This window comes from Streptomyces sp. NPDC003248, from assembly GCF_055563235.1.
Genome location: NZ_JBVHDT010000001.1, coordinates 57672 through 980417 on the forward strand (window position 1 = coordinate 57672; position 922746 = coordinate 980417).

Genomic DNA, 922746 nt, shown 5'->3' on the forward strand with positions numbered 1-922746 from the left:
AGCCGCCCGGACGGGCCCTCGGATGCGTCCCGTCGGTACAAAAGGGCACAACCGCCGCGCAACCGCAACCGGTGCCTGCGCGCGCGTACCCGGTTCGCGTATGGTCACGCTCATCTACCCCCGGCGACCCGTGGTGCATCCGTGATCCGATTCGACAACGTCTCCAAGGTCTACCCCAAGCAGAGCCACCCCGCACTCAGGGATGTCTCCCTCGAAGTGGAGAAGGGTGAGTTCGTGTTCCTCGTGGGGTCCTCGGGCTCCGGAAAGTCCACCTTCCTGCGGTTGATCCTCCGCGAGGAGCGGTGCAGCCACGGTCAGGTGCACGTCCTGGGCAAGGACCTCGCGCGGCTGTCCAACTGGAAGGTGCCGCAGATGCGCCGCCAGCTGGGGACGGTCTTCCAGGACTTCCGGCTCCTGCCGAACAAGACGGTGGCGGAGAACGTCGCCTTCGCGCAGGAGGTCATCGGCAAGTCGCGCGGCGAGATCCGCAAGTCCGTGCCGCAGGTGCTCGACCTCGTCGGGCTCGGCGGCAAGGAGGACCGGAGGCCCGGCGAGCTCTCCGGCGGTGAGCAGCAGCGCGTGGCCATCGCGCGGGCCTTCGTGAACCGGCCCAAGCTGCTGATCGCCGACGAGCCCACCGGCAACCTCGACCCGCAGACCTCCGTCGGCATCATGAAGCTGCTCGACCGGATCAACCGGACCGGTACGACCGTGGTGATGGCGACGCACGACCAGAACATCGTGGACCAGATGCGCAAGCGCGTCATCGAGCTGGAGAAGGGCCGCCTCGTCCGCGACCAGGCACGCGGCGTCTACGGCTACCAGCACTGACCGCGACCGTCCACGGAAAGGCCTGAACAACACGCCATGCGCGCCCAGTTCGTACTGTCGGAGATCGGTGTCGGTCTCCGTCGCAACCTGACGATGACCTTCGCCGTCATCGTCTCCGTCGCCCTGTCGCTCGCCCTGTTCGGCGGGTCGCTCCTGATGAGCGACCAGGTCAACACGATGAAGGGCTACTGGTACGACAAGGTCAACGTCTCGATCTTCCTCTGCAACAAGAGCGACGCCGAGTCCGACCCCAACTGCGCCAAGGGCGCGGTGACCGACGACCAGAAGAAGCAGATCACGTCCGACCTGAAGAAGATGTCGGTCGTCGACTCGGTCACCCACGAGTCGCAGGACGAGGCGTACAAGCACTACAAGGAGCAGTTCGGCGACTCCCCGCTGGCCGCCTCCCTCACGCCGGACCAGATGCAGGAGTCGTACCGCATCAAGCTGAAGGACCCGGAGAAGTACCAGGTCATCGCGACCGCCTTCGACGGGCGGGACGGCGTGCAGTCGGTGCAGGACCAGAAGGGCATCCTGGACAACCTGTTCGGGCTGCTGAACGGCATGAACTGGGCCGCGCGGGCGGTGATGGCGCTGATGCTGGTCGTGGCGCTGATGCTGATCGTCAACACCGTGCGCGTGTCCGCGTTCAGCCGACGGCGTGAGACCGGGATCATGCGCCTGGTCGGCGCCTCCGGGTTCTACATCCAGGCGCCGTTCATCGCGGAGGCGGCGGTCGCCGGGCTCATCGGCGGTACCGTCGCGTGCGGATTCCTCGTGATCGCGCGGTACTTCATCATCGACCACGGTCTCGCCCTGTCCGAGAAGCTGAACCTGATCAACTTCATCGGCTGGGACGCCGTGCTGACGAAGCTTCCGCTCATCCTCGCCACGAGCCTGCTGATGCCCGCGCTGGCCGCGTTCTTCGCGTTGCGCAAGTACCTGAAGGTGTGACGCATGCCAAGGGGGCCGTACGGGCAAGCCACCGTGCGGCCCCTCGGCGTTCCCCTAGACTCGCGGCCATGTCAGGCTGTGATCCCCTGAGTTCGCCCCGCCGCTTCGGCCGCGGGGCCGCCCTGACGGTGGTGTTCGCGAGCGTCCTCGTCGCGGGTGCGGCGACCGGCTCACTGCCCGTCGACGGCCGGGGCGCCCCGGCCGACCGGTCGCGCGCGGCCGCTCCGGGCCCGGAGGCCGAGGCGGTCACCAGGGCCGCCGAGGAGGCGATGGCCGACGGCAAGTCGCCCCTGGAGGCCGCCGAACGCGCCGTCAGCCGCAGCGGGGACCGCTGGGCGGCCGTCTACTCGGAGGGCGAGTACGAGGAGTTCGCGGAGTCCCTCGACGGCCGGTACACCGGAGTCGGCCTGGAGGCGCGCCGTGAGCGGGACGGGACGATCGAGGTGACCGGGGTGCGGTCCGGGTCGCCCGCGGCCGCCGCCGGGATCCGCGCGGGCGACCGGCTGCGCAGTGTCGACGGGGAGGCGGTCGACGGCCGGCCGGTCACCGAGGTCGTCGCCCTGCTGCGCGGCGACGCGACGGACGCGCCCGCCGGCACCACCGTCCGTCTCGGCCTGGAGCGCGGCACGCGCGCGTGGACGCAGACCCTGCGCCGGGCCCGTCTGTCCGCCGACCCCGTCACCGTGCGCGCGCTCGGCGAGCGGGCCACCGTCATCACCGTCGCCGCGTTCACCCGGGGGGTCGGGGACACCGTCCGCACCGCCGTCCGCGCGGCGCCGGCCGACGCCGGGATCGTGCTGGACCTGCGGGGCAACTCCGGCGGTCTGGTCACGGAGGCCGTCTCCACCGCCTCCGCCTTCCTCGACGGCGGCCTGGTCGCCACCTACGACGTCGACGGCGAGCAGCGGGCCCTGCACGCCGAGCCCGGCGGCGACACCGACCGGCCCCTGGTGGCGCTCGTCGACGGCGGCACCATGAGCGCGGCCGAGCTGCTCACCGGCGCCCTTCAGGACCGCGGCCGCGCGGTCGTCGTGGGCTCCCGCACCTTCGGCAAGGGCTCGGTGCAGATGCCGAGCGAGCTGCCCGACGGCTCCGTCGCCGAGCTGACCGTCGGCCACTACCGCACCCCGTCCGGCCGTACCGTCGACGGCACCGGCATCAGCCCGGACCTGGAGGCCGACGAGGGGGCGCTGGAGCGGGCGGAGACCGTGCTGAGCGGACTCGGCGACGCGTCCTGAGCCGGCCGGGCCCCCTCGCGGCGCACCTCGTGACCGCTCGCGGCGCACCTCGTAATCGGCTTTCCCTCGGACCCCCCTCGGGTGCGAAAATGGCCGCACTATGAGCAAGGGCATGTACGTACCGAAAGAGTCCCAGCCGAAGCAGGGCAAGCCGGCCGCGGGCAAGGACGGCGAGAAGGGCGGCAAGCGCCGGATCGTCGCGCAGAACAAGAAGGCCCGGCACGACTACGCGATCATCGACACCTTCGAGGCCGGTCTGGTGCTGACCGGCACCGAGGTGAAGTCGCTGCGCCAGGGGCGGGCCTCGCTGACCGACGGCTTCGTCCAGGTGGACCGGGGTGAGGCGTGGCTGCACAACGCCCACATCCCCGAGTACAGCCAGGGCAGCTGGACCAACCACTCCGCGCGCCGCAAGCGCAAGCTGCTGCTGCACCGCGAGGAGATCGACAAGCTGGCCGTGAAGTCGGAGGAGACCGGTCACACGATCGTGCCGCTCGCCCTGTACTTCAAGGACGGCCGGGCCAAGGCGGAGATCGCGCTGGCGCGCGGCAAGAAGGAGTACGACAAGCGGCAGACCCTGCGGGAGAAGCAGGACCGCCGGGACACCGACCGGGCGATCGCCGCGGCGAAGCGGCGGCAGCGGGGCGCGTAGCCGGGCGTTCACCGGCCGGCCGGCGGTGGGTCGCCGCCCGGCGGGAATAGGCTGGCATCGGCGTGCGTTGGTCACGTACGATGGCACCTGTGCCTCACAGCGGGCACGACGATTGAAAAATCAACATGGGGATGATCGGTTTCGACAGCGGATGTCGAAGCAGGGGAAGCGTGTCGAGGAAGCGGCCATGATCTCGTAAACCACAGGCCGAAAAAAATAATCGCCACTGTTAAGAGCGATTCTCCCAAGGCGACGCAGTTCGCCCTCGCCGCCTGATCTCAGGTAACGAGGCAACTGCCCCTTACTAGGGGAGTGTCAGCCCGGGCTCGTTCCCGACCCGGATCCTGGCATCAGCTAGGGAACTAAACCTTGATCCCGGTCACGGGGTGAAGAGGGAAACCAAACAGTGACTGGGCCCGTCGGCGACTTGTTCGCGTGATCGCCGGGGCCGAGAAAATCACAGCGAACTGCACACGGAGAAGCCCTGGTTCCGCACCGTTGGACGCGGGTTCGATTCCCGCCATCTCCACTCATCCCATGTATGAAGAAGCCCCGCCCCTGAGGGGGACGGGGCTTCTTCATGTCCTCAGGCCGGACGCGGTGCCGTACTGGCGCGCCGGGTCAGCCGGGGCGGCAGCAGGGTCGCGTCCGGCGCCTGCTCGCCGGAGAGCTGCGCCATCAGCAGTTCCACCGCCCGCGTGCCCACCTCGGTGGCGGGCAGCGCCACGGAGGTGACGGGCACGCGGAGGGACGCGGCGAGCTCGTCGGGGCAGATCGCCGTGACCGACAGATCCGTCGGCACCCGCAGCCCGAGCTCCCCGAAGGCGTCGATCAGGGGCTCCAGGACCGCCTCGTTGTGCACGACCACACCCGTCAGCGCGGGCTGCTCGCGCAGCAGCCGCTCCGCGACCCGGCGGGCGGCGGCGGGCGTCGCCTCGCACGGGTGGACGGCGCAGGAGAGCCCGGCCCGGTCGGCGGCCGCGGTGAACCCCTGCACCACACGCTGCGCGAACGCCGTCCCGCGCACATACACCTCCGGCGGCGAGCCGACCAGCGCCACCACCCGGTGGCCGAACTGCGCCAGATGCTCCACACAGGCCTCGCCCGCCGCCCGGAAGTCGAGGTCGATGCAGGTCAGCCCGTCCCTCTCGTGCGGGAACCCGATCACCACGGACGGCCGGTCGAGGGAGCGCAGCAGGGGCAGCCGGGGGTCGCGGAGCTGGACGTCCATCAGGATCAGGGCGTCCACCAGCGCGGTGTCCGCGACCCGGCGCAGCCCCTCCTCGCCCTCCTCCTGGGTGAGCAGCAGCACGTCGTGGTCGTGGCGCCGGGCGGCCACCGCCACCGACACCGCGAACCCCATGACGACCGGGACGTGGATGCCGGCCCGCAGCGGCATCACCAGCGCCAGCACGTTGGAGCGTCGGCCGGCCAGGGCCCGGGCACCCGCGTGCGGCCGGTAGCCCAGTTCCCGGATGGCGTCCTCGACGCGCCGCCGGGTCGCGGCGGAGATCGGGCGCTTGCCGCTGAGCGCGTACGACACGGTGCTGGGGGAGACCCCGGCGTGCCGGGCCACGTCCGTGATCTTCACCATCGGTCCAGCTCCAGGGTGAGGAAGCCGCTGCCGGCCCGCGCCCGGGCCGTCCGGTCCCCCGCGGCCAGCGCCCACGGCGCCGAGGGGTCACTGGCGGAGGCCCGCAGGGTGTCGCCCTCCCGGACGACGGTGAAGGTGACCGCGCCGACCCGCACGCTCACCTGGGCGCCGCGCGGCAGGCCGTACGCGCGCAGCGTGACCCCGTCGGCGTGGGCGTAGTCGGGCCGGTCGGCGTGCGCGCCCACCGGGAGGACCGCGCCGGGCCGCACCAGCAGCGGCAGGCTGAGGACGTCGTGCCGCTCGCGCACCCAGCGCGGCCCGGTGACCGTCCGCCCGGTGAGGTAGTGGGTCCAGGTGCCCTCGGGCACGTAGTAGGTGACGTCTCCCTCGTCGTCGAAGACGGGCGCGACCAGCAGGTCCGGGCCGAGCATGTACTGCCGTTCCAGATGGGCGCAGCCGGGGTCGTCGGGGAACTCCAGGACCATCGCCCGCATCACCGGCACGCCCTCCTCGTGGGCGACGCGCGCGGCCTCGTAGAGGTAGGGCAGGAGCCGCATCTTCAGCCGGGTGAAGTGCCGCAGCACGTCCACGGACTCCTCGTCGAACAGCCACGGCACCCGGTACGAGGCGGAGCCGTGCAGCCGGCTGTGCGAGGACAGCAGTCCGAAGGCGACCCACCGCTTGAACAGCGCGGGCGTCGGCGTCCCCTCGAAGCCGCCGATGTCATGGCTCCAGAAGCCGAACCCGGACAGTCCGAGGGAGAGCCCGCCGCGCAGCGACTCCGCCATCGACGCGTACGTCGCCTCGCAGTCGCCGCCCCAGTGCACCGGGAACCGCTGCCCGCCGGCCGTCGCCGACCGCGCGAACACCACCGCCTCCCCCTCCCCCCGGTGCTTGCGCAGCACCTCGAAGACGGTCCGGTTGTACAGGTACGTGTAGTAGTTGTGCATGCGTTCCGGGTCGGAGCCGTCGGACCAGACCACGTCGAGCGGGACGCGTTCGCCGAAGTCGGTCTTGAAGCAGTCGACGCCCTGGGCGAGCAGCGCCTCCAGCTTCGAGGCGTACCAGTCGCGGGCGGCCCGGGAGGTGAAGTCGACCAGGGCCATGCCGGGCTGCCACAGGTCCCACTGCCAGACACCGCCGTCGGGGCGCCTGAGCAGGTGCCCCAGCGCCTTGCCCTCCGCGAACAGCGGGGACCGCTGGGCGATGTACGGGTTGATCCACACGCACACGCGCAGGCCCCTGGCCTTGAGCCGGGCCAGCATGCCCTCCGGGTCCGGGAAGACCCGCGGGTCCCACCGGAAGTCGCACCAGTGGTGCTCCCGCATCCAGAAGCAGTCGAAGTGGAAGACGGAGAGCGGCAGTCCGCGCTGCCGCATGCCCTCGATGAACGAGGTCACGGTCTCCTCGTCGTACGACGTCGTGAAGGACGTCGACAGCCACAGGCCGAACGACCAGGCGGGCGGGAGCGCGGGGCGGCCGGTGAGGGCCGTGTACCGGCGCAGGACGTCCTTCGGGGTGGGGCCGTGGACGACGTAGTACGTCAGTTCCTGGGTCTCGGCGCTGAACTGCACCTTCGACACGGTCTCCGAGCCGACCTCGAAGGAGACCTTGCCGGGGTGGTCGACGAAGACGCCGTAGCCCGCGTCCGTCAGGTAGAACGGGACGTTCTTGTAGGCCTGTTCGGTGGCGGTGCCGCCGTCGGCGTTCCAGATGTCGACGGCCTGGCCGCCCCGGGTCAGCGGGCCGAAGCGTTCGCCGAGGCCGTAGACGTGCGTGCCGACGCCGAGGGCGAGCTGTTCGCGCAGGTGATGGGCGCCGGCCGCGTCCCGCATGATGCCCATGCCCTTGGGGCCGCTGGAGGTGAGGAGGCGCCCGTCGGCGAGGAACTCCACCTGCCAGGGGCCGGAGCGGGCCACCCGCACCGACAGCGCGCCGGAGGTGAGGGTCGTGTGGTCGTCGTCGTGGGAGATCCGGGGGGCGCTCTCACCGCCGGTGACGTCGAAGACCGGCCCGCGCGGCTGCCCGCCGGTGAGGTGGGTCAGGGTGACGCCGATGACGTCCGGCATCGGGGTGTGGACGGTGATCGTCATGACCGGTCCCGTCAGCAGGTCGCCCCGCGAGCGGACGGGCCGGGTCGGCGCGTGGATCTCCAGGGCGCCGTCGCCCTCCTCGACGTCGAGGACGCCGGCCGGGTGGGCGGCCGTGACTCCCTCGCGCAGCAGCCAGTAACCATCGGTGAACTTCATGTGGGGGTCCTTACTTCACGGCGCCGACGGCGATGCCGCGGGTGAGCGTCCGCTGGAAGAGGAGGAAGAAGACGAGGGCCGGGAGCACGCCGAGCAGGGCGGCCGCGTTGGTCATCGTGGCGTCCATCAGCCGCTGGCCCTGGAGGACGCCGAGGGCCACCGACACGGTCTGGTTGTCGTTGGAGACCAGCATGACCAGCGGGAGCAGGAACTCGTTCCAGGTCCAGACGAAGAAGAAGACCAGGAGCACGCCGAGGGTGGGCCGGCTGACCGGGACGACGACCCGCCACAGCACCTGCCAGGTGTTCGCGCCGTCGATGCGGGCCGCCTCGATGATCTCGCGGGGGAACTCGCGCAGCACCGACGACAGCAGGTACGTGCCGAAGGCCGCCTGGAGCACCGTGAAGACGATGATCACGCTCAGCCGGGTGTCGTACAGGCCCGCCTGCTTGCTCAGGTGGTAGACGGGGTAGACCAGCGCCTCCTGCGGCACCATGGTCGCCAGGACGAAGAAGGCCAGCACCCAGGTGCGGCCCCTGATCCTGCCGATGCCGATCGCGTACGCGTTCAGGACCGACAGGACCACCGCGAGCACCGCCACCGCGCCGCTGATCAGGACCGAGTTGAACAGCTTCCGGCTGTAGTCCACCCGCTCCCAGAAGTCCTTCAGGCCGTCGAGGTAGAGGCCGTCGGGCAGGCTCAGCGGGCCGTTCCGCGCGTACTCCGCGGGGGACTTGACCGCGTTCACCGCGACGATCAGGAACGGGACCACCATGAACAGCGCGGCGAGACAGAGGGCGATCAGGACCGGGTAACGGCGCAGGGCCGTCGTCACCCGGTCCGGGCGACGGCGCGGGGCCGTCGTCGTACGCGTGTCCGTCGTCATGCGGGTGTCCGTCGTCATACGTGTGCCCGTCGTCATGCGCGTGCCCCTTCCTCGGCGTCCTCGGCGCGCGTCTGCAAGGTCAGGCCGAGCAGGGACAGGGCCAGGACGATCAGGGTCAGCACCGTGGAGATCGCGGCGCCGTAGCCGACCTGGGTCTTCTCGAAGAAGGTGGTGAAGGAGAAGTAGGAGGGCACGTTCGTCGCGCCGCCGGGGCCGCCCTTCGTCAGGACGTACACCGCGCCGAACACCTTCAGCGCGGCGATCGTGCACCAGGTCAGGACGACGTGGATCTCCGGGCGGAGCTGCGGCAGGGTGATGTGCCGGAAGCGGCGCCACCAGCCGGCGCCGTCCAGTTCGGCCGCCTCGTGCAGCTGGGGGTCGACGCGTTGCAGACCGGCCAGGAAGACCACCAGCGGGAAGCCGAGCTGCACCCACACCATCACGCCCATCACGCTGTACAGCGCCAGGTCGGGATCGCCCAGCCAGTCCCGCTGCCGGCCGCCGAGCCCGATCGCCTCCAGGAACGCGTTCAGGGCGCCGTCGTCGGGGGCGAGGATCCAGCTCCAGACGATCCCCGCGACCGCGACCGGCAGCACCTGGGGGAGGTAGAAGCAGGCGCGCAGGACGGTGGTGATCCGGGAGCCGAAGTGCCGGCCGACGTGGTCGAACAGGGCGGCCGCGAGGAGCAGCCCGATCGCCGTGGGCACGGCCGCCATGGCGACGACCATGAAGAGGCTGTGCCGGAACGACTCCCAGAAGTCCGCGTCGTCGAACAGCTCCCGGTAGTTGTCGAGCCCCGACCACGACGGGCTGCCCACCCCCTGCCAGTCGGTGAAGCTCACCCCCGTGTTCATCAGGAACGGCACGACGACCACGGTGAGGAAGGCCAGGACGCCGGGGAGGAGGAACAGGGCGTAGGAGCCGCGGGCGCCACGCGCCCTCATCGCTGCGGTACGCCCTTGTCGTACGCCTCCTGCAACGCGTCCAGGTAGGCGTCCGGTTCCTCGCTGCCGGTGAGCAGCTTCTGCGTCTCGGAGACCAGCACGTCGTAGAACCCGGCCACCGGCCAGTCGGGGTAGAAGGCCAGGCCGTCCCGGTCGGACAGGGTGGTGAAGTCGGCGATGAGCTTCTCGGCCTTCGGGTCGGTGATGGCGGAGGGGTCCGCCGCGACCGGGACGCCGCCCTTGTTGCCGAGCAGGTTCTGGATCTTCTTCGACAGGGTGATGTCGATGAAGTCGTAGGCCAGCTCCTTGTTGGCGGCGCTCTTGGGCACGACCCAGAGGTTGCCGCCGGAGCCGAGGGTGAGGTCCGAGCCGGGCCACAGGGTGGTGCCCCAGTCGAACGTCGCCTCGTCCTGGAAGCGGCCGTACCACCAGCTGCCGGAGAACAGGATCGGCGCCTTGCCCTGGAGGAAGGAGACGCCGGCCTCCTCGGCCTTGACGCTGGTGGAGTTCTTGCCGATGTACCCCTTCTCCACCCAGTCGGCGAAGGTCTCGGCGGCGTACGTCCAGGCCGCGTCGTGGAAGTCGGTCTTCCCCCGGTACAGCTCGTACGCGTCCACCCAGGCGCGGTCGGCCCTGGACAGGGCGAGCTGGTACAGGTACTGGTGGGCGAGGTACTCGGCGCCGGAGTTGGCGAGCGGGGTGATGTCGTTCCCGACGAACGTGTCCATCGCCGCGACCAGGTCGTCGAACGTCTTCGGCTCGCCGAGGCCGTACCGCGCGAACAGGTCCTTGTTGAAGTAGACCATCGTGTACTCGGCGTAGTTCGGCACGCCGTACCACTTGCCGGAGCCCATCACGCCGTCGGCGTCGTACTGGCTGGTGGTGCGCACGCCGGGACCGATGAGCCGGTCCCAGCCGCGCTCGGACGCCTCGGCGGACAGGTCCGTGAGCAGGCCCTGCCGGGAGAGCAGGCCCGTCGTCGCGTTGCCCTTGTTGTACTCCATGAGGTCGGGCGCGTCGGAGGAGTTCAGGACCATCGGGGCGGTCTTCTGGATCTGTTCGAAGCTCTTCTCCTCGAACTCGACCTTCACGCCCGGGTGCTGGGCCTCGAACTCCTTCACGGCCTCCGCCCAGGCCACGCCCATCGCGCTGTTCGGAGCCTCGTAGTGCCACAGTCGCAGGGTGTGGGCGTCGGCGGAGCCGCCGTCGCCCGATCCTCCGCAGGAGGCCAGGAGCAGGGCCCCCGCAAGGGCCGCGGCCGCTGTCGCCTTCCCACGCCTTCGTGCCGTCCACATCCTGTGCCTCCAGGGGAGCCGGATGGTTCTCTCGGGCTTCGTTCGGGCTTCGTTCGGGCTACTTTCGGGCTTCGTTCGGGCAGGAACGGTCGTCACGCGGTGTGCGCCGGACCGGTACGTCGGCCGGTGCGGCGACCGGTTCGTCGGACCGGTGCGTCGACCGGTGCGTCGAATCGATTCGATGCGTGACGTCGAAGCGCTTCGACGGGCGAAGGTAGGCGGCTGTTGTGCTCGCGTCAATGGCGCGGACGGGAACGGTCCGCTCCGGCGCGCGGGGCGACCGGGGCGAGGGAGAGCAGCAGGGCGGTCGCGGCCGCCGTCACCGGCACGGCGAATCCGGCGGTGGGGGAGACGTGTTCGACGATCCACCCGCCGGCCGCGCTGCCGCAGGCGATGCCGCCCAGCAGACCGGTCACGGCCAGGGTGATGCCCTCGTTGAGGCGGCCTTCGGGGGTGCGCTCCTGGACCAGGGTCATGGTGGTGACCATCGTGGGCGCGGTGGCCATCCCCGCGACGAGCAGCGCGGCCGCCAGCAGCGGGAGCGAGCCGACGGCGGTCGCCGCGAGCAGCGGGAGGGTGAGCAGCGCGGTCATCGCGGCCACGGTCCACGGGTGACGCCGGGCGGCCGGCCCGGACGGCCGCACCGCCCCGTACACCAGCCCGGCCGCGCACGAACCGGCCGCCTGCAACGCCAGGACGGCGCCGGCCGCGGTGGCGTGTCCGCGCGCGTCCGCGAACGCGATCGTGACGACCTCCGTCGCCCCGAACACGGCGCCCAGCGCCAGGCAGACGGCGAGCAGCGCGGGGATGCCGGGGCTGCGCAGCGGCGATCCGGCCTGCGTACGGGGATGCGGGGGCGGCTCGGTGGAGCGCTGGGCGGCGAAGAGCAGCACGCCGGTCACCAGCAGCACCACGCCGACGAGCGTGCCGGCCTCGGGGAAGAACGTGCCGCACAGGAGGGCCGCGAGGACCGGGCCCAGCATGTAGCACAGCTCGTCGACGGCCTGTTCGAAGGAGTTGGCGGTGTGCAGGGCGGCGGCGCCCGACGGGACGTCCTCGAGCAGGTGGGCCCAGCGGGCGCGGGACATGCCGCCGGTGTTGGGCGTCGTCGCGGTGGCCGCGTAGGAGGCGAACAGTGTCCAGTCCGGGGCGCCGCGGCGGACGCACAGCACCAGCGCGAGGCTGCCGAGCGCCGCGAACAGCGTGGCGGGCACGGCGATCCGGGCCTGCCCGTACCGGTCGACGAGCCGGGCGGTCCACGGCCCGACCAGCGCGGTCGCGGCGAGCCCGGTCGCGGTGACGGCACCGGCGAGGGCGTACGAGCCGCGCGTGCCGGCGATCATCACGACCGCGCTCACGCTGAACATGCCCATGGGCAGCCGCGCGAGGAGGTTGCCCGCGGTGAAGGCGCGGGCGCCGGGGAGGGCGAGGAGGTGCCGGTAGGTGCCGGGCGTCCGGGCCGGGGCTGGGGCTCGGGCCGGGGCTGGGGCTCGGGCCGGGGCTGGGGCTCGGGCCGGGGCTGGGGCTCGGGCCGGGGCCGGGGTCCGGATCTTGGGCAGGGTCCGGGACCGGCCGTCGGCGGAGTGGCCGTCGGTGGGGTGAGGAGCCTGGTCCGGGGCGCTGGTGAGGGCCCGTTCGGGAGCCTGGTCGGGGGGCCGGTCGAGGGTGCCGGGGAGGGGCCGGTCGGGGTCGGGCTGCGGCAGGTGCGGCATGGTTCCACCGTCGTCCGCCGCCGGTCCGGGGGTCCAACACCTTCTCCGTGCCGATTCACGCACCCGCGTTGTAAGTTCGCCGGATGCCCGCTCACCTCGACCCCCGACTCCTGCGCTCCTTCCTCGCCGTCGCCGAGGAACTCCACTTCACGCGCGCCGCGGCCCGGCTGTACGTCGCCCAGCAGGCGCTCAGCCGTGATGTGCGGCGGCTGGAGCGCGAGCTGGGCGCCGAACTGTTCGTGCGGACCACCCGGCAGGTGACGCTCACCCCGGACGGCGAACGGCTGGTGCCGCACGCGCGCCGGGTGCTCCAGGCCCAGGACGATCTGCTCGCGGCCTTCCGCCAGGCCCGCCCGCTGCTGGTCGACCTGAACTCGCCGGGGCTGGAGACCGGGCGCCGGGTGCTGTACCGGGCCCGTGAACTCGCCCCCGAGCAGGAGCTGATGGCCCGCTACGAGAGCGGCCTGACCGGTGCCGCCGTCGAGATCGTCGCGGGGCGGCTGGACGCGTCGTTCGGCCGGTTCGCGGGCCTGGACGCGGCGCTGCGGGCCCAGTTGGAGCACCAGCTCGTGCGGTACGAGCCGATGGCGGTCCTGCTGCCCGAGGGGCACCGGCTGGCCGCGTCGGCGCAGGTGCCGTTGGGCGCGCTGGCGGGGGAGCGGGTGTACGCGGGCGCCGGCAACTGGCGGACGCCGGAGTGGACCGACCTGGCCCGGCTGCTGTTCGAGGGGTTCGGCATCGAGGTCGCCCCGGCCGCCCCGCTGGTCGTCGGGGTCGAGGAATTCCAGCGCATCATGGCGAAAGATGCCGTTCCGATCCTTGTGGTGGTGGGATTTCCGGCCATGCCTGGAACGGTGCTGCGGCCGCTCGTCGACCCGGTCCCGCTCTCTCCCGTGTCACTCGTGTGGCGAAAGGGGCTGGTCCATCCGGCCCTCGACGCACTGCGCCGCGCGGCGGTCGAACTCGGGTTCGCCGAGTCGTGGCTGGAGCGCCCTGTCAAGGGATGGATTCCAGCCATAGACATGAACATGACTTCATCGGATAAATAGGACATCGTGCGTACGGGTGAAGCGCCTGCGCTAGATTCGGCGGCCTGAGCAAGAAGGGGTGAACGGGGGCGCGCGGACCGGGTGGGGGCCCGGGGCCGCCGACATCTGCCACGTCGCCACAGGCGCATCCGTTCCTCACCCCTGGTGTCCCGTGGGGGGAAACACGCACGTGAAGAATTGGCGGGAAGATGCCCAACCGGAGTGGCCGGAGGCGGCATCGCCGACCGGAAACGTACCGGTCATGGAGGGGAACACCCAGGCGTTCACCGGGGTCGCGAAGCGGTCCCCGGCGGGTGTCCCGGGGGCGGACACCCCGGGTCCGTCGCCGCTGTCGCCGCAGCCGCCCTCGGTGTCGACCGCGGGGTCGTCCGGCGGCGGCCGGGGGGCATCAGCGGACGTAACGCCTCGAACCGGTCGCTCGGCGACCTCGAACGGCCTTTCCGAAAACGAACGGTTGAGCGGAGGTCTCAGGGATCCCTGGGCGGAGGGCTCCGCCGGCCTCCCGGACGGGCCGCCCGCCGCGGAAACCGGGGAGGGCGGGCAGGGCCACGACCCCGACGAGGTGACCGTCCAGCTCGACTCCCCGCACCGGGTCCCGGGTGCGCGCGGCGACGGCCCGGAGGCGTCCGACGTGCCCGTGTTCGTCGACGAGTCCGGCCGCCGCAGCCGTACCTTCCGCCGGATCGGCATCCTCGTCGGGCTGGCCTGCGCCACCTACGCCGTCGTCATCGTCGCCACCCTCCTGTCGGGCAACGCCGGCGCGCCCTGGCTGCCGGTGCCGGGCCAGAAGGACGACGAGCCGGCCGGCCGGGTCGACACCTCCCCGGCGCCCAGCGCGTCGGCGGCGGACCCGGCCTCGCCGGGCTTCGCCGCGCCCGGCCGCCCGGGCGTCACCGCCTCCGGGCCCGCCGCGGCGGCGCCGGGAGCGGCGAGCGCGGCGCCGAGGGCGTCGGGCGGTGCGGCGGCGCCGAGCGCGTCGGCGGCCGCCGTGCCGCCGCGGCCCGCGCCGAGCGCTTCCGCCCGGCCGAGCCCGGTGTCCGGCAGCGAGAGCCCGGCCGCCCCGGTGCCGAGCAGCCCGGCCGCGTCCCCGCCGCCGGACCCGTCGCCCTCGGCCAGTGCCGAGCCCTCACCCGCCTCCTCGCCGTCACCGGCCGGAGGGGCCGAGGGGCCCGCGGCCTGACGGCCGGCTCCGGGACTCGACTCCCGAGACGGTGAAGTCCCCGAGGTCGGGGGGCCGCCCGGTGCCTCCGGCCCCCGGTGACCCCCGCGATACCTGCGATCCCCGATGTCCCGGGGTCTCGCGATCCCGAGAATCCCGCGATCCCGTGATCCCGAAATCCCCGATTTCCCATATTTCCCATCCCTGATTTCCCATATTTCCCCGATTTCCCCGAAAGAACGTCCTCTCATGTCCCCACGCACCAGCCGGCGCACGCCCCGACGCCCCGCCGGTCAGTCCGCCCGTCCCTCACCCGGCGACAGCGCCGAGGCCGAGTGCGCCGAGCCGAGCCCGCACGGCCGCCGTTCCACCGGCCGATCCATAGGCCGTTCCATAGGCCGATCGGTAGGCCGATCCGGGGGGCGGTCCGCCGGGCGGCCGGGCGGGCCGCCCGGCCGCCGCCGGTCGCCGGGGCGCCGGACATCCGGCCGGGCCCCGGGCCGGGCTCCCGGCGAGGCCCGCGGGACCGTCCGCCGGCGGCTGCTGCGGCCGTTACGCCTGCGGCACCTGCTCCCCCTGCTCGTGCTCGTGGCGATGATGGCGATGCTGATGCTGCGCGGGTACGTCCACAGCGAGGTCCTCGCCGACCACCGGGTCCGCCCCGACGCCGCCGCCGACCGGGTGCCGCGCCAGATCCTGGACGGCGGCCCCGTCGTCGACACCCGCGGCGGACAGGCCACCAGCATGGACGTGCCGGACGGCCGGATCGTCCTCACCTTCGACGACGGCCCCGACCCGCGCTGGACCCCGAAGGTCCTGGACGTCCTGAAGAAGTACGACGCGCACGCCGTCTTCTTCGTCACCGGCACCATGGCCAGCCGCCACCCCGACCTCGTCCGGCGCATGGTGGACGAGGGCCATGAGATCGGCCTGCACACCTTCAACCACCCCGATCTCTCCTACCAGTCGAAGAAACGCATCGACTGGGAGCTGACCCAGAACCAGCTCGCCCTCGCGGGCGCCGCCGGCATCCGCACCTCCCTCTTCCGCCCGCCGTACTCCTCCGGCGCCTCCGCCCTGGACAACGCCTCCTGGCCGGTCACCCAGTACGTCGGCAGCCGCGGCTACCTCACGGTCCTCACCGGCCTCGACAGCGAGGACTGGCGCCGGCCGGGCGCCGCGCGGATCGCCCGCAACGCCACGCCCGAGGACGGCAGGGGCGCGATCGTCCTCATGCACGACTCCGGCGGCGACCGCGGCCAGACGGTCCGGGCGCTCGACACCTACCTGCCCGAACTCCAGCGCCGGGGCTACGCGTTCGAGAACCTCACCGAGGCCCTGAACGCCCCCAGCGCGCACACCGAGGTCACCGGCCTCGACCTGTGGAAGGGCCGCGCCTGGACCGCCCTGGTCGAGGCCGCCGACGACCTCACCGGCGTCCTCGTCGTGGGCCTGGCCGTCATCGGCTTCCTCGTCTTCGCCCGCTTCGGCCTGATGCTGCTGCTGTCCGGCCTGCACACCCGCCGCACCCGCCGGCGCGACTTCGTCTGGGGCCCCGACGCGCCGGTCACCGAACCGGTGTCGGTGCTGGTCCCGGCCTACAACGAGGCCAAGTGCATCGAGAACACGGTGCGTTCCCTGGTGCGGAGCGACCACCCCGTCGAGATCCTGGTCGTCGACGACGGCTCGTCGGACGGCACCGCCCGCATCGTCGAGGAACTGGACCTGCCCGGCGTCCGGGTCGTCCGCCAGCTCAACGCGGGCAAGCCCGCCGCCCTCAACCGGGGCATCGCCAACGCCCGGCACGACATCGTCGTCATGATGGACGGCGACACCGTCTTCGAACCGTCCACCGTCCGCGAACTCGTCCAGCCCTTCGCCGACCCCGAGGTCGGCGCGGTCGCCGGCAACGCCAAGGTCGGCAACAAGGACACCCTCATCGGCGCCTGGCAGCACATCGAGTACGTGATGGGCTTCAACCTCGACCGCCGCATGTACGACGTCCTGCGCTGCATGCCGACCATCCCCGGCGCGGTCGGGGCGTTCCGCCGCTCGGCGCTGGAGCGCGTCGGCGGCATGAGCGACGACACCCTCGCCGAGGACACCGACATCACCATGGCCCTGCACCGCGACGGCTGGAAGGTGGTGTACGCCGAGAAGGCCCGCGCCTGGACCGAGGCCCCCGAGTCGGTGCAGCAGCTGTGGTCCCAGCGCTACCGCTGGTGCTACGGCACCATGCAGGCGATCTGGAAGCACCGCCGCGCCCTGGTGGACCGCGGCCCGTCGGGCCGCTTCGGCCGCGTCGGCCTGCCCCTGGTCTCCCTGTTCATGGTGGTCGCCCCGCTGCTGGCCCCGCTCATCGACCTCTTCCTCGTCTACGGCCTGCTGTTCGGCCCGACGGGCGGGACGGTCGCGGCCTGGTTCGGCGTCCTCGCGGTCCAGGCGGCCTGCGCGGCGTACGCGTTCGTCCTCGACAGGGAACGCCTCACCCCGTTGATCTCCCTGCCGTTGCAGCAGCTGCTCTACCGCCAGCTGATGTACATCGTCCTGCTCCAGTCGTGGATCACGGCGCTCACCGGCGGCCGGCTGCGCTGGCAGAAACTGCGCAGGAAGGGGCAGGTCGCGGCGCCGCCGGGCGAGATGGCCGGGGAAGGGGGCGCGCTCCGATGAGCACCAGGCCGTCCGAACCCGCGGTGACCGAAACCGCGGCACTCCCGCGGACCGACCCGCCGCCACCCTCGCGGACCGACCCGCAGGCCGACCTGTCGGCCGGTCCCGGTGGTGACGGCGCCCGGCCGCCCTCCCGCGACCGCTATTTCGACCTCCTCCGAGCCGTCGCCCTCTTCCGCGTGGTCTTCTACCACCTGATGGGCTGGGCGTGGCTGCCGGTCGTCTTCCCGTCCATGGGCGTGATGTTCGCCCTGGCCGGCAGCCTGACGGCCCGTTCACTGGACAGGCGCCCGGCCGTGGACGTCGTCCGGGGCCGGCTGCGCCGCCTGCTGCCACCGCTGTGGCTGCTGGGCGCGGTCGGCGTGACGGGCATGCTCCTCGCCGGCTGGGGTCCCGACGCGGAGGGGCACCCCGGCTGGTGGTGGCTCCACCTCGCCTTCTGGATCCTCCCGCTGAGCGATCCGCCCTACGGCGAGGGCCTGCCCGGCGTCCCCGGCCTGGTCGCCGCCGACTGGGCGGTGGCCGTGGGCGTGCCCCTGTGGTACCTGCGCGCCTACCTCTGGTTCGTCCTGCTCTCCCCCCTGCTGCTGCGCGCCCTGCGCCGGCTGCCCTGGCCGACGGTCCTGGCACCCCTCGCGCTGTCGGCGGTGCTGGAGTCCGGCCTGGTGGACGTACCGGGCCGGCGCCCGGAGGCGGTCCTCAGCGACCTCGGGGCGTTCGGCGCCTGCTGGCTGCTGGGCATGGCCCACCGGGAGGGCGTCCTGAGCCGCCTGCCCCGCTACGTGGTGCCGTCCCTCGCCCCGGCCGTGGCCGCGGCGGGCCTCTGGTACGCCCTCGCCCACGACCTGCGGCCCGGCCACGACCTGGACGACATGCCGTTCGCCCAGTCCCTGTGGTCCTTCGCGGCCGTCCTGCTCCTGCTGCACCTCAGCCCGGCCTGGCACACCTGGCCGCCCCGGCTGCGCCGCTGGGACCGGCTGATCACCCTCCTCAACTCCCGTGCCGTCACGATCTACCTGTGGCACAACGTCTGCATCGTGGTGACGGAGGCGCTCTGGGACCACCTGTGGGACGTCGCCGCCCTGGAGGAGGGCGCGCCGTGGCTGCTGGAGAGCCCCTGGCCGCAGCTGCCGGCCGTGTGGCTGCTGACGGCCGGGTGCGTGCTCTGCTTCGGGTGGGCCGAGGACCTCGCGGCGGGCCGCAGGCCCCGCCTGTGGCCGGACGGCGGGCCCGCGCGCCGTCGGAGGTGATCGCGCGCCGCCCGGGTCCCCTCGCGCGCCTGCCGGAGTGTGCGCGCGGCCGGAGTGTGCGCGCGGCCGGGGTGAGCGCGCCCGTCCGAGCGGAGCGCACCCGTCCGCGGTGAGCGCGCCGTCCGGGACGAGCGGGCGCCGTCCGGGACGAGCGGGCGCCGACCGGGACGAGCGGGCGCCGTCCGGGACGAGCGGGCGCCGTCCGGGATGAGCGCGCTCCCACGGGGCCCGGTCCGCCCCCGGCCCCCGCACCGCGCCCCAAGACCTCTCACCCCGCCTCCGCCCGAGGTGAGAGCAACGTTCCCTTCCGGTCACCCATGGCCACAGGGCGGAAACGCGCCCTCCCTACCTTCGGGAAGCATCACCGCTCATCACCCCGGACCACCCGAGCCCCGGAGCACCGTGGAGGCGTCATGACAGCCCCGAGCACAGCCCCCGCACCCCCGACCTCACCGAGGCGGGGGAGCCGCTGGATCGAGCAGTGGGACCCGGAGGACGAGGCAGCCTGGCAGGCGGGCGGCGAGAAGATCGCCCGCCGCAACCTCCTCTTCTCCGTCGTCTCCGAGCACATCGGCTTCTCGATCTGGACCATGTGGTCCGTGCTGGTGCTCTTCATGGGCCCGGAGTACGGGCTGACGCCCGCGGACAAGTTCCTGCTGACGTCGGTGGTGACGCTGGTCGGGGCCGTCGTCCGGGTGCCGTACACCTTCGCCGTCGCGATCTTCGGCGGGCGCAACTGGACGATCATCTCGGCCGGCCTGCTGCTGGTGCCCACCATCGCCGCGTTCGCCGTGATGAAGCCGGGGACGTCGTTCGGCACCTTCCTCCTCGTCGGCCTGCTGGCGGGCATCGGCGGCGGCAACTTCGCCTCCTCCATGACCAACATCAACGCCTTCTTCCCGCTCCGCAAGAAGGGGTGGGCGCTCGGGCTCAACGCGGGCGGCGGCAACATCGGCGTGCCGGTGATCCAGCTGGTCACCCTCGCCATCATCGGGGCCGGCGGCGGGCCGCGCGTGCTGCTCGGGATCTACATCCCGCTCATCTTCGTCGCCGCCGCCCTCGCCGCGCTGTGCATGGACAACCTCGCGACCGTGAAGAACGACACCGGCGCCGCGAAGGACGCCGCGAAGGACGCCCACACCTGGATCATGTCCTTCCTCTACGTCGGCACGTTCGGGTCGTTCATCGGCTACAGCTTCGCCTTCGGGCAGGTGCTGACCACCCAGTTCGGCCGCACCCCGCTCCAGGCCGCCTACCTCACCTTCATCGGCCCGCTCCTCGGCTCGCTCATCCGCCCCCTCGGCGGCTGGCTCGCCGACCGCTACGGCGGCGCCCGCATCAGCCTCTACAACTACGTCGGCATGGCCGCCGCCACCGCCGTCCTGGTCTGGGCGAGCATGCAGAAGTCGCTGGCGCTCTTCGTCGCAGTCTTCGTCGTGCTGTTCGTGCTCAGCGGGCTCGGCAACGGGTCGACGTTCAAGATGATCCCCGGCATCTTCCAGGCGAAGGCCGTCGCCCTGGGCCTGGAGGGCGAGGCGGCCGCGAGCTACGGCCGTCGTCTCTCCGGCGCCTCCATGGGGCTCATCGGGGCCGTCGGCGCCCTCGGCGGCGTCGCCATCAACCTCGCCTTCCGGCAGTCGTTCCTCTCCTACGGCTCCGGCACCGGCGCGTTCGTCGCCTTCCTCGCCTTCTACGCCGCCTGCTTCGCGGTCACCTGGGCCGTATACCTTCGCCGCCCTGCCGGCCGGATCACCGCGTCCGGCGGTACCTCCGAGGCGAAGTCGCAGCTCAGCTACGCCAAGGTGTGACGTAACACTGGCGACATGAAGCGGAACCGAGCCTGTCACGCACCGTTGACAGGCTCGTTCGGCATGCGGGTGACACCACACCACGTGTAAGTGCTTCGACTCGAGTGCGGGACGAGAGTGATGCAAGAGCAACAGCAGCAACCGGACCACGGGCCCGGCGGCCGGGACGGCGAGCAGTACGGACCCCTCGCCGGTTTCACCGTGGGGGTCACCGCGGCGCGCCGGGCCGACGAACTCGGAGCGCTGCTCCAGCGGCGCGGGGCGGCGGTGCTGCACGCGCCCGCCCTGCGGATCGTGCCGCTCGCCGACGACGGCGAGCTCCTCGCCGCCACCAAGGACCTCCTCGACCAGGCGCCGGACGTCGTCGTGGCCACCACGGCCATCGGCTTCCGCGGCTGGGTCGAGGCCGCCGACGGCTGGGGGCTCGGCGAGCAGCTCCTGGCCCGGCTGCGGGACGTGGAGCTCCTGGCGCGCGGACCCAAGGTCAAGGGCGCCATCCGCGCCGCGGGCCTCACCGAGGACTGGTCGCCGTCGAGCGAGTCGATGGCGGAGGTCCTCGACCGGCTGCTGGAGGAAGGCGTCGACGGCCGCCGGGTCGCCGTCCAGCTGCACGGCGAGCCGCTGCCCGGCTTCGTGGAGGCGCTGCGGGCCGGGGGAGCGGAGGTCGTGGGCGTGCCGGTGTACCGGTGGATGCCGCCGGAGGACCTCTCACCGCTCGACCGGCTCCTCGACGCCGCCGTCTCCCGCGGAGTGGACGCGGTCACCTTCACCAGCGCGCCGGCCGCGGCCTCGCTGCTGTCGCGGGCGGAGGAACGCGGCCTGCTGTCCGAGCTGCTCTCGGCGTTCCACCACGACGTCGTGCCGGCCTGCGTCGGCCCGGTCACCGCGCTGCCGCTCCAGGCGCGCGGCGTGGACACCGTCCAGCCGGAGCGGTTCCGGCTCGGGCCGCTCGTGCAGCTGCTCTGCCAGGAGCTGCCGTCCAGGGCCCGTGCCCTGCCGGTCGCCGGGCACCGGATGGAGATCCGGGGGCACGCGGTCCTGGTCGACGGCGCGCTGAAACCCGTACCGCCGGCCGGGATGTCCCTGCTGCGGGCGCTCTCGCGGCGGCCCGGCTGGGTCGTGCCGCGGGCCGACCTGCTGCGGGCGCTGCCGGGGGCCGGGCGCGACGAGCACGCCGTCGAGACGGCGATGGCGCGGCTGCGCACGGCCCTGGGGGCGCCGAAGCTGATCCAGACGGTGGTCAAGCGGGGGTACCGGCTGGCCCTGGACCCGGCGGCCGACGCCAAGTACGCGGACGCGTGAGCGGCTGAGCGGCTGAGCGGCTGAGCGGCTGAGTGGCTGAGTGGCTGAGCGGCCGAGTGGCTGAACGGCCGAGCGGCCGAGTGCCGGTGAGGGCCCCGCCCCGGTACCGCCCTCACCCCCGACCACCGGCCCCGGACGGGCGGCCCGGCCCCCCCGCCCCCGCGCGCGTCCACGCACCCGCCGCCGGTACGGGGGGTTCCGGGGATGCGGTGCACCCGGCACTGTGAAGGGGACGCTTCCCGAGGAGCCTTCCCTAGGCGGTGACCGCACATGGCGCTGGGTACGCCTCCGTCCCCGTACGACCTGCGGTTCGATGCCGGACGGGTCTGCCTGGACCTCCTCGCCACCACCCACCCCCTCGAACGGCTCGACGCGGTCGGGCCGTTGTGCGCGTGGATCGCCGGCTCGGGACTGGTGCCGCCCGGCACCGGACTCACCCACGCCGACCCCGCATGGCCGGGCGCCTTCCGTGAACTGCGCGCCGACGTCGGCCGGTTGGTGGCCGCCGGGCTCTCCGGCGACCTCGGCCCGCACGGCGGCGCCCGGTCCCACGCCCTCGCCCTCGCCCTCGCCCGGGTCAACGACGCCGCCCGCGCCGCGCCCCCGGCCCCCCGTGCCGTGCCCGGCCGGGACGGCGCGCTCGTCCGGGCGCTGGACGGACCGCCGGAGTGCGCGGCGCTGCTCGCCGTGGTCGCCCGGGACGCGGTGGAGCTGCTCACCGATCCCGCCGCGCGGGCGCGGCTGCGGCAGTGCGAGGGCGACAACTGCCCGATCGTGTACGTCGACACGTCCCGGGGGCGCCGCAGGCGCTGGTGCTCCAGCGAGGTCTGCGGGAACCGGGAGCGGGTCGCCCGGCACCGCAGGAGGGCCGCGCTCGCGCGCGCGTGACGCGCGCCCGGCCCGTCTCCCCTCCGGGCGCGCCGCGTTCGGCCCGGCGTACGTCCAAGTGAGCTGCGCCACACGGCGGTTGTCGTCGCCGCCCACCGCGCGACGTCCGCCCGGTCGGCGGTGTGGCGGAAACGTGAAGGAAGAGGGGCGGGAATGTGGCCTCATGTCCCCCTCGTCGCGACACCCCGAAGAAATCTGTCAGTTCGGTTTGAACGCGCGACGAGCCGTTTCCGTACCGGTGGGGGAGCGACCGACTCGGGGGAACCCCCGGACACCGGAGGTGGGCGTGCGCAAGGATGCGGCCGTGGCCAATGAACGTGGATCGAGGGCCCGACATCGCATGTCCTCACAGCCCTCGGAGCCCGACGAGGAGCTGATGCGGGCTCTCTACCGGGAGCACGCCGGACCCTTGCTCGCCTACGTGCTGCGCCTGGTCGCCGGAGACCGGCAGCGCGCCGAGGACGTCGTGCAGGAGACGCTCATCCGTGCCTGGAAGAACGCCGGACAGCTCAATCGAGCGACCGGATCGGTACGCCCCTGGCTGGTGACGGTCGCACGCCGCATCGTCATCGACGGCCACCGCAGCCGGCAGGCCCGGCCGCAGGAGGTCGACCCGTCGCCGCTGGAGGTCATCCCCGCGGAGGACGAGATCGACAAGGCGCTGTGGCTGATGACGCTGTCCGACGCGCTCGACGACCTGACCCCGGCGCACCGGGAGGTGCTCGTCGAGACGTACTTCAAGGGGCGTACCGTCAATGAGGCGGCCGAGACGCTGGGGATACCCAGTGGCACCGTGCGCTCACGGGTTTTCTATGCCCTGCGGTCGATGAAGCTGGCTCTGGAGGAGCGGGGGGTGACGGCGTGATGAGCATGTACGGGGGGTTCGGAGCGGGTGGGTCGGGTATGTCTGGTCCCATGCAGGGATCTGTGGGATCTCCGGGCCCGAGCGAACACGAGACCGTCGGTGCCTACGCCCTGGGCATCCTCGACGACGCCGAGGCGACCGCCTTCGAGGCCCACCTCGCCGGATGCGAGTGGTGCGCGCAGCAGCTCGACGAACTCGCCGGGATGGAGCCCATGATGGCCGCCCTCGCGGACCTGCCGGGTGCCGGCACCCCCGCGATCGGCGAGTCCCTGTCCGCCCGGCCCGGTCCACGGCTCGTGGAGAAGCTCGTCGGCGAGATCGCCGACCGCCGCGCCCAGAAGCGCCGGCGCGGCTTCTACATGATCGCCGCGGCGGCCGCGCTGATCGTCGGCGGCCCGTTCGTGGCCATGGCGACGAGCGGCGGCGACGAGGGAGGCGGGACCCCGCAGGTGCTGGCGGACGCGGGCTCCGCCAAGACCGCCTTCGAAACCTTCACCGACAAGGTCACCGCCACCGACCCGGGCACCAAGGTCACGGCGACCGTCGCCACCCAGGAGAAGGCCTGGGGCACCGAGGCCGTCGTCGAGCTGAAGAACGTGGCGGGCCCGAACAAGTGCTCGCTCATCGCGGTGGGCCACAACGGCGAGCGCGAGACCATCGCGTCCTGGTCGGTCCCGGAATGGGGCTACGGCCTCCCCGACGCCAAGACCGAGCAGGCCAAGAACCCGCTCTACGTCCAGGGCGGCGCCGCCCTCAGCCCGGACGAGATCGACCACTACGAGGTCTCGACCTTCGACGGCGAGAAGCTCGTCGAGGTCGACGCCTAGGGAACGCCCGGTCGCCTCCCGAGGACCCCTGCCCGGCACGCCCTCCTAGGACCCGCCGGGCACGTCCTCCTAGGACCCGCCGGGCACGTCTCCCTAGGACCCGCCCGGCACGTCTCCCTAGGACCCGCCGGGCACGTCTCCCTAGGACCCGCCGGGTACGCCCCCGCCGCCCGGCGGCACGGGGCGGCCGGGCCCGCCCGTGGATCCGCAGGGCGGGCCCCTCGCCTCCGGGGGCTCCCTTCGCGTACGGTTGACGGCTGCCCAGCACGTCAGAAGGGGGCCCGGTGGCCGCTCAGGCACAGCAGGAAACCGCGGTCGGCCCGGTTCAGGACTCAGTTCGCGACCGGGAGATCAGCATCGAACAGGAACACCTGGACCGGGTGTACCGCCGCCTGGAGGAGAAGATCCACGAGGCGGAGTTCCTCATGCACGACGCGGCCCGCCGCGGCCAGGTCGGCACGCCCGGCGCCCTGGCCGAGCGGGACGCGCAGGTCTTCCGCGCGGGCGTCCACCTCAACCGGCTCAACAACGAGTTCGAGGACTTCCTCTTCGGCCGGATCGACCTGCTGCTCGGCAAGGACGGCAAGAAAGGCCCCGACGGCGCCTACACCGCCGTGGAGCCGGCCGAGGGCGCCATTCGTCCCGACCGCACCGCCGACATCGCCGAGACCCTGCACATCGGCCGCATCGGCGTCCTCGACGAGGACTACGCCCCGCTGGTGATCGACTGGCGGGCGCCCGCCGCGGCCCCCTTCTACCGCTCCACCCCGGTCGACCCGGGCCGGGTCGTGCGCCGCCGGGTCATCCGCTCCAAGGGCCGCCGGGTGCTCGGCGTCGAGGACGACCTGATGCGCCCCGAGCTGACGGCCTTCCTCGACGGACGTGAGCTGCCCGCCATCGGCGACGGCGCCCTCATGGCCGCCCTCGGCCAGGCCCGCAGCCACACGATGCGCGACATCGTCGCCTCCATCCAGGCCGAGCAGGACCTGGTCATCCGCGCCCCCGCCGCCTCCGTCACCCATGTCGAGGGCGGCCCCGGGACCGGGAAGACGGCCGTCGCCCTGCACCGGGCGGCCTACCTCCTCTACCAGGACCGGCGCCGGTACGCGGGCGGCATCCTGATCGTCTCGCCGACCCCGCTGCTCGTCGCCTACACCGAGGGCGTCCTGCCCTCCCTCGGCGAGGAGGGCCAGGTCGCCATCCGCGCCATCGGCTCGCTCGTCGACGGGGTCGAGGCCACCCTGTACGACTCCCCGGCGGTGGCCCGCGCGAAGGGCTCGTCCCGCATGCTGAAGGTGCTGCGGAAGGCGGCGCGGGGCGCCCTGGAACTGGGCCGTCCGGGCGCTCCCGCCCCCGGCCGGCCCGCCGCCGGTCAGCCCGCCGCCGGTCGGCCCGCCCCCGGACAGCTCGCCCTCGGCGAGGAGGAGGACGAGGACACCGCCCCGGCCCCCTCCGGACCGCCCGCCCGGCTGCGCGTGGTCGCCTTCGGCCGCCGGCTGGAGCTGGAGGCCCAGGACCTCGACCGCATCCGCCGCACCGCCCTCGGCGGCACCGCCCCCGTGAACCTGCTGCGGCCCCGCGCCCGCAGGCTCCTCCTGGACGCCCTGTGGGACCGCTCGGGCGCGGCCGGCCGGCACACCGACCCCGAGCTCGCCGCCGAGCTGCGCTCCTCCTTCGACGAGGACGTGACCGGCGAGGACGCCTTCACCGCGTTCCTCGACGCCTGGTGGCCCGAGCTCACCCCGAAGTCCGTCCTCGCGGCCATGGCCGACGAGCGGCGGCTCGGCCGCTGGGCCCGGCGGATCCTCAACCCCGGCGAGGTCCGCAAGGTCGCCCGCTCGCTGCGGCGCGAGGGCCACACCGTGCACGACATCGCGATGCTCGACGAGCTCCAGGCGATCCTCGGCGCCCCGGCCCGCCCCCGCAAGAGACGTGAGCTCGACCCGCTGGACCAGCTGACCGGCCTGGAGGAGCTGATGCCGGTCCGCGAGGAGTCGCAGCGCGAACGGGCCGAACGGCTCGCCCAGGAGCGCACCGAGTACGCCCACGTCATCGTCGACGAGGCGCAGGACCTCACCCCGCTCCAGTGGCGCATGGTCGGCCGCCGGGGCCGGCACGCCACCTGGACGGTCGTCGGCGACCCCGCCCAGTCCTCCTGGTCCGACCCCGACGAGGCCGCCGAGGCCCGCGACGAGGCGCTCGGCACCCGGCCGCGCCGCCGCTTCCGGCTCACCGTGAACTACCGCAACCCGGCCGAGATCGCCGAGCTGGCCGCGAAGGTCCTGGCCCTGGCCATGCCCGGCGCCGAGTCCCCGTCCGCGGTCCGCTCCACCGGCGTCGTGCCCCGCTTCACCGCCGTGACGGACTCCCTCGCCGCCACCGTGCGCGCCGAGGCGGAACGCCTGCTGGAGCGGGTCGACGGCACCGTCGGCGTCGTCGTCGCCATGAACCGGCGCGCCGAGGCCCGGCGCTGGCTCGCCGGCCTGGGCGACCGGGTCGTCGCCCTCGGCAGCCTGGAGGCCAAGGGCCTGGAGTACGACGCGACGGTCGTCGTGTCGCCGGCCGAGATCGCCGACGAGTCCCCGGCCGGCCTGCGGGTGCTGTACGTGGCCCTGACCCGGGCGACGCAGCAGCTGACGGTCGTGTCGGGGGAGCGGGACGAACCGGACGCCGACGGGGTGCCGGACCTCCTGAGGGACTGACCGGACGGAACCGTTCCTGTGAATCGCCGGACGGGAATGGTCCCGGCGCATCCGTTTGTTAGCCTTGGTGTGGCACCGGCCCGATCCAAGCCCCCGGGCCCAACCTTCGTCGCTACGAGCGACCACTTGCCGCGAGGCGAGCATGGCGGGTCGGTGTCATCAACGTAGGGAGAGGCCCACATCCGATGTGATGTGGGCCTCTTTCGTTGCCTCCGCGTTCTCTCGTATGGTGGAATTCAGTTTCCGAAAACGCGTCTCCGTCACTGCCTGGCTGTGAACAAAAGCACCGCAAGTCGGGGCGGCTACCACGTACTCCGGGGTAGGTGCGACGATCGGACGGCATACCCAGCGGCACAGGTGAAAGCAGAGGAAGTCGGCCATGGCAACGGCGCCCAGCGTCTCCTACTCGATGACGATCCGGCTGGAGGTGCCCGCGAGCGGAACGGCCGTCTCGCAGCTCACCACCGCCGTGGAGTCCTCCGGAGGCTCGGTGACCGGCCTCGACGTCACCGCGTCCGGACACGAGAAGCTCCGGATCGACGTCACCATCGCGGCCACCTCGACCGCGCACGCCGACGAGATCGTCGAGCAGCTCCGCGGCATCGAGGGCGTCACCCTCGGGAAGGTCTCCGACCGTACCTTCCTGATGCACCTCGGCGGCAAGATCGAGATGGCGTCGAAGCACCCCATCCGCAACCGTGACGACCTGTCCATGGTCTACACGCCGGGCGTGGCCCGCGTCTGCATGGCGATCGCCGAGAACCCCGAGGACGCGCGCCGCCTCACCATCAAGCGCAACTCCGTCGCGGTCGTGACGGACGGCTCGGCCGTGCTGGGTCTGGGCAACATCGGCCCCAAGGCCGCGCTGCCGGTCATGGAGGGCAAGGCGGCCCTCTTCAAGCGGTTCGCCGGCATCGACGCCTGGCCGATCTGCCTGGATACCCAGGACACCGACGCGATCATCGAGATCGTCAAGGCCATCGCCCCGGGCTTCGCCGGCATCAACCTCGAGGACATCTCCGCGCCCCGCTGCTTCGAGATCGAGGCGCGGCTGCGCGAGGCCCTGGACATCCCCGTCTTCCACGACGACCAGCACGGCACCGCGATCGTCGTCCTCGCCGCGCTCACCAACGCGCTGCGCGTGGCGGGCAAGACGATCGAGAGCATCCGCGTCGTCATGTCGGGCGCCGGCGCGGCCGGTACGGCCATCCTCAAGCTGCTGATCGCCGCGGGCGTGAAGAACGCCGTCGTCGCCGACATCCACGGTGTCGTCCACGCCGGCCGCGAGGACCTCGTCGACGCCGCCCCGGACTCCGCCCTGCGCTGGATCGCCGACAACACCAACCCCGAGGGCCTCACGGGCACGTTGAAGGAGGCCGTGCGCGGCGCCGACGTCTTCATCGGCGTCTCCGCCCCGAACGTCCTCGACGGCGACGACGTGGCCGCCATGGCCGACGACGCGATCGTGTTCGCGCTCGCGAACCCGGACCCCGAGGTGGACCCGGCAATCGCCCGCCAGACGGCCGCAGTTGTGGCCACCGGCCGCTCCGACTTCCCCAACCAGATCAACAACGTGCTGGTCTTCCCGGGTGTCTTCCGCGGTCTGCTGGACGCGCAGTCCCGCACGGTCAACACCGAGATGATGCTCGCGGCCGCGAAGGCCCTGGCGGACGTGGTGACCGAGGACGAGCTGAACGCGAACTACATCATCCCCAGCGTCTTCAACGACAAGGTCGCCGGCGCCGTGGCCGGCGCGGTGCGCGAGGCCGCGAAGGCCGCGGGCGCCACGGTGTCGTAGGGGACACGACGGGTGTCGCGGCGGCGTGGGGGAGACGGACGGCGCCACGGCACCGCGGGGACCGGGGCCGCACTGTGCGGGTGCTGTGAGGCTCGCCACGGCGGCCCCCGGGTCGGCGCGTCGCACGACGGTGTGCTTGCGCGCGCCCTCTAGGGTGGCGGCCGGGCGAAGGCGCTTTTCGTGTGACTCCCAAGGGTGTTCTGACGACTCCTGTGGGTGCCGGATTGGCTTTCCCGCCGCAGGTGGGGGCAGGATGCGTCTCTGGGCGCGAGCGCATCGGCATTCGCTGTGCCCGACATGCGGCTCCGCCGCGTGGCACGCCGCAACGGCAAGAAGAACACGGGAGTAAGAACATGAACCGCAGTGAGCTGGTGGCCGCGCTGGCCGACCGCGCCGAGGTGACCCGCAAGGACGCCGACGCCGTGCTGGCCGCGTTCGCCGAGGTCGTCGGCGACGTCGTCTCCAAGGGGGACGAGAAGGTCACCATCCCCGGCTTCCTGACCTTCGAGCGCACCCACCGTGCCGCTCGCACCGCGCGCAACCCGCAGACCGGCGACCCGATCCAGATCCCGGCCGGCTACAGCGTGAAGGTCTCCGCGGGCTCGAAGCTCAAGGAAGCGGCCAAGGGCAAGTAAGCCACCATTCTCGAAGGGGCGGCACCCGGAGTCCGGGTGCCGCCCCTTCGGGGTTCACGACGGCCGCCGCCGCCGTGGACGCGCGCTAGCCGAGGGCCTTGCCCGGCAGTTCGACCTTCGCGCCCAGCTCCACGAGCTTCTCCATGAAGTTCTCGTAGCCGCGGTTGATCAGGTCGATGCCGTGGACGCGGGAGGTGCCCTGGGCGGCGAGGGCGGCGATCAGGTACGAGAAACCGCCGCGCAGGTCGGGGATGACCAGGTCGGCGCCCTGGAGCCGGGTGGGGCCCGACACGACCGCCGAGTGCAGGAAGTTGCGCTGGCCGAAACGGCAGTCCGAACCGCCGAGGCACTCGCGGTAGAGCTGGATGTGGGCGCCCATCTGGTTCAGCGCGGACGTGAAGCCCAGACGGGACTCGTACACCGTCTCGTGGATGATCGACAGGCCCGTGGCCTGCGTCAGCGCCACCACCAGCGGCTGCTGCCAGTCCGTCTGGAAGCCGGGGTGGACGTCCGTCTCCAGCGCGATGGACTTCAACTGGCCGCCCGGGTGCCAGAAGCGGATGCCCTCGTCGTCGATGCGGAAGGCGCCGCCGACCTTCCGGTAGGTGTTCAGGAACGTCATCATCGAGCGCTGCTGGGCGCCGCGGACGTAGATGTTGCCCTCGGTGGCCAGCGCGGCGGACGCCCAGGAGGCGGCCTCCAGCCGGTCCGACAGGGCGCGGTGGTCGTAGCCGCCGAGCTTGTCCACACCGGTGATGCGGATCGTGCGGTCGGTGTCGATCGCGATGATGGCGCCCATCTTCTGCAGGACGCAGATCAGGTCCTCGATCTCCGGCTCCACGGCCGCGTTCGAGAGCTCCGTGACGCCCTCGGCGAGGACGGCCGTCAGCAGCACCTGCTCGGTCGCGCCGACGGACGGGTACGGCAGCCGGATCTTCGTGCCGCGCAGCCGCTGCGGGGCCTCCAGGTACTGGCCGTCCGCCCGCTTCTCGATCTTCGCGCCGAACTGGCGCAGCACGTCGAAGTGGAAGTCGATGGGCCGGCCGCCGATGTCGCAGCCGCCCAGACCCGGGATGAACGCGTGCCCGAGCCGATGCAGCAGCGGGCCGCAGAACAGGATCGGGATACGGCTCGAACCCGCGTGCGCGTCGATGTCGGCGACGTTCGCGCTCTCGACGTAGGTGGGGTCCATCACCAGCTCGCCGGGCTCCTCGCCCGGACGGACCGTCACCCCGTGCAGTTGCAGCAGACCGCGTACGACCCGCACGTCGCGGATGTCCGGAACGTTGCGCAGCCGGCTCGGCTCACCGCCCAGCAGGGCCGCGACCATGGCCTTGGGTACGAGGTTCTTCGCACCGCGCACCCGGATCTCGCCCTCCAGCGGGGTTCCGCCGTGGACAAGCAGTACGTCGTCAGAGCCGTTGACGGTCATGTATCTCGCGTTCCGTGGAGTGTGGTGGAGTGGGGCAGGGCCGGAGAGGACAGAGTAAACGCCGCGTGGCCCCCTTCAGTAAGCCCAAGCAACGCCCAGCTACGTCATAGCTGTGTCACAACACGAACTGTGCCTCATCGGGCACATGGGGTCACCACGGGCACGGCGCGGCGTCCGTGCGCCCGGACCGCATCCGTGCGCCCGTACCGCGTCCGTCCGCGCGACCGCCGCCCGCGGCGGCGTCGACGCGGCCCGGCGCGCTCCCCCCGTGACACCGCCGCCCTCACCCTCCTCGCCGCATTGCCTCCCCATGCGGCGGGAAGATGGGGGATCATGTCTGGCATGACCGAGGTGTCCTCGCTCACAGGGCGGCTGCTCGTGGCTACGCCCGCCCTGGCGGACCCGAACTTCGACCGTGCGGTGGTGCTCGTCCTCGACCACGACGAGGAGGGCTCGCTCGGTGTCGTCCTCAACCGTCCGACGCCGGTGGGCGTGGGCGACATCCTGGAGGGCTGGGCGGACCTCGCCGGGGAACCCGGGGTCGTCTTCCAGGGCGGCCCGGTCTCCCTCGACTCGGCGCTGGGCGTCGCGGTGATCCCCGGCGGCCCGGCCGTCGACGGCACCCCCCTGGGGTGGCGGCGGGTGCACGGCGCGATCGGCCTCGTCGACCTGGAGGCCCCGCCGGAGCTGCTCGCCTCCGCCCTCGGCTCCCTGAGGATCTTCGCCGGGTACGCCGGCTGGGGCCCCGGCCAGCTGGAGGACGAGCTGGTGGAGGGCGCCTGGTACGTCGTGGAGTCCGAGCCCGGCGACGTGTCCTCGCCGTCCCCGGAGACACTCTGGCGGGAGGTGCTGCGCCGCCAGCGCAACGAGCTGGCGATGGTGGCCACGTATCCGGACGACCCTTCGCTCAACTGATGCGCAGGAGCTTCAGTACCCTTGGCGTCATGAGCACTCTCGAGCCCGAGCGCGGCACCGGTACGGGGACCCTCGTAGAACCGACGCCGCAGGTGTCGCACGGAGACGGCGACCACGAGCGCTTCGCGCACTACGTCCAGAAGGACAAGATCATGGCGAGCGCCCTCGACGGGACGCCCGTCGTGGCGCTGTGCGGCAAGGTGTGGGTGCCCGGCCGTGACCCGAAGAAGTACCCCGTGTGCCCGATGTGCAAGGAGATCTACGACTCCATGGGCTCCGGGGGCGACGACCAGGGCAAGGGCGACAAGTAGCGCGGCGGCCGGGGCCTTGCCGGGCTCCGTCCGCACTGCGTCCGACGACAGGGCCTTCAGGGCGCGTACCGGCGCGCCCCGGAGGCCTTCGCGTCGTTCTGCCACCGCCTCCGCGGTGCCGGGCCCCCGCCGGTCGGCCGAGCGGGCGAGGCCTCCCGCGGCCGTGCGGACGGAGGCTTCGATCGCGCTGCCGTTGCGCTTGTGTCGTGCCGGTCTCGTGCCGGTGCTGTGCTGCCGTTGTGCGGCTGTCGTGCTTCTTCGTGCGGCTGTCGTGCTTCTTTGTGCAGCTGTCGTGCTTCTTCGTGCGGCTGTCGTGCTTCTTCGTGCTGGTCGAAGCCGGGACCGCGTCCGCCGCATCGCGGACTCGGGGGTGTGTGGGGACCGCCTCTCCGGTCTCCTTTCCCGGCCTGTCCGGGAAGGCCGCGGCCGGTGCGCGGCGACCGGGGGCGCCCGCGCCCTTCCAGGAATCCCCGCCTTCCGTGAAATCCCTCCGGCGCGTGTGCGAAGGCCGCGAATTCCGCCGCCACTTCCCCGACGGCCGCCTCCTGAGGGGCGCCGGACGACCGTTCCCGAGGTGATCGTGTTTCTCGCCGCGACCGCCGCCCCGTGCTTCCGCTTTCGCCTCCCGGCCGTCCCGTTGATCGTTTTCCCGGTGGTGCGGACGATGCGCCCGGAAGGGCCGGGCTTCCCGTTGTTCCGCCCCGGCCGGAACACCGCCCGGCCGGCCGCCCCGAGGGCGTTCGCACCGCTCCCTTCGCCCTCTCCCCGCCCTTCGCGATACTGAGGGCTATGCGGACTCCGAAAAGCTTCGGTAAAGGCGCGTCCGCGTCCGTACGACTTCCCGTCCGGCGAGCCGTCCGCCCCGGCGGCACTTCCCCGCCGACGCCTCCGACGACCCGGCCGGTGTTCCGCCGGCCGGTTATCCGTACAGCCCGGACCGGTTACGCGTACAGCGCGGACCGGTGACCCGTACAGCGCCGGCCGGTCTTCCGGCCGGCCCGGTGTGAAGGACCGGCATGACGTCCGACATGAGCTCCGACGGGACGGGCGGCCCCGCTCCCGGCACGACGTCCGCACACGACCTGATTCCGCGGCCGAGGGCCCTCGAGCGCCTGCCCGGCGGCGCCGTCCTGCTCGACCGGCACACCGAGCTGTACGCCGGGCCGGGCACGGACACCACCGAACGCTGGCTGCGGGCCGTCCTCGGCCCGGCCCTCGGCCTGCCCCTGCGCCCGGGCCCCCGGGACGCCCGCGACGCCGTACGGCTGCACGTCGACGGCGCCCTGGAACCCGAGGCCTACCGGCTCTCCGCCGTCGCCGGCGGCGGCGTGGACATCCGGGGCGGCGACGCGGCCGGCGTCTTCCGGGGCGCGCAGACCCTGCGCCAACTGCTCGGCCCCGACGCCTTCCGGCGCGCGCCCGTACGCCCCGGGGCGCCCCACGGCATCGCGCCCGGGACCGTCGAGGACTCCCCCCGCTTCCGCTGGCGCGGCCTCCTCCTCGACGTCGCCCGGCACTTCATGCCCAAGGACGGCGTTCTGCGCTACCTGGATCTGATGGCCGCGCACAAACTGAACGTCCTGCACTTCCATCTGACGGACGACCAGGGCTGGCGGATCGAGATCACGCGGTATCCACGGCTCACCGGCATCGGCTCCTGGCGGCCCCGCACGAAATTCGGCCACCGCGCCTCACCGCTGTGGGACGACCGGCCGCACGGTGGCTTCTACACGCAGGACGACATCCGGGAGATCGTCGCCTACGCCGCCGAACGGCATATCACAGTCGTCCCCGAAATCGACGTACCGGGCCACTCGCAGGCCGCCGTCGCCGCGTATCCGGAACTCGGCAACACCGACGTCATCGACACCACCGCCCTCTCCGTCTGGGACACCTGGGGCATCAATCCGAACGTACTCGCCCCCACTGACAACACCCTGCGGTTCTACGAGGGGGTGTTCGAGGAAGTGCTGGATCTGTTCCCCGCGGACGCCGCCGAGTTCTCGTCGTTCGTCCACATCGGGGGCGACGAATGCCCCAAGGACCAGTGGCGGCGCTCACCCGCCGCGCAGGCCCGGATCGAGGAACTCGGCCTCGCCGGCGAGGACGCGCTCCAGGCGTGGTTCGTCCGGCACTTCGACACCTGGCTGGCCGCGCGCGGGCGCCGGCTCATCGGCTGGGACGAGATCCTGGAGGGCGGCCTCGCCGACGGGGCGGCCGTGTCGTCCTGGCGGGGCTACGCGGGCGGGATCGCGGCCGCGCGCGCGGGACACGACGTGGTCATGTGCCCCGAGGAGCACGTGTACCTCGACCACCGGCAGGACGGCGGCCCGGACGAGCCCGTGCCGATCGGCTACGTGCGCACCCTGGAGGACGTCTACCGCTTCGAGCCCGTACCACCGGAGTTGACGCCCGAGGAGGCCGGCCGGGTGCTGGGCACGCAGGCCAACCTGTGGACCGAGGCGATGGAGGACTCCGCGCGCGTGGACTACCAGGCCTTCCCCCGCCTCGCCGCCTTCGCCGAGGTCGCCTGGAGCCGGCTGCCCGCCCCGGCGGAACGCGACTTCGCCGGCTTCGAGCGCCGGATGGGCGCCCACTACGCGCGACTTGACGCCCTCGGCGTCGCCTACCGGCCGCCGGACGGGCCCCGGCCGTGGCAGCGGCGGCCCGGGGTGCCGGGACGCCCGCTCGACGGACCGCCCCCCGGCCGGTAGCCGCACGACGGGGCGGCGCCGCGCCGCGCCGCACCGTCCCGGCGCGTCACGGAAAAACCCCGACAGGATCACCGAAGAGTGGCAATCCGAGCACATCGGTGAAGATGTGTGAAACCGGTCCATCTCCCTGGTGAGGTGGGCGAATGCCTCCTAGCGGACCCCCGCGTTCGGGCGTTGCGAAGATGTGCCAGAGTTGCCACGTCCGGCCTGTCAGCACGTACCGTACGGCAACACAGGTGGGACCAGGTGGGGCAGCGGGAAGGGGCAGCCGGTTTGACCACGCACGCACCGCAGGCGGCGCAGGCCGTCACGCTGCCCACGACGCTGGACGAGGCCGTGGCGGCCCTCGCGGCCATGCCCGCCGCCGTACCCGTCGCGGGCGGTACCGATCTGATGGCCGCGGTCAACTCCGGTCAGCTCAGGCCCGCCGCGCTGGTCGGCCTCGGCCGGATCAGCGAGATCCGCGGCTGGCAGTACCAGGACGGGCACGCCCTGCTCGGCGCCGGACTCACCCACGCGCGCATGGGCCGCCCCGACTTCGCCGCCCTCATCCCGGCGCTCGCGGCCGCCGCGCGCGCCGCGGGCCCGCCGCACATCCGCAACGCGGGCACCCTGGGCGGCAACATCGCCTCCGCGTCCCCCACGGGCGACGCGCTGCCCGTCCTGGCGGCCCTGGAGGCGACGGTGGTCGTCGCGGGTCCCGGCGGCGCCCGCCGGGAGATCCCGGTCTCGCACCTGCTGGCCGGCATGGAGATGCTGCGCGGCGGCGAACTCATCGGGTACGTGCGCGTGCCGCTGCTGCACGCCCCGCAGGTCTTCCTGAAGGCGACCGGCCGCACCGGCCCGGGCCGCGCCGTCGCCTCCGTCGCCCTGGTCCTCGACCCCGCCCGGCGCGGAGTCCGGTGCGCCGTCGGCGCCATAGCGCCGATGCCGCTGCGGCCCCTGGAGGCCGAGCAGTGGGTCGCCCGGCTCATCGACTGGGACAACAACCGCGCGATCGTCCCCGAGGCGCTGCACGCCTTCGGCGAGTACGTCGCCGCCGCCTGCATCCCCGACCCGGCCCCCGCCGAGGACGGCTCGGTGCAGCCGCTTCCGCCCGCCGTACTGCACCTGCGGCGCACCGTCGCCGCACTGGCCCGACGAGCACTGGGGAGGGCGCTGTCGTGACCGACGACCAGCACGGACAGGGCACGCCGCAGGGCGGCGGACGCTGGGACCCGCTGCCCCAGGGCGACTACGACGACGGCGCCACCGCCTTCGTGAAGCTTCCCGAGGGCGGGATCGACGCCCTGCTGGCCGGCCGCGGCGACAGCCCGCTCGCCGCCCCCGGCCACGGGTATGTGCCGCCGCGGATCACCGCGGCGCACGAGGGCGCCGACCCGTCGGCGACCGGCGCGGACGCGTGGACGAACCCGGCCGGCGGCACCGAGTGGCCCGCCGCCGCGACGGGCGGCACGGCCGGCGACGACCGGTTCACCTACCACCCCGGCGGCACCGGGCAGTGGACCTTCGACGAGACCACCGCGCCCGCCGCGGAACCCGCCCCCGGCCACGACGTGACCGGGCAGTGGTCGATCCCGGTCGCCGGGGGCGACCTCCCCGACGAGTCCGGCGAGTACACCACGTCGTCCCTCGTCGAGCAGTGGGGCGGCACACCCCCGGCGACCCTGCCGGGAGGCGCGCCCGCGCCCTGGGCGACCGGACCGGCACCGGACGCGGGGAACACCCCGGGACAGCCGTGGGACCGGCAGCCGGAAGGCCCCGCCGGGCAGCCGTCCGACGTCTCCGCTCCCCCCGGCGCACCGGAGCACGCCCAACCGGTGGCGGACGCCTCCGCGTTCGCGCCGGCACCCGAGCACACGGCACCGCCCGCCCCCGGGCCGTCGTACGGGACGCCTTCGTACGAGACGCCGTCGTACGGGTCGCCCGTCTACGCACCGCCCTCGTACGAGACCGCGCCGCACCAGACCGCGCCGTACGAGGCCCCGATGCCCGAGCGGGACGAGCCTCACGAGCGCAACGAGCGCAACGAGCCCGACGAGCGCGTTGAATGGGACGACCGGGACCCGCGGGGCGAGCGAGAGGCCGTGGAGGCCTCACAGGGCGCCTCCGGGCCCGGTGAGGTCCCCGTGGACCCCTACGGCGCTCCCGGGGCCGCACAGGGCCGGGAAGCGGCCCGCACGGCCCCCGGAGACGCACACCCGACGGCGGACCCGGCCGGCACCGAACCGGTCACCGCCGAGCCGCCGGTCACCGCCGAGCCGCCGTTCGACGCACCCGGCCCGGACGGGACCCCGGAGGCGCCGGCGGACGCCGACCCCGCCGGAGCCCCGCACGCCGGGCACGAGGACGCCGCCGGCTCCGAGGCCGCCCCCGGCGCCGAGGACGCCCCGCACGGGGACGGCGCCGCCGGACCGGACGACGCCGCCGGGGCCGCCCCCGACGCCCCGCCCCTCCACGACGACCACCCCCTCGCCTCCTACGCGCTGCGCGTCAACGGCTCCGACCGTCCGGTCACCGACGCCTGGATCGGCGAATCGCTGCTCTACGTGCTGCGCGAGCGGCTCGGCCTAGCGGGCGCCAAGGACGGCTGCTCGCAGGGCGAGTGCGGGGCCTGCAACGTCCAGGTCGACGGGCGGCTCGTCGCCTCCTGCCTGGTGCCCGCCGTGACCACCGCCGGCAGCGAGATCCGCACCGTCGAGGGCCTGGCCGTCGACGGGCAGCCCTCCGACGTGCAGCGGGCGCTCGCCCGGTGCGGGGCGGTGCAGTGCGGCTTCTGCGTACCCGGCATGGCGATGACCGTGCACGACCTGCTGGAGGGCAACCCCGCGCCCACCGAACTGGAGGCCCGCCAGGCCCTGTGCGGCAACCTGTGCCGCTGCTCCGGCTACCGGGGCGTCCTGCGGGCCGTCAAGGACGTCGTCGCCGAACGCGAGGCGCACGCCGCCGCCGAGGCCGACGCGGACGGCGACGAGGCCCGCATCCCGCACCAGGCGGGCCCGGGCGCCGGCGGCGTCAACCCGTCGGCGTTCGAGAACCCGGCACAACCGCACCCGAACGACCCGGTGTACGGACACGGACAGGGCCAGGACGGAGGCCAGGCGTGAGCAACGAAGCAGCCACCGCGACGGCGCCCGCGGAGGCCGCCCCCGCCCCCGAGCCGATCCCGCACGGCCTCGGCGCGTCCCTGCCGCCCGCCGACGCCCGCGCCAAGACGGAGGGCACCTTCCCCTACGCGGCCGACCTGTGGGCCGAGGGCCTGCTGTGGGCGGCCGTGCTGCGCTCCCCGCACGCGCACGCGCGCATCGTCTCCATCGACACCTCCCACGCGCGCGAGATGCCCGGCGTACGGGCCGTCGTCACCCACGAGGACGTGCCCGGCAGCGCGCTGCACGGACGCGGCCCGGCCGACCGCCCGGTGTTCGCCTCCGAGGTCGTGCGCCACCACGGCGAGCCCATCGCGGCCGTCGCCGCCGACCACCCCGACACCGCGCGGATGGCCGCCGCGGCCGTCATCGTCGAGTACGAGGTGCTCGACCCGGTCACCGACCCGGAGCAGGCCTTCGAGGCGGAGCCCCTCCACCCCGACGGCAACCTGATCCGGCACATCCCGCTGCACCACGGCGACCCCGCCGCGTCCGGCGAGGTGGTCGTCGAGGGCCAGTACCGCATCGGCCGCGCGGACCCCGCCCCCATCGGCGCCGAGGCCGGCCTCGCGGTGCCCCGCCCCGACGGCGGCGTGGAGCTCTACGTGGCCTCCACCGACCCGCACACCGACCGCGACGCCGCCGCCGCCTGCTACGGCCTCTCGCCCGATCGGGTGAAGATCGTCGTGACGGGGGTGCCGGGCGCCACCGCCGACCGCGAGGACCAGGGCTTCCAGCTCCCGCTCGGCCTGCTGGCCCTGCGGACCGGCTGCCCGGTGAAGCTGACGGCGACCCGCGAGGAGTCCTTCCTCGGCCACGTCCACCGCCACCCCACCCTCCTGCGGTACCGCCACCACGCGGACGCCGAGGGCAAGCTGGTCAAGGTCGAGGCGCAGATCCTGCTCGACTCGGGCGCCTACGCCGACACCTCCGCCGAGGCCCTGGCCGCCGCCGTCTCCTTCGCCTGCGGTCCCTACGTCGTCCCCAACGCCTTCATCGAGGGCTGGGCCGTACGCACCAACAACCCGCCCTCCGGGCACGTCCGCGGCGAGGGCGCGATGCAGGTCTGCGCCGCCTACGAGGCGCAGATGGACAAACTGGCCAAGAAACTCGGCCTCGACCCGGCCGAACTGCGGCTGCGCAACGTCATGGCGACCGGCGACGTGCTCCCGACCGGCCAGACCGTGACCTGCCCGGCGCCGGTCGCCGAACTCCTCCAGGCCGTCCAGGAGTTCCCGCTGCCGGCCCTGCCGAAGGACACCCCGGAGGAGGACTGGCTGCTGCCGGGCGGCCCCGAGGGCGCGGGCGAACCGGGCGCGGTGCGCCGGGGCGTCGGCTACGGCCTGGGCATGGTGCACATGCTCGGCGCGGAGGGCGCCGACGAGGTCTCCACGGCCACGGTCAAGGTCCAGGACGGCGTCGCGACGGTGCTCTGCGCGGCGGTGGAGACCGGCCAGGGCTTCACGACCCTGGCCCGACAGATCGTCCAGGAGACCCTCGGCATCGACGAGGTGCACGTCGCCCCCGTGGACACCGACCAGCCCCCGGCCGGCCCGGGCTGCCGCGGCCGCCACACCTGGGTCTCCGGCGGCGCGGTGGAACGCGCGGCGAAGATGGTCCGCACCCAGCTCCTCCAGCCCCTGGCCCACAAGTTCGGCATGTCCACCGAACTGCTCCAGATCACCGACGGCAAGATCACCTCCTACGACGGCGTCCTGTCGACCACCGTCACCGAGGAGCTCGTCGGCAAGGAACTGTGGGCCACGGCCCAGTGCCGCCCGCACCCGACCGAGCCGCTGGACGGCGCCGGCCAGGGCGACGCGTTCGTGGGCCTCGCCTTCTGCGCGATCCGCGCGGTCGTCGACGTCGACATCGAACTGGGCTCGGTACGGGTCGTGGAGCTGGCGGTCGCCCAGGACGTGGGCCGGGTGCTCAACCCGGCGCAGCTGGACGCGCGGATCGAGGCGGGCGTCACCCAGGGCGTCGGCATCGCCCTCACCGAGAACCTGCGCACCCCGCGCGGCCTGGTCCGCCACCCCGACCTCACCGGGTACGCGCTCCCGACGGCCCTGGACGCGCCCGACATCCGCATCGTCAAACTCGTCGAGGAGCGCGACGTGGTCGCGCCGTTCGGCGCCAAGGCGGTCAGCGCGGTCCCGGTCGTGACCTCACCGGCGGCCATCGCCTCCGCCGTACGCGCCGCGACGGGCCGCCCGGTCAACCGGCTGCCGATAAGGCCGCAGGCGGCGGTGGTCACGGGCCAGTGAGCGGGGCCCCGTCGTGAACGGGTGGTGCTCCACACCGGCTGACGGCGTCCGGCCAGCCGGCGGTCGCGCGGCCCCCGGCGCTCCGCCTCCCGCGGGCGGCGCACGCGCGCGGGGACGCCTTCCACCGGCCGGGCCGTCTCCGGTCGATTGCCGCCGTCTCCGGCCGTCTCAGGCCGTCCGTCTCCGGCCACGAGGGGTAGGTGGGGAAGACGGTCGAGGCGATCCGGGTGGGACGGGAACGTAGGAGGGTGATCCGGCGTCTTCTCGGGCGGGGCCCGTTGTCAGTGGTGCCGCGTAGTGTTCGGGGCAGTGGAACAGCGGCGGGCCGGGGGCCCGCCGTAGGGGACGGCACACACACTTCACGCACGGGGGACCGATGGGCACGACCGGGACCGCCGCCGGCGCGGCGGTGATCACCTTCACCGAGGACGAGCTGGATCCGTACGTCACCCACGCGCCGACGCGTCGCTGGCTGACCGGCCCCGGACTGCCGGGCGTCGGCGAGCTGCTGACGTTCGACGCGCTGCGCGCGGACGGCCTGCGCACGGTGGCCGACTCCACCGGCGACCCGGAGGGCCGCCTCGCGCCCGGCCTGCGCGACCAGCTCGTCATCGGCGGCCTGACCGGCCCCGGCGGCCCCGTGACGGAGTCGGTGCTGCTCGACGGCGCCACCGGCGAGGTCACGACGACGTACTTCTTCCACGACCGCCCCGACCTGATGGACCGCCGGCCGCTCGCGCCGTCCCTCCAGACGCTGGTGCGGTTCGCCACGGCCGCCGACGAACTGGCGGCCCTGCGCGGCCAGTTCGCGGCCTACGCGGGCCGGTGCGGACCCGAGGTGGTGGCGGAGGCGACCGGCCGGCTGCTCGCCCTGTACGAGGCCGGCTCGGACGGCGAGGTGCCCCCGTTCTGGCGGCTGGCCGCGGTGGTCCGCCCCCTGGCCCTCATCGCGGGCCCCGGCACCCGGTCCGACCTGGCCCTGGACCTGCCTCCCCGGCTCCTGGACGAGGAGTTCGGCGCCCGCGCCGTCGTCCGCTTCGAGGACGTCGACTTCCCGGCCGTGCTCACCCACGAGCCGACCCGCCGCTTCCTGCGGGAGGTGGGCCTGCCGGAGGAATGCGTCTGGTTCACCCTGGACACCGACGCCCCCCTCCCCACGCTCACCGAGCACCGGGCGGACGACCCGGGCGCCGCCCTCCCCGCCGGCGCGGCCCACCTGATCCGCCTCGGCCACCTCGCCGAGGACACCAGCCTCGTCGTCGACGGCACCACGGGCGCGGTCCTCTCCTGGAGCGAGCCGGACACCACCCTGCGCCCGCTGAACGCCGACGTCTCGACCCTCGCGTTCACCCTCTGGCTGATCCACCGCGAACGCGCCCTCGACGCCGACCACGCCCTCACCGAGGCCTACGACCAACTGGCCGCCACCATGACCCGCACCCTGGCCGCCCTCGACCCCCTGGCCTGCGACCCGACCCCGTCGACACCGGGCGACGACGGGTGGCGGTACTGGCCGGAGATGTTCGAGGACGAGGCGGGCGGAGGGCTGTACGCGTAGGCGGACGGGGCCGACGGCCGCCGGGGCGCGGGGGGCGGCAGCACGCGACCGTCCCCGTATCGGCCGATCCGGCCGGACGACCGGAAGGGTGGCACCCCTCCCGGGGTACCACCCTTCCGTCTTGCCTGGTCGCAACACCAGAGGCCGTGGCGGGAATTGAACCCACGTACCTCGCTTTGCAGGCGAGTCCCTAAGCCACTCGGGCACACGGCCGTTCATCGGTTCCACCGGGTGGTGTGCCCTGCCGAACCGCGTGACACGACCGTAGAGCGGGGGCGGTCGGGGGCTCAAGGGGGGCGTGGGGGCTGCAATGCGACTGCCACACGGCGTTCATGAAACGGGGTGGGGCGTAGGACCGACGGACCAGCTGGGGCCCGTCTCCGGACAGGGGTCAAAGTCGGTTGTGGGCCTTACTCTGACGGGCATGGCCGCCCTCGAATCCCGCGACACCGGTGTCGCAGCCGACTCCCCGACGACCGCAGGTCCCACCTCGACCCAGTCCCCGCCCCCGCCCCCGTCGACGTCGCCGTCTCCGTCCGCCGGCGACACCGTGCTCGGGCGCGCCTACCGGTCCCTGAGCATCGGGATCGTCTCCGTCGTCCTCCTGATCGCCTTCGAGGCGACCGCCGTGGGCACGGCGATGCCCGTGGCGGCACGGGAGCTGGACGGGGTGTCGGCGTACGCGTTCGCGTTCTCCGGGTACTTCACGACCAGTCTGTTCGCCATGGTGCTGGCGGGGCAGTGGTCCGACCGGCGGGGGCCGCTGGGACCGCTGACCGGCGGCATCGCCGCCTTCGCCGCCGGGCTCCTGCTGTCCGGGACCGCCGCGACGATGGGGCAGTTCGTCCTCGGGCGGGCCGTGCAGGGGCTCGGCGGGGGACTCGTCATCGTCGCCCTGTACGTCGTCGTCGGGCGGGCTTATCCGGAGCGGTTGCGGCCGGCGATCATGGCGGCGTTCGCGGCGTGCTGGGTGGTGCCGTCCGTCGTGGGGCCGCTCGCCGCCGGCGCGGTGACCGAGCACCTGGGGTGGCGGTGGGTGTTCGTGGGGATCCCGGTGCTGGTCGTACTGCCGCTCGCGCTCGCGCTGCCCCAGATACGGCGGCGGGCGGGCGGCCCGGTCGACGGGGCCGGGGGCGCCGCGCCCGACCGGCGCCGCATCCGGCTCGCGCTCGGCATCTCGCTCGGCGCCGGCCTGCTCCAGTACGCCGCCCAGGACCTGCGGCCGCTGTCCCTCCTCCCCGCCGTCGCGGGCGCCGCGCTCCTCGTGCCGGCCGTCCTCGGACTCCTCCCGCGCGGCACCTGCCGGGCGGCCCGCGGACTGCCCTCGGTGGTCCTGCTGCGCGGGCTCGCCGCGGGCTCCTTCGTCGCCGCCGAGTCCTTCGTACCGCTGATGCTGGTCACGCAGCGGGGCCTCAGCCCGACGCTCGCCGGGTTCTCGCTCGCGGCCGGCGGGGCGACCTGGGCGCTGGGGTCGTGGGTGCAGGCCCGGCCGCGGGCGGAGCCGTACCGGGAGCGGCTGATGACCGTCGGCATGGTGCTGGTGGCGACCGCCATCGCCGCCGCGCCCAGCGTGCTGATCGACGCCGTGCCCGCCTGGACGGTGGCCGTCGCCTGGGGCTTCGGCTGTTTCGGCATGGGCCTGGTGATCTCCTCCAGCAGCGTGCTCCTGCTCCAGCTGTCCGCCCCGGAGGAGGCCGGCAGCAACTCCGCCGCCCTCCAGATCTCGGACGCGCTGTCCAACGTCCTGCTGCTGGCGGCGGGCGGCGCCGCCTTCGCCGCGCTGGGCGGCGGCACGGTCACCCACGCGGCCGCCGACGCCTCCGGCTCCCACCCGGCGGCCTTCGCGGCCGTCTTCCTGCCGATGGCGGCGGTGGCACTGGCGGGGGCCTGGGTGACGACCCGGTTGCGGACCCGTGAGTGAGTGGTACCAGAGTGACCCCACGCATGGTACCGTTTTGGTATGGCTATGAATCTCCGTCTCCGTGACGACCAGCAGGAAGCGCTGAGGCTGCGGGCCGAGGAGGAAGGGCGCAGTATGCACGCCGTAGTGCTTCAGGCGATCGACCGGTATCTGGAGCAGGAGGCGGACCGGACCACGGTGCGACGCCTCGGGGCGAAGTACGCGGCAGCCCATGCGGACCTGCTGCGGAGGCTGGGGGAGTAGCGGGTGAAGTACCTGACGGTCCAGGAGGTCCTGGATCTGGCCGAGCTGGCGTGCGGAGGGCAGGAGATCGCCGTGCGCGATCTGGGCCTGCTCAGTGCGGCTGTGCACCGCCCTCGGTCTCAGATGTTCGGCGTCGAGGCGTACACGGACCTGTTCGAGAAGGCTGCCGCGCTGCTCCAGTCGCTTGCCGTCAACCACCCCTTGGTGGACGGCAACAAGCGCATGACGTGGATGTCCACCGTCGTCTTCCTCGATTTCAACGGCACGGACATGGTCGGCGTCGACCAGGACGAGGCGTACAAGCTCGTCATCGAGGTGGCGTCGCGCAGCCTCGAGGATGTGGGGATGATCGCCCGGCGGCTGGAGGCTCTGCACGAGGAGATGTGACCTGTCTCCCATCCGCGCACGCCCCGGCCTCGTCCACGCGATGACGGGGTCGGGCCGCCGGTAGGGTGGCCCGGTTGTCATACGTAGCCGAGACCGACCCCCGAACCGGAGACCGTGACTACCACCGCCGCCTCCTCCCCCTCCGCCGCCGTTTCCACCTCCCACCACCTGTCACCCGCTTTCCCCGGCCGCGCCCCCTGGGGCACCGCCAGCAAGCTGCGGGCCTGGCAGCAGGGGGCGATGGAGAAGTACATCCAGGAGCAGCCGCGCGACTTCCTCGCCGTCGCCACCCCCGGCGCCGGCAAGACGACCTTCGCGCTCACGCTGGCGTCCTGGCTGCTGCACCACCACGTCGTGCAGCAGGTGACCGTGGTCGCACCGACCGAGCACCTGAAGAAGCAGTGGGCGGAAGCGGCCGCGAGGATAGGCATCCGGCTGGACCCGGAGTACAGCGCGGGCCCGCTCAGCAAGGACTACCACGGGGTCGCGGTGACGTACGCGGGCGTCGGCGTACGGCCGATGCTGCACCGCAACCGCAGCGAGCAGCGCAAGACGCTCGTCATCCTCGACGAGATCCACCACGCCGGTGACTCCAAGTCGTGGGGCGAGGCCTGTCTGGAGGCGTTCGAGCCGGCCACGCGGCGGCTCGCCCTCACCGGTACGCCGTTCCGCTCCGACACCAACCCCATCCCCTTCGTGACGTACGAGGAGGGCAACGACGGGATCCGGCGGTCGGCCGCCGACTACACGTACGGCTACGGGTCCGCGCTGGCGGACAACGTCGTGCGGCCCGTGATCTTCCTTTCCTACAGCGGCAACATGCGCTGGCGGACCAAGGCCGGCGACGAGATCGCCGCGCGGCTCGGCGAGCCGATGACGAAGGACGCGATCAGCCAGGCCTGGCGTACGGCCCTCGACCCGCGCGGCGACTGGATGCCGAGCGTGCTGCGCGCCGCCGACCAGCGGCTGACGGAGGTCCGCAAGGCGATCCCGGACGCGGGGGCGCTGGTGATCGCCTCCGATCAGGACTCCGCGCGCGCCTACGCCAAGCTGATCCGCGAGATCACGGGGACCAAGGCGACCCTCGTCCTCTCCGACGACGCCGGCGCATCCGACCGCATCGACGAGTTCAGCGGCAACACCGACCGGTGGATGGTCGCGGTGCGGATGGTGTCCGAGGGCGTCGACGTGCCGCGGCTCGCGGTCGGGGTGTACGCCACCACCATCTCCACCCCTCTCTTCTTCGCACAGGCCGTCGGGCGTTTCGTACGGTCGCGGCGGCGCGGCGAGACCGCGTCCGTGTTCCTGCCGACCGTCCCCGACCTGCTCGGCTTCGCCAACGAGATGGAGCGCGAGCGCGACCACGTCCTCGACAAGCCCAAGAAGGAGGGGGGCGAGGAGGACCCGTACGCCGAGTCCGAGAAGGAGATGGACGAGGCGAACCGGGAGCAGGACGAGGACACCGGCGAGCAGGACATGCTGCCCTTCGAGGCGCTGGAGTCCGACGCCGTCTTCGACCGCGTCATGTACAACGGGGCCGAGTTCGGCATGCAGGCCCACCCGGGCAGCGAGGAGGAGCAGGACTACCTCGGCATCCCGGGGCTGCTGGAGCCCGAGCAGGTGCAGCTGCTGTTGCAGAAGCGGCAGGCCAAGCAGATCGCGCACAGCAAGAAGAAGCCGGACACCGAGGCCGACCTGCTGGAGCTGCCCGCCGAACGGCGGCCGGTCGTCTCCCACAAGGAGCTGATGGAGCTCCGCCGGCAGCTCAACACGATGGTCGGCGCCTACGTCCACCAGAGCGGCAAACCGCACGGGGTGATCCACACCGAGCTGCGGCGGGCGTGCGGGGGACCGCCGAGCGCCGAGGCGACGGCGGGCCAGCTGCGGCAGCGGATCGCCAAGGTCCAGGAGTGGGCGACCCGGATGGCGTGACGTCCCGGGGCGGCGGGGCTGGGGGGCGGCGGGGATGCCGCCTGTCCCCGGTCGGCCCACCGGCTCCCGGCGCTCGGGGTATGTGCTGTACGTATCGGGACAAACACAGGTAGTCCCATCCGGTCAATGACCGGATTCTGGACGGAGCCTTCCGCTCAGCGAACCGGCTTCGCTACTGTCCCGCTACGCACACGCCCCGTGGCAGCGCCGCCGCGGAGCGCAGCCGTGAAGCGACCAGGCCCGGACAAGCCGGGCCCACCTGCCGATCGGCGGCCTCTGAAGCGCGTCTCCGACGGGACTCGGTGACGCATCCGCCGCGAGAGGGCCGCCGACCTCACCACTAAGGAGTGGGCGTCGTGACCGCGGAGACCTCCCAGACGCTCGATCGAGGACTGAGGGTCCTCAAGCTGCTGGCCGATACCGACCACGGGCTGACCGTCACCGAGCTTTCCCAACGACTCGGCGTGAACCGGACCGTCGTGTACCGGTTGCTCGCCACGCTGGAACAGCACGCACTCGTACGGCGCGACCTGGGCGGACGGGCCCGGGTCGGGCTGGGGGTGCTGCGGCTGGGCCGGCAGGTGCATCCGCTGGTACGGGAGGCGGCGCTGCCGGCGCTGCGGTCGCTGGCCGACGACATCGGCGCGACCGCCCATCTGACCCTGGTCGACGGGACGGACGCGCTGGCCGTCGCCGTGGTGGAGCCGACGTGGACGGACTACCACGTGGCGTACCGGGCCGGGTTCCGGCACCCGCTGGACCGGGGGGCGGCGGGCAAGGCGATACTCGCCGCGCGGCACCGGGCGCTGGAGGATCCCGGGTACGCGCTGACCCAGGGCGAGCTGGAGGCGGGGGCGAGCGGTGCGGCCGCTCCGCTGCTGGGGGTGACGGGGGTCGAGGGCAGTGTGGGAGTGGTGATGCTGGCCGAGGCGGTGCCGGAGCGGGTGGGACGGCGGGTGGTGGACGCTGCTCGGGAGGTGGCGGAGGCGTTGCGCTGAGCGCCGGGCGCCGGGCGCTGGGCGCTGTGCCGGGGCGTGGGGTGCGGGGTGCCGGCGTGAGGTGAGGGCGGTGGGGCCGTCGGGCCTCCTGTGGGCAGCGGGCCGGTGGGGGCGGGCCTGAGGGGTGCGCAGCCCGGCGCCGCGGGGTGCCTCCCCCACTCTCGGCTTCGCTCGAGCGGGGGGACCCCCATCGCCCACCCGTGCCGCCCCAGCGGCACGACTGCCCGCGGCTGCGGTCAGTACGGGTGCGGCTGTGGTGCGCTTGCCCGGGGCTGCGGCTGCCCGGGGCTGCGGTGGGGTGGCTGCGGCTGTGGCGGGTGGGTCTGCCCGCGGGTGCGGTGGCTGTGGCTGTGCCGTTCGCGGTGTCGGGCCTGACCACCGGCCCGCTGCCGCGTCATCCTCTCGCGTTAGATTGACTCCGTGCTCTCACGCCTCACGCGTCTCCAGGCCCTGGCCGTCTGTGCCCTGCCCCTCGTCGCCCTGCTCGCGACGGCGGGGCTGGCGCCGTTGCCGTTCTCGGTGGCGCAGCCGGGGATGACGGCGGATGTGCTGGGGGAGAACAAGGGCACCCCGGTCATCACGATCTCCGGCGCGACCACCCGGGAGACCCGGGGGCAGCTGCGGATGACGACCATCGAGGCGACCGGTCCGGACGCGCGGGTCTCGCTGGAGGACGTGGTCGACGGCTGGTTCCGCACCGACCAGGCGATCATGCCGCGGGACTCGGTGTACCCCAGCGGTGACAGCACCGAGGAGATCGAGCGGTACAACACCGAGCAGATGGAGGAGTCCCAGGACGCCGCGACCGAGGCGGCGCTGCGCTACCTCGGCCGCACCGACGACGGTGTCGAGGTCACGTTGAAGCTCGCCGACGTCGGAGGTCCCAGCGCCGGTCTGCTGTTCTCCCTGGGCATCGTCGACAAGCTGGACGGCGACGGCAGCGGCGGTGACCTCACGGGCGGCCGTACCGTCGCCGGGACGGGCACCATCGACGCCGACGGCACCGTCGGCGCGGTCGGCGGGGTCGCGCTGAAGACGCAGGCCGCCCGCCGGGACGGCGCCACCGTCTTCCTCGTACCGAAGGACGAGTGCGCGGACGCCCGGGCCGAGCTGCCCGCGGGGCTGCGGCTGATCCCGGTGACCACCCTGAAGGGGGCGGTGGAGTCCCTGACCGCCCTGGCGCAGGGCAAGGGCTCCGTACCGAGCTGCTGAGCCCCGGGCCGACAGGACCCGGGCCCTGGCGGCCTACTTCACGAACCCCTGCTCCTTCATCCAGTCCAGCGCCACCTGGTGCGGGTCCTCGCCGTCCACGTCCACCTTCGCGTTCAGGTCCTGGGCCACCGTGTTGTCCAGCTTCGCGGTGACCGGGTCGATGACGTCCGCGATCGCCGGCCACTTCTCGAAGGTCCTGGTGTTGATCACCGGGGCGGCGTTGTAGTTCGGGAAGAACTTCTTGTCGTCCTCCATCACCACCAGGTTCATGGACTTGATGCGCCCGTCGGTGGTGAACACCTCCCCGTACGTGCAGCTCCCGTTCGCCGTCTCGGTGTAGATGATCCCGGTGTCCATCTGGGTGATCCGCGACGCCGGCACGTCCATGCCGTACGCCTTCTGCATGCCCGGCAGCCCGTCCGCCCGGTTGGCGAACTCGCCCTCCACGCACAGGGTGACGGCGGCCGGGTCGGACTCGGAGAGCGCGGCCACCTCCGACAGCGTCCTGGTGCGGTACTTCTTGAAGTTGGCCTGGTTCATCGCCAGCGCGTAGGTGTTGTTCAGCCGGGACGGCGGCAGCCACGTCACCCCGTTGCGCACGTCCGCGTCGCGCACGGCCTGCCACTGCCTGCGCGGGTCGGTGATGGGCTCGCTGTTGCCCTGGTACGTGATCCAGGCGGTGCCCGTGTACTCGTACATGGCGTCGGCGTCCCCGTTGCGGATGGCCTCGCGGCCGCCGATGGAGCCCTGGATGCCGGTGCGGTCCAGGACGTCGGCGCCGGCCGCCTGGAAGGCGATGCCCATCATGGCGCCGAGGATGAGGTTCTCGGTGAACGACTTCGACGTCACGGTGAGACGGGCGCCCTTGAGCGGCTCGCCCTGCCCGATCGACCCGGGCGAGACGTCGTCGACCATGGGGGAGCCGCTGGTCAGCCCGCAGCCGGAGGCCAGCACCAGCGCCCCGGCCAGGCACCCGGCCGTGCACCGGACCCGCCTCACCGGTCGCGTCGGCCTCCGCTCACCCGTCCGCCTCGCTGGGCTCATCCGCCCACCTCCAGCCCCCGCGGCCGCAGCAGCACCTCGGCCAGCGAGGCCAGCCAGTCCACCAGCAGGGCCAGGGCGATGGTGAGGACGGAGCCGAGCACCAGCACCGGCATCCGCTGGTTGGTGATGCCGGCGGTGATCAGGACGCCGAGCCCGCCGCCCCCGCCGAAGGTCGCCAGGGTCGCGGTACCGACGTTCAGGACGAGGGCGGTGCGGACGCCGGCCAGGATCAGCGGGACCGCCAGCGGCAGCTCCACCTTGGCGAGCACGCCCACCGGTGACATGCCGATGCCGCGCGCCGCCTCCAGCAGCGTCGGGTCGTTCGCCTTCAGACCGGCGATGGTGTTGGAGAGCACCGGCAGGATGGCGTAGACGATGATGCCGATCAGGGCCGCCTTCTCGCCCGTGCCCAGCCAGATCACCAGCAGCGCGAGCAGACCGATCGCGGGGGTGGCCTGGCCCATGTTGGCCATGGCCATCGCGAAGGGGGTGGCCCTGCGCAGGGGCATGCGGGTGAGCAGGATGCCCAGCGGGATCGCGATGACCAGCACGAAGAAGGTGGAGATCACGGTCAGTTCGATGTGCTGCCACAGCGCCTTCGACACCTGTCCGCCGGACAGCGCGTTCTCGGAGATCGTGTCCAGGTCCGCCTGCTGGAACCACAACCAGGTGGCGAGCAGCAGGGCGACCAGGAAGGCCGGCAGGATCGTCAGCTGCTGCCAGGTGAAACGGCGCCGCGGGGGACCGGGTGCCGGCGGCGGGCCCCCGGCGCCGTCCCGGCCGGGTTCCTCCTCGTCCCCCATCACCTCCTCGACCGGCTCCGGGTTCCTCATGCCTTCACCTCCCCGCCGTGGCCCTCCTGCTCCGCGTGCGTCTGCGGGGCCCGCGCCTCCTCCAGCTCGTGCTGGGCCTCCAGCGCCTCCAGCCGGTCGGCCTCCAGCAGCTCGTGCACGGAGTTCAGCAGCGTCTCCATGTCGACGACACCGATGTACTCGCCGCGCCGCCCGGTGACCGCGACCCTGCCGGTGTTGTCCGTCAGCACCGCCTCCAGCGCGTCCCGCAGCGTCGCGTCCCTGGTCACGGTGTCGCTCACCAGCGTGCCCGCGCGGGCCAGCGAGCCCTTGGCGCGCATCAGGTCGCCGCGCCGCAGCCACTTGTAGGGGCGGTCCCGCCGGTCCAGCAGCAGGATCTCGTTCGTGCCGCTGGTGCGCAGCCGGTTGAAGACCGTCTGCAACGGGTCCTCCACGCTCACCGTCGGATAGCCGGTGACCTCGACGTCCCGTACCCGGGTGAGGTTCAGCCGCTTCAGGGCCGCCCCCGCGCCCACGAACCCGGACACGAAGTCGTCCGCCGGGTTGGTGAGGATGGCCTCCGGGGTGTCGAACTGCGCGATGTGCGAGCGCTCGCGCAGCACCGCGATCCGGTCGCCCAGCTTGATCGCCTCGTCGAAGTCGTGGGTGACGAACACGATCGTCTTGTGCAGCTCGTGCTGGAGCCGGATCAGCTCGTCCTGGAGGTGGTCGCGGGTGATCGGGTCCACGGCGCCGAACGGCTCGTCCATCAGCAGCACCGGCGGATCCGCCGCCAGCGCCCGCGCCACGCCCACGCGCTGCTGCTGTCCGCCGGAGAGCTGGCGCGGATAGCGGCCGCGGAACTCCCCGGGGTCGAGACCGACCAGGTCGAGCATCTCGTCCACCCGGTCCCTGGTCCGGCCCTTCGGCCAGCCCAGCATCCGCGGCACGACCGCGACGTTCTGCGCGACGGTCATGTGCGGGAAGAGGCCGGACGACTGGATGGCGTAGCCGACCTTGCGGCGCAGCCGCACCGGGTCGATGTCGGTGACGTCCTCGCCGTCGATGCGGATGCGGCCGCCGCTCGGCTCGATCAGCCGGTTGATCATCTTCAGGGTGGTGGACTTCCCGCAGCCCGACGGCCCGACGAAGATGACGGTCTCGCCCGCCTTGATCTCCATGTTCACGTTGTCCACGGCCGGCTGCGCACTGCCGGGGTAGTGCTTGGTGAGGTTCTCCAGCTCGATCGTCGCGCCGTGGGAGACGGACGGGTCCGGGGAACCGGGCCGGGCCTCAGGCACGGATCCCCCTCGGGATCGTCAGCCGTCCGATCAGGACGTAGGCGGCGTCGAACAGCAGGGCCAGGACGATGATCCCCAGCGTGCCCGAGAGGACCTGGTTGAGCGCGTTCTTGCTGCCCAGGGAGGCGATGCCGCGGAAGATCTCGTTGCCGAGTCCGGGCCCCGAGGCGTACGCGGCGATGGCGGCGATGCCCATCAGCATCTGCGTGGAGACCCGGATGCCGGTCAGGACCGGCGGCCAGGCCAGCGGCAGCTCCACCCGCGCCAGCCGCCTCAGCCGGGACATCCCGATGCCCGTCGCCGCCTCCACCAGGGACGGGTCGACGCCCCGCAGGCCCACGATCGCGTTCCGTACGACCGGCAGCAGCCCGTACAGGGTCAGCGCGATCACCGTCGGCGGCACCCCCAGGCCCACCAGCGGGATCAGCAGACCGATCATGGCGAGGGACGGCACGGTCAGGACGGTGGAGGTGGCGGTGGTGGCGAGGTTGCCGGCCCAGCCGCTGCGATAGGTGACGACCGCGATCAGCACACCGAGCACCGTCGCCACGACCATGCACTGGAAGACGACGCTGGCGTGTTGAAAGGCGTCGGTGAGCAACTGCTGGTGGCGGTTGCCCAGGTACTCCCAGAAGTTCACGCGCCTCACCCCGAGTCGGTCGGTTCCTCTCCCGGTCCCAGGGCCGCCTGCTCCACCAACGGGATGATCCGCAGCGGAACGGCGTTCTCCATCACGATCGCGGTGGAGGCCCGGACGATCCCATCAAAGCCGACAACCCGGTCGATCACCCGCTGGAGGTCCGCGTTGGAGCGGGCCACCAGCCGGCACAGCATGTCCCCGCTGCCGGTGGTGGTGTGCAGCTCCAGCACCTCCGCGACGCCCGCCAAGTGCGCCCGTACGTCGGCCCCTTGCCCCTGCCGGATCTCCAGCGTGGCGAACGCCGTGACCGGGTAGCCGAGAGCCGCCGGGTCCACCTCGGGACCGAATCCGCGGATGACTCCGTTCGACTGAAGCCGGTCGAGCCGGGCCTGCACGGTGCCCCGCGCCACCCCCAGCCGCCGGGACATCTCCAGCACGCCGATGCGCGGCTCCCGGGCCAGCAGCACGATGATCCGGCCGTCCAGACGATCGATCGCCATACCCTGCCTCCGAGATGGTCAGCCTGTACAGAAAGCCCGCCGGGGCCGCCGTGGCGCTGGGCAGACTGCCCAGCGGACGAGCGAAGTGTTGCGCACCTTGCCGGGCGGCGCGAGGCTTCGGCCATGACGCAGACCACACAGCACACTCCCGACACCGCCCGGCAGGCCGACCCCTTCCCGGTCAAGGGAATGGACGCGGTCGTCTTCGCCGTGGGCAACGCAAAACAAGCGGCGCACTACTACTCCACCGCCTTCGGCATGCGGCTGGTCGCGTACTCCGGACCGGAGAACGGAAGCCGCGAGACCGCCTCCTACGTCCTGGAGAACGGCTCCGCGCGTTTCGTCGTCACCTCGGTGATCAGGCCCGACAGCGCCTGGGGCCACTTCCTCGCCCGGCACGTGGCCGAGCACGGCGACGGGGTGGTCGACCTCGCCCTGGAGGTCCCGGACGCGCGCGCCGCGTACGCCTACGCCGTGGAGCACGGCGCCCGCCCGGTCGCCGAGCCGTACGAACTGAAGGACGAGCACGGCACCGTCGTGCTGGCCGCGATCGCCACCTACGGCGAGACCCGCCACACGCTCGTCGAACGCACCGGCTACGACGGCCCCTACCTGCCCGGCTTCGTCGCCGCGAACCCGATCGCCGAGCCGCCGGCCCACCGCACCTTCCAGGCGATCGACCACTGCGTCGGCAACGTGGAACTCGGCCGGATGGACGAATGGGTCGGCTTCTACCACCGGGTCATGGGCTTCACGAACATGAAGGAGTTCGTGGGCGACGACATCGCCACCGAGTACAGCGCGCTGATGTCGAAGGTCGTCGCCGACGGCACGCTCAAGGTCAAGTTCCCGATCAACGAGCCCGCCGTCGCCAAGAAGAAGTCGCAGATCGACGAGTACCTGGAGTTCTACGGCGGCGCCGGCGTCCAGCACATCGCGCTCAACACCCACGACATCGTCGCGACGGTCCGCACCCTGCGCGCCGCCGGGGTGCAGTTCCTCGACACCCCCGACTCGTACTACGACACCCTCGGCGAGTGGGTCGGCGACACCCGCGTCCCCGTGGAGACCCTGCGCGAACTGAGGATCCTCGCCGACCGCGACGAGGACGGCTACCTGCTCCAGATCTTCACCAAGCCGGTCCAGGACCGCCCGACCGTGTTCTTCGAACTCATCGAACGGCACGGCTCGATGGGCTTCGGCAAGGGCAACTTCAAGGCCCTGTTCGAGGCGATCGAGCGGGAGCAGGCCCGGCGCGGCAACCTCTAGCAGCCCTGCTGCCTCCAGCAGGCCCTACCGGGACCGGCCGCCCGGCGAGGACGGCTCGGCGGAGGTGCCCGAGCGGGAACCGTCCCGCCCGGACTGCCCGGTCCCCGGGCGGGAATCGTCCCGCTCGGACTGCCCGGTCCCCGGGCGCGAGCCGTCCCGCTCGGACGGTTCGGTCTCCGAGCGCGAGCCCTCCCGCCCGGACTGCCCGGTCCCCGAGCGCGAGCCCTCCCGCCCGGACGGTTCGGTCCCCGAGCGGGAACCGCCCCGCCCGGACGGCTCCGCGGAGGCCCCGCCGGCATCGTCGTCCTCCCGCGACGACCGCCCGGCGGAGGCCGCACCGGGGGCACCCTCCTGCGACGACCGCCTGGCGGAGGCCGCACCGGGGGCGCCGTCCCGCGACGACCGCCCGGCGGAGGCCTTACCGGGAGCGTCGTCCTGCGGAGCGGGCCAGGTGGCGGTCACCTCCGGGGGCGCCGCCGGCGACGGCTCGCCCAGCTCCGCCAGGGCCGTCCGGGCCGCGCGCACGCCCGACAGGGAGAAGTACGGGTTGATCCGCAGCGCCTCGGTGAGGTACCGCCGGGCCGGCCCCCGCTTCCTCAGCCCGAGCTCGATCATCCCCCGGTGGTAGGCGTACGGCGCGCTGCGCACCGTACCGCCGTGCGCCCGGTCGGTGGCGATCATGGCGTACCGCAGCGCCTCCGCGTCCCGGCCGGCCCGGTGCAGCGCCCACCCCAGCGCGTCCGCGACCTCGACGCCCGGCTGCCGCCGCCACTCGGCGCGCAGCCGCCGCACCGCCTCGGCCGGATCCCCGTGGTCGGCCTCCAGCCGGCCGAGGACCAGGTCCCCGTCGACCCCGCCGGCCGCCTCCTGGCGCACCCGCGTCCGCACCAGGTCGTACTGCACCCGGGCCGCCCGCACCATGCCCAGCGACTCGTACAGCTCGCCCAGCTCCAGCGCGTAACCCGGCAGCGGCTGCCGGGCGAGCGCCGACCGGTACGCGCCCACGGCCTCCGTCGTCCGCCCCAGGGCCGCCAGCACCCGTCCCTGCCCGGCCTGCGCGGCCCGCTGGTCGGCGTCGAGGCGCACCGCCTCCCGGAAGTACCGCAGGGCGGCCTCCGTATCGCCGCGCTCGAAGGCGAGCTGCCCGGCCCGCTCCCGCCACGCCGCCTCCTCGGCGGCCGTGGCCGCTCCCGCCGCCGCGTCGGACAGCGCGGCCGCCGCGTCCTCGCGCCAGCCCTGGTTCCGGTAGGCGGCCGCCGCCCGCCCCCGCACCGCCGTACCGGACCGCAGCGCCGTCATCCGGTCCAGCGCGGAACGGGCCTTCTTGTGGTCGCCGAGCCCGGTGTAGGCGTCGATGAGCTGCGCGTACGTCGTCCACTGCTTGGGCGCCAGCTTGCGCGCGGCCTCGCCCCACGCCCGGGCCGTCCGGAAGTCGCGGCGGGCGTTGGCGAGGGCGGCCAGGCCGGTGAGCGCCTCGGCGTTGCGGTGCGGGCGCACCTTCAGCGACGTGCGCAGCGCCCGCTCGGCCTTCGGGTAGAAGACGGCGGCGTCGGCGGTGCGCCGGCCCCGTTCGAGGTAGGCCGCGCCGAGGACCGCCCAGGCCCCGCCGTCCCCGGGACGGTCGCGCACCCGCTCCTCGCGCTCGTCGATCAGCGCGGCCAGGTCGGGCAGCGCGGCCGCGACCCCGGCGCGCACCGCCGTGTCGGCCTGCGCCCCCGGCAGCGGTCCCGGCGGCCGCCCCCGCTCGCCGAGCACCGGCACGAGCACCCCGCCCAGCGCCAGGCACCCGGCCAGTGCGCCCAGGACCAGCCGGCGCCGCCGCCGGGAGCGGGCCGGCCGGGCCCCTCCACGGGGAGCGGGGGTCCGCGGCTGCCGGTCCGCGGCTTCGGTCTGCACGGCGCTGTCCATGGCGCTCACTGTGCGTCAGTACGACGACCGGATTACAGCTTCCGCCGGGTGCCGCGGACGGGGTTCACACCGATGGCCCCGGGTGCGACGCTGTGATCATGAGCCGTATCGAAGCTCCTCGCGACGAAGCGACCGGCGGCCTCCCGGAGCGTCTGCCGGCCCGTCTGCTGGACGGCCTGCCCCCCGAGGCCGTCCTCACCGACCCCGACGTCACCGCCTCGTACGCCCACGACATGGCGAGCTTCTGTCCGGCCGGCAGCCCGGCCGCGGTGGTGCTGCCGCGCACGGTCGAACAGGTCCAGCACGTCCTGCGCACCGCCACCGAGCTGCGCGTCCCGGTCGTCCCGCAGGGCGCCCGCACCGGACTGTCGGGCGCCGCCAACGCCACCGACGGCTGCGTCGTGCTCTCCCTGACGAAGATGGACCGGATCCTGGAGATCGACCCGGTCGACCGCATCGCCGTCGTCGAGCCGGGCGTCGTCAACGCGGCGCTCTCCCGGGCGGTGGGCGAGTACGGCCTGTCCTACCCGCCGGACCCCTCCAGCTGGGAGACGTGCACGATCGGCGGCAACATCGGCACCGCCTCCGGCGGCCTGTGCTGCGTGAAGTACGGGGTGACCGCCGAGTACGTCCTCGGCCTCGACGTCGTCCTCGCCGACGGCCGCCTGATGTCCACCGGCCGCCGCACCGCCAAGGGCGTCGCCGGGTACGACCTGACCCGCCTCTTCGTCGGCTCCGAGGGCTCGCTCGGCGTCGTCGTGCGCGCCGTCCTCGCGCTGAAGCCGAAGCCGCCCGCGCAGCTCGTGCTGGCCGCCGAGTTCGCGTCGGGCGCCGCCGCCTGCGACGCCGTGTGCCGGATCATGGAGGCGGGGCACGTGCCGTCCCTCCTCGAACTCATGGACCGGACGACGGTCCGGGCCGTCAACGAGCTCACGCGCATGGGCCTGCCCGAGGCCACCGAGGCCCTGCTGCTCGCCGCCTTCGACACCACCGACCCGGCGGCCGACCTCGCCGCCGTCGGCGCGCTGTGCGAGGCCGCCGGCGCCACCCGGGTCGTCCCCGCCGAGGACGCGGCCGAGTCCGAACTGCTGTTGCAGGCCCGGCGGTCCACGCTCGTCGCCCTGGAGGCCGTCAAGGGCACCACCATGGTCGACGACGTGTGCGTGCCCCGGTCGCGGCTCGGCGACATGATCGACGGCGTCGAGCGGATCGCCGAGAAGTACCGGCTGACCATCGGCGTCGTCGCCCACGCGGGCGACGGCAACACCCACCCGACGGTCTGCTTCGACGCCCGGGACCCCGACGAGGTGCGGCGCGCCCGCGAGTCCTTCGACGCGATCATGGCCCTCGGTCTGGAGCTCGGCGGCACGATCACCGGCGAGCACGGGGTGGGCGTGCTGAAGAAGGAGTGGCTGGCGCGCGAGATCGGCCCGGTGGGCCTGGAGATGCAGCGGGCCGTCAAGGACGTCTTCGACCCGCTCGGCATCCTCAACCCGGGCAAAGTGTTCTGAATCCGGTGCGAGCTGTTCCGGCCTCCCGCGACGGCTCACTCCGCGTCCGCGGACCCGTCCGACGGCCACGCGCACCGGGGGTCGCGGCGGCCGAGGCGGTCGCGGGCGTCTAGGCGGTCGCGGGGGGCACGGGGGTCGAGGCGGTCGCGGGGGTCGCGGGGATCGCGGGGGGCTCGGGGGTCGCGCCCCCACGGCTCGTCCGCGGGCGCGGGGGCCAGCAGGTCGGCCAGGGCGTCGTCGATCCCCAGCTGCCCGCCCTCGGTGCCGGGCGGCACCAGCCGCAGCGTCCGCTCCAGCCAGGACGCGACCTGGGCCGCCGGCGCCTCCAGCAGCGCGTCACCGTCGGGCGAGCACAGCGCCAGCAGCACGACACCGCGCCCGTCCGCCTTCGCCGGCCACACCCGTACGTCCCCGTGCCCGCACGGCCGGAACACGCCCTCCACCAGCAGTTCGCGGGCGAACGTCCACGCGACGGGCCGTTCGGAGTCGATGTGGAAGGTGACGTGCACGGCGAAGGGGTCGTCGCTGCGGTAGCCGAGCCGGGCCGGGACCGGGACGCTCCGCTCCGGTGACAGGACGAGCCTGACCTCCAGTTCGCGCTCCACCACGGTGGGATGCATGTCCGTTCTCCTCTCGGTGCCGTTCCGTACGGCGTCCACGTGACCCGTACGGGAGGGAGAGCGGGTCCGGGCCGCAGCATTACGCGGGTTCCGGGAAGTTCTTTCGCCGGCGGTCCGAACGTGTGAAGGGTGTGTACGCGGTTGCCCGGAACGGGGCGGGTACGGCGGGACTGGCGGTGGGGGTTGCGCTCGTCTGATAGATGTGGATCCCCCCATCCCACCCCCGAGCAGATACGGGACGACGGACATGAGCGCCCCAACCCCGGCCCCCGGCGACGACAGGCCCCGCGAAGGGTATTACCCGGACCCGTCCATCCCTGGATACGTCCGGTACTGGAACGGTGCCTCCTGGGTGCCCGGCACCAGCCGCCCGGCCCCGTCCGACGGCGAACCGCTCACGCCTCCGTCCGGCGCGCGGCCGGCGGCTCCCCCGGCGTCCGTGGAGGAGACCGGCCCGCACTTCTTCGACGAGGACCCGGCACCGGCCGGGCCGCACGGCGCTCCTGACGCACCGTCGTCCGCGTGGGGCGGCGACGGCTCCCACCGCTCCGGCTTCGGCGGGGACCAGGACCGCCAGGCGTCCTGGGGGAGTCCGCAGGGCCCGGACCCGCGGGTGGGCGCGGCCCCGCCGGACGGGCGGCCGGCCGGCGGCGAGGGCACGGCGACGGCCCCTCCGGCGCAGCCGGACGCGGGCGCGGACCGGGCCGGTTCCGGCAGTACGTTCGTCTTCCGCCGTCCGACGGCCGGATCCGCCCCCGCGGCCGCCCCGCCCGCCGCCTCCCACCCCGGTGGCCCCGGCTCCGACGACGGCACCATGACCTTCCGCGCGCCCGTCCCGCGCACGCCCCGCCCTGACGGGGCGCCCGGGGCGCAGCCCGGAAGCACGGGCGCACCGGCCGGACCGGCCCGGCCGGCTCAGGGGAACCCCGGGGCTCCGGGTGTTCCGGGGACTCCGGGAGCTCCAGGGACGGCCGGAACCCCGGGCTCCCCGGCGGCGGCGGGCTTCGGCCCGCCGGGCTCCGCGGGCGCGGGTGCGGTCTCCGGCGCGCCCGGCGTGCCCGGGACCGGCTCCGGCGCGCCCGGCTACGGCGGGCCGGGCGCGGTCGCACCGGGTGGCGGCTTCGGGGCCCAGGGGCCCGTGGGCGCGCCCGGCTCCGGTGAGGCCGCCGCGGGTCTCGGCGCCGCCCAGGGGCCGGTCGGCGTGCCCGGTGCCGGTTTCGGCCCCCCGGCCGCCGCCGCTGCCCCGGCCGCCCCTTCCGCTCCGGCCGGCCCGTCCGCCGCCCCCGCTCCGGGCGGCTCCGCGCCCGCCGCCAAACCCGGCTTCGCCGCGGGCAAGGCCGCCGCCGAACGCGCCGCGGCCGCGCAGGCCCAGGCCGCACAGGCCCAGGTCCCCGCACCGGCGGCACCGGCGGCACCGGCCGCGCAGGGCCCCACGGGCCTGCCGCCCGCCCGGACCGCGGCCCCGTCCGCCGCTCAGGGCTCCGGCCCCGCCTTCGCCGGTCCCGGACAGGCCACCCCGAGCATCCCCCCGCAGTCCAGCGGCCCGCAGGCGACCGGCCCACAGTCCGTCGGCCGGCAGTCGACCGGCCCGCAGTCCGCCGGCCCCCAGCCCTCCCCGGCCGCCCCCGCCGGCCCCCAGCCCTCCCCGGCCGCCCCAGCCGGCCCTCAGCCCGCGCCGATGAGCGCGGGTCCCGGCGGTGGGCAGCCCTCCTGGCAGCAGCAGGTGCACCGGCTGGCGGGGGCCGGTGACGACCAGCCGGTCGTGCCGTGGAAGCCGCCGGTGGAGGACCTCTTCCAGGCGGCCGCCCGGCGGCAGGCGGCGGCCCGTCCGGCGGGGCTCGGCAAGCGGCTGGCCGCCCGCCTCGTCGACTCGCTCGTCCTCGGCGCCGTCACCTCCGCGGCCGCCGTCCCGCTCGGCGCCCGGGCCGTCGACCACGTCAACGACAAGATCGAGGCGGCCGAGCTGACCGGGGAGACCGTCACCGTCTGGCTGCTGGACGGCACGACGTCGGTATACCTCGGCATCGTCCTCGCGGTGCTGCTGGTGGCCGGGATCCTGTACGAGGCGCTGCCGACCGCCAAGTGGGGGCGCACGCTGGGCAAGAGGCTGTTCGGGCTGGAGGTGCGGGACATCGAGGGCCACGAGCCGCCGTCCTTCGGCGCGGCCCTGCGCCGCTGGCTCGTCTACAGCGTGTCCGGCCTGCTCGCCGTCGGTGTCGTGGGTGTCCTGTGGTGCCTGTTCGACCGGCCGTGGCGCCAGTGCTGGCACGACAAGGCGGCGCACACGTTCGTGGCGGACTGACCGGCCACCGCCCGTACGGCGGGCGGCGCAGGGAAATTCGTACTCCGGACGGCCGCTCGCCGGATGCGCGGCCGTGGGGTTCGCGGTCGACTCGGGCCATGACGACCGAACCGCCCCCCGGTTCCGGCGGCGAGCCGCCGGAGGACGATCCGTTCAGGAAGCAGCCCCCGCAGCAGCCCCCGTACGGTCAGGGGCAGGGCCCGCAAGGGTCGCCGTACGACAGCCCGCACGGCGGTGCGGGCGGGGGCGGGCAGCCGCCGCCCCCCGGCGGGCAGCCCCCGCCCTACGGCGGCGGCCCCTACGGCGGTGGTCCGCACGGTGGCGGCGGCGGCCCCTACGGCGGCGACCCGTACGGGGGTTATCCGGCCGACCCGCTGGCCGGCATGCCCCCGCTGGCCGACAGCGGCAAGCGGACGCTGGCCAGGATCATCGACATGATCCTGGTGGCGATCGTCGTCTGGCTGCTGACGTGGGGGTTCGGGGTCAACGAGTACGACATGGAAGGCGACCGCGTCGAGGTCGGCAAGTCCCTAGCCCAGTCCCTGATCGCCGCCGTGCTCTACGTCGCCTACGACACCGTCCTGATCGCCCGGACGGGGCGGACGCTGGGCAAGAAGTGGCTCGGCATGCGCGTGGCCAACCTGGACGACGGCTCGACGCCCTCCGTGCAGACCTCGCTGATCCGGGCCCTGGTGCTGTGGGTGCCGTTCGCGTTCTGCTGCGCGTGCCTGTGGACGGTGATCTGCGGCGGCTGGAGCTTCTTCGACAAGCCCTACAAGCAGGGCCTGCACGACAAGGCCGCCAAGACGGTGGTGGTGGCCGTCGTCTGACGCGGCGACAGCACGGCGGCGGGCGCCCGCCCGGCATGACGGCGGGCCCCCGCCGTGCCGGGCGGGGGCCCGCCGTCATGGAGGTCAGGACGCCGACGGTTCCCGGACGGGCTCGGGTACCGAGGCCGCTGGGACGACCGAGCCGGCCGGGACGGCCGAGGCGGGTGCGGGCTCGTCCACGGTGGAGCGTGCCACGACGACGGGGCCCCGCCGGGGGGCCGGGACCGTCATGGCGACGAGTACGCCGAGGGCGACCGCGGTGATGGAGATGACCGCGATGAGGGAGCCCGAACTCGTCTGGGACAGCGCCAGCATGGCGAGTGCCGAGAAGATCACGGTGCAGGAACCGTACGTGAGCTGTGCGACAGTCGGACGAGGCATGGCAATCGTGTCCTCGGAAGCGGGGGCGGTCTCGACTCTATTCGCCTGCATGCCCGAGTGGAACGAGCAGTAAGCGTGACCTAACCCACGGTGCCGGTGCACAGGGGGCGCACGGAGTCATGCGGTGCGGTACCCGGACGGCCGTGCGCGCCCGTCACGTTACGGTCATGTGTCCGCAATACGAACGTCGGCTCCCAATAATGCACTTGATCTGTCCAAGTCAAGGTCTGTCTTTTCCGCTGAACCAGTAGTCAAATGACGGCACTTGACTACACGCGTATAACCGCGCGCGGACATCCCTTGACATGGATCTCCCATCCGTGCGGCAGGGATGCGTTAGGGGAGGCATCAAGTGACGAGTAGATCCTGGACGTTCAGGACGGCCGCCACGGTCGTCGCCCTCGCGGCGGCCTCGGCGACGTTCTCGACGTTCGCCGTGGCGCAGGCGGCCGACAGCGTGCCGGCGAAGGCCCCGGCGGCCGACCGGCAGGACCCGCAGCCGGCCGAGGCCCGCGAGCACGACTTCGACGGGCCGCTCAGCAAGACGCAGGAGGCCCAGCGCGAGGAGGCCCTCAAGCAGGTCATATCCGGCGAGGCCACGGTCAAGGAGCGCGACGGCTCCAAGGTCGTGCAGCTCCAGGGCGGGAAGGGCGGCAGCAAGTACGTCGAGCTCGGCCGCGAGCAGACCGACAAGATCTTCACGATCCTGGTCGAGTTCGGCGACCAGATCGACAGCCGCTACGGCGGCACCACCGGCCCGCTGCACAACGAGATAGCCGAGCCGGACCGCACCCAGGACAACAGCACGGCCTGGCAGGCGGATTACAACCAGGAGCACTTCCAGGACCTCTACTTCGGCACCGGCGCGGGCACCGAGTCGCTGAAGAAGTACTACGAGAAGCAGTCCTCGGGCCGCTACTCGGTCGAGGGCGAGGTGACCGACTGGGTCAAGGTCCCCTACAACGAGGCCCGTTACGGCTCCAACGACGCCCCCACCGGCGCCTGGTACGCCGTGCAGGACGGCGTCAACGCCTGGGTGGCCGAGCGCGAGGCCGCCGGTGACACCGCCGCCGAGATCAAGGCGGAGCTCGCCGAGTTCGACCAGTGGGACCGCTACGACTACGACGGCGACGGCGACTTCAACGAGCCCGACGGCTACATCGACCACTTCCAGATCGTGCACGCCGGCGAGGACGAGTCCGCGGGCGGCGGCGCCCAGGGCGAGGACGCCATCTGGGCGCACCGCTGGTACGCCTTCGCCACCGACGCCGGCTCCACCGGCCCGGACACCAACAAGCTCGGCGGCACCCAGATCGGCGACACCGGCATCTGGGTCGGCGACTACACCATCCAGCCGGAGAACGGCGGACTCGGCGTCTTCGCCCACGAGTACGGCCACGACCTCGGTCTGCCCGACGAGTACGACACCTCCGGCGGCGGCGAGAACTCCACCGGCTTCTGGACGCTGATGTCCTCCGGTTCCTGGCTCGGCACCGGCAAGGAGAGCATCGGCGACCTGCCCGGCGACATGAACGCCTGGGACAAGCTCCAGCTCGGCTGGCTCGACTACGACGTCGCCGAGGCGGGCGTGAAGTCCACCCACAAGCTGGGCGTGGCGGAGTACAACACCAAGGACCCGCAGGCCCTCGTCGTCGTCCTGCCGGAGAAGACGGTCACCACCGACGTCGTCACCCCGGCGCAGGGCGCCACCCAGTGGTGGAGCGGCAGCGGCGACGACCTGCGCAACACCCTGACCCGCTCGGTCGACCTGACCGGGAAGTCGTCCGCCTCCCTGTCCCTCGACGGCTGGTGGGACATCGAGACCGACTACGACTACCTCTACACCGAGGTGTCCACCGACGGCGCCAACTGGACGCCGATCGACGGCACGCTGGCCGACGGCTCCGCCATCCCGCGCGACGGCAGCGGCAAGCCCGCCCTCACCGGCACGGTCGACGCGTACCAGAAGCTGACGTTCCCGCTGGACGCCTACGCCGGCCAGAACATCGGCCTGCGCTTCCGCTACGCCACCGACGGCGGTGTGGCCCAGCTGGGCTTCGCGGCCGACGAGATCACCGTGACCGCAGACGGCGCGACCCTGTTCTCCGACGACGCGGAGACGGCGGACGCCGCCTGGACGGCCGACGGCTTCACCCGCGTCGGTGCGTCCATCACGGACGACTACGCCCAGTACTACATCGCCGAGAACCGCCAGTACGTGTCGTACGACAAGACCCTCCAGGTCGGCCCGTACAACTTCGGCTTCTCGACGACCCGTCCGGACTGGGTGGAGCACTACCCGTACCAGAACGGCCTGTTGATCTGGAAGTGGGACACCTCGCAGGCGGACGACAACACCAGCGCGCACCCGGGCGAGGGTCTGATCCTGCCGGTCGACGCCCACCCGACGGCGCTGAAGTGGTCCGACGGCACGCTGATGCGCAACCGCATCCAGTCCTTCGACTCGACCTTCAGCCAGTACCCGACCGACGCGATCACGCTGCACAAGGCCGACGCCGCCACGAAGATCAAGGCGCGTCCCGGCGTCCCGGTCTTCGACGACGGCGCGTCGAGCTACTACGACGCGTCGAACCCGCTGGCCGGCGTCAAGGTCACTGACACCGACACCTCGATCAAGATCGTCAGCGAGCCCCTGAGCGGCTCGACGATCACGGTCAAGGTCGGACCGTCGGCGAAGTAGTCGACGTCTTCGCAGGTCACAAGCGCTTCGGCGGCGACCCCCTGGCGGGTCGCCGCCGATCGTGTTTAGGTGCCTCCTGTGAATTCGTTATTGACACGCGCATCGGCACCGACACGCACGGGGGTGTGACCGCATGGCCGCAGGAGGCTTCTGCAAGCTGCCCGACGGCTCCGTGGTGGTGGCACTGAACCTGCCCAGCCCCACCGCCGACGGCACCACCGCGCACACCGGCTCCGACCGGGGCGTCGTGCGCGTCCTCGTCCTCGCCCGCAACCGCGCCCGGGCCCTGACCCGGCTCCGCAACCTGGGCCTGCGCGCCGTCTACCTGCGCGGCAACGCGGCGCCGCCGACGCCGGACGAGATCACGGCGGTCCTGCACCACCCCGACGGCCTGATATGGCGGACCGCCCCCGACGGCGCCGGCGCCACGGCCCCCGAGCCGTGGCGCCCGATCCGGTCCCTGCTGAGGAGCCCGGCACCCCAGCCGTGACCCCCGGCTCCGGCTCCGGTCCGGCCCCGGGCGGTGTCCGGGGCCCGCCTCCGCCGGCCGGGCGCCGACCGCACCACCTGCCGGGCGCCGACCGCACCACCTGCCGCGCGGCCTACTGCACCACCGGCTTCCCGGACAGCTCCACGCCCGCCTCCCGCAGCTCCTCCAGCGCCCGCTCGGTGGTCTGCGGGGCCACCCCGGCGGTCAGGTCGAGCAGGACGTGCGTACGGAAGCCCTCCCGGGCCGCGTCCAGCGCGGTCGCCCGCACGCAGTGGTCGGTGGCGATGCCGACGACGTCCACCTCGTCGATCTCCCGCGCCCGCAGCCAGTCGCCCAGCTTGACGCCGTTCTCGTCGGCGCCCTCGAATCCGCTGTACGCGGCCGCGTAGGCGCCCTTGTCGAAGACGGCGTCGACGGCGCCCGATGCGACCGCCGGGGCGAAGTTCGGGTGGAAGCCCACGCCCTCGGTGCCCGCGACGCAGTGCGCGGGCCAGGAGCGGACGTAGTCGGGGTTGTCGGCGAAGTGGCCGCCGGGCGCGATGTGGTGGTCGCGCGTGGCCACGACGTGCCGGTAACCGGCGGGGGCCTGCCCGATCAGCTCGGTGATCGCGGCGGCCACGTCGGCACCCCCGGACACCGCGAGGCTGCCTCCCTCGCAGAAATCGTTCTGCACGTCTACGACGATCAAGGCGCGGCGCATGGTGGGTGTCCTTCGACTATGGGTGACGGTACGAGCCTAGAGACTGCGGCGGCGGAGGGGGAGGGGCGCGACCCGAGCGCGTGGCGGCACAGCTTCACGTACCCGAGCGCGCCTGGACGTACTCCGTCGGCAGGACGGGTTCCCCGCGCGAGAGCTGGGTCGCGGACAGCGGCAGGCCGGCCTTGGCGGCGACGTGCCGGTCGCGGGCGACGTCCAGGGACTCCCGGGCGACGACCTCGCCGCCCCGGACCAGCTCGACCAGGAGCTGCCGGCCGGCCAGCCCGTCGGGGACCGGGCCCGTGCCGATGACCTCGGCCTCCGCCACCCCGTAGGCGTCCAGCCGCCGGGCGGCCCACTTGCGCCCGCCGACGGAGGTCTTGCCGCCGGTCGACCTCTTCGCCACCGCCACCAGCGGCGCCTTCGGGTCGGCCGACTCGGCGCGGGCGACCAGCTTGTAGACCATCGAGCTGGTCGGGTGCCCGGAGCCGGTCACCAGCTGGGTGCCGACGCCGTACGCGTCCACCGGGGCCGCCGCCAGCGAGGCGATGGCGTACTCGTCGAGGTCCGAGGTCACGACGATCCTGGTGCCGGTCGCGCCCAGCTCGTCGAGCTGCTGGCGCACCCGGTGGGCGACGAGCAGCAGGTCGCCGGAGTCGATGCGCACCGCGCCGAGCCCGGGGCCGGCGACCTCCACCGCCGTCCGGACGGCCTCGGCGACGTCGTACGTGTCGACGAGCAGGGTCGTGCCCGCGCCCAGCGAGTCCACCTGGGCCCGGAAGGCGTCGCGTTCGGCGTCGTGCAGGAGCGTGAAGGCGTGGGCGCTCGTGCCCACGGTGGGGATGCCGTAGCGGAAGCCGGCCGCGAGGTCGGAGGTGGTGGCGAAGCCGCCGACGTACGCGGCGCGCGAGGCGGCGACGGCGGCCAGCTCGTGGGTGCGGCGGGCACCCATCTCGATCAGCGGGCGCCCGCCGGCCGCCGAGGCCATGCGGGAGGCGGCCGCGGCGATCGCGGAGTCGTGGTTGAGGATGGACAGGATCACGGTCTCCAGCAGCACGCACTCGGCGAAGGAGCCCTCCACCCGCATGATCGGCGAGCCCGGGAAGTACACCTCGCCCTCCGGGTAGCCCCAGATGTCACCCGAGAAGCGGTACGAGGCCAGCCAGTCCAGCGTCTCGTCGTCGACGATCGCCCGCTCGCGCAGGAAGCCCAGCACCCCCGGGTCGAAACGGAAGTTCTCGACGGCGTCCAGCACGCGTCCGGTGCCCGCCACCACGCCGTAGCGCCGCCCGTCCGGCAGCCGGCGGGTGAAGACCTCGAACACGCTGCGCCGCCCGGCCGTCCCCGCTTTCAGGGCGGCCTGCAGCATCGTCAACTCGTACTGGTCCGTGAAGAGCGCCGTCGAGGGGACGTCCACCGGCAGCCCAAGGTCCGCTGTGTTCATGGCAAAGATGGTACTCCCTTTTCGTCGGTGTGACGATTTCCGGGGCGCGTGGCAGCATGGTTCGTGTGACGTCACCCGCTCCCCTTGAGATCGAACGCACCGAGTCGGCGGAGGAGGTGTTCGCCGTACCCGAGCCGGACGTCCCCTGGGTCACGATCGTCCACAACGACCCGGTCAACCTCATGAGCTACGTGACGTACGTCTTCCAGACGTACTTCGGCTACCCGAAGGACAAGGCCACCAAGCTCATGCTCGACGTCCACCACAAGGGCCGGGCGGTCGTCTCCAGCGGAACCCGCGAGGAGATGGAACGCGACGTGCAGGCGATGCACGGCTACGGTCTGTGGGCCACCCTCCAGCAGGACCGGAAGTAGTCACCCCACTGATGCCAGGACACTTCGAACCGCTCTCCGGCGGCGGCGCGGCCGTCGCGCTCGACGACGTCGAGATCTCCATCATCCGGTCGCTGGCCGTGCAGCTCCTGGAGCTGATCGGCCCCGGCCCCGCCGAGGACGCGTCCGGCGACCCGCTCGCCGAACTCTTCGCCGAGGGCCCGAGCGAACCGCCCGCCGACCCGGTCCTCCGGCGGCTCTTCCCCGACGCCTACACCGGCCCCGAGGCGGCCCCCGGGCCCCGGGAGGCGGAGGAACGGCGGTCGCGCTCCGCCGAGTTCCGCCGGTACACCGAGAACGACCTGCGGGCCGGCAAGCGCGAGAACGCCCTGGCCGTGGTGCGCTCCCTGGACGCGCTGTCGGTGGAGGCGGAGGGCGCGGCGGTGCTGAAGCTGTCGCCCGGCGAGTCCCGGCAGTGGCTCGGCGCCCTCAACGACCTGCGCCTGGCGATCGGGTCCCGGCTGGAGATCACCGACGACGAGGACACCGACCTCCTCTACCGGCTGCCGGACGACGACGCGCGCAAGCCGATGGTGATGGCGTACCTGTGGCTGGGCGGGCTCCAGGAGACGCTCGTGGCCACGCTGATGCCGTGATCGTGAGGGTTTCGTCCTGACGTGTGACGATTTCGTGTTCGCTCAGCGGACGCTCAAATCCGGATAACGATCGCGTCACTGCGGTGATGTGCTTTGCCCCTTTCGAGTGCCATTTGTCCGCTTCTTCCTGTGTTGTGCGCCATATTTCGTACGGGTGATCACTGTTGCGGTCGTGATAAATCTTCACGACCGCCCGGCGAACACCACCCGAATGTTCGGCCGGGTGCGCCACCGAGCCGGCGGATCGCCGGCCAGGCACGAGCGGGCCCGCGAGGCCCGCTCAACTCCATCAATCCGGGGGGATCGAGACCCGATCCGAGGCCGACGCAGGCCCGGTTCGGCATGGAGAAAGGCGCACCACCACATGACCTCCGCTCAGGTCGACACGGAGAAGATCTCCGAAGAGGGGTACGAGCGTGGCCTCGGCAGTCGCCAGGTCCAGATGATCGCCATCGGCGGCGCCATCGGCGTCGGCCTCTTCCTGGGGGCCGGGGCGAACATCGCCAAGGCGGGCCCCAGTCTGATCGTCATGTACGCCCTCGCCGGTGTGATCATCTTCTTCATCATGCGGGCGCTCGGCGAGCTCCTGCTCTACCGCCCGGTCTCGGGTTCGTTCGCGGAGTACTCCCGCGAGTTCCTCGGCCCGTTCTTCGGCTACTTCACCGGCTGGACGTACTGGCTGATGTGGGTCGTCACCGGCATGGCCGAGCTGACGGCCGCCGCGATCTACGTCAACTACTGGTTCCCGGCCATCCCCCAGTGGGTGACGGCCCTGGTCTTCCTGGTGATCCTCTTCGGGGTCAACCTGATCTCCGTGAAGCTCTTCGGCGAGCTGGAGTTCTGGTTCTCGATGGTCAAGGTCACCGCCCTCATCGGCATGATCGTCATCGGCCTCGGTGTCCTCACCTTCGGCTTCAGCTCCGCCGGTGACACCGCCGCCGTCTCCAACCTGTGGGCCTTCGACGGCTTCTTCCCCAAGGGCATCGGCTCGTCCCTGATGACCCTCCAGGGCGTCATGTTCGCCTACCTCGCCGTCGAGCTGGTCGGTGTCACGGCCGGCGAGTCCGAGAACCCGGAGAAGACCCTCCCCAAGGCGATCAACACGCTCCCGTGGCGCATCGCCCTCTTCTACGTCGGCGCCCTCACCGTCATCCTGTGCGTGGTCAAGTGGACCGAGTTCGCGCCGGGCGTCAGCCCCTTCGTCGCCGCCTTCGCCAAGATCGGCATCCCGGCCGGCGCCGGCATCGTCAACTTCGTCGTGCTGACCGCCGCCCTCTCCTCCTGCAACTCCGGCATGTACTCCACCGGCCGCATGCTGCGGAACCTGGCCGACAGCGGCGAGGCCCCGGCGGCGTTCCAGCGGCTGTCCGCCTCCAAGACCCCGGCCTTCGGCATCACGGTCTCGGTCCTCTTCATGGGCATCGGCGTCGTCCTCAACTACGTCGTCCCGGAGAAGGCGTTCGGCTACGTCACCTCCGTCGCCACCGCCGCCGGCATCTGGACCTGGCTGATGATCCTGGTCAGCCACGTCCTCTACCGCCGCGCGGTCGACGCGGGCCGGCTGCCCGCCTCCTCCTTCCCGGCGCCGGGCGGCGCGGTGTGCTCCTACGTCGCCATCGCGTTCCTGCTCTTCGTCACCGGCCTGATCGCCTACGACGCCGACTCCCGCGTCTGCCTCTACGTGATGGCCGGCTGGGCCGCCGCCCTCGCGGCCGGCTGGGCCGTGCTGAAGTCCCGCAGCCCCGAGGTCACCGGACGCCGCGAGGCGGCCCCGGAGAAGGTGGGCTGACCGCCACCACGGGACGTCCGGCCGGAGGGGACACACGCCGACCCGTGCGGTGCCCCCTCCGCCCGCCGCCCAGGACGTCCGCCATGTGGGCCGCCCCGTACCGCCCCTCGGTACGGGCCGGCCCCTCTGCTTATCCTGGCGACCATGCTGACCATCACCCAGGACCTCGTCGACCGGATCGTCGCGCACGCGCGCAAGGACCACCCCGACGAGGCGTGCGGCGTCGTCGCCGGCCCGGCGGGCTCGGACCGCCCCGAGCGCTTCATCCCGATGCTCAACGCGGCCATGTCGCCCACGTTCTACGAGTTCGACTCCGGTGACCTGCTGAAGCTCTACCGCGAGATGGACGACCGCGACGAGGAACCGGTGGTCGTCTACCACTCCCACACCGCGACCGAGGCCTACCCCTCCCGCACCGACATCTCCTACGCCAACGAGCCCGGCGCCCACTACGTCCTCGTCTCCACCGCCGACACCGACGGCGCCGGCGAGTTCCAGTTCCGCTCCTTCCGCATCGTCGAGGGCGAGGTCACCGAGGAGGAGATCCGCGTCGTCGAGGCCTACTGACGCCCGTCGCGCGGACGCCACGCGTACGCGGGGGCGCGTGCCGGCAGCGGGTGCGCGCGGTGCGCGCCGGACCCGCTCCCACAGGGCGGTCTCATTTTTCGGCCGGATTCCGTCCACCATGTGGAACTACCCTCGGGAAGCCCGAGGGGGAATCGATACGATGAGCCCATGGTTTCCCACGACGTGAGCAACAGGACGCCGGGCACGCTGCTCGTGGCGCGGCTGCACGTCGACCTGTGCAGGCTCGCCAGCGCCATCTGTTGACGCTTCGCCCTGCCGCCGCACGGCTCGTGAGCCGCGGCGCGACGCACGACCACTCCGTACTGCGCAGCCGCGCGCTTACCGACCTGACCACTCCCGACAGGAGCCCTGAGCCATGGCCATCGAGGTCCGCATCCCGACCATCCTCCGCCAGTACACCGACGGTCAGAAGGCGGTGGAGGGCAGCGGTGACACCCTCGCCGACCTGTTCACCGACCTCGAGACCCGGCACGCGGGCATCCAGGCCCGCATCGTGGACGACGGCCAGCTGCGCCGCTTCGTCAACGTCTACCTGAACGACGAGGACGTCCGTTTCGTCGACGGCATCAACACCAAGCTCACCGACGGCGACACCGTGACCATCCTGCCGGCCGTGGCCGGCGGCATGGCCTGACGGGCCGCTGACCACTCATGCGTTACGACTCCCCGTTGGCCGCGGTGGGCAACACCCCCCTGGTGCGCCTGCCGCGGCTGTCGCCGTCCGCCGACGTCAGCATCTGGGCCAAGCTGGAGGACCGCAATCCCACCGGCTCGGTCAAGGACCGTCCCGCCCTGCACATGATCGAGCAGGCGGAGAAGGACGGCCGGCTGACACCCGGCTGCACCATCCTCGAACCGACCAGCGGCAACACCGGCATCTCCCTCGCCATGGCGGCCAAGCTCAAGGGCTACCGCATGGTCTGCGTGATGCCCGAGAACACCTCGCAGGAGCGCCGCGACCTGCTCGGCATGTGGGGCGCGGAGATCATCTCCTCCCCGGCCGCCGGCGGCTCCAACACCGCCGTGCGGGTCGCCAAGGAGCTGTCCGCCGAGCACCCCGACTGGGTGATGCTCTACCAGTACGGCAACCCGGACAACGCGGGCGCCCACTACGCGACGACGGGCCCGGAGATCCTCGCCGACCTCCCCTCCGTCACGCACTTCGTGGCCGGCCTCGGCACCACCGGCACCCTCATGGGCGTCGGCCGCTACCTGCGCGAGCACAAGCCGGACGTCAGGATCGTGGCCGCCGAGCCGCGCTACGACGACCTGGTCTACGGCCTGCGCAACCTCGACGAGGGCTTCGTCCCCGAGCTGTACGACGCCTCCGTCCTCACCACCCGCTTCTCGGTCGGCTCCGCGGACGCGGTCACCCGCACCCGCGAGCTGCTCCAGCAGGAGGGCATCTTCGCGGGCGTCTCCACCGGCGCCGCGCTGCACGCCGCGATCGGCGTCGGCAGGAAGGCCGTGCAGGCCGGCGAGAGCGCCGACATCGTGTTCGTCGTGGCCGACGGCGGCTGGAAGTACCTCTCCACCGGCGTCTACACCGCGGCCACCACGGAAGAGGCCATCGAGACGCTCCAGGGCCAGCTCTGGGCGTGAGCCGCCGCGGGCCTCACGTCGTCAGGTGACGGACCTGGTCCCACAGGACCGGGTCCACCACACCCACCCGGCGGCGGAAGTCCCGCACCCGGACCTGGCGCAGCTCGTCCGTCTCCAGGAAGCTCGGACGCCCCCGCGCGTCCCCGACGGCACCCGGCGGCAGCGGGATCACCCCCGCCCGCTCGTCACGGTACCGGCTGGTGATCTTCGCGACCGTCACCCGGTCGCCGCGCACCACCAGCACCAGACAGGGCCGGTCCTTGGCCCGCCCGTCTCCCACCGCCGCTCTGCCCGACGCGCTCCGCGCGGCCCCTCTCGATTCTGGCCCGTCTTCATACGGCACGTTCGCCCACCAGATCTCCGCCGGCTGCGGCCGCCCCGCCGCACCCCGGCCGCGCCCCGCCGGGCCGCGGCCCCGCGCCGGCCGCCCCGGGGGCCGGGACCTCCGCCCCGCCGGCCGCCGGCGGTGTCCCCAGCCGTCGACGAGCGTGGCGACGAGCGCCAGCAGTACCACCGCCGCGAGCGCCAGCCACCAGGACGTGTCCATGGACACGACGTTACCGGCGTATGTACGACCGTGCGCGCCCTCTCGTGCGCCCCATACGCCCCGCGTCCAGCCGAACCGGTGACACCACAGGTGAGTTCGCCCACAACGGCCCCTGGCGGAGGAGCGACCGGACGTTCCGCGTCTTACGCTCGACGAACCGCACGACCCCCGTCGCCCCTGCCCCGACCGTTCGTTTCACGATCTTTCCCGGTGTTCCGTCTTCTTCGGTTCCCGCCAGCGGAGGTTCCTGCTCTATGAAGCTCACCGTCGTCGGCTGCTCGGGGTCGTTTCCGTCCGTGGAATCGGCCTGCTCGAGCTACCTCGTCGAGGCCGACGGCTTCAGGCTGCTTCTCGACATGGGCAACGGCGCCCTGGGCGAGTTGCAGCGCCACTGCGGTCTCTACGACCTCGACGCGATCTTCCTGAGTCATCTGCACGCCGACCACTGCATCGACATGTGCGCGTATTTCGTGGCGCGCTACTACCGCCACGACGGCGGACGCTGCGACCCCCTCCCGGTCTACGGACCCGAGGGCACCGAGCACCGCCTCACCACGGCCTACGCCGACACCCCCTCGGCCTCCTCCATGAGCGAGGTCTTCGACTTCCACACGGTCAAGCCCTCCACGTTCGACATCGGCCCCTTCACGGTCCACACCGAACGCGTGGCCCACCCCGTGGAGGCGTACGGCATCCGCCTCGAGCACGGCGGCCGGGCCCTGACCTACTCCGGTGACACCGGCGTCAGCCCGGCCCTCGACGAACTCGCCCGCGACAGCGACCTGTTCCTGTGCGAGGCCGCCTTCACGCACGGCAAGGAGAACATCCCCGACCTGCACCTCAACGGCCGTGAGGCCGGCGAGTCGGCGGCCCGCGCGGGTGCCCGCCGCCTGCTCCTCACCCACATCCCGCCGTGGACCGACCCGCAGATCAACCTCGCGGACGCGCGGGCGGTCTTCGACGGACCGGTGGAGCTGGCCGTGCCCCGGATGTCGTACCAGGTCTGAACACGACGAAGGCCCCCGGAGCCGTTCAGGGCTCCGGGGGCCTTCGCGCGCGTCAGGACACGCTCACGCCTTCGTGAGGTCCTCGACCTCCTCCTCGGGCTCCCGGCCCGGGGTGGTGAGGTCGAACCGGATGATCGCGAAGCGGAACACCACGTAGTAGATCACCGCGAAGACCAGGCCGATGGGGATGATCAGCCAGGGCTTGGTGGCGAGGTTCCAGTTCAGGGCGTAGTCGATCAGCCCCGCCGAGAAGTTGAAGCCGGCATGGACGCCGAGGGCCCAGGTGACGGCCATGGAGACCGCCGTCAGCAGGGCGTGGATCACGTACAGCAGCGGCGCGATGAACATGAAGGAGAACTCGATCGGCTCCGTCACGCCCGTGACGAACGAGGTCAGCGCCAGCGAGACCATCATGCCCGTGACGGCCTTGCGGCGCTCGGGCCGGGCGGTGTGCGCGATGGCGAGCGCGGCGGCCGGCAGACCGAACATCATGATCGGGAAGAAGCCGGACTGGAACATGCCGGCGGAGGGGTCGCCGTTCAGGTAGCGCGTGATGTCGCCGTGCACGACGTCGCCGGCCGCGTTGGTGAAGTCACCGATCTGGAACCAGGCGACGGTGTTCACGAACTGGTGCATGCCGATCGGGATCAGCGCCCGGTTGATCGCGCCGAAGATGCCCGCGCCCGCGGCGCCGAGCCCGGTCATCCACTCGCCGAAGTCGGTGATGACCCCGCCGATCGGCTCCCAGACCAGACCGAAGAAGACACCGACCACGAGACCGACGAAGGCCATGACGATCGGCACCAGCCGGCGGCCGTTGAAGAAGCCGAGCCAGTCGACGAGCCGGGTGCGGTAGAAGCGCTGCCAGAGCACCGCCGACAGCAGACCCATGACGATGCCGCCGAGCACACCCGGGTTGTTGTACGTGGCGGCTATGTCCTGGCCCGCCTGGATCTTCCCCTCGGTGACCGGGAACGCCTGGAGGACCCTGCTGTAGACGAGGAAGCCGACGAGCGCGGCGAGGGCGGTGGAGCCGTCCGACTTCTTGGCGAAGCCGATGGCGACGCCGATGCAGAAGAGCAGCGGGAGGTTGCCGAGGATGGCGTCGCCGGCCTCGGCGAACACCGTGGCGACCTTGCCCCAGCCGAGACCGTCCTTGCCGAACACGTCATCGGCGCCGAGCCGCACCATGATGCCCGCGGCGGGCAGTACCGCGACGGGCAGCTGCAGGCTGCGGCCGACCTTCTGAAGGCCCTGGAACAGGCCTGATCCCCACTTCTTCGTGGGGGCCGCCGTGGGCGCGGTGGCGGTGCTCATAGACTTCCTCCATCGGAACATGGTCTACACCACCCAGTGGTGTAGACCATGTGTAGCACGATGAAGGCGAGATGAGGAACCCGTCGAAAGCACAAGCGAAACGCCGCCCTCAGCGCCCTGACAGACCCCTCTCAGCGCCCCCTTCTCAGGCCTTGGTGACGTCCTCGTGCTCCTCCTCCGGCTCACGCCCCGGCGTCTTCAGATCGAACCGCGTGATCGCGAAACGGAAGATCACGTAATAGAGGAGCGCGAAGCACAGGCCGATCGGAACGATCGCCCACGGCCTGGTCGCCAGGTTCCAGTTGATGACGTAGTCGATGAGCCCGGCGGAGAAACTGAACCCGTCGTGCACCCCCAGCGCCCAGGTCACCGCCATCGACACCCCCGTCAGCACCGCGTGGATCACGTACAGCGCCGGCGCCACGAACAGGAACGAGTACTCCAGCGGCTCGGTGATGCCGGTGACGAACGACGTCAGCGCCACCGACAGCATCAGACCGCCCACCTCCTTGCGGCGCTCGGGACGGGCGCAGTGGGTGATGGCCAGGGCCGCCGCCGGCAGCGCGAACATCATGATCGGGAAGAAGCCCGAGGTGAACTGACCCGCGTCCGGATCACCCGCCAGGAATATGTTGATGTCACCGTGCACCACCGTCCCGTCCGGCTTGGTGTAGCTCCCGAACTGGAACCAGAGGGGCACGTTCAGGAACTGGTGCAGCCCGACCACCAGCAGCGCACGGTTCGCCAGACCGAAGACACCGGCGCCCCAGGAGCCCGCGTCGCCCAGCCAGTCGCTGAAGCTCTCCAGCCCGGCACCGATCGGCGGCCAGATCCACAGGCACAACGCGGCGAACACGATCGCCACGAACGCCATGATGATCGGCACCAGCCGGCGCCCGTTGAAGAAGCCGAGCCAGTCCACCAGCCGCGTCCGGTGGAAACGCTGCCAGAACCAGGCCGCCGCCAGACCCATCACGATGCCGCCGAACACACCCGGATTCTGGTACGTGAACGCCGTCACCGTCCCCTCGGCCGCCTCCTGGCAGCCGATGCCCGGCACCGCCCTCGCCCCGCCCGGACACTCCTGCGGGAACTGGCGCAGCACGTTGTAGTAGACGAGGAAGCCCGTCACCGCCGCGAGCGCGGTCGAGCCGTCGGACTTCTTCGCCATGCCGATGGCCACCCCCACACAGAACAGCAGGGGCAGCCCGAGCTGGCCGTCGAGCAGGGCGCCGCCCGCGCCCGCCATCACCTTCGAGACGTCCGTCCAGCCCAGGCCCTCGTCGCCGAACACGTCCGGCTGCCCCAGCCGGTTGAGGATGCCGGCGGCCGGCAGCACCGCGATCGGCAGCTGCAGACTCCGCCCCATCTTCTGCAACCCCTGGAACAGCGCGTGCCAGCGGGCGCGCGCGGGACGGGCCCCGGTGTCGGCGCTCTCGGCACTCATGGTTTGGCGACCGCCTGTCAGGTGGTGTAGACCAGCTCTGGACCGTTTCGCTGCTGTGCCGTCATCCTCAGGGACGTACCGCGCAATCGCTCGCGAAACTGGGCCGACTGTGGGTTACTGCGACAAAGCTGATCGCATCAGGGAATTCAGGGAGACCGCACATGGCCAGCAAGCTCACCGGCAAGGCCGAGAAGATCGTCGCCGGACTCGGTGGCATCGACAACATCGAGGAGATCGAAGGCTGCATCACCCGCCTGCGCACCGAGGTGTCCGACCCCTCGCTGGTCGACGAGGCCGCCCTGAAGGCCGCCGGCGCCCACGGCGTCGTCAAGATGGGCACCGCCGTCCAGGTCGTCATCGGCACCGACGCCGACCCCATCGCCGCGGAGATCGAAGACATGATGTGAGCCGCCCCCACCCGACCGACGGGGCCCACCCACCACGGCAAGGGCCCCTCCACCGGTACGGCTAGGCTCAGCGGCATGTCTCGCATCGACGGCCGCACCCCCGAACAGCTCCGCCCCGTCACCCTCGAACGCGGCTGGAGCAAGCACGCCGAGGGCTCCGTCCTCATCTCCTTCGGCGACACCAAGGTCTTCTGCACCGCCTCCGTCACCGAAGGCGTCCCCCGCTGGCGCAAGGGCAGCGGCGAAGGCTGGGTCACCGCCGAGTACTCCATGCTGCCCCGCTCCACCAACACCCGCGGCGACCGCGAAGCCGTCAAGGGCAGGATCGGCGGCCGCACCCACGAGATCTCCCGCCTCATCGGCCGCTCCCTGCGCGCCGTCGTCGACTACAAGGCACTCGGCGAGAACACGATCGTCCTCGACTGCGACGTCCTCCAGGCCGACGGCGGCACCCGCACCGCCGCCATCACCGGCGCCTACGTCGCCCTCGCCGACGCCGTCGCCTGGGCCCAGCGCAAGAAGCTGGTCAAGGCCGGCCGCCGGCCCCTCACCGGCACCGTCTCCGCGGTCTCGGTCGGCATCGTCGGCGGCGTCCCCCTCCTCGACCTCTGCTACGAGGAAGACGTCCGCGCCGAGACCGACATGAACGTCGTCTGCACCGGCGACGGCCGCTTCGTCGAGGTCCAGGGCACCGCCGAGGCCGAGCCGTTCGCCCGCGACGAACTCAACTCCCTTCTCGACCTGGCCGTTTCCGGCTGCGCGGAACTCACTGTCCTTCAGCGCACCGCCCTTGATACCGTCCTCGAAAAGTAAAGGACACACCAAGACGGGCGGCCGGGACGAGCAACCGGGCCGCCCGCCCTCGCGTCCCTACCGGTACGGGCGTACGGCTCACCGCCGTACGCCCGGCCAGTCAGCACACGGGGGCCCTTGGGGCTGAGCAAGGGGAGGACCACCACCATGGCCGAGAGCCGACGCCGCCGTCGCCGTACCGCCGTCGCCGCCGCGATAGCAGCCGCCGCGCTGACGGCCCTCACCGTCACCGGCTGCGACGCCGTCAACAAGGCACTCGACTGCGTCGAGACCGCCGACGCCGTCGCCGACGCCGTCACCGACCTCCAGCAGGCCGTCGACAGCGCCGCCGACGACCCCACCCAGACCCAAGAGGCCATCGACGCCATAGGCGACAGCCTCAACAAGATCGACAGCGAAACGGGCGACGCCGACCTCGACCAGGCCACCGAAGACCTCCGACGCGCCCTGACCGAGGTCACCACGGCCATCGAGAACGGCGACGAGACCCCCGACATCAGCGGCGTCACCGACGCGGCCGGCGAACTCACGAAGGTCTGCACCTCGTAGACCGCACCGCGGTCTCCCCGGCCGACCGGCCCTGGATACTGAACGGCATGACCCGCCTGATCCTCGCCACCCGCAACGCCGGAAAGATCACCGAACTCAGGTCGATCCTCGCCGACGCAGGCCTGCCCCACGACCTCGTCGGCGCGGACGCCTACCCCGACGTCCCCGACGTCAAGGAGACCGGCGTCACCTTCGCCGAGAACGCCCTGCTCAAGGCCCACGCCCTCGCCCAGGCCACCGGCCTGCCCGCCGTCGCCGACGACTCCGGCCTCTGCGTCGACGTCCTGAACGGCGCCCCCGGCATCTTCTCCGCCCGCTGGGCAGGCCGCCACGGCGACGACCAGGCCAACCTCGACCTCCTGCTCGCCCAGCTCTCCGACATCGCCGACGAACACCGCGGCGCCCACTTCGCCTGCGCGGCGGCGCTCGCCCTGCCCGACGGCACGGAGCGGGTGGTGGAGGGACAGCTGAGGGGCGTCCTGCGCCACACCCCCGCCGGCACCCACGGCTTCGGCTACGACCCGATCCTCCAGCCGGACGGCGAGACCCGCACCTGCGCGGAACTGACCCCCGCGGAGAAGAACGCGATCAGCCACCGGGGGAAGGCGTTCCGGGGGCTGGTGCCGGTGGTGCGGGAGCTGTTGGGTTGACGGCGAAGGCCCGCCCATCAGGGGCGGGCCTTCGAATCAAAGGCGTGCGGCCGGAGGGACTCGAACCCTCAAGGGATTTCTCCCACAGCATCCTAAGTGCTGCGCGTAGGCCAGTTCCGCCACGGCCGCATACGCCGACATGTTACCGGTCAGGCGAGGGCGGTTTGCGGGGAACGCCGACGTCCGCCTCGGCACCACGTACCCGTGATCGCATGACAGTTGGGGCACAGATAGCGGAGGTTCTCCCGGCGGTTGTCCCGCCAGTTCCCGTTGACATGGTCGATCTGCAAGTGGCTGGTGTCGAGGCCGAGCCGCCGCATCAGGTCGGCCCAGTTGCGTGCCTCGGCGACCTCCGGTGCCAGCCGTTCCCTGCTGTACGCGTCCGATCGTCGCGGTGTGCTCTGCACGTTCCCGCCCCCTCCGTTCTCGGCCACCCGTTCGTGGCTCGCACGGAGTAACGAACCGCTCACCCGACAGTCACGCCCGAAACGGGAAGCGGCCCGCCCCGGAGCATTCCGAGGCGGGCCGTTCGGCGAGGGAGAGGGGGGTCAGATGCCCAGGTCCTTGATGATCTTGGCGACGTGGCCCGTCGCGCGGACGTTGTACAGGGCGCGTTCGACCTTGCCGTCCTCGTCCACGACGATCGTCGAGCGGATGACGCCCAGGTACGTCTTGCCGTAGTTCTTCTTCTCGCCGAAGGCGCCGTAGGCGTCGAGGACCTTCTTGTCGGGGTCGGCCAGCAGGGTGACCTTCAAGGATTCCTGCTCGCGGAACTTGCCGAGCTTCTCGGGGCTGTCGGGGGAGATGCCGATGACGTCGTACCCGGCGCCGGTCAGCAGCTCCAGGTTGTCGGTGAAGTCGCAGGCCTGCTTGGTGCAGCCGGGGGTCAGGGCCGCCGGGTAGAAGTACACGATGACCTTGCGGCCCTTGTGGTCCGACAGGGACACCTCGTTGCCGTCGGCGTCGGGGAGGGTGAAGGCGGGGGCCACGTCCCCGGGCTGGAGTCGCTCGCTCATCGGACCAGCGTAACCGGGGGTCCTGGCGGTGCGGGCGCACGTGGAGCTGACAGACTGTCCAGAGCAGCAACAGGCATCGGCTGACTTCGGAGGCCCTACCGTGGCGGACACGTCGGACACCAGAACCCCGGCGCAGATCGAGGCGGACATCAGGCGCCGCCGTGAAGTGCTGGCCGAGACGCTCGACGAGATCGGGGTGCGGGTGCACCCGAAGACGATCGTCGGGGACGCCAAGGCCAAGGTCGTCGCCAACGTCGACCACACGCTCGGGAGGGCCTACGTCCAGGTCAACCGGGTGGTGAGCGATGTGAAGGCGCAGTTCGTGGACGAGGGGGGCGCGCCCCGGCTGGAGCGGGTGGTGCCGGTCGCCCTCGTGGTCGTCGGGCTCGTGGGGCTGCTGGCGCTGGGTCCCCGGCGTCGGAAGCGCTGACCCGGGCGAGTCCCGGTGCGGCCGAGGCAGGTAGGTTCAAAGGCGTGAGCGGTAACAGAGACGTGCACAGCAGTCACCACGACAAGCTTCCCATCCGGATGCTCCACGACCGCGTCCTCGTGCGGCAGGACGCCGGCGAGGGCGAGCGGCGCTCCGGTGGCGGGATCCTGATCCCCGCCACGGCGGCCGTCGGCCGCCGGCTGGCGTGGGCCGAGGTCGTCGCGGTGGGGCAGAACGTGCGGACGGTGGAGACGGGCGACCGGGTTCTGTTCGATCCGGAGGACCGGGCGGAGGTGGAGGTGCGGGGTGTCGCGTACGTGCTGATGCGCGAGCGCGATCTGCACGCCGTGGCCGCGGACCGGTTCGAGGGAGCCGAGGACTCGACGGGTCTGTACCTGTAGATCGAAGGCCGGAAGCGGGGAGGGGCTGGTGACCGTGGTCACCAGCCCCTCCCCGTTTCCGTTTGCTAGGTTGGGCGGGAGCCCGACGAGACGCGCCGTACCGGGATGGACGCAAAGACGACGCACCCCAGTGAAGAAGTGCTCGTCCGCGGAGGTGTCCCCATGGCCTGGGTCCTGCTCGTTCTCGCCGGTCTGCTCGAGGTCGGCTGGTCGGTCGGCATGAAGTACTCCGACGGTTTCACCCGGCTCGTGCCCAGTGTGCTCACCGGCGCCGGGATCGTCGCCAGCATGCTGCTGCTGTCGTACGCCGCCAGGTCGCTGCCCATCGGTACCGCCTACGGCGTGTGGGTCGGGATCGGTGCGGCCGGGGCGGCGGTGCTCGGCATGGCGGTGCTGGGGGAGCCGGTCACCGCCGCCCGTGTTTTCTTCGTGTGTCTGCTGCTGGTCGCCGTCGTCGGGCTGAAGGCGACCTCCGGTCACTGACCGAGCGGGCGGCGGGCGGCGAGCTGCGGTCCGGTGCCGCCGTCGGAGGTTCCGCCGGTGCCGCCGTCGGTGGTGGAGCCGTCGCTCGTCGTCCCGCCGTCCGTGGTGTCCCCCGTGGTGGAGCCGGTGGTGGTGGAGCCCGTGCTGGTCGAGCCGGTGGTGGTGGATCCGGTCGTGCCGCCCGTCGTGGTCGAGCCGCTGGTCGTGCCGCCGCCGGTGGTGGTGGAGCCGGTGGTGGAGCCGGTCGTGGTGGAGCCGTCGGTCTGGCTCTCCGTCCGGCCGGGGGTCTGGGTGTCCTGGCCGCCGGTGGTCGCCTGGTTCTGGTCCTGGCCGCCGGTGGAGTCGTCCTGCGGGGTCTCGGAGGACGGGAGGGCGGTGTCCGCGGAGCCCTCCTGGAGCTGGAGGTCGAAGTCCTTGGCCGGGGTGCCCTTCAGGGCCTCCTTGGTGAACTGGGCCCAGATCTGAGTGGGGGCGCCGCCGCCGTTGATACGGGCCAGGCCCATCGCGCCGTAGAGCGACTTGTGGGCGGCGGTCACCGGGTCCTGGCCCATGACGGAGATGACCGTGGCCAGGTCGGGGGTGTAGCCGGCGAACCAGGCGGCGGTGTCCTCCTCGGCGGTGCCGGTCTTGCCGGCGGCCGGGCGGCCCGCGGCCTGGGCGGCGGTCGCGGTGCCGTTCTGGACGACGCTGCGCAGGATCGAGGTGGTGGTGTCGGCGGCCTCGCGGCTGACGGCCTGCGTGGACTTCCGCGCGGGCAGCTCGATGACGTCCGAGCCGTCCTTGGTGACCTTCTCGATCAGGGTGTAGGTGCCGTGCTTGCCGTGGTTGGCGAGGGTCGCGTACGCCTCGGCCATGTCCAGGACGCTCGCGGTGGCCACGCCGAGCGCGATGGACGGGTACGGCTGGAGCTCGGGGGTGTCGGTGGGCAGGCCGAGGTCGATCGCGGTCTGCTTGACCTCGTCGGGGCCGACGTCGACGGCCATCTGCGCGTACACGGAGTTGACGGACTTGTCGGTGGCCTCGCGCACGGTGATGTCGCCGTAGGAGACGTCGTCCTCGTTGGCCGGGTCGTAGCTGCTGCTCCAGCCCTGGACGGCGCGCTTGTTGGTGCCGTCGTAGACGGTGTCGGGGGTGATGGTGCGGCCGTCCTGGGTGACGGAGCCGTTGTCGACGGCCGAGGTGAAGACGAACGGCTTGAAGGTGGAGCCGACCTGGAAGTCCTGGCGGGTGGCGTTGTTGGTGTACTGCTTGACGTAGTCGATGCCGCCGTACATGGCGAGGACCTTGCCGGTCTTCGGGTCGACGGCGGCGCCGCCGGCGCGGACGTAGGTGTCGACCGTGCGGTCCTTGTCGAGCTTGGACATCAGCTGGTCGTCGACGGCGTCGACGAGGGCGTCCTGCTTCTCCTTCTCCAGGGTGGTGGTGATGCGGTAGCCGCCGGCGTCGAGCTGGTCCTCGTCGACGACCTTGTTCTGGATCAGGTAGTCCTTGATGGCGCGGACGATGTAGCCGCGCTGGCCGGACATGCCGGTGTCGGTGCCGCTGGTCTCCTTGGGCGTGGGGAACTTCATCCCGGTGCGCTCGGAGGCGCTCAGCCAGCCCTTGGTGACCATGCCGTCGAGGACGTAGTTCCAGCGGGCCTCGGCGGCGCTCTTGTTCTCCGGGTGGGCGATGACGTCGTACTCGCTGGGCGCGTTGAGCAGGGCGGCGAGGTAGGCGCCCTGGCCGGCGGTGAGGTCGGCGGCGTCGATGCCGTAGTAGGCCTGGGCGGCGGCCTGCATGCCGTAGGCGTTGCGGCCGAAGTAGCTGGTGTTGAGGTAGCCCTCGAGGATGTCGGCCTTGGACTGGGTGCGGTCCAGCTTGATCGAGATGAAGAACTCCTTCACCTTGCGCGTGACGGTCTGTTCCTGCGCGAGGTAGTAGTTCTTGACGTACTGCTGGGTGATGGTGGAGCCGGACTGCTTGCCCTTGCCCAGGGCGGTGTTCCAGCCGGCGCGGATCATCGCCTTGGGGTCGACGGCCGACTCGGTGTAGAAGTCGCGGTCCTCGGCGGCCAGGACGGCGTGCTGGGCGGCCTTGGAGATCTGGGAGAGGCTGACGTTCTCCCGGTTGACCTCGCCGTCGCGGGCGATCTCGGTGCCGTCCGCGTAGAGGTAGAGGTTGCTCTGCTTGGTGGCGAGCGCGTTGGCCGGCGGGATCTTGACCGTGGAGTAGCCGTAGTAGAACAGGCCGCCGACGGCCAGGGCGGCGAGGACGAAGGCGCCGAGCACCATCTTCCAGGTCGGCAGCAGGCGGCGCCAGCCGGTGCGCTTGGGCCGCTTGGGCTTCTTGCCGGCCGCCGGTTCGGCCCCCTCGGGCTCTGTGGATGCCGCCCAGCCCTCGGTCGGCTGTTTCGGCTGCGGCTCGTCGCTCATGTGTTGCTCGGACTCCTGTGTCGCGCGGTACGTTCCCGTACACCTCGTACGCCTTCTGCGCCCCCTGTCGAAGACTCTCGCACCACGCGTTCCGTTCCCGGCAATCGGCGCGCGTCGCGTCACATGGCGGGCCCGTAAAACGCGTGGCGTGCCGCGGTGCGGTCGCCTAGGCTCCTGCGCTTCGGTGTCCATGAGTGTGGGAGGACGGTTGCCGTGGGTTCGGCGCGGTTGTACGCGGCCGTCGCAGCAGGGGGCTTCCGAAGGTACGCGACCTATCGGGCGGCCACGGCCGCGGGGGTGTTCACCAACACCGTTTTCGGCCTCGTCCTCGCCTGCACCTACCTGGCGTTGTGGGACGAGCGGCCCCGTCTCGGGGGCTACGACCAGGCGCAGGCGGTGACGTACGTGTGGGTCGGGCAGGCGCTGTTCGCGACGCTGGCGCTCCAGGGCGGCGGTTTCGAGGCCGAGCTGATGGAGCGGATCCGCACGGGCGCGGTGGCGATCGACCTGTACCGGCCGGCCGACCTGCAACTGTGGTGGTTCGCCACCGACGTGGGGCGTTCGCTGTTCCAGCTGCTCGGGCGGGGGGTGATCCCGTTCGCCGTCGGGACGCTGGTGTTCCCGACGGCCGTGCCCGGCGACCCGCTGGTGTGGCTGCGGTTCCTGGTGGCGGTGCTGCTGGGGATGGTGGTCAGCTTCGCGATCCGGTTCCTGGTGGCGCTGAGCGGGTTCTGGCTGCTGGACGGCACGGGCGCGTTGCAGATGCTGATGGTCGCCGGGATGTTCTGCACGGGCATGGCGCTGCCGCTGAACGCCTTCCCCGAGCCGCTGGGCGACATCGTGCGGGCGCTGCCGTGGTCGGCGATGCTCCAGCTGCCGGCGGACGTCCTGCTGGGGGAGGCCGGCGCGCCGGCCGCGTACCTCTTCCAGGCGGTGTGGGCGGTGGTGCTGCTGACGGCGGGGCGGCTGGTGCAGGGAGCGGCGACGCGGCGGGTGGTGGTGCAGGGTGGGTGAGGCCGGCCGGGTGGCGGAGGAGGGTGGCTGGGTGCCGGTGGAGGGCCCGTCGACGGGGAGCGACCGGGCGCCGGTGCCGGTGCCGGTACCGGACGGCCGGATGGCGGAGGGGCTGCGCGCCTACCGGCTGATCGCCGGGATGTGGATCCGTTCGACGCTGGCCTACCGGCTGTCGTTCGCGATGACCGTGCTGGCCGGGCTGCTGGTGACGGGCCTGGACTTCGTCGCGATCCTGCTCATGTTCTCCCAGGTCGACGTGCTCGGCGGCTACACGCTGCCCGAGGTGGCCTTCCTGTACGGCCTGTCCGCGACGTCGTTCGGGCTGGCGGACCTGGTGATGGGCTCGGCCGGCCGGCTGGGCTCGCGGGTGCGGGACGGCACGCTCGACACGCTGCTGCTGCGGCCCGCGCCGGTGCTCGCGCAGGTGGCGGCGGACCGGTTCGCGCTGCGCCGGGTCTCGCGGATCGCGCAGGGGGCGCTGGTGCTGGGCTGCGCGCTGGTCGCGGTGGACGTCGACTGGACCGCGTCCCGGGTGCTGCTGCTGCCGGTGACGGTGGTCAGCGGTGCGGCGATCTTCGGCGCGGTGCTGGTGGCGGGGGCCGCGTTCCAGTTCGTGACGCAGGACGCGGCGGAGGCGCAGAGCGCGTTCACGTACGGCGGTCAGACGATGTTGCAGTATCCGCCGACGGTGTTCGGCAAGGAGCTGGTGCGCGGGGTGACGTTCGTGTTCCCGCTGGCGTTCGTCAACTGGGTGCCGGCCGCGTACGTGCTGGGGCGGCCGTATCCGCTGGGGCTGCCGCAGGGGGCGGCGTTCGCTCCGCCGCTGGTGGCGGTGGGGTGCTGTGCGCTGTCCGGGCTGGCCTGGCGGGCGGGGCTGCGGTCGTATCGGAGTACGGGGAGTTGATGGTGGACGCGTTCATCGAGCTCGACGGGGTGGAGAAGGTCTTCGACGTGCGTGCGCGGACGGGTTTCCTGAGGCGGGAGACCCGGCGGGTGCGGGCGGTCGACGGGATCTCCTTCACCGTGGCGCGCGGCGAGATGGTCGGCTACATCGGGCCGAACGGTGCCGGGAAGTCGACGACGATCAAGATGCTGACGGGCATCCTCACGCCGAGCGGTGGCCGGCTGCGGGTCGCGGGCATCGACCCGTCCCGCGAGCGGACGCGGCTGGCGCACCGGATAGGGGTGGTGTTCGGGCAGCGTACGACGCTGTGGTGGGACCTTCCGCTGATCGACTCCTACCGGCTGATGCACCGCATGTACCGCATCCCCGACGCCCGTTACCGGGAGGGCCTGGACCGGCTGGTCGGCCTGCTCGACCTGTCGGCCCTGCTGGACGTGCCGGTGCGGCAGCTGTCGCTGGGACAGCGGATGCGGGGCGACATCGCGGCCGCGCTGCTGCACGACCCCGAGGTGCTGTACCTCGACGAGCCGACGATCGGCCTCGACGTCGTCTCCAAGGCGCGGGTGCGGGAGTTCCTGCGCGAGCTGAACGCCGAGCGCGGCACCACGGTCCTGCTCACCACGCACGACCTCCAGGACATCGAACAGCTCTGCTCCCGGGTGATGGTCATCGACCACGGGCGGATGATGTACGACGGTCCGCTCGCGGGTCTGCACGAGGCGGGCGAGAGCGAGCGGACGCTGGTGGTGGACCTGGAGCGGGAGCTGCCGCCGATCGAGGCGGGCCCGGCCGCGCGGGTGGTGCGGGTGGAGGGGCCGCGGCAGTGGCTGGCCTTTCCGGCGTCGGCGTCGGCGGCGCCGTTGGTGGCGCGGATCGCGGCGGAGTACCCGCTGGTGGACCTGTCGGTGCGGGAGCCGGACATCGAGGCGGTCATCGCCCGGATGTACGCCGGGCGGGAGAGCGTGGTCCCGGGGGCCGGGAACTCGTAGGCTGCCGTCCATGACCGATGACGCGGTTCCGGACCTCCGTGCCTCCGACGCCGATCGCGAGCGGGTCGCCGAGGTGCTGCGGGACGCCCTCGCCGAGGGCCGGCTGGACATGACGGAGTTCGAGGAGCGGCTGGACGCGACGTACCGGGCGCGGACGTACGGCGAGCTGGCGCCGCTCACCCGGGACCTGCCGGCCCCCGGGGTCACCCCGCCGTCGCCCGACGTGTCGCTGCGCAAGGGGGCTCGGGCGGACGGCGGCTGGGCCGGGCGGATCGTGGGCGGTCAGGGGTCGTCGACGGCGGCCGTGGCCGTGATGTCGGGCTTCCAGCGCAGGGGCCGCTGGACGGTGCCCCGGCGTTTCACCGGCTTCGCGTTCTGGGGCGGCGGGGTGATCGACCTGCGGGAGGCGGACTTCGCCGCCGGGGAGGTCGTGATCAACTGCGTCGCGATCATGGGCGGGATGAGCGTCGTCGTGCCGCCGGGCGTGGACGTCGTGGTGCGGGGCCACGGCTTCATGGGCGGCTTCGACCAAGGGGGGGACGGACGCTGCGGCCGACCCCGGGGCGCCGCGCGTGGTGGTGACCGGCTTCGCGTTCTGGGGCGGGGTCGGCGTCGAACGCAAGCGGACGCGTGAGGAGCGGCGGCGGGAGCGGCCGGAGCGCGGCGAGGCAGGGCGGGACCTGCCGGGCGGGGCGGAGGGCAAGGGCGAGGGCGGGGAGGGCCGGCGGCATTGGGGGCACTGAACATGGCCGCCGGTGCGGGCGGCCCGGCGGGCTGGTGGTCCCGTGGGCGGGCGGGTGCCGGTCACGGTCGTGTCGGTGCCGGTCGCAGCCGTGCCGGTGCCGGTCACAGCCGTGCCGGTGCCGACCCCTCCAACTGCTCCGGCTCGATGAGTTCCGCCATCCTCCGGTATCCCTTGTCGCTGGGGTGGAGGCTGTCGCCCGAGTCGTAGTCGGCGCGCAGGCGGCGCGGGTCGTACGGGTCGCGCAGGGCCTCGTCGACGTCGACGAGCTCGTCGAAGACCGTGCCCGAGCGGAGCGTGTCGTTGATCTCGCGCCGTACGTCCTCGCGGGCGTCGGTGTAGCCGCGGTGGCCGCGGAACGGCAGGAGGGTGGTGCCGACGACCTTGACGCCGCGGGCGTGGGCACGCTCGACGAGGGTGCGCAGGCCGTCGACGACGGCGTCGGGGTCGGCGAGGGAGCGGTTGCGCAGGATGTCGTTGACGCCGAGGTCGACGACGACGACCCGGACGTTCGGGCGGCCGAGGACGTCCCGTTCGAAGCGTTCGAGTCCGCTGGGGTTGTCCGCGGTGGGGAGGGACCCGTCCGGGCGGGGCCGGGAGCGGGGGACGCCCTGTCCGTCGGCGAGGACCTGGTTGCCGCTGATGCCCGCGTTGACGACGCCGTAGCGGGGCGCGTCCCGGCCGGCGGCGACGGCGGCCCGCAGCCGGTCGGAGAGCACGTCGGGCCAGCGGCGGTTGGCGCCCGGCGTGGAGGTGACGCCGTCGGTGATGGAGTCGCCGAAGGCGACGACGGTGCCGTCGGCCTCGTCGCTGAGCACGTCCAGGGCGGTGAGGTAGCGCCAGGAGGTGCTCCGCCCGGTGTACGGGCCGCCCGTCACGTCGGCGGTGTGCTCGCCGTCGGCGACGTAGCTGGTCTGCCGGGCGTGCCGGTGGTGGGTGACCGGTCCGGCGGAGGCGGGGGTGTAGGTGCTGACCAGGACGTCGGAGTCGGCGGGGACGGCGAGCGTGACGGCGTCGCTGACGGTCTGCCCGCCGGCCGGCACGACGACCGTGGGCGCGCCGCCGAAGGTGAGCCGGCGCAGGGTGCCGGCGGTCGCGGCCGGGCCGTCGTCGTCGGCCGCGACGGCGAGGGTGGCGGCGGTGACGGTCAGCGGCCGGGTCCCGTACAGGTTGGACAGGGTGATGCGGGCGCCGGTCCCGCCGACGCTGGTGTGGACGACGTTGCGCACCGTGAGACCCGCGGTGCCGTCCGTCCCGGTGAGTGCTTCGCCGCCGACGGGGGCGGCGGCCCAGGTGCCGACCCAGACGCCGGCCGAGGCGGGGGCGGCCCGGCCCGGGGCCGGGCGGGGCGCGGCGGCGGTGTCGTCGAGGGGGCCGTCCCCGGCGTCGACGCCGACGTATATGGCCGCCGAGAGGGCCGTGACCACGGCGGCCATCGCGGACAGCTCGGCGCGGTGTCTCGTGCGGGACATGGCCACGCCCCCGTCGTGATGCCTGGTCATGCGGGTGTGGTTCTCCTCGTGCGAGGGAGCGGCGGGGCTCCGGCCGTCGTGCAGGAGGTCACCGTCGAACTCCCCCGCCTGACAGACGACGGGAACTCCTGTTCCGTTCCGGGAGTCGGTCAGGCAGGACGATGGGTGCGGCGCAGGACAATGTTGGTGCCGGGGACGCGGAGGATCCGGAACGGGGGACGGTGGATGGACCGGCGAATGGACCGGCGGACGGACCGGACGGACCGGCGAATGGACCGGACGGACCGGGCGGTGGCACGGAACGGAAGGACGGAGGGGACGGGAGCGGAGAAAACGGGAAGGCGGGAGTGGGTGGCCGACAAGACGGTGGCCGACGAGACCGTGGCCGACGAGACGGTGGCGGACGAGACACCCGACGGGAAGGTGGTGGGGATGGCGGAGGGAAGGCCGGCGGCCGCGGTGCGCGCGATGACCGTCTTCAGCGCCGCCGACGAGGAGCGCCGGCGCGGCGTACGGCGGATGAAGCTCACCGCGACCGGGCTGCTGCTGGTGGTGGCCGTGGTGTACGTCCTCGCCGAGTGGGCCTCCCACCGGGGCGCGGGCCCCTGGGCGGGCTATGTGGCGGCGGCCGCCGAGGCCGGCATGGTCGGCGCGCTGGCCGACTGGTTCGCCGTGACCGCCCTCTTCCGCCACCCGCTGGGCCTGCCCATCCCGCACACCGCGATCATCCCCACGAAGAAGGACCAGCTGGGCGTCTCCCTGGGCGAGTTCGTCGGGGAGAACTTCCTCTCCGAGGACGTCGTACGGCAGCGGCTGCGCGCGGTCGGCATCGGCTCCCGGCTGGGCGCCTGGCTGGCGGAGCCGCAGCACGCCGACCGGGTCACCGCGGAGCTGGCGACGGCCCTGCGGGGCGCGCTGACGGTGCTGCGCGACTCGGACGTCCAGGCGGTCGTCGGCGAGGCGATCACCCGGCGGGCCGACGCCCAGGAGATCGCGCCCGGCATGGGCAAGATGCTGGAGAAGATCGTCGCGGACGGCGGTCACCGGCGCGCCGTCGACCTGGTGGTCTCCCGGGCGCACGACTGGCTGGTGCTGCACGCCGACTCCGTGATGGACGCGGTGCAGGGCGGCGCGCCCGGCTGGACGCCGAGGTTCGTCGACCGCAAGGTCGGTGAGCGCGTCTACAAGGAGCTGCTGCGGTTCTGCGCGGAGATGCGGGACATGCCGTCCCACCCGGCCCGGGGCGCCCTCGACCGCTTCCTCACCGACTTCGCCTCCGACCTCCAGTCCGACACCGAGACCCGGGCGCGGGTCGAGCGGCTCAAGGGGGAGGTGCTGGGCCGCGGCGAGGTCCAGGACCTCATCGCCTCCGTCTGGACCGCGGTACGGTCCATGATCGTCGCGGCGGCGGAGGACGAGCGCAGCGAACTGCGCCTGCGGGTGCGGGCCGCCCTGCTCTCCCTGGGCACCCGCATGGCGACGGAGCACAGGGTCCAGGAGAAGGTCGACAGCTGGGTGGAGGGCGCGGCGGTCCACGTCGTGACGACGTACCGCACGGAGATCACCTCGCTCATCACCGACACCGTGGCCGGCTGGGACGCCGAGCACACCACCCGCAAGATCGAGGCCCACATCGGCCGCGACCTCCAGTTCATCCGCATCAACGGCACGGTGGTGGGCTCGCTGGCGGGCCTGCTGATCTATACGGTGGCGCGGGGGTTGGGGGCGTAGCGGGGGCGCGGCCGGGGCGGTCGTCATGCTTCCAGCGCCGGTGAGGGCAACCCAGCCCGTCCGGCGCTTGAGGACGAGGCCCTTTCGGGGCCGAAGCGGGGGCCTGGGGGCGGCAGCCCCCGGCAAGGCCCGCACCGACGCAGGTGCACCGCACGCACGCATGTACGTAGGTACGTACGTACATACGAAGCCGCCCCTGACCTGGCCCACGGCGTAAACCCGCACCCCCCGGGGCACCCGATCCCCGTTCCGCTCACGGAGGAGGGAGCCCATGACCACCGCCCAGGCCAGAGGCAGTGAGCCCGCCGAGACCGGCGGCCGCACCATCACCACCGACATCCCCGCCCGCCTCGACCGTCTCCCCTGGTCGCGCTGGCACTGGACGATCGTGATCGGTCTCGGCACCGTGTGGATCCTCGACGGACTCGAGGTCACCGTCGTCGGCAACATCGCCGGCCGGCTGTCGGAGCCCGGCAGCGGCCTGCCGATCACCTCCGGTCAGGTGACCGGCATCGCGGCCGCCCTGTACGTGGCCGGCGCGTGCGTCGGCGCCCTCTTCTGGGGCCGGCTGACCGACCGCTGGGGCCGCAAGAAGCTCTTCATGATCACGCTCGCGGTGTACCTCGCGGCCACCGCCCTGACCGCGGTCTCCTTCGACACCTGGTGGTTCCTGCTCTTCCGGTTCCTCACCGGCTTCGGCATCGGCGGCGAGTACGCGGCGATCAACAGCGCCATCGACGAGCTGATCCCGGCGGACTACCGGGGCCGCGTCGACCTGATGATCAACGGCAGCTTCTGGCTGGGCGCGGTCGGCGGTTCGCTGCTGTCGATCGTGGCGCTGGACACGGACGTCTTCGCGGCGAACGTGGGCTGGCGGCTGACGTTCGCCCTCGGCGCCGTCCTCGCCCTGGTCATCCTCCTCGTACGGCGCCATGTGCCGGAGAGTCCGCGCTGGCTGCTGATCCACGGCCGCGACGACGAGGCGGAACGGATCGTCTCCTCCATCGAGCGGAAGATCGAGGCCGAGTCGGGCGGGCCGCTGCCGCGGGCCGACGGCGAGATCACCATCCACCAGCGCCGCAGCGTCTCCTTCGCCGAGATCGGCCGTACGGTCTTCTCCGACTACCGCCGCCGCGCCGTCCTCGGTTTCTCCCTCTTCATCGGGCAGGCGTTCCTCTACAACGCCATCACCTTCGGCTTCGGCGCGATCCTGACCACGTTCTTCGACGTGCCCTCCGGCCACACCGGCTACTACTTCGCCGTCATCGCCCTCGGCAACTTCTTCGGCCCGCTGCTGCTGGGCAAGCTGTTCGACACGCTGGGCCGCCGGGTGATGATCTCGTCGACGTACCTGCTGTCCGGTCTGCTGCTGTTCGGCACGGCCTGGCTGTTCGACCGCGGCTCGCTGAGCGCGTCCACGCTGACAGCCTGCTGGTGCGTGGTGCTGTTCTTCGCGTCGGCGGGCGCGTCCAGCGCCTACCTGACGGTCTCCGAGATCTTCCCGATGGAGACCCGTGCGATGTCCATCGCCTTCTTCTACGCCCTCGGCACCGCCGCCGGCGGCATCAGCGGCCCCCTGATCTTCGCCGACCTCACCGGCACGGGCGAGGTCGGCGACACGGTGCTCGCCTTCCAGATCGGCGCCGGGCTGATGTGCGCGGCCGGCCTGGTCGCCGCGTTCCTCGCGGTACGGGCCGAGCGGCGCTCCCTGGAGGACATCGCCAAGCCGCTGACGGCGGCGGCGACGCAGGCGCGTGAGCGGGTGGCCTCCGGCGGGGCCGGACGGCCGGGCGGGCCGAAGGGGCCGCAGCCCCCGCAGCCTCCTCAGGGGCCGACGACGGCGACGGCGTGACGGCGGTCCACCACCGCCGACGAAGGGGGCCCACCCGGTGTGGGCCCCCTTCGTCCGTCAGCCGGCGGTGGACGACCGGCGTGGCGTGGATCCCTTCCCGCGCCGTCCGGCGGCCTGCCCGCCTGCCCGTCTACGCTCCCGTCGTCGACCCCGGCCGCACGATCATCAGGACCGTCACCGTCGCCCACAGCAGGTTGAACACGCCGGTGACCATGGCGAGCCGGACGGTCGCCTCCCGGCTTCCGGCGCCCTCGACGAGGGGCTCCTGCCCGGGCAGCACGAGCACGACCAGGACGATCGCGGCCAGCAGGGTCAGCGCGATCGACGCGATCAGCCAGGGGTCGCCCATCACGCCCATCGCGCCCGCCGTGAACACCCCGAAGACGGGCACCGCGATGCCGACGCCGGCGTACACCCGGCAGATGCGGTGCAGCAGCCGTACGGTCTCGGTCGCCCGGCTGTCGTCGGGTGAGGCCAGGGCGCGGCGGGCGGCGGGCGGGAACATGCTGGCCGCGACGGTGACGGGCCCGATGGCGACGATCGCGGCGAGGACGTGGACGGTGAGGAGGAACTTGGTCACGGAGCGACGGTAGGCGGGCGCCGGACCGGCGGGTAGTGGCGGGAGTGCCACAGGCCGACGGATTATCGCCAGGCGCTCACGTCCGCCGGTCGGCCACCGCCCACGAGGCCAGCGCGACGGCGCCCGCGACGCCGAACACCGACGGCCAGGCGCCCACCTTCTTCGCCAGCGGATGCGACGCGGCGAACGCGGCGACGTACGCGGCGGTCAGCGCCCCCGCGGCCGTCCCGCCGGCCCGCTGCCGCCACTGCCGTGCGGCCGCGGCCCCGGCGGCGGCCAGGACGACTCCGCCGAGCGGCCGCTCGCCGGTCCACCGCGCCACGCCGTACCCGCCGACGAGCCCACCGGCGGCGATCACCGCACTGGGAACCTTCGTCATCACTGCCTCCTCCGGCCTCCTGCGAGTCGTCCACGAGGCTAGCCCCGGACACCGTACGACCAGCCACGACCCCCCGGCCGGAACGGACACGCACAGGAAGCGCACCGCACCGCGCGCCACTTACCTGAGTCGAGGCTTGTCAACTTTCCTCCCGAGCGCTATACAAGAAGACGTAGGGCATCGCACCGAGAACCCGATGAGAGGAGTGGACCGTGATGCTCATGCGTACCGACCCGTTCCGCGACTTCGACCGACTCGCGCAGCAGGTCTTCGGCACCGCGAACCGTCCCGCCGCCATGACGATGGACGCCTACCGGGCCGGGGACGACTTCCTCGTCCACTTCGACCTCCCCGGCATCGACCCTGAGACGATCGAGCTGGACGTGGAACGCAACGTCCTCAGCGTCCGCGCCGAGCGCCGTTCCCCCGCCCCCGAGGGCGCGGAGGTCCTGGTCGCCGAGCGCCCCACGGGCACCTTCACCCGTCAGCTCTTCCTCGGCGACACCCTGGACACGGACCGCATCGACGCCTCGTACGAGGCGGGTGTCCTGACCCTGCGCATCCCCGTGGCCGAACAGGCCAAGCCGCGCCGCATCCAGATCACGGGCGGCGACAGCGGACCCAGGCAGCTGAGCGGCTGACCGGCCGCCCCTTTCTCCAGCGCGTCCCGCGGCCCCCGGGCACCTCGTCCCCCGGGCCGCGGGACGCGGACCGCTCACCTGCCACCCCGAGGAGGACCCCCGCAGCATGACCGCGACGACGACCACCCCGCCCACGGCGAGGACGGTGATCCCCGGCCCGCGGACGCGGCGCGCGCCCGGCACCGAGGACCGTTGGAGCGACCTGATCGCGTCGGTACGGACGGCGGGCCGGTACCCGACCACCGCCGAGGCCGAGCACATCACCCGTACCGTCCTGTCCGCCCTCGCCGCCCACGTCACCGGCGACGAGCGCGCGGCCCTGGCCGGAGCCCTCCCCCGGGAGGCGTCCGAGGAGATCACCACGCGCGTTCCGGCGCCCCGCCCGAGCCCGGCGGCGGAGTTCGTCGACACGATCGCCGCCCGCATCGAGGGCGCCACGGCGGCCACGGCCCGCTGGCACGCCGGCTCGGTCCTGGGCGTCCTGCCCACCCTGCTCGGCGACGACCTCACCGACCGCCTCCTGACCCACCTCCCACCCGGCTACGCCCTCCTCTTCGGCAGAGCGGAACTGACCCCCCGCAGGCCCCCGTCCCCCGACACTCCCCCCGCCCCCCGGCGGTGAGGGGCAACGCCCCGGCACGGACTCCGGCCGACGGACGACGGCGCCAGGACAACGGAAAGGGCGGCGCCCCCCTCGCCCGAGGGGGGCGCCGCCCCTACGTCCGCTCAGGCCACGGGGACGCAGTCGGTCCGCGGCGAGTCCAAGGGTGGCCGTTCCGGGCCGAGCCGGTGACACGGCACCCGTGGCCGCCGACCGCCGGAAGGCTCCGCCGCCCGGCGGGACCTTCCTCAGCCCCCGCCCCCGCCGGGCACCGAGCCCAGGACGGACACCACCCGACGTGACGGCATCGACCGCACACCCCCGCCTCACCACCCCCGACGGCATCCACCTCGCCTACCGCGACGACACCCCGGCGCACCCGCACCCGACGGCACCCCCGGCCGTCCTCCTCCACGGCCTCGCGGGCCACCTGGGCGAATGGGACCACCTCACCCGCCGCCTCCTGGCCGACGGCCACCGCGTGGTGCGCTACGACGCCCGCGGCCAGCCGCTGCTTCATCTCCAACCCAGCACGCAGACCTTGTAGCTCAGCCTCGGCCTCCGGCCGGCCACAGGCCGCCGCCCACGCGGTCAAGTCGGCCGAGCTCGGCGTCTGCTTACCGCTCTGAAGCCGGGACACCTTCGAGGGCTGCCAGCCGAGCCCTGCGGCAAGTTGCTTGCCGTCCAGACCGGCCTCGGCGCGCAGCTCGCGCAGCCGCGCACCGAGGGCTTCCCTTGCGGTCTGGTAATCCGTGCTCACACAGTGGAACGTACCCGCCCGGCGAATTCCTCGGTGCGGACGGCATGGTGCCAGGCAGCCTCCCGGGCCTGGCAGGCCGCCAGGACTTCGGCCGGGTCCTCGGTGACGTAGACGCCCAGGGTGGTGTCTTCGTCGTCGAAGGCGAAGCGGACGAGGACCGTGGAGTCGAACAGCCAGAAGTCGTCGTCGGGCAGTCGCAGTTGCTGCGCCTGCGCGCGGGTCAGATTGCGGATGTCCTCGCCCGCGGCGACATTGCCGGGCGCGCTGGCGAGGAGGAACCTCTGTCCCTGCGTGGGCGGCTCGTCGACCACCCGGACGCGCTCGAACCGTTTGCCCAGGGCGGTCTGCGCGCGCACGTTCGCCCGCCAGGCGTTGTCCGGGTCGCCGCCGATGTCCTCACCCGCGAGAAACCGGGCCCACTTGGGACTGTTGCGATCGGAGGCATAACCGCGCCGCGTCTCCAGGCGCCAAGCACTGTGCCGGAAGTCGCGGAAGAGGTCCGAGACCGAGGCGAACGGCTGGAGTCTCGGTTCGGTCTCCCGTTCTTCCCGGACGAAGATTTCGTCCTTGCCTCCGGCGTCGTACAGGGCGGGGCAGTCGCCGTCGGTGCCGGTCGTGCCGATGAACCTGGGTGTCACGTCACCCTCCGTCTGTGTCGGCCGGAGATTCGCGATGCGCGTGTCGGTCTGGTCGGCTCCCGGAAACTGCAGTCGCCGACGTGGAGGCTTCCTCCCCTGTCAGCCCTCGATGTGCTGCCCAACGGCATCCACGAAGGTGAGCCAAGCGGCGTACCCGATGGATATCACCGGCCCCCCCGAGTCCTTCGAGTCACGGACCAAGGCGCCGTCGTCGGTCACCGCGCACTCCACGCACTCCCCACCCGCACCGTTGCTGTGCGACGACCTGACCCACTGGGGACGTGCATCACCGCTGGGCTTCGCCATGCTCATTCCGCGTATTCCTTCAGAACCGATTCGATCAGATGGGTCGAGCGCCGAGGACTCAGAGCCGCCGCCCGCAGACCGTCGAACGCCCGTGTGTACTCCCGTACATGATGCTCGCCCTCCAGGTAGACGGCATCGGTGATGCCGTCCCGGTAGACGAGGTCGGGATCCTCCGGGGCGGGAAAGCCCAACATGGTGAAGGAGCCCGTGACCGGGTACGTGCCCGAGTCGAAGGACAGGACCTGCAAGGTCACGGACGGCAACCGGGCGGTGTCCAGGATGCGTTCCAACTGCTCCCGCATCAACGTCCGGTCTCCGATGACGTTGCGCAGGGCGCCTTCGTGCACGATGAACCAGGACTCCGGGGCGTCGGGGCGGCTCAGCATGGCCTGGCGCTCCATACGGACGCGCACGGCCCTTTCCACGTCCGCCGCGGTCATGTGCCCGCACGTCGTGTGCAGCTCGGAGGCGTACCCGAGCGTCTGCATGAGGCCGGGCACCACCTCGCACTGGTACTGGCGGAAGGTGGACGCGTCCTGTTCCAGGCCGATGTAGATGTTGAACCACTCCGGCACGCCGGAGCCGTGGACCTGCCACCACCCCCGCACCTTGGCCTGCCGGGCCAGTGACTTGAGGAACTCCCGCATGTCGTCGCTGGTGCCGTAGAACCGGCACAGGGCGTCGATGTCGGACGGTTGGACCCGGCCGCTCCCCGTCTCCATTCGGTTGACCTTGGAGCCGCTCCAGTCCAGCGCCTGGCCGACCTGGGCGCAGGTGAGCGTGCTGCGCTCGCGAAGCTTCTTCAGCTCGATGGAGAGGCGGCGACGGCGTGCCGTGGGTGAGCCTGCCATATCAACCCCGATTCGGATAGCGGGCGTTCAGTCTCGCGCCAAGGGGTGTGCCTGCCAATCACTCGGAAGTGGGAATCCCGCCGTGCACATTGCACGAAGGGATCCGCAGCCAGCACTCTGAGGGCGACACAACTCATCGTGACGCTTCATGACTCTTCGCACTCAAGGGGGCGTCGCCGCGACGAGAGGGGTTTTCGGTGAGTCAGGACGTGTGCATGCCGCGCAAGCCGTGGAGCCGTGCTTTCACGGCGGAGCCGACGGAGGTGGCCGGCCTGCGCCGGGCCCTGCGGTCGCACCTCGCCATCTGGGGACTGCACGGCATCGCCGACGACGCCCAGCTCTGCCTCAGCGAGCTGGTGTCCAACGTCATCACGCACGTGGGCCCCGGCACTCCGGCCACGCTCACGGTCCTCATGCGCGGCGTACATCTGCGCATCGAGGTCCGCGACCCCGACACCCGCGCCCTGCCCACCCTGCTCGACTCGAACGTCGACTCGGAGGGCGGACGGGGCATGGCCCTCGTCGACGCGGTCGCCGAACGCTGGGGCGTCGAACTGCGCGTCGACCGGAAGGTCACGTGGTGCGAGCTGGCGACGAAGCCGACCACGTCCGTCTCGGCTCGGGACAGCTCACGCCTGAACAGAGCTGAAGGGCTGTTGGACCTCTATGGCAGAGAGTGCGGGTGGCAGGTGAAGCGAGTTCCCCCGCACGGGCTGAGCCTGGCCCGTGCGGAGGAAATGGCGATCGACATCATCGTCGACCTCCTCCAATGGCTGCACCACCACGGGCGAGACGCCGAACGGATCCTCGACCGAGCCCACATCCACTTCACGGGAGGAGCCAACGCCTCTGCCTAGGTGACTACACGGGTCCTCATCCGCTGGTGATCGATGCGTAAGACATGACATCGGCGGGAAGCTTGTGGTGCAGCTCCCACGTGATCGCCATGGGCTTGCTGCCGGTGTGTCCCGCATACGTCGCTGGCCCCAAAAGCATCCACGGCTCGGCCTTGAGGATGCTGTTGCGCTTGTAACGCCGCAAGAAGAGAAGGACGTGACTGCCCCGCTCGGCGTGCTGCCGATAGCGCAGGCCGGTCGCGGAGTTCTCCGGAGTCGTGCTCTGCGACTCCCAGTGGAAGCGGGTGGGGCTGAGGGCGTAGTCCTTGTAGCGGACTGTCGGCGAGAAGTCCCGCTCGTCCTTCTCGAGGGTGATGAGGAGAGCGTCGGTCTTGAGCTCCTCCACCCATCGCACCCCTTGCCCGAAATCTCTCGGCATCTGGCCTCCCAGTTGGGCCACGCCCAGGGCCGAGAGGATCTCGGAGCGGTTGTAGGAGCTGTGGATCTTCAGGGGGACCTGGGCGAGCGGTCCTTCCAAGGGAAGGGGAAAGTGGTCGGTACCTTCCAGGACGTACGTGAGAACTTGCCGGAGTTCGTCCCGGAGTCCGGTATGAGCGCGCAGTGTTTCCAGCCCCTGCCGGTAGCTGGTGAAACCGCCGGCATTGTCCCAGAGGTTGAAGAAGAGCATACGGGCGTACGCCTTCTCCCGAGCCGCAAGAGAGTCGTAGTCGGGTGCGTCGTCGCCGAGGAGGCGGAGGTATGCCTGGGTCCGTTCCGGGTCGTCCACGTGGAGGAAGGCGTGGACCCGCTTGAGGAGCTCTGCTTCACCTGATGGTGCCTCCTCCCGCATCAGTCCCGCCTTCCGGAGCACCTTGGTCCAGGAGTTGTCGCTCTTGTACAGCTCCTGGATGTCCCGGCGGCTCTCGCGCAGGTAGTCCGCCAGCCGCGGCGTGCTGTAGTCCCTGACTTCCTTGGCCAGCGTGGTGATGGTCGCCTTGAGCTGTGTGCGGATGTTGTTGAGCACCAAATCCTTGGACTTGCCCTCCAGGATGATCTGGCAGCCGGAGGGCAACTGCGGAAAGCCGTGCTCGATGCTGTCGACGAGCCGGTTGCGCGACAGGTTGGTCAGGGCCCGGAACTGCTCCTCGAAGCGGAATTCGGCCCGGTGCTGACCGATGAAGTCGAGCACCGTCAGGACAGGCTTGTTCGGCGTTCGTCGCAATCCGCGCCCCAACTGTTGCAGGAAGACGGTCGCGCTGTTCGTGGGCCGCAGGAGCAACAACGTGTCTACATCGGGAATGTCCAAGCCTTCGTTGAACAGGTCGACGGAGAAGATCACCTGTATGCGGCCGGCCTTGAGGTCGGCCAGGGTGCGCTCGCGCACCGCCGGGGGCGAGTCGCTGTCGAGGGCTTCGGCTGCGAACCCGGCCTCGCGGAAGCAGGCGGCCATGAAGCGTGCGTGAGCTTTGGTCACGCAGAAGCCGAGGGCGCGCATTGCGGCCGGGCGGGAGATCTTTTCCTGAACCTGCTTGATGACGATCCGAGCCCGGGCGTGATCGCCGGTGTAGAGATTGCCGAGTTGGTCGCGGTCGTAGGCGCCGGATCGCCAGTTGAGGTTGGTGAGGTCGGTGCCGTCCGGGAGCCCGAAGTAATGGAACGGGCAGAGCAGGTCGTTTTCGAGGGCTTCCCAGAGCCGTAGTTCGGCGGCGATGCGGCCATCGAAGAACTCGTCCTGCACATTGCGCCCGTCCATCCGTTCCGGGGTCGCCGTCAAGCCGAGTAGTTGGGGCGGCTGGAAGTGATCGAGGACCCGGCGGTAGGTGTCAGCCGTGGCGTGGTGGAACTCGTCGATGACGATGACGTGGAAGTGCTCGGGAGCAAGCTGCTCGAGCCGTTGGAGATTGAGGGACTGGACGCTGGCGAAGACATGCGTCCACTCCTTCGGCTCCTCGCCGCTGTGCAGCAGCTCACCGAAAGACGCGTTGTCCAGGACCTCTCGGTAGGTCCTCAGAGATTGCCGCAGGATCTCCTTGCGGTGGGCTACGAAGAGGAGTGGCGGGAGGGCTCCGCCCAGGGCGTCGCGCATGTTCCGGTAGTCCAGCGCAGCCATGACGGTCTTGCCGGTGCCGGTCGCGGCGACCAGGAGATTCCGCTGACGACCGCGAATCTCCCGTTCGACGCGGAGGCGCTCCAACATGTCTCTCTGATGGGGGAGCGGACGCACCTCCAGACCGGAGAGGCTGATCTTTGGATCGCCGGCCGGTCCGATGCCGCCTGCCTGGGCTAGCGCGTCGTCCAGCCGCTTCCCGTCCGCATCAGGGTCATACGCTTCGAACGCCGAGTCCGCCCAGTAGGCGTCGAACGTCGCCTCGAACTTGTCGAGCACCCTGGGGGTGGCCACCGACGACAGCCGCACGTTCCACTCAAGGCCGTCGAGTAGCGCGGCCTTCGACAGATTCGAGCTGCCCACATACGCCGTGTCGAAGCCGGTGTTGCGCCGGAAGAGCCAAGCCTTCGCATGGAGGCGGGTCGATCTGGTCTCGTAGTTGACCTTCACTTCGGCGCCGAACTCGCGGACCAGCCGGTCCAAGGCGAGTCGATCCGTGGCACCGATGTAGGTGGTCGTGATGACGCGGATCGGGACGCCCCGCTCTTTCGCTGAGCGCAGGGAGTCCTCGAGCACGCGTATGCCATACCACTTCACGAACGCGCACAACAGGTCGATGCGGTCCGCCGTGGCGAGCTCTGCCCGCAGTTCCGCGCCCAGGCTGGGGTCGTCCGGGGCGTTGGTGATCAGAGCCGTTTCGGAGAGGGGAGTCAGAGGCCGAATCGCGTAGACACCCGGGGCCTCTTGCTCCGCCAAGGCGAGCAGTTGGCGCGGCCCGTCAGCGATCGTGGCGGCCTCCTCGACGGGATCAGGAGCGCTCGCGGCCAGCGACTTCATGATCTGATTGGCGGCGGCCACCTGCTCGCGTTGCGGCAGCCGACTCAACCGGCGTGCCACGGCCTCGCCGATATGCCGGGCCAGCACGTGGGGCGTGGAACCTTCGCTGACCTCTGCGTCGATGGCTTTCCACCCAGCCGCTTCGAGGCCTTCGAGCTGGTGCTGGAGATCCTGGGTAATGAGCTCTTCATAGACGCCCGCGACCGGCCGTGTCCGTTCCCCCGAGTTCGCCACAACCGCCCCTTCACTCACCCATGTCGATGTGGGTCTGTTGTAGCAGCAGCGACTGACAACCGACGGGCCCAGGGGTGAGAGCGATCGTTTGGAGAGCCCGCCAGTCGTCAAAGCAGGCTCATCACTCCCAGCCCAAGACCGAACGAGCACAACAAAACGCCGCATACGAGGTACGTGTAAGGACTGAACGACGCCTGCGTCCGCACCACGACCACCCGTCGAGGGTCCGCGGGGTCGTACCGGACGACCACCTCGTAGCCGACCCGCAGCACATGCCGGTCCGCGTTCAGTGGCGCTCGTCGGTACGTCTGCTCCTGTGGGCCCGCCCGGTAGCGGACCTGGGCGGGGTGCACCACGGTTCCCTCGCGTCGCGGGCCACGTACGACCTCGCCCTCCGCGCGGACTCCCCGGACGCCCAGCCGCCGCAGGCCTTCGCGCCCCCGAAGAGCGCCCCGGGTGACGCGGAGGCCGTAAGCCGGCCAGCCCGCGGCGAAGATCAAGGCGAACGTCAGCCACGGCTGGGTCATCGTCGCCCGCCCCGGGCGGCGTGGTGAGCCTTACGCCTGCGTACTGCCGTGACACCCCTCATAGGCCCGCCCCGACCCACACCAGCACCCCGCCCCCCTCTGCGGCGGCCAAGCCACCGCTCGTCCCCGGGCCGCCAGGGTCGTCGCGTACTGCGGCAGCAGTTCGGAGTCCTCCGGCGAGGCGCCCTCGGAGGCGGCGAAGGCCTCGTACGACGGCACCGTCCCGGTCACGATGCCCAGGTTCGCGGTGCCGGAAGCGGAAAGTTCGCGCAGGGCGGCCTCTATCGTCGCGAGGTGCTCCTCGTGGGAGGGGTACTCCGTCGCGAGCGTCGGGTAGGCGGTCAGCAGCTCCGTCAGTTCGGCGGTCGGCCAGTGCAGCACGGCCACGGGGAAGGGGCGGGAGAGGGCCTCCCGGTATGTCCCCAGCTCCGCCCGGAGCCGCCAGATCTCCGCCTCCAGCTCCGCCGGGTTGTCGGAGCCGAGGGACCAGACCCGCTTGGGGTCGTGCAGTTCGTCCAGGGACACCGGGGAGGTGTGCAGCGCGTCCGCGAGGGCGTCCCACTCGTCGTGGCCGGCGCCCAGCAGGCGCCGTACCCGGTGGCGGCCGAAGAGGAGGGGGTGGGTGGAGTAGGGGGGCTCGGCCACGTCCGTCAGCAGCAGGCGCACGCCTTCGGTGAACGTCTCCTGCGCCGCCTCCAGCTCGTCGTGGGACTCCAGGGCCTCCGCGACGATCACCCAGGGCGCCGGGTCGCGGGGGGCCGTCGTGCGGAGGCCGTCGATGATCGCGCGGGCCTCCGCCTCGTGGCCGTACTCCCACAAGTTGGACGCCTTGAGGGCGCGGACCAGGTGCGGCTGCTCCAGGCCGTCCGCGGAGGACAGCAGACGGTCGTAGAGGGCGGTCGCGGCGGGGCGGTCGCCGGACAGCTCCAGGTGGGCCGCGGCTTGCAGCAGCAGGGCCTCGGCGTCCTCGGGGTACAGTCCGGCGGTCCGCTCCAGGCGTGCCGCTTCGGCGAGGTGGTCGACGTTCTCGGCGGGCGTGTCGGGGCGCATGCACGACACCGTACTGCCCGCCGGTGACAAAGGAGAGACAGGTGCCGGCCGACGGCCGCGGGGTCAGGAGTCCGCCGTGTCGTCGGGCGTCGACGCGAGCTCGATGCCGCGCACCCTGCGCAGCCAGGCGAAGAACAGCCGCAGCGCGATCCCGCACCCCGCGCACCAGCCCCAGCCCTCGGTGAGGAGCGCGTGCAGGCCGTCCTCGTGCCGGATGTAGACGATCTGGGCGCCGACGGCCGCGGCGATCAGCCCGTTCGTCCGGGAGTCCGTCGACAGCAGCCAGTCGACCGGCAGCCACAGGGGGCCGGTGATGTCGCGGAGGCGCAGGCGGAGGGCTGCCCAGAGGAAGCCGAGGGCGTACGCCGTCCTGCGGTGCGGCGACAGGACGACGCCGTTCTCCGGGTCGCCGGCGAGGATCGCGGCCCATTCCTCGCGCAGGTGCGCCCTGCGGTGCCCGGCGACGAAGGACGCGAGGCCGAGTGCGCGGTGCGCGGTCCTGTCGGGCGGGCGGGCCGGACGGTGGGGTGTCTCCGCCTCGCCCTCCGCTTCCGGGGCGGGAGAGCGCAGGGCCGTGATCAGGAGGCCCACGGCGGCTGCCAGGATCGAGGCCGCCGTCGCCGCGCCGAACACCCAGCCGGTGGCGAGCAGGTCCTCGATCAGGGCGTGGTCCGGGTCGAGCAGCTTCAGGACGTAGCCCACCAGCAGGAAGATCGCTGCCGCCGTGCCGGCCAGCACCGGTGCCAGGACGGCGGTGACGGCCAGTGCCCCGGCCCGGGGGATGCCGTCCGTTCGCAGTGCGTCGTCACGCTCGTCCCCGCTCACGCCCGACCCCCCTCCGCCCCGGCCGCCAGTCCGAAGAACCGGGGCTTGCGCTGCCGCGCCTGGTGCGCGGCCTGGCGGCCGGCGGCGGTGAGCTCGTAGTAGAACCGCTTCGGGCGGCCGGGGTGGTCGCCCGTCTCCTCGGACCGCGTGATCCAGCCGGCCTCGACCAGGCGCTCCAGGATGGGGTAGACGGTGCCGGAGCCGAGGTCCGCCTCCTCGCAGATCTTCAGGCCCCAGGCGGGGCTGTCGGGGGTGGACGCCAGCAGCACCTTGATCACTTCGAGTGTCGGGCGGGTGAGGCGGATCGATGCCATACGGCGAGTGAAGCAGCCCGGCGACCGTATGTCGAGAACGATAATCGGTGCGTGGTGCACGCACCCGGCGCCGGGACGTCACGCCGTCAGACCACCACCCCGTCCACCTGCAACGTCTGCACCGCCCCCGCCGCGAACGGCACGCTCACCGTCTTGCCGGAGAGGTACGTGTCCGAGTGGGCCGTGTAGAGGTCGCCGCCGCCCGCCGTCACCGTGTTCCAGCGGGGGACCAGGCCGCCCGAGCCGCCGGTGACCGTGGAGAAACGGGACAGGTCGAAGGTCAGGGTCTGGGCCGACGCCGACGTGTTGGCGGCCACGACGACCAGGCGCCGCGCCGTGCGGTCGAGGGCGGCCACGGCGTAGGAGACGCCGGTGTCCAGGATGGTCATGCCGGGGCGGATGTGGCGGCTGAACTGGGCCATGACGTAGTACTTCGTCGTGACCGCGCCGGGCTGGAGCGTGGCCGCGTCGTACGCGATCATCGCCCAGTTCGTCGACGGGTCCATGACCTGCCAGTAGACCCAGGCCGTGGGGTGCAGCCAGCGGAAGTCGTAGAGCAGGTTGCCCGCCATGGTGAGGCCGGTGCCGTCGTTGTCGCCGGTCTCCGAGTTCCACAGGACCTTCTTCGCCGTCGTCACGACGTCCGTGTACAGCAGGTCCCGGCGGCCGCCCGAGCCCTGGTAGCCGTGCACGTTGACCTGGTCCACCAGGGCCTTCGTGGACGACGGGAAGGAGTTCCAGGTCGTGCGCGCCAGGTCGTAGCTCGTCTCGTCCGACGCGGAGATCCGCACGTCCGTCAGGCCCCGCCCGTCCAGCTCGCTGCGCAGGTACGGCAGTACGGCGGCCTGGACGGCCGCGTCCATGTGGCAGCCCTCCTGGGTGCCGGTCGCCGTCCACCAGGACGACGACGGCTCGTTGAAGGGGTCGACCGTCGCGAAGTCCACGCCCCAGTCGTCCCTGGCGCGCAGGGCCACGGCGGCGAGGTGGGAGGCGTGCTGGCGGTAGTTCCAGGACTGGAGGTTGTTGCCGCCGTCCGCCGCGCCGGAGGGGTTGTGGTTCAGGCACATCCACCACATGGGGGAGTTGGCGAACAGCTCGGTGACCGCGCCCCTCTCCACCGCCTTCACCAGCATCGCGCGCTGGTTGGCGTCCGCCGTCCAGTCCCAGGCGGAGGAGGCGGGGTCCTCGTCGTTCCAGTCCTGCCAGTAGCCCTCGATCTGCTTGAAGCCGGGGATGTTGGCGGAGGCGACCATCGTCTCGCCGCCCACGCTGTTCCAGCCGCACGCGCCGAGGTTGTAGCGGGCGATGTTCAGGCCGAGCCCGGGCAGCGTCCTGCCGCCGTACGACACCGAGTTCGTCGTGAAGAAGAGGTCGGCGAAGTCGTTGCGGGCGCCGAAGACGTTGGCCCACCAGGCGAGGGAGGTGCCCCAGCCCTCCCAGGTGCCGTACGTGGTGGACGGGGTGACGGCGATCGTCGCGTCGGCGCGGGCCGTGCCGGTCGCCAGGGCGCTTCCGAGGACGGCTCCGCCCGTGGCGGCCAGCAGGGTTCTGCGTCGGATCATGGCTTCTCCGCTTCACTCGGCGAGCGGGGCGGCCGTCCCGGCCGCCCGCGACTCGTGCGGGGACGTGAGTGCATGAGGGGTGAGCGCGCGTCACGAAGCATCAGGGGTCACGCGTGGTGTTGTCGAGGGTTCCGACAGGCCTTTCCCGAACCGGTGGAGGAAGGGGCGGGAACCGTCTCGGTGGTTCCGGGCGTTCTCATGGGGCAGAGGGCAGGGACGGGCTGGAGAGGTGGAGGGGAGGGGTGCCTGTGATCCGCGTGTGGTCCTCCGCGCTGCGCCCCGCAGTCCTCCTCCTCCTTTTCTCCTTCTTCCTCCTCCTCGACGTCGCCCTCCTCGCCACCGGCGGTCTCACGGCCACCGTCGCGCTCGCCGCGACCGCCGCCGCCGGTGCCGCGCTCGCCCTCTGCTGTCTCGCCGCGGCGCGCTGCGCTCCCGCCGTACCTCCCACCCGGGTGCGGACGGCCATACGGGACCGGGACCGGCGTACGGCCTTCCTGCCCCAACGCGACCCCGACGCCTCCGGCCGGCCACGGCCCAGGGCACCCGGGTCCGCCCTCCCGGCGACCGCCGCGTAGGGCACTCCGGTCCCCCCGGTGCACCCCGGTGCATCGGTGCGTCCCGGTACACCCTTGTACCCCGCACTCTCCCGTGGGTGACCCCGCGCGGGTCGTCATGCCGTCAGCCCGTTCTCCTCCCGGCACGACGAGACCCCTGGAGGGCTCCTCCCCCATGTCCGCACTCCTGTCCGCCTTCGTCCACCTCGTCGAGCGGTTCGCCGTCCTGCTCGAACCCCTCTTCCACGCCTCCGCGGCGGCCGCCGCAATCGTGCTGTTCACCGCTCTCGTACGACTCCTCGTCCACCCCCTGTCCCGGGCCGCGGCGCGCGGTCAGCGGGCCCGGGCCGCGCTCCGGCCGCGCATCGCCGAACTGCGCAGGAAGCACGCGCGCGACCCGGAGCGGCTCCAGCGGGCGGTCCTGGAACTGCATGCCGGGGAAGGGGTCTCGCCGCTGTCGGGCTGCCTGCCGAGCCTGCTCCAGGCGCCCGCGTTCCTCCTCCTCTACTACGTCTTCTCGCACGCGTCGGTGGGCGGCGGGACCAACGGACTGCTCACCCACCGGCTCCTCGACGCGCCCCTCGGCGACCGCTGGACCGACGCCCTGGCCGCCGGCGGGGTGTTCGGCGGGGCGGGGCTGGTCTACCTGGGCCTGTTCGCCGTCGTCACGGCCGTCGCCGCCTTCGGCTACCGGCTCGCGCGGCGGACGGCGGCCACGGACCCGGCGATGGCCGTCACCGACGACACGCCCGGCGCGGGCGCGGTCACCGCCGTCACCCGCCTCATGCCGTTCCTGCCCTTCCTCACCCTCGTCACCGTCGCCGTCGTGCCGCTGGCCGCCGCGCTGTACGTGGTCACCAGCGCGGCGTGGAGCGCCGTCGAGCGGGCGGTGCTGTACCACCGCTGACCCCGCCGACCCTGATGGCCGACGACCAGGGCCTCGGATCCCGGAACCCGGAACCCGGGGCCCGGATCCTGGGGCCCTGGGGCCCTGGGGCCTGGAGCCTGGGGCCCGGAAATCTGGGACCCCGCGACCTCGGGGCCGACCGTGACGGTCCAGTACGTGAACCGGGTATTGCGGAGTGGACCCCCAGCTTGGAGGATCGACCAGTCATCCGATGGCTGCACCCGTCGGAGGGCGCCCCGCGAGCGAGGGAGATAGTGATCATGAAGCTGCTGCGCGTCGGTACGGAGGGGGCGGAGCGCCCCGCGCTGCTCGACGCCGAGGGAACCCTGCGGGATCTGACGGGTGTCGTGGACGACGTCGACGGCGCGCTGCTCGCCGACGACGCGGCGCTCGGCCGGGTCCGGGCCGCCGCCGAGTCGGGCGGGCTGCCCGTGCTGGACGCGGCCGGACTGCGGATCGGGTCGCCGGTCGGCCGGATCGGCAAGGTCGTGTGCATCGGCCTGAACTACCACGACCACGCCCGCGAGACCGGGTCACAGCCGCCCGCCGAGCCCGTCGTCTTCTTCAAGGCGGCGGACACCGTCGTCGGGCCGTACGACACCGTGCTCGTGCCCCGCGGGTCCACCCGGACCGACTGGGAGGTCGAACTGGCCGTCGTCGTCGGCCGTACCGCCCGCTACCTGGAGTCGGCCGAGGAGGGTCTCGCGCACGTCGGCGGCTACGCCGTCGCCCACGACGTCTCCGAGCGGGAGTTCCAGATGGACCGCGGCGGGACCTGGGACAAGGGCAAGAACTGCGAGACGTTCAACCCGCTGGGGCCGTGGCTGGTGACGGCGGACGAGGTGCCCGACCCGCAGGCGCTCTCCCTGCGGCTGTGGGTCAACGGCGAGTTGAAGCAGGACGGCACGACCGCCGAGCAGATCTTCCCGGTGGGCGAGGTCGTGCGGTACGTCAGCCAGTTCATGACCCTGTACCCCGGGGACGTCATCAACACCGGCACACCGGCGGGCGTGGCCTTCGGGCAGCCGGAGCCGAAGCCCTATCTGCGGGCCGGGGACGTGGTGGAGCTGGAGATCGCCGGACTGGGCCGGCAGCGCCAGGAGCTGAAGGACGCGTAGGCGCTCCGCGGGGGCGGGGAGGAGGGGGCGGCGGCGAACTGCGGAGGCGGGGAACTGCGGCGGCCGGGAACTGCGGTGGCCGCACCGGCCTCCGCCCCGCTTCCGTCCCGCCCCCCGCTTCCGCCCCGCCCCCGCTTCCGCCCCGCCCCCGCCTCCGCCCCGCCCCGGAGTGGGCTGCTCAGCCCTTGTTCAGGAACTCCTCCAACGCCTCCACCACGAACCGGTGGTCCTCCAGTTGCGGCAGCCCGGACACGGTCACCGCGCCGATCACGCCGACGCCCTCGACGTTGATCGGGAACGAGCCGCCGTGGGCCGCGTAGGTGTCCGGGTCGAGGCGGGAGGACTCCTCGAAGGTCGTGCCCTTGGCGCGGAAGCGGGAGCCGACCAGGTAGGAGGAGACGCCGTAGCGCTCCACGACGCGCCGCTTGCGGGCGATCCAGGCGTCGTTGTCGGGGGCCGAACCGGGCAGCGCCGCGTGGAAGAGCTGCTGGCCGGCGCGGTGGATGTCGATGGCGACCGGGGCCTGGCGCTCCCGGGCCAGCTCCACCAGGAGCGTGCCGAGCGCCCAGGCGTCGTCGTGGGTGAACCGCTTCAGGACCAGCCGCCGTTCCTGGGCCTGGAGCTCCTCCAGGGTCGGGGTGATCTCCGGGGTGAACCTCGGGGTGTTCTCGTGGGTCACAGCGTCACCGCCACTCCGTCTCGTGCCGAACGGCGGGCCGCCTCCAGTACGTCGAGGGCGGCGGCCGCCTCCAGGGCGGTCACCGGGTTGGGACCGCCGTCGGTCAGTGCCTCGGCCACCGCAGCGTAGTAGGCCGGGTAGTCGCCGGGCAGGGTCGGCACGGCACGTCCGCCACCGGTCCGCGGGGACTCGCCGGCGCCGAGACGGCCCCACCGGCCCTCGGGTTCCGTCCCCCAGCCGGGGCCGGGGCGCAGGCCCTCGCGGAGCGCGGCCTCCTGCGGGTCCAGGCCGTGCTTGACGTACCCGGCCTTGGAGCCCAGCACCCGGAAGCGCGGGCCGAGCAGGGCGGCCGTCGCGGAGACGTAGAGGTGGGACCTGACGCCGCCGGCGTGCGTGAGCGCGATGAAGGTGTCGTCGTCCGCCTCCGCGCCGGGGCGGCGGACGTCCGACTCGGCGAACACCCGCGTGACCGGGCCGAACAGGACCAGCGCCTGGTCGACGACATGGCTGCCGAGGTCGTACAGCAGACCTCCGATCTCTGCCGGGTCGCCGGACTCGCGCCAGCCGCCCTTCAGCTGCGGCCGCCAGCGCTCGAAGCGGGACTCGAAGCGGTACACGTCACCCAGCTCGCCGTCGGCGATCAGCCGGCGCAGGGTGAGGAAGTCGTTGTCCCAGCGGCGGTTCTGGAAGACGGAGAGCAGCAGCCCGCGCTTCTCGGCGAGGGCGGCCAGCTCCCGCGCCTCGGCGGCCGTGCCGGAGACCGGCTTGTCGACCACGACCGGGAGGCCGGCTTCCAGGGCGGCCGTGGCGAGCGGGACGTGCGTCCGGTTCGGGGACGCGATGACGACGAGGTCCAGCTCGCCGGCCCGGGCGAGCAGCTCGTCCGGGCCGGCGACGACGCGTACGTCCGGGAACTCGGCGCGGGCCTGTTCCTGCCGCTCCGGGTTCGAGGTGACCACCGTGTCGAGGGCGAGGCCCTCGGTGGCGGCGATCAGCGGGGCGTGGAAGACGGAGCCCGCGAGGCCGTAGCCGATCAGGCCGACGCGGAGGGGGGTACCAGTCATGCCCTCCACTTTCGCAACGCTGTTGCCAAAGTGCAAGCGGGAGGGAGAATGGAGGAGTGAACAGGACCAACGACGGCTCGGCGGGCGGGGCGGCGCGCGGCACGGCGGTGGGGGCGAACCAGCTCGCGGTGCGCAGCCACAACACCGCGCTCGTGCTCGACCTGCTGCGCACGGCCGGCCCCGACGGCATCAGCCGGCTCGAACTGGCCGAGCGCACCGGGCTCACCCCGCAGGCCGTCAGCAAGATCACCGCCCGGCTCCGGGACGAGGGGCTCGCGACGGAGGCGGGCCGGCGCGCCTCCACGGGCGGGAAGCCGCGCACGGTCCTGCGGCTCGTCCCCGGCGCCGGGCACGCGGTCGGCGTCCACCTCGACCGCGACGAACTGCGGCTCGTCCTCGCAGAGCTCGACGGACGGGTGGTGGGGGAGCGGTGCGTCCCCCTGGACCTGGGGGCGGGGGCGGAGGCCGTCGTGGGGACGGTGGTGCGGGAGACCGAGGCGGTGGTGGACCAGGTGCTGGGGGGTGCCGGTGCGCACACCGGCGCGAGGGGCACGGGCGCGGGGGCGGAGGCGGCTCCGGGGGCGGCCGGGGGTGCTCGTCCGGGGGCGGAGACGGCTCCGGGGGCGGCCGGGGGTGCTCGTCCGGGGGTGGAGGCGGCTCCGGGGGCGGCCGGGGGTGCTCGTCCGGGGGCCGCGGACGCGGGCGCGGACACGGGCGCCGCGGGTGGTGCCGGTGGGCGTTCCCGCGCGCTGCTCGGCGTGCTCGGCGTGGGGGTCGCCCTGCCGGGCCCCCTCGATCACGTCAACGGCGTCCTGCACCGCGTCACCGGCTACCCCGAGTGGGACGGCTTCCCCCTGCGGGACGCGCTCGCGTGGCGGCTCGGGGTACCGGTCGTCGTCGACAAGGACACCAACGCCGCCGCACTCGGCCTCGCCGTCGGCGGCGAGGGCGGCTCCTTCGCCTACCTCCACCTCGGGACGGGGCTCGGCGCCGGCCTGGTGATCGGCGGGAGCGTGCACCGGGGGGCCCGCACCGGTGCCGGTGAGTTCGGCCACCAGGTCCTCCAGCTCGACGGGCCGCCCTGCCCGTGCGGCAACCGCGGCTGCGTGGAGGCGCTGTGCCTCGCGGCCATAGCCCGGGGCGACACCGCCGAGGCGGCCCGCGTCCTCGGCACGGCCGCCGCCAATCTGGCCGGTCTGCTGGACATCGACCGGCTCCTGCTCGGCGGCCGTACGATCACGGCCTCCCCGGAACCCTTCCTCCGGGGCGTCACCAGCGTCCTCGCGGTCCGCGCCCACCGCGAGGGCGCCCCGAAGGACCGGGTCCCGGTACGCCTCGCCCCGGGCGGCGCCCGCGGGGTGGCGGAGGGCGCGGCCCAGTTGCTCCTCGGCCCGGTGTTCGGCCGGGCGGACGGCTGAGCCACCGCCTCCTCCATATGAATGGATTCGCACGGCCGTGCGGAGCGTCGTCCCTCCCGCCCCCGCCCCACCCGGCAGGCTCACGTGTTCATGCGACTGTGCACACCCGTCTCCCTCTGCCTCGCCGCGGCCGCCGCCCTCGGAGGTGCGCCGGCCCCCGCGCACGCGGAAGCCGGTCCCGGTTGTGCCGGCCCCGACACCGGCGACTTCCCGCTGACCACCCGCCTCCACGGCGGCCCCGCCTCCTACCGGGCCGGCGGCGGATTCGGCACCTGGTACCTCGACCTCACCAACACCACCGGCCGTACCTGCACCGGCGTCCACCCGGTCGTCGTCCTCGTCGACGCCGAGCGCTCCCTGAAGCCGTCCCAGCCGCACCTGGAGTTCTACGCCGACGGCCGCCCCCACCCCGTCCACTTCGAGACGACCGACGAGGACGAACTCGTCGGAGCCCTCACCGACCGGCCCACCGCCGCCACCGGGCCGACCGCCTCCACCACCATCACCAGGTCCTCCACCTCCACCTCCACCACCACCGCCATCACCAGGTCCACCGCGTCGACCGGATCCGCCGAGTGGTCCGGGGCGTCCGCGCGCGCCCCCTTCGCGGGCTTCACCGTCCCCCCGCACAAGACCCTCACGGTCAAGCTGCGCCTCGCCCTCACCTCGGACACCGTGCCCAACGAGGTCACCGTCAACGCGGCGGTCGTCCAGCGGCACGGAGACGACGGCGAGTGGATCGGGCAGTCGAACGACTACCGCTTCACCGTCGAGGCCGGTGGACGCTCCACCACCCGCGAGACCGCACACGGGACCGCGCCGGGTACCGCTCCGGGAACCGGTACCGAATCCGCGCCGGAGACCGAGTCCGGGACCGATAGCGAGGCCAGGACCGATACCGACACTGATACCGACACCGATACCGACACCGCGACCGATCCCTCGGCCTCCGCCTCCGCCTCCGCTTCCACCCCCGCCCCGGCCACCGGCCTGCCGTATCTCGCCGAGGAGGCGAGGGAGATGGCCCGCACCGGCCTCGCCTCCCCGGCCGTCGTCCTCGCCGCCACCGCCTGTCTCCTGGCCGTGGGAGTCGCCCTGCTGCTCGCGCGCAGACGCCGCTGACCGCCGAACCCGGCGCAAACAGGCCATTCCCTCAAGATCGGCCTGTGATTAGGCTGGGGCCGCACGCAGCACCGCGTGGCGTACGGCACAGGAGATCCCGCACATGGCAGACCGCAAGCCCATCGAGTCGTGGCTCACCGACATGGACGGTGTGCTCATCCACGAGGGCGTCCCGATCCCCGGCGCCGACTCCTTCCTGAAGAAGCTGCGTGAGTCGGGCAAGCCGTTCCTCGTCCTGACCAACAACTCGATCTACACCCCGCGCGACCTGCACGCCCGGCTGCGCCGGATGGGCCTGGACGTGCCGATCGAGAACATCTGGACGTCGGCGCTGGCCACCGCGAAGTTCCTCGACGACCAGCGGCCGAACGGCTCCGCGTACGTCCTCGGCGAGGCCGGTCTGACCACCGCGCTGCACGACATCGGCTACATCCTCACCGACCACGAGCCGGACTACGTCGTCCTGGGCGAGACCCGCACGTACTCCTTCGAGGCGATGACCAAGGCGGTCCGGCTGATCAACGGGGGCGCCCGTTTCATCTGCACCAACCCGGACGAGACCGGCCCCTCCACCGAGGGCCCGCTGCCCGCGACCGGCGCGGTGGCCGCCCTGATCACCAAGGCGACCGGCAAGAACCCCTACTTCGCGGGCAAGCCGAACCCCCTGATGATGCGCACCGGGCTGAACGCGATCGGCGCCCACTCCGAGAGCAGCGCGATGATCGGCGACCGCATGGACACCGACGTGCTGGCGGGCATCGAGGCCGGCATGCAGACGTTCCTGGTGCTCACCGGTCTGACCGGGCCCGAGCAGGTCGAGAACTTCCCGTACCGGCCGTCGCAGATCGTCGACTCGATCGCGGACCTGGTGGACCGGATCTGACCGAACCGTTCACCCGCGGAAACTGACCCGTTCGGAGTAGCGGCGCCCCGGTCTGAGATGCGGGGCGCCGAGCCGGGGAGGAATCTCCAGATAGCTGGAGGTTCACCATGCGCTCACTGAAAGCAACACTCTGTGCCGGTGCCGCGGCCGTCGCCGTGGCGCTCGTCCCGGCGGCCTACGCGGCGGACGGCGGGGGCGGGGGAGACGGCGGAGGCGGGGCGGGCGAGGTCTCGGTGACGCCGACGACGCCGTCCCCGGGCGCCGAGGTCTCACTGCGGGTCAGCGGCTGCCGCGGGACGACGGCCACGGCCGCGTCGGACGCGTTCGTCTCGGACGCCCGCCTCGTCGGCACGGACGGCACCCTGACCGGCGAGACCCGGGTCCGCTCCTCGCTCGCCCCGGGTTCCTACGCCGTGACGATCGTCTGCGCCGACTTCCGGATCACCGGCTCGATCCGGGTGGTGCCGGCGTCGGCGCGCCCGTCGGGGTACGCCTCGCCCGTCGCGCCGGTCCGCGCGGGCGGCGGTGGCGCGGCTCCGCTCGCCTCCGCCGAGGAGGCCCGGGTGGACGGTCCCGGCATCGCCCACACGGTCACCGGACTGGTCCTGGCGGGTGTCGCCGCCGTCGCCGTGGCGCTCCGGACGGTGCGCCGCCGCCCCGGGACGGACTGACTCCGTGACCGGACGCGAGCGCTCTTCGGGGCGCCTTCTGACCGGCGCGGCCTGGGCGCTGCTCCTGTTCGGGCTGTGGCTGTGGGGGCGCGAGGTGACCGACGTGCGCCCTGTGACGTCCGCGCCGACCACGGGTGACGTGGCGGCCGTCGGCCGGCCCGGCGACGCCCCGCTGCCGCCCGCCGCGAAACCGCTGGGAGCCGCGCTGCCGCGGCGCATCGACATCCCCGAACTGGGTGTGCAGGCGCCGGTGGTGGCCCGCGGGCTGGACGGGCGGGGCGGGATCGACCCGCCGCCCTACGACCAGGCGGGCGTCGTCGGCTGGTACGGGGCCGGGGTGAAACCCGGCGCGGCGGGCACCGCGCTGATGGTCGGACACGTCGACACCGAGACCCGGCCCGCCGTCTTCTACAAGCTGAGCACCCTGGAGGCCGGCGAGACGATCCGCGTGGCCCGCGCCGACGGCAAGGTCGCCGAGTTCACCGTCGACGACATCGAGGTCGTCCAGCGCGACCGCTTCGACGCCCGGCAGGCCTACGGCACCCGGGCCACGGGCCGCGCCGAACTGCGGCTGATCACCTGCGGCGGCACCTTCGACCGTGCGAGCGGCAGCTACTCGGCGAACGTGATCGTGTCGGCGTACCTGACCGGGACCGCGGTGTGATCCGCGCAGCAGAAAGCCCCTCGCTCACGCGAGGGGCTTTCCGGTCTGTGCGCCGCCAGGGACTCGAACCCCGGACCCGCTGATTAAGAGTCAGCTGCTCTAACCAACTGAGCTAGCGGCGCCTGCTGACAACGACAACTCTACAGGACGTCCCGGGGTGCTCCCGACCGCCGTCCGGCTGAGCCGGGTGGTCCGCGCCACCCCCGGGGAGGGCCCGTGCCACCCCCGGGGAGGGGTCCGCGTACATCATTCGGACCGTCAGCTTGCGCGTCCGTACAACCAGTGGGAAAGACTGACGAATGTGAGCAGTCGCGGACATTTCCATCTGGAATCTGAGGGGAATCGCATGGAGACGCCGGTGTTCGAGGAATTCGATCCCGCGAGCGACTGCGACTGCCCCGGGTGCGTTCAGCGGCGGCGGGCGAGCCCGGGTTCCCTGCCCGTGGGGTTCGGCGGTCGTCCGGCCGCCCACCGCACCGCCGTCGTGGCGGCCGCTGCCGCGGCCACCGCGGCGATCGGCGCCGGGCACGCCGTCCCGGCCGTGGCCGCCCCGCACGTGCCCGACCGGCCGGGCGTCCCCGCGGGCGACGAGCCCGGCAACCCCCAGGGCGGCAGGGAGCCGCTGTACGGCCAGGGCGGCCGACCGGCGCCGTCCGCGCAGGTCAGGGCGCCCGAGATCGCCCGGGCGGACATCATCAAGCGGGCCAAGGCCTGGGTCACGGCGAAGGTGCCGTACAGCATGAGCGCCTACTGGTCCGACGGGTACCGGCAGGACTGCTCGGGCTTCGTGTCCATGGCCTGGAAGCTGCCGGGAAACGAGTGGACGGGCAGCCTGCACGAGTTCGCCACGCGCATCACCAAGGAGGAACTCCAGCCGGGCGACATGCTGCTCTTCCACAATCTGTCCCATCCGCAGAACGGCTCGCACGTCGTCCTCTTCGGCGGCTGGACGGACTACACGCACACGTCCTACATCGCCTACGAACAGACCCGCCCGAACGCCCGCCGCCTCGCCACCCCCTACGCCTACTGGTCGAACTCCGGCCGCTACGTCCCCTACCGCTACAAGAGCGTCAAAGCGGCGGGGACGCCGACCGGCGGGGGCGCGACGGGCGCGACGGGCACGACGGGCGGCACGGGGACCACGGGCGGCACGGGGAGCAAGGGAAGCGCGGGGAGCACGGGGAGCGGGAACGCCGCGGCTCCCGCCCCGGCCCCCGGTGCCGGTGCCACGGCGGCCCCGTACCCCGGACGCGCGTACTTCGGGCCGGGCGCCGACAACCCGCACGTCACCCGGCTCGGCCGGCTCCTCGTCCAGCACGGCGCCGGGCGCTTCTACGCGTCGGGGCCCGGTCCGCGCTGGACGGAGGCGGACCGGCGGGCCACCCGGGCGTTCCAGGAGGCCCAGGGCTGGCGCGGCGCGGACGCCGACGGACTGCCCGGCCCGCGGACCTGGTCGCTGCTGATCACCGGCACGGGCCGGTCCGTCGCCCCGGCTCCCGGGACCGGGGACGGTGCACCCGCCGCCGCTCCGGGGGCGGGCGTCCCCGCCTACCCGGGCCGGGCCGTGTTCCGGCCCGGCGCCGACAACGCGTACGTCACCCAGTTGGGGAGGCAGCTGGTGAAGAAAGGGTTCGGCACGTACTACACGACGGGACCGGGGCCGCGCTGGGGCGAAGCGGACCGGCGGGGCGTCGAGGCCTTCCAGCGCACCCAGGGCTGGCGCGGCGGCGCGGCCGACGGCTACCCGGGGCCCGAGACCTGGCGGAGGCTGTTCTCGTAGCCCGGCCGCGGCCCCGGTGCCCGGCCCCGACCCCGCGGGCCCCGGTCTCCGGTCCTCGGCTCGCCGGCCCCGGTCTCCGGTCCCCACCCCGCGGGCCCCGGACCTCGGGGCCCCGCACCCCGGTCCCGGGTCCTCGGCTCGCGGGCGCCGGGCCCCGACCCCCGACCCGCCGTCCCGGTCTCGGTTCCGGGCCGGGGACCGGGCCCCGGCCCGGAACTGAGACCGGGCCGGTCCCCGGCCCGCAGTAACGGTTCTTTCACTGTCATGGCGTATCTGGCGCGGAGGCTGGAGGCACGCAATGAGCACGACCACTTCTCACACGCCCGAGCACGAGGGCCCGTCCCGGCCGCCCGCGCGGCTCATCCAGAACGAGGCGACCACCGAGATCCCCGTCCACCTGCTGTTCCGGGACGAGCCCGAGCCGCGGCCGGTGCCGCTCGGCCCCGCCGTGGTGGGGAGCCGGACGGGCACGGGGGAGCAGCCGCGTCTGCGGCGGCCCGCGGCCGTGAAGCCCCGCCCGATGGCGGAGGTCGACCCCGCGCTGGTGGAGCGGCCCGCCCGGGTGCTGCCCGGCGCGGCGGGCGTGGCCGCCGGGCTGTGCGGGGCGGCCGGCTGCGTGGCCACCTCGTGGTGGGCCGGGATCCTGCCGCCGCTGGTGACGGGGGCGCTGCGCCTGCCCGCGTACGCCGGTGCCGGTCTCGGTCCGGCGCAGTGGGCGGCGTACGCGGGGGCGGGCGCCCTCGGGGTGTTCGGCCTCGGCGGGCTCGCCCGGGGCCGGACCGGGCACGCCTGGGTGCTCGAACTGTTCGGCCGCTACCGGGGGACGGTCCGGCGCACCGGGCTGCTGTGGGTCAACCCGCTGCTGCTGCGCCGCCGGGCGGACGTACGGCTGCGGCACTGGCGCAGCGAGCCGATGCCGGCGGCCGACGGCAACGGGATGGCGCTGCGGGTGGTGGCGCTGGTGGTGTGGCGGGTGCGGGACACGGCCCGGGCCACGCTCGGGGTGGAGGACCACGAGACGTACCTGCGCGAGTGCGTCGAGGCGGCCTTCGCCCGGATCCCGGTGGAGACGCCCGGCTCGGTGCGGTTCTCGGTCGAGGCGACCGGGGAGGCGCTGACCCGGCGGGTGGCGCGGGACGCGGGCGCGATCGGCCTGGAGGTGTACTCGGTGCAGCCGGTGCGCGTCGAGTACGCCCCGGAGGTCGCCCCCGCGATGCACCGCCGCCGGATCGCCGCGCTCGACGCCCAGCACCGGGCGACCGTGCTCACCTCGGTCGTGGACTCGGTGGAGGACACGGTGACCCGGCTGACCATGCGCGGGCTGGTGGAACTGGACGACTACGAGCGCAAGGCGCTGGTCAAGGACCTGACCGTGGCGTTCTGCGCGGGACGCGGCGAGCAGTCGCCCTGACGGCCCGTCGGATCCGATCCCCCGGATCCCCGGATCGGCACCCCATTGGTATGGACATGTTCATGGAACGGCCATAACCTCAGACTTGGTCTAGACCTGCACGCACGGCGCGCCGAAACCTCACCGAACTCCCCACGTTCTCCAGGAGCGGCAGCATGCGCAAAAAGAGCAAGTGGTACGCCGCCGCGCTCGGGCTCACCACGGCGGGAGCCTTCGTGCTCTCCGCCGGGGGCGCGAGCGGCCACGGCTACACCGACCTCCCCGTCAGCAGGCAGAAGCTCTGCCAGAACGGCACCGTGACGGGCTGCGGCAGCATCCAGTGGGAGCCGCAGAGCGTCGAGGGCGCCAAGGGCTTCCCGGCCTCCGGGCCGGCCGACGGGCAGCTCTGTTCCGCCGGGAAAACCCAGTTCGCCTCGCTCGACTCGCCCACCCGGCCGGACGGCGCCGCCTGGCCCACGACCCAGGTGACGGGAGGCCAGGCCTACACGTTCCGGTGGCAGTTCACGGCGATACACGCCACCACCGACTTCCGGTACTACCTCACCAAGCAGGGCTGGAACCAGAACCACGCCCTCGCCCGCTCGGACCTCGAACTCACGCCGTTCTTCACGGTGCCGTACAACGGCCAGCGCCCGCCGTCCACGCTCTCGCACACCGGCCAGTTGCCGTCGGGTCTGAGCGGGCACCACGTCGTCCTCGCGGTGTGGACGATCGCGGACACGGGCAACGCGTTCTACGCCTGCTCGGACGTCACGTTCTGAGTACCGGGGAACGCCGAAGGGCTCCTCGTTCCTCACGAGGAGCCCTTCACCGGTGCGCCGCCAGGGACTCGAACCCCGGACCCGCTGATTAAGAGTCAGCTGCTCTAACCAACTGAGCTAGCGGCGCATGACTCTCGCCCTCCGCCTCTCGGCGGCCGGCGACGAAGAAAATACTACCTGGTCCGCGGGGGTGCTCCCGACCACCGGCCGGGGGCCGCCACTGGCGGGAGCCGCTACCGGCCGGATCCGCTACCGGCCGGGGAGCCACGGGCCGGGGGCCGCCCCGGCCGGGGTGCTAGATCGCCAGGGACAGCAGCACGGGCGTCGCGTTGCGGTTCAGGGTGTCGGCGGCGTGGCGGAGCCGGTGGGCGTGTTCGACGGGCAGGGAGAGCGCCAGGCAGCCGGCGGTGGTCCCGGCGGTGATCGGGACGGCCGCGCAGACCGTGCCCACGGCGTACTCCTGGAGGTCGAGGACCGGGACCGTGGGAGGCTGGGCCTCCAGACGGGAGAGGAGCAGCTTGTCGCTGGTGATGGTGTGCGAGGTGAGGCGGGCCATCTTGTGCCGGGAGAGGTGGTCGCGGCGGCCGTTGTGGTCGAGCTGGCCGAGCAGGCTCTTGCCGAGCGCGGTGGCGTGGGCGGAGGAGCGGAAGTCGACCCACTCGTTGACCGCGGGCGTGGCCGGGCTGTCGGCGTACTGGGTGATGGTGACCTCGCCGTCGACGTACCGGCTGATGTAGACGGCGGCGCCGACGGAGTCGCGCAGCCGGTCCAGGGTGTGCTGGAGCTTGTCGCGCAGGGCCTGCTCGCGCCGGTGCGCGGAGCCCAGGCGGGTCAGCGCGTCGCCCGTGACGTACGCGCCGTCGGCGGTCTGCTCGACGTATCCCTCGCGGCGCAGCAGCCGCAGGAGGGGGTGCAGCCGTGCCGTGCCGAAGCCGGTCCGGCGGGCGAGTTCGGTGTCGGTGACGCCGGCGGCGTGCCGGGCCACCGTCTCCAGGACACGCAGGGCGTCCTGGGCCGAGTGGAGCGGAGTGGTCGGCTCGAGCCTCATGACGGGCCCCCTCGCGTTGACGTCCTGGGGTCGTGCGGCTTGGGCCGGGGGTCCGGGGGGTGTCCCCCGGGATGACACAGCAGCGCCACGGTCTTCCCCCTGCGGTCGCTTCTCTGGCCGTGATCCGGACGGCGAACCACCCTCCACGATAACGGCCGGGGGTGCGGTGGCGCGGGGCTGTCGGCGAGATTGCGCCGCCCCGGTGACCCGCCGGTACGGCCGGCCGCGCCCAGTGCGCCGAGCGCCGCCACCCCCGCGAGCAGCGACCGACGGGTGGGCCTCGGTGTGCGTGCGTTCTGTCTGACGTGCCTGTTCGGTGGAGCCATGGCGGCGCGGCTACCCGAGACCAACCGGGTTATGCGCCCCGGATGTTCAGGGCCCGGGTACGTACCCGCGCTGCTTGTCGACCACGTTCCGCAGCGGCCGGCCCGCCGCCCACAGCTCGTAGAACTCCACGAACTGCGCGCCGAGTTCGTCCCGCCGGCCGACCGTGTCCCCGCTCATGTGGGGGGACAGCAGCAGCCCCGGGACCTGCCACAACGGGCTGTCCGCGGGCAGGGGTTCGGTCGTGAGGACGTCCAGGGCGGCACCCGCGATCCACCGTCGCTCCAGCGCGTGGACGAGCGCGTCCTCGACGACGAGCTGTCCCCGGCCGACGTTCACGAACCGGGCGGAGGGCTGCATCACGCCGAACCGGCGCAGGTCGAACATGCCGTGCGTCCGCTCGGTGAGCGGGGCCGCCGCGATCACCCAGTCGGCGCGGGCCAGCAGGCGGTCCAGGTCGTCGGGGCCGTGGACGCCGGTGCGCGGGACCCGGCCGACGACCGCCGTCGCCACCCCCAGCGCCTTCAGCCGGCGGGCGACCGCCCGGCCGACCGGCCCCGAGCCGACCACCACGGCACGCGTGCCCGCGACCCCGAGGCCCTCCCGGTGCCGCCACTCGCGCCGCCGCTGGAGCTCCCAGGTGCCCGGCAGGTCCTTCGCCATCGCCAGGACCAGCGCGGCCACGTACTCGGCGACCGGCTCGTCGAAGACGCCCCGCGCGTTCGTCACCACCGTGTCCGACGCGGCCAGCTCCGGACACATCAGATGGTCCACGCCCACGCTCGCCGTGTGCACCCAGCGCGGCCGCGGCCCCTCGCCCGGCCAGGCGGCCCGTACCGCGTGCGAGGCGCAGTCCCACACCAGCAGCACGTCCGCCTCCGGCAGCCGCGCCGCGAGCCCGGCCCCGTCGGTACGCACCACCGCCGCCCGCCCGGTGAGCCGGCCGAGCCGGGGCGGGGGATCGGCGTCGAGGACGAGGAGCGTGGGGACGGCGGACATCCGGGGAGCCCCTTCCTCCGGCAGGACGTGACACGGACGGCGGCGCCGAGCCTGCGGACGTGCGCGGCCACTGCCCGGCGTCCGGGACACAAGGGGCCGACGAGCGCGGACCGACCACGTTCGCACCCGGACCCACCGTCGTCAACACGACCTCCCCGACCGGAGGCGGAGCTGCGCATACCGGTCATCTCGGCCAACCAGGTGACGACGGGGGCGGCGCTGCGCCGAATGGGTACCCGAGCCGTGGGGCCGTACCGGGCTCTGCTGGAGGAGGGGGCGCGGCAGTGGCCCCCCGTACTGCCGGAAGACAGCAGGAAGGCTGGACATGACCGCACTCGGAGTCCTCTACCCGGGCCACTCCGCCGAGGACGACTACCCCCGGATCGAGCAGCTCCTCGGCAGCGACATCCGGGTGGAGGTGGTCCACACGGACATCGGCGAGGACGCCCCCGGCGCCGACGCGCCACGGCGGACGGGCACGCCCGAACGGCTCGCGGCGGGCGTGGAGCGGCTGCGGCTGTCGGGCGCCGAGGCCGTCGTGTGGGCGGATGCCGGCGGGGGCTTCGTGCACGGTTGGGAGGGCGCCCAGGAACAGGTGCGCGGCCTGGCCCGCGCCGCCGGACTGCCGGCCTCCTCGACCTCCTTCGCCTTCGTGCACGCCGCCCAGGAGATCGCGGCGGCCCGGGTCGCCGTCGGCGCGACCTACCCGGACGACATAGCCGGCCTGTTCGCCGCGTTCCTGCGCGCCGGCGGCCTGGAGGTGACGGGCGTCCACGGCTCCGGGACCGTCGCGGCCGCCGAGGTGGGCACCTGGGGCGAGGCCGAGGTGCTCGCGCTGGCCCGCGCGGCCGACGACCCCGGCGCGGACGCGGTCCTGCTGCCCGACACCGCCCTGCACACCGCCGCGTCCCTGCCCGCCCTGGAGAAGGAGCTGGGCAAGCCGGTCCTCACCGCACACCAGGTCACCGTCTGGGAGGCGCTGCGGCTGGCGGACCGGAGGGTGAACGCGCCCGCCCTCGGTGCACTGTTCACCCGGGAGCCGATCGTTCAGGTGTGAGCGATCGGCTCCCGTGCGACCCCACCGACGCCCCGGCCGGGAACAGCGGGAACGGCGGGAACGGTGGGAACAAACGGGAACGCCCCCCTGTTGGTGGTCCGAGGACAGCGCGCGGCCGAGGACAGGAGGACCCCGTGGCGGCGGACGAGAAGGCGGCGGACGAGAATACGGCGCACCGGAACGCGGCGCACGAGCCGACGGCCCACGAGCCGACGGCCCACAAGCCGACGGCCCACGAGCCGACGGCGGAGACCGCGGCGGCGCGCGGAACCACGGCACACGAGCCGCCGCACGGCGGCACCGCGCCGCACGGCGCGGCGACGGCCGTGCGCGGTGCGGGCGACCCGGTGGCGGCCGTGCACAGGGCAGCCGTGCGCGGTGCGGACGACCCGGCGGCGGACGAGCCCCGCCCGGACGCCCCCACGACGGCCGACCGCCCCTCGGACGGCATCCGCGGCACGGCGCACGGCACCGCCCCCGTCCCCCTCTCCGTCCTGGACCTGGTCACCGTCGGCTCCGGCAGCACCGCCACCGACGCCCTGCGCGCCGGCGTCGGCCTCGCCCGGCTCGCCGAGGCGCGCGGCTTCCACCGGTACTGGGTGGCCGAGCACCACTCCATGCCCGGCGTCGCCTCCTCCTCGCCCGCGGTGATCCTCGCCCACCTCGCCGCCCACACCGAGCGCATCCGGCTCGGCTCGGGCGGCGTCATGCTGCCCAACCACGCGCCGCTGGTGATAGCCGAGCAGTTCGGCACCCTGGAGGCGCTCGCCCCCGGCCGCGTCGACCTCGGCCTCGGCCGCGCCCCGGGCACCGACGGCGCCACCGCCGCCGCCCTGCGCCGCACCGACCGGCTGCACGAGGGCGCCGACGACTTCCCCGAGCAGCTCGCCGAGCTGACCCGCTTCCTGGACGACGACTTCCCCGACGGCCACCCCTACCGCCGGATCCACGCGGTCCCCGGCCCGGTCCAGGCCACGTCCCCCGGCGGCGTGCAGTCCCGGCACCGCCCGCCGGTCTGGCTGCTGGGCTCCTCCGGGTTCAGCGCCCGCCTCGCGGCCCTGCTCGGACTGCCCTTCGCCTTCGCGCACCACTTCTCCGCGCAGAACACCATCCCCGCGCTCGACCTCTACCGCGAGCACTTCCGCCCGTCGGCGGTCCTCGACGAGCCGTACGCCCTCATCGGCGTCTCCGCGCTCGCCGCCGACGACGAGCGCGAGGCCCGCCGCCAGGTCCTGGCCACCGGTGTGAACATGCTCCGCCTGCGCACCGGCCGGCCCGGCCTGTTCCCCTCGCCGGAGGAAGCGGAGGCGTACGCGTTCAGCCCGCTGGAGCGCGAGTTCGTCGACTCGTGGACCGCGAACATCGTGCACGGCACGGCCGACGAGGTCCGCTCCGGCCTCGACGACCTCCACAAGCGCACCGGCGCCGACGAGCTGATGCTCACCAGCCACGCCCACCGCGGCGCCCTGCGCCTGCGCTCCTACGAACTCGTCGCCGACGCCTACGGGTTGCCGACCGCGTAGGACGCGGAACCCAGCAGCAGCTCGGAGATGCGGTCCGGGGACACCGGGCGGGAGTACAGCCAGCCCTGCCCGGTGTCGCAGCCGATGCTGCGCAGCCGTCCGGCCTGCGCGGACGTCTCCACGCACTCGGCGGTGACGGTCAGCCCCAGCCGGTGCGCGAGGTCGATCATCGCCTCGACGACCACCTGGTCGGCCGGGTTGGGCGGCGCCCCGGCCCCCTCGTACTGGAAGCCGCGCACGAACGACCCGTCCAGCTTCAGCACCGACACCGGCAGCCGGCTCAGGTAGGCGAGGTTGGAGTAGCCGGTGCCGAAGTCGTCGATGGCGATGCCCACGCCCATGTCGCTGAGCGCCTGCAACGCCTGCAACGGCCGCCCGGCCGAGCCCATCACCGCGGACTCCGTCAGCTCCAGCTGGAGCAGGTGCGGGGCCAGTCCGGTCTCGTCGAGGATGTCCGCCACGTCCGCCACCAGGTCGGAGTCCCACACCTGACGGACCGCCACGTTGACGCTGACGAACAGCGGCGGCTCCTCGGGACGCTCCAGCTGCCAGCGGCGGGCCTGGCGGCAGGCGGTGGCCAGAACCCACCGGCCGAGCGGCACGATCGAGCCGTCCTCCTCGGCCAGCGCGACGAACCGATTCGGCGGCAGCAGCCCGAACCGGGGGTGGTCCCAGCGCACCAGCGCCTCCACCCCGCGCAGCCGCCCGTCCGCCATGCCGACCAGCGGCTGGTACTCCAGACGGAACTCGCCCCGCTCGATGGCGGGGCGCAGCGTGGACGCCAGGGCCTGGCGGGTCATCAGGTGGGCGTTGCGCTCCGGGTCGAACAGCGTCCAGCGGTCCTTGCCGTCCACCTTCGCCCAGTACAGCGTGGTGTCCGCGGCCTGCATCAGCCCGGTGGCGGTGGTGCCGGCCGCGTGCCGCTCGACGACCCCGATCGACGCGGAGACGTTCAGCCGGTGGCCCGCGAGGTCGAACGGCGCCTGGAGCGCCTTCAGCACCGACTCGGCGAGATCGGCGAGCTGTTCGGTGCCGGTGGAGTCCTCCACCAGCAGCGCGAACTCGTCACCGCCCAGCCGCGCCACCAGCGGTACGCTCGGCCGGTTCCGCCCGGCCTCCTGCGCGCACGCCGTCAGCCGCTCGGCGACGGAGGCGAGCAGCCGGTCGCCGACCCGGTGGCCGAGGGTGTCGTTGACCGCCTTGAACCCGTCGATGTCCAGGTAGCACAGCCCGATCCGGCCGGTCCCGCCGTCGTCGTACGACTCCGCCTCCAGCGCCGCCGACACCCGCTCGAAGAACAGGGTGCGGTTGGGCAGCCGGGTGACGGGGTCGTGCATCTGGAGGTGGCGCAGCCGGGCCTGGAGGTCGCGGTGGACGCTGATGTCGGCGACGGACAGCAGGACGCCGGCCGGGTCGCCGTCCAGCGGCGCGACGGTGATCTGCACCCACAGCGAGCGCCCGTCGGGCTGCTTCAGCCGCCGGGTGCAGCGCAGCCGGGCCTGGCGGCCGCGGAGCACCTCGCGGTAGGCGTGCCAGGTGCGGGCGTCGGCGGCCAGGTCCAGCAGATCGGCGGCCACCCGCCCGACCAGGTCCTCGGGGCCCCCGGCCAGCAGCGCGCCGAGCGCCCGGTTGGCGTCGGTGACCAGACCCTCGCGGTCGACGACGGCCATGGCGAGGGGGGCGGTGGCGAAGACGGAACGGTAGGCCGGGGGAGGGCCGTCGCGACGGTCCCCACCTGCTGTTCTCGTGCCGGCCGTACCGTCCGTGAGGTCCGCGCCTTCCCGGTGTTCCGGCGCTCCCGTACCAGGAGAAGCCTGACGATCACTCTCTGTGACGGCCGACCGGTCGAGGTCTGCCGCGGGCGTCGGCCCTTCGGACGTTCCGCTCACCGCTCGCTCCCGCAGTGCACTCGATCTCTGTCCGCCCAGGAAAGTGTGCCGATCATAGAGGCTGGCCCCGGACTTGCGCAGCCACTGCCCAGTGTCCCGGAACACCCCGCCTTTCTGACAGATCGTTTCTGCCCCCACACGGGACGGTTCTGCGAGCGGGCGACCGCTTGTGACGTTCCGTGAGTATTCCGGGGGTGTCGGGGTTCATGCCCGGTTTCCGGGGTCTCACTCTTCTGGTGCAGATAAACAGGGCGTAGTACGACAAATCTGCACAGGCTGGGTGCGGTGTCCCGTGAACCGTTCCCGGAGGTCTCCGTGCCGCGACAGCTCCCGCGTCCCCGACTGCGCAGCACCGCGGCCGTGTTCACGACCCTCTCGGCGCTCGCCGCGACCTCCCTGATCACCGGCCCGTCGGTCGCCGAACCCTTCTCCTCGCTGCCCTGCGCCCTCAAGCGCACGGACGCCCACCACTCGGAGGGACTGGACACCTGGAACACCGCCTATCCGCGGCCGGACCGCGCCCTTGACGCGGTGATGGTCTTCCTGTCCTTCCCGGACTGGGTCCCGATGAGCTCGCCCGCCGAACTCGCCGCCGACCACTTCCCGGTCACCAGCGACTACTTCCACCGGGCCTCCTACGGCAGGTTCACCCTGCGTGCGCATCCGCTGAAGCGGTGGGTCCGCATGCCGAAGCCGTCCACCGCCTACGCCATACAGCGTGACTGGAACGCCGAGGACCGCGCCACCTATCTGCGCGACGCGCTGGACGCGGCCGACGGCCAGGTGGACTTCTCCCGCTACGACGTCGTCTACTTCGTCGCCGATCCGGACGCCCCCGGTGTGGACTCCGACGCCACCAAGGTCGTCAACCTGGACGAGCCGCTGCACGCCGACGGCGTGGACATCCGGCGTGTCGTCACGGTGTTCGAGCAGCATCCGCCGGACCGGCTCGTCCTGGCGCATGAGACCGGCCATGTCTTCGACCTGCCGGACCTCTACCGGCGTCCGGCGGACGGCAAGGGGGACTGGGACACGCACGTCGGGGACTGGGACCTGATGGGCAGCCAGTTCGGACTGGCGCCGGATCTGTTCGCCTGGCACAAGTGGAAGCTGGGCTGGCTGGAGCCGAGCCAGGTGGTGTGCGTGGCCGAGGGGGCGCCGTCGGCCCGGCTCACGCTGGAGCCGCTGGCCGCCGGTGCGGGGACGCCGGTGGCCGGGATTCCCGGTGTGCCGGGCTTCGGGCTCGGGCACGGCACCAAGCTCGCGGTCGTCCGCACGGGCACCGACACCGCCCTCGCCTTCGAGGTGCGCGGTCCGATCGGCAACGACCACGGCGCCTGCCGTGCCGGGATCCTCGTCTACCGCGTCCGCAGCGGCGCGGAGTCGGGCCGGGGGCCGGTCGAGGTGGTCGACGCCCATCCGGGTACCGAGGCCTGCTGGGCGGACTCGGTCTACCCGCCCCTCGCGGACGCCCCGGTCACCGTCGGTGAGAGTTTCACGGTGCCGGGGGACGACGTGCGGGTGGACGTGGAGGAGCGGTCGGTGACGGGGGCGTGGACCATGAGCATCACGGCCTGATCCGGCGGTGGCCGCCCGGATGCGGCGGCGGGGAACGGACGGAAGGCCCCTCGCTGCTGCGAGGGGCCTTCCGGTGTCGTGCGCCGCCAGGGACTCGAACCCCGGACCCGCTGATTAAGAGTCAGCTGCTCTAACCAACTGAGCTAGCGGCGCCTGCTGACGTCGTAGACCTTAGCACCCTGGTCGGCGGGGTGAGAAATCGATATCCGCACGGCCGAACGGGCCGCCCGGACGGCCGCCCAGAGCAGGATCTCGGGCCCCGGCAGCCAGGGGTGCCGGGTGTCGGGGGCGACCATCCAGCGGGTGGCGGCGTCCCGCGGGGAGGTGAGCGGGGGCGGCACGGTCACCGCGTCGCCGGTGCCGTGGCACAGCAGCGGCGGGACGGTGCTCGTCCGGCCGTCCGGGCGGCCGTCGGCGCTCCACTCCTCCCACTCCAGCAGCGAGGGCAGCCGCCGGGCCGTGCCCGGCGTGGCGAACAGCAGAGTGCGCCCGCGGAACGCGGCCACCGGTCCGGAGCCGGGGCCCTCGCCCCACAGCCGGTCCAGCATCAGCCGCCCGAACAGCGCGGGTGCGCTCACGATGTCGAAGACGGACCCGCAGGGCAGGACCACGGGGGCGTGCGGCCGTTCCGCCCAGAGGGCGAGCGTGCCGTGCGGGGAGGTGCCGGCGGAGGCGAGCCACGCGGCACCGTCGGCGGTGACTCCGGTGACTCCGGCGGCGTCGGAGCGATCGGTCAGGCGGGGGTCCCAAGCGCTGCTCATGCCGTCAGGTCTACCGGGCGTGAGCAGCCGGTTCCCCGGGTTGGGGGAAATCGGGACAAGGAGCGGCGGGAGCGGGTATCTTACGCGCCTGGCATATGCCAGAAGATTACAGAGGGTGACGTCGGTGAGTGCGGTCCTGCGGGAGGGCCGTCCGCCCGACGGGTGGCCGTGCCCTACACGGGGTCGACGTGTTCCCGGCCTTCGACCTCGCCCTTCAGCAGGTCCCGCCCGAACTCGACCATCTTCTTCGCGTAGTCCTCGGTCCACTCGGCCCGCTCGGCGATGTCGGCCGGCGTCAGCCGGTCGAACCGCCGCGGATCGGCGAGCTGGGCCGCCGCCATGGCCTGGAACTCCACCGCCCGGTCGGCCGCCGCCTGGAAGGCGAGCGTCAGCTCCGTGGCACGCGCCAGCAGCGCCCCCGGGTCGTCGATCGACTCCAGGTCGAAGAAGTGCTCCGGATCGCCTGCCGCTTCCGCGGGCTCGAACAGCAGGGGCGCGGGGCGTAGCCGCGGTTGGTTCCGACGCGGCGTGGGCTCCGCCATGTCTTCTCCTCCTCGTACGGTCGGGGTGGCGCCACCGGTGAGCGGACCACCTTCCATTGTCCCCCGGGCACGCAAGGGGGCCGGGGCCCCGCACTCTCAAGGCTCCCGGGGCGCACGATGTTCCCGGGACACCCGAGGCCCCCGGGCGCGCCGGCACCGCGGGGTTGGCTGCCCAGTGGCCCGGACGGTATGCATCGCGGCCGCGGGGCGGGGCGCTGGGTCGCTGGGTCGTTGGGCTGCTGGGTCGCTGGGTCGCTGGGTCGTTGGGCTGCTGGGTCGTTGGGCTGCTGGGCCGTCGGGTCGCTGGGCCGTCGGGCTGCCGGGTCGCCGGGCTGCCGGACAGCCTGGCTGTCGGGGCCGCCGGGCTCCCGGTCCGTTGGCGCTCCCGGGCGGCTGGGGCTGCCGGAGCCTCCGGACCGCCGGGGCCGCCGGAGTCGCCGGAGCCTCCCGGCAGCCGGAGTCACCGGAGCTGCCCGGCCGCCGGTACCGCCGAGGCGCGTCCGGTGCCGGGGGGCCGGTGCCAGGGCGTCTGCGGGCGGGGGCGCCGGGCGGCTCACGGTCGCCATGTCACGCGGTGTTCCGCCAGGTGGGCCAGCACCGCGTGGTTGGCCTCCCAGCCGTCCGGGAACTTCACGAGCGTCCCCAGCTGCACCGGCTCCGTCGACGGATAGTCGTCCAGGAGGTCGCCCACCCCGGCCCGGCACACCACGACGCACGCGTGCCGGTGCCGGGAGGCGAGGACGCACAGGCGGCCCGTCTCCAGGTGGAAGGCGGTGGCGTCGGGGCGGCCGGAGAGGGGGTGGAGGACGACGGTGACGTCGAACTCCCGGCCCTGGAGCCGGTTCGCCGTGTCCACGATGACGTCCGCCACGCCCAGCTCGGCGAGGGCCGCCCGGACCGCCGCCGCCTGGTCGCGGTGGGCCGTGCCGACGGCGACCCGGTCGGCGGTCAGCCGCGTCGGGGCCGGGGAGCGCTCCGAGACGGCCGCGCCGTCCCGGTCCAGCAGGCGCCGTACCACCGTCGCGACCGCCCGGACCGCCTCCGGGTCCGTGCGCGGCGTGTGGCGGGCGGGCAGCTCCAGCAGGCCCCAGCCCGACTCCGCCGCCTCGTCGATCACCCGGTCGGGGGCGGAGCCGTCCGACGGGACGGCGAAGGACAGACGCCGGTCGCCGTGGCCGGTGCCGCTGCGGAACCGGGTGTACGGATAGAACGCGTCCGAGACCAGCGGGGCCGCCGACGCCGGCAGCCGCCACGACACCGGCAGCCGGTGCTGCGGCAGCCGCGGGTTGTGGGCGAGGAGCGTCGTCACCGCCGACGCCGACGGGTCGTAGGACAGGCCCGCCCACTGCTCGCTGCCCACGATCGCGAACGGGTCCAGCTGCCCCGGATCGCCCACGAACAGCGCCCGCTCGAACAGCCCCGCCACGGCCAGCAGACCGTCCGAGCGCATCTGGTACGCCTCGTCCACGATCGCGTGCCGCCACGGCTCGTCGACCTTCACGTGCGCCCACTTCGCCGCCGTGGAGATCACCACGGGCAGCCCGGCCAGATCGGCCGCCTTCGCCGACTTCCGTACGTTCGCCAGGCCGTCCAGCGCCTTGTCGTACGCGTCGGCGTCGCTGCTGTGCAGACGGCCCACCGGCAGCTCGGGGCTCTTCTCGGCGAGCCGCAGGACCAGGTCGTCGACCTGGGCGTTGGTCTGCGCCACCACCATCAGGGGGCGCCCGGCGTCCGCCAGTTCCAGCGCCGCGCGGACGACGAGCGTGGACTTGCCGGCGCCGGGCGGGGAGTCCACGACCACACCGCGCGCCGTGCCGTGCAGCGTGTCGTGGAGGATCGCGTCGGTCGCGCGGGCGGCGGCCGTACCGGGATCGAACGCGGCCTGGGTGGTCACAGCACGTCCTCCTGAGTGACGGAATCGGGCGCTTCCGGCGCCTGCTCCCCGGGCGGCCCGCCGTGCGTCCACGGCGTCTGCTCCGGGTCGGGCAGCTTCGCGCCGCCGCGCTGCTCGTGCTCGAAGAGGGTGAAGCACACCCGCTCCCCCTTCTCGGGCACCGACCCCTTCTCCGGCTCCTTGCCGCGCCCCATCTTGTCGACGATCCGCAGCACCAGCAGGCCCTCGTCGTCCTCGCCCTGCCGCTCGACGAACTCCGCCGCCTGCGGCTTGCCGCCCAGCGACCGGAACACCTTCACCCGCTCCCCGAGGTGCGGCCGGTCGTCCGTGCGCACGGTGACCAGCGGACGCGGACTCGGCCGCCTGCCCTCGCTGTAGGCCATGACGACGTCGACGACCTCGCCCGCGAACGCCTCCCCGGCCAGCCGCCGCCCCGCCATCACCAGCGGGTCGTCGAGTGCCTCCTGCGCCTCCAGCCGGGCCTGTTCCCGTTCGCGCGTGGCGAGCTTGTTGGCGGCGGTGACCGCGTCGTCGCGGCGCGGCTGCGGGGGCTCGCCGGCCAGGACGCGGTCGCGGTGGCCGGTGAACGACCAGCGGTCCCGCGTCCACCGCTCCTCGACGTGCGCCCCCTCGGGCAGCGTCCGCAGCAGGTCCAGCCCGCGCCACACCGCGTCCCAGGTGGGCCGCGTCCGGCTCTCGACCAGGGCGCGGATCTCCCGCTCGGCGGCGGTCAGCGCGCCGAGCCGGTCGTCGGCCTGGAGACCGTCCTCGGCGGCGGCCAGGGCGGCGCGCGCCCGGTCGTAGCGCTCGATGGCGGGGGCGAGCAGCTTGTTGTCGAACGCCGGGTCGGTGGCCGGGCCGGCCGGCGGGCACAGCAGCTGGCCCTCCGCGTCGCGCGCCAGTTCGGCCCGCAGCGCCGCCTCGGCGCCCGAGGCGCCCTCGGGCGGGTCGATCCAGGCGAGCAGCGCCCCCAGGTGCTGGTCCTCCAGGCTGGACTGCCCGGTCGCCCAGTGCCGGCCCAGCACCTCCGTCAGCGCCGTCAGCAGCGAGGACCCCGGCACCCGGGCCCGCTCCCCGAAGTGCGTCAGCCACCGCCCGAGCAGCGGCACGCGCGCAGGCGCCGGGTACGGCGTCTCGGGGTCCTGCTCCGCCGTACGCCGGAAGCGCATGGAGCGGCCCAGCAGGCGGACGAAGTCGACGCCGGCGCGGCTCGGGACGATCAGCTGGGGCGCGTCGGCGCACAGCTCGACCTCGACCTTGACGCGCTTGCCGGTCTCCGGGTCGGTCTCGTTGCGCTCGGCGGCCTCGACGGTGTCGGCGTAGGACTCGATGTACGGCAGCACGGTGTCGGCCAGCTCGGCGAGGAACGCGAACCTGAGGTCGCGGTCGCGCGGCTGCGGGACGACCAGCAGGCGCGGCGCGTCCCGGTCGGTGCCGACCAGCGCGCCCAGCGGGGCGCCGGCCTCACCGGCGGTGGTCAGCGGCACGAACACCATGGGACGGTCGGACAGGTGCCGGTGGCGGATGGTGGCGGCGGGCTGCGCCCGGCCGGTGGCGACGGCCTCGAGGCGGGCGAGCGTGGCGATCAGCGACACATCGCCCCCAGGGCCTCACTGCGCAACCGTGCCGCCCGGCGCAGGGCCGCCACCGCCGGGTCGTCCGGATCGCCGGTCTCCCCGCGCGCGGCCGCCAGCACCTCCTCGACCGTCGTCAGCCCGCCCAGCTCGGCGCGGACGGGGCGGCCCAGCGTGGTCACCGCACCGGCCGCGCGGGAGCGGTCGCGGCAGTGGAACGCCAGCTCGCACGCGGCCAGGCACTCGGGCGCGTACGTCGCCGGGACCGACGCGACCGCCGCCGTGAGCTGTTCGGCGGGCAGCTCGGGGGAGAAGCAGGTGCCCTCCGGGAGGGCGTCGGCGATGTCCTGGATGCGGGTGAGCCGGGACAGCTGGCGGCCGGTGACCGCACGCTGCTTGCGGACGTCCACGGCGGACGCGGTGGGCAGGTTGGAGAAGTCCTTCGGGCAGACCAGCAGGACACGGTGGCGCACCTGCGGCGCGGGGTCGAGGCGGGCGGCGACCTCCTCCAGCGCCAGCACGTACACCGCGGCCTGGCGGGCCGCCGCGCCGACCTTCGCCGGGTCCGCCGACCCGTCCAGCATCGGGAACGACTTGATCTCCACGACCGTCCAGCCGCCGTCCGGGTGCACCACCACCGCGTCCGGTTCGAGGAAGGCGGGGGAGCCGGCCACGTCGAGCGCGAGCATCGGGTGGTCGAGCAGGGTCCAGGTGCCGGCCGCCTCGGCGGCCTCGCGCAGCGCCAGCGCGGTCCGGGCGGTGCGGCCCTCGGGGCCGGCCGCCGACAGGTCGGGGACGCTCGCCCCGGTGGGCGCGGGGGCGCGCGGGTCCAGCTTCTCGTGCACCAGGCGCAGCAGCTCCGCGCCGCCGTCCGCCTTCACCTTCGCCTCGAACGCGTTGCCCCGGGTGAGGGCGAACTGCGACTGGCCGAAGGCCGACGGCGAGCCCAGCGCGCCCGCCAGCGCCGCCTTGTCCACCCCGGCGCCGTCGAGGAGCGCGCGCCGCCTGCACCCCGGGTTCGCGGCGAGCGCCGCGAGCGCCCGGGCGTCCAGAGCCTTGGCGGGTACGTCGGGACCGCGCAGGTCAGCGAGCCGCTGCCGGAGCGCCGTCCCCCGCGTCCGAGGGGGAGGCACCCGGCTCGGCCGGGGGCCCGAACCGTGACTCGCGCTGCCGTGGAATTCGCTCACCCGGGGAAGTCTGGCATCCGCCACTGACAATCGGGGCCTCCGCGCCCCCGGAGGACGCCGGGACGGACGGGACCCGTGCCGCGGGGCGCGGTACGCGGGACACGTACCAGGCCCGCATCCGCTCCGCGCGGCGCAGCACCAGCGGCGTCAGCAGCAGGCCCGCCCCCATCACGGCGGCGCCCGCGAGCGCGTCGAGGAAGTAGTGGTTCGCGGTGCCCATCACCACGATCGTCGTCACCAGCGGGTAGACGACACCCGCCACCCGCGCCGCCCGTGTGCCGCCGTGGCGCCACAGCATCACCCCGCACCACAGCGCCCATCCCACGTGCAGGCTCGGCATCGCCGCGTACTGGTTGGTCATGCCGCCCAGCCCCCGCGGCGCGCTCGCCTCGCCGCCCCACCAGCCCCAGGAGCTGTACTGGGCCATGGTGTCCACGAAGCCGTGCTCCGCGGCCAGCAGCCGGGGCGGGCAGGTGGGCAGCAGGGTGAAGCCGATCAGGCCGATGAACGTCGACGTCATCAGCCAGGTGCGGGCCGCCCGGTAGTGCACGGCGCGTGAGCGGAACAGCCAGACCAGCAGCACGGGTGTCACCAGGTAGTGCAGCGACGCGTACCAGAAGTCCGCCGGCACGCCGATCCACGGTTCGCTGCGGAAGAGGCGGTTCAGCGGGTGCTCGGCGTTGATGTGGAGGAACTTCTCGACGCGCAGGATCGCCAGACCGTGGTCGACGGCGGTGCCGACGTCCCCCCGGGCGAGCAGCCGGCCGGCCGAGTAGCAGGCGTACACCAGCAGGATCAGCGGCAGTTCGGTCCACCAGCGCAGCCGGCTCCGCGGGACCGCCTCGGTGCCCGGTGACTCGGTCTGCGGCATCCGATCGCCTCCCCCTTCTCGTCGCTGCGCCGGCAGTGGCACGGGAGGTGCCACTTTACGGCGTGAGCGCGCGCCCTCCCCGGACGCCCCCGGCCCTCAAAGACGCAGAGATCGCCCCCCGGGTTGCCCTGTTCCAGGGTGAGCGATGATGGAGGGGTTCCGCCGTCGACTCATCCCTTGGTTCTCTCAGGGTTACCCCCGGAAAGGTCCCCCATGGCACCGCGCATCCTGCTGGCCCGGCACGGACAGACCGAGTGGTCGCTGTCCGGCAAGCACACCGGCAGGACGGACATCCCCCTGCTGGAGGAGGGCCGCCGGGGCGCCAAGCTGCTCGGCGAGCGGCTGCACCGGGCGCCGTTCGACGGCCTCCCCGGCGTCGAGGTCCGCACCAGCCCGCTGGCCCGCGCGCGGGAGACGTGCGAGCTGGCCGGCTTCGGCGAGCGGGCCACCGCGTGGGACACGCTCATGGAGTTCCACTACGGCGCCTACGAGGGCATGACGCCCGCCGAGATCCAGGCCGTCCGCCCCGGCTGGCTCATCTGGCGCGACGGCGTGCCCGACGGGGAGAGCCTCGCCGAGGTCACCGCGCGCGCGGACGAGGTGGTCGCGTGGGCGCGGTCCGCCGACCGGGACGTGCTGGTCTTCGCCCACGGGCACATCCTGCGGTCGATCGGGGCGCGCTGGCTGGGGCTGCCGCTGGACTTCGCGGCACGGATACGGCTGTACCCGACGTCGCTGTCGGTCCTCGGCTGGGCCTACGGGGAACCGGCGATCGAGAGCTGGAACGACCGCGGGCACCTGACCGCGGACTGATCCGGCAACCGTGTCGTCGCCCGGCGGCGACGCGGTCACCCGGTCGTCCTCCGACGTGCGGGGGCGGCGTGCCGCGCGGGTCCGGCGACCGGTCCCCGTCACGCGGGGCCGACGACACGGTGCCTGCCGAGTGGGGCCGGCGACACGGTGCCTGCCGCGCGGGCCGACGGCCGGTCGCCGTCACCTGGGTCCGACGAGGCGCGGTTCCCGGACGACCGGACCGCGCGGGGCGTTACACCGGCGGGGCGTTATCCCGCGCGGGGCGCTGCACCCGCGGGGCGTTACCCCGCGCGGGGCGCTGCACCCGCGGCGCATTACCCCGCGTAGGGCGCTACACCGTGCGGGGCGCGGAGGCGTGCCGTTCCAGGAACTCCGACACCCCCGAGGCCCGCCGGTGCGGCAGCAGTACCCGTGCCGTGCCCGCCAGCATCGTCTGGATCCGCGACGACTGGACCTGCCCCAGCAGGTCCAGCACCCGCATCCCCGCCGCCGCGGCCTCGTCCGGCCGTCCTCCGCGCGCGAGATCGTCCGCCAGCTCCGCCGTGTAGAGGGCGATGTTCCGCGTGAAGTGGGGGTCCTGGAGCTGCGCCGCCCGCCGGGCGTGCCGGGCCGCGCGCGGCCAGTCGCCCAGGGTGGACCAGCACTGCGCCTCCAGCCCCTCCAGCTCGGCCTCGCCGTAGAAGCTCATCCACTCGGGGTCGGCGTCCGAGGAGCCCCGCCCGTAGAGGGCCTGCGCCCGCGCGAGGGCCTGTTCGCAGCCGGCGCGGTCGGCGAGCCCGGCCCAGCCGCCCGCCTCGCGCAGCGCGAGCAGCGACATCAGCCGGGCCGAGCCGAGGGGCCGCGCGACGCGCTGGGCGGCCTGCGCGGCGCGTACGGCCTCGCGCGGCCGGCCCGAGTCCCGCGCGAGGAAGGCCGTGTTGCAGAAGGCGTGCGCCTCCAGCGCCTCGTCCCCGGCCGTCCGGGCGGTGGCGAGGGCCTCCGCGTAGTGGGAGCGCGCGTCGTCGAAACGCCCCGAGTCGTGCGCCAGCCAGCCCACCGAGATGGCGAGCTCCCCGGCGCCCGAGTGGAGCCGGTCGGCGGTCGCCTGCCGGGTGGTGCCGGCGTCCAGTAGCGCGTACGCGGCGCGCAGCGGTGCCGCCGCGCGCCGGTAGAGGCCGTCGGCGCCGTGCCGGTCGTCCAGCAGCCGGATCCTGCGGACCGCTTCTTCGAGGGCGCTCGCCTCGCCCGCCCCGACACGGCGCGTGGGCCGTTCGGCCGCCGACGCGTCCAGGGCGAGCCCCAGGGGCCCCAGCGAGGCGGCGGCCACAGTGGCGCCTCCGCCGGTCATGAATGCGCGACGCAGCACGTCGCTCTCCTCGTGGTTGTGGTGCGTGTCGTACGTGTCCTGCGGGTCATACGGCTCGGACACCCCGTGCGTCTCATCCACGCACGGCGTGTCCTCGGTCGTCCGTGCCCCTCGCCCGCGTACGGACGAGCGGGGCGCGAACCCCAGATCGGTGAGCGTGCGGCCGGGGAACATGTGCAGGAACACCCGTTCGTACGCGTAGTTGGGGCAACGGATCTCCCCCGCCTCGACCCGGCCGATGTAACGCGCGTCACAGCTGACCCCCTCGCCGATCTCCCGCGCGGCCCGCCGTACCAGCGCGGCGAACTCGGCCGGCGAACGCTGTCCGCGCAGGTGCCGGAAAGCGAGATTGGGCCGTGGGGGCCGGTTGGGCCGGGGTGGGGGCACCGTTGACGACGCCATGGCCGGGTCCTCTCGTGCGAACCGTCGAACCATGCCGGATCCCCGGTGGACCGACCGCCTCTTCGCGGCGGCGCTCACCCCGGTCTCCAGCGGGCAAGAACGTACCTGCTGTTGCTGTGCCGCCACGCAGTGTTTGGCTACAAACCGGATATCCCATCCCCGATCTGCCATGAACTGCCATCCTTTGCGGCGGACTTCCGCCGTAGCCGTTGACGGTGTGACGCGTTGACCACTGCGGACTGCAAGAGGGCTGCGCGGTGGAGGCCGGCATGGTGACCAGCCAGAGCAACGATCCTTGTACGCCGTCGGTGACGGCCTGTGACCTGGTGACGGTGCCGACCCGGCACGGGCTGGAGGCGGTCGACATCCTGCGCCGGGCCGCGGGGGACGGGGTGGGGCCCGTGCTCCACGACGGGGGCGACACCCTCGCCTTCCTCGTGCCGCCGGGCACCGCGGCGGCCTGGGACGTCCCGGGAAGCACCTGTACGGAGACCGAGGGGCGGGGACTGAGACTCGACCCCGAGCCCCCGGTGGAGGGCTCGGACTGGCTGGTCCCACCCGGCGAGGCCGACGTCGCGACGCACCCCCCGGCGGTGCTGCGGCGCGCGCTGGGGGAAGCGGCCCGCACGATCGAGGCGGCGGACGCGTGCCGGTAGGCGGTCATGGGGGCGTCCGCGGTCGGCGCGGCCCTGACCCGGCTGCGAAAATGCCCGCATGGGAAAGTCCAGGAACCCCCGGCGCGGGCGGGACACCGAGGCCACCGTGGCCGAGGCCGTCGACGGCGGCCTCGCACAGCTCGTACCCGACCGGGACCGGACGAGGGCCTGGACCCTCCTCGTCGACGGCGCCCCGCAGTCGCACGTGGACCTCGACGACCCGCGGTTCCTCTCCTTCGAATACCAGCGACGGCTCGGCCACGTCATCGACCTCGCCGCACCGCCCGGCAGGCCTCTGCACGTCGTCCACCTCGGCGGTGGCGCCCTCACCCTCGCCCGGTACGTCGCCGCGACCCGCCCCCGCTCCACCCAGCAGGTCGTCGAGCGGGACGCCCGACTCGTCCAACTGGTCCGCCGGGAGCTGCCGTTGGACCCCGGCGCCCGGATCCGGGTCAGGTCCGTCGACGCCCGTGAGGGACTGCTCAAGGTGCCCGAGGGGTGGGCCGACCTCGTCATCGCCGACGTGTTCAGCGGCGCCCGCACCCCCGCCCACCTGACCTCCACCGAGTTCCTCGACGAGGTCCGCAGGGCGCTCCGGCCCGGCGGGCTCTACGCCGCCAACCTCGCCGACGGCCCCCCGCTCGCCCACCTGCGCGGCCAGATCGCCACCGCCGCCGCCCGCTTCCCGGAACTCGCCCTCGTCGCCGACCCGACCGTGCTGCGCGGCAAGCGGTTCGGCAACGCCGTCCTCGTCGCCTGCGACCTCCCCCTCCCGGTCGCCGAACTGACCCGCCGCGCCGCCTCCGACCCGCACCCCGGCCGGGTCGAGCACGGCAGGGCGCTCACCGACTTCACCGGCGGCGCCGCCCCGGTCGTCGACGCCTCGGCGGTGGCGTCACCGGCCCCACCGCCCGACGCGTTCCGGTAGGACCGGGCCCGGCCGGTCCGGCGGCGCGCCCCGGCGGCCGCGGGCAGCTCAGCAGGCACGACGCGCCCCGGCAGGCACGACGCGCCCCGGCAGGCACGACGCGCCCCGGCAGGCACGACGCGCCCCGGCAGGCACGACGCGCCTCCGCAGGCACGACGCGCCTCAGCAGGCGCGCAGGTCGTCTCAGCAGGCGCAGAGCGTCTCAGGAGCGGGGCGCACCTCAGTAGGTGCCGACCTCCACCCGCGGCGGCCCGTCGTGCCAGGTGCAGAACACCGACACATGGTCCGCGCCCGAGGTGAACTCCACTCGGATCCAGGTCTCCGTCTTCCACACCTGCATCGACCAGCCCGCGTCCGGCGTCGCCGAGACGAGCGTCGCGGAGGCCGCCTGGAGCTCGAACACCACCCGCCCGCCGTCGGTGTCGTAGCTGCGGACCCGCCCGGTGGGGGTCGGGGAGGCGGCCGCCGCCGAGGACGGTGCCGAGGGGGCGGGCGAGCGGGACGTGCGGCTCGGCTCCGGCGACGGGCTGGGCGAGGGGCTCGCGGAGGACGCCGGACGGCCCTCGGGCGACGCCGACACCGGCGCCGACGTCGGAGCTTGCGTCGGGGACTCCGACTCCCGCGCGGCCGTGTCCCCGGCCGCCAGGGGCACGGCGCGCGGCGGGTCGTACGCGGTGCCCGCCATGACCGTGTGGACACCCCACCACGACAGCGTGGTCGCCGCGCCCGTGGCGAGCGTCCAGGCCAGTACGTGTACGAGTGCTCTGCGCATCGCGGGCCATCTTGCCCCACGCGCCACGGGTGCCGCACGGACGGTCCACCGGTCGTCCACAGGAGCCGAGTTGTCCACAGGCCCGAATGCCCGTCGCCCGCATGGCGTACGGTGCGGCGCATGGCAAGTGTGCTCGTCGTCGAGGACGACCAGTTCGTACGCTCCGCGCTCATCCGGCACCTGACCGAGGCCTCGCACACCGTGCGCAGTGTCGGGACGGCACTGGAGGCGCTGCGCGAGGTCGCCCATTTCCGCTTCGACGTGGTCGTCCTGGACCTCGGCCTGCCCGACCTGGACGGCTCCGAGGCGCTGAAGATGCTGCGCGGCATCACGGACGTGCCCGTCATCATCGCGACCGCCCGCGACGACGAGACGGAGATCGTCCGGCTGCTGAACGCGGGGGCGGACGACTATCTGACCAAGCCCTTCTCGGTGGAGCACCTCTCGGCACGCATGGCGGCCGTCCTGCGCCGCTCCCGCGCCGGCGCCGGGGACGCTCCGCCCTCCTCCGTCCTGCGCGTCGGCGGCCTCACCGTCGACCCGCTGCGCCGCCAGGCCGAGCTGGACGGCGTCCGACTCGACCTCACCCGCCGCGAGTTCGACCTGCTCGCCTTCCTCGCCGGCCGCCCCGGCGTCGTCGTCCCGCGCCGGGAACTGCTCGCCGAGGTCTGGCAGCAGTCCTACGGCGACGACCAGACCATCGACGTCCATCTGTCCTGGCTGCGCCGCAAACTGGGCGAGACGGCGGCCCGCCCGCGCTATCTGCACACCCTGCGGGGCGTCGGCGTGAAGCTGGAACCGCCCGTCACGCACTCCGACGGGGAGCTGCCGCGATGAGATGGGCACTGGTCAAGGTCTGCCTGGCGGTCACCGCGATGGTCGTGGTCGCCTTCGCGGTCCCGCTCGGCCTGGTCATCAAGGAGATGGCCCGCGACCGCGCCTTCTCCAACGCCGAGCGGGAGGCCGCCGTCGTGGTCCCCGCGCTGTCCATCACCACCGACCGCGAGCAGCTGGAGCGGGTCGTCGCCTCCGCCGGCTCCGACGACGGGATGGCGGTGCACATCCCGGCGAGCGACGGCCGGGCCGCCGTCGAGCTCGGCCGGCAGCGCGCCACCGGCGCGGACATCGACGCCGTCCGCGAGCTGGGCCGCGCCTCCACCGCCGAGGTGCCCGGCGGTTCCGCCCTGCTCCAGCCCGTCGCGCTCAGCCTCGGGACCGTGGTCGTCGAGGTGTACGTCCCCGAGTCCGAGGTCAGCAACGGCGTCGCCACGGCCTGGGCGGTGCTCGCGGCGGTCGGTGTCGCGCTGGTCGTCGGCTCGGTCGCCGTCGCCGACCGGCTGGGCGTGCGGATGGTGCAGCCCGCCCAGCGGCTGGCCGAGGGCGCCCACGAACTGGGGGAGGGGAAGCTCGGCGTCCGCGTCCCCGAGGAGGGGCCGAACGAACTGCGGCTGGCGGCGGTCGCGTTCAACTCCATGGCCGACCAGGTCGTCCAGCTCCTGGCGAACGAACGGGAGCTGGCCGCCGACCTCTCCCACCGGCTGCGCACCCCGCTGACCGTCCTCCGGCTCAACGCCGCCTCCCTCGGCGACTCCCCGGCCGCCGAACAGACCCGGGCCGCGGTCGCCCAGCTCGAACGCGAGGTCGACACCATCATCCGCACGGCCCGCGAGGCCAAGCCGCAGACCGCGGCGGCGGGCCCGGGCGCCGGGTGCGACGCGGCCGAGGTCGTCCGCGAGCGGATGGCGTTCTGGTCGGCGCTCGCGGAGGACGAGGGCCGCACGGTGCGGCTGGCCGGCGTCGACCGTCCCGTGCGCATACCCGTGGCCCGCGCCGATCTCGCGGCCGCGCTGGACGCCCTGCTCGGCAACGTCTTCCGGCACACCCCCGAGGGCACGGCCTTCGCGGTGGACGTGCACAACGGCGAGGACGCGGTGATCGTCCTGGTGTCGGACGCGGGGCCCGGCATACCCGACCCCGAGGCGGCGATGGCACGCGGCCGGGGGTCCGGGAGCGCCGGGTCGACCGGGCTGGGCCTGGACATCGTGCGCCGGCTCGCGGAGTCGACCGGCGGCGACGTGCGGATCGGCTCGTCGGTGCTGGGCGGCACCGAGGTGCGGATCTGGCTCCAGGTCGACGGGCGGACCGGGCGGGAGCCGGGGCGCAGGGGACACCGGGGTGCGGTGCGCAGGCGCCGGCAGGGCAGAACGGCCGCCACCTTTAACCGTCCCCGATCCCTTCCTTAAGCGCACCCTAAGATCAGCAACCCCCGCCCCGATCAGGCGCTTTGCCCGATTCGGGATCGCTAGCGTGCTGCCGCGTCCCCCCTCCGGGACTCCCTGGAACCCCCGTGAACCACGAAGGCAGGCACGCCATGAGTACGCACCGGCGCAAGGTCAGCGGCAGGAACAAGGCGATCGGCGGCGTGGTCGCCGCGGCCGTGGTCGGCGGTGGCGCGGTCCTGCTCACCGGCACCGCCCAGGCGGCCGGGGTCGGCGCCGCGTACACGAAGACCAGCGACTGGTCGACGGGCTACACCGCGCAGTACGTCGTCACCAACAACAGCGGTGCGGTGAAGGCCGGCTGGACCCTCGAGTTCGACCTGCCGGCCGGTTCCAGACTCAGCTCCCTGTGGAACGCGGAGTCGGGCGTCAGCGGACAGCACGTCACCGTGACGCCCCCGAAGTGGGACACCGACGGCCTCGCGGCCGGCGAGTCGGTCACCGTCGGGTTCGTCGTCAACGGCAGCGGCGATCCGTCCGGCTGCCGCGTCGACGGCGCCCGCTGCTCGGCGGACGAGAGCGCGACCCCCGAGCCGAGCGGCCGCCCGACGCAGACCGCGAGCGCGACCCCGACGGCCACGGCGACCGCGTCGGCCACCGCGAGCCCGACGGCCACCGCCTCCACCCCCACGGCCACCGCCTCCCCCTCGGCGAGCACCGGCACCGGCACCGGCACCGGCTCGGGAACCGGCACCGCCGCCTCCGCCGGCTTCGCCCCCTACGTCGACACCTCCCTCTACCCCGCCTTCGACCTCCTCGCCCACGCGTCCGCGACCGGCGTGAAGGAGTACAACCTCGCCTTCGTCACCGACGGCGGCGGCTGTACGCCCAAGTGGGGTGGCGTCACCGACCTCGCCACCGACGCCGTGGCCGCCCAGATCGGCGCCCTGCGCGCCGAGGGCGGTGACGTCCGGGTCTCCTTCGGCGGCGCGGCCGGCTCCGAGTTGGGTACGACCTGCTCGTCGGCGGACGCGCTGGCGGCGGCGTACGGCAAGGTCGTGGACGCGTACGGCCTCACCAAGGTCGACTTCGACATCGAGGGCGGCGCACTGCCGAACACGGCCGCGAACACCCGCCGCGCCCAGGCGATCGCCACGCTCCAGCAGCAGAATCCCGACCTGGACGTCTCCTTCACCCTCCCCGTGATGCCGGAGGGCCTGACCCAGGACGGTGTGAACCTGCTGGCCAACGCGAAGACCAACGGTGTGGCGATCAGCAGCGTCAACATCATGGCGATGGACTACGGCGCGGCGTACAGCGGCGACATGGGCACCTACGCCGAGCAGGCGGCCACCGCCACCCAGGCCCAGATCAAGAGCGTCCTCGGTCTGAGCGACGCCGCCGCCTGGAAGGCCGTCGCCGTGACCCCGATGATCGGCGTCAACGACGTCACCTCCGAGATCTTCACCGTCGACGACGCCACCCAGCTCGTCGCCTTCGCGAAGTCCAAGGGACTCGGCTGGCTGTCGATGTGGTCCGCCACCCGCGACAAGCAGTGCTCCGGGGGCGCCAAGACCTACGCCGACCCCACGTGCAGCTCGATCGTCCAGGACGCCGGCGCGTTCTCGAAGGCCTTCGCCACCTACCAGTGACCCCACGGGGTCAACGCCCCGCGCCACCGCCCTTCACGGCGTCCAGCAGAGCCGCGAGAGCACGCGGCGCCACGAGAGCGACCTCCTCCGGGCGGTCGCTCTCGCGGAGGTGCAGACGGGCGGGGGCGGATGCCGCCAGCTCTACGCACTCGCCCTCGCCGCCGGTGCTGAACGACGACTTCTGCCAGACGAGGTGAGGCACGGCGGGGTCCTTTCAAAGGGTGTACATCACATGCTGGACGAGGCTCAGGGAGTCGCGTGACTCGTGCGACTCGGGTGCCGCCTCCGGGTCGATGGGCGCCAGCGCCAGCTCCGAGAGTCGCTCGAACATTCTGGCGTACTCATCCAGTTGAGCTCCATCCCAGAGAAAGAGCGAGTTCGTCGGATGCTCCAGGTAGACCGTGTCCAGTTCGGCGACTCCTGTGCCGAAGATGACGAACGACCGGCTGTGGGCGGCGTAGACGCCCGCCTCGAACGGGTACACCTGCACGGTCACGTTGGGGAGGCGCGAGACTTCCATCAGCCGCAGCAGTTGTTTGCGCATGACCGCCGGACTGCCCACCCGGGTGTGGAGTGCGGCTTCGTGGATGATCGCGTGGCAGGCCACAGGCGACCCACTCGTCAGCACGTCCTGCCGGCGGAGGCGGAACTCCGCGTACCGGTCGGCCCGTTGTGGCTCGGCTTCCGTGGCGGCGAGGACGGCACGGGCGTACTCCTTGGTCTGCAGCATGCCCGGGATCACCAGCGGGTTGTGGGTGCGCAGCGCCGTCGAGCGGGCTTCGAGCTCGGCGAGATCCCGGGCCGCCGGGCCGATCGTCTCGCTGAACTCGTCCCACCAGCCCTTCCCGTTCTCCTGTGCCATGGCCATGAGGGCGTCGAAGTACGGTCCCGGAGGACAGCGGTACTCCCGCAACACCTTGTAGAGGCGGTTGCGGGACACGTCGATGCGTCCCGTCTCGATGTTGCTGACGCGGGCTCGGTCCGCGTCCAGGAAGGCGGCGGCCTGCTCGCCGGTCAGCCCGGCTCGAACGCGCAGCTTGCGCAGCTCTGCTCCCAGCCGGCGCTGACGCTCGCTGGGGTTGGTTCTGGGTGCCATGTCGACCTCCTGCTCAGCAGTCTGCCGACCTCGACCGGAGAGAGTCACCGAGCTGTTGGCTGGTCACCCACTTAGGTGACAGTGCCGGGAGACGCTTGCTGTGAAGGAAAACATTTCCCTACCGTCGACGACAAGCCACCCGCGAGGAAGTACCCCCGCCCTCACGCCACTTGTCGAGGCACGGACCTGGTCACCGCGTGGATCCACAACCGACCGACGAAGGGACCCTCCCATGGACGACCCCCCAAGCGTCTCCCTCACCTTCCCGCCCCACCCCGCCTGGGTCCGCACGGCGCGTGACGCCGTCCGCACCCTCCTCCTCGTCTCCTCCCACCCCGGCCTCGTCGACACCGCCGTCCTCCTCACCTCCGAGGCCGTCACCAACGCCATCAACGCCTGTGCCGACAAGGGCTGCACCACCCCCGTCACCCTCCACGCCGGCTGGACCGACCCCCACCGCCGCCTCCGCGTCCTCATCCACGACGAGGCCCCGGGCCTCCCCACCCCCCGAACCCCCGCCCACGACGACGAGGACGGCCGCGGCCTCCACCTCATCGCCGGCGGCGCCGACGCCTGGGGCATCTGCACCCAGGGTCCGGGCCGGGGCAAAGCCACCTGGTTCGAGCTCGGACAGCCGACCCAGGCATAGGCCGCTGGCACATTCACCCAAAGGGCTGAACAAGCCGCGAAACGGTATTCACCGCACCTGACTCCCGCCTACGTTCCGTCACATGGTCAGTTCAGCGCATGAGGCGATGCACCAGATCTTCCGGGAGGGTCCGGGGCTCTTCGCCCGGGCCCTGCCCCGGGCGGGCATCGCCTTCCCCCAGCCCACGGCGATCCAGCACCTGGACACGGATCTCACCGAGATCAGGCCGCTGGCACGCCGGGTGGACACCCTCTTCCGGGTCGACACGGCGGACGACGGGAGCTTCCTGCTCGCCGTCGAGGCCCAGGGCAAGCCGGACCAGGACAAGCCGAGCAGTTGGACGTACTACCTGGCGCACCTCTACGCCAAGTACCAGCTGCCGCCGATCCTGCTGGTCGTCTGCCGGGACAAGGCCACCGCGTCCTGGGCGGCGGAACCCGTCCGGATCGGCCTGCCCGTGCACACCAGCATGGCGGTCTTCCCACTGGTCCTGGGCCCGGGCAACGTTCCCGCGGTCACCGACCCGGACGAGGCGAGCGAGGACCTCGCCCTCGCCGTCTTCTCCGCGCTCGCCCACGCCAAGGATCCGGACCTTCCTGCGATACTGGACGCGCTGGCGGAGGCAGTGGCCGAGACCGGCGGCGAGACCGCGAAACGCTGGGCGGAATTCACCGAAGTCGGCCTGGGCGACACCCAGGCCCGTGCACTGTGGAGGCACCTGATGGCCACCTACACACCCCGCTTCCCCGGCAGCGGCACCATCATCGAGGAAGCTTTCAACGAGGGCGAGGCCAAGGGCGAGGCCCGAGGCGAGGCCAGGGGTGAGGCCCGGGGCGAGGCCAAGGCCATCCTCCGCATTCTTGAGGTGCGCGGCATCGAGGTCCCCGAGGCCGTTCAGGAGCGGGTCACTTCCTGCACCGACCTGGACGTGCTGGGCACCTGGCTCGACCGGTCCCTCACTGCTTCGGCCGCCGAAGAGCTGTTCGACGAGGCGTAACCGGCGCTCGGAAGACAGCGGGGCGCGGCACGCTCCCACGACGTGCCGCGCCCCTTCCCCCCGTTCCCCGTGTCAGGCGGTCTCGAGGGGCGGCAGCGTGCCCGTCTTCGCCGCCTGGCCGTACCACAGCGCGCTCGACTTCGGCGTACGGGCGAGCGTCGCGTAGTCGACGTACACCGCGCCGAACCGCTTCTCGTAGCCGTACGCCCACTCGAAGTTGTCCAGCAGGGACCACAGGAAGTAGCCGCGGACATCGGCGCCCTCGGCGATGGCGCGGCGGACGGCCCGGAGGTGGCCGTGCAGGTAGGCGATGCGGTCCGGGTCGTGGACGCGGCCGTCGGAGTCGGGCTTGTCGTCGTAGGCCGCGCCGTTCTCCGTGATGTAGAGCGGCAGGCCGGGCGCCTCCTTCGCATAGCGCATGATCAGCTCGTGCAGGCCGGTCGGGTCGACCGTCCAGCCCATCTCGGTGCGCTCGCCCGGCGTCTGGTGGAAGGCGACGTCGTCCGCGCCCGGCCAGGGCGAGTGGTCGCTGGTGCCGTGACCGTCCGACCGCGGGCCCTTCGGGTCGGCGTCCGACGCCGAGACCAGGGTGGGCGTGTAGTAGTTCAGGCCCAGCGCGTCCAGCGGCTGGTGGATCGTCTCCAGGTCGCCGTCGAGGACGTACGACCAGTCGGTGAGGGAGGAGGTGGCGGCGAGCAGCGTCTCCGGGTACGCGCCGTGCAGGATCGGGCCGTGGAAGACCCCGCTGGCGAGGTCGTCGATCTTCTGGACGGCGGCCAGGTCCTCCGGCGACTGCGACAGCGGCCGCACCACCGACGAGTTGAGGCTGACCGCGACCGAGTTGCGGGCCGGCATCACCGACCGGAGCGCCGTGGTGCCCAGCCCGTGCGCCAGGTTCAGGTGGTGCGCCGCCCGCAGGGACGCCACCGGCTCCGTGCGGCCCGGCGCGTGCACACCGGACGCGTAGCCGAGGAACGCGCTGCACCAGGGCTCGTTGAGCGTGGCCCAGTGCTCCACCCGGTCGCCGAGCGCCTCCCCGACGATCTGCGCGTACTCGGCGAACCGGTACGCCGTGTCGCGCTCCGGCCAGCCGCCCGCGTCCTCCAGCTCCTGCGGGAGGTCCCAGTGGTAGAGGGTGATCGCCGGCTTGATGCCCTTCGACAGCAGCTCGTCGACCAGGCGGCGGTAGAAGTCCAGGCCCACCTGGACCGCCGGACCGCGGCCGGTCGGCTGGACCCGAGGCCAGGAGATGGAGAAGCGGTACGCCGACAGGCCGAGCTCCGCCATCAGCGCCACGTCGTCGCGGTAGCGGTGGTAGTGGTCGACAGCGATGTCACCGTGCTCGCCGCCGGCCGTCTTGCCCGGCGTATGGCTGAAGGTGTCCCAGATCGACGGGGTGCGGCCGTCCTCCCGCACCGCCCCCTCGATCTGGTACGCGGACGTCGCGGCGCCCCAGAGGAAGGCGGAAGGGAAGGACACCGGATTGACCGACTGTGCGGACTCGGACATGGAAGCGCTCCCATGGGTGGTCGTCGAGGTCGTCGAGACCGACGGAGGATGGGGGGAAGAGGTGCGGGTGCGGAGAGGGGGCCGAGGCGGCGCTGACCCGGCCCCCGAAAAGTCGCTGGTGTGCGGCGGCGGGCGTCAGCCCTTCACGGCACCCTGCATGATGCCGCCCACGATCTGCTTGCCGAAGATCGCGAAGACCAGCAGCAGCGGCAGCGTGCCCAGCAGCGCGCCCGCCATGATCAGGGACTGGTCGGGCGTGAACCCGCGGCCCAGGCCCGCGACCGCCACCTGCACGGTCGGGTTGCCCGTCTGGCTCAGCACCAGGAACGGCCACAGGAAGTCGTTCCACGTCTGCACGAACATCAGCATGCCGAGCACCGCCATCGCCGGGCGCGCCGCGGGGAACACCACGTGCCACACCACGCGCCAGCTGCTCGCGCCGTCCACCCGGGCCGCCTCGATGATCTCGTCCGGCAGCGCCTGGATCAGGTACTGCCGCATGAAGAACACACCGAAGGCGCTCACCAGCGACGGCAGGATCACCGACTGGAGCTGGTCGGTCCACTCCAGCTTGGCGACCATCATGTACAGCGGGATGATGCTCAGCTGCGGCGGCACCATCATCGTGCCGATGACGATCAGCATCAGCGCGCCGCGGCCCTTGAACCGCAGCTTGGCGAAGGCGAACCCGGCGATCGTGGAGAGGAAGACGATCGTCACGGCCGACGTCCCGGCCACGATCGTCGTGTTGAAGAACGCCGTCCCCAGATTGGCGTCGTTCCAGGCCAGGTCCAGGTTGTGGAGGAGGTTGGAGCCGAACCAGAACGGCGGCGGCGTCTGCGCCAGCCGGTTGCTGTCGCGGGAGGCGGCGATCGCCGTCCACACCAGCGGGAACAACGAGCCGATGGTGAACAGCGCCAGGATCAGATAGGCGACCGGCCCGGCGTGCAGCGTGCCGCCGGCGCGGGCCGACCTGGGCCGCCGCCCAACCGGGGGCTTCCGCGGGGTCGTCTCCGGCGGAGTCAGTGTCGTCGTCACGGCCGTACTCCTAACTACTGGCGCGCAGCCGGCGCGAGATGACGTAGTTGACGATGCCGATCACGATCAGGATCAGGAACATCGTCCAGGCGATCGCGGAGGCCCGGCCGAGGTGCTGGTTGACCCAGCCCTGCTCGTACAGGTACAGGCCCAGCGTCTGGAACTGGTGCTCCGCACCACCGGACGAGCCCTTGTTCGCGTCGAACAGCAGCGGCTCGCCGAACACCTGGCTGGCGCCGATCGTCGAGACGACGACCGTGAAGAGGATCGTCGGCCGCAGCGCCGGCAGCGTCACGTGGAAGAACTGCTTCCAGCGGCTCGCGCCGTCCAGCGCCGCCGACTCGTACAGATCCTGCGGGATCGCCTGCATCGCGGCCAGGTAGATCAGCGCGTTGTAGCCGGTCCACCGCCAGATGATGATCGCGGAGACCGCGAACTGCGACGGCCACTTGTCCTCCTGCCAGTCGACCGCGTCGATCCCGACCAGGTCGAGCAGCCAGTTGACCATGCCGTAGTCGCGCCCGAAGAGCAGCACGAAGACGAGCGAGGCGGCCGCGATCGACGTCGCGTACGGCGCGAGCATCACGACCCGGTAGAAGGTCGAGGCGCGCAGCTTGTAGTTGAGGATGTGGGCGAGCCCCATCGCCATCAGCAGCTGCGGCACCGTCGAGATGATGCCGATGGTCAGCGTGTTCTCCGCCGCGTTCCAGAAGAACTCGTCGTCGAAGATCCGCGTGTAGTTGTGCAGCCCCACCCAGGTCATGTCGGTGGGCGCGGTCATCTCCACCTGGTGCAGCGACGCCCAGCCCGTGTAGACCAGCGGGAACATGCCGAAGGCGAGGAACAGCAGGAAGAACGGGGAGACGAAGGCGTACGGGCTCCAGCGGATGTCGCGCTGCCAGCGGCGGGAGAGCCGGGCGCGCCGGCGCTGCTCCGCCTCCGTGGGCGCGGCGGCCCTTGTCGGGCGGGCCGGGGCCGCGCCCCCCTCCTTCACGGGGGGCGCGGCGCTGTCGTGGCGGGTGGCCATACGAGTCACTGGTCCAGGTTGTTGTCGATGGTCTTGGTGGCCGTCTTCCAGGCCTCCTCCGCCGACTTGCCCTTCGTCACGAGGATGACGCCGTTGTCGGTCAGACCCTGCTGGATGATCTGGTCCTTCGGGCCGATCACCTGGACCGGGGCGGCCTTCGCGGCAGCGGCGAAGATGGTGCCGATGGGGGCGTCACCGGTCATCTCGTTCTTGGCGCCGGTCACTTCGGGCATCGTGTACGCGCTCGGCGCGCTCGGGAAGGAGCCCTGCACCTTGAACAGCTTCGCCTGCTGCTCCGGCGCGGTCAGCCAGGCGACCAGCTTCTCGGCCTCCTTCACGTTCTTGCCGCTGGAGGGCACGGTGAGGAAGGAGCCGCCCCAGTTGCCGGACTTCGGGGCCACCGCGACGGCCCACTTGCCGACGGACTCCGGCTTCGACTTGCCCTTGAGGGTGCCGAGCATCCACGGCGGACACGCCACCGTGGCGAACTTGCTGTTCGCGATCGTCTGGTCCCACGCCGCCTGGAACTGCGTCGAGGACTGCACCAGGCCCTCCTCGGCGGCCTTCGCGGTCAGGTCGAAGGCGTCCTTGACGGCCGGGTTCGTCTTGTAGATGACCTCGCCGGAGGAGTCGTAGAACTTCTCCGTCTCACTGCTGAGGATCGCGTTGATCAGGCCACCGGGGGAGTCCATGAAGTACGTGCCCTTGGCGGCCTTCTCCTTGTACTGCTCGCCGACCGACACGAACTTCTTCCAGTCGCCCGCCCACAGCTTACCGACCTCCGCCGGGTCGGTGGGCAGACCGGCCTGCTCGAAGAGGTCGGTGCGGTAGCAGATGGCCATCGGGCCGATGTCGGTGCCGAGGCCGATGGTCTTGCCGTCCTTGGTCGTGGCCTGGGCCCACTTCCAGTCCAGCCAGTTGCTCGCCTTCACGCCCGAAACCTTGGACAGGTCCTGGAGCTTGGCGCTCTGGGTCGCGGTGATCTCGGCGATGTTCGCCACCTCGACGGCCTGTACGTCCTGCAGCCCGCTGTTGGTGGTGAGGTGGTTGACGAGCGGCGGGTAGTAGTTCTCGTTCCGCTCGATGACCGTCTCGGCGATCTTTATGTTCGGGTTGAGCTTCTCGTACTCCGCGTAGAGCCCGGCCTCCTTGAAGCCCATCGTGCCGAAGAGCCCCAGCGTGATCGTGGTCTTGCCCTTGCCGTCTCCGGACGACGAACCGTTCGAGTTCTCGTCGCCGCCGTCGTCGGCACAGCCGGCCAGCAGCCCGGCGCCCAGCGTCGCGACGGCCGCCAGGACCACCACCCGACGGGAGGTTCGGGTACGTGCTCGCATTGCGTCCTCCTGTTGCCCTGACGTGCCGACCCCCCGGCCAACTGCATTGTTGGGCCCGTTAGTTTCTCGCTGCGGCTCGGGCGGGGAACGTGCGGGATGTGTATGTGTCAGGTACTGTGGGAGCGCTCCCACAGGTGATGTGTTGAAGAGTCGCCGGTTCGGGCGGGGGTGTCAAGGGTGGGGGCGCGGAGAGTTGCGTTCAGTTATCCGGCTGTTAGCTAACTCCCGGACGGCGATGCTTTTCGGCCGGAGCGGCGGTCCGGCGCGGGCGGCCGCAGGCCGTGCGGCGGGCGCCGGTGCACGGCGTCCGGGGCGGTGGGCGTACGGCGTGCGGGGAGGTGGGCGTGCGATGTCCGGCGCGCGGCCGCGGGGGAGCGGCCTGCGGTGCCCGGCCGTGCGAACAGTCGGGACTGTTAGATTCCAGGCCAGCGTGATGACGAACGGCGGGAAGGCGGAGCCCATGGCAAGCCACGGAGCGCGGGGCCGGAGCGGTGGCCGGCCGACCCTCGAAGAGGTGGCCGCACGCGCCGGTGTGGGCCGGGGCACGGTCTCCCGGGTGATCAACGGCTCGCCCCGGGTCAGCGACGCGACCCGCGCCGCCGTGGAGGCGGCGGTCGCCGAGCTCGGCTACGTCCCCAACACCGCCGCCCGCGCGCTCGCCGCCAACCGGACGGACGCCATCGCCCTCGTCGTCCCCGAGCCGGAGACGCGCTTCTTCGCCGAGCCGTACTTCTCGGACATGCTGCGGGGTGTCGGCGCGGAGCTCTCCGACACGGAGATGCAGCTGCTGCTGATCTTCGCGGGCAGCGACCGGGAGCGGCAGCGGCTGGCCCAGTACCTGGCCGCGCACCGGGTGGACGGCGTCCTGCTGGTCTCGGTCCACGCGAACGACCCGCTGCCGGACCTGCTCGCCCAGCTGGAGATCCCGGCCGTGATCAGCGGCCCCCGTTCCGCCGCGGAGACGCTGCCCTCGGTGGACTCCGACAACTACGGCGGCGCCCGTTCCGCCGTGGAGCACCTGCTGGCCCGGGGCCGCCGCCGCATCGCCCACATCACCGGCCGGCCGGACGTGTACGGAGCCCAGCGCCGCGTCGACGGCTACCGCGACGCCCTGCGCGACGCCGGGTGCGAGGTGGACGAGGGTCTGATCGAGCCGGGCGACTTCACCGAGGAGGGCGGCCGCCGCGCGATGGCCGACCTGCTCGCCCGTACGCCGTCGCTGGACGCGGTCTTCGCCGGCTCGGACGTCATGGCGGCCGGCGCCCGCCAGGTCCTGCGCGAGGAGGGCCGCCGCATCCCGGAGGACGTGGCCCTCGTCGGCTACGACGACTCCGCCATCGCCCGTCACATGGACCCGCCGCTGACGAGTGTCCGCCAGCCCATCGAGGAGATGGGCCGCAGGATGCTGGACCTGCTGCTCACGGAGATAGCGGATCGCCGTCCGGCGGTGTCACGGGGCCTGGAGCGGCGGCAGGTGGTGCTGGCCACGGAGCTGGTGGACCGGGCGTCGTCGTAGCGGCGGGGTGCCGTGGCGGCGGATGCCGTGGCGGCGGAGCGGGGGTCGTGGCGGGTGCCGTGGCGGCGGCTCTCCCGCCGTACAGCCGTACAGCCGTACAGCGAATGCTGCCTCCAGCGCCGCTCGTTGACGCTGGTGCGGCCGGCGGGTCTTTCCGGTCGGCCGGACTTTCACCCGCCGTCGGCAGGCGTTCGCGACTCGATGGAGGATCGACACGACACGAAAGAGGCCGGTGACCTGATTACTACAGGTCACCGGCCTCTCCGGTGAGGGTGAGTGACGGGACTCGAACCCGCGGCATCCTGGACCACAACCAGGTGCTCTACCAGCTGAGCTACACCCACCATGACCGGCGGTTCACTGGGTGGTTCACCGACCGGCCGAGAAAAAGTGTACAGGGTCCGAAGGGGTGCTCGCGCACGCCTTTCGCCGGGGCGGTTCGCGGGCCGTCTACCGGGCGGGCAGGACGTGCTTCGCGGCGATGGCCTTGGCGGTCTCCGAGTCCGGGCCGGGCTGCGGGACGAAGACGGCCTCGCGGTAATAGCGCAGCTCGGCGATGGATTCGCGGATGTCGGCGAGGGCGCGGTGGTTGCCGTTCTTCTCGGGGCTGTTGAAGTACGCCCGCGGGTACCAGCGCCGGGCGAGCTCCTTGATGCTGGAGACGTCGACGATCCGGTAGTGGAGGTAGTTCTCCAGCGTCGGCATGTCGCGCAGCAGGAAGCCGCGGTCGGTGCCGACGGAGTTCCCGCACAGGGGGGCCTTGCCGGGCTCCTTCACGTGCTGCCGTACGTACGCCAGCACCTGCTCCTCGGCGTCGGCCAGGGTCGTGCCGGCGGCGAGTTCGTCGAGCAGGCCGGACGCGGTGTGCATCTGACGCACCACCTCCGGCATCGTCTCCAGCGCCGCGTCCGGCGGCCGGATGACAATGTCCACACCCTCGCCGAGCACGTTCAGCTCGGAGTCGGTGACGAGGGCGGCAACCTCGATGAGCGCGTCGTCGGACAGCGAGAGGCCGGTCATCTCGCAGTCGATCCACACCATGCGATCGTTCATGCGACCACCCTAAGGCTGACGTCCCCGGATGGGCTGCCCCCGGTTCCGCCCGGACCAGGGGACGGCCGCCCCCCGGCGCCTGCCGTCCGTCTCGCGGTGCGTCCCGCCGCCCCCCCGGCGCCTGCCGTCCGTCTCGCGGTGCGTCCCGCTGCCCCCCCCGGCGCCTGCCGTCCGTCCCGCGGTGCGTCCCGCTGCCCCCCGGCGCCTGCCGTCCGTCCCGCGGAGTCTCCCGGCCGTCCCCCCGCAGTTTGTCGGCCGTACCCCAGCGCATCCCGGCCGTCTCGCGGCGCCTGCGGGCCGTCCCCGCAGCGCCTCCCGGCGTCTCACGTCTGCCGCGCGGCGCCTCCCGGTCGCCCCACGGCTGCCGCGCCCCGCTTCCCGGCCGCCTCCCGGAGGGCGGCACGGAAACGGGGGCGGTGGGGGCGTCGTCCGCCCCACCGCCCCCGCTCGCCGGTCGTCTCACATTCCGCTGCGCGGCCCCGGCAGCCCCGCCCGCGATCCCGCGTAGTCCCGCGGGTGCTCCACCGGTCCGGCGGTCCCGGCGCCGGTGGACGCCGACGCGGTGGAGGCCGCCGCCGCGCCCGCCGCCGTCCTGCGCACCTGGGGCGGCACGCCGGGCTCCGGATGGAGGGCCGGTCCCGTCGCCGGCCCGCCGGCCGGGGGTGCCGCGACCGGCGCCGTCGGCTCGCTGTCGGCGGGCGGACGCTCGCTCTGCGGCCGGCGGGCCCGGTACGCCGCCCGGTAGGCGGCCGGCGAGGAGCCCAGCTGCCGGCGGAAGTGTCCCCGCAGGGCCACCGGCGAGCGGAAGCCGCACCGGCCGGCGACCTCGTCGACGGAGTAGTCCGACGTCTCCAGCAGCCGCTGCGCCTGGAGCACCCGCTGGGTGATCAGCCACTGGAGCGGGGCGCTGCCGGTGAGCGACCGGAAACGGCGGTCGAAGGTCCGCCGGCTCATGTAGGCGCGCGCGGCGAGCGTCTCCACGTCGAACTGCTCGTGGAGGTGCTCCAGCGCCCAGGCGACGACCTCGGCGAGCGGGTCGGCGCCGATCTCCTCGGGTAAAGACCGGTCGAGGTAGCGTTCCTGCCCGCCCGAGCGGCGCGGCGGGACCACCAGGCGCCGGGCGAGCGCGCCGGCCGCCTCGTTGCCGTGGTCCGTGCGCACGATGTGCAGGCACAGGTCGATCCCGGCGGCCGTGCCCGCCGACGTCAGCACGTCGCCGTCGTCGACGAACAGCTCCCTGGGGTCGACGTGCACCGACGGATAGCGCTTGGCCAGCGTCGGCGCGTACATCCAGTGCGTGGTGGCCGGACGGCCGTCCAGCAGGCCCGCCGCCGCCAGCACGAACGCGCCGGTGCACAGGCCCACGATGCGGGCGCCCTCCTCGTGCGCCCGGCGCAGCGCGTCGAGCGCCTCCGCCGGCGGCGGTGAGGTGATCGAGCGCCAGGCCGGCACGACGACCGTGCCCGCCCGCGAGATCGCCTCCAGGCCGTGTGGCGCGGTGAGTTCCAGGCCTCCCGTCGTCCGCAGCGGACCGTCCTCGCCGCCGCACACCAGCAGGCGGTAACGCGGCACGCCGGCGTCCTGGCGGTCGATGCCGAAGACCGACAGCGGGATGGAACTCTCGAAGATGGGGCCGCCGCTGAACAGCAGCACGGCGACGATCTCCTTGCGGCGTCGCCCGGACAGCTTCCGGGCCGCGGCTTCCGGCGCGGCAGTGGAGTCGTGGCTCATCCTGCTAAGCCCCCCTCGGTGGTCGCGGCTCCTCGGTTGTGTCGCTCCTGCACGTTTCCCCTCGGTCCTGCACGAGTCCCCCGCCGTAGACAGTCAAGATCGAATCTACTGTGTCGTGTGATGCCGGAGTGGCCAGTTCAGCACCCGGCACATTGTCGACATGGCAACTTGGCGTGAAGCATTCGATCACGAAGGGTTGCACTCGTGGGGGGCGCAGGGAAGTGCGCCTCGTGGCGGTGGCCAATCTGCGTAGGGTGCACAGGGGCTCCGAGGCCCTTTCCGTGCAGGTGGAACGGTGCGTGGGGGGTGGTCGCGGCAAGGGATGCGCGGTATCCGGAAGTTGGCTGAAAAGATACGGGCGCGTGCGTGAAAACCGGTCAGCCGACCGGTGAGCTTCCGCCGTTGTGACGACCGCCACGGTGTGACCCCGTGCCACCGCGCCGACGCCGTCCCCCAGGGGCCGCGTGCGGGCGCCGTGCGGCCGGCGGTGCAGGTGACACGCTTGATGTCCGCGATCCATGAGATGCCTGTGAGGCCCCCGATGCGGGGGAGGAGACGTCCGGCGATGGACCCCGCGGGTCCCGCCCGGCGCCCGGCGCCCCCGGTGCGCGGGGAGCGTGCGGCTCGCGCTCGCACCCGTATCCGTGCCCGCACCCGCACCCGCACCCGCACCCGTGCTCGTACCCGTACGTGTACCCGTGCTCGCACCCGTACGTGTACCCGTGCTCGCACCCGTCCGCCGGCGCCGGCGCCGCGTACCGCTCGGACCGCCGCAGCAGCACCCGGCACACGGCCGTGGCGGCGGCGAGCCCGAGGGCGGTGCCGGCGGCGCCGGCCGGGGAGGTGCCGTACCAGAGGAGGACCACCGGGACCAGGACGCAGCTGAAGGCCGCCCAGCGGATCAGGTCGGCGGTGCCGTCACCGCCGGGGCGGGCCTCGGGGGAGGGGCGGGACGAGGGCATGGGGCGGGCTCCTCCCTGGGCGATGGTCACCGGGTTCAACGCCTGTTCGGCCCGGTCGGTCACTCACACGGTGAACGGCGGACACGTGAATCCTGTGCAAACCGCCTGTACGGGGCAGCAACCATTGCGTTACGGGCGCCCCCTCGTGCATGCTCCCTGGAACCCCCACGGACCACGCGCGGGATCTGGGCCCACGAGGCGTACCGCCGTACCCTTGGGGGTATGGGGCCGGGAAGACGATTCCCGGACACACCTCCGCCGCCCCAGCGTCCCCCCGTCTAAGGATCGATACGCCGAGACAGCCATGGCCGGTCACGAATTCTTCGAACCCGCGGACCGCAAGCGGCCGGTCGCCGACCCCACGGCGGCCGATCCCCTGGCGGCGGAAGAGGCACGCCACCCCTGCGATCCCGCCTTCAAGCACGGCGTCGTCGTCGGCTTCGACGGCTCCACCTCCAGTGAGCGCGCCCTCGCGTACGCCATCGGCATGGCCCACCGCTCCCGCGCGGGCCTGATCATCGTGCACGTCGCCAACCGGCTGCCGACCACGGTGTGGGCCGGCTGCGAGCCGCCGGTCTTCGTCGACGTGCCGGACCACCGCACCGAGGTGCTCGGCCTGGAGCTGGCCTGCGCCGACTACCTCGCCGAAGTGCCGTGGATCCTGGTCGAGCGCGGCGGCGACATCTGCCACGAACTCGAAGAGGTGGGGCGGGAGTACGAGGCCGACGCGATCGTCGTCGGCTCCACGCACGGCATCGTCGGGCGGATCTTCGGCTCGGTCGCCGGGCGGCTCGCCAAGCGGGCCCAGCGGCCCGTCGTCGTCATCCCCTGACGCCCCTCCCGGCAACGCCCCGCCCTCCCAGGGGAGTTGAGCCGGAGGCACCCCCGGAATCCCCTTTGTGCGCACGTGAACCTACTTGTGCGTAGAGGTGTTCGTGCCCTTGTGAAGGGCATATAACGCTCACCGCACAACTGCACAAAGGATGAAGGGAGCCCGCCGTGGACAACGACGTCTCTGCGGGAAGCACCACCACGATCGTCGGCCGACTCGCCCTGGGCATCACCCTGTTGGCACTCGGACTCGGGTACACCGACCTGATCGACGGCGTGACGGCGGCGGACGCCGTGCCCCTCGCCCACTACGTCGGCGGCGTCGCGCTGTTCGTCGCCGGCCTCTTCGCCTTCCGGGACCGCGACACGGTCACCGGCACCTCCTACGCGGCCCTCGGCGCCCTCTGGTTCACCTGGGCGGTCTCCGCCGGGTCGCCGGTCTCCGACAACGCCGCAGGGCTCTTCCTGCTCCTGTTCGCCCTCGTGGCGCTCTCCCTGGCCGCCGCCGGGGGCGATCCCCTCGGCCGGGCCTCCTACGGGCTCCTCACCGTCGCCCTCGTCCTGCTCGCCGTCGCCCGCTTCACGGACAGCGGCGCTCCGGCGCGGGCCGGCGGCTGGGTCGCCGTCGCCGCGGGAGCGGTCGCCTGGTACGCGGCGACCGCGGCCCTGGCCCACTGGCCGACCGCACTGCCCCGACGCGCTGCCGGCCGGGGGGTGACGGCCACCGGCTGATCGCAGCGGCGGGCCGGGGTGATCGGACTCCCCCGGCCTCTTGAGGGAACGACCCCCGTGGAGGTGGCCCACGGGGGTCGTTCGCGTTCGGGCGGCCGGAAGTCCCCGGCGGACCGGTGGACCTACTCCACCGTCACCGACTTGGCGAGGTTGCGCGGCTTGTCGATGTCACGGCCCAGGGCCTTCGCCGTGTAGTAGGCGAGCAGCTGGAGCGGGATGCCCATGAGGATCGGGTCGAGCTCGTCCTCGTTCTTCGGGACGACGATCGTCTGGTCGGCCTTCTCCTGCTCCTGGTGGGCGACCGCGAGGATCCTGCCGCTGCGGGCCTTGATCTCCTCCAGGGCGGCGCGGTTCTTCTCCAGCAGGTCGTCGTCGGGGACGATCGCGACCGTCGGCAGAGCCGGCTCGATCAGGGCCAGCGGGCCGTGCTTGAGCTCGGAGGCCGGGTAGGCCTCCGCGTGGATGTAGGAGACCTCCTTGAGCTTCAGGGAGGCCTCACGGGCCACCGGGTAGCCCCGGACGCGGCCGATGAAGAGCATCGAGCGGGCCTCGGCGAACTGCTCGGCCAGCTTCTTGATGTCCTCCTCGCCCTTCAGGATCTCGGCGATCTGGGCGGGCAGCTTGCGCAGGCCCTCGATGATCCGCTTGCCGTCGCGCACGGACAGGTCGCGGGTGCGGCCCAGGTGCAGGGCGAGCAGCGCGAAGGCGACCGTGGTGTTGGTGAAGCACTTCGTGGAGACGACGCAGACCTCGGGGCCGGCGTGCACGTAGACGCCGCCGTCGGCCTCGCGGGCGATCGCCGAGCCGACCACGTTGACCACGCCGAGGACCCGGGCGCCCTTGCGCTTGAGCTCCTGCACGGCGGCCAGCACGTCGTAGGTCTCACCGGACTGCGAGACGGCGATGTACAGGGTGTCGGGGTCGACGACCGCGTTGCGGTAGCGGAACTCGGAGGCGGGCTCGGCGTCGGCGGGGATGCGGGCCAGCTCCTCGATCATCTGGGCGCCGATCATGCCCGCGTGGTACGAGGTGCCGCAGCCGAGGATCTTCACCCGGCGGATCTGGCGCGCCGCGCGGGCGTCCAGGTTGAGGCCGCCGAGGTGCACGGTGGAGAAGCGGTCGTCGATGCGGCCGCGCAGCACGCGGTCCACGGCGTCGGCCTGCTCGTGGATCTCCTTGTGCATGTAGGTGTCGTGGCCGCCCATGTCGTAGGAGGCGGCCTCCCACTCCACGAGGGTCGGCTCGGCCGTGGTGCGGGTGCCCTCGGTGGTGTAGGTGCGGAAGTCGTCGGCCTTGAGGGTGGCCATCTCGCCGTCGTCCAGCGTGACGATCTGACGGGTGTGGGCGACCAGGGCGGCTATGTCGGAGGCGACGAACATCTCCTTCTCGCCGATGCCGAGCACGACCGGGGAGCCGTTGCGGGCGACGACGATGCGGTCGGAGAAGTCGGCGTGCATCACGGCGATGCCGTAGGTGCCCTCGACGACGCGCAGTGCCTCGCGGACCTTGTCCTCCAGCTTCTCGGCCTCGGAGCGGGCGATCAGGTGGACGAGGACCTCGGTGTCGGTCTCGGAGAGGAACTCGACGCCGTCCGCCTCCAGCTTGCGGCGCAGGTCGGAGGCGTTGTCGATGATGCCGTTGTGGACGACGGCGACCTTGAGGTCGGCGGACATGTGCGGGTGGGCGTTGACGTCGGAGGGGGCGCCGTGGGTGGCCCAGCGGGTGTGGGCGATGCCGGTGGTGCCCTTGAAGCGGGCCGGGACCTTCGCCTCCAGGTCACGGACGCGGCCCTTGGCCTTGACCATCTTCAGGCGGTCGCTCGTGCGAGAGGTGACGACGATGCCCGCGGAGTCGTAGCCGCGGTACTCCAGGCGCTGGAGCCCCTCCAGGAGCAGGGGGGCGACGTCACGCTTCCCGATATATCCGACGATTCCGCACATGTATACGTATTCCTCAAGTCCCGTTGGATGGTGCCGGCCGTGGTGGGGGCCGTCAGCCGTAGACGATGCGCCGCAGCTGCCGGAGCGTGAGCTCGGGCGGGGCGACCGCTCGGTAGTGCAGGTCCGCCTCGATCCGTTCGAAGATCTCCGCGTTGACCAGGCCCTGGGTCTGGAGTTCGCGGTGGCGGCGACGGACGTAGTTCTCGGTCGTCTCGTCGAAGTAGGCGAGCACGTCCTGGATCACCCGCAGCGCCTCGCCCCTGTTCAGGGGGGAGGAGCGGGTCAGATGATCTACCAGTTCGTCGTGCACCCGGTAGATCCTGGGGTACCGCGGCGGCTTTCGCAAGATTCCTGCCCGAAATCGGGCAACCGCCTGTTAAGGATCTTTGGGCGAACGTTGAATCTCTCATGAGGGCCTGTTCGTGAGCCGTCCACCCCCGCGCCTGCGACTCGTTGCTCAAGGGGACCAGTTTCAGACGCCATGGACATTCCTCGCATGGGCGTACCCGAGCAGCTCGCCGGACGCATGAACATGGCCGAGCAGCACGAGTACCTGCGCTCCCGCTTCTCCCGGCGCACGATGATCCGGGGCGGCGCGGTCACCCTGGGCGCCGTCACCGGTGGCGCGTTCGTGACGGGCGCCACGGCACAGGCCGCCCCCCGGACGGCCACGGCCACCAGCACCGAGAAGGTCGACGGCGCCCTCGTCGCCCCCTTCGGCCGCCACCTCGCCTACGGCGCCGACGCGCGCACGGAGATGACGATCTCCTGGCAGGTGCCGGTCGCCGTGGACAAGCCGTTCGTCCGCATCGGCGCCCACCCCTGGGATCTCTCCCGCAAGATCGAGGCCGAGGTCCGCACGCTGTACACCCCGGCCGGAGTCGGCGCGAGCGGCGACCACACCCAGTACTACGTCCACGCCAAGCTGGCCCGCCTCCAGCCCGGCCGTACGTATTACTACGGCGTCGGCCACGCCGGCTTCGACCCGGCCGCCCCGCACCTGCTCGGCACGCTCGGCACCTTCACCACCGCCCCCGCCAAGGCCGAGCCCTTCACCTTCACCGCCTTCGGCGACCAGGGCGTCAGCTACCACGCCCTCGCCAACGACGGCCTGATCCTCGGCCAGAACCCGGCCTTCCACCTGCACGCCGGCGACATCTGCTACGCCGACCCCTCCGGCGCGGGCAAGACCACCGACACCGGCTACGACTCGCGCACCTGGGACCTCTTCCTGGCCCAGACCGAGACGGTCGCCAAGCAGGTCCCGTGGATGGTCGCGTACGGCAACCACGACATGGAGGCCTGGTACTCGCCCAACGGCTACGGCGGCGAGGAGGCCCGCTGGGTCCTCCCCGACAACGGCCCCGACCAGGCGAACCTCCCCGGCGTCTACTCCTTCGTCCACGGCAACACCGCGGTCATCTCCCTCGACGCCAACGACGTCTCCTTCGAGATCCCGGCCAACCTCGGCATCTCCGGCGGCACCCAGACCACCTGGCTGGAGGCGCAGCTCAAGAAGTACCGGGCGGCGAAGGACATCGACTTCGTCGTCGTCTTCTTCCACCACTGCGCCTACTGCACCTCCACCGCCCACGCCTCCGAGGGCGGCGTGCGCCAGGAGTGGGTGCCGCTGTTCGAGAAGTACAACGTCGACCTCGTGATCAACGGCCACAACCACGTCTACGAGCGCACCGACGTCCTCAAGGGCGGCGAGGTCGTCAAGAAGCTGCCGATCGGCGGCATCGCCTACCCCGAGACCGAGGGCGTGGTCTACGTCACCGCGGGCGCGGCCGGACGCAGCCTCTACGCCTTCAGCGCCGACCAGTCCTACGAGGGCCACGAGAAGGACATCGAGGCCGTCTCCTCCTACGTCGTCCAGAAGGGCGGCAAGCAGACCGAGACCGTCGCCTGGTCGCGGGTGCGCTACCTCGACTACTCGTTCCTGCGGGTCGACGTCACCCCCGCCGCCAAGGGCCGCTACGCCACCCTGAGCGTCAGCGGCATCGCCGAGACCGGCGACCGGGTGGACCACTTCACGGTGGCGCGCCGGGCCAAGTAGCGCGGTGCCCGCCGGGCCGGGCGGCGCGGTGCGCGCCGGCCCGCCGCACCACGCGGCCCGCCGGTGTCCGCACAGCACGACGGGCGCCCCCGAGGACCGTACTCGGGGGCGCCCGTCCGTCCCTGTCAGAACCCCGCGATCGGGTTCTTCAGCGTGCCGACCAGCTGGAGGGCGCCCGACGGGTCCGCCAGGTCCACCATCTGCTTGTTGTTGCGCAGCTGGAGCCGGTTGAGGCAGGACAGCGCGAACTCGGGGGCGAACATGTCGTACTGCCGGAACTTGTCGGCGAGTTCGGGCGTCGCCTCCTGGTACGCGCGGGTGACCTCGGCGACCGTGCGCCAGAAGTCGTCCTCCTCCAGGATCCCCTCGGCGGCCAGGTGCGCCGCGAGGAAGCGGAAGAAGCAGTCGAAGACGTCCGTGAAGATCGACAGGAGTTTCTTGTCCTCCGGGACCTCCACGCGGATGCGCCGCACCTCGGGCGGCAGCACCGCGTCCGGGTCCATGACCGCGATCTCCTCGGCGATGTCCTTGTAGACCGCCCGCTGCACGACCCCGTCCTTCAGCACCAGGATGGTGTTCTCGCCGTGCGGCATGAAGACCAGGTCGTAGGCGTAGAAGCTGTGCAGCAGGGGCGTGTAGTACGCCTGGAGGTAGGCGCGCAGCCACTGGGTCGGGGACTGGCCCGACCGCTCGATCAGCGCGCCGGCCACCGACCTGCCCTCGTGGTCCAGGTGGACCAGCGAGGCCATCGTCGCGAGCGTCTCGCCGTCGCGCAGCGAGGGCACCGGGCTCTCCCGCCACAGCGCGGCCAGCATCTTGCGGTACGGCGAGTAGCGGTCCGTCGCCGCCTCGTACTCCAGGTGCCGGTAGCCCACGGCCGCCCGCTCCCGGATGATCGACAGGCCCGCCGACTTCAGCACCGGGTCGTTGTCGATGAGCTGCGCCAGCCAGTCGTTGATCGCCGGGGTCGCCTCCATGTACGCCGCCGACAGGCCGCGCATGAAGCCCATGTTGAGGACGGACAGGGCCGTCTTCACGTAGTGCTTCTCGGGGTGCGAGGTGTTGAAGAAGGTCCGGATGGACTGCTGGGCCAGGTACTCGTCGTCGCCCTCGCCCAGGCACACCAGGTTCTTCCGCGCGACCTCGGCGGCGAAGGTGACGGACAGCTTGTTCCACCACTGCCAGGGGTGGACGGGCATCAGGAGGTAGTCGGCCGGGTCGAGGCCCTGCTCGCGCAGGACGCCGTCGAACCGGTCGACCGTCGCCTCGCCCAGCTCCTGCCGGACGAACGACTCGTAGGCGATGCCGACGCCCGCCGTGAACGCCGCCCGCGACCGGTGCGCGGCCAGCCACACCAGACGGACCGGGCTCGCGGTCTCCGGCGCGTACGACAGGTACTCGTGGATGCCGAAGCCGAGCCGCCCGTTGTTGGCGACGAAGCAGGGGTGGCCCTCGGTCATCCCCGTCTCGATCGCCTGGAAGTCCGAGCGGGCCAGCTCGGCCGAGGTCGGCTGCGGTTTGGTCAGCTTGTAGCAGGTGCCGGAGAGGGTGGAGGAGATCTCCTCCAGGTAGACCGGCAGGATCTCGTCGCTCAGCCCGAGCGCGGCGCGCAGCTCGATGAAGAAGTCCAGCGCCTCGACCGGCAGGTCGGCGCCGTCCCGGGTACGGGTGATCGAGCCGGCGTCGACCTGCCAGTGGTCGAGGGCGCGGCGCACGGCGGTGAAGCGGTACGACGTCAGGCCGTCGTCGCTGCGCACGACGTAGTGGTCGTCGCCCTGCGGCTCGGGGGTGATCAGCCGCTCGTGGGCGAACTCCGCGAGGGCTTTGCGGACCAGGAGGCGGTTGGCCTTCTCCCAGCGTTCGGGGGAGAGGTGGGCCACGGCGTCGGCGAGGCTCACGGCGTCACCCCCGTGGCGGCGGTGAACCGCTCCCGCGTGCAGAAGCTCAGCAGCGCTTTTTTCTCCGGCTTGTCGATCTCCCGCTCGGGGACGAAGCCGACGGCCTCGTTCAGGGCGTGGACGGCCTTGTTGGAGACGTCCGGCTCGACCACGACCCGCTCGACCGCCGGGTCGGCGAACAGGTGCGCCATCACGGCGGTGATCACCGCGCGGGTGAAGCCGTGCAGGGGCCGGTCGGTGGGGGCGACCAGGAAGTGCATGCCGACGTCGCCGGGCTGGGGCTCGTACAGGCCGACCAGCTCCCGGTGGGCCGGGTCGTAGTACTCCATCAGGAAGGCCGGCTCGCCGTCGTGCAGGCCGAGCAGGGCGTGGTGGTGCTCGTCCGCCGCGATCTCCATGTACGCGCGCTCGACGTCCTCCAGTTTCGCGTCCTGCATCATCCAGAAGGCCGCCTTGGGGTGGGTGACCCAGGCGTGCAGCAGTCCGGCGTCCTCGATCGGGTCGAGGGGGCGCAGGGTGAGGGGACCGATGGTCGTGGTGGTGGTCATACGGCGAACTCCTGGAAGGCGATCGTCTTCTCGACCGGGTAGTACTCGCCGCCGAGCAGCTCACGGATGATGCAGCTGTTGCGGTAGGCGCCCATGCCGAGGTCCGGGCTGGTGATGCTGTGCGTGTGCACGCCCGCGTTCTGGAGGAACACACCGCGGCCCGTGGTGTCGATGGCGTAGTTGCGGGCGACGTCGAAGTTGCCCTGCGAGTCGTAGCGCAGCCGGTCGCGGACCGGTGCGAGGAACTCGGGCTCGGCGTACTGGTAGCCGGTGGCCAGAACCAGGCCCTCGGAGACCAGCTCGTAGTCCTTCTCCTGCTCCTCCTGGCGGAAGGACAGGGTGTAGGCGCCGTCTTCGTACGTGGCGGCGTTCAGGGACGAGTTGGTGAGCAGACGGGTGGGCACCGGACCGCCGATGTTCTTCTGGTACAGCAGGTCGAAGATCTCGTTGATCAGGTCGCCGTCGATGCCCTTGAAGAGACCTTTCTGCTCCGCCGTGAGCCGGTAGCGGGTGGCCTCCGGCAGCGCGCGGAAGTAGTCGATGTACTCCGGCGAGGTCATCTCCAGCGTGAGCTTGGTGTACTCCAGCGGGAAGAAGCGCGGGGAGCGGGTGACCCAGTTCAGCCGGTAGCCGTGGACGTCGATCTCGGCGAGGAGGTCGTAGTAGATCTCGGCGGCGGACTGGCCGGAGCCGACGATCGTGATCGACCGCTTCTTCTGGAGCTCCGCCTTGTTCTGCACGTAGCGGGAGTTGTGGAAGAAGTCGCCGCCCAGGCCCTGGCAGGCCTGCGGGACGTGCGGCGAGGTGCCGGTGCCCAGGACCAGGTGCCGGGCGCGGTAGACGTCGCCGGCGGTGGTGCGCACGACGTAGAGCTCGTCCTCGTAGGTCACCTCGGCGACCGTCGTGGAGAAGCGGACGCTGCTGAGTTTGTTCGCGGCCCAGCGGCAGTAGTCGTCGTACTCGACGCGCAGCGGGTAGAAGTTCTCCCGGATGTAGAACGAGTACAGCCGGCCCTTCTCCTTCAGGTAGTTGAGGAAGGAGTACGGCGACGTGGGGTCGGCGAGGGTGACCAGGTCCGACATGAACGGGGTCTGGAGGTGGGCGCCTTCGAGGAACATGCCGGCGTGCCACTCGAAGTCCGGCTTGGACTCCAGGAAGACCGCGTCGAGCTCCTCGATCGGTTCGGTCAGGCAGGCCAGGCCGAGGTTGAACGGGCCGAGCCCGATGCCCAGGACGTCGTAGGTCCTTTTCGCGGTGTCGGTGGTCTCAGGAAGCGCGGTCAAGGGACTCTCCCAGGTACTGCTCGGCGTGGCCGGCGATCAGGTCGAGGACGGCGGCGATGTCGGCCGGCGTGGTCTCGGGGTTGAGCAGGGTGAACTTCAGGTACTGGCGGGCGCCGACCTTGGTGCCGGCGACGACCGCGTCGCCGGAGGCGAACAGGGCCTTGCGGGCGTAGAGGTTGGCGCGGTCGATCTCGGCCGGGTCGGTGACGGCCTGCGGGATGTAGCGGAAGACCAGGGTCGACAGCGTCGGCTGGACGACGACGTCGAAGCGCGGGTCGGCGGCCAGCAGGTTCCAGCCCTCGACCGCCAGGTCGCACACCTCGTCGAAGAGCTGCCCGATGCCGTCGGCGCCCATCACCCGCAGGGTCATCCACAGCTTCAGCGCGTCGAAGCGGCGGGTGGTCTGGAGGGACTTGTCCACCTGGTTGGGGATACGTTCCTGCACCATGCGGCGGGGGTTCAGGTACTCGGCGTGGTAGGTGGCGTGGCGCAGCGTGGAGGCGTCCCTGACCAGCACCGCGGAGGAGCTCACGGGCTGGAAGAAGGACTTGTGGTAGTCCACGGTGACGGAGTCGGCGCGCTCGATGCCGTCGATGCGGTCGCGGTACTTCACCGAGGCGAGCAGTCCGCAGCCGTAGGCGGCGTCGACGTGCATCCACACGCCGTACTGGGCGCACAGCTCGGCGATCTCGGGCAGCGGGTCGATGGAGCCGAAGTCGGTGGTGCCCGCCGTGGCGACGACGGCCATGGGGACCAGGCCGTTGCGTGCGCAGCGCTCCAGCTCGTGGGCGAGGGCGACGGTCTGCATGCGCTTGTCGTGGTCGACGGGGATGGTCACCACGGCGTCCTGGCCGAGTCCGAGGAGTTTCGCCGACTTCTTCACGCTGAAGTGGCTGACCTCGGAGGCGAAGATGCGCAGTTTCGCCAGGGAGTCGCTCTTGGTCTCGTCGCGGGCGAGCAGCAGCGCCTGGAGGTTGGACTGGCTGCCGCCGGAGGTGAACACCCCGTCGGCCAAGGCGCCGAGACCGATGCGGGCGGCCGTCCAGTCGATCAGTTTGCGCTCGATGAGCGTGCCGCCGGCCGACTGGTCCCAGGTGTCGAGGGAGGAGTTGACGGCGGAGAGGACCGCCTCGCCGAGCACGGCCGGGATGACGACCGGGCAGTTGAGGTGGGCGAGGTAGCGGGGGTGGTGGAAGTAGATGGCGTCGCGGAGGTAGACCTCCTCCAGCTCGTCCAGGACCGCCGCCGTGTCGTGCAGCGGCTTGTCGAGGTCGATCTCCTCGATGCGGGGGGCGAGGGCGTCGACCGTGACGCCGGTGAACGGACGGTCGGTGGCGGCGAGTTTGGCGGCCACCCGCTCGACTCCTTCGGTCACGGAGCGGCGGTATTGCTCCGCGGTGGTGTCGTTGAGCAGGTGCGAGCGCATGGTGGGGGTCCTCCGATGGGGACGGTCCGCTGCGGTACGGACTCAGGGGCGGAACCTCGGGTTCAACTTAGGTTAGCCTAACCTAAGTAATGAGATCGCAATCCAGTCGTGACGGTGACAGTGATCACGTTTGCACTCAGCGGTCGCGGGCCGGTGGGACCGCGGTGGTCGTCACCTCTGCTCGCGCAGCTGTTCCTCCGTCAGACCCTGCCGCCAGTACCCGACGAAGGTGACCCGGCGGCGGTCCATGCCGCGCTCGCCGACGAGGTGCCGGCGCAACTGCTGCACACAGGACGACTCGCCCGCGATCCACGCGTACGGGGCCTCGGCGGGCGGCAGTTCGGCGTCCCGGAGGACGCCCAGGGCGACGGGGGCGCCGGGGGTGCCGTCGGCGCCGGGGCCGTCGCGGCCGTCCGCGCGGACGAGCCAGGTGATCTCGGCGTCCGCGAGGGTCATCAGGTCCTGGACGTCCCCGGCGTCGCGCACCTCCAGCCAGGCCCGCACGCGCAGGCCGGCCGGCAGGGACTCCAGGATCGACGAGATCGCCGGCAGGGCCGTCTCGTCGCCCCACAGCAGCACCAGATCGGTGTCCGCCGGCGGGCGGAAGCGGATGGCGCGGTTGTCGGCGACGGCCGGCCCCAGCAGGACGACCCGGTCCCCGGCCACCGCCCGGGCGGCCCAGGCGGACGCCGGACCGGCCGGGGTGTGCAGCACGAAGTCGATGTCGATCCCGGTGGTCCGGCCGAGCGCGTCGCGGCGCAGCGAGCGCAGCGTGTACGAGCGCATCACCGCCCGTACGTCGTCCGGGAGTTCGCGCCAGACCTGCCACCAGCCCCGCCCGCTCCCGGCTTCACCCGACCGAGGCGGTTCCCAGCCGAGCTCGTGGGGGACCTGCGGCTCGCTCTGCCCCGGGTGCGGCAGGAACAGCGACAGCGACTGGTCCTGCCCGTCGGAGTGGAAGTGCCTCAGGTCCTCGCCGGCGAAGCTCACCCGGACCAGGGACGGACCGAGCCGCCTCGTCGTCACGACCTGGAGGGAGAAGAAACGGAACGGGACGGCTACGGCCGTGGTCATCGGGGCTCCTGAGGCGTGGGGGAGGGCGGCCGGCTCAGGGGTGCGGGGCGGTGCCGCCCCGCGGCCCGGCCGCGGCCGGGCCGGCGGCCCCTCGTCGCGCGCCCTCAGGGGGTCAGGCGACCTTCTTCGCGTTCTCGAGAGCCTCGGCGAGGGTCTCCAGCAGCGGCACGCACTTGTCGTACGACAGGATCGGCTCGGGCGAACGGGAGATGATCTGGTTCGCCTTCACGGCGGGGAGCTGCTTCCAGGTCGCCTTGGTGATCGCGGAGGCCTGGAGGGCCGAGGAGCGGTCGTCCAGCATGATGATGTCCGCCGCGTACTTGTCGACGTTCTCCCAGCTCAGCGACTCGTACCAGCCGCCGCCCTCGGACTTGGCGCTCTCCGGCGGCTCGACGAAGTTCACGCCGAGGGCCTTGAAGTACTCCAGGTCGATGGAGAGGTTGGTGCCCGAGACGTAGAAGATCTGGTCGCTCGCGGAACCCGCCAGCACCTTGATGTCGGGCTTGGCCTTGGCGGCCGCGCGCAGCCGGGTGGCGGCCGTCTCGAACCGGGTCTTGGCGTCGGTGACCTCGGACGCCGTCATGTCCGCGCCCAGCGACTCGGCCAGCTCCCACATGCGCTCCAGCGGAGCGGTGAGCTGGCGGTCGTAGACGGAGACGCCGACGCTCGGGGCGAGCTTGGCGATCTTGTCCTTGGAGGCCTCGGGCACATACCAGAGCGTGCCGGCGTCGTCGAACATGGTGGTGATCAGGACCTCGGGGGCGAGCGCCGCGTACTTCTCGACGTTGAACTCGTCCCAGACGTTGCCCAGGATCTCCACCTTGGTGATGTCCATGTCGCCGGCCTGGACGTCGGCCTTGCCGTCGGCGGTCTTGGTCGGGCCGAAGACGCCCTTGACCTGGATGCCGTAGTCGTACAGCGCGGCGGCGACACCCGTGAACGCGACGATGTTCGCGGGGATCTTGTCGAGCTTCACCGTGGTGCCGCGGTCGTCCTTGAACGTCCAGGCGCCGGACTTGGCGGAGGCGTTCGCCGACGCGTCCGAGCCACCGCTGCTCGCGTCGTCGTCGCCGCAGGCCGCGAGAACGGCACCGAGGCCGAGGGCGCCGCCGGCGGCGAGGATGCCACGGCGGGTGAGGTGGGTGGCTCTGGCGTTGGGCATGAGTGTGGCTGCTTTCGAACGTGCGGATACCGCCTGACAATTCGAAGGTAGGTTAGCCTAACCTCAGGTCTTGTCCAGAGGTGTGGTGGTGTGATCCACATCTTGTGGGAAGCGTGTTTCGAGTCCCCCTTCCGCCAAAGTGTCCGAGTTCTCGGGTAGTTGACCGTAAACAGCCTCTCGGTGAGCCGTCTCCGGGTGCTAAATGGTCCTCATGTGCGCGCCGGTGCGCATGCGACGGGGGGACTGGTGGAGACCCAGGGAACGCTCGGTTCGTCGCAGCCGGTTCCGCCGCCTCCGCGCGGCAGGACCGGCGTCGACCTGAAGGTCAGCAGACGGCTGCTGTGGGTCGGCGAGGCCGCCTACCCGCTGCACAACATCACCCGTGTGCACACCTTCGTGCTCAAGCCGAAGAGGATGGAGGCGCTCAGCGACTTCCTGAAGTGGACGGCCGTCGTCGTGGTGGCGCTCGCCGTCCTCCGGGCGGTCAACCGGAGCGCCTCCTCGTACAGCAGCCGGGACGACAGCGAACAGGGCCTCTGGGTCCTGGGCGTCGTGGTCGTCGCCTGGCTGCTCCTGCGGATGCTGAAGGTGTGGACGGCGCCCGCCGAACACGTGCTGGCCGTCGAGACGAGCAGCGCGTCCACGGCGCTGGTGACGCTGCCCAACCCGGAGCAACTGCGCCAACTGGTCCAGTACATCGTCCACTCCATCGAGAACCCGGGCTCCGAGTTCCAGGTGCGGGTCGAACGGTTGCTGGTCAACCCGAAGAACTACCACTTCGGGGACAACGTGAACATGTACGGCGGACTGTTCAACACGGGGGTCGTGAAGAAATGAGCACGTTCAACTTCCATCACGAGGGGCCCGGCGACCACGTCAACATGGTCAACACCTCGCACAGCCAGGGCATCGTCAAGCTGGGCGGGGCGAGAGCGGCCGACCAGGCGATCGAGGAACTGCGCAGACAGCTCCAGGAACTGCGCGCCCACCTCGCCCCCGGGGACGTGCGGACGGTCGACGACAACCTGCCCGTCGTCGCCGACCCCGCCCGCACCCCCGAGGAGCGGCGCGCGGCCCTCGTCGCCCTCTCCGGCGTCGTCGCGGCCCTGGGGGCGGCGGCGACGCCGGTGCGGGACCTGATCGAGGGCGTGTGGGGGCTGCTCGGGGGTTAGCGGGTCCTTCCCGTCAGCCCGCCAGCCCCAACTCCCGGGCGATCAGCATCCGCTGCACCTCGCTGGTGCCCTCGCCGATCTCCAGGATCTTGGAGTCGCGCCACATACGGGCGACCGGGTACTCGTTCATGAAGCCGTAGCCGCCGTGGATCTGGGTGGCGTCGCGGGCGTTGTCGACGGCGACGGTGGAGGAGTAGAGCTTCGCGAGGGCCGCCTCCTTCTTGAAGCGCTCGCCGGCCACCAGGCGGCTCGCCGCGTCCCGCCAGGCCAGGCGGGCCGTGTGGGCCTTCATCTCCATGTCCGCGAGCTTGAACTGGATGGCCTGGTTGGCGCCGATCGGCCGGCCGAAGGCGTGGCGTTCGCGCGCGTAGCGCACCGACTCGTCCACACAGCCCTGGGCGAGTCCGGTGGCGAGCGCCGCGATGGCGATGCGGCCCTCGTCCAGGATGCGCAGGAACTGGGCGTAGCCGCGGCCCTCCTCGCCGAGCAGGTTGGCCGCCGGGACACGGACGTCGGAGAACGACAGCTCGCGGGTGTCCGAGGCGCTCCAGCCGACCTTCGAGTAGGGGGCGGCGACGGTGAAGCCGGGGGTGCCGGACGGGACGACGATCGCCGAGATCAGCGGTCGGCCGTCCGGCCCCCGGCCGGTCACCGCCGTGACCGTGACCAGGGCCGTGATGTCGGTGCCCGAGTTGGTGATGAAGCACTTGGTGCCGTTGATCACCCATTCCCCCGTCGCCTCGTCCAGCCGGGCCGTCGTGCGCGTCGCGCCCGCGTCCGAGCCGCCGTCGGGTTCGGTGAGCCCGAACGCGCCCAGCGCCTCGCCGGAGCAGAGCCGGGGGAGCCAGGTCCGCTTCTGCTCCTCCGTGCCGAACAGGTGGATCGGCATCGCGCCCAGGGAGACGCCCGCCTCCAGGGTGATCGCCACGGACGAGTCGACGCGCGCCAGCTCCTCCAGCGCCAGCCCGAGGGCGAGGTAGTCGCCGCCCATGCCGCCGTACTCCTCGGGGAACGGCAGCCCGAACAGGCCCATCCGGCCCATCTCGCGGACGATCTCGTACGGGAACTCGTGCCGCTCGTAGAAGTCGCCGATCTTCGGCGCGACGACGTCGTGCGCGAACTCCTCGACGGTGCGCCGGAGGTCTTCCAGCTCGGGGGAGAGTCGGTGGTCCATGGCGGTCACTGCTCCTTGCGGGCCTCGCGGCCCTCTCGGCCCCGGAACTCCTCGTGGGACAGGGCGCGGACGGTGCGGGACGGGCTGGGCCGGCCCAGCCGCCCGGCCATCCACACGCTGGTGGCGACGAGGCGGCCGAGGTCGGCCCCGGTCTCGATGCCGAGGCCGTGCAGCATCCACACGAGGTCCTCGGTGGCGAGGTTGCCGGTGGCGGACTTCGCGAACGGGCAGCCGCCCAGGCCGCCCGCGGAGGCGTCCACGGTGGTGACGCCGTACTGGAGGGCGGCCAGGGTGTTGGCGAGGGCCTGGCCGTAGGTGTCGTGGAAGTGCACGCCGAGCACACCGGCCGGGACGCCCTGTTCGCCGAGGGCGGCCAGGAGCGCGAGGACATGGCCCGGGGTGGCGACGCCGATCGTGTCACCGAGGCTCAGCTCGTCGCAGCCCATGTCGAGCAGCGCCCGGCACACCCGCACCACCCGCGGGACCGGCACCGCCCCCTCCCACGGGTCGCCGAAGCACATGGACAGGTAGCCCCGCACGTGCACCCCGCCGGCCTTCGCCCGTTCCACCACCGGCTCGAACATGGCCAGCGCCTCGTCCACCGTGCGGTTGAGGTTGGCCCTGGCGAAGGACTCGGTGGCGCTCGCGAACACGGCGACCCGGCGCGCGCCGAGCGCCAGGGCCCGCTCCAGGCCGCGCTCGTTCGGCACCAGCACCGGCAGCTCCACCGGCAGCCCGGAGACGAGCGGGAACAGCTCCTCGGCGTCCGCGAGCTGCGGCACCCACGTCGGGTGGACGAAGCTGGTCGCCTCGATCGTCGTCAGCCCCGCCCCGGCGAGCCGGCGCACGAACTCCGCCTTCACTGCCGTCGGCACGGTCGCCTTCTCGTTCTGGAGCCCGTCGCGCGCGCCGACCTCGTGGATCCGCACCCGCGCGGGCAGCCGGCCGGCCGGTACCACCATCGGCAGTCCCCGCCCGGTCACCGGGCCGCCTCCCCGTGCGGGGCGACGACGGCCAGGACCTGGTCCATGGCGACCGTCGTGCCCGGGGTGACGCCGAGTTCCGCGACCGTCCCGGCGTGCGGGGCCGAGATGACGTGCTCCATCTTCATCGCCTCCACCACCAGCAGGCTCTGGCCCGCGGCCACCTCGTCGCCGACGGCGGCCTTCACCACCGTCACCGTGCCCGGCATGGGCGCGGTCAGCGAGTCGACGCCGGCGCGCGCGGCGCCGGTCAGGGACGCGGCGACCGGGTCGTGGTCGCGCACCTGCCAGGCGTCGCCGTCCCGGCCCAGCCAGTCGCCGGCCCGGTGGAAGGTGTGCCGGACGCCGTCGAGGGTGACGGCGACCCGGTCGTCGGTGACGGTGTGGGTCCCGCGCGCCCGGTGCGTGACGGGTTCGCGTCCCGTCGCCCGCAGGCCGAAGGCCACCGGCCGGTGCGCCCCGCCCAGCCGCCACCCGCTCGGCACGGAGAACGGGTCCGTCCACCCCCGGTCCCGGGGCCGGAGCCCGTCCAGGCGTACGGCCGCGGCGGCCTCGTAGACCTCCTCCGGCACGCCGTCCGGGACCAGCTCCGCCACCACCCGCTCGACGAGCCCGGTGTCCAGCTCGCCCGCCACGACCGCCGGGTGGGCCAGCAGCCGGCGCAGGAACCCGGCGTTGGTCTGCACGCCCAGCGTGACCGTCTCCGCCAGGGCGGCCCGCAGCCTCCTGAGCGCGGTCGCCCGGTCGGGGCCGTACGCGATCACCTTGGACAGCATCGGGTCGTACAGGCTGCCGACCTCGCCGCCCTCGCTCAGGCCCGAGTCGGTGCGCACGCCGTCGCCCCGCGGCTCGCGCAGCCTGAGCACCGTGCCCCCGGAGGGCAGGAAGCCGCGCGCGGGGTCCTCGGCGCAGACGCGCGCCTCCACGGCGTGCCCGGTGAGCGTGATGTCGTCCTGCCCGAAGGGCAGGGCCTCGCCGGCCGCCACCCGCAGCTGCCACTCCACCAGGTCCACGCCCGTGACCAGCTCGGTCACCGGGTGCTCCACCTGGAGGCGGGTGTTCATCTCCATGAAGTGGTACGACGTCGGATCCTGGCCGGGGACGATGAACTCCACCGTGCCCGCGCCCCGGTACCCGCACGAGCGGGCCGCCTGCACCGCCGCCCCGCCCATCGCGGCGCGGGTGGCGTCGTCGAGGAGCACGCTCGGCGCCTCCTCGACGATCTTCTGGTGCCGGCGCTGGAGGGAGCACTCGCGCTCGCCCAGGTGGACGACGTTGCCGTGGCCGTCGGCCAGCACCTGGATCTCGATGTGCCGGGGCCGGTCGATCCACCGTTCGACCAGGAGCGTGTCGTCGCCGAAGGAGGCGCGGGCCTCACGGCGGGCGGCGGCGATCTCCTCCTCCAGGGCGCTGAGGTCCCGGACCAGCCGCATGCCCTTGCCGCCGCCGCCGGCGCTGGGCTTGAGCAGCACGGGCGCGCCCAGCTCGCGGGCGGCCCGGGCCAGTTCCGGGTCGCGGCCGCCGGGCACGACCGGCACCCCGGCCGCCCGCACCGTCTCCTTGGCGCGGATCTTGTCCCCCATGAGGGAGATCGCCTCGGCGGGCGGCCCGATGAACACCAGCCCCGCCGCGGCGCACGCGCGCGCGAAGCCGGCGTTCTCCGCGAGGAAGCCGTAGCCCGGGTGGACGGCCTGGGCGCCGGTGCGGGCGGCGGCCTCCAGCAGCCGCTCGACGGACAGATAGCTCTCGGCGGCCGGCGCCGGACCGATCCGTACGGCCGTGTCGGCGTCGCGGACGTGCCGGGCGTCGGCGTCCGCGTCGGAGAAGACGGCCACCGAGCGCACCCCCAGCGACCGCAGGGTGCGGATGACGCGGACGGCGATCTCGCCCCGGTTGGCCACGAGCACGGTGTCGAACAAGGGTCCCCTCCTCACATCCGGAAGACGCCGAACCCGGGTTCTCCCAGGGGCGCGTGGGCACAGGCGGTCAGGGCCAGGCCGAGCACCTGGCGGGTCTCCAGCGGGTCGATGACACCGTCGTCCCAGAGCCGGGCGGTGGCGTAGTAGGCGCTGCCCTGACGCTCGTACCGCTCCCGGACCGGGTCCTTGAAGGCCTCTTCCTCCTCCGGCGGCCACTCCTGGCCGCGCGCCTGGAGCTGGTCCCGCTTGACGGTGGCGAGGACGGAGGCGGCCTGCTCGCCGCCCATGACGGAGATCTTGGCGTTCGGCCACATCCACAGGAAGCGGGGGGAGTAGGCCCGCCCGCACATGGAGTAGTTGCCGGCGCCGTACGACCCGCCGACGACGACGGTCAGCTTGGGCACGCGCGTGCAGGCCACGGCGGTCACCATCTTGGCGCCGTGCTTGGCGATGCCGCCGGCCTCGTAGTCCCGGCCGACCATGAAGCCGGAGATGTTCTGGAGGAACACCAGCGGGATCCCGCGCTGGTCGCACAGCTCGATGAAGTGGGCGCCCTTCTGGGCGGACTCGGAGAACAGGATGCCGTTGTTGCCGACGATCCCCACCGGGTGGCCGTGGATCCGGGCGAAGCCGGTGACCAGGGTCGGCCCGAACTCGGCCTTGAACTCGGCGAACCGGGAGCCGTCGACGACCCGCGCGACGATCTCCCGTACGTCGTAGGGGGTGCGGGAGTCGACCGGCACGGCGCCGTACAGCCCGTAGGGGTCGGCCTTCGGCTCGACGGCGGGCCGCACCTCCCAGGGGAGCGGCCCGCGGGCCGGGAGGGTGGAGACGATCGTCCGCACGATCCGCAGGGCGTGCGCGTCGTCCTCGGCGAGGTGGTCGGTGACGCCGGAGGTCCGGGAGTGCACCTCGCCCCCGCCCAGCTCCTCCGCGGTGACGACCTCACCGGTGGCGGCCTTCACCAGCGGGGGCCCGCCGAGGAAGATCGTCCCCTGGTTCCGCACGATGACCGCCTCGTCGCTCATCGCCGGGACGTACGCCCCGCCCGCCGTGCACGAGCCGAGGACGGCGGCGATCTGCGGGATGCCGGCGCGGGACATCCGGGCCTGGTTGTAGAAGATCCTTCCGAAGTGGTCGCGGTCGGGGAAGACCTCGTCCTGCATCGGCAGGAAGGCGCCGCCGGAGTCGACGAGGTACAGGCACGGCAGCCGGTTCTCCAGCGCCACCTCCTGCGCCCGCAGGTGCTTCTTCACCGTCATCGGGTAGTACGTGCCGCCCTTGACGGTGGCGTCGTTGGCGACGACGACGCACTCCCGCCCGGAGACCCGGCCGATCCCGGCGATCACCCCGGCCGCCGGGGCCTGCCCCTCGTACATCCCGTCGGCGGCGAGCGGCGTCAGCTCCAGGAAGGGCGACCCCGGGTCCAGGAGGGTGTCGACCCGGTCCCGCGGCAGCAGCTTGCCGCGCGCGGTGTGCCGTGCCCGCGCCGCCTCGCCGCCCCCGAGCCGGGCCGCGGCGAGCTTGCCGCGCAGCTCCTCCACCAGGGCGAGATGGGCCTCCTCGTTGGCCCGCCAGGCCTCCGACGCGGGGTCGTCCGCACTCGTCAGCTCCGGTGCCTGCTCCATCCTGCGGTCCCCTCACCTTGTTAATGAGCGTTAACGCATGTCCCCTCAGGTTAACGACCGCTAACCGCCCTGTCTACAATTGCCGCCATGGCCACCAGAACCGACGCCCCCACCCGACGCGAGCAGATCCTCAAGGAGGCCGCGCGCCTCTTCGCCGAGCGCGGGTTCCACGGCGTCGGCGTGGACGAGATAGGCGCCGCCGTCGGCATCAGCGGCCCCGGTCTCTACCGGCACTTCCCCGGCAAGGACGCGATGCTGGCGGAGCTCCTGGTCGGCATCAGCGGCCGGCTCCTCAGCGGCGCCCGGCGCCGCGTCCAGGAGGCCGACGGCGTCGGCCCCGAGGCGCTCCTCGACTCCCTCATCGAGGGCCACATCGACTTCGCGATCGACGACCGGCCCCTCATCACCCTGCACGACCGGGAGCTGGACCGCCTCCGCGACAGCGACCGCAAACTGGTGCGCCAGCTGCAACGGCAGTACGTGGAACTGTGGGTGGGCGTGGTCCGCGAGACGTACCCGGACCTGGCGGAGCCGGCCGCCCGGTCGGCGGTGCACTCCGTGTTCGGCCTGCTGAACTCCACCCCGCACCTCGGCCGCGCCGGCTCCCTGCCCGGCCGCGGGGCCACGGCGGAGCTGCTGCACCGGATGGCCCGGGGCGCCTTGGCGGCGGCGGTGCATCCGGGCGGGTGAGGCGGGGACCGTGGGGTGTGCCACCGCTGCCGTCCGCCGCCGTCCGGCGTGACGAGCGTTACGGCGGGAAGTGGGCCGGCGGTCTGGACGGCGATCCCTACCCATCGGTACCGTGTGCTCTGAGCAAGCGCTTAGACATGCCGAGGTACGTGGAGGTGGCGGCGTGCGCCGTACGGTGTTCAACGAGGATCACGAAGCGTTCCGGGAGACCCTTCGCGCCTTCATCGAGGCCGAGGTCGTGCCGGTCTACGACGAGTGGTTCGCGGCCGGCCAGGCGCCGCGCGAGTTCTACTACAAGCTCGGCGAGCTGGGCATCTTCGGCATCAACGTGCCGGAGGAGTACGGCGGCGCGGGCCTGGACAGCCACAAGTTCGAGGCCGTCCTCTACGAGGAGACCGCCCGCGCGGGCGTCCAGTTCGGCGGCTCCGGCGTGCACGTGCTGCTCGCCCTGCCCTACATCAAGATGCTCGCCACCGACGAGCAGAAGAAGCGTTTCCTCCCGAAGTTCGTCTCCGGCGAGGAGATGTGGGCCATCGCGATGACCGAGCCGGGCACCGGCTCCGACCTCGCGGGCATGAAGACCACCGCCAAGCTGTCCGAGGACGGCACGCACTACGTCCTCAACGGCGCCAAGACCTTCATCACCGGCGGTGTGCACGCCGACAAGGTGATCGTCTGCGCCCGGACCTCCGCGCCGACCGCCGAGGACCGCCGCTTCGGCATCTCCCTGTTCGCCGTGGACACCAAGTCCGAGGGCTACTCCATCGGCCGCAAGCTGGACAAGCTGGGCCTGCGCACCTCGGACACCGCCGAGCTGGCGTTCGTCGACGTCAAGGTGCCCGCCGAGGACCTCCTCGGCGAGGAGAACAAGGGCTTCTCCTACCTCGGCCACAACCTGGCCTCCGAGCGCTGGGGCATCGCCTTCGGCGCCTACGCGCAGGCCAAGGCCGCCGTCCGGTTCGCCAAGCAGTACGTGCAGGACCGCACCGTCTTCGGCAAGCCGGTCGCCCACTTCCAGAACACCAAGTTCGAGCTGGCCGCCTGCCAGGCCGAGGTGGACGCCGCCGAGGCGGTCGCCGACCGCGCCACCGAGGCCCTGGACGCCGGTGAGCTGACCCCGGCCGAGGCCGCCAGCGCCAAGCTGTTCTGCACCGAGGTCGCCCACCGCGTCATCGACCGCTGCCTCCAGCTCCACGGCGGCTACGGCTACATGAACGAGTACCCGATCGCCCGCCTCTACGCGGACAACCGGGTCAACCGCATCTACGGCGGCACCAGCGAGATCATGAAGACGATCATCGCCAAGGACATGGGCCTGTAACCCGGCCGCACCCGCCGCCCGGTACAAAGTCCCCATGAGCCAGGCACTGCACGATCTCCTCGATCTGCTCGACCTCGAGCAGATCGAGGAGAACATCTTCCGCGGCCGGTCCCGCTCCGCCGTCGTCCCGCGCGTCTTCGGCGGCCAGGTCGCGGCCCAGGCGCTGGTCGCCGCCGGGCGCACGGTCCCCCCGGACCGGCACGCCCACTCCCTGCACGCGTACTTCCTGCGCGCCGGCGACCCGGGCGCGCCCATCGTCTACAACGTCGAGCGCATCCGCGACGGCCGCTCGTTCACCACCCGCCGCGCGGTCGCCGTCCAGCACGGCCGCCCGATCTTCACCCTGTCGGCGTCCTTCCAGACGTACGAGGACGGCCTCGACCACCAGGCCGCGATACCGCCCGCGCCGGACCCGGCGACCCTGCCCACCTCCGAGGACCGCCTGCGCGGCTACGCCCATCTGGACCCGGCCGTCGTCGAGAAGTTCCTGGAGGCCCGTCAGGCGATCGACCTGCGCTACGTCGACGAGCCGCCGTTCGGCCGGTTCGGCGAGCCGCGCGAGCCGCGCTCACAGGTCTGGTTCCGCACCAACGGCAAGCTCGGCGGCGCCGTCGACGTACCGCTCCTGCACGTCGTCCTGGCCACGTACGTCTCCGACATGACGCTGCTGGACTCGATCCTCCTCGCGCACGGCCGCGGCGGCTGGGCGGTCGGCGACGTCGTCGGCGCCTCCCTCGACCACGCCATGTGGTTCCACCGCCCGTTCCGCGTCGACGACTGGCTGCTGTACGACCAGGAGTCGCCGTCGGCGTACGGCGGCCGCGGCCTGGGGCAGGGCCGCATCTACACGCGCGACGGACGGCTCGCCGTCTCGGTGATCCAGGAGGGCGTGGTCCGGGTCCCGCGGTGACCGGCCGGCGCGGCGGGCCACGGCTGATCGTCCGAGGGCCGTCCGAGATGCCGATCTGCCGGGGCGGCACTAGTCTCAATGAGTGAACGCCGCATGCACGGCACGCCCGGCCGGCCGGTTCCCGATCCGAGCGGACCAAGGCCACAGCGATCGCCCGCGAACAGCGACGGGCGGCCTGGAGGCGTCGGCGGCCGAGACCGTGCTCCCGGTGCGGTGATACCGGAAGACCCTGTCGCAACTTCGTTTGCGGCTGCGGCCATCCATTCCCGCCCTCCTCCGCCGGAGGAGCGCGGGAGACGATGGAGCGAAAGGTAATCCTCATGCGAGTACAACGCGCCAAGCGTCTTGCTGCGGCGTCCGCCGCAGGGCTGCTCATGGCCGGTGGTATCGCGGTGGGCACAGCGGGCACCGCTTCCGCGAACGACCACAACGGCCACAGCCACAGTTACTACTGCGACGACGACTCGTGGTGGGACGACTGCGACAACGGCTACGGCCACGGCGGCTACGGCGGCTACGACCACGACAACGGTCGTGGCGACCACGGCGACCACGACAACGGCCATGGCGGCTACGGCGGCCACGGCGGTGGCCACGGCGGCGGCGGTCATGGCGGTGGCCACGGCGGCGGCGGTCATGGCGGCGGCGGCCATGGTGGCGGCCGCTGATCCGACATCCGAGACGGCGCGATGCGCGGCTCCCGAAAGGGCCGCGCATTGCGCGCTCTCCCGGCGCCGGCCGGGGGTCCCTGCCGGACCGGCCGACTACGCCAGGCCCGCCTCCGCCAGCAGATACGCCGTCATCGGGTCGTAGTGGCGCGGGCTGACGACGTGGTCGTCGAGCGGGACCGTCACCTGCACGGTGCCCTCCGCCTCGGCGATGAACAGGGCCGGGTCGTTGCAGTCGGCGTACCCGACGGAGTCCACGCCGTGCTGTCCGGCGTAGCCCGCCCAGCCGTGGTCGGCGACGACCAGGTCGGGCAGCGGGCGGCCCTGGTGCTCCAGGGCGGTCAGGATCGCCCGCATCGGCTCGCCCGAATGGGTGTGCCAGAGGGTGGCGCCGTGCTCCAGCACCGCCACGTCCGCGAACTGCATGACGTACCCCTCGTCGGTCTGCAACCCGTCCGGGATCACGACGATCTCGCAGCCGGCCGCGCGCAGGGCGGCGGCGGTGGCGTGGTGGACGTCGAGCAGACCGCCCGGGTGGCCGGTGGCGAACAGCACCCGCTGCCGGTCCTCGGCCGCCTTGCGCAGCCGCCCCGCCAGCCGGTCCAGGGCGTCGACCGTCAGATCCGGATCGATGGTGTCCTGGCCGTAGCGGTACTCGGGGTCGTCGTTGACCCCGACCCGCTCCGCCATCACCGCGAGCACGTCCTGCTCGTCGGTCCAGCGGTCGCCGAGCTCCAGCCCGAGCCAGAAGTTGCGGACACCGTTCGCCAGCTGACGGTAGTGGGAGAGGTTGTTCTCGCGCGGGGTGGCGACGTCCCCCGCGATACGGGTCCTGACGAGGTGGTCGACGAGCTCGGCGCGGCTGGGGGTCCCGGGTATCGGCATGGAGTCCATTGTGGGGCAGCCGTCTGTGGGCGTACCCGCAGTTCCGGACGCTGGGACGCGGGTCACTCGCCCCGTCCGCCCCGGTCCGCCACCGTCGCCCCGCCCGCCCCGGCACGCGCGGCCCGCTCCCGGCCGGCGGGAGGAGGACCCCGGCGACGCGTCGGCGCGGCCGGTCAGCGGCGGGCCTCCGGGGCCGGGCCCGGCCCGGAGGCGGCCACGGCGTCCGGCCCGCCGCGGCCCGTGCCACGGCTCCCCGCCGAGCCGCGGCGCGACCGCTTCCGGCGCGGCCCCGGCGGCAGACGCACCAGGGCCGACGAGCGCCCGCTCCTGCGCCGCCGCGCCTGTGCCGTGCCTGTGCCGCGCCTGTGCCGCTCCGATGCTGCTCCGGTGCTCGCCGGTCAGGAGACCGGTGCTCGCCGGTCAGGAGAGAGGGCAGGACGGCGGCGACGGCGGCGACGGAGGCGATGCGCCGACGCCGTCGAGGTCGCCCCCGCGTACGATCACGCGGAGATCACGTCGGTGGGCCGCGCAGGTGGCCGCGTCCCGCACGGCGTACGAACAGACCACGATCACGTCCCGTCGGATTGCGGAGGCCCGCGCGCAGTGACCCACGACCACGACCTGGTGCTCCGTCCGACCGCCGCCCAGGCGCAGGCCGCCCTGAACCCGCCCCCGGGCCGCACCGGCGGGGACCTGGTCGTGGAGACCCTGGCCGGGCTCGGCGCGACGACCGTCTTCGGCCTGCCCGGCCGGCCCGCCCCCGGCCTGTCCGACGCCCTGCGCCGCTCCGACCTGCGGTACGTCGGCCTGCGGGCGGAGAACAACGCCGCCTTCGCGGCGGACGCCTACGGCCGGATCACCGGCGAGGCGGCCCCGCTGCTGCTGTCGGCGGGGCCGGGCGCGCTGACCTCGCTCGCCGCCCTCCAGGAGGCGGCGGCGGCCTCGGCTCCCGTGCTGGGGATCAGCAGCCAGATCCCGGCGGCGGGGCTCGGCGGCGGGCGCCACGGCTACCTCCACGAGCTCCCCGACCAGGCGGCCTCGTTCCGGGGTGTGGTCAAGTCGGTCCACACCGCGCGCACCCAGTCCCAGATCCCCTCCGCGATCGCGGAGGCCTGGAAGTCGGCGCTGACGGCACCGCACGGTCCGGTGTGGGTGGAGATCCCGCAGGACGTCCTGCGGGCGCCGACGCCGATCCCGGTGGTGACGGGTGTGGACGCGACCCCGGAGGAGCTGGTGCCGCGCCCCGAGCTCACGGCGGTCGCCGCCGACCTGCTGTCGAAGGCCGCCCGCCCGGCGATCGTCGCGGGCGGGGGCGTGGTCCGGGCGGACGCCTCGAAGAAGCTGCGCCGGCTCGCGGAGCTGCTGCGGGCGCCGGTCGTGACGACGTTCGGCGGCAAGGGCGCGTTCCCCTGGACGCATCCGCTGTCGCTGCGGTCCTGGCTGGAGGACCGCGGCACGACGGACTTCCTGGAGGACGCGGACGTCCTGCTGGTGGTCGGCTCCGGGCTGGGCGAGCTGTCGTCCAACCACCACACCTTCCGGCCCCGGGGCCGGATCGTCCAGATCGAGGCGGACCTCGGCAAGCTGGAGTCCAACCACCCGGCCCTGGGCATCCACGCGGACGCCCGCCTGGCCTTGCAGGCGCTGCTGGAGACGGTCACCGAGCGCGAGGACCCCGCGGCCCCCGAGCGCGTGCGCGCCCTGCTCGCCGGGGTCGCCGACCGCATCGCCGCCCAGGACCTCACCGTGGAGCAGAAGGTGCTGGCGTCGGTGCGCCGGGCGCTGCCCGCCGACTCCCCGTCCTTCTGGGACATGACCGTCCTGACCTCCTGGGCGTGGTCGGCCTTCGACGCCAAGGGCCCCAACCGGATGCACTCCGCCCAGGGCGCCGGCGGCCCCGGCTACGCCTTCCCGGCGGCCCTCGGCGCGGCGGTGGCGGACCCGACCCGCCCGGTGCTGGCGGTGTCGGGCGCGGGCGGCGCGCTGTACTCGGTCGCCGAACTGGCGACGGCCCGGCAGTACGGCCTGAACGTCACCTGGATCGTGGTGGACGACGGCGGCCACGGCATCCCCGGCATGTCCCTGACGGGCGCCCCCGGCCAGGCCGCGGCGACCGGGCCGACCCGCCCGGACCTCGTGGCGCTGGCCGAGTCGTTCGGGGTGCCGGCGGTGCAGACCGCCCCCGGCACCCTGGAGCAGGACCTGGCCGAGGCGCTCGCCTCGCCGGGCCCCTCGGTCGTCGTGCTCCCGGTGGTGCTGCGGCTGTTCGCTCCGACGCATGCGGGGTGAGGGGCGCTTCCCCGGGGCTACGGGAGCCGACGTCCGGCCCGTGACGCTTCGCCGATGCCGTGCGGACGGGGGCAGTGGTCCGGCCGCTGGGCGAGGGAGGAGAGTGAGGAAGCGCCCGCGGCCGCCTTCGTCCGGCCCGCTCGCCGCCCGGTTCGACGGCCGGGCCGACGGCCGGGCCGGCCGCTGCGCCGCCGGTCAGGAACCCAGTTTGGGCAGCAGCGCTCGCACGGTCTCCGCCATGGCGGGCCAGGCCGCCGTGACCTGTTGGGCCGTCAGGAGGGTCAGGCTCTGCACCTGGACCTCGCACCCGAGGTTGCTGTCCCGGGCCACCAGCCGGAGGTCGCCGGGGAACGCGGCCTCCTCGGTGCTCTCGTAGCGGAAGGCTTCGTCGCCGAGGTCCGGCACTTGCGCCACCGTGCCCGGGGCCTCCTTCGACGCCGAGGACAGCACGTACTCGTACTGCTTGATCGCGGTGGCCACGTCCTTCCACGCGGTGCAGTAGACGACGGAACGGCCGTTCGCGCCCGTCCCGGTCCCCCCGAAGCCCTGGAGGCAGGCGGCGCCGCTGCCCTCCGCCGGATCGGAGCCGGTCTGCTGCCCCTTCGGCGCACCGTCCGCCGGTGCGACGGCGGCGGTCAGCGGGCCGAAGTCGAGATGCGGGCAGAGGTCCGTCGGCGGACGGTAGTCGCCCGGCCCGTTCGCCGTTTCGGCAGCGGCCGTCGGTGTGCCTGCGGTGTCGGCGGACGCCTTCCCGTCCCCGCCGCCGCACCCGGCCAGTGAGCCGAGGACGAGCACCGCACCCGCACCCCATCTCGCCGCACGCACGACCTTGGCTGTTCGAGACAATTCCACGCTCTCTCCCCTGAGTGCCGGCCCGTCCGCCCCGACGGCGTCACCACCATGGCAAAGCGCGGCCCCGGATCCATCGGGGAAATTACCCAAGCTCTTACGTAGAGAGGGGGACGGGAACCGCCGGCTTCGGGGAAGAGCTGAACTCCTCGTCGTGCCACGGGGAGTTCAGCCGGCCGCATGCCGTCTACCAGATCGCCTCGACCCACTCCGGGTGGTCGATGAACGGGTTCCGGTTGTGCTGGTAGGTGTCGTAGATGACCTGGTTGCGCTTCTCCTCGAAGGCGCTCGGCGGGTCCTCGTCGTTCCACTGCTTGAGCACGGACAGCTTGCCGATGTACGGGTTGCTGCCGTTGCCGACCTTCTCGTTGGGCTCGAGGTCGGGCCAGCCGTCGTCGCCCTCGTACCGCACGGCCATGTAGAGGATCATGCGGGCCACGTCGCCCTTGTCGGCGTCGCGCGGCTCGAAGGAGTCGGAGTCGACGAGGCTGCCGCCGCCGTTGGTGACCGTGCTGCCGCCGTTGTCGAAGTCCAGGTTGCCGCGGATGCTGTTGACCTGGACGTCGGCGGGGCGCAGGTGGTGCAGGTCCGTGCCGGGCCCGGTCGCCTCACCGAAGTCGCCGTGGGACTTGGCCCACACGTGCTCGCGGTTCCAGTCGCCGACGTCGCCGCCGTTGAGGGACTTGGCCCGGGAGACACCGCTGTACAGCAGGATCACGTTGCTGCTGTTGTTCGGGTCCTGGTCGGTGGCCTTCAGGGCGTCCCAGACCGCCGAGTACGAGATCTTCGTCTGGCTGCTGATGATGGTGTGCAGCGAGGACTTCAGGCTGGTGCCGGTCTTTCCGATCGCGTTCTTGTAGTACGTCGAGTCGTAGGCCGTCGTGGTCGCCGCGGCCGGGGGCGCGGTCAGCAGGGGGGTGGAGAGACCGGCCAGTACCGCGGCGGTGGCGAGTGCCACCGGCTTCCATCGGGGTGTCCGTCGTGTCGCCAGCATGTGGGGGTTCCCATCTACGCGGGTTGATTGGAGGCGGCACTGGGGAGAGTGGCATGGACATGAGGCCTTGTAAATGAATCCGGCATGTCGATCGCGTGACGAGGTCCGGCAAGTCGGGCGTGTTCTACGCGAGTTGACACACGAAACGGCCCCCGACCGGTGTGTCGGGGGCCGTCAGGGCCGTCAGGGCCGTTCGGGTTCGGGTCCGTCAGCTGACGTCCGAGGGGTCCAGGCGGTAAATCGTCGACGTGTTCGACTGGGCGTCCTGCGCGGTGCCGGAGCCGGTGCCGGAGCCGGTGCTGGAACCGGACGAGCTCGACGAGTTCGACGTCGAACTCTTGCTGTACTCGCTCTCCTCGACCGCCGTCCCGTTCTTCTGCACCCACTCCGTCACCTCGGAGCTGAGGCTGGAGTCACCGCTGCGGCCGCCCATGCCCTGGCCGCCGATCTGGATGTAGTGCAGCTTGCCGCTCTTCACCAGCTCCTTGAGCCGGGCCGGCGTCATCGCCTTGTCGCTGCCGGTCCAGCCCCACATGGAGATGACCGGTTCCCCGCTGCTGAGGATGAGCTGCGCGGCGCTCTGCGAACCGGACACCGCCAGCAGCCACGTGGCGCCGTCCTGGTGCTTCTTCAGGTACGAGATGAGCTCGCTGCTCGTGTCGCCGCCCATGCCGCCGCCGCCCATGCCGCCGCCGCCCATGCCTCCGCCGCCGGGAGCGCCGCCCGTGCCGCCGCCGGGCTGCGTGCCGCCGGAGGTGCCGTCCTCGGAGGTGCCGTTCGGGGGCGTGCCGCCGCCCGGCATCTCACCGCCGCCACCCGGCATCTGACCGCCGCCCGGCATCTCGCCGCCGCCGGGGAAGCCGCCCTCGGCCTGACCGCCGGCCTGGCCGTTCTGTCCGCCCTGCTGCGTGCCGCCGGGGCCGCCGGTGCCGCCGCCCGGGAAACCACCCCGGCCGCCGGCGCCGCCGCCCCCGAAGCCGCCGCTGCCCGTCGTGGGACCGGCCGTCGGGTTCGTCCCGCCCATGCCGCCGCCGGAGCCGGACGGCACCGACCAGGCGTACGCCGCCGGACCCGCCACCGCCGCGACGACCGCCGCCGCCACGGAGGCGGCCAGCAGCCGCAGCCGCCCGCCGGAACGGAAGCGGAAGACCAGCAGCCCCGCGACGGCGAGTGCCATCACCACGCCGATCGCCGGCCACAGCCAGGTGTTCCAGCCGTCGGCCCGGCGCAGCAGCACGATCGCCCAGACCGCGGTGACGACGAGGGCGAGCGGCAGCACCCACGCCCACCGCTTGTCGGCGCGGAAGGCGCGCAGCAGCATCGCGCCGCCGCCCCCGCACAGGGCCGCGATACCGGGGGCGAGCGCGGTCGTGTAGTACGGGTGCATGGTGCCCTCGGCCATGCTGAAGGTCAGGTAGTGCAGGATCGTCCAGCCGCCCCACAGCAGCAGCGCGGCCCGGGTGAGGTCGGTGCGCGGCGCGCGGCGCCCGCACAGGACGAGGCCGGCCACCAGGGCGATGCCCGCGAAGGGCAGCAGCCAGGAGATCTGGCCGCCGAGCACGTCGTTGAACATGCGGCCGATGCCGGCGGTCCCGGAGAAGCCGCCGCCCCCGCCGCCTCCGCCCCCGCCGTTGCCCTCGCCGCCGAGGACCCGGCCGAGGCCGTTGTAGCCCATGATCAGGTCCCAGGCGCTGCCGTCGGTCGAACCGCCGATGTAGGGCCGCTCGGAGGCCGGCACCAGGGAGACCGCCGCCGCCCACCAGAAGCTGCTGACCGCGAGCACCACGCCCGCGAGCAGCAGGTTGACGATCCGCTTCACCAGGCGGGGCTTCGCCGCGTACAGGTACACCGCGAAGACGGCGGGCAGCGGGATCCAGCCCTGGAGCATCTTGGTGTTGAAGGCGAGGCCGAAGCAGGCCGCCGAGCCCAGCAGCGGCAGCACCTTGCCGCCGTGCGCCGCCCGCAGGGCGAGCGCCACGCCGGCCGCCATCAGGAACACCAGCAGCGTGTCGGGGTTGTTGTCCCGGTTGATGGCGACCGTGATCGGGGTGAGCGCGAGGACCAGCGCGGCGACCGTCGCCGCGCCGTGGCCCCAGACCCGCTTCACGGAGTCGTGCAGGATCCAGATCGTCCCGAGGGCCACCAGGATCATCGGCAGCATCATCTGCCAGGTCCCGAAGCCGAACACGCGACAGGACAGGCCCATCACCATCAGGGCGAACGGCGGCTTGTCGACGGTCAGGAAGTTCCCCGCGTCCAACGAGCCGAAGAACCACGCCTTCCAGCTCTGCGTGCCGCTCAGCACGGCGGCGCTGTAGAAGCTGTTGAGGCCGGAGCCGGAGAGGTTCCAGGAGTAGAGCACCGCCGCCAACGCCATGATCGCGATCAGCGCGGGGAGCGACCAGCGCGGGGCCCGCTCCGGCGGTGACGCCGCGGGAGCTGTCGACGACGACGGCGAGCCGGTGGCCGCAGCGGGTGCGTCGGGCGCGGGCGCGCCGGGCACGGATGCGTCCGGCGTGGGTGCGTCGGGCGCGGATGCGTCGGGCGCGGTCGGCCCGGCGGAGGACTCGGCGGATCCGGCGGCCCCGGCGGACCCGGCGGACCCGGTCGGGTGGGGGAGGGGATCGGTGGCAGATGTCACCCTCCGCATGCTGGCCGCCGGGTGTGAGTGGCCGCTGTGCCGAAGCTGGCCGTCACCTGTGAAGCAGCACAGGCCTCGGTAACGCCCTCCCCATGCTTTGGCAACCGGTCCGGCGCCGGTCCTGCCGGGGTCCTGCCTCGGTTCCGCCCCGGTCCCGTGCCGGCTCCGCCTGGGTTCCGCCCCGGTTCCGCCCGGGGCCCGCCCGGGGCCCGCCTCGGCCCCGTGCCGGCCCCGCCCCGGCCCCGCGTCGGCCCCGCCCCGGCCCCGCGCCCCCGTCCGGCGGTCGGGTTCCCCCGCCCCGTCCGGCGGTCCGGCTCCCCCGCCCGGTCCGGCGCTCCGGCTCCCCCGGTCCGGGGGCAAGAACGTGATCCCGGGAACACCAGGACAACTCTCGCTCGCCCGTGTGAGTCAACCTGGCATGACTCACCGGACCTCCGCAGGCAGGAGAGGGCTGGTCGCCACAGCGCTCGGCACCGGCATCCTCATATCCGCCATATCCGTCCTGGCCGCCGCTCCCGCCGCGGCCGCCACCCCCACCGTCAGCTGCACCTCGGCCGAGGCCGGGCTGGCCGCCCAGCTGAAGAAGGACATCACGGCCGCCCTCGCGGGCCGCAAGGGCACGGTCGCCGTCGGCCTCTACGACAGCAGCACCGGTACCACCTGCACCCTGCGCGCCTCGACCGCGTACGACTCGGCGAGCGTCGTCAAGGTCACCGTCCTCGCCGCACTGCTGTGGGACGCGCAGAAGCACGGCAGGGCGCTGACCAGCCGTGAGAAGACCCTCGCCACGGCCATGATCACCAAGTCGGACAACGCGTCCACCTCCACCCTGTGGAAGCAACTCGGCCTGACGAAGATCAAGGGCTTCCTCTCCGCCGCGAAGATGACCCAGACCACGCCGGGCGCCAACGGCTACTGGGGCCTGACCCGGATCACCGTCACCGACGAGCAGAAGCAGCTCAAGCTGCTCACCGCCAAGAACACGGTCCTCACCGACGCCTCGCGCGCCTACGTCAACAAGCTGATGGGCCAGGTCGTCTCCACGCAGCGCTGGGGCACCCCCTACGGGAGGCCCGCCGGGGTCACCTGGCACGTCAAGAACGGCTGGCTGTCGCGGGCCACGCACGGCTGGCGGGTGCACAGCGTCGGCACCTTCAAGGGCGGCGGCCACGACTACCACATCACCGTCCTCACCCACGGCAACAGCACGATGAACTACGGCATCACCACCATCCAGGGCGTCGCCAAGGTCATCCACAAGGACCTGGCGGCCTACTGAACCCGCCCCCCACACGGGAACCCGCCTCGCAGATCACGGGCCCCTGCCCCCCCAGATCACGGGAACCCGCCCCGCACACGCCGATCATTGACGAATTAACGGTGTGTCCCACCGGCCGTCATCCACCCGCCCTACGGTGACGGCCATGCGCCTGCGAACCGTACTCGCCACCCTCACTGCCGGCCTGGCGGCCGCCACCTGCCTCTCCGCCGCCGGGCCCGCGAACGCCCACTCGACGAGCACCGGAGGCGGCGCCGGGCCCACGGGCGCCGCCCACGCCTGTTCCCCCGCGGTCACCCTCGACGGCTTCTCCGACGCGCTCGACAAGACGACCTACCAGGGCACCTACGTCGGCAACCTCTCCGCGCTCGCGGTGGACCGGAACGGCACGCTGGCCGCCCTCTCCGACCGCTCCGCCCTCCTCGGCCTGGACGCGAGGACGCTCGCGCCGGAGTCGGCCGTCGCGCTCGCCGACGAGAGCGGCGCCGCGCTCGACTCCGAGGGCCTGGTCGTCGACCGGGACGGCACGCGCCTGATCACCTCGGAGACCGAGCCGTCCGTACGCCGCTACAGCGCCACGGGAGAGATCCTCGACCGCCTGCCCGTCCCCGACTCGCCCCGGCCGGCCGCGCCGTCTCCAACGGCACCTTCGAGGGGCTGACCCTGCTGCCCGGCGGCCGGACCCTGCTGGCGTCGATGGAGTACCCGCTGGCCGGCGACGGCGCGGACACCGTCCGCTTCCAGACCTGGACGCGCACCTCCACGGGCTTCCGGCTCGCCGCCCAGTACGCCTACCGCGCCGACGCCGGCCTCGGCGTCCCGGAGGTCCAGGCCATCCCCGACGGCCGCCTGCTCGTCCTGGAGCGCGGCTTCACCTCGGGCGTCGGCAACACCGTCCGCCTGTACCTGGCCGACCCGCGCCGGGCGACCGACACCAGCGGCATCGAGAACGTGACCGGCCAGGACGGCGTGCGCGCGGTCTCCAAGACCCTCCTCGCCGACCTCGTGACCTGCCCGACCCTGGGGGCGACGGCCAAGCAGCCGCAGCCCAACCCGCTCCTCGACAACATCGAGGGCATGGCCGTCACGGGCCGGAGCGGCGGCGCCCTGAAGGTCCTGCTGGTGAGCGACGACAACCAGAACGCGGCGCAGACGACCCGCTTCTACTCCCTGCGGGTACGGGTCTGACCCCGCCCCCCGAACCCCACCCCGGTTTCACCTCCCCCGGCCCCCGTCCCCGCCGAATTGTTGCGGAGGGATGAAATCCGCTTCGGTCCACGTTGGTGCCTTCTGGAAGATCAGGACGAACGGAAGGCACCGGCGTGGCGGCGCAACGGGGATGGGCACGAAGACTGGCGGGTTACGCGTGGCGCCATCCGGCCGACGTCGTCCTGGCCCTGGGCTCCTCCCTCGGCGGCATGGCCGTCATGGCCGTGGTGCCGCTGTTCACCAAGGTGATCATCGACGACGTGATCGGCGACCACAGCCGCCCCATGGCCCCCTGGGCCGGTGCCCTGATCGGCGCGGCCCTGGCCGTCTACGCCCTCACCTACGTCCGCCGCTTCTACGGCGGCCGGCTCGCCCTCGACGTCCAGCACGACCTGCGCACCGACATGTACGGGACGATCACCCGGCTCGACGGGCGCCGTTAGGACGAGCTGTCCACGGGCCAGGTCGTCGGCCGCGCCACCAGCGACCTCCAGCTCATCCAGGGCCTGCTCTTCATGCTCCCGATGACCATCGGGAACGTCCTGCTCTTCCTGATCTCCCTGGTGATCATGGCGTGGCTGTCCCCGCCGCTCACCCTGGTCGCGCTCGCCGTCGCCCCCGCCCTGTGGTGGATCGCCCGCCGCAGCCGGACCAGACTCCACCCCGCCACCTGGTACGCGCAGGCCCAGGCCGCCGCCGTCGCGGGCGTGGTCGACGGCGCCGTCACCGGCGTCCGGGTGGTGAAGGGGTTCGGGCAGGAGGAGCAGGAGACCGGGAAGCTGCGGGAGGTCGGCCGGCGGCTCTTCGCGGGCCGGCTGCGCACGATCCGGCTGAACGCCCGCTACACCCCGGCCCTCCAGGCCGTGCCCGCCCTCGGCCAGGTCGCGATGCTCGCGCTCGGCGGCTGGCTCGCCGTCCGCGGGCACGTCACGCTCGGCACGTTCGTCGCCTTCTCCACCTACCTCGCCCAGCTCGTCGGCCCGGTCCGCATGCTCGCCATGGTCCTCACCGTCGGCCAGCAGGCCCGCGCCGGCACCGAACGCGTCCTGGAGCTGATCGACACCGAGCCCTCGCTGGCGGACGGCACCCAGGAACTCCCGGCCGACGCCCCCGCGACCGTCGAGTTCGACGACGTCTCCTTCGCCTACGAGGGCGCCTCCGGCCCGGTCCTGGAGGGGCTCACCTTCGAGATCCGCGCCGGCGAGACCCTCGCCCTCGTCGGCTCCTCCGGCTCCGGGAAGTCCACGGTCTCCCTGCTCCTGCCGCGCTTCTACGACGTCGGCAAAGGCGCCGTCCTCGTCGGCGGCCACGACGTCCGCGAACTCACCCTCGACTCGCTGCGGGCGGCGATCGGCCTGGTGCCCGAGGACTCGTTCCTCTTCTCCGACACCGTCCGCGCCAACATCGCCTACGGCCGCCCCGACGCCACCGACGAGGAGATCGAGGCCGCGGCCCGCGCCGCCCAGGCCGACCGGTTCATCGCCGAGCTGCCCGAGGGCTACGCCACCGAGGTCGGCGAGCAGGGCCTGACCCTCTCCGGCGGCCAGCGCCAGCGCATCGCCCTCGCCCGGGCCCTCCTCACCGACCCGCGCCTGCTCGTCCTCGACGACGCGACCTCGGCGGTCGACGCCCGCGTCGAGCACGAGATCCACGAGGCCCTCGCCCGCGTCATGGAGGGCCGCACCACCCTCCTGATCGCCCACCGCCGCTCCACCCTCAACCTCGCCGACCGCATCGCCGTCCTGGACGGCGGCCGGCTCGCCGACCTCGGCACCCACGAGGAGCTCCAGGAGCGGTCGGCGCTCTACCGCCGCCTGCTCACCGACCCCGACGAACTGGGCGGCGTCTCGCCCGGACACGCCCGGCCCGCCGCGCCCCGCGAGGACACCTCCGTCCGGGACGAACTGGACGCCGAGTTCGACGCCGAGCGCGGCGTCACCCCCCGCCTGTGGACCGGCGACCGCGAGCCCAAGGACACGGCCCTGTCCGGCACGCCGGCCACCCCGGAACTGCTCGCCCGGGTCGACGCCCTGCCGCCCGCGACCGACACCCCCGACGTCGACGAGATCCGCGCGGTCACCCCCGAGGACTCCTACGGCCTGCGCCGCCTCCTGCGCGGCTTCGGCCCGCCCCTCCTGGTCAGCCTCGGCCTCGTCGCCGTCGACGCGGGCATGGGCCTGCTGCTGCCGGTGATGATCCGGCACGGCATCGACGACGGCGTCACCCGCGCGGCGACGGCCGCCGTCTGGACGGCCTCCCTGCTGGCGCTGCTCGCCGTCCTGGTGCAGTGGGCCGCGCAGACCGGCGAGATCCGGATGACCGGCCGCACCGGCGAACGGGTCCTGTACACCCTGCGTCTGAAGATCTTCGCCCAGCTCCAGCGGCTCGGCCTCGACTACTACGAGCGGGAGCTGACCGGCCGGATCATGACGCGGATGACGACGGACGTCGACGCGCTGTCGACGTTCCTCCAGACCGGCCTGGTCACCGCGTTCGTGTCGGTGGTCACCTTCTTCGGCATCATGGCCGCCCTGCTGGTGATCGACCTCCAGCTCGCCCTCGTCGTCTTCGCGACGCTTCCCCCGCTCGTCGTCGCCACGTACTTCTTCCGCCGGGCCAGCGTGAAGGCGTACGAACTGGCCCGGGAGCGGGTCTCGGCGGTCAACGCCGACCTCCAGGAGTCGGTGGCCGGGCTGCGGATCGTGCAGGCCTTCCGGCGCGAGCGGGACGGCGGGCGCCGGTTCGCCGAGCGCAGCGACAGCTACCGCAGGGCCCGGATCCGGGGCCAGCGGCTGATCTCGGTCTACTTCCCGTTCGTGCAGTTCCTGTCGTCGGCGGCCGCGGCGGCCGTCCTGGTCGCCGGCGCGGGCCGGGTCGACGAGGCGACCCTGACGACCGGCGCGCTGGTGGCGTACCTGCTGTACCTCGACCTGTTCTTCGCCCCCGTCCAGCAGCTCTCCCAGGTCTTCGACGGCTACCAGCAGGCCACGGTCTCGCTGGGCCGCATCCAGGAGCTGCTGCGGGTGCCGGCGTCCACCCGGACCGCCGACGACCCGCTGGAGGTCACCTCCCTGCGCGGCGAGATCGCCTTCGAGGACGTGCACTTCCGGTACGGCTCCGCCGACGAGCCCGAGGAGGCGCTGACCGGGATCGAGCTGCGGATCCCCGCCGGTCAGACCGTCGCGTTCGTGGGGGAGACCGGCGCGGGCAAGTCGACCCTGGTGAAGCTGGTGGCCCGCTTCTACGACCCCACCTCCGGGCGGGTGCTGGTCGACGGCCGTGACCTGCGCCGTCTCGACCTCACGTCGTACCGCCACCGCCTGGGCGTCGTCCCGCAGGAGGCGTACCTCTTCCCCGGCACCGTCCGCGACGCCATCGCCTACGGCCGCCCCGACGCCACCGACGCCGAGGTGGAGGCGGCCGCCCGCGCGGTCGGCGCGCACGACATGATCGCGACGCTGGAGGGCGGCTACCTCCACGAGGTCGCCGAGCGGGGCCGCAACCTCTCCGCCGGGCAGCGCCAGCTGATCGCGCTGGCCCGCGCCGAACTAGTCGACCCCGACGTCCTGCTGCTGGACGAGGCCACGGCCGCCCTGGACCTGGCGACCGAGGCCCAGGTCAACCAGGCCACCGACCGCCTCGCGGGCCGCCGCCGCGCCCACCCGTCGTCCGACCGCCACCCCTCGGGGAGCGCCGGCGCGCGCACCACCCTGATCGTCGCCCACCGTCTGACCACCGCGGCCCGCGCCGACCGGGTGGTGGTGATGGACCACGGCCGGGTCGCCGAGGACGGCACGCACGAGGAACTGCTGGCCCTCGGCGGCCGGTACGCGCTGCTGTGGCGGACCTTCGTGGGGGAGCCGGTCGGCACGGCGTCCTGACGGCGCCCGGCAACCCCGGCTCCGCAACCATCCGGCGTACGCCGTGCGTCCGTACACCCGTACGTGGGTACATCCGTGCGTCCGTACACCAGTACGGCGATGCGTGGCGTGCGGAAGGGGACGGACCGTGGACAGGGGTGCCACCCGCCGGCGGCCGACGGCCGCCCTGGCCGTGCTGATCACGTCCGCCCTGCTCGCGCTGACGACACCGGCCGGCGCCGAGGCCGCGGGATCGCCCTGCCCCGGCCGGAAGACGCGGACGCTGACGTTCTCGGCCGGCGCGGTGCACGTCTACCGCGGCAACGGCTCCGTCTGCGCCTTCACCCTCCGGGCGCGCCCCGGCACGCGCACCCGGATGTCGGTCGGCGTGCAGGCGCGCGGCCACCGCGCGGTACGGCGGGAGGGCAGCCGGACCCGTCGCATCGGCCCGGTCGACGTGTACGCCGGGCACCGCTGCGTGCGGGTCGAGGGCTCGGTCGGGCACGCCGAGGTCAGCTCGGGCTGGATCCTGTGCTGACGGCTGACGGCTGACGGCTGACGGCTGACGGCTGACGGCTGACGGCTGACACGCTGACCGGTTCTGGCCTCAACCCCCTCTGGTGTGACGGGTGTTGCTCCGATAGCTTCCGGCGCACATCTGTCTCACAGGGAGGGTGCACGCGCATGCGCATCGCGCTCAGATGGCTGCTGGCGCTCACCGTGCTCATGGGCACGCTGAGCGGCACGGCGGGGGCGGCCACCGCTGCCGCGCCGGACGCCACGGACATCAAGGACCGGCTGCTCTCCGTACCGGGCATGAGCCTGACCGAGGAGAAGCCGTACCCCGGCTACCGCTACTTCGTCCTGACCTACACCCAGCCGATCGACCACCGGCGCCCCTCCGCGGGCACCTTCCAGCAGCGGATCACCGTGCTGCACAAGGACGTCAGCCGCCCGACCGTCTTCTACACCGGCGGCTACCACGTCTCCACCACGCCCAGCCGCCGCGAGCCCACCCAGATCGTGGACGGCAACCAGGTCTCCATGGAGTACCGCTTCTTCACCCCCTCCCGCCCCGACCCCGCCGACTGGTCCAAGCTGGACATCTGGCAGGCCGCGAGCGACCAGCACCGCATCTTCCGGGCGCTGAAGGGCATCTACCCCGAGAACTGGATCTCCACGGGCGGCTCCAAGGGCGGCATGACCGCCACCTACTACGAGCGCTTCTACCCGAAGGACATGGACGGCGTCGTCGCGTACGTCGCCCCCAACGACGTCGTCGACACCGAGGACTCGGCCTACGACCGCTTCTTCGCCGGCGTCGGCACCGAGGAGTGCCGCGACCGCCTCGAGGCGGTTCAGCGCGAGGCGCTCGTGCGCCGCGAACCCCTGGAGCGCAGGTACGCCGCGTACGCCGCCGCCGAGGGCTACACCTTCGACACCATCGGCAGCCTCGACCGCGCCTACGAGGCGGTCGTCCTCGACTACGTCTGGGGCTTCTGGCAGTACAGCCTGCTGTCGGACTGCGACACGATCCCGGCGGACGCCGGGCACGCGACCGACGACGAGATCTGGACCTCGGTCGACACGATCTCCGGGTTCTCCTTCTACACCGACCAGGGCCTGTCGCCGTACACGCCGTACTACTACCAGGCGGGCACCCAACTCGGCGCCCCCACCATCCACTTCCCGCACATCGAGAAGGAGTACATCCGCTACGGCTACCAGCCCCCGCGCAACTTCGTCCCCCGCGCCATCCCGATGCGCTTCCAGCCGCGGGCGATGCGTGACGTCGACACCTGGGTGCGGCACAACGCCCGCCACATGCTCTTCGTCTACGGCCAGAACGACCCGTGGGGCGCCGAACGGTTCCGCCTCGGCGACGGCGCCGAGGACTCCTACGTCCTCACGGCGCCCGGCATGAACCACGGCGCGAACGTCGCCGGCCTCGTCCCCGACGAGAAGGCCCTCGCCACCGCCCGCATCCTGGAGTGGGCCGGCCTCTCGCCCTCCGCCGTCGACCGGGCCGAGCCGCTGGCTGCGTTCGACGCCCGACTGGACGCGCGGGACGTGGAACGCGAGCCCACGCTGCGGCCGTGACCTCCCGCCGATGACGACGACCGACCACGGCCGCCGATGACGACGACCGACCACGGCCGCCGATGACGACGACCGACCACGGCCGCCGATGACGACGACCGACCACGGCCGCTGATCACGACGACCGACCACGACCGCTGATCACGACGACCGACCACGACCGCTGATCACGACAACCGAGCACCACCGATGCGCGACCACGACGGCCGGCCGGCCCGCATTCCGGTCGGCCGTCGTGCCATCGGCCGACGGTGTGTATAGTCCCGGCCCATGGAATCCGGTGTCGAGCTCGTGAAGCGCGCGCACGTCGACCTGCTCAGGGTCGCCACCGCGCTGTGTAGCTGACCCGCGCGCCCTCCCACCGGCGCCTTTCTCCTCCTTCTCCTGCTCCTCCCCCCTGTGCCGAGCCACGCCCGGGACGTTCTCCCGTCGGCGTGATGCAACGTTGCACCTTTCCCGTCGGAGAGCCCCATGACCGTGCGCACGCACTGGTTCCTGCCCACCACCGGCGACGACCGCACCGTCGTCGGCGTGACCGCCCGCGACTCCCTCCAGTCCCGCTCCACGGCCCGCCCGCCCACGTTCGACTACCTCGCCCAGGTCGCGCGGGCCGCCGAGTCCGCCGGGTTCGAGGCCGTCCTGACCCCGACCGGCAGCGACTGCGAGGACTCCTGGCTCACCACCGCCGCCCTCGTCCCGCAGACCACCCGCCTGAAGTTCCTGGTCGCCTTCCGCCCCGGCGTCATCGCCCCGCCGCTGGCCGCCCAGATGACCGCCACCTACCAACGCCTCTCCGGCGGACGGCTGTTGCTGAACATCGTCACCGGTTCCGACGCCGACGAGCAGCGCGCCTACGGCGACTTCCTCGGCCACGACGAGCGCTACGCCCGCACCGACGAGTTCCTCCACCTGCTGCGCACCGCGTGGACGGGCGAGTCGTACGACTTCGAGGGCGCCCACTACCGGGTCAGCGGCGGACGCCTGCGCCGGCCGCCGCTGACCCGCCCGCCCGTCTTCTTCGGCGGGTCGTCGGACGCCGCGCTGCCCGTCGCCGCCCGCCACGCGGACACGTACCTCACCTGGGGCGAACCCCCGGCCGCGGTCGCGAAGAAGATCGCCCGGGTGCGTGACCTCGCCGCCGCCCAGGGCCGGGAACTGTCGTACGGGATCCGGCTGCACGTCATCAGCCGGGACACCGCGAAGGAGGCGTGGGCGGAGGCCGACCGCATCCTGGACACCCTCGACCCGGCGGCGATCAGGGCCGCGCACGAGCGGTTCGCCGCCTCCGAGTCGGCCGGGCAGCGCGCGATGGCCGCGCTCAGCGGCGGCCGCACCGACCGCCTGGAGATCCACCCCAACCTGTGGGCCGGCTTCGGCCTGGTCCGCCCCGGCGCCGGCACCGCCCTGGTCGGCAGCCACGAGCAGGTCGCCGAGCGCATCGAGGAGTACGCCGCCCTCGGCATCGAGCACTTCGTCCTCTCCGGCCAGCCGCACCTGGAGGAGGCGATCCGCTTCGGCGAGTGCGTCCGCCCGCTCCTCGGCCGGCACCTCCTCGCCGCCTGACCCTCGTTCACCCCGACGCAAGGACCCCGCCATGCCCTCGTACCTCGACAGAAGAGCCGCTCTCCGCCTGTTCGGCGCCGCCGGACTCGGCCTCGCCGCCGCCGCGTGCGCCGGACCCGGCTCGGGCTCCGGATCCACGGCCTCCGGCGCCTCCCCCTCCGCCCTCGCCACCTCCGGCACCCCCGAGGGCACCGTCTCCTTCGCCCACTGGCGGGCCGAGGACAAGGCGGTCCTCGCCGGCCTGATCGAGGCGTTCGTGAAGAAGTACCCGGACGCGGGCGTCGAGCAGGACATCTCCCCGTCCGCCGACTACCAGTCCACCGCCCTGCGCCGCATCCAGGGGTCGAAGACCGGAGACCTGTTCACCGCGTTCCGGGGCGCCCAGTTCGAGCAGATCGTCAAGGCGGGCGTGTACGCCCCGCTGACCGGCACCGGCGTCCTCGCCCGCTACCAGGCGAGCCTGATCGGACCGGGCGCCGCCCAGGGCGTCCAGTACGGGCTGCCCTACCAGCTCGTCTTCAACATGCCGCTCGCCAACACCGACGCCCTCGACAAGGCCGGCCACGGCAGCGCCCCGAAGGACTGGGACGGCTTCCTCCAGCTCCTGGACGACCTGAAGGCCAAGGGCTACACCCCGCTCGCCTGGCCGGGCGGCGACACGGCCAACGCCGGCCAGCTGCTCAACACGATGGTCATGAACAACGCGCCCTCCGACGACGCCTTCACGAAGATCGAGTCGGGCGAATACAAGGTGACGGACGACTGGTTCCTGAAGACCCTGGAGCAGTACGCCGAACTCACCCCGTACCTCCAGGCCCGCGCCACCGGATCCACCACCGACGCCGTCACCCAGCTCTTCGCCGAGGGCAAGGCGGGTCTGCTCGCCACCGGCTCCTTCCAGATGGCCGGGGTGCGCGCGCTCGGCGCGACGTTCCCCTTCGACCTCGTCGCCCCGATCACCACCACGGCCGCGCAGGCCCAGTACGAGGGCGTCTTCAACACCACCTTCGTCCTCGGGGTGAACAGCGCCTCCACGGTGCAGCCGGCCGCCTACGCCTTCCTGGAGTTCCTCAGCGACCCGGCCAACGCCGGCACCTACGCCAACGGCACCGGCCAGCACGTCACCGTCCAGGGCGTCGAGTACACCAACACCGACCTCAAGGCCGTCGCGCCCTGGCTCACCCGCAAGACCCTGCTCGCCCCGCGCTTCCAGTTCCTGAACCTCGACATCCGCACGGCGGTCGAGAACGCGACCGTCGCGGTCGTCGGCGGCAAGAAGCCGGCCCAGGCGGCCGAGGAGGCCCAGCGTGTCATCGACCAGAAGCGGTCGTAGCCGGCGCGCGGCGCGGGCACTGTGGTTCTTCCCGGTGCCCGCGCTCGCCCTCTACCTGTTCTTCTTCGCCTACCCCACCGTCCAGGCGGTGCAGTACGCGCTGACGGACTGGGACGGCTACAGCGCCGGCTACCACGACGTGGGCCTGCGCAACTTCACCGAACTCGCCACCGGCGACGACGTGTTCCGCAACGCGGCCGGGAACAACCTCAAGCTGACGGTCACCGTCGTCCTCGCCCAGACGGCCCTGGCGCTGCTCCTCGCCCTGTACCTGGTCCGCACGACGAAGGCGTCGACCCTGCTGCGGGCGCTGTTCTTCCTGCCCACCGTCCTGTCCTCGGTGTCGGTCGCCTTCGTGTGGCGGTTCGTGTACGACCCGGACGGCGGGCTGCTCAACTCGGCCCTCCGAGCGGTCGGGCTGGACTCCTGGCAGTCCGTGTACCTCGGCGACCCGGACACCGCCGTGTTCTGGCTGGCGCTCACCCAGGTCTGGTTCCACGCGGGCCAGATGATGGTCGTCTACGTCGCCGGGCTCCAGGCGATACCGCGGGAGCTGTACGAGGCGGCCGAGCTGGACGGGGCGGGCCGCCTGGCCCGCTTCCGGTACGTGACCTGGCCGCTGGTGGCGCCCGCCACGGGCATCGTCGTCGCGTACACCACCGTGCAGTCCTTCAAGGCCTTCGACCTGGTGCTGGGCCTGGGCGGCAACCCTCCCGGACCCGCCCTCGACCTGCTCTCCACCCGGGTCTACACGACCTTCTCCAACAACCAGTTCGGCTACGCGGCCGCCCAGTCCCTGGTGTTCATGGCGCTGATCGCGCTGCTCACCTGGGTGCAGCGGCGGACGCTGCGGAGGGCCACATGACCAAGACCCCGCGGATCGCCGTCCTCACCCTGGGCGCCACGGCCGTCGTCCTCCCCCTCCTGGTCGTGCTGTTCGGCACCTTCAAGACGCTGCCGCAGCTCTTCGACTCCCCGCTGTCGCCGCCGTCCGCGCCGACCCTCGACAACTACCGCCGCGCGGTGGACGAGGGCGGCCTCGGCCCGGCCTTCGTCAACAGCCTGGCCGTGACGGCGGGCGCGGTCGCGCTGACCCTCGCCGTGGCGGGCCCGGCCGCGTTCTTCTGCGCACGGGTGCCGGGCCGCGCCGGCCGGCTCGTCTTCGGCGTGCTGGTGGCGGGCCTGGCCGTCCCGGCGCAGGCGGCGATCGTCCCGCAGTACGTCCTCTTCGACCGCCTCGGCCTCACCGACAGCCTGCTCGGCCTGGTCCTGGTGGACACGACGACGACCCTGCCGACGGCCGTGTTCATCCTGGGCGGCTTCCTGCGCTCCATCCCCCAGGAGCTGTACGAGGCGGCCGAGCTGGACGGCGCGGGCCCCCTGCGGGCCTTCCGCTCGATCGCCCTGCCCCTCACCCGCCCCGCCCTCGCCGCCACCGCCATCTTCCTGTTCGTCATGGACTGGAACGACCTGCTCTACCCGCTGCTGTTCGTCCGCTCCGCGGAGCACCGCACGCTCCCGCTGGCCCTGCTGGACTTCCAGGGCGAGTTCCTCACCCAGTACCCGCTGCTGTTCGCCGGCGTCGTCATCGCCTCGGCCCCGGTGGTCGTGGTGTACGTCCTCCTCCAACGCCACTTCGTGTCGGGGCTGACGGCGGGGGCGGTGCGGGGCTAGCCCGTACCTGCGGGGACCGGTTTCAGGAGCTGTCCCGTATGACCAGCCGGTGCCCGGCCGGGAGGACCGGCGGCGCCGTCCGGCCCCCGATCCGGTCCAGCAGCGCGGACACCGCCAGCCGGGCCAGCTCCGGCTTGTCCGGGGCGACGGTGGTCAGCGGGGGAGCGGTGTAGCGGGCCTCCTCGACGTCGTCGAACCCGACGACCGCGAGGTCGTCCGGCACGGTCAGCCCCCGCTCCCGCGCGGCGTGCAGGGCGCCCTGGGCGAGGGCGTCGGCGAAGCAGAACACCGCGTCGGGCGGCTCGGGCAGGTCGAGCAGGAGACGGGTCGCGGCGGCGCCGTCGGCCCGGTGGTAGGCGGCGACGGGCGGCGCGAGCTCCTCGTCGTAGCGCAGGCCGGCCCGCTCCAGGGCCTGCCGGTAGCCGGCCAGGCGGGTCGCCGAGGTCGCCGCGTGCGGCACGGTCTGGCGGCCGATCACCGCGATCCGGCGGCGCCCGCGGGCCAGCAGGTGGACCGTCGCCGCCCGGGCCGCCCCGGTGTTGTCGATGGTGACGTGCGGGCAGGGCAGGTCGTGCACCCGCTCGCCCAGCAGCACGACCGGCGCGGTCGCCCCCGCGCGGGCGGCGGCCCGGTCGTCCAGCGCGAGCGGGCTGAGGATCACCCCGTCCACCAGCGGATCGGTCCGGCCGAGCGCGATCTCCAGCTCGACCTCCGGATCGCCCCCGGTGGCCTCCACCAGCAGTATGCAGCCGTGCTCGGCGGCCTCCCGCAGCAGATGCCCCGCGAGCTCGGCGAAGTACGGCATGGACAGCTCGGGCACGGCGAGCAGCAGCACCCCGCTGCGGCCGGTGCGCAGCCGCCGTGCCGCGGTGTTGGGCCGGTAGCCCAGCTCCTCGACCGCGCGCAGCACCCGCGCCTGCGTGGCCTCGGAGAAACGCCCGGTGCCGCGGACCACGTTGGAGACGGTCCGCATGGACACCCCGGCGCGCTGCGCCACCTCCCTGAGCCCGATCCCCGCACGCATCGGCCCACCTTACGGCCGCGCCCGCGGTCACCGCCCCCGTTGTGGGCCCGGTCGTCATCAGGCGTTCACACGGCGGGTGTCCGCCGGTGGGGGAGGGAGTGCGGGGGACACCGTCCGTGGCGGGGTACGGCCGGTGCGCCCCGGCCGTCAGGCGTCGGGCGGGTACGTCAGGCCGTGGCCGGCCGGGTACAGCACCCGCGCCGGATCGTCCGCCCGCCGCACCGGCACCGGCAGCGCCCCGCACGGCCGCACGGCTCCCGCGATCACCCGGGCCGCGGCCCGCAGTTCGACGTCGGTCCACCCGTAGGCGGCCAGAAAGGCCCGTACGGAGGGCAGGTGCGCCACGTCGTAGGGGTTGCGGAGCGCCACCGCCACCACCGGCCGCCCCGTCGCCGACAGCCGCTCCACCAGCGTCCGCTGCGGACTCGTCGCGGTGACGTTGTACGTCCCCACCACCACCGCGTCCGCGCCGTCCGCCGCCGAAACGGCCCGTTCGACGGCCGCGCCGGACGGGTCCGTGTTCGTGGACAGGGCGGTCGCCGTGAAGCCGAGGCCGCTGAGGGCGGCGGCGAGGACGGCGGTGGGCGGGCCCGTGGTGCCCGAGGGGGAGGCCGGGTCGGCGCCGGCGACCAGGATCCGGGGGTGGGTGCGCGGGGAGAGGGGCAGCAGCGGGCCCTCGTTGACCAGCAGGGTCGTCGTCCGCTCGGCGATGCGGTCGGCCGCCGCGAGGTGGGCGGGCGAGCCGACGGTGCGCGCGACGCCGTCCGGGTCGGTGTACGGGTCGGTGAGCAGGCCGAGCCGGTCCTTCAGGCGCAGGATCCGCAGGACGGACTCCTCCAGCCGTTCCTCGCCCAGCTCCCCCTCCCGTACGGCCCGCAGGACGGCGTTCCAGGCGACGTCCAGGTCGGGCGGGTTGAGGAGCTGGTCGACGCCCGCCTTCAGCGCGAGCACGGGCACCCGGTCGTCGCCGTACTTCGTGCGGACGCCCGCCATGTCGAGGGCGTCGGTGACCACGACCCCGTCGAAGCCGAGCCGCTCCCGGAGCAGGCCGGTGACGACCGCGCGGGAGAGGGTGGCCGGGTCGCCCGAGTCGTCGAGGGCCGGGTGCAGGATGTGCGCGGTCATGACCGCGTCGACGCCGGCCGCGATCGCCGCCCGGAACGGCACCGCGTCCAGCTCCTCCCACGTCCGGCGGGAGTGGGTGATGACGGGGAAGCCGTAGTGGCTGTCGACGGCGGTGTCGCCGTGCCCGGGGAAGTGCTTGGCGGTCGCCGCGACCCCCGCCGACCGGTAGCCGTCGATCTCCGCCGCCGTCAGCGCGGCCACCGCCTCCGGGTCGGCGCCGAAGGAGCGGACGCCGATGACCGGGTTGGCCGGGTCGACGTTCACGTCGGCGACGGGGGAGTAGTTCTGGTGGACGCCCATCGCCCGCAGCTCGCGGCCCGCGAGACGGCCGAGGGTACGGGCGTCGGCGCCCGCACCGGAGTCTGTCCGTCCCGTGTCGGAGTCTGTCCGTCCCGTGTCGGAGTCTGTCCGTCCCGTGTCGGTGTCCGTCCGTCCCCTGTCGGTGTCCGTCCGGTGGAACGCCTCGCGCCCCCGCTCACCCGCGCCGATCGCCATCGCGCCCGGGAAGAGCGTGGCGGGCCGGCCGATGCGGCACACGACCCCGTGCTCCTGGTCGGTGCAGATCAGCACCGGCAGCCCGCGCGGCTGCCCCAGGGCGGCCCGCTGGACGCCGTCGGAGAGGGCGGCGATCTGCCGGGGGCCGCGCGTGTTGTGCGCCCAGGTGAAGTAGATGATCCCGCCGACGCGATAACGGGCGATCAGCTCGGCCGCCGTCCGCACGCCCAGCTCCCTGAGGTTGGCGTCGGCGTCGGCCTGGTCGGGGGCGGTCGCCGAGTGTCCGTACACGCGGCTGACGAAGACCTGGCCGACCTTCTCCTCCAGGGTCATCCGGGAGACCAGGGCGCGCAGACGGCGGTCGTCGGCGTGGACGGTCCCGCTCAGGGTGAGGGCCGCGGTGAGACCGGCGGTGGCGGCGAGGACGGTACGCCTGGAGGGCATGTGCGCTCCTTCCGGAAACGGTTCCGGTGGCGCACGGTACCCGCCCGGGGGGCCGCCATCGGCGCATTGGAGGGGGGCGCGCCGATGGCGGCGTGCTGCCGGCCGCGGTACGGCGGAGAGGGTGGTCAGCGATCGCAGCCAGCAGCGAGGGCCGACACCGCACCGAGGTGACTCTCCGACAGCTTGCGGGTTGGACGAGCGGCGGGCGGCCGGGGTTCCCGTTCGCACCGGGAACCCGGGAAGTCGGGGCGGAGGTGACGGAGGGGGATACCGGGGCTGGTGGGGCGGACCCCTCGGGTCGCGGCGACGGCTTCGGGCTCACGGCTTCGGGCTCAGGGCTTCGGCATCACTGTCCGTGCGCCGACACCCCCGGCCACCGCTCCTGGAGCACCCGGACCGTCTCCGCGATCGCCGGCCGCCGGGCCGCGCCGGCGCGCCACAGCGCGTACAGCCGCCGTACGGGCATCGGCTCGAGCGGCACCTCGACGGCGCCGCGCGGCAGCGGGCCGCGGCCGAGCCGGGGGACGAGGGCGACACCGAGGCCGGCGGCGACCAGGGCGACCAGGGTCGGGTTCTCGTCGGCCTGGTGGACCAGGTCCGGTTCGTGCCCGGCCGCGCGCAGGGTGCGTACCAGCCAGTCGTGGCAGACCCGGCCCGGCGGCTGGCAGATCCACCGCTCGCCGCCCAGCTCCTCCCGCCGCACGGCCGTCCGTCCGGCGAAGGGATGGTCTTCGGGGACGATCAGGTCGCACAGGTCGTCCCCGATCACCGCCTGCTCGACGCCCGCCGGGGCGGGCAGCGGGGCGATGTCCCAGTCGTGCGCCACGGCCAGGTCCACCACGCCCTTGGCGACGAGGTCCACCGACAGGTGCGGGTCGACCTCGCTGAGCCGGGCGTCCAGGGCGGGGTGCCGGCGGGCGAGGTCGGCGAGGACGGACGGCAGCAGCCCGCGCGCCGCCGACGGGAACGCGGCCACGGTCAGCCGCCCGGTCGGCACGCCCCGCCGCTCCTCCAGCTCGGTCTCGGCCCGCTCGACGATCGCCAGCACCTCCCGTGCCGTCGTCACGAGTTGCAGGGCCTCGTCGGTCAGCCGGACGCCGCGCCCCTCCCGTTCGAGCAGCACCGTGCGGGTCTCCCGCTCCAGCTTGGCGATCTGCTGCGAGACGGCCGACGGGGTGTAGCCGAGCGCCACGGCCGCGGCGCCGACGGTGCCGTGGACGGAGACGGCGTGCAGGGCGCGCAGACGCTGGAGATCGAGCACGGGAACCTCCCGGAATAAGCGTTGCTTCATCCCACCATGCAGCATTCATCGCTGGTGCTTCACGGTCCGGGTGGGTGACGCTCGACGCATGCGCCCCGCACACCTCCTCCTCGCCGTCCTCGTCGCCGCCGTCTGGGGCGTGAACTTCACCGTCATCGAGATCGGCCTCGCCCACTTCCCGCCGCTGCTCTTCTCGGCGCTGCGCTTCCTGGCCGCCGCCGTGCCCGCGGTGTTCCTCGTCGGCCGGCCCAAGGTGGCGTGGCAGTGGATCGTGGCGGTGGGGCTGGTCCTCGGCGTGGCCAAGTTCGGGCTGCTCTTCGTGGGGATGGACGCGGGGATGCCGGCGGGACTGTCCTCGCTGGTCCTCCAGATCCAGGCGGTGTTCACGGCCGGCCTCGCCGCCGCCGTCCTCGGCGAACGGCCCACCCGGCTGCGGCTGCTGGGCATGGCCGTGGCCCTGGCCGGTATCGGCGTGGCCGCCGCGGACGAGGGCGCCTCGGGACCGCTCGGCGCGTTCGCGCTGGTCGTGGCGGCGGCGGCCTGCTGGGGCGCGTCGAACGTCCTCACCCGCAAGGCGTCCCCGCCCGACGCCCTGAACTTCATGGTCTGGGTCAGCACGGTCCCGGTCCTGCCGCTCCTGGCCCTCTCCCTCCTGACGGAGGGCCCCTCCCGGGACCTGGCCGCGCTGCGCGCCCTGGACTGGCAGGGCGCCGGCACGGTCGTCTACGTCGCCTGGATCACGACCGTCTTCGGCTTCGGCGCCTGGGGCTGGCTGCTCCACCGCCACCCCGCCTCCACCGTGGCCCCCTTCTCCCTCCTCGTCCCCGTCTTCGGCATGTCCTCGGCCGCCCTGTTCCTCCACGAGCCGGTGACCGGCCTGCGCTGGTGCGCGGCGACGCTGCTGGTGGGCGGCGTGGCACTGACGTCCCTGACACCGGCCGGACGGGACGGTGACGCCGGACGGGGCGGTGGTGCGGAGGGCGCTGGGCGGGGCGGAGGCGCCGGGCGGGGCGGTGGTGCGGAGGGCGCTGGGCGGGGCGGAGGCGCGGGAGGGGCGGAGGAAGTCGGAGGGGCGGAGACGGCCGGAGGGGCGGAGACGGCCAGAGGGGCAGCGACAGTCGGAGGGGCGGCGACAGCCGGAGAGGCAGCGACAGCCGGAGAGGCGGAGGGCGCCGAGGGCGCCGGGGCTGATGGGCCGATCAGGGCCGACGGAGCCGCGGCGCCGGTGGCGGGTGCCGCGCAGACGGCAGCGGGGCGGCGGTGACGGGCCCGCGAGGCCCTGCGACCGGCCCGCGAGGCCCTGCGACCGGCCCGCGAGGCCCTGCGACCGGCCTGCGAGGCCCTGCGACGGGCCCGCGAGGCCATGCGACCGGCCCCCGATGGCCCGCGACGGCCCCGATGGCCCGCGACGGCCCCGATGGCCCGCGACGGCCCCGATGGCCAGCGGCGGGCCCCCGATGGCCCGTGACGCCCGCGGCTGCCCGCCACGGCCTGCGGCGGCCCGCGGCTGCCCGTGACGGCCCGCGGCGTCCCCGCGGCGGTCCGTGCGGCCACGGCCCGCCACGGCCCGCCACGGCCCCGCGACCGGCCCGTCCCCCCCACCCGCCCAGCTCCCGGACACGTCGTCCACCCCGTGGACGCGCCCGCATGGCGCGGCGCCGGCGCGGGATCATGACGGGCATGGCCCTCGTCGACATTCCCGGTTCCAAGTCCATCACCGCCCGTGCCCTGTTCCTCGCGGCGGCGGCCGACGGTGTCACCACCCTCCAGCGGCCCCTGCGCTCCGACGACACGGAGGGCTTCGCCGAGGGCCTGACCCGGCTCGGCTACCGCGTGGGACGCGCCCCGGACGCCTGGCGGATCGACGGCCGCCCCGAGGGGCCGGCGGTCACGGAGGCCGACGTCTACTGCCGTGACGGCGCCACCACCGCCCGCTTCCTGCCCACCCTCGCCGCCGCCGGCCACGGCACCTACCGCTTCGACGCCTCCCCCCAGATGCGCCGCCGCCCCCTGCTGCCGCTCACCCGCGCCCTGCGCGACCTGGGCGTCGACCTGCGGCACGAGGAGGCGGAGGGCCACCACCCGCTGACCGTCACGGCGGCCGGGGTGGAGGGCGGGGACGTCGTCCTGGACGCCGGCCAGTCCTCCCAGTACCTGACCGCCCTGCTCCTGCTCGGCCCGCTGACCCGCACCGGCCTGCGCATCGAGGTCACCGACCTGGTCTCGGCGCCGTACGTCGAGATCACGATCGCGATGATGCGGGCGTTCGGGGTGGAGGTCGCCCGCGAGGGGGACGTCTTCGTCGTACCGCCGGGCGGGTACCGCGCCACGACGTACGCCGTCGAGCCGGACGCCTCGACCGCGAGCTACTTCTTCGCGGCGGCCGCCGTGACGCCGGGCGGCGAGGTCACCGTGCCCGGCCTCGGCAAGGGAGCCCTCCAGGGCGACCTGGGCTTCGTGGACGTCCTGCGGCGGATGGGCGCGCGGGTCACCGTCGGGGCCGACCGCACGACGGTGAAGGGCACCGGCGAGCTGAACGGCCTCACCGTCGCCATGCGGGACATCTCCGACACCATGCCGACCCTGGCCGCGATCGCCCCCTTCGCGTCCGGCCCCGTCCGGATCGAGGACGTGGCCAACACGCGCGTGAAGGAGTGCGACCGCCTGGACGCCTGCGCGGACAACCTCCGGCGGCTGGGCGTGGACGTGGCCACGGGCCCCGACTGGATCGAGATCCAGCCCGGCCCGGTCGCACCCGGCACGGAGATCAAGACCTACGGCGACCACCGCATCGTGATGTCCTTCGCGGTCACCGGCCTGCGCGCGCCCGGAATCTCGTTCGACGACCCGGGGTGCGTCCGCAAGACGTTCCCCGGTTTCCACGAGGCGTTCGCGCAGCTGCGGAAGGACATCGCCGGATGAGTTCCGCACTGGAGGGGCCGGTCCTCGAGGGCGCGCTGGTGCGTCTGGAGCCGCTGGAGCACCGGCACGCGGCCGGACTGGCGGTGGCGGCGGAGGAGAACCGGGAGACGTACGCGTACACCTGGGTGCCGAGGGCCGACGAGATCGGCGACTACGTCGACGCCCAGCTCGCCCGCGCCGCCACCGGGCGCGTCGCGCCCTACGCGCAGATCTCCCTCGCCTCGGGGCGGGTCGTGGGCGCCACGGCGTACTTGGACCCGCGTTTCCCGCTGAGCGACGACCGGCTGGACGCCGTCGAGGTCGGCTTCACCTGGCTCGCGGGCTCCGCCCAGGGCACCGGTGTGAACGCCGAGGCCAAGCTGCTCCTCTTCCGCCACGCCTTCGAGGAGTGGGGCGTGTCCCGGGTGGACCTGAAGACGGACGCCCGCAACAGCCGCTCCCGCGCGGCCATCGCGAGCGTGGGCGCCCACTTCGAGGGCGTCCTGCGCAACTGGTCCCGCTCCTGGGCGCCGGGCGAGGACGGCCTGCTCCGCGACTCCGCGATCTTCTCCCTCACCGCACGGGAGTGGCCCGAACGGCGGGCGCGCCTGGAGGAGCGGGTGGCGCGGTTCCGCTCCCGGCCCTGACCGGCCCCGGCCGGCCCACGGCAGCCGCCTCCCGCTCGTCCCGCCCGCGGTGTCGGCGGCCGCCGAACGTCCCGTGCCGAGACGGGCTGGACCTCGGCCGCGGGTCCTGGGAATCATGCGTCCCATGACCGTGACCACGCGCTCTTATCTCGTCCTCCACGGCTGGCAGAACCACCGCCCCCGGGACCACTGGCAGCACTGGCTCGCCGACCGGCTGACCGAACACGGCCACGCCGTCACCTATCCGCAACTGCCCGACGCGGACGACCCCGTCCTGGAGGTCTGGCTGGACAGCCTGGCCCAGCACCTCGGCGGACTCGATGCCCGGGGCGAACGGGTCGTGATCGCCCACAGCCTCTCGTCCGTGCTCTGGCTGCACGCCGTGGCCCGCGGGCTGCCGGGAACCGGCGCCGTCGACCGCGTCCTGCTGGTGGCGCCCCCGTCCGCCTCCGTCCTCGCCGGTTATCCGGAGGTCGCGGGGTTCGCCCTCCCCCCGCTCGACGCCCTCCCCCTCCCCACCCCGACCCGCCTGGTCGCCGGCGACGACGACCCGTACTGCCCGGAAGGCGCCCAGTCCGCCTACGGCGACCTCCTCGCCCTGACCGCGGAACTGCTGCCCGGCGCCGCCCACCTCGACCTGGACGCCGGGTACGGCTCCTGGCCGGCGGTGCTGGAGTGGTGCCTGGACGAGAACACGAAGTTCAGGACGCGCACGGCGGAGGCGTAAGCACCCCTCGCGGCGTCCCTCCGAACCCTCCCTCCGAACCGTCCGTCCGGACCGCTCCTCCGGGACAGCCGGACAGCTGTCCCGGACACGCTTCCGACCAGGCCGGACGCCGACGTCTTGTCCCGGACAGCCGTCCGCCGTTGCCTGCGCGCATCAGCGGGGTCGATCGTCGAGACGCGGCGGTGAGTTATTGCCGACGACGCGCGGCAACGCCGCACATCCCGTCGCCGACGTGGCGACGAGGTCATGGACGAGACCAGGGAGAACTGTGAACATCCGACGCATCCTCACGGGCAGTGCCGTGATCGCCGTACTGGCGGTGCAGCCCATGGCCGCGAACGCCGCCCCCGCCGCAACGGCGGACACCTCCGCGAGCGTGGCCGGCGAAGCCCCGAACTGGACCCCGTCGAACATCAGCGCCGGCATCCTGGCCTGCGGGGACGACAACGTCGTGAACGGTCCCGGCGGCACCAGTGTGAAGAACGCCATCTGGCTCAGGAACGGCCCCAACGCGGGCTGCGGCAACTCCAGCGGCTACACGCTCGCCGTGAACACGCGACTCGGCGGCTGGTGCTACACGTACAACGAGTCGGGGAACAAGTGGTACTACGTCAGCGTCGGAGGCGCGGCCCCGTACGGCTGGATCTACTCGGGGAACGTCACGTCGGACGCGAGCACGATCACCACGCCCTGCTCCTGACGTGAGGTGAGCGGTCGGGGGTCTGTCCGGTTCGACCGGGCAGGCCCCCGACCGGGTGTTCGCGGTCCACTCGCATCTCAAAGCAGAACGCCGATACCGCGAACCGCCGCTCCGCCCACCGCCCCCGACACGGGAGACGAGGGCCCGCGATCACGACCCGGTCCGTCGCGGCTCACGGCCGCCCCATGCTCACGCCGACTCGTTCAGCAGCCGCCGGAGGTGTTCGCGCCCGGCGTCCAGCAGCCCCTCCAGCGGCTCGGCGGTCTCGTACCACCGCTTCTCGTACTCCCAGCACAGCCACCCGTCCCACCCGTGCCGCGCGAGGACCTCCACGCACTCGGCGAGCGGCAGCACCCCCGCGCCCAGTGCCAGGGGGGTGGTGTCCTCGGCCGAGGCGATGTCCTTGACCTGCACGTATCCGAGGTACGGCGCGAGTGCCGCGTAGGTGTCGAGCGGCTGCTCGCCGCCGAGCCAGGTGTGCATCACGTCCCACAGCGCACCGGCCTGCCGGTGGCCGACGAGACCGAGGACGCGCGTCGCGGCGGCGCCGGTGCGATGGGAGTCGTGGGTCTCCAGCAGGATGCGGACGCCGAGGTCGGCGGCGTACTCGGCGGCGGTCCCGAGGCGCCGGGCGGCGACGGCGTCCGCCTCGGCGGGGGACTGCTCCGTGCCGGCGCCCGGGAAGACGCGGACGAAGGGCGCGCCGAGGTCATGGGCGAGGCCGACCAGCTCGCGCACCTCCTCGATCACGGGCCCGTCCTCGCCGGGCGCGGCCACGCGCGCGTACCCGGCCAGTCCCAGGACCTCCACGCCGGCCGCCCGGAACTGGGCGGCGGCGTCGGCCCGTTGCGCCGGGGACAGGCCGGCGTGCACCGGCTCCTCCGGGTGGGCGCGCAGTTCGACGCCGTGGTAGCCGTGCGCGGACGCCAGCCGCAGCACGTCGGGGAGCGGCAGACCGGGAAAACCGAGGGTGGAGAACGCGAGCTTCATACCCGGGGACCCTACTCGCCGCCGCCGATCACCACGGGGCACCCGCACCCGAGCCCCCTGATCCCAAGCCCTCGGACCCCCAGAGCTTCCGGCTTCCCGGGCCCAAGCTTCAGGCCCCGCCCCCGAGTCCCCTAGCCTCCGAACCCCGGCCCCAAGTCCCCAAGCCTCCGAACCCCGGCCTCCAGCCCTTAAGCCTCCGCACCCCGGCCCCCGGCCCCCAAACCCCCAGGAACCCCAACCCCCCGCCCCTACTCCCGAGGCCCCCCCGAAGACCCCCGCACCATCAACTCCCCCCGAGCCGTCGCGATCCCCCCGGGCGGCGGTTCCTCGCGCCCCATGGCGATGCGCCCGGCCCGTGCCCCCGCCTCCGCCAGCGGCAGCCGTACCGTCGTGAGGGCGGGCACCGCGTCGATGCTGAAGGGGAGGTCGTCGAAACCGGCCACGGAGACGTCCTCCGGAATGCGCAGCCCCGATTCCCGCAGCGCCGCGCAGGCGCCCAGTGCGACGGAGTCGTTCGCCGCGACGACCGCCGTCAGGGACGGGTCCCGGCGCAGCAGTTCCAGGGTCGCCTCGTAGCCGGCCTGCCGGTCGTAGCGGCCGTGGACGGTCCAGCGCGGGTCCTCCTCGATGCCGGCGGCCGCCAGCGCCGCGCGGTGGCCCTCCAGCCGGTGCCGGGTGGTGGTCCGCTCCTCGGGGCCGGCGATGTAGCCGAGCCGGCGGTGTCCGAGCCCGAGCAGATGCTCGGTCAGCTCCCGTCCGCCGCCCCGGTTGTCGAAGGTCAGCGCGATCGCCCCGGTGTCGGGCGCGGGCGGGCGCCCGCACAGCACCACCCGGGTGCCCGCCTCCTCCAGCCGGCGCAGCTTCGCCGCCACCGCCGCCACGTGCGGCTCGTCCTCCACGGCGCCGCCGGTGAGGACGACGGCCGCGGCCCGCTGCCGCTGCAACAGGGTCAGGTACGTCAGCTCCCGCTCCGGCGAGCCCCCGGTGTTGCACACCACCGCGAGCCGTTCGCCGCCGGCTCTGCCGCCCGGTCCCCCGATCTCCGACTGGATCGCGCTCGCCATGATCCCGAAGAAGGGGTCGGCGATGTCGTTGACCAGGATGCCGACCAGGTCGGACGTGGCCGCGGCCAGCGCGCTGGCGGGGCCGTTGAGCACGTAGTCCAGTTCGTCCACCGCCCGCAGCACCCGCTCGCGGGTGGACGCGGCCACGGGGTAGTTGCCGTTCAGTACGCGCGACACCGTCGCGGGGGAGACCTGCGCTCGGGCCGCCACGTCCGCCAGGGTCACCGTCATCTCGTCGTCCTCCGGTCGCACATCTCGTCGTACGTCGTCGTACGTCCTGGTAGACAGGCCGGCCGCGGCCACGGTTCCGAGCATGACGCGGCGTGTCGAGCAGACCTTAAGGCCGTGGACGCCCGCCGTTCGCTTCCTCGAACAACTCGGGATGGACACGGTCTTGTCCGGACCGCTGCTCAGAGGCTAGCTTCTCACTAGATAGAAAGCGCTTGCTGTGACGCTGAACAGTGACGAGGCGGACGCGGCGCGCACAACCGCGTACGAGCGCCCACGAACGCTGCGTACGACGCCTACGAAGGGACCGACGTGACACGCAAGACGGTGCGTATCGCCATGAACGGCGTGACCGGGCGCATGGGCTACCGCCAGCACCTGGTCCGCTCCCTCCTGGCCATCCGCGAACAGGGCGGCCTCGACCTCGGCGACGGCACCGTGCTGTGGCCGGAGCCGGTGCTGGTCGGCCGCCGCGAGCACGCGCTGCGGGCGCTCGCCGAACGGCACGGCCTGGAGCACGTCTCGACGGACCTGGACGCGGTCCTCGCCGACGAGACGATCGACATCTACTTCGACGCCCAGGTGACCTCCGCCCGGGAGGAGGCGATCAAGAAGGCGATCGCGGCCGGCAAGCACATCTACACCGAGAAGCCCACCGCGACCGGCCTGGACGGAGCCCTGGAGCTCGCCCGGCTGGCGGACGCGGCCGGCATCAAGCACGGCGTCGTCCAGGACAAGCTGTTCCTGCCGGGCCTGCTCAAGCTGAAGCGGCTCATCGACGGCGGCTTCTTCGGCCGGATCCTCTCCGTGCGCGGCGAGTTCGGCTACTGGGTCTTCGAGGGCGACTGGCAGGCCGCCCAGCGCCCCTCCTGGAACTACCGCTCGGAGGACGGCGGCGGCATCGTCGTCGACATGTTCCCGCACTGGGAGTACGTCCTGCACGAGCTGTTCGGCCGCGTGACGTCCGTCCAGGCCCTCACCGCCACCCACGTCCCGCAGCGCTGGGACGAGAACGGCAAGCCCTACGACGCCACCGCCGACGACGCCGCCTACGGCATCTTCGAGCTGGAGGGCGGCGCGATCGCCCAGATCAACTCCTCCTGGGCCGTGCGCGTCAACCGCGACGAGCTCGTCGAGTTCCAGGTGGACGGCACCGAGGGCTCCGCCGTCGCCGGCCTGCGCAACTGCCGCGTCCAGCACCGCAGCGCCACCCCCAAGCCGGTCTGGAACCCGGACATCCCCGCCACCGAGGTCTTCCGCGACCAGTGGCAGGAGGTCCCCGACAACGGCGAGTTCGACAACGGCTTCAAGGCCCAGTGGGAGCTGTTCCTCAAGCACGTCTACGCCGGCGCCCCCTACCACTGGGACCTGCTGGCCGGCGCCCGGGGCGTCCAGCTCGCCGAGCTGGGCCTGAAGTCCTCCGCGGAGGGCCGCCGCCTCGACGTCCCGGAGATCGCGCTGTGACCGTCCGACTCCCCGACGCCACGGGGGCCCTGCGCACGTACGAGCCCCGTACCGAGCCCCTCGCCCTCACCACGGGCGCCCCCTTCACCTCCCGCACGGTCTTCTCGGCGGCCCACGTCGTCGCCGACCCCTTCGCGGACACCACCCCCGACTCACCGGCCGCCGTCGACTGGGACGCCACCCTCGCCTTCCGCCGCCACCTGTGGTCCCACGGACTCGGCGTCGCCGAGGCGATGGACACCGCCCAGCGCGGCATGGGCCTGGACTGGGCGGGCGCGGCCGAGCTGATCCGCCGCAGCGCCGCCGAGGCGAAGGCCGTCGGCGGGCGCATCGCCTGCGGCGTGGGCACCGACCAGATCGTCTCCGGCACCCTCGCCGAGGTCCGCGCCGCCTACGAGGAGCAGCTCGCCCTCGTCGAGGCGTCGGGTGCCCAGGCGATCCTCATGGCCTCCCGCGCGCTGGCCGCGACGGCGAACGGTCCCGAGGACTACCTCGACGTCTACGGCCACCTCCTGCGCCAGGCCTCCGAGCCGGTCGTCCTGCACTGGCTCGGCCCCATGTTCGACCCGGCCCTGGAGGGCTACTGGGGGTCGAGCGACCTCGACGCGGCCACCGACACCTTCCTGGAGGTCATCGCCGCGCACCCGGACAAGGTCGACGGCATCAAGGTCTCCCTCCTGGACGCGCAGCGCGAGATCGACCTGCGCCGCCGGCTGCCCGACGGGGTCCGCTGCTACACCGGCGACGACTTCAACTACCCCGAGCTGATCGCGGGCGACGAGAAGGGCTTCAGCCACGCCCTGCTCGGCATCTTCGACCCGCTGGGCCCGCTGGCGGCCGAAGCGGTCCGCGTCCTCGACACGGGGAACACGGCCGGCTTCCGGGAGCTGCTGGACCCCACCGTCGAGCTCTCCCGCCACCTCTTCCAGGCCCCGACCCGCTTCTACAAGACGGGCGTGGTGTTCCTGGCCTGGCTGGCGGGCCACCAGAGCCACTTCACCATGGTCGGCGGCCTCCAGTCGGCCCGCTCCCTCCCGCACTTCGCCCGCGCCTACGAACTCGCCGACGGCCTGGGCCTGTTCCCCGACCCCAAGCTGGCCGAGGAGCGGATGAAGACCCTGCTCGCCCTGTACGGAGTGACCCAGTGAGCGATACGGACCTGTCCCGCTTCTCCATCAACCAGATGACGGTGAAGCAGCTGTCCCTGCCCGAACTGGTCGACGCCTGCCGCGACCTGGGCGTCGGCAACGTCGGCCTGTGGCGCGAGCCGGTGCAGGCGTTCGGCGTGGAGGAGACCGCGAAACTGGTCCGCGACGCGGGCCTGACGGTGACGACGCTGTGCCGCGGCGGCTTCCTCACGGCGATCGACGCGGACGAGCGGGCCGCCGCCCTCGCCGACAACCGCCGCGCCGTCGACGAGGCGGCCACCCTCGGCACGGACACCCTCGTCCTGGTCTCCGGCGGCCTGCCCGCCGGCTCCAAGGACCTGGGCGCCGCCCGTGAGCGCATCGCCGACGCCCTGGCCGAGCTCGGCCCCTACGCGGAGTCCCGGGGCGTGCGCCTGGCCATCGAGGCGCTCCACCCCATGTACGCCTCCGACCGCTGTGTGGTCTCCACCCTCGCCCAGGCCCTGGACCTCGCGGAACGCTTCCCCGCGCACCAGGTCGGCGTGACCGTGGACACGTACCACATCTGGTGGGACGACGCCGCTCCCGAGCAGATCGCGCGGGCGGGCGCCGGCGGCCGCATCCACACCTTCCAGCTCGCCGACTGGACCACCCCCCTCCCGGAGGGCGTCCTCAACGGCCGCGGCCAGATCGGCGACGGCGCGATCGACATGCGCGAGTGGAAGGCGTACGTGGAGGCGGCCGGCTACACGGGCGCGATCGAGGTCGAGCTGTTCAACGACGGTCTGTGGGCCCGGGAGGGCCGCGAGGTACTGGCGGAAACGGCGGAGAGGTTCACCCAGCACGTTCTCTGACTCCGGATCCCCGGGAACACGGACGGCCGCCGGATGGCGCAAAACATCCGGCGGCTGTCTGACGTGCCATCAGTTTGCAACCGCTCATGCGATAATACGTTCGACGTGCGGCGGACATCACAGGCAACGGGGAGCGGTGTGACGGGCTGGGACATCGACGTCGTCGGGGTGCGCGGCGTGCTGCAGAACACGGGCACGGCGGCGAAGAACCTGTCGGACACGGGCCAGGCGATGCAGGGGAACCTGGAGGAGGCGGCCTCGGCCGCGGGGACGATCACCAGCCAGTACGGGCCGTACAGCAGCACGGCAGGGCTGGTGGGGGCGGCACTGGGCGAGTTCCTCCAGCACTGGAGCCATGATCTTCTGTACTTGGCGGAACGCGCGGCCAAGTCCCTGAACGGGGCCGCGGAGGCCACCGGGCACTATGTCGAGGGCGACCTGGCGATGGCGGCCACGGCACAACGGGAAGCGGCCAAGGAGCCGAAGGTCGACCTGCCGGGGGCCGGTAAGTGAGCGACGGGGCAACGCTGATCGACCCGTCCGGAATACCGCACTTCATCGGGGACCTGTCCACCCTGGACACCGACGTGATGTTACTGACTGCGAACGCGGCCCAGTTCCGGGCGTCCGGCGCGGACGTGCACACCACCTTCCAGGGCCTGTCCGCCGTCTACCGGGCCCCGGAGGCCGGCGATCTGCTGTCCTCCACGCAGCCGGTGAAGGCGAAGGCGGACGCGTTCGCCGACGACCTGGAGAAGGTGGCCTCGGCGCTGTCCGACTACAGCGCCGAGGTCCAGCCCCTCATAGACCGGTTGGCCACGCTCAAGGTGGACGCCACGGCGTTCGTCCAGTCGCTGTCCGGGGACGACGACTGGCGCGAGGACCAGGACAAGGTCGACCGCAACAACGAACTCTGGCGGGACGTCAACCACACGGTCGCCGCCTTCCAGGCCGCCGAACGCGCCTGCCACAACAAGATCACCGCCTTGGTCGGCGGCTCGAGGACCACCGTCGACGACGGCTCGCACGGTGAGCACATGTACGGCTACCGCGCCGACGACCTGGACCACGCGCCGGAGACGCCGTGGGGCGCCCCGGCGGAGCGGGAGTACGAGGGCTGGGAGTGGCTGACCCACGAGGCCGGACAGGTCTGGGACGGCTTCTGGACCGACGGCGTGATGGCCACCGTGCACGGCGTGGGGACCCTGTTCGGCGCGGACGGCTCGGACGCGGCGGGCGAGGCGTGGAAGAGCCTGGCCCAGCTCGCCACGGCGTCGGCCCTGACCAGCGCCACCCTGGGCACCTGGTGGCTGCTGCCGGAGGAGAAGCTCCCCTCCTGGCTGCGGGACTCCCGCACCGCCTACCAGCAGACCGTCAAGGGCCTTGTCGCCTGGGACACCTGGAAGACCAACCCGTCCCGCGCCGCCGGTGCCGTCACCTTCAACGTCCTGACGGCCCTGGGCACCGAGGGAACGGGCGCGGCGGCATCCGGCGCCGCCAGGACGTCCGCGGCAGCCCGTGCCCTGTCGGCCGCGGGCAAGGTGGGCCGGGCCGTCGACCCGTTCACGTACGTCGGCAAGGCGGGCACCTTCGCCCTCGGCAAGGTCGGGGACGCCTTCGGCACCCTCAGGAGACTGGACTCCGGCGCCACACTCGACCTGCTCCAGCAGGCCGACGCCGTACGGTCCCCCAAGATCCCCGACAACGCGATCCCCTACGTCGACGACGCCACCGGCAGGATCGTCTACCTCACCGACGAGGGCCACCTCCTCAACGCGGACGGCACCCTCCACCAGCACACGGCGGAAGCCGTGCACGAAGCTTCCGCGAACGACCGCGCGGAGCTGGACGCGGCGGAGCACGCGGGCGGCTCCCGCGAGCCGGTCGGAACCGGAGCCCGTGGCGGTGACCACTCGACCGGCGCAACCGCCCGCTCCCCGGAGCGCTCGGCAGCGTCCCGCGTACCCGACGGCAGTACGGGCGGCTCCATGTCGGCCGGTGATCACCCGTCCGCGGGTCACGGGAACGACGCGCACACCTCCTCGAGCAGTGACGGATCATCTGCCGACGAGAGCCACCGCGACTCGGCACAAGCGCCGGGCACCGTGGAGCACGGCCACGCCGACGGCATGGGCGACAGTGGCGCTCACACTTCCGGCGGCACAGGTGGGGCAGGAAGCGGTGGTTCCGCAGCGCGTGACAGGGGTTTGTGGCCGGCCAGGGACGACATCCCCGGGCCCGCAGCCGGAGAGGAACTCAAGCGCCCCCACGCCCGACACACCATCAGTGGGGCTGCCAAGGGAGAAATCAAGGAGAAGAACAGCCTCATTCTGCGGGGGTACTCCCGTGAAATCGACCAGGACATAGCAGCCATCGCAGAGGGGCGGGCGAAGCTCACCGATGATGGGAACCGCTACGAGATCAACGGGCGTACCTACGGCGTGGAACCGGGAGGGAGGGTCTACCCCGACTCGGGGCCGGGTATCGTGAATCTGGATAGGAACGAATACGCTGCACTGCAGCAACTGGTGAGAGCGAAGGGTGACATAACTGCCGCTCCTCAGCTGACGAGAAACCCTCGATTCGTGAATAATCCGCAGGCCGTTCAGAAGGCGATGGAAATCTACAACGGGACCTATCGATGACCTACAACCTTTTCACTGTCGATCACCTGCCATCGTCCTGGATCGCCGACTCTTTGGCGTCAGCACTCCACGTGACATCAAATGCGGTCGATATTGCTGATGCGGATGGCAGCCAGGACGACCGCAACTGGGATGCTCTGGTCCTGGGTGATTACTCGCGCGTGTTCGGTGATGTGTCGCTGACGCTGGACGTCTTCCTTCAGGAAGCGGTGACCGAGCGGCCGACAGAAGCGGAATGCGCTGCCAGATTCGCCGCAGCGGCACAGACCGTCGTCCTGTACCCGGCGGAGGAGCGCATACCCAGCGCTTACTGGCTGGTGACCCCTACCGGCCTGGTGACCCGCGCTCGTCTCCTGGCCTCGGACGACGAGTCGCCCGTGTACTCCGTCGAAGCCGTCGAGGACGCGGTGCGCGAACTTCCCGAAGCGCGCGTCATGCAGCTTCCGGAGATCGTGCGTGAGCAGCTCGTCCCGACGCCGACCACCAGGGACTTCCTTTCGGCTGTGCATGCTCTCCGTCGGAACGAGAAGAACTGCGCTGATTCGGTTCTCAGCGAGGACGTGGGAACTCCGCTGGACAGCGCCCGCGCGCACCTCGCCGAATGGGAGAGGATGGTCCGCCGAATGCAATCGGGCTGGCAGCCGACCGGCCGCTATCCAGTCGAGCTGTACCGAGAGGCCCTGCGGTCACGGGACCAGATCGCGCTCCTGGCGGAAAACATCGCTCAACCCATGGCTGTCCTTCTCGGTAGGGCGGTCGATCAGATCGACGCAGAGTTCAGGAAGCGCACGGAGACGATCGCTCCGTTCGCCGGGACGGTCGGGCGGGGATGGTGGTGGCAACGCAAACCTGTTGTTCTGCCCTGGAGTGACAGCTGATCTTGATCGGCGGCGCGGTGAGGGATGACCAGAAACAATGGAAAGGCCCGGCATGACCACGGACATCATCGCCCTCACCCCGAAGACGCCCGACCTCCGTTCCCTGCTGGCCGGACTCATCGCGGGTGGCCCCGAGCTGGGTCTGGTGGCGGCCGACGACGGCGCCGTCCTCCGTCTGTGCGACCGCGCGGGCCGCCCCCTGGTGTCCGTCGAGGCCCCGCTCCTCGTCCACACGCCGGGCGAGGCCGAACGCCTCCTCGGGCCCGATGTGCCGGCTCCGCCGGTGCCCTACTGGTGGACGGAGATCCGTGCGTCGAGTGCCGTGCCCGAGGCGGAGGCACTCGCGCGATCGGTCGGCGGGCGGCTGACGACTCTCCTCGGCGGTGCGGTGTGGCCGCGAGGGGCGGCCGCGACACGCTCGGTGGACGTCCCTGAGGAACCGGCGGCACCCGACCTGCCGGAAACCGTCGACGTCCTCACCGAATCGACGGCCGTCGTCCTCTCCGACCGTCCCGTGCTCGCCCTCACCACCTGGCTCGCCGACATCCTGCGCACGTCCGCCACCGCCGGCCGTGCCCTCCACCTCGTCACCCCGGCCCGCGCCCGCCTCACGCTCCCGCTGCGGCGGGCACTCGGGGGCGCGCCCAACCGGTGGGTGGTGCGGGACCCGCGCGGCGGCTACTACGACGGCCTGTCCGGCGTCCCCCTCGCCTGGCAGGGCGGTACGTTCACGCCGACCGGAGCCCCGGTCGCCGACGCCTACGGACAACCGTCCGGCGTCGGCCCCGGACACCAGCTCACCGTCACCTTCCGCACCGTCCACACCCCGGACGCCCACCTCACCCTCGGCCTCGGCCTGGAGACGGCCTGGCGTCACCTGACCGGCGCTCCGCCCGTCGGCTGGGGCACCGCCGAGCCGGTCAACCTGCCCTGGTCCCCGCACCAGATGACCGACCTGGCCCGAGAACGCTCCCCGGCACCGACCCACCTCGTCGCGGCCGGCGCCCCGGACCGCCCGGCCATCGCCACCCTCCGCGTCTCGCGTACGACGGCCGGCGTCGCCCAGGACGTCACGCTCACGGCCGGATACGCGTCCGCCGCGGACGTCCCCCTGGACGCCGTCGAGTCCCTCGCCGCGCACCTGGTCGACGAGCACCACCTCACGACGATGCTCACCACACTGCGCGCCGCCCGTGCCGACCTCACCGTCCCGCCTTTCCTGGAGGGCCCGCCCACCCCCCTCTCCTTCACCCTCGGCGCACGGGACGTGAGCGCCATCGGCCTCACCCGCGCCCTTCACGCACCCGACGGGCCGCACACCAGGCAACTCGGTTCGCGGGCGGAGCCGGCCGTGCACTACCTGCTGGGCGACGGGACCAGCACCCACTCGCGGACCGTGCTGCGGAACCTCACCGCGCATCTCCGGCGCGCTTCGACGGCATCCTGAACGGGGTTCGGGACCGCTGTGCGTCCGGGCTGCTGCCCCGCCCCGCAAGCGTTGTCCGGGCGGGGCAGTTCCATGTCCGGATCCAAAGGTGAGAGCCGTCTTTACACAGGTTTTCTTTATTGCCGCAGATCAGGGTGCGTGTAAACAGAAACTTTCCTGTGATTCTGCTGTCTGTTCGAGTTTATCCGGGCCGTCGGGAACCGTATCTCCGCTGGTCGTGTCTGTAAGATCGGGTCCACCGCAGGGAAGAGCCGCGCGCTCGGAAATGCGTGGATTCAGCTTGCTCTGCCATGAGAGGAAGCTGAGAGAGGGATTTGTTTGATCATTATCGAATCCCTCTCGGGAAACAGATGAAAACCAAGGAGTTTGCTATGAACGCACGTCTCGCCACCGTCTCCGTGGTGTCCGCCGCGCTGGTCGCCGCGGGCGCCGGCGCCGCGGTGGCCGCCCCGAAGGCCGCCACCCCCACCATCACGCTCCAGGCGAGCGCCCCCCAGGTCAAGGTCGGCCAGGTCGTCACCCTCTCCGGCAAGACCACCGGCCTGAAGGACGGCAGCAAGGTCACGCTCCAGACCAAGCAGGGCACCAAGTGGGTCGCCGTCGCCAAGACGGCCACGGTCAGCAAGAGCGCCTACAAGCTCACCGACAAGTTCACGAAGAAGGGCGTGCAGACCCTGCGCGTCGTGAACGGCAAGACCGCGTCCAAGGCGGTCTCCGTCACCGTCCGCTGAACCAACGCCCGGCGCCCGGACCGGCGTTGAGACCCGCGCCGCCCCCGGCGTGAACCTGCCCCACCCCGTCCGATCCGGGGTGGGGCAGGCGTCCTCGGGGCGGGACAGCGGGCCCGGCGGCCCCCGTCACCCGCGGCGATTCTCCAGCATCCCGGCCGCGCGGCGCACCCGTCGGGGTGCGGAGAAAAAATCCCGGGAGACCGTACGCCCCCCGCCGACTGGACCACCCCCTCCCGAAGGGCGTCCTCAACGGCCGGGGCCGGATCGGCGACGGCGCGATCGACATGCGGGAGTGGAAGGGGTACGGGGAGGCGGCCGGCCACTCGGGCGCGATCGAGGTCGAGCTGTTCGACGAGGGGCTGTGGGCCCGGGACGGACGGGAGGTGCCGGCCGAGACGGCAGAGCGGTCCGTCGCCCACACGCGCGGATGACACGGGGGTGTGCCCGGCCCTGAGGCTCGCACCGGGGCGGGCACGCCGTCGGCCGTAGGATCGGTCGCGATACCCGAGCGAACGGATGTCGACACGCATGCACGTCAGCCGGATCAAGGTGCAGGACATCAAGTCCTTCCACGGACCCCGTCAGGTCGACCTGACCCTGACCCGCCCCGACGGCAGTCATGCCGGGTGGACGGTGCTCGCCGGGCGGAACGGCTCAGGGAAGACGACGTTGCTGCGGGCGTTGGCACTCGCGCTGAGCGGGCCGGTGGCCGCACGCGGTCTTGTCCAGGGATTCGAGAACTGGATCGCCCGAGGGGCGGATTCGGGCACTGTGGTGGCCGAAATCGTCAGGCACCAGCACTTCGACGGGTTCACTGCCTCAGGCCGGACTCTGAACACGTTCCGGGCAGGGCTGAAGTGGACGGCACCGGCGGAGGGAGTCGCGAGCCGCAAAGGCGCCCAGCCTGCGCTGGAGGAGGTCAGGCACAGCGCCAAGGCGGCGAGCTCCAGTCCGGCGCAGAGAGGGCCATGGGCCGACAACCCGGTGGGCTGGTTCTGCGCGGCCTATGGCCCCTTCCGGCGCATGGCGGGGGGCTCGGGCGAGGTGCAGCGGCTGATGCTGGCCTCCGGCCCGGTGGCCCGGCAGGCAAGCTTGTTCCACGAAGACGCGTCACTTGCCGAAGGTGTCGCCTGGCTGATCGAGCAGCACCTGCGCGCACTCGAAGGAAGGCAGGGCGCCGAGGAACTCAAGAACGCGGCGTTGGCAGTCCTCGGTGACGGACTGCTCCCGGACGGATATCGCGTGGAGGACGTCGATTCCGAGGGTTTGTGGGTCACCCGCGACGGGCAGCGCTTCCCGTTGCGGGAGATGAGCGACGGTTTCAGAACCGTCGCTGCGCTGGTCGTCGACATCCTGAAACAGATCCACGACACCTTCGGAGACACACCGTTCACCGCCCTGGGCGAGAACACACTGCTCCGCCTCGTCCCCGGCGTCGTCATCATCGACGAGATCGACGCACACCTGCACGTGTCCTGGCAGCGCCGTATCGGCCCGTGGCTGACCGCTCACTTCCCCCACATCCAGTTCATCGTCACCACGCACAGCCCCTACATCTGCCAGGCCGCGGATCCCGGCGGCCTGATCCGGCTGCCCGGCGTGGACGAGGCACGCCCGCCCGAGGTCATCGACCAGGACCTCTACGACCGGGTGGTGTACGGCAGTGGCGACGACGCGGTTCTCTCCGACCTGTTCGGGCTCGACACCCCCTACTCCGAGCGGGCCGAGCGGACGCGGGCCGAGTTCGTGGAGCTGGAGGCGGAGATCTACGACGGCGCCGCGTCCGCCGAGTCGCTCGCCCGCTACCGGGAACTGAAGGAGCGGCTCGCCAGCTCGCCGTCGGCCCGTCTGGACGAGATGAATGCGCACCTCCACCGGATCGCGGAGGAGATCGCCGATGGCCCGAAGGACGAAGAGGAGTGATCCGGCTTCGGCGTGCGCTCCTGTCGCCGGTCACGACGGAGCTGCTGAAGGGCTACACCGACGACATCCGGCAGCAGGCCACGGACAAGGAACGCAAGGACAGGGCGAAGGAACTCTGGGCGAACCGCCGGCAGGTCCGCCCCGCCCTCGTCGCCGGGCTCGCGGAGATGGCTCCCGGCCGCGAACGCTGCATGTACTGCGGTGACGGCCAGGGCACCGACATCGACCACTTCGAGCCGAAGAGCCTCGCTCCGCTGCGTACCTTCGACTGGCTCAACCATCTGCTCGCCTGCTCGTTCTGCAACAGCAACCAGAAGCGGAACCTCTTCCCCATCGGAACCGACGGCAGCCCTCTGCTCGTGGACCCGACAGCCGAAGACCCCTTGGACCACCTACGGCTGGTGCTCCCGCTCGGAACGTACCGGGGCCTGACCGACCGGGGACGGGCCTGTATCGAGGTGTTCGGCCTCAACGCGAGAGCGGTCCTGGTCAAGGGACGCAGGGACGCCTACGCGACGGCCAGGCACTCCATCGAGCTGTGGCGCCTGGCCATGGACAAGGGGCAACGCGACAAGGCGAAGGAGATCGTCCAGGTTTCCTGGAACCGCCCCCTCGTCGACGTACTGGTCGCCATGTTCCACCAGTCAGGCCATCCGGCGGCCGATGACCTGTTCGCGGGGGAGGAGGAGGTCCTCGGCCTCCTCCTCGATGCCGAACTGCGGTCCGCGTTCCTGCACTTCCGGGGCCTCAGCTACTGACCCGCCCGTCCCGCACGGCCCCGACGAACGCGGCCCAGCCGCCCGCCGAGAAGACGAGCACCGGACCACTGGGTGCCTTGCTGTCACGGACGGGGACGGTGGCGTGGCCACGGGCGACTTCCAGGCAGTCGCCCTGACCGCCGCCGCTGTAGCTGGACTTGTACCACCCGGTGAGCGTGGACGAGTCGGAGACCGTGTGCTCACTGCTGACCATGTGCGTGTTCCTCCGCTGCCGCTCTGACGAGGGCCACTGACTCCTGGTGCGACAACGCGTCGCTCAGTGCTAGAGCGTAGGCCGTCTGGCTGGCTGCCACCACTGCCGGGTCATCCATCAAGTGGCCGGTGAGAAAGCCTTCGACGTAGGCCACCGGGGCGGAGTCCTCGAAGCTCATGAGCGTGAGGTAGCTCTCCATGAGCGCGTGTGCCCCGACGCCGTACGGAAGCACATGCAGCCGCACCCGCCCCGCCTCGGCCATATCCGCGATCTTGTGCAGCTGCTCGGCCATGACCTCAGGACCGCCCACACAGCGCCGCAGCACGGATTCGTCGAGCAGCGTCCAGACGACCGGGTTCAACGGCCCGTCGAGAATCCGGGCACGCTTTGTTCGATTGACGACGGCTTCGTCAAGCTCCTCCGACGTGTGGTTCGGCTGGTACGCGCGGAACACGGCACGCGCGTAGCCGTCCGTCTGGAACACGCCCGGTACCAGGGAGAGCGCGAACTGCTGGATCAGGGTGGCCTGTTGCTCCAGCTCGGCCGCGGCCGCGAAGTGGTCCGCGTACTTCGACTCCAGGTCTTCCAGCCAGCGCATGAAGAACCCGTCCGTCCCCAGCGCCCGGTCGATCCGCTGTGCGTCATCCGGCTTCGGCAGCCGTCTCCCGGCCTCGAAGTGGCTGATCAGTGTGGGCGAGCACACGACCTGGTCGCCGAGTTCCTCCTGGGTGAGGCCCGCGGTGGTCCGCCGCAGCCTCAGTTCCTCGCCGTACTTCTCCCGCTGCGTGCGGGGCGTTCGAGGCTTCGTCATCCTGCCGACCCCCAACTTGACGTGCGTTATGTCAATCCTCAGGCACTGGAAGCGTAGCGGCGGGCGACCGCACTCTGTGAGGGATTCACGACAGAGCGCAACCGAAAGAAGGCAGGTTGATGTCTGTGTTCGCCAGGTCATTCAGGCCGTTCCGGATGTTCCTCGCCCTGCGGTCCGGGCGCCGCCGGGTGGAACCCGCTCCGCCCGCCTGCCCTCCGACCCCACCGCCCAGGCCGCTCGGAGTGGGGGTCGGCTCCCTCTTCCTCCCCCGTGACGGGGGCGGGGAGTGAAGGGCGCGCGGCTGCTGCCCTGGCCGACCCCCGAAGGAAAACCCTGCTACGTCGTCGGCGACGGCACGGGCCATGTCTCGCGCCTCGCCGACGAGATCGAGGGCATCCAGCTCCACATGGCCGACGAGCTCCTCCAGCACGCCGACGCGCTCCTGGCGGAGCACGGGGTGTCCAGCGGTGAACTGACGTATCTCGCCCGCCGGCTCACGGAGTCCCTGCGGGACGTCAGGCGGGTCGCGGAGAGCCGGGGAGCGCGGCTGGGGCAGGGCGGGGAGTGCGCCGGCCCGGGGGATGCCGTCCGCCCGGGGTGAGCGGGCGGACGGCGCTGCCGCGGGGGTTCAGGCGTCGAACTCCCTCATCAGCCAGGTGCACAGCTCCTCGGTCGGGAGGGTGTGCGGTGTCGTGGTCGACGAACAGAGGAACGCCTGCAACCCGCTGTCGGACGGGTCCAGTTCGTCGACCCGCGCGTACAGGTCCCGCTGGTTCTCGAAGTCGCCGATGTCGACCGCGCTGACCGAGGGCACGAAACAGATCTCCGGGTGGTGCAGCTCGGTCTGGCCCTGCTTCTCCCTGATCGCCTTGTCCAGGATCCCGTACGTCGCGAGGGTGCCGCCCGGAGCGCCGTCCAGCTCCGGGAAGCCCTCGGTCGTGATCGTCTTCTCGGCCGGCGGGAGGAGGCGGCGCAGGTAGGCGGACGTCGCGTCGCCCTGGGCCTGGATGTAGAAGGTGGTGCCGCCGAAGAGCGTCAGCAGCCGCAGCGCGACGTCGCCGGGGTTGACGGAGGGCAGTCCGACGCCGTCGGCCCGGCCGTTGGCCACACCGATCCGCCGTGGGATCTGCGGCCAGTTGCCGACCCGGTCGAGCTCGTCCAGCAGCGCCTTGCGCTCCGGGGCCATGTCGATCTTCCCCGTGACGTTGTCGTAGTGCCGCCAGAGCATCTCCCGCGCCGCCGGGCTGTTCATCTGGAGCGCGAACTCGTTCTGGCCGAACGGGTACAGCATGTACGAGAACGCCTGGACGCCCATGGGGATGGTGGCGCCCCGGTGCGGGGTGTCGAACGAGAAGTACACGCCCGTCTGGTGCTCGTCCTCGTGGAAGTCGGTCTCCATCCTGGCGAGCGTGTAGCGGGTGACGAGGCCGCCCATGCTGAAGCCGCCGACGATCAGCCGCTCGTTTCCGTCGCGGCATTCGATGGCCTTGCGGATGGTGGCCTCGGCCGCCTTCGAGTTCTCCAGGATGGACGCGGTGCGCTCGTCGAAGCCGAGCAGGATCACGTCCCGGCCGCTCCGGCGGAGTTCGCTGATGAAGGGATAGTCCTCCCCTTCCAGGAACCGGTAGAGCTTGTCGAGTTCGCTCCTGCCGTGGTTGAAGCCGTCGGCGATGATCACCGGCTGGGTGAGGCGGCGCTCCTCACCGGCGTAGAAGACCCAGGCGAAGCCCTTGTCGATGTCCTGGTCCCACACGTCGTGATCGGGGACGTCGATCGGGTGGGTGGGTGCGGCGAGCGGATCGCCGATCCCGATCGGGCCGATCTCGCGCTCGGTCGTCTCGGACATGGTCGTACTCCTCGGGGGGAGGGGGAGGGGACGACCACATCATGAGTCACATGTCGGGCATATCGCCCGTCGGGAAATTTCCTGAAGCCGTGCAACCCTTCCCGTCCTCCGCGTGTCGTACAGGGCGTCGGGACTCTTGGAGGGGGATCCGGGGGGATCTCAGGGGGTTTCGACAGGGGGAGGGGGAAAGCCGAGGGGCCTGGTCGACGGACCGGGCCCCTCGAAGCATGTCGCGGCGGTTCAACAGGTCAGCGATTCAGCAGGTCAGCAGTTCGGCAGGTTGGCGATTCAGCAGGTCGGCGAGTCAGAAGAACACCCCGCACCGCAGCAGCACGTTCGCGTACGGCCGCGCCTCGCCCGTGCGGACCACCAGCCGCGCGCCCGCCGACAGCGCCTTCAGTTCTTCGTGGGAGACATACGCCAACCGGGTGAAGTGCCGCTCCAGCAGCCCCGCCGCCGCGGGATTGGCCTCGCGGACCTCGGCGGCCGCCGCGGCGCCCTCCACGACCAGTTCGGCGAGCAGCCCGTCCACCACCTCCGCGAACGACGGCACCCCCGCCCGGAACGCGAGGTCGACCACCCGCGGCCCGTCCGGGATCGGCATACCGGCGTCGCACACCAGCACCCCGTCCCCGTGCCCCAGTTCGGCCAGCGCCCCGGACAGCTGCCGGTTGAGGATCCCGGCCTTCTTCACAGGGCCTCGACCTCCTCCGGCGTGGGGAACGACTCCTGCGCGCCCCGCCGGGTCACCGCCACCGCCCCCACCCGTGCCGCGTACGCCGCCGCCTCCGCGAGCGACGCGCCCGCGCCCAGCTTCCACGCCAGCGCCGCCGTGAAGGAGTCACCCGCGCCCGTCGTGTCCACGGCGTCCACCTTCACCGACGGGATCCGTACGACCCCCTCCGCCGACGCCACCAGCGAGCCCTCCGCGCCCAGCGTCACCACCACCGACCTCGGCCCCTCGGCGAGCAGGACCTCCGCCCAGTCCTCGGGTTCCCCGCTCACCCCCGTCCCGCCCAGGATCACCTTGGCCTCGTGCTCGTTGACGATCAGCGGGTCGCAGGCCGCGAGCACCTCCGCCGGCAGCACCCGCGGCGGGGAGGGGTTCAGGACGAAACGGGTGCCCGGCGCCAGGTTCCGTACGACCTCCACGACCGTCTCCAGCGGGATCTCCAGCTGCGCCGACACCACCCGCGAGGTGTGGACGAGGCCGGCCGCGGCCCGGACGTCCTCCGGTGTCAGCCGGCCGTTCGCGCCCGGCGACACCACGATGCTGTTGTCGCCCGACGGGTCCACGGTGATCAGCGCGACCCCGGTCGGCGCCCCGCCCACCAGCACACCCGCCGTGTCGACCCCGGCGGCCCGCTGCGAGTCGAGCAGCAGCCGGCCGTGGGCGTCGTCGCCGACCCGGGCCAGCAGGGCCGTACGGGCTCCGAGGCGCGCGGCGGCGACGGCCTGGTTCGCGCCCTTGCCGCCGGGATGGACGGCCAGGTCGGAGCCGAGGACCGTCTCACCGGCGCCGGGCCTGCGCTCGACGCCGATCACCAGGTCGGCGTTGGCCGACCCTACGACCAGAAGGTCGTGGTCGTACATGAAAGAACTCCCCTGGTACGTACCCTGATACGTGGCTCGGGGCGGGCGTCCCCGCCAGGGTGACCGCCCGCCCGCTCGCCGTTGTCAGCCGCTGAACCCGGCCACGTTCTCCTTCGTGACCACCTTCACCGGCACCTTCACCGTCTGCTCGACCTTCTCGCCGCGCAGCGCCTTCAGGGCGTTGTCCACGGCGATCTTCCCCAGCTGGGACGGCTGCTGCGCGACGGACGCGTAGAGCGTCCCCTGCTCGACGGCCCGGAGACCGTCGGGGGTGCCGTCGAAGCCGACGACCTGCACGGACCTTCCGGCCTTCGCGCCCAGCGCCTTGACCGCGCCGAGCGCCATCTCGTCGTTGGCGGCGACCACGCCCTGGACGTCCGGGTGGGCCTGGAGCAGGTTCGACATCACGTCGAGGCCCTTGGTGCGGTCGAAGTCGGCGGGCTGCTGGGCCAGGACCCGGATGCCGGGGTAGGCCTTCAGCCCCTTGGCGAAGCCCTCCGCCCGCTCCCGGGCCGCCGAGGTGCCCGCCTGCCCCTGGAGGATCACGATCTTCCCGGTGCCGCCGAGCCTCTCGGCGATCGTCCGCGCGGCCAGCTCGCCGCCGGCGACGTTGTCGGAGGCCACGAGGGTGTCCGCCGTCGCCTTGTTGACGCCGCGGTCGACCGCGACGACCGGGATGTCCGCCCGGTCCGCGGCGCGCACGGCCGGCCCGGCCGCGTCGGAGTCCACCGGGTTGACGACGACCGCGTCGTAGCCGGAACCGGTGAAGTTCTGGAGCTGGTTGGCCTGCTGGGAGGCGTCGTTCTGGGCGTCGGTGACCGTCAGGTCCACGCCCAGCCGCTTCGCCTCGGCCTGCGCGCCGGACTGGATCTGCACGAAGAACGGGTTGTTCAGCGTCGACAGCGCCAGCCCGACCCTCGGGTTCGCGGCCGGCGAGGAACCGCCGTGCAGCAGCGAGGTCGCGCCGACGACCGCCACCGTGACCACGGCCGCGAGCCCGTACGTCACCGCCTGCCGGCCCTTGTTGCCGCCGGTGCCAGCCGCCACCGGGGTCGCCCCGGCCTTGCGGCGCACCGTGTCCAGCAGCACCGCCAGCGCGATGACGACACCGATGACGACCTGCTGCCAGAAGGCGGAGACCGACAGGAGGTTGAGGCCGTTGCGCAGCACCGCCAGGATCAGCGCGCCGATCAGCGTGCCGGACGCCTTGCCCGTCCCGCCGGCGAGCGAGGCGCCGCCGATGACGACCGCGGCGATCGCGTCCAGCTCGTAGCCGTCGGCGGCCTGCGGCTGCGCGGAGGACAGCCGGGCGGCGAGCACGACGCCCGCGACGGCCGCGAACACACCGGACAGGACGTAGACGGCGATCTTCTGCCGCCGGACGCGCAGCCCGGACAGCCGGGCCGCCTCCTCGTTGCCGCCGATGGCGTACATCGAGCGGCCGATGTACGTCCGGCCCAGCACGAACGCGGCGATCAGCCCCATGACGACCATGACCAGCACGGGCACCGGCAGCCGGCCGCCGAGGGTGTCGCCGAGGTGCGAGACCGAGTCGGGGAAGGGGATCGGGGAGCCCTCGGAGATCACCAGCGACAGACCGCGGCCCACCGACAGCATCGAGAGCGTCGCGATGAACGGCGGCAGCTTCCCGTACGCGATGAGGAAACCGTTCACCAGACCGGCCGCCACGCCGGTGGCGACGGCGAGGACGACGGCGAGGACCACCGGCACCCCGTGGGACGTGGCGCTCCACGCCAGCACGGTGGCCGACAGGGCCGCCACCGAACCGACGGACAGGTCGATGCCCGCCGAGACGATCACGAAGGTCACGCCGAAGGCGAGGATGGCGGTCACGGCCGCCTGGACACCCACGTTGAGCAGGTTGTCCGTGGTCAGGAAGTCGCCCGACAGCGCCGACATGGCGATGACGAGGACGATCAGCGCGGTCAGCGCGCCGTTGTCGAGGAGCAGGCGGCGGACCGCCGCGGCGCCACCGGCGCCCGTCGTGCTCTTGAGGGTGTCAGCGGCCACGGCCGGCCTCCGCATCGGTCGTAGGGGTGGGGGAACTGACGGCGAGTGCCATCACGGCGTCCTGGGTGGCCCGGTCGGCCGGGAGTTCACCGGCGATCCGGCCCTGCGCCATCACCAGCACCCGGTCGCTCATGCCGAGCACCTCGGGCAGATCGCTGGAGATCATCAGGACGGCGGCGCCGGCGGCCGTCAGCTCGTTGATCAGCTGGTAGATCTCGACCTTGGCGCCGACGTCGATGCCGCGCGTCGGCTCGTCGAGGATCAGCACCCGGGTGTCGGCGAGCAGCCACTTGCCGATGACGACCTTCTGCTGGTTGCCGCCGGAGAGCGTGCGCACGTGCTGGTGGAGTCCGGCCATCCGCACGCCGAGCTGCCCGGCGATCCGCTCGGCGGCCGCGCGCTGGCCCTTGAGGTCGACGAGACCGGCCCGGGTGGCCGATCGCAGGGTCACCAGCCCGAGGTTCTCCGCGACGGAGGCGTCCAGCACCAGTCCCTGGCCCTTGCGGTCCTCCGGGACGAGTCCGATGCCGGCCGCCATCGCCGCGTTCACGTCGTGCCGGGGCACCTTCGCGCCCCCGACCCGCACGGCTCCCCGGTCGTACGGGTCCGCCCCGAACACCGCCCGGACGACCTCGGTACGGCCGGCGCCGACGAGCCCCGCGATGCCGACGACCTCACCGGCGTGCACCTCGAAGCCGACGTCGTGGAAGACGCCGTCGCGGGTGAGCCCCTCCACGGACAGCAGGGCGGCACCCCGGTCGGCGCGCTCGCGCGGGTACTGCTGCTCGATCGAACGCCCCACCATCAGCCGTACGAGCTCGTCCTCGGGCGTGGTGGCGGGCACCTGGCCCACGGACCTCCCGTCCCGGATGACCGTGACCCGGTCGCCCAGGGCCGCGATCTCCTCCAGGTGGTGGGTGATGAAGACGATGCCGACGCCGTCCTCGCGCAGCCTGCGCACGATCGCGAAGAGCTTCTCGACCTCCTCGGAGGTGAGCACCGCGGTCGGCTCGTCCATGATCAGCACGCGCGCGTCCAGGCTCAGCGCCTTCGCGATCTCCACCATCTGGAGCCGCGCGATGCCCAGTTCCCGCACGCGCGCGCGGGGGGAGACGTCGACCCCGACCCGCTCCAGCAGGACGGCGGCGTCGGCCTCCATCCGCTTGCGGTCGATCATCCCGAAGCGGCGCGGCTGCCGGCCCAGGAAGATGTTCTCGGCGACCGTCAGATCGGGGACCAGGTTGAACTCCTGGTAGATGGTGGCGATCCCGAGGCGCTCGGCGTCCTGCGCCCCGTGGATGCGCACCTCCTCGCCGCCGGCCAGGATCCGCCCGGCGTCGGGGCGGTGGGCGCCGGAGAGCGTCTTGATGAGGGTGCTCTTGCCCGCGCCGTTCTCACCGAGCAGGACGTGCACCTCGCCCCGGCGCAGGTCGAAGTCGACGCCGTCGAGCGCGACCACACCGGGGAAGCTCTTGCGGATGCCTTCGATGCGCAGCAGTTCGTCCGCGTCGCTCACGACCGGCTCCTGTTCCGTGCGGGGTCCTCGCCGCACGAGCGGCGTACGACCAGTCGGGCGGGGAGGGTGACGGACTCGCCGGGCCGTCCTTCGATGCGGTCGACGAGCGCGCGCACGGCGGCGCGCCCCAGGTCGCCCGTCGGCTGGGCGATCGCCGTGACGGGCGGATCGGTGTGCACGAACCAGCGGATGTCGTCGAACGCGGCGAGCGCGATGTCGTCGGGAACGCGCAGCCCGCGCGCGCGTACGGCGTCCAGGGCGCCCAGCGCCATCAGGTTGTCCGCGGCGAAGACCACCTCGGGCGGCTCGGGCAGGTCGAGGAAGCCCTCGGTGACCCGCCGCCCGCTCGCCGCCTGGAAGTCGCCCTGCCCGATGTAGACGTCCGGCAGCGGAAGCCCGTACTCGGCCATCGCGGCCCGGAAGGCCTCGACGCGCTCGCTGCCGGTGGTGGTGGCGGCCGGGCCCGCGATGATGGCCAGCCTGCGGTGCCCCAGCCCGTGCAGGTGCGCGACCAGGTCCCGGACGGCCGCCCGGCCGTCCGCCCGGACCACCGGCACGTCCACGCCCGGGATCCACCGGTCGACGAAGACCATCGGCGTCCCCGCGCGCGCGGCGTCCAGCATCAGCGGCGAGCCGCCGTCGGTGGGGGAGACCAGCAGCCCGTCGATCCGGCGGTCCAGCAGGGTGCGGACGTGGTGGTCCTGGAGGTCGGGCCGTTCGTCGGCGTTGCCGATGACGACGCTGTAGCCGAGCGCGCGGGCCTCCTCCTCGACGGAGCGGGCCAGTTCGGTGAAGTAGGGGTTGAGCACGTCGCTGATGACCAGGCCGAGGGTGCGGGTCTGGTCGGTGCGCAGGGACCGGGCGACGGCGTTCGGGCGGTACCCCAGTGCCTCGACGGCGGCCAGCACGCGCGTGCGGGCGTCGGCGCTGACCGACGGATGGTCGTTGAGGACCCTCGACACCGTGGCGACGGAGACGCCCGCCTCGGCAGCGACGTCCTTGATGCTCGCCATCGCCGCTCCACCTCCTTGTGGAATCGTTTACATGCGCGACAGAAAGGATTGGAATCGATTACACGGCGAGGTGCAAGACCCCGAGACCGGATCGTGATGTCAGACCCCCGCTGTAGCGTCGGGGCATGACCGATCAGGCGGGGACCTCCGCGCAGACGGGGGAGCGGCGGCTCGCGGTGCTCGAAGGCGTCCTGGAGCGGATCACGTACGCCAACGAGGAGAACGGCTACACGGTCGCCAGGGTCGACACCGGCAGGGGCGCCGGCGACCTCCTCACGGTGGTCGGCGCGCTGCTCGGCGCCCAGGTCGGCGAGTCCCTGCGCATGGAGGGCCGCTGGGGCTCCCACCCGCAGTACGGCAAGCAGTTCACCGTGGAGAACTACACGACGGTGCTGCCCGCCACCGTCCAGGGCATCCGCCGCTACCTCGGCTCGGGCCTGGTCAAGGGCATCGGCCCGGTCTTCGCCGACCGCATCACCCGGCACTTCGGCCTGGACACCCTCACGATCATCGAGGAGGAGCCGAAGCGGCTGATCGAGGTGCCCGGCCTCGGCCCGAAGCGCACGAAGAAGATCGCCGACGCCTGGGAGGAGCAGAAGGCGATCAAGGAGGTCATGCTCTTCCTCCAGACCGTCGAGGTGTCGACGTCCATCGCGGTCCGCATCTACAAGAAGTACGGCGACGCCTCGATCTCGGTCGTGAAGGACCAGCCGTACCGGCTGGCGGCCGACGTCTGGGGCATCGGCTTCCTCACCGCCGACCGGATCGCCCGCTCCGTCGGCATCCCGCACGACAGCCCCGAGCGCGTCAGGGCGGGCCTCCAGTACGCCCTGTCGCAGTCCACCGACCAGGGCCACTGCTACCTGCCCGAGGAGCGGCTGATCGCCGACGCGGTCAAGCTGCTCCAGGTGGACACCGGGCTCGTCATCGAGTGCCTCGCCGACCTCGCGGCGCCCCCGGAGGAGGGCGAGGACCCCGGCGTCGTCCGGGAGAAGGTGCCGGGACCGGACGGCGGCGACGCCGTCACGGCCGTCTACCTGGTCCCCTTCCACCGCGCCGAGCTCTCCCTCGCCGCGCAGGTGACCCGGCTGCTGCGCACCGGCGAGGACCGTATGCCGGGCTTCCGCGACGTGGCCTGGGACAAGGCGCTGGCCTGGCTGAAGGGCCGTACCGGCGCCGACCTGGCGCCCGAGCAGGAGGCCGCCGTCCGGCTGGCGCTCACCGAGAAGGTCGCCGTGCTCACCGGAGGCCCCGGCTGCGGCAAGTCCTTCACGGTCCGCTCGATCGTGGAGCTGGCCCGCGCCCGGAAGGCCAAGGTCGTCCTGGCGGCCCCCACCGGCCGGGCCGCCAAGCGGCTGGCCGAGCTGACCGGCGCCGAGGCCTCGACCGTCCACCGCCTGCTGGAGCTCAAGCCCGGCGGCGACGCGGCCTACGACCGCGACCGCCCGCTCGACGCGGACCTGGTCGTCGTGGACGAGGCGTCCATGCTGGACCTGCTGCTGGCCAACAAGCTCGTCAAGGCCGTGCCCCCCGGCGCCCATCTGCTCTTCGTCGGTGACGTGGACCAGTTGCCCAGCGTCGGCGCGGGCGAGGTCCTGCGCGACCTGCTCGCCGACGGCAGCCCGGTCCCCGCGGTCCGCCTCACCCGCGTGTTCCGCCAGGCCCAGCAGTCGGGCGTGGTGACCAACGCCCACCGGATCAACGCCGGACAGCACCCGGTCACCGACGGGATGAAGGACTTCTTCCTCTTCGTGGAGGAGGACACGGAGGCGGCCGGCCGGCTCACCGTCGACGTCGCCGCCCGGCGGATCCCGGCGAAGTTCGGCCTGGACCCGCGCCGGGACGTCCAGGTCCTCGCCCCGATGCACCGCGGCCCCGCCGGAGCCGGCACCCTCAACGGGCTCCTCCAGCAGGCCGTCACCCCCGGCCGCCCCGACGTGCCCGAGAAGCGGTTCGGCGGCCGCGTCTTCCGCGTCGGCGACAAGGTGACCCAGATCCGCAACAATTACGACAAGGGGAAGAACGGCGTCTTCAACGGCACCGTGGGCGTGGTCACCTCGCTCGATCCGGTCGACCAGCGTCTGACGGTGCTGACCGACGAGGACGAGGAGGTGCCGTACGAGTTCGACGAACTGGACGAACTGGCCCATGCGTACGCGGTGACGATCCACCGCTCCCAGGGCAGTGAGTATCCCGCCGTGGTGATCCCCGTCACGACGGGGGCATGGATGATGCTCCAGCGCAATCTCCTGTATACGGCGGTGACCCGCGCGAAGAGGCTGGTGGTCCTCGTCGGCTCACGCAAGGCGATCGGGCAGGCGGTGCGCACGGTGTCCGCGGGGCGGCGCTGCACGGCTCTCGACTTCCGGCTCTCGGGCTCCTGAACTCCCCCTCGGCCTCCCGGGCCCGCGGCATCGTAAAAAATGATCGATCAAATGAGTCGTGAAGGTCACAGAGCACTTCCGCAACCGTGACGGAGGCGGCAGGATGAGCAGGCTGGCGGCACTCAGTGCCGCCGACAAGCCCAATGGTCGACCCCGAGTGCACTCTCCTGCGCCAAATGGGGGAGGGTAGAGACAGTCAGGGCAACCTCGAAGAAGAGGCACAACGTCGGTGAGGGATGACGTGAGCGACAACTCTGTAGTAGTGCGGTACGGCGACGGCGAGTACACCTACCCGGTGATCGACAGCACCGTCGGCGACAAGGGCTTCGACATCGGGAAGCTCCGCGCCCAGACCGGTCTCGTGACCCTGGACAGCGGATACGGCAACACCGCCGCCTATAAATCCGCGATCACCTACCTGGACGGCGAGCAGGGCATCCTGCGCTACCGCGGATACCCGATCGAGCAGCTTGCGGAGCGCTCCACCTTCCTGGAGGTCGCCTACCTGCTCATCAACGGCGAGCTGCCGACCGTCGACGAGCTGAGCGTCTTCAAGAACGACATCACGCAGCACACCCTGCTGCACGAGGACGTCAAGAACTTCTACCGCGGCTTCCCGCGCGACGCGCACCCGATGGCCATGCTGTCCTCGGTGGTCTCCGCGCTGTCCACCTTCTACCAGGACAGCCACAACCCGTTCGACGAGAAGCAGCGCAACCTCTCCACGATCCGGTTGCTCGCCAAGCTTCCGACGATCGCGGCGTACGCGTACAAGAAGTCGATCGGTCACCCGTTCGTCTACCCGCGCAACGACCTCGGCTACGTCGAGAACTTCCTGCGCATGACCTTCTCGGTCCCGGCCCAGGAGTACGAGCTCGACCCGGTCGTCGTCTCCGCCCTGGACAAGCTGCTCATTCTGCACGCCGACCACGAGCAGAACTGTTCGACCTCCACCGTGCGTCTGGTGGGCTCCTCGCAGGCGAACATGTTCGCCTCGATCTCCGCCGGCATCAACGCCCTGTGGGGCCCGCTGCACGGTGGCGCCAACCAGTCGGTGCTGGAGATGCTGGAGGGCATCCAGGCCAACGGCGGCGACGTCGACTCCTTCATCCGCAAGGTGAAGAACAAGGAGGACGGCGTCCGCCTGATGGGCTTCGGCCACCGGGTGTACAAGTCCTTCGACCCGCGCGCCAAGATCATCAAGGCCGCCGCGCACGATGTGCTGTCCGCCCTCGGCAAGTCCGACGAGCTGCTGGACATCGCGCTGAAGCTGGAGGAGCACGCGCTGTCCGACGAGTACTTCGTCCAGCGCAACCTCTACCCGAACGTCGACTTCTACACCGGCCTGATCTACCGGGCCATGGGCTTCCCGACCGAGATGTTCACGGTCCTGTTCGCCCTCGGCCGCCTGCCGGGCTGGATCGCCCAGTGGCACGAGATGATCAAGGAGCCGGGCTCCCGCATCGGCCGCCCCCGCCAGATCTACACGGGCGTGGTCGAGCGCGACTTCGTCCCGGTCGAGGAGCGCTGACACCTGCCGGGTGGGGGCGCCGGCCGCCCGGCGCCCCTGTCACGGGGCACATGCCGCCACGGCTGACGGGGTGGTCCGTGCCGTGAGCACGGAGGGCCCCGACGCAGGGCTCCTGCGCAGGGCTCCAGGGACGCGGCAACGCGTCGGACGCACGGCATGACAGAAGGCGCCCTGGTGCGCCGGTCCCCCCACGGGCCGACGACCAGGGCGCCTTCCCATGTCCCGGTGCGGATTCCCCCCACGGGATCCGGCCGGGCGTCTGTGAGGACACAGCGCCTGAATTCGCTGATGCCGTATGCGGTTGTCGAGCGGGCGGGTGGTGAGCGAGGACGGGTCGAGCCCGCCGTCCTCCCGCCGTGTGCGATCTGCCGGGACAACGCACGCCGGGAGGGCCGCTCAAAGCTTCCCGGTGTACGTGCCCCGGCAACGCATCTCTGAGGAAGTCCCCCAAGACATCCCCAGATGCCAGTTCGCGCCCCCCAAGACGCTTGCTGACATCGTCAACTTAGACCGTCGAACCCCTTCGATGGTTACGTTCACGTCACTGTGATCTGTGTCTCGCGCATATCCCCCGTCGGATACGCGCGCGGCCGGATACAGCGATCGGCCCGGGCGTAAGAATGATGCGCGAGCCTTGTGAAGAGCTTATGTGAGGCGCGCGCCGGACTCCAGGGGAGTTGTTGTTTCACCTTCGCCTAACCGGCGGTAACTTCCGGGCGTCCTCACCGCGTGTCAGCGGAACGTCCGCAACCGCAGACTGTTCGTGACCACGAAGACCGACGAGAACGCCATCGCGGCCCCCGCGAGCATGGGGTTCAGCAGGCCCGCGGCGGCCAGCGGCAGCGCGGCCACGTTGTACCCGAAGGCCCACACGAGATTGCCCTTGATCGTCGACAGGGTCCGCCGGGACAGCCGGATGGCGTCCGCGGCCACCCGCAGGTCCCCGCGCACCAGCGTCAGGTCGCCCGCCTCGATCGCCGCGTCGGTCCCCGTCCCCAGGGCCAGGCCGAGGTCGGCGGTGGCGAGCGCGGCCGCGTCGTTGACGCCGTCGCCGACCATCGCGACGACCCGTCCCTCGCCCTGGAGCCGCCGTACGACGGCGACCTTGTCCTCGGGCAGCACCTCGGCGACCACCTCGTCGATGCCGACCCGGGCGGCCACCGCCTCCGCCACGGCCCGGTTGTCGCCGGTCAGCAGCACCGGGTGCAGCCCCAGCGCGCGCAGCTCGCGCACCGCCTCGGCGCTGGTCTCCTTGACCGTGTCGGCCACGGCCAGCAGGCCGCGCACCGCCCCGTCCCACCCGACGACGACCGCGGTACGGCCGTCCCGCTCGGCCTCCTCCTGGGCGCGGGCCAGCTCGGGCGGCAGCGGCTCGCCGGTGTGCTCGGCGAGCCGCCCCACGGCCACCTCGTGGCCCTCCACCCGCCCGCGCACGCCCCGTCCGGGCACGTTCTCGAAGTGCTCCACCTCCGGCAGCCGCCCGGTGCGCTCCTCGGCGCCCGCGGCCACCGCGCGGGCGACCGGATGCTCGGAGGCGTGCTCCAGGGCGCCCGCGAGCCGCAGCAGCTCCTTCTCGTCGGTGCCCTCGGCGGCGTGCACGCCCTGGAGGGTCATCCGGCCGGTGGTGACGGTGCCCGTCTTGTCGAGGACGACGGTGTCGACGCGGCGGGTGCTCTCCAGCACCTCGGGGCCCTTGATGAGGATGCCGAGCTGCGCGCCCCGGCCCGTGCCGACCAGCAGCGCGGTCGGGGTGGCGAGGCCCAGGGCGCACGGGCAGGCGATGATCAGGACCGCGACGGCCGCCGTGAACGCGGCGGCGGTGTCGCCGGTGACGCCCAGCCAGGCGCCGAAGGTGACGGCCGCGATCAGCAGCACCACGGGGACGAAGATCCCGGCGACGCGGTCGGCGAGGCGCTGCACCTCGGCCTTGCCGTTCTGCGCGTCCTCCACCAGCTTCGCCATCCGGGCGAGCCGGGTGCCGGCGCCGACCCGGGTCGCCTCGACGACGAGCCGGCCGCCGCGGTTCACGGTCGCGCCGGTGACGGGGTCGCCCGGTCCGACGTCCACCGGCACCGACTCGCCGGTGAGCATCGAGACGTCGACGGCGGAGACGCCCTCGACGACGGTCCCGTCGGTGGCGATCTTCTCACCCGGCCGGACGGCGAACCGGTCGCCGACCGCCAGCCGGTCGGCCGGGACGCGCACCTCGCGCCCGTCGCGGAGCACGGCCACGTCCTTCGCGCCCAGCTCCATCAGCGCCCGCAGGGCCGCGCCCGCGCGCCGCTTGGAGCGGGCCTCCAGGTAGCGGCCGAGGAGGATGAACGCGGTGACGCCCGCGGCGACCTCCAGGTAGATCGTGGAGGCGCCGTCGGTGCGGGAGACGGTGAGCTCGAAGGGGTGCCGCATCCCCGGCATGCCCGCGTGACCGAAGAAGAGCGCCCACAGCGACCAGCCGAACGCGGCGAGCGTGCCCACCGAGACGAGCGTGTCCATGGTGGAGGCGCCGTGCCGCAGGTTCGTCCAGGCCGACCGGTGGAAGGGCAGGGCGCCCCAGACGACGACGGGCGCGGCGAGGGTCAGCGACAGCCACTGCCAGTTGTCGAACTGGAGTGCCGGAACCATCGCCAGCAGGACCACGGGCGCCGCGAGCAGGCCGGAGACGAGCAGGCGGTTCCGGAGCGCGGAAAGCTCCGGGTCGGTGCCGGCGGGGGTCTCCTCCGGCTCCGGGCGTGCGGGCTCCTCGGCGGTGTAGCCCGTCTTCACGACGGTGGCGATCAGGTCGGCGACCTGGATCCCGGCGGGGTAGGTGACCCGCGCCTTCTCCGTCGCGTAGTTGACGGTCGCGGTGACACCGTCCATGCGGTTGAGCTTCTTCTCCACGCGGGCCGCGCAGGACGCGCAGGTCATGCCGCCGATGAGCAGCTCGACCTCGGAGGCGCCGGACGTGGCGGAGGTCTCGGTTATCGGTGCCGTGGCGGTGGTACTGGGCATGTCGGTACTCCAGGGAGCGGAACGGGCCGCACCCGACCGGTGCCGACCGGTCGGGTGCGGCCCGATGCCGAGGGGGGCGTGTCTCAGGCGCGTCCGACCAGTTCGAAGCCGGCCTCGTCGACGGCGGCGCGTACGGCCTCCTCGTCGAGGGCGGTGGTGGAGACGACGGTGACCTCGCCGGCGCCGGCGACGGCCTTCACCGACGTGACGCCGGGCAGTTCGGTGAGCTCGCCGGAGACCGCGCCCTCGCAGTGGCCGCAGCTCATGCCGCTCACCTTGTAGACGGTGGTGACGGAACCCGGGGTGTCGGTGTGGGCGGTCATGTCGTTACTCCTCGTCGAGGCAGGTGGGGCTGAGGGGGTCCGAGGGGGCCTCCACACCACCCAGACTATACCCCTAGGGGGTATTTCTCAAAGAAGCCGCGCCGGTGTCGGGGTGGGTGTCCGCCAGGGGCTCCAGGTAGCGGACGAGGACGTTCTTCAGCTCCTGGACGTACGCGTCCCGCTCGCCGCCCTCGTGGGCGAGGATCAGCTCCAGCCCCGCCTTGTACAGGCCCAGGCACATGTGGGCGGTGCGGGTGAGGGCCGCGGGCGGCGTGTCGGGCAGGAGCGAGGCGAGCAGGCCCTCGATGCGGGTGACCAGCCCGGCGTGCAGCGCGTCGTGCTCCTCGGCGAGGCGGCCGGGGATGTCGGGGCCGTGCATCAGGGAGAAGAGCGCCGGGTGCTCGCAGTTGAAGTCGACGAACCGGTCCACCGCGGCGTCGACCGCCTCCCGCAGGGTGGTGGCGGCGGTGGCCGGTGCGAGCGCCTCGCCGTAGGTGGCCCGCAGCTGGTGCATGAGGCGGTCGCCCAGCTCGATGGCGATGGCCTCCTTGTTCGGGAAGAACTGGTAGAGGGTGCCGGGCGAGACGCCGGCCTCGCGGGCGATGGCGTTGGTGCTGGCGGCCGTGTAGCCGGTGGTGCAGAAGACGGACGCGGCGGCTTCCAGGAGCTGGGCGATGCGGCGCTCGCCGCGGGCCTGGCGGCGGCGCGGCGGCTCCTGTTCCTGGTGGGCGGCGGTTTCGGACACGCGTTATCCCCGGCTCTCCGAACGCGATTGACAAACGCGAGCGGTCGCTCGCATTCTTGATCCGTGGAACGCGAGCGATGTCTCGTGTTTGCCAGTCTATGGGCAGTGACCGATCCATGCTGCCTGTCCACACCGGCACAGGTCACGCCGCATCATCCTGGAGGGGACCCCGCACGATGTCCGAAGTCAACGGCCCGCCGCGTGTCGGAGCCGGACCGTCCCGCCCCGTTCACCGGGCGGCGGCCGCGCTGACCGCCCGCCCCCGGCTGACACTCCTGGCCGCCCTGGTGCTCACCGTCCTCGCGGCGCTGGCCGGCAGCGGGGTCGCCGACCGGCTGGGCAGCGGCGGCTGGGAGGACCCCGACGCCCAGTCGACCTACGCCACCCGGGCCCTGGAGCGCGAGTTCCCCGGCTCCCAGCCCAACCTGCTGCTGCTCGTCGGCTCCGGCCGCGCCTCCGTCGACGACCCGGCGGTCGCCGCCGAGGCCGCCCGGCTCGCGGAGAGCCTCGCGGGGGAGGAGGGCGTCGTCGGCGTCGGCTCCTACTGGCAGTCCAGGACACCCGCCCTGCGCGCGGAGGACGGCCACGAGGCGCTGATCGCCGCACGCCTGACGGGCGACGAGAAGACGAGGAGCGGGACCCTCGACCGCATCGCCTCCTCCTACCGCGGCACGCACGGCCCGGTGGAGGTGCGCATCGGCGGCATGGTCGCCGTGCAGGACGAGATGCAGACGATCATCCAGGAGGACCTCACCCGCGCCGAGATCATCGCCCTGCCGATCACCCTGGTGCTGCTGGTGATGGTCTTCGGCAGCGCGGTCGCCGCCCTGCTGCCGCTCGCCATCGGCATCGTCGCGATCCTCGGCACCAACGCGATCCTCAGCGGCCTGGCGGCGTTCACCGACGTCTCCGTCTTCGCGATCAACCTCACCACGGCCCTGGGCCTCGGCCTCGCCGTCGACTACGCCCTGTTCATCGTCCGCCGCTTCCGCGAGGAACTCGCCGGCGGCGCCGATCCGTCGACCGCCATCGCCACCACCCTGCGCACGGCGGGCCGCACGGTGCTGTTCTCCGCGCTCACGGTGGCGGTGTCGCTGGCGGCGATGCTCGTCTTCCCCCAGTACTTCCTGCGGTCCTTCGCCTACGCCGGCATGGCGGTGGTCCTGCTCGCCGCCGCGGCCGCCCTGATCCTCCTGCCGGCGGCCCTCGCCCTGCTCGGCCACCGCGTCAACTCCTGGGACCTGAGGGCCCTGCTGCGCAAGCGGCGCGGACCGTCCGGGCAGGCGGCCCCCGGCGGCGCGGCGGGCACGGCCTGGGCGCGCACCGCGACCCTGGTCATGCGCCGCGCCCCCTTCTTCGCCCTCGGGACGACCGCCGTCCTCGTCCTCCTCGGCCTGCCGTTCCTCGGCGTGAAGTTCGGCACCGCGGACGACCGCCAGCTGCCCTCCTCGGCCGAGTCGCACGTCGTGCAGCAGCACATCAGGGACGGCTTCCCGGGCAGCCCCGGCGGCGGCCTGGAGGTCCTCGCCGAGGGGAAGGCGACCGAGGCGCAGTACACCGCCTACAAGGAGCGCGTCGCCGGCCTGCCCGAAGTGGCCCGGGTGGACGGCCCGCTGGTGCGGGGCGACACCGCGTACTTCACGGTCCAGCCCGAGGGCGAGGCCGTGGGCGAGGCCGCCCAGCGCCTGGTGGCCGACCTGCGCGCCACCGAGGCGCCGTTCGACACCAAGGTGACCGGTTCGGCGGCCGTCCTGGTCGACTCCCGGCACGCGATAGCCGAACAGCTCCCCCGGGCGGCGGCCTTCATCGTGATCGTCACCCTGTTCCTGGTCTTCCTGCTGACCGGAAGCGTGCTGATACCCCTCCAGGCGGTGCTGCTCAACGCGCTCAGCCTGACGGCGATGTTCGGCGCGGTCGTCTGGGTCTTCCAGGACGGCCACCTCTCCGGCATGCTCGGCTTCACCAGCCCCGGCTCCATCGAGACGACCCTCCCGGTCCTGATGTTCTGCGTGGCCTTCGGCCTCTCCATGGACTACGGCGTCTTCCTGCTCTCCCGCATCAAGGAGGAGTACGACCACACGGGCGACCACGAGCGGGCGATCCGCCTGGGGCTCCAGCGCACGGGCGGTCTGATCACCGCGGCGGCCGTCATCCTGGCCGTGGTGATGGTCGCGATCGGCACCTCCCGGGTGACCAACACGAAGATGCTCGGCCTCGGCATCGCGCTGGCGGTCCTGATGGACGCGATGGTGGTCCGCAGCCTCCTCGTCCCGGCGATCATGCGGCTCACCGGGCGGGCCACCTGGTGGGCACCGGCACCCCTGCGCGGGTTCCACCGGCGGTTCGGGCTCAGCGAGGGGGAGCCGGCTCCGGCCGCCGAGGCGGACCTCCGGCGGGACACGGTGGGGGCGCGCGGATAACGTTCGGCCGGGTCCCGGGACGGCCGTCCCGGGACCCGGGCCGGACGAGAGACGAGGGCGACGACACATGCGGGCTGTGGTGTTCGAACGGTACGGGGAGGCGGCCGAGGTGCGGGAGGTGGCGGACCCGCGGCCGGCGGAGCACGGGGTGGTGGTGCGCGTCGAGGCCACCGGGCTGTGCCGCAGCGACTGGCACGGCTGGATGGGCCACGACCCCGACATCACCCTGCCGCACGTGCCCGGCCACGAACTCGCCGGAGTCGTCGAGGAGACCGGCGCCCGCGTCACCCGCTGGAAGCCCGGCAACCGGGTGACCGTGCCCTTCGTGTGCGGGTGCGGCAGCTGTCCGTCCTGCGCGGCGGGCGACCACCAGGTGTGCGAGCGGCAGACCCAGCCGGGCTTCACCCACTGGGGCTCCTTCGCCCAGTACGTGGCACTGGACCACGCCGACGTGAACCTGGTGGCGGTCCCCGACGGCCTCTCCCACGGCACCGCCGCCTCCCTCGGCTGCCGGTTCGCCACCGCGTTCCGGGCGGTCGTCGGCCGGGGCCGGGTCGCGGCGGGGGAGTGGGTGGCGGTGCACGGCTGCGGCGGGGTGGGCCTGTCGGCGGTGATGATCGCGGCCGCCTCGGGAGCACGGGTCGTCGCCGTGGACGTGTCACCGCGCGCCCTGGAGCTGGCGCGTACGTTCGGCGCGGCGGAGTGCGTGGACGCGCGGGACACGCCGGACACGGCGGCGGCGGTGCGCGAGGCGACCGGCGGCGGGGCGCACCTCTCCCTCGACGCCCTCGGCTCACCCGCCACCTGCGCCGCCTCGGTGAACGGCCTGCGCCGCCGCGGCCGGCACGTCCAGGTCGGCCTGCTGCCCTCGGCCGACGGCGCGACCCCCGTCCCGCTGGCCCGCGCCGTCGCCCTGGAGCTGGAACTCCTCGGCAGCCACGGCATGGCCGCCCACGCCTACCCCGGGATGCTGGAGCTGGTCCGGGCGGGAGTGCTCCGCCCCGACCTGCTGGTGACGTCCGCGATCGGGCTGGACGCCGCACCGGAGGCGCTGGCGGCGATGGGGACCGCGCCCGGGGCGGGGGTGACCGTCATCGAGCCGTGGCGGTGAGGGCGGCCCACTCGCGGTCCAGGAGGGCCATGAGCACCTCGTCCACCCACACCCCGTCCCGCAGCGCGGCCTCCCGGCGCACACCCTCCACCACGAACCCGGCCTTCTCGTAGACGCGCCGGGCCCGGGCGTTGTCGCCGTACACCTCCAGCTGGATGCGGTGCAGGCCCAGCCGTTCGAAGCCGTAACCGACGACGAGTCGGGTCGCCTCGGTGCCGATCCCCCGGTCGCGCCCCCGGGGCCCGATCAGGGTACGGAAGGTGCAGCTGCGCGCGTCCGGGTCCCGGTCGTACAGGACGACCTCGCCGACGAGTTCACCGGTGGCCCGGTCGGTGACGGCGAGGTCGAGGCGGTCGGGCGAGCCGGAGCGGGTGGCGTACCACGCCCGCAGGCGCTCCGGCGTGAGCTCACCGTTCGCGGGAAACGTGAACCGGATGACCTCGGGATCACCGATGATCTCCCACATCCCCTCGGCATCGGCCTCCGTGAAGGGACGCAGCACCGTTTTCTCACCGGCCAGCACGGGTTTGACGGAGAAGTCCATGTGGGGCACTGTGCCTTACGCGGGGGTGGGGTACGGAACGGGTTTCGGGACCGTTCCCTTCGGCGGCTCGGGCAACCGGATCGTGTAGGGCAACCCGATGTCAAAGGCCCTCCGGGGTGATCCTGGAGAGCCGCCGTCAGCGTTGCCGTCATGAGGGTGCACGGCATCAGCCGAGGTATGGCTGTTCGCGGTGTTCCAGGAAGTGCCGAAGCCGTAGCCGCTGTGTGTGGTGCATGGGCAACTCGGCCAGCTCGCCCGCCGGGACGAATCGCAGCTCCGTGGACTCGTGGGAGATCGCGAGGCGTCCGCCGATCACTCGGGCGATGAAACAGACGTTGAACTGTCGACGCACCTCACCGTCCGTGTAAGCGATGACGTGGCGCGGGTCGGTATAAGTCCCCACGAGCCCGGTGATCTCCACGTCCAGGCCCGTTTCCTCCTTCACTTCGCGGACGGCGGTTCCCGGCAGGGAGTCGGTCATCTCCATGCCACCGCCGGGCAGCGCCCAGAGATCGTTGTCTCGTCGGCGCTGGAGAAGGATGCGTCCTTCGTCGTCGGTGACTACCGCGGATGCCGCGACGACCAAGCTGTTGGGCTTGGGGGCGCCTGGGTCGTCGTAGTACTCGGTGCGCGCCATGATCACCTTTCTCGGACCGGCGTCGCGGTCGCCCACACCGCAGCGAAGCTGTCGGCGTACGTGTCGAACATGCCGCCTGCCTTGCTTCGCCGCAGGTGCCAGACAGGGGCAGCGTAGGCGTTCACGCCCCAGACGTGGGCGTTGACCAGTGCCTGATCATCAGCCCGGTAGAGCGAGCTGTAGAGCGTAGTGGCATGGGTCCGCACATCGATGCCAGGTACCCCGACAAGGGGGCGATAGTGCATCAGTGCGAGGCGGCAACGGGACTGGATTCCGTGGCCGAACTGCTCTTCGTCGCCACGCTGCTGGACGTTTGAGCTGTCCGCGTCGCCGAGTGCGATACGGACAGCGCAGCCCTCGGCCGCTCGCTCCGTCAAGAGCTCGTTGAGGCGCGGGTACGCCTCGTGCAAGAAGAGGGCGGCGTACACCAGCACGTCGATCTGCTCGCGAGCCTGGGTCAGCATGTCCACGATGGTGGACACCGGGACGTCCGCCCGCTGGTCGTAGAGAGCCACAAGTTCCGGGCTGACGGCGCGGGCGGGGCGTGGCTGCCGGAGAGCCGGCCATAGAGCGTGCAGGTCTTCTCCCAGCGTTTCCGCTGCCAGCATGGCGGTGGCACGACGTGGCGTACGCCCCAGGTTGACCCATCGTTCGACGGACTTCGGATCGACTTCGACCTTGTCCGCGAGGGCGTTGTACGTCCAGCCACCGGCCGCCATGGCAGCACGCAACCTCTCGTTCGGCATCTCAATCTCTCTCGATCCGGGGACGGCACCAGGGACGTTCTACCCGACGCAGGACGTCCCGAAGTGGGGTTTGTCGGTGGTTCCAACGTCCTGATGAACGGCAGGAAGCTCGTGTGCATGGCGAGCAATCAGACCCGACCAGGCATCGGTGAGCTGGCGAAGGACAGTGCCAGCGGACGCACCGGGGTCGTCATGGGTGAAGTCGGCGGCCGTGTCCAGATGCGCCCGTTGCAGGGCGGCAGGGAGTGGGACGCCATGCCGGACGACGTGGTGTCGCTCAGTGCGCGAGAGGAACTGAGCGCACGTCTGGCCACGAGGAACGGCAACAGTCGGGTCGGGCTGTGATGCGCGCTGTCAGCCGGTATGCCGGGGCCCTGTTCGCATCCACATCAGCGGTTCGTGCGGACGCTGTGAATGGGACGGGAGTCCATTGATTCCGAACACGTGGTCGCGCAGGCGCAGGCCGACCATCTCACCAAGGGAACTGGGCTTGTCGGAGATCGTCCGTGACTGGCGAGACGGCGACATCTCTGGAACTCCGCTTCTGGCGGTCCGAACAGCGCATGGTCCGCCAGGAGCGAGGCGCAACACGCAGCACCTCGTACGGGAAACGACGAACGAGAGGAAAACGAATGACTGTCGTTGCAGAGGCTCCGGTCACCAAGAGCACGGGTGCGCCCGGTCTCGTGTGGCTGGATCTCACCCGTAAGTGCCAGCTCGCCTGTGGCCACTGCCACAACGAATCCGGCCCGGACGGAACGCACGGCTCGATGACCACCGAGGACTGGACCCGCGTGCTCGACGAAGCTGCCGCGGCCGGCGTTCCCCGAGTGCAGTTCACCGGGGGTGAGGTCACCACGCACCCCGAGGCGCCGGCCCTGATCTCGCACGCGCTGAAGCTCGGCCTGGCTGTCGAGGTGTACAGCAACATGGTCCATCTCAACGAGAGTTGGTGGAGCCTGCTCAGGCGGGAGGATGTCAGCCTGGCCACGTCGTACTACGGCCAGGAGGACGCGCATAACGCGGTCACTGGACGGAACAGTCATACCCGCACTCGAGCGAACATCGTGAAGGCAGTGGCGGAGAAGATCCCGATCCGAGTGTCTGTGATCGTCTCCGATCCGTCCGACACCGGTGAGGGGACCGAACGGGAGTTGGCGGCCCTGGGCGTCCGTAACATCCGCGTCGATCACGTTCGGCCTTTCGGGCGTGGGGCGAACGGGCAGGAGCCGTGCATGGACGGCCTCTGCGGGCGATGCGGGGACGGGCGCGCGTCCATCGGTCCGAACGGCTCGGTGTCCCCGTGCGTCTTCTCCACGTGGCTGAGCGTGGGAAACGTCCAGGACGCACCCCTGGGCGCTATCCTCGGCGGCTCCGAGATCGCACAGGCCAACGCGACCATTCGAGCGGGGCGCAACTTCGGCGGCTTCCGCGCCTGTGGTCCCGACACCGACGACGAGTGCTCTCCGGGGACACCCGGAAGTGAGTGCACCCCGAGGAACTGAACGGACCATGGACACCGATCCCCCCGAATCCGCGATTCTCCCCCTGATCCGGGAACACACGGGCCACGTGGACCGGATCCGCCGGACCGAGCGGGGCTTCAGCTCGGACCTGACGGCCGTTGTCGACTGCGCCCGGGGGTCTTTCTTCGTCAAGGCGATGCGCAATCGGCCGGGCGGCCGACGGGAGTCCCTCATCAGGGAGAGGCGGATCAGCGCGTACCTCGGACACGTCTCGCCGCCCTTGTCGTGGGACGTGGAAGCCGAAGACTGGTTGGTCCTGGGCTTCGAAGCGGTCGACGGCAGGCCGGCCGACTTCGCGCCCTACTCGCCGGACCTTTCCCTGGTGGTCGACGCGATCGGCGAGATCGGTCGGTTGTCCCTGCCGCGGGTCGCCCGGGAATGGACCGAGACGCGATGGGACCGGTTCGCCTCGGACAGCTCGGAGGCCGAGCTGTTCCGGGGGGATTCGCTTCTCTACACGGACATCAATCCGAGCAACTTCCTCGTGGCCGAGCGGCGCGTGTGGGCCGTGGACTGGGCATGGCCGACGCGAGGCGCGGGGTTCATCGACCCCGCTGTGCTGGTTCTCCAGCTCATCGCCGCCGGGCACTCCCCGGAGCGTGCCCAGAAGTGGGCGGATCGGTTGCCCGCGTGGCGTAAGGCGGCCCCGCAGGCGATCGATGCCTTCGCTGCCGCCAACCTGCGAATGTACCGGTCCGCTGTCGGACGGAAGCCCGATGCGGACTGGCTGAAGGCCATGGTCGGAGCGTGCCAGGCGTGGACCGGCCACCGAAGGGTCGCCACGGAGTAGCACACGAGACCGGACCACCCGGAATGCCGTCCAGGCTGACGGGTGGTCCGGTCGTGGAAACAGCGTGGGCGCCGCCGGTCCGGCGGGGTCAGTCCGTGCGGCGGCCGCGGTTGCCGGGTCGGGAGGCGACCCAGGCGAGGACGGTGTCGACGTACCAGTAGCGTCTGCCGCCCTCGATGCGGTCGGGCGGGGGCAGCAGCCCGTGCTTGCGGTAGGAGCGCACGGTGTCCGGCTGCACGTTGATGTGCGCCGCGATCTCCTTGTAGGACCAGAGCCGTCGGTCGGCCATGAGTGCACCTCCCCGCGCGGCCGGGCGGCGGCCGGGAGGCCGCCGGGGGAGCCCGGCGTCACGCTGGTGATCACCGGGCCCTTGCCCGGTGGACGGCCCCCGTGTGACCGTACGGATGCGGTTGTGGACCGACTGTGACGTGGCGGTCGCGCATCCGTGACATATGTCGTATGCCTGACATTCGCGACGGGTGTGCCGGAGGGCCCGGAGGGCTACGCCCCGCAGGACCGCAGGAAGGCCCGGGTCCGCTGCGCGATCGGCAGGGGGCGGTCCGGCTCGCACGGGTACATGTCCTGCTCGACGATCGCGAACAGGTCGACGTCCAGTTTCTGCGCGGCCTCCAGCACCGGGCCCAGCTCCGGCACCCCGGACGGCGGTTCGCACATCACGCCCTGGGCGACCGCGGGCCCGAACGGGGTCCCCTTCGCCCGCACGTCCGCCAGGACCTCCGGGTCGACCTGCTTGAGGTGCAGGTAGCCGATGCGTTCCCCGTAGGTCTCGATCAGCTTGACGCTGTCGCCGCCGCAGTACGCGTAGTGCCCGGTGTCGAGGCAGAGCGACACCGAGCCGGAGTCCGTGCCGTCCAGGAAGCGGGCGACGTTCTCCTCGCTGTCGATGTGGGTGTCGGCGTGCGGGTGGACGACGATGCTCAGGCCGTACCGCTCGCGCACCTCCCGCCCCAGCCGTTCGGTGAGCGAGGTGAGGTTGCGCCACTGCTCCGGTGTGAGCGTGTCCGGTTCGAGCACCTCGCCGGTCTTGTCGTCCCGCCAGAAGGAGGGGATGACCACCAGGTGGGAGGCGCCCACCGCCTGGGCCAGGGCCGCGTTGTCGGCGACGTGCGCCCAGGTCCGGTCCCAGACCGCCGCGCCGTGGTGCAGCCCGGTGAAGACCGTGCCCGCGGACACCTTCAGCCCGCGCCTCGTCGTCTCCTCGGTGAGGACGGCCGGGGCGGTCGGCAGGTACCCGTAGGGGCCCAGTTCGATCCACTCGTAGCCGGAGAGCGCCACCTCGTCGAGGAAACGCCGCCAGGGCACCTGCCGCGGGTCGTCGGGGAACCAGACGCCCCAGCTGTCGGGGGCCGAGCCGATCCGGATGCGGGACAGTGGGGGCTGAGGTGACAACGACGTCATGGGCGTCAGCGTGCGGTCTCCCCGAAAGGGTGTCAAGAGCTGGTCCGAATGTCCGGACAAAACATTGACAGGGTCCACCGCGGCGGACTACAAAGCCGTGAGGAGCCGTTACGGCGGCACGCCCGGCAGGCGGGCAGGAGCGCAGACGGGCAGGCGCACAGGAGCGCAGGCGGCAGGCGCACAGGCTTGCAGGCGCACGGGCGTGCAGGCCGACACGAAGGGATCTCGATGGCGTACGACCTGATCACCATGGGGCGGATCGGAGTGGACCTCTATCCGTTGCAGACGGGGGTCCCGCTGCCGCAGGTCACGTCCTTCGGGAAGTTCCTCGGCGGGTCCGCGACCAACGTCGCCGTCGCCGCCGCCCGCCTCGGCCGGCGCACCGCGGTGATCACCCGTACCGGTGACGACCCGTTCGGCACCTATCTGCACCAGGCCCTGCGCGACTTCGGCGTCGACGACCGCTGGGTCACCCCCGTCCCCGGCCTGCCGACCCCGGTCACCTTCTGCGAGGTCTTCCCGCCGGACGACTTCCCGCTGTACTTCTACCGGCAGCCCAAGGCGCCCGACCTGGAGATCGACGCCCACGACCTCGACCTCGACGCCGTCCGCGACGCCCGCGTCTTCTGGGTGACGGGCACCGGCCTGAGCCAGGAACCGAGCCGCACGGCGACGCTGGCGGCCCTCGCCCACCGCGCCAAGGCCGGCACCACCGTCTTCGACCTCGACTGGCGGCCCATGTTCTGGACCGACCCGGACGCGGCCCGCCCCTTCTACGCCGAGGCCCTGAAGCACGCCACCGTCGCCGTCGGCAACCTCGACGAGGTGGAGGTCGCCACCGGCGTGCGCGAACCGCGGGCCGCCGCCCGCGCCCTCCTCGACGCGGGCGTCGACATCGCCGTCGTCAAACAGGGGCCCGAGGGCGTCCTGGCCGTCAGCCGCGCGGGCGAGTACGCCGAGGTCCCCCCGCTCCCGGTGACCGTCCTCAACGGCCTCGGCGCCGGGGACGCCTTCGGCGGCGCCCTCTGCCACGGCCTCCTCGCGGGCCGCGACCTGGAGACGGTCATGCGGTTCGCCAACGCCGCCGGCGCCATCGTCGCCTCCCGCCTGGAGTGCTCCTCGGCCATGCCGACCCCCGACGAGATCGAGGCGGCGCTCACGGCGGGAGCCGTGCGGTGAGCGTCGACGTCGCGGAACTCGTGCGCACCCGCACCCGCCATCCGGAGGCGATCGCGGAGGCCGCCGCCCGCCGCGTCCGGCGGCCCCTGCTGGGCACGAGCGATCGCTTGATGATCGTCGCCGCCGACCACCCCGCCCGTGGCGCGCTCGGCGCGGGCGGCCGCTCCCTGGCCATGGCCAACCGCGCCGACCTGCTCGAACGCCTCTGCCTGGCCCTGTCCCGGCCCGGTGTCGACGGCGTCCTCGCCACCGCCGACATCCTCGACGACCTGCTCCTGCTCGGCGCCCTCGACGGCAAGGTCGTCATGGGCTCGATGAACCGAGGCGGCCTCCAGGGCGCCCGCTTCGAGCTCGACGACCGCTTCACCGGCCACCGCGCCGAGGACATCGAACGGCTCGGCTTCGACGCGGGCAAACTGCTCCTGCGCATCGACTACGACGACACGGGCTCCCTCACCACCCTGGAGTCCACCGCCCGCGCGATCGACGACATGGCCGCACGCCGGCTCCCCGTCTTCGTCGAGCCGTTCATCTCCCGCCGCGCCCCCGACGGCGGGCTCCGCAACGACCTGTCCGCCGAGGCCGTCACCCGGTCCATCGCCATCGCCTCCGGACTCGGCGGCACCTCCGCCTACACCTGGCTCAAGGTGCCGGTCACCGACAACCCCGACGACATGGCCGAGGTCATGGAGACCTCCACCCTGCCGGCGGTCCTGCTGGGCGGCGAGGTCGGGGGCTCCGTCGAGGACCAGGCCGGCGCGTACGAGAAGTGGCGGGGCGCGCTGCGCCTGCCCACCGTCCGCGGCCTGGTGGTCGGCCGTTCGCTGCTGTACCCGGCGGACGGGGACGTGGCCGCCGCCGTCGACACCGCCGTAGGACTGCTGTGAGGGCCCCCGCATGACACACACCGAGCCGCAGCGCCCGTCGCGCACCGAGCCGCAGCGCCCGTCGCGCACCGAGCCGCAGCGCCCGTCGCGCAGCGAGCCGCACAGCCCGTCGGCCACCGAGCCGCAGCACAGCCCGTCGCGCACCGAGCAGCGGCGCCCCGCGGGCCGTGACCTGTACGTCCCGCGCGGCACCACCGCCGACGCGGACCATGTCCTCGACATCGGCCCGGAGCGGGCCGGCTGGACCCACAGCAGTCTGCGCGTCGTGGAGCTGGCGCCCGGCGGCACGCACACCCTCACCGCCGGGGACAGCGAGTGGATCGTGCTTCCGCTGGAGGGCGGATGTACCGTGCGAACAGCTGATGAAGAGTTCCAACTCCTGGGCAGGGAGAGCGTTTTCGCGTCGGTCACCGACTTCGCGTACGTTCCCCGGGACGCCCGGGCACAGATCGCCTCCGGCGCGGGAGGCCGCTTCGCCCTGGCAGGAGCGAAGTGCGAGCGACGACTCCCCGCCCGCTACGGCCCCGCGCCGGAGGTACCCGTCGAGGAACGCGGCAGCGGCACCTGCGCCCGCCTGGTGCGCAACTTCGCCTCCGCCGACGCCTTCGACTGCGACAAGCTGATCGCCGTCGAGGTCGTCACCCCCGGCGGGAACTGGTCCTCGTACCCGCCGCACAAGCACGACGAGCACCGGCCCGGCGAGGAGTCGGAGCTGGAGGAGATCTACTACTTCGAGATCGACGGACCGCACGGGTTCGGCTACCAGCGCGTGTCCCCCTCCCGCGAGGGCGGGTCCGACGTCCTCGCCGAGGTCCGCTCCGGCGACGCCGTCCTCGTCCCCGACGGATGGCACGGCCCGTCGATCGCCCAGCCCGGCCACACCATGTACTACCTGAACGTCATGGCCGGCCCCGGCGGGACGCGGGAGTGGCGGATCTGTTTCCACCCGGACCACGTAGAAAGCACAGGGGTTTACCGATGACCACGAGGCTCACCGTGGCCCAGGCGCTGGTGCGCTTCCTCGCCGCCCAGTACACCGAGCGCGACGGCGTACGGCAGCGGCTGATCGGCGCGACCTGGGGCATCTTCGGCCACGGCAACGTCGCCGGCCTCGGCCAGGCGCTCGTCGAGTACGCCGACGTCATGCCGTACCACCAGGGCCGCAACGAGCAGTCGATGGTCCACGCGGCCGTCGGCTACGCCCGCCAGTCGAACCGCCTGTCCACCCACGCGGTGACGACGTCGATCGGCCCCGGCGCGACGAACCTGGTCACCGGAGCGGCCCTCGCCACGATCAACCACCTCCCGGTCCTCCTCCTCCCCGGCGACGTGTTCGCCACCCGTCCGGCCGACCCGGTGCTCCAGCAACTGGAGGTCCCCTACGCCGGTGACGTGTCCGTCAACGACACCCTGCGCCCGGTCTCGAGGTACTTCGACCGCGTCACCCGCCCCGAGGCCCTCGTTCCGGCCGCGCTCCAGGCGATGCGCGTGCTGACGGACCCCGTGGAGACGGGCGCGGTGACCCTGGCGCTGCCGCAGGACGTCCAGGCCGAGGCGTACGACTGGCCCGAGGCGTTCTTCGCCGAGCGCACCTGGGCCGTCCGCCGGCCGGGCGCCGACCCGGCCGAGCTCGCCGAGGCGGTCCGGGCGATCCGGGCGGCCCGGCGCCCCCTGGTCGTCGCGGGCGGCGGCGTCCACCACAGCCGCGCCGAGGCGGCCCTCGCCGAGTTCGCCGAGGCCACCGGCATCCCGGTCGCCTCCACCCAGGCCGGCAAGGGCTCCCTGCGCCACGACCACCCCCAGGACGTCGGCGGCGTCGGCCACACCGGCACCGCGACCGCCGACGAACTGGCCCGCACCGCCGACCTGGTGATCGGCGTGGGCACGCGCTACACCGACTTCACCACCGCCTCCCACACCCTGTTCGCCGGCGAGGGCGTCCGGTTCCTCAACCTCAACATCGCCGCCCACGACGGCCACAAGATGGCCGGCCTCCCGCTCGTCGCGGACGCCCGCAGCGGCCTCACGGAGCTGACGCAGGCCCTCGAACTCCACGCCCACCGCGTCGCGGACGCCTACGTCGCCGAGTACACCGACGACAAGGAGCGCTGGGAGCAGCGCGTCGACGCCTGCTACGAGGCCGACGAGATCGACGTGCGCCCCACCCAGCCGCAGGTGCTGGGCGCGCTGGACGCGATCGTCGACGAGACGGACGTCATCGTCAACGCGGCCGGCTCCCTCCCCGGCGACCTGCACAAACTGTGGCGGACGCGGTCGCGCGACCAGTACCACCTGGAGTACGGCTACTCCTGCATGGGCTACGAGATCCCGGCCGCGCTCGGGGTGAAGCTGGCGGCGCCCGGCCGGCCGGTGTGGGCGCTGGTCGGCGACGGCACGTACCTGATGATGCCGACGGAGATCGTCACGGCCGTGCAGGAGGGCATCGCGATCAAGATCGTCCTCGTGCAGAACCACGGGTACGCCTCCATCGGCGGGCTGTCGGAGGAGACCGGCGGCGAACGCTACGGCACCGCCTACCGCCACCGGGCCGACGACGGCACCTTCACGGGCGCCCCCCTCCCCGTCGACCTGGCCGCCAACGCCGCCAGCCTCGGGATGCGCGTGCTGCGCGCGAAGACCGTGCGCGAGCTGCGCGCGGCCCTCGCCGAGGCCCGGGCGGCCGACACCCCCACATGTGTCTACGTCGAGACCCGAACGGCAGACACAGTGTCGGGCGCGCCCGAGGCACAGGCCTGGTGGGATGTACCCGTGGCCGAGACCGCGACCCGCCCGTCGGCGGTCAAGGCCCGTGAGCTGTACGAACGGCACGTCTCCACCCGACGCCGCCATCTGTGAAGGAGCAACTGGGCATGACGAAGATCGTCAACCACTGGATCGGCGGCAAGACCGTCGAGGGCGCGTCGGGCACGTTCGGGCCGGTCACCGACCCGGCGACCGGCGAGGTCACCACGAAGGTCGCGTTCGCGTCGGTCGACGAGGTCGACGCGGCGGTCGCGGCCGCCAAGGACGCCTTCGTGACCTGGGGCCAGTCCTCGCTGGCCCAGCGCACCTCGATCCTGTTCCGGTTCCGCGCGCTGCTCGACGCCCACCGCGACGACATCGCCGCGCTGATCACCGCCGAGCACGGCAAGGTGCACTCCGACGCGCTCGGTGAGGTCGCCCGCGGCCTGGAGATCGTCGATCTGGCCTGCGGCATCAGCGTGCAGCTGAAGGGCGAGCTGTCCACGCAGGTCGCGAGCCGGGTGGACGTGGCGTCGATCCGCCAGCCGCTCGGTGTCGTCGCGGGCATCACGCCGTTCAACTTCCCGGCGATGGTCCCGATGTGGATGTTCCCGATCGCCATCGCGACCGGCAACACCTTCGTGCTGAAGCCGTCCGAGAAGGACCCGTCGGCGTCGGTCCGGCTCGCCGAACTGCTGGCCGAGGCCGGTCTGCCCGACGGCGTCTTCAACGTCGTGCACGGCGACAAGGTGGCCGTCGACCGCCTCCTGGAGCACCCGGACGTCAAGGCCGTCTCCTTCGTCGGCTCCACCCCGATCGCCCGCCACATCCACACCACCGCCTCCGCGCACGGCAAGCGGGTCCAGGCCCTGGGCGGCGCCAAGAACCACATGCTGGTCCTCCCGGACGCCGACCTGGACGCGGCCGCGGACGCCGCCGTGTCCGCCGCCTACGGCTCGGCGGGCGAGCGCTGCATGGCCATCTCGGCCGTGGTCGCGGTCGGTTCGATCGGCGACGAACTGGTGGAGAAGATCCGCGAGCGCGCCGAGAAGATCAAGATCGGCCCCGGCAACGACCCGGCTTCCGAGATGGGCCCGCTGATCACCGCCGCCCACCGCGACAAGGTCGCCTCCTACGTCACGGGCGCGGCGGCCGAGGGCGCCGAGGTGGTCCTCGACGGCACCGGCCACACGGTCGACGGCTTCGAGGACGGCCACTGGATCGGCATCTCGCTGCTGGACAAGGTGCCCACGTCGGCCAGGGCCTACCAGGACGAGATCTTCGGACCGGTGCTGTGCGTGCTGCGCGCGGACACCTACGAGGAGGGCGTGGCGCTCATCAACGCCTCCCCGTTCGGCAACGGCACCGCGATCTTCACCCGGGACGGCGGCGCCGCCCGCCGCTTCCAGCTGGAGATCGAGGCGGGCATGGTCGGCGTGAACGTCCCGATCCCGGTCCCCGTCGGCTACCACAGCTTCGGGGGCTGGAAGGACTCCCTCTTCGGCGACCACCACATCTACGGCAACGACGGCACGCACTTCTACACCCGCGGCAAGGTCGTCACCACCCGCTGGCCGGACCCCTCCGAGACCCCGACGGGCGTGGACCTGGGCTTCCCGCGCAACCACTGAGGCCCCTACGGTGCCCCGTCCTCCCGGCAACGGGAGGACGGGGCACCGTGGGCTCACCGCTGTGCGGCGGCTTCCTCCAGCACCTCGGTCATGTCGCCGGTCTGCGCGGCCGGCGGCGCCTTCACCTCGGCCGTCTCACCGAACTTCTCGAAGTCCGTGGTGACCTTCATGGTGCCGATCTGCTGGACCAGGCGCACGGGAAGGTCCTCGGCGCCGACCCAGACGTCCATGGCGAAGGACGTGACGCCGCCGGTCACCGAGCCCAGGAGGCCGCTGTCGTCGCCGAGGGCCTTGCCGAGCTTGCCCATTTGGTCCTGGCCGACCACCGCGCGGTAGTGGGTGGTGCGCTGCCCGTTGACCGTCTCGGTGCCGAGGTCCTGGACGTCGTCGGCGTACTTCAGGCCCTTCATGGACGCCGACGGGCTGCCGTTGCCGCCGCCGAGTGCCTGCGCGCCCTGCTCGCCGAAGATCGCCGAGCCGTCGACCTTCATCCACTCCTTGCCCGCGAGCGGACCGGCGGCCTGGGGGTCGATGTCGTAGTAGTAGGTGCCGTCGACGAAGAGCATGCGCATCGTCGGGGCGTCCTGGAGCTGCTGCATCTGCGCCGCCGCCGTGTCCATCTCGACGTCGAAGGCGTAGCCGTCGCCCCATGAGTACGTGCCGTCCATCGTGACCGGTTCGCCCGTTCCCAGGTCGGTGCTCATCCGTACCTCGGCCGAACCGACCTCTTCCGTGCGGTCGGTGGCGCGGGCCAGCGCCGCCATGATCGTGTCGGTCCGGTCGGCCTTCTCGGCCGCGTCGGCCGCCTGCTTCACCGTCTCCGTGCCGCACGCCGACACGGTGAGCATCGCGGCCGCCGTGCACCCCACCCAGGCAGCGGTGTACCTCGTTCTCATCCCCACCCCTTGCTGTGCATCGTCTGTGCTCTCGACTCTAGCGCCCCCCACCGACACGTCCGCCTGCCGGACGGCCGCATGTATTTCGCGGCACGCCCTGCGGTTCCCGCACATCCCAAGGCGGCCGCAGAGCTTGCGGGAAACTGCCGTAAACGCCACTCCAGGCCCTTGGCGGCTACGGATTCCGTACTCAAACACCTATTGACGCATTGCTTTTCGTCGGGGTTCGATGCACCGCCGGGAGCGACCAGGAGAACGTACAGCGATCCGCCGGAGGCGATAGCGCTCCCGACCCCACCTCTGCCGCACGAGTCGATCGGAACCGCCGCATGACCGACACGCTCCGCCCTGTCGAAACCGCCCTTCCCCAGGCGCCGGACAGTCCCCAGAAGCTGAAGCGCTCCATCGGTGTCGTCGGCGGCACCCTCCTCACCCTCTCGTGCGTGACGCCCGCCTCCACCCTCTTCGTCGTCGTCCCCGACCTGTTCGGCTCGCTCGGCACCGCGACCGCCCTCACGATCGCGATCGGCTCGCTCCTCTGTATCGCGGTGGCGTTCTGTTACTCGGAGCTGGGCACCCTCATCCCCAGCGCGGGCGGCGAGTACGCCATGGTGTCGACGTTGGCCGGACGGCTCGCGGGCTGGCTCGTCTTCGTCCTGTCGCTCCTGGTCGTGATGATCGTCCCGCCGGTGATCGCCATGGGCACGGCCGACTACCTGGCCCCGGTCGTCCACCTCGACCCGTCGCTCGCCGGCGCCGGCGTCATGCTGCTGGCCACCCTCGCCGGCCTGCTCGACCTGCGCGCCAACGCCTGGATCACCGGGATCTTCCTGGTCCTGGAGGTCATCGCGGCGGCCGTCGTGGCGGTGCTGGGCTTCGCCCACGCCGAGCGCGGCCCGGGCAGCCTGGTGTCGATGCAGGTCGCCGGCGCCGACGGCCGGCCGGACACCGTCACCGCCCTGCTGGTCGTCTCCGGTCTCGCCATCGCCCTCTTCGTCACCCAGGGCTTCTCCACCGCCGTCTACCTCTCCGAGGAACTGGAGCACCCCCGCCGCACCGTCGCCCGCACGGTCCTGGCCACCCTCGCCATCTCCACCGTGATCATCCTGGTCCCGGTCGCCGCGATCACCCTGGGCGCCTCCGACCTCTCCGAGCTGACCGGCGGCGACATCGGCTCCATGGTCACCGCCTGGTCCAACTCCGCCGTCGGCACCTTCGTCAGCCTCTGCGTGGCCCTCGCGATCATCAACGCCGGCATCGTCATGGTCATCCAGAACTCCCGCGTCCTGTTCGCCTCCGCCCGCGACAAGGCCTGGCCCCAGCCGGTCAACGACGCCTTCGCCCGCCTCGGCCGCTTCGGCTCCCCCTGGGTCGCCACCCTCGCCGTCGGCGTCCCCGGCGCGGCCCTGTGCTTCGTCAACCTCGACACGCTGTACGGCGTGACGGGCGTCTCCGTGACCGGCATGTACCTGCTCGTCGCCATCGCCGCCCTGCTCGCCCGCCGCGGCGCCCACCGCCACACCCCCGCCTGGCGCATGCCGCTCTGGCCGGTCGTCCCGGCCCTGCTGATCGTGGTCCTCGCCTACATCCTCACCCAGCAGGAGACCGCCTACCTCCTGTGGACCGGCGGCATCACCGCGGCCGCCACCCTCTACTGGGCCCTCTACCTCCGCCCCCGCCGCGACACCCGCTGGCTGGTGTCGATCCCGGAGGACGCGCGGGCCTGACCCGTACCGCGGACGCGGTACGCGACCCGGCCGCCGTACGCCGCAGGTAGGCCGACCGGTTCCGCCTCCGGTCGACATCTCCCCGACAGCTTCACCCCGTACCGTTGCAGCATGGATCTTCGACTGCCCCGGCTGCGGGGACTGCGGCGGCCGCGGCGGCTGGTGGCCGCCGCGGCCGCCGTCGTCGTCCTCGCGGGCGCCGGGACATGGACGGCCGTCGCCTCCGACGACCCGCCGCCCGTCAAGCGCAGTGACCGGGTGCTGGCCGTGGACGGCGTGCGCCTGGACACCTCGTACTTCACGTCCGGGACCGGCCGCCGCCCCGCCGTCCTGCTGGGGCACGGCTTCGGCGGGAGCAAGGACGACGTCCGGCAGCAGGCCGAGCAACTGGCCCGCGCCGGATACGCCGTGCTGACCTGGTCGGCGCGCGGCTTCGGCAGGTCCACCGGGAAGATCGGGCTGAACGACCCGCAGGGCGAGGTCGCCGACGTCTCGAAGCTGATCGACTGGCTGGCGAAGCGTCCCGAGGTCGAGCTCGACAAGGCCGGCGACCCGCGCGTGGGCATGACCGGCGCCTCCTACGGCGGCGCGATCTCCCTGCTGGGCGCCGGGTACGACGACCGGGTCGACGCCATCGCCCCGGCGATCACGTACTGGAACCTCGCGGACGCGTTGTTCCCCGACGGCGTCTTCAAGAAGCTGTGGGCCGGCATCTTCTTCAACACCGGTGGCGGCTGCGCCGCGTTCGAGCCCGCGCTGTGCGCGATGTACCAGCGGGTCGCCGAGTCCGGCACGCCCGACGACGCCGCCCGCGCGGTGCTCGAGGAGCGTTCGCCGTCCGCCGTCGCCGACCGCATCGACGTCCCCACCCTCCTGATCCAGGGACAGACCGACTCCCTCTTCACGCTCGCCCAGTCCGACGCCGCCGAGAAGGCGATCAGCGCCAACGGCGCCCCCGTCGACGTCGACTGGATCGCGGGCGGCCACGACGGCGGCGACCTGGAGACCGACCGGGTCCGGGCCCGCGTGACCTCCTGGTTCGACCGCTACCTCAAGGAGGACACGGCCGCCGGCACCGGCCCGGCCTTCCGCGTCACCCGCACCCTCGGCACCGGCACCGGCACCGGCGACGGCGAATCCCGCCTGACCGGAGCGAGCGCCGACACCTACCCCGGCCTTCAGGGCGCCCCCCGCTCCCTCGCCCTCAGCGGCCGTGAGCAGAGCGTCGACAACCCGGCCGGCGCCACCCCGCCCGCCGTGTCCGCCCTGCCCGGCCTCGGCGGCTCCGGACTCTCCCAGCTGTCGAGTCTCGGCGTCGGCGTCTCCCTCGACTTCCCCGGCCAGTACGCGGCCTTCGAGACCGCCCCCGTCCGCGAGGACCTGCGGATCACCGGCTCGCCCACGGTCACCGTGCACGTGACGTCCACCACCGACGACGCCGTCCTCTTCGCCAAGGTGTACGACGTCGGCCCCGGCGGCGGCGCCCAGCAGGTGCTGCCGTCCCAACTGGTCCAGCCCGTCCGGGTGGAGGGCGCCGAGGCCGGCAAGGACGTCACGGTCACCCTGCCCGCCATCGACCACGAGGTGGAGGACGGCCACCGGCTGCGCCTGGTCCTCGCCTCCACGGACCTCGGCTACGCCTCCCCGGCGGCCCCGGCGACGTACACGGTCTCCGTGAAGGGCGCTCTGACGGTGCCGACGGCCCTGAGCGGCACGGACGCGGCGGCCCCGCTGCCCGCCCGCGTGTGGTGGCTCCCGCTCGCCGGCGTCGTTCTCGCCGCGGCGCTGCTCCTGACCGCCCGCCGCCGCACGAAGGCCCCCGCCGCCCCCGACCCGGCCCTCGCCGACGTCCCCCTCCAGATCACCGGCCTGACCAAGCGGTACGCGAAGTCCGCCGACCGGTACGCGGTCGAGGACCTGTCCTTCCGCGTCGACAAGGGCCAGGTGCTCGGCCTGCTCGGCCCCAACGGCGCGGGCAAGACGACGACCCTGCGCATGCTGATGGGCCTGATCACCCCGGACGGCGGCGAGATCCGCGTCTTCGGCCACGCCATCGCGCCCGGCGCCCCGGTGCTGTCCCGCGTCGGCGCCTTCGTCGAGGGCGCGGGCTTCCTCCCGCACCTGTCCGGCCGGGAGAACCTGGAGCTGTACTGGCGGGCCACCGGCCGCCCGCCGCAGGACGCCCACCTGGACGAGGCCCTGGAGATCGCGGGCCTGGGCGACGCGCTCGCCCGCGCGGTCCGCACCTACTCGCAGGGCATGCGCCAGCGTCTCGCCATCGCCCAGGCCATGCTCGGCCTGCCCGACCTGCTCATCCTCGACGAGCCGACCAACGGCCTCGACCCGCCCCAGATCCGCGAGATGCGCGAGGTGATGATCCGCTACGCGGCGGCCGGCCGCACGGTGATCGTCTCCAGCCACCTGCTGTCCGAGGTCGAGCAGTCCTGCACCCACCTCGTGGTGATGGACCACGGGCGGCTCGTCCAGGCGGGCCCGGTCCGGGAGATCGTCGGCTCCGGCGACACCCTGCTCGTCGGCACCTCCGCGCCGGTGGACGACATCGTCGTCGAGAAGGTCGCCGCGCTGCCCGGCGTGGCCTCGGCCACCCGCGCCGACGACGGCCTGCTGGTCCGCCTCGACCCCGACGGCACCGCGGCCCGCCTGGTCGCCGACCTGGTCCGCCTGGAGGTGCCCGTGGAGTCGGTCGGCCCGCACCGCCGCCTCGAAGACGCCTTCCTCACCCTGATCGGAGACTCCGCATGAGCACGCTCACCGACCGCGCGGAGGTCGCCGACGGCTACCGCGCCGGCCGTACGCTGCCCGTCCGGGTCGAACTGGTCCGGCAGCTGAAGCGGCGCCGCACGCTCGTCATGGGCGGCGTCCTGTTCGCCCTGCCGTTCGTGCTGCTCGTCGCCTTCCAGGTGGGCGGCGGTCCCGGCGCGGGCAACGACCGGGTGAACCTGATGGACACCGCCACGCTGTCCGGCGCGAACTTCGCCGCGGTGAACCTCTTCGCCTCCGCGGGCTTCCTGCTGGTCATCCCCGTGGCCCTGTTCTGCGGCGACACCGTGGCGTCGGAGGCCGGCTGGTCCTCCCTGCGCTACCTCCTCGCCGCGCCCGTGCCCCGCGCCCGCCTGCTGTGGTCCAAGCTCGTCGTCGGGCTCGGCCTCAGCCTGGCCGCGATGGTGCTGCTGCCGGTCGTCGCCCTCGCCGTCGGCACGGCCGCGTACGGCTGGGGGCCGCTGCAACTGCCCACCGGCGGTCTGCTGCCGGCGGGCACCGCCGCCCAGCGCCTGCTGATCACCGTGGCGTACCTCTTCCTGTCCCAACTGGTCACCGCCGCCCTGGCGTTCTGGCTCTCCACCCGCACCGACGCCCCGCTCGGCGCGGTCGGCGGCGCGGTGGGCCTGACCATCGTCGGCAACGTCCTCGACGAGGTCACCGCCCTCGGCGACTGGCGCGAACTGCTGCCCTCGCACTGGCAGTACGCCTGGCTCGACGCCGTCCAGCCGGTGCTCCAGTGGACCGACATGATCCAGGGCGTCTCGGTGTCGGTGACGTACGCGCTCGTGCTGTTCGCCCTGGCCTTCCGGGGATTCGCCCGCAAGGACGTGGTGTCGTAGGGGGAGGCCCGCCCTACCGCCCTACCGCCCCACCGCCCCACCGCACACGCGCCGTGTTGGCGCGGCACCCCTGGTGCAACTTCTTACTCGTGAGTAAGGTGCGGTCCACCGCCTGCCAGCCCCCTCTTCCCCCAGGAGCCGCCATGGGCATGCGCAAGGACCTGAAACGGGCCGCACGCCGTACCGATCTGGCCGCCCGCACCCACGTGGACCTCGTCAGGGACGGGACCGGCACCGTACGGGAGGCCCGCACCGCCCCCCTCGTCGCGCCCCTCGCCGGCGGCAGCACCGCCGACCTGCCCTTCACCAACGCGGCCGAGGCCCCCGACGCCGTCGTCCTGCGCCGCAGGGACCCGGGCGGCGACTGGCGGCCGGTGACGGCGGCCGCCTTCGCCCGCGAGGTCACCGCCGTCGCCAAGGGACTGATCGCCGCCGGGCTGGAACCGGGCGGCCGCGTCGCGGTGATGTCCCGCACCCGCTACGAGTGGACCGTCCTGGACTTCGCGATCTGGGCGGCCGGCGGCCAGAGCGTCCCCGTCTACGCCACCTCCGCCGCGGCCCAGGTGGAGTGGATCGTCCGCGACTCCGGCGCCCGCTTCGTCGTCACCGAGACCGCGGCCGACACCGCCACGGTCACCGCAGCCACGGCCGGCCACCCCAGCCCGCCCCGCGTCTGGGAACTGGACGCGGACGCCCTCACCGGCCTCACCGCCCTCGGCCGCGACCTCCCCGACGAGGAGGTCGCCAAACGCCGCGCCGCCCTCACCCCCGACACCCCCGCCACCCTCTGCTACACCTCCGGCACCACCGGCCGCCCCAAGGGCTGCGTCCTCACCCACGCCAACCTGCACGCCGAGGCCGCCAACACCCTCGAACTCCTCCACCCCGTCTTCCAGGCGGTCACCGGTCAGACCGCCTCCACCCTCCTCTTCCTCCCCCTGGCCCACATCCTCGGCCGCACCCTCCAGATCGCCTGTCTGACGGCCCGCATCGAGACCGGCCACTTCCCGAGCGTCAGGCCCGACGAGCTCCGCCCCGCCCTCAAGGAGTTCCGCCCCACCTTCGTCGTCGGCGTGCCCTACCTCTTCGAGCGCATCCACGACACGGGCCGCGCCACCGCCGAGAAGATCGGCCGCGCCGCCTCCTTCGACCGCGCCGAACGCGTCGCCGTCCGCTTCGGCGAGGCCCACCTGCGCGCGTTCCTCGGCACCGGCAAGGGCCCCGGCCCCGGCCTCCGGGCCGCGTGGGCCCTGTACGACCTGCTGGTCTACCGCCGCATCCGCAAGGAGCTCGGCGGCCGCCTGCGCTACGCCATCAGCGGCGGCTCCCCCCTCGACCGCTCCCTCAACCTCTTCTTCTACGCCGCCGGCATCATGGTCTACGAGGGCTACGGCCTCACCGAGACCACCGCCGCCGCCACCGTCGTACCCCCGTTGGCACCCCGCCCGGGCACGGTCGGCCGGCCGGTCCCCGGCACGTCCGTCCGCATCGCCGACGACGGCGAGGTCCTCATCCGCGGCGGTGTGGTCTTCGGCGGCTACTGGAACGCCCCCGACGCCACGGACGCCGTCCTCACCGACGGCTGGTTCGCCACCGGCGACCTCGGCTCCCTCGACGAGGACGGCTACCTCACCATCACCGGCCGCAAGAAGGACCTCATCGTCACCTCCGGCGGCAAGAACGTCTCCCCGGCCGTCCTCGAGGACCGGCTGCGCAGCCGCACCCCGGTCGGCCAGTGCATGGTCGTCGGCGACAACCGCCCCTTCGTCGCCGCCCTGATCACCCTGGACCCCGACGCGGTCGCCCACTGGCTCGCCGTACGCGGACGCCCCGCCGACACCCCGCTCGCCGAGGTGATCCGCGACCCCCGGCTGCGCGCCGACGTCCAGAAGGCGGTCGACTACGCCAACGAGGCCGTCTCCCGCGCCGAGTCGATCCGCGCCTTCACCCTCGTCGAGGGCGAGTTCACCGAGGACAACGACCTGCTCACGCCCTCCCTGAAGGTCAAGCGCCACACCGTGGCGGCCCGCTACCGCGCGGAGATCGACCAGCTGTACGGCGCGTGACAGCACGACGGCGGGCCACCGGAGGAACCGGTGACCCGCCGCGGCGGTACGTCAGGCCGAGGATCAGCCGTTGCCCGTGCCGTTGCCCGCCAGGACGGAGATGTCGTCCAGGATGTGCGACAGCGGCTCGTCGCCCTTGGCCTGGGTGCTGTTCTCGACGCACTGCTGGTTCTGCGGGGCCGAGAGGACCGGGACGTCCTGGACGCCGACGTTGATGAGCCCGACGAGGGACTGGGCGTTGACCTTGGCCGGCAGGCCGACGCACGGCTTGTTCAGCGAACCCTGCACCAGCGAGAGCTGCGGGCTCATGTCGCCGAACGTGGCCGAGTTGCCGAACGCCTGGGAAGCGCCGTTGCCGCTGGCGGACGTGGTGCCGCTGTCGTCACCGATGGCCAGGGCCGGCGACGCGGACGCGACCGCGAGACCGGCCATGGATGCGGCGACGGCCGCGGTGGCCCACAGCTTCTTCATGTTTTCGTTCCCTTCGAAAAGCGCACTCCCGACGAGGAGTTGCGTGATCGTCAACGGGCCGCGCCGTGCGGGGGTTGCGGACCGTACCCCGATCGGCGCAGCGCACCGGGCCGACGCCGCACGCCCCCCTCGCCGGTACGCGCACGCCCCTCCTCGCCGGTACGCGTATGCCCTCCTCGTCCCCTGGGCGGATGCGGCGAGAGCAGAGACGTTTCTCTTCAGTGGCGCGGGCACACAGCGGAACGGCGGGCCGCCGGTGGTCCGGCGGCCCGCCGAAGGATGGGGGCCGTCCCGAGGGCTCGGGGGACGACCCCGTTCACCTCGTCCTGGCTCAGCCGTTGCCGTCGCCGTTGCCCGACAGGGCCGAGATGTCGTCCAGGATGTGCGACAGCGGTTCGTCGCCCTTGGCCTGGGTGCTGTTCTCGACGCACTGCTGGTTCTGCGGGGCCGACAGGATCGGGACGTCCTGCACGCCGATGTTGAGGAGCCCGACGAGGGACTGGGCGTTGACCTTGGCCGGCAGGCCGATGCAGGGCTTGTTGAGGGAGCCCTGGATGAGCGCCATCTGCGGGCTCATGTTCCCGTACGTGGCCGAGTTGCCGAACGCCTGCGAGGCACCGTTGCCGCTGGCGGACGTGGTGCCGCTGTCGTTGCCGATCGCGACCGCCGGGGCAGCGGCTGCGGCGGAGACGCCGACGACGGAGGCGGCGAGCGCGGCGCCGGCCAGTACCTTCTTGATCACTTGCTAGTCCCTTCTGAGGAAACCCCGTCCACCGGAGCGCCCTGGTCAACTCCCCCCACCGTGTTTGGTTCCCCCCGTTCACTCCGATGGCCCAGTGGGCGCGGCCGGCGGGGGAAGCGCGGCTCCTATCGGGTGAAGCGCCGCAACCATTCCCGGAGTGCCGGGTTGAGCCGTGGCAGGCACGTGGTCCCGGTGTCGGAGCCGGGACGGGGAAAGGAAAGCGAAATGCTGAAGAAGGCAATGGCCATGGCGGCGGTCGCCGTTTCCGCCGTCGGTGCGTCGGCGGCGGCCGCCCCCCAGGCGCTTGCCATCGGGGACGACAGCGGCACGACGTCCGCCAGCGGCAACGGCGCCTCCCAGGCGTTCGGCAACTCGGCCACGTTCGGTGACAAGAGCCCGCAGCTCTCGCTGGTGCAGGGTTCGCTGAACAAGCTCTGCGTCGGCCTGCCGGCCAAGGCCGACCTCCAGTCCCTCGTCGGGGCCATCAACCTCGGCGTGCAGGACATTCCGGTCCTGTCGGCCCCGCAGAACCAGCAGTGCGCCGAGAACAGCACCCAGGCCAAGGGCGACGAGCCGCTGTCGCACATCCTGGACGACATCTCCGTCCTGGCGGGCAACGGCACGGGCAACGGCTGACGCCCGCGGCTCCCGGCTCGTCCGGCGGCCTTCTTCTCCCTGTTTCCGGCGACACGCGTGCATCCGACGGCGTGTCCCTCCCGGCCGTACGGCCGGACCCCTGGCCGGCCTTGGACCACCGTTCCGCGTCCCGAGGCCGGCCTTTCCCACTTCTTCAAGCAGGAAGACCACGAGATTGCGACAGACCCTGAGCAAGGGAGTGGTCGCGGCGGCCGCCGCGACGAGCATCCTGTCCCTGTGCGGCGGCGGCTCCGCACTCGCCGACACGCACGGGGACGGGACCGCGAGGAACTCGCCCGGCGTCGCCTCGGGCAATGACATCCAGGTCCCGGTGACCGTCCCGGTGAACGCCTGCGGCAACTCCGTCGACGTCGTCGCCGCGCTGAACCCGGCCTTCGGCAACGTCTGCGCCACCACCTCCGACGCCGAGAAGGACCGCGCCCGGCCCGGCGCACACCACGGCCACGACGACTCCCACGACTCCGGCCACGACTCCGGCTACGGCGACTCCGGCTACGGGGACGACGACTCCGGCTACGGCTACGGGGACGACGACCTGGGGTACGGATCCACCCCGCCCCCAGGGGGCGGGGATCACACTCCGCCTCCGGGGGACGGGGGCCACACGACTCCCCCTCCGGGCGATGGGGGGCACACGACTCCGCCCCCGGGGGACGGCGGTCACACGACTCCGCCTCCCGGCGACGGCGGTCACACGACTCCGCCTCCCGGCGACGGCGGTCACACCACCCCGCCCCCGGGCGACGGCGGTCACACCACGCCGCCTCCCGGCGACGGCGGTCACACGACTCCGCCCCCCGGCGACGGGGACCACACCACCCCGCCCCCGGACGGTGACGGTCACACCACGCCGCCCCGCACCGGGGGTGAGCCGCCCCAGCTGTCCCACACCGGCAGCGAGGGCCTGTGGACCGCCTCGGGGGCCAGCGTCGCGCTGGTCACCGCGGGCGCGCTCCTGTACCGGCGGGGCAGGGTCGCCACGCGTCGGTGAACGCACGGGTGCCGGACGCCCCGCGCCCGGCACCCGCAGGCCTCACCCGCACACCCCGTCAGGCGGACGGGGGCGGCGGGACGGGGCCGTGCGTCAGAGCCGCGTCCTGGCCGTCGCCCGGGCCGGTCGGGTCCGGTGCGCCCGGTGCACCGGACAGGCCGGTCACGGACGGCGGGGGCGGTGCCGTCCGGCGGACGGCACCGGCGGATGCGGCGGCGGCGGTGCCGACCGGGCCCGACCGGCGCAGGCGGCCCAGCAGGCGGTGGGTGACGTGGGCGGTCCACAGGCCCCACATCGCCAGGCCGGGGGCGGTGTCGTCACCGGCGTACCAGGCGAGTTCGCGGCCGTGCGGCGCCGGACGCAGGGCGGACGGCAGCGCGTAGTTCTCCACCACGAACGACCGCCCCGGCCGCGGCGTCCCCTCCGGCAGCGGACGGTGGGTCAGGTCCAGGTGCTGGGCGCGTACGACGTCCAGTCCGGCGGTGTCGGCGAAGAGACGGAACTGGGCGCCGGGGCGCGGGTTGAAGTCGAGCAGGTGGTAGCGGCCGCTCGCACCGCACCGGCGGAAGTCCAGGTCGAAGATGCCGCGGTAGTCCAGTGCGGCGGCGAGCCGTTCGGACTGCGCCTGGACCTGGGGGTTCGCGGTCCACTCGCCCACCGCCGTCAGACCCGCTCCGCGCGGCCAGGAGCACAGCTTGCGCCCCGGACCGCCGCCGCGCACCCGCCCCGAGCGGTCGGCGTACCCGTGGAAGAACCAGTCGCGGTCGGGGCCGGGCGGCAGGAACTCCTGGAGCAGCAGCCGGCTGCCGGCCTCCTCGGAGCGCGCGAACAGGTCGCGCGCCTCCTGGGGGGAACGCACCACGACGGTGCTGCGCAGCCCCGAACCGGTCGGCAGCAGCCAGGGCCTGCTCCACTTCGCCACCACCGGCAGGCCGAGCCGCCGGGCGGCGGAGGCGGCCTGCGCGGCGCTCTCCGGGACCACCGTGTCCGGGTGCGGCAGGTCGGCCGCCGCGCACAGCCCGGCCAGTTCCGCCTTGTCGGCGACCCGCTCGGGCAGCGTGCCGGGCTGCTGCGGCAGCAGGTAGGCGGGCGCCAGTTCCGCGCGCAGCCGGCTCACCGCGATCGCGCCCGCGTCGTCCATCGCGATCAGCACGGCGGGCCGCTCGATCCGGGCCGCCACCCCGAGCAGTACGGCGGCGATGTCGGCGGCGGAGGCGCCGGGCGGCGGCGGGGGATGCAGCCGGCGCGCGAAACGGGACCTGCGCAGCGGACTGCCCGTCGCATCGGCGACGACGTGGACGTCGACCCCGGCTCTGCCGAGCGAGCGCACCGCCCCCAGCGTTCCGTGGTGAAAGGGGTTCCGGTCGATCCGCAGCAGTACGGCGGGGACGCGGGTGTCGAGCAGCGACACGGGCTCTTCCTTCGGTTCGGTTCACCGGTGCGGACGATCAGGGCACTCGAAAGCCGTAACGGCGGTGGCGTGCTTCCTCCGCGTGTGACTCTCATATGACTGTGTGTCGGCATATGACTGTGTGTCGGCCACGCGTGGCGGGAGGAGCGGGCATGACCCCACAGCAACGGCGCGCCCGGTCGCGGCGGCCGGTCGTCGTGGCGGCGGCCGTCGCGGTGGCGGCGGCGCTCGCGGCCGGTTCCGGATGCGCCGCGGGGCCGGGGACGGGGGTGGGCGCGGGGCCGGCGCGGGCCGCCGGAGCCGCCGTCGCCCTGCCTGCCGCCGGGGGGAGACCCGCGCCCGCCGCCGTCACGCGTCCCGCCGATCCCGGCCCCGCCTTCGGCGCCTACCTCGACTACGGCCCCCGGGGCGTGGCCCGGATGGCGCTGCTCAGCCAGTGGCTGGGCGGTGCCGACCTGCGGGTCGGCCACACCTACCTGCCGGGCGACCGGTGGAGCAACATCGAGGGCCGCTCCGGGTTCCTCGGCGCGTGGGCGGACTGGCGGCGCGAGCGGAGCGACCGGATGCTCGTCCTCAACGTCCCCATGCTGGAGCGCAACGAGGAGGGCCTGCCGGACTCCGAGGTGCGCGCGCTGCTGAGGCAGGGCGCGGCCGGACGGTTCGACCACCACTTCCGCGCGCTGGCCGAGCAGTTGGTCGCCCTGGGGGTGCCGGACACGGTGATCGTGCTCGGCTGGGAGATGAACGGCGTCACGTACACCCACCGCTGCGGACCGGACCCCGAGGCGTGGCAGGCGTACTGGCGGCGGATCGTCACCGCCATGCGGGCCGTTCCCGGGCAGCGGTTCCGATTCGACTTCACGCCGAGCCGCGGGCGGGACGCCGTCCCGTGGACGCGCTGCTATCCGGGGGACGCCACGGTCGACATCGTCGGCATGGACTCCTACGACCAGCCGGCCGGCCGCTCGTTCGACGAGCAGGTGACGGAACCGTACGGGCTCCGGTTCCACGTCGACTTCGCGAAGAGCCACGGCAAAGCCCTCTCGTACCCCGAGTGGGGGCTGTTCCGCAACGGTGACAACCCCGTGTACATGCGGCGGATGCTCGACTGGATGGACCGGCACCGGCCGCTGTACAACACGCTGACCGACTACTGCCCGCACGGTGTGTGGCAGTGCGCGCGCAACCCCCGGGCGTCGCGGGTCTACCGCTCGGTGCTCTTCGGCCGCACCGACGGACCGGCCGGGCCGACGGCACCGCGGCCCCCGGAGAGCTGCCCGCCGCCGGGCCTCGGCGGCTGGATCGAGCACTGGATCGGCGGCAGGCCCTGCGTCCGCCCCGACCGGTGGCCGCGCGTGCGCTGACCGGCCCGCCCGCGGCGGCGGGCCCGCGTCAGGTCCCGCCGCCACCGGCACGCCGTTCACCCCCCTGGGGCACCGTGCGCCCCCCGTCCGCCGCGGAGTCCTTGCGCTCCTCCCAGCGGCGCAGCAGCTCCTTGCCCCGCCGGCGCGCGGCCACGTCGCACACCACGGCCGACATCAGCGGGGCCGTGGGCCGGCGGGCGAGCAGCAGCCGCTGGTTGACGACCGGCTCGGGACGCCAGTGGTGCTTGTACGGCTCGTTGCCGCGCAGCAGGCTCAGCGTGCCGCGCCCGCCGTCGCGGCTGTGCTCGCAGCACGCGTCGAGCAGCATCACCGCCACGTCCGCCTTGCGCTCCCGCAGCCGCGGATGGGCGCCGTACAGGTAGCCGCCCGCCAGGCGGTGGGAGAGCAGCGTCAGGTCGACGGCGACCACGTCGTCGTCGAGCCGGAACTCGGTGACCACCGCGTCCCCGGAGCGCACCATCGGTCCGACGGAGCGCACCAGGTGCTCGGAGAACCGGGCCTGGAGGTGCTCGCCCGTCACCTTCCGGCCCTGCCACTGCAACCGGTGCAGGTCGAGCAGGCGCCGCAGCGCCGGGTCCACCTCGTCGCCGCGGACGACCTGGCGTTCGACGCCGAGCGCGGTCAGCTTGCGCAGCTTGGCGCGCACCCGCTGGGCCTTCGCCGAGGGCAGCCGGGCCACCAGTTCGTCCATCGGGACGGCCGGCAGTTCCAGGCACACCGAGTCGCTCACCCTTCGGCGCGGTCCGTGCCAGCGCTCGTACACCCGCTCCGCCGCGCCGCCCGGCCGGACCTCGCGGAAGTCGATCAGCGCGGTACGGGCGACGGCCTCGAGGCCCTCGGTGAGCGCGGCGACGGCCCGCTCCCCGTGCTCGTCGTCGACCAGCACGTCCCCGTAGTCGGAGATCGCCCCGCCGAGCGGCACCAGCGTGGGCAGCGGTCCGCGGACGGCCATCAGCGGGGCGGCCGCGACGAGCTCGCCGCCGGAGCGCACCAGCAGCAGCCGCAGCCGGCCGCGCCTGCCGTACGACAGCCACCAGGAGTGCAGCCAGGCATGGCTCTGGAACGGGGTGGCCGTCCCGCACCGCCGGTACAGCCGCCCCCAGACGGGTGCGAGGGCGGCGAACTCCTCCTCGTCGGTGACGAGTTCGGTGGTGTACGCCGGCATCACGGCGCTGGGCGGGTATCGACGGCGACGGCCGGTCCGGGCACGGCGGCGGTACGGCCGGACCCCACCCGGTCGCCCCTGGGCCGTACGAGCAGGGCCAGCGCGCCGAGCAGCCCGCCCGCGCTCGCGCCGACCAGCCCGGTCACCGCGGGGGACGCCGACGACGGCTCGGCCGGCTCGACCGCTCGGGCGAACTGCTGGAGTTCGACGTGGGTGGTGGCCTGGGAGTCCCTGGCGTGCCGGGTCAGGGCGCGGGAGACCGCGTTGGCCATGTCGGCGGCCGTGTCGGCGCGTGAGGACGTCCCCGTGATCGCGACCATCGGGGCGTCCGGCGAGGTCGCCGTCCGTACGCCGCTTTGCAGCGTCCCCACCGGCACGCCCGCCCACACCTGCGCGTCCCCGAGCACCGCGAGCTGGGTGGCGACCCGGCCGTAGGCCTGCGCGAAGCCCAGGGCGGACGCCGCGTCGGACTCCTCCGTCGGCACGGCGACGACGTAGGCCGTGGCCGAGTAGACGGGCGGCTGGAGGACGCCGTACGCGCCGCCGAGGAGGCCGCCGGCGAGGGTGCCGGCGGCGACCAGGGACCACGGCGGGAGCGCCCTGACGCGGTGCGCGGGGCCGGACGGCCGGTGCTGCCGGTGTGGCCGGGCGGAGGTCTCGGTCATGACGGAGTGACTCCCTGAGGTGAGGGGGACGACGGGGCCGGCAGGGGCTGCCGGGACAGGGTGGCCGCGTACACGTCCATGAGCCGGGCGGCACTGCGGGCGATGTCGTAGTGGTGCGCGGCCTCGGGCGCGGCGCGCGGGCGCGGCCCCCGCGCGCGCGTCTCGGCCAGCGCCCGCGCGAACGCCGTCGCGCCGCCGGTCACGCGGTGTGCGCCGGGTGCGGTGTGCGCGGGCAGGTCCTCGATCGCGGGGCAGGAGGCGTACACCACGGGCAGACCGCAGGCGAGCGCCTCCACGACCGCCAGGCCGAACGACTCCTCCGGGGACGGCGAGACCAGCACGTCCATCGCGCAGGCGAGGGAGGGCAGGTCGGGGCCGGGGCCGCCGTCGGGGAGGTAGGGGAGTTCACCCGTGAACAGGACGCGGTCGGCGACCCCGGCCTCCCGGGCGGTGCGGCGCAGCGCGTCCTCCTCGGGGCCGGCCCCGACCAGCAGCAGCCGGTGGTCGGCGGGGAGCGCGGCCAGGGCGCGGACGGCGACGTCCAGGCGTTTGCCGGGGTGCAGGCGGCCGACCGCGCCGACGACATGGGCGTGGTCCGGCAGGCCGAGCCGGCGGCGGACGAGGTGGCGCCGGGCCGGGTCGAAGCGGAAGCGGGCCAGGTCGATGCCGTTGGGGACGACCTGGACGCGGGCGGCGGGGACGCCCCAGCGCACCAGGCGGCCGGCGACCGCCGGGGAGACGGCGACGGTGGCCCGGCCCAGGCGCTCGCCGGCGAGGTAGAGGGCGCGGACGCCCGCGGTGAGCGGACGGCCCTCCAGCCGGGACTCGTTCAGGGAGTGCTCGGTGGCGACGATCGCGCGCACGCCCGCGAGCCGCGCGGCGAGACGGCCGTACAGGCAGGCCCGGTACAGGTGGGTGTGGACGAGGTCGTAGCCGCCCGAGCGGATCAGGCCGGCCAGGCGGGGCAGGGCGGACAGGTCGCGGTTGCCGGCCATGCCGAGGTGGACCACGCGCACCCCGTCCGCGGTCAGCCCGTCGGCCACCGCCCCCGGGTTGGTCAGCGTCACGACGTCGCAGTCGGCCGGCAGGTGCCGCAGCATCAGCCGCAGCTGCTGCTCGGCGCCGCCCACGCCGAGCCCGGTGATGATGTGCAGCGCCCTCACCGCAGCCCCTCCACGGGCCGTCGGCGCAGCCGGTGCAGCCGGTACTTGAGGAACAGGCGCGGCGCGGTGTCGTTCTGTCCGACGTGGACGCGGGGGAGGGTGAGCGGCCCGTTCAGCGGGCCGGGGTCGATCGCGCAGGCGTAGGCGTACCCGGCGTCGCGTACGGCGTCCACGGCCCGCCGGTCGACGGTCCCGTAGGGGTAGCAGAAGCCGTCGGGTTCCGTGCCGAGCAGCTCGGCGAGCGCGGCCCGGCTGCCGGCGGTCTCCGCCTTCAGGGTGAGGTCGTCGGCCCGGGTCAGGTCGACGTGGGTCAGGCCGTGCGAGCCGATCTCGACGCCCTCGGCCGCCGCCCGCCGGACGCCGTCGGCGGTCAGCAGCGGTCTGCGCGGGCCCAGCGGATCCCAGGCGTTGTCGCCGCCGAGCCGGCCGGGCAGCACGAACAGGGTGGCGGTGCAGCCGTGGCGGCGCAGCACGGGAAGGGCTCCGGTGAGGAAGTCGGCGTACCCGTCGTCGAAGGTGAGGCCGATCAGGTCGCGGCCCCCGCCCCGGGCGCGCGCGGCGAGCAGCTCGGCCACGGACACGCCCCGCAGGCCGCGCCGCGACAGCCAGAGCAGCTGCCGCTCCAGCCGCTCGGGGGTGACCGCGATGCGGTACGGGTCGTCGGAGCAGTCGCCCACGGAGTGGTACATCGCCACCCAGGGGACGGGGCCGGGGGCGGCCTCAACGGGAACGGACATACGGCAGCCTTCGGATCGCGGAACGGACGGAACTCGAAGCGGTGGCGATGCCCCGGTCGCCCAGGGCCCAGCCGATCAGGACGAAGACGGCGGCCGCGGTGAGCGTTCCGGCGGCGAGGCCGGGGACGGGGCCGGTGATCCCGTCCGCCACCAGCGTCCCGGCGAGCGTCGCGGCCACCGCCGCCCGCAGCGGCCGGCTCAGGTCGCGCAGCACGAGCCGGACGCGGACCGGCACCGTGCGCGGGCCCGTCCCGGCCAGCAGCACCAGCGCGGTGACGGTGATGCCGGCCGCGTTGGCGGCGGCGATCCCGTACACGCCGAAGGGCCGTACGGCCGACGCGCCCAGGAGGCAGGTGACGACGATCCCGGCGGTCATCGCGCCGAACGGATACCAGGACGGGCGGGCGCCCGAGAAGTACGAGCGGGCCAGCGCGCCGACCAGGGTCTGGCCGAGCAGCCCCAGCGCGTACACCCGCATCACCCCGGCGGTCGCCGCCGTGTCCCGGGCGGTGAACGCGCCCCGCTGGAAGAGCAGTTCGATGATCTGCGGCGCGCAGGCGACGACCGTGGCCGTGCCGAGCAGCACCACGCACGCGGCGAGCGCCACGTCGCGCTCCACGCGGTCCCGGGCCCGCTCGGTGTCGCCCTCGGCGAGCGCCCGCGCCACCACCGGGAACGTCACCGTGCACAGCATCAGCGAGAGGATCATCGGCATCTGCGCGACCTTCTGCGCGTAGTTCAGGTGCGAGATCGCCCCGGACGGCAGGTGCGAGGCGAGGAACCGCTCCACGAGGACCTGCGACTGCCGGCAGAGCGCGAACAGCAGCACGGTCGCCACGACGGCCGTGCCGAGCGGCCGCGGCTCCTCACCGCCCGCCTCCGGCACCCCGGCCGGACGCCGCCTCAACCGCCCTGCCAGCGAAGGCAGTTGAACGACGACCATCAGGCACCCGCCGACCGCGACGCCGACCGCCGCCGACCGCACCCCCCACCGCCCGGCGAGGACGAACATCCCCGTCACGATCCCGACGTTGTACGCCACGTAGATCGCGGCCGGCGCCACGAACCGCCGGTGCGCGCGCAGGGCCGCGCTGAAGTACCCGGCGAGCCCGAAGCTCACCACGCAGGTGGCGGTGAGCCGGGTGCAGTCGACGGCGAGCCGTGGGTCGGGCAGGCCGGGCGCGAGGACCTCGACGAGCTGGGGGGCGAGGAGCGCGACGAGGACGCCGACCGCGACGAACGCCGCCGACAGGCGCGGGAGCGTCCCGGCGACCAGGGCGCGGACCGGGTCGCCGGGAACCCCCTGGGCGCGCCGGGCCAGGGCCACGCTGAACGCCGGGATCAGCGCGAACGCCAGCCCGTCCTCGATGAGCAGCGTCGCCGCGAACTCCGGCACGGTCCACGCCACGAGGAACGCGTCCGTGTCGCTGCCCGCCCCGAACAGCCGGGCCAGCGCCTGGTCGCGCACCAGCCCCAGCAGCGACCCGGCCACCGACAGCACGGCGGTGACGAGGGCGGCCTTGGCGAGGAACCGCCGCGAGGGGGCGGGGAGTTCGGGGTCCGCCGTCCCGGCCCCGGACCGCCCGGCGCCTCCCACGGACGGCGCGACGGCACCGCGGTCCGCCGGACCGCGGCCGACCGTGCCGGTGCCGGTGCCGGTGCCGGGCGGGCGGCGGTCGGCCGGGCTGCTGCCGTCCGGGCCGTTGGCCGCCGTGCCGCCGTTGTCCGCCGTGCCGCCGCCGGCCACACCACCGTCCGCCGTGCCGCCGCCGGCCACTCCGCTGTCCGCCGTGCTGCCGTCGGCCGTGCCGCCGCCGGCCACATCGCTGTACGTCGGGCCGTCGCCGTCCGCCGGGCCGCTGCCGGCCGTGCCGCCGCCGGCCGGGCGGCTGTCCGCCGCGCCGCCGTCGGCCGCGCCGCCGTCGGCCGCGCCGCCGTCGGCCGCGCCGCCGTCCGCCGCACCGCCGTCCGCCGTGTCCTGGTGCGCCCCACCGTCCGCGTGCGCGGGGTCCTGCGCGCGGTCGTCCGCGTGCGGGGCCCGGGAAGGCGTGACCGTCATCGGGCGAGCGCCTCCTCGCGCCCGTCGCCGCCGACCAGGGCCCACCAGGCCGCGAGTCCCAGGCACACGGCGGTCAGCACGGTCGAGGGACCGCCGATGTCGGCGTACAGGAAGTCGGTGAGCTGCCAGAGCAGCAGACCGCAGGCGACGAGGGCGCAGTCGGGGCCGGGGGTCCCGGCCCGGCGCACCCGTGCCCAGCCGCGCACCGCGCACACCAGCAGGGCCAGCCAGCCGCCCGCGAGCCCGAGCAGTCCGACGAGTCCCTGCTCCCCGAGGACCAGCAGGTACATGTTGTGCGGGGAGAGCAGCGGCTGCCTGCGGAAGCCGGCGCCGGCGCCGTCGGTGTCGCTGCCCGCGGACAGGGCCACCGAGGCGTGCGCGTCCCGGTTCTCGGGGAAGCCCTTCAGGCCGACGCCGGTGAGCGGCCGGTCGCGCCACATGCCGGCCGCGGCCGCCCACATGGTGTACCGGTCGGTGACCGACTGGTCGGGGGCGTCCGCGACCCGGGTGATGCTGCCGACGCGCTCCTGGAGCATCGCCGAGCCCACGCCGAAGCCGCCGACCAGGACGATCCCGGCGGCGACGGCGACCGCGCCCACCGTCAGCGCCCGCCGCACCCCGGCCAGCGCGAGCTGCGCCGAACAGGCCACCGCCGTCGCGATCCACGCGCCCCGGCTGAAGGACAGCGCGAGGGGCAGGAGCAGGCCGAGGGCGCAGGCGGTGGCGATCGCCCGCTGCCGCACGGGGGCCCGGCCGAGCGCCAGCCCCACCGCGCAGACCAGGCCGAAGGACACGACCGTCGCCATGCCCATCACGTCCTGCGGCCCGAAGGTGCCGACCGCCCGGATCGTCTCGCCCTGGTAGGAGGCGCCGGTCCCGGTGGCGAACTGGTGGACCCCGACCGCGCCCTGCCACCCCGCGAGCCCCACGAACGACCAGGCCAGCAGCCGGAAGTCGGACCGGTCGCGGATCAGCAGCAGCACCGCCGCGGGGACCAGGACGAAGACCTGGAGGTAGCGGCCCAGGCCGGTGATCCCGGCCCCCGGCGAGGACGCGCCCGCCGCCGCGAGCGCGAGCCCGACGACGGGGAGCCCGAGGACCACCGCCGCGGTACGGGACAGGGGGCGCCGCCGCTGCCGCAGCAGCCGGACCGCGCAGTACAGCACCACCAGCGCGGACAGCGCGTCGGCCGGACCGGCGCCGCCCTCGCCGCCGGGGGAGACCGGCAGCGCGAGCAGGGCCACCACGGCGACGACGGGCAGCACCGGCGACAGCGTCCGGGCGCGGGGCAGGGACAGGGCGAGGCTCATCGGACGGTTCAGCTCCCGGTCGGTCGCACGAGGGCGGCCGCGGTGCGCAGCAGGATGCAGACGTCCTGCCAGAGCGACCAGTTGTCGATGTACGCGTTGTCGAAGCGGGCCCGGTCCTCGATGGAGGTGTCGCCGCGCAGCCCGTGCACCTGGGCGAGTCCCGTGACCCCGGTCCGCATCCGGTGCCGGGCCCCGTAACCGGGGTACGTCCGGCTGAACTCGTCGACGAAGTGCGGGCGTTCGGGCCGGGGGCCGACGAGGCTCATGTCGCCGCGGAAGACGTTCCACAGCTGGAGCAGCTCGTCCAGCGAGGTCCGCCGCAGGAAGCGGCCGAAGGGGCTCATCCGCGGCTCGCCGGCCACGCTCCACCGGGTCGCGGACTCGTGCTCGTCGGCCGGGCGGTAGGTGCGGAACTTCAGCAGCGTGAACGGCCGCCCGTCCTTGCCGACGCGTTCCTGCCGGAACACCACGCCCGGCCCGGTGACCCGCCGCAGCACCGCGGCGCACACCAGCAGCAGCGGGCCGAGCAGCGCCAGCAGCGTCCCGGAGACCGCGAGGTCCAGCAGCCGCTTGCCGAGGCTGTCCGGGCGCCGCGGCCCCAGGTCCAGGCGCCGGCAGGCGAACCCGGCGAGCTGCTCACGGCTCGCGTACGACGGGCTGTCGGCGTCGACCTCCCACACCGTGCACCCCGACTCGGCGAGCGCCCGCAGCAGCGGACCCTGGACGGTGCGCACCGAGGGGTGGACGCACAGCACGTCCAGGACGCCGTTCTGGACGATCGCCCGCTGCACCTCCTCGCCGGTGGTGAGGACGGGCAGCAGCCCCTCGGAACCGTCCGGGTGCGCGGCCACGACACCGACCGGCCGCACCCCGTACCGGGGGTGGCGCAGGACGGCGGCGGCCACCCGCTGCGCGGTCGCCGCCGGGCCGACGACGAGCGCGGCGCGCGGGTGGCGCAGCAGCGCCCGGCGCCGCCGCAGGTGGACGACCGCGCGTCCGGAGCAGGCGGCCGCGGTCTGCGCCGCCCACCCCAGGAACAGGGTGCGCGCGGAGAGGGCGTGGGCCGGCGTGTGCGCCGCGACGAGCGCCCCCAGTGACACCCAGGCCACCGCGATCCGGCCGCAGACGGCGGGCAGTTCGTCCAGCACGCCGTGCACCCCGTGCGCCGGCCGGGACCGGCGCGGGCGCAGCAGTGCCGTCGCCACCAGCAGCAGGGCGACCAGCAGCGGGCGGCGCTGCGCCCCGGTGAGCGCGAGCGCGCCCACGAGGACGGCGAGGCAGTCGGCGAGCAGCAGCGGCAGCGAGGAGGCGGGCCGGGCGGGGGACCGCCGGGCCGGGAAACGGAATCCCGCCGCGCTCTCGGCCCGCGGCATCACCGTGACCGGTGGGTGTCCGGGCTGGACTCCGGGGACTCCGGGGGAGGGGACGGTGCTTTCCGCGGTCACGAGTGGATGGACTCCCTGCGTTCGGTGGGTGCGTCGGGTGCCTGCGCGCCGGCCTCGGGCGGCCGGTCGCCGAGCAGTTCGCGGTACAGGGCCGCGACGGCCCCGGCCGTGCGCCGTACGTCGTGCGTGGACAGGACGTGGCGGCGCCCCTGCCGGCCGAGCGAGGCGCGCAGCGGCGGGTCGAGCAGCAGCCCGGCGACGGCCGCGGCCAGCGCCGCCGGGTCCTCGGGCGGCACCAGGCAGCGGGACGCCAGCGCGGCCGGCAGGCTCTCCCGGGCGCCGTCCACGTCGGTCACCACCACGGGCCGCTCGCAGGCCAGCGCCTCCAGCGGGGCGAGGGCCATGCCCTCCCAGCGCGAGGGCAGCACCACCAGATCGGCGGCCCGGTACCAGGGGACGACGTCGGCGACGGCCCCGGCGAACAGGACGGACGCCGGGGCGCGGGAGCGCAGCCGCGCCTGGTCGGGACCGTCCCCGACCAGCGCGAGCCGGGCGCCGGGCACCTGGCCGGCGACCGCCTCCCACGCCTTCAGCAGCACGTCCTGCCCTTTCTGCCGGCACAGTCGCCCCACGCACACCACCAGCGGGGCGGTGGGGTCGGCGTCCGGCAGGAGCGCGGCGCGTGCGTCCGTCGCGGGCGCCGGGTGGAAACGCTCGGTGTCGATGCCGTTGGGGACGACGCTCCACTGTCCGGCGATCCCGGCGCGTTCGCCGGTGACGCGCTCGGCCTCGCTCACGCACACCAGCCGGTCGGCCCATCGGACGGCGAACCGCTCCCAGGTGAGGGCCAGCTCCGCGGTGGTCCCGCCGACCGCCTCGAACGACCAGGCGTGCGGCTGGAAGACGGTGGGGATCCGCCCCCGTACGGCGAGCCGGCCCGCGAGCCCGGCCTTCGCGCTGTGCGCGTGCACCAGGTCGGGGCGCACCCGCGCCAGGACCCGCGCCAGCCGCCGCACCTCGCCGGGGAGCGAGCGCCCCGGCGTGCGCGAGGCCTCCCACCGCCGTACGTCCGCGCCCAGGGACCGCAGGTCCGTGGCGAGGGTGCTCTGGGGACAGGCCACGGTGACGTGCAGTCCGGCGGCGAGCTGGGCCCGCGCCAGATCCGTCACGACGCGGGCGACCCCGCCGTCCACGGGCTGGGTGAGGTGCAGGACCCGGAATCCGACGTCGGGTTCTGGCTGGTGCATCGCGCGGTTTCCTCGCTCACGGTGTCGCTCGGACGGGCGGGAACGCGGTGCTTGCGGCCGACGGCGGCGGAGCGCGCCGGCCCGCGTGGCGTCCCGCTGGGAAACGAGCCGAAAGCCCGGCTGGTCACCGCCGAGCCGAAAAACCGCGCCGGGATCGAACAAGCGGGAGAGGCCGCCGACGGTGCGCGCGTACGCCGGGACACGCGCCGCCGGAGCCGCCCCGGCGCGCTGATCTCGGCGTTCGTGTCCCGTCCCGATCGGAGGTGGGCCGTCGGAGGGCGCGGGGACGGCCTCGGGGGTCCGTCGAAGGGGTGAGCGATAACAAGCAGATCATCCGAACAGCACGATGGTCACGGACGGTCGCCGACGGCCCGGCGTACGGGCGTTCGTGGTCATACGACGTGACGATGTGAACAGGGAGCGCGTCACTCCATTGGCGGCACAACCCCCGGCGGTGTCGCGCGTTGACACAGCGCCGGGCATCCCCGCCCGGGTGTTCGTGTCACAACCCCAAGGAGCACCTCTCCATGTCGCGTATCGCGAAGGGCCTGGTCCTGACCTCCGTTGCCGCCGCGGCCGTCGCCGGCACCTCCGGCATCGCCGCCGCCGACAGCGGCGCGAACGGCATCGCCGAGCACTCCCCGGGTGTGCTGTCGGGCAACGTCGTCCAGGTTCCCCTCCACATTCCGATCAACGTCTGCGGCAACACCATCAACGTGGTCGGCCTGCTGAACCCGGCGTTCGGCAACACCTGCGTCAACGACTGACGCCGGGCGACCGGCGTCACGCGACCGCCGTCGCGACGCCGGCGCACCGTCTCACGGCCGTCCTCCCGCCGGGGGGCGGCCGTTCGCTTGCCCCGGACGGGGCAGGGCCGACGGTCCCGACGGCACGGCCGGACGGGCTCCCCACCAGCGGACACGGCCGACGGAGGGGGCGCGCGGGGTGTTCTCTCTGTTGCGGGGTGTGACGGGCGCTTCCACGGTGGTGGTGCGACCCGACGCACTTCGAAAGGAACCCTCATGCGTGGTCTGCCCGTCCGGCGTATCGCTTCCACCGCACTGTGCGCCACCCTCGTCTGCGGCACCGCCGTCCCCATCGCCCTCGCGGCAGAGGGTGACACGGCTGCCCGTGTGCGCACCCCCGCGGCCTCCCGGGCGCCCGTCCCCGGTTCGGACACGGTCACCGCGCAGCTCGAGGCCCTCAATGCGCTCGGCATCGTCCTCACCCCGGTCACCGAGCTCCTCGGCACCGCCATGCAGGCCGACGACGGCCAGTTGACCGCCGACCAGGCCAAGCAGCTCGGCGACGCCGTCAAGCAGGCCGTCGCCATCATCACGACCGTGATCCCGCCGGCCCCGCCGACCACGACCACGCCGGACACCGCCACGACGACGGACACGGCCGTCACGGACACGGCCGTCACGGACACGGCCGTCACGGACACGGGCGTCGTGGACACGGGCGTCGTGGACACGGACACCGCCACCGCGACGGACACCGCCGCGCCGACGGGCACGACCGCCACGGGCACGGAGCCGACGACCCCGTTCATCACGGACCCGGCCACGGCCGGCACCCTGCCCCTGCTCACCCGGGGCGGTGACGGGACGAAGGCGCGGGCCGCGGCCGCCGACCTCAAGAGGGACGCGCTCACCTCCCTCCAGCAGGCGCTCGACACGCTGCTCGCGGCCGTCACCTCCGGCGACGCCGGCCAGGTCCTCTCGGCGACCACGGCCGTGGTCAACGGCCTGGTCGACCTGGTCGCGGCGACACTGCTGGGCGGCGAGCTGCCCGCCCCGACCCTGGCCGGCCTGCCGCAGCCGGCCGCCGCCCCGGCAACGCCCGCAGCACCGGCGACGGCCGCCGCCCCGGCAACGCCCGCAGCACCGGCGGCGCCCGCGACCCCGGCGACCCCGGTGACGCCCGCCGCCCCGGCGGCGCCCGCCCTGTCGGCCATCACACCGCCGGCCCGCACCGGCGCGCTGCTTCCCGCCTCCTGACCGGCGGCCCTCCCCCCTCCGCACCCCGGCGCACGCACAGCCCCCGCCCCCACGGCCGGGTGGCCCGCGCCGGGGTGCGGACATTTTGCCCCCACGGGGTTTCCGCAGCCGACGGAAATCGTTAGGCACGGCGTCAGACAGTCCCCGGGCGACCTGAGCCACCGCGCGGCCGAGCTGCCGAGCCGTCGGAGTCGCCGGAGTCGCCGAAGAGAGGAAACCCGATGAAGTCCCTGAAGGCCGCCGCCGTCGTCGCCGGATCGCTGGTGATCGCCGGTACCGCCGCACCCGCGTTCGCCCACACCCCCGCCGACCTCACCCCCACCAGCCTCAACGGCGCCGTCGACACGCTCACCCGGGGGCCCGCCCTCGACGTCATGCCGCTGCGGCAGCAGTCCGACGCCCTCGACACCGAGAACGAGGACTCCCCGCTCAACACCGTGAAGGACGCGACCGGGGCCCTCAACAAGGCCCACGCCCCGCTCCTCGGCGGGCTGCCCCTGAAGGGGTGACGCCCCGTTCGGGGCTTCTCCGGAGGGCCGGTCCCGTACCGCACGGGACCGGCCCTCGGCGCTGTCCGACGCACCGCTCCCGGCACCGTTCGAGGCGGCCCGCCCGCGGCGCGTCCCTCGTTCGTGTGGCGCACCCGCGTGGCGTCCTCCTCCCGGGTGAGAAGCCGTCCGGACGGCCTCCGGTACGCGGATAGGGTCGCGCGGTGACCTCAACCCCCAGCACAACCCACCCCGCCGGCGCGGCCGAACTGGGCACCCTCGTCGTGATGCCGTGGAGCGGCGAGGCCCCCGACGGCGGCGACATGCCCTACCTCCTCGCGTACTCCCTCGGCGACGCCGCGGCCGGTCCCGAGGCCTCGGCCGCCGCCGTCGAACGGCTGCTGAACGACAACGGCCTGTCCGCCGGCGGCGACCTCGTCGACGGCACCGAGCGGCCCGACCTGCCGGTCGGCCTGCTCGTCGAGTCCGGTGCCGCCGTCCTGACGCTGCCGGGCCTCACCGCCCAGTGCGTGCCGCCGCCCGAGTGGATCGCCGCCGTCGGCGAACGCGGCTACGCCTACCTCGTCCTCACCACCCGCCCGTGGCCCGAGGCCACCCCCGGCAGGCCGGTCGAGGCCGAGGCGCTGGCCGCGTTCGCCGGCGCCGAGGAGACCCTCCGGGCCGCCGCACACATCGTCCTGCCCGCCCGCAGCCTGCGCGGCTGACGCCGTAGGCCGCCCGGGAGCGGCCGGCAGGCCGGCCCCGGCCCGCCGGTCGGACGTCCGGACGAGCCGACCTTCATCCGTCGCACTACTGCTGCACCCGGGCGATTTGCGCGGCGATGCGCTCTGACGGCGTTTCCCGGCTCGTTACTCGGTACGCACGCACCGCCCCTCCCCGAACTCCGAAAGGGCCGCACCGAGATGAAGACGAAGCCGACCACCCGAGGAGCCCTCGCCGCCGTGCTCACCTGTATGGCCGCCGCGGCCGGCGCCGTCGCCGCGACCCCCGCCGCCGCGATCGGCACGGTCCCCGTCCCCGTACCGCTGAACGGCGTCGAGAACTCCCTCCACATGGAACTGCCGGAGGCCGCCGGCGAGATCCCGCTGCCGGCCACGGGCACGCCCGACGGCCCGCGGTACGCCGAGGGCCGGCTCCTCCCCGAGCGGGTCCCGCCGCAGGTCCCGGTCCGCGCCGGACTGCCCGGCGCGGACCTGGACGCGCCCCTGCCGGAGGCCCTCGGGGACGGCGCCCAGCTCGTCGGCCTCGAAGCGCCCGCCTCCGAGCTGCGCACCCCCGAGTCCGGGCCGGCCCTGGACGTCCCGCTCACCGCCCCCGACGCCGACGGCCTGCCGGGCCTGCGACCGCCGCGGGCCGGCGTGGTCGCCCCGGTCCTCGAGCGGGTGCGGGCCGGGGACCCCGGACCGGGCCGGGGCCGGTAGGAGCGGGCCCGGGAACACGGCCACGGGCCCGGACGGCCGTCCGGGCCCGTCGCCATGTCGTGACCAGGAGGGCCGCCGGACGGTTACGGCTGTGGAAGATCCGAACCGGAACGAGGAGCACACCATGGTCGTCAGCCCCGACGGAACAGCAGTGAACGCGGTACCGGTGCCCGCGGGAAGACGCGGGATCCGGCGTGACGTGCTGCGCGGGCTGCTCGGCGCGACCGCCGCGCTGGCGCTCGCCCCGGTCGTCGCCGCCTCCCGGCCCGGGCGCCGCCAGGACGGCCCGCCGGACACCGGCTTCGACGAGACCTACCGCGGCAGGCGCCTGCGGGGCGTCCTGCTCCCCGCGACCCGTGCCGCCGGCGGCGGCGAGCGCTGGCGGGTCACGGTCGACGGCCGCCCCCTGCACCTCATGCGCCGGGCCGACGGCACCTGGCTGAGCATGGTCGACCACTACCAGTCGTACGACACACCGCTGGAGGCCACCCGCGCCGCCGTGGACGAGCTGGGCCCGGGGGAGAGGCTGCGCGACACCGGCTCCGCCGGCGGCCGCACGCACGAGGGGCACACCCGGTCGGGGGAGCACCGTGGTCTACACCCGTAAGGACGTCAGCACGCTCACCGCCACCGAGCGGCGCCGCTTCGTGTCGGCCCTGCTGGAGGTCAAACGGCGCGGCGAATACGACGAGTTCGTGCGCATGCACATCGACTACTACGTCTCCGACGGCGAGGGCGGTCTGCGGACGGCCCACATGGCGCCCTCCTTCCTGCCCTGGCACCGCCGGTTCCTGCTGGACCTGGAGGCGGCGCTGCGCCGGGTCGACCCGTCGGTCACCCTGCCGTACTGGGACTGGACGCGCGACCGCGGCAAGAACTCCGTCCCCTGGACCGAGGACCTCCTCGGCGGCGACGGACGCGGCTCCGACCGCCAGGTGACGACCGGGCCGTTCGCCTACGCCACCGGGAACTGGACCCTCAAGGAGGGCGTGACCGACGCCGAGTTCCTCACCCGCGACCTCGGCCGCGCCCGCGACCCGATCGAGCTGCCCGTCGAGAGCGACGTGGAGTGGGCGCTGGAGGACCCCCTCTACGACGCCTCGCCCTGGGACTCCACCTCGCCGCGGGGCTTCCGCAACAAGCTGGAGGGCTGGGGGACCGGCCGGGGCCCGGCCGCCTGGCGCAACCACAACCGGGTGCACCGGTGGGTCGGCGGGGCCATGGTCGGCGGCGCCTCCGTCAACGACCCCGTCTTCTGGCTGCACCACGCCTACATCGACCTGCTGTGGACCCGCTGGCAGCGGCGGCACCACGACCACCGCTACCTGCCGGCCGAACCACCGGCGGCGGGCAGCGGGCAGTACCGCCGCATCGTCGCCCGGCACGAGAAGCTGCCGCCGTGGGACGTGACACCGGACCAACTGGAGGACGCGGGGGGGATCTACCGCTACGCGTGAGCCGTCCCGTGTGCGGTGTGCCGCCGTTCCGCGGCGGGCCGCACACGGGCAGAGCCCCGGCGCTCGAGGTGCCGGGGCTCTGCCATGGGGGAGTGCGCGGGACGGCGTCAGCCGCCGTAGTTGCCGCCCGAGTGGCCGCCGCCGGCGTGCTCGCCGTTCTTGCCCTCCTCGCCGTGCCCGCCGTCCTTGCCGTAGTCGTCGTGGTGGTCGCCGTTGGCGCACTTGTTCCCGAAGGCCGGGTTCAGCAGGGCGATGACGTTGACCGTGTTGCCGCAGACGTTGACCGGCACGTGCACCGGAACCTGGACGACGTTGCCGGACAGGACGCCCGGCGAGCCCACGGCCGCGCCCTGCGCCCCCGCGTCCGCCATGGCCAGACCGCCCCCGCTGACCACCACGGCACCCGTGCCCAGGGCGACGGCCGTTGCCTTCGCGATGCGAGACATCACGTTCTCCTTAGTGAATCGGTTCGCGCGACGGCAGAAGGCGCCGCCGCACTCCCCGTTCAACGCCGGGGCGCGGGGCCGGTCACGGCGCGTTCGGGCGGATCACCCTTTCCGCAGCCCCGCCAGCCGGTCCCACAGCGTCGAGGGCGTCGCGAAGGTCTCCATCACCAGCAGTTCGTCCGGCAGTTCGACGGCGAACCGGTCCTCCAGCTCCGCGACCAGTCCGAGCAACGTCAGGGAGTCCAGGCCGAGTTCGGTGAGGCTGGCGTCCGCGTCGAGGGGGGAGTCCGCGTCGAGGAAGGGGAGCGTCTGCCGCAGGACGGATTCGAAGTCGCGGTAGGAAAGATCGTTCACGCCTGCTCCTCGATGCTGTGCGGGCTTCGGGTGACGGGTGTGCTCCGTACGGGTCACAGTAGTGCGTGGACGATCACCGGTCAGGGGCGCTGCCGGTGCGCGGAGACGAAGTCGGTGAGCGTGGCGATGGACTCCAGGCTGTCCAGGCTCAGGTCCAGGGCGGCCACGTCCACTCCGTAGCGCTCGTCGATCGTGCCCAGGAGCGTCACGCCCGCGAGCGAGGTGAGGCCGATCCGCGGGCCGAACAGCTCGGTGTCGGCGGGGAGTTCCGCGATCGCGGCGGCGTCCAGACGGGCGGCCTCGGCGATCATCGACCGCAGCTCCCGTTCCACCGCCGCCCGGTCGTCGTCACGGGAGGGGGTGCGGGGGTCCGTCACGCTTCGGGGTCCTTTCGGGTGGAGACGTGCAGCCAGGCGGGAGGTGCCGGCAGGTCGCCGTGCAGGGTGCGTGCGAGGACGGCCGGCTCGGCGGCGGTCCCGGCGGTGTCCGGGGCGGTGTCCGGGGCGCTGTCCGCGGTCCGGGCGCGGCGGAGTCCCGCCTGGCGCAGCAGGATCCGCATCTCCAGGTTGGCGTCGGTCGGGCGCAGGGTCACCCGGAACTCGTCCGCGCCGGCCTCCCGGGCCCGTTCCATCAGCCAGAACAGGAAGGCGGCGGCGGCCCCCCGGCCGGCGACCCGGCAGGAGAGCGCCAGCAGCGGGACCGACCGGACGCCCGGCGTGCTCCGGTCGACCAGCGCGGCCCCGATGATGCCGTACTCGCCGAAGCGGTCGGCCATCCGGGCGGTGTACAGCGTGTGCCCCTCGGCGGCGGCGAGGTCGCGCAGCCGCTCGGGCGTCAGGCCGGAGGAGTTCAGGCGGTGGGTCCGGGCGGCCAGTTCGAGCGCGCGCGGAACCTCCTCCGCCACGGCCTCGCCGACGGTGAGCCGCATCGCGCACCAGCGCAGGAACTCCTCCCGCGTGCCCTGGAAGCGCTCGCCCTCGGCGCGGCGGGTCTCCTCGGTGCGGTAGCGGCGCACCCGCTCCCGCGACTCGGGGGTCACGTCACGGCCCTCGAACGCCGCCAGCAGCGCGGGCACCTCCTCCGGGCCGAGCGTGCGCACGCCGGGCAGCAGGGCCTCCACCTCGGCGCGCTCGTACGCCGAGTCGTCGACCAGGACGAGTGCCTCCACGGCGATCCCGAGGTCCTTGGCGATCCGGCGCAGCGACTCGCTCTTGTCCTGCCAGGACACCTGCGGGGCGAGGAAACGTTCGCGCAGCCGGGGTGCGGCGTCCATCCGCGCGAGGACCGCGGGCGCGCTGCGGCTGGCGAGGCTGCTGAGCACCCCGCGGGCCGCCAGCGCGTCGATCGCGGCGAGCATCTCGGGGCGGGGGACGGGGAGGTCGTCGGTGGGCGCCTCCACCGCGATCTCGTCCCACAGGGTGCCGTCCAGGTCCCAGACGACGCACTTGATCCGGTCGGGGTCGTACCCGCCGGGCCGGTCTGGCCCGGTCGCTCCGGTCGTCCCGGTGGTCCCGGCCGTCCCGGTCGGCCCTGTCGTTCCGGTCATCGGGCGTCCTGTCGCGGGAGCCGCAGCTTCATCGTCAGGGTGGCGGGGTCGAAGCCGAACTTGCGGTAGACCGTGCGCATCGGGACGTTGCCGACGTGGACGCGTCCGACGACCTCCGTGATCCCCTGCTCCAGGCAGAACTCCAGGCCCGCGGTGAGCAGCAGTTCGGCGACGTCGCCGCGGTTGTCCAGCGGGGCGACGGCGAGGGAGCGGAAGTTGGCGTAGCGGTCGCCGGTCATCGCGTTCTGGTTGACGCTCACCCACAGCCAGCCGACGGGCTCGCCGCCCGGACGGCCGGCGACGAGCATGCCCTCCTTGGACTTCTCCATGGCGCGGCCCAGCCGGGACGCCCAGCGCGCGGGGTCGTCGATGGCGTCCTCGCCGAAGGAGACACGGGCGATCTCGGCCTCGAACTCGCCGATGGCCGGCAGGTCCCTCTCCTGCGCCGGACGGATCACGAAGGGCGCCGCCCGCCGCTCCAGCTCCGCGCGGTCGTCGGCGCTCGGTGCGTCCCAGCCGGACCGCGGGGCCTGCGGCCGCCCGGTGGGCGCGGGCGCCCCGGCGGGGGCGGACACCCCGGTGGGGACCGGCGCCTGTGCCGGGACCGGCGTCCGTGCGGAGACGGAAGCGGGAGCCGCCGTCCGAGCCGGAACGGATGCCGGTGCCGGGGCCGCATCCGGTGCCTGAGCCGGGGCAGGGGGCTCGACCGGGGATGCGACCGGGGCCTCGTCCGGTGTCTCCTCCGCCGAGACCAGGCGGCCCGGGCGGAAGGGGCCCTGCCCGCACTTCGGGCAGCCCTCGTCGCGCAGGGTGGCGACCGAGGTCCAGCGGGCGCCGGGGCCGACGCGGACCCGGGTGCCGCAGGCCACGCACGCGTACTCGCGCTGCCGGGTGCGCTTGTCGCCGGTGTAGAGGGGGCCGCCGTACTCGCCCTGCCGCGAGGCGGTCGAGGTGGTGGTGAGCAGGTGCTGGAAGAAGCCGACGCCGCCGAGGATGCCGCTGCCCTCGTACTCGTTGAAGTTGCGGACGTAGCCGTTGGTGACCAGGCCGAGGGCCTGGATCTCGCGCTGGACCTCCAGCATCTCGTCGGGGCTCTTGCCGCCGAAGGAGAAGAAGACGCTGTGCGCGGGGCCGGGGCGCAGGCCCTCCACGGCGCGCGACAGGAACAGCCGGGCGCCCTCCGGGGTGTAGGGCGGGTCGGTCATCGCGACGTCGAAGCCGTCGTGCAGCTCGGCGGGCAGCGGACGGCGCAGGTCGTGCTCGACGGTCTCGACGCGGGTGCCGAGGCCGGCCGACACCTTCCTGATGTAGGCGAGGATCTCGGGGGAGATGTCGACGACGGTCACCCGCTCGACGATCGGCGCCCCGAGGACGTCGCCGACGACCGCGACGGCCAGCGAGACGAGGTCGTCGTCGCCGATCAGCAGCAGCGAGCCGCCCGGCAGGGCGCCCGCGGTGAGCAGCGCGAGGACCCGGCGCACCTTGGTCTCGGCCGTGCAGTGGGACTGGTCGATCGCCATGTCGGCGGCGGGTCCCGTCTCCATGAGGGCGCGCAGCCGCTCCACGGCCTCGTCGAGCACCGAGGGGATGACCAGCTCACGGCCGTCGCACGTGGTGCAGGTGGCGTCGAGGGTGAGGTCCATGCCGAGCCGGGCGACGACGTCGAGACCGGCCGGGGTCAGCCGGGAGGGGCGCTCCTTGGTGACGAGGTCCCGGCGGCGCAGCTCGTTGCCCACGGCGGCCACGATGGGGACGGGCAGGCCGGTGGCGCGGCTGAGGTCCTTGGTGGAGGCGGGGGCGAGGCGGCGCAGGGCGCGGAGGACGGACCGCACTCCGGGCGGGCCCTCCTGGAGCCTGACGGCGTCCGCGACTTCCGTGAGCACGTGATCGGCGTGGGTACTCCGACGGTGTCGAGGCGCGTTCTTCACAAGGGAGCTCCGGGCGGGACCGAGGTGAGCAGGACCCTCCAGTATAGGCGCGGGGGGTCCGGGCTCCGGCCCGCCGAGGGGCCGTCGAGGGCCCGCCGAGGGCCCGACGAGGGGCCGTCGAAGGCCCGACGAGGAGCCGCCGGGAGCCCGCCGGGCCCGCCGGGGGCTGCGGGGGACTGCCGGGAGCTTGCCGAGGCCCGCGCGCGCGGATCACGCGGCGGTCCGCCGAGGGCCCGCCGGGGGCTGACAAGGAGCCGCCGGGCCCGCCGGGGGCTGCGAGGGACTGCCGGGACCTTGCCGAGGCCCGCGCGGTTCACGCGGCGGTCGGCCGAGGGACCGCCGAAGGGCTGCCGGGGGCTGACAAGGAGCTGACGGGAGCCCGCCGGGGGCTGCGAGGGCCCGCCGGGAGCAAACCGAGGCCCGCGCGCGGATCACGCGGGTCTCGTGACGCGGGCCCTCGTGACGTGGGCCCCGTGACGCGGCCCCCCGCCACGCGGCCTCCGCCACGCGGCCTCCGCCACGCGGCCCCCGCCACGCGGGCCGGTCGGTCGGCCCGCTCAGTCGACCGCCTCCCCCACCCTCTCGCTCCACTCCTTCTCCAGGGCCGCCGTCTGCGTCATGAGGTCGGCGACGCGGACGACCGTGCCGGCGCCCTTGCGGAACCGGAGGAAAAAGGTGTTGCGGGTCATCTCCCAGCGCCGGGACAGGGCGTCGGCGTCGGCCGCCCGGTCGAGCAGCGCGGGGAGGGCGCAGGCCCCGGCCGCCGCCCGCAGGAAGCGGGCGTTGAGGGCGCGCCGGCTGGCCAGCTCCCCGAACCAGGCGCTGACCTCGATCATGCCCACGGGGCTCAGGGCCGCGAAGGCGTCCGGGGCGGCGCGCAGTTCGTCCGCGCAGTCGGTGAGCAGGCCGATGCCGCCGGACTCCCGCACGTTGCGGGCGAGCGCGGCACGGTGGCGCTGCCCGTCCGGCTCCCCGGAGCGGTGTCCGGCCCGCACGACGACGGTGCGGTTGCGCCAGTCGGGATCGCCCCTGCGGGCCTCGCCCAGGGCGTCCGAGGACATCGCCGCCGACAGCGCGCGGGCGTCGAGGGGGCCGTCGTAGAGGGAGCCCTGGTAGCGGTCGACGACACGGAACACGGTGCCCGTGCCCTCGCCCTCGGCGCGGGAGCGGATCACGATCCGGTGCGCATGGTGCTGCCGGCCGTGGAAGGAACTGTGCGGGACATGGAAGGTGTCCACCCAGGCGATCACCGGAATTCCGTCACGCACCTGCGCGTGAATGTATTCCCCGGCTTTCTCCGGGGTTCCGTGACAGTGCAGTTCGGTGGTCATGCCGTGCCATGTACGGAGAATTTCCTCCGGTGTGCTCCGATGAATTCCCAGGCGTTCCACGGGCCATTCCGTCTCGACCGCGTCCGCCCTTCGGTGATAGCCCCACTCGCTGCCCAGTACGCTCGGGTCATGGCCGAGCCAGGCCGTCGTGATGCCGTAGGTCGCCGAAATGCAGTCCAGTGCCGAGAATTCCGCCTCCGCCGTGCCCCGCTTTTCCATGAACCCCGCTCCCTCGCTGTCCCCGCCGGAGCCGTCGCTTTCCGGCCGATCCCATGTGACCTTCGAAGACCCCCTTGACGCAGGGCACGCGCGAGCCCTAGGGCGCCCCGGATGCTACGCTGGGCACCACCGAGCGCCAGTGACCGGCCTCGTCGACCTTCCGCTTCTGCCGCGCAGACCAGCACAGATCTATGAAAGGAGACGGGGGCAGCGGTTCGCGTCCCCCGGTTCCCCATGACCAACTCCTCCGAGCTCGCCACCGAGGGCATAAACGTCGACGATTTGTGCTCGTACGCCGTCGACGTATGGGTGAGCGACCACAGCATCCTGACCGACGAACAGCGCCTCCTCCAGGTTCTTCGCACGGCCGCGGAAAAGGGAAACGCGACGGTCCTCGGTGAAGCGTCGCACGTGTTCCCCAACGGTGCCGTCACCGCGATTCTCCTGCTCTCCGCCTCGCACCTGAGCATCCACACCTGGCCGGAATTCAGCCTCGCCAACGTCGACCTGCTCGCCTACGGTCGGCTGAACGGCGAGCGGATGATGCAGAGCGTCGAGCTGGGCCTCTCGCCGACGAAGATCAACGTCACCCGCATGCTGCGCGCGGTGCACTGACCCGCGCCCCGGACGGCGATCACAGCCACCCCGCCAGCGACGTGAGGAACGCGTCGAACCCGTCCCGGTGGATGGCGTGCGACGCACCCGGCACCGTCCGCACCTCGAAGCCCCGCCGGACCAGGTCCGTCCGCATCTCCCCGCTCACCAGGGAACTCGGTTCCGCCGCCTGGACGAGCGAGGGGACCAGGGGCTTCTCGGGGGTGTGGTCGACCGTCCGGTACGCGGAGAGGGCGAGCGCCGAGCGCTCGTCCCAGGCGCGCAGCGCCGCCACCTCCGCCGCGACCCGCCGCTCCCCCCAGTCCGGCCGCAGCCCCCTGATCAGCAGCCGGGGCGCCCGTTTGAACAGGGCGAACGACGCCGGGTCGAGGGTGCCGTGCGGGCCGCCGAGCCGCCACGCGGGCTCGGAGTAGACGGCGCGCCCCGGCTGGAGTTCCGCCACCGCCAGCGCCAGGGCCAGCGCGCCCAGCGAGTGGCCCAGCGCCAGCTCCGGACGGCTGGGCAGCGTCTCCAGCAGATCCTCCGCGAACAGGTGCGGGGCGTACGCGCCCCGGCCGCTCGCGCCGTGGCCGCGCAGATCGACGGCGACGACACGGTACCCGCGGCCCGTCAGGGCCGGCACCAGCTCCTGCCAGGTGCGGTGATCGGACATCAGGCCGTGGACGAGGACGGCGAGGCGGTCGCCCGAGCCCCACTCCCGGGTGTGCAGTCGCATGCGGCCCACCTCAGCAGGCCGGACCGGCGGACGCCAGTTCCGCCACGGCCCCGGCCGACTCCGGCAGCGCCCACAGCCGCTCCGCGAACCCCGCCGCGCCCAGCCCCCGCCCGTACCGGACGATCCGCCGCGTGACCGCCTCCAGCACCTGGAGCCGGTACGGCCACAGCGCCTCCTGCTTCGTCAGCGCCGCCTCCTCCGAGCCGGGCACCAGCACCGGGCGCAGACCGGCGGGCAGCCGGCCGGCCACGGCCCGGGCGTCCGCGAAGAGCGAGTACGGCATGTCCTCGTAGAACGCGACCCGTCCCGGCTCCAGCTCGCCCCGGACGAGCAGTTCCAGGGCCGCCCGCCGGGTCAGGACGTGGTCGACGTGACCGCCCACGCCGAGCGGCACGAGGACGAGGTCCGCGCCGGACACCTCGGCCGCCAGGTCCGCCGTGACCCGGCCGAACAGCTCCGGCTCGCCGGCCGCGGCCGCGTCCTCGGCGTCCGGCTCCAGGAAGAAGTTCTCCCGCCGGGCCGCCCGGTCGGCGGCGTCGGTGTGGCCGAGCACGGTCAGGCCCACGCCGAGCACACCGCACGCCACCCGCTCCTCCGCCAGCAGCAGCCGCGAGGAGAGCGCGGGACGGCTCCGGTAGTAGGGGCGGCGGGTCCAGGTCTCGTGCGAGAACACGTCCACCACACGGCCGCCGCACCGGGCGAGCAGCCCGCCCAGGGCGAGTTGGGCGTCGTCCGGGTGCGGCGCGAGCACGACCGGCGCCCGGGATGGCGCCGTGCGCGGCGGCGGTGCCGCGACCACCAGGCCCGCCGCGTGCCAGCGGCCGATCAACTCCCGCTGCGCCGACGGCCACGAGCGGTACGGACGGGTGCCGTCGCAGGCCTCCCACACGTCGGCCGATTCCGGCGGCAGCAGGTCACGGGCGACCGGCTCGCCGAGGAAGCGCGCCTCGGGACCGTCGAACTCGGCGTGCGGCAGCCGTACCGGCCGGTCGTCCGCCGTGAGTGCTCTCGGCGTCCGCCGCACGAGCGGGCCGGCTGAGGGGCGCTCGGACATGCGCAGGAGTGTAGGGCAAGGGGCAATCATGGAACGATGGGACGAGCACGTGACAGGGCTGTGATCGGCACGCGACGGAAGGCTCGAACAGCATGTACGTACTCGCCCGGGGACTTGCCGCGACGGAGACCGAGAACCTGCGGGAGGCCTGCGCACGCACCGCGCTCCCGCTGAGGCCCGTCCCCGACGGGGACGGTGTCGCCGAGCACGTCGCCGCCGACCTCCTCGTGGCCTTCGTGGCCGCTGCCGACGACGGCACGGCACCCCTCGACCTGCGCGACCTCACCCACGGCGGCGCCTACACGGTGCTCGTGCAGCCGGCGCCGACCGCGCGGACGACGCTGGCCGCGGTGCGCTCCGGCGCCGGCTTCGTCATGGCCGCGCCGCTCGACGTGGACCGGCTGGTGCCCTTCCTCACCTACCTGCGCGACGTCGCCGCTCCCGCCGCGGCCCAGGTCCTCGACCTGGACGAGGCCGGCGTGCTGGCCACGCCCTCCGGCTCCGTGCGGCTGTCCGAGGCCGAGGCGCGGGCGCTGCGCGCGCTCGCCGACCGCCGGGCCACCATCGTCGGACGGCCCGACCTGATGCGGCTGACCGGCGAGGACCCGCGGGACGTCGTCGCCTCCCTGCGCGCCCGGTTCCGGGAGATCGGCTCGGGCGCCCAGATCCTCAAGGTGCCCCACATGGGCTTCCGGCTCGTCGGGGAAGTGCGGCAGAAGGCGACCGCGTGACGGACGCGGCGGCGCCCGGGACCGCGCCGGGACGCACCGTCGACCTCTGGTGGGCCCGCCCGGACGACGCGTCGGCCCGCCTCGCCGCCCTGCTCGACCCCGTGGAGCGCGGCCGGTGGGAGGCGACCGCCGACCCCGTCAACGCGGCGCACTTCCTGGTGGGTTGCGCCCTGAGCCGCGTCGTCCTCGGCCAACTGCTCGGCCTGGCGCCCGCCGAGGTGCCGCTGCGGCGGGTGTGCCCCCGCTGCGGCGGACCGCACGGCAAGGTCACGCTCGCCACCGCCACCGCCACCGCCATCGCCACCGCCACCGAGACCGCCACCGAGACCGACGTGCGTTTCAACGTCTCGCACAGCGGCGGCGTCGTCGGGCTCGCCGTCTGCCGCGGCGCCGACGTCGGCCTCGACGTCGAGGACGCGGCCACCGCCGTCGACGTGGACAAGGTGGCGCCCCGCGCCCTCACCGGCACCGAACTCGCCGCCCTGCGCGCCCGCCCGCCCGCCGGACGGCCCGCCGCGTTCCTGCGCTACTGGACGCGCAAGGAGTCCGTCCTCAAGGCGCTCGGCGTCGGACTGCGCGTACCGCTGCGACGGCTCGAAGTGACCGATCCCGCGCTGCCGCCCGCCGTAGTGAGCCTGCCGGAACAGATCACCACCTGCCGTGAACTGCGCATGGCCGATACGGTGGTCGACCTGACGCACCCCGCGTCCGTCTCGGTGGCGGGAACTACGGAGGTGACTCTCGTCCAGCACCGGGCGTCGGCGCTCCTCGGGGCGTGGCGGTGACCGGACCGCACCGCAACCCCCCGCACCTGCCGCCGACTTGATTCGACGTGTTGCTCACAACGGGGAAGGGCAGAGCCAGATGTCGGACGTCGTGCTGTTGACTCCGCGGGAGATCACCACCGGGGCGACCAGCCTCAACAACCAGAACGTGACCGTCACCGACGAGGAGTACGTCCGGCTCGACCCCGCCCTGCGGATCTTCTACGAGAAGGTCCGCGAGAACCTGGGGCTCGCCTGCATCACCGGCTACCTCCGCGACGCCGGGTACTCCGTCACCTCGCTCAACCTGCACGGCCGCAACCCCGGCGACGAGGTCATCATCGACCTCATCCGCCGCGAACGCCCCCGCTTCGTGGGCATCAGCATCATGTACGACCTGCACATCATCGACGCCATCCGGCTCATCCGGTGCGCCCGCGCCGCCGACCCGGACGTGTTCATCGCGATCGGCGGCGCGTTCTGCACGTACAACGCCAAGCTCATCGCGGAGCAGGTGCCCGAGGCCGACTGCGTCACCTTCGGCGAGGGCGAGCTGACCGTCGTGGGGATCATGGACCGGCTGACCTCGGGAGCCGACTGGCGCCGGACGCCCGGACTGTTCTACCGGGACGGCGACCGGGTGCGCAGCAGCGGCATGCCCGTCCTGCCCGACCTCGGCAACCTCGTCTGGCCCGCCCGTGACGTGCTGGAGTACCACCGCGCGGCCGGCATCGCGACACCCGTGGCGTCCACGTTCACCAGCCGCGGCTGCCACGCCAAGTGCACCTTCTGCTACGCGCCCCGCCAGCCCGGAGTGGTCGACGGGTTCTGGCGGATGCGGCCCCCCGCGGACGTCGTCGACGAGATCGAGTACCTCCAGCGGGAGTTCGGCACCCGCTTCATCTGGTTCAACGACGACAACTTCGGCGGCGCCTTCGGCGACGGCTTCGCGCACGCCGTGGAGTTCGCCGAGACCGTCCTGCGGCGCGGCCTGAAGTTCCAGTTCCACTGCGAGTTCCGCGTCGACTCCGGGCTCATCGACCACGAGGCCCTCGACCTGCTGCACCGCGCCGGGCTCTCCTCCGCGCTGCTCGGCATCGAGTCCGGCTCGCCCGGCATGCTGCGCCGGTTCAAGAAGGGCACCACCGTCGCGTACAACCTGGACGCGGCCCGTATGTTCAAGCGCAAGGGCCTCGGCCTCGACCCGGGCTGGATCATGATCGAGCCGAAGACCTCGGTGGCCGAGCTCTGGGAGAACCTGGAGTTCATCGTCGCCGCCCGCATCCACGAGGCCGACAACCCGTTCTTCCTCATCAACCGCGCCATCGCGCTGCGCGGCACCGAGATGTACGACAGGATCGAGGAACCGCTGCCCCTGGCCGACATCGACGGCCTGGAGGGCGAAGCGTATGAGATCCTGCGCACCGCCCGCCGCGACTACCGGGTGCCGGACCCGCGGGTCGAGGCGCTGTGGGCCGCCTGGAGCGAGGTCGGCGAGGAGATCAGCGACCGCAAGGAGAACGTCCTGCCGTTCGTCGCGCAGAAGATCGCCCTGGGCGCCCGCCGGCTGCGCGGCACCGAGCACAACCCGCGCGCCCTGCTCAGCAGACTGCGCGCCTGGCGCAACGGCCTGCCGGAGCTGTTCCTCGCGTTCATGAACTACGGCCTCGTCCTCGCCGAGAGCGGCCCGCCCGACCTCGCCGCCCGGCTCACCGCCGACCTGCGGGACCTGGTCGCCGACTACGACGCCGAGCACCTCGGCGAGTCCTTCGACGACTTCGGCGACCGGGTGGAGCGCATGTGCGGCGCCGAGGCCCTGACGGCGGCGGGAGCGGGCCGATGACCCTGCGGTACGGAGTGGTCGGGTGCGGCCGCGTCTTCCAGCGCTACCACCTGCCCGTCGTCACGGAACACCCGGACCACACGCTCGTCGCCGCCTGCGACACCGACGCCGACAGCGCCCGCACGGTGCTCGGCGCGGCGGCGGAGGGCGTGCTCGTCACCACGAGCCTGGAGGAGTTCCTCACCGTCGGGCGGCCGGACGTGGTGGCGGTGTGCACGCCGAACGACGCGCACACCGGGCCCGTCCTGGCCGCGCTGGCGGCCGGCGCGCACGTCCTGTGCGAGAAGCCGCTGGCCGCCGACGTCGCCGAGGCCCGCCTGCTGGCGGCGGCGCCGGGCGCCGCCGACCGGCTCGCGGTCAACCTGCCCTACCGCTTCCACGAACTGGTCCCCGCCTTCGGCAAGGCGCTCCCCGACGGCCCCTGCGAGATCACCCTGACCTTCACCACCGCCGGTCAGCGCCTGTGGCGGCCGGTGACGAACTGGTACGGCGACGCGGCCCGGGCCGGCGGCGGTGCGCTGGTCGACCTCGGGGCGCACGCCCTGGACCTGATGATCACCGTCTTCGGCACGCCCCGCCCGGCCGGCTGCCGCGTGGACGCGGCGGGCGTGGAGGAACGGGTCGTCGCCGACCTGGAGTTCCCGGCCGGACCGGGCCGGCTGCGCATCGACCGCCGCAGCCGGGTCATGGGCCTGACGCTCGAGGCCACGGCGGAGGACGGCGAGAGCGCCGTGCTCGACCTGCGCCGCGGCGAGGTCCGCGGCCGCGACGGCACGGTCGTGGCCGAGGACCGCCGGCCCGAGCTGGCGGCGATCCGCGGCTTCCTCGACACGGTCGCCGGCCGGGCGACCGGCCGGACGGTGACCCCGGCGCAGGCGCTTCAGGTGCAGGAGATCGTCTCCGCCCTGTACGCCCGCGCCGAGACCGATCAGGAGCTGACGCTCTGAACCGCGTCCGGGCGGGCCGCGGGAGCACCGGAGAGGACCGGCCGGAACCTCTCCTTCAGCTCCCGCAGCCGGGCCCGTGACCGCTCGCCCGAGTACAGGTGCGTCGCGCCGATCTCCTCCTCGGTGATCCGGTCGAGGAAGTACAGGTTGATGACGTCGGACGGCGTGGCGCACGTCTTGCAGAAGCCGAACCGCGGCCGGTCGTGCATGAACAGGTCGTAGTGCTGGTGGCTGCCGTACTGGTCGAGCAGCAGGGTGCGGTTCTCCGCGAGGTTGCCCATCGGCTTGACCCAGGCGTGCGGGCAGGCCGAGACGTCGCCCTGGCCGAAGAGCTGCGCCATGGTCGCGGTGACGAAGCAGCCGAGCGTGCGGACGTTCGTCCGCAGCTGGAGGGCCATGTGCTCGACGTAGGCGCGCGGCGGCAGGACGGAGGCGAACTCGTCGTAGCGCTCCACGAGCGGCACCAGGTGGTCGCCGGGCGGCGGGCCCATCCGCTCGGCGGTCTCGCCCCGCACCGGGAAGAAGTACAGGGTCGTGCTGCCGTCGACCCGGTCGCGCAGGTACTCGGCGAACTCCAGCTGGCCGGCGTAGTTGGCGTCGGTGAGCACCGACTGGATGTCGAGGCGCAGGCCCGCCTCGGCCGCCGCGTGCAGGGCGCGCATGATGACGTCGTGCAGCCGGGCCTGTTTCGGGGGGAGCCGGTGCCGGTTCAGTTCCAGCGTGTGTCCGTCGAGGGAAATGTTCAGCTGGACGTTTCCCAGCGCGGCCAGTGCCTCGATGCGCCGTTCGTTGAGGAAGACGCCGTTGGTGATGACCTGGACGGTCTCGTAGCGGCGGCTCGCCTCCTCGACGAACTCGGTGGAGCCTTTCAGCCAGAAGAACTCCCCGCCGGACAGCCGGAGAATGGGGGCGTCGACGTGGGCGTGATACAGATCGAGTATCTCGTGCCAGTCCTGCCGGCGGTCGGTGGTCAGCCGCAGCCGGGCGTCCGGCACGTTCATGAGGAGGTTGTACTCCTCGGTGAGGCAGTAGGAGCACCGCATTTGGCAAAGCTGTTCCTCGATGACCATGTCGTTCATCAGGAACGGCAGTCGGCCACCCTCGGCCGCCGAGGCGGTGAGGGCGGCGCGAAACTTTTCCTTAAGGCGCATGTAAGTCCCCGTATTCGGCCGTCGGCTTCCTGCGGGCAACCCTAACGGCTCGTCAAGTGCGCTACCAGAGCGCGACTTCTTGACAAGGGGCTCGTGAAACCCCCGGCGCACAACGAGAATTGGGGAAATCACTCTCTCGGGGGGTGACCATGATCAGTACCTGTGCGCTAGCATGCCCGTCGGTGAAGGCCGGACGCCACGGGGGCACTGAAGGCATGAGCGCGATCCGTTCACGGGTAAAGGTCGGCGGGGGCGCGGAATCCGGCCTCAGCCGTGTCGACGTCACCTCGAAGGACCACCATTACGCCGTCCACGTCGGGCCGGGGGCCCGACGGCTGCTGCCCGCGGTGCTGGAGGAACTCGGCGTCGGCCGCGTCGCCGTCGTCACCGCCGTCCGCGCCCCACGGCTCCCCGACCCCGGCGTGCCGTTCACGGTCGTCCCGGCCGCCGACGGGGAGCACCACAAGACGCTCGCCACGGTCGAGACGTACTGCCGGGCGTTCGTCGCGGCCGGGCTCACCCGGGCCGACGCGGTCGTCGCCTGCGGCGGCGGGACCACCACGGACACCGTCGGCCTGGCCGCCGCCCTCTACCACCGCGGGATCAAGGTCGTGCACCTGCCGACCACGCTGCTCGCGCAGGTCGACGCCAGTGTCGGCGGGAAGACCGCCGTCAACCTCCCCGAGGGCAAGAACCTCGTCGGCGCCTACTGGCAGCCGAGCGCGGTGCTCTGCGACACCGACTTCCTGCACGGCCTGCCCCGGCGGGAACTCCTCAGCGGCTACGGCGAGATCGCCCGCTGCGCCTTCATCGGCGCCGGCGACCTGCGCGGCCTCGGCCTGCGGGAACAGATCGTGGCGAGCGTCCGGCTCAAGGCCTCCGTCGTCGCGAGGGACGAGCGCGACCAGGGCGTCCGGCACCTCCTCAACTACGGGCACACCCTCGCCCACGCCGTCGAGCGGGCCACCGACTACACCTGGCGGCACGGCGAGGCGGTGGCCGCCGGAACCGTGTTCGCGGGACTCCTCGCGGGCCGGCTCGGACGGATCGGCGCCGGCCGGGTGGCCCTGCACCGGGAGATGGCCGAGAGCTTCGGCCTGCCCACCTGGCGGCCCGCCGACGTCCCCGTGCCGGTGCTGGTGGAGCTCATGCGGCGGGACAAGAAGGGACGGGACACCGACACCGGGCTCACCTTCGTCCTCGACGGGCCGGACGGCGCGGAACTGGTCACCGGCGTCGACGAACGGCTGGTCGCCTCCGTCCTGGCGGACTTGCCCACGGGCCCCGCCCCGGCCGACGCCCCAGGAGCGCCATGACCGATCCCCGGCCCGCCGTCTCCGGCACCACCCGCCTCTACGTCGTCCTGGGCGACCCGGTGGCCCAGGTGCGCGCCCCCGGCCTGCTCAACGACCTGTTCGCCCGCACCGCGACGGACGCCGTGCTGGTCCCCGTCCACGTCGGCCCCGACGGCCTCGACGAGGTGATGCGCGGACTGCGCCGCATCCGCAACCTCGACGGCATCCTCGTCACCGTCCCGCACAAGATCGACGTGTGCCGGTACGCCGACGAACTGGGACCGGCCGCCGAGCTCGCCGGCAGCGCCAACGCCCTGCGCCGCAATGCGGACGGCACCTGGCGGGCCGACAACTTCGACGGAGCCGGCTTCGTCCACGGGCTGCGCGGCCACGGCCACGATCCCGCCGGGGCGCGGGTCGCCCTGTTCGGCGCCGGGGGAGCCGGGCGGGCCCTCGCCGCGGCCCTGCTCACCGCCGGCGCGGCCCGGCTGCTGCTGTTCGAGCCCGACCCGGAGCGCCGTACCGACCTCCTCGGCCGGCTCGCGGCACACCGGCCGGGCTGGGCGCGGGCGGGCGCCGACGGCGACCTCGCGACCGCCGGTCTCGCGGTGAACGCCACCCCGCTCGGCATGCGCCCCGACGACCCGCTGCCGTTCGACCCCGCACACCTGCCCGCGGACTGCGCGGTCGCCGACATCGTGATGAAACCCGCCGAGACCGCCCTGCTGCGGGCCGCCGCGGACAGTGGCCGGCCCGTCGTGCCGGGCCGCTCCATGCTGGACAGCCAGGTCCTGCTCTACCAGCGGTTCTTCGGACTGCCCGGCGGAGAAGGACACCGAGGAGACGGGAGGTCGGAGCGGTGATCGACCACGCCGGGGCCGTGGCCCTCGCACAGCGGGCCCTGGTCCACCTGGAGGCCGGCACGACCGATCAGGCCGACGACGTGATGCAGGTTCCCGTCGAGGAGTACCTCGACCCCGAACGCTGGCGGCGCGAGCTGGACACCGTGTTCCGGCGCGTCCCGCTCGCCCTCGCGCTCTCCGCCGAACTGCCCGCCGCCGGCACCTACAAGGCCCTCGACGCGCTGGGCACCCCGGTCCTGCTCAGCCGCGGCCGGGACGGCGTCGTACGGGCCTTCCTCAACGTCTGCCGCCACCGCGGGGCCCAGCTCTGCCCCGTCGGCACCGGCACCCGCCACCGCTTCCGCTGCCCGTACCACGCCTGGGTCTACGACGACCACGGCTCCCTCGTCGCCGTCCACAAGCCCGGCACCTTCGGCGACGTCGACACCGACGCCCTGGGGCTGCGGCCGCTGCCCGCCGTCGAGGGGTACGGGTTCGTGTGGGTCTCCCTCACCCCGGCCCGGCCCGTCGACCTCGACTCCTGGCTCGGCGACTACGCGCGGGAACTGGAACGGCTCGAACTCGACCGGTGGCACGTGTACGAGCAGCGGGAACTGGACGGCCCCGGCTGGAAGGTCGCCTACGACGGCTACCTGGAGAGCTACCACATCCAGGCGCTGCACCGCACGACGTTCGCCCCGACCTCCACCTCCAACCTGATGGTGGTGGACGCCTTCGGCCCGCACCAGCGGATCCTGTACCCCGCCAAGTCGATCCGGACCCTGCGCGACCTGCCGGTCGAGGAGTGGGACCCCGCCCCGCACTGCGGGACCGTCCACACCGTCTTCCCCAACGTGTCGGTCGCCGGCGCCTGGGAGGGACACGGGGTGGTCTCCCGGATCATGCCCGGCCCCACCCCCGACCGCAGCCGCACCGTGCAGACCATCGTGACCCGCGTCCCGCCGGTCACCGAGGAGGACAGGAAGTACACGGCGGAGTTCAGCGAACTCGTCGAACGCGGTGTGCTCGAAGAGGACTACCGCACCGGATTCGACGTACAGGCGGCCTTGTCCTCGGGGGCGAATACACACTTCGTCTTCGGTCGCAACGAGCTGGCGCTGCAACACCAGCGGAGCTGGCTCGAACGTCTCCTTGCCGATGCCAAGTAACGTGTCAAGTCGCCTTTCTGATGGTTATTCAGCATGGACAGCCCGGGTTCCCGCCCACTAGATTGTGATCCGACCGATCGAATGAAAGGCTGCGTGTGAACCGCGACGAAGTTCTTCAGGAGATACACCAAATCGCCAAGGAGTTCGCCGCCTCCAGTGGTCGAACGGTGAATGAGAACAGCAGCAACTTCCTCGAGGCGTACGGCTTCACTTCACTGGACGCCCTGGAGTTCCTGCTCCTCCTCGAAGAGCGCTTCGGTGTCACCTTCGAGGACGAGGATCTGACCGAGGACACCCTGACGTCCGAGGACCGCCTCGCCGACTACGTCGTCGAGCGTCTCGGCTGAGTCCCGGGAGAGCACCGGAAATGACGCCGCCGAAGCTGACGGAAGTGGCGGACGGGATCTCCGTGCACGCCGTCAGCGCGCTCGACGCGCGCTTTCTGTACGGGGAGATATTCGAGGGCGGAACCTATACGGGCATTTCACTGCCCGACGATCCGTTCGTCGTCGATGTCGGGGCGAACATCGGCCTGTTCACGCTCTTCGTGAAACAGCGGCGCCCCCGGGCGCGCGTACTGGCCTTCGAGCCGCTGCCCGAACTCGTCGCCGCCCTGCGCGCCAACGCGGCCCGCTTCGGCCTGGACGGCGTCGAGGCGCACGACGTGGCCCTCGGCGCCGAGGCGTCGGACGGCGTCTCCTTCCGCTACTACCCGCTGCTGCCCAGCAGTTCGACGCGGTACCCGCAGGACCAGAGACAGCTGAAGGAACTGCTCGGCCGGAGCTTCCCGCCGAGGGTCGTGGAGCGCATGTTCCAGGGGCGGGAGACCACCGTCCGCGTCGACCGGCTCTCCCGGTACCTCGGCACCGAGCGCCCCGTCGACCTGCTGAAGATCGACGCGGTGGGCTCCGAACTGGACATCCTGCGGGGGATCGACGAGCGGCAGCTCCCCCTGGTGCGCACCGTCGTCATCGACGCCCAGGACGTGCGCGGCCGGGTCACCGAACTCTGCGCGTACCTGGCCGGGATGGGACTGGAACCGGACGTACGCACACCTCCGGCGGCGGCCGGCGACGACGGACTGAACTGCCTGATCCACGCCGTGCGCCCGTGACCACGGCCCACACGCAGAGCTCGAAGAGGGGAAACCAGGGGATGCTGACGCTCGGCCTCGGCGGCTCCAACCACGACTTCGCGGCCTGTCTCGTCTCCGACGGCACCATCGCCGCCGGCATCGAGGAGGAACGGGTCCGCCGGGTCAAGTACTCGGTCGGGGTCAACTCGCTGTTCAACCAGTCCTGGCGGTACTGCCTCGACATGGCGGGGGCGCGCCTCGCCGACGTCGACGTCGTCGTCGCCGACGACACCCTGCTGGCGCCCGCCTGGTTCCCGTTCCGCAAGCGCATCCACCTGATACGGCACCACATGGCGCACGCCGCCAGCACCTTCTACCCCTCGCCCTTCGAGCGGGCCGCCGTCCTCGTCGTCGACGGCGCGGGCAGCCTCATCGACGACCGCGGCGTGGAGACCCTCACCACCGCCGTCGGCGACGGCACCACCATCACCGAACTGACCAAGGTGCTCGGCACGAACTGGTCCACCGACGGCCTCAGCGCCCTGCGCGTCTACCAGGCCGGCGACAGCGACCACTCCCTCGGCTACCTGTACAAGGCGGTCAGCCACGCCATCGGCTTCACCCTCTACGAGGACGAGTACGAAGGCCGGCACTGGTACCTGTCCGAGGACGGCAAGACCATGGGCCTCGCCCCCTACGGAACGCCCCGCTACCGCAAGAAGTTCGCCGAGTACCTCACGCTCCTGCCCGACGGCCGCTACGAACTCCACCTGAAGAACGGCGGCCTCCTCGACTTCGTCGAGCACGCCCTCGACGGCTACGAGGGCGACGAGCGCTTCGCCCGCGCCGCCGACCTCGCCTGGGCCGCGCAGGACACCCTGGAGGAGACCCTCCTGCACGTCGCCCGGCGGCTGCACGCCGACACCGGCCTGACCGACCTGTGCCTGGCCGGCGGCGTCGCGCTGAACTGCGTGGCCAACGGACGGCTGCTGCGCGAGACGCCGTTCGAGAACGTCTTCGTCCAGCCCGCCGCGGGCGACGGCGGCTGCGCCGTCGGCACCGCCTACTACGGCTACCACGTCATCGCCGGGCAGCCCCGCAAGGAGCCCGCCCGCACCGCCCAGCGCCACGCCTACCTCGGCCGCACCTACGACGACAGCGAGGTACGGGCCGCCCTCGACGCCTCCGGCCTGCCCTACCGCAAGGTCGCCGAGCCCGCCCGCACCGCCGCAGGCCTGCTCGCCGACGGCAAGCTGCTGGGCTGGTTCACCGGAGGCTCGGAGTTCGGGCCGCGGGCGCTCGGCCACCGCAGCATCCTCGCCGACCCGCGGCACGCCGGGACGAAGGACGTCATCAACGCCCGCGTCAAGCACCGCGAGGCGTTCCGGCCGTTCGCCCCAGCCGTGCTGCGCGAGCACGCCGCCGACTGGTTCGACCTCGACATCGAGTCGCCGTACATGCTCATCGTCGCGCCGGTGCGGCCCGAGAAGCAGGCACTGGTGCCCGCGATCGTGCACGTCGACGGGACGGCACGGGTGCAGACCGTGACGGCCGCCGACAACGGCGCCTACCACGACCTCATCGCGCACTTCCACCGGCTGACCGGAGTGCCGGTGGTGCTGAACACGTCGTTCAACGACAACGGCCAGCCGATCGTCGAGACTCCCCGGCAGGCCCTGGAGTTCTACGGCTCCAGCCTGCTGGACCTGCTGGTCATCGAGGACTACGTGGTCGGACACTCCGCCGACGACCTGGACGCGTTGCCGCCGGCCGGCGACCGCGCCACCGACTGAGAGGGACGCACAGTGGTTCTGGCACTCGACGGCGGGACTCCGGTCCGCCGCCACGACTTCCCGGCCTGGCCCCACCACGACGACGCCGAACGCGAGGCGCTCGTCCGCGCCGTCGACCAGGGGCAGTGGTGGCGGGTCGGCGGCAGCGAGGTCACCTCGTTCGAGGCGGAGTTCGGCGCGTACCACGGCGGCACCGCGCTCGCCGTCACCAACGGCACGCACGCCCTGGAGCTCGGCCTGGAACTGCTGGGCCTGGAGCCGGGCGACGAGGTGATCGTCCCCGCGTTCACCTTCATCTCCACCTCCATCGCCGTGCAGCGCGCCGGCGGCGTCCCGGTCCCGGTGGACGTCGACCCCGACACGTACTGCCTCGACCCGGCCGCGCTGGAGGCCGCGCGCACCGAGCGGACCCGGGTGGTCATCCCCGTGCACATGGCCGGGCACACCGCCGACATGGACGCCATCGGCGCCTGGGCGGACCGGCACGGCGTCGTCGTCTTCCAGGACGCGGCGCACGCCCACGGCGCCGTCCGCTCCGGGCGGCGCGTCGGCGACTTCGGCACGCTCGCCGCGTTCAGCTTCCAGAACGGCAAGCTGATGACGGCGGGCGAGGGCGGGGCGCTGCTGCTGCCGTCGGCGGACCGGTTCGACGAGGCGTTCGCCCGGCACAGCTGCGGCCGGCCGATCGGCGACACCCGCTACGAGCACCGCAGCCCGTCCTCCAACTACCGCATCACCGAGTTCGCCGGCGCGGTGCTGCGCGTCCAGCTCGGCCGGCTCGCGGAGCAGAGCGAGCGCCGGGAGAGCCGCTGGAAGACCCTGTCGGCCGCGCTGCGCGAGATACCCGGCGTGCTCCCGCAGGGCCGCGACCCGCACTGCGACCTCAACCCGCACTACATGGCCATGGCCGCCCTCGACCCCGAGGTCCACGCCGACGTCGACCGCGACCACCTGGTGCGGGCCCTGGTCGCCGAGGGCATCCCCGCCTTCGTCAACTACCCGCCCGTGTACCGCACCGAGGCGCACGCCGCCCTGATCGGCAACGGCCTGCCCGGCGTCGCGGAGCTCGCCGAGCGCAACCCGGTCAGCGAGCACCTCGGCGCCCGGGGGTTCTGGCTGCACCACCGGGTGCTGCTGGGCACCGACGCCGACTGCGCCGACGTCGCCGAGGCACTGGCCAAGGTGCTGTCCGCGCCGGCGGGGAAGAAGCGTCCCGCTTGCTGAGGGTCGCCGTCGTGGGACTGGGCTGGGTGGCCCGCGAGGTGTGGCTGCCCCGGCTGGTGAAGCATCCCGCGTTCGAGGTCGTCGCCGCAGTGGAGCCGCGGCCCGAGGCCGTCGAGCGGGCCGGGGAGCTGATCGCCGGGGCCCGGCTGTGCGGCGGCCCCGGCGAGATCGGGCGGGACGACGCCGACCTGGTCTTCGTCCTCACCCCCAACCACACCCACGGCGCCCTCGCGAGCGGCTTCCTGCGCCGGGGCCTCGACGTGTTCCTGGAGAAGCCCACCGGCACCACACCGGACCATCTGCGGCTGCTGGAGCAGGCGGCCCGCGAGGGCGGCGGCCGGCTGCTGCTGTCCACCGCCGCCCGCCACCGCGCCGACGTGGGGGAACTGGCCCGGATCGTCGCCGCCGGGGCGCTCGGCACGCCCCGGCTCGCCGAACTGAGCTGGGTGCGCTCCCGGGGCATCCCCGGCAGCGACTGGTTCGCCCGCCGGGAGAGCGCCGGCGGCGGCGTCCTGGTCGACCTGGGCTGGCACCTCGTCGACGTCCTGCACCACCTGTGGGGCGCCTCGGCCGTGCGCGGCGCCACCGCCCTCGCCTCCAGCGACTTCCTCACCCGCGAGGGCTGGGGCGCCGAGTGGCACGCCGGCGCGGCCGCCCGCCCGGCGGCCGACGTCGAGGACCAGCTGACCGCCCTGGTGGCCACCGAACGGTACGGCCTGCACCTCAGGTGCGCCTGGGCGTCGTACGAGACCGTCGACGTCACCCGGCTGGTGCTGCACGGCACCGAGGGCACCGCCGAACTGACCACCACCTTCGGCTTCAGCACCCGCCGGGTGACCGCACCGGCCCTGACCCTGCGGGACAAGGACGGCGAGCGGCGCGTACCGCTGCCCCCGGCCGGCGTCGGGGACGAGTACGACCTGCACCTGGACGCGCTGCGGGACGAGGCGGCGCGCGCCGACGCCACGGAGCGCGCCCTGCGGGAGGCCCGCGACGCCCTGGCCGTCGTCGACACCTGCTACCGCGCCACGGCTGCCCTCTAGACAGCACCGGAGACGAATGCCATGACCACATCCCTGTCCGAGCCCACCGCCCTGCGCTACGAACCGCTGCGCGGACTGGCCCTGTGGGGCGAGGAGGAGAAGGCGGCCGCGCTGGAGGTGCTGGAGAGCCGCTCCCTCTTCCGCTACTACGGGCCCGCCCTCCAGCGTCGCGTCGAGACCTTCGAGGAACGTTTCGCCGCCCTCCACCAGGCGCCCCACGCGGTGGGCGTCTCCTCCGGAACCGCCGCCCTGACCTGCGCCCTCATCGGCATGGGCATCCCCGAGGGCGGCGAGGTGATCGTGCCGTCCGCCACCTTCATCGGCTGTGTCAACGCCGTCGTCGCCGCGCGCGGCGTCCCGGTCTTCGCCGACATCGACGAGTCGCTCACCCTGGACCCGACGGCCTGGGAGGAACTCGTCACCGAACGGACCTTCGCCGTCATGCCGGTCCACCTCAACAACGCCGCCGCCGATCTGGACCCGATCCTCGCCGTCGCCGCGCGGCACGGCCTGCGGGTGCTGGAGGACGCCGCCCAGGCCTGCGGAGTCGGCTACCGGGGGCGGCCCGTCGGGGCGATCGGGGACGCGGGGGCGTTCAGCTTCCAACTGGAGAAGAACATCACCGCGGGCGAGGGCGGCGCCGTCGTCACCCGCGACGCGGACGTCCACGACCGCGTCGTGCGCTACCAGGACCAGGGCGGGCAGTTCACCACCTCCCGCGGCGGGGACCGCGGTGGCACGGCGGGCGAGGCCTTCCTCGGCGCCAACCTGCGGATGACCGAGATCGCGGGCGCCGTCCTCTCCGTCCAGCTGGAGCGGCTCACCCCGATGCTGCGGCGGCTGCGCGACACCGCCCGCACCGTCCGCGCCGAACTCGCCGACCTGGACCTCGCATGGCGGCGGCTGCCGGACGAGGAGGGCAGCGGCGGCGACCTCACCCTGCTGCTGGAGAACCGTATGGCCGCCCGCCGCTTCGTCACCGCGCTCACCGCGGCGGGCATCCCCGCCGGCACCCTCTACCAGGGACGCCTGGTCCACCAGAACCCCGCCGTCCGGGCCGGCCGCACCGCCTGGGGCACCGCCTGGGAGGCCCCCGGCCGGCTGCGCGCCAGCGAGGCGATCCTCGGCCGGTCGGTCACCGTCGGGCTCGGCGCGACCATGACCGACGACGACGTCGCCCACCTGGTGAGCAGCCTGCGGGCGGCCGCCGCCGGCGGAGCGACCGGTGAGTGACGTTCCGGTGGAGCGGGGGGTGGGGGGTGTTCCGGTGGAGCGGCCGGTGGAGCGGGGGGTGAGGGGCGGTCCGGTGGAGCGGCCGGGGGGCGGCCTGCCGTCGCAGGGACCGGTAGGTTGCCTGTCGTCGCGGCGACCGGTGGGCGAACCGCCGCTGCGGGCCGTCGTCCTGGACCTCGACGGCGTCCTCATCGACAGCATCCACGTGATGCGCAGGGCCTTCCAGCGCGCGTACGCCCTCACCGTCGGCGCCGGCGAGGCGCCCTTCGAGGAGTACCTGGCCCACCTGGGCCGGCACATGCCCGACACGCTCCGGATCATGGGCCTGCCCGTCGCGATGTACGAGCCGTTCGTCATCGAGAGCCACAAGCTCGTGCACGAGATCGAACCCTGCCCCGGCGCCGCCGAACTGCTCACCGGCCTGCGCGAGGCCGGCCTGGCGCTCGCCGTCGCCACCGGCAAGACCCACGGGCGGGCCGTCGAGGCGCTCTCCGCGACCGGACTGCTCGACCTGGTGGACGCCGTCTGCGGCAGCGACGAGGTCGCCCACGGCAAGCCCGCCCCGGACATCGTCCTGCTCGCCCTCGACAAGATCGGCGCCGCCGCCGAGGGCGCCGTCATGGTCGGCGACTCCGCCCTCGACCTGCGGGCCGGCCGCGCCGCCGGCACCCGCACCGCCGCCTGCCTGTGGGGCCAGGGCGACCGGGAGGAACTCCTCGGCCACCGGCCCGACCTCGTCGCCGCGTCCTGCGCCGAACTCGCCGTGCTCCTGCACCACCGTGAAGGGACCCCCGCGTGACCACCGCCCCGACCTCCCGTGACGTCCTGCTGCTCAACGGACCCAACCTGGGCACCCTGGGCACCCGCGAACCCGGGATCTACGGCACCACCACCCTCGCCGAGGTGGAGGAGGCGGTCGCCGCCCGGCTGGCCGCGGCCGGGTACGGGCTGCGCAGCGAACAGCACGACGGCGAGGGCGAGGTGATCCGCGCCCTGCACAAGCACCGCGACACCGCCGCCGCGATCGTCAACCCCGGCGCGCTGATGATCGCCGGCTGGAGCCTGCGCGACGCCCTCGCCGACTACCCGGCGCCCTGGGCGGAGGTGCACATCTCCAACGTCTGGGCCCGCGAGTCCTTCCGGCACAACTCCGTCATCTCCCCGCTCGCCGTCGGCGTCATCGCCGGCTTCGGCACCCACGGGTACGAACTGGCGGCGGACGCGCTGCTGCGACGGCTGGCGGGGGCGGGCGGCGATGGGCGCTGAGCGGTCACGACCGCGGACCCGGCCGCCGGCCCGCCCCGGGGCGTCCCCGGACCCGTCTCGGAGCGGGCTGTCGGACGTGCCCCGGGATCTGTGGGAGGCGTTCTCCCGGCCGGGCCTCGATCCGGACGCGCCCGCGCTGGGCGAGCTGACCCGGCGGGAAGCCGTCGCCCGGGTGGAGGAGCTGGCGGAGCGGCTGCGCGCGGCGGGTGTGCGCCCGGGCGAGCCGGTCGGCCTGCACGGCCCCAACCAGCCGGAGTGGGTCGTCGGGCTGCTCGCCCTGACCGCGGCCGGAGCATGCCCGCTGCTGCTGCCGGCCGACGCGCCTCCGGCGGAGGTACGACGGCTGTCCCGGGCCGTCGGGGCGGCACGACGGCTGCTGACGGACGGGTGGACACGGACACGGATCGAGGAGGACGGCGACGCGGGGGGCGGTCTGGCGGTCGACGAAGAGGGCTTGGCGGGTGGAGACGGCCGGGTCGACGAAGAGGGCGTGGTGGGTGGAGACGGCGTGGTGGGCGGAGACGGCTTGGCGGGCGACGTCTGTCATGAGCCTGGCACCCTGCTCCTCGCGTCCTCCGGCTCGACCGGTGCCCCGAAGACGGTGGCCCGCACCCCGGTCTCGGTGATCGACGAGGGCCTCCGCTACCACCGCGCCGGCCTGGCCCGGCCCGACGACTCCGTGCTGCTGCCGCTGCCGCTGAGCCACGCCTACGCGCTCGGCTGGCTGGCCGGCGTGCTGGTCGCCGGGGCACACGCCGACCCCGTGCCGCCCCGCGCCCTCGGCGCCGTGCACGCCCGGCTGCGGCAGGGGGCGACCGTCCTGGTCACCGTGCCCGGCCTGGCCCGCGTACTGGCCCGGCGCCGGGCGCTCGCCGAGGACGCGCCCTACCCGGCCCTGCGGCGCGTGATGGCGGGCGCCGGCTATGTGGACGCCGGCCTCGACGCCCTGTGGACCCGCGCCCTCGGCATCGGCGTCTCCCGCAACTTCGGCTCCAGCGAGACGGGCGCCGTGCTGTGGGGCGACCCCGGGCTGCCCTCGGGAGCCGTCGGCCACCCGATGCCCGGGGTCCGCGTCGACCTGCTGGGACCTGACGGCGAGACCCTGCCGGGCCCGGCCCAGGGAGAGGTGGCGGTCGTCCTGGAGGACGGCTCGACCCACCGCATGCACGACCTCGCCGAGCGCGATGAGCACGGCGTCCACCGCATCCTGGGCCGGGCCCGTCGCGGAGTGGTCCGCCGGGGCGCGCGCTGGGTCTCCACCCTGGAGGTCGAGTCGGTGCTGCGCGGTGCCCCGGGCGTCGCCGACGTCTCGGTCACGGCGACCGGTCCGGACGACTCCGACGACCAGGGCCTCACCGTCGAGTACGTGCCCGCCGACGCCGGCCTCGCCGCGCCGGAGCGCGTCCAGGCGTACGCCCGCGCGCAACTGGCCGCCTACAAGGTCCCGGACGCCTTCCTGCCGCGGTACCGGCTGCGCCGCTCCGCCGTGGGCAAGGCACAGGCGGCACCCGTGTACCGCCTCGCCCGGCCCGCCGGGGACACCGCCGAGCGGGTCCTCGCGGCCGCCCTCACCGACCTCGGCCTGCCGTCGCGACTGGCGACGGGCGCCACGGCCGCGGACCTGGCCCGGACGGACGCGCTGCGCGCGGAGATGCTGATCCCCCTGCTGGACACGGCGTGTGCGCTGGGCCTGCTGGGCACGGACCCGGGCACCGCGCTCCCGGCCGAGACCTGGGACCGGCCGCCGCGGACCGGGACGACGGCGACGGCGACGGCGGCGGTGACGGCGGCCGTGACAGCGACGGCGGCTGCGGAGACGGCGGCCGGGCGGATGCTGGCCGACCGGGTGCGGCACGGCGCCGCGTACACGCCGGACGGCGGCCCCCTGCCACCGGCCGCTGCGGTGAGCGCGCCCGACGACGCGTCCTCCGCACGTGCCGCAGTGGACGACTTCCTCGCGCGGGCCGCCGTGGACGGCCCGCTGCTGGAGGTGGGTGCGGGCGGCCTCCCACCGTCCGCCGGTGCGGAGTACAGGAGGCCCGGGGTAACTGGGGGAACCGGCGGGCCCAGCGGGTCCGGTGGGTCAAGCGGACCCGCCGTACCCGCCGTACCCGCCGTAACCGCCGTAACCGCCGTAACCGCCGTACCTGCCGTACCCGGCGGGCCCGGCGGTTACGGCGCGTGCGTCGTCGTCGGTGGGGTGCACGACCCCGTGCCCCGCCTCGGTGCCCTCGCGGCGCTGCTGCGGCCGGGGGGCCTGCTGGTGCTGGCCGACGCCTTCGTGGCCGACGTGCGGGTCCTGCCCGACGGGGCGGGCCGTACGGCGGCCGTCCGATGGCTGGCCGAGGGACGCCTGCACTGGTGGACGGTGCCGGAGCTCCAGGCGGGACTGGAGTCCGTGGGGCTGCGGGTGGAGGACAGCCGGGCCGTGGGAACGGGCGCCTGGTCGGTCGTGATCGCGCGGAAGCCGGCATGACCGGCGCGGTCCTCGCCGTGGACATCGGCGGCACCAAACTCGCCGTCCGTGCCCTGGCCGACGGCGTCACCGTGCACGAGCGCACCCTCCCCTGGAGCGACGACGCCGACCCGGACGCCGATCTGGACCTGCTCGGGGCGTCGGTGTCCGAGGCGGCCGGGGCGCTCGGGACCGCTCCGGTGCGGATCGGCGTGGCGGCGGCGCCGAACGTCGACGGTGACGGGCGTGTCGTCGGCTGGCCCAACCGGCCGGGCTGGACCGGCCGTTCCCTGCGCGTGCCGTTCGCGCGCACCGGTGCCGAGGTTCTGTTCGGCGACGACGCGACGCTCGCCGCACTGGCCGAGGCCCACGCCACCGGCTGCCGCGACCTGGTCTACCTGGGCCTCGGCACAGGTGTCGGAGGCGGCCTGGTCTGCGGTGGCCGGCTGCTGACGGGAGCGTGGGGGACGGCCGGCGAGGTCGGCCACCTGGTGGTCGACCCGGCCGGTCCGCTCTGCCGGTGCGGCCGGCGCGGCTGCCTCCAGGCCGGCGTGTCGGGCCCCGCCCTGGCCGCCCACGCCACCGCGCGGCGCGGCCGGACCACCACGACCGCGGAACTGGTGGCGGGCGTGGCGGACGCCGAGGACTGGGCGGAGCACACCCTCGACCACGCGGCCGACCTGATCGCCTGTGCCCTGGCCGTCCTCACGGAACTCGTGCAGCCGGCCCGCGTCCACATCGGCGGCGGCCTCGGCGCCGCGCTCACGGCCCTGCCGGAGCGGGTGGTGCCGCGGCTGGCCGCGACGGTACGGGCGGGGCGTCCGGCGCCGGAGGTCCGGCCCGCCGCGCACGGGGCCCACGCGTCGCTCGCCGGAGCGGCCCTGCTCGCCGCCCGCGGGGCGGCCCTGCTCGGTGAGGAGAGCGTGGCATGACCCGCCCGGTGCTCAGCGTGGTGATCCCCACCCGCGACAAGGCGGCCAGCCTGCGGCTGGTGCTGGCCTGCCTGGCCCGGCAGACGGGGACCGGCCCGTACGAGACCGTGGTGGTCGACGACGGGTGCACCGACGGCACCCCCCGGGTCGTGGCGGACGCCGCGGGCCGGCTGCCGCTGCGGACCGTGCCCGGGCCGGGGGCGGGCCGGGCCGCGGCCCGCAACGCCGGCGCGCGGGCCGCGCGCGGGACGCTCCTGCTCTTCCTGGACGACGACATCCTGCTCCCGCCCGCCGCGCTGGCGGCCCACGTCGCCGAGCACGCCCGCCCCGGCCCCGGCCCCGCCTGCGTCCACGGGCCGCTGCGCGAGCTGCCCGGCGCCCGGCGGCTGCTGGCATCGGCGGACGAGGCGCTCGACGACCCGTACGGGACGGCGGCCGGCGGCCGTTTCGGACGTACCGTGTCGACCGCGCTGGAGCGCCTGGTCCTCGGCATGGCCGACGGCGGGCTGCCGCCCGTGTCGCCGTGGCTGACGTGCGTCGGGGCCAACACCTCCATGCCGTACGGGGTGTGGGAGGCGGCCGGCGGGTACGACGAGGCGTTCGGGACCACGTGGGGCTGCGAGGACCTCGAACTCGGGCTCCGGCTCTGGCGGTCGGGGGCGCGGATGCGGCTGGCGCCCGCCGCGCCGGGCGTCCACCTCACCCACGAACGCGCGGACCGCTGGGAGCAGCACACCGTCAACCTCACCCGCTTCACCGCCAAGCACCCGATCCCCGCCGTGCGGGCCCTGCCGGAACTCCTCGGCCCCTCGGGCAACGCCCGGCGCTACGTCACGGCCGTCCGCACCTTGGACGAGACGCAGCAAGACGCCGTCCGCACCTTGGACGAGACGCAGCAAGAGGCCGTCCGCACCCTGGACGCGACCCAGGAAGAGAGCGACCGCCCATGACGCCCACCTCCGCGCGTGCGGATGTGCTGCCCCTGTACTCCCGCCAGGACTGGTGCTGGCAGTGGATGCGCAGCTATCCCGTCGACTCGGCGCCGATCGAGTCGACCGAGACGCTGCTGCTGCGGGGCCCCCTCGACGTGGGCGCGCTGCGGGAGGCGCTCGCCGAGATCGAGACCCGGCACGAGGCGCTGCGCCTGCGGCTGACGGCCCCGCCCGGACCGGACCCGTCCGCCGTGTGGCCCGGCCAGACGCTCCGGCCCGACCCGGGGCGGCTGACCACGGTCCGGGTGCGGCCGGAGGATCTGACGGCCGAGACGAGACGAATACTCGGCCGGCCCCTCGACCTGACCGACCGCATGGTGCGCGCGACCCTGCTCCGGGCGGGCGAACGGGAACACCTGCTCGTCGTGCAACTGCACCACCTGATCTTCGACGGCTCCTGCCACCACCTCTTCCGCGCACTGCTCGCCGAGGCCTACACCCGGCGTGTCGCGCCCGGCCGGAGCGCCACGCCCGGCATGCGCCGTACCGAGCCGGAGAGCTACACCGAGCTGATCCGGCGCGAGCGGGAACCCGAGGCGCGGTCCCGGGTGCGGAAGCGGGCGGCCGCGCTCGCCGCGGAACTGCACGCGTACGGCACCGGGGAGCCGCTGCCCGGCGACGCCGCCGCGGTCGTCGCCGACACGCGGTTCGCGTCCGTGTCCCTCGATCTGACGGCGGACCGGACGCGACGGCTGCTGCGGAGGTCGCGCGCCGAACGGGTCACCCCGCACACGGTTCTGCTCGCGGCCCTCGCCCGCGCCGTGGCCACGGAGTACGACCGGGACCGGCTGGTGTGCTCGGTGTACACGCACGGGCGGACCTCACCGGCCGCCCACGAGACGCTCGGCCTGTTCAGCAACGTCGTGTCGGTGCCCCTGGAGACGGCCGGGCCGCTGCCCGAGTACGTCCGGTCCGTCCACGAGGGCGTACGGCGGGCCTCGGACACCGCCGACCTGCCGTTCACGGACGTCGCCTCCCGCATCCTGGACCGTCCGTCGGACGACGGGGCGTACTGCCGCAGCGCGCTGGCCCACCTGGAGCTGAGGCTGACCGGGGTGACGGGCCTGCTGCCGGTGGACCAGTACCGGTCGACGGCGCTGACGCCGGAGGTGGAGGTGATCCCGCAGGTCATCACCGCCGACCACCCGGTGCCCGTCTTCAACGGCCTGGAGCGGGCGTTGGCGTGCGCCGCCACCCTCTTCACCGACATGCGGCTGAAAGACGGAGCCCTCATCGGCGAACTCTGGTTCGAGCGGGGATATCACGACGCCGGGCGAATCGCACGTGTGGCCGAGAATTATCACGACTTCGTGGGACGGTTGTCGAACGACGTCTGAATTGCCGGTCCGCGAGGGCTCCGATTGTCTCTCCCGGAGACTCCGACAGCCGGACGCCCTTTTCCAAAGAGTTTGTTGACGGCGGATCATCCGGGCTGGAAGCATTTTCCCTGCCACCGTCCGGTGGCGGACGGAACAGCGACGATAGGAGTCGAAATGGTCAAGGTCAACTCGGTGAGCCTCGCCCTGATCGATGTCGAGCAGCTGCGTCGCCAGGCCGCGGCCAAGTAGAACCCTCGGCGGGTGCCGCCCGGAGGCCTCGGGCACCGGGTGGCGCTCGCCGCACCTTTCGGGAAGCGGGGCGCATGCGACGGGCGAGCGGGACAGAAACGGTTTTTCACGCCGCGGAATTGAGCCGGCACCAGCTGCGGCTGTGGCAAGTGGAATGCGCGGTCCGGGGAAGTGCACTGCTGCATACGGGTATTGCGCTGAGACTCGACGGCGAACTCGACGAGAAACGGCTCACCCGGGCCGTGGCCTCCGTCTTCGGCCGTCATGAACTGCTCGCCACCGGATTCCACGCGGACGGCGAGACCCTGACCCTCGGCCCCGTGGCCTCCCACGAGACCCGGGTCCGGTACCGCCCCGACCTGCGTCCCGCCGACGCCGGGCACCTCGCGGAGGTCCGCCGGTGGGCGACCGAGGCCCAGACGGAGCCCTTTCCCCTCACCGGGGAGGCACTGGCCCGAGCGGACCTGCTGATCCTCGGCGACGGCATCGGCGACGGCATCGGCGACGGCATCGGTGATGACCACGGTGATGGCGACGGCGACCGTGACGGCGACCGCGGCGGCTGTGCCGTCCTCGTCCTGACCTTCCACCGCCTCGTGATGGACCTCTTCTCCCTGCACCAGGTGGTGGCGGACCTCCAGGATGCCTACGCCGCCGACGGGCCGCCCGCCCGCGCCGACCGCTACTCCGCCCTCCTGGCCGCCCGGGAGAACCGCCGGTCCCGCGACTGGGAGTTCTGGCGGGGCGCACTGGCCGGCTTCCCCACGCCGTGGATCGGCGAGCGGCGACCGGAGCCGGGCTGGCTGCCGGCCGGCGCCGAGCTGGGCCTCCCCCTCCCCGCGGACCTGCCCGCCGTACTCCGGGCCGGTGCCCGGGCGGCCCGCTGCACCCCCACCGTCCTCGTCGTCGCCGCGGCCGCCCGCCGGGTCCTGGACCACTCCGGTGCCGACGACCTCGTCCTCGGCACCATGTCCGCCAACCGCATGAACTCCGACGCCGTCGGCCCGCTCGCCCAGGCCGTCCTCGTCCGCGTCGGCGCGCGCGCACCGTACGGCGAGGAAGGGCCCCTGGCCCAGGTCAGGCGGGGGATGCGGGAGGGGATGGCGCACCAGGGGGTGGAGTTCGAGGAGATCGTCGAACTGCTCACGGACGAGAAGGGCGTGGCCCGCGACGACCTGGCCCCGCTGAGCGTCACCGTGACCGACGACTCCTGGCGGACCTCCGCGGCCGGGCTCACCTTCACCCCGTTCGACCTGGAGGACGACGACGGCACGGCGGAGCCGGCCGCGCCGGTGGTGCGCCCGTCCCAGCTGGACGTGGAGCTGAACCTGTCCGACACCCGGCCGGAACTGGTCGTCACCTACGACCGTACGTGCTTCGGCCCCGACTGGTGCGAGCGGTTCGCGGCCGGCCTCCTGGCCGACCTGCGGACCTGACCGCGGCTCAGGCGGCGCCGTGCGCCGAGTCGATGAGCTCCTGGCCCAGCCGCCGTACGTCGCCGAAACGGGCCTCGTCGAGCAGCGCGGTCATCAGGCAGACGTCCAGGTCCTCCACGTCCGGGGCGCACTCGGCCGCCTCGGCGGCGATCCGGGCCGCGTGCAGGGACGTGCCGCCGGCCTCGTAGAAGTCCGTGTCCTCCTCCGCGGGCGTGCCCAGGACGCCCTGCCAAGCCGCCGCGAGGGCGGTGGCCAGCACGTCCGGGCCGGCGGGATCCCTCGGTGTGCTCGGAGTTGCCGCATGCGCCATGGCAGGAACATAACGCAGCCGCGGACAGGCCGTCCGCGCATCGTGGACCACGTCGTGGGTGGTGCGGAGGAGGACCGGACGGGGATGCTGACGGGGACGCGGATGCGGACGGGGACAAGGATGCCGACGGGGATGCGGATGCGGACGGGGACGAGGGCGCAGACGGGGATGCGGATGCCGACGGGAACGAGAGCACGAACGGGCACGAGGGCGCGCACGGGGACAGCAGTGCGTACGGAAACACGAACGCGGACGGAAGCACGAACGCGGACGCGTAGGGGAACAGCGCGGACGCGTACGGGAACACGAGCGCGGACGATGACGGGAAGGGCCGCCCGATGACGGCCACCGGCCGACTGGCCGCCCGACTCCCCCTGGACCTCCTGCGCGAGCGCACCCTGCGGCGGCTGTTCGCCGCTCATGCCGCCTCCGTGCTGGGCAGCAGCATGATGCCCATCGCCCTGTCCTTCGCCGTGCTGGACAACGGCGGCGGGGCGAGCGGAGTGGGGCTGGTGCTGGGGGCGCAGACCGCGCCCCTGATGGTGTTCCTGCTGGCGGGCGGGGTGCTGGCGGACCGGTGGGGGCGCCGGGTCACGATGATCGGCAGTGACCTGGTGCGGGCGGCCGTCGAGACCGCCATGGTCGTCGTCCTGCTGACGACGGGACTGCCGACGGCCGGGTTCGTGGCGTTCGCGGCGGTGCTCTCCGTCGCCGCGGCCTTCTTCCACCCCGCCTTCCACGGGCTCGTCCCCGAGGTGGTCCCGGAGAAGCGGCTCCAGGAGGCCAACGCCCTGGGGTCCACGCTCCAGTCGATCGGCTCCCTGGTCGGCCCCGCCGTCGGCGGTGTGCTCGTCGCCTGGACCGAGCCGGCCTGGGTGATCGCCATCGACGCGGCGACCTTCCTGGTCAGCGCGCTGCTCCTGGCCGGCGTACGGACGACGCCGACAGCACGTGCCGACCGGGCGGACGAGAGCTTCCTGCGGCAGCTCAAGGAGGGCTGGCGGGAGTTCCGTTCGCGGACCTGGCTGTGGTCCCTCCTCGCCTACACCTCCCTGGCCTGCACGTTCGTCCTCTGCCCGGTGATGGTCCTCGGCATCACCTCCGTCGGCGGCAAGGAGCACGGCGCCGCCCAGTGGGGCACCGTCCTCGCCGCCGAGGGCGTCGGCGCCCTCCTCGGTGGCCTTCTCGGCATGCGCCTGACGTTCCGCAGGCCCCTGCTGGCCTCCGTCTTCTGCACCTTCGGCCTGGGCCTGTTCGCCGCCCTCCTCGCCCTGGGCGCCCCGGTCCACGTCCTCGTCGCGGGCTCGCTCCTGTCCGGCGCGGGCTTCGCCCTCCTGCACATCCTGTGGACCAGCAGCCTCCAGGCGGACGTCCCCTCCGAGGTCCTGTCCCGCGTCAGCGCCTACGACGGCGTGGCGACGGTCCTGTCCATGACCGTCGGCTACTGGTGGGCCGCCCCGGCCGCCGCCCGCGTCGGCACCGCGCCCCTGCTGTGGTTCGGCGTGGTCTGGACCGTGGCGAGCGCGGCCGTCATGCTCGCCGTACCGCAGATCCGCCGCTCGGCGATCGGGGCGGCGGCCCAGGAGCCGCGCGACGGCCGGAACACGGCGGCCACGGAAGAGCCCTCCCCGGGGGAGGGCGGAGACGTGCAGCCCCCGGCAGGACTCGAACCTGCGGCCAAGCACCTGGAAGGCGCCTGACGGGTCACGCCCCCACCACCCCCGCTGAACTGCTTCTCTCCCTCTGCCCGGCGCACCGCCGACCGGCCTTCGCACACGTTCGGCAGGGCGTCAGAGGCCGCGGTGCCGACGGCGGTTGATCGGGAGGAAACGGGCTGCCCTCTCCCGGCTTCCTGGGGAGGCGAGGCCGGGGGAGGGGGCTCGTCGGATCTAGACGGCGGTCACGCGGACGTCCGTGGCCGCCGGGTCGACACCGCGTTCACGGCAGAGCCGCAGACCAGGACCGCTGACAGTGCGATCAGGCTGGTCAGAACCTCCTGGAGCTGTGCGGCGGGGCCGTAGACGACCAGGATGACGACGAGGACGGTTGTCCACTCTCGCAGCCGGGGGATTGAAAGCGGGTTCTTCAGGGTCACACTCATAGCAGTACCTCCTAGGTGCTCGCCCACCCTCGCCGCTCTCGCCGGTAAGCCTGCGCGGCGATCGGTGGGCGTTCGCGTTGGGACACTGTGATGCGGGTCTCCCCTCGGCGCGCAGTGGAGTAACGGCCCGTAAGCGTGACCTTTACGGTGCGCCCGATGGTCGGATTATCCGAAGATTCGTTTGATGGTTCGGGCGGTGAGGTGTGCCCGACGCGCGCGCAGGGCGGTCCTGCCGCCGCACGTCGGCCGGCCGCCCCGACCGGGAACGCCGACATGGATGCGACACGGCACGGTCACCCGCGAGAACGCCCTGATCGCCGGTGCCCGGGGTGTCGCCGTACCCGGCGGTACGTGCCCTGACCAGCAAAAAGCCCTCCCGGAGGGAGGGCGGAGACTTGCGCCCCCGGCAGGACTCGAACCTGCGGCCAAGCGCTTAGAAGGCGCCTGCTCTATCCACTGAGCTACGGGGGCCGGTGTGGTGGCCTCGTACCTGGTGCCCGGGGTGCGGGCGGACCCTCGACGTTGCCGGGGACAAGGATAGGGCTCCCGGTTCCTTGTCCTGAGCGCTTCGCCTCCGTGGCTCGATGTGGAGGTTCAGTGAAGCGGTCCTGATAATCGCAGGCAGGTGCGAATCGTGCACCGCTTTTGGCGTCTCGAGCCCCGGGTGTTGTGCACTCGTTATGCCTGGGCTGTGCCTGTGTCCCGGTCGCCCCTTCCGCCCCTTGTGTCCTATCGGCGCGCAGGCATGCTCATATGCTTCATAAATCCCCCGAAATTGGGCATTCTTCGCATGTGGTGACCTTGGACGTACGGCCTCAGCTGCTCGACGCACTCTCCGCCCTGCGCGACCGTGTCGCCGCCGCACGCTTCCCGCTGCCCCTGGCGGGGGCTCCACGCGCGCGTGCCAACCGCGACGAACTGCTCGCCCAGCTCGACGACTATCTGGTGCCCCGGCTCAGGCAGCCCGAAGCGCCCCTGCTGGCCGTCGTGGGCGGTTCCACCGGCGCCGGGAAGTCGACACTCGTCAACTCCCTCGTGGGGCGGCGCGTCAGCGAGGCGGGCGTGCTGCGGCCGACGACACGGACCCCGGTGCTGGTGTGCCACCCGGAGGACCATCACTGGTTCAGCGGCATGCGGGTGCTGCCCGACCTCGCGCGCGTGTGGGTTCCCCACCGGGAGGCGGCGGACGACCTGCTGCTGCCCGGCGGGGACGGCAGACGCGTGCTGCGCATCGAGACCGCCGAGAGCCTCCCGCCCGGCCTCGCCCTCCTCGACGCCCCCGACGTCGACTCCCTCGTCGCCGACAACCGCTTCCTCGCCGCCGAACTGATCTGCGCCGCCGACATCTGGGTGATGGTCACCACGGCCGCGCGGTACGCCGACGCCGTCCCCTGGCACCTCCTGCGCACCGCCAAGGAGTACCGGGCGACCCTGGTCACCGTCCTGGACCGCGTGCCCCACCAGGTCGTCTCCGAGGTGTCCCGCCAGTACGGCGCCCTGCTCACCAAGGCGGGGCTGGGCGACGTACCGCGCTTCACCGTTCCGGAACTGCCCGAGTCCGCCTGGGGCGGCGGTCTGCTCCCGGCGACCGCCGTGGCCCCCCTGCGGGCCTGGCTGGTCCAGCACGCCGAGGACCCCACCGCCCGTCGGCAGGCGATGGCCCGCACGGTCGACGGCGTCCTGGACTCCCTGAAGTCCCGCATGCCCGAACTGGCCGGCGCCGCCGCCGCGCAGTACGCGGCCGCGTTGCGGCTCACCTCCGCCGTCGACACGGCGTACGACAGCGAGTACGCGCGCGTGCGCGGACGGTTGCAGAGCGGTGCCGTGCTCGCCGGGGACGCCCTGAAGCGCTGGCGGGCCTTCCCGCTGGACTGCACCGCGCGGGAACTCCTGGACGCCCTGGTGGGGAGCCTGGCCGCGCTCCTGCTGTGCGCGGTGACCGCGGCCGACGAACGCATCGACGAGGCCTGGCGCCTCGAACCCGCCGCGGACGCACCGGACCTCCTGCACCGCGACCCCTCCCTGGACACCGCCGAACACCGCATCGGCCTGGCCGTACGGCGTTGGCGGCGGGAGCTGGAGGAGTGCGCCGAGGACGAGGTGCGCGAGCTGGAGCGCGGGAGCGCGCCCGACCCCGAACTGGTCGCCGCCCTCGTCGCCACCGCCCTGCTGGGCGGCCGCAGGGCGCGTTCGGCGGGCGAGCAGCTCGCCGACCGCCTCGGAGCCCACGGCGCCCTGCGGCTGCGCGACCGGGGCGGACGGCTGCTCGCCGAACACCTGGACCGGGTGGTGCACGCCGAACGCGAGCGCCGGCTCGCCCCGCTCGACGGGCTCGGCGTCCATGCCGAACCCCAGGCCGAACTCATCGCCGCGCTGTCCGTACTGCAGAAGGAGAGGTGACCGGTGACGGCCGTCACGGATCACGACCACACGGATCACCCCGATCACCCTGATCACGCTGATCGCCCTGGGTATCCCCCATCCCCGGACCGTTCCGACCACTCCGATCCGCGTCCGCATCCCCTGGGGCACGCCGGCCGCGCCGGTCTGCCGGGCCACCTCTGCGGCCCCTCCGTCCCCTCCAGTCCCACCGGTGGGCCGGCCGTCGCCGACACGGCACCGTCCGGGGAGGGCGCCGGTAAGGAGTCGGACGGCGACGCCGGTGCGAACGCCGCGTACAGACGCCCCGCGGCGGACACCGAGACCGGGCCGGACACCGGTGAAGCGCACCGCGCGGACGCGGACGCGGGCGCGGGCGCGGGCGCGGGCGGGGTGGACGGGGCCATGACGGACGTGGACAAGACGGACGTGGACGGGACGGACGGGGACGACACGGATACCGGCGAAGCGGACGTGGCCGAGGTGGATGCGATCAAGGCGGACGTCGCCAAGGCGGACGCGGGCGAGGCGGACGGGGAGGGAGCCCGGGAGACGCCGCGCGGCGAGCGAGCTGAGGCGGGCGGGAACGGCGGGAACGGCGGAGACGGCGGGAAAGGCGGGCACATCGGAGAGTCCGGGGGCGCCGGGGATGCGAGGGCCGCCGACGAGGCCGAACGTGCCGTCGGGCGAGTGGGGGCCGAGCATGCTCCCGCGCGCGGGGCTGACCCGGAGCCAGGACGCCCGGAGGCCGAGCGTCCGCCCGTGCACACGGAGCCCGAGCGCCCACGGGGACGCGGTGAAGCGCCCCACGCGCGCGTGCCGCAGGGCGAGAAGGAGCACCCGGACGCGCGGAAGGACGAGGACCCCGTGCGCGGACCGCTCGGCGACGACCGTGCACGGGGACCGCTCGGCGGCAACCGTGTGCGCGGACTGTTCGGCGGCGACCGGACCCGCGGACAGCGGGACGAGCACCGGACACGCGGACGAAGGGGCGAAGACCGGGCACGCGGCCGCCGCCACGACGACGACGGCTCCGCCCCCGACCGAGCCTCCGACCGTTCCGGCGACCGCACCCGCGACCAAGCCGGTACCCGCGCTCCTGGCCGAGCCCCCGACCGGGCCGACACCCGCGCCCCTGACCGCGCCCCCGACCGTTCCGGCGACCGAGCCCCCGACCGGGCCGGTACCCGCGCTCCCGACCGAGCCCCCGACCGAGCCGGTACCCGCGCCCCCGACCGGGCCGGTACCCACGCCCCCGACCGGCCCGCAGACCGGCCCCCCGTCCGTACCCGGCCGGACGACGGCCCCGTACGTGCCCGTGAGGGCGAGCGGCGTGTGCGAGGGGGGCCGAAGGACGGTCACGCGCGTGTGCGTGAGGACGACCGCCGCCCGCGCGGACGGGACGACGACGGCCACGCTCCCGCCGCGGCCCCGGACCCCGCCGACACCGGCCCCTGGGACGACGGTCTCATCGCCCGCCGCGTGAACGAGACCACCGAACAGCCCCCCGCCGTGGAGATCCGCACCGGCGGCTCCCAGGCCGTCCCCCCGCTCGCCTACGACGGTCCCCTGCGCTCCCGCCTCGACGCGCTGCGCGAACTCGTGGGACTCTCCCGGGCCCGGCTCGACAACCGCACGCTCGCCGAGGCCGGCCGCGTCCTGGACGAGGCGCAGGCGCGGCGCAGGCTCTCCGGCCAGCACACCGTCGTCGCCATCGCGGGCGCCACCGGCAGCGGCAAGTCCCAGCTGTTCAACTCCCTCGCCGGGGTGACCATCTCGGAGACCGGCGTGCGCCGGCCGACGACGGCCGCGCCGATCGCGTGCAGCTGGAGCGACGGCGCGGCGAGTCTCATCGACCGGCTGGGCATCCCCGGCCGGCTGCGCCGGCGCCCGGTGCAGAGCGCGGACGCGGAGGCCCAGCTGCGCGGGCTCGTCCTGATCGACCTGCCCGACCACGACTCGGCGGCCGTGCAGCACCGCGAGCAGGTCGACCGCGTCCTGGCCCTCGTCGACGCCGTCATCTGGGTCGTCGACCCGGAGAAGTACGCCGACGCCGTCCTGCACGAGCGGTACCTGCGTCCCCTGGCGGGTCACGCCGAGGTCATGTTCGTCGTCCTCAACCAGGTCGACCGGCTGCCCGGTGAGGCCGCCGAGATGGTCCTCGACGACCTGCGGCGGCTGCTCGACGAGGACGGCATCGCCCTCGGCGAGTACGGCGAACCGGGCGCGACCGTGCTCGCGCTGTCCGCGCTCACCGGGGACGGCGTCGGGGAACTCAGGGAGCTCCTCGGACAGTTCGTCGCGGAACGCGGCGCTCCGGCGCGGCGCATCTCGGCCGACGTGGACGCCGCCGCGTGGCGGCTGCGGCCCGTCTACGCCACGGGACGGCGCACGGGGCTGAGCGAGGAGGCGCGCGAGGAGTTCGCCGACCGGCTCGCGGACGCGGTGGGTGCCACCGCCGCGGGCGAGGCCGCCGAACGCGCCTGGCTGCGCAACGCCAACCGCGCGTGCGGGACGCCGTGGCTGCGGCTGTGGCGGTGGTGCCAGGGTCGGAGCGACCCTGCCACCGGCCCGCTTCCGGCCCGTGCGCAGGCCGACGAGGAGGCCACGGCCCGCCAGCGGGTCGAGCAGGCGGTGCGCACGGTGTCCGAGCGGGCCTCGGTGGGGCTGCCCGCGCCCTGGGCCCAGGCCGTGAAGGAGGCGGCCGTACGGGGTGCCCAGGGGCTGCCCGAGGCGCTGGACGAACTGGCCCTGCGGGCCGGGCTGCCCCCGGGGCGGCCGCCGCGCCCGGGCTGGTGGCCGATGGCCGTCCTGACGCAGGCCGCGATGACGATCCTCCAGGTGGTCGGCGGTCTGTGGCTGGTCTGCCAGATCGCCGGCCTCCTGTCACCGAACCTGGGCGTGCCGGTGCTGCTGATGGTGGCCGGCATCGTCGGCGGCCCGCTCGTCGAGTGGGGCTGCCGGATGGCGGCCCGCGGCCCGGCCCGCAGATACGGCCAGGACGCGGAACGGCGCCTGCGGGAGACGGCCGCCGGGTGCGGCCGGGCACGGGTCCTGGATCCCGTGGCCGCGGAGCTGTTGCGGTACCGGGAGGTGCGGGAGCAGTACGGGCGGGTCACGGGGGTGGAGGCCGTGGCGAGATGAGGCGGCGCCCGGAGGGTTCATCCCCCGTCCGGGTGATGAGGTTCTCCACAGACCCGGGCTGGTCCACAGCGCTCGGCGGGCCCGGCCCGGCGGCGGCAGTCTGAGGGCACGGCGATCGCGGCGGACGCGGCGGCCGCCGTGCCAGACGCAGCCGTACGGGACGGGCCCGTACGCGTATCCGCCCGGTGCGAGCGTCCGGGCGAGGGAGGGGTTCGCGACGATGAACGAGACGATGGTGTGCGCGGTGGGGAACGTGGCGACGCAGCCGGTCTGCCGGGAGCTGTCGGCGGGCGGGTCGGCGAGGTTCCGGCTGGCGGTGACCGCGCGCTACTGGGACCGCGAGAAGAGCACCTGGACCGACGGACACACCAACTTCTTCACGGTGTGGGCCAACCGCCAGCTCGCCGCGAACGCGATGGCGTCCCTGAACGTGGGCGACCCGGTGATGGTGCAGGGCCGGCTGAAGGTGCGCACCGAGACGCGTGAGGGGCAGAACTGGACCTCCGCCGACATCGACGCCGTGGCGATCGGCCACGATCTCGCGCGGGGCACCTCGGCCTTCCGCCGCACGGGCCGCGCGGAGCCGGCGGCGGCCGGCTCGCCTCCCCGACCCGAACCCGCCTGGGAGACACCGGCCGACGACAGCCCCGAGCCCGAGAACCGGCAGCGACGGGAACCGGTGGCGGTGGCCTGACGACCGGTCCTGACGACGGGGCGGGACGACCGGGCCCGACGGCCGATGGCCCGACGGCCGATGGCCCGACGAGCGATGCCCCGACGACCGGTGGCCCGACGACCGATGCCCTGACGTCCGGTGACGCGATGTCAGGCGAGTTCCCCTTGTGAGGTGATGGCGGCTTATCGGCGGATCCACCCGGAAAGATCCAGTGGATTTGTCGATAAGCCCGGCCCGTGAACGATCTTGGGGATAACGATTCCGATTCGGATCGCCCCTCCGCCGGCCTCACCGGGAAGGGTGGTGCGTCGCGTCTCTAGGATGCCGCACGTGGCTCTCGGGGCTTCTGATTCTGCAGGTGGGACCGTACCCCCCACGTCAACGGGTCCCGCTCGAAGGGGAATTACGTGATTTCTTCGTTCTCCGCGCCGTTCACGCGCGGGCGGGGCGCGGTCCGCCTCGCCGCCGCCGGGACGCTGGTGTCCGGACTCGTCGCCGCCGCTGTCGTCGCCTCCGCGGGCACGGCCGCCGCCGAGGGGACGACGCCGAGCCGAAGCGGAGCGACGGCGACGATAGGCGGCCTCAAGACGTACGGCGCCGCCGTGATCCACGACGACGGCGGCGACCAGGAGGTCTCCGCGGGCCTGTTCGAGATGTCCGTCGACGGCGGCGGCACCCTCCAGACCTACTGCGTGGACCTCTACAACCCCACGCAGAAGGACGCCCAGTACCACGAGACGCCCTGGAGCGGCACCTCGCTGGGCGTCAACGAGGACGCGGGCCGGATCCGCTGGATCCTCCAGAACTCCTACCCGCAGGTCAACGACCTGGCCACACTCGCCGAGAAGGCCGGCATCGGCGGCGGCCTCACCGAGCAGGACGCGGCGGCCGGCACCCAGGTGGCCATCTGGCGCTACTCCGACGGCGCCGACGTCGACGCCGTCGACCCGCAGGCCGAGCGGCTCGCGGACTACCTCCAGAAGGCCGCCCGGAACGTGGCGGAGCCCGAGGCCTCGCTCACCCTCGACGGGGCGGCGGTCTCCGGACGCCCGGGCGGACTGCTCGGCCCCGTGACGGTCCGCACCGACGCGAACACGGTCACCGTCACGCCCCCGCCGGACGCCGCCACCAGCGGGGTGCGGATCGTCGGCCGGGACGGCGAGGACGTCACGTCCGCCGCGGACGGCACCCAGCTGTTCTTCGAGGTGCCCGCCGACGCCGCCGCCGGATCGGCCGAGCTGACCGTCCAGGCCTCGACCACCGTCCCCGTCGGCCGGGCCTTCACCTCCGACAGCCGCAGCCAGACCCAGATCCTCGCCGGTTCCAGCGAGTCCACCGTCTCGGCCACCGCGACCGCGACCTGGGCGGCGAAGGGTGCCGTACCGGCCCTGTCGGCGGAGGAGGACTGCACCCGGAACGGCGTGGACATCACCGCCGCCAACCAGGGCGACGAGGCGTTCACCTTCGACCTCCTGGGCACCCAGCACAGCATTCCGGCCGGTACGTCACAGACGGTGACCATCCCCCTCCAGGAGGACCAGGCCTACGACTTCACGATCGACGGCCCCCAGGGCGTCGCCACCCGCTTCGCCGGCGTCCTCGACTGCAAGACCCAGGCCGAGGAGACCGCCCTCACCACCCAGACCGTCGCCGAACCCAGCCCCGCCACCGTCGGCGGCACCACCCCCACGGACACCAACCTCGCCGAGACCGGCAGCTCCGACGCCACCCCCCTCATCGCCGGCACGGCGATCGGCCTGGTGGTCGTCGGCGGAGCGGTCCTCCTGCTGCTGGGCCGCAAGGACACGCCGGTACGCGAGTGACGACGCCCGGTGCCCCGGGCGACCGGCTCCGGGCGCTCCCGGGACCGTCCCCGGGCCGTACCGGGCCGTGCGAGGCCCCGAAGCCGCTCGACGACGGCCGGCAGTGACGGGTCGGCCACGGTCGTCAGTGGAGAAAGCCCAGGTCACAGGGGTTCGGTCGGATGAGTTTCCCCCCAGGGGTGGCCGTCCGGCAAGATGGGGTGTATCTGCCCACTGCCGTATTTCAAGCTGCCGGACGGTTTCTCTTGGCTGAGTACATCTACACCATGCGCAAGACGCGCAAGGCACACGGCGACAAGGTGATCCTTGACGACGTCTCGCTGAACTTCCTCCCCGGCGCGAAGATCGGTGTGGTCGGCCCGAACGGTGCCGGTAAGTCGACCGTTCTGAAGATCATGGCGGGTATCGAGCAGCCGTCGAACGGTGACGCGTTCCTCTCGCCCGGTTACAGCGTGGGGATCCTCCTCCAGGAGCCTCCGCTCAACGAGGAGAAGACCGTCCTGGAGAACGTCCAGGAGGGTGTCGCCGAGATCAAGGGCAAGCTCGACCGGTTCAACGAGATCGCCGAGCTGATGGCCACCGACTACTCCGACGCCCTGCTCGACGAGATGGGCAAGCTCCAGGAGGAGCTCGACCACGCGAACGCCTGGGACCTCGACGCGCAGCTGGAGCAGGCCATGGACGCCCTGGGCTGCCCGCCCGGCGACTGGCCCGTCACCAACCTCTCCGGTGGTGAGAAGCGCCGCGTCGCGCTCTGCAAGCTGCTGCTGGAGCAGCCCGACCTGCTGCTCCTCGACGAGCCCACCAACCACCTCGACGCCGAGTCGGTGAACTGGCTGGAGCAGCACCTCGCCAAGTACCCGGGCACCGTCGTGGCCATCACCCACGACCGGTACTTCCTGGACAACGTCGCCGAGTGGATCCTGGAGCTCGACCGCGGCCGCGCCTACCCGTACGAGGGCAACTACTCCACGTACCTGGAGACCAAGGCCACCCGTCTCAAGGTCGAGGGCCAGAAGGACGCCAAGCGCCAGAAGCGGCTCAAGGAAGAGCTCGAGTGGGTGCGGTCGAACGCCAAGGGGCGCCAGGCCAAGTCCAAGGCGCGGCTGGCCCGGTACGAGGAGATGGCCGCCGAGGCGGAGAAGATGCGGAAGCTGGACTTCGAGGAGATCCAGATCCCGCCGGGCCCGCGCCTGGGCAACGTCGTCGTCGAGGTCAGCGACCTCAACAAGGCCTTCGGCGAGAAGGTCCTGATCGACGACCTCAGCTTCACGCTGCCGCGCAACGGCATCGTCGGCGTCATCGGTCCGAACGGCGCCGGCAAGACCACCCTCTTCAAGATGATCCAGGGGCTGGAGACGCCCGACTCCGGCGACATCAAGGTCGGCGAGACCGTCAAGATCTCCTACGTCGACCAGAGCCGCGAGAACATCGACCCGAAGAAGACCCTGTGGGCCGTCGTCAGCGACGAGCTGGACTACATCAACGTGGGCCAGGTCGAGATGCCGTCCCGGGCGTACGTCTCCGCCTTCGGCTTCAAGGGCCCCGACCAGCAGAAGCCGGCCGGCATCCTCTCCGGCGGTGAGCGCAACCGCCTGAACCTCGCGCTCACCCTCAAGCAGGGCGGCAACCTGCTGCTCCTCGACGAGCCGACCAACGACCTGGACGTCGAGACCCTCAGCAGCCTGGAGAACGCGCTGCTGGAGTTCCCGGGCTGCGCCGTGGTCGTCTCCCACGACCGGTGGTTCCTCGACCGGGTCGCGACGCACATCCTCGCCTACGAGGGCGACTCCAAGTGGTTCTGGTTCGAGGGCAACTTCGAGTCGTACGAGAAGAACAAGATCGAGCGGCTCGGGCCGGACGCGGCGCGTCCGCACCGCGCCACCTACAAGAAGCTCACCCGGGGCTGATCGAGCTTGCGGCACATCTACCGCTGCCCGCTGCGCTGGGCGGACATGGACGCGTACGGCCACGTCAACAACGTGGTCTTCCTCCGCTACCTGGAGGAGGCGCGCATCGACTTCCTGTTCCGCCCGGAGAAGGACTTCCAGCAGGGGTCCGTGGTGGCGCGCCACGAGATCGACTACAAGCGGCAGCTCGTCCACCGGCACTCGCCCGTGGACATCGAGCTGTGGGTCACGGAGATACGGGCCGCGTCCTTCACCATCGCCTACGAGGTGAAGGACGGCGACCAGGTCTACGTCCGCGCGTCGACGGTGATCGTGCCGTTCGACTTCGAGGCGCAGCGGCCCCGCCGGATCACCGGCGAGGAGCGCGCGTTCCTCGAGGAGTACCGGGACGACAAGGAGGCCGTCGCCGCATGACGGTGCTCCACCTGGCCGACGAGGGGGAGGCGGCGGATCTCGCGGCCTTCCTCTCCCGGCTGCTCCGCTACGACCGTGGAGCGGCGGTCCGGCTCCAGGCGGCCGGCACCGCGCTGGCCGTCTTCGGACGGCCGCCGTCCTTCGAGGTCCTGGCGATCCGGGCGGTGCGGCTGGCCAAGCCGTACGAGAACGGGCTGGACGTCTCGCTGGACGTGACCGTGTCCGCCGGTGAGCTGCTGGAGGGCGTGGACGAGACGACGGTGACGGCCGCCGTGCCCGCCGCGGTCACCGGACCGCCCTGGGCCGGAGTGCTGCCGCCGCGCGGCGGCTGGCGGCCGGAGCCGGGGCTGCCCGCACCGGACGCGCTGCGCACGCTGGTCGGCGCCGCGGTCGCCGAGTTCCGGCGCCGCACCGAGGAGCTGGCGCCCGAGCGGCGCAACCGCGCCGAACTCGACCGCATCGGGCGGGAGATCTGGTCCCGGACGGTCGGCGCCACCGGCCTGCCCGTGCGGGCCGTCCACGCCGCCCAGTCCCTGGGCTTCCTGCGCCCGGCCGCCGGCACCGCTCCCCGGCCGGCCGACCCGCAGGCCGCTCAGCCCGCCGGACTGTTCTCCTCCGGGGCGTGGCTGCGGCTGCGGACACCGTACGGTTCGGTCGCCGTACGGCGGTCGGGCCTCGGCGGGCTGGACCTCAGCGTCCGCTGAGCGCGGACCTCGGCGTCCGCTGAGCGCCGCCGGGAGCGCGGGAACGCGGGAGCGCCCGCGGCTCAGTCGGGGGTGTTCACCATCGACGCCGCCGCGTACGTCAGGTACCGCCACAGCGTCTCCTCGTGCTCCTCGGAGAGGCCGAGCTCGTCGACCGCGTCCCGCATGTGCCGCAGCCAGGCGTCGTGCGCCGCCCGGTCCACGACGAAGGGGGCGTGCCGCATCCGCAGCCGGGGGTGGCCGCGCCGCTCGCTGTACGTCGTCGGACCGCCCCAGTACTGGATCATGAAGAGCAGCATGCGTTCCTCGGCCGGGCCCAGGTCCTCCTCGGGGTACATGGGCCGCAGGATCGGGTCCTCGGCGACTCCCTCGTAGAAACGGTGGACGAGCCGGCGGAAGGTGTCCTCCCCGCCGACCTGCTCGTAGAAGGTCTGCTCCTGAAGCGTGCCGCGCCGAATCTCTTTCACGCCCCCCATGCTCTCAGACCCGGAGACCGAGGTCCGCAGGCTTAGGACCGCGGGCCTACGACCTGCGGTCGGGGCCGCGGACGGTCCCGACCCCTCCGGCCCCCCCCCGGGAGCGCGGTGGCACTCGCCTCCGGCGGTGCGGCGCAGCACAGTGGAGGCATGGGTGCGCACGCAGTCGACAAGGACCTCGAGCAGCTCGCCGCCTCGGCGCGGGCGGCGCTGGTGCGGGAGATCGAGGCGAGCGGGGCCTTCGTCGCCGATCCGGCGTGGAAGGACGCCTTCACCGCGGTCCCGCGCCACCTCTTCGTGCCGTACTACTACGCGGGCGGAGCCGGCGGCTACGAGCGGCGCTGGGGGGAGAGCCCCGACCCGCGGGTGCGGGAACGCTGGGTGACCGGCGCCTACGAGGACGCCCCGCTGGCGACCCGGCTGCGCGACGGCGAGCTGCTCTCCTCCAGCAGCCAGCCCTCGCTGATGGCCCTGATGCTGGCCGAGCTGCACGTGGAGGAGGGCGACCGGGTGCTGGAGATCGGCGCCGGCAGCGGCTACAACGCGGCGCTGCTGGCGTACCGGCTGGGGGACGAGCAGGTCACGACGGTGGACCTCGATCCGGAGATCACCGAGTCGGCCCGGCGGCATCTCGCCGTCGCCGGCTACCACCCGGCCGTCGTCACCGGGGACGGGGCGCGGGGCGTCCCGGAGCGGGCGCCCTTCGACCGGATCATCGCCACCTGCCAGCTGCCCTCCGTCCCGCGCGCCTGGCTCGCCCAGTGCCGGCCGGGTGCCCTGATCCTGACGCCGATGGCCACCGGGCTGGTCACGCTCACGGTGCGGGACGCGGGGTACGCGGAGGGGAACTTCCTGCACACCCCGGCCTTCTTCGTGCCGTTGCGCGGCGCGGAGCGGCACGATCCGGCGCCGGTGGCGCTCGGCGGGGTGCCGCAGCCCGCCAGGGGGAGCGATCTGTTCCAGTTCCTGCTGTCCCTGACCCGGTCCACCCTGGACCCGCAGGAGGCGTACGCGCTGTGGGAGCGGGAGGGCAGGCCCCGGCGGGAGCGGTACGGCATCACCGTCGGCGGTGAGCACGCGTGGGCGTGGCTGGACGACCCGGAGGGGCCGTACGCCTGGCCCCTGCCGGGTTAGGGCCTGTCGTTCGGAGCACGCCGCAGACGCGGGGCCCGGCACGCACTCCCCCAGAGGGGGTGCCCCAGCCGCGTTGCCGTCGGTTGCCGACTCCCTCACGCTCGGCTGCGCTCGCGCGGGAGGGACCCCCATCGCGTCGACGACGCCCTCCTCCGCCTTGCAGCCGCACGCACCGAGCCCCGCTCAGCCCGGACGACAGGGCACCGTCGGCACCCTGCCAGCCTGATCCGAACGACAGGCCCTGGGACGGGCACCCGGCCCGTCGGTGGCGTCGTCGTCAGCCGCGGCGGATCGTGATCGTCGTCCAGGCGCCGACGTGGACCCGGTCGCCGTCCTGGAGCGGTACCGGCACGAAGGGCTGGATCGGCTCCTCCGAGCCGTTGACCGTGGTGCCGTTCGTCGAGTTCTGGTCGACGACCGCCCAGCTCCCGTCCGGCTGCTGCACCAGCACCGCGTGCTGGTGGGAGACGCCGGGGTCCTCCGGCGGCACCGACAGGTCGATGTCGGGGGTCTCACCGGTGGAGTGGCGGCGGCGGCCGATGGTGATCTGGTTGCCGGCGAGCGTGCGCTGCTGCTCCGGCGAGTACGCGGGCAGGTTGAGGCCCGCGGCCTCGGGGCCGGAGCGCTGCATCATCGCCATGAAGTACTCGCGGTCCGGCCCTATCGTCGCCGTCCAGGTGGCCGGCTGCTGCGGGAACGCCGGTCCGGGCGGGGGCGGCGCCTGGGTGGCACCGGGCTGCGGGTAGCCGTAGCCGCCGCCCTGGGGGCCGCCGGGACCGCCCGGGCCGCCGGGGGCGTTGTGGGACGGAGGGGAGATCACCCAGTCGTCGTCACCGCCGAAAGCCCCGCCGGAGGGGCCGCCCGGCTGCGGGCGGCCGGTCTCCTGGGGGAATCCGGGCGGCGCCTGCGGACCGGACGGCTGGAAGGCCTGCGGAGCGCCGGGCGCGCCGCCACCGGGTCCACCGGGTCCACCGTGCGGCGGGCCCGGCCGTGCGGGGTCGCCGCCGAAGCCCGAGGGGCCGGCGGGCGCACCCGGACCGCCCGGGGCGCCGGGGCCGGTGGGCTCGTGTCCGAACGGCGGCGCGGGGGGCCGGCCGGCCGGCTCGCGGCGGAAGGGGTCCCCGGACGGGCCCGAGGGCTCCCGGCCGAACGGGTCCGAGGACGGCCCGGAGGCCGGACCGCGTCCGAACGGGTCGCCGGGCGCACCCTGCGGACCACCGGCGGGACCGCCCGGACCTCCCGGAACGCCTGGTTGCCGCCCGAACGGCTGCTGACCGCCCGGGCCGCCCGGAGCACCCGGACCGCCCGGACCACCCGGCTCATGTCCGAACGGCTGCCGGCCGCCGCCCGGGCCCGTGGGCCGCGACGGCTCGCCGCCGAAGGGCGGGCCCGGCGGGATGGGCTCGGCGGGACGGTTCACCTGGGACGGACGGGAACTCTGGTACTCGAAGGAGTCGCTGCCGCCGAACGACGGCGGCGGCTGGAACCGCCCACCCGGCCCGCCCGGACCGCCACCGGGACCGCCGGGACCGGCACCCGGGCCCATGCCCGGACCACCGGGACCCGCGCCCGGCCCGCCCGGCCCGGCACCATGGCCGCCCGGAGCACCGGGACCACCGGGACCACCGGGACCGCCCGGGCCCCCTCCCGGCCCCGAGGGCACCGGCGGGCGCGGGGCGGCCGGGGTGTACGAGGTCGCCGTGTTGGTCAGGAAGTTCCACCGGCACTCCTCGCAGAACGGCGCACCGCCCTCACGGGGCGTACGGCACTGCGGGCACAGCTCCGGCTCGGCGTTCGGCACGGAGGACAGGTGGCGGCCGTCGGGACGGCCGCCGGGGCCGCCCGGCGGGGGCGGCGGAGGCGGCGGGAAGCCGTACCCGTTGCCGGCCGGGGGCGGCGGCGGGGGAGGGGGCGGCGGTACGGCACCGGCCATGCGGTGACCGCAGACCTCGCACCAGTCGTCGGAACCCGACTGGTGTCCGTTCGGGCAGGTCGGCATGTCGGCGCGTCCCCCTTTCCTTCCGTGTCCCCACCAGGGTGCTGCGGCGGGTGCTGCTGGGTCACTTCTTTACACGAACAGTCTTTGTGGACCGGGTCTCGAGGGTCATCTCGTCGGCCTCGGCGACCTTCGCCTTCAGTCGCACAGTACCTGTCGTGGCATCGACGACGTCCACCACCTTCGCAAGCAGTTTCGCAGTATCGGCGTTGCCCGAGACGCTGGCGAGCTGAACCGCCCGGCCCAGTTTGGCCGTTGCTCCGTCCATATCGCCCGCTTTGCGAAGGTCTAGTCCCTGTTGGATGACCCGGGCCAGCTCGGCCTGCCCGGTGTAGTGCGCGACCTGCGGGTTGATCGAGGTGGAGGCGGCCATGTCGTCCGTCCACACGGCCCGTACGAGACCCTGGGCGCCCAGGTTCCGCACCGTGCCGTCGGGCTGGGGCACCACCAGCGACACCCGGGCGGCCAGCATCTCCTGCCCGAGGTGGGCGGCGGGGACCTCGACGCACAGGTGGTAGTCGCGGGACTCGTCGCCCCAGGAGCCGGTGGGGTAGTCGCCGGAGCGCGGACCGGACTCGGTGCGCCGGTCGGTCAACTCCTCCACGGTGGGCGCGACTTGCTTGACGAACTTGACGGTGGTGCCGACCGGGGTCCACAGCCGCAGGGCCACGTCCGCGACCTCCTTGCCCATGGCCGTCTCCATCATCCGCGTGAAGTCGGCGGCGAGGCCGGCCGGGTCGGCGACGATGTCGGCGGTGCCGAGCAGGGCCGAGGCGATCCCTGTGACTTCTTTCACTTCCCAGTCGGTGCCCACGCCGCGGGCGTCACAGGTGAACCGTCCGGCGCAGGAGTCCAGGGTGGCCTTGAGGTCCTCGGGTGACTCGTGTTCGTTGCGGCCGTCGGTGAGCAGGATGCCGTGCCGGATGGCGACGTCGGCCGAGGACAGCAGCCGGTCGGCCAGGCGCAGCCAGGTCCCGATCGCGGTGCCGCCGCTCGCGCTGAGCCGGCGCAGGGCCTGCTTGGCCTGTTCGCGGGTGGTGGCGTCGGCGACCGCGAGGCGCCCGCCGCCCGGGTAGACCTCCGTGGCCACGTGCGTGCCGCCGATCACCGCGAAGTGCACGCCGTCGCGGAGGGTGTCGACGGCGGCGGCCGTGGCGTCCCGGGCGTTGCGCATCTTGGTGGGCGGGTAGTCCATCGAGCCGGAGCAGTCGACCATGACCGCCACGGCGGCGGAGGGGCCCCGGCCCGGCGTGTAGAGGTGCGGTGCCGCGACGGCGCTGCCGACCGTGCCGCCGCCGGTCGCGGTGACCGTGACGATCGCGTTGACCTCGCGGCCGCCCTCGGGCAGGTACTCGTTCTGGTAGACGTCGACCGAGAACTGCGGCACGTTCGACTTCGAGAAATTGGCCATGCCTACTCACATCCCCCTAGTCCCCACGGCCGTGGGGCGATGACGGTGGGCGGACCGGTCCCCTCCGGTCCGCCGCTGCTTCCCCGTGTGCGGCGTGTGCGAAGCGCTGTGCGTGGCCTCAGGCCGATCCTGCCCCCTGCGCGGGGGCGGGGAACGGCAGGACGGCCACTGTTACGTTGTCGTGCCCGCCGCCGTCCAGGGCGTGTCCGACGAGCACCCGGGCGGCGTGCAGCGGCCGTACGGCGGCGTCGAGCGGGAGCGCCTCGGCCATCTCCTGGGCCCCCTCGGCGTAGTTCCACAGCCCGTCGGTGCACACGACGACCACGCCGGGACGGTCCGGCTTGAACGACGCGGTGTGCGGCTCCAGTTCGTAGGCGTCGGCGCCGAGCCAGCCGGTGATCGCGTGGGCGCGGTCGTCGGCGTAGGCCTCCGCCTCGTTCATCAGGCCCGCGGCGACCATCTGGGCGGCCCAGGAGTCGTCCTCGGTGAGCCGGGCCGGGGGCGCGCCGCGGTCCGCCGGGACCCAGTAGACGCGGCTGTCCCCGACCCAGCCGACGACCAGCAGGCCGGCGGTGACGACCGCGCCGACGAGGGTGCAGGCGGGGGCGTTCTGGTGCGGGGCGTGCTCGCGGGCCGTGGCGGGTTCCTCGGCGAGGGCGTTGACCGCGTGCGAGGCGGCGACGATCGCGTCGTGCATGGCCTGCTGCGGGTGCGTGCCCTGCGGCAGGGCCGTCAGCAGCGACCGGCTCGCCGCCCGGGACGCGGCGAGGGAGGCGTCGTCCGGGCGGGTCGCGGAGGACACGCCGTCGCAGACGATCGCCACGGACGCGGGGGTGCCGTCGGGCAGCGCGGTGTGGCCGACGCCGAACGCGTCCTCGTTGCGGTGGTGGCGCAGACCGCGGTCGCTGACGGCGGCGACGGGGCCCGACTCCTGCTCCATGTGGTCCCGTTCACGCGGCTGGGCGTGCCCGCAGTTCTCGCAGTAGCCGTCGTCGTCGACCCGGCCCGCGCGGCAGGCCACGCACACCTTGCCGCTCCCGGCCACCGCCGCGGCCTCGGCGGCCACCCGCGGGTCGGGCGCCTGGAGCGGGTACTCCTCGGGCTCCGCGGGCCGGTCGAAACGGACACCGGACGAGGGCGCTGCGGGCGCCCCGGACACGGCGGGTGCCGCGGGTGCCGGGGGAGGCGGGAGCGGTGCGCCCGGTGGCACGGGCGCGCCGGGGGGCACGGGCGCGCCGGGGGGCACGGGCGTGCCGGGGGAGCCGTGCCCCTCGGGAGCGCCGAGAACGCCCGGAGCACCGGATGCCCCGACACCGCCCGGAGCGCCGAATGCGCCCGGAGCACTGTGAGCGCCGGGCTCACCGGCGGCCTCCGCCGCGGACGCCCCGCCGGGTTCCGGGGAGTTCATCATGAGGGTCGGGCTGTCGCCAGGGCGGGGCGGTACGGCGGACAGGTCGCATCCGCACGCTCCGCAGAAACGGTCACCCGCGTCGAGCGGCTCCGCGCAGCTCGGGCAGGTCGGCAGGGCGGCCTGCCGGGGCATCTGGGACATCAACTACACCCACGTCCGGGGGCGGTAACGATTGGCACGTTCCACCAGGTCGATCCTCTCCTCACCGCCGGTCGCCAGCCGGGCCAGCGTGCGGTACGAACGCTCCAGGCCGAAGCGGAGCCCCCGCTCGTCCAGGTCACTGCCGAGCAGCACCCGCCGGTGGCCGGCGCCGGCGCCCTGGCCACCGGAGAGTATCCAGTCCAGGGCACTGCCGAGCACCTCCGCGGACAACTGCTCGCGCCGCGTCGGGTCCAGGCCGTACGCGTCCAGCGCCTCGACCTGCGCCGCGGCGGCGGTGAGGTCCTCCAGGAAGGGTACGTCGGCGGCGGCCGCCGTCCGCTGCCGGAGCCGGGCGCGGACGGCCGCGACCCGGGCGGCCGTGTAGTGGATGGAGGACTCCGGCACCGACTCCAGCGTCCGTACGGCGCTCGCCCGGTCGCCGGCCGCGAGCCGGACGCGGGCCAGGCCGAACGCGGCGCTGACGTAGCTCGGGTCGGTCGACCACACCAGCCGGTAGTACTCGGCGGCGTTGTCCAACTGGCCGAGCACCTCGGCGCACACGCCGAGCGCCAGCTTGGGCGCGGGCTCGCCCGGGAAGGCGTCGTAGATCGCGTCGAAGGCGAGCGCGGCGATCTCGTGGTCGCCGGTCACCAGCGAGGCCAGGCCCCGGTACCACACCACCCGCCAGTCGTCGGGCCGTTCGTCCTCCAGCTCGGCCAGGGCCGTGAGGGCCGCGCCGGCGTCGCCGTTCTCCAGCCGGGCGCGGACCTGGCGCAGCCGGGTCTCGACGGACGGCGCCGGCGCGGCCGCCAGGGCCGTGAGCAGCTCGGCCGGGGCGGAGGCGGACAGACCGGCGAGGAACCCCGCGTTGGGGTCGCCCGCGTCGACGAGCGGGGCGGGCAGCGCGAGGGAGGCGGCGGGGGCGTCGACGGGCCGGACGAGACCGGGGGCGGCGGGAACCTGTGCGGGGAGGGTGGCGAGCGTCGGCGTGGGACGGCCCGGCGCGGGGGCGGCCGGGAGGGCGGCCGGGCCGCCGGCCGCCCGGCGTGCGGGGGCCCTCCGGGCGCCCAGCCGGGACACCTCGCCGTCCAGCCGGGGGAACAGCTCCCGGTCGGTGACCTTGACCTCCGGCCCGAACAGCGTCGACAGCGCGGGCCGCGCCCGCCCGCTCTGGAGGGAGACGACCTCGCGCAGCACGCCCGTCAGCTGCTCCGCCATCTCCTGCGCGGAGCCGAACCGGCGGGCCGGGTCGGGGTCGGTGGCCCGGACCAGCAGCCGGTAGAAGGACTCGTACTGCCGGAAGACCTCGATGGTGTCGGGGTCGGGCAGCGAGTCGGCGAAGACGGTCGTGTAGCCCTGGAAGTCGAAGGTCAGGACGGCGAGGGTGCGGCCGACCGTGTACAGGTCGCTGGCGACCGACGGGCCGACGTCGGCGACCTCCGGCGCCTGGTAGCCGATCGTGCCGTAGATGGCCGACTCCTCGTCGTCCATCCGCCGCACCGCGCCCATGTCGATCAGCTTGAGCTGGTCCTCGGTCTGGATCGCGTTGTCGACCTTGAAGTCGCAGTACAGCAGGTTGCGGCTGTGCAGGTGGCCGAGGGCCTCCAGCGCCTCGATGCCGTAGGCGCAGGCCTGCTCCACGGGCAGCGGGTCCCGCCGGCCGTCCGGGGTGCGGCGGGCGTTGGCGATCTCCTTGAGGGACTTGCCGCCGACGTACTCCATGACGATGTAGCCGTCGAGCGAGCCGGTGCGCTGGTCGAGGTGTTCGACGAAGTTGTAGATCCGCACGATGTTGGCGTGCTCGATCTCGGCGAGGAAGCGCCGTTCGGAGATCGCGGCGGCCATCGCGTCCTGGTCGCCGGTGTCCAGCAGGCCCTTCAGCACCACCCAGCGGTCCGCCACCGCCCGGTCCACGGCCAGGTAGATCCAGCCGAGGCCGCCGTGCGCCAGACAGCCCGCGACCTCGTACTGGCCGTGCACGACGTCCCCGGACGCCAGCTTCGGGACGAACGAGTACGGGTGGCCGCACTTGGTGCAGAAGCCCTCCGTGCGCCCGGGCCGGTCGCCCCGCGCGCGGCCCACCGGGGCGCCGCAGTCCGAGCGCGAGCAGAACCGCTTGCGCTCGGGCACCTCGGGGTTCTCCAGGACCATCGCGCGCGGGTCGGGTCTCGGCACCTGCGGCACCGAGACCAGGCCCGCGCCCAGCCGGGCCCGCCCGGAGGAGCCGGCCGTCGAACCGGAGCTGCGCACCGACACCGACCGTCCCGTCGGCCTGCCGGACAGCGACCGCGAGAGCCGTCCGGACACCGAGCGGCGCGACTTCGACGACTGCGAGGACGTTCGCGCGCTGCGGGCGCTGCGCGCGCTGGGGCGCGAGCCGCCGCTGCCCGGCCGGCCCGCGCCGGCGGCGGTCATCCCGGTGGGCGGCGAGCCGACCAGTCCGTTCGCGGCGACGACCGGGGCGAGACCGCAGGTGTCGCAGTACAGCTCGCCGCCGCCCACGTCCTCGTACGACCCGTCGCAGCCCGGCCGCTGGCACGTCTGCCCTGCCTGACTCATGACCCCTGCTCCCCCCTGTGGTCCTCGGGTCCGCCCCGCTCGGCCGCGGGCGGCGCGGCGAGCAGTTCGGCGGCCGCCCGCTGGTAGCGCAGGACGGCCTGTTCGGCGACGCGCAGGTCGCAGGGCGCGCTCCACAGCATGCGGCGGGCCGCGTCGTACCGCTCGACGAGGAACGCGTCCTCCGCCAGGCCGTGCCGGGCGACCTTCGCCTTGTACGCGTCGAGCCGGCCGCGCAGCTCCGCGCGGACCGCGAGCGGCGCGGTGACCGCGCCCAACGACTCGCGGGCGCGCAGCAGTTCGTCCTCCGCCTTCCGCTCCAGCGACTCCAGCAGCGGGGACAGCCGGTGCCACTGGGCCTGCCGGCGGTACTCGGCGGCGGTCGCGAGCTGCTCCTGGAGGACGGTCGGCGGTCCGCCGACCACCGGCACCTCCGTCGCGGCGATCTTCGCCAGTACCTCGCCGCGCGCGGCCCGCGCCTCGGCCAGGGTGCGGTCGGCGCGGCTGAGCACGTCCCGCAGCCGGACCAGCCGCTGCTCCGCGTCCTGACGGACCGTCAGCACCGCGTCGATCTCCCGGCGTACGTCCTCCAGGGCGCGCGCCTCACGGTCGTAGACCGTGGTGTCGGGCCGTCCGCCGCCCGGCGCCGAACTGCCCTGTGCGGGCACCCAGAACGCCAGCGGGTCGGAGACGACCTGCTCGCGCAGCCGGGTCAGCGTGTGCGTGATGCGCTCCAGGTCGTCACCGGCCGGGTGCTCGCCGGGGCGGACGCCCACGGAGTGCGCGAGCTGCCGGGTGCGCCGGAGCTCCGCGGCCAGCAGGTCGATCCGGGCGGGCAGCGCCGACCACACCGCGTCGGCGGCGACGACCATGTCCAGCGACGAGGCGTACAGCTCGTTCATCCGGTCGACGAGTTCGGTGAGCGAGAAGCTCTGGCTGAGCCTGCCGGCGCCGTGCGGCGCGGGCGCGTTCGCGAGGGCCGCGCCGGCCACGGTGACCGACGCGCCGCGCAGCAGCTCGGTCAGTTCCACCAGGTCCTCACGGCTGGACCAGCGGCGGCGCGAGCGGATCTCCCGGGCGGCGCGCAACGCGTCGGAGTACGCGTCGAAGTACGCCCACAGCAGCGTGACCGACGCCTCCGTGTGCGCCCAGCGTTCCTCGGTGACGCCGGTGAGCCGGGCACCCTCGAGGAGTCTGCGGCCGGCGTGGTCCTGGAGGGCGAGGAGCGAGGTCTCGATCGCCTCGTGCTCCTGGCCGAGCCGCGCCAGCGCACGGTCCACCTCGTCCCGGTCCATCACCGGCCCGGGGGGTCCCGTGACGCCCATCGATCACCTCTCGCTGCTGTGTCGGTTGTCCGCTCGGTCCGCTGCCTGTCGGTTCCTGCCCGCCGGTGGGTCCGTCAACTCGTGCGCAGGTACTGCGGTGCGGGCGGCCTCGACGTCGCCGCGTCCGCCCCCAGTGTCGCCGACAGCCATGTGTCGTACGACGCCTGCCAGCCGTCCGTCCGGTACCGCACCAGGATCTGGTTGACCCGGCGCACCAGATCGTCGGCGTCCTTCTTCATCGCCACCCCGTAGTACTCGGTCGTGAAGGGGGCGCCCTTGAGGGCCACCGTGGGGTCCTGGGCGGCCTGGCTGGCCGCCAGCGCGCCGTCGGTGACGACCGCGTCGGCCTCGCCGAGCTGCAACCGGACCAGGCAGTCGAGCTGGTTGGGGACGGTGGTGGAGATGTCGGTGCCGGCGGGCAGCCGGCCGGCCTCGCGGTCCTCGGTCAGCCGGGTGTTGGCGGTCGAACCGGTCGCCGTGCAGACCTTTTTCCTCGCCAGCGTGTCGTTGTAGCCGGTGATGGTGGACGACTTGGGGGCGAGGACGGTCTGTCCGGTCCTGAAGTAGGGGGCGGAGAACGCGACGTCCTCGATGCGGTCGCAGGTGATGGTCATCGTGCGCACCACCATGTCGACCCGGCCCTCCTGGATCGCGGGGATGCGCTGGTTGGTGGGGATGGCCTTGAACTGCACCGCGTCGGGGTCGCCCAGGATGTCCTGCGCGATCCGCCGCACCAGGTCGATGTCGAAGCCCTCCAGGGCCGCGCCGGTGGTGTTCGGGTCGCGGTAGCCCCAGCGGTAGCTGTTCTGGTCGACACCGACGATCAGCTTGCGCTTCTCGCCCTGCCGGGCCTTGATCGCGGCGATCGTCGGGCCATCCGCGGCCGACGGCGCCAGCGTCTGCTTCTCCGGGTCCCGGCACGTGGAGTCGGCCGCCGGGGTGCCCTCGGCGACGCCCCGGCCGCCGGTCCCGGCGCCGCCGCCGTGCGACTGGGTCCACGGCAGCAGCAGGACGAAGGCCAGGGCGAGGGCGCAGACGGCCGCCATCGCACCGACCCCGCCCCAGCCCTTCAGGCCGGCCCGTATCCGTCGCCTTCGTGTCGTCACGCCTTCTGTCACCGGAACGCCACCCTTCACCGGTCCGCCCCCTCTCACCGGTACTCCGACAGCCTGCGGCCGATGCCGAGGACCGCGCCCGCGGCGCCCAGGACGGCGAGGGCGGCCGAGCCCGCCGGCAGGCCGCCCATCGCGTCCAGGCCGTCTCCGGCGGCCTGCCTGAACTCGTTCTGCTCGTGCTCCAGCGCGCTCGCCAGGTTGGCGTCCACGCTGTCGAAGCACTCGCCCGTGGCGCCCTTGCCGCCGATCACCAGGGCCAGCGCCTGCTCGTAGTTGCCGTTGTCGTCCTGGGCGCGGGCGGCGGTGTGGCGGTTCTTCCACTCCGCCATGTTGCTCTCGGCCCGGGCGACCGGCGTCGCGCCGTCCCGGTCGTCGGCGAGCCGCCGCGCCAGGGCGAGCCCTTCGCCGAGGGCGCCCATGTCCTCGGTGAAGTCGTGGTCGTAGGCGTCGACCGTCTCCTCGCCGACCTTCACGGTCTCGGCGCCGCGGGCCACCAGGGTGAGATTCTCGTTGCCGCGGGCCTTGAGGGAGGCGATGCGGGCGTCCTGGAGGACGTTCAGCGAGCGGACGCCGTGCTCGTAGGAGTCGTCGAGGCCCGCGCGGGCCACGGTGTGGCCGACGACCAGCCACAGCAGGACGACGGTGGCGGCCGCCGTCGCCGCGACCAGGCCGTGGTTGAGGACCCGGTGGGTACGGCGGTACGTGCGGTGCTGGGCCCAGGCCAGGGCGGCCAGCGCGAGGACGCCCAGCGCGATCGCCGCCCAGGGGTAGGGCGTGGCGTCCGCGTAGTCGTCCCGCAGCCGCTGGTTCTCCTTCTTGTAGAGGTCCTCGGCGGCCGGGAGCATCTCCTTCTGCATCTTCTGGTTGGCGTAGCGCAGGTAGGCGCCGCCGACCGGGAAGCCCTGCCGGTTGTAGGTGCGGGCCCGTTCGACCAGGCCCTTGTACTCCGGCAGCAGCTTGTTCAGCTTGGTGACGGCCGCCGAGGAAGGGGAGCCCGGGTCGGAGTTGCCGGCGGCGGTGACGAGTCCCTCGGCGGCCGTGTCGATGTCCTTCTCGTACCGCTCGCGGGACTCCGCCGTCTCCTGCCCGCCGGCCAGGAAGCCGCTGGAGGCCGCGGTGTTGGCGTCGGCGAGGGAGCGGTAGATGTCGGCGGCGGCCGTGGTGAGGGGCTGGCTCTGGTGCAGGACGTCGTCGGCCGCGGCCGCCCGGTCGGACGTCTGCCAGGCCGTGACGGCGCCGAACGCGACGACGAGGAGGGCGAGGAGGGCGCCGATGATGCGGAGGCGGCCGGGCTCGGTGGTGGCGGCGGCCCGCACCTGGTCGACGCCCTCGGCGAACGCCGTGCGGCGCGTGGGCGGCGGCGGTGCGGTGCTGCTCGTTGCCGGGTCTGCCACGTTCTCTGACCTCCCCCATGGTCATGGCCCGTCGCCAGTATCGCTGGCGGGAGGGGGAATGCGCACCGGCCTTCACGGGATCTTGATCGGATCGCAGTCACCCCTGCTCATGAGTACGCGGGGGGAATGTGTTCGGTTCCCTGACGGGGGCTGCCGGGGGCGGGGGCCGGGCGCGAGGCGCGGGGTGCGGGGTGCGGGGTGCGGGGCGCGGGGCGAGGGGCGCGGGGCGAGGGGCGCGGTTGGTCGCGTCCGCGCGGCGGAGCCGCACGGCGCGACGGCCTGCGCCTCTCGGGGCCTGCGCTTCTTGGGGCCTGCGCTTCTTGGGGCCTGCGCTTTTTGGGGCCTGCGCCTCTCGGGCCCGCGCTCACGCCGGCCCGCGCGCTTACGTCGGCCCGCGCGCTCACGCCGGCCCGGTGCACACGTCGGCGCGTGCGCTCACGCCGGCTCGGTGCACACGCCGGCGCGTGCGCTCACACCGGCCCGGTGCGCCCCCTGGCCCGCGCGCTCACGCCGACCAGGTGCACACGCCGGCGCGTGCGCCCACGCCGGCCCGGTGCGCCCCCCCCCGGCCGTGGGCTCACCCCGGCCCGTGCGCTCACGTCCCGAAGAAGTCCCGTACCCTCCGGTGTGCTTCGGGCCGTGCGCCCACCCGGTCCAGGCCCAGCAGTGCCGCCCCCAGCACGGGCCGCTCCCGCACCACGCCCACCACCGCACGCGGCGCCCGCACCGCGAGCGACTCGCGTACGCGGTCGTCCAGTCGGCGGTGACCGGCCGTCAGGACGCCTCCGCCCAGCAGCACCGGCGTCTCCTTCTCCAGCAGGTCGAGGCGGGTCAGCGCCACCGCCGCCATCGTCACCACCTCCTCGGCGAGGCGGTCGACGACCGCCCTCGCCACGCCGTCCCCGCCGGCCGCCGTCGCGAACAGGACGGGCGTCAGTTCGTGGCGGCGGGCGGGCGGGAGGCGTCGCAGGTGCAGGGCCTCGATCAGGGCGTACATCGTGGGCAGTCCGAAGTGGTCCGGCAGCGTCCGGGCGAGCGCGGTCGGGGCGCCGCGGCCGTCCTCCGCCCGCGCCGCGTGCCACAGCGCCTCCTCGGCCAGCCCCCACCCGCCGCCCCAGTCGCCGGAGAGGCGGCCGAGCGCGGGGAAGCGGGCGGTGCGGCCGTCGGGACGCATGCCGACGCAGTTGATGCCGGCGCCGCAGACGACGGCCACCCCCCGGGGCTCGGCCACGCCCGCCCGCAGGATCGCGAAGGTGTCGTTGCGGACCTCGACGGCCGCTCCCCACGCGCGCGCGTGCAGCGCGGCCGCCAGCTCCTCCTCCTCGGCCGGCAGGTCGGCGTTGGCGAGACAGGCCGAGACATGGGCCGCCGAGGAGACGCCGGCGGCCGCGTACGCGCGCGTGACGGTGTCGGCGAGGGCGTCCACCGCCGGGCCCACGCCCACGGCCGGCGGGCGGAAGCCGCCGCCGCGGGCCGTGCCGAGGACCTCCCCGTCGGCCGCGACGACCGCGACGTCCGTCTTGCTGTTGCCCGCGTCGACGGCCAGGACGCTCGCGGTCAGGCCCACGCCAGATGCTCCCGGTTGTGCGCGATCAGCAGGTCGGTGAGCGTCTCGGCGTACGCGTACTGGCCGACCAGGGGGTGGGCGAGCAGGGCCCGGAAGACGCGGTCGCGGCCGCCGTGCAGCGCCGCCTCCAGGGCCAGCTCCTCGTAGGCCGTCACCTGCGCGATCAGTCCCGCGAACAGCGGGTCGGGGCGCGGGACCGGCAGCGGGGCGGGACCGTCCGGGCCGACCGCAGCCTGGACCTCGATCACCGCGTCGTCCGGGAGGAAGGGCAGCGTGCCGCGGTTGGGGGCGTTCACCACCTGGTACGGGCTGCCGGATCCGGTGAGCAGCGCGGCCGCCAGGTCGACGGCCGCCTCCGAGTAGTAGGCGCCGCCGCGCCGGGCGAGCAGCGCCGGCTTCTCGTCCAGGGCCGGGTCGCCGTACATCCGCAGCAGCTCGCCCTCCATACGGGCCACTTCCGCGGCGCGGGAGGGCTTCGTCCGCAGCTCCTCGACGACTTCGTCGTGCGCGTAGTAGTAGCGCAGGTAGTACGACGGGAGCACGCGGAGGCGGTCCAGCAGGGCGCGGGGCAGGCGGAGTTCGGCGGCGAGGGCGTCGCCGTGCCCGGCGAGCAGCCGCGGCAGCACGTCCTCGCCCCGGGGGCCGCCCAGGCGCACCCCGGTCTCCCAGGTCAGGTGGTTGAGGCCCACGTGGTCGAGGTGGACCGCGGAGGGGGCCACGTCCAGCAGGCGGGCGACGGTGCGCTGGAGGCCGATCGCCACGTTGCACAGCCCGACCGCCCGGTGGCCGGCCCGCAGCAGGGCGCGGGTGACGATGCCGACCGGGTTGGTGAAGTCGACGATCCAGGCGCGGGGGTTGGCGCGGCGGACCCGCTCGGCGATGTCCAGGACGACCGGGACGGTGCGCAGCGCCTTGGCCAGGCCGCCCGCGCCGGTCGTCTCCTGGCCGACGCAGCCGCACTCCAGCGGCCAGGTCTCGTCCTGTGCGCGGGCCGCCTGGCCGCCGACGCGCAGTTGCAGCAGGACCGCGTCGGCGCCGTCGACGCCCGCCTCCAGGTCGGAGGTGGTGACGATCCGGCCCGGGTGGCCCTGCCGGGCGAGGATGCGGCGGGCCAGGCCGCCGACCGGCTCCAGGCGTTCGGCCGAGGGGTCGACGAGGACGAGCTCCTCCACCGGCAGGGTGTCCCTCAGCCGGGCGAAGCCGTCGACGAGTTCGGGCGTGTAGGTCGAGCCTCCGCCCACCACGGTGATTCTCACGTACGTTCAGCCCTTCACTCCGGTCGAGGTGACGCCTCGCCGAGAGCCTGCTGCGGGAACGGGGGGCGGCTGGGCAGCCGTTCCTCCCGGTTCGTCGCGGACGAGGGCGCGCGGCACCTCGCCGCCGGCGGTCGGTGTGGCGTCGGCGTGCTGGGGTCCAGGGCGCGGACCGGAAGGATGCGGGCACGGTAGGGCGGCGTCGGCGGAGCGTCAAGACACGGCCCCCGAGACGGCGGGGCGTGTGGGGCTCGGAGTACCGCGACGGGGACCGGTCAGACGGCGTCGTCCAGGAAGGGCGCGGTGTCCAGAGCCGGGTAGGGCGCCGGGAGCGGCAGGGGGTCTCCGAGGTCGACCTTCTGGTCGGTGCCGTAGTAGGCCTCGGTGGGCTGGTCGTCCGGGAGGACCGGGTCCGTGAAGCAGTGGGCCGTGCCGCCGTGCCGGTCGATCAGGACGTAGACGGGGACGCCGGCGGCGGCGTAGGTGCGGAACTTGGGGCCGGTGTCCGTCTCGTGATTGGTGGAGGTGACCTCCCCGACGAGGGCGAGCATGTCGATGGGGTACCAGCCCTTGTGGGCCTTGCGGTAGGACGCGTCGAGTTCGGTGGGCCTTCGGCGACGGACGTAGAAATCCGGGATGAGCAGGGCCATGGTCCTGCCGTCCTTGTGGGCCACGCGGTAGCCGTTGCCCATGCCCGCCAGGTCGAGACCGGCGGTGAAGAACTGGACGGCGAGCTTGAAGGCCCCGTCGTTGTGGTTGTCATTCGGTTGCGGCGGCACCATGGCCATCCCCTCGACGTACTCGGGTCGGATCGGCGCCACGGACGCCTTCTCGATCGCGATCAGCAGATCGATGGGGTCCTGTTGCGTCATGACCGGCTCCGTGAGGGTCTCGGTGCTCATCCCTGGTTCTCCTCGTGCCACTGATGCCAGGCTAAGCCCGCGTCGGGCGCCCCGGGAGAACGATGGGGCATCCCGCGCCGCGACGGCGTCGGAATGCCCCGAACCTTCACTCGAACGAGTGTGCTGAACCGTTCCGCTACTTGGTGGGCGCCACCGGTGTGATCGGCGTCGCCGCCTGGGCCTGCGGGGACGCCGTGTTCGCGTACACCGAGGGGGCCGCGACGGCGGCCGTCGGGTCCACGTCCGGGTCCTCCTCGGGCGGAACGGTGGCGCCGCCGACGATGCGGATGTCGGCCGCGTCGAAGGCCCGCTTGACGCGCCAGCGCAGTTCGCGCTCGACCGCGAGGGACTTGCCGGGCATCGTCTTGGCGGTGACCCGCACGACCATCGAGTCCAGCAGCACGCTGTCCAGGCCGAGCACCTCGATCGGGCTCCACAGGAGCTCGTTCCAGGGCTCCTCCTTGCCCATCTTCTCGGCGACCTCGTCGAGGGTGGCCTTGACCCTGTCCAGGTCCTCGGAGGCCTTCACCGTCACGTCGACGCCGGCCGTGGCCCAGCCCTGGGAGAGGTTGCCGATCCGCTTGACCTCGCCGTTGCGGACGTACCAGATCTCGCCGTTGTCGCCGCGCAGCTTGGTCACCCGCAGCCCGACCTCGATGACCTCGCCGGTGGCGACGCCCGCGTCGATCTGGTCGCCCACGCCGTACTGGTCCTCCAGGATCATGAAGACACCGGAGAGGAAGTCCGTGACCAGGTTCCGGGCGCCGAAACCGATCGCCACGCCCGCGACACCGGCGGACGCCAGCAGCGGGGCCAGGTTGATCGCGAAGGTGGACAGGATCATCAGCGCGGCGGTGCCCAGGATCAGGAAGCTCGCCACCGACCGCAGCACCGAGCCGATCGCCTGCGAGCGCTGACGGCGGCGCTCGACGTTCACCAGCAGACCGCCCAGGGCCGTGCCGTCCACGGCCTGCACGGTGCGGTTCATCCGGTCTATGAGCTTGGTGATCGCCCGCCGCACCACCACCCTCAGCACCCCGGCGATCACCATGATCAACAGGACCCGGAGGCCGATCGCGAGCCACGTCGACCAGTTCTCCTCGACCCAGCCGGCGGCGTTCGTCGCGCTCTCCTGGGCGTCCTGGAGCGTCGGTACCGTCACCGCCGACGACTCCGAGGGGGACGGCGACGGCGACGAACCGGCGGCCAGTAGGACGGCGGACAAGGACACAGCAGGTACCTCCACGTGCGGCACTGCTCCGTCCGGCGCGGCGGACAGGACGTTCCGCGGCGGTCAAGGTGTTCAAGGTCACGAAAAGGTCACCGGACGGGCAGGATCACCACACTAACGGGGCATCGTGTGTGTTTCGGCGGGATGAGCGAAGGAGAGACGGTGCTCACCCGTGCTTGAACGGGTTGTCAACCCGGGCATGGTTCCGATGTGGTCGAAAACACTCCCAGCCCGTTACCGGCACATGGTGGCGCGTCCACCAGCCAAGAGGGGAGACTGACCACAGATCGTCCCGGCGCGAGCCACGCGCCGCCGACGCCCGAGGAGGCATCCGTGCCGCATGTCCTGGTCCTGAACGCGTCGTACGAGCCGCTCGGCGTCGTACCGCTCCGCCGCGCGCTCGTCCTCGTCCTGGAGAACAAGGCCGTCTCCCTCGAGGAATCCGGCGCCTTCCTGCACAGCGCGACCGTCACAGTCCCCGCACCCAGCGTGGTCCGGCTCAAGCGATTCGTCCGGGTTCCCTATCGGGGGCCCGTTCCTGTGACCCGCCGGGCGCTGTTCGCCCGGGACGGGGGCCGGTGCATGTACTGCGGTGGCGTCGCAACCAGCGTCGACCACGTCATCCCGCGCAGCCGCGGGGGCAAGCACGTCTGGGACAACGTGGTGGCGTCCTGCCGCCGCTGCAACCATGTCAAGGCCGACCGGCACCTCGTCGAGCTCGGCTGGCGGCTGCGCCACAAACCCGCCCCGCCCACCGGTCTGGCCTGGCGCATCATCGGCACCGGCCACAGGGACCCGCGCTGGCTGCCGTACTTGCAGCCGTACGGCGCGGACGACGCACTGGCCCGGATCGACGGCATCTCCGCCTGACGACCCGGGCTTTCGCATCCCCCGTGGCCGGCACCCGGCCACGGGGCCCTCCGGGGTGCCGCCCGGCCCGCCGGGAACGCCGCACACCCGCCTCCCGAAGCGGTCGGCATGTCATGATTGCCCCACTTCGTCGAGAATGCCGGCGTGAGGAATGTGACGAGATGCGCGTGGTCGGCTCCTCGGACGTCTGCGGTCGCGCCCACGGGGTAGGGCTGCGGTGACCCGTCAGACTCCGTACGCGACAAGGAGGCCCCCGTGGCCGCATCGACCGCCCTGCTGCTCCCGGCCCACTCCAAACGCCCGGCGGTGCCGACCGCCGACCTCGAGGAGACCCGCCTGTCCGTGTTCAGCGCGGAGGGAACCTGCGCCGAGGCCCCGCTGACCAGCGAGCCGCCGCTGCCCGCCGCCGAACCCCTCACCAGCGAGCCGCCGCTCGCCGCCCTGGACCCCGACGTCACGAGGCCCTAGATGAGCGCACCCCGGCCGGCCGGACCCCCCGACGCGGAGCTGACCCGCCTCGCCGCCCTGCACGGCGTCGCCGTCTCCTACGAGCCCTCCCCCGGCCGTACGGTCACGGCCTCGGCCGGGGCCGTCGCCCGCGCCCTGGCCGCCCTGGACGTCGACGCGGGCACCCCCCGGGCCGTCCGGGAGGCGCTGGCCGCCCGGGAGCGGGAACTGGCCGGGCGGCTGCTGCCGCCGACCGTGGTGGCGTGGACCGACCGCCCCGCGGACGCCCTGACCGCCCTCCCCGACGGCACCCGCCTGCTGGTCGAGACCGAGCGGGGCGGCACCCGCGCGTCCGCCGAGGGGCTCCCGCCCGGTGTCCACCGGCTGACCGCCACCGCCCCCGACGGGCGCACCGCCCACGCCCACCTGATCGTGGCCCCGCCCCGCCTCCCGGCGCCCGCGGGCCGCACGTACGGGCTCCTCGTCCAGCTCTACTCCCTCCTGTCGGCACGTTCCTGGGGCATGGGGGACCTCGGCGACCTCGCCGAGCTGGCCGGCTGGGCCGCGCGGACGGCGGGGGCCGGGTTCGTCCAGGTCAACCCGTTGCACGCGGCCGTGCCCGGCACACCGACCGACCCCTCCCCGTACCGGCCCTCCTCGCGCCGCTTCCCCGACCCGGTGCACCTGCGGGTGACGGACGTCCCCGAGTACGCCCACGTCGACGCCCCGGACCGGGTGCGGGCGCTGCTGGCACGGGCCGGGCGGCTGCGGGAGACCGTGCTGGACAAGGGCGCGCTGATCGACCGCGACGCGGTGTGGGAGCTGAAGCGGGAGGCCCTGGAACTGGTCGCCGCCGTGCCGCTCGGGCCCGGCCGGCAGGCCGCCTACCGCGACTTCCTCGCCGAGGAGGGCGAGGCCCTCCAGGACCACGCCACCTGGTGCGCGCTCGCCGAGGTGCACGGCTCCGACTGGCACCGGTGGCCGGAGGGGCTGCGGGACCCCCGTTCCGCGCGGACCCTGCGGGCCCGCGACGAGCTGAGGGACCGGGTCGACTTCTGGTCGCGCCTCGCCTGGCTCACGGACGCCCAGCTCACCGCCGCCCAGCGCGCCGCGCGCGAGGCCGGCATGCCGGTCGGGATCGTGCACGACCTCGCGGTCGGCGTGCACCCCGGGGGCGCCGACGCCTGGGCCCAGCAGGACCACTTCGCCGCCGGCATGTCGATCGGCGCGCCCCCGGACGCCTTCACCGCGCTCGGCCAGGACTGGAGCCTGCCGCCCTGGCGCCCGGACCGGCTGGCCGAGTCGGGCTACGCGCCGTTCCGACGGCTGCTGAGGGCGCTGTTCCGGTACGCCGGCGCCCTGCGCATCGACCACGTCATGGGCCTGTTCCGGCTGTGGTGGGTGCCCGAGGGCGAACCGCCGACCGAGGGCACCTACGTCCGCTACGACGCCGAGGCCATGCTCGCCCTCCTGGTGCTGGAGGCGTCCCGGGCGGGCGCGCTGGTGATCGGCGAGGACCTGGGCACCGTGGAGCCGGGCGTGCGGGAGGCGCTGCGCGAGCGCGGTGTGCTCGGCACGTCGGTGCTCTGGTTCGAGCGGGACTGGGAGGGCGACGGCCGCCCCCTGCCGCCCGGCCGCTGGCGCGCCGACTGCCTCGCCACCGCCACCACCCACGACCTGCCGTCCACCGCCGCCCGCCTCACCGGCGAGCACGTCGGACTCCGCGACCGGCTGGGCCTGCTCACCCGTCCCCTGACGGAGGAACGCGCCGAGGCCGCCGCCGACACGGAGGAGTGGCTGGAGCTGCTCGCCCGACTCGGGCTCCGCCGCGACACCGGCGGGGGCGGCGACGCGTCCTCGGAGGAGGCCGGCATCCAGGCCGTCCACCGCTTCCTGCTGCGCACGCCCGCCCGCATGATCGGCGTCTGGCTCCCCGACGGCGTCGGCGACCGCCGCCCCCAGAACGTGCCCGGCACCTGGGACCAGTACCCGAACTGGCGTCTGCCCGTGGCGGACCCGGAGGGACGCCCGGTGACGCTGGAGGAACTGACGGCCTCGCCGCGGGTGCGGGCGCTGCTGGAGGTGCTGAGGGAGCCGGACGGCGGGGCCGGGCCGCCCGGCGCGGCCGGGCCGGGCGGCGGGTGAGACGTCCCGTAGGGCATCCCCTACGGCACCCCGGACGCGCGGGCCTCCGGGCCGTTCGCTAACTTGGGCACCGTGGACAATAAGAACGCCCTGCGCGCCGGCGCCCTGGCCGCCGGTACGACGCTGATGATGCTGCTCATGTCGTCCCCCGCGCTCGCGCTGACCCGCGACGACGGCGACGACCCCGGCACGGGCCTGAGCGTCATCGAGACGCTGGGTCTCTACGTGGTGGCCCCGCTGGTGCTGTTCGCGGTCATCGCCGGCCTGGTGTGGGTCCTCGACAAGTCCAAGGACCGGCAGGACCCGACCAGCTCCAACATCACCGTCAAGGGCGGGAAGGCCAAGGCCGAGGCCTGACCGGCCCGGACCCGCCGCAGGTCCCACCGCGGGGCCTGCCGCAGGTCCCGCCGCACATTTCACGCACGAGGGCGCCGCTCCCTCGCCGTACGCGCGTTCCGCCGTACGGTGACGGGGGCGGCGCCCTCGTGCGTCGTGCCGGGTGGGGCCGGGTGGGGCCGGGCGGGTCAGGCCGGGTGAGGGGCGGTCAGGTACCGCTGGACGGTGGGCGCCAGCCAGGCCACCGCCTCCTCCCGGGCCAGCGCCACGGCCGGCGGGAAGCGCAGGACGTAGCGGGTGAGCGCGAGCCCGAGGAGCTGGCTGGCGCAGAGCGCCGCCCGGGCCGGCACCTGCTCGGCGTCCGGGCACACCGCGGCCGCCACCGGCAGGATCTGGTCGCGGAAGATGCCCTGCATCCGCTCGGCGCCCGCCTGGTTGGTCACGCCGACCCGGAGCAGGGCGGTGAGGACCTCGTTCTCCTCCCACAGGTGCAGGAAGTGGCTCACCAGGGCGTGGCCGACCGTGTGGTGGGGGAGGGCGGTCAGGTCGGGGAGCTCCAGGTCGACGGAGACGGCCGCCGCGAACAGGCCCTCCTTGCTGCCGTAGTAGCGCATCACCATCGACGGGTCGATCCGCGCGTCCCGGGCGATGGCGCGGATGGTGGCCCGCTCGTACCCGTCGGCGGCGAAGCGCTCGCGGGCCGCGTCGAGGATGGTGGCGCGGGTGGCGTCGGAACGGCGGGGGGCGGGAGGGCTCGCTGACATGCCAACGATCGTAGGCCAACGTGTGTGGGCCAACAAGCGTAGGCGGACGGCTGTTGGTCAACGAGCGGTAGGTGCGCGGCCACAGGTCAACAAGTGTGGGCCAACAAGCGTTGACATCCCGGCCGGGGCCGCCCTAGGCTTGCCAACAAGCGTTGACCAACAGGTGTTGGCCAGCGAGCGTTGACCACCGAGTGGTGACCGGCGCGCCGTGTCGGCCCCCACGCGTTGGCCGACATGTGTTGGACAACAGGCGTAGGCATTGGGAGGCCACCATGACCGGCACCGCGCACCCGAACCCCGCCCTCCGCTCCGTGATCGTCGTCGGCGCCGGCCCCACCGGTCTGCTCCTCGCCGGGGACCTCGCCGCCGCCGGTGTCCCGGTGACCTTGCTCGAGCGGCGCCCGGACCGGATCAGCAACCTCTCCCGCGCCTTCGGCGTGCACGCCCGCACCCTGGAACAGTTCGACGCCCGCGGTCTCGCCGACCCGCTGCTGGCCACCGGCACGACCATCACCGGCCTGCGCCTCTTCCGCCGCCTCACCCTCGACCTGGGGACCTTGCCCTCCCGCTTCCCGTTCCTGCTGATCACTCCGCAGTACGAGGTGGAGCGGCTGCTGGAGCGCAGGGCGCGCGAGGCCGGTGTGGAGTTCGCCCACGAGAGCGAGGTGGTGGGGCTGCGGCAGGACGACGACGGCGTGGACCTCGACGTGCGCGGCCCGGACGGCACGGTCGTCACCCGTCGCGCCGCCTACGTCGTCGGCACGGACGGCCACCGCAGCGCCGTACGCCAGGCGCTCGGGCTGCCCTTCCCCGGCGTCGCCGTCATCAAGTCGCTGTTCCTCGCCGACGTCCGGCTCGCCCGGGAGCCCGAGGACGTGCTCACCGTCAACGGCGCGGGCGACTCCTTCGCCATGATCGCTTCCTTCGGTGACGGCTGGTACCGGGTGATGGGGTGGAACCGCCGCAACGAGGTGTCCGACGACGTCCCGATCGACCTCGACGAGGTCAGGGAGGTCACCCGCCGCGCCCTCGGTACCGACTACGGCATGCACGACGCCCGCTGGCTCTCCCGCTTCCACAGTGACGAGCGCCAGGCGCCGCGCTACCGGGTCGGGCGGGTCTTCCTCGCCGGCGACGCCGCGCACGTCCACTCGCCGGCCGGCGGCCAGGGCATGAACACCGGACTCCAGGACGCGGCGAACCTCGGCTGGAAGCTGGCCGCCGCCGTCCACGGCCGGGCCCCCGAGGGACTGCTGGACACCTACGAGGCAGAACGCCATCCCGTCGGCAGGACCGTGCTGCGCAGCAGTGGCGCGCTGGTCCGGCTGGCGCGGGCGCGGGGCCCCCTGCTGCGCACCGCGCGCACCCTCGTCACGGCCGTCGCCAAGGTCGCCCGCCCGCTCCGCCGCGAGGCGCTGGCCCAGATCTCCGGCATCGGCTACCGCTACCCCGCCCCCTCCGGCGCCCACCGCCTCACCGGCACCCGCGTCCCGGACGTCGCCCTCGCCGGCGGCGGCCGCCTCTACGAGGCCCTGCGCGGCGGCCGTTTCGTCCTCATCGCCCCGAAGGACGCCGACGGCGTCCGGGTGGACGCCGCTCACGCGGACCGGCTGGACCGTGAGCACTGGGCGAGCGACCGGCGTACGGCGCTGCTGGTGCGGCCCGACGGGTACGTGGCCTGGGCGGCCGACACCGCCGACCGGCCGGAGATCGAAGCCGCGCTGACGGCGCACCTCGGCTGAGAAGCCCCCACCCCCGCCCGGCCCGAGAAGCTCCCCGAGTCCCGCCCGGGCCGGGGAGAGCCCTCCGGGCCCGCGACCGCCGGCCGCCATCCACGGTCACCAGCAGCCACCGGCCGCCATCCACGGTCACCAGCAGCCACCGGCCGCCCCATCCACGGTCACCGGCAGCCACCCGCGGCCACTGCCGGCCACCTGCGGCCCCCCCGCGGCCCCGATGCCTACCGGTGATCGTCCGTGGTCAGCAGCAACTCCCGCAGCAGGCCGGCCAGATGGCCGGCCCGTTCGGCGTCCAGGGCGGCGGACAGCGCCTCCGTCTGGACGGCGAGCCCCCTGCCGACGGCCTCCTCGACGAGGTCCAGTCCCTGCCCGGTGAGCGTCACCTGAAGGCCCCGGCGGTCGTGCGGGTCGGGGGAGCGGCGCAGCAGCCCGGCCCGTTCCAGCTTGTCGAGACGGCCGGTCATCCCGCCGGTGGTGAGCATGAGCGTGGCCGACAGCTCACGGGGCGAGAGGGTGTACGGCGCGCCGGCGCGGCGCAGAGCGGCCAGGACGTCGAACTCGCCGCGCGAGATCCCGAGCGGGGCGTAGGCGCGCTCCACGCGGTCGCCGATCGCGCGCGCGAGCCGTTGGACGCGGCCGAAGACCTCCATGGCGGTGGTGTCGAGGTCGGGCCGCTCGACCGCCCACTGCGCGACGATCGCGTCGACGGCGTCCCTGTGCTGTGCACTCATGGGGCGAGTATCCGCCCGACTTCCGGCCGCCCGCAAGCAAGTAGCTTGACGGCAAGTTGCTTAGAGCTAAGCTAATGACTGTCAAGCAAGAAGACTCCGCCTCGGAGAGGGGTGCCCGCCCATGAGACGGCCCGCCACCGTCCTGCTCACCGCCCTCGCCCCCCTCTCATGGGGCACCACCTTCGCCGTCACCACCGAGTTCCTCCCGGCCGACCGCCCCCTCTTCACCGCGCTGGTCCGCGCGCTGCCGGCCGGCCTGCTGCTGCTCGCCATCGCCCGGGTCCTGCCCCGCGGCGTCTGGTGGGCCAAGGCGGCGGTGCTCGGCGCCCTCAACATCGGCGCGTTCTTCCCGCTGCTCTTCCTCTCCGCCTACCGGCTGCCCGGCGGCACGGCGTCCGCCGTCGGCTCGCTCGCCCCGCTCTTCGTCGTCGGCCTCTCGGCCCCCCTGCTGGGGCAGCGTCCGACCCCCCGCGCCCTGCTGACCGGCGTCGCGGCCGCGGGCGGCGTGAGCCTGGTCGTGCTGAAGGCGGCCGGCGGGCTCGACACGGTCGGCGTACTGGCGGCGCTCGCCTCCACGGCCTGCATGTCGGCCGGCACCGTCCTGACGAAGAAGTGGGGCCGCCCGCGGGGAGCCGGCCCCCTCGCGCTCACCGCCTGGCAGCTCATCGCCGGCGGCCTGCTCATCGCGCCCGTCGCCCTTCTCGTCGAGGACGCCCCGCCCGCCCTGGACGCCCGGGCCGTCGGCGGCTACCTCTACCTGGCCCTGGCCAACACCGCCGTCGCGTACTGGCTCTGGTTCCGCGGGATCGGCCGGCTGACCGCCCCGCAGGCCACCTTCCTCGGCCCGCTCTCACCGCTCACCGCGGCGGCCGTCGGCTGGGCCGCGCTCGGACAGTCGCTGACGGCGGTGCAGATGGCCGGCATGGCACTGGCGTTCGGCGCCACGGTGGCGGGACAGCTCGTGCGCGCTCCCCGGCCGAGCACCGTCACCGGGCCGCAGCCGCACGGCGCACGGCCCGCCGCGGAAGGCCCCGGCACCACGACGCGCACGGAACGCGTGTCCGCCGGAGTGCCCGCCCACGTGTCCGCCCGCACGTCCGCCCACGTGTCCGCCCGCGCGTCCGCCCGCACGTCCGCCCGCGCGTCCGCCGGAGTCTCCGCCGGAGGCCGGGGCGACGGCGCGGGCGACCGGACGGGCCTCACCGCGGGGGCGCGTTCGTCGCCCGACGCGGCGGTCGCGTGGAAGGATGGCGCAATCCACCCATGACGAGGAGATGACCGCGTGCCTGGCACAAACCTGACTCGCGAAGAGGCGCAGCAGCGGGCGAAGCTGCTCACCGTTGACTCGTACGAGGTCGATCTCGACCTCTCCGGCGCGCAGGAGGGCGGCACCTACCGGTCCGTGACCACGGTGCGCTTCGACGCCGCCGAGGGAGGCACGGCGTCCTTCATCGACCTGGTGGCGCCGGCCGTCCACGAGGTGACGCTCAACGGGGAGACCCTGGACCCCGCCGAGGTCTTCGCGGACTCGCGGATCGCCCTGCCCGGCCTGCTCGAAGGCCGCAACGTCCTGCGGGTCGTCGCCGACTGCGCCTACACCAACACCGGTGAGGGCCTGCACCGGTTCGTCGACCCGGTCGACGAGCAGGCCTACCTGTACACGCAGTTCGAGGTGCCGGACGCCCGCCGCGTCTTCGCCTCCTTCGAGCAGCCCGACCTCAAGGCGACCTTCCAGTTCACGGTGAAGGCGCCGAGCGGCTGGACCGTCATCTCCAACTCCCCGACGCCCGAGCCGAGCAACGACGTCTGGACCTTCGAACCGACGCCGAGGATCTCGACGTACGTCACGGCGCTGATCGTCGGCCCGTACCACTCCGTCCACAGCGTGTACGAGAAGGACGGGCAGAGCGTGCCGCTGGGCATCTACTGCCGGCCCTCGCTCGCCGAGTACCTCGACTCCGACGCGATCTTCGACGTCACCCGGCAGGGCTTCGACTGGTTCCAGGAGAAGTTCGACTACGCCTACCCGTTCGAGAAGTACGACCAGCTGTTCGTGCCGGAGTTCAACGCGGGCGCGATGGAGAACGCGGGCGCGGTCACCATCCGCGACCAGTACGTGTTCCGGTCGAAGGTGACCGACGCCGCGTACGAGCTGCGCGCGGAGACCATCCTGCACGAGCTGGCCCACATGTGGTTCGGCGACCTGGTCACCATGGAGTGGTGGAACGACCTGTGGCTGAACGAGTCGTTCGCCACCTACACCTCCATCGCCTGCCAGGCCTACGCGCCCGGCAGCCGCTGGCCGCACTCCTGGACGACGTTCGCCAACTCCATGAAGACGTGGGCCTACCGGCAGGACCAGCTGCCCTCCACCCACCCGATCATGGCCGAGATCAACGACCTCGACGACGTCCTGGTCAACTTCGACGGCATCACCTACGCCAAGGGCGCGAGCGTCCTGAAGCAGCTCGTCGCCTACGTCGGCATGGACGAGTTCTTCCGGGGCGTGCAGGCCTATTTCAAGGCGCACGCGTTCGGGAACACCCGCCTCTCCGACCTCCTCGGCGCCCTGGAGGAGACCTCCGGCCGCGACCTGAAGGCCTGGTCGAAGGCGTGGCTGGAGACGGCCGGCATCAACGTCCTGCGCCCGGAGATCGAGACCGACGCCGACGGCGTCATCACCTCCTTCGCCGTCCGCCAGGAGGCCCCGCCGCTCCCGGCCGGCGCCAAGGGCGAGCCGACCCTGCGCCCGCACCGCATCGCCGTCGGCTTCTACGACCTCGACGACAGCGGCAGGCTGGTGCGCGGGCAGCGCGTCGAGCTGGACGTGGACGGCGAGCTGACCGCCGTACCGCAGCTGACCGGCGAGCGCCGCCCGGCCGTCGTCCTGCTCAACGACGACGACCTGTCGTACGCCAAGGTCCGCCTCGACGAGCAGTCGCTCGCCTTCGTCACCGAGCACCTCGGCGACTTCGAGGCGTCCCTGCCGCGCGCCCTGTGCTGGGCGTCGGCCTGGGACATGACCCGCGACGCCGAACTGCCCACCCGCGACTACCTGTCCCTGGTGCTGTCCGGCATCGGCAAGGAGTCCGACATCGGCGTGGTGCAGTCCCTGCACCGGCAGGTCAAGCTCGCCCTCGACCTGTACGCCGACCCGGCCGCCCGCGAGGCCCTGCTGACCCGCTGGACCGACGCCACGCTGGCCCACCTGCGCTCCTCCGAGGCCGGCGGCGACCACCAGCTGGCGTGGGCGCGGGCGTTCGCCGCCACCGCCCGCACCCCCGAGCAGCTCGACCTCCTCGAGGCCCTGCTGGAAGGGACGCAGACGATCGAGGGACTCGTCGTCGACACCGAGCTGCGCTGGGCGTTCGTGCAGCGGCTCGCGGCGGTCGGCCGGTTCGACGAGGCGGAGATCGCCGGCGAGTACGAGCGCGACAAGACGGCCGCCGGTGAGCGCCACGCGGCCACCGCCCGCGCCGCCCGCCCGACGCCGGAGGCGAAGGCGGAGGCGTGGGCGCAGGTCGTCGAGTCCGACAAGCTGCCCAACGCCGTCCAGGAGGCCGTCATCGGCGGCTTCGTCCAGACCGACCAGCGTGAGCTGCTCGCGCCGTACACGGACAAGTACTTCGACGTCGTCAAGGACATCTGGGACTCCCGCTCGCACGAGATCGCCCAGCAGATCGTCGTCGGCCTCTACCCGGCGATCCAGGTCTCCGAGGAGACCCTGCGCAAGACGGAGGCCTGGCTGACCTCCGCCGAGCCGACCCCGGCCCTGCGCCGTCTGGTCTCCGAGGCCCGCGCGGGCGTGGAGCGCGCCCTGAAGGCCCAGGCGGCGGACGCGCGGTAGCCGTCCGCACGACGGCCCGGCCGTGGCGCTCGTCCACGTCCGGGCCGTCGAGCAGGGAGGCGATGGTCCCTGCGGGGTCGGTGCTACCCGCCGGGTCGGTGCTCCCTGCGGGATCCGACGGAAGGGGCGGCGGTCAGCCCTGGAGCTCCGCCGCCACCAGCTCCGCGATCTGCACCGCGTTCAGGGCCGCGCCCTTGCGGAGGTTGTCGTTGGAGATGAACAGGGCGAGGCCGTTCTCCACCGTCTCGTCCCGGCGGATGCGGCCCACGTACGACGGGTCCTGGCCGGCCGCCTGGAGCGGCGTCGGGATGTCGGTGAGGACGACGCCCTCGGCGTCCGCCAGCAGCTCCGTCGCGCGCTCGGCGCTGATCGGGCGGGCGAAACGGGCGTTGACCTGGAGGGAGTGGCCGGAGAAGACCGGGACGCGCACACAGGTGCCGGAGACCTTCAGCCCGGGGATCTCCAGGATCTTGCGGGACTCGTTGCGGAGCTTCTGCTCCTCGTCCGTCTCGTTCAGGCCGTCGTCGACGACCGAGCCGGCGAGCGGGACGACGTTGAAGGCGATGGGCCGCTGGTACACGCCCGGCTCGGGGAAGGCGACGGCCCCGCCGTCGTGGGTCAGCTTGTCGGCGTCGGCGACGACCTTCTGCGCCTGGCCGTGCAGCTCGGCGACGCCCGCGAGGCCGGAACCGGACACCGCCTGGTACGTCGCGACGACGAGGGCTTCGAGGCCCGCCTCGGCGTGCAGCGGCTTGAGCACCGGCATCGCGGCCATCGTGGTGCAGTTCGGGTTGGCGATGATGCCCTTGGGGCGGTCGGCGATCGCGTGCGGGTTCACCTCGGACACCACCAGCGGGACCTCGGGGTCCTTGCGCCAGGCGGAGGAGTTGTCGATCACCACGGCGCCCTGCGAGGCGACCTTTTCGGCCAGGGCCTTCGAGGTCGCGCCGCCCGCCGAGAACAGCACGATGTCCAGACCGGTGTAGTCGGCCGTCGAGGCGTCCTCCACCGTCACCCCGTCCAGGACGGTGCCCGCGGAGCGGGCCGAGGCGAACAGGCGCAGTTCCGTGACGGGGAAGTTCCGCTCCGTGAGGATCCTGCGCATGACCGTGCCGACCTGACCGGTGGCTCCGACGATTCCGACCCTCACGACGACTCCCTGTCTTTCACGCTCTTCGCGGCTGCCTTGTTCGACCGAGGCTTTTCCATCATGCGGCCGACCCGGGCCCACCTGTCCAATTCTTTGCGGTCGACGCCCGAGGAATGGGACACACCGGTACGGCCACCGGGTGCGGAACTACCGCCCGCACCCCCGCTGAACTGGAGAAATTCGCCCGCGGACGGGCCCGCGCCGCAAGCTCGCCTGCCCACCCGCCCCCGGCGCACACGACGGTGTGACGTACGCCTCTGCGCACTTTCCCGCGCTCACGGCGAACGTTTCGGCGCGCTGCGGCGTCGTAGGGGAAACGCGGGGAGGGGAGGGGTGTCCGTGCTGCGCGGAAGGGCGGCCCGCCGCGCCCGGGGGGACGCGTACGGCGATCCCCTGGACGCGGCGCAGGAACGCCGGGTGCGGGCGGTGCTCGCGCTGGGCGGGGTACCGCAGGCGGACCTGCCGGACGGGGTGCAGCAGGTCCGCCTGCGGTTGCTGGAGCGCGCGGCGAAGGGGCAGGAGGCACCCCGGGACGTCTCCGCGTGGGCGGCGGTCGTCGCCTCGAACCTCGCCATGGACTGGCACCGGGCCCAACGCCGGCAGGAACGCCTCGGGGAGCGGCTGGCCTCGCTGCGCCAGCACGAGCACCCCTCCGGCGAGGACACCAGCGTGCTCTCCCTCGCCGTCGCCCGGGGCCTGGACGAGCTGCCCGACGCCCAGCGCCAGGTCGTCGTCCTGCGGTTCTACGCCGACCTGCCGGTGCGCTCCATCGCCCGGGAACTGGGCGTCCCGGAGGGCACGGTCAAGAGCCGCCTGCACACGGCGGTCCGGGCCCTGCGCGCCCACCTGCACGAGGACGAGGTGGTGTGACATGCCCGCGGGACACGAACACGGACACGGGGCGCCCGACGGCCACGACGGCCACGACGGCCACAACAGCTACGACGGCAACACCGGCCACGAGGGCTACGGCAGCCACCACACTCCCGACGGCCTGGACCCGCTGATGGCCGCCATCCTGGACATCCCCCTGCCCGAGGAGGCCCGGGCCGACCCCGCCCTCCTGGCCGCGCACCGCGCGGCGACGGCCGACGTGGCACTGCTGCGCGCCCAGCTGGGCCTCGTCGCGGACGCCCTGACCCGGCCGGCCCCGGCTCCGGCACCGGCTCCGGCACCGGCCTCCGTACGGCCGCCCCGGCGCCGCTTCCTCACGCTCGCCCTGCGGACGGCAGCGGTGGCCGCCGCCGGTGCGCTGGTCGTGGGGAGCGGGTGGCTGGTCGTCCAGGCGGGCCGGGGGGCGGACGGCAGCGGCGCGTCCAGCGGCGCCGACAAGTCCGTCGCCGACGGGGGCGCGGCCGCGTCCGGCGCCGCCGGCGACCTCTTCGGCGACCCCCGTTACCTCGCCTGCGCCCGGCTGGTGGTCGAGGGCGAGGTGACGCACGTCGACCGGGTGCCCGGCACCACCCGTGAGCGCGTCACCCTGCGGGTGACCCGTTCGTACAAGCCGGCGTCGGGCGGGCAGGACGAGGTCGGCTTCGTGACGGAGGAGGGCGCAAAGCCCCTGCTCACCGAGGGCGACCGCGTCCTGGTCGGCTTCGCGCGGGGGTCGGCGTCCCCGGACGCCTGGGCCGTCGGCGAGGACGGGATCGCCGCCGGGCGGTCGGCCCTGGCCCGCGCGCTGCCGGAGTCGGGCGGCACGGCCTGCGAATGAACGAGAGAAACGAGGGGCGGGCGCCCGTCCGGACGCCCGCCCCCCTACTTCGTCTGCCGAGGTACTACGACGTGACCTTCTCGATGGCCACGTTGCCGAGGCCCACGACCGTGCCGCGCGCGTTGACCAGCTGGACCTGGCCGAAGAACGCCCGGCCCTCCGGCGCGGGGGCCAGCGCGGTGACGGTCGCGGAGACCGCCGCGGAGGCGCCCGTGGCCAGCTTCACCGGCGCCGACCCGTCGACGTCGACCGTGCCGAGCGAGGACGAGAAGAACACGTCCAGGTAGTCGTACGCGGTCGTCCCGGCCGGGACCGAGTAGCCCGCGACCTCGATGGTGTAGGTGCCGGCGGCGGGCGACGGGATGGAGACCGCCTCCTCCGAGTCGCCGTCGGCCTGCTGCGCGACCTGGTTGCCGTCGGCGTCGTACACCGTCAGGTCGAGGTCGGCGGAGGTGTCGGAGGCCCCGCCGATGGAGACGTCCAGCGAGGCGGCGCCCGCGGGCACCTCGACCGTGGTGGTCTGGTTCTCGTGGTCGGCGATGGTCGGACGGGCCGTCTTGGACGAGCCGAGCGGGCCGCCGGCCAGCGTGCCGTCGACGGCGGCGAAGTCGTTCGTCACCGTCCAGGAGACGGCGGCCGGGGTGCCGACCTTCGCCTCGGGCACGGTCACGGTCTCCGGGTCGAAGGCCGCGCCGTACACGGTGGCGTCCAGCGTGTAGGGGTTGTCGAGCAGCGGCGAGGTACGGCGCGACTCGACCTCGATCTCCCAGACGCCGGGCTGCGGGTCGGCGTAGGAGCGGGCGTCCGGCCGGCAGCCGTTGCCGTCGAGGTAGTTGTTGTAGCAGTAGACGGTGGAGCTGTCCTCGACGGCGACACCGTAGGGGTGGATCGAGATGAAGCGGGTCTGGCTCTTGTCCTTCAGCCCGCCGATCGCGACCTCCAGCGACGTCGCGCCCTCGGGCACGGTCAGGAAGTAGCTCTGCGAGCTGTTGCGCTGGACGCTGTTCTTCGCGGTGAAGGTGTACGCCACCGGCGTCGAGACGACGACCGTGTTGAGCACCTGCTTGTCGATGCCCTCGGTCCGCGGGTCGTCGACCTCGAGGATCGCGCTCTTGATGCCCGCGGACTTGGGCGCGGCCTGGACCTTGACGGTCACCGGCTGGTTCAGCGGCAGCTTCACCTCGTCCGAGCCGAGGATCCTGAAGGTGCCGGCCGCGTTGTTCTCCAGGTGCAGCTCGTGGCGGATCGCCTTGTCGGCACCGGTCGTACGGGTGATCGTGACGTCGTACGTCTTCTTCTGGCCGGCCTTCAGGCCGCCCTCGCGGTCGTAGATGCCGGTGCCGTAGCCCGGGGTCTCCAGCGCGAAGTCGATCGCGGTGTCGACGGGGGCCTTGACCGTGTACTCGTGGGCGGTGGCGCCGTCCTCGACGGCCTCCCAGGCGTCCACGACGTTGATGGCGCCCGCGCCCTCCTCGTAGGCCTGGAGGCCCTTGATGTGGTCGGCGGTCGAGGTGAGCGCCGTGCGCAGGTCGGCGGGCGTCAGCTCGATGCCCGCGCGCTTCGCGGCGCTCAGCAGCAGCGCCGAGGCGCCTGCGGCCTGCGGGGAGGCCATCGAGGTGCCCTGGAGCATCGCGTAGCCGGCCGGCAGGGTGTAGCCGGCGTCGGCGACCGGGGCGCCCGGCAGCCAGGTCTGGATGGTGTTGATCGCGGCGCCCGGGGCGACGAGGGTCGGCGTGAAGCCGCCGTCCTCCCGCGGGCCGCGCGAGGAGAACGGCAGCAGCGCGTACTTCTTCTCCACCTGCGAGCCGTAGTTGGCGGCCCAGGTCTCCTTGGAGATCGCCGCGCCGACCGAGATCACCTTGTCGGCCAGGCCGGGGTCGCCGATGGTGTTGGCGCCGGGGCCCTCGTTGCCGGCGGAGATGACGAGCTGGACGCCGTAGGTGTCGATGAGGCGGGTGTACAGCTCGGCGCGCGCGTTGTTGCCGTCGTTGAGCGCCGGCAGGCCGCCGATCGACATGTTGACGATGTCGACGCCGCGGTTGACGACGAGGTCGATCATGCCCTCGGTGAGCGCGACGTTGGTGCAGCCGGGGCCGAAGACGCAGGCGCGGGAGGAGACGATCTTCGCGCCGGGGGCGGCGCCGTTCATCTTCCCGCCGAACAGGCCGTTGGCGGCGGTGATGCCGGCGACGTGGGTGCCGTGCTCGCTGGCGATGAGGCCGATGTTGACGAAGTCGGCCGTCTTGCCGACCCAGGTCCCGCCGTAGGGGTCCATCGGGACGTCCTTGCGGTACTCCACGACGAACGGCTGCCGCTCGGCGACGTCGGTCGACGGGTCGTCGGTGCCGAAGTACCCGATCTGGAAGCCGTCCTTGTAGGGCTTCATCGCGGTGTCGTCGGTGAAGTCGCCGTTGTTGTTCACGTCGACGGTGACCGTGCCGGCCGCCGCGTCGTACAGCACGCCCCAGACGTCGGTGGTGTCGCCGTCGCGGTTGACGTCGCCCTGGGCGTCGCCGCCCGCGGTGGCCGACTCGCGGAAGACGTTGACCGAGTAGCTGCCCGCCGGCGCGGTCCAGGTGCGGCCGCCGTAGGTGAAGGACGGGCCGGAGACGGAGGTGACCATCGGACGCCAGCTGGCGTCGCCGTCGATGATCGGGTCGGTCGCGGTCACCCAGTCGACGATCTTGCGTTCACCGGTGGTGGTCTTCTGGAGCGCGGGGTGCGCGAGGTCCACGCCCGAGTCCAGGACGCCGATGGTGACGCCGCGGCCGTCCGCCTTCGGGTTGTCCTTCACGAAGTCGACGGCGCCCGTCTCGAAGGACGGGTTGTAGGGGTTCTCCGCCGGGGTCTTCGCGTTCGGCGCCGCGTAGGTCGTCGCGGTGGCGGTGGCCTTCGCGCCCTTCGCGGTGTCCGCGCTCGGCGCCGGGTCGTCGAGGGCGATCTCCTGGCGCAGGTCGATGGCGTGGACGGAGGACAGCTTCGCGGCGGCGGCGATCGCCGCGTCCGCCCGGCCCGTCGGGACGGTGGCGCGGACGTAGCCGAGCTTGTCGTAGGAGCGGCCCACGGAACCGCCCTTGACCGCGTCCAGTTCCTCGGCGACCTGCTCGGTGCTGCCCGGGGCGGTGGCGACCATCAGGGTGACGTTCTTGTCGCCGGCCGCCTTGGCGTCGGCGAGGAGGTCGGCGTCGTCGGAGCCGAGCTTGTCGGCGGCGGACTTCACGGCGGGGTCGGCGGCGGCCGGGGTCCCGTCGGCGGAGAAGGCCGCCGGTATCGGGCCGGCCGCGGACAGCGCGGCCACCAGACCCGCGGCCACGGCTATGCGGGCCGCTCGTCTCGCGCCCGGTCGGGGTTCGCGCTGGGGGGTGTGGGTCATCGGCATCCCTTGTTGGTAAAGGAACGAGCGTCGCGTGACCGGGCCGTTTCCCGCCTGATCGCGCGTGTCCGGACGGTGATCCCGGACGACCGCACAGCTTTACGCAAGGAACAGGTGTTTGGGGACAGTTGACCGAATCGCAATGGATGTATGGGGAAAACCCGCGATGTCGATTGCGGGCATCGGCGGCCAACGCGACAAGTCGCCCCAGGCGCCGCGCATCCCGCACATAACCGTCAGGATCCCCGCCCCCACCGCCGCCCCTCCGTCGGCCGCGCCCTCCCCTGCTCCGGTCCGCCCCCGGATACTCACCTGACGATCCGGACCCGACCGGTTAACGTCCCCCTGTGCGACACAAGTTGAGGGTGGCGGCCTACGCCGTGTGTGTCCGGGACGGCCGGATCCTGCTCGCCCGCTCACCCGCGCCGGACGGCACCCCGGAGTGGGTGCTGCCGGGCGGCGGCATGGAGCACGGCGAGGACCCCCACGACACCGTCGTGCGCGAACTGGAGGAGGAGACCGGGTACCGCGTCGAGGTGACCGGTCTGCTCGGTGTGGACTCCTCCCGTCACGTCTTCCGCCGCGCGGGCCTGCGCGGGCCCGTGGACCACCACGGGGTGCGGATCGTGTACGAGGGGCGGGTCGTCGGCGGCGAGCTGCGCCACGAGGTCGGCGGCTCCACCGACATGGCCGCCTGGCACGACCTGGACGCCGTCGCCGGGCTGACCCGGGTACGGCTGGTCGACGTGGCGCTGCGGCTGTGGCGGGAACGCCCGGTCACCGGGCGGGTGTCCGCGCCGGAGGCGTAGGGCGGCGGACCGTCCGGGTCGCGCGTTCCGGTCCGCAGGGGAACGGCCCGCAGGGGAACGGCCCGCACGAGGAGGGGCTCGCACGAGGAACGGCCCGCACGAGGAGGGGCCGTCCGTTCGCCGGACGGCCCCTCCTCTCCCCTCCTGATGCCGGTCCCCGGTGCGTCACTACCGGGGCAGCACCACGACGTGCGCGGCCGGATCGCGGTCCCCGGCCGCCATCAGGGCCGTACGCACCACCGTCGCCTGCTGTTCCATCGCGTCGCGGAGCTTCTTGGGCGTGATGTGCACGACCGTGATGCCGAGCCGCTCCAGGTGTTCGCGCTTGCGCGCGTACTCGGACCACAGGGCGTCGTCGTCCTGCCGGTGGCCTTGCCGGGGCGCGCGCGTGTCCAGCTCCACCGCCACCGCCTGCTCCGGCCAGTAGGCGTCCAGACCCCCCAGGTGCGGGCCGCCCGGCAGCCGGAGGTCGACGTTCCACACCGGGTCCGGCAGACCGTACTCGCGGACCATCGTGTAGAGGCGGTGCTCCGCGATCGCCCGGCCCTCGGCGAGCAGCGAGTCCACCGCGTCCACCACGTGCGGGCGGCCCAGCAGTTTCGCCCGGTTCAACTCCGCGACGACCGCAGCCGGTTCGCAGTGGCCCCCGCGCACCGCCTCCGTCAGCAGCCGCCGGACCGCCACCGCGTCCGTCAGCCACGCCACCGCGTCGGCCAGCGCGCGCGGCACCGGCGCCACCGGCACGCCCGTCACCTGCTCGGCCGCGGGCAGCGCGTGAGTGCGGACGACGTGCGCCCAGCCCGCCGAGCGCAGCCGGCGCAGCCGGGGGACCAGGATGTCGATGCGCTCGACGGAGAGCAGCGGGGGCGTGGTGGTGAAGCCGTGCAGCGTGAGCGCCGCGAGCCCCGTGATCACCGCCTCGGCGTACACCGGGCGGTGCGGTTCCCCCACGCCCGGCTGGACCGGCACCGCGGGCGCCGGCACCTCGCGGGCCGCGTACAGCAGCGCCGCGTGCAGCCGCTCCTCGCTGGTCGGCGGGCCGGGGTGGAGCAGGAACACCCCCGGGAGGATCTGCCGCCAGGGGCCGCCGGGCCGGCACTGCTCGACGGTCTCGGCGGACGACACGCCGTGCGTGCGCAGTTGGGCCGCCGTCATGACGCGGCGCTGGACGTCCGACAGGTGGCAGACGGGGCGGGGGGTGGCCGGGGGGAGCGGGGTGTTGTGGTTCATGCCCCGGACATTCCCTCGTCCGATCCGCCCCTTAACCCCTGTTACACGTCTGTCGACAAAAGCGGACAAGCTCGCCCTAAAGGACGCGTGTTCGGATGCCGAGTAGGAGCCGAAAGCCCTGGTCCCGCCGGGTGGGGCCAGGGGTTACGGTTCGGATGGAATGAATTCCGTAACGGTCACCGTCCGCCGGAGTTCAGGCCAAAGGTCGACCGGGGCGGCCGAACCCCGAGGGTCGGCCGGGGCAGCCGGGTCCCGAGGGCCCGGCCGGGCCGGCAGAGTCCCGAGGGCTCGACCGGGGCGGCCGAACCCCGGGAGTCCGGCCGGGGCAGCCGAACCCCGAGGGCCCGGCCGGGCCGGCAGGGCCCCGAAGGCTCGACCGGTCGGCCGGACCCCGAGGGCCTCAGCCGGCGTCGGCCGCCGCGTCGCACGCCTGTCCGCGCAACGCCCGCTCCAGGTCGTCCCGCGCCTCCAGGACCAGCCGCCGCAGCGCCGGGGGCGCCGAAGCGTGCGCCGCGAGCCACGCGTCCGTCGCCTCCAGCGTCGCGGGGGAGTCCTGGGCGGCCGGGAACAGACCCCTGACCACGTGCATCGCGATCTGGATGGACCGCTGCTCCCAGATCCGCGCGATCACCTCGAAGTACTTCGGCGCGTACGGCGCGAGCAGCTCGCGCTGCGAGGGCCGGGCGAAGCCGGCGATCGTCGCCTCGACGAGCGCGTTGGACAGCGCGTCCGACTCCACGAGCTGCGCCCACGCCTGCGCCTTGACCGCCGCCGACGGACGGGCGGCGAGGCAGCGGACCTGGTGGCGCTTGCCCGACGCGGTGTCGTCGCGGGCCAGCTCGGCGGCCAGCACGCCCTCGTCCGCCACCCCGTGCGCGGCCAGCGGCTCCAGGAACGCCCAGCGCAGCTCCTGGTCCACCTCCAGGCCGTCGATCTTCGCCGAGCCCTCCAGCAGCCCCTGGAGCAGGCCGAGGTCGGCCGGCCCGGACGCCACCGACGCGAAGAACCGCGCCCACGCCAACTGGTGCTCGCTGCCCGGCCGGGCCGACCGCAGCTCCGTCAGCGCGCCCTCCGCCAGCAGCCGTTCACCGGCCGCCCGCCACGCCGGCGCCGCGTAGTGCACCAGCGCCGACTCCGCCCAGGCGTGCAGCATCTGGAGCACCCCGATGTCGGACTCGCGCCCCGCGAACCGCAGCACCAGGTCCACGAAGTCCCGGGCGGGCAGCAGCGCGTCCCGGGTCAGGTTCCACAGCGCCGACCAGCACAGGGCGCGGGCCAGCGGGTCGGTGAAGTCCCCCAGGTGCTCCCGCAGGGTCTGGAGCGAGGTGTCGTCGAAGCGGACCTTGCAGTACGTCAGATCCTCGTCGTTGACCAGGACCAGGTCCGGAGCCTCGGCGCCGGCCAGCTCCGTGACGACCGTCCGCGGCCCGTCGACGTCCGTCTCGGCGCGGGCGTACCGCACCAGCCGGCCGTCCGCCACCCGGTACAGCCCGATCGCCACCCGGTGCGGCCGCAGCTCGGGGTGGGACTCCGCCGCCTCCTGGAGCACCGCCAGCTCCGCGACCCGGCCCTCCGGGTCCAGCAGCACCTGCGGGGTCAGCGCGTTCACACCGGCCGTCTGGAGCCACGACCGCGCCCACGCGCCCATGTCCCGGCCGCTGGTCTCCGCCAGCACCGACAGCAGGTCACCGAGGCGCGTGTTGCCGTAGGCGTGCCGCTTGAAGTAGCGGCGGGCGCCCTCCAGGAACGCGTCCTGCCCGGCGTACGCCACCAGCTGCTTCAGGACCGAGGCGCCCTTGGCGTAGGTGATGCCGTCGAAGTTGAGCTTGGCGTCCTGGAGGTCGCGGATGTCGGCGGTGACCGGATGGGTGGAGGGGAGCTGGTCGGCGCGGTACGCCCACGCCTTGCGGCGGTTGGCGAAGGTGATCCACCCGTCGGTGAAGCGGGTCGCGCCGACCAGCGAGAAGGACCCCATGAAGTCCGCGAAGGACTCCTTCAGCCACAGGTCGTCCCACCACTCCATGGTGACCAGGTCGCCGAACCACATGTGCGCCATCTCGTGCAGGATCGTGGTCGCCCGCCGCTCGTACGACGCCCGCGTCACCTTGCCCCGGAAGATGTACTCCTCCCGGAAGGTCACCAGCCCCGGGTTCTCCATCGCCCCCAGGTTGTACTCGGGCACGAACGCCTGGTCGTACTTGCCGAAGGGGTACGGGTAGTCGAAGCGGTCGTGGAAGAAGTCCAGGCCCTGCTTGGTGACGAGGAAGACGTCGTCGGCGTCGAAGTAGGGCGCGAGGCCCTTGCGGCACAGGGCGCCGAGGGGGATCTCCAGCCGCGTGCCGTCCTCGGACACCCGCTCGTAGGAATCCGTCACGTAGTGGTACGGCCCCGCCACCACGCACGTGATGTACGTCGAGATCGGCTTCGTCTCCGCGAACCGCCACACCCCGTCCGTCCGTTCGCCCGCGCCGTTGCTCCACACCGTCCACTCCTCGGGCGCCCGCACCTCGAAGCGGTACGGGGCCTTGAGGTCGGGCTGCTCGAAGTTGGCGAAGACGCGGCGGGAGTCGGCCGGCTCGTACTGCGTGTAGAGGTAGACCTCGCCGTCCTCCGGGTCGACGAAGCGGTGCAGGCCCTCGCCGGTACGGGAGTAGGCGCACCGGGCGTCCACCACCAGTTCGTTCTCGGCGGCCAGGTCCTCCAGCAGGATCCGGGAGCCGTCGAAGACCTGGCCGGGGTCCAGGTCGCGGCCGTTGAGGGTGACCGCGGTCACGCTCGGGGCGATGAGGTCGGCGAAGCTCGACGCGCCCGGCTCGTTGCAGCGGAAGCGGATCGTGGTGACCGAACGGAAGGTGCGCGGACCGTCCCCGGCCGCCTCGCCCACCGCCGACCGCACGTCGAGCGACACGTCGTACCCGTCGACGGACAGCAGGGCGGCCCGCTCCCGGGCCTCGTCGCGGGACAGGTTCTCACCGGGCACGGGCGGTACTCCCTCGGGTCGGCCGGATGGCGCTGGACAGCACCGATCCTGCCATGCGCCCCTGACGCCGGGCACCGGGGAATGCGCCGCACGGCCGGAGGCGTTCACCGGGGAAACGGTTCGCCCCGAGGAGAGACATGTCGGAGAAGACCCCCGTCGACTTCTGGTTCGACCCCCTGTGCCCGTGGGCGTGGATGACGTCCCGCTGGGTGCTCGAAGTGGAGAAGGTCCGCGACATCGAGGTCCGCTGGCATGTGATGAGCCTCGCCGTCCTCAACGAGGACAAGCTCGACGAGCTGCCCGAGGAGTACCGGGAGATGCTCGCCACCAAGGCCTGGAAGCCGGTCCGCGTGGTGACCGCCGCCTGGCAGAAGCACGGCGACGACGTCCTCGGCCCCCTCTACACCGCGCTCGGCACCCGCTTCCACAACAACGGCGAGGGCCCCACCCCGGAGGCCATCGCCGGCGCCCTCGCCGACGCCGGACTGCCCGCCGACCTGATCGACTACGCCGACCAGGAGGACTTCGAGTTCGACGCCGAGCTGCGCGCCTCCCACAAGGAGGGCATCGAGAAGGTCGGCCAGGAGGTCGGCACGCCGGTCATCGCCGTGCCCGGACCCGACGGCGAGCAGATCGCGTTCTTCGGCCCCGTCGTCACCCCCGCCCCCCGGGGCGAGGAGGCGGCCCGCCTCTGGGACGGCACCCTCGCGGTCGCCTCCGTCCCCGGCTTCTACGAGATCAAGCGCACCCGCACCAAGGGCCCGGACTTCAGCAACCTGTAGGTCCGCCCGGTCACCCGGCGTCGGGCGGGGCGGGTCCGCGCGGCACCTCCGGCGGACCCGCCCCGCCCCCTCGTGTCCGCGCTGTCCGGCCGGGGAAGCCTTCGTGACGGTGAGTCGGACCGGCCGGTACTTCCGTATCCGCCGGTGCGACGAACGATCGCCGACACCGGGGAGGGCACCGTGACGACCGTGGACACCGGCCGGGCCGCAGAGGCCGACGACACCGAGGACGAGCAGCCCGGAGCGACGCTCCGGCTGCGGACGGCCCTGCTCCTGGCCCGCCACGGGGAGACCGTGTGGCACGCCGAGAACCGGTATGCGGGGCTGACCGACGTGGCCCTCACCGACCGGGGCCGGGCCCAGGCGGAGGCGCTCGGCCGCTGGGCCGCCGCCCACCCCGTGGACGCCGTCTGGACCTCCACCCTCTCCCGCGCCACCGCCACCGCCGAACCCGCGTGCCGCGCCCTGGGTCTGGCCGCCCGGCGCGAACCCGCCCTGCGCGAGTGCGACTTCGGGGTCGTCGAGGGCCGTACGCTCGCCGAGTTCGCCGTGACGGACCCGCGGCGCGCCGAGGCCTTCCTGGCGGACCCGGTCGGGCACCCGTTCCCCGAGGCCGAGGACCCGCGGACCGCCGCCGCCCGCGGTGCCGCGGCCCTGCGCCGGATCGCCGCCGCCCACGAGGGCGGACGCGTCCTGGTCGTCGCCCACAACACCCTCCTGCGGCTGGCGCTGTGCCGGCTGCTGTCGCTCCCCGTCGAGCACTACCGCCGCCTCTTCCCCCGCCTGCGCAACGCCGCCGTGAGCGAGATCCGCCTGGAGGGACCGACCGTGTCCCTCATGTCCCTGAACGTCCCCTGCGAGCCGTAGGGCCGGCCGCCCCGGGAAGGCCCCCGTGCGTCACGTCTGGTCCCGGGGCAGGTCCGGGCAGGTCCGGGCAGGGCAGGTCAGGGCAGGGAAAAGGCCCTCACGGGTCTCACGTGAGGGCCTCGGACGGGACGCGGGACGGGGTCAGTCCCGGGCGAGCCGGCGCTGCCGGAGGTACCCGGCCGCCGCCAGGATCGCCGTCATCGCGCCCGTGGAGTACAGCTGCACCCGGGTGCCCGGCTCACGTGCCATCAGGACGAACACCGCCGCCATGCCGGCCAGCGCGACCCACGTCAGCACCGGGAACGCCCACATCCGCACCACCAGCTTCTCGGGTGCCTCGCGCTCCAGACGGCCGCGCAGCCGCAGCTGGGAGACGGCGATGAAGATCCAGACGACCAGGATGACCGCGCCGATCATGTTCAGCAGCCAGGTGAACACGTCGTCGGGCCGCCAGTAGCTCAGCAGCACGCAGACGAAACCGAAGACGCAGGAGACGAGGACGGCGGTCCGGGGGACCCCGGCGGAGACCCGGCCCAGCGCCGCGGGGCCCTGGCCGCGCCCCACCAGGGAGTAGGCGATGCGCGAGGCGCCGTAGATGTTGGCGTTCATCGCGGACAGCAGGGCGACCAGCACGACCACGTTCATCAGCTGGCCGGCGCCGGGGATGCCGAGCCGGTCGAGGGCGGCGACGTACGGGCCCTTCTCGACGACCTCCGGCGCGTCCCAGGGCACCAGGGTGACGATGACGGCCATCGAGCCGACGTAGAACAGCGCGATGCGCCACATCGCCGTACGGACCGCGCTCGCCACGCCCCGCACCGGGTTCTCCGACTCGGCCGCGGCGATGGTGACGGTCTCCAGGCCGCCGTAGGCGAAGACGGAGGCGAGCAGGCCGACGACCAGGCCCTCACCGCCGTGCGGAAGGAAGTCGGTGAGGTGCGAGGCGCCCGGGGAGTCCGTGCCCGGCAGCACCCCGGCGATCGCCAGCACGCCCAGCACCAGGAACAGGCTGATCGCCCCGACCTTCAGGGCCGCGAACCAGAACTCGAACTCGCCGAAGTTCTTCACGGCGGCCAGGTTCGTCCCGCAGAAGACGACCATGAACAGCGCCACCCACGCCCACTCGGGCGTGCCCGGCAGCCAGCCCGTGACGATCTTCGCCGCGCCGATGCCCTCCAGCCCGACGGCCGTGCACAGCAGCACCCAGAACGACCAGCCCGCGGTGAAGCCCGCCCAGGGGCCGATCGCCCGCTCGGCGTGCGCCGAGAAGGAGCCCGAGGACGGATACGCGGCCGACATCTCGCCCAGCATCCGCATCACCAGCATCACGAGGAGGCCGGAGAGGGCGTAGGCGAGGACGATCGACGGTCCGGCGGCGGCGATGCCCGCGCCGGACCCGACGAAGAGGCCCGCGCCGATGACGCCGCCGAGGGCGATCATCGACAGATGGCGCTGCTTGAGGCCGTGGGAGAGGGAGACGTCCGCCTCCGGCGGAGTGGTCCCTGCGGTGATGTGGGGCATGGGCGCGGCTCGTCCAATGCGTGAGAGGTCAAAAACCCCCACAGTCTGGGCGGCCCGTCCGCTGGAGGGAATGGGCCGCCCACTATCCGGACACGTCCGGAACGCCCCGTGGCTACGCCGCCACGGACGTGTAGTGCGCCGCGTCCCCCTGCACCGACCAGCTCTCCTTGCCGTCGATGCCGACCGGGACGTCACCGGCGACGGTCACCCGGTGCAGCCGGCGCGGCTGCCGGTCGTAGTTGTCGACGGCGTAGTGCTGGGTGATGCGGTTGTCGAAGATCACCAACTGGTTCGGCGACCAGCGGTGGCGCAGGACGTTCTCCGGCCGGACGACGTACGACTGGAGCAGGTCCAGGATCGTGCGGGACTCGCCCACCGACAGGCCGACGATCCGCTGGGCGAACCCGCCGATGAACAGTCCGCGCTCGCCGGTCAGCGGGTGGACGCGGACCACGGGGTGGGCGGTGCGGTACTTGATCGAGGTGAACTGGGCGCGCTGCGCGGCCCGCTCCTCGTCGACGTCCTCGGCCGGGACCGCGTAGTCGTAGTCGTTGGTGTGCTCCGCCCACAGCCCGTCGGCCAGCCGGCGCAGCGGCTCCGGCAGCTGCCGGTAGGCGGCCGCCGAGCTGGCGATCAGGGTCTCGCCGCCGTACGGCGGGACCGTCAGGCTGCGCAGGGTGCTGACCTGCGGCGGGTTGAGGACGAAGGTGACGTCGGTGTGCCAGTGGTTGGCGATGCCCTGCTCGCTGTCGACGGGCAGCACGTTGGGGGCGCCGTCGACGGCGGGCACGGTCGGGTGGGCGGTGGTGAGGTCGCCGAAGTGGCGGGCGAAGGCCTGCTGGCCCTCGTCGTCGAGGTCGACGTCGTCGAAGACCAGGGCCTTGTGGACGTCGAGTGCCTCGCGCAGGGCGGCGACCGTCTCCTCGTCGAGCGGCCCGGCGAGGTCGACGCCGGACACCTGGGCGCCGATGTGCGCGGTGACCTTGCGGATGTCGAGGGACATGGGTGGGTCCTTTCAGACGAGGGCGGGGGTGGCCGCCCCGGTGCCGGTGGCGTACCGGTTGGCGGGGCGGGGGAGGCCGTAGCGCTCCCGGAGGGTCTGCCGGGGGCCGTAGTCCGTGCGGAACAGGCCGCGGGCGCGCAGGAGCGGGACGACGTGGTCGACGAAGGCGTCGAGGCCGGAGGGCAGCAGCGCGGGCATGATGTTGAAGCCGTCGGCGGCTTCCTGCGTGAACCAGGTCTCGATCGCGTCGGCGACCTGCTCGGGTGTCCCGGCGAAGGTGAGGTGCCCGCGCCCGCCGCCGAGCCGGCCGATCAGCTGCCGCACGGTGAGCCGCTCGCGCCGGGCCAGCTCCACCACGAGCGTGTAGCGGCTCTTGGCGCCCTCGACGGCGTCCTCGGGCGGCAGGTCGGCGGGGAGCCGCGCGTCCAGCTCCAGGGTGCCCGGCTCCAGTTGCAGCAGGCTCTCCAGCCGGGACACCCCGTGCGCGTACACGATGTGGTCCTCCAGCACCCGCTCGTCCGCCCGCGCCTCGGCCTCGGTGGAGCCGATCACCGGGACGATGCCGGGCAGCACCTTGATGTGCTCGGGGTCGCGGCCGGCCGCCGCCGTACGGGACTTCAGGTCGGCGTAGAACGCCTGGGCGTCCTGGAGGGTCTGCTGGGCGGTGAACACCGCCTCGGCGTACCGGGCCGCGAACGCCTTGCCGTTCTCCGACGAGCCGGCCTGCACCAGCAGCGGATGGGCCTGCGGGGTGCGCGGCACGTTGAGCGGACCCTCGACGCTGAAGAAACGGCCCCGGTGCCGGGGCGGGTGGATCTTCGTGTCGTCCGCCCAGAGCCCGGACGCCTTGTCGGCGACGACCGCGTCGTCCTCCCAGCTGTCCCAGAGTTTCAGCGTCACGTCGAGGAACTCGGCGGCCCGGGCGTAGCGCTCGGCGTGCGCGGGTTCCGCGTCGAGTCCGAAGTTGCGGGCGGCCTCGGCGCCCGCGGTGGTGACGACGTTCCAGCCGGCCCGGCCGCCGCTGATGATGTCCAGCGAGGCGAACGCGCGGGCCAGGTTGTAGGGGAAGTTGTAGGAGGTGGACGCGGTGGCGATCAGGCCGATGTGCTCGGTCGCGGTGGCCAGCGCGGTCAGCAGCGTGAGCGGCTCGAGCGCGCCAGCCGGGCGCTGCGCGACCGTGCCCCACAGCTGCGGGCTGTCGGCGAGGAAGAGCGAGTCGAAGGTGCCGCGTTCGGCGGCCCGGGCCAGGCGCACGTAGTGGGCGAGTTCCACGTGGGCGTACGGGTCGCTCTCGGGCAGCCGCCAGGACGCCTCGTGGTGGCCGGTGTTCATGAGGAAGGCGTTGAGGTGGAGTTGCCGGGGCATGGGGGTCCTTCGGGTGGGGCGGGGCCGGACGGCTGTGTCCAGCCCGTCCGGCGTGTGAGGACGAGGCCCGTTCAGGGCCGAAGCGGGGGCCGGGGGGCGGCCGCCCCCGGTGGGCGGTCACCGCGGCGGACGGTCATGCGACGTCCTCGGTGACGCCGAGCGCGGCGAGCAGTCGTTCGCGGTACTCGCCGAGCAGCGGGTCGCGGTACGAGCGCGGGTGCGGGCGGGTGATGGTCAGGTCGAGGCCGATGCGGCCGTGGTCGAGGACGAGGACCCGGTCGGCGAGCACGATCGCCTCGTCCACGTCGTGGGTGACGAGCAGCACGGAAGGCCGGTGGTGCTCCCACAGCTCGCGCAGCAGGGTGTGCATCCTGATGCGGGTGAGCGCGTCCAGCGCCCCGAAGGGCTCGTCGGCCAGCAGGAGTTCGGGCTCGCGCACCAGCGAGCGGGCCAGTGCGGCGCGCTGGGCCTCGCCGCCGGACAGCTCGCTGGGCCAGGCCCGTTCGCGGCCGGCGAGCCCGACCTCGGCGAGGGCCTCGCGGCCCTTCTCCTCGGCCTCCTTGCCGTCCAGTCCGAGCAGGACGTTCGGCAGCACCCGCCGCCAGGGCAGCAGCCGGGAGTCCTGGAAGACGACCGACACCCGCTCCGGTGCCGTCAGCTGCCCGCTGCCGGTGACCTCGTGGTCGAGGCCCGCGACCGCCCGCAGCAGGGTGCTCTTGCCGGAGCCGCTGTGCCCGAGCAGGGCCACGAACTGGCCGGCGGGTATGTCCAGGTCGATGCCGTCGAGGACGGTACGCCCGTCGAAGGAGCGGGTGAGTCCCCTGAGCCGGACGGCGGGACGGGTCAGCTGCTCAGTGTGCGGCGCCACGACAGCACCCTCCGTTCGATGAGACGGACCGCGCTGTCGGAGATCAGACCGAAGATGCCGTAGACGACCAGACCGACCAGGATGACGTCCGACTGGCCGTAGTTCGTCGCCTGGAACATCATGTAGCCGAGGCCGCTGGTGGCGTTGATCTGCTCCAGGACCACCAGACCGAGCCAGGAACCGGTCACGCCGAGCCGCAGCCCCACGAAGAACCCGGGCAGCGCTCCGGGGATGACGATCTCCCGGATGAACCGCGCCTTGGACAGGCCCTGGACCTCGGCGAGTTCGACGAAACGGTGGTCGATGCCGGACAGCGCGGCGTGCGTGTTGAGGTAGATCGGTATGTAGACGACGATGGCGATGATCGCGATCTTGAAGGTCTCGCCGATGCCCAGCCAGAGGATGAACAACGGGATGAGGCCGAGGGTCGGGATCGCCCGGTTGAGGTTGACCGTCCCGTCGATCAGCGCCTCGCCGGTGCGGGTGAGCCCGGACGCCAGCGCGAGCACCACCCCCGCGGTCAGGCCGATCGCGAAGCCGGACCCGGCCCGCTGCAACGAGGTGAGGATGTCGGTGGTCAGCGTCCCGTCGGTCCACAGGTGGGCGCCGGACTCCAGCACCGTCCAGGGCGCCGGGATCGCCCCCGGATCGAGCCGTCCGGCGGCGGAGGCGGCCGCCCACAGGGCGAGCAGCAGCAGGGGCCCGGTGAGGCGGGCGGCGGGCAGGCGCCGGCCGGGGGCGAGCCCTCGGCGGCGGGTGCGGGGGCGCTCGTCGGCGGCGACGGCGGGAGCCTTGTGCAGGGTGGTCGTGGTCATGGCGGTCACTTCCGGTACTCGGCCGGTACGGACTGCGCGGCGATGCCCTCGAAGCGGTGGTCGAAGAGCTCGCCGACGTCGAACTTCTTCACGAAGCCGCCCTCCGCGAGCAGGTCGGCCGTCTCCTGTTCCCACGCGATCGCCTCGTCCCAGCTCGGCGGGAACAGCGGCTTGTTGGCGAGGGCGGTGACGGCCTCGGCCTGGGCGAGGGTCAGGTTCTGCGTCTTGACGTAGAACTCCTGGTTCCAGACGTCGGGGTTCTCGTACTGCCACACCTGGCTCTGCGCCCACTGCGGGACGTACGCGGCGATCGCGGCCGCCTTCGCCCGGTCGTTCAGCACGGACACCGGCGCCCACAGCAGGTTGAGCAGGTCGACGACGTCGGTGGCGATGGTGCGGGCGCCCTTGGACCCGTACTGCTGGAGGTAGGACGGCGCCTGGGTGTTGCCCAGCGGGGCGATGTCCACCTGGCCGGACTGGAGCGCGGTGAGGAACTGGTTGCTGGTCAGCGGGACGAGGTCCACGTCGTCGTACGCCAGGCCGGCCTTCTTCAGTGCCCGCAGCAGGACGACGCCCTGCGCCTGGCCCTGTGAGAACGCCAGTTTCCTGCCCTTGAAATCGTCGACGCTTTCGATGTCGCTGCCGGGCTTGGTGGCGAAGAGGTAGTTCGGCTTGCGCGTGATGTTGATCGCGACGATCTTCGCGTCGAATCCCTGGTAGTGCGCCTGGATCGGCGGGATGCCCGCATTGTTGGCGACGTCCAGGGATTTCGCGCGGAAGGCGTTGATGACATCGGGGCCGGCGCCGATGTTCAGCCAGTTCGACACCTTGAACGGCAGCTCGGGCAGTTTCGCCAGCTTGAGCTGGAGTTCCTGCGCGTTCAGATAGGAGGCGATCTTCAGACTGGTGCCGGCGGGCACCTTGTCGGCGAGCGGAGCCGTCGAGGCGCCCTCGGACCCGGTGGCCGCGCTGCTCTCGGCGCAGCCGCTCAGACCGGCCGCGGCGGCGGTCACTCCGAGCAGGGAGGCGATGAAGAGGCGCCGGTCGACACCGGGCGCACGGGAAACGGGCATGGGAGGACCCCCAGACAGGAGCGGCGGAGAGACGGCGGCGGGGCGCGGCGGCGGGGCGGCGGCCGTGGGCCGTGGGAGACGGGCGGGATTCCGGGCAGGAAAGGAATCCGACGCGGAAGACCGATACGGTGACGCGGGAAACGGGATGCACCCGAGGAATTCACGCAGGGAACTGATGCGGAGGACTCGCGCGGGGAACTCGTGCGGCGCATGTGCCCGGGCAGGGAACTCGCGCGGAGAGTTCACGGACGGAATTCACTCGGGGGAGAGGAGAAGTGCGCGCTCCCGGCGCGCCGGGGCGTCAGCAACAGAAGGTGCGACAGCTCATGAGGTAGATATTCCATGCCACGTCGGGCTCCTGTCAACATTCCGAGTTTCTGAATTAATTCCCGTCGTGCGGCACGGCGAGCGGATCTCGGTAGAGCACGTCCAGGGCCACCGCGCCGCCCGCCACCGCCAGCACGGAGTCCGCGAAACTCGTCGGCGCCACCGAGGCCGCGCGCGCCGGCCCGGCCTCCGCGCGGATCGCCGCCAGGCAGTCCTCCCGGGCGAGCGCTCCGACCTCCGTCACGACCACGCGCTCCGGGTTGAGGACGTCCATCAGCAGCGCCACCGCCCGCCCCACCGTCCGGGCCCGCTCCAGCAGCAGCCGTACGGCCACCGGGTTCCCGCCGGCCGCCGCGGCGACGACGTGCATCGGGTTCGTCCCGTCGGTCACCCCGGCCGCGCGGGCACGCCGGCACAGCGTCCGTTCGCTCAACTCCGCCTGGAGGCAGCCGGTCCGCCCGCAGGCGCACGGCTCGCCGCCCCCGGCCAGCGGCAGATGGGCGATGGCGCCCGCCTGCGACCGCGGCCCGTGGTGCACTTCGTCGCGGGTGGCGAACGCCGCGTCGACGACGTTGCCGGCGAACAGGTGCAGCACACTGCCGCTGCCGCGCGCCCGCCCGAACAGCCGCTCCGCGTTGACCAGCGCCCGCGCGTGCCCGTCCACCTGGACCGGCAGCCCGGTGCGGTCGCCGATCGCCTCCCGCACCGGCACGTCCCGCCATCCGAGCAGCGGATGCTCCACGACGGTCCCCGCGTCCCGGTCGACCCAGCCGCCGACGGCCACCCCCACCCCCAGGGCCCGGCGGCCGGGAGCGGAGGCGAGCAGCGCCTCCAGCCCGTCGGCGGCCCGTGCCAGCACGGCGAAGGGGTCGGTCCCGCGGTGCTTGGCCTCCCGCCGCGCCACCACCCGGCCGCGCAGATCGAGCAGCGCCACCGTCGTGTACGGCACGGCCACGTGCACGCCGCCCACCACGAACCGCCCGTCGTCCAGATCCACCGGGACGTGCGGCCTGCCCGCCCCGTTGCCGCGCCGCGGCGCGTCCGTCTCCCGGATCAGCCCGAGGCCGCTCAGGTGGGCGCAGTGGCCGGTGACGGAGGCCGGGGACAGCCCGGTCAGCCGGGCGATGGTGCTGCGCGCGACCGGCCCGTGCTCCAGCACGGACCGCAGGATCACGCTGGCGCTGGTCCGCCGCCGGTCGCTGTCGGCGACCCGGGGGACGGGAGAGGGGGTGGGAGGGAATGCCGTGGTACGGGACATGAGGAGTTCCTCGGGGCCGGTCCGACACTGCGCCGTCTGCGAAGGAGGCGGGACGGATCGGCTCCGCCCGCCTCACCGGGGCGAGCGACAGGCGGCCGCGCCGACGCGCCGCAGGTCGACGTGGCGACGCGACGAGAAGTTCCGGGCCTGGGCAACCATGGGCCCGAAGCTAGCAAAGCGGTCCACCGCTGCCCAGACGGCGACCGACGGGCGAGACGGCGGCGGGGGTGGTGGCGGCGACGGGGGAGATGGCGGCGGTGGTGGTGGCGACGGGGGTGACGGCGGCGGTGGTGGTGGCGACGGGGGTGACGGCGGCGGTGGTGGTGGCGGCGAGGGGGGGGACCGGCGGTGGTGGTGGCGGGGGAGACCGGCGGTCGTGGCGGCGACGACGGGGAGACCGGCGGTGGTGGCGGGGGAGACGGTGGCGGCAGCGGGGATGCCGGCCCGCGCCGGCGGTGCCGGTCCTACCGGGTGGTGGCGGGCCGGACCGAGGGGCCGGTTCTACCGGGCGGTGGCGCCGCGCCGGGCGGTGCCGGTGGGTCTGCGGGTGCCGGTGGTCCGCGGGTCTCGGTGCTTCGCGGGGGTTGGTGGTCCGTACGGCCTGGTGGTCTGTGCGGCCTGGTGGTCCGTACGGCCTCGGCGTTCAGGTCGCGCCCGATTGGCGAAACCCTACAGACGCCCGTCCCTCCCTCTCCGTAGGCCGCACCACGTCACCTCAGTGACCAGCGTCACGCCGTACCGGGTGTAACCACGGCATGTTGTCCAAAGCCCACCAAGTCCCCGAACGGCCGTTTGTCGACCCGTGACGGTGATGGGCCCCACTCCCCTGGGATAGCGTCACGGTGTCCCGAACCGCCCCCGACCCCGCGGAGTCCCCATGAGCACCGCTGCCGCCACCCCCGCCAGCCCCGGACAGGTCCTCGCCGACCTCCTCCCGGCCTCCCGTGTCCGGGACGTCGCGCTCGTGCTCGGCGGCGCCGCGCTCACCGGCCTCGCGGCCCAGATCGCGGTCCCGGTGCCCGGCTCCCCGGTGCCGGTGACCGGCCAGACCTTCGCCGCGCTGCTCGTCGGCACGACCCTGGGCGCGCGGCGCGGATTCCTCTCCCTGGCCCTCTACGCCGTGGCGGGTGTCGCGGGCGTGCCGTGGTTCGCGGACGGCGCGTCCGGCGCGGCCGCCGTCTCCTTCGGCTACGTCCTCGGCATGATCCTCGCCTCCACGGTGGTCGGCGCCCTCGCCCGCCGCGGCGCGGACCGCACCATGTGGCGCACGGCCGGCACCATGCTCGTCGGCGAGGCCATCATCTACGCCGTCGGCGTCCCCTACCTGGCCTACGCCGCCGACATCTCCGCCTCCGCCGCGATCGCCGCCGGGCTCACCCCGTTCCTGATCGGCGACGCCCTCAAGGCGGCCCTGGCGATGGGCCTGCTGCCCAGCGCCTGGAAGCTCACCCGCCGCTGACCCCGGGGGCCGGTACGAGAAGAGGCCCGCCCGGCCGTCTCACGACGGCAGGGCGGGCCTCTGCCGTTCCCCCCTCGCCCCTCAGCCCCCAGCACCTCGCCGCTGCGACCACCACAGTCCGGCCGCGCCGGCCGCGAGCAGTGCCGCCCCGGCCGCGCCGAGCGGCACGACCTCGCGGCCGGGCCCGGTCCTGGGCAACTCGTCGCCGCCCGGCCCCACGGGCGTGTTGTCGGTGCCGAGCAGCAGCGGGGTGGCGGGCGCGTTCGGTGACGGGTTGGTCGTCCCGAACGGCACCGGGCCCTGCTGCCAGAACGTCTTCGACCCGTCCGTGGTCTGGACGGGCAGACAGATCTTCCCGGCCTTGCCGAGATCAAAGGTGGCGTCGATGTCGTACGACGTCGACGCCCCGGCCGCCAGGGAGCCGACGGGGCAGGAGAAACCGCTGTTCGAGCCCTCGGGGAGATCCTTCTCCGCGATCCGTGAACACCCCTTGACGTTTTCGACCGTCAGCCCGTCGAATCCGACGACCAAAAGCCTGACCGCACCGCTTTCCTTGGTCCCCTCGTTCTTCACCGTGGCGGTGATCGCCGTTTCCCGGGAGTCGTTGTCGACCGAGATCCGCTCCGGCAGGAGCGTGGTCAACTCGACGCCGTCCGGCGCCTGGTCGACGGCCTTTCCCCCCTCGCTGCTGCCGGGCCCCTGGTCGTCCGCCCCGGCGGGCACGGAAAGCACCAGCACCGCCGAGAAAGATGCCGCGACCAGCGATCCGGCGACCGCCGACATACGACGAGAACTCATGTTCGCCCCCCTTGGCTGCGCCTGAATTCGCAGTACTTGAAGAGGTACCACAAGATTTCTCCGCACTATGCTGGTGCGGCACCAAGTGTGACCATTGTTTTCAGGAAGCGGGCAATGGAGGGGGTGACGTGAATTGCCGGGTGATGCGAGGAATGCGGGAGGAGCGGGGGGCCCGGGAAACACGGGCGGTCCGGGAAACACCAGGAGTTCCGGGATTCCGGGTCTTGTGGTGGCGGGACGCTATCGGCTGGTCGAGAGTATCGGCCAGGGGGGAATGGGGCGGGTGTGGCGGGCCAACGACGACATGCTCGACCGGCAGGTCGCCGTCAAGGAGATGCGCATCGACGGCCTCGACGCGGAGGACGCGCGCACCCGCCGCGAACGCACCCTGCGCGAGGCGAGGGCCACCGCCCGGATCGACCACCCCAACGTCGTCCGCGTCTACGACGTCGTCGACGAGGGCGAACGCCTCTGGATCGTCATGGAGCTGGTCGCCGGCCGCTCCCTGGAGCGGATCACGGCCGAGGAGGGACCCCTCGACCCGGGCGCGACGGCCCGGATCGGCCTCGGCCTGGTCACCGCGCTGCACCAGGTGCACGCGCGCGGTGTCCTGCACCGCGACATCAAACCGGGCAACGTCCTGGTCGAGGACGGCGGCGAACGCGTCGTGCTCACCGACTTCGGCATCGCCGCGATCCAGGACACGACGGCGCTCACCATGGCCGGCATGCTGGTCGGTTCCCCCGACTACATGGCCCCCGAGCGCATCTCCGGCCGCCCGCAGGGTCCGCCGTCCGACGTGTGGTCCCTGGGCGCCACCCTCTGCGCCGCCCTGGCCGGCCACTCGCCCTTCTCCCGCGACACGACCCTGGCGACCCTGCACGCGGTCCTCTACGAGGAACCCGAACTCCCGCCCACGGCAGGGCCGTTGCGGGACATCCTGGCCGCGCTCCTGGAGAAGGAACCGACGGTCCGCGCACGTCTCACCGACCTGGAGTCGGTGTTGCGGCCGGTGGCCTTCCCGGCGCCCGCGCCGCCTTCGCCGGTACCGCCGCCCGCACCGCCGGAACCGCCTGCACCGCCCGCACCGCCTGCCCCGCTTTCGCCGACCCCGGTGACTCCGGCGGCGGCCGGGGAGGAAACGGCGCGGGCGGCGGCCGGAGAGCCGCCGTCCCCGGAGACACCGCCCCGGCCGCCGGGGAGCCGGGCCGGGGCACGGCCCGGTGCCCGGCCGCCGGCGGACCCGCGCCGGCCGGAACCCCACGCGGCCGGCGGAGCCCCGCCCCCCGCCCGCCCCGGCGTCTCGCTCACACGGTCCCAGGCGCCCACCGAGCACAGGCCTGCCGCGCCGCCCGAGCGCAGCCCCAGCGCGCCGGCCGCCCCCGCACCCCGCCCCGCCGGGCGCCGCCCCCGCCTCCCCGTCGCCCTCCGCCGCCGTACGGCCCTCGCGGCCGCCACCGGCGTCACGGCCGTGGCCGCCGCAGTCGCGATCGCGCTGGCCTCGCCCGGATCGGGCCACGGCGGGAACCAGGCCGGTTCCTCACCCACGCACCACCCGGCCACCACCTCCGCCACCACGCCCACCCCCACCCCCACCGCCACGCCCACTGCCACCGTCGAGGGCACCTCCAGACCGCCGAGCCTGCCGCCCGGCGCGCACCAGGAGGCCGGCGGGTACGCGTGGGCGCCGCCCGAGGGCTGGCGGCGGGACGTGAAGACGGGTGCCGAGGTGCACTACACGTCCCCCGACGGCACCCAGGAGCTCGTGGCCAGTTCCTCCCTGGCCCGGGGCGACCTGATCGACACCTGGCGCACCTCGGAACGCAACGCCCACCAGGGCCGGGACTACCGCAAGATCCGCCTGGAGGAGACGACGTTCCGCGGCAACCCGGCGGTCGTCTGGGAGTACACGTTCACGCTCCAGGGCACCCCCTGGCACGCCCGCCTCCTCGGTTTCGACGAGGGCGGGACGTCGTACCAGATCAACACCTGGTACCAGCCGCACGTCGAGACGGCGGCGCTGCGCACGTACGACGAGGTGAAGGAGAGCTTCACCGTGCTCTGAAAGGAGGGCCTCTCGGGCCGGCTTTCGGCCACGACACCCGGCGCTGCCACCCGGTGGCGCGCGTGTCACACTCGTCCCATGCGCGTGTATCTCGGCTCGGACCATGCCGGCTTCGAACTCAAGAACCACCTCGTCGAATGGCTCAAGGCGGCGGGTCACGACCCGGTCGACTGCGGCCCCCACATCTACGACGCCCAGGACGACTACCCGCCCTTCTGCCTCCGCGCCGCGGAGCGCACGGCCGCGGACACCGGCTCCCTCGGCATCGTGATCGGCGGCTCCGGCAACGGCGAGCAGATCGCCGCGAACAAGGTCGAGGGCGTCCGCGCCGCCCTCGCCTGGAGCGAGGAGACGGCCTCCCTGGGCCGGCAGCACAACAACGCCAACGTCGTCGCCGTCGGCGCCCGCATGCACACCGAGGAGGAGGCGACGAAGTTCGTCGAGACCTTCCTCAACACGCCGTTCTCCGGTGACGAGCGCCACATCCGCCGCATCGACATGCTCGCGGCGTACGAGACGACCGGCGACCTGCCGCCCATCCCGGCGCACCACCCGCAGCAGGACTGACGCACCGCACCCCGGCAGCGGGACCGACGCACCCCACCCCGCTGCGGGGCAGGTGCACCCCACCCCGCAGCGGGACCGACGCAGAACCCACCCGCCGGCGCCCCCTCCCGGGGCGCGGCCGGGACGGCAGGGCAGGAAGGACGCCGCACCGTGCCAGAAGGGCACACCATCCACCGGCTGGCCGAGGACTACGCCGCCCGCTTCCGGGGCGGGCCGGTCCGCCTCAGCAGCCCCCAGGGCAAGTTCTCCGACGCCGCCGCCCTCCTCGACGGCTCGGTCCTCCACGCCACCGAGGCGCACGGCAAGCACCTCTTCCTCGGCTTCGGCACCGACACCTGGATCCACATCCACCTCGGCCTCTTCGGCAAGGTCGCCTTCGGTGACGCCCCCGCGCCCCCGCCCACGGACACCGTCCGCCTGCGCCTCACCAACCCCACCGCCCACGTCGACCTCCGCGGCCCCACGACCTGCGCGCTGATCACGGACGGCGAGAAGCGCGCGATACACGACCGCCTCGGCCCGGACCCCCTGCGGGCCGACGCCGACCCGGACGCCGCGTACCGCCGCGTCTCCCGCAGCCGTACGACGATCGCCGCCCTCCTCATGGACCAGAAGGTCATCGCCGGCGTCGGCAACGTCTACCGCGCCGAGGTCCTCTTCCGGCACCGCATCGACCCCTACCGCCCGGGCCGGGACATCACCCCCGCCGAGTGGCGGGCCGTCTGGTCCGACCTGGTCGCCCTCATGCGCGAGGGCGTCCGTAACAACCGCATCGACACGGTCCGCCCCGAGCACACCCCGGAGGCGATGGGCCGCCCGCCCCGCGTCGACGACCACGGCGGCGAGGTCTACGTCTACCGCCGCACCCACCAGCCCTGCCACCTGTGCGGCGACGGCATCCGCACCGCCGACCTGGCGGCCCGCAACCTGTTCTGGTGCCCCACCTGCCAGAGACCCTGACCCCGCCCGGACCGCCGGGCGCACGCGCGGCCGCGGCGGCCGTCACCGACCCGCCGCCGCAATCACCACGAACCCGCGCCCAACGGCCGGATGCGGGACGAGTCAGGGAATTTCTCCCTCTCCGCGGCACGAGTGCTTTCCATGCCGTTCACTGTGAAGTCGAGCCTCGGACGGGGGACAAGTGGGACCTCCCGTGCCAAGCGGCGGGTTGGATGGATAGGGTCCCGAACTAATGGCAGCAGGACGACAGCGGCGCTCGGAAGCCGAGACGTTGACGGCCCGGTTCAAGCACCTGGTGCACCGGGTCCGCACCGGCGTGCGCAGAAGCGCCGTGGACTACTTCCGCGGCGACGGTTCGGACTGGATCGCGCTGGCCGGCCTGCTGCTCACCGTCCCCCTGATCGCGGTCACCACGCTCGCCGACTCGGTCTGGTGCTCACCGGCCGCGCTCGTCCTGCCCATCGTGGCCGGCGGTCTGCTGCTGCGCCCGGCGAGCCTGCTCGGCCTGTACGCGGCGGCGGCCACGGCCCTGATCGTGGAGTCGGTGCAACTGGGCCCGTACACGGAGGGCCCGTCCCGCGTCACCCCCGGCGTGGTCCTGGTCGTGGCGGCCTGTGGGTTCTTCGGCCTGCTCATCGCCCAGTTCCGCAGCCGGGTCGGCGTGCCCTGGCGGCGCGGCGGCACCATGCTCTTCGACCTGCGCGAACGCATCCGGGTGCAGAGCAAGCTGCCCAAGCTGCCGCAGGGCTGGCACCGCGAGATGGCGCTGCGGCCGGCCGGCGGACAGTCGTTCTCCGGCGACTTCGTCGTCGCGGCCCGCACCAACGGCGGCCGCACCATGGAGGTCGTCCTCACGGACGTCTCCGGCAAGGGCATGGACGCCGGCTCCCGGGCCCTCCTGCTGTCCGGCGCCTTCGGCGGCCTGCTCGGCTCCCTGCCCCCGCACGCGTTCCTGCCCGCCGCCAACGGCTACCTCCTGCGCCAGGACTGGGACGAGGGCTTCGCGACCTCCATCCACCTCGTCCTCGACCTCGACTCCGGCGACTACGAGCTGTACTCCGCCGGGCACCCGCCGGGTCTCCAGCTCAGCTCCGGCACCGGCCGCTGGGAGGAGAAGGCCGCCGAGGGTCCCCTCCTCGGCGTGTACGAGGGCGCCCAGTTCGACCCGGTGAAGGGCTCGCTGCGCCCCGGCGACGTGCTGATGCTCTTCACCGACGGCCTGGTGGAGACCTCCGACCGGGACATCATGGAAGGCATCGACCGCCTCACCGGCGAGGCCGACCGCTATGTCGCCGGCGGCTTCCAGGGCGCCGCCTGGCACCTGATCGAGGCGGTCGCCAAGGACGTCAACGACGACCGGGCGCTCCTGCTCGTCTGCCGCGAGGGCCCGACGGCGGCCATGTCCCGCTGACGACCGCCCGGTCATGTCCCGCTGACGACCGGCCGGCCATGTCCCGCTGTGCCGCTGACGATCGGTCGCTCATGTCCCGTTATGTCCCCGCGGGTCGGTCATACGTTTGTGCCACCTCCGTAACTGCGACCGCTTCCCGATTGCCCCGCCGAGCGGAGAGTTGCTACCAATGGAGTGCGTACAGGTGTGACAAGCAGGTCCCAACGGGGGAGGCGGGTTCGGTATGAAGTTCGACATGGGTGCGCAGACGCTGTCGACGCTGATGCGTGATTCGCGTGGGTCGAGCGATGACCTGGGGTCGTTGGTGCGGCAGCTGGTGCAGGCCGCGCAGCCGTTGGAGGGGAAGTTCAACGGCACGGGCCGGGTGATGTTCGACCAGTTCAAGGCGCGCGCGGAGGAGATCGCGAACGACCTGAACTCGTCGCTGTCGGCGATCCTGGGCGGTCAGTCGGGGATGGAGTCGGCGTTCTCCTCGGGCGACCAGGAGCAGGGTGACAACGCGCGGCAGCAGATGGCGGCGGCGAACTTCGACGCGGCGCGCTTCGGCGCGCGTTGAGTGCGCGGCCTGAGTCCGGTCCGGTTCTGTTTCTTTTCACGGGGAGTGTGTGATGGCTGGTGCGGGTGCTGATCGTCGTTCGTACGACTCGGGTGCCTCGGCGGATGCGCAGGGGAACATCCAGTCGGTGATCGCCCGGTTGGAAGAGGTGATCGGGCAGCGTGACCGTCAGGTGAAGACGGCGATGGCGGACTTCACGGCGGACGGTGTGGCGGAGGAGTACCACGGCAAGGAGCAGCGGTGGAACAACGCGTCCAATGAGGTGCGGAACATCATCGGTCTGCTGAAGTCGACGCTGGAGAAGAACGACGGTACGGCGCAGTCGACGGCGCAGCGGGCGAAGGCCGCGGTCGACAACATCGGCTGACGTACCGGTACGGCGGTCGGATCCGGAAAAGCGCGTTCCTGACTTACGGGGGTTTCGTAGTGCCCGGCTGGGATTTGAAGCCGCAGGGTATTCAACAGGTGCTGAAGACGACGGGTGAGACGGCGTCGGGCCTGCAGAAGCAGGCGACGGCGTTCGGTGAGCATCTGACGTCGGCGGCGTCCAGCGCGGGCACGATCTCCGCGGACGCGCCGGCCGCGGGTGGTGAGCAGGCGCAGGGCGGTCTGGTGGCGCTGGCGTTGTCGCAGTTCGCGGAGCGGGCGTCGAAGGACCTGGAGTTCGTGGCGGCGCGTGCGGGCAAGTCGTTGCAGGGCGTGGTGGACGCGACGACGGCGTATCTCAACGGTGACGAGGAGATGGCGGCGGAGGCGCAGCGCAACACGCTGAAGGCGCCGAAGCTGGACGCGCCGGGAGTCGGCAAGGCGTGATCGATCCGGAACAGATCCCGCAGTTCACGGGCGATCTGGCGCAGTTGGAGCTGGACCACGCGGCTCTGAAGAAGGACGCCGAGAACGTCCGGGACACGGGCAAGGACATCAACTCCCGGTTCCAGGGGCTGTCGGCGTTCTACCAGGCTCCCGAGGCGGAGCAGCTGTTCGCCACCACCAAGCCGGTGCAGGACCGCGCCGACGACTTCGCCGGCGACCTCGAGACCGTGTCCTCCGCGCTGTCCTCCTACGCGACGGAGATCCGCCCCCTCGTCTCCAGACTGAAGTCCCTGAAGACGAAGGCACACACGTTCGTCGACTCCGTCAAGGACGACGACGAGTGGGAGTACGACGAGGACAAGGTCGAGGAGCACAACCGGCTGCGGGACGACATCACGGCGACGGTGGCGGCGTTCTGGGCGGCGGAGCGGACCTGCCACAACAAGATCACCGCGTTGTGGGGCGGGACCCAGATGGTCGCGGGCGACGGTTCGGAGCGCACCGACCAGTACGGGTTCGACGCGGAGGACATGAAGAACGCGAAGCTTCCCTGGGGTGACCCGGTGGAGGAGAAGCACCACTGGTACGAGGTCGGCCACTGGGTGAAGTCGTTCGTGTGGGACGGTCTGATCGTCGACGGTGTGTGGGGGACGATCAAGGGTCTGGGGACGCTGGTCGGGTTCGGCGGCTGGGAGGCGATGGGCCAGGCCTGGAAGGGGCTCGCCCAGCTCGCGACCGGTCTGGTCCTGACCGGGATGCCGTTGGTGGGCACGGCGTTCTGGCTGCTGCCGGACGACAAGCTGCCGTCGTGGCTGCGGGACTCGCGCACGGCGATGAAGGAGACCGGCAAGGCGCTGGTGGCGTGGGACGAGTGGGGCAAGAACCCCGCGCGTGCGGCGGGTGCGGTCACCTTCAACGTGCTGACCACGGTGTTCACCGGCGGGACGGGAGCTGCCGCGTCCGGCGCGGGCAAGGCGGGCGCGGTGGCGAAGGTCCTGTCGGTCGCCGGGAAGGCCGGCAAGGTCATCGACCCGATGACGTACATCGCCAAGGGCGCGGGTGCGGGCCTGTCGAAGATCGGCGACATCACGAAGGCGCTGAAGGGCGTCGGGACGATCGACATCCCCACGCTCCCGGACGGCTCCGTCCAGCTCCCCGACGGCCGCGTGATGGAGCCCAACGGCAACCTCGTCTCGCCCGACGGCACCATCGACACCACGCCGGTTCCCCACGAGGCCCCGGCGTCGTACCGGACACCCTCCGGACTTCCGTCCCACTGGACGATCCAGTCCCCCGAACCACCGGTCTACGCGGGCGCCGCGCACACGGCCGACGGCGGCGCTCACGCCGGTGCCGCGCACGCGACGCCCGACGGCGTCCACGGCGGCGTCCCGCACGGCACCGGTGACACGGTTCCGGCGGGAACCCACTCCGGTACGACACCGTCGGCGTGGTACCACGACACCCCCACGGCCGGTACCACCCACGACCTGCCGGCCACCACCCCCCACGACCTGCCGGCCACCACCCCCCACACCGGCGGACACGAGGTCCCCGGCACGGGCGGACACGGTCCCGACGCACCCCAACCCCACGGCACCACGGGCCACGACACCCCCACCGCCCACCCGGACGACACCCCGCACGGCGCCGGTCATGACGGTGCCGGTCACGACGGTGCCGGTCACGACGGTGCCGGTCACACGGACGATGCGACGCACGCGGGCGACCACCCGGAGGCCGGGGACCCCCCGGACGTCGGGGACACGGCCGCGGACGCCGTCGCGCACCACGGCGCCGACGCACCGGCCGCCCCGGGCCACACGGGCACGGACGTGCCGGGTCACGGCGGGGCCGGGGAGCCGTTCGAGTACAAGCCCCACGTCTCCGACGCGGAGTGGGACAAGCTCACCCCGGCGGAACAGCACCGGGTGGCGCTCGCCGAAGTCTCCGAGGGCACGGTCCCCTTCCCCACGGACGCCGACGCCGTCCGCTACGGCCAGGCGTACTGGAACCACTACGCGGAGAACATGCCGGAGGTCCGGCGGAAAGCCGTCTGGGACTACACCGACGAGCCCAACTACGGCCTCCCGGCCCCGCATCCCGACGGGTGGGGAACGTACAAGGAGATGAACGGCTACCTGCGGGGCGACACCTCGAAGTGGAGCCCGTACGTCCAGCACAACATCGACGAGGTCGACGCGGCCCTCGCGGGCCATGCCGTTCCGGAGGACGTCATGGTGGTCCGCGGCACCGGCATCGGCCACCTCGACCTGGACGATCCGCTCGAGATGCTGGGCAACACGTACACCGACAGGGGATACATGTCCACGTCCCTCGGCAACCACCCCGTGGCCGCCTTCGCGGGCGAGGACGCCATCCTGCACCTCCGGGTCCCGAAGGGGACCCCCGCGCTGTGGGTCGAGAAGGTCGGGAAGTTCGGCATGGGCGAGCGGGAGCTGCTCCTGGGGCGCGGCACGCAGTACCGGGTGACCCGTGTGTTCAGGGAGAATGGCCAGATCCAGGTGTACGGCGAAGTGCTGCCGCGCTAGCGAGGAGAGGAAGGCACGACCATGAGCCGGGAGCGGAACACCAACCCCCGGATGACGGAGCCCCTCCGGTTCGAGGAGGTCGCGGGGCCCGCCCGGTACGCCCGCAGCACGGACAAGCCGGTGCGTTACGTGACGGTGGCGAACGGACAGGGAGCCGTCCTCGGCTACGTCTGGGCGAACGACGAGGACGACGCGGCGGGCTGGAAGGCGCGGAGCGCGGGCGGCGACGAGGCGTTCAACCGGGGCGCCCTGTACGTGTCCCGGCTCCGGGACGCCAAGGCCCGCGGGCTGCGCCCCACGGCCGCCCTCGCCGAGCTGGTCCGGGACTCCGACCCCGCGAACCCGAGCCATGTGGTGCCCGGATCCCTCACCGGGGCCCCCGGCCTGGAGACGGTGCGGCAGCTGGCCGAGGAGAGCTGACCGGCACCCGGACGGCGGCGGAGGGGCGGAGACCGGACGCCGTGCCCGATCCGCCCCCCGGGTGTACGCCCCACCCTCCCGTGCCTTATGTTGCACGGGCAAAGTAAGGGGGAGCTTGCATGCCGCAGTACGGGCACCATGGAAGGCACGCGTCGTGAGCATGGGTCTCGCCGAGGTCGAGGCCGTGGCGCGGGCCGCGCACGCCGGCCGGACGGACAAGGCCGGGCGGCCGTACTCCGAGCACCTGAGGGCGGTGGCCGAGGGCGTGCGCGCCCGGGGCGGCGGTGACGAACTGATCGCCGCGGCCTGGCTGCACGACGCCGTGGAGGACGGAGTGCTGAGCGAGGCATGGCTGGAGACAGCCCTCCTCGACCAGCGGACCAAGGACGTCGTCCGGGCGGTGACCAAGCGGCCCGGCGAGACGCCCGAGGCGTACGCGCGGCGGATCCTCGCCACACCGGGCGCCCGGCTGGTCAAGACCGCCGACCTCGCGCACAACGCGGACCCGGCCCGGCTCGCCCGGCTCGACGAGGCCACCGCACGGCGCCTGGAGCGCAAGTACGACGCCATGAGGCGGTACCTCGGCCTCACCCCTGACGACTGACGGCACCCAGCACAGGACGACGACTGAATGGCACGGGACTACGACAGCCAACTGCTGGAGTCGGTGGCGGTGCGGCGCCGCCGGATGCGCGACGCGCTGCTGTTCGGCACCCTGCGCGGCCGGCGCACGCTGGACGAACGGCTCGGCAAGGTGTTCGCGGGCATCGCGATCGCGGCCGTCCTGTGCGCCGGCTGCGTCGGCTGGTCCTTCCTCCAGGCCACCCTGGCGAAGCAGAAGGCCGAGCAGGAGCAACAGCAACAGCAGCAGGAACAGCTGTACGAACCCACCGGCGGCAGCCCGTCCGCCGACGCTACGGGCGCGACGGGTGCGACGGACGCTACGGACGCCACTGGGGAGAAGCGGTGAAGAAGACGAGCACGCGTGACGGGTTCATTTCAGACGCGGCCCGTGGCCGAATTGACGCGATGATAGGTTCCGGTGAGTGGTGAGCACTGCAACGACGTCTCGGGCCCAGCTCAGCCGAATCACCCTGATCGGTGAACGGCGGCGCGCCGACCTGGTCCTGCCGTCGGACACCCCGATCGGCCAACTGCTCCCCGACATCCTGCGGTTGCTCGACGACCGGGTCGCCTCACGGCCCACCACGCGGCAACTGGTCACCGCCGAGGGCTCCGTGCTGCCGCACGACGCCACCCTGTCCTCGGCCGAGGTCGCCGACGGCGCGGTGCTCCAGCTCGTCCGGGCGCACGCCGCGCCGCCCGCGCCGGTCGTCCACGACGTGACCGACCAGGTCGCCGACGACCTCGACCTGCATGCCTGGCGCTGGCGCCCGGCCGCGCGCCGGGTCAGCGCCGGAACCGCCACCGTCGTCTTCTCCGTCGCCGCGGCGGTCCTGGCCCGGCGCGAGTTCGCGCTGGAGTCCGTCGCCACCGCGCTCGCCGTCGCCACCGTGGTGTTCCTGCTGGGCGGCGCGGTCGTCGCGAGGATCGGCGACGGCAACCTCGGTCTCGCCACCGCGCTGCTGCTCGCCTCCGGCGGACTCGGCCTGCTCGCCGCGTGGACCGCCGCCGACGCCTACTCCTGGCCGGGCGAGGCCCGCCTGGCCGGTGTGGTCGGCGCGCTGGTGCTCGCCCTGGTGCTGCTCGCGTACTTCTCACCGCTCGGCCGGGGCGGGCTCATCGGGGCGGTGGCGGCCGTCGCCGTGGCCGCCGTCTGGGAGGCCGTCGCCGCCGTACAGGACCGTCCGGACCGGCTCGGAGCCGTGATGGCCGTGTTCTCCGTGGTGCTGCTCGGCCTGCTGCCGCGCCTGGCGCTGATGGCCTCCGGACTCACCGGCCTCGACGACCGGCGCTCCTCGGGCGTGTCGGTGAGCCGGCACCAGGTCTCCAACGCGCTCGCCGCCACCCACCGCGGCCTCGCCCTCGCCACGGTGGTCGCCGCCGCCTCGGCCGCCGCCGGCGGCTGGCTGCTGACCACCGCCGAGGAGCCGACCGCGTGGACGGTGACGCTCGCGTCGCTCACCGCCGTCGTGCTGCTGTCGCGGGCCCGGGCCTTCCCGCTGGTCGCCGAAGTCGTGGCGCTGTTCGGGGCGGCCGCCGTACTCGTCGTACGCCTCGCCGTGCTGTGGCTGGACCACGCCGGCGGCGCCGGCGCGCTGGCCCTGCCGGCGGCCGCCGCGCTGCTGCCGCTGCTGGTCCTCGCGATCGAACCGCCGGAGCACGTGCGGGTCCGGCTGCGGCGGCTCGCCGATCTCGTCGAGTCCGTCGGGGTGATCGGCCTGTTCCCGCTGGCCGTCGGCGTGTTCGGCATCTACGGGCAACTGCTCGACAAGTTCTGAGGTCTGAGGGACGACGCGTCGGTGTTCCGGGCGGGAGCACGGTGCAGGGAGAAGGGCGACATGCCGAGCGGTGAGAACTGGCAGAACGACGTGCTGCGCGACCTGAGGGGCGGCGCGGCACCTCAGCAGCCCGCGGCCCGGCAGAACGCCCCCGCACAGCGGCAGCCACAGCAGCAGCCCCAGGGGCACGACCCCCAGGCACAGCAGCCGGCACCGCAGCAGCAGCCCCAGGGACAGGACCCCCAGGCACAGCAGCCGGCACCGCAGCGGCAGCCGGACCAGCAGCAGCCGGACCAGCAGCCGTGGGAACGGCAGCAGTGGGAACAGCAGCAGTGGGAACAGCGGCGACAGCAGCAGGCGGACCGGCAGCAGCCGTCGCAGCCGGGCGTGCCCGCGCAGGGCACCCCGGCCCCGCAGGCCGCCCCCGGGTACGGCCCCCCGCAGCAGCAGGCCGGGTACGGCTATCCGCAGCAGCAGCAGCAGCCCGGCCCCGGCCGACAGCCCCAGCAGCAGGCCGCCCCGTACCCCCAGCAGCAGCCGTACGCCGGCCAGGCCGCCCACGCCGCCCCATCCGCCCCATCCGCCCACCCCGCCTCCCCGGCGACCCCGCAGCCCGCCTCCGCCCCCCGCACCGCCGCCACCCCCCGTACCGCCACCCCCGACACCCGTCCCGTCCTCGACAAGCGGCTGGCAGCCGCAGGGCTCAAGCCCCGCCGCGGTGAGCCGTTCACCGCCCGCGCCCTGCGCGCCGTACGCCGTGTCGTGTCCTCCGCCGCGCGCGAGGTCGCCGAGACCACGGCCACCGCCGAGGTGCTCCAGCGGCCGGTCACCACCGGCCGCCAGATCGCCGTGACCTCCATCCGCGGCGGATCCGGCAAGACCACGGTCGCCGCCCTGCTCGGTGCCACCTACGCCCACTACCGCCAGGACCCGGTCCTCGTCGTCGAGGCCGACCCGGCGCTCGGCTCGCTGCCGGTGCGGCTCGGCGCGGAGAGCCTGCGCTGGACCACCGGCGACCTCGCCGCCCTCGTCGAGCCGCAGATGTCGCTGCTCGACGTGACCGGCTACCTCGTCCAGCTCCCCGACAACGCCTGGCTGCTGCCCGGCAGCCAGGGGCAGGTCGGCGCGATGCTCGACACCAGGGCCTACGAGCGGGTCATGGTGTCGCTGCGCCGCTACTTCGGGGTGACCGTCGTCGACTGCGAGACCCTGCCCGCCGAGGTGGCCCGCACCGCGCTGTCCGCCGCGCAGGCCCGCGTGCTCACCGTGCCCGCCACCCTGGAGGGCATCTCCAGCACCCGCTCGGTGCTGGAGTGGATGCGCGGCCTGCCCCGGTCCATCACCACCTCGACCGTCGTCGTCCTCACCGAGACGTCACCGCACCCCGGACTCGACCTGGACCAGGCCGCCGAGCAGTTGAAGGCGACCGGGGCGAGCGTCCGGGTCCTGCCGTACGACCGGCACCTGGCGGCCGGCGGCGCCATCCGCACCGACCTGCTCGCGCAGGCCACCCGGCAGGCCGTCACCCGGCTCGCCGCCGAGGCCTTCGAACTGTCCCAGAAGCGCCGTTGACCCACCTCGAAGGGACCCCGCAGAGGCCACGACGATGAGTACCCGACTGATCCACCGCCCGGCGCGGACCACCCGGCCGCCCGCCGCACCCGAGCCGCGCACCATAGAGGCGCCGCCCAACCTGCCCGAGGGCAAGGCGGGTTCCGTCGCCACGTCGCTGCTGCCCGTCGCCGGCGTCATGTCGTCCGTCGTGATGATGACGGTCGTGCGCAACAGCCAGTTCGCCGGGCTCGGCGCGATCATCCTCGTCGTCACCCTGGCCGGCTCCCTCGCCCTGGTCTTCTCCCAGCGCGGCAAGGCCCAGCGCACCCGCCGCACCCAGCGCGAGGCCTACCTCGCCTACCTGGAGGACCTGCGCGAGGAACTCTCCGCGGAGGAGCGCCGGCGCGGGGAGACCGCCCAGGTGCTCAACCCGCCGCCGGACGCGCTGTACGACATCGTCCGCGACCCCGCCCGGCTGTGGGAACGCCGCCGCCTGGACGGCGACTTCCTGCGGGTGCGGGCCGGCACCGGAGAGATGCAGGTGCGGGACCTGAAGGTCGGCCGGCAGGGCTCGTCCGCGCTGACCCCGCCGGACCGGTTCATGCTGAACGAGGCGTCCGCGCTGATGGCCCGCTTCCGCACCGGCACCGACCTCCCGCTCACCGTCCCGCTCGACCGCGTCGGCGACATCAGCGTCATCGGACGGCGCGAGGACACCCTCCGCATCGCCCGCGCGCTGCTCGTCCAGACCGCCGCCCTGCACGCCCCGGACGACGTGGCGCTCGCGCTCGCCGCCCCCGGCGACCGGATCGCCGACTGGGAGTGGGCCAAGTGGCTGCCCCACCTGCTCGACCCCGAGCAGTTCGACGGCCCCGTCGCCGCCCGCCGCATCGCGCCCTCCGTGCCCCAGCTGGCCCGGCAGATCGGCCCCGAACTGCGCCGCCGCGCCTCCTACGCGGCCGAGGTGCGCCGCGGACTGTCCGGCAAGGACGCCCTCGCCATGACCTCCCGGCTGCTCGTCGTCGCCGACGCGCACGGCGACGACGCCGTCGACCTGCCCCGCCCCGACGACGCGGTCGGCCTGCGGGAGATGGGCGTCACGGTCCTGCACCTGCTCGACGAACGCGTCCAGGAACCGGGCAGCGTCGGCGTGCGCATCACCGTCGACGGCGAACGGATCGACGTCGAGGACCTGCGCGAGGACGAGCCGATCGGCGCCCACGGCACCGTCGACGAGGTCGGCGTCCCCTTCGCCGAGGGCCTCGCCCGGATGCTCGCCCCGCTGCGGCTGTCCGCCGACTCGACGGCCGCGGACGCCCCGCTCAGCGGACCGGTCGACTTCGCCGAACTCCTCGGCATCGACGACGTCGCCGACCTCGACCTCGGCCGGCTCTGGGCGCCGCGCGGCGAGCGGGCCTTCCTGCGCGTGCCCATCGGCGTCAGCGACTCCCACGAGCCCGTCCTGCTCGACCTGAAGGAGTCCTCCGAGCTGGGCATGGGCCCGCACGGCCTGTGCGTCGGCGCAACCGGCTCCGGCAAGTCCGAGCTGCTGCGCACCCTCGTCCTCGCCCTGGTCGCCACCCACCCGCCGGAGGACCTCGCCATGGTCCTCGTCGACTACAAGGGCGGCGCCACCTTCGCCCCCTTCGCCGGCCTGCCGCACGTGGCCGGCGTCATCACCAACCTGGAGAACCAGGCCGGCCTGGTCGAACGCGTCCATGCCTCGCTGGCCGGCGAGGTCAAGCGCCGCCAGCAGGTCCTCAAGGAGGCCGGCAACGTCGCCGACATCGGCCACTACGCCGCCCTGCGCGCCGAGAAGCGCCCCGACCTGGACCCCCTGCCCCACCTCTTCGTCGTGATCGACGAGTTCGGCGAACTCCTCACCGCCAAGCCGGACTTCATCGACCTGTTCCTGTCCATCGGCCGCATCGGCCGCTCCATCGGCGTGCACCTGCTGCTGTCCAGCCAGCGCATCGAGGGCGGCAAGCTCAAGGGCCTGGACACCTACCTGTCGTACCGGCTCGGCCTGCGCACCTTCTCCGCCGACGAGTCCCGCACCGTCCTCGACACCACCGACGCCTTCCACCTGCCGCCGCTGCCCGGCTTCGGCTACCTCAAGGTCGACACCAGCCACTACGAGCGGTTCAAGGCCGGGTACGTCTCCGGCGCCTACCGCGGACCCGTGCGGCGCGAGGAGCAGGACACCGGGCCGCTCGCCCTGGAGTTCGAGGCGTACAACACCCTCGGCCGGGACGAGAACGCCACGGCGCCGGCGGAGCCGCAGATGCGGCGCCGGGAGACCGGGCCCACCGAGATGGGCGTCATGGTCGGCCGGATCGAGGACGCCGGCGCCCGCCCCGTCCGCCAGATCTGGCTGCCCCCGCTGCCCGACGCGGTCTCCCTCGACAAGGTCGCCGGTCCGCTGGAGGTCGGCGCGCGCGGCACCCAGCTCGCCCGGCGGAGCGGCCCGCTGCGGGTGCCCCTGGGCATCCTCGACGACCCCACCAAGCAGTGGCAGGGCCAGTGGTACCTGGACCTCACGGTGGCGGGCGGCCACGCGGCGGTCATCGGCGGCCCCCAGTCCGGCAAGACGACCCTGCTGCGCACCCTCGCGCTCTCCCTGGCGCTGACGCACACCCCCCAGGAGGTCGGCGTCTACGGCCTGGACCTGGTCGGCGGCGGCCTCCAGGCCCTCTCCGGCCTGCCGCACGTCGGCGGGGTCGCCGGCCGCGCCGACCGCGAGCGGGCCGCCCGCACCATCGACTCGGTGCGCGGCATGCTCGACCAGCGCGAGGAGCTCTTCCGCGTCCACGGCATCGACTCGCTGGAGCAGCTGCGCACCCTGCGCGCCGCGGGCCGCCTGCCCGAGCTGGCCTCCACCGAGATCGTGCTGCTCATCGACGGCTTCGGCGCCCTGCGCGACGACTTCGAGGACCTCGACGACGCGGTCGTCGACATCCTCAAGCGCGGCAGCGGCTACGGCATCCACGTCGTCGCCGGCATGCTGCGCTGGAACGACGTGCGCATCGCCACCCAGTCCCAGTTCGGCACCCGGGTCGAGCTGCGCCTGAACGACGCGAGCGAGTCCAGCATCGACCGCAAGCTCGCCGAGACCCTCGCGCCCGAGGAGAAGGGCCGCGTCCTCACCGACGGCAAGCTCTTCGCCCAGGTCGCCCTGCCCCGCACGGACGGCACCGCCGACACCGCGGACCTCGGCGCGGTCCTGGAGCGCACCGCCCGCACCGTCCGCGCCACCTGGACCGGCGAGGTCGCCCAGCCCGTACGGGTCCTCCCGCACGTCCTGGAACCCCACCTCCTGCCGGGCCCCTCGGCCGAACCGCGCCGGGTCCCCATCGGGCTGGACCAGACGAAGCTGGCGCCGGTCCTGCTCGACCTGTTCCACCACGACCAGCACCTGCTGATCATGGGCGACAGCGAGTGCGGCAAGACCAACCTGCTGACGGCGATCGCCCAGGGCCTGATGGAGCGCTACCGCGACGACGAGCTGGTCTTCGGCGTCATGGACCCGCGGCGCGGTCTGCGCGGCGTCGTCCCGGAGGAGTACCGGGGCGGCTACGCCTACAACGCCAAGCTGAGCGCGGGCCTCGCCGCGGGCATCGCCACCGAGCTGGAGAAGCGGATGCCCGACGACGCCGAGGGCGCCGAGCTGGAGCCCGGCAGCTTCTCCGGCCCGCGGATCGTGATCCTCGTCGACGACTACGACGTCCTCACCACCGCCGGCCAGCAGCCGCTCGCGCCGTTCGTGCCGTACCTCCCCTCGGCCCAGGACATCGGCCTGCACTTCGTCCTCACCCGGCGCGTCGCCGGCGCCTCCCGCGGCCTGTACGAGCCGCTGATGACGGGCCTGCGCGAGTCCGGCGCCGCGGCGCTGGTGATGGCCGGAGACCGCAGCGAGGGCCAGCTCTTCTCCGGGGTGTACGCCTCCCAGCAGCCGCCCGGCCGGGGCGTGCTGGTCCGCAGGGGCGAGCCGAACCGGCTGATCCAGACCGTCTACGCGGGGACGAGGTGACCCCATGACCCTGGACGTCGTCGTGCTCACGAAGAAGACGACCCCGTGACGAAGGACGTCGTCGCGCTCACGAAGGAGACGACCCCATGACGAAGGACGTCGTCGCGCTCACGAGGAAGATGCCCGACCCGCTCAGCGTGATCGCGGGCCTCCTCTCCGGCGGCCCGGACAAACTGGTCGGCGCCGAGGCCGACGGCGCGCTGGTGCGGCTGCACGACGAGCAGGGCCGCCCGCTGCTCTCCGTCGAGGCCCCGCTGCTCGTGCAGGTCAGGGGAGAGGCGGCGCGGCTGCTCGGCGCGGACGAGCCGGAGGTCCCCTACTGGTGGACCGAGGCCCGCGCCACCACCGGCGTGAGGGAGGCCGAGGCGCTCGCCGGGACCTTCGCGGCCCGGCTCGCCACGCTGGTCGGCGGCACCGCCTGGCCGCGGGCGGCCGCGACCTCGCTCGCCGTGGTGAACACGGAGGGGATGACTGCCGTCCCGGTCCCGGCCGCCGCCCAGCCCGCCGTCGACGTGCTCACCGACAAGGTCGCCGTGGTGATCCAGGACCGCCCGGTCGTCGCGATGACCGCCTGGCTCGCGGACGCCTTCCGGGCCGCCGCGAACGCCCGGCTGGGACTCCAGATCGTCACCCCGGCCGGCACCCGGCTCTCCCCGGCGGTCCGGGGCGCGCTGCCGGGCTGGCCCTCGCGCTGGGTGGTGCAGGACGAGGAGTGCGGCTACTACGACGGGCTGTCCGGCGCCGTCCTGCGGTGGAGCGACGGCCTGTTCGTGACGGTCGAGTCGCCGGAGGCGACCCCCGAGGACCCGCGCACCCCCGTCGCCGGGGCCTTCGGCGGCCGGCAAGCGGACACCGGGGAGCGCCAGCTGGCGATCTCCTTCCGCTGCGTCCACCCCGCCGACGACCGGCTGGTCCTCGGCGGCGCCGTGGAGTCGGTCTGGCGGGAGATCACCGGCGAGCCGCCGGCCGGCTGGGGCACCGAGGAGCCCGCCAACCTGCCCTGGTCGCTGCGCGGGCTCACCGACGTGGCCTTCGAGCGGGCGCCGGACCCGACCTGGCTCGTGGTCGTCGGCGCGCCGGAGCGCCCGGGCCTGGCGACGGTGCGGATCACCCGTACGGAGGCCGGTGTCGAGGAGGACGTCACGCTGGCCTTCGGGTACGGCCCCGGCGAGGAGGGCCCGACGGACGCGATCGTCCGGACGGCGGAGACGCTGGCCGTCCGCCACCACCTCCAGTCGATGCTGGTCCAGGTCCGCAGGGCCCGCCGCGACCTCTCGGTCCCGCCGCGCTTCGAGGGCCCGGGAGTGCCGTACGCGTTCGTGCTGGGGCCGGAGGAGGTCCGCGGGATGCCGGGCGACCGGGCGAGGCGGACCCCGCTCGGCCATCCGCCGCGCGAGCTGGGCCCGAGGACGCGTCCGGCCCTCTACTACCAGCTCCCGGGCGACCCGTCCGACCTGTCGGCCTGGCAGCACTTCGAACGGCTCATGCGGCACCTGCAAGGCGGCCCCGCCTGACGACCGCTCAGGCCGACACCTTCTCCTTCTCCGTCTCACGCTCGGGCTCCCGCTCGCGCTCCCGCGCGACCCGTACGGGATCCGTGCGGAACGCCCAGTCCATCCGCGGCTCCATCACACAGCGGAACACCCGCCGCACCGGCGCGGTGCACAGCAGGGTCACGGCCACGGCCACCAGGGCGCTGACGGCGATCTCGCCGAGCGGGCGGTGCAGGGCGGGGTGGTCGAACCAGCCCCGGTAGTCGGCGCCCTTGATCAGGAAGCCGTGCAGCAGATAGCCGTAGAGGGTGCCCGCGCCGAGCGTGGTGAACCACATCGTGCGGCCCGGCACCCAGGACAGGAAGCACGCGGTCAGCAGCAGCGAGCAGCCGAACAGGGCGAGCTGCATGACGGGCCCGACCCACCACGGGGCGCCCAGTTCCTGGGCGGAGTCGCGGTGGTAGAACCACGCGCCGTTCATCCGCTCCACCGCCCACCAGGAGAACGCCAGCGCGCCGGCGAACACCGGAACGGCCGCGATCCGCACCGCGCGCCGGCGCACCAGCCGGAAGTGCTCCGGCTTCAGCGTCAGGCCCAGCACGAAGAACGGCAGGAACTGCAGGACGCGCTGGAGGTCGAGGTCGTCACCGATGGCCGGGGTGACGGACGCCAGCATGGCGATGCCCAGCGCGAGCGGCAGCGGATGGCGGACCAGCTTCCACAGGGGGGTGGTCAGGCGCCAGACGAACAGCGCGCACAGGAACCAGGTCAGGAAGTAGGGGTCCAGGAGGCTGATGTCCTGCGGGACGCCGTCGACGTACGTCTTGAACAGCGGGTACGCCGTCTCGAAGACGACGTACGGCACGACGACACCGGTGACCAGCCGCTTCAGCCTGCCGGGGCTCCCGTCGAAACCGCGGGAGAAGAACCCGGAGATGACGATGAACGCCGGCATGTGGAACGCGTACACCAGCATGTACGCGGCCTGGAGCACCCGGCTGCCGCCCTTCAGCGGCTCCCAGGCGTGGGCGACGGCCACCAGCACGATCGCCAGGTATTTGGCGTTGTCGAAGAACGCGTCACGCTGCTTGGCCCGTCTGTCGGGGGACCGGTGCTGCTGATCTTTCTGGCTCCGCAAGGAGCGCGGACTCGGCACGGGAGACGAAGCGGCGTGGAACATCTGAGGCACCCTAGCGTTGTCCATGGCAATACGTACAACGTGCCACGTCATCGCGATGTCATTCCTCAATTCAGCGGTGACGAGGCTCTCTTCGCGTCCAGGATGTCGCGATTCATCCCGACTAAAAGGTGCATAACGCCGGTTGTGGCGGTGTTGTCGGTACTCCCGTGCCCGCAATTCGAATTACCTGCTCAGCCGTTGCGGAATTCCGTCGGGAGAGTGCCGTCGAATTGTTGTGCGAGGCGCGTCCACGGGTGTCCGTCGCCTTCCGCACGGGGGGAGTTGACGTCACGGATGTCTCACCCGCCGCATGAGGAGGCCGGGTTGGTGGCACGATGGTCTCTGGCGGGGGCGCGCGGGGTTGCGCCCCCGGGCCGGCAGAGCGGACCGACCGAGGGTGTGATCAGTTGTGGCCATTTCACTGTCAGTGGTGCTGCTGTTGGCGATCGTCCTGGTCGTGCTGATCCGGGGCGGGTCGATCAAGGCCGGACCCGCCGTCGTCGCGATCCTCTTCGGCTTCTTCCTCGCCTCGACCGGCATGGCCCCGTCGATCAACCGCTTCCTCGACTCCCTCGCGGAAACGATCAACTCGATCAGCTTCTGAGGCCGAGCGGCCCGCGCGCCGGCGCACCCGGCCGACCGGCCCGAGTATCGGCGCGCCCGGCCGACCGGCGACCCGCCCGGCACCAGCCGACACGGCCACCCGTCCGGCCGAACCCGGCCCCGGCCGCGAAAACGATCAGGGCCAGGCGGAGGAGTGCACCTCCGGCCTGGCCCTGAGCCGTACAGAGCGGGCGACGGGAATCGAACCCGCGTAGCCAGTTTGGAAGACTGGGGCTCTACCATTGAGCTACGCCCGCACAGGACGCGCCGCAGGTCGGATGACCGCGGCACTGGAGGCATCGTAGCGGGTCGGCCCGCCTCGTCGCACACCCCTGTGCCGGGGCCGCGCCGCCGGCCGTGCCGCCGGCTGTGCCGTCGGCTGTCCGGAAGGCCGGCGAATGCGGCGGTCAGGCGGCCTGCGGGCATGTACCCTACGTGTCGCACCAGACGGGGTGTGGCGCAGCTTGGTAGCGCGTCCGCTTTGGGAGCGGAAGGCCGTGGGTTCAAATCCCGCCACCCCGACCACCTGCGCGATCACGCCGGGAGTCCCACCGGAGATCGTCTTTTGGGCGGCCCAGCTGCTGCGGTTACTATGCAAGCTGCGCGCCCGTGTGTCCCGGCCCACTCGGCCTACGAACTCTCCCGGGCGTCTCATCGCCGGACCTGTCAGGCTCCGGCGAACACCAAGAAGTCAGCCACAAGGAGACCGAACCGTGAAGAGCGCCGTGGAGACCCTGAACCCGACCCGGGTTCGGCTCACTGTCGAGGTGCCCTTCGAGGAGCTCAAGGACAGCCTCGACGCGGCGTACAAGAAGATCAACCAGCAGGTCACGGTGAAGGGCTTCCGCAAGGGCAAGATCCCCGCCCGGGTGATCGACCAGCGGTTCGGCCGTGGTGCCGTGCTGGAGGAGGCCGTCAACGACGCGCTGCCGAAGTTCTACACGGAGGCGGTCAACGAGGCCGAGATCGACGTCCTCGGTCAGCCCGAGGTCGACATCACGGAGCTGAAGGACGGCGAGACGCTGAACTTCACCGCCGAGGTCGACGTCCGTCCCGCCCTGGAGCTCCCCGAGGACTTCTCCTCGATCGAGGTCGAGGTCGACGCCGTCGAGGTGACGGACGACGACGTCGAGAAGTCGGTCGAGCAGCTCCGCGAGCGCTTCGCCTCGACCTCCCCGGTCGAGCGCGCCGCCGAGGACGGCGACGTCGTCACGGTCGACCTGGAGGCCAAGGTCGACGGCGAGGTCCTCGAGGACGGCGTCGCCAGCGGCGTCTCCTACACGATCGGCTCCGGCGAGCTCCTCGACGGCATCGACGACGCCGTGAAGGGCCTGGAGGCCGGTGGCGAGGCCACCTTCACCTCCGAGCTCAAGGGCGGCTCCGCGGCCGGCAAGGAGGCCGAGGTCACCGTCAAGGTCTCCCAGGTCGCCGCGCGCGAACTGCCCGAGCTGGACGACGAGTTCGCGCAGCTCGCCTCCGAGTTCGACACCCTGGAGGAACTGCGGGCGGACAGCCGCAAGCGCCTCGCGAACATGAAGCAGTACGACCAGGCCACGCAGGCCCAGGAGCGCGTCCTGGAGAAGCTGCTGGAGCTCGTCGAGGTGCCCGTCCCCGAGAAGCTGCTCGAGGACGAGGTCAACACCCGCAAGCACAACCTGGAGCACCACCAGCTCGGCCAGATGGGCCTGACCCTCGACAAGTACCTGGAGATCCAGGGCAAGACCGCCGAGGAGTTCGAGACCGAGACCCGCGACGCCGCGGTCAAGGGCATCAAGACCCAGTTCGTCCTGGACGAGCTCGTCAAGCGCGAGAAGCTCAACGTCAACCAGGAGGAGCTCACCGAGCACCTCATGCGCCGCGCCGCCTCCTCCGGCATGTCCCCCGACCAGTTCGCCCAGGCGGTCGTCGAGGGCGGCCAGGTCCCGCTCCTGGTCGGCGAGGTCGCCCGCGGCAAGGCCCTGGCCTCGGTCGTCGAGTCCGCCACGGTCAAGGACACCAACGGCGAGGTCATCGACCTGAGCGACGAGGACGAGGAGACCTCCACCGAGGACGCCGCCGCCGAGGCGAAGACCGAGGACGAGGCCGAGGGCGAGGGCGACGAGAAGGCCGACGCCTGATCACCGCGTCCCCGCTGACGTAGGCGAGAGGGGCCCTGGGGCAGAACAGCTCCGGGGCCTCTCGCCGTACGCCGGGGCGGCCCGCCCGGGGCGCGGGGCCGTTCCGGTGTGCGGTTCCGCCGCGCGGGCGCGGCACGCCACGCCGGACCCGCGGCCCGACGAGCCCCACAGCGGCCCTGGCCGGACCGCGCCGGCCCCCCGGCGGAGCCCACCGCTACGCCCCCGGCGAACACCCCACTCTCCGGGATTCTCCGAAGGGACCCGCGCGTTAGGGTCCATGAATACGCGGGCAGGGGAGTCGCCGAACCGCCGGACGGCTCCACGCCCCGGCAGAAACACGTGAGACGGCCCGGCGCCGTCGTAAGACGAGCAGGTGGATACGTGACGAATCTGATGCCCTCCGCCGCCGGCGAGCCCTCCATCGGTGGCGGCCTCGGTGACCAGGTCTACAACCGGCTGCTCAACGAGCGGATCATCTTCCTCGGCCAGCCGGTCGACGACGACATCGCGAACAAGATCACCGCACAGCTGCTGCTCCTTGCCGCCGACCCGGACAAGGACATCTACCTGTACATCAACAGCCCCGGCGGTTCGATCACGGCCGGCATGGCGATCTACGACACGATGCAGTTCATCAAGAACGACGTGGTCACCATCGCCATGGGCCTCGCGGCCTCCATGGGCCAGTTCCTGCTCAGCGCGGGCACCCCCGGCAAGCGCTTCGCGCTGCCGAACGCCGAGATCCTGATCCACCAGCCCTCCGCCGGCCTGGCCGGCTCGGCCTCGGACATCAAGATCCACGCCGAGCGGCTGCTGCACACCAAGCGGCGCATGGCCGAGCTCACGGCCCAGCACACGGGTCAGACGATCGAGCAGATCACCCGCGACTCGGACCGCGACCGCTGGTTCGACGCCTTCGAGGCCAAGGAGTACGGCCTCATCGACGACGTCATCCCCACGGCCGCCGGCATGCCGGGCGGCGGCGGTACCGGGGCGGCCTAGCAGGGCCCGTCACGGCCTCCGGTCCCCGTGCGCTCCCGACGGGAGCACACGGCGCCCACGAGGCCGTCAGCACCCTCTCCAGCCCCTCCAGCCCACCGCCCGGACCCCCTCCAGGAGACACAGTGAACGACTTCCCCGGCAGCGGCCTGTACGACCGCACCCGCGCCGAGTACACCGGCCCCACGGCCGAGTCCCGCTACGTCATCCCGCGCTTCGTCGAGCGCACCTCCCAGGGCATCCGCGAGTACGACCCGTACGCGAAGCTCTTCGAGGAGCGGGTGATCTTCCTGGGCGTCCAGATCGACGACGCCTCCGCCAACGACGTCATGGCGCAGCTGCTGTGCCTGGAGTCGATGGACCCCGACCGCGACATCTCGGTCTACATCAACAGCCCCGGCGGCTCCTTCACGGCGCTGACGGCGATCTACGACACGATGCAGTTCGTGAAGCCGGACATCCAGACGGTCTGCATGGGCCAGGCGGCCTCCGCCGCCGCCGTCCTGCTGGCCGCCGGTACGCCCGGCAAGCGCATGGCGCTGCCCAACGCCCGCGTGCTGATCCACCAGCCGTACAGCGAGACCGGCCGCGGCCAGGTCTCCGACCTGGAGATCGCCGCGAACGAGATCCTGCGGATGCGCTCGCAGCTGGAGGAGATGCTGGCCAAGCACTCCACCACGCCGATCGAGAAGATCCGCGAGGACATCGAGCGCGACAAGATCCTCACGGCCGAGGACGCGCTGTCGTACGGGCTGATCGACCAGATCATCTCGACCCGGAAGATGAACAACACCAACCTGCGCTAGCGCGCCAGGGGGAGTATCGTCTGCCGCCCCTTGGCACGGTGGGGCACGGTCCGCGTTCACGCGCGGGACCCGAACCGCGCCAAGGGGGGCCCGAATGGGGGGCCCGGCAAGGTACCGTCGACATAAGGCAGCACCAGGAGCCGCTGGACTCTTAGCGTCCAGGCGTCTCCCAGGCGAAGGGGAAGCACACCGTGGCACGCATCGGTGACGGCGGCGATCTGCTCAAGTGCTCGTTCTGCGGCAAGAGCCAGAAGCAGGTCAAGAAGCTCATCGCAGGGCCCGGTGTGTACATCTGCGACGAGTGCATCGACCTCTGCAACGAGATCATCGAGGAAGAACTCGCGGAGACCAGCGAGGTCCGCTGGGAGGAGCTCCCGAAGCCGCGCGAGATCTACGAGTTCCTCGAGGGCTACGTGGTCGGCCAGGAGGCCGCCAAGAAGGCCCTGTCGGTCGCGGTGTACAACCACTACAAGCGGGTCCAGGCCGGTGAGAACGGCGGCGCGCAGAACCGCGACGACGCCATCGAGCTGGCGAAGTCGAACATCCTCCTGCTGGGCCCCACGGGCTCCGGCAAGACCCTCCTCGCGCAGACCCTGGCCCGCATGCTGAACGTGCCGTTCGCGATCGCCGACGCCACGGCGCTCACCGAGGCGGGGTACGTCGGCGAGGACGTCGAGAACATCCTGCTGAAGCTGATCCAGGCCGCCGACTACGACGTCAAGAAGGCCGAGACCGGGATCATCTACATCGACGAGATCGACAAGGTCGCGCGGAAGAGTGAAAACCCCTCCATCACCCGCGACGTGTCGGGCGAGGGCGTCCAGCAGGCCCTGCTGAAGATCCTGGAGGGCACGACCGCCTCCGTCCCGCCGCAGGGCGGCCGCAAACACCCCCACCAGGAGTTCATCCAGATCGACACGACGAACGTGCTGTTCATCGTGGGCGGTGCCTTCTCGGGCCTGGAGAAGATCATCGAGTCCCGGGCCGGCGCCAAGGGCATCGGCTTCGGCGCGACGATCCGCTCCAAGCGGGAGCTGGAGGCCAAGGACCAGTTCGAGGACGTCATGCCCGAGGACCTGGTCAAGTTCGGCATGATCCCCGAGTTCATCGGCCGGCTGCCCGTGATCACCTCGGTGCACAACCTGGACCGCGAGGCCCTGCTCCAGATCCTGGTCGAGCCGCGCAACGCGCTGGTCAAGCAGTACCAGCGCCTCTTCGAACTCGACGGGGTGGAGCTGGACTTCGAGCGGGAGGCCCTCGAGGCCATCGCCGACCAGGCCATCCTCCGCCAGACCGGCGCCCGCGGCCTGCGCGCCATCATGGAGGAGGTCCTGATGTCGGTGATGTACGAGGTCCCGTCCCGCAAGGACGTGGCCCGCGTCGTCATCACGGCGGACGTCGTCCACTCCAACGTCAACCCGACCCTGATCCCCCGCGACGCGCGGGGCGGCCGGGGCTCGGGGGAGCAGAAGACGGCGTAACCGCCTGCGCGCGGCAACCGCCGTCCGCGACACGACGAAGGGGCCCCGGTCGACCGACCGGGGCCCCTTCGCGTGCGCGGGCGGCGTCAGAGGGCGACGCGGGCCTCCTTGCGCACGTCGGCCGCGATCTCGGCGGACTCGTCGAGCGAGTAGGTCGTGGCGCCGGCGGTCGGCTCGACCACGCCCATGGTGCTGTAGTCGGCCCAGATGCACATGTAGGTGGTCTGGGTCTTCTCGGTGAGCGCGTTCTCGCTCTCCGCCTTCTGGCACCGCATCACGGCGCCGTCCAGGTTGTCGGGCTCGACGGTCTCGGCGTCGCCGATCAGCGTGATGTCGTCGTCCGACTCCGCCTTCATCTGGGAGAAGGTGATGTCGAGGGCCTTCTCGGGGTCCGCGATCGTGCCGTAGACGCCGAAGAAGGTGATGTTCTCGGCGGTCTGGGTCTTGGCCACGTCGGACGGGTCGGTGGTGTCGAGGGAGGTCAGGTCGATCGTCGAGTAGATGGCGCCGATCGAGGTGGCGTCGGTGACGCCGGCCTTGGCGAGGTCCTTCTCGTCGCTCTCGCTCGCCTCCTCCTCCGCCGAGTCGCCCATCCGCTGGTACTTGTCGGACAGCAGGGAGGCCGGTGCGGTCAGCTTGTGCGGGCCGTCGTCCTCCAGACCGCCGGCACCCCCGCCGCCGGCGAGCACGAAGTAGGCGCCCACACCGATCGCCGCCACCACCGCGACCGCGCCGATCACCAGGCCGGTCTTCTTCTTGCCGCCGCCCGGCGCCGGCGGGTGCGGGACACCGTAGGGGGCCTGGCCGTACGGGGGCTGCTGGCCGTAGGGGGGCTGGCCGCCGTAGGGCGGGGTGGGCGGCTGCTGGCCGTACGGGCCCGGCTGCTGGGGCTGCTGGCCGTAGGGCGGGGTCTGGGGCGGAACACCCTGAGGGGGCTGCTGGGGGTAGCCGTAGCCGGGCTGGGGGGCCGGCGGCTGCTGGCCGTACGGACCCGGCTGGCCGTACGGGCCGGGCTGCTGAGGCGGCTGCCCGCCGTACGGGCCCGGCTGGTTGTAGCTCATTCCTGGGTTCCCCTCCAGAAAGCTTATGTGTTTTTCACATCCTGGCTCACCGCCTGTGGGACCACTGCGCCGGGGGCCCCACCGTTACAGAACAAACGCGTTTCGGGACGGCGTCGTGACACCTCTAAACTGAGCCCGTGACCGACAACGCTCAGCAGCAGCCACCAGCGCCCACGACCGAACTGCCGACCCAGTACGCGCCGGCCGAGGTAGAGGGGACGCTGTACGAGCGCTGGGTGGAACGGGGTTACTTCGCCGCCGACGCGAGCAGTGACAAGCCCGCGTACACCATCGTCATCCCGCCGCCGAACGTCACCGGCTCGCTCCACCTCGGCCACGCCTTCCAGCACACCCTCATGGACGCCCTCACGCGCCGCAAGCGCATGCAGGGCTACGAGGCGCTGTGGCTGCCCGGCATGGACCACGCCGGCATCGCCACCCAGAACAAGGTCGAGCAGCAGCTCGCCGAGGAGGGCAAGTCCCGCCACGACCTGGGCCGCGAGGCGTTCGTCGAGCGCGTCTGGCGGTGGAAGGAGGAGTACGGCGGCAAGATCCTCGGCCAGATGCGGCGCCTCGGTGACGGCGTCGACTGGAGCCGCGAGCGGTTCACCATGGACGAGGGCCTGTCCAAGGCCGTCGGCACCATCTTCAAGAAGCTCTACGAGGACGAGCTGATCTACCGCGCCGAGCGCATCATCAACTGGTGCCCGCGCTGTCTGACCGCCATCTCCGACATCGAGGTGGAGTACCAGGAGGACGCCGGCGAGCTGGTCTCCATCCGGTACGGCGAGGGCGAGGACTCCCTGGTCGTCGCCACCACCCGCGCCGAGACGATGCTCGGTGACACGGCCGTCGCCGTCCACCCCGACGACGAGCGCTACCGGCACCTGGTCGGCCGGCAGATCAAGCTCCCGCTGACCGACCGGACCATCCCGGTCGTCGCCGACGAGCACGTCGACCCCGAGTTCGGCACCGGCGCCGTCAAGGTCACCCCGGCCCACGACCCGAACGACTTCGCGATCGGCCAGCGCCACGGCCTGCCCGCCATGACGATCATGGACGAGCACGGCGTCATCACCGTCCACGGTCCCTTCCTCGGCCTGGACCGCTTCGAGGCCCGCTCGGCGGTCGTCGGCGCGCTCCGGGCGCAGGGCCGGATCGTCGCCGAGAAGCGCCCCTACATGCACTCCGTGGGCCACTGCTCGCGCTGCAAGACCACGGTCGAGCCGCGGCTGTCCATGCAGTGGTGGGTCAAGGTCGGCCCGCTCGCGCAGGCCGCCGGTGACGCGGTCCGCGACGGCCGGGTCAAGATCCACCCCGAGGAGATGTCGAAGCGCTACTTCGACTGGGTCGACAACATGCACGACTGGTGCATCTCGCGCCAGCTGTGGTGGGGCCACCGCATCCCGATCTGGTACGGCCCCGACGGCGAGGTCGTCTGCGTCGGCCCCGACGAGGAGCCGCCGGCCGGCGAGGGCTGGACCCAGGACTCCGACGTCCTCGACACCTGGTTCTCCTCCGGCCTGTGGCCCTTCTCCACGCTCGGCTGGCCGGAGAAGACCCCGGACCTGGCGAAGTTCTACCCGACCGACGTCCTGCTCACCGGCCACGACATCATCTTCTTCTGGGTCGCCCGGATGATGATGTTCGGCCTGTACGCGATGGACGGCGAGGTCCCCTTCCACACCATCGCGCTCACCGGCCTGGTCCGGGACGAGTTCGGCAAGAAGATGTCGAAGTCCTTCGGCAACGTCGTCGACCCGCTCGACTGGATGGACAAGTACGGCTCCGACGCCGTCCGCTTCACCCTGGCCCGGGGCGCCAACCCCGGCGCCGACGTGCCGATCGGCGAGGACTGGGTCCAGGCGTCCCGCAACTTCGCCAACAAGATCTGGAACGCCACCCGCTTCGCGATGATGAACGGCGCCACGATCGAGGGCGACCTGCCCCCGGCCGAGGAGCTGTCGCCGACCGACCGCTGGATCCTGTCGCGGCTCAACGAGACCGTGGCGCAGGTCGACGCCTACTACGAGGACTACCAGTTCGCCAAGCTCAGCGAGGCGCTGTACCACTTCGCGTGGGACGAGGTCTTCGACTGGTACGTCGAGCTGACCAAGACCACCTTCTTCGCGGGCGGCGAGCCGGCGAAGATCACCGGCCGGGTCCTCGGCGAGGTCCTCGACGTGCTGCTGCGGCTGCTCCACCCGGTCGTCCCGTTCGTCACCGACACCCTGTGGACGACCCTCACCGGCGGTGAGTCCCTGGTGGTCGCCGACTGGCCGAAGGACTCCGGGTTCCGCGACCGGGCCGCCGAGCGCGAGATCGAGACCCTCCAGTCCGTCATCACCGAGGTCCGCCGCTTCCGCGCCGACCAGGGCCTCCAGCCCGGCCAGCGGGTCCCGGCCCGCCTGGAGCTGGGCGGCACCGCGCTCGCCCCGCACGAGGCGGCCATCCGCCAGCTGCTGCGGCTCCAGCCGGAGGGCGAGGCCTTCTCGGCGACGGCGACCCTGCCGGTCGCAGGCGCCACGGTCGCGCTGGACCTGTCCGGCACGATCGACGTGGCGGCGGAGCGCAAGCGGCTGGCCAAGGACCTGGCCGCCGCCGAGAAGGAGAAGGCCCAGGCGAACGCCAAGCTCGGCAACGAGGCCTTCCTCGCCAAGGCGCCGGACAACGTCGTGGAGAAGATCCGCACACGGCTGGCCAAGGCGGAGGAGGACATCGCCCGCATCCAGGCCCAGCTGGAGCGGCTCCCGCAGGCGTGAGAGTCCCGTGCCCACGGAGGTGAAGGCCCCCGGAACCCGACGGTTCCGGGGGCCTTCGCCCACCTCTGTCACCTCCCCTCCGTAGACTGGCCTCGTGAGCGAGCTCCCCCCGAACGGCAACCACGACCAGCCCGACCCCCTCGATTCCTTCGACGAGATCATCGCGGCCGAGACCGACCGCGACCCCGATCTCGCGGTCATCGAGGCGGGCAGCCGCACCCTGCGCACGCAGGGCGGTCCGCCGCAGGCCGACGTGCCGGCACGGCCCGAGGATCCCGAGATCGACAAGGCCCTGCGCGAGGTCGAGGCGGAGCTGGCCACGCGGTGGGGGGAGACCAAGCTGGAGCCGTCCGTCAGCCGGATCGCCGCGCTGATGGACGTGCTGGGGGAGCCGCAGCGGTCGTACCCCTCCCTGCACATCACGGGGACCAACGGCAAGACGTCCACCGCCCGCATGATCGAGGCCCTGCTGGGCGCCTTCGAACTGCGGACCGGCCGCTACACCTCCCCCCACGTCCAGTCGATCACCGAGCGCATCAGCCTGGACGGCGCGCCCGTGTCGGCCGAGCGGTTCATCGAGACGTACCGGGACATCAAGCCGTACGTCGAGATGGTCGACCAGGCGCAGGAGTACCGGCTGTCCTTCTTCGAGGTGCTCACCGGCATGGCGTACGCGGCCTTCGCCGACGCCCCCGTCGACGTGGCCGTCGTCGAGGTCGGCATGGGCGGCTCCTGGGACGCGACCAACGTCATCGACGGGGACGTCGCCGTCGTCACCCCGATCGACCTGGACCACACCGACCGGCTCGGCGCCACCACCGCCGCGATCGCCGCCGAGAAGGGCGGGATCATCAAGCAGGACGCGACGGTCATCCTGGCCCAGCAGCCGGTCGACGCCGCCCAGGTGCTGCTGAAGAAGGCCGTCGAGGTCGACGCGACCGTGGCCCGGGAAGGGCTGGAGTTCGGCGTCGTGTCCCGCCAGGTCGCCGTCGGCGGCCAGTTGCTGACCCTGCGCGGCCTGGGCGGCGAGTACGGCGAGGTGTACCTCCCGCTGCACGGCGCCTACCAGGCGCACAACGCCGCCGTCGCGCTCGCCGCCGTCGAGGCGTTCTTCGGCGTCGGCTCCCAGCGGCCCGAGCCGCTGGACGTCGACACCGTCCGCAAGGCCTTCGCGTCCGTGTCGTCGCCGGGCCGCCTGGAGGTCGTCCGCCGGTCCCCGACCGTCGTGCTGGACGCGGCCCACAACCCCGCGGGCGCCCGCGCCACCGCCGAGGCGGTCGGCGAGGCCTTCGACTTCAGCCGGCTGATCGGCGTGGTCGGGGCCAGCGGCGACAAGAACGTACGGGGGCTGCTGGAGGCCTTCGAGCCGATCTTCGCCGAGGTCGTGATCACCCAGAACTCCAGCCACCGCGCGATGGACGCCGACGAACTCGCCGCGATCGCCGTCGAGGTGTTCGGCGAGGAGCGCGTCCAGGTCGAGCCGCGCCTGCCCGACGCCCTGGAGGCGGCGATCACGCTCGCCGAGGAGGAGGGCGAGTTCGCGGGCGGCGGTGTCCTCGTCACCGGTTCCGTCATCACCGTCGGGGAAGCCCGGCTGCTCCTGGGGAAGGGCTGAGGCTCACCATGCGTACGCTCTGTTCCTCGACCCTGATCGGCGAGTTCTTCATCATCGGCTTCGCCGGTCTGGTCGCCATGAAGGATCCCGACCTGTCCATGACCACGGTGTGGACGGTGTGCGGTGTCGCGATGCTGCTGAGCGTGCTGCTGTGCGGCATGGTCACCCGGCCCGGGGGCGTCGCCCTCGGCTGGGCCTTGCAGATCGCCCTGGTCGCCTCCGGCTTCTTCGTCCCCATGATGTTCGTCCTGGGCGTGCTCTTCGGAGCCCTGTGGTGGGCGTCCGTGCACTACGGACGGAAGATCGACGAGGCGAAGGCCCGCTTCGCCGCGCAGGCCGGTTCCACCCCTGACGCTGTGTGACCGGCGCACGGACACGCCCTGTAATCTCGTCCCACCGCACACCGGCAGCAGAAGGAGCCCCCCGTGAGCCAGCGCACCCTCGTCCTCCTCAAGCCCGACGCCGTCCGTCGTGGCCTGACCGGCGAGATCATCAGCCGTATCGAGCGCAAGGCCGACTGGCGGATCACGGCGCTGGAGCTGCGCACGCTGGACCAGGAGACCCTGGAGCAGCACTACGGCGAGCACAAGGGCAAGCCCTTCTACGAGCCGCTGGTGGAGTTCATGGCCTCCGGCCCGGTCGTGGCGCTGATCGTCGAGGGTGAGCGGGTCATCGAGGGCGTGCGCGCGCTGGCCGGCCCGACCGACCCGATCGCCGCCGCCCCCGGCTCCATCCGCGGCGACTACGGCGTCATCGTCCGCGAGAACCTGATCCACGCCTCCGACTCCGAGGAGTCCGCCGAGCGCGAGGTGAAGATCTTCTTCCCGGCCCACGCGTAGCCCTGGCCCACGCATAGCCCTGGCCCACGCGTAGCCCCGGGCGCCGCGCGTGACGCTCCGGGGAGCCGGGACGCTTCCGAGGCGTCTCCGCGGCACCCCGGCCGCCGCGCACCCGCCGAGGCACCCGCGAAGTTTTCGTGCAACTTTTTGACGGCGTGTCAGTTGACCTGTCAACCCGACCGAGGACGGCCGTACCTTTTCGGCCGTCCTTCGGTATATGCGTGCCGATCGGGGGAACGCGTTCCCCCGATGGCCCGTCTCCACAAGCGAGGCGTCACGGCATCTGCTGACAATGGCGAAGACCCTCGCGCAGTGTTCGTGCAAGCGCGTTTACGATGTAAGCCTTCACGTCACAGCACCCACCTCGCCGACCTGAAAAGCCCTCAAAAGCTCATGGGAAGGCCAGTCGAATCCTGATGGGGAACTCAATGTCGTTCATCGGCCGTGACATGGCTGTCGACCTCGGGACCGCCAACACGCTGGTGTACGTCAGGGGTCGCGGGATCGTACTCAACGAGCCGTCCGTCGTCGCGATCAACACCAACACCGGTGGCATCCTCGCGGTCGGCGCCGAAGCCAAGAAGATGATCGGGCGGACCCCTGGCAACATCGTGGCCGTGCGTCCTCTGAAGGACGGGGTCATCGCCGACTTCGAGATCACCGAGCGCATGCTCCGCTACTTCATCCTGAAGATCCACAAGCGGCGGTACCTCGCCCGGCCGCGCGTCGTCGTCTGCGTCCCCTCCGGCATCACCGGCGTCGAGCGCCGTGCCGTCATCGAGGCGTCGACCCAGGCCGGCGCCCGGCAGGTGCACATCATCGAGGAGCCCATGGCGGCGGCCATCGGCTCCGGCCTGCCGGTCCACGAGGCCACCGGCAACATGGTGGTGGACATCGGCGGCGGCACCACCGAGGTCGCGGTCATCTCGCTCGGCGGCATCGTCACCGCCCAGTCCATCCGCGTCGCGGGCGACGAGCTGGACAACGCGATCATCCAGCACATCAAGAAGGAGTACAGCCTCCTCCTGGGTGAGCGGACGGCCGAGCAGATCAAGATCACCATCGGCTCGGCATACGACCTCGACACCGACGAGCACACCGAGATCCGCGGCCGCGACCTGGTCTCCGGGCTGCCCAAGACCGTCGTCATCTCCGCCGCGGAGGTGCGCAAGGCGATCGAGGAGCCCGTCAACGCCATCGTCGACGCCGTGAAGACCACGCTCGACAAGTGCCCGCCGGAGCTGTCCGGCGACATCATGGACCGCGGAATCGTCCTGACCGGCGGCGGCGCCCTGCTGCGCGGTCTGGACGAACGGCTGCGGCGCGAGACCGGAATGCCGATCCACATCGCCGAGGACCCGCTGGACAGCGTGGCGCTCGGATCCGGCAAGTGCGTCGAGGAGTTCGAGGCGCTCCAGCAGGTCCTGGACGCCGCACCCCGCAGATGACGTAACGCTTCGATTCCGCCGTACGAGATGACCGCCTCTCGTGCGGCGGATCGTTGATATAGAGGCATAAGATCCGCAAAGAGCCTCGAAACATCCCATACGGCGCCCTCGGATTTCTCCGGGGGCGACCCGAATTCCCGATTCCTATGAGAAGGGCACGGCCGCCGCACGTGAGGGACACACGAGAGAGCCGGCTGCTCCTGGTGCTGCTGATCGCCGTCGCGTTCGCACTGATCACGGTCGACATCCGCGGTGGCGAGGACTCCCCGGTCGACGGGGCCCGGCGCGCCGCGGCCGCGGTCCTCGGCCCGGTCGAGAACGGGGTGGCCTCGGCGGTCGACCCGGTCGGCAACGCCGTCTCCGCGGTCCGCGACTCCGGCGAACGCCACGACCGGCTCGCCGAACTGGAGCAGGAGAACGCGGCCCTCAAGGCGAAGCTCGGCAGCGACGACCGCAACCGCAGCCGCCTGGCGCAGCTCGACAAGATGCTGCGCACCGCCGGCGCCGGCCAGTACGGCATCAAGGGCGCCGAGGTCATCGCGATAGGAGCGGCCCAGGGCTTCTCCTGGACCGTCACCATCGACATCGGCGCCGACGACGGCATCGAGCGGGACATGACCGTCCTCAACGGCGACGGACTCGTCGGCCGGGTGACGACCGTGGGCCCGGACACCGCCACCGTCCTCCTCGCCAACGACCCCGACTTCACCGTCGGCACGCGCATGGAGGCCGGCGACGAGCTCGGCTTCGCCTCCGGACAGGGCGACCGCCCGCTGCGCGTCGAACTCCTCAACGGCAAGGCCGAGGTGAAGAAGGGCGACCGGCTCGTCACCTTCGGCTCGCAGGCCGACAAGCCGTTCGTCCCCGGCGTCCCCGTCGGCGTGGTCTCCCGCGTCGACCCCTCCGGCGGCGACCTGACCCGCACCCTCTACGTCACGCCGTACGTCAGCTTCACCAAGCTGGACATCGTCGGCGTCGTCGTCGAGGCCCCGAAGAAGGACCCCCGCGACACCGTGCTCCCCGCGAAGCCCCAACCGGTCCCCACGCCCACGGTGACCGTCACGGTCACCCCGGACGCGAACGCACCCGCCGACGGCCAGGACGAGCAGTAGGAGCTGACTACCATGCGCGTCAACCGGATCCTGCTCTCCGTCCCGCTGATCGCCGTCGCCCTGGTGGTCCAGGTGAGCGTCCTCGCCCGCCTCCACCTCCCCGGCGCCGTCCCCGACCTGCTCCTCCTCACCGTCCTGGGCCTGGCCATGGTGTACGGCCATGTCGGCGGCGCCCTCATCGGCTTCGGCGCCGGCCTGCTCGCCGACCTCGCCCCGCCCGCCGACCACGCGGCCGGCCGCTACGCCCTCGTGCTGTGCGTGATCGGCTACCTCGCCGGTCTCGTCAAGCCGGAGACCGGGCAGATCAAGTCGGCCACCGGCCCCATGGTCGTGGTCGTCGCCGCGGCGGTCGGCTCCACCCTGCTGTACGCGGGGGTCGGCGCCCTCGTCGGCGACACCACCGCCCGCCATGTGGGCCTCACCGGGCTGCTGTTCTCGGCGGCCCTGTACGACCTGCTGCTCGCCCCGTTCGTCGTCCCCGCCGTGATGTTCCTGGCCCGGCGCGCGGAGAACGACCCGCTGGCCGACACCAACGCCGCCCAGAAGGCCGACATCTCCTCCGGGTGGCTCGCCTCCGGCACCGGTCTGCGGATCGGCGGCCAGCGGGGCGGTCTGAAACTGCGGGCCGCGCGCTCCCGGGTCGCCCGCGCCGGCCGGATCAAGGGGGTCAAGCGGCTGTGACCGCGGGGGAGTTCACCCGAACGGGGAAGTTCCGGCGGAACGAGGCCGCACCGGCCCGTCGTTCATCATTCGTCCGCGCACATACGTTCGCGCGCTGAGAGGGGGAGACAGCCGCAGTGACCAACATTCCCGAGACCGGGCGGACCCCACGCGTCCAGATCCGGCTCGTCGTGATCCAGATCCTCGTCCTCTCCCTCCTCGGCACCCTCGGCGGCCGCCTGTGGTATCTCCAGATCCGGGAGGGCGCGGAGTACGCCAAGGAGGCCTCCGGCAACCACGTTCAGCAGGTCGTCGAGCCCGCGGTGCGCGGCTCCATCCTGGACGCGCGCGGGGTGCCGCTCGCGGACAACGAGACCCGGCTGGTCGTCTCCGCCTCCCGCACCGACCTGCTGAAGCAGAAGGACGACGGCAAGGCCGTCCTCACCAAGCTCGCGGGCGTCCTCGGCATGTCCCCCGAGGAGGTCATGCAGAAGGTCCGGCTGTGCGACGCGGAGACCCCCCAGCCCTGCTGGAACGGCTCGCCGTACCAGCCCATCCCCATCACCGACGAGGCCACACCCAAGCAGGCCCTCCAGATCCGTGAGCGCGCCGAGGACTTCCCCGGCATCACCGCGGAACCCGAGGCCGTACGCCGCTACCCGAGCCCCGGCAAGGCCAACACGGCCCAGGTCCTCGGCTACCTCTCCCCGGTCACCGACGAGGAGATCACCAAGGCCCAGGACACCGACTCGCCCTTCCTCCGCTCCGACCAGGTCGGCCGCAGCGGCCTGGAGCGCCAGTACGACAAGGAACTGCGCGGCAAGGCCGGCGTCACCCGGTACGAGGTCGACAACCTCGGCCGTGTCATCGGCGAGGCCGAGGCCACCCCGGCCGAGCCCGGCTCCAACCTCGTCACCAGCATCGACGCCCGCGTGCAGCGGGTCGCCGAGTACGAGCTGAACGAGGCGATGAAGGAGGCCCGCAAGCAGCTCGACCGCAACACCGGGGTCAACTACAAGGCCGACGCCGGAGCGGTCGTCGTGATGGAGGCCAAGACCGGCCGCGTCGTCGCCATGGCGTCCAACCCCACGTACGACCCGAACGCGTGGGTCGGCGGCATCTCCGCCAAGGACTACCAGCAGCTGACCGGCAAGTCCTCCAACTACCCGCTGCTCAACCGGGCCATACAGGGCCAGGCGGCGCCCGGCTCCATCTTCAAGGTGGTCTCCACGGCCGCCGCGGTGGAGGCCGGCTACGACTTCGACGGCCGCTACGACTGCTCCAGCTCGTACTCGGTCGGCGGCCAGGTCTTCAAGAACTTCGAGTCGGCGAACTACGGCCCCATCAGCCTCGGCCGCGCCCTGGAGGTCTCCTGCGACACCGTCTTCTACCGGCTCGCCCACAGCCAGTGGCAGAAGGACGGCGGCATCGACCCGAAGGCGAAGCCCAACGACTACTTCTTCAAGGCCGCCCACCAGTTCGGCCTCGGCGAGGAGACCGGTATCGACCTGCCCAACGAGGTCACCGGCCGCGTCCCCGACCGCGAGTGGAAGCAGTCGTACTGGGAGGCCAACAAGGACGCCTGGTGCAAGACGGGGAAGAAGGACGGCAGTTACGTCGAGAAGATCGCGTACGAGAACTGCCTCGAGGGCAACAAGATGCGTGCCGGTGACGAGATCAACTACTCCATCGGCCAGGGCGACACCCTCGTGACCCCGATCCAGATGGCCACCATCTACGCGGCCATCGCCAACGGCGGCACCCTCTACGACCCCACGGTCGGCAAGGCGATCGTCAGCGCCGACGGCAAGACCGTGACGGAGATCGAGCCCCAGTCGCACGGCAAGCTGCCGGTCTCCCAGAAGACGCTGGCCCAGATGGACGAGGCCCTCGAGGGCGTGGCCACCCGCGGTACCGCCGCCTGGCGCTTCGGCGGCTGGCCCCAGGACGAGATCCCGATGCACGCCAAGACCGGTACCGCCGAGGTCTACGGCAAGCAGACGACGTCCTGGTTCGCCACGTACACCGAGGACTACACCATCGTCATGACGATCTCCCAGGGCGGTACGGGCTCCGGCGCCTCGGGCCCGGCCGTGCGCAACATCTACGACGCGCTGTACGGCGTGTCCGACGACGGCACCATCAACAAGGAGAACGCGCTGCTGCCCACTCCGCTGAAGGACCTGCCGAAGATCAAGACGGACGGCACCATCGCCTCCCCGAAGATCTCCAAGGACCCGGCCAAGGAGCAGCAGGCCAGCCAGAAGGCCACCGAGGAGGGCGCGCCCACGGACGACGGGACGCAGCCCGCCGCGACCGTGGCCTCGCCCGAGGCGGAGAACCGTGACACCCGGCGGCGACGGCGCGGGCGAGGAAGCCGGAGGAAGTGCACATGACCGGCGCGAACAGCTTCTCCGTCTCCGGGTACGGGCCCGAGCGGGCCGGCTGGACGCGGCTCTTCGCCCGCGACTCGATGGCCCGGCGCCTGGACTGGCCGATACTGCTGTCGGCCGTCGCCCTGTCGCTGATCGGCTCGCTGCTGGTGTACTCGGCGACCCGCAACCGCACCGAGATCAACCAGGGCGACCCGTACTACTTCCTGATCCGGCACCTGATGAACACCGGCATCGGGCTCGCCCTGATGGCCGGTACGGTCTGGCTCGGCCACCGCACCCTGCGCAACGCGGTGCCGGTCCTCTACGGGCTGTCGGTCCTGCTGATCCTGCTGGTGCTCACCCCGCTCGGCTCCACCGTCAACGGCGCGCACTCGTGGATCGTGCTCGGCGGGGGCTTCTCGCTCCAGCCCTCGGAGTTCGTGAAGATCACGATCATCCTCGGCATGGCGATGCTGCTGGCGGCCCGGGTCGACGCCGGCGACAAGCCCTACCCCGACCACCGCACGGTGCTCCAGGCCCTCGGCCTCGCCGCCGTCCCCATGATGATCGTGATGCTCATGCCCGACCTGGGCTCCGTCATGGTCATGGTGATCATCGTGCTGGGTGTGCTGCTGGCCTCGGGCGCCTCCAACCGCTGGGTCTTCGGCCTGCTCGGCGCGGGCGCGACGGGCGCGGTCGCGGTGTGGCAGCTGCACATCCTGGACGACTACCAGATCGCCCGCTTCGCGGCCTTCGCCAACCCCAGCCTCGACCCGGCGGGCGTCGGCTACAACACCAACCAGGCCCGGATCGCGATCGGCTCGGGCGGACTGACCGGGTCCGGGCTGTTCCAGGGGTCCCAGACCACCGGTCAGTTCGTCCCCGAGCAGCAGACGGACTTCGTCTTCACGGTGGCGGGCGAGGAACTCGGCTTCGTGGGCGGTGGCCTGATCATCGTTCTGCTGGGCGTCATCCTCTGGCGCTCCTGCCGCATCGCCCGTGAGACGAGCGAGCTGTACGGCACGATCGTCGCCGCCGGGATCGTCGCCTGGTTCGCCTTCCAGTCCTTCGAGAACATCGGCATGACGCTCGGCATCATGCCGGTCACCGGTCTTCCGCTGCCGTTCGTGTCGTACGGAGGCTCGTCGATGTTCGCGGTGTGGGTGGCGGTGGGGCTCTTGCAGTCGATCCGGGTCCAACGGCCCATGTCCGCGTGAGCGGAGCGCGACACGGCCGGCCGAGCACCTGACCCAAGGCCGACCCAAGGCCGATCCGGGGCCGATCGGGAGCCGATCCGGGGCTGAGCCGGGGCCGGAGGGAACTGCCCTCCGGCCCCGGCTTGCCACTAGATTCGGTTCATGGCGGAGACGAGACGCGAGATCGAGCGCAAGTACGCATCCGACGACAGCGGACTGCCCGACCTGACCGGCGTCGCCGGGGTCGCGGCCGTACTCGACCGGGGCATCGCCGAACTGGACGCCGTCTACTACGACACCGCCGACGAACGCCTCGCCGCCGCCTCCGTCACCCTGCGCCGCCGCACCGGCGGCTCCGACGCGGGCTGGCACCTGAAGCTCCCGGTCGCCCCGGGCGTCCGCGACGAGATCCGCGCGCCGCTGTCCGACACCGTCCCGGACCTCCTGGCCGGCCTGGTCCGCTCCCGGGTCCGGGACGCCGAACTGGTCCCGGTGGTCCGGCTGCGTTCCGCCCGGGACGTGCGCGAGCTCGTCGACGCGGAGGGCCGGCTGCTCGCCGAGGTCAGTGCGGACGCCGTCCGGGCGGACCGGCTGACCGGCGCGGGCGGCTCCGCCCGGTGGAGCGAGATCGAGGTCGAACTCGCCGACGGCGGCGACCCCGCCTTCCTCGACCAGGTGGAGCGAACGCTGCGCGGGGCGGGCGTACGGCCGTCCCGGTCGGCGTCGAAACTGGCGCGGGCGCTGGCGGAGATCCGGCCGGGGAAGGGGGAGGCCGCCTCGGGAGCGGGGCGTGGACCGTCCGCCGGCGGGCCCGTGACCGCCGGCGACCACGTCCTGGCCTACCTCCGCGCCCAGCGGGACGCCCTCGTCGAGCTCGACCCGGCCGTCCGCCGGGACCTGCCCGACTTCGTGCACCGCATGCGCGTCGCCACCCGCCGCGCCCGCAGCGCCCTGAGGTCCCACGCCAAGGTCCTCGACCGCTCCGTCACCGGACCCGTCGGCGAGGAACTGAAGTGGCTCGCCGGGGAACTGGGCGTGGACCGGGATCAGGAGGTGCTCCTGGAGCGGCTGACGGCCGCCGTGGACCGGCTGCCCGCCCCGTCGGCCACCGGCCCGGTCCGCGCCCGTCTGCGCACCTGGTCGCGGACGCGCGGCGGGGGCTCCCGCCGTCTGACCGCCGTCCTGGACGGCGGCCGGTACCTGGCGCTGCTGGCCGCGCTGGACCGGCTGGTGGACGAGCCGCCGCTGCTTCCGGCCGCCGCCGGTGAGCCGTCGAAGGTGATCGCCAGGGCCGTGCGCAAGGACTTCGGGCAGGTGGCGGCCCTCGTCGGGGAGGCGCTCGGGCACCCGGCCGGGCCGGAGCGCGACCTGGCGCTGCACGAGGCCCGCAAGAAGGCCAAGCGGACCCGTTACGCGGCGGAGGCGGCGGTGCCGGCGCTCGGCGAGCCCGCCGCCGACCTCGTCCGGCAGATGAAGTCCCTCCAGGGTCTGCTCGGCGACCACCAGGACAGCGTGATGACCCGCGAGGCCCTGCGCGACCTCGCCGCCGAGGCGCACGCGGCGGGGGAGGACGCCTTCGCGTACGGCCTGCTGTACGGCCGGGAGGAGCGGCGGGCGGAGCTCGCGGAGGCGGCGCTGCCCGGAGCGTGGGCGGCGATCAGGGGGAGAACGGCGGTCTGGGAGGCGCCCGCGGGCGGGTTAGGCTAGATGGTCACCCGTCCCCCAGCCTCCGGCCGGGGGGTACCCCCAGTCAGCTCACGAAGGTTCCCCCGATGTCTGTCGAGTCGGTGTTCCCGCAGCTCGAAGCCCTGCTCCCGCATGTGCAGAAGCCGATCCAGTACGTGGGCGGCGAGCTGAACTCCACCGTCAAGCCCTGGGACGACTGTGACGTCCGCTGGGCCCTGATGTACCCGGACGCGTACGAGGTCGGTCTGCCCAACCAGGGCGTCATGATCCTCTACGAGGTCCTCAACGAGCAGGAGGGCGTCCTCGCCGAGCGCACCTACAGCGTGTGGCCGGACCTGGAGGCGCTGATGCGGGAGCACCGCGTCCCGCAGTTCACGGTGGACAGCCACCGGCCGGTGAAGGCGTTCGACGTGTTCGGCCTGTCCTTCTCCACGGAGCTGGGCTACACCAACATGCTCACGGCCCTGGACCTGGCCGGGATCCCCCTGGAGTCGAAGGACCGGGGGCTCGACGACCCGATCGTGCTGGCCGGCGGGCACGCCGCCTTCAACCCGGAGCCGATCGCCGACTTCATCGACGCGGCGATCATCGGCGACGGCGAGCAGGCCGTGCTCGACATGACGAAGATCATCCGCGAGTGGAAGGCGGAGGGGCGCCCCGGAGGCCGCGAGGAGGTCCTGTTCCGCCTGGCCAGGACGGGATCGGTGTACATCCCGGGGTTCTACGACGTGGAGTACCTCTCCGACGGCCGTATCGCCCGTGTCGTACCGAACAAGTCGGGGGTGCCGTGGCGCGTGTCGAAGCACACCGTCATGGACCTCGACGAGTGGCCGTACCCCAAGCAGCCGCTGGTGCCGCTCGCCGAGACGGTCCACGAGCGCATGTCGGTGGAGATCTTCCGCGGCTGCACCCGCGGCTGCCGGTTCTGCCAGGCGGGCATGATCACCCGCCCGGTGCGCGAGCGCTCCATCACCGGCATCGGCGAGATGGTCGAGAAGGGTCTGAAGGCGACGGGCTTCGAGGAGGTCGGCCTGCTCTCCCTGTCCTCCGCGGACCACTCGGAGATCGGTGACATCGCGAAGGGCCTGGCGGACCGCTACGAGGAGGACAAGATCGGCCTGTCCCTCCCGTCGACCCGGGTGGACGCCTTCAACGTGGACCTGGCGAACGAGCTGACCCGCAACGGCCGCCGCTCGGGCCTGACGTTCGCGCCGGAGGGCGGCAGCGAGCGCATGCGCAAGGTCATCAACAAGATGGTCTCGGAGGAGGACCTGATCCGTACGGTCTCCACCGCGTACGGCAACGGCTGGCGCCAGGTGAAGCTGTACTTCATGTGCGGCCTGCCGACGGAGACCGACGAGGACGTCCTCCAGATCGCCGACATGGCGATGAACGTGATCGCCGAGGGCCGCAAGGTCTCCGGCCAGAACGACATCCGCTGCACGGTCTCGATCGGCGGCTTCGTCCCCAAGCCCCACACCCCGTTCCAGTGGGCGCCGCAGCTCTCCGCCGAGGAGACGGACGCCCGTCTGGAGAAGCTCCGGGACAAGATCCGCGGCGACAAGAAGTACGGCCGTTCGATCGGCTTCCGCTACCACGACGGCAAGCCCGGCATCGTCGAGGGCCTGCTCTCCCGCGGCGACCGCCGGATCGGCGCGGTCATCCGCGCCGTCTACGAGGACGGCGGCCGCTTCGACGGCTGGCGCGAGCACTTCTCCTACGACCGCTGGATGAGCTGCGCGGACAAGGCGCTGGCCGCCTTCGGCGTGGACGTCGACTGGTACACCACCCGTGAGCGCACCTACGAGGAGGTCCTTCCGTGGGACCACCTCGACTCCGGTCTGGACAAGGACTGGCTCTGGGAGGACTGGCAGGACGCCCTCGACGAGACGGAGGTCGAGGACTGCCGCTGGACGCCGTGCTTCGACTGCGGTGTCTGCCCGGCGATGGACACGAGCATTCAGATCGGTCCCACGGGCAAGAAGCTGCTGCCGCTGTCGGTGAAGCAGCCGGCCGGGAGCGGACACTCCCACTGAAGTCCAGCACTGAGCCCCCCTGCCCGACGGGCCGGGGGGCTCAGTGCTCTCGGCGTGGACGTGCTGTGCGCTCAGCTGTTGTCGTCGCCCGGCTGCGGGGAGTTCAGCGGCAGCCAGGCCAGTGCCGGGGGAGCGGGGTCCGGGCAGGTCAGGGTGGCCGGAGTGTTGCTGCTGTGGCTCTCGGTACAGATGATCTCGTAGACCAGGCCCGTGGTGGTGAGGACGTCGATCTTGATGCCCGCGAGGTCCTGGTTCCCCTGGCTGTGCTCGTTGACGGAGACGCCGCAGACCTCGCCGGTGTCGCCGCCGTCCGGGTAGCCCGTCCGGGTGCTGAGGTCGGTCCACCGCAGGGTGTGGTTCTGTCCGGGGCGGACGTCCCGGATCCCGGCGTAGGTGTTGCCGTCGCTCACCGCGGCGCGGACCTCGTAGACCTGCTGGTCCTGGAAGCCGTCGATGTCGGCGCACGGCCCGGTGGCACCCGGCTGCCCCTGTTCGCCCCGAGGGCCCTGTTCTCCCCGAGGACCTTGTTCACCCTGGGGGCCCTGTTCGCCCTGGGCGCCGGGTTCGCCTTGTGGCCCCTGTTCTCCTTGCGCGCCGGGTTCGCCCTGCGGTCCTGCCTCGCCCTGCGGGCCGGTTTCACCCTGGGGACCCGGTTCTCCCTGAGGTCCGGGAGGGCCCGGAGGTCCGGGAGGGCCCGGGGGACCCGCCGGGCCCGGGTCGCCCTTGGGGCCCTGTAGTCCCGTGCACTCCTTGCCGCCGGACGGCGCGGCTTTCGGCGCGGCTTTCGGCCCGGGCCTGCCGGGCTTGCCCGGCCTTCCGGGCTTGCTGGGCTTCCCCTTCCCCGGCTTGCCCGGCTTGCAGGGGTGGTGGTCGTCCGTGGAGGCCTCGGCGGAGGCCGTCAGGTTCCCCGTGCCCGGTGCCGCCGCCGTGGCCGGGCTCATCAGGCCGGCCGCCAGGACCAGCGCGAGCGAGGCGACCGTACCCGCCCTCGCGCACCCGTGCCCGGCCGTCAGTCCCGGACGTGAAGTCGCCGGTCTCCGCCGCGAGATGGTCGTAGGCGTCCTGAAGACAGGACTCATCTGTGTGCTCCTTGCCTCAACCGGTTCGAGTGATGCCCCGAACCCGGATGCGAGCTTGACCGGGACGCGCAGCGTCCAGCCGGTTTCCGGCTCGGAACGCGCCCATTGGTCGACATATCGGACTAATCAGATGGGTGCTGATGGGTGCTGATGGGTGCTGATGGGTGCTGATGGGTGGTCGCCCAGCGGCGGGGGCGCGGGCACGGGGGGGGGCAGGGGCAGGGGCAGGGGCAGGGGCGGGGCGGGAGCGGTCGCGAGCGCTCCCTGTCGTGTGTCGCCAGGCTCGTCGCCGCAGGGCGGTCCGTGGCGTTCCGTGGCGTTCCCCCTGTTCCGCCGCCCGCGCGGGATCCGCGCGGGCGGCTGTGGCGTCTACCCGTACATGGACCTCGACAAGCCGCCCGCCCGACCGCCCGCGCAGCCGCCGTCCGAGGGATGCCTCGTGGTCGCGATCCGGCTGCCCGTGCGGATCGTCGTGCTCGTGCTGGTCGTGCCGGTGCGGATGGCGTGGGACGCCCTCGTCGTCGTCGGCCGCTTCCTGCGGGACACGGTGCTGCGACCCGTCGGCCGGGCCCTGGTGTGGCTGGGCAGGGTCCTGTTCGTCCTGCCGCTCGTCGGCCTGTGGCGGTACGTCGTCGTCCCCGCCGGACGGGCGCTCGGACTGCTCGGGAAGGTGCTGGTCGTCATCCCGCTGGCGGCGTGCCACCGTTACGTCCTCACACCCGTCGGCCACGCCGTCGCATGGCTGGTCCGGGCGGTCGGCGCGGTCGTCGCCCTGCTCTACGCGCGCGTGCTCACCCCGGTCGGCACCGGCCTCGGCACAGCGCTCGTCTGGCTGGCGCGGTACCTGGTCGCCGTCCCCGCCCACGTGGTGTACACGTGGGTGCTCACGCCGGTCGGCCGGGCCATCGCCCGGTGCGCGCGGGGGGTCCTGGGGGTGCTGCGCGCCCTCGTCTCCGGGCTCGGCCAGCTCCTCCACTGGACGGCCCGGATCCTGCTCGTCCTGCCCGCGGTCGCGCTCTGGCGCTGGGTCCTCGCACCCGTCGGCCGGGTCCTCGCCGTCGTGCTGCGGGAGGTGGGGGACGCCATCGGGCACGCCTGGCGGATCGCTGGGCGCGTCTCGCTCGTCGTGGGACGGTTCCTGGCGGCCCTCTTCCGGTGGATCTTCGTGGAGCCGGTGCGCCGGCTGTACCGGACCGTGCTGATCCCGGTGGGGCACGCCGTCCGCGACACCGTCCTGCGCCCGGCGGCCGAGGCCGCCCGCGCCGCGGGCCGGGCCGCCGCCCAGGCCCTGTCCGCCGCCCGGCAGTCCGTGCGGCAGGCGCGCGCGGACGTCCGGCGGATGCTCTTCGGCGAGGCCCCGCAACGGGAAGGCACGGCCCGCGGGGAACCTTCCGCCCGTGGGACACGTACTCTTGGTAGCAGTACGACCGCTCTCACGAAGGACTGAACGACACTGGGCAAGCGACAGCCCGAAGGCCCGCCGCCCGCACCCGCGGTGCAGCGCATCCGACTGCGCTACACCAAGCGCGGCCGCCTCCGGTTCACCAGCCACCGTGACTTCCAGCGCGCCTTCGAGCGCGCGTTGCGCCGTGCCGAGGTGCCGATGGCGTACTCGGCGGGGTTCACACCGCACCCGAAGGTGTCGTACGCCAATGCCGCACCCACCGGCACGGGCAGCGAGGCGGAGTACCTGGAGATCGCGCTCACCGAGGCGCGGGATCCGCAGAAGCTGCGCGAGCTCCTCGACGAGTCGCTGCCCACCGGGCTCGACGTGATCGAGGCGGTCGAGGCCCGCACCACGGGGCTCGCCGACCGGCTCACGGCCTCCGTGTGGGAACTGCGCCTGCCCGGCGTGGACCCCGCGGACGCCGACCGCGCGGTGGCGGCCTTCAACGGGGCCGGCACCGTCGAGGTCCAGCGCCTCACCAAGAACGGCGTCCGCACCTTCGACGCCCGCCCCGCCGTCGTACGGCTGGAAACGCACCTGCCACCGGCTGATAGGCCTATCGACCAGCCCTGTGCGATACTGCGGCTGGTGGTTCGGCACGTGACGCCTGCCGTACGACCCGACGACGTCCTGTCCGGTCTCCGCGCCGTGGCCGACCTGGCGCCGCCGGTCCCCGCAGCGGTGACCAGGCTGGCGCAGGGGCTGTTCGATGAAGAGACCGGCGCGGTGACCGACCCGCTCGCGCCCGACCGCGAGGCAGCCGAGGCCCACTCAACGGCCGAACCGACTGCCGCCGCGAAGGCGTCGGCGTAAGGAAGGTTCCGCACAGGGACGGACGTCGTAGCGCCGCCCTCGTACTCGGGAGCCACCTGGGTCGGGCAGCGCACCGACCAGAAGACTTTCGCCAGGCCGTACGCAACATGGCGTACGGAACCGGCGAGACAAGACACAGAGAGCTCCCGTGCGGCGGCCGCGCCCCGGACGGCGGCACCGCGCACAGCGCGAGCCGCGGACGTCAACGGCGATCGACGAGGTCGATGCCGGACCAGGTGCGGCGCCCGGGAGCCTGACGGGAGACACACCCGCATGCTCGAGCCGACCGAAGCCATCGAGTCCGTGACGGACTCCGCATCGAACAACACCCCCAGCGACACCCTGCCGCCGCGCCGTCGGCGCCGTGCCGCTTCCCGCCCGGCCGGTCCGCCGGCCGCCACCACCGACACCCCGGCCGAGACGGTCGCGCCGGCCATACCGGCCGCCGAGTCCGTCGCCGATCTGGTGACGGACACCAGCGACGAGGCGACGACGGACGAGACCGTCGAGGCCGCTGAGACGGCAGAGGCCGTTGAGACCGGTGCGGCCGTTGTGGCGGAGCCGGTCACAGAGGCGGCGCCCGCGCGTCCGCGTCGTCGTGCCACGCGTCGGGCGTCCGCGCCTGCCGGGGCTCCGGTAGCGGCCGAGGCCGCGGAGACCGTGGTGCCCCCGGTGGCTGCCGAGGCTGCTGAGGCCGTTGAGACTCCCGAGGCCGTTGAGGCCGTCGAGGCCGGTGCGGCCGTTGTGGCGGATCCGGACGTCGAGGCGGCGCCCGCGCGTCCCCGCCGCCGTGCCACGCGTCGGGCGTCCGCGCCTGCCGGGGCTCCGGTAGCGGCCGAGGCCGCGGAGACCGTGGTGCCCGCGGTGGCCGCCGAGGAGCCGGAGCAGGCCGCCGCGTCCGCCGGTGAGCCCGCCGAGAAGACCGTCGAGGAGCCGGTCGCCGAGGCCGCGCCCGCGCGTCCCCGCCGCCGTGCCACCCGCCGGGTCTCCGCGCCCGCCGCCGCGCCGCAGACCGCCGAGGGCGAGACGGAGACCGAGCCCCGGACCGAGGCCGCGCCCGCCGTCGCCGAGCCCGCCGTGAGCGCCGGGACGGAGACCCCCGCCGAGACCCCCGCCGCCGAGGAGGCCGCACCGCGCCGCACCCGCCGTCGGGCCACGCGCCGCGTGTCCACGCCCGCCGAGACCGGTGAGACCGCCGCCGAGACGGCCGAGGCCGGCACCGCTCCCGAGGCCGCCACTGCCCAGCAGCCCGCCGCCGAGCCGGTCGCGGCCCCCGAGGCCACCCAGCCGGTCCGCACCCCCGAGGCCACGGCCCCTGCCGCACCGGCCGACGAGGACGCCGCTCCGCGCCGTGCGCGCCGGCGTGTCGTCCGCAAGGCCGCCGGCGGCTTCTCCGAGCCCGCGCGGCCGGCCGGCGAGGACGCCGACGCGCCGCGGCGCCCGGCACGTCCCGCCGTCGCCGTGTTCCAGCCGCCCGTGTTCACCGAGCCCCGCTTCCAGACACCGCAGCGCGCGGCGGCCGAAGCCGCCGCCGAGGCGGAGGCCGTCGAGCCGGCGGAGGCCGTCGCACCCGCCGAGGCCGCGGCGCCCGCCGCCCCGGTCGTGTCCGTCGAGTCCGCCGAGGAGCTTCCCGAGGAGGCGGCCGGTTCGCGCCGTCGCCGCCGTCGCCGCAGCGCCGGCGCCGGTGACGAGAGCGCCGAGCCCGCGCAGAGCGCCGCCGTGCCCGCCGCCGTGGAGGAGGAGGCGGAGCCGGAGGAGGACGACGAGGCCGCCGAGGACGTCGTCGAGGGCGACGACGAGACCGAGGACGGCGGTTCGCGCCGTCGCCGCCGCCGGGGTGGCCGTCGCCGCCGCCGTGGCGAGTCCGCCGACGGAGAGGCCGGGGACGGCGAGTCCGACGACCTCGCCGCCGAGCAGGCCGCGCAGGACGCCGAGGACACCGCCGAGCAGGAGGAAGAGGACGCCGAGGAGGGACACCTCGACGAAGCGGGCGGCTCCACCGCCGGCAGCCGTCGCCGCCGGCGTCGTCGCCGCCGTGCCGGGGACACCTCCACGGACGGCGAGCCGGGCGAGGGCGACCCCGAGCGGACGGTCGTCAAGGTGCGCGAGCCGCGCAAGGCGAGCGAGCCGTCCGACGAGGTGCAGTCCATCAAGGGCTCGACCCGCCTGGAGGCCAAGAAGCAGCGCCGGCGCGAGGGCCGTGAGCAGGGCCGCCGCCGCGTCCCGATCATCACCGAGGCCGAGTTCCTGGCCCGCCGCGAGGCCGTCGAGCGCGTGATGGTCGTCCGGCAGCACGGCGACCGGACCCAGATCGGCGTCCTGGAGGACGGCGTGCTCGTCGAGCACTACGTCAACAAGGAGCAGTCGACGTCGTACGTCGGCAACGTCTACCTGGGCAAGGTCCAGAACGTCCTGCCGTCGATGGAGGCCGCCTTCATCGACATCGGCAAGGGCCGCAACGCCGTCCTGTACGCCGGCGAGGTCAACTTCGAGGCGCTGGGCATGGCCAACGGGCCGCGCCGCATCGAGTCCGCCCTGAAGTCCGGCCAGTCGGTCCTGGTGCAGGTCACCAAGGACCCGATCGGACACAAGGGCGCCCGGCTGACCAGTCAGGTCTCCCTCCCCGGCCGCTACCTGGTGTACGTGCCCGAGGGCTCGATGACCGGCATCAGCCGCAAGCTGCCCGACACCGAGCGGGCCCGGCTGAAGAGCATCCTCAAGAAGATCGTCCCCGAGGACGCGGGCGTCATCGTGCGCACCGCCGCCGAGGGCGCGAGCGAGGACGAGCTGCGCCGCGACGTCGAGCGGCTCCAGGCGCAGTGGGAGGACATCCGGAAGAAGGCCAAGAGCGGCAACGCACCCACGCTGCTCTACGGCGAGCCGGACATGACCGTCCGGGTCGTGCGCGACATCTTCAACGAGGACTTCACCAAGGTCGTCGTCAGCGGCGACGACGCGTGGTCGACGATCCACGGGTACGTGTCGCACGTCGCGCCGGACCTCGCCCAGCGGCTGTCCCGGTGGACCTCCGAGGTCGACGTCTTCGCCACGTACCGGATCGACGAGCAGCTCGCCAAGGCGCTGGACCGCAAGGTCTGGCTGCCCAGCGGCGGCTCGCTGGTGATCGACCGGACCGAGGCGATGGTCGTCATCGACGTCAACACCGGCAAGTTCACCGGCCAGGGCGGCAACCTGGAGGAGACGGTCACCAGGAACAACCTGGAGGCGGCCGAGGAGATCGTGCGCCAGCTGCGGCTGCGCGACCTCGGCGGCATCATCGTGATCGACTTCATCGACATGGTGCTGGAGTCCAACCGGGACCTGGTGCTGCGGCGCCTGCTGGAGTGCCTGGGCCGGGACCGGACCAAGCACCAGGTCGCCGAGGTGACCTCGCTGGGCCTGGTCCAGATGACCCGCAAGCGGGTCGGGCAGGGGCTGCTGGAGTCCTTCTCCGAGACCTGCGTGCACTGCAACGGCCGCGGTGTCATCGTCCACGTCGACCAGCCGTCCGCCGCCGGCGGCGGGGGCAAGCGCAAGAAGCGCGGCCGCGGCGCGGACGGGCAGGTGCCCGACCACGAGCACGAGGCCGTGGCCGCCGAGACCCCGGTGACCACCGCCGAGGAGACCGAGGCCGAGGCCGAGGTCGCCGCCGAGGCGGCCCCGCCGGTCGCGCTGGAGGCCCCCGACTTCGCGCCCGACGAGGAGCTGTACAGCAGCGTCGCCGAGGCGGAGGCCGCGGCCACGCGCGGTCGCGGCCGTCGCCGGGCGAGCCGTCGGGCGTCCGCCCCGGCGGGTGCGCCGAGGGGCTCCGCCGCGCCGAAGGCCGCCGTGTCCGAGGCTCCGGCGGAGCCGGCCGCGGCGGGTGCCGAGCCGGTTCCCACCGCTCAGGCCGTCACCGCCGAGGAGGAGGCCGAGCGTCCGGTGCAGCTGGCCGAGGCCGTCGCCGCGCAGGCCGAACCGGCCGCCGTCGAGGACCCGGTCGTCGAGGCCCCGGCCGCCGCGGAGGAGGCCGCGCCCAAGGGCCGCACGCGCCGTCGGGCCACCCGCAAGGTGTCCGCTCCGGCCGGCTCCCCCGAGGGGGCCGAGGCCGCCGTCGTGACGGTCGCCGAGACCGCGCCGGCGCAGGCCGGGGCCCCGGCCGAGCCCGCGCCCGAGGCGCAGGCCCCGGCGGAGGCCGTTGCCGAGCCGGCCGCCGAGCCGGTCGCCGAGAGCGCGGCCCCGGCCCGTCCGCGGCGCCGGGCCGTGCGCAAGGCGACGGCGCCCACCGCGTCCGAGGAGACGGCCGTCGTGGTCGTCCCGTCGGCCGCGGCGGACGCTCCGGCACAGGCCGCCGCGGAGTCCCCGGCCGAAGCCCCGGCCGAGGCTCCCGCCCAGGCCCCGGCCGAAGCGGTGACCGAGGCGCCGGCGGCGGAGTCCGCCGAGGAGCCGGCCGAGGCCGTCCCGGCCAAGAAGGCCGCCGCCCGCAAGACGGCCAAGAAGGCCACCGCCAAGAAGGCCGCCACCAAGAAGACCGTGGCCAAGAAGACCGCCACGGCCGCGAAGAAGACGGCAGCCAAGAAGACGACGGCCAAGAAGGCCGCCAAGACGGTGGCGAAGAAGACGGCGGCGGCGCAGCAGAGCGCCCCCTCCGTCTCGGCGGCCACGGAGGACTGACGCTCCCGCCGGCCTCCGGGCCGGTGCGGTGACGGCGGTGCGGTGACGGCGGTGCGGGGAACCCGGTGCGATACCGGGCGACCCGCGCCGCCGCCTGTTTCGCCGCTTGTTACCGAGCGCGTTACCCTGTGTCCTGCTTGTGATGGAGGGCGCCCGCCGAGGGGGTTTCTCTGTGGTAACCCTGGGGAAAGTCACTGTGTCTGTGCTGGTAACGTGAGCGCCGGTCTCGGTGGCCACAGCCATGCGCACCGTGACCACAGCCGAACTGCACGTCCGGTCCTTCAGCCCGGATACGGCTGTCTTCCCGCAAGGAACCCTCGGGGGCGGGGTCCTGTACACAAGTCGTTCGCCCGCCCACAGGCTGCGGTGAACACCCGGGGATGCGGCCGTGCCGGGTTCGACGCGGTCCCTTCCCGATCACGCACGACGCGCCTTCGAGGTCGCCGTAGAGGAGGGGATGTCGATGACCGACGCCCATGAGTTCATACCGGCCGCCAAGCCTGTGATCGGCGAGGAGGAGATCGAGGCCGCGGTGCGCGTGCTGCGCAGCGGCCGGGTCGTCCAGGGTCCCGAGGTGGCCGCCTTCGAGGAGGAGTTCTCGGAGCTGGTCGCCGGGCGGCACTGCGTCGCGGTCAACTCCGGCACCTCCGCGCTGCACCTGGCTCTCATGGCGCTGGGCATCGGTCCGGGCGACGAGGTCATCGTGCCGTCGTTCTCCTTCGCGGCATCCGCCAACGTGGTCCGGCTGGTCGGCGCCGACGTCGTCTTCGCCGACATCGAGGCCGACACCTTCTGTCTGGACCCGGCGGCCTTCGAAGCGGCGATCACCCCGCGCACCGCGGCGGTCATGCCGGTCCACCTGTACGGCCACCCGGCCGCGATGGACCGGATCATGGCGATCGCCGCGCAGCACGGGCTCGCCGTCGTCGAGGACGCCTGCCAGGCCCACGCGGCGGCGCAGCACGGCACGCCGGTCGGCGCCTTCGGCGCCGCGGGCACCTTCAGCTTCTACCCGACCAAGAACATGCACAGCCTCGAGGGCGGCATGATCAGCACGGCCGACGCGGAGGTCGCCCGGACCCTGCGCCTGCTGCGCAACCAGGGCATGGAGCAGCGCTACGCCAACGAGATCGTCGGCGCCAACGTGCGCATGACGGACGTCTCCGCCGCGATCGGCCGGGTGCAGCGGACCAAGGTCGAGGGCTGGACCGAGCAGCGCATCGCCAACGCCGCCTACCTCACCGAGCACATCACCGCGCCGAACGTGGTGACGCCGAAGCCGGCCGAGGGCGCCCGCCACGTGTACCACCAGTACACCGTGCGCATCCGGGGCGGCCGCGAGGCGGCCATGGCGAAGCTGACCGAGGCGGGCATCGGCAACGCCGTGTACTACCCGACCCCGATCCACCGGCTCAAGCCGTTCTGGGAGCCGGACCAGAAGGCCGGCCGCACCTGGGACCTGCCGGAGACGGAGCGCGCGGCCGCCGAGGTCGTGTCCCTGCCGGTCCACCCCGCCCTCACCCAGCAGGACCTGGACCGCATCGTCACCGCCGTGAACGCGCTGGGAGAGCACCTGTGAGCAAGCCGCTGCGGGCCGGACTCGTCGGCCTCGGTTCGATGGGGCGTCACCACGCCCGTGTGCTGTCCGGTCTGGACGGCGTCGAGCTGGTCGGCGTCGTCGACCCGATGGGCGACACGTTCGGCGCCGCGCAGGGCGCCCCCGTCCTGGACACCGTCCGGGAGCTGATCGCCCTCGGCATCGACTACGCCGTCGTGGCCTGCCCGACCCACCTGCACGAGGAGGTCGGTCTGGCGCTCGCCGAGGCCGGCGTCTGCGCGCTGATCGAGAAGCCGGTCGCCGACACCGTCGAGGGAGCCCGCCGGCTCGTCGATGCGTTCGAGTCGCGGGGCCTGGTGGCCGGCGTCGGCCACATCGAGCGGTGCAACCCGGCGCTGCGCTCACTGCGCGCCCGCCTGGAGGCCGGCGAGCTCGGCGACGTCTACCAGGTCGTCACCCGCCGCCAGGGCCCGTTCCCGCACCGGATCGCCGACGTCGGCGTGGTCAAGGACCTGGCCACGCACGACATCGACCTGACGGGCTGGGTGACGGGCCGCCAGTACGTGTCCATCGCCGCGCACACCGTCTCCAAGAGCGGCCGCCCGCACGAGGACATGGTCTCCGCGGTCGGCCGCCTGGACGACGGCACCATGGTCAACCACCTGGTCAACTGGCTGAGCCCGCTCAAGGAGCGGTTCACGTCCGTCACCGGTGAGCGCGGCTGCTTCATCGCCGACACCCTCACCGCCGACCTGACGTTCCACTCCAACGCGGCGGTGACGACCGAGTGGGAGGCCCTGCGCGCCTTCCGCGGTGTCTCCGAAGGTGACATGATCCGCTACGCCATCCCGAAGCGGGAGCCGCTGCTCGTCGAGCACGAGCTGTTCCGGGACGCCGTGCTCGGCAAGGACGCCGACATCTGCACCCTGCGCCAGGGCATGCGGACCGTCGAGGTCGCGGCCGCGGTGCTGCTGTCGGCGACGGAGAACCGCAGCGTGTCCCTTCAGCCGGAGGACCTGGCCGTCCATGGCAGCTGAGCGTCACCCGCGGGGGGAACGGCACGCGCTCGGCGGGACTCCTATGTTCTGTGAGACCTTCCCCGCAGGACCCAGCCGGCCGTCGGCTGTCGGACACCAGGAGCCGGAGAATGAGTGCTGCGCCTGACGTCAGCGTCATCGTTGCCGTCTACAACACGATGCCCTACCTGACGGAGTGCCTGAACTCCCTCCTCGGGCAGAGCATCGGCCGGGACCGGCTGGAGGTCGTCGCCGTCGACGACGGCTCCACCGACGACAGCGGCCGCGAACTCGACCGGTTCGCGGCGCTGTACCCGGACACCGTCAAGGTGATCCACCAGCCCAACTCCGGCGGCCCCGCCGCGCCCAGCAACCGGGCGCTGGAGGTGGCCACGGGCCGGTACGTGTACTTCATCGGCTCCGACGACTACCTCGGCGAGGAAGCCCTGGAGCGCATGGTGAAGTGCGCCGACAGGAACGAGTCGGACGTCGTCGTCGGCAAGATGGTCGGCACCAACGGCCGCTACGTCCACCAGGTGCTCTACAAGGAGAACACCGCCGACATCAGCCTGTACGACTCCGCGCTGCCGTTCACCCTGGCCAACACCAAGCTGTTCCGGCGCGAGCTGGTCGAGAAGCACAAGCTGCGCTTCCCCGAGCACATGCCCGTGGGCAGCGACCAGCCGTTCACCATCGAGGCGTGCGTCCGCGCCCGGCGGATCTCGGTGGTGGCCGACTACACCTGCTACTACGCGGTCAAGCGCGGCGACGCCAGCAACATCACCTACCGCGCCGACCACCTGGCGCGGCTGCGGTGCGCGGCCGAGATCATGGACTTCACGGCCGGTCTCATCGAGGCGGGCCCCGACCGTGACGCCGTGCTGCGCCGGCACTTCACGTGGGAACTGGCCAAGCTCGTCCAGGACGACTTCCCCGGCCTGGACCGCGCGTTGCAGCGGCAGATCTGCGCGGGCATCGCGCGGCTCGCCGACAGCTACTTCACCGACGGCATCCGCGACGCGATGGACGTCAAGCGCCGGGTGCGCATCGCGCTGGCGCACGCCGGGGCGATCGACGAGCTGTGCGAGGCCGTCACCTCCGAGAAGGAGCACGGGGCACCGCCGTTCGTCGCCGAGGGCGAGCGCGCCTACGCCCGCTACCCGGGCTTCCGCGACCCGGGCACCGGTGTGTCCGACCGCGTCTACGAGCTGGTGGGGGAGTCGGTCCCGGGCCGGCTCGCGAAGGGCACCGAACTGCTCGCCTCCGGCTGGGAGCAGCAGGGCGACGGGCTCGCCTATACGGCGTCCGTACGGGTGCCCGTCGTCGGTGACGTCGAGCGCGCGGGCGTGGTGCTGCGGCTCGTCAAGGGCGCCATGCCCAAGTCGGCCGACAAGCCCGGCGCGCGCCGGCTGAAGGCCGGGCAGGTCCTGGCGCCGGCCGTGGGCGAGATGCGGGTGGAGCCCGCCGAGGACGGCGCGGGCAGCGTGCTGCACGCCCGCGTCCCGCTGAAGCAGGTCACCGCCAAACGCGGGGTACGGGTCTACCTGGACCTCGCCGGGCGGACGTACGAGATCCCGGTGCGCGGCGAGGGACTGCCCATGCCGCTGGCGCGCCTGTGGGGACCGGAGACGGACCTGTACCGTGCGTCGGCGCTGGTGAACGACAAGGGGCGTGTGGTCATCGACACGGCCCAGCTGCACCCCCAGAAGAGGACACTGGTGCGGCGGGCGCTCGGGCGCCTGTTCGGGAAACTGAAGTCCGGTGCCGTCCGCGTGAAGCGGGGCGGCGCCAAGAAGTCCGAGCCGAACGGTGCCAAGAAGCCGGCCGGTTCCCAAAGGAAGTAGCGACCCTCCATGAACATCTGTGTAGTAGCGCTCGGCAAGATCGGGCTCCCGCTGGCGGTGCAGTTCGCCTCCAAGGGCCACCGGGTCATCGGCGCGGACGTCAACGAGAAGGTCGTCGAGCTGGTCAACGCCGGTGTCGAGCCGTTCCCCGGCGAGGACGACCTCGACGTCAAGCTCAAGCAGGCCGTCGACGCCGGGCTGCTGACGGCGACGACGGACACCGCGGCCGCGGTCGCCGACTCCGAGGCCGTCGTCGTGGTCGTCCCGCTGTTCGTCGACGCCGAGGGCACGCCGGACTTCGGCTGGATGGACTCCGCGACGAAGGCGATCGCCCAGGGCCTCAAGCCGGGCACGCTCGTGTCGTACGAGACCACCCTGCCGGTCGGCACCACCCGCACCCGCTGGGCTCCGATGCTGGCCGAGGGCTCCGGCCTGACCGCGGGCGAGGACTTCCACCTGGTGTTCTCCCCCGAGCGCGTCCTCACCGGCCGGGTCTTCGCCGACCTGCGCCGCTACCCGAAGCTGGTCGGCGGCATCGACGAGGCGTCGACGGCCCGCGGCGTGGAGTTCTACGAGCAGGTCCTCGACTTCGACGAGCGTGACGACCTGCCGCGGCCGAACGGCGTGTGGGACCTCGGCACCGCCGAGGCCTCCGAGCTGGCCAAGCTGGCCGAGACCACCTACCGGGACGTCAACATCGGCCTGGCCAACCAGTTCGCGCGGTTCGCCGACGACAACGGCATCGACGTCAAGAAGGTCATCGAGGCCTGCAACTCGCAGCCCTACAGCCACATCCACCAGCCGGGCATCGCCGTCGGCGGCCACTGCATCCCGATCTACCCGCGGATGTACCTGTGGAACGACCCGGCGGCGACCGTCGTGCGCTCCGCCCGTGAGGCGAACGCCGCGATGCCCGAGTACGCCGTCGACCTGCTGGCCGCCGCCTACGGCGACCTGACCGGCGTCAACGTGCTCGTGCTGGGTGCCGCCTACCGCGGCGGCGTCAAGGAGACCGCCTTCTCCGGCGTCTTCCCGACCGTCGAGGCGCTGAAGGCGCGCGGCGCGGTGCCGTTCGTCTCCGACCCGATGTACACGGACGAGGAGCTGGCCGCGCACGGCCTCACCCCGCACGCGGGCGAGAAGGTCACCGCCGCCGTCCTCCAGGCCGACCACGCCGAGTACCGCACCCTGACCCCGGCCGACCTGCCGGACGTCACCGTCCTCGTCGACGGCCGCCGCACGACCGACCCGGAGGCCTGGAAGGGCGTCCGCCGGGTCGTCATCGGCGGCTGAGGACGCTCACCCAGTCACGCGGACAACCTCGTGGCCCCGCCCCCGCACCCCGGGGCGGGGCCCCGGTGCAGGAAGGGTTCTTCATGACCTGGCTGATCACGGGCGGGGCCGGCTACATCGGCTCCCATGTGGTGAAGGCGATGATCGACGCCGGTGAGTCCGTCGTCGTCCTCGACGACCTGAGCACGGGTCGGGCCGAGCGGCTCCCGGACGGTGTCGTGCTGGAGACCGGCACGGTCCTCGACCGCGGGACCGTCGACCGGGTGCTGCGCGAGCACGCCGTCACCGGCATCGTGCACATCGCGGGCAAGAAGCAGGTGGCCGAGTCCGTCGACCGGCCGCTCTACTACTACCGCGAGAACGTGGAGGGCCTGCGCGTCCTGCTCGACGCGGCCGCCGGCGCGGGCGTCGGCCGGTTCCTGTTCTCCTCGTCCGCCGCCGTGTACGGCATGCCCGACGTCGACCTCGTCACCGAGAAGACGCCGTGCACGCCCATCAACCCGTACGGCGAGACCAAGCTGGCCGGCGAGTGGCTGGTGGCCGCGGTCGGCGCCCGGCACGGCATGGCGACGGCCTCGCTGCGCTACTTCAACGTCGCGGGCGCCGCCACGCCCGAGCTGGGCGACGACGGCGTCTTCAACCTCGTCCCCATGGTGTTCGAGCGCATCGACGCCGGTGAGTCGCCGCTGATCTTCGGCGACGACTACGCCACCCCCGACGGCACCTGCGTCCGCGACTACATCCACGTCGAGGACATCGCCACCGCGCACGTCGCGGCCGCGCGCCGGCTCGCCGCCGACCCGCAGGCCCGGCTGGTCCTCAACATCGGGCGCGGTGAGGGCGTCTCGGTCGCGGAGATGGTCGGCATCATCCAGGACGTCACCGGCCTCACCGGCATGACGCCGCAGGTGCGGGGGCGCCGCCCGGGCGACCCGGCGCGGGTGGTGGCCTCCGGCGACCTGATCCGTACGGAACTCGGCTGGAGCGCCCGGCGGGACGTGCGGGAGATGGTGGAGTCGGCGTGGGCGGGGTGGCGGCTGCGGCACCCGTGACGCCACCCGCGGCACGCCACCCGTGCGAAACGCCCGCCGGGTGACGCCACCCGCGCGGCACGTCACCGCCTGACGAGGAAGGGCCCCCGGAATCCGGGGGCCCTTCCTCGTCACGTCTCGGCCGTCGGGCCTCGCCGGGCTCAGCCCTGCTCGAGGAACAGCTTCTCGAAGTGCTTGCGCACCACGGGCCAGTCCCACACCGTCAGCGCGTGCTCGGTGGCCTGCTCGCCGGCGGCGCGCCAGGCCTCCTCGGTGGCCGTGAGCTTCAGGATCCGCTCGGCCGCCTCCGCGGGGGAGGCCACGACCCAGCCCTCGGGGTAGAGGGTGCGGGCGCTGTTGGGCTTGCCCGCGTAGAACGGCCAGTCGCGCGCGACGGGGACGGCACCGCTGGCGGCGCCCTCCATCAGACCGACGTGGCAGCCCTCGCGCACCGAGGAGCTGAGGATCGTCCCGATCTCGACCAGCTTCGACGGGACGTCGTCCGTGGGACCGAGCTTCACGACCGCGCCGGACTCCTCCAGCGGGGCGATCAGCCGGTCGAACTCGCGCCGGTACTCGCGGGTGGCCTGGCTGGTCTTCGGGTCCATGTCGCCGCCGACCAGGATCAGCCGGTAGCGCTCGTCGTGCTTGCGGACCCGCTGGAGGACGTCCACGGCCCACTTGGGGTCCTTGGCGACCTGGCTGATGCCGATCAGCCCCAGGTTGAACCGGGCCTCGGCGGGCTTGGGCCGGTCGAAGCCGGACAGGTCCATGGCGTTGTCCAGGACGTGGAAACGCGGGGCCTGCTCGCCGCGGAGCACCGGCACGAGCGAGGTGGTGAGGTCCTGCACGTGGGGCGCGACGAACACCATGTCGTCGATCCGGGAGAAGTCCGTCATGTGCGGCCAGCGCGTGAACGCCTCGTAGCTGTGCAGCCGCACGACGATCCGGGTGTCGCCCGGGTCGATCGTGGTGAGCATGCCGGCCGGGCCCGCCGCCCACTCCAGGAACACCGTGTCCGCCCAGTCGAGGTAGGGGCGCATCAGGCGCTCCACCTCTTCCTGGTAGGAGCTCGTACCGTCCGACAGACGGTCCTCGATCATCCTCGGGGCCGCCCAGGAGATCCGCTTGAGGTGCTTGTTCGAGGCGAGGTCCAGGTAGCGCAGCTCGACGCCGGGGTGGTCGGCGAAGTGCTCCCGGATGAGGTGCAGGAAGTTGTCGTTGGCGCTCGTCGCCAGCAGCAGCCGCAGCGGGCGGTCGGTGGGCACGGGCGCCGCGGGCACCTTGCGGCCGCGGGGCCGGCTCAGCGCCTGGAACGCCGTGGAGCGGTGCAGCGGGGCGACGAACCCCTCGGCGTCCTTGGCCAGCGGCGACGACAGCTGGTCGATGTGCAGCACCCGGTGGAAGTCCAGGAACAGCGCACGGTTCAGCGCCTCGGCCGCCTCGCCGATGCTCCCCTTGGCGAACTCCGCGTCCGCGTGGGCGAGATGGGCGCCGACCGCCTTGCCGATGATGCGCGGGCTGATGCCCTTGCGGATCTCCTGCATGGCGCCCTCGTAGTAGAGGTCCGCCCGCAGCTTCGGGTCCGGGATGCGCGCGGCGGCGTCCGCGAGGGTCAGCGCGGCACCGCTGGTGCGGCCCGCCCACTGCATGCCCTCGGCGACGTACCGCGAGGTCGCGGCGCGCACCTTGACGGGCATGCCGGGCGCGGTCACGGCGGAGCGCCACAGCCGGGCGCCGACGCCGGAGCGCATCACGGTGCGCGGGGTGGCCGCCCGCACCAGCTGGGCGGGCAGTTCGCCGACACCGCGGCGCACATCGCGGGCGACGGCGTGCAGCGGCGGCAGGACGGAGGAGCGGGCCGCGGCGCCGCCCTTGTCCTTCAGCTCCTCGACGGCCTTCAGCGCGGGCGCGAGCCCGAACTTGGCGGCGGCGCCGCGGTTGTACTCGGCCAGCCGCCACACCGTGTACACGGAGCCGGCGTCCAGGGCGACGAGCACGTCGGCCTTGCGGGCCCGGGAGCGCAGCCACGAGTCGCGGCCGATCTGCATCCACACGCGCAGGCCGCGCGGCGACTTGCCGGCCCGGCGGCGCAGCGCCTGGCTGCGGTGCTTGAGGCTGCGCGGCAGCTGGTGCACACCGGCCAGCCCGACCTTGGCGATCTCCTCGGGAACGCCCTCGACCTCCAGGTGGAAGGCGCCCGCCAGGTGCACGCGCGCCCCCAGGGCCTCGAACGTGCGCACCGCGGAGGCCAGGACGCCGAGCTGCGGCCGGTCGGCGGCGACGAGCAGGACTTCGGTCACGGGGCGAGCTCCTCGACGAGGTTCTTGACGGCGACGGACATCAGCGCCTCACGAGTGAACTGGTCGGCGTGGGCCATCGCCTCGGCGTGCTCGGCGTCGGTCGTCTCCACCGCCATGTGCGCGGCCCGGATGAACGACTCGGTCAGGCCCTCCTCGTCGAGGCCGGGAGCGCCCGTCCACAGCGGGTGGCCCTTCAACACGTTGGAGGCGTCGTGCTCGACGGCGTGCGCCGACACGATCGGCAGGCCCGTCGCCATGTACTCGTACACCTTGCCGGAGGTGACGTACCGGCCGCCGATCAGGATCAGCACCATGGCGTCCCAGCCGGCGTAGATCGAGGAGACCTCGGCCTTGGCGGCGGGGCCGCCGTAGAAGACGCCGTCGGGCTCGGCGTCCTTGAGGACCTCGGCGTGCCGGTTCGCCCCGCGGCTGGCGCCGTTGCCGAGGTGGCCGCGGATCTCGAAGCGCGCGTTGGCCAGCAGCGGTTCCTTCTCGCGGGCCGCGCGCCAGGCGTTCAGCACCACTTCCAGGTGCGGGATGGTGAAGTTGACGGTGCCGAGGTAGCCGAAGACCAGACCGGACTCGCGGTCCGCCTTGTGCACCCGGCCCGGCGAGCTGTCGGCGTCGTAGCCGTTGCGCACGACGTGCACGCGGTCGGCGAACTCCGGGTAGCGCTTGCGGTAGTGCTCGGCGATCGGGTCGTTGACGACCCACAGGGACACCGCGTGGTCGAGGATCCTCTGCTCCCAGCGGCCCTCCTCGGAGTCGCGGGAGAACGCCTCGACGCCGTCGATGACGTCGATGGACCAGCCGTCGCGGAAGTCCACCGCGTACGGCACCTTCGCGTCCTCCCACAGCTTCCAGGCCGCGGCGAGGTTGACGTACGGCACGCAGCTGGCGAGCAGCAGGTCGGCCGGCCGCTCCCGGTGGATGCGCAGGACGGCCTGCTCCAGGTCGCCGCGCCACTCACCGAAGTTGGGCTCCGGGAAGGCCGCGGTCTGGCGGCGGCGGAGCTGGGCGACCCAGCCGTTGGGGTCGAGGGCGCGCGCCTCGTCGTAGAGGCGGATGTCCGTCTCCAGGTCCTCGCGCGACAGCGGCAGTTCGACGATGTTCACCCGGGGGTCGACCTGCTCCAGCAGGGAGAGGTCGATGCCGGAGTCGAGTTCCCAGGACTCCCGGGCGATGTTGACGACCGTGACGTCCCAGCCGGCCTTCACGAACTGGTTGGCGGTCTCGCGCATCCGGTACGTGGAGCTCTTGGCGGCCGGAGGGAAGCCGATCGCGAGATAGATGACGTGGGGCCGCCTGCCTTCCGCAGACGGACCGGACGTGGGAGACGATGACATAGCAGTTGACGCTAGCACGCTGACGTGCGCGGACTGTGGGTCGCTTGTGGCCGTCCGCGGGGCGGACGGCCACGACCCCCGGTGCCGCGTCAGGCGGGCCGGCTGCCCCCCTTCCACTCCTCCATGAGCCGGACGACGTTCTGCGCCGCGCGGCCGTCGCCGTAGGGGGTGCCGGGGTCGGCGGTCGGCACGGGACGGGTCACCGTCTCGGCCCACTCCTGCGGCGACAGCGTGTGCGGGTCGGGTACAAGGACGTTCCAACCGGTGTGCACGGTTTCCACCCACTCCGTCTCGGGGCGGATGGTGGTGCAGATGCGCTCCAGCAGGAACGCCTCCTTCTGGAGCCCGCCCGAGTCGGTGACCACGCCGACGGAGGCGAGCACGGCGGCGACCAGGCTCGCGTACGGCAGCGGGCGGCCGACGTGGAGGTTGCCCTGGGCCAGGTCGATGCCGTGCTCCTCGGCGCGGGCGACCAGACGGGGGTGCGCGGCCAGCGCCACCGGCACCGGCAGCTTGGCGAGCGAGCCGACGATCGCGGCGAGCCGCTCGGGGTCGTCGGTGTTGTCCGGGCGGTGCAGGGTCGCCAGCAGGAACGGCTCGGCCGGGTCGATGCCCTCGGGCAGCTCCGGCGCCGGGAACTCGCCGGCCCGCACCTGGTCGCGGATGCGCAGGCAGATGTCGACCATGACGTCGCCGGCCAGGCGGGTGCGCTCGGCGAGGCCCTCGCCCGCCAGGTGGCGCACGGCCTCCTCGGTCGGGGCCAGCAGCAGGTCGGCGCAGTGGTCGGTCAGCACGCGGTTGTGCTCCTCCGGCATCCGCCGGTTGAAGGAGCGCAGGCCGGCCTCCAGGTGCGCGACCGGCAGGTGCATCTTCACGGCGGACAGGGCGCCGGCGATGGTGGAGTTGGTGTCGCCGTACACCAGGACCCAGTCGGGCCGCTCCCGCTCCAGCACCGGGTCCAGCGCGGACAGCACGGCACCGGTCTGCACCCCGTGGCTGCCGGAGCCGACGCCGAGGTGGACGTCGGGGTCGGGGATGCCGAGGCCGGAGAAGAAGACGTCGGAGAGGTCGGCGTCGTAGTGCTGCCCGGTGTGCACGATCACGTGCTCGTGCTCAGTCTCCGCGAAGGCCGCCGCGATGGGGGCGAGCTTCACCAGTTGGGGTCGGGCTCCGACGATGCTGATGACTTTCACTGAGCACTCTTCTTCTCGGTCGGGCTTTTGGTAGGGGAATGGTAGGCAACGGGCGACCCCCGGCAGGCCCTCGGCCGGGCCGGCACGGGGTCGCCCGGCACTGTTCATGCCGCGTTCACGCCGTGGTCAGCGGCGCGGGGACGACGGTCCGGGGTCGACGCATAACGGTTTCGTGAATCTTGTGCCCGTGATCCGGGCGGCGAGCGGGACGGATCACGCGGAGCGCTCGACGAGCACCCCGTCCTTCTCCTCGTACAGGGCGCCGCTCTGCGGGCACTCCCACACGCCCGGCTCGCCCTCGCGCGCGACCAGCCGGACGCCGGCGCGGCCGACCCAGCCCACCTGACGGGCCGGCACGCCGAGGACCAGGGCGAAGTCGGGCACGTCCTTCGTCACCACGGCTCCCGCGGCGACCATCGCCCAGCGTCCGATGGTGAGCGGCGCGACGCACACCGAGCGCGCCCCGATCGACGCCCCGTCGGAGATGCGCACGCCGACGGCCTCCCAGTCGCCGCCGCGCTTCTGGTTGCCCTCGGGGTCGACGGAGCGCGGGTTGTGGTCGTTGGTGAGGACCACGGCGGGGCCGATGAAGACGCCGTCGCCGAGCTCGGCCGGCTCGTAGACGAGGGCGTAGTTCTGAAGCTTGCAGTTGTCGCCCATGCGGACCCCCGAGCCGACGTACGCGCCGCGGCCGATCACGCAGCCCTCCCCGAGGCGGGCACCCTCCCGGATCTGCGCGAGGTCCCAGACGCTGCTCCCGGCGCCGATCTCGGCGCTCGCGTCGACCTGGGCGCTGGGCTGGACCCTGTAATTCACTTCTTCGCCTTCCGCAGTACGGCTTCGCCCCGCGAGCATACGGGCCGGGGGCGACCCGGCCCGGTTTGACCCCTGTACACCGGCCCCGTAACCTTGACCGTCGGCGTGTCCACAGACGTGCCACATCCCCGTAAACCTCTTCCTCCCGAGTCGCCTCGGTGGCCGGGAGAGGCCGCCCGTGTTCTCGCCCGGGTGGCTGGCCTGCGGGGATGCCGTTCTCCGAGCGAAAGAGAGATCCGCGTGTACGCCATCGTGCGCAGCGGTGGCCGCCAGCACAAGGTTGCTGTCGGTGACATCGTTGAGGTTGACAAGATTTCCACCGCCAAGGTTGGCGACACGGTCGAGCTCTCGACCCTGCTCGTTGTCGACGGCGACGCTGTGACCAGCGACCCGTGGGTGCTGGCCGGCATCAAGGTCCAGGCCGAGGTCGTGGACCACCACAAGGGCCAGAAGATCGACATTCTGCGCTACAAGAACAAGACCGGCTACCGCCGTCGTCAGGGCCACCGCCAGCAGTACACGGCGATCAAGGTCACTGAGATCCCCGCGGCTGCGAAGTAAGGGACTGAGGAGACATGGCACACAAGAAGGGCGCATCGTCCACCCGGAACGGTCGCGACTCCAACGCCCAGCGGCTCGGCGTGAAGCGCTTCGGCGGTCAGGTCGTCAACGCGGGTGAGATCCTGGTCCGCCAGCGTGGCACCCACTTCCACCCGGGCTCCGGCGTGGGCCGCGGCGGCGACGACACGCTGTTCGCGCTCCAGGCCGGTTCGGTGGAGTTCGGCACCCACCGTGGCCGCAAGGTCGTGAACATCGTTCCGGTCGCCTGACCTCAGGCTTTCCGCGAACGTTTCGCGAGGCGGACCTCACTTCCCATCCGGGAAGGCGGGTCCGCCTTTCGCGTGTTACGCAGTAGTCAGAACCGTACGTATCACCGAAGTGCTGGAGGCACCCCACCATGACCACCTTCGTGGACCGCGTCGAACTGCACGTCGCCGCGGGTAACGGAGGCCACGGCTGTGCCTCCGTCCACCGTGAGAAGTTCAAGCCGCTCGGCGGTCCCGACGGCGGCAACGGGGGGCGCGGCGGCGATGTGATCCTCACCGTCGACCAGTCCGTGACCACGCTGCTCGAATACCACCACTCCCCGCACCGCAAGGCCACCAACGGCAAGCCGGGCGAGGGCGGCAACCGCTCCGGCAAGGACGGGCAGGACCTCGTCCTCCCGGTGCCGGACGGCACCGTCGTCCTGGACAAGGCGGGCAACGTGCTGGCCGACCTCGTCGGGCACGGCACCTCCTTCGTCGCCGCCCAGGGCGGGCGGGGCGGCCTCGGCAACGCGGCCCTCGCGTCCGCGCGCCGCAAGGCGCCCGGGTTCGCGCTGCTCGGCGAGCCCGGCGACCTGCACGACATCGTGCTGGAGCTGAAGACCGTCGCCGACGTGGCGCTGGTCGGCTACCCGAGCGCCGGCAAGTCGTCCCTGATCTCCGTGCTCTCCGCCGCCAAGCCGAAGATCGCCGACTATCCGTTCACCACCCTCGTGCCCAACCTGGGCGTGGTGACCGCCGGATCGACCGTCTACACCATCGCCGACGTCCCCGGTCTCATCCCGGGCGCCAGCCAGGGCCGGGGGCTGGGCCTGGAGTTCCTGCGGCACGTCGAGCGGTGCAGCGTGCTCGTGCACGTGCTGGACACGGCCACCCTCGAATCCGACCGCGACCCCGCCAGCGACCTCGACGTCATCGAGGCGGAGCTGCGCGAGTACGGAGGGCTCGGCGACCGTCCCCGCATCGTCGTCCTGAACAAGATCGACGTCCCGGACGGCAAGGACCTCGCGGAGATGGTCCGCCCCGATCTGGAGGCCCGCGGCTACCGCGTCTTCGAGGTGTCCGCGGTCGCGCACACGGGGCTCAAGGAGCTGTCGTTCGCCCTCGCCGACCTCGTCGGCCGGGCCCGCGCGGCCAAGCCCAAGGAGGAGGCCACGCGGATCGTCATCCGGCCCAAGGCCGTGGACGACGCGGGCTTCACCGTCACGCGCGAGGAGATCGACGGGGAGCTGCTGTTCCGCGTCCGGGGCGAGAAGCCCGAACGCTGGGTGCGGCAGACCGACTTCAACAACGACGAGGCCGTCGGCTACCTCGCCGACCGGCTCAACCGCCTCGGCGTGGAGGACGAGTTGATGAAGGCGGGGGCCCGGTCCGGCGACGGTGTCGCCATCGGGCCCGAGGAGAACGCCGTCGTCTTCGACTGGGAGCCGTCGGTGACGGCCGGCGCCGAGATGCTCGGCCGCCGTGGTGAGGACCACCGCTTCGAGGCCCCGCGGCCCGCGGCCCAGCGCCGCCGCGACCGCCAGGCCGAACGCGACGATGCGGCCGAGGAGTTCGAGGGCTTCGAGCCCTTCTGACCCCACCGGAGCCCCGGGGTTCTCGTACCCCGGGGCTCTCGTGTCCCCGGGATTGTCGTGTCCTCGGGGCTCTCGTGTCCCCGGGACTGTCGCGTTCCCGGGACTGTCGCGTTCCCGGGACTGTCGCGTCCCCGGGGCTCGCCTGTGCCCTGAGACCGCTCCGGCATCCGGGGGCCCGGCGGAACCTCGAGGTCGCCCCGGACCCGTCGCGGCACGGCCGTGGCGGGTCTCTCTCCGGCCCTCCGTTTGTCATGCACGCGAGAGTCTCCGTTCAGCCTGACGGTCCGACGGCCGTGCCACCTTCCTTGTGTCCGAGTGACCAGCGACGCAAGGGAGTTCACGATGGCCCCCGGCCCGAAGAGAACCCTTTCCCCCGACCGCCGCCGCTTCCTCACCGCCGGTGCCGCCGTGGTCGGCGCCGCCGCCTCCGCCCAGCTCTGGCTGCCGGTCACCGCCCGGGCCGCCGGAACCCCGCTGCCGGACGGGGTCTTCAGCCTCGGCGTCGCCTCCGGCGACCCCCTGCCCGACGGCGTCGTGCTGTGGACCCGGCTCGCCCCCGACCCGCTGAACGGCGGCGGGATGCCCGACCGCGCCGTCGAGGTCGAGTGGGAGATCTCGCCCGACGAGCGGTTCGGCAACGGCGTCCGCCGGGGCGTCGCCCGGGCCCGGCCCGAGTACGGGCACAGCGTCCACGTGGACGTCCGCGGACTGCGCGCGGACCGCACCTACTGGTACCGCTTCCGCGCCGGCGGGCAGCTCTCGCGCGCCGGCCGCACCCGCACCGCGCCCCGCCCGCTCGCCCCCGGCGGCTCCCTGCGCCTCGCCCTCGCCTCCTGCCAGAACTGGCAGCACGGCTACTTCACGCCGTACGCCGACATGTACGCGCAGGACCCCGACGTCGTCCTCTTCGTCGGGGACTACGTCTACGAGAGCGCGCCGTCCGCCACGGCCGTCCGCCGGCACGAGGGGAGCGGGGAGCCGTACACCCTCACCCAGTACCGCAACCGGTACGCGCAGTACCGCACCGACCCCGACCTCCAGCGGATGCACGCCCACGCGCCCTGGGTGGTCACCTTCGACGACCACGAGGTCGACAACGACTACGCCGGCGAGATCCCGCAGGACCCCGCCCAACAGACGCACGACGCGTTCACGGCCCGGCTGACCGCCGCCTACCAGGCGTACTACGAGCACATGCCGGTCCGGGCGACCGCGATCCCGGACGGACCGCACATCCGCATGCACCGGAGCTTCCGGTTCGGCCGGCTGGCCCGGCTCAACGTCCTCGACACCCGGCAGTACCGCAGCGACCAGGCCACCGGCCAGGCCGGCGCCCAGGACCCCGCGCTCACCCTGCTCGGCGCCGAGCAGAAGCGCTGGCTGCTGGACTCGCTGCACGGCTCGGACGCCCGCTGGAACCTCGTCGCCTCGCAGATCATGATGGCCGAGACCGACCTGCTGGCCGGGGCGGGCAAGCAGTGGTACTACGACGCCTGGGACGGCTACCAGGTGGAACGCAACGCCCTGCTCGCGGAGTTCGAGCGGGTCCGCAACCCCGTCGTGCTCAGCGGGGACCGGCACCTCACCATGGTCAGCGACCTGAGGAAGGACTTCGCCGACCCGTCCTCCGCGGTCGTCGGCGCCGAGTTCGTCGGCACGTCGATCTCCAGCAACGGCGACCAGGACCAGGACGCCTTCCACGCGCAGTGGGACCCGCTGAAGGCCGACAACCCGCACTGGAAGCTGATCGACGCCCACCGCGGCTACCACCTCTTCGACGTCCGCCGCGACGCCGTCGACGCGCGGGTCCGGATCGTGGACACCGTCCTGAAGCCCGAGGCGACCGCCCGGACGCTGGCGAAGCTGCGGGTGAGCGACGGCCGGCCGGGCGTACGGCCGGCCTGACACACGGCGGGGGAGGGGCCCGGGACCAGCGGTCACTCATCGCACACCCAGGCTCCTCTCAGCTTCGCCTAAGGAAAGCCTCTTACCGTCTCCTAACCATGGAGACGGACTGTACGAGCGACGACCAGCACGTGAACGACACCCGAGCGGCCGGCGGCCGCCCCGCGCCCCTGCCCACCGGCACCCGGCTGCTGCACATCGGCCCGCACAAGACCGGGACCACCGCCATCCAGGGCGCCCTGTTCGCGGCGAAGGACCGGATGCCGGAGCACGGCGTCGTGTTCCCCGCGACGAGCAGACATCCCATGCAGGCCGTGCTGGCCGCCTGCGCCCGGTCCGGGATGATGGGTGACGCCACCCCCACCGAGCAGCACTGGACCCGGTTCGTCGAGCAGGTGCGCGCCACCGGCCGGAGCACATCGGTGATCAGCAGCGAGTTCTTCGCCGACGCCCCCGACGACGCGACGATCGAGCGGATCGTCGAGCAACTGGGCGGGGAGCGCGTCCACGTCCTGGTGACCCTGCGCCCGCTGGTGCGGATCATGCCCTCGCAGTGGCAGCAGTACGTGCAGAACGGGCTGCGGATGAGCTACGAGGAGTGGCTGGAGCACATGCTCCGCAAGGCGCCCTACGAGAAGCCCAACCCGAGCTTCTGGCGGCGCCACCGGCACGACCGGCTCGTCGAACGGTGGGTGCGGGTGGTGGGGGCCGACCGGGTCACCGTCGTGGTGGTCGACGACCGGGACCGCGACGGACTGATGCGCACCTTCGAGGCGCTGCTCGGCCTGCCGGACCGGCTCCTGCAGCCCGTGCCCGACACGGCGAACCGTTCGCTCACGCTCGCCGAGACCGAAATGCTGCGCAATCTCAATAAGGAATTCCGCGGCAATGGACTTCCCGACGAGCTCTATTCCAAGCTGGTCCGTCACGGCGCGGTCATGCATATGAAGAACGCGTGCAGCCCCACCTCCCGCGACGTGCGGATCTCCACCCCGGCCTGGGCAGCCGAGGCGGCCGCCGAGATCGGCGCCGAGATGACCGGGCGCATCGAGGCCATGGGCGTGCGCGTCATCGGCGATCCGGGCCTGCTGTCCGCCGTGCCGAAGCCCTCCCCCCGCCCCGCACAGGAGGCCGGGCAGCCCGAGGAGGAGCCCCGGATCTCACCGGAAGTCGCCGCTCAGGCGCTGTACGGCGCGCTCGCCGCGGTGGCCGCCGAACCCTCCGGCAAGGTGCGCACGGTGCACGGGACGCCGTCGAAGGAACTCGTGAGAGTGTTGGGGCACCGCTGTCTGAGGCGGCTGCGGCGGCGCTGAGGGCTGTCCCGTGATCCCTGGCGGGCGCGCGACGACAGCTACGGCACCTCGCCGCGTTGTCTGAACGTCCGCATACATCCAGTATGCGGACGTCCCTCCGCCTTGCGATGCACCGCATCTGACGCCGCGCGCTGATCCACCAGGGATCACGGGACAGCCCTTAGGCGCTTTCCGCCGCTTCCGGCCGCCCGCCGCCGCTTCCTGTGGACTTACTCACAGGATTTCGCGGGGTCTCCGAGGAAGGCGCGCTCATGTCTCGTCAATCGCCGGGCCGACAAGGTGAATGACAGATGGCGTGCACATATGCACGGAAGGGCGCTCACCTTGCATCGCGGTTACCGCAAGTGGGACCATTTCCCCGTTCCCTGTCGCCCCAAGGTAGGTCACCTGTGTCCCAGCACATAGCCAAGCCCCGTACCACCGCAGTGATCCTGGCCGGTGGCACCGGCCAGCGGGTGGGTCTGTCGATCCCCAAGCAGCTGCTGAAGATCGCCGGCAAGGCAGTCATCGAGCACACGCTGACCACCTTCGAGCAGGCCGACTCCGTCGACGACATCATCGTGCTGATGGCGCCCGGCTATGTGCCCGACGTCGAGAAGATCGTGGCCAAGGCCGGGTTCACGAAGGTCTCCCGGGTCATCGAGGGCGGCACCACGCGGAACGAGACCACCGAGCGCGCCATCGCGGCCCTGGGCGAGGGGCTGGCCGACGGCGAGGACCTCAACGTCCTCTTCCACGACGCCGTGCGCCCCCTGCTCTCGCAGCGCGTCATCGACGACTGCGTCGCCGCGCTCGAGCGCTACCAGGCGGTCGACGTCGCCATCCCGTCCGCGGACACCATCATCGTGACCCGGACCCACGGCGAGGACGGCGAGTTCATCACCGAGATCCCGGACCGCTCCCGGCTGCGCCGCGGCCAGACCCCGCAGGCGTTCAAGCTGTCGACGATCCGCCGGGCCTACGAGGTGGCGTCGGGCGACCCCAACTTCCAGGCCACCGACGACTGCACGGTCGTGCTGCGCTACCTGCCGGACGTGCCGATCCACGTCGTCGCGGGCGACGAGTACAACATGAAGGTGACGCAGCCGGTCGACGTCTTCATCGCCGACAAGCTCTTCCAGCTCGCCTCCACCGCCGCGCCCGAGCAGAACGGCGAGGAGGCCTACCGCGACCTGCTCACCGGCAGGACCCTGGTGGTCTTCGGCGGTTCGTACGGCATCGGCAAGGACATCGCCGAACTCGCCGAGTCCTACGGCGCCACGGTGTACGCCCTGGGCCGCTCCACCACCGGCACCCACGTGGAGAACCCGGAGGAGGTCGACGACGCGCTGTCCAAGGCGTACTCGGAGACCGGCCGGATCGACTACGTCGTCAACACCGCCGGTGTGCTGCGCATCGGCAAGCTCGCCGAGACCGACAACGCGACCATCGAGGAAGCGCTGAAGGTCAACTACCTGGCCCCCGTGCAGATCGCCCGGTCGGCCTACAAGTACCTCGCCGAGAGCAAGGGCCAGCTGCTGCTGTACACCTCCAGCAGCTACACCCGCGGGCGCGCCGAGTACAGCCTCTACTCCTCCACCAAGGCCGCCATGGTGAATCTCACCCAGGCACTGTCCGACGAGTGGGCCGGCGACGGCGTCCGCGTCAACTGCATCAACCCCGAGCGCACGGCGACCCCGATGCGCACCAAGGCCTTCGGGCAGGAGCCCGCCGGCAGCCTGCTGTCCTCCGAGGCGGTCGCCCGTACCTCCCTCGACGTCCTGCTGTCCGAGCTGACCGGTCACGTCATCGACGTACGCCAGCAGGACCCGACCGCCGACGCCAGCCGGGCCTCCGGTTTCGAGCAGGCCCTGGCGGGGGTCCTGGACCGACAGGACGGCGTGGCATAATCGGGCGCTCATAGCCATGAGAATTCAGGCCTCTGTGGCTCCTCGTTTACGGAGAATTCACAGAGGCCTGAATCCGTAAAATCCACGAAACCCCCGCAGGGGATTTTCCGGACTTCCCGGTTCTTTTCCCCTATGACCGGCACCCCTCCCAGAGCAGGTTCCTCCGTGATAAGCACCGCTATTCGGGTCGCCCGGGTGGGCAGTGCGGCCGAGCTGGCCGCGGCGGCCCTCATGACGCTGGGATACCCCGGCCTCATGCTGGCCGCGCTCGTCCCGAGCGTCCCCGCCTTCGCCGCCGTGGCCGCCGTGACGTACCTGGCGGACCTCTACCTCCACCGCAAGGGCAGCTACCTCATCGCCCTGCTGGGCAAGGTCAGAGCCGGCCTGTCGACCCGCTTCCTGATCCGGGAACTGCTGCTCATCCTGCTGCTGGCCCGGCTGGGCCACTCGGAGGAGCCCGCCTTCTACGCCGCGATCGCCTGCTTCACGGCCTTCTTCGGCCTCCAGGCCCCGCACGGCGCGCTGGTCACCCTCATCGGCAACCGCCGCCAGATGCCGGTCGTCACCCGCAACGTCGACCTGGCCTCCCGGATACGCATCCCGGACGCCCCGCCGCGCCGCCTGCTGAGCCGGGCCGGCGTGAAGATGCTCCACCTGGACCTCGCGGCCGTCGTGGGCCTGCTCGTCTACGCCCTCACCGACTCCGCGCCCGCCGCCTACGCGGGCGTCGGCGTCACCGTGGGCCTGGGCGTGCTCTACGTCCTCGCGCTCGTGCCGCACCTGCGGGCCGACCGGATCCCGCCCCCCGCCGACAAGGTGCTGAAGACCGTCAGCACCTGGCTGCGCGAGTACCGCCCGGAGACGGTGCTGTACTTCTCCGGCTCCAAGGACTCCGCGTACCAGGTCAACATGTGGCTGGAGACCATGGAGCAGCTGGACTCCCGGCCGCTGGTCATCCTGCGGGAGCGCTACATCCTGGAGAAGATGGCGCCCACCACGGTCCCCGTCGTCTGCGTGCCCGGGGGGGTGCACCTGATGAACATGGACCTGTCCACGGTGCGGGTGGCGCTGTACGCGGCCAACGTCGGCAAGAACATCCACCTGCTGCGCGTGCCCACCATGAAGCACGTCTTCATCGGCCACGGCGACAGCGACAAGCTCGCCAGCGTCAACCCGTTCAGCAAGGTCTACGACGAGGTGTGGACCGCCGGCCGCGCGGGCCGCGACCGCTACGCCATCGCCGACGTCGGCATCCGCGACGAGGACATCGTCGAGGTCGGCCGCCCCCAGCTCGCGCCCATCGAGCCGTGGCGGGGCCCGTCCGAGGGACCCCGCGGCGGAGCCGCCGATGAACGCTGTCCGACGGTCCTGTACGCGCCCACCTGGGAGGGCTGGGACGACAACCCGGGCAACACCTCGATCCTGCTGGCCGGCGAGAACATCGTGAAGAAGCTGGTCGCGGCCGAGCCCCCGGTCCGCGTCCTGTACAAGCCGCACCCCTTCACCGGCACCCGCAGCGCCAAGGCCGCCGCCGCCCACCGCCGGATCACCGCGCTGATCAAGAAGGCCGCCGCCGAGCGCGCCGCCGACCCCCGCTTCACCGCGGACGCGGCCGCCCAGGCCCGCGCCAAGTCCGACCTGACCCGGCTCAAGGCCCGTCTGGACTCTCTGTCGCTCGCCTTCGACGACAAGGCCGACGAAGCCGTGACCACCCGCGACGGTCTGGTCGACATGCGCAAGCACGAGGAGGCCGCCCGGCTGCGCACCGAGTGGAACGACGCCTACTGGCGCTCCTTCCCCTCCTTCGAGCACCGGGTCGTCACGGGCGCCGGACCGCGCCTGTACGACTGCTTCAACGCCTCCGAGGCGATGGTCTCCGACATCTCCAGCGTCGTCTCCGACTTCATCGCCAGCGGCAAGCCGTACGCGGTCACCGACTCGGCCGGGCTGGGCGCGGAGGAGTTCCGGCGGCAGAACACCGCCGTGCGCGCGGCCGTGATCCTGTCCAACGGCGCGGACGAACTGGACCGCCTGCTGGACGCCGTGCGCACCCCGGCCGCCGACCCGCTGGCCGAGGACCGCAAGGAGCTCAAGGAGTACCTGCTCGGCCCCGACGAGCCGACCTCCATCGAGCAGTTCAACACCGCCGTGGCCGACCTCGCCCTGAAGGCCGAGGCACGCAACGCCGGCCAGGAGTCCCTGGCCGTCGCCGCGGCGGCCGGCGCGGCGGACGCGGCGGACGCCCTGGCGGACGAGCGCGTGGCCGCGGACGGCCTGACGGACGGTGTGACGACTGCCTGACGGACGGTCCCACGACGTCCCGTCGGACGGTCTTACGACCGCCTGACGGACGGTCCCACGACCGCCCGACGACGGCGGCGACCGGTGCCTGCCCCCGGCTGGACCCGGTCCCCGCCACCCCAACGGCTCGGCCCCCGGAGAGTGATCTCCGGGGGCCGAGCCGTTCCCGTGCGCCGTGGCGCGGGGCACTTACGTCCTTCGGTCCGTCAGGGCGGGACAGGAGCCCATGCGGCACCGACGGCGGACCCACCACGACGGTGCCGCCGGTCGGGGCGGTGCCGACGGCCCGGCCGACGGCACCGGGGCGGCGCGTGGTGCCCGGCGGGGGCCCCGGGCACCTGCGGCACCAGCGGCACCCGCCGCGCCGGCCGGCGCCTACTTCGTCGGCTTCAGCGCGCGCTTCAGCGGGCCCCCGACCGCACGGCGCGCCCGGCGGTAGATGGAGGGAGAGGGGAGCGCGGCCTTGGCGGCGGCCGCCTTGGCCAGGACCTTGGACCGGGCCAGGTCCTTCTTCAGCTGGGCGTTGTCGCCCTCCAGCTCCGTGATGCGCTGCTGGAGCCACCCGAACCGGCTGCTCAGGGACGCCACGCCGGTGTCGTTCCAGGGGCGCACGCCCGCCGGGAAGGACAGCGAGCGCAGCTTCGCCTCGAAGGCCTCGCCGCCGTCGCCGTGGGTGAAGGTGTTGTCCAGGCCGTTCTTGTCCAGGAACGCCGTGAAGCGGTCGAAGCGCTCCCTGTGGTTGCCGGTGAGCGGGCCGAAGTCGGCCTCCTCGTACAGCTCCGCCGGATCGAGGTCCTCGGGCACCTCGCTGAGGAGGCGGTGCGGTATCTCGAAGTAGCGGCACAGCTCCAGCGTGCGCGAGTCGAAGGCCAGCACGGTCGCGGGCGTGCCCGCCAGCAGCGCCGCGATGTTGCCGTGGATGCGCGAGCCGAACGAGTAGTCGAAGTCCCGCAGGTCGTCGATCCAGGTGACCGGGTCGATGTACACGCGGGCCTTGTCCTCGCGGTACATCGGGTGGTCGGGGTGGGTCGGCATCTCGGTGATCCTGCCGGCCGGGGAGTTCACGTCCCGCCAGTGCAGCTGCTTGGCGTCGGTGAGGTTCTGGCCTATGTACCGCAGGTTCGGGTACTGGCCGTGCGCCCGCGTGATGATCTTGTGCAGGCCCCCGCCGCGCACCGCGGTGTGCGAGCCGTTGACCGAGACCCGGGACTGCGCGTTCAGCGCCGGCACCCGCTTCTCGACGGTGAGGGTGTCGCCCCACAGGAACATGGACGGGCAGCCGATGACCTCGACGTCCTTGAAGCCCATGTCGTTGAGGTACTGCTCGGTGAACTCGCCGCGCACGCCGATGGCGGCGCTGTGGTCCAGCACCGCCGAGCAGAAGGCGCGCACGGTGGGCTCCATGGCCTTCAGCCGCGCCGGGTCGTAGGTCACCCCGGTCTGGGCGCCGACGCCCAGCACGACGACCGGGATCTTCAGCTTGCCGATCAGCCGGGTCAGCCGTTGCAGCGCGGCCTCGAACGACGGCCGGAAGGCGTTGGCGAGCGGCACGACGAAGGCGTCGTACTCGTCGTTGATCCGCCCGGCCGCACCGATGTCGGTGCGCATGCCGTTGGAGAAGACCTCACTGTCCGGCGTGGTGAGGATCTTGTGGGCGGCATCACTGAAGATCAGGTTGCCGGAATTGGTGGCGATCACGTCGCGGTGGAGGGCTTCCTCGACGGGGATCACGTCGAAGGGGCTCTTCCCCGATCTCAGGAGTATGCGCTTCACAGGGCGAACTTTAAGTGACGGAAACTTCAAAATGAATTTGGACTGCCTTCAATCCCCGCGGGGAAGGCGTACAGCCTTTCCCGCACCCCGGCATCGTGACCGGACCGTCACGGGGCGTGAGCGTCCGGGGAGTGAAACCCGGAGGCCGTCCGGGCGTCCCTTCGCGTAGATTGCCCGGAAGGCAGCCGTGATCCAGGCGAGGGGACGAAGCACAGGTGGCAGGGGCAAGGCAGGCCGTACGCGAGGCCCGCAGGATCGTCGTCAAGGTGGGCTCCTCGTCGCTGACCACCGCCTCGGGCGGACTCGACGCCGACCGCGTCGACGCCCTCGTCGACGTCCTGGCCAAGAGCCGCAGCGGGGGAGAGCGGGAGATCGTCCTCGTCTCCTCCGGCGCGATCGCCGCCGGCCTCGCCCCGCTGGGCCTGCGCCGCCGCCCCAAGGACCTCGCCCGCCAGCAGGCCGCCGCCAGCGTGGGCCAGGGCCTCCTCGTGGCCCGCTACACCGCCTCCTTCGCCCGCTACGGCGTCCGCGTCGGCCAGGTCCTGCTGACCTCCGACGACATGAGCCGCCGCGCCCACCACCGCAACGCCTCCCGCACCCTCGACAAGCTGCTGGCGATGGGCGCCTTCCCCGTCGTCAACGAGAACGACACCGTCGCCACGGACGAGATCCGCTTCGGCGACAACGACCGGCTCGCCGCCCTCGTCGCCCACCTCGTCCACGCCGACCTGCTGGTGCTGCTCTCCGACGTGGACGGCGTGTACGACGGCGACCCCGGCAAGCCGGGCACCTCGCGGATCGCCGAGGTGCGGGGGCCGTCCGACCTGGCCGGGGTGGACATCGGCAGCGCCGGCAAGGCGGGCGTCGGCACCGGCGGCATGGTCACCAAGGTCGAGGCCGCCCGCATCGCGGCCGCCGCCGGCATCCCCGTGGTCCTCACCAGCGCCGTCCACGCGGCCGACGCCCTCTCCGGCGGCGACACCGGCACCTACTTCCACCGCACCGGCCGGCGCTCCGCCGACCGGCTGCTGTGGCTCCAGCACGCGTCCACCCCGCAGGGCTCGCTCACCCTCGACGACGGCGCCGTCCGCGCGGTCGTGGAGCGCCGCACCTCGCTGCTGCCGGCCGGGATCGCCGCCGTCGAGGGCGAGTTCAGCGCCGGCGACCCCGTGGAGCTGCGCGACGTCACGGGGCGCGCGGTGGCCCGCGGGCTCGTCAACTTCGACGCCAAGGAGATCCCCCAGCTGATCGGGCGGTCCACCCGCGAACTGGCCCGGGAGCTCGGCGCCGAGTACGAGCGGGAGATCGTCCACCGGGACGACCTGGTCATCCTGCACCCCTGACCGGCGTCGAACGGCCGCTCCCGCACCCGCTCGAACGGTCAGTACCGGTGGGGGACGTTCCGTGAAACCGCCCCGCGGAGCCGTGCGGCCTGCTCAACTGTGTCTTCGGGACATATTCCGCGGGACATTCCGCACGAGCGCTGCGTGAAGGAGGCCGTCGTGAGACGAGTGCACCCCGGGGTGGCAGCGGCCCGTGGGAGTACCGGCGGAACCGGCGAAGCACCCTCCGCCGGAGGCGCGTCCCCGGCCGGCAAACCGCCCGCCCCGGCCGGCACACCGCCCGCCCCGGCCGGCGGACCCTCCACCTCCACCTCCTCCGCTGCCGTCGGCCGGCCGGCCGCGCGTCCGGGCGGTGAGGAGCGCGCGCTGACCAGCGTCGCGGCCGGCGAGCGCTACCGGGGAGCCGAACGCGGCGGCCCGGAGGCCGGCCGGCCCGACGACCTGCCCCGCCTCTGGCACGTCACCCTCAGCGTCTCCGGCGCGGACGCCGACCTCAGGAAGCTGCGGCGCGCCCTGGAACAGCTCGCGCACGACCACCCCTTCCTCCTGACCAGCCGCTACGCCGTCGACCACGCGGAGATCCGCTACTGGGAGGAGGCCCGCGACCTGCACGACGCGGCCGCCGTGGCCCTGCGCCTGTGGGGCGAGCACCGCCAGACCGCCGGACTGCCGCCGTGGGAGATCGTCGGCCTGGAGGTCATCGACCGCCAGACCTACCACCAGCGCATCGCCGAGGGTTACGGCCCACCCCCCGCGACGCCCGTCGGAGTGCACCCGTACTGACCCGCTCCGGACGGTCACCGGGCGGTCCCGCCGTGTGTCTCGGGGTGTGGAACGAGCGCCGTCCGGGCCCGCGCCGCGCACTACCCTTCCCGTATGACCACGCTCTCGCCGTACGACGCCCTCTCGCCGGTCACCCAGGCGGCCTACCGTGCCAAGGCCGCCGCCGCCGACCTCGCGCCGCTGCCCCGGGCCGCCAAGGACGACGCGCTGCTCGCCATCGCGGACGCGCTGGAGGTCCGTACGAGCGAGATCGTCGAGGCCAACGCCAAGGACATCGCCAAGGCCCGCGAGGCCGGCACCGCCGAGTCGGTCGTCGACCGGCTGACCCTCACCCCGGAGCGGGTGCGGGCCATCGCCTCCGACGTCCGGGACGTCGTCGCGCTGCCCGACCCGGTCGGCGAGGTCGTGCGCGGCTCGACCCTGCCCAACGGCATCGACCTGCGCCAGGTGCGCGTCCCGCTCGGCGTCGTCGGCATCATCTACGAGGCCCGCCCCAACGTCACCGTGGACGCGGCGGCCCTGTGCCTGAAGTCCGGCAACGCGGTCCTGCTGCGCGGCTCTGCCTCCGCCTACGAGTCCAACACCGCCCTCGTCCGGGTGATCCGCGACGCCGTCGGCGGCGCCGGGCTGCCCGCCGACGCCGTCCAGCTCGTGCCCGGCGAGAGCCGCGAGAGCGTCCGCGAGCTGATGCGGGCCCGCGGCCTCGTCGACGTCCTGATCCCGCGCGGCGGCGCCTCGCTGATCCGGACGGTCGTCGCGGAGTCCGTCGTCCCGGTGATCGAGACCGGCACCGGCAACTGCCACGTCTACGTCGACGCCCAGGCCGACATCGACATGGCCGTCGAGATCCTCATCAACTCCAAGGCCCACCGGGTCAGCGTCTGCAACGCCGCCGAGACCCTCCTGGTCCACCAGGACATCGCCCCCGCGTTCCTGCCGCGCGCCCTCGACGCCCTCGCCGAGGCCGGGGTCACCGTCCACGCCGACGAGCGCGTGCTGGCGTACGCCGAGGGCTCCAAGGCGACCGTCGTGGAGGCCACGCCCGAGGACTGGGAGACGGAGTACCTGTCGTACGACATCGCCGCCGCGGTCGTCGACTCGCTCGACAAGGCCGTCGAACACATCCGGCTGTGGACCTCCGGCCACACCGAGGCGATCGTCACCACCTCGCAGCAGGCCGCCCGCCGCTTCACCCAGCTGGTCGACTCCACCACGGTCGCCGTGAACGCCTCCACCCGCTTCACCGACGGCGGCCAGTTCGGCTTCGGCGCGGAGATCGGCATCTCCACGCAGAAGCTGCACGCCCGCGGCCCCATGGGCCTGCCCGAGCTGACCAGCACCAAGTACATCGTCACCGGCGACGGGCACGTCCGGCGCTGACGGCCGGCCCAGGGGCGGGCCGGCCCGCCCCTGGGGCAGAGCGGCGCCGACGGGGGGCGTACGGCTCGGCACGGAGGCGCACGGCTCGGGAAGGGGCGTGAGCGAGGCCGTGAGGGGCGTCTCACCAGACGGATGAATGTCCGGACCGTCTGCCCAAAATGACCCCCCAGGTCTACTCTGGATCCGTGCCGGAGGACGTGGGGGGCACGCCGTTCCCGGACGGCTGGGAGCCCGACGACGACCACGACCGCGGGGTGTCGGACGAAGAGTTCGCCTCCGTGGTCTTCGACGAGGCCTTCGTACGGGCGGCCGTGGTGCACGAGCCGACCGCCGTCGAGCGCCTTCTGGCCGCCGCGCAGGCCAGAGCGGAGGCCTCCGAGGCCGAGGCCCGCCGAGCCCGCGCCCGCGGTGACCGCTACGACGACCCCTACGGCCCCGACGGACCGGGCGACTTCGGCCACGACCCGGACTACGACGACCTCGACGACGGTGACGACCCCGAGGGCTGGGACCGCCGCTACGGCACCTTCGGGACGTACGGCAAGCAGGTCCGCTGGCACCGTCCCGTCGCCTGGATACTCGCCCTGGTGATGGGCGTCGGCATGATCGCGCTGGCCTTCGCCGCGGTCTACCGGGGCGCCTCCGCGGGCAGCCGGGAGCAGGTGCCGCCGCCCGCCTCCACCGGGCTCGAACAGGGGAACGGAACCACGCCGTCCGCGTCCGCCGACTCTTATCGGCCACCCGTCTCGGCCGTCCCGCGCACGCCCTGACCGCGGCCGGGACGACACCTCGCCGACGGGTGAGAACATGTCAGAAGTTGTCGTGTACCAGGGCGTTTATGCGAGCCTCCGGCGACCTACTCTGAAGATATGGGCGGGCCCGGAGACCCACCGGAGGGGACACCCGAGGGAGCTCCCGGTGGAGCGGAGGACGAGTACCGATCCGTCGTCTTCGACGAATCGTTCGTCCGCGCTGCCCGCCTCCAGGAGTACTCCGCCGAGGAGCGCATCGCCGACCACGCGCCCGCCGTCCGCCGCCGTCCGCCCCCGCGCCGGGGCCTGTCCCGGCAGGCGCTCGTCCTGGTCGTCCTGATCGCCCTCGCCTTCGGCACCGCGATCTACATGGGCGTCCGCCACCCCTACCAGACCCCGACCGCCCGCCGCACCGTGGAACCCCTGCGGATGACCGTCATCCCGCTCGCCCCGCAGGGTGCCGTGCCCGGCACGGCCGACCCCGAGTACCTGTACGCGCACAGCCCCGCCGCGCAGTACCGCATCGGCGCCGAGGGCATCCCGCTGCCCGCCTCCCGGCGCACCGCGCACTTCTCCGACAGCCAGGTCGTCACCGCCCTGACCACCGCCAAGGACTACATCGTGCGCTCCTCCCTCTACCCGGAGGTGCTCACCGGCCGGGAGGTGCGGCCCGTGCGGGTGCTGATCGACCCCGACCAGCTCGACCAGTTCGACCAGAGCTTCGCCCGTCCGACGGCGGACGGGCGGCACGCGCCGACCGGCTGGCTCGTCCGCTTCGACCCGGCCAGGACGGAGCTCGCCGACCGCAGGATCCGTGTCCAGGGCACGCTCCAGGCCGCCGAGGCCGACTCCTCCACCCTGGAGGTCACCGCCGACCACACCTTCGTGTACGCGCTGCGGCCGGCCGGAGCCGACGCGAAGGCGCCGGCCTCGCTGTTCACCGTCCGCCGCGAGCTCCAGTTCCGCTTCGACCGCGACGACCTGCGGCTGCGCCAGACCCAGCTGATCGTCTCCTACGTCCAGGCCGGACCGCTGTCCTGCGGCGAGGACTCCACGAACCACCTGCGGCCCCTGCTCGCCGGCCAGACCGCCAAGGCGGGCGGCCCGGCCGGCACCGACCCGTACGCGACGGGCGGAGCGACGGCACTGTGCGGATCACTGGCGGGGAGTGCGCAGCCGAAGGTGTGAACCCCGGCGCACGGCAGGGCGCTCAGGAACGGCGACGCCCCGTCCGCTCAGTCGTCCTCGCGCGGGGGCGCGTCGGCCGGGCGGTCGTTCGGCGGCGGTGAACTGGTGAAGCCGTCGAAGCCGCGCCGGACCCGGCCGCCCAGACCGCCGGCCCCGCCCGCGATGTCGCTGACCAGCTTCATCAGCGGGTCCTTGGAGCTCTTGACGTGATCGGCGTAGTGCGACGCCGACTCGCGGAAGGAGTCGGCGACCGAGGTGTCCTTGTCCTCGCTGCGCCGCGGGTAGTGGCCGTCCATGATCCGCTGGTAGTCACGGGTCTCCGACCACTTCTTCAGCTCGGCCGCGCGGACCGTGGTGAAGGGGTGGGAGCGGGGCAGCACGTTGAGGATCTTCAGTACGGAGTCGCGGAGGTCACCGCCGGCCTCGTACTCCTCGGCCTGCTGGAGGAACGCGTCCACGTTCATCTCGTGCAGGTGGTTACCGCCCGCGATCTTCATCAGGCCGCGCATCGACGCCCTCAGGTCCTGTCCGACGAGCAGCCCGGCCCGGTCGGCGGACAGCTCCGACTTGCGGAACCACTCGCGCAGGGCGGTCACGATCGCCATGATCGCCAGGTTGCCCAGCGGGATCCAGGCGACCCGGAGGGCGAGGCTCGTCAGGAACAGCAGGACGGTCCGGTAGACGGCGTGGCCGGACAGCGCGTGCCCCACCTCGTGCCCGACGACCGCCCGCATCTCCTCCTCGTCGAGCAGCTCGACCAGGCCCGTGGTGACCACGATGATCGGCTCGTCCAGGCCGATGCACATCGCGTTGGGCTGCGGGTCCTGGTTGACGTACATCGGCGGGACCTTCTCCAGGTCCAGGATGTAACAGGCGTCCCGCAGCATGTCGTTCAGATGGGCGAACTGCTGGTCGGAGACGCGGACCGAGTCGGACAGGAACAGCAGTCTCAGGCTGCGCTCGGGCAGCAGCCCGCTGAGCGCCTTGAAGACCGTGTCGAAGCCGCTCAGCTTGCGCAGCGCCACCAGCGCGGAACGGTCCGCCGGGTGCTCGTACGCACGTGAGGAGATCCCGGGGAAGCGCCTGCGCTGCCTGCTCGGCACCTTCGCGTGGCCGGTCTGCTCGTGGCCGTCGTCGGACATGTCTTCCCCCAGTGCGTGTGTCTGGCCCTCGTATGTCTGGCCCTTTGCGGACCCTTGTCCTGCCCTTTGCGCCCCCGAAGCGGGGCCCAGCCTAGGCGCAGTTACGGTGGACGGGCACCACACCGAAGGAGTCCCGCGCCATGGAGCACCACCCCGCAGCCGCCTGGATCGCCCAGGCCGCAGACGCCGCCCAGCAGCAGGGGACGGGGAACCTTCTCCGGATCGTCCTGATCGTGATGGTCCTGGGCTGCGCGCTGACCGCCTGGTTCCTGCTGAGGGGCTACAAGCGCAAGGACGACTGAGCGGGCGGGAAGGTTCCCCCGGAGCGTCCGTCGCCCCGCCGCCGGGAGGCAACGGCTCTCCCCAACGGTGGAGTCGGCGTGATGGGCGAAGAGGCGCCCGCTTACGATGAGCCGACATCTTTATCCCGCCCACACGCGATAGGTCCTGCCGAAGATGAGCTTCCACAGCGCCGCTGCCCAGTTGGTCACCCTCGCCGCCGAGGGCGAGGAGCACGGCGGCAACCACGAGAGCCTGAACCCCCTGCTGACCGGCGGGGGCGCGTTCGTCATCCTGCTGCTCCTGCTGTGGGTCACCACCCGCTTCAACCGCGACCGCTGAGGCACACCATGTCCATACCGGGGCACCCCGGACAGTCGTCGGCCGGGGCCCTCAGGGCGGGCCGGTAGGGTCTGCACGCATGGGAGAGCAGGACATGCCTACCGGCCCGTCGAACCCCGGCAAGCGCCGCCTCGGCGTCATGGGCGGAACGTTCGATCCGATCCACCACGGGCACCTGGTGGCGGCCAGCGAGGTCGCCGCGCAGTTCCACCTGGACGAGGTCGTGTTCGTCCCGACCGGCGAGCCCTGGCAGAAGAGCCACCGCAGGGTCTCCCCGGCCGAGGACCGCTACCTCATGACGGTCATCGCCACCGCCGAGAACCCGCAGTTCTCGGTCAGCCGCATCGACATCGACCGCGGCGGCCCCACCTACACCGTGGACACCCTGCGCGACCTGCGGGCCCTCAACCCCGACACCGACCTGTTCTTCATCACCGGCGCCGACGCCCTCGGCCAGATCCTCACCTGGCGGGACAGCGAGGAACTGTTCTCCCTCGCCCACTTCATCGGGGTCACCCGGCCGGGACACCACCTCAACGACCCCGGACTCCCCGAAGGCGGCGTCTCCCTCGTCGAGGTGCCCGCCCTGGCCATCTCCTCCACGGACTGCCGAGCGAGAGTCGCCAAGGGCGACCCCATCTGGTATCTGGTGCCGGACGGAGTCGTGCGCTACATCGACAAACGCGAGCTGTACCGCGGCGAGTGAGCCGAGAGGGGTACCGGTGAACGACCGATACGACGCGGATCACGGGGAAGACGCCTACGAGCTCGTCGGCTACGACGAGTACGGCCGGCCCGTGTACCAGCAGGTCCCGCAGCAGCAGGTCCCGCAGCAGGCCTACGACCCGTACGCGCAGCAGCAGGGCTACGGCTACGACCCGTACGCCACGGCCGGGCAGCAGCAGACGCCCGCCTACGACCCGTACGACACCGGGCAGCAGGCCCCGGTCCACGACCCGTACGACACCGGGCAGCAGGCCCCGGTCCACGACCCGTACGACACCGGACAGCAGGCCCCGGTCCACGACCCCTACGGCGCCGGCGGGTACGCCCCGCAGGGCGGGGCCCCGGCCGACGCCCCCTACGACCCCTACGGGCAGACCGCCGCCGGCGGGCAGCAGCCGCGCGTCGCCGAGCAGACCGCCTACATCCCCCAGCAGGCCGCACCGGCCGGGCGGGAGACGGCGGCCGCGCCGGACCAGGAAGCCTCCGTCCCCCGCCAACGGGACTACCGGACCGAGCAGTTCGCCTTCGTCGAGGAGCCCGACGGTGACTCCGAGGACGTCATCGACTGGCTGAACTTCACCGAGAACCGCACCGAGCGCCGCGAGGAGGCCAAACGCCGCGCCCGCAGCCGCCTCGTCGCCCTGGCCGTGGTGCTTGCCCTGGCCGCGGTCGGCGGCGTCGGCTACCTCTGGTCCGCGGGGAAGCTGCCCGGCCTGTCCTCCTCGGACGACAAGGCGACCGGCACCACCACCGCGGCCGCCGCCCAGAAGCGCGACGTCGTCGTCGTCCACCTGCACGACACCGCCCAGGGCGGCACCTCCACGGTGCTGCTCGTCGACAACACCACCACCGGGCAGGGCACCACCGTCCTGCTGCCCAACTCCCTCGTCGTCACCACCGACGACGGCACCACGACCACCCTCGCCAAGTCGGTCGACGAGGACGGCTCGGCCGGCACCCGCGAGGCGCTGGACACCGTCCTCGGCACCGACATCGAGGGCACCTGGCGGCTGGACACCCCCTACCTCCAGAACCTCGTCGACCTGGTCGGCAACATCGAGGTCGACACCGACACCGACGTCCCCGACCCGGACGCCGAGAAGGGCCAGGCCCCCCTGGTCAACAAGGGCGAGGACCAGACCCTCAGCGGCAAGATGGCCGTCGCCTACGCCACCTACCGCGCCGAGGGCGAGGCCCAGAACGCCCAGCTGGAGCGGTTCGGCCAGGTCATGCAGGGCGTGCTGCGCAAGGTGTCCTCCGACGCCCAGGCCGCCACGGTCACCGTCCAGACGCTGGCCCAGATCCTCGACCCCTCGCTCACCGACAAGGACCTCGGCGCGTTCCTCGCCGGCCTCGCCGACCTCGCCAAGGGCGGCGACCACAAGACCGCCCTGCTGCCCGTGCAGGCCGACGGCACGCTCGACGCCGAGGCCAGCGAGAGCGTCGTCAAGGACGTCCTCGGCGGCACCGCCAAGAGCCCCGACCAGGACGCCGCCGTCAGCGTCTCCGTGCAGAACGCCAGCGGCACCAAGGCCAACACCGAGGACGCGCGCGTGGTGCTCCTCAACGGCGGCTTCACCTTCCTGGAGGGCACCACGCCGTCCGGCACCGAGTCCGCCTCCGAGGTGCTCTACGCGGACGCCGCCCAGAAGGAGAACGCCACCGAGGTCGCCAAGACCCTGGGCCTGCCCACCAGCGCCGTGAAGAAGGGCACGGTCGCCGCCAACGCCGACGTCTCCGTCGTCCTGGGCCAGGACTACGAGCCCTCGTCGTCCTAGCGGCCCCTCCGCCGACGGGCCTGGCGGAGGCCACCACCGGGGTGCGGTCGCCTCCGCCGCCCCGGTCCCGTCGGCGGTCCGTGAGACCCTTGAGCTCAAACGACCGCCGACGGAAAGCCGTGTAGTGACCGCCACCGACCGCTCCCTCGAGCTCATCACCGCCGCCGCCCAGGCGGCCGCCGACAAGCTCGCGCACGACATCATCGCCTACGACGTCAGCGACGTGCTGTCGATCACGGACGCCTTCCTGCTGGCCTCCGCCCCCAACGACCGCCAGGTCAAGTCCATCGTCGACGAGATCGAGGAGCGCCTCCTGAAGGATCTCGGCGCCAAGCCGGTGCGCCGCGAGGGCGACCGCGAGGCCCGCTGGGTCCTGCTCGACTACGTCGACATCGTCGTGCACGTCCAGCACAGCGAGGAGCGCGTCTTCTACGCCCTCGAGCGGCTGTGGAAGGACTGCCCCGAGCTCGACCTGCCCGAGGACGCCAAGGCGACCCGCGGCAAGGCCGCCGAGCACGCCCGGCTGCAGGCGGCCGAGGAGGACACCAGCGGCTTCGGGGACCTGCGGTGAGCGCCGGCCCGCAGGCCGCGGCCGGCCGCACGCCGGGCCGAGGCCGCCGCGTCATCCTCTGGCGGCACGGCCAGACCGCCTGGAACGTGGAGCGCCGCTTCCAGGGCACGACGGACGTCCGGCTCACCGAGACCGGCGTCGCCCAGGCCCGCCGCGCCGCCCGGCTGCTCGCCTCCCTCAAGCCCGACGCGATCGTCGCCTCGGACCTGTCCCGGGCGGCGTCCACGGCCGCCGAGCTCGCCGCGCTCACCGGCCTGGAGGTCACTCACGACGAGGGGCTGCGCGAGACGTACGCGGGTGTCTGGCAGGGGCTGACGCACGAGGAGATAGTCGCCCGGTTCGGCGAGGAGTACGCCGCGTGGAAGCGCGGCGAGCCGGTCCGCCGCGGCGGCGGCGAACTGGAGACCGAGGTCGCCGACCGCGCCGCTCCCGTCGTGCTGCGGCACGCCGAGAAGCTGCCGGAGGACGGCACCCTCGTCGTCGTCAGCCACGGCGGCACGATCCGCACCACCATCGGCCGTCTCCTGGGCCTGGAGGCCCACAACTGGGAGAGCCTCGGCGGGCTGTCCAACTGCTGCTGGTCCGTCCTCGGCGAGGGCGCCCGCGGCTGGCGCCTCCTCGAGCACAACGCCGGCACCCTGCCGGAGCCGGTGCTCGGCGACGACGACTGAGCGCCGGCGGCCGGGTGATGGTGGCCGGGCGGTGGCGGCCGGGCGGTGGTGGGCCGGGTGTCGGCCGGACCGTCGGGCCGATCAAGGTCGACGGACGGCCGGTACGGACCCGGCGCCGGCGGTGTCCGCCCGGCCGCGGTCCGGGCGCCGGGGGCCGGCTCGGGACCCGGATTTCACTTTCCGGCAGGTCGCAGGCTAAAGTTCTTCTTGTTCGCCCCGCCGAGCGGGAAGAACACAAGGGGCTATAGCTCAGTTGGTAGAGCGCCTGCATGGCATGCAGGAGGTCAGGAGTTCAATTCTCCTTAGCTCCACTGATCGACACTCTCCGGAGTCGTCAAAGATCGGTCGAAGAAGATCCCGCCCTTCAGGGGGCGGGATTTTTCATTGTCCGGGCAGCCCTGGGCAACAGCGCCCGGGCCGCCGTACGGGAGCCTTACACTCCCTCCGCCGGCCGCGCCCACCGGGTGACGCCCCCGCCGGGATCCAGGGCGCCTCGCACGGCCGATTTCGGCAGACTGTTCCCGCGGCGGCTGAGTCACTCGGGCCCCGCAGGCGTATACCTCTGTGGAAGCGCTTCTCACATGCATGTTCGCGCTCGCCGCGGCAGTCCCCCCGGTGCCGTGTCCGGACTGGTACTGAGGCGTCGCTGACCGTATTGGCCCGGCCGTGGCAGAATCAAACGGCCGGAAGGGGGCGCGGCCCGACGGGAGGGAGCAGCGATGCCTACGAGCATCCTCGGAGAGGTCGGCCACCTCTTCGAAGCAGCGTCGACACGGGGGACGGCCACCCGGCTCAGCTGCCCTTCCTGCGGTTCCGCGTTCGTCGCCCAGGTCCTCGGGGACAACGGCGGGATCTCCTACGTGTGCACGGCCTGCGGCCACAGCTGGAGCTGATCGATGGGTGCACACAGGAGGAAGTGCGACTGGTGCGGCAGCGGCACCCCGATCGTCCGCGACATGGAACCGGTCAACTCCGACTACCAGTACTGGTGCGAGGAATGCGCGCGGGCGCTGATCATAAAAGGCGACCCGATCGAGACGTACCGGGAACTCGAGGGCGAGCCGATCTACGGTCGGCTCCTCGAGGAGCACTGCACGCTCAAGCGGTTCTATTCGTTCGTCACCGCGTGACCGGGCCTCGGCGCACCCGAGCTGACCTCGCGTGACATCCCGCACGAATCCGGACGCAACGGAAACGATTTGGTGGTTCACCCCCTGGACCGTGTAATGTTGGCGTCGCCGCCGGGGAAACCGGGCGACACGGTCGAGATGCGGCTTCGCCGCAAGGCCACAAGGGGCTATAGCTCAGTTGGTAGAGCGCCTGCATGGCATGCAGGAGGTCAGGAGTTCAATTCTCCTTAGCTCCACAAGCAGATCCCGCCGGATCAGAAATGATCCGGCGGGATCTTTTTCGTGCCCCACGCGGGCGCGGGCGCGGGCGCGGGCCGTGGGGCCCGCGTGGATCCTGGGGTGCGGTGGTCCGTGGGGTGCGATGGCCCGTCGTCCGCCCGCGGCCGAGGAACTCCCGCGGCCGGGCCGCCGGTTCAGGCCGGAGGCGCGCGGAGGCCGGGAAGCCCGGGAGGCCGGGAAGCCCGGAGGGGCCGCCCGTCTCCCGGCGGCCCCGGTGGCCCGCCGACTCAGCGGCTCAGCGGCTCAGCGGCCCAGGGCGCGGCGGCCGCGGCCCTGGGAGAGGACCGGGAGGTTGCGGGAGGGTTCCTTCGCGCGGGTGTCCTCCTCGATGCGCAGGGCCAGTGCCGGACAGCGGCGCACCGCGCGCAGCGCCTTCGCCTCCGCGTAGCGCGGCACCTTCGCCTGGGCGACGGTCGGGAAGCCGTCGGCGCCGAGCTGGAAGACCTCCGGGAGGATGTCCGCGCACAGGCCGTGGCCGCGGCACAGGGTCCAGTCCACGAAGATCTTCTGACGGCTGTCGCCGGATTCCGCGGGCTCTCCGCCGCCCGGGATGCCCGTCGGGGCCCTGCCGCCCTCGAAGAGCGGCAGAACGCCCTCCACGGGCCTGCCGCAGCCGTTGCCGAGGACATGCGCCGCCAGGTCGTCGGTGAACGCCTTGACGGTCGACTCCAGGAACATCGCGGAACCGTCCGGATGCGAGCAGGCGCCGCGTCGCTTGACGTTCTTGGCGACCTGCTTGAGCGCCTCCAGAGCGGCCGGGCCGCCGCCGTTGAGGATGTCCTCCATGCCGCGGGCCGCGGCCGGCAGACCGAGGTAGCAGGGGCCGCACTGGCCCGCGCTCTCCTCCGCCAGCCACTGCGCCACCCGCAGCGACTCGCCCAGCGGGCAGGTCTCCTGGCTGATCGGCAGGATCGCGCCGGCGCCCAGTGAACCGCCCACGGCATCAAGGGAGTTGCGGGAGACGACCGCCTCGTCGACCGTGGCCGCGTCGATCCACTTCCCGTGGTAGCCGCCGGTCAGCACGCCCTGCGGGACCGGCGGCGCGCCGGCCAGCTGGAGGACGTAGCGCAGCGGGACGCCCGTGGGGACCTCGATCACCATCGGGCGGGCGACCGCGCCGGAGACCGTCAGCATGACGGTGCCGGGCTCGTCGTACAGCCCGGTGTTGCCGTAGCGCTCCGGGCCGATGCGGGCGGCGATGGCCAGCTGCGCGAACGTCTCGGCGTTGGACAGCAGGGTCGGGGCGCCGCCCACGCCGTTCTGCGAGGCGCTCACCTTGCGGCCGGGCGGGATCGCCGGTCCGCCGTCGATGGAACGGATCAGCGACGCGGCGGCGCCGGTGACCATGCGGATCGGGTTGCGCTGCACGAACGCCTTCAGCGCCGAGCGGCGGCCGTTGCTCAGGCCGCGTTCGGCGAGCGCGGCCTCCATGGACCGCTGGGTGGACTCGCGGGTGACCCCCACCACGAGCGTGCGGGCCCCCAGCGCCTCCGCGACCAGCAGTGCGCCGTCGAGGATGAGGTGCGGGGCACGGTTGATGAGCACCGTGTCCTTGCGGCAGGCCGGTTCGTCCTCGCTGCCGTTGACGACGACGACTGGCCGTACCCCGCGCTTGATCGCCGCGTCGGCGACGGAGCGCAGCTTCTTGTGGAAGGGGAAGCCGGCGCCGCCGCGGCCCTTGAGGTTGATGCGTTCGGAGAGCTGGGCGAGCTTCTCCCCGCCCATGGGCTCCAGCGGCCCGTGCACCTTCAGGTGCATGGGCAGGTCGAGCCGTTCGACAAGGTCGAAGCCCGACGTGAGCTGCGGAAGGCCGACCACGCGGACTTCTGGGACGTCGGGCAGGGCCTCGTTCACCTGTAGCCTCCGGAAGGCGTGTTCCAAGGTTCGCCCGAACCCGGTGCGTCGAACGACGCGCCGGGTGATGGTTCATCGGCGGGACCGCTGTTGTACGTGTCGTTCGGGTTGTACGTGCCGTACCGGGTGTTCGTCTCACCGGTGTCGTACACATCACTCCCGCCGTATCCCCCGGCGCCCGGATTGCCGTAGACCGGGATGTTGAATCCCGTGTCCTGGAGCGGGTCGTAGGCCGACGGGGGTGCCTCGCCGACCGGCGGCGGGGACGGGACCGGCCAGCTGCCCGACGTGCCGCCGCCGCTGTCGGCCCGGGGCATCGCCTCCGTGGGCCGCATGTCGAACGGCACGTCCATGCGCGCGGTCCGGTCGGCCTCGAACGGCCGCTGCGCGCGCGGGGGCGTGGAGACGGCCCGGTAGGCGGCCGCGAAGCCGCCCGCGGGCTCCTGCGCGGCCGTGTCGTACAGGGGCGACGACGGTGTGTCGTACAGGGGTGCCGACGGCGGCGCCGTCCTGCGGCCCGAGCCCGCCGGGTCGGCCGCCGGCGCGCGGCCCGGGCGGTTCTCGTAGCCCGGCAGCGAGGACGCCTCCGCCACGCGCGCGCGGCTCGCCTCCAGGGCGTCGCGGCCCGCCGGCTCGGCGCTGCCCAGGACGGCGGCGATCCGGTCGGCCACCTTGCGCTTGACCGGGCGCGGGGCGGCGCGCAGCGCGAGGGCCGCCATGACGCCCAGCAGGGAGAGGCCGTACAGGATGACGAAGATCGGCTTGGCCTGGCGACCCGCGTAGAGTCCGTGGACGAGCGCGGCGCACCAGGCCGGATAGGCGAGCATGTGCATGGCGCGCCAGCGCGCCGCGACCGGAGCGGGGGAGGCGAACCTGCTGCGGAGCGCGCCGGTGAAGCCCACGAAGATCATCAGCAGACCGGCCAGGGAGCCGAGGCCGATCAGGCCGGCGCTTCCGGTGAGGCCGAGCGAGAACGGGATGATCGCGGCGATGAGCCGGGTGTGCTCCAGCGCGATCTTCGTGGTGATGTGCAGCAGCAGGAACGCGATCGAGGCGACCGCCGTCGTCCGGTGCACCGCCTGACCGATGATCCGCTGGCGCGTGTTGAGGAGGATCCGGTCCTGCGCGACCAGGCCCCAGATCACCGAACAGCTGAGCGAGACGAGGGACAGCACGCCCGCGCCGAAGTTCAGGAACTCGCGGAACCGGTCGCCTCCGACCAGCACGACCACGGGTATCAGGACGAGGACGACAGCGGTCGCCACCCCGTAGGCCGACCGGCCCGGCTGGGGAAGCGAGCTGTTACTACGACGAGGGTTCATGGGGGCAACTCCGAGCAGTTCGGGAAAGCGGTCCCGCCGCCGCACTCTAAGTGGCGCCATACCGATGGGTAGGAGGTTTGAGTTATTGCGTTGTTATCAAAGGACTAGGTGACTCTTGTGATGTCCCTTAGCGGCTGTTACGCGAAGTAATCCTCGGCTTGCATGCACAACGGGCTCGGTTTCGCTCATGCCGGTGCCGGTCGGCACCGTGTCCACCTGGCATACGCACGCGCGTCGCGCCGTGCTCAAGGGAAACCGGTGTGCTCGACGGAAGCCGGTGCCGGTCATGGTCGTGGAGGGTCCCGGGGAAGCCCGTCGCGGCGTGCTGAGGGGCTGCGGTACCCTGAGGCCATGCGTGCCGTACGCCTTCTGCTTAGCGAGCCGCGCTGATCAGTTCCGACCGCCGGTCACCGGACGGGTCGGAATCGGCGCGGCATCCCCTCCTGTGCGAGGGGATTTTTCGTTTCCTGAGTGTGACAGCCGCTGGCAGAGACGATCGATGGAGCTTTGAGGATCATGAGCGAGACGAACCCCGCTGCCGCCGCCGAGGCAGCCGCGCCGCACCGCTACACGGCCGCCGTGGCAGCCGAGATCGAGGCACGCTGGCAGGACGTCTGGGACGCCGAGGGCACCTACGCGGCCCCGAACCCGAAGGGTGACCTGGCGGGTGATCCCGAGCAGGTCGCGCGGCCCGAGAAGTTCATCATGGACATGTTCCCGTACCCCTCGGGCGCGGGCCTGCACGTCGGGCACCCCCTGGGCTACATCGCCACCGACGTCTTCGCGCGCTTCCAGCGCATGACCGGCCACAACGTGCTGCACACCCTGGGCTTCGACGCCTTCGGCCTGCCCGCCGAGCAGTACGCCGTGCAGACCGGCACGCACCCGCGCGTCTCCACCGAGGCCAACATCGAGAACATGAAGGCCCAGCTGCGCCGGCTGGGCCTGGGCCACGACAAGCGCCGGTCGTTCGCCACGATCGATCCGGACTACTACAAGTGGACCCAGTGGATCTTCCTGCAGATCTTCAACTCCTGGTACGACCAGGAGGCGGACAGGGCCCGCCCGATCTCCGAGCTGATCGCGCAGTTCGAGTCCGGTGAGCGCCCCGTACCGGGCCACACGCGCGCGTGGAGCGAGCTGAACGCCGCGGAGCGCGCCGACGTCCTGGGCGAGTTCCGCCTGGCGTACGCCTCCGACGCGCCCGTCAACTGGTGCCCCGGCCTGGGCACCGTGCTGGCCAACGAGGAGGTCACCGCCGACGGCCGCTCCGAGCGCGGCAACTACCCGGTCTTCAAGGCCAAGCTGCGCCAGTGGAACATGCGCATCACCGCCTACGCCGACCGGCTGCTGGACGACCTGGACGGGCTGGACTGGCCCGAGGCCATCAAGCTCCAGCAGCGCAACTGGATCGGCCGCTCCGAGGGCGCCCGCGTCGACTTCCCGATCGACGGCGAGCGCATCACGGTCTTCACCACCCGCCCGGACACCCTGTTCGGCGCCACCTACATGGTGCTGGCGCCCGAACACCCGCTGGTCGAGAAGTTCACCCCGGACACCTGGCCCGAGGGCACCCACGAGGTGTGGACCGGCGGCCACGCGACCCCCACCGAGGCCGTCGCCGCCTACCGCGCGCAGGCCGCAGCCAAGTCCGACGTCGAGCGGCAGGCCGAGGCCAAGGACAAGACCGGCGTCTTCATCGGCGCGTACGCCACCAACCCGGTCAACGGCGAGCGGGTCCCGGTCTTCATCGCCGACTACGTCCTGATGGGCTACGGCACCGGCGCGATCATGGCCGTTCCCGCCCACGACAGCCGTGACTTCGAGTTCGCCCGCGCCTTCGAACTGCCGATCCGCTGCGTCGTCGAGCCGTCCGACGGCCGTGGCACGGACACGTCGGCCTGGGAGGACGCCTTCGCGTCGTACGACGCGAAGATCGTGAACTCGTCGAACGCCGAGGTCTCCCTGGACGGCCTGGGCGTCGCGGAGGCCAAGGCGCGCATCACCGAGTGGCTGGACCGCGAGGGCATCGGCGAGGGAACCGTCAACTTCCGCCTGCGCGACTGGCTCTTCAGCCGCCAGCGCTACTGGGGCGAGCCCTTCCCGATCGTCTACGACGAGGACGGCGTCGCCCACGCGCTGCCCGAGTCGATGCTGCCGCTGGAGCTGCCCGAGGTCGAGGACTACTCGCCGCGCACCTTCGACCCGGACGACGCGGACACCCAGCCCGAGACGCCGCTGTCGCGCAACGAGGAGTGGGTCAACGTCACCCTGGACCTGGGCGACGGACCGAAGAAGTACCGGCGCGAGACCAACACCATGCCCAACTGGGCCGGTTCCTGCTGGTACGAACTGCGCTACCTGGACCCGCACAACAGCGAGAAGCTGGTCGACCCGGAGATCGAGCAGTACTGGATGGGCCCGCGCGAGGGCCGGCCGCACGGCGGTGTCGACCTGTACGTCGGCGGCGCCGAGCACGCCGTGCTGCACCTGCTGTACGCCCGCTTCTGGTCCAAGGTCCTGTACGACCTGGGGCACGTCTCCTCCGCCGAGCCGTTCCACAAGCTGTTCAACCAGGGCATGATCCAGGCCTACGTCTACCGTGACAGCCGCGGCATCGCGGTGCCGGCCGCCGAGGTGGAGGAGCGCGACGGCGCGTACTACTACCAGGGCGAGAAGGTCTCCCGGCTGCTGGGCAAGATGGGCAAGTCCCTGAAGAACGCCGTCACCCCCGACGAGATCTGCGCCGAGTACGGCGCCGACACGCTGCGCCTGTACGAGATGGCCATGGGCCCCCTGGACGTCTCCCGGCCCTGGGACACGCGCGCGGTGGTCGGCCAGTTCCGGCTGCTCCAGCGGCTGTGGCGCAACGTCGTCGACGAGAACACCGGCGAGGTCACCGTCGTCGACGGCGAGCCCGGCGAGGACACGCTGCGGGCGCTGCACAAGGCGATCGACGGGGTGCGCGGGGATCTGGAGGGCATGCGGTTCAACACCGCCATCGCCAAGATCACCGAGCTGAACAACCACCTGACCAAGGCCGGCGGCCCGGTCCCGCGGCCGGTCGCCGAGGCGCTGGTGCTGCTGGCCGCCCCGCTGGCCCCGCACGTCGCCGAGGAACTGTGGCACCGGCTGGGCCACACCGACTCGGTCGTCCACCGGGACTTCCCCGAGGCCGACCCGGCGTACGTCGTCGACGAGACCGTGACCTGCGTGGTGCAGATCAAGGGCAAGGTCAAGGCGCGCCTGGAGGTGTCGCCGGCCATCTCCGACGAGGAGCTGGAGAAGGTGGCACTGGCCGACGAGCACGTCGTCAACGCGCTGGGCGGCGCGGGCATCCGCAAGGTCATCGTGCGGGCGCCCAAGCTGGTGAACATCGTTCCGGCGTGAGGCGTCCCGTGTGAGGCCGGGGCAGTACGCCGGGGCAGCGGGTCGGGGTAGTCCCCTACGGGCAGGTTAGGGGTTCTTCAGGAACCCCGGGCCTGCCCGTTGCGTTTACCGTTGAAGAGCGGCGCGTGGTGCGCCCGAGGCGGTGGCCGAAGGAGGAGCTGGTGGAAGCAGTGATCGCAGTCGTCGCCCTGCTCTTCGTGCTCTTCCTGGCGCTCGGCGCCTACGCCACGGTCAAGGTCGTCGGCGCCGCCAAGCGCGGCGTGGACCGCACCCTCACCACCGCCCGACGCACGGTCGAGGACCACACCCTGCGGGCCAAGTCCTTCGCGCAGCCCGGCCCGGCCGGCGAGATCGCCCAGCTCCGGCTCACCCTGCGCACCTCGATGCGGGCCACCCAGGACGCGCTGCGCGCGGGCGTGGCGGAGGACGCGTCCCTCAAGGAGTCCCTCGGCCTCTTCCAGCGGCTCAGCGCGCACGGCGTGGAGCTGGACGGCGAACTCAAGCGGCTGGAGTCCGAGCCCGACCGCGCCGCTCTCGCCGAGCGGCTGCCGTCGCTGCGGGAGCGCACCGAGCGGGTCACGGCCTCGGCGGACTCGTTGCGCTGGGCGGCCCGGGACCGGGCCCGCCGTTTCGCGGACGACGACCTCGACACCCTCAGCGCCCAGATCGACGTCGAGGCCGGAGCCCTGCGCCACTGGACCACCCCGGAGCCCGCACCCACCTCGACGTGGCCCGAGGCACCGGCCGCCGGGAGCCCCGCCGGACAGCAGACCTGGCCCGGCACCGCCGACTCGCCCACGGCGGAGCAGCCGGCACGGCCCGCCATCACCCCGCCCGGACCGCGCCCCGCCTACCCCTGGCAGAAGAAGCCCCGGCCGGAGAGCACCACCTGACCCCGGTGCGTGACGCCGCCGCGGCCCGGCGCCGGCGAAGCCGTGCGGGGGCCGGGCTGCCGCGCGCACGCTACGGCAGGTAACCTCCAGCTCATGTCCCGCCATGTCGCGATCGTCACGGATTCAACGGCCTACCTGCCGCGGCGGACGATGGAGCGCCACGGCATCACCGCGGTGCCGCTGACCGTCGTCCTCGGCGACCAGGCGCTCGAGGAGGGCACCGAGATCTCGACCCGGTCCCTCGCCCAGGCACTGCAGAAGCGACGCTCCGTCACCACCTCGCGCCCCAGCCCCCAGCTCTTCGCGGAGACCTACCGCAAGGCCGCCGAGGCCGGCGCCACCGGCATCGTCTCCCTGCACCTGTCCGCCGAACTGTCGGGCACCTACGACGCGGCGGTCATGGCGGCACGCGAGGCACCGGTGCCGGTGCGCGTGGTGGACACCGGCATGATCGCGATGGCCCTGGGCTTCTGCGCGCTGGCCGCGGCCGAGACCGCCGAGACGGGCGGCACGGTCGACGAGGCGGTCACGGCCGCGGAGAAACGGGCCTCCGGGACCTCCGCCTACTTCTACGTCGACACCCTCGACTATCTGCGACGCGGTGGCCGCATCGGCGCCGCGCAGGCACTGCTGGGCTCGGCGCTGGCGGTGAAGCCGCTGCTCCAGCTCGACGGAGGGCGCATCGAGCCCCTGGAGAAGGTGCGGACCGCGTCGAAGGCGATCGCCCGCCTCGAGGAACTGGTCGCCGACCGGGCCGACGGCGCACGAGTCGACATCGCCGTGCACCACCTCGCCGCACCGGACCGGGCGTCGGCCCTGGCGGAACGGCTGCGCGCACGGGTGCCGGACCTCGGCGAGCTCCATGTGAGCGAGGTGGGCGCGGTGATCGGGGCACACACCGGGCCCGGACTGCTGGGGGCCGTGGTCTCGACGCGGTGAGCGCAGCCGTCCGGCAGTGGGTGCTGCGGTGAGCGCACTCCGTCCGATGGTGGGTGCTGCGGGGACGCTTCGGGGGCTCGGTGGCGGAAGACTGTCTGATCGTCACTCGTGCGGGTGGCCGAGTTGTCCACAACCGGTGCGTCCTCCACGGAAATCGAGCAAGATCACCGCGATGTGGCGCAGGGCCCCATCCTCGACGCATGGCACTTCGATCACGCTCACGTACGACGCACCCGACCAGCGGACCAGGCCGCGAACCCGGCTCCGACGGGCGCGTCCGGCTCCGACGGCCCCCCGCCCGCAGCCGGGTGAGGAACCGTCATGCCCCGGCGGAGGAACTGCGCCGGCGGGCGGAGCTGCTGTTCGGGCACCGGGACGAGGAACGGGACGAATCGGGGACCGGGCCGCCGCCCGAGGGGAGCGGCGCGGGCTTCGGTGAACACCTCCGTGCGGCCGAGCACCGGGAAGAGCCTTCCCGGACGGGCACGGCTCCGGCCGGCGAGGTGGATCGGTCGCGCGCCCGGGCGGGGGAGCTGCCTGCCCCGGTGGAGACCGGGGCGGGTGTGGAGACCGGGGAGGGTGAGGACGGCGCGAGGCCCGTCGGCGGTCCGGGGGACCGGTGGCGGCGGGCCGGGTTCGCGCTGCGGGAGCGGATGCCCGTGTGGGTCCAGGCGCGGTGCGGACTGGAACGCGGGGGTGTGCTCGCGCTCGCCGTGCTGGTGGTCGCCGTGGCGGCCTTCGCCGTGCAGCACTTCTGGACCGGCCGGCCCCAGCCCGTGCGGGCGCCGGAGGTGGTGCGGGCGGCGGCGCCCTACGGCGCGCAGGAGCGGAGCGGGCCGGCCGAGTCCGCCGCCTCGCCGGGAGCGCCGGACGGCGGGAGCACCGCCGCCCGGACCGCGCCCGAGATCGTGGTGGACGTCAGCGGGAAGGTGCGCAAGCCCGGGATCCATCGACTGCCCGCCGGTTCACGCGTCGTCGACGCGCTGACCGCGGCGGGTGGCGTCCGCCCGGGAACCGACACCGGCGGCCTCAACCGGGCCCGGTTCCTCGTGGACGGCGAGCAGGTGGTCGTCGGAGGCCCCGCGGCCGGCGCAGTCCCGGGGGCGGCGGGCGTGGGGGCGGCGAGCGGTGTGACGGGAGGAGCACCGGCGGGCCCGGTCTCCCTCAGCACGGCCACCGTCGAACAGCTCGACACGCTTCCGGGCGTCGGGCCCGTGCTGGCGCAGCACATCGTCGACCACCGGACGCGACACGGCGGTTTCCGCTCCGTGGACGAGCTGCGCGACGTGAACGGCATCGGCGAGCGACGCTTCGCCGATCTGCGGGACCTGGTGCGGCCGTGAACGCCCGGCCACCCGGGGGCGTGTCCCCCGGTGGAGAGGACGATGTGCGCCTCGGTGAGGAGGACGACATGCCTCCCGGTGAAGAGGACGGCGTCCCACCGGCCCACACGGATCACACGGGCGGTACGGGCGGCACGAACGGCGCAGTCCGCCCGGACGGTCCTCGCTCTCGCAAGGCCGTGCACGTCGCGTCCGGGAAACGGCTGGGGGCCGCTCACCCGCGCCAGGAAGGACCGGTGGATCTGCGGCTCGTGCCGCCCGCGCTAGCGGCCTGGGTGACCGCGGCGTCGACGCTGGACGCGTCACCGTGGACGGTGACCGGCGTAGCGCTCGCCTGCGCGCTCGCCGCCGGCGTCCTCCTCGCCCTGGGGCGGGGGCAGAAACGGAAGCAGGAACGGAAGCAGAATCGGAAGCAGCGGCAGGGACGGCGGGGGGACAGGGGCGGCCGGCCGTCGGAGGGCCGAGCCGGCCGACCCCGGGCGACCGTGGCCGCGGTGCTGCTCTGCGCGGCGGCGGCCGCCGCGTCGGCCGGGTTCCACGGGGCCGATCTGCACCGCGGCCCCGTGCCGGCGCTGGCGCGGGTGTACGCCGGTGTCACCGCCGAGGTGGAACTCACCTCCGATCCACGGCTCGCCCGGCCACGGGTGCGGGGAGACCGCATGAGCCCGGACTCCGTCCTCATCGACGCGGAGGTGCGCCGGGTCGGGGAGCGGGCCGGGGCGGCGGTGGCGACGCGGACACCGGTGCTGGTGGTCGTGGACGTCGGGGACGGCGCGGGAGACGGCCGGCGGGCGCCGGCACACCGTCCGCCCGGAGCGACGCGGGCGTCGTGGCTCGCACTGCTGCCGTCCACCCGGGTGCGGGTCGGCGGACGGCTGGCCCCGCCGACCGGCGGGGACCGGATCGCGGCCGTGCTGCGGGTACGGGACCGGGCCGGGCCGGTGGTCGTGCACGAGCCCACCACGGCACAGCGGTTCGCGGGACGGTTGCGGGCCGGCCTGCGAAAGGCCACCGACGGACTCCCGGCCGACGCGCGGGCGCTGCTGCCGGGACTGGTCGTCGGCGACACCTCACGGATCACCCCCGAACTGGACGAGGCGTTCAAGGAGACGGACCTGGCCCACACGCTCGCCGTGTCCGGCAGCAACCTCACGATCATGCTGGCCCTGCTCCTCGGACCGCCCGGCCTGGCCCAGCACGTCGAGCGCCGCGGCCTGGCGCCCCGGCTCGGCATCCCGCTCCGCACGACCGCGCTGCTCGGCGGAGCACTCACCCTCGGATTCGTCGTGGTGTGCCGGCCCGATCCGAGCGTGCTGCGGGCGGCGGCCTGCGGGGCCGTGGTGCTGCTCGCCCTCGCGACCGGCCGCCGCAGGTCCCTGATCCCGGCGCTGGCGACGGCGGTGCTGCTGCTGGTGCTGTACGACCCGTGGCTGGCCAGGAGTTACGGGTTCCTGCTGTCGGTGCTGGCCACCGGAGCGCTGCTGACGCTGGCGCCGCGCTGGAGTGCCGCGCTGCGGCGGCGCCGGGTTCCGCCACGGCTCGCGGAGGCGCTGGCGGCCGCGGGTGCCGCGCAGGTCGTGTGCGCGCCGGTCGTGGTGGTGCTGTCGGCGCGGGTGAGCCTGGTCGCGGTGCCGTGCAACCTCCTCGTGGAGTTCGCGGTGGCACCGGCCACCGTGCTGGGATTCGCGGCGCTGGCGGCGGCGCCGGTGGCCCCGCCGGCGGCCGAGGCACTGGCCTGGTGCGCGAGCTGGCCCGCCGAGTGGATCGCGGGCGTCGCACGGACCGGGGCGGCCATGCCCGGAGCGGGGATGGACTGGCCGGACGGCTGGAGCGGGGCGCTGCTGCTGGCCCTCGCCACGGCCGGTGCGGTGCCGCTCGGCCGGCGGATGCTGCGGCATCCGGGGTGGTGCGCGGCCTGCGGGGTGCTGCTCCTGCTCGTGGTGACGCAGCCGCCACCCCTGACCCGGGTGATCACCGGGTGGCCGCCTCCCGGCTGGCGGCTGGCCCTGTGCGACGTGGGCCAGGGTGACGCGACGGTCCTCGCGGCGGGCGCCGGGACCGGTGTGGTGGTGGACGCCGGGCCCGATCCGGCACGGGTCGACCGGTGTCTGCGCACGCTCGGCATCACCAGGATCCCCCTCGTCGTGCTCACCCACTTCCACGCCGACCACGTCGCGGGACTGCCGGGTGTGCTGCGGGGACGGTCGGTGGGCGCGATCGAGACGACGGGGTTCGAGGAACCGGTGGACCAGGCGGAGTCCGTACGGAGGGAGGCACGGGAACGGCGGATCCCGCTGGGGCGCGCGGCGGCGGGGGAGCGCCGGCGTCTCGGCGGCCTCGACTGGGAGGTGCTGTGGCCTCCCGCCGGCACCGGGCGGCGTCCGGGCGGAGAGACACCCCCAGGGCGTGCGGTGCCCGAGCCGGAGGGGCCGAACGACGCGAGCGTGACGCTGCTGGTGCGGTCGGGCGGGCTGAGGATGCTGCTGCTCGGGGACCTGGAACCCCCGGCGCAGCGGGCGCTGGCACGGTCCCCGGCGGCCGGGCTGCTCGGCGGGGTGGACGTGCTGAAGGTGGCCCACCACGGCTCGGCCTACCAGGACCCGGACCTGATACGGACGGTGGCGCCGCGGCTGGCGTTGATCTCGTGCGGTGAGGACAACCCCTACGGGCATCCCGCTCCCGGCACCGTGGCGGCGCTGCGGGCCACAGGGGCGACGGTGCTGCGGACCGACCTGGACGGGGCACTCGCGGTCGCCGGTACGGGCGCGGAGCTGCGGGTGGCGGGAGACTGAGGGCATGCACTCCGCCCAGGTCGACACCTCGACCCTCGACGCCCCCCTGCTGGACGCCTATCTGCGCCGCCTGGGGGTCGCCTATCCGGCATGGCCCACCGCCGACGTGCTGCGGGAGCTGCAACTGCGGCACCTGCAGACCGTCCCGTTCGAGAACCTCTCGATCCATCTCGGCGAGGAGATCGTGCTGGAGGAGAAGCGGCTGGTCGAGAAGGTGGTGGTGGCGGGGCGGGGCGGGTTCTGTTACGAGCTGAACGGGGCGTTCTCGGCGCTGCTGCGGGCGGTGGGCTTCGACGTGACGCTGCTCGCGGGACGGGTGTACGGGCAGGAGGGGCGGCTCGGTATCCCCTACGACCACCTCGCGCTGCTGGTACGGACGGTGGACGCCGGGGAGTGGCTGGCCGACGTCGGATTCGGGGCGCACAGCCACTACCCGCTCCGGTGGGAGCACCGGGGCGAACAGCAGGACCCCGGAGGCATGTTCCGGATCGCGGAGGCCGGACCGGACGCGGCCGGGGTGAAGGGCGGCGCCGGACGGCTCGCCGGATCCGGGAACGGGGCCCCGGGCACCGACGTGGACGTCCACCGCAACGGCACGCGCGCCTACCGGCTGGAGGTGCGGCCCCGGCTCCTGGGCGACTTCCTCGCCGGCGCCTGGTGGCACCGGACCTCACCGGACTCGCACTTCACGAGATCGCTGGTGTGTTCGCGGGTCACACAGGACGGAGGAAGGACCACGCTCAGCGGGCGCCGGCTGAAGACGACGTCCGCCGACGGGAGCAGCGAGGAACGGGAGGTGGCGGGGGACGAGGAGGTACTGGCCGTGTACCGGGAGCGGTTCGGGATCTCCCTGGACCGGGTGCCGGTGGTGCGGCCGGCGGGGACGGCTGTCTAGCCGGTGCCGGTGCCGAGGGGCCGGGGCTGGGCGCCCGGTGGTGTGGGGCGTAGCCGAAAATGGCTGCGTGAGCGATGTGAGACATGTGCTGGTGCTGCCCGATCGTGACGCCGCCGAGGAGGCGGTCGAGGCACTCGCGGAGCGGTACGGGCTGCGGGAGGAGCCACAGGTCGTCCGGGACGCGCTGGCCGGGGAGGACGACGCGGAGGACGCGCAGTGGCTGGTCGTCCTGCGGGACGAGGAAGAGCGCCTCGACCCGCAGGAGTTGGACGCGTTCGCGGGGGAGTGGGAGGGGTGGCGGGAGGAGCCGTAGGAGGCTCCGGGGAGGGGCGGGGAGGGGAGGGCGGGCGGAGGGGGGAGGGGGAGGGGGAGCCCCCCTGGTAGGTCCGGGAGCCCCCTGGCAGGCCGGGGCTGTCGGTGCCGCGTGCCATGCTTGACCCGATGCCCAGGAAGACTGCGAATGACGACCCTCTTGCTCCCGTGACGCTGGCTGTGGGGCAGGAGGACCTTCTGCTCGACCGTGCCGTGCAGGAGGTGGTGGCCGCCGCGCGGGCGGCCGATGCCGACACGGACGTGCGTGATCTGGCCTCGGACCAGTTGCAGCCGGGCACGCTCGCCGAGTTGACCAGCCCTTCGCTGTTCGCGGAGCGCAAGGTCGTGGTCGTCCGCAATGCGCAGGACCTGTCCGCCGACACGGTCAAGGACGTGAAGGCGTATCTCGGGGCGCCCGCCGAGGAGATCACGCTCGTGCTGCTGCACGCGGGCGGGGCCAAGGGGAAGGGCCTGCTGGACGCCGCGCGCAAGGCGGGCGCGCGCGAGGTGGCCTGTCCGAAGATGACCAAGCCGGCGGACCGGCTGGCGTTCGTGCGCCAGGAGTTCCGGGCGACCGGGCGGTCGGCCACGCCCGAGGCGTGCCAGACGCTCGTCGACGCGATCGGCAGCGATCTGAGGGAGCTGGCGTCCGCGGTTTCACAGTTGGTCGCGGACGTCGAGGGGACCATCGACGAAGCGGTCGTCGGGCGGTACTACACCGGGCGGGCCGAGGCGTCGAGCTTCACCGTCGCCGACCGGGCCGTGGAGGGGCGGGCCGCCGAGGCGCTGGAGGCGCTGCGCTGGTCGCTGGCCACCGGCGTCGCGCCCGTGATGATCACCAGTGCGCTCGCGCAGGGCGTGCGGGCGATCGGCAAGCTGTCCTCCGCGCGCGGCGGCCGGCCGGCGGACCTCGCGCGGGAGCTGGGCATGCCGCCGTGGAAGATCGACCGGGTGCGCCAGCAGATGCGGGGCTGGACACCGGACGGGGTCGCGGTCGCGCTGCGGGCCGTGGCCGAGGCCGACGCGGGCGTCAAGGGCGGCGGGGACGATCCCGAGTACGCCTTGGAGAAGGCCGTGGTGACGATCGCACGGGCGGCTCGCTCCCGAGGCCGCGCCTAGAACCCGCGCCTGGAAGGCCCGAGCCTGGAACGCCCGCGCCTGGAACGCCCGCATCCGGAAGGCCCGCGCCTGGAAAGCCCGAGCCTGGAACACCCGCATCCGGAAGGCCCGCGCCTGGAACGCCCGCGTCCTGAAGACCCGCGCCTGGAACGCCCGCGCCGCACCGGTCTCCAGTGGCCCTTCGCTCCCGGCGGAGGAGAATCGTGCGTGTCAGCCGTTCATCGCCGGAGTGGGAAAGGTGGCGGTCGTCATGGCTGAACACCCGCACGCGCTGCTCGTCCGCAAGGGCTACGACGCTTTCATGCGGGGAGACATGGACAGCCTTCGCGCCATGATGACCGGAGACTGCACGCACCATGTGCCCGGTTCCCATCCGCTGTCGGGTGATCACAAGGGGATCGACTCGATCATCGACGGGTACTACCGCCGGCTCTTCTCGGACACGGACGGGTCGTTCCGGGTCGCCCTGCTCAATGTGTTCGTCGACGGCCGTGGGCACGCCGTCTCCGTCCACCGGGTCACGGCGGACCGGGGCGCCAGGCACATCGACGAGAACGGAGGGATCGTCTTCCGGATCGTCGGGGAAAAGATCACCGATCTCGACGAGTGCGTCGAGGACATGGACAAGAGCGACGCGTTCTGGTCGTGACCGCGTCGCACCGCCGTCCCACCTCTCCGGCGCGCCCCTCTGCCCGTCCCGTCCCCGGGGGACATGCCGAAGGCCCCGGCTCCCGCCCTGGGGAAGGGCGGGGGAGCCGGGGCCTTCGGTTCACGCTGCTGGATCCGCGCCCGCGTGGCGAACGCAGGCCGCGCGCGGATCCGTGGGTTCCGGTCGGGAGCGGATGAGAGAGGGCCCGCTCTGGGTCCTTCCGGCGGTTCGGCCCCTGGTGACCCGGGGACCGGTCAGATCAAGAAGGAGGTTCAGCCCTTGAGGGACGCGACCTTGGAAGCAAGCGCCGACTTCTTGTTGGCGGCCTGGTTCTTGTGGATGACGCCCTTGGAGACGGCCTTGTCGAGCTGACGCGCGGCGGCGCGCTGGTACTCGGTGGCCTTCTCGACGTCACCCGCGGCAGCGGCCTCACGGGCCTTGCGGATCGCGGTCTTCAGGGAGGACTTGACGGCCTTGTTGCGCAGCCGGGCCTTCTCGTTGGTCTTGATCCGCTTGATCTGGGACTTGATGTTCGCCACGAATGAGCCTTTACAGGTTCAGGCACGGGGCCGCGGGGGTCCCGTACCAGGTGATTTCTTGGACGTGCCTCGTGCTGAGAGGGCATGAGACACAGCCACCCAGGCTACCAGTGGCCCGGAGAACGGCCCAAACCGGCTTCCGGTCGCCGCGCGTGGGACCATGGAGCCTACGTATAGATCCGACCCGAGGCATAAGGCGCCTCAAGAGACAGGACCCTGCGTGCCCGCGACCCCTAACAATGTGCCCGAGCCGAGCCGTACCGACCCGGCGCTGATCCGCAATTTCTGCATCATCGCGCACATCGACCACGGCAAGTCCACGCTCGCCGACCGGATGCTCCAGCTGACCGGTGTGGTCGAGCAGCGGCAGATGCGTGCCCAGTACCTCGACCGCATGGACATCGAGCGCGAGCGCGGTATCACGATCAAGTCCCAGGCCGTGCGCCTGCCCTGGGCGCCCACCCAGGACAAGGGCAACACGCACATCCTCAACATGATCGACACCCCGGGGCACGTCGACTTCACCTACGAGGTCTCGCGGTCGCTCGCCGCCTGTGAGGGAACCATCCTCCTGGTGGACGCCGCCCAGGGCATCGAGGCCCAGACCCTCGCCAACCTGTACCTGGCGATGGAGAACGACCTCACGATCATCCCGGTGCTCAACAAGATCGACCTGCCGGCCGCGCAGCCCGAGAAGTTCGCCGAGGAGCTCGCCAACCTCGTCGGGTGCGACCCCGACGACGTGCTGAAGGTCTCGGCGAAGACCGGTCTCGGGGTCGAGGCCCTGCTCGACAAGGTGGTCGCCGAGATCCCGCCCCCGGTCGGGGTGAAGGACGCCCCCGCGCGCGCGATGATCTTCGACTCCGTGTACGACTCGTACCGGGGCGTGGTGACGTACGTCCGTGTCATCGACGGTCAGCTCAACAAGCGCGAGCGCATCCGGATGATGTCGACGGGCGCCACGCACGAACTGCTGGAGATCGGCACGAACTCGCCGGAGATGCTCGGCGCCGACGGTCTGGGCGTCGGCGAGGTGGGCTACCTGATCACCGGCGTGAAGGACGTCCGCCAGTCGAAGGTCGGTGACACCGTCACCAGCCAGGTCAAGGGCGCCACCGAGGCCCTGGGCGGCTACAAGGACCCGAAGCCGATGGTCTTCTCCGGTCTGTATCCGCTGGACGGCTCCGACTACCCCGAGCTGCGCGAGGCCCTCGACAAGCTCCAGCTCAACGACGCCGCCCTCGTCTACGAGCCGGAGACCTCCGCGGCCCTCGGCTTCGGCTTCCGCGTCGGCTTCCTCGGCCTGCTCCACCTCGACGTGATCCGCGAGCGGCTGGAGCGCGAGTTCGGCCTCGACCTGATCGCCACCGCGCCGAACGTGGTCTACCGGGTGGTGATGGAGGACGGCGGCGAGCACACCGTCACCAACCCGAGCGAGTTCCCCGAGGGCAAGATCAACGAGGTGTACGAGCCGGTCGTACGCGCCACGATCCTCGCCCCGACCGAGTTCATCGGCTCGATCATGGAGCTGTGCCAGACCCGGCGCGGCACCCTCCTCGGCATGGACTACCTGTCCGAGGACCGGGTCGAGATCCGCTACACCCTGCCGCTCGCCGAGATCGTCTTCGACTTCTTCGACCAGCTGAAGTCCAAGACGCGCGGTTACGCCTCGCTCGACTACGAGCCCACCGGCGAGCAGACCTCCAGCCTGGTCAAGGTCGACATCCTGCTGCACGGCGACAAGGTCGACGCCTTCTCCGCGATCACGCACAAGGACCAGGCGTACGCGTACGGCGTACGGCTCGTCGCCAAGCTCAAGGAGCTGATCCCGCGGCAGGCGTTCGAGGTGCCCGTCCAGGCCGCCATCGGCTCCCGGGTCATCGCCCGCGAGACCATCCGCGCCATCCGCAAGGACGTCCTCGCCAAGTGCTACGGCGGTGACATCTCCCGTAAGCGGAAGCTGCTGGAGAAGCAGAAGGAGGGCAAGAAGCGGATGAAGATGGTGGGATCCGTGGAGGTTCCGCAGGAGGCCTTCATCGCGGTCCTGTCCAGTGACGACAGCGCGGGATCGGGCAAGGGCAAGAAGTAGCCCGTCCCTCCCGCCCGGTTCCGGGGCCCGTCGCGCGGTTGCGCGGCGGGCCCCGTTCCGTTGACTTGTACAAAGTGACAGTACGTGGCCCCTTACGTGCCGGGCGGCCGCCCCTTACCCTGAACCCTGCTCGCTAGTTACTCGCGAGTTAAACAACAGAGCCGGACAGCAGAGTCGGACCACAGAGCAAGACGACCGAGCAAGACGACCGAGCCAGACAACAGAGTCAGACGACCGAGCCAGACAACAGAGTCAGACGACCGTCGCACTGAGCCAGCCGCACCGTCGCGGGCCCCGGAGGATGTCGTGAGCGACACACAGACACTGATCGAGAACCGTCCGCCGTCCGTCGCGGGCCTCTTCCTGGAGCGCGTGGCGGCCACGCCGGACGCGGAGGCGTACCGCTACCCCGTACCGGGCCCGGCCGGCCAGGGGCCGGACGACTGGAAGTCGCTGAGCTGGGCGCAGTCGGCCGAGCGGGTGTACGCCATCGCGGCCGGTCTGATCGAGCTGGGCGTCCGGCCCGAGCAGCGGGTGGCGCTCGCCTCCTCCACCCGGATCGAGTGGATCCTCGCCGACCTCGGCATCATGTGCGCGGGGGCCGCCACCACCACCGTCTATCCGCAGACCAACGCCGAGGAATCGGCGTACATCCTCTCCGACTCCGAGAGCCGGGTGCTGATCGCCGAGGACGCGGCCCAGCTCGCGAAGGCGGTGGAGAAGCGCGCCGAGCTGCCGGACCTGGCCCACGTCGTCGTCGTCGACCCGGCGGGTCTGGAGAACGTGGAGACCGCCGACTGGATCCTCACCCTCGACGAGCTGGAGAAGCGCGGCGCGGCTCGTCTGGAGCAGGATCCGGGGCTGATCGAGGAGCGGGTCGGCGCGATCACCCGGGACCAGCTCGCCACCCTCATCTACACCTCCGGCACCACCGGCCGCCCCAAGGGCGTGCGCCTGCCGCACGACAACTGGTCGTACATGGCGAAGGCGATCGCCGCGACCGGGCTGGTCACCGCGGACGACGTGCAGTACCTGTGGCTGCCGCTGGCGCACGTCTTCGGCAAGGTCCTCACCTCCGGCCAGATCGAGGCCGGTCACGTCACGGCCGTCGACGGCCGCGTCGACAAGATCATCGAGAATCTTCCGGTCGTGCGGCCCACGTACATGGCGGCCGTGCCGCGCATCTTCGAGAAGGTCTACAACGGCGTCGCCGCCAAGGCCCGCGCGGGCGGCGCCGCCAAGTACAGGATCTTCCAGTGGGCGGCGGAGGTCGCCCGCGAGTACGCCAAGGTGGCGCAGGACAACTTCCGGCGCACCGGGACGGCCTCCGTGCCGTTCGGGCTCGGCGCCAAGCACAAGGTGGCCGACGCGCTCGTGTACGCGAAGATCCGCGAGGCGTTCGGCGGGAACCTGCGGGCGTGCGTGTCCGGCAGCGCGGCGCTCGCGCCGGAGATCGGCTTCTTCTTCTCCGGCGCCGGCATCCACATCCTGGAGGGCTACGGCCTGACCGAGTCGTCGGCGGCCTCCTTCGTGAACCCCGGCGAGGCGTACCGCACCGGCACGGTCGGCAAGCCGCTGCCCGGCACGGAGGTGCGCATCGCCGACGACGGCGAGATCCTGCTGCGCGGCCCCGGCGTCATGGAGGGCTACCACGGGCTGCCCGAGAAGACCGCCGAGGTGCTGGAGGCGGACGGCTGGTTCCACACCGGTGACATCGGCGAGCTCTCGCCCGACGGCTACCTGCGCATCACCGACCGCAAGAAGGACCTCATCAAGACGTCCGGCGGCAAGTACATCGCGCCGGCCGAGGTCGAGGGGCAGTTCAAGGCGGTGTGCCCGTACGTCTCGAACATCCTCGTCCACGGCGCCGACCGGAACTTCTGCACGGCGCTGATCGCCCTCGACGAGCCGTCCATCCTGGCCTGGGCCGAGGAGAACGGGCTCGGCGGGAAGACGTACGCGCAGGTGGTGGCCGCGCCCGAGACGGTCGCCCTCGTCGACGGGTACGTCCAGCAGCTCAACGCGGGGCTCCAGAGGTGGCAGACCATCAAGAAGTTCCGGCTGCTGCCCCGCGACCTGGACGTGGAGCACGGTGAGATCACGCCGAGCCTGAAGCTGAAGCGGCCGGTCGTGGAGCGGGAGTACAAGCAGCTGATCGACGAGATGTACGCGGGGGCGCGCGAGGCGTAGCCGGCCACGGCGACGGACGGGAGAAGAGGGAAGAGGGCGGGCGGCCACCGGGGTGCGGTGGCCGCCCGCGCGGTGTCCCGCGTCGGGCCGCGGCATCCCGCGTCGGGCTGCGAGGTCCTGAGCAGGGCTCCGCGGTGTCCCGAGCAGGGCTGCGCAGGACTGCGCTGTCCCGCCCAGGGCCACGGTGTCCCGCGTCGGGCCGCTGTGCGGAAGTGGGCGCAGTGATCGGAGATCCGGTCGGGAACGGCCAGCCTTCGACCACTTACGAAGCACTGTTCTCCCTCATCACGGCCCACTTCGGTAACTCGTTGCTTAGGGGCGGGGTCGGTCTGTCACTCTGTCGGCATTGGTTCAGGCGTGAACTGTCTGCATACCGAGCACCGTCGTCCGACCGTCCGGGGAGCTGCCCATGGGGGCCATTCCGACGCAACGTGAGACCGCGTCCCGGCCCGGTGGTGCGCCCGCGCACGGGGGTGGACAACCGGCGAGGCACGCGACCCTGTCCGGCGGCTCGCTCGCGCCCGGCGCCGCCCGCGACCTCGTACGCGCCGCGCTGGCGGAGTGGACCGACCTCGGCCTCACGGGCCCCCTCGCCCAGGACCTGGGTGAGGGGGCCGTACTCGTCGTCAGCGAACTGGTCACCAACGCCGTCGTGCACGCCGGCACCGACGTCGACCTGGTCTGTCGGCTCGAGACGGAGCCCGAGAGCTGCGCGGTCGTCGTGGAGGTCACCGACCACCATCCCTCCCGCGCCCCCCGCGACGGCACCGCCGAGTCCGCCCCCGAGACTCCCGAGTACGGCCGGGGACTGCGCCTGGTCGCCGCGCTGGCCGACGCCTGGGGAGTGACGTACCGCAGGGGCACGAAGACCGTGTGGGCGCGGCTGCTGCCCGGAGTGGTGCTCGACGAAGGGGACCCCGCGCAGCCCCGCGCGACCGCCGCCACCGGCGCCCCCGCCGCCTCGCTCGCCTTCGCCGGGGCCCTCGCCCCCGATCCCCGGCCCTCCGCGCGCGACCACGACTGGCTGGGCCGGGGCGCCCTGTCCTTCCTCGCCGAGGCCTCCGACCTGCTCGCCGGGCAGCTCGACGAGGACATGGTCGCCTCGCTCACCGGGCAGCTGATCGTGCCGCGCCTCGCGGACTGGTGCGCGGTGTGGCTGGAGGACGAGGTCAGCGGGCGCTGGACGTCCGGTCACCCGGGCGGCGGAGGCGGCTGGGGCGGCGCCGGCGAGGGCGCCTCCGCCGGCGGCAACGGCGCTCCCGGTGGTGGCGCGGGCGGGCCCGGTCCGTGGCTGTCCGGTGTCTGGCACGTCAGCGAGAACCACGTCGAGGAACTCCGCCGGGCTATGGAGAAGGACCCGCCGCTCCCGTCCGACGGCCTGCGCTCCGGGCCCGCCGCCCACCCCTGGCCGGACACCGGGCTCGGCCCGCAGGGCGCCGCCCTCGCCTACCGGCTGGTCGCCGGCGGCCGCCCGCTCGGCACGCTCGTCATCGGGCGCGTCGGGCTGCTGCGCTTCCCCGACGAGGTCACCGGACTGGTCGAGGACCTCGGCCGCCGGGTGGCGCTCGCCATCGGCGCGGCCCGCCAGTACGCCCGGCAGGCCACCATCAGCGCCGTCCTCCAGCGCGGACTGCTGCCCGGCGCGGTCGCGCAGATCCCCGGGCTGCGCAGCGCCCTCGTCCACGAGCCGCGCGAGAAGGGCGGGCCGAGCGGCGACTTCTACGACCTGTTCCCGGCGGGCGACGGCCGCTGGTGCTTCGCCGTGGGCGACGTGCAGGGCAAGGGCCCCGAGGCGGCCGTCGTCATCGGCCTGGCCCGCCCCTGGCTGCGGCTGCTGGCCCGCGAGGGCTACGGCGTCGCCGACGTCCTCGACCGCCTCAACCAGCTCCTCCTCGACGACGCCACCGAGGCCGCCGACGCCGCCGCCCGCGCCTTCGTCGGCCCCGCGGGCCCCGCCGACGGCCCGCAGACCCGCTTCCTCTCCCTCCTCTACGGCGAATTGGCCCCCTTCGAGGGCGGCGTCCGCTGCACCCTCGCCTCCGCCGGCCATCCGCTGCCGCTGCTGCTCGGCCCCGACGGCGGCGTCACCACGGCCGCGCAGCCGCAGACCCTCCTCGGGGTGATCGAGGACGCCACCTACATCAGCGAGACCCTCGACCTGCGGCCCGGCGACAGCCTGCTGTGCGTCACCGACGGCGTCACGGAACGGCGCTCCGGCTCCCGCCAGTTCGACGACGGCGACGGCCTCGCCGCCGCGCTCTCCGGCTGCGCCGGCCTCGGCGCCGACCTGATCGCCGACCGCATCCGCCGCCTCGTCCACGACTTCGGCGACGAGCCGCCCGAGGACGACCTGGCCCTGCTGGTGCTCCAGGCGGAGTGACCCGGGCGGCCCGAACCGCCGGCGCGGCCCCCGGCCCCCGCCCCGGCCCGCCCAGTCCCCGGCCGACCCGCCCGGAGCGCTGCCCTGCCCCGGCCCCGCTCCGCCCGCCCCGGAGCAGCGCCGGTGGCCCTTCCGGCGCGCACCGGCCGACGGCGCGCACCGGCCGACGGCGCGCACCGGCCGACGGCGTCCGCAGCCGACGGCGTCGGCGGACGGTGTCAGCGGACGGGGACGCCCGCGGATGGGGGCGCCCGCGCCCGACGCGGCCCGCCCCGGCCGTACGGGACAATGGAAGACATGCCTTCCGCTCTCCCCGACGGCGAGCCCGTCCCCGTCGACGGCGCGCTGCCCGCGTCCGCGCTCGCCGGGGCCGCCGACCGCCCCCTCGGGTTCTACCTGCACGTCCCGTATTGCGCGACCCGCTGCGGGTACTGCGACTTCAACACCTACACTGCCACCGAGCTGCGCGGCACCGGCGGTGTCCTCGCCTCCCGCGACAACTACGCCGACACCCTGATCGACGAGATCCGCCTCGCCCGCAAGGTCCTCGGCGACGACCCGCGCGAGGTCCGTACGGTGTTCGTCGGCGGCGGTACGCCGACCCTGCTGGCCGCCGGCGACCTGGTGCGGATGCTGGGCGCGATCCGGGACGAGTTCGGGCTCGCGGCCGACGCGGAGGTCACGACGGAGGCGAACCCGGAGTCGGTCGGCCCGGCCTACCTGGACATCCTCCGCCGGGGCGGCTTCAACCGGATCTCCTTCGGCATGCAGAGCGCCAGGCAGCACGTGCTGAAGGTGCTGGACCGCACCCACACGCCCGGACGGCCCGAGGCCTGTGTCGCGGAGGCCCGCGGGGCCGGCTTCGAGCACGTCAACCTGGACCTGATCTACGGCACCCCGGGGGAGTCCGACGACGACTGGCGGGCCTCCCTGGAGGCGGCCCTCGGCGCCGGCCCGGACCACATTTCCGCGTACGCCCTGATAGTCGAGGAAGGCACGCAGCTCGCCCGCCGCATCCGCCGCGGCGAGGTCCCGATGACCGACGACGACGTGCACGCCGACCGCTACCTGATCGCAGAGGAGACCCTGTCGGCCGCGGGCTACGACTGGTACGAGGTGTCGAACTGGGCTACCTCGGAAGCGGGCCGCTGCCTGCACAACGAGCTGTACTGGCGGGGCGCCGACTGGTGGGGCGCGGGCCCCGGCGCGCACAGCCACGTCGGTGGTGTGCGCTGGTGGAACGTGAAGCATCCGGGCGCGTACGCGGCGGCGCTGGCGGACGGACGGTCGCCGGGCGCCGGGCGGGAGCTGCTGTCGGACGAGGACCGCAGGGTGGAGCGGATCCTGTTGGAGCTGCGGCTCCGGGAGGGCGTGCCGCTGCCGCTGCTGCGGGAGGCGGGCCTCGCGGCGGCACGCCGGGCGCTGGCGGACGGGCTGCTCCAGGAGGGCCCGTACGGGGAGGGGTTCGCGGTGCTGACCCTGCGCGGGCGACTGCTGGCGGACGCGGTGGTGCGGGACCTGGTGGACTGATCACCCCGGCGAGTGAATCCCTGCGGAACGGGGGTTCGCTCCCTAACCTGGTTCGTAGGCTGCCGCCAAAAGGACGCGGCGGATGTGGAGGGCCACGGAGATGACCGCTGTGGACGAGCGCGGGATGACCAGGTTCTTCGAGGAGTTCGAGCCTCCGGAGGGCGTCAAGGTCGAGCTTCTCCGGGGGGAAATCGTGATGATGGCCACTCCCGATCTGGTGCACAACCGGATCGTGGCCGATGTCCAGGACCAGATCCCGCGCAAGCACTGGGAACGGCTCCAGACGACGGATGTGGACATCCTCGACGAGGCCAGTGAGCCGGTGCCGGACCTGTTGGTGCTGGAGCGAGGTGTTGCCCCGGGCTCAGGGCGTCTGCTGCCGTCCCAGTTGATCACGTTGGTGGTCGAGGTGGTGTCCAAGACGAGCGTCGACCGGGACTACGGGGTCAAGCGGTCCATCTACGCGGCGGGCAGGATTCCTGCTTATTTGATCATCGACCCGATCGTCGCGCACTGCGTTCTGCTCAGCGAACCCGTCGGTGTGGGCGAGATCGCTGACTATCGAGCGCAGCGCATCACGAAGTTCGGTGACCCTCTTCCGCTGGAACCGCTCGGCCTCGAACTGGACACCAGCGAGTTCGGAACCCTTACCGGAGTCCGGCGTCACCACCTGCCGTGACGAAGTCGATCAGCTCCTCCACCCGCCCCAGCAGCTCCGGCTCCAGGTCCTTGTAGGACCCCACCCGCTTCAGGATCGCCTGCCACACCGCCCCGGTGTTCTCCGACGGCCACCCCAGCGCCCGGCACACCCCCGTCTTCCAGTCCTGCCCGTGCGGCACGCGCGGCCAGGCCGCGATCCCCAGCGACGACGGCTTCACCGCCTCCCAGACGTCGATGTACGGGTGGCCGACCACGAGCGCGTGCTCGCTCGTCACCGACCGCGCGATCCGCCACTCCTTCGTACCCGGCACCAGGTGGTCCACCAGTACGCCCAGCCGCGCGTCCGGCCCCGGCGCGAACTCCGCCACGATCGACGGCAGGTCGTCGACGCCCTCCAGGTACTCCACGACCACGCCCTCGATCCGCAGGTCGTCGCCCCACACCTTCTCGACCAGCTCGGCGTCGTGCCGGCCCTCGACGTAGATGCGGCCGGCGCGGGCCACCCGGGCGCCGGCGCCGGGCACGGCGACCGAGCCGGACGCGGTGCGGGTGGGGCGTACGGGCCCGGAGGCGGGCCGCACGAGGGTCACCACCCTGCCCTCCAGAAGGAAGCCCCGCGGCTCCAGCGGGAACACCCGGTGCTTGCCGAAGCGGTCCTCCAGGGTGACCGTGCCCGCCTCGCAGCGGATCACCGCGCCGCAGAAACCGGTGCCGGGCTCCTCCACCACCAGGCCGGGCTCCGCCGCGACCTCGGGGACCGGCTGCTGCTTCTTCCAGGGAGGGGTCAGATCGGCGGAGTACTGGCGCATTCGGATGACGATAGGAGAAGCCGCGGCCCGAAGTGCCCCCGACGGCTCACGACACGCCGAAACGCGCCGCCAGCTCGTCCCGCTGCCGCCGCACGAATGCCGCGTCCACCACCGCCCCGTGACCGGGCACGTACAGGGCGTCCGCCCCGCCGAGGTCCAGCAGCCGGTCCAGGGCGGCCGGCCAGTGGGACGGCACGGCGTCGGGGCCGGCCTGCGGATCGCCGGACTCCTCGACCAGGTCGCCGCAGAACACCACCTCCGGCGAGCCCGGCACCAGGACCGCCAGATCGTGGGCCGTGTGCCCGGGAGACAGGTTCGCCAGCAGCACCTGCCGGCCGCCGCCCAGGTCGAGCGTCCACTCCCCGGACACCAGGTGGCGGGGGCGCACGAGCGTGTCCACGGCCTCCGTCGCCGCCGTCTCGTCGAGCCCGTTGCGCACCGCGTCCGCCCGCAGCTCCTCGGCCCCGCGCCCCCGCCGGGTCAGCACCGTCTCCGCGCCCACCGCCGCGTACACCTCCGCGCCCGCGAACGCCGCCGCCCCGAAGACGTGGTCGAAGTGGGGATGGGTGAGCGCGAGATGGGTCACACGCCCGCCGGCCAGTTCCTCCGCCCGCATCCGCAGCCGAGCCCCCTCCGCGAGGCTCGACCCCGCGTCGACCACCAGGGCCGCGCCGGCCCCGACGACCAGCCCCGCCGTGCAGTCCCAGCCCGGCAGCCGGCACCGCCCGACCCCGGCCGCGACCCGCTCCCACCCCAGCTCTTCCCAAGTCACCGTCATACCGCGACGCTAGCGGTGACGGCCCGCCCGTGAGAGCCGCCACGGAACCGACCTTGCCGCGGGTGTACCCCACCGCCGTACACTGGCCGGGGAACGCTGGCACTCGGAAGTGAAGAGTGCCAGGCAGAGCGCCAGGGGACGATCGACTGGAGGTGCGCGCGCGATGCTGAGTGAACGAAGGCTCCAGGTACTGCGGGCCATCGTCCAGGACTACGTGGGCACCGAGGAGCCGGTCGGCTCCAAGGCGCTCACCGAGCGGCACAACCTCGGCGTCTCCCCGGCGACGGTCCGCAACGACATGGCCGCCCTGGAGGACGAGGGGTTCATCGCCCAGCCGCACACCAGTGCCGGGCGCATCCCCACCGACAAGGGCTACCGGCTGTTCGTCGACAAGCTGGCCGGCGTCAAGCCGATGACGGCCCCCGAGCGGCGGGCCATCCAGAACTTCCTCGACGGCGCCGTCGACCTCGACGACGTCGTGGCCCGCACGGTACGGCTGCTCGCGCAGCTCACCCGGCAGGTCGCCGTCGTGCAGTATCCCTCCCTGACCCGGTCCACCGTGCGGCACGTGGAACTGCTGTCGCTCGCGCCCGCCCGGCTGATGCTCGTGCTCATCACGGACACCGGCCGGGTCGAGCAGCGGATGGTGGACTGCCCGGCGCCGTTCGGCGAGTCCTCGCTGGCGGACCTGCGGGCGCGGCTGAACAGCCGGGTCGCGGGCCGCCGCTTCGCGGACGTGCCGCGGCTGGTGGAGGACCTGCCCGACGCCTTCGAGGCGGAGGACCGCGGCACGGTCTCGACGGTGCTCTCCACGCTGCTGGAGACCCTCGTCGAGGAGAACGAGGAGCGGCTGATGATCGGCGGCACCGCCAATCTCACCCGCTTCGGACATGACTTTCCCCTCACCATCCGGCCCGTCCTGGAGGCCCTGGAGGAGCAGGTCGTGCTCCTCAAGCTCCTGGGCGAGGCGGGCGATTCGGGCATGACCGTGCGCATCGGCCACGAGAACGCCTACGAGGGACTCAACTCCACTTCCGTGGTGTCGGTCGGCTACGGTTCGGGCGGCGAGGCAGTCGCCAAGCTCGGCGTGGTCGGACCGACCCGCATGGATTACCCGGGAACGATGGGAGCGGTACGCGCAGTGGCACGGTACGTCGGACAGATCCTGGCGGAGTCGTAAGTGGCCACGGACTACTACGCCGTTCTCGGCGTGCGCCGCGACGCGTCGCAGGAAGAGATCAAGAAGGCCTTCCGGCGGCTCGCACGCGAGCTGCACCCGGACGTCAACCCCGATCCGAAGACCCAGGAGCGGTTCAAGGAGATCAACGCCGCCTACGAGGTGCTGTCGGACCCGCAGAAGAAGCAGGTCTACGACCTCGGCGGCGACCCCCTCTCGCAGGCGGGCGGCGGTGGCGCGGGCGGCTTCGGCGCCGGCGGCTTCGGCAACTTCTCCGACATCATGGACGCGTTCTTCGGCACGGCGTCCCAGCGCGGCCCGCGCTCGCGCACCCGCCGGGGCCAGGACGCCATGATCCGGCTGGAGGTCGAGCTCGACGAGGCGGCCTTCGGCACGACCAAGGACATCCAGGTCGACACGGCCATCGTCTGCTCCACCTGCAACGGCGAGGGCGCCGCGCCGGGCACCACCGCCCAGACGTGCGACATGTGCCGCGGGCGCGGTGAGGTGTCGCAGGTGACGCGGTCCTTCCTGGGCCAGGTCATGACCTCGCGCCCCTGCCCGCAGTGCCAGGGCTTCGGCACCGTGGTCCCCACCCCCTGCCCGGAGTGCGCCGGCGACGGACGCGTCCGGTCGCGGCGCACCCTCACGGTCAAGATCCCGGCCGGTGTCGACAACGGCACCCGCATCCAGCTCGCCGGCGAGGGCGAGGTCGGTCCGGGCGGCGGTCCCGCCGGTGACCTGTACGTCGAGATCCACGAGCTGCCGCACCACACCTTCCAGCGGCGCGGCGACGACCTGCACTGCACGGTGACGATCCCGATGACCGCGGCGGCCCTCGGCACGAAGGTGCCGCTGGAGACGCTGGACGGCCTGGAGGAGGTCGACATCCGGCCCGGCACCCAGTCCGGCCAGTCGATCCCGCTGCACGGGCGCGGCGTCACGCATCTGCGCGGCGGCGGCCGCGGGGACCTCATCGTGCACGTCGAGGTGCAGACGCCGACGAAGCTGGACCCGGAGCAGGAGCGGCTGCTGCGCGAGCTGTCCAAGCTGCGGGGTGAGGAGCGGCCGCAGGGGCAGTTCCAGCCGGGGCAGCAGGGGCTGTTCTCGCGGCTGAAGGACGCGTTCAACGGGCGGTGACGGGGGGTGGGCGTCGGGGGTTTTCCGCCCCCGCCGCCCCTTCCCGTCCCGTCCCGTCCCCGGGGGCTCTGCCCCCGGACCCCCTTTTCGGCCCTGGACGGGCCTTGTCCTCAAACTCCCCCGGAGGGGGCACCCCCAGACGGGCTGACTGTGCGGCCCCTGCTGAAGAGGTGCCGTGGGGAAGGCCGATTCGGACTTGTCCGGGGGACGTGACAACATGCCGTCATGTCCTCCGCACTGACCGATCTCTTCCCGTACCCGATCGTGCAGGCGCCCATGGCGGGCGGCGTCTCCGTTCCGCAGCTCGCCGCCGCCGTGTCCGAGGCCGGCGGGCTCGGGTTCCTGGCCGCCGGGTACAAGACCGCCGACGGCATGTACCAGGAGATCAAGCAGATGCGGGGGCTGACCGCCCGCCCCTTCGGCATGAACGTCTTCATGCCGCAGCCCCCCTACGCAGAGACCGGCGCCGTCGAGGTCTACGCCCACCAGCTGGCCGGCGAGTCCTCCTGGTACGCGACGGAACTGGGCGACCCGGACAGCGGCCGGGACGACGGCTACGACGCGAAGATCGCGGTGCTGCTGGACAACCCGGTGCCGGTGGTGTCGTTCCACTTCGGCGTGCCCACCCCGGAGGTGCTGGCCTCGCTGCGCCGCGCCGGAACGTTCACGCTGGTCACCGCGACCACCGCCGAGGAGGCCGTGGCCGTGGAACGGGCCGGCGCGGACGCGGTGATCGTGCAGGGCGTGGAGGCCGGCGGCCACCAGGGCACCCACCGCGACGCCCCGGAGAACGACGGCTCCGGCATCGGCCTGCTGTCGCTGACCGCCCAGGTCCGCGAGGCCGTGCGGCTGCCGCTGGTGGCGGCCGGCGGCATCATGCGGGGCAGCCAGATCGCCGCGGTCCTCGCGGCCGGCGCCAGCGCCGCCCAGCTGGGCACGGCCTTCCTCGCCACCCCCGAGTCCGGCGCCGCCGCCGTGCACAAGCAGGCGCTGACGAACCCCCTGTTCGTCCGCACCGCGCTGACCCGCGCCTTCTCCGGCCGCCCGGCCCGCGGCCTGGTCAACCGCTTCCTGCGCGAGCACGGCCCGTACGCGCCCGCCGCCTACCCGGAGGTCCACCACCTCACGTCGCCTCTGCGCAAGGCGGCTGCCAAGGCGGGCGACGCGCAGGGCATGGCCCTGTGGGCGGGGCAGGGCCACCGCATGGCCCGCGAACTGCCCGCCGGGCAGCTGGTGGAGGTGCTGGCGGCCGAACTGGACGCGGCACGGGCGGCGATGACGGCCGGCGCGGCCGGCGGGAGCGGCGGACGATGACCGCGCCCGTCTTCGTCGTCGAGGAACTGCCGCCCGCACCGGCCGAGTTCGTGCTGGACGGACCCGAGGGCCGGCACGCCGTGTCGGTGAAGCGGCTGCGGCCCGGCGAGGAGGTCGTCCTCACCGACGGGGCCGGCCGCTGGGCGCACGGCGAGGTCCTCGCCGCCGAGGGCAAGGACCGGCTGACGGTCGGTCTGGCCGAGGTGGTGGAGGAGCCGCCCCAGTCGCCGCGGATCACCGTCGTGCAGGCACTGCCCAAGGGCGACCGGGGCGAACTGGCCGTCGAGACGATGACCGAGACCGGCGTCGACGCGATCGTGCCCTGGGCGGCCTCCCGCTGCATCACCCAGTGGAAGGGCGAACGCGGGCTGAAGGCGCTCGCCAAGTGGCGGGCCACCGCGCGCGAGGCCGGCAAGCAGTCCCGCCGGGTCCGCTTCCCCGAGGTCGCCGACGCGGCGACCACCCGGCAGGTCGCGGCCCTTCTGGCGCGGGCCGACTTCGCCGCCGTGCTCCACGAGGACCGCGACTACCGCAGCGAGCCCCTCGCCACCGTCCCGCTCCCCGCCGAGGGCGAGATCGTCCTCGTCGTGGGCCCCGAAGGGGGCGTCTCCCCGGACGAGCTGGCACTCTTCGAGGAGGCCGGCGCGAAGGCGTACCGGCTGGGGCGGAGCGTGCTGCGGACGTCGACCGCCGGTACGGCCGCCGCCGCCCTGGTCCTGGGCCGCACCGGCCGCTGGTCCTGACGCACGGCGCCGATCCGGCGGGCCGCGCCTGTCCCGACGGACGGCGCCGGTGCCGGTGCCGGTGGACGCCGCTCGTCCTGACCGACGCCGCTTGTCCTGACCGACGCCGCTTGTCCGGCCTGCGCCGCCCGCCCGGCCTGCGCCGCTTGTCCGGCCTGCGCCGCCCGCCCGGTCGGCGCGGGGGTGCGGACGCGGCGGGAGGGGCTGGCGGGAACACGGTAGGGGGCGGGTGACGAGTGGCGGTATGTGCCCTACCGCGGCCGCCGGGACGGTGGCAGGCTGCCCCGCATGGGGGTTTCCGGACGGATCCGGCTCCGGCCGCACGGCCTGCCGTACACACGCGGGCACGGCAGGCCGTACCGGCTGCGCGCGGCGGCCGTCGCGGGGCTCGCGGCCGTGGCCGTGGGCGGGGTCGCGGCGTGCGAGCCGGGCGGACTGAGTGCCACGAGCGTGGCGTACACGACCGACGAGACGGCGACGGCCGAGATCGAACGGCGGGACGTGGACGTGCGGTGGCTGACGTGCACCGGCGAGTACGGCGACGGTGGGACGGGCGGCTCAGGCGCGGAGACCGTCGCCTCCGTCGCTTCCGTCGACTGCGAGGGCGAGACCGGCGACGGACGGGACATCACGGTCGACGGGCAGGTCACGCGCGCGGTCGACGGCTCCTGCGTGCGCGGGGACCTCCGGGCGGTCGTGGGGGACAGGCAGCTGTTCCGGGTCGCCGGGCTCGGCGACTGCGCCTCCGCGACGCCCTCGCCCGTCGACCCGCCGGCCTCGGCGCAGCCCACGCAGCCCACGCAGCCCGCGCAGCCCGCGGAGCCGGGGCGGCCCACGGTCACCGTGACCGTCACGCGCACCCTCTGGTGCCAGGACGGCGGCGACTGCGGCCCCGCACAAGGGAAGTGACGGTACGACAGGTCACGCGCCGGCGTGAGCGGCGCGGGAACGATCCGTACCCCTGTCGGCGGCACCCGCCCTTGCCTAGAGTGATCGGGTGACACAGTCCGCGACGCCTGCTGCGTACTTCCGTTTCCCGCACCTGCACGGCGAGTCGGTGGCCTTCACCGCCGAGGACGACGTGTGGCTCGCGCCCCTCGACGGCGGCCGCGCCTGGCGCGTCAGCGCCGACAACGTGCCGGTCTCCCTGCCCCGCATCTCGCCCGACGGCACCACCGTCGCCTGGACCTCCACCCGCGACGGCGCCCCCGAGGTGCACGTCGCGCCGGTGGACGGCGGCCCCGCAACCCGGCTGACCTACTGGGGGAGTTGGCGCACCCAGGTGCGCGGCTGGACCCCCGACGGCCAGGTCCTGGTGCTCAGTTCCCACGACCAGGCGAGCACGCGCCGCACCTGGGCGCGCGCCGTCCCGCTCGACGGCGGACCGGCGACCACCCTGCCGTACGGGCCCGTCGGCGCCGTCGCCCACGGACCGCGCACCGTGCTGCTGACCGTGTCCATGGGCCGCGAGGCCGCCCACTGGAAGCGCTACCGGGGCGGTACGGCGGGCAGGCTGTGGATCGAGCGGGACGCCCACGACGGGGAGGGCGCCGGCGAGTTCGTACGGCTGCACGACGACCTCGACGGCAACATCGAGGACCCGGTGTGGGTGGGGACGGGGGGCGACCCGCTCGAAGGAAGCCGGGAGCGGGGGAGGATCGCGTTCCTCTCCGACCACGAGGGCACCGGGGCGCTGTACTCCTCCCTCGCCGACGGATCGGACCTGCGGCGGCACACCCCTCTCGACGGCTTCTACGCCCGGCACGCCGCCGGTGACGGCCGGCGCGTCGTCTACGTCCGCGCCGGCGAGCTGTGGGTCCTCGACGACCTCGACGGCGCCGAGCCGCGCCGGCTCGACGTGCGGCTCGGCGGGCAGCGCACCGACCGGCGGCCGTACCCGGTGAGCGCCGCCCGCTGGCTGGGGTCCGCCGCACCCGACCACACGGCGCGCGGCAGCGCCGTCGAGGTGCGCGGCGCCGTCCACTGGGTCACCCACCGCTCCGGGCCCGCCCGCGCGCTCGCCGCCGAACCCGGGGTGCGGGCCCGGCTGCCGCGGACCTTCCGCGCGGACGGCGAGGAGTGGGTGGTGTGGGTGACGGACGCCGAGGGCGAGGACGCCCTGGAGTTCGCCCCCGCCACCGGTCCGGCCCCGGGGGCGGCGCCGCGCCGGCTGGCCGGCGGACGGCTCGGCCGGGTCCTGGAGCTCGCCATGGCCCCGGACGGCAGCCGTGCCGCCGTCGCCGCGCACGACGGGCGGCTGCTGCTCGTCGAGCGGGAGACCGGCGAGGTCCGCGAGGTCGACCGCAGCGAGGACGGTGACGTGGGCGACCTGGTCTTCTCCCCCGACTCCGGCTGGCTGGCCTGGTCCCACCCCGGCCCGCGCCCGCTCAGCCAGATCAAGCTCGCCCACACCACCGACCTGTCGGTCACCGAGGCGACCCCGCTGCGCTTCCGCGACTACGCGCCCGCCTTCACCCTCGACGGCAAGCACCTGGCGTTCCTGTCCACGCGCGCCTTCGACCCCGTCTACGACCAGCACGCCTTCGACCTCTCCTTCGTCGCGGGCGCCCGGCCGCACCTGATCACCCTGGCCGCCACCACGCCCTCGCCGTTCGGCCCGCAGCGGCACGGCCGCCCCTTCGAGACGTCCGACAAGGACGAGACCCCCGACAGCGAGGGCACCCCGGCGACCCGTGTCGACCTGGAGGGGCTCGCCGACCGGATCATCCCGTTCCCGGTGGAGGCGGGCCGCTGCTCCGGGCTGCGCGCGGCGAAGGACGGCGTGCTGTGGCTGCGCCATCCGGTGCGCGGGGTCCTCGGCGCCTCCCGCGCCACGCCGGACGCCCCCGACCCGCACACCGAGCTGGAGCGCTACGACCTCGCCCAGCACCGCCTGGAACACCTCGCCGCCGACGTCGACGGCTTCGAGGTCAGCGGCGACGGCAAGCGGCTGCTGCTGTGGTCCGACGGCAAGCTCAGGGTCGTTCCCGCCGACCGGCGCGCCTCCGGCGACGAGGACAGCGACACCAACGTCACCGTCGACCTCGGCCGCGTCCGCCAGACGGTCGACCCGGCCGCCGAGTGGCGGCAGATGTACGAGGAGACCGGCCGCGTCATGCGGGACAACTTCTGGCGGCCCGACCTCGGCGGCGTCGACTGGGACGGCGTCCTGGACCGCTACCGGCCCGTCCTGGACCGCATCGCCACCCACGACGACCTGGTCGACCTGCTGTGGGAGGTGCACGGCGAACTCGGCACCTCGCACGCCTACGTCGTCCCGGCCGGCGGCCGCGGCCACGGCGCCGGCCAGGGCCTGCTCGGCGCCGACGTCTCCCGCCACGAGGACGGCGGCTGGCGCATCGACCGCATCCTGCCCGCGGAGACCTCCGACCCCGACGCCCGCTCCCCGCTGGCGGCACCCGGGGTCGCCGTGCGCGCCGGTGACGCGATCGTCGCCGTCGCCGGGCATCCGGTGGACCCGGTCACCGGGCCCGGACCGCTGCTCGTCGGTACGGCGGGCCGGGCCGTCGAGCTGACGATCTCGCCGTCCGGCGGGGGCGAGCCGCGGCACGCCGTCGTCGTCCCGGTCGACGACGAGGAGCCGCTGCGCTACCACGCCTGGGTCGCGGACCGCCGGGCGTACGTGCACGAGAAGTCCGGCGGGCGGCTCGGCTACCTCCACGTGCCCGACATGCAGGCGCCCGGCTGGGCGCAGATCCACCGCGACCTGCGCGTCGAGGTGGCCCGCGAGGGGCTCGTCGTCGACGTGCGGGAGAACCGCGGCGGGCACACCTCCCAGCTGGTGGTGGAGAAGCTGGCGCGGCGCATCGTCGGCTGGGACGTGCCGCGCGGGATGCGGCCGTCCAGCTATCCCGAGGACGCGCCCCGGGGGCCCGTCGTCGCCGTCGCCGACGAGTTCTCCGGCTCGGACGGGGACATCGTCAACGCGGCGGTCAAGGCGCTCGGCATCGGGCCGGTGGTCGGCACCCGGACCTGGGGCGGCACGATCGGCATCGACAGCCGCTACCGCCTGGTGGACGGCACACTGGTCACCCAGCCCAAGTACGCGATCTGGCTGGAGGGCCAGGGCTGGGGCGTGGAGAACCACGGCGTCGACCCCGACGTGGAGGTGGTCATCCGCCCGCAGGACCACGCGGCGGGCCGCGACCCCCAACTCGACGAGGCGATCCGCCTGGCCCTGGCCACCCTGGAACAGACCCCCGCCAAAACACCCCCCACACTGCCGTGAGCCCCACCCACCCCGTGAAGGGGCGCGGGGAACTGCGCGCCCGGCCCCGCACGGCCCGCAGTGCACGACGGCCGCCCGCCCGCCCGGGGCGCCAGGGGCATGCGTCGACCGGCGACCCAGGCCGCGCGCATGCCGTGAAGGGGCGCGGGGAACTGCGCGCCCAACCCCGCACGGCCCGCAGTGCACGACCGGCACCCGCCGCCGGGGCGACGGGGGCATGCGTCGACCGGCCCCCCAGGGCGCGCGCATGCCGTGAAGGGGCGCGGGGAACTGCGCGCCCGGCCCCGCACGGCCCGCAGTGCACGACGGCCGCCCGCCCGCCCGGGGGCGACGGGGGCATGCGTCAACCGGTGCCCCAGGGCGCGCGCATGCCGTGAAGGGGCGCGGGGAACTGCGCGCCCGGCCCCGCACGGCCCGCAGTGCACGACCGGCACCCGCCGCCGGGGCGACGGGGGCATGCGTCGACCGGCCCCCCAGGCCGAGCACACCGCCCCCTGCCCGCCGGGCGACGGCGATAGCATGCCCCCGTACGCGATCACCACCCGGAGGAGGCCGCATGTCAGGTGAGCCGCAGGACGACTGCCTGTTCTGCAAGATCGTCGAGAAGCACGTCCCGGCGACGATCGTGCGCGAGACCGAGACGACCCTCGCCTTCCGGGACATCAACCCGCAGGCGCCCACGCACGTCCTGGTGATCCCCAAGGCGCACCACCAGGACGCCGCCGCCCTCGCCGCCGAGGCGCCGCAGCTCGCCGCGGACGTCCTGCGCGAGACGCAGGCGGTCGCCGACCAGGAGAACCTGGAGAGCTACCGCGTCGTCTTCAACACCGGCAGCGGCGCCGGACAGACCGTCTGGCACGCCCACGCGCACGTCCTCGGCGGCCGGGGCCTGCACTGGCCCCCCGGATAGGCCGCCGTGTCCGTCCGTGAACTGGTGGTCCTGGGCACCGCCAGCCAGGTCCCGACCCGGCACCGCAACCACAACGGCTACCTGCTGCGCTGGGACGGCGAGGGCCTCCTCTTCGATCCCGGCGAGGGCACCCAGCGCCAGATGCTGCGCGCCGGGGTGGCCGCCCACGACCTGAACCGGATCTGCGTCACGCACTTCCACGGCGACCACTGCCTCGGCCTGGCCGGCGTCATCCAGCGCGTCAACCTGGACAAGGTGCCGCACCCGGTCACCGCGCACTACCCGCGCTCCGGCCAGCGCTTCTTCGACCGGCTGCGGTACGCGACCGCCTACCGTGAGACGGTCGGCGTCACCGAGGCGCCCGTCGACACGGACGGACCCCTCGCCGTCACGGACACCTACACCCTTGAGGCCCGCAGGCTCTCCCACCCCGTCGAGTCGTACGGCTACCGGCTCGTCGAGCCCGACGGCCGCCGTATGCTGCCCGACCTGCTCGCCGCGCACGGCGTCAAGGGCCCGGACGTCGGCCGGATCCAGCGGGAGGGGGCGATCGGCGGGGTGTCGCTGGAGGACGTCAGCGAGGTGCGGCGCGGACAGCGCTTCGCGTTCGTCATGGACACGCGGATGTGTGACGGGGTGCACGCGCTCGCCGACGGCTGCGACATGCTCGTCATCGAGTCGACCTTCCTGGACGACGACAGGGAACTCGCCATCGAACACGGCCACCTGACGGCCGGCCAGGCGGCGGGGGTCGCGCGGGACGCCCGCGTACGGCATCTGGTGCTCACCCACTTCAGCCAGCGCTACTCCGATCCCGAGGAGTTCGAGCGGCAGGCGCGGGCGGCCGGGTACGAGGGCCAGCTGACCGTGGCGCACGACCTCCTCCGGGTGCCGGTTCCGAAACGGCGGTAAAACCCCCGTACCATGCTTTGATGCCCCTCCCCAAAGCTGAACTGCACCTGCACATCGAAGGCACCCTGGAGCCGGAGCTGGCGTTCGCGCTCGCGGCCCGCAACGGCGTCGCCCTGCCGTACGCCGACACGGACGCGCTCCGCGAGGCGTACCGGTTCGAGGACCTCCAGTCCTTCCTGAACCTGTACTACGAGCTGATGGCGGTGCTGCGCACCGAGCGGGACTTCGAGGACCTGGCCGACGCCTACCTCGCCCGGGCCGCCGAGCAGGGCGTGCGGCACGCCGAGATCTTCTTCGACCCGCAGGCCCACCTCTCCCGGGGCGTGGGGATGGGCACCGTCGTCGAGGGGCTGTGGCGGGCGCTCGGCAGCAGCGAGGAGCGGCACGGCGTCTCCACCCGGTTGATCCTGTGCTTCCTGCGCGACGAGTCCGCCGAGTCGGCGCTGGAGACGCTGGAGGCGGCCCGGCCGTACCTGGACCGGATCACCGGCGTCGGCCTGGACTCCGCCGAGGTCGGGCACCCGCCGGTGAAGTTCCGCGAGGTGTACGAGGCCGCCGCGGCGCTGGGCCTGCGGCGGGTGGCGCACGCGGGGGAGGAGGGGCCGCCGGAGTACATCACCGAGGCCCTCGACGTGCTCGGCGTGGAGCGCGTCGACCACGGGCTGCGGTGCATGGAGGACCCGGCGCTGGTGGAGCGGCTGGTGCGGGAGCGGATCCCGCTGACGCTGTGCCCGCTGTCCAACGTCCGGCTGCGCACCGTCGACACCCTCGCCGACCACCCGCTGCCGGCGATGCTCGACGCCGGGCTGCTGTGCACGGTGAACTCCGACGACCCGGCCTACTTCGGCGGCTACGCCGGCGACAACTTCGACGCCGTACGGCGCACCCTGGGCCTGGGCGAGGACCGGTTGCGCGAACTCGCCCGCAACTCCTTCACCGCCTCCTTCCTGGAGGACGACGAGGAGCGGCGGGCCCGCTACCTGGCCGAGGTGGACGCCTACGTCTTCTAGCCGGCCCTTCTGCCGGCCGACCGCCTTTTCAAGCCGATAGCCTCTGCCGGCCGACCACCTCTGCCGGCCGACCCCCTCTGCTAACCGACACCCTGATGGATCCGGTCCACCAGGAGGTCGATGACGAGCGGCGTGCGCGGGCCGTAGCCGAGGAGCACGCCGTCCTCCAGGTCGACGACCCGGCGGTTCAGGCCGGCCGGGGTCTGGGCGATGCCCGGGATCCGGAGGAGGCCGTCGATGCCGCCGACCGACTCCAGGCCCTTGGTCATCATCAGGATGACGTCGGGCTGCGCCTGGGCCAGCGCCTCGGTGGTGATCGGGGTGAACGGCTTGTCCAGGCCCGCCGCCGTGCCCGCGTCCACCGCGCCGGCCGCCGCGAGCAGGGAGTCGGCGCCGGAGCCCTTGCCGCCGATGAGGTAGACGGCCGCGCTGCCGCGCATGTACAGGAACGCGACCTTGGGCCGGCTGCCCTCCGGCACGGCCGCGCGGGCCGCCGCCAGGTCGTCGCTCATCCGCCGGTTGAGCGCCCGGCCCGCCTCCGGCACCCCGAGGGCCTCGGCGATCCGGGTGGTGCGGGTGGTGACGTCGGACAGCTTCGTCGCCGGGTCGAGGACGACGACCGGGATCCCGGCGTCCCGGATCTGCTGCACGGCCTCCTTCGGCCCGGTGTCGGTGTCGGCGAGCACGACCGTGGGCCGCAGCGACAGCACGCTCTCCGCGCTCACGTCGTGCGCCCTGGTGACCTGGGGGAGCTCCTTCGCCTCCTCGAAGGTCGCCGTGATGTCCCGGCCGACGACCCGGTCGCCGAGCCCGAGCGTGAACACGGTCTCCGCGACACCCCCGTTGAGCGGGAGGATGCGCGAGGCGTCGGAGACGGTGACCCGGCGGCCGTCGGAGGAGTCGACGGTGACCGGCAGCTCCGGTGCCGGGGGCGCGCCTTCGAGCGGTACGACCGTGTTCTTCGCGAGCTGCTCCGCGGCCGCGGCGGCCCGCGCGCTCGCGGACGCCGGGGACGTCTGCGGGGCGCCGCCGGTCCCCGTGGTGCCGCCCGCGCACGCCCCGGTCAGCAGGGCGAGGGCCACTCCGAGGGCGGCGAGGCGGCCCCGAGCGGGGCGTCTGCCGGACCGCTCTCTCCGGGATGCGCGCATGATCTTCCTTCCCCTCATCTGGCACACAGTCAGCGAATAGTTTAGGTTAGCCTTCCCTTAGTTTCTGGTGGTGGGGGTGTGCCATGACATCGGCAAGTGGCCTGCGCGGCCACGGAGTTGGCTGTTTCCTCGCGGTCGCCTCGGCGTCCGCCCTGCTGCTCACGGCCTCACCGGCCGGGGCGGCGGGCGCGTCGGCGACGGGCCCCGAGGGGCAGAAACTCACCGTGTCCCGGTCGTCCGGACTCGACCCGGCGGGCGAGACGGTCACCGTGACCGGCTCCGGCTACAACACCGAGAAGGGCATCTACGTGGCCTTCTGCGTGGACAACGGAGCCGGGAAGACGCCCACGCCCTGCGTCGGCGGGGTCGACATGTCCGGCGAGTCCGGCGCCTCCGTCTGGATCTCCTCCGACCCGCCCTCCTACGGCGAGGGCCTGGCGAAGCCCTACGGCGGCAGCGCGCACCGGGGCACCTTCAGCGTGCGGATCAAGGTGCGTGCCGAGGACGCCAACACCGACTGCACCGCCACCGGGGTCACCTGCGCCGTCATCACGCGCAACGACCACACCCGGGGCGGGGACCAGAGCCAGACGGTCCGCATCCCCGTGACGTTCGCCGCCGCGGGCGGCGCGCAGAGCGGCTCCGGCTCGGGCTCCGGCTCCTCCGCGACGGCGGCGGCGACGCCGGGCGCGAGCGCGACGCCCACGGCGGGCACGACCGGCGGGTCGGACGGCGGGTCGGACGGCGGCGGTGCCACCGAGGCCTCCGACGGCTCCATGGCCAGTACCGGCTCCGGCCTCGCGCTGCCCCTCGGGCTCACCGCGGCCGCGCTGGTCGCGGCCGGCGCCGGGACCCGGATCTGGGTCCGCCGGCGGCGGCGCTCCGCCGACTCCGCCACGAACTGACGCGACCTCGTCTCCCGGAGGGAGAACCGAAGATGGTGAAGAGACCCGGCGCCGTCGCCCTGGCGGCCGGCGCCCTGCTCGCGCTGGGGTGTCCGGCAACGGCAACGGCGACGGCAACGGCAACGGCGACGGCGGTGACACAAGGCCGGGCCGCCGGGGAGGCCCGCGAGGTGTCCGGCGGACACGTGGACTGGTCCGCGTCCGCGGGGGACCTGGCCGGGCGGGGCGTCTCGCTGACGGTCACCGCGCCCGCCTCCCAGGCGGCCGGGCAGGCCCGGTTCCCGGCCGTGGCCGGCACCGTCGCCGCCGAAGGCGGCTCCGCCGACGTCGCACTGGGCGGCGCGGCGCGTCTCGGCGGACCCGCGGACCGCCCGCTCGTCCTCGCCGGACTGCGCCTGGAACTGGCCGGCGGCGAGGGCGCGCTGCACGCCCGTACGGTCGTCGACGGGCGGGCGCGGGAGCTGGAACTGGCTGAGGTGGCCGCCTCCGGCGCCGGGCCCGCCGTACAGGCGGCCGGGGTGACCTGGACCGGCCTGCGGGCCGCGCTCACCGAGGAGGGGGCCGCGCTGCTGTCCGCCTGGAGCGGGAGCCCGTTCGCGGCGGGGGACGGGCTCGGCGCGTTCGACGTGACGGTCGGCACCGCGTCCGGTGCCACCTCCGGCACAGGGGCGGGTGACGCCCCCGGGGCCGCCTCCGGTACGGCGGCCGGCGGTTCTCCACAGGCGGCTGCGGGCTCCGGGCCCTCGCGGCCCGCCGGACAGGAGAAACCCGTGGAGCCCGCCGCCGCCGTGTCCCGTGCCACCCTGGCCGCGGGCGGGGAGCAGACCGTCACGGGCACCGGCTTCGCGCCCGGCGCGGTGGTCCTCGTCGCGATCGACGGCGACACGCGCTACCAGGCGGTCGCCGACGCGGGGGGCGGTGTCGGCCGGACCTTCCCGGTGTACGCCGGTGCCGTCGAGGGCGAGCACACGGTGGAGCTGACGGCCGTGAGCGGCGAGCGGGCCGTCGTGAGCACCCGGTTCGAGGTCGCGGCGCCGCACTGACGGCAGCCGTGGACACCGTCTGCACAGGCACACAGGAGCGGGCCGCCGGTCCGCTCCCCGGCATGCCCGGAGGGCGGGTTTCCGCAGGTGGGGACAGGTTTTTGCGATCCGTTGACAAGCGCCCACAGCTCGTACTTAGGTTTGCCTTACCTAAGTTCGACTCCCCGACGGAAAGGTTCCCGCCATGAGAGTCCCCACCGCCCGCACCGCCGCCCGTGCCGGCCTCGCCGTGGCCGCCTCCGCCGCGCTCACCCTGGGCCTGGCGACCTCCGCCTCCGCCGCCACCGCGACCCGCACGATCGTCGACGGCGGCACCACCTACAACCTGTCGGTGACCGCCCCCGGCACGGCCTCCGCGGCCGGCCAGGTCATCAACGTCACCGGCTCCGGCTTCAACACGGGCCAGGGCATCTACGTCGGCCTGTGCGTGGTCGACGGGGCGCCCGGCGCGAACAAGCCGACCCCGTGCCTCGGCGGCCAGGACGAGGACGGCTCGACCGGCGCCTCGCACTGGGTCAACAACCTCTTCGGCGGGCTGTTCGCCAACAGCTCCACGTTCGGCGCCGGCGGCACCTTCGACGTGGACATCTACGTCAAGGCCACCCTCGACGACGGCAGCGTCTGCGGCCAGGACGTCGAGTGCGCCGTCGTCACCCGCGCGGACCACTTCGACAGCGGCGACCGCAAGTACGACGTCCACGTCCCGATCACCTTCCAGTGACCGCCGGTTGACCGGCCGTCGGGCCGGGCCCTGCGCACCGGGGCCCGGCCCGACGGCGTCCGGCGGCCCACGACCAGTGAGGAACACTCCCATGCAGCACAGACGCCCGGCGGCGCTCCTCGGCGCCGCCGCGCTCGTGGCCGCCGCGGCGACCGCCGTCACCACCGGCACGGCCGCCCGTGCCTCCGACACCCCGAGGACCGCCCTCGGCGCCCACGGCCAGAAGCTCACCGTGTCCGCCTCCGCGAACCTCGACCCCGACGGCGAGAAGCTCCGCGTCACCGGCTCCGGCTACGACGACACCAAGGGGATCTACGTCGCCGTCTGCAAGGACAACGGCGACGGCCGCATCCCCACCCCGTGCCTCGGCGGCGCCGACCAGAGCGGGACCGGCGGCACCTCGGCGTGGATCATCCCCGCGGACGCCTCCGACGAGGGCGCGGGCACGGTCGCCGTCCGCTGGGGCGCGGGCGGCACCTTCGACGTCGAACTCAGCGTCACGGCGCGGGACGGCGGCCTCGACTGCCTCCAGGTCGCCTGCTCGGTCGTCACCCGCGTCGACCACAACGCCGCCGGCGACCGCTCCCAGGACGTCCGCGTCCCCCTCGCCTTCCAGGGCCAGGAACCCGGCGACGGCGGCGGTGACGGCGTGGACGTCCCGCCGGGCACCGTCAGCTATGTGCGGGCGGACGAGAAGGAGTTCGCCACCACGAACGCCGGCCGCCCGCTGGACCTCCTGCTGCACCCCGACTCGGGGAACCTGTACGTCGGCGCGGACAACATCCCCGACACCTCCGACGTGGCCGAGCAGGGCCTGTACGTCCTGGACGCCGCGAACGGCACGGCCCTCGGCCACATCGCCCAGGCCCCCGGGGCGAACGGCGCGATGGCCGCCCGCGTGGTCCGCCGGATCGTCGCCCCCCTCCCCGGCGACGGCGTGGTCTTCCACTACCCGCTGCGCGGCATCGGCACCGCCAGGTCCGGCGACGCGACGGCGCGGGGCATCTGGGCCGACGGCGCCTCGTACACCGGCGTCGGCCAGGACGCCGACACCTCCACCGTCCTGATCGCGGCGGGCCCCGAGCTGCGCCGCGTCGACCTCGCCACCGGCACCGTCGAGGACACGGTCACCCTGGAGGGCGGGAGCGAGCTCGGCGTGGACGCCGCCCACGGCGCCGCCTGGTCCGTCGGCACCGACGGGGGCCGGCCGGTGCTGCGCCGCGTCGACACCACGACCTTCGACGTGACCGCCACGGCCGAGCTCCCCGCCGACGTCCTCACCTTCGTCGAGCCGGACCCGGCGACCGGCGACGTCTGGGTGGGCAACGGGACCTCCGTGCTCGTCTTCGACCGGAACGCCGAGCCGCTGGCCACCCTCACGGGCGAGGACCGTGCCATGGCGGCGGCCTTCGACCGGACCACCGGACGGGCCTTCGTGCTGCGCGAGGACGTCTCCGACGGCACCACGGACGACACCGGATCGCTCGAGATCCTCGACAGCGCGACCTTCCGGCCGGCCGCCGACGCGGTCCCGCTGCCGGGCAGCGTCAGGGTGGGCGCCTACGCCGGCGTCGCCGTCACCCCCGGCGCCACGTCCGTCTACCTCACCAGGGCGGCCGAGAGCAAGGTCCTCCGGTACGACCTGCGGATGTCCCCCGAGGTCACCCAGGCCCCCACCGACCGGACCGCCGCCCCCGGCGACGAGGTCACGTTCGTCGCGGCGGCCGAGGGCACCCCCACGCCGACCGTGAGCTGGCAGGTCAGCCCGGACGGCGGCCAGACCTGGTCCACGATCGAGGGCGCGACGGGGAACGCGTACTCCTTCACCGCGAAGGCGGCGCACGACGGCTACGCCTACCGCGCCGAGTTCGGGAACACCGCGGGCACCACCCGCACCGCGCCGGTCACCCTGACCGTCACGGACACCGGAGGCACCGGAGGCACCGGCGGCACCGGGGGCACCGGGGGCGGAGACGGCGAGGACACCGAGCCGTCCGGCACCAGGACCGTCACCGGCACGGGTGGCCAGAAGCTCACCGTCACCCCGGTCAACAACCTCGCCACCGAGGACCAGGTCCTCAAGGTCACCGGCTCCGGCTACGACATGGAGAAGGGCATCTACGTCGCCCTCTGCGTCGACAACGGCGACGGCGAACTGCCCACGCCCTGCATCGGCGGCGTCGACATGACCGGCGGCTCGCACAGCTCGGCGTGGATCTCCTCCGACCCGCCGGACTACGGCGAGGGCCTGGCGACCCCGTACGGCACCGGCGGCACCTTCTCGGTCGAGCTGACCGTCGACGCCGAGGACGCGTACACGGACTGCTTCGAGGCGACGTGCGTCCTGGCCACCCGTGCCGACCACACCCGCTCCGGCGACCGCTCCCAGGACGTGAAGGTCCCGGTCGCCTTCGTCGGCCAGGACCCGGTGGACACGGACGACGACGCGAGCACCGGCGGCACGTCCGCGGGCTCGTCGGGCGGCACCTCCGGCGGCACGGGGTCGGCGTCCGGGGGGACGGCCGCCTCCGGTGGCACCGGCACGACGGGCGGTACGTCCGCCACGGCCGACACCGGCGGCAGCCTGGCCTCGACCGGCGCCGCGATCGGTACGGCGGCCGCCGCGGCGGCCCTGCTCACGGCGGCGGGCTGGTACCTCCACCGCCGCGCCCGGGCACCCCGCCGCAGCCGCTGACCCCGACCGCCACCGCCCGGCCCCGGTACGGCACCGACGCCCGGCTCCGGCCCCGGTACGGCACCGCCGTCCGGGGCCGGCCCCTTGTCCGGTACCGGGGGAGCTGCGTTCAGGCCCCGGGTCCCGCGCCGGCCCCGGCCCGGCGTGGGCCGGCCGTGTCGTAGGCGTCGCGGGCGGGCCGGGCGGGGGCGGGGACCGGGATGTCGACGACCTGCTGCTCGGGGGCGCCGATCTGGGGGACCGAGCCGTGGGGGGTGCCGGTGGACGCGGCGACCACGGCGGCCGGGGTGCCGCCCCGGCGGCGGACGGTGCCCGGCAGCAGGGGGCGGCCCGCGGTGTGCAGGGCCACCGCGGTCAGCGGCACCGCCACGACCAGCAGTCCGGCGCCCAGCACCAGCCCCATCACCGGGAACCCGGCCCGGGCCGACAGCAGGCTGCCGGTGAGCGGACCCGCCGCCGTCCCCAGCGAGCCGGCCGAGCCGGCCAGCACCGCCCAGCGCCCCCGCGGGTCGAGCGAGGCGGCCAGGCCGATGAGGTACGACAGGACGACGGGGTACAGCGCGTTCCAGGCGATCTCGCCCGCGGCGAAGCTCGCCAGTCCCGTCGCCGACGCGCTCACCGCCACGCACCCGGCGATCAGCACGGTCCCGCCGCCGATGGGCACGGCCCGCCCCAGCCGGGGCCCCAGCGCGCCCGCGCCGAGGACGCCCAGCAGTCCGGCGCCGAGCGCCACGGCGAACACGGCGCCCACGGTGGCCTCGCCGAGGTGGGCCTGCGTCAGGCCGATCCGCCCGCTGACGCCCCACAGGGCGTTCTGCACGAGGGACCAGCAGGGCATCGCCGCGACCAGGACCAGCCCGGAGCGCAGGTGCGGCGGGCGGCGGGTGTCGGCGGTGCCGGTCCGGGCCGGGACGTCCGCCGTGGCCCGCGGGAGCCGGCCGGTCAGCGGCCACACCGCGAGCGCGGTGAGCGCGATCGCGGCCAGCGGCTGCCCGTGGCCCCCGCCGAGGTGCGGGACCGTCAGATAGACGACGCCCGCGAGCGCGGAGACGGACAGCAGGCCGAGCGAGGAGGCGCGGTGCGGGTCGGGCTGGGCGGCGATGCGGGTGGCGGCGACCGTGGTGGCCGTACCGGAGCCGAAGCCGCCGAGGACGGCGCCCGCGACGACGGCCGGGACGCTCCCGGCGAGCGCGGCCCCGCCGTACCCGAGGACGGCGAGCGCCAGTCCGGTCCGGGCCAGGGTCCGCGCCCCGATCCGTTCGACGCGGGAGGCCAGGGCGAAACCGGCGGAGGCCGAACTCAGCAGCAGCGCGCTGCCGACGGCACCGGCCTGTGTGGCGGACAGCGGCAGTCCGGCGTCCAGCCGGCCCACGACGGTGGGCAGCAGATAGGGAGCGAGGTACCCGGCCGTGAAGAGGGCGACGAGGGGCCAGGGAGTGGTGCGGGGGGAGAACACGGGCGTTCCAGGGCGTGCGAAAGGAGCGGCTCGAGACCGGAGGAAGGGGGAGGGCGCCGACCGTCGACGGACAGGAACGCGCGGGCAATTTGTATCAAGCACGTAGTGCGAGCAGAAGCGCGGGTCCCGTGATCTGGATCACTTTGCGGTTTGCGGTGCGGAAGGTCGGGTAAACGCGCGGCGGTCAACGCCAGTTGACGGCCCCGCCCGCCCCCGGCGCCCTGGCCTCGATCTTCGCCCTGATCTCCCGCATCACCGCGACGATCCGTTCCTCGTGCTCCGGCGTCAGCCGGGCCACCGGCACCGAGCAGCTGACCGCGTCCTGCGCGGGCACCTCGTAGCGCAGCGCGAACCCGAAGCCGACGATGCCGGTGACGCCCTCCTCGCGGTCGACCGCGTAGCCGCGCGCCCGGATCTCCGCGAGGTCCGCCGCCAGCGAGGCGCGGTGGGTGTGCGAGCGCGGCGTGAGCGCCTCGTACGGGCCCTCGGGCAGCTCCCCGTCGGGGCGTTCGGCCAGCAGCGCCTTGCCGAGGGCGCCCGCGTGGGCGGGCAGCCGCCGGCCGACGCGGCTGATGGTGCGCAGGTATGCGTGCGACTCGCGCGTCGCCAGGTACGCCACGTCCCGCCCGTCGAGCCGCCCCAGGTGGATCGTCTCGCCCAGTTCCTCGGAGGCCTCGTCGAGGTACGGTCGCACCAGCCGGACCCGCGGGTCGGAGTCGAGGTAGCTCGTGCCGGTCAGCAGGGCGTGGATGCCGATGCCGTAGAGCGAGCCGGTGGCGTCCGTCCGCACCCAGCCCCGGCCGATCAGGGTTTGCAGCAGCGCGTACATCGAGCTGCGCGGCACGCCCAGCTCGTCGGCCAGTTCCTGCAACCGCGCCGGGCGGTCGCCCCGCGCCGCGAGCAGTTCCAGCAGCTCGACCGTGCGCGCGGCCGACTTCACCTCACGGACGCCGCCCCCGCCAACCGTCTCCGCCATGCGCCGATCGTAAGCCGCCGCCCGGGACCCATTGACCGGGCGCAGTTCGCCTACCTAACCTCCATCTTCGTATGTGGATGACATCTATGTGGGGAGACGGACCCCGCTCGCCGCACCGGAAGAACCCGCTCACCGCCGGACCCGCCCTCGGAGGAGCCGCCCCGTGAACCTCACCGTCACCGACGTCCGCCTCACGCCGATCCTCGTCGCCGACCCGCCGCTGCTCAACACCCAGGGCGTGCACCAGCCGTACACCCCCCGGCTGATCGTGGAGGTGGAGACGGCCGACGGCGTCACCGGCGTCGGCGAGACGTACGGCGACATCAAGTACCTGGAGCTGGCCCGGCCGTTCGCCGAGCGGCTCAAGGGGCGTCAGGTCAGCGACCTCAACGGCCTGTTCACCGTCGCGGACGAGCTGGCCGTCGACCGGTCCCGGGTCCTCGGCCAGGTGGACGTGGGCGGCCTGCGCGGCGTCCAGACGGCCGACAAGCTGCGGCTCTCCGTCGTCTCCGGCTTCGAGGTCGCCTGCCTCGACGCCCTCGGCAAGGCGCTCGGGCTGCCCGTGCACGCGCTGCTCGGCGGCAAGGTGCGCGACGCCGTCGAGTACAGCGCGTACCTCTTCTACAAGTGGGCCGGCCACCCCGAGGGCGTGGCCGGCGAGCAGGACGACTGGGGCCCCGCACTCGACCCGGCCGGCGTCGTGGAGCAGGCCCGCCGCTTCACCGAGCGCCACGGCTTCACCTCCTTCAAGCTCAAGGGCGGCGTCTTCCCGCCCGAGGAGGAGATCGCCGCCGTCCGCGCCCTCGCCGAGGCCTTCCCCGGACACCCGCTGCGCCTCGACCCCAACGGCGCCTGGTCCGTGGCGACCTCGCTGAAGGTGGCGCGGGAGCTGGGCGACGTCCTGGAGTACCTGGAGGACCCCGCGCTCGGCATCCCCGCCATGGCCCAGGTCGCCGCGGAGACCGGTGTGCCGCTCGCCACCAACATGTGCGTGACGACCTTCGCCGAGATCCAGGAGGCGTTCACCAGGGGCGCCGTGCAGGTCGTCCTCTCCGACCACCACTACTGGGGCGGGCTGCGCACCACGCAGCAGCTCGCCGCGGTCTGCCGCACCTTCGGCGTCGGCGTCTCCATGCACTCCAACACCCACCTGGGCATCAGCCTGGCCGCGATGACCCACGTCGCCGCCACCGTGCCGAACCTCCACCACGCCTGCGACTCCCACTACCCCTGGCAGTCGGAGGACGTCCTGACCGAGCGCCTCACCTTCACCGGCGGCAAGGTCGCCGTCACGGACACGCCCGGCCTCGGCGTCGCACTGGACCGTGAGCGGCTGCGGGTCCTCCACCGGCGCTGGCTCGACGACGACGGCGCGCTGCGCGAGCGCGACGACACGGCCGCGATGCGCGTCGCCGACCCCGCCTGGGTCACCCCCGCCGTCCCCCGCTGGTGACCCTCCGCCACGCCCCCGGCTCCCACCACGGCCGCGCCGCCCCCTCTCCCCGATCGGCTCGGGCACGGCGACCGCCGTCGTCGGACCGGTCCGGTGCCGCCGCGGCCCGGACCTCGAAGCCCGCTGCCCGGCCGCCGCGGGCGGGTTTCGAACCGGCGCTCCCCGGTACGCCCCCGTAAGCGCCCCCCCACGCGGCCCCCCGTCCGTGTGACGCACGGCGTGTCGTCATCGGCGTGGTGCACACTGGCCAGATCCCCACCACGCCAGGGAGCGCACCGTGACCGCGTCCACCACGTCCACCGGAGAGGGACACCACCACCGGACCCGCCAGGCCGCCCGGGTCGACCCCCTGGCCGCCCTGCGCGCCCCCGGCGACCCGCCCCGGGACGTCTACCTGACCGGCACCGTCTTCCTCGACATCGTCTTCACCGGGCTCGACTCCGCCCCGGTGCGCGGGACCGAGTCCTGGGCCCGCGGGATGGGGTCGAGCCCCGGCGGCGTCGCCAACATGGCCACCGCCCTGGCCCGCCTGGGCCTGCGCACCTCCCTCGCGGCCGCGTTCGGCGACGACCACTACGGCGAGTACTGCTGGGACGCCCTGGAACAGGGCGAGGGCATCGACCTGACGGCCTCGCGCACCGTCCCCGGCTGGCACTCCCCGGTCACCGTCTCCATGGCCTACGAGGGGGAGCGCACGATGGTCTCCCACGGCCACGAGCCGCCCCCCGAGGAACCCGCCCCCGAGCACCCGCCGTTCGCCCGGGCCGCCGTCGCCTCCCTCACCCCCGGCGAGCGCGCCCCCTGGATCGCCCAGGCCGCGAGCCGCGGCACCCGGGTCTTCGCCGACGTCGGCTGGGACGACACCGGCGCCTGGGACCTCGCGGGCCTCGCCGACCTGGAGCACTGCGAGGCCTTCCTGCCGAACGCCGAGGAGGCCATGCGCTACACCGGCGCGAGCTGCCCGCGCGCCGCGGCCCACGCCCTCACCGAGCACGTACCGCTCGCGGTCGTCACGCTCGGCGCGGACGGCGCCTACGCGGTGGACCGCCGGACGGGCGAGACCGCCGAGGTCCCGGCGATCGCCGTGGAGGCCCTGGACCCCACCGGCGCGGGCGACGTCTTCGTGGCCGGTTTCGTCACCGGCACCCTCGCGGGATGGCCGCTCGCCGACCGCCTCGCCTTCGCCGGACTCACCGCCGCCCTCTCCGTCCAGGAGTTCGGCGGCTCCCTCTCGGCCCCCGGCTGGTCCGAGATCGCCGCCTGGTGGCGCCGGGTGCAGTCGGTCGAGGGCCAGGACCCCGGCGCGCTGCGCCGGTACGCGTTCCTGGAGGCCCTGCTCCCGCACGAGGAGACGGCACCCTGGCCGCTGCGCCGGGCGGTCCCGACGATCGGCTTCCGCCGCTCGGCATAGAAGCTGTCCGTACGAAAAGCCCTACGGCGTTGTCAGCCCCCTGGCGTACCCTTGAACTCGCCAGGCCGCCCTCGTGGCAGGCGAGACGCATCCGGGAGGACGTAGAGGCCTTCGGGCCGGCCTATGACTCAGACACCCACAGCTCACACGCCCGCGCAGGGCAAGGCGAGAGCACAGTTCACCGTTCCCGCCCAGCACCCCATGGTGACCGTGCTGGGATCCGGCGACTCCCTCCTGCGCGTGATCGAGACGGCTTTCCCGGCGGCCGACATCCACGTCCGGGGCAATGAGGTCAGCGCGGTCGGCGACCCGCGGGAAGTCGCCATGATCCAGCGCCTGTTCGACGAGATGATGCTGGTGCTCCGCACCGGGCAGCCGATGACGGAGGACGCAGTGGAACGCTCGATCGCCATGCTGCGGGCGAGCGAGAACGGGACGAGCGACGGCCAGGAGACCCCGGCCGAGGTACTGACGCAGAACATCCTGTCCTCGCGTGGCCGCACCATCCGCCCCAAGACCCTGAACCAGAAGCGGTACGTCGACGCGATCGACAAGCACACGATCGTCTTCGGCATCGGCCCCGCGGGCACGGGCAAGACCTACCTGGCCATGGCCAAGGCGGTCCAGGCCCTCCAGTCCAAGCAGGTCAACCGCATCATCCTGACCCGTCCGGCGGTCGAGGCGGGGGAGCGGCTGGGCTTCCTGCCCGGCACCCTCTACGAGAAGATCGACCCCTACCTGCGCCCGCTGTACGACGCGCTGCACGACATGCTGGACCCGGACTCGATCCCGCGCCTGATGGCGGCGGGGACCATCGAGGTCGCACCGCTGGCCTACATGCGCGGCCGTACGCTGAACGACGCCTTCATCATCCTCGACGAGGCCCAGAACACCTCCCCCGAGCAGATGAAGATGTTCCTCACCCGCCTCGGCTTCGACTCCAAGATCGTCATCACGGGTGACGTGACCCAGGTCGACCTGCCCAACGGCACCAAGTCCGGTCTGCGCCAGGTCCAGGACATCCTGGAGGGCCTGGAGGACGTGCATTTCTCGCGCCTGTCGTCCCAGGACGTCGTCCGGCACAAGCTGGTGGGCCGTATCGTCGACGCGTACGAGATGTACGACAGCAAGCACGGCACCGAGAACGGCACCCACAAGGGCGGCCGGGGCAGGCAGTCCGGGCACAAGGGGAAGTAGACCGAGCACGACCATGTCGATCGACGTCAACAACGAGTCCGGAACCGAGGTCGACGAGCAGGCGATCCTCGACGTCGCCCGCTACGCGCTGACACGGATGCGCATCCACCCGCTCTCCGAGCTCTCGGTGATCGTCGTGGACGCCGATGCCATGGAGCAGCTGCACATCCAGTGGATGGACCTGCCGGGGCCGACGGACGTCATGTCCTTCCCGATGGACGAACTGCGTCCGCCGTCGAAGGACGACGACGAGCCCCCGCAGGGCCTGCTGGGCGACATCGTGCTGTGCCCGGAGGTCGCCGCCCGGCAGGGAGCCGAGGCCCCGACCAAGCACTCCATGGACGAGGAGCTCCAGCTGCTCACCGTCCACGGCGTGCTGCACCTGCTGGGCTACGACCACGAGGAGCCCGACGAGAAGGCCGAGATGTTCGGCCTCCAGGCGGCCATCGTGGACGGCTGGCGCGCGGAGAAGGGCCTGACCGGTCCCTCCCCGGCCCCGACCGTGTCATGAGCGCGACCCTCGTGGCCGGGGCGATCGCCCTGGTCGTCGTCGCGTGGCTCGCCGCCTGTGCGGAGGCGGGCCTCGCGCGCGTCTCCAGCTTCCGCGCCGAGGAGGCCGTCCGCTCCGGCCGCCGCGGCAGCGCCAGGCTCGCCCAGGTCGCCGCCGACCCCACCCGCTACCTCAACATGGCGCTGCTGGTCCGCGTGGCCTGCGAGATGGCGGCGGCCGCGCTCGTCACCTACGCCTGCCTGCGGGAGATCGACGGCACCGCCCCCGCCCTGCTGGCCGCGATCGGCGTGATGGTCCTGGTCAGTTACGTCGCGGTCGGCGTCTCCCCGCGCACCATCGGCCGCCAGCACCCGCTGAACACGGCGACGGCCGCCGCGTACGTCCTGCTGCCGCTCGCGCGGATCATGGGCCCGATCCCGTCCCTGCTCATCCTCATCGGCAACGCGCTCACGCCCGGCAAGGGCTTCCGGCGCGGCCCCTTCGCCTCCGAGGCGGAGCTGCGCGCGCTGGTCGACCTCGCCGAGAAGGAGTCGCTGATCGAGGACGACGAGCGGCGCATGGTCCACTCCGTCTTCGAGCTGGGCGACACCCTCGTCCGCGAGGTGATGGTCCCGCGCACCGACCTCGTCGTCATCGAGCGCTACAAGACCATCCGCCAGGCCCTCACCCTCGCCCTGCGCTCCGGCTTCTCCCGCATACCCGTCACCGGGGAGAGCGAGGACGACATCGTCGGGATCGTCTACCTGAAGGACCTGGTCCGCAAGACGCACATCAGCCGCCACGCGGAGAGCGAGCTGGTCTCGACGGCGATGCGGCCCGCCGCCTTCGTGCCCGACACCAAGAACGCCGGCGACCTGCTGCGCGAGATGCAGCGGGACCGCAACCACGTCGCCGTCGTCATCGACGAGTACGGCGGCACCGCCGGCATCGTCACCATCGAGGACATCCTCGAGGAGATCGTCGGCGAGATCACCGACGAGTACGACCGCGAACTCCCGCCCGTCGAGAAGCTCGGCGAGGACCGCCACCGGGTCACCGCCCGTCTCGACATCACCGACCTCGGCGAGCTGTACGGCCTGGAGGAGTACGACGACGAGGACGTGGAGACCGTCGGCGGCCTGCTCGCCAAGGCGCTGGGCCGGGTGCCGATCGCGGGGGCGTCGAGCGTCGTCGAACTGCCCGACGGGCGCGAGCTGCGGCTGACGGCGGAGGCCGCGGCCGGCCGCCGGAACAAGATCGTGACGGTGCTGGTGGAGCCGGTGGCCCCGGTGGCGGCCGGCGACGGGGAGAACCCGGAGTGACCCCCGGGGAGCTGCGCGCCCGCTGTCTGGCCTTCCCCGCGGCCGAGGAGGACTTCCCCTTCCGGCCGGAGATCTCGGTCTTCAAGGTGGCAGGCAGGCTCTTCGCCCTGACGAGCCTCGACGCGCGGCCCCTGACCGTCAACCTCAAGTGCGACCCCGAGGACGCGGTCCGGCTGCGCGCCGAGCACCCCGGTCTCATCGTCCCGGGCTACCACATGAACAAGCGGCACTGGAACACCGTGACCGTGGACGGCGGCCTCGCCGACCGTCTGGTCCGCGAGCTGATCGAGGACTCCTACGACCTGGTCGTCGCCGGTCTGCCGCGCGCCGAGCGCCTCCGCCTCGACCGCCCCTGACCGGGCGGCGGGGCGGGGAGCACCCGTGCCCGGACGGCGGCCGCGCCGCTTTCGTATGCTCGGGGCATGACCGACACCCACGAGCTCGCCCCCGAGGACCGCAAGATCGTCACCCTGGCCCGTTCGGCACGGGCCCGCAACGGTGTGCCCGAGGGGGCCGCCGTACGGGACGAGACCGGCCGTACGTACGTCGCCGCAACCGTCGACCTGCCGTCGCTGAAGCTGAGCGCGGTGCAGACGGCGGTGGCCATGGCGGTGGCGTCGGGGGCGAAGGCGCTGGAGGCGGCGGCGGTCGTGACGGACGCCGGCACCGCGTCCGACGCGGACCGGGCCGCCGTCGCGGACCTGGGCGGTCCGGGCACCCCGGTGCTGGTCGCCGGGCCCGACGGAGTCGTCCGGCTGACCGTGACCGCGGGCTGAGGGCGATCGAGGGCTGAGGGCGACCGAGGGCTGAGGCGACCGCGGCCCGGAGCGCGTCCGCCCGGAGCGCGTCAGCCCGCAGCGCGTCGGCTCAGAGCGCGTCGGGCCCGCGCTCGCCGGTGCGCACCCGTACGACCGTCTCGACCGGCAGGGCCCACACCTTCCCGTCGCCGATCTTCCCCGTCTGCGCGGCGCGGACGATCGCGTCGATCGCGGCGTCGGCGTCCGCGTCCTCGACGACGACCTCGATGCGGACCTTCGGCACCAGGTCGACCTGGTACTCGGCGCCGCGGTACACCTCGGTGTGGCCGCGCTGCCGGCCGTAGCCGCTGGCCTCGGTGACGGTCAGACCCTGCACGCCCATCTCCTGGAGGGCGGTCTTGACCTCGTCGAGGCGGTACGGCTTGACGATCGCGGTGATGAGCTTCATGCCTGCGTGTGTGCCTTCTGGGCGGAGGGGAGGGAGGGGGCGCCGACCGGGGCACCGTGGCCCAGGACGCCGTGATCGTATGCCGTCTCGGCGTGCACCGTAAGGTCCAGGCCGGTGTGCTCCTGCTCCTCGTCCGCGCGGAACCCGATCGCCTTGTCGAGCAGCTTGCCGATGCCGTACGTCACGAGGAAGGCGTACGCCCCGACGACGGCGACGGCCACCAGCTGCTTGCCGAGCTGGGCGAGCCCGCCGCCGTACAGCAGGCCCTCCGGGCCGCCGGTCATCGACTCCACCGCGAAGACGCCGATGAGGAGGGTGCCGATGATCCCGCCGACCAGGTGGACGCCGACGACGTCCAGGGAGTCGTCGTAGTTCAGCTTGAACTTCCAGCTCACCGCGTACGAGCAGACGGCGCCGGCGGCGAGGCCGACGACCAGGGCGCCCAGCAGGGAGACGGAGCCGCAGGACGGCGTGATCGCGACCAGGCCGGCGACGGCGCCCGAGGCCGCGCCCAGGGTGGTGGGGTGCCCGTCGCGCTTCTGCTCGACGAAGAGCCAGCCGAGCAGGCCGGTGCAGCCCGCCGCGAGGGTGTTGAGGAACGCGGCCGCCGCGAGACCGTTCGCGCCGAGGGCCGAGCCCGCGTTGAAGCCGAACCAGCCGAACCAGAGCAGTCCCGCGCCCAGCATCACCATGGGGAGGTTGTGCGGGCGCATCGCGTCCTTCTTGAACCCCAGGCGCGGGCCGAGGACCAGGCACAGCGCCAGACCGGAGGCACCCGAGACGATCTCCACGGGGAGGCCGCCGGCGAAGTCGAGGGCGCCGAGCCGGCTCGCGATCCAGCCGCCCGGACCCCACACCCAGTGGGTCACGGGAACGTATACGAGGAGTGCCCAGACGGGGACGAAGAGCAGCCAGGCCCCGAACTTCGCCCGGTCCGCGATCGCGCCGCTGACCAGGGCGGCCGTGAGGATCGCGAAGGTGAGCTGGAAGGTGGCGAAGAGCAGGGTGGGCACGGTCCCCTGGACGCTGTCCGGGCCGATCCCGGCCATTCCGGCGTGTTCCAGGCTGCCGATGATCCCGCCGCCCGCGTCGTCGCCGAAGGCGAGGGAGTAGCCGGCCGCCAGCCACACCACCGTGACCAGCGCGATCGACACGAAGCTCATCATCAGCATGTTGAGGACGCTCTTCGTGCGGACCATGCCGCCGTAGAACAGGGCGAGGCCCGGCGTCATCAGCAGGACGAGGGCGGTGGCGGCGAGCAGCCAGGCGGTGTCGCCGGTGTCGATCGGTGCGGCGAGGGTCACGGTCGTCTCCAACGGGGTGGGGGCTCGTCCGAGACTCATGGCACCGCGTTTCCGGATGTGTACGGGTGTGTTTCCGTGACGTTTCGTTGCGTACGGGTTTCCGTCACCTCACGCCCGGTGACGGGCCTTGGCGGTGGTGCGGCGGGGCTTCGGGGATCAGGGAGAATGGGCGGCATGAGCGTTCGTACCCAGTCATCCGAACAGCCGGCCGAGGCCGCCCACCGGGCCGGTTTCGCCTGTTTCGTGGGCCGTCCCAACGCGGGCAAGTCCACCCTCACGAACGCTCTGGTCGGAAAGAAGGTGGCGATCACCTCCAACCGCCCGCAGACGACCCGGCACACCGTGCGGGGCATCGTGCACCGGCCCGACGCCCAGCTGATCCTGGTGGACACCCCGGGCCTGCACAAGCCGCGCACGCTGCTGGGCGAGCGGCTGAACGACGTCGTCCGCACCACCTGGGCCGAGGTCGACGTGATCGGCTTCTGCCTGCCCGCCGACCAGAAGCTCGGCCCCGGCGACCGCTTCATCGCCAAGGAGCTGGCCGGGATCAAGCGGACGCCGAAGGTCGCGGTCGTCACCAAGACCGACCTGGTGGACGGCAAGGCGCTGGCCGAGCAGCTCATCGCGATCGACCAGCTCGGCAAGGAGCTGGGCATCGAGTGGGCGGAGATCGTGCCCGTCTCGGCGGTCGGCGACCGGCAGGTCGAGCTGCTGGCGGACCTGCTGATCCCGATGCTGCCGAAGAGCCCGCCGCTGTACCCCGAGGGCGACCTCACCGACGAGCCCGAACAGGTGATGGTGGCCGAGCTGATCCGCGAGGCGGCGCTGGAGGGCGTGCGCGACGAGCTGCCGCACTCCATCGCGGTGGTCGTGGAGGAGATGCTGCCGCGCGAGGACCGTCCGGCGGACAAGCCGCTGCTCGACATCCACGCGAACATCTACATCGAGCGCCCCAGCCAGAAGGGGATCATCATCGGCCCGAAGGGCCGCCGGCTGAAGGACGTGGGCATCAAGTCCCGCAAGCAGATCGAGGCGCTGCTGGGGACGCCCGTCTTCCTGGACCTGCACGTGAAGGTCGCCAAGGACTGGCAGCGGGACCCCAAGCAGTTGCGCAAGCTGGGCTTCTGAGCGCGGTTCTCGCCCGCCCGCCCGCCCGTCTCGGTCGGCCAAGCGGTCACCGTCGCCCCGGGGCTGCGCCCCGGACCCCTTGCGGGGCTGCGCCCCGCCTTTGCCCACCCGCCCGCCCGTCTCGGTCGGTCGAGCCGTGACCGTCGTCCCCGGGCTGCGCCCGGCCCCCGGCGGCAGCGCGCCCCGGCCTCGGTCCCCCCGCCGTCACCCGGCTGCAAGAGGGCGGCCGGTCACGCTCCCTCCTTCAGTACCCGGGAGATCAGTCTCCGCTGTTCCTGGGTGAGCCGGGGGTCGGCGGCGTACACCGTTCTGCCGTCCACGGTGATCTGGTAGCTGAAGCCGTCCGGGACGCCGACGGGGGGCGCGCTCCGGCCGGCGGCGACCGCCTGTTCGGCCAGGGCGTGCCACTCGGCGGCGTCGGGCCGGCCCGCGGTGTCCACCTCGGCCCGGCGCTCGACGCCCGCGAACCCGCCCGTACGCCTCACCTGAATACGCATGGGTCCTGTCTAGTACGGAAGGGGCCCGCCGCCCACCGGAACACCGGTCACAGGATCCGCACCCCGACCTGTTCCCACGCCTTCTGCACGGCCCGGAGCTCCCCGCTCCCGTCGCCGAAGCGCTCCCGGGCGGCCTTGACGGTCAGCTTCGCGAAGTCGGTGAACAGGGCCCGCTCGGGCAGTTCGCCGCCGGTCAGCACGTCGTACCAGACCTGGCCCGCCTTCTCCCAGGCGAAGCCGCCGAGGGCGGTGGCGGCCAGGTAGAAGGCGTGGTTGGGGATGCCGGAGTTGATGTGGACGCCGCCGTTGTCGCGGCCGGTGCGGACGTAGTCGTCCATGGTGGCGGGCTGCGGGTCCTTGCCGAGGACGTCGTCGTCGTAGGCGGTGCCCGGGGCCTTCATGGAGCGCAGGGCCTGGCCGGTGACGTCCGGGGCGAGGAGTCCGGCGCCGATCAGCCAGTCGGCGTCGCCGGCGGTCTGGCCGAGCGTGTACTGCTTGATGAGCGAGCCGAACACGTCGGACATCGACTCGTTGAGGGCGCCGGGCTGCCCGTAGTAGGTGAGGTTCGCCGTGTACTGGGTGACGCCGTGGGCCAGCTCGTGGCCGATCACGTCGACGGCGTTGGTGAAGTCGACGAAGATCTCGCCGTCGCCGTCGCCGAACACCATCTGCTCGCCGTTCCAGAAGGCGTTGTTGTAGTCCTCGTCGTAGTGGACGGTCGCGTCCAGGGGCAGGCCGTCGCCGTCGATGGAGTGGCGGCCGTAGGCCTTGAGGAAGAGCTCGAAGGTGGCGCCGAGCCCGGAGTAGGCGCGGTTGACCGTGGCGTCCCGGCCGGGGTCCTCGCCCTCGCCGCGGACCTTGGTGCCGGGCAGGTCGGTGCCGTGCCCGGCGTCGTAGACCGTGCGCAGCGGCTGGTCCGACGGCGCCTTCACGGCCGGGGCGGCGGCCAGCCGGAACTCGGTGGTCACCCGGCGGCGGGAGCGCAGCTCGCTGTCGCGCACCAGGGTGCGCCGGGCGGGACCGGAGAGCGCGGGGTCGTCGTGGTGGGCCAGCCGGTCGAGGACGTGGGGCGGTACGACGGTGCAGAAGACGGGCTCGAAGCCCCCGTGAGTCGTCATGCCGGGCACCCTTGCACCGTGTGACCGCTCTGTCACCGCTGGCAACCATGATTGGTGAAAAACGGTGACATGGGGCCCCGGGCGGCTTCGGTAAGTGGTATGGCGCACGTTTTGCCCTGTTCGTCCCCGCGGTCCCGCATACTGGAACAGGCCCGCGCGTCTGATGCGACTCGGCTAGAGTGCAGAGCACTATGCGTTTCGGGCTGCTTCTCCTTAGCTGCCGCGGCGAGGGCCGTTAGTCGAGGCCGACTCCCTCCCCGCGGAGCTTGGCGTTGCGTTGTCGGCCGTCCTTCCGGACATCCTGAGGAGCCACCGCACCATGGCGAACCGCCAGCAGCCCAGCCAGATGCCGATCCACAAGTACGGCCAGTACGAGCAGGTAGACCTCCCCGGCCGGACCTGGCCGGAGAAGCAGATCACCGCCGCTCCCCGCTGGCTCTCCACCGACCTGCGCGACGGCAACCAGGCCCTGATCGACCCCATGTCGCCCGAGCGCAAGCGCCGGATGTTCGACCAGCTGGTCGCGATGGGCTACAAGGAGATCGAGGTCGGCTTCCCGTCCTCCGGCCAGACCGACTTCGACTTCGTGCGCTCGATCATCGAGGAAGAGGGCGCGATCCCGGACGACGTCACCATCTCCGTACTGACCCAGGCCCGCGAGGACCTGATCGAGCGGACCGTGGAGTCCCTCCAGGGCGCCCGGCGGGCCACCGTCCACCTGTACAACGCCACCGCGCCGGTCTTCCGCCGGGTCGTCTTCCGCGGCTCCAAGGACGACATCAAGCAGATCGCCGTCGACGGCACGCGGCTGGTCATGGAGTACGCCGAGAAGCTGCTGGGCCCCGAGACCGAGTTCGGCTACCAGTACAGCCCCGAGATCTTCACCGACACCGAGCTGGACTTCGCGCTGGAGGTCTGCGAGGCGGTGATGGACGTCTACCAGCCCGGACCGGGCCGCGAGATCATCCTCAACCTGCCCGCCACCGTGGAGCGTTCGACGCCCTCCACGCACGCCGACCGCTTCGAGTGGATGAGCCGCAACCTCTCCCGCCGCGAGTACGTCTGCCTGTCCGCCCACCCCCACAACGACCGCGGCACCGCCGTCGCCGCCGCCGAGCTGGCGCTGATGGCCGGCGCCGACCGCGTCGAGGGCTGCCTGTTCGGGCAGGGCGAGCGCACCGGCAACGTCGACCTGGTCACCCTGGGCATGAACCTGTTCTCCCAGGGCGTCGACCCGCAGATCGACTTCTCCAACATCGACGAGATCCGTCGTACGTGGGAGTACTGCAACCAGATGGAGGTCCACCCGCGCCACCCGTACGTGGGCGACCTGGTCTACACGTCCTTCTCCGGCTCCCACCAGGACGCCATCAAGAAGGGCTTCGACGCCATGGAGGCCGACGCCGAGGCCAAGGGCGTCACCGTCGACGACATCGAGTGGGCGGTGCCGTACCTGCCGATCGACCCCAAGGACGTCGGCCGCTCCTACGAGGCCGTCATCCGCGTCAACTCGCAGTCCGGCAAGGGCGGTATCGCCTACGTCCTGAAGAACGACCACAAGCTGGACCTGCCCCGCCGGATGCAGATCGAGTTCTCCCGGCTCATCCAGGCGAAGACGGACGCCGAGGGCGGCGAGGTCACGCCGAAGGACATCTGGGCGGTCTTCCAGGACGAGTACCTGCCCAACCCCGAGAACCCGTGGGGCCGCATCCAGGTCAGGACCGGCCAGTCGACCACCGGCACGGACGGCGTGGACACCCTCACCGTCGAGGCCACCGTCGACGGCGAGGACACCGTCCTGACCGGCTCGGGCAACGGTCCGATCTCGGCCTTCTTCAACGCCCTGGAATCCGTCGGCGTCGACGTACGCCTGCTGGACTACCAGGAGCACACGCTGAGCGAGGGCGCCTCCGCGCTGGCCGCCTCCTACATCGAGTGCGCGATCGGCGACAAGGTCCTGTGGGGCATCGGCATCGACGCGAACACGACGCGTGCGTCGCTGAAGGCGGTCGTCTCGGCCGTCAACCGCGCGAGCCGCTGATCACCCTGACAGGGAGTTTGAGGCCCCGGTCGCCGGAGACGGCGGCCGGGGCCCGTCGTCTATCGGCCACCCGTTCGTGGAGGTCACGGAAAGGTCTCGTCCTGGGTGCTGACTCCGCCCGCGTGATGTGGCTAACATCACGCAGACGCACGGCGATGTTGCCGCGCGGTGACGGAGGTGCGACGTGCTGCCAGGACGGGGACGAGACGGCCGGGCCGGCGGGATGGCCCGCATCCTGGGCACCCGCACCGCGTGGACGCCCGTCGGGGACGGCGAGTTCTTCTGCCCCGGCTGCGGCGGCGACCGCAATTACCAGCGGCTGACCGGCCGGCGCCGCCTCACCCTGCTGGGCGTGCCCGTGCTGCCGCGCGGCGCCGGCGGTCCGGTCGTCGAATGCGTCTCCTGTCTGCGCCACTTCGGCACCGACGTCCTCGACCACCCCACCACCGTCCGCTTCTCCGCCATGCTCCGCGACGCCGTCCACACCGTCGCCCTCGCGGTCCTCTCCGCGGGCGGCACCTGCACCCGTACGTCCCTGGAGACGGCGGCCGTGGCGGTGCGCGCGGCCGGCTTCCCGGAGTGCACGCGCGAACAGCTCGCCGCCCTCGTCGACGCCCTCGCCGCCGACACCGGCCGCTCCTACGGCCCGCCCTGCGCCCCCGGCCTGGCCATAGAGCTCCACGAGGCCCTCGACCCGCTCGCCCCGCACCTCGCCCCGGCCGGCCGCGAATCGATCCTGCTCCAGGGCGCCCGGATCGCCCTCGCCGACGGCCCGTACACCGCCGCCGAGCGCGAGGTCCTGGGCACCGTGGGCGCCGCGCTGACGCTCCGCCCGGACGACGTGACCCGGCTGCTGGCCACCGCACGGACCCCGTCCTGATACTCCCCGGGGAGTAGTCCACCGGGCCGGCCGCCCGCCGCAGTACCCCCGAACTCGCCTTCACGCGCGACGATCCGCCCCGCCCGGGCCGGAAGTCTGGAAGCCGCAACCGGACATCCGCGCCGAAGGGAGGGCCCGACTCATGGGGGCCGGGACAACGAAGGGCACACGCGCCATCCCCTGGGTGGTGCTCGCACTCTGGGCGGGCGTGCTGGCGATCGCCTCACCGTTCGCCGCGCGACTCGCCGACGTCCAGCACGACCGGATCACCGACTACCTGCCCGCGAGCGCCGGCTCCACCGAGGCGGCCGAGCTCCAGCAGCGGCTGCCGGGCGGCGAGACCACCGAACTGGTGCTCGTCTACCACCGCGACGGCGGACTCACCGCCGCCGACCGGAGCACCGCCGCGGAACAGGTCGCGCGGGTCGCGGGGGAGCACGCGCTGACCGGGACGCCCGAGGGGATCCCCTCCGAGGACGGCACGACCCTCCTGTACCCCGTCGCCAGCAACGAGCCCGGCACCGACGAGAAGAAGCGGGACGCCTTCGTCGACGCCGTGCGCGACGTCGCCCACGACGAGGGCGGGATGACGGTCGAGGTGGGCGGCGCGGGCGCGCTCTCCACCGACGCGAGCAAGGTCTACGACTCGCTCGGCGGGCCCCTGCTCTACACCACCGTCGGCGTCGTCGCCGTCCTGCTGATCCTGATCTACCGCAGCCCCGTGCTGTGGCTGGTGCCGCTCGCCGTCGCCGGCGTCGCCGACTACCTCTCCATGGGCGTGGCCTACGGCCTGAACCAGGCCTTCGGCACCTCGGTGTCCGGCCAGAGCTCCGGCATCATGACCATCCTCGTCTTCGGCGCCGGCACCGACTACGCCCTGCTGCTCGTCTCCCGCTACCGCGAGGAACTGCGCCGGACCGAACGGCCGTACGACGCCATGCGGGCCGCCCTGCGCGGCTGCGGGCCCGCCGTGCTCGCCTCGTCGGGCACCGTGGCCGCCGGACTGCTGTGCCTGCTCGCCGCCGACCTCAACTCCAACCGGGGGATGGGCCCGCTCGGCACCGTCGGCGTCCTGTGCGCGCTGGCCGCGATGCTGACCCTGCTGCCCGCCGTCCTCGTCCTGCTGGGCCGCCGGGTGTTCTGGCCGCTGGTCCCCGCCTACGGCAGCACGCCCCGGGCCCGCCGGTCGCTGTTCGCCGCGATGGGCACCTCCGCGGGCCGGCGCCCGCTCACCGTGCTCGCCGGGGGAGCGGTCCTGCTCGGCGCGCTCGCCCTGGGCGCCCTGAACCTGCCCGGCCCGGCCAGGCAGGAGGACGCCTTCGTCGACCGGCCCGAGTCGGTCGCCGCCCTGAAGACGCTCGCGCGGGCCTACCCGGAGGGCTCCGCCCAGCCCATCGACGTGCTCACCCCCACCGGCCGCGCCGACGCCACGCTCGCCGCGGCCCGGGACGTCGACGGAGTCGACGACGTGCGCCGGGGACGGAGCGGGGGAGGCTGGACCGAGCTCTCCGTGACCGCGTCCGCGCCACCCCAGTCGGCCGCCGAGACCGCGACCATCGAACGGCTGCGGGACCGCCTCGACGGCTCCTACGTCGGCGGGGCCAGCGCCCAGCAGCTCGACCTGAAGGACACCAACGCCCGCGACCGGCTCGTCGTCGTCCCGCTCGTCCTGCTGTCGGTGCTGCTGATCCTGGTCGTGCTGCTGCGCTCCCTCGTCGCGCCGCTGCTCCTCACCGCCGCCGTGGTCGCGGTGTGGGGCGCCGCGCTCGGCCTCGGCGGACTGCTGTTCGGACCCGTGTTCGGCTTCGAGGGCACCGACCCGGGGCTGGGGCTGCTGTCCTTCGTGTTCCTCGTCGCCCTCGGCGTGGACTACGGCATCTTCCTCATGCACCGCATGCGGGAGGAGTCGCTGCGGGGCGCCGAACCGTCCGCCGCCGCGCTCACCGCGCTGCGCACCACCGGCGGGGTCATCGCCTCCGCCGGACTGGTCCTCGCCGCGACCTTCGCCGTGCTGACGAACATGGGGCTCGTCCAACTCGTCGAACTGGGCTTCGTCATCGCCGTCGGGGTGCTGCTGGACACCTTCGTCGTCCGCACCTACCTGGTGACCAGCGCGAGCGTGGCGCTGGGACGCAGGGTGTGGTGGCCGGGGCGGCTCTCGCGGGCGCCGGAGCCGGACCGGACGCGTGCGCGCGAAGCGGTCGCCGGCTGATCCGGAGGGCGCCCTTCTCCGCCGGAGGGGCGCCCGCTCGGGCAGGATGGGCCAGGGCCCTGGGGGAGAGGGGGGAGCGGTGGGACGCTGGGTGACGGAAGGGCGCGCCGATGTGTGGCTCGCCGCCGGATCCGCCGCCGTGGCCGCCGTGCTGGGGCTGTTCGTCGAGGACGGGCGGCCCCCGGACGCGGCCGGCTGGGCGCTGCTGCTGTCCGCCCAGGTCCCCCTCGTGTGGCGGCGCCGGCGTCCGATGACCGTGCTGCTCGCGGTGGTGTCGTGCGTCGCCCCGTACCACGCGCTCGACTACACGCACAGCGCGGCCGTGCCGGTCGGCATGATCGCCCTGTACACCGTCGCCGTGACCGGCGGCGCCCGCCGCACCCTGCTCACCGGCACCGCCGTCGTCGGGATCATGCTCGTCGTCAACGCGCTCGTCAGCCCGCACCAGTTGGCCGAGGTCCTGCGCATCTCCGGCTGGATCGTCTCGGTGCTGCTGTTCGGCGGCTACACCCGCGTCCACCGCGAGATGGCCGCCGCCGCCCTGGACCGCGCCGAACGCGCCGAACGCACCCGCGAGGAGGAGGCCCGCCGCCGCGTCGCCGAGGAGCGCCTGCGCATCGCCCGCGACCTGCACGACCTGCTCGCGCACAGCATCACCCTCATCGGGGTCCAGACCTCCGTCGCCGCCCACGTCCTCGCCGCCGACCCCGGCCGGCTCGACCGCGCGGCCGTCGCCAAGGCCCTCGACGACATCGCCGGGACCTGCCGCAGCGCCCGCGGCGAACTCCGCACCACGCTGGAGGTGCTGCGCGACCCCGGCGCGCCCGATACCCGGGGCCCGCTCCCCGGACTGCACGGCCTGCCCGGCCTCGCCGACACCGCCCGGGCGGCCGGCGCGAGCGTCGCGCTGACGGTACGGCACGGCGAGGTGCCGCCCGCGATCGGCGCGGCCGCCTACCGGATCGTGCAGGAGGCCCTCACCAACGCCGTCCGCCACGGCGGCCGGGACGGTCTGGACGTACGGGTGAGCGTCCACGACGACGGCAGCGCCCTGCGGGTGACCGTCACCGACGACGGGGCCGGCGCCGGATCCGGGGCGCCCGGCTTCGGGCTGGTCGGGATGCGGGAGCGGGCCCGCAGCGTGGGCGGCACCCTGGAGGCGGGACCACGACCGGGGGAGGGCTTCGAGGTGACTGCCGTACTGCCCATGGGGGAGAACCGATGAGTGCGATCCGGGTGCTGCTCGCCGACGACCAGACGCTGGTGCGGGCCGCGTTCGCGATGCTCGTGGAGTCGGCGCCGGACATGGAGGTCGTCGGACAGGCCGGCACCGGGCGGGAGGCCGTCGAACTGGCCCGCCGCGAGCGCGCCGACCTGGTCGTGATGGACCTGCGCATGCCCGACCTCGACGGCATCGAGGCGACCCGGCTGATCGCCGCCGACGAGGACCTCGCCGGGGTGAAGGTGCTGGTGCTGACCACCTACGACACCGACGAGGACCTCGTCGAGGCGCTGCACGCGGGCGCCTCCGGGTTCCTGGTGAAGGACACCCGGCCCGCCGACCTCCTCGACGCGATCCGTACCGTCGCGGGCGGCGAGGCGCTGCTGTCACCGGGGCCGACGGCCCGGCTGATCGCCCGTTTCCTGCGCAGCCCCGCCGTACCGGCCGCCCACGGCGGACCGGAGCGCCTGTCGGCACGGGAGCGGGAGGTCCTCGCCCTGGTCGCGCGCGGCCTCACCAACACCGAGATCGCCGAGACCCTCGGGCTCAGCCCGCTCACCGCCAAGACCCACGTCAGCCGCATCATGGGCAAGCTGGGCGCCCGGGACCGGGCCCAACTGGTCATCATCGCCTACGAGTCGGGTCTGGTGACACCGGGCGCGGCCGGCACGCCCGGCTGACCCCCGCCCCTCGCCGGGCCGTCCCGTTCCCCGCCGGGCTGGCCCGTTCCTCGCCGGGCCGTCCCGTCCCTCGCCGGGCTGCCCTGTCCCTCGCCGGGCTGCCCTGTCCCTCGCCGGGCTGCCCTGTCCCTCGCCGGGCCGTCCCGTTCCCCCCGGCTGGCCCCCGGCCGGCTTGTCCCCTCCCGGCGGTCAGAGCAGTCCGGCCTCGATCAGGTGCCGCTGCACCCGCTCCACCTCCCGCGGTGACAGCGGCACCTGGGGCTCCGCCGTCGCCGGGCAGGCGATCACGCCCTGGAGGTGCAGCGCCGCCTTGAACGCGCCGATCGCCGCCGAGCTCGCGCCCATCCGGGCGGGGTCACCGGCGCCCACGATGCGGAACAGGGCGCACAGCCGCTCCTGTTCGGCCCGCGCCGCCGCCAGGTCGCCCGCACGCCACAGACGGTCGAGACGGACGTAGGCGTGCGGGTCGACGTTGGCGAAGCCGGGGACCGCCCCGTGCGCGCCGAGCGCGAGGGCCGCGTCGACGAGCAGTTCGGAGCCGGTCAGGACGCTGAAGCCGGGAATCGTCCGGGCGCCGGCGGTGACCTCGCGGAAGCCGGCCAGGTCACCGCTGGAGTCCTTCAGCCCGGCCAGCACCCCGTCCGCGGCCAGCTCCAGGACGACGTCCGCGGGGAGCTTGGTGTGGACGGCGGCGGGCAGGTCGTAGGCGAGGACGGGGACCGGGCTCGCGGCGGCGGCCAGCCGGTAGTGGCGGGCGATCTCCGCCGGGTGGGTCCGGGTGTAGAAGGGCGAGATCACCACCACCGCGTCCGCGCCCGCCTCCGCGACGGACGCGACCTGCTCCAGCACCCGGGGCGTCGTCATGTCGATCGCCCCCGCCAGCACCGGGAGCTGTCCGCCCACGTGCGCCACGGTCGTCTCCACCACCAGCCGGCGCCGGCGGTCCGTCAGGTACGCCGCCTCCGAGGTCGTACCGAGCACGAACAGCGCGTGCACCCCGGCCGCCACGAGATGGTCGACCAGCCGCAGCAGCGAGTCCACGTCCACCTCCCCCTCCGGCGTCAGGGGCGTGCACAGGGGCGGGACGACACCGGTCAGCGGGGCGGGGAACGGCATGAGGACTCCCTGGCGGCTGGACGTGCGGGCGACGCACGGGCGGGGCGCGGCGGCGCGCGGGTGACGCACGGACGACCAGGGAAGTGTCCCCCCGCACGTCCTGCGGAAGCGTCTTCTCGTACGTCGCGTCGGTGTCGGAGTCGTAGACCAGCTTTCGGGGAGGCGGTCGCGTTCGTGCGCCGGCACTACGGCCGGCACGCCGTGGAGACGCCCTGGCAGCGGTCCTGCGTACGGAGGTTCGGCCGGGCCGGTGCCGCGGCCGTCACCGGGGAGGCCGCGGACGGGACGTCAGGCGGGACCGCACACGGGACGACAGGCCGCGACGGCGCAGGGTGAGCGTCATCAGCAGGCGGTGCTCGCCGGGGCCGAAGTAGTCCTTGCGGGGGCCGTCGGGGTCGGGCACGAAGCCGAGGGAGCGGTAGAGGGCGACGGCCGAGTCGTTGCCGGGTTCCACGGAGAGCGACACGGACCGCACGCCCGCCGCGCGCAGATGGCCGAGGATACGGGTCATCAGCCGCCTGCCGTGGCCCTGTCCGCGCAGCCCCGGGGCGATGCCCAGGCTGAGGATCCAGCTCCGGGCCGCGTCCGGCGGGGTCGACAGCACATAGCCGCCGAGGTCCGTGCCGTCCTCCAGCACGAACACGAAGTGCGGGAACGAGGCGAGGAGCTGGCGCAGCACGAAGTACGGGTACGGGTCGCCCGGGAACGCCTCCGCGTCGAGACGGACGATATGGGGGAGATCGCCCTCCGTGGCCGCTCTGATCCGTAAGCGCCTTTCTCCGGACACCTGGCTGTCCGTCGAACCGGCGGCCGACGGAGAACGATCTCCGGGAAGAGGAGTCATACCGTCCCCTTGTGAAGGATCGACAAAGTGAATGGTCCGTGTGCTGCTTCTTGTGCGATATGCATACCTGATCGTCCATCATTGCCCGGTGCATCCACGCCTTCAAGACCTCGGCGTACTGCTAGGCTGAACCAATGACCTCGGGATCGCCCACAGCCGACGTAGAGAATGCCGATGTGTCCTGGGACGCCTTCGATCCCGAGGAGTACATCAAGCGCAATTACATCGCGATCCAGCCGGTGGACCGAGAGATCCTCGCCCGTGTGCGTGATCACTTCTGTGATCATTTCCGAGGCTCGACGGGCCGTGTCCACGCCGGTATCGACGTCGGCGCGGGACCCAATCTCTATCCCGCCCTCGCCATGCTCCCCTGGTGCGACCGGATCACCCTCCTGGAGCGGTCCGCGGCCAACGTGGGCTACCTCGAGAGCCAACTCCCCGGCTATGACGCGAACTGGGACCAGTTCTGGGACGTCCTGCGCGAGCGGCCGGAATACGCCGACCCCGGCCTCGACCCCCGTACGCGGTTCGCGGAAGCCGTCGGAAAACCCGTGGCGGGCAGTCTCTTCGACCTCTGCGGCGGGGACGAACGCTGGGATCTCGGCACCATGTTCTTCGTCGCGGAATCGATCACGGCCTCGCTCCAGGAATTCCGTGACGGAGTGGGCTGCTTTCTGCGTTCCCTGAATCCGGGCGCCCCCTTCGCCGCCGCATTCATGGAACATTCCGAGGGGTACACCGTCGGCGCGGAGGAATTCCCCGCCCGAGACATCGACAGTGCCGAGGTGACCAGGGTGCTGGCGGATTACGCGGAGGGTGTCAGGATCCACCGCATGGACAATCCGAAGCACCTGGTGCGCGCCGGATACACCGGAATGATCCTGGCCTGTGGACGACGGAAAGACTGATTTCCGATCCGTTCTGTTCCATGGTGACGGGCCTGTGCGAGGGGAATGGGCATGCAGATCAAGCCGAGACAGAATCTGCTCGAAGTATGGCAGGCCGTCGCCCGCCATTCCTTCGACGGCGGAGAATGGGACTGGGGCGCCTGGGGCGGCCGCAGCAGCGTCGCCGACGCGGAGCGGCTGCTGTGCCTGCTCTACCCCGCCACCGAGATCACCGCCCTCCGTCTCGACGACCCCGACACCACCCAGCGGGACGTGGAACGGTCGCTGAGGAACGCGGGCGACGCCGCCGAGATCCCCGGCAACCTCGTCCAGGTCCTCTCCGAGTTCATGGAGCAGCACCGCGGCGACGAGGGCCCCGCCTTCGCCGGCGGCTACTACTTCACCCCCGAGGACCCCGACCAGGAACTCTCCAAGGAGCAGCGGGAGGTGGGAGTCGTCGACTCCTACTCCATGTCGGTCACCCTGTGCCTGGCCACCCTCGGCTTCCTCAAGGTCTACCGGGGCAAGACCCAGCGCGCGAGCACCCGCGAGCGCATCGACCGGCTCCAGGAGGCCACCAGCGCCCGGCTGACCGCCGCCATGGTGAGCCTGCTGCGCTCCTTCACCGTCAACGTCGTCGACGTCTCCTCCGACCAGGGGCAGGCCCTCACCCGCCTCCTCGGCCAGGGCCGGCTCTCCGAACGGCAGGTCCTGCACCGCTTCCAGACGCGCTTCAAGGCGCTGCGCGCCGTCATCAGCGAGAGCGTCACCCTCGGCCTCGACAGCGACGTCACCGACGAACTGCGCAACGAGAACCGGCTGTTCGAGTGCGGCTGGGCCTGGAGCCTGGTGAAGGGCTCGCCCGAGATCGACGTCGAGGAGGAGACCGCCGCCGGCATCGGCAAGCAGCCCGCGGGCGTCGCCCACCCCACGCCCTACCTGTACTTCACCGTCGTCGCCCTCGACGGCATCCCCGACCTGTTCTCCGAGCGCACCCTCGTCCTCGGTCTGCTCGACGCCGAACAGCAGAGGCTGGCCGACGCGCTGCGGCTGCGCTGGGAGATCACCCAGCAGTACTGGTCGGCGGTCGCCCGCTTCGGCGACGGCACCTGGCCGCTGGAGGAGATCCCCTGGCGGACCACCCTCCAGCAACTGGAGTCGGAGTACTTCTCCCTCTCCGTCGCCTCCATCCTCGTCCACGACCTGGTCCGCCGCCGCGCCACCGACGACGACCTCACCCGCACCGTCAGGGTCATGGAACGCCTCGCCGAACGCGGCCGCATCACCAGCGGCATGACCCGCGACGACCCGGCGATCGTCCTGCACGACCCCGGCGTCAGCCTGCCCCTGCTGGGCAGCGACGCCCTCGGCCCCGCCATGAAGTGGACCATGGCGGACTTCTCCGCCCAACTGCTCAAACGGACCATCCAGCTCTGCTCGCTGTCCCGGAACATCACCTCCCAGGACCGCCTGCTGCGCCTCGCCGAGGACATCCTCGACCACCTCTGGCAGCGCCGCATCGCCGAGGGCGACGGCGTCGGCCTGTGGGACGACGCGCACGCCGTCTACCCCGACGCACCGGTCCGCCGGGGCCCGCCGTCCTGGAGCGTCACCGAGCGCGTCACCGAGTGCATGGTCGCCGCGCACGCCCTCTACGACCAGCCGCCGATCCGCAGCGCCGAACTCTCCCTGCTCGCACGGGCGCTGATCAGCGAGGCGGCCCACCTCTTCGGCAAGGAGCAGATGGAACAGCCCGCCCCCACCCCCAGGAGCCCCCAGGGCGAGGAGATCAAGGGGATCGAGGCGGACCTGCGCCGCGCCCGCCACCTGGTCGACGAGCAGCCCGGCACCGCCTACGCACTGGCCCTCGGCGTCCTCACCCGGCTGGACACCCTCGCCCGCGCCCGGGGCGACAACGGCCCCCAGGGGGTGTGAGGCGTGCTCGTCTTCGCCGCCTCCGACAAGGGGGGCACCGGCCGCTCCGTCACCAGCGCCAACCTCGCCTACCACCTCGCGCTCGACGGGGACGACGTCTGCTACCTGGACTTCGACTTCGGCTCGCCCACCGCGGCCGCCGTGTTCGACCTGCCCGACATCCTCACCGAGGCCGAGGGCCGCGGCCTGCACGCCTACCTGAAGGGCAAGACCGGCGAGCCCCTCCGGGTCGACGTCTGGGCCCGCACCGAACACCCCCAACTGCGCAGCCGGCCCGGCGGATCCGGACGGCTGGTGCTGCTGCCCGGAGACCGCACCGGCGGGGAATTCGTCACCGACGAGGAGAACCTGCACCGCTGCGTGGACCTCGTCCTGCGGCTGAAACGCGAATTCGACGTGATCATCGTCGACCTGAGCGCCGGACGCAGTTATGCGATGGACCTCGCACTCGCCGCGACCTCATCGCGCGGCGGGCTCGGACGCCTGAAAACCCGATGGCTCGTCTATCACCGCTGGACCCGACAGCACGTGATGGCGGCCGCCGAACTCGTGTACGGCAGACAGGGCATTGTGCAGGCCGGTGCCGCCATGGGCCACGACACCGACGCGCTTTCCGCCGCGATCCGCTTCGTACGGGCCGCCGTACCGAATCTCGACTCGCCGCTGTGGTCGCAGGTCTCGCCCGCGCAGTACGCGTGGATGCGGCAGTGCGACACCCAGCTCGAGGAAATCGCCGCCGGCCGCGGTATCGGCAGGACCCGGGTGCTGGCGTCCATTCCGCTGGAACCCGTCCTGCAATGGCAGGAACGGCTCATCACCGACGAGGACGTCCACGACCGCCGGATCGCCAACGCCGAGACCTGGCAGGCGATGGGCGAACTCGCCCGGCGCCTCACCGACGACAAGCACTGGGGGCAGCTGTGAGCGGGCCGGGGACCGTCTTCCGGGAGACCAGCGCACAGCCGCGCACCGAATCCGTGCCCTATTCCCACCTCTCCCTGGAACTGGGCCACTTGTACATGGAGGACTTCACCGAGGGGCCCGACCGGCTGCGCCGCCACTTCGCCGCCGTACGGCCCTGGGTGGAGGCCGCCCGGGCCGGCGTCGGCCCGCTGCCGGCCGGCAAGCGGCCCCGGATCAGCACCTGCTTCCTGATCGACGACTACTTCAGCCGCCTGTCCACCCCCGCCGAGCTGATCCCCCCGCTGCTGGCGGCGGCCGCCGAGGCCGGCCTCACCCTCGACTACCTGGCCCGCGAGTCCGGCTGCGCCGCCGCCGAGCCGGGCCGCCGCGACCGCGCCGCACTCGCCGAGTCCGTCCTGCACCGGCTGGTGGAGTCCCCGCCGCCCGGCAGCAACGGCTTCCGCCCGCCCGTCAGCCGCACCGGCTGGCTCACCAACGGCCGGCGCGCCCCCACCCGCCGCACCTCCGCCGCCCTGGACGCGGCCGGCGGCGTCTGGGAACCGCCGAGCGAGACCGGCGCCCGCGGCCACTCCGTCTTCATGGACGTCGAACTGTGGAGCGGCACCGAGGACGAGCGCACCTGGTCCTGCGCCTTCCTCGCCTCCGTGTGGCAGCTCGTCCGGCTCGGGCTGCTGCGCGACAACGGCCGCGCGGTGCTCACCCCCGCCCCGTGGGACGCCAAGGCGTTCCCCTCCGAGTGGGACGCCCTGCCGCCCGTCGTCCGCCTCAACCCGCTGGCGGCGCCCTTCACCGCGTACACCACGTGCAGCGTCCTGCCGGCCCGGTTCCTGCCCGTGGAGCACGCCGTCCGGGTCGTCCTCGACCAGGTCCACGTGGAGGCCGAGGCGCTGCGCCAGGTCGCCGAGCGGTCCGCCGGCGAGGGCTTCCCCGTCCCCGCCGGCGTCGTGGACCGCACCTCCTACGTGTTCCCGCCGGGGCTGTGACATGGCCCCTCCCGGCACCACCACGGACCCGGTCCTCACCTGCGGGGAGGTGCGCACCTGCCTGCTGCCCACCCGGGACGCGGTGGACGAGCGGACCGCCGAACGGCTGCTGCGGCTGCGCCCCGACGAACGGGTCCGGCTCTCCCGGCGCCCCAACCGGCACGCCGTCTCCCCGGACGTCCTCACCGGCGTCGACTGCCGGCTGCCCGGCGCGGGCGGCGCCAAGGTCCGCGCGGTCGGCACGGTGACCGCCCGCGCGGCCCTCGTCGAGGGGCGGGTGCTCCAGGCCACCGCGTACTTCTCCGCCCCCGCCGCCGGCCCCGACCGGCGCCGGCTCTGGGGCTACTACCTGGTCCGGCCCGGCGTGCTGGTCCCGGTCGGCGCCCTGTCCCCCCGGGCGGTCGCGGAGGGGTTCCTGACCCGCCACGAACAGGACGAGCTGGACGTCGGCTCGATCGCCGAGGGCCGGCTGTCGAGCATCTCGCGCCTGCTGCTGGACTCCTTCGACCCGCCGCTCACCACGACCGACACCCGGGTCCGCTGGACCGCGTCGGCCGCCTCCGGCGGCGCGGAGCCGGCCCTGCGCTTCACCGTCGCCGACGACGGTCTGCGCACCCTCGAACTGCGGCTGCCGCCCGGCACCGCACCGGCCGCCGCGGCCGCCCTGTGCGAGGACCTCGCCCTGCACGACTGGCTGCTGACCACCGTCACCGACAAACTGGACGGCCTCCGGCTCGGCTCCGCCGACGGCCGGCCCGCCCTGAAGGTCCTGCGCCCGCTCGTCGACCACCTGCTGCACCTGTGGCTGCCCAAGGCACGCGTCGAGCGGTCCCTGGAGGCCCTGTGGGACCTGCTGGAGCAGGAACCCGGATTCAGCCGCCAGTGGGAGACCCAGGTGCGGCGCGTCCGCGACCAGTTGCTGCTCCAGGCCATCCTCACCCAGCGCGAGGCCCTGGGCGCCTCGCTCACCACGTCCTGAGGACGCTCGACACCATCCCTGCGACGCCAGTCCGCGCATCATCCCGACGGGGGGAAAGAGATGAGCACACCGACACGGTCCGACGGTGACAGCGCACGGCAGTTGACCCTGAAACTCCTGGTCACGATAGTGACGGGCGGTGTCGTCTACGTCCTGACCAACGTCCTGCTGCCGAGGGAGGAGGGGCCCTGGCAGCTGGTGCTGTCGGTGCTCTGCGGCGGCACGGTGCTGATCGTGCAGTACATGGCCTCCTTCGTGAACCAGCTCAGCGACCTCAGAGACGTGGTGGAGAAGCGCTTCGCCGACATCGGCGAGGCCACCAAACTCTTCAACGAGGTGGAGAAACTCCGCGGCGACGGCGTGCCCCGGCTCGCCGAGCACGCCACCAAGGTCGTCTCCACGGGGCCTGACATCCTCCACGAGTTCGCGCACGAGGAGATCAACCGCCTCGCCCGGCAGATGGAGAAGCTGACCAACCTGAGCGCCGACTGCGCCGGGGAGAACCACGACTGGCTCATCAACCTCACCCAGGGGTGCAGGACGAGCATCGACGCCGTCAGCACCACCGTCGTCGACGACGACTTCTGGAACAGCGAACCGGCGGGCCGCTACCTCACCGCGCAGCGCGAGGCGATGCAGGAACGGCACGTCACGGTCCGGCGGGTGTTCATCATGAAGGAGGGCCAGGACCGCGACTCCCTCGCGGCGCTCGCCGCGACCTGCAAGGAGCAGGGCGAGATGGGCATCCAGGTCCGGGTGGTGCCCCAGGAGCGGATCGCCCGCCGCATCGGCCGCGGCAAGATGATCGACTTCATCGTCTTCGACGAGGCGATGTCCTACGAGATCCAGGCGGACCTGGACGGCGGGATCTCGTCGACGGCGGTGAACGCCGGCCTGAGCGAGGTCCAGACCCTGATCCGCCGGTTCGGCATGATCTGGGAGGCCGCCGACGACCCGAACGACGACCCCGCGCTCAACGGCCTGCTGAACGGCGTGCCCGACGGCGTCCCCGTCCTCCCCGACGGAACCGACCCGGACGGCGAGTGACGCCCGCGAGCCGGAGCCGGAGCCGGAGCCGGAGCCGGAGCCGGAGCCGGAGCCGGCCCGGACGGTGAGTGGCGCCCCCGGAGTCGGACCCGGCCCGGCTAAGGTGCCGCCTTCTCCGCCCCCGCGGCCGCGCGCGCCCCCGCGCGGAGCCCCGGCGCCCGCAGCAGCAGCGGCGTGGCCAGCAGGAGCAGACCCGCGGCGGCGACGGCGGCGCGGGCGCCGGTGAGGGCCGCCAGGGCGCCCCACAGGGCCGTCAGGGCGGCGACGCAGGCCTTCTGGGAGACCGTCCACGCCGACAGCGTGCGGGTGACCCGGTCCGCGGGGGTCAGCTCCAGCCGGCTGGTCGCGAGGACCGGGTTGAAGACGCTCGCGCACCCGATCAGCCCGCACTCGACGGCCATGACGAGCGCCAGCCCGCCGGGCCCCGGCCGTACGAGGGCCAGCCCGAGCGTCCAGCACGCGCGCAGCGTCCCGGAGGTCAGCAGGACCCGGTGCCGCCCGTACCGGGCGACCAGCCACGGGGCCAGCCGGGAGCCGGCCAGGCCGGCGGCGCAGGGCACGGCGAAGGCGAGGGCGTACTGCCAGGGCGCGAAGCCGAGCGGCCCCAGCATCAGGACGGCCAGTGGCGGGGAGACGGCCAGGATCAGGCCGTTGACCAGCACGGTGTTGAGGAACAGGGGCCGCAGGGTGCGGTGGGTGAGGAGATGGCGCCAGCCTTCGAGCAGCTCACCGGCGCGCGGGCGGCCCCCGGCGCCCTCGCGGACGGGCGGCGTCTCGTGCCCGCCGACCGCGCGCAGCCCCGCCGCCGACAGCAGATAGCTCACCGCGTCCACCGCCACCGTCACCACCGGCCCCAGCAGCCCGACCGCGGCCCCGCCGAGCGGCGGCCCGAGCACGGCGGCCGTCCAGGTCGTCGACTCGAACCGGCCGTTCGCGACGAGCAGGTCCTCCGGCGGGAGCAGCGCCTTCAGGAAGGCCCCGCTCGCCGCCCGGAAGCAGATGTCCGCCGCGGCGACGACCACCGACACCACCAGCAGCTGCCCGAGCCCGAGCCCGCCGAGCGCGAAGGCCGCCGGGACGCTCAGCAGGGCCGCGCCCCGCACCAGGTCCGCGGCGACCATCACCGGCCGTTTGCGCCGGAACTCCACCCACGGCCCCAGCGGCACCGCCAGCACCGCCCCCACGGCGGGCCCCACGGCCGCCAGCGCCGCCACCCCGGCCGGCCCGGCGTGCAGCACCAGCACTGCGATCAGCGCGAACGCGTCGAACGCCAGCCAGGTACCGAACGTACTGACCGTGTACGCCCCCCACAGCCACCTGAACGACCGCCCCAGCGCACGCCCGGCCATCGCACCTCCACCCGTCCGCAGGAACCGGGCGATCGTAGTGGGTGCCGCACGCGCCCCTCTCCGCGTAGGCGAGAATGGGCCCATGACCCTGCTCCGCGACGACGGCGTCCTGCTGTGCACCCAGCAGGGCCACGGCGGTGCGCGATGAGCCTCTTCCGCGACGACGGCGTCGTGCTGCGCACCCAGAAGCTCGGTGAGGCGGACCGCATCATCACCCTGCTCACCCGCGGCCACGGCCGGGTCCGGGCCGTCGCCCGGGGCGTACGCCGCACGAAGTCGAAGTTCGGCGCCCGCCTCGAACCCTTCTCCCACGTCGACGTGCAGTTCTTCGCGCGCGGCAGCGACCTGGTCGGGCGCGGGCTGCCGCTGTGCACCCAGAGCGAGACCATCGCCCCGTACGGCGGCGGGATCGTCAGCGACTACGCCCGCTACACCGCGGGCACGGCCATGCTGGAGACCGCCGAGCGGTTCACCGACCACGAGGGCGAGCCGGCGGTGCAGCAGTACCTGCTGCTCGTCGGGGCGCTGCGCACCCTCGCCCGCGGCGAGCACGCCCCGCACCTCGTCCTCGACGCGTTCCTGCTGCGCTCGCTCGCCGTCAACGGGTACGCGCCGAGCTTCGGCGACTGCGCCAAGTGCGGCATGCCCGGTCCGAACCGGTTCTTCTCGGTGGCCTCCGGGGGATCCGTGTGCGTCGACTGCCGGGTGCCCGGCAGCGTCGTACCGTCGCCGCGGACGCTGGAACTGCTGGGCGCGCTGCTCACGGGAGACTGGGAGACCGCGGACGCGTGCGAGGCGCGCTACGTCCGGGAGGGCAGCGGGCTGGTGTCCGCCTATCTGCACTGGCACCTGGAGCGCGGTCTGCGCTCCCTTCGGTACGTGGAAAAGTAAGCAGCGAAGAGCAGCGAAGGAGACGAGAAGCACATGGTCGTACGCGGGTTCCTGGGCCGGCAGCGCCGGGAGTACAAGGCACCTGAGCCGCACCCGTCCGGCGCCCGCGCGCCGAAGCTCCCCGGCGAGCTGGTTCCCGAGCACGTGGCGATCGTCATGGACGGCAACGGCCGCTGGGCCAAGGAGCGGGGGCTGCCGCGCACCGAGGGGCACAAGGTCGGCGCCGAGCGCGTCCTCGACGTCCTCCAGGGCGCGGTCGAGATCGGCGTGCGGAACATCTCCCTGTACGCCTTCTCCACCGAGAACTGGAAGCGCTCGCCCGACGAGGTGCGCTTCCTGATGAACTTCAACCGCGACTTCATCCGCAAGACCCGCGACCAGCTCGACGAGCTGGGCATCCGGGTGCGCTGGGTGGGCCGTATGCCCAAGCTGTGGAAGTCGGTGGCCAAGGAGCTCCAGGTCGCCCAGGAGCAGACCAAGGACAACGACCTGCTCACGCTGTACTTCTGCATGAACTACGGCGGCCGCGCGGAGATCGCCGACGCCGCCCAGGCCATCGCCGAGGACGTGCGGGCCGGCCGCCTCGACCCGTCCAAGGTCACCGAGAAGACCGTCGCGAAGTACCTCTACTACCCGGACATGCCGGACGTGGACCTGTTCCTGCGGCCCAGCGGCGAGCAGCGCACCTCGAACTACCTGCTCTGGCAGAGCGCCTACGCCGAGATGGTCTTCCAGGACGTCCTGTGGCCCGACTTCGACCGCCGCGACCTGTGGCGGGCCTGCGTCGAGTTCGCCTCCCGCGACCGCCGCTTCGGCGGCGCGATCCCGAACGAGGAGCTGCTGGCGATGGAGGGCGGGACGTCCTCGTAGGGGACGCGTGCGCGCGCGAGGGGCGCCCGGTCCGGACCGGGCGCCCCTTTGCGTGCCTTCCGTGCTTCCTGTGCCTCCAGCGCCTACGCCTACGCCTGCGCCGCCGCGCAGTCGGAGCAGGTGCCGAAGATCTCCACCGTGTGCGCCACGTTCACGAAGCCGTGTTCCGCGGCGATGGCCTCCGCCCACTTCTCGACGGCCGGGCCCTCGACCTCGACGGCCTTGCCGCAGGCGCGGCAGACGAGGTGGTGGTGGTGTTCGCCGGTGGAGCAGCGGCGGTAGACGGACTCGCCGTCGGAGGTGCGCAGGACGTCGACCTCGCCCGCGTCGGCGAGGGACTGGAGGGTGCGGTAGACCGTCGTCAGTCCGACGGAGTCGCCCTTGTGCTTCAGCATGTCGTGGAGTTCCTGCGCGCTGCGGAACTCCTCGACCTCGTCGAGCGCCGCAGCCACGGCGGCACGCTGCCGGGTGGCCCGGCCCTTCACGGGCGATCCAGCGGTCGTCACCGTTGCCTCCTCACGTCTGCGCCTTGCCGGGGCCATTGTGCCAGCCCGGGCCGGGCGCGGTCAGACGCCGGCTCCGTCGCCCGCCTCCCGGGTGGCCGGAATCGTGCACTCCGCGGGGTCGGCGCCGGGCTGTGCCGCGGCGAGCGCGCGGGCGCGGCGGCGGGCCAGCGGGGCGGCCAGGGCGGTCAGGGCGACGAACGCCGCGATGGTCAGCAGCACGATCGTCGCGCCCGGCGGGACGTCCTGGTAGTACGAGGTGACCGTGCCGCCGATGGTGACGGTGATGCCGATGGCCACGGCGATCGCGAAGGTCGCCGCGAAGCTCCGGGTGAGCTGCTGGGCCGCCGCCACCGGGACCACCATCAGGGCCGAGACCAGCAGCAGTCCCACGACGCGCATCGCCACGGTCACCGTGACGGCCGCGGTGACCGCCGTGAGCAGGTTCAGGGCGCGCACCGGCAGTCCGGTGACGCGCGCGAACTCCTCGTCCTGGCTGACCGCGAACAGCTGGCGGCGCAGGCCCAGGGTGACGAGGACCACGAAGGCGGCGAGGACGCAGATCGCCGTCACGTCCGACTCCGACACCGTCGTCAGCGAGCCGAACAGGTACGAGTTGAGGTTGGCGTTGGAGCCGGTCGGCGCGAGGTTGATGAACATCACGCCGCCGGCCATGCCGCCGTAGAAGAGCATCGCGAGGGCGATGTCGCCGCGGGTGCGGCCGTACCAGCGGATCAGTTCCATCAGGATCGCGCCGAGGACGGAGACGGCCGTCGCCATCCACACGGGTGACCAGGACAGCAGGAAGCCGAGGCCGACGCCGGTCATCGCGACGTGGCCGATGCCGTCGCCCATCAGGGCCTGGCGGCGCTGGACGAGGTAGATGCCGACGGCGGGGGCGGTGATGCCGACCAGGACGGCGGCGAGCAGCGCCCGCTGCATGAAGGCGTAGTTCAGGAGGTCCATCAGCTCAGCAGTCCCGTGCGGATCGGTTCGGTGCCCGCCGGCGCGTGCGGGTGTACGTGGTCGTGGCCGGGCAGCGCGTGCTGGCCGACCGCGCGCGGGGGCGGGCCGTCGTGCGTCACGCAGCCGTCGCGCAGGACGACCGCCCGGTCGATGAGGGGCTCCAGCGGGCCCAGCTCGTGCAGCACCAGCAGGACGGTCGTACCGGCCGCCACCTGCCCCCGGAGCGTATGCGCGAGGACCTCCTGGCTGGCCAGGTCGACGCCCGCCATCGGCTCGTCCATGATCAGCAGTTCGGGTTCGGCGGCGAGCGCGCGGGCGATGAGCACCCGCTGGTGCTGGCCGCCGGAGAGGGCGTTCACGGAGTCCTTGGCCCGGTCGGCCATGCCGACGAGGTCCAGGGCGTGCCGTACGGCCTCGTGGTCGGCCTTGCGCAGGACGCCGAACCGGGCCCGGGACAGGCGACCGGAGGAGACGACCTCGGTGACCGTGGCCGGGACGCCGCCGGCGGCGGTGGTGCGCTGCGGGACGTAGCCCACGCGCCGCCAGTCCCGGAAGCGCCGCCGTTCGGTGCCGAACAGCTCGATCCGCCCGGCGGTGACCGGGACCTGGCCGATGACGGTGCGCACGGCCGTGGACTTGCCGGAGCCGTTCGCGCCGAGCAGGGCGACGACCTCACCGCGGTGCACGGTGAGGTCGATGCCGCGCAGGACGGGGCGCGAGCCGAGTTCGGCGCGCACACCGCGCAGCGAGATGACGGGGTCGCCCTGTGCGGCCTGTGCGTCCTGTGCGTCCATGACGCCCTCCGTGGAGATCACTTGGTTCCCAGGGCCGTCTGGAGCGCCGTGAGGTTGGCTTCCTGGACCGCGAAGTAGTCGTCGCCGCGCGAGCTGTCGGTGATGCCCTCGATCGGGTCGAGGACGTCCGTCTTCAGCCCGGCGTCCTTCGCGAGGGTCTTGGCGGTCTTGTCGCTGACGAGCGTCTCGTAGAAGACCGTGGTGACGCCGTCGGCCTTGGCCATCGTCTGGAGTTCCTTGACGCGGGCGGCGCTCGGCTCCGACTCGGGGTCGAGGCCGCTGATGGCCTCCTCGGTCAGGCCGTAGCGCTCGGCGAGGTAGCCGAAGGCGGCGTGGGTGGTGATGAAGACCTTGGTCTCGGTGTTCGCGAGGCCGGTCTCGAACTTCGTGTTCAGCGCGTTCAGCTTCGTGACCAGGGCCGCGGTGTTCTTCTTGTAGTCGGCGGCGTGGTCCGGGTCGGCCTTCTCGAAGGCCGCGCCGACGCCGTCGGCGACCTCGGCGTACTTGACCGGGTCGAGCCAGATGTGGGGGTCGAGGCCGCCCTCCTCGTGGTCGTGCCCGTCCTCCTCTTCCTCCGCGTGCTCGTCGGCGTGGCCGCCGACCTCGGTGCCGTGCTCCTCGAGCGTGGTGAGCGAGGCGGCGTCGATCTTCGTCTTGACCCCGGACTGGGCGACGGTGTCGTCGACGGAGGGCTGGAGGTCCTTGAGGTAGAGCACCGCGTCGGCCTCCTCGACCGTCACGCGCTGCTTGGCGCTGATCTCCAGGTCGTGGGGCTCCTGGCCGGGCTCGGTCAGGGTGCTGACCTCGACGTGGTCGCCGCCTATCTGCTCGGCGAGGAAGGCCATCGGGTAGAACGACGCGACGACGTCGAACTTGTCCGTGTTCCCGGCCGCGGCGCTCTCGCCGGAGCAGGCGGTGAGTGCGGTGAGGCCGAGGACGGTGGCCGCGGCGGCGGCGGAGCCCGGTATGAGTCGTCGTACGTTCATGACACTCATTTTCAACAAATATGGAAACCGTTGTCAACAAAGTCTTCACAGGTGCCCGGCCGGAGGCGGCACGGGGGCGTTCCGAGGCGGACCGGGAGGCGGGGCAAGGTCGTGAGGCGGTCCCCGATTTGGTCGAGGGGGAGCCCCCGCCGGTACCCTGAAGCATTCGCTGGAAGCATCTCGCTTCGTCGCCCGTCGTCGTAATGAAGAGAGCACCGTGGCCGCCGACAAGATCGACACCATCGTCAGCCTGAGCAAGCGCCGTGGCTTCGTATTCCCCTGTAGTGAGATCTACGGTGGCCAGCGCGCCGCCTGGGACTACGGACCGCTGGGTGTCGAGCTCAAGGAGAACCTGAAGCGCCAGTGGTGGCGCTACATGGTGACGTCGCGCGAGGACGTGGTCGGTATCGACTCGTCCGTCATCCTGGCCCCCGAGGTCTGGGTCGCCTCCGGTCACGTCGCCACCTTCACCGACCCGCTCACCGAGTGCACCTCCTGCCACAAGCGGTTCCGCGCGGACCACCTGGAGGAGGCCTACGAGGCCAAGCACAACCGCCTGCCGGAGAACGGCCTCGCGGACCTGAACTGCCCCAACTGCGGCAACAAGGGCACCTTCACGGAGCCCAAGCAGTTCTCCGGTCTGCTCTCCACCCACCTCGGCCCCACGCAGGACTCCGGCTCCGTCGCCTACCTGCGCCCCGAGACCGCCCAGGGCATCTTCACCAACTTCGCCCAGGTGCAGACCACCTCGCGCCGCAAGCCGCCGTTCGGCATCGCCCAGATGGGCAAGTCCTTCCGCAACGAGATCACGCCCGGCAACTTCATCTTCCGCACCCGCGAGTTCGAGCAGATGGAGATGGAGTTCTTCGTCAAGCCGGGCGAGGACGAGAAGTGGCAGGAGTACTGGATGGAGCAGCGCTGGAACTGGTACACCGGCCTGGGCCTGCGCGAGGAGAACATGCGGTGGTACGAGCACCCGAAGGAGAAGCTCTCCCACTACTCCAAGCGCACCGCTGACATCGAGTACCGCTTCCAGTTCGGCGGCAGCGAGTGGGGCGAGCTGGAGGGTGTCGCCAACCGCACCGACTACGACCTCGGCGCCCACTCCAAGGCCTCCGGCCAGGACCTCTCCTACTTCGACCAGGAGGCCGGCGAGCGCTGGACGCCGTACGTCATCGAGCCCGCGGCCGGTGTCGGCCGCGCGATGCTGGCGTTCCTCCTCGACGCCTACGTCGAGGACGAGGCCCCCAACGCCAAGGGCAAGCTGGAGAAGCGCACGGTCCTGCGCCTCGACCACCGCCTCGCCCCGGTGAAGGTCGCGGTGCTCCCGCTCTCCCGCAACCCCGAGCTCTCCCCGAAGGCCAAGGGCCTCGCCCAGGCGCTGCGCCAGCACTGGAACATCGAGTTCGACGACGCGGGCGCCATCGGCCGCCGCTACCGCCGCCAGGACGAGATCGGCACGCCGTTCTGCGTGACGGTCGACTTCGACACGCTCGAGGACAACGCCGTGACGGTGCGCGAGCGCGACTCGATGAAGCAGGAGCGCGTGTCGCTCGACCAGATCGAGGGCTACCTGGCCGCGCGTCTGATCGGCTGCTAGCCGCGACGCGCACGCCGCACGCACGAGGCCGGCTCCGGCGGGATTCCGCCGGAGCCGGCCTTTCGTCCGTCTCGGGCGGTGTTCCCGCCCTGCTGCCGGCGGCTGGGCGTCAGGACGTCCGCGTCAGGACGTCCGCGTCGGGACGTCCGCGTCGGGCTCTGTGCCGGTATCGCGCTTCGCGCGTGCGCCCTTGTGACGCGCCGCCGGGTCGGCGCAGGCGGCGCCGCCGCCCGGAACGCCGTCGCCGGTGCCGGGCGGGACGGGCGTCTACCGGTCCGAGCCGGTGAGGGCGGCCAGGGCGGCACGGAGGGCGGAGCCGTTCGGCGGGCCGTGGTCCCAGCGGGCGCCGACGTGGCCGTCCGGCCGGATCAGCAGTCCTCCGCGCCCGCCCAGGCCGCACAGGCCGGCGTGTTCGTCCGACAGGGGCTCGACGCGCAGCGGCCACGCCGCGGCGGCCTGCCGTTCCCAGCCCGCGGGATCCGGCGTCAGCAGGGTGAACCACTCGCCGAACGCGTCGAGCGTGGAGCGGCCCGGCGCGAGCCAGAAGTGCGGCATGCGGTGGCCCGGCTCGGCGGTGGGGACGTAGTCCACGCCACCGTCGGACGCCGCGTCGGAGCCGTAGGCGACCCCGAGGACGAGACCGAGTTGGGCGAAGTACCTCTCCGACCAGGGGAGCCCGACGCCGGCCGGCGCCGAGGCACCGGCCAGGAGCTGTTCCCGGCGCCGGCTCAGCACCTGGAACATGAGCCGCGTGTGGGTCACCGCCTGGCGGAGCGACCGGTGGGCGACGGGCAGCCGTTCCGTCCCGTAGGTGTCCAGCAGGCCCGGTCCGGCCCACCCGCGCAGGACGCCCGCCAGTTTCCAGCAGAGGTTGTGCACATCGGCGACACCGGCGTTCATGCCCAGACCGCCGGCCGGGGGGATCGCGTGCGCGGCGTCGCCGGCCAGCAGGACCCGGCCGGCGCGGAGCCGCTCGGCGACGAACGCGTTCACCACCCAGTGCTCCACCCGCAGCACCTCGGCGCGCACGCCGGCGTCGGCGCCGAGGGCGCGTGCGACGAGGCCGGGCCAGTCGGCGCCGGCGGTGTCCTCGGGGGTGGGCGCGATCCAGGCCCAGCCTCCCTCGGGGTACAGCGGCAGGAAGGATCCGCGGGTGGTGAAGTACACCCCGGCGGGCTGGCGGGCGCGCCAGTGGCCGAGGTCGGCGTCGAACACGACGGTGGTGAGGCGCCCCACCGCGCCGGGGCCCGTGGTGCCGATCGCCAGCCGTTGCCGGACGAAGGAGTTGGCGCCGTCGGCGGCGAGCACGTGACGGGCGCGGACGCGGGTCCGCGTACCGCGCCGGCGGTCGACGAGCACGGCCACGACGGCCCCGTCCTCCTCGGCCAGGTCGACCAGCTCGACCCCGAACCGCACCGGTGCGTCCGCCGCGCCGAGAAGGGTGGGTTCCAGCCGGTCCTGCGAGGTCACCACACCGAGTTCGGGGCTCTCGGGGACCGGTGCGCGGACGCCGGTCATCGCCTCCGTGGCGAAGTCGCGTCCGTGCAGGGCGTCGCGGAAGCGGACGCGGCCGTACTCGGGCGGGAACGCGCGGGCCGTGATCGCGCCGGCCACGCCGAGCCCGCGGAAGATCTCCATCGAGCGCACGTTGACCAGCCGGGACCGGGGGAAGGGCGACAGCTCGCCGTGCTTCTCGACCAGCAGGGCCGGTACCCCCCAGCGGGCCAGGAGCGCCCGTGCGGTGAGCCCCACCGGCCCACCGCCGACGATCAGTACCGCCACCTCGGCGTCCGCTGCTGCGGACCTGTCGGGCTCCACCCGCTCCATCTTCCGCTCCCCGCGGCCGGCCGCAACACGATGGGTGACACACAGCGGATGACAGATATTGAAATCTGTCATCTGTCATGTGAGGCTGTCCCCATGACCACACCCACGCGCACCCTCGGCACCACCGGCCCCCAGGTCTCCGCCCTCGGCCTCGGCTGCATGGGCATGTCCGCGATGTACGGCGACACCGACCGAGCCGAGTCGATCGCCACGATCCACGCGGCCCTGGAAGCCGGCGTGACCCTGCTCGACACCGGCGACTTCTACGGCATGGGCCACAACGAACTGCTCATCGGCGAGGCCCTGCGCACCGCCCCCGCGGCCCGCCGCGAGCAGGCGCTGCTGAGCGTGAAGTTCGGCGCCCTGCGCGCCCCGGACGGCAGCTGGAGCGGTTACGACGGCCGCCCCGCCGCCGTGAAGAACTTCGCCGCGTACTCCCTCCAGCGCCTGGGCGTCGACCACATCGACGTCTACCGCCTCGCCCGCCTCGACCCGGCCGTCCCGATCGAGGAGACGGTCGGCGCCGTCGCCGAGCTGGTGGAGCAGGGATACGTCCGGCACATCGGCCTCAGCGAGGTCGGCGCCGAGACCATCCGCCGGGCGGCCGCGACCGCGCCGATCGCCGACCTCCAGATCGAGTACGCGATCATCTCCCGCGGCATCGAGAGGGAGATCCTGCCGACCCTGAGCGAGCTGGGCATCGCCGTCACCGCGTACGGCGTCCTCTCCCGGGGCCTGATCTCCGGCCGGCTCGCCGCGGACCGGCGGTTCGCCGCGCACGACTTCCGGGCCCACTCCCCGCGCTTCCAGGGCGACAACCTCCGGCACAACCTGGAGCTGGTGGAGGCCCTCAGGAAGATCGCCGAGCAGAAGGGGGTGACGGTCGCCCAGATCGCCTTCGCCTGGGTGCTGGCCCAGGGCCCGAGGCACGGCACGGACATCGTGCCGCTGGTCGGCGCCCGCACCCGGGAGCGCCTGGCCGAGGCGCTGGGCGCCCTGGACGTGCCGCTGGACGCGGCCGACCTGGCCGCGATCGAGGCGGCGGTCCCCGCGGACGCGGCGGCCGGCGACCGCTACCCGGCCGCGTTCATGGCCGACCTCGACAGCGAGCGCTGAGCGGTGCGCCGGGTACGGTCTCTTCCATGGCACCGACCACCGAGACCCTGACCGCCGAGCGCATCCTCGCAGCGACGGAGGAGGTGCTGCGCCGCCACGGCCCGGCGAAGGCGACCGTGGTCGACGTGGCCCGCGCGCTCGGCGTCAGCCACGGCAGCGTCTACCGGCACTTCCCCACGAAGGCCGCGCTGCGCGAGGCGGTCACCAAGCGCTGGCTGGACCGCACCTCGCGGGCGCTCGCCGGCATCGCGTCCGACGAGGACCGCGACGCGGAGAGCCGGCTGCGCGGCTGGCTCGCGGCCCTGTTCGAGGCCAAGCGCCGCAAGGCCGGTGACGACCCCGAGCTGTTCGCCACCTACAAGGTGCTCGCCGGCGAGAGCGGGACGGCGGTCGACGAGCACGTCACCGACCTGATCGGCCAGCTGACCCGGATCGTCGAGGCCGGCGTGACGGCGGGCGCCTTCACCGCCCCCGGCCCGGCGGACACGGCCCGCGCGGTCTTCCACGCCACGGGCCGCTTCCACGACCCGGGCTACGCCCGCGAGTGGGAGCAGCCGGAGATCGAGGCGGATTTCGAGGCCGTCGTGGAGCTGGTGCTGCGGGGCATACGGGCCGAGCGCCGGTGACCGCCGGTGACCTCCGGTGACCGGCGGTGCCGCCCCCGTGCGCTCACGGCATTGAAGGACACGCCCGGTGAGGGCTCACGCCGGATGAGGATGCACGCCGGTGAGGGCTCACGCCGGATGAGGACGCACGCCCGGTGAGGGCTTACGACGGGCAAGGGCTCCTGTCGGGTGGGGGCTCACGCCGGGTGAGGGGCTCACGCCCCCACGCCCGCCGCCTCCCGCACCTCCTGTGACTCCAGCCGGTCCGCGGTCCGCTCGGCCGTCCGACGGGCCCACCGCCCGCTGCTGACCGCGCCCAGCACCAGCACCGCGAACCCGCACACGGCGAGGATCCACCAGGCGGGTACGGCGGCGGAGACGAAGGTGTCGCGGTAGGACGAGGAGCCGATGCCCGCGGCCAGGACGGCGCCCACCACGGCGACTCCCAGGGTCTGTCCCAGCTGCCGGCTGGTGGAGGCGACGGCCGCCGCCACGCCGGCCTGGGCGCGGGGCATCCCCGACACCGCCGTGTTGGTGATCGGCGCGTTCACGCACCCGAAGCCGATGCCGAAGAGCACGTACCCGAGGAAGAGGGTGACGTTCGAGGTCTCCGCGTCGAAGGCGGCGAACAGCACCCCGCTCAGGGTCATCGCGAGCCCGGCCACCAGCAGCGGCAGCCGCGGCCCCCGGCTTGCGACGAGCCGCCCGGACAGGGGGGCGCACAGGAACGTCGGGACGGCCATCGGCAGCATCCACAGTCCCGCGTGCAGGGCGTCCAGGCCCCGGACGTTCTGGAGGTACAGCGTGGACAGGAACAGGAACCCGCCGAGCGCGGCGAACGCGCTCATCGCGATCACGGTGGCCCCGCTGAACGGCGCCGACCGGAAGAACCGCAGGTCGATGAGGGGGTCGGTGCGGCGCGGCTCGTACCGCAGCAGGCCGAGCAGCGCGGCCAGCGCCACCACCGCGAACGGCACGCTCACCGCGGCCCCCGCCTCCGGCGCCTCGATGATCGCGTACGTCAGGGAGCCGAAGAGCACGATGACCAGCAGCTGGCCGACCGGGTCGGGGCGGCGGGCCTTGGGCGCCCGGGACTCGGGGACGTAGCGCAGGGTCAGCAGAAGGGCCGCGAGTCCGACCGGCAGGTTGATCCAGAAGATGGAGCGCCAGCCCACCGACTCCACCAGCAGCCCGCCCACCAGCGGGCCGGCGGCCATCGAGATGCCGACCACCGCGCCCCACACGCCGATGGCGCGGGCGCGCTCGCGCGGGTCGGTGAAGGTGTTGGTGATGATCGACATGGCGACGGGGTTGAGCATCGAACCGCCGACCGCCTGCACCGCGCGTGCCGCGATCAGCAGCTCCAGGTTCGGCGCGAGGGAGCAGAGCAGCGAGCCGAGCGAGAACACGACGAGCCCGGCCAGGAAGACCTTCCGGCGGCCGATGCGGTCGGCGGTGGAGCCCGCGAGCATCAGCAGCGCGGCCAGGACCAGCGTGTAGGCGTCGATGGTCCACTGGAGACCGGCCGTGGAGGCGTGCAGGTCGCGCTGCATGGCGGGCAGGGCAACGTTGAGGACGGTGTTGTCGAGGCTCACGATCAGCAGGCTCATGCAGCAGATCGCGAGGACGAGCAGACGTCGGCGATGGCTGAGCTCGGGCATGGAACCCATCGTACGCCCACTTCGATAGTGCGTCTAACTAATGACTATTGCATGATCATGGCGGGGGAGGCCGGGCACCGGCCCGCGTGCGGGAGAATGGGGGAATGCCCACGACCGCCTCGCCCGTGCAGATCGGCCCGCACACCGTCCGGCCGCCCGTCGTCCTCGCCCCCATGGCCGGGATCACCAACGCGCCCTTCCGCACCCTGTGCCGGGAGTTCAGCGGCGGCAAGGGCCTCTTCGTGAGCGAGATGATCACCACCCGGGCGCTGGTCGAACGCAACGAGAAGACCATGCAGCTGATCCACTTCGACGCGACCGAGACGCCGCGCTCGATCCAGCTGTACGGCGTCGACCCGGCGACCGTCGGCAAGGCCGTCCGCATGATCGCCGAGGAGGACCTCGCCGACCACATCGACCTGAACTTCGGCTGCCCGGTCCCCAAGGTGACCCGCAAGGGCGGCGGATCCGCGCTCCCCTACAAGCGCAACCTGCTCCGCGCCATCCTGCGCGAGGCCGTGAGCGGCGCCGGCGACCTCCCCGTCACCATGAAGATGCGCAAGGGCATCGACGACGACCACATCACCTACCTGGACGCCGGCCGGATCGCCGTCGAGGAGGGCGTGACCGCCATCGCCCTGCACGGCCGCACCGCCGCCCAGCACTACGGCGGCACCGCCGACTGGGAGGCCATCGCCCGGCTGAAGGAGCACGTGCCGGAGATCCCGGTCCTCGGCAACGGCGACATCTGGTCGGCCGAGGACGCCCTGCGGATGGTCCGGGCGACCGGCTGCGACGGCGTCGTCGTCGGACGCGGCTGCCTGGGGCGGCCCTGGCTCTTCGCCGACCTGGTCGCCGCGTTCGAGGGGCGCACGGACGACCTCGCGCGGCCCGCCCTGCGCGAGGTCGCCGACGTCATGGTCCGGCACGCCGGTCTCCTCGGCGAGTGGACCGGCGACGAGTCGAAGGGCGTCGTCGACTTCCGCAAGCACGTCGCCTGGTACCTGAAGGGCTTCGCGGTCGGCTCGGAGATGCGCAAGCGGCTCGCGATCACCTCCTCCCTGGAGGAACTGCGCGCCGGACTCGACGAGCTGGACCTCGACCAGCCCTGGCCCGCCGGCGCCGACGGGCCCCGCGGCCGTACCTCCGGCAACAACCGGGTGGTGCTGCCGGACGGCTGGCTGAAGGACCCGTACGACTGCGCGGGCGTGGGCGAGGACGCGGAGCTGGACACCTCCGGCGGCTGACCGGACGGGACCGGCCGCGCGGACCGTCCCCACATCCCGGCCTGGGTCACCCCGTGCCGGGGTGCGGGGTCGAGCCGTACGCCAGCAGGAAGCGGTCGCGGAAGGAGCTCATCTTCCACACCGGGGCGTCCTGCGCGGGCTCGAGCCCCTCCGTCCACCCCCAGTCGGCGATCTTGTCGAGGACCTCCGGGTCCTTGGCGACGATGGAGACCGGCACGTCCCGGCCGGCGTCGTTGCCGCTGACGCGGGCGATGGGCTGGTGGTCGCCGAGGAAGATCAGGACGGTGTCGTCGGTGCCGTAGCGCTCCAGCCACTGGGTGAGGGCGGTCACCGAGTACTCGATCGACCTGCCGTACTCCCGGCGGGACGCGGCGGAGTCGTCGATGACGTCGGCCGCGTCCTTCCCGGCCTTCTGGATGCCCTCGAAGACCGAGCCGTCGCCCAGTTCGTCCCAGCCGACCATCTCCGGGATCGGCGCCCAGGGCTGGTGGCTGGAGGTCAGGACGATCTCCGCCATCAGCGGCCGGTCGCGGTCCTTCCCGTGCTCCAGCCGCTGGAACGCCTCCAGCGCGTACTGGTCGGGCATCGTCGACCAGCTGAACTTGGGCCCCCGGTAGCCCAGCCGGAAGGCGTCGTAGACCGTGTCGAGGCCGTAGAACGCCGCCTCGGGCCAGCCCTTCTGCACGCCGGGCATGATGCCGACGGTGTCCCAGGCGCCGGTCTTCTGGAAGGCCTTGGTCAGGCTGAGGTGGTCGCTGGCCATGACGGTGCGGTAGCGCTGCTGGGTGTCGACCCACAGGCCCGACAGCGCGGTGGAGTGGCCCAGCCAGCTGCTGCCGCCGAAGGTCGCCGAGGTCAGCCAGCCGCTCCGGGCCCGGAAGCCGGCCTTCGCCAGGGCCTCGGTGCTCGCGTCGAGGGTGCTGTGCACGCCCGGCGCGGTGACCGGGTTCTCGATCGCCACGCGGCCGTAGCTCTCGATGAAGGTGAAGATCACGTCCTTGCCGCGCAGACCGGGCACGAGCTGCGCGGGCGGGGTGGCGCCGAAGGTGTCGGTGCGGGCCTCCGCGGCGAACGCGGCCTCGTCCCGCAGGGTGTCCCGCACCCGCTTCGCCTCGGAGGTGAGCGTGTCCGCGACACCGGCGGAGGCGACCGGCAGCCCGGCGTACTGGAGGCCCAGGACGGAACACGTGATCCAGACGGTGCCGGTGACCAGCGTGGCCCGGGTCGCCCGCTGCGGGTCGCGCGCCAGCAGACCGGCCAGCCGGACCGTCGCCAGCGCCAGGACCGCGCACACCAGCACGACGAGCAGGAACACCCCGACCGTGGCGGCGAGCGCGGTCGTACGGCCCATCGAGTCGGCGACGTACGACTGGGCGTCGTCGAGCAGTTCCCAGTCCAGGACGAGGTTGAAGTCCCGGCCCAGGTACTCCACGAACCCCATGTCGAGCAGGTTCAGCACGGTCAGCGCCCCGAGGAACACCCCGGTCAGCGCCGCCACGGCGACCCGCGGCCGGCGGGGCAGCGCCAGCAGCACCGCCGCCCCCACGACCACCTCCCCGGGCAGCCGCAGGAACCGGTCGGGGCGCAGCGCGAAGACCCGGTTCGGCAGCAGCACCGCCCCGACCACCAGCACCACGGACAGCACGGTCGCCGTCCACCACACGGTCCGGGCGGCCCGCGGGTGACGGGTGCGCCAGGCACGCCGGTACGCGACCCGGTCCCGGAAGGAGCGCGGCCCGCCGTGCGGCCCGGCGGCCGCCTCCTGGGACTCCTTGGTGGCGCCCTCGGACTCCCGGGTGGGGCCCTCGGACTCCCCGGTGGCGCCCCCGGACTCCCGGGTGGGGCCTTCGGGCTCCTCCCCGGTGTTCCCGGTGTCCCCGGTGTTCCCGGCGTCTTTGGGGTCCCGCAGATCGGGCAGCTGACGAGAGCGAGTGAAGACGGGCACCCGAAGGTCCTTCCGTACGAAGCCGGGCGGAGCGGCGGATCCGGGGTGGGAACCGGATCCGCCACCGTTGCGTACGGCCTGCTCGCCGCCGGTGTTCACCCCGCCGGGCCCACGGTCGGCAAACACCCGGCAAACGCCCGGCCAAGCCGCCCGCCGAGCCGCCCGACCCAACTGCCGGGGGGCGAGCTGGCCGGTCAAGCCGCCCGGCCGAGCCGCCGGGGGCAAGCCGCCCGGCCGAGTCGCCGGGGCCGAGCTGCCCGGTCAAGCTGCCCGGTCAAGCTGCCTGGACAAGCCGCCCGTCACCGGCGCCGCCGGTCATCGCCTCACGCCCCGCCCACCGCCGTGAGCAGCGCCAGCGGGGACGCCGCCGACCGGGACTCCCGGACGCACGCGTGCGGGTAGGGCACCGGCTCGGCGTGCGTGTCGCGGCCGTAGCCGGCGAGGACCTCGGGCAGCCGGTGGCCCGTCACGGTCGCCGCGTCGACCAGGGCGTGGGCGACCGTACGGGCCTCGTCGTGCAGGCCGTAGCGGGCCAGGCCGAGCGCGATCAGCGCGTTGTCGTGCGGCCAGACCGAACCCCGGTGGTACGACAGCGGGTGGTACGCCGGCTGCCCCGCCGCCAGTGTGCGCACGCCCCAGCCGGAGAAGAAGTCGGGCTCCAGCAGGCGCCGGCCGACGACCTCCCCGTACTCCTTGTCCAGCAGCCCGGACCACAGCAGGTGCCCGGCGTCCGAGGCGAGCGCGTCGACCTGCCGGCCCCGGCCGTCCAGCGCGATCGCCGGGAAGGCGCGGTCCCGCATCCAGAAGTCCCGCTGGAAGCGGTCGCGCAGATCGGCGGCGGCCTGTTCCAGCAGCGCGGCGTACGTCTCGTCCCGCCACACCGTGCGCGCCACCCACGCCGTGCGGCGCAGCGCGTCGTACGCGTACCCCTGGGCCCCCGCCGCCGTCACCGGGCCGTTCGGGCGGGTGCCGTCGGCCGAGCAGACGGCACCGGGGGAGTCCTTCCAGTTCTGGTTGGCGAGGCCGCCCCGGTCGGCGCGGTAGACCAGGTAGCCGCGCGAGGTGAGCCCGCCGTGGTCGAGCATCCAGCCGACGGCGGCGCGGGCGTGCGGTTCGAGGCGGCGGGCGAGGGCCGCGTCGCCGGTCTGCTCGACGTACGCGCCGAGCAGCACGAGGAAGAGGGGGGTGGCGTCGACCGAGCCGTAGTAGCGGCCGTAGGGGACCTGCCGGAAGTGGGCGAGCTCGCCGTGCCGCACCTCGTGGACGATCTTGCCGGGCTGGGCGACCGACTCCGGGTTGGTCTCGGTGGCCTGGGTCGCGGCGAGCGCCGGGAGCGTGGCGGCGGCCAGGTGGGGACGGTAGGGGAGGGCGAAGAGGGACGTGAGCAGGGCGTCGCGGCCCAGCAGCGTCAGGAACCAGGGGGCGCCCGCCGCCGGGACGCGCAGTTCCTCCCCGTCCGGGCCGGTCGCCGGCACCTGGAGCGCGGCCAGGTCCGCGAGGCCGCGGGCGCACGCGGCGGCCAGCTCGGGCCAGCCGGTCGGGAAGGCGACGCCTTCCACGAACTCGCCCTCCTGCGCAAGAAGCTTTTCGGTCAAGGATGCCGGGGAGCGGGGCACGCGCAGGGCCCGCTTCTCGCCGTGCGGTCGCGCCATCACCCGGAGGGCCAGCTCGGCCGTGCCGTGCGGCTCCAGCTCCAGCGTCCACACCAGGCGGCGGGCACCGGTGCCGGTCTCCTCGACGCCGTCCGGGCCCGGCTCGGCGGTCACCGTCGTGACGGACCGCCACTCCCCGCGCCGGTAGGTGAACTCCACGCCGTGGTCCAGCACCTCGCGGCGGCGGACGGCGCCGGCCTTGACGTAGGTGCGGTGGTCGGAGCGGAGTTCGAACTGGTCGGTGAAGTCGGCGTCGACGGTCAGCGCCAGCCGGACCGTCAGCGGCACCGGGCGGTTGCTGACGACCCGCAGCAGCTCCACGAACGAGCTGTCCCCGACCGCCTGTTCGCGGAAGAGCGTGCACGAGGGCGGCTCGGTACGGCCGCCGCGCGGGACGAGCACACAGCGTGCGGTGTCCCCGTCCGCGACCGGGGAGAGCACCTCCGGCACGGCCCCGTCGACCGTGAGCTGCCAGCGGCTGAGGTGCCGCGCGTCCCTGACGAACAACCCGTCGGGAGAGGCGGAGCTCCGTACGCCGCTGATGTCCCCGCGGTCACCGACGGCGGCGAACGTCCCGCCGTGCACGAGCAGATGATGCCGGTCCGTCATCCCCGGTCCCCTCCCTTGAGTACGGTGTCGTTCGAGTGGTGCGGGTGGTGCGGGTGGTGCGGTGGCGCTGGTGGTGCAGGTGGTGCCCGTGGTGCAGTTGCGCTGGTGATGCCCGTGGTTCCAGTGGTGCCGGTGGTGCAAGTGGTGCTGTGGTGTGCAGGTAGTGCAGGTAGTGCTGACCGGTCGGTCCGGCTGGTGCTAGTGATGCGTGTGATGCCGATCCGTCTTGTGGTGCAGGCCGTGCCGATGGTCTGTGTGACCAGCGCTGTCGTCGGTGCGGTCGGTGCGGTCGGTGCGGTCGGTGCGGTCGGTGCGGTCGGGGCCGGCGGAGCCGCCGAGGCCGTGCGGGGCGTCCGTGTCGTGCAGCAGGTCGAGGGTGAGGGCGGCGGTCCAGCTGAAGCCGGTCGCCCCGCAGGCCTCGCCGGTGTACGGGTCGACGTACTCGGCGAAGTCCGACGCGCCCGCGACGTCCAGCACGGCCTCGCGCAGCGTGTCCGCGTGCGCCCGCTCGCCGTGCGCCCTCAGGCCCCGTTCCAGCAGCCAGTTCGTGTTGAACCAGGCCGGGCCGCGCCAGTAGCGGTGCGGGTCGAAGGCCTCGCCGAGCAGGTCGTAACTGGGGGCGAGGCGGGTGGTGGTGCCCAGCCCGAAGCGCGGGCCGCGCAGCGTGTCCACGAGGGCGGCGGCGATCTCGCGCGGCAGGCCGGGCAGCAGCAGCGGCACCAGGCCGGAGACCCCGCGCTCCCGGATCAGCCCCCCGCCGCGCAGGTCCCGGCAGAGGAACATGCCCTCCGCCGGATCCCACAGCCGGTCCACGAGCGCCGCCGTCAGCCGCTCCGCGCGCGCGTGCCGGGCGGTGCCGGTGGCGCCCAGCTCCCGTGCGATACGGGCGAGCGCGTGCTCGGAGGCGATGAGCAGGGCGTTGAAGGAGGGATCCTCCACGGCGAAGCCACCGCCACCACCGCTCCCCCCGGCCGGCCCAAGCCCGCCACCGCTCCCCCCACCCGGCCCGCGACCACTCCCCCCACCCGGCCCGTCCCGGTACCCGCCGTCCCGGTAGTCCGTCGCCAGTTGCACGTACCGCCCGTAGTCCAGGTCCGTCGGCCGGTCCTCGGCGGCCCCGTGGTGCAGGTCGGCGCGGCGGAAGGAGCGGGTCGGGGCGGGGGTGATCCGGGAGAGCGGGGCGTCCCAGGAGGGGGCGTTGTCCATGCCCTGCTCCCACGGGTGCACCACCGACACCAGCCCGCCCCCGCCGAGGTCCCGCCGGTGCAGCAGATAGCGGTGCCAGGCGGCGAGCCGGGGGTACACCCGGGCGAGGAAGCCGCGCGCCCGGGACAGGCCCGGGTCGGCGCAGTGCACCAGCCAGGCCGCCAGCGCGTGCACCGGTGGCTGCACGATGCCCGAGGTCTGTACGGTGCGCGGGGCGCCCGCAGCGCGCCCCGCGGTCGAGGAGCGCCAGAAGTCGGGGCTCGGGAAGTACGCGTCGAGCGGCACGGAAGGGTTGAAGACGATGTGCGGGACGCGCCCGTCGCCCCACTGGGCGGCCAGCAGCGTCTCCAGCTCCGTCTGGGCCCGCCGCGGCGAGACGTGCCGCAGCCCGATCGCGATGAACGCCGAGTCCCAGGACCACTGGTGCGGGTACAGCCCGCGCGAGGGCACCGTCGACGCTCCGGTCCAGTTGCCCCGGAGGACCTCCACCGCCCGGACGTGCAGCGACCCGGCCGGGACGGCAGGATCGTATACAGCGGTGCTTCCCGCGGGGCGGGCGATGAGCTGGGCGGTGCGATCCACTCGGGGCTCCCCGAAGAACGACGACGAACGGCACAGTCGACCCGGTACGGCAGTGGCTACCGTAGGGTTACGTCTATTTAACACGCAAAACCCACTATGTAATGCAGGCTTGGGAAGCACAAGGGGGTGCGCATGACCGGAAGGCCGGGACGGACCGGCAGAGGCGGCGGTCAGGCAGGCGCCGGAGATCTGCTCGCACTGGTACGCACGGGCCGGGCGACGACACGCGGTGCCCTCCAGCAGGCCACCGGCCTCTCCCGCGCGACGGTCGGCCAGCGCCTGGACCGCCTCTTCCGCGCGGGCTGGCTGCGCGAGGGCGCCGGCGGCCCGGTCGACTCCCCGCTGGGCGGCCGCCCCTCCATCACCCTGGAGTTCGACGACGCGCACGCCGTCGTCCTCGCCGCCGACCTGGACACCCGGCACGCGCGCGCGGCGGTGCTCTCCCTGACCGGCGAGCTCCTCGCCGAACACTCGGGCACGCTGGCGGTCGAGGAGGGCCCGGACGTCGTCCTCGGCGAGCTGGGGCGCTGGTTCGCCGAGCTGCTGGAGAAGGCGGGTCACCGCGCGGACGAGGTCTGCGGCATCGGCATCGCCGTCCCCGGCCCGGTCGACAGCGAGGCCGGCCGGGTCGTCCAGCCGCCGATGATGCCCGGCTGGGACGGCTACGACATACGCGGCCGCCTGGCCAGGGCGCTCACCGACCGCACGGGGGCACCCCCGGTGCCGGTCCTCGTCGACAACGACGCCAACCTCATGGCGTACGGCGAACAGCGCACCGCCCACCCGGACTGCTCGGCGTTCGTGCTGGTGAAGGTGTCGACCGGCATCGGCGCGGGAGTCGTGGTCGACGGCGCGGTCTACCGGGGCGTGGACGGCGGGGCCGGGGACATCGGCCACATACGCGTCGGCACCGAGGCGCTGTGCCGCTGCGGCTCCCGGGGCTGCCTCGCGGCCGTCGCGAGCGGTGGCGCCGTGGCCCGGCGGCTGGCGGAGAGCGGGGTCCCCGCGGCCTCCGGCTCGGACGTGCGCGATCTGCTCGCCGCCGGGCACCCGGAGGCGGCCGCGCTGGCCCGGGAGGCCGGACGGCAGGTGGGCGACGTGCTGGCGACCGTCGTGACGCTGCTCAACCCCGGGGTGCTGATGATCGCCGGCGACCTGGCCGGCACCCCCTTCGTCACGGGCGTGCGCGAGCTGCTCTACCAGCGGGCGCTGCCGCGCTCCACCGCCCGGCTGGAGGTGGTGACCTCGCGGCTGGGGGAGCGCGCGGGACTGGTGGGCGCCGGGGCGCTGGTCGTGGAGCACCTGTACGCGCCGGAGCGGGTGGAGGAGCGCCTGCTGGCGATGGGCTTCTGACACCGGGCCGGAGGCTTCCGGGACGGGCTTCCGGGACGGGCTTCCGAGACCTGGCCGTGTCGTCCGTCTTTGGCCTGGCCGTGTCGTCCGTGTTTCCGTCCCGGACCGGCGTCCGCATGGTGAAACCGGGCCATCTGTGGAAGCGTGATTCTCGCCACCCTTGAGCCACCCCTGATAGGGGTAGCGCTCAGATGAGCGGTTCGCGCGCGACTGCACTTCTCCAAGGGGTGGCACTGAGTGCCACCCCTTGATTGTTCATCGATCGAAATCAAACGCGCCGCGACCCGCTCATCTGAGCGTAAAAACGGGGTTGCGAGCCTGTCTGTGTTCAAGAAGTGAAAACATCGGCTGCTCCGTGCTTGCCCAGCCTTGACTTTCGATCCCGTGGCGGACGACGGGTTACGGGCGCATGACGCACAAGTAGACGTACCCAGGCGCCTTCGATCTGGGTATGTTCCTCGCCGTCAGGGCAGCCACCGCGTCCTCGAGGAGTCGAGACCCGTGTCGGAAAACAAAGATCCCCACGTAGCTCAGCCGGCAGCGAGCGTTGAGGGCGTGAAGTTCGTCTACGACTTCACCGAGGGCAACAAGGACCTCAAGGACCTCCTCGGTGGCAAGGGCGCCAACCTCGCCGAGATGACCAACCTGGGCCTGCCGGTTCCGCCCGGCTTCACCATCACCACCGAGGCCTGCAAGGTCTACCTCGACAGCGGCGAGGAGCCGGCGGCACTGCGTGACGAGGTGAGTGCGCACCTCGTCGCCCTCGAGGAGCGGATGGGCAAGAAGCTCGGCCAGGCCGACAACCCCCTGCTCGTCTCGGTCCGCTCCGGCGCCAAGTTCTCGATGCCCGGCATGATGGACACCGTCCTCAACATCGGCCTCTCCGACAAGTCGGTCCAGGGCCTGGCCGCCCAGGCGGGCGACGACCGCTTCGCCTGGGACTCCTACCGCCGGCTGATCCAGATGTTCGGCAAGACGGTCCTCGGCGTCGACGGCGAGCTCTTCGAGGAGGCCCTGGAGGCGGCGAAGACGGCCAAGAAGGTCACGGTCGACACGGAGCTGGAGGCCGCGGACCTCAAGAAGCTGGTCACCAAGTTCAAGAAGATCGTCAAGACCGAGGCCGGGCGGGACTTCCCGCAGGACCCGCGCGAGCAGATGGACCTCGCGATCAAGGCGGTCTTCGACTCGTGGAACGGCGACCGGGCGAAGCTGTACCGGCGGCAGGAACGCATCCCGCACGACCTGGGCACGGCCGTGAACGTCTGTTCGATGGTGTTCGGCAACCTCGGACCGGACTCCGGCACCGGCGTCGCCTTCACCCGTGACCCCGCCTCGGGCCACCAGGGCGTCTACGGCGACTACCTCCAGAACGCCCAGGGCGAGGACGTCGTCGCCGGCATCCGCAACACCGTGCCCCTGGCCGAGCTGGAGCGGATCGACAAGAAGTCCTACGACCAGCTGCTCGGCATCATGGAGACGCTGGAGAACCACTACAAGGACCTCTGCGACATCGAGTTCACGATCGAGCGCGGTCAGCTGTGGATGCTCCAGACGCGCGTGGGCAAGCGCACGGCCGGCGCCGCCTTCCGCATCGCCACCCAGCTCGTCGACCAGGGCCTGATCGACGAGACCGAGGCCCTCCAGCGGGTCAACGGCGCGCAGCTCGCGCAGCTGATGTTCCCCCGCTTCGACGAGCACGCCAAGACCGAGCAGGTCGGCCGGGGCATCGCCGCCTCGCCGGGCGCGGCGGTCGGCAAGGCGGTCTTCGACTCGTACACGGCCGTCAAGTGGTCCCGCTCCGGCGAGAAGGTCATCCTCGTCCGCCGCGAGACCAACCCCGACGACCTGGACGGCATGATCGCCGCCGAGGGCATCCTGACCTCGCGCGGCGGCAAGACCTCCCACGCGGCGGTCGTGGCCCGCGGCATGGGCAAGACCTGCGTCTGCGGCGCCGAGGAGCTGGAGGTCGACACCAAGCGCCGCCGTATGACCGTCCCCGGCGGTCACGTGGTGGAAGAGGGCGACGTCATCTCCATCGACGGTTCCACCGGCAAGGTCTACCTCGGTGAGGTCCCCGTCGTCCCGTCCCCGGTCGTCGAGTACTTCGAGGGCCGCATGCACGCCGGCGCCGACGACGCCGACGAGCTGGTCGAGGCCGTGCACCGCATCATGGCCTTCGCCGACCGCAAGCGCCGGCTGCGGGTCCGCGCGAACGCCGACAACGCCGAGGACGCGCTGCGCGCCCGCCGCTTCGGCGCCCAGGGCATCGGTCTGTGCCGCACCGAGCACATGTTCCTCGGGGACCGCCGGGAACTGGTCGAGCGACTGATCCTCGCGGACACGGAGGCCGAGCGCGAGGAGTCGCTGAAGGAGCTGCTCCCGCTCCAGAAGCGGGACTTCGTGGAGCTCTTCGAGGCGATGGACGGCCTCCCGGTCACGATCCGTCTCCTCGACCCGCCGCTGCACGAGTTCCTCCCCGACATCACGGAACTCTCGGTCCGCGTCGCCCTCGCGGAGTCCCGTCAGGAGCCGCACGAGAACGAGCTGCGCCTGCTCCAGGCGGTCCACCGCCTGCACGAGCAGAACCCGATGCTCGGTCTGCGCGGCGTCCGGCTGGGCCTGGTCATCCCCGGCCTGTTCACCATGCAGGTCCGGGCCATCGCCGAGGCGGCGGCCGAGCGCCGCAACGCCAAGGGCGACCCGCGCGCCGAGATCATGATCCCGCTCGTCGGCACCGTCCAGGAGCTGGAGATCGTCCGCGAGGAGGCCGACCAGGTCGTCGCGGAGGTCGAGGCGGCGACGGGCGTGACCCTGAAGCTGTCGATCGGCACGATGATCGAACTGCCGCGGGCCGCGCTGACCGCCGGTCAGATCGCCGAGGCCGCGGAGTTCTTCAGCTTCGGCACGAACGACCTCACCCAGACGGTCTGGGGCTTCAGCCGCGACGACGTGGAGGCCTCCTTCTTCACCGCGTACCTGGAGAAGGGCATCTTCGGCGTCTCCCCGTTTGAGACCATCGACAAGGACGGCGTGGGCTCCCTGGTGAAGGCCGCCGCCGAAGCGGGCCGCCGCACCCGCCCCGACCTCAAGCTCGGCGTCTGCGGCGAACACGGCGGCGACCCCGAGTCCGTCCACTTCTTCCACGAGGCCGGCCTCGACTACGTCTCCTGCTCCCCCTTCCGCATCCCCGTGGCCCGCCTGGAGGCGGGGCGCGCGGCGACGCAGTCGGAGGGCAGCGACCACCGCTGACCCGGTCCCGTCCCCGACGGACCCCACCGACCCCGGAGCCGCCACGGTCCCCGACCCTCAGTACCGATCGGGGCGGCTCCGGCATGCAAGAGGAGGGCGACACCCTGTGCGGGGGTGTCGCCCTCTGTGCTGTTTCCGGTGGGGGTGGCTGGAAATCGATCGCCTGATGTGGTGGTCATGGAGGAGGCAGATCGTTTCTCTCGGTCGTCGGAGCATTACATTCCGTGATTGTCGGTGGCTGTCGGGGCTGCTGGTGATTGCGGAGGTGTGTATGAAGAGGGCAGTGCTCGGCGTGGCTGCAGCCGGTCTGGTGTTCAGCGCGGCGGCGGCAGCTTTTGCGTCGTCCCCCGCGAAGGGGAAGATCACGATGCTTGTCACGCCAGGGCTCGAATTCACCCAAGGGAAGTACCAGTTCAACCGGCCTGAAACCAATCACGGTGCCTTCGAGTGGCAGGGGCGGCTCAGGGACACCACGGCCGGTGACCGGCACAACGTGTACATCGAGGTCAAGATCGAGGGGCACGGCTGGGTGCGTTACTACGGGAAGCAACGGCGTGCTGTCTGGCTGCACGAGTCCAACTGGGACGGCGCTCAGCGCTACACCCAAGACGCGAAGTTCCGCGCGTGCCGAGATCGAGGTTCGCTTCGCCCCGACAACTGCGCACCGGTGCAGACCTACTCCCACGAATGGCGCTGAGCCTGCCTGACTTGACGAGCCCAGGCGTCGACGCGCCTGGGCTCGTGCTCTTGATAGGGGAACAAGATCAATACGTCAGAAGTCCTGTCAGCCAGAGGAGTCGACCTTTTCTACGGGGACACGCGGGCTGTCCGAAGCGCAGAGATCTCGCTGTGCCGTGGAGAAGTCGCTGCGATCACCGGTCAGAGCGGGTCGGGCAAGTCCTCGCTGCTCTACTGCCTGGCCGGTGTGTTGCCGGTGGCTCGCGGCGAGGTGCGTTTCGAAGGGCGCTCCCTCAAGACCTTGAACGATGAGGAGCTCAGCGAACTTCGTCGCGAGCGGTTCGGTTTCGTCTTCCAGTACGGCGAGTTGCTGCCTGAGTTGACGGTGGAGGAGAACACGGCACTGCCGCTCCGGCTGGCCGGTCGGCGCAAGGCCGAAGCCCTTGATGCGGCCGGTGAGATTCTCGGGCGGCTCGGCCTCTCGGAACTGCGTGAGCGGCGTCCGTCGCAGGTGTCAGGGGGCCAGAGCCAGCGCGTCGCAGTGGCGCGCGCTTTGGTGCACCAGCCGGCCGTGGTCTTCGCAGATGAGCCGACCGGCTCGCTCGACAGTGGTAACGCCGCGGCTGTACTGGAGGAATTCCTCACCCTGGCGCGATCGCAGGGGACGGCAGTCGTGCTCGTGACCCATGACGCTCAGGTGGCAGCCCGAGCCGACAACCGCTACACCATGAGGGACGGCGTGCTCACGGCTCAGGTGAGGGAGGTGTCGTGAAAGAACTGCTCCTCGGTCTGCGGCTGTTGCTGGGCAGCGGTCGGGGTAACCGTGTGCGCTTCCTGCTCATGGTCCTGGGGAGCGCTGTCGGCGTGTGCTGTCTGGCCGTCGTCCTCGCAATTCCCGGGATTCTGGCTGCTCAGGATGCCCGTAAGGCTGCTCGTGAACCGGACTGCTCGAACGGGCGGGGAACCTGTACCTCAACCTCAGGAGATGCCCTCGCACTTACCAGACTGGACCCCTACGGTTCGCAGCCCCTCACTCGGATTTTCCTGGCATCGGGGAAGAAGCCCATCGAGCCGCCGCCTGGTCTCCGCGAGCTCCCCGGGCCGGGGGAGCTGTTCGTTTCCCCTCGACTGCACGAGCTCCTCGAAACCGATGCTGATCTCGCTCCTCTCCTTCCGGGGCGGGAGAGGGGGCTCATCTCACCCCAGGGGCTGGCTCACCCTGACGAGCTCTACGCGTATGTCGGTCTCGGTCGTGACGAGCTCAAAGGCGGCGGGCACCTGGGGTACTTCGGTCGGAGCTACACGAGATTTCCCACCGTTGACCCCTCGACACTCGGCGTTCTGCGTTTCACCTTGGCAGGCGTTGTGCTGCTCCCTCTGGCGGTCTTTCTCTCTGTCTGCGCCCGTCTTTCGGCTGCATCTCGCATGAGGCGGCTGGCGGCCTTGCGTCTGCTCGGACTGAGCAGAAGAGGTACACAGCGGGTCAATGCGGCGGAAACCGTTGCGGCGGCCTGGCTGGGCGCATTGCTAGGTCTGGGAGCTTACTGGGCGGTGAATCAGCTGGTTTCCCGGATCGGACTCCCGGGATTCAAGTGGTACCCAGCCGACGGCGCGCTGTCCGGGTTCACCCTGCTCATCTGTTCGGTGGGATGTCCCGCGCTTGCCTGGATCGTGGGCCGAGCCGGGGCGCGGAACGCTGCGGCCAACCCTCTGGCGGTGAGGCGCAGTGCCGTGGAGCAACCACCTCGGCTATGGGGCCTGCTCCCACTGGTTCCCGGGCTTGGCATCGTCATCGGATATTGCGTTCTCGGGGCGACGGGGCATGTTCCCACGGACACCTCACTGTCCTCGATCCTGATGCCATTGGCCGTGGTGCTGGTCGGTACTGGTCTTGTGCTCTCGCTTCCAGCGTTCTCGCGTGCTCTGGCTCGAAGGGTTGCACGCGCCACGGGCTCGCTGCCGCTCGGCCTCGCCATGCGTCGCAACGAAGTGGAACCAGGCGGTGCTCTCCGAGTGGCGACCGGTCTAATTCTGCTGATCTTTGTGGCTTCGCTGACACAGGGTGTGCTCGTCGAACTGGATCAGGTCTCCAAGAACACATCGCCGGTCCAGCTTTACACCATGGCACTCAATGACGTTCCCAGGGCGGAGGAACGTGCCGTGACACACGTACCGGGTGTACGGGGACATGCGATTCTGACGCGGTCATCGACGGGGCCCCACAGCATGGAGGAGATCCCGGCGAGCATCAATGCCGTGATTGCCACCTGCGACCAGATGCGGCGAATGTCATCGATGGTGAAGAACTGTGTGGACGGGCGCCCCGCCCGACTGATGGTTCCGCAAAGCACGTATGACGAGGTCAGTAGGCCAGGGAGTCGGTTCTCGTTCCATTTGCGCAATGCAGAGGGGCAACGGCGGGTAGTCACGATGACGGTGCCACGCCGGACGGTGCAATATCACGACGATACGACGATCCAGATGGCCGGGAGTGGCACCCTTCTGATCCCGCCATCGCTTCTCCCTGACGGTTTCCGCCCCGAGGAGAGAGCCTCTCTGACCCTTCTCAGCAGTTCCGCGTCCGGGACCGTGCGATCGGTTCTCGCGGGCATCGCAAAGGTCGACCCTACGATCGAGGTCGTGACGGAAGACCTGGATGCTGCCGCGCTCGAGCAGATCACCGTGGTCAAGACTCTTCTTGCCGTCGGTATGGTCCTGGGTCTGATCATCGGTGTAGCTGCGTACCTTGTTTCCGCCACTGACCGAGCCGTGGAACGCAGGTCGCAGATCACCGCGTTGTCCTTGCTCGGGGCGAGGTCCAGGACACTCCGGGCCGTTCAGGTGGCTCAACTCGTGCTGCCATTGAGCGTGGGACTGGTGCTGGCGGTCGTGTTGGGTAAATTGGCCGAGTCCAGTTACCTGGTGACTGGTGGCGGGGCCATTTTCTGGGACGGGGCTGGTGTGCCGCTCCTTCTTGCCTCGGCTGTCGGTGTTGTGATCGTCGCCGTCTTCGGTGCTTTGCCGCTCGTCGGCCGGCGCATCGATCCGGAGTTGATCCGCCGGGACTGAGGACGGGGGGCGGAGGGGCGGCGCCCTGGGTGAGGGTGCCGCCCCTCGCGCGTCACTCGCAGCCCGTGCCGTCTCCGTCCCGGTCGAGGTGTCGACCGTAGCCGGGGTCCCCCACGTGCACGGGGGCGGCGCCTGCCGCGCGGGCCGCGTCGCAGTTGTCGTAGTAGGTGCTCCCGGAGTCGTTCTCCGAGGTGTCCGTGGTGTCGGAGTCGGCCTCGGCCGCCGCGGTGATCGTCTTCGTGACGGTCACCGTCTCCGTGGCCGTCACGGTTGCCGCGGGTCGAGGTGCCGCCGTCTCGGTGGCGGTGGCCGTCGTCGTCACGGTCACCGTCGGCCGCGGTGCGGCGGAGGCCGGTTCCGCGTCGGTCGTGGTGGTGTCGTCACCGGCGCCTATGCCGACACCGAGGAACAGGGCCAGGGCGAGGGCCGGCAGGACATAGCGCTTGCGGGCCCACTTGGGAGTGGGCGCGGTGGTGTACGGGTTGCTCATGTCGTCCCCCCAGAACTGTGGTGTGAGGGGACGACGGTATGCGTGAGTTCCCAGCGGGACGCGGTGGTGTGACCGTTTCGTGATGCACATGTGCGGTCCGTCGGGTGTGCGGGGCGGGCCTCGGCTCCCAGCCCCGCCTCAGAGCGGAACCCCCACCCCCGTGAACGTAGTCTCCGGGGTCTGGGGGCTGGTGAAGCGGGCGTTGACGACGTAGAGGCGGTTGTGGTGGTGGGCGGCTGTGGTGGGGACGTCGAAGTGGGGGGAGGTGATCGTGCGGGTGAGGGTGGCGGTGGTGGCCGTCCGGTCGAGGGTCCAGGCGGTGATCTTGTTCAGGCGGTTCTGTACGACGTACAGGGTGCGGCCGATGCGCAGGAGGCCGTCGCCGTTGGTGACGTCGGGTGCGCCGGTCAGGGCGATCACGGTGGCGTGACCGGTGCGGAGGCTCACGCGGTAGAGCCGGCCCGCGTTGACGACGATCAGGCCCCGGCCGTCGGGGGTGGCGACGAGGCCGTTGGCGCTGTTGGTCCCGGCGGGTGCCTGGACCCATTCGCCGGTGAGGGGGAGCGCGCGCACCGCGCCGCCGCGGCCGCGCGGGACGCCGTACAGGACGGCGTCGCGGGAGTCGGTGAACCAGGCGCGGTCCCGGTGCAGGACGACGTCGTTGATGAAGGGGGCCGCGTCGCGGGTGAGCTGGTGGGTGGCGAGCACCTCGCCCGAGCGGGAGTCGATGACCCTCGCGGTCCCTCCGGCGCCGCCGCTGACGTACAGCAGGCCGTCGTCGTCCAGCTTCAGGCCGACGGCCGCGAGGCCGGTGCCGCCCGCGTGGAGCACGGTGCCCTCCCCGGTGCGCAGGTCGGTGCGGTAGACGCCGCCGTGGGCGCGGGAGCCCATGTAGGCGTACGGCCTGCTGCCGATGGTGATGCCTTCGGGGAGCCAGCCGTCGGGGAGCGGGAACACCGTCGGCCAGGTGGCGGGGTGGGGCGCCGCCCCGGCCGGGGCCGCCGTGGCGGTCAGGGCGAGGGCGGCCAGGGCACCGCCGAGGACGGTGCGGCGCGAGGGGTCGGGGGTCATGTCGGTGCCTCCGGGAAGGGGTCGGGCGGCGGGCTCGTCATGCGCGACGTCGCCTCCATGGTGCGCTCGCGCGGCGCATGACGAGCCGCCGTTTCGCTGTCGGGTTCCTGCCAACCGACCCGGCCATGCCGTCGACTACGCCCGGAACGGACCCGCCACCTCGTACGTGATGCCGCCCGACGAACTGCCCGACGTGCCGCGCTGGCTGGAGAAGTACAGGCGGGTGCCGTCGGGGGAGAAGGCCGGGCCGGTGATCTCCGAGGCCGACTGGCCGTCGATGCGGAGGAACGGGGCGACGACGTCGTCCGGGGTGATCACGCAGATCTCCATGTTGCCGCCGTCCTCCGCCACGAACAGGTCGCCGGAGGCGGCGCCGGTGACGTTGTCGACGCCGGTCAGGGGGGCCGTGCCGGACGTCACCAGGGAGTCGTCGTAGGCGAGGTCGATCGTCTGCGCCGCCGCGTCGTACCGCCAGACGCGGTTGTCGCCCTTCGTCGTGAACCAGCACGTGCCGTCCGCGTAGTAGCAGCCCTCGCCGCCGTTGAAGCGCTTGGCGCCGGAGACCTGGTTGCGGGTCGCGGTGGCGCCGGTGGGGTCCGGGACCGGGGACCAGGTCACCGGGCCGCTCGTCGCGCTCCCCGCCACCAGCACCTCCAGCGTGCCGGCCGACAGGTCGCCCCACGTCGTCGGGCGGAAGCGGTAGAAGCAGCCGTCGGTGACGTCCTCGGTGAGGTAGACGACCCCGCGGACCGGGTCGGCGGCCGCCGCCTCGTGCTTGAAGCGGCCCATCGCGTCCCGGCGCACCGCCGCCTGCACGCCCCAGGGGTCGGTCTCGTAGACGTATCCGCGATCGACCTCCTCGCAGGACAGCCAGGTGTTCCACGGCGTCTTGCCGCCCGCGCAGTTGGTGCGGGTGCCGGAGAGGATGCGGTACGCGCCGGTCACCGTGCCCGACGACGAGAACGTCACCGCGCTCGCGCCGCCCGAGGGGTTGATCTCCGAGTTGGAGACGTAGATCCAGCCGGTGCCGTCCGCGTAGCAGGCGCCGCCGTCGGGCGCGTCGTGCCAGGTGTACGACGTGCCCGTCACCGTCTGCCCGGAGCGGGCGATCACCCGGCTGGTGAAGCCGCTCGGGAGGCGGATGCCGTTGGTGTCCGGCGCGCCGAGCGCCCCGTACGGTCCGGTGCCGGGCTGGGCCGGTGCGGCGTACGCGGCGCCGCGCCAGAGGGTTCCGCCGAGCACGGCGGATCCGCCGATGACGGCCGCACGCAGGAGGGTACGACGTTCCACGCTCACTCCCAGGGGGTGTCGTGACCGCCCCGCCGCCGGTCGGCCGCGGGGTCGTGCGGTCAGGGAGGCTAGAAGCGCGGGATGGCCATGTCGTGCACACGTCGTAACGGGGGAGTGCCCGGGGCGAGGACAGCGGTGTCCGGCCATGCGGCGATGCGGGCATGCGGCCATGCGGCCATGCGGCCATCGGGCCACCGGGTCGTGGGGCCACCGGGTCGTGGGGCCACCGGGACGTGGGGCCGCCGGGTCGTGGGGTGGAGCGATGGTCCCGTCACGATCCGGCCCGGTGAACCGGACCGGCCCGGGCGCCGTCGCGGCGGTCGGGGGGGACCGCCGGGACCGCGCCCGGGCCGGTGGTGGGGCGGGGGACGGCCGTCAGGCCGCCCGCACCTCGTAGGTGGTGATGCGGACCGTGTCGTCGTCCAGGCACTGCCCGCTCCGCAGGTCGAAGCGCTGCTTGAGCAGGGGCGAGGCGACGAACGGGCTGCCCTGCCGGCCGCCCATCAGGCCGCGGGAGAGGACCGCCGCGCCGCCGAACGGGTCGCGGTTGTCGACGGCGTACAGCTCGCCCTTGCGGTCGCGGAACAGGGCGACCTGGCGGCCGTCCGGCAGCAGGGCGGCCACGCCCCGGCCGGGGATGAGCTGGTGCAGGTCGCAGACGGTGAACCAGTCGCCTGCCGGGGAGTCCAGCTTCAGCTGGACCTTCAGGTCGGTCGTCTCGGGTGCCAGGGTCATCGCTGGGCGCTTCCTTCCAGGACGTCTTCCGTGGGACGCATGCCGATGGAGAGCAGCGGCAGGTCGGGCTTGATCTGGTCGCGCTCGGGGACGAAGCCGACGACCGGGTCCGGGGTGTCGGGCGCGTTCACGAAGGACACGAACCGGGCCAGCTTCTCGGGGTCGTTGATGGTGGTGGCCCACTCGTCCGCGTAGTGCGCGACGTGCGCCGCCATCAGGGTCTCCAGCTCCTCGCAGATGCCGAGGGAGTCCTCCACGACCACGTCCCGGACGTGGTCCAGGCCGCCGGGGATCCGCTCCAGCCAGGTGGAGGTGCGCTCCAGGCGGTCGGCGGTGCGGATGTAGAACATCAGGAACCGGTCGATCAGGCGGATCAGCTCGGCGTCGGAGAGGTCCTGGGCGAGCAGGTCCGCGTGGCGCGGGGTGGCGCCGCCGTTGCCGGCGACGTACAGGTTCCAGCCGTTGGCCGTGGCGATCACGCCGAAGTCCTTCGACTGGGCCTCCGCGCACTCGCGCTGGCAGCCGGAGACCGCCGACTTCAGCTTGTGCGGGGAGCGCAGGCCCCGGTAGCGCAGCTCCAGGTCGATCGCCATGCGGACGGAGTCCTGGACGCCGTAGCGGCACCAGGTCTGCCCGACGCAGGACTTCACCGTCCGCAGCGACTTGCCGTAGGCGTGCCCGGACTCGAAGCCGGCGTCCACCAGGCGGGTCCAGATCAGCGGGAGCTGTTCGACGCGGGCGCCGAACATGTCGATCCGCTGACCGCCGGTGATCTTCGTGTAGAGGCCGAAGTCACGGGCGATCTCGCCGATCACGATCAGGCCCTCGGGGGTGATCTCACCGCCGGGGATGCGCGGGACGACCGAGTACGAGCCGTTCTTCTGGAGGTTGGCGAGGAAGTGGTCGTTGGTCTCCTGGAGGGCCGCCTGCTCGCCGTCGAGGACGTAGCCGCTCGCGCCGATCGTCGGGGCGAGGGAGGCGATGATCGAGGCGACCGCGGGCTTGCAGATCTCGCAGCCGTCGCCGCCCCGGGCGTCCTCGCGGCCGTAGCGGTCGAGGAGGTCCTGGTAGGTGTTGATGCGCAGGGCGAGGACGATCTCGTAGAGCTCCTCGCGGGTCTGCGAGAAGCAGGCGCACAGGCCCTTGTCGACCACGACGCCGCTCGCCTCCAGCTCGGCGGTGACGAGCTGGCCGAGGACCTTGACGCAGGAGCCGCAGCCGGTGCCGGCCTTGGTGCACTTCTTCACCTCGGGCACGGTCGTGCACCGGTGGTCGGTGACCGCGCCGCGGATCGTGCCCTTGGAGACGTTGTGGCAGGAGCAGATGATCGCGTCGTCGGGGAGGGCGGACGGGCCGAGCTGGGCCGGGGCGCCGGCGCCGGCGGGCAGGACCAGCGCCTCGGGCGAGACCGGCGGGACCGAGCCGGTGAACGCGCGCAGCGTGCCGTACGCCTCCGTGTCGCCGACCAGGATGCCGCCGAGCAGCGTGCCGTCGCGGCCGATGACCAGCTTCTTGTACAGGCCCGAGCGGGAGTCGGAGTAGACGACGTCGAGGCAGTCCTCGGTGGTGCCGTGCGCGTCGCCGAAGGAGGCCACGTCCACGCCGAGCAGCTTCAGCTTGGTGGAGAGGTCGGCGCCGGTGAAAGCGGCCTCGTCGGCGGCGATCGTCGCGGCGGCCGTCTCGGCCTGCTCGTACCCGGGGGCGACCAGGCCGTACACCCGGCCGTCGGCGGCGAGCGCGCACTCGCCGATCGCGAACACGTGCGGGTCGGCGACCGTGCGGCACTGCTCGTCGACGCTGATGCCGCCGCGCTCGCCGACCGTCAGACCGCAGTCGCGGGCGAGCTGGTCGCGGGGGCGGACGCCGGCGCTGAACACCACCAGGTCGGTGGAGAGTTCGGAGCCGTCGGACAGCTTCATGCCGGTGACCGCGCCGGTCTCGTCGACGACGATCTCCTGCGTGCCCACGCCGGTGTGGACGGACAGGCCCATGTCCTCGATGGTGCGCAGCAGCGCGGCGCCGCCGCCCTCGTCGACCTGGACGGGCATCAGGCGGGGCGCGAACTCCACGATGTGGCTGGTGAGTCCGAGGCCCTTCAGCGCGCCCGCGGCCTCCAGGCCGAGCAGACCGCCGCCGACCACCGCACCGGTCGTCGCCGTCTTCGCGTACTCCTCGATGGCGAGGAGGTCCTCGATCGTGCGGTAGACGAAACAGCCCCGGGCGTCCTTGTTCGGGACCGGCGGGACGAACGGGTAGGAGCCGGTGGCGAGGACGAGGGTGTCGTACTCGAAGACCTGGCCGGACCGGGCCGTGACCTTCTTCGCCGCGCGGTCGACCGTCTCCGCCGGGTCGCCCACGTACAGCTCGATGCCGTGCCGCTCGATGAACGCCATGTCGGTCATGGAGAGGTCCTCGGGGGTCTTCCCCGAGAAGTACGAGGTGAGCTGGACGCGGTCGTACGCGGGGCGAGGCTCCTCGCACAGCACGACCACGCGGTGCGTGGCGGTCAGGCCGCGCTCGGCGAGCGCTTCGAGGAAGCGCTGGCCGACCATGCCGTGGCCGACGAGCACGATCGTGGGGCGGGGGCCGGTCCCCGCGGGTGCGGTCGTGGTCGTGGACATCAGGAGCCTCCATCGTTGGTGAGCAGGTGGAGCAGAGGGGCGCCGTTGCGCGGGAGCGGCTCTGCTCCCTCCCAGGCGCGCGCGAGCGCGCCGACGGTGCCGAGTTCGCCGACGAGGACCCCGCCGACCAGGCGGTCGTCGCGGACGACGACCTTGCGGTAGGTGCCGCGGGTGGCGTCGGCGAGCTGGACGACGTCGTCGCCGGGGCGTGCCTCGGTCTCGCCGAACGCGGCGAGGTCGAAGGCGGTGGTGCCGTTGAGCGTGAGGCGGGTCAGGGAACGGGTGCCGGTGTAGCGGGCGCCGGTGTTCCCGGCGGTGCCCGCGAGCAGCTCGGCCAGGACGTCGGCCTGTTCCAGGGCGGGGGCGGCGAGGCCGTAGACGTTCCCGTCGTGCTGGGCGCAGTCGCCGATCGCCCGGATGTGCGGGTCGGAGGTGCGCAGTTCGTCGTCGACGAGGACGCCCTTGTGGACGGCGAGCCCGGACGTCTTGGCGAGGCCGGCGCGCGGGTGGACCCCGCAGGCCAGCACCACCAGGTCGGCGTCGAGGGCGTATCCGTCGGCCATCTCCACCGAGCGGACCGCGCCGCCGACGCAGCGCACGTCGCGCACCCGGCACTCGGTGTGCACCTCGACACCGAGGTCCTTCAGGTGCCGCAGGACGAGCCGGGAGGCGCCCGGGTCGAGCTGGCGCTCCATCAGCCGCTCGGACTGCTGGGCGAGCACGACCTGCGCGCCGCGCACGGCGAGCGCGCGGGCCGCGGAGACCCCGAGGAGTCCGCCGCCGATGACGACGGCCCGCACGCCCGGCCGGACCGCCTTGGACAGGCCCAGGCAGTCGTCCATGGTCCGGAACGCGTGCACCCCCTCGGGCAGGACGTGGTCCGGGGTGAACAGGCCGCGCAGCGGCGGCAGCACCGGGTTGGAGCCGGTCGCCAGCACCAGCGTGTCGTATGCGATCTCCGAGCCGTCCGCGCAGGTGAGGGCGCGCCGTGCGCGGTCGATGCCGGTGACGCGGGCGCGCACCAGTTCGGCCGGTGCGGGCAGCGCGATCACCTCGGGGGCGTACCGTCCGGCCAGCACCTCGGCGAGCAGGACCCGGTTGTACGGGACGTGCTCCTCCTCGCCGATCAGCAGGGCGGGCGTGCCGAGCTCACCGAGCCGCCGGGCGAGCCGTACGCCCGCGAGGCCGGCGCCGATCACCACCACACGCGCATTCGAGGTCATGCCGTCGAGCGTGCGGTGCGGAGGTTACCCGGCCGCATCACGGTTGTTTCCCGCGAGGAACGCTGCCCTCAGCGGGGGCGGCGGACAGGTGTGAGGGTTTTCGGCGGGCGGCGCCGGGCGGCGGTGAGGACAAGGGACGCGGGTGCGCCGGAGGGGTCCGCAACCTCAGGACCTGCTCAGATCGGTGGACGGGACATGTATCCGGCCCCGTAGGGTCGCGTCCATGCCCGACATATCCATGACCATGGTGGCCGTCCTCTGTGTCGCCGCCCTCGCGGCCGGCTGGATCGACGCCGTGGTCGGCGGCGGCGGGCTGCTGCTGCTCCCGGCGCTCCTGCTCGGCCTGCCGGCCGGCAGCCCGGCCGCGCACGCGCTCGGCACCAACAAGGCGGTGGCCATCGTCGGCACCGCCGGGGCGGCGGTCACCTACGCCCGCCGGGCGCCGGTCGACGTGGGCGTGGCCGTCCGGATCGGGCTCGCCGCGCTCGCCGGGTCGTCGGCGGGGGCGTTCTTCGCGGCGGGGATGAGCACCGACGTGCTCAAGCCGGTCATCATGGTGGTGCTGCTGGGGGTGGCCGCCTTCGTCATCCTGCGCCCCGCGTTCGGCACGGCCCCCGCGACCGGACCGGCCGGACCGCGCCGGGTCCTCGCCGCGATCGGCCTGGCGGGCCTCGGCATCGGCTTCTACGACGGTCTCGTCGGCCCCGGCACCGGCACCTTCCTCGTGCTGGCGCTGACCGCCGTGCTCCACCACGACCTGGTGACCGCCTCCGCCACCGCCAAGATCGTCAACTGCTGCACCAACGCCGGCGCCCTCGCGATGTTCGCCTGGCAGGGGGCCGTGCTGTGGCAACTGGCGGGCCTGATGGCCGTGTTCAACCTGGCGGGCGGCACGCTGGGGGCGCGGACGGCGCTGAAGAAGGGCAGCGGGTTCGTGCGCGTCGTGCTGCTGACGGTGGTGTTCGCGCTGGTGGCGAACCTGGCGTACGAGCAGTGGTGGGCGTGACGTCCACGGTGGCCGCTCCTGCGGCCTCCCCCGGGCAACTGCCGTCTCCGGTGCGGTACTTGGACGCCGGTCGTCCCCCCCCGGCGCCTCGGCTGCGGACGCCCTCCGGCACCCCGCCGCAGGGCGCCTGACCGGCACCTCGGCGGCGGGCGTTCCTCCGGCCCCCGGCGGCGGCCGCTCCCCGGTCAGCCCGCGCGACTGTCCGTCAGGTGGGCGAAGACCACCACGTTCGCCTGGTAGCCGGTGGTGCGGGAGTAGCCGCCGCCGCAGGTGATGACGCGCAGTTCCGGGCGCTTCGCCGCGCCGTACACCGTCGCGTCGGGAAAGTCGCGCGCGTCGTACATCTCGACCGCGTCCACGGTGAACACCGCGACCGTGCCGTCGCGCCGGTCCACCTCGATGGTGGCGCCCCGCTCCAGGGTGCCGAGGTCGTAGAAGACGGCGGGGCCGTCGGCGGTGTCGACGTGGCCGGCGACGATCGCGGTGCCGGTCTCGCCGGGGGTGGTGCCGGACTCGTACCAGCCGGCGAGGTTGTCGTCCTCGGCGGGCGGTACGTCGAGGCTGCCGGAGGCGGTCAGTCCCAGGCCCGTGAGGGGGGCGTCGACGCGCAGGGACGGGATGCGGACGCGGTCGGGCGGGGAGGGCGGCAGCGGGGGAGCGGGCGCGGGCGCGGGCGCGGAGTGCGGGTCGGCGCGGTCCGGGTGGGCCTGGGCCGCGGACGGCCGCGGCGGGGCGTGCGTGCCGGCGCCGCTGTGCAGCAGCCACGCACCCGAGCAGAGGGCGACCGCGGTGACGGCCGCTATCGCGGAGTTGCCGACCCTGCGCATGCGAAGCACTCCTCTCGTGGACGGAGGCCCCCGTGCCCCCTCCGGGCCGCGAGGGGCGTCGGACCCGGAGGGGGAGGGGACATGCGGTACCGGCCGACGGACAGCGGAGGGTGTCCGTCAGATCCCGTCGCCTCTCGCCCGGCGATGCAGGAGCCAGGTACCGCCCGCGGCGGCGACGGCGAGAGCCGCCACACCGGCCGCGGTCTGCACGGGATCGGGGCCCAGTGCGCCGCCGACCCCCGTCTTCACGCTTCCCCGCGGATACACCTGCTGCGGCACGGCCGTCAGCGTCACCACCAGGTCCCCGGTGACCTTCCGCCCGTCCGCGGCGCACTCCGCGACGATCTCGTACGTGCCCGGCTGCGCGCTCGGCGGCACCCGGAACCGCCCGACCGCCTCGCTCTCCCGTGCGCCGGGCGCGAGCGTGAAGCGCCCGGCGCCCACCGCGCCGGCGTCGCCCGCCGCCGTCGGCGGGGACCCGCACGCCGCCGTCTCCACGGTGACCTCGTCGCCCGGCACCACGCTGGAGGGAGACACCTCCAGCCGGCCGGTGCCGCTGCCGGCGGCCCAGGCGGGCGCGGCGACGGCGCCCGCGGCGGCCACGGCGAACACGCTGCCGGTCAGCAGACGGACGGCGGTACGTCGCATCGGTGCTCCTCCGAGCTCGTCCAGGGCACGGCCGGCGGCATCCCCATGTGCCGCTGCGTCGGTCGCGTCCCTGCCCTTACGAGGTAAGTCCCGGCGGCGCGAACGCGCTTGTCGGGAGGGCGACGAGAAATGAGGTGAACGGGGGGCGGGACGGGTGACCGCCGGGGCGTTCGGGCAGGTCACCGCCGTGCGACGGGTGTCTCGCGGAAAACCGCGGGACGAGGGTGTGAACGGGTGACCGGCCTCACCGCACGGCCCCGCCGCGCCCCCTCCACTCCCCGCCCGGGATCGGCTCGCCGTGCGCTCTCAGCCGGGCCGCCACGCCGGGCGCGGCGACGTACACCCAGGCCCGCACCGGTCGTCCGGCGCCGCCCGGGAGCACCTCCCGGGCCACCCGCTCGTACAGGTTGCGCGGGTCGCCCGGCCGGTACTCCTCCAGGCGGTCCAGGTCGGCGAGGAGGCGCGCGTAGACCCGGGGGAGCGCGGTGACGAGGTCTCCGGTGACGAGCCCGCCGGACTCCTCCACGGCGTACGGGTAGCCGGGGCCGTCGTAGAGCACCGCGTCGCGCAGGCGGGCGGGCTCCTCGGCGAGGGTGCGGCCGCGCAGCAGGAGGCCGTGGTTGACCTCGCCGGGGCGCAGGGTGCCGTAGACGAAGAAGGGCAGTTCCGGAACGCTCACGGAAACGATTCTCTCCTCTCACCGCTCCCCCACGTGAGCGCTATGGACATGACATGTCCGCGGCCTCTTGAATCTCAGGACCACGTCAGCGCCACCCCCCACGCGCCCCTGGCGCCTTCCTGAGGAGACCGATGCGCCGGATACGGCAGCACGCCCGAGGCTCCCGTCTCACCACCGCAGGCATCGCCGCCACCACGGCAGCCCTCCTGGCCGCCGCCCTCACCCCCGCGACCGCCGCCACCCCCACCGCCGGCGCGGCGGACCGCCCGGACCGGGCCACCGCGATCGGCAACGCGGCCTCGGCCCTGGCCGCGCACGCCGCGAGCCTGGGACTGACCGCCGCCCAGGACACCTCCGTCCGGGACGTCGTCGTCGACCCGGACGGCGCCCAGCACGTCCGCTACGACCGCACCTACCGCGGACTCCCCGTGCTGGGCGGGGACTTCGTGGTGCATCTCGCCCCCGACGGCACGTACCGCGGCGCGGACCGGGCGACGCGCGGCACGGTCTCCCTCTCCACCGTCACCCCCGCGCTCCCCGCCCCGCGGGCCGCCGACGCCGCCGCCGACGCCCTGCGCGCCGTCCACCTCGACGAGACCCTCAAGCAGCTCACCGCCGAGCCGCGCCTGGTCGTCGACGCCCTGCACGGCGCCCCCCGGCTGGCCTGGCGGACGGAGGCCGCCGCCCTGGACGCCCTCGGCAACCCGGTCGCCCGCGCCGTGCTGACCGACGCGGCGACCGGCGCCGAGATCGACGCCTGGGACACCCTGGAGTCCGCGACGGGCGACGGGCAGTCCCTGTACGGCGGCACGGTCCCGCTGGAGACGACCCCGTCCGGCTCGGCGTACCAGCTCAAGGACCCCACCCGCGGCAACACGTACACCGGTGACGCCGCGGGCCGCACCGACCTGTGCGTCCTCGGCATCTGCGTCAGCCGCGCGCCCTCGACCGTCTTCACGGACGCCGACAACCACTGGGGCACGGGCGCGGCCGCCGACCGCGCGACGGCCGCCGTCGACGCCCAGTACGGCACGGACATGACCTGGGACTACTACCAGGAGGTCCACGGCCGCAACGGCATCGCGGGCGACGGCAAGGGCTCCTACAACCGCGTCCACTACGGCAACGGCTACAACAACGCCTTCTGGGACGACAGTTGCTTCTGCATGACGTACGGCGACGGTGACGGCACCCAGCTCGGCCCGCTGGTGTCGCTGGACGTGGCCGGCCACGAGATGACCCACGGCGTGACCTCCGCGACGGCGAACCTGGCCTACTCCGGCGAGTCCGGCGGCCTGAACGAGGCGACCTCCGACATCCTCGGCACGCTCGTGGAGTTCCACGCCGGCAACGCCTCCGACCCCGGCGACTACCTGATCGGCGAGAAGATCGTGCGCTCCGGCTTCGGCCGGGACGCCCTGCGCTTCATGGACCGGCCGTCCAGGGACGGCAGCTCCGCCGACTACTGGAGCAGCACGGTGGGCGACCTCGACGTGCACTACTCCTCGGGCGTCGCCAACCACTTCGCGTTCCTGCTGGCGGAGGGCAGCGGCGCCCGCACGATCAACGGCGTCTCCTACGACTCGCCGACCTTCGACGGCTCCACGGTGACGGGCATCGGCCGGGACAAGCTCGGCAGCATCTGGTACCGGGCGCTGACGGTGTACATGACGTCCTCGACGGACTACGCGGGCGCCCGCACCGCCACCCTCGCCGCGGCCCGCGACCTCTACGGCGCCGGCAGCACCGAGCAGCAGGCGGTGGCGGCGGCCTGGAACGCGGTCAACGTCACCTGACCGCCTCCGTACGGACGACACGCGAAGGCCGGTGCCCCGGACGGGGTGCCGGCCTTCGGCGTGCGGGGGCTGCTACGACTGGCTCGGCGCCCGCCTCTCCTCCCACGGCTACCAGACATGGTGCCGGGTGGTCGACGGCAAGCCGGAGTGCCGCCCGAGCCGGACCCGGCTGACGGCACGGGCGAGCGGCGCGTAGCGGCTGCGCCGAGGAGAAGAACGGACCAGGGACGGTGTCCCCCCGTGGGGCACCGGCCCTGGTCCGTGGTCCTTCCGGCCTCCTGCCGTGGTCCCTGCGGCTGCGGCTGCGGCTGCGGCTGTGATTGTGACTGTGGTTGTGGCCGCGGCTACGGCTGGGGCCCCACGGCCTCCACCCGCACCGCGCACACCTTGAACTCCGGCATCCGTGACGTCGGGTCCAGGGCCGGGTTGGTCAGGGTGTTGGCGCGGCCCTCGCCCGGCCAGTGGAAGGGCATGAAGACGGTGTCGGGGCGGATGCCGGTGGTGATGCGGGCCGGTGCCACCGCGCGGCCCCGCCGCGAGACCACCGCCACCGGATCGCCCTCGGCGGCGCCCAGCCGGTCGGCGAGCCGGGGGTGCAGTTCCACGAACGGGCCGGGCGCGGCGGCGTTCAGCTCGTCCACGCGCCGGGTCTGGGCCCCGGACTGGTACTGGGCGACGACCCGGCCGGTGGTGAGCAGGACGGGGTACTCGTCGTCGGGCTCCTCGGCGGCGGGCCGGTGCGAGACGGGCACGAAGCGGGCCCGGCCGTCCGGGGTGGCGAACCGGTCGAGGAAGAGGCGGGGCGTGCCGGGGTGGACGGCCGCCCGGGAGCCGTCGTCCCGAGCGGGGTCGTCGGCGTCCCGAGAGGAGTCGTCGGCGTCCCGTGCGAGATCGTCGGCGTCCCGCGCGGGGTCGTCGGTGTCCGCGTCGAGTGAGGCGTCCTCGCTGTCGAGCGATGCGTCCTCGCTGTCGTCCGTGCCGCCGTCCGCCGGGCAGGGCCAGAACACCCCGTTCTCCTCGGCCAGCCGCCGGTAGGTGATCCCGGAGTAGTCGGCGGGCGCGCCCGCGGTGGCCCGGCGCAGTTCCTCGAAGACCTCCTCGGGGTCGGTCGGGAACCCCTTCTCCACGCCCAGCCGGGCGGCCAGCCCGTGCAGGACCTCCAGGTCGCTGCGCACGCCCTCGGGCGGGGTGAGGGCCTGCCGCCGCACCAGCACCCGCCCCTCCAGGCTGGTCGTGGTCCCGGTCTCCTCCGCCCACTGGGTCACCGGCAGGACCACGTCCGCGAGGGCCGCCGTCTCCGACAGCACGACGTCGCAGACCGCCAGGAACTCCAGCGACCGCAGCCGCTCCTCGACGTGCGCGGCGCGCGGCGCGGACACCACCGGGTTGGACCCCATCAGCAGCAGCGACCGCACGTCCGTGCCCAGCGCGTCCAGCAGCTCGTAGGCGCTGCGCCCGGGGCCGGGCAGCGAGGCCGGGTCCACGCCCCACACCTCGGCCACGTGACGCCGCGCCGCCGGGTCGTCCAGCTTGCGGTAGCCGGGCAGCTGGTCGGCCTTCTGGCCGTGCTCGCGTCCGCCCTGTCCGTTGCCCTGGCCGGTCAGGCAGCCGTAGCCGGACAGCGGGCGTCCGGCCCGTCCGGTGGCCAGGCACAGGTTGATCCAGGCGCCCACGGTGTCGGTGCCCTTGGCCTGCTGCTCGGGCCCGCGGGCCGTCAGCACCATCGCGGCCTCGGGCGCGCAGAACAGCCGTACGGTCTCCCGGAGCTGGGGGACGGACACGCCCGTGATCCGCTCCACGTACTCCGGCCAGTGGGCCATCGCCGCGGCCCGCGCGTCCTCCCAGCCGGTCGTCCGCTCCCGTACGTACTCCTCGTCGACGCGGCCCTCGGCGACCACCAGGTGCAGCAGACCGAGGGCGAGGGCGAGGTCGGTGCCGGGGCGGGGCATCAGGTGCAGGTCGGCCTGCTCGGCGGTTTTGGTGCGGCGCGGGTCGACGACGATCAGGGTGCCGCCGTTCTCCCGCAGCTCGTTGAAGAAGCGCAGCGACGGCGGCATGGTCTCGGCGAGGTTCGAGCCGACGAGGATCACGCACCCGGTCCGCGGGACGTCCTCCAGCGGGAAGGGCAGCCCCCGGTCCAGGCCGAAGGCCTTCGTCCCGGCGGCCGCCGCGGACGACATGCAGAAGCGCCCGTTGTAGTCGATCTGCGAGGTGCCCAGCGCGACCCGGGCGAACTTGCCGAGCGTGTACGCCTTCTCGTTGGTCAGCCCGCCCCCGCCGAACACCCCGAGCGCGTCGGGCCCGTGGGCGGCGCGCACCCGGGACAGTTCGCCGGCGATCCGGTCGAGCGCCTCGTCCCAGGAGGCGGGCCGCAGTGTGCCGCCGGAGCGCACCAACGGGGAGGTCAGGCGGACGCTCGGGGAAAGCACCTCCGGCGCCGTACGCCCCTTGCCGCACAACGCCCCCCGGTTCACGGGGAAGTCGGTGCGCTCGACCACCTCGACGCCCCCCTGTGGCAGGGGCGACAGATTCATCCCGCACTGCAAGGCGCAGTACGGGCAGTGGGTGGGCGTCGAGGTGGTCTGCATGCGTTTCAGCGTGCTTCGGCCGTGTTACGCGCCGTGCGGCGTCCTGTTACGGCGGTGTGCTGGTGACCTCCCCGGGGGCGCCGGCCCGGCGTGAGGCGCGGGCGCCCCCGGGGACGGGGCGGGAGGGGACCGCCCCGTCGGACGCCCCGCCCCGGAAGCCGGGACGGAACGGGCCGGCCGGGGCGCCGGGAAGGGGCGGCGCGGGGAACCGTCCGGGAGAGCCGGGCGGGGAGAGCGGGCCCGAGGAGCCGGACCGGAAGTGCAAGGGGCGGGAGGGCCGGACCGGAAGTGCAGGGGCCGAGGGCCGGGCCGGGGAGTCGGGGTGGGGCGGGCCGGGGAGGAAGCGGCCGCCACCACCTCCCTCCCCGGCCCGGTCGGCCGGGTGGCGCGCCCGGCCGGTCGGGGTGGCGCGTCCCGGTGGGCCGGGCGCGCGCCGGTCAGGTGGTCAGCACTCGTAGGCGTAGTACGGCTCGTCCCCCGGGTCCAGACCGATCGTCTCGGTCGCGCCGGGGCCGATCTGGATACACGACGGGTCCCACCCGTCGACCTCGACGCTCGCGGTGATCACGTGGCCGCAGGCGTTGCGGATGTGCGCCCACCACTGGCCGTAGCTGCCGAGCTTGGCGCAGCCCGGCTCCCTGACCTGCGCGGAGAGCTGGTCCACGGTGGTGGCCGAGGCGGTCCCCATGGCCGCCGGCACGGCGAACAGCGCCGCCGCGACGGCCGTGACGAACGCCGAGCGAAGTCCCGTCATCAGGTGTCCTTTCCCCCAAGGGCGGCGACGGCCGGACCCGCCGCCGCACACCGAGGACACTAAAAGTGATGGCACGGTCACGGAAAGTACGGGAGGGTCTTTTCATTCCCCCGGGTGAAATGTGCCCGTCAAACCCGCTGCGTCGAGAATGTCCGTATCCGTCCGCGCGTTCATTCGGCCGTGGCCAACGCCCGCGCCACCCCCGTCTCCCGGGGGCCGAGGAACCGCGGATCGGGCTCGAACACCACGTCCAGCGCGGCCTTCCCGGCCGCGAGGATCTCCCGGGCTCCCCCGTAGTACCAGGTGACGTCGTGCGCGGCGGCCACACCGACCCCGTACGACGCGACCCCCGCCGCCCGGCACAGGGCGACCGCCCGGCGGATGTGGAAGTCCTGGCTGATGAGGACCGCGCGGTCGACCCCGAAGATCTTCCGGGCCCGCACACAGGAGTCCCAGGTGTCGAAGCCCGCGTAGTCGCTCACGATGCGCGCGTCCGGCACCCCGTGCTCCGTCAGATAGGTCCGCATCGCGTCCGGCTCGTCGTAGTCCTCCCGGCTGTTGTCGCCGGTGACGAGCACGACCTCGATCCGCCCCTCGCGGTACAGCTCGGCCGCCGCGTCCAGCCGGTGCGCCAGATACGGCGACGGCTCCCCGTCCCACAGACCGGCACCGAAGACGACGGCGACCTCGGTGCGCGGCGCGTCGGCCGTGGTGCCCAGCCCGTCCGCCGTGGAGACGTACAGCCACGTGGCCGGCAGCAGCCCCAGCACGCACGCCCCCATCACGCCCTGCACCAGCCGCCGCCACCCCGTACGGGTGCGCGGCAGCCGAGGTCGGCGTATCTCCATGCGGTGCTCCCCTGCTGCCCGGGCCGGATCCGTTCGCCCCGGCCGCCTCCGACCGGGGAAGACGCACCCGGCGCCGATCGGGTTCTGCGCCCGGCGCGTCACCCGGGTCACACCCGCGCCGCCCCTCGGCCCCGCCCACCCGCACCTCACATCCACCCCACCCCCGCGGTGAACCCCCGGAAAATAGCCGTGACGGTCGCGCAACGGGGGTGCAACCTCCCGCCGTGAGGATGACTCCATGACGGCGTCGCCCACCCTGTACGACGAGTCCGCCCCCCGCCCCGGCAGCCCGCTGACCGGTGGCGCCCACCTCGACAGTACGGCGCACATCATGAACCGGATCAGTGACCAGCTCACCAGCCAGCTCAGCCTCGTCTCCCTCGACGGCCGCCGGCGCCCCGGGGCGCCCGCGCTGGTCGTCGTGGCCCACGGCAGCCGCGACCCGCGCGCCCTGAGCACCGTCCGCACCCTGCTCGACCGCGTCCGCGCGCTGCGCCCGGGGCTGCCCGTGCACCTCGGCCACATCGAGCTGAACGAACCCCTGCTCGCCGACACCCTCGCCGGCCTGGAGGCCGACGGCACGGAGTCGGCCGTCCTCGTGCCGCTCCTGCTCAGCCGCGGCTACCACGTCGGGCGGGACATCCCCGAGGCGGCCGCCGCCGTGTCCGTCGACACCCGGGTGGCCGCGCCGCTCGGCCCGCACCCCCTGCTCGTCGACACCCTGCACGCCCGCCTCGTCGAGGCCGGCTGGAGCACCCGGATGACGGAGGCCGAACGCCGCGGCAGCGCGGTCGTCCTCGCGGCGGCCGGCTCCCGCGACCCCGACTCGGCCGTCGACACCCGCCGCACGGCCCAGCTGCTCGCCGCCCGCCTCGGCGTCCCGGTCGTCCCGGCCTACGCCACGACGACCACCCCGACGGTGGCCACCGCCGTACGCGCCCTGACCGCCCGGGGCCGTCACCGCATCGCGGTCGCCTCCTACTTCACGGCCCCCGGCCGCTTCGCGACGGAGAGCGCGGAGGCCGCCCCCTGGATCGCCTCGGCCCCCCTGGGCACCCACGAGGCGATGGCCCGCCTGGTCCTGCACCGCTACGACCAGGCACGGGCGATCCCGGCGGGCACGAGACCCCACCTGGCGTCCGCTTAGCGCGAACGGCAGGGCAGCCCACCCAGGGGCGCGGGGAACTGCGCGACAAGCCACGAACGACCCGCACCCGCACAACCACGATCACGCCCCCACACGACCATCCCCCCCCGCACGACCCCCATCACGCCCCGCCCCAACCCATCCGCGACCGCGCGTCACCACCCCACCCGTACGGTCGGGCACCCGTACTGTCGGGACATGGAAGGCACCAGCACGACAGAGACCGCACCCCCCACCCCCTACGACCCCGCGTCGACGGCCCGCTGGGTCCCCGAGCACGACAAGCGTCCGGGCCGCACCGCCTTCCAGCGGGACCGGGCACGCGTACTGCACTCCTCGGCGCTGCGCCGACTCGCCGGGAAGACCCAGGTCGTCACCCCGGGCTCCGGCGGCCGGACCGGGGACGCCACCCCCCGCACCCGTCTGACCCACTCCCTGGAGTGCGCCCAGGTCGGCCGGGAGCTGGGCGCGGCCCTCGGCTGCGACCCCGACCTCGTCGAGGCGGCCTGTCTCTCCCACGACCTCGGCCATCCCCCCTTCGGCCACAACGGCGAGCAGGTACTGAACGACCTCGCCCACGACTGCGGCGGCTTCGAGGGCAACGCCCAGTCCCTCCGGCTCCTCACCCGCATCGAACCGAAACGGTTCATCACCTCGCCCGCGGACCCCGACGACGTCGTCAGCGTCGGCCTCAACCTCACCCGCGCCACCCTCGACGCCGCCGTCAAGTACCCCTGGCCCCGCGGCGCCCACCCCACCGACCCGCGGTCCCCCAAGTTCGGCGTCTACGACGACGACCGTCCCGTCTTCGACTGGGTCCGCGAGACGGCCCCCGGCACCCGCGCCTGCTTCGAGGCCCAGGTCATGGACTGGTCCGACGACGTGGCCTACTCGGTGCACGACGTGGAGGACGGCCTGCACGGCGGCCACATCGACCCCGCCGGCCTGCACGCCGAGCCGGAGCGCCGGGACGTCTTCCGCGTCGCCGCCCGCCGCTACGCGCCCGCCGGCACCGACCCGGCCGAACTGGCCGCCGCCCTCGACCGCCTCCAGGACCAGCCGTGGTGGCCGCACGGCTACGACGGCACGGCCGTCGCCCAGGCCCGGCTGAAGGACGCCACCAGCCAGCTCATCGGCCGCTTCTGCCTCGCCGCCGAGGCCGCCACCCGCGCGCGCTACGGACCGGGCCGCCTCACCCGCTACCGCGCCGAGCTCGTCGTACCGCGCGAGACCCGGCTGGAGTGCGCGGTCCTCAAGGCCCTCGCCGACCTGTACGTCATGCAGCGGGCCGAGCAGGCCCGGCTCCGCGCCGACCAGCGGATCGTCATCACGGAACTGGCCGACGCGCTCACCGCCCGCGCCCCCGACGGCCTCGACCCCCAGTTCCGCGCGCTGTTCGACCGGGCGCCCGACGACCGGGCCCGCCAGCGGGTCCTCGTCGACCAGATCGCCTCCCTCACCGACGCCTCGGCGCGCGCCCTGCACGCGAGACTGACGGGGCGCATGTGACACATAAGTGACGGTCCATGGCCTGATCGGGTCACGTCCTCTTCCCCCCTCACGGTGCGTGCGGGACGCTCGTGGGGCGGCACGCTCAGCGTTCACTGGGGGGACATCCCCCGGACCCCTGTAGGAGGCATCACGTGGTCGACGCGGACCAGACATTCGTCATCGTCGGAGGAGGCCTGGCCGGGGCCAAGGCGGCGGAGACGCTGCGGGCCGAGGGCTTCACCGGCCGCGTGATACTGATCTGCGACGAACGCGACCACCCCTACGAGCGCCCACCGCTCTCCAAGGGCTACCTCCTCGGCAAGGAGACCCGGGAGAGCCTCTTCGTGCACGAGCCCGCCTGGTACGCGCGCAACGACGTCGAGCTGCACCTCGGCCAGAGCGTCGACGCGATCGACCGCACGGCGAAGACGGTCCGCTACGGCGACGACGGCACCGTCGTCCACTACGACAAGCTGCTGCTGGCCACCGGCGCCGAGCCCCGCCGCCTGGACATCCCGGGCACCGGCCTGGCCGGCGTCCACCACCTGCGCCGGCTCGCGCACGCCGACCGCCTCAAGGGCGTCCTGGCCGCCCTGGGCCGCGACAACGGCCACCTCGTCATCGCCGGCGCCGGCTGGATCGGCCTGGAGATCGCGGCGGCGGCCCGCGAGTACGGCGCCGAGGTCACCGTCGTCGAACCGGAGCCGACCCCGCTGCACGGCGTGCTCGGCCCCGAGCTCGGCGCCGTCTTCGCCGAACTGCACCGCGAGCACGGCGTCCGGTTCCACTTCGGCGTCCGCCTGACGGAGATCGTCGGCCAGGACGGCATGGTCCTCGCGGCCCGCACCGACGACGGCGAGGAGCACCCCGCGCACGGCGTCCTCGCCGCGATCGGCGCCGCCCCGCGGACCGCCCTCGCGGAGGCGGCGGGGCTGGAGCTGGCCGACCGCGCCCACGGCGGGGGCGTCGCCGTGGACGAGCGGCTGCGCACCTCCGACCCCGACATCCACGCCGCCGGCGACGTCGCGTCCTTCCCGCACGGCCTGTTCGGCACGACCCTGCGCGTCGAGCACTGGGCCAACGCCCTGAACGGCGGCCCGGCCGCCGCCCGCGCCATGCTCGGCCGGGACGTCACCTACGACCGGGTGCCCTACTTCTTCACCGACCAGTACGACCTCGGCATGGAGTACAGCGGCTGGGCGCCGCCGGGGTCGTACGACGAGGTCGTGATCCGGGGGGACGCGGGCAAGCGGGAGTTCATCGCGTTCTGGCTGCACGAGGGGCGGGTCCTGGCCGGGATGAACGTGAACGTGTGGGACGTCACAGAGCCGATCCAGGCACTGATCCGCGCGGGCGTCCCCGTCGACACCGAGGCCCTGGCCGACCCCCACGTGCCGCTGGACGCCCTGGGCGCCTGACCGCGTCGCGGCCGGCCCCGGGGATGTCGGTCCGCCCCCGTAGAATTCACGCGTGGCAGGACGGATCAACGACGAGGACGTGAAGGCGGTTCGGGACGCGGTCCCGATCGACGCCGTGGTGTCCGAGTACCTCCAGCTGCGGAACGCGGGCGGCGGCAACCTCAAGGGCCTGTGCCCCTTCCACGACGAGAAGTCGCCGTCCTTCCAGGTCAGCCCCAGCAAGGGACTCTTCCACTGCTTCGGCTGCCAGGAGGGCGGCGACACCATCACGTTCGTGATGAAGGTCGACCACCTCACCTTCTCCGAGGCCGTCGAGCGGCTCGCCGCCCAGGCCGGCATCACCCTGCGCTACGAGGAGGGCGGCTACAACCCCTCCCACCAGCGCGGCGAACGCATCCGCCTGGTCGAGGCCCACAAGATCGCCGCCGAGTGGTACGCGGAACAGCTCGCCACCAGCCCCGAGGCCGACACCGGCCGGATCTTCCTCGCCGAGCGCGGCTTCGACCAGGCCGCCGCCGTCCACTTCGGCGTCGGCTACAGCCCCCAGGGCTGGGACCACCTCACCCGCTACCTGCGCGGCAAGGGCTTCACCGACAAGGAACTGCTCCTGTCCGGCCTCGCCCAGGAGGGCCGCCGCGGCCCCATCGACCGCTTCCGCGGCCGGCTGATGTGGCCGATCCGGGACATCGGCGGCGACGTCGTCGGCTTCGGCGCCCGCAAGCTGTACGAGGCCGACACCGGCCCCAAGTACCTCAACACCCCCGACACGGCGATCTACAAGAAGTCGCAGGTCCTCTACGGCATCGACCTCGCGAAGAAGGAGATCGCCAAGGCGTCCCGCGCGGTCGTCGTCGAGGGCTACACCGACGTCATGGCCTGCCACCTCGCCGGCGTCACCACCGCCATCGCCACCTGCGGCACGGCCTTCGGCGGCGACCACATCAAGATCCTGCGCCGGCTGCTGATGGACAACGGCAGCGCGCGGGTCATCTTCACCTTCGACGGCGACGCGGCCGGCCAGAAGGCGGCCCTGCGCGCCTTCGAGGACGACCAGAAGTTCGCCGCCGAGACGTACATCGCCGTCGCGCCCGACGGCATGGACCCCTGCGACCTGCGCCTGGCCAAGGGCGACGACGCGGTCGCCGACCTGGTCGAACCCCGCACCCCGCTGTTCGAGTTCGCGCTGCGCCAGATCGTCTCCCGCTACGACCTCGACACCCCCGCCGGCCGGGCCGCCGCGCTCGACGAGGCCGCCCCGGTCGTCGCCCGCATCAAGAACAGCGGCGCCCAGCACGAGGTCGCCGTGCAGCTCGCCGGCATGCTCGGCATCCTCGACACCCAGTTCGTCGTCAAGCGCGTCGCCCAGCTGGCCCGCTGGGCCCGCGAGCGCGGCGGCAAGGCCCCGGAGCCCGCCCGCGGCGGCCGGGCCCCGGCGTACGAGGCCGCCCCCCGGCCCGCCACCAGCGGCCCCGCCCTCACCCTGCGCAACCCCGTCTACGCCACCGAGCGCGAACTGCTCAAGCTCGCCCTCCAGCGCCCCGAGCTGGTCTCCCCGGCCTTCGACGCGTACGGCGTGGACGAGTTCACCGCCGCCCCCTACGCCGCCGTACGCCAGGCGATCCTCGACGCGGGCGGCGCCGAGTACGGCGTGGCGGACGGGCAGGAGTACCTGGTCCGGGTCCGCGACGCCGCCCCCGACGACACCGTCCGCGCCATGGTCACCGAGCTGGCCGTGGAGCCGATCATGCGGCGCGCCGTCGACGACGTGTACGCGGGCACGGTGCTGGTCCAGGTCCGCCGCCGGGCCGTGGAACGCCGGGTCCGCGACGTCCAGTCCCAGCTCGCCCGCCTCGCCGCGGGCGGCGACCCGGCCCACCTGGCCGCCGTGCAGAACGAACTGTGGGTCCTCCAGCAGTACGACCAGGCCCTGCGCGCCCACGGAGCGGCCGCCCTCTAGACCCGGCCCCGGCCCGGCCCCCCGGCCCCGGCCCGGCCCCCCGGCCTGGACCCCTGGCTCTGACACGGACCCGGCCCGGCCCCACGGCCCGGCCCGGCCTCACGGCCCGGCCCGGCCTCACGGCCCGGCCCGGCCTCACGGCCCGGCCCGGCCTCACGGCCCGGCCCGGCCTCACGGCCCGGCCCGGCCTCACTGCCCGGCCCGGCCTCACTGCCCGGCCCGGCCTCCCGGCCCCGGCCCCCCGGCTCCGTCCCGGCCCCCTGGCCCCGTCCCGGCCCCCGGCCCCCGGTGACCGGCACGGTCACCGCACGGTCACGGACCGCAGGCAAAAAGTCACCGCACGCCCCTAGGGGCGGCGATGTGTCGTACCCCACACTGGGTCCCGGTGCCTGAGTCCTCGGAGCGCGGCCGATCCGTCCCCGGCGGGTCCCACACCCCCGCCGTTCCACCCATCGCGTACGGGACGGACAGCGGCGAGGCCGCCCACTCCGCCCTCGAAGCAGCGCTGCCGCACCTCTCGGCAGCGGACATCCTGGAGGTCGCCCCCGTGCAGACCCGGACCCTCACCCACACCGACACGCGCACCCGCGGCACGGAACCGGACACCGAGACCGACGTCCTGGTCGCGGTCCCGCCGCAGCACCGTGCCGTGCACCACCCGGAGACGGCGCCGGACGCCGGAACGGAGGCCGGCGCGGTGCCCGAGCCCGACACGGAGCCCGAGGACCCGCCCGCCGAGGCGCTGCGTGAGGCCCCCGAGCCCGACGGGGCGCCCGTCCCCCGGACGGCCGACACGGCCGGGCCGTCCTCGGACCTGTTCCGCCAGTACCTGCGGGAGATCGGCCGGATCCCGCTGCTCACCGCCGCCGAGGAGGTCGAACTCGCCCGCCGCGTCGAGGCCGGCCTGTTCGCCGAGGAGAAGCTGGGCACCACCCCCGACCTGGACAGCGAGCTCGCCCTCGACCTCGACCGGCTGGTCGTCATGGGCCGCATGGCCAAGCGCCGCCTCATCGAGGCCAACCTGCGCCTGGTGGTGTCGGTGGCGAAACGGTACGTCGGACGCGGCCTGACCATGCTCGACCTGGTCCAGGAGGGCAACCTGGGCCTGATCCGGGCGGTCGAGAAGTTCGACTACGCCCGCGGCTACAAGTTCTCCACGTACGCCACCTGGTGGATCCGGCAGGCCATGTCCCGGGCGCTGGCCGACCAGGCCCGCACCATCCGCGTCCCGGTCCACGTGGTCGAGCTGATCAACCGGGTCGTCCGCGTCCAGCGCCGCATGCTCCAGGAACGCGGCTACGAACCGACCGCCGCCGAGGTCGCCGCCCACCTGGACCTGCCGCCGGAGCGCGTCGGCGAGGTCCTCCGCCTGGCCCAGGAACCGGTCTCCCTGCACGCCCCGGTCGGCGAGGAGGACGACGTGGCCCTCGGCGACCTCATCGAGGACGGCGACGCGGCGAGCCCCGTCGAGTCGGCGGCGTTCCTGCTGCTCAGGGAGCACCTGGAGGCCGTCCTGTCGACGCTCGGGGAACGCGAGCGCAAGGTCGTCCAGCTCCGCTACGGCCTGGCCGACGGCCGCCCGCGCACCCTGGAGGAGATCGGCCGCATCTTCGGGGTGACGAGGGAGCGGATACGGCAGATCGAGTCCAAGACCCTCAGCAGGCTCCGGGACCACGCCTTCGCGGACCAGCTGAGGGGCTACCTGGACTGAGGGCTCCCTGGACCGAGCCGGGCCCGAGGGGGCCGCCCTGCCGGGCGGCCCCCCGCCTGGTCGAACCTGCCTGGTCGACAGGTCTAGTCGACCTCGGCCACCGCCTCCGCGAACTGCGCCTTGTACAGCCGGGCGTAGGCCCCGTCCGCCGCCAGCAGGTCGGTGTGCGCCCCCTGTTCCACGATCGACCCGTTCTCCATGACGAGGATGGTGTCGGCGTCCCGGATCGTCGACAGCCGGTGCGCGATCACGAACGACGTCCGCCCGTGCGCCAGCTTCGCCATCGCCTTCTGGATCAGCACCTCGGTCCGTGTGTCGACCGAACTCGTCGCCTCGTCCAGGACCAGGATCACCGGGTCGGACAGGAACGCCCGCGCGATGGTGATCAGCTGCTTCTCACCGGCGCTGACCCCGCTGCCCTCGTCGTCGATCACGGTGTCGTACCCGTCGGGCAGGGTGCGGATGAACCGGTCGGCGTGCGCCGCCCGGGCCGCCTCCTCGATCTCGCCCCGGCCGACCTCCCGCGACGCCCCGTAGGCGATGTTCTCCGCGATGGTGCCGCCGAACAGCCAGGTGTCCTGGAGCACCATGCCGATCCCGGCGCGCAGCTCGTCCCGGGACATCCGCGCGATGTCGACGCCGTCGAGGGTGATGCGCCCGCCGGACACGTCGTAGAACCGCATCAGCAGGTTGACCAGGGTCGTCTTGCCCGCCCCCGTGGGGCCGACGATCGCCACCGTGTGGCCGGGCTCCACCACCAGCGACAGGTCCTCGATCAGCGGCTTGTCGGGGTCGTAGCGGAACGAGACGTGCTCCAGCGCCACCCGCCCGCGCAGTTCCTCGGGCCGTACGCCCGCCACCGGGTCGGGCTGCTGCTCCTCCGCGTCCAGCAGCTCGAAGATCCGCTCGGCGGAGGCGACGCCCGACTGCACCAGGTTCGCCATCGACGCGACCTGCGTCAGCGGCATCGAGAACTGGCGCGAGTACTGAATGAACGCCTGCACGTCACCGATGGACAGCGAGCCGGACGCGACCCGCAGACCGCCGACGACCGCCACCAGCACGTAGTTGATGTTCGACACGAACATCATCAGCGGCTGCATGATCCCGCTGTTGAACTGCGCCCTGAACCCGGCCTCGTACAGCGCGTCGTTCTGCTCGGCGAACTGCCGCGCCGACTCCTCCTGCCGGCCGAACACCTTCACCAGCGTGTGGCCGGTGTACATCTCCTCGATGTGCGCGTTCAGCTTGCCGGTGGAGCGCCACTGCTGCACGAAGTGCGGCTGCGACCGCTTGCCCACCTTCGCCGCGACGAGCGCCGACAGCGGCACGGTGACCAGCGCGACCAGCGCGAGGATCCACGACACCCAGAACATCATCGCCAGCACCCCGACGATGGTCAGCAGCGAGTTGACGAGCTGGCCCATCGACTGCTGGAGGGTCTGCCCGATGTTGTCGATGTCGTTGGTCGCCCGGGACAGCACCTCGCCGCGCTGCCGCTTGTCGAAGTACGACAGCGGCAGCCGCGACAGCTTCGTCTGCACGTCCTCCCGCATCCGGTACATAGTCCGGTTCACGGCCCGGTTGACCAGCCGTGTCGCCACCGCCATCAGCAGACCGGCGACGAGGAACACCCCGAGGGCGAACAGCAGCACGTGGCCGACGGCCCCGAAGTCGATGCCCTGGCCCGGGGTGAAGTCCGTGCTCCTGAGCATGTCGGCGACCTGGCCCTCGCCGCGCTGCCGCATCGCGTCGAGGACCTGCTCCTTGCTCGCCCCCTCCGGCATCGAACGCCCGATGATGCCGGAGAAGACCAGGTCGGTGGCCTCGCCGAGGATCTTCGGACCCACGACGTTCAGCCCGACGCTCACCACCACGCAGAGCAGCATCGCGTAGAGGGTGAGCCGTTCCGGCTCGAACCGGGAGAGCAGCCGCCGCCCGGACACCTTGAAGTCCAGCGACTGGTTGTCGGGGCCGGTGCCGGCCATCATGCGCCCCATGGGCCCGGCCATCAGGCGGCCTCCGCTTCCGTCAGCTGGGAGAGCACGATCTCCCGGTAGGTCTCGTTGTCCGCCATCAGCTCGTGGTGCGTGCCGGTGCCGACGACCCGGCCCTCGTCGAGGACGACGATCCGGTCGGCGTCGCGGATGGTCGCCACCCGCTGGGCGACGATGACGACGGTCGCCTCGGCGGTCTCCCGCCCGAGCGCCGCGCGCAGGGCCGCGTCGGTGGCGTAGTCGAGCGCCGAGAAGGAGTCGTCGAAGAGGTAGATCTCCGGGCGCTGCACGAGGGTGCGGGCGATGGCGAGCCGCTGCCGCTGACCACCGGAGACGTTCGTCCCCCCTTGGGCGATGGGGGAGTCGAGCCCGCCGTCGAGCCCGCGCACGAACGCCTCGGCCTGCGCCACCTCCAGCGCGTGCCACAGCTCCTCGTCACTGGCGTCGGGATTGCCGTAGCGGAGGTTGGTGGCGACGGTCCCCGCGAACAGGTACGGCTTCTGCGGGACGAGTCCGACGGTCCGGGCCAGCACCTCCGGGTCGATGTCGGCCACCGGCACCCCGTCGACGAGGACCTCGCCGTCCGTGGCGTCGAACAGCCGCGGCACCAGCCCCAGCAGCGTGGACTTGCCGCTGCCGGTGGAGCCGATCACGGCGGTCGTCTCACCGGGGCGCGCGACCAGGTCCACGGCCTTCAGCACGGGCTCCTCGGCACCCGGGTAGCGGAAGCCCGCGCCCCGGATCTCCAGATGCCCGTGCCGGCGCAGCTCGCGCACCGGTGCCACCGGCGGCACCACGCTCGACCGGGTGTCCAGGACCTCCTGGATGCGCTCGGCGCACACCTCCGCGCGCGGCACCATCATGAACATGAAGGTGGCCATCATCACGGACATGACGATCTGCATGAGGTAGGCGAGGAAGGCGGTCAGGTCACCGATCTCCATGCCGCCGCTGTCGATGCGGTGGGCGCCGAACCAGACCACGGCGATCGACGACAGGTTCACCGTCGTCATGACCACCGGGAACATCAGCGCGAGCAGGTTGCCGGTCTTCAGCGAGATGTCGGTGAGGTCGGTGTTGGCCTTCCGGAAGCGCTGCTCCTCGTACTCGTCGCGGACGAACGCGCGGATCACGCGGTTGCCGGTGATCTGCTCGCGCAGCACCCGGTTGACCGTGTCGAGCCGGGTCTGCATGGACCGGAACAGCGGCCGCAGCCGCCGCACGATCAGCGTGACGCAGATGCCCAGCACGGGCACCACGGCGACCAGGACGCCGGAGAGCGGCACGTCCAGGCCGAGCGCCATGACGATGCCGCCCACGCACATGATGGGCGCCGACACCATCAGGGTGAACGTCATCAGCGCCAGCATCTGGATCTGCTGGACGTCGTTGGTGGTCCGCGTGATCAGCGAGGGCGCGCCGAACTGGCTCACCTCGCGGGCGGAGAAGGACTGCACCCGGTCGAAGACGGCGGCCCGGATGTCCCGGCCGAGCGCCGACGCCGTCCGCGCGCCGTAGTACACGGCGCCGATGTTGCACACGACCTGCGCCAGCGAGATGCCGATCATCAGGCCGCCGTAGGACAGGATGTATCCGGTGTCACCGTTGACGACACCGGTGTCGATGATGTCGGCGTTCAGCGTGGGCAGGTAGAGGGTGGCGCAGGTCTGCAGGAACTGCAGCAGCACCAGCAGGGCGATGGGTTTTCGGTAGGGCCTGAGACAGGTCCGCAGAAGTCGTATGAGCACGCTACGTCTCTCGGAGTCGGCGGTGGGGGCGTTGGTTGCCCGTGGCCCCCATCGTGGAACACTCCACCCGCGTTACCTCAACCGAATAACGCGGGGGCGGCGTGCTATGGCGTGACTTCCGGACGATTCCCAGGGTGCCGTCTTCACGGCGTGGTCCGAAGGCCCGGGCGCCGGGCTAGCGGAACGCGCCCGGATGCGTCTGCTCCCGCACCGACACGAACTGCTGCCGCACCGCCTGACCGACGGCCAGTTCCTCGCCCGGGTCCCGTACCTGGGCCGCCGGGCCCTGCCAGGCCGGCGGCGTCCGCGGATCGAGGGTGCCCTGCGACACGCCGAGCGCCCAGGCGGCCTGCCGCGCCGCCCCGATCGCCGCGTAGTCGGCGGGCTGCGGTACGACGACCTGCGCGCCGAACAGCGCGGGCGCCGCCGCCTGCACGGCCGGCAGTTCCGCCGCCGCGCCGAGCAGGAAGATCCGCCGGACCTCCACGCCCCGCCCGCGCAGCACGTCGAGCGCGTCCGCGAGCCCGCACAGCATGCCCTCGAAGGCGGCCCGCGCGAAGTGCTCCGGCTTCATCGACTCCCGCCGCAGCCCCGCCAGCGTGCCGGCCGTGTGCGGCAGGTTCGGTGTGCGCTCGCCCTCCAGGTAGGGCAGCAGCACCAGCCCGTGCGACCCGGGCGTGGACTTCATCGCCAGGTCGGACAGGGTGTCCAGGTCCGGCACCCCGAGCAGTTCGGCGGCTCCCCGCAGGGTCCGCACGGCGTTCAGCGTGGTGACGACCGGCAGGTGCATGCCCGTCGCGTCCGCCAGGGAGGTGATCATCCCGCTCTGGTCGACGAGCGCCTCGGGGTGCACGGCCATGACGGACCCGGAGGCGCCGAGGGAGACCACCGCGTCGCCCAGTCCGATGCCGAGCCCGAGCGCGGCCGCCATGGTCTCGCCGGTCCCGGCGGAGATCAGCAGGCCCTCCGGGGTGGTGCCGGCCGCGTCGGAGGGGCCGATCACCTCGGGCAGCATGACCTGGTGGCCGAGGGCCAGCTCGACCAGGTCGGGCCGGTAGCCGCCGGTCGCGGCCGACCAGTACCCCGTCCCGGAGGCCCCGCCCCGGTCGGTGGTCCGCCGCACGGGCCGCCCGAGCAGCTGCCACACCAGCCAGTCGTGGGCCTGGAGCAGCACGGCCGTGCGCAGCGCCGCGTCGGGCTCGTTCTTCGCCAGCCACCGCAGCTTGGTCACCGGCTGCGCGGCCTGCGGCACACAGCCCACCGCCTGCGCCCACGGCTCGCGCCCCCCGAGCGCGTCGACCAGGTCGGCCGCCGCGACCTGCGCCCGCTTGTCGCCGCCGACCATCGCCGGCCGGACGGTGTTGCCCTGCGCGTCCAGCGGCACGACCGCGTTCTGCTGCGAGGACACCCCGATGGCCTGCACGCCTTCGAGCAGTCCGCCGCCGGCCGCCTCCCCGAGGGAGAGCAGCCAGGCCTGGGGGTCGACATCGCTGGGCCGGCCGCCGCCCTCGGCACTGTCGACCGGATGCGGCGCATAGCCCTGTCGGAGCACGGCCCCCGTGTCCGTGTCGCAGACGACGATACGAGTGAAATCGGGCGAACTGTCCAACCCGGCGACTATCCCCATGGCGAAAATTCTGCCGCACCGCGGGGGGTGGCCGTGTCGGCTCCGGTGTCCCTAGGTGTTGCTGGTGCCCCAGTCGTCCGCCCCGTCGCTCTGGGCGGAGCGTTCCCGCAGGGACCGCACCCGGTCCGCGACCGAGTCGGGCATCCGGTCCCCGACCTTGTCACTCACCACGTGGTAGGCCCTGCCCGCGAACTGACGGCCCTGCTGCGCCGCCGTCTCCGCCGTGTTGCGCACGGCGGGGTTCTGCGAGATCCGCCGGGCGGATTTCTTCAGCTGCTCGTAGCGCTCCCGCCCGGCCTTCGTGCCCAGCACGTAACCCAGGGCGAGTCCGACGACGAATGTGAGCCGGTAGCGCATGGCGGCCACCCTTCCCTCGTGTAGGTCACTTGGCGCGGCATCGGTGTCGGGGGGAACCGATTGGCGGAGCACCCCCCTGCTTGCGCTAATGTATGTGTCGCAGCGACCGCCCGCCCCCTGGCGAATACCCAGGCAGGTGCGTTCGATGCAACGAGGCATTCCTCCGTAGCTCAATTGGCAGAGCAGCCGGCTGTTAACCGGCAGGTTACTGGTTCGAGTCCAGTCGGGGGAGCTCGGTCCTCCGTAGCTCAATTGGCAGAGCAGCCGGCTGTTAACCGGCAGGTTACTGGTTCGAGTCCAGTCGGGGGAGCATCGTGATCGAGGACCCCTTGGGGGTCCTTTTTCATGTCGGTTCCACGCCGGGGGGAACCACGCAGGTCGTGGTGGGGTCCTCATGGTCGTGCGACGTCGGACCAGACGGAGCGTGAGATCGTATGAGCGGCTATGCTGCGGCAGACGGCGCGCACACATGTACGCGACACGCCGCTATGGGGCGGTAGCTCAGCCGGTTAGAGCAGCGGACTCATAATCCGCCGGCCGTGGGTTCGAGTCCCACCCGCCCCACCATCCTCTTAGGACCTGCGGAAACGTTCCGTGAGGGTTCTGGAGCCCCACCGTGCTCGACCGTCACCGGCACGACCTCGGCCCCGACGGGCCCGACGGTGGCTTCAGTGCCGGCGGCGCCAGAACGGCGTGTCCCAGCGTTGTTCGCGCCGGTACTGCGCGACCCGCGCGTTCAGGTACTCGGCGTGCACGGCTGCGATGCGCCGGGCGTAGGCGTCCAGAGCGCCGGTCTCACCGGCCCGGTCGGCCAGGATCGCCCGGGCCGCGGCCGAGCCGGTGGCCAGCGCGGTGACGATCCCCCGGGCGGCCAGGGGATCGGTCGCGGTGGCGGCGTCCCCGACGGCCGCCCAATCCGGTCCGGCCGCCGGGCGTGCGCAGGCGGAGCCGGCGGCCAGCGCCCGCAGCCGCCGGGGTGGCTCCTTCCAGCGGGCGGCGCGGTCCCGGACATGACCGGTGAGCCGCACCCGGGCCCACCACACGTCGGGGTCGAGCAGCCGGAGGCCGGCGACGAGGTCGGCATCGGTCATGGCCATCACGATCCGCTCACCGCCGGGCAGGGGAGCGGTGTACCACCAGCCCCAGGGGGTGGACTCCACCAGCGAGGCCCGCTCCGGCTCCGCCGACCCCGTCGACGGCGGCCCCAACAGCCCGGCGACCGCGACCAGATGGTCGCAGCGGACCAGCGCCGCACCGGCCCGGCGGGCCGGCCGCGCCGCCCGGCCGGTGGCGTCGACGAGATACCCGGCCCGGAACACGCCGCCGTCCCCCGTGGTCACCTGCCAACCGTCCGGCCGCCGTTGGACGCTCCGGACGCGCCCGGCGTACCGGCGGGCGCCACCGGCCCGCGCCGCCTCCAGGAGGGCGGCGTCGAACCGGGCCCGGTCCAGGTGCCAGCCGTCGCCGTACGGCCCGGACCGAAAGCCCGTGGCGCTGAGCGCGTCCTCGCCCCAGGCGGACAGGTTGCCGTGGCAGGGCGCGTGCCCGTCGGCGGCGACACGGCCGAGCACTCCCAGCCGTTCCAGCAGCGGGCGGGCGGTGGGAGCGAGACTCTCCCCGACCCGCCGGCCGGGCGGGACCACCGGGGTGACGATGACGACCCTCGCCCCGGCCCGCACGAGGACCAGCGCGGCCGCGCACCCGGCGGGGCCGCCACCGGCGACCAGCACGTCGTAGCGCCGTGTCCCCGTGCCGCCCTCCGGCCCGTTGCCGCTCACCGCGCCGCTCCGGCCCGTGCCCGCCCTACTCGGGCTCGGGGGCGGTCCGCTCCGTCTCGACCAGGATCTCGCGGCCGTCCGGACCGGGACGGGCGACGACGAACCCGAGCGTGCTCCACTGCGCGACCATGCCGTCGGCGTCGCCGACGCCGCGGTCCCACTCCCGGAACGCCTCGGCCGCGACCTGGAGGAGAGCGTCGTGCTCCGGCTCGGGAAGGACTTCGTCGGGGCGGGAAGCCGGCCACCAGTGGGTGTGGCACGCGTGGAAATCGGCCTGCCAGGGCAGGGCCATGTACTTGGTGACGTCACCGGCGCCCAGGTCCTCGCGCAGCCGGAACGGCGCGGCCCAGGTGGCCGGGTTGTCGGCGATGTACGTCATCTCGATGCCGGGGAAGAAGCCCCCGCCGCTGCATGCCTCCAACGCGGCCCGTACCAGGGCGTGCGGCTGGTCCGCGGGCGCGATGGCCTCCAGCGGGACCGCGGGCGGGGGCGCGCCCGTCCAGTCCGCCAGGAAGTCACCGGCGGCCCAGCGCCGCATCCGTTCGTACGGGCCGGGCAGGAGTGTCAGCCAGGTGTGCGGCCGTTCGGGGTCCCGGTCGCCGCCGTCGCCGGCGAGGACGGGCATGAATCCGGCGTCGGCCTGGCCGATGTCCAGGAGTCCGGGCTTCGGCGTGCGCAAGCGGTCGAAGACGGCCCGGCGGTGCTTGGCGTCGGCGTCGGCGTTCGAGGACAGCTTGGCGAGCCGGTCGGGCGCGAGGAAGTTCCGTCCGGCGCCGTGCCGCATGCGCGCGACGGCGTTGACCCACGCGTATCCGACCGGCCGGGCGAGCAACGGGTGGATGTCCCGGGTGAAGGAGACCTCCGGCGGTACGGGCAGCCTGCCCACCGCGCGGGCGGCCTCCAGGGCGACGTCGTACAGCGTGATCAGGCTCGTCGTGGGGGGTGCGTAGTCGGGAGGGGCCGTCAGGACCCAGGCGGGGGTCACCGGCACCGGGCGGCCCCGCGGGCCCAGGAGCACGGTCGCGCCGACCGGACCGTCACCGATGTCGTCGTACCAGAAGTCGTTGTTCGCGAAGTGCCCGATCGGGTTGGCGGCCTTGACCGAGGCGGACGTTCCGAAGCCGCCGAGGACGAGCAGCCGGCCTGCCTCGTCGGTGCGCAGTTCGCCCAGCGGCACCGGGGTGTCCAGGAAGGTTCCGGTGTCGAAGCGCGCCCCCGTGCCGTCCTGGGACGGCCCGGTCACGCTGCGGGGGCCGGGCCGGACGACCAGCCGCGCGCGAGCGGCGGGATCGGCGGGATCGACCTGCCGGTTGCGGCGGTCGGCGGGGGCGGCGGACTCGTGGAAGCGCCCGGCGAACCTGAACCACTCGCCCTTGGCGTTGGCGAGCTCGACGGTCCAGGTGATGTGGGCGTCGGCCGAGGTGAGTTCGCCCAGGACGGTGCCCGCCCGGTCGTAGGCGTACAGGCGGAACCGGGCGGCCTGGCGTTTGATCCGCCCGGCGGTGTCCCTGAAGCCGCCCTCGGGCCGCGGCGGTACGCCGGGGGCCTCCGGGCCGAGGAAGAAACCGTCGGGGCTGTCACCCAGCCTGGCGATGCCGACCGTGGGGTGGATCTCGCAGTGGGCGATGTCGTCGGGGTTCATGTCCGCTCCCGGTGAGAGGGCCGGGCGCACGTCCGCTCCCGGTGAGAAGGCCGGGTGTACGACAGTTCAGTGGGCGTGCATCTCGTGGGCCAGGTCCCCTTCCTCCTCGTAGAACTCCCGCTCCACCGCCAGCCGCAGATCGATGCCGGCCGGTCCGCCGTCCAGGAACCGCACGGTCACCTGGTCGCTCTCGTGCAGTCTGTCCTCCGGGCGGTCCGCCCGTCCGGCGATCTCCAGCCGCGGGCCCTTGCGCAGCACGTCGTCGGTGAGCACATCGCCGGCGCCGCCCGGGACGGGCCGCACCGCGACGTGGTGGTCGAAGTCCGGGGCCCTGGTGATCCAGTGCCCGAGGAAGAGCTCGTTCCCCTTCCCGTAGGCCAGGTAGTTCAGCGTCCCGGGCCGGGGGTCGTCGTGATCGAAGCGCCGGAAACGGACGACGCGTCGCACGTCGACGGTGACCGGGTCGAGGATGGGGATGCCGCCCCGCTCGAAATGGCCCCGGAACAACGTTCCGGTGAACGAGGTGAGCGCGGGCTCCTGTCCCTCCGGGGCGACGAGATCGGAGAGGCGGAACGGCTCGGGGGCCAGGGTGTAGACAGCCGTCCCCGTGGTCCGCCGGTCGTCGGCGTAGAGCTGCCGCGCGTCACCTGCCGCGCTCCGCAGGGTGACTTCGACAACGTTCTGAACGTCATGGGGACCCATGAACATGCCCATGTGGCACAGATAGACCGTCTCCTCGCCCATCACCACCATTCCGTGGGTGGCCTTCGGTTCGACGTTCGGCATCGGGACCATCTCCGTTGCGAGTGCTCATCCGTCGTTCCTGCGAGGGGACTTGTCCTCCGTCCCTTCAGGTTTTCACGTGGCGTGGAAGTCCGCCATTCAGGTCATGTCGTGCCCGTCGGAGCGATGCGCGGGGTGCGCGCCCCTGTCACCCGCTCGTGTTGCCGGTGTCCTCCGTGCGTGCGTCACTGGCCGTAGGACGCCGCATCCGAGGAGGGTCGGACGGACATGCCGGACCCCGCGCGCATCGACGTGCACCAGCACGTCATCCCACCGGACCGCGGCCGGGCGATGGCCGAGCGGGCCGCGGCCCTGGGATGGCCCGCCCCCGCGTGGGACGTCCGGGGCGCGATCGCGGTCATGGACCGCAGGTCGATCGCCACCGGCCTGCTGTCGTATCCCGCCCCCCTCGCCGCCCCCGACGACCCCGCCGGAGCGCGCGCCGGCGCCCGCAGCGTGAACGACTACACCGCCGAGGTCGTCAAGGACCGGCCCGATCGCTTCGGTCACTTCGCCGTCCTCCCCCTCCCCGACGTGGACGCCGCGCTCGCCGAGGCCGCCCGTGCGCTGGACGAACTGGCCGCCGACGGACTGACGGTCCTGTCCAGCGTGCACGGCCGTTACCTCGGCGACCCGGTGTTCGAGCCGCTCTGGGCCGAGCTGGACGCCCGTGCCGCGGTCGTCCTCGTCCACCCCACGGCGCCGCCGGTCGCGCCGGTCCCCGGCCTGCCCGGACCGCTGGTGGACTTCCCGTACGACACGACCCGCACGGCCCTCCACCTGGCGCTGAACGGCGTGCCGCGGCGGTACCCCCGGATCAGGATGATCCTCCCCCACGCCGGCGGCTTCCTCCCGTACGCCGCCCACCGCTTCGCGGTCGCCGCCCGGTTCCGCCCCGGCTCCACCCCCGACGGCCTGCTGAGCGACCTCCGGCGCTTCTACTTCGACACCGCCCTCTCCGCCGGCCCGGCCGCCCTGCCCTCACTGCTCGCCTTCGCCGCACCCGAACACGTCCTGTACGGCAGCGACTTCCCCATGCTCCCCGAGGAGTGGGGCACCGGCTTCGACAGCGGCCTGGACGCGTACCCGCACTGGGAACCCGGCCTGCTCCACGCCGTCAACCGCGGCAACGCCGAACTCCTCGTGCCTCGGCTGGTCCGGGCCTGACGCGGTGGGCGGGGCGGAGGGCGGCGCGCCGGGACCGTCAGAAGCCGGGCCTCAGCCACTGCCGTACGCACTGGCGCGCGCTGTGCAGGCGGGACTTGACCGTGCCGAGGGGCAGGCCGGTGCGGTCGGCGATCTCGGCGTACTCCATCTGGCAGATGTCCCGGTAGACCAGGGGCGCGACCAGTGCGGGATGGTCCCGTTCCAGGCGTTCGAGCGCCTCCAGCAGGTCGATGCGGGAGCCCGCGATCACGCTGGTGGTGCGCGGGTCCGCCCGGTGGGTCTCCTCCGCCGGCAGCGGCTGCTCGGCGGACCGCCGCTTCAGCTCGCGGTACTTCTGGCGGGCGCAGTTGGCGACCACGGTGTGCAGCCAGGTGCTGAACCGGCTGCGCCGCTCGAACGTGGTGATCTTGCGGGCCACCTGGAGCAGCACGTCCTGCGCGGCCTCCTCGGCGTCCTCGCGGCAGGGCAGGAACCGCCCGCAGCGCCGGAGCACCTCCGGCCGGATCGCCTGGAGCAGGGCGTCCAGGGCCTGCCGGTCGCCTGCCGCCGCACGCGCGGCGAGGGTCTCGGTGTCGGCGGCGAGCAGCACGGATGACTCCCTGGTGAGTGGTGGTGCCGGTACGGATCTCATGGTGTCGCGTGTCAGCGGCCGCCCGGGGCCGCCCCGTGGGTTCCGGCGGCCGGGACGGCGGACCGCGCCCCCCGTCGGACGGCCCGTCGGGGGTACGAACGGGAAGAGCCCGCTTCCTTTCGGTGCCCCTCCCGGCCCACCGTCCCCCGTCGGGCGCGGGGGGTGCCTAGAGTCGCCGACAAGGCTTCGGGGCCGGTTCGGCCGTCCGTCGCCGTCGTGGCCGGCGCCGTGTCCGGCGCCGGTCCCGCCGTCGTCCGTACGGGGAGGACCGACGCGATGAGCATCACCGACGAGTACCTGGGGCATGCGGGAGCGGAGGGGCCCGTGCGGGGCGGCGGGACGGGTCTGCCGGGCCGGCATCAGTGCCCCGTGTGGGCGGACCAGATGGCCTGGTCCTGGTAGATGATGTTGACGTTGCCGTCGGCGCCCAGACAGAGGATCGCCCCGTCGTGGCCCTGGGTCCCGGTGTGCCAGAGCGGCGTGCCGTTCCCGTCGGACACGACGAGGTTGCCGTCGCCCTGGAAGTAGGCCCTGTTGCCGCTGCCCGAGGTGCCGGACGACCACCGGGCACGGCCGTCCTCGTCGTAGATCACCAGGTCTCCGTCGTTCTGCATCACCATCCGGGTCCGGTTGGTGCTCCAGGCGGCGCCGGACCCGAGCGCCTGGTCGGGCTGGACGCACAGGGTCGTCCACTCCGGTGTGGCGGACGGGGTGGCGGAGGCCGACGCCGACGGGGCGGCCGCTGCCGCCGCCACGGTCCGCGTGTCGCCCGCGGTCCGGACGCTCTCCGTCCCGTCGGCGGCCGGTGCCGTCGAACGGGCGGCCCGCGAGGTGCTCGGTGCGGCGGACGTGGGGCCGGCGGAGCCCGGGGAGGCCGCCGGGACGGACGGGGTGACCGAGGTGTACCCCGCCGGTTCCCGCTCGCCCGTCCGCGGCAGGGCGCCCGAGGAGTGCCCCGCGCCGTCGACGGCGAACCAGCCGCCCACCAGGCCGGCCGCCGTCACGGCCGCCCCGGCGCCGAGCAGGAGCCGTCTTCGGCGGCCCGGCCACCGGCGCCCGCGTTCCGCGGTCCCGGCGCCCCCGCGGCCGGCCGGACCGCCCTCGGCCGGGGAGGCCGCCGACTGCCCGGCGAGGGCGTCGAGTTCCTCCGCGAAGGCGGTCGCGCTCGGCCAGCGGCGCTCCCGGTCCGGCTCCAGGGCGCGCAGGACCGCCCGCTCGGCGCTAACCGGCAGACCGGTGCGGAGCCGGCCCGGCGGGACGACCTTCCCGGGGGCGGCGGGGACGGCACCGGTGAGGACGTGGTAGGCGAGGGCGCCCAGCCCGTAGACGTCGGCCCGCTCGTCGATGCCGCCGCCCGGCTCGGCCTGTTCGGGCGCCATGTAGCCGGCCGAGCCCGCGGTCATGGTGAGCCCCGACGCGTGGGCGAGGCTCTTGGCGAGCCCGAGGTCGGCGACGAGCAACCGGCTGCGCCGCGCGCCGAGTTCGGAGCGGATCAGCATGTTCGACGGCTTGACGTCACGGTGCAGGATCCCGGCCTCGTGCAGCACGGCCACCGCGCGGGCGGCCTCCGCCGCCAGCCGCAGCCCCTCGTCCACCGGCAGCGGGCCGTCCGCCAGCATGTCCTCCAGGGTGCCGCCGTCCGCGTACTCCATGACGAAGTACGGCCGCTCGTCGGGTAGTTCACCGATGTCGTGGACCTGCACCACCCGCGGGGACGCGGCCTGCCGCAGCAGCCGGGCCTCCGCAAGGAAACGTTCCCGCAGATCCAGCCGCCGGGCCCAGTTGTCGGCCATGACCTTGAGGGCGACCGGGGCGTCCAGCGAGTCGTCGTGGGCCCTCCAGACGGTTCCGAAGGCGCCGGAGCCCAACGGCTTCTCCAGCCGGTAGCGGCCGATGTGGTGCGGTACCTGCAACTGCATGGGGACACCCTGCGGGGACGAGATGACGGGGAAGTGGCCAGTGGGCTGCTTTCAGGAATACCGGCGTCCGCATGTGACGCGGTGACCTCTGACTTCCCCTCACCCGGCCGAACTTATGCCCCGCCGGCCGCATCGAACGGACGCGAGCGGCACGGGCCGTTCGCGCGGTGGCGGACGCGAGCGGCACGGGGCCGTTCGCGCGGTGAGGACACGGAGGGCGCGAGGACGTGCGCAAGTGGAGTCAGGGCATCGGAGTCGCCTTCGGGTGCACGGCGGTACTGGTCGCGGGCGGCACGACGGGGGCCCGGGCCGCCGTCCCGCTGGGTCCGCCGGCCTCGGACGCGCTGCCGGCGATGCCGGAGCAGGTGGACGCGGACGCCGGGTGCACCCCCGCGTCGAAGAAGACGGTGACGCCCACCCCGTGGGCGCAGCAGCTGCTCGGACTGCGCCGGGCGCAGGAACTGAGCCTGGGCGACGGCGTCACCGTCGGCGTCGTGGACACCGGCGTGGACACCGGGACCGCCGTGCTGAAGGGCCGCGCCTCGGGGGACGGGAAGCGGGACTGCGTGGGCCACGGCACCTTCACCGCGGCCCTCGTCGCCGGTGCCCGGCGGGACGGGACCGGGTTCACGGGTGTCGCCCCGCACGCCCGGGTGTTCGGGGTGCGCGCGACGACGGCCGAGGGTGCCACGGACGCGGACGCGATCGCCGCGGGCATCGAGGCCGCGGTCCGGGGCGGCTGTGACGTGGTGCTGGTCTCGGTGGCCTACGGCGCGTCGAGCAAGCGGCTGAAGGCGGCCGTGGAGACGGCCGCCGAGCGGGACGTGGTGGTCGTCGCCCCGGCCGCCGGCGGACAGCGGAGCGGCGCGCCCGCCTATCCGGCGGCCCTGCCCGGCGTCGTCGGCGTGGCGTCCGTCGGGGTGGACGGCGGCCCCTATCCGTCCGGCCGCGAGGCCCTGCCGTCGCCGCCGGACCTGGTGGCGCCCGGCGACCGGGTGCTGAGCGTCGGCCCCGGCGGCGGGCACTTCACCGGCGGCGGGGACGCGGTGGCGGCGGCGTTCGTGGCCGGGGCGGCGGCGCTGGTGCGCGCCCACGAGCCGGAGCTGTCCGCCGAGGCCGTCGTCGCCCGGCTGCGGGCCACGGCGGTGCGTTCCGCGGGGCCGGTGCCCGATCCGCTGGCCGGGTACGGGCTGGTCGACCCGGCGGAGGCGGTCTCCGGTGTCGCACCGGGGGCGTCGTCCCGGTCCGCCGCACGGGCCGGTGGAGGAGACGGGAAGGGGGCGGGGGGCGGCGAGGCGACGGGGGACGGCGAGGGCACGGGGGACGGCGACGGGACGGGGGACGGCCAGGGGAAGGAGGCCGGGGACGGCGGTTCGTACCGTGTGCCGGAGCGGCCCGAGACCGTGTCGCCGCTGGCCGCCTGGGGGGTGGTCGGGGGATCGGCGTCGGTCGCCGTGCTCGCCGCCGTCCTGGGGGTGGTGGTGCCGCGCGGTCGCGCCCGCGGCTGGCAGCCAGGGAACCGTGACTGAACAGGGGGAGAGCGGGTCCGGGTGCGGGGACCGTGACGGAACGGGCGCGGAGGGGCTCCGGGGCGGGGACCGTGACGGAACAAGGGGGTGAGCGGGGCCGGGGACCGGGACGAGGGGGCCGGGGCACTCTGTGCCCCGGCCCCCTCCTGTTTCCGTCCCGTCGCGCCGGCCGGCCCCTACTCCTCCAGCAGCACCGTCTGCACCTGGGTGGTGCGCCTCCGGGAGATCCACAGGCCGCGGCCCGGCGGGAACTCGCGGGGCTTCACATCGCCGAACAGGATGCCCTCCGAGGGCGGGCAGGACAGCAGCACGCTCGGCGTGTTGGCCTCGATCAGACGGCGCAGCAGCGGGTCGCCCATGGCGCGTCCGGCGCCGCCCGCCGACCGGGCGACGATCAGGTGCAGGCCCGTCTCGGCGCCCTGGGCGAGGTGTTCGAGGATCGGGTCGAACGGGGTGCTGCCGTAGCCGTTGCCGCTGACCAGGTCGTAGTCGTCGATGAGGAGGAAGACCTGAGGCCCGTGCCACCAGTCGCGGGTCCGCATCCGCTCGGGGGTGATCTCGGGGCCCGGCACGCGGGGCCGCATGGCGGCCGCCGCCGCGGCGATCATCTCGCGGACCGCGTCGAGGGACACCGCGTAGCTGAGGCGGTAGTCCTCCGGGACCGCGTCGTAGAGCTCGCGGCGCAGGTCGACCATGGCGAACAGGGCCTCGTCGGCGGTGTGGTGACGGACGATCGACCGGGCGACGTGCCGCAGCAGGTTGGTCTTGCCGCTCTCGGTGTCACCGACCACGATCAGATGCGGGTGGGTGTCGAAGTCGTGCCAGAACGGGGCGAGTTCGTTCTCCTCGACGCCGAGCGGGACGCGGATGCCCTCGGCGGGCGGCAGGTCGCGCGGCGTGACCGTCGCGGGCAGCATCCGCACGGGCGGCGCGGCCGGGCCGTCCCACGCCGCACGGACCGCGCCGACCAGCGCCTGGGTGCCCTCGGTGAGGTCGGCCGGGGTGCCGCTGCCGTCGACGCGGGGCAGCGCGGTGAGGAAGTGGTGCTGGTCCTCGGTCAGGCCGCGGCCCGCGATCCGGGGGACCTCCTGGGCCTTGCGCATCCCGACGACCGAGTCGACCGCGTCGCCGAGGCGCAGCTCGAACTTGCTGGCGATCTGGTCGCGCAGTGCGGGCTGGATGTCGGCCCAGCGGGGCGAGGCGACCATGAGGTGGATGCCGTAGTTCAGGCCGCGCGCGGCGAGCTGGATCACGGTCTGGCTCAGGTCGTAGAAGTCTTGGCGCAGGATGGACCAGCCGTCGATGACCAGGAAGACGTCGCCGTAGGGGTCGTCGGGGAACTCGCCGGCGGCGCGCCGGCGGCGGTAGCCGGCCATGGAGTCGACGCCGTGGGCGGCGAACGCCGTCTCCCTGCGCGCCAGCAGGGAGGTGAACTCGCCGACGGTGCGGTTGATGCGTTCCACGTCGACGCGGCCGGTGACGGAGCCCACGTGCGGCAGTCCGGTGAGCGCGGTGAGGCTGCCGCCGCCGAAGTCCAGGCAGTAGAACTGCACCTCGCGCGGGGTGTGGGTGACGGCGAGCGCGGTGATCAGGGTGCGCAGCAGGGTGCTCTTGCCGCTCTGCGGTCCGCCCGCGACGCCCACGTGACCGCCGGCGCCGCCGACATCGGCGACCAGCGGGTCGCGGCGCTGTTCGAAGGGGCGGTCGACGACACCGACCGGCACGCGCAGGCCGCCGCCGTCCGGCCGTACGGCGGTGTAGTTGTCGTGCGGGGTGCCGGCCAGGTGCGGCTCCGCGGCGAGGAGTTCGTCGAGGCTGGGCGGGGTGGACAGCGGGGGCAGCCAGATGCGGTGGGCGGGCCGGGCGCCCGGCAGGCCGTGCAGCCGGCCGACGGTGACCTGGAGCAGGCTCTCGGTCTCCTCGTCGGACCGGTCCGGGCCCGGCGCCGGTGCCCGGGGTGCCGGGGCGGGGTGGGCGGGCAGCACGTATCCGGCGTCGTAGCGCACCACGGCCCCGGTGCCGGTGGCCGTCTGCGCCGACTGGCGCTTGGCCCGGTAGGGGCCGGAGACGTAGGCGGCCTTGAAGCGGGTGAGGGTGGCCTGGTCGCTCTTGAGGTAGCCGTTGCCCGGCGCGGACGGCAGCTGGTGGGCGTCGGGCACTCCGAGGACGCCGCGGCTCTCCATCGCGGAGAACGTGCGCAGGCCGATGCGGTACGACAGGTGCGACTCCAGCTGGTGCACCCGGCCCTCGTCGAGCCGCTGCGAGGCCAGCAGCAGGTGGACGCCGAGACTGCGCCCGAGCCGGCCGATCATGACGAACAGGTCGATGAAGTCGCGGTGCGCGGCGAGCAGTTCGCTGAACTCGTCGACGACCACGAGGAGGGAGGGCAGGGGATCGAGGAGGGCCCCGGCCAGGCGGGCCCGCTCGTACTCCAGCAGGGAGCTGTGGTTCCCGGCGGCGCGCAGCAGCTCCTGCCGGCGGATCAGTTCGCCGTGTACGGCGTCGCGCATACGGGTGACCAGGGCGGCCTCGTCGGCGAGGTTGGTGATCACGGCGGAGGTGTGCGGGAGGCGTTCGAGGCCGAGGAAGGTGGCGCCGCCCTTGAAGTCCACCAGCACCAGGTTGAGCACTTCGGAGGTATGGGTCAGCGCGAGGGCGGAGACGAGGGTGCGCAGCAGCTCGCTCTTGCCGGAGCCGGTGGCGCCGATGAGCATGCCGTGCGGCCCCATGCCGTTCTGCGCGGACTCCTTGATGTCGAGTTCCACGGGCGAGCCGTCGGCGGCGATGCCGATGGGCACCCGCAGGTGGTCGCTCTCGCCGGGGCCGCGGTGCTGCCACAGCCGGGAGACGTCGTAGGTGTGCAGGTCGGGGACGCCGAGCAGGGCGGTGAGGTCGAAGTCGGTGGTGAGCGGCTCGGTGATCTCGGAGGCCACGCTCATCCGGTACGGGGCGAGCAGCCGGGCCAGGGAACGGGTGCGGACCGGGCTGAGGGCGTCGGGGCGGCCGAGCGGCGAGGTGGTCTCGCGGCCGTTGCGGTCCTGGCCGACCATCCGCAGCAGGTCGGCGGCGACGTCGAGGCCGAGGATGTGCGGCCCGCTCTCCCAGGGCAGGCAGCCGCTGACGTCGAGGACCACACAGTTGCGGTAACCGCCTCCGGCGAAACGGGAGTTGGCGGAGACCTCGGCCCCGTCGAGCAGGACCACGGTGAACGGCTCCTCCAGGGCGGGCGCGGCCTGGGGGTCGAAGCGGGACCGGGCGGTGAAGTCCTCACCGAGGAGTTCCTCCAGCTCCGCCGTCGTGCGCGTGATCAGCCGCCGCTGCCCGGCCCCGTCCGCCGTGGTGGCGTGCTGGGCGTGCGGCAGCCACTTGGCCCACTCCCAGTGGGCGAGTTCCGCGTCGCCCGCGCAGACCGCGATGCGCAGCTCCTCGGGGGCGTGGAAGACGGCGAGCTGCCCGAGGACGGCGCGGACCATGGCGCGGGCCGCGTCGGTGTCGCCGCGCAGCTGCACCCGTTCGTAGCCCCGCAGGTGGACGGCGATGGGCTGGTCGGCGACGGAGGTGTAGGCGCGGACGAAGCGGCGCAGGGCGTGCGCGGCGAGCGGTTCGAGGTCCTCGACGGGCTTGGTCTGCAAGGGGGCCAGCCGCAGGCCGAGCCGCTGTTCGCCGACCGCGAGCCGCACCTCCCCGAAGTCGCCGTGCCCGGCCCGCCGCTCCCACAGGCGGGTGGTGCGCACCACCGACCACAGGGCGGCCGGGTCGGGGTTGCGCCAGGCGTGCACGTCGCGCTGGCGTACGACGACCTCCCGGACCCGGCGCCGGTTCTGCGACAGGTACCGCAGGTAGTCCCGGCGGTCGCCGCTGACGCGCTGCTTGCGTTCGCTCGCGGTCCGCACGAGCTGCCCGACGAGCATCGCCACGGTGGACACCAGCAGGATGCCGCCCATCAGGTACGTGTACGTGGTGCTGCCGCCGGTGCCGGTGCCGGTGCCGCCCGGGCGCACGAAGAGCAGCACCATGCCGAGGGACATCACGGCCATCGGCAGGTAGGTGAACACGGCGGACAGCCCGCTCTGCCGCTCGGGGAGGACGGGCGGTTCCTGGAGCTCCAGCTGACCGGCCGGTGCCTCGGGACCCGGCCGGCGTGGCGGGCGGCGGAACAGTAGGAGACTCACGCGGGTCCTCTCGGTTCGGCGTTCTCCGGTGCGGCGCCCCCGGCGGCCGGGCGTCGCCGGCGCAAGCGGGGCGGCCGGGCGGTGCGGTGCGCACGGCACGTACGGGAGTGATCGCAGTCTCCGGCGCCGGCGGGTGCCGGGGGGCCGTGCGCGGGCGGGTCGCCGCACTTTCAGACCCGGACAAGGGACCGATGAGGCACGGAACCCCGCAGGCGCGGGGGCGAGCGGGGAGCCGTTGCTAGCTTCTGGTTCCGGCGGACCGGTGACGGCCGGGCCCCGACCGGCCGACGGGCCTCGTCCGTCGGGGGCGGTCCCTCGACGGGCGTCGGTCAGTCGGAGGCCTGCGGGCCGGGAGCCTGCCGGTCGGAGGCCTGCGAGCCGGGAGCCTGTCAGCCGGGAGCCGGGAGCCGGGAGCCGGGAGCCGGGAGCCGGGAGCCGGGAGCCGGGCGGCCGGGAGCCGGGCGGCCGGAGGCCCGTCCGTCAGACGCCGTCCGTCAGACGCCGTCCGCCAGAAGTCGTCCGTCAGAAGTCGTCGGTCACAAGCCCAGCCGCCGGAGTCCACCCGCCGGCCCGACCGGGAACGGAAAGCGTCGCGTGAGCACAGCCAACGCCAGCGTCATCGTCGCCGAACTCACTCGGCTCGTGGTGCATGCCCCCGAACGCGTCATCGACATAGCCGTTCCCTCCGACGTCCCGCTCGCCGACCTCATGCCGGCGCTCGTGAGCCACGCGGCGCCCGACGGCACCAGCCTCGACGAGAGCGGTCTGGAGCACGGCGGCTGGGTGCTCCAGCGGCTCGGCTCGCCCGCGCTCGACGAGGACGCCACTCCGGCCGAACTCGGCCTGCGCGACGGGGAGACCGTCCATCTCAGGCCCCGGCGCGAGCAGCTCCCGCCCGTCCACTTCGACGACCTCATCGACGGTGTCTCCACCGGCATGGGCGACCGGGCCGACCAGTGGCGGCCCGAGTTCACCCGCCGGCTGCTCCTCGGCCTGGCCGCGGCCGCGCTCGCCGCCGCCTTCACCGTCCTCGCCGGCCTGCACGCGCCCGGCCTCCAGTCGGCGGTCGCCATGGGGCTGGGCGTCCTGCTGCTGCTCGGCGCGTTCGCCGCCTCCCGCGCCATGGGGGACGCGGTCGTCGGGACGGTGCTCGGCGCGCTCGCCGTACCGTTCTTCGGACTGGCGGGCTGGCTGGTGCCGCACGGTCCCCAGGGCCCCGCACTGCTCGGCGCGCGGCTGCTCGCCGCGGCCACCGCGGCGGCCGGCGGCGCGGTGCTCGCCGTCTCCGCGGCCGCCGCGGGGGCCGCCCTGTTCGCCGCCGTGGTGCTGGTCTGCCTGCTCGTCGCCGCCGCCGGCGTCATCGGTCTGTCCGCGGGCCTCGGACCGTCGCAGAGCGCGGGGACGATCGCGGCGCTCACCGCGCTGCTCGGCACCTTCATCCCCGTCGTCTCCTTCCGGCTGTCCGGGCTCAGGCTGCCGCCGCTGCCGACCAACGCCGCCCAGCTCCAGGAGGGCATCGACCCCCTCCCCGCCCGCGCCGTCCTGACCCGCGCCGCCGTCGCCGACCGCTACATGACCGCCCTGTACGTGGCCGCCGGCGTCGTGTGCGCCGCCTGCCTCACCGCGCTCTCGACGGGCACCGGCTGGGAGGCGTACACCCTCGGCGGCGTGCTCAGCCTGCTGCTGGTGCTGCACGGCCGCGGCATGACGAGCGCCCGGCAGCACCTCGCGGTCGTCCTGCCCGGCTGCTACGGCGCACTGCTGCTGCCGGTCGCCGGCGTCTGGCACGACGGGGCCGCCGCCCGGGGCGTCGCGCTCGCCGTCGCCACCGTGGCCTGCGCCGCCCTGGTCGTCGCCGCGTGGCACGTGCCGGGCCGCAGGTTCATCCCGTACTGGGGCAGGGCCGCCGATCTGCTCCACTCGCTGGCGGCCGTCGCCCTGCTCCCCGCGGTCCTGATCGACCTCGGAGTGCTGCCCGCGCTCCGCGAGATGTGGAGCTAGCCGCCATGCAGTCCAGAAGGGACCAGGTCCAGGCGTACTCGTTCACCGTCGGCCGGCTCACCTCCAGCATGCTCGCCGCCGATCCCGACGCCCTGGACACCCCGATGAGCCGCACCCGCCGGGGCGCCGTCGTCGGCTTCTTCATCGGCGTGCTGCTCTGCGTCGGCTTCACCGTGGTCGGGCTGCTCTTCCCCCGCGACTCCGACGCCTGGCGCCAACCCGGCGTACTGATCGTGGAGAAGGAGACCGGAGCGCGCTACCTGTACGGCGACGGCGTCCTGCGTCCCGTCGTCAACTACGCCTCCGCCAAGCTCGTCACCGGCGACGACGGCACGGTCCGGCAGGTCTCCCGCGCCACCCTCGCCGACGTGCCCCGCGGCACCCCCATCGGCATCCCCGGCGCCCCCGACTCCCTGCCGGCCGCGGACCAGCTCACCGACTCCGCCTGGCAGGTGTGCGCCACCTCGCGCGCCGCCGGCGACGGCACCCGCGAGCCGACCACCACGCTCGGCGTGGGCACCGCGCCGTCCGGCGGCCAGGACCTCGGCGCGGACGAGGCCCTGCTGGTCACCGCCCGCGACGGCGAACGGAGCACCGACTACCTCCTGTGGCGCGGCACCCGGCTGCGCCTGGACACGGCGCACGGCGCGCTCCAGTCCCTCGGCTACGGCACCACCGAACCCCTCGCGGTCGACGCGGCCTTCCTCGCCGCGGTCCCGGCGGGACCCGACCTGTCCCCGCCCGAGGTCGCCGGACGCGGCGCGAAGGGCCCCCTGCTCGGCGGCCGGCAGAGCCGTGTCGGCCAGTACTTCGTCGTCCGCACCCCCGGCGCCGCCGAGCAGTACTACCTGCTCGACCGCGCCGGCCTGGTACCGCTGACCCTCACCGAACTGCAACTGCTGCGCGGCGATCCGCGGACCCGCGAGAAGGCCTACGCCGGCCGGGAGGCGGCCGCCGTCGTCCTCCAGCCGGACGAGGCCGCCCAGCACCTGGCGGGGGACGCCGGGACGGCGACGGACGCGGACGCGGACGCGTCGCCCGCCCGGCCGCCGAGGGCGCTCGCGCCGCGGACCGGAACCGTGCCGTGCCTGAAGGTCACCCCCGACGGGGCCGCGCCCCGGCAGACGTTCGTCCGGGTGCCGGCCGCGTACGCGACCGGGGTGCCGGTGGTGGCGCGCCAAGGGGTCGCCGCCGGCTGCCCCGCTCCCGACCGGATCGGGGTGCGCCCCGGCAGCGGAGTGCTGGCGATGCCGACGGCCGCCGGGACCGGCACGAGCGGCGCCCGGTACCTGGTCACCGGCGACGGCATCAAGTACCCGCTCTCCGCGGCGACGGTGGCCGGACAGCTGTCCTACGCGGACACGGACGTGGTGCGGCTGCCGCCCGCGCTGCTCCGGCTGCTGCCGACCGGGCCGGTCCTCGACCCGGACCGCGCCGCGCAACCCGCCCTGACGGGACCGGCCCCCGCCGCACCGGACCCGGAGTGCGGAGGCGACGAGACCCCCTGACCCACCGACCGCACGGCCCCTCCGTGGCCGTACGACCACCCGCGACCGCACGGCCCTACGACCGTACGACCACCGCGACCCCACGGCCCCCTACGACCGCACGACCGCATGACAGCGGGCAGCCCGAGAGCGGCTCCCGTCCGGCCACGACAACGGAAAGGCACCAGCGCGATGTCCACACCGACAGGCCAGCCGAACACGAAGGTCACCGACCACGCCCACTCGGTCGCCGCCAACGCGATCGACGGGGCCGTCACCGCCTGCAAGAACATCCGTACGGGCGTCGACCAGGCCCGCACCACCCTCTCCACCGGCTGGACCGGGAACGCGGGCAGCACGTACGGCGGCGCGATCGACGCCTGGCTGGCCAAGCTGGACCAGCTCACCGCGATGATGGAGAGCATGTCGCAGGCGCTCTCCGGCACCAAGACCGCGACGGCCACCACGGAGGACGACGCCCTGCTGGCCTCGGCCTCCTTCCTCAGCCGCGTCAACCCCTAGCACCGCGGGCCGGCACACCCAGCACCCCTCCCAGGACCAAGGAGAGCACCATGCCCGACTTCATGATCAACTACGGCGCCTCGGGGACCGCGAGCGAGTACTTGCAGCAGATGACCACGGCGGTCCGCAACCAGGTCGAAACGGTGCACACGACCGTGCAGACGGTGATCAGCGAGCTCGAGGGCGCCATGGCCCAGCAGTACAAGATCGAGCACGACAAGTGGACGGCGAAGGTCGACGAGATGGGCAACGTGCTCACCTCCGGCAACACCGTCCTGGTGGACAACACCCAGAGCTACTACACGACCGACGTCAACGAGCAGAGCCGCTGGGAAGGGCTCGCGGGCGCCTAGCCGCCCCCTCCCTCCTCCCTCCCCCCCGCGTGCCCGGGAGGGGCCGGGCCGGTGGCCCGCGCCCTCCCGGCACCGGCTCTCCGGCCCACCCCCTGACGCGGCACGGCCCCTTCGACGCATTACGGAGCAGAGGATGCCCAAGTCTCCCGAACACTCGGGTGGTACCACCGAGTACTCCGCGGACGTCCTGCGCATGTACCGCACCTCGGACGGCTACCTGCCGGGGATGCGCGACGAGACCCGCGAGGCCAACGACGAGCTGGCGTACTACAAGACGGACAAGCTGCTGGCGGGCTCGCCCGACTTCCCCCCGGCCGCGCAGCTGATGGCGCAGATGACCAAGGTCTGCCAGGCGCTGGAGAACGAGTTCGGGTTCAACTTCACGATCACCGACTCGATGATCGTCGCCCTGGCGGACACGGGCGACGCGATGGAGCAGGTCGAGGAGGACGGAACGATCTCCGGCAAGGAGTTCGGCCGGCTCGTGGGCGAGGCGATCACCGAGCGCGGCGGCACCGGCACCAACACCCCCGACACGACCTGACCACTCGGCACGACGACTCCTGACCCACCGACCTGACGACCCGACCGACGCTGGAGAGCTACGGTGCCCGATCCGACACAGTGGCATGAGCTGGTGAACATCTTCGCCGGGTCCGGCCAGGCGCAGGGCTCCACCCCGGGCCGGATCCCCAGCAAGGAGGAGGTCCTGGCCCCGCGGTGGACCCGTGCCTACTGGAACCAGCGCGGCGGCGCCCCCTTCCGGGCCGCGTTCACCTGGAGCTACGTCATGGGCACCGAGACCAGGACCGTCTCGGGCCCCTGGAGCGGCTACGGGTCGGTCACCAACCCGGTCACCGGCACCGCCGGGCTCGGCATGTTCGACGGCGACCAGAGCCTGGAGAGCGGGGGCAGCGCCTGGTGGGGCTACAACATGGGCAGCTACCTGACCCTCGCCGCGCTCGACGGGAGCGGCACCGACACCACCAGCCCGTACAGCTTCGACCGGGCGCGCGAGCAACTGACCGCCGCCATCGCCTACTTCCAGAAGTGGGAGCCGAACCTCAACACCTGGCAGGGCGCGCTGCACCAGGACGGCTGGCAGGGACTGGCGGCGTCCAGCTTCGGTGACATCGTCGGCCGGATCGCCACCGCCTACGAGACGATCCTGGAGACGGCGTCCGGCAGCGGCGTCGACGGCGGGTACATCGCCGCCGTCAACGCCGCGCAGGAAGCCCTGTGGAACGCGCGCAACGCGATGCGGTCCGCGTTCGAGACGTGGCAGGCGCAGCCGTCCGCGTCGCCGCAGGGCGCCATGGCGGAGTACGCGCGGGGACTGGTCGTCGTGTTCAACACCGCGGGGGCCGAGCCGGCCGTCCTCACCCACGACGGCACGGTGCTCGGTCCCGTCGACCAGGCCGGCACCTGGGACATCGTCGAGCAGGCGGTCAAGGACGCCTGGCGGCACACGGCGGAGACGTACCTCGACTACCCGGTGGTGGGCATCGTCTCGGCGCTGACCAGCGGCTACCAGCAGTCCACGACCCAGCTCCGCGAGCTGAACAACGTCATCAGGACCGCTCTGACGGGCGCGCCGGACAGCGAGTCGGACGACGACGGCCAGCAGGGCCTGGAGGACGCGCTGGAGGACCTCCTCAACGGGCAGAACGGCGGGAACGGCGGCTCCGGCCAGGGCGGTGCCGAGGGCACGGGGACGCCGGACGTCGACCCGCCCGGCAGCACCGGAACGGGCGGCGCCGGGAGCGCCGGCGCCCTCGGCGCGGACGGCGGGACGGGCACGGCGGACATCGATCCGTCCGGCAGTACCGGCACGGGCGGCGCCGGGACGGGCGGCATCGGCGAGGCCGGCGCGACCGGCGCCGGGACGGGCCTCGACACCTCCGGCCTGACCGGGACGGAAGGCACGGCCGGCGCGGCCGGTGCGACCGGCGGCGCGGGTGCCGGGACGGGCGGCGCGGGTGCCGGGACGGGGGTGAGCGCCCCCGCGGGCACCACCTCCGACATCGGCATGCCCGGGGAGACCGGCGGGGGAGCCGGCGGAACGGGGAGCAGCGGCGCCGTCGGCGCGGGCGGCACCGGCCTCGACGGCGCGACCGGCCTCGGCACCCCCGACGGCGGCACCGGCCTGACCGGCGCGACGGCCGCGGGCACCGGAAGCGGCCTCGGTACCGGTACGGGTACCGACGCCGGTACCGGGACGGGAACGGCAACGGGAACCGGGACGCTCGTCCCGTCGGCCGGCGCGACCCCCGGTCTCACGGCAGGCACCGGCACCGGCAGCGGCACGGGCAGCGGAAGCGGCCGGGGCGACGACGCGTCGGCACCCGCGACCGGCACCGGCGACCTGCTCGACCCGGCCCTGACCGACTTCGAGGAAGCGGCCGGTCTGCCCACCGACCAGCTGGTCACCCCCGCGGCGGGCGGCACCGGTGACTTCCCGAGCCTCACGCTGCCCGCCGGCGGCGGCAGCAGCGGCGAGCCGGGCGTCGCCCTGCCCGGTTCCGGTGACAGCCGGTCCGCGCTGCCGGTGGCCGCCGACCCCGTCGACGCGTCGTCGCCCGGCTACACCACCCCGTCCCTGAGCGACCAGGGCTTCCCGTCGACGTCGAGCACCGGCTACGACGACGGGGGCGGCGGCTACGGCTACGGCGGCGCCGGCGGCGGCTTCGACTTCACACAGCCGGCCCTGTCCTCCGACGGCGCCGACGACGCCTTCCTGGACGCCTACACCGGTGGCGACGGCACCGGCGACGGCACCGGCACCGGCGGCACGGGCACCGGCTCGGGCACGACGGCCACGTCGTCGCAGTCCCCGTTCTTCCCTCCGATGGGCATGGGGGGCATGGGCTCCGGGGGCGCCGGCGGGGAGCAGAACAAGGAGCGCGAGCGCACCACCTGGCTCGCCGAGGACGCCGCCGTATGGGGCACGGACCCGGAGCTGGCTCCGACCGTGCTCGGCAGGACACCGCAGCAGAACGCACCCGTGGGAGGCACGCGTGAGCAGCAACCCGTTCCAGGCACTCCTGGACGAGGTCCAGTCGCAACTGGACGAGGCCCTCGAACGGGCCGGCCAGGCACAGGAAGCGCTCACGGCGCTCAGCGGGACGGCAACGTCCAAGGATCACCTGGTCAGCGCAACGGCTGACGCCCGGGGCACGGTGACGGAGCTGAAGTTCCACACCGGCCGCTACCGGACCATGGCGCCGAGCGAACTGTCCGCCGTGCTGCTCGACACCATCGGCAGGGCGCAGCGGGAGGCGGCCGCGCACCTGGAGGAGGTCCTCGGGCCGATCGTGCCCGAGGACCTGGAGGTCGACGACGTGATGAGCGGGCGCGCCGACCTGGCCGACCTGCTGGACGCCTTCGGCCGCGGCGCCCTCCCGGGCCAGCAGAGCTGACGGGCGCGCAGGTACGGAAACCGACGGAAGAACGGAGAGGAGCGGGCCTTGCCCAGCAGGAACCACATCGTCGCCGACCCGGAGGGCATCAGGGACGGCGGCCGGCACTTCAACGGCGACCTGGCGTCGACGGTCGGCCTGCTCCGGTCCGGCCTGGTCACCGCCGTGGCCGCGAACGAGCAGCCCGACGCGTACGACGACGAGACGGGCCGGGCGTTCCGCGCGGTCTACGAGCCCGCCAAGGACGACATGCTGACCCTGCTCCAGTCGCTGGAGACGGCGTTCCGGCAGGCGTACGACGCCATCGACGCCACCGCCACGAACCTGATCGCCGTCGAGGAGACCAACACGGCGAACGCGCACGCCCTGACCCGCGCCGTCCACGGGATCCGCTGACCCATGGCGGTCGAGGCGTCGGACGAACTGCGCGGGCTGTTCCTCGCGCTGACGGGCATGGAGTTCCCGAAGCTCAACGAGGACAAGCTGCGGGCGCTCGGCGAGGGATACCTCGCCACCGCGCAGGGGCTCGCCGCCCTGCCCGACCAGATCGTGCAGGTCACCCGCACCATCCGGTCCCGGTTCGACGCCGGGGCCGCCGACGCCTTCTCCCGCTCCATCGCCGAGTTCACCTCGGGCCGCACCAACTACGTCGCCGCCGGCCAGGAAGCGGCGGCCGGCATCGCCGCGTACGCGCGCACCACCGCCACCAACGTCGAATACAGCAAGTACATGGCGATCGGGCAGCTGCTCCAGCTCCTCCTGGAGATCGCCTGGTGCATCGCCAACGCCTTCCGCACCTTCGGCCTCACCCTGCTGCTGATCCCGGTCTACCGGGCCATCACCTCGCGCTTCCTGCTGCGGCTGCTCACCTTCCTCTGGCAGCACCTGCTCGCCCACGTGATCATCAACACCGCCGTCGCGGTCTCCCTCGACCTGCTGATCCAGCGGATTCAGATCAGCAGGGGCACCCGTGACTCCTGGGACCGCGACCTCACCCGGGACGCCTTCGTCGGCGGCATCGTCGAGGGCGTGGTCTCCGGCGGGCTGGGCCTGGCGGGGGCCAAGCTGGCCCAGGTGTTCGGCCGCAGCGTCGCCAACCGGACCGGGAGCGCCCTGCGGGGCCAGGTCAGGGACCTCGGCGGCGGTGCCGGCGGCGTCTCGGCCGACGCCCTGGGCCGGAGCGTCACCGACCTCGTCTCCCGCAACGACGACGACCTGCTGTCCGCGCTCGGCGACACCGGCGGCCGACAGCTGAGCGACGAGGCGGTGACCCGGCTCGGCCAGGACTTCGGCGAGCTGTTCACCACTCACTTCGGGCGGCAGCTCGGCGAGGGCGCGGCCCGCGACCTGGGCGAGGCCTACGGACGGACCTTCGCCCGGAACTGGGGCGACGACGGCGCCGCGGACGCGCTCGGCCAGGTCCTCGGCGGCGGGGCGGGCGCGGGGCTGCCCGCCGGTGTGCGCACCACCCTCGCCGAGCTCCCCGACACGGTGCTGAACTCGGTGAACACCACGCGCGACACGGTGGTCACCAAGGCCCTGGACCTTCTTGGCGAGGGGGTCGAGGAGGGGCTCACGAACACGTTCGCCGACCTCGTCACCAACCTGGTGCTCACCGGCGAGCTCTCCACGAACGCCTGGAGCTTCGTGTCCGGCCTCACCTCGGGCACGACCGCGGGCGCGGGCGTCGAGGGCGGCATCAGCGCCGTCGAGAACCTCCGGCGCCTCGGCGACCTCGACACCTCGGGCATCCCCGACGCCACCGCGGCCCCCGCCGCCCCGGACCTCGCCCCAGCACCGGACGGGACGCGGGGACCGGGCCTGAGCGGGGACGGGGGCGTGGACGTGGACGTGGACCGGGGCGCGGGTGTGGTTTCGGACGCGGGCACAGGCACGGACACCGACGCGGACGTGGTGGACGTGGACCGTGGCGTCGACGCGGCTGTCTCCTCGCCTGCCTCGGTCACTTCGTCGACCGCCGTGTCGACCGGGTCGGTGTCGACCGGGGGCGTTCCGATCACTTCCGTACCGACCAGTTCCGTACCGCCCAACTCCGTACCGACCGGTTCCGTGCAGAGCGGTTCCGTGCAGAGCGGTTCCGTCCCGGCCGGGACGAACAACGCCCAGGGAACGTCGTCGTCCGTCGCGCCCTCTCGCCCGCCCGGCGATACGCGTGCAGCGGGCGAAGCCGAGGTCTCGCCCCGGCCCAAGCCCCAGGCCACCGCTTCCTCCGCGCCCCAGCCGTCCACCTCCCGGTCACCCACGTCTCAACCGTCCACCTCCCAGCCGTCCGCGTCCCGGCCGCCTTCCGAGGGGGGCGCGCAGGCTCCCCGCGCGACCGGCCCGGTGTCCAGCGCCGTCGCACCCGTCGCACCCGTCACCTCCTCGGCCGCCTCGGGCCACGGCGGCCCGGCGGTCCCCATCAGTACGGCACCTGCCGTCGGAGACCCGAAGCCGGCCCGCCCCTCCGTCGAGCAGCCGAGGACGCCCTCGTCCCCGGATGCCGAGGACCCGGATGCCGAGACCCCGGACGCCGGCACGGCGGACACCGGCAGTCCGGACCCCGAGCGCCCGGCCACCGGCGACGGTGCCGTACAGGCGGCCGTACGCGCGGCCGTACCGCCCGGCACCCCCGTGCTCACCGGCCATCCGGCCTGGGAGGCCGCGCGGGCGGCGGTGCCACCCGTCACCCGGTCGCACACCTGGGTCGATCCGGTGTCCGCGCCGGCCGATCCGAACCGGCCGGGGGAGTCCACGCGGTACGCCGTGCGGTCCAGGTTCGACGCACGCCGTGTCGAGTACGACGGCGAACAGGTCACCGACCTGACGGTCCGGGTCGCCGTCGGCCCGGAGGGCATGCCGGACGGCGTCTGGGACAAGGTGCGCGCCGGTGTCGAGGAGTTCTTCAACGCCCCGGGCCACCGGCTGCCGGGCGGCGATCTGCTGCACGTCACCGTGGAGCGGGTGGCGCACGACCCGCATCCCCACGCTCTCACCGTCACCTTCGTGGACCGGGACCTGCCGATGACCCGCACCGCGTGGTGGGCCGACGCCGAGCCCGTGGACTACGCGCACGAGATCGCGCACCAGCTCGGCCTGCGTGACGAGTCGCGGGACGACAGCGCGCCGCATCGCCCCGACGTCCCGGGCAGCCTGCTCGGCGACTACACGCGCACCGCTCCGAAGGGGCTCCGGCAGAGCGGCCTGCGCGGCCGTCACCTCAGCCTCCTGGACGCCCACATCGGCGATCCGACCGCCACCGCGGGGAGCGGCGGCCGCCCGGGCCCCGCGTCCTCCGCCGCGCGCCCCGTGGCGACGGTGAGCGGACGGACCGGCGCCGAACCCCGCGCGCCCCGCAAGCCCGGCCCCCGGCCCACCGACCACACCCAGGCCGGCCCCGGGCCCGTACCTCCGGCACCGGCACCGGCACCGGTACCGACCGCGACCGCGACCCCGGCAACGGCCCAGGCCCAGGCCCAAGGCCCGGCCCCGGCCCCCGTCACACACACCGCACCGAACACCGCACCCAAGAGCACACCGGAGAGCACACCGGAGAGCACACCGGAGAGCGCGCCGGAGAGCGCGAAGAAGAGCGCCCAGCACAAGCAGTGGATCAGCACCCGCCTCGACGGCACCCGTCCGCCCCGGCTGGAGCGTGACGCCTCCGCGCCGTCGCGGGAGGGCCGTACGCCCACCCGGTTCGACGACGGCACGCGCATGCCCGCCTACGTCGACGACGTGGCGTCGTTGCTGGAGGGCATGCCCGACGACCTGCTGCCGGAACTGCTGGCCACGCCGGGCACCTTCGGGCAGAGCGACGTCGCCCTGCGCGGCATCGGCGAGGTGCTGGACGAGATCGGCACCTTCCTGGGGCGTGACCCGTCGCTGAGTCCGCGCGGACCCGGGCGCGACGACCCCGGCGCCGCCACCGGTCTGCTGGCCGACGTCCGGTCGGCACTCACCCGCCGGCCGCGGAGCCTGACCGGCGGACGCCCGTTCCCCTACACCAACTCCCGGGGGGAGCAACGGGTTCTGCACCTCACCGCCCGCCACTACGGCAACTGGCAGCGGTTCTCCGACGAGTACGGCAACCCGTCGAAGATCGACACCATGGACCGGGCCGTCACCCAGGCCGGACAGAGCAAGAGCGTGCAGTCCGTCACCCAGATCGGGCTGGGCGGACCGTTCCTCGGCCCGCTCGGCACGCTGGCGTTCGGCGGCTTCGGCCGCCTCAACGTGCGGGCCGGCGTCAGCACCAAGGTCGGCTACACCCAGACCGACCAGGTCACCGGCCAGATGGAGACCCGCACCCTCGACGGCTCGAAGGTGTACCTGGACGACGTGTACGTCGAGGTGTCCGTCACGGACGCCGACGGGCACGTCGTCTCCGCCCCCGACCCCGCCGACCCGACCGGCCCCGAGACCCCCGCGCGCGGTGGTTTCGCCGTACGGGACGGGCTGATGCTGCGGCTGCCCGACAGCGTGACGAAGCCGTCGGCGCCCGGCCGGATCCCCCGGTCGATCGCGCTCGACCACAACTCCCCGTACCGGCTGGTCCGCACCGAGGGCTTCGGTCCGGTCGCGCAGATCCGCGACTGGGCGGCGGAGGAGATCGGCGCGCGGCCGGGCAGCACCGCCTACCGGGAACTCGACGCCTTCTTCTCCAGCGACTCCTTCCAGCGGCACGCCCGCCAACTGTCGGCCGGACGGGTGGTGACGCCGCCGCTGTTCGCCGACGACCGGGCGAAGACCCCGCTCGGCGTCTTCGTCGTGGAGCGGACGGTGCCGGTGCGGGCGACGCTCGTCGGCGAGACCTCCGAGGCCGAACTGCGGGACATCACCACCTCCACCGTCCGCAACGACCAGAGCTTCGCCAAGGGCGTCAGCCTCGGCGTCGACGGCGTCCTGGGGCCCGCCTTCAACCTCTTCGACCTCGGCGACGGGCACCTCAACCTGCGGCTCCAGTTCGGACCGGCGTTCCGCGCCCTCCACTCGGTGACGCGGTCGGCCGCCCTGGGCGGCTTCGGGGCGCTGAAGACGTCCGGCCAGGTCAAGGGCGACCCCACCGGCCTCTACCTGGTCAAGAAGACGGTGTACGTGCGGCGGGGCGGCAGCGGCGCACCGCCGCGGCGGTTCCACACCTGGAGCGTGGACCGGATGACCCGCTCCGAGGCCCGCCGGCTCGCCGGCTGGGACGACGGGACGAAGCTGCCGCTGCGCAACGGCCTGCCGGCACCGTTCGCCCCGGCCCACCTGACCCCGGACCGTCCGGTGACCCTGGGCATGCACCGCGTGGAGGAGTTCTCGCACCCCGACGGGCGGCGCACCCGCGACGCCGACGGCATCGGCCGCACCCTGCCGGACGACTTCGCCGACACCGTCCTCGCGGCGCTCGCCGAGGCCCACCCCGGGCTGGTCGCACCCCTCGACCAGCTCGCCCCGCCGTCGCGCCGGGGGGCGCGGGCCCGGGTGCGGGGCCTGCTGGAGCCGGCGGACCCGCTGTCCGTGCCGAACCGCCCGGAGCACGGGCGGTTCGGCGACGCCGACGCGTACCGGACGGCGCTCGCCAACACGCTGGAGGTCCTCGCGGTGCTCTCGCCGCAGGGCCTGGCGGGCAGCCTGGAGACACTGATCACGACCGGCGTCCAGATCCGGCTGACCGAGCCGGGCACCCTCGGGCAGGGCCACCGCCACATCCGGGTGCACGCCGAACTGACCAACCGGCGGTACGAAGGCCGGCAGGACGACGTCAAACTGCGGCACAGCGCCCCCGGCGGCCAGCGGACGGACGGCCAGGAGAGCCGCAAGCGCGCGGTGGGCGGCGGGTTCGACGTCATGTTCGGCTTCCGCGACCCGGACTCCTCCGGGAGCGCGCCGTTCCTCCCCGACAACACGGGCGCCCTCTCGCTGGGCGGCCGCTACGCGCGGCAGAGCGACTCCGAGTCCGGGTACGGCGCCACCGTCTCCCACGAGCCGATGTCGGTGAGCATCCGGCCGTCCCACCTGTACCGCTACGACCTCGCGCTCACGGTGAGCCACGGAGGGTACTGGCGCTTCCGCGGGATGCTGCGCGGGGTCGCCACCCTGGGACTGCTGGGGACGCAGCCGTTCGTCTTCAGCAGCCCCCGCGACGTGCTGATCGGCACCACCACCGGCGGCGAGCAGATCCGCGGCGGCCCCGTGAAGGGCCAGGTGCTGATCAGCGTCCCCGACCAGCACGCGCCCGCCGTGGACCCGCACCGGCCGGACGCGCCCGACGTCCACCGGTCGCTCCGCGACCCCCTGCACACCGTGCCCATGGACCGCGAACGGGCGCACGCGCTGGCCACCGGCGACCTCTCCCGGAGCGGAGGCCGGGGCCGGGCGGACGGACGCGGTGCGCAGACCTTCCGCGACCTCCAGAACCACCCGTTCGTGACCGTGAACGTCGTCGTGCCGCCCGGGCTGACCGACGCGGTCCAGGACGTCGTACGGCGCGCCTCGGGCGGAACGTGGCAGTACAACGAGGAAGGCGCCCCCGCGCGGGAGGCGATCATGCGCGCCTTCCAGCCGCAGTACGCGACGGCCAACTTCGACCAGAGTTCGGGACCGCTCGGCTTCGGCATCAGCGCGCTGATGGGCAAGTCGCCGTACGCCACCCTGTGGGCGACCTTCCGCCACTTCACCGCGGTGCGGAACATCCACCCGCTGACCGGGCCGATCGCCATGGACACCGAGATGGTGCTGGCCGGCGGCACCCAGGCGTCCGGCAAGATCAGCAGGAGCAGCCTCCTCTCCTTCGGCGGCCAGTTGACCTACGCCAAGCCCCACGGCGTCGGCCCGGGAGTGGTCGGCACCTACGGACTCGCCGTCAACCCCTGGTCGTGGTCGGGGCAGAAGAGCGTGACCGTCACCCGCAGCGTGGTCGCCGACCTCAACCTGAAGGGGTTCACCCACCAGGTGCTGGTGTCCGGCACCGTCGAACACTGGACGGCGATGGTCGCCGGCATGCTGGGGACGGCCGCCGCGAACCTGCCCCTCGTCCCGGACTCGCTCGCCGGAACGGCCGGTTCCGTCACCTCCGTCCCCGGCGGCTGGACGGCACACCTGCCGGAGAAGAGCGCCCACCGGCTCAAGCTGATCAACGACGGGATGGGCGACGTCCCCGCCTACACCGCGCGGACCTGGTCACCGCAGCCCTGGCTGCGCGGCAACTCCTTCGGCACCTTCCCGGTGAACGCGCTGGACCCCACCGCCGTGCTGGCCCGCTTCCACCGGAAGGTGAAGGACCTCGGCTTCGACGACGTCGCCCTGGAACAGGTCCGCCGGCTCGTCACCTCCCGCGTCCTGCGCGCCCTCGACCGGGAGATGACCGGCACCGGCGTCTCGTCGCCGGCCCGGTCCGGCGGCTGGGGCTGGGGAAGCCTGCGGATCGGCACCCGGCAGGCCCGGGTACGGGTCGAGCTGATCCCCGGCGAGTCCACCTTCGAGATGCTCGACCACAGCACGGAGATGGAGGAGAACCGGCGGGCCGTCGAGACCGTCCAGGAAGCCTCGGACGTCACCACGGGCCGCGACGTCGGCCTCCTGACCGGCGAGGGCGTGCAGACCGGCGACCCGACGGCGGTGGCCGCGGGCCCCACGTACTCCGAGACCGGTACCTCCCGGCACACGGTCGCCTCCGGCCACACCGTCTCCTCCAGCACCACCTACCGGGCCGCCTCCACCGAGCCGCACGCCGAGATCTCCACGCCGTACAGGCTCCGCATCACCCTGGAGGTGACACCGGACTCCGCACCGGCCGGCCCGCGCGGCCCGGACCCGGCGCGGGAAGCCGCCACCGGACCGCGGCAGAACCCGGACCCGGCGCGCGGAGACGTGGCCGGACCGCGGCAGACCCCCGACTCGGCGCGCGGAGACGTGGCCGGACCGCTGGAGCGGGCCCGACGCCGGTTCACCGGTGCGACGACCGTCACCGAGACCGACTCCGTCGGCATACTGCGCGAACACGTCCCGCTCAGCCTGATGGTGCCGGACCCGGACCCGCACCTGCCCGCCACCGACCCCCGGCTCGGCCCGCCCGACCTCACGCTCACCGCACCTCCCCGCGCCGGTGTCCCGCCCGAGCTGCGGGAGCCCGGCGTGCGGTACGGGGACGGCACCCGGAAGCCGTTCACCGTCCCCGAGAACGGGTTCCACGTCCGCCGGATCATCGGACTCGAACACGTCCAGGAGGCCAACAACCGCGCCCTCGCCGAGTCCTACGGCCTGAACCTCTCCGCCCTCGACGGCGAGGAGTCGGGGGACAAGCGGTCCGGGGGCGCGCGGTCCGGGGGTACGCGGTCCGGTGACCAGCAGTCGGGGGACAAGCGGTCCGCCGGCACGCGGTCGGGTGACAAGGCGGCCGGCGCCGCCATGTCCCGTGCCGACGCCGACCGCCGTCGCGCGCGGCTGCTCCTGCGGGCCAGGGACACCGGCCTCACCCGGCTCGGCACGGGTGCGGCCCAGGCGCTGGAGGACGGGACCAACAACACGGCCCTGTCGACCTTCTACGACCGGACGCTGACCCCGGCCGGCTACCAGGTGCCGGGGCTGACCCACCGCCACCTCGTCGGCACCGACACCGGACAGCTGTCGCTGTTCTCCCGGCCCGACTTCAGCCGGGCCGTGCTGCTGACCGTCGCCGACGGCAAGAAGATCGAGGTGCTCCGGGAGACCGGCGAGGGCGCGAGCACCTCGGTCGCGCAGGAGAACGTCCAGGACTCCGCGCTCGGCGCCGGAGTGATCGTACGGTCCGAGCAGACCGGCCTGAACCAGCTGGCCACGACCGTCACCGGCCCCTACGCCGCCGACGGCGACGGGGCACCGGTCGGCGGCGACCACGCGTCGTCGGTCAACGTCAAGCCGAAGACCGGCCGGGAGTTCCTGTTCGCCGTCCCCACCAGCTGGCTCAGCGTCGCCGACGTGCACCGGGGCGTCAAGGACAGCCGCCTGGGGAAGGCGGTCGCCGGGACCTTCGGGTTCCTCAGGCCGGGGCCCAGGACGGTCACCTCCGAGACGTACGTCCTCGTCTGGGTGCGCGACGACGTCGCCCGCGACCTCGCCCTGATCGACGACACGAACTTCCCGTCCCGGGTCTCGGCGGCCTGGGACGCCGTGGGCAAGGCGAGCAAGGCGTGGACCGACGCCGACAAGGCGTACTGGAAGAAGCGCCGCACCGCGCTCCCCCTGCGCGAGGCCGTGGACGACGCGAGCGGCGCCCTGAGGACGGCCCGGACCGCCGCCGCGGACACCGCGCGGAGCCTCGCGCCGGTCCGGGAGGCCGCCGACGCCGCGGACCGGGAGCTCCGGCGCGCCCAGGACGACGCGGCCGGGGACCACGCCCGCGCACGGCGGATCACGGAGGCGGCCGACGCCCTCGACGCCGCGGACACCGCCCTCCGCCGGGCCCTGGACGCCGCGGCCGACGGCCGCACCACGGCACGCACCACGGCCGACACCGCCCGGGACACCCTCGACGCCCTGCGCGGCTGGGCGGACCTGCCGGGCGAGGGCCCCGACCCCGACCGGCTCCGGCAGGCCGCCGCCGACCTCGCCGAGGCCGAACGGACGGCCGCCGGTCCGCGCGAGGACGCCGACCGCGCGGTCGGCACCGCCCGCCGCCTGCGCGACGAGGCCGCCGCACGGCTCGCCGAGGCCGAGCGAGCGGCGGGCGCACCGCCCGCTGAGCCGTCCCCGGCCGCCGACACCGGGCGCGCCCGGCGGACCGCCGCCGCACTGCGCGACGCGGCCGGCCGGCGGGTCGACGCGGCACGCACCCGGCGGCAGGAGGCGGCCGGGCGACTCGTCGGACCCGCCCGGGCCCACGACGAGGCCCGGGCGGAGGTGGAAGCGGCGACCGGCCGGCTGAACACGGCACGCGCCGCCTTCGAGGCCCGGCGCGCCGAACTCACGGCACTGCGCGAGACCGCGGAGACCGCCGCCGCCGAGTACCACCGGGTACGGGCGGGCGCCGACCGGCTCACCCGGTGGCACCGGCTCGCCGCCACCGAGGAGGGCCGGCGGCACCTCGGCGACCTGGAGGAGCCGCCCCCCGTCAGTTATCAGGCCCCGCCCAAGAAGCCCGCCCCGGCCGAGGTCCCCGCCCCGGCCCGCCCCCGCTACACCAGGACCGCCCCCGGCCCCCGGCCCACCGCCACCGACGGGGCCGGGGCCGGGCCCACCGGGACCGCCGCCGCTACCCGGTCCACCGTCACGGACGGGACAGGGAGCGGCGGGGCCGCCGCCGACGCCCGGCTCACCGCACCCGACGGGACCGAGTACACCCTGCGTGACGTGCCGAGGGACGGCGACGCCTTCTTCCACGCGCTCGCCCGGGGCCTCGTCGAGGCAGGCTCGCCGCTCGCCGCCGAACACGGCATCGTCCCCTCCGACCCGGAGATGCCCGCCAAGCTGCGCCGACTGCTGTCGGAGCGGCTGACCGACCCGGCCGACGCGGACCTCCTCGCGGCCGTCGCCCCCGACCACACCGACGTCTTCACCGCGGCCGAGGTCCAGGCGACGGGTCCCGTCCCCGACCTGCGACCGGACACACCGGGCCGCCGCGAGTTCGACGCGCTCGGAGTGATGCCGCACTCGGTGACCCTGGACGACCGGGCCCGGGCCGGGCTGGCCGCCGCCCAGCTCCGGCGGCAGGGGACGGCCGACGACGAGACCCGCTGGGACCATGCCGCCGCCGACCTGCTCCCGCTCCTCGCCGCCCGCACCTTCGGCGTGGACGTCACCGTCGTCCGCGGCGACGGCAGCTTCCAGGACTTCACCCCGGGCACCCGGACGGCCGCCGGCCGGCTCCGCACCCTGGGCCTCGTGGACGACGGCGCCGACGCCGGGCGCACCCACCTGGTGCTGAGCCTGGACGACCGGCACTACCAGCTCGCCGTCCCGGTGACAGACCGGGCCGCGACGCCCGACACGGACCCGCCGGCCGGCCCTCCGGCGCCCGTCGTGCCGCCCTGGGGCGTTGCTCCGGGCACCGATCTGGACCACGCGTACGGCGCGCTCGCCGGGCCGAAGAAGGTGAAGGACGAGGAGCGGGAACAGGCTCCGCCGCCGGGGGATCCGGGCGCGGGTTCGGGATCGGGCGCGGGTTCTGGATCAGGGTCTGGTGCGGGTGCGGGTGCGGGTGCGGGTGCGGGGAAGCGCCCTGTCCGGGTCAATCCGCTGTGGTACTCGCTGGACGACTTCCGTCCGACGCTCCTGGAGCGCAAGGCGGCGACCTGGCTCTATTCGGTCGACGCGGAGGGCGACATCCATCTCGGGGTGGAGGAGATGGACAAAGCCTTGGAGAGAGGCGAATTCCAGGAGCTGTTCGACCGGATGGCGGCCAGGAACCCGGACCTGACGGAGGAGGAGCTGCGGCGGGGGCTGGAGGGCCAGGGGCATCCGACGACGGCGCTGGGTTTCGACGCCTCGGGCCGGACGTCGGTCCAGCCGGCCCGGGTGAGCGGTGAGTTGGCGTGGAACGAGGAGAAGGGGCGCTGGGAGGTCAACGACAAGTCAGGCCGGTACATGAGTGACAGCGTCCGGAAGGTGACCGCCGAGGAGGCGCTTCGCTGGGTCGGCAACGTGGCCCGGCGGATGTCCGCGCGGTGGGGGGTTCCGGTCGAGCCGGTGCTGGCCAAGCACGGTGCTCCCCAGCAGCCGGCCCCGCCACCGGCCGACCAGCCCGCGCCCCACGCGCCGGCGGACGCGGACGTCACCGGGCCTCGCACCGCCGTCGTGCAGGCGGCCGACGTGCCGGCGCAACCGCGGCCCAACGCCTCCGCCCACCCGGCCGATCAGCCGGCCACCCACTCGACCGCCCACCCGGCGCCCGATGTGCCCGATGTGCCCGACGAGCCCGGCGCGCCGGAGGGGCCGGTGCGTCTCTGGGCCCAGGGAGTGCCGCAGCAGGTGCCGGCCGACGGCAACTGTCTGCTGTACGCCTTCATGGCGAGCGACCCGGGGTATGTCCGCGACCGGCTGCCCGGCCTGGCCGCCGACGACCCGGTGGCCTACGCATGGCTGGGGGACCCCGCGAGGGTGCGCCGCGACCTGGCCAGGAACGCGCGGGTCCTCTCCCGGTTCGGCGTCCTCCTCTCGGGCCCGCACACCCAGCTCGCCGCCGCCATGGCGGAGCACGTGGCCCGGTCGCTGGGCGGGGACGCCGGGCCGCTGCCGGCCGAACTGGCCTGGCAGTACCGCGGCAGCGAGTCGTCCGAGGGGTTCACCGCACGGGTGTGGGCCATGGACCGGGAGCAGGTGCTGGACCAACTGCGCGCGCACGGTCTGGCGCCCTCGGACGACTCGGCGTCCCCGACCGACGAAGAACTGCGCGACCGACTGCTGAGGGACGCGCCGCTCCAGGACGACGAGCTGGCCCGTCTGACGGAAGCCGTCCAGGACTGGAGCGGGCGCTGGGCGTCCGCCGAGGGCGAGACCTTCCTCCTGCTGCTGGCCCACGCCTTCGACGTACGGTTCGCCGTCTCCACGGGCGGCGGACAGGGCGACGGGCCGACGCACGGCGGAGGCTCCGAGGTCGGCCCGCGCGGCGCCACCCGGCTGATCGAGCTCTACCGCAGCACGGGCAGCGGTGGACGGGGCGGCGAGCACTACAGCGGAAGCGACGCCCCGCCCCGCGAGGAGCCCCGGGAGCAGGGCGGCCAGGGCGAGCCCGGGCGGTCGGCTCCGGTTCCGCCGTCTCAGGACCCGCCGTTCCAGGTCCTGCCGTCGCAGGTCCCGCCGCCTCAGGTCCCGCCGTCCCAGGCCCCACCACCCTTCCAGGCCCCCGAAGAAGCTCCGACCGCGGAGGAGCTGAAGTGGCTGACCCGCCTCAACCCGTGACGGGCACACCGGTCCGGCGGCGCGCGCCCCGATGATCCGCCGGACCCGCCCCGCACCCCATCTCCTTCTCCATCTCCCCACCAGCGACAGCGTCGAAGAGGACAGAGCACGTCATGAGCGAACGAGCAGCGAACACCCCGGACGACGGAACCGCGTCCGGGTCCGCGCCCGGGTCCGCGCCCGGGTCCGCGTCCGGGTCCGCGTCCGGGTCCGCGCCCGGAACCGCGCCCGGGTCCGCGTCCGGGACCGCGTCCGGGTCCGCGTCCGGTTCCGCCTCCGCGGAGCGGAACGGACCGGAGGGACCCGCCCCGTCCGGGACCACCGGCTCACCCGGCGCGCAGACCCCGTCCCGGACTCCGGCCCAGACGCCGCCCGCGACCCCGACGGCGTCCTCCTCCGGCCGCGGCGCGGCCCGGACGGAGGCGTCCGCCGCCGCGGACCCGTCCGGGCCGTCGGGCCCCTCCGGCTCGGCCACGGGCGACGCGGCCGCGCGGACGCCCGGGACGCCGCCGGAGGCCGCCGCCCCGGAGCCGGAGGCCGGCCACGGTGTCCTGACCGGGCGGCTGTCGTCCGGTGTGCTGGCCGGCGCCGCCCTGGCCGGACTGCTCCTGATCGCCGCGCCGTTCGGCATCGCCACGCTGGACGACGGGGACCGGTCCTCCTCCGACTCCGCGCCGTCGCACGGGGACGACCTGCCCGCGGGGCTCCCGCAGGACGACGAGCAGCCGGGATTCGTGCCGGTCCCCGCCGAGTCCTCGGGCTCTCCGACCGCCCGGCCGAGCGCCTCGGGCACCGCCCGGTCCGGCGGGAACCCCGTCCCGGCCCAGTACGGCCCCGCGACACCGAGCCCGGCCACCACCGGCGCACCCCGCACGAGCGCGCCGGACGACGCGAAGGCCGGGACGAAGGCCGGGACGAAGAGCGGCGCAGCGACGAGCACCCCGGCCACCGGGGGCGGTGACAGCGCGGCGGTCCCGCAGTCGGCCGCCCAGTCGGCCACGTACCGCCAGATCGTGAGCAAGCTGAACGGGCGCTGCGTCGACATCCCCGACTACCGGGCCGTGGCCGGCGCGGACCTCCAGATGTGGGACTGCGCCCCGCAGGAGAACCAGCGGTGGGAGTTCCACTCGGACGGGACCCTGCGGGCCATGGGCCTGTGCCTGACGAGCGTGTGGCACGCGGGCGAGGACGGATCGCCGATCCAGCTCGACACCTGCGCCGGCCGCCCCCAGCAGAAATGGGTCCTGAACAGCCGTGAGGACCTGGTCAATCCGGCGGCCGACAAGTGCCTCGACATCGTCGACGCGAACGCGCAGAACGGCGCGCGGCTCCAGCTGTGGTCCTGCAACGGCAGGGCGCACCAGAAGTGGGTGAGCCGCTGACCGCCCCGGCCCGCGCCGCCCCACCGACACCTCACGCCCGACCGGGCAACCCCCGATCAAGCACCCCCTGAGCAACCCCCGCCAGGCGACCGCGCCACCCGGCCCGGCCCGGAGAGGAGCACCACCCCATGACACGCCACGTGCTGGCCGTCGACCCGGAGGACGCCGGGTGCCACGCGTCCATCGCAGACGCCGTCCGGGCCGCGCGCAGCGGTGCCCTGATCACGGTGGCCCCCGGCCGGTACAGCGACCCGCTGGTGCTGACCGACGTGGTGACGATCGTCGCGGCGGAGGGGCGCGGCTCGGTGGAGCTCGCCCCCCGGTCCGGGACCGCGGTGACGGCGACCGCCGAGGCCGTCAAGCTCACGGGTCTGGTGATCCGGGGCGCTGACGAGGAGCTGCCCGCCGTCGACGTGCCGGACGGCCAGCTGGAGCTGGACGACTGCGAGATCAGCGCCGTGGCGTGGACCGCCGTACTGGCCCGGGGCGGCGGCGCGCTGGCGATGCGGGACAGCCGGGTCACCAACGCGGCCGGCGCGGGGGTGGTGGTGACCGGCGAGGCCGAGAGCGTCATCGAGGACTGCCGGCTGGAGGACCTGGCGGCGTCCGGCGTGGTGATCGGCGAGCGGGGCAACCCGCTGATCCGCCGCTGCACGGTCCGGGACACCGCGGGCAACGGCGTCTTCGTCAACGGCGAGGGGCGCGGCTCGATCGAGGACTGCGACATCTCGGCGACCGCCAAGCCCGGCATCGCGCTGGAGGACAGCAGCGCCACCCGCGTCCTGCGCACCCGGGTCCACGGGGTCGGCGGCGTCGGCATCCACATCTCCAGCCGCAACCGGGTGCTGGTGGAGGACTGTGCCGTGGAGGACCCGGCGGGACACGGGCTGACCGCGTCCGGCGACGCGGAGCCCGTGGTGCGCAGACTGCGGGTGACCGGGGCCGGACAGCAGGGCCTGCGTCTCGGTGACAAGTCGCGCGGCAGGTACGAGGACTGCGAGGTGCGCGACGCCGGCGGGTCCGGGCTGTGGGTCGGCGGCAACGCGTCGCCCGTCGTCACCGGCCTGACGGTACGCGGCGGCGCGGCCGACGGCACGCACCTCACCGACGACTCCACGCCCGAGCTCGACCGGCTCCACGTCACCGGCCCGGCGGGCACCGGCGTCCGCACCGACGAGAACGCCAACCCGCTGCTGCGCCGGGTCACCCTCACCGCCTGCGACGGGCACGGCATGGAGGTCTCCGGCACCGCCCGCGGACGGTACGAGGACGTGGAGATCAGCGAGGTCCGCAAGTCCGGGGTGCGCATGGCCGACTCCTCCCGTCCGCTCCTGAACGCCGTACTGGTCCGGGAGGCGGGCGGCAACGGCTTCGCGGTCGCCGGGACCGCCACCGGCACCCTGCGTGACTGCGACGTGTTCCGCGCCGACGCGGACGGCCTGGCCGTCGCCGCGGGGGCGGACGTGACGGCCACCCGGTCGCGGTTCCACGGCTGCGGGCGCGCCGGTGTCATGATCGCGGCCCGGGGCACGGGCACGCTCAGCGACTGCGAGGCGTTCGAGAACACCGGCGACGGCATCCTGCTGCACACCGCGGAACGCGTCGTCCTCAGGAACTGCGCCTCCTTCGAGAACGGCCGCAGCGGCCTGCGGCGCACCGTGGTCAGCGAGAGCACGCTGCTGGAGCAGCTGGTCAGCCGGTCCAACGGAGCGGAGGACGCGCACGGGGAGACGCAGGAGGCGCCAGGATTCCCCGCCCCCCGCACCGCCCACGCCGCACCGCCGGACCCGGCCCGCCGGCCCGCCGCGGACGGCGACCCCGACCCCGGCCCCGACCGGGACCGCAACGCCGATCGCGACCGGGACCGCGACGCCGATCGCGACCGCGCTCGTGCCGCAGGCCCGGACACGGCCGCGGACACGGACACGGACACGGCCGCGGACACGGACGAACCAGGGCAGAGCAGGCGGGACGGGCAGGGGGGCCGGCCGCGGAAGCAGCGGTCCCGGACCTCGCCCCTGGCCGAACTCGAGTCGCTGATCGGCCTCGACTCGGTCAAGCGCGAGGTCAAGACCCTGGTGAGCCTCAACCAGATGGCCCGGCGCCGCACCGAGATGGGCATGTCGGCCCCGCCGATGAGCCGGCACATGGTCTTCGCCGGCCCTCCCGGCACCGGCAAGACCACCGTGGCGCGGCTCTACGGCAGCATCCTCGCCGAGATGGAGGTGCTGCGGTACGGGCACATCGTGGAGGTGGCCCGTCAGGACCTGGTCGCGCAGGTCATCGGCGGTACGGCGATCAAGACGACGGAGGCGTTCGAGAAGGCCCGCGGCGGGGTGCTGTTCATCGACGAGGCGTACACCCTCACCTCGCAGTCGGACGGGGGCGGCGGCGCGGACTTCGGCCGGGAGGCCGTGGACACGCTGGTGAAGCTGATGGAGGACCACCGCGACGACACGGTGGTGATCGTCGCCGGCTACTCGGTGGAGATGCGCCGGTTCCTCGCCACCAACCCCGGCCTCGCCTCCCGGTTCAACCGCACCGTCGAGTTCCCGAACTACACGGTGGACGAGCTGGTGACGATCGTGGAGCACATCTGCCGACGGCACCAGTACGCACTCGGCCCGGGCACGGCCGACGCGCTCGCCGCCCACTTCGAGCGGCTGCCCCGCGACGACACGTTCGGCAACGGGCGGACCGCGCGCCGCACCTTCGAGGAGATGGTGGACCGTCAGGCGTTCCGCCTCGCCGGTGAGCCGGACGTGGCACCGGCCGACATGCTGCGGCTGACCCCCGAGGACCTGGGCGCCCAGGCGGCTCCCGGCGGCACCGGGAACGGCGAGGCGGGGCGGGAGGAACTCGACGTCCTGCTCGGCGAGCTGAACGCCATGGTCGGCCTCGACGAGGCCAAGCAGACCGTGGCCTCGCTGGTGCACCTGCTCGCCAACACGCGGCGGCGCGCGGCGGCCGGACTGCCGACGGCGACGCTCAGCCACCACGTGGTGTTCTCGGGGCCGCCCGGCACCGGCAAGACCACCGTGGCCCGGCTGTACGGCCGGCTGCTCGCGGCCCTCGGCGTGCTGTCCCGCGGGCAGGTCGTCGAGGTGGCACGGGCCGACCTGGTGGGCCGTTACGTCGGCCACACCGCCCAGATGACCAGCGACGCCTTCGACCGGGCCCGCGGCGGCGTGCTGTTCGTGGACGAGGCGTACACCCTGACCCCCGGCGGGGCGGACCGCGGCGGTACGGACTTCGGGCAGGAGGCCGTGGACACGCTGGTGAAGCTGATGGAGGACCACCGCGACGACGTGGTGGTGATCGTGGCCGGGTACACCGAGGAGATGGACGGCTTCCTGGCGTCCAACCCGGGACTGTCCTCACGGTTCTCGCACCGCGTCGAGTTCGCCGACTACGCGCCCGACGACCTGGTCGTCATCGTGGAACGGCAGGCCGAGGCGAGCGGCTACACCTGCGGGCCGGGCCTGTCGGACCGGCTGCGCGAGCACTTCGCGTCGATGGAACGCGACCGCTCCTTCGGCAACGCCCGCCACGCCCGCAAGGTCTTCGAGTCGCTGGTCACCCGTCAGGCGTTCCGGCTGAGCGCGTCGCCCGCCCCGACCCTCGACGAACTACGGCTGCTGCTCCCCGAGGACCTGACCGTCTGACCCGGCCGGCACCCGCCCCGACCCGGTTCAGGACCGGTTCCGCGCTCTTTCCGATCCGTTCCGAACTTTTTCTTCGGTCAGCCCATCGAACCACGGTGGTCGGCCCGACCGGCCGGCCGACCACCGTGTTCCGTTCCTCCTCCGCACGCCTCCACACGACCGTGCGGCAGGAGCCGGCCAGACTGAGGACGATGACATGAGCAAGCCCCGTGTAGCCGTGCACGCCGCCGACCCGATCACCCAGGTCGGGCTGGCGTCCTGCCTGGAGCGCAGGCCGCACATCGTGCCGGCGGCGATGGAGGAGGCCGACGCCGTGGTGGTGGCGGTCGAGACCGCGGACGCCGCCACGCTCGACGTCCTGCGCGGCCTGCCCGCGCCGGAGCGGGCCCGGTTCGTGCTGGTGGTGGGCGGCGGCTGGTACGTCGATCCGACCGCCGCCGTCGAGTGCGGGGTACGGGCCGTGCTGTGGCGCGCGGAGGCGAACCCCACCGCGCTGGTCCGGGCGGTGGTCTCCGTCGCGAACGGGCAGGCGTGGCTGCCCCCGACGGTCCAGGGACGGCTGCTGGACCAGATAGAGCACGTCCAGCGGGAGGTCCTGCGCCCCCGGGGACTGACCCCCTCCGGGCTCACCTCCCGGGAGATCGACGTGCTCCGCCTGGTCTCGGAGGGGATGGACCTCTCCGAGATCGCCGTGCGGATGAGCTACTCCGAGCGCACCATCAAGAAGATCGTCTCCTCCGTCATGGGCCGGCTGGGACTGCGCAACCGGGTCCACGCGGTGTCGTACGCCATCCGCGCCGGACTGATCTGATCACGCCCGGCACCGTCCGTCACCGGGAAGACGCCCGGTCGGGTACGAACGGGAAGCCTCCGCTCCCTTCCGTGCCCGCTCCGGCCCCGGCCCCCGCCGACGCACCACCCGCGGCCCTACGGTGCCCCGCGGCCCTACGGTGCTCCGCGCCGGCCCCGCCGCCCGCCGCCCGCCGCCCGCCGCCCGCCGTCCCGTCCGCCGCGCCGGACGATCGTCCACCAGGGCAGCGCCCTGTGGTCCACCGGCACGCACGACCGGTCGTGACGGTCCGGCGGTCGCTCAGGCGGTGCTCGGGTCAAGGGCCAGCGGCTTGATCCGGCCCTCCAGCATCGCGCCCAGGCCCTGCGCGGCGCAGATGTCGGGCCGCTCGGCGATGTGCACCGGCATGCCGGTGGCCTGCCGCAGCATCTGGTCGAACCCGGGCAGCAGCGCGGACCCGCCGACCATCATGATGCCGCGGTCGGCGAGATCGGCCACCAGGTCGGGCGGGCACTCCCGCAGCACCCGTCCGATGCCGTCGAGCACCGCGGTCAGCGGCGTCTCGATCGCGTCCCGGACGGCCGCGGTGTCGACCTGGACGGAACGGGCGAGGCCGGTGGCGACGTCCCGGCCGTGGATCTCCGTGGAGGCGGGGCCGTGCGGGGTGAGGCCGTTGCCGGACAGGGCGAGCTGGAGGGGCCGTACCGACTGGCTGGGCAGCATCAGCTCGTGCTCGTGGCGCAGGTGCTGGACGATCGCGTGGTCGACCGCCTCGCCGCCGACGGGCACGCGCTCGGCGGTCACGATCGACCCGAGGGAGAGGACGGCGACCTGGGTGGCGGCCGCCCCGCACACCATGATCATGGTGGCTTCGGGCCGTTCGACGGGCAGCCCGCAGCCGACGGCCGCCGCGATGAGCGTGTCGACCAGCTCCACCCGCCGGGCGCCCAGCCCGACCAGGGTCTCGATCGCCGCGCGCTGCGCCAGCGGGTCGGCGTCGTGCGGGGTGCAGGCGGCGGCGCGCAGGAACGGCTTGCGGCGCAGCTGGCGGCGGATCTTGTCGCCGAGCAGGTGCCGCAGCATGCGCTGCGCCATCTCGATGTCGACGACCGTGCCGCCGGAGACCGGGCGGACGACGCGGATGTAGTGCGGGGTGCGGCCCGTCATCCGCTCGGCGAACTCGCCCACAGCGATCAGCGCGCCGGTCCGGGTGTTCACGGCGGCGGCGGACGGCTGGTCGACGACGAGCCCGGCCCCCTTCACGTACACCCGCGTCCGCGCCGCCCCCAGATCGACGGCGAAGTGGCAGCGGCGCAACTGCTCCAGACTGGCGGTCATGGCAGATCCTCCCGAGAGCGCAGGCCGTGGCGCCCGCCGGGCCGGCGGGCCGTGGTGAGTGGGCCGCCGGGCGGTGGCCTCCTACGCATCGTGCGGGGCCGGGAGGGCGGGCGCCCGCTGGAGGGGGCCGGGCGGGGCGCCGCCGAACGGGGGGTCCGCGCGGGGTGTCCCGTGCGGAGGGAGGGGGAGCGGGCGGCGAGGTGCTAAGGGGGGTGCGGGTGGTGAGGCGCCGGAGGACGGACGGACGCCGAGGGGACCGGCACCCAACCGTACGCCCCGGCACCGGACCGTACGCGCCCACACGGGACCGTACATACCGGCACCTGCACCTTGACCGGCACCGGCACCGGCACCGGCACCTGCGCGGCGGCGGCAGGCGTCACAGGGACCGCGCCGCCTCCAGCACCGGTGCCAGCGACCGCACCGCCACCTCGCACCCGGCCTCCCGCAGCTCCTGCTCGGCGGTCGTGTTCCGGGCGAGGCCGATGGTCCGCAGGCCGATCTGCTGGGCGGCGGTCAGCTCCGCCACCGACGAGGTGATCAGGACACCCGTGGCGGCCGGGGCGTCCACGGAACGCAGGGCTCGCAGCAGACAGTCCGGGTCCGGTGTGAGGCGGGTCAGGTCCGGGCCGCGGCCGTGGACGCCGGCCAGCGGCAGCCGGTACGACTCCACGGCCCGGTGGACGGCCCGCTCGCACACGTCCGTCACCACGGCCACCCGCCGCCCGGCCCCGTGCAGCGCGTTCACCAGGGCCACCGCCCGGTGGGTGACCGGCGCGACCGGTACGGCGCCCAGTTCCAGCGTGTCCAGGCGGCCGCGCAGGGACGGGCCGAGCGGGTCGCGGGCGAAGACGCGCAGTACGTCCAGCGGATGCACGATCGACTCCCGGCCCGCCGCCACCGCCGGCGCACGGCCCGTCGGCGCGTCCCGCGAGGAGCGGTGGTCGGCGGCGAGCGCCAGCAGCTCGTGCGCGGCCCGGCGCGCGGTCGTCGCGGTGAACAGGCGGACGAGGGGGCCGTCGAAGCCGAGCAGGACGGTGCCGGCCCCGGCGAGCAGGGCGGCCGGCGTGGGCCTCCCGTGGGTCTCGCCGGAGGGGCGTGCCGCCGGGGCCGCACGCGACGGCTCGGGCGGCGGCGCCCACTCCGGCCCCAGCCGGATCTCGCACCGCACCGCCAGCCCCGGCACCGGCCACCCGCCCACCTGGGCGTTGACCGCGCGCTGCGCGCCGACCGACCGGCGCAGGGAGTGGCGGCGGGTGATGCGGGGCGCGGTCTCCAGCAGGTGGGCCAGCAGCCGGTCCGCCACGCGCGCGGTCTGTCCGTGCACGAACGCCACCGGGTCCGTGACCCACCAGGACAGCTCGACGCCGCCCGTGAAGTCGCCCTTGCCGGAACTCGGCAGGGACACCTGCCGGGTGGCGCGCTGCGGGGTGAGGTCGACCTCGTAGTACGTCGTCGGCCGGGGCGGGGACGCGCCGTGCGGCCGGGCGGGGTCGAGCAGGGTGAGCGGGCCGTCGGGCCGGGTGTGGACGACGGCGGTGCGGCCCGGTGCGGGTATGCCGAGCTGGCCCAGGTCCGGGGTGATGAACGGCCCGCGTACCAGGTCGCGTTCCTCGTCGTCGGCGCGGTGCGCCGGCAGTGTGCAGTACCAGGCGACCGGCGGCTCGTCGGGCGTGCCGCCGAACAGCGGGCGGAACCGGTGCGGCCCGGAGGCGGCGGAGCTGTCCGCGAACGCCTCGTACAGGGCGGGCGGGACGAGGACCTGGACGGGGGCGCTGCTCCCGGCGGGACTCCCTGCGGGACCCCCGGCGGTGCTCCCGGCGGGACCTCCGGCGGTGCTCCCGGCGGTGCTCCCGGCGGTGCTCCCGGCGGGGCTCTCGGGGAGCGGGACGGTGTCGTCGTCCGGCGGGCCGCCGTCCCGGAACGTCACCCGCAGGCGCGGCGCGTTCGCCAGGTCGGCGAGGGGGCCGGGCAGCCAGCGCAGTACGGCGGCGAGGACGGGCAGCAGGTAGGCGTCCGGGTCGATGTGGACGCGGTAGCCGTCGGGGAGCACCCGCACCTCGTACTGCTGGGGGGTGAGGTCGCCCCGGGCGAGGACCTGGTGCACCGCGTACTCCAGGGAGATCCGCGCCTCGGGCCGGGAGCCCAGGCCGGTGTCCGCGGCGAAGAGGAGTGTGGGGCGGGGGCGGGGCGCCGTGTCGCGGCGGGCGTCGCGGGCCCGATCGCGCAGGCGGTGCACCTCGTCGTTGTGCGGGTCCTCCCGGAGGAGGGCTTCGAGCGCGCTCTCGGCGCTGTCGAACGCCCCCAGACGCAGGTCGAGTTCGGCCAGCGCGGTGCGCAGGGCGGTCCGCAGCGCACGCAGCCGGGAGCGGGTCCGGCGGGCGGCGGGACCGGGGACGCCGTCGAGAGGGTCCCCGCGGAAGCGGCCGAGCGCCTGCTCGAGCGCGGCGCGGCGCTCGCCCGGGTCGTCGTCGGGCGAGCGGTCGGCCAGGACGTCCTCGCAGGCGAAGACGTCGACGCGGGCGCCGGCCGCGTGCAGGGCCCAGCCGTCGGACGTGGTGGCGAGGGTGCCGGGACCCAGGAGGAGGCGCAGTTCCGCGGCGAGGGCGTCGACCCGGCGGACGGCCTCGGGGGCGGCGGGCGGCTGGTCCCACACCCCCGCGGCCAACTCGTCGTAGGTCATGCGGCGCCCGGAGCGCAGGACGAGCATGCACAGCAGGGCCTGGGCCTCGGGGGACGGCGGGGCGAGGGCGTCCCGGGGGCCGCCGACACGCAGCGGGCCGAGCATCCGGACGTCCAGGGAGTCGGCGTCCCCCGCCCGGGCGAGGACCTCGGCCGAGGACGGCAGCGCGCCCTTCGCGGAAGGGGCGAGCAGTGACGTGAACCGCGCGAGGGTCGGGACGAGGGGCGCCAACCGCCGGAGCAGCCGGTGGAAGACTTCCGCGTCCGACGTCGCGTTCCACTCCCGGGACTCCTCGCCCAGGGCGAACCGGACCAGCACGACCGTGCCGTCCGGCCGCAGCAACAGGCCCTCCCGGCCCTCCTGTCCGCGGACCAGGCCCCGTCGGTGCAGGGCGCTCAGCCCCGCGGTGCCGTCGCGCATCAGCCGGGCGAAGACCCGGCCGGAGACGCCCGGACCGCTGCCCTCGACCAGCTCGTTCAGGGTCACGCCGTCCTCGAACTCCGCGACCAGGTACGGCGTTTCCCCCGCCGCCCCGAAGTCCCGGACCCGCACGACGTGCGGATCGTCGATCTCGGACAGAGCCCGCGCCTCCCGCAGGAACCGCTCCTGCGGGGCCCGCTGCTCCGGGTACACGTGGACGGCCACCTGATCCCCGGTCCGCTCGTCCACGGCCCGCCACAGCCGCCGTCCCGGCCCCCGTCGCTCCAGCAGGCGGTAGCGGCCGGCGAGGAGCGTGCCGCCGCCCTCCTCCCCGTCCTCCCCGTCCTCCTCGTCGGCCTGCCGGGCGGCCCGCGGCGCGTCCCCGCCCAGCCGCCGTACCGTCTCCTCGCTGACCGTCGCGAACGCCCGGCCGTTCCCCCGGCCGTGGCCGTCGCCGTCACCGCCGTGATCGTCATGGCCGCCGTCGCCATGGCCATTGCCGTCGCCATGGCTGTCGCCGCTGCCGTCGTCCGGCGCCGCGCGGAACTCTCCGGCCGCCAGGCCCGCCCGGTCGTCGATCAGCGCGCCGACCCGCTCCAGCAGTTCCCGGGTGCGTCCGCGCGCCGTCCGGGGCAGGGTCCGCAGCAGCAGGTCGCGGACGCCGGGGCGGAAGGCGTACGTGCCGGGCGGGCCGGGGACGGCGGTCAGCATGCCGCTCAGGATCACCTCGGCGAGGTGCTGCGGGCGGGGATCGCGGTCCACGGCGCGCTGGACGAGACGCATCACCGGCACGGACGGCTCGGCCAGCGCCAGGTGACCGGCGAGGCGGAAGGCCTCCGGGGAGGCGGTGGCGCGGAAGCGCAGGACCAGGTCCCGGGCCGGGAGGCCGGCGGGGCCGGCGGGGCCGGCGCCCGTGCCGTCCGGCGCGGGGGCGCCGGGCCGCCGGCCCAGCCAGGCCGCCGCCCCCGGGGCGCGTGCCCCGCCCGGCGCGGCCAGCAGGGCCGCCCAGTGGGCGAGCCAGGGGGCGCCCGGTTCCAGGACGGGCAGCGGGACGGCGGCCGGGTCCGGGCGCGGGGCGTCCTCGTCGTACGGGGTGAAGGCGAGGGCGGTGGCCGGGGCCGCGGCGGACGGGGACGCCAGCACGCCCGGCAGGGCCGGCAGCGCCGTGGCCGGCCACAGGTGTTCCGGCAGCGGCTGGACGACGGCCAGTGGCATCCGGGCCGCCCAGCGGCGCAGGGTGCCGTACCAGCGGTCGCCGGCCGGGCCGGGCCGCCACTGCGGGCCCATGCAGTCGCTGACGACCAGAGTGACGGTCCGGCCGTCGGCCGGGTCGGGGACGTGCGGGGCACGGCCGTCGGGTCCCGCCGGGTGCAGGGTCACCGTGCGGAAGACGCCGGACTGGGCGAGGACGGCGTGCAGTTCGCGGACGAGGGGACGCCAGACCGGCATGGTGGGTCCGGTGTCGTGCACGAGGCTGAGGCGCAGCCAGCGGTCGCGCGCCGGACGCAGCACCGGCAGCCAGACGTCCGGGTACGCGCCGAGCCGTGCGATGCGGTCGGCCGTGGCCCGCTCGTCCAGGAGCCGGGCGCGCGCCGACGGCACGGTCCGCTTCAGCGGGCGCACGGCGCGCTGGAGGGCGAGCGGGCGGGGCAGCATCGGCGGCGCGGGGGCCAGCAGGGGTGAACCTCCGCCGCGGCCCTCCTCGTTCGAGGGAGACGGCGACGGAGACGGCGACGGGGATGGGGGCGGTGACGGTGGCGGTGCCTGGGGCGCGGGTACGGGTGCGGGCAGGTGCAGGGGGACGCGGTCGGTGGGCGGGAGCGGCGCGGGCGGGACGGCGGCGGCGCCCTCGCCCCGGTGCGTCCGGCCGGTGGGCGGTGCGGGGGAGCCGGGCGGCCGGTCCGCGTCGGCGGCGGGCGCCGCCGGGGGCTCGTCCGCCGCGTCCTGCTGCCGCCCGTCCTCCAGCCGCGCGGCCAGCCACAGCACTTCCGCCAGCTCCAGCGGGGTGGGCGGGGTCCTCCCGGCGGCGGTCAGGAGCGCGGCCAGCCTGCCGACCGCCGTACCGCCGTCCCCGGACGCCCCGTCAGAAGCCATCGCCGTCCGCCGTGGCGCTCAGATACGGCATCAGCTCGTCCGCGAGCGCGTCGCGGGACTCCGCGTCCAGACCGGCGACGCCCGTGAGGTACAGGGCGTTCAGGAGCTGGTCGGTGGCGAGTTCGCCGGCGGCGGCGCGGGTGAGGAAGCGGTCGATCAGGTGGTCCGCCGCGCCGGGCGGGGTGTCGAGGTGGGCGCGGACGATCTCGGTGAGCTGCTCGCGGTCGGGGCGGCGCAGCTTCAGGCGGACGCAGCGGCGCAGGAAGGCGGGCGGGAACTCGCGCTCGCCGTTGCTGGTCATGACCACGAAGGGGAAGGCACGGCAGCGGACCCGGCCGCGCGCCACGGTCACCGGCGCGTCCGTGCCGTCGGCGAGGACCTCGGCGGTGGCGCCGTCGGCCGAGTGGCGGGCGGCGCGCATCAGTTCGGGGATCTCGTACTGGCCCTCCTCCAGGACGTTCAGCAGGTCGTTGGGCAGGTCGAGGTCGCTCTTGTCGATCTCGTCGACGAGCAGGACGCGGGGACGCTCGTACGGGAGCAGGGCCGTGCCGAGCGGACCGAGACGCAGGTGGTCCTCGACACCGCCGGGCGGACCGCCGCCGCGGACACCGGGTCCGGCAACCCCGGTACCGGGCCCGCCGGTACCGGGTCCGGCGGTGCTGGGCCCGCCGCCGGTACCGGGCCCGCCGCCGGTACCGGGTCCGCCTGTCCCGGATCCGTCAGCGCCCGGAACACCGGTGCCGGGGGTGCCGTCACCGGCCGCCCGCCACACCGCCTGGCGGGCCGCGTACAGCCGGGACAGCGGGTCGTACTGGTAGAGCCCGTCGGCCAGTGTGGAGCGGCTGGTGATGTTCCAGCGCAGGACCGGCCCGAGCCGCAGCTCGCGCGCGACCGCGTAGGCCAGGGAGGACTTGCCGGTGCCGGGCGGGCCGGTGACCAGCAGCGGGCGGCGCAGGACGAGTGCCGCGTTGACCAGCTGGACGCTCTCCGGGGCCGCCACGTAGGTGCGGGCGCGGTGCAGACGGTCGGGGGAGACGGCCGCCTCGTCGTCGCCGTCCCGGGGCGGGCGCAGGACGGGCTCGCCGTCGAAGGCCCGCCAGGGCGGCGGGGCGGGCAGCCGGTCGATGCCGTCGTGCGGCTGGCTGTTCCCGGTGTAGACGGACCAGTGCGGCATGGGGGGATCTCTCCGTGCGACGAACTCGGGCTCGGGCGGGGGCGGAAGGGCGGGCTGGTGGAGGGGGGCGGGGGACGGCGGAAGGACGGTGGACGTGGGGGCGGCGGGCGGTATCGGGTGGCGGACGTGGGGGGCGGGTGCGGCCGGCGGCGGATCCCTGCCGAGTGGGCGGCCGGGCAGAGCGGGGCGGGGCAGGTCAGGCCACGGGCGACCGGGCGTGGTCGGGGGTGTCGCCGTGCGGGTCGGTGAAGACGCGCGGGTCGTCCCACAGCAGCTGGATGTCCCGCGCCCAGTGCCCCTCCTCGGCGTCCGCCTCCTCCCGCAGGGCCAGGACGCGGCGGGGCAGTTCGGCGGGCGGGACGCCGGACACGACCGCGTCGAGCTCGTCGAGGAACGTCTTGCCCGCGCACCCGTCGCCGCCCGCGCACGGCTCGTCCGGGCCGCCGTCGCAGCCGCCCCGGGACCACACCACCACCGGGGCGGGAGCGGTGAGGGAGGTGTCGAAGTGGGCGCGGGTGCGGGCCGCGGCCGGGGCGGCGGCGAACCCGGCCAGACAGGCGTCGGGCTTGCGCAGCCGCACCCGCAGCCGGGCCGGCTCCTCGGCGCCGCCGCACTCGACGCGGTGCACCCGTGCGCCGGGCAGCGCGTCGAGCCGGTTCCAGACGCGGGTCAGCTGGTGGCGGGCGCCGGCCCTGCGGCGCGCCTGGTCGGTGACGACGAGCGGGTACACGCAGCCGAGCGGGGTGTCGTCGTCGGGCGCGCTCGCCCACCGGTCGACGGGCAGGTCGATCCAGTCCCGGGGCAGGGCGAAGGCGATCAACTCGTCCGAGCCCGGCGTCAGATGGCGGAAGGCGGCGTCGATGCGGTCCTGGACGTACGTGGACAGCCGGGCCCGCGGAACGGTGTCGGAGCCGACCGGGTGCCGCCGGCCCCCGCTGTACGCGGACACCTCGACGAGGACCTGCCCGTCGCCCGCGCCGCTGTGCCGGAGGTCGACGAGGATGGGCGACCACTCGGGGGCGGCGGGCGTCTCGGCGGGTGCTGCGGGCGCCCGGAAGGCCGCCTCGACGTGCTCCGTGAAGCGGGCGACGGTGCCGGCCGCGTCCTCGCCGTCGATCTCGCACAGCACGAACAGGGCGGCCGAGCGCAGCGAGTCGAAGCCTTCCTCGGGCGGCTCCGGGTCGAACGGGCCGGCGGCGGCCCGGTAGAGCCGTACGGGGTCGCAGTCCAGCCCCGCGCGCACCGCCCGCTCGACCAGGTCGCGCAGCCGGGCGCGGTCGGCGGTGCGGTGGTCGGAGGTCGGGACGAGACCCGTGAGGCCGGGCCAGTGGCGGGCCATGACCTCGGTGGGCATCATCCGCCCGGTGCGCACCCCCTCCACCCCGGAGTCCGCGGTGACCATGCCGATGACCTCACCGGTGTCGACGAGGGTGACCGCGGCACCGCTGAACCCGGGGGCGAGCGGCTGCCCGCCGGGCGCCCATGCCTCCAGCTGGAGCCACTCCCGGCTCAGCAGTTGCGGTGCGGTGATGCGGTACTCGGCGAGGGTGCCCTCGTCGTAGCCGTACGGGAACCCGTACACGACGAGCTTGCGCGGCTGCCGGGCGTGCGCCGCGTCGACGGGCGCCAGCGCGGCCGGCTCGATGGGGACCTCCCGCGCCAGTTCCAGTACGGCGAGGTCGCCGGGGTCGGTGGGGGAGCCGGCCCAGCCGCCGTCGGCGACGACCCGCGCCGGGACGGGGGCGGAGCCGGGGCGCTCGGTGAAGGTCACCGTCAACGCGTCCGCCGGGCCGCCGTGTACGACGTGCGCGCAGGTCAGCACCGTGCGCGGGGTCACCAGGAAGCCGGCCCCGACGACCTGGCCGGCGCATTCGATCCGGGCGTGCCACTCGGCGCTCTTCATGAGGCGGCGGTCGGCTCCGGCCGGGCGGGGGCGGGTACCTGGGCGGCGGGCTCCTGCGGGGTGGCCGACGGCGACCAGGTCAGCCTCACCACGAGGTGCCCCTCCGCCGTGCCCCGGGCGATGACCGCGCCCGTCTCGGCCGCCAGCTTCACCCCGAACTCGATCTCCACGCCGTCGGGCCGCAGCGTGCCGTCCCGGAAGACCCGCAGCGCGGACTCCGCGGCCGCCCGGACACCCTCCAGGGACCCCTCGAAGGTCCGGGCCGCCCGGACCGCGCCGTCGCCCCGGGCCACCAGCCGCGACCCGGGCCGCGGCTCCTCGGCGTACTCCACGGTGACCACGGCACCGTCGTCCGTCTCGAACTCCACCAACCCTGCCACGTCGCCCCCGTCGTGCCGTCGTACCCGTCGTTCCGCTGTCGTCCGTCGTTCCGCTGTCGTCCGTCGTCCGCTGTCGTCCCTCGTGTCGCGCCACCGCGTCGGCTTTCCGGCCCTCAGGCCTTCAGACCCTCAGGCCCTCCGGCTCCACAACTCCACAACTCTGCGGCTCCACAACTCCACAACCCTGCGGCTCCACATACTCTGCGGCTCTGCGGCTCTGCGCACCGACATTGTTACGGACGGTACGTGAGGTTGTCCTGTTCCCGGGCCTCCGTGCCGTCGCGGGCGATGGAATCCGGCCACTTCACGGGCCGTCCGTCCGGATCACGCCCAGTTCCGCCAGGTCCTGCGGGCGGATGCGGAGCCGGTCGGCCGTCGCCTCGGCCTCCTCCGGGGGCCGTTTGAGGATCGCGGCGGCCGCCTCCGGGGCGATGACCGAGAAGTAGCTGTCCGGCGTGGCCCAGGTGCGTCCGGGCGCGGCGAGCGCCAGCGCCCCGCCCGAACCGCCCTCGCCGACCAGGAGGGTGGTGACCGGCGTGCGCGCGGTGGCGACGGCGTCGAACAGCCCGGCGATCGCCGGGCCCGCCCCCTGGCGTTCCGCCTCGGCGTCGTTGGCGGCGCCCGGGGTGTCCACCAGGGTGAGCACCGGGATGCCGAGCCGGTCCGCGAGCCGGATCAGCCGGGTGGCGGTGCGGTACCCGGCGGGCCGGGTCGCGGCTCCGGTCTGGGCGGCGTACGCCACCGTACGGCCCGCGTGCTCGCCGAAGCCGCAGAGCACGCCGTCCGGGTCGGTGCCGCCGCAGCGGTCGCCGGAGATCTCGACGCGGTGGGTGAAGTAGGCGTCCAGGTAGTGCGCGGCGCGCGGGCGCCGGGGTGAACGGGCGCGGCGGACGGCGTCCCCTCCGGACGCCGGCAGGTCCCTCGCCCCGAGCGGCGGCGGCACCGGCGCCGGCTCGTCCGACGGCCGGGTCAGCAGCCGCAGCCACCGCCCCAGCGTCTCCCGCAGCCGTTCCGGCGCCACGACCGCGTCCGCCGAGCCCGCCGCGACCTGCGCCTCCGCCGTGTAGGCCGCCGGGTCGGCGTCCGGGGGCCGCACCCGCGAGCCCGCGAAGCCGACCTGGGCGCCCGGCAGCGCGAGGACCACGTCGGCACCGGCGCCCAGGGTGGCCCAGCCGCCGCCGGTCGTCGGGTCCCGCACCACCGCGACCTGGGGCAGACCGGCCTCCCGGGTGAGCGCCGACTGCCGGGCCACACGCTGGAGCTGGGTGAGGGCGAGCATGCCCTCCTGCATCCGGCTGCCACCGGTGGCGATCAGCGGGACGACCGGGAGCCGGTGTTCCCGGGCGTACGCGTAGGCCGCCTCCAGCCGGTCCCCGGTGCGCTCGCCGAGCGAGCCGCCGAGGAAGCCGAACTCGAACGCGATCAGCACGGCCGGGGTTCCCCCGACGCGCGCCGTACCGCAGATCACGGACTCCGACTCACCGGTGCGCCCGGCGGCCCGGGCCCGGGAGTCGTCGTAGCCCGGCCAGGCGAGGGGGCCGTCGGGCGCCGGCTCCCGCTCGCCGTGGGGGATCTCGGTGAACGAGTCGGAGACCAGGGCGACGGCCTCCCGCGCGCCGGGGCGCGGGACCCCGCTCATGAGGCCAGCGCCCGCTTCATGATCTTCCCCATGTCGTTGCGGGGCAGCGCGTCGAGGTACCGCACCACCCGGGGCCGCTTGTGCGGGGCGAGCCGGCGGGCGACATGGCCGGCCAGTTCGTCGGCGCCCGGCGGCGCCTGGGGGTCCACCGGCACCACCCAGGCCACGATCCGCTCCCCGAGATCCGCGTCCGGCTCCCCGGTGACGGCGGCCTCGCGCACCCCGGGGTGTTCCAGCAGCGCGTTCTCGATCTCCCCGGCGCCGATCTTGTAGCCGCCGCTCTTGATCAGGTCCGTGGCCTTGCGCCCCACGATCCGGACGTACCCGTCGGGCTCGCGCACGGCCATGTCGCCGGTCCGGAACCAGCCGTCGGCGGTGAAGGCGGCCGCGGTCGCGTCGGGCCGGTTGAGGTACTCGGTGAACAGGTTCGGCCCCCGCACCTGGATCTCGCCCACGGTCTCCCCGTCGTACGCGGCGATCGGCGCCCCGTCGTCCTCCACCAGCCGCAGCTCCACACCCGGCAGGGGCACGCCCACCGTCCCCGCGCGGGGTTCCCCGTCCGCCCGCACGCTGGTGTTCATGAGCGTCTCGGTCATGCCGTACCGCTCGATCACCCGCTGCCCGGTCGCCGCCGTGATCCGTTCGTGGTCGTGCACCGGCAGCGCGGCGGAACCGGAGACCAGCAGCCGGGCCCGGCCGAGCGCCCCGGCCAGCGCGGGGTCGCCGGGGAGCGCCTCGGCGATGCGGTGGTACATCGTGGGCACCCCGAAGAGCATGGTCGCGCCGTCGTTCAGCTCCCGCGTCACGCCCTCGGTCCCGAACCGCCCCAGGTGCCGTACGGAGCCGCCGCGCCGCAGCGGACCCAGGACGCCCAGCACCAGCCCGTGCACATGGAACAGCGGCAGCCCGTGCACCAGCACGTCGTCCCCGGTCCAGCGCCAGGCGTCGGCGAGGGCGTCCAGGGTGGCGGCGATCGCCCGGCGCGGGATGACCGCGCCCTTGGGCGGGCCGGTGGTGCCGGAGGTGTAGACGACCAGGGCGGGGTCACCGGCGTCGGCGTCGGCGTCACCGAAGCCGGGGCGCGCTCCACCGTCCGTCCCACCGTCCGCCCCGCCGGCCGACACGTCGACGTCGACGTCGACCCGCTCGAACCCCTTGAGCGCGTCGGGCAGTTCGTCGCCGGGGGCGGCCAGCACCAGGGCCGGCGCGCTGTCGCCGAGGATGTGCCCGAGCTCCCGCTCCCCGGACTTCGGGTTCAGCGGCACGGCCGCGGCCCCGGCGAGCAGCACGCCCACGACGGCGACGGCGGTCTCCAGGGACGGCGTCGCCCACACGGCGACCCGGCGCGCGCCCGCCAGACGCCCGCCGACGGCGCCGGCCGCCGCCGCGAGCTCCGCGTACGTCAGGGATCGGGCGCCGAAGCGCAGGGCGACCTGGCCGGACGGCTGCTCCGTCACGGCCGGGAAGAGAGAGGACACGCGGTGCTCCTTCGGGAAGACGGACGCCGGGGACCGGCGCCGGGGCGGCCGACGCCGGAGGGCCGACGTCGCTGCCGTCAGGATCGTCCATACCCCGGAGCGGGTGTCATCCGGTGCCGCCGGAGTCCGGTGTGATCTACGCCGCCTCCACCCCGGCTCCGGGGCGAGCGGGTCCGGACGCGGCGGTCCGGTCCGGCTCCGGGGCGAGCGGGTCCGGACGCGGCGGTCCGGTCCGGCTCCGGGGCGAGCGGCTCGGGGGCTTCGCCGGAGGGGAAGGTCGAACGGGTTGCCGCGGTCGCGCGGCCGGCGGTTAGCCTGCCCGGACACCTCCCGCACCCGAAGGAGTCCGCCGTGCCCCGCATCGCCCTCGCCACCTACGACCCCCGCCCGGAGCCCAGCAGGGACAGCGACCTTCCCGTCCTGCTGCGGGCCCTGGCGGACGCCGGGGCCGAGGCGGAGGCCGTGCACTGGGACGACGAGGACGCCGACTGGGCCTCCTACGACCTCGCCGTCATCCGCTCGACCTGGGACTACAGCTGGCGGGCGGCCGAGTTCACGGCGTGGGCGGAGCGCTGCGCCAAGGCGACACGGCTGGCGAACCCGGTCGGCGTCGTGCGCTGGAACGCCGACAAGCGCTACCTCGGCGACCTCGCGGCGGCCGGGGTGCCCGTCGTCCCCACCCGCTACCTGGCGCCCGAGGACGCCGAGGACGTCGGGGAAACGGTGGGCGGGGAGGGCGGTCCCGACCTCCCGGTCGACCACGAGTACGTGATCAAGCCCACCTCGGGGGCGGGCGCCCGCTACGCCGCCCGGTACACCCCCGACCGGCACGACACCGCCGTACGGCACCTCGCCCGGCTGCACGAGGAGGGGCTGACGGCGATGGTGCAGCCGTACGTGCGGTCCATAGACACCGGGGGAGAGCGGGCCCTCCAGTTCTTCGGCGGGCGGCTGCTGCACGCCAGCCGCAAGCGGGCCGTCCTGGCCCCCGGCACCGCCTTCGACGAGGACAAGGTCGCCCACCCCGGGCTGGAGCCGTGGACCCCGACCCCGGCCGAGCTCGCCGTGGCGGAGCGGGCACTGGCCGCCGTCCCCGAAGCGCCCGAGCTGCTGTACGCCCGCGTCGACCTCGTGACGGGGGACGACGGGGAGCCGCTGGTGATGGAACTGGAACTGGTCGAGCCGAACCTCTTCCTGTTCCTGCACCCGGAGTCGGTGCCCCGCGTCGCGGAGGCGATCCTGGCGGCCGCCACCGGCTGACCGCCCGCCACCCGCGCGTGGGTCCCTGACGGCCGGCCCCGCCCGTGTACGTGCCGGCCGCCGGCCCCCCCTCGCCGGTCCGGTCCGAACCGGCCCCGCCCCGCCCCGCTACCCCTGTACCGCCGTCCGCTGCAACAGACCCCAGGTGAACTCGGCGGCCACCTCCCGGCGTACGCCCCGGCGGTCCGGGGCGGTGAAGGCCAGGCCCCAACGGGTGGGGGCCGAGCCCTCCAGGGGGCGGGCGGGGGCGAAGGCGCGGGCGGCCTCGTCGACCGTGCACGACCAGGGGGTGAGATCGTCGAGGGTGCGCAGGATGGGCGGCTCGGCTCCGGGGGCGCGGACCAGCCACTCGTTCCAGACGGCGCCGCCCGGGGCGGTGAGCACCTCGAAGCGCAGGCCGGGCCAGAGCGGGAGCGGCCAGAGCCAGGCCTCGCAGTCGAGGTCGCCGATCCGGCGGGGCGTCCTCGACTCGGGCTCGCCCAGCACCGAGCGGTACCGGGAGAGCGAGCCACGGGCGCGCGGCGACCGCACCATCGCCTGCCACCGCTTGTTGGCCTCACGCATGCCGGCCAGCGAGACGCCCAGCCCGCGCCGGGCGTCCTCCACCAGGTCCGGGTTGTGGTCGGCCATCCGGCGCAGCAGCACCAGCTGGAAGTCGAGACGGGTGAACGGGCCGGCGGGGCGCTTCTCGGACGGCATGGTTCCCATCGTCGCCCATGCGCGGGCCGTCAGCGGGCCGTCAGCGGGCCGTGCGAAGGCCGTCCGAGGGCCGTCCGCGGGCCGTGCGAAGGCCGTCCGGGCGCCGCCACCCGCGGTCCCCGCGGGCGTCGCCCGCGGCGACCCCGGGCCTGTCGTCAGGTACTTCCCGTCGGGTGCGCCCCTCCCGGCCATTGCCCGCCGCGTCGCTGTGTGACTAGCCTGTGTTCGTCATGCCGATCGCCTGTTGAAATCTCGAACAGGCACCTGAGTCGACTTAGGGAGGGGGCCGGTCGTGGGACGACTCGTACCTGCCGTGACCCGAGCTCTCGACATTCTCGAGCTCTTCCTCGACGGGGACGGGACACTCTCCGCCCCCGACATCGTGCGCAGGCTGCAACTGCCGCGCACCACCGTGCACGAACTGGTGACCACGCTCGCCGCCCGGTCGTACATCGTCCCCGTGCCCGGACAGCCCGGACGCTACCGCCTCGGTGTCCGCCCGTACCAGCTCGGCAGCCGGTACGCCGAGCAGCTCGACCTGGCCGCCGAGGGCCAGCAGGTGGCCCGCACCGTCGCCGAGACCTGCGACGAGACGGTCCACGTGGCCATCCTCGAAGGGGCGGACGTCATCTACATCGCCAAGGTCGACTCCACGCACGCCGTGCGCATGGTGTCCGCGGCCGGCCGCCGTCTCCCGGCCCACTGCACCTCCGTCGGCAAGATGCTGCTGGCCTCCCTCCCCGAGCCGGAGCTGGCCGCCCGTATCCCCGACGACGCCGACCTCGTCGCCATGACGCCGAACAGCATCACCGACCCGGGCGCCCTGCGCGAGGCCCTGGCGGAGATCCGCGAGCGGGGCGTCGCGGTGGAGCGCCGTGAGTCCAACCCCGACGTCAGCTGTGTGGCGGCCCCGGTCCGCGACCGCACCGGCCGTGTCGTCGCCGCCCTGTCCATCTCCGTCCCCATGATCCGCTGGAGCGACGAGCGCCGCGCCGAACTGGAGCAGCTCGCCGCCAAGGGCGCCGCCGAGCTGTCCGAGCTCCTGGGCTACCGGAGCGTGGCATGACGACGACCCGCACGACGGCGTACGAGGTGGCGGTCCGGGCCGGGGCGACCCTCGGCGAGGGGCCGACCTGGGACGCGGCGGCCGGCCGGCTGCTCTGGCTGGACATCCTGGGCGCGCGCCTGCACACCTACGACCCCGCCACCGGCCGGCGCACGGTCCGGGTCGTCGACCAGCACGTCGGCGCGGCGAAGCCCCGCGCGGGCGGCGGACTGGTCCTCAACCTCCGGGACGGCGTGGCCCTGCTGGACGCCGACGGCGAGGGCCTGCGCTGGCTCCACCACGAGCCGGTCCCCGGCCGCCGCGCCAACGACGCCGCCGTCGCCCCCGACGGCTCCCTGTGGGCCGGCACCATGCGCTACGACGAGGCCCCCGGCGGCGGCACCCTCTCCCGCCTCACCGGGGCCGGACCGGCCGAGGTGGTCCTGGACGACGTGACCGTCAGCAACGGCACGGGCTGGAGCCCCGACGGCCGGCTCATGTACTACATCGACTCCCCGACCCGCCGGGTCGACGTCTTCGACCACGTGGACGGCCGGGTCTCCGGCCGCCGCCCGTTCGTGGAGATCGAGGACGGCGCCGGCTTCCCCGACGGCCTGACGGTCGACGCGGAGGGGTGCGTGTGGGTGGCGCTCTGGGACGGCGCGGCGGTGCGCCGCTACACGCCGGCGGGCGTACTGGACCGGGTCGTCGAGCTGCCGACCCCGCGCGTCACGGCGTGCGCCTTCGGCGGGGCGGACCTGACCGACCTGTACATCACGACGGCCCGGGTGGGCCTGGACGCCCCGCACCCGGTGGCCGGCTCCCTGCTGGTGGTCCCGGGGGCGGGCCGGGGCGTGGCCCAGCCGGCGTTCGACGGCTGAGCACCGGCACCGGGCGTCGATCCGGTGGGCCGGAGGGCCGGCCGGTGGGCCGGTGGGCCGGTGGGCCGGTGGGCCGGTGGGCCGGAGGGCCGGTGGGCCGGTGGGCCGGTGGGCCGGAGGGGGGTCGGGCCGAGCGGCCCCACCCCCCTCCGCCTACTCCAGTCCCGCCCGCTTCCTCTCGTCCCCCGTCAACGGCGGCCCGCTCAGCGCCGGCCGCAGCGGCCCCACCAGCGCCGCCGCCACGACCGACGGAGCCAGCAGCACCTCCGGGCCCCGCTCCAACGACGTCACGTCCGTCACCCGCCGGGCGATCCGCCCGTTCCCCGTCGCCGTGTACATCAGCCGGTCCACGTACGCGGCCACCAGCCGGTCCCGCACGGTCGGCCCGCCCTCCGTCGCCCCGGGGTAGAACACGTCCTGCCCGATCGCCAGCTGCCACGCCGCGCCGACCGGCTTCGACACCGCCTTCTGCACCCGGCGGGACAGCCCCGCCGACCCCCACCCGTGACGCCGCGTCACCTCCCGCAGCAGCAGCGCGCTCTGGGCGGCCACCGCCAGCCCGTGACCGTAGACGGGGTTCAGCGCGGCGAGCGCGTCGCCGATGACGGTGAAGTTCTCGGGCCACGCCGGCATCCGCTCGTAGAAGTGCCGGCGGTTCACGGTCGTCCGGGTGAAGGACACCTCGGTCAGCGGCTCGGCCTGTTCCAGCAGGCGCCCGATGAGGGGGTGCCGCAGCTCCTCACGGGCGAAGCGGACGAAGTCGTCCCCGTCGGCGGAGGGTTCGCCGCCGCGGGTGCCGGCCAGGGTGACGATCCACCGGCCGTCCTCGATGGGCAGGAGGACGCCCGACCGTCCCGGCCCCTCGGCCCGCGGATCGAGCTGCACGTTGACGACGGGGAAGCCGGAGCGGGCGTGCTCGGGCGCCCGGTAGAGCCGGCTGGCGTACGCAAGGCCGGCGTCGACCTCGTGCCGTTCGGCGGCGGGCAGCCCGAGGGCCGTCAGCCAGCGGGAGGCGCGGGAGGAGCGGCCGGTGGCGTCGACGACCAGGCCGGCCGCGAGGACCCGTTCGCCCTCGCCGGGCACCCGCACCCGCACGCCCGTGACGGCCGCCGCGCCGCCCTCCAGTCCCACCGCCTCCGCCCCCGCGAGCACCTCGATCCGGCGGTCGGCGAGGACGCGCGCGCGGAGGGTCGCGTCCAGCAGGTCCCGCCCGGCCAGGATCACGTGATGGGACTCGGCCCAGCGGCGGAACCAGCCCTGCGGGGACAGCCCGACCATGTCCGTGGTGACCGGTGCCCGGCGCGCCCCGGCCTCCCGCAGCGCGTCGGTGGTCCCCGGCAGCAGCTCCTCCAGGGCGCGGACCCCGCCCGACCACAGAATGTGGGCGTGGCGCGCCTGCGGCAGCCCCTTGCGGGGCGCCGGCTCCTCGGGCAGCGCGTCGCGCTCGACGACGACCACCCGGTCGGCGAACCCGGCCAGGGCACGCGCCGCGAGCATGCCGGTATGGGATCCCCCGAGGACGACGGCGGTTCTCTCGGGGGTGGACGGTTCAGTCATGCGTGGACACGCTCTCTGCCGGGGCGGCCGCGCGGGCGCGAACCGCGGTGATCTCGTCGGGGCGGCGCAGGATGTCGGACACGGCCTGGATCTCCTGCAACAGGTAGGCGGTGTCCGGCTCGGACGACGGGAACACCGCACCGGCGGCCCCCGCGGTACCGTCCGCGCCGCTCGCACCGGCGGCCGCTGCGGTACCGTCCGCGCCGCTCGCACCGGCCGCGGCCGTCGCGCCCGGTGCGTCGGACGCGGCTGTCGGCCCGGGCGCACGGGACACGCCGGCCGCGGAGGAACCGTCGGACGGCCCGGACGCGCCGGAGACACCGGTCACGCCGGGCGCTCGCGACGCACCGGACGCACTGGGCGTACCGGAGGCGGCGGGCGCATACGGCGCCCGCACCCCGCCAGCCGGCAGGGCTCCGCCCGTGGTCCGTGCCCTGCCCAACTGCCCGTCCCCGCCCGCCGCCAAGGCCCCGCCCGATGGTCCGCCCCCGCCCGCCGCCAGGGCCCCGCCCGTGGTCCGTGCCCTGCCCGACTGCCCGTCCTCGCCCGCCGGCAGGGCCCCGCCCGTGGTCCGTGCCCTGCCCAACTGCCCGTCCCCGTCCGCCGCCAAGGCCCCGCCCGATGGTCCGCCCCCGCCCGCCGCCAGGCCCCCGCCCCACGGTCCGGACGCTCCCGACGTGCCCCCGCCCGACGGCCGGTCCCCGTCCCCGCTCCGCCCCCCGGAACGCTCCCCGCCGCCCCCCGCCTCCCCGGCCGCGACGGCGTCCAGGATGGTCACGGCGGCGGCGAGGGCCCGTGCCCGTCCCTGGTCGTGGCCGAGTGCGAGGGCAGCGTCGTGGGCCCGGCGGCGCAGGTCCTCGTCGAGGTGACGGGAGAGCTGGAGCAGCGCGTCGCGGATGTAGGTCTCGCGGCGGATCAGCCGGATCTCGGGGGTGGCGCGCAGGGCGAAGGGCTCCCGGTGGCCGGTGACGCTCCGCACGAGCCGGGCCATGGGCGCGAGCGCGCGGCGCCGGCGGCTGACCAGCCAGCGCTCCTGGAGGTACTGGCCGGCGTGCGGGACGATGATGCCGACGGCGACCATCGTGGCGCCGACGCAGGCGGCGGACGGCGCGATGTTGGTGTTGAGCCAGTCCAGGTCGTACCCGGCCCAGCGGGCCCCGATCGCGGTGAACTTGGCGGCGCTGAACAGCAGGTTGGTGACGTACCCGACGCTGAGGAAGCGCAGCCCCCAGCGGAGCCAGCCGTCGAGGCCGTCGGTGCGGATCCACGTCCAGATGAGCCGTGCGGTGATGGAGCAGGCCACGGTGTGCACGATCAGGTAGAGCAGGATCTCCTCGCGCATGAACGGCGTGCTCGCGTAGTAGGTGTCGAGGTCCCGGATCTGCTCGACGGGCACGTCCGCGAGGGCGAACAGGACCCACAGGGCGACCACGACGGCCGCGTAGACCGAGACCACCCACCGGGTGGCGCGGCGGGTCTGCGGCGAGCGCTCGGTGCCGCCGTTGCGCCAGGCGATGATCAGCAGCAGCCAGGACGCGGACAGCGCGGTGAGCAGGGAGTACACCCAGGGCGCCGCGATGTTCGGCACACCGGTGACCCGGTTGGTCCAGGCGATGGTGCCGGGCGCCGCGAAGACGAACACCGCGCAGGCGAACACCAGCAGGCCGCCGACGGCCCGCAGCAGCGGGTCCCGCCACAGCTTGAGGATGCTGGGCAGTTTGATCGCGAGGGCGGCGGCCAGGACGACGGTGGGCAGCCAGAAGGAGACGTACACGCCGCTGAGCAGGTCGTCCGCCGACGCGGTGGCTCCCGGCCCGGCGAGCCCCACGGCCCCCGTCACCGCGCCGTACCGCCGCGCCCGCGGTAGCCCAGGGTCCGCTGGACCGGGTCGGGGGGCGTACCGGGGGCCGGCCCGGACAGGTACGGCCGCAGGGCGGCCGCGAGCCGGTGCCCGAAGGCGTCGGCCTCGGCCTCGTCGTGCTCGCGGGAGCCGTCGCGGGCGGCGACGGCCAGGGCGACGTCGTCCCAGCCGGGCCGTCCGGCCAGCGCGTGCGCGGCGGCCGCGCCCACGCCGTGGTGGTGGTGCCGGTGGCCGGCGTGCAGATGCCACAACTCATGGCCCAGGATGACCAGTTGCTGGACGTCCTCGGCGCGTTCCTCGACGATGACGAGGTCGAAGTCGTGGAACTCCACGCACAGTCCGGTCACGTCGAACTCGTCGGGGAACCGCTCGAAGCGCAGTTCCACGGGCCGGCCGCCGCGCAGCGCCGCCATCGCCTCGCACAGGGCCCGGGACACCTCCCGCGCGCCGGCCGGGGGGCGGGGCCGTGCCCGCAGCGCCGCGGAGAGGCCGCCGGCCAGTTCGCGCATGGCCGGGCCGGTCCTGGCGCGGCGCAGCGCCGAGGCGATCCGGGCCGCCCTGCCGCGGGTGCCCGACCTGTCCATCCGGTCCCCTCTCCCACCGCCCCGCGGCGGCCTGTTCGAGCCTACGCGGCCGGATGTGTCCGCGTCACGCGATGCCGTTCACAGGTTCGCCTCCGGCGTAGGCCGGAGTTCCGCTCCGGCATCGGCCGGACGGAAAGCGCTGTCGGGGGCGGGCGGGAAGTCCGTCCCGCAAGTCGTGTCAGAACCATTGACGCGCGGCCGCATCGAACCTACGGTCCCGTTCGAAGTTACGAGCGCTATTCGACATGCCGAACGACAGGGGCAAGGTATGGGACAACCTGGCCTGAACCGCAGGCAGCTTCTGGCTGCCGTGGGAGGACTGACCGTCGCTGGAAGCTTCGGCTTCGCCGCACTGGGCACAGGAGCCGACGCACTGGCCGCCGGTTCTCAGACTCGGGTGCGGTACTGGAACCTCTTCAGCGGCGGTGACGGATACAACATGATCGCGATGCTGGACTCCTTCCGCGCGGAGCATCCGGACATCGCGGTGAAGGACTCCACGCTCCAGTGGGGCAGCCCCTTCTACACCAAGCTGGCCATGGCGGCGGCGGGCAACCGCGCACCCGACCTCGGTGTCATGCACCTGGGCAGGGTGACCGGCTTCTCGCCGGGCCGCCTCCTCGACCCCTTCGACGTCGACCTGCTCGCCGAGTACGGCGTGCGGGAGGCGGACTTCAACCCCGAGCTGTGGAAGCGCGCCGTCATCGACGGCAAGCTCTACGCCCTCCCGCTCGACATCCACGTCCAGCTCTGTTACTACCGCAAGGACGTGCTGAAGAAGGCGGGCCTGCTCGGTGCCGACGGGCGCATGGTGCCCGTGACGTCGGTCGACGAGTGGTTCGACGTCCTGAAGGAGGCCAAGAAGGCCACCGGCAAGGGCCTCCAGACCATCGGCCTGTGGCACAACGACCAGAACTTCCAGTGGTGGTTCTTCGTCGCCTTCTACACCCAGCTCGGCGGCACCTGGTTCAACGACGCCAACACCGAGGTCACCTTCGACACGGACAAGGCCACCCAGGTCCTGGAGTTCCTGCGCCGGCACATCACCGACGGCTACGCCAACCCGGCCTACGGCGGCGGCGCGGGCGCCGAACAGTTCGTCAACGGCGCCCCCTTCGCCTGGGAGGGCAACTGGTCGGTGCCGGTCTTCGACGCCGCGAAGGTCGAGTACGGCGCCACCCCGCTGCCGCCCGTCTTCGGCAAGCAGGCCACGCACGCCGAGTCCCACTCCTTCGTACTGCCGCATCAGGCGGAGCGCGGCGGCGCCGCCAACGAAGGCGCCCACCGGCTCGCCGCCTACGTGGTCAAGCACGCCCGGCAGTGGGCCGCCGGCGGCCACATCCCCGCCTACACGCCGACCCTGTCCACGGCCGCGTACCAGAAGCTGGAGCCGCAGAACGAGTACGTCTCGGCCATGGACCACCAGGCCACCGAGCCGAAGGTGTGGTTCGCCGGCTCCACCGGCATCCTCGCCCAGCGCGTCGGCCCGATCGTCGTCTCCTCGACGGTGGGCTCCGCCAAGCCGGACGCGGTCGCCCGCCGGATGAAGAGCACGCTCACCGAACTGCTCGCCTCGAAGAACCCCATGGACGGCAGGACCGCCGCGCAGGGAGGTGCGGTCGCATGACGACGACCAGCGCAGAGACCGTCATCGCACCGGCCCGCGCCAAGGCCGCCGTGCCGAGTGCCGCCGTCCGCCGCAAGCAGGGCTTCCAGCACGGCGCCTGGTTCGTCGCCCCGTTCCTGGCCCTGTTCGCCCTCTTCGTGATCTGGCCGCTGCTGCGCGGCGTCTACCTCAGCTTCACGGACGCCAACATCTCCGGTGACGGCGCGGGCTTCGTCGGCCTCGACAACTACCGCGAGGCCCTCCAGGACGAGCTGATGTGGGACGCGCTCGGCCACAGCGCGTACTTCACGCTCCTGGTCGTGCCCTGCATCACCGTGATGGCCTTCCTCCTCGCGATGCTCGCCCACCACATCGAGCGCGGCAAGTGGCTGTGGCGGCTGTGCTTCTTCGCCCCGTTCCTGCTGCCCTCCACCGTCGCGGGCAACCTGTGGCAGTGGCTGTTCAACCCCGGCAACGGCATGATCAACCACGTCTTCGGCCTGGAGACGCCCTGGCTGACCGACAAGTCGTACGCCATGCTCGCCATCGTCATCACCACCCTGTGGTGGACGGTCGGCTTCAGCTTCCTGCTCTACCTCGCCGCCCTCCAGGGCATCCCCGGCCACCTCTACGAGGCGGCCAAGCTGGACGGCGCGAACGCCTGGCACCGCATGGTGCACATCACCCTGCCGATGCTGCGCAACATCACCGGCCTCGTCATCGCCCTCCAGATCCTCGCCTCGCTCCAGGTCTTCGACCAGGCCGTCGTGATGCTGGACTTCGGGCCCGGCCCGGAGAACTCGACCAGGACCTTCGTGCAGTACACCCTCGAAGAGGGCTTCACCAGCTACCGCGTGGGCTACGCCTCCGCCATCTCCATCATCTTCTTCGTGATCATCGCGGCCGTCGCCCTCGCGCGGATGTGGCTGCTGCGCAACCGTGAGGAGGGCGGCCGATGAGCACCGCCGCACAGACCCGCGTCAAGCCCCGCAGCGCCTGGCCCGCCAGCCAGATCGTGCTCACCCTCCTCGGCGTCGTCGTCTCCGCGGTCTTCCTCGCCCCCCTCGCCTGGGCGCTGTTCACCTCGCTCAAGTCGGAGACCGAGGCCGTCGAGGTGCCGACGCACTGGCTGCCGAAGGACTGGACCGGCCAGGCCTGGTCGGCGATCTTCGAGTCCGGCAACATCACCAACTGGTTCGTGAACTCGCTGGTCGTCTCGGTGTGCGTGACCGCCGTCGTGCTGACCGTGGCCGCGCTCGCCGGATACGGCTTCGCCCGCACCGAGTTCCGCGGCAAGAACGTCCTGCTGGGCGTGGTCATGGCCGGCCTGATGGTCTCCCCGGCCGTCCTCGGCGTCCCGCTGTTCACCACGGTCCAGCAGATGGGCATGGTCGACACCTACTGGGGCATGATCCTGCCGCAGTGCGCGCCCGCCGCGATGGTCTTCATCCTCTACAAGTTCTTCCAGGGCATCCCGCGCGAACTGGAGGAGGCCGCGTTCATCGACGGCGCGGGCCGCTGGCGGGTCTTCTTCACCATCGTCCTGCCGCTCGCCCGGCCCTCGCTCGCCGCGGTCGGCATCTTCACGTTCATCGCGTCGTGGAACAACTTCCTGTGGCCTTACATGGTCACCAACAACCCCGACCTGATGACCATGCCGAACGGCATCGCGACCGTCATGAACTCCTACGGCATCCAGTGGGCCCAGCTCATGGCCGGCGGACTGATGGCGGGCCTGCCCCTGATCATCGTCTTCGTCTTCTTCCAGCGGCAGATCGTGACGGGTGTCGCCCACACCGGTCTGGCCGGCCAGTAACCCCTTCGAGGAGAGCCTGAGTTGAAGCGCTTCAGACTCGCCGCGCTGCTCGCCGCCGCAGCCGTGGCCCTGCTCCCGGGCACCGCCCGGGCGGACACCGGCTACCCCGACCCCCGGCCGATCACCGGCCAGGAGATCATCCACGACCCCACCGTCTCCCACCTCAAGTCCGGCCAGTACGTGGCCTACTCGACCGGCGGGATCATCGGCGCCCGCCTGTCGGACGACGGCACGCAGTGGGACGACGCGGGCAACGCCTTCGCCGAGCCCCCGAGCTGGTGGTACGAGTACAACGACACCGGCGACCCCTGGGCCCCCGACCTCTCCTACCGCGCGGGCCGCTACTGGCTCTACTACGCCGTCTCCTCCTGGGGCACCAACCACTCCGCGATCGGCGTGGCCACCTCCCCGAGCGGCCTGCCCGGCACCTGGACCGACCAGGGCAAGGTCTTCACCTCCGAGACCACCGACACCTGGAACGCCATCGACCCCGCCCTGATCCAGGCGGACGGCAAGCTGTGGATGGCCTTCGGCTCGTACTGGACGGGCATCCGCATGGTCGAGCTCGACCCGAGGACCGGCAAGGCGGTCACCGGTGCCACCGTCCACCACCTGGCGACCCGCCCCGACGCGCCGTACGCGGTGGAAGGCCCGTACGTCGTCAAGCACGGCCGCTACTACTACCTCTTCGCCTCCTACGACGCGTGCTGCTCGGGCGTGAACTCGACCTACAAGATCAAGGTCGGCCGCTCCACCTCGGTCACCGGCCCCTACGTCGACAGCACGGGCACGGCCCTCCTGGAGGGCGGTGGCGACCTGCTGCTGGAGGGCCACGGCAGGTACGTGGGGACGGGCGGCCAGTCCGTCTTCCAGGACAAGGGCGGCGACTGGCTCGCCTACCACTACTACGACGCCGAGGACGACGGCACGCCCAAGCTGGGGCTCAACAAGCTGAGCTGGCAGAAGAACGGCTGGCCGGTCGTCCGGTAGGCGACGCGCGACCAGCTCCCACCCCTCCCCGCAGACGGAACACGACCCCCCTCGAAAGGAAGAAATGCGCACCGCCCGTTTCACCCTCGACCCCGCCTTCACCGTCGGTGAGGTCAACCCCCGCCTGTTCGGCTCCTTCGTCGAGCACCTCGGCCGCTGCGTCTACACGGGCATCTACGAGCCCGGCCACCCCACCGCCGACGACGCCGGCCTGCGCCAGGACGTCCTGGACCTGGTCCGCGAACTCGGTGTCACGGCCATCCGCTACCCCGGCGGGAACTTCGTCTCCGGCTACAAGTGGGAGGACTCCGTCGGCCCGGTCGAGGAGCGCCCCCGCCGCCTCGACCTGGCCTGGCGCACCACGGAGACCAACCGCTTCGGCCTCTCCGAGTACATCGCCTTCCTGAAGAAGGTCGGCCCCCAGGCCGAGCCCATGATGGCCGTCAACCTCGGCACCCGCGGCGTCGCCGAGGCCATCGAGCTCCAGGAGTACGCCAACCACCCCTCCGGCACGGCCCTGTCGGACCTGCGCGTCGAGCACGGCGACAAGGACCCGTTCGGCATCCGGCTGTGGTGCCTGGGCAACGAGATGGACGGCCCCTGGCAGACCGGCCACAAGACCGCCGAGGAGTACGGCCGCCTCGCCGCCGAGACCGCCCGCGCCATGCGCCAGATCGACCCGGACGTCGAACTCGTCGCCTGCGGCTCCTCCGGCCAGTCCATGGACACCTTCGCCGAGTGGGAGGCGACGGTCCTCCAGGAGACGTACGACCTGGTCGACCACATCTCCCTGCACGCCTACTACGAGCCGCACGACGGCGACGTCGACTCCTTCCTGGCCTCCGCGGTGGACATGGAGTCGTTCATCGAGAACGTCGTCGCCACCTGCGACCACGTCGGCGCCCGCCTGAAGTCGAAGAAGAAGATCAACCTCTCCTTCGACGAGTGGAACGTCTGGTACCTGTCCCGGACCGCGGCCGAGGTCAGCGCCCTGGACTGGCCCGAGGCGCCCCGCCTGCTCGAGGACAACTACAACGTCACCGACGCGGTCGTCTTCGGCTCGCTGCTCATCGCCCTGCTCCGGCACGCCGACCGGGTGACCGTCGCCTGCCTCGCCCAGCTCGTCAACGTGATCGCCCCGATCATGACCGAGCCGGGCGGCCCGGCGTGGCGCCAGACCACGTTCTTCCCCTTCGCGCAGGCCTCGAAGTACGGCCGGGGCGAGGTCCTCGACGTGCGCGTGGACTCCCCGACGTACGAGACGAAGCGGTACGGCGAGGCGGACCTGCTGCACGCCACCGCCGTGCGCGGCGAGGACGGCACGGTCACCGTGTTCGCCGTCAACCGCGGCCGGAGCGAGGCGCTCCCGCTGGAGGTGGCGCTCGGCGGTCTCGGGGTGAGCCGGCTCGTCGAGCACAGCGTGCTCTCCGACGCCGACCCGGACGCCCGCAACACCCTCGCCGAGCCCGAGCGGGTGACCCCGCACGCGGGCGAGGGCACGGCGCTCACCGACGGGACGCTCACGGCGACGCTGGAGCCGCTGTCCTGGAACGTGATCCGGCTGGCCTGAGCCGGGGTGCCGGTGCGCCGCCGGACGGCGGCGCACCGGACAATGTCCGTATGAGGATCTCGGCACGGGCGGACTACGCGGTGCGGGCGGTACTGGAGCTCGCCGTACGGCAGGGCGGCGACCCGGTGAAGGCGGAGACCGTCTCCGCCGCGCAGGGCATCCCGCACAAGTTCCTGGAGGGGATCCTCGGCGACCTGCGGCGCGGCGGGATCGTCGACAGCCGGCGCGGAGGGGGCGGCGGCTACCGGCTGGCCCGCGACCCCGAGGGCATCACCGTCGCCGACGTGATCAGGGCGGTCGACGGCCCGATCGTGTCCGTCCGCGGCGAACGCCCGACCGACCTCGCCTACACCGGTTCCGCCCGGCCCCTGCTGCCGCTGTGGATCGCCCTGCGCGCCAACGTCCGCCAGATCCTGGAGGGCGTCACGATCGCCGACGTCGCGGCGGACGCCCTCCCGGGCCCCGTACGGGCCCTCGCGGCGGAACCGGCGGCCTGGGAGAACCCCTGAGCCGGCGGCCCCGTCAGCGGCGGGCGGCGGTGCGCTTCGGCGGCGCGATGCGCACCCGGGTCTCCGCGGGGGCGTTCTCTATGTCGTCGAGCTGCGCGACGATCGTGGCGCGCAGCTCGTCGTCGTCCTCGAAGGTGTGGTCGTTGAACAGCGTGTAGCCGGTCCACATCAGGTTGGCGCACACCCGTGCCGGGACCCGGCCGGTCCGGGCGCCCATCCCGACCAGCGCCACCGATCCGATGCTGCCCGGCGCCCGGTCGTTCTGCCGGTGGACCGCCTGGAACGCGGCGGCGCACGCCAGGGCCACGTTCAGCGTCTCGCTCACGTTCTGCGAGGACGTCTCCATCGTCGGCGTGGAGATCAGGAACCTCGGGTTGACCGCCCCGGACGGCACGCACACCGCGCTGCCCACCGGCAGGAGCCCGCCCTCGAACCCGTCGCGGATCGCCCGCTGCACGCGCAGCTGGATGCCCGCCCCGAGATGCCGCTTGACGACCTGGTCGACCCCGCCGTCCATCCGGCCCCGCGAGTTGGTCGGGCTGACCCACGCGTCGGCCTCCTGGTCGAGGAGCGAACCCTTGCGGATCTCGATCCCGGGGGTGTCGGCGAACGCCGCCCGCCAGGCCTCCACCACCTTCGTGTTGACGTCGGTCAACACGACCTTGAGCGGCGCCTGCTCGCGGTTCACGGTCATAGTGCACTCCCACGTGAGAATCGGTCCATCCACCGCTTCCGGACGCTAGCGCCCCCCACTGACAACGCGGTTGGCGCGGGCCGGACTGTCAGACCCCGCTGTTAGCCTCCCGGCCATGATCGATGCCAACGCCCCCGCCCAGCCCGACCCGAACGACCCGCTGGGCCTCACCGGCCTGTTCCAGGGCGGCGGTGAGCCGTGGCTTCCGTTGCTGAAGCCGGTCATCGAGGCGCAGCCGGACGCGGCCGCGTTCATCGGCCCGGACCGCGGCCCGGACGTCGTCCCCGTCCGCGAACTGACCTTCCAGGCGCTCAAGCCCCACCCGCCGCACCAGTGGAAGGTCGTCGTCTTCGGCCAGAACCCGTATCCGCGGCCGGAGAGCGCCACCGGCATCGCCATGTTCGACAACACCTTCCACGACTGGAAGGACAGCCAGTTCGGCAGGGTCGTCAGCATCCGCTGCATCATCAAGGCGGCCGCGATGTGGAAGTACGGCATCCCCAAGAAGACGCCGATCGCCGACCTGCGCGCGCTGCTGGAGCAGCGGGACACCGTCCAGCCGCCGGAGTGGTTCCAGGCGATGCTCACCCAGGGCGTCCTGCTGCTGAACGCGGCCCTCACCGCCGGCAGCGACAATCCGCGCGGAGCCGACCCGCACACCGCGTTCTGGCGTCCGGTCGCCGAGCGGATCGTCGAGGAGATCCTCAAGGCCAAGCAGGACGCCGACGAGGCGGACCGGGGGGTCGTCTTCGCCTGGTGGGGGGCTCACGCGCGTGCCCTGAAGAAGGTCGTCCTCCGGCTCCAGGAGAAGTACCCCGACGTCGAGGTCCGGCACATCGACCACCCCAACCCCGCCGCGCAGGGGGACGTCTTCTGCGAGGGCGACCATTTCGCGACGGTCAACGACGCCCTCGCCTCGCTCGGCGCGGACGGGATCGACTGGCTGCCGAGCCGGGGGTGGGACCGGCAGGCGGCGGGGACCGGGGGCGGGGCGGGCGGCGACACCGCCGAGCGCATGGGCGCGTTCATCGCGTCCACCATGGAGCTGCACCAGCTGTACCTGGAGCGGCTCGCCGGCGTCAAGGACGAGGGTCTCGTCCTCGACGCGATCACCGGGGTGTCCGACACCCCGCTCATGGACTTCCGTGACGCCGTCTCCCCGGTCGCCGGCCTGCTGGCGCAGCTCGACCGGCACGTGCAGCGGTCGCACGAGTTCGGCAAGCGGCGAGCCGACGAAGCGGCCGGCGACCTGTCCGCCGACGCGATCGCCGCCCTCCACCTGTACACCTGCGAGTCGGCGTTCTACCGGGAGATCAACTCCGTTCTGCGCGCCCCCGACCGGTCGAAGGTCGTCCCGTACCTGCCCTACCTGCGGCTGCTGTTCTCGGCGGTGTCGCGCCTGCCCGCCCGCACCCGGCCGCTGTGGCGCGGGGTGCCGCTGGACCTGCGGGCGCAGTACCCCCTCGGGCGGACCGTGACCTGGTGGGGCGTCTCGTCCTGCACGTCCGAGCGCGGCGTGGCGCGGGCGTTCCTCGGCAGCCGCGGCAAGCGGACGCTCTTCGAGGTGCAGCCCCGGCGGGCGGTCGGCATCCGTGACTTCTCCGCGTTCACGGGCGAGGAGGAGTTCATCCTGCTGCCGGGGACGCGGCTGAGGGTGACGGGGGTGACGACCGAGCGCGGCGGCCTGTGCACCGTGAAGCTGGCCGAGTCGGAGGAACTGCCCCTGGTGTCCTGACCCTGCCGCGGGTCCGTCGGCCGGACCGGCCGGGCGTCACCGCGCACCTGGTGACGCCCGGCCGGCCGCCGTGGGGAGGTCAGCTCGACTCGACGCCGAGCGTCAGGGCCGCCGCGTACCCGGCGGAGGTGGTGCTGCCCAGTGCGGTGAGCGTGAGGAGGCCCGACGCGGCGCCTCCGTCGTCGTAGATGGAGTCCTGGGCGAGGGTGGTGCGGGTGACGGTGTTCGTCGAGTACGGCGAGACCGTCGCGACCTTGGCCGTGATCGTCTCGTCGAAGAACAGCTGGCCGGTGTGGATCTCCTGGCCGCCGGTGAAGGAGCCGTCCGAGGTCAGGGTGACGTTCGTGTGGACCTTGATGTGGATGTGCACACAGCGGCCCCGGTACCAGCCCGGGTAGATCGAGGTGATGGAGGCGACGCCGCTGGAGTTCGTCAGGACTCCACCGCGCAGGAAGGTGCCGCTGTCCGGTTCGCTGTGGCCGTTGTTGCCGACGAAGCCGGAGTACTCGCCGAGGGCGTCGGAGTGCCAGAGCTCGACGAGGGCGTTGCTCAGGGGGACGCAGGTGTCGTCGTCGACGACCGTGAGGGTCAGCTTGAGCGGGATGCCCGCCTTGCCTTCGGTGATGTCGGCGCGGACGTACTGTCCGTCGAGGTAGTAGGGGCCTTCGGTCATCTCCTTGGTGAGGGTGCAGACGGCCGCGGCCGCCACGGGGGCGGCGGCAGCGGCGTCCGCGGCCGGGGTGCCGGCGGCGGGGGCGTCGGTCGCGGCGACGGCGCCGACGGCCAGGGTCGCGGCCGTGGCGCCGGTGGCGATCAGCACGGTGCGGCGGCCGAGGGACTGGGAGGTCTCGGTGTGCGCGTCCTGACGCGCATCTGTGGTGTCTGTCATGGGCACGGCACCGTAGGAGCGGTTCCTGTCCGAGGACTGTCAATTTGGCAAAGTGGCCGACCGTCAAGTCCCATGCAGGACAAGGGGAGTGACGCGGTCCGCTCCGGGGGCCGGACGAGGCTCCGGTGGTGCTCCGAAAACTTCCGGGGCTGCGCGGGCCATTGACGCGCAAGGGGTTCGATTCTACGTTCCCGTCCGACGACGCGACTGCCGTTCGATATCACGAACGGCTGACCCCACTGAAGGAGCGTCCGCATGAGCCGCATCTCCCGCAAGGCCGCACTCCTCGCCCTTCCCGCCGCGATCCTGCTGGCGCTGACCCCCTCCACCGCCTCCGCCTACCCCAACCCCGGCACCGTCACCGGCTCCACCGTCGTCCACGACCCGACGATGATCCGCGCCGCCGACGGCCGCTACCTCCTCTACGCCACCGGAGGCGGCCTGTCCTACCGCACCTCCACCGACCGCGTCGCCTTCACCGCGGGCAGCGACGCCTTCACCACCAAGCCGAGCTGGTGGTCGTCGTACGGGACGACGGAGGCGTGGGCGCCGGACATCTCCTACCAGGGCGGCAAGTACCTGATGTACTACGCCGTCTCGACCTTCGGGTCCAACACGTCCGCCATCGGCCTGGCCGGTTCCACGACCGGCCTGCCCGGCTCCTGGACCGACTACGGCACGGTCTACACCTCCAGCAGCTCCAGCGACTACAACGCCATCGACCCCAACCTGTTCGTCGACGGCGACGGCACGTGGTGGCTGTCGTTCGGCAGCTGGTGGACCGGGCTGAAGATGATCCAGATCAACCCCTCGACCGGCAAGCAGCTGTCGAGCAACACCACCCGCTACTCCCTCGCCTCCCGCCCGACCGGGACGAAGGCCGTCGAGGCGCCGTACATCGTCAAGCGCAACGGCTACTACTACCTCTTCGCGTCCTACGACACCTGCTGCGCCGGCACCAGCTCCACCTACAAGGTCAAGGTCGGCCGGGCCACCAGCGTCACCGGCCCGTACTACGACCAGAGCGGCGTCGCCCTCATGAACAACGGCGGCACCCCGGTGCTGGAGTCGCACGGACGCTACATCGGCCCCGGCGGCCAGTCGATCATGGCCGACGCCGACGGCGACCTGATCGTGTACCACTACTACGACGGCCAGGACAACGGCACCCCCAAACTCGGCATCAACCTCCTGAACTGGAGCAGCGGATGGCCCGTCGCCTACTGACCCTGCTGGCCGCGCTGCTGCTCGCCCTGTCCCTGGGACAGTCCTCGGCCAGCGCCGCCTCCTTCGCCAACCCGGTCAAGGCGCAGAAGGGCGCCGACCCCTGGATCGCCTACCACGACGGCAACTACTACCTGGTGTCGACGAGCTGGACGGACGTCATCACCGTCCGCAAGTCCGCCACCCTCGCCGGCCTGGCCGGCGCGCCGAGCGTGCAGGTGTGGCAGGGCGACGCGGCGAGCCGCTGCTGCAACATCTGGGCCCCCGAGCTGCACTACCTCAACGGCCGCTGGTACCTGTACTACGTCGCCGGCCAGAACGTCTCCGACTACAACCCGACCCAGCGCACCCACGTCCTGGAGAGCGCCGGCTCCGACCCCCTCGGCCCGTACACCTACAAGAACCAGCTCAACTCCGCCTGGATGCTGGACCCGACGGTGGCGACCGTCAACGGGCAGCTGTACCTCTTCGGCAGCACGAGCAGCGGCACCCAGAACCTCGTCGCGGCCCGCATGTCGAACCCGTACACCCTCGCCACGGGCTTCTCCACCGTCTCGACGCCCACCTACTCCTGGGAGACGTCGGGCGGCGCGGTGAACGAGGGCCCGGAGATCCTCCAGCGCAACGGGCAGACCTTCCTCGTCTACTCGGCGAGCGGCTGCTGGACCGCCGACTACAAGCTCGGCCGGCTCACCCTCACCGGCAGCGACCCGCTGTCGGCGTCCTCCTGGACGAAGAAGTCCACGCCCGTCTTCCAGCGCAGTGACGCCAACGGCGTCTACGGGCCGGGCCACAACGGCTTCTTCACCTCCCCGGACGGCACCGAGAACTGGATCGTCTACCACGCCAACGACGCGGCGTCGGAGGGCTGCGACAACGGCCGGACCACCCGCGCCCAGAAGTTCACCTGGAACTCCGACGGCACCCCGGACCTCGGCACCCCCGTCGCCCTCGGCGCGAGCCAGACCGGCCCGTCCGGCGAACCGTCCACCGTCTCCACCACGTACACCCTCACCAACCGCAACAGCGGCAAGTGCCTGGACGTGACGGGCAGTTCGACGGCCGACGGCGCCAACGTCGCGCAGTACACCTGCAACGGCGGCGCCAACCAGCGCTGGCGGATCGAGGACCTCGGCGACGACACCAGCCGCCTCGTCAACGTCGCCTCCGGCAAGGTCCTGGACACCGCCGACTGCTCCACCGCCGACGGCGCCGACCTGCGCCAGTGGAGCTGGCTGGACAACACCTGCCAGCGGTTCCGCTTCCTCGCCACCGACAGCGGCTACGTCCGCGTCGTCAACCAGGCCACGGGCAAGGTGGCCGACGTCGAGAACTGCTCCACGGCCGACTCCGCCGACGTACGCCAGTGGACCTGGCTCAACAACACCTGCCAGCAGTGGAGCCTGAACCCGGCATAGACCACCCCCGCGCCCCCGACCTCTGGGGGCGCGGGGAACTGCGCGAAGGCCCCGACGCCCCCGCGGCCGCCGGTGCACGGTCCGCCCCACGGCGCACAGGCGTGTCCGGTTCAGCCCGGCGGCTCAGCCGACCTGCCCCATCCCGGCCGCCGTCGGCCAGCTCTGCGCGTTGTTCGGCCAGCCCGACGCCGCGGCGGGGGAGAGGCCGTCCGTGCCGCGGACCTGGGCCGCGGTCAGACCGCCGCGGGCCGGGACACCCGGCGGGGTGGGGCCGGGCGCCGGGGCGGCGGGAGCGGCGGGCGGCACCGGGGACATCACGGCCGCCGCCGCGGGGACGGGGGCCGGGGCCGGGGGCGCCGCCGGGACGGACGGCGGGAACACTTGGGCCGCCGCCGGCAGCGGCATCCCCGCCCCGCCGGTCTGCGCCGCCGCCGGCATCTGGAGGCCGGCGACGGCGGCCGGAGCCGGCCCCGGCAGACCGGCGCCGACGGCCTGAGCGGCGAGGCCCTGCATGCCGGCGCCGTTGGTGGCGCCGATCAGCCGGTCCACGGCCGCCGTGCCCGAGCTGTAGCTGCTCCCGGTGCCCAGCTCGGGCACGGCGGCTCCCCTCCTGGTCCCGTAGAGCACCTGTTCCAGGCCGGACACCAGGCGACGCACGTCCACCTGGGGGCGCACCACGAGCCGCAGGAAGCGGCTGGAGGAACCGATCTTGTTGCCGCACTCGCGGACCAGGATGCGGTGCTCGGTGAGCAGCCGGTCGCGGACCACGGTGCCCTCGGCGCCCACCGGAAGGCGCACGAAGAGGAAGTTCCCCTGGGAGGGGTAGACGGTCAGGCCCGGCAGCGCGGAGAGCTGGCTGGCCATCTCCAGGCGGTCGCGGTACACCTGGTGGAGGCTCTGGGCGTACTCGGCGCCGTGCTCCTTGAGGATGAACACCACGTACTCGGCGAAGGCGTTGAGGTTCCATTTCGGCAGCATGGAGCGGACCCGGCCGGCGAGCGAGGGATTGGCGACCATGTAACCGAAGCGGATGCCGTGCAGGCCGAAGTTCTTGCCGAGGCTGCGCAGCACGATGACGTTGGGGCGCAGCATCGCCTCCTGGACGACGCTCGGTTCGGCCTCCGCGTCGGCGAACTCCAGGAAGGACTCGTCGATGACGACCAGGTCCAGGTCGGCCATCGCGTCCATGAACTGCACGATCGCGTGCTTGTGCAGGAACCCGCCGTCGGGGTTGTTGGGGTTGCAGATGACGGCGGCACGGGTGCCGCGCGCCCGGATGAACTCGGCGTACTGGGCGAGGTCCAGGGCGAAGCCGCTGGATTCCTGGAGCGGGAACATGTCGACCCGCTTGCCGGTCTCCATCGGCTGGTCGGTCCAGCGGCCGAAGGTGGGGACGGGGACGGCGAGGGACTCGCGGACCAGCAGGTGGTCGATCCAGGTGATCAGCTCGGTCGAGCCGTTGCCCATCGCGACCGCCTGCGGCGGGAGCTGGAGCAGGTTGCACAGCTCGGCGGTGATGGTGTCGGCGCTGCTCGGGTAGTACGTGATGATGTCGCGGAGCTTGGCCGCCATCACGTCGAACATCGCCGGGGTGGGGAAGTAGGGGTTGCACGGTATGCAGAAGTCCACCGGGCCGACCCCTTCGCCGCCCTCGCGCGTCAGCGCTGCCATGGACGGGCTGTGCGCCGCGGTGTTGCGGAACAACGAGGAGACGTTGTCGGCCATGGAACCTCCGTACGGGGCGGGCCCGGTGGGGACGACCGGGTCCGTCGTCATGTGGGTGGCCCGTGCGGGGGAGCACGGGCCGCCCTTACATACGGAGACTGGGGTGACGCTGTTCAATCGCTGAGGATCGCGTGAGAAGTTGTGCGGTTCCTGTGAAGGTCCGCGGGTGGCCGGAGGGTCAGTGGCCGAACGAGTGGACGGTCGTCGTCCGGTACGTCTGCCCCGGCCGCAGCACGGTCGACGGGAACGACGGCTTGTTCGGCGAGTCCGGGAAGTGCTGCGTCTCCAGGCACAGGCCGTCGCCCTGGCGGTAGACGGTGCCGCCCGAGCCGACGAGCGTGCCGTCGAGGAAGTTGCCGGAGTAGAACTGGAGCCCCGGCTCGGTGGTCGCGATGCGCAGGGTGCGGCCCGAGGAGGGGTCGCGCAGGGTCGCGACGGGCACCGGCTTCGCCGTGACGCCCTTGTCGAGCACCCAGTTGTGGTCGAGGCCCTGGCCGTACAGCAGCTGCGGGTGGGCGACGCGGATGTCCTCGCCGACGGTCTTGGCCCGGCGGAAGTCGAAGGGGGTGCCGGCCACCTTCGCCAGTTCACCGGTGGGGATCAGGCCCGAGTCGACGGGGGTGTAGCGGGAGGCGGCGATCTCCAGCTCGTGGTCGTAGACCGAGCCGCTCGCCTCGCCGGCGAGGTTCCAGTAGACGTGGCTGGTGAGGTTGACGACGGTGGCCTTGTCGGTGGTGGCCTCGTAGTCGATGCGCCAGTCGCCCTGCCGGGTGAGGGTGTAGGTGACCTTCACCTCGAGGGTGCCGGGATAGCCCATCTCCCCGTCGGCGCTCGTGTAGCGCAGGTACAGGCCGACGTCGGAGCCCTTCGTGAACGGCTCGACGTCCCACACCCGCTTGTCGAAGCCCTGGGCGCCGCCGTGCAGGGTGTTCTCGCCGTCGTTGACGCTGATCTGGTGGGCGGTGCCGTCGAGGGTGAACCGGCCCTTGCCGATGCGGTTGCCGTAGCGGCCGATGAGCGCGCCGAAGTACGGGCTCTTGGCGACGTACTCCTCGATCGTGTCGAAGCCGAGGGAAACGTTCCTGTAGCGGCCGTGGCGGTCGGGGATCTCCAGGGACTGGACGATGCCGCCGTAGGAGAGGACCTTCAGGCGGGTGCCGCCGTTGGCCAGCGACCAGAGGTGGACCTTCGTGCCGTCCGCGAGGGTACCGAAGAGCTTCTTCACGGGCGTGCTGCCTCCCGAGGCGTGTGCCGTACCGCCGAGCGTGGTCGCGGCGATCCCGGCGGCCGCGGCGCCCGCGATGACTGTGCGTCGGTTCAGTTCCATGGAGTGCGGCTCCCTTGAAAGGGCGGGGCCCCGCCGGACGCTTCCGGCGGGGCCCCGCTCGTCGACCTACGAACCGGACTTGCGCTTGTTCCAGACGTCGAACCCGACCGCGGCCAACAGGGCCAGGCCCTTGATGACCTGCTGCCAGTCGCTGCCGACGCCGAGGAGGTTCATGCCGTTGTTCAGCACGCCGAGGACCAGACCGCCGATGATCGCACCGAGGACGGTGCCCACACCGCCGCTCATCGACGCGCCGCCGATGAACGCCGAGGCGATCGCCTCGAGTTCGAAGTTCAGTCCCGCCTTCGGACCGGCCGCGTTCAGACGGGCGGCGACCACCAGACCCGCCAGGGCCGCGAGCACGCCCATGTTCAGGAAGACGTAGAAGGTGACCTTCTTGTCCTTCACGCCGGACAGCTTCGCCGCCGGCAGGTTGCCGCCGATCGCGTAGATGTGCCGCCCGAACACCGCGTTGCGCATGACGTAGCCGTAGCCGACCACCAGCACGCCCAGCACCAGCAGGATGATCGGGGCGCCCTTGTAGCTGGCGAGCAGCAGGGTGACCACGAGGATCGCGGCGACGATGGAGACGATCTTGAGCAGGAAGATGTTGCGGGGCACGACCTCCAGCGCGAACTCCTGCTGGCGCTTGCGGTCCCGGACCTCCTGGAGCACCACGAAGACGATCAGCACGATGCCCAGCAGCAGCGTGATGTTGTGGTAGTTGGTGGTCGGGCCGACCTCGGGCAGGAAGCCGTTGCCGATCTTCTGGAGGCCGTCCGGGAAGGGGCCGAGGGTCTGGCCCTCCAGCAGGATCTCCGTCACACCGCGGAAGGTCAGCATGCCGGCGAGGGTGACGATGAACGACGGTATGCCGAGATAGGCGATCAGATAGCCCTGGATCGAGCCCGCGACACCGCCCACCACCAGGCAGAGCACCACCGCGACCGGCCACGACACGTCGTGCTGCACGGTCAGTACGGCCGCGAAGGCACCCACGAACGCCGTCAGCGACCCCACCGACAGGTCGATGTGGCCCGCGATGATCACCAGCATCATGCCGATCGCGAGGATCAGGATGTAGCTGTTCTGGAGGACCAGGTTGGAGACGTTGCGCGGCAGCAGCAGGTCGCCGTCGGTCCACACCGCGAAGAGGACGACGATCAGACCGAGGGCGATCAGCATGCCGTACTGGCGCATGTTGCGGCGCAGGCCGTCCAGCATCAGCTGGAGCAGGCCGTCGCCCGCCGCCCCCGGGCCCTTGCCCGGCGGCGCGGCGGCCGGGCTCTTGTCGGTCACTTCGGTGCTCATCGCGTTACCTCTTTGTCCTTCGTCATCTGACGCATCAGCACTTCCTGCGTGGCCTCGGCCCGCGGGACCTCGCCCGTGAGGCGTCCGGCGGCCATGGTGTAGATGCGGTCGCACATGCCGAGCAGTTCGGGCAGCTCGGAGGAGATGAAGACGACCGCCTTGCCCTGGGCCGCCAACTGGTCGATGACCGTGTAGATCTCGTACTTGGCGCCCACGTCGATGCCGCGCGTGGGCTCGTCCAGGATCAGCACGTCCGGACCCGCGAAGATCCACTTGCTGAGGACGACCTTCTGCTGGTTGCCGCCGGAGAGCTTGCCGACCGGCTCGAAGACGGTCGGGGCCTTGATGTTCATGGACGTGCGGTAGCCCTCGGAGACCTGCCGCTCCTCGTGCTCGTCGACGATCCCGCGCCGGGCGACCTTCTTCAGGGCGGTGAGCGAGATGTTCCGGTTGATGGTGTCGATGAGGTTGAGGCCGTAGTGCTTGCGGTCCTCGGTGACGTAGGCGATGCCGTGCCCGACCGCCTCCGCGACGGTCTTCGTACGGATCTCCCGGCCGTCCTTGAGGACCGTGCCGCCCGCGTGCCGGCCGTAGCTGCGCCCGAACACGCTCATCGCGAGCTCGGTGCGGCCGGCGCCCATCAGCCCCGCGATGCCGACGATCTCCCCGCGCCGCACCTGGATCGACACGTCGTCGACCACCTTGCGCTGCTGGTCGATCGGGTGGTGCACGGTCCAGTTGCGGATCTCCAGGGCGGGCGCCGCGCCCGCCTCCGGCCGGTGCGGGGTGCGCTCGGGGAAGCGGTGGTCGAGGTCGCGGCCCACCATGCCGCTGATGATCCGGTCCTCGGTCGTCTCCGGCGCCTTCACGTCCAGCGTCTCGATGGACTGGCCGTCGCGGATGATCGTCACCGAGTCGGCGACCTTGCGGATCTCGTTGAGCTTGTGGGAGATGATGATCGAGGTGATGCCCTGCGTCTTCAACTCCAGGATGAGATCGAGGAGTTTGTCGCTGTCCTCGTCGTTCAGGGCCGCGGTCGGCTCATCCAGGATGAGCAGCTTCACCTTCTTCGACAGCGCCTTCGCGATCTCCACGAGCTGCTGCTTGCCCACGCCGATGTCGGCGACGCGGGTCTCCGGGTGATCGCTGAGACCGACCCGGCGCAGCAGCTCGGAGGCGTGCCGCAGCGTCTCGTTCCAGTTGATCAGCCCGCGCGTGGCGTGCTCGTTGCCGAGGAAGATGTTCTCCGCGAGGGAGAGGTACGGCACCAGCGCCAGCTCCTGGTGGATGATCACGATGCCGTGCTGCTCGCTCGCCCGGATGTCCTTGAAGCGGCAGACCTCCCCCTCGAAGAGGATCTCCCCCTCGTAGCTGCCGTGCGGATGGACGCCGGAGAGCACCTTCATCAAGGTGGACTTCCCGGCGCCGTTCTCACCGCAGATGGCGTGGACCTCGCCCTGCCGGACGGTCAGCGTGACGTCCGACAGCGCCTTCACACCGGGAAAGGTCTTGACGATCGAGCGCATTTCCAGGACGGGTCCCGCCATGGTCGTGCCTTCCAATCCGTAAGGTTCGACGCTTACTTGAGCTGGTCCGCCGTGTAGTAGCCGCCGTCGACCAGGATCTGCGAGTAGTTGGTCTTGTCGACGCTCACCGGCTGGAGCAGGTAGGCGGGGACGACCTTGGAGCCGTTGTCGTAGGTCTTGGTGTCGTTGACCTCGGGCTCCTTGTCGTTGAGGACCGCGTCGACCATGTTCGAGGCGACCTTGGCCAGCTCGCGCAGGTCCTTGTAGACGGTCTGGGTCTGCCCGCCCGCGATGATCGACTTCACCGAGGCCAGCTCGGCGTCCTGACCGGTGATGACCGGCAGCGCCTTGCTCCCGGAGCCGTAGCCGTCGGACTTCAGCGCGGACAGGATGCCGATGGAGATGCCGTCGTACGGCGAGAGGACCGCGTCGACCTTCTCGGTCTTGTAGGACTTGGTGAGGATGTCGTCCATGCGCCGCTGGGCGGTGGCGCCGTCCCAGCGCAGGGTGGTGACCTGGTTGAGCGCGGTCTGGCCGGACTGGACGACCAGCTTCTTGCTGTCGATGTACGGCTTCAGGACGCTCATCGCGCCGTTGAAGAAGTACTTGGTGTTGTTGTCGTCGTTGGAGCCGGCGAACAGCTCGATGTTGAACGGGCCCTTGCCGCTCGCCAGGCCCAGCTTGTCGACGATGTAGTTCGCCTGGAGCTCGCCGACCTTGGTGTTGTCGAAGGAGGCGTAGTAGTCGACGTTCTCCGAGCCGAGGATCAGGCGGTCGTAGGAGATGACCGGGATGTCCGCGTCCTTGGCCTGCTGGAGCACGTTGTTCAGCGACTTGTTGTCGATGGCCGCGATGATCAGCGCCTCGACGCCCTGGGTGATCAGGTTCTCGATCTGCGAGACCTGCTGGTCGGGGTCGTCCTCGCCGTAGACCAGCTTGGTCTTGTAGCCCTTGGCCTCCAGGTCCGCGACGACGTTCTTGCCGTCGGAGATCCAGCGCTCCGAGGACTTGGTCGGCATCGCGATGCCGATCGTCCCGCCCTTGCTGTCGCCCTTCTCCTCCTTGCTCCCGCCTTCGCCGCTCTGACCGCAGGCGGTCAGGGTGAGGGCCAGGGAGGCGGCTCCGGCCACGGCGGCGAGGGCTGCTCTACGAGTACGCATGATCATCATCCTTGATGTGGTGAGAGAGAGCCTCGGTCCTCGGGCGGGAGCGCTCCCCTGCGACGGGGGAGACCGCGCGGGAGGGACCGCGCGGAAGGGACCGAGAAAACGCGCGTGTGGGATTGTGTTCGACTGCGTCGTGTTCTGTGAAGGGGACTTTCCCGGAACGTTATGCGGAAGTTTCGAAACGCCGCAGCGCGCCCGGGAGTCGGGAGCCCAGCGGGGCCATGTCGCCGTCGGCGCCGTGACGTGCCAACAGGTCCAGGGCCAGCCTGCCGCGCCGCACCCGCTCCTTCGCGGTGGACAGCGTCAGGTCCCGCAGATGGTGCCCGTAAGGGTAGATCCCAGGTGCCTTGGAGAGGCCGAACTTCAGGTACAAAGGGGCACCGCGGCGGATCAGTTCGGCCACCTCGTACATCCGGACGTACCCGCCGAGGTCGTCGGGGGCCTCGATGTACATGTCCATGGGGGCGCCCGACACCCGCCGGATCTCGGTGAGGTGATCGAGCGTCAGGTCGCTGGGCACGTTGACGGAGTCGGCGCCGAGCCGCTCGTAGACCGCGTACGCGGCCGGGTTCACCGGGCCGATGAGCGCGCTCACCTTGAGCGTGGTGTCGGCCGGGATGATGCCGGCCTCCCGCGCCCGGTGCAGCGTCCACAGCACGCCCTCGTCGGCCACGAGCAGGCACTTGACGCCCAGCTCCGTCGCCCGGACGGCGTCCTCCACGCAGCCGGCCACGGCGTCGTGCCCGCGCGCCCTCAGGCCCGCGCCGCGGGAGTCGGTACGGGTCGACCCGCCGATGTCCCAGGTGCCGCGCGGCCCGGTGAACAGGCACAGTTCGATGTCGCGTTCGCCGGTCGCCTCCACCATCTCGGTGATCTCGGCGTCGGTGAGCATCCACACGCCGCTGCCCTGGCTGATCCGGTGGATCGGCACGTCGAGCCGCGAGGCCTCCTTCAGCACGACCGCCAGCGCTTCGGGACCCTCGCACGAGGGGATCTCGGTGCGCCAGCGGCCGCCGCCGGGGAAGCTGTGGGCGGAGGTGTCGGCGGGGTCGAGGGCGGGCGCGTCCAGCCCCAGGGCGGCGAGCGCCTGCTCGCCGGGGCGGCGGGCGGCCGTAGCGGAAGCGTCGGTCGTCACAAGCTGTCCTTCGTGTTCGTTATTTCGGACAAGGTTCGCGGCTCAAGTCGTACGGGCTTGGGTGTACACCGGTGCGGCGGGTGTCGGAGGCCCGCCGCACCGGCGTACGTCTAGGGGCGGAGCAGCACCTTGCCCACCTTCGGATCGCCGGATCCCACCAGCTCGATCGCCTCGGAGAACGCGCCGAGCGGCAGCTCGTGCGTGACCAGCGGCAGCGGGTCGAGCAGCCCGGAGGCGAACACCCGCACCGTGTGCGACCAGGCGTCCGGCGGCGCCCCGAAGACGGAGTGCACCTCCAGCTGCCGGACCACCAGGTCGGTCGGGTCCAGCCCGTCGGCGCCGGCCGCCGGGATGCCGGTCAGCACCAGCCGCCCGCCGCGCCGCAGCAGCGCGGCGGAGGTGCGTGCGGCGGACGCGGACCCGGCGGTCTCGATCACGACGTCGAAGTCGTCGGGCAGTTCCTCGCCCCGGGTGCGGAAGGAGGTGGCGCCGAACTGCCGGGCCAGACCCTCCCGGTCCCGCCGCGTGCCCACGACCAGCAGCTCGCTCGGCGATCCCGCCCTGAGGAACTGCACGGCGAACATGCCCAGCGTCCCGGTGCCGACGACCGCGACCCGCTCGCCCGGCAGCGCGTGCGCCTTGATCGCGGCGGCCGCGATGCAGGCGGCCGGCTCCAGCAGGGCCGCCGCCGTCAGGTCGGCGTCGTCGGGCAGGACGTGCAGCAGCCGGGCCGGCAGGGTCAGCGTGGCGGCCATCGCGCCCGGCTGGGTGAACCCGGTCTCCTCGTACCCGTCCGTGCACAGCGTCGTCTCGCCGGCGTGGCAGCGGTCGCACACCTGGCAGTTGCGGAAGCCCTCACCGACGACCTTGCGGCCCACCAGGGACTCCGGCACCCCGGCGCCCACGGACCGGACCGTCCCCGACCACTCGTGGCCGGGGACGAGCGGGTAGCGGACGTACCCCTCGGGCCGGTTGCCCTGGTAGACCTCGCGGTCGCTGCCGCAGATGCCCACCGCGTGCACCCGCACCAGCGCCTCGCCGGGACCGGGCTCGCGAGGCGTGTGCTCGGTGAGCCGGTGCTCGCCGGGCGCCTCGACGACGACGGCGTTGCTCACTTCTCGGTGCCCTTCGGCTTGCGCTGCTCCCAGCCCTCGGCCCACAGGTCGAACCGGGCCTGCTGCTGCGGGAACTCGGCGGCCGCGTCCACGTCCAGCTCGACGCCGAGACCGGGCGCGTCGGACAGGTGGAAGTAGCCGTCCACCACCTCCGGAGCCCCCTTGACGACCTTCTTGATGTCCGCGTCCGCGAAGTCGTTGAAGTGCTCCAGGATCTTGAAGTTCGGCGAGGTGAAGCCGACCTGGAGCGAGGCGGCGGTCAGCACCGAGCCGCCCACGTTGTGCGGGGCGACCAGCATGTAGTGGGTCTCGGCGGTCGCGGCGAGCTTGCGCGTCTCCCAGATGCCGCCGATGTGGCCGACGTCCGGCTGGATGATGTCGACGGCCTGGCTCTCGAAGAGCTCCCGGAACTCGATCCGGTCGTGGATGCGCTCGCCGGTGGCGACCGGCATGTCGACCTTGGCCGCGACCTTCTCCAGCGCCTTGAGGTTCTCCGGCGGGACCGGCTCCTCCAGCCACGCGGGCTTGAACGGCGCCAGCTCCTTGGCGAGGCGGACGGCGGTGGCGGGCGAGAACCGGCCGTGCATCTCCAGCATCAGCTCGGCGTCCGGCCCGATGGCGTCGCGCACGGCCTCGATGAGGGAGACGGCGTACAGGCTCTGCTCGTGGTCCAGCTCGTAGTGGCCGGTCCCGAACGGGTCGATCTTGAGCGCTTTGTACCCGCGCTCCATGACCCCCTGGGCGGCCTTGTGGTAGGCCTCGGGCGTCCGCTCGGTGGTGTACCAGCCGTTGGCGTAGGCCTTGACCTTGTCCGTGACCTTGCCGCCCAGCAGCTGCCAGACCGGCACCCCGAGGGCCTTGCCCTTGATGTCCCAGCAGGCCATCTCGACGACCGCGATGCCGGACATCACGATCTCGCCGGCCCGCCCGTAGTCGCCGTACTTCATGCGGCGGGTGAGGTCCTCGACAGCGAACGGGTCGGAGCCGAGAATGTGGTTGGCCTCGGCCTCCCTCAGATACCCGATCAACGCGTCGGTGTGGCCCAGCATGCGGGTCTCGCCGACACCCGTGATGCCCTCGTCGGTGTGCACCTGGACGTAGGTCAGGTTGCGCCAGGGCGTACCGACCACGTGAGTGCTGATTCCGGTGATGCGCACGGAAGTTGCCCTTCAGCTGTTCGAGATTTCGTCACACGTTCGAAATGCTGGCGTGACAGTAAGGAGGGGGCGAGGGGGGTGTCAATGGGTCGGACACATAACGGTTTCGACAGTTTCGACAGCGGCTTTTCGGTTTCGATGCCCGGAACGGGTACGGGACCCCTCTCAGGCCCCCGCCGGGAGGCCCTTCGGTTTCCCACACAACCTTCACAGGCACCCCTAGGAACGTCACCCGGCAGGAACTTAGTCTTCCCGCGTCATGGACTACTGCCACCCGTGCCGACGGCACCTCAACGGCGCCCTCGCCTGCCCGGGCTGCGGCACCCCCGCCCCGTATCAGGATGCGCCCGCGCGCGGGACGTACGCGCCGGAGGCGTACCCGGCCCGGGCCTACGCGCCGGAGCCGTACGCCGCTCACGACGCCGGGGCGGAGCCGTACGCCGCTCACGACGCCGGGGCGGAGCCGTACGCCGCTCACGACGCCGGGGCGGGGTCGGACGGAGCGTACGGCTCCGGGGTGGGCGCGCAGGCCCTTGGCACCGGCGCGGACACGCGGGGGGCCGAGACGGTCACCCCCGAGGCCGCGGCGACCCCCGATACCGGAGCGGGCGCCCCCGACTCCCCCGACTCCGGGGCGGTGGCCCCCGGGGCCGGGGGCCGGGCCGCCCGCCGCCGCGAGCAGGAACGCGGCCGGGGCCGCGGCCGGGGTCAGGCCCGAGGCCGGGGCCGGTCCCACGGCGGCCGGTCCCACGGGCCGGCACCCGCCGCCGAAACCGCCTACGACTCCGACTCCGCCGACGACCCCACCGATGGCTCCGCCGAAGGCGATGCGAGCCGTCGCGATCGCAAGGCCGCCGTCCACCGCCGGCGCCGCCGCCGCACCCTCCTGATCACCGCGGGCTTCGTCCTGGCGGCCGGCGGACTGAGCCTGGCCGAACTCGGTATCGACGGCGCCGTTCTCCCCGGCTCGAACCCGGCGGCGGCCGGGGGCGAGTCGACGGAGGTCGACGCCGACGAGCCCACGGCGGGCACCACGGCCGAGCCCCTGGACGCCAGGTCGGACACCGGCGGCGACGGCGCCTCGGCCTCGCCGGACCCCTCGGCCTCGGCCTCCGCGTCCGCCTCGGGGGCCGCGTCGGCGTCCGCCTCGCCGGGTGCGTCGGAGTCGTCCACGACCGGCCCGGACCAGGACCCCCAGTCGGCGACCGTCCCGGTCACCTCCCCGGCCACCTCCGGCTCCGACACCGCGGCGGACACCCCGTCCACCCCGACGTCCGACCCCACGACATCAGAGCCGGCCCCGGAACCGGAACCTTCACCTTCGGAAACGTGCGACCGGTTCCTGTGGTGGTGCAGCTGAGCGCAACGGGTGTCGCCGTCAGGGCCTCCCGGGACGGCGGTCGGTCTCGAAGACCGCCCACACCGTCTTGCCGATGACGTGCTCCGTGACGCCCATGTCGTCGGCCAGCTGCCTGGTCAGGTGCAATCCCCGTCCTGAGCACGCGAGGGTGTCCGGGGCCTGAAGGGCGGCGAACGGGCCGCCGGTGTCCCGGACCCCCAGGCGCATCACCGTGCCGTCGAGTTCGAGGGTCACGCAGTACTCCCGGCCCGGCGGAACGCCGTGCAGCAGCGCGTTCGTGGCGAGTTCCGACGCGCACAGCTTTATGTCGTCCAGCCGGTCGGTGCGGTCCCACTCCACCAGGACCTGGTGGACGAAGGCGCGGGCGTCGCGCACCGAAGCGTGCGAGCGCGGAAAACGACGTTGCTGTGGCAAGGGCACGGTCGGCCACCTCCGCAGTGCTGGAGCAAGTGCCGCGACACTACTGCTATTCGCGAAAAGCAGCCAGGTGACGCTCGAGGTGGACAGCTTGGGGACCGTGCGCCCGAAGTCGCCTAACGTGTACGGCGCAAGGTCGAACGAACGGTCCGGCCGTACAGGAGGACGCCGTGAGCGCGAGTGGGTGGGTCAGCACCTCGTTGCCGTATCTGACGCCACGCAGACAGGGGCGGGGTGACGCCTGGGCCGAGGAGGCGGAGGCTCAGGGGCGGCGCGGTACTCAGCGGATCGTCCACGCGGGCGAGGTGCCGGCTCCGGCGGACGTTGCGGGGCTGCTCGGGATCGCGGAAGGGGAGCCGGTGGTCGTGAGGCGGCGCCTGCTCCTCCTCGATGACCAGCCGAACGAACGCACCGACACCTACTACCCGACCGCCATCGCCCGGGGCACCCGGCTCGCCGGGACCGCCAGGATCCCGGGTGGAGCCGTCACGCTCCTCGCCGAACTGGGACACGTCGGCGTCCTCGTCACGGAGGACGTGACCGCCGGAATGCCGGACGAGGAGGAGCGGGAAGCCCTGCGGACAGCCGCCGACGAGCCGGTCCTGCGGATCACTCGGCTGACCCGGGACCGCGACGACCGGCCGATCCAGGTCGACCGTATGGTGATGCCCGCCCCACGGCAGAGGCTGCGTTACGAGATCAGGATCGGATGACCGTGCCCAAGGCAGTACCGGAAGCCGCCGACCGCCGCTCGCTGCACGAGAGGATCGCGGCCGATCTGCGCGACGACATCATGAGCGGGGAGCTTGCGCCGGGAGAGAGCCTGCCCTCCACGGTGCAGCTCAAGGAGCGCTTCGACGCGTCGAACGCCACTGTCCAGAAGGCCCTTCAGCTCCTTAAGGACGAAGGTCTGGTGGTCGGAAGGGCCGGCGCGGCCGTCACGGTCCGCGAACACCGCCAGCGCACGGTCCGCCCTGCCGCGCTCGCGGCACCGAGCGCACCTGGAGAGCCCTTCCGCTGGCTCACCGAAGCGGCCAAGCACGGCACGCGCGCCCGCAGCGAGCTGCTCGACGTGCGGGAGACCCGCCCACCGGCCGATGCCCGAGCCGCCTTCGGCCTCCCGTCGGACGGCACCGCCCTCCTCCGCAGCCAGCTCCTGTTGATCGACGAGGAGCCCGCCGAACTCGTCTACTCCTACTATCCGTTGGACATCGCCAGAGGTACGCCGCTCACGAATCGTCGGCGGATCAAGGGCGGGACGCCCGCGCTGCTCACGGAACTCGGTCACCCTCCTCGCCGCAGTGTGGACCGCGTTTCCGCGCGGGTCCCGACCCAGGAGCAGTACCAGGTCCTCCGCCTGACGAGCGGCATGCCGGTCCTGCGCACCCTGCGGGTCGTGCACAGCGATCGTGAGGAGCCGGTCGAGGTGACCGTGATGGTGAAGGCGGGGCATCTGTACGAAGTGCAGTACGAGTTCGCCGTCGGCGAGTGACCGCCTTCTTCCGTCACCGCGTCCGGCGCCGCGACGCCCCACGGGTGGGAGGCGGCTGACCGGTCCCGTAGGCCACCACGTCCACCACGTCGTCGCCGGCCACGCAGTCCAGGGCGCGTCGGCTCAGCCGGTACGTCCAGTAGTGGTGCAGGCCGTACAGCAGGGGCCCGGACAGGGCCAGTGCCAGTTCGGCCTGCCACGGCATCGTTCCCGTGGGCAGTGCCGTGGCCAACGGCGAAACCACGGCGGCCGTTCCCGTGGCGCGCATTCCCGTCACCATTCCTCACCGCCGTCATGTCGCCGGGAATTCAATATCGCTCGCCGGGTCGACCGGGCGTGCAGGGTGACGCGGAGCGCATGGGCGAGATGGCGGCGGCGAGGCTCGGCGGAAAGGGTCCGGCGCCTGTCGGCCGGCCAAGCGCCAGACCTTCTCACGGACTTCGGCCCGTGCGACGCGGATCGTCCGAAGGGCGGTGTCGCCGGAGGCGGCGAGGACGTCGACCAGGCGGGAGACCGTCGGGTCGGAGGCGACCGGCCCGAACACGGCCGGCTCGGCTCGCAGCATGCCGACGTCGGCCAGGCAGTCCCCGCCCATCGCGACTGCCGGCGCGAGGTCCGGGAGGTGGCGTGGTCACAGCGCGATGCGGACGGTCTTGACTTGGGTGTAGGTGTCCAGTCCCTCCAGGCCGCCTTCGCGGCCCAGGCCGGACTGCTTGTAGCCCCCGAAGGGGAGGTTGCCGGTGCTCATCTCGGCCCAGGTGTTGATCCAGACGGTGCCGGCCTCGATGGCCGCGGCCATGCGGTGTGCGGTGGTGAGGTTGGTGGTCCAGACGGAGGCGGCCAGTCCGTAGTCGGTGTCGTTGGCCTGGGCGATGGCGTCGTCGATGCCGGTGAAGGTGGTGATCACGCCGACGGGGCCGAAGATCTCCTCGCGGACGACGCGCATGTCGGGGCGGACGTCGTCGAGGAGGGTGGGGGCGAAGAAGTATCCGTGGTCACCGAAGCGCCCGCCGCCGGTCACCACGTTCGCGCCCTCCTCGCGGGCGGTGTCGAGGTAGGAGCGGACGCGGTCGAACTGCGCCTTGGTGGAGAGCGGTCCCACCAGCGTGCCCTGGGTCAGCGGGTCGCCCGGGGTGAATGCCTCCATCGTCTTCAGCAACTTCTCGACGAACTCCTCGCGGATGCTCTCCTCGACGAACACCCGTGATCCGGCGACGCAGACCTGTCCCGCGTTACCCAGGAAGCCGGCCGCCACGCCGCGGACCGCGACGTCAAGGTCGGCGTCGGCGAAGACGACCGACGGCGACTTGCCGCCCAGTTCGAGCGTTATGCGCTTGAGCGTGTCGGTGGCCTGGCGCTGGACCAGCTTGCCGGTCGCGGTCGACCCGGTGAAGGCGATCTTCGCGACACCGGGGTGCGCGACCAGCGCGTGGCCCGCCTCGGCGCCCAGGCCGGTGACGACGTTCACGACACCGGCCGGCAGGTCGGTGCCGGTCAGCAGCTCGGCCAGGCGCAGCGTGCTCAGCGAGGCGGTCTCGGCCGGCTTGAGCACGACGGTGTTACCGGCCGCCAGGGCCGGGGCGAGCTTGCCGGGCAGTTGGCCCATCGGACCGTTCCAGCCCCAGATGATGCCGACGACACCGAGGGGCTCCTTGCGGGTGTAGGCCATGCGGTCCTTGCCTGCGGGAACACTCACGCCGGACAGCTTGGTGGGCCAGCCCGCGTAGTAGCGGAAGACCTCACTCGCCTCGGCCAGCATGTGTGCGGTCAGCATGTGGGGTGCGCCCATGTTGACCGAGTCGATGGTGGCCAGTTCGTCGGCGTGTTCCTCGATGACGTCGGCGATCTGGTTCAGGATCCGGCCGCGCCGGTCGGGGCTCATTTCCGCCCAGGAGGGATCGGTGAACGCCGCCCGCGCGGCGTGGACCGCGGCGTCGACGTCGGCTGCCTCGCCGCGCGGCACACTGGCCAGCGCCTCTTCGGTGGCCGGGTCGGTGTTCGGCAGCGTTCGTCCGGAGAATGCGGCGACCTGCCGGCCTGCGATCCACATCATCCGCTCCCCGGCCCGCACGTACGCGGGGATGTCACGGCGGGCGGTGTCGGCGACGGGCGGGGCGCTCACAGTCGCAGTCATGGTTGTTCCTCTCCTGGTGTCCTGACAGCAGATCCGCCATAAGCAGATTGCCTGTCCACTTAACGTAGCGGACAGGCTGTCCGTTTACAAGGAGAAGTGAGAAGGGTGTCCGGTACGCTGAGGTTCTGGAGCCGAAGGAAGGAAGCATCCGCCGTGAGCGCTGAGCCCGCCCCTGCCCGACGTGCCGACGCCGAGCGCAACCGGTCGAAGATCATCGCGGTTGCCCGCGAGGCCTTCGCCGAACCCGGCGCCGCACCGTCGATGGCCGAGATCGCCCGACGCGCCGGCGTCGGCATGGCCACGCTCTACCGCAACTTCCCCGGCAGACTCGAACTGGTTGAGGAACTCTTCCGCCACACCGTCGACGACATGTGCCAAGCCGCCGAATCCGTCAGTGGCGACACGCCTGGCGAGGCCTTCTTCGCCTGGCTCATGCGCTTCCACGCCCTCGGCGCCCGCAAAGGACCTCTCGCCTCCGTCCTCCTCTCCGAATCCGCCCATGGCACCCCCATCCTCCGCGCCAGCCGCTCCCGCACAATCGCGGCCGGCGAACCCCTTTTCCGCGCCGCGCAACGCAGCGGAGAAGTGCGCGACGACGTCTCTCTCGGACAGATCCTCGACGGCCTCGTCGCGCTCGCCGGCATCGATAACGGCCCGGACTTCCCCGGCGCCCTGATCCGCATCCTGCTCGACGGTCTGCGTCCGAATCCGCGCACCACGGGCGGATCGCCGACTGCCAGTGAAGGCATGGACACCCCCACGACCACAAGAAGGGGAGAGTGATTGGCGTCCGCCTCCCCGTAAGACCCCGCGCCTACCTGTGCCGCCGCAGGATCCGCTGCACCTTTCCGGACAAGGCCGGCCAAGCGCTGCCGTCGGCAGCTTCGGCGTCGGGGCATGGGTCCAGGATCCCTGGCAGCGGACAGGATCCAGACAAGCCCTCACCGATGCAGGTCAGAGCCGCTCTCCACGCGCTCGAATCAAGTCCCGGAGAGGCCGGCTCGTGAAAGCCCGAGGCTGCGGGTCGCCGGAATGGCGTGCCGCCGGCGCCGCAGCCGGCCGGCCTGGTTGTGGCTGAGGACGTCGTAGTCGCCGCCGATGATGTACGCCGGCCGACGAGTGTCAGCCGCCGGTGTCCGAGGCGTGTCGGCCGTCGGTGTCCGAGGCGTGTCGGCCGTCGGCGTCCGGCGGTGTCACCATCCGCCGCAGCAGTCCCCGCAGCACCCCCCGTTCCTCCTCCGTCAAAGCCGCCAGGGGTTCGCGGGCGAAGCGCAGGCCTTCGCGGAGGGCCTTGGCCACCCGGCGGCCCTCCGCGGTGGCGGCCGCCAGCTTGACGCGGCGGTCGGCCGGGTCGGGGCGGCGTTCGGCCAGGCCGCGGGCCTCCAGGCGGTCGACGATGCCGGTCACGTTGGACGGCTCGCACCTGAGCCGGTTCGCCAGCTTGCGCATGGGCAGCGGCTCCAGGGAGAGCAGGCTGAGCAGGCGGGCCTGGGCGCCGGTGAGCGCGTAGGCGGCGGCGGCTTCCTCGTAGTCCTCGTGGAAGCGGGCCACCACCTCGCCGATCAGTTCGACGACCTCCAGGGTCAGGGCGTCGGGGCGGCGGGCCGGGGGTGAGGGTGCCATGGTGGACAGGGTACCCGGCTTACTTGACATGCTGAAATATTCAGCCGCATGGTTGTTTCAGTTAGTGAAACATCAGAGAGGCATCCCCCATGACCGACTCCGCCCTCCCCGCCGCCGGCCGCGAATGGCGCCTGATCAGCCGACCCGTCGGCTGGCCGAAGCCCGAGGACTTCGAGCTGGCCGAGGCGGAGGTACGGCGGCCCGGACCCGGCCAGGTCCTCGTCCGCAACGAGTACCTCTCCGTCGACCCCTACATGCGCGGCCGGATGAGCGCCGCCAAGTCCTACGTCGCCCCCTACGAGCTGGGCAAGGCCATGCAGGGCGGCGCGGTCGGCGAGGTCGTCGCCTCCGAGGCCGAGGGCATCGCCCCGGGCGACCACGTCCTGCACTTCGGCGGCTGGCGCGAGTACGCCACCGTCGACGGCGGGCAGGCCGTCCGGGTCGACCCCGAGGCCGCGCCCCTCTCCACGTACCTGGGCGTCCTCGGCATGACCGGCCTCACCGCGTACGCGGGCCTGCTGCGCACCGCCTCCTTCAAGGAGGGCGACGCGGTGTTCGTGTCCGGCGCGGCGGGCGCCGTCGGCAGCCAGGTGGGGCAGATCGCCCGGCTGAAGGGCGCCTCGCGGGTCATCGGCTCCGCCGGATCCGACGACAAGGTCAAGCTGCTGATCGAGGAGTACGGCTTCGACGCCGCGTTCAACTACCGGAGCGGCCCGGTCGCCGAGCAACTGCGCGAGGCCGCGCCCGACGGCGTCGACGTCTACTTCGACAACGTCGGCGGCGACCACCTGGAGGCCGCCATCGGCTCCCTCAACCGGGGCGGCCGCATCGCGGTCTGCGGCATGATCTCCGTCTACAACAACACCGAGCCCGCCCCCGGCCCGAAGAACCTCGTCCGCCTCATCCAGACCCGCGGCCGCATCGAGGGCTTCCTGGTCGGCGACCACTACGACCTCCAGCCGCAGTTCGTCCGGGAGGTCGGCGCCTGGGTCCGCTCCGGCGAGCTCAAGTACCGCGAGACGGTCGTCGAGGGCATCGAGAACAACCTGGAGGCGTTCTTCGGCGTCCTGCGCGGCGACAACACCGGGAAGATGATCGTCAAGCTGTAGCGGCCGCGAGACCTTCCTCCTCGCTTCCGGGATGCGGTAAGTTTTTTCCGCATCCCGCCGCGATCGTGGGCGCGCGTCGCGGCGGACCGAGGAGGAGACAGCCCCATGCCGATACAGCAGTCCGACGTCCTGTACACCGCCGTCGCCACCGCCGAGAACGGCCGCGACGGCCGGGTCGCCACCGATGACGGCCGGCTCGACGTGGTCGTGAACCCGCCGAAGGAGATGGGCGGCAGCGGCGCCGGCACCAACCCGGAGCAGCTGTTCGCCGCCGGCTACAGCGCCTGCTTCCAGGGCGCCCTCGGCGTCGTCGCCCGCCAGGAGGGGGCCGACGTCACCGGCTCGACCGTCACCGCGAAGGTGGGCATCGGCAGGAACGACGACGGCTTCGGGCTCATCGTCGAGATCTCGGCCCACCTCCCGAACACCGACCCCGGCACGGCCCGCGCCCTGCTGGAGAAGGCCCACCAGGTCTGCCCGTACTCGAAGGCGACCCGCGGGAACATCACCGTCACGCTCGTCTGACGGCGCTCGCCGCGCCGTCGCGCACGACGGAGGCCGCACCCCCGGACGCGGGGTGCGGCCTCCGCCGGTCACCCGACCGGCTCAGCCCGCCAGCGCCGCCCGGTGCGCCGCCGCCACCAGCCGGTCGTTCTCCGGCGCGGCCCCGCCCGGGAAGGCGAACCGGCGCCGCGCGTACCCGTAGGCGAGGCCGCTGCGCGGGTCCGCGAACGCCTGGCAGCCGCCGGCCCCGCTGTGCCCGAACGCCCCCGCGCCGAGGAACGGATACCAGGTGTCCGCGGTCGCCTGGAAGCCCAGCCCGTACGACTTGTGGGCGCGGACCACCAGGTCGTGGCCGACGGAGTGGCACTGCCCGAACTCCGCCGCCGTGTCCTCCTTCAGCAGCGGCGCCTTCCCGCCCGCCTCGCTGATCGCCGCCGCGTACAGCCCGGCGAGCCCGCGCGCCGACGCCACCCCGCCCACCGACGCCGGTCCCTTGGCGCGGATCAGCGGGTCGTTCGGCAGGAGCGCCAGGTCGGTCGGCTCCTCGCCGTGCCGGTTGAAGGCGACGGCGGCCAGGGTGTGCGGCCCGTCGGGCAGCGCGTCGAGCAGGGCCCGCTGCTCGGCGGTCGGCGCCATCGGCTGCGCGGCCCGGAAGCGCGGCTCGTGCGCGTCCGGCAGCCCCAGGAAGAGGTCCAGCCCGTACGGGGCCCGCACCCGCTCCTCGTACACCTCCTGGAGCGTACGTCCCGTCGCACGCCGTACGACCTCGCCGGCGAGTGCTCCGATGACCAGCGCGTGGTAGCCGAAGGCGGCGCCCGGGCGCCAGAACGGCCGCTGGTCGGCGAGGCGTTCGGCGATCTGCCGGTCGTCGGCCAGCTCCCGCGCGGTGAACCCGGTGTCCGCGCCGACCAGTCCGGCCCGGTGCGCGAGCAGCTCCCGCAGGGTCAGCGCGCCCTTGCCCTCGGCCGAGAACTCCGGCCAGTAGTAGGTGACCTTGCGGTCCAGCTCCAGCGTGCCCTCCTGCACGAGGAGCGCGACCACCAGGTACGCGGCACCCTTGGTGGACGAGTACACGCCGAAGAGGGAGTCGGCGTCCGTGCCGTCCCCGGCCCACAGGTCGACGACCCGGCGGCCGTGCACGTACGCGCACAACTGGCCCTCGTAATCGGGTCGCTCCGCCGCCACGAACGCGGCGAACTCCTCCCGCACCGCCTCAAAACCGTCCGCGACGGTGCCGTGGATCTCCTGTGTCATCCGCTCTCCTCAGCCAGACCGCTGCCTGTGTGTGCCATGGTGATCAACGCCTGTGCGACCTGGGTGAACTCGCCCTTGGGATGGTCCCGGAAGAGGGGTTCCGTGCCGAACAGGACGGCGTGCGGCCCGCTCACGACGGCGGGCCGCCCGGCGGCGGCGCCGGGACCGCCCGAGCCGTCGGAGCGGGCCCGCCAGTGGCCGGAGACGAGCGGGTCGCCGGTGGCGTACGACTGCTCGACGCGCACGCCGGGGCCTAGGCCGGTGAACCACACCGGCGCGTAGACGAAGCCGTGGTCCGGCGCCCCGGCCGTCACCGGACCCGAGTTGACCACCCGCACCACGCCGTTGGCGTCCTCGGGGCCCTGCACGGCCGTCGCGTCCAGCAGCCCGGCGCCCGTGGCGAGCGCGGCCCCGGCGGCACCCCGGCCGACCAGGCCGTGCCCGGCGAGGAAGGCGTCGAGGGCGGTGCGGGCCGCCCCGGTCAGCGCGGCCCGGTCCAGCCCGGCCGACACGAACAGCACGTCCACCGACGACCAGTCGAAACCGGCGTCGAGGCGGGCCGTGGAGACCGGCGTGACGTCGAAGCCCATCTCGCGCAGCGCGAACAGCTCACCGGCCGTGACGGCGGCGGCGATCCGGACGGGGTGCAGGGCAGTGGTGCCGGTGCCGGCGGCCGAGGTGAAGGAGACGTCGTACGCACGGGCGGCGGCTTCCGCCTGCGCCCGCGCCGACGCCGGGACGACCACGCCGCCGTCCGTGTCCCGCCGTACCGCGATCCCCGCCCGCAGCAGGGAGTTGAGGGCCGCGACCGCCCCCGGGTCGTCCAGCCGCAGCCGCAGGTCGCCGTGCGCGGCGACCGAGCCGGCCGGGGCGGCCCCGGTCACCGCCCGCAGCGGGGCGCCGGCCGGGGAACCGCCGTGGACGGCCACCACCCGCGCGCCCCACAGCCGCCCCAGGCTCCAGCCCGAGATGTCGTACATCACCGACACCCGGCCGCTGATGTCCCGTCCGTCGGCGAGCAGCGCGTTCGCCAGCCCCCGCTTGGGCTGGCGCATGTCGACGACGTACGAGCCCCGCGGGTACGTCCGTCCGTCGAGTCGGAAGGAGCGGTCGGCGCGGGTGACGCGGACGTCGTTGGCGAGGAGGTGGTCGACGAGCCGGGCGGTGGCGGTGGGCGTCGGGCCGGCCGGGAGGACGTAGGCGCGCGGGAACGCGGTCGTCCAGACGTCCTCGGGGCCGATGCCCGGGACGCCCGGCACGGTCCGTTCCGACACCGGCACCTGCGCGGCACCGGCGGCCCCGCGCCGGAACACCTCGATCTGGTCGGCGACGAGGGAGGGGCCCCGCTCGCGGACGAAGTCGAGGGTGGCGCGGAGGGCGGCGCCGGCCACCCGCACGTTGATCGCGGACCGGCGGCGCAGTTCGTCGGCCGGCAGGCCGGTGTAGGCCGCGTTGTTCACCTGGAGCGGGATCTCCACCGTGTGCGCGGCGACCGCGCCGTGGAAGGCCGCGTACTGCGGGGTGAAGACCGGCGGCCAGTCGTCCCAGCCCTCCGCCTGGTCCCGGAACGGGATCTGCGCGGGCCGCACACCGTCCTTCGCGGGGGTGAGCCCGAGGCCGTCGACGGCGGCCTCCATGCCGAGGGCGTTGGCGTAGGTGTTCTTCAGGAAGAGGTCGTACTCGTAGTTCTCGCCGTGCGGCGGGGTGGTCGGCTCGATGAGGGTGCCGTTGACGTAGCCGTGCAGGTCGAGCACGACGGCCGGCTGTTTGGCGATCTCGATCTGCCGCACCGCGCGCGTCTCGGGCTGCGAGGCGGTGACGGCGTCCCGGTTCAGGTCGAAGCCGGCCGCGTTCGCGCGGGTGCCGGCGATCCGGCCGTCCGGATTGGCGGTGATGTTGAAGTAGAGGCGGCTGTGGGCGAGGAGGTCGCGCGTCGCCGCGTCGTCCGCGGTGGCGAGCCGCTCGACGAGGTCCAGGGAGGCGTCGGTGCCCTCCCACTCGTTGCCGTGGATGTTGCCGTTGAAGAAGACGGGCGTCTTGTACGCCGACTTCAGGGCGGGGTCGACGGCGGCCGCGGCGGGCGCGTTCTCGATGAGTTCGCGCATCCGCTCCTGGTCGCGGGTCTGCCCGGCGGTCTCCGGCGCGGTGACGGTGACGAGGTAGAGCCGGTGCCCGCCCGCCGAGCGGCCCGCGACCTCGACGCTCACCCGGTCGCCGAGCGCCTGAAGGGCGTTCAGCCGCGGGGCGATGGCGTGGTACGGGACGAGACCGAGCCTCAGGGACGCGTCGGCGGGGTTCTCGGGGTCGGCGGCGAGCACCTGCCGCCGGGGGTAGCCGCGCACGGAGTCGGCGGCGGACAGGTCGGTGACGGGCGCGGTGAGCGCCTGCCGGGCGGTCGCCTCGGGCGGCCCGGCGACGGCCGTGTCCGCGCCGGCCCCCTCCCGGCTCACGGGTTCCGGGCCGGCGCCGGCGGCGGCCGGGGCGAGCAGAAGGGCCCCCGCGGCCGTGACGGCGAGGGCGGCGATCAGGACAGGCCGGGCCGGGGTGGTTCTCGTGGTGCGCACGTGTACCTCCGCTGACTTCCTGCGCTCGGGTGCTGCCGGAGACCGGTACGGCGAGATGTACCTGTCCGACTCAACTGCGACAAGAGGGGGTTGGTGTCACCGATAGCCCTGGATGGCCTAGGAAAGAGCCCGCGGACACCCGGGCGTGCGCCCGGCAGGCGTCCGGGCGTGCGGAACGACGGCCAGGTGACGCGTCGTCAAGTCCGTCGTGCCGCGGGCGGCGGACGAACGGCCGCACCGGCCCGCTCCGGCGCCACCGGGGATGATGTGCACACGCCCGATAGAGTGCGGACATGCGCGATCTCGGGGCGGGTTTCAGGTACCTGGTGGCGGGCCAGCGGTGGGTGGGCCGGCACGGCAGGCAGTACGGGTTCGGACTCCTGCCGGGGCTGATCACACTGGTCCTCTACGTGGGCGCGCTGGTGGCGCTCGGGGTGTGGGGCGGGGACGCCGTGACGTGGGCGACGCCGTTCGCCGACGACTGGTCGAGCCCGTGGGGCGGCCTGTTCCGCGGGTTCCTCACGGTCGTGCTGTTCGCCCTGGGCCTGCTGCTCTCCGTCCTGACCTTCACCGCGGTCACCCTGCTCATCGGGCAGCCCTTCTACGAGAGCCTCTCCGAGACGGTCGACCGGGACGTCTCGCCCGACGGCACGGCACCGCGGTCGGGGCTGCCGCTCTGGCGCGAGCTGTGGATCTCGGCCCGCGACAGCCTGCGCATCGTGGTCCGGGCCCTGCTGTGGGCCGTGCTGCTGTTCGCCCTCGGGTTCGTCCCGTTCCTCGGGCAGACCGTCGTCCCCGTGATCGGCTTCTTCGTCACCGGCTTCTTCCTCACCGAGGAGCTCACCGCCGTGGCCCTCCAGCGCAGGAACGTCGAGCTGCGCGCCCGCCTCGCCCTGCTGCGCTCCCGCAAGACGCTGGTCTGGGGCTTCGGCACACCGCTCGGACTGGCCTTCCTGGTGCCCTTCGTGGCGGTGTTCCTGATGCCGGGCGCGGTCGCCGGCGCGACCCTCATGGTGCGGGAACTGCTCGGGGAGGAGACCCGGGACGGCGAGACCGCCGACGACGACCGCGAGGAGGCACCCGCCCGGCCGTGACCGACGGGACGGGTGCCGCGCACGGCGGGGCACGGCCGGAGCGGACCGCGCTCGGCCCGAGCCGGCTCGGCCCGGCCCAACCCGGCCTGGCCTGGCTCGGCTCGCAACCCGGCCCGGCCCGGCCCGGCGTCAGCCCCCGGTGCCGCGCCCCGCCGCGCCCACCGCCACCGTCACGATCGCCCGCACCTGCGCGATGATGTCCAGCCGGTTGCGGACGAACTCCGGGTCGGTCACCGTCCCGGTCGCCGGATCGGTGTTCCCGGCGCCGAACTGGAGGACCGGTGTGTGGACGTGCCCGCCCGGCAGCGTGCCGCGCAGACCGAGCCGGTCCCGCAGCAGGGTGGCCCGGTAGGCGATCTCGTTGGAGAGGTAGTTCCCGCCGCCCCCGGCCCGCGCCGTCGACCCCGGGGTGGGCCCGTCCGGCCGGACGACGGGCGCGGTCCCCCCGGCCGGGATCTCGGTGACGCCCGTGTTGTCGAGGACCGGGAAGCGGCCGGTGTCCGCCGCCACGATCTCCCGGTACGGCAGGGTCGTCGTCGTCCACTGCGGCTGCGAGGCCGGGTCGGTGACCGGGACCGTCTCCGTCCTGCTCACGTTCTCGTTGTCCGGGTAGCCGCCCCGCCACGCCCCGTTGGTCCGCTCGACGTCGAAGCGGCCGACGCGCCCCTGGCTCACGGTCGCGAACAGGTCCACGTGCTTCAGGTGCGGCCGCAGTGTCCGCTCCACCGTGCCCTCGGCGAAGTCCCCCCAGCGCACCGGGAACACGGCCGTCTCCACCCGGGCCGGCCCGTCCGCCGTCTCGATCACCGTGCCGTCGAGGGCCAGCGCGGCCGCCCCGGACGGGTTGGAGATGCGGATGTCCTGGTCCAGGGTGAACGGGTCGAAGCCGGTGACCAGCACCCGCTTCAGGCCCTCGCCGCCGGAGCGGCGGAAGTCGATGTCGTCCTGGCCGCGCGAGGTGCGCTCCAGGCGGGCCAGCAGCGCCGCACGCTGCGTCCCGGTGAGCCCGAACTCCGGCTCCCAGCCGCGCACTTCGCGGATGAGTGCCAGCCGTGCCCAGTACAGCGGCCGGTCGTCGTCCCGGCTGAGCCCTCCGCCGGCCGGGCCCCGGCCCTGCGCCCGGTCCACGGCCCGCCGCCACAGCGCCGCGCCCTCACGGGCGACGACGCGGCGGGCCTGCGCGAGCGAGGGGGCGGCCGCCAACCGCCGGGCGAGGCGCGGCGCGGCCGTGTCGAATCCGGAGGCCGCGAGGATCTCCCGCGGGACGGCCCGGTCGAGCCGCTGCTCCTCGACGCCGGGCGCCGGTGCCGCGTCGGCCGGTGCCGCGCAGGCCGCGGTCGCCGGGGCGGAGAGGCAGGCCGCGAGGGCCAGGCCGAGGACACCGATGCGAACTCGTAAGCAGTGCACGGTACGTGGGGCCCTTCCGTCGCTGCGGTGCGCGTCGCGTGGGACGGCGGAAGTATCGCGTGGCGGGAGCACTCCCCGCCATGGGGGCAGCCCGTCGGCCCCTCAGTCCAGGTCCTCGCCCAGCAGCCGCAGGAAGTCCCTGAACGCGCCCGGCATGTCGACCGACTCCGGGTCCAGCAGCCACTGGAACTGCAACCCGTCCATCACCGCCACCAGCAGGGGAGCGGTCCGCTCCGGCGTCAGGCCGTTGGGCAGCCGGTCGCCGTACTCGGTGCGCAGCACCGCCGCCATGGTCGCCCGGACCTCGGTGTAGCGCTCGGTGAAGTACCGCCGGGCCGGGTGCCCCTCGGTGACGCTCTCGCCGAGCAGCGCGGAGAAGGTCTGGACGATGCCGGGCCGCATCGCGTTGTACTCGACCAGCGAGACCAGCAGGTCGACCCGCCACCGGGTGTCCGGCACCGCGTCCCACTGGTCGCGCTCCTCCAGTACGGCGACGAGCAGCGCGTCCTTCGTCGGGAAGTGGTGCAGCAGCCCCTGCTGGGTCAGTCCCACCCGCTCGGCCACCGCGGCCAGGCTCGCCCCCCGGTAACCGCGCTCGGCGATCACCTCCAGGGCCGCCCGTACGATCTCGGCGCGCCGCTCCCCACTCCTGACCCGGCCACTCATGGCGCCACCGTACGTCATCCGGCCCACCCCGAGATAACAGGAAGGTGACGAAACCTACCGCGTCACAGGCAATGGATGCACGATGGAGTCACTGCACTGCAAGTCACTGCACTGCACGACTCAACGAGGAGGCGCCGCGATGGCGGACAACGAGGCGGTCGTCGAGGCGGCCCTCGGCAAGCTCGACCTGGAGGCCAAGACCCGGCTGCTGGCCGGACAGGACATGTGGTCCCTGCCCGCCCTGCCCGAGATCGGCCTGGAGTCCCTGGTGATGTCCGACGGCCCGATCGGCGTACGGGGCGTGCGCTGGACCGCCGACGACCCGTCCGTCGCCCTGCCCTCGCCGACCGCCCTGGCCGCCACCTGGGACCCCGCACTCGCCCACCGGGCCGGTGTGCTGCTGGCCCAGGAGGCCCGCCGCAAGGGCGTCCACGTCCTGCTCGCCCCCACGGTCAACCTGCACCGCTCCCCGCTCGGCGGACGCCACTTCGAGACCTACAGCGAGGACCCGTACCTCACCGGCCGCATCGGCACCGGATACGTCGGCGGCGTCCAGTCCGGCGGCGTCGGCACCACCGTCAAGCACTTCGTCGCCAACGACGCCGAGACCGACCGCTTCACGGTGAACAACCTGGTCGGCGAACGCGCCCTGCGCGAGCTCTACCTGGCCCCCTTCGAGGCCATCGTGGAGAACGCCCACCCCTGGGGCATCATGACCGCCTACAACTCGGTCAACGGCACCACGATGACCGAGCACCACCACCTCGTGAACGAGGTCCTGCGCGGCGAGTGGGGCTTCGACGGCTTCAACGTCTCCGACTGGATGGCCGCCCGCGACACCGTCGGCGCCCTCCGCGGCGGCCTCGACGTCGCCATGCCCGGCCCGCAGACCGTGTACGGCGAGGCCCTCGCCGAGGCCGTACGGGACGGCCGGCTCGACGAGTCCCAGGTCGACGACGCCGTACGCCGCGTCCTGCGGCTGGCCGCCCGCGTCGGCGCCCTCGCCGGTGCCGAGCCCGCCGTCGCCGAACCGCCCGCCGCCGTCGACGGCGAGGCCCTCGTCCGTGAACTCGCCCGCCGCTCCTTCGTCCTCGTCCGCAACGAGAACGGCGCGCTCCCCCTCAAGACCGGCACGGTCGCCCTCATCGGCGCCGCCGCCCGCGACGCCCGGGTCCTGGGCGGCGGCTCCGCCACCGTCTTCCCGACGCACATCGTCTCCCCGCTCGACGGCCTCACCGCCGCCCTGCCCGAGGGTGCGCTCACCTACGTCGTCGGAGCCGACCCCACCACCGAACTCGCCGTCGCCGACAAGGGGTTCACCCTCCGCGCCGTCTGCCGGGACGCCGACGGAGAGGTGATCGGCACCGGCTCCGTGCCCAACGGGCAGATCCAGTGGATGGGCGACGACCTCCCCGACGGCGTCACCCACGACCGCCTCCACACCGTCGAACTGACCGGCACCTTCACCCCGCGCACCACCGGCCGGCACACCTTCGGCGTCAAGGGCGTCGGCGCCTTCACCCTCACCGTCGCCGGAACGACGCACTTCGACGGCCCCCAGGTGCCCGCCGACGTCAGCGACCCCTTCGAGGCGTTCTTCGGCGCCCCGGTGCCCCGCGCCGAGGTCGACCTGACCGCCGGGGAGACCGCCGAGATCTCCCTCACCTACGTCTTCGAACTGCCCGAGGGCATCCCGCTGAAGGTGGTCGCCTTCGCCCTCGCCCACCAGGAGCCGCAGCGCGACGCGGACGAACTGATCGCCGAGGCCGTCGAGGCGGCCCGCGCCGCCGACACGGCGGTGGTCGTGGTCGCCACCACCGACCGCGTCGAGTCCGAGGGCTTCGACCGTACCGACCTGCGGCTGCCCGGCCGCCAGGACGACCTGGTCCGGGCCGTCGCCGCCGCCAACCCGAACACGGTCGTGGTCGTCAACTCCGGCTCCCCGGTGGAACTGCCGTGGCGCGAGGACGTCGCCGCCGTCCTGCTGAGCTGGTTCCCCGGCCAGGAGGGCGGCGCGGCCCTCGCGGACGTCCTCACCGGCGCCCACGAGCCCGGCGGCCGCCTCCCCACCACCTGGGGCTCCCTCGCCGACGCCCCCGTCACCCAGGTCACCCCCGAGAACGGCGAACTCCCCTACACCGAGGGCGTCTCCATCGGCTACCGGGCCTGGGAGAAGCAGGGCCGCACCCCCGCCTACCCCTTCGGCCACGGCCTCGGCTACACCGACTGGGCCTACGAGTCGGTCGAGGCGGACGGCACCTCGCTGAAGATCCGCGTCCGCAACACCGGCGAGCGGGCCGGCCGCGAGGTCGTCCAGGTCTACCTCGCCCCGACGGACACGGAGCCGGCCCCGGAGCGCCCGGCCCGCGTGCTGGCCGGCTTCGCGAGCGTCGAGGCCGGACCGGGCGAGAGCGCCGAGGCCGTCGTCGACCTCCCGCGGCGCGCCTTCGAGGTCTGGGACGAGGACGCCCACCGGTGGCTCTTTGTGAAGGGTTCGTACGAAATCCAGGTGGGTAGGTCCCTCACGGACCGCAGGATCACCGCGACGATTACCGTCTGACGCGGAGGTTCTCACCACCCCTGAAGCAGCCCCGGTCCGGGACCTGACCCCTGGGCCGGGGCTCGTACGTTTCACCGCAGCCGCCGCCGAGGTCACCGCCGTCGGCGGCCCGGCGTCGTCCTACCGCGCCGAGAAGCCGTACACCGTCTCCGACCGGTACACCCGCCCCGGCCGCAGCACGGTGGCCGGGAACTCCGGCCGGTTCGGGGAGTCCGGGAAGTGCTGGGTCTCCAGCGCGATGCCGTCGCCCGGCGCGAACGGCTCCCCGAGGTGGTCCGCCGTGTACACCTGGATCCCCGGTTCGGTCGTCGCCACCGTCAGCACCCGCCCGGACACCGGGTCGTGCAGCTCGGCCACCTCCACCGGCGTCTCGGTGACGCCCTTGTCCAGCACGAAGTTGTGGTCGTAGCCGGAGCCGGTCTTGCGGGCCGTACGGAAGTCGAAACGGGTGCCCGCCACCTCCGCGACCCCGGTCGGGATCAGGTCCGCGTCGACCGGCGTGTACCGGGAGGCGGCCAGCCGCAGCTCGTGCCCGCCCGTGTGCCCGGCGCCCGCGAGGTTGAAGTAGCTGTGGTTGGTCAGGTTCACCGGGGTCGGCGCGTCGGTGACCGCCTCGTACGCGATGCCCAGCGCGCCCGACGCGTCGAGCGTGTACGTCGCGGTGACCTCCAGACGCCCCGGGAAGCCCTCCTCACCGTCCGGACTGACCCGGCGCAGCCGCAGCCCGTGCTCGACCGGCTCCACGTCCCACACCCGCTTGTCGAAGCCGCGCTCCCCGCCGTGCAGGCAGTTGGGCGCGTTGTTCGGCGCGAGCGGGTACGTCACCCCGTCCAGCGTGAAGCGGGCGTGCGCGATCCGGTTCGCGTACCGCCCGACGAGGGCGCCGAGGTAGGGCTCGGGGTGCGCCAGGTAGCCGTCCAGGTCCGCGAACCCCAGCACCACGTCCGCCGGCCGGCCCTCCCGGTCCGGCACCTCGACCGACTGCACGATCCCGCCGTACGACAGGACCCGCACCCGGACGCCCGCCCGCTCCAGGGTCCAGCGGTGGACCGGGGTGCCGTCGGAAAGTGTTCCGAAGTGTTCGCTCATGGTGGAAACTCTAAGTCACCCGCTCCGCGGCGGTGACCTGGCGGTATGCGATCTCGGCCAGCCGGGCCTGGCCGTTCTTGCTCGGGTGGAACCAGTCCCAGTGGCTCAACTGGTCCGTGCCGAAGCGGTACTCGTACACGGCGCCGCCGTCGAAGCGGCACCGCGGGTCCTGTGCGCAGACCTCCCTCAGCACCGTGTTGTAGTCCTCCACCCGCTGCTGCACCGTCGCCCGGCGCAGGTTCGCCGCGGAGTCCAGCGCGTCCGCGTCGCCCAGCATCGACGGGCAGATGCCCAGCTTCCACACCTGCTTGCCCAGCGCGTTGGTCCGCCCCTGCGACCACAGCCGCTTCAGGTTCGGCACGCTCGCCACGTACACCTGCGCCGTCGGCGCCGCCCGGCGCAGCGTGCGCAGCGCCTCCTGGAACTGGGCGCGGAAGTCGGCCACCGGCGTCATCGCCTCCGCGGTCGCCCGGCAGGCGTCGTTCGCCCCGGCCATCACCGTCACCAGCGCGGGCCTGCGCGCCGCGGCCCGTGTCATCTGGTCCGGCAGGTCCGCCATGCGCGACCCGGTCTCCGCGAAGTTCCAGCTGTGCGTCGCCGCCCGCGCCGCCCCCAGCAGCCGGACGGCCAGGCTGTTCACCTCGGCGCTGCCGCCGGTCGCCCAGGACACCTCGGGGCAGTCCGACAGGACCGTGCAGGCGTCGAAGCCACGGGTGATGGAATCGCCCACCGCGGCGAGCGAGGCCGGGCTGCTGTCCCACACCGGTGTCGGCGAGGCCCGCGCCCGCGAGGCCGACGGCCCCGGGCCGTCCCCGCCCCCGGCGTCACAGCCCGCCGCGCCGCCCAGCACGGCGGCCGCCGCGACGGCGGCGACCGCCCGCGAGCGGTGGCCTCGCTTCCGCATCCCCTGCCGTCCCCTCGGTCGTCGGCGCGTCCCCGGCCGACATGGGTGGCCGGCCCCACCCATGACAACGTCCGGGAGTTCCCGCCGCCCCTGCGACGCGCCCCGCCCGCCCCACAAGAAGCAACGGAACGCTCCCGCACAGGCGTCCTGCCGGGTGAATGGCGGGCGTTTCGCGGCACCGGGACCGACGGTACGTCACACTCCTTGCGCCGCCGCACGGTAGCCTCGCCATCAACGTGGCTGCCCGGCCACCGCCGCCATGCCGGCCTGCACACCTGTCCGCTCTGCCCGGAGGTCCCGGTGACGACACGTGGAGTTCTGTACGTGCACTCCGCGCCGCGCGCGCTGTGCCCGCACGTCGAGTGGGCCGTCGCCGGGGTGCTCGGCACGCGCGTCAACCTCGACTGGATCCGGCAGCCGGCCGCGCCCGGCACCTGGCGCTCCGAGTTCTCCTGGCAGGGCCGGGCGGGCACCGCCTCCCAGCTCGCCTCCGCGCTGCGCGGCTGGCACCTGCTGCGCTTCGAGGTCACCGCCGAGCCCTGCGCCACGGCCGAGGGCGAGCGCTACAGCTGCACCCCCGACCTCGGCATCTTCCACGCCGTCACCGGCATCCACGGCGACATCCTCATCCCCGAGGACCGGCTGCGCGCCGCCCTGCTGCGCTCCCAGCGCGACGAGACGGACCTGGAGGCGGAGATCGCCAAGCTCCTCGGCAAGCCCTGGGACGACGAGCTGGAGCCCTTCCGGTACGCCGGTGAGGGAGCGCCCGTCCGCTGGCTCCACCAGGTCGTCTGAGCCGTCGCCCGCCGTCGTCCGCCGTCGCCCGGCCCCGCTCGGCACGAAGGCCCCCACCCGGACCGGGTGGGGGCCTTCACACGCGTACAGGCGCTTCTCAGACCGTACGGAACGCCAGCACCACGTTGTGCCCGCCGAAGCCGAACGAGTCGTTGAGGGCGGCGATACGGCCCTCGACGGGCAGCTTGCGGGCCTCGCCGCGGACGATGTCCGCGGCGGCCTCGGCCTCCGGGTCGAGGTTCTCCACGTTGATGGTCGGCGGAGCCAGCCGGTGGTACAGCGCGAGGATCGCCGCGACGGACTCCACGCCGCCCGCACCGCCCAGCAGGTGACCGGTCATCGACTTCGTGGCGGAGACCGCCATGTGGTCGGTGTCGTCGCCGAACACCTTGCGCAGCGCCTTCAGTTCGGCCACGTCACCGGCCGGCGTCGACGTCGCGTGCGCGTTGACGTGCACGATCTCCGCCGGGTCCAGGTCGGTGCGCTCCAGCAGGTTCTGGAGGGCGTGCGCGATGCCGCGGCCCTCCGGCTCCGGCTGCACGATGTCGTGGCTGTCGGCGGAGATGCCCTGGCCGACCGCCTCCGCGTAGACCCGCGCCCCGCGCGCGGCGGCGTGCTCGGCGGACTCCAGGACGATCACACCGGCGCCCTCGCCCAGGACGAAGCCGTCGCGGGCGGTGTCGTAGGGACGCGAGGCGCCCTGCGGGTCGTCGTTGTTCTTGGACATCGCCATCATGTTGCCGAACGCGGCGATGGGCAGCGGGTGGATCGCCGCCTCCGTACCTCCGGCGACGACGATGTCGGCGCGGCCGGTGCGGATCATCTCGATGGCGTAGCCGATGGCCTCGGCGCCCGAGGCGCACGCGGAGACCGGCGTGTGCACGCCCGCGCGGGCGCCCACGAGCAGGCCCACGTTGGCGGACGGGCTGTTCGGCATCAGCATGGGGACGGTGTGCGGGGAGACGCGGCGGACGCCCTTCTCCTTCAGCACGTCGTACTGGTCCAGCAGGGTCGTCACACCGCCGATGCCGGAGGCGATGACCGCGCCGAGCCGGTCCGGGTCGACGGACGAGTCCTCGCCGGCCTTGCCCTCGAAACCGGCGTCCTTCCACGCTTCCTGGGCCGCGATCAGCGCGAACTGCGCGGAGCGGTCCAGCTTGCGGGCCTGCGGGCGCGGGATGACCTCGGTGGGCTCCACGGCGACCGGGGCCGCGATCTTGACGGCCTGGTCGGCCGCCCAGTCCTGCTCCAGGGGCTTGACGCCGGACTTGCCGGCGATCAGGCCCTCCCAGGTAGAGGCTGCGTCGCCACCCAGCGGTGTGGTTGCGCCGATACCGGTGACGACCACGGTGCGATTGGTCGGGCTCACGGGAACTCTTTCTCCAACGATCGGGATTCAGCGGCGCCACCGCCGGGTGGCGGGGCCATTCGGCCCGAGGGCCGAGAGGTCACTCAGCCCTGGTGCGTGAGGATGTAGTTGGTCGCGTCGCCGACCGTCTTGAGGTTCTTGACGTCCTCGTCCGGGATCTTGACGTCGAAGCGCTCCTCGGCGGCGACGACGACCTCGACCATGGACAGGGAGTCGACGTCCAGGTCGTCGGTGAAGGACTTGTCCAGCTCGACGTCCTCGACCGGGATCCCGGCGATCTCGTTCACGATCTCGGCGAGACCGGCGACGATCTCCTTCTCAGTGGCGGCCATGTCGGCGCTCCTTCGTAGCTGTTCCAGAGGGTGTGGCGCCCACCGCGGCAGCGGCGGGGCCGGGGCATGTCGCGCACCGGACCACATGATCCGGCACGGAGTGCCTAGGGGAGGGTAACGACCGTCGCGGCGTACACGAGACCCGCCCCGAATCCGATGACGAGCGCGGTGTCGCCGCTCTTCGCCTCGCCGGTCGCCAGGAGCCGCTCCATCGCGAGCGGGATCGAGGCGGCCGAGGTGTTGCCGGTGGTGCGCACGTCACGGGCGACCGTGACGGACTCCGGCAGCTTGAGAGTCTTCACCATCGAGTCGATGATCCGCTCGTTGGCCTGGTGCGGGATGAAGACGTCCAGGTCGGCCGAGGTGACGCCGGCCGCGTCCAGCGCCTGCTGGGCCACCTTCGCCATCTCGAACACGGCCCAGCGGAAGACCGCCTGGCCCTCCTGGGTGATCGCGGGGAACCTGGCGACCTCGCCGGAGCGGTAGTCCGTCCACGGCACGGTCTGCTTGATGGTCTCCGACTTGTCGCCCTCGGAGCCCCAGACCGTCGGGCCGATCGCCGGCTCCTCGGCGGGGCCGACCACCACCGCGCCCGCGCCGTCGCCGAACAGGAAGGCCGTCGAGCGGTCCTCCAGGTCGGTCAGGTCCGACAGCCGCTCCACGCCGATGACCAGCACGTACTCGGCGGACCCCTCGACGATCATGCCCTTGGCGAGGGTGAGGCCGTAGCCGAAGCCCGCGCAGCCGGCCGAGATGTCGAAGGCGGCGGCCTTGTTCGTACCGAGCTTGTCGGCGATCTCGGTGGCGACGGCCGGCGTCTGCTTGAAGTGCGAGACGGTCGAGACGATCACCGCGCCGATCTGCCCGGCCGTGACCCCCGCGTCGGCGATCGCCTTGCCGGACGCCTCGATCGACATGGCGGCGACGGTCTCCTCGTCGTTCGCCCAGTGCCGGGTCTCGATGCCGGAGCGCGAGCGGATCCACTCGTCGGACGAGTCGATCGTCTCGAGGATCACCTCGTTGGGCACCACACGGGTGGGCCGGTAGCCGCCCACGCCGAGGATGCGCGCGTACGGGGCGCCCTTGCTGGGCTTGATCTTCGACATGATCGGCGACTCCTTGTCAGGCACGGTGCTCGGCGATGACCTCGCGGGCCGCGTCGAGATCGTCGGGGGTCTTCAAGGCGAACACTCGTACTCCGGGCAGGGCGCGCTTGGCCAGACCGGTGAGGGTGCCGCCCGGGCACACCTCGATCAGCGCGGTGACGCCGAGCTCCTTGAAGGTCTCCATGCACAGGTCCCAGCGGACCGGGTTGGCGACCTGGCCGACGAGCCGGTCGAGGACCTCGGCGCCGGTGGCGACGGTCCGCCCGTCCTTGTTGGAGACGTAGGGGACCGTCGGGTCGGCGGGCGCGAGCTCCTTGGCCGCGGTGGCCAGCGTCTCGACGGCGGGCGCCATGTGGTGGGTGTGGAAGGCGCCGGCGACCTTCAGCGGCACGACCTTGCGCACGCCCTCGGGCTTGTCCTCGTTCAGCGCGGCGAGCTGCTCCAGCGTGCCCGCGGCGACGATCTGCCCGGCGCCGTTGACGTTCGCCGGGGTCAGGCCCAGCTTCTCCAGGTGCGCCACGGAGACCTCGGGGTCGCCGCCGAGCAGCGCCGACATGCCGGTCGCGGTGACGGCGGCCGCCTCGGCCATCGCCTTGCCCCGCGTGCGGACCAGGGCCAGCGCGGCGGTGTCGTCGAGGACACCGGCGAAGGCGGCGGCGGTGATCTCGCCGACGCTGTGGCCCGCCACGGCGTCCGGGCGGACGTCACCGAGTGCCGCGGCGGACAGGAGCCCGGCGGCGACGAGCAGCGGCTGCGCCACCGCGGTGTCCCGGATGGCGTCCGCGTCGGCCTGCGTGCCGTAGTGGGCGAGGTCCAGTCCGATGGCGTCCGACCACGCGGCGACGCGGTCGGCGGCGCCGGGCAGTTCGAGCCAGGGGGTCAGGAAGCCGGGCGTCTGGGCGCCCTGGCCGGGAGCGACGAGTACGAGCACTCTCACACTCTCTCTTGAGGGCGGCCACGGCCGCCCGTGGGGACAAGGACGAAGAACGGCAGGGGGTTTTGTGGGGCCCCCACAAAACGCTAGGTCTGGGGATCTCCATCGACCAGACGCCCCAGGATCAGCGCGATGCGCAAGGTGAACGCCGAGCGTACATCCGACGGCGACCAGCCGGTGACGTCAGTCACACGTCGAAGCCGGTAGCGCACGGTGTTCGGGTGGACGAAGAGCATCCTGGCCGCCCCCTCCAGACTGGACGCCTGTTCGAGATAGACGGAGAGCGTCTCCAGCAGCGCGGAGCCCGCCTCCTCCAGCGGTCTGTAGATCTCCTCCACCAACTGCTCGCGGGCGCTGGGGTCCCCCGCGATGGCGCGCTCCGGAAGCAGGTCGTCCGCCAGGACCGGCCGCGGCGCGTCCTGCCAGGCCGAACACGCCTTCAGCCCGGCCGCGGCCGCCTGCGCGGACCGGGTCGCGGCCAGCAGGTCGGGCACGACCGGCCCGGCGACGACCGGCCCGGCCGCGAACGGCCCGATCAGCGACTTGGCCACGGCGAGCGGATTGTCGCTGCCGCCCGCGATGACGACGAGCCGGGAGCCCAGCACACCGGTCAGCACCTGGAGCTTGGCGTGGCGCGAGGCCCTGCGGATCGCCTCCACCGTCAGCTCGGAGTCGCCGTCCGGGGCGGTCCCGAGGACGACGCACACATGGTCCGGCGCGCTCCAGCCGAGCGCCGCGGCCCGGCTGACGGCGCCCTCGTCCGCCTCGCCGCTGAGGACGGCGTTGACGACGAGGGACTCCAGCCGGGCGTCCCAGGCACCGCGTGCCTCGGCGGCCTGGGCGTAGACCTGGGCGGTGGCGAAGGCGATCTCCCGGGCGTAGACGAGGAGCGCCTCCCGCAGCACGTTCTCGTCGCCGGGAGCGGCGACCTCGTCGATCGCGGACTCCATGACCTCGATGGTCGTCCGCACCATCTCCACGGTCTGCCGCAGGGTGATGGCCCGGGTCAGCTCCCGCGGCGCCGTGCCGAAGACGTCCGTGGAGATGGCCTGCGGCGCGTCGGGGCGCCGGAACCACTCGGTGAACGCGGCGATGCCCGCCTGGGCGACCAGCCCGATCCAGGAACGGTTCTCCGGGGGCATCGCCCGGTACCACGGCAGGGTCTCGTCCATCCGCGCGATCGCCTGGGCGGCGAGGCTGCCGGAGGACTTCTCCAGCCGCTTCAGGGTCGCGGAGTGCGGATGGACGCCGTGCGCTGCGGCTTCTGGATGGCTGGCTTCGGGTTCGGGCACGGGGACAAGACTGCCTCATCGCCCCCCGCGCCCGCGTGGCCGGGTCGAGGGTGGGGGCTCCGCGCGCCGGGCGGCGGGTCTACCGTGGTCGGCGTGATGGACGTACGCCGCGCCGACGGGCGCTACCGCGGCGGGGACCCGGCGGCCGGGATCGAGACCCGTCACGCCTTCTCCTTCGGCCCGCACTACGACCCCGACAACCTCCGCTTCGGCGCGCTGATCGCCTGCAACGAGGAGCGCCTGGCGCCCGGCGCCGGTTTCGACGAGCATCCGCACAGCCACACCGAGATCGTGACCTGGGTGGTCGAGGGCGAGCTGACCCACCGGGACTCCGAGGGGCACGAGACGACCGTCCGCCCCGGCGACGTGCAGCGGCTCAGCGCGGCGGCCGGCGTCCGGCACGTCGAACGCAACGACGGCCCGAGCCCCCTGACCTTCGTACAGATGTGGCTGGCCCCCCTGGAGCCCGGCGGCGACCCCGCCTACGACGTCGTGCGCGGCATCGCCGACTCCACCCCGTACGCCGTCCCCGGCGCGGGCGCCATGCTGCACGTGCGGCGCCCGGCGGCGGGTGAGCGCGGCGCGCTGCCCGACGCCGCGCGCGTGTACGTCCACGTGGTGCGCGGCGCCGTACGGATCGGACCGCACGAGCTGGGTCCGGGGGACGCGGTGCGCGTCACGGACGGCAAGGACCTGGAGCTGGTGGCGGGGGAGGCGGGCCCGGCGGAGGTGCTGGTGTGGGAGATGACGGGGTGAGCGGACGGGCGCCCGCGTCCTAGCGGAGCCCGCCCACGAAGGCCCGCCAGGCGTCCGGGCCGATGAGCAGCGCGGGCCCGGTGGAGTTCTTGCTGTCGCGGACGGGGACGGCGCCGGGGAAGCCGTCGGCCACCTCGACGCAGTCGCCGCCCGTGTTTCCGCTGTAGCTGGACTTACGCCACCGCGCGCTCTTCAGGCCGGGGTCGTTCGCCATAACGCTCCTCCATGACACGGGAGATCAATGCAGCCGAAGCCTCGACGGAGAGGGCGGCGGCCTGGAGATGAGCGTAACGGCGTGCGGCTTCCCTGATGGTCTCAGGGTTGGCGGTCATATGACCGGCGATGACGTCTTCCGTGTAGACGAGATCGGGGTCGCCTTCGAACCGGAGGAAGTTGAACGACCCGGCCAGGCTCGCGTGTTCACCCGCCTCGAACGGCAGTACCTGGATCCGCACCCACCGGTGGCCCGCGAACTCCAACAAGCGGGCCAGTTGCCTCCGCATGACCTCGCGACCGCCGACCGGCCGGTGCAGCACGGCTTCGTCGAGGATCGTCCAGGTCAGCGGTGGCTGTTCGCTCTCCAGGATGCGCTGACGCTCGACCCGGGCCGCGACCAGCCCGTCGAGATCGTCCGGCATCCCGGTGGCCAGTACGGCCCGCGCGTACTCCTCCGTCTGCAACAGCCCGTACACCAACTGCGCCTGGTACGTGGAGATGTACGCCGCCTTCGCCTCCATCTCCGCGTACGGCTGGAACCAGGTGGGCAGCTGGCTGCGCAGCACGAGGCCGATCAGCCGGGAGAAGACCCCGTCCGTGCCGAGTGCCGCGTCCACCCGCTCGGAGAAGTCGCGGGTGGGGATCTTCCTCGTGGTCTCGATCTGGCACACCAGTGAGCCCGTACAGAAGATGATCTCGCCGAGCCGGCTCTGGCTGAGGCTGTGCGCTTCGCGCTGGCGGCGCAGCTCCCAGCCGTAGTAGTCGAGCGGGGAAGCGCTGGGGTCGAGCGATTGGATGTTGGCCACTGCGGTGCCTCCGGCCCTGCGACGCCTCGCGGCGTTCGTCTCGATCGGTGGCTGAGCGTAATCGCTTCGTCGCGCTGTGGTGGCGCGAATCACGCAACTGGCCCGCAGGCGACGGACTTACGTCCTCCCCGGGAGCCACGCTCACTCCTCCGCGCTGGGCTCCTCCGCGTTGCGCCAGACCGTGATGTCGACGGAGACGTAGTCGCTGGGGTCGGTCTCCGGGGCGGTGCCCCGGTAGGTGACGAGGGCGATGTGGCCGGAGGGGGTGTGCACGCACATCTGGGAGCCCTTGGAGAGCTGGGTGAGCTCGACCTCCTGGGTGTAGCGGGTCTCGCTCCGGCAGGTGGCGAGCGAGCCCTTCTGCGCGTTGTTCAGCAGGACGGCCTTCTCGCCGTAGCTGCCCAGCGCGGGATTGCTGTCCCAGCCGCCCGCGTCGTAGTAGTAGAGGTCGGCCGCCTCCTCGTACACGGGGCTGCTGCCGTCGGACGCCTCGACCGGCTTCGGCGGTGAGTCCGCGAACCGGACGTAGTAGCCCTCGGGGATGTTGATGCCCTTGTAGGTCACCGGTGTGGGATCGGGCGTGGTCGGCTCGGCGCTCGTGGAGCTGTCGCCGCTCGTGCCCCCGGAGGACGAGCTGCTGCCGGAGTCGTCCGACGAGTCGTCGAGACTGTTGATGAACGACGCGCAGCTGCCCAGCCAGAACAGCCCGGCCACGACCGCGACCCCGATGCCGATCCATTTCCCGGCGTTGTTCCGGGGCGGCGGAACCGGCTGTGGCCGCCAGCCGGGTTGCCGGCCGAAAGGCTGCTGGACGCCCGGCTGCTGTACGAACGGCGGCCGGGGCCCGGCCGGCGCGCCGTACTGGGGCTGGAACGGCGGCTGGAACGGCGGCTGGTACGGGGCCTGCGGCTGGGGCGGGGGGACGGGCGGCCCGTACGAGGGTGTCGGCGGGATGTGCGTGGCCGCCGCCGTGGGGGCCGCGTGGGTCGGGGGCGGCGGCGCGGCCACGTCCGGCCGGGTGACCGGCGCCGTTGGCGCGGGGGCGGCCGGAGCGGCTGTCGGGGCGGCGGCCAGCGCGGCCGACGCCGACACCCGCTGGGTGATGTCCGCGGCGATCGCCTCCGGCAGCCACGACCCGGACTGGCGCAGCGGGGTCGGCGACGCCTCCTGGCACAGGGTGATGATCTCGGCGGGGGAGGGCCGCTCGGCCGGGTCCTTGGCCAGGCAGCGCGCGATGAAGCCGAGCTGCTCGGGCAGCCCGGTCAGGTCGGGTTCCTCGTGGACGATCCGGTACAGCACCGCGTGCGAGGGCCCGTCCCCGTACGCGCCGGTGCCGCGCGCCGCGAACGCGGCGACCTGGCCGAGCGCGAACACGTCGGAGGCGGGGGTGACCGGCTTGCCGGAGGCCTGCTCCGGCGACATGAAGGCCGGGGTGCCGACCGAGACGCCGGTGCCGGTCAGCGCCGTGGCGTCGGCGGCCCGCGCGATGCCGAAGTCGATGACGCGCGGACCGTCGGAGGCGAGCAGCACGTTGGACGGCTTGAGGTCGCGGTGGACGACGCCCGCGCCGTGGATCACCGACAGCGCCTCGGCCATGCCCGCGAGCAGCAGCAGCACCGACGGCACCGGCAGCGGCCCGTGCTCGGCGACGGCCGAGGCCAGCGAGGGGCCGGCCACGTAGGCGACGGCCAGCCAGGGCCGGTCGCCCTCGGTGTCGTAGTCGATGACCGGCGCGGTGTAGAGGCCCTGCACGCGCTGGGCGGCCGCGACCTCCTGCCGGAACCGGCGGCGGAACTCGGGGTCCTCGCTCAGCTCCGGCCGGATCGTCTTGAGGGCGATGGGGTGCCCGCCGGGCGTGTACGACAGGTACACCGTGCCCATGCCGCCCGAACCGAGCCGTGCCGCGAGGCGGTAGGCCGCCACACCGGCCGGATCGCCGCTCTCCAACGGACGGAACCGCGCGTCCTGTTGTGCCCCTGCCATCGCTCTCCCCCGAGATCCGAACGGATGCCGTGCAGAGGGAGGGTAGCCGAGACGATCAACGTACCGGGCCGGAGCCCGATCAACGTACCGGGCCGGAGCCCTCGACCTCCGCGAGGACCGCGTCCGTGAAGGCGGGCCACACCTCGACCGCCCACGGCCCGAACGCCCGGTCCGTCAGCGCGACGGCGGCGATCCGGGCGTCGGGGTCGATCCACAGGAACGTCCCGGACTGCCCGAAGTGCCCGAACGTCCGCGGCGAGGACGACGCCCCCGTCCAGTGCGGCGACTTGGAGTCCCGGATCTCGAAGCCGAGCCCCCAGTCGTTGGGGTTCTGGTGCCCGTACCCCGGCAGCACGCCCTTGGTGCCCGGGTACTGCACGGTCATCGCCTCGGCGACCGTGCGCGGGTCGAGCAGCCGCGGCGCCTGCACCTCCGCCGCGAACCGCAGCAGGTCCTCGACCGTGGACACCCCGTCCTTGGCGGGGGAGCCCTCCAGGGAGGTCGCCGTCATGCCGAGCGGCTCCAGCACGGCCTGCCGCAGGTACTCCGCGAACGGGATGTCCGTCGCCTTCGTGATGTGGTCCCCGAGCTGCTCGAACCCGGCGTTGGAGTACAGCCGCCGCTCCCCGGGCGGGGCCGTCGTGCGGTGCTCGTCGAAGGCGAGCCCCGAGGTGTGCGCGAGCAGGTGACGGACCGTCGCCCCGGCCGGCCCGGCCGGTTCGTCCAGCTCGACGGCCCCCTCCTCGTACGCGACGAGCGCGGCGTACGCGGCGAGCGGCTTGGTGACCGAGGCCAGCGGGAAGCGCCGTCCGGCCGCGCCGTGGACGCCCAGGACGGTACCGTCGGCCCGTACGACACCCGCCGCGGCGGAGGGAACCGGCCAGTTCTCGATCAGCGCGAGGCTCTTCAGCGACATGGCCATGAGCCTACCTTCGGACTTTGTGCCGTATTCGCTTGCTTGGAGTGCGCTCCAAGGTCATAGCGTGGAGTCCATGACGGTGTTGCAGACCACGCCCGTGACCCCCGAGCAAGCCCCCACCCCCGCAGACGTCTGCTCGGCCCCGCCACCGCGGCATCCCCGTCCCGACGGGCAGGACAGCTACACGATCAGCGAGGTGGTCGCCTTCACCGGCCTGACGGCGCACACGCTGCGCTGGTACGAGCGGATCGGGCTGATGGCCCACGTCGACCGCTCGCACACCGGCCAGCGCCGCTACAGCAACCGCGACCTGGACTGGCTCGATCTCGTCGGCAAGCTGCGGCTGACCGGCATGCCGGTCGCCGACATGGTCCGGTACGCCGAGCTGGTCCGCGCGGGCGACGCCACGTACGGCGAGCGGTACGCGCTGCTGGAGGCGACCCGGCGGGACGTCCAGGCCAGGATCGCCGAGCTCCAGGACACGCTCGCCGTGCTCGACCGGAAGATCACGTTCTATGCGGACGCCCGGCGCGTCCAGGCTTTCGAAGCGGAGAGGACCCGATGACCGACAGCAGGATCCCGACGGTACGGCTCGGCGACGGCGGCCCGCCGGTCGGCGTCCAGGGCCTCGGCTGCATGGGCATGAGCTTCGCCTACGGCCCCTCCGACGCCGAGGAGTCCCGGGCCGCCCTGGAGCGCGCGCTGGAGCTGGGCGTCACCCTCTACGACACGGCGGACGCGTACGGCGCCGGCGAGAACGAGCGCTTCCTGGCCCCGTTCTTCCGGGCGCACCGCGACGAGGTGGTCATCGCCACCAAGTTCGCCCTGTCCATCCCGCCGGACGACCCGACCCGGCGCGTCATCCGCAACGACCGCCCCTACGTCCGCCAGGCCGTCGAGGCGAGCCTGAGCCGCCTGGACGTCGACGTCATCGACCTCTACTACATGCACCGGCGCGATGTGGACGTGCCGATCGAGGAGACGGTCGGCGTGATGGCCGAGCTGGTGCGCGAGGGCAAGGTCAAGCACCTCGGCCTGAGCGAGGTCACCGCCGCCGAACTGCGCGCGGCGCAGGCGGTCCACCCGATCGCGGCCGTGCAGTCGGAGTGGTCGCTGTTCAGCCGGGACATCGAGGACCGCGTGGTGCCGGCCGCCCGTGAACTGGGCGTCGCCCTCGTGCCGTACTCCCCGCTCGGCCGGGGCTTCCTCACCGGGTCCTTCGCCGACGCCGACCGGGACCTGACCCCCGACGACTTCCGCCGGCAGCAGCCCCGCTTCACCGGCGAGAACGCGGCCGCCAACGCGGCCCTGCTGGAGCCGCTGCGCGCGCTGGCCGCGGCCCACGGCGCGACCCCGGCCCAGATCGCCCTGGCCTGGGTCCAGCACCGCGCCGACGTGCACGGCCTCCCGGTCGTCCCGATACCGGGCACCCGCCGGCCGGGACGCGTGGAGGAGAACGCGGCGGCCGTGGGCATCCGGCTGACGGAGGAGGAACTGACCCTGCTGGAGCCCCTCGCGGGGAAGGTGGCGGGCGACCGCTACGCGGACATGACGTTCACCTCCGCGGGACGCGAGTGACGGGACCCGAGTGACGGGACCCGAGTGACTACAGCTCCGCCAGCAGCTCGGCCTTCTTCACGGAGAACTCCTCGTCGGTGACCAGCCCGGCCCGGTGCAGCTCCCCGAGGTGCCGGATCCGGTCGGCGACGTCCGCGGGGTCCCGGCGGCGGCCGTCCTGGCGCGGCACGGCCGCCGCCGGGACCGCCGCCGGCGTCCCGCGCGAACGGACCGCCGCCAGCACGGCCGCCGCGAACGGCAACGACTCGTGCACCGAGCCGTACCCCAGCCCGAACACGACGGTCCCCGGGTCCTGGTCCGCCGGCCCGGGCGCGTCCTCGCCCCGGAGCAGCCGCAGGTGCCCCTCGAAGACCTCCGGCGAGCGCCACTCCACCCCGCTCAGCCCGGACACCGGGAAGCTCTGGTCGCCGGCCTTCCACTTCGCCGAGGACGCCCCCGTCCACGACCACCGGAAGCGCACGGTGCGCCCGTCGAAGGACGCCTTCGCGTCGTACGCCTTGAACGACAGCGGGACCGGGGGCGCGGCCACCAGGAACCGCTCCGCCGGCCCGGACTCCGTCACCCGCGCCCGCAGCTCGTCGCGGTAGTACTCGGCGAGCGTCTCCCGCTCGGCGGGCAGTACCAGCCGGTACGGGTCGCTCGCCTCCGGCAGCTGCCCCGCCGCCGCCTCGGCCAGCGGATCGGCGCCGGCCCGCGGCTCGATCCGCAGCGCCACGGTCCCCCGCCTGCCCGGTTCGAGCGTCACACCGGCGATCGCCGCCAGGGGGATCCGGCGCTCCCCGAGCACCGAGAACAGTTTGGGCGTGCGCATGCCCCGTTCGTAGCGGATGAGGACGGAGTCGGACTCGAACTCCCAGGCGGCATGAAATCCGGCCAGTACGTCACCCATGCGGCTCATCGTATGCGGCGCGCACTCATCCGTCGCCACCCCGCGCACACCGCAATTCCTGCGCCTCTACGCGCGTCCGCCCGCCGTCGTGCCGGACAAACCGGCCCGGCAGGCGTCGTCCCCGCCGGCGCAGCGCACCGAAAGGTACGCGCCGGTGCCGATGCCGGCGAAGTTGCGCAGGCTGTCCGTGCCGGGCTCGAAGTAGCCGCCGTGCCCCTCGGCGTTCCGCGCCGACAGCACCCGCGCGCCGAACGCGGCCGACACCGGGTCCGCGCCGTGCCCGAGGCCGCCGAGCTCCAGGTAGGGCACGTCCCGCACCCAGTCGTCGGCGTCCCGCATCGCCCACACCCGGGCGGAGGTGCGCAGCTGGGCGGCCGTCTCCACCCGCATGCCGGGGCTGCCGGCCACCGCTATGTCCGTCACCCGCCGCGGCAGCGCGGGCGCGGCGACCCCGCACACCACCGAGCCGTAGCTGTGGCAGAACAGCGAGACGGGCGCGCCGCCGGGCAGCGCGCGCAGCAGCGCGCCGAGCCGTACGGCGCCGTACTCGGCCCGCATGGCGGTGGCCGAGTCGATGCCGAGGCCGGCGGGGGAGGTGTAGTCGGCCCAGGCGATCACGGCCGTCCGCGTCGCGGGGCTCACCGCGTGCTCGGCGCGGTACAGGGCCTGGGCCATGCCGACGGGCGCGGAGTACCGGCGGTAGGTGCGCTGGAAGGTGAGCAGCGCGGTGTCGACGCCGGGGACGACGACGGAGATCCGCTCGGCCCGGCCGAGGTCGCCGAAGACCTCGGCGGCCCGGCCGGCCCCCTCCGGGTCGAAGGCGAGGATCTTGCGGTCGGTGCCGCTCATCGCCTCGAAGCGGTGCAGGCGCCGGCCGGCCTCGTGCTGTCCGGCGGGCGAGAGCCGGCTGTCGTGCACCCGGGCGCGCTCGATCCGCGCCTGTTCGCGCAGTGCGATGCGGTTGGCGCGGTAGCGCAGCTCGACGGGGGCGCCGTTCATGTTGCCGACCGCGAGCGGGTAGCGGCGGGCGAGCGCGGTCCGCTGCGGTGCGGTGAGCGAGGCGAAGAACCGGGCGAGCCGGTCGGGCGCGGTGTGCGGGTCCGGCAGCCGCCGTCCGCCGATCCGGCCGTCCTCCCACGCCGAGAGCGAGGCGCGCAGGGCGCCGGTCTCCCGGCTCTGCCGCACGGCGGTCCAGCCGGTCGTCGCCAGCATCAGGAACACCACGGCCAGCGCGAGGAGCGCGCGCCACAGGTTCAGCTGCGGGGAGGTGTCGAAGGAAGTCACTGAAAGGACACACTAGGAGAACGGGAAGGTCTCGGGAGGCCTCAGTGACAGGGATCACGTTTCGACAGGTGTGGCGAGGGTCATGACCCTTCCCAGGGCCTGCGGACGCCGTCTCCCGCGGCCTGCGGACCGCCGTCTCCCAGGGCCTGCGGACCGCCGCCGTTCACGCCGTGCGCCAGCTGCCCAGCAGGGCCGGCCCCACCTGGTCGAGGTACCGCGCGGTCAGCGCGCGGATGCCGTCCACGCTGAAGTCCTCGCCCAGGCTCCACTGCCGCTCCGTCACCCGCATCACCCCGCCGAAGACGGCCACCGCCACCCGCGGCCGCGGGTCGGCGTCCACGTCGAGCCCCTCCCGCTCGGCGAGCACCCGCGCGATCGCCTCCTCGGTCTCCGCCGAGCGCCGCAGATGGGCGGCGAGCAGGACCGGGGTCGACTCGATCACCCGGTACATGCGCAGGTACAGCTCGACGGACGCGACGGACTCGATGACCTCGTGGATCGAGTACCAGCCGTTCAGCACGGCCTGGCGCAGCGCCTCCATCGGGGGCTCGTGGGGCGGGCGGGCGCGCACCGCCTCCACGAAGCGCCGCACCGTCATCTCGGTGAGGGCGAGCGCGGCCTCCTCCTTGCCGGCGAAGTAGCGGAAGAAGGTGCGCTGCGAGACGTCGACGGCGCCGGCGATCTCGTCGACGGTGGTCCGCTCGTACCCCTGTGTGGTGAACAGTTCGAGGGCGGCCCGCAGCAGCGCGTCATGGGTGCGCCGCTTCTTCCGCTCGCGCAGGCCGATCGCCGCCGACGTCTCCACCACGAGCATGTCTTCCTTCCGTACGCCCCCGTCCGTCCAGTCCGTCCAGTCCGTCCAGTCCGTCCAGTCCGTCCAGTCCGGCCGGCGAGAGCGAGGGGCGGGTGACGTGACAGTTACCGACTTGTGATTTGGTTTGTCAACTGTCAGTGACTGTCACTAGCCTCGATCGTATGACTAGTCAGACCACCGTCGACCCGTCGGGCCCGGGGGGCGAGGCGCCCCTCACTCCGGCGGACCAGCAGCCGGCCGGCGGGCTGCGCGGCCACCCGTGGTTCACGCTCATCACCGTCGCCTTCGGGGTCATGATGGTGGCCCTCGACGGCACCATCGTGGCCATCGCCAACCCGGCGATCGCCAGCGATCTCGGTGCCACCTTCGCCGAGGTGCAGTGGATCACCAACGCGTACTTCCTCGCCCTCGCGGTCTCCCTGATCACCGCGGGCAAGCTCGGTGACCGCTTCGGACACCGCCAGACCTTCCTCATCGGCGTCGTCGGCTTCGCCGCCGCCTCCGGCGCGATCGGCCTCTCCGACAGCATCGCTCTGGTCGTCACCTTCCGCGTCTTCCAGGGCCTCTTCGGCGCGCTGCTGATGCCGGCCGCGCTGGGCCTGCTGCGCGCGACCTTCCCGGCCGAGAAGCTCAACATGGCCATCGGCATCTGGGGCATGGTCATCGGCGCCTCCACCGCCGGCGGCCCGATCCTCGGCGGCGTCCTCGTCGAGCACGTCAACTGGCAGTCGGTGTTCTTCATCAACGTCCCGGTCGGCGCCGTCGCCCTCCTCCTGGGCGTGCTGATCCTGCTCGACCACCGCGCCGAGAACGCCCCGCGCTCCTTCGACCTGCTCGGCATCGCCCTGCTGTCGGCGGCCATGTTCTGCCTGGTCTGGGCCCTCATCAAGGCACCGGAGTGGGGCTGGGGCGACGGCCGGACCTGGGCGTTCCTGGTGGGCTCCGTGGTCCTCTTCGCCGTCTTCGCGTTCTGGGAGACGAGGGTCGCCGAGCCGCTCGTTCCGCTCGGGCTCTTCCGCTCCGTCGCGCTGTCCGCGGGTGTCGTGCTGATGGTCCTCATGGCCATCGCCTTCATGGGCGGCCTGTTCTTCGTGACGTTCTACCTCCAGAACGTGCACGGCATGAGCCCGATCGACGCGGGCCTGCACCTGCTCCCGCTCACCGGCATGATGATCGTCGGCTCGCCGCTCGCCGGCGCGATGATCACCAAGCTGGGCCCGCGCGTCCCGCTGGCCGGCGGCATGGTCTGCGTCGCGATCGCCATGTTCGGCATGTCCACGCTGGAGACGGACACCGGCAGCGGCATCATGTCCGTCTGGTTCGCCCTCCTCGGTCTCGGCCTCGCCCCGGTGATGGTCGGCGCCACCGAGGTCATCGTCGGCAACGCGCCGATGGAGCTCTCCGGCGTGGCCGGCGGTCTCCAGCAGGCCGCGATGCAGATCGGCGGCAGCCTCGGTACGGCCGTCCTCGGCGCCGTGATGGCCTCCAAGGTCGACGGCGACCTGGCCGGCAACTGGAAGGACGCGGGCCTGCCCGAGCTCACCCCCGAGCAGCTGGACCAGGCCTCCGAGGCCGTCCAGGTCGGTGTCGCGCCGGTCACGCAGGGCACCCCGGCCGCGATCGCCGCGAAGATCACGGACGTCGCCCACGACACCTTCATCTCCGGCATGAGCCTCGCGTCCCTGGTCGCGGCGGGCGTCGCGGTGGTGGCGGTGTTCGTCGCCCTGCTCACCAAGCGCGGCGAGAACGCGGAGGCGGGCGCGGGGGTCGGCCACATCTGACGGAACTTCAAGGAAGTTCCCCTATCAGGGTGACAACGCTAAAGGTCCCTCGCCCCCGGCTCGTGTCGCAGGTCACAGTGGGTCAAGCCCTCCGGAGGGGAGGGCGGCCCGGGCTGCGGCGCGCTGCCGGAGGGGGACAGCGCGCCGCCGGCCCCGGGCCACGGGGGTATGGGACCGGCGGGACGGGATACCCGAACCATCGAAGCAACCTTGACGGCGAGGGAGTCGACGATGACGGGCTTTGGTGGCGGCACACGCAGGTACCCCCGCTCACGTGGCCGGACGTGGTCACGGACCGGGCCGGACAGCGCCACGCTCGGCATCATCGGCCTCGTCTGCGCGGTCGCCGGCTTCTTCACGCTGGGGATCGTGCTCGGTCCGGCGGCGATCTTCTGCGGCTGGCTGGCCATGGGCCGCACCTGGGCGGGTCCCCGCCCGGTACCGGCCCTGGTCGCCGTCGTCCTGGGCGCCATCGACACGCTCCTGGCGGTCGTCTGGCTCGCGGGAGCGGCCGGGCCGGGCAACGGGCTGCTGTGACCCACTGGGCGGTGCGGGGCGTGTGACCCGGCGGTGCGGGGGCGAAAGAACGCGGCGGACACCGCCCCGGTCCTCGTCGACGGCTCGCCAGGGCCGCGCCCGCCGCCCCGCCGCCCCGCAGACACCGCAGGCATCGCAGGCCGCCAGGGCACCCGCAGGGAGCCGTAGCCGCCGAGGGGTGGGGGGGGGGCCCCCCCCCCCCCCCCCCCCCCCCCCCCGGCCCCCCCCCCCCCCCGGCCCCCCCCCCCCCCCCGGGGGGGGGCCCGCGGGGGGGGGGGGCGCGGCGGGGGGGGGGGGGGCCCCCCCCCCCCCCCCCCCCTCGGCCCGTCCGCTCCCGGCCGCTACGCGTCACCGCCCGCCGCGCCGGGATCGGCCGCGGCGACGTCCAGCAGCTGGTACCGGTCGACGGCCTGCTTCAGTGCCGACCGGTCGACCTTGCCCTCCTTCGCCAGCTCGGTCAGCACCGCCACCACCACCGACTGCGCGTCGATGTGGAAGTACCGCCGCGCCGCGCCGCGGGTGTCCGCGAACCCGAAGCCGTCGGCACCCAGCGACTGGTACGGCCCCGGCACCCAGCGCGCGATCTGGTCCGGCACCGACCGCATCCAGTCGGAGACGGCGACGAACGGCCCCTCGGCCCCCGCCAGCTTGCGCGTCACGTACGGCACCCGCTGCTCCTCCTCCGGGTGCAGCAGGTTGTGCTCCTCGCACGCCACGGCCTCGCGCCGCAGCTCGTTCCAGGAGGTCGCCGACCAGACGTCGGCCCGCACGTTCCACTCCTCGGCGAGGATCCGCTGCGCCTCGACCGCCCACGGCACCGCGACGCCCGAGGCCAGGATCTGCGCCGGGACCGCCCCCGAGGTGCCCTCGCTGAAGCGGTACACGCCCTTGAGGATGCCCTCGACGTCCACGTTCGCCGGCTCGGCCGGGTGCTGGATGGGCTCGTTGTAGACGGTGAGGTAGTAGAAGACGTCCTCACCGGGCCGGCCGTCGGCCGTCTCGCCGTACATCCGCCGCAGACCGTCCCGCACGATGTGGGCGATCTCGAAGCCGAACGCCGGGTCGTAGGCGACGCAGCCCGGGTTGGTGGAGGCGAGCAGCTGGGAGTGGCCGTCCGCGTGCTGGAGGCCCTCCCCGGTCAGCGTCGTGCGGCCGGCCGTCGCGCCCAGTACGAAACCGCGCGCCAGCTGGTCGGCCATCTGCCAGAACTGGTCGCCGGTGCGCTGGAAACCGAACATCGAGTAGAAGACGTACACCGGGATCAGCGGCTCGCCGTGCGTGGCGTAGGACGAGCCGGCCGCGATCAGCGAGGCCGTGCAGCCGGCCTCGGAGATCCCGTCGTGCAGCATCTGTCCGGTGGGCGACTCCTTGTAGGCGAGCAGCAGCTCGCGGTCGACGGACTCGTACTGCTGTCCCAGCGGGTTGTAGATCTTCGCACTCGGGAAGAAGGAGTCCATGCCGAACGTGCGGTACTCGTCCGGCGCGATCAGTACGAACCGCTTGCCGATCTCCTTGTCCCGCATGAGGTCCTTGAGCAGCCGGACAAACGCCATGGTGGTGGCGATCGACTGCTGACCGGAGCCCTTCTTCACGGTCGCGTACGTCTTGTCGTCGGGCAGGGCCAGCGGCCGGGCGCGCACGACACGGGTCGGGACGTACCCGCCGAGCCCCTTGCGCCGGTCGTGCATGTACTGGATCTCCTCGGAGTCCCGCCCGGGGTGGTAGTAGGGCGGGAGCCCGCTCTCCAGCTCCCGGTCGGAGATCGGCAGGTGCAGCCGGTCGCGGAAGCGCTTCAGGTCGTCGACCGTCAGCTTCTTCATCTGGTGCGTGGCGTTGCGGCCCTCGAAGTTGGGGCCCAGCGTCCAGCCCTTGACCGTCTTGGCCAGGATCACCGTCGGCTGGCCGGTGTGCTCCACGGCCGCCTTGAACGCGGCGTAGATCTTGCGGTGGTCGTGACCGCCGCGGCCCAGGTGCAGGATCTGGTCGTCGGTCATGTTCTCGACCATCGCGCGCAGCCGGTGGTCGTCCCCGAAGAAGTGCCGGCGGATGTACGCGCCCGTCTCCGTGGCGTACGTCTGGAACTGGCCGTCCGGCGTGATGTTCATCTTGTTGACCAGGATGCCGTCGCGGTCCTGGGCCAGCAGCGGGTCCCAGGTGCGGTCCCAGATCAGCTTGATCACGTTCCAGCCGGCGCCCCGGAAGACCGACTCCAGCTCCTGGATGACCTTGCCGTTGCCGCGCACCGGGCCGTCGAGCCGCTGGAGGTTGCAGTTGACGACGAAGGTGAGGTTGTCCAGGCCCTCGCGGGCGGCGATGGTCAGCTGGCCGAGCGACTCCGGCTCGTCCATCTCGCCGTCGCCGAGGAACGCCCACACATGTGACTTGGAGGTGTCGGCGATCCCGCGCGCGTGCAGGTAGCGGTTCATCCGCGCCTGGTAGATCGCGCCGATCGGCCCGAGGCCCATCGACACGGTCGGGAACTCCCAGAAGTCCGGCATCAGCCGCGGGTGCGGGTACGAGGACAGCCCGTGGGGCGCCCTCGACCGCTCCTGCCGGAAGGCGTCCAGGTTCTGCTCGCCGAGCCGGTCGAGCAGGAAGGCGCGCGCGTAGATGCCCGGCGAGGCGTGGCCCTGGAAGAAGACCTGGTCGCCGCCGTCGCCCTCGTCCTTGCCGCGGAAGAAGTGGTTGAAGCCGACGTCGTACAGCGACGCGGAGGACGCGAAGGTGGCGATGTGGCCGCCCACGCCGACGCCCGGCCGCTGGGCGCGCGAGACCATCACGGCCGCGTTCCAGCGGGTGGCGTTGAGGATCTTCCGCTCGATCTCCTCGTTGCCGGGGAAGAACGGCTCGCTCTTGGTGGGGATCGTGTTGACGTAGTCCGTGCTGCGCATCTCGGGCACGGCCACGCGCTTCTCGCGGGCCCGCTCGATCAGGCGCAGCATGAGGTAGCGGGCCCGCTCCCGGCCGCGCTCGTCGATGGCGGCGTCGAGGGAGTCGAGCCACTCCTGGGTTTCCTCGGGGTCGAAGTCAGGAACCTGACTGGGAAGGCCGCCAATGATGATCGGGTTGCGATCGGATGCGGAAGCCACGCTGTTCCCTTACTTTCCGTTGGGTTCTCCGTCTGCCTGCACCGTTCCCCATCGTGTACCTCGCGGGCGCGATCGTCACCTCTACCGAGAGGTAACCGGCAGTTGTTCGAATCTCGTACCCACCGACGGTTCCCAATCGTGCAAACAGGGCAGAAAGGTGTGGTGTATGTCACCAATGGCCCCGATCGTGTGGCTGGAGTTGCGTCGACACGGCCCGGATCGTCACCGTTTCGGCGGTCTGAACCGCCGGGTACTTGCGCGATCCGCCCCGCCCGTGTGGACTACGGCCAATGCTTCGCGCACGCGCGTGGCTGAGTTATTCCCGAAACATGATCAGGAGGCAACCCGTGAGCGCGACCGCGGACCACGCGGAGGAGCGGACGAGCCCTGCCGTCAGGCTGGGGTTCCAGCCCGAGCAGGTGGTCCAGGAGATCGGCTACGACGACGACGTCGATCAGGAGCTCCGCGAGTCCATCGAGGAAGTCATCGGCAGCGACCTGGTGGACGAGGACTACGACGACGTGGCCGACGCCGTGGTGCTGTGGTTCCGCGACGAGGACGGCGACCTGACGGATGCGCTGGTGGACGCCACCACGTACATCGAAGAAGGCGGCTCGATCCTCCTCCTCACGCCGAAGACCGGCCGGACGGGGTACGTGGAACCGAGTGACATCTCCGAAGCCTCGACGACGGCGGGTCTGTCGGCCAGCAAGAGCGTCAGCGTGGGCAAGGACTGGAGCGGCAGCCGGCTGGTGACGCCGAAGGCCGCCAAGTCCAAGAAGTGACCTCGTCGAGGTAGAACCCCGGTCCCATCGCCGCGGACGGGCCGACGCCACGTCGGCCCGTCCGCGAGTGCGCCGTGACCGCTGCGTAGGGTGGTTCCCGGCGTGCCCGGGCGGTCCTCCGCCCCGGACGCGCGCAACGGTTCCGGCGAAAGCCCAGCGAAAGGGTTCACGACGATGGCGATCCAGGTCGGCGACAAGGCCCCCGACTTCGAACTCAAGGACAACCACGGCGCCACCGTGAAGCTGTCCGACTTCCACGGCAGCAAGAACGTCGTCCTGCTCTTCTACCCCTTCGCCTTCACCGGCGTGTGCACCGGCGAGCTGTGCGAGGTGCGCGACAACCTGCCGAAGTTCGCCGACCGCGAGACCCAGGTGCTCGCCGTCTCCAACGACTCCGTCCACACCCTGCGCGTCTTCGCCGAGCAGGAGGGGCTGGAGTACCCGCTGCTGAGCGACTTCTGGCCGCACGGCGAGGTCTCCCGGGCCTACGGCGTCTTCGCCGAGGACAAGGGGTGCGCGGTGCGCGGCACCTTCGTCATCGACAAGGAGGGCGTCGTGCGCTGGACCGTCGTCAACGCGCTGCCCGACGCGCGCGACCTCGGCGAGTACGTCGCGGCACTCGACACCCTCTGATCCCGGCCGGGGCCGACACCCTGTGATTCTTCGGTTGCAGGGCCTGCGAGGGGCGGGAACCCGTCACTAGGATCGACTCGTTGATCCGATATCCGAAGCACGACGGGGCTCCCCGCCCCTGGACACCAATGGAGGACTCGTGGGAGTCAGCCTCAGCAAGGGCGGCAACGTATCGCTGACCAAGGAGGCCCCGGGCCTGACCGCGGTCATCGTCGGTCTGGGGTGGGACGTGCGCACCACGACCGGCACCGACTTCGACCTGGACGCGAGCGCGCTGCTGCTGAACAACTCCGGCAAGGTCGCCAGCGACGCCAACTTCGTCTTCTTCAACAACCTCAAGAGCCCCGACGGCTCCGTCGAGCACACCGGTGACAACATCACCGGTGAGGGCGAGGGCGACGACGAGCAGATCAAGGTGAACCTCGCGGCCGTGCCGGCCGAGGTCGAGAAGATCGTCTTCCCGGTCTCGATCTACGACGCCGAGAACCGCCAGCAGTCCTTCGGCCAGGTGCGCAACGCGTTCATCCGCGTCGTCAACCAGGCCGGAGAGGCGGAGATCGCGCGCTACGACCTCTCCGAGGACGCCTCGACGGAGACCGCGATGGTCTTCGGCGAGCTGTACCGGCACGGCGCGGAGTGGAAGTTCCGCGCCATCGGCCAGGGGTACGCCTCGGGCCTGCGTGGCATCGCGCAGGACTTCGGCGTCAACGTCTGAGCCGGGCCGGCCCGCTCATCGTCCGGCGCCGCACCGTTTACGGGCGGCGCCGGACGCGCAGGACAACCGAAGAGGCAAGACCTACGGGGAGGACCAGCATCATGGGCGTCACACTCGCCAAGGGAGGAAACGTCTCCCTGTCCAAGGTCGCGCCGAACCTCACTCAGGTGATGGTCGGCCTCGGCTGGGACGCGCGCTCCACCACCGGAGCCCCCTTCGACCTCGACGCCAGCGCGCTGCTGTGCACCGGCGGAAGGGTTCTGGGCGACGAGTGGTTCGTCTTCTACAACCAGCTCACGAGCCCCGACGGCTCCGTGGAGCACACCGGCGACAACCTCACGGGTGAGGGCGACGGCGACGACGAGTCGCTGCTGGTCGACCTCTCCAAGGTGCCGGCCGAGTGCGACAAGATCGTCTTCCCCGTCTCGATCCACCTGGCCGACGAGCGCGGCCAGACCTTCGGCCAGGTCAGCAACGCGTTCATCCGCGTCGTCAACCAGGCCGACGGCCAGGAACTCGCGCGGTACGACCTGAGCGAGGACGCCTCCACCGAAACGGCGATGATCTTCGGAGAGCTCTACCGCTACCAGGGCGAATGGAAATTCCGTGCGGTCGGACAGGGGTACGCGTCCGGGCTGCGCGGGATCGCTCTAGACTTCGGAGTCAACGTTTCGTAAAGCCGAGTACAGCGCGAGGGAAAGCCTCCCCCGGGCTGCGCTTGGGGGGACCCCCAGACAGGATTGGGTAGCCAGTGGTACTGAAAACCTTCGGCTGGTCGTTCGCGGTCACCGCGCTCGGCCTCGTCGCGGCGGTCTTCTACGGGGGGTGGACCGCCTTCGGTATCGTGGCGATCCTTTCCGTCCTGGAGATCTCGCTGTCCTTCGACAATGCGGTGGTCAACGCCGGAATCCTGAAGAAGATGAACGCCTTCTGGCAGAAGATCTTCCTCACCATCGGCGTGCTCATCGCCGTGTTCGGCATGCGGCTGGTCTTCCCGGTCGTGATCGTCGCGGTCAGCGCCTCGATGGGCCCGATCGAGGCCGTCGACCTCGCCCTGACCGACAAGGACCGCTACCAGCAGCTGGTCACGGACGCCCATCCGTCGATCGCCGCGTTCGGTGGCATGTTCCTGCTGATGATCTTCCTGGACTTCATCTTCGAGGACCGCGACATCAAGTGGCTGGCCTGGCTCGAGCGGCCGCTGGCCAAGCTCGGCAAGGTCGACATGCTGTCGGTCTGCATCGCACTGATCGTCCTGCTCGTCTCCTCGATGACCTTCGCCACCCACGCCCACCAGCACGGCGGCACCCACGCCGACAAGGCCGAGACCGTCCTGATCTCCGGCATCGCCGGCCTGATCACCTACATGATCGTCGGCGGCCTCTCCGGCTACTTCGAGGACAAGCTGGAAGAGGAGGAGGAACGCGAGCACGAGGCCGAGGAAGAGGCCGAGCGCAGCGGCAAGCCCCGCTCCGCGGTCCTCCTGGCCGGCAAGGCCGCGTTCTTCATGTTCCTCTACCTCGAGGTCCTGGACGCCTCCTTCTCCTTCGACGGCGTGATCGGCGCGTTCGCCATCACCAACGACATCGTCCTGATGGCCCTCGGCCTGGGCATCGGCGCCATGTACGTCCGCTCCCTCACCGTCTACCTGGTCCGCCAGGGCACCCTCGACGACTACGTCTACCTCGAACACGGCGCCCACTACGCCATCGGCGCCCTCGCGGTGATTCTGCTGGTCACCATCCAGTACCAGATCAGCGAGATCATCACCGGCCTGGTCGGCGTCGTCCTGATCGCCTGGTCCTTCTGGTCCTCCGTGCGCCGCAACCGCGCCCTCGCGGCCGCCGGGGGCGACACCGGCTCGGACGAGAAGACCGAGGTCACTTCCGGGGTGTGATCAGCTTCCCGGTGAGGAACGCTCTGTGCGGGGCGGCCGTCGAGGACGTGTCCTCGGGCCGCCCCGCCGGTCTTCGACAGCACAACAGGGGGCGGGAATGGGCTTCTTCGACGGACTCTGGCCCGGTCGGGCAGCCGACTTCGACTCGGGCAGCGCCGCGACCAACGCGATCGAGCTGACCAAACGGCACAGCCAGGTCTCGCTCACCAAGCAGGACGCCGCCACCGGCAACCTGCGCATCAACCTGACCTGGCGCATGCGCACCTCCGACATCGGCGGCTCCCCGCGGGAGAGCCTGCTGCGCCACCCCTTCAAGGCGCTGCGCCCGCCGGAGGTCATGGGACACAGCCAGAGCATGGTCAACGTCGACCTCGACCTCGGCTGCCTGTACGAACTGGAGGACGGCACCAAGGGGGTCGTCCAGCCGCTGGGCGGATTCCTCGGCGACGTCAACGCGCCGCCGTACGTGAAGCTCACCGGCGACGACCGGTTCGGGTCCGGCTCCGGCGAGACGATGTACGTCAACCTCGACCACCGGGACGCCATCAAGCGGCTGCTGGTGTTCGTCTACATCTACGACCAGACACCGGCGTTCGACCGCACGCACGCCATCGTCACGCTGTACCCGAGCAACGGGCCGCGGATCGAGATAGGCCTGGACGAACGGCATCCGCAGGCCCGCTCGTGCGCGGTGGTGATGATCGAGAACGTCAAGGGGGAGATGGTGGTGCGGCGCGAGGTGAAGTTCGTGTACGGCTTCCAGGGGGAGCTGGACCGGCTGTACGGGTGGGGGCTCCAGTGGGGGCGCGGGTACAAAAAGGCCGACCGGTAGCCGCACCGGCACCGCTCCCGTCCCCGGGGGCCCGCGGGTCCCCCGGCCGCGCAGACCCGCGCCGTCCTCCGGGGCCCCGCCGCCCCTCGGGTCACTGGCGGCCGATGAACTGCGGCCCCTGCGGCGGCATCCGGAACTCCCGCGCCACGGCCGCCGTGGGCTGGGCGGCGTCCGGATAGCCGTAGCCGTGCGTGGGGAGGTTCGCCGGATAGCCGTAGGAGGCGGGCGGCTGCTGGGGGACGGCCGTGGTCGGCTGCTCCGGCGGGAGCGGCTGGGACGGGCGGGGCGAGGGGTCGGCGGACTGCGCCTCCTCCGACTCGTCCACCGAGATGCCGAAGTCGGTCGCCAGCCCCCTGAGGCCGTTGGAGTAGCCCTCGCCGAGGGCGCGGAACTTCCAGCCGTCCCCGCGGCGGTACAGCTCACCGCAGATCAGCGCCGTCTCCTCGCCCGTCTCCGGACGGATGTCGAAGGTCGCCAGGGGCGCGCCGTCGGCGACCGCCGCGTCGTACAGCAGGATGCCGAGGGAACGGACGCGGTCGAAGGCGACGCCGTCCGCCGACGCGACCAGGAGGATCCGGCCGACGCCGGACTCGACACCGCTCAGCTCTGTCTGGATCGTGTCGGTGAGGTCCTCGCCGGCCCGCTTCTTGCCGAGCCGCCAGACCTTCCCGGACGGGTGCCGCGGCTGGTTGTAGAAGACGAAGTCCTCGTCGGACCGTACACGGCCGTCGGGGCCGAGGAGCAGCGCCGAAGCGTCGACGTCGGGCACTCCCTGCCCGGGTGTCCAACGCAGCACGGCCCGCACCGTGGTGGCCTCCAGCGGGACGTTCGACCCCTTCAGCATCGCGTGCGTCATGCGGCCATCCTGCCTTCTCGGTTCTGCTCACGACAACGCGGGGTACATCGGGTACACGGCGGCCGGCACAGCTGTGCCGGTCCCCGTTACCTGGAGTTCATGACCAGTGGGAACCCCTGACACGGGTCTCTACGTACTATTACCGGCCACCGCTTACCGAATCCACAGTCTTACGTTGCACCACGGGGGAGATATATGCGTCATTTCGGGCACCTCGCCCCTGAGGTGCGGGAGCGCCTGTTCCACCGCGAGCCGTGCGTCTTCGACGCCGACTCCCCGGCCCGGCTGCTGGCCGCGGCGCTGGGCGCCACGCTCTACAGCCCGGCCACCCGCCCCCGGCTCGCCGAGGACGTCCTCAAGCAGGCCGGGCGCGGCGTCGTGTCGATGGTGCTGTGCCTGGAGGACTCCATCGGCGACGAGGACGTCGAGCGGGGCGAGGAGAACCTGGTCCGGCAGTTCACCGGCCTCGCCGCCCGTGACGACGTGCAGCTGCCGCTGCTCTTCATCCGGGTGCGCACGCCCGAGCAGATCCCCGACCTGGTCCGGCGCCTCGGACCGGCCGTGCGGCTGCTGAGCGGCTTCGTGTTCCCGAAGTTCACCGAGGAGCGCGGCATCCCCTTCCTGGAGGCGCTGACCGGGGCCGAGACGTCGAGCGGACGCCGGCTGTTCGGCATGCCCGTGCTGGAGACCCCGGAACTGATGTACCGGGAGACGCGGGTGGACGCCCTGGAGGGCATCGCGCGCGCCGTCGACAAGTACCGCAGCCGGGTCCTCGCGCTGCGCCTCGGCGTGACCGACTTCTGCTCCACGTACGGCCTGCGCCGGGCCCCCGACATGACCGCCTACGACGTGCAGATCGTCGCCTCCGTGATCGCGGACGTGGTCAACATGCTCGGGCGGGCCGACGGCAGCGGGTTCACGGTGACCGGGCCCGTGTGGGAGTACTTCCGGGTCCCCGAGCGGATGTTCAAGCCGATGCTGCGGCACAGCCCCTTCCTGGAGGGACAGGCCGTGGAGCTGCGTGAGAAGCTGATCGCGCACGCGATGGACGGGCTGCTGCGCGAGATCTCCCTCGACCACGCCAACGGCCTGCTCGGCAAGACCTGCATCCACCCCTCGCACGTACCGGCGGTGCACGCGCTGTCCGTCGTCAGCCACGAGGAGTACAGCGACGCGGCGGACATCCTGCGACCGGAGCGGGGCGGCGGGGGAGTGCTGAGGTCGGCGTACACGAACAAGATGAACGAGGTGAAGCCGCACCGGGCCTGGGCCGAGCGGACCATGCTGCGGGCGGAGGTCTTCGGCGTCGCCCACGAGGACGTCAGCTTCGTCGACCTGCTCGCCGCGGGCATCCCGGCCGAACCCGCCTGACGCCCCGCCCCACGCCATCGCCTCACGACATAGGGACGCATGAACAACGCAATGAACAACGGGGTCTGGTCCGGGAACTGGGTCGCCGACCGGCTCGGCATCCGGCTCACGGGCGACGAGGAGCTGACCGGGCTGCTGGGGCTGGCGCTGCGCCGCAACCCCCGGCGGGCGCACCTGCTCGTCTCCAACGTGCTGGGCAAGCACGTCCCGCAGTCGCCGTCCGTGGTGTACGGCCACGGCGTCGCCCTGGGCCGCCGGGTGCGCGACCTGCTGGGCGAGGAGGCCGACCGGGCGGTCGTCCTCGGGTACGCGGAGACCGCCACCGGCCTCGGCCACTCCGTCGCCGACGGCCTCGGCACGGCCCCCTGCCTGCACTCCACCCGCCGCCCGGTGCCCGGGGTCGCCCGGGCCGGCGGCTTCGAGGAGTCCCACTCGCACGCCACGTCCCACCTGCTCCTGCCGGAGGACCCGGCGCTGCTGGTGGGCGACGGCCCGCTGGTCCTGGTCGACGACGAGTTCTCCACCGGCAACACCGTCCTGAACACCATCCGCGACCTGCACGAGCGCTACCCGCGGCGGCGGTACGTCGTCGTCGCCCTGGTCGACATGCGCTCCCCGGCCGACGCGGACCGGCTGCGGGAGTTCGCCCGTGAGATCGGCGCCCGGGTGGACCTGGTGGCGGCCGCCTCCGGCACGGTGACCCTCCCCGACGGCGTCCTGCGCAAGGGGCAGGAACTGGTCGCCCGGCACGAGAGCCCGGCGGACGCGGACGCGGACGCCGAGCCGTACGGCCGGTGCGTCCGGGTCGACCTCGGCTGGCCGCGCGGACTGCCCGACGGCGGCCGCCACGGCTTCACCCCCGCGCACCGGACCCGGCTGGAGGCCGCGCTGCCCGCGATGGCCGCCCGGCTCGCGCGGGCGCTGCCCGACGGCGCCCGGCGGGTGCTGGTGCTGGGCTTCGAGGAGCTGATGTACGCGCCGTTGCGCCTGGCACGGGAACTGGAACGGGCCGTGGCCGCCGAGGTGCGCTACTCCACGACCACCCGCTCCCCCGTGCTCGCGGTGGACGACCCCGGGTACGCGATCCGCAGCCGCATCGTCTTCCCCGCGCACGACGACCCGGCCGACGGCCCCGGCGAGCGCTACGCCTACAACGTCGCCGGCGGCGGTTTCGACGCCGTCGTCGCCGTCGTCGACTCCGTCGCCGACACCCCGCAGCTGCACGCCCCCGGGGGCCTGCTGTCCCGGCTCGCCGCCCACACCCCGCACGTCGTCCTCGCCGTCGTCCCCTCGTACGTCCCCGAGCCGCTGTACGCCGACGCCCTGCCTGGAGAAGGAACCGCCATGCTGCCCGAGCCCCTCCGTGGTCCCGCCTTCTCCTCGTACGCGCCGGACGAGGTCGGCTGGCTGCTCCAGGACCTCTCCGCGGTGACGCTGGAGGCGCCGACCGAGGAGCGCGAGGAGGCCATCCAGAGCGGCGGCGCGCACTACGCGGAGTCGCTGCCGGTGGAGTACCAGCCCAGCGAGCAGTACCAGGAGCTGTTCCACGCGGCCCTCGAGACGTCCGCGGCGCGGATCGCGCAGGCGGTCGGCGTGGTCACCGAGACCGTGATCGCGGAGCTCCCCCGCTCCCGGCCCCCGGCCGACGGGGAGACCGCCGTGCCCCGCCCGGTCCTCGTCTCCCTCGCCCGCGCCGGCACCCCGGTCGGCGTGCTGATGCGCCGCTGGGCCCGCCACCGCCACGGACTCGACCTGCCGCACTACGCGGTCTCCATCGTGCGCGGCCGCGGCATCGACGCCAACGCGCTGCGCTGGCTGGCCGCCCACCACGACCCGCGGGACGTGGTCTTCGTCGACGGCTGGACCGGCAAGGGCGCGATCACCCGCGAACTGGCCGCCGCGATCGAGGAGTTCGAGGCCGCGGGCGGCGCGGCCGGCTTCAGCCCGGAGATCGCGGTGCTGGCCGACCCGGGATCCTGCGTGCGCACGTACGGCACCCGCGACGACTTCCTCATCCCCTCCGCCTGCCTCAACTCCACGGTCTCGGGCCTGATATCGCGGACCGTGCTGCGGGCCGACCTGGTCGGGCCGGACGACTTCCACGGCGCGAAGTTCTACCGCGAGCTGCTCGGCGCGGACGTCTCGAACGCCTTCCTGGACGCGGTCTCCGCCCGGTTCCCCGAGGTCGGGGACGCGGTGGACGTCGCGGTGAAGGAGCTCCTCGCGAGTGACCGCACGCCGACCTGGGAAGGCTGGGCGGCAGTGGAGCGCATCAGCGAGGAGTACGGCATCCATGACGTGAACCTCGTCAAGCCCGGCGTCGGCGAGACCACCCGGGTGCTGCTGCGCCGGGTGCCGTGGAAGATCCTGGCGCGGGCCGGGGCGGGCGCCGATCTGGACCACGTCCGGCTGCTGGCCGGGCAGAGAGGGGTACCGGTGGAGGAGGTCGGGGAGCTGCCGTACACCTGTGTGGGGCTGATCCACCCGCGGTACACGCGGGGTGCGACGGGCGCCGACGGCAAGGCGGTGGCGGTCTGATGCCGGTCCTGGTGGCGAGCGATCTCGACCGGACGCTCATCTACTCCGCGGCGGCCCTCGCGCTGACCATGCCCGACGCGCGGGCCCCCCGGCTGCTGTGCGTGGAGGTGCACGAGAGCCGGCCGCTGTCGTACCTGACGGAGACGGCGGCGGGGCTGCTCACCGAGCTGGGGGACGCGGCGGTGTTCGTGCCGACGACCACCCGGACGCGCAAGCAGTACCAGCGGATCAACCTGCCGGGTCCCGCGCCGAAGTACGCGATCTGCGCGAACGGCGGCCATCTGCTGGTCGACGGCGTGTCCGACCACGACTGGCACACGGCCGTGACCGCGCGGCTGGCCGACGAGTGCGCGCCGCTCGCGGAGGTGCAGGCGCACCTCGCGGTCCGCTCCGACCCGCTCTGGCTGCGCAAGCAGCGCATCGCCGAGGACCTGTTCGCCTACCTCGTGGTGGAGCGCGAGCTGCTGCCCGAGGAGTGGGTGAAGGAGCTGGCGGTCTGGGCGGAGAACCGCGGCTGGACGGTCTCCGTGCAGGGCCGCAAGCTCTACGCCGTGCCGAAGCCGCTGACCAAGAGCGCGGCCGTGCGCGAGGTGGCCCGCCGCACGGGCGCCGACCTCACGCTCACGGCGGGCGACTCGCTCCTCGACGCCGACCTGCTGCTGGCGGGCGACCGGGGGTGGCGCCCGGGCCACGGCGAGCTCGCCGACGCGGCCTGGACGGCACCCCGGATCACGGCACTGCCCGAGCGGGGCGTCCTGGCGGGCGAGCGCATCCTGCGGGAGTTCCTGAGGGAGGCCCGCGAGAGGTAGCCCCCGGCCCGGCACCGGCCGGGGGCCGTGCCGTCAGCCGCAGCAGCCCCCGCCGCAGCAGCCGCCTCCGCCCCCGCCTCCGCCGCCCGGCGTGGGGGCGGGGGCGGAGGCGGAGGCGGTGCCGCCCACGGCTACCGTGGACAGCAGTTTGACCGTGTCGCCGTGACCGGCGGGGCAGTCGGCGGGGGCGGAGGACTCGGCCATGGGACGGCTCAGTTCGAAGGTGTCGCCGCAGGTCCGGCAGCGGTACTCGTAGCGAGGCATGCTCACAGGCTAATCCGCCTTTGCGACGATGTGGGCCCATCCGTTTCGATGGTGTTCGCTTCTGTCGATTTCTTATGTGGAGAGTTTGCGAAGAGCGCTGGTAATTTGAGAGCGCCGCGAGAACCGCGAGGTCGGGGGGATTCAGGGTTTGCAGCCGCGTCAACGGCAACCATGTCGGACCCTCGTTCGTCTGTACGTCTGCCTACGCGAGCAACACGTCAGTGCGGAGGGAGACACATCGTGACCCAGGCGGGGCAGGGGGAGGAGCCCCATGAGCCGGACGCCACCATGCAGTTGAAGGTTCCGACGCCTTTCAAGGCGGACGAGACCATGCAACTGCGCGTACCGGAACAGGGCATACCCGACATAGAGGACGTAGCCGACTCGTCGGGCGGGTCGGGCACGACGGGCAGAGCCCGTACGACGGGGAGCCGCCGCAAGGCGCCGAAGCCTTCCCTCCGCACCCGCTTCGCACCCCTGTTCGCCCGGCTGGCCCCCCTGACCGCGGTCCTCGCCCCCCTGGTCGCACGTGTCACGCCGTACGTCCGCCGTATGCGGCCGCAGTACCCGCGGCCGGGCCGCACCGGCTGGCGCCGCTGGCTCCCCTCCTGGCGGCAGTGGCTGGGCGGCGCGCTGGCCTCCATAGGCCTCAGCAGCCTCTTCCTGGTCGTCGCCTACGCGGCCACCGACATCCCCGACGACCTCAACACGTACGCCACCCAGCAGGACAACGTGTACTTCTGGGCCGACGGGACGCCCATGGCCCGTACCGGCTGGGTGCAGCGGCAGGCGATGCCGCTGGAGGACATCCCCGAGGACGTCCGCTGGGCGGTCCTCGCCGCCGAGAACGAGAGCTTCTACAGCGACCCCGGCATCTCCTTCAAGGGCATCAGCCGCGCCCTGTTCCGCACCATCGGCCAGGGCGACACCCAGGGCGGCTCCACGATCACCCAGCAGTACGTCAAGAACGTCTACCTGAACCAGGACCAGACGGTCAGCCGCAAGTTCACCGAGGCGATGATCGCCCTCAAGCTCGACAACCAGATGAGCAAGGACGAGATCCTCGAGGGCTACCTCAACACCAGCTGGTTCGGCCGCGGCACCTACGGCATCCAGCGCGCCGCCCAGGCCTACTACGGCAAGGACGTCAGCAAGCTCAACGCCAGCGAGGCCGCCTTCCTCGCGTCCCTCCTGAAGGGCGCCGGCCTGTACGACCCGACCCTGAGCAGCGCCAACCGCGCCCGGGCCGTCGAACGCTGGTCCTGGACCCTGGACCGCATGGTCGTCATCGGCAAGCTGTCCGCGGCCGAGCGGGCCACCTACAAGAAGTTCCCGGAGCCGCTCAAGAGCAACCCGCTGTACGACACCGGTGAGCAGAGCGACTACCTGGTCGAGCTGGCCTCGCAGTACGCCAAGAAAACCGCGAAGATCTCCGACAAGGACTTCGACCTCGGCGGCTACCAGATCTACACGACCTTCGACAAGGACCTGGAGACCGAGCTCACCGACGCCGTCACCAAGGCCCGCAAGAAGGCGCTGAAGGACGACCCGAAGACCGCGAAGACCGCGCACTACGGTGCCGCGTCGGTGGCCGACGACGGCCGGATCCTCGCCGTGTACGGCGGCCCCGACCACCGTACGCAGGGCTACAACGAGTCCAACGCCACCACCGTGCCCGCCGGTACCGCGTTCCTGCCGTTCGTGTACGCGGCGGGACTGGAGCACGGCGTCCAGAAGAGCCGCGACGGGGAGGCGACCCCGATCACCGGGGAGTCCGTCTACAACGGTGACGACGACGTGCCCGTGACCACACCGGAAGGGCCGTACTGGGACCGCAGCGGCCGCAAGGTGTCCGCCAGCAACGACGGCGACAAGTCCTACGGGGACATCACGCTGCACCAGGCCCTGGCGCTGTCGGTGAACACCCCGTTCATGCAGCTCGGCATGGACGTCGGCCTGGAGAAGGTGCGCGCCACCGCCGAGGCGTCCGGACTGCTGTCCTCCAGCATCGGCGCGCAGGTCCCCGCCCTGTCCATGGGCAGCTCCACGCCCAGCGCCATCCGCATGGCCAGTGGCTACTCCACCTTCGCCGCGGCCGGCAAGCACACCGAGCCCTACTCGGTGCGGCAGATCACCCACAACGGCACCAAGGTCCGGCTGGACCTGCCCGACCCGACCCGGGCGGTCGGCGCCGACGTGGCCGAAGAGGTCACCAGCGCGCTCACGGACTCCTTCCGCACCGCCCACCCCGACGCCGCGTCGGCCGGAGCTGAGGTGGCGGGCAAGGCCGGGACCACGGAGAAGGACACGGCTGCCTGGTACGTGGGCACCGCCTCGTCCGTCTCCACGGCCGTCGTCGTCTACCGCATCGATCTGGCCGAGAGCCTCGAACCACTGCCGCTGAAGGGCATCGCGGGCACCGGCGACGACAGCGTCCCCTACGACATCTGGTCCGGTGCCATGAACCCGCTCGGCTGACCACCGAGCGGGCCACCTCCCCAACCGCCTGGAGAATGAGCCGCAATGAAGCCACCGTCGGGCCGCCGCCGCAAGGCCCGGGCAACGCGCCGCAGCCGCAGCACCGCCTTCCACCCGGGGTTCCTGACCCTGGCGGCGTTCCTCGTCGTCGCCTCGCTGACGGCGGGCTACCTGGTGCTCAACCGCACGGACAACACCACGCCGACCGCGTCCTCGGGGGACGACAGGACGACCTCGGCGGCGTCCGGGGAGCCGGAATGGGACGGCAAGACCGAAGTCCTGGGGGACGGCTCCACCTCGTACACCGGCCCGCAGGACGGCCAGCTGAAGGCCGAACCGCTCAAGCCCGGTGAGAAACCGCCCCAGTTCGTCGTCTTCTCCTGGGACGGCGCGCTCGCCGGCGACGACGGGCTGTTCACCCACTACCGGGAGATGGCGAAGAAGTACGACGCCCACATGACGTTCTTCCTCACCGGCATCTACCTGCTGCCCAAGAGCAAGGCCGACCTCTACAGCCCGCCCCAGCACCCCAAGGGCTCCGCGGCGATCAGCTTCCCCACCGACGAACACATCCGCACCACGCTCGAGGACCTCGCCAAGGCGTGGGAGGAGGGCAACGAGATCGGCACCCACTTCAACGGTCACTTCTGCGGGGAGGAGGGCGGCGGCGACTGGAGCGTCGAGGAGTGGAAGAGCGAGATCGACCAGTTCTACTCCTTCGTCGAGAACTGGAAGACCAACACCGGCTACACCGACATGGACCCGCTGCCCTTCGACTTCGAGAAGGAGGTCACCGGTGGCCGCGCCCCCTGCCTGGAGGGCCAGGCGAACCTGCTGAAGGCCGCCAAGAGCTACGGCTGGCGCTACGACGCCAGTTCCGCCGGCGACTTCCAGATCTGGCCGACGAAGAAGAACGGCATCTGGGACTTCCCGCTCCAGATGCTGCCGTACGAGAACGGCGACTACCAGGGCCTGTCCATGGACTTCAACTTCCTCTACAACCAGTCCGAGGGCGAGACCGAGGGCGACCCGGACATGTACGCGCAGTGGCAGCAGGAGACCACCGACACCTACATGGCCGGCTTCGACCGCGTCTACTACGGCAGCCGGGCCCCGCTGTTCATCGGCAACCACTTCGAGCAGTGGAACGGCGGCATCTACATGAACGCCGTCGACGAGGTCATCAAGAACGTGTGCACCAAGAAGGACGTCAAGTGCGTCTCCTTCAAGGAGCTGGCGGACTGGATGGACGTGCAGACGCCCGAGACGCTGGAGCGGCTGCGCACCCTGGACCCGGCGCAGTCGCCGGACTGGTCGACCGTCGTGCAGTGACCGCCGGGCGGGGGCCGCGGGCCGGGGAGTAGTGACGTTCCAGTAACGTCCTCCGGTCCGCGGGCACATCCCTCTTCACAGCGGCCACAGGCACCGTGCAAAGATGCCCTCTCCCCGGCATCCCTCCGCCGGGGCAAGAGGGGAAACATCAGTGAAGTCAAGGAAACTGAGCCGTACGCGGCGGCGTGCCGCGATACTCGGGGCGGCGGCGACCTCGGTCGTCGCCGGGGTGGCGCTGCTGCCCAACTGGAGCGCGGGCGCCTCCGTCGTCGACGACCCGACGGTGGATGCCAAGACCAAGGCCACCTTCCAGCGGCTGGCGGACGCGGTCTTCACCGACCGCACCGACGCCCTGGTCGCGGGCGGGCAGGGAAACCGGGAGAAGCCGCTGACCGACGGCTTCTCCGGTGACGTACGCATGTCCTCGGGCCAGGCCCGCAAGGAGGACGCCGCCCTGTCCTCGCTGGACCGGCGCAAGGAACGGCTCGCCAAGCTCGGCGAGAAGTACAGCAAGGGCAGCACCACCGTCACCCTGGACGCCACGAGCGTGAAGGGCCGCAAGGCCAAGGTCGCGGTCACCGAGACCACGACGCTCACCTACCAGAAGGTCCGCGGCGACGAGCCGAACACCACCGGCTTCCAGGCCCACCACGAGCTGACGTTCACCGCCGACCGCAACGGCGACTGGCAGCTGACCGCCGTCCGCGACACCGACGAGGGCTACCTCGCGGTGAACCAGCCGGCCGAGCCGACCGTCGAGCCCATGACCGCGGCGACGCCGACGGCGACGACGGCCGCGACCACCACGCCGTCGGCGCCCAAGGCGTCGACCACGTACCCGGCCCCGGCCGACGCGAAGAACTTCACCGCGAGCGGCCTGGACTACCAGGCGATGGCGGCGTACGCGAAGCAGTACTGGTCGAGCTACAACACCGCCTACCCGGACTTCAACGGGGCGGGCGCCGGCGGCGACTGCACCAACTTCGTCAGCCAGGCCCTGAAGGCCGGCGGCTGGAAGCACGTCCCGGGCTACGTGTACGACTACACCAAGTGGTTCGGCAACGCCGACATCCAGTCGGACTCGTTCGTCGGCGTCAACGAGTGGTCCTGGTTCGCCCAGAACTCGAAGCGGACGACCAGCCTCGCCAACGTCTACCAGCTGGACGTCGGCGACGTGCTCCAGGTCGACTTCGACAAGGACGGCTCCAAGGACCACACCATGATCGTCACGTCCCGCAGCCAGGGCGTGCCGTACGTGACGTACCACTCCACCAACACCTACAGCAGGTCGGTGGCGAGCATCATCGCGTCGTACCCCACGGCCGCGTACTACGCCTACCGCACCTGATCGGGCCCGTACCCGATCAGGCGGGGAACTCCTTCCGCCGCTCCTGGTGAACGTCCCGCCGCTCCGCGAACTCGGGGTGGCGGGCCCGCCAGTACGGGTTGTCGTGCGGCAGGGCCGATCCGACCCTGCCGTACATCCCGAACACCAGCAGCAGGATGCCGATCACGAAACTGAGCATGCAGTTCTGGATCTCGAAGGCCAGGAAGTTGTACGGCGTCTCCAGCAGCGCCATGTTCAGGAAGCCGCTGAGGATGAACAGGATGCCGAGCACCATGTTCAGCGTCGACGCGAAGTTCCCGCCGATCACCATGCCCACGAGCAGCAGCAGCCCGACGGCGACCGACAGCCAGCTGAGCGCGCCGTTGGTGTTCAGGCCCCAGACGGTGTCACCGCCCGTGTCGAAGAAGCCGATCCGGTCCAGGATGCCGAAGACGCCGAAGACGAGCAGTCCGAGGCCCATGACGCCGGCGCCGATCCGGTAGACCCGGTTCAGGCGGTGGTCGACCGGTAGGTGCTCGTCGAAGTTGATCCGCTTCCGCTGCCTGCCGTGCACTGCGTGGGTGGCCATCGTCGCCTCCCTGAGGGTGTGAGGTGCCCACGGCGGCCGTGCGCGCCCGTACGGACGCGGCCCGGCCGTCCTTCCCAATATCCGCCCGGCGTGCTCCGGCGGCAACGGCAGCGCCGCCGTGACGGCGGTGACGGCAGTGACGGCTACGGCAGCTACGACGGCTCAGTGGCCGGCCGCCGCCCCCCGCTCCTCACGGATGCGGGCCACCACACCGGCCACCGTGTGCCGCACGGCCTCCGTCTCCGTGAGGAAGTGCCAGTAGTCGGGGTGGCGTCCCTCCAGCGTGGCCGCCGCCCGCTCCAGGCGCGCCACGGACTCGTCCAGCGGACGCGCGTCGCGCGGGTCGGGGGTGGTGCGCCCCGCCATCGCCAGCCGCTGCGCGTCCCGGATCGCGAACCGGGTCCGCTCGATCTCCTGCCGAGGGTCCTTCTGCACGGCGTTCAGCCGGGTCAGCCGGTCCCCGGCGGCCGACACCGCCTCGTCGGTGGAGTTCAGCAGCGCCCGCGCGGTCGACAGCAGCGCGGTGGCGTCCGCCCAGCGCTGCGCGTCCCGCGCGTCCCGTGCCTCGGCCAGCTTCGCCTCGGCCTGCCGTATGTGCTCCGCGGCCTGGTCGGGGACGCGCTGGAGGTCCTGCCAGCAGGCCGCGGTGAAGCGCCGGCGCAGCTCGCTGAGCACCGGTTCGACCTGCCCGGCGCGGGTCGTCAGCGCCTGCGCCCGGGTGCGCAGCGACACCAGCCGGTGGTCGATCTCCGCGGCCCGCTCCGGCAGCCGCCCGGCCTCCGTGCGGACCGCCTCGGCCTCCCGGGAGACCCGCTCGGCCCGCTCCAGCGTCTGCGGCACGCCGTGCTGCCCGGCGCCCTGGTTCAGCTTGGTCAGTTCGGGCGCGAGCGCCGCGAGCCGGGCCGCGAGGTCGTCGGCCCTCAGCCCGGTTCCCCGGGCGGCGTCCAGCGCGTTCGACGCGGCCAGCAGCGCCTGCCGGGCCCGCTCCACGGCGGGCGCCAGCCGGGCCAGTTGCGTCTCGGCCTTGCCCAGCAGCGGACCGAGCCCCTCGGCGAACCGGTCCAGCTCCCGCTTCACGCGCTCCAGTTCGTCCTTGGCCCGGATCAGCTCGGCGCGCGCCCGGGTGGCGGCCGACGCCTCCAGATCGTCGCGGTCGAGGTCATGGGCGTCGACGGCCTGGATGTACTGGTGGCTCACCTCGTCGATGCGCCGGCCGATGCCCTCGAAGTCGGCGACCGCGCGCCGGGCGGCCGGCGAGTCGTCGACCGCCGTGATCGTCTCGATCGAGATCCGCAGGTCCCGCTGGGCCGTGTCCAGTTCGTAGAACGCGGCCGCCGCCGCGTCCTTGGCGGCCTGCGCCTCCGCCCGCTGGCTCTCCGCCCGGCCGCCGAACCAGCGCCGGGTGCCGCCGCCGGCGAACGCGGCGGGCAGCGCGAGGGCGGCGACGAGCGGCACGGCGGCCAGCAGGGTCAGGGTGTCCCCGAGCACGCGCAGGCGTGCGCGCGGCACCGACGGCGAGTACGGCTGTGCTGGTGTCGCCGTCACATCCCTCTCCCGTGCTGTCATCGGCCCTGCCCGGTGTCATTGTCCCACCGGTAAGGGACGAACACACGGGCCGGTCAGTTCGCGTTCCGCACCGTGACGTTGCCGTCCTGCGTCCGCGCGGAGACCACGTGCGCGCTGGAGGCCTCCCGGGGCACGGAGACGTCCACCGCGCCGTCGTCGGTCTCCGCCGTGACGCGGTAGGTCGCCCGGGGCAGCGCGATCGTCACCGGCCCGTCGTCGGAGGCCGTCTCCACCCGGTCCGGTACGACGCCGAGGTCGAGGCGGACCGAGCCGTCCTGGGTGCGGGCGCTCACCTGCCGGGAGGAGACCTCGGCCCGCACCGCACCGTCGTCGCTGCGCAGGTCCAGCGGGCCGCTGGAGTCGGTGACCCGCACCGCGCCGTCGGCCGTGCGGATGCTCAGGGCGTCCCGGAAGCCCGACGCGCGGACGCTGCCGTCGTCCTCCTCCACCATGACGGCGACCCCCCGGGGCACCTCGACCCGGTGCTCGGCCGCGCAGTCGGCGATCACACCGGAGCAGCGCACCCGCAGCACCAGCCGGTCGTCCTTCATCGACCAGGACACCTCCGGGCCGTCGCCGATCGCGACCGACCCGTCGAACCACCGGGTGACCCGGACCGTGCCCGCCGGGTGCGCGTCCGAGGCGACGATCTCCAGCGCCGAGTCGTCGGAGTCGACGGTGAGGGTGTCGCCCCGCAGTGCGAAGGACCGGTGGTCGGGGTGCTCGTCGTCGCCGGCGGAGGCGCAGGCGGTCGCGGTCGCGGCGAGCGCCACGACGACAGCGGTGACCAGGGCGGCGCGTGCCCCGCGCGCCGCGCGTGCCGGGGCGGTGGTACGGATCATGGTGGTTCCCCCTGGACGGACCGCTCGGCCCGCGTCGACGCCGCTGTTCCTGACGCCTTCGACGGTAGGCAGCGGCCGTCCGGCGCACGATCCGGTGCGCTCCCGTATCCGGGGTGGGGACAACCCCCCGATACGGGTTTGCGGGACAGTGCCCCGGGCAAGGTAGGCTGTCGACTCGTTCTGGGTGCGTAGCTCAGGGGTAGAGCGCCTGCCTTACAAGCAGGATGTCGGCGGTTCGAAACCGTCCGCGCCCACCAGATGACGCGCGAGGGCCTCCGGGAAGTCCCGGGGGCCCTTTCGCGTGTCCCGTCAGCCCTCCTCCGTCCCGCCCCGCAGGCCTCTTCAGCCCTCCTCGCCGGACGGGCTCTCGTGGGCGTGCTTGAGCCGCATACGGGCCGCCACCCGGTCGCCCGCGGCGACCTCCGCCCAGAAGCGGTGGCCGCTCACGAACACCGCGAGTTCGTGCTCGCGCTGCCGGAGCTTCTCCACCTCGGCCTGCTCGTCGGCCGTCCAGCCCGGTGAGGCGGGCCGTTCCACCTTGCGCCAGCCGCCGTCGTCACTGAAGCCGTCCAACGGCTCGACCGACCAGGGCAGCCGCTTCAGCAGGGCCGACAGCTCGGCCCGGACCTGATGCAGCTCCTCCTGACCGGCGCGCAGGTCGCTGGGAAAGTCGTAGGTCGTAGCCACTCGGCAATGGTACGCCTGTTCGAATTTGGGTCGCGACTCGCTTCGGCGGGTTCATGTGTTCGGGTGGGCGGTCTCCGTCGGCCGGGTCGCGCGGCACAGTGGAGGTATGAACGCGGACGAAGAGAACATCCTCGCCCGGGGGAGAGTGGCGACCAGGCTCCCGGCGCGGGACCTGGACCGGGCGCGGCGCTTCTACGCCGAGCGGCTCGGTCTGGAGCCCGTCGACGAACGGCCCGGCGGACTGCTGTACCGGTGCGGGGGCACGGAGTTCGCCCTGTTCACGTCGGCGGGGACCTCGCCCGGGACCTTCACGCAGATGGGGTGGGAGGTCGACGACCTCGACACCGCCGTGTCGGAACTCAGGCGGCGCGGTGTGACGTTCGAGGAGGTCGACGTGCCCGGCCTCCGGACGGAGGACGGCATCGCCGCGATCGACGGCCACTACCCGAGCAAGGGCGCGCGCGGGGAGCGCGCCGCCTGGTTCCGTGACAGCGAGGGGAACCTGCTGGGCATCGGCGAGCCGGTCCGCTGAGCGGGACCCGGGCTCGCCGCGGCGACGACCGCTGGGCCGGCGTGGGGGCAGGGGTGAGACTGGAGGCATGTGCCGGAGCATCAAGACACTGCGCCCGCCCGCGCTGGCCGAGGAGGCCACGGAGGACGAGATCAGGGCCGCGGCCCTCCAGTACGTGCGGAAGGTGTCCGGCTTCCGGGCGCCCGCCGCGCACAACCGGGAGGTGTTCGACAAGGCGGTGGAGGCGATCGCGGGGGCCACGGCCGAGCTGCTGGGCGGACTGGAGGTCCGGGGCGCGCCCGCGGGGCGCGGGTCCGTGGCGCCGGGCGCGTGAGTCCGGGCGGCCGGGCCGGCGTCCCGTGGGGGCCCGGCACGGCTCGGCCGGGGCCGGTGCGCGGCTCCGGGGCGGTGGCGCGCCCGCTGCTGATCACCCGCTGCCGGCCGGCCGCCCGTGACCGGCCGGACGGGGTCTCAGGCGGGCTGCCGCCGCATCAGGTACGCCGCGCCCGCGCCCGCGGCGAACAGGGCGAGCAGGGAGACGCCCGTGGCCAGCCAGGTCGTGCCCAGCCAGTGCGCGCCGAAGTAGCCGAGGGCGGCGCTGTACGCGGCCCAGGAGAGGCCGGCCAGGGCGGACCAGGGCAGGAAGTCGCGGGCGCGGCGTTGGGCGGCGCCCGCGATGAGCGAGACGACCGAGCGGCCGGCCGGGGCGAAGCGGGCGAGGACGACCAGCGCGCCGCCGCCCCGGGACAGGGCCCCGCCGAGACGTTCCTGCGCGGTCGTGAGCCGCCGGGAGCGGGAGATCGCGCGGTCCAGGCGGGCGCCGCCGCGCCGGGCCAGGCGGTAGGCGGCCAGGTCGCCCAGGACCGAGGCGGTCGCCGCGCACAGGATCAGCGCCAGGACGTCCGGGACCTCGTGCGCGACCAGTCCGGTCGCCGCCCCCGAGCCCGCGGCCGCCGCCGTCGCCGCCGTGATGACCAGCACCCCGCTCGGCAGCACCGGCAGGAACACGTCGAGGAGGACCGACAGGGCCACCAGCGCGTAGATCCATGGGGCGCCGACCAACGCCCCCACACTTTCGAACACCGCTGACTCCCCGTGTCTCCCCCGTACGGTCCGACCGTGCCGCGATGTCGCGGGGGAGCGGCAGGTGCGGCCGATGACAGCCATACAGCGTACGCCGCGGGTGTGACAGACGTTTCACCGGGGGCTCGTGTGTTCGGCACAGCTCGTTCACCCGGTCGATCGCGGGGCGGGCTGTTCGAGCGGGGCGGGGCGCTCCGGAAGCCGTTCAAGCCGTTCCGCCTCCGGGCGGAGCGCCCCCCGTGGCCGGCGGAGGGCGCCCGCTCGTGCGCCGTGGCGGGCGGCTCAGGCGCCGACCGGCGCCTTCCGCGCGGCCGGTTCCCGCCGCTCCGCCGCCGGCCGCGACCGGCGGGTGAACAGCCGGTCCAGGCCGAGCGCGCCCGAGCCGGTGAAGACCAGCAGCAGGAGGGCCCAGCAGAACAGCGCGGAGGACTCGCCGCCGTTCTCCATGGGCCACAGCGCCCCGGGCTGGTGGACCGTGAAGTAGGCGTACGCCATGGAGCCCGAGGCGAGGAGCGCGGCGGCGCGGGTGCCCAGGCCGAGCAGGACCAGGCCGCCGCAGAGCAGCTGGATCACGGCCGCGTACCAGCCGGGCCAGATGCCGGCGTCGACGGTGCCGCCGTCGGTGCCGGAGGCGCCGCCGAGGACGCCGAAGAGCGAGGCGGCGCCGTGGCAGGCGAAGAGCAGGCCGACGACGATGCGGTACAGGCCGATCGCGTACGGGCGTGCGGTGTCGAGACGAGCGGACATGCGGGGGTGCTCCTTCGGTGTCGGTCGGGCGGCCGGTCCGGGGGACGGGCCGGCCGGTGGGGGGACGGCGGTACCGAATGAGCGACCCACGTTAGGCGTACCTAATCAATGCTTGCAAGTTCAACATTCGGCCATGGTCGGCCGTCCGCGGCGGGACCGGCGTCCGCCCCCGCCGGGCCGGCGCCCGCCTCCGATGCCTTCACCCCCGCCGGTTCCCCCTCCGTCCCCGCCGGTTCCGGTTCCGTCCCCGCCGCGCGCAGGACCGCCCTCGCCACCGCGTCCGCGTCCGACAGCGTGACCGAGTCGACTCCCGGGCGGGCGCCCGCCGCGGTCACCCAGTGCACCCCTTCCGTGGGCACGCCGAACGCGAAACGGCGTGCGTGGGCCCGGCCGTGACGGTCGATCAGGTGGTACGGCCGCGGGGTCACGTCCAGGCCTCCGGTGACGTATCCGTCGACCGTGTGCGGGCGGCACCGGCCGGTCCGCAGCAGCCGGGACAGGAGGCCGTCGGCGGTGCGCCGCAGGTCCGGTTCCGGAAGCCGGGCCTCGACGAGGGCGGTCACCCGCACGTCCGAGCCCGGCACGTCCGGCGAGTGCGCCCGCCAGGCCCCGTCCTCCTCACGCACCTCCAGCCCGGGGCCCAGCACCTCCACCACCCCGGCCTCCACCAGCGCGACCAGCTCCTCGATGCGGCGGCGGGGCGGGCCGATGGAGAGGAAGGCGTTGAGCGGCGTGTACCAGCGGTCGAGGTGGTCCCGGCGGGAGGCGCCGGGCAGCCCTCCGTGGTCCACGACCAGCCGCAGTTCGTTGCGCAGGTCGCGCAGCACGTCCAGGGCGGCCTTCAGCGGCCCGCGCACATTGCCCCGCGCCGCCTCCTCGGCGTCCCGCCGCAGATACGCCAGCAGCCACTCCCGCCACCGCCCCGGGTCCGTGAACTCCCGCCCCGCGTAAGGCCGCGCGATCCGCTCCCAGCTCCAGCGGTCGGCCCGCGCCACACCGGACGCGTCGAGGAGGGCGGCCTCCCGCGGGTCGCCGTGCGGGACGTCCAGGAAGCGGTCGGTGAAGTCCCGGTCCCCGAGGAGGGCCGTGTAGTAGACCGTCTCCACCTCCTTCGCCACCAGCGGCCATATCTCCGCCAGGAAGTCGGGCGCGTCACCGGAGTCCGCCCGCTTGCGGAAGCCGGAGATCACCTCGGGGGTGAGGACGAGCGGGACGTGGCGGCCGTAGGGGCCCTTGGCGTTGTCGCCGCGCGCCTGGTACGGCACGCCCCGCCGGGAGCCGGCGTACAGGCGCGGCTCGCGGCCGGAGGGCAGGTAGCGCAGCCCCCGGCCGGAGGGGACGAAGCGGCCGCCGCGCCCGGTCGTGAGCAGGGCCGTGTGGTCGAAGAAGTTCAGGCCCAGTCCGCGCAGCAGCACCGGTTCGCCGGGGCCGAGGGCGGAGAGGTCGACGTCGGCCGGGTTGGCCGGCGGGACGTGGCGCAGGCCGTGCCGGCCGGCGTGGGCGGCGTGACGCCGCTGGGCCGCGTCGGCGACGACCGGCAGATGGCCCTGCGCGAGGACCACGGCGGCCAGCCCGGGCAGGATCCGGCCGTCGTCCAGGGTGAGCGTCTGACGGCCGTCCACGGCGTCGTCCAGCCGGACCGCGCGGGCCGCGTGCGTCTCCACCCGCACCTCGGGCGGGGCCTGGCGGACGGTCCGCGCGAACACCCACTCCAGGTAGCGGCCGTAGTCGGCGCGGGTCGGGTAGTCGTCCGGGCCCAGCGTGCCGGCCGCCCACTCGTGCAGGCTGGGGCCGGGCCGGACGGGGCCGGCACAGTCCACGCTGTCGTCGGTGAACAGCGTCACCTGGGAGGCCACGGTGTTCATCAGCAGCTCCCGCGACTGCGCCGTGCGCCACACCCGGCCCGGTCCGGGCGGTGTCGGGTCGACGACGTGGACGGTCAGCCGCACCCCGGGCGGGAGCAGTTCCGGGGCGGACGCGCAGAGGCGTTCCAGCACACTCGTGCCGCGCGGCCCGGCACCTACCAGGGCCACGGCGGCCGACGCCGGCCGCGGGGTGTCGAGGGGCGACGCCGGTACCGCGTTCACTGAGGACAAAGGGGTGACTCCCGGGCGTGTGGGGCGCAAGGCGGCGAGCCGTCGAACGCCCCCGCGGGGTCCGGTGGACCCTCGGGAAGCGGACGGTCCGCCTCATCATGCCCCCGGCTCCCACGGAAGCCAACGCGCGTCCCACTGGCCCCGGTTGTCCCGCTCAGGAGGTCAAGTCGGACTCCTCCACGGTTGTCAGCCCGCCCTTCTCCCGCGCGTGCTCCAGCCGCAGCCGGGCCGAACGCCCGTTCAGCGTCAGGGTCATGAGCTGGTTGCCGAACCAGGGCCCGCCGGTCTTGCGCCAGTCCACGACCGGCCGGGGGCACCGCCCGTGCCGTGCGAGCCGGCGTCCGAGGGCGCGGGCCGGGGCGCTCCATCCGGCGCGGAAACCGAGCCGCATCGACAGGGGGATGGAGTTGTGCACGGGCGAGCAGGTGAGCTGGAGCACCCGCGCGTCCGGAGCGGCCGCCCGCCACTTCGGCTCGGCCACGTACGCGTGGTGCACGTCCCCGGACAGGACGAGCACGCTCGCCGGCGCCTGCGGTCCCGAACCGGCCGCGGCGAGCAGCTCGGCGAGCGCGGTGAAGGAGGTGGGGAACGCCGCCCAGTGCTCCAGGTCGGCCGCCCGCCGCACCTTCTCCGAGAACCGCGCCCACCGCGGGCCCCGCTCCCCCCGGCACAGGGCCGCGTTCCACGCCTCGGCGTCGTGCACCAGGTGCGGCAGCAGCCAGGGGAGCGAGGAGCCGACGAGGAGGTGGTCGTAGGTGCCGGGGCCGTCCAGGGCCTGTTCGCGCAGCCACGCGGCCTCGCCCGGGTCGAGCATCGCCCGCCCGCCCTCCTCCAGCACGCGCGCGGCCCTGCTGTCCACCATCAGCAGCCGGACGCGCCCGAAGTCGCGCCGGTAGCTCCAGCGCACGGAGGCGGGGTCGTCGTCCGCCCGGCAGGCGAAGTCGCGCAGGGCGTCGGTGCCGTCGGGGGCGTCCCGTACGGTCGCGAAGAGCGGATCGGCGGCGAGTTCGGCCGGGGAGAGGTTGCCGATGTGCTGGTGGACCCAGTACGACATCAGGCCGCTCAGGATCCGCTCGCGCCACCAGGGGGTGGCCCGCATGTCGGCGAGCCAGGCGGCGGAGGTGTTCCAGTCGTCGATGACGTCGTGGTCGTCGAAGATCATGCAGCTGGGGACGGTGGACAGCAGCCAGCGGACGTGGGGGTCGAGCCAGGACTCGTAGTAGAGCCAGGTGTACTCCTCGTAGTCCGCGACCTCGGAGCCCGGCGGCTCGGCCGGGTCGCGGCGGGTCGCCAGGCGCCGCCGGGTCGCGTCGGAGGTCTCGTCGGCGTACACCTGGTCACCGAGCAGCAGCAGGACGTCGGGCCGCTCCCCCTCGGGGTCGGCGGCGATGCGCGTGGCCAGGCTGTCCAGGGCGTCGGGGCCCACCGGGTCCTGCTCGCCGGCCGGGGGCGCCGCCCACCGGCAGGAGCCGAAGGCGACGCGCAGCCCGTCGTCGCCGGCCGGGGTGCGGATGACGGACGGGGGCAGGCGCGCGTCGGGCGGCGGCCACACGCGGCTGCCGTCGAGGAGGACCTCGTACGCGGTCGCGGTGCCCGGGGTCAGCCCGGTCACCGGGACCAGGGCGTAGTGGTGCCCCGCCACCTGGAAGGTGCCGGCCGTGCCGCCGGCGCCGTCCGCGCACCGCACCTCCGCGACGCACGGACGGCTCGCCTCGACCCAGATGGTCGCGGACGAGCCGTCGGTGTACCTCAGCAGGGGTCCCAGCCGTAGTCCGGCCACGTGATCGCCTCCTCCGTCGCTCCGTACGGTACGGAACGACGGAGGCCGCGGGCGAGGTCCCGACGCCGAATTCCGGCCGTACGGCGCCGGGGTACTCCGTAGGGGCGGTGCGGTGCGGTGCGGTGCGGTGCCGTGCGGTGCGGTGCGTTGCGGTGCCGGGTTCGGTTCGGTGCGTTGCCGGGTGCGGGTGGTCCGTGCGTTGCCGGGTGCGGGTGGTCCGTGGCTTGTCGCGCAGGTCCCCGCGCCCCTTCGGGGGCGTGCACGGCACGCACCTCAGGGGCGCGGGGAACCGCACGGTCGGCCACCGGGGACCCGCAGGCCGCGTCGCGCGGGGGCCGGGCGGGGCCGGGATCAGCAGGCGGAGAGGTAGCTCGTCAGCGCGCTCTTCTCGGCCGAGTCGACCGAGAGGCCGTAGTAGTACTTCACCTGGACCCAGGCGCGGACGTAGGTGCAGCGGTACGACGTGACGGACGGCATCCAGGTGGCGGGGTCCTGGTCGCTCTTGGCCTGGTTGACGTTGTCCGTGACGGCGATGAGCTGCGGGCGGGTCAGGTCGTTGGCGAACGCCTGGCGCTGGGCGGTGGTCCAGGAGTCGGCGCCGGAGTCCCAGGCCTCGGCGAGCGGCACGAGGTGGTCGATGTCCAGGTCGGAGGCGGCGGTCCAGGTGGCGCCGTCGTAGGGGGAGTACCAGCTCCCGCTGGTGGCGGCACAGGCGGAGTCCTGGACGACGTTCGTGCCGTCGCGCTTCAGGACGACCTCGCGGGTGTTGCAGGTGCCGGACTGGGTGATCCAGTGCGGGAAGAGGTCGCGGTCGTAGCCGGTGCGGTCCTCGGTGGCCACGGTGAGCGAGGCGAGGTACGTGCGGGCGGTGGCGGCGCTGACCGGCGTCGGCAGGGCCGCGGAGGCGGTCGGGGAGTTGAAGAGCGCGACGGAGGCTATGAGGCCGGTGAGCGCCGCGAGTATGCTGACCCGTCGACGCGCGTAGACCTTCGACATGCGAGACATGCGAACTCCCTGGGGGGTGTGGGGCGTTGGGGTGCGAGCGAGTGAATGCTCGTGGCGCCTCGTTGCGGGGGGATGTGCGCGCGGTAAGAAACTAATGACGCGTACATGACAAGACAAGACGTGTGACATGACTTTCACCCCCGCCGGGCCGGCTGGAAAGTCACGTAGTATGGGCGGCGCAGAAGGGGAGTAGCTCTTCGCCGGACCGTCGACACACTGCTCAGCTCGTCCTCCAGGGGCGGCCGAGCCGGCGCCCGGAGGCAGGCCCGTGGACGGGTCGGCCAGCGAGACCTTCGGCAAGCAGTGCACACCTGTGCCGTACGGCGCGGGTGCCATGTGTGCTGCCGTGCCGAGGCGTCTTCGAGCGAAGGAAGCAGCACTCTCGGCGGGGCGGCCCCGACCGATTGAGGACCCTTGATCAGCCTGACCGTGACGGCGCTCGTCTTCGGCGTCGTATTCCTCGCCGAACTGCCGGACAAGACCGCCCTCGCCGGCCTCGTCCTCGGCACGCGCTACCGCGCCTCCTACGTCTTCGCCGGCGTCGCCGCCGCCTTCGCGCTGCACGTCGTGCTCGCCGTGGCCGCCGGCAGCGTGCTCACCCTGCTCCCGCAGCAGATCGTGCAGGCGCTGACCGGTGTGCTCTTCCTGGGCGGCGCCGCGGTGCTGCTGATGAAGAAGGACGAGGGCGAGGAGGAGATCCGCAAGCCGGAGAACCAGTCCTTCTGGAAGGTCTCCGGCGCGGGCTTCATGCTCATCCTCGTCGCCGAGTTCGGCGACCTCACCCAGATCATGACGGCGAACCTCGCCGCCCGCTACGACGACCCGCTCTCCGTCGGCCTCGGCGCGGTCCTGGCGCTGTGGGCGGTGGCCGGACTCGGCATCGTCGGCGGCAAGGCCCTGATGAAGCGGGTGCCGCTGAAGCTGATCACCCAGATCGCGGCCGTGCTGATGCTGGGCCTCGGCGTGTGGAGCCTGTGGGAGGCGATCGCGGGGTGAGGCCGGAGGCGCCGGGCGCTCGGCACCGTGTGGTGCCGGGCGCTCCGCACCGTGTGGTGCCGGGGTGGCGGCGGGCGGGGGAGCTAACGGAAAGTGAACGCTTTCCGGGGGGAGTGGCGTGCGGCCCCGATTGTTTTGTACCGTGGGGAAACAAAGTGGCTCCCGCCCGTTTTCCCTGACCGGCGGGCGGGGCCGCCTTGTTCCCCCCGGGGGACCGGCCTGAGCGTCCCCCGTCCCTGCCTGGAGTCGCCGATGCCGGCCGCCGTGTCCGCCACCGTCCTGACCGCCCGTGCCCTCCTCCTCGACATGGACGGCACCCTCGTGAACTCGGACGCCGTCGTCGAGCGCGTCTGGCGGCGCTGGGCCGAACGGCACGGTCTGGACGGCGACGAGGTGATGAAGGTCGTCCACGGACGCCAGGGGTACGCCTCGATGGCCGTCCTGCTGCCCGGCCGGCCGATGGAGCGGAACCTCGCGGACAACGCGCGCATGCTGGCGGAGGAGACCGCCGACCTGGACGGCGTCGTACCGGTCCCCGGGGCGCCCGGGTTCCTCGCCTCGCTGCGGGACGTCCCGCACGCGCTGGTGACCTCGGCGGACGTCCCGCTGTCCACGGCCCGGATGGCCGCCGCGGGGCTCCCCCTGCCGGAGGTCCGGATCACCGCGGAGTCGGTGGGCGCCAGCAAGCCGCACCCGGAGGGCTTCCTCAAGGGCGCGGCCGAGCTGGGCGTCGACCCGGCGGAGTGCGTGGTGTTCGAGGACTCCGGGGTGGGGATCGCCGCCGGCCGGGCGGCCGGTATGCGGGTCGTCGGCGTCGGGCCGCGAGCGGTGGCCCACCGGCCGGACGTGGTGGTGCGGGACCTGACCGGGGTACGGGTGGAGACCGCGGCGGAGGGGGTCCGGATCCACGTTGCCGGGGTTCGGGGCTGAGGCTGTCTCCGGGGACCGGGGCTGAGGCCGTTACTGGGCGGGCCTGAGGCCGTCCCCGGCCTGAGGCCGTCACCCGGCCTGAGGCCGTCTCCGGGGACAGGGGTCCGGGGCTGAGAACGTCAGCGGGGTTCGGGCCTGAGGCCGTCACCCGGGCCTGAGGCCGTCACCGAGGTCCGGGCCTGAGGCTGTCACCGGGGACCGGGGTGCGAGGCCGTCAGCGGGGTCCGGGGCTGAAGCCGTCACCGGGTCCGGGGGCTGAGGCCCGCCCCCGCCGGCCTCACGGCTCCTCGGTCACCGCCTCCAGCTTCGCCCGCGTGGCCGCCCCGTACACGCCCAGTTCCTCGCCCTGGATCCCCCGCGACCACTGGAAGTTCCGCAGCGCGTCCTCGACCCTGCCGGTGAACACGCCGTTCACGTCGTCGTTGTAGAGGTACAGCTGCTTGAGCCGGAGCTGGAGTTCGGTGACCTCGGGCCCCCGGTCCCCGCGCCGGAGCACGGTGGCCGCGGGGCTGCTGTCGGCCTCGTCGCCCTCGTCGGCGCCGCTCTCCGGGGTCAGGGAGCCCGTGGCCTCCTCGGTCGGCGTGCTCGGGCTCGGCTCGGCCGTCTCGGACGCGGACGGCGAGGCGCTCGAGGCCGACGGCGACGGCGAGGAGCTCTCGCTCTCGGACGGGGACGGGGAGGCGCTGGACGCCGAGGGGGACGCGGAGCGGCTCGCCGACTCCGACGCCGCCGCCGTGCTCCGCGAGGTGTCCGGTACAGCCGCCCGCACGTCCTCGGGGGCGGCGCCGTCGCGGCTCGGCGTCTCGTAGGAGAACAGCCCGCTCGCGAACCCGGCCGCCGCCACGACGGCCACGGCCGCACCGGCGCAGGCCACCAGCAGCGTCCGCCGGCGCCGACCGTGCGGCCGCTCGTCGTCGGCCGGGACGTGCACGGTGTGCCCGTCGGCGTCCACCGCCTCGAACAGGCTCAGGTCGGTGGCGTTCGGCGCGGAGGCCGCCGGGGCGAGGGGCGTGGGCAGCGCCGCGGCCGGCCCCTCCCGGTGGCCGGCCGGATCCACCGCCCGCAGGGTCATCGTCGCCTCGGAGACGGCCGGCACGGGCACGGTCGCGTCGGTGACCGGGGGGAGCGCAGTGGTCGCGTCGGTGACCGGGGGCAGGGCCGCGGTCGCGTCGGTGACCGAGGGGAGAGCCCTGGTCGCGTCGGAGGCCGACGGCGAAGGGGCGGTCGCGCCGGAGAGCGGCGGCACGGGCGACGCCGTCCCGTCGGTGATCCGCGGCAGGGGCATGGTCACGTCGGCCGGCGCGGACGCCTCCGCCGCGCCCTGACCGGCCGCGGGTGCCTGACCGGTGCCGGATGCCTGACCGGTCCCGGGTGCCTGGCCGGTCCCCGCGCTGTCCGTGCCACCCCCGCCCGGCCCGTTCCGCCCGTCCTGCCCGCTCCCTGTGCCCGCGCCCGCACGAGCGCCCGCGTCCGCGCCCGCACGAGCGCTCACATCCGCGCGAGCGCCCGAGCGCACGCCCGCGTCCGCCGTCGCACTTCCGGCACCCGTCGCCGGACCCTCGGCGCTGTCCACGCCCCCTGTGCCCCCCGCACCCCCTGTGCCCTCTTCGTCCCCTGTGCCCTCTGCGCCCTCCGTGCTCTCCGCGAGGTCGACGTACGGCCGTATCCGCAGCGGATCGAAGTCCTCCGCCGCGGCCGCCTCCGCCTCGCGGGTGTCGCGCAGGGCCTCGGACGCCCGCAGGGCGCAGCCGCACGAGGGTGTGTTGTCCGCCGCGCGGAGCGCTCCGCACTCCGGGCACGGAAGCCCGTGCTGCCCGGGCCGCGGTCGCTCGTGCCGCCCCATCGGTTCGTCCACCTGTTCGTCCCTCCCCATGCGAACTTCAGAGATTATGCAGATCCTCCACACAACTTCTCGCCCGCGACCCCCGGAACGGTCGGTTCCGAAAGGACTCGGGAGGCCATAACGGGACACACCGATCACGATGGAAAGGTGTCACGCGAGCCTCGGGAGGCATCCATGGCCTTGGACGCGCACGCCAGGACCGGGGATCCACGCGATCCGCGACAGGAGCACGTTTCCGGCAACGTCCTCGTCTCCATCGGCGCGCTGCTGCTCGGCATGCTGCTGGCCGCCCTGGACCAGACGATCGTGTCCACCGCGCTGCCCACGATCGTCAGCGAGCTCGGCGGTCTGGAGCACCTGTCCTGGGTGGTCACGGCGTACCTGCTGGCGTCGACGGCGGCGACCCCGCTGTGGGGGAAACTGGGCGACCAGTACGGGCGCAAGAGGCTGTTCCAGACCGCGATCGTGATCTTCCTGCTGGGTTCGGCGCTGTGCGGAACGGCGCAGGACATGCCGCAGCTCATCGCCTTCCGGGCGGTGCAGGGCCTGGGCGGCGGCGGGTTGATGGTGCTGTCGATGGCGATCGTCGGCGACCTCGTGCCGCCGCGTGAACGCGGCCGGTACCAGGGGCTGTTCGGCGCCGTCTTCGGCGCGACCAGCGTCCTCGGTCCCCTCCTCGGCGGCCTGTTCACCCAGCATCTGAGCTGGCGCTGGGTGTTCTACGTCAACCTCCCCGTCGGGGTCGTCGCGCTCGCCGTCATCGCGACCGTCCTGCACGTCCCGCGCACGGCGACCCGGCACGTCATCGACTACCTCGGCACCTTCCTCGTCGCCGCCGTCGCCACCTGCCTGGTCCTCGTGGCCTCCCTCGGCGGCACCACCTGGGGCTGGGGGTCGCCGCGGATCGTCGGCCTCGCCGTGCTGGGCGTCGTACTCGCCGTCGCGTTCGTGGCCGTGGAGCGCAGGGCGGCCGAACCCGTCCTGCCGCTGAAGCTGTTCCGCGTCCGCACCTTCACCCTCTCCGCGGTGATCAGCCTCATCGTCGGCTTCGCGATGTTCGGCGCGATGACCTACCTGCCCACCTTCCTCCAGGTCGTGCACGGCGTCTCGCCGACCATGTCGGGCGTGTACATGTTGCCGATGGTGGCCGGTCTGCTGCTGTCGTCGACGGTGTCCGGGCAGATCGTCAGCCGCACCGGCCGCTGGAAGGTCTTCCCGGTCGCGGGCACCGGCGTGACGGCCCTCGGTCTGCTCCTGCTGCACCAGCTCGACGCGGACAGCCCCACCGCGGAGATGGGCGCGTACTTCCTCGTCTTCGGCGTGGGCCTCGGCCTGGTGATGCAGGTGCTGGTCCTCATCGTGCAGAACGCGGTGTCCTACGAGGACCTGGGCGTCGCCACCTCCGGCGCGACCTTCTTCCGCTCCATCGGCGCGTCCTTCGGCGTCGCCGTCTTCGGCACGGTCTTCGCGGGCCGCCTCGGCGACAAGCTCGCCGACGCCTTCCGGGGCGTCGCCCTGCCGCCCGGCGTCTCGGCCGGCGCGCTGGAGGCCGACCCGCGCCTCATCGGCGGCCTGCCGCCCGCCCTGCGCCCGCCGGTCCTCGACGCGTACGCGTCCGCGATCACGGACGTCTTCCTGTACGCCGCCCCCGTCGCGTTCCTGGGCTTCGTCCTCGCCTGGTTCCTGCGGGAGGACCGGCTGCGCGGTTCGGTCACCGCACCGGACGGCACCGAGACCCTCGCCAGCAACCCCGTCGAGCGGTCGTCGTACGACGAGGTGTGCCGGGCGCTGTCCGTCCTCGGCACCCGCGAGGGCCGCCATGAGATCTACCGCAGCATCACCGACCGGGCCGGCTACGACCTCCTCCCGGCCGCGAGCTGGATGCTGCTGCGGATCAAGCGGTACGGCAGTGTCGAGCCCGGCATGCTCGCCGAGCGCACCAATGTCCCGCTGCCCGCGGTCCTGGAGGCCGCCCGCCAGATCGAGGAGCGCCACCTCGCCCGGCGCGAGGGCCTGGACCTCTTCCTGACGCCCCGGGGCCACGAGGTCGCCGGACGCCTCGCCCGGGCCCGCGAGGAGTCGCTGGCCGAACTCCTCGGCGACTGGTGGAGCCCCGACCGCCCCACCGACCTGACCCGCCTGGTGACGGAACTGAACGAGGAACTGTGCGGCTCGGACCGCGAACAGCCCCACGACATGCGGCCGGTGGTACGGCTCGGGTGAGGAGCGGGCGGGCGCGGGGCGCCCGGTGGGTGTGGGTGCGGGGGTGGGCGCGTGCGGGGTGAGCGGGCGGGCGCGACCGGGCGCCGAAGGCCGGGTGTCGTTTGTCCGGCGCCGTCCGGGCAACCCGAATCGTGAACCGGCCCGAGGGGCCGACACACCGGAAGGCAACCATGTCCACAGGCCTGATCATCGCTCTGATCGTGATTGTGGCGGCCGTCATCGCCGTCGCGGCCGTCCTGGCCGTGCGGGCCCGAGGGTCGCAGTCAGGACGCAGCCTGAAGCAGCGCTTCGGGCCCGAGTACGACCGGGCCGTCGCCCGGCACGACGGTGACGTCAAGGCGGCCGAGCGGGAACTCGGCGCCCTGGTGGAGCGGCACGGCGGTCTGCTCGAGCGGCCGCTGGAACCCGCGGAGCGCGAGCGGTTCGAGGCCGCCTGGACGGCCGCGCAGGAGCGCTTCGTCGACTCGCCGCGCGAGGCGGTCGCCGAGGCCGACCGGCTGCTCGCCGAGGTGGCCGGAGCCCGGGGCTTCCCGGCCGGCACGCAGTACGAGGAGCAGGTCGCCGCGCTCAGCGTGCACCACGCGCGCCACGTGCACGGCTACCGGCGCGTGCACCAGGTCGCCCGCTTCCACACGGACGGCGGCGCCCGCAGCGGCCAGGCGCCCGGTACCGAGGACCTGCGGTCCGCCCTGGTCGAGGCCCGTGCCCTCTTCGACGACCTGCTGGCCGACGGCCGGTCCGGCTCGGGCGGTCGCCACGCACTGACCCGGCCGGCGAGCCGGGAGTCCAAGGCCCGCGAGGGCCACCACATGCCGTGGGGCTTCCACCGGCATCAGACGAAGCAGGGGTGAGAAGGATGCCCGACGTGACACCGAGCGGCGAGGACCGACGCGGAACGCGGCCCGAGCAGCGGGACGCCGAGGCCGGGCGGACCGGCCGCCGCGCCGAGCAGCAGGCCGAGTGGATCGAGCGCGGTGAGCGCACGTCCGTCGTGGGCGGCGGCCAGGAAGCGCCGGCGACGGCCGCGGAACGGCGGGGCGCCTTCGCCGAGATGAGCGGGGACGCCCGGGACGAGACGGTCGGCGGCGCGCGGGAGGCGCGGAACGCCCGTGAGGCCCGCGAGGCCAGGGAGATCAGGAGCGCCCGGGAGGCCAGTGGCGCCGGAGAGGGGAACGCGATGAGGGGCGGGCCGACGACCGGGACCGGCGCGGACCGGGGCAAGGACACGGACGCCGCCGGCCAGGACGTGTACACCGGCAAGGACGAATACGCCGGCCGGGACCCGTACGCCGGCCAGGACCCGTACGGCGGCGGGGACGCGTACGGCGAGCAGGGCCGCACCGGTGCCCACGCCCTCCGCGGCACCGAGGCGGGATCGCCCACCGCGGCCGGCACCGCCGCCCCGGCCGGCTCGTCCGAGCGGACCGCCCAGGCCGCCGCCCCGCAGCACACCGCGTCCTCCCTGCTCCCGGGCGACCAGTGCGACAAGCTCACCGCGCGCATCCAGCACGCGGTCGCGGAGTTCGTCGACCGGCCCCACGACGCCGTCGAGGAGGCGGACCACGTCCTGGAGGAGCTGACCGCGTCGTTCACCGACGCCATGAACCGCCGCCGCCGTACGCTGCGCGGCTCCTGGCAGCTCGCGGACGACGCCCGGGGCGACCGCGACACGACCGCCGACACCGAGCAGCTCCGGCTGGCCCTGCGGGACTACCGCGAGCTCACGGAACGGCTGCTGCACATCTGACGTCCCGCGCACGGCCCGCTCACCCGGCCCGTGTGCCCCCGGCCGCCGCCCGGCGCTCCCGCCACTCCCGTACGACCGTCTCGACGTCGTACGGCTTCATCCCCAGCGGGGGGCCGGGCGGCGGCTTGAACATCATGTCCCGCAGCTTGACGTTGACGTCCGTGATGATCTTCCGGACGAGGCGTTCCGAAGGGGCCGCGTACGCCGCCGCGAGCGCGTCCTCCGCCTCCTTGCGCAACGCGAGCGCCGGCGGAAGCACCGAGAGCCCCTCGCGCGCCATCTTGCGCCGGACCCACCACAGTTCGTCGTACGAACTCTCGATCTCCGGGGGCAACGGCCTGCCCGCACCCGGAAGTTGATCGAACTCGCCCCGTCGCTCCGCGTCCCGGATCTGCTTGTCCACCCAGGACTCGAACGGAACGCCGGGTGGCTTTCGCTCGGTCATGGGTCCATTGTGCCGGACGCCACGGCCCCGGGCGATTTAGTATGCGGCCGCTGCACAAAGGTCACACAGCCACCGTCGGACACCTCACGAGGAGCGCACGTGCTCGAACTCACCATGGCCACCGTCTCGGGGACGGAAGAGGGTGCCACGGCCGGCATGCTCATGGCCGACGCGCCCAGCGAGCCGGGGGCCGTGCTGCGGGTGGGCCGGGACGCGTCCGTCTGCCGTCTCGTGACGCCCGAGGACTGGCTGTTCGTCTCCCGGGTCCACCTGGAGTTCCTGTGCGGCCCCGAGGGCGTCTGGCAGGTCAGCTGGCTGCGCGGCTCCCAGCAGGACCCCTCCTCCGAGGTGCGGCTGGTGGTCGGGGAGTACGCCCAGACCATCGCCTACGGCGGGACCGTGCAGCTGCCGCGTGGCGGCACCGGCGAGATCATCGTCGTGGACCGCACCGGGCCGCGCAGCGTCAACGTGGGCTTCTACCACGAGGCCTAGCCCTCACCGGTCCGGCCCGGCCCGGTCCCGCCCTCACGCCAGGACGCGGGCCAGCGCGAACCCGTCGTACCCCTTGGAGCCCACGGTCTGGATCGCCGTACCGCTCAACCTGGGGTGCGCGCCGATGAGTTCGATGGCGGACCGGGTGCCGAGGACGTCGCCCGCGTCGCTGCCGGCGTCGGTCACCCGGCCGCCCCGGACGACGTTGTCGACGACGATCAGGCTGCCCGTGCTGGTGAGCCGCAGGGCCCACTCCAGGTAGTGCGCGTTGTTGACCTTGTCGGCGTCGATGAAGACCAGGTCGAACGGGGGCGGGTTCTCGTCGGCCAGCCGCGGCAGCGACTCCAGGGCCGGGCCCACCCGCACCTCCACCTGCTTGTCGAGTCCCGCCCGCGCGATGTTGCGGACCGCGACCTCCGCGTGCCGGGGGTTGTACTCCAGCGAGATCAGCCGGCCGTCCGCCGGGAGCGCGCGGCCCAGCCAGATCGTGCTGTACCCGCCGAGCGTGCCGATCTCCAGGATCGTGCGCGCCCCCTGGATCTCGGCGAGCAGCTGGAGGAGCTTGCCCTGGGTCGCCGTGACGTTGGCCTGCGGGAGCTCGGCGGCCTCGCTGTCGCGCAGCGCGGCCGCGGTCACCTCGTCGTCCGGGGCGAGGTGGGTGGTGAAGTAGGCGTCGACGGCGTCCCAGACGTGCGACTCGCTCATGCGCTCTGCCTCTCGTGTACCTGACGTATCCGTGACCTGCGTGGATCATCCCGTTAGGAGCGCTAACTACTATGCCAACGGCGCCGGTTGCGCCCGGGTTCCCCGTCCGGGACGCCTCATGGGTTTCCCCGGCCGGTCCAATGCGGCCGTTCGGCCCGGACGGCGGATTCGGCCCCTGCGGATTCAGCCGTTGCGGGGTCCCGTGGGCGGCGAGGCGGGCGGCACCGACGGCCGAGGGGGCACCGCGGGCCGGGGAGGCGGCGCCGCCGGATGCGCGGGCCGCGGGGGCGCTGCGGGTCGCGCGGGCGCTGCGGGTCGCGCGGGCCGTGGAGGCGCCGCCGGCCGCGCGAGTCGGGGAGGCGTCGCGGACCGGGCGCCCCGGTGCCGTTGCGCCCCCGTGTACCCCCGTCGCACCCGCCCCCGGCGCACGCCGAGCACCACCGCGCCCGTCACCAGCGCCGCGGCCACGCCGACGACCGTCAGCAGCCACACCGGCGCCCCGCCCACCGTGAGCAGCCGGTTCTCGTAGACGACCTGCCGGAACGCCGTGTCCTTCGCCGTGCGGCGCAGTTCGTGGTCCGCCGAGATCGACGACGGCACCGGGAACTCCTGCACGAGGGCCGTCAGGAACGGCGTGCCGTCCGCGAGCTCGCCCAGCGGCCCCGCCGTCGTACCGATCCGCCCCGCGAACGTCACCCGGGGCCGCTCCCCGCCGATCCGCGACACCGGCTCCATCCGGTGGCCGGCCAGGACGTACAGGCTCAGCGACTGCGGGGTGGCGGCGAGCCGCGACAGCCGCATCGGATAGACGAGGGTGTCGCTGGCGAAGCTGAGGTGGAGCGGATCCAGGTCGCCGCGGAGCGGGGTGCCGGCGGTCTCCGGGGCCAGCCGTACCGCCACGTACTCCCAGCGCCGGTCGACGTACGGCTGGAGGGCCGTCTCCAGGCGGGACGGGAAGGTGAAGCCGTTGTCGCCCAGCCAGCCGTCCAGGGCGGCCGGGTCGGTGGCCGTCAGCCGGGCCACGTCGAACGGTCCGAGCCGCTCGCGCCCCACCACGTCCACCCCGGGCGCGGCGCCCGGCGGCGGAGGGACCGCCCCCGCGACGCCGTCGCCCGTCGTCAGCGGCCAGTCGCCGTCCTGCGGCCAGAAGTGGTAGCGGGTGCGCTCCTCGGGGGCCGTGGCCTCGGTCAGCTGGGAGAACACCTCCGGGTCGCCGAGCCGCACGCTCGCCCGGTGCGGCACCGGCATGATCCAGGCGGCCCGGTCGGCGTCCCCCGTGACCGACAGACCCATGACGATCTGCTCCCGCTCCCCGTCCCAGCGCACCGCGGAGACCTCCCGGCGCACCGCGACCTGCTGCTCGCCACCGGGGACGAGCGCACCGCAGCCGCAGGCGTAGGCGGGGGCGACCAGGGAACCGAGCTGGGTCGCGAGGAGCGCGAGGAGCAGGACCGCCAGCCGCCCCCGCCGCGCCCTCCGCGACACCTCCCGTCGAACCCCCGGCCACACCCTCCGCGACACCCCCCGCCATACCTCCCGTTCGTGCCGTTCCCGCAGGAAACCGACCATGTCGCGCAGCCCCTCCGTCACTGGTCACCGCCTGTGGCCCTACGACGGTACGAGCGAAGATCCGGTTCCGTTCGGCTCCGTCCGCGCTGTGACCCAGATCGCACCCCGCGCAGGCAACCCTCCCCCCGGCGCACTATCGTCTTCCGGACAAAAGGAGAGCGGACGTCAGGTGAAAACGGGGTGGCCTGCGTCCCTGTCCGGGGGTGGTGCGAGCCTCATAGGGTTCGCAAAGTACACCTCACGCGTGTGACGCGTGGGACGAACGGGGCGGGAGGCCGACGAGGCGTGGCGAATGCGGAGCACAGCGGACGGCCGGCGGAACCCTTCGGGGCGACGACGGCCGACACGGCGAGGGCGCGCCTGCACGCGGCCCGCCTCGGCCTGTGGCTGGTCGCGGCGGTCCTCGCCGTCCGGCAGGTGGCCGTCGTCCTCGGCACCCCGCGCGGAGAGCGGCTGACGGACCTGGAGACCTGGGTCGGACCGGACGGCGTCCTGCACGTCAAGGGTTCGCTCTACGACTCCACCCGCTTCACGGGCACCCCCTTCGGCGGGCTCGTCCTCAAACCCCTCACGCGCGCCGCCGAGCAGGCCCTCGGCTGGGGCTGGACCTTCGGCACGCTGCTGCTGGTCGTGGCGCTGGGCCTGGTCGCGGCGCGCGCCCTGCCGCAGCCGGTCAGCAGACGCACCTCGCTGCTCGCCGCGCCCGTCGCGATCGTGCTGCTGATGCTGTCGCTGCCGGTGCGCAACACCCTCTGGCTCGGCCAGACCAGCATCGTCCCGGTCCTGCTGGTCCTGCTCGGCTGCCTGGTCGTGCGGGGACAGCGGGCGGGCGGCGTGCTCATCGGCGTCGCGGCGGCGCTCCAGCCGACGGTCCTCCTCTTCGTGCCCCTGCTCTGGCTCACCGGCCGCCGGCCGGCCGCCCTCACCACGGGCGGCACCTTCGCCGCCTCCACGCTGCTCGCCTGGGCGGCGATGCCGCACGACTCGTACACCTACTGGGTCCACCACATGGCGGGCGTCGGCCTCGGCGGCGAGGCGAACGGCCTCGCCAACCAGTCCCTGCACGGCGCCCTGCTCCGCCTCGGCCTCTCCGGCCCGCTGGAGATCGTCCTCTTCCTGGCGCTGGGCGCGACGGTCGCCGTGCTCGGCGTGCGGCGGGCCGTACGCTACGCCCGCGACGGCCAGCTGCTGCTGGCGGTGGCCCTCACCGGCTGCGCGGCGATCGCCGTGTCCCCGACCACCTGGCAGCACCAGCTCCTGTGGGTCCTCCTCGCCGTCGTCGGCCGCGTCGGCCGGCGCGCCTCCGACCGCTACGTCTGGCCGGTCGCCGTCGTCCTGGTGATGACGCTTCCCGCGCGGATGATGCTGCCGAACGTGCCCGCCCTGCACCCCGTCCGGGACAACGCGGTGCTGCTCGCGGCGGTGGCCGCGGCGACGGTCGTGCCCTTCCTCTCCCGGACGTCGGAGCACTACCGCACACCCGTCCCCACCGAGTACGCCGCCCCCGTCCCCGCCCGCTGGAAGCACGTCCCGCTGCTGCCCTTCCTGCGCCGCGTCCTCACCCGCCCCAACCTCCTCCTCGAACTGCTGCTGATCCGCGTGACGTACGCGGCCTACCAGCAGGTCCGGCTGGCGGCGACCGGCGGCCGGGAGCGCGCCGAGGCGCACGGCCAGGAGATCCTCGACCTCGAGGGCGCCCTGCACATCGACGTCGAGCACACGGTCAACCACTGGGTGGTCGGCGTCGGCTGGCTGCGCCACTTCTTCGACTTCTACTACGAGTCCTTCCACTTCGTGGTGCCGCTGTCCGTCCTCGCCGTCCTGTACTGGCGGCGCCCGGTCGACTACCGCTGGGCCCGCGCGTCCCTCGGCTTCGCCACCCTCCTCGCCCTGCTCGGCTTCTGGCTCTACCCGCTGGCCCCGCCCCGCCTGATGCCCGCCCTGGGCATCATCGACACGGTCCACGGCGTCCAGGACTTCTCCCAGCCGGACTACGGCACCCTGACCGCCCTGACCAACCAGTACGCGGCCATGCCCTCGCTGCACTTCGGCTGGTCGCTGTGGTGCGGACTGGTCATCGCGCTGGTGGCGCCGAAGTGGTGGATGAAGGCGCTGGGCCTCCTCCACCCGCTGTTCACGGTGTCCGCGATCGTCGCCACCGGCAACCACTGGGTCCTGGACGCGGCGGGCGGCGCGGCCGTCGTCCTGGCCGGGTTCGGCCTGTCGTACCTGCTCCAGGGCCCCCGGGCACGGGCGACGGTGATCCCGAGGCAGGCCGTGCCCGCGCCTGCGCTGCCGGCGAAGGACCGGACCCCGAGCTGATCACCGCCCGGTCGGGCCCGAGCGATCACCGTCTCGGGCCGGACTGGTCGTGCTCAGGTCACGACAGGCGTCTAACCTCCTGTGCGGGAGGACTGATGTTCGGAGGAAACGTGCGGAGGGTGCTGGCCGGCGCCGCGACCGCCGCTGTCGTGGTGCTGTCCGGGGCGGCCTGCTCGGGCCAGGACGCGGGCGCGGGGGAGAGGCAGAAGGGGGCCGCCGTCCCCTACGACGAGCTGAGGGCCCTGGCCTTCCGGGACGGCGAGGTGCCGAACGTCCATGACACCCCGGTCCAGGAACCCAGCCCCAGGATGAGCGAACCGACGGCCCCGCCGGTCTCGAACGCGTCCTGCGGGACCGTCCTGGCCGCCGTGAACGGCGCCGGCGCCCCCACCGTCGTACGCCAGGTCTTCAACTGGAAGGACGACCTCTGGGGCGGCTCCTCCGTCCTGGCCTCCTACGCGGGCGACGGCGCCCGCCAGGCCTTCGGCCGCCTCGGGTCGTCGCTGAAGACCTGCACGTCCTACAAGGGCGTCTCGTACGACGGCCCGTACACGACCGTGGTCACCCCGGCGAACGCCCCCCGGCTCGGCGACGAGGCCCTCGCCTTCCGCACCACCACGCCCACGAAGGACGGCCTGGTGATGCACCGGGAACACGTCGTCGTCCGCACCGGCGGCATCACGGCCACCTTCACCAAGGTCGAGGCCGTCGGCGACGCGAGGTTCCCGCGGGAGCTGATCCGGCGGCAGGTCGAGCGGCTGGAAGAGGCGCAGGGCGGCTGACCGCGGCGGTCGCCGTAGGACACGGGTCGCCGACCCCGAGGTCCCGCCCGCGGCGGCGGAACCTCGTGTCAGCAGGTGGGAGCGCCCGTATGCTGGCCACGTACCACCTGTCGAGGTCGAGCCGAGACTGCCGGTCGGACGAGGAGGTGAAGGGGAATGAGCGTTGCCATCGACCACACCGGGCCCTGGACCGTCGCCGACGTCCTGGCCCTGCCCGAGGACCGCACGACCCGCTACGAGCTGCTGGGGGAGTCCCTCGTGATGTCCCCCGCTCCCGGCGTCCGTCACCAGAGGGCCTCCTTCCGCCTCCACGTCGCCCTGGACACGGCTGCCCGCGCCGCCGGCGCACCGGTGGAGATCCTGGAAGGCGTCAACGTCGTCCTGCCGTCCGGGCTGGTCGTGCCCGACCTGGTCGTGGCCGACGCCGGCGCGACCGCCGACGACCCCGTCACCGTTGACATCGACGCGGTCCAGCTCGTCGTCGAACTCGTCTCCCCCGGCAACCGCACCATGGACCGCAAGATCAAGCCCATGCTGTACGCGGAGGCCGCCGTTCCGCACTTCTGGCGCCTGGAGTTCGATCCGTCCCCGATGCTCGCCGTCTACGAACTGGAAGGCGGCCGGTACGTGGAGCGGACGACCGCCCTCGCGGGCGCGACCACCCACCTGGACGTCCCGTTCCCCATGGCCATCGATCCGGCTGGACTCACCCGGCAGTAGCTGCCCTCCGACGGCACCGAACCCGTCGACGGCCATGCGCGACCCATGCCGGCGCCACTACTGCGCAGAGAATTTCCAGCACGCGCGTTCGAGGTCTCGCTCAGGGTGACGAAAACGATGTCAGCAGGTGAGAGCGCCCGTATGCTGGCCGTGTACCGCTTGCCGGGCCTTCCCGCGGCTGCCGGGCGGACGAGGAGGCGAAAGGGAATGGGCGTTGCCATCGACCACACGGGGCCCTGGACCGTCGCCGACATCCTCGCGCTGCCCGAGGACCGCACCATGCGCTACGAACTGCTGGGGGAGTCCCTCGTGATGTCCCCCGCACCCGGCATCCGACACCAGCGGGCCTCGCTCCGCCTCGCCATGATCCTCCATGCGGCGGCCCAGGCCGCCAAGGCCCCGGTCGAGGTGCTGGAGGCCATCAACGTCATCCTGCCCTCCGGTCTTGTCGTCCCCGACCTCGTGGTGACCGACGCCGGCGCGACCGCCGAGGACGGCGTCAGCGTCGACGCCGATGGCGTGCAGCTCGTGGTCGAGCTCGTCTCTCCCGGCAACCGCACCGTGGACCGCAAGTTCAAGCCGATGCTCTACGCCGAGGCCGCCATTCCGCACTTCTGGCGACTCGAGTTCGACCCCGCGCCCATGCTCGTGGTCTACGAACTGAAGGGCGGCCGGTACGTGGAGCGGGCGACCGCACTCGCAGGCACGAGCACAGACCTGGACACCCCGTTCCCTGTCGCCATCGATCCGGCCGGACTCACTCGGCAGTAGATGTCGCCTGACGGCAACGCCGACGGCAACCGGGCACGCCAACGGCGTACACGAGCGGACTTCCACGGACGTAGGCACCGGTGCTGATCTGCAAAAACACGATAAGGGCCGCTGTCTCCTACGATGAGCTGAGGGCCCTGGCCTTCCAGGAGGGCGAGGTGCCGAACGTCCATGGCACCCCGGTCCAGGGTGAGCGAACCGACGGCCCCGCCGGTCTCGAACGCGTCCTGCGGGATCGTCCTGGCCGCCGTGCACGGCGCCGGCGCCCCCACCGTCGTACGCCAGGTCTTCAACTGGAAGAACGACCTCTGGGGCGGCTTGCGAGGTTTCCCCGCGAACTGATCCGCCGCCAGGTGGAGCGATTGGCGGGAACGCAGCGGGGCTGACCGCCGTCATGACCCCGACCCGTTGCGGGCCGTCAGAGCCAGCACGCTCAGCCCGAACATCAGCACCCCCAGGGGGAGATGGACCGACGGGACGTGCGCGATGCCGAGGACGACCTGGACCGAGGCGAGGAGGAGGAAGCCGGACGCGTGCCAGACGGGCCGGGGCGAGCCGCCGCCCGGCTTCCACGCCAGCACCGCCGCGAGTACGTACAGCATCGACGCCCCGTACATCACACGGGCTCCGACACTGTGCAGCGTCTCTCCGTAGGACGCGGTCAGCAGCAGTCCGGCGGAGACCGCTTGAAGGAAGATGGTCAGGGTCTGCAGGACGATCGCGAACCGCAGGAACGAGAAGCTGCGCTGTGCCGTCGCCTGGGTGGCCATGTCACGGTCTCCTGTTCCGCCCGGAAGCAGTGGATCTCGATAAGGTCTCACCAGCCCGACGACGCGGGCCTGCGAAAGGTAAGGCGAGGCGGCGGCCGGGAGCATGGGGATGGCTGGGACGAGCACTGATGAGACAGCCGACGAGCGGCGCCAACTGATGAATGTCGCCTACCGGTTGCTCGGTTCACTGGCCGAGGCCGAGGACGCCGTGCAGGAGGCTTACGCGCGCTGGTACGCGCTTCCGCGGGGTCGGCGGGAGGAGATCGTGGCCCCTGGTGCCTGGCTGACGACGGTGACCGGCCGTATCTGCCTGGACGTGCTGGGCTCGGCGCGGGCTCGGCGTGAACGCTATGTCGGTGCGTGGCTGCCCGAGCCGTTGCCCGACCGCGCCGAGTGGGACCACGGCCACGGTACCGACCTCGCCGACCAGATCGTCCTGGACGAATCGGTGACCATGGCCTTCCTCGTCGTCCTGGAGTCGATGACGCCCGCCGAGCGGGTGGCGTTCGTCCTGCACGACGTCTTCCGTTACCCCTTCGCCGAGATCGCCGGCGTCCTCGGCCGGACCCCCGCTGCCTGCAAGCAGCTGGCGGCCTCCGCCCGGCGGCGGGTCGGCGCCGTGCGCGCACCGGTGACGGCGGCCGGGCAGGCCGACGTGGTGCGGCACTTCAAAGAGGCATGGGAGAGGAAGGACATCGCGGCCCTGGTCGGACTCCTCGACCCGGCCGCCGTGATGACCGCCGACGGCGGCGGCATGGTCGGTACCGTCCTGCGCCCGGTCGAAGGCGGCGCCCGCATCGCCCAGTACATGGTCGCCATCGCCGACAAGTCTCCGGGGCTCGAACTCCTGGAGCGGTCGGTCAACGGCGCTCCGGGCCTGGTGGCCCAGCGCGACGGCGTCGTCATGACCGTGGCCTCGTTGGACGTCGCCGACGGCCGCGTCACCCGGATCTGGGCGGTCCGCAATCCGGCGAAGCTGCGGCCGTGGGCGCGGGACGGCCGGTAGTCGGCTGTTGCTGAGGCAACGTCACCGGTGGGGCGCCGCACAAGGTGGCGGTTCGTCCGGCAGGCACTCGAACCACACCGTCTTCCCGCCCCCGGGTACCGGTGACACCCCCCACCTGTCCGTGACCGCAGCCACGAGGAGCAGGCCCCGGCCGCTCTCCGAGGTCGGGTCCGGCGCCGTCGCCGCGCGTGGCAGCCGGTCGTCCTCGTCCCTCACCTCCACCCGGACCCCGGACTCCCGCTTCTGGATCACCACCTCGCAGCGGCGGTCTGGGACGTGGCGGACCACGTTGGCGATCAGTTCCGTCAGCGCCAACTCGACCGCGTCCGTGAGGTGTTCCAGGTCCCAGTCCTCCAAGTGCCCCCGTGCGATGCGGCGGATGTGGCGGGCCGAGTGCTCGCCGGCCGTGAGCGTCAGGCGGTGCCGGGTGGGCACGGGGGAGGCGAGGACGGAGGGAAAGTATTCGTTCACGGTACGAGCGTGACCTGGCGCCACTACTCTGGGCTACCGCTTGAACACAACGCGTTCAAGTGTGTACAGCGCTGCGTGAGAGGGGCCTCGCGTGACCAACATCAACGTCCTTGACCCTGGAGCCTCACCGCTCGACTACTACGGCTTCGAGCTGCGTCGACTGAGGGAGGCCGCCGGGCTCAGCCAGCGGCAACTCGGCGACATCCTCAACTACACCGGGTCGTTGGTGGGGCAGATCGAGACCGCGAGGAAGGTGCCGACCGTCGAGTTCAGTGAGCGGGCAGATGCGGCCCTGGGGACGGGGGGTTTACTGTCTCGGCTGGTTGAGCTGGTGCTCCGTAGTCAACTTCCGGCCTGGTTCCGGCAGGTGGCCGAACTGGAGGCTCGCGCCACCGAGATCTGTACCTTTCAGACCCACCTGATCCACGGTCTGCTGCAAACCCCGGGCTACGTGCGCGCCGTACTCGGCGTGCTGGACGAGACCGACCTCGACGACCGCACCGCCGTCCGGTTGGCCCGGCAACGCATCTTCGAGAAGGGTGAACCGCCGATCCTCTGGGTGGTGCTCTGTGAAGCAGCGTTGCACCAGGAAATCGGCGGTCCGGTGGTCATGCGGGAGCAACTCGCCAGTCTGGTGTCGTTCGAGCGCAATCCACGGATCAACGTCCAGGTGATGCCGTTCTCCGCCGGGGCGCACGCCGGTTCGCAAGGCTCATTCAATCTCTACCGCTTCGCGAGTGACCCCGCCATCGTCTATACGGAGGGATACGGCAGCGGGCATCCGTCCGCGAATCCGGACACCGTCAAGGACTGTTCACTCCGTTACGATCATCTGCGAGCTGCCGCACTGTCCCTCAAGGGTTCGGCGGAGCTGATCCGGCGAGTGATGGAGGAGCGCTATGGGGAACGACGTGACTCTGACGGGGATCCAGTGGCGTAAGTCGTCGTACAGCGGTGACCAGGGTGGTGATTGTGTCGAGATCGCCGAGACGTCCGTCGCCACCGTCGCCGTGCGTGACTCCAAGGCCCCGGCGGGTCCGATGCTCACTCTCCGGCCCGCCACCTTCTCGGCGTTCGCCTCCTGGGTCGGGGCTGCCGCCGCTGAGTGATCGCGCGGGGCGTTCAGGGGCGGCCCGACGCCGTCAAGGCCAGTGCGCCCGACAGGAGGGCCGCCAGCAGCAGGGGCACGCCCAGGCCGTGGTGGAGCAGGAGCCAGGCGCCGAGGAGGCCGCCCGCGAACAGGGACGCCACGGCTGTCGCGCGGCGGCGGAATCGGGTGCCGTGGCCGCCGCCCGCGTGGGACTCGGACGCCATGCCGGTCAGGGTCATCGTGAGGACCGTCGTGGGGAGGTCGGGCACGCCCAGTCTGCGGACGGTGGCCGTGCGCAGGCCCAGGGCGAAGGCGGTCAGGACGATCACCGTGTAGATCGTGGCGGGGGCGTCGTCCGGTGCGGTGAGGGCGACGCCCGCCGCGGCCGCCAGGAAGACGGCTTCCACGGCCAGTGCCAGGCGGGTCCACAGGCGGTGCGAGCCGACGCCGTGGATCACGCGGCCCCCGGCGACGGCGCCCGCGAGGAAGCAGGCCAGCGAGGTCAGGGAGTGGCGGACCGAGAAGCCGGGGGCGCCTGCCGCGGCGAAGCCGACGACGAGGACGTTGCCGGTCATGTTCGCGACGAAGATGTGATGCAGGCCGAGGAAGCTGACGGCGTCGATCAGTCCGCTGGCCAGGGTCAGGACGAGCAGGACGGGGACGAGCCGCAGACCGCGGGCTTCGGGGTCGGGCGCGTCCGGTGCCGGGGGCTCGGGGGTCATCCGGTCAGTTGATCACAAGGCGGTGTAAAAAGGGCGAAAGCGGCGGTCCGGGGATCGGGGACCGCCGCTTTCGCGTCAGAGGGGGCGTAGGGCCGGGATCAGTACCAGCCGTTCGCCTGCCAGAAGGACCAGGCGCCGGTCGGGCTGCCGTAGCGGGAGTTCATGTAGTCCAGACCCCACTTGATCTGGGTCTTGGCGTTGGTCTTCCAGTCGGAGCCGGCGGAGGCCATCTTGGAGCCGGGGAGGGCCTGGACGAGGCCGTAGGCGCCGGAGGAGGCGTTGGTGGCGTCGACGTCCCAGTTGCTCTCGTGCTGGACGATCTTGCTGAACGCGTTGAACTGTGCGGCGTCCGGGATCATCTGGTGCGCGATCGCCTGGGCCTCGGAGGCGGACGCCATGGCGGGGGCCGCCTGGGCGGGTGCCGCGGTCAGGGCCATGCCGGCGGTGGCGGCGGCCACGGCGACGGCGGTGAGGGTCTTCTTGGGGGAGGCGATGCGGCGGATGACGGAGACGGACACGGAGAACCTTTTTCCTCGGGGACGGTGGTGTCGCGAGGCATGCCGGAATCACGCGGTACGTGGCCGGACCGCGTGAGGTGCGGTGGGTGGCTGGCATGCGATGGCGCCGAGGCCCGGGGGCTCGTCGGTGCCGTGCGACGTCATCCAGAGAAGCAGGGCGGATGGGTGTCCGCAATGACCGCTTTTACTAGTTGTGGCCGCATGTGGTCGGCCCGGGGTGTCTGTGAGCCGGCTCTCAATGCGCAGGTCAGGGGCCGGATCTGCGTGTGCATGACGTCCGAATTGTCCAACTAGGCTGGGTCGTAGGTGACCTGCGTCATGTGCGGTGCTTCACCGGTCCCCGGCGCTCGTCTCACGCGCCGCACACGAGTGCTCACCGTTCCAGAGGGTTCACATGTGACCGGCGCCTCCAAGGCCGCCCGGCGCGGCGTGGCACGGCTACTTCCGGCGGCCGCTGATCAGGAAGCCGATGCCGATGCCTGCGACGAGGAAGGCCCCGACGGTCCACCAGGTGCCGTAGCCGTCGTCGGAGTCCTCGGAGTCCTCGATGGCCTTGGAGTCGTCCTTGTTGCTGCCGTCGTCCGATGCCTGCGCCGCCGCCGGTGTCGGTCCCGTCGTGAGGGCGAGCTGGGTGTAGGTGGCGGTGGCCATCGGCGGCGGCGCGGGCGTGGCCGGGTCGGCGGCCGTGGCGGGTGCGGCCGCCGCGATCACCGTGGTGGCGGCCAGGGCTGCTGCGCTGCGGCGGACGTTCATGGTCGGCGGGTGCCTCTCCCGGTCGGGGGGTCGGGCGGCGCGGGGCGCTCCAGTGGCGACCCGCCGGGGCGCGTCCCGCACCCCTGCTCGTGAGGGTGCCCCGACTCCTCCGCCGTACCCCCTGGCGCTCCGGTCGACCCGCCGTGTGCGAGCCGAAAAATCTTCCATTATGGGGGTTGCATCACACTATGGGCGTTCTATTCTGGTAGTGGCCTACGAGGCGAGTGAGGGAGTTCGACCGGAGTAGCCGACTTCGGCGAGACGCCGTGACGGGAGTTACGGCATCCGCCGGTGGCCGACAGCGACGGTCGGGCTGAGAGGCCGGAAGGCGGTAGTCGAGCCGGACGGCGACCCCCATTACCTGATCCGGGTAATACCGGCGCAGGGAACCCGTCTCGTAGGTTTTCACGTGCGCGGGTTTTTCTCCGTACGCGCCCGCGGGTCCGTCACCTCGATCAGCCGGCACGCCGTCTCGATGTCGATGCGCACCTGGGCGATGGAGGCCCGCCCGGAGAGCCAGGTGATGAGCGCCGAGTGCCAGGTGTGCTCGATGACGCGGACCGCGGAGAGCTGCGCGGGCGTCGGGTCGCCGGTGAGGTCCATCGCGTCGAGGATGATCGCCGTCGTCTGACGGGAGACCTGGTCGACCTCGGGGCTGACGCTGCGGTCGGCGAAGGTGAGCGCGCGGACCATCGCCTCGGCGAGATGGGGCTCGCGCTGGAGGGCGCGGAAGGCGCGCATCAGGGTCACCGCCACCCGCTCGGCCGGGGTGTCGCCCGTCGGGGGCCTCTTGCGCAGCGTGCCGTGCAGGTGCTCCAGCTGGTCCTGCATGGTGGCGACCAGCAGGTGCACCTTGGACGGGAAGTAGCGGTAGAGGGTGCCCAGGGCGACCTGGGAGGACTCGGCGACCTCCCGCATCTGGACCGCGTCGAAACCGCCGCGGCCCGCCAGCCGCGCGCTCGCGTGCAGGATGCGCCGGCGGCGGGCCTCCTGCCGCTCGGTGAGGGGCGGCGAGGCCGGGCGCGCGGTACTGGCTTCCACCTTGTCCCCCTTGGCTTCCGCAGTCATGGGTCCGGTCACTTCCGCAGTCATGGGTCCCGTCATGGGTCCGGTCGTGGGGCCCGCTCCGTGACGGTCGGTGAGGGTGTGCGGTCACACCGCGGTCCAGGGCGGCGCCCGGCCGTGGCGTGAATCACCTGATCCACTGCTCCGCGCATCCCTACCTGCCGGTAGATTCGGAGCCTCCCGAACGATCAAGTCTGAAACTTGTTCTAGATTAACGTCCCGTCGTAGTCTCGCGGGACAGTGCAGGCAGAAGGGGGCCGGAGTGACCGCTGAGGCCAGTCAGGCGGGGCCTGGGCAGGCCCTCGCCGCGGACGGCGGGCGACCGCTCGACATCGCGCTCCTCACCTACAAGGGGAACCCGTTCTGCGGCGGCCAGGGCGTCTACGTACGGCACCTCTCCCGCGAACTCGTCCGCCTCGGCCACCGGGTCGAGGTCATCGGCTCCCAGCCGTACCCCGTCCTCGACGACCTCGGCGACGACCTCGCCGCACGCCTCACCCTCACCGAGCTGCCCAGTCTCGACCTGTACCGCCAGCCCGACCCCTTCCGCACGCCGGGACGGGACGAGTACCGCGACTGGATCGACGCGCTGGAGGTCGCCACGATGTGGACCGGCGGCTTCCCCGAGCCGCTGACCTTCTCGCTGCGCGCCCGCCGCCATCTGCGCGCCCGGCGCGGCGCGTTCGACGTCGTCCACGACAACCAGACGCTGGGATACGGGCTGTTGGGAGACGTCGGCGCCCCGCTCGTCACCACCATCCACCACCCCATCACCGTCGACCGGCAGTTGGAGCTCGACGCCGCCGAGAGCCGGCAGCGCCGCTGGTCCGTGCGCCGCTGGTACGCCTTCACCCGCATGCAGAAGCGCGTCGCGCGCCGTCTGCCGTCCGTGCTCACCGTCTCCGGCTCCTCGCGCCAGGAGATCGTCGACCACCTCGGCGTCCGCGAGGACCGCGTCCACGTCGTGCACATCGGCGCCGACACCGACCTGTTCTCGCCCGACCCGTCGGTGCCCGTCATACCCGGCCGGATCGTGACGACGTCCAGCGCGGACGTACCGCTCAAGGGCCTGGTCTTCCTCGTCGAGGCGCTCGCCAAGGTCCGCACCGAGCACCCGGACGCCCACCTCGTCGTCGTCGGCAAGCGGCCCCAGGAGGGGCCCGTCGCCCAGGCCGTCGAGCGCTACGGCCTCGAAGGCGCCGTCGAGTTCGTCAAGGGCATCTCCGACGCCGAACTCGTCGACCTGGTGCGCTCGGCGGAGGTCGCCTGCGTGCCGTCCCTGTACGAGGGCTTCTCCCTGCCGGCCGCCGAGGCCATGGCGACCGGGACCCCGCTCGTCGCCACCACCGGCGGCGCCATTCCCGAGGTCGCCGGGCGCGACGGGGAGACCTGCCTCGCGGTCGCGCCGGGCGACTCAGGCGCCCTGGCCACCGCCCTCGGCCGGCTGCTGGCCGACCCCGCGCTGCGGGCCCGCCTCGGCGCGGCCGGACGGGAACGGGTGCTGGAACGGTTCACCTGGGCGCGGGCCGCCGAGGGCACCGTGGCCCGCTACCGCGAGGCCGTCGAACGGGCGGGCGGCGGACGTTCCCCGCGCCCGGCCGGGCCGGACACCGGCACCACGGTGCGCACGAGCCGCACGGCGCCCCGGACCACCCCCACGGCCGCGACCGCCTCCGAAGCCGTCGCCGTTGACGTTGAATCCGACCGCGAAAGCAGGGCCACGTGCTGACCGTCGACTTCTCCCGGTTCCCGCTCGCCCCCGGCGACCGTGTCCTGGACCTCGGCTGCGGAGCCGGCCGGCACGCCTTCGAGTGTTACCGGCGCGGCGCCCGGGTCGTGGCGCTGGACCAGAACGGCGAGGAGATCCGCGAGGTCGCCAAGTGGTTCGCGGCGATGAAGGAGGCCGGCGAGGCCCCCGAGGGCGCCACCGCCACCGCCATGGAGGGCGACGCCCTCGCGCTGCCTTTCCCCGACGAGTCCTTCGACGTCGTCATCATCTCCGAGGTGATGGAGCACATCCCCGACGACAAGGGCGTCCTCGCCGAGATGGTGCGCGTCCTCAAGCCGGGCGGCCGGATCGCGATCACCGTCCCGCGCTACGGCCCCGAGAAGGTCTGCTGGGCCCTGTCCGACGCCTACCACGAGGTCGAGGGCGGCCACATCCGCATCTACAAGGCGGACGAGCTGCTCGCGAAGATCCGCGAGGCCGGCCTGAAGCCGTACGGCACCCATCACGCGCACGCGCTGCACTCGCCGTACTGGTGGCTGAAGTGCGCGTTCGGCGTCGACAACGACAAGGCGCTGCCGGTGCGGGCGTACCACAAGCTGCTGGTCTGGGACATCATGAAGAAGCCGCTGGCCACCCGGGTCGCCGAGCAGGCGCTGAACCCGCTGATCGGCAAGAGCTTCGTGGCCTACGCGACCAAGCCGCACCTGCCCGCCGTGAGCCCCGCCGTGGATGCTGCTGTGGATCCCGCCGTGGACGCGCGGTGACCACTCCCCGGACGGAACACCTGGTCCTGCCCGGGGTGCTCACCGCCGAGCAGGCCGCCGAGACCGTCCGCGGCATCCTCGCCGTACAGCGGGAGGACGGCGCGATCCCGTGGTTCCGGGGACACCACCTCGACCCGTGGGACCACACCGAGGCCGCGATGGCCCTCGACGCGGCGGGCGAGCACGAGGCCGCCGAGCGGGCGTACGCCTGGCTCGCCCGGCACCAGAACGAGGACGGCTCCTGGTACGCGGCCTACGCCGACGGCGCCTTCGACGACGTCACCGACCGGGGCCGGGAGACGAACTTCGTCGCCTACGTCGCCGTGGGCGTGTGGCACCACTACCTGTCCACCGGCGACGACGTGTTCCTGGACCGCATGTGGCCGGTCGTCCACGCGGCCGTCGAGTACGTGCTGCGGCTCCAGCAGCCCGGCGGCCAGATCGGCTGGCGGCGCGACGACGACGGCACCGCCACCACGGACGCGCTGCTGACCGGCTCCTCCTCGATCCACCAGGCGCTGCGCTGTGCGCTGGCGATCGCCGAGCAGCGGGAGGAACCGCAGCCGGACTGGGAACTGGCGGCGGGCGCGCTGCGGCACGCCCTGCGCCGGCACCCGGAGCGGTTCCTGGACAAGGGGCGCTACTCGATGGACTGGTACTACCCGGTCCTGGGCGGCGCGCTCACCGGTGCGGAGGCCAAGGCCCGCATCGAGGAGGCGTGGGAGAAGTTCGTCGTGCCGGGGCTGGGCGTGCGGTGCGTGGTGCCCAACCCGTGGGTGACGGGCGGTGAGTCGGCCGAACTCGCCCTGACGCTCTGGGCGATGGGCGAGTCCGACCGCGCGCTGGACATCCTCCAGTCCATCCAGCATCTGCGGGACGCCGCATCGGGCCTGTACTGGACCGGCTACGTCTTCGAGGACGAGGCGATCTGGCCGCGGGAGCTGACCACGTGGACGGCCGGCTCCCTGCTGCTGGCGGTCGCCGCGCTCGGCGGCCACGAGGCCACCTGTGCGGTGTTCGGCGGCGAGCGCCTGCCGGCGGGACTGGACCCGGACTGCTGCGGTTAGCCTCCGGCGGGCGCATCTCGGGCCCCATGGGTCGCTGTCGTGCGTCGGGTGCGGGCCGTCGGTGGCTGGTCGCGCAGTTCCCCGCGCCCCTTCGGGCGCGGGGCTCAGTGCCGGTGGGACCGGACCGCGAACGGCGGGGCTCAGTGGCGGTGGACCCGGTTGGCGATCGCGTGGCCCACGAACAGGTAGACCACCGCCGCCAGACCGTAGCCCGCGACGACCCGCGCCCACGCCTCGTCGAACGTGAACAGGTCGTGCGACCAGCCCGCCAGCCAGCGGGCCACGTCGTGCACGAGCTGCACGAAGTCGTTGCCCCGGTTGGCGTCCAGCAGGTACATGAGGATCCACAGGCCCAGGATGAGGGCCATGACGTCGGCCACGACGGCGATGACCGTACCGGCCTGGTTCGCACCGTTCCGATATCGAGGTGACATGCTGTTCGGTTTGCCGTTCGAAGCGGGATGAAACCCAGCCGGTTCCCGCCGGTTCCCGCCGCCCCTTGGCCTCGGTTCTCCCGTCGTTGGTATGGAGTTCCCCCTTCCGGGGGACATCGTTCGAACACGTGGTTGATGATCCTGGCCCCTTGAGTGGCAGGAGGGCCGTTGTCCGACACCGCACGAGCCCACACCGGTAGACCCGCGCCGGAAGAGCCGCGGCTCACCACGCGCCAGGCCAGACGCCGTCCCGTCCCCCGCCGCGTCGTCGTCGCGCTGGTGCTGGCGCTGGCGGGCCTGCTCTCCCTGACCGTCTCGGGCAACACGTTCCGCCCCTTCGAGCGGATCACCACCCTGGAGGCGCGGATGGCCTCCAAATCCGACTTCTTCAAAGACCCGGAAGTCCAACGGCTGTTGCTCGAACACGGGTTACGCGTCGACATCCACCGCCTGGGCTCCCGGGGCATCGCCACCCAGTCCCTGACGGACATGGACGTCGTCTTCCCCTCCGGGCAGCCCGCCGCGAAACTCGTCCTCGACCGGCAGGAGAAGTCCGTCCGCTCGGTCCGCCCGTTCGTCACGCCCCTGGTCCTCGGCACCTTCCGGGCCTACGCCGAGACCCTGGTGAAGACCGGCGTGGCCACCCCGCAGGAGAACCCCGACGGCGGCCCCACCCTCTACTACGACCTCGACATGGCCGCGTTCATGACCCTGCTCGACGGCCGCGAGGACGGCAAGGCCACAGCCGACCAGGACGGCGACGGCCGCGTCGAGGGCGCCGACACCTGGAACGGCATCGGCTACGACCGCGACGACGGCAGCGGCGACGACGGCAGCGGCGACGGCGGCCGCAGCAACGGCGGCCGGGTCCTGGTGCGCACCTCCGACGTCTGCGAGTCCAACTCCGCCGGCACCTACCTCAGCCTCCTCGCCTTCGTCGCCAACCGGAACAGCACCCCCGGCACGCAGAACACCGACGACCCCCGGCTCGCGGCGGACGCGGTCACCGCACTCGCCGCGAAGATCAAGCCCCTGATCAACCTCCAGGGCATGTGGGCCGACGAACAGGCCGACAGCTACTTCTCCGACCTCGGCGAGAGCATCGCGCCCATCTCCCTCCTCTACGAGCACCAGTACCTGGCCCACCAGATCACCTACCACGAGCAGCACGACAAGCAGGACACCAACCGCGTCCTGCTCTACCCCACGCCCTACGCCCTCACCGAGCCCCAGCTCATCTCCCTCACCGACCAGGGCGACCGGCTGGTCCAACTGCTCCAGGACAACGAGGAACTCCGCGACCGGGCCATCGAACTGGGCTTCCGCGTCCGGGTCTCCGGCGAGGACGGCACCGGCGAGCGCCTCGGCGCCTACCTGCGCGACCACGGCATACAGGAGCCCGTCCCCAACAGCGACCAGACCAAGTCCTACGAACCCGAACTGGACGTCCTGGAACGGATCATCGACCACGTCGGCAACTGCCCGCCGCCCGCCCAGGACACCCCGTGACGCGGCGCCCCGGCACCCTCGTGGCCGCCCTCGCCCTCGCCCTGCTGACCACCCTCACCCCGGCCTGCACCACGGACGACGACCAGGTCACCCTGCGGGTGCTGGCCAGCCCCGAACTGGCCGACGTGGCACCGCTGCTGGACCGGCTGGAGGAGGAGACCGGCGTCGAGCTGGAGATGGACTACACGGCGACCGCCGACCTCGCCGGCTAGCCGCCCGCCGCCGGCGAGAAGGCGACCTACGACCTGGCCTGGCTCGCCTCCGACCGCTCCTTCCAACTGCGCGTCCAGGACTCGGCGGGCCGCCTCACCCGGCCCGAGTCCACCGCGATCATGCGCTCGCCCGTCGTCGTCGGACTCACCCCGGACACCGCCGACGCGCTGCGCGAACGGGCCCCCGGCGGCCGGATCTCCTGGGCCGACCTCGCGGACGCCGCCGCCGACGGCACCGTACGCTTCGGCATGGCCGACCCCCGGCGCAGCGACACCGGGCGGGCCGCGCTCGTCGGCGTCGCCACCGCGGCCGCCGACACCGGCGGCGCCCTCCGGGAGGAGGACGTCTCCTGCGACCGGCTGCGCGGCTTCCGCTCCGGCCAGACCCTCACCGGCGCCAGCTCGCGCGCACTGATCGACACCTACGTCGCCCACCAGGACGCCGCCGACGCCCTGATCGCCCACGAGTCCGAACTGCTCACCCTCAACGCCCAGGGCCGGCTCGACCGCCCGCTGGAGATCGTCCACCCGGACGACGGCATGGTCCTCTCCGACTTCCCGCTGCTCCTCCTCGACCCCGGCGAGCGCGCGGCGTACGGCAAGGTCGTCGACTGGCTGCTCGGCGCCGACGTCCAGCGCGAGCTGATGCGGCGCACCCACCGCCGGCCCGTCAACCAGGACGTCCAGCCCTCCCGCGAACTGCGCGCGCCCGTCGGCAACGCCCTGTCCTTCCCCGACCGGCTGTCCATCGTGGAGCGGCTCGTCGACGACTACGGCGATCCGGTGCACGCCACCGGCGACCAGGTCGTGTTCGTGCTGGACTTCTCCACGTCCATGCGCGGCGAGCGCATCGCCGCCCTGCGGGCCGCCTTCGCGGACCTGAGCGGCGCCGACCGGTCCGCCACCGGCAAGTTCGCCCGCTTCTACCGGGGCGAGCGCCTCACCGTCGTCCGCTTCGGCGGCCGGGTGCTCCAGGAGCGCACGGTCACCGTCCGCTCCGACGCCGACCTGCGCACCCTCGACCGGATCGTCGCGGACGGCGGCTTCGACGACGCCACCGCCGTCTGGTCGGCCCTCGACCGCGGATACCGCATCGCCACCGACGCCGTACGGGCCGCGCCCGAACGGCCCGTCGCCGTCGTGCTGATGACGGACGGCGAGAACAACGCGGGCCTGTCGTACGCCGAGTTCCTGAGCCGGCACGACCGGCTCGGGTCCGCGGCCGACGCGGTGCCCACCTTTCCCGTCCCGTTCGGAGAGGCCGACGCCGGCGCCCTGGAGCGGGTCGCCACGGCGACCGGCGGCCGCGTGGTCGACGCCGGCCTCTCCTCGCTCTCCGACGCGTTCAAGGAGATCCGTGGGTGTCATTGACAGTCAGTGGTGGGGCCTGTGGTGGCCGTGGCTGGTCGTCTGGACGGTGACCGCGGCGTCCCTGGCCGTCGTGGCCCGGCACGCCCTGCTGCGCCTGGGCCGCTCACGCCGCCGCCGCGACGACGGGCGCACCGTCCACGGCATGTGCTTCTTCCTGCACGACAAACGGGTCATGGACCTCTACCAGTACGGCGGGTTCGCCGACGCGCTGGAGGCGGAGGTCGCCGACCGGATGAACGTCGACACCGGCATCGGGCTACGGGCCCGGCTGGGTCTCGCCGGCTCGGGCGGGGCGCACCGCCAGGTCACCAAGGAACGCGTCACCGCCTACATCCAGCAGAGCACGCCGATCACGGTGATCCGGCTGCTGATGGACACCATGCGCAAGGAGGACGCCGTCGTGCACGCCGACCTCACCACCGGCGTGGTCACCCCCAACCGGGCGCTCGAGGACTCCCTGGGCGACCAGGGCGGCGACGGCCGGGTGCCGCTGACCGCCGTCGGCGTCGCCTCGGCGTTCGTCTCGGTCACCGGCCGGTTCACGGCGGTGCGCGCGGAGAACGGCGACATCGTGCTGAGCGCCCGGTACGGCACCGGGCGGCCGCCCGCGCGGGTGCGGATCGTCTGCGAGGCGGCCGGGGTGCGCGAGGGCTTCCAGAACGCCGACTACTTCACCGGCGAGTTCCAGGCCCGCTGCCTCGGCAAGGTACCGACCTGGAACCGCGACCGGGGCGAGCTGACACTGAACCCGATCGCGATATTCCTCTGAAGTCTTCTGCGGCCGAAACATGCTGACGTTTCGTCAGCTATGCGATGCGCGGTGACACGGCGACGGCCCCCCGCCCGGAAGGGCGAGGGGCCGTGCGGTGGTGCGGGGTGGTGCGGTGGTGCGGGCCGGGACGGGGGCTCAGCCGCGCTGGATGCCGGAGGTGTCCCGCAGGACGCCGCGCCGGCCGTCCTGGGTCTGCGCGACGAGACCCTGGGCGCCCTGCTCGACGGCCAGGTACCAGGTGCCGGGCGCCAGTTCGGCGATCGGGGTGGGCGCGCCGTCCTCCGCGAACAGCGGACGCGGCACCGGCACGGCGAACCAGAACGGCGAGAAGTCCGGGGCCGGCGGCTGCGCCGGGCCCGGCTGCGCGCCGAACGGCGGCTGTCCCGGCTGGCCCTGCTGCGGCTGCCCGCCGAACGGCGGCTGCTGCGCGCCCGGGTAGCCGTAACCACCGGGCGGCTGGGCGCCGTAGGGCTGCGGCGTCGGCGGCTTCGGGGCCGGGATCAGCGCGGCCTGGAGGGCCGGCACCAGCGGGCCGGCGATGGCGGCCGCGGCCAGCAGCAGGGCGGCGATCAGGCCGAGGATGAGGCCGGCGCCGGTGTCGATGTCCGCGCCGTCGAAGGCGTCGGTGAACGCGCCCAGCGGGTCGATGATCGACCAGAACGACGTCCACGCGGCGAAGACGGCCAGCGCGACGCCCAACTGGCCGAGGTCGAGGCCGGCGACCTTGCGCGGCTGCGGGAGCGCGCGGGCGACGACGATCAGCGCCGCCCCGAGGATCCCACCGATGTACATGCTCATCAGGAGGCCGAGGTTGTCCCAGGCGTTGGGGACGTCGTCACCGGAGCCGTCGAACGTGTCCAGGAACGACGCGATGAACAGCAATACCGCTGCTCCGATCACCACGCCGTCGCCTCGAGTGAGGGAGCGGATATTCACTTCAGGTCCTTCGTCAGTCGTCTCGTCATCGGTCCACGCATCGGTAGAGGCGTCGCTGTCACCATGTCGCCGTCAGGCCCGGGTGGGAAGCGCGGGGGCGGCCCCTGATCGTACGGACGACACTATCGTCCACACGATCGGACTGTCCGCCGGGATCAGTGCGCCGATCGCTACCCGCGCAGGAAACTCACGATTCCCTCAGAGATCCCTTGCGCCGCCTTCTGTCGCCAGGCGCCGCTGGTCAACAGCGCCGCGTCCTTGCTATCGCGCATGTTGCCGCACTCGATGAACACCTTGGGAACCGTTGACAGATTGAGACCGCCCAGGTCCTCGCGTGTGACGAGACCGCTGCCGTCGCCGACGTAGTTGGAGGGGGCGCTGCCCGTGACGCGCCCGAAGTCCGTGGCGATCAGCTTCCCGAGCTCCCGCGAAGGGCCCACGACGGCACGGGTGTCGGCGGCGCCCGCGTGCACCTCGCCCGGCAGGATCACGTGGTAGCCGCGGTTGCCGGCCCCCGAGCCGTCGGCGTGGATCGAGACGACCGCGTCGGCGTGCGCGGCGTTCCCGATCCGGGCGCGCTCGTCGACGCAGGGGCCGTAGGGCCGGTCCGCGTCCTGCGTCAGCGTCACCGTGGCGCCCTGCCGTCGCAGCAGGGCGCTCAGCCGGTGCGCCACGTCCAGGGTGAACGCGGCCTCGCTGTAACCGGAGTTGGTGGAGGTGCCGGTGGTGTCGCACTCCTTGCGGTGGGTGCCGACGTCCACCTTGCTGTTGATCTCGTCGGGGTGCCGGAAGTTGGTCGGGTTGTGGCCCGGGTCGATGACGACGACCTTGCCCGCGAGGGAGGCGGCCGTGGCCGTGGCCGCGGCGGACGGCGATCCGGAGACGGCGGACTTCCCGTCGCCGTCGGCGCCGCCCGCCGTCGCCCCCGGCCCGCCCGACGCGGCCCCCGTCACCCGGCCCGCCCCGCCGTCCCCCGCCCCGCCCAGCGCCTCGTACCCCAGCCACCCGAGCAGCGCGCCGGGCACGAGCACGGCGAGCGCCACGGCGAGGGGGCGGCGCAGCCGCGAGCGCCGGGGGAGCGGATGATCGAATTCCGGGCCTGTGTACGACACGCGTGCCACCCTAGCGGGGACCGTGGACCGCGCCCCGGGGGCGACGGCCGGAGGGGTGGCGGCCGGGCTGGAATGCTGCGGGCCGGAGGGGGGCGGCTGGAGTGCTGTGGGCCGGAGAGGTGGCGGCTGAGGGCGACGGAGGGGTGGCGGCTGGGGGCGCCGGAGGGGTGGCGGCTGGAGGGGTGGGGGAGGAGCGGCGGCTGGGGGAGTGGCGCCGGAGGGGCGGCGATCGGAGGGGCGGCGATCGGGGGAGTGGCGGCCGGAGGGCCGGGGGCCGGGCGGGCAGCGGCGGGAGGGCTGGGGGTCGGACGGCAGCGGCGGGAGGGCTGTGGGCCGGAGGGGCAGCGGCGGGAGGACCGGGGGCCGGAGGGGCAGCGGTGGGAGGGCTGGGGGCCGGAGGGTGGCGGCGGGAGGAGTGGTGGCCCGAGGGGCGGTGGCCGGAGGGTGGCGGTTCGGCCGGAGGGGGACTCGTGGGTACGGCGGCCCCGGGCGTCCGACCGGGGCCGCCGGCCCGGGGCCCGCATCGGAGTCGTCGCCCCGGGGCCGTCGCCCCGGCGGGCCGTGCCGGAGCCGTCGCCCCCCGGCGCGGGAGCCGTGTACGGCGCCGCCGGTCGGCCGGCCGCCGGCGCCTCACTTCACGGGTGTCCGGGAACCCTCCGCGGCCGAGGAGGCCTCGGCGGCCGGGGTGCCCGTCGCCGGCCTCCGCGGCAGCCACACCAGCATCAGCGCCGCCGCCGCGAGCAGCACCCCCGTGCCCGTGCGGAACGCCAGCGCGTAGCCCTCGGTCAGCGCCTCCGGCGTGGCGCGGCCGTCGGTGCGGGCGGCGGCCACCGTCGACAGCACCGCCAGGCCCAGCGAACCGCCCATCGTGCGGGAGGTGTTGACCAGCCCGGAGACCAGACCGGCCTCGCCCGGCGCCGCCCCGGAGGTGGCGAGCGCGGCGAGCGGGGTCGCCGACAGGCCCGCGCCCAGCATCATCAGAACGCCCGGCAGCATGATCGCGGTGAGGTAGGCGCCGTCGGCGCTCATCGTCGACTGCCAGCCGAACCCGGCCGCCGCGACCAGCGCGCCCAGCGCGGCCACGGTGCGCGCCCCGGCCGCCCGCATGAGGCGGGGCGCGAGCTTCGAGCCGAGGACGACGGCCAGGGAGCTGGGCATCAGCGCCAGGCCCGCCTCCAGCGGTGTGTAGCCGAGCGCGTTCTGCGCGTACAGCGTCATGAAGTACCACATGCAGAACATGGCCGAGCCGGTCAGGAACATCGCCGTGTTCGCCGAGGCCACCGGACGCAGCCGCAGCAGCCCGAGCGGCATCAGCGGGGCCGCCGTGCGGGCCTCGACGGCCAGGAACAGGGCGATCAGCGCGAGCCCGGCGGCCAGCGGCACCAGCACCGCCGCCGCGGTCCACCCCTCGGCCTCCGTCCGGGAGATCCCGTACGCCAGGGTGGCCAGCCCGGCCGTCACCAGCAGGGCGCCCGGCAGGTCGAGGCGGCGGCCGTCACCGGCCCGGCTCTCGGTCAGCAGGGCGAGGGCGCCGGCCAGGACGACCGCTCCGACCGGCACGTTGATCAGCAGCACCCAGCGCCACGACAGCAGGTCGACCAGCACGCCGCCGACGAGCCCGCCCGCGGCGCCGCCGCCCGCTCCGACGGCGGTCCAGGTCGCGATCGCCCGGGCCCGTGCCGCGCCCTCCGGGACGGCGGCGGTGACGATCGTCAGCGTGGCGGGGGCCAGTACGGCCGCGCCCAGCCCCTGCACGGCCCGCGCGAGCAGCAGCTGCCAGTCGTCCCGGGCCAGCCCGCCGGCCAGCGAGGCCACCGTGAACAGGGCGAGCCCGACCAGGAACATCCGCTTGCGCCCGTACAGGTCACCGGCCCGTCCGCCGAGCAGCAGGAACCCGGCGAAGGAGATGGCGTACGCGTTCACCACCCACTGGAGGCCCGCGGCGCCCATCCCCAGGTCCGCCCGCATCGACGGCAGCGCCACGTTCACGACGGAGACGTCGAGGACGACGAGGAACTGCCCGGCGCAGGCGAGCGCGACGACGAGCCAGGCGGGGGAGGAGGGGGAGGCAGGGGAGACGGGGCGGCGGGGCGGTGGCACGGTGTCGGTCGCTTCGGGCATGGACGTCATGGTCTCAGGGCACTGTCGCCCCTTGCATCGGGATTCCGGCGTAGGTCTCGGGCCGCAGCGCGGTAGGTCCCCGGCAGGTCCTCGGCAGGTCCCCGGTAGGTCCCCGGCAGGTCCTCGGCAGGTCCCCGGTAAGTCCTCGGCTGGTCCTCGGTGGGCGCTCTCTCCCAAGAGAAGGTCAAGATTTCGTTAGTGTGCCGAAGCATCGGAATAGTTGCTCATGCATACGTGGTTCATCATGCACGTATCCCGCACGCGCATCCTCCCCCCGTTTCACCCCTCACCCTCACCTCTCCTCACCTCAGGCCTGGAGGCCCCCCTTCATGACGCACACGCCGACCGACCGGCCCCGACGCGGAGCGAACGGTGCCGTAGTCCCGGTGCTCGCCTTCGCGGGCATCGTGGTCGCGGTGATGCAGACCCTGCTCGTCCCGGTCGTCAAGGACCTGCCGCAGCTCCTGGGCACCGCCCCCAGCGACGCCACCTGGGTCCTGACCTCCACCCTGCTCTCCGGCGCCGTGGCCACGCCCATCATGGGCCGTCTGGGCGACCTGTACGGCAAGCGGCGCATGCTGATCCTCAGCCTCGCCGTGATGGTCGTCGGCGCGCTGGTCAGCGCCGTCACCAGCGACCTGCTCACGATGATCGCCGGCCGCACCCTCCAGGGCTTCGCGATGGGCGCCATCCCGCTCGGCATCGGGCTGATGCGCGACATGCTGCCGCGCGAACGGCTCGGCTCGGCCATGGCCCTGATGAGCTCCTCCATCGGCGTCGGCGGCGGCCTCGCCCTGCCCGCCGCGGCCCTGGTCGCCCAGCACAGCGACTGGCACACCCTCTTCTACGGCGCCGCCGGCCTCGGCGTCCTCGCCATCGCCCTCACCCTCCTCGTCGTCCCCGAGTCCCCGGCGCGCGCCGAGGGCTCCTTCGACCTGCCCGGCGCGCTCGGCCTGACCGCCGGACTCGTCCTCTTCCTGCTGCCCATCACCAAGGGCAGCGACTGGGGCTGGACCTCCGCCACCACGCTCGGCCTGTTCGCCGCGGCGGCGGCCGTCCTCGTCCTGTGGGGCGTGATGGAGCTGCGCCTGAAGGCCCCGCTGGTCGACCTGCGGACCACCGCCCGCCGCGAGGTCCTCCTCACCAACCTCGCCTCGATCATGGTCGGCGTCAGCTTCTACGTCGTCTCCCTCGTCCTGCCGCAACTGCTCCAGCTGCCGACCGGCACCGGCTATGGCCTCGGCCAGTCGATGGTCACCGCGGGCCTGCTCGTCGCCCCGCTCGGCCTGACGATGATGTTCACCGCGCCCGTCTACGCCCGGCTGTCCGCCCGCTACGGCCCCAAGCTCACGCTGATCCTCGGCATGCTGATCATCGCCATCGGCTACGGCGCCGGCCTCGGCCTGATGAGCGCCGCCTGGCAGAGCCTGGTCATCGCGGTGGTCCTCGGCGCCGGCATCGGCCTCGCCTACTCGTCCCTGCCCGCGCTGATCGTCGGCGCCGTCCCCGCCTCCGAGACCGGCGCGGCCAACGGCCTGAACACGCTGATGCGGTCCATCGGCACCTCCGTCTCCAGCGCCGTCATCGGCATGGTGCTCGCCAACACCGCGCACACCGTGAACGGCGTCGCCGTCCCCACCCTGCACGGCTTCCGCGTCTCCTTCCTGATCGCCACCGCCGCCGTCGCCGTGGGCCTCGTCCTGGCCCTCCTCCTGCCCGGCCGCACCCCGTCGGCCGCGCCGCAGCTGCGCGCCAGCAGCGAGGAGGACGCCAACCTGGAGCGCGCCGAGGCCGCCCTGCGGGCCTTCCGCGGCCGCGTCCTGGACGCCGGCGGCACCCCGGTCGCCCGCGCCAGGGTCACCCTCATCGACCGCCGCGGCCGGCAGGCCGGCGCCACCCTGTCCGCCGAGGACGGCAGCTACGCCCTCACCGTCCCCGCCCAGGGCTCCTACGTCCTCGCCGCCCGGGCCACCGGCCACGGCCCCCACGCCTCCGCCGCGACCCACACCGGCGACGACCGCCCGGTCGACGTGGACCTGGCGCTGCCGGGAGAGACGGTCACCGCGTAGGAAGACCGCTCGGGCCTCGGAGCCTGCTCGCCGCACCCCCCTGCCGCACCCCCGTCGCACCCCCCGTCGCAGCGCCGACGGGGGGTGCGACAGCATGGGGCGCCGACACACCCGTACGACCGAGGGGAACCCCATGACCGCGGCGCCCGCGCCCGAGATCCTGGCCGCGTTCGAGGCCGCGAAGGGCTTCATGCCCGTCGACGAGGGGCTCGCCCTGTACGCGGCGGCCGTGGCGGCGGGGCGGCTCGGCCTGCCGCTGCTGGAGGTCGGCACCTACTGCGGGCGCTCCACGATCCTGCTCGCCGACGCGGCCCGCGCCGCCCGGGTCACCGCCCTCACCGTCGACCACCACCGCGGCAGCGAGGAGCAGCAGCCCGGCTGGGACTACCACGACCCGGAGACCGTCGACCCCGAGACCGGCCTGATGGACACCCTGCCCACCTTCCGCCGCACCCTCCACCGGGCGGGCCTGGAGGAGCACGTCGTCGCCCTGGTCGGCCGTTCGCCGCAGGTGGCGAAGGTGTGGGGCACCCCCCTCGGCCTGGTCTTCGTCGACGGCGGCCACACCGACGAGCACGCGAACGCCGACTACGAGGGCTGGGCCCCGCACCTCGCCGACGGCGGTTTCTTCGTCATCCACGACGTCTTCCCGCACCCCGCCGACGAGTTCACCGGCCAGGCCCCCTACCGCGTCTACCTGCGCGCCCTGGCCTCCGGAGCCTTCACCGAGGTCTCGGACACCGGCTCACTGCGGGTGCTGCGGCGCACGGGCACCGGGATCTGAGCGGGGACGGCCGCCGCGATCTGACGGGCGGCCGTCCCCCCGAGGGCCGAGGGGCGGGCGGCCACCGGGGGCTGAGAGCCGCCCCCGGCCGCCGAGGGCCGAGGGTGGCGGCCGGGGGCGGCTCTCAGCCCGCCCGCTGCTGCTGCCCCCGCCGGCGACGGCGGCGGCGCAGGACGGCCGCCAGGGCCACGGCCGCCGCGAACGCCCCCGCGGCCCACAGCCGGGCGTCCCGCTGGGGCCGGTAGGGCAGGGCGGGCGACGCCCGGAGCGGGATGGCGGCGGTGTCGTTGCCGGGGGTGCGGTCGTAGGGGTTGTACGTGCGGATGGTGCCCCGCGCGCCGGGGACCCGCCGGTCGATGCGGACGCGGAAGCCGATGGCGGTCGTCCCGCCTTCGTGCCGCACCTCGTAGAACCGGTCGTACCCGATCTCGCAGACGAACGCCCCGCCGGGCTCCTCCGGCCGGTCGCACGCCCACCGGCCGCCCGAGTCCTCGAAGGTGTACGGGACGGAGGTGACCGTGGTGCCCTCCGGCGGGACCACCTCGAAGCGGCCCAGGTCCTCGCTGTCGAGGATCCGGCCGGGGCCGAGGTCGCGCACCCCGAGCCGCACCTCCACCGTGTCGCCGACCCGGCCCCGCACCGTCGCGGTGACCGGCCGGTAGTCGACCTGCACGGTGGTGCCCACGCCGAGGGTGCCCTGTCCGCTGTCGAAGCCCCGGTCCGCCGTGCGGACCAGGGTGAGCGCGCCGCCCGTTCCGCGCACGGTGTGGCCGGCGGGCCGCTGCGGGGACGCCGTCCAGGCGTAGGTCAGCGTGCCCTTCAGCTCCCCGGGCGAGGCCGTGTAGACCAGCGGCGCGCCGGTGCGGAAGGCGGCGTCCGCCGTGGCCTCCGCCGGGAACGTGCACCACGCCGAGGTGGGCGCGGAGCCCGCGTAGAAGCAGTTGCGGTACCGGGGCGTCAGCGTCAGGCCCGTCACGTCGACCCGGAGGGCGACGCCCTGCGGGGTGGGGAACGCGGAGTGGTTGGCGAACCCCGGTGTCACCGTCGCCGCCGTGCCCGGCTCCAGCCCGCTCACCGCCGGCTCCTCGCCGGGCGCGTACAGCGTCGGTCCGCCGACGACCATGCGGGTGGTGCCGGTGACGGGGGCGGCGTTGCCGGCGGTGGCGGTGTACGTCACCGTCCCGCTGTCGCCCGGCCGCACACCGTCCACGCCGTGCAGGGTGAAGGGCGCGTTGCTCTCGCCGTCGCCGTTCTGGAGGGTGCCGTACGCGCAGGTGAACACCGGCCCCTCGCCCACGCAGTTCCCGTAACCGCCCTTCACCGCGCGGGCGACGCCCGCCAGCCCCGAGGTGTCCACGACGACCGTGACGTCGCGGGCCGGGCCCCCGTCACCGCGCACCACGGCGACGGGCACCACGAAGTCGTCGTTCTCGGCCCGCGCGCCCTCGTCGGCGTTGTACATGGTGAAGCTCTCCGGGGCCTCCAGCCGCAACGCCACCTGCCCGGAGCCGTCCGCCACGGCGGGGGCGGCGGCCGAGGCGCCCGCCGTGGCCAGCACGGCCGCGAGACTCGCCGCCAGCGCGGCCGCACGTCTGCTGATCCGTATCGGTAGGAGCATGCGGGCACTATGCCAGGGTGCCGCCCCATGACCGGCCGCCCACCGTCCGCCGCCGGCTGCCTGCCGACCACCGTCCGCCGCCTGCTGCTTGCTTTCCGCCGTCCGCCGTCCGCCGCCGCCCGCATCCACCGCCCACGGCCGGCCGCCCGTCGTCCGCCGCCGAGGCCTGTGCCCACCGCCCGCTGCTGTCCGCTTCCCGCCGCCCGCCGACGCCCCCATCCACCGCCCACGGCCGGCTGGCCATCGTCCACCGCCGAGGCCCGCACCCCACCACCCGCCGCTGCCCGCTTCCCGCCGCCCACCGCTCGGTGTCACCGCCGCGCGACGCCCGCCGCCACCGTCAGGAGCCCCCATGCCCATCGACGCAGCCGAGGCGCTCTCCGCCGCACCCCGCTCCCGCGAGATCGCCTGGACCCCCGAGGACGTCCTGCTCTACCACCTCGGCATCGGCGCGGGCCGCCCCGCCACCGACCCCGGCGAACTGCGCTACACCCTGGAGTCACGGCTGCGCGTCCTGCCCAGCTTCGCCACCGTCGCCGGCACCGGTGCGCCCGGGGTGATCGACGCACTGTCCATGCCCGGCGTCGACGTCGACCTCGCCCGCGTCCTGCACGGCGGCCAGTCGCTCGCCCTGCACCGCCCGGTCCCCGCCGAGGGCACCGCCACCGCCACCAGCAGGATCACCGCGGTGTACGACAAGGGCACGGCCGCCGTCCTCGTCCTGCGCACCGACGTCACCGACGCCGACGGCCCGCTGTGGACCGACGACGCCCGGATCTTCGTACGGGGCGAAGGCGGCTGGGGCGGCGACCGCGGCCCCTCCGCCCGTCCCGTCCCACCGGCCGGCGACCCCGACACGGTGCTCGAACGGCCCGTCCGCGAGGACCAGGCCCTGCTCTACCGCCTCTCCGGCGACCGGAACCCGCTGCACGCCGACCCCGACTTCGCGCGGCGCGCGGGCTTCGAGCGGCCCGTCCTGCACGGCCTGTGCACCTACGGGATCACCCTCAAGGCCGTCGTCGACACGCTGCTCGACGGGGACGTGACCCGGGTGCGCTCGTACACCACCCGCTTCGCCGGAGTCGTGTACCCGGGCGAGACCCTGCGCGTCCGCCTGTGGCGGCGGGCGGGCACCGTGCGGGCGGCGGTGAGCGCGGCGGAGCGGGACGACGCGCCGGTCCTCACCGACACGCTGGTCACCCACGACTGAGACCCGCCGGACGCGGAAACGTGGCGCCGGACGCGGAGCCCGGAGCGGGGCTCGCGAAGCCCGTACCGCGAAGCCCGTACCGCGAAGCCCGTACTGCGGAGCCGGGACCGCGAAGCGCAGCGGGCGGAGCCCGACCGCGGAGCCCCATCGCGGAGCCCGGAACGCAGAAGGCCCCGCCCGTCTCGCGACGGGCGGGGCCTTCCGGCGTACCGTCAGGCAGCCGCCTCGGCCTTCTCCACGGCCGGCTTGCGGTGCCGGCCGCGGGGAGCGGACTCGCCGTCCTGAGCCGCGACCGGGCCCCGGTGACGGCCGTGACCGGTCTCCTGGGCGTCGGCGGACAGCGGCTGCGTGGTGCTTGCGTCACTCATCGGAAGTGTTCACCCCGTCAACATGATCTTTTTACAGCCGGGCGAGTTTATCCGGCTCACCTCGGGGCGCGTGCAGGCGGCCACGCCGACCGCTGCTACTTCGTTACAACCCGGTCGAGGGGGGCCTGCTGGAGCGGGACGGGACGAGGGGCACCGGGTCCGGGTCCGACGGCGGAGACAGGGTCGCAGACAGGGGCGCAGGCGGGGGTGGGGGCGGGGCCGGGGCAGGGGGGTTCGGCGGGGAGGGGGAGGGGGCCCGGTACGGAGGCCGGCGGTTGCGCGGCCCGCCGCTCCGCGGCCCGCGGCTCGGCGGCCGCGCTCCGCGGGGCCACGGTCACGCGCGCCACGCCGCACGGCTCCGCCGCCGTCGCGTACGGCAGGCACAGCACGCCGTCCCGGGTCCACAGGCCGCTGCCCGCGAGCCAGCCCTCGGGAGCCGCCACCTGGTGCAGGTGCCGTTCGGCGGGGCGCCACACGCCGAGCCGGCTGCCGAACGGGCCGTCGACGCGCAGCGCCACCGCGCACGTCTCCGGCAGCAGCACCTGACCCGGCTGGATCGCGAACGGTGTTAGGACGCAGCCCGGGATCCGCAACGACTCCGGGAAGCGGACCGGGAACGTGCTGCCGAGGACGCCCCAGCCGAGCCGTGGCTCACCGGGCGAGGGCGCGTCCGAGCGGATCAGCAGCAGACCGCTGTCCGGGTCCGCCAGCAGCAGACGGTCGTCGCTGTCGGCGGTGATCTGGAGCAGCGGGGACACCTCGCCGCCCCGCTCCAGGTCCACCACCACGGCCTTCGTGCGGCCGCCGGCCTCCCGGTCCAGCGCCAGCATGCGTCCCGTCCGGTCCAGCCACACCCCGCCCGAGCAGCGGCCGGGCAGGTCGGCGACGTGCTCCGGGCCGAACGCGCCGCCCGCGACCAGCCACAGCGTCGTCGAACGCGGGCCCACCGCCAGGGCGTACGCCCGCTCACCGCACGGCGCCGGCGGCAGCAGACGCAGCCGGGTGCCCGCGTCCGGGCACTCCACCGCGCCCAACGGCAGCTCACCCGTGCCGGGGCCGGTCGGGTACAGCAGCGAGAAGGCGTGCCGCCCCTGCACCACCCGCCGGATCAGGACCCGGCCGTCGCCCATCGGGTGCACGTCCGTGCCGGGCTCCTCCGGCTGGTGGCCGGGCAGCGGCACGGCGTACGGCTCGGGGCCGTCCAGCGTCCAGCGCTCCGGGAACCAGGACTCGCCGTCCCGCGCGAGACGGGCGGCGTAGGCGCCGTCCGCCGTGATCACGCAGGGCGCGTGCGGCGTCCGGTCGTCGTCTTCCTCGTCCTCCGCGGTGGATTCGATTGCACAGGCCGTCATGGCTCGGTCACCTCCGGTGACGAAGCTAAGGTCGTGTGCCCGGGAGGGGGATCGGCGCACGGGGGCTTCGCTCGTACGAGTGGTGCAGAAGCGATTCGCCTCCGGATGGACGGGGGGTTGTGCTGCCCGCCCGCCCGACCCCTTCACCCGACCCCTCCGCCCGACCCTCCGCCCGACCCCTCCGCCCGGCCCCTCCACCCGCCGCCGGTGCACCTCCGAGGACCGGCCAGGTAGCCTTTTCCCCGTGCCCCGTCTGTCTGAAGTCATCGCCGCGCTGGAGAAGCTGTGGCCCGCCGAGCGGGCCGAGGCCTGGGACGCGGTCGGTACGGTCGTGGGCGACCCCGACCAGAAGGTCGCGCGGGTCCTCTTCGCCGTCGACCCCGTCCAGGAGATCGTCGACGAGGCGGTGAAGCTGGACGCCGATCTGCTCGTCACCCACCATCCGCTGTACCTGCGCGGGACGACGACCGTCGCGGCGTCGACCTTCAAGGGCCGGGTCGTGCACGATCTGATCAAGAACGACATCGCGCTGCACGTCGCCCACACCAACGCCGACACCGCCGACCCGGGCGTGAGCGACGCGCTCGCCGGGGCGCTCGATCTGCGGGTCGTCCGCCCCCTCGTCCCCGACGCCTCGGACCCCGACGGGCGGCGCGGACTCGGGCGGGTCTGCGAGCTGGACCACCCGCTGACCGTGCGGGAGTTCGCCGCACGCGCCGCGGAGCGGCTCCCGGCGGCCACGCAGGGACTCCGGGTGGCGGGCGATCCGGAGGCCGTCGTACGGACCGTCGCCGTGAGCGGCGGATCGGGGGACAGCCTCTTCGACCACGTGCGTGCGGCCGGCGTCGACGCCTTCCTCACCGCCGACCTGCGCCACCACCCGGCGTCCGAGTTCATGGCGGCCGGCGCCCACCGTCCCCTCGCGCTGTTCGACGCGGCGCACTGGGCCACCGAGTGGCCCTGGTGCGAGCTGGCCGCCGCCCAGCTCGACGAGATCTCCGACCGGAACGGATGGGGCCTGCGGGTCCACGTCTCCACCACGGTCACCGACCCCTGGACCCTTCACACCCCCTCACCTGGAGCCCCCAACTGAACGCCGCGCCCGCCGACCAGATCCGACTCCTCGACGTCCAGGCCCTCGACGTCCGCCTCCAGCAGCTCGCGCACAAGCGGAGGTCGCTGCCCGAGCACGCCGAGATCGAGTCGCTGACCAAGGATCTGACGCAGCTGCGCGACCTGCTCGTGGCCGCGCAGACCGAGGAGAGCGACACCGCCCGCGAGCAGACCAAGGCCGAGCAGGACGTGGACCAGGTGCGCCAGCGCGCCGCCCGCGACCAGCAGCGGCTCGACTCCGGTGCCGTCACCTCCCCGAAGGACCTGGAGAACCTCCAGCGGGAGATCGTCTCCCTCGCCAAGCGCCAGGGTGACCTGGAGGACGTCGTCCTGGAGGTCATGGAGCGCCGCGAGGCCGCCCAGGAGCGGGTCGCCGAGCTGACCGAGCGGGTCTCCTCCGTCCAGACGAAGATCGACGACGCGACCGGCCGCCGGGACGCCGCGTTCGAGGAGATCGACGGCGAGGCCGCCACGGTGACGAAGGAGCGCGAGGTCGTCGCCGGCGCCGTCCCGGCCGACCTGCTCAAGCTCTACGACAAGCTGCGCGCGCAGCAGGGCGGCATCGGCGCGGCCAAGCTGTACGCGCGGTCCTGCCAGGGCTGCCGCCAGGAGCTCGCCATCACCGAGCTGAGCGAGATCCGCAAGGCCGCGCCCGACACCGTCGTACGGTGCGAGAACTGCGGCCGGATCCTGGTGCGCACCTCCGAGTCCGGGCTGTAAGGGGCGGACGGCGTGCGGGAGTTCATCGTCGAGGCCGACGGCGGGTCGCGCGGCAACCCGGGGCCCGCGGGCTACGGCAGCGTGGTGATCGACGCGGCGACCGGGGAGACGCTCGCCGAGCGCGCCGAGTACATCGGCGTCGCCACCAACAACGTGGCCGAGTACCGCGGGCTGCTGGCCGGACTGCGCGCCGCCCGCGAACTCGACCCGTCGGCCCGCGTGCGCGTCCGGATGGACTCCAAGCTGGTCGTCGAGCAGATGTCGGGGCGCTGGAAGATCAAGCACCCCGACATGAAGCCGCTGGCCGCGGAGGCGTCCCGCGTCCTCCCGCCCGGCCAGGTCACCTACGAGTGGATCCCGCGCGAACGCAACAAGCACGCCGACCGGCTGGCCAACGAGGCGATGGACGCGGGCAAGCGGGGCGAGCAGTGGGACCCCGGGGCGTCCCGGGCCGCCCTGGACGCCCCCGCGAGGCCGGCCGCCACCACGGCGGCGCCCGAGCCGTCCGGTCCGCCCGGGGACGCGGCCGCGGGGGCGGCCAGGGCCCGCGCGGCACTGGCCGAGGCGCGCCCGACGACGGCCACCACCCCCGGTCCCACGCCGGGCGCGAAGGCCGACGACCGCCGCGCCGCCCGCACCGTGGCCACCCCCGCCCCCGGCCTGCCCGCCGCTGCCGCGACGCAGGCCGCCTCCGCCTCCGTTTCAGCCTCTTCTCCCGCTCCCGCTCCCGCCTCCGCCTCCGCGCAGCCGTCCGTCGGCTGGGGCTCCGCGCCCGACCTCGGAGCGCCGGCCACCTTCGTCCTGCTGCGGCACGGAGAGACCCCCCTCACCCCCGAGAAGCGTTTCTCCGGCAGCGGCGGCACCGATCCCTCCCTCTCCGGCATCGGCCGGGAGCAGGCCGAACGGGTCGCCACCGCCCTCGCCCGGCGCGGAACCGTCCAGCACATCGTCGCCTCCCCGCTCGCCCGCACCCGGGAGACCGCGGCGGCCGTCGCCGCCCGGCTGGGGCTGGAGGTCACCGTCGACGACGGGCTGCGCGAGACGGACTTCGGTGCCTGGGAGGGGCTGACGTTCGGCGAGGTCCGCGAGCGCCACCCCGACGACCTGAACGCCTGGCTGGCCGACCCGGAGGCCGAACCCACCGGCGGCGGCGAGAGCTTCGCGGCGACCGCCACCCGGATCGCCGCCACCCGCGACAAGCTGGTCGCGGCGTACGCGGGCCGCACCGTGCTGCTGGTCACCCACGTCACCCCGATCAAGACCCTCGTACGGCTCGCGCTGGGCGCGCCGCCGGAGTCCCTGTTCCGGATGGAGCTGTCGGCGGCCTCGCTGTCGGTCGTGGCGTACTACGCGGACGGCAACGCCAGCGTCCGCCTCCTCAACGACACGTCCCACCTGCGTCCCTGAGGGGTGCGGCGGCTTCCCTCAGGGGTGCGGCCGGTCCCTGACGGGTGCGGAAGCGTCTCCGAGGCGGGCGGCGGCCCGCGCCAGCTCCTCGATCCGCCCCCAGTCCCCGGCCGCCACCGCGTCCGCCGGGACCATCCAGCTCCCGCCGACGCAGCCGACGTTGGGCAGCGCCAGGTACTCCGCGGCGTTGTCCGGGCCGATCCCGCCCGTCGGACAGAACCGGACCTGCGGGAGCGGCCCGGCCAGGGACCCGAGATACGCCGTCCCCCCGGCCGCCTGCGCCGGGAAGAACTTCATCTCCCGCACCCCGCGCTCCAGCAGCGCCACGACCTCCGACGTGGTCGACACCCCGGGCAGGAACGGGAGCCCGGACGCGCGCATCGCCGCCAGCAGGGCCTCCGTCCAGCCGGGGCTCACCAGGAACCGCGCGCCCGCCGCCCGGCACCGCGTCACCTGCTCCGGCGTGATCACCGTCCCGGCCCCGACGACCGCCTCGGGCACGGCGCCGGCGATCTCCCGGATCACGTCGAGCGCGGCGGGCGTGCGCAGCGTCACCTCGACGGCCGGAAGCCCGCCCGCGACCAGCGCCCGCGCCAGCGGTACGGCGTCGGCGGCGTCCCGCAGGACCACGACGGGCACGACCGGGGCGAGATCCAGGACCGAGACAGCCGAGGGGGAGGGCAGGAGTGAGGTCATGCGCCTCATCCTGCCCCCGGTGTGCAACACCCGCAAAGGTCGTTGCACATGATGCAACGGATAGCGCCGTCGTCGGCTAGTGGACCTGCTCCACCAGCACGTCCAGCGTCCACACGGCCCCCGCCCGCGCCGGAGCCTGCTCCTCCACCACGTAGCCGAGGTCGCGCAGCGCGACCACCAGCTCGGCGGGGCCCTTCGGGGCGATCCCCGCCGTCAGCAGACTCCGTACGATCCGCCCCTTGGTCGCCTTGTTGAAGTGGCTGACCACCTTCCGGGTCGGCGCGTGCAGCACCCGCACGCTCGCCGTCCGCCCGGCCACCTCGCCCTTCGGCTTCCACGCCGCCGCGTACGCCGCCGACCGCAGGTCCAGCACCAGCCCGTCCCCGGCCGCCTCGGGCAGCACGTCCGCCATCGGCGCCCGCCAGTGGGCGCCCAGCGCCCCCAGCCCGGGCAGCTTCACCCCTATCGAGCAGCGGTACGACGGGATCCGGTCCGTCACCCGGACCGCCCCCCACAACCCCGAGAACACCAACAGCGACCCGGCCGCCCGCGCCTTCGCCGCCGCGTCGAGCGAGGCCACGTCCAGGGCGTCGTAGAGCACGCCGGTGTAGATCTCACCGGCCGGCAGGGCGCCCGCCGTGCGCAGCGCCGCGTTCTTGGCGACCTCACCGCGCAGCCCCTCGCTCAGCCCCAGCACCTCGCGCGCCTTGTCCTCGTCCCCCGCGCACAGCTCGACCAGCTCGGCCAGCACGGCTTCCCGGGCGGCGGCGAGCCCCGGCAGCGACAGCGACGCCGGCTCCAGCGGGGCGCCACCACCGGACGCGGCCTTTCCTTCGGACGGGGGCAGCAGGACGAGCACGCGTGTTTCTCCTTCGATAGGACTCCGCGCCAGCGTACTGGGGTGCCCCGGGGCGAGCCGTGCCCCGACAACGGCGGTGATCATGTGCCACGATCGAGGGAAGGGTTCCCGATCTCACGGACAGGTGATCCGGCGATGTCCGATTCTGGCGAGCGACCGAAGGAGGGGCGTGACATGACCGCCATGTCCCACGAGCCGCTCACGCAGGAAGAGGTCCTGCTGGAGGGCTTTCTCGCCCTGGACACCCCGGAAGGATTCCGGGCGGAGCTCGTCGAGGGGGAGATCGTCGTGACACCGCCGCCGGACGGGGACCACGAGCACTGCATCAGCCGGATCGTGCGGCAGATGATCAAGTGGTCCCGGACCGAGATGGATTTCTCCGGCAACAAGGGACTGAAACTGAAGAAGGCCGAGGGCTGCCCCAAGGACCACGTGATCCCGGACGGCACCTTCGCGCCGGCGGCACTCCAGCTCTACCGAGGTGCCGACTCGTGGATGCCCTGCCAGGGCGTCGCCCTGGTGCTCGAGGTGACCTCCACGAAAGCCACGGCCGACCGCGAGCTCAAGCGTCGCTGCTACGCCCGCGCCGGTATCCCGTTCTACCTGCTCGTCGACCGTGACACCGCCGAGATCACGCTGCTCAGCGACCCCAAGCAGGACGACTACCGCCGGCGCTGCACCGTCCCCTTCGGAAAACCCCTCACCCTCCCCGAGCCCTTCGCCTTCGACCTGGACACCAGCGACTTCCTCTGAGCCGCGACCCGGCCGCCGCACCCGGCCACAGCGCACGCCCGGTACCATGGTCCATACGGCAGACGAGCCGGGCGGACGGCCGCGTGGAGCCCCCTAGGGGGCTTCCCGAGGAACGTCCGGGCTCCACAGGGCAAGGTGGTGGCTAACGGCCACCCGGGGTGACCCGCGGGACAGTGCCACAGAAAACAGACCGCCGGGGACCTCGGTCCTCGGTAAGGGTGAAACGGTGGTGTAAGAGACCACCAGTGCCCAGGGTGACCTGGGCAGCTAGGTAAACCCCACCCGGAGCAAGGTCAAAAGGAGCGCCGTCACAAGCGCTCTGCGCGGACGTTCGAGGGCTGCCCGCCCGAGTCCGCGGGTAGACCGCACGAGGCCGGCGGCAACGCCGGTCCTAGATGGATGGCCGTCTCCCCGGCCGCCGCGAGGCGACCGGGTGACAGAACCCGGCGTACAGCCCGACTCGTCTGCCGCCCTCTTCGCGCCGTGTCCTGAAGGGACCGGTTGCCCTTTCGACCGCTGGCGCCCTGTTGTCATACGCGTATTACCATGCCTTCGTGGCCAAAGCGCGCATCACCATCAGCTTGGAGCAGGACCAGGCCGAACGCATCAGGCAGCACGCGGAACGGGCGGGCATGGACGTCTCGGCCTACCTGGTGCATGCCGCGACGCGCCAGATGGCCGAGAGCGATGCCATAGAGGAACAGTTCGCCGCGGTGGACGCCCTCATCGCCCGGGCGGAGCAGGCGGCGGACGGGGTGCCCGCCGAACCCGCCCCGGAACCGGTCGCGGAACTGACGGAGCAGGAACGTCACGAGGTCGAGGAAGCCTTGGGGCTCGTCCACGGCCGGGACCGGCAAGGCCGCCGTCCGGGACACGCCGCGTGAGCGCACGGGTGCCGGTCTACGACACCGGCATGCTCATCGCACTCGCCGACCGCAAGGCGAAGGCGGTGGCTCTCCACGAGGGACTGCGCACGGCCCCGCACCGGGCGCTGGTGCTCGGACCGGTCCTCGCCCAGGTATGGCGCCCCCAGCCTGCGCTGGTGCACGCCCTGGCCGGTGTGCTGAAGGACTGCACAATCCCTCAGGCCCGTACGTCCGAGCCGCCCATGCGCGAGACGAAGGCGGGCCGTCCGGAGTGTCTGGCCTGTGTGACGGGCCCGGACCTCGCGGACTGGCGGCGCATCGGCACCGCTCTGGGGCGGGCAGCCCTGCCCGCGAAGAAGCGCCCGGACGCGGTGGACGCCTGGGTTGCTTTGGCGGCGGCCCGGCACGGCAGCGCGGTGGTCTTCACCACCGACCCGGGGGACATCCACGCCTACCTGACGGTTCTCGCGCCGACGGACGTGCACGTGGTTGCCGTCTGACGCCCGGGAGCCACGCTCTGCCCCGTCCACATGGTCGCGCAGGAGGTGAACGAGCGGGCTTTCCGCTGATCACGGGCCCTGGTGGCCCGGGGCGGTCGTACCGAGCGACCGCTCCGCAACCCTGGCCAGGTGCCGCCCGAACACCCCCCGCGCGTCCGGCGTCAGTGTCCGCAGCGCCACCAGTGCCGTGATCACGACGTCGCAGAGTTCGGCCTCGACGTCCTGCCAGGTGTGGCTGGTGCCCTTGCGGGGGTTCTGGCCGGTCGCGCCGATGACGGCCTGGGCTGTCTCGCCGACCTCCTCGGAGAGTTTCAGCATGCACAGCAGCATGCCCTCCCGGCCGGCGATCGGCTGATCGGCGGCCAGCCAGGCCCACAGGGCGTCGACGGTGGCCCAGAGATCGGTGGGGGAGGTGGGGCAGGAGACGGGCGCGGGGGCCGGTGCGTGCCGGGTGCTGTCGGTCATGCGGGCAGCCTGCCCCGGCGGTCACTCCTCGAACAACTCCTCCTGCTCGCCCTCCCGCCGGCGCCGCAGCCGCCGGGTGCGCAGGCCCACGACCACGGCCGTGGCCGCCGCCGTCACGCCGAGGGCCGCCGGGACCATCCAGCCCCGGTTGACGGCGTGGCCGAGGACGTGGTCGAGGGAGAGGCGGCCGGGGCCGGTGACGGCGAGGGACGCGCCGGTGAGACCGAGGGCGGCCGCGTACTCGTAGCCGCCCTCCTGCGCGAAGAAGCCGTTCGGGACGTGCACCGCGGCCGCGCCCGCCATCGCACCGGCCGCCGCCGCGCCCGCCGCCGGGGTGGCCAGGCCCAGCGCCAGCAGCGCACCGCCGCCGGCCTCCGCCAGGCCCGACGCCGTGGCGCTCGCCCGGCCGGGGACGTAGCCGACGGACTCCATGAACTGGCCGGTGCCCTCCAGGCCGTGTCCGCCGAACCAGCCGAACAGCTTCTGCGTGCCGTGGGCCACCAGCACTCCGCCGGTGCCCAGCCGGAGCAGCAGCAGGCCCAGATCACGTCGGTCGAGACAGTTCACGGTGACTCCCGGGGCGGAGGGGACGGAGGGGACGGAGGGGGTGGGGCCGTTCCACCGTCGCACTCCTCGGGCCGCACCGCCCGTCCGGGCGCCGTTCGGGTGGCGGGGTCCGCGGGGCGGTGTGAAGGTGAGCCGTATGACGATCCAGACCGGAAGACTCACCGACCCGGCCGTCCGGGCCTTCGTCTCCGCGGTGAACGCGCACGACCGGGAGGCGTTCATGAGCCTGCTGACGGCCGACGCGACCATGGCGGACGACGGCACCGACCGCGACCTCGCCGAGTGGATCGATCGGGAGATCTTCTCCTCCCACGGCCATCTGGAGGTCGACAACGAGTCGGACGGCGGCCGGGCCCTCCTCGCCCGCTACAGCAACGACACCTGGGGCGAGATGCGCACCAAGTGGCGGTTCGTGGTGGAGGACGACGGGCGGATCTCCCGCTTCGAGACCGGGCAGGCGTAGCGGCCCGTTCGGGGGGACTCCTCCGTCACACACGCGCGGGTCCGTCACACACACGCGGGCCGCCCACTGCCCGGCGGACGGCCGAGGTCGGCCGGGTGCGCGGGCGGTGAGCGGCCCTTGGGGAGGTCGCGTCAGGGACTGAGGCTGCGTCAGGTACTGAGGTCGCGTCAGGGACTGACGTCGCGTCAGGGGCCGACCGAGAGGGTCAGCGGCTGACCGCCTGCTCCTTCAGCGTCAGCTGCCCGGCCTTGATGGTGGCCAGGCGCGGGGCGCGGCGGGCGATGGACGAGTCGTGGGTGACCATGATGAACGTCAGCCCGTACTCCTGCCACAGACCCTCCAGCAGGGACATGATGTCGTCGCGGGTGCCCTCGTCGAGGTTGCCGGTGGGCTCGTCGGCGAGGAGGACCTTCGGCTTCTTCACCAGCGCGCGGGCGATGGCGACGCGCTGCTGCTGGCCGCCGGACATCTCGGACGGGACGTGCGACAGCCGCTCGCCCAGGCCGACCGACCGGAGCGCCTCCGCCGCGCGCTCGCGCCGCTCGGCCGGCTTCACGCCGAGCGGGACCAGGGCGGTCTCGACGTTCTCCTGGGCGGTCAGGGTGGGGATGAGGTTGAACGCCTGGAAGATGATGCCGATGTTCTCGGCGCGCACCCGGGTCAGCTTCGCCTCGCTGAGGCGGGCCAGGTCGACGCCGTCGAGTTCGACGCTGCCCTCGGACGGGCGGTCCAGGGCACCGATCATCTGGAGCAGCGTCGACTTGCCGCCGCCGGTGGGCCCCTGGATGACGAGCTGGTCGCCGTCCTCGATCGTGAGGTCGATGCCGCGCAGCGCCTCGACCGTCTCCTTGCCCCGCGTGTAGCGCTTGGTCACGCCGGTGAGCTTGTACATGGACTTCTCCGTGATCCGTAATCCGTGAGGGAGGTGGCGGGCCGGTCAGGAAACGCTGCGCAGGGCGTCCGCCGGGCGCATCCGGGAGGCGCGCCAGCCGCCCATGGCACCGGCGATGAGACCGCCGGCGACCGCCAGGCCGACCGCGAGCGCGATGGTGGTGACGGAGACGGGCGCGGAGAGCGCGATCTCCAGGGTGTTGCCGGACGCCTGACCGCCCATGCCACCGCCGCCACCGCCCGGGCCGCCGCCCATGCCGCCGCCGCCCATGCCGCCACCGGTGTTGCCGAGTTCGGCCGTCAGCGTCGGGCTGATCGCCGTCACCGTGTACGCCGCGGCCAGGCCGAGCGCGATGCCGAGGACACCGCCGAGGAGGCCGTTGACGATGGACTCGCCGACCACCTGCCGGGTCACCCGGCGGCTCGGCCAGCCGAGCGCCTTCAGCGTGCCGAACTCGCGCACCCGGCGGGACACCGCGGAGGAGGTCAGCAGCGCGGCGACCAGGAACGCGGCCGCGAGCACGGCGATGGACAGCCACTTGCCGACGCCGGCCGCCAGGTCCGAGGCGGTGGAGAGGGAGCCGGAGACGGTGTCCGCGAGGTCGGCGGAGGTCGTCACCGTCGTACCGGAGATGTTCTTCTGGATCGCCGCCTTGACGGTGTCGATCTGCTGGGAGTCGGTCGCCTTGACGTAGATCGTGGTGACCTGGTCGGCCGCGTCGGCGAGGGTCTGCGCCTGCTTCAGCGGCAGGTAGACGTCCGTGGTGGACTCGCTGCTGTCGGGCGTCGCGACGCCGATGACCTTGTACTTGGTGCCCGAGATGGTCAGCGTGGAGCCGACCTTGTAGGAGTTCTCCTTGGCGTACGAGGCGCTGACGAGCGCGACCTTGGCGTCGGCCTGCGCGGTCGTGAACGTCTTGCCGGAGGTGATCTCCGTGCCGGCCAGCGGGCCGAGGTCCTGGTCGGTGACGTCGACGCCCGCCACGGAGTACGAGTTGACGTCGAAGGAGGCGCCGCCGCCCTGGACCTGCGGGGCCGCGGTGCTGTTGCCGCTGCCGCCCGGGCCGCCCTGGCCCTGCGACTGGCCGCCGGAGGAGCTCTGCGCCTCGCCGCGGGTGAAGGAGCCGTCGACCTTGGTGACGTTCAGGGTGAGCGCGCCGACCGCGGACGCCACGCCCTTCTGCTGCGCGACCTTCGTCACGAGCGACGACTTCAGGGCCTGACCTCCCTGCGTCGTCACGCGGTCCGAGCTCTGCTCCTCGTCCTCGTCGGAGGAGGCGTCGAACTCGAATCTGGGGCCCTGGGAGCTGTTTCCGGTGGGCGCCGTACGGGCCTTGGTGACGGTCATGTCGGTGCCGAGGCCGTACAGCGACTGCAGGACCTTGTCCTGTGCCTGAGTCATGCCGGCCGACACCGAGTTGACGGTGATGACCAGCGCGATACCGAGCGCCAGACCCAGTGCGATGACCAGGGCCGCCTTCTTGCGCCGGCCCAGCTCGCGCTTGAGATAGATGCCAAACATCCCGTTCCTCGTCAGGTTCTTGGCGCCCGCTGTGGGCGCGGCATCAAATTAGGGAGAAACCTTTGAGTCGGCATGGGTAAAGGATGTGTGGGGCCTGGGAATACCGGGGTGTGGAATGAGAATTCCCTGAGGGTGCCCGAAGTGCCCTGAGGATGACCGAAGTGCCCCCCGTGCCGCGCGAGCACGGTGAGGGCGCGCGGAGGCCGCCGACGGCGCGGGCGGCGGTCGTCGGCGGTGTGCGCGGGCGAGTGCCGACCGCGTCTGCGACGGCGGCCGGCGGTGTGCGCGGTGGCGGCCGGCGGGACGCGCGGGTGAGTGCCGCCCCGGTGGTGCGGCAGCCGTTCCACGGTCCGGTGCGTACCCCGCGGCTCCGCGCGGGGTCCACCCCCACCCGGTGCCGTGGAACGGCTGCCCCTCCCCCTCGGTGTGGCTCGGCGGAACGCTCTTGCCCCAAGTGTGAACGTTCGGTGGAGGTAGGTCGAGCATAAGTCCGCTACCGGGCGCAATGGGGCGGAAGAGGAAGATCCGCTTGTGCAGGTCGACGGGGTGACGACCTGTCGGACGAGCGGTCAGCCCCGGCCCACGTACGGCATCGCCGTCGCCAGGACCGTCGCGAACTGCACGTTCGCCTCCAGCGGCAGCTCCGCCATGTGCCGCACGGTGCGGGCCACGTCGGCGACGTCCATCACCGGCTCCGGCACGGTCCTCCCGTCGGCCTGGAGCGCGCCCGTCGCCATCCGGGCCGTCATGTCGGTCGCCGCGTTGCCGATGTCGATCTGCCCGACCGCGATGCGGTACGGCCGCCCGTCCAGCGACAGCGACTTGGTGAGGCCGGTGAGGGCGTGCTTGGTCGCCGTGTAGGCGACGGAGTGCGGGCGGGGCGTGTGGGCCGAGACCGAGCCGTTGTTGATGATCCGCCCGCCCTGCGGCTCCTGTTCCTTCATCTGCCGGTACGCCGCCTGCGCGCACAGGAACGCCCCGTTGAGGTTGGTGTCCACCACGTGCCGCCAGGCGTCGTAGGGGAGGTCCTCGACGGGCACGCCGCCGGGGCCGAACGTGCCCGCGTTGTTGAACAGCAGGTCGAGCCGGCCGAACCGGGCCCGCACGGCGGCGAAGAGGGCCGTCACGTCGTCGGGGCGCGAGACGTCCGTCCGTACGGTGAGCGGCTCGGTCTCGGGCGCGGCCAGGGCGGCCGTCTCCGCCAGGGTCTCGGCGCGGCGGCCCGTGAGGACCACCGACCATCCCGTGCGGAGCAGTTCCACGGCCACGGCGCGGCCGATGCCGGACCCGGCGCCCGTGACCACGGCGATCTTCGACTGTACGTCAGTTCGCTTGGCGTTCATGGGCCCGCAGCGTACGGCAGTGCCCGCGATACGGAATGCTTCCGTCCGCCACCCGACTGTCGTCCACGCGCCCCTTCGGGGTCTTCACGGCGTCGTCCCCGGCCACTCCAATGCCTCCTGCAGCCATTTTCAGGGGAGGACCGGAATGACACCCGCAGCACGCCCGTCCCAGCACGCCCCCGAACTCCGCGCCGCCGCCCGGCACATCGGCCGCCGCCGCTTCCTCACCGTCACCGGCGCGGCCGCCGCCCTCGCCTTCGCGGTCAACCTGCCCGCCGCCGGTGCCGCGGCCGCCGCCGAGCTCGACCCCGCCCGGATCACCGACGACCCCTTCACCCTCGGGGTGGCCTCCGGCGACCCGCTGCCCGGCTCCGTGCTCCTGTGGACCCGCCTCGCCCCGGCCCCCTACCAGCCCGACGGCGGCCTGCCCGCGGAACGCGTCACCGTCCGCTGGGAACTGGCCCACGACGAGCACTTCCGACGCACCGTCAGACGCGGCACGGCCACCGCCCACCCCGAGTTCCACCACACCGTCCACGTCGAGGTCTCCCACCTGGACCCCGACCGCGTCTTCTACTACCGCTTCCGCGTGGGCGACTGGACCAGCCCGGCCGGCCGCACCCGCACCGCGCCCGCCACCCGCTCCCGCGCCGCGGGCCTCACCCTCGCCGCCGTCTCCTGCCAGGCCTACGCCGACGGCTACTACACCGCGTACGGCCACCTCGCCCAGGACGACGTCGACGTCGTCTTCCACCTCGGCGACTACCTCTACGAGTACGCGGTCAACGCGGTCGGCAACTACCGCAACTACACCGACCGCACGCTCCCCGACCTGTTCAATCACGAGACGGTGACCCTGGAGGACTACCGCCTGCGGTACGCCCTCTACAAGTCCGACCCCGACCTGATGGCCGCGCACGCCGCGCACCCCTTCGTCGTCACCTGGGACGACCACGAGACCGAGAACAACTACGCCGGCGACACCCCCGAGAACTCCGTCCCGCCGGAGGAGTTCCTGCTGCGCCGCGCCTCCGCCTACCGCGCCTACTGGGAGAACCAGCCGCTGCGCCGCCCCCAGCTCCCCGACGGGTCCGACATGCGGCTCTACCGCCGCCTCCACTGGGGCGACCTCGCCCAGTTCGACGTCCTCGACACCCGCCAGTACCGCTCCGACCAGGCCTACGGCGACGGCGCCCAGCTCCCCGGCCCCGACATCGACGACCCGTCCCGCACCATGACCGGCGCCACGCAGGAGCGCTGGCTGCTCGACGGCTGGCGCGCGTCACGGGCGCTGTGGAACGTCGTACCGCAGCAGGTCACCTTCTCGCAGCGGAAGCTGGACCTGAACCCGGTCGCCAAGCTGTCGATGGACGCCTGGGACGGCTACCGCGCCTCCCGCCGCCGCGTCCTGGACGGCGCGGAGGCCGCCGGCGTCGACAACCTCATGGTCCTCACCGGTGACGTGCACGTCGGGTACGCCTTCGACATCAAGGACGACTTCGACGACCCGGCGTCCCGGACGCTGGGCACGGAGATCGTGGCCACCTCGATCGCCAGCGGCCGCGACGGCTCCGAGAAGCCCGCCAACTGGGCCACCTACACGGCCGCCAACCCGCACCTGAAGTTCTACGACGGGCGGCGCGGCTACGTCACCGTCGCCCTCGGCCGCGACCTCGCCCGCGCCGACTTCAAGACCGTCCCCTACGTCACCCGCACGGGCGCGCCGGTCACCACCGCCGCGTCCTTCGTCACCGAGGTGGGCGACCAGGGCCTCAAGCCGGCCTGACCCGGCCGGGTCCGCCGTGCCCGGCCGGGACTTCCCTACGGGCTCGGGACCGCCGCGCCCCGCAGCGCCGGGACTTCCCTACGGGTCAGGACCGCCCTACCCGGCCGGGACCGCCCTGCCTACGGGGCCGCAACCGCCGCGCCCGGCAGGCCGTCCTGCCCGGCGGCCGGGGGCCGCCCTACGGGGCCGGCGGCGGCCAGGCGTCGCCCCAGTCGGCGTCCCGCGCCGCCCGGTACAGCTCGCCGTGGCGTTTCGTCACCGTCGTCCGCTCCAGCCGCTCCTCGGCCCCGCACAGGTCGAGGAGCACCTGGCCCTTGCGGATCTGCGGCCGCCGGACGACCCGGGCGGGCGCCGGGGCGACGGGGAAGCGGGCGGCGGCGACGTAGGAGAACTTCTCGTCCTCGTACGGCAGCGAACCGCCCTTGACCTGCCGGTGCAGCGAGGAACGGCTGACCCGCGCCGAGAAGTGGCACCAGTCGGTGCCCGGCGCGATCGGACAGGCGGCGCTGTGCGGGCAGGGCGCGGCGATGCGGAAACCGGCGTCGACGAGCCGGCCGCGGGCCTCGATGATCCGCGCGTAGCCGTCCGGGGTGCCCGGCTCGACGATCACCACGGCCTGCGCGGCGGCCGCGGCGGCGTCCACCAGGGCGGCGCGGTCGGCGGCGGACAGCTCGTTGAGGACGTAGGAGACGGTGACCAGGTCGGTGGCGTCGAGGGCGAGCGCCGCGCCGATGCGGGCGCGCTGCCAGCGGACGTCCCGCAGCGCCGGGTTCGCGCCCGCGATCTCCCGGCCCAGGGCCAGCGCCGGCTCCGCCCAGTCCAGGACGGTCACCGGGCGCTGTCCGCCCCAGGTCGCGCCGACCGCCCAGGTCGCCGCGCCGGTGCCGCCGCCGACGTCCACGTGGCCGCAGGGCACCCACCCGGGCACGGCGTCCGCGAACGCCTCCAGCGCCGACCGGACCGCCTCGAAGGTCGCCGGCATGCGGTACGCGGCGTACGCGGCCACATCGGCGCGGTCGCGCAGGATGGGCGCGTCGGTGGGCGTGGCCCCCCGGTAGTTGGCGATCAGCCGGTCCACGGCCTGCGCGGCCTGTTTGGGCGGGAGCCCGTCGAGGAGATCCGTGAGGGCGCCACGGAGCATCTCGGAGGCGGATACGGAGACGTTCACCCCACGATTTTCTCAGGTCCCGCACCCGGCCCCGACCGACCGGCCCCCACGGGGCGGCCGGAGCCCGACCGTCCCTGGGCCGGGCGGGCTCACCGCACCGGGCTGCCGGCCCCTACGGGGCGGCCGGCACTCGCCCGTCTCCGGGCCGCCGGGCTCACCGCATCGGGCCAGAGGGGCTCACCGCATCGGGCTGCCGGTCCCGCGGGGCGGCCGGAGCCCGCCTCCTGCCCCTGGGCCGGGCGGGTTCACCGCACCGGGCTGCCGGCCCCCGCAAGGCAGCCGGCGCCCGTCTGTTCCGGGGACGTCGGGCTCACCGTACTGCCGGGCCGCCCGCCACCGGGCCGCCGGCTCACCGCTCGCTGAACCGGCCGTCCTTCCCCGGGCCGCCGGCTCACCGCTCGGTGAACCGGCCGTCCCTCCCCGGGCCGCCGGTTCACCGCACCGCCCTCGCCAGTCGCGTCCCCGCCCGGGCCCGTGGTGTGCTGTCCGGCGCCCGGCGTACCGGATGCACCGTGTTCGCCAGCAGGACGAGGAAACTGTCCGTCGCCGGGTCCAGGACCAGCGACGTTCCCGTGAAGCCCGTGTGGCCCGCGGCGCCCCGGCCGGCGAGTTCCCCCATGAACCACGGCTGGTCCACCGCGAACCCCAGCCCCGGCGGCGTCAGCAGCAGTTCCGCGAAGTCCGGTCCGAGGACGCGGGCGGGCCCGTACGCGCCGCCCGCGAGCAGGGCCCGGCAGAACACGGCCAGGTCGCGGCCCGTGGAGAACAGGCCCGCGTGACCGGCCACCCCGCCCAGCGCCCAGGCGTTCTCGTCGTGCACCACGCCCCGCAGCGGCCCCCGGTCGGCCTTGGCCCACGGGCGCCGCTGGTCCTCGGTGGCCGCCGCGTCGGGGCAGGGCCCGAAACCGGTCGACGTCATGCCCAGCGGCCGGGTGATCCCGTCGCGCACGAGGACGTCCAGGCCGCGCCCGGTCATCCGCTCCAGGAGCTGCTGGAGCAGCAGCATGTTCAGGTCGGAGTACCGGTACGTGCCCGGCTCGGCCACCGGCGCCTCGGCGCGCAGCAGCTCCAGGCGCTCCGTGTCGTCAGCGCAGTCGTACAGCGGCAGCTCGGGACGGAGGCCGGAGGTGTGGGTGAGCAACTGGCGGACGGTGACGCCGTGGGCGGCGGCCGCGCGGAAGTCCGGCAGGTAGGCACCGATCCGCGTGTCGATGCCGAGCGTGCCCCGCTCGATCTGCTGGACCGCCGCGACCGAGGTGAACAGCTTGGTGAGGGAGGCCAGGTCGAACGGCGTGTCCACGGTCATCGCGACGCGCTCGCCGGGCGGCAGCTCCACGCCCGCGCCGCTCCCGGGGTCGTACGCCGCGTAGCGCACCGCCCAGCCGGCCGCCCGCTGGACGGCGATCACCGGGCCGCGTCCGGCGACCACGACGGCGCCCGCCGCCCAGGGGCGGCCACCACGGGTGAGGCCCTCGACGTCCCGGGCGAGGTGCCGTATCTCCTCGGGGTCGAGCCCGGCCCGCTCCGGGGTGTCGACGCGCAGGCGCGGTGCGCTCAGCTGTCCGCTCCCCGGTGCTCGGCCCCGCCCGCGCGGGCGGCGCCTCCGCTATCCACCGCCGCCGTGCCCCTCCGGGGACGGCACAGGCCGGCGAAGCAGGCCAGCGCCACCAGCGTGGCCACCAGCTGCACGACGGCCATCGGCACGGCGGTGTCCTCGCCGGCGATCCCGACCAGCGGCGAGGCGATCGCGCCGATGAGGAAGGACGACGTGCCCAGCAGGGCGGACGCCGAGCCCGCGGAGTGGCGGACCCGCATCAGGGCCAGCGTCTGGGCGTTGGGCAGGACGACGCCCATCGCGGACATCAGGACGAACAGGGCGGCGGCCACCGGGGCCAGCCCCACCTCGCCGAACACGCCGGCCGCCATCAGCAGCAGCGCCGTCGCCGCCAGCAGGACGACCGCCAGACCGGCGACCAGCACCCGGTCCAGGCGGACCCGGCCCACCAGCACCTTGCCGTTGACCTGGCCGACCGCCACCAGCCCGATCGAGTTCAGGCCGAACAGCAGGCTGAACGTCTGCGGCGAGGCGCCGTAGATCTCCTGGACGACGAACGGCGAGGCCGAGATGTAGGCGAACAGGGCGGCGAAGGCGAAGCCGCCGGTGAGGAGGTAGCCGGTGAAGGGCAGGTCGGCGAGGAGGGCGCGCATCGAGCGCAGGGCCTCGCCCACGCCGCCCGAGTGGCGTTCGGCGGGCGGCAGGGTCTCCGGGAGCCGCGCCGCCACCAGGCAGGCCAGCAGCGCCCCGACCACCGTCAGGACCACGAACACGCCCCGCCAGTCCGTCACCCGCAGGATCTGCCCGCCGATCAGCGGCGCCACCACCGGGGCCACCCCCGAGACCAGCATCAGGGTGGAGAAGAAGCGGGCCATCGCCACCCCGTCGTACAGGTCCCGCACCACCGCCCGCGCGATCACTATGCCCGCCGCGCCCGCGAGGCCCTGCACCAGCCGGAACCCGATGAGCAGGCCGACGGTGGGCGCCAGCGCGCACAGGGCGGTGGCCAGGACGTACACGGCCAGTCCGCCGAGCAGGGGACGCCGGCGTCCCCAGCGGTCGCTCATCGGCCCGACCACCAGCTGCCCCAGGGCCATGCCGGCCAGACAGGCGGTCAGCGTGAGCTGGACGGTGGCGGCCGGCGCGTGCAGGGAGCGGGTGACCTCCGGGAGCGCCGGGAGGTACATGTCCATCGCCAGCGGGGGAGTGGCGGTCAGACCGGCCAGGAGGAGGACGACGAGCAGCCCGGTCCGCCGCCCGGCGGACGACGGCCCCGCCGTGCGTCCCGGGGAGTCGGCCCGGCCCGCCGTGCGTCCCGGGGAGTCGGTCCGTCCCGCCGTGCGTCCCGGGGAGTCGGTCCGTCCCGCCGTGCGTCCCGGGGAGTCGGCCCGGCCCGCCGTGCGTCCCGGGGAGTCGGTCCGTCCCGCCGTGCGTCCCGGGGAGTCGGCCCGGCCCGCCGTGCGTCCCGGGGAGTCCGTCCGGCCCGCCTGGCCTGCCCGGTCGGCCCGTGCCGCCTGCCCTGTCCGTCCCGCCCGTTCCGTCCGCTCCGTCTCCGTGTCGACCGTGTCCGACCCGCCCGTCACCGGCGCCCCACCCTCGGGCATCTGGCCGCCCCTCCCTCTCCGACGTCTTCGCGACCTATGCTCTCAGCTCGAACGCACCGATGGGACGGCACGAGGGTGGGCGGGATGACGACGGACAGCGTGCGGTGGGGGATCCTGGCGACCGGCGGGATCGCCGCCGCCTTCACGGCGGACCTGATCGACCTGCCCGACGCGGAGGTCGTGGCGGTCGCCTCGCGCACCGAGACCTCGGCGCGGGCCTTCGCCGAGCGCTTCGGGATACCCCGGGCGTACGGCGACTGGGAGTCGCTGGCATGGGACGAGGACATCGATGTCGTCTACGTCGCCACCCCGCACTCCGCGCACCGGTCCGCCGCCGGCCTGTGCCTCAAGGCCGGGCGGAACGTGCTGTGCGAGAAACCGTTCACGCTGAACGTGCGGGAGGCCGAGGAACTCGTCGCGCTCGCCCGCGACAACGGGCGCTTCCTCATGGAAGCCATGTGGATGAACTGCAACCCGCTGATCCGGCGCCTGAAGACGCTGGTCGACGACGGCGCGATCGGCGAGGTGCGGACCGTGCAGGCCGACTTCGGCCTCGAAGGCCCCTTCCCGCCCTCGCACCGGCTGCGCGACCCCGCCCAGGGCGGCGGCGCCCTCCTCGACCTCGGCGTCTACCCCGTCTCCTTCGCCCAGCTCCTGCTCGGCGAACCCTCAGGGGTCTCCGCCCGCGCCGTCCTCTCCGCCGAGGGCGTCGACCTCCAGACCGTCGCCGCCCTGTCCTGGGACTCCGGCGCGCTCGCCGCCCTGCACTGCTCCCTCGTCGGCGGCACCGGCACCTCCGCCTCCGTCACCGGCTCGCGCGGCCGCATCGACATCCCGTCCGGCTTCTTCCACCCCGACCGCCTCGTCCTGCACCGCGCCGGCCGGGACCCCGAGGAGTTCACCGCCGACCCGGCCGACGGGCCCCGCACCACCATGCGCCACGAGGCCCGCGAGGTCATGCGCGCGCTGCGCGCCGGGGAGACCGAGTCGCCCCTCGTCCCCCTCGACGGCACCCTCGCCGTCCTGCGCACCCTGGACACGATCCGCCGCGACATCGGCGTCCGCTACCCGGGAGAGCCCGCGTAGCCGACGCCCCGCACCGCCCCGCACCGCCCCGCACCGCCCCGTGCCCCGCCCCTTTCCCGGCGGGCACGGGGCGAGACGGGGCGTCTCATGTGCTTGGTACCGTCGTCGCATGGTCACCCAGCCCGGAAAGCCGGCCCCCGACACCACCCGCCGCAGCGAGAAGTCCCGGCGGGCCATCTACGAGGCCGCCCTCGCGCTCGTCGGGGAGGTCGGCTACCCGAGGACCACGATCGAGGGCATCGCCGCCCGCGCCGGCGTCGGCAAGCAGACCATCTACCGGTGGTGGGGCTCCAAGGCCGACGTGCTGCTGGAGGCGTTCCTCGACCTGGGCGAGCAGGCGGCCGAGGCGGCGGGGCAGGTGCCGTACGCCATCCCGGACAGCGGGGACCTCGCCGCCGACCTCAAGGCCGTCCTGCGCGCCACCGTCGACGAGCTCCTCGACCCCCGCTTCGAGGCCCCGTCCCGCGCGCTGACCGCCGAGGGCCTCGTCAACGAGCAGCTCGGCCGCGAGTTCGTCACCAAGCTCCTCGAACCCAGCCTCCGGCTGTACGCCGACCGCCTGCGCTCGGCCCAGGCCGCCGGGCACGTCCGCGCGGACGTCGACCCGCGCATCGCCCTGGAACTCTTCGTCTCCCCGCTCGCCCAGCGCTGGCTCCAGCGCACCGGCCCCCTGTCGTACGCGTACACCGACACCCTCGTCGACTACGCCCTCCACGGACTCGCACCGCGATGACTCCCCCGGGCCCCATCCGTCCCGCTGGTCCCACCTGCCCCGATTGGGTGCTCCGGACCCCCGATGCGCAAGATGGTGGGACCATAGGGCATGCTGTCCGCACCACGGCGAGGCAAGGGGATAGATGAGCGCGGAGTACGGCGGCCGCACCGGCCGGCAGGGCAAACTCTCCCAGTGGCTGCGCGGACGCCGCCCGAAGGAAGCCGCCGACGACGGCGGCCGTGAGGCCCTGCTGCTCGCCGCCGCCGGAGCGGGACTGCCGCTCGCGCCCGCCGCCCATCCGGCCCCCGGCTACCGCTGCTCCTGCGACCGGGTCGGCTGTCCCACCCCCGCCCGGCACCCCGTGTCGTTCGCCTGGCAGACGCAGTCCACCACCGACCGCGCCCAGATCGAACGCTGGGCCCGCCACCAGCCGCAGGCCAACTTCATCACCGCGACCGGCATGGTGCACGACGTCCTCGACGTGCCGCTGGAGGCCGGCCGGGAAGCACTCGGCCGGCTGCTCGGCGCGGGCGTCGAGGTCGGCCCGGTCGCCGCGAGCGACGACGGCCGCATGCTCTTCTTCACCCTCACCCGCGGCACCCCCGAGGACGAGGACGAGTGGTGGCCGTGCGAGCTGGACTGCCACCCCGAGACCATGGACGAGCACCCCGGCCTGCGCTGGCACTGTCGCGGCTCCTACGTCCTCGTCCCGCCCGCCCGGCTCCCCGGCGACGACGACCGCGCGGTGCACTGGGTCCGCGGCCCCGAGCACGCGCTGCCCGACCCGCTCACCCTCCTCGAAGTCCTCACCGACGCCTGCGCCCGCCACGTCGGCCAGGAGACCGGGCACCCGTCCGGGGCCTGGCCGCTGCGCCACTGAGAAGCGCGCCGGGGGAGCTACTGGGAGCTACTCGCCCTTCGCCGCCGTCAGCCCCTCCAGCCGGCTGAGCAGCGACACCCTGCCGTTCCCGGAGCCCTTCAACGGGTCCAGGGCCACCTCGTTGGCGACGAACTCCATCGTCAGGGACTGCTTGACCTCCCCGGTCGTCAGCGCCTGAACGTTCTCGTTCTGCGTCGGCACCGTCGCCCCCGCCGCGGCGGTCTGCTTCGTGTAGTGGTGCGTGCTGAAGAACACCAGCGCCCCGCCGTCCGCGGTGCGCAGTGCCAGCGGCGCGAAGTCACCGCTGGTCAGGGACTGGTCGACGTACTGCGTGGCCAGCCCCGGCTTGCTGGAGTTCTTCTCCCGGGTGGCGCGCAGCTCGCTGGTGTACGTGCCGTCCGCGAACGTCTCCCCGCCCTCGTGCAGGTAGGTCGCGTAGTCCTTGCTCAGGTCCTCCGGCGGGCGTGTCAGTTCCCCGGAGTCGGCGGGCACCGCCTCGGCCCAGCCGTCCTTGTCCTTGCGGAACTCCGGCACCGCCCCCGGCGCCACCAGCGTCAGGTAGGCCGCCTGCCAGGGGTCCGCCAGACGGTTGCGGGTGAACACCAGCAGCCAGCGCACGTCACCGCCCTTGTTGGCCTGCGCGTCGGCGACGAACCAGCGCGGCCAGCCCGCCTTCTTGGGGATGGTGTACCGCACGTCCGTCAGCACCAGCGCCTTGTGCTGCGGGTTGCCGTCCGGGTGGTTGACCCGCCCCGCCTTCAGCCGCGCCGCGTCGATGGCGCCCAGCGCCCCGGTGGTGTGCTCGGCGTCGAGGGAAGCGTCGTACGCCGCGTCGGCCTTGTTGTACGCGGTCGTGAACTGCTCGACCGCCTTCGCCGCCTCGGCCCGGGTCGCCGCGGGGAGCACCACGCGCTCCCCGTGGACCACCACACAGCCGCTCGCCGTCAGCGAGACGGCGGTGAGCGAGGCCGCTATGACTGCGTTCCGGTCACGCCTGACGGGCCGTCGACGGCCGGTCGTCAGGCTGCGTTCCCCGGTGCGTTCCCTGGTCATCAGGTGTCTTCACCTTCCCCTTCCCGGAGGCGAACCCTACCGGGGCGGGGAACGGCGCGGACGCCGGGACCGGGTACAGCGGCCACACCGTGACCTGGCCGGCCACCGGGCCCGGCCGGCCGCCCGACTCGCCCCGGCGCGGGGCGTGTCGGCCGGCTCAGGGGCGCCGCCTGGGGTGGACGAGGAGGGCGCCCGTCTCCGGGTGCGGCAGCACCTCGACCGGCTGGTCGTACACCTCCGTCAGCAGCGGCTCGGAGAAGACCTCGGCGGGCGGGCCGTCCGCGGCGACCCGCCCCGCGCGCAGCACCGCGACCCGGTGCGCGTAGGCCGCGGCGAGCCCCAGGTCGTGCAGGACGACGACCACCGCGTCGCCCGCCGCCGCCCGCTCCCGGCACAGCCCCAGCACCAGCTCCTGGTGCCGGAGGTCCAGGGCGGCGGTCGGCTCGTCGAGCAGCAGCAGCGGGGCGCGCTGGGCGAGGACCCGGGCGAGCGCGACCCGGGCCCGCTCGCCGCCGCTGAGCGCGGAGAAGGGGCGCGCGGCGAAGGCGGTCACCTCGGTGGCGGCCATCGCCCCGGCCACCACCAGGTCGTCCTCCGCGGGGGAGGAGGCGTGCGGCGCCCGTCCCATCCGGACCACGTCCGCCACGGGGAACGGGAAGGAGAGCGTCGCCGCCTGCGGCAACACCGCCCGCCGCAGCGCCAGTTCGGACGCCGTCCACTCCGTCGCCGGGCGCCCGTGGATCCGTACGACGCCCCGCGCGGCCGGCAGGTCGGCGGCGAGCGCGGCCAACAGGGTCGACTTGCCGGCGCCGTTGGGGCCGACGAGCGCGAGGACCTCACCGGCCCGGACCCGTACGTCGACACCCCGCAGGACCTCGCGGCCGCCCAGCCGGACGTGGAGGGCGTCGGCGTCGGCGAGGACGTCGCCCGGGGCGGCGGGGGACGGCGGGGCCGGCCGGGGGCGGAGGAGTCTCATACGGGGTTCCTCGGGGGTGTCATTGGGGGTTCATCGGGGGTTCATCGGGGGAGGCGGACGGGGCGAGCGGCCGGACCGGCACGGGCACGGGCACCGGCACTGCGGGCGGCGCCGGGACCGGCGCGGGGCGGGCGGCCGTCACGCCCACCCGCCCTGCTTGCGGCGGGTCCTGCGCAGCAGCCAGAAGAAGAAGGGGCTGCCGAGGAGGGCGGTGAGGACCCCTAGGGGGAGTTCCGCGGGGACGGCGACCGTGCGGGACGCCAGGTCGGCGGCGAGCAGCACCAGAGCGCCGAGCAGGGCGCTGCCCGGGACCAGGAACCGGTGTCCCGGCCCCGCCGCCATCCGCAGCAGGTGCGGCACGACCAGGCCGACGAAGCCGATGATCCCGGACACGCTCACCGCGGCCGCGGTCAGCAGCGCGATGACGAGGATCAGCACGATCCGCAGCCGCTCCACGTCCACGCCCAGGTGCCTGGCCGGCCGTTCGCCGAGCGCCAGCAGGTCCAGGCGCCGTGCGTACAGGGGCGCGAGGGCCAGGCCGGTCACCGCGCACGGCAGCACCGCGAGCACCTTCGGCCAGGTCGCCTGGGAGAGCGAGCCGAGCTGCCAGAAGGTGATCTGCTGGATCGCCGCGGTGTCCGCGAGGAAGAGGCACAGCCCGATCAGCGCCCCCGCGAAGGCGTTCACCGCGATCCCGGTGAGGATCAGCGTCACCACCTCCGTGCGCCCGCCGGACCGCGACATCACGTACACCAGCAGGACCGTGCCGAGACCGGCGGCGAAGGCGAAGGCGGACACCGTCCAGGTGCCGAGGACGTTCACGCCGAACGCGATCGCGGCGACCGCGCCGACCGCCGCGCCCGAGGAGATGCCGATGACGCCGGGCTCGGCCAGGGGGTTGCCGAACACGCCCTGCATCAACGCTCCCGCGCACCCCAGCGAGGCCCCGACGAGCAGCGCGAGGACGATTCTCGGGAACCGGACGTTCCACAGCACCGACTCCGCGACCCGGTCCAACTCCCCGCCCCCGAGCCCGATCCGGTGCTGCACGGAGGACAACACGTCCCCGACGGGCACCGGATACGCCCCGAGTCCGGCGGCGACCGGCACGAGGACGAGCAGGCCCACGACCAGCCCGGCGGTCAGCAGTCCGGCGGTCCCGCGCCGCCCGCGCGGGGCCGCGGCCGGGGGAGCGGCGGGCTCGGCGGGCTCGACCGGCTCGACGGCCTCGTCCAGGACGGTCATACGGCACCCTCCGGGGCGTACCGCTGTCCGGCGTCCGGTCTCGGTGAGCGTCGCACTGTCCTGTCCGTTCCTTCCGGTCCGCGGAGGCGCCCGGGCAGTGAGGAGCCGGGCAGGAAAGCAGCTTAGGTTAGCCTTACCTTCACTCGCTACCGGTTGTCGTCCCGGAGGACTCCTCATGCCCGCGCGCCCCCGTGCCCTGGTCACCGCCGTGACCCCGGCCCTCGCCGTGACCTGCGCGGCCCTGACGGCGGTCCTGCTCCCGGCCGGCGCCTCCCAGGCCGCGACCCGCGCCCCGCAGGGCGTCGCGTCCTACGCCGTCACCGACGGCCTCCGCCGGACGCTCGCCGACGTCCGCGTCACCGTGCGGCGCGGCGGGGGCGGCGATGCGGCGACGGGCGGCGCGACCGGCGGCACCACCGGCCCGGCCGGCTCCGACGTACCGGTCGGCGCCCTGGGAACGGCGTCCGCGGCGACGGTCCTCGCGGGCGCCGGGGTGGTGTTCGCGGTGCGCAGGCGCTCCTCGGACACCTGACCTGCCCCGACCTGGGGCGCTCTCATGGCCCGCGCGATGCTTCAATGCCCCCGTGACTGACTTCGACGTGCTCCGCGTCTTCTGCGCGCCCAACGGCGGATACGGCAACGAGCTGGGTGTCGTCCGTGACGGCTCCCGCGTGCCCGAGCGGAGCGACCGGCAGGAGATCGCGGCGAAACTCGGCTTCAGCGAGACCGTGTTCGTCGACGACCCCGAGCGCGGGATCATCGACATCTACACCCCCACCCTGCGCCTGCCCTTCGCCGGCCACCCCTGCGTCGGCACGGCCTGGCTGCTCGACGTCCCCGAACTCGTCACCCCCGCCGGGGTCGTCGGCGTCCGCCTGGACGGCGAGTTCAGCTGGATCGAGGCGCGCGCCGAGTGGGCCCCGCCGCGCACCCTCCGCCAGTACGCCACCGCCGCCGAGGTGGACGACCTGGCCGTACCGCCGCCCGGCGAGTGGGTCTACGCCTGGGCGTGGGAGGACGAGCCGGCCGGGCGGATCCGGGCGCGGGCGTTCCCCGGCCGCGACGACGGCATCGAGGAGGACGAGGCGACCGGCGCGGCGGCCCTCCTCCTCACGGAACGGCTGGGGCGGGCCCTCAACATCACCCAGGGCGCGGGCTCGCAGATCCTGACGGCCCCTCAGCCGCACGGCTGGGTCGAGATCGGCGGGCGGGTCTACCTGGAGCGCTGTCCGGAACGCTGATCGGAGCGCCGGGCCGGTGGCGGTACCGGTGGCGATACCGGTGACGACACGGGTCCCTTGGTCGGGCCCGGCGCCGGTCGTGAAGTCGGTCCGGGGGCCGGTCCCGGCGCCGGTCGTGGAGGGCAGTCGTGACGCCGGCGCGGCCCGGAGGGCGGCGGCTCGGCGTCCGTGGTCATTCGCACCTCCGTACGGGTGGTCCCGCGTGTGCGCGCCGTGGCGAGCGGGGACCGATGGGCGTGACCACTCAGCCCACTCAGCCTCCGTGAGAGGAGCATCATGCGTATCCGATCTGCCCTGGCCGCTGCCGCCCTGGGCGTCGCCCTGACCGCCGCCGGCGCCACGAGCGCCACCGCCGACGACGGGCACCGCACCTCGGACAAGGGCGGCCACGCCTCCTGCAGCTCGTACATCGGCGGGATCGACACGGCCTCCAGCGACATCTTCTGGGCGGGCGTCAACTGCCACGACGGCCTCGGCTTCCTCCCCGGGAGCTACCGCTCCGCCGACCACGAGCGCTCCTCGGACCACGGCTACACCTCGGGCCACGACCGCTCCTCGGGCCACGACCGCTCCTCGGACCATGACCCTCGTTCCGAGCACGGTCGTCACTCGGACGGCAAGCGTCCGTCGGGTCACGAGGGCTCCTCGGGTCATGAGGGCTCCTCGGGCCACAAGGGCTCCTCGGGTCACGAGCGTCCCGCCGACCACGACGACTCCTCCGGCTACGGCCACCACCAGGGCTGAGACGACATCGGGCCCGCCCCTCCCTGGTGGAGGCGCGGGCCCGGTCGTGTCCTCGCCGGCTCTCACGCCGACAGCGGGAACTCCTCGCCCAGCGCCCGGAACACGGCCGTGTTCAGCGCGAACGCCCGCTTGCACTCGGCCACGATCCGCTGCTTCTCCAGGTCGTCCGCCTCCACCGCGTCCAGCAGCTCCCGGTAGCCCCGCTTGAACGCGGCCGGGTTGGCGACGTCCTCGAAGACGTAGAACCGGACGCCGTCGCCCTTCTTCTCGAAGCCCCAGGTCCGCTCCGCCCTGTCGCGGATGATCTGCCCACCGGAGAGGTCCCCGAGGTAGCGGGTGTAGTGGTGGGCGATGTACCCGGCGGGCCACCGCTCGGCGCACTCGCGCACCCGCTCCGCGTACACCCGGGTCGCCGGGAGCGCCGACAGGCCCGCCCGCCAGCCGGGGCCCCGCAGGTGCGCCAGGTCCCGCTCCAGCGCCGTGAGCCGGAACAGCTCCGGCTGGACGAACGGCCCGGCCACCGGGTCCGACGCCAGCCGCTCGGTCCCGGTCTCCAGCGCCTCGTAGACGAACCACAACTGCTCGGTGTAGCGCGCGTACGCGTCGACGCCGAGCCGGCCGCCGAGCAGATCGCTCATGAACGTCGAGGTCTCGGCCTCCACGTGCTGCTCGTGGGACGCGGTGCGGATGACTGTCGAGAAGGAGTCCATACCTCAGATCTTCTATGGTTAGGCTTACCTAAGTCAACGGCTTGCCGACCTTCTGTCGGTAAGTTTACCGACGGCGGGTCGGTAAAAACCTCTGACCCGAACTTACCCCGGCAACGCGGAACCCGCCCTCCGGGGGAGAGCGGGTTCGCGCGATGTCGGGTCGGGGGGCGGTGTCCGGTCCCCGTAGGGCGGGTCAGGGCAGTGTGAGGATCTCCGCGCCCGTCTCGGTCACGACCAGCGTGTGCTCGAACTGGGCCGTCCGCCTGCGGTCCTTCGTCACGACCGTCCAGCCGTCGTCCCACATGTCGTACTCGTGGGTGCCCAGCGTCAGCATCGGCTCGATGGTGAAGGTCATCCCGGGCTGGATCACGGTCGTGGCGTGCGGGCTGTCGTAGTGCGGGATGATCAGCCCGGAGTGGAACGACGAGTTGATGCCGTGGCCCGTGAAGTCCCGGACGACCCCGTACCCGAACCGCTTGGCGTACGACTCGATGACCCGGCCGATGATGTTGATCTGCCGGCCCGGCTTGACCGCCTTGATCGCGCGGTTCAGGGACTCCCGGGTCCGCTCCACCAGCAGCCGGCTCTCCTCGTCGACGTCCCCGACGAGGTAGGTGGCGTTGTTGTCGCCGTGCACCCCGCCGATGTACGCGGTCACGTCCAGGTTGACGATGTCGCCGTCGCGCAGCACCGTCGAGTCGGGGATGCCGTGGCAGATCACCTCGTTGACGCTCGTGCACAGCGACTTGGGGAAACCGCGGTAGCCGAGCGTCGAGGGGTAGGCGCCGTGGTCGCACATGTACGCGTGCGCCACCTTGTCCAGTTCGTCGGTGGTGACGCCCGGCGCGATCAGCTTCGCCGCCTCCGCCATGGCCCGGGCGGCGATCCGCCCGGCGACGCGCATGGCCTCGATCGTCTCGGGCGTCTGCACCTCCGGCCCGGTGTACGGGGTCGGCGCGGGCTTGCCGACGTACTCGGGGCGCCGGATGTTTCCGGGCACGGTACGGGTGGGGGACAGCTCCCCGGGGACGAGCAGCGACTGGCCAGACATGCCGCGAGTCTAACCAGCGGGCATGGGGGAACATGACGGTGGCGAGAGGAGCTGGTCATGCCCCTGTTCAAGAAGCGGACCGTCGGCAAGCCGGGCGAGTGGTACTACTGCCTGGAGCACAAGAAGGTCGAGGAGGGGCCGGACTGCCCGGCCAAGGACCGGTTCGGCCCGTACCCGACCCGAGGCGAGGCCGAGCACGCGATGGCGACCGCCCGCGAGCGCAACCTCCAGTGGGAGAACGACCCCCGGTGGCACGACGCCCCGGCGGCCACGGACGACGACTGACCCGCCCGCGCGGGGCCGGCGGTCGTGTCCGCGCGTCCCTACCGGCCGCCTGCCCCGCGCTCACCAGGAGGCGGGCGGCGGTGCGGTCAGGGACTCCGCCAGCCGGGAGAGGCGGTCCCGGAAGCGCCGGCGCCCGCGCGGGGAGGGCACCGTGTGCTCGCCCGCCGCCGCGCTCACCAGGTGCTGCACGGTGTCCAGGTCGAGCTCCGCGCCGTCCGGCACGGCCAGCGCCTCGTGCGCCAGCGCCGTCAGCTCCGCCCCGCCCGGACCGAGGGCCAGCACGGTCACCCCGGCCCGCCGCGCGTCCGCCACCCGCTCCAGCAGCGGCGCGTCCCCCTCCGGCGACACCACCAGCAGGGTCTCGCCGCGCCGGGCGGCGTCGATCCGGCCCGGGCCGACCGCGAGGTGCGCCGGGTCCGTGGGCCGCGCGTCGAGCCGCACCAGGGTGGGGGCCAGCTCCGGCGTGCCCGACCAGGCGGCCTCGTCGACCAGATGGGCCGCCAGGTGCCACGGCTCGTACGCCGCGCTGCCCACCAGCAGCAGCCCGCCCCCGTGCTGCACCACGGACCCGCGCAGCACCGCGGCGAACCTGCGCGTGGCCCCCAGCCACTGCGTCCCGGCGAGCACCTCGCGCAGCAGCGCGACCCGTACGGCGTCCATGCGCCGCATGGTGCCGCAACCCGCCCGCCCCCGCCCGGTGTTCGCCGCCGATTCCCCCGACCCGGGGAACGTGACGGCCGCCACGCCCGGCGTGTCGCGGGGATCACCCCGGGGCCGCGCCCCCGCGGCGCCCCCGCGCCCCGTCCGGGCGCCGCCGCGCACGTACAGTCGGCCCATGACCTCTACCGACAGCGCACAGACCGCCCCCGCGAAGGCCCCCGCCAAGGATCCGTGGGACCTCCCCGACGTCTCCGGGCTCGTCGTCGGCGTGCTCGGCGGGACCGGGCCGCAGGGCAAGGGCCTCGCGTACCGCCTCGCCAAGGCCGGACAGAAGGTGATCATCGGCTCCCGGGCCGCCGACCGCGCCCGGACCGCCGCCGACGAGCTCGGCCACGGCGTCGAGGGCGCCGACAACGCCGAGACCGCGCGCCGCAGCGACATCGTGATCGTCGCCGTGCCGTGGGACGGCCACGGCGCGACCCTGGAGTCCCTGCGCGAGGAGCTCGCGGGCAAGCTCGTCGTCGACTGCGTCAACCCGCTCGGCTTCGACAAGCAGGGCGCCTACGCGCTCAAGCCGGAGGAGGGCAGCGCCGCCGAGCAGGCCGCCGCCCTGCTGCCCGACTCCCGGGTCACCGCCGCCTTCCACCACCTGTCGGCCGTGCTGCTCCAGGACCCGGAGATCGACGAGATCGACACCGACGTCATGGTCCTCGGCGAGGTCCGCGCCGACGTCGAGACCGTGCAGGCGCTCGCCGGCCGCATCCCCGGCATGCGCGGCATCTTCGCGGGCCGCCTGCGCAACGCCCACCAGGTCGAGTCGCTGGTCGCCAACCTGATCTCCGTCAACCGCCGCTACAAGGCGCACGCGGGGCTGCGCGTCACCGACGTGTGAGCCGCGCTCCCGCATGGGGGACACTGGACGGCACCAGCAGTGTCCCCCCACGGGACCCCCACGGGACCCCCCACGGGTCCCCTCACGGGTTCCCCCACGGGACCTCCGACAGGACCCCGACAGGAGAACGACCCCCATGCCCCGCCTCGCCCTCTTCACCCTCGTCGTCTGCCTCCTCGCCGTCGCCGCCGCGGTCGTCTCCTTCGCGCACGGCAGCTGGCTGGGCGTCGTCTGGGTGCTGCTGGCGGGGCTGTCGTCCAACATGACCTGGTACTACGTCAAGCGCGAGAAGCTCCGCCGGTCCGTCACGGGCTGACCGCGCAGATCTCCGCCGTCCCCTCCCAGAAGCGGTACAGCGACTGGCCGCAGTACGTCTCGAAGTCGCCCACGCCGAGAGCGCTCAGCGCCGCGTCGACCACGTCGAAGAACGCGCCGTTGACCGCCGGCACCCACAGCAGCGCGAACACGAACAGCAGACCGAACGGAGCGAACGGCTCCACCTGCCGCTTCACGCCGTACGGCAGCCAGGGCTCGACCACCCCGTAGCCGTCGAGGCCGGGCACCGGCAGGAAGTTCAGGAGCGCCGCCGTGACCTGGAGCAGCGCCAGGAACGCCAGCGCGTACCGGAAGTCGGCGGGCACGCCGTCCAGCGCGTCCAGCCAGAAGGGGGCCGTGCACACCGCGGCGAACAGCACGTTCGTCAGCGGGCCGGCCGCCGAGACCAGGCTGTGCCGCCAGCGGCCCCGGATCCGCCCGCGCTCGATGAACACGGCGCCGCCCGGCAGGCCGATCCCGCCCATGATGACGAACAGCACCGGCAGCACCACGCTGAGCAGCGCGTGCGTGTACGCCAGCGGGTTCAGCGTGAGGTACCCCTTGGCGCCCACCGAGATGTCCCCGCCGTGCAGGGCGGTGCGCGCGTGCGCGTACTCGTGCAGGCACAGCGAGACCACCCACGCCGCCGTCACGAACAGGAACACGGCCACACCGGGCTGCTCGGCGAACCCCGTCCAGGTCGCCCATCCCGTGACCGCCATGACGGCCACGATGCCGACGAAGACGGGGCTGACCCTCCGGTCGCTGCGGCGGGTGAGGGCGGTCGTCATGGTGCTCCCTGGGCTCGGTGCGGGGGTGGAGTGCGGCGGTGGAACCGCCCGACCGTACCGGGCGCAGGGGGAAAACGTCTCGCGGGTGGTCGTCGGTTCCTGCGAGGGTGGGCGGAAGGGGAACGCCGGACGTCCCGGTCCGCCGCGCCGCCGGAACCCCGTGACCGGCCCCCGGCCCACCGGAGACAATGGACCCCGTGCGCTACCGCATCCTCGGCACCACCCAGGCACTCCGCCCCGACGGCACCCCCGTCGCCGTGGGCGGGGCACGGCTGCGTGCCCTGCTGACCGTACTGGCCCTGCGGGCCGGCCGGACCGTGCCCGCCGCCCTGCTGGTCGACGAGGTGTGGGCCGGGGACCCGCCCGCCGACGCGCCCGGCGCGCTCCAGGCGCTCGTCGGGCGGCTGCGCCGCGCCCTCGGCGCCCAGGAGGTCGCCTCCGTGGACGGCGGCTACCGGCTCACCGCCCCGCCCGACACGGTCGACCTGCACCGCTTCGAGCGGCTGACCGCCGACGGACTGCGCGCCCTCGCCGACGACGACCCCGCCAAGGCGGCCGTCCTCCTCGACGACGCCCTCGCCCTGTGGCAGGGCCCGGCCCTCGCCGACCTGCCCGACCGCACCGCCGAGGCGGCCCGCCGTGAGGCCCGCCGCCTCGACGCCGTGCGCGCCCGCCACACCGCCGCCCTCGCCCTCGGCCACGCCGGACCGTCGCTGCCCGAGCTGACCGCCCTGTGCGACGCGCACCCCTTCGACGAGCCCCTCCAGGCGCTGCGCCTGCGCGCCCTGCGCGACACCGGCCGCACCGCCGAGGCGCTCGCCGCCTACGAGGACGTCCGCCGCCTCCTCGCCGACCGGCTGGGCTCCGACCCCGGCCCCGAACTGCGCGCCCTGCACGCCGAACTGCTGACCCCGGCCGAGCTGCCGGGCCCGGCCCCGCACCCCGACGGTCCACGCACCTCCGCCGGCCGCACCGGCCGCACCTGGGGCGCCGGCCACACCGGGGCCGCCGGGCGCACCGGGGGCGCCGCGTCCCCGGCCCGTGGCGTGCACGGCATACCCGGTGCGCCCGGCGCGACCGGCACATCCGGAGTACCTGGTGCGCCCGGTGCGCCCGGTGCGCCCGGTGCGCCCGGTGCGCCCGGCGCGACCGGCACATCCGGAGTACCTGGCGCAGCCGGCGCGCCCGGCGCGCCCGGCTCCCCGCCCCTCCCGGGCACCCCGGCGCACGGCCCGGCGGCCACCCCGGCAGGCGCCGTCGGGACGGCGGGCGGCGGTCCGGTCCCGGGGATGAACGGCTTCGCCCCGCCGGTGAGCGGATCGGCCCCGCCGGTGGACGGCTCCGCCCTGCCGGTGCACGGCTCGGTCCCGCCGGTGGACGGCTCCGCCCTGCCGGTGCACGGCTCCGCCCCCGCCCCCGGCAACCTCCGCGCCCGGCTGACCTCCTTCGTCGGCCGGGAGGCCGACATCGAGGCACTGCGGGGCGACCTCGCCGACGCCCGGCTCGTCACGCTGCTCGGACCCGGCGGCGCGGGCAAGACCCGGCTGTCGCAGGAGGCCGCCGAGACCGTACGGGACACCGCCCGCGACGGCGTCTGGCTGGCCGAGCTGGCGCCCGTCGCCGACCCGGACGCCGTACCGCAGGCCGTCCTCACCGCCGTGGGGGCCCGCGAGACCGTGCTGTACGGCGCCGGTGCCGAGGAGATGCGGGTCGCCGGCGAACGCCACGACGACCCCGTGGAACGCCTCGTCGAGCACTGCGCCCGGCGCCGCATGCTGATCGTCCTCGACAACTGCGAGCACGTCGTCGAGGCCGCCGCCCGGCTCGCCGAGGAACTGCTCGGCCGCTGTCCCGGCCTCACGGTCCTCGCCACCAGCCGGGAACCGCTCGGCGTGCCCGGCGAGGTGCTGCGCCCGGTGGAACCGCTGCCGGAGCCGGTCGCGCTGCGCCTGCTCGCCGACCGGGGAGCGGCCGCCCGGCCCGGCTTCCGCGTCGACGACGACCCCGACGCCTGCGCCGAGATCTGCCGCAGGCTGGACGGCCTGCCCCTCGCCATCGAGCTGGCCGCCGCGCGCCTGCGCATGCTGACCCCCCGTCAGATCGCCGACCGGCTCGACGACCGCTTCCGCCTCCTCACCTCCGGCAGCCGTACCGTCCTGCCCCGCCAGCAGACCCTGCGGGCCGTCGTCGACTGGTCCTGGGACCTGCTCGACGCCGGCGAACGCGAGGTCCTCGGCCGGCTGTCGGTGTTCGCCCGGGGCTGCGACCTCGCCGCCGCCGAGGCCGTGTGCGGCCCGGCCGCCATCGACGCGGTCGGCTCCCTCGTCGACAAGTCGCTCGTGGTGGCCGCCCCCGCCGCCGACGGCGCGATGCGCTACCGGCTCCTGGAGACCGTCGCCGAGTACGCGGGCGAACGCCTCGACGAGTCCGGCGACCGCCCCTCGGCCGAGCGGGCCCACCTGACGTACTACCGCGAACTCGCCCGCGCCACCGACGTGCTGCTGCGCGGCCCCACCCAGCGCGCCGCCGTCGACCTCTTCCAGCTGGAGTACGAGAACCTGCGCACCGCGCTGCGCCGGGCCGTCGCCGCGCGCGACGAGCAGGAGGCGCTGTGCCTCACCCTCTCCCTGGCCGTCTACTGGCACATGCGCGACCTGCGCATCGAGGCCCGCACCTGGTGCAGCGAGGTCATGGCCCTGGGCCCCGACCCGTTCACCGAGCCCGTCCGCCCCGCCGCCCCGCTGTGGCAGTCCTGCACCGCCGCCCCGCCGCCGATGACCGGCGAGGTCCTCGTCGAGGCCCGGCGCGGTGTCCACCTGGCCCATCTCGCCTGCATGGACACCGAACTGGACGCCTGGCAGAACCCGGCGGCCCAGGCCAAGCTGCGCGTCATCGCCCAGACCTACGAGCCCGGCCTCCCGCAGACCTGCCGGTCCCCCGGACTGCTCTGGTTCTACGCGGTGATGCTCACCGGCGACATGGACCGCATCCGCGCCATCATCGACGCCAACGTCCGCACCTGCCGGGAGACCCCCGGATTCGAGTGGGAGCTCGCCAACTGCCTCCAGATGCGGGCCAACCTGCTCGCCAACCGCTCCGACTGGGCGGGCGACGCGGTCCGGGACGCCGACGAGTCCCTGGAGATCTACCGCCGGCTGGACGATGCCTGGGGCATCGCCGAGGCCCTCTCCGCCCGCGCCGAGGCCCGCGAGCGGCTGGGCGCCCACCGGGAGGCCGCCGCCGACTACGAGGAGGCCATGGCGCACGCCGAACGGCTCGGCGCCCGCGCGCAGCTGGCGGTGCTCGGCGCCCGGCTGGGCAGCACGCTGGTGGAGGCGGGCGAGGAGGAGCGCGGCGAACGCGTGCTGCGCGAGGTCATCGACGGCAGGGACGGCTCGGCCAACGAGGCCCTGCCCGCCGCCCGGCTCTTCCTGGCCGGCCGGCTCGGCCTCGACGGCCGCCTCGCCGAGGCCCGCGAACAGCTCCGGCTGCTGCGCGAGGAGTTCACCATCGCGCACTTCGCCGTCTTCGACGCCTTCATCCTCAGCGCCGAGGCCTGGCTGGACGCGGCCGACGAGCGGTACGAGGAGGCGCTGGTCAGCGTCCGCAAGGCGATCGTGAGGGGCGGTGACCCGCTCTCCGTGGCCATCGCCCCGTACATGCGGTCGCACTTCCTGAGCGTCGCCGCGATCGTCCTCGCCCGCGCCGACGGCGGCAGCCGCGCCTCGGTGGCCGCCCGCTGCCTCGGCACCGCCGACAGCCTGCTCCCGCCCCGCTACATCGCCCCGCGCCTGGAGCGCCACACCCGCGACCTGGCCGGGACCGCGGCCCGCGCCGCGCTCGGCGACGAGGCGTACGAGGCGGCGTACGCCGAGGGCGGCGGCCTCTCCTACGAGGAGGCCACCGCCCTGGTGTGAGCGAACCGTTCCGCGACCGCTCAGTGCTTGGTACGGAACTTGTGGACCGCGACCGGCGCCATCACCGCGGTGAGCGCCGCCGACCAGGCCAGCGTCACCCACAGGTCGTGTGCGACGGGACCGCCGATCATCAGCCCGCGCGCGGCGTCCGCCAGCGCGGACAGCGGGTTGTAGTCGGTGAAGGCGCGCAGCCAGCCCGGCATCGAGGACGTCGGCGCGAAGATCGACGAGCCGAACTGCAACGGCATCAGCACCAGGAACCCCATCGCCTGCACCGACTGGGCGCTCTTCATCACCACGCCGAGCGTGAGGAACACCCACATCAGGGCCGACCCGAACACGGCGGACAGCCCTATGGAGGCGAGCAGGCCGGCCCAGTTCGTGATGTCGAAGCCCACCAGCAGCGCGACGACCAGCAGCACCACCGTCGCGAACAGCATCCGCATCAGCTCCACCGCGATCTTCGCGAAGAGCACGGAGCCGCGCCCGATCGGCAGGGACCGGAAGCGGTCCATCACACCGGAGTTGAAGTCCTGGTTGAATCCGGTGCCCACGCCCTGCGCCATGTTCATCCCCATCATGGCCATCAGCCCGGGCACGACGTACTGGACGTACGCCTGCTGCCCGCCGCCCAGCGACTGGCCGATGGAGCCGCCGAAGACGTACACGAACAGCAGCGTGAAGACGACCGGGAAGAGGACGGCGTCGAACATCGACTCCGGGTCCTGCCGGATCCACAGCAGGTTGCGCCGGACGAGCGCGCCGGTGTGCCGCAGACGGGCCCGGAGCGGGATGGGCGCGTCGACGGCCTTCGCGGCGGCCGGGCTCGGGGTGACGGTGGCGGCGCTCATACGGCGACCTCCTCGCGGGTGTCGGCGGGCACGGCGTCCTGCGGGGCACTGGCACGGTGGCCGGTGAGGGACAGGAACACCTCGTCCAGGCTGGGCAGTTCGGTGGTGAGGGAGGCGAGCGTGACACCGCGCGCGGTGACCGCGCCGACCACCGCGGTGAGCTGCTCGTCGCTGAGCACCGGCACCAGCACCGAGCCGCGCTCGGCGTCCACGACGGTGCCGGCCAGACCGGTGATGCCCAGGTCGTCCAGGGCGCGGGCCAGGGGCCGCAGCTGCGCCGGATCGGCGGGCCGCACGCGCAGCGTCCGGCCGCCCACCCGCGCCTTCAGCTCGTCGACGTGCCCGGTGGCGATGACCTTGCCCCGGTCGACGACGGTGAGCTCGGAGGCGAGCTGCTCGGCCTCCTCCATGTACTGCGTGGTCAGCAGGACCGTCACCCCGTCCCCGACCATCGCCTTGACCTCGTCCCACACCTCGTTGCGGGTGCGCGGGTCGAGGCCGGTGGTCGGCTCGTCCAGGTACAGCACCGCCGGCCGGCCGATCATCGACGCGGCCAGGTCGAGCCGGCGCCGCATGCCGCCGGAGTAGGTGCTCGCGGGCCGCCGGGCCGCCTCCGTCAGGGAGAACCGCTCCAGCAACTCGTCGGCGCGGGCCCGCGCGTCCTTGCGGGACAGGTCGAGGAGCCGCCCGATGAGGTACAGGTTCTCCCAGCCCGGGAGCTTCTCGTCCACGGAGGCGTACTGGCCCGTGAGGCCGATCACCCGGCGCAGCTGGCGGGGCTGGCGCACCACGTCGTAGCCCGCCACGGTCGCCCGGCCGGCGTCGGGGGCCAGCAGGGTGGACAGGATCCGTACGAGGGTCGTCTTCCCGGCGCCGTTCGGCCCGAGGACACCCATCACGGTGCCCTCCCGCACGTCCAGGTCGACCCCGTCCAGCGCCTTGGTCTCGCCGTAGTGCTTGACCAGCCCCCGTACGGTGACGGCGCTGCCCGCGCCGCTGGGGTTGTCGTCGATTCGCGTCATGTCCCCGACGATGTCAACGGCCACCGACAAACGGCCGACAAGTCACCGACAGCCGCCGACACCCACCGACAGCCCGCCGACGGCCGCCGACGGCGGTGCCGTCCCGGGATGTTCGCCCCCGCCGCCCCTTCCCGTCCCGTCCCCCGGGGGCTGCCGCCCCCGGCCCCCCGCTTCGGCCCTGAACGGGCCTCGTCCTCAAGCGCCGGACGGGCTGGGATGTGGTGATCCTCTCCACCGACCGAGTCGGGTGGTGGGTGGGCACAGGCCGGGGGTCCGGGGGCGGAGCCCCCGGGGACGGGACGGGAAGGGGCGGCGGGGGCGATCCACGGCCCGAACGGGCGCCCCGGGCGCGGGGCCCCGCCCCCCGGGCCGCGGGAAAGACGGCAGCCCGTCGACGGGGGAAGATCGACGGGCTGCCGTGTGCGGAGTTGGCTCAGTGGACGCTGTGCTCCTCCAGCGGGAACGTTCCGCCGACGACGTCTTCCGCGAACGCCTTCGCCGCGCCGCTCATGACCGCCCGCAGATCGGCGTACCGCTTCACGAACTTCGGGACCCGGCTGCCGGTCAGCCCCAGCATGTCCGTCCACACCAGCACCTGCGCGTCCGTCTCCGGACCGGCCCCGATCCCCACGGTGGGGATGTGCAGCGCACGGGTGACCTCGGCCGCCAGCTCCGCCGGGACCAGCTCCAGCACGACCGCGAACGCGCCCGCGTCCTGCACCGCCTTGGCGTCCCGCAGCAGCTGAGCCGCCGCCTCCTCGCCGCGCCCCTGGACCCGGTAGCCCATGGCGTTCACGGACTGCGGGGTCAGGCCGATGTGCGCCATGACCGGGATGCCGGACTCCACCAGCAGCTCGATCTGCCGGTGGGAGCGCTCGCCGCCCTCCAGCTTCACGGCCCCGACACCGGCCTCCTTGACCAGCCGGGTCGCGCTGCGCAGCGCCTGGACCGGGCCCTCCTGGTACGAGCCGAACGGCAGGTCGCCGACGATCAGCGCGCGCTGGGTGCCCCGTACGACCGCGGCCGACAGCATGGTCATCTCGTCGAGGGTGACGGGAACGGTCGTCTCGTACCCCAGGTGGCAGTTGCCCGCCGAGTCGCCGACGAGCATCACCGGGATGCCGGCCTCGTCGAACACGGACGCGGTCATCGCGTCGTAGGCGGTGAGCATCGGCCACTTCTCGCCGCGCTCCTTGGCGGCGGCGATGTCGCGGACGGTGATGCGGCGGGTGCCCTTGCCCCCGTACAGCGCCTTGCTGCCGTCGGTGGGCCTCTTCTGGGCAGCCGAAAGCTGCGTCATGGGAACGGCTCCTCACGTCATCTCGAGGCGCCCTCACGGCGTCCCCGGACCACCTCCATGGTGGCACCTCGTGCCAGGCAGGACCAGAGCGCCCCCCGTGGGTAAAACCTGAGTAAGAGAATTCCGATACGAGACGGTCTCGTATCGAAATTATTCTAGGCTCGACGGCATGACCTCTCCGTCCGTCACCACCGCCCCGCGCATACCCGAAGCGGTGCACCGACGCCGCTGGGCGATCCTCGGCGTGCTGATGCTGAGCCTGCTGATCGTCGTCCTCGACAACTCGATCCTGAACGTCGCCGTCAAGACCATCTCCACCCCCGCCCCCACCGGCCTGGGCGCCACCCAGAGCGAGCTGGAGTGGGCGATCAACTCGTACACGCTCGTCTTCGCGGGCCTGCTGTTCTCCGCCGGCCTCCTCGGCGACCGCGTCGGCCGCAAGAAGGTCCTGCTCGGCGGCCTCGTCGTCTTCGGCATCGGCTCCGCGCTCGCCGCCGAGTCCGGCTCGCCCGCCCAGCTCATCGCCTTCCGCGCGGTGATGGCCCTCGGCGCCGCGTTCGTGATGCCCGCCACCCTCGCCGTCCTCATGAACGTCTTCGAGCGCGAGGAGCAGCCCAAGGCCATCGGCATCTGGGCCGGCGGCGTGGGGCTCGCCATCGCCATCGGCCCCATCACCGGCGGCCTCCTGCTGGACCACTTCTGGTGGGGCTCGGTCTTCCTGATCAACGTGCCGATCGTGATCGTCGCCGTCGCGCTGATGCTGTGGCTGGTGCCCGACTCCCGCGACCCGAACCCCGGCCGGATCGACCCCCTCGGCGTCGTCCTGTCCGTCGTCGGGCTGGTGCTCCTCGTCTACGGCATCATCAAGGGCGGCGAGCTCGCCGACTTCACCGACCCGACCGTGCTGGCGACGACCGCCGCGGGCCTCGCGGTCCTCGTGGCGTTCGTCGTCCTGGAGAAGCGCAGCGACCACCCGTCCATCGACGTCACCCACTTCCGCAACAAGGTCTTCTCGGCCGCGATCGGGGTCATCGCCCTGGTCTTCTTCGCGCTGATGGGCGTCACCTTCTTCTCCGTCTTCTACACCCAGAGCGTGCGGGGCTACTCGCCCCTCCAGACCGGTCTGCTGATGCTGCCGCTGGCCGCCGCCCAGATGATCTTCGCGCCGCGGGCCCGGCTCGTCGTCGACCGCTTCGGCATCAAGGCCACGACGACGACCGCCATGCTCGTCATCACCGCGACGCTGGTGGCGTTCTCCCTGCTCGACGAGGACACGCCGATCTGGGCCCTGGAGGTCGTCTTCTTCCTCATGGGCACCGGCATGGCCCACATCATGACCCCGACGAGCGTCGTCATCATGCAGGCCCTGCCCCGCGAGAAGGCCGGCTCCGCCTCCGCCCTCAGCAACACCTTCCGCCAGGTCGGCGGCGCCCTCGGCATCGCCGTCCTCGGCTCCGTGCTGTCGACGTCGTACCGGCACGGCATCGAGGACCGGCTCGGCGTGCTGCCCGCCGGGCTGCGCGAGACGGCCGGGGAGTCCATCGAGGCGACCCTGGGCGTGGCGGCCGGGCTCGGCGAGCGGGGCAGGGCGCTGGTCGACCCGGCCAACGAGGCCTTCCTGCACGCCATGCACGTCACCGCGCTGTGGGGCGCCGGGGTGGCGCTGGTCGGCGCGGTGGTCGTGGGGCTCTTCCTGCCCGGCCGGCCGAAGGCGACCGAGGACGCGGCGAAGGACGCCGACCTGGCGGGCACCGCCTCGTAGGAACGGCCCGCGGGCCGTGCGCTGCGGGAGAATCCCCCCAGGGCGACGAAGGGACGGACGGACGTGAGTCTCGTGGACAGCGGCACCGGTGTGGAGCAGCCCGGGCGCGGGCGGCCGCGCAGCGAGGCGGTGGAACGGGCCATCGTCGAGGGCACGCTGAAGCTGCTGGAGGAGGGCATTCCGCTCGGTGACGTGTCCATCGAGCGGATCGCCCGCACCGCCGGCGTCGGCAAGGCGACCATCTACCGCCGCTGGAGCGGCAAGGAGGAACTCCTCGTCGACGTCCTGCGGGCGGTCGAACCGGAGGACCTCGAACTGCCCGGCACCTCCCTGCGCGACGACCTGGTCGTGCTGCTGGAGTCGCTGCGCCTGCGCGGACTGGCCAACCGCTCCTCGGCGATCCTGCACAACGTCCGCGCCCAGATGAAGACCAGCCCCCGGATCTGGACGGCCTACCACAACGCGGTCGTCGCCCCCCGCCGCCGGGTCGGCCTCGACGTCCTGCGCCGCGGCCAGGAGAACGGGGAACTGCGCACCGACCTCGACCGCGAGCTGATCTACGACATCCTCGTCGGCCCCATGCTCGTCCGCTCCGTCCTGCAACCCGACGCCGACCTCGCCGAGGGCCTCGCCGAGCAGATGGTCGACGCGCTGCTGACCGGCCTACGGCCCGTCAGTTCCCCCACCGGCCCGCTGTAATATGCACGTTTCGTCACAGAGCGGTCCCCGTGACCGCCGACCGGAACCCGTGACACCGGCCCGTACGTCATCGAGCCCGTACGGTCGTCATGGGACGGCAGGATCGAAGCCGATCATCCCCTAGGGTCGTACCCGGGGGACGAACGGTTGCACGGCAGGCAGTGAGGCGACGGTATGGCGCAGCAGGCGTACATGACGGAGACGGACAACGGCGGCTCGGGACCCGAGCGCCGGGGAAACCGGCTTCGGCGCCTGGCGGAACGTCTGACCGCGGGCTGGCGCGGCGACCCGCGCGTCTGGCGCCGCGGCGTCGTCGTCGCCGTCCTCGCGCTGCTCCTCTCCCTCGTGATGGTGGCGCACTCGCACATCCCCAACCGCTACGGCAACCTCGGCAGCCTGACGGAGACGTTCCTGCCCTGGCTGGGGCTGTTCGTCCCGCTGCTGCTCCTGCTCGCGCTGGTGCGCAGGTCGGCGACGGCGCTGATCGCCGTGGTGCTGCCGGCCGTCGTCTGGCTGAACCTCTTCGGCGGCCAGCTCACCGACAAGACCGGCAGCGGCGGCGACCTCACCGTCGCCACGCACAACGTCAACGCCGAGAACGCCGATCCGTCCGGCACCGCCCGTGCCGTCGCCGCGTCCGGCGCGGACGTGCTGGCCCTGGAGGAACTGACCTCCTCGGCGGTCCCGGTGTACGAGAAGGCGCTGACGGCGACGTACGCGTACCACTCGGTGCAGGGCACGGTCGGGCTGTGGAGCAAGTACCCGATCAGCGACGTGGCGGACGTCGACATCAAGCTGGGCTGGGTCCGCGCGATGCGGGCGACGGTCACCACGCCGGAGGGCCCGGTCGCGTTCTACGTCGCCCACCTGCCGTCCGTGCGCGTCAAGCTCCAGGCCGGGTTCACCGCCCGGCAGCGCGACAAGAGCGCCGACGCGCTCGGCGAGGCGATCGCCGCCGACCCGCTGAGCCGCAAGATCCTGCTCGGCGACCTCAACGGCACGATGAACGACCGCTCCCTCAACGCCGTCACCTCCCAGATGCGCTCGACGCAGGGCGCGGCGGGCAGCGGCATGGGCTTCAGCTGGCCGGCGTCGTTCCCGATGGCGCGGATCGACCAGATCATGGTGACGGGCGTCCAGCCGGTCACCTCGTGGACCCTGCCGGAGACCGGCAGCGACCATCTGCCGGTCGCCGCCCGTGTGAAGGTCACCACACCGTAACCCGCCGGAATAGCGGGCGGGAAAGGATTTGTTCCGTACCTGAACATACTGTCCCGCGAGGGACGGATCCCCTTCCCGGAAAGGCACAGGCTTCCTCATGCCCCTGGCCCTGCTCGCCCTGGCCGTGGGTGCCTTCGGCATCGGCACCACCGAGTTCGTGATGATGGGCCTGCTGCCCGACGTCGCCGACGACCTGCACATCTCCATCCCCTCCGCCGGACACCTCGTCTCCGCCTACGCCCTCGGCGTCGTCCTCGGCGCCCCGCTGCTCGCGGCGGTGACGGCACGCCTGTCCCGCCGCACGGTCCTCATCGCCCTGATGGTGCTGTTCGTGGCGGGCAACGCCCTGTCGGCGTTCGCCCCCGACCACCACTGGCTGCTCGCCGCCCGCTTCCTCAGCGGCCTGCCGCACGGCGCCTTCTTCGGCGTCGGCGCGGTCGTGGCCACCACCCTGGTCACGCCCGAGCGCAAGGCCCGTTCGGTGTCGCTGATGTTCCTCGGCCTGACGGTGGCCAACATCGCCGGCGTCCCGGCGGCCACGCTGATGGGCCAGCACCTCGGCTGGCGGGCCACCTTCCTCGGCGTCTCCGCGATCGGCCTCGCGGCCATAGCGGCGCTGGCCGCGCTGATCCCGCACGACCACACCCACGCGCCCACGACCGGCCTGCGCGGCGAACTGGCGGCCCTGCGCTCCCTGCCCGTGTGGCTGGCGCTCGGCACGACGGTCGCCGGCTTCGGGGCGCTGTTCTCCGCGTACAGCTACATCACCCCGATGCTCACGGACGCCGCCGGCTACGCCGACTCCAGCGTGACCCTGCTGCTGGCCCTGTTCGGCGTCGGCGCGACGATCGGCAACCTGCTGGGCGGCCGCCTCGCCGACCACGCGATGCGCGGCACCCTGTTCGCCGGCCTGACCTCGCTGGCCGTCGTCCTGGCGCTGTTCCCGCTGCTCATGAGCGCCCCGTGGAGCGCGGCCCTGGCGGTGACCCTGCTGGGCGTCGCCTCCTTCGTCACCGGCTCCCCGCTCCAGCTGATGGTGATGGAGAAGGCGTCGACCGCCCCCTCCCTGGCCTCCTCCGCCAACCAGGCCGCCTTCAACCTGGCCAACGCCGGCGGCGCCTGGATCGGCGGCCTCACCCTCGCCGCCGGCCTCGGCGTCACCTCCCCGGCGGTGGCGGGCGCGGCCCTGGCCGTCCTGGGCCTGGCGGTGGCGGGCGTGGCCCTCGCCGTGGACCGCCGCAGGTCCCCCGACCGGCCCCCCCGAGCCCTGATCGTCGCCACGAACGAACCCCGTCGGTCGCAGCCCCTGTCCCACTGACGTCCCAGAAACTCCGCCCCTCACCCACCCCTGCCACCCCCACCCCCGGGCGGCAGGATTCGCGCGATGCCGGGACGCCGACACTGCCGCCCCCACGCCCGTCGCCCCTTCAGGGGCGCGGGGAACTGCGCGAACGGCCCCCGCGCGCCCGCACCCGCGCACCGGCGGCGCACCGCACGGCGGGTGGGCGTGGGTCGCGGTGCCGCAGGGTGCCGATGCTGCGGGGCCACGTGCATCGCCCCTCCAGGGGCGCGGGGAACTGCGCGAACGGCCCCCGCGCGCCCGCACCCGCGCACCGGCGGCGCACCGCACGGCGGGTGGGCGTGGGGCGCGGTGCCGCAGGGTGCCGATGCTGCGGGGCCACGCGCATCGCCCCTTCAGGGGCGCGGGGAACTGCGCGAACGGCCACCGCGCCACCGCGCCCCCGCACCCGCGGCACACCGCACCGCACGGCGCGAGGGCGCGGACGTCCACCCGCCGGGTGGGCGAGGGGCCGGTGTCACACCGACTCCCGCCAGCCGTTGGTGATCGGCAGCCGTCGGTCCTTCCCGAAGCCCTTCGGTGAGATCTTCGTGCCCGGCGGGTACTGCCGCCGCTTGTACTCCGCGGTGTCCACCATCCGCAGGGTCCTGACGACCAGCTCCCGGTCGTGGCCCGCCGCGACGATCGCGTCGGCGCCCTGGTCCCGGTCGACGTACATCTCGAGGATCGCGTCGAGGACGGGATAGTCGGGCAGCGAGTCCGTGTCGACCTGGCCGGGCCGCAGCTCCGCGCTCGGGGGCTTGCTGATCGAGTTCTCCGGGATCGGAGGGGTCTGGCCCCGCTCGGCCGCCGCCCGGTTGCGCCACTCGGCGAGCCGGAAGATCGACGTCTTGTACACGTCCTTGATGGGCCCGTACGCGCCCACCGAGTCGCCGTACAGCGTCGAGTAGCCCACCGCGAGCTCGGACTTGTTGCCCGGCGCGAGGACGATGTGGCCCTCCTGGTTGGAGATGGCCATCAGCAGGGTGCCCCGCAGCCGCGACTGGAGGTTCTCCTCCGCCAGCCCGGTCAGCTCCGTCGCCCCCATGTAGGCGTCGAACATCGGCGCGATCGGCACGGTGCGGAAGTTCAGTCCCGTCCGCCGCGCCAGCTCCGCCGCGTCCCCCTTCGAGTGCTCGGAGGAGTACTTCGACGGCATCGACACGCCGTAGACGTTCTCCGCGCCGACCGCGTCGCAGGCGATCGCCGCGACCAGGGCGGAGTCGATGCCGCCCGACAGACCGATCAGTACGGAGCGGAAGCCGTTCTTGGCGACGTACGCCCGCAGCCCCACCACCAGCGCCGAGTACACCTCCTCGTCGTCGTCCAGCCGCTCCGCGTACCCGCCGGCCGACGACGGCTCGTACGCGGGCAGCGGGTCCTCGGACAGGACCACCCGGTCGATGCGCAGGCCGTCGTCGACGACCCCCGTCGGTGCGTCCGCGGCCGCCGCGGGCAGGTCGAGGTCCAGGACCACGCACCCCTCGGCGAACTGCGGCGCCCGCGCGATCACCTCGCCGTCGCGGTCCACGACGATCGAGTCGCCGTCGAAGACCAGCTCGTCCTGGCCGCCCATCATGGCGAGGTAGGCGGTGGTGCAGCCCGCCTCCTGGGCGCGCTTGCGCACCAGCTCCAGACGGGTGTCGTCCTTGTCGCGCTCGTAGGGGGAGGCGTTGACGGACAGCAGCAGGCCGGCCCCGGCGGAGCGCGCCGCGGGCACCCGGCCGCCGTCCTGCCAGAGGTCCTCGCAGATGGCGAGGGCGACGTCGACGCCGTGCACGCGCAGCACCGCCATGGTGTCGCCGGGCACGAAGTAGCGGAACTCGTCGAAGACGCCGTAGTTCGGCAGGTGGTGCTTGGCGAAGGCGAGGACCACCTCGCCGCCGTACAGGACCGCCGCCGCGTTCTGCGGGGCGCCGGCGGGCTGGCCGTACTTCGGCTGGGCGGTCTCGCAGCGGTCGAGGTAGCCGACCACCACCGGCAGTTCGCCGAAGCCCTCGTCGGCGAGGCGCGCGGCGAGCGTGCGCAGGGCCGTGCGGGAGGCCTCGACGAAGGACGAGCGCAGGGCGAGGTCCTCGACGGGATACCCGGTCAGCACCATCTCGGGGAACGCCACGAGATGCGCTCCCTGCTCGGCGGAGTGCCGGGTCCAGCGGAGGATCGTTTCGGTGTTGCCGGCGAGGTCGCCGACGCGCGAGTCGATCTGGTTCAGGGCGAGGCGAAGTTGAGGCACGGGCACCAGTGTAATCGTCAAAGCGACGCGATGGGGTGGCGTGAGGTGTGGGTCACCCCACGCCGCAGGGGGGGCAAGCCCGGCCGCACTGCCCCTGCGGCCGGGCTTCCGCGACTGCCCCCGCGGCCGGGCTTCCGCGACCGCTCCCGCGGCCGGGCCGCCGTACCGCCGCACCGCCCTCACGGCCGGGCCGTGGCCCCCCGCTCCTCCAGCAGATCCGCCATCAGCTGGATGTCCGACCGCTGCCCGTCCACCATGCCCTGCGCGAGCCGCTTCTCCGCCTCCACGGTGCACCGGGCGGCACAGCCCTGCGCCATGTGGATGCCGCCCTGGTGATGGGCCGTCATGAGCTGGAGGTAGAACACCTCGGCCTGCTCGCCCTCCAGGGTGCCGAGCTTCTCCGTCTCGGCGTCGGTGGCCATGCCCGGCATCAGCGCGCCGTCCTCGCCGGAGGCCATGCCGCTCATGCCCATCCAGGCCATCGGCTCGGCCGACGACACCTTCGGCAGCCCCCACAGGTCCAGCCAGCCCAGCAGCATGCCGCGCTGGTTGGCCTGCGTCTGCGCGATGTCGTAGGCGAGCCGCCGCACGTCCTCGTCCGTCGTGCGGTCGCGCACGATGTACGACATCTCGACGGCCTGCTGGTGGTGCACGGCCATGTCCCGGGCGAAGCCGGCGTCCGCCGAGCCGGCGGCGGGGACCCCGGCGCCGTCGCCGCCCGCGACGGAGCGGCCGACGGCCCCGGCGGCGACCAGCACTCCGGCCACGGCCACGGACACGGCGACCCGGGCGAGCCTCACTGCGACAGGCCACCCGTGCACGCGGCGCCCGGCTCCGGCGTCTGCTCGCCCTGCACGAACTTCTCGAGGAACGTGTCCACGTCCGGGTCGCTCGCGCCGGTCACCGTCCGCTGGTGCCCCCAGGCGGTGAGCATGATCGGGTCGGCCTGGCCCTCGTACGGGCTCATGAACGTGTAGGGCGTCTTCCCGACCCGCGCCGCCAGCGCCTCGACGTCCGCCTTCGGGGCCTCGCCGGTGTACGTCACCCAGACCGCGCCGTGCTCCAGGGAGTGCACGGCGTTCATGTCGTTCAACGCCTCGGTGTAGACGTCGCCGTCGCAGTTCATCCACGCCTGGGCGTGGTCGCCGCCGACGGGCGGCTCGGTCGGGTACGTCACGGTCTTGGTGACGTGGGTGCGCCCGAGCGTCCCCTTCCACGTGCGCACGCCGTCCGAGCCGGTGACGAACGTCCCGTTCGCCGAGGCCTTCGCGTCGGTGGAGGCGGAGGTGTCGTCCGACCGCGACTGCACGACGAACACGGTGCCCGCGACGAGCCCGGCGACCACGACCGCGGCGGCCGCGACGGTGACCACGCGGTTGCGCCGCTCACGCGTCCGGTCGGCTTGCCGCATCTCCTCTATGCGCGCCTTGCGCGCCGCGCTGGTGCTGTTCTCGGCGGAACCCATGAGTCTGTCCTTCACGGAAGGGGGCGGCGAGCGGGACGGTGCACGCGAGTCAGCTGATCGTAAGGGGAGAGGGGGAAAGGGCGTAGGCGGGTCACGGCCAAGACGCCGGAGAGGACGGAGCAAAGTTGAAGGGAAGATGCGTATTATCTACGCTTCCCTCATGCGGCTCTTGCGCTCCACCGACCTGGCACTGCGCGTGCTCATGCGGCTCGCGGTGGCCGGTGAGACCACCCCGACGACCCGTGATGTGGCCGCCGCGATGGAGGTCCCCTACACCCACGCGGCCAAGGTGGTGGCCGAACTCCAGCACATGGGCCTGCTGGAGGCCCGGCGCGGCCGGGGCGGCGGTCTCGCGCTGACCGAGAAGGGCCGTACGGCGTCGGTGGGCGCGGTCGTCCGGGCCTTCGAGGGCGACGGCGACGTCGTGGACTGCGAGGGCGGTACGTCGGCCCCCTGCCCCCTGAGCTCCGGCTGCCGCCTGCGCGGGGCCCTGCGCCGGGCCCAGGAGGCCTTCTTCGCGTCCCTCGACCCGCTGACGATCGCGGACATGATCGCGGAACCGACGGGCCCCCTGCTGCTGGGCATCCCCCGGCTCGCCTGACCGCGTCCCCGCTTTCCCTGTCGCGGCCGAACAGGAGCTCGCGGTGCGCTCAGCCACCCGCGGTCGGCGGCGTCGGGTCCTGCGACGGCGCCCCGTCGGGCTCCGCGAAGAACTGCCAGATGCTGATCATGGCGATGATCTGTGCGACGAGATAGGCGACCTGTAGGGAGTAGTACCGCATCTGGTAGACGGACAGGAGCAGCCCCATGCGGCTCTGCCAATACCGCCGTTCACCGCCGAAGGTGTCGAAGTCGAGCGCTATGGCCGTGACGGTCAGCACGAAGAGCATCATCGACAGGTGCAGGGCCGAGTTGGTGGTGCTCTCATGCGCGAACCAGCTCACCAGGGTGTCGAGGCCCAGGGGCAGGCCGAAGGCCACGGTGACCGGGAGGGCCTTGATGGCTCCGCGGCGTCCCGGCAGCACCTTCCACAAGGCGCCGAGGGTGAATCCGGCCGCGGACCAGGCGACCGTCCAGTAGAGGGCGTTGAACAGGAGAGAGGGCAACCCCACCATGTCCGACAGCGTGTCCTGCCAGGCTTCTCCCCGCACCCGCCAGGCCCACGCGCCGAGCACGGCCGCCGGCAGTCCCGGTAGCAGGGCGTACAGTGCCCCGCGCCGGCCGTTGGCCCACCAGTCGTGCCCCGGCCCCAGGGCCAGAGCCGCGTCCACGACCGACACCTTGCCCGGCAACCGGTCGAGTACGGCCGACGGCGTCTGCGCCGGCCAGTCGTGCAGCTTCTCGAGCTGCTTCTCCAGGTCGTCCCGCTTCGGTGGCTCGTCACCGAAGAGCCCTTGGTCCAGGCGGCGCAGCTCGGCGTGGATCTCACGGTAGGCCCGTGACCTGCGCAGCAGGAGCGGGCGCGCCGTAGGCGTGGCTGCCGAGGCCAGTGGACGTCCGGAGAGTTCCAAACGCTGGGCGAGGACCGATCTGTGGGTCAGGAGCGCGGCTGTCCCGTACAGGGCTCCCATGTACAGGGGCACCCACAGCGCGGCGGGCAGCGCGTTCCCCAGGTGTGTGCCGCTGCCCAGGCCGACCGTCACCGCGAAGAACGTGAGGAACAGGATGCGGTCCGCCGGGTCGTCGAGGGGCGTCAGCGCACCGGGACGGCGCCACGCGCGCAGCGCGGCCAGCACGGCGACCGAGGTGAGCAGCCACCAGGCATGGTCGTCGATGAACAGGTCCTGGAGGTAGGAGACCGACCACATGACTGTCCAGAGGTAGTCGTTCAGCCGCTCCGTCCCGGATGCGGGGCTCGCCGGGTCACTGAGCCAGGAGGCCCGCAGCCAGTCCCGTTCCTCCGCCAGCGCGTAGCAGACGGCGATGAGCACGGTGGCCGCGACGACCGCCGTCCCGGCCATGGGGAGTCGCAGGGTGCGGTTCTGACCGGGAAAGCGTCTGCTCTCGGGAAGTAGCCTCCCGTCGGCGGCGATCCTCCACAGGGCGGCCGTGAGGGCGAGCAGGGTGGCGGCCACGTAGCAGAAGGCGAGTGCGGACTGGACGCCGAGCGCGAAACCGACCCCCACGAACTCGCGTGACGCGCCGATGAGCACGTATGTGGCCATGGGATTCAGTACGGTGACGACGGCGAGGGGCCATCGCATCGGCAGACCGGCGAGCACCAGCAGCACGAGGATCACCGGCAGTGCGAGGCCGTACTCGAGGAAGAGCTGTTCGGGGAAGGCCGGCCACTCGTCTACGTACGCGAGGACTCGCTCGGCCGGCAGATCGGCGTCGACCAGGAGGAACAGCAGGACGGCGTACCGCGCCCACCCGGTCAGGTGGTCCAGCGTGCGCAGCTGGGGGAGGGAAGCCGTGCCTGGGCGCCGTCGGCAGATGCGGGCCGCCGAAAGCAGGAGGGCGGAGACCACGCACACGCGGAGCAGGCGTCCGAGGCTGTCGAGACCCAGGGCGCTCAGACGGTTGCTCTGGGCGCTCCAGGAGCGCTGCCACGACGGATCGAGTCCGACCGCCACAGCGGGCACCGACCGGTCCCTGGCCGCGTCGGCCCGTGCTCCGCCCCGGCGCTCGTCCGTCTCGTCCGGGCGCCACACCAGCGCGGTGGCCCCCTCGCCCGCCGTGGGGCGCGGTCTCGCCCACTCGGCGCCGGGCCGGCCCGGGTCGACCGAGATCTTCTCCCACCGCGCCCCGGCGAGCGCGGGAGGCACCCTGAGCCGCAGGGTCCAGCGCTCGGCGCCTGCCTGGAACCGCCACAGGCCCACGTCGATGAACGAGTGGTAGTCGTTGGCCCACGAGTGCGCCCGGTAGACGACCCTGACGTGGCCGTCCCTCCACGTCACCACGGGGTTCGCCACCCGCCACTCGGTCCAGCGACGCTGATCTCCCTGATCCGTCCTGACGAGACAGGACATCGCCCGAAGGTAGCGGCGGCTTCCCTCGCCGAGCAGCAGGTCCGGCGCGAGCGGCCAGGCGGCGGGCACCTCGACGGTCAGCCTTGTGGTGATCTTGCTGTAGGTGCGCTTGTCGTGCCTCAGCGCCACCGATGTGCGCACCCGGGCGTCCGAGAGCCGGTCACCCGCGCACTCCTCCTGGTCGAACGGCTCAGCCGCCCACGCCGTCGCCGTGGTGGCCAGCAGGCACAGCACGGCCGTCAGTACCGACAGCGTGCGGACGATCCCCCGGTTGTCCAACAGTCCCCCCTGACTGCCTTTCCGTGGCCGCCATCATGGCGCATGCCATCGACATGCGCGACGTGCCGGGGCAACGGCCGTGGCCCGCCGGGAGTGAGCGGGCCGCGACCGGTCGGCGCGTCGTCCGTCGGGCGCCCCGCGGGGTGGCGCTGGTCCGGTGCGGCGTCGGGCTGTCACGCCCCCGCCAGCCACAGGTCCGGCCCGAACACCTCGTAGTGCACGTCCGCCGGTGACACGCCCTTCTCGATCAGCTGGGCGCGTACGGCGCGCATGAAGGGGAGCGGGCCGCACAGGTACGCGCGCGTGCCGGGGTGGACGGTGACGCCGGTGAGGTCGGCGCGGCCGGTGTGGGCGCCGGTGGGGGCGTCCTGCTCGTACCAGAGGTGGACGGCCGCGGCGGGGAGCTTCGCGGCGTACGTCTCGTGGTCGGCGCGCAGGGCGTGGTCGGCGGGGGAGCGGTCGGCGTGGACGACCGTGACCGGGGCGGGGTGGCCGGTGGCCGCGAGCCGGGCCAGCATCGGGATCATCGGGGTGACGCCGATCCCGGCCGAGGCCAGGAGCACCGGGGTGCTGCCCGGAACCGCGTCCAGGACGAGGTCGCCGTACGGTTCCGACAGCTCCAGCACGCTGCGCTCGTGCACGCGCGCGTGGAGGTGGTTCGAGACCTCGCCCTCCGGGGTGGTGCCGCCGGGGACGCGCTTGACGCTGATCCGGCGCTCGGAGGTGCCCGGCGCCCCGGACAGGCTGTACTGCCGGATCTGGCGGGCGCCGTCGGAGAGCGCGGTGCGGACCGAGACGTACTGGCCGGGGCGGAAGTCGCGGACCGGGCCGCCGTCGAGCGGGCGGAGCCGGAAGGTGACGACGTCAGGGGTCTCCTGGACGCGTTCGACGACCTCCCAGAGCCGCCAGGAGTGGCCGCCCTGCTCGTCGTACAGCCGCTTCTCGATCGCGATGAGGGCGTTGGCCATCAGCCAGTACACCTCGTTCCAGGCGGCCGCGACCTCGTCGGTCACCGCCTCGCCGAGGACCTCGACGATGGCGGCGAAGAGGTGCTCGTGGACGAGGGCGTACTGCTCGGGGGCGATGCCGAGGGAGGCGTGCTTGTGGGCGATGCGGGTGAGCATCGCGTCGGGGCGGGTGTCCGGGTGCTCGACGAGGTGCGTGGCGAAGGCGGCCACGGAGCCGGCCAGGGCCTGGCGCTGGGTGCCGGCGGCCTGGTTGCCGCGGTTGAACAGGTCGCGCAGCAGCTCGGGACGGGCCGCGAACAGACCGTCGTAGAAGCGCTCGGTGATCTGGCCGATGGCCGCTCCGACGACGGGGAGCGTGGCGCGGACGGTGGCTGCGGACTGTTCGGACAGCATGAGTCCTCCTTCGGACGGGTGCCGGTCCGGTCCGGTCCGGCGGTCGATGGTCGGTGCTCGGCACCGTAGTAAAACTTGCATCTGAGATGCAAATTTAGAGAGGCCGGGGAGGAGGGCGGGGACGGGCATTACGGATGTCGGTCCGAACAGGCAAGATGGGCGACGAAGCGGTACACCTGCCCGTACGCGAGCGTTCAGGCCGGGGTCGCCGTGGCGATCAAGGTCCGCAACGCGCGTGAAATGCTGTTGTGGTGGGATGCTCAGGTGCCCGACCGCCTCCCGCGGGACGGAGACAGGCGGCCTGACCAGCAAGGATGGGGAAGCGGAAGATGGACAAGCAGCAGGAGTTCGTGCTCCGGACGTTGGAGGAGCGCGACATCCGGTTCGTACGCCTGTGGTTCACGGACGTGCTGGGCTTCCTCAAGTCCGTCGCCGTGGCCCCGGCCGAGCTGGAGCAGGCGTTCGACGAGGGCATCGGCTTCGACGGTTCCGCGATCGAGGGATTCGCCCGCGTCTACGAGTCCGACATGATCGCCAAGCCGGACCCCTCCACGTTCCAGGTCCTGCCCTGGCGTGCCGAGGCCCCCGGCACCGCGCGCATGTTCTGCGACATCCTCATGCCGGACGGCTCCCCGTCCTTCGCGGACCCGCGGTACGTCCTCAAGCGTGCCCTCGCCCGCGCCTCCGACCTGGGCTTCACGTTCTACACGCACCCCGAGATCGAGTTCTTCCTGCTGAAGGACCGCCCCCTCGACGGCTCACGGCCCACCCCCGCCGACAACTCCGGCTACTTCGACCACACCCCGCAGAACATCGGCATGGACTTCCGCCGCCAGGCGATCACCATGCTGGAGTCGATGGGCATCTCGGTCGAGTTCTCCCACCACGAGGGCGCCCCCGGCCAGCAGGAGATCGACCTGCGCTACGCCGACGCGCTGTCGACCGCCGACAACATCATGACGTTCCGCCTGGTCATGAAGCAGGTGGCGCTGGAGCAGGGGGTCCAGGCGACCTTCATGCCGAAGCCGTTCTCCGAGCACCCCGGCAGCGGCATGCACACCCACCTCTCCCTCTTCGAGGGCGACCGCAACGCGTTCTACGAGTCCGGCTCCGAGTACCAGCTGTCCAAGGTCGGCCGGTCCTTCATCGCCGGCCTGCTCAAGCACGCGGCCGAGATCTCCGCGGTCACCAACCAGTGGGTCAACTCCTACAAGCGCATCTGGGGCGGCACCGAGCGCACCGCCGGCGCCGGCGGCGAGGCCCCCTCGTACATCTGCTGGGGCCACAACAACCGCTCCGCGCTCGTCCGCGTCCCGATGTACAAGCCCGGCAAGACCGGCTCCGCCCGCATCGAGGTCCGCTCCCTCGACTCCGGCGCCAACCCGTACCTGGCCTACGCCATGCTGCTGGCCGCCGGCCTCAAGGGCGTCGAGGAGGGCTACGAACTCCCGCCGGGCGCCGAGGACGACGTCTGGGCGCTGTCCGACGCCGAGCGCCGCGCGCTGGGCATCGAGCCGCTGCCGCAGAACCTCGGCGAGGCGCTGACGCTGATGGAGCGCAGCGACCTCGTCGCCGAGACGCTCGGCGAGCACGTCTTCGACTTCTTCCTGCGCAACAAGCGCCAGGAGTGGGAGGAGTACCGCTCCGAGGTCACCGCGTTCGAGCTGCGGAAGAACCTGCCGGTGCTGTAAGGGCAGGTCGGAGCGGATTTCTCTCCGCGCCGACGTAGGGGGCCGACGGTCGTGGACCGTCGGCCCCCTCGCGTCTCACCGGCCCTGGGCCGTCTGGCCGGACCGATCAGGCCGTGCCCCCGGTCCATGAAGCGGTCGTCAGCGGCTTCGGCCGCGAGCGGATCCTCGTGGGCCTCGTCGAGGCTGATCCGCTGGGCGCCCCGACCGACGTCGAGGAGATGTCCGCCCTGGAGCGTGATTCCGCCGGCCGGCCGTGCCGACGGCCGGCGGGAACCTCAACGGCCACGGTGCGCAGGTCGTCGCCGCCCGCGGAGGGCGACCGGGCGGCGGCTCTGTTCCCCAGTGGCCGCCGCCGGCGAAAGTCTGCTCGGCTCCCGTCACGTCGCCGGACCAGTGCGTGGCAGTGGTCGCCCTCGCCGCCGCGCCCCCCGGGCACGGGCACGGCGTGTGCAGGGTGGTGAGCGCTCCCGAGGAGGGCATGCCTCGGGAGCGCGGGCGATCGCGGACAGCGCGCTCTCGTCTCCGACGAGCGGATGCAGGCCGGCGGTGAGGGGCTGATCGGTGTCCCGGTGAAGGGTTCGCGCCCGCTCAGCCCGTGCCGGATACGCGCCGCAGGCCGAGGCGGGGTTCGGTGACCAGTTGAAGACCGTCGATCGGGTCCTCGTTCGTTCCGTCCGGGGCCGGCTGAGCGCCGAACAGCGGTCGGCCGCGGTCGAGTTCCGGCTGCTGGACCCGTAGGGCCTCCTCCCGCAGCTCCGAAGTGCCCACGCGTGTCGTCGCGTCGGTGGCCTCGCGTATGTCGGACAGACCGCCGATGACCTCGCCGAACGACACTTCGTTTCCGGACGACTCCTGACCGACGAGCCGGTCGGCGGTCCAGAAGAAGTCGCTCTTTCCGCGGTACCCCTGATACATGTTGTTGACCAGGGTCAGCATCCTGGAGTATGCGCGCTTGTACGAGTATTCGAAGAAACGCAGCCCTTCGGCCTCGGTGACTTCGCCGCGTGCGGTCGAGGCGAGGGCCGCGGCGCCCACCATTCCGCCGTACAGAGCGAAGTGAATTCCGCTGGACAGCAGGGGGTCGAGGAAGCATGCCGCGTCGCCGACCATCATGTATCCCGGTCCGGAGAATTCGTCCGCGACATAGGAGTAGTCGGTCTCGACCCGGGTGTGCCCGGTGAAATCGGCCTCCGAGAGCAGTTTCTTGACTTCCGGGGATTCCTGGAGGTAAGCGTGATAGAGCGATTCGAGGTCCGGGTGCCGGCGCTTGTCCGCGGCGAACGTGTCCTTGTGCGTGACGAGCCCCACGCTGTTGCGGCCGCCGCCCAGCGGAATGACCCAGTACCAGCCCTTCGGCGAAGAGATCACGTTGATCCCGCCCTCGGGGCAGGACGGCAACGCGCCGGCGTTGTCCCAGTAACCCCAGAGTGCCACATTGCGAAATATCTCGTGTGGCTTGCGGTTACGCAGGTGCTTGGTGCTCAGCAGGCCCGCCCGGCCGGAGGCGTCGACGAGGAAGTCGAATCCGTCGATCGTGAAGGTTTCCCCGGTCTCGGCCTTGCACGCCACCGCCGCGGGTCGGCCGTCGTCCCCGAACGTCACCGACTTGGCCGTGATTCCGTGCTCGACATCGACCCCCTTCTCGCGAGCGTTGTCGAGAAGGAGAGCGTCAAATCGGCTTCGGTCGACCTGCCAGGTGTGTACGCCGGTGCCGAAAATCTTGCTCCAGTCGATGACCCAGGTGTCCTCACCCCAGTGGAAGACACCGCCGCGTTTGCGCTGGAAATCCATCGAGTCGAGCTTCTGGGTCACGCCGATCATGTCCAGTACGTGCCGGCTGGATGGCGTCAGGGACTCCCCGATGTGATAGCGGGGGAAGTGCTGGCTCTCGATCAGCCGGACGGAAAACCCTTCCTGCGCCAAGAATGTCGCGGTGACCGATCCGGCGGGACCGCCACCCACTACCAGGACGTTGCCCGACAAAGTCACTCCCTTGTTCGTTTGGCCAGAGATTGTCGTGGTCGAGGACTGCCGATCAGTCGATCAGCCGGGCCGCCGAGGCCGGAGCCGTGGTGCCCGGCCGTCGGGTGCACAGGGTCGGCAGTGGTCCGGTGGGGGACCACTCGCCGAGCACGGTCGGGCCGAGCAGGGTGCCACCGAGGAGTTCACCGGTCACCGCTGGTTGTCCCGTGCGGGTGGCCGGTGCGCCGAGCAGGGCACGCCCGGACAGGACCAGTGCGAGGTCGAGCAGCAGGAGGAGACCTGATGACTGGACACGGCGGGGTCAGGTGCCCGTGCCGGATCCGGAACGCCGATTCATCCCTGCCGCGACCAGGGCGCCGGACAGGTTGTGCCAGACCGAGAAGACCGCGGCCGGGAGCGCCGTCAGCGGAGCGAAGTACGTCGAGGCCAGGGAGGCGGCGAGCCCGGAGTTCTGCATGCCGACCTCGAAGGCCATCGCCCGGCTCGCCGCGGTTTCGAGCCCGGCGAACCGGCCGGCGGCGTAACCGAGTGCAAGGCCGAAGCCGTTGTGCAGCACCACGGCCAGCAGGACGACAGCCGCCGCGTCCTTGAGCGCGGAGGCGCTCGCCGCCACGACGATCAGGACGATCACGCCGACGGTGATGGCGGACAGCCAGGGCAGAGCGGGCAGGCAACGACGTGCCGGCCCGTCGGCGAAGCGTCGTACGAGCAGGCCGGCGACGGCGGGAATCAGAACCGTCTTCAGGATGTCCACGACCATGGGGCCGGCCTCGACGTCGAGCAGGTGTCCCGCGAGCAGGAGGACGAGATAGGGGGTGATGAGGGGAGCGAGGAGAGTGGAGACCGTCGCGACGGACATCGACAGCGCGACGTCACCCCGCGCCAGGAACGTCACGACGTTGGACGCCGTCCCGCTCGGAGCGCAGCCGACGAGGATCACTCCGACGGCCAGTTCGGGGGAAAGGTGCAGCAGTCGGGCGATGGCCCAGCCGAGGCCCGGCATGATCACATAATGGGCGACCAGGCCGAGGCCGACGGTCCAGGGGCGCCTGGCGACGATGCGGAAATCCTGTGACGTCATCGTCAGCCCCATGCAGAACATGATCAGGCCGAGCAGATAGGGGATGGCGGGCTTGCCCTCGGTGAACGACGAAGGCCAGGCCAGGCCGAGCGCCCCGGCGGCGAGCACCAGCAGCGGGAAGACGATGACCGCGCGCCGGGCCGTCCGATCGGCGTCGGAGGCGTTCTCCGTGGAGGTCCCGGCCGCCACCGGGGTAACTGGCCCGCTCGGATCCTGAAGTTGGTCCATGGTCGTTATGCCTTCGCTTTCCGCGCCCGCCGTCGTGTCCGTCAAGGTGGCGACGCGCGGGAGATCTCGGCTGTGAGCACAGGGAATGACGGTGCGTCAGTCCGTGGGCAGGGCGCGCACGGCGCCCGTGTCGGCGGACTGGGCCAGGGCCGCGTAGGCGCGCAGGGCCGTCGTGACCGGCCGTTCACGACGGTTCGGCAGGTACCCCGAGGCATCTCGGCCGGCACGGCGGGCGTCGAGCTCCGACTCGGGCACGTGGAGTTGCAGGGTACGGGCCGGGATGTCGACGGTGATCCGGTCGCCGTCGGCGGCGAGGGCCAGCGGGCCGCCGGCGGCGGCCTCGGGCGAGATATGGCCGACGGACAGGCCCGAACTGCCGCCGGAGTAGCGGCCGTCGGTGAGGACCGCCACGGATTCGGCGAGGCCCCGCCCCTTCAAGTAGGCGGTCGGGTACAACATTTCCTGCATGCCCGGACCGCCGCGCGGACCCTCGTAACGGATGACCAGGACACTTCCGGGAGTCACCCGTCCGGACAGGATCGCCTCCACCGCCTCCTCCTGTGAGTCGGTGACCACGGCCTCGCCGGTGAACACGGTCATACCGTCAGGGACACCGGCGGACTTGACCACCGCCCCGTTCGGCGCCAGGTTGCCCCGCAGCACGGCCAGCCCACCGTCGGGCGAATAGGCGTGGGCGGTGTCGCGGATGCAGCCCTTGGCCGCGTCCAGGTCCAGCGACTTCCAACGGGCCGACTGGGAGAAGGCGGACGCGGAGCGGACACCCCCCGGAGCGGCGTGGAAGAGGTCGAGCGCCTCGGGGGAGGGCGAGGAGGCGCGGACGTCCCAGGCGGACAGCCATGCGGCGAGCGAGTCGGCGTGGACGGCCTTGACGTCCTCGTGCAGCAGCCCGGCACGGCTCAGTTCACCCAGGAGGGCCGGAATGCCGCCGGCCCGATGGACGTCCTCCATCAGGTAGTCGCTGCTGGGGGCCACCTTGCACAGGCACGGCACCTCGCGCGACCGGGCCTCGATGTCCGGCAGGCCGTAGTCGAGCCGGGCCTCGTGAGCGGCGGCGAGCAGGTGCAGCACGGTGTTGGTGGAGCCGCCCATGGCCAGATCCAGGGCCATGGCGTTGTCGAACGCCGCCCGGGAGGCGATCGCCCGGGGCAGTACGGTGGCGTCGCCCTTGCCGTAGTACCGCTCGGTCAGTTCCACGATCGTCCGCCCGGCCCGCTCGTACAGGTCCCGGCGAGCGGTGTGGGTGGCGAGGGTGGTGCCGTTGCCGGGCAGGCCCAGGCCGAGCGCCTCGATCAGACAGTTCATGGAGTTGGCCGTGAACATCCCGGCGCACGATCCACAGGTCGGGCACGCCGACTCCTCGATCGCGTCCATGTCCGCGTCGGAGACGGCCGGGTTGACCGCCTCGGACATGGCGGTGACCAGGGTCAGACCCTCGCGGACGGTGCCGTCGGGCAGGACCGCCCGGCCGCCCTCCATGGGCCCGCCGGAAACGAACACGGTGGGGATGTTCAGCCGCAGTGCGGCCATCAGCATTCCCGGGGTGATCTTGTCGCAGTTGGAGACGCAGACCAGGGCGTCCGCGCAGTGCGCCTGGACCATGTACTCGACGGAGTCGGCGATCAGCTCCCTGGAGGGAAGCGAGTACAGCATCCCGTCGTGGCCCATGGCGATGCCGTCGTCGATCGCGATGGTGTTGAACTCCCGTGCGATACCGCCCGCTTCCGCGATGGCCTCGCCGACCAAGCGGCCCACCGGCTGCAGATGGGTGTGACCGGGGACGAACTCGGTGAAGCTGTTGGCCACCGCGATCACCGGCTTGATGCCGATGTCCGCGCTGGCCACGCCGGAGGCACGCATCAAGGCGCGCGCCCCCGCCATGTTCCGGCCGTGGGTGACGGTACGTGATCTGAACTGCGGCATGTGCCGATCCAAGCGGCTCACGGGCGTCGTGCGAAGACGCCCCGACTGCTATCACTCCCACTACCAGCACCTATCCTGCCCGCATGGATACGGCAGCGGAGCGGCGCAAGGAACTGGGCGACTTCCTGCGGGCACGGCGTACCCGGCTCGATCCGACGGAGGTCGGCCTGCCGCCGGCCGGTCCACGGCGTCGCGGCGGACTGCGCCGCGAGGAGGTCGCGACCCTTTCCCAGGTCAGCGCCACCTGGTACGCCTGGCTGGAGCAGGGCCGCGACATCCATCCCTCCCGGCATGTGCTGGACGCGCTCGCTTCTACGCTGCGCCTGACTCCCGCCGAGCACGTCTATGTGCTGTCCCTGGCCGGATACGCACCCTTCACCGAGCCCGCCGAACCGGCGGGCTACACCGCGCCCGGCCATGTGCAGCGGCTGCTCGACGCGCTCGTCCGGTTCCCCGCGTACGCCATCGCCCCCGACTGGACGATCACCGGCTGGAACTGCGCCTATGTCGACCTGTATCCGAACGTGGCCACCGTCGCGTCGGAGGAACGCAACCTGCTGTGGCTGGTGTTCACCGACCCGTACGTCCGTGACCTCTTACCGGACTGGGAAGTGACGAGCCGTCGTTTGCTCGCCGAGTTCCGTGCCGAGGCCGGGCCCCGGCTCGGTGACCTCGCCTGCTCCCCCGTCATCCAGCGTCTGCTGGAGACGAGTGAGGCGTTTCGCGCCGCCTGGCAGGATCACCGCATCGAGGGTTTCGCCTCCCGGACGCGTGTCTTCGACCATCCGATCGAGGGGAGGCAGTACTTCGAGCACCACCGTCTGGCCCCTGCCGACCACCCCGATCTACATGTGGTCGTCTACACCCCCGCATGCCCCTGAGAGCGGCTCGTAGATCACCACCCCGTTGACACGTGCTCGCCGATGTCGAATGCTTGGCGGCGGTCGAGGGGGCAGGCCGACCGTGCCGGGGCCCTCCGCACTCCACGTTCACGCTGTGCGTCACCGCGCCCGATGTCGCGCGCACCGACCACATCGGCGGAACGCCCTCAACGACCGCCTCGGCGAGCACATCGCCGGGTGTTCCACCGGTTGCTGCCCTTCACGAAGCAGCCCCGCGTCCGTACATCGGCTCATGCTGTCCTTGGGGCAATGCAAGGGGGAGAGAAATGGCTACTCTGTGCCGTCCTGCCGTCGCCGTTCCAGAACACGTAATAACCATGGAACAGACCCTGGATTTCGCCAGAAGAGCGCACGCAGGAAAGCCCCAGCTGCCACTCGCACTCCGACTCATACAGAACACCGGAGTGCGGAAAAGGCACCTCGTCCAACCCATCGAGGAAACCCTGACGCACCCGGGTTTCGAAGAGCGCAACCGCATCTACGAGGCCGAATCGAAGAAACGTACCCCCGGCGTCGTCGAACAGGCTCTGGTTCACGCCGATTTAAGGGCCCACGACATCGACGCGATCATCTACGTGTCGTGCACCGGCTTCATGATGCCGTCCCTGACGGCCTGGCTGATCAACAAGCTGGGCTTCCGCCCCGACACCCGGCAGATCCCCATCGCCCAACTCGGCTGTGCGGCGGGCGGCGCGGCGATCAACCGTGCCCACGACTTCTGCGCGGCCCACCCGGGCAGCAATGTCCTGATCGTCTCCTGCGAGCTGTGCTCGTTATGCTACCAGCCCGACGCGGACGACATCGGCTCGCTGCTGTCCGACGGCCTGTTCGGCGACGCGGTCGCCGCCGCCGTCGTGCGCGGCACGGGCGGCACCGGCATCAGCCTGGAACGCAACGCCTCCTACCTCATCCCGAACACCGAGGACTGGATCTCCTACGCCGTCAAGGACACCGGCTTCCACTTCCAATTGGACCGTCGCGTGCCCGGCACGATGGAGCCGCTCGCGCCGGTTCTGCGTGAGCTGGCCAAGGACCACAGCTGGGACGCCGGCCGGCTCGACTTCTACATCGTCCACGCCGGCGGCCCGCGCATCCTCGACGACCTCGCCAAGTACCTCGACGTCGATCGAACGGCCTTCCGGCACAGCTGGTCGACGCTGACCGAATACGGGAACATCGCGAGCGCCGTCGTGCTCGACGCGCTGCGCCGGATGTTCGAGGAAGAGAGCGCGACCCCCGGCCACAAGGGACTGGTCGCCGGCTTCGGTCCCGGCATCACCGCGGAAATGTCCGTGGGTACCTGGGCGTAGGGGAGGACGCACATGGACGGCCTTGTCGTGGGTCCGGGCGCGGGGAAGAGGCTGATCACGCCGGCGCAGGAGATCACCTTCAAGGTGACGGGCGCGGACGGTTCGAGTGCCTCGGTGTTCGAAGTCGTCGTGCCACCAGGTTTTGATGTCGGCGCACACCAGCACCAGGACTCCGAGGAATTGTTCTGCGTACTCGAAGGCGAACTGGACATATTCGCCTTCGAACCGGAGCACTACAGCGAGACGGACTGGACGGACTGGAAGTCTCCCACCGGAGACCGCCCGACGCGGGCGGGCGCGGGCAGTATCGCGTTCGTCCCCAAGGGCTGCCCGCACGCGTTCGCCAATCGCGGCGACACACCGGCACGCATGCTGCTCACCGTCACCCCCTCGCCCCAGCACGAGGTCTATTTCGACAAGCTGGCGGAAATATTCGCGGCGCCCGGCACGCCGGATCCGGAGGCGATCCAGCGCCTGCGCCGCGATTACGACCTCAAGCAATTCACCCCGCTTCGCTTCGACCCCCGGGAGCCGGGTCCCACTGATCGCCGAGCCGAGGAGACCGCGAAATGACCGACACCGTGGAGATCAGCGACATCTACTCCGCCGTCGAACGATCCGCCAAGATCCTTGACCTGCCCCTGGACTCCGAGAAACTCGACAAGGCGTTGGCGGCGTTCGGGCCGGCGTTCACCGACTCCACAGTGGCCCTGCGCATAGCCACCGGCCAGCGTCGTGAGAAGCAACTGGGCTATCGGTACATCAAGTACACCGGTGACCTGGACCCGCTGGAAACCGCCCTGGCCGAAGGGATGGTGGAGCGCGGCGACCACCCGGCGCAGCGGCTGTTCCAGGACGTCAAGGAGCACCTTCCGATCCAGGGAACCGGGGGAGACTTCACCATAGAGGCCGGTTTTCAGAAGATCTGGTGCTTCTTCCCGAGCAGCCGGCCCCAGCCGCTCGACGAGTTCTCCCGGCTCGACTCGGCGCCGCCCGCGGTCGCCGACAACCTCGACATGCTGGCACGCTACGGGCTGCGTGAGGCCAGCCTGTTCGCGGTCGACTACACCTCCCACACGCTCAACATCTACTTCGACGGTTTGCCCGCCGGAACGTTCGCGCCGGAACGGGTCCGCGCACTGCTGGGCGAACTCGGAATCCCCGATCCGGGCGACGGCGTCCTTGACCGGTGCGCGAAGGCTTTCGCGGTCTACTTCACGTTCTCCTGGGAGTCGTCGAAGATCGACCGGGTGTGCTTCCCCGTGCTCGTCCCGGACCCCGGTCTCGTGCCGACCGACCTGGGGCCGAACATCACACGGCTCGCGCGTGAGTTCTCGTTCGCCGGGAGCGACCGGAAGTGCATCTACGCGACCACGCTCTCGGACCGAGAGATCTACTACAAGCTGGAACCGTTCTACTACTGGAAGCCCGAGATCGTGGACGCCATGCACCTGGCGGACTCGCCGGACGAGCACTCCGCTTGACCAGCGGGACGGACCGTCGAAGCAGCGTGAGGAACTGGGTGCGAGGAAAGGAAGCCTATGTCGGCCAGCACGTCCGCCGTCATGCTTGAGCTGGTGGACGAGGAGGGCACCACGATCGGCACCGCGGAGAAGATCGCGGCGCACCAGGCGCCGGGGCGGCTTCACCGGGCGTTCTCGGTGTTCCTCTTCGACTCCGAGGGGCGCATGCTGCTCCAGCGCAGGTCACTGAGCAAGTACCACTCCCCCGGCGTGTGGTCGAACACCTGCTGCGGCCACCCCTACCCGGGCGAGCCCCCCTTCGTGGCGGCGTCCCGTCGCGTCGCCGAGGAACTGGGGATCGCCCCCGTGCTGCTCCAGGAGGCGGGAACGGTGCGCTACAACCACCCCGACCCGGCCTCCGGGCTGGTGGAGCAGGAGTACAACCACCTGTTCGTGGGAGATGTCTCGAAGATGCCCCGGCCTGATCCCGACGAGGTCGGGGAGACCGCGTTCGTCACCAGGGGGGAACTGGCGAGGCTGCGGGAGCACGCGACGTTCTCGGCGTGGTTCCCGACGGTGCTGGACGCGGCGCTGCCGGGCATCCGCAAGCTGGTGGGCACCGGCAACTGGTAACTGTTGGACCTGGCCGACACCGTCGGCACCGAAGTTCCGGTTCGGCGGGGCAGCGGATCGAGTCGCCCTCCGAACCGGGGCTTCACCACCCCCTACACGCACAAGGAGACACCGCCTCGTGATCCTGGTCACCGGCGCCACCGGAACAGTCGGCCGCAATCTCGTCAGCGAGCTGGTCGACGCGGGAGAGAAGGTGCGGGCCCTCACCCGTGCCTCGGCCCCCAGCAGCCTGCCCGACGGTGTCGAGGTCGTCCCCGGAGACCTCAGCCGCCCCGAAACCCTGCCCGCCGCCCTGGCAGGCGTGGAACGCCTGTTCCTGTTCCCCCTCTTCGGCGCCCTGGACGGTGTGCTCACCGCCGCCAAGGAGGCCGGTACGCGACACATCGTGCTGCTCTCCTCGGATTCCGTCACCTTCGCCGAGCCCGGCTGGATCGGTGAGAAGCACCTCGCCTGCGAACAGGCCGTCGCCGACTCCGCGATCGACTGGACCTTCGTCCGGCCTCACGTCTTCATGGCGAACGACCTCGGCTGGGCCGACCAGATCAGACACGGGGGAGTCGTGCGAGGCGCGTACGGCGGCGCCGCGTTCCCCTCGGTCGACGAGCGCGACATCGCCGCGGTCGCCGCACACGCCCTGCTCCACCCGGAACCCGGAAGGACCTACGAACTCACCGGACCGCAGGCACTCAGCCAGATCGACCGGGTCCGCATCATCGGCGAGACCCTCGGCATCCCGGTCCGCTTCGAGGAGGTGTCCCGGGACGAGGTCCGCCGACGGCTGGTCGACCGTATGCCGCCGCCGGCCGCCGACTTCCTCCTGGACCAACTCGCCGCCCGCACGGAACCGGCCCCCGTCCTGCCGACCGTCGAGCAGGTCACCGGTCGCCCCGCGCACACCTACGCCGAATGGGTCACTCATCATGCCGCGGACTTCGGCGCGGGTTCGCGGGCCGCCCGGTGACGCTCGCCCGGCCAGTGCTCGGCGACGACGCCGGTGGCGACGAGTGCGGGCTTCCCGCGCGGCTGCCGCAGTGAGCACCGTCGACACGCTGTCGTAGATCACGCGCTGGCGTGATGACGACGCGGGTACGGCCGGCTCCGGTGCGCTCGGCCAGCCCCGGATGTGTGCGACGGCGGTCCGATTGCGGGGACTCCGGCGCGGAGTAGCCTGGAACTGACCGACGGCCGCCTGATTCTGGAGGTAGGCCATGTTTCTCCGACTGCTGCGCCGTCGTATGCCGTTCGGGCTCGTCCTGCTCGGCAACGGCCGTCTGATCCGGGGCTACAGCGGCGGCTACTACGACGGATACGGCTACCAGGCCTGACACCGTTCACAAGGAGAACCGGGCTGCCGCGGCGGCGCCGTGGCGGCCCGGCCCCGGAGGAGGCGCGGTGACGGACGACACCGATCCCCTGGTGGCCCTGACGCGGATTCTGTCACCGCACTGCCGCGTCACCCGTATGTCGGGCGGAGCGCTGATCGCGGACTGGAAGCGGACGCGTTTCCTCGGCATGGCGACGGCGGACATCCGCACGCTCACCGAGGGAAGACCCGAGGAACGCGCGGAACTCCTCACCGGACTCACCCGCGCCGGGTGTGCCACGCCCCGCCCCCAGGAGTACGCGGACGGCGAGGTCGGGCTCTGGCTGCGCGCGACGCACCTGCTGATCCGGGTCCTCGGATTCGGGCGCGTCCTGCGGCTGTTGTCCCTGGCGGCCCCCGACTACGCCCGCGCGGACCCTCCCTCCGCGGAGGACGTCGCCCGGCTGAAACGGGCGGTGCAAGCGCACGGCCGCGGAAGCTGGTTCGTCAACGACGACTGCAAGACCGAGGCCGTGACGGCGTTCGTCCTGCTGCGGCGGCGCGGTCTGCGGGCCGCGCTGCACGTCGGTGTGCGCGAGCACCCGTTCGCCCTGCACGCCTGGACGTCCTCGGCCGGCCTGTGCGTTCCCGACGCCGATCCGCGCGGGCACGCGTTCACGCCGGTGCTCTCGATCGACGGCGGAGGGCAGTGACGTGGAGGCACTCGGCCTCGCGTGGGCCGGGGGGACACCGCGGCTGTGGACGGCCGGGGACATGGCGCGGCGGGGACTGGTGACCACCGTCTCCTCACGGGCCGGTACCGCGGTGGTCGTCGGCTGGGTCGGCTCGTACCGGGACCGGGTGGCGGGCGCCCGCCGCCTCCTCGACGACTTCGGCCGGCCGGGAGCCGCACCGCGACTGCCGACCGGCGACTACGCGGCGGTTCTGGTGTGCCGCGACCGCGTCCTGCTGATGCGCGACGAGCAGGCACGGATCCCCCTGTTCTACCGGGAGTCCGGTGGCCGCGTGAGCGGGGTGAGCACCTCGGCGGGCCACCTGGGCGGCCTGGAAGAGCCGGAACGCCGCTATTTCTGCCGGTACTTGACCGGCAACATGGCCCAACCGCACGTACGCCTCACCCCGTTCGCCCGGGTGCACCGTGTGCTCGGCGGTGAGGTGGTGGAACTCTCGGTCACGGGGCTGCTGCGCGGCCGGGAGCAGCGACGCGTCCCGCCGGCCGACGACCCGCCGCCGCCGACGACGACGGACGGGCACCGGTCGGACGGATGCCCGTCGGGCGCATGCCCGTCGGACGGGCGCCCGGCGTACGGAGCCGCGATGGATCTGCGCCGCGCTCTGGAGAACGCCGTCGGGCGCCGCACGGGCGAGGTGACGGCATGTCACGTCTCCGGCGGCACCGACTCCACCAGCGTCGCGTTGCTCGCGGCGCGCGCCCCGGCCGCGGCACCGGGCCGCTCCGGGGAGCTCGTCCTGCTGGCCGGGCGCTTCCGCCGGGGAGAACTGTCCGGGGAGCAGCCGTACCTCGACGAGGCGATGGAGGAGATCCGCCGGCACGCGCCCCGGGCGCGCCCCGTCGTCGTCGACGTCGACGACGTGGCCGACTTCGACGACTTCCGGCACCACGCGGGTGACCCGGACGAGCCCTGTGCGCACGCCTTCCGCGCCCCCTTCTGGAGCAGGCTGCACGCCGCCGCGGCGGACCTGGGCTGCGACACGCTCCTGACCGGTTGCGGAGCCGATCCGATCGTGGACGCCAACCCCTTCCACCTGCACGGGCTGGCCCGCGCCGGACGGCTGCGGCAGTTGACGAGGCAGGCACGTGCCTGGGCCGCGAGCGGCGAGCGCGGCGTGCGGGACGTCGTCTCCGCGTACGTCGTGCAGCCGGCCCTGCCCCGGGCGGCCGAACGGGTCACGGCGCTCCTCCGCCGTCGCGGAACGGTGCTCGGCGGCCTGGGCAACTTCGCCCGCCCCCCGTGGCTGCGCCCCGGGTTCGCGCGGGCTCACGGCTACCGCGAGGCCGGCGCCGCGGAGAGCGGTTTCGTGTTCGGGCACGATCCCGAACAGTCCCTCTACGACGCGGCCAACTACCTCGCCGCTCCCGACCCGCTGTCCTGGCACCAGGCACCGCGGTACGGATTCTTCCTCTCGCACCCCTTCCTCGACCCGGAGGTCGTCGCCACGATGCGCCGCCTCCCCGCCGAGGCCACGTTCCGTCCGGGCCGCCCCAAGGCCCTACTGCGCGAGGCCATGGCCGACCTGCTCCCGCCCGGCGTCCGCGACCGGTCGGTCAAGATCCCCTTCAACGAGGTCTACGCCCGCGGCCTACGGACCCACGGCGAGGAACTCATCGACCTCTGCCGGTCCGCCCGCCACCCGCTGGTCGCGGAGATGTTCGACGTCGAGACGCTGTGCCGGGCCGTGCGGGAGGCGCAGTTCGGCATCGGCGACGCCTACTCGTGGGACCGTATGAACAGCTCGCTGGCCCTGGTGGCGTGGCTGGAGAGGTGGGGGCGCCGGCCGCGCGGGCGGGGTAGGGCCGTGCCGGTCATTGCTGGGCCTTGATGTCCCACAGCGACAGTTCGAACGGTCCCGTTCGGGCTTCTACGATGCCGTACCGGTTCACCAGCCTACGCCTTTGCGCTCCGCTGAGTTCGCGGTTCTCCTCGCCCTTGCGCACGATGGTCGTGCGTACGGCTGCGCCATGCGGGCCGAATATCCAGTAGACGGTGAGGTAACGGGGGTCCATCACGTGACTGTCGATCGTGTTGTTCTCGTGCACCCTGCCGCCGTGCATGACGAAGTCGACGTCCTTCTGAACACGGATCCAACGGGGGATCGTGCCGCCGGACCAGGAGTTCCCCTTCAGGGCGACCTGCTCAAGATCGAGCCGGTCCTTGCGCGCCAGACTGACGCTGGCGTAGAACGCCAGCTGGTCGTAAGGCGTGGTGATGGGTAGTTGCACGACCGTTCGGGTGTCGAGTTCGTCGCCCGCCTCGATGTAGTTTCCGGCGAACGTCCATGGGTGCGCCGACACCAGCTCGCCAGGCTGGTGGATCTCCCAACGGGCTAGCGGGTGTGTCTCTTGGAACTGGGATCTGCTCCACTGCTCGGCATCGGCACGCCACTGCGCGCGGAGCCGTCCCCTCTCGCTCAGCGGCACCCGTTCCCCCATGGTGTGGAACTCTGCGCCGAGCACGTAGAAGCCCACGTCGCTGTGGTTCTCGAGCCTGATGTCGACCGGTACGGAGAACGCCCTGCGGCTCTGATTCAGCGTGGGCTTCCCCACCGTCATCTTGACGAGAGGCTTGGCCCCGCGCTGGTCGGGCTGGTAGAGGTGCTGGTAGCTCCAATTGGCCAGCGCGATGACCGTCGAGACGATCACTGCCGCGGCCACCCGCTTGGGAGCGGGAATCACGACCGATGTCCGCCACACCGCGATGACAGCCCACAGGGAACCCAGCGTGAGCAGCCACCACAACACCAGGTAGCCCGTGGAATCGCCTTCGTACGCTTCGTGCAGGAGCATCAGATTGGCGAGGAACGCCGCGACCGTGCCGATCAGCGCGACCAGTCCCGAGTGGCCGAAGCTGTTGCGGTACCAGTGGTCCACCACCGCCCATGCGCCCAGCGCCGTGGTGAGCGCGAAGGCGACGAGGATGGCACCGGTGATGCGACCCGGGTAGGTCAGGGCCGACATCACGTTCCCGAAGCCGAACCAGCCCAGCAGGACCGCCGACGGGACGAGGACCACGAGGATCCCCATCATGACCACTACCGATCCTCTGGGGCTCTTCGGGATCCGTGGCACCCGCAGGCGTGAGCCGACGCCGTTTTTGCGTAACGTCCGCACCTGATCACCGCCGTCAGGGCTCACGGCTGTCTCCTTCGACCGTCACGGGGACATTCACGAGGGCACTGCGCACCATCGTCCGTGGTGGTCCACCGGATCACCATCCGGATGCCTCCGGACGGCCCAGCGACCCTGGCACATCTCGGCCGGACCGCCACCGCGTCCGGCGGAACGGCCGGGCGTCGTGGGGGCCGTCCCGTACCGGCCGCACGCGTCGTGGCGGGGCAGGGACGGGGTGGGGGGAGGTGGTCAGTGCCGCCCCCTGGCACCCTCCGCCCAGGGGCTGACCGGCCGGACCCCGGCGTGAACTCATCGCCCCCGGCGGCACCCCACGGCCCCCGGCCCGGCGCTCCCCCCACCCGCTCCGGCTACGCTCGGGACCGTACGACCTTGATCGGAGTCGAGGAGTCGAGGAGGCCGGGATGACGGGGCCGGGGCGCAGGAGCAGTACCTTCACACGCCTGCTGCGGCACGGATTCACCGATGCCTCCGCCGCCGAGCGGCTCCTGGACAGTACCGAGCTCGCCCCGGTCCGCAGCGACCCCGTGCTGCTGGAGGCCCTGGGCCGGACCGCCGATCCCGATCTCGCCCTGCGGGGGCTGGTGCGGCTGCTGGAGGCGCAGCCGGGCGCCACCGCGCGCCGCGGACTCCTCGACACGGTCATAGCGGCCAAGCCGCTGCGGGACCGGCTGCTCGGGGTGCTCGGGGCGTCCGCCGCGCTCGCCGACCACCTGGCCCGGCATCCGCGGGACTGGGAGGCGCTGGTCATGTACGAGCCGCGCGACCTGCATCCCGGGGTGGAGGAGTTCGAGCGGGGGCTCGCCGAGGCCGACGACCCCGTGTCGCTGCGGGTGGCCTACCGGCGGTGTCTGCTGGCCATCGCGGCGCGCGACGTCTGCGGGACCACCGACGTCGCCGAGGCCGCGGCCGAACTCGCGGACCTCGCCACGGCCACGCTGCGGGCCGCGGTGGGGCTCGCGGCCGCCGCGGCGCCCGCGGACGCCGCGCTGTGCCGGCTCGCCGTCGTCGCGATGGGCAAGTGCGGGGGGCACGAGCTCAACTACGTCTCCGACGTCGACGTCATCTTCGTCGCGGAGCCCGTCGAGGGGGCCGACGAGGGCAAGGCCCTGCGGGCGGCCACCAAGCTCGCCTCGCACATGATGCGGATCTGCTCGGAGACCACCGTCGAGGGTTCCATCTGGCCCGTCGACGCCAACCTGCGGCCCGAGGGGCGCAACGGGCCGCTGGTGCGGACCCTGAGCAGCCATCTGGCCTACTACCAGCGGTGGGCCAAGACCTGGGAGTTCCAGGCCCTGCTGAAGGCCCGGCCGGTCGCCGGTGACCTCGCGCTGGGGGAGGCGTACGTCGCCGCCGTCGAACCGCTCGTCTGGCAGGCCGCCGAGCGGGAGAACTTCGTCACCGACGTGCAGAAGATGCGCCGGCGGGTCGTCGAGAACATCCCCGCCGCCGAGGTGGAGCGCGAGCTGAAGCTCGGGCCGGGCGGGCTGCGGGACGTCGAGTTCGCCGTGCAGCTGCTGCAACTGGTGCACGGGCGGGCCGACGCCTCCCTGCGCAGCGGTACGACGCTGGACGCGCTGGGGGCGCTGGCCGCCGGGGGCTACGTGGGGCGGGCCGACGCCGTGCAGCTCGACGCCGCCTACCGGTTCCTGCGGTCGATGGAGCACCGCATCCAGCTGTACCGGCTGCGGCGGACCCACCTCGTCCCGGAGGGCGAGGAGGACCAGCGGCGGCTCGGCCGGTCGCTCGGGCTGCGGGCCGATCCCGTGGGCGAGCTGAACCGGGAGTGGAAGCGGCACGCCGCCGTGGTGCGGCGGCTGCACGAGAAGCTGTTCTACCGCCCGCTGCTCGACGCGGTCGCCCAGCTCCCGTCCGGCGAGGCACGGCTGAGCAGCGAGGCGGCCCGGGAGCGGCTGGTGGCGCTCGGGTACGCCGATCCCGCGGCGGCGCTGCGGCACCTGGAGGCGCTCGCCTCCGGGGTCACCCGGAAGGCGGCCATCCAGCGGACGCTGCTGCCGGTGCTGCTGGGATGGTTCGCGGACTCCGCCGACCCGGACGCCGGGCTGCTCAACTTCCGCAAGGTCTCCGACGCGCTGGGGAAGACGCCCTGGTACCTGCGGCTCCTCCGGGACGAGGGGGCGGCGGCGGAGAACCTCGCACGGGTCCTGTCCGCCGGGCGGCTCGCCCCCGACCTGCTGATGCGCGCGCCCGAGGCGGTCGCCCTGCTCGGGGACGGCGACGGGGGCGGCCTGGAGCCGCGCGGGCGGACCCCGCTGGAGCAGGAGATCCTCGCCGCGGTCGGGCGCGCGGAGGGCGCGGTCCAGGCGGTCACCGCCGCGCGCGGGGTGCGGCGGCGGGAGCTGTTCCGTACGGCCGCCGCGGACATCGTCGGGTCGTACGGCACGGAGGCGCAGCCCGCCGAGGCCGACCAGGGCGCGCTCGTCGACCTCGTCGGCGGGGCCGTGTCGGACCTGACGGCCGCGACGCTCGCCGGCACCCTGCGGGCGGTGGTGCGGGAGGGGTGGGGGGACACGCTGCCCACCCGGTTCGCCATCATCGGCATGGGCCGCTTCGGCGGCCACGAACTGGGCTACGGCTCCGACGCGGACGTGCTGTTCGTACACGAGCCGCGGGACGGCGTCGACGAGCAGGAGGCCGCCCGCGCGGCGAACGCGGTGGTGGCGGAGGTACGGCGGCTGCTCCAGGTGCCCAGCGCCGATCCGCCGCTCCTGGTCGACGCGGATCTGCGGCCCGAGGGGAAGTCGGGGCCGCTGGTGCGGACACTGAAGTCGTACGAGGCGTACTACCGGCGGTGGTCGCTGGTGTGGGAGTCGCAGGCGCTGCTGCGGGCCGAGCCCGTCGCCGGGGACGAGGAACTGGGCCGGCGGTTCGTCCGTCTGATCGACCCCCTGCGGTACCCGGAGGCGGGACTGGGAGCGGACGCGGTGCGGGAGATCCGGCGCCTGAAGGCGCGGATGGAGTCGGAGCGGCTGCCCCGGGGCGCCGACCCGAAGCTGCACACCAAGCTGGGGCCCGGGGGCCTGTCCGACGTGGAGTGGACCGTGCAGTTGCTGCAACTGCGGCACGGGGCGGAGGTGGCGGGGCTGCGGACCACCCGGACCCGGGCCGCCCTCGCCGCGGCCCGGGAGGCCGGACTGCTGACGCCGGAGGACGCCGTCATCCTCGACGAGGCCTGGGTGCTGGCCACGCGGGTGCGCAACGCGGTGATGCTGGTCCGGGGCCGGGCGGGCGACACGTTCCCGTCCGACGCGCGGGAGGCGGCCGCCGTGGGGCGGTACCTCGGGTACGGGCCCGGGCACGTGGGGGACATGCTGGACGACTACCGGCGCAGCGCCCGGCGGGCGCGGGCGGTCGTCGACACCCTGTTCTACGGGGGGTAGCGGACAACGTTCTACGGGGGTAGCGGACGCCCCGACGCCCGACGCCCGACGCCCCGACGCCCGACGTGCCCCGTGCCGCCACCGGCCCCTACGCCTCCGCCACCGGCCCCTACGCCTTCGCCACCGGCCCCTACGCCTTCGCCACCGGCCCCTACGCCTTCGCCACCGGCCCCTACGCCTCCGCGGACGGCCGCGCCCCCCGCAACCCTCCCCGCCCCGGCGCCCTCCTCGGCAGGGTGTGCGGCAGCGCTCCGTACCAGAGGCCCGCCACCGTGTAGCCGAAGGCGAGGCAGAGGACGCCGCCCACCGCGTCCAGCCAGAAGTGGTTGGCCGTGGCGACGATGACCACCAGGGTGGCCGCCGGGTAGAGCAGGCCGAGGACCCGTACCCAGGGGAGGGCGGCCAGCGCGAAGATCGTCAGCCCGCACCACAGGGACCAGCCGATGTGCATGGACGGCATCGCGGCGTACTGGTTCGACATGTTCTTCAGGTCGCCCGAGGCCATCGACCCCCAGGTCTGGTGGACCACGACCGTGTCGACGAAGCCGGCGCCGTTCATCAGGCGGGGCGGCGCCAGGGGGTAGAGGTAGTACCCGACGAGCGCCACCCCCGTGGTGGCGAAGAGGACCAGGCGGGTGGCCGCGTACCGGCCGGGGTGGAAGCGGTAGAGCCACACCAGGACGCCGAGCGTGACGACGAAGTGCAGGGTGGCGTAGTAGTAGTTCATGCCGACGACCAGCCAAGTCACCGAGTTCACGGCGTGGTTGACCGACTGCTCCACCGCGATGCCCAGAGTGCGCTCGGCCTTCCAGATCCAGTCGGCGTTGCGCAGTGCCTCGTGTCTCTGGTCCGGGACGGCGTTGCGGATCAGCGAGTACGTCCAGTAACTGACCGCGATCAGCAGGATCTCGAACCAGAGGCGGGGGCGGCCGGGGGTCCGCAGACGCCGGAGCGGACCGGGAGGGGCCGAGGCCGTGACGGTGTGTGGAAGGGCCTCTTCCCGGCCTTCCAGTGACGTCACGGTCGAATCACCCATGGACACAGAGTCTGCCAGAAAAGCCTTCTTCCCCGATCATCCTCTGGTCCCCTCCGACCCGCATGTTCTCCGCCGGGGGGACCCCTACGGGACACCGCGCGGACAGTGCCCGCGACGGCCCGTCCCCGCCGTACGGACGATGGCGCTCACACCCCCGCGGACGGTGGCCTGCCCTACCCGCGATGGCGCTCCCCGGGCGCCGAGGCCGTCGAGCCGCGGACGACGAGTTCCGGCATGAAGACGAACTCGCTGTGCGGGGCCGGGGTGCCGCCGATCTCCTCCAGGAGGGTGCGGACCGCCGCCTGGCCCATCGCCGGGACCGGCTTGCGGATCGTGGTCAGCGGCGGGTCGGTGAAGGCGATCAGCGGTGAGTCGTCGAAGCCGACGACCGAGATGTCCTGCGGGACCGCCAGCCCGCGCTGCCGCGCCGCCCGTATCGCGCCGAGGGCCATCATGTCGCTCGCGCAGACCACCGCCGTGCAGTCGCGCTCGATCAGGGCCGTCGCCGCCGCCTGACCGCCCTCCAAGGTGTAGAGGGAGTGCTGGACGAGGTCCGACTCGATCGTCTCGGGGCTCAGGCGGAGCTGCTCCTGCATCGCGCGGACGAAACCCTCGATCTTGCGCTGGACCGGCACGAAGCGCTTCGGGCCGAGGGCCAGGCCGATCCGGGTGTGCCCCAGGGAGGCGAGGTGGGTGACCGCGAGGGTCATCGCCGCCCGGTCGTCGGGGGAGATGAAGGGCGCCTGGACCTTCGGGGAGAAGCCGTCCACCAGGACGAAGGGCACGCCCTGGGCGCGCAGCTGCTCGTAGCGCTGCATGTCGGCCGTGGTGTCGGCGTGCAGGCCGGAGACGTAGATGATGCCGGCGACCCCGCGGTCGACCAGCATCTCGGTCAGCTCGTCCTCCGTGGACCCGCCGGGGGTCTGGGTGGCGAGGACCGGGGTGTAGCCCTGGCGGGTCAGCGCCTGTCCGATGACCTGTGCCAGGGCCGGGAATATCGGGTTCTCCAGCTCGGGCGTGATCAGGCCGACCAGACCCGCGCTGCGCTGCCGCAGGCGGACCGGGCGCTCGTAGCCCAGTACGTCGAGGGCGGCGAGGACGGACTGGCGGGTGGTGGCGGCGACGCCGGGCTTCCCGTTGAGGACGCGGCTGACGGTCGCTTCGCTCACCCCCGCCTGCGCAGCGATGTCGGCAAGCCGTGTGGTCACAGGTGTGGACTGTACCGGCCAGGTGTCACCTTGCACACCAATCGGACGCCTTGGACGGCCTGCGGTGCGGCCCGCCCGGGGCTGCTGCGTCATCGCACTCCCTCGTGAAATCGGTGGCAAGAGTTTGCAGAGTCTTGCACAAGCGCCGTGCTCCTTGGGGCGCGGGCCCTCGGCCATGGCAACAACGGTCTCATGGCGGTTGTCATCAGGTCACGCCCGGATAACTTCGGAGATCTCTTGCACTTTTTTTCTGCAAGGTCTTTCGCGCCGCTTACATGGCTGTTACGTTCACGTCGCCCGGCGGCCGCCGCAATGGCGCAGTCGGCAAGTCGACAGGGACGGTGGACGGGACCGCCCCCTGTAGCTAGACGGGCTTTCACCCCCAAGGAGAACTCATGCGGCGTGGCATAGCGGCCACCGCGCTGGTGGCGTCCCTCGCCCTCGCGGCGACGGCCTGCGGCGGAAGCGACAGCGGCGACTCGGCCGACGGCCCGGTCACCATCACCTGGTGGGACACCTCCAACGCCACCAACGAGGCGCCGACGTACCAGGCCCTGGTCAAGGAGTTCGAGGCCGCCAACAAGGACATCAAGGTCAAGTACGTCAACGTCACCTTCGACCAGGCGCAGAACAAGTTCGACACCGCCGCCGGGTCCAAGGGCGCGCCGGACGTGCTGCGCTCCGAGGTCGGCTGGACCCCCGCCTTCGCCAAGAAGGGCTACTTCCTGCCGCTGGACGGCACCGAGGCGCTCGCCGAGCAGGACAAGTTCAAGTCCAACCTGATCGAGCAGGCCCAGTACGAGGGCAAGACGTACGGCGTGCCGTTCGTCACCGACACCCTCGCGCTCGTCTACAACAAGGCGCTGTTCGCCAAGGCCGGCATCACCGAGGCGCCGAAGACCTGGGACGACCTGAAGAAGGCCGCCGCCACGATCAAGGACAAGACCGGCGTCGACGGCTACTGGGGCTCCACCCAGGCCTACTACGCCCAGTCCTTCCTGCACGGCGAGGGCACCGACACCGTCGACGCCGACGCCAAGAAGATCACCGTCAACTCGGCGGCGGCGAAGAAGGCGTACGGCACCTGGCTGAGCCTGTTCGACGGCAAGGGCCTGCACAAGGCGGACACCACCGCCGACGCCTACGCCCACATCCAGGACGCCTTCGTCAACGGCAAGGTCGCCGCGATCATCCAGGGCCCCTGGGAGATCACGAACTTCTACAAGGGCTCGGCGTTCACCGACAAGACCAACCTCGGCATCGCCACCGTCCCGGCCGGTTCCACCGGAAAGGCGGGCGCCCCGACCGGCGGCCACAACCTGTCGGTCTACGCCGGCTCCGACGAGGCCCACCAGAAGGCCGCGCTGAAGTTCGTCAACTTCATGACCTCCGCGACGACCCAGGCGACCATCGCGCAGAAGAACTCCACCCTGCCGACGCGTGACGACGCCTACACCGCCGAGGTCAAGGCCGACCCGGGCATCGCGGGCTACCAGACCGTGCTGTCCGCCGCCCAGCCGCGCCCGGCGCTGCCCGAGTACAGCTCCCTGTGGAGCCCGCTGGACGACGAGCTGCCCGAGATCGCCGGTGGCAAGGAGTCCCTGGACGAGGGCCTGAGCAACGCCGAGACCGCCATCGCCAAGCTGGTCCCGGACTTCAGCAAGTGAGTCCCGGGTGGCCGCCGGATCACCCTGTCCTCGGGGGAGTGATCCGGCGGCCACCCGCCTGTGCCCGCCCGGCCCCGCCCTCCGATCCTCAGCTCCTCCAGAAGGTGTCGAACCATGACAGTCGCCATCGACCGCGCGACCGGCAAGCGCCGCGGTGACGCGCCGCGGCCCGGGCTGGGCCGGCGCCTGAAGCACTCCTACCGCAAGCACTGGTACGCCTACGCGATGATCACACCCGTGGTCGTCGTCCTCGGCGTCCTCGTGCTGTACCCCCTGGGATACGGCCTCTACCTCACCCTCACCGACGCCAACAGCCTCAACACGGCCCGCACCATCGGCGTCAACGAGATCGAGGCCACCTACAAGTTCATCGGCCTCGACAACTACGCCGACATCCTGTGGGGCGAGACGGCCTACGACCGCTTCTGGTCGCACTTCATCTGGACCATCGTGTGGACGGCGGCCTGCGTCGGCCTGCACTACGGCCTCGGCCTGGGCCTCGCGCTGCTGCTCAACCAGAAGCTGCGCGGCCGCACCTTCTACCGGCTGGTCCTGGTCCTGCCCTGGGCCGTGCCCACCTTCGTCACCGTCTTCGGCTGGCGGTTCATGCTCGCCGACGGCGGCGTCATCAACGCCGCCCTGGACGCGCTGCACCTGCCGACGCCGCTGTGGCTGGAGGACACCTTCTGGCAGCGGTTCGCCGCGATCATGGTGAACACCTGGTGCGGTGTGCCGTTCATGATGGTCTCCCTGCTCGGCGGCCTCCAGTCCATCGACGCCTCCCTCTACGAGGCCGCGGAGATGGACGGCGCCAACGCCTGGCAGCGGTTCCGCTACGTCACCCTGCCGGGGCTGAGGTCCGTCAGCTCCACCGTCGTCCTGCTCGGCATCATCTGGACCTTCAACCAGTTCGCCGTGATCTTCCTGCTGTTCGGCGGCACCGCCCCCGAGGCCCAGATCCTCGTCACCTGGGCGTACTACCTCGGCTTCGGACAGCAGCCGCGTGACTTCGCTCAGTCGGCCGCCTACGGCATCCTGCTGCTGGCCATCCTGATCGTCTTCACCTCGTTCTACCGCCGCTGGCTGAACCGCAACGAGCAGCAGCTCGCGATCTGAGGCAGGAGTCCCCATGAGCACCACCACCGTCGAGACCTCCGCCGACGTGACCGGACGCGGTTCCGCGGACGCCCCCCGCACCCCCCGCGGACGCGGACGGCGCCGGCCCCTCGCCGCCCTCGCCTCCCACGGCGTCCTGACCGTCGCCTGCCTCGTCGCGCTCTTCCCGATCGTCTGGCTCGTCTTCCTCTCCCTCGGCCCGGACAAGGACGACTACCTCCACCCCGGACGCATCTGGTCGAAGATGACCTTCGACAACTACGCGTTCGTCCTCCAGCACACGAACTTCTTCGACTGGCTCAAGAGTTCACTGATCGTCTCGCTGGGCACCACGGTCATCGGCGTGCTGATCGCCGCCACGACCGGATACGCCGTGTCCCGCATGCGCTTTCCCGGCTACCGCAAGTTCATGTGGGTGCTGCTGGTCACCCAGATGTTCCCGATCGCCGTGCTGATCGTGCCGATGTACCAGATCCTGTCCGAGCTCCAGCTCATCGACACCTACCTCGGCCTGATCCTCGTCTACTGCTCGACCGCGGTGCCCTACTGCGCCTGGCTGCTCAAGGGCTACTTCGACACCATCCCGTTCGAGATCGACGAGGCCGGACGCGTCGACGGCCTGACCCCGTTCGGCACCTTCGCGCGGCTGATCCTGCCGCTCGCCAAGCCGGGCCTCGCGGTCGCCGCGTTCTACAGCTTCATCACCGCCTTCGGCGAGGTCGCCTTCGCCACGACGTTCCTGCTGGACGACCAGAAGTACACGCTCGCCGTCGGCCTCCAGAGCTTCGTCAGCGAGCACGACGCGCAGCGCAACCTCATGGCCGCCACCGCGGTGCTGATCGCGATACCCGTCTCCGCGTTCTTCTACCTCGTGCAGAAGAACCTGGTGACCGGCCTGACCGCGGGCGGCACCAAGGGCTGAGCGCCCCGAGGCGCACGAGACCCCCGCGCGCACGCGCGCGGGTGGCGGCCGCGGTGTCCTTCCGACCCCGCCGGCACCGCGGCCGCCGCGTCACCCGCGCCGCCGTACCCCTGACCCCATGACCGCACCCCCCTTCACGTACAAGGACGCCATGAGCCAGCAGCACTCCGCCGCCCCGGCCCCCGCCTCCCGGCCCGACACGGCCCTCGCCACCGTCGCCCAGCGCCGCGACTGGTGGCGGGACGCGGTGATCTACCAGGTCTACCCGCGCAGCTTCGCCGACAGCAACGGCGACGGCATGGGCGACCTGGAAGGCGTACGCTCCCGCCTCCCGTACCTGCGCGGCCTCGGCGTGGACGCCGTGTGGCTCAGCCCCTTCTACGCCTCCCCGCAGGCCGACGCCGGCTACGACGTGGCCGACTACCGGGCCGTCGACCCCATGTTCGGCAACCTCCTCGACGCCGACGCGCTCATCCGCGACGCCCACGGACTGGGCCTGCGGATCATCGTCGACCTGGTGCCCAACCACTCCTCCGACCAGCACGAGTGGTTCAAGCGGGCCCTCGCGGACGGCCCCGGCTCGCCCCTGCGGGAGCGGTACCACTTCCGCCCCGGCAAGGGCGAGGACGGCGAACTGCCGCCCAACGACTGGGAGTCCATCTTCGGCGGCCCCGCCTGGACCCGGGTCACCGAGCCCGACGGCACCCCGGGCGAGTGGTACCTGCACCTCTTCGCCCCCGAGCAGCCCGACTTCAACTGGGAGCACCCGGCCGTCGGCGACGAGTTCCGCTCCATCCTGCGGTTCTGGCTCGACATGGGCGTCGACGGCTTCCGCATCGACGTGGCGCACGGCCTGGTGAAGGCGGAGGGCCTGCCGGACCTCGGCTCCCACGACCAGCTGACGCTGCTGGGCAACGATGTCATGCCGTTCTTCGACCAGGACGGCGTTCACGACGTCTACCGGCAGTGGCGCCGGGTCCTCGACGAGTACGCCGGTGAGCGGATCTTCGTCGCCGAGGCGTGGACCCCGACCGTGGAGCGCACCGCCCTCTACGTGCGCCCCGACGAGCTGCACCAGGCCTTCAACTTCCAGTACCTGGGCTCCGCGTGGAACGCCGAGGAACTGCGCGAGGTCATCGACCGCACGCTGGAGGCGATGCGCCCCGTCGGCGCCCCCGCCACCTGGGTCCTGTCCAACCACGACGTCACCCGGCACGCCACCCGCTTCGCCAACCCGCCCGGCCTCGGCACGCAGATCCGCACCGCCGGCGACCGCGCGCTGGGCCTGCGCCGGGCGCGGGCGGCCACCCTGCTGATGCTGGCGCTGCCCGGTTCGGCCTACGTCTACCAGGGCGAGGAGCTGGGGCTCCCGGACGTCGTCGACCTCCCGGACGAGGTGCGCCAGGACCCGGCGTACTTCCGCGGCGAGGGCCAGGACGGCTTCCGCGACGGCTGCCGGGTGCCGATCCCGTGGACGCGCACGGGCTCGTCGTACGGCTTCGGCGGCGGGGGCAGCTGGCTGCCGCAGCCGGAGAACTGGGGCGAGCTCAGCGTCGAGGCGCAGGACGGCGTGGCGGGCTCGACGCTGGAGCTGTACCGCTCGGCGCTGACGATCCGCCGGGAGCGGGCGGACCTCGGCGCCGGCGACGCGGTGGAGTGGCTGCGCGCCCCCGAGGGCGTCCTGGCCTTCCGGCGCGGGGAGTTCGTGTGCGTCGCGAACACCACCGGCGAGTCGGTGACGGTTCCGGCGTACGGCCGCGTCCTGCTCGCCAGCGGTGAGCCGGCGGAGGCGGACGGCGAGGCGAAGGTCCCGGCGGACACCACCGTGTGGTTCGCCGCCGGCTGACGGCCCCTCATCCGGCCCCGGACGGCCCGCCTCCCCTCCAGGAGGCGGGCCGTCCGCCGTGCCCGGAGCGGTCGCTGAAAATCCTTTCCGTTACTTGCAGGACTCTTGCTGTAAGCGTTTCGTCGGCGATACGGTCGCGCGGGCGCCCGGCGACGAAGCCGACCAGGCAGTGCCGCGGCGCAGGGGTCGGACCCACCTGAGCCGTAGTCGCAAGGAGTTCCCGCCTGTGATACCGAGATGGCCGGCGCCGCGCACGCGCCGTACCGCCCACGCCGGAAGGGTCGCGGCCGTCACCGTCGCCGCCCTCGCCGCCGCCCTCGTGCAACCGCTCGCCGCCCGGGCGGACACCCCGCCCGAGCCCCCGTCGGACGCGGAGCTGGCCGCCGAGCCCGCCCGGCACGACGCCACCCGGGAGCAGTTCTACTTCGTCCTCCCGGACCGCTTCGCCAACGGCGACACCGCCAACGACCGGGGAGGGCTGACCGGGTCCCGCCTGACGACCGGCTACGACCCCACCGACAAGGGCTTCTACCAGGGCGGCGACCTCAAGGGCCTGACCGAGCGCCTCGACTACATCAAGGGGCTCGGCACCACCGCGCTGTGGATGGCGCCGATCTTCAAGAACCAGGCCGTCCAGGGCACGGGCGCCAACGCCTCGGCCGGTTACCACGGCTACTGGATCACCGACTTCACCCAGGTCGACCCGCACTTCGGCACCAACAAGGACCTGGAGACCCTCATCTCCAAGGCGCACGCCAAGGGCATGAAGGTCTACTTCGACGTCATCACCAACCACACCGCCGACGTCGTCGACTACGAGGAGAAGTCCTACGGCTACCTGTCCAAGGGCGCCTTCCCGTACCTGACCGAGGACGGTGAGCCCTTCGACGACGCCGACTACGCCGCCGCGAAGGACTTCCCCGCCACCGACGCCGACTCCTTCGCCTACACCCCGACCGTCGCCGCGGACAAGAAGGACGCCAAGGTCCCGTCCTGGCTCAACGACCCGACGATGTACCACAACCGCGGCGACTCCACCTGGGCCGGCGAGTCGACCACCTACGGGGACTTCACCGGCCTCGACGACCTGTGGACCGAGCGCCCCGAGGTCGTCGAGGGCATGGAGAAGATCTACCGGCGGTGGGTGAGGGACTTCGACATCGACGGCTTCCGGATCGACACCGTGAAACACGTCGACATGGAGTTCTGGACCCAGTGGGCGACGGCCCTGGACGCCTACGCCGCGCAACAGGGCCGCGACGACTTCTTCATGTTCGGCGAGGTCTACTCCGCCGACACCGCCGTCACCTCCTCGTACGTCACCGAAGGACGCCTGGACGCCACCCTCGACTTCCCCTTCCAGGACGCCGCCCGCGCCTACGCCTCGCAAGGAGGCAGCGCCCAGAAGCTCGCGGCGGTCTTCGGCGACGACTACACGTACACGACCGACAAGGCCAACGCCTACGAGCAGGTCACCTTCCTCGGCAACCACGACATGGGCCGCTTCGGGTACTTCCTGAACCAGGACAACCCGGACGCCACCGACGCCGAGCTGCTCGCCAAGGACGAACTCGCCAACGAACTGATGTTCCTCAGCCGCGGCAACCCGGTCGTCTACTCCGGCGACGAGCAGGGCTTCACCGGCTCCGGCGGCGACAAGGACGCCCGCGCGCCCCTGTTCGCCTCCCGCGCCGCCGACTACCTCGACGACGACCGGATCGGCACCGACGCGACCCACGCCACCGACGCCTACGACACCAGCGCGCCGCTCTACCGGCAGATCAGCGCCCTCGCCAAGCTCCGCAAGGCCAACCCGGCCCTGACCGACGGCGTCCAGACCGAGCGGTACGCGGCCGACGGCGCCGGCGTCTACGCCTTCTCCCGCACGGACCCGACGACGAGGACCGAGTACGTCGTCGCCTTCAACAACGCCGACGAGGCGAAGACGGCGACCTTCGCGACCGGCTCGGCGAACATGACCTTCCGCGGCATCTACGGGACCACCGGCTCGGTGAAGAGCGACGCCGGCAAGAAGGTCACCGTCACCGTCCCGGCCGGCTCGGCGATCGTCCTCAAGGCGGCCGGCCGGCTCCCCGCGCCCCCCGCGAAGCCGTCCGTCACCCTCACCGCCCCCGCCGCCGGCGCCACCGGGACCGTCGAGCTGACCGCCGACGTTGGGGGCACCTCCCGTTCGAGCGAAGCCGAGAATGGGGGAGGGGGACAGCTCAACCGGGTCGTCTTCGCCGCCCAGACCGGCGACGGCGCCTGGCAGACGCTCGGCTCCGCGGACCACGCCCCCTACAAGGTCACCCACACCGTCGGCGAGGACGTACCGGCCGGCACCGCCCTGCGCTACAAGGCCGTCGTGATCGACTCGGCCGGGCGGACCGCGAGCGCGACGGCCGCGAGCACCACCGGCACCCCGCCCGCCGCGGAGGTCCCCACCGCCACCTCCCGCGACTACGCGATCGTCCACTACCGGCGCACCGACGGCGACTACGACGACTGGGGCCTGTACGCCTGGGGCGACCTCGCCGACGGCGAGTCGACCACCTGGCCCGACAGCCACCCCTTCACCGGCCGCGACGCCTACGGCGCCTTCGCCTACGTCAAGCTGAAGCCCGGCGCGTCCGGCGTGAACTTCCTGGTGATCGACGAGGACGGCGACAAGGACGTCTCCGCCGACCGCACCATCGACGTCACCCGGACCGGCGAGGTCTGGATCAGACAGGGCGAGGCGGAGGTCCTGACCGAACGGCCCGAGTACCCGGCGCAGGACACCACCAAGGCGGTCCTGCACTACCACCGCGCCGACGGGGACTACGACGGCTGGGGCCTGCACGTGTGGACCGGCGCCGCGAACCCCACCGAGTGGTCGAAACCCCTGGAGCCGGTGAAGACTGACACGTATGGCGCGGTCTTCGAGGTACCGCTCACCGAGGGTGCCACCAGTCTCAGCTACATCGTCCACCGGGGCGACGAGAAGGACCTGCCCACCGACCGGTCGCTCGACCTCACGGCCGACGGCCACGAGGTGTGGCTGATGAGCGGGGAGGCCGAGCACCTGCTGCCGCAGCCCGCGGGCTCCGCGGCGGCCCTGGACCTCACCACCTCCAAGGCCGTCTGGATCGACCGGGACACGGTCGCCTGGAACGGCTCCGAGGCGGCCGTCTCCACCCAGCTGCTGTCCTCCCGCAGCGGCTCGATCGAGGTGAGCGACGGGACGCTGACCAGCGACGACGAGCGCTGGCTCCGGCTGACGAAGACCACCCTCACCGACGCCCAGAAGGAGAAGTTCCCGCACCTGAAGGACTACACCGCCTGGTCCGTCGACCCGCGCGACCGCGACCGGGTGCGCGAGGCGCTGCGCGGCCAGGTCGTCGCCACCCAGCGGGCCGCGAACGGCGCCGTCCTCGCGGCGACGGGCGTGCAGACCGCCGCCGTCCTGGACGACCTCTACGCCGGCGCCACGAAGGCGGCCCTCGGCCCGGCCTTCCGCGACGGCCGCCCGACCCTGGCGGTCTGGGCGCCGACCGCGCAGAGCGTCTCCCTGGACCTGGACGGCACCACCGTCCGGATGCAGCGCGACGACACCACCGGCGTCTGGTCCGTCACCGGCCCGAAGTCCTGGAAGGGCAAGCCCTACCGGTACGTGGTGAAGGTCTGGGCGCCCAGCGTCCGGAAGATCGTCACCAACGAGGTCACCGACCCGTACTCGGTCGCCCTCACCGCCGACTCCGAGCGCAGCCTGGTCGTCGACCTGGACGACGCCTCCCTCGCCCCGAGCGGCTGGACGTCACTCGAGAAGCCCGCGGCCGTACCGCTGAAGGACGCCCAGATCCAGGAGCTGCACGTCCGGGACTTCTCCGTGGCGGACGGCACGGCGGACCACCCCGGCACCTACCTGGCCTTCACCGACAAGGACAGCGACGGCTCCGAGCACCTGCGCGAGCTCGCCGCGTCGGGCACGTCCTACGTGCACCTGCTGCCCGTCTTCGACATCGCCACCATCCCCGAGAAGAAGGCCGACCAGGCGACCGTCGACTGCGACCTCGCCTCCTACCCGGCCGACTCCGACCAGCAGCAGGCGTGCGTGGCGAAGACGGCCGCGAAGGACGCCTACAACTGGGGTTACGACCCGTACCACTTCACCGTCCCCGAGGGCTCCTACGCCACCGACCCCGACGGCACCGCCCGCACGGTCGAGTTCCGCGAGATGGTCAAGGCGCTCAACGAGGACGGCCTCAGGGTCGTCATGGACGTCGTCTACAACCACACCACCACCTCCGGACAGGCGGACACCAGCGTCCTCGACAAGGTCGTGCCGGGCTACTACCACCGGCTCCTCGCCGACGGCTCGGTCGCCAACAGCACCTGCTGCGCCAACACCGCCACCGAGAACGCCATGATGGGCAAGCTCGTCGTCGACTCGGTCGTCACCTGGGCCAAGGAGTACAAGGTCGACGGTTTCCGCTTCGACCTCATGGGCCACCACCCGAAGGCCAACATCCTCGCCGTGCGCGAGGCGCTCGACGCCCTGACCCTGGCGAAGGACGGCGTCGACGGCAAGAAGATCATCCTCTACGGCGAGGGCTGGAACTTCGGCGAGGTCGCCGACGACGCCCGCTTCGTGCAGGCCACGCAGAAGAACATGGCCGGCACCGGGATCGCCACCTTCTCCGACCGGGCCCGCGACGCGGTGCGCGGCGGCGGCCCCTTCGACGAGGACCCCGGCGTGCAGGGCTTCGCCTCGGGGCTGTACACCGACCCCAACGGATCGGAGAACAACGGCACCGAGGCCGAGCAGAAGGCCCGCCTGCTGCACTACCAGGACCTGATCAAGGTCGGTCTCTCCGGCAACCTCAAGGCGTACACCTTCACCGACACCAGCGGCGAGCAGGTCACCGGCGCCGAGGTCGACTACAACGGCGCCCCCGCCGGATACGCGGACGCACCCGGCGACGCCCTCGCCTACGCCGACGCGCACGACAACGAGTCGCTCTTCGACGCCCTCGCCTACAAGCTGCCGTCGTCGACGAGCGCCGCCGACCGGGCCCGCATGCAGGTCCTCGCCATGGCCACGGCCACCCTCTCCCAGGGCCCGGCGCTCTCCCAGGCCGGCACCGACCTGCTGCGCTCCAAGTCCCTGGACCGCAACTCCTTCGAGAGCGGCGACTGGTTCAACGCGATCCACTGGAACTGCGCCGACGGCAACGGCTTCGGGCGCGGACTGCCGCCGGCCGCCGACAACGCCGCCAAGTGGCCGTACGCCCAGCCGCTGCTGACCGGGATCAAGGCGGTGGGCTGCCCGCAGATCCAGGGCGCCTCGGCCGCCTACCAGGACCTGCTGAAGATCCGTACGACGGAGAAGGCGTTCTCCCTCGACACGGCGGCGCAGGTGCAGTCGGCGCTCGCCTTCCCGCTGTCCGGCAAGGACGAGACGCCCGGCGTGATCACCATGGAACTCGGTGACCTGGTCGTCGTGTTCAACGCGACGCCCGACGCGCAGGAGCAGCGGGTCGCCGCGCTCGCCGGGACGGGCTACCGCCTGCACCCGGTCCAGGCGGCCGGCGCCGACGCCACCGTCAAGAAGGCGACGTACGCGACGGAGTCCGGCACCTTCGCCGTTCCGGCACGGACCGTCGCGGTGTTCACCCGCACCGCCTGACCCGCACGGCCCCCGGTGGAGCAGACCCGTCACCCGGTCCGCTCCACCGGTGCGTCCGGCCCCACCGGGCCACGCCACGGCGCCCGCGCTGCGACTAAGGTGAACCCGTCGTTCGCCGTAGAACAGGAGTGCCCATGCCGCAGATCACGGTCGACTACTCGGCCACCATGGCGACCGCCTTCGACCGCGCCGGCTTCGCCCGGGCCCTGCACGAGGCCGTGGTGGAGATCGCCGCCGCCAAGCCGGAGGCCTGCAAGACCCTGTTCCGCCCGGCGGACCTCACCGCGTTCGCCTACGAGGAGGAGGGCCACGCGATCGTCCACGTCACCCTCGGCCTGCTCGCCGGACGCACCGAGGAGACGAAGGCGAAGCTGACCGAGGCCGTCCTGGAACTGCTGCGCACCCACGTCGAGGCCGGCGGACCCGCCCTGCACGCCTCCGCCGAGGTGCGGGACCTCGACCCGTCGTACCGCAAGTTCGAGAGCTGAGAGCCGCTCCTCAGGACACCAGGGCGAGCAGCCGGGCCATCAGGTCGCCGAACGGGCCGTCGGCCGGTTCGGCGGCGAGCACCGGCCTCAGGCGGGCCCGCAGCTCCTCGTCGTGCGCCGCGCTCACGGCCGTCAGCGCGGCGAAGTCCTGCACGAGCTGCACCTCCAGCTCCGCGCGCGGAATCCGCCGCCCGTCCAGCCAGAGCAGCGCCGTCGACTCGGCGAGGGAGATCCAGGAGCGGACCACCAGCTCCAGCCGGGCCGGCGGGTCGGTGACCTCCAGGTGCGCCAGGATCTGCTCGTAGGCGGCCTGGCGCACGGAGTCGATGAGCGCGTTGGTGGTCGAGACGTGGCCCATCGAGCGGACTCCGTCCGCGGGCACCGCCGGGCCGCCGCGCATGAGGGCCGAGAAACCGGGGCCGTGCTCGTCGACGAAGTCGAAGTACCGGTGCATCACCCGCAGCAGCCGCGCCCCCAGCGGCCCCTCGTGCGGCTCGGTGAACCGGCCCGCCAGATCCTCCGACGCCCGCTTCAGGGCGGCTTCGTACAGGCTGAGCTTGCCGGGGAAGTAGTGGTAGACGAGCGGCCGCGAGATGCCGGCCGCCGCCGCTATCTCGTCGATGGAGACCTCGTCGGGCGAGCGGCGGGCGAACAGGTCGAGGGCGACGCCGATCAGCTGCTGCCGCCGCTCCTCGACTCCCATCCTGCGACGAACCCCGGTAGTCATACGAACACCTTACCGATCGAATCCGGACGTGAACGGACCGGATCGGTCGCGGGGTTGGCTCAGCGCAGCCCGCCGATCGGCCGGCCGTCCTCCAGGGTGCCCCTCAGCTCCGCCCGGGCCCCCTGCTCGGTGCGCACGGCCAGCAGGTTGTCCTCGGCCGAGCCGCTCACCCCGCCCGTCGCCCGCACGGACCCGGTGTCCTTGTCCCCGGCGGCGAGCAGGTACCAGGAGCCCCCCTTCGACCTCCACAGCACCCCGGCCAGCACATGCGGATCGCGCGGACCGCACGCCGGGACGTCCCCGGCCTTCGCCACCGCCGCCCCGAACAGCCCGCCCGGCACCCGGAACTGCGCCAGCACCCGCGTCCCGTCGCCCCGCCAGGTCTCGGCCCGCGTGCACACCCACGACGCCGACCCGCTGTCGTCGGGCAGCGGCTGCCGCGCGTACGCCCACGCGTTGACCGTACGGACACCCTGGCCGCGCACGTCGCCCAGCGAGCAGGCGAACGGCGCCCAGGTGCGCAGCGCCTCCGCGCCCGTCGCCTCCTTCGGCCTGGTCGGCCGGCCCGCGGTGAGGCGGGCGGGGACCAGCTCGCCGAGGTCGCTCACCAGGTGCGGGCCGGAGGCGTCGGTCAGCTCCAGCACGTTCCACGTGGTGCAGGCGCCGGGCCGGGTGGCGGGGCTGGCCAGCGGTGAGGTGATGCCGTCGGTCAGCGTCAGGTCCATCAGCCCGGCACCCGGCTTCGACAGGTCCCGCTCCGCCGCCTTCGTCACCCAGGGAGCGGTCAGGTAGCGGACGTTGCCGTCGGCCCGGTCCAGGACCACCGCGGCCGCCTCGGCGCCGGTCGCGCCGTCCACGCGGGCGAAGTCCAGGGCGGCCCCGGCGGTGCCCTCCCTCGGCTCGGCGTAGCGGGCGATGCGCAGCCCGTCGTAGAGGATCACCACGCGCGCGGTGTCGGCGTCGCCCGCGAACAGCAGCTGGGGCGGGCCGGACGGCCCGCCGGTCGGGGTGCCGGGGGTGGCCGAGACGCGGACGGCCGCGCCGGGCCGGGCCCAGACGGCGAGGGCGCGGCGCAGCAGCGCGCGGTCGCCGGTGGAGTCGCCGCGCGCCGGCCAGACGGAGAAGTCGGTGCGGGCGGAGGTCTTCCAAGCGGCGGGGGAGACCCTGACCAGCCGGCCCGGGTCGAGCGCCGCCTCCGCCGCCGGGTTCCGCGCGTACACCGGGGCGGCCGCGCCGTCGGCACCCCAGCCGCCGTCCGGCAGGGCGACCAGGGCGCCGCACACGGCGAGGGCGGCCGCGGCGGCCAGCGCGGCCCTGCCGTGCCGGCGGCGGCGCATCAGGTCGGTGGGGCGGGCCTGGAGCGCGCAGGGGTCGAACTCGGGGGAGCCGAGCAGCGCGTACCGCGCGCTGAGGGAGTCCGCCTCCCGCAGTGCCGCCTCCGCGTCGTCGACCCCGGCGCCGCCGAGCACCTCGCGCACATCGCCGTCGGGGAGCTTCTCCAGGCCGCGCAGGACACAGGCGGCGCGGGCCGGGCCGGACAGGACCGCGAGCTCCTGGTCCAGGGCGAGCTCGTCGGCACCGCCGGCGCGGGGGAAGAGGCGCAGCCCCCACACCTGGGGCAGCAGCGGCGGCAGCTGCGCCCGCTTGGGCCGTGCGCGGCGCCGCAGCGGCAGTCCCGCCTCCAGCGCCGTGCGCACCACCTGGAGCCGGACGTAGGCGTAGCCGGGGCCGCCGTCGCGGGCGGTGGACTGGGCCGGGATGACGGGCGCGGAGGAGCGGCCGCGGGGCAGGGCGCGCTGGACGAGGGCGTGGGCGGTCAGCACCCGCCGGTCCCGGCCGAGGCCGGGCGGCAGCACCAGGTAGGCGAGCCGGACCAGACGCGGATAGTGCTCGACGAGCGCGGCCTCGGCCTGCTCGACGTCGACGGCCCGGTCGGCGGGGGAACCGGGTGCGGGGCGCGGGGCGACATCCTGTGACTGCACGTCCAGCCAAACGAGCCGGCCGGCGGATGGTCACCGGTCCTGCGGCGGGGCGGTCCGCCGGGACGAGGGGCGGGGCCGTGACGCCGGAGAACTCCGCCCTGGTTGAGCGGACCGGGTGCGGGAGCCGTATCCAGGACGAGGCTCTTGCAGGGAGGACAGATGAAGGTGACCCGACCCATGCTCACGGTGGCCGGTGCCGCCGCGGTGCTCGTGCTGACCGGCTGCGGCTCCGACGGGGGCACGCGGGCCGTCCCGGAGACGGCCACCGGCAGCCTGGAGCACCTCGCCGCCGAGGTGGAGTGCACCCCGAACATGCAGATCGACGCCGACGAGATCCGCCAGGCCGTCTGCAAGGACGCCGACGGCAGGTTCATCCTCGCCACCTTCGCCACCGACCGCGGCCAGCGCGAGTGGATCAACGGGGCGAAGGACTACGGCGGCCACTACCTCGTCGGCCGCAAGTGGGTGGCCGTCGGCGAGACCGGCACGGTGACCGCGCTCCAGCGGACGCTCGGCGGCGACATCGAGGAGGGCACGGACCACTCGGCGCACACCGCGCACGAGTCGCCGGCCGGCACCGCGCACTCCGGTCACTGAGGCCCGCCGCACCCGGGCGGCACGAAGGCCGGCGGTGAGGGATCCCCGAGGGGTCCTCACCGCCGGCCTTCGGGCGTCGGGGCGGGCCGGGCCGGGCCGCCCCGACGGACCGTCACTTGCAGCGCTTGCCGGTGTTGATGCAGTTGACCATCTTGTTCATCAGGTTCGTCGAGAAGAAGTTGATGAAGTCGTTGTGGTCGGTGATCGGCTTGTGCAGCTGCTCGGGGAAGGTGTCCACCGCGTACGGGTTCACCACCTGGCCGTTCTCGATCGTCGGCGCGGGGACGTCGTAGACGAGACGGACCTGGAGCTGGGGGATCGCCTTGAAGCCGTTGGCGCAGGTGCCGTCGGCCTGGACGAACGCCACGTGGGTGCGGTGGTTGGCGCTGTCGATGTTCTGGCCGTCCCAGCAGCTCTGGAAGTTGGCCGTGCGGACCACCTTGCTGCCCTCGGGGCAGATCGGGTACTGCTCCTTCAGCTGCACCTTGTTCTCGAAGCCGGTGCAGCTCCAGTTCACGTTGGCGTTGGCGGTGCCGTTGACGAAGGCCTTGGCGTCGCCGGTGATGATGCGCAGGGCGGTCGGCATCGCGACGACCGGGCCCGCCTTGTTGCCGACGAACGTCAGCTGTGCCTGGGCGGGCTGGAGGATCCGGCCGGCGTTGCCCTCGGTGCCGCCGCCGGCGTTGTTCTGGTCGAAGTCCTGCGTGCCGTCCTGGAGACGCAGCACCGGCCAGAAGTACGACGACTTGTCGCCCTGGTTGCGGCAGCTGGTCTCGGCGGCCGCCAGCTCCTCGTCGCTCGCGAAGGCGTCGTTGTTCTGGTTGCCGACGTAGTCGTGCAGGTGGTGGGCGCCGTTGGTGACACCGGGGGCGACGATCACGTTGTCCGTGTTGTGGTTGTCGTTGCCGTTGGTGCCGCAGCTCGTGGTGAAGGTGCCCCGCGAGCCCGACCGGCCGTTCGCGGCGAGACCGTTCGCGCCGACGCCGAGCTGGGCGTTGGACTGGACCGTGGTGATGTCCACGAAGTCCGCGGCCACCGGGCCGTTGCCGCCCTGGCCGCCGTTGCCCTGATCCTGGCCGTCGTCGCCCGTCTGGCCGTCGTCGCCCTGCTGCTGGCCGTCGTCGTTCTGCTGGTCGTCGTCGTTCTGACCGTCGTTCTGGCCGCCGTTGTTCTGCCCGCCGTTGCCGTCGCCGGCGTTGGTCTGCGGGTCGGCGGTCTGCGGTGTGCAGGTGGCGAGTCGGCTCAGGTTCTGCGCCTGGCCGCCGACGCGCTGGATGCTGATGCGGATGCGGTCGATCGTGGCCGACCGCTTCTCCGTGAGCGGGCCGAGGATCGCGTTCTGGACGAAGTTGGTGTCCTGGGCCTGCGCCTGACGCGTCGAGGCGAGCCGGGCGTAGGCCTCGGTGATCTGCTTGTCGAGGTTCGCCAGCTCCTTGTCGACACCCGAGCGCGCCCGGTCGGGCACGTCGGTCAGCTGCTGCCCGACGTCCGGGCACGAGATGGTCGCCACCTGCGCGGCGGCGGCCTTGGTCCGGTTCTGCGCCGAGTTCTTCGACTCGTGCGCCGAAGCGTAGAAGTTCGCCCAGATCAGCCCGCCCCCACCGAGCGCTAGGGCCGCCGATGCGGCTATGGCCTTGGTGGCCATCGACGAACGGCGTTTACGTGTGTTGCGTCCCATGGAACTCCTCTGACTTCCTTGCGGGGCAGCATCGAGGCGCCCGACAGGAGTGAAGCGGCTCCCTCCCATACGCACGCCGCCCCGGAGGTGTTCAGCCGTCCCGGGAATCGATGACGGTTCCATGGCACAATTCGGCCCCAACGCCCGCACAGGGTGACAGTGGCAACAGCCGTGCGGACAAAGGGAGTTGGGTGGATCACCGGTCGCGGTCCAGCTGGGCGAGCACGGCGGCCTCGACCTCGGGGGCCAGGCCCTTGAAGTTCCGGTCGGGCCGCTGCGGCGCCGTCCCCCCGAAGTCCCGGAGCCACCGCCAGGTGTCGGCGACGGTGTCCTCGACGGGCCGGCAGGACAGCCCGGCCGCCACCGCCCGGGAGACGTCCGCGGAGTGCAGCGCGTCGTGCAGGTCGCTGCCCGGCGGCACCCACACGGGCAGCTGCGTCCACGGCTCGATGCCCGCGTCGAGGATCACCCGCGGCGCGGCCCAGCGCAGCTCGGCAGCCGAGCCGGTGGCCCGTACGCACGCGTCCAGCAGCCCGCCCATGGTGGCGTGACCCTGAGGGCTCATCAGGTTGTACGGTCCGCTCGCCCCGCGCTCCACCGCCCCGAGGATCCACTCGGCGAGGTCGCGCACGTCGACGTACTGGAGGGGGAGGCCGCGCGGCCCGGGCGCCAGGACGGGACCGCCGCGGGCGATCCGGTTCAGCCACCAGGGCAGCCGGCCGACGTTCTCGTACGGGCCGAGGATCAGCCCGGCCCGGACGAGCAGGGAGCCGTCCGCGCCGAAGGCGCCGACGGCGGCCAGCTCGCCGCCCCGCTTGTCGCGCGCGTAGTCGGTCTGCCCGCCGTTGGCCTCGGCGCCCTCGACCACGGGCGCGTCCTCGGTGTACCCGGCGGGCGGGGCCCAGGTGTAGACCGAGCAGCTCGACACGTACACGTACCGGCCGGCGCGGCCCCGCAGCAGCCGCGCCGCCTCGTGCACCGCGCGCGGGGCCGACGACCAGGTGTCGACGACGGCGTCCCACTCGCCCCCGGCGAGGGCGGCGAGCCCGTCCGGCGCGGTGCGGTCGCCGGCCAGCGACCGCGTGCCGGGGACGGCCGCGTGCCGCCCCCGGTTGAGAACCGTCACCTGCCAGCCGCGTCCGAGGGCCGCCTCGACGACGGCCCGCCCCGCGAACTCCGTACCGCCCAGTACCAGAAGTCTCATGGCGGTGACTGTGCCCGGTCGGGGAGGGAGAGGGAAGCGTCCTCTGCCGATGGCAGAGGACGTCCCTCCCGCTGCCGGCGGTGCAGGCCGGCCGGGGGATCAGCGGGTGGTCGGCGGGATGTACTTGTAGCCGACCCGGCGCACCGTCTGGATGCTCTGGCGGTGGCCCGCGCCCAGCTTGCGGCGCAGCCGGGCGATGTGGACGTCGACCGTACGGCCGTCGCCCACATGGCCGTAGCCCCAGACGGTGGTGACGAGCTGGTCGCGGGTGTGCACCCGGTGCGGGTGTCCCACCAGGTGCGCGAGCAGCTCGAACTCCAGGTAGGTCAGGTCGAGTTCACGATCGCCGACCCAGGCGGTGCGCTGCACGGCGTCGATCCGTACGAGCGGTTCGCCGGCGGCGTCCGGGGCGTCGGCGACCTCGTCGTCGGGCCGGTCGACCACCGCCACCGGCGGGAACGGCGGCTGCTGGTCGGCCGGGACCAGCACCAGGTAGCCGATCATGGGCGGCTGCCCCGGGAGGGTGGGCAGGGTGTGCGGGGGAGCGGGCAGCCAGGTGGCGCCCGGCGGCAGGAAGTCCGCGACGTCCACCACCTCGTCCCGGTCCACGGCGCGCAGACGGTGGCGGGCCGGGGTGGAAGGGGCGGTGCGGGGGGCGGCGGAGAGGGAGCGAGTGGTCGCCATGGAAGGTCAGCTCTTTCGCGCGAGGAGTTCGTCGGACGGGACACGACGGCCGCGAAGGGTGGGCGGGCTCGTCGAGGGACGTACGTCGTTCGCGCCGGCCGAAGGCCGGGGTGGGGCTTTAGAGGGCCGGCGCGTTCATCGCGCGGCAACACACACGGTCGAAGTCGTGGTGCTGACGGGAAGGCCAGAAGGGCTCGAGGTCGTGGCGACCCGTCGCGAGGTACTTCCGGAAGCTGGCCATGCTCCCATTGAAGCAGACACCCGCTCGGGACAGGAGAGTTCTCTCACTGCTTGGACGCTTCCGAGGCGTCGGGGACGCCCCGGGGCAGAGGCGGGGGCCGCCCCGACGAGGCGTCAGGGGAGTCGCTTCCGGTACCCGGAGAGGCGTCGGGGAAGCTCCCTGCGGGGACGCGGAACGGCATGCGGGACGCCCTCCGGACACACGGATGGCATGGGGGACGCCCTCCGGACACACGGAAAGGGGCGCCTGCCGAGTCGGCGGGCGCCCCTTCACGGGACCCTGGGGATCAGACCTGGCCGGCCTTCTCCAGCGCGGAGCAGCAGGTGTCCACCAGCAGGCGGGTCACCACGTACGGGTCGACGTTGGCGTTCGGACGGCGGTCCTCGATGTAGCCCTTGCCGTCCTTCTCGACCTGCCACGGGATACGGACCGAGGCGCCGCGGTTGGAGACGCCGTAGGAGTACTCGTTCCACGGGGCGGTCTCGTGCAGACCCGTCAGGCGGTCGTCGATGCCGGCGCCGTAGTTCTTGACGTGGTCGAGCGGCTTGGAGCCCTCACCGAGCGACTCGGCGGCGGTGATGATCGCCTCGTAGGTCTCGCGCATCGCCTTGGTGGAGAAGTTGGTGTGCGCGCCGGCGCCGTTCCAGTCGCCCTTGACCGGCTTGGGGTCCAGGGTGGCGGTGATGCCGAAGTCCTCGGCGGTGCGGTAGAGCAGCCAGCGGGCCACCCACAGGTGGTCGGAGACCTCCAGCGGGGAGACCGGGCCGACCTGGAACTCCCACTGGCCGGGCATGACCTCGGCGTTGATGCCGGAGATGGCGAGACCCGCCTCCAGGCAGTTCTCCAGGTGCGCCTCGACGACGTCACGGCCGAAGATCTCGTCGGCGCCGACACCGCAGTAGTAGCCGCCCTGCGGGGCGGGGAAGCCGCCCTTGGGGAAGCCGAGCGGGTAGCCGTCCTTGAAGAAGGTGTACTCCTGCTCGATGCCGAAGATCGGCTCCTGGGCGGCGAACTTCTCGGCGACCTCGGCCAGCGCGGCACGGGTGTTGGACTCGTGCGGCGTCATGTCGATGTTGAGGACCTCGCACAGGACGAGGACGTCGTTGCCGCCGCGGATCGGGTCCGGGCAGGTGAAGACCGGCTTGAGGACACGGTCCGAGGAGTGGCCCTCGGCCTGGTTCGTGGAGGACCCGTCGAAGCCCCAGATCGGCAGCGCGTCGAGCCCGGCGGGCTCGCCTGCGATGATCTTCGTCTTGGAACGGAGCTTCGCCGTCGGCTGGGTGCCGTCGATCCAGATGTACTCAGCCTTGAAGGTCACGGGCCACTTCCTTCGGGGGTGTGTCTGACGCACTGCGGGTGCTGCGGCGCTGCGGCACTGAGGCGCCGCTGTTGTCTGCCCGGCAGCCTGTCAACCAGCGATTTCCCGGTCATTGCTCGAATGTGAACCCCGTGTTACCTGGTGGTTCTGTGGCGCGTCTCACGCTGTGAGGCGTCCGCCCGGCCCGGGGTCGCCGTTCGCGGTCGCGCACGCGCGGGGGAACGCGCGCGGACGGCGGCTCGTATGCGATGGGAATGACGAGGCCGCGCCGGGGCAGAAGTCGCCGGTCAGTCCTCCCCGGCCGCCGCCTCGCGCACCCCCTCCAGGAAGCCCCGGACCGCGGCCAGCTCCCGCTCGTCGTATCCCCGCAGCAGCTCCACCGCCCGCCCGATGAGCGGCCCGAAGAACTCCTGCCCGAGGGCGACGGCCCGGTCGTCCACCTCGACCACCACCTGCCGCCGGTCCGCCCGGCCGCGCACCCGCCGCACGTGCCCGGCGCGTTCCAGCCGGTCGATCACCGAGGTCGTACCGGCCGAGTTCAGCCCCAGCGTGCCGCCCAGCCGCCCCGCGGTGGTCTCCTCGCCCGCCCGCCGGGCGTCCATGAGGGCGATGAGGGCGCGGACGTCGGTCGGGTGCATCGCGTTCCGGTTCGCGAAGCGGGCGCTGTGCAGGCCGAGTTCGACCGTCACCGCCCGCAGCAGGTGGACGATCTCCATCTCCGGACCTTCGGTCGGCATACGGCACCCTCCGGCTATCATCTCGCTCATCAGACATCTTGCTCGGCGAGATAATAGCCGGGAGGATCAGGGAGGCGGGCGATGAGCGCGTACGACGGCGATGCCTTTCGGGCGGCCTACGACCGGGTCCTGGCCAAGTGGCCCACCGACCGGGAGGCGGTGACCGTCCCCACCCCCTACGGGCCCGCCCACGTCAACGCCTGCGGCCCGCGCGACGCGCCCCCGCTGGTGCTCCTGCCGGGCGGGGGAGGGGCGACCTCGGCGTCCTGGTACCGGCAGGCGGCGGAGCTGGGCCGGCGACGGCGGGTGTACGCCGTCGACCTGGCCGGCGCGGCGGGCCGGAGCCGGACCGACGACGGACCGGGGCCCCGGACGGCCGCCGACCTGGTCGTCTGGCTGGACGCCGTGCTGACCGGGCTGGGCGTGGAGCGGGCCGACGTGGGCGGCCACTCGTACGGTGCCTGGATCGCCCTGCATCACGCCCTGCGCTCGCCCGGCCGGGTACGCCGGCTGTTCCTCCTCGACCCGACCGGGTGCTTCGCCGGATACCGGGCCACGTACCTGCTCCACGCCCTGCCGATGCTGCTGCGGCCCACCCCGCGCCGGGTGCGTGCCTTCCTGGAGTGGGAGACCGGGGGAGCGGCGCTCGACCCCGACTGGCTGCGCCTCCAGGAGGCCGCCGCGGGCTTCCCGTCCGCGAAGCCGGTGACCGGCCCGCGTCCGGCGCCCGAGGCGCTGCGGGCCCTGGACGTGCCGGTCCTGCTGCTCGTGGCCGCGAACAGCAGGACCCATGACACGTACGAGGTGGTGTCCCGGGCGGGCGAGGTGCTGCGGGACGTCGCAACGGTCGTCCTCCCGGACGTCTCGCACCACGCGCTGCCGCAGTCCGCGCCCGCCGCGCTGGGCGGCCACCTCACGGAGTTCCTGTCCTGAGCGTCTCTGATCAGCTGAGCGAACCTGTGCGAGCCGTAAGGTCTGACACGGGTTCTGCCCACCGTGGTGGGGCAGCATGAGCGTGGAGATGGAATCCCGCGCCGAGTGCTGCTCCGCGTGGCCGGTGGCCGGTGGTGGGTGTGCTGATCGTGGTCACGCCCTGGTGCCGGTGGGCTGCGCGGGGCAGCCGCTGCCGGTCCGTTGGTGCGTGTCCCTCCGGACGCTGGCCGGCGCGGCCCGAGGGCCGTACCGGGGAGGGAACCTCACGTCGCCTGGGCATGGGGTGGTTGGTTCGCGGCCGGGTGGGGCCGGTCTTCGACCGGTCCGTCCGGCTGGTCTTCGGGGTGGCCGTGATGACGGCCTTGGCCTCCATCGTGTCCACCACTGAGCGGATCACCATGGTGCCGCTCGCGCGGTCCGCGACGGTCTTGGTCTGGTGGGCGAGGCCGCGTGCGGCGATCCGTCGCCAGGCGCCTTGGTCGCGGTCGCCCTGCCAGCCGCAGTCGGGGCTGGGGCGGATGGCCCATTTCCAGCCCGGCACGGTGGGCCGGTCGGGGGCCTTGCGGTGCCTGAGCGGTGTGAGGCAGTGCGGGCAGTGCTTCGAGGTGTTCCTCGGCGGCACCGTCACGACCGCGATGCCGACCTCGCCTGCCAGGTGCCGTGTACGGTCGGCGACCTGACCGCGCACGGTCTGGGACATGCGCGCGTTCTGGGTGCGGCCCATGCCCCCGGCTTCCATCGACCGAAGGTCTTCCAGATAGATGACCGTGGCCCCGGCCGCAGCGGCCTGATCGACTGTCCAGCGCGCAGCAGCCCATGCCAACGCGTCGTTGAGGTTGGACCGGCGTTCCGACACGCGCCGGATCTCCTCTGCCAGCACAGCGTTCTTGGCGTCCAGGGCGGGATCGGCGAGCCGCATGTAGTGGCCGGTTCTGCTGTGGAGATGTTCGCTGATGCGGCGCAGCCGGTACTGCTTGGCCAGCACCCCGGCGGCCCGGAACGGGGCGCCGGAGCCGAGGGCGGTGATACGTCCGTCATCGTGGAGTCGGGTCGCGCCCGCGCTGAGGAGGGTGTTCAGTCCCCAGTCCACGCCGAGCGCGACCGTGTGCCCGGTGCGCCGGGTCTTGGGGACGGGATGGGTGTAGGCGAGGTCGGCGCGTACTCGGCCGCCCGCGACGCGCAGCGTCGGCAGGTGGACCACCGCGTTCGCCGGAACCGTGGGCGGGAGCGCGATCGGGCACTCCACACGTCCAGTCCGCGTACTTCTGCGGGTCGGGCCGGGTGGGGAGTTGCAGCCGCAGGAGGGCTTTCGTCGGCTCGGTCGCGGAGCGCTCGATGGTGGCCTGCTGCCTGTCGCACGCGGCGAGCAGCAGCATGCGTGGCACACGCGGTATGGGCTCCAACTCGAACACGTCGGCCGCCAGACGCCCGTGCTCACGCTCGAAGGCGGTGATCTGGCGGGTGCGGGAACGGATGATGCCGGACGGCAGGTATTCACCGCCCGGCACCGCGGCCCGCACTTGCTCCCACTCCTGGGGGGTGCGCTTCTTCGGGTCGGCAGGCCACGCGGCCAGCACACCGCCCACCACGGCGGCCCGCCACTTCACCGAACGCACAACGCGCCCGGCCTGCTCCTGGGCCATGCGGACGATCCGGGCGTTGACCTTCACGCCCTCGTCGGGTGCGGTGGTCCAGCCGAGGCGCCGCAGCGCCATCCACGCATTCGACGGCAGCTTCCTGCCGCCCGCGTCCTGCCCGGCTGCGAGGACCTCGACATCGGTGGTGTTCCAGTGCTCGGCCAGCAGAGTGCCGGTCATCCCGGTCACCAGGTCCGTGCACCAGCCCACACGCTCCATCAGAGCAGCAGCGGCGAGGAGTTCGCCGGTCCTCTCGTCGACACCCGTGCGGAGGAGGGCGCGGGCGCACGCGGTGCGGGAGGTCTCACCGTCGGCGAGAGGCAGCCTCCGGCTCACGCGGCACGGTCCTGGTCGCTGCGCTGGCCGGACTCGGCCAGCAGTCGCTTACGGTTCTCCCCACTACACATCCCGTACAGGCGTCCGGCGACCGTCGTCACGAGGGAGGCGAAGTCTTCGAGGAGTTCGTCCCGGCCGCCGAGCTTCTTGGGGTGCAGCACGTCCACGGTGACGCCGTACACGGCGAACAGCCGCTTGAGCCAGCCGACACCGAAGCGGGCCAGTCGATCCTCATGCGTCACACGCACGACAGTCACGGAGCCGTCCGACACCATCGCCAACACCCGGTTCAGACCCGGCCGGTTCTCCCTCAGGCCCGAGCCACGATCCTTCACGACCTTGACGATCTCGCCCGTGGAAGTGGCCCGCAGTTCGGTCTCCTGAGCCTCCAGGGAGGACTCCTGCCCTGACGAGCCCGAGACGCGCACGTACAGCAACTCCAGGCGCGGACGGGGAGCCAAGGAGTCACTGCCGCGTTTCATGTTCTCCACGTCCACCGAGGAGAACCGGCGCTCACGGCCGACCCACGTGAACGGGATTTTTCCGTCCAGCGCCCACTGACGAAGCGTCATCGGATGTACCCCGAGACGCTTCGCAGCCTTGGACACGCGCAGCAACTCCATGCGTGGAAAGACACATGCACAACGCCAGGGACAACTGGCGAAGTCAGTGAGCCTCACCCCACCTTCTCGATCACGGCCCGGCGGATCAGGAACTTGCCGGGCTCACGGACCTGCTCGAAGGCGGCGTCGTTCAGCAGTACGCAACTGCCGGAGACCGACGTCACCTCCACCGTCGTGGACTTGCCGTTGTCCAGGTTGGTGACCTTCAGCCGCGTCCCGGCCGGGAACCGGTCGCTGGACGCGGCCGGGGCACCGGCCTCGCCGGACAGGGTGACCGTGGAGCCGGTGCAGACCTGCTGACCGGAGACCGCGCCGGTGTCCCCGGTGCCGTCCCCGGTGCCGTCTCCGGTCTCTCCGGCGGAGGCGCTCCGGGCCGGCTGCGAGGGCTGTGCCGGCTGGGGGGCCGTCGTCTGGGAGTCCTGAGCCGACTCCCCGACCACGCACCCCGACGCCTCCTGCTGCACCTCGATCTGCGCGATGACCGCCTCACGGTTGGCGATCCGGGCCGCGGACTGCGCGTCCGGGGCGGCCCGCTGGCCGTCGATGAACCGCTGGTTGTTGCCCAGGGCGGTGGCCAGCCCCTGGCAGACGGACGACTCGGCGGCCGTCCGCGGGGACTGGGCGGCGTTCGAGGTCGCCGCCATGACCAGGGCACCGCCGCCCGCCACCGTCGCGGCGCTCACCAGCAGGGCGAGCTTCTTCTTCGGGCCGAGGGTTCTCCTGCGCGACATGCGCGCCTCCTGGGAGGTAGGGGAGCGTACGCCGCTAGGTACGAGATGCCGAACGAGGTCACTCAACCGTCACAGGAGCCGGGTGAAGTGGCGCGCGTCACACGACCGTCGGTCCCGCTCGCCTCCGGGTCAGCCCTGATAGGGACAGCCCTAACGGGACAGGGCGTCCCGTACGGCGTCCTCCGTGCGGGCCACGACCGCCGTGCCGTCGTCGGCCGTGATGATCGGTCGCTGGATGAGCTTCGGATGCTCGGCGAGGGCCGTGATCCAGCGCCCGCGCGCGTCGGCGTCCCGCGGCCACTCCTTCAGGCCCAGTTCCTTGGCCGCCGCCTCCTGGGTGCGCGTGATGTCCCACGGCTCCAGCCCCAGCCGGTCGAGCACGTCCCTGATCTCGTCCTCGCTCGGCACGTCCTCCAGGTAGCGGCGGACGGTGTAGTCGGCACCCTCGGCGTCGAGCAGGCCGATCGCGCTGCGGCACTTGGAACAGGCGGGGTTGATCCAGATCTCCATGCCCCTCACCGTATCCGGCCGTCTCCGCGGTGCCCGGAAACCCGTTCTCCCCGTGCGTCACTGCGACCCCGAAAACCCTTGTGGCCAGGGGCTTTTGTCAGTGGTGGGCAGTAGAATTGAAGCAGTGTTCGAGGGTTCCGCCGGAGGTTCCGGGCCGGAGCCCTGACCGCGACAGGAGGATGCCCGTGCCCGCTGCCGCACTCCGGCAGAAGCCGCTGCCGACCCAGTCCACCGCGAAGCGTCCCGTCCAACTCGACCTGCCGTACGTGCCCGTGGAGAAGCGGCCGCTGCCGGCCGGCCGCCCGCGTGAGTGGTACGTCACGCACAACCGCCGCCTCAAGGCCATGCGCCTGGCCATCGCCCTCCTCGACTCGGGCGTCTACCTGCCGGGCCAGGCCCGCAACGAGAAGATCCGCAGCACGGCCCGGCTGATCGGCGTCCACCCGCCGTCGGACTCGACGTGCCACATGGTGCGCGCGCTGATGCGGTACTCGAAGTGAGCGGGGCGCCGGGTGCCGTGCCCGCGCACGGCACCCGGCGCCTGCCGCACCACAGGACCCGGCCCGCCGACTCCCCTCTCCGGCGGCGTACGGAACCGGGCCTGCGCCGCCTTGCCCAACCGGTGTTCCGAGCCCGGCAGTCCGGGGCGCGTGAACTGCGCTCGTGCGCTCGGGCCGACAGCGCGTCCCGCACGGCCTCCGTCATCTCCGGCGGGATCACCGCGCCCGTGCCGAACCCAGCCGTTTGGGTCATCTCCCCCTTCACGCAAGGCACTTACACCGCCCGGGCCGCCTGCGCCGCCTTGATCGCCTCGCGCAGGTGCTCCTCCTCGGCCTGGCTGAGCGAGGTCTGCACCAACTGTCCGCCGAACGGCGCGATCTGCGGGATCACCTTGTCCCCGGCCGCGTGCTTGACCAGGACGAACAGGGCGGCGGCGCCCGGCCGCAGGTTCTGGCTGAGGTCCCGCATGAAGGAGTCGTTGATGCCGGTGTCGGTGAACGAGCCCCCGGCCGCACCGGCGGCCGCCCCCACCGCCGCGCCCAGCAGCGGCGCCAGGAAGAGCAGCCCGATCACCCCGCCCCACACGGCACCGCCCGCGGCGCCGACCGCCGCGTGGTTCACCGCCTGGTGCAGCTTGATCTTCCCGTCGTCGCGCCGCTCGACGACGACCGCGTCCTCCAGTTCGACCAGATGCTGCTTGGACAGCTCGAACAGCTTGTCGCGCACCTTGCCGGCGGTGGCGAGGTCGTCGTAGGCGAAGACGAAGAGATTGCTCATCCAGCACACCCCTTATGCCTGTATGGAGACGATATGCATCGCTTCGGCCGACTCTAGGTCCGGGGAAAAGAAGATGCACCTCGAGTGACCGCCTCCCTACGCTGGGAACACCACCCCACCCCGCGAATCCCACCCGATACAGCCGTGTCCCGCCCAGGAAGGAGGCACCCCATGGGCACCGTCGTCCTCTCCGGGACCGCCGTCCTGGTGGTCCTGGGTTTCGGCAACCACCTCTACTGGCTCGCCGCGGTCGCCGTGCTCTGCCTGTACGTGCGCTACGGCCGCGTCCCCACGTCGGCGCCCGCGCCCGGCCCCGCCGCGAGCCCCGCACCGACCACCTACAAGGCCTACCGCGCCCGCCGCGACCAGCAGGCCAAGTGGGAGCGCCGCTACCGCCGCGAACGGCCCCTGGAGTCCCGTCGCCAGGAGCGCGAGCGCGGAAAGTGACCAGGCCGGCCCCCGGTTCTCATGCACCGGGGGCCGGCCCGTACGTAAACCGGCGGGAGCGCCGTGCCTTCGAGGCCCGTCCCGCGGTGCGGCCAGAGCCTGCCCCGCGTCTACGGTGTGATCCGAACGGCAGGCCCTAGTACGGCGCCCGCAGCTGCGCGTACCCCAGCAGCAGGATCACCGCGGCCACGCACCCCAGAACGACCGCCGTCGACAGCCACGACGACCGCCGGGGCGCCACCGGATCGGGACCGGCCCGGAAGGGCTGCGGCCGCGGCGGGTTCTCCCTCCACCGCGCGGCCAGCATCCGCGCCCGCGCCGAGGGCTCCTTGTGCTCGGCGTCGTCCGCCCATCTGAGGTCGAACTCCCGCTCCCCGTCGTCCTGTTCGGCCATCCCCGTCTCTCCCCGTCATCTCTGTCGAACGCCAGTGCCGGAAACGATACGACGATGTCGTGTCAGTGGCGCCACGGGCCGTGCTGCTGACTGTCCGCCGAGGCAGCCGACAGCAGATGGCCGTCGTCCTCGTGACCTCGGCTACTGTTCGGGTCGTCCGTGCGGGGGCTCCAGGTCATCGGTGCTCGCTGGGTGGCCCCGGGAGCCGGACCCGAGACCACCGTTCCATTCCTGCCGCAACCGACGCCAGGCGCGGATGACCGGCGGCAGGCGCGACAGCACCTCGCCGACTTGCGTCAGCAGGAGCGAAACGGCTCCGAAGAACGCCAGAATGAACAGGAGGACGCCGTCCCAGGACATCAGTGATCCCCCGTTTCCGGACGCCGGACCGTCGTACGACTCCCGGCGAGGGGGCCCAGGTGAGGACCGCTCGTCGGGAGCACCCTGTCAAGCCACTTCGAGGGAGAGCCAAGGCCTTCCAGAATGGTCCGAGCGTCGGAGCCGTACACGGCATCCCCATGACGGAAGCGCAGTTGCAGGCCGCCGAGGTGTCGTTCGCGGTGTGTCAGGTGGTAGGTGCACTGGCGGAGATAGAACCTCTCGTCGCGGTCCCTCGGTTCGTTGCAGGAGCAGTGATGGCGATCGATGCGGAGGGCGAGTCCCCAGACAGGGTCCATGAGCGCTTCGAGGAAGTCGTCGTGCCCCAGCGGGACACCGAGAACCGTGTCCAGCTCGAAAATCCACTCGTCTCCGGTGATCCATGAGCGGGTGGAGTACGCGGAGCTCGATGTGTGGAAAAGCGCGATGCGGCGCAGCAGCGCTGATCCCAGCCGGTCGAGCTCCCGTTCGGCCTTCCAACTCGCCGCGTAGCCGCGTATGTCGGCTTCTTCGTGTTCCGTCAGTGAGGGGCTGCGCCACAGCGGTGGGAACCCTGCTTCCTGATCGTGATGCCACCGTTCGTCGAGCAACGCGTCCCAGTGTGTGCCGGGGATGCCCCTCAGGACGACGCGGCACGTCTTCCCGCTCAGGGTGAGGTGGAGGTCCGCACCTTCGATGCCGGCCACCCGGAGACCGATGACACCGATCACTTGAACACCCGGCTCCGCGCTGGGAAGCAGTTTGTCCAGCACATGGGCGCTACGGGGGTACGGCGTCCCCCGGCTGAACCTGGTGTGACCGTCGAGCTGGACCAGCACCGATCCGGCCGCCGGACGCACATGAGCGATACCGAGGGGGTGGGACCACCACTGCCCACCCGTGCCCAGTTTGGCGAAGACCTCGGCCTCCAGGTGCGCCTGAGCGCCGGTGGCACCCGGGAGAGGGCGACGGTTGTCACCACAGTGCATCGCGTTCCGTGACACCTGGAAAGGCTCGCCTGTGTACCGCTGTCGCGTACGTGCCAGCCTGGTGAGACGTCCACCCGAGGTCATCGCAGGTCCATCCCCGAATGCCGCCGCCCCTCAGCACTCGACAACTGATCTGCGCGCCCATGACCAGGACGCCGACGGACAGTGTTATCCAGAGACAGGTGGGGCTATGGCTCCTTCATCCGCGAGCAACTCTGCGACGGGGCGGCGCAGAGTTGGGATCGGCCGCCTGGCGGCCGATCCAGAGTTTGCCCGAGGGAGGGACCCGTGCACAAGGCAGGGCGTCGGACATCCGGGGCAGACCGGCCCAGGCGGTCTCAGCGGCCTCGGAGAAGACCTACAGGACAGCGGATGGCTCGTGCTGCGCAGGGAGCCGGATTCAGCGACGGCAGACGAGAAGTCATGACCTCGTACCGGGCGTGGGCGGACCAGCAGGACGTGCCGTTCGAAGCGACGATCGAGCGAGCCCGCTCGCTCATCATCGATCACATCGACCGGCATGGAAGGATGCCACGAGAGATGTCCAGGTCCAGCAGGGCCAGGTTCGGCTGCCGGTCCTCGTGGAGCCGCTCGACGAACGTGCCATTGGCGCAGCCCACGTCGACCAGGCGCCCGTGCACACCGCTGAGCTGCTCGGCCACGATGCCCGGCAGGTCGTAACGGGGCGATTGCCGGGAAGGCCGGTCACGTCGGTCCTCGCTTCCGGTCTCGGCCCTTGGCGCCCCGGCTGCCGTCACCCACCCGGCCCATCAGGAGACCAAGAAGGCTGCCGCCGCACGGGGCCTTGGACAAGCGACGAGGGCCGCTACCCCGATCACGGGTAGCGGCCCTCGCAGCGTTTTTCTTAGACGTCGAAGTACAGCTCGAACTCGTGCGGGTGCGGGCGCAGCTGCAGCGGAGCGATCTCGTTGGTGCGCTTGAAGTCGATCCACGTCTCGATCAGGTCCGGCGTGAAGACGTCGCCCTGGAGGAGGAACTCGTGGTCGCGCTCGAGCGAGTCGAGGACGGCCGGGAGGGAGGTCGGGACCTGCGCGACGTTCGCGTGCTCCTCGGGTGCGAGCTCGTAGAGGTCCTTGTCGATCGGCTCGGCCGGCTCGATCTTGTTCTTGATGCCGTCGAGGCCCGCGAGCAGCAGGGCCGAGAAGGCCAGGTACGGGTTGCCGGAGGAGTCGGGCGCGCGGAACTCGACGCGCTTGGCCTTCGGGTTCGAACCCGTGATCGGGATGCGCATGGCCGCGGAGCGGTTGCGCTGCGAGTACACCAGGTTGATCGGGGCCTCGAAGCCCGGGACCAGGCGGTGGTAGGAGTTCACCGTCGGGTTGGTGAAGGCCAGCAGCGACGGGGCGTGCTTGAGGATGCCGCCGATGTAGTAGCGGGCCATGTCCGACAGGCCCGCGTAGCCGGCCTCGTCGTAGAACAGCGGGGAGCCGTTGCTCCACAGCGACTGGTGGACGTGCATGCCCGAGCCGTTGTCACCGAAGATCGGCTTCGGCATGAAGGTCGCGGTCTTGCCGTTGCGCCAGGCGACGTTCTTCACGATGTACTTGAAGAGCTGGAGGTCGTCGGCCGCGGCGAGCAGCGTGTTGAACTTGTAGTTGATCTCGGCCTGGCCGGCGGTGCCCACCTCGTGGTGCTGGCGCTCGACCTGGAGGCCCGACTTGGCCAGCTCCAGGGAGATCTCGGCGCGCAGGTCGGCGAAGTGGTCGACCGGCGGGACCGGGAAGTAGCCGCCCTTGTAGCGGACCTTGTAACCGCGGTTGTCCTCCAGCGCACCGGTGTTCCAGGCGCCGGCCTCGGAGTCGATGTGGTAGAAGGACTCGTTCTCCGAGGTCTTGAAGCGCACGCTGTCGAACACGTAGAACTCGGCCTCGGGACCGAAGTACGCGGTGTCGGCGATCCCGGTCGACGCCAGGTACGCCTCCGCCTTCTTCGCCACGTTGCGCGGGTCACGGGAGTACTGCTCGCCCGTGATCGGGTCGTGGATGAAGAAGTTGATGTTGAGGGTCTTGTCGCGGCGGAAGGGGTCCACCCGAGCGGTCGACAGGTCGGCGCGCAGGGCCATGTCGGACTCGTGAATGGCCTGGAAGCCACGGATCGACGATCCGTCGAAGGCGAGCTCCTCGTCCGGGTCGAACGCCTCGACGGGCAGCGAGAAGTGCTGCATGACGCCCGGCAGGTCGCAGAACCGGACGTCGATGAACTTGACGTCCTCGTCCGCGATGAACTTCTTGGCCTCGTCGGCGTTCTGGAACATCCAGCTCCTCCTACTCCCGGCCGGCGGGCCGGGGTGGTAGTTCGTTCGTGCGGCCAGTGCGGTGGCACACGCTGTCGTCGACCCTAGGGACGGGTGATTTCTCGTGCGTGACCCATTTGTTTCGCAGAAGTTAACCGGCCCGGCTTCCACGGTAGCTCGGTCACACGGTCCCGTACCCCTCCGTCCGCCGGGCATATGGGTGCGCAGTACCGTGGACGGGTGGACAACAGGCAAGCAATCGGATCGTGGCTCTCCGGCCCGCGCGCGGCCATGGAGGAAGCCGGTGCCGACTTCGGATACCGGGGCGAGCAGCTGGGTCTGCCGGAGGAGGGGCCGGGCTCGATCGCCCGTCCGGGCCGGCGCCTCGGCGCCCTTGCGGTGGACTGGGGCCTGTGCCTCTTGATCGCATACGGTTTGATCACGGACGGCTACGGCCCCGCCACCGGCAATTGGGCCCTGCTGATCTTCCTCGTGATGAGTGTGCTCACGGTGGGAACGCTCGGTTTCACTCCGGGCAAGCGCCTGTTCCGGCTGCGTGTGGTCGCCCTGGACACCGGCACCGTCCACCCCGTCCGCTCCGCCCTGCGCACGGTCCTGCTCTGCCTCGCCGTCCCCGCGCTGATCTGGGACCGCGACGGCCGCGGCCTCCACGACCGGCTGGCCCGCACGGTCGAGGTGCGCATCTAGGGCGACGTACCACGGGGGGTATGGCGTACGACGAAGGGGGCGCCCGGAGTGATCCGGGCGCCCCCTTCGGGTGTCGCGGGGTTCAGCGGGCCTTCGGCCCGCCCTTCGGCAGGCGCATGCCCTTGGGCATGGGCCCCTTCGGCAGCGGCATGTTGCTCATCAGGTCGCCCATGGCGCGCAGCCGGTCGTTGGTGGTGGTCACCTGCGGGCCGGTCAGGACGCGCGGCAGCTTCAGCATGGTGGTCCGCAGCTTCTTCAGCTCCACCTGGCCCTCGCCGGTGCCGACGATCAGGTCGTGCACCGGGACGTCCGCCACGATGCGGTTCATCTTCTTCTTCTCGGCCGCCAGCAGGCTCTTCACCCGGTTCGGGTTGCCCTCGGCGACCAGGACGATGCCGGCCTTGCCGACGGCCCGGTGCACCACGTCCTGGCTGCGGTTCATCGCCACCGCCGGGGTCGTCGTCCAGCCCCGGCCGACGTTGTCCAGCACGGCCGCCGCAGCGCCCGGCTGGCCCTCCATCTGGCCGAAGGCGGCCCGCTCGGCCCGGCGGCCGAACACGATCGCCGTCGCGAGGAAGCCGAGCAGGAGGCCCAGGATGCCCAGATAGATGGGGTGGCCGATCAAGAAACCGATCGCGAGGAAGACACCGAAGGTGACGATTCCGACAGCCGCGAGTACAAGACCGATCTTCTTGTCGGCCTTGCGGGTCATCTTGTAGGTCAGGGCGATCTGCTTCAGTCGCCCGGGGTTCGCGGCGTCCGCCGCGGTGTCCTTCCTCGCCATGTCACGCAGTCTACGTGTCCCCGGGAGGACCCACGACGGCAGTGCCCGGCAGCGAGGGGCCGGGGCGGGTCAGGAACGGGCGGAGCCGACGCTGACGGCTTCGAGGACGCGCTGCGCCTCGACCCGGTCCTTGGCGCGGCGGCGGTCCTCCAGGACGGAGTTCCAGGCGTTGCGCCGGGCGGTGCGCTGGCCGCCGCTCATGAGCAGGGACTCGACGGCGCGCAGGGCGTCGGTGAAGGAAGGGATCGCGGTGGCGCGAACGGGCGCGGCCTGCATGATGGGGCCCCCTCGGGCGGCATGGGTCACGGGTGCACGTGGTGTGATACCAACGTCACTGATTGGTGTTACCAGGGCGTGACCGACCGGTCAAACACCCATGAAGCCTCGGTGTGAGGGGCCGAAATGCTGATGCGGCCCCGACGGGCGCCCTCATCAGGGAGGACGGTCGGGACCGCATCGTCTCGGACTCTACTGGCGAGTAGCCGCTTGTGCGCGAATTCACACGAGCCCCGTCGCCGGTGCGGGGCGCGGTGGGTGACGGTGTCAGACGGCCTGGGCGGCGATGAAGGAGCCGCGCTTCTCGACGGCCATCTGGTACAGGCGCCCGGCGCGGTAGGAGGACCGTACCAGCGGGCCGGACATCACGCCCGAGAAGCCGATCTGCTCGGCTTCCTCCTTCAGCTCGACGAACTCCTGCGGCTTCACCCAGCGCTCCACGGGGTGGTGCCGGACGCTCGGGCGCAGGTACTGGGTGATGGTGACGAGCTCGCAGCCGGCGTCGTGCAGCTGCCGCAGCGCCTCACTGACCTCCTCGCGGGTCTCGCCCATGCCGAGGATCAGGTTCGACTTGGTGACCAGACCGACGTCGCGCGCCTCGGTGATGACCTTGAGCGAGCGCTCGTAGCGGAAACCGGGGCGGATCCGCTTGAAGATCCGCGGGACGGTCTCGACGTTGTGCGCGAACACCTCGGGCCGGGAGGAGAAGACCTCCGCCAGCTGCTCCGGGACGGCGTTGAAGTCGGGGGCCAGCAGCTCCACCTTCGTGCGCCCGCCCTCGCGCTCCGCCGTCTGCCGGTGGATCTGCCGCACCGTCTCGGCGTACAGCCAGGCGCCGCCGTCCTCCAGGTCGTCCCGCGCCACGCCGGTGATGGTGGCGTAGTTCAGGTCCATGGTGACGACCGACTCGCCGACGCGCCGCGGCTCGTCCCGGTCGAGCGCCTCGGGCTTGCCGGTGTCGATCTGGCAGAAGTCGCAGCGCCGGGTGCACTGGTCACCGCCGATGAGGAAGGTGGCCTCGCGGTCCTCCCAGCACTCGTAGATGTTGGGACAGCCGGCTTCCTGGCATACGGTGTGCAGCCCCTCGCTCTTCACGAGGTTCTGCATCTTCGTGTACTCGGGACCCATTTTCGCCCGGGTCTTGATCCACTCGGGCTTGCGCTCGATGGGGGTCTGGCTGTTCCGGACCTCCAGGCGCAGCATCTTGCGTCCGTCGGGTGCGACTGCGGACACATCGGCTCCCTGTAGCTTCGATTCTTCGGCGTCCCCCAGGGTACGCCCGTACGTTTTCGGTCCCCGCGGTGGGCAACCCGCCGGGCCGGGGGAGCATTCCCCCGGCCCCGGCGTGACGGGGAAGACATGCCCGGCTAGGCGGAGGCCCGTTCCACCTCCCGCGGCTTCAGGTCCGCGTTCCCCAGGACGTCGGCGAGGTGGCGTTCGACGACCGGCAGGACCTCCTCGATGGTCACGTCCCGGCCGAGCTCGCCGGCGAGCGAGGCGACCCCCGCGTCCCGGATGCCGCACGGGATGATCCGGTCGAACCACTTGTTGTCGGGGTTCACGTTCAGCGCGAAGCCGTGCATCGTGACACCCTTGGCCACCCGGATGCCGATCGCGGCGATCTTGCGGTCCTCGCGGCGCTGGCCGGCGTTGGAGGGGGCGTACTCCGGGCCGTTCAGGCGCGGGTCGAACTCCTCGTCGGTGAGCCGGGGGTCGAAGTCCAGCGAGAGACCGCCGAACGACGGCCGCCGCTCCACCGGGTCGCCGAGCACCCACACCCCGCTGCGGCCCTCGACCCGGGTGGTCTCCAGGCCGAACTCCGCGCAGGTGCGGATGAGCGCCTCCTCCAGGCGCCGCACGTGCGCCACCACGTCCACCGGGCGCGGGAGCTTCTGGATGGGGTAGCCCACGAGCTGGCCCGGACCGTGCCAGGTGATCTTGCCGCCGCGGTCCACGTCGATCACCGGCGTGCCGTCCAGGGGGCGCTCGTCGTCGGCGGTGCGCCGGCCGGCCGTGTAGACCGGCGGGTGCTCCAGCAGCAGCACGGTGTCGGGCACCTCGTCGGCGAAGCGTGCCGCGTGCACCCGGCGCTGCTCGTCCCACGCCTCCTGGTACTCGACCGCGTCCGCTCCGAATCCCCAGCGGACGAACCGCACCTCACTCACGGCAAGCGCCTCCCTCGGCAACGGGTGTATCGGGCACGCAGCGCGCCCCCGCCACTGTACGTCCGGCCCCGCGCGTCAGCTTGGGAGTCGATCCTCACACGATCGGATGAATGAATGTCGAGATATGCAATCACGCGCTTACGCTCCGCTACATTCGCGCCGTTCACGAGGCCATTAGGGCTGCTCACAGGCAATCCAGGCACTTCAGGGGCCTGGAAGGCAGGAGACCGCACCGCAGATGACGGAACGACCCGCGCAGCGCACTCCCAACCGCCAGCTCGCCGCGCTCATCGCAGAAGCGGGCTTCTCCAACGCGGGTCTGGCCCGGCGCGTCGATCAGCTCGGGCTCGAGCACGGGCTGGATCTCAGATACGACAAGACGTCCGTCACCCGGTGGCTCCGCGGTCAGCAGCCCCGCGGCACGACCCCCGCCCTCATCGCCGAGGTCTTCACCCGCCGCCTGGGCCGCCGCCTGACCGCGCAGGACCTCGGTCTGGACGCGTGCGCCCCCGTGTACGCGGGGCTGGAGTTCGCCGGCACCCCCGAGGAGGCGATCGACATCGTCGGCGGGCTGTGGCGCAAGGACTCCGGCAGCCATGCCGAGCTGCGCAAGATCGCCTTCACACCGGCCGGTCTCGTCGTGCCCAGCCGGGACTGGCTGATCGGCCGGGCCGACGAGAAGGTCGCCCGCGCTCCCGGGGAGCCCCCCGCCCGGGTGCCGGCGCAGGCCCGCCCGTCCGGCCAGGCCGCGCCGGCACCGGCCGGGCCGGGGTCCGGCAGGGCCGTCCCGCCCAGGCCGCCGGCCCCGTCCGGCCACGGCACCTCCGGCGTGCCCCGGCAGCGCGCCACCACCGAGCGCGGCCCCGGCCAGCGCGTCACCGGCGGCGACATCTCCGCCCTCCGCTCGGTGGGCGAACTCTTCCGCACCCTCGACGACATGTACGGCGGCGGCCACGCCCGCCAGGCCCTCGTGCGCTACCTGGAGCACGAGTGCGAGCCGATGCTGCGCGGCACCTACGGCGAGCAGGCCGGCCGCCGTCTGTTCGGCGCCGCCGCCGACCTCACCCGCCTCGCCGGCTGGACCTCCTTCGACATCGCCGCGCACGGCCTCGCCCAGCGCTACTTCGTGCAGGCGCTGCGGCTCTCCCAGGCCGCCGCGGACCGGGCGTACGGCTCCTTCGTCCTGGTCACCATGAGCCGCCAGGCCGTCTACCTCGGCCACGGCCGCGAGGCCGTGCAGCTCGCGCGCGTCGCCCAGCAGGGCGTCGGCACCAACGCCCCGCCCGTCGTCCAGGCGCTGCTGCACGCCGCCGAGGCCCGCGGGCACGGCGTGCTGGGCGAGGTGCGGGCCTGCACCGCCTCCCTGGTGCGGGCCGAGCGCGCGCTGGACGCGGCCAAGGCGGGGGACGAGACGCCGTTCTGGGCGCGGTTCTTCGACGAGGGGCAGCTCGCCGACGAGTTCGGGCACTGCCACCGGGACCTCCAGCAGTTCCGTGCCGCGGCGCAGCACGCGGAACGGTCCCTCCAGCTCCGTCCCGCGGCCTACGCCCGCAGCCGCCTGTTCTGCCGGGTCGTCCTCGCCTCCGCCCGCCTGGGCCTCGGCGAGCTCGACCAGGCGTGCCATCTCGCGGCGGAGGCGGCGGGGCAGGCCGCGGAGATGCGGTCGGTGCGGGCGGTGGAGTACGTCAAGGACTTCGAGCGCCGGCTGGAGCCGTACAAGGACGCGGCGCCGGTGCGGACGTACCGGGACAAGGTGGCTGCGCTGGGGTAGCCGGCGGGGGCTGTCCTCGCCCCCGCCGCCCCTTCCCGTCCCGTCCCCGGGGGCTGCCGCCCCCGGACCCCCGCTTCGGCCCTGGACGGGCCTCGTCCGCAAGCGCCGGACGGGCTGGTTCGCCGGGCCGGCCGGTGCCGACCGGCTGGAGTGGGTGTCCGGGGCGCCTCATGCCGCCGCAGGCGCTTGTTCGACCTCCGGCCGTCTCATGCCGCCCTGCGGGCCGTCGGCAAGGGGTCTGCGGCGTGCATCGGGCTTGCCGCGCCGAGGTCGGACAGGATGGCCGCCGACGCGCGGTGGGCCGAGTGGAGGGCGCCCTGCACCGTGCTGGTGTCGCGGTGGTCGCCGCAGACGTAGAGGCCCGCCAGCAGGCGTACCGGGCGGCGCAGGTCGTGCGGGGCGCGCATGGTGGGGACGGCCTCGGGGGTGTGGTGCACCGCCAGCGTCTCCCAGCGGGCGGTCGAGGTGCCGTAGAGGCGGGAGAGGTGCATGCGGACCGCGGTGTCGACGCCGGGCGGGGGTGCGCCGAGGACCGTGGAGGTGACCAGGGTGCGGCCGGCCGGGGCGCGGCTCGGGTCGACGCGGCTGGTCACCGTCGTGTGGGCGACGGGGCCGCCGCGGTCGGCGTCCAGGAGCAGCGAGGCGCCGGTCGACGGCGGCTCGTCGGTGGTGTGGTGCAGGACCGTCACCGGGTGGAAGTCGGGCACCCGCAGCCCGGGCAGCAGCTCGGCGGCGGTGCGCGCGTCGGTGGCGACCAGGACCGCGCGGCAGCGGAACGTGCCGTGCTCGGCGGTCGTCACCGAGGTCGTGGAGACCGACGTGACCCGTACCCCGGTGTGCACGGTGCCCGGCGGCAGGGTCCGCGCGAGCAGGTCCGGCAGCACCTCGGCCCCGCCCTCCGGCAGGCACAGCCGCCCGGCCGCGAAGGCGCGCAGCGCGAGGTCCGCGCACCGGCTCGAGGTGGTGAGGTCCGGGTCGCACAGCAGGGCGGCGAGCAGGGGGCGCAGGAAGCCGTCGATCGTGCGGGCGGGCAGCCCGCGGGCGGCGAGGGCCTCGGCGGCCGGTGCCTCCCGGCGGCGCAGCAGCCGTTCGGCGGGGGTGGCCGCGAGCCGGGTCAGCGCCGCACCGAGCCGGGCCTGGTCCACGGCGGTGCCCAGCGGGGCGCCCGCCCGGACGCGCGGCGGGACCACCGTCTGCCGGGGCGCGCCCGGCCGCCTGCCGGGCAGCGCGGCGACCGCGCGGGAGGCTCCGGCGCGCGACCTGGGCAGCGACCCCGGCCTGGGGGCGCTTGCGAGGGCGCGTACGGCATGGAGTGCGCCCCTTGCGCCTCCCGCGCCCGCTGGTGCGCCCGCGCGGTGGTGGCGCCCGTCGCTGTGCAGCAGCACCCCGGGGGCGAACGGGCGCAGGACGAGTGCGCTCAGCCCCGGGGTCAGCGCCAGTTCGGGATACGCCGTGGACAGCAGTTGTCCGACGCGGTCGAGCCGGAAGCCGTCGACCTTCTCGGTCGCCATGCGGCCCCCCACGCAGGGGGCGGCCTCCAGGACCACCGTCGTCACTCCTGCGCTGTTCAGCCGTTGGGCGGCGGAGAGGCCGGCGACCCCGGCTCCCACCACGACGACGTCTGCCTGGTACGCGGGCTCAAGCACGTGCCCCTCCTCGCCTCGAGGTTGCGCGGCCGGTGGAGACGTGATGCCCCCATCGGGCGTCCGGAATACCCGAGTTCGGATCGAGGGTAGGGCCGTGATCGGTCGGGAACAGTCGCGCATGGGCAGGGCACGGTCGCACAGCGGTCGCATGCGGTCCCGGTGGGGTGTCAGGCGGCCCGCAGGGCGTCCTCGATCCCGGGGAACGCAAAGGTGAACCCCGACGTCAGCAGCCGCTCGGGCACCACCCGCGCACTGCCCAGCACATCCCCGGCCATCTCGCCGAGCACCGTCCGCAGCACCGGCGCCGGCACCGGGAACAGGGTCGGCCGGTGCAGCACCCGCCCCATCGCGGCGGTGATCTCCCGGTTCGTCAGCGGCTCGGGAGCGGTCAGGTTGAACGGCCCCGACAGGTCGTCGCGGTCCAGGAGGTGCCGGACCGCCGCGACCTCGTCGTGCAGCGAGATGTACGACCAGTACTGCCGCCCGTCACCCATCCGCCCGCCCAGGCCCGCCCGGAACAGCGGGAACAGCCGCCCCCACGCCCCGCCGCCCCGCGCCACGACCAGCCCGGTCCGGGGGAACACCGTCCGTACGCCCGCCTCCCGCGCCGGAGCCGCGGCCGCCTCCCACTCCACGCACAGCTCGGGCAGGAAGCCGCTCCCGGCGGGGGCGCTCTCGTCGACGACGCGGTCGCCGGTCTCGCCGTAGATGCCGATCGCGCTGCCGTTGACGAACACCCGCGGCGGCCGGTCCAGCGCGGCGACCGCCCGCGCGAGCGCCGCCGTCCCGTGCACCCGGCTGTCGTGGATGCGCTTCTTGTACTCCTCCGTCCAGCGCCGGTCGCCCACCCCGGCGCCCGCCAGGTTCACCACGGCGTCGCACCCGGCGAGCCCGGCCGTGTCCACCCGTCCCCGCTCGGGGTCCCAGCGCACCTCGTCCGAGCCCCGGGCCGCCCGGCGCACCAGGCGCACCACCTCGTGCCCGTCGGCGGTCAGGGACCGCACCAGGGCGCTGCCGATGAGACCGGACGCGCCGGCCACCGCGATTCGCGAACGTTCCATGCCGCCATCCTGCCCGCCGACCCCGGCGGAGCCCGGCCGGGACCCGCTGCCGGGGCCGCAGGGTGCCCCCCCCGTGCGACCACTTGGCCGCCGAGTCCGGCGGCCGTGTCGTCGGCCGCGTCCGCGGCGGTGTGCCCAGCCGCTCGCCGCCCGGGGGCTCGGGTGCCGGCCCCGGACACGTGTGCGGGCCCTGGAGCACGTGTGCGGGCCCTGGGCTCGTGTGGTGGCCCCTGGGCTCGTGTGCCGGCGGCCCTGGAGTACGTGTGCTGGCGGCCCTGGAGTACGTGTGCCGGCCCCGGGGCCTCGTGTGCCGGCCCCGGGCCTCGCCGTCGCCGTCGCCGTCGCCGAAGAGGCCCGGGGCCGGGGCTCGGGCGCGCGCCCGTCCCTGTGGCCCGCGGGCGGTCACGACGTGACCGGCTCGCCCGTGTCCACCGCGGCCGTAGCCGTCGCCGCCCGCTGCGCGTCGCCGGCGACCTCGGCGGCCGTCAGCACGTACCCCGTCTCGTCGTCGGAGGTGGAACGGGCGAAGACGACGCCGTACACCCGGCCGTCGGTGGTCAGCAGCGGACCGCCGGAGTTGCCGGGGCGGACGAGGGAACGGATCGCGTGGATCTCCCGGGTGACGGTGGCGTCGTTGTAGATGTTCCGGCCGGTCGCCTCGATCCGGCCCGCGACGGTCGCCGCCCTGAGGTCGAGGTCGCCGTCCTGCGGATACCCGGCGACGACCGCGGCGTCCCCGCGGGAGGCCGTGTCGTCGAACCGCAGCACCGGCGCGCTCAGGTCCGCCACGTACAGCACGGCCACGTCCCTGTCCGGGTCGAACAGCACCACCCGCGCCGCGTAGGAGCGGCCCACGCCGCCGACCCGCACGGTCGGCTCGTCCATGCCCGCCACCACATGGGCGTTGGTCATCACCCGCTCCCGCGCGTACACGAACCCGCTGCCCTCACGGCCCTGGCCGCCCGAGACGCCCTCGACCTTCACCGTGCTCAGCCTGGCCGCGTTGCTCGCGCTCGCCGTGACACTGTCGCCGGTGGGCTCGGCGACCTGGGCCGTCGACTCGTTCTCGAACGGGTTGAAGACCTGCGGGAAACCCGCCTCGGTCAGCGCGGACGTGGCCCGCGAGAACCACCCCGGAGTGGTCTCCGGCATCACCTCCTGCACCGCTCCCAGCAGCCGCGAGTCCCTGATCGCCGACGTCACGACGGCCGACGAGGACACGCCCAGCACGCTGGCCGCCACCCACGCCACGATCAGCACCGCCACCGCGTTGGCCGCCGCGCCGCCGGCCCCGTCCGCCACCCGCAGCGGACCCCGGTCGAGCTCCCGGCGCAGCCGCAGCGCCAGCCGCCCCGCCAGTTCGTGCCCCACCGCCGCCGGGACCAGCACCGTCAGCACCGCGGTGACCGTGGCCGCCGTGGTCCCGGCCGTCACCAGGTCCATCACCCACGGCAGCGCCCACACGCCGACCACCGCGCCGCCCACGAACCCGGCCAGCGAGACACAGCCGGCCACCAGACCGCGCCGGTACCCGGAGCCGGCGTACGCCAGGGCCACCAGCACCAGCAGGATGTCGAGCACGTCCACTCGGCCGCCTTCCTCTCGTACCCTCCCGTACGTACGGGACGGCCCCGCTGATCAACTGCGCGTCGCCCGCACCCGCGCGACGGGCCGGACCCGCCCGCCCCGCGTGCCCGTACCCCGAGAACGCCGCGGCACGGGACGTCGGTTCCGCCAGGTGGCACAGCACACATCGCGGGGGGAGCGGAACCGGCCGACAGTGGGGACCATGCGTGCCATCCCACAGGTCCTCCGCCGCGCGCGGGAGACACGGGCGCGGCGCCGCCCGGTGGCGGTGCCGGGCCCCCTGCTCGTGCTCCTGGCCTGCCTGCCCGGCCTCTCCGCCGGCGCGGCCCTGGCGCTGTGCGCGCACGGGGTCGAGCGCACCGCCACGGCGGCCCTGGCCGCCCGCACCGCCCAGCCGTCCGGGAACCGCCCCGCGAACCCGCACACCGCCGCCAGGCCCCGCATCGTGCCCCGCGCGGCCTGGCTCGACGAACTCTCCCGGCGCGCACAGCCGCCCCCGCGCTACGACGACCGGGTCGTCGCCGTGTTCGTCCACCACACCGACTCGCCCAACGGCTACGACTGCGCCGACGCGCCCCGCATCATCCGCCACCTGTACGCGGGCCAGACCGGCGTCCGCGACTGGGACGACATCGGCTACAACTTCATCGTCGACCGCTGCGGCACCGTCTACGAGGGCCGGGCCGGCGGCCTCGACCGCCCCGTCACCGGCGCGCACACCCAGGGCTTCAACCACCGCACGGCCGGCGTCGCCGCGCTCGGCACCTTCACCGCGGGCATGCCGGTCCCGCAGGCGATGGTCGACGCGATCGCCGCCGTCGCCGCCTGGAAACTCGGCCTCTCCGGCGTCGACCCGCGCGCCGACGTCCACCTGACCTCCAGCAACAGCCACAGCCGGTACGCCGCCGGAGCCACCGCGGCCCTGCCCGCCCTCGCCGGGCACAAGGACGGCTTCATGACGAGCTGCCCCGGCGCGGCCCTCAGCGCCCGCCTGCCGGAGATCCGGGAGACGGCCGCCCGGCTACAGGGCAGGACGGCCCGTACGGTGCGCACGCCCCGGACGGCCCGCGCGTTCACAGGAACGCCTTAGACGGCGTTCAGACTCCTCCCATCACCGCCCCCTACCGTCGAGTACGGCACGAACCGAACCGACTGGAGGCGGGGAACATGAACAGCAGTCGCACGGACAGCAGTCGCACGGACAGCAGTCGCACGGACGGCACGCGGACGACCGCCGGGACCGTCGCGGGGGACACCGGCTGGACCCGGGCCGTCCGCAGCCCGTGGACGGTGGTCTGCGCCGTCGCCGCGGTCGTCCTGGGGCCGGCCGCGACCACCGCGTCCGCCCTGGAGCAGGCCAACAAGGCGCCGCTGCACCACACGGCCGAGGCCTCGAAGCAGCAGGCGTACATCCCGGCGGACACCACCACCCGCCGCCGCGCCGCGGCCTGAACCGGCCGGCCGGCTCCAGCCGGACTCACTCCTTGAAGCGCTCCCACAGCCGCGGGTACCGCTCCGCGAGCGCCCCCTCCTGCTCGAAGTCGACCGGCGTGCCCTCGGGCTCCGCCGGGGCGGGCGCGATCCCCAGGTCCGGGGCGACGGTGCCGGTGAGCTGCTCGTAGGCCTCGTCGGCCGCGTAGCCCAGCTCCTCGCCGTCGCCGTCGATCTCCTCGTCGAAGTCGTCCAGCAGGTCCGCGAGCGCGTCCGGATCGTGCACGGCCCCCTCGTAGACCTCCCGGCCCTGCCCGATGAGCCAGCACCGGAAGTAGTCGAAGGCGTCGTCGCTGGCCCCGTCGAGCAGCACCCAGGCGGCGCCCCACAGGTCCCAGGTGTACGCCCGGTTGTAGCGGGCCTCGAAGTGACGGGCGAAGTCCAGGACCATGTCGGGTTCCAGCCGCAGGAGCCGGTCCAGGAGCAGGTCGGCCTGCTCCTCGGGGTCACCCCCGGCGGCCTCACGCGTGGCGTCGACCAGCTCCCAGAACTCCGTCTCGTCCATCACGCGTCCCAGCATCCTGCCTGCACGGGCACCCCGCACCCCGGAATACCCACACCCACCGCACCCGGCACCGCACACCCGGTGACGCCGCCCCGGCCGACCGGCCGGCCGTCGCCCGTCCGGCGGACCGCTCCGGCTCATGCGCCGGCCGGCTGCACCGCTCGCGCGGCGCCGGCCGGTCCCGTCGGCCGCATGCGCCGTGTCCCCGTCGGGGGTGCTCCGGGTCCCGCCGAGGCGGCGTCGGCCGGTGCGGTGGCCCGCGCTCCGGGGCCGCGGGCCGGGGCCGGCGCCGCGAGGCGGGTGTCCAGGGCGGTGCGCCCGCGCACGAGCCCCGTCAGTCGTACAGCCGTGCCCACCGTGCCGCGTCCTCGGTGAAGCGGTGGCGCAGGGACGGCGGGGAGAGCACCTCGGCCTCCGGGCCTAGCGCGGTGAGCTGGGCGTGGGCCACCTCCTCGGACTCCACGCGCAGCACGACCGTCACCCGGCCGGCCGCGTCGGGATCCCCGGCGCGGGCCAGGGCGTCCCGGGCCGCCACCGGGTCCACGGCGTGCGGCAGCCTCCGTACGCCGGTCTCCGACAGCCGCAGGACCACCTCCGTCCGGAGGATCGACCGGGCGAACCGCTCGGCCTGGTCGGCCCAGTGGGCCGGCAGGTCGAAGTCCTCGTCCCGGGCGAAACGATCCTCCGGCGTCCCCGGCGTCCCCGGCGTCCCCGGCGTCCCCGGCGTCCCCGGCGTCCCCGGCGTCCCCGGCGCCCCCGGCGCTCCGACCTGTTCCACCGCGGTGAACCGGTCGATCCGGTACGTCCGGAAGGACCCGGCGCCCGCGACCCGCGCGCACAGGTACCAGATCCCCGCCTTGAGCACGAGCCCGTACGGTTCCAGCTCCCGCACCACCTCCCGCCGGCCCTCCCCCTCGCCCCGCCGGTACCGGGCGCGGATCCGCCGGTCGTCCCAGACCGCCTCCGCGACCACCGGCAGCAGCTCGGGCGTGCGCGGCTCCTGGAACCAGCCCGGCGCGTCCAGGTGGAACCGCTGCGCGGCCGTGCGCGGGGCGTCCCGGAGTGCGGGCAGCAGCGCGGCGGACACCTTCAGGCGGGCGGCCGACGCCGCGTCCTCCAGCCCCATCTCCCGCAGCGCCCCCGGCACCCCGCTCAGGAACAGCGCCTCGGCCTCCCCGCGGGCCAGCCCGGTCAGCCGCGTCCGGTAGCCGCCCACCAGCCGGTAGCCCCCGGCCCGCCCCCGCTCGGCGTAGACCGGGACGCCCGCCTCCGACAGCGCCTGGGCGTCCCGGGCGACCGTCCGCTCCGACACCTCCAGCTCGCGCGCCAGCTCGGCGGCGGTCAGGGAGGACCGGGTCTGGAGCAGGAGCACCATCTTGATGAGCCGGGCCGCACGCATGGGCCCATGATGCCGGGGCCCACCGGCACGGAAACGGGGAAGGGGCACGGCGGCCGCCGCACCCCTTCCCCGGAACCTCGGGCCTCTCGGGCCCCCGGTGACTACAGCCCGTACTTCTCCCGGGCCTCCTTCACCGCCGTCGCCTTGACCTCGCCGCGCTTCGCGAGCTGGGCCAGGGCCGCGACGACGACCGACTGCGCGTCGACGCCGAAGTGGCGGCGGGCCGCCTCACGGGTGTCCGACAGGCCGAAGCCGTCGGCGCCCAGCGACGAGTAGTCCTGCTCGACCCACTGCGCGATCTGGTCCGGGACCTGCCGCATGTAGTCGGAGACCGCCAGCACCGGCCCCTCGGCGCCCTGAAGCGCCTGACGGACGTACGGCACCCGCTCCTCGCCGCGCAGCAGGGCCGCGTCGGCCTCCAGCGCGTCGCGGCGCAGCTCGGTCCAGGAGGTCGCGGACCACACGTCGGCGGCCACGCCCCACTCCTCGGCGAGCAGCCGCTGCGCCTCCAGCACCCAGTGGATCGCCGTGCCGGAGCCCAGCAGCTGGATCCGCGGGGCGTTGGCGGCCGGGGCGAGCGCCGCCGACTCCGCCGTGTTGAAGCGGTACAGGCCCTTGACGATGCCCTCGTCGATGCCGAGGCCGGACGGCTTCGCCGGCTGCGGCATCGGCTCGTTGTAGACGGTCAGGTAGTAGAAGACGTTCGGGTCCTCGCCCGGGGCCGCCTCGCCGTACATGCGGCGCAGACCGTCCTTGACGATGACGGCGATCTCGTACGCGAACGCCGGGTCGTACGTCAGCGCGGCCGGGTTGGTCGCGGCGATGACGGGGGAGTGGCCGTCGGCGTGCTGGAGGCCCTCACCGGTCAGCGTGGTGCGGCCCGCGGTGGCGCCGACGAGGAAGCCGCGGCCGAGCTGGTCGCCGAGCTGCCACATCTGGTCGGCCGTGCGCTGCCAGCCGAACATCGAGTAGAAGATGTAGAACGGGATCATCGTCTCGCCGTGCGTCGCGTACGACGTCGAGGCGGCGATGAAGTCGGCCATCGAGCCGGCCTCGGTGATCCCCTCGTTGAGGATCTGGCCGTTCTTGGCCTCCTTGTAGTACATCAGCTGGTCGCGGTCGACCGGCTCGTACGTCTGGCCCTTGGGCGAATAGATGCCCAGGGACGGGAAGAGGCTCTCCATGCCGAAGGTGCGCGCCTCGTCGGGGACGATCGGCACCCAGCGCTTGCCGGTCTCCTTGTCGCGGACCAGGTCCTTGACCAGGCGGACGAAGGCCATCGTGGTCGCCACGCTCTGCGCGCCGGAGCCCTTGTCGAAGGAGGCGAACGCCTTCTCCGCCGGGGCGGGCAGCGGGGCGACGGGGTGCACGCGGCGGGCCGGGGCCGGGCCGCCGAGGGCCGCGCGGCGCTCCTGGAGGTAGCGGACCTCGGGGGAGTCGGCACCGGGGTGGCCGTAGGGGACCACGCCGTCGACGAACTGGCTGTCGGAGATCGGCAGCTCCAGCAGGTCGCGCATGGTCTTGAACTCGTCCACCGTCAGCTTCTTCATCTGGTGGTTGGCGTTCTTCGACGCGAAGCCCTCACCGAGGGTGTGGCCCTTGACGGTCTGCGCCAGGATCACGGTCGGCGCGCCCTTGTGCGCCAGGGCGGCACGGTAGGCGGCGTAGACCTTGCGCGCCTCGTGACCACCGCGGGAGAGGTGGAAGCACTCGAGGATCTTGTCGTCGCTCAGCAGCTTCGCCATCTCGACGAGCGCCGGGTCGGCGCCGAAGAAGTCCTGGCGGATGTAGGCGGCGTCACGGGTCTGGTACGTCTGCACCTGAGCGTCGGGTACCTGGCGCAGACGGCGTACGAGCGCGCCCGTGGTGTCGAGCCGGAACAGCTCGTCCCAGGCGGTGCCCCACAGCGTCTTGACCACGTTCCAGCCGGCGCCGCGGAACTGCGCCTCCAGCTCCTGCACGATCTTGAAGTTGGCGCGGACCGGGCCGTCGAGGCGCTGGAGGTTGCAGTTGATGACGAAGGTGAGGTTGTCCAGCTCCTCGCGGGCGGCGAGCGCGAGGGCCGCCGTCGACTCGGGCTCGTCCATCTCGCCGTCGCCGAGGAACGCCCACACGTGGGAGGCGGAGACGTCCTTGATGCCGCGGTTGGTCAGGTAGCGGTTGAAGCGCGCCTGGTAGATCGCGGAGAGCGGGCCGAGGCCCATCGACACCGTCGGGAACTCCCACAGCCAGGGCAGCCGCCGCGGGTGCGGGTAGGACGGGAGGCCGTTGCCGCCCGCCTCCTGGCGGAAGTTGTCCAGGTGGCCCTCGTTCAGCCGGCCGTCGAGGAAGGCGCGGGCGTAGATGCCGGGGGAGGCGTGGCCCTGGATGTAGAGCTGGTCGCCCGAACCGTCGGCCTCCTTGCCCCGGAAGAAGTGGTTGAAGCCGGTCTCGTACAGCCAGGCGGCGGAGGCGAAGGTGGCGATGTGGCCGCCGACGCCGTACTTGGAGCCGCGGGTGACCATCGCGGCCGCGTTCCAGCGGTTCCAGGCGGTGATCCGGGTCTCCATCGCCTCGTCACCCGGTACGGCGGGCTCGGCGGCGGTGGGGATGGTGTTGACGTAGTCGGTCTCGAGGAGCTTGGGCAGCGCGATGCCGTTGCCCTCGGCACGCTCCAGCGTGCGCCGCATCAGGTACGCGGCACGGTGCGGCCCGGCCGCCTTGGTGACCGCGTCCAGTGAGGCCTGCCATTCGGCGGTCTCCTCCGGGTCGCGGTCGGGAAGCTGGTCGAGCGCGCTCGGCTGGATGGCGTTGGGGTCGGTCATGTCGCCGCCTTCCTCAGTCGAAGGGGGTTCCCTCATCTGCAAGGGTTCGGGGGTGCCCTAGGTCTTTGGCAGGACAGGGCTGGGGCTTGGGTGGCAAGCCCGTCGGTGACTGTAACCCCCTGATCGATGATCGATCAAAGGGTTGAGGGACAAAATCTCTCGATAACGAGAAAATAGGCACGCGGTGCCTTCGCCGGTGGCACCGGGTGACGCCGAAATCGGCGGTTTTCGCAGGTGGGGCGGCGTCTGAGCGCGGGGTCGCTCCGGTGTCCGCGGCGGTGCGGCGGCCGGGTGGCGGCGGTGCGGCGGCGGTTCGGTGGTACGCCGACCGCCCGCCCGTCCGGGCGGGTTGTCGGCGATCGGTGGCCGGTAATAGGTGGCCGGCGGCCGGTGGTCTACTCGCCCCCGTGCCGCGGTGCGCAGCCCAGGACGTGGGCCTTCACCAGCTCCGCGATCCTCGGGTCGCGCCGGCGGAACGCCTGCACCAGCTCCTCGTGCTCCTCCGCGTACGACTGCTGGACCGTCCCCAGCCAGCGGATCGACAGGGCGGTGAAGACCTCGATGCCCAGCCCCTCCCAGGTGTGCAGCAGGACGGAGTTGCCCGCCGCCCGGACCAGCTCGCGGTGGAAGGCCACGGTGTGCCGCACCTGGGCCGTGCCGTCCGACGCGAGGTCCGCCTCGTACAGCGCCGCCACGTGCGGTTCCAGCGCCGAGCAGTCCTCCGCCAGCCGCTGCGCCGCCAGCTCCGCCGCGATCGCCTCCAGACCGGCCCGGACCGGATAGCTCTCCTCCAGGTCGGCCGCGGTCAGGTTGCGCACCCGTACGCCCTTGTTCGGCGCGGACTCGATCAGCCGCAGCGACTCCAGCTCGCGCAGCGCCTCCCGCACCGGCGTCTGGCTGACCTCCAGCTCGGTGGCGATCCGCCGCTCCACGATCCGCTCGCCCGGCTTCCAGCGCCCGCTGACGATCCCCTCCACGATGTGCTCGCGGATCTGTTCGCGCAGCGAGTGGACGACGGGCGCGGTCATGAGGGCTCCTTAGGGAGGGGCCGCCCATCGGCCCCTAGGGCGTTTGACGTTTAGACAATACGGCCGACGGCTGCTCCCGGAGGGGCGCTGGGGGTGCTTTCCCGCAGGTGAGACGAGACTTACACGACCCCGAAACGCGCGGCGCCCCCGCCCGGAGGCCCGAGGGCTCCGAACGGGGGCGCCGTACAGCCGTACGGCCAGGAGGCGTGCCGTGCGATCCCGACGTCGTCGGGGTCCCGGCCCGGTGCGGGCCGACGGGTCAGAGGCCGAGCTCGACCTCGAACTCGCCCGCCTCCAGGATCGCCTTGACCGCGGTCAGGTAACGCGCGGCGTCGGCGCCGTCCACCAGACGGTGGTCGTAGGACAGGGTCAGGTACGTCATGTCGCGGACGCCGATGACCGTGCCCTCCTCCGTCTCGATGACGGCCGGGCGCTTGACCGTGGCACCGATGCCGAGGATCGCGACCTGGCCCGGCGGCACGATGATCGTGTCGAAGAGCGCACCGCGCGAACCGGTGTTGGAGATGGTGAAGGTCGCGCCGGCCAGCTCGTCCGGGCTGATCCTGCTCGCCCGGACCTTGCCCGCGAGGTCGGCCGTGGCCTTGGCGATCCCGGCGATGTTCAGGTCGCCGGCGCCCTTGATGACCGGGGTCATCAGGCCCTTCTCGGAGTCCACCGCGATACCGATGTTCTCGGAGTCGAAGTAGGTGATCGTGCCCTCGGCCTCGTTGATCTTGGCGTTGATGACCGGGTGGGCCTTCAGCGCCTGGGCCGCCGCCTTCACGAAGAACGGCATCGGGGAGAGCTTGACGCCCTCGCGCGCGGCGAAGGAGTCCTTGGCCTGGGCGCGCAGGCGCATCAGGCGGGTGACGTCCACCTCGACGACCGAGGACAGCTGGGCCTGCTCGTGCAGGGCCTTGACCATGTTGTCGCCGATGACCTTGCGGATGCGCGGCATCTTGACGGTCTGGCCGCGCAGCGGGGAGACCTCGAGCTTCGGGGCCTTCTTCGCGGCGGCCGGGGCGGCCGCGGCCGGAGCCGGGGCGGCGACGGCGGCCTTCGCGGCCTCGGCCGCGGCGACGACGTCCTGCTTGCGGATGCGGCCGCCGACGCCGGTGCCCTTGACGGACGCCAGGTCGACGCCGCTCTCGGCGGCGAGCTTGCGCACCAGCGGGGTGACGTAGGCGCCCTCGTCGGTGGCCTGCGCGGCGACCGGCGCCGGAGCGGCCGGAGCCGGGGTGACCGGGGCCGGAGCGGCCGGCGCGGGCGCCGGGGCGGCGGGCTGGACCGGGGCCGGAGCGGCGGCGGCCGGGGCGGCCGGAGCAGCCGGGGCCGGGGCCGGAGCCGGGGCGGCGGGCGCGGCCGGAGCGGGCGCCGGGGCGGCCGGGGCGGGGGCAGCGGCGGCGGGCGCCGGAGCCGGGGCCGCGGGGGCCGGGGCGGCCGCCGGAGCGGCACCCGGAGCGCCGATGACGGCGAGCTTGGCGCCGACCTCGGCGGTCTCGTCCTCGCCGACCGTGATCTCGAGCAGCACACCGGAGGTGGGCGCCGGGATCTCGGTGTCGACCTTGTCGGTGGAGACCTCGAGCAGCGGCTCGTCGGCCTCGACGCTGTCGCCGACCGACTTCAGCCAGCGGGTGACGGTGCCCTCGGTGACGGACTCGCCGAGCGCGGGCAGGACGACGTCCGTGCCCTCGGCGGAACCGGCGCCGGCGGCGGCCTCGGCGGTGGGAGCCGGGGCCGGGGCGGCCTGCTCGGTGGACGGCTGGGCGGCCGGGACCGGCTCGGGGGCCGGCGGGGCGACCTGCTCGGCGGCCGGGGCCGGAGCGGCGGCGGGCGCGCCGGTGCCGTCGTCGATGACGGCCAGCTCGGCGCCGACCTCGACCGTCTCGTCCTCGGCGACCTTGATGGAGGCCAGGATGCCGGCGGCCGGGGAGGGGATCTCGGTGTCGACCTTGTCGGTGGAGACCTCGAGCAGCGGCTCGTCAGCCTCGACGCGCTCGCCCTCGGCCTTCAGCCAGCGGGTGACAGTGCCCTCGGTGACGCTCTCGCCGAGCGCCGGAAGGGTTACGGAAACCGCCATGGTTTCGGTTGCTCCTTACGAATTGCGGAAGTCTGTGTCGTCGCTTCGACGTGTTTCGACCGAGGGTCAGTCAGTCGTGCGAGTGGAGGGGCTTGCCCGCCAGGGCCAGGTGGGCTTCGCCGAGCGCCTCGTTCTGCGTCGGGTGGGCGTGGATGAGCTGGGCCACCTCGGCCGGCAGGGCCTCCCAGTTGTAGATCAGCTGGGCCTCGCCGACCTGCTCGCCCATGCGGTCGCCGACCATGTGGACGCCGACCACGGCACCGTCCTTGACCTGGACGAGCTTGATCTCGCCCGCGGTCTGGAGGATCTTGCTCTTGCCGTTGCCCGCCAGGTTGTACTTCAGAGCGACGACCTTGTCCGCGCCGTAGATCTCCTTGGCCTTGGCCTCGGTGATGCCCACGGAGGCGACCTCCGGGTGGCAGTACGTCACCCGCGGGACACCGTCGTAGTCGATCGGGACGGTCTTCAGACCGGCCAGACGCTCCGCCACCAGGATGCCCTCGGCGAAGCCGACGTGCGCGAGCTGGAGCGTCGGGACCAGGTCGCCGACGGCGGAGATGGTGGGGACGTTCGTCCGCATGTACTCGTCGACCAGGACGTAGCCGCGGTCCGTCGCGACGCCCTGCTCCTCGTAGCCGAGACCGGCGGAGACGGGCCCGCGGCCCACCGCGACCAGCAGGATCTCGGCCTCGAACTCCTTGCCGTCGGCGAGGGTGACCTTGACGCCGTCGGCGGTGTACTCGGCCTTGGAGAAGAAGGTGCCGAGGTTGAACTTGATGCCGCGCTTGCGGAAGGCGCGCTCGAGGAGCTTCGAGCTGTTCTCGTCCTCGACCGGGACGAGGTGCTTCAGACCCTCGATGACGGTGACGTCCGAGCCGAACGACTTCCACGCGGAGGCGAACTCCACGCCGATGACACCGCCGCCCAGGATGATCGCGGACTTCGGCACGCGGTCCAGGACGAGCGCGTGGTCGGAGGAGATGATCCGGTTGCCGTCGATCTCCAGGCCCGGCAGCGACTTCGGTACGGAGCCGGTCGCCAGCAGGACGTGGCGGCCCTGGATCCGCTGACCGTTCACGTCGACGGAGGTGGGGGAGGAGAGCCGGCCCTCACCCTCGATGTACGTCACCTTGCGGGAGGCGACGAGACCCTGGAGGCCCTTGTACAGGCCGGAGATCACGCCGTCCTTGTACTTGTGGACCCCGGCGATGTCGATGCCCTCGAAAGTGGCCTTGACGCCGAACTGCTCGCTCTCGCGGGCCTGGTCGGCGATCTCGCCCGCGTGCAGCAGGGCCTTGGTGGGGATGCAACCCCGGTGCAGGCAGGTGCCGCCGACCTTGTCCTTCTCGATCAGGGCGACGTCCAGGCCCAGCTGCGCCCCGCGCAGGGCCGCGGCGTAACCGCCACTACCACCGCCGAGGATCACTAGGTCGAAAACGGTGCTGGCGTCGTTCGCCACGTCACGTCCTCCATGCATGTGCGCCACGCCGGTCGTCGGTGACCGGTCGGCGGCTGGTGTCCGGCCGCTCTTCGTTCGGCCCTGTGGTGGGGCCCTGTCCTGCCGACCCCCATCTTCGCACCTGCGGGAGGCGGACGGGACGCGGGGCCGGGGTGTGAGACGCCCCACGCTCACGTGTGACGGGAGGAATCGGCCCCGCCGGGGGCGCGGGAAACCGCGCGACCAGCCACATACGGTTCGCACCCGCTGCACAACGGACACGACCCGAGTGACCAGGCGCACAGTCCCCCGCTCCGGGGGAGCCGGCCGGGGGAGCTAGCCGAGATCACCCGCGGCGGTCAGCTCCGCGAGGCGCACCAGCGTCCGCACGGCCGTACCGGTGCCGCCCTTGGGCGTGTAGCCGAAGGGGCCGCCCTCGTTGAACGCCGGGCCGGCGATGTCCAGGTGCGCCCAGGCGATGCCCTCGCCCACGAACTCCCGCAGGAAGAGGCCGGCGACCAGCCCGCCGCCCATCCGCTCACCCATGTTGGCGATGTCGGCGACGGTGGAGTCCATGCCCTTGCGCAGGTGCTCGGGCAGCGGCATGGGCCAGGCCGGCTCCCCGACCTCCTCCGCGGCCTCGAACACCGTGGAGCGGAACGCCTCGTCGTTCGCCATGACGGCGAACGTGCGGTTGCCCAGCGCCAGCATCATCGCGCCGGTCAGCGTGGCGACGTCCACGATGGCGTCCGGCTTCTCCTGGGAGGCGGCCCACAGGGCGTCGGCGAGCACCAGCCGGCCCTCGGCGTCGGTGTTGAGGACCTCGACGGTCTTGCCGCTGTACATGCGCAGCACGTCACCCGGGCGGGTGGCGGAGCCGGACGGCATGTTCTCGGCGAGCGCCAGCCAGCCGGTGACGTTCACCTCCAGGCCGATGCGCGCCGCGGCGACCACGGCCGCGAAGACGGCGGCCGCGCCGCTCATGTCGCACTTCATCGTCTCGTTGTGACCGGCCGGCTTCAGCGAGATGCCGCCCGAGTCGTAGGTGATGCCCTTGCCGACGAAGGCGAGGTGCTTCTTCGCCTTGGACGAGGTGTACGTCAGCTTCACCAGGCGCGGGGCCGACGCGGAGCCGGCGCCGACGCCGAGGATGCCGCCGTAGCCGCCCTTGGCGAGGGCCTTCTCGTCCAGGACCTGCACCTTGATGCCGTGGTCCTTGGCCGCGGTCTGGGCGAGGGCGGCGAAGGCCTCCGGGTCGAGGTCGTTCGGCGGCATGTTGATCAGGTCGCGGGCGCGGTTGAGCTCCTCGGCGACGGCGGTGGCGCGGGCGAGCGCGGCCTTGTGGGCGGCGTCGCGCGGCTTGCCGCCGAGCAGGACGGCCTCGGCGAGCGGCGCCTTGCCCTTCTTCGTCTTCGCGGCGTTCCCGGCGCCGTTCTTGTAGGCGTCGAAGGAGTACGCGCCGAGCACCACGCCCTCGGCGACCGCGCCGACGCCGGCGCCGTCCGCCAGCGGCAGGGCGAAGGCGGCCTTCTTGGTCCCGGTCAGGGTGCGGGCGGCCACGCCGGCCGCCCTGCGCAGGGCCTCCGCGTCGTAGGAGGTGTCCTTCTCGGGCTCCCCGCCCAGCCCCACCGCCAGCACGAGCGGTGCCTTGAAGCCGGCCGGGGCGGGCAGCTTCGTCACCTCGCCCTCGGCGCCGGTGGCGCCGAGGGTCTCCAGGACGCCGGCGAGCCGGCCGTCGTAGGCCTTGTCCACGGCTTCGGCGCCCGGGGCGACGACCAGGTCACCGGAGCCGGGTGCAGTGCCCTTGGCGACACCGATCACGATCGCGTCGGCCCGCAGGCCGGGCGCCGCGGCGGTGCTGAGAGTGAGAGCAGTCACGGTGGTGAATTCTCGCTTCCGATGTGAAGTTGCTGTGGCCGGAAATGTGTGGGTCGACCGGGCCCGACAGCCGACCCTGGATCCGGGTCGAGGGTGCGGTCGCAACCGAGGCCGGCCGCACCGGCGCGGCGAACCGGCACGGCGAACCCCGCAACGAGCGTACGCGCGCGTGTGCAATCGCTCACGCACACGAGTCCTCACCTGTCGGTTGGCGTCGTGGCCACGGCCCGATCCTCGCACCCCATGACTCCAGTCACACGCGCCGGGTCGGCATGGCGGCGCCGGGAACGCGGGCTCGGGCGGGTCCCCGGCGACCGCCGGTGCCGTCGGACACCCGGCACCGGTGCGCCCGCTTCCGGCCTCTGGCGGGCTTCCGTCCGGTTCGCGGGGCTTGCGCCGGACCGTCCGGGACGCGGCCCTCCGGGGTGGCCGGGACATGACCGTCCCGGTTGGCCGGGACGCGGCCTGCCGGACCGTTCGGGATGCGGCCCGCCGAGCCGTCCGGGAGGCGACCCTCCGGGCTCGGTTCGCAGCCGGGCTCGATCCGCGGGGTGTCCTGTCGGGCTGTGCGGGGGCGAGCGGGGGGCGGGTGGGTGACCCGCCGGGCGGGCAAATGCGCTGGGTAATCCGTGGGGCGGGTGGTCCGTGAGACGGGGGCCGTGGGGCGGTGGCCGTGAGATGGGGGGCCGTGGGACGGGTGCCGTGGGACGGGGGCCGTGGGACGGGTGGTCCGCCAGGACAGGTGGTCCGCGGGACAGGTGGTCCGTGTGTGCGGGCGGGGTTCAGCCGCCCAGGCAGAGTGCCACGAGCGCCGTCGTCGTGGCCGTTTCCGCCAGGCCGCCGAAGACGTCGCCGGTGACCCCGCCGAAGCGCCGTACGCAGCGGCGCAGCAGGAGCTCGGCGCCGGCCAGGGCGAGGACGACGGCGAGGGCCGTGCGGACGGCGTCGTACGGGCCGATGAGCGCGCCGGCGGCCGCCGCGGCGGCGGTGACGGCGGCCACCGCGGCCGACGCCGCCCGCACCGGCACGACCCCGGCCACCGCCGCCCCCAGCCCCTCCGGCCGGGCGGCGCCGACC

The 922746-nt window shown here is 73.0% G+C and carries 761 protein-coding genes, 15 tRNA genes, 2 other RNA genes, 13 pseudogenes and 1 riboswitch (1 of these 792 cut by a window edge); of the genes and pseudogenes, 447 read left to right on the forward strand and 344 right to left on the reverse strand.

From position 1 onward, the window contains the following. Positions 1–141: 141 nt before the first annotated feature. The 5 genes from ftsE to ssrA all read left to right on the forward strand — a co-directional run bounded on the left by ftsE (position 142) and on the right by ssrA (position 4207). Positions 142–831, forward strand: a complete 690-nt coding sequence (gene ftsE, locus ACZ3KJ_RS00205) for a cell division ATP-binding protein FtsE (protein WP_389523848.1) — start codon at positions 142–144, stop codon at positions 829–831. A 36-nt stretch (positions 832–867) separates the two neighbouring features. Then, on the forward strand, positions 868–1785 hold the full coding sequence (gene ftsX / locus ACZ3KJ_RS00210; RefSeq protein WP_467523460.1) for a permease-like cell division protein FtsX: 918 nt from the start codon (positions 868–870) through the stop codon (positions 1783–1785). Between the two features lie 68 nt (positions 1786–1853). Continuing rightward, a complete protein-coding gene (locus ACZ3KJ_RS00215) occupies positions 1854–3023 on the forward strand; it encodes a S41 family peptidase (RefSeq protein WP_467523462.1) in 1170 nt (389 codons plus the stop codon). 112 nt (positions 3024–3135) lie between these two features. Beyond that, positions 3136–3675 carry an SsrA-binding protein SmpB gene (gene smpB / locus ACZ3KJ_RS00220; RefSeq protein ID WP_467523464.1) on the forward strand — a complete coding sequence of 180 codons (540 nt, stop codon included), beginning with the start codon at positions 3136–3138 and terminating at the stop codon, positions 3673–3675. Between the two features lie 127 nt (positions 3676–3802). Then, positions 3803–4207, forward strand: a transfer-messenger RNA (tmRNA) gene (ssrA, locus tag ACZ3KJ_RS00225). A gap of 54 nt (positions 4208–4261) precedes the next feature. Here the strand turns inward: ssrA and ACZ3KJ_RS00230 are convergent. The 6 genes from ACZ3KJ_RS00230 to ACZ3KJ_RS00255 form a co-directional block, all read right to left on the reverse strand. Then, positions 4262–5269, reverse strand: coding sequence for a LacI family DNA-binding transcriptional regulator (locus ACZ3KJ_RS00230; RefSeq protein ID WP_467523466.1), 1008 nt, complete (start codon positions 5267–5269; stop codon positions 4262–4264). After that, a complete protein-coding gene (yicI, locus tag ACZ3KJ_RS00235; RefSeq protein ID WP_467523468.1) occupies positions 5263–7518 on the reverse strand; it encodes an alpha-xylosidase in 2256 nt (751 codons plus the stop codon). Before yicI ends, ACZ3KJ_RS00230 begins: the two co-directional genes overlap by 7 nt. A gap of 10 nt (positions 7519–7528) precedes the next feature. Then, complete coding sequence (locus ACZ3KJ_RS00240; RefSeq protein ID WP_467524754.1) at positions 7529–8353, reverse strand: carbohydrate ABC transporter permease; 825 nt, start codon at positions 8351–8353, stop codon at positions 7529–7531. A gap of 83 nt (positions 8354–8436) precedes the next feature. Then, complete coding sequence (locus tag ACZ3KJ_RS00245; protein WP_467523470.1) at positions 8437–9348, reverse strand: carbohydrate ABC transporter permease; 912 nt, start codon at positions 9346–9348, stop codon at positions 8437–8439. Further along, entirely contained in the window at positions 9345–10643 is a 1299-nt protein-coding gene (locus ACZ3KJ_RS00250) for an ABC transporter substrate-binding protein (protein ID WP_467523472.1), read from the reverse strand. The genes ACZ3KJ_RS00245 and ACZ3KJ_RS00250 overlap by 4 nt, the downstream gene beginning before the upstream one ends. A gap of 236 nt (positions 10644–10879) precedes the next feature. Beyond that, positions 10880–12355 (reverse strand): MFS transporter, encoded by a 1476-nt coding sequence (locus ACZ3KJ_RS00255; RefSeq protein ID WP_467523474.1) that lies wholly within the window; start codon positions 12353–12355, stop codon positions 10880–10882. A gap of 83 nt (positions 12356–12438) precedes the next feature. On the opposite strand from ACZ3KJ_RS00255, the gene ACZ3KJ_RS00260 reads away from it, so the two are divergent. The 12 genes from ACZ3KJ_RS00260 to ACZ3KJ_RS00315 all read left to right on the forward strand — a co-directional run bounded on the left by ACZ3KJ_RS00260 (position 12439) and on the right by ACZ3KJ_RS00315 (position 29308). Then, entirely contained in the window at positions 12439–13404 is a 966-nt protein-coding gene (locus ACZ3KJ_RS00260; protein WP_467523476.1) for a LysR family transcriptional regulator, read from the forward strand. Positions 13405–13858: 454 nt separating this feature from the next. Then, complete coding sequence (locus tag ACZ3KJ_RS00265) at positions 13859–14584, forward strand: hypothetical protein (RefSeq protein ID WP_467523478.1); 726 nt, start codon at positions 13859–13861, stop codon at positions 14582–14584. Positions 14585–15157: 573 nt separating this feature from the next. Further along, on the forward strand, positions 15158–17233 hold the full coding sequence (locus ACZ3KJ_RS00270) for a bifunctional polysaccharide deacetylase/glycosyltransferase family 2 protein (RefSeq protein ID WP_467524756.1): 2076 nt from the start codon (positions 15158–15160) through the stop codon (positions 17231–17233). Then, the gene (locus ACZ3KJ_RS00275) at positions 17230–18483 is read left to right on the forward strand and encodes an acyltransferase family protein (RefSeq protein ID WP_467523480.1); all 1254 of its coding nucleotides are present in this window, start codon (positions 17230–17232) and stop codon (positions 18481–18483) included. The genes ACZ3KJ_RS00270 and ACZ3KJ_RS00275 overlap by 4 nt, the downstream gene beginning before the upstream one ends. Positions 18484–18896: 413 nt before the next feature. After that, positions 18897–20291, forward strand: a complete 1395-nt coding sequence (locus ACZ3KJ_RS00280) for a nitrate/nitrite transporter (RefSeq protein WP_467523482.1) — start codon at positions 18897–18899, stop codon at positions 20289–20291. 120 nt (positions 20292–20411) lie between these two features. After that, positions 20412–21593 (forward strand): uroporphyrinogen-III synthase, encoded by a 1182-nt coding sequence (locus tag ACZ3KJ_RS00285; protein ID WP_467523484.1) that lies wholly within the window; start codon positions 20412–20414, stop codon positions 21591–21593. Between the two features lie 270 nt (positions 21594–21863). Then, positions 21864–22481: a CGNR zinc finger domain-containing protein gene (locus tag ACZ3KJ_RS00290; RefSeq protein WP_467523486.1), complete on the forward strand. Its 618-nt coding sequence runs from the start codon at positions 21864–21866 to the stop codon at positions 22479–22481. A 280-nt stretch (positions 22482–22761) separates the two neighbouring features. Then, entirely contained in the window at positions 22762–23346 is a 585-nt protein-coding gene (locus ACZ3KJ_RS00295; protein ID WP_030167252.1) for a sigma-70 family RNA polymerase sigma factor, read from the forward strand. Between the two features lie 50 nt (positions 23347–23396). Continuing rightward, positions 23397–24173: an anti-sigma factor family protein gene (locus ACZ3KJ_RS00300; protein WP_389523892.1), complete on the forward strand. Its 777-nt coding sequence runs from the start codon at positions 23397–23399 to the stop codon at positions 24171–24173. A gap of 284 nt (positions 24174–24457) precedes the next feature. Beyond that, positions 24458–26875 carry a HelD family protein gene (locus ACZ3KJ_RS00305; protein ID WP_467523489.1) on the forward strand — a complete coding sequence of 806 codons (2418 nt, stop codon included), beginning with the start codon at positions 24458–24460 and terminating at the stop codon, positions 26873–26875. Between the two features lie 379 nt (positions 26876–27254). After that, on the forward strand, positions 27255–28673 hold the full coding sequence (locus tag ACZ3KJ_RS00310) for an NAD-dependent malic enzyme (RefSeq protein ID WP_467523491.1): 1419 nt from the start codon (positions 27255–27257) through the stop codon (positions 28671–28673). Between the two features lie 353 nt (positions 28674–29026). Further along, a complete protein-coding gene (locus tag ACZ3KJ_RS00315) occupies positions 29027–29308 on the forward strand; it encodes an HU family DNA-binding protein (RefSeq protein ID WP_389523899.1) in 282 nt (93 codons plus the stop codon). 85 nt (positions 29309–29393) lie between these two features. On the opposite strand, the gene murA is transcribed toward ACZ3KJ_RS00315, so the two are convergent. Further along, positions 29394–30740: a UDP-N-acetylglucosamine 1-carboxyvinyltransferase gene (murA, locus tag ACZ3KJ_RS00320; RefSeq protein ID WP_389523902.1), complete on the reverse strand. Its 1347-nt coding sequence runs from the start codon at positions 30738–30740 to the stop codon at positions 29394–29396. A gap of 342 nt (positions 30741–31082) precedes the next feature. Here murA and ACZ3KJ_RS00325 point away from each other — a divergent pair, with 342 nt between their 5' ends. The 7 genes from ACZ3KJ_RS00325 to ACZ3KJ_RS00355 all read left to right on the forward strand — a co-directional run bounded on the left by ACZ3KJ_RS00325 (position 31083) and on the right by ACZ3KJ_RS00355 (position 41651). After that, positions 31083–31655: a YqgE/AlgH family protein gene (locus ACZ3KJ_RS00325; RefSeq protein ID WP_467524758.1), complete on the forward strand. Its 573-nt coding sequence runs from the start codon at positions 31083–31085 to the stop codon at positions 31653–31655. A 29-nt stretch (positions 31656–31684) separates the two neighbouring features. Continuing rightward, complete coding sequence (locus ACZ3KJ_RS00330; RefSeq protein WP_189941567.1) at positions 31685–31966, forward strand: DUF3039 domain-containing protein; 282 nt, start codon at positions 31685–31687, stop codon at positions 31964–31966. A 1028-nt stretch (positions 31967–32994) separates the two neighbouring features. Next, complete coding sequence (locus ACZ3KJ_RS00335) at positions 32995–34680, forward strand: beta-N-acetylhexosaminidase (RefSeq protein WP_467524760.1); 1686 nt, start codon at positions 32995–32997, stop codon at positions 34678–34680. Positions 34681–34953: 273 nt separating this feature from the next. Next, positions 34954–35847 (forward strand): FAD binding domain-containing protein, encoded by an 894-nt coding sequence (locus tag ACZ3KJ_RS00340; RefSeq protein WP_385076663.1) that lies wholly within the window; start codon positions 34954–34956, stop codon positions 35845–35847. Continuing rightward, a complete protein-coding gene (locus ACZ3KJ_RS00345; protein WP_467523496.1) occupies positions 35844–37787 on the forward strand; it encodes a (2Fe-2S)-binding protein in 1944 nt (647 codons plus the stop codon). The genes ACZ3KJ_RS00340 and ACZ3KJ_RS00345 overlap by 4 nt, the downstream gene beginning before the upstream one ends. Beyond that, positions 37784–40093, forward strand: a complete 2310-nt coding sequence (locus ACZ3KJ_RS00350) for a xanthine dehydrogenase family protein molybdopterin-binding subunit (protein ID WP_467523498.1) — start codon at positions 37784–37786, stop codon at positions 40091–40093. Before ACZ3KJ_RS00345 ends, ACZ3KJ_RS00350 begins: the two co-directional genes overlap by 4 nt. Positions 40094–40469: 376 nt before the next feature. Then, the gene (locus ACZ3KJ_RS00355; RefSeq protein WP_467523499.1) at positions 40470–41651 is read left to right on the forward strand and encodes an SUKH-4 family immunity protein; all 1182 of its coding nucleotides are present in this window, start codon (positions 40470–40472) and stop codon (positions 41649–41651) included. Positions 41652–41792: 141 nt separating this feature from the next. On the opposite strand, the gene ACZ3KJ_RS00360 is transcribed toward ACZ3KJ_RS00355, so the two are convergent. Next, positions 41793–41864 (reverse strand) — tRNA-Cys (locus tag ACZ3KJ_RS00360). Positions 41865–42075: 211 nt separating this feature from the next. On the opposite strand from ACZ3KJ_RS00360, the gene ACZ3KJ_RS00365 reads away from it, so the two are divergent. The 6 genes from ACZ3KJ_RS00365 to ACZ3KJ_RS00390 all read left to right on the forward strand — a co-directional run bounded on the left by ACZ3KJ_RS00365 (position 42076) and on the right by ACZ3KJ_RS00390 (position 48344). Then, complete coding sequence (locus ACZ3KJ_RS00365; RefSeq protein ID WP_467523501.1) at positions 42076–43572, forward strand: MFS transporter; 1497 nt, start codon at positions 42076–42078, stop codon at positions 43570–43572. Between the two features lie 45 nt (positions 43573–43617). Continuing rightward, positions 43618–43815: an Arc family DNA-binding protein gene (locus tag ACZ3KJ_RS00370; protein ID WP_467524762.1), complete on the forward strand. Its 198-nt coding sequence runs from the start codon at positions 43618–43620 to the stop codon at positions 43813–43815. 3 nt (positions 43816–43818) lie between these two features. Then, entirely contained in the window at positions 43819–44202 is a 384-nt protein-coding gene (locus tag ACZ3KJ_RS00375) for a type II toxin-antitoxin system death-on-curing family toxin (protein WP_467523502.1), read from the forward strand. A 114-nt stretch (positions 44203–44316) separates the two neighbouring features. After that, a complete protein-coding gene (locus tag ACZ3KJ_RS00380; protein WP_467523504.1) occupies positions 44317–46134 on the forward strand; it encodes a DEAD/DEAH box helicase in 1818 nt (605 codons plus the stop codon). A 356-nt stretch (positions 46135–46490) separates the two neighbouring features. After that, positions 46491–47132: an IclR family transcriptional regulator gene (locus tag ACZ3KJ_RS00385; protein ID WP_467523505.1), complete on the forward strand. Its 642-nt coding sequence runs from the start codon at positions 46491–46493 to the stop codon at positions 47130–47132. A gap of 420 nt (positions 47133–47552) precedes the next feature. After that, entirely contained in the window at positions 47553–48344 is a 792-nt protein-coding gene (locus ACZ3KJ_RS00390; protein ID WP_467523506.1) for a S16 family serine protease, read from the forward strand. Between the two features lie 33 nt (positions 48345–48377). Here ACZ3KJ_RS00390 and ACZ3KJ_RS00395 read toward each other — a convergent pair whose 3' ends face one another. From ACZ3KJ_RS00395 to ACZ3KJ_RS00415, 5 genes are all read right to left on the reverse strand, one after another. Next, positions 48378–49259, reverse strand: coding sequence for a glycine betaine ABC transporter substrate-binding protein (locus ACZ3KJ_RS00395; RefSeq protein ID WP_467524764.1), 882 nt, complete (start codon positions 49257–49259; stop codon positions 48378–48380). A gap of 125 nt (positions 49260–49384) precedes the next feature. Next, positions 49385–50221, reverse strand: coding sequence for an ABC transporter permease (locus ACZ3KJ_RS00400; RefSeq protein WP_467523507.1), 837 nt, complete (start codon positions 50219–50221; stop codon positions 49385–49387). Beyond that, on the reverse strand, positions 50218–51480 hold the full coding sequence (locus ACZ3KJ_RS00405) for a betaine/proline/choline family ABC transporter ATP-binding protein (protein ID WP_467523509.1): 1263 nt from the start codon (positions 51478–51480) through the stop codon (positions 50218–50220). Before ACZ3KJ_RS00405 ends, ACZ3KJ_RS00400 begins: the two co-directional genes overlap by 4 nt. Further along, positions 51473–52120, reverse strand: a complete 648-nt coding sequence (locus ACZ3KJ_RS00410) for an ABC transporter permease (protein ID WP_467523511.1) — start codon at positions 52118–52120, stop codon at positions 51473–51475. Before ACZ3KJ_RS00410 ends, ACZ3KJ_RS00405 begins: the two co-directional genes overlap by 8 nt. Positions 52121–52125: 5 nt before the next feature. Then, positions 52126–52620, reverse strand: coding sequence for an Lrp/AsnC family transcriptional regulator (locus tag ACZ3KJ_RS00415; RefSeq protein ID WP_389523941.1), 495 nt, complete (start codon positions 52618–52620; stop codon positions 52126–52128). Between the two features lie 123 nt (positions 52621–52743). Between ACZ3KJ_RS00415 and hppD the strand changes: the two genes are divergently transcribed. After that, a complete protein-coding gene (gene hppD / locus ACZ3KJ_RS00420; RefSeq protein WP_467523512.1) occupies positions 52744–53889 on the forward strand; it encodes a 4-hydroxyphenylpyruvate dioxygenase in 1146 nt (381 codons plus the stop codon). A gap of 459 nt (positions 53890–54348) precedes the next feature. Here hppD and ACZ3KJ_RS00425 read toward each other — a convergent pair. Then, positions 54349–55797 (reverse strand): annotated as a pseudogene (locus tag ACZ3KJ_RS00425) (tetratricopeptide repeat protein); the annotation flags it as partial. Between the two features lie 92 nt (positions 55798–55889). Between ACZ3KJ_RS00425 and ACZ3KJ_RS00430 the strand changes: the two are divergent. Next, entirely contained in the window at positions 55890–57308 is a 1419-nt protein-coding gene (locus tag ACZ3KJ_RS00430) for an FAD-binding oxidoreductase (RefSeq protein WP_467523514.1), read from the forward strand. 152 nt (positions 57309–57460) lie between these two features. Here ACZ3KJ_RS00430 and ACZ3KJ_RS00435 read toward each other — a convergent pair. Continuing rightward, positions 57461–57928 (reverse strand): annotated as a pseudogene (locus tag ACZ3KJ_RS00435) (SsgA family sporulation/cell division regulator); the annotation flags it as partial. Between the two features lie 247 nt (positions 57929–58175). Here ACZ3KJ_RS00435 and ACZ3KJ_RS00440 point away from each other — a divergent pair. Both ACZ3KJ_RS00440 and ACZ3KJ_RS00445 read left to right on the forward strand, forming a co-directional pair. Beyond that, entirely contained in the window at positions 58176–60230 is a 2055-nt protein-coding gene (locus ACZ3KJ_RS00440; RefSeq protein ID WP_467523515.1) for an RDD family protein, read from the forward strand. Between the two features lie 98 nt (positions 60231–60328). Further along, on the forward strand, positions 60329–61060 hold the full coding sequence (locus ACZ3KJ_RS00445; protein ID WP_467523517.1) for an RDD family protein: 732 nt from the start codon (positions 60329–60331) through the stop codon (positions 61058–61060). Between the two features lie 84 nt (positions 61061–61144). Here ACZ3KJ_RS00445 and ACZ3KJ_RS00450 read toward each other — a convergent pair whose 3' ends face one another. Continuing rightward, positions 61145–61441, reverse strand: a complete 297-nt coding sequence (locus tag ACZ3KJ_RS00450; RefSeq protein WP_467523519.1) for a hypothetical protein — start codon at positions 61439–61441, stop codon at positions 61145–61147. A 352-nt stretch (positions 61442–61793) separates the two neighbouring features. Here ACZ3KJ_RS00450 and ACZ3KJ_RS00455 point away from each other — a divergent pair, with 352 nt between their 5' ends. Both ACZ3KJ_RS00455 and ACZ3KJ_RS00460 read left to right on the forward strand, forming a co-directional pair. Further along, entirely contained in the window at positions 61794–64142 is a 2349-nt protein-coding gene (locus ACZ3KJ_RS00455) for an immune inhibitor A domain-containing protein (RefSeq protein ID WP_467523520.1), read from the forward strand. Between the two features lie 133 nt (positions 64143–64275). Continuing rightward, the gene (locus ACZ3KJ_RS00460) at positions 64276–64632 is read left to right on the forward strand and encodes a hypothetical protein (protein WP_467523521.1); all 357 of its coding nucleotides are present in this window, start codon (positions 64276–64278) and stop codon (positions 64630–64632) included. A gap of 112 nt (positions 64633–64744) precedes the next feature. On the opposite strand, the gene ACZ3KJ_RS00465 is transcribed toward ACZ3KJ_RS00460, so the two are convergent. Together ACZ3KJ_RS00465 and ACZ3KJ_RS00470 are read right to left on the reverse strand one after the other, a co-directional pair. Beyond that, positions 64745–65332, reverse strand: a complete 588-nt coding sequence (locus tag ACZ3KJ_RS00465) for a nicotinamidase (protein ID WP_467523522.1) — start codon at positions 65330–65332, stop codon at positions 64745–64747. Between the two features lie 94 nt (positions 65333–65426). After that, positions 65427–66773 (reverse strand): nicotinate phosphoribosyltransferase, encoded by a 1347-nt coding sequence (locus ACZ3KJ_RS00470; RefSeq protein ID WP_467523523.1) that lies wholly within the window; start codon positions 66771–66773, stop codon positions 65427–65429. 56 nt (positions 66774–66829) lie between these two features. Between ACZ3KJ_RS00470 and clpS the strand changes: the two genes are divergently transcribed. The 7 genes from clpS to ACZ3KJ_RS00505 all read left to right on the forward strand — a co-directional run bounded on the left by clpS (position 66830) and on the right by ACZ3KJ_RS00505 (position 71740). Beyond that, a complete protein-coding gene (gene clpS, locus ACZ3KJ_RS00475; protein WP_365462008.1) occupies positions 66830–67147 on the forward strand; it encodes an ATP-dependent Clp protease adapter ClpS in 318 nt (105 codons plus the stop codon). Positions 67148–67158: 11 nt separating this feature from the next. Continuing rightward, a complete protein-coding gene (locus tag ACZ3KJ_RS00480) occupies positions 67159–67761 on the forward strand; it encodes a DUF2017 domain-containing protein (protein WP_467523525.1) in 603 nt (200 codons plus the stop codon). 364 nt (positions 67762–68125) lie between these two features. Further along, a complete protein-coding gene (locus ACZ3KJ_RS00485; protein WP_467523527.1) occupies positions 68126–69550 on the forward strand; it encodes an amino acid permease in 1425 nt (474 codons plus the stop codon). 144 nt (positions 69551–69694) lie between these two features. Further along, positions 69695–70117 carry a M67 family metallopeptidase gene (locus tag ACZ3KJ_RS00490; RefSeq protein WP_467523528.1) on the forward strand — a complete coding sequence of 141 codons (423 nt, stop codon included), beginning with the start codon at positions 69695–69697 and terminating at the stop codon, positions 70115–70117. A 168-nt stretch (positions 70118–70285) separates the two neighbouring features. Then, a complete protein-coding gene (locus tag ACZ3KJ_RS00495; RefSeq protein WP_389523977.1) occupies positions 70286–70381 on the forward strand; it encodes a putative leader peptide in 96 nt (31 codons plus the stop codon). A gap of 112 nt (positions 70382–70493) precedes the next feature. Continuing rightward, positions 70494–70772, forward strand: a complete 279-nt coding sequence (locus ACZ3KJ_RS00500) for a MoaD/ThiS family protein (RefSeq protein ID WP_389523980.1) — start codon at positions 70494–70496, stop codon at positions 70770–70772. A gap of 17 nt (positions 70773–70789) precedes the next feature. After that, a complete protein-coding gene (locus ACZ3KJ_RS00505) occupies positions 70790–71740 on the forward strand; it encodes a PLP-dependent cysteine synthase family protein (protein ID WP_389523983.1) in 951 nt (316 codons plus the stop codon). Between the two features lie 13 nt (positions 71741–71753). On the opposite strand, the gene ACZ3KJ_RS00510 is transcribed toward ACZ3KJ_RS00505, so the two are convergent. Continuing rightward, positions 71754–72287, reverse strand: coding sequence for a type II toxin-antitoxin system PemK/MazF family toxin (locus tag ACZ3KJ_RS00510; RefSeq protein ID WP_467523529.1), 534 nt, complete (start codon positions 72285–72287; stop codon positions 71754–71756). Positions 72288–72541: 254 nt separating this feature from the next. Here ACZ3KJ_RS00510 and ACZ3KJ_RS00515 point away from each other — a divergent pair, with 254 nt between their 5' ends. After that, positions 72542–73294 carry an MBL fold metallo-hydrolase gene (locus ACZ3KJ_RS00515; protein ID WP_389523989.1) on the forward strand — a complete coding sequence of 251 codons (753 nt, stop codon included), beginning with the start codon at positions 72542–72544 and terminating at the stop codon, positions 73292–73294. Between the two features lie 63 nt (positions 73295–73357). On the opposite strand, the gene ACZ3KJ_RS00520 is transcribed toward ACZ3KJ_RS00515, so the two are convergent. Then, on the reverse strand, positions 73358–74611 hold the full coding sequence (locus tag ACZ3KJ_RS00520) for a PTS transporter subunit EIIC (protein ID WP_467523530.1): 1254 nt from the start codon (positions 74609–74611) through the stop codon (positions 73358–73360). Between the two features lie 145 nt (positions 74612–74756). Continuing rightward, positions 74757–76058: a PTS transporter subunit EIIC gene (locus ACZ3KJ_RS00525; protein WP_467523531.1), complete on the reverse strand. Its 1302-nt coding sequence runs from the start codon at positions 76056–76058 to the stop codon at positions 74757–74759. Positions 76059–76219: 161 nt separating this feature from the next. Between ACZ3KJ_RS00525 and ACZ3KJ_RS00530 the strand changes: the two genes are divergently transcribed. The 4 genes from ACZ3KJ_RS00530 to rdgB all read left to right on the forward strand — a co-directional run bounded on the left by ACZ3KJ_RS00530 (position 76220) and on the right by rdgB (position 78477). Further along, complete coding sequence (locus ACZ3KJ_RS00530) at positions 76220–76465, forward strand: PTS sugar transporter subunit IIB (protein ID WP_389523998.1); 246 nt, start codon at positions 76220–76222, stop codon at positions 76463–76465. Between the two features lie 75 nt (positions 76466–76540). Continuing rightward, positions 76541–77278 (forward strand): ribonuclease PH, encoded by a 738-nt coding sequence (gene rph / locus ACZ3KJ_RS00535; protein WP_467523532.1) that lies wholly within the window; start codon positions 76541–76543, stop codon positions 77276–77278. A 147-nt stretch (positions 77279–77425) separates the two neighbouring features. Next, positions 77426–77827 carry a hypothetical protein gene (locus ACZ3KJ_RS00540; RefSeq protein ID WP_467523533.1) on the forward strand — a complete coding sequence of 134 codons (402 nt, stop codon included), beginning with the start codon at positions 77426–77428 and terminating at the stop codon, positions 77825–77827. Positions 77828–77874: 47 nt separating this feature from the next. After that, complete coding sequence (gene rdgB, locus ACZ3KJ_RS00545; RefSeq protein WP_467523534.1) at positions 77875–78477, forward strand: RdgB/HAM1 family non-canonical purine NTP pyrophosphatase; 603 nt, start codon at positions 77875–77877, stop codon at positions 78475–78477. Between the two features lie 45 nt (positions 78478–78522). On the opposite strand, the gene ACZ3KJ_RS00550 is transcribed toward rdgB, so the two are convergent. From ACZ3KJ_RS00550 to bcp, 3 genes and pseudogenes are all read right to left on the reverse strand, one after another. Continuing rightward, positions 78523–78606: transfer RNA gene (locus ACZ3KJ_RS00550), tRNA-Leu, on the reverse strand. 20 nt (positions 78607–78626) lie between these two features. Continuing rightward, positions 78627–78767, reverse strand: a pseudogene (locus ACZ3KJ_RS00555) (zinc finger domain-containing protein); the annotation flags it as partial. A 258-nt stretch (positions 78768–79025) separates the two neighbouring features. Further along, a complete protein-coding gene (bcp, locus tag ACZ3KJ_RS00560) occupies positions 79026–79493 on the reverse strand; it encodes a thioredoxin-dependent thiol peroxidase (protein ID WP_467523535.1) in 468 nt (155 codons plus the stop codon). A gap of 100 nt (positions 79494–79593) precedes the next feature. Here bcp and ACZ3KJ_RS00565 point away from each other — a divergent pair, with 100 nt between their 5' ends. From ACZ3KJ_RS00565 to ACZ3KJ_RS00575, 3 genes are all read left to right on the forward strand, one after another. Further along, on the forward strand, positions 79594–79923 hold the full coding sequence (locus ACZ3KJ_RS00565; protein WP_385062311.1) for a DUF3618 domain-containing protein: 330 nt from the start codon (positions 79594–79596) through the stop codon (positions 79921–79923). A gap of 98 nt (positions 79924–80021) precedes the next feature. Continuing rightward, positions 80022–80324, forward strand: a complete 303-nt coding sequence (locus tag ACZ3KJ_RS00570; protein ID WP_385062591.1) for a GroES family chaperonin — start codon at positions 80022–80024, stop codon at positions 80322–80324. Between the two features lie 57 nt (positions 80325–80381). Beyond that, positions 80382–80451: riboswitch (guanidine-III (ykkC-III) riboswitch) on the forward strand. Between the two features lie 35 nt (positions 80452–80486). Beyond that, positions 80487–80807 (forward strand): DMT family transporter, encoded by a 321-nt coding sequence (locus ACZ3KJ_RS00575; protein WP_467523537.1) that lies wholly within the window; start codon positions 80487–80489, stop codon positions 80805–80807. Here ACZ3KJ_RS00575 and ACZ3KJ_RS00580 read toward each other — a convergent pair. Next, a complete protein-coding gene (locus tag ACZ3KJ_RS00580; protein WP_467523539.1) occupies positions 80801–83221 on the reverse strand; it encodes a transglycosylase domain-containing protein in 2421 nt (806 codons plus the stop codon). The genes ACZ3KJ_RS00575 and ACZ3KJ_RS00580 overlap by 7 nt on opposite strands. A 213-nt stretch (positions 83222–83434) precedes the next feature. On the opposite strand from ACZ3KJ_RS00580, the gene ACZ3KJ_RS00585 reads away from it, so the two are divergent. The 4 genes and pseudogenes from ACZ3KJ_RS00585 (at position 83435) to ACZ3KJ_RS00600 (ending at position 86871) form a co-directional block, all read left to right on the forward strand. Further along, positions 83435–84235 (forward strand): ABC transporter permease, encoded by an 801-nt coding sequence (locus ACZ3KJ_RS00585; protein WP_467523540.1) that lies wholly within the window; start codon positions 83435–83437, stop codon positions 84233–84235. A 100-nt stretch (positions 84236–84335) separates the two neighbouring features. Then, complete coding sequence (locus tag ACZ3KJ_RS00590) at positions 84336–85139, forward strand: ABC transporter permease (RefSeq protein WP_467524766.1); 804 nt, start codon at positions 84336–84338, stop codon at positions 85137–85139. Continuing rightward, positions 85139–86128: an ABC transporter ATP-binding protein gene (locus ACZ3KJ_RS00595; RefSeq protein WP_467523541.1), complete on the forward strand. Its 990-nt coding sequence runs from the start codon at positions 85139–85141 to the stop codon at positions 86126–86128. The genes ACZ3KJ_RS00590 and ACZ3KJ_RS00595 overlap by 1 nt, the downstream gene beginning before the upstream one ends. A gap of 10 nt (positions 86129–86138) precedes the next feature. Beyond that, a pseudogene (locus ACZ3KJ_RS00600) lies at positions 86139–86871 on the forward strand (DUF1707 SHOCT-like domain-containing protein). Positions 86872–86974: 103 nt separating this feature from the next. On the opposite strand, the gene ACZ3KJ_RS00605 reads toward ACZ3KJ_RS00600, so the two are convergent. Continuing rightward, on the reverse strand, positions 86975–88372 hold the full coding sequence (locus ACZ3KJ_RS00605) for a GDSL-type esterase/lipase family protein (RefSeq protein ID WP_467523542.1): 1398 nt from the start codon (positions 88370–88372) through the stop codon (positions 86975–86977). Between the two features lie 402 nt (positions 88373–88774). On the opposite strand from ACZ3KJ_RS00605, the gene ACZ3KJ_RS00610 reads away from it, so the two are divergent. Beyond that, entirely contained in the window at positions 88775–90073 is a 1299-nt protein-coding gene (locus ACZ3KJ_RS00610) for a DUF445 domain-containing protein (protein WP_467524768.1), read from the forward strand. Between the two features lie 271 nt (positions 90074–90344). After that, positions 90345–91925 (forward strand): MFS transporter, encoded by a 1581-nt coding sequence (locus ACZ3KJ_RS00615; protein ID WP_467523543.1) that lies wholly within the window; start codon positions 90345–90347, stop codon positions 91923–91925. A 130-nt stretch (positions 91926–92055) separates the two neighbouring features. Here the strand turns inward: ACZ3KJ_RS00615 and ACZ3KJ_RS00620 are convergent, their stop codons facing one another. Further along, a complete protein-coding gene (locus ACZ3KJ_RS00620; RefSeq protein ID WP_467523544.1) occupies positions 92056–92505 on the reverse strand; it encodes a hypothetical protein in 450 nt (149 codons plus the stop codon). Between the two features lie 76 nt (positions 92506–92581). Continuing rightward, positions 92582–92884, reverse strand: coding sequence for a hypothetical protein (locus ACZ3KJ_RS00625; protein WP_467523545.1), 303 nt, complete (start codon positions 92882–92884; stop codon positions 92582–92584). Between the two features lie 215 nt (positions 92885–93099). Between ACZ3KJ_RS00625 and ACZ3KJ_RS00630 the strand changes: the two genes are divergently transcribed. From ACZ3KJ_RS00630 to ACZ3KJ_RS00640, 3 genes are all read left to right on the forward strand, one after another. Next, entirely contained in the window at positions 93100–93525 is a 426-nt protein-coding gene (locus ACZ3KJ_RS00630; RefSeq protein WP_467523546.1) for an Hsp20/alpha crystallin family protein, read from the forward strand. A gap of 106 nt (positions 93526–93631) precedes the next feature. Next, positions 93632–94147, forward strand: a complete 516-nt coding sequence (locus ACZ3KJ_RS00635; RefSeq protein WP_467523547.1) for a DUF2267 domain-containing protein — start codon at positions 93632–93634, stop codon at positions 94145–94147. Between the two features lie 277 nt (positions 94148–94424). Next, entirely contained in the window at positions 94425–94673 is a 249-nt protein-coding gene (locus ACZ3KJ_RS00640; protein ID WP_467524821.1) for a hypothetical protein, read from the forward strand. Here the strand turns inward: ACZ3KJ_RS00640 and ACZ3KJ_RS00645 are convergent. From ACZ3KJ_RS00645 to ACZ3KJ_RS00660, 4 genes and pseudogenes are all read right to left on the reverse strand, one after another. Continuing rightward, a pseudogene (locus ACZ3KJ_RS00645) lies at positions 94623–94886 on the reverse strand (helix-turn-helix domain-containing protein); the annotation flags it as partial. The gene ACZ3KJ_RS00640 and the pseudogene ACZ3KJ_RS00645 overlap by 51 nt on opposite strands. After that, a complete protein-coding gene (locus ACZ3KJ_RS00650; protein WP_467523548.1) occupies positions 94883–95524 on the reverse strand; it encodes a DUF6879 family protein in 642 nt (213 codons plus the stop codon). The pseudogene ACZ3KJ_RS00645 and the gene ACZ3KJ_RS00650, both read right to left, overlap by 4 nt. A gap of 99 nt (positions 95525–95623) precedes the next feature. Beyond that, positions 95624–95836, reverse strand: coding sequence for a DUF397 domain-containing protein (locus ACZ3KJ_RS00655; RefSeq protein WP_467523549.1), 213 nt, complete (start codon positions 95834–95836; stop codon positions 95624–95626). Further along, on the reverse strand, positions 95833–96681 hold the full coding sequence (locus ACZ3KJ_RS00660) for a helix-turn-helix domain-containing protein (RefSeq protein ID WP_467523550.1): 849 nt from the start codon (positions 96679–96681) through the stop codon (positions 95833–95835). Before ACZ3KJ_RS00660 ends, ACZ3KJ_RS00655 begins: the two co-directional genes overlap by 4 nt. 215 nt (positions 96682–96896) lie before the next feature. Between ACZ3KJ_RS00660 and ACZ3KJ_RS00665 the strand changes: the two genes are divergently transcribed. Then, positions 96897–97538, forward strand: a complete 642-nt coding sequence (locus ACZ3KJ_RS00665; protein ID WP_467523551.1) for an ATP-binding protein — start codon at positions 96897–96899, stop codon at positions 97536–97538. A gap of 16 nt (positions 97539–97554) precedes the next feature. On the opposite strand, the gene ACZ3KJ_RS00670 is transcribed toward ACZ3KJ_RS00665, so the two are convergent. From ACZ3KJ_RS00670 to ACZ3KJ_RS00695, 6 genes are all read right to left on the reverse strand, one after another. Further along, a complete protein-coding gene (locus ACZ3KJ_RS00670; RefSeq protein ID WP_467523552.1) occupies positions 97555–100695 on the reverse strand; it encodes a DEAD/DEAH box helicase in 3141 nt (1046 codons plus the stop codon). A gap of 107 nt (positions 100696–100802) precedes the next feature. Next, positions 100803–101222 (reverse strand): DUF3592 domain-containing protein, encoded by a 420-nt coding sequence (locus ACZ3KJ_RS00675; RefSeq protein WP_467523553.1) that lies wholly within the window; start codon positions 101220–101222, stop codon positions 100803–100805. 30 nt (positions 101223–101252) lie between these two features. Continuing rightward, on the reverse strand, positions 101253–102272 hold the full coding sequence (locus tag ACZ3KJ_RS00680) for an SEC-C domain-containing protein (protein ID WP_467523554.1): 1020 nt from the start codon (positions 102270–102272) through the stop codon (positions 101253–101255). Positions 102273–102335: 63 nt separating this feature from the next. Further along, positions 102336–103097 carry a hypothetical protein gene (locus tag ACZ3KJ_RS00685; protein WP_467523556.1) on the reverse strand — a complete coding sequence of 254 codons (762 nt, stop codon included), beginning with the start codon at positions 103095–103097 and terminating at the stop codon, positions 102336–102338. Beyond that, entirely contained in the window at positions 103094–103411 is a 318-nt protein-coding gene (locus ACZ3KJ_RS00690; protein ID WP_467523557.1) for a PadR family transcriptional regulator, read from the reverse strand. Before ACZ3KJ_RS00690 ends, ACZ3KJ_RS00685 begins: the two co-directional genes overlap by 4 nt. A gap of 86 nt (positions 103412–103497) precedes the next feature. Further along, positions 103498–104973: a glycoside hydrolase gene (locus ACZ3KJ_RS00695; protein WP_467523558.1), complete on the reverse strand. Its 1476-nt coding sequence runs from the start codon at positions 104971–104973 to the stop codon at positions 103498–103500. Positions 104974–105221: 248 nt separating this feature from the next. Between ACZ3KJ_RS00695 and ACZ3KJ_RS00700 the strand changes: the two genes are divergently transcribed. The 3 genes from ACZ3KJ_RS00700 (at position 105222) to ACZ3KJ_RS00710 (ending at position 107552) form a co-directional block, all read left to right on the forward strand. Beyond that, a complete protein-coding gene (locus ACZ3KJ_RS00700) occupies positions 105222–105548 on the forward strand; it encodes a DUF6412 domain-containing protein (protein WP_467524770.1) in 327 nt (108 codons plus the stop codon). Positions 105549–105714: 166 nt separating this feature from the next. Beyond that, entirely contained in the window at positions 105715–106434 is a 720-nt protein-coding gene (locus tag ACZ3KJ_RS00705; protein ID WP_467524772.1) for a YidC/Oxa1 family membrane protein insertase, read from the forward strand. A gap of 260 nt (positions 106435–106694) precedes the next feature. Then, positions 106695–107552 (forward strand): fumarylacetoacetate hydrolase family protein, encoded by an 858-nt coding sequence (locus ACZ3KJ_RS00710; RefSeq protein ID WP_467523560.1) that lies wholly within the window; start codon positions 106695–106697, stop codon positions 107550–107552. A gap of 178 nt (positions 107553–107730) precedes the next feature. Here the strand turns inward: ACZ3KJ_RS00710 and ACZ3KJ_RS00715 are convergent, their stop codons facing one another. Continuing rightward, a complete protein-coding gene (locus ACZ3KJ_RS00715) occupies positions 107731–108231 on the reverse strand; it encodes a heme-degrading domain-containing protein (protein WP_467523561.1) in 501 nt (166 codons plus the stop codon). Then, positions 108228–109295, reverse strand: a complete 1068-nt coding sequence (locus ACZ3KJ_RS00720) for a Gfo/Idh/MocA family protein (protein ID WP_467523563.1) — start codon at positions 109293–109295, stop codon at positions 108228–108230. Before ACZ3KJ_RS00720 ends, ACZ3KJ_RS00715 begins: the two co-directional genes overlap by 4 nt. 56 nt (positions 109296–109351) lie before the next feature. Here ACZ3KJ_RS00720 and ACZ3KJ_RS00725 point away from each other — a divergent pair, with 56 nt between their 5' ends. The 5 genes from ACZ3KJ_RS00725 to ACZ3KJ_RS00745 all read left to right on the forward strand — a co-directional run bounded on the left by ACZ3KJ_RS00725 (position 109352) and on the right by ACZ3KJ_RS00745 (position 114053). Next, positions 109352–110713 carry an ROK family transcriptional regulator gene (locus ACZ3KJ_RS00725; RefSeq protein ID WP_467523565.1) on the forward strand — a complete coding sequence of 454 codons (1362 nt, stop codon included), beginning with the start codon at positions 109352–109354 and terminating at the stop codon, positions 110711–110713. A gap of 90 nt (positions 110714–110803) precedes the next feature. Continuing rightward, on the forward strand, positions 110804–111835 hold the full coding sequence (locus ACZ3KJ_RS00730) for a hypothetical protein (protein ID WP_467523566.1): 1032 nt from the start codon (positions 110804–110806) through the stop codon (positions 111833–111835). A 103-nt stretch (positions 111836–111938) separates the two neighbouring features. After that, on the forward strand, positions 111939–112718 hold the full coding sequence (locus ACZ3KJ_RS00735) for an HAD-IIA family hydrolase (RefSeq protein WP_385062375.1): 780 nt from the start codon (positions 111939–111941) through the stop codon (positions 112716–112718). A gap of 107 nt (positions 112719–112825) precedes the next feature. Beyond that, positions 112826–113389 carry a hypothetical protein gene (locus tag ACZ3KJ_RS00740; RefSeq protein WP_467523567.1) on the forward strand — a complete coding sequence of 188 codons (564 nt, stop codon included), beginning with the start codon at positions 112826–112828 and terminating at the stop codon, positions 113387–113389. Between the two features lie 4 nt (positions 113390–113393). Further along, positions 113394–114053, forward strand: a complete 660-nt coding sequence (locus ACZ3KJ_RS00745; RefSeq protein WP_467523568.1) for a class F sortase — start codon at positions 113394–113396, stop codon at positions 114051–114053. A 48-nt stretch (positions 114054–114101) separates the two neighbouring features. On the opposite strand, the gene ACZ3KJ_RS00750 is transcribed toward ACZ3KJ_RS00745, so the two are convergent. Further along, positions 114102–114175: transfer RNA gene (locus tag ACZ3KJ_RS00750), tRNA-Lys, on the reverse strand. A gap of 224 nt (positions 114176–114399) precedes the next feature. Between ACZ3KJ_RS00750 and ACZ3KJ_RS00755 the strand changes: the two genes are divergently transcribed. From ACZ3KJ_RS00755 to ACZ3KJ_RS00765, 3 genes are all read left to right on the forward strand, one after another. Further along, positions 114400–115836 (forward strand): peptidoglycan-binding protein, encoded by a 1437-nt coding sequence (locus tag ACZ3KJ_RS00755; RefSeq protein ID WP_467523569.1) that lies wholly within the window; start codon positions 114400–114402, stop codon positions 115834–115836. 298 nt (positions 115837–116134) lie between these two features. Beyond that, entirely contained in the window at positions 116135–117247 is a 1113-nt protein-coding gene (locus ACZ3KJ_RS00760; protein WP_467523570.1) for an SPFH domain-containing protein, read from the forward strand. A gap of 155 nt (positions 117248–117402) precedes the next feature. Continuing rightward, the gene (locus ACZ3KJ_RS00765; protein WP_389512799.1) at positions 117403–118008 is read left to right on the forward strand and encodes a lytic polysaccharide monooxygenase auxiliary activity family 9 protein; all 606 of its coding nucleotides are present in this window, start codon (positions 117403–117405) and stop codon (positions 118006–118008) included. 53 nt (positions 118009–118061) lie between these two features. On the opposite strand, the gene ACZ3KJ_RS00770 is transcribed toward ACZ3KJ_RS00765, so the two are convergent. The 3 genes from ACZ3KJ_RS00770 to ACZ3KJ_RS00780 form a co-directional block, all read right to left on the reverse strand. After that, a tRNA-Lys gene (locus tag ACZ3KJ_RS00770) sits at positions 118062–118135 on the reverse strand. 168 nt (positions 118136–118303) lie between these two features. Next, the gene (locus ACZ3KJ_RS00775) at positions 118304–119056 is read right to left on the reverse strand and encodes an IclR family transcriptional regulator (protein ID WP_389512795.1); all 753 of its coding nucleotides are present in this window, start codon (positions 119054–119056) and stop codon (positions 118304–118306) included. 372 nt (positions 119057–119428) lie between these two features. Next, a complete protein-coding gene (locus ACZ3KJ_RS00780) occupies positions 119429–120379 on the reverse strand; it encodes a D-2-hydroxyacid dehydrogenase (RefSeq protein WP_467523572.1) in 951 nt (316 codons plus the stop codon). Positions 120380–120704: 325 nt separating this feature from the next. Here ACZ3KJ_RS00780 and ACZ3KJ_RS00785 point away from each other — a divergent pair, with 325 nt between their 5' ends. After that, entirely contained in the window at positions 120705–121436 is a 732-nt protein-coding gene (locus ACZ3KJ_RS00785; RefSeq protein WP_467523574.1) for a maleate cis-trans isomerase family protein, read from the forward strand. Positions 121437–121885: 449 nt separating this feature from the next. Next, positions 121886–122959 (forward strand): LLM class flavin-dependent oxidoreductase, encoded by a 1074-nt coding sequence (locus tag ACZ3KJ_RS00790; RefSeq protein ID WP_467524774.1) that lies wholly within the window; start codon positions 121886–121888, stop codon positions 122957–122959. On the opposite strand, the gene ACZ3KJ_RS00795 is transcribed toward ACZ3KJ_RS00790, so the two are convergent. Then, positions 122938–124848, reverse strand: coding sequence for a putative bifunctional diguanylate cyclase/phosphodiesterase (locus tag ACZ3KJ_RS00795; protein WP_467523575.1), 1911 nt, complete (start codon positions 124846–124848; stop codon positions 122938–122940). The genes ACZ3KJ_RS00790 and ACZ3KJ_RS00795 overlap by 22 nt on opposite strands. A 285-nt stretch (positions 124849–125133) precedes the next feature. Between ACZ3KJ_RS00795 and ACZ3KJ_RS00800 the strand changes: the two genes are divergently transcribed. Next, positions 125134–126426 (forward strand): M6 family metalloprotease domain-containing protein, encoded by a 1293-nt coding sequence (locus ACZ3KJ_RS00800; RefSeq protein ID WP_467523576.1) that lies wholly within the window; start codon positions 125134–125136, stop codon positions 126424–126426. Positions 126427–126505: 79 nt separating this feature from the next. On the opposite strand, the gene ACZ3KJ_RS00805 is transcribed toward ACZ3KJ_RS00800, so the two are convergent. From ACZ3KJ_RS00805 to ACZ3KJ_RS00835, 7 genes are all read right to left on the reverse strand, one after another. Further along, positions 126506–126579, reverse strand: a tRNA-Lys gene (locus tag ACZ3KJ_RS00805). Next, positions 126570–127187, reverse strand: a complete 618-nt coding sequence (locus ACZ3KJ_RS00810) for a bifunctional DNA primase/polymerase (protein ID WP_467523577.1) — start codon at positions 127185–127187, stop codon at positions 126570–126572. Before ACZ3KJ_RS00810 ends, ACZ3KJ_RS00805 begins: the two co-directional genes overlap by 10 nt. Before the next feature lie 173 nt (positions 127188–127360). Beyond that, on the reverse strand, positions 127361–127729 hold the full coding sequence (locus tag ACZ3KJ_RS00815; RefSeq protein ID WP_389512774.1) for a hypothetical protein: 369 nt from the start codon (positions 127727–127729) through the stop codon (positions 127361–127363). A 553-nt stretch (positions 127730–128282) separates the two neighbouring features. Beyond that, the gene (locus tag ACZ3KJ_RS00820) at positions 128283–129623 is read right to left on the reverse strand and encodes an AAA family ATPase (protein ID WP_467523578.1); all 1341 of its coding nucleotides are present in this window, start codon (positions 129621–129623) and stop codon (positions 128283–128285) included. Next, on the reverse strand, positions 129620–131218 hold the full coding sequence (locus ACZ3KJ_RS00825; protein WP_467523579.1) for a hypothetical protein: 1599 nt from the start codon (positions 131216–131218) through the stop codon (positions 129620–129622). Before ACZ3KJ_RS00825 ends, ACZ3KJ_RS00820 begins: the two co-directional genes overlap by 4 nt. Next, positions 131209–132330, reverse strand: a complete 1122-nt coding sequence (locus tag ACZ3KJ_RS00830) for a hypothetical protein (protein WP_467523581.1) — start codon at positions 132328–132330, stop codon at positions 131209–131211. Before ACZ3KJ_RS00830 ends, ACZ3KJ_RS00825 begins: the two co-directional genes overlap by 10 nt. Beyond that, positions 132281–133255, reverse strand: coding sequence for a phosphatase PAP2 family protein (locus tag ACZ3KJ_RS00835; RefSeq protein ID WP_467523582.1), 975 nt, complete (start codon positions 133253–133255; stop codon positions 132281–132283). Before ACZ3KJ_RS00835 ends, ACZ3KJ_RS00830 begins: the two co-directional genes overlap by 50 nt. 213 nt (positions 133256–133468) lie before the next feature. Between ACZ3KJ_RS00835 and ACZ3KJ_RS00840 the strand changes: the two genes are divergently transcribed. Beyond that, entirely contained in the window at positions 133469–134068 is a 600-nt protein-coding gene (locus ACZ3KJ_RS00840; RefSeq protein ID WP_467523583.1) for a histidine phosphatase family protein, read from the forward strand. A 331-nt stretch (positions 134069–134399) separates the two neighbouring features. On the opposite strand, the gene ACZ3KJ_RS00845 is transcribed toward ACZ3KJ_RS00840, so the two are convergent. Further along, positions 134400–135815 (reverse strand): hypothetical protein, encoded by a 1416-nt coding sequence (locus ACZ3KJ_RS00845; protein ID WP_467523584.1) that lies wholly within the window; start codon positions 135813–135815, stop codon positions 134400–134402. Between the two features lie 269 nt (positions 135816–136084). Here ACZ3KJ_RS00845 and ACZ3KJ_RS00850 point away from each other — a divergent pair, with 269 nt between their 5' ends. Then, complete coding sequence (locus ACZ3KJ_RS00850; protein ID WP_467523585.1) at positions 136085–136471, forward strand: hypothetical protein; 387 nt, start codon at positions 136085–136087, stop codon at positions 136469–136471. Positions 136472–136529: 58 nt separating this feature from the next. Beyond that, complete coding sequence (locus ACZ3KJ_RS00855; RefSeq protein ID WP_467523586.1) at positions 136530–137399, forward strand: spermidine synthase; 870 nt, start codon at positions 136530–136532, stop codon at positions 137397–137399. Positions 137400–137619: 220 nt separating this feature from the next. Here the strand turns inward: ACZ3KJ_RS00855 and ACZ3KJ_RS00860 are convergent, their stop codons facing one another. Further along, positions 137620–138171 (reverse strand): hypothetical protein, encoded by a 552-nt coding sequence (locus tag ACZ3KJ_RS00860; protein WP_467523587.1) that lies wholly within the window; start codon positions 138169–138171, stop codon positions 137620–137622. A gap of 120 nt (positions 138172–138291) precedes the next feature. On the opposite strand from ACZ3KJ_RS00860, the gene ACZ3KJ_RS00865 reads away from it, so the two are divergent. From ACZ3KJ_RS00865 to ACZ3KJ_RS00875, 3 genes are all read left to right on the forward strand, one after another. Further along, positions 138292–139008 carry a response regulator transcription factor gene (locus tag ACZ3KJ_RS00865; RefSeq protein ID WP_467523588.1) on the forward strand — a complete coding sequence of 239 codons (717 nt, stop codon included), beginning with the start codon at positions 138292–138294 and terminating at the stop codon, positions 139006–139008. Further along, a complete protein-coding gene (locus tag ACZ3KJ_RS00870) occupies positions 139005–140414 on the forward strand; it encodes a sensor histidine kinase (RefSeq protein ID WP_467523590.1) in 1410 nt (469 codons plus the stop codon). Before ACZ3KJ_RS00865 ends, ACZ3KJ_RS00870 begins: the two co-directional genes overlap by 4 nt. Before the next feature lie 128 nt (positions 140415–140542). Continuing rightward, positions 140543–142042, forward strand: coding sequence for a glycoside hydrolase family 18 protein (locus tag ACZ3KJ_RS00875; RefSeq protein WP_467523591.1), 1500 nt, complete (start codon positions 140543–140545; stop codon positions 142040–142042). A 10-nt stretch (positions 142043–142052) separates the two neighbouring features. Here the strand turns inward: ACZ3KJ_RS00875 and ACZ3KJ_RS00880 are convergent, their stop codons facing one another. Both ACZ3KJ_RS00880 and ACZ3KJ_RS00885 read right to left on the reverse strand, forming a co-directional pair. Further along, positions 142053–142244 (reverse strand): DUF397 domain-containing protein, encoded by a 192-nt coding sequence (locus ACZ3KJ_RS00880; RefSeq protein ID WP_467523593.1) that lies wholly within the window; start codon positions 142242–142244, stop codon positions 142053–142055. A gap of 12 nt (positions 142245–142256) precedes the next feature. Beyond that, on the reverse strand, positions 142257–143138 hold the full coding sequence (locus tag ACZ3KJ_RS00885) for a helix-turn-helix domain-containing protein (RefSeq protein WP_467523594.1): 882 nt from the start codon (positions 143136–143138) through the stop codon (positions 142257–142259). A gap of 232 nt (positions 143139–143370) precedes the next feature. Between ACZ3KJ_RS00885 and ACZ3KJ_RS00890 the strand changes: the two genes are divergently transcribed. Then, positions 143371–143787, forward strand: coding sequence for an ATP-binding protein (locus ACZ3KJ_RS00890; protein ID WP_467523596.1), 417 nt, complete (start codon positions 143371–143373; stop codon positions 143785–143787). An 82-nt stretch (positions 143788–143869) separates the two neighbouring features. After that, positions 143870–144784, forward strand: a complete 915-nt coding sequence (locus ACZ3KJ_RS00895; protein WP_467523597.1) for a hypothetical protein — start codon at positions 143870–143872, stop codon at positions 144782–144784. Between the two features lie 72 nt (positions 144785–144856). Here the strand turns inward: ACZ3KJ_RS00895 and ACZ3KJ_RS00900 are convergent, their stop codons facing one another. The 4 genes from ACZ3KJ_RS00900 to ACZ3KJ_RS00915 all read right to left on the reverse strand — a co-directional run bounded on the left by ACZ3KJ_RS00900 (position 144857) and on the right by ACZ3KJ_RS00915 (position 149692). Further along, complete coding sequence (locus ACZ3KJ_RS00900; protein ID WP_467523598.1) at positions 144857–146293, reverse strand: GH1 family beta-glucosidase; 1437 nt, start codon at positions 146291–146293, stop codon at positions 144857–144859. A 135-nt stretch (positions 146294–146428) separates the two neighbouring features. Further along, positions 146429–147331, reverse strand: coding sequence for a carbohydrate ABC transporter permease (locus ACZ3KJ_RS00905; protein WP_467523599.1), 903 nt, complete (start codon positions 147329–147331; stop codon positions 146429–146431). A gap of 10 nt (positions 147332–147341) precedes the next feature. Beyond that, positions 147342–148358 (reverse strand): carbohydrate ABC transporter permease, encoded by a 1017-nt coding sequence (locus ACZ3KJ_RS00910; protein ID WP_467524776.1) that lies wholly within the window; start codon positions 148356–148358, stop codon positions 147342–147344. A 5-nt stretch (positions 148359–148363) separates the two neighbouring features. After that, the gene (locus ACZ3KJ_RS00915) at positions 148364–149692 is read right to left on the reverse strand and encodes an ABC transporter substrate-binding protein (protein ID WP_467523601.1); all 1329 of its coding nucleotides are present in this window, start codon (positions 149690–149692) and stop codon (positions 148364–148366) included. Between the two features lie 460 nt (positions 149693–150152). Here ACZ3KJ_RS00915 and ACZ3KJ_RS00920 point away from each other — a divergent pair, with 460 nt between their 5' ends. Further along, positions 150153–151208, forward strand: a complete 1056-nt coding sequence (locus ACZ3KJ_RS00920; protein WP_467523602.1) for a LacI family DNA-binding transcriptional regulator — start codon at positions 150153–150155, stop codon at positions 151206–151208. 271 nt (positions 151209–151479) lie between these two features. Here the strand turns inward: ACZ3KJ_RS00920 and ACZ3KJ_RS00925 are convergent. The 3 genes from ACZ3KJ_RS00925 to ACZ3KJ_RS00935 form a co-directional block, all read right to left on the reverse strand. Continuing rightward, a tRNA-His gene (locus ACZ3KJ_RS00925) sits at positions 151480–151552 on the reverse strand. Positions 151553–151658: 106 nt separating this feature from the next. Further along, complete coding sequence (orn, locus tag ACZ3KJ_RS00930; protein WP_389512727.1) at positions 151659–152261, reverse strand: oligoribonuclease; 603 nt, start codon at positions 152259–152261, stop codon at positions 151659–151661. A gap of 459 nt (positions 152262–152720) precedes the next feature. Next, positions 152721–153992, reverse strand: coding sequence for a helix-turn-helix domain-containing protein (locus ACZ3KJ_RS00935; protein ID WP_467523603.1), 1272 nt, complete (start codon positions 153990–153992; stop codon positions 152721–152723). Positions 153993–155258: 1266 nt separating this feature from the next. On the opposite strand from ACZ3KJ_RS00935, the gene ACZ3KJ_RS00940 reads away from it, so the two are divergent. Next, on the forward strand, positions 155259–155786 hold the full coding sequence (locus ACZ3KJ_RS00940; RefSeq protein ID WP_389512723.1) for a universal stress protein: 528 nt from the start codon (positions 155259–155261) through the stop codon (positions 155784–155786). 167 nt (positions 155787–155953) lie between these two features. Next, positions 155954–156517 carry a GPR1/FUN34/YaaH family transporter gene (locus ACZ3KJ_RS00945; protein ID WP_467523604.1) on the forward strand — a complete coding sequence of 188 codons (564 nt, stop codon included), beginning with the start codon at positions 155954–155956 and terminating at the stop codon, positions 156515–156517. Between the two features lie 122 nt (positions 156518–156639). Here the strand turns inward: ACZ3KJ_RS00945 and glmS are convergent, their stop codons facing one another. Continuing rightward, a complete protein-coding gene (gene glmS / locus ACZ3KJ_RS00950; RefSeq protein ID WP_467523605.1) occupies positions 156640–158457 on the reverse strand; it encodes a glutamine--fructose-6-phosphate transaminase (isomerizing) in 1818 nt (605 codons plus the stop codon). Between the two features lie 52 nt (positions 158458–158509). After that, a complete protein-coding gene (locus ACZ3KJ_RS00955) occupies positions 158510–158767 on the reverse strand; it encodes a hypothetical protein (protein ID WP_389512878.1) in 258 nt (85 codons plus the stop codon). Positions 158768–158953: 186 nt separating this feature from the next. On the opposite strand from ACZ3KJ_RS00955, the gene ACZ3KJ_RS00960 reads away from it, so the two are divergent. After that, positions 158954–160516 carry a purple acid phosphatase family protein gene (locus tag ACZ3KJ_RS00960; RefSeq protein WP_467523606.1) on the forward strand — a complete coding sequence of 521 codons (1563 nt, stop codon included), beginning with the start codon at positions 158954–158956 and terminating at the stop codon, positions 160514–160516. Positions 160517–160641: 125 nt separating this feature from the next. On the opposite strand, the gene ACZ3KJ_RS00965 is transcribed toward ACZ3KJ_RS00960, so the two are convergent. The 6 genes from ACZ3KJ_RS00965 to ACZ3KJ_RS00990 form a co-directional block, all read right to left on the reverse strand. Continuing rightward, entirely contained in the window at positions 160642–162414 is a 1773-nt protein-coding gene (locus ACZ3KJ_RS00965) for an IucA/IucC family protein (RefSeq protein WP_467523607.1), read from the reverse strand. After that, positions 162411–162962 carry a GNAT family N-acetyltransferase gene (locus ACZ3KJ_RS00970; protein WP_467523608.1) on the reverse strand — a complete coding sequence of 184 codons (552 nt, stop codon included), beginning with the start codon at positions 162960–162962 and terminating at the stop codon, positions 162411–162413. The genes ACZ3KJ_RS00965 and ACZ3KJ_RS00970 overlap by 4 nt, the downstream gene beginning before the upstream one ends. Further along, positions 162959–164245, reverse strand: coding sequence for a lysine N(6)-hydroxylase/L-ornithine N(5)-oxygenase family protein (locus ACZ3KJ_RS00975; protein ID WP_467523610.1), 1287 nt, complete (start codon positions 164243–164245; stop codon positions 162959–162961). Before ACZ3KJ_RS00975 ends, ACZ3KJ_RS00970 begins: the two co-directional genes overlap by 4 nt. Then, positions 164229–165671: a lysine decarboxylase DesA gene (desA, locus tag ACZ3KJ_RS00980; RefSeq protein WP_467523612.1), complete on the reverse strand. Its 1443-nt coding sequence runs from the start codon at positions 165669–165671 to the stop codon at positions 164229–164231. The genes ACZ3KJ_RS00975 and desA overlap by 17 nt, the downstream gene beginning before the upstream one ends. A 171-nt stretch (positions 165672–165842) precedes the next feature. Further along, positions 165843–166745, reverse strand: coding sequence for a siderophore-interacting protein (locus ACZ3KJ_RS00985; protein WP_467523613.1), 903 nt, complete (start codon positions 166743–166745; stop codon positions 165843–165845). A gap of 112 nt (positions 166746–166857) precedes the next feature. Next, entirely contained in the window at positions 166858–167907 is a 1050-nt protein-coding gene (locus ACZ3KJ_RS00990) for an ABC transporter substrate-binding protein (RefSeq protein ID WP_467523614.1), read from the reverse strand. A 246-nt stretch (positions 167908–168153) separates the two neighbouring features. On the opposite strand from ACZ3KJ_RS00990, the gene ACZ3KJ_RS00995 reads away from it, so the two are divergent. Next, positions 168154–168744 carry a DUF6232 family protein gene (locus tag ACZ3KJ_RS00995; protein WP_467523615.1) on the forward strand — a complete coding sequence of 197 codons (591 nt, stop codon included), beginning with the start codon at positions 168154–168156 and terminating at the stop codon, positions 168742–168744. Next, on the forward strand, positions 168741–169079 hold the full coding sequence (locus ACZ3KJ_RS01000) for a hypothetical protein (RefSeq protein ID WP_467523616.1): 339 nt from the start codon (positions 168741–168743) through the stop codon (positions 169077–169079). The genes ACZ3KJ_RS00995 and ACZ3KJ_RS01000 overlap by 4 nt, the downstream gene beginning before the upstream one ends. A 13-nt stretch (positions 169080–169092) precedes the next feature. Here the strand turns inward: ACZ3KJ_RS01000 and ACZ3KJ_RS01005 are convergent, their stop codons facing one another. The 4 genes from ACZ3KJ_RS01005 to ACZ3KJ_RS01020 are packed head-to-tail and all read right to left on the reverse strand — an operon-like array spanning position 169093 to position 174783. Continuing rightward, positions 169093–170253, reverse strand: a complete 1161-nt coding sequence (locus ACZ3KJ_RS01005; protein ID WP_467523617.1) for an acyl-CoA dehydrogenase family protein — start codon at positions 170251–170253, stop codon at positions 169093–169095. 5 nt (positions 170254–170258) lie between these two features. Then, positions 170259–171215 carry a hydroxymethylglutaryl-CoA lyase gene (locus ACZ3KJ_RS01010; protein WP_467523618.1) on the reverse strand — a complete coding sequence of 319 codons (957 nt, stop codon included), beginning with the start codon at positions 171213–171215 and terminating at the stop codon, positions 170259–170261. A 17-nt stretch (positions 171216–171232) separates the two neighbouring features. Then, positions 171233–173155 (reverse strand): acetyl/propionyl/methylcrotonyl-CoA carboxylase subunit alpha, encoded by a 1923-nt coding sequence (locus ACZ3KJ_RS01015; protein WP_467523619.1) that lies wholly within the window; start codon positions 173153–173155, stop codon positions 171233–171235. Between the two features lie 11 nt (positions 173156–173166). Further along, on the reverse strand, positions 173167–174783 hold the full coding sequence (locus tag ACZ3KJ_RS01020) for a carboxyl transferase domain-containing protein (RefSeq protein WP_467523621.1): 1617 nt from the start codon (positions 174781–174783) through the stop codon (positions 173167–173169). Positions 174784–174870: 87 nt separating this feature from the next. Here ACZ3KJ_RS01020 and ACZ3KJ_RS01025 point away from each other — a divergent pair, with 87 nt between their 5' ends. The 4 genes from ACZ3KJ_RS01025 (at position 174871) to ACZ3KJ_RS01040 (ending at position 178372) form a co-directional block, all read left to right on the forward strand. After that, complete coding sequence (locus ACZ3KJ_RS01025) at positions 174871–175473, forward strand: SACE_7040 family transcriptional regulator (RefSeq protein ID WP_467523623.1); 603 nt, start codon at positions 174871–174873, stop codon at positions 175471–175473. 163 nt (positions 175474–175636) lie between these two features. Further along, positions 175637–176794 (forward strand): acyl-CoA dehydrogenase family protein, encoded by a 1158-nt coding sequence (locus ACZ3KJ_RS01030; RefSeq protein WP_467523624.1) that lies wholly within the window; start codon positions 175637–175639, stop codon positions 176792–176794. Positions 176795–176828: 34 nt separating this feature from the next. Next, positions 176829–177704: an acyl-CoA thioesterase gene (locus tag ACZ3KJ_RS01035; RefSeq protein WP_467523626.1), complete on the forward strand. Its 876-nt coding sequence runs from the start codon at positions 176829–176831 to the stop codon at positions 177702–177704. A gap of 320 nt (positions 177705–178024) precedes the next feature. Further along, positions 178025–178372 carry a hypothetical protein gene (locus tag ACZ3KJ_RS01040; RefSeq protein ID WP_467523628.1) on the forward strand — a complete coding sequence of 116 codons (348 nt, stop codon included), beginning with the start codon at positions 178025–178027 and terminating at the stop codon, positions 178370–178372. 96 nt (positions 178373–178468) lie between these two features. Here ACZ3KJ_RS01040 and ACZ3KJ_RS01045 read toward each other — a convergent pair whose 3' ends face one another. Continuing rightward, positions 178469–179257 (reverse strand): phosphatase, encoded by a 789-nt coding sequence (locus ACZ3KJ_RS01045; protein WP_389512683.1) that lies wholly within the window; start codon positions 179255–179257, stop codon positions 178469–178471. Positions 179258–179860: 603 nt separating this feature from the next. On the opposite strand from ACZ3KJ_RS01045, the gene ACZ3KJ_RS01050 reads away from it, so the two are divergent. Continuing rightward, on the forward strand, positions 179861–181546 hold the full coding sequence (locus ACZ3KJ_RS01050; protein ID WP_467523629.1) for a thiamine pyrophosphate-binding protein: 1686 nt from the start codon (positions 179861–179863) through the stop codon (positions 181544–181546). A gap of 195 nt (positions 181547–181741) precedes the next feature. On the opposite strand, the gene ACZ3KJ_RS01055 is transcribed toward ACZ3KJ_RS01050, so the two are convergent. The 3 genes from ACZ3KJ_RS01055 to ACZ3KJ_RS01065 all read right to left on the reverse strand — a co-directional run bounded on the left by ACZ3KJ_RS01055 (position 181742) and on the right by ACZ3KJ_RS01065 (position 186030). Then, positions 181742–182371, reverse strand: coding sequence for a hypothetical protein (locus ACZ3KJ_RS01055; protein ID WP_467523630.1), 630 nt, complete (start codon positions 182369–182371; stop codon positions 181742–181744). Positions 182372–182582: 211 nt separating this feature from the next. Then, positions 182583–183389 (reverse strand): endonuclease I family protein, encoded by an 807-nt coding sequence (locus tag ACZ3KJ_RS01060; protein WP_467523631.1) that lies wholly within the window; start codon positions 183387–183389, stop codon positions 182583–182585. A gap of 208 nt (positions 183390–183597) precedes the next feature. After that, the gene (locus ACZ3KJ_RS01065; protein ID WP_467523633.1) at positions 183598–186030 is read right to left on the reverse strand and encodes an ArnT family glycosyltransferase; all 2433 of its coding nucleotides are present in this window, start codon (positions 186028–186030) and stop codon (positions 183598–183600) included. A gap of 418 nt (positions 186031–186448) precedes the next feature. Here ACZ3KJ_RS01065 and ACZ3KJ_RS01070 point away from each other — a divergent pair, with 418 nt between their 5' ends. The 10 genes and pseudogenes from ACZ3KJ_RS01070 (at position 186449) to ACZ3KJ_RS01115 (ending at position 199048) form a co-directional block, all read left to right on the forward strand. Then, on the forward strand, positions 186449–187309 hold the full coding sequence (locus ACZ3KJ_RS01070) for a serine hydrolase (RefSeq protein ID WP_467523634.1): 861 nt from the start codon (positions 186449–186451) through the stop codon (positions 187307–187309). Positions 187310–187454: 145 nt separating this feature from the next. Continuing rightward, positions 187455–188497, forward strand: a pseudogene (locus ACZ3KJ_RS01075) (esterase-like activity of phytase family protein). Between the two features lie 134 nt (positions 188498–188631). Beyond that, positions 188632–192399, forward strand: a pseudogene (locus tag ACZ3KJ_RS01080) (ABC transporter ATP-binding protein). A gap of 127 nt (positions 192400–192526) precedes the next feature. After that, a complete protein-coding gene (locus ACZ3KJ_RS01085) occupies positions 192527–192916 on the forward strand; it encodes a hypothetical protein (protein ID WP_467523635.1) in 390 nt (129 codons plus the stop codon). A 146-nt stretch (positions 192917–193062) separates the two neighbouring features. Further along, positions 193063–194478 (forward strand): S28 family serine protease, encoded by a 1416-nt coding sequence (locus ACZ3KJ_RS01090; RefSeq protein WP_467523636.1) that lies wholly within the window; start codon positions 193063–193065, stop codon positions 194476–194478. Positions 194479–194748: 270 nt separating this feature from the next. After that, on the forward strand, positions 194749–194823 hold the full coding sequence (locus ACZ3KJ_RS01095) for a putative leader peptide (RefSeq protein ID WP_385062605.1): 75 nt from the start codon (positions 194749–194751) through the stop codon (positions 194821–194823). 126 nt (positions 194824–194949) lie between these two features. Then, positions 194950–196041: an LLM class flavin-dependent oxidoreductase gene (locus ACZ3KJ_RS01100; RefSeq protein ID WP_467523638.1), complete on the forward strand. Its 1092-nt coding sequence runs from the start codon at positions 194950–194952 to the stop codon at positions 196039–196041. 31 nt (positions 196042–196072) lie between these two features. Then, the gene (locus ACZ3KJ_RS01105; protein ID WP_467523639.1) at positions 196073–197374 is read left to right on the forward strand and encodes an ABC transporter substrate-binding protein; all 1302 of its coding nucleotides are present in this window, start codon (positions 196073–196075) and stop codon (positions 197372–197374) included. Next, entirely contained in the window at positions 197349–198239 is an 891-nt protein-coding gene (locus ACZ3KJ_RS01110) for a carbohydrate ABC transporter permease (protein WP_467523640.1), read from the forward strand. The genes ACZ3KJ_RS01105 and ACZ3KJ_RS01110 overlap by 26 nt, the downstream gene beginning before the upstream one ends. Next, positions 198236–199048, forward strand: coding sequence for a carbohydrate ABC transporter permease (locus ACZ3KJ_RS01115; protein WP_467523641.1), 813 nt, complete (start codon positions 198236–198238; stop codon positions 199046–199048). The genes ACZ3KJ_RS01110 and ACZ3KJ_RS01115 overlap by 4 nt, the downstream gene beginning before the upstream one ends. 22 nt (positions 199049–199070) lie before the next feature. On the opposite strand, the gene ACZ3KJ_RS01120 is transcribed toward ACZ3KJ_RS01115, so the two are convergent. The 3 genes from ACZ3KJ_RS01120 to ACZ3KJ_RS01130 form a co-directional block, all read right to left on the reverse strand. Further along, the gene (locus ACZ3KJ_RS01120) at positions 199071–200072 is read right to left on the reverse strand and encodes a LacI family DNA-binding transcriptional regulator (RefSeq protein WP_467523642.1); all 1002 of its coding nucleotides are present in this window, start codon (positions 200070–200072) and stop codon (positions 199071–199073) included. A 147-nt stretch (positions 200073–200219) separates the two neighbouring features. Then, on the reverse strand, positions 200220–202136 hold the full coding sequence (locus ACZ3KJ_RS01125) for a glycoside hydrolase family 3 protein (RefSeq protein WP_467523644.1): 1917 nt from the start codon (positions 202134–202136) through the stop codon (positions 200220–200222). A gap of 346 nt (positions 202137–202482) precedes the next feature. Then, positions 202483–203397 (reverse strand): LysR family transcriptional regulator, encoded by a 915-nt coding sequence (locus tag ACZ3KJ_RS01130; RefSeq protein ID WP_467523646.1) that lies wholly within the window; start codon positions 203395–203397, stop codon positions 202483–202485. Positions 203398–203485: 88 nt separating this feature from the next. Between ACZ3KJ_RS01130 and ACZ3KJ_RS01135 the strand changes: the two are divergent. From ACZ3KJ_RS01135 to ACZ3KJ_RS01155, 5 genes and pseudogenes are all read left to right on the forward strand, one after another. After that, positions 203486–204343, forward strand: a pseudogene (locus tag ACZ3KJ_RS01135) (EamA family transporter); the annotation flags it as partial. Between the two features lie 734 nt (positions 204344–205077). After that, positions 205078–206319 (forward strand): 3-phosphoshikimate 1-carboxyvinyltransferase, encoded by a 1242-nt coding sequence (gene aroA, locus ACZ3KJ_RS01140; protein ID WP_467523647.1) that lies wholly within the window; start codon positions 205078–205080, stop codon positions 206317–206319. Beyond that, entirely contained in the window at positions 206316–206945 is a 630-nt protein-coding gene (locus ACZ3KJ_RS01145; protein WP_467523648.1) for a GNAT family N-acetyltransferase, read from the forward strand. Before aroA ends, ACZ3KJ_RS01145 begins: the two co-directional genes overlap by 4 nt. Before the next feature lie 124 nt (positions 206946–207069). Beyond that, the gene (locus ACZ3KJ_RS01150) at positions 207070–207672 is read left to right on the forward strand and encodes an RBBP9/YdeN family alpha/beta hydrolase (protein ID WP_467523650.1); all 603 of its coding nucleotides are present in this window, start codon (positions 207070–207072) and stop codon (positions 207670–207672) included. 268 nt (positions 207673–207940) lie between these two features. Next, positions 207941–208372 carry a hypothetical protein gene (locus ACZ3KJ_RS01155; protein ID WP_467523651.1) on the forward strand — a complete coding sequence of 144 codons (432 nt, stop codon included), beginning with the start codon at positions 207941–207943 and terminating at the stop codon, positions 208370–208372. Positions 208373–208561: 189 nt separating this feature from the next. Here the strand turns inward: ACZ3KJ_RS01155 and ACZ3KJ_RS01160 are convergent, their stop codons facing one another. Beyond that, positions 208562–209362 (reverse strand): sugar phosphate isomerase/epimerase family protein, encoded by an 801-nt coding sequence (locus ACZ3KJ_RS01160; RefSeq protein ID WP_467523653.1) that lies wholly within the window; start codon positions 209360–209362, stop codon positions 208562–208564. 248 nt (positions 209363–209610) lie between these two features. Beyond that, positions 209611–210657: a LacI family DNA-binding transcriptional regulator gene (locus ACZ3KJ_RS01165; RefSeq protein ID WP_467524779.1), complete on the reverse strand. Its 1047-nt coding sequence runs from the start codon at positions 210655–210657 to the stop codon at positions 209611–209613. Between the two features lie 309 nt (positions 210658–210966). Between ACZ3KJ_RS01165 and ACZ3KJ_RS01170 the strand changes: the two genes are divergently transcribed. From ACZ3KJ_RS01170 to ACZ3KJ_RS01220, 11 genes and pseudogenes are all read left to right on the forward strand, one after another. Further along, positions 210967–212118 (forward strand): Gfo/Idh/MocA family protein, encoded by a 1152-nt coding sequence (locus tag ACZ3KJ_RS01170; RefSeq protein WP_467523654.1) that lies wholly within the window; start codon positions 210967–210969, stop codon positions 212116–212118. After that, complete coding sequence (locus ACZ3KJ_RS01175; RefSeq protein ID WP_467523655.1) at positions 212115–213266, forward strand: dihydrodipicolinate synthase family protein; 1152 nt, start codon at positions 212115–212117, stop codon at positions 213264–213266. Before ACZ3KJ_RS01170 ends, ACZ3KJ_RS01175 begins: the two co-directional genes overlap by 4 nt. Next, complete coding sequence (locus ACZ3KJ_RS01180) at positions 213263–214099, forward strand: sugar phosphate isomerase/epimerase family protein (RefSeq protein WP_467523657.1); 837 nt, start codon at positions 213263–213265, stop codon at positions 214097–214099. The genes ACZ3KJ_RS01175 and ACZ3KJ_RS01180 overlap by 4 nt, the downstream gene beginning before the upstream one ends. Before the next feature lie 138 nt (positions 214100–214237). Continuing rightward, positions 214238–214612: a DUF6507 family protein gene (locus tag ACZ3KJ_RS01185; RefSeq protein WP_385062533.1), complete on the forward strand. Its 375-nt coding sequence runs from the start codon at positions 214238–214240 to the stop codon at positions 214610–214612. Continuing rightward, positions 214609–216744 carry a hypothetical protein gene (locus ACZ3KJ_RS01190; protein WP_467523658.1) on the forward strand — a complete coding sequence of 712 codons (2136 nt, stop codon included), beginning with the start codon at positions 214609–214611 and terminating at the stop codon, positions 216742–216744. The genes ACZ3KJ_RS01185 and ACZ3KJ_RS01190 overlap by 4 nt, the downstream gene beginning before the upstream one ends. After that, positions 216741–217622 carry a hypothetical protein gene (locus tag ACZ3KJ_RS01195; RefSeq protein WP_467523659.1) on the forward strand — a complete coding sequence of 294 codons (882 nt, stop codon included), beginning with the start codon at positions 216741–216743 and terminating at the stop codon, positions 217620–217622. Before ACZ3KJ_RS01190 ends, ACZ3KJ_RS01195 begins: the two co-directional genes overlap by 4 nt. A gap of 52 nt (positions 217623–217674) precedes the next feature. Continuing rightward, a complete protein-coding gene (locus ACZ3KJ_RS01200) occupies positions 217675–219069 on the forward strand; it encodes a DUF6177 family protein (protein ID WP_467523660.1) in 1395 nt (464 codons plus the stop codon). Between the two features lie 371 nt (positions 219070–219440). After that, positions 219441–219800, forward strand: coding sequence for a hypothetical protein (locus ACZ3KJ_RS01205; protein ID WP_385062543.1), 360 nt, complete (start codon positions 219441–219443; stop codon positions 219798–219800). 213 nt (positions 219801–220013) lie between these two features. Further along, positions 220014–220231: pseudogene (locus ACZ3KJ_RS01210) on the forward strand (sugar phosphate isomerase/epimerase); the annotation flags it as partial. Positions 220232–220328: 97 nt separating this feature from the next. Beyond that, positions 220329–221723, forward strand: coding sequence for an AAA family ATPase (locus tag ACZ3KJ_RS01215; RefSeq protein ID WP_467523661.1), 1395 nt, complete (start codon positions 220329–220331; stop codon positions 221721–221723). Next, positions 221720–222481: an HNH endonuclease gene (locus ACZ3KJ_RS01220; RefSeq protein ID WP_467523662.1), complete on the forward strand. Its 762-nt coding sequence runs from the start codon at positions 221720–221722 to the stop codon at positions 222479–222481. The genes ACZ3KJ_RS01215 and ACZ3KJ_RS01220 overlap by 4 nt, the downstream gene beginning before the upstream one ends. Here ACZ3KJ_RS01220 and ACZ3KJ_RS01225 read toward each other — a convergent pair. Then, the gene (locus ACZ3KJ_RS01225; RefSeq protein ID WP_389512623.1) at positions 222471–222695 is read right to left on the reverse strand and encodes a DUF397 domain-containing protein; all 225 of its coding nucleotides are present in this window, start codon (positions 222693–222695) and stop codon (positions 222471–222473) included. The two genes, ACZ3KJ_RS01220 and ACZ3KJ_RS01225, sit on opposite strands and share 11 nt — an antisense overlap. Beyond that, the gene (locus ACZ3KJ_RS01230; protein ID WP_389512622.1) at positions 222682–223506 is read right to left on the reverse strand and encodes a helix-turn-helix domain-containing protein; all 825 of its coding nucleotides are present in this window, start codon (positions 223504–223506) and stop codon (positions 222682–222684) included. The genes ACZ3KJ_RS01225 and ACZ3KJ_RS01230 overlap by 14 nt, the downstream gene beginning before the upstream one ends. 286 nt (positions 223507–223792) lie before the next feature. Here ACZ3KJ_RS01230 and ACZ3KJ_RS01235 point away from each other — a divergent pair, with 286 nt between their 5' ends. Further along, the gene (locus tag ACZ3KJ_RS01235; RefSeq protein WP_467523665.1) at positions 223793–224107 is read left to right on the forward strand and encodes a hypothetical protein; all 315 of its coding nucleotides are present in this window, start codon (positions 223793–223795) and stop codon (positions 224105–224107) included. 27 nt (positions 224108–224134) lie between these two features. Here the strand turns inward: ACZ3KJ_RS01235 and ACZ3KJ_RS01240 are convergent, their stop codons facing one another. The 6 genes from ACZ3KJ_RS01240 to ACZ3KJ_RS01265 form a co-directional block, all read right to left on the reverse strand. Then, complete coding sequence (locus ACZ3KJ_RS01240) at positions 224135–225352, reverse strand: esterase/lipase family protein (RefSeq protein WP_467523666.1); 1218 nt, start codon at positions 225350–225352, stop codon at positions 224135–224137. Positions 225353–225656: 304 nt separating this feature from the next. Continuing rightward, positions 225657–226046: a D-ribose pyranase gene (gene rbsD / locus ACZ3KJ_RS01245; RefSeq protein WP_467523667.1), complete on the reverse strand. Its 390-nt coding sequence runs from the start codon at positions 226044–226046 to the stop codon at positions 225657–225659. Continuing rightward, the gene (locus ACZ3KJ_RS01250) at positions 226043–226945 is read right to left on the reverse strand and encodes a ribokinase (protein ID WP_467523668.1); all 903 of its coding nucleotides are present in this window, start codon (positions 226943–226945) and stop codon (positions 226043–226045) included. Before ACZ3KJ_RS01250 ends, rbsD begins: the two co-directional genes overlap by 4 nt. 84 nt (positions 226946–227029) lie before the next feature. Next, positions 227030–228976 carry an ABC transporter permease/substrate-binding protein gene (locus ACZ3KJ_RS01255; RefSeq protein ID WP_467523669.1) on the reverse strand — a complete coding sequence of 649 codons (1947 nt, stop codon included), beginning with the start codon at positions 228974–228976 and terminating at the stop codon, positions 227030–227032. After that, positions 228966–230492 (reverse strand): sugar ABC transporter ATP-binding protein, encoded by a 1527-nt coding sequence (locus ACZ3KJ_RS01260; RefSeq protein ID WP_467523671.1) that lies wholly within the window; start codon positions 230490–230492, stop codon positions 228966–228968. Before ACZ3KJ_RS01260 ends, ACZ3KJ_RS01255 begins: the two co-directional genes overlap by 11 nt. Continuing rightward, complete coding sequence (locus tag ACZ3KJ_RS01265) at positions 230489–231505, reverse strand: LacI family DNA-binding transcriptional regulator (RefSeq protein WP_467523672.1); 1017 nt, start codon at positions 231503–231505, stop codon at positions 230489–230491. The genes ACZ3KJ_RS01260 and ACZ3KJ_RS01265 overlap by 4 nt, the downstream gene beginning before the upstream one ends. Before the next feature lie 125 nt (positions 231506–231630). Between ACZ3KJ_RS01265 and recD2 the strand changes: the two genes are divergently transcribed. Both recD2 and ACZ3KJ_RS01275 read left to right on the forward strand, forming a co-directional pair. Further along, positions 231631–233889 (forward strand): SF1B family DNA helicase RecD2, encoded by a 2259-nt coding sequence (recD2, locus tag ACZ3KJ_RS01270; protein WP_467523674.1) that lies wholly within the window; start codon positions 231631–231633, stop codon positions 233887–233889. A 241-nt stretch (positions 233890–234130) separates the two neighbouring features. Continuing rightward, a complete protein-coding gene (locus ACZ3KJ_RS01275) occupies positions 234131–235420 on the forward strand; it encodes a citrate synthase (RefSeq protein ID WP_385062554.1) in 1290 nt (429 codons plus the stop codon). 732 nt (positions 235421–236152) lie between these two features. On the opposite strand, the gene ACZ3KJ_RS01280 is transcribed toward ACZ3KJ_RS01275, so the two are convergent. The 3 genes from ACZ3KJ_RS01280 to ACZ3KJ_RS01290 all read right to left on the reverse strand — a co-directional run bounded on the left by ACZ3KJ_RS01280 (position 236153) and on the right by ACZ3KJ_RS01290 (position 239479). Further along, positions 236153–238411, reverse strand: a complete 2259-nt coding sequence (locus tag ACZ3KJ_RS01280; RefSeq protein ID WP_467523677.1) for a heavy metal translocating P-type ATPase — start codon at positions 238409–238411, stop codon at positions 236153–236155. A gap of 83 nt (positions 238412–238494) precedes the next feature. Beyond that, positions 238495–238734: a heavy-metal-associated domain-containing protein gene (locus ACZ3KJ_RS01285; protein ID WP_467523678.1), complete on the reverse strand. Its 240-nt coding sequence runs from the start codon at positions 238732–238734 to the stop codon at positions 238495–238497. A 73-nt stretch (positions 238735–238807) separates the two neighbouring features. Continuing rightward, a complete protein-coding gene (locus ACZ3KJ_RS01290; protein WP_467523680.1) occupies positions 238808–239479 on the reverse strand; it encodes a TetR/AcrR family transcriptional regulator in 672 nt (223 codons plus the stop codon). Between the two features lie 176 nt (positions 239480–239655). Here ACZ3KJ_RS01290 and ACZ3KJ_RS01295 point away from each other — a divergent pair, with 176 nt between their 5' ends. Then, positions 239656–241899, forward strand: coding sequence for an MMPL family transporter (locus ACZ3KJ_RS01295; RefSeq protein WP_467523682.1), 2244 nt, complete (start codon positions 239656–239658; stop codon positions 241897–241899). A gap of 67 nt (positions 241900–241966) precedes the next feature. Beyond that, the gene (locus ACZ3KJ_RS01300) at positions 241967–243010 is read left to right on the forward strand and encodes a zinc-dependent alcohol dehydrogenase family protein (protein WP_467523684.1); all 1044 of its coding nucleotides are present in this window, start codon (positions 241967–241969) and stop codon (positions 243008–243010) included. Here ACZ3KJ_RS01300 and ACZ3KJ_RS01305 read toward each other — a convergent pair. From ACZ3KJ_RS01305 to ACZ3KJ_RS01315, 3 genes are all read right to left on the reverse strand, one after another. Then, positions 242991–243554 (reverse strand): GNAT family N-acetyltransferase, encoded by a 564-nt coding sequence (locus tag ACZ3KJ_RS01305; RefSeq protein WP_467523685.1) that lies wholly within the window; start codon positions 243552–243554, stop codon positions 242991–242993. The genes ACZ3KJ_RS01300 and ACZ3KJ_RS01305 overlap by 20 nt on opposite strands. Positions 243555–243720: 166 nt before the next feature. Continuing rightward, on the reverse strand, positions 243721–244191 hold the full coding sequence (locus ACZ3KJ_RS01310; RefSeq protein ID WP_467523687.1) for an NUDIX domain-containing protein: 471 nt from the start codon (positions 244189–244191) through the stop codon (positions 243721–243723). A gap of 2 nt (positions 244192–244193) precedes the next feature. Continuing rightward, on the reverse strand, positions 244194–244937 hold the full coding sequence (locus tag ACZ3KJ_RS01315) for a helix-turn-helix domain-containing protein (RefSeq protein WP_467523688.1): 744 nt from the start codon (positions 244935–244937) through the stop codon (positions 244194–244196). A gap of 117 nt (positions 244938–245054) precedes the next feature. On the opposite strand from ACZ3KJ_RS01315, the gene ACZ3KJ_RS01320 reads away from it, so the two are divergent. From ACZ3KJ_RS01320 to ACZ3KJ_RS01330, 3 genes are all read left to right on the forward strand, one after another. Beyond that, complete coding sequence (locus tag ACZ3KJ_RS01320) at positions 245055–245282, forward strand: hypothetical protein (protein WP_467523689.1); 228 nt, start codon at positions 245055–245057, stop codon at positions 245280–245282. A gap of 287 nt (positions 245283–245569) precedes the next feature. Next, positions 245570–246442, forward strand: coding sequence for a radical SAM/SPASM domain-containing protein (locus tag ACZ3KJ_RS01325; protein ID WP_467523690.1), 873 nt, complete (start codon positions 245570–245572; stop codon positions 246440–246442). 7 nt (positions 246443–246449) lie between these two features. Then, the gene (locus tag ACZ3KJ_RS01330; protein WP_467523691.1) at positions 246450–247253 is read left to right on the forward strand and encodes a hypothetical protein; all 804 of its coding nucleotides are present in this window, start codon (positions 246450–246452) and stop codon (positions 247251–247253) included. Between the two features lie 88 nt (positions 247254–247341). Here ACZ3KJ_RS01330 and ACZ3KJ_RS01335 read toward each other — a convergent pair whose 3' ends face one another. Together ACZ3KJ_RS01335 and ACZ3KJ_RS01340 are read right to left on the reverse strand one after the other, a co-directional pair. Further along, positions 247342–247542, reverse strand: a complete 201-nt coding sequence (locus ACZ3KJ_RS01335; RefSeq protein ID WP_467523692.1) for a MerR family DNA-binding transcriptional regulator — start codon at positions 247540–247542, stop codon at positions 247342–247344. A 212-nt stretch (positions 247543–247754) separates the two neighbouring features. Further along, positions 247755–248672 carry a sugar phosphate isomerase/epimerase family protein gene (locus tag ACZ3KJ_RS01340; RefSeq protein WP_467523693.1) on the reverse strand — a complete coding sequence of 306 codons (918 nt, stop codon included), beginning with the start codon at positions 248670–248672 and terminating at the stop codon, positions 247755–247757. A gap of 228 nt (positions 248673–248900) precedes the next feature. Here ACZ3KJ_RS01340 and iolC point away from each other — a divergent pair, with 228 nt between their 5' ends. Genes iolC through mmsA (ACZ3KJ_RS01365) form a run of 5 tightly spaced genes read left to right on the forward strand, consistent with a single transcriptional unit; the run spans position 248901 to position 255111 of the window. Then, the gene (gene iolC, locus ACZ3KJ_RS01345; RefSeq protein WP_467523694.1) at positions 248901–249851 is read left to right on the forward strand and encodes a 5-dehydro-2-deoxygluconokinase; all 951 of its coding nucleotides are present in this window, start codon (positions 248901–248903) and stop codon (positions 249849–249851) included. After that, positions 249848–250738 carry a Cgl0159 family (beta/alpha)8-fold protein gene (locus tag ACZ3KJ_RS01350; protein ID WP_467523695.1) on the forward strand — a complete coding sequence of 297 codons (891 nt, stop codon included), beginning with the start codon at positions 249848–249850 and terminating at the stop codon, positions 250736–250738. Before iolC ends, ACZ3KJ_RS01350 begins: the two co-directional genes overlap by 4 nt. A gap of 10 nt (positions 250739–250748) precedes the next feature. Continuing rightward, positions 250749–251720: a 5-deoxy-glucuronate isomerase gene (iolB, locus tag ACZ3KJ_RS01355; protein WP_467523696.1), complete on the forward strand. Its 972-nt coding sequence runs from the start codon at positions 250749–250751 to the stop codon at positions 251718–251720. Then, positions 251717–253594 carry a 3D-(3,5/4)-trihydroxycyclohexane-1,2-dione acylhydrolase (decyclizing) gene (gene iolD / locus ACZ3KJ_RS01360; protein ID WP_467523698.1) on the forward strand — a complete coding sequence of 626 codons (1878 nt, stop codon included), beginning with the start codon at positions 251717–251719 and terminating at the stop codon, positions 253592–253594. The genes iolB and iolD overlap by 4 nt, the downstream gene beginning before the upstream one ends. Positions 253595–253608: 14 nt before the next feature. After that, positions 253609–255111, forward strand: coding sequence for a CoA-acylating methylmalonate-semialdehyde dehydrogenase (mmsA, locus tag ACZ3KJ_RS01365; RefSeq protein WP_467523699.1), 1503 nt, complete (start codon positions 253609–253611; stop codon positions 255109–255111). A gap of 53 nt (positions 255112–255164) precedes the next feature. Here the strand turns inward: mmsA (ACZ3KJ_RS01365) and ACZ3KJ_RS01370 are convergent, their stop codons facing one another. Then, on the reverse strand, positions 255165–256007 hold the full coding sequence (locus ACZ3KJ_RS01370) for an SCO4651 family lipoprotein (RefSeq protein ID WP_467523700.1): 843 nt from the start codon (positions 256005–256007) through the stop codon (positions 255165–255167). A 329-nt stretch (positions 256008–256336) separates the two neighbouring features. On the opposite strand from ACZ3KJ_RS01370, the gene ACZ3KJ_RS01375 reads away from it, so the two are divergent. The 4 genes from ACZ3KJ_RS01375 (at position 256337) to ACZ3KJ_RS01390 (ending at position 263423) form a co-directional block, all read left to right on the forward strand. Beyond that, complete coding sequence (locus tag ACZ3KJ_RS01375; RefSeq protein WP_467523701.1) at positions 256337–257734, forward strand: APC family permease; 1398 nt, start codon at positions 256337–256339, stop codon at positions 257732–257734. A 111-nt stretch (positions 257735–257845) separates the two neighbouring features. Continuing rightward, the gene (locus ACZ3KJ_RS01380; RefSeq protein ID WP_467523703.1) at positions 257846–260497 is read left to right on the forward strand and encodes an alpha/beta fold hydrolase; all 2652 of its coding nucleotides are present in this window, start codon (positions 257846–257848) and stop codon (positions 260495–260497) included. Next, entirely contained in the window at positions 260494–261357 is an 864-nt protein-coding gene (locus ACZ3KJ_RS01385) for an ABC transporter permease (protein WP_467523704.1), read from the forward strand. Before ACZ3KJ_RS01380 ends, ACZ3KJ_RS01385 begins: the two co-directional genes overlap by 4 nt. A 143-nt stretch (positions 261358–261500) precedes the next feature. Next, positions 261501–263423: an AMP-dependent synthetase/ligase gene (locus tag ACZ3KJ_RS01390; RefSeq protein WP_467523705.1), complete on the forward strand. Its 1923-nt coding sequence runs from the start codon at positions 261501–261503 to the stop codon at positions 263421–263423. A 63-nt stretch (positions 263424–263486) separates the two neighbouring features. On the opposite strand, the gene ACZ3KJ_RS01395 is transcribed toward ACZ3KJ_RS01390, so the two are convergent. Beyond that, complete coding sequence (locus tag ACZ3KJ_RS01395; RefSeq protein ID WP_467523707.1) at positions 263487–263894, reverse strand: rodlin; 408 nt, start codon at positions 263892–263894, stop codon at positions 263487–263489. 331 nt (positions 263895–264225) lie between these two features. Continuing rightward, positions 264226–264636 carry a rodlin gene (locus ACZ3KJ_RS01400; protein WP_467523708.1) on the reverse strand — a complete coding sequence of 137 codons (411 nt, stop codon included), beginning with the start codon at positions 264634–264636 and terminating at the stop codon, positions 264226–264228. Between the two features lie 225 nt (positions 264637–264861). Between ACZ3KJ_RS01400 and ACZ3KJ_RS01405 the strand changes: the two genes are divergently transcribed. Both ACZ3KJ_RS01405 and ACZ3KJ_RS01410 read left to right on the forward strand, forming a co-directional pair. After that, the gene (locus tag ACZ3KJ_RS01405) at positions 264862–265272 is read left to right on the forward strand and encodes a rodlin (RefSeq protein ID WP_467523709.1); all 411 of its coding nucleotides are present in this window, start codon (positions 264862–264864) and stop codon (positions 265270–265272) included. Between the two features lie 175 nt (positions 265273–265447). Beyond that, complete coding sequence (locus ACZ3KJ_RS01410) at positions 265448–266284, forward strand: chaplin (protein WP_467523710.1); 837 nt, start codon at positions 265448–265450, stop codon at positions 266282–266284. A 58-nt stretch (positions 266285–266342) separates the two neighbouring features. Here the strand turns inward: ACZ3KJ_RS01410 and ACZ3KJ_RS01415 are convergent, their stop codons facing one another. After that, the gene (locus ACZ3KJ_RS01415; protein ID WP_467523711.1) at positions 266343–267695 is read right to left on the reverse strand and encodes a carboxylate--amine ligase; all 1353 of its coding nucleotides are present in this window, start codon (positions 267693–267695) and stop codon (positions 266343–266345) included. Positions 267696–267847: 152 nt separating this feature from the next. Here ACZ3KJ_RS01415 and ACZ3KJ_RS01420 point away from each other — a divergent pair, with 152 nt between their 5' ends. After that, the gene (locus tag ACZ3KJ_RS01420) at positions 267848–269059 is read left to right on the forward strand and encodes a glycoside hydrolase family 26 protein (RefSeq protein ID WP_467523712.1); all 1212 of its coding nucleotides are present in this window, start codon (positions 267848–267850) and stop codon (positions 269057–269059) included. A gap of 28 nt (positions 269060–269087) precedes the next feature. Here the strand turns inward: ACZ3KJ_RS01420 and ACZ3KJ_RS01425 are convergent, their stop codons facing one another. Genes ACZ3KJ_RS01425 through ACZ3KJ_RS01460 form a run of 8 tightly spaced genes read right to left on the reverse strand, consistent with a single transcriptional unit; the run spans position 269088 to position 278811 of the window. Next, positions 269088–270245 carry a GNAT family N-acetyltransferase gene (locus ACZ3KJ_RS01425; protein ID WP_467523714.1) on the reverse strand — a complete coding sequence of 386 codons (1158 nt, stop codon included), beginning with the start codon at positions 270243–270245 and terminating at the stop codon, positions 269088–269090. Continuing rightward, positions 270245–270910 carry a YveK family protein gene (locus tag ACZ3KJ_RS01430; RefSeq protein ID WP_467523715.1) on the reverse strand — a complete coding sequence of 222 codons (666 nt, stop codon included), beginning with the start codon at positions 270908–270910 and terminating at the stop codon, positions 270245–270247. Before ACZ3KJ_RS01430 ends, ACZ3KJ_RS01425 begins: the two co-directional genes overlap by 1 nt. After that, on the reverse strand, positions 270907–272073 hold the full coding sequence (locus ACZ3KJ_RS01435; RefSeq protein ID WP_467523717.1) for a glycosyltransferase: 1167 nt from the start codon (positions 272071–272073) through the stop codon (positions 270907–270909). Before ACZ3KJ_RS01435 ends, ACZ3KJ_RS01430 begins: the two co-directional genes overlap by 4 nt. After that, entirely contained in the window at positions 272070–272810 is a 741-nt protein-coding gene (locus tag ACZ3KJ_RS01440) for a polysaccharide deacetylase family protein (protein ID WP_467523718.1), read from the reverse strand. The genes ACZ3KJ_RS01435 and ACZ3KJ_RS01440 overlap by 4 nt, the downstream gene beginning before the upstream one ends. Next, positions 272794–274869 carry a murein biosynthesis integral membrane protein MurJ gene (gene murJ / locus ACZ3KJ_RS01445; RefSeq protein ID WP_467523719.1) on the reverse strand — a complete coding sequence of 692 codons (2076 nt, stop codon included), beginning with the start codon at positions 274867–274869 and terminating at the stop codon, positions 272794–272796. Before murJ ends, ACZ3KJ_RS01440 begins: the two co-directional genes overlap by 17 nt. Then, positions 274866–276179, reverse strand: a complete 1314-nt coding sequence (locus ACZ3KJ_RS01450; protein ID WP_467523720.1) for an O-antigen ligase family protein — start codon at positions 276177–276179, stop codon at positions 274866–274868. The genes murJ and ACZ3KJ_RS01450 overlap by 4 nt, the downstream gene beginning before the upstream one ends. Before the next feature lie 8 nt (positions 276180–276187). After that, positions 276188–277624: an exopolysaccharide biosynthesis polyprenyl glycosylphosphotransferase gene (locus tag ACZ3KJ_RS01455; RefSeq protein WP_467523721.1), complete on the reverse strand. Its 1437-nt coding sequence runs from the start codon at positions 277622–277624 to the stop codon at positions 276188–276190. Continuing rightward, entirely contained in the window at positions 277621–278811 is a 1191-nt protein-coding gene (locus ACZ3KJ_RS01460; RefSeq protein WP_467523723.1) for a glycosyltransferase, read from the reverse strand. The genes ACZ3KJ_RS01455 and ACZ3KJ_RS01460 overlap by 4 nt, the downstream gene beginning before the upstream one ends. A 527-nt stretch (positions 278812–279338) precedes the next feature. Here ACZ3KJ_RS01460 and ACZ3KJ_RS01465 point away from each other — a divergent pair. From ACZ3KJ_RS01465 to ACZ3KJ_RS01495, 7 genes are all read left to right on the forward strand, one after another. Further along, positions 279339–279578 carry a chaplin gene (locus tag ACZ3KJ_RS01465; RefSeq protein WP_467523724.1) on the forward strand — a complete coding sequence of 80 codons (240 nt, stop codon included), beginning with the start codon at positions 279339–279341 and terminating at the stop codon, positions 279576–279578. A gap of 255 nt (positions 279579–279833) precedes the next feature. Then, complete coding sequence (locus ACZ3KJ_RS01470; RefSeq protein WP_467523725.1) at positions 279834–280814, forward strand: hypothetical protein; 981 nt, start codon at positions 279834–279836, stop codon at positions 280812–280814. Positions 280815–281035: 221 nt separating this feature from the next. Further along, entirely contained in the window at positions 281036–281323 is a 288-nt protein-coding gene (locus tag ACZ3KJ_RS01475) for a hypothetical protein (RefSeq protein WP_467523726.1), read from the forward strand. Positions 281324–281526: 203 nt separating this feature from the next. After that, on the forward strand, positions 281527–282027 hold the full coding sequence (locus ACZ3KJ_RS01480) for a DUF5949 family protein (protein ID WP_467523727.1): 501 nt from the start codon (positions 281527–281529) through the stop codon (positions 282025–282027). 198 nt (positions 282028–282225) lie between these two features. Then, a complete protein-coding gene (locus tag ACZ3KJ_RS01485) occupies positions 282226–282744 on the forward strand; it encodes a hypothetical protein (protein WP_467523728.1) in 519 nt (172 codons plus the stop codon). Between the two features lie 124 nt (positions 282745–282868). Beyond that, positions 282869–283351, forward strand: coding sequence for a tyrosinase family oxidase copper chaperone (locus tag ACZ3KJ_RS01490; RefSeq protein ID WP_467524781.1), 483 nt, complete (start codon positions 282869–282871; stop codon positions 283349–283351). Next, entirely contained in the window at positions 283335–284201 is an 867-nt protein-coding gene (locus ACZ3KJ_RS01495; RefSeq protein ID WP_467523729.1) for a tyrosinase family protein, read from the forward strand. The genes ACZ3KJ_RS01490 and ACZ3KJ_RS01495 overlap by 17 nt, the downstream gene beginning before the upstream one ends. Positions 284202–284308: 107 nt before the next feature. Here the strand turns inward: ACZ3KJ_RS01495 and ACZ3KJ_RS01500 are convergent, their stop codons facing one another. The 6 genes from ACZ3KJ_RS01500 to ACZ3KJ_RS01525 all read right to left on the reverse strand — a co-directional run bounded on the left by ACZ3KJ_RS01500 (position 284309) and on the right by ACZ3KJ_RS01525 (position 290025). Beyond that, entirely contained in the window at positions 284309–284647 is a 339-nt protein-coding gene (locus ACZ3KJ_RS01500) for a chaplin (protein WP_467523731.1), read from the reverse strand. Positions 284648–284749: 102 nt separating this feature from the next. After that, positions 284750–285001: an acyl carrier protein gene (locus ACZ3KJ_RS01505; RefSeq protein ID WP_467523733.1), complete on the reverse strand. Its 252-nt coding sequence runs from the start codon at positions 284999–285001 to the stop codon at positions 284750–284752. A gap of 80 nt (positions 285002–285081) precedes the next feature. Next, positions 285082–285378 (reverse strand): phosphopantetheine-binding protein, encoded by a 297-nt coding sequence (locus ACZ3KJ_RS01510; protein WP_389512524.1) that lies wholly within the window; start codon positions 285376–285378, stop codon positions 285082–285084. Beyond that, a complete protein-coding gene (locus ACZ3KJ_RS01515; RefSeq protein ID WP_467523735.1) occupies positions 285375–286547 on the reverse strand; it encodes an HAD-IIIC family phosphatase in 1173 nt (390 codons plus the stop codon). The genes ACZ3KJ_RS01510 and ACZ3KJ_RS01515 overlap by 4 nt, the downstream gene beginning before the upstream one ends. Further along, positions 286544–288430, reverse strand: a complete 1887-nt coding sequence (locus tag ACZ3KJ_RS01520) for a GNAT family N-acetyltransferase (protein WP_467523737.1) — start codon at positions 288428–288430, stop codon at positions 286544–286546. Before ACZ3KJ_RS01520 ends, ACZ3KJ_RS01515 begins: the two co-directional genes overlap by 4 nt. A gap of 602 nt (positions 288431–289032) precedes the next feature. Beyond that, positions 289033–290025 carry a BtrH N-terminal domain-containing protein gene (locus ACZ3KJ_RS01525; RefSeq protein ID WP_467523738.1) on the reverse strand — a complete coding sequence of 331 codons (993 nt, stop codon included), beginning with the start codon at positions 290023–290025 and terminating at the stop codon, positions 289033–289035. Between the two features lie 234 nt (positions 290026–290259). Between ACZ3KJ_RS01525 and ACZ3KJ_RS01530 the strand changes: the two genes are divergently transcribed. Further along, a complete protein-coding gene (locus ACZ3KJ_RS01530; RefSeq protein ID WP_385068105.1) occupies positions 290260–290640 on the forward strand; it encodes an S-adenosylmethionine decarboxylase family protein in 381 nt (126 codons plus the stop codon). A 19-nt stretch (positions 290641–290659) separates the two neighbouring features. On the opposite strand, the gene ACZ3KJ_RS01535 is transcribed toward ACZ3KJ_RS01530, so the two are convergent. Next, a complete protein-coding gene (locus ACZ3KJ_RS01535; RefSeq protein WP_467523739.1) occupies positions 290660–291355 on the reverse strand; it encodes an alpha/beta fold hydrolase in 696 nt (231 codons plus the stop codon). 10 nt (positions 291356–291365) lie between these two features. Continuing rightward, positions 291366–292409, reverse strand: a complete 1044-nt coding sequence (locus ACZ3KJ_RS01540; RefSeq protein WP_467523741.1) for a PIG-L deacetylase family protein — start codon at positions 292407–292409, stop codon at positions 291366–291368. A gap of 92 nt (positions 292410–292501) precedes the next feature. On the opposite strand from ACZ3KJ_RS01540, the gene ACZ3KJ_RS01545 reads away from it, so the two are divergent. The 4 genes from ACZ3KJ_RS01545 to ACZ3KJ_RS01560 all read left to right on the forward strand — a co-directional run bounded on the left by ACZ3KJ_RS01545 (position 292502) and on the right by ACZ3KJ_RS01560 (position 296694). Then, positions 292502–293140 carry a hypothetical protein gene (locus ACZ3KJ_RS01545; protein ID WP_467523742.1) on the forward strand — a complete coding sequence of 213 codons (639 nt, stop codon included), beginning with the start codon at positions 292502–292504 and terminating at the stop codon, positions 293138–293140. Then, on the forward strand, positions 293137–293925 hold the full coding sequence (locus tag ACZ3KJ_RS01550) for a 4'-phosphopantetheinyl transferase family protein (RefSeq protein WP_467523743.1): 789 nt from the start codon (positions 293137–293139) through the stop codon (positions 293923–293925). Before ACZ3KJ_RS01545 ends, ACZ3KJ_RS01550 begins: the two co-directional genes overlap by 4 nt. 79 nt (positions 293926–294004) lie before the next feature. Continuing rightward, the gene (locus ACZ3KJ_RS01555) at positions 294005–295747 is read left to right on the forward strand and encodes a B12-binding domain-containing radical SAM protein (RefSeq protein WP_467523744.1); all 1743 of its coding nucleotides are present in this window, start codon (positions 294005–294007) and stop codon (positions 295745–295747) included. Next, positions 295744–296694: a Gfo/Idh/MocA family protein gene (locus ACZ3KJ_RS01560; RefSeq protein ID WP_467523746.1), complete on the forward strand. Its 951-nt coding sequence runs from the start codon at positions 295744–295746 to the stop codon at positions 296692–296694. Before ACZ3KJ_RS01555 ends, ACZ3KJ_RS01560 begins: the two co-directional genes overlap by 4 nt. On the opposite strand, the gene ACZ3KJ_RS01565 is transcribed toward ACZ3KJ_RS01560, so the two are convergent. Further along, a complete protein-coding gene (locus ACZ3KJ_RS01565) occupies positions 296676–297845 on the reverse strand; it encodes a radical SAM protein (RefSeq protein WP_467523748.1) in 1170 nt (389 codons plus the stop codon). The genes ACZ3KJ_RS01560 and ACZ3KJ_RS01565 overlap by 19 nt on opposite strands. A gap of 215 nt (positions 297846–298060) precedes the next feature. Here ACZ3KJ_RS01565 and ACZ3KJ_RS01570 point away from each other — a divergent pair, with 215 nt between their 5' ends. The 16 genes from ACZ3KJ_RS01570 (at position 298061) to ACZ3KJ_RS01645 (ending at position 316168) form a co-directional block, all read left to right on the forward strand. Beyond that, positions 298061–299161: a 3-dehydroquinate synthase family protein gene (locus ACZ3KJ_RS01570; RefSeq protein ID WP_467523749.1), complete on the forward strand. Its 1101-nt coding sequence runs from the start codon at positions 298061–298063 to the stop codon at positions 299159–299161. Next, a complete protein-coding gene (locus ACZ3KJ_RS01575; protein WP_467523750.1) occupies positions 299158–300003 on the forward strand; it encodes a shikimate dehydrogenase family protein in 846 nt (281 codons plus the stop codon). The genes ACZ3KJ_RS01570 and ACZ3KJ_RS01575 overlap by 4 nt, the downstream gene beginning before the upstream one ends. After that, on the forward strand, positions 300000–301151 hold the full coding sequence (locus tag ACZ3KJ_RS01580; RefSeq protein WP_467523752.1) for an aromatic ring-hydroxylating oxygenase subunit alpha: 1152 nt from the start codon (positions 300000–300002) through the stop codon (positions 301149–301151). Before ACZ3KJ_RS01575 ends, ACZ3KJ_RS01580 begins: the two co-directional genes overlap by 4 nt. A gap of 95 nt (positions 301152–301246) precedes the next feature. After that, positions 301247–301498, forward strand: a complete 252-nt coding sequence (locus ACZ3KJ_RS01585) for a phosphopantetheine-binding protein (protein ID WP_020129798.1) — start codon at positions 301247–301249, stop codon at positions 301496–301498. Positions 301499–301518: 20 nt separating this feature from the next. After that, entirely contained in the window at positions 301519–302265 is a 747-nt protein-coding gene (locus ACZ3KJ_RS01590; RefSeq protein WP_467523753.1) for an FkbM family methyltransferase, read from the forward strand. A gap of 41 nt (positions 302266–302306) precedes the next feature. Further along, a complete protein-coding gene (locus ACZ3KJ_RS01595) occupies positions 302307–304019 on the forward strand; it encodes a carbamoyltransferase family protein (protein WP_467523754.1) in 1713 nt (570 codons plus the stop codon). A gap of 12 nt (positions 304020–304031) precedes the next feature. After that, entirely contained in the window at positions 304032–305243 is a 1212-nt protein-coding gene (locus ACZ3KJ_RS01600) for a DegT/DnrJ/EryC1/StrS family aminotransferase (RefSeq protein WP_467523755.1), read from the forward strand. Next, entirely contained in the window at positions 305237–306286 is a 1050-nt protein-coding gene (locus tag ACZ3KJ_RS01605) for a Gfo/Idh/MocA family protein (RefSeq protein ID WP_467523756.1), read from the forward strand. The genes ACZ3KJ_RS01600 and ACZ3KJ_RS01605 overlap by 7 nt, the downstream gene beginning before the upstream one ends. A 21-nt stretch (positions 306287–306307) precedes the next feature. Further along, positions 306308–307519, forward strand: a complete 1212-nt coding sequence (locus tag ACZ3KJ_RS01610; protein ID WP_467523758.1) for a DegT/DnrJ/EryC1/StrS family aminotransferase — start codon at positions 306308–306310, stop codon at positions 307517–307519. 139 nt (positions 307520–307658) lie between these two features. Then, positions 307659–308318: an HAD-IA family hydrolase gene (locus ACZ3KJ_RS01615; protein WP_467523760.1), complete on the forward strand. Its 660-nt coding sequence runs from the start codon at positions 307659–307661 to the stop codon at positions 308316–308318. Then, positions 308315–308785 carry a type II 3-dehydroquinate dehydratase gene (locus ACZ3KJ_RS01620; protein ID WP_467523761.1) on the forward strand — a complete coding sequence of 157 codons (471 nt, stop codon included), beginning with the start codon at positions 308315–308317 and terminating at the stop codon, positions 308783–308785. The genes ACZ3KJ_RS01615 and ACZ3KJ_RS01620 overlap by 4 nt, the downstream gene beginning before the upstream one ends. Before the next feature lie 76 nt (positions 308786–308861). Beyond that, a complete protein-coding gene (locus tag ACZ3KJ_RS01625) occupies positions 308862–311261 on the forward strand; it encodes an AMP-binding protein (protein ID WP_467523763.1) in 2400 nt (799 codons plus the stop codon). After that, on the forward strand, positions 311258–312172 hold the full coding sequence (locus tag ACZ3KJ_RS01630) for an ROK family protein (RefSeq protein ID WP_467523764.1): 915 nt from the start codon (positions 311258–311260) through the stop codon (positions 312170–312172). Before ACZ3KJ_RS01625 ends, ACZ3KJ_RS01630 begins: the two co-directional genes overlap by 4 nt. Then, positions 312169–313122 carry a glycosyltransferase family 2 protein gene (locus tag ACZ3KJ_RS01635; RefSeq protein ID WP_467523765.1) on the forward strand — a complete coding sequence of 318 codons (954 nt, stop codon included), beginning with the start codon at positions 312169–312171 and terminating at the stop codon, positions 313120–313122. Before ACZ3KJ_RS01630 ends, ACZ3KJ_RS01635 begins: the two co-directional genes overlap by 4 nt. Beyond that, positions 313119–314501 (forward strand): condensation domain-containing protein, encoded by a 1383-nt coding sequence (locus ACZ3KJ_RS01640; RefSeq protein WP_467523767.1) that lies wholly within the window; start codon positions 313119–313121, stop codon positions 314499–314501. The genes ACZ3KJ_RS01635 and ACZ3KJ_RS01640 overlap by 4 nt, the downstream gene beginning before the upstream one ends. Positions 314502–314851: 350 nt before the next feature. Further along, positions 314852–316168, forward strand: a complete 1317-nt coding sequence (locus ACZ3KJ_RS01645; protein ID WP_467523769.1) for a condensation domain-containing protein — start codon at positions 314852–314854, stop codon at positions 316166–316168. Between the two features lie 7 nt (positions 316169–316175). Here the strand turns inward: ACZ3KJ_RS01645 and ACZ3KJ_RS01650 are convergent, their stop codons facing one another. Then, a complete protein-coding gene (locus tag ACZ3KJ_RS01650) occupies positions 316176–316478 on the reverse strand; it encodes a phosphopantetheine-binding protein (protein WP_467523771.1) in 303 nt (100 codons plus the stop codon). A 338-nt stretch (positions 316479–316816) separates the two neighbouring features. On the opposite strand from ACZ3KJ_RS01650, the gene ACZ3KJ_RS01655 reads away from it, so the two are divergent. Further along, positions 316817–318178, forward strand: coding sequence for an MFS transporter (locus ACZ3KJ_RS01655; RefSeq protein WP_467523773.1), 1362 nt, complete (start codon positions 316817–316819; stop codon positions 318176–318178). Between the two features lie 200 nt (positions 318179–318378). On the opposite strand, the gene ACZ3KJ_RS01660 is transcribed toward ACZ3KJ_RS01655, so the two are convergent. Both ACZ3KJ_RS01660 and ACZ3KJ_RS01665 read right to left on the reverse strand, forming a co-directional pair. Further along, positions 318379–318579 carry a hypothetical protein gene (locus ACZ3KJ_RS01660; RefSeq protein WP_467523775.1) on the reverse strand — a complete coding sequence of 67 codons (201 nt, stop codon included), beginning with the start codon at positions 318577–318579 and terminating at the stop codon, positions 318379–318381. Positions 318580–318977: 398 nt separating this feature from the next. Further along, positions 318978–319050 (reverse strand) — tRNA-Arg (locus ACZ3KJ_RS01665). Between the two features lie 321 nt (positions 319051–319371). On the opposite strand from ACZ3KJ_RS01665, the gene ACZ3KJ_RS01670 reads away from it, so the two are divergent. From ACZ3KJ_RS01670 to ACZ3KJ_RS01700, 7 genes are all read left to right on the forward strand, one after another. Next, entirely contained in the window at positions 319372–320979 is a 1608-nt protein-coding gene (locus ACZ3KJ_RS01670; RefSeq protein ID WP_467523777.1) for a dynamin family protein, read from the forward strand. Between the two features lie 1347 nt (positions 320980–322326). Further along, positions 322327–324102, forward strand: a complete 1776-nt coding sequence (locus ACZ3KJ_RS01675; protein WP_467523779.1) for a YfjP family GTPase — start codon at positions 322327–322329, stop codon at positions 324100–324102. Positions 324103–324322: 220 nt separating this feature from the next. Further along, the gene (locus tag ACZ3KJ_RS01680) at positions 324323–324796 is read left to right on the forward strand and encodes a single-stranded DNA-binding protein (RefSeq protein WP_467523781.1); all 474 of its coding nucleotides are present in this window, start codon (positions 324323–324325) and stop codon (positions 324794–324796) included. A 389-nt stretch (positions 324797–325185) separates the two neighbouring features. Next, complete coding sequence (locus ACZ3KJ_RS01685) at positions 325186–326601, forward strand: TQXA domain-containing protein (protein WP_467523782.1); 1416 nt, start codon at positions 325186–325188, stop codon at positions 326599–326601. A 245-nt stretch (positions 326602–326846) separates the two neighbouring features. Next, positions 326847–328511 carry an energy-dependent translational throttle protein EttA gene (ettA, locus tag ACZ3KJ_RS01690; protein WP_467523783.1) on the forward strand — a complete coding sequence of 555 codons (1665 nt, stop codon included), beginning with the start codon at positions 326847–326849 and terminating at the stop codon, positions 328509–328511. A gap of 6 nt (positions 328512–328517) precedes the next feature. Next, positions 328518–328925, forward strand: a complete 408-nt coding sequence (locus ACZ3KJ_RS01695; RefSeq protein WP_389512460.1) for an acyl-CoA thioesterase — start codon at positions 328518–328520, stop codon at positions 328923–328925. Then, entirely contained in the window at positions 328922–329629 is a 708-nt protein-coding gene (locus ACZ3KJ_RS01700; RefSeq protein ID WP_467523784.1) for a DUF8185 domain-containing protein, read from the forward strand. Before ACZ3KJ_RS01695 ends, ACZ3KJ_RS01700 begins: the two co-directional genes overlap by 4 nt. A gap of 62 nt (positions 329630–329691) precedes the next feature. On the opposite strand, the gene ACZ3KJ_RS01705 is transcribed toward ACZ3KJ_RS01700, so the two are convergent. Beyond that, positions 329692–330105, reverse strand: a complete 414-nt coding sequence (locus tag ACZ3KJ_RS01705) for a globin (RefSeq protein WP_467523785.1) — start codon at positions 330103–330105, stop codon at positions 329692–329694. Positions 330106–330255: 150 nt separating this feature from the next. On the opposite strand from ACZ3KJ_RS01705, the gene ACZ3KJ_RS01710 reads away from it, so the two are divergent. Beyond that, the gene (locus ACZ3KJ_RS01710) at positions 330256–331239 is read left to right on the forward strand and encodes a methyltransferase domain-containing protein (RefSeq protein WP_467523787.1); all 984 of its coding nucleotides are present in this window, start codon (positions 330256–330258) and stop codon (positions 331237–331239) included. Positions 331240–331516: 277 nt separating this feature from the next. Here ACZ3KJ_RS01710 and ACZ3KJ_RS01715 read toward each other — a convergent pair whose 3' ends face one another. The 11 genes from ACZ3KJ_RS01715 to ACZ3KJ_RS01765 form a co-directional block, all read right to left on the reverse strand. Next, positions 331517–333238: an FHA domain-containing protein gene (locus tag ACZ3KJ_RS01715; protein WP_467523788.1), complete on the reverse strand. Its 1722-nt coding sequence runs from the start codon at positions 333236–333238 to the stop codon at positions 331517–331519. Between the two features lie 61 nt (positions 333239–333299). Next, positions 333300–334646 carry a vWA domain-containing protein gene (locus ACZ3KJ_RS01720; protein ID WP_467523789.1) on the reverse strand — a complete coding sequence of 449 codons (1347 nt, stop codon included), beginning with the start codon at positions 334644–334646 and terminating at the stop codon, positions 333300–333302. A gap of 118 nt (positions 334647–334764) precedes the next feature. Further along, positions 334765–336198 carry a PP2C family serine/threonine-protein phosphatase gene (locus tag ACZ3KJ_RS01725; protein ID WP_467523790.1) on the reverse strand — a complete coding sequence of 478 codons (1434 nt, stop codon included), beginning with the start codon at positions 336196–336198 and terminating at the stop codon, positions 334765–334767. Positions 336199–336201: 3 nt separating this feature from the next. Next, positions 336202–338757: a serine/threonine-protein kinase gene (locus ACZ3KJ_RS01730; RefSeq protein ID WP_467523791.1), complete on the reverse strand. Its 2556-nt coding sequence runs from the start codon at positions 338755–338757 to the stop codon at positions 336202–336204. Next, positions 338754–340079: a coiled-coil domain-containing protein gene (locus ACZ3KJ_RS01735; RefSeq protein ID WP_467523793.1), complete on the reverse strand. Its 1326-nt coding sequence runs from the start codon at positions 340077–340079 to the stop codon at positions 338754–338756. Before ACZ3KJ_RS01735 ends, ACZ3KJ_RS01730 begins: the two co-directional genes overlap by 4 nt. Positions 340080–340153: 74 nt before the next feature. Beyond that, the gene (locus ACZ3KJ_RS01740; RefSeq protein WP_467524783.1) at positions 340154–341125 is read right to left on the reverse strand and encodes a glutamate ABC transporter substrate-binding protein; all 972 of its coding nucleotides are present in this window, start codon (positions 341123–341125) and stop codon (positions 340154–340156) included. Between the two features lie 104 nt (positions 341126–341229). Continuing rightward, positions 341230–342588, reverse strand: coding sequence for a hypothetical protein (locus tag ACZ3KJ_RS01745; protein ID WP_467523794.1), 1359 nt, complete (start codon positions 342586–342588; stop codon positions 341230–341232). Between the two features lie 595 nt (positions 342589–343183). Beyond that, positions 343184–344155 (reverse strand): N-acetylglucosamine kinase, encoded by a 972-nt coding sequence (locus ACZ3KJ_RS01750; protein WP_467523796.1) that lies wholly within the window; start codon positions 344153–344155, stop codon positions 343184–343186. Continuing rightward, positions 344146–345411, reverse strand: a complete 1266-nt coding sequence (locus ACZ3KJ_RS01755) for a 6-phospho-beta-glucosidase (protein ID WP_467523797.1) — start codon at positions 345409–345411, stop codon at positions 344146–344148. Before ACZ3KJ_RS01755 ends, ACZ3KJ_RS01750 begins: the two co-directional genes overlap by 10 nt. A 272-nt stretch (positions 345412–345683) precedes the next feature. Beyond that, a complete protein-coding gene (locus ACZ3KJ_RS01760; RefSeq protein ID WP_467523799.1) occupies positions 345684–346310 on the reverse strand; it encodes a Uma2 family endonuclease in 627 nt (208 codons plus the stop codon). A 136-nt stretch (positions 346311–346446) separates the two neighbouring features. Further along, complete coding sequence (locus ACZ3KJ_RS01765) at positions 346447–347541, reverse strand: mechanosensitive ion channel family protein (protein WP_467523801.1); 1095 nt, start codon at positions 347539–347541, stop codon at positions 346447–346449. A gap of 333 nt (positions 347542–347874) precedes the next feature. On the opposite strand from ACZ3KJ_RS01765, the gene ACZ3KJ_RS01770 reads away from it, so the two are divergent. The 4 genes from ACZ3KJ_RS01770 (at position 347875) to ACZ3KJ_RS01785 (ending at position 351360) form a co-directional block, all read left to right on the forward strand. After that, a complete protein-coding gene (locus ACZ3KJ_RS01770; RefSeq protein WP_467523803.1) occupies positions 347875–348411 on the forward strand; it encodes an HNH endonuclease in 537 nt (178 codons plus the stop codon). A gap of 255 nt (positions 348412–348666) precedes the next feature. Further along, a complete protein-coding gene (locus tag ACZ3KJ_RS01775; RefSeq protein WP_467523804.1) occupies positions 348667–348879 on the forward strand; it encodes a hypothetical protein in 213 nt (70 codons plus the stop codon). After that, the gene (gene malQ / locus ACZ3KJ_RS01780; RefSeq protein WP_467523806.1) at positions 348880–351003 is read left to right on the forward strand and encodes a 4-alpha-glucanotransferase; all 2124 of its coding nucleotides are present in this window, start codon (positions 348880–348882) and stop codon (positions 351001–351003) included. A 72-nt stretch (positions 351004–351075) separates the two neighbouring features. Then, on the forward strand, positions 351076–351360 hold the full coding sequence (locus tag ACZ3KJ_RS01785; RefSeq protein WP_389512433.1) for a hypothetical protein: 285 nt from the start codon (positions 351076–351078) through the stop codon (positions 351358–351360). Between the two features lie 167 nt (positions 351361–351527). Here the strand turns inward: ACZ3KJ_RS01785 and ACZ3KJ_RS01790 are convergent, their stop codons facing one another. Then, positions 351528–352103 carry a TetR/AcrR family transcriptional regulator gene (locus tag ACZ3KJ_RS01790; RefSeq protein ID WP_467523808.1) on the reverse strand — a complete coding sequence of 192 codons (576 nt, stop codon included), beginning with the start codon at positions 352101–352103 and terminating at the stop codon, positions 351528–351530. Between the two features lie 272 nt (positions 352104–352375). Here ACZ3KJ_RS01790 and ACZ3KJ_RS01795 point away from each other — a divergent pair, with 272 nt between their 5' ends. Further along, entirely contained in the window at positions 352376–353845 is a 1470-nt protein-coding gene (locus ACZ3KJ_RS01795; protein ID WP_467523809.1) for an FAD-dependent monooxygenase, read from the forward strand. Positions 353846–354063: 218 nt separating this feature from the next. Here the strand turns inward: ACZ3KJ_RS01795 and ACZ3KJ_RS01800 are convergent, their stop codons facing one another. Next, on the reverse strand, positions 354064–354573 hold the full coding sequence (locus ACZ3KJ_RS01800; protein WP_467523810.1) for a MarR family winged helix-turn-helix transcriptional regulator: 510 nt from the start codon (positions 354571–354573) through the stop codon (positions 354064–354066). A 121-nt stretch (positions 354574–354694) separates the two neighbouring features. On the opposite strand from ACZ3KJ_RS01800, the gene ACZ3KJ_RS01805 reads away from it, so the two are divergent. Next, positions 354695–355840, forward strand: coding sequence for an EamA family transporter (locus ACZ3KJ_RS01805; RefSeq protein WP_467523812.1), 1146 nt, complete (start codon positions 354695–354697; stop codon positions 355838–355840). A gap of 15 nt (positions 355841–355855) precedes the next feature. Further along, positions 355856–358420 (forward strand): aminopeptidase N, encoded by a 2565-nt coding sequence (gene pepN / locus ACZ3KJ_RS01810; RefSeq protein WP_467523814.1) that lies wholly within the window; start codon positions 355856–355858, stop codon positions 358418–358420. Between the two features lie 133 nt (positions 358421–358553). Here the strand turns inward: pepN (ACZ3KJ_RS01810) and ACZ3KJ_RS01815 are convergent, their stop codons facing one another. Next, a complete protein-coding gene (locus tag ACZ3KJ_RS01815; protein WP_389512426.1) occupies positions 358554–359570 on the reverse strand; it encodes an aspartate-semialdehyde dehydrogenase in 1017 nt (338 codons plus the stop codon). Between the two features lie 333 nt (positions 359571–359903). On the opposite strand from ACZ3KJ_RS01815, the gene ACZ3KJ_RS01820 reads away from it, so the two are divergent. Further along, positions 359904–360440: an RNA polymerase sigma factor gene (locus ACZ3KJ_RS01820; protein WP_467523816.1), complete on the forward strand. Its 537-nt coding sequence runs from the start codon at positions 359904–359906 to the stop codon at positions 360438–360440. A 1-nt stretch (position 360441) separates the two neighbouring features. After that, on the forward strand, positions 360442–361281 hold the full coding sequence (locus ACZ3KJ_RS01825; RefSeq protein ID WP_467523817.1) for a hypothetical protein: 840 nt from the start codon (positions 360442–360444) through the stop codon (positions 361279–361281). A 64-nt stretch (positions 361282–361345) separates the two neighbouring features. Here the strand turns inward: ACZ3KJ_RS01825 and ACZ3KJ_RS01830 are convergent, their stop codons facing one another. Further along, a complete protein-coding gene (locus ACZ3KJ_RS01830) occupies positions 361346–364654 on the reverse strand; it encodes a S8 family serine peptidase (protein WP_467523819.1) in 3309 nt (1102 codons plus the stop codon). Positions 364655–365001: 347 nt separating this feature from the next. Between ACZ3KJ_RS01830 and ACZ3KJ_RS01835 the strand changes: the two genes are divergently transcribed. Next, a complete protein-coding gene (locus ACZ3KJ_RS01835; protein ID WP_467523820.1) occupies positions 365002–365463 on the forward strand; it encodes an NUDIX hydrolase in 462 nt (153 codons plus the stop codon). Positions 365464–365631: 168 nt separating this feature from the next. On the opposite strand, the gene ACZ3KJ_RS01840 is transcribed toward ACZ3KJ_RS01835, so the two are convergent. Both ACZ3KJ_RS01840 and pepN (ACZ3KJ_RS01845) read right to left on the reverse strand, forming a co-directional pair. Beyond that, complete coding sequence (locus ACZ3KJ_RS01840; protein WP_467523821.1) at positions 365632–366693, reverse strand: hypothetical protein; 1062 nt, start codon at positions 366691–366693, stop codon at positions 365632–365634. Positions 366694–367093: 400 nt separating this feature from the next. Then, positions 367094–369673 carry an aminopeptidase N gene (gene pepN / locus ACZ3KJ_RS01845; RefSeq protein ID WP_467523823.1) on the reverse strand — a complete coding sequence of 860 codons (2580 nt, stop codon included), beginning with the start codon at positions 369671–369673 and terminating at the stop codon, positions 367094–367096. 137 nt (positions 369674–369810) lie between these two features. Between pepN (ACZ3KJ_RS01845) and ACZ3KJ_RS01850 the strand changes: the two genes are divergently transcribed. Together ACZ3KJ_RS01850 and ACZ3KJ_RS01855 are read left to right on the forward strand one after the other, a co-directional pair. Further along, entirely contained in the window at positions 369811–370455 is a 645-nt protein-coding gene (locus tag ACZ3KJ_RS01850) for a mycothiol-dependent nitroreductase Rv2466c family protein (RefSeq protein ID WP_467523824.1), read from the forward strand. A gap of 255 nt (positions 370456–370710) precedes the next feature. Next, positions 370711–371322, forward strand: a complete 612-nt coding sequence (locus tag ACZ3KJ_RS01855) for a histidine phosphatase family protein (protein ID WP_467524785.1) — start codon at positions 370711–370713, stop codon at positions 371320–371322. 141 nt (positions 371323–371463) lie between these two features. Here ACZ3KJ_RS01855 and ACZ3KJ_RS01860 read toward each other — a convergent pair whose 3' ends face one another. The 7 genes from ACZ3KJ_RS01860 to ACZ3KJ_RS01890 form a co-directional block, all read right to left on the reverse strand. Continuing rightward, on the reverse strand, positions 371464–372843 hold the full coding sequence (locus tag ACZ3KJ_RS01860) for an amino acid permease (protein ID WP_467523825.1): 1380 nt from the start codon (positions 372841–372843) through the stop codon (positions 371464–371466). A 112-nt stretch (positions 372844–372955) separates the two neighbouring features. Beyond that, positions 372956–373846, reverse strand: coding sequence for a TauD/TfdA dioxygenase family protein (locus tag ACZ3KJ_RS01865; protein WP_467523827.1), 891 nt, complete (start codon positions 373844–373846; stop codon positions 372956–372958). Positions 373847–373858: 12 nt separating this feature from the next. Then, a complete protein-coding gene (locus ACZ3KJ_RS01870; protein ID WP_467523828.1) occupies positions 373859–375211 on the reverse strand; it encodes an LLM class flavin-dependent oxidoreductase in 1353 nt (450 codons plus the stop codon). 133 nt (positions 375212–375344) lie between these two features. Continuing rightward, entirely contained in the window at positions 375345–376079 is a 735-nt protein-coding gene (locus ACZ3KJ_RS01875; protein ID WP_467523830.1) for an ABC transporter ATP-binding protein, read from the reverse strand. Further along, the gene (locus ACZ3KJ_RS01880; RefSeq protein WP_467523831.1) at positions 376055–376894 is read right to left on the reverse strand and encodes an ABC transporter permease; all 840 of its coding nucleotides are present in this window, start codon (positions 376892–376894) and stop codon (positions 376055–376057) included. The genes ACZ3KJ_RS01875 and ACZ3KJ_RS01880 overlap by 25 nt, the downstream gene beginning before the upstream one ends. A 5-nt stretch (positions 376895–376899) precedes the next feature. Further along, complete coding sequence (locus ACZ3KJ_RS01885; protein ID WP_467523832.1) at positions 376900–377967, reverse strand: ABC transporter substrate-binding protein; 1068 nt, start codon at positions 377965–377967, stop codon at positions 376900–376902. A gap of 382 nt (positions 377968–378349) precedes the next feature. After that, positions 378350–379552 carry an ROK family protein gene (locus ACZ3KJ_RS01890; protein WP_467523833.1) on the reverse strand — a complete coding sequence of 401 codons (1203 nt, stop codon included), beginning with the start codon at positions 379550–379552 and terminating at the stop codon, positions 378350–378352. A gap of 877 nt (positions 379553–380429) precedes the next feature. Here ACZ3KJ_RS01890 and ACZ3KJ_RS01895 point away from each other — a divergent pair. Continuing rightward, positions 380430–381011: a biotin transporter BioY gene (locus ACZ3KJ_RS01895; protein WP_467523834.1), complete on the forward strand. Its 582-nt coding sequence runs from the start codon at positions 380430–380432 to the stop codon at positions 381009–381011. A gap of 81 nt (positions 381012–381092) precedes the next feature. Here ACZ3KJ_RS01895 and ACZ3KJ_RS01900 read toward each other — a convergent pair whose 3' ends face one another. Continuing rightward, entirely contained in the window at positions 381093–381809 is a 717-nt protein-coding gene (locus ACZ3KJ_RS01900; protein ID WP_467523836.1) for a hypothetical protein, read from the reverse strand. Positions 381810–382083: 274 nt separating this feature from the next. Between ACZ3KJ_RS01900 and ACZ3KJ_RS01905 the strand changes: the two genes are divergently transcribed. The 15 genes from ACZ3KJ_RS01905 (at position 382084) to ACZ3KJ_RS01975 (ending at position 400653) form a co-directional block, all read left to right on the forward strand. Next, positions 382084–383874 (forward strand): serine/threonine-protein kinase, encoded by a 1791-nt coding sequence (locus tag ACZ3KJ_RS01905; RefSeq protein ID WP_467524787.1) that lies wholly within the window; start codon positions 382084–382086, stop codon positions 383872–383874. A 78-nt stretch (positions 383875–383952) separates the two neighbouring features. After that, a complete protein-coding gene (locus ACZ3KJ_RS01910; RefSeq protein WP_467523837.1) occupies positions 383953–384441 on the forward strand; it encodes a ribose-5-phosphate isomerase in 489 nt (162 codons plus the stop codon). Between the two features lie 150 nt (positions 384442–384591). Beyond that, the gene (locus ACZ3KJ_RS01915; protein WP_467523839.1) at positions 384592–385401 is read left to right on the forward strand and encodes an Fpg/Nei family DNA glycosylase; all 810 of its coding nucleotides are present in this window, start codon (positions 384592–384594) and stop codon (positions 385399–385401) included. Positions 385402–385633: 232 nt separating this feature from the next. After that, the gene (locus ACZ3KJ_RS01920; protein ID WP_467523840.1) at positions 385634–386812 is read left to right on the forward strand and encodes a SpoIIE family protein phosphatase; all 1179 of its coding nucleotides are present in this window, start codon (positions 385634–385636) and stop codon (positions 386810–386812) included. Positions 386813–387035: 223 nt separating this feature from the next. Further along, entirely contained in the window at positions 387036–387368 is a 333-nt protein-coding gene (locus ACZ3KJ_RS01925; protein ID WP_467523842.1) for a hypothetical protein, read from the forward strand. A 52-nt stretch (positions 387369–387420) separates the two neighbouring features. Beyond that, positions 387421–387735, forward strand: coding sequence for a pore-forming ESAT-6 family protein (locus tag ACZ3KJ_RS01930; RefSeq protein WP_467523843.1), 315 nt, complete (start codon positions 387421–387423; stop codon positions 387733–387735). Between the two features lie 98 nt (positions 387736–387833). Next, a complete protein-coding gene (locus ACZ3KJ_RS01935; RefSeq protein WP_389512388.1) occupies positions 387834–388181 on the forward strand; it encodes a DUF6507 family protein in 348 nt (115 codons plus the stop codon). Then, a complete protein-coding gene (locus ACZ3KJ_RS01940) occupies positions 388178–390733 on the forward strand; it encodes an ADP-ribosyltransferase (RefSeq protein ID WP_467523846.1) in 2556 nt (851 codons plus the stop codon). The genes ACZ3KJ_RS01935 and ACZ3KJ_RS01940 overlap by 4 nt, the downstream gene beginning before the upstream one ends. A gap of 21 nt (positions 390734–390754) precedes the next feature. After that, positions 390755–391153, forward strand: coding sequence for a hypothetical protein (locus ACZ3KJ_RS01945; protein ID WP_389512384.1), 399 nt, complete (start codon positions 390755–390757; stop codon positions 391151–391153). A gap of 160 nt (positions 391154–391313) precedes the next feature. Beyond that, positions 391314–391757, forward strand: coding sequence for an HD domain-containing protein (locus tag ACZ3KJ_RS01950; protein ID WP_467524789.1), 444 nt, complete (start codon positions 391314–391316; stop codon positions 391755–391757). 27 nt (positions 391758–391784) lie between these two features. Further along, a complete protein-coding gene (locus ACZ3KJ_RS01955) occupies positions 391785–392123 on the forward strand; it encodes a hypothetical protein (RefSeq protein ID WP_467523849.1) in 339 nt (112 codons plus the stop codon). Between the two features lie 76 nt (positions 392124–392199). After that, positions 392200–393555, forward strand: coding sequence for a type VII secretion integral membrane protein EccD (eccD, locus tag ACZ3KJ_RS01960; RefSeq protein ID WP_467523851.1), 1356 nt, complete (start codon positions 392200–392202; stop codon positions 393553–393555). Between the two features lie 60 nt (positions 393556–393615). After that, positions 393616–395127 (forward strand): AAA family ATPase, encoded by a 1512-nt coding sequence (locus ACZ3KJ_RS01965; protein ID WP_467523853.1) that lies wholly within the window; start codon positions 393616–393618, stop codon positions 395125–395127. A gap of 34 nt (positions 395128–395161) precedes the next feature. After that, positions 395162–399139 carry a type VII secretion protein EccCa gene (gene eccCa, locus ACZ3KJ_RS01970; RefSeq protein WP_467523854.1) on the forward strand — a complete coding sequence of 1326 codons (3978 nt, stop codon included), beginning with the start codon at positions 395162–395164 and terminating at the stop codon, positions 399137–399139. A gap of 86 nt (positions 399140–399225) precedes the next feature. Beyond that, on the forward strand, positions 399226–400653 hold the full coding sequence (locus tag ACZ3KJ_RS01975) for a DUF6177 family protein (protein ID WP_467523856.1): 1428 nt from the start codon (positions 399226–399228) through the stop codon (positions 400651–400653). A 7-nt stretch (positions 400654–400660) separates the two neighbouring features. Here the strand turns inward: ACZ3KJ_RS01975 and ACZ3KJ_RS01980 are convergent, their stop codons facing one another. Further along, on the reverse strand, positions 400661–401812 hold the full coding sequence (locus ACZ3KJ_RS01980; RefSeq protein WP_467523857.1) for an acyltransferase family protein: 1152 nt from the start codon (positions 401810–401812) through the stop codon (positions 400661–400663). A gap of 409 nt (positions 401813–402221) precedes the next feature. Between ACZ3KJ_RS01980 and ACZ3KJ_RS01985 the strand changes: the two genes are divergently transcribed. After that, positions 402222–402416 carry a hypothetical protein gene (locus ACZ3KJ_RS01985; protein ID WP_363088264.1) on the forward strand — a complete coding sequence of 65 codons (195 nt, stop codon included), beginning with the start codon at positions 402222–402224 and terminating at the stop codon, positions 402414–402416. Positions 402417–402601: 185 nt separating this feature from the next. Here ACZ3KJ_RS01985 and ACZ3KJ_RS01990 read toward each other — a convergent pair. Then, positions 402602–402672: transfer RNA gene (locus tag ACZ3KJ_RS01990), tRNA-Gly, on the reverse strand. A gap of 191 nt (positions 402673–402863) precedes the next feature. Between ACZ3KJ_RS01990 and ACZ3KJ_RS01995 the strand changes: the two genes are divergently transcribed. From ACZ3KJ_RS01995 to clpX, 5 genes are all read left to right on the forward strand, one after another. Next, a tRNA-Pro gene (locus tag ACZ3KJ_RS01995) sits at positions 402864–402940 on the forward strand. A 188-nt stretch (positions 402941–403128) separates the two neighbouring features. After that, entirely contained in the window at positions 403129–404532 is a 1404-nt protein-coding gene (tig, locus tag ACZ3KJ_RS02000) for a trigger factor (protein ID WP_467523860.1), read from the forward strand. A 393-nt stretch (positions 404533–404925) separates the two neighbouring features. Beyond that, positions 404926–405534, forward strand: coding sequence for an ATP-dependent Clp protease proteolytic subunit (locus tag ACZ3KJ_RS02005; protein WP_385065311.1), 609 nt, complete (start codon positions 404926–404928; stop codon positions 405532–405534). A 122-nt stretch (positions 405535–405656) separates the two neighbouring features. Then, a complete protein-coding gene (locus tag ACZ3KJ_RS02010) occupies positions 405657–406337 on the forward strand; it encodes an ATP-dependent Clp protease proteolytic subunit (protein ID WP_389512368.1) in 681 nt (226 codons plus the stop codon). Between the two features lie 191 nt (positions 406338–406528). Continuing rightward, a complete protein-coding gene (gene clpX / locus ACZ3KJ_RS02015; RefSeq protein WP_467523862.1) occupies positions 406529–407818 on the forward strand; it encodes an ATP-dependent Clp protease ATP-binding subunit ClpX in 1290 nt (429 codons plus the stop codon). A gap of 86 nt (positions 407819–407904) precedes the next feature. Here clpX and ACZ3KJ_RS02020 read toward each other — a convergent pair whose 3' ends face one another. Next, on the reverse strand, positions 407905–408879 hold the full coding sequence (locus tag ACZ3KJ_RS02020; protein WP_467523863.1) for a hypothetical protein: 975 nt from the start codon (positions 408877–408879) through the stop codon (positions 407905–407907). Positions 408880–409016: 137 nt separating this feature from the next. Here ACZ3KJ_RS02020 and ACZ3KJ_RS02025 point away from each other — a divergent pair, with 137 nt between their 5' ends. The 11 genes from ACZ3KJ_RS02025 (at position 409017) to ACZ3KJ_RS02075 (ending at position 424608) form a co-directional block, all read left to right on the forward strand. Then, positions 409017–411641 (forward strand): valine--tRNA ligase, encoded by a 2625-nt coding sequence (locus ACZ3KJ_RS02025; protein WP_467523865.1) that lies wholly within the window; start codon positions 409017–409019, stop codon positions 411639–411641. A gap of 94 nt (positions 411642–411735) precedes the next feature. Beyond that, positions 411736–413256, forward strand: coding sequence for a bifunctional tetrahydrofolate synthase/dihydrofolate synthase (gene folC / locus ACZ3KJ_RS02030; RefSeq protein ID WP_467523867.1), 1521 nt, complete (start codon positions 411736–411738; stop codon positions 413254–413256). An 8-nt stretch (positions 413257–413264) separates the two neighbouring features. Further along, complete coding sequence (locus ACZ3KJ_RS02035; protein WP_385065249.1) at positions 413265–413618, forward strand: DUF4233 domain-containing protein; 354 nt, start codon at positions 413265–413267, stop codon at positions 413616–413618. Positions 413619–413681: 63 nt separating this feature from the next. Continuing rightward, positions 413682–414095, forward strand: coding sequence for a nucleoside-diphosphate kinase (gene ndk, locus ACZ3KJ_RS02040; protein ID WP_467523869.1), 414 nt, complete (start codon positions 413682–413684; stop codon positions 414093–414095). A 428-nt stretch (positions 414096–414523) separates the two neighbouring features. Beyond that, positions 414524–415543, forward strand: coding sequence for a rod shape-determining protein (locus ACZ3KJ_RS02045; RefSeq protein ID WP_110628156.1), 1020 nt, complete (start codon positions 414524–414526; stop codon positions 415541–415543). A 170-nt stretch (positions 415544–415713) separates the two neighbouring features. Beyond that, entirely contained in the window at positions 415714–416655 is a 942-nt protein-coding gene (mreC, locus tag ACZ3KJ_RS02050; RefSeq protein ID WP_401697174.1) for a rod shape-determining protein MreC, read from the forward strand. A 12-nt stretch (positions 416656–416667) separates the two neighbouring features. Continuing rightward, positions 416668–417336 (forward strand): rod shape-determining protein MreD, encoded by a 669-nt coding sequence (mreD, locus tag ACZ3KJ_RS02055; protein WP_467523871.1) that lies wholly within the window; start codon positions 416668–416670, stop codon positions 417334–417336. A gap of 116 nt (positions 417337–417452) precedes the next feature. Further along, positions 417453–419711 (forward strand): penicillin-binding protein 2, encoded by a 2259-nt coding sequence (mrdA, locus tag ACZ3KJ_RS02060; protein WP_467523872.1) that lies wholly within the window; start codon positions 417453–417455, stop codon positions 419709–419711. Further along, positions 419708–420907, forward strand: coding sequence for a rod shape-determining protein RodA (gene rodA, locus ACZ3KJ_RS02065; protein ID WP_467523874.1), 1200 nt, complete (start codon positions 419708–419710; stop codon positions 420905–420907). Before mrdA ends, rodA begins: the two co-directional genes overlap by 4 nt. A 141-nt stretch (positions 420908–421048) precedes the next feature. Continuing rightward, positions 421049–422593: a CYTH and CHAD domain-containing protein gene (locus ACZ3KJ_RS02070; protein ID WP_467523875.1), complete on the forward strand. Its 1545-nt coding sequence runs from the start codon at positions 421049–421051 to the stop codon at positions 422591–422593. A 65-nt stretch (positions 422594–422658) separates the two neighbouring features. Further along, positions 422659–424608, forward strand: a complete 1950-nt coding sequence (locus tag ACZ3KJ_RS02075; RefSeq protein ID WP_467523876.1) for a TIGR03960 family B12-binding radical SAM protein — start codon at positions 422659–422661, stop codon at positions 424606–424608. A 71-nt stretch (positions 424609–424679) separates the two neighbouring features. Here ACZ3KJ_RS02075 and ACZ3KJ_RS02080 read toward each other — a convergent pair whose 3' ends face one another. After that, entirely contained in the window at positions 424680–425018 is a 339-nt protein-coding gene (locus ACZ3KJ_RS02080) for a hypothetical protein (RefSeq protein WP_467523877.1), read from the reverse strand. Between the two features lie 1048 nt (positions 425019–426066). Here ACZ3KJ_RS02080 and ACZ3KJ_RS02085 point away from each other — a divergent pair. The 8 genes from ACZ3KJ_RS02085 to galE all read left to right on the forward strand — a co-directional run bounded on the left by ACZ3KJ_RS02085 (position 426067) and on the right by galE (position 439363). Further along, the gene (locus ACZ3KJ_RS02085) at positions 426067–427134 is read left to right on the forward strand and encodes a hypothetical protein (protein WP_467524791.1); all 1068 of its coding nucleotides are present in this window, start codon (positions 426067–426069) and stop codon (positions 427132–427134) included. A 48-nt stretch (positions 427135–427182) separates the two neighbouring features. Continuing rightward, positions 427183–427947 (forward strand): TIGR03936 family radical SAM-associated protein, encoded by a 765-nt coding sequence (locus ACZ3KJ_RS02090; protein WP_467523879.1) that lies wholly within the window; start codon positions 427183–427185, stop codon positions 427945–427947. A gap of 273 nt (positions 427948–428220) precedes the next feature. After that, complete coding sequence (locus tag ACZ3KJ_RS02095; protein ID WP_467523880.1) at positions 428221–432600, forward strand: Rne/Rng family ribonuclease; 4380 nt, start codon at positions 428221–428223, stop codon at positions 432598–432600. Positions 432601–433063: 463 nt separating this feature from the next. Next, positions 433064–434179: a DegT/DnrJ/EryC1/StrS family aminotransferase gene (locus tag ACZ3KJ_RS02100; RefSeq protein WP_467523882.1), complete on the forward strand. Its 1116-nt coding sequence runs from the start codon at positions 433064–433066 to the stop codon at positions 434177–434179. Continuing rightward, positions 434176–435195: a Gfo/Idh/MocA family protein gene (locus tag ACZ3KJ_RS02105; RefSeq protein ID WP_467523884.1), complete on the forward strand. Its 1020-nt coding sequence runs from the start codon at positions 434176–434178 to the stop codon at positions 435193–435195. The genes ACZ3KJ_RS02100 and ACZ3KJ_RS02105 overlap by 4 nt, the downstream gene beginning before the upstream one ends. Before the next feature lie 110 nt (positions 435196–435305). Next, positions 435306–437018, forward strand: coding sequence for a glycosyltransferase family 2 protein (locus ACZ3KJ_RS02110; protein WP_467523885.1), 1713 nt, complete (start codon positions 435306–435308; stop codon positions 437016–437018). Between the two features lie 9 nt (positions 437019–437027). Continuing rightward, positions 437028–438311, forward strand: coding sequence for a nucleotide sugar dehydrogenase (locus ACZ3KJ_RS02115; protein WP_467523887.1), 1284 nt, complete (start codon positions 437028–437030; stop codon positions 438309–438311). A gap of 83 nt (positions 438312–438394) precedes the next feature. After that, positions 438395–439363: a UDP-glucose 4-epimerase GalE gene (galE, locus tag ACZ3KJ_RS02120; protein ID WP_467523888.1), complete on the forward strand. Its 969-nt coding sequence runs from the start codon at positions 438395–438397 to the stop codon at positions 439361–439363. Between the two features lie 140 nt (positions 439364–439503). On the opposite strand, the gene ACZ3KJ_RS02125 is transcribed toward galE, so the two are convergent. The 4 genes from ACZ3KJ_RS02125 to ACZ3KJ_RS02140 form a co-directional block, all read right to left on the reverse strand. Continuing rightward, a complete protein-coding gene (locus tag ACZ3KJ_RS02125) occupies positions 439504–441645 on the reverse strand; it encodes a glycosyltransferase family protein (protein WP_467523890.1) in 2142 nt (713 codons plus the stop codon). Continuing rightward, entirely contained in the window at positions 441642–442886 is a 1245-nt protein-coding gene (locus tag ACZ3KJ_RS02130; RefSeq protein WP_389512868.1) for a glycosyltransferase, read from the reverse strand. Before ACZ3KJ_RS02130 ends, ACZ3KJ_RS02125 begins: the two co-directional genes overlap by 4 nt. Before the next feature lie 194 nt (positions 442887–443080). Further along, complete coding sequence (gene wecB, locus ACZ3KJ_RS02135) at positions 443081–444184, reverse strand: non-hydrolyzing UDP-N-acetylglucosamine 2-epimerase (RefSeq protein WP_389512330.1); 1104 nt, start codon at positions 444182–444184, stop codon at positions 443081–443083. A gap of 213 nt (positions 444185–444397) precedes the next feature. Continuing rightward, positions 444398–445000 (reverse strand): acyltransferase, encoded by a 603-nt coding sequence (locus tag ACZ3KJ_RS02140; protein ID WP_467523892.1) that lies wholly within the window; start codon positions 444998–445000, stop codon positions 444398–444400. A 240-nt stretch (positions 445001–445240) separates the two neighbouring features. Here ACZ3KJ_RS02140 and rplU point away from each other — a divergent pair, with 240 nt between their 5' ends. The 7 genes from rplU (at position 445241) to ACZ3KJ_RS02175 (ending at position 454812) form a co-directional block, all read left to right on the forward strand. Beyond that, positions 445241–445561, forward strand: coding sequence for a 50S ribosomal protein L21 (gene rplU, locus ACZ3KJ_RS02145; RefSeq protein WP_004931419.1), 321 nt, complete (start codon positions 445241–445243; stop codon positions 445559–445561). Positions 445562–445575: 14 nt separating this feature from the next. Continuing rightward, positions 445576–445830, forward strand: a complete 255-nt coding sequence (gene rpmA / locus ACZ3KJ_RS02150; RefSeq protein WP_389512324.1) for a 50S ribosomal protein L27 — start codon at positions 445576–445578, stop codon at positions 445828–445830. Positions 445831–445958: 128 nt separating this feature from the next. Next, positions 445959–447404: a GTPase ObgE gene (obgE, locus tag ACZ3KJ_RS02155; protein WP_467523894.1), complete on the forward strand. Its 1446-nt coding sequence runs from the start codon at positions 445959–445961 to the stop codon at positions 447402–447404. 342 nt (positions 447405–447746) lie between these two features. Continuing rightward, a complete protein-coding gene (locus ACZ3KJ_RS02160) occupies positions 447747–449309 on the forward strand; it encodes an alkaline phosphatase D family protein (RefSeq protein WP_467523895.1) in 1563 nt (520 codons plus the stop codon). 98 nt (positions 449310–449407) lie between these two features. Next, positions 449408–450622, forward strand: coding sequence for a hypothetical protein (locus ACZ3KJ_RS02165; RefSeq protein ID WP_467523896.1), 1215 nt, complete (start codon positions 449408–449410; stop codon positions 450620–450622). Positions 450623–451011: 389 nt separating this feature from the next. Then, a complete protein-coding gene (locus ACZ3KJ_RS02170; RefSeq protein ID WP_467523897.1) occupies positions 451012–452511 on the forward strand; it encodes a D-ribitol-5-phosphate cytidylyltransferase in 1500 nt (499 codons plus the stop codon). 165 nt (positions 452512–452676) lie between these two features. Beyond that, complete coding sequence (locus ACZ3KJ_RS02175; RefSeq protein ID WP_467523899.1) at positions 452677–454812, forward strand: hypothetical protein; 2136 nt, start codon at positions 452677–452679, stop codon at positions 454810–454812. Between the two features lie 375 nt (positions 454813–455187). Here ACZ3KJ_RS02175 and ACZ3KJ_RS02180 read toward each other — a convergent pair whose 3' ends face one another. After that, positions 455188–456585 carry a polysaccharide pyruvyl transferase family protein gene (locus tag ACZ3KJ_RS02180; protein WP_467523900.1) on the reverse strand — a complete coding sequence of 466 codons (1398 nt, stop codon included), beginning with the start codon at positions 456583–456585 and terminating at the stop codon, positions 455188–455190. A gap of 215 nt (positions 456586–456800) precedes the next feature. Between ACZ3KJ_RS02180 and proB the strand changes: the two genes are divergently transcribed. The 5 genes from proB to ACZ3KJ_RS02205 all read left to right on the forward strand — a co-directional run bounded on the left by proB (position 456801) and on the right by ACZ3KJ_RS02205 (position 462031). After that, the gene (proB, locus tag ACZ3KJ_RS02185) at positions 456801–457928 is read left to right on the forward strand and encodes a glutamate 5-kinase (protein ID WP_385065184.1); all 1128 of its coding nucleotides are present in this window, start codon (positions 456801–456803) and stop codon (positions 457926–457928) included. Between the two features lie 366 nt (positions 457929–458294). After that, on the forward strand, positions 458295–458711 hold the full coding sequence (locus tag ACZ3KJ_RS02190; protein WP_467524793.1) for a hypothetical protein: 417 nt from the start codon (positions 458295–458297) through the stop codon (positions 458709–458711). A 93-nt stretch (positions 458712–458804) separates the two neighbouring features. Continuing rightward, positions 458805–460091 carry a glutamate-5-semialdehyde dehydrogenase gene (locus tag ACZ3KJ_RS02195; RefSeq protein WP_467523901.1) on the forward strand — a complete coding sequence of 429 codons (1287 nt, stop codon included), beginning with the start codon at positions 458805–458807 and terminating at the stop codon, positions 460089–460091. 185 nt (positions 460092–460276) lie between these two features. Continuing rightward, on the forward strand, positions 460277–460861 hold the full coding sequence (locus tag ACZ3KJ_RS02200; protein ID WP_467523903.1) for an SCO2584 family spore wall biosynthesis protein: 585 nt from the start codon (positions 460277–460279) through the stop codon (positions 460859–460861). A 99-nt stretch (positions 460862–460960) separates the two neighbouring features. Beyond that, on the forward strand, positions 460961–462031 hold the full coding sequence (locus tag ACZ3KJ_RS02205) for an SCO2583 family membrane protein (protein ID WP_467523904.1): 1071 nt from the start codon (positions 460961–460963) through the stop codon (positions 462029–462031). 47 nt (positions 462032–462078) lie between these two features. Here the strand turns inward: ACZ3KJ_RS02205 and ACZ3KJ_RS02210 are convergent, their stop codons facing one another. Then, positions 462079–463173: a M48 family metallopeptidase gene (locus ACZ3KJ_RS02210; RefSeq protein WP_467523906.1), complete on the reverse strand. Its 1095-nt coding sequence runs from the start codon at positions 463171–463173 to the stop codon at positions 462079–462081. 140 nt (positions 463174–463313) lie between these two features. Between ACZ3KJ_RS02210 and ACZ3KJ_RS02215 the strand changes: the two genes are divergently transcribed. The 10 genes from ACZ3KJ_RS02215 (at position 463314) to ACZ3KJ_RS02260 (ending at position 468906) form a co-directional block, all read left to right on the forward strand. Continuing rightward, the gene (locus ACZ3KJ_RS02215; protein ID WP_467523907.1) at positions 463314–463475 is read left to right on the forward strand and encodes a hypothetical protein; all 162 of its coding nucleotides are present in this window, start codon (positions 463314–463316) and stop codon (positions 463473–463475) included. 154 nt (positions 463476–463629) lie between these two features. Further along, the gene (locus ACZ3KJ_RS02220; RefSeq protein ID WP_389512297.1) at positions 463630–463794 is read left to right on the forward strand and encodes a hypothetical protein; all 165 of its coding nucleotides are present in this window, start codon (positions 463630–463632) and stop codon (positions 463792–463794) included. Positions 463795–463873: 79 nt separating this feature from the next. Beyond that, positions 463874–464500 carry a nicotinate-nucleotide adenylyltransferase gene (gene nadD, locus ACZ3KJ_RS02225; RefSeq protein WP_189937735.1) on the forward strand — a complete coding sequence of 209 codons (627 nt, stop codon included), beginning with the start codon at positions 463874–463876 and terminating at the stop codon, positions 464498–464500. 16 nt (positions 464501–464516) lie between these two features. Then, positions 464517–466298: an LCP family protein gene (locus ACZ3KJ_RS02230; protein WP_467523909.1), complete on the forward strand. Its 1782-nt coding sequence runs from the start codon at positions 464517–464519 to the stop codon at positions 466296–466298. 124 nt (positions 466299–466422) lie between these two features. Then, positions 466423–466869, forward strand: a complete 447-nt coding sequence (gene rsfS, locus ACZ3KJ_RS02235) for a ribosome silencing factor (protein ID WP_389512292.1) — start codon at positions 466423–466425, stop codon at positions 466867–466869. Then, complete coding sequence (locus tag ACZ3KJ_RS02240; protein WP_467523911.1) at positions 466866–467540, forward strand: histidine phosphatase family protein; 675 nt, start codon at positions 466866–466868, stop codon at positions 467538–467540. Before rsfS ends, ACZ3KJ_RS02240 begins: the two co-directional genes overlap by 4 nt. A gap of 238 nt (positions 467541–467778) precedes the next feature. After that, a tRNA-Ala gene (locus tag ACZ3KJ_RS02245) sits at positions 467779–467851 on the forward strand. Between the two features lie 408 nt (positions 467852–468259). After that, the gene (locus ACZ3KJ_RS02250; RefSeq protein ID WP_385065153.1) at positions 468260–468433 is read left to right on the forward strand and encodes a hypothetical protein; all 174 of its coding nucleotides are present in this window, start codon (positions 468260–468262) and stop codon (positions 468431–468433) included. A gap of 3 nt (positions 468434–468436) precedes the next feature. Next, the gene (locus ACZ3KJ_RS02255; protein ID WP_356572862.1) at positions 468437–468670 is read left to right on the forward strand and encodes a hypothetical protein; all 234 of its coding nucleotides are present in this window, start codon (positions 468437–468439) and stop codon (positions 468668–468670) included. Between the two features lie 163 nt (positions 468671–468833). Continuing rightward, positions 468834–468906: transfer RNA gene (locus ACZ3KJ_RS02260), tRNA-Ala, on the forward strand. Positions 468907–469192: 286 nt separating this feature from the next. Here ACZ3KJ_RS02260 and ACZ3KJ_RS02265 read toward each other — a convergent pair. Both ACZ3KJ_RS02265 and ACZ3KJ_RS02270 read right to left on the reverse strand, forming a co-directional pair. Then, positions 469193–470803: an NADH-ubiquinone oxidoreductase-F iron-sulfur binding region domain-containing protein gene (locus ACZ3KJ_RS02265; RefSeq protein ID WP_389512287.1), complete on the reverse strand. Its 1611-nt coding sequence runs from the start codon at positions 470801–470803 to the stop codon at positions 469193–469195. Beyond that, the gene (locus ACZ3KJ_RS02270; protein ID WP_467523914.1) at positions 470800–472125 is read right to left on the reverse strand and encodes a cytochrome b/b6 domain-containing protein; all 1326 of its coding nucleotides are present in this window, start codon (positions 472123–472125) and stop codon (positions 470800–470802) included. Before ACZ3KJ_RS02270 ends, ACZ3KJ_RS02265 begins: the two co-directional genes overlap by 4 nt. Positions 472126–472641: 516 nt before the next feature. Between ACZ3KJ_RS02270 and leuS the strand changes: the two genes are divergently transcribed. The 9 genes from leuS to ACZ3KJ_RS02315 all read left to right on the forward strand — a co-directional run bounded on the left by leuS (position 472642) and on the right by ACZ3KJ_RS02315 (position 484457). Continuing rightward, the gene (gene leuS / locus ACZ3KJ_RS02275) at positions 472642–475515 is read left to right on the forward strand and encodes a leucine--tRNA ligase (protein ID WP_467523915.1); all 2874 of its coding nucleotides are present in this window, start codon (positions 472642–472644) and stop codon (positions 475513–475515) included. Positions 475516–475676: 161 nt separating this feature from the next. Next, positions 475677–476408 (forward strand): hypothetical protein, encoded by a 732-nt coding sequence (locus tag ACZ3KJ_RS02280; protein WP_467523917.1) that lies wholly within the window; start codon positions 475677–475679, stop codon positions 476406–476408. Between the two features lie 93 nt (positions 476409–476501). Then, the gene (locus tag ACZ3KJ_RS02285; RefSeq protein ID WP_467523918.1) at positions 476502–477347 is read left to right on the forward strand and encodes a DegV family protein; all 846 of its coding nucleotides are present in this window, start codon (positions 476502–476504) and stop codon (positions 477345–477347) included. Positions 477348–477547: 200 nt separating this feature from the next. Further along, on the forward strand, positions 477548–478690 hold the full coding sequence (locus ACZ3KJ_RS02290) for a ComEA family DNA-binding protein (RefSeq protein ID WP_467523919.1): 1143 nt from the start codon (positions 477548–477550) through the stop codon (positions 478688–478690). Between the two features lie 68 nt (positions 478691–478758). Beyond that, positions 478759–481482, forward strand: coding sequence for a ComEC/Rec2 family competence protein (locus ACZ3KJ_RS02295; RefSeq protein WP_467523920.1), 2724 nt, complete (start codon positions 478759–478761; stop codon positions 481480–481482). A gap of 4 nt (positions 481483–481486) precedes the next feature. Next, complete coding sequence (locus tag ACZ3KJ_RS02300; protein WP_467523921.1) at positions 481487–482377, forward strand: arylamine N-acetyltransferase family protein; 891 nt, start codon at positions 481487–481489, stop codon at positions 482375–482377. Between the two features lie 67 nt (positions 482378–482444). Next, the gene (locus ACZ3KJ_RS02305) at positions 482445–482690 is read left to right on the forward strand and encodes a hypothetical protein (RefSeq protein WP_467523922.1); all 246 of its coding nucleotides are present in this window, start codon (positions 482445–482447) and stop codon (positions 482688–482690) included. 128 nt (positions 482691–482818) lie between these two features. Next, positions 482819–483808: a DNA polymerase III subunit delta gene (holA, locus tag ACZ3KJ_RS02310; RefSeq protein WP_467523923.1), complete on the forward strand. Its 990-nt coding sequence runs from the start codon at positions 482819–482821 to the stop codon at positions 483806–483808. Between the two features lie 250 nt (positions 483809–484058). After that, positions 484059–484457 carry a nuclear transport factor 2 family protein gene (locus ACZ3KJ_RS02315; protein ID WP_467523924.1) on the forward strand — a complete coding sequence of 133 codons (399 nt, stop codon included), beginning with the start codon at positions 484059–484061 and terminating at the stop codon, positions 484455–484457. A gap of 272 nt (positions 484458–484729) precedes the next feature. Here the strand turns inward: ACZ3KJ_RS02315 and rpsT are convergent, their stop codons facing one another. After that, positions 484730–484996 (reverse strand): 30S ribosomal protein S20, encoded by a 267-nt coding sequence (rpsT, locus tag ACZ3KJ_RS02320; RefSeq protein WP_015660447.1) that lies wholly within the window; start codon positions 484994–484996, stop codon positions 484730–484732. 220 nt (positions 484997–485216) lie between these two features. On the opposite strand from rpsT, the gene lepA reads away from it, so the two are divergent. The 5 genes from lepA to ACZ3KJ_RS02345 all read left to right on the forward strand — a co-directional run bounded on the left by lepA (position 485217) and on the right by ACZ3KJ_RS02345 (position 493864). Next, on the forward strand, positions 485217–487085 hold the full coding sequence (gene lepA, locus ACZ3KJ_RS02325) for a translation elongation factor 4 (protein ID WP_467523925.1): 1869 nt from the start codon (positions 485217–485219) through the stop codon (positions 487083–487085). Between the two features lie 306 nt (positions 487086–487391). Continuing rightward, on the forward strand, positions 487392–489275 hold the full coding sequence (locus ACZ3KJ_RS02330) for an AMP-dependent synthetase/ligase (protein WP_467523927.1): 1884 nt from the start codon (positions 487392–487394) through the stop codon (positions 489273–489275). A gap of 409 nt (positions 489276–489684) precedes the next feature. Continuing rightward, positions 489685–491655, forward strand: a complete 1971-nt coding sequence (locus ACZ3KJ_RS02335) for a SpoIIE family protein phosphatase (RefSeq protein ID WP_467523928.1) — start codon at positions 489685–489687, stop codon at positions 491653–491655. Between the two features lie 297 nt (positions 491656–491952). Continuing rightward, positions 491953–493185 carry a radical SAM family heme chaperone HemW gene (gene hemW / locus ACZ3KJ_RS02340; protein WP_467523930.1) on the forward strand — a complete coding sequence of 411 codons (1233 nt, stop codon included), beginning with the start codon at positions 491953–491955 and terminating at the stop codon, positions 493183–493185. A gap of 100 nt (positions 493186–493285) precedes the next feature. Beyond that, positions 493286–493864 (forward strand): Uma2 family endonuclease, encoded by a 579-nt coding sequence (locus ACZ3KJ_RS02345; RefSeq protein ID WP_467523932.1) that lies wholly within the window; start codon positions 493286–493288, stop codon positions 493862–493864. Here the strand turns inward: ACZ3KJ_RS02345 and ACZ3KJ_RS02350 are convergent. Together ACZ3KJ_RS02350 and ACZ3KJ_RS02355 are read right to left on the reverse strand one after the other, a co-directional pair. Beyond that, on the reverse strand, positions 493833–494654 hold the full coding sequence (locus ACZ3KJ_RS02350; protein ID WP_467523934.1) for a DUF3097 domain-containing protein: 822 nt from the start codon (positions 494652–494654) through the stop codon (positions 493833–493835). The genes ACZ3KJ_RS02345 and ACZ3KJ_RS02350 overlap by 32 nt on opposite strands. A 46-nt stretch (positions 494655–494700) precedes the next feature. After that, positions 494701–495432 carry an MBL fold metallo-hydrolase gene (locus tag ACZ3KJ_RS02355; protein WP_467523935.1) on the reverse strand — a complete coding sequence of 244 codons (732 nt, stop codon included), beginning with the start codon at positions 495430–495432 and terminating at the stop codon, positions 494701–494703. Positions 495433–495595: 163 nt separating this feature from the next. Between ACZ3KJ_RS02355 and hrcA the strand changes: the two genes are divergently transcribed. The 9 genes from hrcA to ACZ3KJ_RS02400 all read left to right on the forward strand — a co-directional run bounded on the left by hrcA (position 495596) and on the right by ACZ3KJ_RS02400 (position 506887). Then, a complete protein-coding gene (gene hrcA, locus ACZ3KJ_RS02360) occupies positions 495596–496612 on the forward strand; it encodes a heat-inducible transcriptional repressor HrcA (RefSeq protein ID WP_401697008.1) in 1017 nt (338 codons plus the stop codon). After that, a complete protein-coding gene (gene dnaJ / locus ACZ3KJ_RS02365) occupies positions 496613–497749 on the forward strand; it encodes a molecular chaperone DnaJ (protein ID WP_467523936.1) in 1137 nt (378 codons plus the stop codon). Positions 497750–497974: 225 nt separating this feature from the next. Then, a complete protein-coding gene (locus ACZ3KJ_RS02370) occupies positions 497975–499063 on the forward strand; it encodes a nitronate monooxygenase (protein WP_467523938.1) in 1089 nt (362 codons plus the stop codon). Continuing rightward, positions 499060–499806, forward strand: a complete 747-nt coding sequence (locus tag ACZ3KJ_RS02375; protein ID WP_467523940.1) for a 16S rRNA (uracil(1498)-N(3))-methyltransferase — start codon at positions 499060–499062, stop codon at positions 499804–499806. Before ACZ3KJ_RS02370 ends, ACZ3KJ_RS02375 begins: the two co-directional genes overlap by 4 nt. Before the next feature lie 288 nt (positions 499807–500094). After that, on the forward strand, positions 500095–500715 hold the full coding sequence (locus ACZ3KJ_RS02380) for a hypothetical protein (protein ID WP_467523942.1): 621 nt from the start codon (positions 500095–500097) through the stop codon (positions 500713–500715). Positions 500716–500803: 88 nt separating this feature from the next. Then, positions 500804–504055, forward strand: coding sequence for a S41 family peptidase (locus ACZ3KJ_RS02385; RefSeq protein ID WP_467523943.1), 3252 nt, complete (start codon positions 500804–500806; stop codon positions 504053–504055). 556 nt (positions 504056–504611) lie between these two features. Then, entirely contained in the window at positions 504612–504965 is a 354-nt protein-coding gene (locus tag ACZ3KJ_RS02390) for a histidine triad nucleotide-binding protein (protein ID WP_467523945.1), read from the forward strand. Positions 504966–504971: 6 nt separating this feature from the next. Beyond that, positions 504972–505877, forward strand: coding sequence for a ribonuclease Z (locus ACZ3KJ_RS02395; RefSeq protein WP_467523946.1), 906 nt, complete (start codon positions 504972–504974; stop codon positions 505875–505877). A gap of 20 nt (positions 505878–505897) precedes the next feature. Beyond that, positions 505898–506887 carry an adenosine deaminase gene (locus ACZ3KJ_RS02400; protein ID WP_467523947.1) on the forward strand — a complete coding sequence of 330 codons (990 nt, stop codon included), beginning with the start codon at positions 505898–505900 and terminating at the stop codon, positions 506885–506887. Positions 506888–506967: 80 nt separating this feature from the next. On the opposite strand, the gene ACZ3KJ_RS02405 is transcribed toward ACZ3KJ_RS02400, so the two are convergent. After that, complete coding sequence (locus tag ACZ3KJ_RS02405) at positions 506968–508035, reverse strand: heme/hemin ABC transporter substrate-binding protein (RefSeq protein WP_467523948.1); 1068 nt, start codon at positions 508033–508035, stop codon at positions 506968–506970. A gap of 83 nt (positions 508036–508118) precedes the next feature. Here ACZ3KJ_RS02405 and ACZ3KJ_RS02410 point away from each other — a divergent pair, with 83 nt between their 5' ends. The 4 genes from ACZ3KJ_RS02410 to ACZ3KJ_RS02425 all read left to right on the forward strand — a co-directional run bounded on the left by ACZ3KJ_RS02410 (position 508119) and on the right by ACZ3KJ_RS02425 (position 513399). Beyond that, positions 508119–508940, forward strand: coding sequence for a hypothetical protein (locus ACZ3KJ_RS02410; protein ID WP_467523949.1), 822 nt, complete (start codon positions 508119–508121; stop codon positions 508938–508940). A 32-nt stretch (positions 508941–508972) separates the two neighbouring features. Further along, positions 508973–509983 carry an HtaA domain-containing protein gene (locus ACZ3KJ_RS02415; protein ID WP_467523950.1) on the forward strand — a complete coding sequence of 337 codons (1011 nt, stop codon included), beginning with the start codon at positions 508973–508975 and terminating at the stop codon, positions 509981–509983. 184 nt (positions 509984–510167) lie between these two features. Further along, positions 510168–510704, forward strand: a complete 537-nt coding sequence (locus ACZ3KJ_RS02420; RefSeq protein WP_467523951.1) for a hypothetical protein — start codon at positions 510168–510170, stop codon at positions 510702–510704. Between the two features lie 91 nt (positions 510705–510795). Then, a complete protein-coding gene (locus ACZ3KJ_RS02425) occupies positions 510796–513399 on the forward strand; it encodes an immunoglobulin I-set domain protein (protein ID WP_467523952.1) in 2604 nt (867 codons plus the stop codon). A gap of 109 nt (positions 513400–513508) precedes the next feature. On the opposite strand, the gene ACZ3KJ_RS02430 is transcribed toward ACZ3KJ_RS02425, so the two are convergent. Beyond that, complete coding sequence (locus ACZ3KJ_RS02430; RefSeq protein WP_467523953.1) at positions 513509–514855, reverse strand: MFS transporter; 1347 nt, start codon at positions 514853–514855, stop codon at positions 513509–513511. Between the two features lie 184 nt (positions 514856–515039). Next, positions 515040–515831 carry an IclR family transcriptional regulator gene (locus ACZ3KJ_RS02435; protein ID WP_467523955.1) on the reverse strand — a complete coding sequence of 264 codons (792 nt, stop codon included), beginning with the start codon at positions 515829–515831 and terminating at the stop codon, positions 515040–515042. A 163-nt stretch (positions 515832–515994) separates the two neighbouring features. Here ACZ3KJ_RS02435 and ACZ3KJ_RS02440 point away from each other — a divergent pair, with 163 nt between their 5' ends. The 7 genes from ACZ3KJ_RS02440 to ACZ3KJ_RS02470 all read left to right on the forward strand — a co-directional run bounded on the left by ACZ3KJ_RS02440 (position 515995) and on the right by ACZ3KJ_RS02470 (position 522480). Beyond that, the gene (locus ACZ3KJ_RS02440; protein WP_467523957.1) at positions 515995–517284 is read left to right on the forward strand and encodes a glucarate dehydratase family protein; all 1290 of its coding nucleotides are present in this window, start codon (positions 515995–515997) and stop codon (positions 517282–517284) included. A 277-nt stretch (positions 517285–517561) separates the two neighbouring features. After that, positions 517562–518695: a carbohydrate kinase family protein gene (locus ACZ3KJ_RS02445; RefSeq protein ID WP_467523959.1), complete on the forward strand. Its 1134-nt coding sequence runs from the start codon at positions 517562–517564 to the stop codon at positions 518693–518695. Between the two features lie 123 nt (positions 518696–518818). Beyond that, on the forward strand, positions 518819–519892 hold the full coding sequence (locus tag ACZ3KJ_RS02450; protein WP_467523960.1) for a PhoH family protein: 1074 nt from the start codon (positions 518819–518821) through the stop codon (positions 519890–519892). Positions 519893–519905: 13 nt separating this feature from the next. Further along, positions 519906–520403, forward strand: coding sequence for an rRNA maturation RNase YbeY (gene ybeY / locus ACZ3KJ_RS02455; protein WP_467523962.1), 498 nt, complete (start codon positions 519906–519908; stop codon positions 520401–520403). Then, positions 520400–521704: a hemolysin family protein gene (locus ACZ3KJ_RS02460; RefSeq protein WP_467523964.1), complete on the forward strand. Its 1305-nt coding sequence runs from the start codon at positions 520400–520402 to the stop codon at positions 521702–521704. Before ybeY ends, ACZ3KJ_RS02460 begins: the two co-directional genes overlap by 4 nt. Beyond that, positions 521701–522060 (forward strand): MmcQ/YjbR family DNA-binding protein, encoded by a 360-nt coding sequence (locus tag ACZ3KJ_RS02465; RefSeq protein WP_467523966.1) that lies wholly within the window; start codon positions 521701–521703, stop codon positions 522058–522060. The genes ACZ3KJ_RS02460 and ACZ3KJ_RS02465 overlap by 4 nt, the downstream gene beginning before the upstream one ends. 66 nt (positions 522061–522126) lie before the next feature. Continuing rightward, positions 522127–522480 carry a cytidine deaminase gene (locus ACZ3KJ_RS02470; protein WP_467523968.1) on the forward strand — a complete coding sequence of 118 codons (354 nt, stop codon included), beginning with the start codon at positions 522127–522129 and terminating at the stop codon, positions 522478–522480. A 91-nt stretch (positions 522481–522571) separates the two neighbouring features. Here ACZ3KJ_RS02470 and ACZ3KJ_RS02475 read toward each other — a convergent pair whose 3' ends face one another. Together ACZ3KJ_RS02475 and ACZ3KJ_RS02480 are read right to left on the reverse strand one after the other, a co-directional pair. After that, positions 522572–522910, reverse strand: coding sequence for a P-II family nitrogen regulator (locus ACZ3KJ_RS02475; protein ID WP_467523969.1), 339 nt, complete (start codon positions 522908–522910; stop codon positions 522572–522574). Further along, positions 522907–524253 (reverse strand): ammonium transporter, encoded by a 1347-nt coding sequence (locus ACZ3KJ_RS02480; RefSeq protein WP_467523970.1) that lies wholly within the window; start codon positions 524251–524253, stop codon positions 522907–522909. The genes ACZ3KJ_RS02475 and ACZ3KJ_RS02480 overlap by 4 nt, the downstream gene beginning before the upstream one ends. Before the next feature lie 135 nt (positions 524254–524388). Here ACZ3KJ_RS02480 and era point away from each other — a divergent pair, with 135 nt between their 5' ends. Then, complete coding sequence (gene era, locus ACZ3KJ_RS02485) at positions 524389–525342, forward strand: GTPase Era (protein ID WP_401696966.1); 954 nt, start codon at positions 524389–524391, stop codon at positions 525340–525342. Between the two features lie 230 nt (positions 525343–525572). Here era and ACZ3KJ_RS02490 read toward each other — a convergent pair whose 3' ends face one another. Both ACZ3KJ_RS02490 and ACZ3KJ_RS02495 read right to left on the reverse strand, forming a co-directional pair. Next, a complete protein-coding gene (locus ACZ3KJ_RS02490; RefSeq protein ID WP_467523971.1) occupies positions 525573–525839 on the reverse strand; it encodes a protealysin inhibitor emfourin in 267 nt (88 codons plus the stop codon). 47 nt (positions 525840–525886) lie between these two features. Further along, positions 525887–526957, reverse strand: a complete 1071-nt coding sequence (locus ACZ3KJ_RS02495; RefSeq protein ID WP_467523972.1) for a M4 family metallopeptidase — start codon at positions 526955–526957, stop codon at positions 525887–525889. A gap of 319 nt (positions 526958–527276) precedes the next feature. Between ACZ3KJ_RS02495 and leuA the strand changes: the two genes are divergently transcribed. The 5 genes from leuA to ACZ3KJ_RS02520 all read left to right on the forward strand — a co-directional run bounded on the left by leuA (position 527277) and on the right by ACZ3KJ_RS02520 (position 533992). Further along, positions 527277–528998 (forward strand): 2-isopropylmalate synthase, encoded by a 1722-nt coding sequence (gene leuA, locus ACZ3KJ_RS02500; protein WP_467523974.1) that lies wholly within the window; start codon positions 527277–527279, stop codon positions 528996–528998. 184 nt (positions 528999–529182) lie between these two features. Beyond that, positions 529183–529878 carry a TerB family tellurite resistance protein gene (locus tag ACZ3KJ_RS02505; protein WP_467523975.1) on the forward strand — a complete coding sequence of 232 codons (696 nt, stop codon included), beginning with the start codon at positions 529183–529185 and terminating at the stop codon, positions 529876–529878. A 142-nt stretch (positions 529879–530020) separates the two neighbouring features. Further along, complete coding sequence (locus tag ACZ3KJ_RS02510; protein WP_467523976.1) at positions 530021–532090, forward strand: MMPL family transporter; 2070 nt, start codon at positions 530021–530023, stop codon at positions 532088–532090. 46 nt (positions 532091–532136) lie between these two features. Next, on the forward strand, positions 532137–533315 hold the full coding sequence (locus ACZ3KJ_RS02515) for a sensor histidine kinase (RefSeq protein ID WP_467523977.1): 1179 nt from the start codon (positions 532137–532139) through the stop codon (positions 533313–533315). Then, positions 533312–533992, forward strand: a complete 681-nt coding sequence (locus ACZ3KJ_RS02520) for a response regulator (RefSeq protein WP_467523979.1) — start codon at positions 533312–533314, stop codon at positions 533990–533992. The genes ACZ3KJ_RS02515 and ACZ3KJ_RS02520 overlap by 4 nt, the downstream gene beginning before the upstream one ends. A 189-nt stretch (positions 533993–534181) precedes the next feature. On the opposite strand, the gene ACZ3KJ_RS02525 is transcribed toward ACZ3KJ_RS02520, so the two are convergent. Continuing rightward, a complete protein-coding gene (locus ACZ3KJ_RS02525) occupies positions 534182–535108 on the reverse strand; it encodes a dihydrodipicolinate synthase family protein (RefSeq protein ID WP_467523981.1) in 927 nt (308 codons plus the stop codon). A 262-nt stretch (positions 535109–535370) separates the two neighbouring features. Next, complete coding sequence (locus ACZ3KJ_RS02530; RefSeq protein ID WP_467523982.1) at positions 535371–535895, reverse strand: GNAT family N-acetyltransferase; 525 nt, start codon at positions 535893–535895, stop codon at positions 535371–535373. A 191-nt stretch (positions 535896–536086) separates the two neighbouring features. On the opposite strand from ACZ3KJ_RS02530, the gene ACZ3KJ_RS02535 reads away from it, so the two are divergent. Genes ACZ3KJ_RS02535 through ACZ3KJ_RS02560 form a run of 6 tightly spaced genes read left to right on the forward strand, consistent with a single transcriptional unit; the run spans position 536087 to position 542707 of the window. Further along, positions 536087–536860, forward strand: a complete 774-nt coding sequence (locus ACZ3KJ_RS02535) for an SCO2525 family SAM-dependent methyltransferase (RefSeq protein WP_467523984.1) — start codon at positions 536087–536089, stop codon at positions 536858–536860. Between the two features lie 51 nt (positions 536861–536911). Further along, the gene (locus ACZ3KJ_RS02540) at positions 536912–538774 is read left to right on the forward strand and encodes an SCO2524 family protein (RefSeq protein ID WP_467523986.1); all 1863 of its coding nucleotides are present in this window, start codon (positions 536912–536914) and stop codon (positions 538772–538774) included. A 3-nt stretch (positions 538775–538777) separates the two neighbouring features. Continuing rightward, the gene (locus ACZ3KJ_RS02545; RefSeq protein ID WP_467523988.1) at positions 538778–539698 is read left to right on the forward strand and encodes an SCO2523 family variant P-loop protein; all 921 of its coding nucleotides are present in this window, start codon (positions 538778–538780) and stop codon (positions 539696–539698) included. After that, complete coding sequence (locus ACZ3KJ_RS02550) at positions 539695–540681, forward strand: SCO2522 family protein (protein ID WP_467523990.1); 987 nt, start codon at positions 539695–539697, stop codon at positions 540679–540681. Before ACZ3KJ_RS02545 ends, ACZ3KJ_RS02550 begins: the two co-directional genes overlap by 4 nt. A gap of 1 nt (position 540682) precedes the next feature. Continuing rightward, entirely contained in the window at positions 540683–541660 is a 978-nt protein-coding gene (locus tag ACZ3KJ_RS02555; protein ID WP_467523991.1) for an SCO2521 family protein, read from the forward strand. Positions 541661–541720: 60 nt separating this feature from the next. Then, entirely contained in the window at positions 541721–542707 is a 987-nt protein-coding gene (locus ACZ3KJ_RS02560) for a DUF6879 family protein (RefSeq protein ID WP_467523993.1), read from the forward strand. Positions 542708–542805: 98 nt separating this feature from the next. On the opposite strand, the gene ACZ3KJ_RS02565 is transcribed toward ACZ3KJ_RS02560, so the two are convergent. Beyond that, the gene (locus tag ACZ3KJ_RS02565; protein ID WP_467523994.1) at positions 542806–544056 is read right to left on the reverse strand and encodes an MFS transporter; all 1251 of its coding nucleotides are present in this window, start codon (positions 544054–544056) and stop codon (positions 542806–542808) included. Between the two features lie 144 nt (positions 544057–544200). On the opposite strand from ACZ3KJ_RS02565, the gene recO reads away from it, so the two are divergent. Next, positions 544201–544947 (forward strand): DNA repair protein RecO, encoded by a 747-nt coding sequence (gene recO, locus ACZ3KJ_RS02570; RefSeq protein ID WP_467523995.1) that lies wholly within the window; start codon positions 544201–544203, stop codon positions 544945–544947. A gap of 33 nt (positions 544948–544980) precedes the next feature. Further along, a complete protein-coding gene (locus tag ACZ3KJ_RS02575) occupies positions 544981–545817 on the forward strand; it encodes an isoprenyl transferase (protein WP_467523996.1) in 837 nt (278 codons plus the stop codon). An 89-nt stretch (positions 545818–545906) separates the two neighbouring features. Here ACZ3KJ_RS02575 and ACZ3KJ_RS02580 read toward each other — a convergent pair whose 3' ends face one another. The 4 genes from ACZ3KJ_RS02580 to ACZ3KJ_RS02595 are packed head-to-tail and all read right to left on the reverse strand — an operon-like array spanning position 545907 to position 549066. Further along, positions 545907–546323, reverse strand: a complete 417-nt coding sequence (locus ACZ3KJ_RS02580; protein ID WP_467523997.1) for a Fur family transcriptional regulator — start codon at positions 546321–546323, stop codon at positions 545907–545909. A 60-nt stretch (positions 546324–546383) separates the two neighbouring features. Further along, positions 546384–547286: a metal ABC transporter permease gene (locus tag ACZ3KJ_RS02585; RefSeq protein ID WP_467523998.1), complete on the reverse strand. Its 903-nt coding sequence runs from the start codon at positions 547284–547286 to the stop codon at positions 546384–546386. Further along, positions 547286–548080 carry a metal ABC transporter ATP-binding protein gene (locus ACZ3KJ_RS02590; RefSeq protein WP_467524000.1) on the reverse strand — a complete coding sequence of 265 codons (795 nt, stop codon included), beginning with the start codon at positions 548078–548080 and terminating at the stop codon, positions 547286–547288. The genes ACZ3KJ_RS02585 and ACZ3KJ_RS02590 overlap by 1 nt, the downstream gene beginning before the upstream one ends. A 17-nt stretch (positions 548081–548097) precedes the next feature. Continuing rightward, a complete protein-coding gene (locus ACZ3KJ_RS02595; RefSeq protein ID WP_467524002.1) occupies positions 548098–549066 on the reverse strand; it encodes a metal ABC transporter substrate-binding protein in 969 nt (322 codons plus the stop codon). Between the two features lie 217 nt (positions 549067–549283). Here ACZ3KJ_RS02595 and ACZ3KJ_RS02600 point away from each other — a divergent pair, with 217 nt between their 5' ends. Next, positions 549284–550666, forward strand: a complete 1383-nt coding sequence (locus tag ACZ3KJ_RS02600) for a glycine--tRNA ligase (RefSeq protein ID WP_385069749.1) — start codon at positions 549284–549286, stop codon at positions 550664–550666. Between the two features lie 267 nt (positions 550667–550933). Here the strand turns inward: ACZ3KJ_RS02600 and ACZ3KJ_RS02605 are convergent, their stop codons facing one another. Beyond that, on the reverse strand, positions 550934–552493 hold the full coding sequence (locus ACZ3KJ_RS02605; protein ID WP_467524004.1) for an FAD-dependent monooxygenase: 1560 nt from the start codon (positions 552491–552493) through the stop codon (positions 550934–550936). Between the two features lie 93 nt (positions 552494–552586). Here ACZ3KJ_RS02605 and ACZ3KJ_RS02610 point away from each other — a divergent pair, with 93 nt between their 5' ends. Next, positions 552587–553609 (forward strand): aldo/keto reductase, encoded by a 1023-nt coding sequence (locus tag ACZ3KJ_RS02610; protein WP_467524005.1) that lies wholly within the window; start codon positions 552587–552589, stop codon positions 553607–553609. 26 nt (positions 553610–553635) lie between these two features. Beyond that, a complete protein-coding gene (locus tag ACZ3KJ_RS02615; RefSeq protein ID WP_467524007.1) occupies positions 553636–554235 on the forward strand; it encodes a TetR/AcrR family transcriptional regulator in 600 nt (199 codons plus the stop codon). Positions 554236–554429: 194 nt separating this feature from the next. Here the strand turns inward: ACZ3KJ_RS02615 and ACZ3KJ_RS02620 are convergent, their stop codons facing one another. Next, complete coding sequence (locus ACZ3KJ_RS02620; RefSeq protein WP_467524008.1) at positions 554430–555875, reverse strand: MFS transporter; 1446 nt, start codon at positions 555873–555875, stop codon at positions 554430–554432. Between the two features lie 104 nt (positions 555876–555979). On the opposite strand from ACZ3KJ_RS02620, the gene dusB reads away from it, so the two are divergent. Further along, a complete protein-coding gene (gene dusB / locus ACZ3KJ_RS02625; RefSeq protein ID WP_467524009.1) occupies positions 555980–557122 on the forward strand; it encodes a tRNA dihydrouridine synthase DusB in 1143 nt (380 codons plus the stop codon). A 46-nt stretch (positions 557123–557168) separates the two neighbouring features. Here dusB and ACZ3KJ_RS02630 read toward each other — a convergent pair whose 3' ends face one another. The 3 genes from ACZ3KJ_RS02630 to ACZ3KJ_RS02640 form a co-directional block, all read right to left on the reverse strand. Next, positions 557169–558785 carry an alkaline phosphatase family protein gene (locus ACZ3KJ_RS02630; protein WP_467524795.1) on the reverse strand — a complete coding sequence of 539 codons (1617 nt, stop codon included), beginning with the start codon at positions 558783–558785 and terminating at the stop codon, positions 557169–557171. A gap of 605 nt (positions 558786–559390) precedes the next feature. Beyond that, positions 559391–561328 carry an amylo-alpha-1,6-glucosidase gene (locus ACZ3KJ_RS02635; RefSeq protein ID WP_467524010.1) on the reverse strand — a complete coding sequence of 646 codons (1938 nt, stop codon included), beginning with the start codon at positions 561326–561328 and terminating at the stop codon, positions 559391–559393. Between the two features lie 198 nt (positions 561329–561526). Next, on the reverse strand, positions 561527–563116 hold the full coding sequence (locus tag ACZ3KJ_RS02640) for an MGH1-like glycoside hydrolase domain-containing protein (protein ID WP_467524011.1): 1590 nt from the start codon (positions 563114–563116) through the stop codon (positions 561527–561529). Between the two features lie 132 nt (positions 563117–563248). Between ACZ3KJ_RS02640 and ACZ3KJ_RS02645 the strand changes: the two genes are divergently transcribed. The 5 genes from ACZ3KJ_RS02645 to ACZ3KJ_RS02665 all read left to right on the forward strand — a co-directional run bounded on the left by ACZ3KJ_RS02645 (position 563249) and on the right by ACZ3KJ_RS02665 (position 571465). Beyond that, positions 563249–564469, forward strand: coding sequence for an ROK family protein (locus ACZ3KJ_RS02645; RefSeq protein WP_467524012.1), 1221 nt, complete (start codon positions 563249–563251; stop codon positions 564467–564469). A gap of 501 nt (positions 564470–564970) precedes the next feature. Then, positions 564971–567718 (forward strand): pyruvate, phosphate dikinase, encoded by a 2748-nt coding sequence (gene ppdK / locus ACZ3KJ_RS02650; protein WP_467524013.1) that lies wholly within the window; start codon positions 564971–564973, stop codon positions 567716–567718. Positions 567719–567989: 271 nt separating this feature from the next. Next, entirely contained in the window at positions 567990–568415 is a 426-nt protein-coding gene (locus ACZ3KJ_RS02655; RefSeq protein ID WP_467524014.1) for a hypothetical protein, read from the forward strand. A 66-nt stretch (positions 568416–568481) separates the two neighbouring features. Next, a complete protein-coding gene (locus ACZ3KJ_RS02660) occupies positions 568482–569168 on the forward strand; it encodes an ABC transporter ATP-binding protein (protein ID WP_467524797.1) in 687 nt (228 codons plus the stop codon). After that, a complete protein-coding gene (locus tag ACZ3KJ_RS02665; protein ID WP_467524016.1) occupies positions 569165–571465 on the forward strand; it encodes an FtsX-like permease family protein in 2301 nt (766 codons plus the stop codon). The genes ACZ3KJ_RS02660 and ACZ3KJ_RS02665 overlap by 4 nt, the downstream gene beginning before the upstream one ends. A 52-nt stretch (positions 571466–571517) precedes the next feature. Here the strand turns inward: ACZ3KJ_RS02665 and ACZ3KJ_RS02670 are convergent, their stop codons facing one another. The 6 genes from ACZ3KJ_RS02670 to ACZ3KJ_RS02695 form a co-directional block, all read right to left on the reverse strand. Beyond that, on the reverse strand, positions 571518–571955 hold the full coding sequence (locus tag ACZ3KJ_RS02670; RefSeq protein WP_467524017.1) for an excalibur calcium-binding domain-containing protein: 438 nt from the start codon (positions 571953–571955) through the stop codon (positions 571518–571520). 138 nt (positions 571956–572093) lie between these two features. After that, positions 572094–573026 carry an SMP-30/gluconolactonase/LRE family protein gene (locus ACZ3KJ_RS02675; RefSeq protein ID WP_467524019.1) on the reverse strand — a complete coding sequence of 311 codons (933 nt, stop codon included), beginning with the start codon at positions 573024–573026 and terminating at the stop codon, positions 572094–572096. Positions 573027–573161: 135 nt separating this feature from the next. After that, positions 573162–574316, reverse strand: coding sequence for an alkaline phosphatase PhoX (locus ACZ3KJ_RS02680; RefSeq protein WP_467524020.1), 1155 nt, complete (start codon positions 574314–574316; stop codon positions 573162–573164). A 375-nt stretch (positions 574317–574691) separates the two neighbouring features. After that, positions 574692–575051, reverse strand: coding sequence for a nitrite reductase small subunit NirD (nirD, locus tag ACZ3KJ_RS02685; protein WP_467524021.1), 360 nt, complete (start codon positions 575049–575051; stop codon positions 574692–574694). Then, complete coding sequence (gene nirB, locus ACZ3KJ_RS02690) at positions 575048–577672, reverse strand: nitrite reductase large subunit NirB (protein WP_467524023.1); 2625 nt, start codon at positions 577670–577672, stop codon at positions 575048–575050. Before nirB ends, nirD begins: the two co-directional genes overlap by 4 nt. After that, positions 577672–578895, reverse strand: a complete 1224-nt coding sequence (locus ACZ3KJ_RS02695; protein WP_467524024.1) for an NAD(P)/FAD-dependent oxidoreductase — start codon at positions 578893–578895, stop codon at positions 577672–577674. Before ACZ3KJ_RS02695 ends, nirB begins: the two co-directional genes overlap by 1 nt. 223 nt (positions 578896–579118) lie before the next feature. On the opposite strand from ACZ3KJ_RS02695, the gene ACZ3KJ_RS02700 reads away from it, so the two are divergent. After that, a complete protein-coding gene (locus ACZ3KJ_RS02700; protein WP_467524025.1) occupies positions 579119–579901 on the forward strand; it encodes a sulfite exporter TauE/SafE family protein in 783 nt (260 codons plus the stop codon). A 185-nt stretch (positions 579902–580086) separates the two neighbouring features. Here ACZ3KJ_RS02700 and ACZ3KJ_RS02705 read toward each other — a convergent pair whose 3' ends face one another. From ACZ3KJ_RS02705 to ACZ3KJ_RS02715, 3 genes are all read right to left on the reverse strand, one after another. Continuing rightward, positions 580087–580728 carry a class F sortase gene (locus ACZ3KJ_RS02705; RefSeq protein ID WP_467524026.1) on the reverse strand — a complete coding sequence of 214 codons (642 nt, stop codon included), beginning with the start codon at positions 580726–580728 and terminating at the stop codon, positions 580087–580089. A 117-nt stretch (positions 580729–580845) separates the two neighbouring features. Further along, entirely contained in the window at positions 580846–581376 is a 531-nt protein-coding gene (locus ACZ3KJ_RS02710) for a hypothetical protein (protein ID WP_389512113.1), read from the reverse strand. A gap of 244 nt (positions 581377–581620) precedes the next feature. Beyond that, positions 581621–582055, reverse strand: coding sequence for a gamma-glutamylcyclotransferase family protein (locus ACZ3KJ_RS02715; RefSeq protein ID WP_467524027.1), 435 nt, complete (start codon positions 582053–582055; stop codon positions 581621–581623). 131 nt (positions 582056–582186) lie between these two features. Between ACZ3KJ_RS02715 and ACZ3KJ_RS02720 the strand changes: the two genes are divergently transcribed. Then, positions 582187–583851 carry a M4 family metallopeptidase gene (locus tag ACZ3KJ_RS02720; RefSeq protein ID WP_467524028.1) on the forward strand — a complete coding sequence of 555 codons (1665 nt, stop codon included), beginning with the start codon at positions 582187–582189 and terminating at the stop codon, positions 583849–583851. 344 nt (positions 583852–584195) lie between these two features. Here ACZ3KJ_RS02720 and ACZ3KJ_RS02725 read toward each other — a convergent pair whose 3' ends face one another. From ACZ3KJ_RS02725 to ACZ3KJ_RS02735, 3 genes are all read right to left on the reverse strand, one after another. Further along, positions 584196–586439 carry a molybdopterin oxidoreductase family protein gene (locus tag ACZ3KJ_RS02725; protein WP_467524030.1) on the reverse strand — a complete coding sequence of 748 codons (2244 nt, stop codon included), beginning with the start codon at positions 586437–586439 and terminating at the stop codon, positions 584196–584198. 445 nt (positions 586440–586884) lie between these two features. Then, complete coding sequence (locus tag ACZ3KJ_RS02730) at positions 586885–587193, reverse strand: hypothetical protein (RefSeq protein WP_389512103.1); 309 nt, start codon at positions 587191–587193, stop codon at positions 586885–586887. Between the two features lie 170 nt (positions 587194–587363). Continuing rightward, positions 587364–588041, reverse strand: a complete 678-nt coding sequence (locus ACZ3KJ_RS02735; RefSeq protein ID WP_467524031.1) for a SanA/YdcF family protein — start codon at positions 588039–588041, stop codon at positions 587364–587366. Between the two features lie 238 nt (positions 588042–588279). On the opposite strand from ACZ3KJ_RS02735, the gene ACZ3KJ_RS02740 reads away from it, so the two are divergent. The 5 genes from ACZ3KJ_RS02740 (at position 588280) to ACZ3KJ_RS02760 (ending at position 595765) form a co-directional block, all read left to right on the forward strand. After that, positions 588280–589188, forward strand: coding sequence for a sirohydrochlorin chelatase (locus ACZ3KJ_RS02740; protein WP_467524032.1), 909 nt, complete (start codon positions 588280–588282; stop codon positions 589186–589188). Positions 589189–589386: 198 nt separating this feature from the next. Next, on the forward strand, positions 589387–590697 hold the full coding sequence (locus ACZ3KJ_RS02745) for a deoxyguanosinetriphosphate triphosphohydrolase (protein ID WP_467524033.1): 1311 nt from the start codon (positions 589387–589389) through the stop codon (positions 590695–590697). Between the two features lie 134 nt (positions 590698–590831). Further along, on the forward strand, positions 590832–592097 hold the full coding sequence (locus ACZ3KJ_RS02750) for an NAD(P)/FAD-dependent oxidoreductase (RefSeq protein WP_467524034.1): 1266 nt from the start codon (positions 590832–590834) through the stop codon (positions 592095–592097). 52 nt (positions 592098–592149) lie between these two features. Further along, complete coding sequence (dnaG, locus tag ACZ3KJ_RS02755; protein WP_467524035.1) at positions 592150–594054, forward strand: DNA primase; 1905 nt, start codon at positions 592150–592152, stop codon at positions 594052–594054. Positions 594055–594439: 385 nt separating this feature from the next. Beyond that, entirely contained in the window at positions 594440–595765 is a 1326-nt protein-coding gene (locus ACZ3KJ_RS02760) for an RNA polymerase sigma factor (RefSeq protein WP_467524037.1), read from the forward strand. A gap of 83 nt (positions 595766–595848) precedes the next feature. Here ACZ3KJ_RS02760 and ACZ3KJ_RS02765 read toward each other — a convergent pair whose 3' ends face one another. The 4 genes from ACZ3KJ_RS02765 to ACZ3KJ_RS02780 form a co-directional block, all read right to left on the reverse strand. Continuing rightward, positions 595849–597777: an ABC transporter ATP-binding protein gene (locus ACZ3KJ_RS02765; RefSeq protein ID WP_467524038.1), complete on the reverse strand. Its 1929-nt coding sequence runs from the start codon at positions 597775–597777 to the stop codon at positions 595849–595851. Next, positions 597777–599510, reverse strand: coding sequence for an ABC transporter ATP-binding protein (locus tag ACZ3KJ_RS02770; protein ID WP_467524040.1), 1734 nt, complete (start codon positions 599508–599510; stop codon positions 597777–597779). The genes ACZ3KJ_RS02765 and ACZ3KJ_RS02770 overlap by 1 nt, the downstream gene beginning before the upstream one ends. A 175-nt stretch (positions 599511–599685) precedes the next feature. Then, on the reverse strand, positions 599686–601137 hold the full coding sequence (locus ACZ3KJ_RS02775) for a xylulokinase (protein WP_467524041.1): 1452 nt from the start codon (positions 601135–601137) through the stop codon (positions 599686–599688). 51 nt (positions 601138–601188) lie between these two features. Further along, positions 601189–601494, reverse strand: a complete 306-nt coding sequence (locus ACZ3KJ_RS02780; RefSeq protein ID WP_385069805.1) for a YtxH domain-containing protein — start codon at positions 601492–601494, stop codon at positions 601189–601191. A 159-nt stretch (positions 601495–601653) separates the two neighbouring features. On the opposite strand from ACZ3KJ_RS02780, the gene ACZ3KJ_RS02785 reads away from it, so the two are divergent. The 3 genes from ACZ3KJ_RS02785 (at position 601654) to ACZ3KJ_RS02795 (ending at position 602061) form a co-directional block, all read left to right on the forward strand. Next, positions 601654–601726: transfer RNA gene (locus ACZ3KJ_RS02785), tRNA-Asn, on the forward strand. A gap of 5 nt (positions 601727–601731) precedes the next feature. Continuing rightward, positions 601732–601804: transfer RNA gene (locus ACZ3KJ_RS02790), tRNA-Asn, on the forward strand. A 180-nt stretch (positions 601805–601984) separates the two neighbouring features. After that, positions 601985–602061, forward strand: a tRNA-Ile gene (locus ACZ3KJ_RS02795). 101 nt (positions 602062–602162) lie between these two features. Here ACZ3KJ_RS02795 and ACZ3KJ_RS02800 read toward each other — a convergent pair. From ACZ3KJ_RS02800 to ACZ3KJ_RS02810, 3 genes are all read right to left on the reverse strand, one after another. Then, a complete protein-coding gene (locus ACZ3KJ_RS02800) occupies positions 602163–603272 on the reverse strand; it encodes an NAD(P)/FAD-dependent oxidoreductase (protein WP_467524042.1) in 1110 nt (369 codons plus the stop codon). Between the two features lie 25 nt (positions 603273–603297). Then, positions 603298–604914 carry a LodA/GoxA family CTQ-dependent oxidase gene (locus ACZ3KJ_RS02805; protein WP_467524043.1) on the reverse strand — a complete coding sequence of 539 codons (1617 nt, stop codon included), beginning with the start codon at positions 604912–604914 and terminating at the stop codon, positions 603298–603300. 66 nt (positions 604915–604980) lie between these two features. Continuing rightward, on the reverse strand, positions 604981–605700 hold the full coding sequence (locus ACZ3KJ_RS02810) for a hypothetical protein (protein WP_467524044.1): 720 nt from the start codon (positions 605698–605700) through the stop codon (positions 604981–604983). A 225-nt stretch (positions 605701–605925) separates the two neighbouring features. Between ACZ3KJ_RS02810 and ACZ3KJ_RS02815 the strand changes: the two genes are divergently transcribed. After that, positions 605926–606864 carry an amidohydrolase family protein gene (locus tag ACZ3KJ_RS02815; protein WP_467524046.1) on the forward strand — a complete coding sequence of 313 codons (939 nt, stop codon included), beginning with the start codon at positions 605926–605928 and terminating at the stop codon, positions 606862–606864. A gap of 37 nt (positions 606865–606901) precedes the next feature. On the opposite strand, the gene ACZ3KJ_RS02820 is transcribed toward ACZ3KJ_RS02815, so the two are convergent. Together ACZ3KJ_RS02820 and ACZ3KJ_RS02825 are read right to left on the reverse strand one after the other, a co-directional pair. Next, positions 606902–607453 carry an RNA polymerase sigma factor gene (locus ACZ3KJ_RS02820; protein WP_467524047.1) on the reverse strand — a complete coding sequence of 184 codons (552 nt, stop codon included), beginning with the start codon at positions 607451–607453 and terminating at the stop codon, positions 606902–606904. 401 nt (positions 607454–607854) lie between these two features. Continuing rightward, complete coding sequence (locus ACZ3KJ_RS02825; protein ID WP_467524049.1) at positions 607855–609414, reverse strand: protein kinase domain-containing protein; 1560 nt, start codon at positions 609412–609414, stop codon at positions 607855–607857. Positions 609415–609641: 227 nt separating this feature from the next. Between ACZ3KJ_RS02825 and ACZ3KJ_RS02830 the strand changes: the two genes are divergently transcribed. Continuing rightward, complete coding sequence (locus tag ACZ3KJ_RS02830; RefSeq protein WP_467524050.1) at positions 609642–610943, forward strand: S8 family serine peptidase; 1302 nt, start codon at positions 609642–609644, stop codon at positions 610941–610943. Between the two features lie 176 nt (positions 610944–611119). On the opposite strand, the gene eccCa (ACZ3KJ_RS02835) is transcribed toward ACZ3KJ_RS02830, so the two are convergent. Then, a complete protein-coding gene (gene eccCa, locus ACZ3KJ_RS02835; RefSeq protein WP_467524051.1) occupies positions 611120–615115 on the reverse strand; it encodes a type VII secretion protein EccCa in 3996 nt (1331 codons plus the stop codon). Positions 615116–615709: 594 nt separating this feature from the next. On the opposite strand from eccCa (ACZ3KJ_RS02835), the gene eccD (ACZ3KJ_RS02840) reads away from it, so the two are divergent. The 12 genes from eccD (ACZ3KJ_RS02840) to ACZ3KJ_RS02895 all read left to right on the forward strand — a co-directional run bounded on the left by eccD (ACZ3KJ_RS02840) (position 615710) and on the right by ACZ3KJ_RS02895 (position 641616). Next, positions 615710–617116 (forward strand): type VII secretion integral membrane protein EccD, encoded by a 1407-nt coding sequence (eccD, locus tag ACZ3KJ_RS02840; protein ID WP_467524052.1) that lies wholly within the window; start codon positions 615710–615712, stop codon positions 617114–617116. A gap of 5 nt (positions 617117–617121) precedes the next feature. Continuing rightward, positions 617122–618624 (forward strand): type VII secretion protein EccB, encoded by a 1503-nt coding sequence (gene eccB / locus ACZ3KJ_RS02845; protein ID WP_467524053.1) that lies wholly within the window; start codon positions 617122–617124, stop codon positions 618622–618624. A 171-nt stretch (positions 618625–618795) separates the two neighbouring features. Continuing rightward, positions 618796–619125 (forward strand): WXG100 family type VII secretion target, encoded by a 330-nt coding sequence (locus ACZ3KJ_RS02850; RefSeq protein WP_467524055.1) that lies wholly within the window; start codon positions 618796–618798, stop codon positions 619123–619125. A gap of 50 nt (positions 619126–619175) precedes the next feature. Then, positions 619176–619478, forward strand: coding sequence for a WXG100 family type VII secretion target (locus ACZ3KJ_RS02855; protein WP_467524056.1), 303 nt, complete (start codon positions 619176–619178; stop codon positions 619476–619478). A 133-nt stretch (positions 619479–619611) separates the two neighbouring features. Beyond that, a complete protein-coding gene (locus ACZ3KJ_RS02860; protein ID WP_467524058.1) occupies positions 619612–620022 on the forward strand; it encodes a hypothetical protein in 411 nt (136 codons plus the stop codon). Positions 620023–620085: 63 nt separating this feature from the next. Next, on the forward strand, positions 620086–622644 hold the full coding sequence (locus ACZ3KJ_RS02865) for a hypothetical protein (RefSeq protein WP_467524060.1): 2559 nt from the start codon (positions 620086–620088) through the stop codon (positions 622642–622644). Then, the gene (locus ACZ3KJ_RS02870) at positions 622544–622897 is read left to right on the forward strand and encodes a YbaB/EbfC family nucleoid-associated protein (RefSeq protein WP_389512863.1); all 354 of its coding nucleotides are present in this window, start codon (positions 622544–622546) and stop codon (positions 622895–622897) included. The genes ACZ3KJ_RS02865 and ACZ3KJ_RS02870 overlap by 101 nt, the downstream gene beginning before the upstream one ends. Positions 622898–622945: 48 nt before the next feature. Beyond that, complete coding sequence (locus ACZ3KJ_RS02875; RefSeq protein WP_389512054.1) at positions 622946–623293, forward strand: hypothetical protein; 348 nt, start codon at positions 622946–622948, stop codon at positions 623291–623293. A gap of 3 nt (positions 623294–623296) precedes the next feature. Then, positions 623297–635758: a WXG100-like domain-containing protein gene (locus ACZ3KJ_RS02880; RefSeq protein ID WP_467524061.1), complete on the forward strand. Its 12462-nt coding sequence runs from the start codon at positions 623297–623299 to the stop codon at positions 635756–635758. Positions 635759–635871: 113 nt separating this feature from the next. Next, positions 635872–637140, forward strand: a complete 1269-nt coding sequence (locus ACZ3KJ_RS02885; RefSeq protein ID WP_467524062.1) for a ricin-type beta-trefoil lectin domain protein — start codon at positions 635872–635874, stop codon at positions 637138–637140. A 128-nt stretch (positions 637141–637268) separates the two neighbouring features. After that, a complete protein-coding gene (locus ACZ3KJ_RS02890; RefSeq protein WP_467524064.1) occupies positions 637269–640805 on the forward strand; it encodes a right-handed parallel beta-helix repeat-containing protein in 3537 nt (1178 codons plus the stop codon). 196 nt (positions 640806–641001) lie between these two features. After that, positions 641002–641616: a helix-turn-helix transcriptional regulator gene (locus ACZ3KJ_RS02895; RefSeq protein WP_467524065.1), complete on the forward strand. Its 615-nt coding sequence runs from the start codon at positions 641002–641004 to the stop codon at positions 641614–641616. 279 nt (positions 641617–641895) lie between these two features. On the opposite strand, the gene ACZ3KJ_RS02900 is transcribed toward ACZ3KJ_RS02895, so the two are convergent. The 7 genes from ACZ3KJ_RS02900 to ACZ3KJ_RS02930 form a co-directional block, all read right to left on the reverse strand. Next, positions 641896–642933 (reverse strand): rod shape-determining protein, encoded by a 1038-nt coding sequence (locus tag ACZ3KJ_RS02900; protein ID WP_467524067.1) that lies wholly within the window; start codon positions 642931–642933, stop codon positions 641896–641898. 379 nt (positions 642934–643312) lie between these two features. Continuing rightward, complete coding sequence (locus tag ACZ3KJ_RS02905) at positions 643313–648130, reverse strand: SAV_2336 N-terminal domain-related protein (RefSeq protein WP_467524069.1); 4818 nt, start codon at positions 648128–648130, stop codon at positions 643313–643315. Continuing rightward, on the reverse strand, positions 648120–649304 hold the full coding sequence (locus tag ACZ3KJ_RS02910) for an AAA family ATPase (RefSeq protein WP_467524071.1): 1185 nt from the start codon (positions 649302–649304) through the stop codon (positions 648120–648122). The genes ACZ3KJ_RS02905 and ACZ3KJ_RS02910 overlap by 11 nt, the downstream gene beginning before the upstream one ends. A 196-nt stretch (positions 649305–649500) precedes the next feature. Continuing rightward, positions 649501–651207 (reverse strand): VMAP-C domain-containing protein, encoded by a 1707-nt coding sequence (locus tag ACZ3KJ_RS02915; protein WP_467524072.1) that lies wholly within the window; start codon positions 651205–651207, stop codon positions 649501–649503. Next, the gene (locus ACZ3KJ_RS02920) at positions 651204–651587 is read right to left on the reverse strand and encodes a CU044_2847 family protein (protein ID WP_467524073.1); all 384 of its coding nucleotides are present in this window, start codon (positions 651585–651587) and stop codon (positions 651204–651206) included. The genes ACZ3KJ_RS02915 and ACZ3KJ_RS02920 overlap by 4 nt, the downstream gene beginning before the upstream one ends. A 304-nt stretch (positions 651588–651891) precedes the next feature. Next, positions 651892–653226: a carboxyl transferase domain-containing protein gene (locus ACZ3KJ_RS02925; protein ID WP_467524075.1), complete on the reverse strand. Its 1335-nt coding sequence runs from the start codon at positions 653224–653226 to the stop codon at positions 651892–651894. Next, positions 653223–654704 (reverse strand): acyl-CoA synthetase, encoded by a 1482-nt coding sequence (locus ACZ3KJ_RS02930; RefSeq protein WP_467524077.1) that lies wholly within the window; start codon positions 654702–654704, stop codon positions 653223–653225. Before ACZ3KJ_RS02930 ends, ACZ3KJ_RS02925 begins: the two co-directional genes overlap by 4 nt. 351 nt (positions 654705–655055) lie before the next feature. Here ACZ3KJ_RS02930 and ACZ3KJ_RS02935 point away from each other — a divergent pair, with 351 nt between their 5' ends. Beyond that, positions 655056–655964, forward strand: a complete 909-nt coding sequence (locus ACZ3KJ_RS02935) for an ATP-grasp domain-containing protein (RefSeq protein ID WP_467524078.1) — start codon at positions 655056–655058, stop codon at positions 655962–655964. A gap of 108 nt (positions 655965–656072) precedes the next feature. On the opposite strand, the gene ACZ3KJ_RS02940 is transcribed toward ACZ3KJ_RS02935, so the two are convergent. After that, positions 656073–656672 carry a hypothetical protein gene (locus tag ACZ3KJ_RS02940; protein WP_467524079.1) on the reverse strand — a complete coding sequence of 200 codons (600 nt, stop codon included), beginning with the start codon at positions 656670–656672 and terminating at the stop codon, positions 656073–656075. Between the two features lie 283 nt (positions 656673–656955). Between ACZ3KJ_RS02940 and ACZ3KJ_RS02945 the strand changes: the two genes are divergently transcribed. Together ACZ3KJ_RS02945 and ACZ3KJ_RS02950 are read left to right on the forward strand one after the other, a co-directional pair. Then, positions 656956–657729, forward strand: a complete 774-nt coding sequence (locus tag ACZ3KJ_RS02945; RefSeq protein WP_467524080.1) for an IclR family transcriptional regulator — start codon at positions 656956–656958, stop codon at positions 657727–657729. Next, positions 657726–658589 (forward strand): SMP-30/gluconolactonase/LRE family protein, encoded by an 864-nt coding sequence (locus ACZ3KJ_RS02950; protein WP_467524081.1) that lies wholly within the window; start codon positions 657726–657728, stop codon positions 658587–658589. Before ACZ3KJ_RS02945 ends, ACZ3KJ_RS02950 begins: the two co-directional genes overlap by 4 nt. A 153-nt stretch (positions 658590–658742) precedes the next feature. On the opposite strand, the gene ACZ3KJ_RS02955 is transcribed toward ACZ3KJ_RS02950, so the two are convergent. The 3 genes and pseudogenes from ACZ3KJ_RS02955 to ACZ3KJ_RS02965 all read right to left on the reverse strand — a co-directional run bounded on the left by ACZ3KJ_RS02955 (position 658743) and on the right by ACZ3KJ_RS02965 (position 662591). Then, positions 658743–660146 carry an FAD-dependent oxidoreductase gene (locus ACZ3KJ_RS02955; RefSeq protein WP_467524082.1) on the reverse strand — a complete coding sequence of 468 codons (1404 nt, stop codon included), beginning with the start codon at positions 660144–660146 and terminating at the stop codon, positions 658743–658745. Between the two features lie 745 nt (positions 660147–660891). Continuing rightward, positions 660892–661932 (reverse strand): annotated as a pseudogene (locus ACZ3KJ_RS02960) (MAB_1171c family putative transporter); the annotation flags it as partial. Positions 661933–661982: 50 nt separating this feature from the next. After that, on the reverse strand, positions 661983–662591 hold the full coding sequence (locus ACZ3KJ_RS02965; protein ID WP_467524083.1) for a toxin-antitoxin system, toxin component family protein: 609 nt from the start codon (positions 662589–662591) through the stop codon (positions 661983–661985). A 268-nt stretch (positions 662592–662859) separates the two neighbouring features. On the opposite strand from ACZ3KJ_RS02965, the gene ACZ3KJ_RS02970 reads away from it, so the two are divergent. The 6 genes from ACZ3KJ_RS02970 to ACZ3KJ_RS02995 all read left to right on the forward strand — a co-directional run bounded on the left by ACZ3KJ_RS02970 (position 662860) and on the right by ACZ3KJ_RS02995 (position 669082). Next, on the forward strand, positions 662860–664218 hold the full coding sequence (locus ACZ3KJ_RS02970; protein WP_467524084.1) for an extracellular solute-binding protein: 1359 nt from the start codon (positions 662860–662862) through the stop codon (positions 664216–664218). Continuing rightward, a complete protein-coding gene (locus ACZ3KJ_RS02975; protein WP_467524086.1) occupies positions 664215–665156 on the forward strand; it encodes a carbohydrate ABC transporter permease in 942 nt (313 codons plus the stop codon). The genes ACZ3KJ_RS02970 and ACZ3KJ_RS02975 overlap by 4 nt, the downstream gene beginning before the upstream one ends. Beyond that, a complete protein-coding gene (locus tag ACZ3KJ_RS02980) occupies positions 665153–666013 on the forward strand; it encodes a carbohydrate ABC transporter permease (RefSeq protein ID WP_467524088.1) in 861 nt (286 codons plus the stop codon). Before ACZ3KJ_RS02975 ends, ACZ3KJ_RS02980 begins: the two co-directional genes overlap by 4 nt. 21 nt (positions 666014–666034) lie before the next feature. Further along, positions 666035–667003 carry an arabinan endo-1,5-alpha-L-arabinosidase gene (locus ACZ3KJ_RS02985; protein ID WP_467524090.1) on the forward strand — a complete coding sequence of 323 codons (969 nt, stop codon included), beginning with the start codon at positions 666035–666037 and terminating at the stop codon, positions 667001–667003. Positions 667004–667067: 64 nt separating this feature from the next. Beyond that, positions 667068–668573 (forward strand): arabinosylfuranosidase ArfA, encoded by a 1506-nt coding sequence (arfA, locus tag ACZ3KJ_RS02990; protein ID WP_467524091.1) that lies wholly within the window; start codon positions 667068–667070, stop codon positions 668571–668573. Between the two features lie 50 nt (positions 668574–668623). Continuing rightward, complete coding sequence (locus tag ACZ3KJ_RS02995) at positions 668624–669082, forward strand: RrF2 family transcriptional regulator (protein WP_467524092.1); 459 nt, start codon at positions 668624–668626, stop codon at positions 669080–669082. Between the two features lie 13 nt (positions 669083–669095). Here the strand turns inward: ACZ3KJ_RS02995 and ACZ3KJ_RS03000 are convergent, their stop codons facing one another. Then, positions 669096–669776, reverse strand: a complete 681-nt coding sequence (locus ACZ3KJ_RS03000; protein ID WP_467524094.1) for a macro domain-containing protein — start codon at positions 669774–669776, stop codon at positions 669096–669098. 115 nt (positions 669777–669891) lie between these two features. On the opposite strand from ACZ3KJ_RS03000, the gene ACZ3KJ_RS03005 reads away from it, so the two are divergent. Next, positions 669892–671511: an ADP-ribosyltransferase domain-containing protein gene (locus ACZ3KJ_RS03005; RefSeq protein ID WP_467524095.1), complete on the forward strand. Its 1620-nt coding sequence runs from the start codon at positions 669892–669894 to the stop codon at positions 671509–671511. 79 nt (positions 671512–671590) lie between these two features. Here ACZ3KJ_RS03005 and ACZ3KJ_RS03010 read toward each other — a convergent pair whose 3' ends face one another. Then, positions 671591–672400 carry an intradiol ring-cleavage dioxygenase gene (locus ACZ3KJ_RS03010; protein WP_467524096.1) on the reverse strand — a complete coding sequence of 270 codons (810 nt, stop codon included), beginning with the start codon at positions 672398–672400 and terminating at the stop codon, positions 671591–671593. A gap of 255 nt (positions 672401–672655) precedes the next feature. On the opposite strand from ACZ3KJ_RS03010, the gene ACZ3KJ_RS03015 reads away from it, so the two are divergent. Beyond that, positions 672656–673627 carry an arabinan endo-1,5-alpha-L-arabinosidase gene (locus ACZ3KJ_RS03015; protein WP_467524097.1) on the forward strand — a complete coding sequence of 324 codons (972 nt, stop codon included), beginning with the start codon at positions 672656–672658 and terminating at the stop codon, positions 673625–673627. Continuing rightward, positions 673609–675042, forward strand: coding sequence for a family 43 glycosylhydrolase (locus tag ACZ3KJ_RS03020; protein WP_467524099.1), 1434 nt, complete (start codon positions 673609–673611; stop codon positions 675040–675042). Before ACZ3KJ_RS03015 ends, ACZ3KJ_RS03020 begins: the two co-directional genes overlap by 19 nt. 123 nt (positions 675043–675165) lie before the next feature. Here the strand turns inward: ACZ3KJ_RS03020 and ACZ3KJ_RS03025 are convergent, their stop codons facing one another. From ACZ3KJ_RS03025 to ACZ3KJ_RS03060, 8 genes are all read right to left on the reverse strand, one after another. Beyond that, positions 675166–676767 (reverse strand): pyridoxal phosphate-dependent aminotransferase, encoded by a 1602-nt coding sequence (locus ACZ3KJ_RS03025; RefSeq protein ID WP_467524100.1) that lies wholly within the window; start codon positions 676765–676767, stop codon positions 675166–675168. A gap of 178 nt (positions 676768–676945) precedes the next feature. Beyond that, positions 676946–678094, reverse strand: a complete 1149-nt coding sequence (locus tag ACZ3KJ_RS03030) for an aldose epimerase family protein (RefSeq protein ID WP_467524102.1) — start codon at positions 678092–678094, stop codon at positions 676946–676948. Positions 678095–678160: 66 nt separating this feature from the next. Continuing rightward, complete coding sequence (gene mmsB / locus ACZ3KJ_RS03035) at positions 678161–679405, reverse strand: multiple monosaccharide ABC transporter permease (RefSeq protein ID WP_467524104.1); 1245 nt, start codon at positions 679403–679405, stop codon at positions 678161–678163. Continuing rightward, on the reverse strand, positions 679402–680952 hold the full coding sequence (mmsA, locus tag ACZ3KJ_RS03040; protein ID WP_467524105.1) for a multiple monosaccharide ABC transporter ATP-binding protein: 1551 nt from the start codon (positions 680950–680952) through the stop codon (positions 679402–679404). The genes mmsB and mmsA (ACZ3KJ_RS03040) overlap by 4 nt, the downstream gene beginning before the upstream one ends. A gap of 32 nt (positions 680953–680984) precedes the next feature. Continuing rightward, entirely contained in the window at positions 680985–682091 is a 1107-nt protein-coding gene (gene chvE / locus ACZ3KJ_RS03045; protein WP_467524107.1) for a multiple monosaccharide ABC transporter substrate-binding protein, read from the reverse strand. Positions 682092–682260: 169 nt separating this feature from the next. Continuing rightward, positions 682261–683232, reverse strand: a complete 972-nt coding sequence (locus ACZ3KJ_RS03050; RefSeq protein WP_389511993.1) for a glycosyltransferase family protein — start codon at positions 683230–683232, stop codon at positions 682261–682263. A 110-nt stretch (positions 683233–683342) separates the two neighbouring features. After that, the gene (locus ACZ3KJ_RS03055; protein ID WP_467524108.1) at positions 683343–684347 is read right to left on the reverse strand and encodes a zinc-dependent alcohol dehydrogenase; all 1005 of its coding nucleotides are present in this window, start codon (positions 684345–684347) and stop codon (positions 683343–683345) included. Next, complete coding sequence (locus tag ACZ3KJ_RS03060) at positions 684344–685504, reverse strand: mandelate racemase/muconate lactonizing enzyme family protein (protein ID WP_467524109.1); 1161 nt, start codon at positions 685502–685504, stop codon at positions 684344–684346. The genes ACZ3KJ_RS03055 and ACZ3KJ_RS03060 overlap by 4 nt, the downstream gene beginning before the upstream one ends. Positions 685505–685763: 259 nt before the next feature. Here ACZ3KJ_RS03060 and ACZ3KJ_RS03065 point away from each other — a divergent pair, with 259 nt between their 5' ends. Beyond that, the gene (locus ACZ3KJ_RS03065; protein ID WP_467524110.1) at positions 685764–686864 is read left to right on the forward strand and encodes an SCO2400 family protein; all 1101 of its coding nucleotides are present in this window, start codon (positions 685764–685766) and stop codon (positions 686862–686864) included. An 18-nt stretch (positions 686865–686882) separates the two neighbouring features. Here ACZ3KJ_RS03065 and ACZ3KJ_RS03070 read toward each other — a convergent pair whose 3' ends face one another. After that, positions 686883–687284: an ATP-binding protein gene (locus tag ACZ3KJ_RS03070; RefSeq protein ID WP_467524111.1), complete on the reverse strand. Its 402-nt coding sequence runs from the start codon at positions 687282–687284 to the stop codon at positions 686883–686885. Positions 687285–687451: 167 nt separating this feature from the next. Between ACZ3KJ_RS03070 and ACZ3KJ_RS03075 the strand changes: the two genes are divergently transcribed. Both ACZ3KJ_RS03075 and ACZ3KJ_RS03080 read left to right on the forward strand, forming a co-directional pair. After that, a complete protein-coding gene (locus tag ACZ3KJ_RS03075; RefSeq protein WP_467524112.1) occupies positions 687452–687994 on the forward strand; it encodes a GntR family transcriptional regulator in 543 nt (180 codons plus the stop codon). Continuing rightward, the gene (locus ACZ3KJ_RS03080; RefSeq protein ID WP_467524113.1) at positions 687991–688773 is read left to right on the forward strand and encodes a GntR family transcriptional regulator; all 783 of its coding nucleotides are present in this window, start codon (positions 687991–687993) and stop codon (positions 688771–688773) included. Before ACZ3KJ_RS03075 ends, ACZ3KJ_RS03080 begins: the two co-directional genes overlap by 4 nt. A 13-nt stretch (positions 688774–688786) precedes the next feature. Here ACZ3KJ_RS03080 and ACZ3KJ_RS03085 read toward each other — a convergent pair whose 3' ends face one another. The 3 genes and pseudogenes from ACZ3KJ_RS03085 to ACZ3KJ_RS03095 all read right to left on the reverse strand — a co-directional run bounded on the left by ACZ3KJ_RS03085 (position 688787) and on the right by ACZ3KJ_RS03095 (position 690907). Continuing rightward, positions 688787–689041, reverse strand: a complete 255-nt coding sequence (locus ACZ3KJ_RS03085; RefSeq protein ID WP_467524114.1) for a hypothetical protein — start codon at positions 689039–689041, stop codon at positions 688787–688789. A 126-nt stretch (positions 689042–689167) separates the two neighbouring features. After that, positions 689168–689395, reverse strand: a pseudogene (locus tag ACZ3KJ_RS03090) (IS1380 family transposase); the annotation flags it as partial. 9 nt (positions 689396–689404) lie between these two features. Continuing rightward, positions 689405–690907 carry an aldehyde dehydrogenase family protein gene (locus ACZ3KJ_RS03095; RefSeq protein ID WP_467524115.1) on the reverse strand — a complete coding sequence of 501 codons (1503 nt, stop codon included), beginning with the start codon at positions 690905–690907 and terminating at the stop codon, positions 689405–689407. Between the two features lie 153 nt (positions 690908–691060). Between ACZ3KJ_RS03095 and ACZ3KJ_RS03100 the strand changes: the two genes are divergently transcribed. Further along, positions 691061–691690, forward strand: coding sequence for a TetR/AcrR family transcriptional regulator (locus ACZ3KJ_RS03100; RefSeq protein WP_467524117.1), 630 nt, complete (start codon positions 691061–691063; stop codon positions 691688–691690). 339 nt (positions 691691–692029) lie between these two features. Here ACZ3KJ_RS03100 and ACZ3KJ_RS03105 read toward each other — a convergent pair whose 3' ends face one another. Continuing rightward, a complete protein-coding gene (locus ACZ3KJ_RS03105; RefSeq protein WP_467524118.1) occupies positions 692030–692530 on the reverse strand; it encodes a MarR family winged helix-turn-helix transcriptional regulator in 501 nt (166 codons plus the stop codon). Positions 692531–692619: 89 nt separating this feature from the next. Between ACZ3KJ_RS03105 and ACZ3KJ_RS03110 the strand changes: the two genes are divergently transcribed. After that, complete coding sequence (locus ACZ3KJ_RS03110; protein ID WP_467524119.1) at positions 692620–693639, forward strand: NADP-dependent oxidoreductase; 1020 nt, start codon at positions 692620–692622, stop codon at positions 693637–693639. Between the two features lie 105 nt (positions 693640–693744). Further along, positions 693745–694164, forward strand: coding sequence for an organic hydroperoxide resistance protein (locus ACZ3KJ_RS03115; protein WP_467524120.1), 420 nt, complete (start codon positions 693745–693747; stop codon positions 694162–694164). 81 nt (positions 694165–694245) lie between these two features. Here ACZ3KJ_RS03115 and ACZ3KJ_RS03120 read toward each other — a convergent pair whose 3' ends face one another. Together ACZ3KJ_RS03120 and ACZ3KJ_RS03125 are read right to left on the reverse strand one after the other, a co-directional pair. After that, positions 694246–695397 (reverse strand): serine hydrolase domain-containing protein, encoded by a 1152-nt coding sequence (locus tag ACZ3KJ_RS03120; protein ID WP_467524121.1) that lies wholly within the window; start codon positions 695395–695397, stop codon positions 694246–694248. Further along, positions 695394–697961: a M14 family zinc carboxypeptidase gene (locus tag ACZ3KJ_RS03125; protein ID WP_467524123.1), complete on the reverse strand. Its 2568-nt coding sequence runs from the start codon at positions 697959–697961 to the stop codon at positions 695394–695396. The genes ACZ3KJ_RS03120 and ACZ3KJ_RS03125 overlap by 4 nt, the downstream gene beginning before the upstream one ends. A gap of 293 nt (positions 697962–698254) precedes the next feature. On the opposite strand from ACZ3KJ_RS03125, the gene ACZ3KJ_RS03130 reads away from it, so the two are divergent. Continuing rightward, positions 698255–699055 carry an EI24 domain-containing protein gene (locus ACZ3KJ_RS03130; RefSeq protein WP_467524124.1) on the forward strand — a complete coding sequence of 267 codons (801 nt, stop codon included), beginning with the start codon at positions 698255–698257 and terminating at the stop codon, positions 699053–699055. 129 nt (positions 699056–699184) lie between these two features. On the opposite strand, the gene ACZ3KJ_RS03135 is transcribed toward ACZ3KJ_RS03130, so the two are convergent. Both ACZ3KJ_RS03135 and ACZ3KJ_RS03140 read right to left on the reverse strand, forming a co-directional pair. Beyond that, positions 699185–700462 carry a pyroglutamyl-peptidase I gene (locus tag ACZ3KJ_RS03135; RefSeq protein ID WP_467524125.1) on the reverse strand — a complete coding sequence of 426 codons (1278 nt, stop codon included), beginning with the start codon at positions 700460–700462 and terminating at the stop codon, positions 699185–699187. A gap of 102 nt (positions 700463–700564) precedes the next feature. After that, positions 700565–701146 carry a TetR/AcrR family transcriptional regulator gene (locus ACZ3KJ_RS03140; RefSeq protein WP_467524126.1) on the reverse strand — a complete coding sequence of 194 codons (582 nt, stop codon included), beginning with the start codon at positions 701144–701146 and terminating at the stop codon, positions 700565–700567. 121 nt (positions 701147–701267) lie between these two features. Here ACZ3KJ_RS03140 and ACZ3KJ_RS03145 point away from each other — a divergent pair, with 121 nt between their 5' ends. Further along, positions 701268–703688, forward strand: coding sequence for a beta-glucosidase (locus ACZ3KJ_RS03145; RefSeq protein WP_467524128.1), 2421 nt, complete (start codon positions 701268–701270; stop codon positions 703686–703688). A gap of 120 nt (positions 703689–703808) precedes the next feature. Here ACZ3KJ_RS03145 and ACZ3KJ_RS03150 read toward each other — a convergent pair whose 3' ends face one another. After that, a complete protein-coding gene (locus ACZ3KJ_RS03150; RefSeq protein ID WP_467524129.1) occupies positions 703809–704777 on the reverse strand; it encodes an aldose epimerase family protein in 969 nt (322 codons plus the stop codon). 10 nt (positions 704778–704787) lie between these two features. Further along, on the reverse strand, positions 704788–705681 hold the full coding sequence (locus ACZ3KJ_RS03155) for an SGNH/GDSL hydrolase family protein (protein ID WP_467524131.1): 894 nt from the start codon (positions 705679–705681) through the stop codon (positions 704788–704790). Positions 705682–705981: 300 nt separating this feature from the next. Here ACZ3KJ_RS03155 and ACZ3KJ_RS03160 point away from each other — a divergent pair, with 300 nt between their 5' ends. Next, a complete protein-coding gene (locus tag ACZ3KJ_RS03160; RefSeq protein ID WP_467524132.1) occupies positions 705982–706476 on the forward strand; it encodes a DUF3145 domain-containing protein in 495 nt (164 codons plus the stop codon). A gap of 97 nt (positions 706477–706573) precedes the next feature. Here the strand turns inward: ACZ3KJ_RS03160 and fabF are convergent, their stop codons facing one another. The 5 genes from fabF to ACZ3KJ_RS03185 all read right to left on the reverse strand — a co-directional run bounded on the left by fabF (position 706574) and on the right by ACZ3KJ_RS03185 (position 711509). Beyond that, positions 706574–707845 carry a beta-ketoacyl-ACP synthase II gene (fabF, locus tag ACZ3KJ_RS03165; RefSeq protein ID WP_389511953.1) on the reverse strand — a complete coding sequence of 424 codons (1272 nt, stop codon included), beginning with the start codon at positions 707843–707845 and terminating at the stop codon, positions 706574–706576. Positions 707846–707928: 83 nt separating this feature from the next. After that, positions 707929–708177: an acyl carrier protein gene (locus ACZ3KJ_RS03170; protein ID WP_385062198.1), complete on the reverse strand. Its 249-nt coding sequence runs from the start codon at positions 708175–708177 to the stop codon at positions 707929–707931. Positions 708178–708281: 104 nt separating this feature from the next. Continuing rightward, entirely contained in the window at positions 708282–709283 is a 1002-nt protein-coding gene (locus tag ACZ3KJ_RS03175) for a beta-ketoacyl-ACP synthase 3 (RefSeq protein WP_467524135.1), read from the reverse strand. Positions 709284–709299: 16 nt separating this feature from the next. Next, on the reverse strand, positions 709300–710214 hold the full coding sequence (locus ACZ3KJ_RS03180) for an ACP S-malonyltransferase (RefSeq protein WP_467524137.1): 915 nt from the start codon (positions 710212–710214) through the stop codon (positions 709300–709302). An 89-nt stretch (positions 710215–710303) separates the two neighbouring features. Then, positions 710304–711509: a PucR family transcriptional regulator gene (locus ACZ3KJ_RS03185; RefSeq protein ID WP_467524138.1), complete on the reverse strand. Its 1206-nt coding sequence runs from the start codon at positions 711507–711509 to the stop codon at positions 710304–710306. Positions 711510–711605: 96 nt separating this feature from the next. On the opposite strand from ACZ3KJ_RS03185, the gene ACZ3KJ_RS03190 reads away from it, so the two are divergent. After that, positions 711606–712265, forward strand: a complete 660-nt coding sequence (locus tag ACZ3KJ_RS03190; RefSeq protein ID WP_467524798.1) for a pirin family protein — start codon at positions 711606–711608, stop codon at positions 712263–712265. 19 nt (positions 712266–712284) lie between these two features. On the opposite strand, the gene ACZ3KJ_RS03195 is transcribed toward ACZ3KJ_RS03190, so the two are convergent. The 4 genes from ACZ3KJ_RS03195 to ACZ3KJ_RS03210 form a co-directional block, all read right to left on the reverse strand. Beyond that, positions 712285–712479, reverse strand: a complete 195-nt coding sequence (locus ACZ3KJ_RS03195; RefSeq protein ID WP_467524139.1) for a DUF397 domain-containing protein — start codon at positions 712477–712479, stop codon at positions 712285–712287. Continuing rightward, the gene (locus ACZ3KJ_RS03200; RefSeq protein ID WP_467524140.1) at positions 712439–713287 is read right to left on the reverse strand and encodes a helix-turn-helix domain-containing protein; all 849 of its coding nucleotides are present in this window, start codon (positions 713285–713287) and stop codon (positions 712439–712441) included. Before ACZ3KJ_RS03200 ends, ACZ3KJ_RS03195 begins: the two co-directional genes overlap by 41 nt. A gap of 141 nt (positions 713288–713428) precedes the next feature. Then, positions 713429–715270 (reverse strand): serine/threonine-protein kinase, encoded by a 1842-nt coding sequence (locus ACZ3KJ_RS03205; RefSeq protein WP_467524141.1) that lies wholly within the window; start codon positions 715268–715270, stop codon positions 713429–713431. Between the two features lie 79 nt (positions 715271–715349). Next, entirely contained in the window at positions 715350–716186 is an 837-nt protein-coding gene (locus ACZ3KJ_RS03210) for a serine hydrolase domain-containing protein (RefSeq protein ID WP_467524143.1), read from the reverse strand. Between the two features lie 76 nt (positions 716187–716262). On the opposite strand from ACZ3KJ_RS03210, the gene ACZ3KJ_RS03215 reads away from it, so the two are divergent. Then, positions 716263–716754: a MerR family transcriptional regulator gene (locus ACZ3KJ_RS03215; RefSeq protein ID WP_467524144.1), complete on the forward strand. Its 492-nt coding sequence runs from the start codon at positions 716263–716265 to the stop codon at positions 716752–716754. Further along, positions 716751–717767 carry an aldo/keto reductase gene (locus ACZ3KJ_RS03220; RefSeq protein ID WP_467524145.1) on the forward strand — a complete coding sequence of 339 codons (1017 nt, stop codon included), beginning with the start codon at positions 716751–716753 and terminating at the stop codon, positions 717765–717767. Before ACZ3KJ_RS03215 ends, ACZ3KJ_RS03220 begins: the two co-directional genes overlap by 4 nt. Before the next feature lie 28 nt (positions 717768–717795). On the opposite strand, the gene ACZ3KJ_RS03225 is transcribed toward ACZ3KJ_RS03220, so the two are convergent. The 3 genes from ACZ3KJ_RS03225 to ACZ3KJ_RS03235 all read right to left on the reverse strand — a co-directional run bounded on the left by ACZ3KJ_RS03225 (position 717796) and on the right by ACZ3KJ_RS03235 (position 720748). Next, complete coding sequence (locus ACZ3KJ_RS03225) at positions 717796–718665, reverse strand: DUF4429 domain-containing protein (RefSeq protein ID WP_467524146.1); 870 nt, start codon at positions 718663–718665, stop codon at positions 717796–717798. 57 nt (positions 718666–718722) lie between these two features. Next, complete coding sequence (locus tag ACZ3KJ_RS03230) at positions 718723–719940, reverse strand: alpha/beta hydrolase (protein WP_467524148.1); 1218 nt, start codon at positions 719938–719940, stop codon at positions 718723–718725. Positions 719941–720103: 163 nt separating this feature from the next. Then, entirely contained in the window at positions 720104–720748 is a 645-nt protein-coding gene (locus tag ACZ3KJ_RS03235) for a TetR family transcriptional regulator (RefSeq protein WP_467524149.1), read from the reverse strand. 167 nt (positions 720749–720915) lie between these two features. On the opposite strand from ACZ3KJ_RS03235, the gene ACZ3KJ_RS03240 reads away from it, so the two are divergent. Further along, positions 720916–722535 carry an MFS transporter gene (locus ACZ3KJ_RS03240; protein WP_467524150.1) on the forward strand — a complete coding sequence of 540 codons (1620 nt, stop codon included), beginning with the start codon at positions 720916–720918 and terminating at the stop codon, positions 722533–722535. Positions 722536–722766: 231 nt separating this feature from the next. Continuing rightward, the gene (locus tag ACZ3KJ_RS03245) at positions 722767–723072 is read left to right on the forward strand and encodes a small hydrophobic protein (protein ID WP_467524152.1); all 306 of its coding nucleotides are present in this window, start codon (positions 722767–722769) and stop codon (positions 723070–723072) included. 341 nt (positions 723073–723413) lie between these two features. On the opposite strand, the gene aceE (ACZ3KJ_RS03250) is transcribed toward ACZ3KJ_RS03245, so the two are convergent. Beyond that, entirely contained in the window at positions 723414–726161 is a 2748-nt protein-coding gene (gene aceE, locus ACZ3KJ_RS03250; RefSeq protein WP_467524154.1) for a pyruvate dehydrogenase (acetyl-transferring), homodimeric type, read from the reverse strand. A 347-nt stretch (positions 726162–726508) separates the two neighbouring features. Between aceE (ACZ3KJ_RS03250) and ACZ3KJ_RS03255 the strand changes: the two genes are divergently transcribed. The 6 genes from ACZ3KJ_RS03255 (at position 726509) to ACZ3KJ_RS03280 (ending at position 731023) form a co-directional block, all read left to right on the forward strand. Further along, on the forward strand, positions 726509–726946 hold the full coding sequence (locus ACZ3KJ_RS03255) for a DUF3052 domain-containing protein (RefSeq protein WP_266396452.1): 438 nt from the start codon (positions 726509–726511) through the stop codon (positions 726944–726946). Positions 726947–727120: 174 nt separating this feature from the next. Next, entirely contained in the window at positions 727121–727579 is a 459-nt protein-coding gene (locus ACZ3KJ_RS03260; RefSeq protein WP_389511924.1) for a peroxiredoxin, read from the forward strand. A gap of 139 nt (positions 727580–727718) precedes the next feature. After that, positions 727719–728294 (forward strand): calcium homeostasis/redox stress adaptation protein, encoded by a 576-nt coding sequence (locus ACZ3KJ_RS03265; RefSeq protein ID WP_389324771.1) that lies wholly within the window; start codon positions 727719–727721, stop codon positions 728292–728294. Between the two features lie 101 nt (positions 728295–728395). Beyond that, positions 728396–728971: a TerD family protein gene (locus ACZ3KJ_RS03270; protein ID WP_467524156.1), complete on the forward strand. Its 576-nt coding sequence runs from the start codon at positions 728396–728398 to the stop codon at positions 728969–728971. Between the two features lie 74 nt (positions 728972–729045). Continuing rightward, positions 729046–730191: a DUF475 domain-containing protein gene (locus tag ACZ3KJ_RS03275; protein WP_467524158.1), complete on the forward strand. Its 1146-nt coding sequence runs from the start codon at positions 729046–729048 to the stop codon at positions 730189–730191. Between the two features lie 97 nt (positions 730192–730288). Beyond that, complete coding sequence (locus ACZ3KJ_RS03280; protein ID WP_467524160.1) at positions 730289–731023, forward strand: TerD family protein; 735 nt, start codon at positions 730289–730291, stop codon at positions 731021–731023. A gap of 91 nt (positions 731024–731114) precedes the next feature. Here the strand turns inward: ACZ3KJ_RS03280 and ACZ3KJ_RS03285 are convergent, their stop codons facing one another. Further along, the gene (locus ACZ3KJ_RS03285; RefSeq protein WP_467524162.1) at positions 731115–731879 is read right to left on the reverse strand and encodes a TerD family protein; all 765 of its coding nucleotides are present in this window, start codon (positions 731877–731879) and stop codon (positions 731115–731117) included. Between the two features lie 195 nt (positions 731880–732074). On the opposite strand from ACZ3KJ_RS03285, the gene ACZ3KJ_RS03290 reads away from it, so the two are divergent. The 3 genes from ACZ3KJ_RS03290 to ACZ3KJ_RS03300 are packed head-to-tail and all read left to right on the forward strand — an operon-like array spanning position 732075 to position 736597. After that, the gene (locus ACZ3KJ_RS03290) at positions 732075–733250 is read left to right on the forward strand and encodes an HpcH/HpaI aldolase/citrate lyase family protein (RefSeq protein ID WP_467524163.1); all 1176 of its coding nucleotides are present in this window, start codon (positions 732075–732077) and stop codon (positions 733248–733250) included. A gap of 39 nt (positions 733251–733289) precedes the next feature. Next, on the forward strand, positions 733290–735788 hold the full coding sequence (locus ACZ3KJ_RS03295) for a phosphoribosyltransferase (RefSeq protein ID WP_467524164.1): 2499 nt from the start codon (positions 733290–733292) through the stop codon (positions 735786–735788). Beyond that, positions 735788–736597 carry an HAD family hydrolase gene (locus tag ACZ3KJ_RS03300; RefSeq protein WP_467524166.1) on the forward strand — a complete coding sequence of 270 codons (810 nt, stop codon included), beginning with the start codon at positions 735788–735790 and terminating at the stop codon, positions 736595–736597. The genes ACZ3KJ_RS03295 and ACZ3KJ_RS03300 overlap by 1 nt, the downstream gene beginning before the upstream one ends. A 33-nt stretch (positions 736598–736630) precedes the next feature. Here the strand turns inward: ACZ3KJ_RS03300 and ACZ3KJ_RS03305 are convergent, their stop codons facing one another. Continuing rightward, positions 736631–736861, reverse strand: coding sequence for an FmdB family zinc ribbon protein (locus ACZ3KJ_RS03305; protein WP_467524167.1), 231 nt, complete (start codon positions 736859–736861; stop codon positions 736631–736633). Positions 736862–737101: 240 nt separating this feature from the next. Here ACZ3KJ_RS03305 and ACZ3KJ_RS03310 point away from each other — a divergent pair, with 240 nt between their 5' ends. The 3 genes from ACZ3KJ_RS03310 to ACZ3KJ_RS03320 all read left to right on the forward strand — a co-directional run bounded on the left by ACZ3KJ_RS03310 (position 737102) and on the right by ACZ3KJ_RS03320 (position 742019). Further along, complete coding sequence (locus ACZ3KJ_RS03310; RefSeq protein ID WP_467524169.1) at positions 737102–739339, forward strand: transglycosylase domain-containing protein; 2238 nt, start codon at positions 737102–737104, stop codon at positions 739337–739339. 45 nt (positions 739340–739384) lie between these two features. After that, on the forward strand, positions 739385–740671 hold the full coding sequence (locus tag ACZ3KJ_RS03315; RefSeq protein ID WP_467524171.1) for a polysaccharide deacetylase family protein: 1287 nt from the start codon (positions 739385–739387) through the stop codon (positions 740669–740671). A gap of 151 nt (positions 740672–740822) precedes the next feature. Then, positions 740823–742019, forward strand: coding sequence for an amidase domain-containing protein (locus ACZ3KJ_RS03320; RefSeq protein ID WP_467524172.1), 1197 nt, complete (start codon positions 740823–740825; stop codon positions 742017–742019). A gap of 16 nt (positions 742020–742035) precedes the next feature. Here the strand turns inward: ACZ3KJ_RS03320 and ACZ3KJ_RS03325 are convergent, their stop codons facing one another. The 3 genes from ACZ3KJ_RS03325 to ACZ3KJ_RS03335 form a co-directional block, all read right to left on the reverse strand. Further along, positions 742036–742587 (reverse strand): DUF4383 domain-containing protein, encoded by a 552-nt coding sequence (locus tag ACZ3KJ_RS03325; protein ID WP_467524174.1) that lies wholly within the window; start codon positions 742585–742587, stop codon positions 742036–742038. A 162-nt stretch (positions 742588–742749) separates the two neighbouring features. Continuing rightward, entirely contained in the window at positions 742750–744132 is a 1383-nt protein-coding gene (locus ACZ3KJ_RS03330) for a hypothetical protein (RefSeq protein ID WP_467524176.1), read from the reverse strand. Between the two features lie 74 nt (positions 744133–744206). Further along, complete coding sequence (locus tag ACZ3KJ_RS03335) at positions 744207–744995, reverse strand: DUF4097 family beta strand repeat-containing protein (RefSeq protein ID WP_467524178.1); 789 nt, start codon at positions 744993–744995, stop codon at positions 744207–744209. 182 nt (positions 744996–745177) lie between these two features. On the opposite strand from ACZ3KJ_RS03335, the gene ACZ3KJ_RS03340 reads away from it, so the two are divergent. Further along, positions 745178–745252, forward strand: a tRNA-Val gene (locus tag ACZ3KJ_RS03340). A gap of 85 nt (positions 745253–745337) precedes the next feature. On the opposite strand, the gene ACZ3KJ_RS03345 is transcribed toward ACZ3KJ_RS03340, so the two are convergent. After that, positions 745338–745682 (reverse strand): hypothetical protein, encoded by a 345-nt coding sequence (locus ACZ3KJ_RS03345; RefSeq protein WP_467524180.1) that lies wholly within the window; start codon positions 745680–745682, stop codon positions 745338–745340. Positions 745683–745788: 106 nt separating this feature from the next. On the opposite strand from ACZ3KJ_RS03345, the gene ACZ3KJ_RS03350 reads away from it, so the two are divergent. Further along, positions 745789–746214 (forward strand): VOC family protein, encoded by a 426-nt coding sequence (locus tag ACZ3KJ_RS03350; protein ID WP_467524181.1) that lies wholly within the window; start codon positions 745789–745791, stop codon positions 746212–746214. Between the two features lie 67 nt (positions 746215–746281). Continuing rightward, entirely contained in the window at positions 746282–746527 is a 246-nt protein-coding gene (locus ACZ3KJ_RS03355) for a DUF2277 domain-containing protein (RefSeq protein WP_385062147.1), read from the forward strand. Positions 746528–746664: 137 nt separating this feature from the next. On the opposite strand, the gene ACZ3KJ_RS03360 is transcribed toward ACZ3KJ_RS03355, so the two are convergent. The 5 genes from ACZ3KJ_RS03360 to ACZ3KJ_RS03380 form a co-directional block, all read right to left on the reverse strand. Then, entirely contained in the window at positions 746665–747276 is a 612-nt protein-coding gene (locus ACZ3KJ_RS03360; protein WP_467524182.1) for a DedA family protein, read from the reverse strand. 282 nt (positions 747277–747558) lie between these two features. Further along, positions 747559–748023 (reverse strand): DoxX family protein, encoded by a 465-nt coding sequence (locus ACZ3KJ_RS03365; RefSeq protein ID WP_467524184.1) that lies wholly within the window; start codon positions 748021–748023, stop codon positions 747559–747561. 101 nt (positions 748024–748124) lie between these two features. Beyond that, the gene (locus ACZ3KJ_RS03370; protein ID WP_467524799.1) at positions 748125–750110 is read right to left on the reverse strand and encodes an FAD/NAD(P)-binding protein; all 1986 of its coding nucleotides are present in this window, start codon (positions 750108–750110) and stop codon (positions 748125–748127) included. 163 nt (positions 750111–750273) lie between these two features. Next, positions 750274–751899, reverse strand: coding sequence for an alkaline phosphatase D family protein (locus ACZ3KJ_RS03375; RefSeq protein ID WP_467524186.1), 1626 nt, complete (start codon positions 751897–751899; stop codon positions 750274–750276). 351 nt (positions 751900–752250) lie between these two features. Continuing rightward, positions 752251–752895, reverse strand: a complete 645-nt coding sequence (locus ACZ3KJ_RS03380; RefSeq protein ID WP_401690303.1) for an HNH endonuclease family protein — start codon at positions 752893–752895, stop codon at positions 752251–752253. Between the two features lie 423 nt (positions 752896–753318). Here ACZ3KJ_RS03380 and ACZ3KJ_RS03385 point away from each other — a divergent pair, with 423 nt between their 5' ends. Together ACZ3KJ_RS03385 and ACZ3KJ_RS03390 are read left to right on the forward strand one after the other, a co-directional pair. Then, the gene (locus ACZ3KJ_RS03385; protein ID WP_467524187.1) at positions 753319–753900 is read left to right on the forward strand and encodes a TMEM165/GDT1 family protein; all 582 of its coding nucleotides are present in this window, start codon (positions 753319–753321) and stop codon (positions 753898–753900) included. A gap of 252 nt (positions 753901–754152) precedes the next feature. Continuing rightward, positions 754153–754830: an HAD family hydrolase gene (locus ACZ3KJ_RS03390; protein ID WP_467524189.1), complete on the forward strand. Its 678-nt coding sequence runs from the start codon at positions 754153–754155 to the stop codon at positions 754828–754830. A gap of 277 nt (positions 754831–755107) precedes the next feature. On the opposite strand, the gene ACZ3KJ_RS03395 is transcribed toward ACZ3KJ_RS03390, so the two are convergent. After that, complete coding sequence (locus tag ACZ3KJ_RS03395; protein WP_467524191.1) at positions 755108–756115, reverse strand: peptidoglycan-binding domain-containing protein; 1008 nt, start codon at positions 756113–756115, stop codon at positions 755108–755110. Between the two features lie 732 nt (positions 756116–756847). Between ACZ3KJ_RS03395 and ACZ3KJ_RS03400 the strand changes: the two genes are divergently transcribed. The 3 genes from ACZ3KJ_RS03400 to ACZ3KJ_RS03410 all read left to right on the forward strand — a co-directional run bounded on the left by ACZ3KJ_RS03400 (position 756848) and on the right by ACZ3KJ_RS03410 (position 760643). After that, on the forward strand, positions 756848–758896 hold the full coding sequence (locus ACZ3KJ_RS03400; protein ID WP_467524192.1) for an MDR family MFS transporter: 2049 nt from the start codon (positions 756848–756850) through the stop codon (positions 758894–758896). Between the two features lie 170 nt (positions 758897–759066). Then, positions 759067–759747, forward strand: coding sequence for a hypothetical protein (locus tag ACZ3KJ_RS03405; protein WP_467524194.1), 681 nt, complete (start codon positions 759067–759069; stop codon positions 759745–759747). 5 nt (positions 759748–759752) lie between these two features. Continuing rightward, positions 759753–760643 carry a hypothetical protein gene (locus ACZ3KJ_RS03410; protein ID WP_467524196.1) on the forward strand — a complete coding sequence of 297 codons (891 nt, stop codon included), beginning with the start codon at positions 759753–759755 and terminating at the stop codon, positions 760641–760643. Positions 760644–760662: 19 nt separating this feature from the next. Here the strand turns inward: ACZ3KJ_RS03410 and ACZ3KJ_RS03415 are convergent, their stop codons facing one another. Then, positions 760663–761088, reverse strand: a complete 426-nt coding sequence (locus ACZ3KJ_RS03415; protein ID WP_467524198.1) for a DnaJ family domain-containing protein — start codon at positions 761086–761088, stop codon at positions 760663–760665. A 99-nt stretch (positions 761089–761187) separates the two neighbouring features. Here ACZ3KJ_RS03415 and ACZ3KJ_RS03420 point away from each other — a divergent pair, with 99 nt between their 5' ends. Further along, a complete protein-coding gene (locus ACZ3KJ_RS03420; protein WP_389511880.1) occupies positions 761188–761580 on the forward strand; it encodes a hypothetical protein in 393 nt (130 codons plus the stop codon). A gap of 33 nt (positions 761581–761613) precedes the next feature. On the opposite strand, the gene ACZ3KJ_RS03425 is transcribed toward ACZ3KJ_RS03420, so the two are convergent. Both ACZ3KJ_RS03425 and ACZ3KJ_RS03430 read right to left on the reverse strand, forming a co-directional pair. Continuing rightward, positions 761614–762285, reverse strand: a complete 672-nt coding sequence (locus ACZ3KJ_RS03425; RefSeq protein WP_467524200.1) for an O-methyltransferase — start codon at positions 762283–762285, stop codon at positions 761614–761616. A gap of 183 nt (positions 762286–762468) precedes the next feature. Then, entirely contained in the window at positions 762469–763770 is a 1302-nt protein-coding gene (locus tag ACZ3KJ_RS03430; protein WP_467524201.1) for a DUF2330 domain-containing protein, read from the reverse strand. Between the two features lie 369 nt (positions 763771–764139). On the opposite strand from ACZ3KJ_RS03430, the gene ACZ3KJ_RS03435 reads away from it, so the two are divergent. The 5 genes from ACZ3KJ_RS03435 (at position 764140) to ACZ3KJ_RS03455 (ending at position 768791) form a co-directional block, all read left to right on the forward strand. Continuing rightward, complete coding sequence (locus ACZ3KJ_RS03435) at positions 764140–766176, forward strand: bifunctional glycosyltransferase 87/phosphatase PAP2 family protein (protein ID WP_467524202.1); 2037 nt, start codon at positions 764140–764142, stop codon at positions 766174–766176. Between the two features lie 95 nt (positions 766177–766271). Further along, entirely contained in the window at positions 766272–766958 is a 687-nt protein-coding gene (locus tag ACZ3KJ_RS03440; protein WP_467524203.1) for a hypothetical protein, read from the forward strand. A gap of 156 nt (positions 766959–767114) precedes the next feature. Then, complete coding sequence (locus ACZ3KJ_RS03445; protein ID WP_467524205.1) at positions 767115–767678, forward strand: Uma2 family endonuclease; 564 nt, start codon at positions 767115–767117, stop codon at positions 767676–767678. 207 nt (positions 767679–767885) lie between these two features. Next, on the forward strand, positions 767886–768449 hold the full coding sequence (locus ACZ3KJ_RS03450) for a Uma2 family endonuclease (protein WP_467524207.1): 564 nt from the start codon (positions 767886–767888) through the stop codon (positions 768447–768449). A gap of 171 nt (positions 768450–768620) precedes the next feature. Next, positions 768621–768791: a hypothetical protein gene (locus tag ACZ3KJ_RS03455; protein ID WP_467524209.1), complete on the forward strand. Its 171-nt coding sequence runs from the start codon at positions 768621–768623 to the stop codon at positions 768789–768791. A 50-nt stretch (positions 768792–768841) separates the two neighbouring features. Here ACZ3KJ_RS03455 and ACZ3KJ_RS03460 read toward each other — a convergent pair whose 3' ends face one another. Then, positions 768842–769219 carry a hypothetical protein gene (locus ACZ3KJ_RS03460; protein ID WP_467524211.1) on the reverse strand — a complete coding sequence of 126 codons (378 nt, stop codon included), beginning with the start codon at positions 769217–769219 and terminating at the stop codon, positions 768842–768844. 103 nt (positions 769220–769322) lie between these two features. On the opposite strand from ACZ3KJ_RS03460, the gene sigJ reads away from it, so the two are divergent. Continuing rightward, positions 769323–770225, forward strand: a complete 903-nt coding sequence (gene sigJ / locus ACZ3KJ_RS03465) for an RNA polymerase sigma factor SigJ (protein WP_467524213.1) — start codon at positions 769323–769325, stop codon at positions 770223–770225. A gap of 21 nt (positions 770226–770246) precedes the next feature. On the opposite strand, the gene ACZ3KJ_RS03470 is transcribed toward sigJ, so the two are convergent. After that, entirely contained in the window at positions 770247–770696 is a 450-nt protein-coding gene (locus ACZ3KJ_RS03470) for an ATP-binding protein (RefSeq protein WP_467524214.1), read from the reverse strand. 91 nt (positions 770697–770787) lie between these two features. Between ACZ3KJ_RS03470 and ACZ3KJ_RS03475 the strand changes: the two genes are divergently transcribed. Together ACZ3KJ_RS03475 and ACZ3KJ_RS03480 are read left to right on the forward strand one after the other, a co-directional pair. Next, on the forward strand, positions 770788–771636 hold the full coding sequence (locus ACZ3KJ_RS03475; RefSeq protein ID WP_467524215.1) for a helix-turn-helix domain-containing protein: 849 nt from the start codon (positions 770788–770790) through the stop codon (positions 771634–771636). Next, positions 771608–771805, forward strand: coding sequence for a DUF397 domain-containing protein (locus ACZ3KJ_RS03480; RefSeq protein ID WP_467524216.1), 198 nt, complete (start codon positions 771608–771610; stop codon positions 771803–771805). Before ACZ3KJ_RS03475 ends, ACZ3KJ_RS03480 begins: the two co-directional genes overlap by 29 nt. 13 nt (positions 771806–771818) lie before the next feature. Here ACZ3KJ_RS03480 and ACZ3KJ_RS03485 read toward each other — a convergent pair whose 3' ends face one another. The 4 genes from ACZ3KJ_RS03485 to ACZ3KJ_RS03500 all read right to left on the reverse strand — a co-directional run bounded on the left by ACZ3KJ_RS03485 (position 771819) and on the right by ACZ3KJ_RS03500 (position 774847). Next, the gene (locus ACZ3KJ_RS03485; protein ID WP_467524217.1) at positions 771819–772508 is read right to left on the reverse strand and encodes a YoaK family protein; all 690 of its coding nucleotides are present in this window, start codon (positions 772506–772508) and stop codon (positions 771819–771821) included. Between the two features lie 98 nt (positions 772509–772606). Then, positions 772607–773026, reverse strand: coding sequence for an aggregation-promoting factor C-terminal-like domain-containing protein (locus tag ACZ3KJ_RS03490; protein WP_467524218.1), 420 nt, complete (start codon positions 773024–773026; stop codon positions 772607–772609). Positions 773027–773464: 438 nt separating this feature from the next. Further along, the gene (locus tag ACZ3KJ_RS03495) at positions 773465–773779 is read right to left on the reverse strand and encodes a hypothetical protein (RefSeq protein WP_467524220.1); all 315 of its coding nucleotides are present in this window, start codon (positions 773777–773779) and stop codon (positions 773465–773467) included. Positions 773780–774184: 405 nt separating this feature from the next. Continuing rightward, on the reverse strand, positions 774185–774847 hold the full coding sequence (locus tag ACZ3KJ_RS03500) for a TetR family transcriptional regulator (RefSeq protein ID WP_467524222.1): 663 nt from the start codon (positions 774845–774847) through the stop codon (positions 774185–774187). A gap of 259 nt (positions 774848–775106) precedes the next feature. Here ACZ3KJ_RS03500 and ACZ3KJ_RS03505 point away from each other — a divergent pair, with 259 nt between their 5' ends. From ACZ3KJ_RS03505 to ACZ3KJ_RS03515, 3 genes are read left to right on the forward strand one after another with little or no spacing between them, the layout of a single operon-like run. Continuing rightward, on the forward strand, positions 775107–776573 hold the full coding sequence (locus ACZ3KJ_RS03505; protein WP_467524223.1) for a glycosyltransferase family 4 protein: 1467 nt from the start codon (positions 775107–775109) through the stop codon (positions 776571–776573). Continuing rightward, positions 776567–777337: a class I SAM-dependent methyltransferase gene (locus ACZ3KJ_RS03510; protein ID WP_467524224.1), complete on the forward strand. Its 771-nt coding sequence runs from the start codon at positions 776567–776569 to the stop codon at positions 777335–777337. The genes ACZ3KJ_RS03505 and ACZ3KJ_RS03510 overlap by 7 nt, the downstream gene beginning before the upstream one ends. Further along, a complete protein-coding gene (locus ACZ3KJ_RS03515) occupies positions 777334–778404 on the forward strand; it encodes a prenyltransferase/squalene oxidase repeat-containing protein (RefSeq protein WP_389511845.1) in 1071 nt (356 codons plus the stop codon). Before ACZ3KJ_RS03510 ends, ACZ3KJ_RS03515 begins: the two co-directional genes overlap by 4 nt. A 140-nt stretch (positions 778405–778544) precedes the next feature. On the opposite strand, the gene ACZ3KJ_RS03520 is transcribed toward ACZ3KJ_RS03515, so the two are convergent. Beyond that, positions 778545–778838 carry a hypothetical protein gene (locus tag ACZ3KJ_RS03520; RefSeq protein WP_389511844.1) on the reverse strand — a complete coding sequence of 98 codons (294 nt, stop codon included), beginning with the start codon at positions 778836–778838 and terminating at the stop codon, positions 778545–778547. A gap of 168 nt (positions 778839–779006) precedes the next feature. On the opposite strand from ACZ3KJ_RS03520, the gene ACZ3KJ_RS03525 reads away from it, so the two are divergent. The 5 genes and pseudogenes from ACZ3KJ_RS03525 to ACZ3KJ_RS03545 all read left to right on the forward strand — a co-directional run bounded on the left by ACZ3KJ_RS03525 (position 779007) and on the right by ACZ3KJ_RS03545 (position 782699). Next, positions 779007–780347 carry a hypothetical protein gene (locus ACZ3KJ_RS03525; protein WP_467524225.1) on the forward strand — a complete coding sequence of 447 codons (1341 nt, stop codon included), beginning with the start codon at positions 779007–779009 and terminating at the stop codon, positions 780345–780347. Next, positions 780344–780559: a hypothetical protein gene (locus ACZ3KJ_RS03530; RefSeq protein WP_467524226.1), complete on the forward strand. Its 216-nt coding sequence runs from the start codon at positions 780344–780346 to the stop codon at positions 780557–780559. Before ACZ3KJ_RS03525 ends, ACZ3KJ_RS03530 begins: the two co-directional genes overlap by 4 nt. A gap of 30 nt (positions 780560–780589) precedes the next feature. After that, positions 780590–781189, forward strand: a pseudogene (locus tag ACZ3KJ_RS03535) (substrate-binding domain-containing protein); the annotation flags it as partial. A gap of 15 nt (positions 781190–781204) precedes the next feature. Next, positions 781205–781930, forward strand: a complete 726-nt coding sequence (locus tag ACZ3KJ_RS03540) for a vWA domain-containing protein (protein ID WP_467524800.1) — start codon at positions 781205–781207, stop codon at positions 781928–781930. Next, positions 781917–782699, forward strand: a complete 783-nt coding sequence (locus tag ACZ3KJ_RS03545) for a hypothetical protein (protein WP_467524228.1) — start codon at positions 781917–781919, stop codon at positions 782697–782699. The genes ACZ3KJ_RS03540 and ACZ3KJ_RS03545 overlap by 14 nt, the downstream gene beginning before the upstream one ends. A 138-nt stretch (positions 782700–782837) precedes the next feature. Here ACZ3KJ_RS03545 and ACZ3KJ_RS03550 read toward each other — a convergent pair whose 3' ends face one another. From ACZ3KJ_RS03550 to ACZ3KJ_RS03560, 3 genes are all read right to left on the reverse strand, one after another. After that, a complete protein-coding gene (locus ACZ3KJ_RS03550) occupies positions 782838–783638 on the reverse strand; it encodes a hypothetical protein (RefSeq protein WP_467524230.1) in 801 nt (266 codons plus the stop codon). Between the two features lie 170 nt (positions 783639–783808). Then, positions 783809–784750: an N-acetylmuramoyl-L-alanine amidase gene (locus ACZ3KJ_RS03555; RefSeq protein ID WP_467524232.1), complete on the reverse strand. Its 942-nt coding sequence runs from the start codon at positions 784748–784750 to the stop codon at positions 783809–783811. Positions 784751–785380: 630 nt separating this feature from the next. Further along, positions 785381–786880, reverse strand: coding sequence for an MFS transporter (locus tag ACZ3KJ_RS03560; RefSeq protein WP_467524233.1), 1500 nt, complete (start codon positions 786878–786880; stop codon positions 785381–785383). A gap of 320 nt (positions 786881–787200) precedes the next feature. Between ACZ3KJ_RS03560 and ACZ3KJ_RS03565 the strand changes: the two genes are divergently transcribed. Together ACZ3KJ_RS03565 and ACZ3KJ_RS03570 are read left to right on the forward strand one after the other, a co-directional pair. Continuing rightward, a complete protein-coding gene (locus ACZ3KJ_RS03565; protein ID WP_467524235.1) occupies positions 787201–788940 on the forward strand; it encodes an MFS transporter in 1740 nt (579 codons plus the stop codon). Positions 788941–789073: 133 nt separating this feature from the next. After that, positions 789074–789724, forward strand: coding sequence for a class I SAM-dependent methyltransferase (locus ACZ3KJ_RS03570; RefSeq protein ID WP_467524236.1), 651 nt, complete (start codon positions 789074–789076; stop codon positions 789722–789724). Positions 789725–789848: 124 nt separating this feature from the next. On the opposite strand, the gene ACZ3KJ_RS03575 is transcribed toward ACZ3KJ_RS03570, so the two are convergent. After that, complete coding sequence (locus tag ACZ3KJ_RS03575; RefSeq protein WP_467524237.1) at positions 789849–791342, reverse strand: hypothetical protein; 1494 nt, start codon at positions 791340–791342, stop codon at positions 789849–789851. A 352-nt stretch (positions 791343–791694) separates the two neighbouring features. Between ACZ3KJ_RS03575 and ACZ3KJ_RS03580 the strand changes: the two genes are divergently transcribed. Further along, positions 791695–792552, forward strand: a complete 858-nt coding sequence (locus tag ACZ3KJ_RS03580) for a MaoC/PaaZ C-terminal domain-containing protein (protein ID WP_467524238.1) — start codon at positions 791695–791697, stop codon at positions 792550–792552. Between the two features lie 212 nt (positions 792553–792764). On the opposite strand, the gene ACZ3KJ_RS03585 is transcribed toward ACZ3KJ_RS03580, so the two are convergent. Together ACZ3KJ_RS03585 and ACZ3KJ_RS03590 are read right to left on the reverse strand one after the other, a co-directional pair. Further along, the gene (locus tag ACZ3KJ_RS03585) at positions 792765–792920 is read right to left on the reverse strand and encodes a hypothetical protein (protein ID WP_389511824.1); all 156 of its coding nucleotides are present in this window, start codon (positions 792918–792920) and stop codon (positions 792765–792767) included. Positions 792921–793015: 95 nt separating this feature from the next. After that, positions 793016–794272, reverse strand: coding sequence for a hypothetical protein (locus ACZ3KJ_RS03590; protein ID WP_467524240.1), 1257 nt, complete (start codon positions 794270–794272; stop codon positions 793016–793018). A gap of 244 nt (positions 794273–794516) precedes the next feature. Here ACZ3KJ_RS03590 and ACZ3KJ_RS03595 point away from each other — a divergent pair, with 244 nt between their 5' ends. From ACZ3KJ_RS03595 to ACZ3KJ_RS03605, 3 genes are read left to right on the forward strand one after another with little or no spacing between them, the layout of a single operon-like run. Then, positions 794517–795365, forward strand: coding sequence for a Nif3-like dinuclear metal center hexameric protein (locus ACZ3KJ_RS03595; RefSeq protein ID WP_467524242.1), 849 nt, complete (start codon positions 794517–794519; stop codon positions 795363–795365). Further along, complete coding sequence (locus ACZ3KJ_RS03600) at positions 795362–796105, forward strand: zinc ribbon domain-containing protein (RefSeq protein ID WP_467524802.1); 744 nt, start codon at positions 795362–795364, stop codon at positions 796103–796105. The genes ACZ3KJ_RS03595 and ACZ3KJ_RS03600 overlap by 4 nt, the downstream gene beginning before the upstream one ends. Positions 796106–796117: 12 nt before the next feature. Then, positions 796118–797512 (forward strand): bifunctional RNase H/acid phosphatase, encoded by a 1395-nt coding sequence (locus ACZ3KJ_RS03605; RefSeq protein WP_467524244.1) that lies wholly within the window; start codon positions 796118–796120, stop codon positions 797510–797512. An 18-nt stretch (positions 797513–797530) separates the two neighbouring features. Here the strand turns inward: ACZ3KJ_RS03605 and eda are convergent, their stop codons facing one another. Together eda and yaaA are read right to left on the reverse strand one after the other, a co-directional pair. Then, positions 797531–798208 (reverse strand): bifunctional 4-hydroxy-2-oxoglutarate aldolase/2-dehydro-3-deoxy-phosphogluconate aldolase, encoded by a 678-nt coding sequence (gene eda / locus ACZ3KJ_RS03610; RefSeq protein ID WP_467524245.1) that lies wholly within the window; start codon positions 798206–798208, stop codon positions 797531–797533. Between the two features lie 76 nt (positions 798209–798284). After that, positions 798285–799067, reverse strand: a complete 783-nt coding sequence (gene yaaA, locus ACZ3KJ_RS03615) for a peroxide stress protein YaaA (protein WP_467524246.1) — start codon at positions 799065–799067, stop codon at positions 798285–798287. A gap of 174 nt (positions 799068–799241) precedes the next feature. On the opposite strand from yaaA, the gene ACZ3KJ_RS03620 reads away from it, so the two are divergent. From ACZ3KJ_RS03620 to ACZ3KJ_RS03635, 4 genes are all read left to right on the forward strand, one after another. After that, positions 799242–799820, forward strand: coding sequence for a Uma2 family endonuclease (locus ACZ3KJ_RS03620; protein ID WP_467524248.1), 579 nt, complete (start codon positions 799242–799244; stop codon positions 799818–799820). 63 nt (positions 799821–799883) lie between these two features. Then, an RNA gene (gene rnpB, locus ACZ3KJ_RS03625) (RNase P RNA component class A) lies at positions 799884–800287 on the forward strand. Between the two features lie 87 nt (positions 800288–800374). Beyond that, a complete protein-coding gene (locus ACZ3KJ_RS03630) occupies positions 800375–800704 on the forward strand; it encodes a plasmid mobilization protein (RefSeq protein WP_467524249.1) in 330 nt (109 codons plus the stop codon). Further along, complete coding sequence (locus tag ACZ3KJ_RS03635; protein ID WP_467524251.1) at positions 800701–801186, forward strand: hypothetical protein; 486 nt, start codon at positions 800701–800703, stop codon at positions 801184–801186. Before ACZ3KJ_RS03630 ends, ACZ3KJ_RS03635 begins: the two co-directional genes overlap by 4 nt. Positions 801187–801255: 69 nt before the next feature. Here ACZ3KJ_RS03635 and ACZ3KJ_RS03640 read toward each other — a convergent pair whose 3' ends face one another. Beyond that, positions 801256–801651, reverse strand: coding sequence for a MazG-like family protein (locus ACZ3KJ_RS03640; protein WP_467524252.1), 396 nt, complete (start codon positions 801649–801651; stop codon positions 801256–801258). A 21-nt stretch (positions 801652–801672) separates the two neighbouring features. After that, positions 801673–802218: a DoxX family protein gene (locus tag ACZ3KJ_RS03645; RefSeq protein ID WP_467524254.1), complete on the reverse strand. Its 546-nt coding sequence runs from the start codon at positions 802216–802218 to the stop codon at positions 801673–801675. Positions 802219–802354: 136 nt separating this feature from the next. Between ACZ3KJ_RS03645 and ACZ3KJ_RS03650 the strand changes: the two genes are divergently transcribed. Further along, positions 802355–802681 (forward strand): nuclear transport factor 2 family protein, encoded by a 327-nt coding sequence (locus ACZ3KJ_RS03650; protein ID WP_467524255.1) that lies wholly within the window; start codon positions 802355–802357, stop codon positions 802679–802681. Positions 802682–802886: 205 nt separating this feature from the next. Here the strand turns inward: ACZ3KJ_RS03650 and ACZ3KJ_RS03655 are convergent, their stop codons facing one another. The 3 genes from ACZ3KJ_RS03655 to ACZ3KJ_RS03665 form a co-directional block, all read right to left on the reverse strand. Then, the gene (locus ACZ3KJ_RS03655; protein ID WP_467524256.1) at positions 802887–803573 is read right to left on the reverse strand and encodes an ABC transporter ATP-binding protein; all 687 of its coding nucleotides are present in this window, start codon (positions 803571–803573) and stop codon (positions 802887–802889) included. A gap of 45 nt (positions 803574–803618) precedes the next feature. Further along, positions 803619–805094 carry an ABC transporter permease gene (locus ACZ3KJ_RS03660; RefSeq protein ID WP_467524258.1) on the reverse strand — a complete coding sequence of 492 codons (1476 nt, stop codon included), beginning with the start codon at positions 805092–805094 and terminating at the stop codon, positions 803619–803621. A 569-nt stretch (positions 805095–805663) separates the two neighbouring features. Then, positions 805664–806437 carry an SDR family oxidoreductase gene (locus ACZ3KJ_RS03665; RefSeq protein WP_467524260.1) on the reverse strand — a complete coding sequence of 258 codons (774 nt, stop codon included), beginning with the start codon at positions 806435–806437 and terminating at the stop codon, positions 805664–805666. 145 nt (positions 806438–806582) lie between these two features. Here ACZ3KJ_RS03665 and ACZ3KJ_RS03670 point away from each other — a divergent pair, with 145 nt between their 5' ends. Beyond that, entirely contained in the window at positions 806583–808223 is a 1641-nt protein-coding gene (locus ACZ3KJ_RS03670; RefSeq protein WP_467524262.1) for an alkaline phosphatase D family protein, read from the forward strand. Positions 808224–808401: 178 nt separating this feature from the next. Here ACZ3KJ_RS03670 and ACZ3KJ_RS03675 read toward each other — a convergent pair whose 3' ends face one another. The 3 genes from ACZ3KJ_RS03675 to ACZ3KJ_RS03685 form a co-directional block, all read right to left on the reverse strand. Further along, positions 808402–809364, reverse strand: coding sequence for a small ribosomal subunit Rsm22 family protein (locus tag ACZ3KJ_RS03675; protein ID WP_467524803.1), 963 nt, complete (start codon positions 809362–809364; stop codon positions 808402–808404). Positions 809365–809824: 460 nt separating this feature from the next. Then, on the reverse strand, positions 809825–810949 hold the full coding sequence (locus tag ACZ3KJ_RS03680; protein WP_467524804.1) for a serine hydrolase domain-containing protein: 1125 nt from the start codon (positions 810947–810949) through the stop codon (positions 809825–809827). Then, on the reverse strand, positions 810946–812550 hold the full coding sequence (locus ACZ3KJ_RS03685) for a multidrug effflux MFS transporter (protein ID WP_467524263.1): 1605 nt from the start codon (positions 812548–812550) through the stop codon (positions 810946–810948). The genes ACZ3KJ_RS03680 and ACZ3KJ_RS03685 overlap by 4 nt, the downstream gene beginning before the upstream one ends. Positions 812551–812634: 84 nt before the next feature. Between ACZ3KJ_RS03685 and ACZ3KJ_RS03690 the strand changes: the two genes are divergently transcribed. From ACZ3KJ_RS03690 to ACZ3KJ_RS03700, 3 genes are all read left to right on the forward strand, one after another. Then, complete coding sequence (locus tag ACZ3KJ_RS03690) at positions 812635–813636, forward strand: Gfo/Idh/MocA family protein (protein WP_467524264.1); 1002 nt, start codon at positions 812635–812637, stop codon at positions 813634–813636. A gap of 109 nt (positions 813637–813745) precedes the next feature. After that, entirely contained in the window at positions 813746–814369 is a 624-nt protein-coding gene (locus ACZ3KJ_RS03695; protein ID WP_467524266.1) for a TetR/AcrR family transcriptional regulator, read from the forward strand. Positions 814370–814493: 124 nt separating this feature from the next. After that, positions 814494–815231 carry a bifunctional DNA primase/polymerase gene (locus tag ACZ3KJ_RS03700; RefSeq protein ID WP_467524268.1) on the forward strand — a complete coding sequence of 246 codons (738 nt, stop codon included), beginning with the start codon at positions 814494–814496 and terminating at the stop codon, positions 815229–815231. A gap of 27 nt (positions 815232–815258) precedes the next feature. Here the strand turns inward: ACZ3KJ_RS03700 and ACZ3KJ_RS03705 are convergent, their stop codons facing one another. The 4 genes and pseudogenes from ACZ3KJ_RS03705 to ACZ3KJ_RS03720 all read right to left on the reverse strand — a co-directional run bounded on the left by ACZ3KJ_RS03705 (position 815259) and on the right by ACZ3KJ_RS03720 (position 818505). After that, complete coding sequence (locus ACZ3KJ_RS03705) at positions 815259–816284, reverse strand: SCO2278 family lipoprotein (RefSeq protein ID WP_467524269.1); 1026 nt, start codon at positions 816282–816284, stop codon at positions 815259–815261. Further along, positions 816220–816420, reverse strand: a pseudogene (locus tag ACZ3KJ_RS03710) (iron transporter); the annotation flags it as partial. The gene ACZ3KJ_RS03705 and the pseudogene ACZ3KJ_RS03710, both read right to left, overlap by 65 nt. Positions 816421–816441: 21 nt before the next feature. Continuing rightward, entirely contained in the window at positions 816442–817260 is an 819-nt protein-coding gene (locus tag ACZ3KJ_RS03715; RefSeq protein ID WP_467524270.1) for a heme ABC transporter ATP-binding protein, read from the reverse strand. A gap of 138 nt (positions 817261–817398) precedes the next feature. Beyond that, positions 817399–818505, reverse strand: coding sequence for a FecCD family ABC transporter permease (locus tag ACZ3KJ_RS03720; protein WP_467524271.1), 1107 nt, complete (start codon positions 818503–818505; stop codon positions 817399–817401). Between the two features lie 175 nt (positions 818506–818680). On the opposite strand from ACZ3KJ_RS03720, the gene ACZ3KJ_RS03725 reads away from it, so the two are divergent. The 3 genes from ACZ3KJ_RS03725 (at position 818681) to ACZ3KJ_RS03735 (ending at position 820490) form a co-directional block, all read left to right on the forward strand. Continuing rightward, on the forward strand, positions 818681–819037 hold the full coding sequence (locus tag ACZ3KJ_RS03725) for a hypothetical protein (protein WP_467524272.1): 357 nt from the start codon (positions 818681–818683) through the stop codon (positions 819035–819037). Positions 819038–819089: 52 nt separating this feature from the next. Further along, complete coding sequence (locus tag ACZ3KJ_RS03730; protein WP_467524273.1) at positions 819090–819746, forward strand: PhzF family phenazine biosynthesis protein; 657 nt, start codon at positions 819090–819092, stop codon at positions 819744–819746. Between the two features lie 276 nt (positions 819747–820022). Continuing rightward, on the forward strand, positions 820023–820490 hold the full coding sequence (locus tag ACZ3KJ_RS03735; protein WP_467524274.1) for a hypothetical protein: 468 nt from the start codon (positions 820023–820025) through the stop codon (positions 820488–820490). Positions 820491–820552: 62 nt separating this feature from the next. Here the strand turns inward: ACZ3KJ_RS03735 and ACZ3KJ_RS03740 are convergent, their stop codons facing one another. After that, the gene (locus ACZ3KJ_RS03740; protein ID WP_467524276.1) at positions 820553–821200 is read right to left on the reverse strand and encodes a biliverdin-producing heme oxygenase; all 648 of its coding nucleotides are present in this window, start codon (positions 821198–821200) and stop codon (positions 820553–820555) included. A 193-nt stretch (positions 821201–821393) separates the two neighbouring features. After that, the gene (gene map / locus ACZ3KJ_RS03745) at positions 821394–822251 is read right to left on the reverse strand and encodes a type I methionyl aminopeptidase (protein WP_467524278.1); all 858 of its coding nucleotides are present in this window, start codon (positions 822249–822251) and stop codon (positions 821394–821396) included. A 57-nt stretch (positions 822252–822308) separates the two neighbouring features. Here map and ACZ3KJ_RS03750 point away from each other — a divergent pair, with 57 nt between their 5' ends. Further along, complete coding sequence (locus ACZ3KJ_RS03750; protein WP_467524280.1) at positions 822309–822536, forward strand: hypothetical protein; 228 nt, start codon at positions 822309–822311, stop codon at positions 822534–822536. A gap of 60 nt (positions 822537–822596) precedes the next feature. On the opposite strand, the gene ACZ3KJ_RS03755 is transcribed toward ACZ3KJ_RS03750, so the two are convergent. Continuing rightward, positions 822597–823196 carry a hypothetical protein gene (locus ACZ3KJ_RS03755; RefSeq protein ID WP_389511753.1) on the reverse strand — a complete coding sequence of 200 codons (600 nt, stop codon included), beginning with the start codon at positions 823194–823196 and terminating at the stop codon, positions 822597–822599. Positions 823197–823371: 175 nt separating this feature from the next. Here ACZ3KJ_RS03755 and npdG point away from each other — a divergent pair, with 175 nt between their 5' ends. Both npdG and ACZ3KJ_RS03765 read left to right on the forward strand, forming a co-directional pair. Continuing rightward, positions 823372–824088: an NADPH-dependent F420 reductase gene (gene npdG / locus ACZ3KJ_RS03760; protein WP_467524282.1), complete on the forward strand. Its 717-nt coding sequence runs from the start codon at positions 823372–823374 to the stop codon at positions 824086–824088. 136 nt (positions 824089–824224) lie between these two features. Further along, positions 824225–824404, forward strand: coding sequence for a hypothetical protein (locus tag ACZ3KJ_RS03765; protein WP_467524284.1), 180 nt, complete (start codon positions 824225–824227; stop codon positions 824402–824404). On the opposite strand, the gene ACZ3KJ_RS03770 is transcribed toward ACZ3KJ_RS03765, so the two are convergent. Beyond that, positions 824394–825194, reverse strand: coding sequence for a site-2 protease family protein (locus ACZ3KJ_RS03770; RefSeq protein ID WP_467524286.1), 801 nt, complete (start codon positions 825192–825194; stop codon positions 824394–824396). The genes ACZ3KJ_RS03765 and ACZ3KJ_RS03770 overlap by 11 nt on opposite strands. A gap of 188 nt (positions 825195–825382) precedes the next feature. Here ACZ3KJ_RS03770 and ACZ3KJ_RS03775 point away from each other — a divergent pair, with 188 nt between their 5' ends. Beyond that, positions 825383–829111 (forward strand): AfsR/SARP family transcriptional regulator, encoded by a 3729-nt coding sequence (locus ACZ3KJ_RS03775; protein ID WP_467524288.1) that lies wholly within the window; start codon positions 825383–825385, stop codon positions 829109–829111. 20 nt (positions 829112–829131) lie between these two features. On the opposite strand, the gene ACZ3KJ_RS03780 is transcribed toward ACZ3KJ_RS03775, so the two are convergent. The 3 genes from ACZ3KJ_RS03780 to panB form a co-directional block, all read right to left on the reverse strand. After that, positions 829132–829962, reverse strand: a complete 831-nt coding sequence (locus ACZ3KJ_RS03780) for an ABC transporter permease (protein ID WP_467524290.1) — start codon at positions 829960–829962, stop codon at positions 829132–829134. Next, on the reverse strand, positions 829959–830984 hold the full coding sequence (locus tag ACZ3KJ_RS03785) for an ATP-binding cassette domain-containing protein (protein WP_467524292.1): 1026 nt from the start codon (positions 830982–830984) through the stop codon (positions 829959–829961). The genes ACZ3KJ_RS03780 and ACZ3KJ_RS03785 overlap by 4 nt, the downstream gene beginning before the upstream one ends. Before the next feature lie 433 nt (positions 830985–831417). After that, on the reverse strand, positions 831418–832284 hold the full coding sequence (panB, locus tag ACZ3KJ_RS03790; protein ID WP_467524294.1) for a 3-methyl-2-oxobutanoate hydroxymethyltransferase: 867 nt from the start codon (positions 832282–832284) through the stop codon (positions 831418–831420). A gap of 169 nt (positions 832285–832453) precedes the next feature. On the opposite strand from panB, the gene ACZ3KJ_RS03795 reads away from it, so the two are divergent. The 4 genes from ACZ3KJ_RS03795 to ACZ3KJ_RS03810 all read left to right on the forward strand — a co-directional run bounded on the left by ACZ3KJ_RS03795 (position 832454) and on the right by ACZ3KJ_RS03810 (position 837284). Further along, positions 832454–834046 carry an MFS transporter gene (locus ACZ3KJ_RS03795; protein ID WP_467524296.1) on the forward strand — a complete coding sequence of 531 codons (1593 nt, stop codon included), beginning with the start codon at positions 832454–832456 and terminating at the stop codon, positions 834044–834046. 63 nt (positions 834047–834109) lie between these two features. Continuing rightward, positions 834110–834745, forward strand: a complete 636-nt coding sequence (locus ACZ3KJ_RS03800) for a TetR/AcrR family transcriptional regulator (RefSeq protein ID WP_467524298.1) — start codon at positions 834110–834112, stop codon at positions 834743–834745. Between the two features lie 174 nt (positions 834746–834919). Continuing rightward, a complete protein-coding gene (locus tag ACZ3KJ_RS03805) occupies positions 834920–835966 on the forward strand; it encodes an endonuclease/exonuclease/phosphatase family protein (protein ID WP_467524300.1) in 1047 nt (348 codons plus the stop codon). 97 nt (positions 835967–836063) lie between these two features. Further along, entirely contained in the window at positions 836064–837284 is a 1221-nt protein-coding gene (locus tag ACZ3KJ_RS03810) for an MFS transporter (protein ID WP_467524302.1), read from the forward strand. A gap of 499 nt (positions 837285–837783) precedes the next feature. Here the strand turns inward: ACZ3KJ_RS03810 and ACZ3KJ_RS03815 are convergent, their stop codons facing one another. The 3 genes from ACZ3KJ_RS03815 to ACZ3KJ_RS03825 form a co-directional block, all read right to left on the reverse strand. Continuing rightward, entirely contained in the window at positions 837784–839538 is a 1755-nt protein-coding gene (locus ACZ3KJ_RS03815; RefSeq protein WP_467524304.1) for an NAD+ synthase, read from the reverse strand. Between the two features lie 179 nt (positions 839539–839717). Then, positions 839718–840338, reverse strand: a complete 621-nt coding sequence (locus ACZ3KJ_RS03820; RefSeq protein ID WP_467524306.1) for a DUF305 domain-containing protein — start codon at positions 840336–840338, stop codon at positions 839718–839720. After that, positions 840335–841003 carry a DUF3105 domain-containing protein gene (locus tag ACZ3KJ_RS03825; RefSeq protein ID WP_467524308.1) on the reverse strand — a complete coding sequence of 223 codons (669 nt, stop codon included), beginning with the start codon at positions 841001–841003 and terminating at the stop codon, positions 840335–840337. The genes ACZ3KJ_RS03820 and ACZ3KJ_RS03825 overlap by 4 nt, the downstream gene beginning before the upstream one ends. 160 nt (positions 841004–841163) lie before the next feature. Between ACZ3KJ_RS03825 and ACZ3KJ_RS03830 the strand changes: the two genes are divergently transcribed. Continuing rightward, a complete protein-coding gene (locus tag ACZ3KJ_RS03830) occupies positions 841164–841604 on the forward strand; it encodes an RrF2 family transcriptional regulator (protein ID WP_467524310.1) in 441 nt (146 codons plus the stop codon). A 49-nt stretch (positions 841605–841653) separates the two neighbouring features. On the opposite strand, the gene ACZ3KJ_RS03835 is transcribed toward ACZ3KJ_RS03830, so the two are convergent. Together ACZ3KJ_RS03835 and ACZ3KJ_RS03840 are read right to left on the reverse strand one after the other, a co-directional pair. Further along, a complete protein-coding gene (locus ACZ3KJ_RS03835) occupies positions 841654–844254 on the reverse strand; it encodes a DUF6185 family protein (protein ID WP_467524312.1) in 2601 nt (866 codons plus the stop codon). 173 nt (positions 844255–844427) lie between these two features. Then, positions 844428–845615 (reverse strand): globin domain-containing protein, encoded by a 1188-nt coding sequence (locus tag ACZ3KJ_RS03840; protein ID WP_467524314.1) that lies wholly within the window; start codon positions 845613–845615, stop codon positions 844428–844430. A gap of 329 nt (positions 845616–845944) precedes the next feature. Between ACZ3KJ_RS03840 and glnA (ACZ3KJ_RS03845) the strand changes: the two genes are divergently transcribed. Next, positions 845945–847306, forward strand: coding sequence for a type I glutamate--ammonia ligase (gene glnA / locus ACZ3KJ_RS03845; RefSeq protein WP_467524316.1), 1362 nt, complete (start codon positions 845945–845947; stop codon positions 847304–847306). 588 nt (positions 847307–847894) lie between these two features. On the opposite strand, the gene ACZ3KJ_RS03850 is transcribed toward glnA (ACZ3KJ_RS03845), so the two are convergent. The 4 genes from ACZ3KJ_RS03850 to ilvD form a co-directional block, all read right to left on the reverse strand. After that, entirely contained in the window at positions 847895–849289 is a 1395-nt protein-coding gene (locus ACZ3KJ_RS03850) for an NAD(P)/FAD-dependent oxidoreductase (protein WP_467524318.1), read from the reverse strand. Positions 849290–849341: 52 nt separating this feature from the next. Next, positions 849342–849482, reverse strand: coding sequence for a hypothetical protein (locus ACZ3KJ_RS03855; protein ID WP_467524320.1), 141 nt, complete (start codon positions 849480–849482; stop codon positions 849342–849344). A gap of 108 nt (positions 849483–849590) precedes the next feature. Next, positions 849591–850598: a bile acid:sodium symporter family protein gene (locus tag ACZ3KJ_RS03860; RefSeq protein WP_467524321.1), complete on the reverse strand. Its 1008-nt coding sequence runs from the start codon at positions 850596–850598 to the stop codon at positions 849591–849593. Between the two features lie 96 nt (positions 850599–850694). Continuing rightward, positions 850695–852539, reverse strand: coding sequence for a dihydroxy-acid dehydratase (ilvD, locus tag ACZ3KJ_RS03865; protein ID WP_467524322.1), 1845 nt, complete (start codon positions 852537–852539; stop codon positions 850695–850697). 83 nt (positions 852540–852622) lie between these two features. Here ilvD and ACZ3KJ_RS03870 point away from each other — a divergent pair, with 83 nt between their 5' ends. The 8 genes from ACZ3KJ_RS03870 to ACZ3KJ_RS03905 all read left to right on the forward strand — a co-directional run bounded on the left by ACZ3KJ_RS03870 (position 852623) and on the right by ACZ3KJ_RS03905 (position 860733). Then, entirely contained in the window at positions 852623–853420 is a 798-nt protein-coding gene (locus ACZ3KJ_RS03870) for a helix-turn-helix transcriptional regulator (protein WP_467524323.1), read from the forward strand. A gap of 287 nt (positions 853421–853707) precedes the next feature. Next, on the forward strand, positions 853708–854751 hold the full coding sequence (locus ACZ3KJ_RS03875) for a type III polyketide synthase (protein WP_467524325.1): 1044 nt from the start codon (positions 853708–853710) through the stop codon (positions 854749–854751). Positions 854752–854763: 12 nt separating this feature from the next. Continuing rightward, positions 854764–855324, forward strand: a complete 561-nt coding sequence (locus ACZ3KJ_RS03880; RefSeq protein ID WP_467524327.1) for a cupin domain-containing protein — start codon at positions 854764–854766, stop codon at positions 855322–855324. Continuing rightward, positions 855321–856235 (forward strand): aromatic prenyltransferase, encoded by a 915-nt coding sequence (locus ACZ3KJ_RS03885; RefSeq protein ID WP_467524328.1) that lies wholly within the window; start codon positions 855321–855323, stop codon positions 856233–856235. Before ACZ3KJ_RS03880 ends, ACZ3KJ_RS03885 begins: the two co-directional genes overlap by 4 nt. A gap of 57 nt (positions 856236–856292) precedes the next feature. After that, on the forward strand, positions 856293–856847 hold the full coding sequence (gene idi, locus ACZ3KJ_RS03890) for an isopentenyl-diphosphate Delta-isomerase (RefSeq protein WP_467524330.1): 555 nt from the start codon (positions 856293–856295) through the stop codon (positions 856845–856847). Between the two features lie 118 nt (positions 856848–856965). Continuing rightward, positions 856966–857808, forward strand: coding sequence for an NAD(P)H-binding protein (locus ACZ3KJ_RS03895; RefSeq protein ID WP_467524331.1), 843 nt, complete (start codon positions 856966–856968; stop codon positions 857806–857808). Between the two features lie 431 nt (positions 857809–858239). Then, complete coding sequence (locus ACZ3KJ_RS03900) at positions 858240–858863, forward strand: lasso peptide biosynthesis B2 protein (protein ID WP_467524332.1); 624 nt, start codon at positions 858240–858242, stop codon at positions 858861–858863. A 1-nt stretch (position 858864) separates the two neighbouring features. Further along, positions 858865–860733: an asparagine synthase-related protein gene (locus ACZ3KJ_RS03905; protein ID WP_467524334.1), complete on the forward strand. Its 1869-nt coding sequence runs from the start codon at positions 858865–858867 to the stop codon at positions 860731–860733. On the opposite strand, the gene ACZ3KJ_RS03910 is transcribed toward ACZ3KJ_RS03905, so the two are convergent. Then, on the reverse strand, positions 860717–862045 hold the full coding sequence (locus ACZ3KJ_RS03910) for a hypothetical protein (RefSeq protein ID WP_467524335.1): 1329 nt from the start codon (positions 862043–862045) through the stop codon (positions 860717–860719). The genes ACZ3KJ_RS03905 and ACZ3KJ_RS03910 overlap by 17 nt on opposite strands. Positions 862046–862443: 398 nt before the next feature. Between ACZ3KJ_RS03910 and ACZ3KJ_RS03915 the strand changes: the two genes are divergently transcribed. Then, complete coding sequence (locus tag ACZ3KJ_RS03915) at positions 862444–865440, forward strand: bifunctional [glutamine synthetase] adenylyltransferase/[glutamine synthetase]-adenylyl-L-tyrosine phosphorylase (RefSeq protein ID WP_467524336.1); 2997 nt, start codon at positions 862444–862446, stop codon at positions 865438–865440. Positions 865441–865612: 172 nt separating this feature from the next. On the opposite strand, the gene ACZ3KJ_RS03920 is transcribed toward ACZ3KJ_RS03915, so the two are convergent. Beyond that, the gene (locus ACZ3KJ_RS03920; RefSeq protein WP_467524337.1) at positions 865613–866476 is read right to left on the reverse strand and encodes a phosphatase PAP2 family protein; all 864 of its coding nucleotides are present in this window, start codon (positions 866474–866476) and stop codon (positions 865613–865615) included. A gap of 173 nt (positions 866477–866649) precedes the next feature. Beyond that, positions 866650–867684, reverse strand: a complete 1035-nt coding sequence (locus tag ACZ3KJ_RS03925) for a LacI family DNA-binding transcriptional regulator (protein ID WP_467524339.1) — start codon at positions 867682–867684, stop codon at positions 866650–866652. Between the two features lie 395 nt (positions 867685–868079). Between ACZ3KJ_RS03925 and ACZ3KJ_RS03930 the strand changes: the two genes are divergently transcribed. From ACZ3KJ_RS03930 to ACZ3KJ_RS03955, 6 genes are all read left to right on the forward strand, one after another. Continuing rightward, positions 868080–869351, forward strand: coding sequence for an extracellular solute-binding protein (locus tag ACZ3KJ_RS03930; protein WP_467524341.1), 1272 nt, complete (start codon positions 868080–868082; stop codon positions 869349–869351). Positions 869352–869465: 114 nt separating this feature from the next. Further along, entirely contained in the window at positions 869466–870467 is a 1002-nt protein-coding gene (locus ACZ3KJ_RS03935; protein ID WP_467524342.1) for a carbohydrate ABC transporter permease, read from the forward strand. 13 nt (positions 870468–870480) lie between these two features. Beyond that, entirely contained in the window at positions 870481–871389 is a 909-nt protein-coding gene (locus ACZ3KJ_RS03940) for a sugar ABC transporter permease (protein ID WP_467524344.1), read from the forward strand. A gap of 151 nt (positions 871390–871540) precedes the next feature. Further along, a complete protein-coding gene (locus tag ACZ3KJ_RS03945) occupies positions 871541–873235 on the forward strand; it encodes a glycoside hydrolase family 13 protein (RefSeq protein WP_467524806.1) in 1695 nt (564 codons plus the stop codon). Positions 873236–873461: 226 nt separating this feature from the next. Further along, on the forward strand, positions 873462–878903 hold the full coding sequence (pulA, locus tag ACZ3KJ_RS03950; protein ID WP_467524345.1) for a pullulanase-type alpha-1,6-glucosidase: 5442 nt from the start codon (positions 873462–873464) through the stop codon (positions 878901–878903). 134 nt (positions 878904–879037) lie between these two features. Continuing rightward, the gene (locus tag ACZ3KJ_RS03955; RefSeq protein ID WP_467524346.1) at positions 879038–879391 is read left to right on the forward strand and encodes a 5-carboxymethyl-2-hydroxymuconate Delta-isomerase; all 354 of its coding nucleotides are present in this window, start codon (positions 879038–879040) and stop codon (positions 879389–879391) included. A gap of 10 nt (positions 879392–879401) precedes the next feature. Here the strand turns inward: ACZ3KJ_RS03955 and ACZ3KJ_RS03960 are convergent, their stop codons facing one another. Together ACZ3KJ_RS03960 and ACZ3KJ_RS03965 are read right to left on the reverse strand one after the other, a co-directional pair. Then, entirely contained in the window at positions 879402–880118 is a 717-nt protein-coding gene (locus ACZ3KJ_RS03960; protein ID WP_467524348.1) for a TetR/AcrR family transcriptional regulator, read from the reverse strand. Between the two features lie 59 nt (positions 880119–880177). After that, positions 880178–882100 (reverse strand): hypothetical protein, encoded by a 1923-nt coding sequence (locus tag ACZ3KJ_RS03965; RefSeq protein ID WP_467524350.1) that lies wholly within the window; start codon positions 882098–882100, stop codon positions 880178–880180. Between the two features lie 159 nt (positions 882101–882259). Here ACZ3KJ_RS03965 and ACZ3KJ_RS03970 point away from each other — a divergent pair, with 159 nt between their 5' ends. Beyond that, a complete protein-coding gene (locus ACZ3KJ_RS03970; RefSeq protein WP_467524351.1) occupies positions 882260–882697 on the forward strand; it encodes a hypothetical protein in 438 nt (145 codons plus the stop codon). 112 nt (positions 882698–882809) lie between these two features. On the opposite strand, the gene ACZ3KJ_RS03975 is transcribed toward ACZ3KJ_RS03970, so the two are convergent. The 5 genes from ACZ3KJ_RS03975 to ACZ3KJ_RS03995 form a co-directional block, all read right to left on the reverse strand. Beyond that, positions 882810–884375 (reverse strand): DUF1996 domain-containing protein, encoded by a 1566-nt coding sequence (locus ACZ3KJ_RS03975; protein ID WP_467524352.1) that lies wholly within the window; start codon positions 884373–884375, stop codon positions 882810–882812. 196 nt (positions 884376–884571) lie between these two features. Then, positions 884572–885579, reverse strand: coding sequence for an NAD-dependent epimerase/dehydratase family protein (locus ACZ3KJ_RS03980; protein ID WP_467524354.1), 1008 nt, complete (start codon positions 885577–885579; stop codon positions 884572–884574). A 99-nt stretch (positions 885580–885678) separates the two neighbouring features. Further along, a complete protein-coding gene (locus tag ACZ3KJ_RS03985; RefSeq protein ID WP_467524355.1) occupies positions 885679–886263 on the reverse strand; it encodes a winged helix-turn-helix domain-containing protein in 585 nt (194 codons plus the stop codon). A gap of 527 nt (positions 886264–886790) precedes the next feature. Continuing rightward, a complete protein-coding gene (gene glnII, locus ACZ3KJ_RS03990) occupies positions 886791–887822 on the reverse strand; it encodes a glutamine synthetase (protein ID WP_467524356.1) in 1032 nt (343 codons plus the stop codon). Between the two features lie 287 nt (positions 887823–888109). Then, complete coding sequence (locus ACZ3KJ_RS03995) at positions 888110–888559, reverse strand: MarR family winged helix-turn-helix transcriptional regulator (protein ID WP_467524358.1); 450 nt, start codon at positions 888557–888559, stop codon at positions 888110–888112. Positions 888560–888640: 81 nt separating this feature from the next. Here ACZ3KJ_RS03995 and ACZ3KJ_RS04000 point away from each other — a divergent pair, with 81 nt between their 5' ends. Continuing rightward, positions 888641–889492: an alpha/beta fold hydrolase gene (locus tag ACZ3KJ_RS04000; protein ID WP_467524360.1), complete on the forward strand. Its 852-nt coding sequence runs from the start codon at positions 888641–888643 to the stop codon at positions 889490–889492. A gap of 10 nt (positions 889493–889502) precedes the next feature. On the opposite strand, the gene ACZ3KJ_RS04005 is transcribed toward ACZ3KJ_RS04000, so the two are convergent. The 5 genes from ACZ3KJ_RS04005 to ACZ3KJ_RS04025 all read right to left on the reverse strand — a co-directional run bounded on the left by ACZ3KJ_RS04005 (position 889503) and on the right by ACZ3KJ_RS04025 (position 893329). Then, entirely contained in the window at positions 889503–890411 is a 909-nt protein-coding gene (locus ACZ3KJ_RS04005) for a zinc ribbon domain-containing protein (RefSeq protein WP_467524807.1), read from the reverse strand. 115 nt (positions 890412–890526) lie between these two features. Then, entirely contained in the window at positions 890527–891309 is a 783-nt protein-coding gene (locus ACZ3KJ_RS04010) for a hypothetical protein (RefSeq protein WP_467524361.1), read from the reverse strand. A gap of 152 nt (positions 891310–891461) precedes the next feature. Next, positions 891462–892088 (reverse strand): IS607 family transposase, encoded by a 627-nt coding sequence (locus ACZ3KJ_RS04015; RefSeq protein ID WP_467524362.1) that lies wholly within the window; start codon positions 892086–892088, stop codon positions 891462–891464. A 53-nt stretch (positions 892089–892141) separates the two neighbouring features. Next, on the reverse strand, positions 892142–892819 hold the full coding sequence (locus tag ACZ3KJ_RS04020) for a hypothetical protein (protein ID WP_467524363.1): 678 nt from the start codon (positions 892817–892819) through the stop codon (positions 892142–892144). A 150-nt stretch (positions 892820–892969) separates the two neighbouring features. Beyond that, positions 892970–893329 (reverse strand): arsenate reductase family protein, encoded by a 360-nt coding sequence (locus ACZ3KJ_RS04025; RefSeq protein ID WP_467524365.1) that lies wholly within the window; start codon positions 893327–893329, stop codon positions 892970–892972. Positions 893330–893514: 185 nt separating this feature from the next. Between ACZ3KJ_RS04025 and ACZ3KJ_RS04030 the strand changes: the two genes are divergently transcribed. After that, entirely contained in the window at positions 893515–893829 is a 315-nt protein-coding gene (locus tag ACZ3KJ_RS04030) for a hypothetical protein (protein ID WP_467524366.1), read from the forward strand. A 274-nt stretch (positions 893830–894103) separates the two neighbouring features. Here the strand turns inward: ACZ3KJ_RS04030 and ACZ3KJ_RS04035 are convergent, their stop codons facing one another. Next, a complete protein-coding gene (locus ACZ3KJ_RS04035; protein ID WP_467524368.1) occupies positions 894104–894607 on the reverse strand; it encodes a DUF1269 domain-containing protein in 504 nt (167 codons plus the stop codon). A gap of 171 nt (positions 894608–894778) precedes the next feature. Here ACZ3KJ_RS04035 and ACZ3KJ_RS04040 point away from each other — a divergent pair, with 171 nt between their 5' ends. After that, the gene (locus ACZ3KJ_RS04040; protein WP_467524370.1) at positions 894779–895054 is read left to right on the forward strand and encodes a hypothetical protein; all 276 of its coding nucleotides are present in this window, start codon (positions 894779–894781) and stop codon (positions 895052–895054) included. Between the two features lie 136 nt (positions 895055–895190). On the opposite strand, the gene ACZ3KJ_RS04045 is transcribed toward ACZ3KJ_RS04040, so the two are convergent. From ACZ3KJ_RS04045 to glnA (ACZ3KJ_RS04060), 4 genes are all read right to left on the reverse strand, one after another. Beyond that, entirely contained in the window at positions 895191–895448 is a 258-nt protein-coding gene (locus ACZ3KJ_RS04045) for an SCO2583/SCO2584 N-terminal domain-containing protein (protein ID WP_467524372.1), read from the reverse strand. Positions 895449–895807: 359 nt separating this feature from the next. Continuing rightward, on the reverse strand, positions 895808–896536 hold the full coding sequence (locus ACZ3KJ_RS04050) for a hypothetical protein (RefSeq protein ID WP_467524373.1): 729 nt from the start codon (positions 896534–896536) through the stop codon (positions 895808–895810). A 764-nt stretch (positions 896537–897300) separates the two neighbouring features. Then, the gene (locus ACZ3KJ_RS04055; RefSeq protein ID WP_467524375.1) at positions 897301–897456 is read right to left on the reverse strand and encodes a hypothetical protein; all 156 of its coding nucleotides are present in this window, start codon (positions 897454–897456) and stop codon (positions 897301–897303) included. 203 nt (positions 897457–897659) lie between these two features. After that, positions 897660–899069 carry a type I glutamate--ammonia ligase gene (gene glnA / locus ACZ3KJ_RS04060; protein ID WP_467524377.1) on the reverse strand — a complete coding sequence of 470 codons (1410 nt, stop codon included), beginning with the start codon at positions 899067–899069 and terminating at the stop codon, positions 897660–897662. Positions 899070–899288: 219 nt separating this feature from the next. Here glnA (ACZ3KJ_RS04060) and ACZ3KJ_RS04065 point away from each other — a divergent pair, with 219 nt between their 5' ends. Beyond that, a complete protein-coding gene (locus tag ACZ3KJ_RS04065) occupies positions 899289–899756 on the forward strand; it encodes an RDD family protein (protein ID WP_467524378.1) in 468 nt (155 codons plus the stop codon). An 82-nt stretch (positions 899757–899838) separates the two neighbouring features. Here the strand turns inward: ACZ3KJ_RS04065 and ACZ3KJ_RS04070 are convergent, their stop codons facing one another. The 4 genes from ACZ3KJ_RS04070 to lipB all read right to left on the reverse strand — a co-directional run bounded on the left by ACZ3KJ_RS04070 (position 899839) and on the right by lipB (position 902981). After that, positions 899839–900540 carry a DUF4191 domain-containing protein gene (locus tag ACZ3KJ_RS04070; protein WP_467524380.1) on the reverse strand — a complete coding sequence of 234 codons (702 nt, stop codon included), beginning with the start codon at positions 900538–900540 and terminating at the stop codon, positions 899839–899841. A 69-nt stretch (positions 900541–900609) separates the two neighbouring features. Continuing rightward, entirely contained in the window at positions 900610–900816 is a 207-nt protein-coding gene (locus ACZ3KJ_RS04075; protein WP_467524382.1) for an SCO2195 family GlnR-regulated protein, read from the reverse strand. Positions 900817–901083: 267 nt separating this feature from the next. After that, positions 901084–902049: a lipoyl synthase gene (lipA, locus tag ACZ3KJ_RS04080; protein ID WP_467524384.1), complete on the reverse strand. Its 966-nt coding sequence runs from the start codon at positions 902047–902049 to the stop codon at positions 901084–901086. Between the two features lie 134 nt (positions 902050–902183). Beyond that, entirely contained in the window at positions 902184–902981 is a 798-nt protein-coding gene (gene lipB / locus ACZ3KJ_RS04085; RefSeq protein WP_467524386.1) for a lipoyl(octanoyl) transferase LipB, read from the reverse strand. Between the two features lie 238 nt (positions 902982–903219). Here lipB and ACZ3KJ_RS04090 point away from each other — a divergent pair, with 238 nt between their 5' ends. Then, positions 903220–904752, forward strand: coding sequence for a regulator (locus ACZ3KJ_RS04090; RefSeq protein WP_467524388.1), 1533 nt, complete (start codon positions 903220–903222; stop codon positions 904750–904752). Positions 904753–904958: 206 nt separating this feature from the next. Here ACZ3KJ_RS04090 and ACZ3KJ_RS04095 read toward each other — a convergent pair whose 3' ends face one another. The 3 genes from ACZ3KJ_RS04095 to ACZ3KJ_RS04105 form a co-directional block, all read right to left on the reverse strand. Continuing rightward, positions 904959–906398 (reverse strand): NAD(P)/FAD-dependent oxidoreductase, encoded by a 1440-nt coding sequence (locus ACZ3KJ_RS04095; protein ID WP_467524390.1) that lies wholly within the window; start codon positions 906396–906398, stop codon positions 904959–904961. Between the two features lie 167 nt (positions 906399–906565). Next, complete coding sequence (locus tag ACZ3KJ_RS04100; protein WP_467524391.1) at positions 906566–907459, reverse strand: TIGR01777 family oxidoreductase; 894 nt, start codon at positions 907457–907459, stop codon at positions 906566–906568. Positions 907460–907861: 402 nt separating this feature from the next. Next, positions 907862–909046: a MarP family serine protease gene (locus ACZ3KJ_RS04105; protein WP_467524393.1), complete on the reverse strand. Its 1185-nt coding sequence runs from the start codon at positions 909044–909046 to the stop codon at positions 907862–907864. A gap of 286 nt (positions 909047–909332) precedes the next feature. On the opposite strand from ACZ3KJ_RS04105, the gene ACZ3KJ_RS04110 reads away from it, so the two are divergent. Both ACZ3KJ_RS04110 and ACZ3KJ_RS04115 read left to right on the forward strand, forming a co-directional pair. Then, positions 909333–910136, forward strand: a complete 804-nt coding sequence (locus tag ACZ3KJ_RS04110; RefSeq protein ID WP_467524808.1) for a peptidoglycan recognition protein family protein — start codon at positions 909333–909335, stop codon at positions 910134–910136. A gap of 77 nt (positions 910137–910213) precedes the next feature. Beyond that, on the forward strand, positions 910214–910498 hold the full coding sequence (locus ACZ3KJ_RS04115; protein ID WP_467524395.1) for a hypothetical protein: 285 nt from the start codon (positions 910214–910216) through the stop codon (positions 910496–910498). 25 nt (positions 910499–910523) lie between these two features. Here the strand turns inward: ACZ3KJ_RS04115 and ACZ3KJ_RS04120 are convergent, their stop codons facing one another. The 8 genes from ACZ3KJ_RS04120 to ACZ3KJ_RS04155 all read right to left on the reverse strand — a co-directional run. Beyond that, positions 910524–911042: a DUF4240 domain-containing protein gene (locus tag ACZ3KJ_RS04120; protein ID WP_389512842.1), complete on the reverse strand. Its 519-nt coding sequence runs from the start codon at positions 911040–911042 to the stop codon at positions 910524–910526. Between the two features lie 334 nt (positions 911043–911376). Next, positions 911377–912441 carry a helix-turn-helix transcriptional regulator gene (locus tag ACZ3KJ_RS04125; protein ID WP_467524397.1) on the reverse strand — a complete coding sequence of 355 codons (1065 nt, stop codon included), beginning with the start codon at positions 912439–912441 and terminating at the stop codon, positions 911377–911379. A gap of 101 nt (positions 912442–912542) precedes the next feature. Continuing rightward, complete coding sequence (aceE, locus tag ACZ3KJ_RS04130; RefSeq protein WP_467524398.1) at positions 912543–915245, reverse strand: pyruvate dehydrogenase (acetyl-transferring), homodimeric type; 2703 nt, start codon at positions 915243–915245, stop codon at positions 912543–912545. A gap of 395 nt (positions 915246–915640) precedes the next feature. Next, positions 915641–916273, reverse strand: a complete 633-nt coding sequence (locus tag ACZ3KJ_RS04135) for a GntR family transcriptional regulator (RefSeq protein ID WP_389511671.1) — start codon at positions 916271–916273, stop codon at positions 915641–915643. Between the two features lie 259 nt (positions 916274–916532). Then, complete coding sequence (gene sucB, locus ACZ3KJ_RS04140) at positions 916533–918353, reverse strand: 2-oxoglutarate dehydrogenase, E2 component, dihydrolipoamide succinyltransferase (protein ID WP_467524400.1); 1821 nt, start codon at positions 918351–918353, stop codon at positions 916533–916535. Positions 918354–918423: 70 nt separating this feature from the next. Further along, complete coding sequence (gene lpdA / locus ACZ3KJ_RS04145) at positions 918424–919812, reverse strand: dihydrolipoyl dehydrogenase (protein ID WP_467524401.1); 1389 nt, start codon at positions 919810–919812, stop codon at positions 918424–918426. A 315-nt stretch (positions 919813–920127) separates the two neighbouring features. Next, entirely contained in the window at positions 920128–921669 is a 1542-nt protein-coding gene (locus ACZ3KJ_RS04150) for a leucyl aminopeptidase (RefSeq protein ID WP_467524402.1), read from the reverse strand. A 782-nt stretch (positions 921670–922451) separates the two neighbouring features. Beyond that, a protein-coding gene (locus ACZ3KJ_RS04155) for an adenosylcobinamide-GDP ribazoletransferase (protein WP_467524404.1) crosses the window boundary here: on the reverse strand, positions 922452–922746 show its final stretch. The gene runs 533 nt beyond the window's last position; 295 of the gene's 828 nt are visible here — the last part of the coding sequence; the start codon falls outside the window, past its right edge; the stop codon is at positions 922452–922454.

Bases quoted from the DNA above. Each gene is read 5' to 3' on its own strand.
- ftsX (WP_467523460.1), top strand. From the start codon at position 868: ATGCGCGCCCAGTTCGTACTGTCGGAGATCGGTGTCGGTCTCCGTCGC.
- ACZ3KJ_RS00215 (WP_467523462.1), top strand. From the start codon at position 1,854: ATGTCAGGCTGTGATCCCCTGAGTTCGCCCCGCCGCTTCGGCCGCGGG.
- smpB (WP_467523464.1), top strand. From the start codon at position 3,136: ATGTACGTACCGAAAGAGTCCCAGCCGAAGCAGGGCAAGCCGGCCGCG.
- ACZ3KJ_RS00230 (WP_467523466.1), bottom strand. From the start codon at position 5,269: ATGGTGAAGATCACGGACGTGGCCCGGCACGCCGGGGTCTCCCCCAGC.
- yicI (WP_467523468.1), bottom strand. From the start codon at position 7,518: ATGAAGTTCACCGATGGTTACTGGCTGCTGCGCGAGGGAGTCACGGCC.
- ACZ3KJ_RS00245 (WP_467523470.1), bottom strand. From the start codon at position 9,348: ATGAGGGCGCGTGGCGCCCGCGGCTCCTACGCCCTGTTCCTCCTCCCC.
- ACZ3KJ_RS00250 (WP_467523472.1), bottom strand. From the start codon at position 10,643: ATGTGGACGGCACGAAGGCGTGGGAAGGCGACAGCGGCCGCGGCCCTT.
- ACZ3KJ_RS00255 (WP_467523474.1), bottom strand. From the start codon at position 12,355: ATGCCGCACCTGCCGCAGCCCGACCCCGACCGGCCCCTCCCCGGCACC.
- ACZ3KJ_RS00260 (WP_467523476.1), top strand. From the start codon at position 12,439: ATGCCCGCTCACCTCGACCCCCGACTCCTGCGCTCCTTCCTCGCCGTC.
- ACZ3KJ_RS00270 (WP_467524756.1), top strand. From the start codon at position 15,158: ATGATGGCGATGCTGATGCTGCGCGGGTACGTCCACAGCGAGGTCCTC.
- ACZ3KJ_RS00275 (WP_467523480.1), top strand. From the start codon at position 17,230: ATGAGCACCAGGCCGTCCGAACCCGCGGTGACCGAAACCGCGGCACTC.
- ACZ3KJ_RS00280 (WP_467523482.1), top strand. From the start codon at position 18,897: ATGACAGCCCCGAGCACAGCCCCCGCACCCCCGACCTCACCGAGGCGG.
- ACZ3KJ_RS00285 (WP_467523484.1), top strand. From the start codon at position 20,412: ATGCAAGAGCAACAGCAGCAACCGGACCACGGGCCCGGCGGCCGGGAC.
- ACZ3KJ_RS00290 (WP_467523486.1), top strand. From the start codon at position 21,864: ATGGCGCTGGGTACGCCTCCGTCCCCGTACGACCTGCGGTTCGATGCC.
- ACZ3KJ_RS00300 (WP_389523892.1), top strand. From the start codon at position 23,397: ATGCAGGGATCTGTGGGATCTCCGGGCCCGAGCGAACACGAGACCGTC.
- ACZ3KJ_RS00310 (WP_467523491.1), top strand. From the start codon at position 27,255: ATGGCAACGGCGCCCAGCGTCTCCTACTCGATGACGATCCGGCTGGAG.
- ACZ3KJ_RS00315 (WP_389523899.1), top strand. From the start codon at position 29,027: ATGAACCGCAGTGAGCTGGTGGCCGCGCTGGCCGACCGCGCCGAGGTG.
- murA (WP_389523902.1), bottom strand. From the start codon at position 30,740: ATGACCGTCAACGGCTCTGACGACGTACTGCTTGTCCACGGCGGAACC.
- ACZ3KJ_RS00325 (WP_467524758.1), top strand. From the start codon at position 31,083: ATGACCGAGGTGTCCTCGCTCACAGGGCGGCTGCTCGTGGCTACGCCC.
- ACZ3KJ_RS00330 (WP_189941567.1), top strand. From the start codon at position 31,685: ATGAGCACTCTCGAGCCCGAGCGCGGCACCGGTACGGGGACCCTCGTA.
- ACZ3KJ_RS00335 (WP_467524760.1), top strand. From the start codon at position 32,995: ATGAGCTCCGACGGGACGGGCGGCCCCGCTCCCGGCACGACGTCCGCA.
- ACZ3KJ_RS00355 (WP_467523499.1), top strand. From the start codon at position 40,470: ATGGGCACGACCGGGACCGCCGCCGGCGCGGCGGTGATCACCTTCACC.
- ACZ3KJ_RS00365 (WP_467523501.1), top strand. From the start codon at position 42,076: ATGGCCGCCCTCGAATCCCGCGACACCGGTGTCGCAGCCGACTCCCCG.
- ACZ3KJ_RS00370 (WP_467524762.1), top strand. From the start codon at position 43,618: ATGAATCTCCGTCTCCGTGACGACCAGCAGGAAGCGCTGAGGCTGCGG.
- ACZ3KJ_RS00395 (WP_467524764.1), bottom strand. From the start codon at position 49,259: ATGGTCGACGACGTCTCGCCCGGGTCGATCGGGCAGGGCGAGCCGCTC.
- ACZ3KJ_RS00400 (WP_467523507.1), bottom strand. From the start codon at position 50,221: ATGAGGAACCCGGAGCCGGTCGAGGAGGTGATGGGGGACGAGGAGGAA.
- ACZ3KJ_RS00415 (WP_389523941.1), bottom strand. From the start codon at position 52,620: ATGGCGATCGATCGTCTGGACGGCCGGATCATCGTGCTGCTGGCCCGG.
- hppD (WP_467523512.1), top strand. From the start codon at position 52,744: ATGACGCAGACCACACAGCACACTCCCGACACCGCCCGGCAGGCCGAC.
- ACZ3KJ_RS00440 (WP_467523515.1), top strand. From the start codon at position 58,176: ATGAGCGCCCCAACCCCGGCCCCCGGCGACGACAGGCCCCGCGAAGGG.
- ACZ3KJ_RS00445 (WP_467523517.1), top strand. From the start codon at position 60,329: ATGACGACCGAACCGCCCCCCGGTTCCGGCGGCGAGCCGCCGGAGGAC.
- ACZ3KJ_RS00450 (WP_467523519.1), bottom strand. From the start codon at position 61,441: ATGCCTCGTCCGACTGTCGCACAGCTCACGTACGGTTCCTGCACCGTG.
- ACZ3KJ_RS00460 (WP_467523521.1), top strand. From the start codon at position 64,276: ATGGCCGCAGGAGGCTTCTGCAAGCTGCCCGACGGCTCCGTGGTGGTG.
- ACZ3KJ_RS00465 (WP_467523522.1), bottom strand. From the start codon at position 65,332: ATGCGCCGCGCCTTGATCGTCGTAGACGTGCAGAACGATTTCTGCGAG.
- ACZ3KJ_RS00470 (WP_467523523.1), bottom strand. From the start codon at position 66,773: ATGAACACAGCGGACCTTGGGCTGCCGGTGGACGTCCCCTCGACGGCG.
- clpS (WP_365462008.1), top strand. From the start codon at position 66,830: ATGGTTCGTGTGACGTCACCCGCTCCCCTTGAGATCGAACGCACCGAG.
- ACZ3KJ_RS00480 (WP_467523525.1), top strand. From the start codon at position 67,159: ATGCCAGGACACTTCGAACCGCTCTCCGGCGGCGGCGCGGCCGTCGCG.
- ACZ3KJ_RS00485 (WP_467523527.1), top strand. From the start codon at position 68,126: ATGACCTCCGCTCAGGTCGACACGGAGAAGATCTCCGAAGAGGGGTAC.
- ACZ3KJ_RS00490 (WP_467523528.1), top strand. From the start codon at position 69,695: ATGCTGACCATCACCCAGGACCTCGTCGACCGGATCGTCGCGCACGCG.
- ACZ3KJ_RS00495 (WP_389523977.1), top strand. From the start codon at position 70,286: ATGGTTTCCCACGACGTGAGCAACAGGACGCCGGGCACGCTGCTCGTG.
- ACZ3KJ_RS00500 (WP_389523980.1), top strand. From the start codon at position 70,494: ATGGCCATCGAGGTCCGCATCCCGACCATCCTCCGCCAGTACACCGAC.
- ACZ3KJ_RS00505 (WP_389523983.1), top strand. From the start codon at position 70,790: ATGCGTTACGACTCCCCGTTGGCCGCGGTGGGCAACACCCCCCTGGTG.
- ACZ3KJ_RS00510 (WP_467523529.1), bottom strand. From the start codon at position 72,287: ATGGACACGTCCTGGTGGCTGGCGCTCGCGGCGGTGGTACTGCTGGCG.
- ACZ3KJ_RS00515 (WP_389523989.1), top strand. From the start codon at position 72,542: ATGAAGCTCACCGTCGTCGGCTGCTCGGGGTCGTTTCCGTCCGTGGAA.
- ACZ3KJ_RS00520 (WP_467523530.1), bottom strand. From the start codon at position 74,611: ATGAGCACCGCCACCGCGCCCACGGCGGCCCCCACGAAGAAGTGGGGA.
- ACZ3KJ_RS00525 (WP_467523531.1), bottom strand. From the start codon at position 76,058: ATGAGTGCCGAGAGCGCCGACACCGGGGCCCGTCCCGCGCGCGCCCGC.
- ACZ3KJ_RS00530 (WP_389523998.1), top strand. From the start codon at position 76,220: ATGGCCAGCAAGCTCACCGGCAAGGCCGAGAAGATCGTCGCCGGACTC.
- rph (WP_467523532.1), top strand. From the start codon at position 76,541: ATGTCTCGCATCGACGGCCGCACCCCCGAACAGCTCCGCCCCGTCACC.
- ACZ3KJ_RS00540 (WP_467523533.1), top strand. From the start codon at position 77,426: ATGGCCGAGAGCCGACGCCGCCGTCGCCGTACCGCCGTCGCCGCCGCG.
- rdgB (WP_467523534.1), top strand. From the start codon at position 77,875: ATGACCCGCCTGATCCTCGCCACCCGCAACGCCGGAAAGATCACCGAA.
- bcp (WP_467523535.1), bottom strand. From the start codon at position 79,493: ATGAGCGAGCGACTCCAGCCCGGGGACGTGGCCCCCGCCTTCACCCTC.
- ACZ3KJ_RS00570 (WP_385062591.1), top strand. From the start codon at position 80,022: ATGCTCCACGACCGCGTCCTCGTGCGGCAGGACGCCGGCGAGGGCGAG.
- ACZ3KJ_RS00575 (WP_467523537.1), top strand. From the start codon at position 80,487: ATGGCCTGGGTCCTGCTCGTTCTCGCCGGTCTGCTCGAGGTCGGCTGG.
- ACZ3KJ_RS00580 (WP_467523539.1), bottom strand. From the start codon at position 83,221: ATGAGCGACGAGCCGCAGCCGAAACAGCCGACCGAGGGCTGGGCGGCA.
- ACZ3KJ_RS00590 (WP_467524766.1), top strand. From the start codon at position 84,336: ATGGCGGAGGGGCTGCGCGCCTACCGGCTGATCGCCGGGATGTGGATC.
- ACZ3KJ_RS00595 (WP_467523541.1), top strand. From the start codon at position 85,139: ATGGTGGACGCGTTCATCGAGCTCGACGGGGTGGAGAAGGTCTTCGAC.
- ACZ3KJ_RS00605 (WP_467523542.1), bottom strand. From the start codon at position 88,372: ATGACCAGGCATCACGACGGGGGCGTGGCCATGTCCCGCACGAGACAC.
- ACZ3KJ_RS00610 (WP_467524768.1), top strand. From the start codon at position 88,775: ATGGCGGAGGGAAGGCCGGCGGCCGCGGTGCGCGCGATGACCGTCTTC.
- ACZ3KJ_RS00615 (WP_467523543.1), top strand. From the start codon at position 90,345: ATGACCACCGCCCAGGCCAGAGGCAGTGAGCCCGCCGAGACCGGCGGC.
- ACZ3KJ_RS00625 (WP_467523545.1), bottom strand. From the start codon at position 92,884: ATGACGAAGGTTCCCAGTGCGGTGATCGCCGCCGGTGGGCTCGTCGGC.
- ACZ3KJ_RS00630 (WP_467523546.1), top strand. From the start codon at position 93,100: ATGCTCATGCGTACCGACCCGTTCCGCGACTTCGACCGACTCGCGCAG.
- ACZ3KJ_RS00635 (WP_467523547.1), top strand. From the start codon at position 93,632: ATGACCGCGACGACGACCACCCCGCCCACGGCGAGGACGGTGATCCCC.
- ACZ3KJ_RS00655 (WP_467523549.1), bottom strand. From the start codon at position 95,836: ATGAGCATGGCGAAGCCCAGCGGTGATGCACGTCCCCAGTGGGTCAGG.
- ACZ3KJ_RS00660 (WP_467523550.1), bottom strand. From the start codon at position 96,681: ATGGCAGGCTCACCCACGGCACGCCGTCGCCGCCTCTCCATCGAGCTG.
- ACZ3KJ_RS00665 (WP_467523551.1), top strand. From the start codon at position 96,897: ATGCCGCGCAAGCCGTGGAGCCGTGCTTTCACGGCGGAGCCGACGGAG.
- ACZ3KJ_RS00675 (WP_467523553.1), bottom strand. From the start codon at position 101,222: ATGACCCAGCCGTGGCTGACGTTCGCCTTGATCTTCGCCGCGGGCTGG.
- ACZ3KJ_RS00680 (WP_467523554.1), bottom strand. From the start codon at position 102,272: ATGCGCCCCGACACGCCCGCCGAGAACGTCGACCACCTCGCCGAAGCG.
- ACZ3KJ_RS00690 (WP_467523557.1), bottom strand. From the start codon at position 103,411: ATGGCATCGATCCGCCTCACCCGCCCGACACTCGAAGTGATCAAGGTG.
- ACZ3KJ_RS00695 (WP_467523558.1), bottom strand. From the start codon at position 104,973: ATGATCCGACGCAGAACCCTGCTGGCCGCCACGGGCGGAGCCGTCCTC.
- ACZ3KJ_RS00710 (WP_467523560.1), top strand. From the start codon at position 106,695: ATGAAGCTGCTGCGCGTCGGTACGGAGGGGGCGGAGCGCCCCGCGCTG.
- ACZ3KJ_RS00720 (WP_467523563.1), bottom strand. From the start codon at position 109,295: ATGACTGGTACCCCCCTCCGCGTCGGCCTGATCGGCTACGGCCTCGCG.
- ACZ3KJ_RS00730 (WP_467523566.1), top strand. From the start codon at position 110,804: ATGCGACTGTGCACACCCGTCTCCCTCTGCCTCGCCGCGGCCGCCGCC.
- ACZ3KJ_RS00735 (WP_385062375.1), top strand. From the start codon at position 111,939: ATGGCAGACCGCAAGCCCATCGAGTCGTGGCTCACCGACATGGACGGT.
- ACZ3KJ_RS00740 (WP_467523567.1), top strand. From the start codon at position 112,826: ATGCGCTCACTGAAAGCAACACTCTGTGCCGGTGCCGCGGCCGTCGCC.
- ACZ3KJ_RS00755 (WP_467523569.1), top strand. From the start codon at position 114,400: ATGGAGACGCCGGTGTTCGAGGAATTCGATCCCGCGAGCGACTGCGAC.
- ACZ3KJ_RS00760 (WP_467523570.1), top strand. From the start codon at position 116,135: ATGAGCACGACCACTTCTCACACGCCCGAGCACGAGGGCCCGTCCCGG.
- ACZ3KJ_RS00765 (WP_389512799.1), top strand. From the start codon at position 117,403: ATGCGCAAAAAGAGCAAGTGGTACGCCGCCGCGCTCGGGCTCACCACG.
- ACZ3KJ_RS00775 (WP_389512795.1), bottom strand. From the start codon at position 119,056: ATGAGGCTCGAGCCGACCACTCCGCTCCACTCGGCCCAGGACGCCCTG.
- ACZ3KJ_RS00780 (WP_467523572.1), bottom strand. From the start codon at position 120,379: ATGTCCGCCGTCCCCACGCTCCTCGTCCTCGACGCCGATCCCCCGCCC.
- ACZ3KJ_RS00785 (WP_467523574.1), top strand. From the start codon at position 120,705: ATGACCGCACTCGGAGTCCTCTACCCGGGCCACTCCGCCGAGGACGAC.
- ACZ3KJ_RS00810 (WP_467523577.1), bottom strand. From the start codon at position 127,187: ATGAGCAGCGCTTGGGACCCCCGCCTGACCGATCGCTCCGACGCCGCC.
- ACZ3KJ_RS00815 (WP_389512774.1), bottom strand. From the start codon at position 127,729: ATGGCGGAGCCCACGCCGCGTCGGAACCAACCGCGGCTACGCCCCGCG.
- ACZ3KJ_RS00835 (WP_467523582.1), bottom strand. From the start codon at position 133,255: ATGCCGCAGACCGAGTCACCGGGCACCGAGGCGGTCCCGCGGAGCCGG.
- ACZ3KJ_RS00840 (WP_467523583.1), top strand. From the start codon at position 133,469: ATGGCACCGCGCATCCTGCTGGCCCGGCACGGACAGACCGAGTGGTCG.
- ACZ3KJ_RS00845 (WP_467523584.1), bottom strand. From the start codon at position 135,815: ATGGCGTCGTCAACGGTGCCCCCACCCCGGCCCAACCGGCCCCCACGG.
- ACZ3KJ_RS00850 (WP_467523585.1), top strand. From the start codon at position 136,085: ATGGTGACCAGCCAGAGCAACGATCCTTGTACGCCGTCGGTGACGGCC.
- ACZ3KJ_RS00855 (WP_467523586.1), top strand. From the start codon at position 136,530: ATGGGAAAGTCCAGGAACCCCCGGCGCGGGCGGGACACCGAGGCCACC.
- ACZ3KJ_RS00860 (WP_467523587.1), bottom strand. From the start codon at position 138,171: ATGCGCAGAGCACTCGTACACGTACTGGCCTGGACGCTCGCCACGGGC.
- ACZ3KJ_RS00865 (WP_467523588.1), top strand. From the start codon at position 138,292: ATGGCAAGTGTGCTCGTCGTCGAGGACGACCAGTTCGTACGCTCCGCG.
- ACZ3KJ_RS00870 (WP_467523590.1), top strand. From the start codon at position 139,005: ATGAGATGGGCACTGGTCAAGGTCTGCCTGGCGGTCACCGCGATGGTC.
- ACZ3KJ_RS00875 (WP_467523591.1), top strand. From the start codon at position 140,543: ATGAGTACGCACCGGCGCAAGGTCAGCGGCAGGAACAAGGCGATCGGC.
- ACZ3KJ_RS00885 (WP_467523594.1), bottom strand. From the start codon at position 143,138: ATGGCACCCAGAACCAACCCCAGCGAGCGTCAGCGCCGGCTGGGAGCA.
- ACZ3KJ_RS00890 (WP_467523596.1), top strand. From the start codon at position 143,371: ATGGACGACCCCCCAAGCGTCTCCCTCACCTTCCCGCCCCACCCCGCC.
- ACZ3KJ_RS00895 (WP_467523597.1), top strand. From the start codon at position 143,870: ATGGTCAGTTCAGCGCATGAGGCGATGCACCAGATCTTCCGGGAGGGT.
- ACZ3KJ_RS00900 (WP_467523598.1), bottom strand. From the start codon at position 146,293: ATGTCCGAGTCCGCACAGTCGGTCAATCCGGTGTCCTTCCCTTCCGCC.
- ACZ3KJ_RS00910 (WP_467524776.1), bottom strand. From the start codon at position 148,358: ATGGCCACCCGCCACGACAGCGCCGCGCCCCCCGTGAAGGAGGGGGGC.
- ACZ3KJ_RS00915 (WP_467523601.1), bottom strand. From the start codon at position 149,692: ATGCGAGCACGTACCCGAACCTCCCGTCGGGTGGTGGTCCTGGCGGCC.
- ACZ3KJ_RS00920 (WP_467523602.1), top strand. From the start codon at position 150,153: ATGGCAAGCCACGGAGCGCGGGGCCGGAGCGGTGGCCGGCCGACCCTC.
- orn (WP_389512727.1), bottom strand. From the start codon at position 152,261: ATGAACGATCGCATGGTGTGGATCGACTGCGAGATGACCGGCCTCTCG.
- ACZ3KJ_RS00935 (WP_467523603.1), bottom strand. From the start codon at position 153,992: ATGAGCCACGACTCCACTGCCGCGCCGGAAGCCGCGGCCCGGAAGCTG.
- ACZ3KJ_RS00940 (WP_389512723.1), top strand. From the start codon at position 155,259: ATGGCCGGTCACGAATTCTTCGAACCCGCGGACCGCAAGCGGCCGGTC.
- glmS (WP_467523605.1), bottom strand. From the start codon at position 158,457: ATGTGCGGAATCGTCGGATATATCGGGAAGCGTGACGTCGCCCCCCTG.
- ACZ3KJ_RS00960 (WP_467523606.1), top strand. From the start codon at position 158,954: ATGGGCGTACCCGAGCAGCTCGCCGGACGCATGAACATGGCCGAGCAG.
- ACZ3KJ_RS00970 (WP_467523608.1), bottom strand. From the start codon at position 162,962: ATGACCACCACCACGACCATCGGTCCCCTCACCCTGCGCCCCCTCGAC.
- desA (WP_467523612.1), bottom strand. From the start codon at position 165,671: ATGCGCTCGCACCTGCTCAACGACACCACCGCGGAGCAATACCGCCGC.
- ACZ3KJ_RS00985 (WP_467523613.1), bottom strand. From the start codon at position 166,745: ATGACCACGGCCGTAGCCGTCCCGTTCCGTTTCTTCTCCCTCCAGGTC.
- ACZ3KJ_RS00990 (WP_467523614.1), bottom strand. From the start codon at position 167,907: ATGCCCAACGCCAGAGCCACCCACCTCACCCGCCGTGGCATCCTCGCC.
- ACZ3KJ_RS01000 (WP_467523616.1), top strand. From the start codon at position 168,741: ATGAGCACGTTCAACTTCCATCACGAGGGGCCCGGCGACCACGTCAAC.
- ACZ3KJ_RS01005 (WP_467523617.1), bottom strand. From the start codon at position 170,253: ATGGACCACCGACTCTCCCCCGAGCTGGAAGACCTCCGGCGCACCGTC.
- ACZ3KJ_RS01010 (WP_467523618.1), bottom strand. From the start codon at position 171,215: ATGGTGGTACCGGCCGGCCGGCTGCCCGCGCGGGTGCGGATCCACGAG.
- ACZ3KJ_RS01020 (WP_467523621.1), bottom strand. From the start codon at position 174,783: ATGGAGCAGGCACCGGAGCTGACGAGTGCGGACGACCCCGCGTCGGAG.
- ACZ3KJ_RS01025 (WP_467523623.1), top strand. From the start codon at position 174,871: ATGGCCACCAGAACCGACGCCCCCACCCGACGCGAGCAGATCCTCAAG.
- ACZ3KJ_RS01035 (WP_467523626.1), top strand. From the start codon at position 176,829: ATGAGCCAGGCACTGCACGATCTCCTCGATCTGCTCGACCTCGAGCAG.
- ACZ3KJ_RS01040 (WP_467523628.1), top strand. From the start codon at position 178,025: ATGCGAGTACAACGCGCCAAGCGTCTTGCTGCGGCGTCCGCCGCAGGG.
- ACZ3KJ_RS01045 (WP_389512683.1), bottom strand. From the start codon at position 179,257: ATGCCGATACCCGGGACCCCCAGCCGCGCCGAGCTCGTCGACCACCTC.
- ACZ3KJ_RS01060 (WP_467523631.1), bottom strand. From the start codon at position 183,389: ATGCTGGCGACACGACGGACACCCCGATGGAAGCCGGTGGCACTCGCC.
- ACZ3KJ_RS01070 (WP_467523634.1), top strand. From the start codon at position 186,449: ATGACTCACCGGACCTCCGCAGGCAGGAGAGGGCTGGTCGCCACAGCG.
- ACZ3KJ_RS01090 (WP_467523636.1), top strand. From the start codon at position 193,063: ATGCGCATCGCGCTCAGATGGCTGCTGGCGCTCACCGTGCTCATGGGC.
- ACZ3KJ_RS01100 (WP_467523638.1), top strand. From the start codon at position 194,950: ATGACCGTGCGCACGCACTGGTTCCTGCCCACCACCGGCGACGACCGC.
- ACZ3KJ_RS01105 (WP_467523639.1), top strand. From the start codon at position 196,073: ATGCCCTCGTACCTCGACAGAAGAGCCGCTCTCCGCCTGTTCGGCGCC.
- ACZ3KJ_RS01115 (WP_467523641.1), top strand. From the start codon at position 198,236: ATGACCAAGACCCCGCGGATCGCCGTCCTCACCCTGGGCGCCACGGCC.
- ACZ3KJ_RS01120 (WP_467523642.1), bottom strand. From the start codon at position 200,072: ATGCGTGCGGGGATCGGGCTCAGGGAGGTGGCGCAGCGCGCCGGGGTG.
- ACZ3KJ_RS01125 (WP_467523644.1), bottom strand. From the start codon at position 202,136: ATGCCCTCCAGGCGTACCGTCCTCGCCGCCACCGCCGGTCTCACCGCG.
- aroA (WP_467523647.1), top strand. From the start codon at position 205,078: ATGGCCCTCGTCGACATTCCCGGTTCCAAGTCCATCACCGCCCGTGCC.
- ACZ3KJ_RS01145 (WP_467523648.1), top strand. From the start codon at position 206,316: ATGAGTTCCGCACTGGAGGGGCCGGTCCTCGAGGGCGCGCTGGTGCGT.
- ACZ3KJ_RS01150 (WP_467523650.1), top strand. From the start codon at position 207,070: ATGACCGTGACCACGCGCTCTTATCTCGTCCTCCACGGCTGGCAGAAC.
- ACZ3KJ_RS01160 (WP_467523653.1), bottom strand. From the start codon at position 209,362: ATGAAGCTCGCGTTCTCCACCCTCGGTTTTCCCGGTCTGCCGCTCCCC.
- ACZ3KJ_RS01165 (WP_467524779.1), bottom strand. From the start codon at position 210,657: ATGACGGTGACCCTGGCGGACGTGGCGGCCCGAGCGCAGGTCTCCCCC.
- ACZ3KJ_RS01195 (WP_467523659.1), top strand. From the start codon at position 216,741: ATGACCTACAACCTTTTCACTGTCGATCACCTGCCATCGTCCTGGATC.
- ACZ3KJ_RS01200 (WP_467523660.1), top strand. From the start codon at position 217,675: ATGACCACGGACATCATCGCCCTCACCCCGAAGACGCCCGACCTCCGT.
- ACZ3KJ_RS01205 (WP_385062543.1), top strand. From the start codon at position 219,441: ATGAACGCACGTCTCGCCACCGTCTCCGTGGTGTCCGCCGCGCTGGTC.
- ACZ3KJ_RS01215 (WP_467523661.1), top strand. From the start codon at position 220,329: ATGCACGTCAGCCGGATCAAGGTGCAGGACATCAAGTCCTTCCACGGA.
- ACZ3KJ_RS01225 (WP_389512623.1), bottom strand. From the start codon at position 222,695: ATGGTCAGCAGTGAGCACACGGTCTCCGACTCGTCCACGCTCACCGGG.
- ACZ3KJ_RS01230 (WP_389512622.1), bottom strand. From the start codon at position 223,506: ATGACGAAGCCTCGAACGCCCCGCACGCAGCGGGAGAAGTACGGCGAG.
- ACZ3KJ_RS01240 (WP_467523666.1), bottom strand. From the start codon at position 225,352: ATGTCCGAGACGACCGAGCGCGAGATCGGCCCGATCGGGATCGGCGAT.
- ACZ3KJ_RS01250 (WP_467523668.1), bottom strand. From the start codon at position 226,945: ATGTACGACCACGACCTTCTGGTCGTAGGGTCGGCCAACGCCGACCTG.
- ACZ3KJ_RS01265 (WP_467523672.1), bottom strand. From the start codon at position 231,505: ATGGCGAGCATCAAGGACGTCGCTGCCGAGGCGGGCGTCTCCGTCGCC.
- recD2 (WP_467523674.1), top strand. From the start codon at position 231,631: ATGACCGATCAGGCGGGGACCTCCGCGCAGACGGGGGAGCGGCGGCTC.
- ACZ3KJ_RS01280 (WP_467523677.1), bottom strand. From the start codon at position 238,411: ATGCCCAGTACCACCGCCACGGCACCGATAACCGAGACCTCCGCCACG.
- ACZ3KJ_RS01285 (WP_467523678.1), bottom strand. From the start codon at position 238,734: ATGACCGCCCACACCGACACCCCGGGTTCCGTCACCACCGTCTACAAG.
- ACZ3KJ_RS01295 (WP_467523682.1), top strand. From the start codon at position 239,656: ATGTCCGAAGTCAACGGCCCGCCGCGTGTCGGAGCCGGACCGTCCCGC.
- ACZ3KJ_RS01300 (WP_467523684.1), top strand. From the start codon at position 241,967: ATGCGGGCTGTGGTGTTCGAACGGTACGGGGAGGCGGCCGAGGTGCGG.
- ACZ3KJ_RS01305 (WP_467523685.1), bottom strand. From the start codon at position 243,554: ATGGACTTCTCCGTCAAACCCGTGCTGGCCGGTGAGAAAACGGTGCTG.
- ACZ3KJ_RS01310 (WP_467523687.1), bottom strand. From the start codon at position 244,191: ATGGCGCGCACCGAGTACTACGACGACCCAGGCGCCCCCAAGCCCAAC.
- ACZ3KJ_RS01315 (WP_467523688.1), bottom strand. From the start codon at position 244,937: ATGCCGAACGAGAGGTTGCGTGCTGCCATGGCGGCCGGTGGCTGGACG.
- ACZ3KJ_RS01320 (WP_467523689.1), top strand. From the start codon at position 245,055: ATGGCGAGCAATCAGACCCGACCAGGCATCGGTGAGCTGGCGAAGGAC.
- ACZ3KJ_RS01325 (WP_467523690.1), top strand. From the start codon at position 245,570: ATGACTGTCGTTGCAGAGGCTCCGGTCACCAAGAGCACGGGTGCGCCC.
- ACZ3KJ_RS01330 (WP_467523691.1), top strand. From the start codon at position 246,450: ATGGACACCGATCCCCCCGAATCCGCGATTCTCCCCCTGATCCGGGAA.
- ACZ3KJ_RS01335 (WP_467523692.1), bottom strand. From the start codon at position 247,542: ATGGCCGACCGACGGCTCTGGTCCTACAAGGAGATCGCGGCGCACATC.
- ACZ3KJ_RS01340 (WP_467523693.1), bottom strand. From the start codon at position 248,672: ATGACGTCGTTGTCACCTCAGCCCCCACTGTCCCGCATCCGGATCGGC.
- iolC (WP_467523694.1), top strand. From the start codon at position 248,901: ATGGCGTACGACCTGATCACCATGGGGCGGATCGGAGTGGACCTCTAT.
- iolB (WP_467523696.1), top strand. From the start codon at position 250,749: ATGACACACACCGAGCCGCAGCGCCCGTCGCGCACCGAGCCGCAGCGC.
- iolD (WP_467523698.1), top strand. From the start codon at position 251,717: ATGACCACGAGGCTCACCGTGGCCCAGGCGCTGGTGCGCTTCCTCGCC.
- mmsA (WP_467523699.1), top strand. From the start codon at position 253,609: ATGACGAAGATCGTCAACCACTGGATCGGCGGCAAGACCGTCGAGGGC.
- ACZ3KJ_RS01370 (WP_467523700.1), bottom strand. From the start codon at position 256,007: ATGAGAACGAGGTACACCGCTGCCTGGGTGGGGTGCACGGCGGCCGCG.
- ACZ3KJ_RS01375 (WP_467523701.1), top strand. From the start codon at position 256,337: ATGACCGACACGCTCCGCCCTGTCGAAACCGCCCTTCCCCAGGCGCCG.
- ACZ3KJ_RS01380 (WP_467523703.1), top strand. From the start codon at position 257,846: ATGGATCTTCGACTGCCCCGGCTGCGGGGACTGCGGCGGCCGCGGCGG.
- ACZ3KJ_RS01385 (WP_467523704.1), top strand. From the start codon at position 260,494: ATGAGCACGCTCACCGACCGCGCGGAGGTCGCCGACGGCTACCGCGCC.
- ACZ3KJ_RS01390 (WP_467523705.1), top strand. From the start codon at position 261,501: ATGGGCATGCGCAAGGACCTGAAACGGGCCGCACGCCGTACCGATCTG.
- ACZ3KJ_RS01395 (WP_467523707.1), bottom strand. From the start codon at position 263,894: ATGAAGAAGCTGTGGGCCACCGCGGCCGTCGCCGCATCCATGGCCGGT.
- ACZ3KJ_RS01405 (WP_467523709.1), top strand. From the start codon at position 264,862: ATGCTGAAGAAGGCAATGGCCATGGCGGCGGTCGCCGTTTCCGCCGTC.
- ACZ3KJ_RS01420 (WP_467523712.1), top strand. From the start codon at position 267,848: ATGACCCCACAGCAACGGCGCGCCCGGTCGCGGCGGCCGGTCGTCGTG.
- ACZ3KJ_RS01425 (WP_467523714.1), bottom strand. From the start codon at position 270,245: ATGCCGGCGTACACCACCGAACTCGTCACCGACGAGGAGGAGTTCGCC.
- ACZ3KJ_RS01430 (WP_467523715.1), bottom strand. From the start codon at position 270,910: ATGACCGAGACCTCCGCCCGGCCACACCGGCAGCACCGGCCGTCCGGC.
- ACZ3KJ_RS01440 (WP_467523718.1), bottom strand. From the start codon at position 272,810: ATGTCCGTTCCCGTTGAGGCCGCCCCCGGCCCCGTCCCCTGGGTGGCG.
- murJ (WP_467523719.1), bottom strand. From the start codon at position 274,869: ATGACGGTCACGCCTTCCCGGGCCCCGCACGCGGACGACCGCGCGCAG.
- ACZ3KJ_RS01450 (WP_467523720.1), bottom strand. From the start codon at position 276,179: ATGAGCCTCGCCCTGTCCCTGCCCCGCGCCCGGACGCTGTCGCCGGTG.
- ACZ3KJ_RS01460 (WP_467523723.1), bottom strand. From the start codon at position 278,811: ATGCACCAGCCAGAACCCGACGTCGGATTCCGGGTCCTGCACCTCACC.
- ACZ3KJ_RS01465 (WP_467523724.1), top strand. From the start codon at position 279,339: ATGTCGCGTATCGCGAAGGGCCTGGTCCTGACCTCCGTTGCCGCCGCG.
- ACZ3KJ_RS01470 (WP_467523725.1), top strand. From the start codon at position 279,834: ATGCGTGGTCTGCCCGTCCGGCGTATCGCTTCCACCGCACTGTGCGCC.
- ACZ3KJ_RS01475 (WP_467523726.1), top strand. From the start codon at position 281,036: ATGAAGTCCCTGAAGGCCGCCGCCGTCGTCGCCGGATCGCTGGTGATC.
- ACZ3KJ_RS01485 (WP_467523728.1), top strand. From the start codon at position 282,226: ATGAAGACGAAGCCGACCACCCGAGGAGCCCTCGCCGCCGTGCTCACC.
- ACZ3KJ_RS01490 (WP_467524781.1), top strand. From the start codon at position 282,869: ATGGTCGTCAGCCCCGACGGAACAGCAGTGAACGCGGTACCGGTGCCC.
- ACZ3KJ_RS01500 (WP_467523731.1), bottom strand. From the start codon at position 284,647: ATGTCTCGCATCGCGAAGGCAACGGCCGTCGCCCTGGGCACGGGTGCC.
- ACZ3KJ_RS01515 (WP_467523735.1), bottom strand. From the start codon at position 286,547: ATGACCGGAACGACAGGGCCGACCGGGACGGCCGGGACCACCGGGACG.
- ACZ3KJ_RS01525 (WP_467523738.1), bottom strand. From the start codon at position 290,025: ATGGAAAAGCGGGGCACGGCGGAGGCGGAATTCTCGGCACTGGACTGC.
- ACZ3KJ_RS01530 (WP_385068105.1), top strand. From the start codon at position 290,260: ATGACCAACTCCTCCGAGCTCGCCACCGAGGGCATAAACGTCGACGAT.
- ACZ3KJ_RS01535 (WP_467523739.1), bottom strand. From the start codon at position 291,355: ATGCGACTGCACACCCGGGAGTGGGGCTCGGGCGACCGCCTCGCCGTC.
- ACZ3KJ_RS01540 (WP_467523741.1), bottom strand. From the start codon at position 292,409: ATGTCCGAGCGCCCCTCAGCCGGCCCGCTCGTGCGGCGGACGCCGAGA.
- ACZ3KJ_RS01545 (WP_467523742.1), top strand. From the start codon at position 292,502: ATGTACGTACTCGCCCGGGGACTTGCCGCGACGGAGACCGAGAACCTG.
- ACZ3KJ_RS01555 (WP_467523744.1), top strand. From the start codon at position 294,005: ATGTCGGACGTCGTGCTGTTGACTCCGCGGGAGATCACCACCGGGGCG.
- ACZ3KJ_RS01560 (WP_467523746.1), top strand. From the start codon at position 295,744: ATGACCCTGCGGTACGGAGTGGTCGGGTGCGGCCGCGTCTTCCAGCGC.
- ACZ3KJ_RS01565 (WP_467523748.1), bottom strand. From the start codon at position 297,845: ATGCGCCTTAAGGAAAAGTTTCGCGCCGCCCTCACCGCCTCGGCGGCC.
- ACZ3KJ_RS01570 (WP_467523749.1), top strand. From the start codon at position 298,061: ATGAGCGCGATCCGTTCACGGGTAAAGGTCGGCGGGGGCGCGGAATCC.
- ACZ3KJ_RS01575 (WP_467523750.1), top strand. From the start codon at position 299,158: ATGACCGATCCCCGGCCCGCCGTCTCCGGCACCACCCGCCTCTACGTC.
- ACZ3KJ_RS01590 (WP_467523753.1), top strand. From the start codon at position 301,519: ATGACGCCGCCGAAGCTGACGGAAGTGGCGGACGGGATCTCCGTGCAC.
- ACZ3KJ_RS01595 (WP_467523754.1), top strand. From the start codon at position 302,307: ATGCTGACGCTCGGCCTCGGCGGCTCCAACCACGACTTCGCGGCCTGT.
- ACZ3KJ_RS01610 (WP_467523758.1), top strand. From the start codon at position 306,308: ATGACCACATCCCTGTCCGAGCCCACCGCCCTGCGCTACGAACCGCTG.
- ACZ3KJ_RS01630 (WP_467523764.1), top strand. From the start codon at position 311,258: ATGACCGGCGCGGTCCTCGCCGTGGACATCGGCGGCACCAAACTCGCC.
- ACZ3KJ_RS01635 (WP_467523765.1), top strand. From the start codon at position 312,169: ATGACCCGCCCGGTGCTCAGCGTGGTGATCCCCACCCGCGACAAGGCG.
- ACZ3KJ_RS01640 (WP_467523767.1), top strand. From the start codon at position 313,119: ATGACGCCCACCTCCGCGCGTGCGGATGTGCTGCCCCTGTACTCCCGC.
- ACZ3KJ_RS01650 (WP_467523771.1), bottom strand. From the start codon at position 316,478: ATGGCGCATGCGGCAACTCCGAGCACACCGAGGGATCCCGCCGGCCCG.
- ACZ3KJ_RS01655 (WP_467523773.1), top strand. From the start codon at position 316,817: ATGACGGCCACCGGCCGACTGGCCGCCCGACTCCCCCTGGACCTCCTG.
- ACZ3KJ_RS01660 (WP_467523775.1), bottom strand. From the start codon at position 318,579: ATGAGTGTGACCCTGAAGAACCCGCTTTCAATCCCCCGGCTGCGAGAG.
- ACZ3KJ_RS01680 (WP_467523781.1), top strand. From the start codon at position 324,323: ATGAACGAGACGATGGTGTGCGCGGTGGGGAACGTGGCGACGCAGCCG.
- ACZ3KJ_RS01700 (WP_467523784.1), top strand. From the start codon at position 328,922: ATGACGGTGCTCCACCTGGCCGACGAGGGGGAGGCGGCGGATCTCGCG.
- ACZ3KJ_RS01705 (WP_467523785.1), bottom strand. From the start codon at position 330,105: ATGGGGGGCGTGAAAGAGATTCGGCGCGGCACGCTTCAGGAGCAGACC.
- ACZ3KJ_RS01710 (WP_467523787.1), top strand. From the start codon at position 330,256: ATGGGTGCGCACGCAGTCGACAAGGACCTCGAGCAGCTCGCCGCCTCG.
- ACZ3KJ_RS01715 (WP_467523788.1), bottom strand. From the start codon at position 333,238: ATGCCGACCTGCCCGAACGGACACCAGTCGGGTTCCGACGACTGGTGC.
- ACZ3KJ_RS01720 (WP_467523789.1), bottom strand. From the start codon at position 334,646: ATGGCCAATTTCTCGAAGTCGAACGTGCCGCAGTTCTCGGTCGACGTC.
- ACZ3KJ_RS01725 (WP_467523790.1), bottom strand. From the start codon at position 336,198: ATGTCCCAGATGCCCCGGCAGGCCGCCCTGCCGACCTGCCCGAGCTGC.
- ACZ3KJ_RS01730 (WP_467523791.1), bottom strand. From the start codon at position 338,757: ATGAGTCAGGCAGGGCAGACGTGCCAGCGGCCGGGCTGCGACGGGTCG.
- ACZ3KJ_RS01735 (WP_467523793.1), bottom strand. From the start codon at position 340,079: ATGGGCGTCACGGGACCCCCCGGGCCGGTGATGGACCGGGACGAGGTG.
- ACZ3KJ_RS01740 (WP_467524783.1), bottom strand. From the start codon at position 341,125: ATGGCGGCCGTCTGCGCCCTCGCCCTGGCCTTCGTCCTGCTGCTGCCG.
- ACZ3KJ_RS01760 (WP_467523799.1), bottom strand. From the start codon at position 346,310: ATGAGCACCGAGACCCTCACGGAGCCGGTCATGACGCAACAGGACCCC.
- malQ (WP_467523806.1), top strand. From the start codon at position 348,880: ATGAGCGCACCCCGGCCGGCCGGACCCCCCGACGCGGAGCTGACCCGC.
- ACZ3KJ_RS01790 (WP_467523808.1), bottom strand. From the start codon at position 352,103: ATGTCAGCGAGCCCTCCCGCCCCCCGCCGTTCCGACGCCACCCGCGCC.
- ACZ3KJ_RS01795 (WP_467523809.1), top strand. From the start codon at position 352,376: ATGACCGGCACCGCGCACCCGAACCCCGCCCTCCGCTCCGTGATCGTC.
- ACZ3KJ_RS01800 (WP_467523810.1), bottom strand. From the start codon at position 354,573: ATGAGTGCACAGCACAGGGACGCCGTCGACGCGATCGTCGCGCAGTGG.
- ACZ3KJ_RS01805 (WP_467523812.1), top strand. From the start codon at position 354,695: ATGAGACGGCCCGCCACCGTCCTGCTCACCGCCCTCGCCCCCCTCTCA.
- ACZ3KJ_RS01825 (WP_467523817.1), top strand. From the start codon at position 360,442: ATGCCCGCGGGACACGAACACGGACACGGGGCGCCCGACGGCCACGAC.
- ACZ3KJ_RS01830 (WP_467523819.1), bottom strand. From the start codon at position 364,654: ATGACCCACACCCCCCAGCGCGAACCCCGACCGGGCGCGAGACGAGCG.
- ACZ3KJ_RS01840 (WP_467523821.1), bottom strand. From the start codon at position 366,693: ATGAACCACAACACCCCGCTCCCCCCGGCCACCCCCCGCCCCGTCTGC.
- ACZ3KJ_RS01850 (WP_467523824.1), top strand. From the start codon at position 369,811: ATGTCGGAGAAGACCCCCGTCGACTTCTGGTTCGACCCCCTGTGCCCG.
- ACZ3KJ_RS01860 (WP_467523825.1), bottom strand. From the start codon at position 372,843: ATGCCCCACATCACCGCAGGGACCACTCCGCCGGAGGCGGACGTCTCC.
- ACZ3KJ_RS01865 (WP_467523827.1), bottom strand. From the start codon at position 373,846: ATGTCCCTCGACATCCGCAAGGTCACCGCGCACATCGGCGCCCAGGTG.
- ACZ3KJ_RS01870 (WP_467523828.1), bottom strand. From the start codon at position 375,211: ATGCCCCGGCAACTCCACCTCAACGCCTTCCTCATGAACACCGGCCAC.
- ACZ3KJ_RS01880 (WP_467523831.1), bottom strand. From the start codon at position 376,894: ATGACCACGACCACCCTGCACAAGGCTCCCGCCGTCGCCGCCGACGAG.
- ACZ3KJ_RS01885 (WP_467523832.1), bottom strand. From the start codon at position 377,967: ATGCCCGTTTCCCGTGCGCCCGGTGTCGACCGGCGCCTCTTCATCGCC.
- ACZ3KJ_RS01890 (WP_467523833.1), bottom strand. From the start codon at position 379,552: ATGTCCCGTACCACGGCATTCCCTCCCACCCCCTCTCCCGTCCCCCGG.
- ACZ3KJ_RS01895 (WP_467523834.1), top strand. From the start codon at position 380,430: ATGAGCACCGCTGCCGCCACCCCCGCCAGCCCCGGACAGGTCCTCGCC.
- ACZ3KJ_RS01900 (WP_467523836.1), bottom strand. From the start codon at position 381,809: ATGAGTTCTCGTCGTATGTCGGCGGTCGCCGGATCGCTGGTCGCGGCA.
- ACZ3KJ_RS01905 (WP_467524787.1), top strand. From the start codon at position 382,084: ATGGGGCGGGTGTGGCGGGCCAACGACGACATGCTCGACCGGCAGGTC.
- ACZ3KJ_RS01910 (WP_467523837.1), top strand. From the start codon at position 383,953: ATGCGCGTGTATCTCGGCTCGGACCATGCCGGCTTCGAACTCAAGAAC.
- ACZ3KJ_RS01920 (WP_467523840.1), top strand. From the start codon at position 385,634: ATGGCAGCAGGACGACAGCGGCGCTCGGAAGCCGAGACGTTGACGGCC.
- ACZ3KJ_RS01925 (WP_467523842.1), top strand. From the start codon at position 387,036: ATGAAGTTCGACATGGGTGCGCAGACGCTGTCGACGCTGATGCGTGAT.
- ACZ3KJ_RS01930 (WP_467523843.1), top strand. From the start codon at position 387,421: ATGGCTGGTGCGGGTGCTGATCGTCGTTCGTACGACTCGGGTGCCTCG.
- ACZ3KJ_RS01945 (WP_389512384.1), top strand. From the start codon at position 390,755: ATGAGCCGGGAGCGGAACACCAACCCCCGGATGACGGAGCCCCTCCGG.
- ACZ3KJ_RS01950 (WP_467524789.1), top strand. From the start codon at position 391,314: ATGGGTCTCGCCGAGGTCGAGGCCGTGGCGCGGGCCGCGCACGCCGGC.
- ACZ3KJ_RS01955 (WP_467523849.1), top strand. From the start codon at position 391,785: ATGGCACGGGACTACGACAGCCAACTGCTGGAGTCGGTGGCGGTGCGG.
- ACZ3KJ_RS01965 (WP_467523853.1), top strand. From the start codon at position 393,616: ATGCCGAGCGGTGAGAACTGGCAGAACGACGTGCTGCGCGACCTGAGG.
- eccCa (WP_467523854.1), top strand. From the start codon at position 395,162: ATGAGTACCCGACTGATCCACCGCCCGGCGCGGACCACCCGGCCGCCC.
- ACZ3KJ_RS01975 (WP_467523856.1), top strand. From the start codon at position 399,226: ATGACGAAGGACGTCGTCGCGCTCACGAGGAAGATGCCCGACCCGCTC.
- ACZ3KJ_RS01980 (WP_467523857.1), bottom strand. From the start codon at position 401,812: ATGTTCCACGCCGCTTCGTCTCCCGTGCCGAGTCCGCGCTCCTTGCGG.
- ACZ3KJ_RS02005 (WP_385065311.1), top strand. From the start codon at position 404,926: ATGCCCTCCGCCGCCGGCGAGCCCTCCATCGGTGGCGGCCTCGGTGAC.
- ACZ3KJ_RS02020 (WP_467523863.1), bottom strand. From the start codon at position 408,879: ATGAGCTACAACCAGCCGGGCCCGTACGGCGGGCAGCCGCCTCAGCAG.
- ACZ3KJ_RS02035 (WP_385065249.1), top strand. From the start codon at position 413,265: ATGCGTACGCTCTGTTCCTCGACCCTGATCGGCGAGTTCTTCATCATC.
- ACZ3KJ_RS02045 (WP_110628156.1), top strand. From the start codon at position 414,524: ATGTCGTTCATCGGCCGTGACATGGCTGTCGACCTCGGGACCGCCAAC.
- mreD (WP_467523871.1), top strand. From the start codon at position 416,668: ATGCGCGTCAACCGGATCCTGCTCTCCGTCCCGCTGATCGCCGTCGCC.
- rodA (WP_467523874.1), top strand. From the start codon at position 419,708: ATGACCGGCGCGAACAGCTTCTCCGTCTCCGGGTACGGGCCCGAGCGG.
- ACZ3KJ_RS02070 (WP_467523875.1), top strand. From the start codon at position 421,049: ATGGCGGAGACGAGACGCGAGATCGAGCGCAAGTACGCATCCGACGAC.
- ACZ3KJ_RS02075 (WP_467523876.1), top strand. From the start codon at position 422,659: ATGTCTGTCGAGTCGGTGTTCCCGCAGCTCGAAGCCCTGCTCCCGCAT.
- ACZ3KJ_RS02085 (WP_467524791.1), top strand. From the start codon at position 426,067: ATGGACCTCGACAAGCCGCCCGCCCGACCGCCCGCGCAGCCGCCGTCC.
- ACZ3KJ_RS02095 (WP_467523880.1), top strand. From the start codon at position 428,221: ATGCTCGAGCCGACCGAAGCCATCGAGTCCGTGACGGACTCCGCATCG.
- ACZ3KJ_RS02100 (WP_467523882.1), top strand. From the start codon at position 433,064: ATGACCGACGCCCATGAGTTCATACCGGCCGCCAAGCCTGTGATCGGC.
- ACZ3KJ_RS02110 (WP_467523885.1), top strand. From the start codon at position 435,306: ATGAGTGCTGCGCCTGACGTCAGCGTCATCGTTGCCGTCTACAACACG.
- ACZ3KJ_RS02115 (WP_467523887.1), top strand. From the start codon at position 437,028: ATGAACATCTGTGTAGTAGCGCTCGGCAAGATCGGGCTCCCGCTGGCG.
- galE (WP_467523888.1), top strand. From the start codon at position 438,395: ATGACCTGGCTGATCACGGGCGGGGCCGGCTACATCGGCTCCCATGTG.
- ACZ3KJ_RS02130 (WP_389512868.1), bottom strand. From the start codon at position 442,886: ATGCGCGAGACCGCCAACCAGTTCGTGAAGGCCGGCTGGGACGTCACG.
- rpmA (WP_389512324.1), top strand. From the start codon at position 445,576: ATGGCACACAAGAAGGGCGCATCGTCCACCCGGAACGGTCGCGACTCC.
- obgE (WP_467523894.1), top strand. From the start codon at position 445,959: ATGACCACCTTCGTGGACCGCGTCGAACTGCACGTCGCCGCGGGTAAC.
- ACZ3KJ_RS02160 (WP_467523895.1), top strand. From the start codon at position 447,747: ATGGCCCCCGGCCCGAAGAGAACCCTTTCCCCCGACCGCCGCCGCTTC.
- ACZ3KJ_RS02165 (WP_467523896.1), top strand. From the start codon at position 449,408: ATGGAGACGGACTGTACGAGCGACGACCAGCACGTGAACGACACCCGA.
- ACZ3KJ_RS02195 (WP_467523901.1), top strand. From the start codon at position 458,805: ATGACCACGCTCTCGCCGTACGACGCCCTCTCGCCGGTCACCCAGGCG.
- ACZ3KJ_RS02205 (WP_467523904.1), top strand. From the start codon at position 460,961: ATGGGCGGGCCCGGAGACCCACCGGAGGGGACACCCGAGGGAGCTCCC.
- ACZ3KJ_RS02210 (WP_467523906.1), bottom strand. From the start codon at position 463,173: ATGTCCGACGACGGCCACGAGCAGACCGGCCACGCGAAGGTGCCGAGC.
- ACZ3KJ_RS02215 (WP_467523907.1), top strand. From the start codon at position 463,314: ATGGAGCACCACCCCGCAGCCGCCTGGATCGCCCAGGCCGCAGACGCC.
- ACZ3KJ_RS02220 (WP_389512297.1), top strand. From the start codon at position 463,630: ATGAGCTTCCACAGCGCCGCTGCCCAGTTGGTCACCCTCGCCGCCGAG.
- nadD (WP_189937735.1), top strand. From the start codon at position 463,874: ATGGGAGAGCAGGACATGCCTACCGGCCCGTCGAACCCCGGCAAGCGC.
- ACZ3KJ_RS02250 (WP_385065153.1), top strand. From the start codon at position 468,260: ATGCCTACGAGCATCCTCGGAGAGGTCGGCCACCTCTTCGAAGCAGCG.
- ACZ3KJ_RS02255 (WP_356572862.1), top strand. From the start codon at position 468,437: ATGGGTGCACACAGGAGGAAGTGCGACTGGTGCGGCAGCGGCACCCCG.
- ACZ3KJ_RS02270 (WP_467523914.1), bottom strand. From the start codon at position 472,125: ATGAACCCTCGTCGTAGTAACAGCTCGCTTCCCCAGCCGGGCCGGTCG.
- leuS (WP_467523915.1), top strand. From the start codon at position 472,642: ATGAGCGAGACGAACCCCGCTGCCGCCGCCGAGGCAGCCGCGCCGCAC.
- ACZ3KJ_RS02285 (WP_467523918.1), top strand. From the start codon at position 476,502: ATGTCCCGCCATGTCGCGATCGTCACGGATTCAACGGCCTACCTGCCG.
- ACZ3KJ_RS02290 (WP_467523919.1), top strand. From the start codon at position 477,548: ATGGCACTTCGATCACGCTCACGTACGACGCACCCGACCAGCGGACCA.
- ACZ3KJ_RS02295 (WP_467523920.1), top strand. From the start codon at position 478,759: ATGCCTCCCGGTGAAGAGGACGGCGTCCCACCGGCCCACACGGATCAC.
- ACZ3KJ_RS02300 (WP_467523921.1), top strand. From the start codon at position 481,487: ATGCACTCCGCCCAGGTCGACACCTCGACCCTCGACGCCCCCCTGCTG.
- holA (WP_467523923.1), top strand. From the start codon at position 482,819: ATGCCCAGGAAGACTGCGAATGACGACCCTCTTGCTCCCGTGACGCTG.
- ACZ3KJ_RS02315 (WP_467523924.1), top strand. From the start codon at position 484,059: ATGGCTGAACACCCGCACGCGCTGCTCGTCCGCAAGGGCTACGACGCT.
- ACZ3KJ_RS02335 (WP_467523928.1), top strand. From the start codon at position 489,685: ATGGGGGCCATTCCGACGCAACGTGAGACCGCGTCCCGGCCCGGTGGT.
- hemW (WP_467523930.1), top strand. From the start codon at position 491,953: ATGCCTTCCGCTCTCCCCGACGGCGAGCCCGTCCCCGTCGACGGCGCG.
- ACZ3KJ_RS02345 (WP_467523932.1), top strand. From the start codon at position 493,286: ATGACCGCTGTGGACGAGCGCGGGATGACCAGGTTCTTCGAGGAGTTC.
- ACZ3KJ_RS02350 (WP_467523934.1), bottom strand. From the start codon at position 494,654: ATGCGCCAGTACTCCGCCGATCTGACCCCTCCCTGGAAGAAGCAGCAG.
- ACZ3KJ_RS02355 (WP_467523935.1), bottom strand. From the start codon at position 495,432: ATGACGGTGACTTGGGAAGAGCTGGGGTGGGAGCGGGTCGCGGCCGGG.
- hrcA (WP_401697008.1), top strand. From the start codon at position 495,596: ATGCTGAGTGAACGAAGGCTCCAGGTACTGCGGGCCATCGTCCAGGAC.
- ACZ3KJ_RS02370 (WP_467523938.1), top strand. From the start codon at position 497,975: ATGTCCTCCGCACTGACCGATCTCTTCCCGTACCCGATCGTGCAGGCG.
- ACZ3KJ_RS02375 (WP_467523940.1), top strand. From the start codon at position 499,060: ATGACCGCGCCCGTCTTCGTCGTCGAGGAACTGCCGCCCGCACCGGCC.
- ACZ3KJ_RS02380 (WP_467523942.1), top strand. From the start codon at position 500,095: ATGGGGGTTTCCGGACGGATCCGGCTCCGGCCGCACGGCCTGCCGTAC.
- ACZ3KJ_RS02390 (WP_467523945.1), top strand. From the start codon at position 504,612: ATGTCAGGTGAGCCGCAGGACGACTGCCTGTTCTGCAAGATCGTCGAG.
- ACZ3KJ_RS02400 (WP_467523947.1), top strand. From the start codon at position 505,898: ATGCCCCTCCCCAAAGCTGAACTGCACCTGCACATCGAAGGCACCCTG.
- ACZ3KJ_RS02405 (WP_467523948.1), bottom strand. From the start codon at position 508,035: ATGCGCGCATCCCGGAGAGAGCGGTCCGGCAGACGCCCCGCTCGGGGC.
- ACZ3KJ_RS02410 (WP_467523949.1), top strand. From the start codon at position 508,119: ATGACATCGGCAAGTGGCCTGCGCGGCCACGGAGTTGGCTGTTTCCTC.
- ACZ3KJ_RS02415 (WP_467523950.1), top strand. From the start codon at position 508,973: ATGGTGAAGAGACCCGGCGCCGTCGCCCTGGCGGCCGGCGCCCTGCTC.
- ACZ3KJ_RS02420 (WP_467523951.1), top strand. From the start codon at position 510,168: ATGAGAGTCCCCACCGCCCGCACCGCCGCCCGTGCCGGCCTCGCCGTG.
- ACZ3KJ_RS02425 (WP_467523952.1), top strand. From the start codon at position 510,796: ATGCAGCACAGACGCCCGGCGGCGCTCCTCGGCGCCGCCGCGCTCGTG.
- ACZ3KJ_RS02435 (WP_467523955.1), bottom strand. From the start codon at position 515,831: ATGGCGGAGACGGTTGGCGGGGGCGGCGTCCGTGAGGTGAAGTCGGCC.
- ACZ3KJ_RS02450 (WP_467523960.1), top strand. From the start codon at position 518,819: ATGACTCAGACACCCACAGCTCACACGCCCGCGCAGGGCAAGGCGAGA.
- ybeY (WP_467523962.1), top strand. From the start codon at position 519,906: ATGTCGATCGACGTCAACAACGAGTCCGGAACCGAGGTCGACGAGCAG.
- ACZ3KJ_RS02460 (WP_467523964.1), top strand. From the start codon at position 520,400: ATGAGCGCGACCCTCGTGGCCGGGGCGATCGCCCTGGTCGTCGTCGCG.
- ACZ3KJ_RS02470 (WP_467523968.1), top strand. From the start codon at position 522,127: ATGACCGACACCCACGAGCTCGCCCCCGAGGACCGCAAGATCGTCACC.
- ACZ3KJ_RS02475 (WP_467523969.1), bottom strand. From the start codon at position 522,910: ATGAAGCTCATCACCGCGATCGTCAAGCCGTACCGCCTCGACGAGGTC.
- ACZ3KJ_RS02480 (WP_467523970.1), bottom strand. From the start codon at position 524,253: ATGAGTCTCGGACGAGCCCCCACCCCGTTGGAGACGACCGTGACCCTC.
- era (WP_401696966.1), top strand. From the start codon at position 524,389: ATGAGCGTTCGTACCCAGTCATCCGAACAGCCGGCCGAGGCCGCCCAC.
- ACZ3KJ_RS02490 (WP_467523971.1), bottom strand. From the start codon at position 525,839: ATGCGTATTCAGGTGAGGCGTACGGGCGGGTTCGCGGGCGTCGAGCGC.
- ACZ3KJ_RS02495 (WP_467523972.1), bottom strand. From the start codon at position 526,957: ATGACGACTCACGGGGGCTTCGAGCCCGTCTTCTGCACCGTCGTACCG.
- leuA (WP_467523974.1), top strand. From the start codon at position 527,277: ATGGCGAACCGCCAGCAGCCCAGCCAGATGCCGATCCACAAGTACGGC.
- ACZ3KJ_RS02510 (WP_467523976.1), top strand. From the start codon at position 530,021: ATGGGGGCCGGGACAACGAAGGGCACACGCGCCATCCCCTGGGTGGTG.
- ACZ3KJ_RS02515 (WP_467523977.1), top strand. From the start codon at position 532,137: ATGGGCCAGGGCCCTGGGGGAGAGGGGGGAGCGGTGGGACGCTGGGTG.
- ACZ3KJ_RS02520 (WP_467523979.1), top strand. From the start codon at position 533,312: ATGAGTGCGATCCGGGTGCTGCTCGCCGACGACCAGACGCTGGTGCGG.
- ACZ3KJ_RS02525 (WP_467523981.1), bottom strand. From the start codon at position 535,108: ATGCCGTTCCCCGCCCCGCTGACCGGTGTCGTCCCGCCCCTGTGCACG.
- ACZ3KJ_RS02535 (WP_467523984.1), top strand. From the start codon at position 536,087: ATGACCTCGGGATCGCCCACAGCCGACGTAGAGAATGCCGATGTGTCC.
- ACZ3KJ_RS02540 (WP_467523986.1), top strand. From the start codon at position 536,912: ATGCAGATCAAGCCGAGACAGAATCTGCTCGAAGTATGGCAGGCCGTC.
- ACZ3KJ_RS02555 (WP_467523991.1), top strand. From the start codon at position 540,683: ATGGCCCCTCCCGGCACCACCACGGACCCGGTCCTCACCTGCGGGGAG.
- ACZ3KJ_RS02560 (WP_467523993.1), top strand. From the start codon at position 541,721: ATGAGCACACCGACACGGTCCGACGGTGACAGCGCACGGCAGTTGACC.
- ACZ3KJ_RS02565 (WP_467523994.1), bottom strand. From the start codon at position 544,056: ATGGCCGGGCGTGCGCTGGGGCGGTCGTTCAGGTGGCTGTGGGGGGCG.
- recO (WP_467523995.1), top strand. From the start codon at position 544,201: ATGAGCCTCTTCCGCGACGACGGCGTCGTGCTGCGCACCCAGAAGCTC.
- ACZ3KJ_RS02575 (WP_467523996.1), top strand. From the start codon at position 544,981: ATGGTCGTACGCGGGTTCCTGGGCCGGCAGCGCCGGGAGTACAAGGCA.
- ACZ3KJ_RS02585 (WP_467523998.1), bottom strand. From the start codon at position 547,286: ATGGACCTCCTGAACTACGCCTTCATGCAGCGGGCGCTGCTCGCCGCC.
- ACZ3KJ_RS02590 (WP_467524000.1), bottom strand. From the start codon at position 548,080: ATGGACGCACAGGACGCACAGGCCGCACAGGGCGACCCCGTCATCTCG.
- ACZ3KJ_RS02595 (WP_467524002.1), bottom strand. From the start codon at position 549,066: ATGAACGTACGACGACTCATACCGGGCTCCGCCGCCGCCGCGGCCACC.
- ACZ3KJ_RS02605 (WP_467524004.1), bottom strand. From the start codon at position 552,493: ATGGAGCGGGTGGAGCCCGACAGGTCCGCAGCAGCGGACGCCGAGGTG.
- ACZ3KJ_RS02610 (WP_467524005.1), top strand. From the start codon at position 552,587: ATGACCACACCCACGCGCACCCTCGGCACCACCGGCCCCCAGGTCTCC.
- ACZ3KJ_RS02615 (WP_467524007.1), top strand. From the start codon at position 553,636: ATGGCACCGACCACCGAGACCCTGACCGCCGAGCGCATCCTCGCAGCG.
- ACZ3KJ_RS02620 (WP_467524008.1), bottom strand. From the start codon at position 555,875: ATGCCCGAGCTCAGCCATCGCCGACGTCTGCTCGTCCTCGCGATCTGC.
- dusB (WP_467524009.1), top strand. From the start codon at position 555,980: ATGCCCACGACCGCCTCGCCCGTGCAGATCGGCCCGCACACCGTCCGG.
- ACZ3KJ_RS02635 (WP_467524010.1), bottom strand. From the start codon at position 561,328: ATGACGGACCGGCATCATCTGCTCGTGCACGGCGGGACGTTCGCCGCC.
- ACZ3KJ_RS02645 (WP_467524012.1), top strand. From the start codon at position 563,249: ATGACCGGAAGGCCGGGACGGACCGGCAGAGGCGGCGGTCAGGCAGGC.
- ACZ3KJ_RS02655 (WP_467524014.1), top strand. From the start codon at position 567,990: ATGAAGAGGGCAGTGCTCGGCGTGGCTGCAGCCGGTCTGGTGTTCAGC.
- ACZ3KJ_RS02670 (WP_467524017.1), bottom strand. From the start codon at position 571,955: ATGAGCAACCCGTACACCACCGCGCCCACTCCCAAGTGGGCCCGCAAG.
- ACZ3KJ_RS02675 (WP_467524019.1), bottom strand. From the start codon at position 573,026: ATGACCCCCGACCCCTCGCGCCGCACCGTCCTCGGCGGTGCCCTGGCC.
- nirD (WP_467524021.1), bottom strand. From the start codon at position 575,051: ATGACCCTGGCACCCGAGACGACCGACCTGAAGGTCCAGCTGAAGCTG.
- nirB (WP_467524023.1), bottom strand. From the start codon at position 577,672: ATGTCCACGACCACGACCGCACCCGCGGGGACCGGCCCCCGCCCCACG.
- ACZ3KJ_RS02695 (WP_467524024.1), bottom strand. From the start codon at position 578,895: ATGACCTCGAATGCGCGTGTGGTGGTGATCGGCGCCGGCCTCGCGGGC.
- ACZ3KJ_RS02700 (WP_467524025.1), top strand. From the start codon at position 579,119: ATGCCCGACATATCCATGACCATGGTGGCCGTCCTCTGTGTCGCCGCC.
- ACZ3KJ_RS02705 (WP_467524026.1), bottom strand. From the start codon at position 580,728: ATGCGCAGGGTCGGCAACTCCGCGATAGCGGCCGTCACCGCGGTCGCC.
- ACZ3KJ_RS02710 (WP_389512113.1), bottom strand. From the start codon at position 581,376: ATGCGACGTACCGCCGTCCGTCTGCTGACCGGCAGCGTGTTCGCCGTG.
- ACZ3KJ_RS02720 (WP_467524028.1), top strand. From the start codon at position 582,187: ATGCGCCGGATACGGCAGCACGCCCGAGGCTCCCGTCTCACCACCGCA.
- ACZ3KJ_RS02725 (WP_467524030.1), bottom strand. From the start codon at position 586,439: ATGCAGACCACCTCGACGCCCACCCACTGCCCGTACTGCGCCTTGCAG.
- ACZ3KJ_RS02730 (WP_389512103.1), bottom strand. From the start codon at position 587,193: ATGACGGGACTTCGCTCGGCGTTCGTCACGGCCGTCGCGGCGGCGCTG.
- ACZ3KJ_RS02735 (WP_467524031.1), bottom strand. From the start codon at position 588,041: ATGGAGATACGCCGACCTCGGCTGCCGCGCACCCGTACGGGGTGGCGG.
- ACZ3KJ_RS02740 (WP_467524032.1), top strand. From the start codon at position 588,280: ATGACGGCGTCGCCCACCCTGTACGACGAGTCCGCCCCCCGCCCCGGC.
- ACZ3KJ_RS02745 (WP_467524033.1), top strand. From the start codon at position 589,387: ATGGAAGGCACCAGCACGACAGAGACCGCACCCCCCACCCCCTACGAC.
- ACZ3KJ_RS02765 (WP_467524038.1), bottom strand. From the start codon at position 597,777: ATGGCCGGGCCCATGGGGCGCATGATGGCCGGCACCGGCCCCGACAAC.
- ACZ3KJ_RS02775 (WP_467524041.1), bottom strand. From the start codon at position 601,137: ATGGGGATAGTCGCCGGGTTGGACAGTTCGCCCGATTTCACTCGTATC.
- ACZ3KJ_RS02780 (WP_385069805.1), bottom strand. From the start codon at position 601,494: ATGCGCTACCGGCTCACATTCGTCGTCGGACTCGCCCTGGGTTACGTG.
- ACZ3KJ_RS02805 (WP_467524043.1), bottom strand. From the start codon at position 604,914: ATGAACCCCGACGACATCGCCCACTGCGAGATCCACCCCACGGTCGGC.
- ACZ3KJ_RS02810 (WP_467524044.1), bottom strand. From the start codon at position 605,700: ATGCCGAACGTCGAACCGAAGGCCACCCACGGAATGGTGGTGATGGGC.
- ACZ3KJ_RS02815 (WP_467524046.1), top strand. From the start codon at position 605,926: ATGCCGGACCCCGCGCGCATCGACGTGCACCAGCACGTCATCCCACCG.
- ACZ3KJ_RS02825 (WP_467524049.1), bottom strand. From the start codon at position 609,414: ATGCAGTTGCAGGTACCGCACCACATCGGCCGCTACCGGCTGGAGAAG.
- eccB (WP_467524053.1), top strand. From the start codon at position 617,122: ATGCAGTCCAGAAGGGACCAGGTCCAGGCGTACTCGTTCACCGTCGGC.
- ACZ3KJ_RS02850 (WP_467524055.1), top strand. From the start codon at position 618,796: ATGTCCACACCGACAGGCCAGCCGAACACGAAGGTCACCGACCACGCC.
- ACZ3KJ_RS02855 (WP_467524056.1), top strand. From the start codon at position 619,176: ATGCCCGACTTCATGATCAACTACGGCGCCTCGGGGACCGCGAGCGAG.
- ACZ3KJ_RS02860 (WP_467524058.1), top strand. From the start codon at position 619,612: ATGCCCAAGTCTCCCGAACACTCGGGTGGTACCACCGAGTACTCCGCG.
- ACZ3KJ_RS02880 (WP_467524061.1), top strand. From the start codon at position 623,297: ATGGCGGTCGAGGCGTCGGACGAACTGCGCGGGCTGTTCCTCGCGCTG.
- ACZ3KJ_RS02885 (WP_467524062.1), top strand. From the start codon at position 635,872: ATGAGCGAACGAGCAGCGAACACCCCGGACGACGGAACCGCGTCCGGG.
- ACZ3KJ_RS02890 (WP_467524064.1), top strand. From the start codon at position 637,269: ATGACACGCCACGTGCTGGCCGTCGACCCGGAGGACGCCGGGTGCCAC.
- ACZ3KJ_RS02895 (WP_467524065.1), top strand. From the start codon at position 641,002: ATGAGCAAGCCCCGTGTAGCCGTGCACGCCGCCGACCCGATCACCCAG.
- ACZ3KJ_RS02900 (WP_467524067.1), bottom strand. From the start codon at position 642,933: ATGACCGCCAGTCTGGAGCAGTTGCGCCGCTGCCACTTCGCCGTCGAT.
- ACZ3KJ_RS02905 (WP_467524069.1), bottom strand. From the start codon at position 648,130: ATGGCTTCTGACGGGGCGTCCGGGGACGGCGGTACGGCGGTCGGCAGG.
- ACZ3KJ_RS02910 (WP_467524071.1), bottom strand. From the start codon at position 649,304: ATGCCGCACTGGTCCGTCTACACCGGGAACAGCCAGCCGCACGACGGC.
- ACZ3KJ_RS02915 (WP_467524072.1), bottom strand. From the start codon at position 651,207: ATGAAGAGCGCCGAGTGGCACGCCCGGATCGAATGCGCCGGCCAGGTC.
- ACZ3KJ_RS02925 (WP_467524075.1), bottom strand. From the start codon at position 653,226: ATGAGCGGGGTCCCGCGCCCCGGCGCGCGGGAGGCCGTCGCCCTGGTC.
- ACZ3KJ_RS02940 (WP_467524079.1), bottom strand. From the start codon at position 656,672: ATGGGAACCATGCCGTCCGAGAAGCGCCCCGCCGGCCCGTTCACCCGT.
- ACZ3KJ_RS02950 (WP_467524081.1), top strand. From the start codon at position 657,726: ATGACGACGACCCGCACGACGGCGTACGAGGTGGCGGTCCGGGCCGGG.
- ACZ3KJ_RS02955 (WP_467524082.1), bottom strand. From the start codon at position 660,146: ATGACTGAACCGTCCACCCCCGAGAGAACCGCCGTCGTCCTCGGGGGA.
- ACZ3KJ_RS02965 (WP_467524083.1), bottom strand. From the start codon at position 662,591: ATGGACAGGTCGGGCACCCGCGGCAGGGCGGCCCGGATCGCCTCGGCG.
- ACZ3KJ_RS02970 (WP_467524084.1), top strand. From the start codon at position 662,860: ATGGGACAACCTGGCCTGAACCGCAGGCAGCTTCTGGCTGCCGTGGGA.
- ACZ3KJ_RS02975 (WP_467524086.1), top strand. From the start codon at position 664,215: ATGACGACGACCAGCGCAGAGACCGTCATCGCACCGGCCCGCGCCAAG.
- ACZ3KJ_RS02980 (WP_467524088.1), top strand. From the start codon at position 665,153: ATGAGCACCGCCGCACAGACCCGCGTCAAGCCCCGCAGCGCCTGGCCC.
- arfA (WP_467524091.1), top strand. From the start codon at position 667,068: ATGCGCACCGCCCGTTTCACCCTCGACCCCGCCTTCACCGTCGGTGAG.
- ACZ3KJ_RS02995 (WP_467524092.1), top strand. From the start codon at position 668,624: ATGAGGATCTCGGCACGGGCGGACTACGCGGTGCGGGCGGTACTGGAG.
- ACZ3KJ_RS03000 (WP_467524094.1), bottom strand. From the start codon at position 669,776: ATGACCGTGAACCGCGAGCAGGCGCCGCTCAAGGTCGTGTTGACCGAC.
- ACZ3KJ_RS03005 (WP_467524095.1), top strand. From the start codon at position 669,892: ATGATCGATGCCAACGCCCCCGCCCAGCCCGACCCGAACGACCCGCTG.
- ACZ3KJ_RS03010 (WP_467524096.1), bottom strand. From the start codon at position 672,400: ATGACAGACACCACAGATGCGCGTCAGGACGCGCACACCGAGACCTCC.
- ACZ3KJ_RS03015 (WP_467524097.1), top strand. From the start codon at position 672,656: ATGAGCCGCATCTCCCGCAAGGCCGCACTCCTCGCCCTTCCCGCCGCG.
- ACZ3KJ_RS03020 (WP_467524099.1), top strand. From the start codon at position 673,609: ATGGCCCGTCGCCTACTGACCCTGCTGGCCGCGCTGCTGCTCGCCCTG.
- ACZ3KJ_RS03025 (WP_467524100.1), bottom strand. From the start codon at position 676,767: ATGGCCGACAACGTCTCCTCGTTGTTCCGCAACACCGCGGCGCACAGC.
- ACZ3KJ_RS03030 (WP_467524102.1), bottom strand. From the start codon at position 678,094: ATGGAACTGAACCGACGCACAGTCATCGCGGGCGCCGCGGCCGCCGGG.
- mmsB (WP_467524104.1), bottom strand. From the start codon at position 679,405: ATGAGCACCGAAGTGACCGACAAGAGCCCGGCCGCCGCGCCGCCGGGC.
- mmsA (WP_467524105.1), bottom strand. From the start codon at position 680,952: ATGGCGGGACCCGTCCTGGAAATGCGCTCGATCGTCAAGACCTTTCCC.
- chvE (WP_467524107.1), bottom strand. From the start codon at position 682,091: ATGCGTACTCGTAGAGCAGCCCTCGCCGCCGTGGCCGGAGCCGCCTCC.
- ACZ3KJ_RS03065 (WP_467524110.1), top strand. From the start codon at position 685,764: ATGGACTACTGCCACCCGTGCCGACGGCACCTCAACGGCGCCCTCGCC.
- ACZ3KJ_RS03080 (WP_467524113.1), top strand. From the start codon at position 687,991: ATGACCGTGCCCAAGGCAGTACCGGAAGCCGCCGACCGCCGCTCGCTG.
- ACZ3KJ_RS03085 (WP_467524114.1), bottom strand. From the start codon at position 689,041: ATGCGCGCCACGGGAACGGCCGCCGTGGTTTCGCCGTTGGCCACGGCA.
- ACZ3KJ_RS03095 (WP_467524115.1), bottom strand. From the start codon at position 690,907: ATGACTGCGACTGTGAGCGCCCCGCCCGTCGCCGACACCGCCCGCCGT.
- ACZ3KJ_RS03105 (WP_467524118.1), bottom strand. From the start codon at position 692,530: ATGGCACCCTCACCCCCGGCCCGCCGCCCCGACGCCCTGACCCTGGAG.
- ACZ3KJ_RS03110 (WP_467524119.1), top strand. From the start codon at position 692,620: ATGACCGACTCCGCCCTCCCCGCCGCCGGCCGCGAATGGCGCCTGATC.
- ACZ3KJ_RS03115 (WP_467524120.1), top strand. From the start codon at position 693,745: ATGCCGATACAGCAGTCCGACGTCCTGTACACCGCCGTCGCCACCGCC.
- ACZ3KJ_RS03120 (WP_467524121.1), bottom strand. From the start codon at position 695,397: ATGACACAGGAGATCCACGGCACCGTCGCGGACGGTTTTGAGGCGGTG.
- ACZ3KJ_RS03130 (WP_467524124.1), top strand. From the start codon at position 698,255: ATGCGCGATCTCGGGGCGGGTTTCAGGTACCTGGTGGCGGGCCAGCGG.
- ACZ3KJ_RS03140 (WP_467524126.1), bottom strand. From the start codon at position 701,146: ATGACGTACGGTGGCGCCATGAGTGGCCGGGTCAGGAGTGGGGAGCGG.
- ACZ3KJ_RS03145 (WP_467524128.1), top strand. From the start codon at position 701,268: ATGGCGGACAACGAGGCGGTCGTCGAGGCGGCCCTCGGCAAGCTCGAC.
- ACZ3KJ_RS03150 (WP_467524129.1), bottom strand. From the start codon at position 704,777: ATGAGCGAACACTTCGGAACACTTTCCGACGGCACCCCGGTCCACCGC.
- ACZ3KJ_RS03155 (WP_467524131.1), bottom strand. From the start codon at position 705,681: ATGCGGAAGCGAGGCCACCGCTCGCGGGCGGTCGCCGCCGTCGCGGCG.
- ACZ3KJ_RS03170 (WP_385062198.1), bottom strand. From the start codon at position 708,177: ATGGCCGCCACTGAGAAGGAGATCGTCGCCGGTCTCGCCGAGATCGTG.
- ACZ3KJ_RS03175 (WP_467524135.1), bottom strand. From the start codon at position 709,283: ATGTCGAAGATCAAGCCCAGCAAGGGCGCCCCGTACGCGCGCATCCTC.
- ACZ3KJ_RS03190 (WP_467524798.1), top strand. From the start codon at position 711,606: ATGGACGTACGCCGCGCCGACGGGCGCTACCGCGGCGGGGACCCGGCG.
- ACZ3KJ_RS03195 (WP_467524139.1), bottom strand. From the start codon at position 712,479: ATGGCGAACGACCCCGGCCTGAAGAGCGCGCGGTGGCGTAAGTCCAGC.
- ACZ3KJ_RS03205 (WP_467524141.1), bottom strand. From the start codon at position 715,270: ATGGCAGGGGCACAACAGGACGCGCGGTTCCGTCCGTTGGAGAGCGGC.
- ACZ3KJ_RS03210 (WP_467524143.1), bottom strand. From the start codon at position 716,186: ATGTCGCTGAAGAGCCTCGCGCTGATCGAGAACTGGCCGGTTCCCTCC.
- ACZ3KJ_RS03215 (WP_467524144.1), top strand. From the start codon at position 716,263: ATGACGGTGTTGCAGACCACGCCCGTGACCCCCGAGCAAGCCCCCACC.
- ACZ3KJ_RS03220 (WP_467524145.1), top strand. From the start codon at position 716,751: ATGACCGACAGCAGGATCCCGACGGTACGGCTCGGCGACGGCGGCCCG.
- ACZ3KJ_RS03225 (WP_467524146.1), bottom strand. From the start codon at position 718,665: ATGAGCCGCATGGGTGACGTACTGGCCGGATTTCATGCCGCCTGGGAG.
- ACZ3KJ_RS03240 (WP_467524150.1), top strand. From the start codon at position 720,916: ATGACTAGTCAGACCACCGTCGACCCGTCGGGCCCGGGGGGCGAGGCG.
- ACZ3KJ_RS03245 (WP_467524152.1), top strand. From the start codon at position 722,767: ATGACGGGCTTTGGTGGCGGCACACGCAGGTACCCCCGCTCACGTGGC.
- ACZ3KJ_RS03260 (WP_389511924.1), top strand. From the start codon at position 727,121: ATGGCGATCCAGGTCGGCGACAAGGCCCCCGACTTCGAACTCAAGGAC.
- ACZ3KJ_RS03270 (WP_467524156.1), top strand. From the start codon at position 728,396: ATGGGCGTCACACTCGCCAAGGGAGGAAACGTCTCCCTGTCCAAGGTC.
- ACZ3KJ_RS03280 (WP_467524160.1), top strand. From the start codon at position 730,289: ATGGGCTTCTTCGACGGACTCTGGCCCGGTCGGGCAGCCGACTTCGAC.
- ACZ3KJ_RS03285 (WP_467524162.1), bottom strand. From the start codon at position 731,879: ATGACGCACGCGATGCTGAAGGGGTCGAACGTCCCGCTGGAGGCCACC.
- ACZ3KJ_RS03290 (WP_467524163.1), top strand. From the start codon at position 732,075: ATGCGTCATTTCGGGCACCTCGCCCCTGAGGTGCGGGAGCGCCTGTTC.
- ACZ3KJ_RS03295 (WP_467524164.1), top strand. From the start codon at position 733,290: ATGAACAACGCAATGAACAACGGGGTCTGGTCCGGGAACTGGGTCGCC.
- ACZ3KJ_RS03300 (WP_467524166.1), top strand. From the start codon at position 735,788: ATGCCGGTCCTGGTGGCGAGCGATCTCGACCGGACGCTCATCTACTCC.
- ACZ3KJ_RS03305 (WP_467524167.1), bottom strand. From the start codon at position 736,861: ATGCCTCGCTACGAGTACCGCTGCCGGACCTGCGGCGACACCTTCGAA.
- ACZ3KJ_RS03315 (WP_467524171.1), top strand. From the start codon at position 739,385: ATGAAGCCACCGTCGGGCCGCCGCCGCAAGGCCCGGGCAACGCGCCGC.
- ACZ3KJ_RS03325 (WP_467524174.1), bottom strand. From the start codon at position 742,587: ATGGCCACCCACGCAGTGCACGGCAGGCAGCGGAAGCGGATCAACTTC.
- ACZ3KJ_RS03335 (WP_467524178.1), bottom strand. From the start codon at position 744,995: ATGATCCGTACCACCGCCCCGGCACGCGCGGCGCGCGGGGCACGCGCC.
- ACZ3KJ_RS03350 (WP_467524181.1), top strand. From the start codon at position 745,789: ATGAACGCGGACGAAGAGAACATCCTCGCCCGGGGGAGAGTGGCGACC.
- ACZ3KJ_RS03355 (WP_385062147.1), top strand. From the start codon at position 746,282: ATGTGCCGGAGCATCAAGACACTGCGCCCGCCCGCGCTGGCCGAGGAG.
- ACZ3KJ_RS03365 (WP_467524184.1), bottom strand. From the start codon at position 748,023: ATGTCCGCTCGTCTCGACACCGCACGCCCGTACGCGATCGGCCTGTAC.
- ACZ3KJ_RS03380 (WP_401690303.1), bottom strand. From the start codon at position 752,895: ATGTCGAAGGTCTACGCGCGTCGACGGGTCAGCATACTCGCGGCGCTC.
- ACZ3KJ_RS03390 (WP_467524189.1), top strand. From the start codon at position 754,153: ATGCCGGCCGCCGTGTCCGCCACCGTCCTGACCGCCCGTGCCCTCCTC.
- ACZ3KJ_RS03395 (WP_467524191.1), bottom strand. From the start codon at position 756,115: ATGCCCCTGCCGCGGATCACCGACGGGACGGCGTCGCCCGTGCCGCCG.
- ACZ3KJ_RS03400 (WP_467524192.1), top strand. From the start codon at position 756,848: ATGGCCTTGGACGCGCACGCCAGGACCGGGGATCCACGCGATCCGCGA.
- ACZ3KJ_RS03405 (WP_467524194.1), top strand. From the start codon at position 759,067: ATGTCCACAGGCCTGATCATCGCTCTGATCGTGATTGTGGCGGCCGTC.
- ACZ3KJ_RS03410 (WP_467524196.1), top strand. From the start codon at position 759,753: ATGCCCGACGTGACACCGAGCGGCGAGGACCGACGCGGAACGCGGCCC.
- ACZ3KJ_RS03415 (WP_467524198.1), bottom strand. From the start codon at position 761,088: ATGACCGAGCGAAAGCCACCCGGCGTTCCGTTCGAGTCCTGGGTGGAC.
- ACZ3KJ_RS03425 (WP_467524200.1), bottom strand. From the start codon at position 762,285: ATGAGCGAGTCGCACGTCTGGGACGCCGTCGACGCCTACTTCACCACC.
- ACZ3KJ_RS03440 (WP_467524203.1), top strand. From the start codon at position 766,272: ATGTTCGGAGGAAACGTGCGGAGGGTGCTGGCCGGCGCCGCGACCGCC.
- ACZ3KJ_RS03445 (WP_467524205.1), top strand. From the start codon at position 767,115: ATGAGCGTTGCCATCGACCACACCGGGCCCTGGACCGTCGCCGACGTC.
- ACZ3KJ_RS03450 (WP_467524207.1), top strand. From the start codon at position 767,886: ATGGGCGTTGCCATCGACCACACGGGGCCCTGGACCGTCGCCGACATC.
- ACZ3KJ_RS03455 (WP_467524209.1), top strand. From the start codon at position 768,621: ATGGCACCCCGGTCCAGGGTGAGCGAACCGACGGCCCCGCCGGTCTCG.
- ACZ3KJ_RS03460 (WP_467524211.1), bottom strand. From the start codon at position 769,219: ATGGCCACCCAGGCGACGGCACAGCGCAGCTTCTCGTTCCTGCGGTTC.
- sigJ (WP_467524213.1), top strand. From the start codon at position 769,323: ATGGGGATGGCTGGGACGAGCACTGATGAGACAGCCGACGAGCGGCGC.
- ACZ3KJ_RS03485 (WP_467524217.1), bottom strand. From the start codon at position 772,508: ATGACCCCCGAGCCCCCGGCACCGGACGCGCCCGACCCCGAAGCCCGC.
- ACZ3KJ_RS03495 (WP_467524220.1), bottom strand. From the start codon at position 773,779: ATGAACGTCCGCCGCAGCGCAGCAGCCCTGGCCGCCACCACGGTGATC.
- ACZ3KJ_RS03500 (WP_467524222.1), bottom strand. From the start codon at position 774,847: ATGACTGCGGAAGCCAAGGGGGACAAGGTGGAAGCCAGTACCGCGCGC.
- ACZ3KJ_RS03520 (WP_389511844.1), bottom strand. From the start codon at position 778,838: ATGTCACCTCGATATCGGAACGGTGCGAACCAGGCCGGTACGGTCATC.
- ACZ3KJ_RS03540 (WP_467524800.1), top strand. From the start codon at position 781,205: ATGCGGCGCACCCACCGCCGGCCCGTCAACCAGGACGTCCAGCCCTCC.
- ACZ3KJ_RS03560 (WP_467524233.1), bottom strand. From the start codon at position 786,880: ATGACGTCCATGCCCGAAGCGACCGACACCGTGCCACCGCCCCGCCGC.
- ACZ3KJ_RS03565 (WP_467524235.1), top strand. From the start codon at position 787,201: ATGACGCACACGCCGACCGACCGGCCCCGACGCGGAGCGAACGGTGCC.
- ACZ3KJ_RS03570 (WP_467524236.1), top strand. From the start codon at position 789,074: ATGACCGCGGCGCCCGCGCCCGAGATCCTGGCCGCGTTCGAGGCCGCG.
- ACZ3KJ_RS03575 (WP_467524237.1), bottom strand. From the start codon at position 791,342: ATGCTCCTACCGATACGGATCAGCAGACGTGCGGCCGCGCTGGCGGCG.
- ACZ3KJ_RS03580 (WP_467524238.1), top strand. From the start codon at position 791,695: ATGCCCATCGACGCAGCCGAGGCGCTCTCCGCCGCACCCCGCTCCCGC.
- ACZ3KJ_RS03585 (WP_389511824.1), bottom strand. From the start codon at position 792,920: ATGAGTGACGCAAGCACCACGCAGCCGCTGTCCGCCGACGCCCAGGAG.
- ACZ3KJ_RS03590 (WP_467524240.1), bottom strand. From the start codon at position 794,272: ATGACGGCCTGTGCAATCGAATCCACCGCGGAGGACGAGGAAGACGAC.
- eda (WP_467524245.1), bottom strand. From the start codon at position 798,208: ATGACCTCACTCCTGCCCTCCCCCTCGGCTGTCTCGGTCCTGGATCTC.
- ACZ3KJ_RS03620 (WP_467524248.1), top strand. From the start codon at position 799,242: ATGACCGCCATGTCCCACGAGCCGCTCACGCAGGAAGAGGTCCTGCTG.
- ACZ3KJ_RS03640 (WP_467524252.1), bottom strand. From the start codon at position 801,651: ATGACCGACAGCACCCGGCACGCACCGGCCCCCGCGCCCGTCTCCTGC.
- ACZ3KJ_RS03650 (WP_467524255.1), top strand. From the start codon at position 802,355: ATGACGATCCAGACCGGAAGACTCACCGACCCGGCCGTCCGGGCCTTC.
- ACZ3KJ_RS03655 (WP_467524256.1), bottom strand. From the start codon at position 803,573: ATGTACAAGCTCACCGGCGTGACCAAGCGCTACACGCGGGGCAAGGAG.
- ACZ3KJ_RS03660 (WP_467524258.1), bottom strand. From the start codon at position 805,094: ATGTTTGGCATCTATCTCAAGCGCGAGCTGGGCCGGCGCAAGAAGGCG.
- ACZ3KJ_RS03665 (WP_467524260.1), bottom strand. From the start codon at position 806,437: ATGAACGCCAAGCGAACTGACGTACAGTCGAAGATCGCCGTGGTCACG.
- ACZ3KJ_RS03670 (WP_467524262.1), top strand. From the start codon at position 806,583: ATGACACCCGCAGCACGCCCGTCCCAGCACGCCCCCGAACTCCGCGCC.
- ACZ3KJ_RS03675 (WP_467524803.1), bottom strand. From the start codon at position 809,364: ATGCTCCGTGGCGCCCTCACGGATCTCCTCGACGGGCTCCCGCCCAAA.
- ACZ3KJ_RS03685 (WP_467524263.1), bottom strand. From the start codon at position 812,550: ATGCCCGAGGGTGGGGCGCCGGTGACGGGCGGGTCGGACACGGTCGAC.
- ACZ3KJ_RS03690 (WP_467524264.1), top strand. From the start codon at position 812,635: ATGACGACGGACAGCGTGCGGTGGGGGATCCTGGCGACCGGCGGGATC.
- ACZ3KJ_RS03695 (WP_467524266.1), top strand. From the start codon at position 813,746: ATGGTCACCCAGCCCGGAAAGCCGGCCCCCGACACCACCCGCCGCAGC.
- ACZ3KJ_RS03700 (WP_467524268.1), top strand. From the start codon at position 814,494: ATGAGCGCGGAGTACGGCGGCCGCACCGGCCGGCAGGGCAAACTCTCC.
- ACZ3KJ_RS03705 (WP_467524269.1), bottom strand. From the start codon at position 816,284: ATGACCAGGGAACGCACCGGGGAACGCAGCCTGACGACCGGCCGTCGA.
- ACZ3KJ_RS03715 (WP_467524270.1), bottom strand. From the start codon at position 817,260: ATGAGACTCCTCCGCCCCCGGCCGGCCCCGCCGTCCCCCGCCGCCCCG.
- ACZ3KJ_RS03720 (WP_467524271.1), bottom strand. From the start codon at position 818,505: ATGACCGTCCTGGACGAGGCCGTCGAGCCGGTCGAGCCCGCCGAGCCC.
- ACZ3KJ_RS03725 (WP_467524272.1), top strand. From the start codon at position 818,681: ATGCCCGCGCGCCCCCGTGCCCTGGTCACCGCCGTGACCCCGGCCCTC.
- ACZ3KJ_RS03735 (WP_467524274.1), top strand. From the start codon at position 820,023: ATGCGTATCCGATCTGCCCTGGCCGCTGCCGCCCTGGGCGTCGCCCTG.
- ACZ3KJ_RS03740 (WP_467524276.1), bottom strand. From the start codon at position 821,200: ATGGACTCCTTCTCGACAGTCATCCGCACCGCGTCCCACGAGCAGCAC.
- map (WP_467524278.1), bottom strand. From the start codon at position 822,251: ATGTCTGGCCAGTCGCTGCTCGTCCCCGGGGAGCTGTCCCCCACCCGT.
- ACZ3KJ_RS03750 (WP_467524280.1), top strand. From the start codon at position 822,309: ATGCCCCTGTTCAAGAAGCGGACCGTCGGCAAGCCGGGCGAGTGGTAC.
- ACZ3KJ_RS03755 (WP_389511753.1), bottom strand. From the start codon at position 823,196: ATGGACGCCGTACGGGTCGCGCTGCTGCGCGAGGTGCTCGCCGGGACG.
- npdG (WP_467524282.1), top strand. From the start codon at position 823,372: ATGACCTCTACCGACAGCGCACAGACCGCCCCCGCGAAGGCCCCCGCC.
- ACZ3KJ_RS03765 (WP_467524284.1), top strand. From the start codon at position 824,225: ATGCCCCGCCTCGCCCTCTTCACCCTCGTCGTCTGCCTCCTCGCCGTC.
- ACZ3KJ_RS03770 (WP_467524286.1), bottom strand. From the start codon at position 825,194: ATGACGACCGCCCTCACCCGCCGCAGCGACCGGAGGGTCAGCCCCGTC.
- ACZ3KJ_RS03775 (WP_467524288.1), top strand. From the start codon at position 825,383: ATGGACCCCGTGCGCTACCGCATCCTCGGCACCACCCAGGCACTCCGC.
- ACZ3KJ_RS03780 (WP_467524290.1), bottom strand. From the start codon at position 829,962: ATGAGCGCCGCCACCGTCACCCCGAGCCCGGCCGCCGCGAAGGCCGTC.
- ACZ3KJ_RS03785 (WP_467524292.1), bottom strand. From the start codon at position 830,984: ATGACGCGAATCGACGACAACCCCAGCGGCGCGGGCAGCGCCGTCACC.
- panB (WP_467524294.1), bottom strand. From the start codon at position 832,284: ATGACGCAGCTTTCGGCTGCCCAGAAGAGGCCCACCGACGGCAGCAAG.
- ACZ3KJ_RS03795 (WP_467524296.1), top strand. From the start codon at position 832,454: ATGACCTCTCCGTCCGTCACCACCGCCCCGCGCATACCCGAAGCGGTG.
- ACZ3KJ_RS03805 (WP_467524300.1), top strand. From the start codon at position 834,920: ATGGCGCAGCAGGCGTACATGACGGAGACGGACAACGGCGGCTCGGGA.
- ACZ3KJ_RS03810 (WP_467524302.1), top strand. From the start codon at position 836,064: ATGCCCCTGGCCCTGCTCGCCCTGGCCGTGGGTGCCTTCGGCATCGGC.
- ACZ3KJ_RS03825 (WP_467524308.1), bottom strand. From the start codon at position 841,003: ATGGGTTCCGCCGAGAACAGCACCAGCGCGGCGCGCAAGGCGCGCATA.
- ACZ3KJ_RS03830 (WP_467524310.1), top strand. From the start codon at position 841,164: ATGCGGCTCTTGCGCTCCACCGACCTGGCACTGCGCGTGCTCATGCGG.
- ACZ3KJ_RS03840 (WP_467524314.1), bottom strand. From the start codon at position 845,615: ATGCTGTCCGAACAGTCCGCAGCCACCGTCCGCGCCACGCTCCCCGTC.
- glnA (WP_467524316.1), top strand. From the start codon at position 845,945: ATGGACAAGCAGCAGGAGTTCGTGCTCCGGACGTTGGAGGAGCGCGAC.
- ACZ3KJ_RS03860 (WP_467524321.1), bottom strand. From the start codon at position 850,598: ATGGACCAACTTCAGGATCCGAGCGGGCCAGTTACCCCGGTGGCGGCC.
- ilvD (WP_467524322.1), bottom strand. From the start codon at position 852,539: ATGCCGCAGTTCAGATCACGTACCGTCACCCACGGCCGGAACATGGCG.
- ACZ3KJ_RS03870 (WP_467524323.1), top strand. From the start codon at position 852,623: ATGGATACGGCAGCGGAGCGGCGCAAGGAACTGGGCGACTTCCTGCGG.
- ACZ3KJ_RS03875 (WP_467524325.1), top strand. From the start codon at position 853,708: ATGGCTACTCTGTGCCGTCCTGCCGTCGCCGTTCCAGAACACGTAATA.
- ACZ3KJ_RS03880 (WP_467524327.1), top strand. From the start codon at position 854,764: ATGGACGGCCTTGTCGTGGGTCCGGGCGCGGGGAAGAGGCTGATCACG.
- ACZ3KJ_RS03885 (WP_467524328.1), top strand. From the start codon at position 855,321: ATGACCGACACCGTGGAGATCAGCGACATCTACTCCGCCGTCGAACGA.
- idi (WP_467524330.1), top strand. From the start codon at position 856,293: ATGTCGGCCAGCACGTCCGCCGTCATGCTTGAGCTGGTGGACGAGGAG.
- ACZ3KJ_RS03915 (WP_467524336.1), top strand. From the start codon at position 862,444: ATGACGGGGCCGGGGCGCAGGAGCAGTACCTTCACACGCCTGCTGCGG.
- ACZ3KJ_RS03920 (WP_467524337.1), bottom strand. From the start codon at position 866,476: ATGGGTGATTCGACCGTGACGTCACTGGAAGGCCGGGAAGAGGCCCTT.
- ACZ3KJ_RS03930 (WP_467524341.1), top strand. From the start codon at position 868,080: ATGCGGCGTGGCATAGCGGCCACCGCGCTGGTGGCGTCCCTCGCCCTC.
- ACZ3KJ_RS03935 (WP_467524342.1), top strand. From the start codon at position 869,466: ATGACAGTCGCCATCGACCGCGCGACCGGCAAGCGCCGCGGTGACGCG.
- ACZ3KJ_RS03940 (WP_467524344.1), top strand. From the start codon at position 870,481: ATGAGCACCACCACCGTCGAGACCTCCGCCGACGTGACCGGACGCGGT.
- ACZ3KJ_RS03945 (WP_467524806.1), top strand. From the start codon at position 871,541: ATGAGCCAGCAGCACTCCGCCGCCCCGGCCCCCGCCTCCCGGCCCGAC.
- ACZ3KJ_RS03955 (WP_467524346.1), top strand. From the start codon at position 879,038: ATGCCGCAGATCACGGTCGACTACTCGGCCACCATGGCGACCGCCTTC.
- ACZ3KJ_RS03960 (WP_467524348.1), bottom strand. From the start codon at position 880,118: ATGACTACCGGGGTTCGTCGCAGGATGGGAGTCGAGGAGCGGCGGCAG.
- ACZ3KJ_RS03970 (WP_467524351.1), top strand. From the start codon at position 882,260: ATGAAGGTGACCCGACCCATGCTCACGGTGGCCGGTGCCGCCGCGGTG.
- ACZ3KJ_RS03975 (WP_467524352.1), bottom strand. From the start codon at position 884,375: ATGGGACGCAACACACGTAAACGCCGTTCGTCGATGGCCACCAAGGCC.
- ACZ3KJ_RS03980 (WP_467524354.1), bottom strand. From the start codon at position 885,579: ATGAGACTTCTGGTACTGGGCGGTACGGAGTTCGCGGGGCGGGCCGTC.
- ACZ3KJ_RS03985 (WP_467524355.1), bottom strand. From the start codon at position 886,263: ATGGCGACCACTCGCTCCCTCTCCGCCGCCCCCCGCACCGCCCCTTCC.
- ACZ3KJ_RS03995 (WP_467524358.1), bottom strand. From the start codon at position 888,559: ATGCCGACCGAAGGTCCGGAGATGGAGATCGTCCACCTGCTGCGGGCG.
- ACZ3KJ_RS04000 (WP_467524360.1), top strand. From the start codon at position 888,641: ATGAGCGCGTACGACGGCGATGCCTTTCGGGCGGCCTACGACCGGGTC.
- ACZ3KJ_RS04005 (WP_467524807.1), bottom strand. From the start codon at position 890,411: ATGCGGCTCGCCGATCCCGCCCTGGACGCCAAGAACGCTGTGCTGGCA.
- ACZ3KJ_RS04010 (WP_467524361.1), bottom strand. From the start codon at position 891,309: ATGACCGGCACTCTGCTGGCCGAGCACTGGAACACCACCGATGTCGAG.
- ACZ3KJ_RS04015 (WP_467524362.1), bottom strand. From the start codon at position 892,088: ATGGAGTTGCTGCGCGTGTCCAAGGCTGCGAAGCGTCTCGGGGTACAT.
- ACZ3KJ_RS04020 (WP_467524363.1), bottom strand. From the start codon at position 892,819: ATGTCGCGCAGGAGAACCCTCGGCCCGAAGAAGAAGCTCGCCCTGCTG.
- ACZ3KJ_RS04025 (WP_467524365.1), bottom strand. From the start codon at position 893,329: ATGGAGATCTGGATCAACCCCGCCTGTTCCAAGTGCCGCAGCGCGATC.
- ACZ3KJ_RS04035 (WP_467524368.1), bottom strand. From the start codon at position 894,607: ATGAGCAATCTCTTCGTCTTCGCCTACGACGACCTCGCCACCGCCGGC.
- ACZ3KJ_RS04040 (WP_467524370.1), top strand. From the start codon at position 894,779: ATGGGCACCGTCGTCCTCTCCGGGACCGCCGTCCTGGTGGTCCTGGGT.
- ACZ3KJ_RS04045 (WP_467524372.1), bottom strand. From the start codon at position 895,448: ATGGCCGAACAGGACGACGGGGAGCGGGAGTTCGACCTCAGATGGGCG.
- glnA (WP_467524377.1), bottom strand. From the start codon at position 899,069: ATGTTCCAGAACGCCGACGAGGCCAAGAAGTTCATCGCGGACGAGGAC.
- ACZ3KJ_RS04070 (WP_467524380.1), bottom strand. From the start codon at position 900,540: ATGGCGAGGAAGGACACCGCGGCGGACGCCGCGAACCCCGGGCGACTG.
- ACZ3KJ_RS04075 (WP_467524382.1), bottom strand. From the start codon at position 900,816: ATGCAGGCCGCGCCCGTTCGCGCCACCGCGATCCCTTCCTTCACCGAC.
- ACZ3KJ_RS04090 (WP_467524388.1), top strand. From the start codon at position 903,220: ATGACGGAACGACCCGCGCAGCGCACTCCCAACCGCCAGCTCGCCGCG.
- ACZ3KJ_RS04100 (WP_467524391.1), bottom strand. From the start codon at position 907,459: ATGGAACGTTCGCGAATCGCGGTGGCCGGCGCGTCCGGTCTCATCGGC.
- ACZ3KJ_RS04115 (WP_467524395.1), top strand. From the start codon at position 910,214: ATGAACAGCAGTCGCACGGACAGCAGTCGCACGGACAGCAGTCGCACG.
- ACZ3KJ_RS04120 (WP_389512842.1), bottom strand. From the start codon at position 911,042: ATGGACGAGACGGAGTTCTGGGAGCTGGTCGACGCCACGCGTGAGGCC.
- ACZ3KJ_RS04125 (WP_467524397.1), bottom strand. From the start codon at position 912,441: ATGCGTGCGGCCCGGCTCATCAAGATGGTGCTCCTGCTCCAGACCCGG.
- aceE (WP_467524398.1), bottom strand. From the start codon at position 915,245: ATGACCGACCCCAACGCCATCCAGCCGAGCGCGCTCGACCAGCTTCCC.
- ACZ3KJ_RS04135 (WP_389511671.1), bottom strand. From the start codon at position 916,273: ATGACCGCGCCCGTCGTCCACTCGCTGCGCGAACAGATCCGCGAGCAC.
- sucB (WP_467524400.1), bottom strand. From the start codon at position 918,353: ATGGCGGTTTCCGTAACCCTTCCGGCGCTCGGCGAGAGCGTCACCGAG.